This is a genomic window from Phenylobacterium hankyongense, assembly GCF_003254505.1.
In the GTDB taxonomy this organism is placed as follows: domain Bacteria; phylum Pseudomonadota; class Alphaproteobacteria; order Caulobacterales; family Caulobacteraceae; genus Phenylobacterium; species Phenylobacterium hankyongense.
Window position 1 is genome coordinate 613,985 of the sequence record NZ_QFYP01000001.1, and the last position, 883,296, is coordinate 1,497,280.

General features: G+C 70.4%; 869 protein-coding genes, 7 tRNA genes, 1 other RNA gene, 4 pseudogenes and 1 riboswitch (1 of these 882 running past the window's edge). Of the genes and pseudogenes, 448 read left to right on the forward strand and 433 right to left on the reverse strand.

Features of this window, described 5'->3' with window-relative positions; translation table 11 throughout:
- The 7 genes from DJ021_RS02885 to DJ021_RS02915 form a co-directional block, all read left to right on the forward strand.
- On the forward strand, positions 1–836 hold the 3' end of the coding sequence (locus DJ021_RS02885; RefSeq protein WP_111456110.1) for a TonB-dependent receptor. Its footprint begins 1,732 nt before the window's first position; only the last 836 of its 2,568 coding nucleotides appear in the window; the start codon falls outside the window, past its left edge; the stop codon is at positions 834–836.
- Positions 837–1,239: 403 nt separating this feature from the next.
- The gene (locus tag DJ021_RS02890; RefSeq protein ID WP_111456111.1) at positions 1,240–4,125 is read left to right on the forward strand and encodes a TonB-dependent receptor; all 2,886 of its coding nucleotides are present in this window, start codon (positions 1,240–1,242) and stop codon (positions 4,123–4,125) included.
- Between the two features lie 368 nt (positions 4,126–4,493).
- Positions 4,494–6,983 (forward strand): TonB-dependent receptor, encoded by a 2,490-nt coding sequence (locus DJ021_RS02895; RefSeq protein WP_111456112.1) that lies wholly within the window; start codon positions 4,494–4,496, stop codon positions 6,981–6,983.
- Between the two features lie 160 nt (positions 6,984–7,143).
- Positions 7,144–8,244, forward strand: a complete 1,101-nt coding sequence (locus DJ021_RS02900) for a response regulator (protein WP_111456113.1) — start codon at positions 7,144–7,146, stop codon at positions 8,242–8,244.
- 106 nt (positions 8,245–8,350) lie between these two features.
- Positions 8,351–9,154, forward strand: coding sequence for a chorismate mutase (locus DJ021_RS02905; RefSeq protein ID WP_111456114.1), 804 nt, complete (start codon positions 8,351–8,353; stop codon positions 9,152–9,154).
- A gap of 56 nt (positions 9,155–9,210) precedes the next feature.
- Positions 9,211–10,353 carry a histidinol-phosphate transaminase gene (gene hisC, locus DJ021_RS02910; protein WP_111456115.1) on the forward strand — a complete coding sequence of 381 codons (1,143 nt, stop codon included), beginning with the start codon at positions 9,211–9,213 and terminating at the stop codon, positions 10,351–10,353.
- Positions 10,354–11,307, forward strand: coding sequence for a prephenate/arogenate dehydrogenase family protein (locus DJ021_RS02915; RefSeq protein WP_111456116.1), 954 nt, complete (start codon positions 10,354–10,356; stop codon positions 11,305–11,307).
- Positions 11,308–11,510: 203 nt separating this feature from the next.
- Here DJ021_RS02915 and DJ021_RS02920 read toward each other — a convergent pair whose 3' ends face one another.
- Positions 11,511–14,237: an ATP-dependent DNA helicase gene (locus DJ021_RS02920; protein WP_243626112.1), complete on the reverse strand. Its 2,727-nt coding sequence runs from the start codon at positions 14,235–14,237 to the stop codon at positions 11,511–11,513.
- Between the two features lie 238 nt (positions 14,238–14,475).
- On the opposite strand from DJ021_RS02920, the gene DJ021_RS02925 reads away from it, so the two are divergent.
- The 3 genes from DJ021_RS02925 to pdeM all read left to right on the forward strand — a co-directional run bounded on the left by DJ021_RS02925 (position 14,476) and on the right by pdeM (position 18,189).
- The gene (locus tag DJ021_RS02925) at positions 14,476–14,889 is read left to right on the forward strand and encodes a hypothetical protein (RefSeq protein WP_207801754.1); all 414 of its coding nucleotides are present in this window, start codon (positions 14,476–14,478) and stop codon (positions 14,887–14,889) included.
- A 91-nt stretch (positions 14,890–14,980) separates the two neighbouring features.
- Complete coding sequence (locus DJ021_RS02930) at positions 14,981–17,452, forward strand: ligase-associated DNA damage response DEXH box helicase (RefSeq protein WP_111456118.1); 2,472 nt, start codon at positions 14,981–14,983, stop codon at positions 17,450–17,452.
- On the forward strand, positions 17,449–18,189 hold the full coding sequence (pdeM, locus tag DJ021_RS02935) for a ligase-associated DNA damage response endonuclease PdeM (protein WP_111456119.1): 741 nt from the start codon (positions 17,449–17,451) through the stop codon (positions 18,187–18,189). Before DJ021_RS02930 ends, pdeM begins: the two co-directional genes overlap by 4 nt.
- 3 nt (positions 18,190–18,192) lie before the next feature.
- On the opposite strand, the gene DJ021_RS02940 is transcribed toward pdeM, so the two are convergent.
- The 4 genes from DJ021_RS02940 to DJ021_RS02955 are packed head-to-tail and all read right to left on the reverse strand — an operon-like array spanning position 18,193 to position 23,278.
- Entirely contained in the window at positions 18,193–18,687 is a 495-nt protein-coding gene (locus DJ021_RS02940; protein WP_111456120.1) for a DUF3429 domain-containing protein, read from the reverse strand.
- The gene (locus tag DJ021_RS02945; protein ID WP_111456121.1) at positions 18,688–19,452 is read right to left on the reverse strand and encodes a TIGR02186 family protein; all 765 of its coding nucleotides are present in this window, start codon (positions 19,450–19,452) and stop codon (positions 18,688–18,690) included.
- On the reverse strand, positions 19,452–20,375 hold the full coding sequence (locus tag DJ021_RS02950; protein ID WP_111456122.1) for a sulfite exporter TauE/SafE family protein: 924 nt from the start codon (positions 20,373–20,375) through the stop codon (positions 19,452–19,454). The genes DJ021_RS02945 and DJ021_RS02950 overlap by 1 nt, the downstream gene beginning before the upstream one ends.
- Positions 20,376–20,431: 56 nt before the next feature.
- Positions 20,432–23,278 (reverse strand): peptidoglycan-binding protein, encoded by a 2,847-nt coding sequence (locus tag DJ021_RS02955; RefSeq protein ID WP_111456123.1) that lies wholly within the window; start codon positions 23,276–23,278, stop codon positions 20,432–20,434.
- Between the two features lie 167 nt (positions 23,279–23,445).
- Here DJ021_RS02955 and DJ021_RS02960 point away from each other — a divergent pair, with 167 nt between their 5' ends.
- Complete coding sequence (locus DJ021_RS02960; RefSeq protein ID WP_111458953.1) at positions 23,446–23,649, forward strand: hypothetical protein; 204 nt, start codon at positions 23,446–23,448, stop codon at positions 23,647–23,649.
- Between the two features lie 2 nt (positions 23,650–23,651).
- Here DJ021_RS02960 and DJ021_RS02965 read toward each other — a convergent pair whose 3' ends face one another.
- Positions 23,652–25,325, reverse strand: coding sequence for a phosphatidylglycerol lysyltransferase domain-containing protein (locus DJ021_RS02965; RefSeq protein WP_111456124.1), 1,674 nt, complete (start codon positions 25,323–25,325; stop codon positions 23,652–23,654).
- Positions 25,326–25,482: 157 nt separating this feature from the next.
- Between DJ021_RS02965 and DJ021_RS02970 the strand changes: the two genes are divergently transcribed.
- From DJ021_RS02970 to DJ021_RS02990, 5 genes are all read left to right on the forward strand, one after another.
- Positions 25,483–26,706, forward strand: a complete 1,224-nt coding sequence (locus DJ021_RS02970) for an acyl-CoA dehydrogenase family protein (protein ID WP_111456125.1) — start codon at positions 25,483–25,485, stop codon at positions 26,704–26,706.
- A gap of 68 nt (positions 26,707–26,774) precedes the next feature.
- The gene (locus DJ021_RS02975; protein WP_111456126.1) at positions 26,775–27,983 is read left to right on the forward strand and encodes an acyl-CoA dehydrogenase family protein; all 1,209 of its coding nucleotides are present in this window, start codon (positions 26,775–26,777) and stop codon (positions 27,981–27,983) included.
- A gap of 74 nt (positions 27,984–28,057) precedes the next feature.
- Entirely contained in the window at positions 28,058–29,263 is a 1,206-nt protein-coding gene (locus DJ021_RS02980) for an acyl-CoA dehydrogenase family protein (protein ID WP_111456127.1), read from the forward strand.
- A 53-nt stretch (positions 29,264–29,316) separates the two neighbouring features.
- Complete coding sequence (locus DJ021_RS02985) at positions 29,317–30,525, forward strand: acyl-CoA dehydrogenase family protein (RefSeq protein WP_111456128.1); 1,209 nt, start codon at positions 29,317–29,319, stop codon at positions 30,523–30,525.
- A gap of 156 nt (positions 30,526–30,681) precedes the next feature.
- On the forward strand, positions 30,682–31,809 hold the full coding sequence (locus DJ021_RS02990; protein ID WP_111456129.1) for an acyl-CoA dehydrogenase family protein: 1,128 nt from the start codon (positions 30,682–30,684) through the stop codon (positions 31,807–31,809).
- Positions 31,810–32,225: 416 nt separating this feature from the next.
- On the opposite strand, the gene DJ021_RS02995 is transcribed toward DJ021_RS02990, so the two are convergent.
- The 4 genes from DJ021_RS02995 to DJ021_RS03010 all read right to left on the reverse strand — a co-directional run bounded on the left by DJ021_RS02995 (position 32,226) and on the right by DJ021_RS03010 (position 34,053).
- Positions 32,226–32,639, reverse strand: coding sequence for a VOC family protein (locus tag DJ021_RS02995; RefSeq protein ID WP_111456130.1), 414 nt, complete (start codon positions 32,637–32,639; stop codon positions 32,226–32,228).
- A gap of 65 nt (positions 32,640–32,704) precedes the next feature.
- Positions 32,705–33,130, reverse strand: a complete 426-nt coding sequence (locus tag DJ021_RS03000; protein WP_111456131.1) for an SRPBCC family protein — start codon at positions 33,128–33,130, stop codon at positions 32,705–32,707.
- Positions 33,131–33,250: 120 nt separating this feature from the next.
- Positions 33,251–33,724, reverse strand: coding sequence for an SRPBCC family protein (locus tag DJ021_RS03005; protein ID WP_111456132.1), 474 nt, complete (start codon positions 33,722–33,724; stop codon positions 33,251–33,253).
- Positions 33,721–34,053: an ArsR/SmtB family transcription factor gene (locus DJ021_RS03010; RefSeq protein ID WP_111456133.1), complete on the reverse strand. Its 333-nt coding sequence runs from the start codon at positions 34,051–34,053 to the stop codon at positions 33,721–33,723. The genes DJ021_RS03005 and DJ021_RS03010 overlap by 4 nt, the downstream gene beginning before the upstream one ends.
- 451 nt (positions 34,054–34,504) lie before the next feature.
- Between DJ021_RS03010 and DJ021_RS03015 the strand changes: the two genes are divergently transcribed.
- The 7 genes from DJ021_RS03015 (at position 34,505) to DJ021_RS03040 (ending at position 38,070) form a co-directional block, all read left to right on the forward strand.
- A complete protein-coding gene (locus DJ021_RS03015; RefSeq protein ID WP_111456134.1) occupies positions 34,505–35,182 on the forward strand; it encodes a terminase small subunit-like protein in 678 nt (225 codons plus the stop codon).
- Between the two features lie 255 nt (positions 35,183–35,437).
- Positions 35,438–35,626 carry a DUF3606 domain-containing protein gene (locus tag DJ021_RS03020; RefSeq protein WP_111456135.1) on the forward strand — a complete coding sequence of 63 codons (189 nt, stop codon included), beginning with the start codon at positions 35,438–35,440 and terminating at the stop codon, positions 35,624–35,626.
- Between the two features lie 101 nt (positions 35,627–35,727).
- Positions 35,728–35,892, forward strand: coding sequence for a hypothetical protein (locus tag DJ021_RS18795; RefSeq protein WP_165837090.1), 165 nt, complete (start codon positions 35,728–35,730; stop codon positions 35,890–35,892).
- 86 nt (positions 35,893–35,978) lie between these two features.
- Complete coding sequence (locus DJ021_RS03025; protein WP_111456136.1) at positions 35,979–36,239, forward strand: hypothetical protein; 261 nt, start codon at positions 35,979–35,981, stop codon at positions 36,237–36,239.
- Positions 36,236–36,592 carry a hypothetical protein gene (locus DJ021_RS03030; protein WP_133254930.1) on the forward strand — a complete coding sequence of 119 codons (357 nt, stop codon included), beginning with the start codon at positions 36,236–36,238 and terminating at the stop codon, positions 36,590–36,592. The genes DJ021_RS03025 and DJ021_RS03030 overlap by 4 nt, the downstream gene beginning before the upstream one ends.
- A 140-nt stretch (positions 36,593–36,732) precedes the next feature.
- Positions 36,733–37,530, forward strand: coding sequence for a hypothetical protein (locus tag DJ021_RS03035; protein ID WP_133254931.1), 798 nt, complete (start codon positions 36,733–36,735; stop codon positions 37,528–37,530).
- 225 nt (positions 37,531–37,755) lie between these two features.
- On the forward strand, positions 37,756–38,070 hold the full coding sequence (locus DJ021_RS03040; protein ID WP_111456139.1) for a UrcA family protein: 315 nt from the start codon (positions 37,756–37,758) through the stop codon (positions 38,068–38,070).
- A 72-nt stretch (positions 38,071–38,142) separates the two neighbouring features.
- Here DJ021_RS03040 and DJ021_RS03045 read toward each other — a convergent pair whose 3' ends face one another.
- The 3 genes from DJ021_RS03045 to DJ021_RS03055 form a co-directional block, all read right to left on the reverse strand.
- Positions 38,143–38,415, reverse strand: coding sequence for a hypothetical protein (locus DJ021_RS03045; RefSeq protein ID WP_111456140.1), 273 nt, complete (start codon positions 38,413–38,415; stop codon positions 38,143–38,145).
- Between the two features lie 84 nt (positions 38,416–38,499).
- Positions 38,500–38,691 carry a hypothetical protein gene (locus tag DJ021_RS03050; protein WP_111456141.1) on the reverse strand — a complete coding sequence of 64 codons (192 nt, stop codon included), beginning with the start codon at positions 38,689–38,691 and terminating at the stop codon, positions 38,500–38,502.
- A gap of 2 nt (positions 38,692–38,693) precedes the next feature.
- Positions 38,694–38,942 carry a hypothetical protein gene (locus DJ021_RS03055; RefSeq protein ID WP_111456142.1) on the reverse strand — a complete coding sequence of 83 codons (249 nt, stop codon included), beginning with the start codon at positions 38,940–38,942 and terminating at the stop codon, positions 38,694–38,696.
- Between the two features lie 223 nt (positions 38,943–39,165).
- On the opposite strand from DJ021_RS03055, the gene DJ021_RS03060 reads away from it, so the two are divergent.
- Positions 39,166–39,357, forward strand: a complete 192-nt coding sequence (locus DJ021_RS03060) for a hypothetical protein (protein ID WP_111456143.1) — start codon at positions 39,166–39,168, stop codon at positions 39,355–39,357.
- Between the two features lie 27 nt (positions 39,358–39,384).
- Here DJ021_RS03060 and DJ021_RS03065 read toward each other — a convergent pair whose 3' ends face one another.
- The 4 genes from DJ021_RS03065 to DJ021_RS03080 form a co-directional block, all read right to left on the reverse strand.
- A complete protein-coding gene (locus tag DJ021_RS03065; protein ID WP_133254932.1) occupies positions 39,385–39,585 on the reverse strand; it encodes a hypothetical protein in 201 nt (66 codons plus the stop codon).
- A gap of 18 nt (positions 39,586–39,603) precedes the next feature.
- The gene (locus tag DJ021_RS03070) at positions 39,604–39,825 is read right to left on the reverse strand and encodes a ComEA family DNA-binding protein (protein WP_111456145.1); all 222 of its coding nucleotides are present in this window, start codon (positions 39,823–39,825) and stop codon (positions 39,604–39,606) included.
- 71 nt (positions 39,826–39,896) lie between these two features.
- Positions 39,897–40,085, reverse strand: coding sequence for a hypothetical protein (locus tag DJ021_RS03075; RefSeq protein WP_133254933.1), 189 nt, complete (start codon positions 40,083–40,085; stop codon positions 39,897–39,899).
- Positions 40,086–40,164: 79 nt separating this feature from the next.
- Positions 40,165–40,800 carry a hypothetical protein gene (locus tag DJ021_RS03080; RefSeq protein WP_111456147.1) on the reverse strand — a complete coding sequence of 212 codons (636 nt, stop codon included), beginning with the start codon at positions 40,798–40,800 and terminating at the stop codon, positions 40,165–40,167.
- 126 nt (positions 40,801–40,926) lie between these two features.
- Here DJ021_RS03080 and DJ021_RS03085 point away from each other — a divergent pair, with 126 nt between their 5' ends.
- The 5 genes from DJ021_RS03085 to DJ021_RS03105 all read left to right on the forward strand — a co-directional run bounded on the left by DJ021_RS03085 (position 40,927) and on the right by DJ021_RS03105 (position 43,677).
- Positions 40,927–41,112, forward strand: coding sequence for a hypothetical protein (locus tag DJ021_RS03085; RefSeq protein WP_111456148.1), 186 nt, complete (start codon positions 40,927–40,929; stop codon positions 41,110–41,112).
- Between the two features lie 75 nt (positions 41,113–41,187).
- Positions 41,188–41,472 (forward strand): hypothetical protein, encoded by a 285-nt coding sequence (locus DJ021_RS03090; protein WP_111456149.1) that lies wholly within the window; start codon positions 41,188–41,190, stop codon positions 41,470–41,472.
- 280 nt (positions 41,473–41,752) lie between these two features.
- Complete coding sequence (locus DJ021_RS03095; protein ID WP_111456150.1) at positions 41,753–42,265, forward strand: RcnB family protein; 513 nt, start codon at positions 41,753–41,755, stop codon at positions 42,263–42,265.
- A gap of 170 nt (positions 42,266–42,435) precedes the next feature.
- Positions 42,436–42,819, forward strand: a complete 384-nt coding sequence (locus DJ021_RS03100; RefSeq protein ID WP_243625888.1) for a response regulator — start codon at positions 42,436–42,438, stop codon at positions 42,817–42,819.
- Positions 42,820–43,134: 315 nt separating this feature from the next.
- On the forward strand, positions 43,135–43,677 hold the full coding sequence (locus DJ021_RS03105) for a DUF4402 domain-containing protein (RefSeq protein WP_165837091.1): 543 nt from the start codon (positions 43,135–43,137) through the stop codon (positions 43,675–43,677).
- Positions 43,678–43,820: 143 nt separating this feature from the next.
- On the opposite strand, the gene DJ021_RS03110 is transcribed toward DJ021_RS03105, so the two are convergent.
- Positions 43,821–44,270: an NUDIX hydrolase gene (locus DJ021_RS03110; RefSeq protein ID WP_111456152.1), complete on the reverse strand. Its 450-nt coding sequence runs from the start codon at positions 44,268–44,270 to the stop codon at positions 43,821–43,823.
- Between the two features lie 308 nt (positions 44,271–44,578).
- Entirely contained in the window at positions 44,579–44,788 is a 210-nt protein-coding gene (locus tag DJ021_RS03115) for a cold-shock protein (protein ID WP_111456153.1), read from the reverse strand.
- A 310-nt stretch (positions 44,789–45,098) separates the two neighbouring features.
- On the opposite strand from DJ021_RS03115, the gene DJ021_RS03120 reads away from it, so the two are divergent.
- The 5 genes from DJ021_RS03120 to DJ021_RS03140 all read left to right on the forward strand — a co-directional run bounded on the left by DJ021_RS03120 (position 45,099) and on the right by DJ021_RS03140 (position 47,858).
- Positions 45,099–45,308 (forward strand): DUF2188 domain-containing protein, encoded by a 210-nt coding sequence (locus DJ021_RS03120; protein WP_111456154.1) that lies wholly within the window; start codon positions 45,099–45,101, stop codon positions 45,306–45,308.
- 22 nt (positions 45,309–45,330) lie between these two features.
- Positions 45,331–45,600, forward strand: a complete 270-nt coding sequence (locus DJ021_RS03125; protein ID WP_111456155.1) for a hypothetical protein — start codon at positions 45,331–45,333, stop codon at positions 45,598–45,600.
- Between the two features lie 290 nt (positions 45,601–45,890).
- Positions 45,891–47,189 (forward strand): PAS domain-containing protein, encoded by a 1,299-nt coding sequence (locus DJ021_RS03130; protein ID WP_111456156.1) that lies wholly within the window; start codon positions 45,891–45,893, stop codon positions 47,187–47,189.
- Entirely contained in the window at positions 47,186–47,569 is a 384-nt protein-coding gene (locus DJ021_RS03135) for a response regulator (RefSeq protein WP_111456157.1), read from the forward strand. Before DJ021_RS03130 ends, DJ021_RS03135 begins: the two co-directional genes overlap by 4 nt.
- A gap of 7 nt (positions 47,570–47,576) precedes the next feature.
- Positions 47,577–47,858 carry a hypothetical protein gene (locus DJ021_RS03140; RefSeq protein ID WP_111456158.1) on the forward strand — a complete coding sequence of 94 codons (282 nt, stop codon included), beginning with the start codon at positions 47,577–47,579 and terminating at the stop codon, positions 47,856–47,858.
- 225 nt (positions 47,859–48,083) lie between these two features.
- Here DJ021_RS03140 and DJ021_RS03145 read toward each other — a convergent pair whose 3' ends face one another.
- Complete coding sequence (locus tag DJ021_RS03145; protein ID WP_111456159.1) at positions 48,084–48,599, reverse strand: thioredoxin family protein; 516 nt, start codon at positions 48,597–48,599, stop codon at positions 48,084–48,086.
- A 130-nt stretch (positions 48,600–48,729) separates the two neighbouring features.
- Here DJ021_RS03145 and DJ021_RS03150 point away from each other — a divergent pair, with 130 nt between their 5' ends.
- The 3 genes from DJ021_RS03150 (at position 48,730) to DJ021_RS03160 (ending at position 52,462) form a co-directional block, all read left to right on the forward strand.
- Positions 48,730–49,227 (forward strand): pyridoxamine 5'-phosphate oxidase family protein, encoded by a 498-nt coding sequence (locus tag DJ021_RS03150; RefSeq protein ID WP_111456160.1) that lies wholly within the window; start codon positions 48,730–48,732, stop codon positions 49,225–49,227.
- Positions 49,228–49,548: 321 nt separating this feature from the next.
- A complete protein-coding gene (locus DJ021_RS03155; RefSeq protein WP_243625889.1) occupies positions 49,549–50,229 on the forward strand; it encodes a Crp/Fnr family transcriptional regulator in 681 nt (226 codons plus the stop codon).
- A 103-nt stretch (positions 50,230–50,332) separates the two neighbouring features.
- Positions 50,333–52,462 carry a M13 family metallopeptidase gene (locus DJ021_RS03160; RefSeq protein ID WP_111456162.1) on the forward strand — a complete coding sequence of 710 codons (2,130 nt, stop codon included), beginning with the start codon at positions 50,333–50,335 and terminating at the stop codon, positions 52,460–52,462.
- Between the two features lie 4 nt (positions 52,463–52,466).
- Here DJ021_RS03160 and DJ021_RS03165 read toward each other — a convergent pair whose 3' ends face one another.
- Complete coding sequence (locus tag DJ021_RS03165) at positions 52,467–52,703, reverse strand: DUF6356 family protein (RefSeq protein ID WP_111456163.1); 237 nt, start codon at positions 52,701–52,703, stop codon at positions 52,467–52,469.
- A gap of 248 nt (positions 52,704–52,951) precedes the next feature.
- Between DJ021_RS03165 and DJ021_RS03170 the strand changes: the two genes are divergently transcribed.
- Positions 52,952–53,197, forward strand: coding sequence for a hypothetical protein (locus DJ021_RS03170; RefSeq protein ID WP_111456164.1), 246 nt, complete (start codon positions 52,952–52,954; stop codon positions 53,195–53,197).
- On the opposite strand, the gene DJ021_RS03175 is transcribed toward DJ021_RS03170, so the two are convergent.
- The 5 genes from DJ021_RS03175 to DJ021_RS03195 form a co-directional block, all read right to left on the reverse strand.
- Positions 53,194–53,661 carry an NUDIX hydrolase gene (locus DJ021_RS03175; protein WP_111456165.1) on the reverse strand — a complete coding sequence of 156 codons (468 nt, stop codon included), beginning with the start codon at positions 53,659–53,661 and terminating at the stop codon, positions 53,194–53,196. The genes DJ021_RS03170 and DJ021_RS03175 overlap by 4 nt on opposite strands.
- Positions 53,661–54,494 carry an LOG family protein gene (locus DJ021_RS03180; RefSeq protein ID WP_111456166.1) on the reverse strand — a complete coding sequence of 278 codons (834 nt, stop codon included), beginning with the start codon at positions 54,492–54,494 and terminating at the stop codon, positions 53,661–53,663. The genes DJ021_RS03175 and DJ021_RS03180 overlap by 1 nt, the downstream gene beginning before the upstream one ends.
- Before the next feature lie 68 nt (positions 54,495–54,562).
- Complete coding sequence (mdoH, locus tag DJ021_RS03185; RefSeq protein WP_207801755.1) at positions 54,563–56,512, reverse strand: glucans biosynthesis glucosyltransferase MdoH; 1,950 nt, start codon at positions 56,510–56,512, stop codon at positions 54,563–54,565.
- The gene (locus tag DJ021_RS03190) at positions 56,509–58,026 is read right to left on the reverse strand and encodes an OpgD/OpgG family glucan biosynthesis protein (protein ID WP_207801756.1); all 1,518 of its coding nucleotides are present in this window, start codon (positions 58,024–58,026) and stop codon (positions 56,509–56,511) included. The genes mdoH and DJ021_RS03190 overlap by 4 nt, the downstream gene beginning before the upstream one ends.
- A 175-nt stretch (positions 58,027–58,201) precedes the next feature.
- The gene (locus DJ021_RS03195; protein ID WP_111456169.1) at positions 58,202–58,402 is read right to left on the reverse strand and encodes a hypothetical protein; all 201 of its coding nucleotides are present in this window, start codon (positions 58,400–58,402) and stop codon (positions 58,202–58,204) included.
- 133 nt (positions 58,403–58,535) lie between these two features.
- Here DJ021_RS03195 and DJ021_RS03200 point away from each other — a divergent pair, with 133 nt between their 5' ends.
- On the forward strand, positions 58,536–58,844 hold the full coding sequence (locus DJ021_RS03200) for a hypothetical protein (RefSeq protein ID WP_111456170.1): 309 nt from the start codon (positions 58,536–58,538) through the stop codon (positions 58,842–58,844).
- Between the two features lie 9 nt (positions 58,845–58,853).
- On the opposite strand, the gene ald is transcribed toward DJ021_RS03200, so the two are convergent.
- A complete protein-coding gene (gene ald / locus DJ021_RS03205) occupies positions 58,854–59,942 on the reverse strand; it encodes an alanine dehydrogenase (RefSeq protein WP_111456171.1) in 1,089 nt (362 codons plus the stop codon).
- 131 nt (positions 59,943–60,073) lie between these two features.
- On the opposite strand from ald, the gene DJ021_RS03210 reads away from it, so the two are divergent.
- Positions 60,074–60,538, forward strand: coding sequence for an Lrp/AsnC family transcriptional regulator (locus DJ021_RS03210; protein WP_111456172.1), 465 nt, complete (start codon positions 60,074–60,076; stop codon positions 60,536–60,538).
- Positions 60,539–60,548: 10 nt separating this feature from the next.
- Here the strand turns inward: DJ021_RS03210 and DJ021_RS03215 are convergent, their stop codons facing one another.
- The 5 genes from DJ021_RS03215 to DJ021_RS03235 all read right to left on the reverse strand — a co-directional run bounded on the left by DJ021_RS03215 (position 60,549) and on the right by DJ021_RS03235 (position 66,266).
- Positions 60,549–60,836, reverse strand: a complete 288-nt coding sequence (locus tag DJ021_RS03215) for a hypothetical protein (protein WP_111456173.1) — start codon at positions 60,834–60,836, stop codon at positions 60,549–60,551.
- A gap of 89 nt (positions 60,837–60,925) precedes the next feature.
- On the reverse strand, positions 60,926–64,060 hold the full coding sequence (locus tag DJ021_RS03220) for a TonB-dependent receptor (protein WP_165837092.1): 3,135 nt from the start codon (positions 64,058–64,060) through the stop codon (positions 60,926–60,928).
- Positions 64,061–64,285: 225 nt separating this feature from the next.
- Entirely contained in the window at positions 64,286–65,410 is a 1,125-nt protein-coding gene (locus tag DJ021_RS03225; RefSeq protein ID WP_165837093.1) for a FecR family protein, read from the reverse strand.
- Between the two features lie 38 nt (positions 65,411–65,448).
- Complete coding sequence (locus tag DJ021_RS03230; protein WP_111456176.1) at positions 65,449–66,024, reverse strand: RNA polymerase sigma factor; 576 nt, start codon at positions 66,022–66,024, stop codon at positions 65,449–65,451.
- Between the two features lie 167 nt (positions 66,025–66,191).
- Positions 66,192–66,266: transfer RNA gene (locus DJ021_RS03235), tRNA-Gly, on the reverse strand.
- Between the two features lie 109 nt (positions 66,267–66,375).
- Here DJ021_RS03235 and DJ021_RS03240 point away from each other — a divergent pair.
- The 3 genes from DJ021_RS03240 (at position 66,376) to DJ021_RS03250 (ending at position 68,976) form a co-directional block, all read left to right on the forward strand.
- Positions 66,376–67,167 carry a tryptophan 2,3-dioxygenase gene (locus DJ021_RS03240; RefSeq protein ID WP_111456177.1) on the forward strand — a complete coding sequence of 264 codons (792 nt, stop codon included), beginning with the start codon at positions 66,376–66,378 and terminating at the stop codon, positions 67,165–67,167.
- The gene (locus DJ021_RS03245; protein ID WP_111456178.1) at positions 67,143–68,324 is read left to right on the forward strand and encodes a kynureninase/PvdN C-terminal domain-containing protein; all 1,182 of its coding nucleotides are present in this window, start codon (positions 67,143–67,145) and stop codon (positions 68,322–68,324) included. Before DJ021_RS03240 ends, DJ021_RS03245 begins: the two co-directional genes overlap by 25 nt.
- Positions 68,325–68,391: 67 nt before the next feature.
- Positions 68,392–68,976 carry an HD domain-containing protein gene (locus DJ021_RS03250; RefSeq protein ID WP_111458955.1) on the forward strand — a complete coding sequence of 195 codons (585 nt, stop codon included), beginning with the start codon at positions 68,392–68,394 and terminating at the stop codon, positions 68,974–68,976.
- Positions 68,977–69,135: 159 nt separating this feature from the next.
- Here the strand turns inward: DJ021_RS03250 and DJ021_RS03255 are convergent, their stop codons facing one another.
- Together DJ021_RS03255 and DJ021_RS03260 are read right to left on the reverse strand one after the other, a co-directional pair.
- Positions 69,136–70,020: a TraB/GumN family protein gene (locus tag DJ021_RS03255; RefSeq protein WP_111456179.1), complete on the reverse strand. Its 885-nt coding sequence runs from the start codon at positions 70,018–70,020 to the stop codon at positions 69,136–69,138.
- Between the two features lie 27 nt (positions 70,021–70,047).
- Positions 70,048–71,067, reverse strand: a complete 1,020-nt coding sequence (locus tag DJ021_RS03260) for a 2'-deoxycytidine 5'-triphosphate deaminase (RefSeq protein ID WP_111456180.1) — start codon at positions 71,065–71,067, stop codon at positions 70,048–70,050.
- Between the two features lie 130 nt (positions 71,068–71,197).
- Between DJ021_RS03260 and metZ the strand changes: the two genes are divergently transcribed.
- Positions 71,198–72,382, forward strand: a complete 1,185-nt coding sequence (gene metZ, locus DJ021_RS03265) for an O-succinylhomoserine sulfhydrylase (protein ID WP_111456181.1) — start codon at positions 71,198–71,200, stop codon at positions 72,380–72,382.
- 199 nt (positions 72,383–72,581) lie between these two features.
- Here the strand turns inward: metZ and DJ021_RS03270 are convergent, their stop codons facing one another.
- The 5 genes from DJ021_RS03270 to DJ021_RS03290 form a co-directional block, all read right to left on the reverse strand.
- The gene (locus DJ021_RS03270; protein ID WP_243625890.1) at positions 72,582–73,496 is read right to left on the reverse strand and encodes an Hsp33 family molecular chaperone; all 915 of its coding nucleotides are present in this window, start codon (positions 73,494–73,496) and stop codon (positions 72,582–72,584) included.
- Between the two features lie 51 nt (positions 73,497–73,547).
- Positions 73,548–74,483: an ornithine carbamoyltransferase gene (gene argF, locus DJ021_RS03275; protein ID WP_111456183.1), complete on the reverse strand. Its 936-nt coding sequence runs from the start codon at positions 74,481–74,483 to the stop codon at positions 73,548–73,550.
- Entirely contained in the window at positions 74,480–75,658 is a 1,179-nt protein-coding gene (locus DJ021_RS03280) for an aspartate aminotransferase family protein (RefSeq protein ID WP_111458956.1), read from the reverse strand. Before DJ021_RS03280 ends, argF begins: the two co-directional genes overlap by 4 nt.
- Positions 75,659–75,832: 174 nt before the next feature.
- On the reverse strand, positions 75,833–76,186 hold the full coding sequence (locus DJ021_RS03285) for a DUF6559 family protein (RefSeq protein WP_111456184.1): 354 nt from the start codon (positions 76,184–76,186) through the stop codon (positions 75,833–75,835).
- Positions 76,187–76,214: 28 nt separating this feature from the next.
- Positions 76,215–77,033: an ABC transporter permease gene (locus tag DJ021_RS03290; RefSeq protein ID WP_111456185.1), complete on the reverse strand. Its 819-nt coding sequence runs from the start codon at positions 77,031–77,033 to the stop codon at positions 76,215–76,217.
- Between the two features lie 224 nt (positions 77,034–77,257).
- Between DJ021_RS03290 and gcrA the strand changes: the two genes are divergently transcribed.
- The 3 genes from gcrA (at position 77,258) to DJ021_RS03305 (ending at position 79,712) form a co-directional block, all read left to right on the forward strand.
- Positions 77,258–77,761: a cell cycle sigma 70 cofactor GcrA gene (gene gcrA / locus DJ021_RS03295; RefSeq protein ID WP_111456186.1), complete on the forward strand. Its 504-nt coding sequence runs from the start codon at positions 77,258–77,260 to the stop codon at positions 77,759–77,761.
- A 252-nt stretch (positions 77,762–78,013) separates the two neighbouring features.
- A complete protein-coding gene (gene xseA, locus DJ021_RS03300; protein ID WP_111456187.1) occupies positions 78,014–79,462 on the forward strand; it encodes an exodeoxyribonuclease VII large subunit in 1,449 nt (482 codons plus the stop codon).
- A gap of 28 nt (positions 79,463–79,490) precedes the next feature.
- Positions 79,491–79,712, forward strand: a complete 222-nt coding sequence (locus DJ021_RS03305) for a DUF2093 domain-containing protein (RefSeq protein ID WP_111456188.1) — start codon at positions 79,491–79,493, stop codon at positions 79,710–79,712.
- Between the two features lie 218 nt (positions 79,713–79,930).
- Here DJ021_RS03305 and DJ021_RS03310 read toward each other — a convergent pair whose 3' ends face one another.
- Positions 79,931–80,878, reverse strand: a complete 948-nt coding sequence (locus tag DJ021_RS03310; RefSeq protein ID WP_111456189.1) for a lysophospholipid acyltransferase family protein — start codon at positions 80,876–80,878, stop codon at positions 79,931–79,933.
- 127 nt (positions 80,879–81,005) lie between these two features.
- Between DJ021_RS03310 and DJ021_RS03315 the strand changes: the two genes are divergently transcribed.
- Both DJ021_RS03315 and hisN read left to right on the forward strand, forming a co-directional pair.
- Positions 81,006–81,386 carry a helix-turn-helix domain-containing protein gene (locus DJ021_RS03315; protein WP_111456190.1) on the forward strand — a complete coding sequence of 127 codons (381 nt, stop codon included), beginning with the start codon at positions 81,006–81,008 and terminating at the stop codon, positions 81,384–81,386.
- Positions 81,387–81,418: 32 nt separating this feature from the next.
- Positions 81,419–82,234: a histidinol-phosphatase gene (gene hisN, locus DJ021_RS03320; protein ID WP_111456191.1), complete on the forward strand. Its 816-nt coding sequence runs from the start codon at positions 81,419–81,421 to the stop codon at positions 82,232–82,234.
- Here the strand turns inward: hisN and DJ021_RS03325 are convergent.
- The 3 genes from DJ021_RS03325 to DJ021_RS03335 form a co-directional block, all read right to left on the reverse strand.
- Entirely contained in the window at positions 82,231–83,745 is a 1,515-nt protein-coding gene (locus tag DJ021_RS03325; protein ID WP_111456192.1) for an alpha/beta fold hydrolase, read from the reverse strand. The genes hisN and DJ021_RS03325 overlap by 4 nt on opposite strands.
- Before the next feature lie 9 nt (positions 83,746–83,754).
- Positions 83,755–84,063 carry an SCP2 sterol-binding domain-containing protein gene (locus DJ021_RS03330; RefSeq protein WP_111456193.1) on the reverse strand — a complete coding sequence of 103 codons (309 nt, stop codon included), beginning with the start codon at positions 84,061–84,063 and terminating at the stop codon, positions 83,755–83,757.
- Between the two features lie 72 nt (positions 84,064–84,135).
- On the reverse strand, positions 84,136–85,020 hold the full coding sequence (locus DJ021_RS03335) for a class I SAM-dependent methyltransferase (protein WP_111456194.1): 885 nt from the start codon (positions 85,018–85,020) through the stop codon (positions 84,136–84,138).
- A 241-nt stretch (positions 85,021–85,261) separates the two neighbouring features.
- Between DJ021_RS03335 and DJ021_RS03340 the strand changes: the two genes are divergently transcribed.
- On the forward strand, positions 85,262–85,714 hold the full coding sequence (locus tag DJ021_RS03340) for an Hsp20 family protein (RefSeq protein WP_111456195.1): 453 nt from the start codon (positions 85,262–85,264) through the stop codon (positions 85,712–85,714).
- Positions 85,715–85,777: 63 nt separating this feature from the next.
- On the opposite strand, the gene DJ021_RS03345 is transcribed toward DJ021_RS03340, so the two are convergent.
- Genes DJ021_RS03345 through gpmA form a run of 3 tightly spaced genes read right to left on the reverse strand, consistent with a single transcriptional unit; the run spans position 85,778 to position 88,283 of the window.
- Positions 85,778–87,037 carry a pentapeptide repeat-containing protein gene (locus DJ021_RS03345; protein WP_111456196.1) on the reverse strand — a complete coding sequence of 420 codons (1,260 nt, stop codon included), beginning with the start codon at positions 87,035–87,037 and terminating at the stop codon, positions 85,778–85,780.
- Between the two features lie 44 nt (positions 87,038–87,081).
- Positions 87,082–87,519 carry a bifunctional diaminohydroxyphosphoribosylaminopyrimidine deaminase/5-amino-6-(5-phosphoribosylamino)uracil reductase RibD gene (locus tag DJ021_RS03350; protein ID WP_243625891.1) on the reverse strand — a complete coding sequence of 146 codons (438 nt, stop codon included), beginning with the start codon at positions 87,517–87,519 and terminating at the stop codon, positions 87,082–87,084.
- Between the two features lie 47 nt (positions 87,520–87,566).
- Complete coding sequence (gene gpmA, locus DJ021_RS03355) at positions 87,567–88,283, reverse strand: 2,3-diphosphoglycerate-dependent phosphoglycerate mutase (protein WP_111456197.1); 717 nt, start codon at positions 88,281–88,283, stop codon at positions 87,567–87,569.
- Between the two features lie 119 nt (positions 88,284–88,402).
- On the opposite strand from gpmA, the gene DJ021_RS03360 reads away from it, so the two are divergent.
- The 4 genes from DJ021_RS03360 to DJ021_RS03375 all read left to right on the forward strand — a co-directional run bounded on the left by DJ021_RS03360 (position 88,403) and on the right by DJ021_RS03375 (position 92,592).
- On the forward strand, positions 88,403–88,648 hold the full coding sequence (locus DJ021_RS03360) for a hypothetical protein (protein WP_111456198.1): 246 nt from the start codon (positions 88,403–88,405) through the stop codon (positions 88,646–88,648).
- Positions 88,645–89,613: a KpsF/GutQ family sugar-phosphate isomerase gene (locus DJ021_RS03365; protein ID WP_111456199.1), complete on the forward strand. Its 969-nt coding sequence runs from the start codon at positions 88,645–88,647 to the stop codon at positions 89,611–89,613. The genes DJ021_RS03360 and DJ021_RS03365 overlap by 4 nt, the downstream gene beginning before the upstream one ends.
- A gap of 85 nt (positions 89,614–89,698) precedes the next feature.
- The gene (locus tag DJ021_RS03370) at positions 89,699–91,201 is read left to right on the forward strand and encodes a phosphomannomutase/phosphoglucomutase (protein ID WP_111456200.1); all 1,503 of its coding nucleotides are present in this window, start codon (positions 89,699–89,701) and stop codon (positions 91,199–91,201) included.
- An 89-nt stretch (positions 91,202–91,290) separates the two neighbouring features.
- Positions 91,291–92,592, forward strand: a complete 1,302-nt coding sequence (locus DJ021_RS03375; protein ID WP_111456201.1) for a UDP-glucose dehydrogenase family protein — start codon at positions 91,291–91,293, stop codon at positions 92,590–92,592.
- Between the two features lie 31 nt (positions 92,593–92,623).
- On the opposite strand, the gene DJ021_RS18800 is transcribed toward DJ021_RS03375, so the two are convergent.
- From DJ021_RS18800 to glmM, 3 genes are all read right to left on the reverse strand, one after another.
- Complete coding sequence (locus DJ021_RS18800; RefSeq protein ID WP_165837095.1) at positions 92,624–92,785, reverse strand: hypothetical protein; 162 nt, start codon at positions 92,783–92,785, stop codon at positions 92,624–92,626.
- Positions 92,786–92,885: 100 nt separating this feature from the next.
- Positions 92,886–93,737 (reverse strand): c-type cytochrome, encoded by an 852-nt coding sequence (locus DJ021_RS03380; protein ID WP_165837096.1) that lies wholly within the window; start codon positions 93,735–93,737, stop codon positions 92,886–92,888.
- 127 nt (positions 93,738–93,864) lie between these two features.
- Positions 93,865–95,217 carry a phosphoglucosamine mutase gene (gene glmM, locus DJ021_RS03385; protein WP_111456203.1) on the reverse strand — a complete coding sequence of 451 codons (1,353 nt, stop codon included), beginning with the start codon at positions 95,215–95,217 and terminating at the stop codon, positions 93,865–93,867.
- A 123-nt stretch (positions 95,218–95,340) separates the two neighbouring features.
- Here glmM and glmS point away from each other — a divergent pair, with 123 nt between their 5' ends.
- Positions 95,341–97,161: a glutamine--fructose-6-phosphate transaminase (isomerizing) gene (glmS, locus tag DJ021_RS03390; protein WP_111456204.1), complete on the forward strand. Its 1,821-nt coding sequence runs from the start codon at positions 95,341–95,343 to the stop codon at positions 97,159–97,161.
- 112 nt (positions 97,162–97,273) lie between these two features.
- On the opposite strand, the gene DJ021_RS03395 is transcribed toward glmS, so the two are convergent.
- On the reverse strand, positions 97,274–97,567 hold the full coding sequence (locus DJ021_RS03395; RefSeq protein WP_111456205.1) for a hypothetical protein: 294 nt from the start codon (positions 97,565–97,567) through the stop codon (positions 97,274–97,276).
- A gap of 228 nt (positions 97,568–97,795) precedes the next feature.
- Between DJ021_RS03395 and DJ021_RS03400 the strand changes: the two genes are divergently transcribed.
- From DJ021_RS03400 to DJ021_RS03410, 3 genes are all read left to right on the forward strand, one after another.
- Positions 97,796–98,683: a UTP--glucose-1-phosphate uridylyltransferase gene (locus DJ021_RS03400; RefSeq protein WP_111456206.1), complete on the forward strand. Its 888-nt coding sequence runs from the start codon at positions 97,796–97,798 to the stop codon at positions 98,681–98,683.
- Positions 98,684–98,757: 74 nt separating this feature from the next.
- A complete protein-coding gene (locus tag DJ021_RS03405) occupies positions 98,758–99,972 on the forward strand; it encodes an NAD-dependent epimerase/dehydratase family protein (protein ID WP_111456207.1) in 1,215 nt (404 codons plus the stop codon).
- 1 nt (position 99,973) lies between these two features.
- Positions 99,974–100,834, forward strand: a complete 861-nt coding sequence (locus DJ021_RS03410; RefSeq protein WP_111456208.1) for an NAD-dependent epimerase/dehydratase family protein — start codon at positions 99,974–99,976, stop codon at positions 100,832–100,834.
- Here DJ021_RS03410 and DJ021_RS03415 read toward each other — a convergent pair.
- A complete protein-coding gene (locus DJ021_RS03415) occupies positions 100,831–101,580 on the reverse strand; it encodes an alpha/beta hydrolase (RefSeq protein ID WP_111456209.1) in 750 nt (249 codons plus the stop codon). The genes DJ021_RS03410 and DJ021_RS03415 overlap by 4 nt on opposite strands.
- An 81-nt stretch (positions 101,581–101,661) precedes the next feature.
- Here DJ021_RS03415 and DJ021_RS03420 point away from each other — a divergent pair, with 81 nt between their 5' ends.
- From DJ021_RS03420 to pheT, 9 genes are all read left to right on the forward strand, one after another.
- A complete protein-coding gene (locus DJ021_RS03420) occupies positions 101,662–102,825 on the forward strand; it encodes a glycosyltransferase family 4 protein (protein WP_243625892.1) in 1,164 nt (387 codons plus the stop codon).
- Complete coding sequence (locus tag DJ021_RS03425) at positions 102,825–103,814, forward strand: glycosyltransferase family 9 protein (protein ID WP_111456210.1); 990 nt, start codon at positions 102,825–102,827, stop codon at positions 103,812–103,814. The genes DJ021_RS03420 and DJ021_RS03425 overlap by 1 nt, the downstream gene beginning before the upstream one ends.
- Positions 103,815–103,923: 109 nt before the next feature.
- On the forward strand, positions 103,924–104,445 hold the full coding sequence (infC, locus tag DJ021_RS03430) for a translation initiation factor IF-3 (RefSeq protein ID WP_111456211.1): 522 nt from the start codon (positions 103,924–103,926) through the stop codon (positions 104,443–104,445).
- A 124-nt stretch (positions 104,446–104,569) separates the two neighbouring features.
- Positions 104,570–105,799, forward strand: coding sequence for an MFS transporter (locus DJ021_RS03435; RefSeq protein WP_111456212.1), 1,230 nt, complete (start codon positions 104,570–104,572; stop codon positions 105,797–105,799).
- A complete protein-coding gene (locus tag DJ021_RS03440; protein ID WP_111456213.1) occupies positions 105,796–106,989 on the forward strand; it encodes an MFS transporter in 1,194 nt (397 codons plus the stop codon). Before DJ021_RS03435 ends, DJ021_RS03440 begins: the two co-directional genes overlap by 4 nt.
- Positions 106,990–107,117: 128 nt before the next feature.
- Positions 107,118–107,318 carry a 50S ribosomal protein L35 gene (rpmI, locus tag DJ021_RS03445; protein ID WP_111456214.1) on the forward strand — a complete coding sequence of 67 codons (201 nt, stop codon included), beginning with the start codon at positions 107,118–107,120 and terminating at the stop codon, positions 107,316–107,318.
- A 15-nt stretch (positions 107,319–107,333) separates the two neighbouring features.
- Positions 107,334–107,690: a 50S ribosomal protein L20 gene (gene rplT, locus DJ021_RS03450; protein ID WP_111456215.1), complete on the forward strand. Its 357-nt coding sequence runs from the start codon at positions 107,334–107,336 to the stop codon at positions 107,688–107,690.
- A gap of 261 nt (positions 107,691–107,951) precedes the next feature.
- Entirely contained in the window at positions 107,952–109,061 is a 1,110-nt protein-coding gene (pheS, locus tag DJ021_RS03455) for a phenylalanine--tRNA ligase subunit alpha (protein WP_111456216.1), read from the forward strand.
- A 10-nt stretch (positions 109,062–109,071) separates the two neighbouring features.
- Positions 109,072–111,495: a phenylalanine--tRNA ligase subunit beta gene (pheT, locus tag DJ021_RS03460; RefSeq protein ID WP_111456217.1), complete on the forward strand. Its 2,424-nt coding sequence runs from the start codon at positions 109,072–109,074 to the stop codon at positions 111,493–111,495.
- 46 nt (positions 111,496–111,541) lie between these two features.
- Here the strand turns inward: pheT and DJ021_RS03465 are convergent, their stop codons facing one another.
- Together DJ021_RS03465 and DJ021_RS03470 are read right to left on the reverse strand one after the other, a co-directional pair.
- A complete protein-coding gene (locus tag DJ021_RS03465) occupies positions 111,542–111,985 on the reverse strand; it encodes an SRPBCC family protein (protein WP_111456218.1) in 444 nt (147 codons plus the stop codon).
- Complete coding sequence (locus DJ021_RS03470; protein WP_165837097.1) at positions 111,982–112,320, reverse strand: ArsR/SmtB family transcription factor; 339 nt, start codon at positions 112,318–112,320, stop codon at positions 111,982–111,984. The genes DJ021_RS03465 and DJ021_RS03470 overlap by 4 nt, the downstream gene beginning before the upstream one ends.
- Before the next feature lie 63 nt (positions 112,321–112,383).
- On the opposite strand from DJ021_RS03470, the gene DJ021_RS03475 reads away from it, so the two are divergent.
- Positions 112,384–112,938: a TIGR00645 family protein gene (locus DJ021_RS03475; RefSeq protein WP_111456220.1), complete on the forward strand. Its 555-nt coding sequence runs from the start codon at positions 112,384–112,386 to the stop codon at positions 112,936–112,938.
- A 158-nt stretch (positions 112,939–113,096) separates the two neighbouring features.
- Here the strand turns inward: DJ021_RS03475 and DJ021_RS03480 are convergent, their stop codons facing one another.
- Positions 113,097–113,774 carry a DUF1134 domain-containing protein gene (locus tag DJ021_RS03480; protein WP_111456221.1) on the reverse strand — a complete coding sequence of 226 codons (678 nt, stop codon included), beginning with the start codon at positions 113,772–113,774 and terminating at the stop codon, positions 113,097–113,099.
- 148 nt (positions 113,775–113,922) lie between these two features.
- Here DJ021_RS03480 and lepA point away from each other — a divergent pair, with 148 nt between their 5' ends.
- Entirely contained in the window at positions 113,923–115,728 is a 1,806-nt protein-coding gene (lepA, locus tag DJ021_RS03485) for a translation elongation factor 4 (protein WP_111456222.1), read from the forward strand.
- A gap of 19 nt (positions 115,729–115,747) precedes the next feature.
- Here the strand turns inward: lepA and DJ021_RS03490 are convergent, their stop codons facing one another.
- On the reverse strand, positions 115,748–115,951 hold the full coding sequence (locus tag DJ021_RS03490; protein ID WP_111456223.1) for a hypothetical protein: 204 nt from the start codon (positions 115,949–115,951) through the stop codon (positions 115,748–115,750).
- A 151-nt stretch (positions 115,952–116,102) separates the two neighbouring features.
- Positions 116,103–116,474 carry a DUF2784 domain-containing protein gene (locus DJ021_RS03495; RefSeq protein ID WP_111456224.1) on the reverse strand — a complete coding sequence of 124 codons (372 nt, stop codon included), beginning with the start codon at positions 116,472–116,474 and terminating at the stop codon, positions 116,103–116,105.
- Positions 116,475–116,624: 150 nt separating this feature from the next.
- Here DJ021_RS03495 and DJ021_RS03500 point away from each other — a divergent pair, with 150 nt between their 5' ends.
- The 5 genes from DJ021_RS03500 (at position 116,625) to DJ021_RS03520 (ending at position 119,686) form a co-directional block, all read left to right on the forward strand.
- Entirely contained in the window at positions 116,625–116,762 is a 138-nt protein-coding gene (locus DJ021_RS03500) for an entericidin A/B family lipoprotein (protein ID WP_111456225.1), read from the forward strand.
- 173 nt (positions 116,763–116,935) lie between these two features.
- Complete coding sequence (locus DJ021_RS03505) at positions 116,936–117,331, forward strand: DUF983 domain-containing protein (protein ID WP_341538129.1); 396 nt, start codon at positions 116,936–116,938, stop codon at positions 117,329–117,331.
- Between the two features lie 93 nt (positions 117,332–117,424).
- The gene (locus DJ021_RS03510) at positions 117,425–117,583 is read left to right on the forward strand and encodes a DUF3309 family protein (RefSeq protein WP_111456227.1); all 159 of its coding nucleotides are present in this window, start codon (positions 117,425–117,427) and stop codon (positions 117,581–117,583) included.
- Between the two features lie 66 nt (positions 117,584–117,649).
- Positions 117,650–118,975 carry an MFS transporter gene (locus DJ021_RS03515; protein WP_279386481.1) on the forward strand — a complete coding sequence of 442 codons (1,326 nt, stop codon included), beginning with the start codon at positions 117,650–117,652 and terminating at the stop codon, positions 118,973–118,975.
- Between the two features lie 3 nt (positions 118,976–118,978).
- A complete protein-coding gene (locus DJ021_RS03520) occupies positions 118,979–119,686 on the forward strand; it encodes a DUF599 domain-containing protein (protein WP_243625893.1) in 708 nt (235 codons plus the stop codon).
- Here DJ021_RS03520 and DJ021_RS03525 read toward each other — a convergent pair.
- Both DJ021_RS03525 and msrA read right to left on the reverse strand, forming a co-directional pair.
- Positions 119,683–120,021, reverse strand: coding sequence for an MmcQ/YjbR family DNA-binding protein (locus DJ021_RS03525; protein ID WP_111456229.1), 339 nt, complete (start codon positions 120,019–120,021; stop codon positions 119,683–119,685). The genes DJ021_RS03520 and DJ021_RS03525 overlap by 4 nt on opposite strands.
- 17 nt (positions 120,022–120,038) lie before the next feature.
- Positions 120,039–120,692: a peptide-methionine (S)-S-oxide reductase MsrA gene (gene msrA, locus DJ021_RS03530; protein ID WP_111456230.1), complete on the reverse strand. Its 654-nt coding sequence runs from the start codon at positions 120,690–120,692 to the stop codon at positions 120,039–120,041.
- A gap of 164 nt (positions 120,693–120,856) precedes the next feature.
- Between msrA and DJ021_RS03535 the strand changes: the two genes are divergently transcribed.
- Positions 120,857–120,946, forward strand: a tRNA-Ser gene (locus tag DJ021_RS03535).
- Between the two features lie 82 nt (positions 120,947–121,028).
- Here DJ021_RS03535 and DJ021_RS03540 read toward each other — a convergent pair.
- From DJ021_RS03540 to DJ021_RS03565, 6 genes are read right to left on the reverse strand one after another with little or no spacing between them, the layout of a single operon-like run.
- Positions 121,029–122,837 (reverse strand): glycoside hydrolase family 36 protein, encoded by a 1,809-nt coding sequence (locus tag DJ021_RS03540; protein WP_111456231.1) that lies wholly within the window; start codon positions 122,835–122,837, stop codon positions 121,029–121,031.
- Positions 122,827–123,825: a Gfo/Idh/MocA family protein gene (locus DJ021_RS03545; RefSeq protein WP_111456232.1), complete on the reverse strand. Its 999-nt coding sequence runs from the start codon at positions 123,823–123,825 to the stop codon at positions 122,827–122,829. Before DJ021_RS03545 ends, DJ021_RS03540 begins: the two co-directional genes overlap by 11 nt.
- Positions 123,822–124,874 carry a zinc-binding dehydrogenase gene (locus tag DJ021_RS03550; protein WP_111456233.1) on the reverse strand — a complete coding sequence of 351 codons (1,053 nt, stop codon included), beginning with the start codon at positions 124,872–124,874 and terminating at the stop codon, positions 123,822–123,824. The genes DJ021_RS03545 and DJ021_RS03550 overlap by 4 nt, the downstream gene beginning before the upstream one ends.
- Positions 124,871–126,130 (reverse strand): MFS transporter, encoded by a 1,260-nt coding sequence (locus DJ021_RS03555; protein WP_111456234.1) that lies wholly within the window; start codon positions 126,128–126,130, stop codon positions 124,871–124,873. Before DJ021_RS03555 ends, DJ021_RS03550 begins: the two co-directional genes overlap by 4 nt.
- Positions 126,127–127,557 (reverse strand): tannase/feruloyl esterase family alpha/beta hydrolase, encoded by a 1,431-nt coding sequence (locus DJ021_RS03560; RefSeq protein ID WP_111456235.1) that lies wholly within the window; start codon positions 127,555–127,557, stop codon positions 126,127–126,129. Before DJ021_RS03560 ends, DJ021_RS03555 begins: the two co-directional genes overlap by 4 nt.
- Positions 127,557–128,315 carry a phytanoyl-CoA dioxygenase family protein gene (locus DJ021_RS03565; protein WP_111456236.1) on the reverse strand — a complete coding sequence of 253 codons (759 nt, stop codon included), beginning with the start codon at positions 128,313–128,315 and terminating at the stop codon, positions 127,557–127,559. Before DJ021_RS03565 ends, DJ021_RS03560 begins: the two co-directional genes overlap by 1 nt.
- 92 nt (positions 128,316–128,407) lie before the next feature.
- Here DJ021_RS03565 and DJ021_RS03570 point away from each other — a divergent pair, with 92 nt between their 5' ends.
- Both DJ021_RS03570 and DJ021_RS03575 read left to right on the forward strand, forming a co-directional pair.
- A complete protein-coding gene (locus DJ021_RS03570) occupies positions 128,408–129,205 on the forward strand; it encodes a helix-turn-helix transcriptional regulator (RefSeq protein WP_111456237.1) in 798 nt (265 codons plus the stop codon).
- Between the two features lie 18 nt (positions 129,206–129,223).
- Positions 129,224–130,636 (forward strand): glycoside hydrolase family 28 protein, encoded by a 1,413-nt coding sequence (locus DJ021_RS03575; RefSeq protein ID WP_111456238.1) that lies wholly within the window; start codon positions 129,224–129,226, stop codon positions 130,634–130,636.
- Between the two features lie 91 nt (positions 130,637–130,727).
- Here DJ021_RS03575 and DJ021_RS03580 read toward each other — a convergent pair whose 3' ends face one another.
- Entirely contained in the window at positions 130,728–133,151 is a 2,424-nt protein-coding gene (locus DJ021_RS03580) for a TonB-dependent receptor (protein WP_165837098.1), read from the reverse strand.
- A gap of 368 nt (positions 133,152–133,519) precedes the next feature.
- Here DJ021_RS03580 and DJ021_RS03585 point away from each other — a divergent pair, with 368 nt between their 5' ends.
- The 3 genes from DJ021_RS03585 to DJ021_RS03595 all read left to right on the forward strand — a co-directional run bounded on the left by DJ021_RS03585 (position 133,520) and on the right by DJ021_RS03595 (position 136,868).
- Positions 133,520–134,716 carry an MGH1-like glycoside hydrolase domain-containing protein gene (locus tag DJ021_RS03585; protein ID WP_207801758.1) on the forward strand — a complete coding sequence of 399 codons (1,197 nt, stop codon included), beginning with the start codon at positions 133,520–133,522 and terminating at the stop codon, positions 134,714–134,716.
- Between the two features lie 66 nt (positions 134,717–134,782).
- Positions 134,783–135,796 (forward strand): LacI family DNA-binding transcriptional regulator, encoded by a 1,014-nt coding sequence (locus DJ021_RS03590; protein WP_111456241.1) that lies wholly within the window; start codon positions 134,783–134,785, stop codon positions 135,794–135,796.
- Positions 135,797–135,821: 25 nt separating this feature from the next.
- Positions 135,822–136,868 (forward strand): cation diffusion facilitator family transporter, encoded by a 1,047-nt coding sequence (locus DJ021_RS03595; RefSeq protein ID WP_243625894.1) that lies wholly within the window; start codon positions 135,822–135,824, stop codon positions 136,866–136,868.
- On the opposite strand, the gene DJ021_RS03600 is transcribed toward DJ021_RS03595, so the two are convergent.
- The 9 genes from DJ021_RS03600 to DJ021_RS03640 form a co-directional block, all read right to left on the reverse strand.
- The gene (locus DJ021_RS03600; protein WP_111456242.1) at positions 136,847–138,073 is read right to left on the reverse strand and encodes an amino acid permease; all 1,227 of its coding nucleotides are present in this window, start codon (positions 138,071–138,073) and stop codon (positions 136,847–136,849) included. The two genes, DJ021_RS03595 and DJ021_RS03600, sit on opposite strands and share 22 nt — an antisense overlap.
- A complete protein-coding gene (locus DJ021_RS03605; protein WP_111456243.1) occupies positions 138,070–139,671 on the reverse strand; it encodes a phytoene desaturase family protein in 1,602 nt (533 codons plus the stop codon). The genes DJ021_RS03600 and DJ021_RS03605 overlap by 4 nt, the downstream gene beginning before the upstream one ends.
- A 2-nt stretch (positions 139,672–139,673) precedes the next feature.
- The gene (locus tag DJ021_RS03610; RefSeq protein ID WP_243625895.1) at positions 139,674–140,804 is read right to left on the reverse strand and encodes an aromatic ring-hydroxylating oxygenase subunit alpha; all 1,131 of its coding nucleotides are present in this window, start codon (positions 140,802–140,804) and stop codon (positions 139,674–139,676) included.
- 22 nt (positions 140,805–140,826) lie between these two features.
- Positions 140,827–141,366: a TetR family transcriptional regulator C-terminal domain-containing protein gene (locus DJ021_RS03615; protein ID WP_243625896.1), complete on the reverse strand. Its 540-nt coding sequence runs from the start codon at positions 141,364–141,366 to the stop codon at positions 140,827–140,829.
- 47 nt (positions 141,367–141,413) lie between these two features.
- Positions 141,414–143,765, reverse strand: a complete 2,352-nt coding sequence (locus DJ021_RS03620) for a TonB-dependent receptor (protein ID WP_111456246.1) — start codon at positions 143,763–143,765, stop codon at positions 141,414–141,416.
- A gap of 26 nt (positions 143,766–143,791) precedes the next feature.
- A complete protein-coding gene (locus tag DJ021_RS03625) occupies positions 143,792–145,813 on the reverse strand; it encodes a tetratricopeptide repeat-containing sulfotransferase family protein (RefSeq protein WP_111456247.1) in 2,022 nt (673 codons plus the stop codon).
- 249 nt (positions 145,814–146,062) lie between these two features.
- Entirely contained in the window at positions 146,063–146,401 is a 339-nt protein-coding gene (locus DJ021_RS03630) for an ArsR/SmtB family transcription factor (RefSeq protein ID WP_111456248.1), read from the reverse strand.
- On the reverse strand, positions 146,388–146,834 hold the full coding sequence (locus DJ021_RS03635) for an SRPBCC family protein (RefSeq protein WP_111456249.1): 447 nt from the start codon (positions 146,832–146,834) through the stop codon (positions 146,388–146,390). Before DJ021_RS03635 ends, DJ021_RS03630 begins: the two co-directional genes overlap by 14 nt.
- Before the next feature lie 77 nt (positions 146,835–146,911).
- Positions 146,912–148,606, reverse strand: coding sequence for a response regulator (locus tag DJ021_RS03640; protein ID WP_165837099.1), 1,695 nt, complete (start codon positions 148,604–148,606; stop codon positions 146,912–146,914).
- A gap of 129 nt (positions 148,607–148,735) precedes the next feature.
- On the opposite strand from DJ021_RS03640, the gene DJ021_RS03645 reads away from it, so the two are divergent.
- Positions 148,736–149,173, forward strand: coding sequence for a response regulator (locus tag DJ021_RS03645; RefSeq protein ID WP_243625897.1), 438 nt, complete (start codon positions 148,736–148,738; stop codon positions 149,171–149,173).
- A gap of 55 nt (positions 149,174–149,228) precedes the next feature.
- Here DJ021_RS03645 and DJ021_RS03650 read toward each other — a convergent pair whose 3' ends face one another.
- Together DJ021_RS03650 and DJ021_RS03655 are read right to left on the reverse strand one after the other, a co-directional pair.
- The gene (locus DJ021_RS03650) at positions 149,229–150,509 is read right to left on the reverse strand and encodes an OmpP1/FadL family transporter (RefSeq protein ID WP_165837100.1); all 1,281 of its coding nucleotides are present in this window, start codon (positions 150,507–150,509) and stop codon (positions 149,229–149,231) included.
- A 115-nt stretch (positions 150,510–150,624) separates the two neighbouring features.
- Positions 150,625–152,028 (reverse strand): sensor histidine kinase, encoded by a 1,404-nt coding sequence (locus DJ021_RS03655; RefSeq protein WP_111456253.1) that lies wholly within the window; start codon positions 152,026–152,028, stop codon positions 150,625–150,627.
- Between the two features lie 256 nt (positions 152,029–152,284).
- On the opposite strand from DJ021_RS03655, the gene DJ021_RS03660 reads away from it, so the two are divergent.
- The 3 genes from DJ021_RS03660 (at position 152,285) to DJ021_RS03670 (ending at position 155,698) form a co-directional block, all read left to right on the forward strand.
- The gene (locus tag DJ021_RS03660; protein WP_111456254.1) at positions 152,285–153,718 is read left to right on the forward strand and encodes a sensor histidine kinase; all 1,434 of its coding nucleotides are present in this window, start codon (positions 152,285–152,287) and stop codon (positions 153,716–153,718) included.
- Between the two features lie 26 nt (positions 153,719–153,744).
- On the forward strand, positions 153,745–154,119 hold the full coding sequence (locus tag DJ021_RS03665; RefSeq protein ID WP_111456255.1) for a response regulator: 375 nt from the start codon (positions 153,745–153,747) through the stop codon (positions 154,117–154,119).
- A 289-nt stretch (positions 154,120–154,408) separates the two neighbouring features.
- Positions 154,409–155,698, forward strand: coding sequence for an aminotransferase class I/II-fold pyridoxal phosphate-dependent enzyme (locus DJ021_RS03670; RefSeq protein WP_165837101.1), 1,290 nt, complete (start codon positions 154,409–154,411; stop codon positions 155,696–155,698).
- A 128-nt stretch (positions 155,699–155,826) separates the two neighbouring features.
- On the opposite strand, the gene DJ021_RS03675 is transcribed toward DJ021_RS03670, so the two are convergent.
- Positions 155,827–157,077: a response regulator gene (locus tag DJ021_RS03675; RefSeq protein ID WP_165837102.1), complete on the reverse strand. Its 1,251-nt coding sequence runs from the start codon at positions 157,075–157,077 to the stop codon at positions 155,827–155,829.
- 247 nt (positions 157,078–157,324) lie between these two features.
- Between DJ021_RS03675 and DJ021_RS03680 the strand changes: the two genes are divergently transcribed.
- Entirely contained in the window at positions 157,325–157,972 is a 648-nt protein-coding gene (locus tag DJ021_RS03680) for an OmpW/AlkL family protein (RefSeq protein WP_165837103.1), read from the forward strand.
- 30 nt (positions 157,973–158,002) lie between these two features.
- Here DJ021_RS03680 and DJ021_RS03685 read toward each other — a convergent pair whose 3' ends face one another.
- Positions 158,003–158,488 carry a response regulator gene (locus DJ021_RS03685; protein WP_111456259.1) on the reverse strand — a complete coding sequence of 162 codons (486 nt, stop codon included), beginning with the start codon at positions 158,486–158,488 and terminating at the stop codon, positions 158,003–158,005.
- A 339-nt stretch (positions 158,489–158,827) separates the two neighbouring features.
- On the reverse strand, positions 158,828–160,093 hold the full coding sequence (locus DJ021_RS03690) for a TetR/AcrR family transcriptional regulator (RefSeq protein WP_111456260.1): 1,266 nt from the start codon (positions 160,091–160,093) through the stop codon (positions 158,828–158,830).
- Positions 160,094–160,346: 253 nt separating this feature from the next.
- Between DJ021_RS03690 and DJ021_RS03695 the strand changes: the two genes are divergently transcribed.
- From DJ021_RS03695 to DJ021_RS03705, 3 genes are read left to right on the forward strand one after another with little or no spacing between them, the layout of a single operon-like run.
- Positions 160,347–162,206, forward strand: coding sequence for a TOL_0244 family TonB-dependent receptor (locus tag DJ021_RS03695; RefSeq protein WP_165837104.1), 1,860 nt, complete (start codon positions 160,347–160,349; stop codon positions 162,204–162,206).
- A gap of 9 nt (positions 162,207–162,215) precedes the next feature.
- Entirely contained in the window at positions 162,216–162,749 is a 534-nt protein-coding gene (locus DJ021_RS03700) for a TOL_0243 family YfiR-like periplasmic protein (protein ID WP_165837105.1), read from the forward strand.
- A 32-nt stretch (positions 162,750–162,781) separates the two neighbouring features.
- The gene (locus tag DJ021_RS03705) at positions 162,782–164,521 is read left to right on the forward strand and encodes an ATP-binding protein (RefSeq protein WP_207801760.1); all 1,740 of its coding nucleotides are present in this window, start codon (positions 162,782–162,784) and stop codon (positions 164,519–164,521) included.
- Positions 164,522–164,781: 260 nt separating this feature from the next.
- Here DJ021_RS03705 and DJ021_RS03710 read toward each other — a convergent pair whose 3' ends face one another.
- Both DJ021_RS03710 and DJ021_RS03715 read right to left on the reverse strand, forming a co-directional pair.
- Positions 164,782–166,218 carry an MFS transporter gene (locus DJ021_RS03710; RefSeq protein WP_111456264.1) on the reverse strand — a complete coding sequence of 479 codons (1,437 nt, stop codon included), beginning with the start codon at positions 166,216–166,218 and terminating at the stop codon, positions 164,782–164,784.
- 75 nt (positions 166,219–166,293) lie between these two features.
- A complete protein-coding gene (locus DJ021_RS03715; RefSeq protein ID WP_111456265.1) occupies positions 166,294–166,908 on the reverse strand; it encodes a glutathione S-transferase family protein in 615 nt (204 codons plus the stop codon).
- A gap of 151 nt (positions 166,909–167,059) precedes the next feature.
- Between DJ021_RS03715 and DJ021_RS03720 the strand changes: the two genes are divergently transcribed.
- Positions 167,060–167,293, forward strand: a complete 234-nt coding sequence (locus tag DJ021_RS03720; RefSeq protein WP_111456266.1) for a hypothetical protein — start codon at positions 167,060–167,062, stop codon at positions 167,291–167,293.
- 67 nt (positions 167,294–167,360) lie between these two features.
- Positions 167,361–167,948, forward strand: coding sequence for an acyloxyacyl hydrolase (locus DJ021_RS03725; protein WP_111456267.1), 588 nt, complete (start codon positions 167,361–167,363; stop codon positions 167,946–167,948).
- A 9-nt stretch (positions 167,949–167,957) separates the two neighbouring features.
- Here DJ021_RS03725 and DJ021_RS03730 read toward each other — a convergent pair whose 3' ends face one another.
- Genes DJ021_RS03730 through DJ021_RS03740 form a run of 3 tightly spaced genes read right to left on the reverse strand, consistent with a single transcriptional unit; the run spans position 167,958 to position 170,170 of the window.
- On the reverse strand, positions 167,958–168,188 hold the full coding sequence (locus DJ021_RS03730) for a hypothetical protein (protein ID WP_111456268.1): 231 nt from the start codon (positions 168,186–168,188) through the stop codon (positions 167,958–167,960).
- Positions 168,189–168,239: 51 nt separating this feature from the next.
- Entirely contained in the window at positions 168,240–169,019 is a 780-nt protein-coding gene (locus DJ021_RS03735; RefSeq protein WP_111456269.1) for an enoyl-CoA hydratase/isomerase family protein, read from the reverse strand.
- Positions 169,019–170,170 carry an acyl-CoA dehydrogenase family protein gene (locus DJ021_RS03740; RefSeq protein WP_111456270.1) on the reverse strand — a complete coding sequence of 384 codons (1,152 nt, stop codon included), beginning with the start codon at positions 170,168–170,170 and terminating at the stop codon, positions 169,019–169,021. The genes DJ021_RS03735 and DJ021_RS03740 overlap by 1 nt, the downstream gene beginning before the upstream one ends.
- A 79-nt stretch (positions 170,171–170,249) precedes the next feature.
- On the opposite strand from DJ021_RS03740, the gene DJ021_RS03745 reads away from it, so the two are divergent.
- The 3 genes from DJ021_RS03745 to DJ021_RS03755 all read left to right on the forward strand — a co-directional run bounded on the left by DJ021_RS03745 (position 170,250) and on the right by DJ021_RS03755 (position 175,628).
- Positions 170,250–171,938 carry an AMP-binding protein gene (locus tag DJ021_RS03745; RefSeq protein WP_111456271.1) on the forward strand — a complete coding sequence of 563 codons (1,689 nt, stop codon included), beginning with the start codon at positions 170,250–170,252 and terminating at the stop codon, positions 171,936–171,938.
- A gap of 32 nt (positions 171,939–171,970) precedes the next feature.
- Positions 171,971–173,578: a carboxyl transferase domain-containing protein gene (locus tag DJ021_RS03750; RefSeq protein WP_111456272.1), complete on the forward strand. Its 1,608-nt coding sequence runs from the start codon at positions 171,971–171,973 to the stop codon at positions 173,576–173,578.
- Between the two features lie 157 nt (positions 173,579–173,735).
- Positions 173,736–175,628: an acetyl/propionyl/methylcrotonyl-CoA carboxylase subunit alpha gene (locus DJ021_RS03755; protein WP_111456273.1), complete on the forward strand. Its 1,893-nt coding sequence runs from the start codon at positions 173,736–173,738 to the stop codon at positions 175,626–175,628.
- A 204-nt stretch (positions 175,629–175,832) separates the two neighbouring features.
- Here the strand turns inward: DJ021_RS03755 and DJ021_RS03760 are convergent, their stop codons facing one another.
- Both DJ021_RS03760 and DJ021_RS03765 read right to left on the reverse strand, forming a co-directional pair.
- Complete coding sequence (locus DJ021_RS03760) at positions 175,833–177,041, reverse strand: CoA transferase (RefSeq protein WP_111456274.1); 1,209 nt, start codon at positions 177,039–177,041, stop codon at positions 175,833–175,835.
- A gap of 147 nt (positions 177,042–177,188) precedes the next feature.
- Entirely contained in the window at positions 177,189–178,148 is a 960-nt protein-coding gene (locus DJ021_RS03765; protein WP_207801761.1) for an aldo/keto reductase, read from the reverse strand.
- A gap of 194 nt (positions 178,149–178,342) precedes the next feature.
- On the opposite strand from DJ021_RS03765, the gene cpaB reads away from it, so the two are divergent.
- Genes cpaB through DJ021_RS03795 form a run of 6 tightly spaced genes read left to right on the forward strand, consistent with a single transcriptional unit; the run spans position 178,343 to position 185,178 of the window.
- Positions 178,343–179,302: a Flp pilus assembly protein CpaB gene (cpaB, locus tag DJ021_RS03770; RefSeq protein WP_111456276.1), complete on the forward strand. Its 960-nt coding sequence runs from the start codon at positions 178,343–178,345 to the stop codon at positions 179,300–179,302.
- Between the two features lie 23 nt (positions 179,303–179,325).
- Positions 179,326–180,633, forward strand: a complete 1,308-nt coding sequence (locus tag DJ021_RS03775; protein WP_165837106.1) for a type II and III secretion system protein family protein — start codon at positions 179,326–179,328, stop codon at positions 180,631–180,633.
- A 40-nt stretch (positions 180,634–180,673) separates the two neighbouring features.
- Positions 180,674–181,858, forward strand: coding sequence for a CpaE/TadZ family protein (locus tag DJ021_RS03780; RefSeq protein WP_111456278.1), 1,185 nt, complete (start codon positions 180,674–180,676; stop codon positions 181,856–181,858).
- The gene (locus DJ021_RS03785) at positions 181,858–183,270 is read left to right on the forward strand and encodes a TadA family conjugal transfer-associated ATPase (protein ID WP_111456279.1); all 1,413 of its coding nucleotides are present in this window, start codon (positions 181,858–181,860) and stop codon (positions 183,268–183,270) included. The genes DJ021_RS03780 and DJ021_RS03785 overlap by 1 nt, the downstream gene beginning before the upstream one ends.
- The gene (locus DJ021_RS03790; RefSeq protein ID WP_111456280.1) at positions 183,267–184,226 is read left to right on the forward strand and encodes a type II secretion system F family protein; all 960 of its coding nucleotides are present in this window, start codon (positions 183,267–183,269) and stop codon (positions 184,224–184,226) included. Before DJ021_RS03785 ends, DJ021_RS03790 begins: the two co-directional genes overlap by 4 nt.
- Before the next feature lie 4 nt (positions 184,227–184,230).
- The gene (locus tag DJ021_RS03795) at positions 184,231–185,178 is read left to right on the forward strand and encodes a type II secretion system F family protein (protein WP_243625898.1); all 948 of its coding nucleotides are present in this window, start codon (positions 184,231–184,233) and stop codon (positions 185,176–185,178) included.
- Between the two features lie 9 nt (positions 185,179–185,187).
- Here DJ021_RS03795 and DJ021_RS03800 read toward each other — a convergent pair whose 3' ends face one another.
- The gene (locus tag DJ021_RS03800) at positions 185,188–186,267 is read right to left on the reverse strand and encodes an Rv3169 family protein (RefSeq protein ID WP_111456281.1); all 1,080 of its coding nucleotides are present in this window, start codon (positions 186,265–186,267) and stop codon (positions 185,188–185,190) included.
- A gap of 153 nt (positions 186,268–186,420) precedes the next feature.
- On the opposite strand from DJ021_RS03800, the gene DJ021_RS03805 reads away from it, so the two are divergent.
- From DJ021_RS03805 to DJ021_RS18640, 4 genes are all read left to right on the forward strand, one after another.
- A complete protein-coding gene (locus DJ021_RS03805) occupies positions 186,421–187,713 on the forward strand; it encodes a cytochrome P450 (RefSeq protein WP_243625899.1) in 1,293 nt (430 codons plus the stop codon).
- Positions 187,714–187,723: 10 nt separating this feature from the next.
- The gene (locus DJ021_RS03810) at positions 187,724–188,755 is read left to right on the forward strand and encodes a phosphotransferase family protein (protein ID WP_111456282.1); all 1,032 of its coding nucleotides are present in this window, start codon (positions 187,724–187,726) and stop codon (positions 188,753–188,755) included.
- On the forward strand, positions 188,752–189,135 hold the full coding sequence (locus DJ021_RS03815; RefSeq protein ID WP_111456283.1) for a hypothetical protein: 384 nt from the start codon (positions 188,752–188,754) through the stop codon (positions 189,133–189,135). Before DJ021_RS03810 ends, DJ021_RS03815 begins: the two co-directional genes overlap by 4 nt.
- A gap of 94 nt (positions 189,136–189,229) precedes the next feature.
- Positions 189,230–190,189 carry an SH3 domain-containing protein gene (locus tag DJ021_RS18640; RefSeq protein ID WP_133254936.1) on the forward strand — a complete coding sequence of 320 codons (960 nt, stop codon included), beginning with the start codon at positions 189,230–189,232 and terminating at the stop codon, positions 190,187–190,189.
- 17 nt (positions 190,190–190,206) lie between these two features.
- Here DJ021_RS18640 and DJ021_RS03825 read toward each other — a convergent pair whose 3' ends face one another.
- Positions 190,207–190,635, reverse strand: a complete 429-nt coding sequence (locus DJ021_RS03825) for a DUF1810 domain-containing protein (protein ID WP_111456284.1) — start codon at positions 190,633–190,635, stop codon at positions 190,207–190,209.
- 88 nt (positions 190,636–190,723) lie between these two features.
- Between DJ021_RS03825 and DJ021_RS03830 the strand changes: the two genes are divergently transcribed.
- From DJ021_RS03830 to DJ021_RS03840, 3 genes are all read left to right on the forward strand, one after another.
- A complete protein-coding gene (locus DJ021_RS03830; RefSeq protein WP_111456285.1) occupies positions 190,724–191,134 on the forward strand; it encodes a Zn-ribbon domain-containing OB-fold protein in 411 nt (136 codons plus the stop codon).
- 4 nt (positions 191,135–191,138) lie between these two features.
- Positions 191,139–192,281, forward strand: coding sequence for a thiolase C-terminal domain-containing protein (locus DJ021_RS03835; protein ID WP_111456286.1), 1,143 nt, complete (start codon positions 191,139–191,141; stop codon positions 192,279–192,281).
- A gap of 89 nt (positions 192,282–192,370) precedes the next feature.
- Complete coding sequence (locus DJ021_RS03840) at positions 192,371–193,279, forward strand: NAD(P)/FAD-dependent oxidoreductase (RefSeq protein ID WP_111456287.1); 909 nt, start codon at positions 192,371–192,373, stop codon at positions 193,277–193,279.
- Here DJ021_RS03840 and DJ021_RS03845 read toward each other — a convergent pair.
- Positions 193,276–193,701 (reverse strand): Lrp/AsnC family transcriptional regulator, encoded by a 426-nt coding sequence (locus tag DJ021_RS03845; protein ID WP_111456288.1) that lies wholly within the window; start codon positions 193,699–193,701, stop codon positions 193,276–193,278. The genes DJ021_RS03840 and DJ021_RS03845 overlap by 4 nt on opposite strands.
- A 120-nt stretch (positions 193,702–193,821) precedes the next feature.
- Here DJ021_RS03845 and DJ021_RS03850 point away from each other — a divergent pair, with 120 nt between their 5' ends.
- The 4 genes from DJ021_RS03850 (at position 193,822) to DJ021_RS03865 (ending at position 199,151) form a co-directional block, all read left to right on the forward strand.
- A complete protein-coding gene (locus tag DJ021_RS03850; RefSeq protein ID WP_111456289.1) occupies positions 193,822–194,934 on the forward strand; it encodes a saccharopine dehydrogenase family protein in 1,113 nt (370 codons plus the stop codon).
- 6 nt (positions 194,935–194,940) lie between these two features.
- Positions 194,941–196,473, forward strand: coding sequence for an L-piperidine-6-carboxylate dehydrogenase (gene amaB / locus DJ021_RS03855; protein ID WP_111456290.1), 1,533 nt, complete (start codon positions 194,941–194,943; stop codon positions 196,471–196,473).
- Positions 196,474–196,702: 229 nt separating this feature from the next.
- A complete protein-coding gene (locus DJ021_RS03860; RefSeq protein ID WP_207801762.1) occupies positions 196,703–197,656 on the forward strand; it encodes an AAA family ATPase in 954 nt (317 codons plus the stop codon).
- 139 nt (positions 197,657–197,795) lie between these two features.
- Positions 197,796–199,151, forward strand: coding sequence for a VWA domain-containing protein (locus tag DJ021_RS03865; protein WP_111456292.1), 1,356 nt, complete (start codon positions 197,796–197,798; stop codon positions 199,149–199,151).
- 25 nt (positions 199,152–199,176) lie between these two features.
- Here DJ021_RS03865 and DJ021_RS03870 read toward each other — a convergent pair whose 3' ends face one another.
- The 6 genes from DJ021_RS03870 to DJ021_RS03895 all read right to left on the reverse strand — a co-directional run bounded on the left by DJ021_RS03870 (position 199,177) and on the right by DJ021_RS03895 (position 206,737).
- Entirely contained in the window at positions 199,177–202,527 is a 3,351-nt protein-coding gene (locus DJ021_RS03870; protein ID WP_111456293.1) for a carboxyl transferase domain-containing protein, read from the reverse strand.
- 82 nt (positions 202,528–202,609) lie between these two features.
- Positions 202,610–202,984: a hypothetical protein gene (locus DJ021_RS03875; RefSeq protein ID WP_111456294.1), complete on the reverse strand. Its 375-nt coding sequence runs from the start codon at positions 202,982–202,984 to the stop codon at positions 202,610–202,612.
- A gap of 14 nt (positions 202,985–202,998) precedes the next feature.
- Positions 202,999–204,396, reverse strand: coding sequence for a sensor histidine kinase (locus DJ021_RS03880; RefSeq protein WP_165837107.1), 1,398 nt, complete (start codon positions 204,394–204,396; stop codon positions 202,999–203,001).
- A 133-nt stretch (positions 204,397–204,529) separates the two neighbouring features.
- Positions 204,530–205,240: a TPM domain-containing protein gene (locus DJ021_RS03885; RefSeq protein ID WP_133254937.1), complete on the reverse strand. Its 711-nt coding sequence runs from the start codon at positions 205,238–205,240 to the stop codon at positions 204,530–204,532.
- A 1-nt stretch (position 205,241) separates the two neighbouring features.
- Positions 205,242–206,072: a TPM domain-containing protein gene (locus DJ021_RS03890; protein WP_111456297.1), complete on the reverse strand. Its 831-nt coding sequence runs from the start codon at positions 206,070–206,072 to the stop codon at positions 205,242–205,244.
- Positions 206,069–206,737 (reverse strand): LemA family protein, encoded by a 669-nt coding sequence (locus DJ021_RS03895; protein ID WP_111456298.1) that lies wholly within the window; start codon positions 206,735–206,737, stop codon positions 206,069–206,071. Before DJ021_RS03895 ends, DJ021_RS03890 begins: the two co-directional genes overlap by 4 nt.
- Positions 206,738–206,876: 139 nt before the next feature.
- On the opposite strand from DJ021_RS03895, the gene DJ021_RS03900 reads away from it, so the two are divergent.
- A complete protein-coding gene (locus DJ021_RS03900) occupies positions 206,877–207,650 on the forward strand; it encodes a class I SAM-dependent methyltransferase (RefSeq protein WP_111456299.1) in 774 nt (257 codons plus the stop codon).
- 180 nt (positions 207,651–207,830) lie between these two features.
- Positions 207,831–209,417: an AMP-binding protein gene (locus DJ021_RS03905; RefSeq protein WP_243625900.1), complete on the forward strand. Its 1,587-nt coding sequence runs from the start codon at positions 207,831–207,833 to the stop codon at positions 209,415–209,417.
- Positions 209,418–209,432: 15 nt separating this feature from the next.
- Here the strand turns inward: DJ021_RS03905 and DJ021_RS03910 are convergent, their stop codons facing one another.
- On the reverse strand, positions 209,433–210,155 hold the full coding sequence (locus tag DJ021_RS03910) for a hypothetical protein (RefSeq protein WP_243625901.1): 723 nt from the start codon (positions 210,153–210,155) through the stop codon (positions 209,433–209,435).
- Between the two features lie 252 nt (positions 210,156–210,407).
- On the opposite strand from DJ021_RS03910, the gene DJ021_RS03915 reads away from it, so the two are divergent.
- Entirely contained in the window at positions 210,408–211,574 is a 1,167-nt protein-coding gene (locus tag DJ021_RS03915) for a DegT/DnrJ/EryC1/StrS family aminotransferase (protein ID WP_111456302.1), read from the forward strand.
- A gap of 142 nt (positions 211,575–211,716) precedes the next feature.
- On the opposite strand, the gene DJ021_RS03920 is transcribed toward DJ021_RS03915, so the two are convergent.
- Entirely contained in the window at positions 211,717–212,607 is an 891-nt protein-coding gene (locus tag DJ021_RS03920; protein ID WP_165837108.1) for a patatin-like phospholipase family protein, read from the reverse strand.
- 122 nt (positions 212,608–212,729) lie between these two features.
- Between DJ021_RS03920 and DJ021_RS03925 the strand changes: the two genes are divergently transcribed.
- From DJ021_RS03925 to DJ021_RS03940, 4 genes are all read left to right on the forward strand, one after another.
- A complete protein-coding gene (locus tag DJ021_RS03925; RefSeq protein ID WP_165837109.1) occupies positions 212,730–214,133 on the forward strand; it encodes a cytochrome P450 in 1,404 nt (467 codons plus the stop codon).
- Between the two features lie 79 nt (positions 214,134–214,212).
- Positions 214,213–215,178 carry a quinone oxidoreductase family protein gene (locus tag DJ021_RS03930; protein ID WP_111456305.1) on the forward strand — a complete coding sequence of 322 codons (966 nt, stop codon included), beginning with the start codon at positions 214,213–214,215 and terminating at the stop codon, positions 215,176–215,178.
- Positions 215,179–215,224: 46 nt separating this feature from the next.
- On the forward strand, positions 215,225–216,010 hold the full coding sequence (locus DJ021_RS03935; RefSeq protein ID WP_111456306.1) for an SDR family NAD(P)-dependent oxidoreductase: 786 nt from the start codon (positions 215,225–215,227) through the stop codon (positions 216,008–216,010).
- Positions 216,007–216,594 (forward strand): histidine phosphatase family protein, encoded by a 588-nt coding sequence (locus tag DJ021_RS03940; RefSeq protein ID WP_111456307.1) that lies wholly within the window; start codon positions 216,007–216,009, stop codon positions 216,592–216,594. Before DJ021_RS03935 ends, DJ021_RS03940 begins: the two co-directional genes overlap by 4 nt.
- Before the next feature lie 20 nt (positions 216,595–216,614).
- Here the strand turns inward: DJ021_RS03940 and DJ021_RS03945 are convergent, their stop codons facing one another.
- Entirely contained in the window at positions 216,615–216,848 is a 234-nt protein-coding gene (locus DJ021_RS03945) for a hypothetical protein (RefSeq protein WP_111456308.1), read from the reverse strand.
- 119 nt (positions 216,849–216,967) lie between these two features.
- Between DJ021_RS03945 and DJ021_RS03950 the strand changes: the two genes are divergently transcribed.
- A complete protein-coding gene (locus DJ021_RS03950) occupies positions 216,968–217,714 on the forward strand; it encodes a YebC/PmpR family DNA-binding transcriptional regulator (protein ID WP_111456309.1) in 747 nt (248 codons plus the stop codon).
- A 7-nt stretch (positions 217,715–217,721) separates the two neighbouring features.
- Here DJ021_RS03950 and DJ021_RS03955 read toward each other — a convergent pair whose 3' ends face one another.
- The 4 genes from DJ021_RS03955 to DJ021_RS03970 form a co-directional block, all read right to left on the reverse strand.
- On the reverse strand, positions 217,722–219,503 hold the full coding sequence (locus DJ021_RS03955; RefSeq protein WP_111456310.1) for an ATP-binding protein: 1,782 nt from the start codon (positions 219,501–219,503) through the stop codon (positions 217,722–217,724).
- A gap of 53 nt (positions 219,504–219,556) precedes the next feature.
- A complete protein-coding gene (locus tag DJ021_RS03960) occupies positions 219,557–219,796 on the reverse strand; it encodes a DUF2188 domain-containing protein (protein WP_111456311.1) in 240 nt (79 codons plus the stop codon).
- Positions 219,797–219,958: 162 nt separating this feature from the next.
- Complete coding sequence (locus tag DJ021_RS03965; RefSeq protein WP_111456312.1) at positions 219,959–220,588, reverse strand: superoxide dismutase; 630 nt, start codon at positions 220,586–220,588, stop codon at positions 219,959–219,961.
- A gap of 167 nt (positions 220,589–220,755) precedes the next feature.
- Positions 220,756–221,187 (reverse strand): PaaI family thioesterase, encoded by a 432-nt coding sequence (locus DJ021_RS03970; protein WP_111456313.1) that lies wholly within the window; start codon positions 221,185–221,187, stop codon positions 220,756–220,758.
- 111 nt (positions 221,188–221,298) lie between these two features.
- Between DJ021_RS03970 and DJ021_RS03975 the strand changes: the two genes are divergently transcribed.
- A complete protein-coding gene (locus DJ021_RS03975; protein WP_111456314.1) occupies positions 221,299–221,775 on the forward strand; it encodes a Cif family virulence factor in 477 nt (158 codons plus the stop codon).
- Here DJ021_RS03975 and DJ021_RS03980 read toward each other — a convergent pair.
- A complete protein-coding gene (locus DJ021_RS03980) occupies positions 221,772–222,149 on the reverse strand; it encodes a winged helix-turn-helix transcriptional regulator (protein WP_111456315.1) in 378 nt (125 codons plus the stop codon). The genes DJ021_RS03975 and DJ021_RS03980 overlap by 4 nt on opposite strands.
- 82 nt (positions 222,150–222,231) lie before the next feature.
- Between DJ021_RS03980 and DJ021_RS03985 the strand changes: the two genes are divergently transcribed.
- Positions 222,232–222,825, forward strand: coding sequence for an NADPH-dependent FMN reductase (locus DJ021_RS03985; RefSeq protein WP_111456316.1), 594 nt, complete (start codon positions 222,232–222,234; stop codon positions 222,823–222,825).
- Between the two features lie 20 nt (positions 222,826–222,845).
- On the opposite strand, the gene DJ021_RS03990 is transcribed toward DJ021_RS03985, so the two are convergent.
- The gene (locus DJ021_RS03990; RefSeq protein WP_133254938.1) at positions 222,846–223,724 is read right to left on the reverse strand and encodes a hypothetical protein; all 879 of its coding nucleotides are present in this window, start codon (positions 223,722–223,724) and stop codon (positions 222,846–222,848) included.
- A 136-nt stretch (positions 223,725–223,860) separates the two neighbouring features.
- Between DJ021_RS03990 and DJ021_RS03995 the strand changes: the two genes are divergently transcribed.
- The 5 genes from DJ021_RS03995 (at position 223,861) to DJ021_RS18805 (ending at position 227,723) form a co-directional block, all read left to right on the forward strand.
- On the forward strand, positions 223,861–224,487 hold the full coding sequence (locus tag DJ021_RS03995) for a hypothetical protein (RefSeq protein ID WP_111456318.1): 627 nt from the start codon (positions 223,861–223,863) through the stop codon (positions 224,485–224,487).
- A gap of 13 nt (positions 224,488–224,500) precedes the next feature.
- The gene (locus DJ021_RS04000) at positions 224,501–225,298 is read left to right on the forward strand and encodes a site-2 protease family protein (protein ID WP_243625902.1); all 798 of its coding nucleotides are present in this window, start codon (positions 224,501–224,503) and stop codon (positions 225,296–225,298) included.
- Positions 225,299–225,412: 114 nt separating this feature from the next.
- Positions 225,413–226,453: a response regulator gene (locus tag DJ021_RS18645; RefSeq protein WP_165837110.1), complete on the forward strand. Its 1,041-nt coding sequence runs from the start codon at positions 225,413–225,415 to the stop codon at positions 226,451–226,453.
- Between the two features lie 40 nt (positions 226,454–226,493).
- Positions 226,494–227,225: a peptidylprolyl isomerase gene (locus DJ021_RS04010; protein ID WP_111456319.1), complete on the forward strand. Its 732-nt coding sequence runs from the start codon at positions 226,494–226,496 to the stop codon at positions 227,223–227,225.
- A gap of 324 nt (positions 227,226–227,549) precedes the next feature.
- Complete coding sequence (locus DJ021_RS18805; protein ID WP_165837111.1) at positions 227,550–227,723, forward strand: hypothetical protein; 174 nt, start codon at positions 227,550–227,552, stop codon at positions 227,721–227,723.
- 10 nt (positions 227,724–227,733) lie between these two features.
- On the opposite strand, the gene DJ021_RS04015 is transcribed toward DJ021_RS18805, so the two are convergent.
- Positions 227,734–228,807, reverse strand: a complete 1,074-nt coding sequence (locus DJ021_RS04015) for a response regulator (RefSeq protein WP_111456320.1) — start codon at positions 228,805–228,807, stop codon at positions 227,734–227,736.
- 226 nt (positions 228,808–229,033) lie between these two features.
- Between DJ021_RS04015 and DJ021_RS04020 the strand changes: the two genes are divergently transcribed.
- Together DJ021_RS04020 and ruvC are read left to right on the forward strand one after the other, a co-directional pair.
- Positions 229,034–229,249 carry a hypothetical protein gene (locus DJ021_RS04020; protein WP_111456321.1) on the forward strand — a complete coding sequence of 72 codons (216 nt, stop codon included), beginning with the start codon at positions 229,034–229,036 and terminating at the stop codon, positions 229,247–229,249.
- 64 nt (positions 229,250–229,313) lie between these two features.
- Entirely contained in the window at positions 229,314–229,829 is a 516-nt protein-coding gene (gene ruvC, locus DJ021_RS04025; protein ID WP_111456322.1) for a crossover junction endodeoxyribonuclease RuvC, read from the forward strand.
- A gap of 12 nt (positions 229,830–229,841) precedes the next feature.
- Here the strand turns inward: ruvC and DJ021_RS04030 are convergent, their stop codons facing one another.
- The gene (locus DJ021_RS04030) at positions 229,842–230,159 is read right to left on the reverse strand and encodes a hypothetical protein (protein WP_133254940.1); all 318 of its coding nucleotides are present in this window, start codon (positions 230,157–230,159) and stop codon (positions 229,842–229,844) included.
- 107 nt (positions 230,160–230,266) lie between these two features.
- On the opposite strand from DJ021_RS04030, the gene DJ021_RS19260 reads away from it, so the two are divergent.
- Positions 230,267–230,392: a hypothetical protein gene (locus DJ021_RS19260; RefSeq protein ID WP_279386482.1), complete on the forward strand. Its 126-nt coding sequence runs from the start codon at positions 230,267–230,269 to the stop codon at positions 230,390–230,392.
- Positions 230,393–230,432: 40 nt separating this feature from the next.
- Here DJ021_RS19260 and DJ021_RS04035 read toward each other — a convergent pair whose 3' ends face one another.
- Entirely contained in the window at positions 230,433–230,804 is a 372-nt protein-coding gene (locus DJ021_RS04035) for a lipoprotein (RefSeq protein ID WP_111456324.1), read from the reverse strand.
- 183 nt (positions 230,805–230,987) lie between these two features.
- On the opposite strand from DJ021_RS04035, the gene ruvA reads away from it, so the two are divergent.
- The 10 genes from ruvA to tilS all read left to right on the forward strand — a co-directional run bounded on the left by ruvA (position 230,988) and on the right by tilS (position 239,400).
- Complete coding sequence (gene ruvA, locus DJ021_RS04040) at positions 230,988–231,599, forward strand: Holliday junction branch migration protein RuvA (RefSeq protein WP_111456325.1); 612 nt, start codon at positions 230,988–230,990, stop codon at positions 231,597–231,599.
- Positions 231,596–232,627 (forward strand): Holliday junction branch migration DNA helicase RuvB, encoded by a 1,032-nt coding sequence (gene ruvB, locus DJ021_RS04045; RefSeq protein ID WP_111456326.1) that lies wholly within the window; start codon positions 231,596–231,598, stop codon positions 232,625–232,627. The genes ruvA and ruvB overlap by 4 nt, the downstream gene beginning before the upstream one ends.
- On the forward strand, positions 232,624–233,067 hold the full coding sequence (gene ybgC, locus DJ021_RS04050; protein WP_111456327.1) for a tol-pal system-associated acyl-CoA thioesterase: 444 nt from the start codon (positions 232,624–232,626) through the stop codon (positions 233,065–233,067). Before ruvB ends, ybgC begins: the two co-directional genes overlap by 4 nt.
- 140 nt (positions 233,068–233,207) lie before the next feature.
- Positions 233,208–233,912: a protein TolQ gene (tolQ, locus tag DJ021_RS04055; RefSeq protein ID WP_111456328.1), complete on the forward strand. Its 705-nt coding sequence runs from the start codon at positions 233,208–233,210 to the stop codon at positions 233,910–233,912.
- A gap of 3 nt (positions 233,913–233,915) precedes the next feature.
- Complete coding sequence (locus tag DJ021_RS04060) at positions 233,916–234,431, forward strand: ExbD/TolR family protein (protein ID WP_111456329.1); 516 nt, start codon at positions 233,916–233,918, stop codon at positions 234,429–234,431.
- Positions 234,428–235,249: an energy transducer TonB gene (locus DJ021_RS04065; protein ID WP_279386483.1), complete on the forward strand. Its 822-nt coding sequence runs from the start codon at positions 234,428–234,430 to the stop codon at positions 235,247–235,249. The genes DJ021_RS04060 and DJ021_RS04065 overlap by 4 nt, the downstream gene beginning before the upstream one ends.
- A 23-nt stretch (positions 235,250–235,272) precedes the next feature.
- Positions 235,273–236,571, forward strand: a complete 1,299-nt coding sequence (gene tolB / locus DJ021_RS04070; RefSeq protein WP_111456331.1) for a Tol-Pal system beta propeller repeat protein TolB — start codon at positions 235,273–235,275, stop codon at positions 236,569–236,571.
- Between the two features lie 100 nt (positions 236,572–236,671).
- On the forward strand, positions 236,672–237,223 hold the full coding sequence (gene pal / locus DJ021_RS04075; protein WP_111456332.1) for a peptidoglycan-associated lipoprotein Pal: 552 nt from the start codon (positions 236,672–236,674) through the stop codon (positions 237,221–237,223).
- A gap of 45 nt (positions 237,224–237,268) precedes the next feature.
- Entirely contained in the window at positions 237,269–238,117 is an 849-nt protein-coding gene (gene ybgF / locus DJ021_RS04080) for a tol-pal system protein YbgF (RefSeq protein WP_111456333.1), read from the forward strand.
- On the forward strand, positions 238,108–239,400 hold the full coding sequence (tilS, locus tag DJ021_RS04085; protein ID WP_243625903.1) for a tRNA lysidine(34) synthetase TilS: 1,293 nt from the start codon (positions 238,108–238,110) through the stop codon (positions 239,398–239,400). Before ybgF ends, tilS begins: the two co-directional genes overlap by 10 nt.
- A 6-nt stretch (positions 239,401–239,406) precedes the next feature.
- Here the strand turns inward: tilS and DJ021_RS04090 are convergent, their stop codons facing one another.
- The 4 genes from DJ021_RS04090 to DJ021_RS04105 form a co-directional block, all read right to left on the reverse strand.
- Positions 239,407–240,291 carry an alpha/beta fold hydrolase gene (locus tag DJ021_RS04090; RefSeq protein ID WP_111456334.1) on the reverse strand — a complete coding sequence of 295 codons (885 nt, stop codon included), beginning with the start codon at positions 240,289–240,291 and terminating at the stop codon, positions 239,407–239,409.
- Positions 240,292–240,317: 26 nt separating this feature from the next.
- On the reverse strand, positions 240,318–241,370 hold the full coding sequence (locus DJ021_RS04095; protein WP_111456335.1) for an aldo/keto reductase: 1,053 nt from the start codon (positions 241,368–241,370) through the stop codon (positions 240,318–240,320).
- Positions 241,371–241,452: 82 nt separating this feature from the next.
- Entirely contained in the window at positions 241,453–242,265 is an 813-nt protein-coding gene (locus tag DJ021_RS04100; protein ID WP_111456336.1) for a M23 family metallopeptidase, read from the reverse strand.
- Between the two features lie 182 nt (positions 242,266–242,447).
- The gene (locus tag DJ021_RS04105; RefSeq protein ID WP_111456337.1) at positions 242,448–245,468 is read right to left on the reverse strand and encodes an autotransporter outer membrane beta-barrel domain-containing protein; all 3,021 of its coding nucleotides are present in this window, start codon (positions 245,466–245,468) and stop codon (positions 242,448–242,450) included.
- 180 nt (positions 245,469–245,648) lie between these two features.
- Between DJ021_RS04105 and DJ021_RS04110 the strand changes: the two genes are divergently transcribed.
- On the forward strand, positions 245,649–245,975 hold the full coding sequence (locus DJ021_RS04110; protein ID WP_111456338.1) for a helix-turn-helix domain-containing protein: 327 nt from the start codon (positions 245,649–245,651) through the stop codon (positions 245,973–245,975).
- Positions 245,976–245,993: 18 nt separating this feature from the next.
- Positions 245,994–247,316, forward strand: coding sequence for a calcium-binding protein (locus DJ021_RS19065; protein ID WP_207801763.1), 1,323 nt, complete (start codon positions 245,994–245,996; stop codon positions 247,314–247,316).
- 6 nt (positions 247,317–247,322) lie between these two features.
- Here the strand turns inward: DJ021_RS19065 and DJ021_RS04120 are convergent, their stop codons facing one another.
- The 5 genes from DJ021_RS04120 to DJ021_RS04140 form a co-directional block, all read right to left on the reverse strand.
- A complete protein-coding gene (locus DJ021_RS04120) occupies positions 247,323–248,741 on the reverse strand; it encodes an NAD(P)(+) transhydrogenase (Re/Si-specific) subunit beta (RefSeq protein WP_111456339.1) in 1,419 nt (472 codons plus the stop codon).
- On the reverse strand, positions 248,738–249,079 hold the full coding sequence (locus DJ021_RS04125; RefSeq protein ID WP_111456340.1) for an NAD(P) transhydrogenase subunit alpha part 2: 342 nt from the start codon (positions 249,077–249,079) through the stop codon (positions 248,738–248,740). Before DJ021_RS04125 ends, DJ021_RS04120 begins: the two co-directional genes overlap by 4 nt.
- A gap of 8 nt (positions 249,080–249,087) precedes the next feature.
- Positions 249,088–250,221, reverse strand: a complete 1,134-nt coding sequence (locus tag DJ021_RS04130) for a Re/Si-specific NAD(P)(+) transhydrogenase subunit alpha (RefSeq protein WP_111456341.1) — start codon at positions 250,219–250,221, stop codon at positions 249,088–249,090.
- Between the two features lie 148 nt (positions 250,222–250,369).
- On the reverse strand, positions 250,370–250,609 hold the full coding sequence (locus tag DJ021_RS04135; protein WP_111456342.1) for an aa3-type cytochrome c oxidase subunit IV: 240 nt from the start codon (positions 250,607–250,609) through the stop codon (positions 250,370–250,372).
- Between the two features lie 69 nt (positions 250,610–250,678).
- Positions 250,679–251,737: an alpha/beta hydrolase gene (locus tag DJ021_RS04140; RefSeq protein WP_111456343.1), complete on the reverse strand. Its 1,059-nt coding sequence runs from the start codon at positions 251,735–251,737 to the stop codon at positions 250,679–250,681.
- Between the two features lie 130 nt (positions 251,738–251,867).
- Between DJ021_RS04140 and DJ021_RS04145 the strand changes: the two genes are divergently transcribed.
- Complete coding sequence (locus DJ021_RS04145; RefSeq protein WP_207801764.1) at positions 251,868–253,352, forward strand: amidohydrolase family protein; 1,485 nt, start codon at positions 251,868–251,870, stop codon at positions 253,350–253,352.
- Here DJ021_RS04145 and DJ021_RS04150 read toward each other — a convergent pair.
- On the reverse strand, positions 253,282–254,109 hold the full coding sequence (locus tag DJ021_RS04150; protein WP_111456344.1) for a pseudouridine synthase: 828 nt from the start codon (positions 254,107–254,109) through the stop codon (positions 253,282–253,284). The genes DJ021_RS04145 and DJ021_RS04150 overlap by 71 nt on opposite strands.
- A gap of 84 nt (positions 254,110–254,193) precedes the next feature.
- On the opposite strand from DJ021_RS04150, the gene DJ021_RS04155 reads away from it, so the two are divergent.
- The 3 genes from DJ021_RS04155 to DJ021_RS04165 are packed head-to-tail and all read left to right on the forward strand — an operon-like array spanning position 254,194 to position 256,237.
- Complete coding sequence (locus DJ021_RS04155; RefSeq protein ID WP_111456345.1) at positions 254,194–255,372, forward strand: BaiN/RdsA family NAD(P)/FAD-dependent oxidoreductase; 1,179 nt, start codon at positions 254,194–254,196, stop codon at positions 255,370–255,372.
- Positions 255,373–255,419: 47 nt separating this feature from the next.
- A complete protein-coding gene (locus tag DJ021_RS04160; protein ID WP_111456346.1) occupies positions 255,420–255,767 on the forward strand; it encodes an ArsR/SmtB family transcription factor in 348 nt (115 codons plus the stop codon).
- Entirely contained in the window at positions 255,764–256,237 is a 474-nt protein-coding gene (locus tag DJ021_RS04165; protein WP_111456347.1) for an SRPBCC family protein, read from the forward strand. Before DJ021_RS04160 ends, DJ021_RS04165 begins: the two co-directional genes overlap by 4 nt.
- Before the next feature lie 3 nt (positions 256,238–256,240).
- Here the strand turns inward: DJ021_RS04165 and DJ021_RS04170 are convergent, their stop codons facing one another.
- From DJ021_RS04170 to DJ021_RS04180, 3 genes are all read right to left on the reverse strand, one after another.
- Positions 256,241–256,537, reverse strand: coding sequence for a DUF2061 domain-containing protein (locus DJ021_RS04170; RefSeq protein ID WP_111456348.1), 297 nt, complete (start codon positions 256,535–256,537; stop codon positions 256,241–256,243).
- A gap of 123 nt (positions 256,538–256,660) precedes the next feature.
- Positions 256,661–258,451: a M3 family oligoendopeptidase gene (locus DJ021_RS04175; protein ID WP_111456349.1), complete on the reverse strand. Its 1,791-nt coding sequence runs from the start codon at positions 258,449–258,451 to the stop codon at positions 256,661–256,663.
- 32 nt (positions 258,452–258,483) lie between these two features.
- Complete coding sequence (locus DJ021_RS04180) at positions 258,484–258,912, reverse strand: Lrp/AsnC family transcriptional regulator (protein ID WP_207801765.1); 429 nt, start codon at positions 258,910–258,912, stop codon at positions 258,484–258,486.
- 122 nt (positions 258,913–259,034) lie between these two features.
- Between DJ021_RS04180 and DJ021_RS04185 the strand changes: the two genes are divergently transcribed.
- Together DJ021_RS04185 and rocD are read left to right on the forward strand one after the other, a co-directional pair.
- Positions 259,035–259,916 (forward strand): dimethylarginine dimethylaminohydrolase family protein, encoded by an 882-nt coding sequence (locus DJ021_RS04185; protein ID WP_111456350.1) that lies wholly within the window; start codon positions 259,035–259,037, stop codon positions 259,914–259,916.
- An 11-nt stretch (positions 259,917–259,927) separates the two neighbouring features.
- Positions 259,928–261,145: an ornithine--oxo-acid transaminase gene (gene rocD, locus DJ021_RS04190; RefSeq protein ID WP_111456351.1), complete on the forward strand. Its 1,218-nt coding sequence runs from the start codon at positions 259,928–259,930 to the stop codon at positions 261,143–261,145.
- 190 nt (positions 261,146–261,335) lie between these two features.
- Here rocD and DJ021_RS04195 read toward each other — a convergent pair whose 3' ends face one another.
- From DJ021_RS04195 to DJ021_RS19265, 3 genes are all read right to left on the reverse strand, one after another.
- Entirely contained in the window at positions 261,336–261,635 is a 300-nt protein-coding gene (locus DJ021_RS04195) for a GIY-YIG nuclease family protein (protein WP_243625905.1), read from the reverse strand.
- Between the two features lie 4 nt (positions 261,636–261,639).
- The gene (locus tag DJ021_RS04200) at positions 261,640–263,784 is read right to left on the reverse strand and encodes a PQQ-dependent dehydrogenase, methanol/ethanol family (protein ID WP_111456352.1); all 2,145 of its coding nucleotides are present in this window, start codon (positions 263,782–263,784) and stop codon (positions 261,640–261,642) included.
- Positions 263,785–263,897: 113 nt separating this feature from the next.
- Positions 263,898–264,020 (reverse strand): hypothetical protein, encoded by a 123-nt coding sequence (locus tag DJ021_RS19265; protein ID WP_279386484.1) that lies wholly within the window; start codon positions 264,018–264,020, stop codon positions 263,898–263,900.
- Positions 264,021–264,273: 253 nt separating this feature from the next.
- On the opposite strand from DJ021_RS19265, the gene DJ021_RS04205 reads away from it, so the two are divergent.
- A complete protein-coding gene (locus tag DJ021_RS04205) occupies positions 264,274–265,797 on the forward strand; it encodes a sigma-54-dependent transcriptional regulator (RefSeq protein ID WP_111456353.1) in 1,524 nt (507 codons plus the stop codon).
- Between the two features lie 155 nt (positions 265,798–265,952).
- Here the strand turns inward: DJ021_RS04205 and DJ021_RS04210 are convergent, their stop codons facing one another.
- Positions 265,953–266,258: a hypothetical protein gene (locus DJ021_RS04210; protein ID WP_111456354.1), complete on the reverse strand. Its 306-nt coding sequence runs from the start codon at positions 266,256–266,258 to the stop codon at positions 265,953–265,955.
- Positions 266,255–266,524 carry a nucleoid-associated protein GapR gene (gene gapR, locus DJ021_RS04215; protein ID WP_111456355.1) on the reverse strand — a complete coding sequence of 90 codons (270 nt, stop codon included), beginning with the start codon at positions 266,522–266,524 and terminating at the stop codon, positions 266,255–266,257. Before gapR ends, DJ021_RS04210 begins: the two co-directional genes overlap by 4 nt.
- A 131-nt stretch (positions 266,525–266,655) precedes the next feature.
- Between gapR and folE the strand changes: the two genes are divergently transcribed.
- Positions 266,656–267,249, forward strand: coding sequence for a GTP cyclohydrolase I FolE (gene folE, locus DJ021_RS04220; protein ID WP_111456356.1), 594 nt, complete (start codon positions 266,656–266,658; stop codon positions 267,247–267,249).
- A 173-nt stretch (positions 267,250–267,422) separates the two neighbouring features.
- On the opposite strand, the gene DJ021_RS04225 is transcribed toward folE, so the two are convergent.
- Both DJ021_RS04225 and ykgO read right to left on the reverse strand, forming a co-directional pair.
- A complete protein-coding gene (locus DJ021_RS04225) occupies positions 267,423–268,025 on the reverse strand; it encodes an HAD family hydrolase (protein ID WP_111456357.1) in 603 nt (200 codons plus the stop codon).
- A gap of 18 nt (positions 268,026–268,043) precedes the next feature.
- A complete protein-coding gene (gene ykgO, locus DJ021_RS04230) occupies positions 268,044–268,169 on the reverse strand; it encodes a type B 50S ribosomal protein L36 (protein ID WP_111456358.1) in 126 nt (41 codons plus the stop codon).
- 147 nt (positions 268,170–268,316) lie between these two features.
- Here ykgO and DJ021_RS04235 point away from each other — a divergent pair, with 147 nt between their 5' ends.
- Complete coding sequence (locus DJ021_RS04235; RefSeq protein ID WP_111456359.1) at positions 268,317–269,609, forward strand: lytic murein transglycosylase; 1,293 nt, start codon at positions 268,317–268,319, stop codon at positions 269,607–269,609.
- Here the strand turns inward: DJ021_RS04235 and DJ021_RS04240 are convergent.
- Positions 269,606–270,922 carry an MFS transporter gene (locus DJ021_RS04240; protein WP_111456360.1) on the reverse strand — a complete coding sequence of 439 codons (1,317 nt, stop codon included), beginning with the start codon at positions 270,920–270,922 and terminating at the stop codon, positions 269,606–269,608. The two genes, DJ021_RS04235 and DJ021_RS04240, sit on opposite strands and share 4 nt — an antisense overlap.
- 110 nt (positions 270,923–271,032) lie before the next feature.
- Here DJ021_RS04240 and motA point away from each other — a divergent pair, with 110 nt between their 5' ends.
- From motA to DJ021_RS04260, 4 genes are all read left to right on the forward strand, one after another.
- On the forward strand, positions 271,033–271,902 hold the full coding sequence (motA, locus tag DJ021_RS04245) for a flagellar motor stator protein MotA (RefSeq protein WP_111456361.1): 870 nt from the start codon (positions 271,033–271,035) through the stop codon (positions 271,900–271,902).
- A 192-nt stretch (positions 271,903–272,094) separates the two neighbouring features.
- Positions 272,095–272,400, forward strand: a complete 306-nt coding sequence (locus DJ021_RS04250) for a hypothetical protein (protein WP_243625906.1) — start codon at positions 272,095–272,097, stop codon at positions 272,398–272,400.
- An 82-nt stretch (positions 272,401–272,482) separates the two neighbouring features.
- Entirely contained in the window at positions 272,483–274,291 is a 1,809-nt protein-coding gene (mnmC2, locus tag DJ021_RS04255; RefSeq protein ID WP_111456363.1) for a tRNA (5-methylaminomethyl-2-thiouridine)(34)-methyltransferase MnmC2, read from the forward strand.
- A 59-nt stretch (positions 274,292–274,350) separates the two neighbouring features.
- Positions 274,351–274,749 carry a DUF6491 family protein gene (locus tag DJ021_RS04260; RefSeq protein ID WP_111456364.1) on the forward strand — a complete coding sequence of 133 codons (399 nt, stop codon included), beginning with the start codon at positions 274,351–274,353 and terminating at the stop codon, positions 274,747–274,749.
- Positions 274,750–274,835: 86 nt separating this feature from the next.
- Here the strand turns inward: DJ021_RS04260 and DJ021_RS04265 are convergent, their stop codons facing one another.
- Positions 274,836–277,196, reverse strand: coding sequence for a TonB-dependent receptor (locus DJ021_RS04265; RefSeq protein ID WP_243625907.1), 2,361 nt, complete (start codon positions 277,194–277,196; stop codon positions 274,836–274,838).
- Positions 277,197–277,815: 619 nt separating this feature from the next.
- Between DJ021_RS04265 and purU the strand changes: the two genes are divergently transcribed.
- Positions 277,816–278,658 (forward strand): formyltetrahydrofolate deformylase, encoded by an 843-nt coding sequence (gene purU / locus DJ021_RS04270; RefSeq protein WP_111456366.1) that lies wholly within the window; start codon positions 277,816–277,818, stop codon positions 278,656–278,658.
- Here the strand turns inward: purU and DJ021_RS04275 are convergent.
- The 3 genes from DJ021_RS04275 to cpdR all read right to left on the reverse strand — a co-directional run bounded on the left by DJ021_RS04275 (position 278,648) and on the right by cpdR (position 279,612).
- Positions 278,648–279,022 (reverse strand): VOC family protein, encoded by a 375-nt coding sequence (locus DJ021_RS04275; RefSeq protein ID WP_111456367.1) that lies wholly within the window; start codon positions 279,020–279,022, stop codon positions 278,648–278,650. The two genes, purU and DJ021_RS04275, sit on opposite strands and share 11 nt — an antisense overlap.
- Positions 279,023–279,101: 79 nt before the next feature.
- A tRNA-Val gene (locus tag DJ021_RS04280) sits at positions 279,102–279,176 on the reverse strand.
- 79 nt (positions 279,177–279,255) lie between these two features.
- Positions 279,256–279,612 (reverse strand): cell cycle two-component system response regulator CpdR, encoded by a 357-nt coding sequence (gene cpdR, locus DJ021_RS04285; RefSeq protein WP_111458968.1) that lies wholly within the window; start codon positions 279,610–279,612, stop codon positions 279,256–279,258.
- Between the two features lie 117 nt (positions 279,613–279,729).
- On the opposite strand from cpdR, the gene DJ021_RS04290 reads away from it, so the two are divergent.
- Positions 279,730–280,638, forward strand: a complete 909-nt coding sequence (locus DJ021_RS04290; protein WP_111458969.1) for an N-formylglutamate amidohydrolase — start codon at positions 279,730–279,732, stop codon at positions 280,636–280,638.
- A 382-nt stretch (positions 280,639–281,020) separates the two neighbouring features.
- Positions 281,021–282,853, forward strand: a complete 1,833-nt coding sequence (typA, locus tag DJ021_RS04295) for a translational GTPase TypA (RefSeq protein ID WP_111456368.1) — start codon at positions 281,021–281,023, stop codon at positions 282,851–282,853.
- Between the two features lie 23 nt (positions 282,854–282,876).
- Here typA and DJ021_RS04300 read toward each other — a convergent pair whose 3' ends face one another.
- A complete protein-coding gene (locus tag DJ021_RS04300) occupies positions 282,877–283,329 on the reverse strand; it encodes a GNAT family N-acetyltransferase (protein WP_111456369.1) in 453 nt (150 codons plus the stop codon).
- Between the two features lie 59 nt (positions 283,330–283,388).
- Here DJ021_RS04300 and DJ021_RS04305 point away from each other — a divergent pair, with 59 nt between their 5' ends.
- A complete protein-coding gene (locus tag DJ021_RS04305; protein ID WP_111456370.1) occupies positions 283,389–284,555 on the forward strand; it encodes an aminotransferase in 1,167 nt (388 codons plus the stop codon).
- Between the two features lie 183 nt (positions 284,556–284,738).
- On the opposite strand, the gene DJ021_RS04310 is transcribed toward DJ021_RS04305, so the two are convergent.
- Positions 284,739–285,524 carry an SDR family oxidoreductase gene (locus tag DJ021_RS04310; protein WP_111458970.1) on the reverse strand — a complete coding sequence of 262 codons (786 nt, stop codon included), beginning with the start codon at positions 285,522–285,524 and terminating at the stop codon, positions 284,739–284,741.
- Positions 285,525–285,671: 147 nt separating this feature from the next.
- On the opposite strand from DJ021_RS04310, the gene ku reads away from it, so the two are divergent.
- Positions 285,672–286,553, forward strand: coding sequence for a non-homologous end joining protein Ku (ku, locus tag DJ021_RS04315; protein ID WP_111456371.1), 882 nt, complete (start codon positions 285,672–285,674; stop codon positions 286,551–286,553).
- An 18-nt stretch (positions 286,554–286,571) separates the two neighbouring features.
- On the opposite strand, the gene ligD is transcribed toward ku, so the two are convergent.
- The 3 genes from ligD to otsB are packed head-to-tail and all read right to left on the reverse strand — an operon-like array spanning position 286,572 to position 291,385.
- The gene (gene ligD / locus DJ021_RS04320) at positions 286,572–289,229 is read right to left on the reverse strand and encodes a DNA ligase D (RefSeq protein WP_111456372.1); all 2,658 of its coding nucleotides are present in this window, start codon (positions 289,227–289,229) and stop codon (positions 286,572–286,574) included.
- 9 nt (positions 289,230–289,238) lie between these two features.
- Positions 289,239–290,639, reverse strand: a complete 1,401-nt coding sequence (locus DJ021_RS04325) for an alpha,alpha-trehalose-phosphate synthase (UDP-forming) (protein ID WP_111456373.1) — start codon at positions 290,637–290,639, stop codon at positions 289,239–289,241.
- A complete protein-coding gene (gene otsB / locus DJ021_RS04330; protein WP_111456374.1) occupies positions 290,636–291,385 on the reverse strand; it encodes a trehalose-phosphatase in 750 nt (249 codons plus the stop codon). The genes DJ021_RS04325 and otsB overlap by 4 nt, the downstream gene beginning before the upstream one ends.
- Before the next feature lie 144 nt (positions 291,386–291,529).
- Between otsB and zwf the strand changes: the two genes are divergently transcribed.
- Positions 291,530–292,993 (forward strand): glucose-6-phosphate dehydrogenase, encoded by a 1,464-nt coding sequence (gene zwf, locus DJ021_RS04335; protein WP_111456375.1) that lies wholly within the window; start codon positions 291,530–291,532, stop codon positions 292,991–292,993.
- A gap of 86 nt (positions 292,994–293,079) precedes the next feature.
- Complete coding sequence (locus tag DJ021_RS04340; protein ID WP_111456376.1) at positions 293,080–293,415, forward strand: DUF5335 family protein; 336 nt, start codon at positions 293,080–293,082, stop codon at positions 293,413–293,415.
- A gap of 10 nt (positions 293,416–293,425) precedes the next feature.
- Here DJ021_RS04340 and DJ021_RS04345 read toward each other — a convergent pair whose 3' ends face one another.
- Genes DJ021_RS04345 through DJ021_RS04355 form a run of 3 tightly spaced genes read right to left on the reverse strand, consistent with a single transcriptional unit; the run spans position 293,426 to position 296,506 of the window.
- The gene (locus tag DJ021_RS04345) at positions 293,426–293,692 is read right to left on the reverse strand and encodes a hypothetical protein (protein ID WP_111456377.1); all 267 of its coding nucleotides are present in this window, start codon (positions 293,690–293,692) and stop codon (positions 293,426–293,428) included.
- A 35-nt stretch (positions 293,693–293,727) separates the two neighbouring features.
- The gene (locus DJ021_RS04350; protein WP_111456378.1) at positions 293,728–294,537 is read right to left on the reverse strand and encodes a glutaminyl-peptide cyclotransferase; all 810 of its coding nucleotides are present in this window, start codon (positions 294,535–294,537) and stop codon (positions 293,728–293,730) included.
- Between the two features lie 58 nt (positions 294,538–294,595).
- Positions 294,596–296,506 carry a glycoside hydrolase family 15 protein gene (locus DJ021_RS04355; protein WP_111456379.1) on the reverse strand — a complete coding sequence of 637 codons (1,911 nt, stop codon included), beginning with the start codon at positions 296,504–296,506 and terminating at the stop codon, positions 294,596–294,598.
- Between the two features lie 157 nt (positions 296,507–296,663).
- On the opposite strand from DJ021_RS04355, the gene pyk reads away from it, so the two are divergent.
- The 6 genes from pyk to DJ021_RS04385 all read left to right on the forward strand — a co-directional run bounded on the left by pyk (position 296,664) and on the right by DJ021_RS04385 (position 302,508).
- Positions 296,664–298,082, forward strand: coding sequence for a pyruvate kinase (pyk, locus tag DJ021_RS04360; RefSeq protein WP_111456380.1), 1,419 nt, complete (start codon positions 296,664–296,666; stop codon positions 298,080–298,082).
- A gap of 71 nt (positions 298,083–298,153) precedes the next feature.
- Positions 298,154–298,810 (forward strand): 6-phosphogluconolactonase, encoded by a 657-nt coding sequence (pgl, locus tag DJ021_RS04365; protein WP_111456381.1) that lies wholly within the window; start codon positions 298,154–298,156, stop codon positions 298,808–298,810.
- A gap of 10 nt (positions 298,811–298,820) precedes the next feature.
- Positions 298,821–300,632 carry a phosphogluconate dehydratase gene (gene edd / locus DJ021_RS04370; protein ID WP_111456382.1) on the forward strand — a complete coding sequence of 604 codons (1,812 nt, stop codon included), beginning with the start codon at positions 298,821–298,823 and terminating at the stop codon, positions 300,630–300,632.
- Positions 300,633–301,601: a glucokinase gene (gene glk / locus DJ021_RS04375; RefSeq protein ID WP_111456383.1), complete on the forward strand. Its 969-nt coding sequence runs from the start codon at positions 300,633–300,635 to the stop codon at positions 301,599–301,601.
- Positions 301,598–302,236, forward strand: coding sequence for a bifunctional 4-hydroxy-2-oxoglutarate aldolase/2-dehydro-3-deoxy-phosphogluconate aldolase (gene eda, locus DJ021_RS04380; protein WP_111456384.1), 639 nt, complete (start codon positions 301,598–301,600; stop codon positions 302,234–302,236). Before glk ends, eda begins: the two co-directional genes overlap by 4 nt.
- A 5-nt stretch (positions 302,237–302,241) precedes the next feature.
- Positions 302,242–302,508, forward strand: coding sequence for a hypothetical protein (locus tag DJ021_RS04385; protein ID WP_111456385.1), 267 nt, complete (start codon positions 302,242–302,244; stop codon positions 302,506–302,508).
- Between the two features lie 138 nt (positions 302,509–302,646).
- Here DJ021_RS04385 and DJ021_RS04390 read toward each other — a convergent pair whose 3' ends face one another.
- Together DJ021_RS04390 and DJ021_RS04395 are read right to left on the reverse strand one after the other, a co-directional pair.
- Positions 302,647–303,429 (reverse strand): enoyl-CoA hydratase/isomerase family protein, encoded by a 783-nt coding sequence (locus DJ021_RS04390; RefSeq protein ID WP_111456386.1) that lies wholly within the window; start codon positions 303,427–303,429, stop codon positions 302,647–302,649.
- Complete coding sequence (locus DJ021_RS04395; RefSeq protein ID WP_111456387.1) at positions 303,426–304,592, reverse strand: acyl-CoA dehydrogenase family protein; 1,167 nt, start codon at positions 304,590–304,592, stop codon at positions 303,426–303,428. Before DJ021_RS04395 ends, DJ021_RS04390 begins: the two co-directional genes overlap by 4 nt.
- Before the next feature lie 72 nt (positions 304,593–304,664).
- On the opposite strand from DJ021_RS04395, the gene DJ021_RS04400 reads away from it, so the two are divergent.
- Positions 304,665–305,885, forward strand: coding sequence for a CaiB/BaiF CoA transferase family protein (locus DJ021_RS04400; protein WP_111456388.1), 1,221 nt, complete (start codon positions 304,665–304,667; stop codon positions 305,883–305,885).
- Positions 305,886–306,134: 249 nt separating this feature from the next.
- Here the strand turns inward: DJ021_RS04400 and DJ021_RS04405 are convergent, their stop codons facing one another.
- The 3 genes from DJ021_RS04405 to DJ021_RS04415 form a co-directional block, all read right to left on the reverse strand.
- Positions 306,135–306,551: a Zn-ribbon domain-containing OB-fold protein gene (locus DJ021_RS04405; protein WP_207801766.1), complete on the reverse strand. Its 417-nt coding sequence runs from the start codon at positions 306,549–306,551 to the stop codon at positions 306,135–306,137.
- 4 nt (positions 306,552–306,555) lie between these two features.
- Complete coding sequence (locus DJ021_RS04410; protein WP_111456389.1) at positions 306,556–307,731, reverse strand: thiolase domain-containing protein; 1,176 nt, start codon at positions 307,729–307,731, stop codon at positions 306,556–306,558.
- Between the two features lie 122 nt (positions 307,732–307,853).
- Entirely contained in the window at positions 307,854–309,326 is a 1,473-nt protein-coding gene (locus DJ021_RS04415; protein WP_111456390.1) for an AMP-binding protein, read from the reverse strand.
- Positions 309,327–309,495: 169 nt separating this feature from the next.
- Between DJ021_RS04415 and DJ021_RS04420 the strand changes: the two genes are divergently transcribed.
- The 3 genes from DJ021_RS04420 to DJ021_RS04430 all read left to right on the forward strand — a co-directional run bounded on the left by DJ021_RS04420 (position 309,496) and on the right by DJ021_RS04430 (position 311,663).
- Positions 309,496–311,055, forward strand: coding sequence for a class I adenylate-forming enzyme family protein (locus DJ021_RS04420; RefSeq protein WP_111458972.1), 1,560 nt, complete (start codon positions 309,496–309,498; stop codon positions 311,053–311,055).
- A complete protein-coding gene (locus DJ021_RS04425; RefSeq protein ID WP_111456391.1) occupies positions 311,055–311,474 on the forward strand; it encodes a PaaI family thioesterase in 420 nt (139 codons plus the stop codon). The genes DJ021_RS04420 and DJ021_RS04425 overlap by 1 nt, the downstream gene beginning before the upstream one ends.
- 99 nt (positions 311,475–311,573) lie before the next feature.
- Positions 311,574–311,663, forward strand: a tRNA-Ser gene (locus tag DJ021_RS04430).
- A 218-nt stretch (positions 311,664–311,881) separates the two neighbouring features.
- On the opposite strand, the gene DJ021_RS18815 is transcribed toward DJ021_RS04430, so the two are convergent.
- A complete protein-coding gene (locus tag DJ021_RS18815) occupies positions 311,882–312,019 on the reverse strand; it encodes a hypothetical protein (RefSeq protein WP_165837112.1) in 138 nt (45 codons plus the stop codon).
- A gap of 250 nt (positions 312,020–312,269) precedes the next feature.
- Between DJ021_RS18815 and DJ021_RS04435 the strand changes: the two genes are divergently transcribed.
- On the forward strand, positions 312,270–312,968 hold the full coding sequence (locus DJ021_RS04435) for a class I SAM-dependent methyltransferase (RefSeq protein ID WP_207801767.1): 699 nt from the start codon (positions 312,270–312,272) through the stop codon (positions 312,966–312,968).
- A gap of 31 nt (positions 312,969–312,999) precedes the next feature.
- Here the strand turns inward: DJ021_RS04435 and DJ021_RS04440 are convergent, their stop codons facing one another.
- Positions 313,000–313,527 (reverse strand): glycine zipper 2TM domain-containing protein, encoded by a 528-nt coding sequence (locus DJ021_RS04440; RefSeq protein WP_111456393.1) that lies wholly within the window; start codon positions 313,525–313,527, stop codon positions 313,000–313,002.
- Between the two features lie 45 nt (positions 313,528–313,572).
- Here DJ021_RS04440 and DJ021_RS04445 point away from each other — a divergent pair, with 45 nt between their 5' ends.
- A complete protein-coding gene (locus DJ021_RS04445) occupies positions 313,573–313,767 on the forward strand; it encodes a hypothetical protein (RefSeq protein WP_111456394.1) in 195 nt (64 codons plus the stop codon).
- 40 nt (positions 313,768–313,807) lie between these two features.
- On the opposite strand, the gene DJ021_RS04450 is transcribed toward DJ021_RS04445, so the two are convergent.
- The 5 genes from DJ021_RS04450 to DJ021_RS04465 form a co-directional block, all read right to left on the reverse strand.
- Positions 313,808–313,996 (reverse strand): hypothetical protein, encoded by a 189-nt coding sequence (locus DJ021_RS04450; protein WP_111456395.1) that lies wholly within the window; start codon positions 313,994–313,996, stop codon positions 313,808–313,810.
- Between the two features lie 8 nt (positions 313,997–314,004).
- Positions 314,005–314,115, reverse strand: coding sequence for a hypothetical protein (locus DJ021_RS19315; protein WP_424443724.1), 111 nt, complete (start codon positions 314,113–314,115; stop codon positions 314,005–314,007).
- Between the two features lie 139 nt (positions 314,116–314,254).
- Positions 314,255–315,550: a TonB family protein gene (locus tag DJ021_RS04455; RefSeq protein ID WP_111456396.1), complete on the reverse strand. Its 1,296-nt coding sequence runs from the start codon at positions 315,548–315,550 to the stop codon at positions 314,255–314,257.
- 57 nt (positions 315,551–315,607) lie between these two features.
- Positions 315,608–316,216, reverse strand: a complete 609-nt coding sequence (locus DJ021_RS04460; protein WP_111456397.1) for a flavodoxin family protein — start codon at positions 316,214–316,216, stop codon at positions 315,608–315,610.
- A 133-nt stretch (positions 316,217–316,349) separates the two neighbouring features.
- Complete coding sequence (locus DJ021_RS04465; protein WP_111456398.1) at positions 316,350–316,607, reverse strand: GlsB/YeaQ/YmgE family stress response membrane protein; 258 nt, start codon at positions 316,605–316,607, stop codon at positions 316,350–316,352.
- 188 nt (positions 316,608–316,795) lie between these two features.
- Between DJ021_RS04465 and DJ021_RS04470 the strand changes: the two genes are divergently transcribed.
- On the forward strand, positions 316,796–317,104 hold the full coding sequence (locus DJ021_RS04470; protein WP_243625908.1) for a glycine zipper 2TM domain-containing protein: 309 nt from the start codon (positions 316,796–316,798) through the stop codon (positions 317,102–317,104).
- Between the two features lie 51 nt (positions 317,105–317,155).
- On the opposite strand, the gene DJ021_RS04475 is transcribed toward DJ021_RS04470, so the two are convergent.
- The 7 genes from DJ021_RS04475 to DJ021_RS04505 all read right to left on the reverse strand — a co-directional run bounded on the left by DJ021_RS04475 (position 317,156) and on the right by DJ021_RS04505 (position 322,339).
- Positions 317,156–318,778, reverse strand: a complete 1,623-nt coding sequence (locus DJ021_RS04475; RefSeq protein WP_133254941.1) for a peptide ABC transporter substrate-binding protein — start codon at positions 318,776–318,778, stop codon at positions 317,156–317,158.
- A gap of 67 nt (positions 318,779–318,845) precedes the next feature.
- On the reverse strand, positions 318,846–319,118 hold the full coding sequence (locus DJ021_RS04480; RefSeq protein WP_111456401.1) for an usg protein: 273 nt from the start codon (positions 319,116–319,118) through the stop codon (positions 318,846–318,848).
- Between the two features lie 139 nt (positions 319,119–319,257).
- Positions 319,258–319,641 carry a hypothetical protein gene (locus DJ021_RS04485; protein WP_111456402.1) on the reverse strand — a complete coding sequence of 128 codons (384 nt, stop codon included), beginning with the start codon at positions 319,639–319,641 and terminating at the stop codon, positions 319,258–319,260.
- 53 nt (positions 319,642–319,694) lie between these two features.
- Positions 319,695–320,963, reverse strand: coding sequence for a nicotinate phosphoribosyltransferase (locus tag DJ021_RS04490; RefSeq protein ID WP_111456403.1), 1,269 nt, complete (start codon positions 320,961–320,963; stop codon positions 319,695–319,697).
- A gap of 5 nt (positions 320,964–320,968) precedes the next feature.
- The gene (locus tag DJ021_RS04495) at positions 320,969–321,538 is read right to left on the reverse strand and encodes an NUDIX domain-containing protein (protein WP_111456404.1); all 570 of its coding nucleotides are present in this window, start codon (positions 321,536–321,538) and stop codon (positions 320,969–320,971) included.
- Between the two features lie 82 nt (positions 321,539–321,620).
- Positions 321,621–322,100, reverse strand: a complete 480-nt coding sequence (locus DJ021_RS04500; RefSeq protein WP_111456405.1) for a Dps family protein — start codon at positions 322,098–322,100, stop codon at positions 321,621–321,623.
- Positions 322,101–322,117: 17 nt separating this feature from the next.
- On the reverse strand, positions 322,118–322,339 hold the full coding sequence (locus DJ021_RS04505; RefSeq protein ID WP_111456406.1) for a hypothetical protein: 222 nt from the start codon (positions 322,337–322,339) through the stop codon (positions 322,118–322,120).
- Positions 322,340–322,505: 166 nt separating this feature from the next.
- Here DJ021_RS04505 and DJ021_RS04510 point away from each other — a divergent pair, with 166 nt between their 5' ends.
- The gene (locus DJ021_RS04510; protein WP_111456407.1) at positions 322,506–323,771 is read left to right on the forward strand and encodes an LLM class flavin-dependent oxidoreductase; all 1,266 of its coding nucleotides are present in this window, start codon (positions 322,506–322,508) and stop codon (positions 323,769–323,771) included.
- 12 nt (positions 323,772–323,783) lie between these two features.
- Positions 323,784–324,560, forward strand: a complete 777-nt coding sequence (locus DJ021_RS04515; protein ID WP_111456408.1) for an alpha/beta fold hydrolase — start codon at positions 323,784–323,786, stop codon at positions 324,558–324,560.
- Position 324,561: 1 nt separating this feature from the next.
- Here the strand turns inward: DJ021_RS04515 and DJ021_RS04520 are convergent, their stop codons facing one another.
- Together DJ021_RS04520 and DJ021_RS04525 are read right to left on the reverse strand one after the other, a co-directional pair.
- Positions 324,562–325,662, reverse strand: a complete 1,101-nt coding sequence (locus tag DJ021_RS04520; RefSeq protein ID WP_207801769.1) for an NADH:flavin oxidoreductase — start codon at positions 325,660–325,662, stop codon at positions 324,562–324,564.
- 65 nt (positions 325,663–325,727) lie between these two features.
- The gene (locus DJ021_RS04525) at positions 325,728–325,928 is read right to left on the reverse strand and encodes a hypothetical protein (protein WP_111456409.1); all 201 of its coding nucleotides are present in this window, start codon (positions 325,926–325,928) and stop codon (positions 325,728–325,730) included.
- Between the two features lie 178 nt (positions 325,929–326,106).
- Between DJ021_RS04525 and DJ021_RS04530 the strand changes: the two genes are divergently transcribed.
- From DJ021_RS04530 to DJ021_RS04560, 7 genes are all read left to right on the forward strand, one after another.
- Positions 326,107–326,523, forward strand: a complete 417-nt coding sequence (locus DJ021_RS04530) for a rubrerythrin family protein (protein ID WP_111456410.1) — start codon at positions 326,107–326,109, stop codon at positions 326,521–326,523.
- A gap of 58 nt (positions 326,524–326,581) precedes the next feature.
- Positions 326,582–327,946, forward strand: a complete 1,365-nt coding sequence (locus tag DJ021_RS04535; protein ID WP_207801770.1) for a heterodisulfide reductase-related iron-sulfur binding cluster — start codon at positions 326,582–326,584, stop codon at positions 327,944–327,946.
- Positions 327,947–327,960: 14 nt separating this feature from the next.
- Positions 327,961–328,554, forward strand: coding sequence for a DUF3501 family protein (locus DJ021_RS04540; RefSeq protein WP_111456412.1), 594 nt, complete (start codon positions 327,961–327,963; stop codon positions 328,552–328,554).
- Positions 328,555–328,746: 192 nt separating this feature from the next.
- Positions 328,747–331,425 carry a TonB-dependent receptor gene (locus tag DJ021_RS04545; RefSeq protein ID WP_111456413.1) on the forward strand — a complete coding sequence of 893 codons (2,679 nt, stop codon included), beginning with the start codon at positions 328,747–328,749 and terminating at the stop codon, positions 331,423–331,425.
- 17 nt (positions 331,426–331,442) lie between these two features.
- Positions 331,443–332,699, forward strand: a complete 1,257-nt coding sequence (locus DJ021_RS04550) for an alkaline phosphatase family protein (RefSeq protein WP_133254942.1) — start codon at positions 331,443–331,445, stop codon at positions 332,697–332,699.
- Between the two features lie 179 nt (positions 332,700–332,878).
- Positions 332,879–333,496 carry a YceI family protein gene (locus tag DJ021_RS04555; protein ID WP_243625909.1) on the forward strand — a complete coding sequence of 206 codons (618 nt, stop codon included), beginning with the start codon at positions 332,879–332,881 and terminating at the stop codon, positions 333,494–333,496.
- 156 nt (positions 333,497–333,652) lie between these two features.
- A complete protein-coding gene (locus tag DJ021_RS04560; RefSeq protein WP_111456415.1) occupies positions 333,653–334,267 on the forward strand; it encodes a YceI family protein in 615 nt (204 codons plus the stop codon).
- A 53-nt stretch (positions 334,268–334,320) separates the two neighbouring features.
- On the opposite strand, the gene DJ021_RS04565 is transcribed toward DJ021_RS04560, so the two are convergent.
- Both DJ021_RS04565 and DJ021_RS04570 read right to left on the reverse strand, forming a co-directional pair.
- Entirely contained in the window at positions 334,321–335,526 is a 1,206-nt protein-coding gene (locus DJ021_RS04565; RefSeq protein WP_111456416.1) for an acetyl-CoA C-acyltransferase, read from the reverse strand.
- 189 nt (positions 335,527–335,715) lie between these two features.
- A complete protein-coding gene (locus DJ021_RS04570) occupies positions 335,716–337,800 on the reverse strand; it encodes a 3-hydroxyacyl-CoA dehydrogenase NAD-binding domain-containing protein (RefSeq protein WP_111456417.1) in 2,085 nt (694 codons plus the stop codon).
- Between the two features lie 169 nt (positions 337,801–337,969).
- On the opposite strand from DJ021_RS04570, the gene DJ021_RS04575 reads away from it, so the two are divergent.
- The 4 genes from DJ021_RS04575 to DJ021_RS04590 all read left to right on the forward strand — a co-directional run bounded on the left by DJ021_RS04575 (position 337,970) and on the right by DJ021_RS04590 (position 342,385).
- The gene (locus DJ021_RS04575) at positions 337,970–338,746 is read left to right on the forward strand and encodes an SDR family oxidoreductase (RefSeq protein WP_111456418.1); all 777 of its coding nucleotides are present in this window, start codon (positions 337,970–337,972) and stop codon (positions 338,744–338,746) included.
- Positions 338,747–338,810: 64 nt separating this feature from the next.
- Positions 338,811–341,789, forward strand: coding sequence for an intermembrane phospholipid transport protein YdbH family protein (locus tag DJ021_RS04580; protein ID WP_111456419.1), 2,979 nt, complete (start codon positions 338,811–338,813; stop codon positions 341,787–341,789).
- Between the two features lie 37 nt (positions 341,790–341,826).
- Entirely contained in the window at positions 341,827–342,012 is a 186-nt protein-coding gene (locus DJ021_RS04585; protein WP_111456420.1) for a YnbE family lipoprotein, read from the forward strand.
- 4 nt (positions 342,013–342,016) lie between these two features.
- Positions 342,017–342,385 carry a YdbL family probable chaperone protein gene (locus DJ021_RS04590; protein WP_111456421.1) on the forward strand — a complete coding sequence of 123 codons (369 nt, stop codon included), beginning with the start codon at positions 342,017–342,019 and terminating at the stop codon, positions 342,383–342,385.
- Between the two features lie 58 nt (positions 342,386–342,443).
- On the opposite strand, the gene aceB is transcribed toward DJ021_RS04590, so the two are convergent.
- The 3 genes from aceB to DJ021_RS04605 all read right to left on the reverse strand — a co-directional run bounded on the left by aceB (position 342,444) and on the right by DJ021_RS04605 (position 345,987).
- Positions 342,444–344,045: a malate synthase A gene (aceB, locus tag DJ021_RS04595; protein ID WP_111456422.1), complete on the reverse strand. Its 1,602-nt coding sequence runs from the start codon at positions 344,043–344,045 to the stop codon at positions 342,444–342,446.
- A gap of 134 nt (positions 344,046–344,179) precedes the next feature.
- Complete coding sequence (locus DJ021_RS04600) at positions 344,180–344,380, reverse strand: DUF4170 domain-containing protein (RefSeq protein WP_111456423.1); 201 nt, start codon at positions 344,378–344,380, stop codon at positions 344,180–344,182.
- A 14-nt stretch (positions 344,381–344,394) separates the two neighbouring features.
- Entirely contained in the window at positions 344,395–345,987 is a 1,593-nt protein-coding gene (locus tag DJ021_RS04605; RefSeq protein ID WP_111456424.1) for an isocitrate lyase, read from the reverse strand.
- Between the two features lie 214 nt (positions 345,988–346,201).
- Here DJ021_RS04605 and DJ021_RS04610 point away from each other — a divergent pair, with 214 nt between their 5' ends.
- The gene (locus tag DJ021_RS04610; protein WP_424443725.1) at positions 346,202–347,593 is read left to right on the forward strand and encodes a helix-turn-helix domain-containing protein; all 1,392 of its coding nucleotides are present in this window, start codon (positions 346,202–346,204) and stop codon (positions 347,591–347,593) included.
- Positions 347,594–347,657: 64 nt separating this feature from the next.
- Positions 347,658–348,884, forward strand: coding sequence for a TetR/AcrR family transcriptional regulator (locus DJ021_RS04615; protein ID WP_111456426.1), 1,227 nt, complete (start codon positions 347,658–347,660; stop codon positions 348,882–348,884).
- 16 nt (positions 348,885–348,900) lie between these two features.
- On the opposite strand, the gene DJ021_RS04620 is transcribed toward DJ021_RS04615, so the two are convergent.
- From DJ021_RS04620 to DJ021_RS04630, 3 genes are all read right to left on the reverse strand, one after another.
- Entirely contained in the window at positions 348,901–350,394 is a 1,494-nt protein-coding gene (locus DJ021_RS04620; protein ID WP_165837113.1) for an MFS transporter, read from the reverse strand.
- 185 nt (positions 350,395–350,579) lie between these two features.
- Positions 350,580–353,312 (reverse strand): TonB-dependent receptor, encoded by a 2,733-nt coding sequence (locus DJ021_RS04625; RefSeq protein ID WP_111456428.1) that lies wholly within the window; start codon positions 353,310–353,312, stop codon positions 350,580–350,582.
- Between the two features lie 166 nt (positions 353,313–353,478).
- A complete protein-coding gene (locus tag DJ021_RS04630) occupies positions 353,479–354,465 on the reverse strand; it encodes an NAD(P)H-quinone oxidoreductase (protein WP_165837114.1) in 987 nt (328 codons plus the stop codon).
- An 89-nt stretch (positions 354,466–354,554) separates the two neighbouring features.
- Here DJ021_RS04630 and DJ021_RS04635 point away from each other — a divergent pair, with 89 nt between their 5' ends.
- Both DJ021_RS04635 and rcdA read left to right on the forward strand, forming a co-directional pair.
- On the forward strand, positions 354,555–354,761 hold the full coding sequence (locus DJ021_RS04635) for a DUF1192 domain-containing protein (protein WP_111456429.1): 207 nt from the start codon (positions 354,555–354,557) through the stop codon (positions 354,759–354,761).
- A gap of 100 nt (positions 354,762–354,861) precedes the next feature.
- Complete coding sequence (gene rcdA / locus DJ021_RS04640) at positions 354,862–355,380, forward strand: protease adaptor protein RcdA (protein ID WP_111456430.1); 519 nt, start codon at positions 354,862–354,864, stop codon at positions 355,378–355,380.
- 153 nt (positions 355,381–355,533) lie between these two features.
- Here rcdA and rpmE read toward each other — a convergent pair whose 3' ends face one another.
- Positions 355,534–355,758 carry a 50S ribosomal protein L31 gene (rpmE, locus tag DJ021_RS04645; RefSeq protein WP_111456431.1) on the reverse strand — a complete coding sequence of 75 codons (225 nt, stop codon included), beginning with the start codon at positions 355,756–355,758 and terminating at the stop codon, positions 355,534–355,536.
- Positions 355,759–355,875: 117 nt separating this feature from the next.
- On the opposite strand from rpmE, the gene DJ021_RS04650 reads away from it, so the two are divergent.
- Positions 355,876–357,735 carry an ABC transporter transmembrane domain-containing protein gene (locus tag DJ021_RS04650; protein ID WP_111456432.1) on the forward strand — a complete coding sequence of 620 codons (1,860 nt, stop codon included), beginning with the start codon at positions 355,876–355,878 and terminating at the stop codon, positions 357,733–357,735.
- Here the strand turns inward: DJ021_RS04650 and DJ021_RS04655 are convergent.
- From DJ021_RS04655 to DJ021_RS04680, 6 genes are all read right to left on the reverse strand, one after another.
- Positions 357,732–358,799 (reverse strand): glycerophosphodiester phosphodiesterase, encoded by a 1,068-nt coding sequence (locus DJ021_RS04655; protein ID WP_111456433.1) that lies wholly within the window; start codon positions 358,797–358,799, stop codon positions 357,732–357,734. The genes DJ021_RS04650 and DJ021_RS04655 overlap by 4 nt on opposite strands.
- A gap of 33 nt (positions 358,800–358,832) precedes the next feature.
- Positions 358,833–359,627 carry an inositol monophosphatase family protein gene (locus DJ021_RS04660; protein WP_111456434.1) on the reverse strand — a complete coding sequence of 265 codons (795 nt, stop codon included), beginning with the start codon at positions 359,625–359,627 and terminating at the stop codon, positions 358,833–358,835.
- Between the two features lie 71 nt (positions 359,628–359,698).
- A complete protein-coding gene (gene thiE, locus DJ021_RS04665; RefSeq protein ID WP_111456435.1) occupies positions 359,699–360,349 on the reverse strand; it encodes a thiamine phosphate synthase in 651 nt (216 codons plus the stop codon).
- Positions 360,350–360,365: 16 nt separating this feature from the next.
- Positions 360,366–360,512, reverse strand: a complete 147-nt coding sequence (locus tag DJ021_RS04670) for a DUF2474 domain-containing protein (protein ID WP_111456436.1) — start codon at positions 360,510–360,512, stop codon at positions 360,366–360,368.
- A complete protein-coding gene (gene cydB / locus DJ021_RS04675; protein WP_111456437.1) occupies positions 360,496–361,521 on the reverse strand; it encodes a cytochrome d ubiquinol oxidase subunit II in 1,026 nt (341 codons plus the stop codon). Before cydB ends, DJ021_RS04670 begins: the two co-directional genes overlap by 17 nt.
- Positions 361,518–362,930 (reverse strand): cytochrome ubiquinol oxidase subunit I, encoded by a 1,413-nt coding sequence (locus DJ021_RS04680; protein ID WP_111456438.1) that lies wholly within the window; start codon positions 362,928–362,930, stop codon positions 361,518–361,520. The genes cydB and DJ021_RS04680 overlap by 4 nt, the downstream gene beginning before the upstream one ends.
- A gap of 166 nt (positions 362,931–363,096) precedes the next feature.
- Here DJ021_RS04680 and DJ021_RS04685 point away from each other — a divergent pair, with 166 nt between their 5' ends.
- Both DJ021_RS04685 and DJ021_RS04690 read left to right on the forward strand, forming a co-directional pair.
- On the forward strand, positions 363,097–363,651 hold the full coding sequence (locus DJ021_RS04685; RefSeq protein WP_111456439.1) for a TspO/MBR family protein: 555 nt from the start codon (positions 363,097–363,099) through the stop codon (positions 363,649–363,651).
- Between the two features lie 54 nt (positions 363,652–363,705).
- Positions 363,706–365,377: pseudogene (locus DJ021_RS04690) on the forward strand (MFS transporter).
- A gap of 4 nt (positions 365,378–365,381) precedes the next feature.
- Here DJ021_RS04690 and DJ021_RS04695 read toward each other — a convergent pair.
- The 6 genes from DJ021_RS04695 to tkt all read right to left on the reverse strand — a co-directional run bounded on the left by DJ021_RS04695 (position 365,382) and on the right by tkt (position 372,359).
- Positions 365,382–365,630 carry a hypothetical protein gene (locus DJ021_RS04695; RefSeq protein ID WP_111456441.1) on the reverse strand — a complete coding sequence of 83 codons (249 nt, stop codon included), beginning with the start codon at positions 365,628–365,630 and terminating at the stop codon, positions 365,382–365,384.
- Between the two features lie 58 nt (positions 365,631–365,688).
- On the reverse strand, positions 365,689–366,774 hold the full coding sequence (gene fba, locus DJ021_RS04700; RefSeq protein WP_111456442.1) for a class II fructose-bisphosphate aldolase: 1,086 nt from the start codon (positions 366,772–366,774) through the stop codon (positions 365,689–365,691).
- Positions 366,775–366,796: 22 nt separating this feature from the next.
- On the reverse strand, positions 366,797–367,987 hold the full coding sequence (locus DJ021_RS04705) for a phosphoglycerate kinase (RefSeq protein ID WP_111456443.1): 1,191 nt from the start codon (positions 367,985–367,987) through the stop codon (positions 366,797–366,799).
- Positions 367,988–367,994: 7 nt separating this feature from the next.
- Positions 367,995–369,005 carry a type I glyceraldehyde-3-phosphate dehydrogenase gene (gene gap / locus DJ021_RS04710; protein WP_111458976.1) on the reverse strand — a complete coding sequence of 337 codons (1,011 nt, stop codon included), beginning with the start codon at positions 369,003–369,005 and terminating at the stop codon, positions 367,995–367,997.
- A gap of 175 nt (positions 369,006–369,180) precedes the next feature.
- On the reverse strand, positions 369,181–370,380 hold the full coding sequence (gene purT, locus DJ021_RS04715) for a formate-dependent phosphoribosylglycinamide formyltransferase (RefSeq protein ID WP_111456444.1): 1,200 nt from the start codon (positions 370,378–370,380) through the stop codon (positions 369,181–369,183).
- 5 nt (positions 370,381–370,385) lie between these two features.
- Positions 370,386–372,359 (reverse strand): transketolase, encoded by a 1,974-nt coding sequence (gene tkt, locus DJ021_RS04720; protein ID WP_111456445.1) that lies wholly within the window; start codon positions 372,357–372,359, stop codon positions 370,386–370,388.
- Positions 372,360–372,501: 142 nt separating this feature from the next.
- Between tkt and DJ021_RS04725 the strand changes: the two genes are divergently transcribed.
- The 5 genes from DJ021_RS04725 to DJ021_RS04745 all read left to right on the forward strand — a co-directional run bounded on the left by DJ021_RS04725 (position 372,502) and on the right by DJ021_RS04745 (position 374,817).
- Positions 372,502–372,792, forward strand: a complete 291-nt coding sequence (locus tag DJ021_RS04725; protein ID WP_111456446.1) for a DUF4164 family protein — start codon at positions 372,502–372,504, stop codon at positions 372,790–372,792.
- Between the two features lie 4 nt (positions 372,793–372,796).
- Positions 372,797–373,129 (forward strand): cell division protein ZapA, encoded by a 333-nt coding sequence (locus tag DJ021_RS04730; RefSeq protein WP_111456447.1) that lies wholly within the window; start codon positions 372,797–372,799, stop codon positions 373,127–373,129.
- Between the two features lie 86 nt (positions 373,130–373,215).
- Positions 373,216–373,376, forward strand: a non-coding RNA gene (gene ssrS / locus DJ021_RS04735) — 6S RNA.
- A gap of 22 nt (positions 373,377–373,398) precedes the next feature.
- Complete coding sequence (locus DJ021_RS04740; protein WP_207801771.1) at positions 373,399–373,968, forward strand: 5-formyltetrahydrofolate cyclo-ligase; 570 nt, start codon at positions 373,399–373,401, stop codon at positions 373,966–373,968.
- Positions 373,969–373,977: 9 nt separating this feature from the next.
- The gene (locus DJ021_RS04745) at positions 373,978–374,817 is read left to right on the forward strand and encodes a TIGR00282 family metallophosphoesterase (protein WP_111456448.1); all 840 of its coding nucleotides are present in this window, start codon (positions 373,978–373,980) and stop codon (positions 374,815–374,817) included.
- Here the strand turns inward: DJ021_RS04745 and DJ021_RS04750 are convergent.
- Complete coding sequence (locus DJ021_RS04750; protein ID WP_111456449.1) at positions 374,814–375,563, reverse strand: EF-hand domain-containing protein; 750 nt, start codon at positions 375,561–375,563, stop codon at positions 374,814–374,816. The two genes, DJ021_RS04745 and DJ021_RS04750, sit on opposite strands and share 4 nt — an antisense overlap.
- Before the next feature lie 93 nt (positions 375,564–375,656).
- Between DJ021_RS04750 and DJ021_RS04755 the strand changes: the two genes are divergently transcribed.
- Positions 375,657–376,019 (forward strand): phage holin family protein, encoded by a 363-nt coding sequence (locus DJ021_RS04755; protein WP_111456450.1) that lies wholly within the window; start codon positions 375,657–375,659, stop codon positions 376,017–376,019.
- 64 nt (positions 376,020–376,083) lie between these two features.
- Here the strand turns inward: DJ021_RS04755 and groL are convergent, their stop codons facing one another.
- Together groL and groES are read right to left on the reverse strand one after the other, a co-directional pair.
- Entirely contained in the window at positions 376,084–377,733 is a 1,650-nt protein-coding gene (groL, locus tag DJ021_RS04760) for a chaperonin GroEL (protein WP_111456451.1), read from the reverse strand.
- 47 nt (positions 377,734–377,780) lie between these two features.
- Entirely contained in the window at positions 377,781–378,092 is a 312-nt protein-coding gene (gene groES / locus DJ021_RS04765; protein ID WP_111456452.1) for a co-chaperone GroES, read from the reverse strand.
- Between the two features lie 234 nt (positions 378,093–378,326).
- On the opposite strand from groES, the gene DJ021_RS04770 reads away from it, so the two are divergent.
- The 6 genes from DJ021_RS04770 to DJ021_RS04795 all read left to right on the forward strand — a co-directional run bounded on the left by DJ021_RS04770 (position 378,327) and on the right by DJ021_RS04795 (position 383,976).
- Positions 378,327–379,544, forward strand: a complete 1,218-nt coding sequence (locus DJ021_RS04770) for an SAM-dependent methyltransferase (RefSeq protein ID WP_111456453.1) — start codon at positions 378,327–378,329, stop codon at positions 379,542–379,544.
- Positions 379,545–379,626: 82 nt separating this feature from the next.
- A complete protein-coding gene (locus DJ021_RS04775) occupies positions 379,627–380,040 on the forward strand; it encodes a hypothetical protein (protein ID WP_111456454.1) in 414 nt (137 codons plus the stop codon).
- A gap of 396 nt (positions 380,041–380,436) precedes the next feature.
- Positions 380,437–381,756: an acyl-CoA dehydrogenase family protein gene (locus DJ021_RS04780; RefSeq protein ID WP_111456455.1), complete on the forward strand. Its 1,320-nt coding sequence runs from the start codon at positions 380,437–380,439 to the stop codon at positions 381,754–381,756.
- Between the two features lie 63 nt (positions 381,757–381,819).
- Entirely contained in the window at positions 381,820–382,341 is a 522-nt protein-coding gene (locus tag DJ021_RS04785) for a GNAT family N-acetyltransferase (RefSeq protein WP_111456456.1), read from the forward strand.
- Positions 382,342–382,497: 156 nt separating this feature from the next.
- Positions 382,498–383,250: a TSUP family transporter gene (locus tag DJ021_RS04790; RefSeq protein ID WP_111456457.1), complete on the forward strand. Its 753-nt coding sequence runs from the start codon at positions 382,498–382,500 to the stop codon at positions 383,248–383,250.
- 141 nt (positions 383,251–383,391) lie between these two features.
- Positions 383,392–383,976, forward strand: coding sequence for a GNAT family N-acetyltransferase (locus tag DJ021_RS04795; protein WP_111456458.1), 585 nt, complete (start codon positions 383,392–383,394; stop codon positions 383,974–383,976).
- On the opposite strand, the gene tadA is transcribed toward DJ021_RS04795, so the two are convergent.
- A complete protein-coding gene (gene tadA, locus DJ021_RS04800) occupies positions 383,973–384,443 on the reverse strand; it encodes a tRNA adenosine(34) deaminase TadA (protein ID WP_424444183.1) in 471 nt (156 codons plus the stop codon). The two genes, DJ021_RS04795 and tadA, sit on opposite strands and share 4 nt — an antisense overlap.
- 33 nt (positions 384,444–384,476) lie before the next feature.
- Between tadA and DJ021_RS19165 the strand changes: the two are divergent.
- Positions 384,477–385,266: pseudogene (locus DJ021_RS19165) on the forward strand (pseudouridine synthase); the annotation flags it as partial.
- A 685-nt stretch (positions 385,267–385,951) separates the two neighbouring features.
- On the opposite strand, the gene DJ021_RS04810 reads toward DJ021_RS19165, so the two are convergent.
- Entirely contained in the window at positions 385,952–386,371 is a 420-nt protein-coding gene (locus DJ021_RS04810; RefSeq protein WP_111456461.1) for a VOC family protein, read from the reverse strand.
- A gap of 194 nt (positions 386,372–386,565) precedes the next feature.
- Here DJ021_RS04810 and rsmD point away from each other — a divergent pair, with 194 nt between their 5' ends.
- Positions 386,566–387,144, forward strand: coding sequence for a 16S rRNA (guanine(966)-N(2))-methyltransferase RsmD (rsmD, locus tag DJ021_RS04815; RefSeq protein ID WP_111456462.1), 579 nt, complete (start codon positions 386,566–386,568; stop codon positions 387,142–387,144).
- Positions 387,145–387,301: 157 nt separating this feature from the next.
- Entirely contained in the window at positions 387,302–388,918 is a 1,617-nt protein-coding gene (locus tag DJ021_RS04820; protein ID WP_111456463.1) for an ATP-binding protein, read from the forward strand.
- 19 nt (positions 388,919–388,937) lie between these two features.
- Here the strand turns inward: DJ021_RS04820 and DJ021_RS04825 are convergent, their stop codons facing one another.
- A complete protein-coding gene (locus DJ021_RS04825; RefSeq protein ID WP_111456464.1) occupies positions 388,938–389,639 on the reverse strand; it encodes an ArsR/SmtB family transcription factor in 702 nt (233 codons plus the stop codon).
- A gap of 107 nt (positions 389,640–389,746) precedes the next feature.
- Positions 389,747–391,603, reverse strand: a complete 1,857-nt coding sequence (mutL, locus tag DJ021_RS04830) for a DNA mismatch repair endonuclease MutL (RefSeq protein WP_111456465.1) — start codon at positions 391,601–391,603, stop codon at positions 389,747–389,749.
- A 55-nt stretch (positions 391,604–391,658) separates the two neighbouring features.
- On the opposite strand from mutL, the gene DJ021_RS04835 reads away from it, so the two are divergent.
- On the forward strand, positions 391,659–392,621 hold the full coding sequence (locus DJ021_RS04835; protein WP_165837116.1) for a TraB/GumN family protein: 963 nt from the start codon (positions 391,659–391,661) through the stop codon (positions 392,619–392,621).
- Between the two features lie 137 nt (positions 392,622–392,758).
- Here DJ021_RS04835 and DJ021_RS04840 read toward each other — a convergent pair whose 3' ends face one another.
- The 3 genes from DJ021_RS04840 to ileS form a co-directional block, all read right to left on the reverse strand.
- Positions 392,759–393,316: a DUF3035 domain-containing protein gene (locus DJ021_RS04840; protein ID WP_111456467.1), complete on the reverse strand. Its 558-nt coding sequence runs from the start codon at positions 393,314–393,316 to the stop codon at positions 392,759–392,761.
- Between the two features lie 76 nt (positions 393,317–393,392).
- Entirely contained in the window at positions 393,393–393,881 is a 489-nt protein-coding gene (gene lspA / locus DJ021_RS04845) for a signal peptidase II (RefSeq protein WP_111456468.1), read from the reverse strand.
- A complete protein-coding gene (gene ileS, locus DJ021_RS04850; RefSeq protein ID WP_111456469.1) occupies positions 393,878–396,802 on the reverse strand; it encodes an isoleucine--tRNA ligase in 2,925 nt (974 codons plus the stop codon). Before ileS ends, lspA begins: the two co-directional genes overlap by 4 nt.
- Before the next feature lie 254 nt (positions 396,803–397,056).
- Here ileS and DJ021_RS04855 point away from each other — a divergent pair, with 254 nt between their 5' ends.
- Positions 397,057–399,069, forward strand: coding sequence for an alpha/beta hydrolase domain-containing protein (locus DJ021_RS04855; RefSeq protein WP_111456470.1), 2,013 nt, complete (start codon positions 397,057–397,059; stop codon positions 399,067–399,069).
- 7 nt (positions 399,070–399,076) lie between these two features.
- Here the strand turns inward: DJ021_RS04855 and DJ021_RS04860 are convergent, their stop codons facing one another.
- The 7 genes from DJ021_RS04860 to DJ021_RS04890 all read right to left on the reverse strand — a co-directional run bounded on the left by DJ021_RS04860 (position 399,077) and on the right by DJ021_RS04890 (position 407,325).
- Positions 399,077–401,647 carry a DUF3857 domain-containing transglutaminase family protein gene (locus tag DJ021_RS04860; RefSeq protein ID WP_133254944.1) on the reverse strand — a complete coding sequence of 857 codons (2,571 nt, stop codon included), beginning with the start codon at positions 401,645–401,647 and terminating at the stop codon, positions 399,077–399,079.
- Positions 401,648–401,706: 59 nt separating this feature from the next.
- On the reverse strand, positions 401,707–402,657 hold the full coding sequence (locus tag DJ021_RS04865; protein ID WP_111456472.1) for a bifunctional riboflavin kinase/FAD synthetase: 951 nt from the start codon (positions 402,655–402,657) through the stop codon (positions 401,707–401,709).
- The gene (locus DJ021_RS04870) at positions 402,654–403,106 is read right to left on the reverse strand and encodes a MaoC family dehydratase (protein WP_165837117.1); all 453 of its coding nucleotides are present in this window, start codon (positions 403,104–403,106) and stop codon (positions 402,654–402,656) included. Before DJ021_RS04870 ends, DJ021_RS04865 begins: the two co-directional genes overlap by 4 nt.
- Positions 403,107–403,125: 19 nt before the next feature.
- Positions 403,126–403,989: a TIGR01459 family HAD-type hydrolase gene (locus DJ021_RS04875; protein WP_111458979.1), complete on the reverse strand. Its 864-nt coding sequence runs from the start codon at positions 403,987–403,989 to the stop codon at positions 403,126–403,128.
- A 69-nt stretch (positions 403,990–404,058) separates the two neighbouring features.
- The gene (gene tipF / locus DJ021_RS04880; protein WP_111456473.1) at positions 404,059–405,330 is read right to left on the reverse strand and encodes a flagella assembly cyclic-di-GMP phosphodiesterase TipF; all 1,272 of its coding nucleotides are present in this window, start codon (positions 405,328–405,330) and stop codon (positions 404,059–404,061) included.
- A 90-nt stretch (positions 405,331–405,420) separates the two neighbouring features.
- The gene (locus tag DJ021_RS04885) at positions 405,421–406,299 is read right to left on the reverse strand and encodes a 3-hydroxybutyryl-CoA dehydrogenase (protein WP_111456474.1); all 879 of its coding nucleotides are present in this window, start codon (positions 406,297–406,299) and stop codon (positions 405,421–405,423) included.
- Between the two features lie 126 nt (positions 406,300–406,425).
- Positions 406,426–407,325 (reverse strand): LysR substrate-binding domain-containing protein, encoded by a 900-nt coding sequence (locus DJ021_RS04890; protein ID WP_111456475.1) that lies wholly within the window; start codon positions 407,323–407,325, stop codon positions 406,426–406,428.
- Positions 407,326–407,451: 126 nt separating this feature from the next.
- Here DJ021_RS04890 and DJ021_RS04895 point away from each other — a divergent pair, with 126 nt between their 5' ends.
- A complete protein-coding gene (locus tag DJ021_RS04895; protein WP_133254945.1) occupies positions 407,452–407,817 on the forward strand; it encodes a TonB family protein in 366 nt (121 codons plus the stop codon).
- Positions 407,818–407,924: 107 nt separating this feature from the next.
- Here the strand turns inward: DJ021_RS04895 and DJ021_RS04900 are convergent, their stop codons facing one another.
- Entirely contained in the window at positions 407,925–408,869 is a 945-nt protein-coding gene (locus DJ021_RS04900) for an electron transfer flavoprotein subunit alpha/FixB family protein (RefSeq protein ID WP_111456477.1), read from the reverse strand.
- Positions 408,869–409,618 (reverse strand): electron transfer flavoprotein subunit beta/FixA family protein, encoded by a 750-nt coding sequence (locus DJ021_RS04905; RefSeq protein ID WP_111456478.1) that lies wholly within the window; start codon positions 409,616–409,618, stop codon positions 408,869–408,871. The genes DJ021_RS04900 and DJ021_RS04905 overlap by 1 nt, the downstream gene beginning before the upstream one ends.
- Positions 409,619–409,786: 168 nt before the next feature.
- On the opposite strand from DJ021_RS04905, the gene DJ021_RS04910 reads away from it, so the two are divergent.
- Positions 409,787–410,056, forward strand: a complete 270-nt coding sequence (locus tag DJ021_RS04910) for a hypothetical protein (protein WP_111456479.1) — start codon at positions 409,787–409,789, stop codon at positions 410,054–410,056.
- Here the strand turns inward: DJ021_RS04910 and DJ021_RS04915 are convergent.
- Together DJ021_RS04915 and DJ021_RS04920 are read right to left on the reverse strand one after the other, a co-directional pair.
- Positions 410,053–410,622, reverse strand: a complete 570-nt coding sequence (locus tag DJ021_RS04915) for a cob(I)yrinic acid a,c-diamide adenosyltransferase (RefSeq protein ID WP_111456480.1) — start codon at positions 410,620–410,622, stop codon at positions 410,053–410,055. The two genes, DJ021_RS04910 and DJ021_RS04915, sit on opposite strands and share 4 nt — an antisense overlap.
- Before the next feature lie 7 nt (positions 410,623–410,629).
- A complete protein-coding gene (locus DJ021_RS04920; protein ID WP_111456481.1) occupies positions 410,630–410,827 on the reverse strand; it encodes a twin transmembrane helix small protein in 198 nt (65 codons plus the stop codon).
- Positions 410,828–411,211: 384 nt separating this feature from the next.
- Here DJ021_RS04920 and DJ021_RS04925 point away from each other — a divergent pair, with 384 nt between their 5' ends.
- Positions 411,212–411,862 carry a TetR/AcrR family transcriptional regulator gene (locus tag DJ021_RS04925; RefSeq protein WP_111456482.1) on the forward strand — a complete coding sequence of 217 codons (651 nt, stop codon included), beginning with the start codon at positions 411,212–411,214 and terminating at the stop codon, positions 411,860–411,862.
- 24 nt (positions 411,863–411,886) lie between these two features.
- Complete coding sequence (locus DJ021_RS04930) at positions 411,887–412,522, forward strand: TetR/AcrR family transcriptional regulator (protein WP_111456483.1); 636 nt, start codon at positions 411,887–411,889, stop codon at positions 412,520–412,522.
- Here DJ021_RS04930 and DJ021_RS04935 read toward each other — a convergent pair.
- Positions 412,519–414,165, reverse strand: a complete 1,647-nt coding sequence (locus tag DJ021_RS04935) for an acyl-CoA dehydrogenase family protein (protein ID WP_111456484.1) — start codon at positions 414,163–414,165, stop codon at positions 412,519–412,521. The two genes, DJ021_RS04930 and DJ021_RS04935, sit on opposite strands and share 4 nt — an antisense overlap.
- 76 nt (positions 414,166–414,241) lie before the next feature.
- Between DJ021_RS04935 and DJ021_RS04940 the strand changes: the two genes are divergently transcribed.
- Positions 414,242–414,868: a glutathione S-transferase family protein gene (locus DJ021_RS04940; RefSeq protein WP_111456485.1), complete on the forward strand. Its 627-nt coding sequence runs from the start codon at positions 414,242–414,244 to the stop codon at positions 414,866–414,868.
- A gap of 15 nt (positions 414,869–414,883) precedes the next feature.
- On the opposite strand, the gene DJ021_RS04945 is transcribed toward DJ021_RS04940, so the two are convergent.
- Together DJ021_RS04945 and DJ021_RS04950 are read right to left on the reverse strand one after the other, a co-directional pair.
- The gene (locus DJ021_RS04945) at positions 414,884–415,675 is read right to left on the reverse strand and encodes an alpha/beta fold hydrolase (RefSeq protein ID WP_111456486.1); all 792 of its coding nucleotides are present in this window, start codon (positions 415,673–415,675) and stop codon (positions 414,884–414,886) included.
- Positions 415,676–415,716: 41 nt separating this feature from the next.
- The gene (locus tag DJ021_RS04950; RefSeq protein WP_133254946.1) at positions 415,717–416,661 is read right to left on the reverse strand and encodes a D-alanyl-D-alanine carboxypeptidase family protein; all 945 of its coding nucleotides are present in this window, start codon (positions 416,659–416,661) and stop codon (positions 415,717–415,719) included.
- 36 nt (positions 416,662–416,697) lie between these two features.
- On the opposite strand from DJ021_RS04950, the gene DJ021_RS04955 reads away from it, so the two are divergent.
- Positions 416,698–417,813, forward strand: a complete 1,116-nt coding sequence (locus tag DJ021_RS04955) for a L,D-transpeptidase family protein (RefSeq protein WP_111456488.1) — start codon at positions 416,698–416,700, stop codon at positions 417,811–417,813.
- Here DJ021_RS04955 and DJ021_RS04960 read toward each other — a convergent pair.
- From DJ021_RS04960 to DJ021_RS04980, 5 genes are all read right to left on the reverse strand, one after another.
- A complete protein-coding gene (locus DJ021_RS04960) occupies positions 417,810–418,907 on the reverse strand; it encodes an aromatic ring-hydroxylating oxygenase subunit alpha (protein ID WP_111456489.1) in 1,098 nt (365 codons plus the stop codon). The genes DJ021_RS04955 and DJ021_RS04960 overlap by 4 nt on opposite strands.
- A gap of 10 nt (positions 418,908–418,917) precedes the next feature.
- A complete protein-coding gene (locus DJ021_RS04965; RefSeq protein WP_111458980.1) occupies positions 418,918–420,609 on the reverse strand; it encodes an alpha-glucosidase family protein in 1,692 nt (563 codons plus the stop codon).
- An 80-nt stretch (positions 420,610–420,689) separates the two neighbouring features.
- Positions 420,690–421,313: an ATP-dependent Clp protease proteolytic subunit gene (locus tag DJ021_RS04970; protein ID WP_111456490.1), complete on the reverse strand. Its 624-nt coding sequence runs from the start codon at positions 421,311–421,313 to the stop codon at positions 420,690–420,692.
- Positions 421,314–421,443: 130 nt separating this feature from the next.
- Positions 421,444–422,919 carry a M20 family peptidase gene (locus DJ021_RS04975; protein ID WP_111456491.1) on the reverse strand — a complete coding sequence of 492 codons (1,476 nt, stop codon included), beginning with the start codon at positions 422,917–422,919 and terminating at the stop codon, positions 421,444–421,446.
- An 88-nt stretch (positions 422,920–423,007) separates the two neighbouring features.
- A complete protein-coding gene (locus DJ021_RS04980) occupies positions 423,008–424,528 on the reverse strand; it encodes a carboxylesterase/lipase family protein (RefSeq protein WP_165837118.1) in 1,521 nt (506 codons plus the stop codon).
- A 151-nt stretch (positions 424,529–424,679) separates the two neighbouring features.
- Between DJ021_RS04980 and DJ021_RS04985 the strand changes: the two genes are divergently transcribed.
- The 5 genes from DJ021_RS04985 to DJ021_RS05005 all read left to right on the forward strand — a co-directional run bounded on the left by DJ021_RS04985 (position 424,680) and on the right by DJ021_RS05005 (position 431,779).
- Positions 424,680–425,468 carry an ImuA family protein gene (locus tag DJ021_RS04985; RefSeq protein ID WP_111456493.1) on the forward strand — a complete coding sequence of 263 codons (789 nt, stop codon included), beginning with the start codon at positions 424,680–424,682 and terminating at the stop codon, positions 425,466–425,468.
- Positions 425,386–426,915: a DUF6504 family protein gene (locus DJ021_RS04990; protein ID WP_111456494.1), complete on the forward strand. Its 1,530-nt coding sequence runs from the start codon at positions 425,386–425,388 to the stop codon at positions 426,913–426,915. Before DJ021_RS04985 ends, DJ021_RS04990 begins: the two co-directional genes overlap by 83 nt.
- Positions 426,916–427,093: 178 nt before the next feature.
- A complete protein-coding gene (locus tag DJ021_RS04995; protein WP_111456495.1) occupies positions 427,094–430,309 on the forward strand; it encodes an error-prone DNA polymerase in 3,216 nt (1,071 codons plus the stop codon).
- 82 nt (positions 430,310–430,391) lie between these two features.
- Positions 430,392–431,519, forward strand: coding sequence for a WD40/YVTN/BNR-like repeat-containing protein (locus DJ021_RS05000; protein WP_111456496.1), 1,128 nt, complete (start codon positions 430,392–430,394; stop codon positions 431,517–431,519).
- A complete protein-coding gene (locus tag DJ021_RS05005) occupies positions 431,516–431,779 on the forward strand; it encodes a MoaD/ThiS family protein (protein ID WP_111456497.1) in 264 nt (87 codons plus the stop codon). Before DJ021_RS05000 ends, DJ021_RS05005 begins: the two co-directional genes overlap by 4 nt.
- 202 nt (positions 431,780–431,981) lie before the next feature.
- Here the strand turns inward: DJ021_RS05005 and serA are convergent, their stop codons facing one another.
- From serA to DJ021_RS05025, 4 genes are all read right to left on the reverse strand, one after another.
- The gene (serA, locus tag DJ021_RS05010) at positions 431,982–433,556 is read right to left on the reverse strand and encodes a phosphoglycerate dehydrogenase (protein ID WP_111456498.1); all 1,575 of its coding nucleotides are present in this window, start codon (positions 433,554–433,556) and stop codon (positions 431,982–431,984) included.
- Positions 433,557–433,642: 86 nt separating this feature from the next.
- Entirely contained in the window at positions 433,643–434,815 is a 1,173-nt protein-coding gene (locus DJ021_RS05015) for a phosphoserine transaminase (protein ID WP_111458981.1), read from the reverse strand.
- Positions 434,816–434,914: 99 nt separating this feature from the next.
- On the reverse strand, positions 434,915–435,322 hold the full coding sequence (locus tag DJ021_RS05020; protein ID WP_111456499.1) for a hypothetical protein: 408 nt from the start codon (positions 435,320–435,322) through the stop codon (positions 434,915–434,917).
- Positions 435,323–435,405: 83 nt separating this feature from the next.
- On the reverse strand, positions 435,406–435,738 hold the full coding sequence (locus tag DJ021_RS05025; protein WP_111456500.1) for a hypothetical protein: 333 nt from the start codon (positions 435,736–435,738) through the stop codon (positions 435,406–435,408).
- Positions 435,739–435,978: 240 nt separating this feature from the next.
- On the opposite strand from DJ021_RS05025, the gene DJ021_RS05030 reads away from it, so the two are divergent.
- The 3 genes from DJ021_RS05030 (at position 435,979) to DJ021_RS05040 (ending at position 438,925) form a co-directional block, all read left to right on the forward strand.
- On the forward strand, positions 435,979–437,877 hold the full coding sequence (locus DJ021_RS05030) for an ATP-binding protein (RefSeq protein ID WP_111456501.1): 1,899 nt from the start codon (positions 435,979–435,981) through the stop codon (positions 437,875–437,877).
- Between the two features lie 134 nt (positions 437,878–438,011).
- Positions 438,012–438,389, forward strand: coding sequence for a hypothetical protein (locus tag DJ021_RS05035; RefSeq protein WP_133254947.1), 378 nt, complete (start codon positions 438,012–438,014; stop codon positions 438,387–438,389).
- A gap of 140 nt (positions 438,390–438,529) precedes the next feature.
- On the forward strand, positions 438,530–438,925 hold the full coding sequence (locus DJ021_RS05040) for a hypothetical protein (RefSeq protein ID WP_111456503.1): 396 nt from the start codon (positions 438,530–438,532) through the stop codon (positions 438,923–438,925).
- A 57-nt stretch (positions 438,926–438,982) separates the two neighbouring features.
- Here the strand turns inward: DJ021_RS05040 and DJ021_RS05045 are convergent, their stop codons facing one another.
- Genes DJ021_RS05045 through folP form a run of 4 tightly spaced genes read right to left on the reverse strand, consistent with a single transcriptional unit; the run spans position 438,983 to position 442,053 of the window.
- Positions 438,983–439,801 (reverse strand): PhzF family phenazine biosynthesis protein, encoded by an 819-nt coding sequence (locus DJ021_RS05045; protein WP_111456504.1) that lies wholly within the window; start codon positions 439,799–439,801, stop codon positions 438,983–438,985.
- A 31-nt stretch (positions 439,802–439,832) separates the two neighbouring features.
- Positions 439,833–440,348, reverse strand: coding sequence for a nucleotidyltransferase family protein (locus DJ021_RS05050; protein ID WP_111458982.1), 516 nt, complete (start codon positions 440,346–440,348; stop codon positions 439,833–439,835).
- A 53-nt stretch (positions 440,349–440,401) separates the two neighbouring features.
- Positions 440,402–441,205: a bifunctional hydroxymethylpyrimidine kinase/phosphomethylpyrimidine kinase gene (gene thiD / locus DJ021_RS05055; protein ID WP_111456505.1), complete on the reverse strand. Its 804-nt coding sequence runs from the start codon at positions 441,203–441,205 to the stop codon at positions 440,402–440,404.
- A gap of 41 nt (positions 441,206–441,246) precedes the next feature.
- Complete coding sequence (folP, locus tag DJ021_RS05060; protein ID WP_111456506.1) at positions 441,247–442,053, reverse strand: dihydropteroate synthase; 807 nt, start codon at positions 442,051–442,053, stop codon at positions 441,247–441,249.
- A gap of 151 nt (positions 442,054–442,204) precedes the next feature.
- On the opposite strand from folP, the gene DJ021_RS05065 reads away from it, so the two are divergent.
- Positions 442,205–442,405, forward strand: coding sequence for a hypothetical protein (locus DJ021_RS05065; protein WP_111456507.1), 201 nt, complete (start codon positions 442,205–442,207; stop codon positions 442,403–442,405).
- A 56-nt stretch (positions 442,406–442,461) separates the two neighbouring features.
- Here DJ021_RS05065 and ftsH read toward each other — a convergent pair whose 3' ends face one another.
- Both ftsH and rpsU read right to left on the reverse strand, forming a co-directional pair.
- The gene (gene ftsH / locus DJ021_RS05070) at positions 442,462–444,345 is read right to left on the reverse strand and encodes an ATP-dependent zinc metalloprotease FtsH (protein WP_111456508.1); all 1,884 of its coding nucleotides are present in this window, start codon (positions 444,343–444,345) and stop codon (positions 442,462–442,464) included.
- 181 nt (positions 444,346–444,526) lie between these two features.
- Positions 444,527–444,760, reverse strand: a complete 234-nt coding sequence (rpsU, locus tag DJ021_RS05075) for a 30S ribosomal protein S21 (RefSeq protein ID WP_091735317.1) — start codon at positions 444,758–444,760, stop codon at positions 444,527–444,529.
- Positions 444,761–444,961: 201 nt separating this feature from the next.
- Between rpsU and DJ021_RS05080 the strand changes: the two genes are divergently transcribed.
- Complete coding sequence (locus DJ021_RS05080; protein ID WP_111456509.1) at positions 444,962–445,633, forward strand: COQ9 family protein; 672 nt, start codon at positions 444,962–444,964, stop codon at positions 445,631–445,633.
- A 106-nt stretch (positions 445,634–445,739) separates the two neighbouring features.
- Here the strand turns inward: DJ021_RS05080 and DJ021_RS05085 are convergent, their stop codons facing one another.
- Positions 445,740–446,822, reverse strand: coding sequence for a 5-(carboxyamino)imidazole ribonucleotide synthase (locus tag DJ021_RS05085; protein ID WP_111456510.1), 1,083 nt, complete (start codon positions 446,820–446,822; stop codon positions 445,740–445,742).
- An 8-nt stretch (positions 446,823–446,830) separates the two neighbouring features.
- Positions 446,831–447,325: a 5-(carboxyamino)imidazole ribonucleotide mutase gene (gene purE, locus DJ021_RS05090; protein ID WP_111456511.1), complete on the reverse strand. Its 495-nt coding sequence runs from the start codon at positions 447,323–447,325 to the stop codon at positions 446,831–446,833.
- A 136-nt stretch (positions 447,326–447,461) separates the two neighbouring features.
- Between purE and DJ021_RS05095 the strand changes: the two genes are divergently transcribed.
- Positions 447,462–448,181, forward strand: coding sequence for a GGDEF domain-containing protein (locus DJ021_RS05095; RefSeq protein WP_111456512.1), 720 nt, complete (start codon positions 447,462–447,464; stop codon positions 448,179–448,181).
- A 4-nt stretch (positions 448,182–448,185) separates the two neighbouring features.
- On the opposite strand, the gene DJ021_RS05100 is transcribed toward DJ021_RS05095, so the two are convergent.
- From DJ021_RS05100 to DJ021_RS05110, 3 genes are read right to left on the reverse strand one after another with little or no spacing between them, the layout of a single operon-like run.
- Positions 448,186–448,401 carry a YdcH family protein gene (locus DJ021_RS05100; RefSeq protein WP_111456513.1) on the reverse strand — a complete coding sequence of 72 codons (216 nt, stop codon included), beginning with the start codon at positions 448,399–448,401 and terminating at the stop codon, positions 448,186–448,188.
- 13 nt (positions 448,402–448,414) lie between these two features.
- Positions 448,415–448,861 carry a TIGR02444 family protein gene (locus DJ021_RS05105; protein WP_111456514.1) on the reverse strand — a complete coding sequence of 149 codons (447 nt, stop codon included), beginning with the start codon at positions 448,859–448,861 and terminating at the stop codon, positions 448,415–448,417.
- A 4-nt stretch (positions 448,862–448,865) separates the two neighbouring features.
- The gene (locus tag DJ021_RS05110) at positions 448,866–449,465 is read right to left on the reverse strand and encodes a UbiX family flavin prenyltransferase (protein WP_111456515.1); all 600 of its coding nucleotides are present in this window, start codon (positions 449,463–449,465) and stop codon (positions 448,866–448,868) included.
- 127 nt (positions 449,466–449,592) lie between these two features.
- Here DJ021_RS05110 and DJ021_RS05115 point away from each other — a divergent pair, with 127 nt between their 5' ends.
- Complete coding sequence (locus DJ021_RS05115) at positions 449,593–449,766, forward strand: YdcH family protein (protein ID WP_111456516.1); 174 nt, start codon at positions 449,593–449,595, stop codon at positions 449,764–449,766.
- A gap of 15 nt (positions 449,767–449,781) precedes the next feature.
- Here the strand turns inward: DJ021_RS05115 and DJ021_RS05120 are convergent, their stop codons facing one another.
- From DJ021_RS05120 to DJ021_RS05150, 7 genes are all read right to left on the reverse strand, one after another.
- Positions 449,782–450,468 carry a DUF1013 domain-containing protein gene (locus tag DJ021_RS05120; protein ID WP_111456517.1) on the reverse strand — a complete coding sequence of 229 codons (687 nt, stop codon included), beginning with the start codon at positions 450,466–450,468 and terminating at the stop codon, positions 449,782–449,784.
- Positions 450,469–450,596: 128 nt separating this feature from the next.
- Positions 450,597–452,360 (reverse strand): M10 family metallopeptidase C-terminal domain-containing protein, encoded by a 1,764-nt coding sequence (locus tag DJ021_RS19270; RefSeq protein ID WP_111456518.1) that lies wholly within the window; start codon positions 452,358–452,360, stop codon positions 450,597–450,599.
- Positions 452,361–452,519: 159 nt separating this feature from the next.
- Positions 452,520–453,269, reverse strand: a complete 750-nt coding sequence (locus DJ021_RS05130; protein ID WP_111456519.1) for a DUF72 domain-containing protein — start codon at positions 453,267–453,269, stop codon at positions 452,520–452,522.
- Between the two features lie 35 nt (positions 453,270–453,304).
- Entirely contained in the window at positions 453,305–454,450 is a 1,146-nt protein-coding gene (gene ribB / locus DJ021_RS05135) for a 3,4-dihydroxy-2-butanone-4-phosphate synthase (protein ID WP_111456520.1), read from the reverse strand.
- Positions 454,447–455,022 (reverse strand): NADPH-dependent FMN reductase, encoded by a 576-nt coding sequence (locus tag DJ021_RS05140; RefSeq protein WP_111456521.1) that lies wholly within the window; start codon positions 455,020–455,022, stop codon positions 454,447–454,449. The genes ribB and DJ021_RS05140 overlap by 4 nt, the downstream gene beginning before the upstream one ends.
- The gene (locus tag DJ021_RS05145; protein WP_111456522.1) at positions 455,019–456,767 is read right to left on the reverse strand and encodes a class I adenylate-forming enzyme family protein; all 1,749 of its coding nucleotides are present in this window, start codon (positions 456,765–456,767) and stop codon (positions 455,019–455,021) included. Before DJ021_RS05145 ends, DJ021_RS05140 begins: the two co-directional genes overlap by 4 nt.
- A gap of 1 nt (position 456,768) precedes the next feature.
- A complete protein-coding gene (locus DJ021_RS05150) occupies positions 456,769–458,112 on the reverse strand; it encodes an acyl-CoA dehydrogenase family protein (protein WP_111456523.1) in 1,344 nt (447 codons plus the stop codon).
- 183 nt (positions 458,113–458,295) lie between these two features.
- Here DJ021_RS05150 and DJ021_RS05155 point away from each other — a divergent pair, with 183 nt between their 5' ends.
- Positions 458,296–459,519: a serine hydrolase domain-containing protein gene (locus tag DJ021_RS05155; protein WP_111456524.1), complete on the forward strand. Its 1,224-nt coding sequence runs from the start codon at positions 458,296–458,298 to the stop codon at positions 459,517–459,519.
- Here the strand turns inward: DJ021_RS05155 and DJ021_RS05160 are convergent.
- Positions 459,461–461,029 carry an MATE family efflux transporter gene (locus tag DJ021_RS05160; protein ID WP_111456525.1) on the reverse strand — a complete coding sequence of 523 codons (1,569 nt, stop codon included), beginning with the start codon at positions 461,027–461,029 and terminating at the stop codon, positions 459,461–459,463. The genes DJ021_RS05155 and DJ021_RS05160 overlap by 59 nt on opposite strands.
- A gap of 237 nt (positions 461,030–461,266) precedes the next feature.
- On the opposite strand from DJ021_RS05160, the gene rfbB reads away from it, so the two are divergent.
- From rfbB to rfbA, 3 genes are read left to right on the forward strand one after another with little or no spacing between them, the layout of a single operon-like run.
- A complete protein-coding gene (gene rfbB / locus DJ021_RS05165; RefSeq protein ID WP_111456526.1) occupies positions 461,267–462,316 on the forward strand; it encodes a dTDP-glucose 4,6-dehydratase in 1,050 nt (349 codons plus the stop codon).
- Positions 462,313–463,215, forward strand: a complete 903-nt coding sequence (rfbD, locus tag DJ021_RS05170) for a dTDP-4-dehydrorhamnose reductase (RefSeq protein ID WP_111456527.1) — start codon at positions 462,313–462,315, stop codon at positions 463,213–463,215. Before rfbB ends, rfbD begins: the two co-directional genes overlap by 4 nt.
- Complete coding sequence (gene rfbA / locus DJ021_RS05175) at positions 463,212–464,108, forward strand: glucose-1-phosphate thymidylyltransferase RfbA (protein WP_111456528.1); 897 nt, start codon at positions 463,212–463,214, stop codon at positions 464,106–464,108. The genes rfbD and rfbA overlap by 4 nt, the downstream gene beginning before the upstream one ends.
- 22 nt (positions 464,109–464,130) lie before the next feature.
- Here rfbA and DJ021_RS05180 read toward each other — a convergent pair whose 3' ends face one another.
- On the reverse strand, positions 464,131–465,546 hold the full coding sequence (locus tag DJ021_RS05180) for an amino acid permease (protein ID WP_111456529.1): 1,416 nt from the start codon (positions 465,544–465,546) through the stop codon (positions 464,131–464,133).
- A gap of 112 nt (positions 465,547–465,658) precedes the next feature.
- On the opposite strand from DJ021_RS05180, the gene DJ021_RS05185 reads away from it, so the two are divergent.
- Both DJ021_RS05185 and DJ021_RS05190 read left to right on the forward strand, forming a co-directional pair.
- The gene (locus DJ021_RS05185; protein WP_111456530.1) at positions 465,659–467,407 is read left to right on the forward strand and encodes a DUF885 domain-containing protein; all 1,749 of its coding nucleotides are present in this window, start codon (positions 465,659–465,661) and stop codon (positions 467,405–467,407) included.
- Positions 467,408–467,519: 112 nt separating this feature from the next.
- Positions 467,520–469,610 (forward strand): redoxin family protein, encoded by a 2,091-nt coding sequence (locus DJ021_RS05190; RefSeq protein ID WP_111456531.1) that lies wholly within the window; start codon positions 467,520–467,522, stop codon positions 469,608–469,610.
- Positions 469,611–469,616: 6 nt separating this feature from the next.
- On the opposite strand, the gene DJ021_RS05195 is transcribed toward DJ021_RS05190, so the two are convergent.
- The gene (locus tag DJ021_RS05195) at positions 469,617–470,252 is read right to left on the reverse strand and encodes a TetR/AcrR family transcriptional regulator (RefSeq protein ID WP_111456532.1); all 636 of its coding nucleotides are present in this window, start codon (positions 470,250–470,252) and stop codon (positions 469,617–469,619) included.
- A gap of 154 nt (positions 470,253–470,406) precedes the next feature.
- On the opposite strand from DJ021_RS05195, the gene DJ021_RS05200 reads away from it, so the two are divergent.
- The 3 genes and pseudogenes from DJ021_RS05200 (at position 470,407) to DJ021_RS05205 (ending at position 472,694) form a co-directional block, all read left to right on the forward strand.
- Positions 470,407–471,237, forward strand: a complete 831-nt coding sequence (locus tag DJ021_RS05200) for a UDP-2,3-diacylglucosamine diphosphatase (protein ID WP_111456533.1) — start codon at positions 470,407–470,409, stop codon at positions 471,235–471,237.
- 47 nt (positions 471,238–471,284) lie between these two features.
- Positions 471,285–471,470 (forward strand): annotated as a pseudogene (locus DJ021_RS19275) (TetR/AcrR family transcriptional regulator); the annotation flags it as partial.
- 126 nt (positions 471,471–471,596) lie between these two features.
- Positions 471,597–472,694 (forward strand): glycosyltransferase family 4 protein, encoded by a 1,098-nt coding sequence (locus DJ021_RS05205; protein ID WP_243626114.1) that lies wholly within the window; start codon positions 471,597–471,599, stop codon positions 472,692–472,694.
- Positions 472,695–472,720: 26 nt separating this feature from the next.
- Here DJ021_RS05205 and DJ021_RS05210 read toward each other — a convergent pair whose 3' ends face one another.
- The 7 genes from DJ021_RS05210 to pstS (DJ021_RS05240) all read right to left on the reverse strand — a co-directional run bounded on the left by DJ021_RS05210 (position 472,721) and on the right by pstS (DJ021_RS05240) (position 480,655).
- Positions 472,721–475,042, reverse strand: a complete 2,322-nt coding sequence (locus DJ021_RS05210) for a TonB-dependent receptor (RefSeq protein WP_111456535.1) — start codon at positions 475,040–475,042, stop codon at positions 472,721–472,723.
- 46 nt (positions 475,043–475,088) lie between these two features.
- Complete coding sequence (gene phoU / locus DJ021_RS05215; protein ID WP_111456536.1) at positions 475,089–475,778, reverse strand: phosphate signaling complex protein PhoU; 690 nt, start codon at positions 475,776–475,778, stop codon at positions 475,089–475,091.
- Positions 475,779–475,788: 10 nt separating this feature from the next.
- The gene (gene pstB, locus DJ021_RS05220) at positions 475,789–476,598 is read right to left on the reverse strand and encodes a phosphate ABC transporter ATP-binding protein PstB (RefSeq protein ID WP_111456537.1); all 810 of its coding nucleotides are present in this window, start codon (positions 476,596–476,598) and stop codon (positions 475,789–475,791) included.
- Complete coding sequence (gene pstA, locus DJ021_RS05225) at positions 476,595–477,461, reverse strand: phosphate ABC transporter permease PstA (protein WP_243625910.1); 867 nt, start codon at positions 477,459–477,461, stop codon at positions 476,595–476,597. The genes pstB and pstA overlap by 4 nt, the downstream gene beginning before the upstream one ends.
- Positions 477,458–478,423 carry a phosphate ABC transporter permease subunit PstC gene (pstC, locus tag DJ021_RS05230; protein WP_111456538.1) on the reverse strand — a complete coding sequence of 322 codons (966 nt, stop codon included), beginning with the start codon at positions 478,421–478,423 and terminating at the stop codon, positions 477,458–477,460. Before pstC ends, pstA begins: the two co-directional genes overlap by 4 nt.
- Before the next feature lie 5 nt (positions 478,424–478,428).
- The gene (gene pstS, locus DJ021_RS05235) at positions 478,429–479,493 is read right to left on the reverse strand and encodes a phosphate ABC transporter substrate-binding protein PstS (RefSeq protein ID WP_111456539.1); all 1,065 of its coding nucleotides are present in this window, start codon (positions 479,491–479,493) and stop codon (positions 478,429–478,431) included.
- Between the two features lie 124 nt (positions 479,494–479,617).
- Entirely contained in the window at positions 479,618–480,655 is a 1,038-nt protein-coding gene (gene pstS / locus DJ021_RS05240; RefSeq protein ID WP_111456540.1) for a phosphate ABC transporter substrate-binding protein PstS, read from the reverse strand.
- 265 nt (positions 480,656–480,920) lie between these two features.
- Between pstS (DJ021_RS05240) and DJ021_RS05245 the strand changes: the two genes are divergently transcribed.
- Entirely contained in the window at positions 480,921–482,582 is a 1,662-nt protein-coding gene (locus DJ021_RS05245) for an OprO/OprP family phosphate-selective porin (RefSeq protein ID WP_111456541.1), read from the forward strand.
- 81 nt (positions 482,583–482,663) lie between these two features.
- Here DJ021_RS05245 and phnE read toward each other — a convergent pair whose 3' ends face one another.
- The 3 genes from phnE to phnC are packed head-to-tail and all read right to left on the reverse strand — an operon-like array spanning position 482,664 to position 485,286.
- On the reverse strand, positions 482,664–483,476 hold the full coding sequence (gene phnE / locus DJ021_RS05250; protein WP_111456542.1) for a phosphonate ABC transporter, permease protein PhnE: 813 nt from the start codon (positions 483,474–483,476) through the stop codon (positions 482,664–482,666).
- The gene (gene phnD, locus DJ021_RS05255; RefSeq protein ID WP_111456543.1) at positions 483,476–484,495 is read right to left on the reverse strand and encodes a phosphate/phosphite/phosphonate ABC transporter substrate-binding protein; all 1,020 of its coding nucleotides are present in this window, start codon (positions 484,493–484,495) and stop codon (positions 483,476–483,478) included. The genes phnE and phnD overlap by 1 nt, the downstream gene beginning before the upstream one ends.
- On the reverse strand, positions 484,492–485,286 hold the full coding sequence (phnC, locus tag DJ021_RS05260; RefSeq protein ID WP_111456544.1) for a phosphonate ABC transporter ATP-binding protein: 795 nt from the start codon (positions 485,284–485,286) through the stop codon (positions 484,492–484,494). Before phnC ends, phnD begins: the two co-directional genes overlap by 4 nt.
- A 321-nt stretch (positions 485,287–485,607) precedes the next feature.
- On the opposite strand from phnC, the gene DJ021_RS05265 reads away from it, so the two are divergent.
- The 3 genes from DJ021_RS05265 to DJ021_RS05275 all read left to right on the forward strand — a co-directional run bounded on the left by DJ021_RS05265 (position 485,608) and on the right by DJ021_RS05275 (position 489,105).
- Entirely contained in the window at positions 485,608–486,882 is a 1,275-nt protein-coding gene (locus tag DJ021_RS05265; RefSeq protein ID WP_111456545.1) for a type III PLP-dependent enzyme domain-containing protein, read from the forward strand.
- 101 nt (positions 486,883–486,983) lie between these two features.
- Positions 486,984–488,039 (forward strand): 1,9-bis(guanidino)-5-aza-nonane synthase, encoded by a 1,056-nt coding sequence (locus DJ021_RS05270; protein WP_111456546.1) that lies wholly within the window; start codon positions 486,984–486,986, stop codon positions 488,037–488,039.
- A gap of 292 nt (positions 488,040–488,331) precedes the next feature.
- The gene (locus DJ021_RS05275; protein ID WP_111458984.1) at positions 488,332–489,105 is read left to right on the forward strand and encodes an acid phosphatase; all 774 of its coding nucleotides are present in this window, start codon (positions 488,332–488,334) and stop codon (positions 489,103–489,105) included.
- Between the two features lie 30 nt (positions 489,106–489,135).
- On the opposite strand, the gene DJ021_RS05280 is transcribed toward DJ021_RS05275, so the two are convergent.
- The 3 genes from DJ021_RS05280 to DJ021_RS05290 form a co-directional block, all read right to left on the reverse strand.
- The gene (locus tag DJ021_RS05280; RefSeq protein ID WP_165837119.1) at positions 489,136–489,549 is read right to left on the reverse strand and encodes a YybH family protein; all 414 of its coding nucleotides are present in this window, start codon (positions 489,547–489,549) and stop codon (positions 489,136–489,138) included.
- A gap of 114 nt (positions 489,550–489,663) precedes the next feature.
- Positions 489,664–490,437 (reverse strand): molybdopterin-binding protein, encoded by a 774-nt coding sequence (locus tag DJ021_RS05285; protein ID WP_111456548.1) that lies wholly within the window; start codon positions 490,435–490,437, stop codon positions 489,664–489,666.
- Entirely contained in the window at positions 490,434–491,252 is an 819-nt protein-coding gene (locus DJ021_RS05290; RefSeq protein ID WP_111456549.1) for a cytochrome b/b6 domain-containing protein, read from the reverse strand. The genes DJ021_RS05285 and DJ021_RS05290 overlap by 4 nt, the downstream gene beginning before the upstream one ends.
- Before the next feature lie 139 nt (positions 491,253–491,391).
- Between DJ021_RS05290 and DJ021_RS05295 the strand changes: the two genes are divergently transcribed.
- Both DJ021_RS05295 and DJ021_RS05300 read left to right on the forward strand, forming a co-directional pair.
- A complete protein-coding gene (locus tag DJ021_RS05295) occupies positions 491,392–491,688 on the forward strand; it encodes a hypothetical protein (protein ID WP_111456550.1) in 297 nt (98 codons plus the stop codon).
- Between the two features lie 53 nt (positions 491,689–491,741).
- The gene (locus DJ021_RS05300) at positions 491,742–492,653 is read left to right on the forward strand and encodes a thioesterase family protein (protein ID WP_279386485.1); all 912 of its coding nucleotides are present in this window, start codon (positions 491,742–491,744) and stop codon (positions 492,651–492,653) included.
- Here the strand turns inward: DJ021_RS05300 and DJ021_RS05305 are convergent.
- Positions 492,631–493,506, reverse strand: coding sequence for an alpha/beta fold hydrolase (locus tag DJ021_RS05305; RefSeq protein WP_111456551.1), 876 nt, complete (start codon positions 493,504–493,506; stop codon positions 492,631–492,633). The genes DJ021_RS05300 and DJ021_RS05305 overlap by 23 nt on opposite strands.
- 52 nt (positions 493,507–493,558) lie before the next feature.
- Here DJ021_RS05305 and DJ021_RS05310 point away from each other — a divergent pair, with 52 nt between their 5' ends.
- Positions 493,559–493,990 (forward strand): DUF488 domain-containing protein, encoded by a 432-nt coding sequence (locus DJ021_RS05310; RefSeq protein ID WP_111456552.1) that lies wholly within the window; start codon positions 493,559–493,561, stop codon positions 493,988–493,990.
- A gap of 2 nt (positions 493,991–493,992) precedes the next feature.
- Here DJ021_RS05310 and DJ021_RS05315 read toward each other — a convergent pair whose 3' ends face one another.
- The 3 genes from DJ021_RS05315 to DJ021_RS05325 form a co-directional block, all read right to left on the reverse strand.
- Positions 493,993–495,207 (reverse strand): pentapeptide repeat-containing protein, encoded by a 1,215-nt coding sequence (locus tag DJ021_RS05315; RefSeq protein WP_111456553.1) that lies wholly within the window; start codon positions 495,205–495,207, stop codon positions 493,993–493,995.
- A 73-nt stretch (positions 495,208–495,280) separates the two neighbouring features.
- A complete protein-coding gene (locus tag DJ021_RS05320; RefSeq protein ID WP_111456554.1) occupies positions 495,281–496,234 on the reverse strand; it encodes a magnesium transporter CorA family protein in 954 nt (317 codons plus the stop codon).
- Positions 496,235–496,293: 59 nt separating this feature from the next.
- A complete protein-coding gene (locus DJ021_RS05325; protein ID WP_111456555.1) occupies positions 496,294–496,977 on the reverse strand; it encodes a CHAP domain-containing protein in 684 nt (227 codons plus the stop codon).
- Between the two features lie 492 nt (positions 496,978–497,469).
- Here DJ021_RS05325 and DJ021_RS05330 point away from each other — a divergent pair, with 492 nt between their 5' ends.
- Positions 497,470–498,270 carry a TerC family protein gene (locus DJ021_RS05330; protein ID WP_111456556.1) on the forward strand — a complete coding sequence of 267 codons (801 nt, stop codon included), beginning with the start codon at positions 497,470–497,472 and terminating at the stop codon, positions 498,268–498,270.
- A 75-nt stretch (positions 498,271–498,345) separates the two neighbouring features.
- Positions 498,346–500,181 (forward strand): hypothetical protein, encoded by a 1,836-nt coding sequence (locus DJ021_RS05335; protein WP_111456557.1) that lies wholly within the window; start codon positions 498,346–498,348, stop codon positions 500,179–500,181.
- Between the two features lie 7 nt (positions 500,182–500,188).
- Here the strand turns inward: DJ021_RS05335 and DJ021_RS05340 are convergent, their stop codons facing one another.
- A complete protein-coding gene (locus tag DJ021_RS05340; RefSeq protein ID WP_111456558.1) occupies positions 500,189–502,351 on the reverse strand; it encodes a primosomal protein N' in 2,163 nt (720 codons plus the stop codon).
- A 66-nt stretch (positions 502,352–502,417) separates the two neighbouring features.
- Here DJ021_RS05340 and fsa point away from each other — a divergent pair, with 66 nt between their 5' ends.
- From fsa to DJ021_RS05355, 3 genes are read left to right on the forward strand one after another with little or no spacing between them, the layout of a single operon-like run.
- Entirely contained in the window at positions 502,418–503,071 is a 654-nt protein-coding gene (fsa, locus tag DJ021_RS05345; RefSeq protein ID WP_111456559.1) for a fructose-6-phosphate aldolase, read from the forward strand.
- A 17-nt stretch (positions 503,072–503,088) separates the two neighbouring features.
- Positions 503,089–503,772, forward strand: coding sequence for a DUF484 family protein (locus DJ021_RS05350; RefSeq protein WP_111456560.1), 684 nt, complete (start codon positions 503,089–503,091; stop codon positions 503,770–503,772).
- Positions 503,757–504,683 carry a tyrosine recombinase XerC gene (locus tag DJ021_RS05355; RefSeq protein WP_111456561.1) on the forward strand — a complete coding sequence of 309 codons (927 nt, stop codon included), beginning with the start codon at positions 503,757–503,759 and terminating at the stop codon, positions 504,681–504,683. The genes DJ021_RS05350 and DJ021_RS05355 overlap by 16 nt, the downstream gene beginning before the upstream one ends.
- A 16-nt stretch (positions 504,684–504,699) precedes the next feature.
- On the opposite strand, the gene DJ021_RS05360 is transcribed toward DJ021_RS05355, so the two are convergent.
- Genes DJ021_RS05360 through lpdA form a run of 3 tightly spaced genes read right to left on the reverse strand, consistent with a single transcriptional unit; the run spans position 504,700 to position 506,904 of the window.
- Positions 504,700–504,984, reverse strand: coding sequence for a hypothetical protein (locus DJ021_RS05360; protein WP_111456562.1), 285 nt, complete (start codon positions 504,982–504,984; stop codon positions 504,700–504,702).
- Positions 504,985–505,044: 60 nt separating this feature from the next.
- Positions 505,045–505,482 carry a GNAT family N-acetyltransferase gene (locus tag DJ021_RS05365; protein WP_111456563.1) on the reverse strand — a complete coding sequence of 146 codons (438 nt, stop codon included), beginning with the start codon at positions 505,480–505,482 and terminating at the stop codon, positions 505,045–505,047.
- A 9-nt stretch (positions 505,483–505,491) separates the two neighbouring features.
- Positions 505,492–506,904 carry a dihydrolipoyl dehydrogenase gene (gene lpdA / locus DJ021_RS05370; protein WP_111456564.1) on the reverse strand — a complete coding sequence of 471 codons (1,413 nt, stop codon included), beginning with the start codon at positions 506,902–506,904 and terminating at the stop codon, positions 505,492–505,494.
- Between the two features lie 57 nt (positions 506,905–506,961).
- On the opposite strand from lpdA, the gene DJ021_RS05375 reads away from it, so the two are divergent.
- Positions 506,962–507,381 (forward strand): hypothetical protein, encoded by a 420-nt coding sequence (locus tag DJ021_RS05375; protein WP_133254948.1) that lies wholly within the window; start codon positions 506,962–506,964, stop codon positions 507,379–507,381.
- A gap of 43 nt (positions 507,382–507,424) precedes the next feature.
- Here the strand turns inward: DJ021_RS05375 and odhB are convergent, their stop codons facing one another.
- The 6 genes from odhB to DJ021_RS18820 form a co-directional block, all read right to left on the reverse strand.
- Positions 507,425–508,630 carry a 2-oxoglutarate dehydrogenase complex dihydrolipoyllysine-residue succinyltransferase gene (odhB, locus tag DJ021_RS05380; RefSeq protein ID WP_111456566.1) on the reverse strand — a complete coding sequence of 402 codons (1,206 nt, stop codon included), beginning with the start codon at positions 508,628–508,630 and terminating at the stop codon, positions 507,425–507,427.
- Between the two features lie 56 nt (positions 508,631–508,686).
- Complete coding sequence (locus DJ021_RS05385; RefSeq protein WP_111456567.1) at positions 508,687–511,638, reverse strand: 2-oxoglutarate dehydrogenase E1 component; 2,952 nt, start codon at positions 511,636–511,638, stop codon at positions 508,687–508,689.
- A gap of 78 nt (positions 511,639–511,716) precedes the next feature.
- On the reverse strand, positions 511,717–512,595 hold the full coding sequence (gene sucD, locus DJ021_RS05390) for a succinate--CoA ligase subunit alpha (RefSeq protein WP_111456568.1): 879 nt from the start codon (positions 512,593–512,595) through the stop codon (positions 511,717–511,719).
- Positions 512,595–513,794 carry an ADP-forming succinate--CoA ligase subunit beta gene (sucC, locus tag DJ021_RS05395; RefSeq protein ID WP_111456569.1) on the reverse strand — a complete coding sequence of 400 codons (1,200 nt, stop codon included), beginning with the start codon at positions 513,792–513,794 and terminating at the stop codon, positions 512,595–512,597. The genes sucD and sucC overlap by 1 nt, the downstream gene beginning before the upstream one ends.
- A gap of 133 nt (positions 513,795–513,927) precedes the next feature.
- A complete protein-coding gene (locus DJ021_RS05400) occupies positions 513,928–517,281 on the reverse strand; it encodes a trifunctional glycoside hydrolase family 18/polysaccharide deacetylase/glycosyltransferase family 2 protein (protein ID WP_111456570.1) in 3,354 nt (1,117 codons plus the stop codon).
- A gap of 84 nt (positions 517,282–517,365) precedes the next feature.
- Positions 517,366–517,503, reverse strand: coding sequence for a hypothetical protein (locus DJ021_RS18820; protein WP_165837121.1), 138 nt, complete (start codon positions 517,501–517,503; stop codon positions 517,366–517,368).
- A gap of 89 nt (positions 517,504–517,592) precedes the next feature.
- Here DJ021_RS18820 and DJ021_RS05405 point away from each other — a divergent pair, with 89 nt between their 5' ends.
- Positions 517,593–518,384, forward strand: a complete 792-nt coding sequence (locus DJ021_RS05405; protein WP_111456571.1) for a LytTR family DNA-binding domain-containing protein — start codon at positions 517,593–517,595, stop codon at positions 518,382–518,384.
- Here the strand turns inward: DJ021_RS05405 and DJ021_RS05410 are convergent.
- Positions 518,381–518,926: a GNAT family N-acetyltransferase gene (locus DJ021_RS05410; protein WP_111456572.1), complete on the reverse strand. Its 546-nt coding sequence runs from the start codon at positions 518,924–518,926 to the stop codon at positions 518,381–518,383. The genes DJ021_RS05405 and DJ021_RS05410 overlap by 4 nt on opposite strands.
- A gap of 116 nt (positions 518,927–519,042) precedes the next feature.
- Between DJ021_RS05410 and DJ021_RS05415 the strand changes: the two genes are divergently transcribed.
- Together DJ021_RS05415 and DJ021_RS05420 are read left to right on the forward strand one after the other, a co-directional pair.
- The gene (locus DJ021_RS05415) at positions 519,043–520,287 is read left to right on the forward strand and encodes a lysozyme inhibitor LprI family protein (protein ID WP_111456573.1); all 1,245 of its coding nucleotides are present in this window, start codon (positions 519,043–519,045) and stop codon (positions 520,285–520,287) included.
- Positions 520,288–520,387: 100 nt separating this feature from the next.
- On the forward strand, positions 520,388–521,221 hold the full coding sequence (locus DJ021_RS05420; RefSeq protein ID WP_165837122.1) for a lysozyme inhibitor LprI family protein: 834 nt from the start codon (positions 520,388–520,390) through the stop codon (positions 521,219–521,221).
- Between the two features lie 26 nt (positions 521,222–521,247).
- On the opposite strand, the gene DJ021_RS05425 is transcribed toward DJ021_RS05420, so the two are convergent.
- Positions 521,248–522,237, reverse strand: a complete 990-nt coding sequence (locus tag DJ021_RS05425; RefSeq protein WP_207801773.1) for a malate dehydrogenase — start codon at positions 522,235–522,237, stop codon at positions 521,248–521,250.
- Between the two features lie 140 nt (positions 522,238–522,377).
- On the opposite strand from DJ021_RS05425, the gene DJ021_RS05430 reads away from it, so the two are divergent.
- Entirely contained in the window at positions 522,378–522,797 is a 420-nt protein-coding gene (locus DJ021_RS05430; RefSeq protein ID WP_111456575.1) for an HIT domain-containing protein, read from the forward strand.
- A gap of 1 nt (position 522,798) precedes the next feature.
- Here the strand turns inward: DJ021_RS05430 and DJ021_RS05435 are convergent, their stop codons facing one another.
- Together DJ021_RS05435 and DJ021_RS05440 are read right to left on the reverse strand one after the other, a co-directional pair.
- Complete coding sequence (locus DJ021_RS05435; protein ID WP_133254949.1) at positions 522,799–523,479, reverse strand: hypothetical protein; 681 nt, start codon at positions 523,477–523,479, stop codon at positions 522,799–522,801.
- Complete coding sequence (locus DJ021_RS05440; RefSeq protein WP_111456577.1) at positions 523,476–524,348, reverse strand: HpcH/HpaI aldolase/citrate lyase family protein; 873 nt, start codon at positions 524,346–524,348, stop codon at positions 523,476–523,478. Before DJ021_RS05440 ends, DJ021_RS05435 begins: the two co-directional genes overlap by 4 nt.
- Positions 524,349–524,409: 61 nt before the next feature.
- Between DJ021_RS05440 and DJ021_RS05445 the strand changes: the two genes are divergently transcribed.
- A complete protein-coding gene (locus DJ021_RS05445) occupies positions 524,410–524,793 on the forward strand; it encodes a DUF2237 family protein (RefSeq protein ID WP_111456578.1) in 384 nt (127 codons plus the stop codon).
- Positions 524,794–524,796: 3 nt separating this feature from the next.
- Here the strand turns inward: DJ021_RS05445 and thpR are convergent, their stop codons facing one another.
- Both thpR and DJ021_RS05455 read right to left on the reverse strand, forming a co-directional pair.
- Positions 524,797–525,333 (reverse strand): RNA 2',3'-cyclic phosphodiesterase, encoded by a 537-nt coding sequence (gene thpR, locus DJ021_RS05450; RefSeq protein WP_111456579.1) that lies wholly within the window; start codon positions 525,331–525,333, stop codon positions 524,797–524,799.
- Positions 525,334–525,343: 10 nt separating this feature from the next.
- Complete coding sequence (locus tag DJ021_RS05455; RefSeq protein WP_111456580.1) at positions 525,344–525,991, reverse strand: arylesterase; 648 nt, start codon at positions 525,989–525,991, stop codon at positions 525,344–525,346.
- 172 nt (positions 525,992–526,163) lie between these two features.
- Between DJ021_RS05455 and DJ021_RS05460 the strand changes: the two genes are divergently transcribed.
- The gene (locus DJ021_RS05460) at positions 526,164–526,916 is read left to right on the forward strand and encodes a Bax inhibitor-1/YccA family protein (protein WP_111456581.1); all 753 of its coding nucleotides are present in this window, start codon (positions 526,164–526,166) and stop codon (positions 526,914–526,916) included.
- Positions 526,917–526,978: 62 nt separating this feature from the next.
- Here the strand turns inward: DJ021_RS05460 and DJ021_RS05465 are convergent, their stop codons facing one another.
- The 3 genes from DJ021_RS05465 to acnA all read right to left on the reverse strand — a co-directional run bounded on the left by DJ021_RS05465 (position 526,979) and on the right by acnA (position 531,145).
- Positions 526,979–527,314: a DUF2794 domain-containing protein gene (locus DJ021_RS05465; protein ID WP_111456582.1), complete on the reverse strand. Its 336-nt coding sequence runs from the start codon at positions 527,312–527,314 to the stop codon at positions 526,979–526,981.
- A 344-nt stretch (positions 527,315–527,658) separates the two neighbouring features.
- The gene (locus DJ021_RS05470; protein ID WP_111456583.1) at positions 527,659–528,354 is read right to left on the reverse strand and encodes a DUF1223 domain-containing protein; all 696 of its coding nucleotides are present in this window, start codon (positions 528,352–528,354) and stop codon (positions 527,659–527,661) included.
- 100 nt (positions 528,355–528,454) lie between these two features.
- Positions 528,455–531,145, reverse strand: a complete 2,691-nt coding sequence (gene acnA, locus DJ021_RS05475) for an aconitate hydratase AcnA (RefSeq protein ID WP_111456584.1) — start codon at positions 531,143–531,145, stop codon at positions 528,455–528,457.
- Positions 531,146–531,343: 198 nt separating this feature from the next.
- Between acnA and ccmA the strand changes: the two genes are divergently transcribed.
- The 8 genes from ccmA (at position 531,344) to DJ021_RS05510 (ending at position 535,310) form a co-directional block, all read left to right on the forward strand.
- Positions 531,344–531,943 (forward strand): heme ABC exporter ATP-binding protein CcmA, encoded by a 600-nt coding sequence (gene ccmA / locus DJ021_RS05480; RefSeq protein WP_111456585.1) that lies wholly within the window; start codon positions 531,344–531,346, stop codon positions 531,941–531,943.
- Complete coding sequence (gene ccmB, locus DJ021_RS05485; protein WP_111456586.1) at positions 531,940–532,605, forward strand: heme exporter protein CcmB; 666 nt, start codon at positions 531,940–531,942, stop codon at positions 532,603–532,605. The genes ccmA and ccmB overlap by 4 nt, the downstream gene beginning before the upstream one ends.
- Positions 532,606–532,679: 74 nt before the next feature.
- A complete protein-coding gene (locus DJ021_RS05490) occupies positions 532,680–533,174 on the forward strand; it encodes a Spy/CpxP family protein refolding chaperone (protein ID WP_111456587.1) in 495 nt (164 codons plus the stop codon).
- 104 nt (positions 533,175–533,278) lie between these two features.
- Entirely contained in the window at positions 533,279–534,007 is a 729-nt protein-coding gene (gene ccmC / locus DJ021_RS05495; RefSeq protein ID WP_111456588.1) for a heme ABC transporter permease CcmC, read from the forward strand.
- Between the two features lie 10 nt (positions 534,008–534,017).
- A complete protein-coding gene (gene ccmD / locus DJ021_RS05500; RefSeq protein WP_111456589.1) occupies positions 534,018–534,164 on the forward strand; it encodes a heme exporter protein CcmD in 147 nt (48 codons plus the stop codon).
- A complete protein-coding gene (locus tag DJ021_RS05505) occupies positions 534,161–534,676 on the forward strand; it encodes a DsbE family thiol:disulfide interchange protein (protein WP_111456590.1) in 516 nt (171 codons plus the stop codon). The genes ccmD and DJ021_RS05505 overlap by 4 nt, the downstream gene beginning before the upstream one ends.
- A gap of 62 nt (positions 534,677–534,738) precedes the next feature.
- A complete protein-coding gene (locus tag DJ021_RS18650; protein WP_133254950.1) occupies positions 534,739–535,002 on the forward strand; it encodes a hypothetical protein in 264 nt (87 codons plus the stop codon).
- Positions 535,003–535,091: 89 nt separating this feature from the next.
- Complete coding sequence (locus DJ021_RS05510; RefSeq protein WP_111456591.1) at positions 535,092–535,310, forward strand: hypothetical protein; 219 nt, start codon at positions 535,092–535,094, stop codon at positions 535,308–535,310.
- On the opposite strand, the gene DJ021_RS05515 is transcribed toward DJ021_RS05510, so the two are convergent.
- The 3 genes from DJ021_RS05515 to ftsY form a co-directional block, all read right to left on the reverse strand.
- Entirely contained in the window at positions 535,307–535,879 is a 573-nt protein-coding gene (locus tag DJ021_RS05515; protein ID WP_111456592.1) for a MarR family winged helix-turn-helix transcriptional regulator, read from the reverse strand. The genes DJ021_RS05510 and DJ021_RS05515 overlap by 4 nt on opposite strands.
- 88 nt (positions 535,880–535,967) lie before the next feature.
- Positions 535,968–536,567, reverse strand: a complete 600-nt coding sequence (locus DJ021_RS05520) for an inner membrane-spanning protein YciB (protein WP_111456593.1) — start codon at positions 536,565–536,567, stop codon at positions 535,968–535,970.
- The gene (gene ftsY / locus DJ021_RS05525) at positions 536,564–537,508 is read right to left on the reverse strand and encodes a signal recognition particle-docking protein FtsY (protein ID WP_111456594.1); all 945 of its coding nucleotides are present in this window, start codon (positions 537,506–537,508) and stop codon (positions 536,564–536,566) included. Before ftsY ends, DJ021_RS05520 begins: the two co-directional genes overlap by 4 nt.
- Positions 537,509–537,582: 74 nt before the next feature.
- Here ftsY and DJ021_RS05530 point away from each other — a divergent pair, with 74 nt between their 5' ends.
- The gene (locus tag DJ021_RS05530; RefSeq protein WP_111456595.1) at positions 537,583–538,218 is read left to right on the forward strand and encodes a trimeric intracellular cation channel family protein; all 636 of its coding nucleotides are present in this window, start codon (positions 537,583–537,585) and stop codon (positions 538,216–538,218) included.
- A 161-nt stretch (positions 538,219–538,379) separates the two neighbouring features.
- On the opposite strand, the gene mtaB is transcribed toward DJ021_RS05530, so the two are convergent.
- From mtaB to DJ021_RS05550, 4 genes are all read right to left on the reverse strand, one after another.
- Positions 538,380–539,663, reverse strand: coding sequence for a tRNA (N(6)-L-threonylcarbamoyladenosine(37)-C(2))-methylthiotransferase MtaB (gene mtaB / locus DJ021_RS05535; protein ID WP_424443726.1), 1,284 nt, complete (start codon positions 539,661–539,663; stop codon positions 538,380–538,382).
- Complete coding sequence (gene dapF, locus DJ021_RS05540) at positions 539,660–540,481, reverse strand: diaminopimelate epimerase (RefSeq protein WP_165837123.1); 822 nt, start codon at positions 540,479–540,481, stop codon at positions 539,660–539,662. The genes mtaB and dapF overlap by 4 nt, the downstream gene beginning before the upstream one ends.
- A gap of 71 nt (positions 540,482–540,552) precedes the next feature.
- On the reverse strand, positions 540,553–541,116 hold the full coding sequence (locus DJ021_RS05545) for a PadR family transcriptional regulator (protein WP_111456598.1): 564 nt from the start codon (positions 541,114–541,116) through the stop codon (positions 540,553–540,555).
- A gap of 80 nt (positions 541,117–541,196) precedes the next feature.
- On the reverse strand, positions 541,197–542,102 hold the full coding sequence (locus DJ021_RS05550) for a hydrogen peroxide-inducible genes activator (protein WP_111456599.1): 906 nt from the start codon (positions 542,100–542,102) through the stop codon (positions 541,197–541,199).
- A gap of 139 nt (positions 542,103–542,241) precedes the next feature.
- Between DJ021_RS05550 and DJ021_RS05555 the strand changes: the two genes are divergently transcribed.
- The 5 genes from DJ021_RS05555 (at position 542,242) to DJ021_RS18825 (ending at position 545,057) form a co-directional block, all read left to right on the forward strand.
- Positions 542,242–542,799 carry a peroxiredoxin gene (locus tag DJ021_RS05555; RefSeq protein ID WP_111456600.1) on the forward strand — a complete coding sequence of 186 codons (558 nt, stop codon included), beginning with the start codon at positions 542,242–542,244 and terminating at the stop codon, positions 542,797–542,799.
- Between the two features lie 63 nt (positions 542,800–542,862).
- Positions 542,863–543,399, forward strand: a complete 537-nt coding sequence (gene ahpD, locus DJ021_RS05560; RefSeq protein ID WP_111456601.1) for an alkylhydroperoxidase, AhpD family — start codon at positions 542,863–542,865, stop codon at positions 543,397–543,399.
- Between the two features lie 59 nt (positions 543,400–543,458).
- Entirely contained in the window at positions 543,459–544,169 is a 711-nt protein-coding gene (gene trmD, locus DJ021_RS05565; RefSeq protein ID WP_111456602.1) for a tRNA (guanosine(37)-N1)-methyltransferase TrmD, read from the forward strand.
- Positions 544,170–544,189: 20 nt separating this feature from the next.
- A complete protein-coding gene (rplS, locus tag DJ021_RS05570) occupies positions 544,190–544,591 on the forward strand; it encodes a 50S ribosomal protein L19 (RefSeq protein WP_111456603.1) in 402 nt (133 codons plus the stop codon).
- Between the two features lie 325 nt (positions 544,592–544,916).
- A complete protein-coding gene (locus tag DJ021_RS18825; RefSeq protein WP_165837124.1) occupies positions 544,917–545,057 on the forward strand; it encodes a hypothetical protein in 141 nt (46 codons plus the stop codon).
- A 3-nt stretch (positions 545,058–545,060) separates the two neighbouring features.
- Here the strand turns inward: DJ021_RS18825 and rimM are convergent, their stop codons facing one another.
- From rimM to ffh, 3 genes are all read right to left on the reverse strand, one after another.
- Positions 545,061–545,564 carry a ribosome maturation factor RimM gene (gene rimM / locus DJ021_RS05575; protein ID WP_111456604.1) on the reverse strand — a complete coding sequence of 168 codons (504 nt, stop codon included), beginning with the start codon at positions 545,562–545,564 and terminating at the stop codon, positions 545,061–545,063.
- Between the two features lie 148 nt (positions 545,565–545,712).
- Positions 545,713–546,303 (reverse strand): 30S ribosomal protein S16, encoded by a 591-nt coding sequence (rpsP, locus tag DJ021_RS05580; RefSeq protein ID WP_111456605.1) that lies wholly within the window; start codon positions 546,301–546,303, stop codon positions 545,713–545,715.
- A gap of 24 nt (positions 546,304–546,327) precedes the next feature.
- The gene (gene ffh / locus DJ021_RS05585) at positions 546,328–547,839 is read right to left on the reverse strand and encodes a signal recognition particle protein (RefSeq protein ID WP_111456606.1); all 1,512 of its coding nucleotides are present in this window, start codon (positions 547,837–547,839) and stop codon (positions 546,328–546,330) included.
- A 430-nt stretch (positions 547,840–548,269) separates the two neighbouring features.
- Here ffh and DJ021_RS05590 point away from each other — a divergent pair, with 430 nt between their 5' ends.
- From DJ021_RS05590 to DJ021_RS05600, 3 genes are all read left to right on the forward strand, one after another.
- Positions 548,270–548,806, forward strand: coding sequence for a methylated-DNA--[protein]-cysteine S-methyltransferase (locus DJ021_RS05590; protein WP_111456607.1), 537 nt, complete (start codon positions 548,270–548,272; stop codon positions 548,804–548,806).
- 82 nt (positions 548,807–548,888) lie between these two features.
- The gene (locus tag DJ021_RS05595; RefSeq protein ID WP_111456608.1) at positions 548,889–549,740 is read left to right on the forward strand and encodes a glutamate racemase; all 852 of its coding nucleotides are present in this window, start codon (positions 548,889–548,891) and stop codon (positions 549,738–549,740) included.
- 93 nt (positions 549,741–549,833) lie between these two features.
- Positions 549,834–550,691, forward strand: a complete 858-nt coding sequence (locus DJ021_RS05600; protein ID WP_111456609.1) for an acyl-CoA thioesterase — start codon at positions 549,834–549,836, stop codon at positions 550,689–550,691.
- Between the two features lie 12 nt (positions 550,692–550,703).
- Here the strand turns inward: DJ021_RS05600 and DJ021_RS05605 are convergent, their stop codons facing one another.
- Positions 550,704–551,609: a LysR family transcriptional regulator gene (locus DJ021_RS05605; RefSeq protein WP_111456610.1), complete on the reverse strand. Its 906-nt coding sequence runs from the start codon at positions 551,607–551,609 to the stop codon at positions 550,704–550,706.
- A 147-nt stretch (positions 551,610–551,756) separates the two neighbouring features.
- On the opposite strand from DJ021_RS05605, the gene leuC reads away from it, so the two are divergent.
- The 13 genes from leuC to DJ021_RS05670 all read left to right on the forward strand — a co-directional run bounded on the left by leuC (position 551,757) and on the right by DJ021_RS05670 (position 563,927).
- Positions 551,757–553,181, forward strand: coding sequence for a 3-isopropylmalate dehydratase large subunit (leuC, locus tag DJ021_RS05610; RefSeq protein ID WP_111458987.1), 1,425 nt, complete (start codon positions 551,757–551,759; stop codon positions 553,179–553,181).
- Between the two features lie 2 nt (positions 553,182–553,183).
- Positions 553,184–554,059, forward strand: a complete 876-nt coding sequence (locus DJ021_RS05615) for a VOC family protein (RefSeq protein WP_111456611.1) — start codon at positions 553,184–553,186, stop codon at positions 554,057–554,059.
- Entirely contained in the window at positions 554,059–554,670 is a 612-nt protein-coding gene (gene leuD, locus DJ021_RS05620; RefSeq protein WP_111456612.1) for a 3-isopropylmalate dehydratase small subunit, read from the forward strand. Before DJ021_RS05615 ends, leuD begins: the two co-directional genes overlap by 1 nt.
- Positions 554,667–554,969, forward strand: coding sequence for a putative quinol monooxygenase (locus tag DJ021_RS05625; protein WP_111456613.1), 303 nt, complete (start codon positions 554,667–554,669; stop codon positions 554,967–554,969). Before leuD ends, DJ021_RS05625 begins: the two co-directional genes overlap by 4 nt.
- Positions 554,970–555,086: 117 nt before the next feature.
- The gene (locus DJ021_RS05630; protein ID WP_111456614.1) at positions 555,087–556,736 is read left to right on the forward strand and encodes a glycosyltransferase family 2 protein; all 1,650 of its coding nucleotides are present in this window, start codon (positions 555,087–555,089) and stop codon (positions 556,734–556,736) included.
- Positions 556,736–557,986 (forward strand): glycosyltransferase, encoded by a 1,251-nt coding sequence (locus tag DJ021_RS05635; RefSeq protein WP_111456615.1) that lies wholly within the window; start codon positions 556,736–556,738, stop codon positions 557,984–557,986. Before DJ021_RS05630 ends, DJ021_RS05635 begins: the two co-directional genes overlap by 1 nt.
- Before the next feature lie 93 nt (positions 557,987–558,079).
- Positions 558,080–559,132, forward strand: coding sequence for a 3-isopropylmalate dehydrogenase (gene leuB, locus DJ021_RS05640; RefSeq protein ID WP_111456616.1), 1,053 nt, complete (start codon positions 558,080–558,082; stop codon positions 559,130–559,132).
- Between the two features lie 171 nt (positions 559,133–559,303).
- Positions 559,304–559,894: a response regulator gene (locus DJ021_RS05645; RefSeq protein WP_111456617.1), complete on the forward strand. Its 591-nt coding sequence runs from the start codon at positions 559,304–559,306 to the stop codon at positions 559,892–559,894.
- Positions 559,891–560,355: a hypothetical protein gene (locus tag DJ021_RS05650; RefSeq protein WP_111456618.1), complete on the forward strand. Its 465-nt coding sequence runs from the start codon at positions 559,891–559,893 to the stop codon at positions 560,353–560,355. The genes DJ021_RS05645 and DJ021_RS05650 overlap by 4 nt, the downstream gene beginning before the upstream one ends.
- Before the next feature lie 94 nt (positions 560,356–560,449).
- Positions 560,450–561,481 carry an aspartate-semialdehyde dehydrogenase gene (locus tag DJ021_RS05655; protein WP_111456619.1) on the forward strand — a complete coding sequence of 344 codons (1,032 nt, stop codon included), beginning with the start codon at positions 560,450–560,452 and terminating at the stop codon, positions 561,479–561,481.
- 4 nt (positions 561,482–561,485) lie between these two features.
- Positions 561,486–562,418 (forward strand): EamA family transporter RarD, encoded by a 933-nt coding sequence (rarD, locus tag DJ021_RS05660; RefSeq protein ID WP_111456620.1) that lies wholly within the window; start codon positions 561,486–561,488, stop codon positions 562,416–562,418.
- A 70-nt stretch (positions 562,419–562,488) separates the two neighbouring features.
- Positions 562,489–563,139 carry an ABC transporter ATP-binding protein gene (locus DJ021_RS05665; RefSeq protein ID WP_111456621.1) on the forward strand — a complete coding sequence of 217 codons (651 nt, stop codon included), beginning with the start codon at positions 562,489–562,491 and terminating at the stop codon, positions 563,137–563,139.
- On the forward strand, positions 563,136–563,927 hold the full coding sequence (locus tag DJ021_RS05670) for an ABC transporter permease (protein WP_111456622.1): 792 nt from the start codon (positions 563,136–563,138) through the stop codon (positions 563,925–563,927). Before DJ021_RS05665 ends, DJ021_RS05670 begins: the two co-directional genes overlap by 4 nt.
- Before the next feature lie 68 nt (positions 563,928–563,995).
- Here the strand turns inward: DJ021_RS05670 and DJ021_RS05675 are convergent, their stop codons facing one another.
- The 4 genes from DJ021_RS05675 to DJ021_RS05690 form a co-directional block, all read right to left on the reverse strand.
- Positions 563,996–565,123 (reverse strand): serine hydrolase domain-containing protein, encoded by a 1,128-nt coding sequence (locus DJ021_RS05675; protein WP_111456623.1) that lies wholly within the window; start codon positions 565,121–565,123, stop codon positions 563,996–563,998.
- Between the two features lie 14 nt (positions 565,124–565,137).
- Positions 565,138–565,968 carry a PfkB family carbohydrate kinase gene (locus DJ021_RS05680; protein ID WP_111456624.1) on the reverse strand — a complete coding sequence of 277 codons (831 nt, stop codon included), beginning with the start codon at positions 565,966–565,968 and terminating at the stop codon, positions 565,138–565,140.
- Between the two features lie 24 nt (positions 565,969–565,992).
- Positions 565,993–567,384, reverse strand: coding sequence for an adenosylhomocysteinase (ahcY, locus tag DJ021_RS05685; RefSeq protein ID WP_111456625.1), 1,392 nt, complete (start codon positions 567,382–567,384; stop codon positions 565,993–565,995).
- 256 nt (positions 567,385–567,640) lie between these two features.
- Complete coding sequence (locus tag DJ021_RS05690) at positions 567,641–569,122, reverse strand: CYTH and CHAD domain-containing protein (RefSeq protein WP_111456626.1); 1,482 nt, start codon at positions 569,120–569,122, stop codon at positions 567,641–567,643.
- A 157-nt stretch (positions 569,123–569,279) separates the two neighbouring features.
- On the opposite strand from DJ021_RS05690, the gene bioB reads away from it, so the two are divergent.
- Positions 569,280–570,287: a biotin synthase BioB gene (bioB, locus tag DJ021_RS05695; RefSeq protein WP_424443727.1), complete on the forward strand. Its 1,008-nt coding sequence runs from the start codon at positions 569,280–569,282 to the stop codon at positions 570,285–570,287.
- On the opposite strand, the gene DJ021_RS05700 is transcribed toward bioB, so the two are convergent.
- The 3 genes from DJ021_RS05700 to DJ021_RS05710 all read right to left on the reverse strand — a co-directional run bounded on the left by DJ021_RS05700 (position 570,284) and on the right by DJ021_RS05710 (position 572,708).
- A complete protein-coding gene (locus DJ021_RS05700) occupies positions 570,284–570,565 on the reverse strand; it encodes an acylphosphatase (RefSeq protein ID WP_111456627.1) in 282 nt (93 codons plus the stop codon). The genes bioB and DJ021_RS05700 overlap by 4 nt on opposite strands.
- A gap of 41 nt (positions 570,566–570,606) precedes the next feature.
- Complete coding sequence (locus DJ021_RS05705) at positions 570,607–571,350, reverse strand: oxygen-binding di-iron domain-containing protein (protein WP_111456628.1); 744 nt, start codon at positions 571,348–571,350, stop codon at positions 570,607–570,609.
- A gap of 89 nt (positions 571,351–571,439) precedes the next feature.
- A complete protein-coding gene (locus DJ021_RS05710; RefSeq protein WP_111456629.1) occupies positions 571,440–572,708 on the reverse strand; it encodes an adenosylmethionine--8-amino-7-oxononanoate transaminase in 1,269 nt (422 codons plus the stop codon).
- Positions 572,709–572,807: 99 nt separating this feature from the next.
- Between DJ021_RS05710 and bioF the strand changes: the two genes are divergently transcribed.
- From bioF to DJ021_RS05730, 4 genes are read left to right on the forward strand one after another with little or no spacing between them, the layout of a single operon-like run.
- Positions 572,808–573,923 (forward strand): 8-amino-7-oxononanoate synthase, encoded by a 1,116-nt coding sequence (bioF, locus tag DJ021_RS05715; RefSeq protein ID WP_111456630.1) that lies wholly within the window; start codon positions 572,808–572,810, stop codon positions 573,921–573,923.
- Positions 573,920–574,609 (forward strand): dethiobiotin synthase, encoded by a 690-nt coding sequence (gene bioD, locus DJ021_RS05720; RefSeq protein WP_111456631.1) that lies wholly within the window; start codon positions 573,920–573,922, stop codon positions 574,607–574,609. Before bioF ends, bioD begins: the two co-directional genes overlap by 4 nt.
- Positions 574,610–574,660: 51 nt before the next feature.
- Positions 574,661–575,602, forward strand: a complete 942-nt coding sequence (locus DJ021_RS05725; protein WP_111456632.1) for an ABC transporter ATP-binding protein — start codon at positions 574,661–574,663, stop codon at positions 575,600–575,602.
- Complete coding sequence (locus DJ021_RS05730) at positions 575,599–576,360, forward strand: ABC transporter permease (RefSeq protein ID WP_111456633.1); 762 nt, start codon at positions 575,599–575,601, stop codon at positions 576,358–576,360. Before DJ021_RS05725 ends, DJ021_RS05730 begins: the two co-directional genes overlap by 4 nt.
- A 124-nt stretch (positions 576,361–576,484) precedes the next feature.
- On the opposite strand, the gene DJ021_RS05735 is transcribed toward DJ021_RS05730, so the two are convergent.
- From DJ021_RS05735 to DJ021_RS05755, 5 genes are read right to left on the reverse strand one after another with little or no spacing between them, the layout of a single operon-like run.
- Positions 576,485–576,763, reverse strand: coding sequence for an HPr family phosphocarrier protein (locus DJ021_RS05735; RefSeq protein ID WP_111456634.1), 279 nt, complete (start codon positions 576,761–576,763; stop codon positions 576,485–576,487).
- Positions 576,760–577,164: a PTS sugar transporter subunit IIA gene (locus tag DJ021_RS05740; RefSeq protein WP_111456635.1), complete on the reverse strand. Its 405-nt coding sequence runs from the start codon at positions 577,162–577,164 to the stop codon at positions 576,760–576,762. The genes DJ021_RS05735 and DJ021_RS05740 overlap by 4 nt, the downstream gene beginning before the upstream one ends.
- Before the next feature lie 59 nt (positions 577,165–577,223).
- A complete protein-coding gene (locus DJ021_RS05745) occupies positions 577,224–577,658 on the reverse strand; it encodes an HPr kinase/phosphorylase (protein WP_111456636.1) in 435 nt (144 codons plus the stop codon).
- A complete protein-coding gene (locus tag DJ021_RS05750; RefSeq protein ID WP_111456637.1) occupies positions 577,655–579,256 on the reverse strand; it encodes a stimulus-sensing domain-containing protein in 1,602 nt (533 codons plus the stop codon). The genes DJ021_RS05745 and DJ021_RS05750 overlap by 4 nt, the downstream gene beginning before the upstream one ends.
- On the reverse strand, positions 579,225–579,938 hold the full coding sequence (locus DJ021_RS05755) for a response regulator transcription factor (protein WP_111456638.1): 714 nt from the start codon (positions 579,936–579,938) through the stop codon (positions 579,225–579,227). The genes DJ021_RS05750 and DJ021_RS05755 overlap by 32 nt, the downstream gene beginning before the upstream one ends.
- A 143-nt stretch (positions 579,939–580,081) precedes the next feature.
- On the opposite strand from DJ021_RS05755, the gene DJ021_RS05760 reads away from it, so the two are divergent.
- Complete coding sequence (locus DJ021_RS05760) at positions 580,082–581,794, forward strand: hypothetical protein (RefSeq protein ID WP_111456639.1); 1,713 nt, start codon at positions 580,082–580,084, stop codon at positions 581,792–581,794.
- Here DJ021_RS05760 and pseC read toward each other — a convergent pair.
- Positions 581,791–582,954 carry a UDP-4-amino-4,6-dideoxy-N-acetyl-beta-L-altrosamine transaminase gene (pseC, locus tag DJ021_RS05765; RefSeq protein ID WP_111456640.1) on the reverse strand — a complete coding sequence of 388 codons (1,164 nt, stop codon included), beginning with the start codon at positions 582,952–582,954 and terminating at the stop codon, positions 581,791–581,793. The two genes, DJ021_RS05760 and pseC, sit on opposite strands and share 4 nt — an antisense overlap.
- 2 nt (positions 582,955–582,956) lie before the next feature.
- On the reverse strand, positions 582,957–584,006 hold the full coding sequence (pseB, locus tag DJ021_RS05770; RefSeq protein ID WP_111456641.1) for a UDP-N-acetylglucosamine 4,6-dehydratase (inverting): 1,050 nt from the start codon (positions 584,004–584,006) through the stop codon (positions 582,957–582,959).
- Positions 584,007–584,097: 91 nt separating this feature from the next.
- Here pseB and DJ021_RS05775 point away from each other — a divergent pair, with 91 nt between their 5' ends.
- The gene (locus DJ021_RS05775) at positions 584,098–584,502 is read left to right on the forward strand and encodes a hypothetical protein (protein ID WP_111456642.1); all 405 of its coding nucleotides are present in this window, start codon (positions 584,098–584,100) and stop codon (positions 584,500–584,502) included.
- A gap of 3 nt (positions 584,503–584,505) precedes the next feature.
- Here DJ021_RS05775 and DJ021_RS05780 read toward each other — a convergent pair whose 3' ends face one another.
- From DJ021_RS05780 to DJ021_RS05790, 3 genes are read right to left on the reverse strand one after another with little or no spacing between them, the layout of a single operon-like run.
- A complete protein-coding gene (locus DJ021_RS05780) occupies positions 584,506–585,282 on the reverse strand; it encodes an SDR family oxidoreductase (protein ID WP_111456643.1) in 777 nt (258 codons plus the stop codon).
- An 11-nt stretch (positions 585,283–585,293) separates the two neighbouring features.
- Positions 585,294–585,602, reverse strand: coding sequence for a 4a-hydroxytetrahydrobiopterin dehydratase (locus DJ021_RS05785; protein ID WP_111456644.1), 309 nt, complete (start codon positions 585,600–585,602; stop codon positions 585,294–585,296).
- On the reverse strand, positions 585,599–586,258 hold the full coding sequence (locus tag DJ021_RS05790) for an HAD-IA family hydrolase (protein WP_111456645.1): 660 nt from the start codon (positions 586,256–586,258) through the stop codon (positions 585,599–585,601). The genes DJ021_RS05785 and DJ021_RS05790 overlap by 4 nt, the downstream gene beginning before the upstream one ends.
- Positions 586,259–586,393: 135 nt before the next feature.
- On the opposite strand from DJ021_RS05790, the gene DJ021_RS05795 reads away from it, so the two are divergent.
- On the forward strand, positions 586,394–586,801 hold the full coding sequence (locus DJ021_RS05795; protein WP_133254951.1) for a VanZ family protein: 408 nt from the start codon (positions 586,394–586,396) through the stop codon (positions 586,799–586,801).
- A gap of 141 nt (positions 586,802–586,942) precedes the next feature.
- Complete coding sequence (locus tag DJ021_RS05800; RefSeq protein ID WP_111456647.1) at positions 586,943–587,407, forward strand: helix-turn-helix domain-containing protein; 465 nt, start codon at positions 586,943–586,945, stop codon at positions 587,405–587,407.
- Positions 587,408–587,472: 65 nt separating this feature from the next.
- Here the strand turns inward: DJ021_RS05800 and DJ021_RS05805 are convergent.
- A tRNA-Arg gene (locus DJ021_RS05805) sits at positions 587,473–587,549 on the reverse strand.
- A gap of 167 nt (positions 587,550–587,716) precedes the next feature.
- Here DJ021_RS05805 and DJ021_RS05810 point away from each other — a divergent pair.
- The gene (locus DJ021_RS05810) at positions 587,717–589,639 is read left to right on the forward strand and encodes an outer membrane protein assembly factor BamB family protein (RefSeq protein ID WP_111456648.1); all 1,923 of its coding nucleotides are present in this window, start codon (positions 587,717–587,719) and stop codon (positions 589,637–589,639) included.
- A gap of 10 nt (positions 589,640–589,649) precedes the next feature.
- Here the strand turns inward: DJ021_RS05810 and dnaJ are convergent, their stop codons facing one another.
- From dnaJ to DJ021_RS05825, 3 genes and pseudogenes are all read right to left on the reverse strand, one after another.
- Entirely contained in the window at positions 589,650–590,807 is a 1,158-nt protein-coding gene (gene dnaJ, locus DJ021_RS05815) for a molecular chaperone DnaJ (protein ID WP_111456649.1), read from the reverse strand.
- Positions 590,808–590,982: 175 nt separating this feature from the next.
- Positions 590,983–592,908, reverse strand: a pseudogene (dnaK, locus tag DJ021_RS05820) (molecular chaperone DnaK); the annotation flags it as partial.
- 207 nt (positions 592,909–593,115) lie between these two features.
- The gene (locus DJ021_RS05825) at positions 593,116–593,598 is read right to left on the reverse strand and encodes a hypothetical protein (RefSeq protein WP_243625911.1); all 483 of its coding nucleotides are present in this window, start codon (positions 593,596–593,598) and stop codon (positions 593,116–593,118) included.
- Positions 593,599–593,714: 116 nt separating this feature from the next.
- On the opposite strand from DJ021_RS05825, the gene DJ021_RS05830 reads away from it, so the two are divergent.
- Positions 593,715–594,659 (forward strand): dienelactone hydrolase family protein, encoded by a 945-nt coding sequence (locus DJ021_RS05830; protein ID WP_111456651.1) that lies wholly within the window; start codon positions 593,715–593,717, stop codon positions 594,657–594,659.
- Positions 594,660–594,670: 11 nt separating this feature from the next.
- On the opposite strand, the gene DJ021_RS05835 is transcribed toward DJ021_RS05830, so the two are convergent.
- Positions 594,671–597,073 carry a PAS domain-containing protein gene (locus tag DJ021_RS05835; RefSeq protein WP_111458990.1) on the reverse strand — a complete coding sequence of 801 codons (2,403 nt, stop codon included), beginning with the start codon at positions 597,071–597,073 and terminating at the stop codon, positions 594,671–594,673.
- 176 nt (positions 597,074–597,249) lie between these two features.
- Positions 597,250–597,666 (reverse strand): hypothetical protein, encoded by a 417-nt coding sequence (locus DJ021_RS05840; protein WP_111456652.1) that lies wholly within the window; start codon positions 597,664–597,666, stop codon positions 597,250–597,252.
- Positions 597,667–597,813: 147 nt separating this feature from the next.
- Here DJ021_RS05840 and DJ021_RS05845 point away from each other — a divergent pair, with 147 nt between their 5' ends.
- Complete coding sequence (locus DJ021_RS05845; RefSeq protein ID WP_111456653.1) at positions 597,814–600,162, forward strand: DNA translocase FtsK; 2,349 nt, start codon at positions 597,814–597,816, stop codon at positions 600,160–600,162.
- Here DJ021_RS05845 and DJ021_RS05850 read toward each other — a convergent pair.
- Complete coding sequence (locus tag DJ021_RS05850) at positions 600,159–600,413, reverse strand: UvrB/UvrC motif-containing protein (protein WP_111456654.1); 255 nt, start codon at positions 600,411–600,413, stop codon at positions 600,159–600,161. The two genes, DJ021_RS05845 and DJ021_RS05850, sit on opposite strands and share 4 nt — an antisense overlap.
- Positions 600,414–600,516: 103 nt before the next feature.
- Here DJ021_RS05850 and DJ021_RS05855 point away from each other — a divergent pair, with 103 nt between their 5' ends.
- Positions 600,517–601,155 (forward strand): LolA family protein, encoded by a 639-nt coding sequence (locus DJ021_RS05855; RefSeq protein WP_111456655.1) that lies wholly within the window; start codon positions 600,517–600,519, stop codon positions 601,153–601,155.
- Between the two features lie 227 nt (positions 601,156–601,382).
- On the forward strand, positions 601,383–602,189 hold the full coding sequence (locus DJ021_RS05860; RefSeq protein ID WP_111456656.1) for an exodeoxyribonuclease III: 807 nt from the start codon (positions 601,383–601,385) through the stop codon (positions 602,187–602,189).
- 242 nt (positions 602,190–602,431) lie between these two features.
- Here the strand turns inward: DJ021_RS05860 and DJ021_RS05865 are convergent, their stop codons facing one another.
- A complete protein-coding gene (locus tag DJ021_RS05865; protein ID WP_111456657.1) occupies positions 602,432–603,127 on the reverse strand; it encodes a response regulator transcription factor in 696 nt (231 codons plus the stop codon).
- Between the two features lie 43 nt (positions 603,128–603,170).
- Between DJ021_RS05865 and DJ021_RS05870 the strand changes: the two genes are divergently transcribed.
- Complete coding sequence (locus DJ021_RS05870) at positions 603,171–603,674, forward strand: L,D-transpeptidase family protein (protein WP_111456658.1); 504 nt, start codon at positions 603,171–603,173, stop codon at positions 603,672–603,674.
- Here DJ021_RS05870 and DJ021_RS05875 read toward each other — a convergent pair.
- A complete protein-coding gene (locus tag DJ021_RS05875; RefSeq protein WP_111456659.1) occupies positions 603,671–604,339 on the reverse strand; it encodes a YggS family pyridoxal phosphate-dependent enzyme in 669 nt (222 codons plus the stop codon). The two genes, DJ021_RS05870 and DJ021_RS05875, sit on opposite strands and share 4 nt — an antisense overlap.
- Positions 604,340–604,367: 28 nt before the next feature.
- Here DJ021_RS05875 and DJ021_RS05880 point away from each other — a divergent pair, with 28 nt between their 5' ends.
- A complete protein-coding gene (locus tag DJ021_RS05880) occupies positions 604,368–604,979 on the forward strand; it encodes a thiamine phosphate synthase (protein ID WP_207801775.1) in 612 nt (203 codons plus the stop codon).
- Here DJ021_RS05880 and DJ021_RS05885 read toward each other — a convergent pair.
- Positions 604,969–605,355, reverse strand: a complete 387-nt coding sequence (locus DJ021_RS05885) for an NtrZ family periplasmic regulatory protein (RefSeq protein ID WP_111456660.1) — start codon at positions 605,353–605,355, stop codon at positions 604,969–604,971. The genes DJ021_RS05880 and DJ021_RS05885 overlap by 11 nt on opposite strands.
- Positions 605,356–605,631: 276 nt before the next feature.
- Between DJ021_RS05885 and DJ021_RS05890 the strand changes: the two genes are divergently transcribed.
- The 4 genes from DJ021_RS05890 (at position 605,632) to holA (ending at position 610,396) form a co-directional block, all read left to right on the forward strand.
- On the forward strand, positions 605,632–606,102 hold the full coding sequence (locus DJ021_RS05890; protein ID WP_111456661.1) for a DUF3576 domain-containing protein: 471 nt from the start codon (positions 605,632–605,634) through the stop codon (positions 606,100–606,102).
- 119 nt (positions 606,103–606,221) lie between these two features.
- Positions 606,222–608,819 (forward strand): leucine--tRNA ligase, encoded by a 2,598-nt coding sequence (leuS, locus tag DJ021_RS05895; RefSeq protein ID WP_111456662.1) that lies wholly within the window; start codon positions 606,222–606,224, stop codon positions 608,817–608,819.
- Complete coding sequence (gene lptE, locus DJ021_RS05900) at positions 608,819–609,340, forward strand: LPS assembly lipoprotein LptE (protein ID WP_111456663.1); 522 nt, start codon at positions 608,819–608,821, stop codon at positions 609,338–609,340. The genes leuS and lptE overlap by 1 nt, the downstream gene beginning before the upstream one ends.
- Positions 609,341–609,343: 3 nt before the next feature.
- Positions 609,344–610,396, forward strand: coding sequence for a DNA polymerase III subunit delta (gene holA, locus DJ021_RS05905; protein WP_111456664.1), 1,053 nt, complete (start codon positions 609,344–609,346; stop codon positions 610,394–610,396).
- A 21-nt stretch (positions 610,397–610,417) separates the two neighbouring features.
- Here holA and secB read toward each other — a convergent pair whose 3' ends face one another.
- Positions 610,418–610,912 carry a protein-export chaperone SecB gene (gene secB, locus DJ021_RS05910; protein ID WP_111456665.1) on the reverse strand — a complete coding sequence of 165 codons (495 nt, stop codon included), beginning with the start codon at positions 610,910–610,912 and terminating at the stop codon, positions 610,418–610,420.
- Positions 610,913–611,072: 160 nt separating this feature from the next.
- On the opposite strand from secB, the gene timA reads away from it, so the two are divergent.
- From timA to DJ021_RS05925, 3 genes are read left to right on the forward strand one after another with little or no spacing between them, the layout of a single operon-like run.
- Positions 611,073–611,690, forward strand: coding sequence for a TIM44-related membrane protein TimA (gene timA, locus DJ021_RS05915; protein WP_111456666.1), 618 nt, complete (start codon positions 611,073–611,075; stop codon positions 611,688–611,690).
- 8 nt (positions 611,691–611,698) lie between these two features.
- Positions 611,699–612,868 (forward strand): MltA domain-containing protein, encoded by a 1,170-nt coding sequence (locus DJ021_RS05920; protein ID WP_243625912.1) that lies wholly within the window; start codon positions 611,699–611,701, stop codon positions 612,866–612,868.
- Positions 612,865–613,371 (forward strand): Smr/MutS family protein, encoded by a 507-nt coding sequence (locus DJ021_RS05925; RefSeq protein ID WP_111456667.1) that lies wholly within the window; start codon positions 612,865–612,867, stop codon positions 613,369–613,371. Before DJ021_RS05920 ends, DJ021_RS05925 begins: the two co-directional genes overlap by 4 nt.
- A 183-nt stretch (positions 613,372–613,554) precedes the next feature.
- Here the strand turns inward: DJ021_RS05925 and DJ021_RS05930 are convergent, their stop codons facing one another.
- Genes DJ021_RS05930 through nth form a run of 7 tightly spaced genes read right to left on the reverse strand, consistent with a single transcriptional unit; the run spans position 613,555 to position 618,352 of the window.
- The gene (locus DJ021_RS05930; RefSeq protein WP_111456668.1) at positions 613,555–613,881 is read right to left on the reverse strand and encodes a phosphoribosyl-ATP diphosphatase; all 327 of its coding nucleotides are present in this window, start codon (positions 613,879–613,881) and stop codon (positions 613,555–613,557) included.
- Positions 613,878–614,648: an imidazole glycerol phosphate synthase subunit HisF gene (hisF, locus tag DJ021_RS05935; protein ID WP_111456669.1), complete on the reverse strand. Its 771-nt coding sequence runs from the start codon at positions 614,646–614,648 to the stop codon at positions 613,878–613,880. Before hisF ends, DJ021_RS05930 begins: the two co-directional genes overlap by 4 nt.
- A gap of 13 nt (positions 614,649–614,661) precedes the next feature.
- Positions 614,662–615,384: a 1-(5-phosphoribosyl)-5-[(5-phosphoribosylamino)methylideneamino]imidazole-4-carboxamide isomerase gene (hisA, locus tag DJ021_RS05940; RefSeq protein WP_165837125.1), complete on the reverse strand. Its 723-nt coding sequence runs from the start codon at positions 615,382–615,384 to the stop codon at positions 614,662–614,664.
- Positions 615,381–616,016, reverse strand: a complete 636-nt coding sequence (hisH, locus tag DJ021_RS05945) for an imidazole glycerol phosphate synthase subunit HisH (protein WP_207801776.1) — start codon at positions 616,014–616,016, stop codon at positions 615,381–615,383. The genes hisA and hisH overlap by 4 nt, the downstream gene beginning before the upstream one ends.
- Positions 616,017–616,029: 13 nt before the next feature.
- Positions 616,030–616,620, reverse strand: a complete 591-nt coding sequence (hisB, locus tag DJ021_RS05950) for an imidazoleglycerol-phosphate dehydratase HisB (protein ID WP_111456671.1) — start codon at positions 616,618–616,620, stop codon at positions 616,030–616,032.
- Positions 616,621–616,623: 3 nt separating this feature from the next.
- The gene (locus tag DJ021_RS05955; RefSeq protein ID WP_111456672.1) at positions 616,624–617,613 is read right to left on the reverse strand and encodes an adenosine kinase; all 990 of its coding nucleotides are present in this window, start codon (positions 617,611–617,613) and stop codon (positions 616,624–616,626) included.
- Positions 617,614–617,668: 55 nt separating this feature from the next.
- Positions 617,669–618,352, reverse strand: a complete 684-nt coding sequence (gene nth, locus DJ021_RS05960) for an endonuclease III (RefSeq protein ID WP_111456673.1) — start codon at positions 618,350–618,352, stop codon at positions 617,669–617,671.
- Positions 618,353–618,418: 66 nt separating this feature from the next.
- On the opposite strand from nth, the gene DJ021_RS05965 reads away from it, so the two are divergent.
- Positions 618,419–618,892 (forward strand): DUF2244 domain-containing protein, encoded by a 474-nt coding sequence (locus DJ021_RS05965; RefSeq protein ID WP_111456674.1) that lies wholly within the window; start codon positions 618,419–618,421, stop codon positions 618,890–618,892.
- A gap of 129 nt (positions 618,893–619,021) precedes the next feature.
- Here the strand turns inward: DJ021_RS05965 and hslU are convergent, their stop codons facing one another.
- From hslU to hslV, 3 genes are read right to left on the reverse strand one after another with little or no spacing between them, the layout of a single operon-like run.
- Positions 619,022–620,326 (reverse strand): ATP-dependent protease ATPase subunit HslU, encoded by a 1,305-nt coding sequence (gene hslU, locus DJ021_RS05970; RefSeq protein WP_111456675.1) that lies wholly within the window; start codon positions 620,324–620,326, stop codon positions 619,022–619,024.
- Positions 620,327–620,374: 48 nt separating this feature from the next.
- Entirely contained in the window at positions 620,375–621,235 is an 861-nt protein-coding gene (locus DJ021_RS05975; protein WP_133254952.1) for a DUF4440 domain-containing protein, read from the reverse strand.
- Positions 621,222–621,770, reverse strand: a complete 549-nt coding sequence (gene hslV, locus DJ021_RS05980; RefSeq protein WP_111456677.1) for an ATP-dependent protease subunit HslV — start codon at positions 621,768–621,770, stop codon at positions 621,222–621,224. The genes DJ021_RS05975 and hslV overlap by 14 nt, the downstream gene beginning before the upstream one ends.
- Positions 621,771–621,810: 40 nt before the next feature.
- Here hslV and DJ021_RS05985 point away from each other — a divergent pair, with 40 nt between their 5' ends.
- Entirely contained in the window at positions 621,811–622,557 is a 747-nt protein-coding gene (locus DJ021_RS05985; RefSeq protein WP_111456678.1) for a HesA/MoeB/ThiF family protein, read from the forward strand.
- 116 nt (positions 622,558–622,673) lie between these two features.
- Here the strand turns inward: DJ021_RS05985 and DJ021_RS05990 are convergent, their stop codons facing one another.
- A complete protein-coding gene (locus DJ021_RS05990) occupies positions 622,674–623,660 on the reverse strand; it encodes a 2-hydroxyacid dehydrogenase (protein ID WP_111456679.1) in 987 nt (328 codons plus the stop codon).
- A 109-nt stretch (positions 623,661–623,769) separates the two neighbouring features.
- On the opposite strand from DJ021_RS05990, the gene DJ021_RS05995 reads away from it, so the two are divergent.
- From DJ021_RS05995 to fabB, 3 genes are all read left to right on the forward strand, one after another.
- Entirely contained in the window at positions 623,770–624,285 is a 516-nt protein-coding gene (locus DJ021_RS05995; protein WP_111456680.1) for an SH3 domain-containing protein, read from the forward strand.
- Between the two features lie 85 nt (positions 624,286–624,370).
- A complete protein-coding gene (gene fabA / locus DJ021_RS06000; RefSeq protein ID WP_111456681.1) occupies positions 624,371–624,886 on the forward strand; it encodes a 3-hydroxyacyl-[acyl-carrier-protein] dehydratase FabA in 516 nt (171 codons plus the stop codon).
- 23 nt (positions 624,887–624,909) lie between these two features.
- Positions 624,910–626,118 (forward strand): beta-ketoacyl-ACP synthase I, encoded by a 1,209-nt coding sequence (fabB, locus tag DJ021_RS06005; protein WP_111456682.1) that lies wholly within the window; start codon positions 624,910–624,912, stop codon positions 626,116–626,118.
- Here the strand turns inward: fabB and DJ021_RS06010 are convergent.
- A complete protein-coding gene (locus DJ021_RS06010) occupies positions 626,115–627,887 on the reverse strand; it encodes a chloride channel protein (protein ID WP_111456683.1) in 1,773 nt (590 codons plus the stop codon). The two genes, fabB and DJ021_RS06010, sit on opposite strands and share 4 nt — an antisense overlap.
- Positions 627,888–628,010: 123 nt before the next feature.
- Between DJ021_RS06010 and DJ021_RS06015 the strand changes: the two genes are divergently transcribed.
- Positions 628,011–628,832 carry an enoyl-ACP reductase FabI gene (locus DJ021_RS06015; protein ID WP_111456684.1) on the forward strand — a complete coding sequence of 274 codons (822 nt, stop codon included), beginning with the start codon at positions 628,011–628,013 and terminating at the stop codon, positions 628,830–628,832.
- Positions 628,833–628,895: 63 nt separating this feature from the next.
- On the forward strand, positions 628,896–630,149 hold the full coding sequence (locus DJ021_RS06020; RefSeq protein WP_111456685.1) for a UbiH/UbiF/VisC/COQ6 family ubiquinone biosynthesis hydroxylase: 1,254 nt from the start codon (positions 628,896–628,898) through the stop codon (positions 630,147–630,149).
- 4 nt (positions 630,150–630,153) lie between these two features.
- On the opposite strand, the gene DJ021_RS06025 is transcribed toward DJ021_RS06020, so the two are convergent.
- Positions 630,154–630,576 (reverse strand): YkvA family protein, encoded by a 423-nt coding sequence (locus DJ021_RS06025; protein ID WP_111456686.1) that lies wholly within the window; start codon positions 630,574–630,576, stop codon positions 630,154–630,156.
- Between the two features lie 50 nt (positions 630,577–630,626).
- Between DJ021_RS06025 and DJ021_RS06030 the strand changes: the two genes are divergently transcribed.
- Positions 630,627–631,409, forward strand: coding sequence for an SDR family NAD(P)-dependent oxidoreductase (locus DJ021_RS06030; RefSeq protein WP_111456687.1), 783 nt, complete (start codon positions 630,627–630,629; stop codon positions 631,407–631,409).
- Between the two features lie 181 nt (positions 631,410–631,590).
- On the opposite strand, the gene DJ021_RS06035 is transcribed toward DJ021_RS06030, so the two are convergent.
- Complete coding sequence (locus DJ021_RS06035; RefSeq protein ID WP_111456688.1) at positions 631,591–633,060, reverse strand: helicase HerA-like domain-containing protein; 1,470 nt, start codon at positions 633,058–633,060, stop codon at positions 631,591–631,593.
- Between the two features lie 205 nt (positions 633,061–633,265).
- On the opposite strand from DJ021_RS06035, the gene DJ021_RS06040 reads away from it, so the two are divergent.
- Positions 633,266–634,381: an AI-2E family transporter gene (locus DJ021_RS06040; RefSeq protein ID WP_111456689.1), complete on the forward strand. Its 1,116-nt coding sequence runs from the start codon at positions 633,266–633,268 to the stop codon at positions 634,379–634,381.
- A gap of 233 nt (positions 634,382–634,614) precedes the next feature.
- A complete protein-coding gene (locus DJ021_RS06045) occupies positions 634,615–639,477 on the forward strand; it encodes an NAD-glutamate dehydrogenase (RefSeq protein ID WP_111456690.1) in 4,863 nt (1,620 codons plus the stop codon).
- A gap of 142 nt (positions 639,478–639,619) precedes the next feature.
- On the opposite strand, the gene purH is transcribed toward DJ021_RS06045, so the two are convergent.
- The 5 genes from purH to DJ021_RS06070 form a co-directional block, all read right to left on the reverse strand.
- Positions 639,620–641,212 carry a bifunctional phosphoribosylaminoimidazolecarboxamide formyltransferase/IMP cyclohydrolase gene (gene purH, locus DJ021_RS06050; protein WP_111456691.1) on the reverse strand — a complete coding sequence of 531 codons (1,593 nt, stop codon included), beginning with the start codon at positions 641,210–641,212 and terminating at the stop codon, positions 639,620–639,622.
- Positions 641,213–641,235: 23 nt separating this feature from the next.
- A riboswitch (ZMP/ZTP riboswitch) is annotated at positions 641,236–641,319 on the reverse strand.
- 6 nt (positions 641,320–641,325) lie between these two features.
- Positions 641,326–643,065, reverse strand: a complete 1,740-nt coding sequence (locus tag DJ021_RS06055; RefSeq protein ID WP_133254953.1) for a heparinase II/III family protein — start codon at positions 643,063–643,065, stop codon at positions 641,326–641,328.
- A gap of 17 nt (positions 643,066–643,082) precedes the next feature.
- Positions 643,083–643,745, reverse strand: coding sequence for a ribulose-phosphate 3-epimerase (rpe, locus tag DJ021_RS06060; RefSeq protein ID WP_111456693.1), 663 nt, complete (start codon positions 643,743–643,745; stop codon positions 643,083–643,085).
- A gap of 195 nt (positions 643,746–643,940) precedes the next feature.
- Positions 643,941–645,233, reverse strand: coding sequence for an RsmB/NOP family class I SAM-dependent RNA methyltransferase (locus DJ021_RS06065; protein ID WP_111456694.1), 1,293 nt, complete (start codon positions 645,231–645,233; stop codon positions 643,941–643,943).
- Positions 645,234–645,275: 42 nt separating this feature from the next.
- Positions 645,276–645,665, reverse strand: coding sequence for a hypothetical protein (locus DJ021_RS06070; protein ID WP_111456695.1), 390 nt, complete (start codon positions 645,663–645,665; stop codon positions 645,276–645,278).
- Between the two features lie 99 nt (positions 645,666–645,764).
- Between DJ021_RS06070 and DJ021_RS06075 the strand changes: the two genes are divergently transcribed.
- Positions 645,765–645,968, forward strand: coding sequence for a DUF1674 domain-containing protein (locus tag DJ021_RS06075; protein ID WP_111456696.1), 204 nt, complete (start codon positions 645,765–645,767; stop codon positions 645,966–645,968).
- Here DJ021_RS06075 and pyrF read toward each other — a convergent pair.
- Positions 645,965–646,666 (reverse strand): orotidine-5'-phosphate decarboxylase, encoded by a 702-nt coding sequence (gene pyrF, locus DJ021_RS06080; RefSeq protein WP_111456697.1) that lies wholly within the window; start codon positions 646,664–646,666, stop codon positions 645,965–645,967. The two genes, DJ021_RS06075 and pyrF, sit on opposite strands and share 4 nt — an antisense overlap.
- A gap of 72 nt (positions 646,667–646,738) precedes the next feature.
- Between pyrF and DJ021_RS06085 the strand changes: the two genes are divergently transcribed.
- Positions 646,739–647,434, forward strand: a complete 696-nt coding sequence (locus tag DJ021_RS06085; protein ID WP_111456698.1) for a MarC family protein — start codon at positions 646,739–646,741, stop codon at positions 647,432–647,434.
- Between the two features lie 217 nt (positions 647,435–647,651).
- Here DJ021_RS06085 and DJ021_RS06090 read toward each other — a convergent pair whose 3' ends face one another.
- The 7 genes from DJ021_RS06090 to DJ021_RS06120 all read right to left on the reverse strand — a co-directional run bounded on the left by DJ021_RS06090 (position 647,652) and on the right by DJ021_RS06120 (position 654,137).
- Positions 647,652–648,158 carry a GNAT family N-acetyltransferase gene (locus DJ021_RS06090; RefSeq protein ID WP_111456699.1) on the reverse strand — a complete coding sequence of 169 codons (507 nt, stop codon included), beginning with the start codon at positions 648,156–648,158 and terminating at the stop codon, positions 647,652–647,654.
- Complete coding sequence (locus tag DJ021_RS06095; protein ID WP_111458994.1) at positions 648,155–649,039, reverse strand: ParB/RepB/Spo0J family partition protein; 885 nt, start codon at positions 649,037–649,039, stop codon at positions 648,155–648,157. Before DJ021_RS06095 ends, DJ021_RS06090 begins: the two co-directional genes overlap by 4 nt.
- A 10-nt stretch (positions 649,040–649,049) precedes the next feature.
- Positions 649,050–649,874, reverse strand: a complete 825-nt coding sequence (locus DJ021_RS06100; protein ID WP_111456700.1) for a ParA family protein — start codon at positions 649,872–649,874, stop codon at positions 649,050–649,052.
- Positions 649,858–650,520: a 16S rRNA (guanine(527)-N(7))-methyltransferase RsmG gene (gene rsmG / locus DJ021_RS06105; protein ID WP_111456701.1), complete on the reverse strand. Its 663-nt coding sequence runs from the start codon at positions 650,518–650,520 to the stop codon at positions 649,858–649,860. Before rsmG ends, DJ021_RS06100 begins: the two co-directional genes overlap by 17 nt.
- Positions 650,498–652,357, reverse strand: coding sequence for a tRNA uridine-5-carboxymethylaminomethyl(34) synthesis enzyme MnmG (gene mnmG, locus DJ021_RS06110; protein ID WP_111456702.1), 1,860 nt, complete (start codon positions 652,355–652,357; stop codon positions 650,498–650,500). The genes rsmG and mnmG overlap by 23 nt, the downstream gene beginning before the upstream one ends.
- 203 nt (positions 652,358–652,560) lie before the next feature.
- On the reverse strand, positions 652,561–653,898 hold the full coding sequence (gene mnmE / locus DJ021_RS06115) for a tRNA uridine-5-carboxymethylaminomethyl(34) synthesis GTPase MnmE (protein WP_111456703.1): 1,338 nt from the start codon (positions 653,896–653,898) through the stop codon (positions 652,561–652,563).
- Positions 653,895–654,137 carry a DUF6489 family protein gene (locus DJ021_RS06120; protein WP_111456704.1) on the reverse strand — a complete coding sequence of 81 codons (243 nt, stop codon included), beginning with the start codon at positions 654,135–654,137 and terminating at the stop codon, positions 653,895–653,897. The genes mnmE and DJ021_RS06120 overlap by 4 nt, the downstream gene beginning before the upstream one ends.
- Positions 654,138–654,236: 99 nt before the next feature.
- Between DJ021_RS06120 and DJ021_RS06125 the strand changes: the two genes are divergently transcribed.
- Both DJ021_RS06125 and DJ021_RS06130 read left to right on the forward strand, forming a co-directional pair.
- A complete protein-coding gene (locus DJ021_RS06125; protein WP_111456705.1) occupies positions 654,237–654,932 on the forward strand; it encodes a dienelactone hydrolase family protein in 696 nt (231 codons plus the stop codon).
- A gap of 6 nt (positions 654,933–654,938) precedes the next feature.
- Positions 654,939–655,910 (forward strand): quinone oxidoreductase family protein, encoded by a 972-nt coding sequence (locus tag DJ021_RS06130; RefSeq protein WP_111456706.1) that lies wholly within the window; start codon positions 654,939–654,941, stop codon positions 655,908–655,910.
- Between the two features lie 211 nt (positions 655,911–656,121).
- Here DJ021_RS06130 and rho read toward each other — a convergent pair whose 3' ends face one another.
- The 4 genes from rho to hemE form a co-directional block, all read right to left on the reverse strand.
- Positions 656,122–657,540: a transcription termination factor Rho gene (gene rho, locus DJ021_RS06135; protein WP_111456707.1), complete on the reverse strand. Its 1,419-nt coding sequence runs from the start codon at positions 657,538–657,540 to the stop codon at positions 656,122–656,124.
- A gap of 225 nt (positions 657,541–657,765) precedes the next feature.
- Positions 657,766–658,233, reverse strand: coding sequence for a CopD family protein (locus DJ021_RS06140; RefSeq protein ID WP_243625913.1), 468 nt, complete (start codon positions 658,231–658,233; stop codon positions 657,766–657,768).
- Positions 658,230–659,267 (reverse strand): ferrochelatase, encoded by a 1,038-nt coding sequence (gene hemH, locus DJ021_RS06145; RefSeq protein ID WP_111456709.1) that lies wholly within the window; start codon positions 659,265–659,267, stop codon positions 658,230–658,232. Before hemH ends, DJ021_RS06140 begins: the two co-directional genes overlap by 4 nt.
- Positions 659,268–659,421: 154 nt before the next feature.
- Entirely contained in the window at positions 659,422–660,477 is a 1,056-nt protein-coding gene (gene hemE, locus DJ021_RS06150; RefSeq protein ID WP_111456710.1) for a uroporphyrinogen decarboxylase, read from the reverse strand.
- A 500-nt stretch (positions 660,478–660,977) separates the two neighbouring features.
- On the opposite strand from hemE, the gene DJ021_RS06155 reads away from it, so the two are divergent.
- From DJ021_RS06155 to dnaQ, 5 genes are read left to right on the forward strand one after another with little or no spacing between them, the layout of a single operon-like run.
- Positions 660,978–661,832, forward strand: a complete 855-nt coding sequence (locus tag DJ021_RS06155; protein ID WP_111456711.1) for a pyruvate, water dikinase regulatory protein — start codon at positions 660,978–660,980, stop codon at positions 661,830–661,832.
- A complete protein-coding gene (locus DJ021_RS06160) occupies positions 661,829–662,425 on the forward strand; it encodes a Maf family protein (RefSeq protein WP_111456712.1) in 597 nt (198 codons plus the stop codon). The genes DJ021_RS06155 and DJ021_RS06160 overlap by 4 nt, the downstream gene beginning before the upstream one ends.
- A complete protein-coding gene (locus DJ021_RS06165; RefSeq protein WP_111456713.1) occupies positions 662,422–663,300 on the forward strand; it encodes a shikimate dehydrogenase family protein in 879 nt (292 codons plus the stop codon). Before DJ021_RS06160 ends, DJ021_RS06165 begins: the two co-directional genes overlap by 4 nt.
- The gene (coaE, locus tag DJ021_RS06170) at positions 663,297–663,944 is read left to right on the forward strand and encodes a dephospho-CoA kinase (protein WP_111456714.1); all 648 of its coding nucleotides are present in this window, start codon (positions 663,297–663,299) and stop codon (positions 663,942–663,944) included. The genes DJ021_RS06165 and coaE overlap by 4 nt, the downstream gene beginning before the upstream one ends.
- A 31-nt stretch (positions 663,945–663,975) precedes the next feature.
- Complete coding sequence (gene dnaQ, locus DJ021_RS06175; protein WP_111456715.1) at positions 663,976–664,689, forward strand: DNA polymerase III subunit epsilon; 714 nt, start codon at positions 663,976–663,978, stop codon at positions 664,687–664,689.
- 4 nt (positions 664,690–664,693) lie between these two features.
- On the opposite strand, the gene DJ021_RS06180 is transcribed toward dnaQ, so the two are convergent.
- Positions 664,694–665,494, reverse strand: a complete 801-nt coding sequence (locus DJ021_RS06180) for an SDR family NAD(P)-dependent oxidoreductase (RefSeq protein ID WP_111456716.1) — start codon at positions 665,492–665,494, stop codon at positions 664,694–664,696.
- Positions 665,495–665,701: 207 nt separating this feature from the next.
- On the opposite strand from DJ021_RS06180, the gene DJ021_RS06185 reads away from it, so the two are divergent.
- The 3 genes from DJ021_RS06185 to DJ021_RS06195 all read left to right on the forward strand — a co-directional run bounded on the left by DJ021_RS06185 (position 665,702) and on the right by DJ021_RS06195 (position 669,296).
- The gene (locus DJ021_RS06185; RefSeq protein ID WP_111456717.1) at positions 665,702–667,621 is read left to right on the forward strand and encodes a potassium transporter Kup; all 1,920 of its coding nucleotides are present in this window, start codon (positions 665,702–665,704) and stop codon (positions 667,619–667,621) included.
- Between the two features lie 3 nt (positions 667,622–667,624).
- A complete protein-coding gene (locus DJ021_RS06190; RefSeq protein ID WP_111456718.1) occupies positions 667,625–667,993 on the forward strand; it encodes a hypothetical protein in 369 nt (122 codons plus the stop codon).
- 70 nt (positions 667,994–668,063) lie between these two features.
- Positions 668,064–669,296 carry an argininosuccinate synthase gene (locus DJ021_RS06195; protein ID WP_111456719.1) on the forward strand — a complete coding sequence of 411 codons (1,233 nt, stop codon included), beginning with the start codon at positions 668,064–668,066 and terminating at the stop codon, positions 669,294–669,296.
- Here the strand turns inward: DJ021_RS06195 and DJ021_RS06200 are convergent.
- A complete protein-coding gene (locus DJ021_RS06200) occupies positions 669,293–669,499 on the reverse strand; it encodes a KTSC domain-containing protein (protein ID WP_111456720.1) in 207 nt (68 codons plus the stop codon). The two genes, DJ021_RS06195 and DJ021_RS06200, sit on opposite strands and share 4 nt — an antisense overlap.
- A gap of 133 nt (positions 669,500–669,632) precedes the next feature.
- Between DJ021_RS06200 and DJ021_RS06205 the strand changes: the two genes are divergently transcribed.
- Positions 669,633–670,037 carry an MAPEG family protein gene (locus DJ021_RS06205; protein WP_111456721.1) on the forward strand — a complete coding sequence of 135 codons (405 nt, stop codon included), beginning with the start codon at positions 669,633–669,635 and terminating at the stop codon, positions 670,035–670,037.
- Positions 670,038–670,222: 185 nt separating this feature from the next.
- Positions 670,223–670,813 (forward strand): CC0125/CC1285 family lipoprotein, encoded by a 591-nt coding sequence (locus tag DJ021_RS06210; RefSeq protein ID WP_111456722.1) that lies wholly within the window; start codon positions 670,223–670,225, stop codon positions 670,811–670,813.
- Positions 670,814–670,879: 66 nt separating this feature from the next.
- Here the strand turns inward: DJ021_RS06210 and DJ021_RS06215 are convergent, their stop codons facing one another.
- A complete protein-coding gene (locus DJ021_RS06215) occupies positions 670,880–672,115 on the reverse strand; it encodes an ATP-grasp domain-containing protein (protein ID WP_207801777.1) in 1,236 nt (411 codons plus the stop codon).
- Positions 672,112–673,554, reverse strand: coding sequence for a pyridoxal phosphate-dependent decarboxylase family protein (locus DJ021_RS06220; protein WP_207801778.1), 1,443 nt, complete (start codon positions 673,552–673,554; stop codon positions 672,112–672,114). Before DJ021_RS06220 ends, DJ021_RS06215 begins: the two co-directional genes overlap by 4 nt.
- Before the next feature lie 239 nt (positions 673,555–673,793).
- Here DJ021_RS06220 and DJ021_RS06225 point away from each other — a divergent pair, with 239 nt between their 5' ends.
- From DJ021_RS06225 to DJ021_RS06240, 4 genes are all read left to right on the forward strand, one after another.
- Entirely contained in the window at positions 673,794–674,018 is a 225-nt protein-coding gene (locus tag DJ021_RS06225) for a helix-turn-helix domain-containing protein (RefSeq protein ID WP_111456724.1), read from the forward strand.
- 160 nt (positions 674,019–674,178) lie between these two features.
- A complete protein-coding gene (locus tag DJ021_RS06230; RefSeq protein ID WP_111456725.1) occupies positions 674,179–676,812 on the forward strand; it encodes a TonB-dependent receptor in 2,634 nt (877 codons plus the stop codon).
- Positions 676,813–676,858: 46 nt separating this feature from the next.
- Positions 676,859–677,863, forward strand: a complete 1,005-nt coding sequence (locus tag DJ021_RS06235; protein ID WP_111456726.1) for a YncE family protein — start codon at positions 676,859–676,861, stop codon at positions 677,861–677,863.
- A gap of 2 nt (positions 677,864–677,865) precedes the next feature.
- The gene (locus DJ021_RS06240; protein ID WP_111456727.1) at positions 677,866–678,966 is read left to right on the forward strand and encodes an alkaline phosphatase family protein; all 1,101 of its coding nucleotides are present in this window, start codon (positions 677,866–677,868) and stop codon (positions 678,964–678,966) included.
- A 70-nt stretch (positions 678,967–679,036) separates the two neighbouring features.
- Here DJ021_RS06240 and DJ021_RS06245 read toward each other — a convergent pair whose 3' ends face one another.
- On the reverse strand, positions 679,037–679,999 hold the full coding sequence (locus tag DJ021_RS06245; protein WP_111456728.1) for a GlxA family transcriptional regulator: 963 nt from the start codon (positions 679,997–679,999) through the stop codon (positions 679,037–679,039).
- Positions 680,000–680,233: 234 nt separating this feature from the next.
- Here DJ021_RS06245 and DJ021_RS06250 point away from each other — a divergent pair, with 234 nt between their 5' ends.
- Positions 680,234–680,875 carry an HD domain-containing protein gene (locus tag DJ021_RS06250; protein ID WP_111456729.1) on the forward strand — a complete coding sequence of 214 codons (642 nt, stop codon included), beginning with the start codon at positions 680,234–680,236 and terminating at the stop codon, positions 680,873–680,875.
- Here the strand turns inward: DJ021_RS06250 and DJ021_RS06255 are convergent.
- Genes DJ021_RS06255 through DJ021_RS06265 form a run of 3 tightly spaced genes read right to left on the reverse strand, consistent with a single transcriptional unit; the run spans position 680,872 to position 682,501 of the window.
- On the reverse strand, positions 680,872–681,240 hold the full coding sequence (locus DJ021_RS06255) for a VOC family protein (protein WP_111456730.1): 369 nt from the start codon (positions 681,238–681,240) through the stop codon (positions 680,872–680,874). The two genes, DJ021_RS06250 and DJ021_RS06255, sit on opposite strands and share 4 nt — an antisense overlap.
- On the reverse strand, positions 681,237–682,064 hold the full coding sequence (locus DJ021_RS06260) for an SDR family NAD(P)-dependent oxidoreductase (RefSeq protein WP_111456731.1): 828 nt from the start codon (positions 682,062–682,064) through the stop codon (positions 681,237–681,239). The genes DJ021_RS06255 and DJ021_RS06260 overlap by 4 nt, the downstream gene beginning before the upstream one ends.
- Entirely contained in the window at positions 682,061–682,501 is a 441-nt protein-coding gene (locus DJ021_RS06265; protein ID WP_243625914.1) for a MarR family winged helix-turn-helix transcriptional regulator, read from the reverse strand. Before DJ021_RS06265 ends, DJ021_RS06260 begins: the two co-directional genes overlap by 4 nt.
- A gap of 258 nt (positions 682,502–682,759) precedes the next feature.
- Here DJ021_RS06265 and DJ021_RS06270 point away from each other — a divergent pair, with 258 nt between their 5' ends.
- The 5 genes from DJ021_RS06270 (at position 682,760) to DJ021_RS06290 (ending at position 692,135) form a co-directional block, all read left to right on the forward strand.
- Positions 682,760–683,653, forward strand: a complete 894-nt coding sequence (locus DJ021_RS06270) for a LysR family transcriptional regulator (protein WP_207801780.1) — start codon at positions 682,760–682,762, stop codon at positions 683,651–683,653.
- Positions 683,654–683,798: 145 nt separating this feature from the next.
- Positions 683,799–685,262 (forward strand): amidohydrolase, encoded by a 1,464-nt coding sequence (locus tag DJ021_RS06275; protein ID WP_243625915.1) that lies wholly within the window; start codon positions 683,799–683,801, stop codon positions 685,260–685,262.
- Between the two features lie 106 nt (positions 685,263–685,368).
- Positions 685,369–686,370 (forward strand): D-cysteate sulfo-lyase, encoded by a 1,002-nt coding sequence (cuyA, locus tag DJ021_RS06280; RefSeq protein ID WP_111456733.1) that lies wholly within the window; start codon positions 685,369–685,371, stop codon positions 686,368–686,370.
- Between the two features lie 549 nt (positions 686,371–686,919).
- Complete coding sequence (locus DJ021_RS06285) at positions 686,920–689,199, forward strand: TonB-dependent receptor (RefSeq protein WP_111456734.1); 2,280 nt, start codon at positions 686,920–686,922, stop codon at positions 689,197–689,199.
- Positions 689,200–689,324: 125 nt separating this feature from the next.
- Positions 689,325–692,135 carry a M14 family metallopeptidase gene (locus DJ021_RS06290; RefSeq protein ID WP_111456735.1) on the forward strand — a complete coding sequence of 937 codons (2,811 nt, stop codon included), beginning with the start codon at positions 689,325–689,327 and terminating at the stop codon, positions 692,133–692,135.
- A 109-nt stretch (positions 692,136–692,244) separates the two neighbouring features.
- On the opposite strand, the gene DJ021_RS06295 is transcribed toward DJ021_RS06290, so the two are convergent.
- A complete protein-coding gene (locus tag DJ021_RS06295; RefSeq protein WP_207801781.1) occupies positions 692,245–692,619 on the reverse strand; it encodes a septal ring lytic transglycosylase RlpA family protein in 375 nt (124 codons plus the stop codon).
- A gap of 249 nt (positions 692,620–692,868) precedes the next feature.
- Between DJ021_RS06295 and DJ021_RS06300 the strand changes: the two genes are divergently transcribed.
- Entirely contained in the window at positions 692,869–694,800 is a 1,932-nt protein-coding gene (locus tag DJ021_RS06300; RefSeq protein ID WP_111456737.1) for an SGNH/GDSL hydrolase family protein, read from the forward strand.
- Between the two features lie 18 nt (positions 694,801–694,818).
- Here the strand turns inward: DJ021_RS06300 and DJ021_RS06305 are convergent, their stop codons facing one another.
- On the reverse strand, positions 694,819–695,277 hold the full coding sequence (locus DJ021_RS06305; protein ID WP_111456738.1) for a MarR family winged helix-turn-helix transcriptional regulator: 459 nt from the start codon (positions 695,275–695,277) through the stop codon (positions 694,819–694,821).
- Positions 695,278–695,637: 360 nt separating this feature from the next.
- Here DJ021_RS06305 and DJ021_RS06310 point away from each other — a divergent pair, with 360 nt between their 5' ends.
- From DJ021_RS06310 to DJ021_RS18655, 13 genes are all read left to right on the forward strand, one after another.
- Positions 695,638–697,578: a methyl-accepting chemotaxis protein gene (locus tag DJ021_RS06310; protein ID WP_111456739.1), complete on the forward strand. Its 1,941-nt coding sequence runs from the start codon at positions 695,638–695,640 to the stop codon at positions 697,576–697,578.
- 2 nt (positions 697,579–697,580) lie between these two features.
- A complete protein-coding gene (locus DJ021_RS06315) occupies positions 697,581–697,892 on the forward strand; it encodes an STAS domain-containing protein (RefSeq protein WP_207801782.1) in 312 nt (103 codons plus the stop codon).
- Complete coding sequence (locus DJ021_RS06320) at positions 697,889–698,254, forward strand: response regulator (protein ID WP_111456740.1); 366 nt, start codon at positions 697,889–697,891, stop codon at positions 698,252–698,254. The genes DJ021_RS06315 and DJ021_RS06320 overlap by 4 nt, the downstream gene beginning before the upstream one ends.
- A 20-nt stretch (positions 698,255–698,274) precedes the next feature.
- A complete protein-coding gene (locus DJ021_RS06325) occupies positions 698,275–700,410 on the forward strand; it encodes a chemotaxis protein CheA (RefSeq protein WP_111456741.1) in 2,136 nt (711 codons plus the stop codon).
- 5 nt (positions 700,411–700,415) lie between these two features.
- Entirely contained in the window at positions 700,416–700,883 is a 468-nt protein-coding gene (locus DJ021_RS06330; RefSeq protein ID WP_111458999.1) for a chemotaxis protein CheW, read from the forward strand.
- The gene (locus DJ021_RS06335) at positions 700,880–701,761 is read left to right on the forward strand and encodes a CheR family methyltransferase (protein ID WP_207801783.1); all 882 of its coding nucleotides are present in this window, start codon (positions 700,880–700,882) and stop codon (positions 701,759–701,761) included. The genes DJ021_RS06330 and DJ021_RS06335 overlap by 4 nt, the downstream gene beginning before the upstream one ends.
- Positions 701,758–702,786, forward strand: coding sequence for a protein-glutamate methylesterase/protein-glutamine glutaminase (locus DJ021_RS06340; RefSeq protein ID WP_111456742.1), 1,029 nt, complete (start codon positions 701,758–701,760; stop codon positions 702,784–702,786). The genes DJ021_RS06335 and DJ021_RS06340 overlap by 4 nt, the downstream gene beginning before the upstream one ends.
- Positions 702,786–703,175 (forward strand): response regulator, encoded by a 390-nt coding sequence (locus tag DJ021_RS06345; protein WP_111456743.1) that lies wholly within the window; start codon positions 702,786–702,788, stop codon positions 703,173–703,175. The genes DJ021_RS06340 and DJ021_RS06345 overlap by 1 nt, the downstream gene beginning before the upstream one ends.
- On the forward strand, positions 703,172–703,735 hold the full coding sequence (locus tag DJ021_RS06350) for a chemotaxis protein CheD (RefSeq protein ID WP_111456744.1): 564 nt from the start codon (positions 703,172–703,174) through the stop codon (positions 703,733–703,735). Before DJ021_RS06345 ends, DJ021_RS06350 begins: the two co-directional genes overlap by 4 nt.
- 10 nt (positions 703,736–703,745) lie before the next feature.
- Positions 703,746–704,099: a hypothetical protein gene (locus tag DJ021_RS06355; protein ID WP_111456745.1), complete on the forward strand. Its 354-nt coding sequence runs from the start codon at positions 703,746–703,748 to the stop codon at positions 704,097–704,099.
- Positions 704,099–704,686 carry a response regulator gene (locus tag DJ021_RS06360; protein ID WP_111456746.1) on the forward strand — a complete coding sequence of 196 codons (588 nt, stop codon included), beginning with the start codon at positions 704,099–704,101 and terminating at the stop codon, positions 704,684–704,686. The genes DJ021_RS06355 and DJ021_RS06360 overlap by 1 nt, the downstream gene beginning before the upstream one ends.
- Complete coding sequence (locus tag DJ021_RS06365) at positions 704,683–705,144, forward strand: hypothetical protein (RefSeq protein WP_111456747.1); 462 nt, start codon at positions 704,683–704,685, stop codon at positions 705,142–705,144. The genes DJ021_RS06360 and DJ021_RS06365 overlap by 4 nt, the downstream gene beginning before the upstream one ends.
- A 376-nt stretch (positions 705,145–705,520) precedes the next feature.
- Positions 705,521–705,988, forward strand: a complete 468-nt coding sequence (locus DJ021_RS18655) for a hypothetical protein (RefSeq protein ID WP_133254954.1) — start codon at positions 705,521–705,523, stop codon at positions 705,986–705,988.
- On the opposite strand, the gene DJ021_RS06375 is transcribed toward DJ021_RS18655, so the two are convergent.
- Positions 705,975–706,199, reverse strand: a complete 225-nt coding sequence (locus DJ021_RS06375; protein WP_341538131.1) for a helix-turn-helix domain-containing protein — start codon at positions 706,197–706,199, stop codon at positions 705,975–705,977. The genes DJ021_RS18655 and DJ021_RS06375 overlap by 14 nt on opposite strands.
- A gap of 247 nt (positions 706,200–706,446) precedes the next feature.
- Here DJ021_RS06375 and DJ021_RS06380 point away from each other — a divergent pair, with 247 nt between their 5' ends.
- From DJ021_RS06380 to DJ021_RS06405, 6 genes are all read left to right on the forward strand, one after another.
- Positions 706,447–706,842 (forward strand): hypothetical protein, encoded by a 396-nt coding sequence (locus DJ021_RS06380; RefSeq protein ID WP_111456749.1) that lies wholly within the window; start codon positions 706,447–706,449, stop codon positions 706,840–706,842.
- 204 nt (positions 706,843–707,046) lie between these two features.
- On the forward strand, positions 707,047–707,328 hold the full coding sequence (locus DJ021_RS06385) for a MerR family transcriptional regulator (RefSeq protein WP_111456750.1): 282 nt from the start codon (positions 707,047–707,049) through the stop codon (positions 707,326–707,328).
- Positions 707,325–709,946: a hypothetical protein gene (locus DJ021_RS06390; protein WP_111456751.1), complete on the forward strand. Its 2,622-nt coding sequence runs from the start codon at positions 707,325–707,327 to the stop codon at positions 709,944–709,946. Before DJ021_RS06385 ends, DJ021_RS06390 begins: the two co-directional genes overlap by 4 nt.
- A gap of 343 nt (positions 709,947–710,289) precedes the next feature.
- Complete coding sequence (locus DJ021_RS06395; protein ID WP_111456752.1) at positions 710,290–710,601, forward strand: hypothetical protein; 312 nt, start codon at positions 710,290–710,292, stop codon at positions 710,599–710,601.
- Positions 710,602–710,612: 11 nt separating this feature from the next.
- Positions 710,613–711,866: a tyrosine-type recombinase/integrase gene (locus tag DJ021_RS06400; protein WP_111456753.1), complete on the forward strand. Its 1,254-nt coding sequence runs from the start codon at positions 710,613–710,615 to the stop codon at positions 711,864–711,866.
- Between the two features lie 25 nt (positions 711,867–711,891).
- The gene (locus DJ021_RS06405) at positions 711,892–712,302 is read left to right on the forward strand and encodes a hypothetical protein (RefSeq protein ID WP_111456754.1); all 411 of its coding nucleotides are present in this window, start codon (positions 711,892–711,894) and stop codon (positions 712,300–712,302) included.
- Between the two features lie 642 nt (positions 712,303–712,944).
- Here DJ021_RS06405 and DJ021_RS06410 read toward each other — a convergent pair.
- The 3 genes from DJ021_RS06410 to DJ021_RS06420 form a co-directional block, all read right to left on the reverse strand.
- The gene (locus tag DJ021_RS06410; protein WP_165837127.1) at positions 712,945–715,824 is read right to left on the reverse strand and encodes a Z1 domain-containing protein; all 2,880 of its coding nucleotides are present in this window, start codon (positions 715,822–715,824) and stop codon (positions 712,945–712,947) included.
- A 5-nt stretch (positions 715,825–715,829) separates the two neighbouring features.
- On the reverse strand, positions 715,830–716,756 hold the full coding sequence (locus DJ021_RS06415; protein WP_243626115.1) for a PD-(D/E)XK motif protein: 927 nt from the start codon (positions 716,754–716,756) through the stop codon (positions 715,830–715,832).
- An 89-nt stretch (positions 716,757–716,845) separates the two neighbouring features.
- The gene (locus DJ021_RS06420) at positions 716,846–718,324 is read right to left on the reverse strand and encodes an ATP-binding protein (protein WP_111456757.1); all 1,479 of its coding nucleotides are present in this window, start codon (positions 718,322–718,324) and stop codon (positions 716,846–716,848) included.
- 513 nt (positions 718,325–718,837) lie between these two features.
- On the opposite strand from DJ021_RS06420, the gene DJ021_RS06425 reads away from it, so the two are divergent.
- Complete coding sequence (locus tag DJ021_RS06425) at positions 718,838–719,263, forward strand: very short patch repair endonuclease (RefSeq protein ID WP_111456758.1); 426 nt, start codon at positions 718,838–718,840, stop codon at positions 719,261–719,263.
- Here DJ021_RS06425 and DJ021_RS06430 read toward each other — a convergent pair.
- Positions 719,235–720,644, reverse strand: a complete 1,410-nt coding sequence (locus DJ021_RS06430; protein ID WP_111456759.1) for a DNA cytosine methyltransferase — start codon at positions 720,642–720,644, stop codon at positions 719,235–719,237. The genes DJ021_RS06425 and DJ021_RS06430 overlap by 29 nt on opposite strands.
- 305 nt (positions 720,645–720,949) lie before the next feature.
- On the opposite strand from DJ021_RS06430, the gene DJ021_RS06435 reads away from it, so the two are divergent.
- On the forward strand, positions 720,950–723,406 hold the full coding sequence (locus DJ021_RS06435) for a hypothetical protein (RefSeq protein ID WP_133254955.1): 2,457 nt from the start codon (positions 720,950–720,952) through the stop codon (positions 723,404–723,406).
- Between the two features lie 28 nt (positions 723,407–723,434).
- A complete protein-coding gene (locus DJ021_RS06440; protein WP_133254956.1) occupies positions 723,435–724,295 on the forward strand; it encodes a DUF5677 domain-containing protein in 861 nt (286 codons plus the stop codon).
- A 125-nt stretch (positions 724,296–724,420) separates the two neighbouring features.
- Here the strand turns inward: DJ021_RS06440 and DJ021_RS06445 are convergent.
- Positions 724,421–724,495 (reverse strand) — tRNA-Gly (locus tag DJ021_RS06445).
- A gap of 82 nt (positions 724,496–724,577) precedes the next feature.
- On the reverse strand, positions 724,578–725,321 hold the full coding sequence (locus DJ021_RS06450) for a DUF6065 family protein (RefSeq protein ID WP_111456762.1): 744 nt from the start codon (positions 725,319–725,321) through the stop codon (positions 724,578–724,580).
- Between the two features lie 81 nt (positions 725,322–725,402).
- Here DJ021_RS06450 and DJ021_RS06455 point away from each other — a divergent pair, with 81 nt between their 5' ends.
- From DJ021_RS06455 to DJ021_RS06470, 4 genes are all read left to right on the forward strand, one after another.
- Entirely contained in the window at positions 725,403–725,924 is a 522-nt protein-coding gene (locus tag DJ021_RS06455) for a prolyl-tRNA synthetase associated domain-containing protein (protein WP_111459002.1), read from the forward strand.
- Between the two features lie 67 nt (positions 725,925–725,991).
- The gene (locus DJ021_RS06460; protein WP_111456763.1) at positions 725,992–726,897 is read left to right on the forward strand and encodes a thioredoxin family protein; all 906 of its coding nucleotides are present in this window, start codon (positions 725,992–725,994) and stop codon (positions 726,895–726,897) included.
- A gap of 10 nt (positions 726,898–726,907) precedes the next feature.
- Entirely contained in the window at positions 726,908–727,570 is a 663-nt protein-coding gene (locus tag DJ021_RS06465; RefSeq protein ID WP_111456764.1) for an LON peptidase substrate-binding domain-containing protein, read from the forward strand.
- 11 nt (positions 727,571–727,581) lie between these two features.
- Complete coding sequence (locus tag DJ021_RS06470) at positions 727,582–727,815, forward strand: Trm112 family protein (protein WP_111459003.1); 234 nt, start codon at positions 727,582–727,584, stop codon at positions 727,813–727,815.
- A 4-nt stretch (positions 727,816–727,819) separates the two neighbouring features.
- Here DJ021_RS06470 and DJ021_RS06475 read toward each other — a convergent pair whose 3' ends face one another.
- Both DJ021_RS06475 and DJ021_RS06480 read right to left on the reverse strand, forming a co-directional pair.
- Entirely contained in the window at positions 727,820–728,674 is an 855-nt protein-coding gene (locus DJ021_RS06475) for an SDR family NAD(P)-dependent oxidoreductase (protein WP_111456765.1), read from the reverse strand.
- 180 nt (positions 728,675–728,854) lie between these two features.
- Complete coding sequence (locus DJ021_RS06480; RefSeq protein WP_111456766.1) at positions 728,855–729,856, reverse strand: NADPH:quinone oxidoreductase family protein; 1,002 nt, start codon at positions 729,854–729,856, stop codon at positions 728,855–728,857.
- 169 nt (positions 729,857–730,025) lie between these two features.
- Between DJ021_RS06480 and rlmN the strand changes: the two genes are divergently transcribed.
- The 3 genes from rlmN (at position 730,026) to DJ021_RS06495 (ending at position 732,508) form a co-directional block, all read left to right on the forward strand.
- Positions 730,026–731,180 (forward strand): dual-specificity RNA methyltransferase RlmN, encoded by a 1,155-nt coding sequence (rlmN, locus tag DJ021_RS06485; RefSeq protein ID WP_111456767.1) that lies wholly within the window; start codon positions 730,026–730,028, stop codon positions 731,178–731,180.
- A gap of 64 nt (positions 731,181–731,244) precedes the next feature.
- Positions 731,245–731,667 carry a DUF350 domain-containing protein gene (locus DJ021_RS06490; RefSeq protein ID WP_111456768.1) on the forward strand — a complete coding sequence of 141 codons (423 nt, stop codon included), beginning with the start codon at positions 731,245–731,247 and terminating at the stop codon, positions 731,665–731,667.
- A 10-nt stretch (positions 731,668–731,677) separates the two neighbouring features.
- Complete coding sequence (locus tag DJ021_RS06495) at positions 731,678–732,508, forward strand: S1 family peptidase (RefSeq protein ID WP_111456769.1); 831 nt, start codon at positions 731,678–731,680, stop codon at positions 732,506–732,508.
- On the opposite strand, the gene DJ021_RS06500 is transcribed toward DJ021_RS06495, so the two are convergent.
- The 3 genes from DJ021_RS06500 to DJ021_RS06510 are packed head-to-tail and all read right to left on the reverse strand — an operon-like array spanning position 732,505 to position 735,891.
- Positions 732,505–733,878: an AmpG family muropeptide MFS transporter gene (locus DJ021_RS06500; protein WP_111456770.1), complete on the reverse strand. Its 1,374-nt coding sequence runs from the start codon at positions 733,876–733,878 to the stop codon at positions 732,505–732,507. The two genes, DJ021_RS06495 and DJ021_RS06500, sit on opposite strands and share 4 nt — an antisense overlap.
- 38 nt (positions 733,879–733,916) lie before the next feature.
- Positions 733,917–735,455, reverse strand: coding sequence for a response regulator (locus DJ021_RS06505; protein ID WP_111456771.1), 1,539 nt, complete (start codon positions 735,453–735,455; stop codon positions 733,917–733,919).
- Between the two features lie 49 nt (positions 735,456–735,504).
- A complete protein-coding gene (locus DJ021_RS06510; RefSeq protein WP_111456772.1) occupies positions 735,505–735,891 on the reverse strand; it encodes a helix-turn-helix domain-containing protein in 387 nt (128 codons plus the stop codon).
- On the opposite strand from DJ021_RS06510, the gene DJ021_RS18830 reads away from it, so the two are divergent.
- The 3 genes from DJ021_RS18830 to DJ021_RS06530 all read left to right on the forward strand — a co-directional run bounded on the left by DJ021_RS18830 (position 735,890) and on the right by DJ021_RS06530 (position 737,700).
- Positions 735,890–736,765, forward strand: a complete 876-nt coding sequence (locus DJ021_RS18830; protein ID WP_207801784.1) for a helix-turn-helix domain-containing protein — start codon at positions 735,890–735,892, stop codon at positions 736,763–736,765. The genes DJ021_RS06510 and DJ021_RS18830 overlap by 2 nt on opposite strands.
- A gap of 71 nt (positions 736,766–736,836) precedes the next feature.
- The gene (locus DJ021_RS06525; protein ID WP_111456774.1) at positions 736,837–737,196 is read left to right on the forward strand and encodes a hypothetical protein; all 360 of its coding nucleotides are present in this window, start codon (positions 736,837–736,839) and stop codon (positions 737,194–737,196) included.
- 102 nt (positions 737,197–737,298) lie between these two features.
- Positions 737,299–737,700: a hypothetical protein gene (locus tag DJ021_RS06530; protein WP_111456775.1), complete on the forward strand. Its 402-nt coding sequence runs from the start codon at positions 737,299–737,301 to the stop codon at positions 737,698–737,700.
- On the opposite strand, the gene DJ021_RS06535 is transcribed toward DJ021_RS06530, so the two are convergent.
- The 9 genes from DJ021_RS06535 to rdgB all read right to left on the reverse strand — a co-directional run bounded on the left by DJ021_RS06535 (position 737,643) and on the right by rdgB (position 747,397).
- A complete protein-coding gene (locus tag DJ021_RS06535) occupies positions 737,643–739,190 on the reverse strand; it encodes a YifB family Mg chelatase-like AAA ATPase (RefSeq protein ID WP_111456776.1) in 1,548 nt (515 codons plus the stop codon). The genes DJ021_RS06530 and DJ021_RS06535 overlap by 58 nt on opposite strands.
- A 137-nt stretch (positions 739,191–739,327) precedes the next feature.
- On the reverse strand, positions 739,328–740,275 hold the full coding sequence (gshB, locus tag DJ021_RS06540) for a glutathione synthase (RefSeq protein ID WP_111456777.1): 948 nt from the start codon (positions 740,273–740,275) through the stop codon (positions 739,328–739,330).
- Between the two features lie 72 nt (positions 740,276–740,347).
- Positions 740,348–741,988, reverse strand: a complete 1,641-nt coding sequence (locus DJ021_RS19185; protein ID WP_243625916.1) for an alginate O-acetyltransferase AlgX-related protein — start codon at positions 741,986–741,988, stop codon at positions 740,348–740,350.
- Positions 741,988–743,427 (reverse strand): MBOAT family O-acyltransferase, encoded by a 1,440-nt coding sequence (locus DJ021_RS06550; RefSeq protein WP_111456778.1) that lies wholly within the window; start codon positions 743,425–743,427, stop codon positions 741,988–741,990. Before DJ021_RS06550 ends, DJ021_RS19185 begins: the two co-directional genes overlap by 1 nt.
- Before the next feature lie 87 nt (positions 743,428–743,514).
- Entirely contained in the window at positions 743,515–744,330 is an 816-nt protein-coding gene (locus DJ021_RS06555) for a transglutaminase family protein (protein WP_111456779.1), read from the reverse strand.
- 34 nt (positions 744,331–744,364) lie between these two features.
- Positions 744,365–744,751 carry a YraN family protein gene (locus DJ021_RS06560; protein WP_111456780.1) on the reverse strand — a complete coding sequence of 129 codons (387 nt, stop codon included), beginning with the start codon at positions 744,749–744,751 and terminating at the stop codon, positions 744,365–744,367.
- The gene (gene rsmI, locus DJ021_RS06565) at positions 744,748–745,617 is read right to left on the reverse strand and encodes a 16S rRNA (cytidine(1402)-2'-O)-methyltransferase (protein ID WP_111456781.1); all 870 of its coding nucleotides are present in this window, start codon (positions 745,615–745,617) and stop codon (positions 744,748–744,750) included. The genes DJ021_RS06560 and rsmI overlap by 4 nt, the downstream gene beginning before the upstream one ends.
- A 17-nt stretch (positions 745,618–745,634) precedes the next feature.
- Positions 745,635–746,801: a radical SAM family heme chaperone HemW gene (gene hemW / locus DJ021_RS06570; RefSeq protein WP_111456782.1), complete on the reverse strand. Its 1,167-nt coding sequence runs from the start codon at positions 746,799–746,801 to the stop codon at positions 745,635–745,637.
- On the reverse strand, positions 746,798–747,397 hold the full coding sequence (gene rdgB / locus DJ021_RS19190) for an RdgB/HAM1 family non-canonical purine NTP pyrophosphatase (protein WP_111456783.1): 600 nt from the start codon (positions 747,395–747,397) through the stop codon (positions 746,798–746,800). Before rdgB ends, hemW begins: the two co-directional genes overlap by 4 nt.
- Before the next feature lie 377 nt (positions 747,398–747,774).
- Between rdgB and DJ021_RS06580 the strand changes: the two genes are divergently transcribed.
- Positions 747,775–748,302: a DUF2975 domain-containing protein gene (locus DJ021_RS06580; protein WP_111456784.1), complete on the forward strand. Its 528-nt coding sequence runs from the start codon at positions 747,775–747,777 to the stop codon at positions 748,300–748,302.
- 14 nt (positions 748,303–748,316) lie between these two features.
- Positions 748,317–748,559, forward strand: coding sequence for a helix-turn-helix domain-containing protein (locus tag DJ021_RS06585; RefSeq protein WP_111456785.1), 243 nt, complete (start codon positions 748,317–748,319; stop codon positions 748,557–748,559).
- A 21-nt stretch (positions 748,560–748,580) separates the two neighbouring features.
- On the opposite strand, the gene rph is transcribed toward DJ021_RS06585, so the two are convergent.
- Complete coding sequence (gene rph / locus DJ021_RS06590) at positions 748,581–749,297, reverse strand: ribonuclease PH (RefSeq protein ID WP_111456786.1); 717 nt, start codon at positions 749,295–749,297, stop codon at positions 748,581–748,583.
- 75 nt (positions 749,298–749,372) lie between these two features.
- Between rph and hrcA the strand changes: the two genes are divergently transcribed.
- The 3 genes from hrcA to dnaN all read left to right on the forward strand — a co-directional run bounded on the left by hrcA (position 749,373) and on the right by dnaN (position 752,361).
- Entirely contained in the window at positions 749,373–750,473 is a 1,101-nt protein-coding gene (hrcA, locus tag DJ021_RS06595; protein WP_111456787.1) for a heat-inducible transcriptional repressor HrcA, read from the forward strand.
- A gap of 19 nt (positions 750,474–750,492) precedes the next feature.
- Positions 750,493–751,113: a nucleotide exchange factor GrpE gene (grpE, locus tag DJ021_RS06600; protein ID WP_111456788.1), complete on the forward strand. Its 621-nt coding sequence runs from the start codon at positions 750,493–750,495 to the stop codon at positions 751,111–751,113.
- A 129-nt stretch (positions 751,114–751,242) separates the two neighbouring features.
- Positions 751,243–752,361 (forward strand): DNA polymerase III subunit beta, encoded by a 1,119-nt coding sequence (dnaN, locus tag DJ021_RS06605; protein ID WP_111456789.1) that lies wholly within the window; start codon positions 751,243–751,245, stop codon positions 752,359–752,361.
- A gap of 46 nt (positions 752,362–752,407) precedes the next feature.
- Here the strand turns inward: dnaN and DJ021_RS06610 are convergent, their stop codons facing one another.
- Positions 752,408–752,656, reverse strand: a complete 249-nt coding sequence (locus tag DJ021_RS06610) for a zinc-finger domain-containing protein (RefSeq protein ID WP_243626119.1) — start codon at positions 752,654–752,656, stop codon at positions 752,408–752,410.
- Positions 752,657–752,894: 238 nt separating this feature from the next.
- On the opposite strand from DJ021_RS06610, the gene DJ021_RS06615 reads away from it, so the two are divergent.
- Positions 752,895–753,848: an ABC transporter ATP-binding protein gene (locus DJ021_RS06615; RefSeq protein WP_111456790.1), complete on the forward strand. Its 954-nt coding sequence runs from the start codon at positions 752,895–752,897 to the stop codon at positions 753,846–753,848.
- Between the two features lie 128 nt (positions 753,849–753,976).
- Here DJ021_RS06615 and DJ021_RS06620 read toward each other — a convergent pair whose 3' ends face one another.
- Positions 753,977–754,528, reverse strand: a complete 552-nt coding sequence (locus DJ021_RS06620) for a GNAT family N-acetyltransferase (RefSeq protein ID WP_111456791.1) — start codon at positions 754,526–754,528, stop codon at positions 753,977–753,979.
- A gap of 80 nt (positions 754,529–754,608) precedes the next feature.
- On the opposite strand from DJ021_RS06620, the gene mutS reads away from it, so the two are divergent.
- Positions 754,609–757,296, forward strand: a complete 2,688-nt coding sequence (gene mutS / locus DJ021_RS06625) for a DNA mismatch repair protein MutS (RefSeq protein WP_111456792.1) — start codon at positions 754,609–754,611, stop codon at positions 757,294–757,296.
- On the opposite strand, the gene DJ021_RS06630 is transcribed toward mutS, so the two are convergent.
- Together DJ021_RS06630 and DJ021_RS06635 are read right to left on the reverse strand one after the other, a co-directional pair.
- A complete protein-coding gene (locus DJ021_RS06630) occupies positions 757,293–757,637 on the reverse strand; it encodes a hypothetical protein (protein WP_111456793.1) in 345 nt (114 codons plus the stop codon). The genes mutS and DJ021_RS06630 overlap by 4 nt on opposite strands.
- Before the next feature lie 86 nt (positions 757,638–757,723).
- Positions 757,724–758,593 (reverse strand): LysR substrate-binding domain-containing protein, encoded by an 870-nt coding sequence (locus tag DJ021_RS06635; RefSeq protein WP_111456794.1) that lies wholly within the window; start codon positions 758,591–758,593, stop codon positions 757,724–757,726.
- A gap of 77 nt (positions 758,594–758,670) precedes the next feature.
- On the opposite strand from DJ021_RS06635, the gene DJ021_RS06640 reads away from it, so the two are divergent.
- The 16 genes from DJ021_RS06640 (at position 758,671) to trmB (ending at position 775,528) form a co-directional block, all read left to right on the forward strand.
- Positions 758,671–759,717 (forward strand): YeiH family protein, encoded by a 1,047-nt coding sequence (locus tag DJ021_RS06640; RefSeq protein WP_111456795.1) that lies wholly within the window; start codon positions 758,671–758,673, stop codon positions 759,715–759,717.
- A 66-nt stretch (positions 759,718–759,783) separates the two neighbouring features.
- Positions 759,784–762,606, forward strand: a complete 2,823-nt coding sequence (locus tag DJ021_RS06645) for a [protein-PII] uridylyltransferase (protein WP_111456796.1) — start codon at positions 759,784–759,786, stop codon at positions 762,604–762,606.
- 82 nt (positions 762,607–762,688) lie between these two features.
- Positions 762,689–764,329, forward strand: coding sequence for a murein biosynthesis integral membrane protein MurJ (gene murJ / locus DJ021_RS06650; RefSeq protein ID WP_243626122.1), 1,641 nt, complete (start codon positions 762,689–762,691; stop codon positions 764,327–764,329).
- Between the two features lie 136 nt (positions 764,330–764,465).
- Positions 764,466–765,500 carry a tryptophan--tRNA ligase gene (gene trpS / locus DJ021_RS06655; protein ID WP_111456797.1) on the forward strand — a complete coding sequence of 345 codons (1,035 nt, stop codon included), beginning with the start codon at positions 764,466–764,468 and terminating at the stop codon, positions 765,498–765,500.
- 49 nt (positions 765,501–765,549) lie between these two features.
- Positions 765,550–766,023 carry a universal stress protein gene (locus DJ021_RS06660; protein ID WP_111456798.1) on the forward strand — a complete coding sequence of 158 codons (474 nt, stop codon included), beginning with the start codon at positions 765,550–765,552 and terminating at the stop codon, positions 766,021–766,023.
- Positions 766,024–766,073: 50 nt separating this feature from the next.
- On the forward strand, positions 766,074–766,649 hold the full coding sequence (locus tag DJ021_RS06665; protein ID WP_111459007.1) for a NifU family protein: 576 nt from the start codon (positions 766,074–766,076) through the stop codon (positions 766,647–766,649).
- A 42-nt stretch (positions 766,650–766,691) separates the two neighbouring features.
- The gene (gene tsaB / locus DJ021_RS06670) at positions 766,692–767,318 is read left to right on the forward strand and encodes a tRNA (adenosine(37)-N6)-threonylcarbamoyltransferase complex dimerization subunit type 1 TsaB (protein ID WP_207801886.1); all 627 of its coding nucleotides are present in this window, start codon (positions 766,692–766,694) and stop codon (positions 767,316–767,318) included.
- Positions 767,315–767,794 (forward strand): GNAT family N-acetyltransferase, encoded by a 480-nt coding sequence (locus DJ021_RS06675; RefSeq protein ID WP_341538132.1) that lies wholly within the window; start codon positions 767,315–767,317, stop codon positions 767,792–767,794. Before tsaB ends, DJ021_RS06675 begins: the two co-directional genes overlap by 4 nt.
- A gap of 73 nt (positions 767,795–767,867) precedes the next feature.
- A complete protein-coding gene (locus DJ021_RS06680) occupies positions 767,868–768,239 on the forward strand; it encodes a Fur family transcriptional regulator (protein ID WP_111459009.1) in 372 nt (123 codons plus the stop codon).
- 60 nt (positions 768,240–768,299) lie between these two features.
- Positions 768,300–769,655, forward strand: a complete 1,356-nt coding sequence (miaB, locus tag DJ021_RS06685) for a tRNA (N6-isopentenyl adenosine(37)-C2)-methylthiotransferase MiaB (RefSeq protein WP_111456800.1) — start codon at positions 768,300–768,302, stop codon at positions 769,653–769,655.
- The gene (locus DJ021_RS06690) at positions 769,652–770,602 is read left to right on the forward strand and encodes a PhoH family protein (RefSeq protein WP_111456801.1); all 951 of its coding nucleotides are present in this window, start codon (positions 769,652–769,654) and stop codon (positions 770,600–770,602) included. The genes miaB and DJ021_RS06690 overlap by 4 nt, the downstream gene beginning before the upstream one ends.
- Positions 770,599–771,081, forward strand: coding sequence for an rRNA maturation RNase YbeY (gene ybeY, locus DJ021_RS06695; RefSeq protein ID WP_111456802.1), 483 nt, complete (start codon positions 770,599–770,601; stop codon positions 771,079–771,081). Before DJ021_RS06690 ends, ybeY begins: the two co-directional genes overlap by 4 nt.
- Entirely contained in the window at positions 771,056–771,955 is a 900-nt protein-coding gene (locus DJ021_RS06700; RefSeq protein WP_111456803.1) for a hemolysin family protein, read from the forward strand. Before ybeY ends, DJ021_RS06700 begins: the two co-directional genes overlap by 26 nt.
- A 5-nt stretch (positions 771,956–771,960) precedes the next feature.
- Entirely contained in the window at positions 771,961–773,535 is a 1,575-nt protein-coding gene (lnt, locus tag DJ021_RS06705; protein WP_243625917.1) for an apolipoprotein N-acyltransferase, read from the forward strand.
- Positions 773,536–773,609: 74 nt separating this feature from the next.
- Positions 773,610–774,830 (forward strand): methionine adenosyltransferase, encoded by a 1,221-nt coding sequence (gene metK, locus DJ021_RS06710; RefSeq protein ID WP_111456805.1) that lies wholly within the window; start codon positions 773,610–773,612, stop codon positions 774,828–774,830.
- 23 nt (positions 774,831–774,853) lie between these two features.
- Entirely contained in the window at positions 774,854–775,528 is a 675-nt protein-coding gene (gene trmB / locus DJ021_RS06715; protein ID WP_111456806.1) for a tRNA (guanosine(46)-N7)-methyltransferase TrmB, read from the forward strand.
- An 8-nt stretch (positions 775,529–775,536) separates the two neighbouring features.
- Here trmB and ppa read toward each other — a convergent pair whose 3' ends face one another.
- Complete coding sequence (gene ppa, locus DJ021_RS06720) at positions 775,537–776,070, reverse strand: inorganic diphosphatase (RefSeq protein ID WP_111456807.1); 534 nt, start codon at positions 776,068–776,070, stop codon at positions 775,537–775,539.
- A gap of 255 nt (positions 776,071–776,325) precedes the next feature.
- On the opposite strand from ppa, the gene rimP reads away from it, so the two are divergent.
- From rimP to pnp, 10 genes are all read left to right on the forward strand, one after another.
- Positions 776,326–776,871, forward strand: a complete 546-nt coding sequence (gene rimP, locus DJ021_RS06725; RefSeq protein WP_111456808.1) for a ribosome maturation factor RimP — start codon at positions 776,326–776,328, stop codon at positions 776,869–776,871.
- Between the two features lie 12 nt (positions 776,872–776,883).
- Positions 776,884–778,599, forward strand: coding sequence for a transcription termination factor NusA (gene nusA / locus DJ021_RS06730; RefSeq protein ID WP_111456809.1), 1,716 nt, complete (start codon positions 776,884–776,886; stop codon positions 778,597–778,599).
- 69 nt (positions 778,600–778,668) lie between these two features.
- Positions 778,669–779,331, forward strand: coding sequence for an RNA-binding protein (locus DJ021_RS06735; RefSeq protein ID WP_111456810.1), 663 nt, complete (start codon positions 778,669–778,671; stop codon positions 779,329–779,331).
- Between the two features lie 92 nt (positions 779,332–779,423).
- A complete protein-coding gene (infB, locus tag DJ021_RS06740; protein WP_111456811.1) occupies positions 779,424–782,492 on the forward strand; it encodes a translation initiation factor IF-2 in 3,069 nt (1,022 codons plus the stop codon).
- A 184-nt stretch (positions 782,493–782,676) separates the two neighbouring features.
- Positions 782,677–783,177 (forward strand): DUF2939 domain-containing protein, encoded by a 501-nt coding sequence (locus DJ021_RS06745; RefSeq protein ID WP_111456812.1) that lies wholly within the window; start codon positions 782,677–782,679, stop codon positions 783,175–783,177.
- 34 nt (positions 783,178–783,211) lie between these two features.
- Positions 783,212–784,000, forward strand: a complete 789-nt coding sequence (locus DJ021_RS06750; RefSeq protein ID WP_111456813.1) for a dienelactone hydrolase family protein — start codon at positions 783,212–783,214, stop codon at positions 783,998–784,000.
- A gap of 107 nt (positions 784,001–784,107) precedes the next feature.
- Positions 784,108–784,545, forward strand: a complete 438-nt coding sequence (gene rbfA / locus DJ021_RS06755; RefSeq protein WP_111456814.1) for a 30S ribosome-binding factor RbfA — start codon at positions 784,108–784,110, stop codon at positions 784,543–784,545.
- Entirely contained in the window at positions 784,545–785,522 is a 978-nt protein-coding gene (truB, locus tag DJ021_RS06760) for a tRNA pseudouridine(55) synthase TruB (protein ID WP_111456815.1), read from the forward strand. Before rbfA ends, truB begins: the two co-directional genes overlap by 1 nt.
- On the forward strand, positions 785,494–785,763 hold the full coding sequence (gene rpsO, locus DJ021_RS06765) for a 30S ribosomal protein S15 (RefSeq protein WP_111456816.1): 270 nt from the start codon (positions 785,494–785,496) through the stop codon (positions 785,761–785,763). The genes truB and rpsO overlap by 29 nt, the downstream gene beginning before the upstream one ends.
- 248 nt (positions 785,764–786,011) lie before the next feature.
- A complete protein-coding gene (pnp, locus tag DJ021_RS06770; RefSeq protein ID WP_111456817.1) occupies positions 786,012–788,156 on the forward strand; it encodes a polyribonucleotide nucleotidyltransferase in 2,145 nt (714 codons plus the stop codon).
- A gap of 226 nt (positions 788,157–788,382) precedes the next feature.
- Here the strand turns inward: pnp and dnaA are convergent, their stop codons facing one another.
- The 5 genes from dnaA to mutM form a co-directional block, all read right to left on the reverse strand.
- On the reverse strand, positions 788,383–789,840 hold the full coding sequence (gene dnaA, locus DJ021_RS06775) for a chromosomal replication initiator protein DnaA (RefSeq protein WP_111456818.1): 1,458 nt from the start codon (positions 789,838–789,840) through the stop codon (positions 788,383–788,385).
- A 408-nt stretch (positions 789,841–790,248) separates the two neighbouring features.
- Complete coding sequence (gene rpsT, locus DJ021_RS06780; RefSeq protein WP_111456819.1) at positions 790,249–790,518, reverse strand: 30S ribosomal protein S20; 270 nt, start codon at positions 790,516–790,518, stop codon at positions 790,249–790,251.
- Positions 790,519–790,673: 155 nt separating this feature from the next.
- Complete coding sequence (locus DJ021_RS06785) at positions 790,674–791,459, reverse strand: enoyl-CoA hydratase (protein WP_111456820.1); 786 nt, start codon at positions 791,457–791,459, stop codon at positions 790,674–790,676.
- Positions 791,460–791,488: 29 nt separating this feature from the next.
- Positions 791,489–792,367: a TraB/GumN family protein gene (locus tag DJ021_RS06790; RefSeq protein WP_111456821.1), complete on the reverse strand. Its 879-nt coding sequence runs from the start codon at positions 792,365–792,367 to the stop codon at positions 791,489–791,491.
- On the reverse strand, positions 792,364–793,227 hold the full coding sequence (gene mutM / locus DJ021_RS06795; protein WP_111456822.1) for a bifunctional DNA-formamidopyrimidine glycosylase/DNA-(apurinic or apyrimidinic site) lyase: 864 nt from the start codon (positions 793,225–793,227) through the stop codon (positions 792,364–792,366). The genes DJ021_RS06790 and mutM overlap by 4 nt, the downstream gene beginning before the upstream one ends.
- Before the next feature lie 75 nt (positions 793,228–793,302).
- Between mutM and DJ021_RS06800 the strand changes: the two genes are divergently transcribed.
- Complete coding sequence (locus DJ021_RS06800) at positions 793,303–794,061, forward strand: class I SAM-dependent methyltransferase (protein ID WP_111456823.1); 759 nt, start codon at positions 793,303–793,305, stop codon at positions 794,059–794,061.
- 17 nt (positions 794,062–794,078) lie between these two features.
- Positions 794,079–795,590, forward strand: coding sequence for a 2-polyprenylphenol 6-hydroxylase (gene ubiB, locus DJ021_RS06805; protein ID WP_111456824.1), 1,512 nt, complete (start codon positions 794,079–794,081; stop codon positions 795,588–795,590).
- A gap of 10 nt (positions 795,591–795,600) precedes the next feature.
- Here ubiB and DJ021_RS06810 read toward each other — a convergent pair whose 3' ends face one another.
- Positions 795,601–796,176, reverse strand: coding sequence for a hypothetical protein (locus DJ021_RS06810; RefSeq protein WP_111459010.1), 576 nt, complete (start codon positions 796,174–796,176; stop codon positions 795,601–795,603).
- A gap of 187 nt (positions 796,177–796,363) precedes the next feature.
- Between DJ021_RS06810 and coaBC the strand changes: the two genes are divergently transcribed.
- The 3 genes from coaBC to DJ021_RS06825 are packed head-to-tail and all read left to right on the forward strand — an operon-like array spanning position 796,364 to position 798,640.
- Entirely contained in the window at positions 796,364–797,557 is a 1,194-nt protein-coding gene (gene coaBC / locus DJ021_RS06815; RefSeq protein WP_165837131.1) for a bifunctional phosphopantothenoylcysteine decarboxylase/phosphopantothenate--cysteine ligase CoaBC, read from the forward strand.
- Positions 797,554–798,006 carry a dUTP diphosphatase gene (gene dut, locus DJ021_RS06820; protein WP_243625918.1) on the forward strand — a complete coding sequence of 151 codons (453 nt, stop codon included), beginning with the start codon at positions 797,554–797,556 and terminating at the stop codon, positions 798,004–798,006. Before coaBC ends, dut begins: the two co-directional genes overlap by 4 nt.
- 1 nt (position 798,007) lies before the next feature.
- The gene (locus tag DJ021_RS06825) at positions 798,008–798,640 is read left to right on the forward strand and encodes a hypothetical protein (RefSeq protein WP_111456827.1); all 633 of its coding nucleotides are present in this window, start codon (positions 798,008–798,010) and stop codon (positions 798,638–798,640) included.
- 3 nt (positions 798,641–798,643) lie between these two features.
- On the opposite strand, the gene DJ021_RS06830 is transcribed toward DJ021_RS06825, so the two are convergent.
- From DJ021_RS06830 to DJ021_RS06855, 6 genes are all read right to left on the reverse strand, one after another.
- Positions 798,644–800,152: a L,D-transpeptidase family protein gene (locus tag DJ021_RS06830; RefSeq protein ID WP_111456828.1), complete on the reverse strand. Its 1,509-nt coding sequence runs from the start codon at positions 800,150–800,152 to the stop codon at positions 798,644–798,646.
- 41 nt (positions 800,153–800,193) lie between these two features.
- Positions 800,194–801,636 carry an amidase family protein gene (locus DJ021_RS06835; RefSeq protein WP_111456829.1) on the reverse strand — a complete coding sequence of 481 codons (1,443 nt, stop codon included), beginning with the start codon at positions 801,634–801,636 and terminating at the stop codon, positions 800,194–800,196.
- A gap of 8 nt (positions 801,637–801,644) precedes the next feature.
- Positions 801,645–802,412: a 4-hydroxy-tetrahydrodipicolinate reductase gene (gene dapB / locus DJ021_RS06840; RefSeq protein ID WP_111456830.1), complete on the reverse strand. Its 768-nt coding sequence runs from the start codon at positions 802,410–802,412 to the stop codon at positions 801,645–801,647.
- Positions 802,413–802,516: 104 nt separating this feature from the next.
- Positions 802,517–803,176, reverse strand: a complete 660-nt coding sequence (locus DJ021_RS06845; RefSeq protein ID WP_111456831.1) for a glutathione S-transferase family protein — start codon at positions 803,174–803,176, stop codon at positions 802,517–802,519.
- A 24-nt stretch (positions 803,177–803,200) separates the two neighbouring features.
- A complete protein-coding gene (locus DJ021_RS06850; RefSeq protein ID WP_111456832.1) occupies positions 803,201–803,674 on the reverse strand; it encodes an SRPBCC family protein in 474 nt (157 codons plus the stop codon).
- The gene (locus DJ021_RS06855) at positions 803,671–803,991 is read right to left on the reverse strand and encodes an ArsR/SmtB family transcription factor (protein ID WP_111456833.1); all 321 of its coding nucleotides are present in this window, start codon (positions 803,989–803,991) and stop codon (positions 803,671–803,673) included. Before DJ021_RS06855 ends, DJ021_RS06850 begins: the two co-directional genes overlap by 4 nt.
- Positions 803,992–804,145: 154 nt before the next feature.
- Here DJ021_RS06855 and DJ021_RS06860 point away from each other — a divergent pair, with 154 nt between their 5' ends.
- Positions 804,146–804,472, forward strand: coding sequence for a hypothetical protein (locus DJ021_RS06860; protein WP_111456834.1), 327 nt, complete (start codon positions 804,146–804,148; stop codon positions 804,470–804,472).
- A 69-nt stretch (positions 804,473–804,541) separates the two neighbouring features.
- On the opposite strand, the gene DJ021_RS18660 is transcribed toward DJ021_RS06860, so the two are convergent.
- On the reverse strand, positions 804,542–805,027 hold the full coding sequence (locus tag DJ021_RS18660) for a hypothetical protein (RefSeq protein WP_133254957.1): 486 nt from the start codon (positions 805,025–805,027) through the stop codon (positions 804,542–804,544).
- Between the two features lie 185 nt (positions 805,028–805,212).
- Between DJ021_RS18660 and DJ021_RS06875 the strand changes: the two genes are divergently transcribed.
- Both DJ021_RS06875 and DJ021_RS06880 read left to right on the forward strand, forming a co-directional pair.
- Entirely contained in the window at positions 805,213–807,501 is a 2,289-nt protein-coding gene (locus tag DJ021_RS06875; protein WP_111456837.1) for an NADP-dependent malic enzyme, read from the forward strand.
- A 93-nt stretch (positions 807,502–807,594) separates the two neighbouring features.
- Positions 807,595–808,899 carry an Hsp70 family protein gene (locus DJ021_RS06880; RefSeq protein WP_111456838.1) on the forward strand — a complete coding sequence of 435 codons (1,305 nt, stop codon included), beginning with the start codon at positions 807,595–807,597 and terminating at the stop codon, positions 808,897–808,899.
- Between the two features lie 3 nt (positions 808,900–808,902).
- On the opposite strand, the gene DJ021_RS06885 is transcribed toward DJ021_RS06880, so the two are convergent.
- From DJ021_RS06885 to DJ021_RS06900, 4 genes are all read right to left on the reverse strand, one after another.
- Positions 808,903–810,132, reverse strand: coding sequence for a flavin monoamine oxidase family protein (locus DJ021_RS06885; RefSeq protein WP_111456839.1), 1,230 nt, complete (start codon positions 810,130–810,132; stop codon positions 808,903–808,905).
- Positions 810,133–810,166: 34 nt separating this feature from the next.
- Positions 810,167–813,001 carry a M16 family metallopeptidase gene (locus DJ021_RS06890; RefSeq protein ID WP_111456840.1) on the reverse strand — a complete coding sequence of 945 codons (2,835 nt, stop codon included), beginning with the start codon at positions 812,999–813,001 and terminating at the stop codon, positions 810,167–810,169.
- A gap of 73 nt (positions 813,002–813,074) precedes the next feature.
- Positions 813,075–813,776 (reverse strand): hemerythrin domain-containing protein, encoded by a 702-nt coding sequence (locus DJ021_RS06895; protein WP_111456841.1) that lies wholly within the window; start codon positions 813,774–813,776, stop codon positions 813,075–813,077.
- A 76-nt stretch (positions 813,777–813,852) separates the two neighbouring features.
- A complete protein-coding gene (locus tag DJ021_RS06900) occupies positions 813,853–814,551 on the reverse strand; it encodes a glutathione S-transferase family protein (protein WP_165837133.1) in 699 nt (232 codons plus the stop codon).
- A gap of 108 nt (positions 814,552–814,659) precedes the next feature.
- Between DJ021_RS06900 and DJ021_RS06905 the strand changes: the two genes are divergently transcribed.
- Complete coding sequence (locus DJ021_RS06905; protein WP_165837134.1) at positions 814,660–815,619, forward strand: LysR family transcriptional regulator; 960 nt, start codon at positions 814,660–814,662, stop codon at positions 815,617–815,619.
- On the forward strand, positions 815,616–816,599 hold the full coding sequence (locus tag DJ021_RS06910) for a LysR family transcriptional regulator (RefSeq protein WP_111456844.1): 984 nt from the start codon (positions 815,616–815,618) through the stop codon (positions 816,597–816,599). Before DJ021_RS06905 ends, DJ021_RS06910 begins: the two co-directional genes overlap by 4 nt.
- Before the next feature lie 6 nt (positions 816,600–816,605).
- On the opposite strand, the gene DJ021_RS06915 is transcribed toward DJ021_RS06910, so the two are convergent.
- From DJ021_RS06915 to acs, 3 genes are read right to left on the reverse strand one after another with little or no spacing between them, the layout of a single operon-like run.
- Entirely contained in the window at positions 816,606–817,589 is a 984-nt protein-coding gene (locus DJ021_RS06915) for a small ribosomal subunit Rsm22 family protein (RefSeq protein WP_111456845.1), read from the reverse strand.
- The gene (locus DJ021_RS06920; protein ID WP_111456846.1) at positions 817,586–818,176 is read right to left on the reverse strand and encodes an SRPBCC family protein; all 591 of its coding nucleotides are present in this window, start codon (positions 818,174–818,176) and stop codon (positions 817,586–817,588) included. The genes DJ021_RS06915 and DJ021_RS06920 overlap by 4 nt, the downstream gene beginning before the upstream one ends.
- Before the next feature lie 35 nt (positions 818,177–818,211).
- Complete coding sequence (gene acs / locus DJ021_RS06925) at positions 818,212–820,167, reverse strand: acetate--CoA ligase (protein WP_111456847.1); 1,956 nt, start codon at positions 820,165–820,167, stop codon at positions 818,212–818,214.
- Between the two features lie 100 nt (positions 820,168–820,267).
- Here acs and DJ021_RS06930 point away from each other — a divergent pair, with 100 nt between their 5' ends.
- Positions 820,268–820,807: a hypothetical protein gene (locus tag DJ021_RS06930; RefSeq protein WP_133254958.1), complete on the forward strand. Its 540-nt coding sequence runs from the start codon at positions 820,268–820,270 to the stop codon at positions 820,805–820,807.
- Positions 820,808–820,815: 8 nt separating this feature from the next.
- On the opposite strand, the gene DJ021_RS06935 is transcribed toward DJ021_RS06930, so the two are convergent.
- Positions 820,816–821,448, reverse strand: a complete 633-nt coding sequence (locus tag DJ021_RS06935; protein ID WP_111459011.1) for a peroxiredoxin — start codon at positions 821,446–821,448, stop codon at positions 820,816–820,818.
- Positions 821,449–821,535: 87 nt separating this feature from the next.
- Here DJ021_RS06935 and DJ021_RS06940 point away from each other — a divergent pair, with 87 nt between their 5' ends.
- Positions 821,536–822,285 carry a creatininase family protein gene (locus DJ021_RS06940; protein ID WP_111456849.1) on the forward strand — a complete coding sequence of 250 codons (750 nt, stop codon included), beginning with the start codon at positions 821,536–821,538 and terminating at the stop codon, positions 822,283–822,285.
- Positions 822,286–822,333: 48 nt separating this feature from the next.
- Here the strand turns inward: DJ021_RS06940 and DJ021_RS19070 are convergent, their stop codons facing one another.
- The 5 genes from DJ021_RS19070 to tsaD form a co-directional block, all read right to left on the reverse strand.
- Positions 822,334–823,422 (reverse strand): cell wall hydrolase, encoded by a 1,089-nt coding sequence (locus DJ021_RS19070; RefSeq protein WP_243625920.1) that lies wholly within the window; start codon positions 823,420–823,422, stop codon positions 822,334–822,336.
- A gap of 134 nt (positions 823,423–823,556) precedes the next feature.
- On the reverse strand, positions 823,557–823,922 hold the full coding sequence (locus tag DJ021_RS06950; protein ID WP_243625921.1) for a Rieske (2Fe-2S) protein: 366 nt from the start codon (positions 823,920–823,922) through the stop codon (positions 823,557–823,559).
- The gene (locus DJ021_RS06955; protein ID WP_111456851.1) at positions 823,906–824,193 is read right to left on the reverse strand and encodes a YciI family protein; all 288 of its coding nucleotides are present in this window, start codon (positions 824,191–824,193) and stop codon (positions 823,906–823,908) included. The genes DJ021_RS06950 and DJ021_RS06955 overlap by 17 nt, the downstream gene beginning before the upstream one ends.
- Before the next feature lie 3 nt (positions 824,194–824,196).
- On the reverse strand, positions 824,197–825,186 hold the full coding sequence (locus DJ021_RS06960) for an NAD(P)H-dependent glycerol-3-phosphate dehydrogenase (RefSeq protein ID WP_111456852.1): 990 nt from the start codon (positions 825,184–825,186) through the stop codon (positions 824,197–824,199).
- On the reverse strand, positions 825,183–826,286 hold the full coding sequence (gene tsaD, locus DJ021_RS06965) for a tRNA (adenosine(37)-N6)-threonylcarbamoyltransferase complex transferase subunit TsaD (protein ID WP_111456853.1): 1,104 nt from the start codon (positions 826,284–826,286) through the stop codon (positions 825,183–825,185). Before tsaD ends, DJ021_RS06960 begins: the two co-directional genes overlap by 4 nt.
- Positions 826,287–826,356: 70 nt before the next feature.
- Here tsaD and hemC point away from each other — a divergent pair, with 70 nt between their 5' ends.
- The 5 genes from hemC (at position 826,357) to DJ021_RS06990 (ending at position 830,753) form a co-directional block, all read left to right on the forward strand.
- Positions 826,357–827,319, forward strand: coding sequence for a hydroxymethylbilane synthase (gene hemC, locus DJ021_RS06970; protein WP_111456854.1), 963 nt, complete (start codon positions 826,357–826,359; stop codon positions 827,317–827,319).
- 194 nt (positions 827,320–827,513) lie between these two features.
- On the forward strand, positions 827,514–828,218 hold the full coding sequence (locus DJ021_RS06975; RefSeq protein ID WP_111456855.1) for a uroporphyrinogen-III synthase: 705 nt from the start codon (positions 827,514–827,516) through the stop codon (positions 828,216–828,218).
- A complete protein-coding gene (locus DJ021_RS06980; RefSeq protein ID WP_111456856.1) occupies positions 828,215–829,090 on the forward strand; it encodes a COG4223 family protein in 876 nt (291 codons plus the stop codon). The genes DJ021_RS06975 and DJ021_RS06980 overlap by 4 nt, the downstream gene beginning before the upstream one ends.
- A gap of 10 nt (positions 829,091–829,100) precedes the next feature.
- Positions 829,101–830,627 (forward strand): heme biosynthesis protein HemY, encoded by a 1,527-nt coding sequence (locus DJ021_RS06985; protein WP_111456857.1) that lies wholly within the window; start codon positions 829,101–829,103, stop codon positions 830,625–830,627.
- A 50-nt stretch (positions 830,628–830,677) separates the two neighbouring features.
- Positions 830,678–830,753, forward strand: a tRNA-Thr gene (locus DJ021_RS06990).
- A gap of 227 nt (positions 830,754–830,980) precedes the next feature.
- Here DJ021_RS06990 and DJ021_RS06995 read toward each other — a convergent pair.
- The 7 genes from DJ021_RS06995 to DJ021_RS07025 form a co-directional block, all read right to left on the reverse strand.
- Positions 830,981–831,907, reverse strand: a complete 927-nt coding sequence (locus DJ021_RS06995; RefSeq protein WP_111456858.1) for a hypothetical protein — start codon at positions 831,905–831,907, stop codon at positions 830,981–830,983.
- The gene (locus tag DJ021_RS07000) at positions 831,907–833,586 is read right to left on the reverse strand and encodes an AAA family ATPase (protein ID WP_111456859.1); all 1,680 of its coding nucleotides are present in this window, start codon (positions 833,584–833,586) and stop codon (positions 831,907–831,909) included. The genes DJ021_RS06995 and DJ021_RS07000 overlap by 1 nt, the downstream gene beginning before the upstream one ends.
- Before the next feature lie 8 nt (positions 833,587–833,594).
- Positions 833,595–834,770, reverse strand: coding sequence for a restriction endonuclease subunit S (locus DJ021_RS07005; protein WP_111456860.1), 1,176 nt, complete (start codon positions 834,768–834,770; stop codon positions 833,595–833,597).
- Positions 834,767–836,290: a type I restriction-modification system subunit M gene (locus tag DJ021_RS07010; RefSeq protein ID WP_111456861.1), complete on the reverse strand. Its 1,524-nt coding sequence runs from the start codon at positions 836,288–836,290 to the stop codon at positions 834,767–834,769. The genes DJ021_RS07005 and DJ021_RS07010 overlap by 4 nt, the downstream gene beginning before the upstream one ends.
- A complete protein-coding gene (locus DJ021_RS07015) occupies positions 836,287–839,679 on the reverse strand; it encodes a DEAD/DEAH box helicase family protein (protein ID WP_111456862.1) in 3,393 nt (1,130 codons plus the stop codon). Before DJ021_RS07015 ends, DJ021_RS07010 begins: the two co-directional genes overlap by 4 nt.
- Entirely contained in the window at positions 839,676–840,536 is an 861-nt protein-coding gene (locus tag DJ021_RS07020) for a BrxR family helix-turn-helix transcriptional regulator (RefSeq protein WP_207801785.1), read from the reverse strand. Before DJ021_RS07020 ends, DJ021_RS07015 begins: the two co-directional genes overlap by 4 nt.
- Before the next feature lie 70 nt (positions 840,537–840,606).
- On the reverse strand, positions 840,607–841,875 hold the full coding sequence (locus tag DJ021_RS07025) for a phospholipase D-like domain-containing protein (protein ID WP_165837135.1): 1,269 nt from the start codon (positions 841,873–841,875) through the stop codon (positions 840,607–840,609).
- Positions 841,876–842,747: 872 nt separating this feature from the next.
- Here DJ021_RS07025 and DJ021_RS07030 point away from each other — a divergent pair.
- From DJ021_RS07030 to DJ021_RS07055, 6 genes are all read left to right on the forward strand, one after another.
- The gene (locus tag DJ021_RS07030; RefSeq protein ID WP_111456864.1) at positions 842,748–843,146 is read left to right on the forward strand and encodes a hypothetical protein; all 399 of its coding nucleotides are present in this window, start codon (positions 842,748–842,750) and stop codon (positions 843,144–843,146) included.
- A 136-nt stretch (positions 843,147–843,282) separates the two neighbouring features.
- Positions 843,283–843,678, forward strand: a complete 396-nt coding sequence (locus DJ021_RS07035) for a hypothetical protein (RefSeq protein ID WP_133254959.1) — start codon at positions 843,283–843,285, stop codon at positions 843,676–843,678.
- Positions 843,675–843,932 (forward strand): hypothetical protein, encoded by a 258-nt coding sequence (locus tag DJ021_RS07040; protein ID WP_111456866.1) that lies wholly within the window; start codon positions 843,675–843,677, stop codon positions 843,930–843,932. The genes DJ021_RS07035 and DJ021_RS07040 overlap by 4 nt, the downstream gene beginning before the upstream one ends.
- 1,113 nt (positions 843,933–845,045) lie before the next feature.
- Complete coding sequence (locus DJ021_RS18835) at positions 845,046–846,017, forward strand: AAA family ATPase (RefSeq protein WP_165837136.1); 972 nt, start codon at positions 845,046–845,048, stop codon at positions 846,015–846,017.
- A 295-nt stretch (positions 846,018–846,312) separates the two neighbouring features.
- A complete protein-coding gene (locus DJ021_RS07050; protein ID WP_111456868.1) occupies positions 846,313–847,467 on the forward strand; it encodes a site-specific integrase in 1,155 nt (384 codons plus the stop codon).
- Positions 847,468–847,677: 210 nt separating this feature from the next.
- Positions 847,678–848,514 carry a hypothetical protein gene (locus DJ021_RS07055; protein WP_111456869.1) on the forward strand — a complete coding sequence of 279 codons (837 nt, stop codon included), beginning with the start codon at positions 847,678–847,680 and terminating at the stop codon, positions 848,512–848,514.
- Between the two features lie 138 nt (positions 848,515–848,652).
- Here the strand turns inward: DJ021_RS07055 and DJ021_RS18670 are convergent, their stop codons facing one another.
- Positions 848,653–848,934 (reverse strand): hypothetical protein, encoded by a 282-nt coding sequence (locus DJ021_RS18670; protein WP_133254960.1) that lies wholly within the window; start codon positions 848,932–848,934, stop codon positions 848,653–848,655.
- 414 nt (positions 848,935–849,348) lie between these two features.
- On the opposite strand from DJ021_RS18670, the gene DJ021_RS19075 reads away from it, so the two are divergent.
- Positions 849,349–850,497, forward strand: a complete 1,149-nt coding sequence (locus DJ021_RS19075; protein ID WP_207801786.1) for a hypothetical protein — start codon at positions 849,349–849,351, stop codon at positions 850,495–850,497.
- Positions 850,498–850,631: 134 nt separating this feature from the next.
- On the opposite strand, the gene DJ021_RS07065 is transcribed toward DJ021_RS19075, so the two are convergent.
- On the reverse strand, positions 850,632–851,036 hold the full coding sequence (locus DJ021_RS07065) for a hypothetical protein (RefSeq protein ID WP_111456870.1): 405 nt from the start codon (positions 851,034–851,036) through the stop codon (positions 850,632–850,634).
- Positions 851,037–851,674: 638 nt separating this feature from the next.
- Between DJ021_RS07065 and DJ021_RS18675 the strand changes: the two genes are divergently transcribed.
- Positions 851,675–852,178: a hypothetical protein gene (locus DJ021_RS18675; RefSeq protein WP_133254961.1), complete on the forward strand. Its 504-nt coding sequence runs from the start codon at positions 851,675–851,677 to the stop codon at positions 852,176–852,178.
- Positions 852,179–852,804: 626 nt separating this feature from the next.
- Here the strand turns inward: DJ021_RS18675 and DJ021_RS07070 are convergent.
- From DJ021_RS07070 to DJ021_RS07085, 4 genes are all read right to left on the reverse strand, one after another.
- Positions 852,805–853,419 carry an HdeD family acid-resistance protein gene (locus DJ021_RS07070; RefSeq protein WP_111456871.1) on the reverse strand — a complete coding sequence of 205 codons (615 nt, stop codon included), beginning with the start codon at positions 853,417–853,419 and terminating at the stop codon, positions 852,805–852,807.
- Between the two features lie 67 nt (positions 853,420–853,486).
- The gene (locus DJ021_RS07075; protein ID WP_165837137.1) at positions 853,487–854,005 is read right to left on the reverse strand and encodes an Hsp20/alpha crystallin family protein; all 519 of its coding nucleotides are present in this window, start codon (positions 854,003–854,005) and stop codon (positions 853,487–853,489) included.
- A 171-nt stretch (positions 854,006–854,176) separates the two neighbouring features.
- Complete coding sequence (locus tag DJ021_RS07080) at positions 854,177–857,062, reverse strand: ATP-dependent Clp protease ATP-binding subunit (RefSeq protein WP_111456873.1); 2,886 nt, start codon at positions 857,060–857,062, stop codon at positions 854,177–854,179.
- Between the two features lie 20 nt (positions 857,063–857,082).
- Positions 857,083–857,853, reverse strand: coding sequence for a helix-turn-helix domain-containing protein (locus tag DJ021_RS07085; protein ID WP_111456874.1), 771 nt, complete (start codon positions 857,851–857,853; stop codon positions 857,083–857,085).
- A 181-nt stretch (positions 857,854–858,034) separates the two neighbouring features.
- Here DJ021_RS07085 and DJ021_RS07090 point away from each other — a divergent pair, with 181 nt between their 5' ends.
- From DJ021_RS07090 to DJ021_RS07105, 4 genes are all read left to right on the forward strand, one after another.
- Positions 858,035–858,700 carry a BON domain-containing protein gene (locus tag DJ021_RS07090; RefSeq protein ID WP_111456875.1) on the forward strand — a complete coding sequence of 222 codons (666 nt, stop codon included), beginning with the start codon at positions 858,035–858,037 and terminating at the stop codon, positions 858,698–858,700.
- Positions 858,701–858,871: 171 nt separating this feature from the next.
- Positions 858,872–859,384, forward strand: coding sequence for a redoxin domain-containing protein (locus DJ021_RS07095; protein ID WP_111459014.1), 513 nt, complete (start codon positions 858,872–858,874; stop codon positions 859,382–859,384).
- The gene (locus DJ021_RS07100; RefSeq protein ID WP_111456876.1) at positions 859,350–859,928 is read left to right on the forward strand and encodes a DsbA family protein; all 579 of its coding nucleotides are present in this window, start codon (positions 859,350–859,352) and stop codon (positions 859,926–859,928) included. The genes DJ021_RS07095 and DJ021_RS07100 overlap by 35 nt, the downstream gene beginning before the upstream one ends.
- Positions 859,929–859,950: 22 nt before the next feature.
- Positions 859,951–860,361 (forward strand): PRC-barrel domain-containing protein, encoded by a 411-nt coding sequence (locus DJ021_RS07105; RefSeq protein ID WP_111456877.1) that lies wholly within the window; start codon positions 859,951–859,953, stop codon positions 860,359–860,361.
- A gap of 25 nt (positions 860,362–860,386) precedes the next feature.
- Here DJ021_RS07105 and DJ021_RS07110 read toward each other — a convergent pair whose 3' ends face one another.
- The 4 genes from DJ021_RS07110 to DJ021_RS07125 form a co-directional block, all read right to left on the reverse strand.
- Positions 860,387–862,645, reverse strand: a complete 2,259-nt coding sequence (locus tag DJ021_RS07110; protein ID WP_165837138.1) for a PAS domain-containing protein — start codon at positions 862,643–862,645, stop codon at positions 860,387–860,389.
- A gap of 323 nt (positions 862,646–862,968) precedes the next feature.
- A complete protein-coding gene (locus DJ021_RS07115) occupies positions 862,969–863,154 on the reverse strand; it encodes a hypothetical protein (protein WP_111456879.1) in 186 nt (61 codons plus the stop codon).
- A 105-nt stretch (positions 863,155–863,259) separates the two neighbouring features.
- Complete coding sequence (locus DJ021_RS07120; RefSeq protein WP_111456880.1) at positions 863,260–863,982, reverse strand: response regulator; 723 nt, start codon at positions 863,980–863,982, stop codon at positions 863,260–863,262.
- Positions 863,975–866,782: a PAS domain S-box protein gene (locus DJ021_RS07125; RefSeq protein WP_111456881.1), complete on the reverse strand. Its 2,808-nt coding sequence runs from the start codon at positions 866,780–866,782 to the stop codon at positions 863,975–863,977. Before DJ021_RS07125 ends, DJ021_RS07120 begins: the two co-directional genes overlap by 8 nt.
- A 194-nt stretch (positions 866,783–866,976) precedes the next feature.
- On the opposite strand from DJ021_RS07125, the gene DJ021_RS07130 reads away from it, so the two are divergent.
- Entirely contained in the window at positions 866,977–867,225 is a 249-nt protein-coding gene (locus DJ021_RS07130) for a hypothetical protein (protein ID WP_111456882.1), read from the forward strand.
- Positions 867,226–867,251: 26 nt separating this feature from the next.
- Here DJ021_RS07130 and DJ021_RS07135 read toward each other — a convergent pair whose 3' ends face one another.
- Positions 867,252–868,583, reverse strand: coding sequence for a glycosyltransferase family 4 protein (locus DJ021_RS07135; protein ID WP_111456883.1), 1,332 nt, complete (start codon positions 868,581–868,583; stop codon positions 867,252–867,254).
- 169 nt (positions 868,584–868,752) lie between these two features.
- Positions 868,753–869,619: an AraC family transcriptional regulator gene (locus DJ021_RS07140; protein WP_133254962.1), complete on the reverse strand. Its 867-nt coding sequence runs from the start codon at positions 869,617–869,619 to the stop codon at positions 868,753–868,755.
- Positions 869,620–869,835: 216 nt separating this feature from the next.
- Between DJ021_RS07140 and DJ021_RS07145 the strand changes: the two genes are divergently transcribed.
- Positions 869,836–870,417: an outer membrane protein gene (locus DJ021_RS07145; protein WP_165837139.1), complete on the forward strand. Its 582-nt coding sequence runs from the start codon at positions 869,836–869,838 to the stop codon at positions 870,415–870,417.
- Between the two features lie 75 nt (positions 870,418–870,492).
- On the forward strand, positions 870,493–870,978 hold the full coding sequence (locus DJ021_RS07150; RefSeq protein ID WP_111456886.1) for a thermonuclease family protein: 486 nt from the start codon (positions 870,493–870,495) through the stop codon (positions 870,976–870,978).
- A 6-nt stretch (positions 870,979–870,984) separates the two neighbouring features.
- Here DJ021_RS07150 and DJ021_RS07155 read toward each other — a convergent pair whose 3' ends face one another.
- Positions 870,985–871,965: a hypothetical protein gene (locus tag DJ021_RS07155; protein ID WP_111456887.1), complete on the reverse strand. Its 981-nt coding sequence runs from the start codon at positions 871,963–871,965 to the stop codon at positions 870,985–870,987.
- A 136-nt stretch (positions 871,966–872,101) separates the two neighbouring features.
- Here DJ021_RS07155 and DJ021_RS07160 point away from each other — a divergent pair, with 136 nt between their 5' ends.
- Positions 872,102–872,416, forward strand: a complete 315-nt coding sequence (locus DJ021_RS07160) for a hypothetical protein (RefSeq protein WP_111456888.1) — start codon at positions 872,102–872,104, stop codon at positions 872,414–872,416.
- Positions 872,413–872,775 carry a hypothetical protein gene (locus DJ021_RS07165; RefSeq protein ID WP_111456889.1) on the forward strand — a complete coding sequence of 121 codons (363 nt, stop codon included), beginning with the start codon at positions 872,413–872,415 and terminating at the stop codon, positions 872,773–872,775. The genes DJ021_RS07160 and DJ021_RS07165 overlap by 4 nt, the downstream gene beginning before the upstream one ends.
- Positions 872,776–872,814: 39 nt before the next feature.
- Here the strand turns inward: DJ021_RS07165 and DJ021_RS07170 are convergent, their stop codons facing one another.
- The 5 genes from DJ021_RS07170 to DJ021_RS07190 are packed head-to-tail and all read right to left on the reverse strand — an operon-like array spanning position 872,815 to position 877,372.
- Positions 872,815–873,729, reverse strand: coding sequence for a flagellin (locus tag DJ021_RS07170; protein ID WP_111456890.1), 915 nt, complete (start codon positions 873,727–873,729; stop codon positions 872,815–872,817).
- Complete coding sequence (gene flgK / locus DJ021_RS07175; protein ID WP_111456891.1) at positions 873,729–875,456, reverse strand: flagellar hook-associated protein FlgK; 1,728 nt, start codon at positions 875,454–875,456, stop codon at positions 873,729–873,731. The genes DJ021_RS07170 and flgK overlap by 1 nt, the downstream gene beginning before the upstream one ends.
- A 9-nt stretch (positions 875,457–875,465) precedes the next feature.
- A complete protein-coding gene (locus DJ021_RS07180; RefSeq protein ID WP_111456892.1) occupies positions 875,466–875,774 on the reverse strand; it encodes a hypothetical protein in 309 nt (102 codons plus the stop codon).
- 5 nt (positions 875,775–875,779) lie between these two features.
- Positions 875,780–877,057, reverse strand: a complete 1,278-nt coding sequence (gene flgE / locus DJ021_RS07185; protein ID WP_111456893.1) for a flagellar hook protein FlgE — start codon at positions 877,055–877,057, stop codon at positions 875,780–875,782.
- A gap of 12 nt (positions 877,058–877,069) precedes the next feature.
- Positions 877,070–877,372, reverse strand: coding sequence for a flagellar hook capping FlgD N-terminal domain-containing protein (locus DJ021_RS07190; RefSeq protein ID WP_111456894.1), 303 nt, complete (start codon positions 877,370–877,372; stop codon positions 877,070–877,072).
- Between the two features lie 232 nt (positions 877,373–877,604).
- Here DJ021_RS07190 and DJ021_RS07195 point away from each other — a divergent pair, with 232 nt between their 5' ends.
- The 5 genes from DJ021_RS07195 (at position 877,605) to DJ021_RS07215 (ending at position 881,596) form a co-directional block, all read left to right on the forward strand.
- Complete coding sequence (locus DJ021_RS07195; protein ID WP_111456895.1) at positions 877,605–878,429, forward strand: flagellin; 825 nt, start codon at positions 877,605–877,607, stop codon at positions 878,427–878,429.
- A gap of 78 nt (positions 878,430–878,507) precedes the next feature.
- On the forward strand, positions 878,508–880,214 hold the full coding sequence (fliD, locus tag DJ021_RS07200) for a flagellar filament capping protein FliD (RefSeq protein ID WP_111456896.1): 1,707 nt from the start codon (positions 878,508–878,510) through the stop codon (positions 880,212–880,214).
- Complete coding sequence (locus DJ021_RS07205; protein ID WP_111456897.1) at positions 880,207–880,596, forward strand: flagellar protein FliS; 390 nt, start codon at positions 880,207–880,209, stop codon at positions 880,594–880,596. The genes fliD and DJ021_RS07205 overlap by 8 nt, the downstream gene beginning before the upstream one ends.
- A gap of 135 nt (positions 880,597–880,731) precedes the next feature.
- Entirely contained in the window at positions 880,732–881,415 is a 684-nt protein-coding gene (locus DJ021_RS07210; protein ID WP_243625922.1) for an RNA polymerase sigma factor, read from the forward strand.
- Positions 881,369–881,596 (forward strand): hypothetical protein, encoded by a 228-nt coding sequence (locus DJ021_RS07215; RefSeq protein WP_111456899.1) that lies wholly within the window; start codon positions 881,369–881,371, stop codon positions 881,594–881,596. The genes DJ021_RS07210 and DJ021_RS07215 overlap by 47 nt, the downstream gene beginning before the upstream one ends.
- A gap of 23 nt (positions 881,597–881,619) precedes the next feature.
- On the opposite strand, the gene DJ021_RS07220 is transcribed toward DJ021_RS07215, so the two are convergent.
- The 3 genes from DJ021_RS07220 to DJ021_RS07230 form a co-directional block, all read right to left on the reverse strand.
- Positions 881,620–881,907, reverse strand: a complete 288-nt coding sequence (locus DJ021_RS07220) for a hypothetical protein (protein WP_111456900.1) — start codon at positions 881,905–881,907, stop codon at positions 881,620–881,622.
- A gap of 43 nt (positions 881,908–881,950) precedes the next feature.
- Positions 881,951–882,370, reverse strand: coding sequence for a hypothetical protein (locus tag DJ021_RS07225; RefSeq protein ID WP_111456901.1), 420 nt, complete (start codon positions 882,368–882,370; stop codon positions 881,951–881,953).
- A gap of 130 nt (positions 882,371–882,500) precedes the next feature.
- Entirely contained in the window at positions 882,501–883,244 is a 744-nt protein-coding gene (locus DJ021_RS07230; RefSeq protein WP_111456902.1) for an SIR2 family NAD-dependent protein deacylase, read from the reverse strand.
- Positions 883,245–883,296 lie beyond the last annotated feature (52 nt).

The following is an 883,296-nucleotide window of genomic DNA, read 5'->3' on the forward strand; positions in this document are numbered from 1 at the left end:
GCCTGCAGTGGGAGCCGGACTCCGACACCGACCTCTACCTGCGCTACAGCCGCGGCTATAAGTCCGGCGGCTGGCTGGGCTCCAACGGCCTGACGCCCAACCCCTATGCGGCGCCGGAGTACGTCAACGCCTACGAGTTCGGGGTGAAGAAGAACATCGGCCGCACCCTGCAGGCCAACGCCGCCCTGTTCTACGACGACTACAAGGGCTTCCAGACACCGCTCACCGTGCCGCTCGGCACCATCACCGCCAGCCAGTTCCTGAACCTCGACGCCCGCATCTGGGGCTTCGAGTTCGAGGGCCAGTGGGCGCCGATCCAGGGGGCGCAGCTGTTCGCCAGCTATTCCTACCTGAACACCGAGGTCACCCGCGGCTGCTGCTTCATCGACACCGCCGATCCGACGGCCGTGACCGCCGGCGCGCGACCGACCGGCACGGCCCTGGCGAACGGCAGCCGACTGCAGAGCCTGGTGGGCAACCACCTGCCGCTGTCGCCGGAGAACAAGTTCACCCTGGGCGCCAACTACACCTGGGACTTCGGCGCCAACACCTTCACGCTGGGAGCCACCGTCACCCACACCGGCGACCAGCAGTCGACCATCTGGAACAACCCGATCTACGCCTCGCCGGCCAACGACATCGCCGACTTCCGGGCGATCTGGCGCCAGACCGACAAGGGCCTGACCGTGATCGGCTATCTGAAGAACGCCTTCGACGAGGTGGCCTACCAGAGCTCGCTCGCCAACCCGACCAGCATCACCGCCGTGGGCTATCGCCAGCAGGTGATCCTCAACTTCCCGCGCACCTACGGCGTGGAGCTCCAATACAAGTTCTAGTCGTAAGGACCCACTTGCGGTCCGGGGGCGGCGGAGCGATCCGCCGCCCTTTTTCTTGCCCGATTCCCTCCTTGGCGGACGCCTCGGCCGGCGGTTACTGCACGACGACTTGCAGTTGTAAGTCGAACGTCGTCAGCTTCGCCCGTGCGCCCCAGGTGGGACCGCTGGACACGCAAGAAATTCACTTTCAGCAAGTGTTCGGCCGTCGCCATTTTTGCCACATCTGGTTTGGCAGAACGTGGTTATCGATGATCACTTATCGCCGTCCCGTTGACAGGTGCGAAGACTGGGAGCGTGCTTGATCATACGTCGGGGGGTTCAGCCGCACCCTCCCCGCGACCACGCCTTGAGCGGCGATTCGGCGACCACGGCCAACAAGAGCCGGACGCCTGGGAGGAACATGATGTCCAACACTCTGCACCTGCGGAGCCTGCTGGTTGCTGGCGCATCCGCGGCCGCCCTCGTCACCGCCGCGCCGGCCGTCGCGCAGACGCCGGCGCGGACGAGCGGCAACGTGATCGAGGAACTGGTGGTCACGGCGCAGAAGCGCGAGGAAGCCATCCAGGACGTGCCGATCGCGGTCTCCGCCTTCAGCCAGGACGCGCTTCAGAAGTCGCGCATCGACGGCGGCCCCAACCTGGTCCTCGCCATCCCCAACGTGAACTTCTCCAAGGGGAACTTCACCGGCTACAACTTCCAGATCCGCGGGATCGGCTCGAAGCTGGTGGCGGCCTCGGGCGACGCCGGCACCGGCATCCACCTGAACAACGCCCCCCTGATCGCCAACAACCTGTTCGAGACCGAATTCTACGACGTGGAACGGGTCGAGGTGCTGCGCGGCCCGCAGGGCACGCTTTATGGCCGCAACGCCACCGGCGGCGTGGTCAACCTCATCACCGCCAAGCCGACCGACCGCTTCGAGGCGGCGCTGCGCGGCGAGCTGAGCAATTTCAACGGCAAGAAGCTTCGCGGGATGATCAACCTGCCGCTCGGCGACATGTTCGCCGTGCGGCTGGCCGGGACGACGCTCAACCGCGACGGGTTCGGGATCAACACCGTCACCGGCAACGACGCCGACGACCGCAACCTCTACGGCTACCGCGGGACGGTCTCGTTCACCCCCAACAAGGACCTGCGGGTCGACGTGGTCTACGACTACTTCAAGGAGACCGACCACCGCTCCCGCATCGGCAAGCAGTACTGCACCAAGGACGTCGGCCCGGCGAACATCGGCGGGGCGGCCTATTCGGCGATCGCCCCGGTCGCCCAGATCGAGCGGGGCTTCTTCAGCCAGGGCTGCCAGGCCACCTCGCTCTATTCGCCGGACGTGCTGGGCACGGTGAACAGCCAGGCCACGCTGGGCGGCCTGTTCGGCGCGCTCGGCGGCTTCCAGACCGGCGACGCCTACGCGGGCAAGTTCCAGGACCCCAACGTCCGCAACATCGAATCGACCTTCGATCCGATCTACCGGGCCAAGACCGACATCCTCGAAGTGAACATCGACGCCAATGTCACCGAGAACCTGAAATTCACGTCGCTGACGGCCTATACCCGCAGCGACCTCTACACCCGGCAGGACTACAACCGCTACACGCCGAGCGTGCCGTTCAACACCACGCCGAACCCGGTGAACGCCTTCGCCGCGGTGCCCAACTACGGCACGCTGCTCTATCCCAGCCTGTTCCCCGGCGGGGTGGTCAACGACCCGCAGAACGGGCCCTTCAACCGCTTCACCACCAGCGACATCTCATCGGCGAACACCGACCAGTTCAGCCAGGAGTTCCGGCTGCAGTCGAGCTTCGCCGGCCCGCTGAACTTCAACATCGGCGCCAACTATCTCGATTACCACGCCACCGGCGATTACTACGTGATGTTCAATACAGGCACGGCGTTTTACCAGGTGAACAACTTCCTCACCAGCGCCGCGTCGGGGGGCGCCGTTCCCTACCCGTGCCCGCAGAACAATCCGGCCTGCGTTTTCGTCGATCCCAACCAGGATCCAAACCGCAGCGGCCACAACTACTATGACAACTACGCGCCCTATCACCTGGAATCGACCGCCGTCTTCGGTGAGCTCTACTGGCAGATGACCGACAACTTCAAATGGACGGCCGGCCTGCGCTACACCGACGACAAGAAGACCCAGGAGAACCATGCGGTGACCCTGGGCACGCCCGGCTCCGGCGTCGGCGCCCCGCCGCCCACCGATCCGCGGCCCAACCTGTCGGTGGAGTTCAAGGAGCCCACCGGCCGCTTCGGCTTCGACTGGAAGCCCAAGCTGGGCTTCACTGACGAGACCCTGATCTACGCCTTCTACTCCCGCGGCTATAAGGCCGGCGGCCTGAACCCGGCGTGCTCCGCAGTGGTCTCCTGTCCGCCCGCGAGCTTCGCGCCGGAATTCGTCGACGCCTATGAAGTGGGGACCAAGAACACCCTGCTCGGCGGGTCGATGACCCTGAACCTCACCGGTTTCCACTACGACTACCAGGGCTACCAGGTCTCGAAGATCGTCAACCGCACCTCGATCAACGAGAACATCGACGCCAAGATCAACGGCTTCGAACTGGAATCCGTCTGGTCGCCGGTGCGGCCGGTCCGGCTCAACGCCTCGGTGGGCTGGCTCGACACCAACATCTCCAACGGGACCTCCATCGACACCTTCAACCGGACCCAGGGCAACCCGGGCCTGGTGCTGGTCAAGTCGAGCGCGGCCTCCAACTGCGTGGTCCCCCTGGCCAACGCCCAGCTGGGCCTGGCCATCGCCAACGGCCAGGTGCCCGGCTTCACCCCCAACCCGTTCAATCTGCTGGGCCTGTGCACGCCAGTCAGCACCGCCGGCGCCGGGACCAACATCGCCGGGTCGGGCGCCATCGCGGTCGGAACCAACGCCTTCGGCGGCCTGGTCAGCGACGGCGTGCCGGTCAGCCTGTCGGGCAAGGAGCTGCCGAACTCGCCGCACTGGACCGTCACCCTGGGGGCCCAATACACCCACGACTTCGGCAACGGCTGGAACGCGGTGCTGCGCGGCGACTACTACTGGCAGGCGAAGACGTTCTCGCGGATCTACAATTCCACCGCCGACCGGATCGATTCCTGGCAGAACCTCAACCTGACGCTGACCGTCAGCAACGCCGAAAGCGGCTGGAGCGCGGAGGCCTTCGTCAAGAACGCCACCGACGAGACCGCGATCACCGACACCTACCTGACCGACGATTCCTCGGGCCTGTTCCGCAACGCCTTCTTCACCGAGCCGCGGACCTACGGCATCGCGCTGGCCAAGAAGTGGTGACCGGGGGCTGATCCGGGGTCGCCAAACCGGGCGGCGGGGCGACCCGCCGCCCCTCTTCTTTTGGATCGCGTCTTCCCGATTTTCTGTGGTCGGTATGTTGCGACGCTTTCTGACGCGCCCGCCGATTGTTGCTGCGTAAGGGTTCGCCGACCGGCGTTCATTTTTGTGCAGCGAATTCGAAAGCGCGGTATTTCCGCCACACGGCGACAAAAGCGGGGCTGAAACCGGGCGACTTCTCGCCGTTCAGTTGACCTTGGCCTCCGGGCGGCCCGAGGGTCCGCCCCATCGGGCGCCTCCCCGCGCCCGTTCCACTGCATACGCACACATGAGGTGCGGCGGCACGCCGTCGACGCCTTGGGAGGACCTCTATGTCGCAACACACATCGCGGCTGCGGACGCTGCTCGCCCTGAGCGCCTCCGCAGTCGCTCTCACCGCCATCGCCCAGCCGGCGCTGGCCCAGACGGCGGCCGCCAACACCGCCGGCGCCTCGACGGTCGAGGAACTGGTGGTCACCGCTGAAAAGCGCGAGCAGTCGCTGCAGGACGTGCCGGTCGCCGTCTCCGCCTACACCTCGGCCAAGCGCGACGTCGTCGGCATGACCAGCATCCAGGACTTCGTGAACTTCACGCCCGGCATGAACTACTCGGGCACCGACCGGCTCAGCCTGCGCGGCGCGGGCCGCAACACCTACTACATCGGCAACGACCCGGGGGTCGCCACCTATACGGACGGCTTCTATTCGGCCTCCTCGTCGGAGCTGTTCAAGACCCCGCTGTTCGTCGAGCGCACCGAAATCCTGCGCGGGCCGCAGGGGACCCTGTACGGCCGCAACGCCATGGGCGGGGCGGTCAACACCATCTCGCAGCACCCGAGCCACGACCTCTCCGGCGAAGTGCGCGGCGTGGTCGGCAACGACAACCATTACCGCGCCGAGGGCGTGGTCTCGATCCCGCTGGCCGACAACCTGCGCATCAAGCTGGGCGGCAGCCAGGAAAAGGCCGACGGCTTCATCAAGAACACCGGCACCGCGAACGACGGCGGCTCCATCAACCGCACCTATTTCGAAGGCCAGGTCGAGGCCGAGCTGGGCGAGAAGACCACCGTCTGGGTGCGCTACAGCCGCACCAGCTGGGACGACACCACCGGGGTCGGCGACCGCTGGTCGAACCTGATCACGCCCTATGACACCACCAGCATCGTCAACCCGATCGGCGTGGGCTTCCTGCAGGTCAATCCGCAGTTCGGCTACACGACGCCGAACCCGGGCGCGTCCGACCCCTACAAGATGAACACCAACCGCAACGGCTACGGCCAGCTGCGCGGCAACCACCTGCTCACCGCCCAGGTCACCTACGACCTCGGCTTCGCCGACCTGAAGTACATCGGCGGCTTCCAGCAGTACAATTACCAGACCGGCGGCGACTACGACGGCACCAGCCGCACCGCGCCGTTCACGGTGCCGGGCTCGGCCACCCTGTTCTACCCGGACCAGACGACCGACTTTAACGAGCACAAGCGGTACTTCTCCAACGAGATCGACCTGACCTCGAAGGGCGACGGTCCGCTGCGCTGGATCGCCGGTCTCTACCAGTACCAGGAGACCTATGAGCAGCGCATCCAGCTCGCGAGCCCGCAGCAGGCGCAGCTGGCCGCGCCGGTCGGCGGCCTCGGCACGGCGAACCCGTCGCGCGACTTCGTCGACCAGTACGCGACGCTGGACTCCAAGGCCTATGCGGTGTTCGGCCAGGCGACCTACGCCTTCAACGACCAGTGGTCGGTCACCGGCGGCCTGCGCTACACCAAGGACGAGAAGTCCGGCTTCGAGAGCCAGCGGCTGATCCTGCTGAGCCCGCTGGTGTTCAAAGGCGCGGTGGCGGTCGACGTCTCCACCGACATGGATCCGAACACCCCCGGCGTGCAGAACTTCCGCAGCATGTCCAACAGCTGGGACGCGGTCACCGGCACCCTGAACGCCGACTGGACGCCGGACAAGGACACCCTGGTCTACGCCAAGTACAGCCGCGGCTATAAGTCCGGCGGCTTCCTGCTCGGCACCCTGGCGCCCCAGCCGGAGGCCGGCGCCGAGCACGTCAACGCCTACGAGGTCGGCGCCAAGAAGACCCTAATGGGCAATCTGATCCTCAACGCGTCGCTGTTCTACAACGACTACAAGGACCTGCAGATCAACCTGCAGCAGCTGAACGCGGCGGGAACCGCCTCGGCCAACAACTTCGTCAACGTCAACGCCCGGGCCTATGGCCTGGAGCTGGAGACCATCTGGCAGCCCACCCGGGCCCTGCAGTTCAACGCCAGCTACGGCTACCTCAACACCGAGATCACCAAGGGCTGCTGCTTCTACGACCCGGCGGATCCCGGCGCCCTGCTCCCCGGCGCGCAGCCTTCCGGCGGCTCCACGACCACCAACGGCGTGCGCCTGGTCTTCCAGGACCTGAAGGGCTCGCCGCTCTACCAGTCGCCGAAGAACAAGTTCGCGGTCAACGCCAACTACACCTTCGACTTCGATCCCGGCTCGCTGATCTTCTCGGGGACCTACAGCTGGACGGACAAGACCATCTACCAGCCGTTCAACGACGCGGCCTTCTCGGTGCCGGCCTACGGCACGGCCGACTTCCGGGCGATCTGGAAGGAAGCCAAGAACAAGTACTCGGTGATCGCATTCGTGAAGAACGCCTTCGACCAGCAGGGCTACACCTCGACCGGCTCGACCAACCCCTACGCCATCTTCGGCAGCCCCTCGCCGGCGATCGGCGTGGGCGGACCGCAGACCGGCGTAGCGATCAGCCGCGGCCTGATCCAGCCGCGCACCTACGGCGTGGAGCTGCAGTACCGGTTCTGACGCCGGACGCAGGCCTCACAGCGGCCATTGGAGGCGGCGGGCACGTCCCGCCGCCTCTTTTTTTGTTCTGCGGCAAAGGCCTGACGGCCCCCTGCTTAACTTCTGCTCAAGCGGTTGAGAGCAGGGTGATCGCTCGTCATTTGCGCAATCGCCAGCGGCCATGTCCCTGCCCGAATTCTTCTTCGACCGCGTGACGGCTGACATCCGACAGCAGATGGATGGCGTCCTGGCGCTGGCCGAGCAGCTGTCGCGCCAACGCCTGGCGCCCGACGCCCAGGCCTGCGTCGCCGGCGTCGCCGAAGCCGCCGCCGGCGTGCGGCGGATGCTGGACCGGGCCATCGACCTGAGACTGGCGACCACCCAGCAGCTGGCGCTGTCGCCCGCGCCGCTGCGGCTGCGGGAGGTCATGGACGACGTCGAGGCGCGCTGGCGGGCCCGCGCCGGCCAGGCCGGCGTCACCCTGCTGGTCGCCTATGACGGTCCGCCGGAAGCCTGCGCCCTGGCCGACCGCGACCGGCTGCTGCAGGTCTTCGACGGCTTCCTCGGCGAGGCGCTGGCCGGCGCCCAGCGCGGCGCGGTGGAGGCCAGCCTGCGCGCGATGCCGACCACGGACGGCATGCTGCTGGAAGGCCGCGTCCGCGGCGCGGCCGCCGATCCCACCTGGGCGGCGCAGGGCGCGGAGACGCGCGTCCGCCAGGTCGCCGACCGGTTCGGGCTGGAGGTGGCGATCGGCGTCATGCTCGCCCGCCGCATCGTTTCGGGCCTGGAGGGCAGCGTGGCCAACGAAGTCCATGCCGGCGCAGCCGAGACCATCGTCTTCCGGCTGCCGCTGCCGGCCGCCCGCGAGACGGCCGTCGCCAAGCCCGGCCAGCCCTTGCGCCCCGCCCACGTCCTGGTGGTCGACGACAACGCCACCAACCGGATGGTCGCCCAGGCGCTCTGCGAGATGTACCACTGCTCGTCCGAGGCCGCCTGCGACGGCGCCGAGGCGGTGGAAGCCGCCCGCAGCGGACGGTTCGACCTGATCCTGATGGACATCCGCATGCCGGGCATGGACGGCGTCGCCGCCACCCGGGCGATCCGCGCCCTGCCCGGGCGCGCCGGCGCGGCCCCGATCATCGCGCTCACCGCCAACGCCGACCGCGACGATGTCGACGCCTACCTGGCGGCCGGCATGAACGGGGTGGTGGAAAAGCCGATGAAGCCCGAGCAGCTGGTCGAGGCGCTGCGCAAGGCCCGGAGCGAGCCGGCCGCGGCCTGAGCCCCGCCGGCGCTGGTGTCGCCTGCAACTTTATTGCGGCAAGCCGGCCTATTGCGCGGGCCGCGGCAATGACTTAGGTCGCGAACCTTCGTTTTCGGGGGAGAAAATGGCCGAGGTCAAGACCACGCCCGCCCCATTGTCGCTGGACGACATCCGCGCGCGCATCGATGCCATCGACGCCGACATGCTGCGCCTGGTCGACGAGCGTGCGGGCCTGGCGCGGGCGGTCGCGGCGGCCAAGGCCGCGGCGGGCGACCTGGGCTTCGGTCTTCGCCCCGCCCGGGAAGCCCAATTGCTCCGCCGCCTGCTGGCCCAGCCGCGCCAGGGGGCCTCGGCCGCCCTGGTGGTCCGCGTCTGGCGCGAGATGATCGGCGCGAGCCTGAGCCTGCAGGGCCCCTTCCACCTGGCGGTCTGGGGCGGCCGCGACCCCACGCGGACGGTGGAGCTGGCCCGGCTGAGGTTCGGCAGTGCGCCGGCGCTGCGGCACGCCGCGAAGGCCGAGGACGCGCTGGCCGCGGCCCGCACGCCCGGCGGCGTCGCGGCGCTCGCCCTGACCCCCGACACCGCCTGGTGGGGCCGGCTGCTGGCGGAGCCGAAGCTGAGGGTGTTCGCCGCCCTGCCCTGCCTGGCCGCCTGGGGGCCGACGTCGGCCCTGGCGGTGGGCGAGGTACCGGTGGAGCCCACCGGCGACGACGTCACCTTCTGGGTCACCGACGCCGGCCAGTCGGCCTCGGCGATCGAGGAGGCGCTGGGCCGCGACGGCGTGGCGGCGACGCCGCTGGTGGAGGCCGGCGGACTCAAGCTGTTCGCGCTGGCGGGCTTCTACCAGGCCGAGGATCCGCGGCTGGCCCGTGCGCCCGGGCGGCTCTCGGGCGTGATCGGGGCTGCGCCCGCGCCGCTGGACGTGTAAGACGCGGGCCTCACGGCCCCAGCGGCCCCGCTCCAGACGGATCGCCCTCAAGGTTCATGTCCGAGTCCGCTCCCCCGACCGCCGCGCCGACCGATCGCAGCCGCGCGGCGCGCCCCGTCCCCAAGCCCGGAATCCTCGACATCCATGCCTACGTGCCGGGCAAGGCCACGGTCGAGGGCGGCGGCGCGCCGGTCAAGCTCTCCGCCAACGAGAACGCCCTGGGCTCCAGCCCCAAGGCGCGGGAGGCCTACGCCTCGGCCGCCGACAAGCTGCACGTCTATCCGGACAGCCGCGCCACCATCGTGCGGACCGCCATCGCCGAACGCTACCGGCTGGAGCCGGAGCGGCTGATCTTCGGCTGCGGCTCCGACGAGGTCTTCCAGCTGCTCAACCAGACCTACCTCGAACCCGGGGACAACATGGTGCAGGGCGAGTATGGCTTCGCCGCCTTCGCCATCGGCGCCTACGCGGCCGGCGGCGAGGTGCGCTTCGCCCGCGAGCCCGACTACCGGATCGACGTCGACGAGGTGCTGAAATGCGTCGACGAGCGCACCCGCCTGGTGTTCATCGCCAACCCGGGCAATCCGACCGGCACCTGGATCCCGATCTCCGAGATCCGGCGGCTGCACGACAACCTGCCGCCCAGCGTGGTGCTGGTGCTCGACGGCGCCTACGGCGAGTTCGTCACCGACCCCACCTTCGACGACGGCCTGGACCTGGCGCGCACGGCGCAGAACGTGGTCGTCACCCACACCTTCTCCAAGCTGTATGGCCTGGCGTCCCTGCGCGTCGGCTGGGGCTATGCGCCGGCCGAGATCATCGCAGCGATGGATCGCATCCGGCTGCCGTTCAACACCTCCATCCCCGCCCAGATGGCGGCCGTCGCCGCGCTGCATGACGAGGACTTCCAGCGCGCCTCCATCGACCTCGTCGAGCAGTGGCGACCGTGGCTGGCCCAGCAACTGGGCGGGCTGAAGCTGGACGTGGTGCGACCCTCAGCGGCGAACTTCCTGCTGGTCGGCTTCCCCAAAACCCCGGGCCGGACCGCGGTGGAGGCCGAAGCCTTCCTCGCCGCCCGCGGCCTGCTGGTGCGCGGCGTCACCAACTACGGCCTGCCCCACCACGTGCGCATCACCATCGGCCTCGAAGGGCAGAACCGCGCCGTGGTCGAGGCCCTGGCCGAGTTCATGCAGCGCTAGATGGCTGAGATCATCTACCCCAGGATGGCGGTGATCGGCTGCGGGCTGATCGGCTCGTCGATCATCCACGCCGCCCGCGCCGCCGGCGTGGTCGGCCAGGTGACGGTGGCCGACGCCTCCGCCCAGAGCCGCGAACGGATCGAAGCCCTCGGCTTCGCCGACCTGGTCACCGCCGATCCGGCGGAAGCCGCGCGCGACGCCGACCTGGTGGTGTTCGCCGTGCCGGTGATGGCCATGGGCGAGGCCGCCCGCGCCGCCGCGTCGGCGATGAAGCCCGGCGCCACCATCACCGACGTCGGCTCGGTCAAGGCGGTGGTCAGCGAGGCGCTGAGCGAGGCCGTGCCGGACAGCGTCTTCGTGGTGCCCGGCCACCCGATCGCCGGCACCGAGCAGTCGGGCCCCGACGCCGGCTTCGCCGAGCTGTTCCAGAACCGCTGGATCATCCTCACCCCCCAGGCGCGGGAGGACGATCCTTACCTCGAGGCGGTCCAGCGGCTGGCCGATTTCTGGACGGCGCTGGGGTCCAACGTCGAGCGGATGGACGAGAAGCACCACGACCTGGTGCTGGCCGTCACCAGCCACCTGCCCCACCTGATCGCCTACAACATCGTCGGCACGGCCGCCGACCTGGAGGGCGTCACCCAGGGCGAGGTGATGAAGTATTCGGCCGGCGGCTTCCGCGACTTCACCCGCATCGCCGCGTCCGACCCGACCATGTGGCGCGACGTCTTCCTCGCCAACCGCGAGGCGGTGCTGGAGATCCTCGGCCGCTTCACCGAGGACCTGCAGGCGCTGTCGCGGGCGATCCGCTGGGCCGAGGGCGACAAGCTGTTCGAGCTGTTCTCGCGCACGCGGGAGATCCGCCGGGGCATCATCGCCGCCGGCCAGGAAAGCGCCGAGCCGAACTTCGGCCGCGACCACCGCAGCGCCGATCCGGACACCAAGCCGCAGTAGCCGCGGCGGCTTGGCGCGGATCGACATTCACACGTCGCCGCGACCCGGTTCCTCGAAGCCCTCTCCCCCTTGCGGGGAGAGGGTTGGGAGTGGGGGTGTCAGCTCGGCTCTTGGGACCGGGTGGCGTACTCACAGCTTGCACCCCCACCCCCGACCCCTCCCCGCAAGGGGGAGGGGAGCGCGCAGGCAGCCTCTGATCCCGCCTAGCGCTCGGCGGTCTCGGACGGCGTGGCCGGCCCGAGGAAGGCCTGCACGGCCTCGATCGCCTCCACCAGGCTGACCCGCTGCAGCTCGATCCCTTCCGGCAGGCCGGAGAACAGCCGCGTCGGGGCGGCGGCGTCGAGCATCACGAACACGCCCTTGTCGTCGCCGCGGCGGATCAGCCGTCCGAACGCCTGGGCGATGCGGCCGCGGGCGACCGCGTCGTCGTAGCCCTTGCCCCCGAAGCGGACGCGGCGGGCCTTGTGCAGGATGTCGGGGCGCGGCCACGGCACGCGGTCGAAGACCAGCAGGCGCAACGACCGGCCCGGCACGTCCACCCCGTCGCGCACGGCGTCGGTGCCGAGCAGGCAGGCGTCCTCCTCGGCGCGGAAGATGTCCACCAGCGCGCCGACCTCCAGCGGGTCCACGTGCTGGGCGTAGAGGGCGAGCCCCTTGTCGGCCAGCGGCGCGGCGATCTTCTCGTGCACGGCCCGCAGCCGGCGGATGGCGGTGAACAGGCCAAGCCCCCCGCCGCCGGCGGCCAGGAACAGCTCGCGCATGGCGGCGGCCACCAGCCGCGGATCGTCGCGGCCGACGTCGGTGACGACGTAGGCGCGGGCGTTCTTCGCATAGTCGAACGGCGAGGTGAGCCGAAGCGTCTTCGGCCGGTCCGGCAGGCGGGCCGCGCCGGTCCGCATCTCCGCCAGGGCGAAGGGGTCGTCGAGGGTGGAGTCGGCCAGCGTCGCGCTGGTCACCAACACCCCGTGCGCCGGGGCGATGACGGCGTTGGTCAGCGGCTCGGTGGGATCGACCCAGTGCCGGCGGCAGGCGGCGTCGACCACCCGGCCATAGAGGAAGGTGGCGTCGAACCAGTCGACGAAATCGGGATCGTCCTCGGCGTCCTCGTCGATGGCGCGCAGCATCGAGCGCCAGGCCGGCAGGGTCATCCGCGCGCGGCGGTCGAGGCCCCGCAGCGCCCCCTCGATCCGGGCGCGGTCGGAGGGCGCCAGGGTCGCCGCCTCCTGGTCGAGCACGTCCTCCAGCTGGCGGGCCAGCGCCACCAGCGGCGCTTCGATCCGGGCCAGCGCGGCGGCGGCCTCCCGGGCGGTGTCGCGCACCAGGTCCAGGGCCGGGCGCGCGGCGCACTCCATGCCGACCTCGGAGGGGGCGGCGCGGGCCCGCAGCTGTTCCAGCACCGCCACCAGGAAGCCCTCGACCGGCCCGATGGGGTTCACCTCGCCGTTCGGCGGGGCGATGCGGCCTGACCAGCTCTCGCCCGGCAGGGCGGCGGCGGCGCGGGTGGCGTCCATCAGCGCCTGCTTGGCGTCGTCGTGGTCGCCCAGCACCTCCATCAGCCGCGCCTCGAGCCCGCGCCCGCGGCGGCCGCGGCCTTCCGGTCCGCGGATCCAGCGGCGCAGCTCCGCGGCCTCGGCGCCCGACAGCGCCGCGGCGAAGGCGCTGTCGGCGGCGTCGAACAGGTGGTGGCCCTCGTCGAAGACGATGCGCTTCAGCTGGGTGGTCTCGCCGTCCGCCTTGGAGCCCCGCGCGGCGCGGGCGCCGTCGAACGCCGCCTGGGTCAGCACCAGGGCGTGGTTGGCGATGACGATATCGGCGCGCCGGGAGCCGCGGATCGCCTTCTCCACGAAGCAGGCGCGGTAGTGCTGGCAGCCGGCGTGGATGCACTCGCCGCGCCGGTCGACCAGGTTGGCGGGGCTGGCCTGCGCCGCCGGGCTCAGGTGGAACAGGGTCGGCAGCCAGGCCGGGAAGTCGCCGCCGGTCATGTCGCCGTCGCGGGTGGCCCTGGCCCAACGCGCCGCCAGGCCCATGCCGACGAGGTCGCCGCCGCCGAGCTGGGCGGCGTTGGCGGCCTCCTGGAAGTTCAGCAGGCACAGGTAGTTCTCGCGGCCCTTGCGGACCACCGCCTTCTTCGCCCGCACCTTGGGGTCGGGGTAGATCGACTGGCTCTCGCGCTCGATCTGGCGCTGCAGGGCGCGGGTGTAGGTGGAGACCCAGACCGCCGGCCCGTTGGCCTCGGCCCATAGCGAGGCCGGCGCCAGGTAGCCCAGGGTCTTGCCGACGCCGGTGCCGGCCTCCGCCAGCATCATCCGCGGCTCGCCCTCGCGCTCGCGCGGCGAAAAGGCGTAGGCGGCCTCCGCCGAGAACTCGGCCTGGGCCGGCCGCGCCTCGTCGAGGCCGGCGCCCTGCAGCAGCTCCTTCAGCCGCGCCGCGGCCGCTTCGGGCGCGACGGGCTTGGACCCCGCCTCGCCGGGCGGGGCCTCGGCTTCCCACTCGATCATCCGCGACCAGACGTCGAGGCCGGAGGTGCGGAACATGTTCCCGACCGGCGCCGAGCGCAGGGCGCCGATCGCCGCCGATCCCCAGGACCAGCCGGCCCGCGCCAGGGTCTCGGCGATCGCCAGCGCCTCCTCCCGCGAGGGCTCGGGCGCGGCGGCCAGTTCGGCGAGCAGCAGCCGGCAGGCCTCCCGCAGCGCCTGCGCCTGGGCCGCGGCGCCCTTGGGCTCCGGCAGCCCCAGCGCCTGGGCGAGACCCGCCGCCGAGGGGGCGCAAAAGCGCGCCGGCCGCACGAAGGCGAAGAGCTCCAGGGCGTCGAAGATCCCCGGATTGCGCGGCGGCACGTGCACGCCCAGCCGCCGAGCGGTCATCCCCGCATGCGCCAGCAGCACCGGCCCGCGCTCGAACAGGTCGCGGGCGTCCGGCGCCCGCACCATCTGTCCGCCGCCGGCGTCGGCGATGGCGGCGCGAGGCCCCGGCAGGACCACCAGGGCCGGCGCGAGATCGAGGCTGGCGGCGGGCGCGTTCACCCGGGTTTGCTAGCGCGATTGGCGGGTGAACGAAACGGAAACTTGGTCGCCTGCGGCGTTCAGCGCCCATTCAGGTGCCGAGGCAGAACCTCGGCTCGAACATGCCGGACCGCCGGGGGAGCGAGACGGCGCTATGGAGGCGCAGATGAAGAAGTCCCTCGCCGCCGCGATGGCGGCCATCACCTTCGGCGGAGCGGTCGCGGCGACGGCGCTGCCCGCCCAGGCTGAGCGCTACGAACACCACGGCGGCTACGACCATGGCGGCTACGGCCGCGGTTACGAGGGCGGCCGCTACTACGGCCACCGCGACAACGGCGGCGCGGCGCTCGCAGCCGGCGTGGTCGGCCTGGCCCTGGGCGCGGCCCTCGCCAGCTCGAACAACCACTCCTACGGCTACAGCAACCGCTCATACGGCTACAACAACGGCTACTACGCCCCGTCCTACGGCTACAGCGGCTACGGCTACGACGAGCCGTACCAGGTCTGCGAGAGCCGCCGCTGGGTCTATGACCCCTACATCGGTCGTCGGGTGATGGTGCGCAGCAGCTACGCCTGCTGAGCCGACCGGCGCCGGATCGCGCCGTCCGCCGCCGGACATCCTGGCGGCGGACGGGCGTGAAACGGAACGGGAACATGTTATATGCGGCGGGATGGCCGACGCCGCCGCCCTTGACCCCGAGCTCCTGCCGCCCCGGTTCCGGGCCTGGTTCGCCGAGCGCGGCTGGAGCCCGCGGTCGCACCAGCTGGCCATGGTCGAGCGGGCCCGCGCCGGCCGCGACGCCCTGCTGATCGCGCCGACCGGCGGCGGCAAGACCCTGGCGGGTTTCCTGCCCAGCCTGATCGAAATCTCCGAGCGCCCGAAGGCCAACGCGCCGCCGGGCCTGCACACCCTCTACATCTCGCCGCTGAAGGCGCTGGCGGTGGACGTCGAGCGCAACCTCACCGCGCCGATCCTGCAGATGGGCCTGCCGGTCACCGCCGAGTCGCGGACCGGCGACACCGGCATGGCGCGGCGGCAGCGCCAGCGGGTGAAGCCGCCGGACATCCTGCTCACCACCCCCGAACAGCTGGCCCTGCTCTGCGCCTGGGAGGGCGCACGGCTGTTCTTCGAGGACCTGCGCTGCGTGGTGCTGGACGAGATCCACACCCTGCATTCCTCCAAGCGCGGCGACCTCCTGGCGCTGGACCTCGCGCGGCTGCAGCAGTTCGCCCCGAACATGCGCCGCGTCGGCCTGTCGGCGACGGTGGACGACCCGGAGGTGATCAAGCGCTGGATGGCCGACCACACGGCCGGCGGCGAGGGAAGCATCGACCTGGTGCGCGGGCCGGCCGGCGCGCCGCCGATCGTCGACATGCTGCTGTCGGAGGGCCGGGTGCCGTGGGCGGGCCACACCGCCCAGCACGCCATGCAGGAGGTCTACGACGTCATCCGGCGCTCGCGCACGGCGCTGGTGTTCGTCAACACCCGCTTCCAGGCCGAGTTCGCCTTCCAGGAACTGTGGCGGCTGAACGACGACAGCCTGCCGATCGCCCTGCACCACGGCTCGCTGGCGCCCGAGCAGCGGCGCAAGGTCGAGGCCGCCATGGCGCGGGGCGAGCTCAGGGCCGTGGTCTGCACCTCCACCCTCGACCTCGGCATCGACTGGGGCGACGTGGACCTGGTGATCCAGCTGGCCTCACCCAAGGGCGCCTCGCGGATGGTGCAGCGGATCGGCCGCGCCAACCACCGGCTGGACGAGCCGTCGCGGGCGCTGTTCGTGCCCGCCAACCGCTTCGAGATGCTGGAGTGCCAGGCCGCGCGCGAGGCCATCGCCGAGAACACCCTGGACGGCGATCCGCCCCGGGTCGGGGCGCTCGACGTGCTGGCCCAGCATGTCATGGGCTGCGCCTGCTCCGAGCCCTTCGACGTGCTGAAGCTGTACGACGAGGTGCGGGCCGCCGGCCCCTATCGCGACCTCGCCTGGGAGGACTTCGAGCAGGTGGTCGATTTCGTCTCCACCGGCGGCTACGCGCTGAAGACCTACGACCGCTTCCGGCGGATCGTGAAGGGCCAGGACGGCCTCTGGCGCGTGCGCAACGCCCAGACCGCGCAGCGCCACCGGCTGAACGTCGGAGCGATCGTCTCGCCGGCCGTGCTGTCGGTGCGCTTCGCCGGCCGCGGCGGCCGGCCGGGCCGCAAGATCGGCGAGGTCGAGGAGGGCATGCTGGAAATGCTGGACCCCGGCGACACCTTCGTCTTCGCCGGCCAGGTCTGGCGGCTGGAGGGGGTCACCAACCTCGACGTGCTGGTCAGCCCGGCGGCCGACAAGGACCCGAAGATGCCCTCGTGGGGCGGCTCGAAGTTCGCGCTCTCCACCTTCCTCGCCAAGCGGGTGCGCCGGCTGATGTACGACCAGGGGCACTGGCAGGTGCTGCCGTCGGACGTGCGCGAATGGCTGGAGGCGCAGCGCGACCGCTCGGTGATCCCCGAGGAAGACGAGATGCTGCTGGAGACCTTCACCCGCGGCCGGCGCCACTTCATGGTGGTCTATCCGTTCGAGGGGCGGCTGGCGCACACCACGCTGGCCATGCTGCTGACCCGGCGTCTGGAGCGGGCGGGCGCAGCCCCGCTGGGCTTCGTCTGCAACGACTATGCGATGGCGATCTGGGCGCTGAAGCCGCTCGACGGCCTCGACTTCGACCAGCTGTTCGCCGAGGACATGCTGGGCGACGACCTGGAGGACTGGCTGGCCGAGAGCTTCATGATGAAGCGGGCCTTCAAGGGCTGCGCGATCATCGCCGGCCTGATCGAGCGCCGCTTCCCGGGCGAGCAGCAGAAGACCGGCCGCCAGATCACCTTCTCCACCGACCTGATCTACGACGTGCTGCGCCGCCACCAGCCCGACCACCTGCTGCTCCGCTGCGCGCGGGAGGATGCGGCGACCGGCCTCATCGACGTGGCGCGCCTGGGGCAGATGTTGGCGCGCATCCGCGGCCGGATCCGGCACGCGCCCTTGGAGCACCTGTCGCCGTTCTCGGTGCCGATCCTGTTGGAGATCGGCAAGGAGCGGTCGCCAGGCCACGCGGGCGAGATCATCCTGGCGGAAGCGGAAGACGACCTGATCGCCGAGGCCCTGCAGTGAACGCGCTTAGCCCCACCCGCGCCGCGGGCTTCATCTACGACTTCGCGCAGAGCCCCTGCGGCTCGCTGCGCACCCGCGTGGCCGGGACCGAGGTGATGCTGCGGGCGTCGGGCGCCCTGTGGCTGGAGGCGGAGCGGACCCTGGTGGTCGCCGACCTGCACCTGGAGAAGGGCTCGTCCTACGCCGCCCGCGGCCAGATGCTGCCGCCCTACGACACCCGCGAGACCTTGAACCGGCTGGAGGCGGAGATCGCCCTGCTGGCGCCGGCCGCGGTCATCCTGCTCGGCGACACCTTCCACGACCGCAGGTCCGAGGGCCGGCTGGCCGCCGACGACGCCGGCCGGCTGCGGGCGCTGGCCACCGGCCGGCGTCTGATCTGGGTGATCGGCAACCACGACGCCGACGGGCCGCAGGCGCTGCCCGGCGAGACCGCCGACGAGCTGACCCTGGCCGGGCTGATCTTCCGCCACGAGCCGCAGGCGGGTCCGCAGCCCCGTGAGGTGGCCGGCCACCTGCACCCGGCGGCGCGGGTGCGCGCCTCCCGCGGCAGCGTCCGCCGGCGCTGCTTCGTGACCGATGCGGAACGCGCGGTGCTGCCGGCGTTCGGGGCCTATGCGGGGGGCCTGAACGTGCGCGACGCGGCCTTCGCGGGCCTGTTCGTCCGCCCGCCGCTGGCCGGGGCCTTGGGCGTCGGGCGGGTGCACGCCGTCGGCTGGCGATCGCTCGCCGGCGACTGAGCCTCAGCCCTTCAGCCCGGCCCGTATCGACTGGTCGAGCGCGATCGCCAGCGAGATGCAGGCGGCGCTGGTGACAGCGGTGGAGAGCCGCGGAAACCGCGAGGCGGTGTTCGGCGCGGCGTGGTCGGAAAGCCATTGCAGCATGAAGACCACTAGATAGGCGCCCAGAACCCAGCTCAGGTCGAAGCGCCAGCGGACCAGCAGCAGCACCCAGGCGGCCAGCGCAAAGCCGATCGACACCGCCAGCCGACCGCGCCGGGGCACCCTGCGCCCGCTCTCCAGCCCCCAGCGCACGCCCGCCAGGAAAGACAGCACCACCGCCGACCAGGTCAGCAGCACGGTCACCGCCTCGCGGGCGTAGCTCGGCGGTCCGTAGCCGTAGACCGCCGCCGCGACCGGGAACGGCGCGAGGGCGAACACCGCCATCGACCAGAGGGACACCGGGGCGCTCTCGCGGCCCGCGGGCTTTCGATCGGCGGCGCCATCGTCCATCGGCATTCAGTCGCTCCGGAACACGGACGAGGCCGCCCAGCCGGCCGCCAGGGCGAAGGCCATCGAAGCCAGACCGTAGGACCATGGCCTGCGATGGGCCCAGAGGTAAAGGGTCCGCTCGGCGCCGACCTTCTCGACCGTCAGCGTGCGCACCTTGGCGGAGACCGGCTGGCCGGCCTGGAAGAGGAAGATGTCGGCCCGGTACTGGCCGATCGGGGCCTCGGTCGGCAGGGCGATCTCGGCGCGGAACAGGCCGCGGTCGACGAAGCGCACGCCGTGGTCGTCGGCGGCGTAGAGGCCGCTTTTCTCCTTCAGCCGCACCACCGCGCGCCGCCAGTCGAGGTAGTCGGCGCCGAGGCGGCTCACCACCATGTCGCGGATGCCGTAGCGGGTCTCGATCCGCTGCTCGGCGGGGGCGCGGATCGCCAGGTGGTCGAGCCCCGCGCCCAGCCGGCGCAGGGTGCCGAACCGGGCGATGTCGTCGAGCGGCCGGTTGGAGGCGGCCATGTAGAACCCCGGCGCGCCCTGGAAGACCACCGGCCGGCTGTTCATCCACAGCCCCGCCACGTGGACCTTGCGGGCGATCCGCACCGGCTGGTCCGGACCCCGGACGATGACCACCACGTCGCTGGGCCGCTGCAGCGGATCGAACACCGCCCCGTAAAGCACGATGCGGGCGCCGCGGAAGTCTGAGTTCACCCGCACCCGCGTCTCGGTCAGGGCGGCGGATACGGCCGGCTGGGCGACCGGCGGCGGCAGGGCGACAACCATCAGCCGGCCGCTCCCGCCATCAGCACGAACGGCTCGTCCGGCCGCAGGAACAGGCCCAGGCCCATGCGCAGGCCGACCAGCAGCACGATGAAGGCCAGCAGCGCGCGAAGCTCCTCCGCCCGGAAGCGCGAGGAGGCCCGTGCGCCGAACTGCGCGCCGAGCACGCCGCCGACCAGCAGGAGGCTCGCCAGCACGATGTCGACGGTCTGGTTGCGGCCGGCCTGCAGCACGCCGGTCAGGGCGGTGGTGATGATGATCTGGAACAGGCTGGTGCCAACCACGACGCTGGCCGGCATGCGCAGGATGTAGACCATGGCCGGCACCAGGATGAAGCCGCCGCCGACCCCCATGATCGCCGAGAGCACGCCCACGAAGCCGCCCAGCGCCAGGGGCGGGATGACGCTGATGTAGAGCCGCGAGCGCGGGAAGCGCATCTTCAGCGGCAGGCCGTAGAGCCAGGGCGGGCGCCGGTCGCGCCGCGGCGGCGGCGGCAGGTTGCGGCGGCGGCGCAGGATCGCGCCCACCGACTCCGTCAGCATCAGGCCGCCGATCACGCCCAGGAAGACGAGGTAGGAGAGCGCCACCACCAGGTCGGCCTGGCCCAGCAGCCGCAGCCAGCGGAACACCTCGACGCCGACCACCGAGCCGACCGCGCCGCCCGCCGCCAGCACCCCGCCCATGCGGAAGTCGACCGCGCGGCGGCGACCGTAGGCGATCACGCTGGACATCGAGGAGGCCGCCACGTGGTTCGACAGGCTGCCCACCGCCACCGCCGGCGGGATGCCCAGGAACACCAGGATGGGCGTCATCAGGAAGCCGCCGCCGATCCCGAACAGGCCGGAGATGAACCCCACCATCGCGCCCAGCGCCACGATCAGCGGCGCATTCACCGAGACCTCTGCGATGGGCAGGTAGATGTCCAATCCTCAGCGCCCCAGGTCTCGCTGTCGCCGGCGGATTGCTTCCGCCGCGCGGCCGGTCAACGCGTGAAGACGGAGAGCCGCGAGGCGGTGTTCGGATCGAGCGATCCGGTCGCGGCCAGTCCCTGATCGCGCTGATAGGCGGCGACCGCAAGCTTCAGCTTCGATGTGGCGGCCCCGTCGACCGGGCCCTTGTAGTAGCCGAGGTGGCCGAGGATGCGCTGGGCCGTGGCCACCGTCGCCGCCGGCGGCGCGGTCCGGGCCGCCAGCGCGGAACGGTCGCCGGCCGGGCGGAAGGCGTCGACGGCCTGATCGGCGGCGGCGAGTTGCGCGGCGGGCAGCTTGGGTTCCAGGTCCAGCGCGTTGGCGCGCGCCTGGCTATCGCCGCCGTTGGCCGCGATCGAGAACCACTTGTACGCCTCGCCGAGGTCGCGACCGACGCCGCTGCCGGTCTGGTAGAGCAGGCCGAGATTGTACTGGGAGTCCACCACGCCCTGGTCGGCCGCCTTGCGGAACCAGCGGACGGCGTTGGCCAGGTCCTGGGAACCGCCCTCGCCGCGGAAATAATAGAGCGCGGTGTTGTGCATGGCGGCCGCGTCGCCGCCTTCCGCCGCGCGCAGCGTCCAGCGCCGCGCCTCGGCCATGTTCAGGGTGACCCCGTGCGCCCCGGTTTCGTAGAGCTTGCCGAGGTAGGCTTCGGCGGGCGGATGGCCCGCGTCGGCGATCGCCTTCAGCTTGGCGAGCGCCCCGGGCTGGCCGGCCTCCACGCCCTTGACGGCGTTCACATAGGCGGTGACCAGGGCGTCCGCGGGCGGCGGGGGCGGCGGAGGCGCGGCGACCTCCGGAGCTTCCATCGGGACGGGCGTGACCGGCCCGAGCGCCTGGGGCGAGAGCGCGATGGCGGCGCGCGGGGAACTGTGGATCGAGCCGACCACCAGGGCGTCCGCCGAGTGCGGCGAAGGCGGGCCTTCCATCAGCACCACGCCGGCCGCGCCGACGCTGAGGAAGGCGGCGCCCCCGGCCACCATCAGGGCGGTCTGCAGGGTGGAGTTCGGCGCGCGCCGGCTCTTCAGGCCGCCGAACAGGCCCGGCGAGGCCTTGCCGGTGGTCCGCCACCTGGCCTTGATCTTGGCTTCCAGCGGCGGCTTGGTCGGTTCCGCCGTCGCCGCGGCGCGGGCGGCGGCGCGGGCCTGCTCGATGACCTCGCGGGTGGAGAACGGCTGGGCGTCGGCTTCCGCCTCGGCCGGCGGCTCGGGCTGGTCGAGGCCGAAGAGGTCCTCCTCCGGCTCCGGGATCGGGGCGAAGTCCTCGTCGGCGTCGAAGTCGGCCCTGTGGAAGTCGGCACTGTCGAAGTCGGCGCGGGCGAAGCCGGCGGGCTCGGCATAGGCGTCGGCCTGGACATGGGCCTCAGGCGCGAGGTCGTCCGCGAACTCGTCCTCGGCTTCGGTTTCCGCTCGGGAGAAGAGCTCCGGCCCGAAGGCGGCGGCGGACGGCGCGGCCAGGACGTCGAGGGTGGGCCGCGTCTGGGGCTCGGCCAGCCGCTGCTCGATCCGCGAACGGGCGTCGTCCAGCAGCAGGGCGGTGCGTTCCTCGCTCTGGCGGATGCGCTCGGCGAGGTCGTCGGAGGCGCGCTCGTGGCGCTGCTCCATGCGCTCGGTGACCCGGGCCACCTGTTCGCCGACGTCGTCGATGGCCTGCGCGGCGCGCCGCTCGGAGCCCAGCATGCGTTCGGTGAGCCGCTCGGTGATGCGGCCGATCTCCGCGCCCAGCTTCTCCAGCGCCTCGGCCTGCACCTGTTCGGCGCGGCCCAGCCGGGTCTCCACGGCGCCGGCGACCCGGGCCATCTCGCCGCCCACCTGGGCGATCGCCTCGGCGCTGCGCTGCTCGGAGGTCTGGACCCTGCGGTTCAGGGTCTCGGCCATGCTGAGCACTTCGTGGCCCATGCGCTGGATGGCGTCGGCCGAGCGCTGCTCGGCGGCCTGCACGTGGGCGGCCAGTTCGGCGAACCGCTGGTCGACGCGGCCGGCGCCGGTGGCGCTCAGCTTCTCGGCGATCTCGGCGCGGGCGTCTTCCACCCGCTGGGTGAGGCTGGCCGCCAGCGTCTCGAGCCGGTGCTCGACGTCGGCCGGCGCGCCGGTCTCCACGGAGCGCAGACGTCCGTCCAGCGTCCCCAGCGAACTGCGCAGGCTGTCCAGGGCGTCGGCGGTCCGCCCCTCGGCGTCCGCCAGCCGTTGGCCGAGCCGGCCCATCACTTCGTCGATCAGCGCGGCGGGATCGCCGCCGGCGAACGCCTCGGTGCGTTGCAGGCGCGCTTCCAGGGCGGCGAGGGTCTCCCGCGTGCGGCCTTCGGCGTCGTAGACGTGACCGGCGACGCGGGTGACCGACTGCTCGAGGGCGCGCAGCGCCTCGGCGGACCGCGGCCCGGCGGCTTCGCTCTCCATCCGCCGCAGCCGCTCGGCGACGCGGGTCTGTTCTGAGGCCACGCGGTCGACGGCGCTCTCGAAGCGGGCGGACACCGCCACATGCTCACGCTCGGTGGTTTCGATACGGGCGACGGCCTGGCGCACCGAGTGCTCGACACCGGAAATAGCCAGGCCGGTGCGGGTTTCGGACGCTTCGATGCGGTCCGTCAGCCGGTCCAGGGCGTAGGCGATGCGCGCCAGATCGTCCCCGCGCGGCGCCGGCGTCAGGCTCACCAGCCGCGGCCGGGGCGGCTCGACGAAGGCCCGCTGCGGTCGCTCCGCGAAATGATCCTCGGAGGTCACGTCCTCCGGCAGGTCATCTTCCAGGATGACGCGGTTCAGCCATTCCCCGAGCGTCATGCCGGCGCGGCGGGCAAGGTCCTTCGCGACCTCCCTCGCCTTGGGGTCTATCCCCTTGACGCTCCATGGCGCCCCCGCCGTCATCGAATCGTTCTCCTGAGCCTTCCACAGGCTACGCACCGATGGGTGGGGGTGTAAACGCAACCTTAACGCTAGATGTAGCGTCCGACCCCTCTGTCCTGTGGATGTTCCCCCTGCAACCGCTGGGGCGCCTTCCGTTTGCGGAGCAAGGCTGCGATATGCGGTCGCAGATGAGCCTGCCCGTCACCCTGGCGTTCTGCGCAGCCTTCCTGGCGGTCGCGATCCTGGCCGGCTGGCGCGGGGCGCGGCCGCCCAATCCGCACCGCGGCCCGCGGATGATCCCCTGGCGGCCGATCATGGTGGCGGCGACGGTCGGGATGATCGTGTTCCTGGTCCACGCCGTGAACCTGCTGGGCGTCACCACCGGCCGCTAGCCCTAGGCCGCGCGCGGCAGCTCCCGCATCTCCTCGGGCCGCCGCGGGCGCTTGGCCAGGCCCGAGACGCCGCCCGAGGACAGCAGCCCGACCTCGGCCAGCAGCAGCGGGATCACCCACTTGTGCGGCCCGGCGATGTAGCGCGGCTGCCAGAGCGGGTCGTACTTATCCTTGTACCGCCGCACGCCCTGGAAGTTGTAGATCTCCTCGCCCCGCTCGAAGAGCAGGTTGCCGACCCGCGACATGATCGGCGCCAGCGGACGATCGTCCAGACCGGCCAGCGGCGCCATGCCGAACTCGAAGGCCTGGTAGCCCTGCTCGCGGCCCCAGGCGATGAGCTCGACGAACAGATAGTCCATGATGTTCTTCGGCGCTTCGTCGGCGTAGCGCATCAGGTCCATGGAGAAGGCGCTGTGGGCGGCGGTGGTCCACAGCGTCGCGAACGCCACCACCGTCCCGTAGATGCGCACCACGGCGACCGGGAACTCGGCCACATAGCCGGGCCAGAAGCCGCCCATCGAGAAGCCCTTCTCGCCCCCCGCGTGATGGGCGAGCCACTGGTCGGAGATCGCCTGCAGCTGCGGGATCAGCGCGATCACCGCCTCGCCCTGCAGGATCTCGAAGGTCGCGCCCTCCTCCGCCGCCTTGCGCCAGGCGCGGCGCAGGTTGCCGCGCTTGCGGCCTTCGATGGAGAAGGTCTCCAGCGGCACCGCCGCCGACTCGCCGACCTTCTGGATCGAGAAGCCGAGCTCGACGATGTCCGGCAGGTCCTCGGCGCCCAGGCCGTAGATGCCCGGCCGCGCGGCGTGGGAGTCGGCCAGCTCGCGGAACCGCCACAGCAGCTCCATGCGCTCGTCGCGGCGACCGACCGGCGCGCCCAGCGCCATCCAGGTGCGGCCGCGGACGCCGAACATCAGGAAGCTGTCGCCGCTCGACGAGAACAGGAACCGCTTGTCGCCCAGCAGCGCCAGGTTGGAGCCGGGCTCGGCCACCTCCGCCTTGGCGAGGATGGCGCGCACCCGGGCGAACTCCGGATCGGCCTCGCCGACCACCGGCGGGGTCGCCGCCGAGGCCAGCAGCCGCCAGACGCCGAACGCGAACAGGGCCAGCGCCGCCCCGACCCAGGCGCGGATCGCGCGGGCCGCGTCGGCGTCGACCATCACCCGCCACCACGCCTGATCGGCGTAGTCGGCATGCTGGAAGGACCACAGGCCCAAGAGCCCCGCGCCGACCAGCGCGCAGAACGCCGACAACAGCCAGCCGGGGGTGACCTCCATCCGCGACAGGCGCGCCGGGCGCGGGAAGGCGCCGTGGAAGGGCGCCAGCAGCACCGCTATGGTCACCAGGACCGCGGTCTCCTCCCAGTTGAAGCCCTTCAGCAAGGCCAGGGGGGCGGCGATCAGCAACGCGGCCATGGTGGCGACCCAGGCGGCGTCGAGGCGCGCCCGCAGGCCGAAGGCCAGCATCACCAGCTCCAGCCCCATCACCGAGGAGGCGAAGTGGCTGACCTCGATCAGGTAGACCGGCGTGATCTCCATCAGCCGCATGAACCGGTGGGGTTCCGACGGCGTCGCGCCGGAGGCCAGGAGCATCACCCCTGCGCCCAGCGTCAGCAGCGCCGCGGTCAGCGGGGCGGCGGCGTACAGGGCCGGTTTCAAGGCTCTCCAGAAGCGCATGCGGCGACGATCAACTCCAGGTCACAAGGCGCGCCTTATAGCTGATTTGGGGCCGCCGGCCCCGCTGTTGGTGTCAAACAACTGTTTCGTTCCGCTTGCCCTCACACCGGCCGGCGCTAAGGTGGCGCCTCTGGTTTCCTGAGTTCTGGAGGTCGCCATGGCCGACTTCGGCGGCGCCGAGCCCGACGCCTTCCGTGCGGACGTCCGCGCATGGCTGGAGGCCAACTACCCCGCCGAGCTGCGCGACCCGAAGGCCGCGACCGATCCGGAAGCGGTCTGGGGCGGCCGGGCCTTCGAAGGCTCCCAGGACCCGCAGATCGTCTGGATGCGCCGCGTGGCCGAGCAGGGCTGGACCGCTCCGGCCTGGCCCAAGGACTATGGCGGCGGCGGCCTCGCCCCGCAGCAGGCCCGGATGCTCGAGCAGGAACTGGCCGCCGGTCGCTACCGCGCGCCGCTCGCCTCCTTCGGCCTGTGGATGCTGGGTCCGGTGCTGCTCGAGTACGCCACCGAGGCGCAGAAGCGCGAGCACCTGCCGAAGATCATCAACGGCCAGATCCGCTGGTGCCAGGGCTATTCCGAACCGGGCGCCGGCTCAGATCTCGCAAGTCTAGCCACCCGCTGCGAAGACAAGGGCGACCACTGGCTGATCAACGGCCAGAAGATATGGACCAGCTATGCAGACAAGGCCGACTGGTGCTTCTGCCTTGTCCGTACGGATACCACGAAGAAGCACGAAGGCATAAGTTTCGTGCTGATCGATATGCGCACGCCGGGCGTCGAGACGCGGCCGATCCAGCTGATCAGCGGCGAGAGCCCGTTCTGCGAGACCTTCTTCACCGACGTGAAGATCCCCAAGGACAACCTGGTGGGCAAGGTCAACGGCGGCTGGGAGATCGCCAAGCGGCTGTTGCAGTACGAGCGGCAGAACATCTCCGGCGGCTTCGGCGGCGGCGGCGGAGCCGGCGGCTCGGCAGGCGACCTCGGCCAGATCGCCAAGCAGTACGTCGGGCTCGACGCCGAGGGGCGGGTGGCCGACGGCGGGCTGCGCGACCGGATCACCAAGAACAAGATGGATTTCCAGGCGCTGTTCCAGACCATCGGGCGCACGGCGGCGGAGTCGAAGGCGGGCAACGGGCCGTCCGCCGCCACCTCGATCATCAAGTACGCCGCCGCCGCCTTCGCCCAGGAGCGCTCGGAGCTGATGGTCGAGACCCTGGGCGCGCAGGCGCTGGGCTGGGACGGCGAAGGCTACAACCCGTCCGAGCTGCTGGCGGTGCGCGGCTGGCTGCGCTCGAAGGGCAATTCGATCGAGGGCGGCACCTCGGAGATCAACATCAACGTGGTGTCGAAGCGGGTGCTGGGCCTGCCCGACCCCAAGTAGGACGACCAGGGCGGCGCCTTATTCATCGGGCGCCGTCGGACACGACGATTTTTTCAGGACGTATTTCGATGGCGGATTTTGGCGGCGACGTGGAGGCCTTCCGGGCCGAGGCCCGCACCTGGCTGGAGGCGAACTTCCCGGCCGCGCTCAAGGACGACCCGACGGCCCAGGCGGCGCGCATGCAGGGCCAGCCGGAGAGCGCCGACGCGCGGCTGTGGCGCGAGCGGATGGGGGCCAAGGGCTGGGGCGTCCCGACCTGGCCGGCGGAGCACGGCGGCGGCGGGCTGTCGCGCCAGGAGGCCCGGGTGCTGGCCGAGGAGATGGCGCGGATCGGCGCGCGCAATCCGATCGGCGGCATGGGCGTGATGATGTTCGGCCCGACCCTGATCGAGTACGGGACCGAGGCCCTGAAGCGCCAGCACCTGCCCGGCATCGTCACCGGCGACGTGCGCTGGTGCCAGGGCTATTCGGAGCCCGGCGCGGGCTCGGACCTGGCGGGCCTGCAAACCCGGGCCGAGGACAAGGGTGACCACTATGTGGTTTCGGGGTCCAAGATATGGACAAGTGGCGCCAACCTCGCCGACTGGTGCTTCTGCCTGGTGCGCACCGACACCGCCAAGAAGCACGAGGGCATCTCCTTCCTGCTGATCGACATGACCAGCCCGGGCGTCGAGGTGCGGCCGATCCGGCTGATCAACGGCACCTCGCCGTTCTGTGAGACCTTCTTCACCGAGGTCCGCGTGCCCAAGGACCAGCTGTTCGGGCCGCTGAACGGCGGCTGGACGGTGGCCAAGCGGCTGCTGCAGTTCGAGCGCGACAACATCTCGGCCGGGCTCGGCGGCGGCTCGATCGGCGCGCCGGCCCAGGCGCTGACGGTGAAGCAGGCGGCGACGGACTACGTCGGCCTCGACGCGAGCGGGCGGCTGGCGGACGCCGACCTGCGGCGGCGGGTCACCGAGCACCTGATGGAGGGCCACGCCTTCCAGCTGACCGTGCGGCGCGCGGCCGACGAGGCGAAGGCCGGCAACGGCCCGTCGGCGGCGACCTCGATCATGAAGTACGCCGGCGCCAAGGTGGCGCAGGACCGCAACGAGCTGATCGTCGAGGCGCTGGGACTGAACGGCCTGGGCTGGAGCGGCGACGGGTTCGGCGAGCCGGAGCTGGCGGCGGTGCGCACCTGGCTGCGGTCGAAGGGCAATTCGATCGAGGGCGGCACCTCGGAGATCAACCTCAACGTGGTCGCCAAGCGGGTGCTGGGCCTGCCGGACCCGAAGTGAGGGGGCGACTCCAAGGGCCCGATCAGGCGTGCTAGGCTGAGATATAAGATAATGAATATTAGGGAGAATTTCTGATGGCGGATTTCGGCGGCGCCGATCTCGACGCCTTCCGGGCGGACGCGCGGACGTGGCTTGAGCAGAATTTCCCGACGTCGCTTGCGCAGGACGTGGAGGGCCAGCAGGCCGCCGCCCAGTCCCCGCAGACCCCCACCGGCGACCTCGCCATCTGGAAGCAGCGGATGGCCGAGAAGGGCTGGGGCACGCCGACCTGGCCCCAGGCCTATGGCGGCGGCGGGCTGAGCGCGGCCGAGGCGCGGGTGCTGGCCGAGGAGATGACCCGGATCGGCGCGGTCAATCCGATCGGCGGCATGGGCGTCGGCATGTTCGGCCCCACCCTGCTGGAGTACGGCGACGAAGAGCAGAAGCAACGCCACATCCCGCCCATCGTCAAAGGTGAGCTCAGGTGGTGCCAAGGTTTCAGCGAGCCCGGCGCCGGCTCCGATCTGGCCGGTCTCCAGACGAAAGCTGAAGACAAGGGCGACCATTATTTGGTCAACGGGTCAAAGATTTGGACAAGTGGCGCGCAATACGCCGATTGGTGCTTCTGCCTGGTGCGCACCGACAACACCAAGAAGCACGAAGGCATCTCCTTCCTGCTGATCGACATGAAGAGCCCGGGCGTCGAGGCGCGGCCGATCCGGCTGATCGCCGGCAACTCGCCGTTCTGCGAGACCTTCTTCACCGACGTGAAGGTCCCGAAGGCGAACCTGGTGGGGCCGCTGAACGGCGGCTGGACGATCGCCAAGCGGCTCCTGCAGTTCGAGCGCAACGGCATGGGCTCGCGCCAGAACGGCCCGGCGCCGGCCGCCGTGCACGAGATCGCCAGGGATTATGTGGGCGCCGACGAGACCGGTCGGCTGGCCGACCGCGACCTGCGCACCCGCATCGTCGAGCACGAGATGGAGACCCGGCTGGTGCAGCTCACCAACCGGCGCGCGGCGGCGGAGGCGAAGTCCAACCAGGGGCCCAGCGCCGCCACCTCGATCATGAAGAACGCCTCGATGAAGGTCGGCCAGGACCGGCTGGAGCTGCTGCTGGAGGTGATGGGCGCCCAGGGCCTGGGCTGGGAGGGCGAGGGCTTTGCGGCCGAGGAGCTGACCACGGTGCGCAGCTGGCTGTCGTCGAAGGCCTTCTCGATCTTCGGCGGCAGCGCCGAGATCCAGAACAACATCATCTCCAAGCGCATCCTCGGCCTGCCCGAGCTGACGCAGTCGAGATGAGCTGATCTACTGCGGCGAATTAGAGATCTGATTTTTTCAGGAGACTTATTTCGATGGCTGATTTTGGAGGAACCGACCTCGAAGCGTTCCGGGCCGACGCCCGAAGCTGGATCGAGGCGAATTTTCCGCCGGCGCTGAAGGGCGCGGCGAACCCGATGATGCGCGAGGAGCGCGCCAAGCCCTCCGCCGACCAGGAAGCCTGGCGCAAGGCGATGGGCGAGAAGGGCTGGGGCGTCCCCACCTGGCCTGCGGCCTATGGCGGCGGCGGCCTGTCGGGCGGCGAAGCCCGCGTGCTGCAGCAGGAGCTGAACCGCGCCGGCGCCTACAACCCGATCGGCGGCATGGGCGTGATGATGTTCGGCCCGACCCTGCTGGAATACGGCACCGAGGCGCAGAAGCAGCAGCATATCCCGGCCATCGTCAAAGGTGAGCTTCAGTGGTGCCAGGGTTTCAGCGAGCCCGGCGCCGGCTCTGACCTGGCGGCTCTTCAGACGAGAGCCGAGGACAAGGGCGACCATTATTTGGTCAACGGGTCAAAGATCTGGACTTCCGGCGCGCAATACGCCGACTGGTGCTTCTGCCTGGTGCGCACCGACACCTCGAAGAAGCACGAGGGCATCTCCTTCGTGCTGTTCGACATGAAGACGCCGGGCGTCGAAGTCCGCCCGATCAAGCTGATCAGCGGCAACTCGCCGTTCTGCGAGACCTTCCTGACCGACGTGCGGGTGGAGAAGGACCAGCTGGTCGGGCCGCTGAACGGCGGCTGGACCATCGCCAAGCGGCTCCTGCAGCACGAGCGCTCGGGCCTCTCGGGCGCGGGCGGCGGCGGCCGGATGGGCGGCGGGCGTTCGCTCACCAGCCTGGCCAAGGACTACGTCGGCCTCGACGAGACCGGCCGCATCGCCGACCGCGACCTGCGCACCCGCATCATCCAGACCGAGATTGATGCGCGGGCGTTCCAGCAGACCGCCATCCGCGCCATGCTGGAATCCAAGGGCAACGCCGGCCCCTCGGCCGCCACCTCGATCATGAAGAACGCCGGCACCCGCGTCATGCAGGACCGCGCCGAGCTCACCCTCGAGGTCATGGGCCACCAGGGCCTGGGCTGGGAGGGCGAGGACTTCACGCCCGAGGAACTGGGCGCAGTGCGCCAGTGGCTGGGCGGCAAGGCCACGACGATCTACGGCGGCAGCCAGGAGATCCAGAACAACATCATCTCCAAGCGCATCCTGGGCCTGCCGGACCTGACGCAAAGCAAGTGATGACCTTCCCCGGCCCTCCTCCGCTCATCCCGGCGAACGCCGGGACCCATGCGGGATTTCCGCGTGGCGGCGGCGTGGGAGCGCCAATTTCAACGCAAGCTTGGATCCCGGCGTACGCCGGGACGAGCGGAATAGATTTGTAGGAAAGACAACACGATGGCCGTTCTGACCGAAGAACAGAGCATGCTCCGCGACGCCGCCAAGAGCTGGGTGCAGGAGAAGTCCCCCGTCAGCGCCTTCCGCAAGATGCGCGATGGCGGCGCCGACCTCGGCTACGACGCCGCCGCCTGGAACGAGATGGCGGAGATGGGCTGGGCCGGGGTGATCATCCCCGAGGAATATGGCGGATCGAACTTCGGCTACCTCTCCATGGGCCTGATCCTGGAAGAGACCGGCCGCACGCTGACCGCCTCGCCGCTGCTGGCCTCGGCGCTGGGCGCGGCCTCGGCCCTGATGCTCGGCGGCTCCGAGGCCCAGAAGTCGGAGTGGCTGCCGAAGATCGCCGAGGGCGCGGTGGTCGCCACCCTGGCCGTCGACGAAGGCGCCCACCACGCGCCGGAGAAGACCGCGCTGAAGGCCGAGAAATCCGGCGCCGGCTACAAGCTCACCGGCAAGAAGACCTTCGTGCTGGAAGGCATGGCGGCGAACCTGCTGGTGGTCTCCGCCCGCACGTCGGGGCAGCCCGGCGAGACGGCCGGCGTCGAACTCTTCCTGGTGCCCGCCGACGCCAGGGGCGTCAGCCGCCAGCGCCTGCAGCTGGCCGACAGCCGCGGCGCGGCCAACATCAGCTTCGACGGCGTCGAGGTCGGCCTTGACGCGAAGCTGGACGGCGGCTGGGAGCTCTTGGAAAAGACCCTCGACCGGGCCCGCGCCGGGGTCGCCGCCGAGATGCTGGGCAGCGCCGTCCAGGCCTTCGAGACCACCCTCGACTACCTGAAGGTCCGCGTGCAGTTCGGCCAGGTGATCGGCTCCTTCCAGGCCCTGCAGCACCGCGCGGCGAAGATGTTCACCGACCTGGAACTGGCCCGCTCGGCGGTGGAGGCGGCGCTGGCCGCCATCGACGCCGACAGCCCCGACGTGCCGGAGCTGGTCAGCCTCGCCAAGGCCAAGATGGGCGACACCTTCCACCTGGTGTCGAACGAGATGGTCCAGATGCACGGCGGCATCGGCATGACCGACGCCCACGACGCCGGCTTCTACCTGAAGCGCGCCCGGGCCGCGGAAGCCGCCTTCGGCAACCAGGCCTACCACCGCGACCGCTACGCGAAGATCCAGGGCTACTGAGTTTCCGGCCGCGCGCCTGCGCGGTGCGGGTGGCGGGGGAGAGCCCCTCCGGCGCGAGACGCCGGAGGGGCTTTTTCTTGGACCTAGCTGAGGCTGTCGGGTCCAGACGTGGCGCCCCTCACAATTTAGGGCTGACCCGCCCCCAGGCTAAGGCTGACAGGCGCCGCGCCAGACCTGAGCGTCCGCTTGCTGGCGCGAACTCAAGGACCTCTGTCGACCCTTAGCCGACATTCGGAAAGCTCGCTTCCGGGGCTGAAACGGGCCTGACACCGTTCGACACGATGACCGGAGTGCGCATGGCGATCCTACGCACCATCGTGATGGATGGGGATATCGGGCGCGCTCGGGTGACGCCCTGGTTGAAGCGGGCTTCGCCTGGACAGGGATGGACGCGTCGGCGTTCTGTCGCAAAGCGCTTAGGCTGCTGTGGCAGTAGCGCCAGGCTTGGCCGACGAAGAGTCCTCGTAGACGGACAAATCCTCGTCGATCGCCACGAGCTTGAACACCTGGCCGCCGGGCGCCTGAAAGTAGAGGTGCGGATCGGGGATCTCGATCACCTTCACCCCGGACTCGACGATCTTGCGCCGCATGGCGTCGACGTCATCGGTCGCGAGTTCGAGGTAGATGGCCTTGAGGAAGTGGCTCGGATCGAGGGCCGTGTCCTGCCAGACGAAGCAGAAGTGGACGTCGGCCAGTTGCCAGCGGTCGACTTCGTTGGTCTCGATCCGCGCGGCGGCGCCGAGGACATCGCGATAGAACCGCCGGATCCGGTCCTGCTCGGCGCGGGAGGCGAAGACCGCGGTGTGATTGCCCAGGATAACTTTGGTCATGATCAGTTCCTTCCAGGTATGGCAGCGGCCTGGGGGCGGCCGCAGCAGGTTAAAGTCGGGGGTCCCTAGGCGTTGACCGCGATCTTGGTGTCGCGGGGTTCGGGCCGGCCTTCGCCGTGTTCGACGTAGTCCTTCAGGCTGAGCAGGAACGTCGCCCACTTGGTCGAGCAGTGGTGCATGAACTCCACCGGCTCGCGCCAGCCGGCCTGCTTGAAGAGGACGATGGTCTGGCCGTTGCGCCATTCGAGCCGGAAGCTGATCTCGGTAGGGACCCACTCCTCGGCCGGGCCGGAATAGCGCCAGGTCACCAGGCTGGAGTCGGCGTGGGTGACCTGCAGCCGGTTGCTGCGGAACTGGAAAGCGCCGCCTTCCGAGGCGTCGCCGTTGGTGTCGGAACTCCACCAGTTGCGGATGCCCTCGACCGTGGTGAGCGCTTCGAAGACCCGCATGGGCTCGGCGGCGATGCCAACGCGGTGAAGAATGTCAGGCATATCAAGTCTCCTTATCCAATGGACGTGAGTGAAGGACCGCGCAGGCGCGCGGGATCGTTCGCGTCCGGCAGACGCGGCGTTGGAGTAGAAAAAAGCTGGAAGGTGAGAGCTAAGCGGCCCTCATTCCTCCTGGTCTGGAAGGTCGTCGGCGTAGTCGGCGTATTCGCCCAGCTTCTGGGTCCAGCCGCCGCCTATGCTTGAAAGCCACTGGACGGCGTCCTGGCCGAAGCGCTCCAGGTTCCGGTGCTCCAGCGATACGTCCGTTCCGCCGTCCGGCGCAGCCCTGAAAGTCAACTCAACCTCGGTGATGAGATGCGGGTCGAAGCGCTTCTCGCGGTTCAATTGCCAACCCAGGACGAGGCGTCCCGGCGGGTCCCATTCGAGGACGCAGCCCCACTGCGTCTCATGGCCTTCCGCATCGCGCTCGAACCAGCGGCCGCCGACGCCGGGCTGGATGACCACCTCGACGAGCGGCTGGGCGCCGACGCCGTTGCCCTTCGGCCACCAGCGGCCGATTTGACCGGTGAAGATCTCGAAGGCCTTCGCCGGCGGCGCTTTGGTGTGCGCCGTGCGTCGTATGGGGGCGATGGTCATTGCTCGTCCCCCAGGTCTACCTGTTCGTCGGCAAAGGCGACGAAGTCCTCCAGGGACCGCGCCCACAGGTCGTCCAGCCAGTCGCGCACCGCGGCAATCCCGCGCGGGTCCAGCCGATAGATGCGTCTTGTGCCGTCCGGCGTCTCGCTGACCAACCCTGCCTCCTTCAGCACCCGCAGGTGCTGCGACACGGCCGAGCGGCCCACGATCATTCCGGCGGCGATCTCGTTCACCGCCGACGGCTTCGCCGCGACGTGCTCGAAGATCGCCCGTCGGCTCGGGTCTCCCAGGGCGCTCAACGCCCGAATGGCCGCAACTGCGTTAGTCATGACTAACCGTTAGTCCGCACTAACATACAGAGTCAAGCCTCATTCCATATTCGGTGGCGCCCGAGCGGGAGGGATATCTGGGTTGCGAACTGGTCCGATCCCGGGAGCTTACGGCTCTCCAAGCGCTATTCAGGCGACGCTTCGACGTGCCTGCGTGACGAGTGCGGCAGATCGAGCGAGAGGGATTCCCGGGCGAGAACTGCTAATCGTGTTTGTCAGCTATATAAGTCCCCTCCCATCTAAGGTCTGCCTCCCACCCTGAGCGGACCTTGCTGAGGTCGGCTGTCGGGTCGCGCTCACAGCGCATGCCTGAATTGCAAACAGGACGCTTCCGTCCGCAGACGCGCAGGGGGTTTCGGTTGCGCGCGGGACGCCCGCCTCCACGGATGCCGGCGCGGAAAAATCGAGCTTTTCTTTCGCGGATGGCGGGGGTCGGGGTTAGCCTTTTTGGATGCCGCATCCCGACGACAAAGGCCGGTCGCCCGAGCACTGGTGGCTGCCGGAAATGGACCACACGGCCGGGGCCAAGCCCAGCGCCTACCACCCGCGCTTCGCCGAGGTGATCTGCGCGCGGGTGGCGATCGGCGACACCCTGCGCGAGATCGTCGCCGACCGGCGGATGCCGTCCTACGCCACCCTGTTCCGCTGGCTGCAGGTGCATCACGACTTCGCGGTGCGCTACCAGCGGACGCGCGACGAGGTGGGGGCGCGGCGGATCTGGATGGACCAGATTGAGCGCGAGCGGCGGGCGGAGGGGACGCGGATCGCCATCAAGCTCGGTCGGCGGCGCGCCTGGCACGGCGGGCCGAAGAGCGGCTACACGCCGGCCAAGGCGCGGGCGTTCTGCCGGCGGGTGGCCAAGGGGGAGTCGGTGCTGTCGATCACCTCCGATCCGACCACGCCGTCGAAGAGGGCGATCTACAAGTGGCTGAAGCGCGAGCCGGCGTTCCGGGCGATGTATGTCGCCGCCAAGCGGGAGGCCGTCGGCTGGCTGGCCTTCGAGGCGGAGATGACCGCCGACCGGGCGGAGGCGGGGAACCTCCCTAAAATCAAGCGCGAGGTGGCGCGGCTGGAGGCGCGGATCGGGCGGATCGGGGCCAAGAAGTACCGGGCCCTGCCGGCGGACTGACCCACGCCTCGGGCCCACGAGGGATCGACATTCGGCTTCAGGCTGATGGGCGCTGGCGCTCCCCTCCCCCTTGCGGGGAGGGGTCAGGGGTGGGGGTGCAGGCTGGGGGTCCGCCGACCTGTCCCGAAAAGCCGAGCCGGCACCCCCTCTCCCAACCCTCTCCCCACAAGGGGGAGAGGGCTTTGCGATCGCGAACCTGGCGGGAACCACCCGTGCCGCCTGTCGATTCCCCTGGCGCAGTCAGAGGAGACAACCATGGCCGACAACAAGCAGAACGTGGGCGAGCCGGACCGCAGCCGGGTGTCCGGATCGGAGGACTATGAGGTCCGCCATTTCGCCGACCGGCACGGCATCAGCATGGACCAGGCGCGCGAGCTGATCGCCAAGCACGGCTCCCGGCGCGACGCGCTGGACCGCGCCGCGGAGCAGCTGAAGAAGCACTAGGCGCACTCAGCGGAAGCGTGATTCACCGCCCACAGGCGGCGGGACGGCTTCGACAGGCGCAACTGTCGGAACTCCGCGGTGCGCGGCTGCCTTCTCATCATATGGCAAACGCAGGAGACTTCATCAAAGACGCCGAAGCCGCCGAGCAGATGGCGGCGCTGGTCAGCTACCGGCCGGACAAGGATCGGCTGACCGCCCTGGCCGCGGAGCTGCGGCGCAAGGCGGCGGACGCGGCCGACGAGCCCCGCAACAGCCGCCGCCACTAACGGCCACGCTCGTTCATCCGCCGGTCAGGCGCGCAGGCCCAGAAGCCAGAGCCGCGGGACACCCCTCGCGCAGCCGAGAGCCGAGCGTGACCGTCTACACCTACTTCCTTCGCCAGGCCGATCACGTGGCGGCGTCGTTCGAGGCCTTCGAGGCGGCGGACGATGCGGCGGCCCGCGCCCTGGCCGGCGCAGTGTGCGCACAACACCTCAGCGCCGCCTACGTCGAAGTCTATGACGGCGACCGGCTGATCCTGCGCCAGGACCGCGCGGCGGCGCATCCTCCGGGGCGGCCGGGCGTTGCTGGAGCGCCCGCGCTCGGCGGGTCTTCCCAGGACTCTTCCCCATGAAGAAAATGATCTTCGGCGTCGTCGCGGCGGCCTGCCTCGTACTGCCCGCGGCCGGGGCCATCGCCCAGCCCTATCCGGACCGTCCGGCTGGCGACCAGCGCCAGATGGACCAGCGCCAGATGGACCAGCGCCAGATGGACCAGCAACACCAGATGGACCAACAGCGCCAGATGGACCAGCAGAGCCGGACCGACCCGCGGATGAGCGGCGGAATGGACAACCACCGCACGGACAGCCGCGGGATGGACAACGGCAGGATGGACAACCGCGGGATGGCCAGCGGCTACGGGCGCCATCACCGCCACCAGGTCTGCTACATCCGCCACCACCACCGGGTCTGTCACTGGCGCTGAGGCCGCCACCCGCCTCTCGGAGCACTCTCCCCTTCGCGGGGGAGAGCGACGAGGCCGCGACCCTCTGTGACCTAGGCGCCGGGCGCGGGCGGACGTAGCCTATGGCAGGGGACGGCAAACGATCGCCGCAAGGAGCTATCGTGTTCAAACTTCTGGCGCCAGCCGCGTTGCTGGCCGCGATGTCCGCTGGCCCGGCGCTGGCCGCGGCGCCACGCCCGGAGTCCCCGGCCTGGGTGATCACGCCGGCCGAGGACAGTTGCCATACCGAGATCGAGCTGGTGGGCCGCTCCGGCCAGACGGCCCAGGTGACCCTGACCTCGGACGGCCAGCAACTGGCGCTGGTGTTCGCGAAGGACGACCTGCCGGCCCGCGCCTTCCTGACCCTGCGCGTCGACCAGAAGCCGTACGCCAACCTGGTGGTCCGCAAGGCCAATCCGAAGCTTGCCGACATGGTGCTGAGCGAGGAGACGCAGGCCGCGCTGCGCCGCGGCTCGAACCTGCAGATCAGCTGGCTGACCCAGGAGCCGGTGAGCGCCGCCCTGGGCGGCTCCGAACAGGGGCTCGCCGACCTGCGGACCTGCGGCGCCCAGGTGGCGACCCAGCACCGCGCCCAGCTGGCGCAGGCGCAGGAGGCCCGGGCCCGGGCCGACGCCGACGCCCGCGCCCAGGCGCTCGCCGACGCCCAGCTGGCGGCGGCCAAGGCCCAGGCGGCGGCCGCCACCGCCGAGGCCGAGCGCCAGCGCGCCGCCCAGCAGGCGGCGGAGGACTCGCAGGCCCAGGCGCAGGCTGAGGCGCGGGCCGTCGCCCAGGCGCAGGCGCAGGCCGAGTACGAGGCCCGCGACTATCGGCGGGAGCCGCCGCCGCAATCCGCGCCCCCTCAGTATGCGCCATGGGGCTACGACCGCTACTACGACCCGGGTCCGCGCACTCCCTGGTGAGCCCGGCCCGGCGGGCTGCGCGGCCCGCCCGCTGCGCCGTGGCCATCGCGGCCGCATTGCGACGCGCCGCCAAACCTTACCGGATGTTCAGGTATTACATCGCGTTCATCTTGTGAATTCGATGTCATGACAGAGACTTAAGAAGACCCCCGCGAAGGACATCAGTATTAGATCCCCATCGGCGGCGCACCCGCCAACAACATTTGAAAAAACTGAGGGATCATCATGTCGAACTTCGCCGCTCGTATCGCCGGCCTCGCCACCCTGGCGCTCGCCGCCCTGCCGATGGTCGCGCTGACCACCGCCGCCCACGCCGCCCCCATCCGCGTGCACGTCGCCGACCTGGACCTCGCCACCGCCGCCGGCAAGGCGACCGCCGACCGCCGCATCCAGTCCGTCGCCAACCAGATGTGCAGCGACGAGCGGAACCTCAGCGTGCTGGCCCGCTGCCGCGCCGCGGTGGTCGCCGAGGGGCGCGACAAGCTGGTCATCCTGCAGCAGGCGCGGCTCGCCAAGGCCTCGACCTTCGCCGCCCGCTAGGCGCTCGCGGATGTGGGGCCGCGGCCGGCCCCGCGACCCCGCCCGGGTCGCGGGGCCGATCGCGTTTTCGGCTCAGCGGCCGATCTGCCAGACGTCGAGCGGCTGGTGCGCCTCGTGGCGCACGACGACCCAGTAGCCGACGGCGAAGGCGAGCAGGCCGACTGTCACCCCGCCCAGGAAGCCGGCGGGGGTGGCGAACCACAGGGTGAGCGTCAGGATCCCCGCGCCCAGCACCACCATGCACCAGCGCAGGAGCACGTTGAACGCCTTGTAGGCGCGCTCGTGCGCGATGATGGCGGGATCAATGATAGCCGGATCATGGGGGGACGCGTCACTGGCTGCCATTCCGGTTCCTCCGAACGACCTGCTGCGCAGCCGGCATCCTACGCCCGGTCGGCGGATTGCGGGAGGGCCGTCGGGCGCCCTGCCTCAGGACGGCTCGCCGCGCGGCCCGGGGGCGAACACGCCGAGGAAGCGGCGCTCCTGCCACAGCGCATGTCCGCGAGGGCTGTCGGCGCCGAAGGCGATCTGGACGGCCTCGCGGTCGTTCTCGCACTCGAGTTCGAGGCGGCCGTGCCCGAGATCCTTCTCGAGCGTGATGCGCAGGTGATAGCGGGACATGCTCAGGCCAACGCCGGGTCCGCGCGCCACCACTGGCGGCCGGCGTAGCGGGTCTCGCCGACGATCTGCCGGCTGCGGTCCTGCACGGTCAGCCGGACGTCGCGCCCGAGGAAGGCCAGGCACCGGGCCAGGCCGTGGGCCTTCTCTTCCGCGCATGCCCCGGACAGGAAGACCAGCGGCTCTCCCGCCGCAGCGCATTCGACGCTCCACCCGCCGGCCAGGGGCCGGACGCAAACCATCTGCTCTTGCACGTTCGCTCCCTCTCGAGCCCGGAAGATAGGGAGGCCGGCGGCCCGCGGCATTGTCCGGTGCTAAGTTCGGCGTCACGAAAAAATGACGCCACGCCGGCGCTTGCGCGAAGCTAAGCCGCTTTTTTTATTGCGAATTTTTTGAGAAATCGACGTTCCGTATAACACAGATTAATGCGCGGAGGCCGGCGACCGACATTGTGGGGCCGTTCCACAGCGAGGTCCCATGCGGACGTTCACCTGCTTGACGATCGACGATCGCTACCCGATTCCCCAGCTGTCGTTCCTGTTAGTGTCTGACGAAACCCGCGCCCGCGTGCTGGCTCGACGCACCCTCTTCGAAGACAAGCATCGCCACGCCGTCGAGGTGCGGGAGCACGGCAAGCTGGTGTTCGAGGAATACCGCAGCGAGGGCTGACGGGTCGGTCGGCCGCTCAGGCGCCGGTCAGTCGTCGGCGGCGAAGCTGCGGGTCTCGCCAGGGACCATCATGCTGACGCTCGCACCGCTGTCGCGCAGGATGCGCGCGGCGTCGGCCGCCAGTTCGCGCGCGCCGGCCTTGGTGCGGGCGACGGCCAGGACCTCGCCGTCGATGCTGACGCCCCAGAGCTTCCCGCGGCGCACGACGCTCATGACACTCGGAGCCATTGGTCCCTCTCGCCCCGCTCAGCGGGGCAGGTTGAGTTGATCGCAGAAGGTCCTCGGATCTCCCGGCAGCTTGATCCGCGCCCCCGCGGTCTTCAGCTTGGCGATCAGGGCCGGGCCGAAGCCCGGCACGGCGCCGAGTTCGCTCCAGTCCAGATACGGCCGCCAGAGCAGCAGGTCGTAGGCGCGGTCGAGGCCGACGAGCTTGGCCATCGACTCGACGCTCGCAGTGTTCAGATCCACATGCAGCCTTTCTGCAAAGGACCCACCCAGTCCGGGGTCAACAAATGATAGGCGGCAAGGTTCCAGGCGGCTCAGACCACCCGCTCGACGGTGGCGATGCGGCGGTCGTCGCGCCACAGCTCCACCTGGCGCACGCCCTGCGGGCCGCGCAGGAAGCGGCGGACGGCCTCGAGGGCGTCGGAATCGCGGGCCGCGGCGATCGTCTGTTGGAAGGGCTGCGCCGCCTCGGGCGCATAGGCCATCAGCGTGTAATTGGTCATCACCGTCACCCCAACGTCGTGGTTGTTGCGGCGAAGCTTAGCTTCGGCGGGTTTACGATCTCCCAACGCCGATTCGAGGTCAGGCCGGGTCGGAAGTCAGGGGGTCGGGGGCGAGGTCCCGCAGGCCGCGGCGCCAGCGGGGGTCGGTCTCAGCGGTGACCCCGCAGAGCTGCAGGAAGGTCACCACCGCGATCGGCGCGGCGGGCGCCGCGGCCAGCACGTGCGGCGGGGTCGCGGCGATGGTCAGCGGAAAGACCGTCAGCCGCTCGGGAAACGGCAGCAGCTCGGTGGACGGCAAGGCGCCCAGGTGCGGGCAGTGCGCCAGCGCCCGCTCCGCGCAGGCCCGGTGCAGGGGCGCGATGGCCCCGGCGTTCAGCACCACCTGGGCGTCGGCCACGTCGGCCGGCACGGCCGGGCCCAGGCCGCGGGCGCGCAGCACGCCGGCCGTGGTCAGCCGCCCGGTCTGGGTCCAGCGGTCGCCATGCGAGGTCGGCTGGCCGCACATCGGGCAGAGCATGCGCCGCACGCTCCAGCGCTGGCGGTTGAGGTGGTTGCGCGAATAGTTGGGGCGGCCGAACTCCGGCCGCTCGGCCTGGTGGAGGGCGAGGCCGCCGCCGAGGCTGGCGCAGGGGCGCACGCCCAACACCTCCTCCTGCGACCAGCTGGTCACCCAGGGCACGTCGACGCCGACCTTCAGCCTGGACCTGCCCGTCATCGGCGTCTCCTCCAACCGCCCGGACTATGGCGCGCGCCGGCCGCACGACAAGCCATGTTGGCGCCTGCGCCGGCCCGAATCGGCGTTATGGAGGCGTGCGCGACCCGGCGCGGAACGGATGCGGCGATGCGGACCCTCAGCGACCTCGAGGTCTATCAACGGCTGACCGGCATGGTCGAGGAGCTCGAGCGGCTGGCGGCCGAGAGCGCCAGCCTGATCGGCGAGACGGCCCTGAAGACCGCGGCGACGACCCTGCGGGGCATGGCCTCGGCGGTCTACGAGCACAGCCTCAGCCAGGACGAGCCGGGCTGAACGGCGGCGAGCTTCGCCACACGGCGTCATTTCGCTTGCAGTGCCCTGACAGTTGAGCTTGCCTGTCCGGCAGCCATGAACCTCTTCGCCTCTCCAGCTCAGACCGTCGCCGTCATCGGCGTGATCGGTTGGCCGTTCGCGGCCGGGCTGGCCGTGGTGGTCTGGTCGAAGACCCGCGCCGCCGCCCATGCGCGCAAGCTCGCCGCGCTGGACGGCCGGCTGCGCGGCATGTTCCGCACGGTCGAGAGCCGCGGCGCCCCGGCCCACCTGTCGAGGGTGATCGACGTGCTGGAGGAGGCGGAGACCCTGGCCCCCGTGGCCCCGCCCACCCCGAAGCGCAGCGCCAAGACCCGCGCCTGACAGCCGTCCTCGGCGCGCGGCAGGGCTCCCGGATCGAACTGCGCCGCATGGCGTTATCGCGGTCATGGAATCCGGCCCCAAGACCCTGCAGCAACTGGTGGCCAGCCTGCGCCGCGCGGTGATCCGCGCCGAGCTGCGCCGAGGCCCCGCCCCGAGACCCCCTACAACCGCCCCGCCCGCGAGCGCCAATCGTTGACGGCGCGCCGCCCTGGCGGTTCAGCCGCGGTTCAGGGGCGCGGCGCAGAGTTGGGGCCGGGATGACTGCAGAAGGGAAACAGCCATGAAACACCTGTTGTACGCCGCCTTGGCCCTGGCCACCGTGGCCGCGCCGATGGCGGCTTCGGCCCAGGACTACGGCCGGCAGGGCTACGATCGCCGTGACGACCGCCACGACGATCGGCGGGACGAGCGGCGGGACGAGCGGCGGGACGATCGGCGGGACCACCGCGACGGCTACCGGGGCGACCGCGACCATGGCGCGATGCGCTACGAGCGTGGGCGCGCGGAGACCTGGCGGGATCGCTCGGAATGGCGCGCCTACCGCGGCGCGCGCGACGGCTACTGGTACGCGCCGGGCTATGGCTACCAGCGGATGGATCCGCGCTGGCGCGGCGCCTGGCGGCGCGGCGGCTACGTGCCGGGGGCCTATCGCCACTACTATGTGCAGGACTGGGGCTACTACGGCCTGCGTCCGCCGCCCCCCGGCTACCGCTGGGTCTATGCCGACGGCAATTTCGTGCTGATGGCGCTGGCCAGCGGCCTGATCGCCGACGTGATCGCCAACGCCTACTGACGAGGGCGACGCGGGGGGCGCTCGACGGAGCGCCCCCCGCTCAACCTGACATTTGATTGGCCCGGCCCGGCCGCGGCTGGTAGCGCACGACGCGCAGAGATGTTCGGGAATGCCGATCGGAACCGTCGGCGGTCATGCCGATTAAGGCCATGTCCTGCGCCGGAGCGATCTTGAGCCCATCCGACCCCGAACCGATCGTGATCGCCGTGGTGGACGATGAACTGCTCGTGCGGATGATCGCCGAGGAGGTCCTCACCGACGAAGGCTACCACGTGCTGGAAGCCGGCGACGCCGACGAGGCGCTGCGGATCCTGGAGGCGCGGCCGGACACGCGGGTGCTGTTCACCGACGTGACCATGCCCGGCTCCCTGAACGGCTACGCCCTGGCCGAGATCGCCCGGCGGCGCTGGCCGCGGCTGCTGGTGATCGTCGCCTCCGGCGACGCCGGGCCCGGCGCGAGCGCGCTGCCCGCCGGCGCCCGCTACCTGCAGAAGCCCTATGCCCCGAGCGAGCTGCTGCGCCTGGTCCAGGACATGCTCATCGCCGCGGCGTGAACCGCCTCCCGGCCGGACGCTGACCCAGGCTGAAACGGATCATGTCGTGGCCGCGCTCCGGCGCGGGCCGCAGGCGCACGTCCCATGGGTTGAGCCGGGGCCGGGAAAGCGCCCTATTGGTTGCATTTCTTCAAGAAAAGCAATGCGATAGAGCCCCCATATTGGGTGGCGCCGATGTTGCTCCGGAAGCTGCAGCACAGTATGCCCGGACCTGACGATGGTCTCTTTCCGAGACAGCGGCGGGGCCCGGCGACCCAGACGGAGAGCGGCCCCGACGACCGGGTCGCACAAGTTGAAACGATGCCCAAGAGCCAGATGAACGCGATCCGAACCCTGCTGACCGGCGCCCTCGCCGCCACCGCGGCCTGCAGCCTGTCGAGCGCCGCGCTCGCCCAGGCCTCGGCGACCCAGGCCACCAACTCGACCGCCACCATCTTCCAGCCGATCCTGCTGGCCAAGAACAGCGACCTGTCGTTCGGCACCGTGGTGCGGCCGATCTCCGGCTCCGGCACGGTCACCATCGACCCCGCCACCGGCAACCGCAACCTGACCGGCTCCGGCGCCCTGCTGAACACCGGACCGAACGCCGCGGCGGGCCGCGCCTCCTACACGGTCACCGGCGAAGGCGGCCAGACGTTCTCGATCACCGTGCCCGCGAGCTTCAACATGACGCGCACCGGAGGTTCGGAGACCATCGCCGTGACCCTGACGGCGACGGCCACCACCGGCGCGCTGAGCAGCGCCCTGGGCGCGACGGGGACCTCGACCTTCGGCGTCGGCGGCGCCATCCCCGTGGCCAACACCACCGCCAGCGGCGCCTACACCGGCACCTTCAACGTGATCGTCGCCTACAACTAGAAGACTGCGCTCTCCAGAGCACGACCCCTCGCCCCTTCGGTCCCCGGCCGGAGGGGCTTTTTCGTGGCCTCAGGAGGCGGTCTTCTCCGGCTGCGCCATGCGCATGACCACAACAGCAGGGCGGCGGGGCCGGGCAGGCGCGGTCAGGCCGGCGCGAAGGCCGCGATGATCGCCTTCAGATCCGGCTCGTCCACCAGGTCGGCGGCCTGCGCCAGCGTGATCCAGCGCTTCTCCCGCTGACCCTTCTCCGGCCATTCGTCGCGCTCGACGGCGACCTTGAGCGCGAACACCGCGACCCGGACGTGCTGCAGGCGGCCGGAGCGCAGGCGCTTGTCGTAGTGGTAGAGGCCGAGCTTCTTGTTGCCCGCGGCGCCTTCGAGCCCCGCCTCCTCGTAGGCCTCGCGCGCGGCGGTTTCCGGCGGCTTCAGGCCCTTGATCGGCCAGCCCTTGGGGATCACCCAGCGGCGGGTCTCACGCGAAGTGATCAGCAGGATCTCCACGCCGCCGGCCGCGTCGCGGCGCCACGGCAGGGCGGCGTACTGCACGCGCGGCTCGCGATCCGGCTCGGCGGGGACCTGATCCTTCTTGCCCATCAGAACCGCGCGACCGTCAGCGCCATCGGGGGCACGGCGACGAGCCGCGCCAACGCGCCCCGCAGATCTCGGAGGCAGGCCTTTCACGAGGCGCCAGCGCCTGGAACCAATTCAGCATACGGAGCACCTTGGGCCGCAAAAGCAGCGATTCGCCAGTGGCCTAAGCCGCGCGCCGGTGACTGTAAACGTGTTCCCGGACCGCCCGCCCGTTCGACGCGGCCACCCGCCGGCGCGGACCCAAAAACAAAAAAGCCGGCGCAAGCGCCGGCTTCTCGTCGTCCAAACTATACGCGGACGTATTGTGTGGCTTAGCCCGCTTGCAGCTGGCCGGCCGACATCTTGCCGCTGCGCTGATCGCGCTCCAGCTCGAAGCTCAGCTTCTGGCCTTCATGCAGCGAGCCGAGGCCCGCGCGCTCAACGGCGGAAATGTGCACGAACACATCTTGGCCGCCGTCATCGGGCTGGATGAAACCAAAGCCCTTTTGGCCGTTGAACCACTTCACTGTACCGGTCGTCATGTCTTGTCCCCTTCCGGGTCTGAATATTCACGCCTCCAGAGTTGGGGGGCGAGATCAAATTGTCGGAGAGGTCGAGGCAGGTCCGGTTCCGGATTTCAGAGAAGTCCGGGGATGGAAAGCGGGCGAACCAAAGCGATATTCGATGCTGCATATATGGCCGGGATTTCGGGGATTGCAAGAATTATTCCCAGAAACTTACGGACGCCGAGGGCAATAAGCTGTAGAATTCTGGCGATTTCCCGGGTTGGCCTAAAGCTAAGGCTACCCGGACGCCGGTCCAAGCTGGGCCGGCCGCAAGGAGTTCTTTCGCATGCGCAACGGACCCGACCGGTCGATCTTTACGGTGGCCTGGCACGACGGGCGCTGGGCGGTCGAACACGACGGCGAGTACTCCGACCATACCCGCGACAAGGAAGAGGCGAAAGCCGCCGCCAACAAGCGCGCCCGCGCGGCCCAGGACCTGGGCCAGGCCTGCCTGGTGCGGGTGAGCGGCGAGCGTGGCTTCTTCGCCATCCCATAGAGACCTGCAGGAGCATCCGGCCATGGCCCATGAACAGAAAGTCCGGGCCGCACCGCCCCGGCGTCCCGCCGCCATCGTCCTGCGCGAAGCCATCGAACAGGCCGAGTTGGACGGCGTCGCCCGCACGGACATGACGCTGCGCCTCACCCATCGCGACGCCGAGGAGCTGAAACGCGACCCGAACGTGGCGCTGGAGGACATTCGGTTCAGCGAGGGCGTGATGACCTTCCTGGGCGTGAAGGTGACGCCGGGCGGCGTGAACACCAGTTCCCTGGAGCGCTCCGCCGAGTAGCTCGGGCGCAGGGCGCCTTTGGATCCCGCTCGACGATCGGGGGCGGAGCCTGGCGCTCGCCCGCGTCCGGACCGTCAGGGGGCGAACCCCTGACGGGCGGCCGTCGCACGCGCGTCATGACGCCTTCACAGACGCGAAGCGGCGGCGGCGCATCTGCGGATGGAACGAGCGGCCAGCGACCGAGGCCGTGACTGCGCCGTAGCGCGCCGGCCAGAATCCGGCTGATCGGCGGTTACCCTTCCGCCGCCAAACCGTTAAGAGAACCCCTCCAGACGCGTTGAGATCGGCCGGTGGCGAGGCGCAAGGCAAATACCAGGAACGGCGACCGGGCTCGCGGCGTCAGCCCGCTGGCGATCTTCGACCTGCGCCGGGCCCGCGACGTCGAGCGGCCGGTTAAGCTGGGCGCGGCCGACGCCCCGGAGGCGGGGCCGCCGGAAGGCCAGCCGCGCGACGAGCACGTGCAGTGGCTGGAAGCCGAGTTGCGGCTGACCAAGCAGCGCCTGAAGACCACGACCGATGAGCTGGAACGCGCCAACGGGGCGGAACTGCAGACCGTCAACCGCGAGCTGGCCCAGCAGGTCAACGAACTGGCGAAGACCAATTCCGACCTGAAGAACCTGCTGGAAAGCACCCAGATCGCCACCCTCTTCCTGGACAGCGAGTTGCGGATCCGGACCTTCACGCCGGCCGCCACCGAGGTCTTTCACCTGCTGGACGCCGACGTGGGCCGGCCGATCGACCAGGTGGTCCCGACGGTCGCCTATCCGGAGCTGCAACGCGACGTCCACCAGGTCCTGAACACGCTCGGCCGCGTCGAGCGGGAGGTCGAACGGCCGGAGACCGGCTCGCGCTACCTGGCGCGCGTCCTGCCCTACCGCAGCTTCGACAACGCCATCGCCGGCGTGGTGCTGACCTTCCTCGACATCACCGCCACCGCGCGCGCCGAGGAGCGCCAGAGGTTGCTGCTCAGCGAACTGCAGCACCGGGTCCGCAACATCCTGGGCATCGTACGGTCGCTGGCCGCGCGCACCGCCGAGACCAGCGCCTCGGTCGAGGAATACGCCAGCCACCTGGACGGGCGCCTGGCGACGCTGGCCCGCACGCAGAACATCTTCGCCCGCACCGGCGACGTGATCGTCGACCTGGAGGAGATGGTCCGCGACGAGCTGGTCTCCCTGGGCGCCCCGGACGGCGAACAGGTGGACGTCGGCGGCCCCGAGGTGCGGCTGCGCCAGTCGGCCGCCGAGACCTTCGCGCTGGCCCTGCACGAGCTGGCGACCAACGCGGTGAAGTACGGCGCCCTCGCCGGCCCCAAGGGCCGGGTGGCGGTGCGCTGGCGGGTGTTCGACACCAGCGCCGGGCCCCGCCTGTCGCTGGAATGGCGCGAGAGCGGGGTGGCGGCCCTGGACATGCGTCCCACCCGCAGCGGCTTCGGCCGCGAACTGATCGAGCGCGGCCTGCCGTTCGAGCTGGGCGCCGCGACCTCGATCAGCTTCGAGCCCGGCGGCGTGCGGGCCCTGATCGAGGTCCCCCTGACCCATCACAACGCGGTGCTGGATTCGCCCGACGAGCAGGCGCTGGGCTGGTGACCGCCTCGCCCGAGGACGCCCCGCTGCACGGCCGCAAGGTGCTGGTCGTCGAAGACCAGTACCTGATCGCCGCGGAGCTGCGCCACACCGTGATGGCCCTGGGCGGCGAAGTGCTGGGCCCCTGCGCCACCGTCGCCGACGCCATGACCCTGCTCGAACGCTCCGACGTCGACTTCGCCCTGCTGGACGTGAACCTGCGCGGCGAGACGGCGTTCCCGGTGGCCGCCGCCCTGGACCGCCGCGGCGTGCCCTTCGCCTTCGCCACCGGCTACGAACCGTGGGTGATCCCGCCGGTCTACCGCGAGCGGCCGCGGCTGGAGAAGCCGGTCAGCCGCGCGAAGCTGCAGGAACTCGCCGCGCAACTGCTGGGCGGGCGCTGAACGGCGCATGGCGGGCGGCTGGGTGATCGGAGTGATGGTGGCCGCCGGCGGCGAGCCGATGCTGCGCCACTATTACGCGGTGGGCTTCGAGGACCGCGGCAAGGCGGAGTGGACCGCCGTGGACCATGCCCTGCGGGTCGGCGAGGTGGCGAGCAGCCCGGTGGCCGGCGACGAGCCGGTGCAGGCGATCCGCGAGCTGACGCTCCCGAAGATGCGCAGCCTGGGCCTCGCGCCCGGCCAGGTGCGTGAACTGGGCTGGCGTCATCCGCGGCGCTGGCTGAGCGGCTGATCGGTAAAGCGAGCGGCGGATGAGGGCGCGCCGACTTGCCGGCATTCCTGGCGCGCCAGCGCCGCTTTGTCGTCCACGAACCACACGAACCACACGAACGGGACCGTGCACAGGGCGAGATCCTGTCAGATGACCCTTCGTTCGTGTGGTTCGTGTGGTTCGTGGACCAATAGAGACAGCGCCTGCGGCGCGCGAGAGAGGACCTGAGGGCCGCGGCTTAGGCCCTCAGCGCACCCACTGGGCGAGCCAGTCGGCGAGGGCCTGCGGGGTCATGGAGCGGGCGTCGGCGAGGGCCGCCACGTGGCCGGCGTCGAGCAGCTTGTCGGCGCGGGGATCGATCACCAGCAGGGCGGGCACGCCCTCCAGCCGCCGGGTGATCCCGTAGCGCGCCGGGATCTGCAGGTTCCTGTCGAAGCGGCCGACGTCGACCATGACCACCTCATAGTGACGGTCGATGAAGGCCTTCAGCTCCGGCCGGGCCATGGTCGCGGCCAGGACGCGGCAGTCGGGGCACCAGTTGCCGCCCAGGTCGACGATCAGCAGCTTGTGGGCGGCCTTGGCGCGGGCCTTGGCCTTGGCCACCACGGCGTCGGCGTCGGCCTGCTCGTCGTAGGGATAGGGCAGCGGCGTCTGCAGCTGCGCGAAGTCCGAGATGCCCATCTTCGGCGCCGGCGCGGCGCTGGCGGCGCCTGCGCCGGTGAGCGCCAGGACGGCGGCGAGGGCGACGGCCGATCGGGTCATCTACAATCTCCAGTGTGAAGGTAGGATTTGGGCGCCGAGGGGCCGGTCGTCAAGCGCGGCGGGCCGGAACTGCGGGGCCGGCCGTGGGTTCTCGCGGCAAGCGCGCCGGGCGCGCAGCAGGAGCCACGCCATGACCACCGACACCCACGACCGCGCCGCCGTCGAGACCCGGCTCTGGGACGAGATCGAGAAGCACCGCACCGGCATGCTCGGCGTGGTGGGCGGCGAGCCGCAGCACTTCCAGCCGATGACCGCCTTCCTGGAGCGGGGGAACGGCGAGATCTGGTTCTTCACCTACCGCGACAGCGACCTGGCCCGGGCGGCGGGGTCCGGCGCGCCGTCGATGTTCGTGTTCCAGCTCAAGGACATCCAGGCCTGCATCGGCGGCCGGCTGAGCGACGCGCACGACGTCGACCGGATGGACAAGTACTGGAACCCGGTGGTCGCCGCCTGGTACCCGAAGGGCCGCGACGATCCGCGGCTGACCATGTTGCGGCTGGATTGCGACGACGCCCAGGTGTGGATATCGGAAGCCGGCCCGGCGCGATTCGCCTGGGAGATCACCCGGGCCAACGCCACCCACCGGACTCCGGACCTGGGCGGCAGCGCCCACCTCGACCTGCACTGAGCCGGCGGCATTGGGGCCGAACGGCGCCAAGTAGACTTCCGGCGCCGTTCGCACCCTCAAATGATAAGGCGGTTGTGTGGTCGCCCGTTTTGCGCGCAACGATATAGTTTAAGTCGGCCTTCCGACATTGACAGGACGCGTGGAAAGACCACGCTTTTCCGGCCGCCGTCGGAGCCTTTTGCAGAATTTGCGCGACGACTTGCCGCAAGTGTCGAGTACTCGACAGTTTTTATCTGCCGGCATCGATAACTTGAAACCTCCGCCCCACGGCGACGTTTCGATTCCCCGATGCAGAGGCTCCATCCCGCGTTGCAAAACCGCTTGCTCGTCTCCCTTCCGCCTGAGGACTTCGGGCTCGTCGCGCCGAATCTAGCGCAGGTCGACCTCGAGCGTGGTCGGCTGCTGTACGATCCGGGCGACCGGATCGACGCCGTCTACTTCCCGCTCGACGGGGTCATCTCGCTGATGACGCTGATGGAGAACGGCGCGGCGATCGAGAGCGCCACCATCGGGCGCGAGGGAGCGCTCGGCCTGATGGCCGCCGTGGCCCCGCGCCAGTCGCTGTCGCGGGCCATCGTGCAGACCCCGGTGAGGGCCTGCCGGATCAGCGCCGCCGCCCTGCACGAGGCCTGGGAGAAGAGCCCGCGCATCCGCGACCTGATCGACCGCCACAACGAGGCGCTGTTCGGCCACGCCATCCAGTCGGTCGCCTGCAACGCCCTGCATTCGGTGGAGGCCCGGTTCTGCCGCTGGCTGCTCACCTGCCACGACCGCATCTCCACCGACACGGTGGCGCTGACCCAGGAATTCCTCGCCGACATGCTGGGCGTGCAGCGGACCACGGTGACCGCCGTCGCCCGCAGCCTGCAGGAGAAGGGCGTCATCCGTTATCGCCGCGGGGTCGTGGACATCATCGACCGGGCGGGCCTCGAGGCGCTGACCTGCGAGTGCTACGGCGTCATCCACCGGACCTACGAGCGGCTGCTGCCCGCCGACGGTTGAGCCACGAAATCGGCAGTTGCGGCCGGGTCGAAAATCCACCTTTGTTACAGGGGGGGGGCACGAAGCGCCCGCAAACCTCGTGGAACGGACGCCTGAGAACCCAATGAACCGCGCCAGCCGAAATTTCCTGCTTGCCGCCGCGGCCGTCGCCGCCCTTGGCGTCACCGCCGCCCAGGCGCACGAGGCGCACGACTGCGTCGACGCCGCCTGCGTGGCCCAGACGCTGTTCGACGCGGTCGACACGCCCGCGACAGGCGGCGGCGAGGCCGCGGCGCTGACCTCGCCGAAGTACGGGACCTGGGGCTTCGACGCCTCGGGCATGGACAAGGCGGTGAAGCCCGGCGACGACTTCTACCGGTTCGCCAACGGCGCCTGGGACGCTCGGACCGAGATCCCCTCCGACCGCAGCCGGTTCGGCAACTTCGACAAGCTGACCGTGCTGTCGGAAGCCCGCAGCCGGGCGATCATCGAGGACGCCGCCGCCGGCAAGATCCAGGACCGCGACGCCGCCAAGATCGGCGCCGCCTACCGCGCCTTCATGGACGAGACCCTGGCCGAGAAGCTGGGCGCCCAGCCGATCGCCCCGGAACTGGCGCAGATCCGCCAGGTGAAGACCAAGGACGAATTCACCGGCCTGATGGGCCGCTCCAACGTCTCGGGCTTCGCATCCCTGCTCGAGCTGGGCATCCGCGCCGACGCCAAGAACCCGCAGCGCTACGCGGTCTACGCCTCCACCGGCGGCCTCGGCCTGCCGGACCGCGACTACTACCTGCAGGCCGGGTTCGCGGAGAAGAAGGCCAAGTACCAGGCCTATGTGCAGCAGATGCTGACGCTCGCCGGCTGGCCCGACCCGGCCGCCCACGCCAAGGCCATCGTCGACTTCGAGACCCGCGTCGCCGAGGCGACCTGGACCCGGGCCGAGCGGCGCGACCGCGACAAGACCTACAACCCCGGCACGGTGGCCGACCTGCAGGCGCTGTCGCCGGGCTACGACTGGAAACGCTACCTCGCCGCCTCCGAGCTGCCGAAGGTCGAGCGGGTGGTGGTGACCACCAACACCGCTTTCCCGAAGATCGCCCGGATCTACGCCGAGACGCCGCTCGACACCCTCAAGGCCTGGGAGGCCTTCCACGTGGCCGACGACGCCGCGCCCTACCTGTCGAGGGCCTTCGCCGACGCCAGCTACGAGTTCCGCTCCAAGACCCTGGCCGGCCAGCCGGAGCAGAAGCCCCGCTGGAAGCGCGCCGTGGCGGTGGTCAACAACCAGCTCGGCGAGTCGGTCGGCCGCATCTACGTTGGCCGCTACTTCCCGCCGGAATCCAAGGCCAAGATGGACGCCCTGGTGGGCGACATCCGCACCGCGCTGCACGCCCGCATCGAGACGCTCGACTGGATGGGCGCCGACACCCGCGCCAAGGCGCTGGAGAAGCTCTCCAAGTTCACCGTGAAGATCGGCTATCCGGTGAAGTGGCGCGACTACGGCCCGCTGGTGATCAAGGCCGACGACCCGTACGGCAACACGCTCCGCTCCACCGCCTACGAGTGGCGGCGCGACGTGGCGCGGCTGAACGGGCCGGTGGACAAGCAGGAGTGGGGCATGACGCCCCAGACGGTGAACGCCTACTACAACTCGGTGAACAACGAGATCGTCTTCCCGGCCGCCATCCTGCAGGCGCCGTTCTTCGATCCCGACGCCGACCCGGCGGTGAACTACGGCGGCATCGGCGGCGTGATCGGCCACGAGATCAGCCACGGCTTCGACGACCAGGGCCGCAAGTCCGACGGCGACGGCGTGCTGCGCGACTGGTGGACCGCCGCCGACGCCACCAAGTTCAAGGTCCAGTCCGACCGGCTGGGCGCCCAGTACTCGGCCTTCGAGCCGGTGGCCGGCAGCCACGTCAACGGCCACCTGACCATGGGCGAGAACATCGGCGACATGGGCGGCCTGTCCCTGGCGCTCGACGCCTACCACGCCTCGCTGCATGGCAAGCCGGCGCCGGTGATCGACGGCCTGACCGGCGAGCAGCGGGTGTTCCTCGGCTGGGCGCAGGTGTGGCGCCAGAAGGCCCGCGAGGAGGCGCTGCGCCAGCAGGTGGTCACCGATCCCCACTCGCCGGCCGAGTTCCGGGTGAACGGCACGATCCGCAACGTGGCGGGCTGGTACGACGCCTTCGACGTCAAGCCGGGCGACAAGCTCTACGTCGCGCCCGAGCAGCGGGTGAAGATCTGGTAGCCGGCTAGGCCGACTGCGCCGGCCGGCCGCCGTCCTCGTGGCGGCGGCGGTTGGCGACCATCCGCTCGTGCAGGTCGCAGATCCGCCGGCTGCCGCTCTTCTGGAAGGCGAACGGGAACAGGCCGTGCAGCAGGCAGGCCGCCGCCCCCGCCGCCATGCAGAAGGCGAAGCCCCACGCCGAGCCCAGGTGCTGGAAATAGCTCTCGCCGACGCTCGCCGGGTGTTGCGTGAAGGCCCGCATCGTGACCGCCCTATACTCGGAACAACTGGGAACAGGATGCCGCAGCCGGCGGGAAAATCATTGTCCAGATCGAAGCGTCGCCGCGGCCTCGCAGAAGCTGAGGCCTCCGAAAAGCGCTGTCGGGAGAATGGGATTCTCCAACCGCCTTGGCGGGGCTCCCGCCGCCGAATCAGCGCCGCGCCGCCCTGCCCCGTTCTGGCCACGAAGGGCGGCGAGCCTGCCCGACCCAGACACCAGCGGAGGCCTGCATGAACAGGTTCGGATCCATCGCCGTCGCGGCCGCCCTCCTGGCGGTGGCGGCCAGCGCCCAGGCCGCCGAGGGCCGCTTCATCCACCCCGCCGACACCAACCACGACGACCGCATCGACAAGGCCGAGTGGGTCGCCTACGGCCTGCCCGCCGCGGACTTCGCCAAGGCCGATGCGGACCACGACGGCAAGATCAACGGGCCGGAGTTCGTCGCCTACGACCAGGCCCACCGCAAGCCGGGCTAGCCCTCGGCGATCCGGCGCAGCGCCTCCTCGAGGATCGGCCGCTGGCCCTTGTGGATGCGCGCCCGCGCCTCCTCGGCGGTGAAGTAGGCGGCCTGGTCGACCTCCGGGAACGCCTGCATCCGCCCCGAGCCCTTCGGCCACTCCAGCTCGAAGGTGTTGCTGCGCAGGGCGGTGAGGTCGAGGTCGGCCTCGACCAGCCAGGCGTGGACCCACTTGCCGCCCGGCGTCCGACAGGGGGTAAGCTCGACGAAGTCGCCGGCGACCGGCTGGCCGACCTCCTCCGCGAACTCGCGGACGGCGGCGGCGCGGTTGTCCTCGTCGGCCTCCACCAGGCCCTTGGGGATCGACCAGGCGGCGGCGTCCTTGCCGCGCCAGAACGGGCCGCCAGGATGGACCAGCAGGACCTGCGGCCCCTCGGCGCCGCGCCGCCAGACCAGCACGCCGGCGCTGACCGGCGCAGACATCAGCCGAGCCGCTCCGGCGCAGGGCCGGCCGGCGGCGGGGCGTCGCGCAGGGCGCCGCCGCTGGGCGCGTCGACCTTCAAGCCGGCCTCGATCAGCGTCGACCACAGCCCCTGCGGCGTCTCGGCGAAGCGGAACAGCTCCAGGTCGGCGCGCTCCACCATGCCGGCCTCGACCAGGGCGTCGAAGTTGATCACCGCGCGCCAGTAGGTCTCGTCGAACAGCACCACCGGGATCGCAGCCATGCGGCCGGTCTGGCGCAGGGTGAGGATCTCGAACAGCTCGTCGAAGGTGCCGAACCCGCCGGGGAAGGCCACCAGGGCGTTCGCGCGCATGGCGAAGTGCATCTTGCGCATGGCGAAGTAGTGGAACCGCAGGGTGAGCTCGGGGGTGGAGAAGGCGTTCGGCTCCTGCTCGTGCGGCAGGCGGATGTTCAGGCCGATCGATGGCGCGCCGGCCTCCGCCGCGCCGCGGTTGGCGGCCTCCATGATCCCCGGCCCGCCGCCGGTGACGATGACGTTGTCGCGGGTCGCCCCGTCGTCCAGCAGCGCGCCGCCGCGGCGCGAGGCCAGGGCCGCGAACTCACGCGCCGCGGCGTACCACTGCGGCTGGCGCCCGGGTCCGTCCTCGCGCACGCGGGCGCTGCCGAACACCACCAGGGTGGAGCGCACGCCCCAGGTCCGAAGCGCCTCGTCGGCCTTCGAGAACTCCAGCAGGAAGCGCGCGCCGCGCATGGAGTCGCCGAGCAGGAAGTCCTGGTCCAGGGCCGCCAGCCGAAAGGACGGCGAGTCGAGCTGGGCGGCGTTGTCGGCCGGGTCGGAGTTGGCTGCGGACATCGTCTCGGGCTCCCGCGGGCGGCGCGTCAGCCCGCTGCCTAGCGCGGAAAGGCCTCGGCCACGAGCCCTCAGGCCGAGAGGGCGAGCCGGCGCCGGCTCGGCGCGGCGATGGCGTAGATCGGCACGGCGGCGCGGAACAGCCGGTCGATCTCGGTGCGCGCCGCGGCCTCGGCGGCGTACAGGGCGCGCAGCTGGCCGGCCCGGGTCACCACCTCGGGCGGCGCGATCTCCTCCGGCGTGAGGAACAGGCCGAGGCGCCGCGCCAGTCGCCCCAGGTCCGCCCGCGAGGTGAGCATGGAGAGGGGAATAGCCAAGGCGAGGCCGAGGCTGACCGGCGCCGTCCAGGCGAGCAGCGCCGGGTCGAGGCGCCAAGCCGTCGCCGCCCAGGCGAGGCCCAGCAGGGTGTGGACGCCGTGACGGGTCAGCGCGTCCCGGAACGTCAGGCGGCCGTCGTCGCGGTCCTGCGCCGCCCAGCCGGAATGGCGACCGCGCAGCACCTCGATCACCGCCCGGGTCTGCATCAGCATCAGCACCGGCGCCATCAGGGCCGACAGCACGATCTCGGCGGCGACGCCGAGCCCCAGCCGGAGGCCGCCGGCGTGGGCGCGCCGGGCCCGGGCGCTGCGCACCGCCAGCAGGCCGCCGAGCAGCTTCGGCGCCAGCAGCAGGGCCATGGTGAGGCCGAACAGGGCCGCCGCCAGCGGCACGTCGACCACGTGCTCGGCCTCCTGCTGCTGCGCCCAGATCACCGCGCCGAGCCCCAGGAAGCCCAGCCACAGCGGGGCGTTGAGATAGGCCAGGATGCCGCGCGCCAGGTGCAGTCGGCTGACCCAGTGCAGGCCGCGGGCCGGCAGCACGGCGCTGTGCTGCAGGTTGCCCTGGCACCAGCGGCGATCGCGCACCGCCATGTCGATCAGCGACGGCGGGGTCTCCTCGAAGCTGCCCGCCAGGGCCGGCGCCATCCGCACCGCCCAGCCGCCGCGGCGCAGCAGGGCGGCCTCGACGAAGTCGTGGCTCATGATGTGGCCGCTGAACGCCCCCTCGCCGTCGATATGCGGCAGGCCGGCGCAGGCGGCGAAGGCCCGCGTCCGCAGGATGGCGTTGTGGCCCCAGTAGTTGCCCTCGTCGCCCGACCACCAGGCCTGGCCCTGCGCGATCAGCGGTCCGTAGATGCGGCCGGCGAACTGCTGCAGGCGGCCGAACAGGGTGGCGGCGCCGACGATGGTCGGCAGGGTCTGGATCAGCCCGACCTTGGGGTCGCGCTCCATCGCCGCGGTGAGGCGCACGATGGTGTCGCCGCTCATCAGGCTGTCGGCGTCGAGGATGATCATCGACTCGTAGCCGGCCCCGAACTTCGCCACCCAGTCGGCGATGTTGCCGGCCTTGCGGTCGAGGTTGAGGGCCCGGCGGCGGTAGAAGATCCGGTCGGCGGCCTGCAGCCGTAACCGCAGTCGCAGGACGCCGGTGACCTCGCGCTGGGCGATCGTCCCGTCACGCGTGTCGGACAGCACGAAGATGTCGTAGAGCTCGGCGACGCCGCGCGCCTCCAGGTCCTCGTAGATCGCCTGCACTCCCGCCAGGATGCGGCCGGGATCCTCGTTGTAGGTCGGCATCAGGAGCGCGGTGCGGGTGAAGATGATCGGCTGCGGCCGCCAGGGTTCCAGGTCGCGGGCCCGCCAGATCAGCCAGAAGCCCGCCACCGCGCTGGCGAAGGCGAAGGCCACGAAGGCGAACAGCAGCGGGAACAGCCCCAGCATGACCCGGTCGGCCAGCGTGAAGCCGCCCGGATCCAGCAGGCGGGCCATCACCGCGGTGGCGCCCCAGGTGGAGGCCGCGGTGAAGCCGATCATCGCCAGCCGCGGCCCGCCGCCGTGCCCTGTCAGCCGCCCCTGCGGCCGGGCCGGGGCGTCCGCGCCCAGGCTCTGGACCGGCATCTCCAGCGGCCGGCGCGGCGGCAGGGTGCGCAACGCCGGGCTGGGCCGGGACTTCCAGGTCGGGACGGCGGAACGGGGGGTCACGCGGACCATCGGTAGAGCCAGGCCTCCGAGCAGGGGGTTCCGGATTTCAGCAGCACCGCGCGCAGGTCGGTGCGGGGGCCGGCGGGCTCGAGCTCGAAGCTCAGCCGCGCGCCGCCGGTCTGCGGATTGGGGTGCAGCACCACCTCCCGCAACTGGCCCGAGGAGGTCGTCGCCTGGACGGTGAGGCCCTCGACCGAAACGCCGCGGGGCAGGTCGTAATCCACCACGAACCGTCGGCGGCCGGCGACGACGCCCGCTCCCGACCGGGTCCGGACCACACGGGCCAGCACGCCGGGCGGCGCCGGCGGACCCCAGTGCAGGCGGTAGGCGAAGGTCGCGGGCGTCCCGGCGCGCAGCGGCGCGGCGGGCGTCCAGAAGGCGGCGATGTTGTCCTCGGTCTCGGTGTTCGACGGCAGCTCCACCAGCCGCACCTCGCCCGCCCCCCAGTCGCCGCACGGTTCCACCCACAGGCTCGGGCGCTGCTCGTAGTGCGCCTCCAGGTCCTGGTAGGCTTCGAACCGCTGCTCGCGTTGCTGCAGGCCGAAGCCCTGTGCGGTCCGGGCCGGGATGGCGCTGGTCTGCACCGCGGCCGGATTGACGAGCGGCCGCCAGGCGCGCGCGCCGCCGGCCTCGGCGACCGCGAGGCCGTCGGAGTCGTGGACCTGTGGGCGGAAGTCGTCGAACCGCCGGCCGCCGTCGCCGGAGAACAGGAACATGCTGGTGAGCGGCGCGATGCCGGCGTTGGCGATCGCCCGGCGCGGGAAGATCCGCGCCGTGACGTCGAAGGTGGTGGTGTCGCCGGGCGTGATCACGAACCGGAAGGCGCCGGCGCAGCTTTGGCTATCCATGAGCGCCAGGACGGTCAGGCTCCTGGCGCCGGCGCCCGGCCGCTCGATCCAGAAGGCGCGGAAGGCCGGGAACTCCTCGGCCTCTCCCGTCCCGATCGCCAGCCCGCGGCCCGAGAGCCCATAGAGCATGCCCCGCGCCACCGCCCGGAAGTAGGTGGCGCCCAGGAAGACGGCGACCTCGTCGAAATACGACGCGCGGTTGATAGGTGCGTGGATGCGGAAGCCGGCGAAGCCGAGGCTCGGCGGCAGGCCCGTCGGCGCGCCGTGCTTGAAGACGAACTGGTCCGAAGAATAGGCGATCGGCGTGACCTGGCCGTCATGCAGCTCGTAGAGGTCCACCCGGTCGTGGAACAGGCCGCCGCGATGGAAAAACTGCAGCTGGAAGGGCAGCCGCTCGGCCTTCCACAGCGCCCGGGCGGGATCGAAGCGGATGTCGCGGTAGGCGTCGTAGTCGAGCTTGCCCAGGACCGGCGGCAGGTCGGGCGCCGGGGCGCGGTAGGGCTGGCGGGCGAGATCCTGGGCGAGCGCCTGCACGGCGTCGTCGCCGAACGGCCGCGGCGCCGCGGCCGCGACGCCTGCCGCCGCGACCAACGGCAGGGCGGCGATCACCTGGCGGCGGCTGGGAAGATCAGAAGTCCGCTTGCTCAGAGGCAGTCCTCGGGGCACGCGTCTTCCGGCAGGCTGGGGGACGTCGCGCGATCAGACCGATTTCATCGTGGTTGGGGCGAAAGCAAGGCAAGGCCGCGGTCCTATGACGGCGGCGGCCGAAAATCGCCGGATCGGGTCGCGTGCGGGCGCCCGCCGGCTGTGGCGCCCGATAGGGACGCAGGTCGGCCGAGGTCTAGTGCGACAGCACCCACTGGGAGACGTAGGCCTGGGCCTTGCGGGCCAGGACCGGCGGTCCCGAGAAGTAGAACTCGCTGCCGAACCAGCTGCGCTGCTCGCGCCAGGCCAGCGGGCCGGTGTCCTCGGTCTCCAGGATCTTGCGCAGTTCGTCCCGCTTGGCGGTCGGAACGAAGGCGACGTAGGTAGCATCAGGCATCGCATTCACTCGCTTGGCGCCCCTGCGCCTAGGAGAGGTGAGTCGGCCCTTCTGCATAGTTAACGCAGCCGCCCGCGAACGCTTTGTCCCCAATGGCGTTGATTCCGGATACCGCCAGACCCAGGGAGCCCAGATGCCGGAATTCGAGATTCTCGGCTGCCACGCCAACCGCGCCGGGCACGCCGGCGTCACGCTCAGGCACGTGCCCAGCGGCGCGACGGTGTCGGTCCACCAGATCCCCTTCGAGCACGACTACGGCGAAACGGTCGGCCAGGAGTGCCAGCGCATCCGCCTGGCCGGCGCGGAGATCGCCAAGCGCGCGGTCGAGTTCCTCACCGAACGGCAGCCGCAGGACCCCGGGCCGGAAGCCTCGACGCCGAGCGCGGCCCCCAACGCCGACGAACCCCCCAACGCCTTCGGTCAGCCCCTCGACGCGGAGTGACGCCGGCCCTCAGCCCAGGCCCAGCGCCTCGCTGACGGCGGCGTAGGTGACGCGCCCGCCGGCGACGTTGAGGCCGGCGGCTAGGCCCGGATCGTCGGCGAACGCCTGGTCGACGCCCTTGTTGGCCAGCGCCATCAGATAGGGGGCGGTCGCCGCGCCCAGCGCATAGGTCGAGGTCAGGGGCGCCGCGCCCGGCATGTTGGCGACGCAGTAGTGGATCACGCCGTCGACCACATAGGTGGGATCGGCATGGGTGGTCGGCCGGCTGGTCTCGAAGCAGCCGCCCTGGTCGATGGCGACGTCGACCAGCACCGCACCGGGCTTCATCTTCGCCAGGTCGGCGCGCTTCACCAGCTTGGGCGCCGCCGCGCCCGGGATCAGCACGCAACCGATGACCAGATCGGCGTCGATCACCGCCTCGCGCACCGCGTCCGGGGTGGAGAAGGCGGTCTTCAGCCGGCCGTCGAACTGGTCGTCCAACTCCTCCAGGCGCGGGGCCGAGATGTCGAACAGGGTGACGTCGGCCCGGTGACCGATGGCCATCTCCGCAGCGTGCTTGCCGGCGACGCCGCCGCCGAGGATCACCACCTTGGCCGGCGGCACGCCCGGCGCGCCGCCGAGCAGCATGCCGCGGCCGCCGCCCGGCCGCAGCAGGGCGACCGCGCCCACGTCAACGGCCATCCGGCCGGCGACCTGGCTCATCGGCGCCAGCAGCGGCAGGCCGCCGCGCGGTCCGACGATGGTCTCGTAGGCGATGGCCGTGCAGCCCGAGGCCATCAGCCCCTTGGCCTGGTCCGGATCGGCGGCCAGGTGCAGGTAGGTGAACAGGGTGTGGCGCGGTTTCAGCCGGGCGATCTCGACCGCCTGCGGCTCCTTCACCTTGACGATCAGGTCGGCGGCTTCGAACACCGCCTCGGCGGTCGGCAGCACGGTGGCCCCGGCCTCGGCGTAGGCCGCGTCGCCGAGGCCGACCCCGGCCCCGGCGCCGCTTTCGACGAACACCTCGTGCCCCTCCGCCACCAGGCGGTGGACGACGCCGGGCGTGGCCGCGACGCGAAACTCGAGGGTCTTGATTTCCTTGGGAACGCCGATCCGCACGTGCAGCCTCCAGAAGCGTGAAGGCGCAAGGGTAGGACCGATCGCCTGCAAGGAGGCTTCATTCTCCGGACCCGCCGAGCTAGACTTGACGGAATCCTGCATCTGTCGGCCGGCAAACAGAAGAAACCGCGATGAGGCTCGATCGCACCGACTGGATCCTCCTGAGGGCGCTGCAGCGGGACGGCCGCGCCACCAACGTCGAGCTGTCGCAGCAGGCCAACCTTTCGGAGTCCAGTTGCCTGCGCCGCGTGCGACGGCTGGAGGCCGGCGGCGCCATCGAGCGCTACGCCGCGATCGTCAGCCAGCAGGCGGTGGGCCTGCCGCTGAACATCTTCGTCACCATCACCCTGGAGTCCCAGTCCGAGGCGGCGCTCAAGGCCTTCGAGCGCGAGATCGCCGCCACGCCGGAGGTGATGGAATGCTACCTGATGACCGGCTCGGCCGACTATCTGGTGCGCATCGTGGCGCGCGACGTCGACGACCTGGAACGCATCCACTCCACCCGCCTGACGCGCTTGGCCGGCGTCGCGCGGGTGACGTCGTCCATCGCCATGCGCCAGGTGGTGCGGCGCACCGACCTTCCGACCGGTCCCTGACCGCGGGTCTTCAGGGCTTCGGCGTCGGGGCGCCGGGCCGGGCGGGCGCCTTCGGCAGCTTGTCCAGCGCCGCCTTGCACGCCGGCGTCACCTTGGTCGGATTCTGATCCAGGCAGGCGCGCCCGGCGCGGCCGGTCTGGCCGCCGCAGATCGTCTGCATGTCGGCCGCGCAGAGTTTGGTGACCTCGGCGCGAACGGCGAGCTGTTCCGGCGTCTCGGGGCCGTGCGGCGCGTCCTGCGCACTCGCCAGGCCAGGGCCGGCCAGGGCCGCGAGCAATACCAGCATGCCGATCTTCATTCGGATCTCCTTTGGGTCGAGGGGTGCGAGCCCGGCCGCGTCAGGCGTCCCTCGCCCGACGCAGCCAGCGCTCCGGCGCGGGTCGTCCGTCAGAAGTTGAACCGGATGCCGGTGGTGAAGTAGCGGCCCCTGGTGTCCCCGACCGCCGGGCTCGTCTGGCCGGGCGCGTTCGTCGGGGCGAGCGGCGAGATCGCAGGAGCCTTGTTGAAGATGTTGTTGACGGAGAGGAAGGCTTGCAGTTTGCGGCCGCCGCTCTCGAAGCGATACGTCAGGCCCAGGTCGTGGGTGACCATGGCCGGATAGTTGTCGCCGGCGAACACCTGGCCCAGCACGCCGGTGCCTTGGTGGTGGGGACCCGAATAGGTCGTCTGCCAGGAGGCCTTGAACGCGCCCAGGTCATAGTTGAGCATGGCCGTGGCCCGGCCGGTCGCGATGCCGTTGCCGGCCGCGTTCGTCGGGGTCGCGCCCGGGTTTGTGACGATCAGCTGCTGCGGCGCATAGTTGATGATCAGCCGCATATCGAGGGCGCCGGGCAGGCTCTCGTGAATCCGCGCCAGGTCGAACCCGTAGCTGGCCTCGACATCGATCCCCTCGTTCAACTGCCTCGAAAGATTGATGCTTTCGGTGAGGATCAGGGTCGGGAAGTTGGCCGCCGTGGTGTTGCTGAACGGCAGCGGCCGGACGATGGCCAGGCACTGCGAGGAGGTCCCGCCCGAAGTCTCGCAGTTGGCCAGCGCCGTTGTGGGACTGCCCCCGAGGCCCGTCGTGGTGGCGACCACGTTGGCGATGTTGATGTGATAGTAATCGACGGAAACCCGGAACCGAGGCAGCCACGCCGGCGAATAGACCGCGCCGGCGGTGATGGTGTCGGCCACCTCGGGCTTCAGATCGGGGTTGCCGACCTGCTCGCTCGTCACCGCCCCGGTCAAGCCGGTGTGCGGGTCGGTGATGGTCACGGAACCGAACGTCGCCGCCTGGAACAGCTCGTAAAGGTTCGGCGCGCGGATGTCGTGCGACTGCGTGGCCCGGAAGCGCAGGTCCGTGATCGGCTGGTAGCTCAAGCCGACCTTCCAGGTCTTCGCCGATCCCGTGACGCTATAGTCGGTGTAACGAACCGCGGCGTCCAAATCCAAACTCTTGGCGAACGGCTGGTCCTTGAGCAGGGGAACCAGGGTTTCGAGGCTGACTTCCCACACCGATTCCTCGCCGTGCTGCGGCGCGACGGTGCCGTACAGGAACGGGTTGGTGGGGAGCGGCGCTTTCCCGAAGGGAGACGCCGCCGTGCTCCAGGTCGCCCGCAGGCCGGTGAGGGTGGGCGGGACGCCCGGATCGGCGCTCGTGGTCTCGTCCAGGCGCATGCTGCGCCATTCGACGTTGGACGCCACGGAAACCGGGCCAGCCCAGTTGTTGAACGCCGTACCGGTGACGGTCGCCGACACGTCGTCCATCTGGTTGCGGGCCGTCCAGGACGTGTTCTGGAAAATATAGCTCAGCGCCGCGGGAGACTCGTTGCCGACGCCGAAGATGTTGAGGGGCACGCAGCCAGGATAGTGCGAGGCCGAAGAGGTGGTGCTGACCCGGCAGGCGATGCCGGTGGGGGTCTGCACGGCGTCCAGGGCGGCGTAGAGGTGCGAGGTGTTGATGTTGTTGATGCTGACCGAGTGGGTCCTGCCGTCGCCGTGCGCGTAGTAGACATCCCACGTGAAGGCGTCGTTCAGGAACTTGCCCTTCACGCCGGCGGACGCGGTGATGTCCTGCGTGTTCTGCTGCACCTGTCCATCGAGGGCGAGGTCCTGCAGGAGCGAGCTCATGCCGAAGCTGCCGTTCGGTCCGATGAGCGCCTGGACGCTGGTCGGCAGATAGGCGTTGTTGCCGTAGACCGTGGTGTTCAGGACAACCGAAGAGGATGTGAAGTTGGTCTGAGAAAATCCGGCGCTGACCTGGGCGTAGGCCGAGACGCCATGGCCGAGGTCATAGTCGAAGCGACCGAAGAGCTGATCGGTCTGCAGCGGCTTGAGCATCTGCATGTTGTAGTAGTAGGCGCCGTCGCCGCCGACCTGGAGGGTCGGGGATCCGGTGGCCACCCCGGGGGTGAAGGGCGCCAGCGTCCCGGCGCCGACGAACTGCTGGCCCTTCAGCGGTCCGCTGGTGATGTACCCGCCGAAGGCCGTGGTCGCCAGCCGCAGGTTGTTCTGCAAGGTGTAGGGATTGGCGGCGGTGCCCGCGCCGGTATAGCCCTGATCGGAGGAGGCGAAGCTGCGGGCGGACTGATCCAGGCCGTCTTGCGTGGAGTGCTGGTAGCTGAAAAGCACATGGCCCGCGCCGAACACCGGAGCGCCCACGGCAAAGCCAGCCCGCGACGAGGGCGCGTCGCCATAGGTCGATACGCCGCCCTGGAGGACGCCTTTGACCCCGGTGAACTTCGTATCGAGGATGAAGTTGACCACGCCGCCGACGGCGTCCGAGCCATAGATCGCCGAGGCGCCGCCGGTGACCACTTCCACCCGCTGGGTCAGCATCTGCGGCAAGGTGTTGGTGTCGACCGTGCCGTTGTAGCTGGTCGGCGGAATGCGGTGCCCGTCCATCAGGACCAGGGTGCGCGCCGGCCCGAGCCCGCGCAGGTTCAGGAAGTTGCCGTTCACCCCCGTGGTGCTGTTGCTGTTGCTGTTTTGCGTGATCGAGCCGGTGAACTCCGGCAGCTTGTTCAGGGCGTCGGGGATGTTGGACGGCGTGGTGAGCTGGAGGTCGGCGACCGAGGCGACGGTGATCGGCGACGGAGCTTCGTAGCCATCGCGGATGATGCGGCTTCCGGTCACCGTCACCGAGCTGAGTTCGCCGCCGCTGTCGTCGGAATCGCCGTCATCCCGCTTCTCGACCGAGCCGGGCGCGGCTGCAGGCGCAGAGCCCCCCTCGAAGGCCCCGGCCTGGGCCACGCCGTCGTGGGCTTGCATGGCGATCGGCACGATCGGCGACGAGCGCTTCGGCGACATCGGAACGATGGTGACGGTGCTGCCCGACACCACGAACGAGAGCTCGGAACCCTTGAGCAGGGCGCTCAGCGCTTCGCGCGGCGTCATCCTGCCGCGCAGCGGCTGCGCCATCCTGTTGGCCACCACAGGAGCGGACGAAATGATCTGCAGGCCCGACTCGCGGGAGTAGAGCAGCAACGCCGTGTCGAGAGACTGGCCGGGAATCTGGAATTCCTGCTGCGCGTCGAAATTCACCTTCTGGGTGGCGCTTAGAGCCGGGCTCGAAACCAGGAAAACCCCAACAGCCGCAACCCCGCACAGCATCGCACGACGAGCCATGTTCCCTCCCTCTTCTGTTTTTCGGAACCACATGGGGGGTCCGTTGGTTGTAAGACGTTTTGGTCAAGCTTTGCGGAAGTCGAATTTTCAACTTTCCGCAGCTCCGCACTTGGGCGGATCACCCCGCCCAGCGGCCCGCCGCTAACCGCGCGACGACCGTCCGCGGCCTTGAATGGCAGGGAGCCACGCCTGCGGCCCGGGCGCCTGCGGCCCGGGCGTCGCCGACCACGAGGACCTCATGATCGGAACAGAGGCCGGGGTCTTGCGGCGCAACACGAACTGACCGTCGTTGCTGAGTTCCACAGTCAGGGGGAAGGCCACCGGCAAGCCCAGGACCCAGGTGTCGGCGGCCTGCAGCTGGACCGTTCCGGTATATTGCAGGTTCGCCAGGTCGGCGTCGGCCATGACGATCGGGGTGGTCGCATAGCGGTTCACGTCGTCGATCACCGAGCGCAGGCTGGCGTTGCGGTATTCAAGCCGGCCTGAGGTCCAGGCCGCGCCACCCGGATCGTCGCTCATGGCCAGGATGAGGCGGGCGCCGTCGCGCTCCATCCTCAGGCGCTGGCCGGCGTGGATCTGGATCGCCGACCTGGCTGCCGGATCCTCGCGCACCGCATCGAGGTTCGGGTCGGGGGCGACCGACACGATGCCCTCGGTCACGGTCAGGGTGACCGCGCGGCTTTCGATATTGACGTCGAACGCCGTCCCGACCGCGGTGAACTCGCCAAGCGGCGTATGCACCACGAAGGGACGCTGGCGGTCATGGGCGACCTGGAACAGCGCTTCGCCTGCATTGAGCCCCACGGTCCTTCGATGACCCTCGAAGGCCACCTTCAGGGTGGTCATGGCGCCGAGGCGGACGTGCGAGCCGTCCGCCAGCTGGGCCTCCATGTGCTCCGCCCGCTGGGTCTTGAATTGCTGGCTTGGATGGATACGGGCGTCGCTCCACAAGCCGCCGGCCACGGCCAGGAGCAGGACGGCGCCCAGGGCGGCGGCGACCGGCGAGATCAGCCTGAGCGCGCCTCGCTGCGCCTTGCGCCAACGGCCCACGGACAGGCTGACGCTATAGCGGTCGAGCGCCAGTTCCTCGGCGGTCGGTGCCTCGACCTCGGCCGACTGCATCAGCGCCCAAGCCGCTTCCACCCGCTCGTACGCCGCACGATGGCTTTCGTCCGCCTCCAGCCACTCGCCCCACGCCAGCAGATCCTCGCGCCCGACATCTTCCTGGAGCAGGCTGACGAACCATTCGCGCGCGCGGGCGTCCACATCGATCTGCGGCCGGGTGAAAAATGCCTTCATCGCACTCATGCCCGTCTGTCTTCGCGATCAAGCGCTTGCTGAACGTGCTCGATCGCACGCGCGAGATACAATCTGACCATCCTGTCGCTGACCCCCAGACGCTCGCCGATCTGGGCGGTCGCGAGATCCTCCTGGCGGCGCAGCAGGAACGCCTGGCGGCAGCGCGGCGGCAGTTCATTGAGCGCCGCCTGCACCAGATGCAGCTGCTGACGCGCGGCCAGGGCCGCCTCCTGCGCGCCCGCGCCCGAAGGCGGCTGTTCCTCCCCGGCCGGGAAGCGCGCCTGCAGGCCTTTGCGGCGCAACATGTCGGTCGCGACGTTGGACGCGATCCTGAAGAGGTAGGCGCGCAGGAACGACGGCTGGTCGGACCGGTCCAACTGAAGCAGGCGTACATAGGCTTCCTGGGCGGCTTCGCGCGCGTCCGCGTCGCTTCTCAGGCGCGCCCGCAGGAACCGGAGCAGGGTTTCGTTGTGCTCGCGGAACAGGCGTTCGACCAAACCGGGCGCAGGGCGGTCGCCGCCGGACGGACTATCGGCTTCCGCCTCCAGCTTGCCGATTTTCGGTTCAGCCCGATTGGACATTCGCCCGCCCTTGTCGCGAGAGTTCGCTCGCTCGAACCTAAGACGTTCCAGGCTTCAAAACAGGAAATGGATAACGACAGAATCCCGGCGAAATTCGCTGCAGGTGTTGCTGGAGCGCGCCGCTCGGCAACATGCGAGCCGGCCGGCTCGGCCAAATCCGAAAAAACTGGAGCGGCCGGGGGGAATCGAACCCCCGACATTCAGCTTGGGAAGCTGACGTTCTACCTCTGAACTACGGCCGCGCCGGACCGCGCGGGGCGGCCGGGGGCGGAACATAGCGGCGCCGGCGGCCGGGGCCAAGGGGTCGGCGCGGGCTTCATCGAGCCGGGGCTTGGGCCTAGGCTCGCGGCCATGTCCGAACCCCTCACCTACGCGCGCTACCTGGCGCTCGACGACTTGCTCGCCGCCCAGCGGCCGCAGAGCGACCGCCACGACGAGATGCTGTTCATCGTCATCCACCAGGCCAAGGAGCTGTGGCTCAAGGAGATCATCCACGAGGTGAGCCTGGCCAAGCGGCTGGTGGTCGCCGGGACCCTGGAGCCGGCCTACAAGGCGCTGGCGCGGGTCAGCCGCATCCAGACCATCATGACCCTGTCGTGGGACGTGCTGGCGACCATGACGCCGGCCGACTACCTGAGCTTCCGTGAGACGCTGGGGACCAGCTCCGGCTTCCAGTCGCACCAGTTCCGGACCCTGGAATACCTGCTGGGGCTGAAGGACGAGAGCTTCCTGCGCTTCCACGCCGAGCGGCCGGAGGCGCTGGCGCAGCTGACCGCGGCGCTGCACGCGCCCAGCCTCTACGACGACGCCATCGCCCAGATGCCGCGGCACGGGCTGGCGATCCCCGACGAGGTGCTGAACCGCGACGTCAGCCAGCCCTACCGGCCGTCGCCCGCGGTGGAGGACGCCTGGCTGGCGGTCTACCGCGACACGGCGAAATACTGGGAGCTCTACCAGCTGGCGGAGAAGCTGGTGGACCTGGACGACGCCCTGCTCACCTGGCGCCACAAGCACGTGCTGTCCGTGGAGCGGATCATCGGCGGGCGGCCCGGCACCGGCGGCACGGAGGGGGTCGGCTACCTGCAGAAGACGCTGACGCGGCGCTGCTTCCCCGAGCTGTGGTCGCTGAGGACGCGGCTTTGAGCGACTTCAAGCGGCTGTTCTCGCGGGCGCTGGCGGCGGCGCCCGGGCGGCTGCACATGGCCGCGCACAGCCACCACCTGTGGCCCGACGCCACCTATGACGCCCAGGTCGAAGCCTGGGAGGACGCCGCGCGGCTGGCCGACCGCAAGTGGGACAAGGCGCTGGGCGAGGTCTGGCCGGCCGCCCAGGGCCTGGTGGCGCGCGAGCTCGGCCTGCCGTCGCCGCAGAGCGTGGTGTTCGCGCCCAACACCCACAGCCTCCTGGTGGCGCTGGTGTCGGCGGTGGAGGGGCGGCCGGTGCGGGTGCTGGCCAGCGACGGCGAGTTCCATTCCTTCCGCCGCCAGGCCGCGCGCTGGGCGGAGACCGGCGCGGTCGCGCTGGAGCTGGTGGCCGCCGAGCCGTTCGCCACCTTCCCGCAGCGGTTCGCTGCGCGCGCCCGCTCGGGCGGCTTCGACCTGATCTTCGTCAGCCAGGTGTTCTTCCGCACCGGGGCGGTGTTCGAAGACGTCTGGGCGCTGGCCGAGCTGTCGCGGCCGCAGGGACCGTGGCTGGTGGTGGACGGTTACCACGGCTTTCGCGCCGTCCCGACCGACCTGGCGGCCGTCGCCGACCGCTGCTTCTACCTGGCCGGCGGCTACAAGTACGCCATGGCCGGGGAAGGCGCGGCCTTCCTGCACGCCCCGCCGGGCTTCGCCCCGCGGCCGGCGGTGAGCGGCTGGTACGCGGAGTTCGGCGAGCTGGAGGGGCCGGCGGGCGGCGTCGGCTACGCCCGCGACGCCACCCGGTTCCTGGGTTCGACCTTCGACCCGTCCGGCCTCTACCGATTCGTGGCGGCGGGGCGGATGCTGGAGCGCGAGGGGCTGACGACCGCGGCGATCGCGGCGCACGTCGCGGCGCTGCAGGAGGGCCTGGTGGCGCGCATCGCGGCCGGAGCGGCCGGGCGGCTGGCCGAGGCGGAACTGCTCAATCCGCTGGACGGGCGGCCGCACGCTCGGTTCCTGGCCTTCCGCCATCCCGAGGCCCAGGCCTGGAAGGCGGCGCTGATGGCCGCCGAGGTGGTCACCGACGTGCGCGACGACGTGCTGCGGGTGGGGCTGTCGCTCTATCACGAGGCGGCCGACCTCGAGCGGTTCTGCGCCGCCTGCCGGGCGCTGTGAGTTCGCGTTGACGCCGGCCGCGCCCGGCCGCACCATCGGTTCGAACAGCTGTATGAAGGAGGCCGAGATGGCCGACGGCGAGACGCTCGACCGCGCCCGGTTCACGGCGATGACCGAGGGCACGCAGGAAGACTGGATGGCGATCGTCCGCGCCGCCGCCCCGCACCGCACCGAGCTGCCCGACCGGATCCTGTCGCACCTGAACATGCTGAAGGGCGACCACGGCGGCTTCTCCGTGGACCGGCTGGAGCACTCGCTGCAGACCGCCACCCGCGCCTTCAAGGACGGCCGCGACGAGGAATACGTGGTCTGCGCCCTGATCCACGACATCGGCGACATCCTGGGCCCGGCCAACCATGCCGAGGTGGGCGCGGTGATCCTGCGGCCCTACGTGTCGGAACAGAACCACTGGATGATGGACAAGCACGGCATCTTCCAGGGCTATTACTTCTTCCATTACCTGGGCTTGGACCGCGACCTGCGCGACCAGTACCGCGGCCACCCGCACTTCGAGTACTGCGCGCAGTTCTGCCACCTCTACGACCAGAACTCGTTCGATCCCGACTACGAGTCCATGCCGCTGGAGGCCTTCGAGCCGATGCTGCGCCGCGTGCTCGCCGCGCCGAAGCAGTCGATCTACAAGGCGGACTGATCGCTCCTCCCCTGTCGCGCAGACGACGGGGGAGGTGGCGCGCCCCGCAGAGGGCGTGACGGAGGGGGCGAGCGACCGCACCGTGCGAACCCGCGCCCCCTCCACCATGCCCTCTGTGGGGCATGGTCCCCCTCCCCCGTTCTACGGGGGAGGAGCTAGTCACTGCACCCGCTCGACGGTAAAGCCCCGCGCCGCCATCAGCGCCGGCAGGCCGTCGGGGCCGACCATGTGCAGGGCGCCGACGTTGACCAGCTCGACGCCGGGGTCGGCCAGCTCCCTGGTCAGGGCGTCGGCCCAGGCGAGGTTGCGGCGCTTCAGCAGGGCTTCGTAGAAGTCGGGGTTCTCGGCGCGCATGTCGCCGATCAGCCGGGGGCCGAGCCGCCCCATGTCGCCGGCCAGCCAGGCCTGCTCCAGCGAGCCCTCGCCCGGATGCAGGGTCAGCCGCCGCGGGGCGCCGCGTTCGCGGATCACGTCGCTGAGGTAGCGCAGCTCGACCGGCTCGGAGAGGCCGGCGAACAGGCGGGCCTGGTCCTCCAGGGTCTCGAAGGTGCGCACGGTCTTGGCGGCGCCACGGGCGGCGCGGGTCATGGTGAGGTCGGCGCCGGCCTCGACGCTGGCCCCGCGGCTCAGCATCGGCTGCATGGACAGCATCATGGCCGCGGCCCAGGGACGCAGATGGTCGATGCGGGCGAGGTCCACCTGCCGGCCCAGCGCCTGGACCTGGTCGGGCGGCAGCTTCTCGCTCAGCCGCCGCGTGGGATCGACGCCGTAGCGGGCGAGGATGCGGCCGACCGTCTGCGGATCGCCGCCCTGCAGGTCGGCCTCGAACCAGACCGTCGTGGCCCGGGCGTAGGCGGCGTCATAGGCGGGCGTCCGCCACTGCGCGCCGGGCTCCAGCGCATGCAGCGTACCGAACAGGTAGATCTCGGAATTGGCGCCCTTGACGACCCAGAGCGCCGGCGCGGCATCGGCCGCGCCAGCTAACCCCAGCCCCCAGAGCAGGACCGCGAACCCCCCGATTGCGATCCTTCGAAACCAGCTCACACGCCCCTCCCGATGGAAGGCCGGGCGCTACTCGCCCCAGGCTCTGAAGTGCTTGGATAGCTTCAAACCCTGTCGCTGGTAATGCGACCCGAGGTCGCCATAAAGGCGAGTAGGCCGCTCGGTCAGCGGCTCGTAGACCAGGCGGGCGACGGTCTGGCCGTCCTCCAGGATGAAGGGGGTTTCGTGGCTGCGGACCTCCAGCACCCCGCGCGAGCCCTTGCCGTGGGCCTCGTCGGTGCCGAAGCCGGGATCGAAGAAGCCGGCGTAGTGGACCCGGAACTCGCCGACCGAGGGATCGATCGGGGTCATCTCGGCGGCCTCCAGCACCGGGATCTCCACCGCCTGCTTGGAGGCCAGGATGTAGAATTCACCCGGGTCCAGCAGCAGCTCGCCGCCGCGCGGCAGCAGCGGCTCCCAGAAGTTGCGCGGATCGTGGCCGTCGACGAAGTCGAGGTCGATGACCCCGGCGTGGCGGCGCGCGCGGAAGCCGGCGATGCCGTCGGAGAGGTCGACGCCGACGTTCTCGATCCGCAGCCGCTCGGGCGCGCCGCGCTTCAGGCGCAGCTGGTTGAGCCGGGTGCCGCGGCGCACCAGCACCGAGAAGGTCTGCGGCGCGATCTCGATGTAGGTGGGCCCGGCGTAGCCCTCGGCCACGTCGTCGAAGGCCGGACCGCGGTCGGAGAGCAGGCGCACGAAGACATCGACGCGGCCGGTGGAGCTCTTCGGGTTGGCGCGGGCGGAGACGCCCGGCGGCAGGGCCAGGCTCTCCTGCAGCTCGGCGATGTAGACGCAGCCGCGCTCCAGCACCGCGCCCTTGGAGAGGTCGAGCTCGTGCATCGCCACGTCGCGGATGCGCTCGGCGACCGTGTGGCGGCCCGGCAGGAACGAGGCGCGTACACGCCAGCACCGGGAGCCCAGACGCAGGTCGAGGCTGGCCGGTTGCACCTGGTCGGCGTCGAACCGGTCTTCGGAAAGGATCGAGCCCTGCGCGATCAGGGTTTCGATGGACTGGTTGGGCAGGATGCCCGGGCGGTTGTTGTCGCTCATGGGCGGCGAACACTTAATCGAGAACCTGAGTCTTGCAAGCGATCTGGCGCCGCTTGGAGGAAAGCGGCGCTTGACGCCTGGGAACGGCTGCCGTTCATGCGCCTCCTGTTTTGAGCGGCAGGAGAGCGCCATGACCGAAAATCCGCAGGACTGGGAAGTCGAAACCCGTCTGGTGCGCGGCGGCATGGCGCGCACGCCCTATGGGGAGATCTCCGAAGCCCTCTTCCTGACCCAGAGCTTCGCCTACGACAGCGCCGGGGCGGCCGACCGGCGGTTCTCCGGCGAGGACCCGGGGTTCATCTACCAGCGCTTCGGCAACCCGACGACGCAGATCTTCGAGGACCGCCTGGCCCTGCTGGAAGGCGCCGAGGTCTGCCGGGCGACGGCGTCGGGGATGGCCGCGGTGCAGGCGGCGCTGATGGGCCTGCTGCGGGCCGGCGACCACCTGGTGGCGGGCCGGGCGCTGTTCGGCTCCTGCCGCTGGATCGTCTCCGAGCTGCTGCCGCGGTTTGGGGTGGAGACCACCTACGTCGACGCCACCGACCTCGACGCCTGGAAGGCCGCCGTGCGGCCCAACACCAAGGCCTTCCTGGTGGAGAGCCCGGCCAACCCGCTGCTCGAGGTCACCGCCATCGGCGCGGTGGCGGAGATCGCCCACGCGGCCGGGGCGAAGCTGGTGGTGGACAACGTGTTCGCCACGCCGATCTTCCAGAAGCCGCTGGCGCTGGGCGCCGACGTCGTCGTCTATTCGGCCACCAAGCACATCGACGGCCAGGGCCGGGTGCTGGGCGGGGCGATCCTCGGCGGCGCCGAGCTGATGACCGAGGCCTACAAGGACCTGCTGCGCCACACCGGACCGGCGATGTCGCCGTTCAATTCCTGGGTGCTGCTGAAGGGGCTGGAGACGCTGGAGCTGCGGGTCCGGCGCCAGACCGAGAACGCCGGCCGTATCGCCGACCTGATCGCCGCCCACTCGAAGGTGAATAGGACCATCTACTGCGGCCGGCCCGACCACCCGCAGGCGGCGATCATCGCCAACCAGATGACCGGCGGCGGCAACGTCATCGCCTTCGACCTGGGCAGCCGCGAGGCCGCCTGGCGCTTCCTCGACGCCCTGCAGATCGTCGACATCTCCAACAACCTCGGCGACGCCAAGTCGATGGCCACCCATCCCTCGACCACCACCCACCGCTCGATGCCCGAGGAGCAGCGCCAGGAGATCGGCCTGACCCAGGGCTGGGTGCGGATGAGCGTCGGCCTCGAAGGCCCCGGCGACCTCGGCCGCGACGTCAACCGGGCCCTGGACGCGGCGTAAGCCGGGGTCGCTTCTCCCCTGAGGCCCCAACCTTCCGGTCATCCCCGCGAAAGCGGGGACCCAGGCGTTTTGAAGTTTCGGGCGGCGGCTCGAACAGATGGCTGCCTTGGCGCACAGGAAAAAACCTGGGTCCCCGCTTTCGCGGGGATGACCGGAGGGTGTGTGCGACCCCCCGTCCGTCTCGCCCGAAAGGGCAGGCCTATTCCGCGTCGATGGCTTCGAGGGTGGTCGGTTCGACGGCGTAGACGCGGCTGCAGTATTCGCAGGTGACGTGGATCTTGCCGTCCGGCTCGACCATGTCGGCGCGTTCCTCGGGGCCGAACGAGCTCAGCACGGTCTCGATGCGCGATTGCGAGCAGCGGCAGAAGGCGCGCAGCGGCTGGGAGCCGAACACCCGGACGCCGTCCTCGTGGAAGAGCCGGAACAACAGGTGGTTGGAGGACAGGCGCGAGTCGATCAGCTCGTCCTCGCCGATGGTCTCGAACAGCGCCTGGGTGCGGGTCCAGGCCTCCTCGGTGGGGCCGCGGGCGTCGTCCTCGGCGATGTTCTGGATCAGCACGCCGCCGGCCCGCCAGCGGAAGCCGTCGCCGTCGTCGGCCTGGCCGACCGCCAGCCGCACGCGGGTCGGGGTCTGCTCGGACTGGGCGAAGTACTGCTCGGCGCACAGCGCCAGGGTCTCGCCCTCGATCGGGGTGACGCCCTGGTAGCGCTCCATGTCCGCGCCCTGGTCGACGGTCATGATGAACACGCCCGCGCCCAGCAGGGTCCGCGCGCCCGGCCGCAGGAAGCCTTCCGAAGCCTGGGCAACCTTGTCCTCGTCGAACCGGCAGTAGCCGCGCAGGCCGCCGGAGGTGTCGTAGTCTGCGACCACATAGCGCACCGGCCCGTCGCCCTGGGCCTGCACGATCAGCCGGCCGTCGAACTTCAGGTTGGAGCCCACCAGGGCGGCGAGCGCACAGGCCTCGCCCAGCAGGTTGGCCACCGGCTCGGGATAGTCGTGGGCGCGCAGGATCTGGTCGACGGCGGGACCCAGGCGCGCGATGCGGCCGCGCACGGGCTCGCCCTCGATCTGGAAGGCGCCGACCAGGTCGTCGGGTACGGATAAATCAGGCATCGGGGGCATATAGTAAGGCGATGGCGGGATGCGAGCCTAGCCCGCCCCGCCTCACCCGACCTTCCCGAAGCACCAGGCCAGGATCGACTTCTGGGCGTGGATGCGGTTCTCGGCCTCGTCCCACACCAGGCTGCGGGGGCCGTCGATCACCTCGTCAGCGACCTCCTCGCCGCGGTGCGCGGGCAGGCAGTGGAGGAAGACCGCGTCGGGCGCCGCCAGGTCCATCAGCTCCTCGTCGACCTGGTAGGGCTCCAGGGTGTCGATGCGCTCGTCATGGTCGGTGTCGCCCATCGAGACCCAGGTGTCGGTGATCACCGCATGCGCCCCGCTGACCGCCTCGCGGGGGTCGTCGGTGGTGGTCACCTGGCCCTGCTGTTCGGCCGCGCGGGCGAGGTCGACGAGGTCCGGATGGTAGATGGCCGGCGCGGCGATCTTCAGCTTGAAGCCGAGCTTCGGCGCGGCGTGGATGAAGCTGGCGCAGACATTGTTGCCGTCGCCGACCCAGGCCAGGGTCTTGCCCTCCAGCCGGCCGCGGTGCTCCTCGAAGGTGAGCAGGTCGGCGAGGATCTGGCAGGGGTGGCTGCGGTCGGAGAGGCCGTTGATCACCGGCACGGTGGAGGCCATGGCCAGCCGCTCGACGTCCTCGTGGACGTTGGCGCGGATCATCACCGCGTCGACCATGCGCGACAGCACCCGGCCGGTGTCCTCGATCGGCTCGCCGCGGCCCAGCTGCATGTCGATGGAATTGGAGATGATCACGTCGCCGCCCAGCTGGCGCATGGCGGCGTCGAACGAGAAGCGCGTCCGGGTGGAGTTCTTCTCGAAGATCATCGCCAGCGTCCGCCCCTCGGCCGGCCGGTCGGGGTCCGGCCGGCCCTTCGGCCAGCCGAGCCGCGCGGCCTTGCGGGCCTTGGCGTCCTCCAGGATGGCGCGCAGGTCGGAGCCTTCGAGCCGCCAGAGGTCGATGAAGTGCCGCGGCTGGCTCACGCTGCGGCCTGCGCCTTCGCCCGCGCCGCCTCGCAGGCGCGCTCCAGCTTGGCCACCGCCTCGCTGGCTTCCTCGATGGTCAGGGTCAGCGGCGGCAGCAGGCGCACGCAGTTGTCGCCGCCGCCGGCGATCAGCAGGTGCTGGTCGCGGGCGTGCTGCATGAACTCGCGGTTCGGGGTGGCGAGCTTGATCCCGACCAGCAGGCCCTTGCCGCGGATGTCGACCACCACGTCGGGGAAGCGCTCGCGCAGGCCGGAGAGCTGTTGGGTGAAGTAGCCGGCGATCTCGCGGACGTGGGCCAGCAGTTCCGGCTTCACCAGTTCCTCGACCGCCGCCAGCCCCACCGCCATGGCCAGCGGGTTGCCGCCGTAGGTGGAGCCGTGGGAGCCGACGGTCATGCCGCGGGCGGCCTCGGCGGTCGCCAGGCAGGCGCCGACCGGGAAGCCGCCGCCGAGCGCCTTGGCCACCGCCATGATGTCGGGCGCCGCGCCCTCGGCCCACTCGTAGGCGAACAGCTTGCCGGTGCGGCCCAGGCCGCACTGGATCTCGTCGTAGATCAGCAGCGTGCCGGTCTCGTCGCAGAGGTCGCGGATGGCCTTCAGGCTGGCCTCGGGCCAGGAGCGCGCGCCGCCCTCGCCCTGCACCGGCTCCAGCAGGATGGCCGCGGTGGTCTCGCCGACCGCCGCCCGCAGCGCGTCGAGGTCGCCGAACGGCAGGTGCGTGAACCCCGGCAGCGGCGGCCCGAAGCCTTCCAGGTAGGCCGCGTTGCCCGAGGCGTTCACCGCCGCGATGGTGCGGCCGTGGAAGGAGCCGTCGAAGCCGATGATGTCGATCCGCTCCGGCTGGCCCTTGGCCCAGTGGAACTTGCGGGCGGTCTTGATGGCGCACTCGATGGCCTCGGCGCCGGAGTTGGTGAAGAACACCACGTCGGCGAAGGTCTCGCGCGTGAGCTTGTCCGCCAGCTTCTCCTGGCCGGGGATCGTGAAGATGTTGGAGACGTGCCAGAGCTTCTCGGCCTGGTCCTTCAGCGCCTGCACCAGCTTGGGGTTGGCGTGGCCCAGCGCGTTCACCGCGATGCCGGCCATGCAGTCGAGGTAGGCCTCGCCGTCCGTGGTGTAGAGACGCGCGCCCTCGCCTCGCTCGAACGCCAGCGGGGTGCGCGAATAGACACCCATGATGTGGTCGCTGGGAACGGTCGCGGCGGCTTGGCTCGCGGTCTTCTCGGTCACGGAAGAGCCCTCCAGAACGGAAGCGTCCCCGACGCGGAGCGGCGGGGACCGGAAGGCTTGGCGTTGTCGTTCGGGAACGCCGGTGTGTCAATGAGTTCGGCAGTCGTCGTCGCCGGCCTGCTAGGGCGCGCCCACCCCGTACCTCGAGGCCGCCGCCTCGTTCGAAATCGGAACGTGCCAATAGGTGTGCCCCGAGCCACGAGGGCAGTAGCGTCCAAAAATCCGCCGCGCCTCGGCATAGGTGGCCGACACGGGCGTCTCCGACGCCGCGGTCGCGAACTCGTCTTCCGCAAGAAAAGCGGCGTAGGCGATCACGATATAGCGGCGGTTCAGCCCAAGATGCGCAACCGCGGCTCGCACCTGTCCCGGCGTGTAGAAATCCGCAGCGCCCCACCCTCTATGCATCTCGGCCGGCAGACGGCGCGCATAAGTCTTCGCCGCCCGGTGCATCGCTATCCGCTGAAGCCAGCCCATGCCGCGGTCTCCAGGCGTCGTTGCGCCGTCAGGTTTTGATCTTGTAGCCCGTGTCGAACATCCAGAAGCAGATCCAGGCGAAGGCCGCGACCAGGCCCAGCGTCATCGCCGCGCCGATGGCCAGCGAGCCTTCCGCATGGCCGATGAAGCCGTAGCGGAAGCCGTCGATCAGATAGAAGAACGGGTTGAACTTGCTGAACGAGCGGAACGGCTCGGGCAGGCGCTCGACCAGGTAGAAGGTGCCCGACAGGAAGGTCATCGGCATGACGATGAAGTTGGTCACCACCGCCATGTGGTCGAACTTCTCCGCCCAGAGGCCGGCCATGATGCCGAGGAAGCCCAGGATCAGCGCCGCGCCGACGCCGTAGAAGACGATGGCCCACAGGTGGGCGACGCCGACGTGGGCGAACGGCAGCACCGCCAGCCAGGTGACCGAACCGACCACCAGGCCGCGGGTGGCCGCGCCCAGGCCGAAGCCGGCCACGTGCTCCATCGGCGTCAGCGGCGGGGTCAGGAAGTCGCCCATCAGCCCGTTCATCTTCGCCTGCAGCAGGGAGGACGAGGAGTTGGCGAAGGCGTTGTTGAGCACCTGCATCATCACCAGGCCGGGGGCGACGAAGGCGCCGTAGGGCATGCCGTGGATCGGGCGTGCGCCCTGCGCCGCCACCACGAAGACCATCATGTAGAGCAGGGCCGTGACCACCGGGGCGGCGAGGGTCTGCGCGCCCACCTTCCAGAACCGCCGGATCTCGCGGAAATACAGGGTCTTGAAGCCCTCCCAGTTCACCCCGTGGTAGTCGCGCGGGGCGGGCGGGATGACGGTTTCGACGGCGGCCATATCCTTCATGGCGCTGATGTGCGCTCCCGACGCGCAAGCCGCAAGAGTGGGCGGAAACTGCGGCGCCCTGACGCAACATCTAGTTCCTGTGGACGAAAGCAGGGGCGCCTATTGTGGCCCTTAAGGAGTTGTTTACTACTCGTGGTGGTTGGTAGGCGCTGAGGCAGCTCAACGCCACAAGATGTAGATACCGAGCGCGGGGGTGTGCTCGGGTCCGCAGGTGGGAGGCGAAGATGGGTTGGACGGACGAGCGCGTAGAATTGCTCAAGAAGCTCTGGCAGGACGGCTTGTCCGCCAGCCAGATCGCCAAGCAGCTGGGCGGGGTGACCCGCAACGCCGTGATCGGCAAGGTCCACCGGCTGGGCCTTTCGGGCCGCGCCACGCCGTCGAAGCCGGCCCGCACCGTGTTCAAGGCGCCGCGTCCGGCCCGTCCGGTCTCGGCCGCCCCGTCGGCGCCGCGCCGCATCGCCGAGCCGGTGTCGTCGCTGGGCCCGCAGACGGCCCCCGTGCGCTACGTGGACGAGACCCCCGGCACGGCCACCGTGCTGACGCTCGGCGCCCACATGTGCAAGTGGCCGATCGGCGATCCCTCGCTCGACAACTTCACCTTCTGCGGGCGCCGCTCCGGCGAAGGCCCCTACTGCCACGAACACAGCCAGGTCGCCTACCAGCCGGCGCAGACCAAGAAGCGGTCGGGCCCGGCCGAGCTGGCGCGCTCCCTGCGCCGCTACATCTGAATCCGTTGGGGATGGGGGCGCCCCCGCGCCCGAGGCGGCTGCCGCTTCGGGTCCGGGTGCGCCCTTTCCCATAGCCATCCCATCTTCGTCATCGCCCGGCTTGTCCGGGCTACCCAGCTCAAGGCGAGCGCCTCAGCTGATGAAGAATGGCATTGGGATGGGTCGCCCGGACAAGCCGGGCGATGACGAAAATCTGGGGACCCAGACTTCGCCGCGTTTGGGTTTCCGTCCGCCGATGGCTACCTTCCGGCGATGACCGACGTGGCGCCTGAGTCCCAGACAACCGAAGGCAACGCCCGGCCCTACTCCGTCTCGGAGCTGGCGTTCGCGCTCAAGCGGACCCTGGAGGACGCCTACGGCTTCGTCCGGCTGCGCGGCGAGCTGTCCAAGGTCACCCACCACTCCAACGGCCACGTCTACCTGACCATCAAGGACGAGCGCGCCGCCATCGACGGCGTGGTCTGGAAGGGCCAGGTGCGCGGGCTCTCCATCCGGCCCGAGCACGGGCTGGAGGTGATCGTCACCGGCAAGATCACCGCCTACCCGGCCGGCTCGCGCTACCAGATCGTCATCGAGACCATGGAGGCGGCCGGCGTCGGCGCCCTCCTGGCCCAGCTCGAACGCCTGAAGGCCAAGCTCGCCGGCGAGGGCCTGTTCGAACCGGCCCGCAAGCGGCCGCTGCCGGTCATGCCGGCGGTGATCGGGGTGATCACCAGCCCCACCGGCGCGGTGATCCGCGACATCCTGCACCGCATCCGCGACCGCTGGCCGTGCCGGGTGATCGTCTGGCCGGTGGTGGTGCAGGGCGACGCCGCCGCCGCCCAGGTGTGCGCGGCGATCGACGGCTTCAACGCGCTCGACGGCTCGGGGCCCATCGCCCGCCCGGACGTGCTGATCGTGGCGCGCGGCGGAGGCTCGGTGGAGGATCTCTGGCCGTTCAACGACGAGGCCCTGGCCCGCACGGCGGCGGCCTCGGCCATCCCGCTGATCAGCGCCGTGGGCCACGAGACCGACACCACGCTGATCGACTTCGTCTCCGACCGCCGGGCGCCGACGCCCACCGCCGCGGCGGAGATGGCGACCCCGGTGCTGGCCGAGCTGAAGGCCGCGGTGGCCGACTTCTCGGCGCGGATGCACCGCCGCGCCGCGCGGGTGGTGGAGGACCGCCGCAGCCGGGTCGAGGCCGCCGACCGCAGCCTGAAGCGCGTGCCCGACCTGCTGCGCCTGGCCGAGCAGCGGTTCGACATCGTCTCCGGCCGGCTGACCGCGGGCCTGGCCCGGAACGCCGCGGTGCACGAGCGCGAGCTGGTGCGGGTGGCCTCGCGGCTCTCCCCCCTGCTGCTGCAGCGGCCGCAGGCGGTGCAGAAGCAGCGGCTGGACGGCGTCGCCGCGCGCCTGCAACCGGCGGTCGAGCGGCGGCTGGAACGGGTCTCCGAACGGCTGGCGGCGCTCGGCAAGCTCTACGCCTCGGTGGATCCCGAACGGCCGTTGCAGCGCGGCTTCGCCCGCGTCAGCCGTCTCGACGGCTCCATCGTCCATGCGGGCGCGAGCCTGCTCAGCGGGGAGGAGCTGAGCATCAAGTTCGGCGACAAGGTCACCCGCCAGGCGGTGGTGGACGGCGATCCCGCGCCCGCCGCGGCGCCGAAACCCGCCCGCGCCAAGCCGAAACCGACGCCGGCGGCGCAAGGCGACCTGTTCTGAGACGTCCCGGCGCGCTAAATAGAGCGCCATGAACGCCCACGACCGCGATCTCACCGGCGCCGACATCGCCAAGCTGCACTACGGGGACGGCGACTTCGCCGTGCTCAGACCGGGCCGCTACGTGCTCTGCGCGGTCAGCGGCGCGAAGATCCCGCTGGAACAGCTCCGCTACTGGAGCGCGCCGCTGCAGGAGGCCTACGCCGGCCCCGCCGAGGCGCTGAAACGCTGGCAGGACACCCAGGAATCCTAGCGGCTGCCCGCTGAAGTCCAGGCGAGGATGGCGCGCCAGCGCCCCTTGATCTGTCCACGAACCCCACGAATGGGCCGTGGGTGCGCAAGGTCCTGCCAGAGGACCCTGAGTTCGTGTGGTTCGTGTGGTTCGTGGACAAATAGGCCTGCGGCGCAGAACCGGACAGGGGCGCCGCTCTCGCGGGGATGGTCTTCTCCCACAAAGGGGGAAGGGCCTCCCTATCGCTTCTCGCGCCTGTACTCTTCGTTGGGCCAGCGGCGGTGGACCCAGAACCATTCGGTGGGCCGGGCGCGGACGCGGTCCTCGATGAAGGCGTTGACCTTGCGCACCCCGGCCTCGATGTCGGCGTTGCGGTCGCCGGTGTCCTCCAGCCAGATCGGCTCGTGGACGATGACCCGGAAGCGCGCCTTGTCCTTGCGCTCCACGCTCATCGGCTGCAGCGGGATGCCGTAGCGCAGGGCGAAGCTGGACGGGCCCGGCGCGGTGTGGGCGGTGATCCCAAACAGCGGCGCGGCGACGCCGCCGTTGAACTTCTGGTCGTTCATCAGCGCCACGGACTCCCCGCGCGACAGGGCGCGCAGCAGCTCGCGCGCACCGTCCGTGCCCTTCGGCGCGAACAGCCGCACGCCGTAGCGCCAGCGGCTCTTGCGGATGCGGTCGTCGACGTGCGGGTTGTTGGTCGCCCGGTAGGTGATCTGGCAGGTGATCCCGGCGTGGATGATCACCGCCGGCATGATCTCGAACGACGAGAAGTGGCCGGAGATGAACACCACCGGCCCGGCGCCGTCGCGGATCGCCGCCAGCCGCTCGGCGCCCACCACCTCCACCCGGCTCGGGTCGTTGATGATCCGGTCGAGGATCGGGAACTCGGCGAACCAGCGGCCGGCCTGGTCCCATTGGGCGGCGAGCAGCTGGGCGATCTGGGCGTCGGATTTCTCCGGAAAGGCGATCCGCAGGTTGCGCTCGGCGACCCGGTTGGCGCTGGTCAGCGGTCCCAGCCGCCGGAACAGCCAGGACCCGAAGTCGGACACCTGGTCGATGGGGAAGATCCGCGCCAGGCCCGCCGCCACGTCATAGGCGAAGGCCTCGAGCCGCCAAGCGAGGTCCTGCCCCCGGGAGGCCCTGGTCTGAGGGGTCTTCGCCCGCGCGGACTTCGCTTGCGCCATGTCTCCTACTAGGGGGCGTCGCCGCGCTTGCGCAACGCGCGGGTTCGCTTGGCGCGCGACTTGCCGCGTCGAAGGCCAGGTGTCCCGGTTCGGGACGCGGGGGTGACGAGGGGCGTGGCGTAAGATCATGAGCGACGAGATCGACGTTCATCTGGGACGGCGCCTGCGCCGCCGCCGCCGGCTTCTGGGGCTGACCCAGCAGCAGCTGGCGGGGGCCTGCGGCGTGCGCTTCCAGCAGATCCAGAAGTACGAATGCGCGGCCAACCGCATGTCGGCGGCCCGGCTCTGGCAACTGGCCGAGGTCCTGGAGGTGCCGGTGAGCTACTTCTACGAGGGCATGGCCGAGCTCGAACGGGAAGCCCGCGCCAAGGAGGCCGAGGCCGGCCGCGAGGTGTTCGCCCGCAAGGAGACCCGCGACCTGATCCGCGCCTACTACAGCCTCAGCGAACGGCCTCGCCGACGCCTGCTGGACCTGGCCAAGTCGCTGAACGGTGACGTCGAAGCCTGACGCGACGGCGACGGCGCGGTAAAGGGTGGACCATGCCAGCCCCGACCTCTGACCGCCTCGCCGAACTCGACGCCTTCCTGGTGGAGCTCAACGCCGCCGCGGCCGGCGCCATCCTGCCGCTGTTCCGCGCCGACCACGGCTTGATCGACAAAGGCGGCGCCAAGGGCTTCGATCCGGTCACCGAGGCCGACAAGGGCGCCGAGCGCGCCATCCGCCAGCTGATCGCCGAACGCTATCCGGAGCACGGGGTGATCGGCGAGGAATACGGCGAGGACCGGCCGGACGCCGAGTGGGTCTGGGTGCTGGATCCGGTCGACGGGACGCGGGCCTTCATCGCCGGCCTGCCCCTGTGGTGCACGCTGATCGGGCTTCGGCACGAGGGCCGGCCGGTGCTGGGCTCGATCGGCCAGTCCTACTTGGGCGAGCTCTATATCGGCCATGCCGGCGGCTCGCGGCTGATCAGCCGCGGCGTCTCCCGGCCGCTGAAGGTCCGGCCCTGCCCGAGGCTGACCGACGCCATCATCGCCACCACCGATCCGGAGATGTGCTTCACCGGCGCCGAGCTGGGCGCCTGGACCCAGGTCCGCGCCGCCGCCCGGCTGGCGCGCCTGGGCTGCGACGCCTACGCCTACGCCATGGTCGCGGCCGGGACGATGGACATGGTCATCGAGGCCGGCCTGCAGTCCTGGGACATCGAGGCCGCCATCCCGGTGGTCGAAGGGGCTGGCGGACTCGTCACCGACTGGCGCGGCCAGCCGGTGGGAGATCACGGCGGACAGATCGCCATCGCCGGCGACCGCGCCTGCCTGGAGGAGGCGCTGGTCGCCCTGCGGCGCTCCGCCCTTTAGGCGACGGGCGCGGGCTTCTTGGCCGGAGCCTTCTTGGCGGCCGGCTTCTTCGCCGCGGGCTTGGCCGCCGTCTTGGGGGCGGCGGCTTTCGAGGCTGCCGCCTTCGGGGCAGCGGCCTTCGGGGCGGCGGTCTTCGGGGCGGCCTTGGCGGCGACGGTCTTCGCCGCCGGCTTGGCCGCGGCCTTGGCGGCGGGCTTCTTGGCCGCAGCCGGCGTCTTCGCGGCCGCGGGCTTCTTCGCGGCGACCGGCTTCTTGGCCGCCGCAGGCTTGGCGGCCGGCTTGGCCGCGGCCTTCGCCTTCGGAGCCGCCTTCGCCTTGGCGGGAGCCTTCTTCACCGCCGCGGGCTTGGCCGCCGGCTTCGCGGCCGCCTTGGCCGGGGCCTTCGGAGCGGCGGGCTTCGTGGCGGCGGGCTTCTTGGCGGCCGGCTTGGCCGCGACTGCCGGCTTGGCGGCGGCGGGGGCCGGCGCAACGGCAGGCTTGGGCGCAGCTGCCGGAGCCGCCGCGGCGACGGGCGCCGGCCTCGGCGCGTCGAGAGCCACGGGCTTGGGGGCTTCGGCAGGCTTGGGGGCTACTCGGCCGGTGAGCGCGTCGAACGCCCTCAGAAAGATGTTACGCATCTCGTCGGTCTCCATAAGAACTTCGTGGTAGGCGCCGGGGACGTTGACAAACTTTCCCTGCGGCAGATGGCGGGCGGCCGCGGCCTGGGCCGCGTTGTCGACCAGTTTGTCCTCTTCGGCCGAGACGATGATCACCGGAGTGACGATCTCCCGAAGTCGTTCGGGTCGGGCGAGGAAGGCGGTGGCGCGGAAGGCGAAGTCGAGCCAGCCCCAGGTCGGCGCGCCGAGCGCGAGTTGCGGCTCGGCGGCGATCAGGCTGCAGGTGCGCTCGAAACGCCCACGGTCGTGGGTGAGGATGTTGCCGTCGAAGGTGTCGTCGAATGGCTTGCCGGGCTGGCCCAGCGCATAGCGGCGGGCGCGGCCGAACATGACGCTTAGGCTGGCCAGGGTGCGCGCCGTCTTCAGCGGCACCTTGCCGGTCTGCACGCCGAGCATCGGGGCCGACAACACCGCGCCGGCGAAGCGGGTCTCGCCGCTGGCCAGGGCCAGCAGCGTCAGGCAGCCGCCCATCGAATGCCCGACCGCCACCCAGGGCCGCGGCAGCCGCGTCTCGTACGCGGCCAGGAGGGCGCGGAAGTCGTCGAGGAAGGCCTTGTGCCCCTTGGCGTGGCCCTTCAGCCGGTCCGGCAGCTCGCGCGCCGACAGGCCCTGGCCGCGCCAGTCGTGGGCCAGCACCACGAAGCCCCGCTCCAGGAAGTCGGCGATGGTCTCGTAGTATTTCTCGAGCGGCTCGGTGCGGCCGCCCGACAGGACGATCGAGCCGCGCGCCCGGCCTTGCGGCGTCCACAGCGCGGCTCGCAGCCGCGCGCCGCCGGCGCCGGTGAACCAGTCGGCCTCGCCGCCGGCGGGCGGCCGGGCGAGAGCGGTGGCGACGAGGGGCGCGGGCTCGAACATCGGGCTCCTCTACACGGCCTTGGAAAACAGAGATTGAATGGCCGGTTGCATTTTCATCGCCAGGGCCATGTCGGAGAGTTTGAGCCGGCCGGTCATTATCGCACGCATCGGGTCAAGTTCGCGCTTGCCCATGGCCTCGAGGTCGCGGCGGCTGACGGTGACCACGAGATCGGCAGGACGGTCCTCGTTGCTGACCTCGGCGCCCGCGATGTGGATGAATCCCTCGCCCTTGAGGTCGAGCTTGATCGACTTGTCGAGGGCGACGTCGGACGCCGCCGCGCGGCGGATCCGATCAGTGATTTCCTCGAGCGTCGCCATGCCCCCCGCACCCTTCGACTCATCGGGCAGCTTCGCTTTAGACGCGAGTGAAGTAAACCTTCGCGCGGGCGTTCAGAAGGGTTTGACGAAGCGCAGCGTCATTCGGTCGCTCTCGCCGATGGCGTCGTATTTCGCGTGGTCGAACTTCGGGTCGTCCGGCTGGCCGCGCGGGCTCGACCGGCGCACCGGCGGCAGGGTCCAGACGCCGAACGGATGGTCCTTGCTGTCGTGCGGATTGGCGTTGATCTCGCTGGCCTGGTCGAGCTTGAAACCCGCCTCCTGGGCGAGCTGGACCACATAGGCCTGCTGCACGTAGCCGCTCTCGGCCAGCAGGTCGGGCACGCCGCCGGCGTCGGCCCGATGTTCCTCCACCCCCAGCACGCCGCCGGGCTTCAACGCCGCGAAGGCGTCGCGGAAGGCCTTGTCGACGACGCCCGCCGCCATCCAGTTGTGGAGGTTGCGCAGGAACAGCACGAGGTCGGCGGAGCCGGCGGGCGCCACCGGGCCGCTGGTCGGGCCGAAGGCGGTGATCTCCACCTGGCCGTAGAGCTTCGGCTTGGCGGCGATCCGGCGACGGTAGGCGTCCACCACCTCGCGGCCGGCGGCGTCCTTGGGATCGTCGAGCTGCAGGTTGGCGGCGTAGAGCTTGCCGCCGGTGGCCGCCAGGAACGGGGCGACGATGTCGGTGTACCAGCCCGCGCCCGGCCAGAACTCGACCACCGTCTGGCCCGGCTTCAGGCCCCAGAAGGTCAGGGTCTCGACGGGGTGGCGCCAGCGGTCGCGGGCCTTGTCGGCGGGCGAGCGCCAGGCGCCGGCCACCGCCGCGGCCAGCGTGGTCGGCCCCTCGGCCGGCTTGGCGGAAGGGGCGGCGGGCGTCTTTCGGCTGCAGGCCGCCAGCGCGCCGGCGCCGAGCAGCAGAAGGCGGCGGGACACTAAGGGGCGGGAAACGGAAAACATCGGGCGCGCCACTCGGACCTCGTCACGCCCCCCGGCATGGCTTCCTTTCCGCAGTAGCGCGACCTGCGCCGTGGGTCAAAGCGTCAGCGTCCGCAAGGTCTTGAACGCCGAAAACCCGCGCCTACCTCAGTCGGCGAAGGTGCTGGATGTCCGGGCCTTCTGGGGCGCCGCGCGAGGCCTATCAGGCTCGCCGACAGCCTCAAGACCGCAACCTTGCTTCGCAAAGAAGGATGTGAACCGCATGCGTACGATCGACTTCTCCCCCCTCTATCGCTCCGTCGTGGGCTTCGACCGCCTGGCCTCGCTGCTCGAGACCGCCTCGGCCGACGCCGCCACCGGCTATCCGCCCTACAACATCGAGCGGACCGACGAGAACGCCTACCGCATCGAGATCGCGGTCGCCGGCTTCCGTCCGGAAGAACTGAGCGTCGAGGTGAAGGAAAACCTGCTCACCGTCGAAGGCCGCAAGGCCGCCAACGACGACACCCGCCGCTACCTGCATCGCGGCCTGGCCGAGCGCAACTTCGAGCGGCGCTTCCAGCTCGCCGACTATGTGCTGGTGACCGACGCCAACCTGTCGGACGGCCTGCTGTCCATCTCCCTGAAGCGTGAGCTTCCCGAAGCGCTGAAGCCGCGCCGGATCGAGATCGGCGCCGGCCAGTCGACCCTGATCGAAGGCGAAAAGGCCGCGTAAGCAGCCTTCGCCTCTCAGTTGAACGAGGGCGGCGCCTGCGGGCGTCGCCCTTTTTCGCAGCGGTCAGATGACCTCGTCGAGGCCGCGCGTGCCGATGCGGATGACGCCGCCGACATTGATCTGGCGCAGCGCCGCGCCGGTGAAGTTGGCGCGGCTGATGTCGGCCCCCACCAGCAGCGCATGGCGCAGGTCGGCGCGGGCGAGGTCGGCGTTCTTGAGGATCGCCCCGGTCATGTCGCAGGGCAGCACCCGGTCGCCGCCCAGCAGCAACGGCCCCATCTGGGCGTCGCGAAGGTCGCTGCCGGAGAGCTTGGCGCCCTTGAGCTTGGCGCCGCGCAGGTCGGCGCGCCGCAGGTTGCAGTTGCGCAGGTCGGCGCCGTCGAGGTGCGCGCCCTGCAGCTGCACCCCCTCCATGTCGAGGCCGTAGAACACCGCGCCCTTGGCGGAGAGCGCCGTCAGGTTGAAGCCGCGGATGCTCTCCAGCTTGCGCAGGTCCGCGCCGTCGAACACCGAGGGGCTGCCCGCCTTGCCGCCGGTCTCGCACCAGCGGGCGTGGTCCTGGATCATCGCCTGATAGGGCTTGGCGCCGGCGGTCTTGCCGGCCGGCTCGTCGGTGAGCACGCCGGTCATGTTGGCGTCCATGACGTTCCAGGACTGGGTCTTGGCGCCCACCAGCACCGCGTCCTGCAGGTCGGCGCCGGCGAGGTCCGCGCCGGAAAGGTCGGCGCCGGAAAGGTTCGCGCCCTTCATCGACGCCTGCTTGAGGTTGGCGCGGATCAGCTTGGCGTCCTTGAGCACCGCGTCGGTGAAGTCGGCGCGCATGGCCATCACCCCGGACAGCCGCGTACGCTCCAGGTTCGCCCCGGCCAGGATCGCGCCCTGGACCTCGCCCGGCTGGGACTTGGTCTCCAGGCGCCGGTAGCCGAACTTGCGGTCGGCGGCGGCCATCGTGCCTTCGCGCAGGTCGGCCTCGAACAGGTCGGCGCCGGTGAGGTTGGCGTTGCGCAGGCAGGCCCCGCGCAGGTCGGCCCGACGCATGGAGGCGTCGGAAAGGTCCGCGCCCTGCAGGTCCGCCCCGAACAGGCTGGCGTGGTCGAGCTTGACGCCCTGCATCCGGCAGTCGCGCATCATCGTCCCGGTGAGGTCGGCGTCGCAGAGGTTCTTGCCGCGCAGGTCGAGGCCGCTGATGTCCATCCAGGCCAGCACCGCCCGCGCGCCGCCGGGCTTGGAGCTCCACAGCCGGTCATGCTTGGCGCAGATGGCGTTCAGCTCGGCCTGGCTGAGCTGGCGGGAGACGAGGGTATGGCTGGCGATCACGGGCATGCTGGGGAAAAGCCTACGCCCCCAGGATTAACGGCCCATTTCCGCTACTTAGCTGGACGGTAGGCGGAATAGAGATCGGCCGCCTCGGCGCCGAGCAACCCCTGGTCGAGCCGGACCCCGGCCGCCCGCAACCTGGCCATGCCTCGGCCGCCGGCGAAGGTCGAGGCGTCGTCGCAGGCGACCACCACCCGCGCCATGCCGGCCTGCGCCAACAGCGCCGAGCAGGAGGGCGCGCCTGAGGACCTCTGGCCGCAGGGCTCCAGGGTGACGTAGGCCGTGGCGCCGCGCGCGCCCTCGCCCGCCTGGATCAGCGCCTGCTCCTCGGCGTGCGGCCGGCCGCCGGGCGCGGTGACGCCCTCGCCCACCACCGCGCCGTCGCGCACGATCACGCAGCCGACCGACGGATTGTCGCCGGTCCGCCCGACTTGGGTCCGCGCCAGGGCGATGGCGCGCCGCATGTGGATTTCGTCGTCCGCGATCATGACCCCTCCGGCCCCACCATGTGTCATCCCCGGCGGGATGACGACGTCTAGTCGGCCAGCCCCGGCAGCCGCGTCGCCCGCTCGGGATCCAGATAGCGCGCCGCCGTCGGCTTCAGCGCGGCGTCCAGCTCGATCAGCAGCGGGTTGCCGGTGGGGATCTCGACGTCGATGATCGCCTCGGCGGAGAGGTCGAACAGCAGCTTGACGATGGCGCGCAGCGAGTTGCCGTGGGCCGCCACCAGCAGGGTCTCGCCGGCCGCCAGCTGCGGGGCGATCTCGCCTTCCCAATAGGGCTGCACGCGCTCAAGCGTGGTCTTCAGGCTCTCGGTGACCGGCAGCGTGGCGCCGGCGTAGCGGCGGTCCTTGGAGAAATCGAACTCCGAGCCCGGCTCCAGCGGCGGCGGCGGCACGTCGTAGGAACGCCGCCAGATCTTCACCTGGTCGGCGCCGTGCCGGGCGGCGGTCTCGGTCTTGTTGAGGCCGGTGAGGCCGCCGTAGTGGCGCTCGTTCAGCCGCCAGTCCTTGACCTCCGGCACGAAGGCCTGATCGCAGGCGGCCAGCGCCAGCCAGGAGGTGCGGATCGCCCGCGTCAGCACCGAGGTGTAGCAGCGGTCGATCGCCACGCCCTGCGCCTTGATCAGTTCGCCGCCCTTGCGGGCCTGGGCCTCGCCCTCGGCGGTGAGGTCGACGTCCACCCAGCCGGTGAACCTGTCGTCGAGGTTCCATTGGCTCTGGCCATGGCGCAGCAGGATCAGCGTCGGCAAGGGTCTCGACCTTTCATTGGGGACGGCGAGCAGCGGCTAGGGCCTTATGACCGGCGCCGTCAAGCCGCCGCGGGCCTTCGGATTGGCCCCGCGCCCGATCAACGGCTATAGGAGCCGCCATGCTCGACCGCCTCTACCTGCCTCTCCTGGGGCTCGCGGCGCTGGCCGCCATCGCCCTGTCGCTGGTCTGGCCGCAGGGCCTCGGCGCGCGTTCGCCCGGGCCGTTCGGCCACACGCCCGTGCAGCAGACCCCCGCCGTGCAGGCGGCGATGAAGCGCGAGGCCGACGCCTCCCAGCAACGGCTCACCCAGACGCGGCAGGCGGTGCGCAGCCTGCAGTCGCAGGCCATCGCGCCCTCGCAATGAGCGACTTCGACGCCATCACGGTCGGCCGCCGGGTGCTGGCCGCCGAAGCCGAGGCGCTGGGCCAGATGGGCGCCGGCCTCGGCGCCGCCTTCAGCCGCGCCGTCGAGGCGCTGTTCGCCGCCAAGGGCCGGATCGTCTGCACCGGCATCGGCAAGTCCGGCCATGTGGCGCGCAAGATCGCCGCCACCCTGGCCTCCACCGGCTCCACCGCCATGTTCGTCCACGCCACCGAGGCCAGCCACGGCGACCTCGGCATGATCGGCGCCGACGACGTCATCCTGGCGCTCTCCAAGACCGGCGAGACCCGCGAGCTGGCCGACGTGATCGCCTACGCCAAGCGCTTCCACATCCCGCTGATCGCCATGACCGCGGTGGCCGACAGCGCGCTCGGCCGGGCCGCCGACATCCTGCTGCTGCTGCCCGACGCCCCGGAGGCCTGCGCCCCGGAGCTCAACGCCCCCACCACCTCGACCACCCTGCAGATCGCGCTCGGCGACGCGCTGGCGGTGGCGCTTTTGGAGCGGCGCGGTTTCCAGCCGCAGGATTTCCGCATCTTCCACCCCGGCGGTAAGCTGGGGGCCATGCTGCGCACGGTGGGCGACCTGATGCACGGCGCCGAGGAGCTGCCGCTGGTCGGACTCGACACCCCCATGCGCCAGGCCCTGCTGGTGATGACCGAGAAGCGCTGGGGCATCGTCGGGGTCACCGACGCCGACGGCCGCCTGGCCGGAGCGATCACCGACGGCGACCTGCGCCGCCACATCGACGGCCTGCTGGACCATGCTGCCGGCGAGGTGATGACCGCCGGACCGAAGAAGACCGTACGGCCGGGCATGCTGGCCTCCGAGGCGCTGGCGCTGATGAGCGATCCGGCGCCCGCCGTCACCGTTATGTTTGCCGTCGCCGACGGCCGCCCGGTGGGCATCCTGCACGTGCATGACATCCTGCGCGCGGGGGTGATGTAGCGAACCAAGCTGCGCAGTACGCGTTGACGTGGCCTTGGGGCCACCCACTCTCTAAAACACGCCAGACCCGTATCCCGGAGTTCCGATGCTGCCTGCTCCCCGCGCCGACCTGATCGCCAACACCTTCGATTACGAGGTCCTCCCGCTGGTGAAGGCCACCGGCTTCCGCGAATACGACGCGCGCTGGCTGTTCGGGCCGGAGATCAACCTGCTGGGCGTCCAGGCGCTGGGCCTGGGGCTCGGCACCTATATCCACGAGCTCGGCCAGAAGCGGATCGTGGTCGGCCACGACTACCGGTCCTATTCGCTGTCCATCAAGCAGGCCCTGACCATCGGCCTGGTGGCGGCCGGCTGCGAGGTGATCGACATCGGCCTGGCGACCTCGCCGATGGCCTATTTCGCCCAGTTCGACCTCGACGCGCCGTGCGTGGCCATGGTCACCGCCAGCCACAACGAGAACGGCTGGACCGGCGTGAAGATGGGCGCCCAGCGCCCGCTGACCTTCGGCCCCGACGAGATGGGCCGGCTGAAGGAGATCGTGCTCGGCGGGACCTGGAAGCAGCGGCCGGACGGCTCGGTCGCCCAGGTCGACGGCGTGCGCGAACGCTACATCGCCGACGCCGCCAGCCGCGCCGGCATCAGGCGGCCGCTGAAGGTGGTCTGCGCCTGCGGCAACGGCACGGCCGGCGCCTTTGCGCCCGAAGCCCTGCGGCGGATGGGCGTGGCGGTGGTCTACGAGATGGACTGCAAGCTCGACTGGAACTTCCCGAAGTACAACCCGAACCCCGAAGACGCCGCCATGCTGCACGAGATGGCCAAGGCGGTGCGCGAGTTCGGCGCCGACCTGGCGCTCGGCTTCGACGGCGACGGCGACCGCTGCGGGGTGGTGGACGACGAGGGCGAGGAGATCTTCGCCGACAAGATCGGGCTGATGCTCGCCCGCGACCTGTCCTACCTGCACAAGGACGCCACCTTCGTGGTCGACGTGAAGTCGACCGGCCTGTTCGCCACCGACGAGGTGCTGAAGGCGAACGGCGCCAACACCGTCTACTGGAAGACCGGCCACTCCTACATCAAGCGCAAGACCGCCGAGCTGGGCGCCCTGGCCGGGTTCGAGAAGAGCGGCCACTTCTTCTTCAACCCGCCGATCGGCCGCGGCTATGACGACGGCATCGTCGCCGCCGCCGCCATCCTGGCGATGCTGGACCGCAACCCGGACAAGAAGCTCTCCGACCTGAAGCGGGCCCTGCCGGTCGCCTACACCTCCCTGACCATGAGCCCGCACGTCGCCGACGAGGTGAAGTACGGCCTGGTGGACGAGGTGGTCGCCGAATACACCGCCCTGCGCGACGCCGGCGGGACCATCCTGGGCCGCAAGATCGTCGACCTGATCACCGTCAACGGCGTCCGCGTGGCGCTGGAGGACGGCTCCTGGGTGCTGGTGCGCGCCTCCTCCAACAAGCCGGAGATCGTCGTGGTGGTGGAGAGCCAGCGCAGCGAGGACGACATGCGCGCCCTGTTCCGCGAGGAAGTGAAGCCGCGCCTGGCGAAGCGGCCGGAAGTCGGCGCCTACAACCAGGAAATCTGAGGCCTGGTTTTTGCCGGCCTGCGGCGGCGCAGCTGTTGTTTCGGCCCTCGCCGCGTGGTGAAAGGCCTCGGTTGTTTGGGGGATGACGCATGCACGTGGCGATGATCGGGACAGGCTATGTGGGCCTGGTCAGCGGCGCCTGTTTCGCCGACTTCGGCCACACGGTGACCTGCATCGACAAGGACGCCGGCAAGATCGAGCGCCTGAAGGCCGGCGGCATTCCGATCTATGAGCCGGGGCTGGACCTGCTGGTGGCCAGCAACGTCAAGGCCGGGCGGCTGTTCTTCTCCACCGACGCGGCCGAGGCCGTGAAGGACGCGGACGCGGTGTTCATCGCGGTGGGCACGCCCTCGCGCCGCGGCGACGGCCACGCCGACCTGTCCTACGTCCATGCCGCCGCCGAGGAGATCGCCGGCCTGCTGGACGGCTTCACCGTCGTGGTCACCAAGTCGACCGTGCCGGTGGGCACCGGCGACGAGATCGAGGCCATCATCAAGGAAACGCGCCCCGACGCCGACGTGGCCGTGGTCTCCAACCCGGAGTTCCTGCGCGAGGGCGCGGCGATCGAGGACTTCAAGCGCCCAGACCGGGTGGTGGTGGGCACGCAGGACGAGCGGGCCAAGGCGGTGATGCGCGAGCTCTACCGGCCGCTCTACCTCAACGAGACGCCGATCCTGTTCACCAGCCGCCGCACCAGCGAGCTGATCAAGTACGCCGCCAACGCGTTCCTGGCGATGAAGATCACCTTCATCAACGAGGTCGCCGACCTCTGCGAAGCCGTCGGCGCCGACGTCCAGCAGGTGGCGCGCGGCATCGGCCTGGACGGCCGCATCGGCGGCAAGTTCCTGAACGCCGGCCCGGGCTACGGCGGCTCCTGCTTCCCGAAGGACACGCTGGCCCTGGTGCGCACCGCCCGCGCCGCCGGCTCGCCGGTCGAGCTGATCGAGACCACGGTGAAGGTCAATGACGCGCGCAAGAAGGCCATGGCTGCGAAGGTCAGCCGCGCGGTCGCCGGCGACCTCGCGGGCAAGACGGTGGGGGTGCTGGGCCTGACCTTCAAGCCAAACACCGACGACATGCGCGACGCCCCGGCGCTGGACATCGTGCCGGCCCTGCAGGCCCAGGGCGCCAAGGTGCAGGCCTTCGATCCGGAGGGCCACGAGGCGCAGACGATGCTGACCGGGGTGGACTTCAAGGCCAACCCCTACGACGTGGCCGAAGGCGCCGACGTGCTGGTGATCATCACCGAATGGGACCAGTTCCGGGCGCTCGACCTCGACCGCATCAAGCTGCTGATGAACAAGCCGGTGCTGGTCGACCTCAGGAACATCTACAAGCCGGAAGACATGCAGGCCCGCGGCTTCCTCTATACGAGCGTCGGCCGGGCGTAAGCGGGCGGCGACGCTCGCCTGCCCGGGATCGTCAGAAGCCGGACGAACTCACCCGCAGCAGGAACTGGCCGATCCACAGGGCGCCCGCCCAGAAGGCGACAGCCAGGAAGACGACGAAGGCCAGGCAGGCGATGGAGCTTACGCTCCTGCCCAGCGGCCGCGTCGGACCTCCGAAGGCGAGGTTGCGCCGCATGTTTCCTCCGATCTCTTTTTCGAGTCCGCGCCGGTCGAGCGCCGCGGAGGAGTCGAGACTGACATAACCGTTAACGCTTGGGTAGGGTTGCCGCCGCGCCTCAGGAGGCCTGCTCGGCCCGCGCCCGCAGGTAGGCGTGCAGGGCCGCGATCTCCTCGTGGCTGAGGACGTTGAAACGGGCCGGTGCGATCTCCGACATCAGGCCGAGCTTGCGGTCGCCGGCGGCGATCCCGGTGCGCAGCAGCCGCTCGAAGTCGTTCAGGTCGTAGGCCCCGGCGATGGCGAGGTCCGGCGACTTCACCAGGGCGCTGCCCTTCAGCTCGGGGCCGTGGCACTCGACGCAGGCGCGGGCCACCGCCCGGCCCTGGGCGTGCTCCGGGCCGAGGTCCGGCAGGTCGAGGCCGCCATTGGCCTTGAGCGTCGCCGGCTCGGAGTGGAACTTGCCGAGCAGCACGGCGAGGCGCCCCACCGGTCCGACCTGCAGCCGCGGCTGGCGGGCCCCCGTGGGCGGGACGCTGCGCAGATAGGCCAGCAGGTCGGCCGTCTCGGCGTCGGAGAACTTGGAAAAGGCGCTCGACGGCATGATCCACAGGGGCCGGCCGTCGGCGGCGACGCCATGGCGGATCGCCCGGGCGAGCTGGGCGTCGGACTGCTGGGCGGCGGCCAGGGTCAGGTTCGGCGCCCAGGCCCGCACCATCGCCGGATCGTCGTGGAACAGCTTCCCGGACAGATCCTTGCCGTGGCAGTCGTGGCAGCCGGAGACCGTCGCCAGCCGACGGCCGCGCTCGACGGCGCCGGGGTCGTTGGCCGCAACGATGGCGGGCGTCGGACCGGGCCGCGGCGGCATGCGAATCATCACCTCGCTGGCCGCGAAGCCGCCCAAGGCCACGAACGCCGCCCCGACCACAGGGGCGCCGGCGCCATAGGCCAGCCTCTTCAGAACACGCTTCATCATCCCCTCCCCAGCTTCCGACGCCGGCCTTCGCAGACCGACGTTCGCGGATCGGGGGGATTAATCGGCGCCCGGGCGGGCCGCAATCAGCGCTATTGCAGGAGGGGTCTGCGGGTTTGCAGAATCCCTAGGCGGCGGCCTTCTTCACCGCCCCGGCGATCTCCTTGACCACCTGGCTGACCAGCTTGGCGTCGTCGCCCTCGGCCATGATGCGGATCAGGGGCTCGGTGCCGGAGGCGCGGACCACGATCCGGCCCGAGCCGTTGAGCTTCTGTTCGGCGTCGGCGATGACCACCTTCACCTGGTCGCTTTCCAGCGGTTTGCCGCCGCCGAAGCGGACGTTCTCCAGCAGTTGCGGCACCGGCTCGAACTGGCGCGCCAGCGCGCTCATCGGCTTGTCGGAGTCCTTCAGCACCGCCAGCACCTGCAGGGCGGCCAGCAGGCCGTCGCCGGTGGTGGCGAAGTCGCGCAGGATGATGTGGCCGGACTGTTCGCCGCCCAGGTTGAAGCCGCCCTCGCGCATCTTGGCCATCACGTAGCGGTCGCCGACCTGCGTCCGCTCCAGGGTCAGGCTGCGGGACTTGAGGAACCGCTCGAGGCCCAGGTTGGACATCACCGTCGCCACCACCCCGCCGCCGGTCAGGCGGTCGCGCCTGGCCCAGTGGTCGGCGATCAGCGCCATGATCTGGTCGCCGTCGACGATCTGGCCGCGCTCGTCGCAGATCACCAGCCGGTCGGCGTCGCCGTCCAGCGCGATGCCGATGTCGGCGCGGTACTCCTTGACCATCTTCTGCATGGCCGCGGGACTGGTGGAGCCGCACTCCTCGTTGATGTTGAAGCCGTTCGGGGCGACCCCCACCGAGATCACCTCGGCGCCCAGCTCGTAGAGCGCCTCGGGCGCCACCTTGTAGGCCGCGCCGTTGGCGCAATCGATCACCACCCGCATGCCGGTGAGGTTCAGCCGCCGCGGGAAGGTGGCCTTGGCGATCTCCACGTAGCGCGCCTGGCAGTCGTCGATCCGCTGCACGCGGCCAAGGCCGGTCGGCGGGGCGAGGCCTTCGGTGAGGCCCTGGTCCATCAGCGCCTCGATCTCCAGCTCGCGCTCGTCCGACAGCTTGTAGCCGTCGGGGCCGAACAGCTTGATGCCGTTGTCGGAGAACACGTTATGCGACGCCGAGATCATCACGCCGAGGTCGGCGCGCAGGCTGCGGGTCATCATCGCCACGCCCGGGGTGGGCAGCGGCCCGAACAGCCGCACGTCCATGCCGACGCTGGTGAAGCCGGCCACCAGGGCCGGCTCGATCATGTAGCCCGACAGCCGGGTGTCCTTGCCGATCACCACCAGGTGGCGGCGGTCGTCCTTCGACATGAACAGCTTGCCGGCCGCCAGACCGACGCGGAGCGCCACCTCCGCGGTCATCGGATAGCGGTTGGCCTGGCCACGGATGCCGTCGGTGCCGAAATAGGCGCGCTTGCTCATCGATTGCTCTCGAAACGATCGGAAACTCAGATTTAGTCGACGTCGGCTTGGCGAATGCTAAAGCCGCTGCGTTACGGCCGTGGCCGCAAGGTTCGCCATTATCATAAAGGAAGCCATAGCCACATGTGCGGGATCATCGGCATCGTCGGAACCAAGCCCGTCGCCGAACGGCTCGTCGAGAGCCTCAGGCGCCTCGAATACCGGGGCTATGACTCGGCGGGCGTGGCCGCGCAGATCGACGGCAAGCTGGAGCGTCGGCGCGCGCCCGGCAAGCTGCGCGAGCTGGAGGCGGTGCTCGCCGACCACCCGCTGCCCGCCGCCACCGGCATCGGCCACACGCGCTGGGCCACCCACGGCGCCCCCACCGAGCGCAACGCCCACCCGCATATCGCCGGCCGCGTCGCGGTGGTGCACAACGGCATCATCGAGAACTTCGCCGAGCTGAAGGCCGAATTGCAGGCCAAGGGCCGCGTGTTTTCCAGCGACACCGACACCGAGGTCGTCGCCCAACTCCTCGACGAGACGCTGAACGACGGCCTGGAGCCGGTGGCGGCGTTCAAGGCGACCCTCGACCGGCTGCGCGGCGCCTACGCCCTGGCGGTGCTGGTGGGCGGCGAGCAGGAGGTCATCCTGGGCGCCCGCAACGGCCCGCCGCTGGCGGTGGGCTATGGCGACGGCGAGATGTTCGTCGGCTCCGACGGCCTGGCGCTCGGGCCCTTCACCAACCGCGTGGCCTATCTCGAGGACGGCGACTACGTGGTGGTCGACCACCACAGCGCCAAGATCTTCGACCACGCCGGCCTGCCGGCCGATCGGCCGATCAAGACGCTGGCGGCGTCGGCCGCGGTCATGGAGAAGGGCAACTACCGCCACTTCATGGAGAAGGAGATCCACGACCAGCCGGAAGGGTGCCAGCGCACCATCGCGGCCTATGTGGACACCCTCACCGACCGCACCGCCGTGCCGGGCGGCCTCGACTTCAAGGCCATCGAGCGCATCCAGATCGTCGCCTGCGGCACCTCCTACATCGCCGGCATGATGGGGAAGTACCTGATCGAGAAGCTGGCGGACCTGCCGGTGGACGTGGAGATCGCCTCGGAATTCCGCTACCGCGAGCCGGCCCTCAACGCCGGGTCGCTGGCCATCGCCATGTCGCAGTCCGGCGAGACCGCCGACACCCTGGCGGCGCTGCGCTATTGCCAGGCCAAGGGCATGAAGAGCGCGGCCATCGTCAACACGGTGGAATCCACCATCGCCCGCGAGGTCGACGTGATCTGGCCGATCCACTGCGGTCCGGAGATCGGGGTGGCGTCCACCAAGGCCTTCACCGCCCAGGTGAGCGTCCTGACGGCGCTGGCGGTGGCCGCGGCGCGGGCCCGCGGCCGGATCGACGAGGCCGAGGAGCAGCGGTTGGTCCGCGTGCTACTGGAGGCCCCGCGGCTGATCGCCGAATCCATCCAGCTGGAAGACGCCGTGCGCGGCATCGCCGTCGAGGTCGCCAAGGCCCGGGACGTGCTCTACCTGGGCCGCGGACCGATGTATCCGCTGTCGCTGGAAGGGGCGCTGAAGCTCAAGGAGATCAGCTACATCCACGCCGAGGGCTATGCCGCCGGCGAGCTGAAGCACGGCCCGATCGCGCTGGTCGACGAGCACACGCCGATCGTCATCCTGGCGCCCTTCGACAGCTACTTCGAGAAGTCAGCCTCGAACATGAGCGAGGTCATGGCCCGCGGCGGCCAGGTGGTGTTCATCACCGACCCGGACGGCGAGCGGCACGCGCCCGCCGGCGCGCGGGTGGTGGTGACGGCCCCGCGCTGCGACCCGCTGATCGCGCCCCTGGTGATGTCGGCGCCGATCCAGCTCCTGGCCTACCACGTGGCCTTGCAGAAAGGCGCGGACGTCGACCAGCCGCGGAACCTCGCCAAGTCCGTCACCGTCGAATAGGCGCGCCCTGAAACGACGACGGCCGCCCCTCGCAGGGCGGCCGTTCGCGTCGCAGACATCAGCAGAAAGTGCGGCGGCCGCCCCGCGGAGGGAGCGGCCGCACGCTACCGTCTTACTTCGGAGCCGGGGTCGTCGTGGTCGTCGTGGACGACGTGGCCGGAGCCGTGGTCGACATCGAGCCCGTGGCGGGCGCCGTCGTGGTGGTCGTGGCGTCGGCCGGAGGCGTGGTCGCGGTCGCCGAAGCGTCGGCCGGCGGGGTCGTGGTGGTCGTGGTGGTCGTGGCGCTGTCAGCCGGCGCGGTCGCGGCGGTGTCCGTCGCGGTGGTGTCGGCCTTCTTTTGGCAAGCCGAGAGGCCGGCGACGAGGACGGCGGCGACGGCGACCGAAGTCAGGATACGCAGTTTCATGGTAGGTTCCCCTGGAGGACTATCCCCCGACGAGACGGGACTCTTACACAGCTTCGTGTGTTCCCGAAATCGTGATCATGCATTCGGCGTGAATTTTTGTCGCACGAACGGTGGATTCAAGCAGAGCCGTCTTCTAGTGCGCTCTCAGGGATCGTCAGGCCGGCGTGTGCGTTTGGCGGCTAGCCTGATGCTGAAGCTTAGGGATCGGGCGCCACTCGGAGGGGTTTGATGACAAGACGCGTGCGTAAGGCGGTCCTGCCGGTGGCGGGCCTGGGGACCCGTGTGCTGCCGGGGGCGAAGACCACGCCCAAGAACCTGCTGAACGTCGTCGACCGGCCGATCCTCTCCTACATCGTGGAGGAGGCGCGCGCCGCCGGCATCGAGCACTTCGTCTTCATCGTCGGACGCGGCCAGGGCGCTATCGAGGACTATTTCGACTCCAGTCCCGAGATCGAGGCCATCCTCGAGGCCAAGGGCAAGGTCGAGATCCTGGCCGACGTGCGCCGCGACCTGCCGCAGCCCGGCCAGATGAGCTTCATCCGCCAGATGGCGCCGCTCGGCCTCGGCCACGCGGTCTGGTGCGCCCGCGACGTGATCGGCGACGAGCCGTTCGCGGTCATGCTGCCGGACATGCTGATGGCCGCCGAGCCCGCGGCGCTGGCCCAGGCGGTCAGCGCCTACGACAAGGTCGGCGGCAACATCGTGGTCGTCGAGCCCGCGCCTGAAGGCGAGGCGCACAAGTACGGGATCGTCGCCCTCGACGGCCGGGACGGCCGCCTCAACCGCATGACCGGCATGGTCGAGAAGCCGGCTCCCGGTACCGAGCCGTCGAACCTGTTCATTTCGGGCCGCTACATCCTGCAGCCGGAGATCTTCGAGATCCTGGAGACCCAGGAGCGCGGCGCCGGCGGCGAGATCCAGCTGACCGACGGCATGGCCAACCTGATGAAGGTCCAGTCCTTCCACGCCCTGGAGTACCAGGGGATCACCTACGACTGCGGCGACAAGATCGGCCTCTTGCGGGCCAACGTCGCCTTCGCCCTGCGCCGGCCGGACCTGGCGGACCAGGCGCGCGCGGCGATCCAGGCGCTCCTCCAGGCCCCTGCGGCAGGTTGACGCAGGTTGGACTTCCGAAAACAATGATCGTGCGTTAGCCCTTGCAGGGGGGATGTGCGGTTCGGGGAGTAACGATGCGCATACTCGTCCTCGGCGGCGACGGTTTCTGCGGTTGGCCGACAGCCCTTCACCTGTCGGCGCGCGGCCACGAGGTGACCGTGGTCGACAACCAGTCCCGCCGACGGATCGACGAGGAGTTGGGCGCGGGCTCGCTGACGCCCATCGCGACCATCGAGGACCGGTTGGATGCCTGGCGCGAGGTGACCGGCCGGACCATCGGCTTCCACGACATCACCGTCGGCAAGGACTACGACGCCCTGCTGGCGCTGCTGAAGGCCTGGAGCCCGGACGCGGTGGTGCATTTCGCCGAGCAGCGCGCCGCGCCCTATTCGATGAAGTCGGCCCGCCACAAGCGCTACACCGTCGACAACAACCTCAACGCCACCAACGACATCCTGGCGGCGATTGTCGAGAGCGGCCTGGATATCCATCTGGCCCACCTGGGCACCATGGGCGTCTACGGCTACGGCACCGCCGGCATGTCGATCCCGGAGGGCTACCTGACCGTGAAGGTGGAGACGCCGGACGGCTGGGCCGAGCGCGAGATCCTCTATCCGGCCAATCCCGGCTCGATCTACCACCTGACCAAGACCCAGGACGCCCTGCTCTTCCAGTTCTACGCCCGCAACGATCGGCTGCGGATCACCGACCTGCACCAGGGGATCGTCTGGGGCACCCAGACCCGGGAGACCCGGCTGGACCCGCGGCTGGTCAACCGCTTCGACTACGACGGCGACTACGGCACCGTGCTCAACCGCTTCCTGATGCAGGCGGCGGTCGGCTATCCGCTGACCGTGCACGGCCCCGGCGGCCAGACGCGGGCCTTCATCAACATCCAGGACACCGTGCGCTGCGTGGAGCTGGCGCTCTCCCATCCGCCCGAGCGCGGCGAGCGGGTGAAGGTGATGAACCAGATGACCGAATGCTGGCAGGTGCGCCAGTTGGCCCAGATGGTCGCCGGCCTGACCGGGGCGGAGGTCGCCCACCTGCCCAACCCGCGCCAGGAGGCCGACGAGAACGAGCTCTGCGTCGAGAACCGCCGGCTGCTGGGCTACGGCCTGGACCCGATCACCCTGGAGGACGGCCTGCTGATGGAGGTGGCCGAGATCGCCCGGACCTACGCCGGCCGCGCCGACCTCTCGAAGATCCCCTGCGTCTCCTGCTGGAACGCCGAGCGCGCCGCGGCGGCCGCCGGCGCCGGCCCGGAGGCGGCGGTCGCCGCCGAATAGAGTGCGGCTCCTGGTCTTCGGTTTCGGCTACGCCGCCCGCGCGCTCGCTCGCCGCCTCGCGCCGCAGGGCTGGCAGGTGGCCGCCACGGTGCGCGACGCCGCCGAGGTCGCCCGCCTCGCCGCGCAGGGCGTGGACGCCATCCCGATCGACCAGGGCGACCGCCTCGCCCAGGCGCTGGCCGCCACCGACGCCCTGCTGGTCACCGCGCCGCCGGGGCCGCAGGGGTGCCCGGCGCTGCCGCTGCTGGTTCCCGCCATGGCCCGGGCCGGCGCCTTCCCCGACTGGATCGGCTATCTCTCCACCACCGGCGTCTACGGGGACCGGCGCGGCGGCTGGGTGTTCGAGACGAGCCGGCTGGCGGCGCAGTCGGTGGAGGGCGCGCGCCGGGTGGCCGCCGAACGCGGCTGGCTGGAGGTCGGCCGCGGCATGGGACTGACGGTCACGGCCTTCCGCCTGCCGGGGATCTACGGCCCCGGCCGCTCGGCGCTCGACCGCCTGCGGGCCGGCGAGGCGCGGAGCATCGCAGCCCCGGGCCAGGTGTTCTCCCGGATCCACGTGGACGACCTCGCCGCGGGCCTGGAGGCCTCCATGGCGCGGCCGCGGGCGGGGGGCATCTACAATCTCTGCGACGACGCGCCGGCTCCGAACGGGGAAGTGGTCGCCTACGCGGCCGGGCTGCTGGGCGTGGCGCCGCCGCCGGTGGTGGCGCTGGCGGACGCCGGGCTCTCGCTCGCCGCCCAACGGTTCTACGCCGAGAGCAAGCGGGTCTCCAACGCCCGCGCCAAGGCCGAACTCGGCTGGCGGCCGGCCTATCCGACCTACCGCGAGGGCTTGCAGGCCGTGCTCGCCGCGGAGCGCTAGCCGGCGACCTCGGCCACCGCGGCGAGCAGGCGCTCGATGTCCTGCGGGCGCGACAGGCGGTGGTCGCCGTCCTTGATCAGGGTGAAGGCCACGTCGGCGCTCTTCAGGCCCTGCGTCAGCTCCAGGGCGTGGCGCCAGGGGACGTCCGGATCGTCGCCGCCCTGCAGGATGCGCACGGGGACCTCGATGGGCACGGGGCCCGGCAGGATCGACCAGCGGGCGCCGTCCTCCAGCAGGGCGCGGGTGATCGGATAGGGCTCGCCGTAGTCGGAGGGCCGCAGCCAGACGCCGTCCTGGCGCAGGGCCGCCTGGCCCTCGGGCGGGATCTCCGGGGCCATCAGCTTTTCGGTGAAATCCGGCGCCGGGGCGACCAGCACCAGGGCGCTCACCCGCTGCGGCCGGGCCATGGCCGCCAGGCAGGCGATCCAGCCGCCCATGGAGGAGCCGACCAGCACGGCGGGGCCCTCGACCAACTCGTCCAGCACCGCCAGCGCGTCCTCGCGCCAGCGGGTGATGGTCCCCTTGGCCTGGAAGTCGCCGCCGGACTCGCCATGACCCAGGTAGTCGAAGCGCAGGTACGCGCGGCCCTGCGCCAGCGCCCAGTCGGCCAGGGCTTCGGCCTTGGTCCCGGCCATGTCGGAGCGGAATCCGCCCAGCCAGACCAGCGTCGGACCGGCCCCCGCCACCTGTCGCCAGGCCAGCCGCTCGCCGTCCGGACGGCTCAGATATCCGCGCGTTTCGCTCATCCCCGCCTCTTAGCCTGCGACAGCTCGCGCGTCAGCGCTCGCCGGTGTTTACGACGGCCCGTTTCGCGCTATGCAGGAGGCGTGGCGCTTCCCCCTGACTTCACCCTTCTGCAGGTCGTCCCGGAGCTGGAAACCGGCGGCGCCGAGCAGACCACCATCGACGTGGCGCGCGCCGTCATCGAGGCCGGCGGCCGGGCTTTCGTGGCCACCCGCGGCGGGCGGATGGTGGCGCGCCTGGAGGCCGACGGCGGGCGGCTGGCGCAGATGCCCGTGCAGTCGAAGAACCCGCTGGTGATGCTGGGCAACGCCTCGCGGCTGGTGGACCTGATCCGCCGCGAGAAGGTCAGCCTGGTGCACGCCCGCTCGCGCGCCCCGGCCTTCTCGGCGCTGTGGGCCGCGCAGGCGACCCGGACCCCGTTCGTCGCCACCTACCACGGCGTCTACAAGGCCAATTCGGCGCTGAAGCGCTGGTACAACGCGGTGATGACCCGCGGCGACCTGGTGATCGCCAACTCCGACTACACCCGCGACCATGTGCTGGCCGAGCACGGCCTGGATCCGGCGAAGATCGTCAGCATTCCGCGCGGCGTCGACCTCGACCGCTTCAACCCCGGATGGGTCCCGCCGCTCCGCACCGAGGCGCTGCGCGAGGCCTGGGGGATCGCCGCCGACGACCGGCGCACGCGGTTCCTGCTGGCCGGCCGGCTGACCCGCATCAAGGGCCACCTGACGATCATCGAGGCCGCCGCGCAGATGAAGGCGGCGAGTCGCCACGACTTCCTGATCCTCTTCGCCGGCGACGACCAGGGCCGCACCGACTACGGCGCCGAGCTCACCGCCGCGATCGCCGCGGCCGGGCTGCAGGACGCGGTGAAGATCGTCGGCCACTGCGACGACATGCCGGCCGCCTACCTGCTCTGCGACGTGGCCCTGTTGCCCACCACCGTGCCGGAGTCCTTCGGCCGCGCCGCCGTCGAGCCGCAGGCCATGGGCCGCACGGTGATCGCGTCCAACCACGGCGGCACGGTGGAGACGGTGGTCGACGGGACCACCGGCTGGCTGGTCCCGCCGGGCGATCCCGCCGCCTGGGCCGAGGCCATGACGCGGGCGATCGACCTGGGCGCCGCCGCCCGGCTGCGGATGGGGGAGAGCGGCATGAGCCGCACCCGCCAGCTCTACCGGGTCGACGCCATGTGCGCCGCGACGCTCGGGGCCTACGAGCGGATTCTGGAGGCTCGCGCCTGATGGCTCGCCGCGACGTCGAGAAGATCCTGGTCATCAAGCTGTCGGCGCTGGGCGACTTCGTGCTCGCCCTGGCGGCGATGAAGAAGATCCGCGAGGCGCACCGCAAGGCGCACATCACCCTGCTCACCACCCCGCCGTTCGAGGGCCTCGCCAAGACCTGCCCCTATTTCAACGCGGTGCAGACCGACGGCCGGCCGGAGAACTTCAGCCAGTGGATGGCGCTCCGCAGGCGGATCAAGCAGGCGCGCTACGACCGGGTCTACGACCTGCAGACCTCCGCCCAGTCCAACCGCATCTTCCAGGCGCTGCGGCCGCACCCGCCGGCGTGGTCCGGGATCGCCCTCGGCTGCTCGATGCCGCACCGCAATCCGCTGCGGAACCACATGCACACCCTGGAGCGGCAGGCCGACCAGCTGATGTACGCCGGCATCTGGCCCGACGCGCCGACCGCGCCGGGGACCGCGCCTGCGCCCGACCTGTCGTGGGTGTGGAAGAGCCTGCCGGCCGAGCATCCGGTGTCCGGCGGCGTCAAGCCCCGGCCCTATGCGCTGTTCGTGCCCGGCGGCTCCTCGCACCGGCCGGAGAAGCGCTGGCCGGTCGACAAGTACGCCGAGCTGGCCCGCATCCTCTACGCCAAGGGCTTCGACGTGGTGATCATCGGCGGCCCGCAGGAGTCGCAGATGGCCCACGCCATCCAGCGCGAGGTGCCGCGCGCCCGCGACCTGACCGGCCGCACCGACTTCGCCCGCGTGGCCCTGCTGGGGGCCAAGGCGGCGCTGGCGGTGGGCAACGACACCGGGCCGCTGCACCTGGCGGCCGCCGCCGGCGCGCCCACGGTCGTGCTGTTCTCCAACGCCTCGGATCCGGCGCTGTCGGCCCCGCGCGGCAAGGTGGCGGTGCTGCGGGCCGACCGTTTGTCGGACCTGGCTGTGGCTACGGTGGCACAGGCGGCGCTCTCTCTTGCGCCCTCGACCGCCGGCGCGGCTTGATAGCGCCCCGTCGCTCGATCATATACTGTAAGAAGCGGCCGGAGCGCATCGTTGCGCGCCGGCGTCTTGCGTTGAAACAACCTACGGAGCCTAGCCTATTCGCCGCCCCATGCAGGCGCCGCCCGTCAAAGACGGTCCGCGCATCAATGATGAAATCCGCGTTCCCCGTGTCCTGCTCATCGATCAGGCTGGAGAAAAACAGGGCGTGATGCCCACCTCCTCGGCGCTCGAAGCCGCCGTAGAAGCCGGCCTCGACCTGGTGGAGATCGTTCCGAACGCGGATCCGCCCGTTTGCAAGATCCTGGACTACGGCAAGTTCAAGTTCCAGGAGCAGAAGAAGAAGAACGAGGCGCGCAAGCGGCAGAAGGTGGTGGAGATCAAGGAGATCAAGCTCCGTCCCAACATCGATATCCACGACTATGAAGTGAAGCAGCGGGCGATGAACCGCTTCTTCGAGGAGGGCGACAAGGTGAAGGTCACCCTGCGCTTCCGCGGTCGTGAGCTGGCCCACCCCGAACTCGGCATGAAGCTGCTGCAGAAGGTCCGCGCGGACTTCGAGCCGATCGCCAAGTGCGAATACGAGCCGCGCATGGAAGGCCGTCAGATGATCATGATCCTCGCCCCGCGGTGATCCCGCGGACCTGAGGATTTCCGGAGCGGCCGTCCCGTCGGGGCGGCCGTTTCCGTATGTGGCGTCGGAAAACCGCACCCTGCGAGCCTTGCCGCCGCGGACGGCGCGGCTTACCACCGTTCACATGTCCGACACAGCGCCGCGGGAGGCGTCGCCGCCTCGCCTGGCGGCGCCGTCGTTGATCGCCGTCATCTTCATCAACATGCTCGGCTTCGGGATCATCGTCCCGTTGCTGCCGTTCTACGCCAAGTCGTTCAACGCGGCGCCCTGGCAGATCAGCCTGATCTTCTCGGCCTATTCCATGGGCGGCTTCTTCGGCGAGCCGTTCTGGGGCCGGCTCAGCGACAGGTACGGCCGCAAGCCGCTGCTGATCTCGACCATCACCGGCAACTGCCTCTGCTACCTGGCCCTGGCCTTCGCGCCGAGCATCGGCGCCGCCTTCGTGATCCGCTTCCTGGGCGGCCTCGCCAGCGGCAACGGCGCGGTGATCCAGGGCTATATCGCCGACGTCACGCCGCCGGAGCGCCGGGCCCGCCAGATGTCGCGGCAGGGCGCGGCCTGGAGCGTCGGCATGATCCTCGGCCCCGCGCTCGGCGGCGCCTTCGCCCACGCCAACGCCGGCCCGGTGGGCTTCCGCATCCCGCTGCTGATCGCCGCGGTGCTGTCGGCGGTCTCGGCGGTGTGCGTGACCCTGTTCATCCGCGAGAGCCGGGTGCGCGAACAGACCATCAGCCAGCGGCCCAACCGCTGGGCGGCGCTGGGCGAGGTCGCGCGCCATCCGGCCATCGGCCGGCTGATGCTGCTGACCTTCCTGGTCGGCTTCGCCTTCACCGGCATCGAGTCGACCATCGGCCTGTGGGGCCAGGCCCGGTTCGGCTGGGGGCCGCGGCAGATCAGCATCTGCTTCGCCTTCGCCGCCGTGGTCTCGGCGATCAGCCAGTTCTTCATCACCGGCCCGATGTCCGAGCGCTACGGCGCCGGCCGCATGCTGGCGATCGGCATGGGGCTGACGGTGGTGGGCGCGGCGCTGCAGCCGTTCTCCACCGGCCTGGTGATGACCACCGGCCTGATGTGCGTCACCGCCATGGGCCAGTCGGTGGCTTTCCCCAACGTCGGCGCCCTGATCTCGCGCACCGCCGACCCGCACCGCCAGGGCCAGATCCTCGGCCTGAACAACGCCGCCGGCGCCTTCGCCCGCTTCGCGGGGCCGCTGTGCGCCGGGGTGAGCTTCGCCGCCATCAGCATCAACGCGCCCTTCGTCCAGGCCGCGGTGGTGGTCGCCCCGGCGATCCTGCTGGCGCTCAGCGCCGCGCGTCGGGCCGACCAGCGGCCGACCAAGGTTCCAGTCCCATGAGCGCCGCCGGCGAGGAGCGCCGCGCGCTGATCGTCCTGCTGGGCGTGATCTACCTGATGATCGCCGGCTTCGGCCTGGTGATCCCGCTGCTGCCGTTCTTCGCCCAGGCCTTCCACGCCCCGGCCTGGCAGGTGACGCTGCTGTTCTCGGCCTTCTCGGTCGGCCAGTTCATCGGCGAGCCGTTCTGGGGGCGGCTCAGCGACCGGATCGGCCGCAAGCCGGTGCTGATCATCACCATCGCCGCGGTGGCGGTCAGCTATGCGGGCCTGGCGTTCGCGCCCAACATCCTGGTGGCGTTCGGGGTGCGCTTCCTGTGCGGGGTGTTCGCCGGCAACATCTCCACCCTGCAGGGCGCCATGGCCGACATCACCGCGCCGGAGCACCGCGCCGCCCGCATGGGGCTGATGGGCGCGGCCTTCAGCGCCGGCTTCTCCACCGGCCCGGCGATCGGCGGCCTCCTGGCCCAGCCCAGCCGCGGGGCGCTGGGCTTCCAGCTGCCGCTGCTGGTGGCCGCGGGCTTCGCCCTGGCCTCGGCGCTGGCGGTGGTGGTGTTCGTGCGCGAGACCCGGCCCGACGTTCCGCCCGCCCCGCGCCCGCCGCGCGCGGCCCGCCTGCGCGAGGCCTTCGCCCACCCGGTGATCAGCCGGGTGGTGGTCATCAGCTTCATCGTCGTCTCCGGCTTCGCCGGCATCGAGGCCACCTATGGCCTGTGGACCGAGCGCCGGTTCGGCTGGGGCCCGCGCGAGATCGGCCTGGCCTTCATGGGCATCGGCGTGCTGGGCGCGCTCTGCCAGGGGCTGGTGACCGGGCGGCTGGTGCGCAGCTACGGCGAGGCGCGGGTGCTGACCGCCGGCCTGGTGATCATGGCCTTCGGCCTTGTCACCCAGTGGTTGTCGCCGATCTGGCCGGTGGCGATGGTCGGGTTCGGCCTGGTCTGCATCGGCCAGTCGATCTGCTTCCCGAACCTGACGGCGCTGATCTCCCGGTCCGCGCCGCCCGGCCGGCAGGGCGAGATGCTCGGCCTGAACATGAGCGGCATGGCGCTGGCCCGCATCGGCGGCCCGGTGTTCGCCGGCCAGCTGTTCTCGCTGGTCGCGCCCGGCGCGCCGTTCGCCTTCTCAGCGCTGCTGATCCTGCCGGCCCTGTGGTTCGCAGCCCAGGTGCGGCGCCTGGCCCCGCGGCCCGGCTGAGCCGCCATCGCCTTGCTTTCCGGCAGGGTTTCGCGTATCAGCCGCTCCCTTCGGAGCCGCCTGGCCAAAGGCATGCCAGGGCGGTTCATCAATACGCCAAGAGGACGGGGCTCCGGCTCCGCAGAGAAATGCCCAAACTGAAGACCAAGTCAGGCGTGAAGAAGCGCTTCAAGATGACGGCGTCCGGAAAGCTGAAGGCCGGTGTGGCCGGCAAGCGCCACCGCCTCATCAGCCACAACGCCAAATACATCCGTCAGAACCGAGGCACGAAGGTGATGAGCGCGTCCGACGCCAAGCTCATCAAAGTCTTCATGCCGTACGGCCTTTAAGGGGAGCTCTGACAGATGGCACGCGTCAAACGGGGCGTCACCGCCCACGCCAAGCACAAGAAGGTCCTGGAGCAAGCCAAAGGCTTCTACGGGCGCCGGAAGAACACCATCCGCACGGCCAAGGCCGCGGTGGACAAGGCCGGCCAGTATTCCTATCGCGACCGTAAGGTCCGCAAGCGCAACTTCCGCGCCCTGTGGATCCAGCGCATCAACGCCGCGGCGCGCCTGGAAGGCATGACCTACTCGCAGTTTATCTTCGGCCTGGATCGGGCCGGGATCGAAATCGACCGCAAGGTCCTGTCGGACATCGCGGGCAACGACCCGGTCGGATTCAAGGCCATCGCAGACAAGGTTCGCGCCGCGCTGGCTTAGGCCGCTTAAGGGATTTCAGGATCCCGAAGCATTCCAAAGCCCTCCGGCCGAACCGCCGGAGGGCTTTTTGCTGCCCTCTTTCCGCGCCTCCCCCGGCGCGAAGACGACGGGGGAGGTGGATCGCCCGCCGAGGGCGAGACGGCGGGGGCGCAAAGCCACCAGTTCCGCGCCGCCGCCTTGCGCCCCCTCCACCACTTCGTGGTCCCCCTCCCCCCGTCCGGGTTCCCCTCGCCCCGAAGCCCCTCTAAGAACCGCAACGCCATGACCGACATTTCCCAACTCGAAGCCGACCTGACGGCGGCCGTCGCCGCCGCCCAGGACGTGGCCGCCCTGGAAGCCGTGCGCGTCGCCGCGCTGGGCAAATCCGGATCCATCTCCGAGCTCCTGAAGACCCTGGGCGCCATGAGCCCCGACGAGCGCCGCGAGCGCGGCCCCGCGATCAACGGCCTGCGCGACCGGATCGGCGGGGCGATCGCCTCCCGCAAGGCCGCGCTGGAGGCCGCCGAACTCGACGCCAAGCTGGCGTCGGAGCGCGTCGACCTCACCCTGCCGCCGCCGCCGGAACGCCGCGGCGCGGTGCACCCGACCATGCAGGTGCTCGACGAGATGATCGCCATCTTCGCCGAGATGGGCTTCGGCCTGGCGGAAGGCCCGGACATCGAGGACGACTTCCACAACTTCACGGCGCTGAACTTCCCGCCCAAGCACCCGGCGCGGGAGATGCACGACACCTTCTGGCTGCCGGAGGACGAGCGCGGCGAGCGCAAGGTGCTGCGCACTCACACCAGTCCCGTGCAGGTCCGCGTGATGCAGAAGCTCAACGAGAAGCTGCCGGCCTGGATCGCCAACGGCCAGGAGCCGCCGATCCGCGTCATCGTGCCGGGCCGCACCTACCGCTCCGACAGCGACGCCACCCACACCCCGATGTTCCACCAGATGGAAGGCCTGGTGATCGGCAAGGACATCCACATGGGTCACCTGAAGTGGACCGTGGACACCTTCATCAGCCGCTTCTTCGAGACCCCCAGCGTCGAGACCCGCTTCCGGCCGCACCACTTCCCGTTCACCGAGCCCAGCGCCGAGCTCGACGTGCGCTGCGACCGCTCCGGCGGCGACGTGAAGATCGGCCAGGGCGACGACTGGATGGAGGTGGTCGGCTGCGGGATGGTCCACCCCAACATCCTGCGCACCTGCGGCCTCGATCCCGACGTCTGGCAGGGCTTCGCCTTCGGCTTCGGCATCGACCGGCTGGGGATGCTGAAATACGGCATGCCCGACCTACGCGACATGTTCTCGGCCGACGTCCGCTGGCTGGAGCACTACGGCTTCTCGGCCTTCGCGGCGCCGAACCCCGCCACCGGCCTGAGCTGAGGAGAGCGTCATGAAATTCACCCTCTCCTGGCTGAAGGACCACCTCGACACCGGGGCCACGGTCGAGCAGGTCGTCGACGCCATGACCATGGCCGGGCTCGAGGTCGAGCACGTGGAGAACCCGGCGGCCAAGCTCGCCGCCTTCTCGGTGGCCAAGGTCGTCGAGGCCGTGCAGCACCCCAACGCCGACCGCCTGCGGGTCTGCCAGGTCGACACCGTCGACGGCCGCCTGGAGATCGTCTGCGGCGCGCCCAACGCGCGGCCGGGCCTGACCACCATCTACGCCCCGCTCGGCGCCTATGTGCCCGGCTCCGGCATCACCCTGGAGGCGCGGCCGGTCCGCGGCGTGGTCTCCAACGGCATGCTCTGCTCGGCCAAGGAGCTGGAGGTCGCCGAGGAGTCCGACGGCATCCTGGAGCTGCCGGACAGCCTCGCCGTCGGCACGCCGGCCGCCGAAGCCTTCGGCCTGGAGGCGGTGATCGACTTCGAGGTGACGCCGAACCGGCCCGACTGGCTGGGCGTGCGCGGCATCGCCCGCGACCTCGCCGCCGCCGGCCTGGGCACGCTGAAGCCCGACCCCCTCGCGGCGGTGAAGGGAAGCTTCCCGTGCCCGGTCGAGATCAAGGTCGACGGCGACGCCTGCCCGGTGTTCGCCGGCCGGCTGATCCGCGGCGTCCGGAACGGCCCCTCGCCGGCTTGGCTGCAGCAGCGGCTGATCAGCGTCGGCCTGCGGCCGATCAACGCCCTGGTCGACGTCACCAACCTACTTTCCTACGACCGCGCGCGGCCGCTGCACGTCTATGACCGGGGCCTGATGGTCGGCGACGTCATCGAAGCGCGGCTCGGCCGCGGGCCCTCGGAATCCACCCACAACGACAAGGCCTCGCCCGCCCCGCACCGGGACGAGCAGCTGATCGCGCTCGACGGCAAGACCTACGACATCACGCCGGAGATGTGCGTCATCGCCGACGCCAGCGGCGAGCGGCCGATCGGGCTGGGCGGCGTCATGGGCGGCGAGTCCACCAAGGTCAGCGAGGACACCACCGAGGTGTTCGTCGAGAGCGCCTGGTTCGACCCGATCCGCACCGCCCAGACCGGCCGGATCACCGGCATCACCTCCGACGCCCAGTACCGCTTCGCCCGCGGCGTCGACCCAGAATTCGTGGTCCCCGGCCTGGAACTGGCGACCCAGCTGATCCTCGAGCTCTGCGGCGGCGAGGCCTCGGAAATCCGCGTGGCCGGCCAGGCGCCCGCCTCCCCCGGCCCCATCGCCTTCGACCGCGGCTATGTGAAGAAGCTCACCGGCCTCACCGTCGACCGCGCGCGGATCGACGAGATCCTGCAGAAGCTCGGCTTCAAGCTAAACGGCGACATGGTCACGCCGCCCTCGTGGCGGCGCGACGTGGAAGGCAAGGCCGACCTGGTGGAGGAGGTGGCGCGGATCGAGGGCTACCAGTCCCTGCCCGCCGAGCCCCTGCCCGAGCTGCCGCGTCCGGTGGGCGGGGCGCTGACCGTACGCCAGACCCGCATGCGCAACGCCCGCCGGGCGCTGGCCGCCCGGGGCTACGCCGAGGCGATCACCTGGAGCTTCATGCGCCGGGAATGGGCCGAGCTGTTCGGCGGCGGCCAGCCGCAGCTGGTGCTGACCAATCCGATCGCCTCGGACCTGTCGACCATGCGTCCTTCGATGCTGCCGAACCTGATCGAGGCGGCGGCCCGCAACGCCCGCAAGGGCTTCGCCGACGCCGCCCTGTTCGAGGTCGGCCCGAACTTCCGCGGCGACCAGCCCGAGGATCAGGTCACGGCCGTGGCCGCCCTCGTCGCCCCGCGCCCGCCGCGCCGCTGGGATGGGGCCAAGAGCGACCCGCTGTTCGCGCTCAAGGCCGACCTCATGGCCCTGCTGGAGGAGCTGGGCGCGCCGGGCCTGCAGGTGGCGCAGGGCCAGGCCTCGGCCTGGTGGCATCCCGGCCGCTCGGCCCGGCTGCAGCTCGGCCCCAGGAACGTGGTCGCCGAGTTCGGGGAGCTGCACCCGCGGATCCTCAAGGCGCTCGACGCCCAGGGCCCGATGTACGCCTTCGAGCTCAACCTCGACGCCGTCCCGGAGCCGAAGCGCAAGGGCGCCAAGACCAAGCCGGCGCTGGAGCTTTCGGCCCTGATGCCGCTGACCCGCGACTTCGCCTTCGTGGTCGGCGCCGACACCCCGGCCGGCGAGCTGGTCCGCCCCATCCTCGGCGCCGACAAGGCGCTGATCGCCGACGCGCGGGTGTTCGACGTCTACCAGGGCCCCGGCGTGCCGGAGGGCTCCAAGTCGGTGGCCGTCGAGGTCACCGTCCAGCCGCGCGAGAAGACCCTCACCGACGCCGAGATCGAGGCGCTGTCGGGCCGCATCGTGGCGGCGGCCGAAAAGGCGGTCGGCGCGAAGCTGCGGAGCTGATCGCGCCTCCCTTGTCCCGAAGAGGACGGGGAGGAGAGGGGCGGCGCTAGGCCAGCTCTCCGGCCACCACCTGCTCGAGGCCGGCGAAAAAGCGCTGCCAGCCGTAGCTGGCGCCCTGGTAGTTCGCCTGCTGGTCGGGCCGGAAGCCGGACTGCTCCATGCGCACCCGCGTGCCGCCCTGCGCGGGCGTCAGCGTCCAGGTGACGACCGTCTTCAGGCCGTTGGCGGCTTCCTCGCCGGAGGAATTCCAGCTGTAGGCGAGCCGCGCATTCGGCTCGACGACCAGCACCTCGCAGTCGGTGACGCCGTTCCAGTGGGCCATCGCCGGCGCGCGGAAGTTGAACCGGTGGCCGACCACCGGCTCGAAGTCGTTGGCCATCAGCCAGGCCTCGATCAGCGGCCCCTGGGTCAGCGCCCGCCAGACCTTCTCCGGCGGATGCGGCAGGTCGCGCTCGACGACCACGGCGCGAAGGGTGGCGGTGTCAGTCACTGGTCCATCTCCTTAAGCAGCTGCTCGAGCCGGTCGAACCGTTCGGGCCAGAAGGCGGCGTAGTGCGCCAGCCAGTCGAACATCGGCGCGAGGCCCTCGGGCCGCGCGCGATAGAGCACCTGCCGGCCGGCGCGCTGTTCCAAAACCACGCCGGCATTGCGCAGGGCCTTCAGGTGCTGGGACACCGCCGGCTGCGACACCTGCGCGCCTTCGGTCAGGGCGCCGACGCTCAGCTCCCCGCCGCGCGCCAGGCGCTCGAAGATCGCCCGGCGGGTCGGATCGGCGAGGGTTCGGAACAGGTCGGCGGCGGCTTCGAGGTCCATCGCTCGATGCATAAGTCATGACTTATGAATGAGTCAAACCGTTGCGCCGGCCCGGCAACCGGCTACCTAAGCCGGATGACCTCGCCCGCATCGTCCCGTCCGATATCGCGCAAACCGGCCTTGGAACGCGCTCTTGAGCTCTGGCTGTTCCGCTCCCGCTGGCTGATGGCGCCCTTCTACGTGGGCCTGGCGGTGGCGCTGGCCTCACTGGTGATCGTGTTCTTCAACGAGGCGGTCCACGAGCTCGCCCAGGTCACCACCATGTCGCCGGAGCAGGCGATCCTGATGGTGCTGTCGCTGATCGACCTGTCGCTGGCCGGGAACCTGCTGCTGATCGTGATCTTCTCCGGCTACGAGAACTTCGTCTCCAAGATCGACACCGGCGACGACGAGGACCGGCCCGCCTGGATGGGCACGGTGGATTTCTCGGGCCTGAAGATGAAGCTGATCGCCTCCATCGTGGCGATCAGCGCCATCGCCCTGCTGCGCGCCTTCATGAAGCTCAACGAGGGCGAGGCGATCCCGGACCGCACGCTGGCCTGGATGGTCGGCATCCACCTCACCTTCGTGGTCTCCGGCGTGCTGCTGGCGGTCATGGACCTGCTGGCGAGCAAGACCGACAAGCACTGAACAATCGCTCCTCCCTTGCGAAGCGGGGAAGGTGGCGCGCCCCGCAGAGGGCGTGACGGAGGGGGCGGGCCGACGCAGCGGGCGAAGCCTGCGCCCCCTCCACCATGCCCTCTGCGGGGCATGGTCCCCCTCCCCCGTTTTACGGGGGAGGAGCAAAATCAGAACGGCAGGATGTTGCGCTTCCGGGTGTAGGCCAGGTAGCCGATGTTGGCGCCCAGCCGCAGGCCGACGCCGGCGCGGATCGGCGCCAGCGTGATGCCGTTCGCCTTCTGGTAGTTCACGCCCAGGCCACCGATGAAGTAGGCGGAGCCTTCGACGCCGGGGAAGCGCTGGTAGATGGCCTCCGGCACTTCCAGCTCATAGCAGAGGGTGAACACCCGGCTGGCGTTGCCGCCGAAGTCCCAGCCCACCGACGGGCCCTGCCAGTAGACCTCGATCGGCTCGCGGCCCTTCATGTAGAGCAGGCCGCGGCCGTAGCGGCCGCCGACCACGAAGGCGCCGGAGCCCTCCTCGCCGGCGATGTAGCCGGTGGGCCGGCCGTTCTGGGCGAAGATCTTCTCCACGGCGCCGCCGGCGGTTTCGGCCGTGACGCCCATGAAGTCGGAGACGTTGTTGACGATCTCGTCGCGCGAATAGGTCTGGGCCTTGGTCTGCGCGGGATAGTCGGGGGTCTGGCTGGGCGGCGGCAGGCCTTCCAGGGAGCGGGGCGGCGGCGTCGTTGGGGGCGTGGTCGGGGCCGGGGCGGCTGGCGGCAGCGGCTTGGCGGTCTGCGCCTGGGCCACGCCGGCGGCGCCGAGCGTCACCAGCCCGCTGACGATGAGGGTTCGACGGTCCATGGGCGTTTCTCTCTCCTTGAAGTCCGAACCAGCTCCCGCCCAGGGCCAGTCATTGCTTGGGGCAGTTTAATGCACGCTTAACTGTGTTGGCCGCGACCGGACGCCGCGCGTCTCGCGCGGGGGACAGAATGTGCTAGAGGCACGCGCCATGACGACCCCGCTCAGCCATATCCGCAACTTCTCCATTGTGGCCCACATCGACCACGGCAAGTCGACCCTGTCCGATCGCCTGATCCAGGAGACCGGCGCGCTGACCCAGCGCGAGATGACCGAGCAGGTGCTCGACAACATGGAGATCGAACGCGAGCGCGGCATCACCATCAAGGCCCAGACCGTGCGCCTGCACTACAAGGCCGACGACGGCGAGGAGTACGTCCTCAACCTGATGGACACCCCCGGGCACGTGGACTTCGCCTACGAGGTCTCCCGCAGCCTGGCGGCCTGCGAGGGCTCGATCCTGGTGGTGGACGCCAGCCAGGGCGTCGAGGCCCAGACCCTGGCCAACGTCTACCAGGCCATCGACAACAACCACGAGATCGTGCCGGTCCTGAACAAGGTCGACCTGCCGGCCGCCGAGCCCGACCGGGTGCGCCAGCAGATCGAGGACGTCATCGGCCTCGACGCCTCCGACGCGGTGCTGGCCTCGGCCAAGACCGGGCTCGGCATCCACGAGGTGCTGGAAGCCGTCGTGAAGCGCCTGCCGCCGCCCAAGGGCGACCGCGACGCGCCGCTGAAGGCGCTGCTGGTCGACGCCTGGTACGACCCCTACCTCGGCGTGGTGGTGCTGGTCAGGGTGATCGACGGCGTGCTGCGCTCCGGCCAACGCATCCGCATGATGCAGCAGGGCTCGACCCACCTCGTCGACCGCATCGGCTATTTCCGGCCCAAGCGCACGGAGATCGAGGAGCTGGGCCCCGGCGAGATCGGCTTCATCACCGCCCAGATCAAGGAAGTCGCCCAGGCCGCGGTCGGCGACACCATCACCGACGAGCGCAAGCCCGCCACGGAGGCCCTGCCCGGCTTCCGCGACGTGCAGCCGGTGGTGTTCTGCGGGCTGTTCCCGGTCGACGCCGCCGAGTTCGAGGACCTGCGCGCCGCCATCGGCCGCCTGCGCCTGAACGACGCCTCCTTCACCTACGAGATGGAGACCAGCGCCGCGCTGGGCTTCGGCTTCCGCTGCGGGTTCCTGGGCCTGCTCCACCTGGAGATCATCCAGGAGCGGCTGAGCCGCGAGTTCGACCTCGACCTGATCGCGACCGCCCCCAGCGTCGTCTACAAGATCAAGCTCACCGACGGCTCGGAGATGGAGCTGCACAATCCGGCCGACCTGCCGGACCCGGTGAAGATCGCCTCGATCTCCGAGCCGTGGATCAAGGCCACCATCCTGACGCCGGACGAGTACCTCGGCTCGGTGATCAAGCTCTGCCAGGACCGCCGCGGCTCGCAGCGCGAGCTGTCCTATGTCGGCTCCCGCGCGCTGGTGGTCTACGACCTGCCGCTGAACGAGGTGGTGTTCGACTTCTACGACCGGCTGAAGTCGATCTCGAAGGGCTACGCCTCCTTCGACTACCAGATCGAGGAGTACCGCGACGGCGACCTGGTGAAGATGTCGATCCTGGTCAACGCCGAGCCGGTGGACGCGCTTTCCATGCTGGTCCACCGCGACCGCGCCGAGGCCCGCGGCCGCGGCATGGTTGAGAAGATGAAGGACCTGATCAGCCCGCACATGTTCCAGATCCCGATCCAGGCGGCGATCGGCGGGCGGATCATCGCGCGCGAGACGGTCCGCGCGCTGCGCAAGGACGTCACCGCCAAGTGCTACGGCGGCGACATGAGCCGCAAGCGCAAGCTGCTCGACAAGCAGAAGGCCGGCAAGAAGCGCATGCGCCAGTTCGGCAAGGTGGAGATCCCGCAGGAAGCCTTCATCGCCGCCCTGAAGATGGACGCCGACTAGAGCGCGCGGGCGGGGCCGCTCAGAGCTGGTTGAACTCGCCGCAGCGGCATTTCACGACCAGGTCCGACAGCACGGCGCGGTCCTTGGCGGTGAAGATCAGGTCGTCGCAAGCCCCGCAGACGAAGCGGATGGAGTCGGCGTCCTGCGGCGCGGCGGTGGGCGGAACGACGGTGCGGCGTCCCACGAACAGGCCGGGAAAGGTGCGCATGGGGACCGACAGCATCTACGGAACTCCTCGATCAGCCGCCGACGGACCCGACGGCGCTTCGCATCTGCAAACCCTTGTCGCGCATATTTGTTGCGGCGCAATGGCAGAGATGTGTGAATAGCGCTCTTTCCCTTATCCGGTAAGGGAATTGCACTGCACCACGGCGTCAGCGCGCGGAGGGCGGCACGCGCCGCCAGAGCACCACCACATAGGCGAACACCGCCAGGTAGGCGGCGGCGAACGCCCAGATCGGCAGCGGCCAGTAGATGACGCCGTTCACCCATCGCATGATCAGCGGCGGCTCGGCCCGGGCGCCCGCCAGCCGGTCCTGCCACAGCGTCAGGAAGCAGGCGCGGCCAAGCACGGCCTGCAGCGCCACCACCGCCATCGACGCCAGGTGCAGCGCCCGCCACCAGCGGACCCGCACCCAGGCCCAGCCCCGCCACGCCCCCAGCGGAATCGCGGCCAGCCCGAAGACGTTGAAGGCGATGACGGCCAGGTGGATCGCAAGCACCGTCTGGGCGAGGACCGGACTCATCGGGCGAGCTTAGGCGTCCTTTTCCCCGCGGTGGAGGAGGGACATGCGCAGCCGATGAGCAACCGACTTCAGGCTCTCGCCCAAATCCTGCCGCAAGCTTGACTATCAAGCAGTCGCCCGGCATCGGGCATCTGCGACAAAGGGGAAGCCATGCGCAAACTGATCGTCTTCGCCGCCGCCGCTGCGGCGCTCTGGGTTTCGGGCTGCAACACCGTCTCCGGCCTCGGCCGCGACATGCAGGCGGCGGGTCAGGCGGTCACCGGCACGGCCGAGGACGTCAAGCGCTAGAGTATCGGAGCGCGGGCTGCGGGGCGCGGGTTCGGAAGCCTGAACGGCAACCCGAATCCGAGCCCGACGCCCGGCCCAAAACGGGTCGCCCGGTCCCGAAAAAATCGCTTTTTGGCTGCGACCTAAGCGCCGCAGCCCTTACGCTTTCAGGGCCGAAGGCGCATATGGCGCGCATGGCTGAAATCGCTCATCCGCTGCTTCCGTCCGTCTTCCGCGGTCTGAAGGGCCGTTGCCCTGCCTGCGGCGAGGGCAAGCTGTTCTGGAAATACCTCAAGGTCTCCGCCCGCTGCGAAAAGTGCGACCACGACCTGGCGCGCTATCCCGCCGACGACGGTCCGGCCTACCTGACCATCCTGGTGGTCGGCCACCTGATCGTGGCCCCGCTGCTGTTCTTCCCGATCGTCTGGCAGTCCTCGCCGGCCTATTCGCTGCCGCTGATCCTGATCCCGCTGGCTCTGATCACCCTGGCGCTGCTGCCGCGCATCAAGGGCGGCTGGATCGGGCTGATGTATGCGCTCGGCGTGAAGGACACCGACGCCCACCTCCACACCGCCGACGCCGCCGACTAGGCGCCGTGCGCCCGCGCGCGCTCCGGAACCTGTGCTGTACCCCGCCCGTTTGGCCCGGCGGAGTGGGGGCACGGCTGAAGGAGAGAGACGCCCATGGGCTTAGGCACCATACTTATCATCATCCTGATCCTGTTGTTGATCGGGGCGCTTCCGAGCTGGGGCTACAGCCGCAGCTGGGGCTATTTCCCGAGCGGCGGCCTGGGCCTGGTGCTGGTGATCATCATCATCCTGGTCCTGATGGGCCGAATATAGGCCCGAGGCCTCTGGCCTGAACGCACAAATCACCTAGCATCCCCCCGGTTCGCGCCGGGGGGATGCATGGCTGTTTCAGACGCTGAGGTCGGGACGCTGGCGGGCGGCGCGACGCCGATGTCGGCCTTCGCCCGCATCAAGGCCATCCTCGGCGGCTCGGCCGGCAACCTCGTCGAGTGGTACGACTGGTTCGCCTACACCTCGACCAGCCTGTATTTCGCCAAGCACTTCTTCCCGCACGGCGACAAGGTCGACCAGCAGCTGCAGACCGCCGCCATCTTCGCGGCCGGGTTCATCGCCCGGCCCCTGGGCGCCTGGCTGATGGGCGTCTACGCCGACCGGGCGGGGCGGCGCGCCGCGCTCACCCTCTCGGTGGCGCTGATGAGCCTGGGCTCCTTCGCCATCGCCATCCTGCCCACCTATGCCCAGATCGGGGTCGCCGCGCAGTTCCTGCTGCTGGCGGCGCGGCTGGTGCAGGGCCTGTCGCTGGGCGGCGAATACGGGGCCAGCGCCACCTACATGGCCGAGATGGCCGGGCGCGAGCGCCGGGGCTTCTGGTCGTCGTTCCAGTACGTGACCCTGATCGGCGGCCAGCTCACCGCCCTGCTGGTGCTGGTGGTCGTGCAGCACCTGCTGTCGAAGGCGGCGCTGGAGGCCTGGGGCTGGCGCATCCCGTTCGCCATCGGCGGCCTCCTGGCCATCGTGGTGTTCTGGATCCGCACCGGTCTCGACGAGACCCGCGCCTACCTGAACGCCGCCAAGGAGACCCCGCGCCGCGGCCAGACCATGAGCCTGCTGCGGGAACATCCGCGGGAGACCGCGGCGATCCTGACGCTCACGGCGGCCGGGTCGCTCTCCTTCTACGCCTACACCACCTACATGCAGAAGTTCCTGGTCAACACCTCGGGCTTCGACAAGGACACCGCCACGGCGATCATGGCCGGGGTGCTTGTCGCCTACATGCTGATCCAGCCGCTGGTCGGCTGGGCCTCGGACCACGTGGGCCGCAAGACCACCATGGCGGTCGGGCTGGGAGCCGGGGCCCTGGCCACCTATCCGGTGATGAGCGCCATCGCCGGCGCCCACTCGGCGGGCCTGGCCTTCGGGCTGATTCTGCTGCTGGTCGCCTGCCATTCCGGCTATTCGGCGGTGAACGCCGCGGTGAAGGCCGAGCTCTTCCCGGCGCACGTCCGCGCCCTCGGCGTCGCCCTGCCCTACGCGATCGCCAACGCCGTCTTCGGGGGCACGGCGGAATATGTCGCCGGCTGGCTGAAGAAGCTTCACGTGGAGAGCGGATTCTACCTCTATGTGGCGGTGGTGATGACGGTGGCGGCCGTGGTCGCCGTCCGGCTGCGCAACACCAATGTCACCAGCCTGATCGCCGAGGACTGAGACGTGCGCATCCCCCTGCAGCCGATGGACGTCGCCGCCTTGGCCTTCTTCGCGCTGTGCTGGCTGTTCTACGAGCCGCTGCTGAAGGCCCTGGGCAAGCGGCGGGGCGGCGGCCTGATCAACACCGACCTGACCGTCATCCGCACCGCCTGGATGCGCAACATGGTCGGCCGCGAGAACCGGTTCATGGACGGCCAGCTGCTGGGCCAAGCGCTGAACTCGTCCTCCTTCTTCGCCTCGTCCAACCTGATCCTGATCGCCGCCATCGCCAGCGCCATGTTCGGCGGCGAGCGGACCTTCCGCTCGGCCTCCAGCCTGGTGGTGATCCAGACGTCCTCGCGGCTGTTGTTCGAGGCGCAGCTGTCGCTGGTGCTGATCACCCTGGCCCGCGGCCTGCTCGACCTGATCTGGGCGATCCGGCAGATGAACTACACCATCGCCGCCATCGGCGCCGTCCCGGTGCGGGTGGAGGACGAGAAGCGCCACGTGTTCGGCGACATCGTCGCGCGGCTGCTGAACCCGGCGCTGTCCTCGTTCAACGCCGGCGTGCGGGCCTATTATTTCGCCCTGGCGGCGGCGGCCTGGCTGTTCGGCCCCCTCGCCTTCATAGCGGCCACGGCGGGGGCCGTGAGCCTGCTCGTGTGGCGTCAGCGGCGATCGCCGGCGGCCGGAGCCATCGCCGACCTGCGCCGGCTTCTGGCCGACACCTAGGCCAGCCCCAGCTCGCGTTTCTGGATGCGGGTGAGCTTGGCGGCGACGAGCGCGTGCGACGTCGCCAGCCAATCCGACACCTCCGCCGCGTCCACCTCGCCGAGTTCCACCGCGACCCAGTGGCCGCGGGCCAGATACGGCGCCTGCCGACCGGGGCCGCCCTCGGTCAGCGCCATGAAGCCGATCTCGGTCACCTTGAACGACAGGCCCCCGCCGAGGCCGCAGATGGCGAACACCTTGCCGCCGACCTTATAGACGTCCGACCCGCCCCACTGGACGATCCGCGTAACGGCAGGCAGAGCCAGGGCGGCGGCGTTCACGTCGTCCCGGGTCATCCGGCCTCGCGACCGCTCTAGGCCTGGACGCCGACGCCGATCGGGCAGGTCACGCCGGTGCCGCCGATCCCGCAGTAGCCGTTGGGGTTCTTCGCCAGGTACTGCTGGTGGTAGTCCTCGGCGAAATAGAATGGGCCGGCCGGCTCGATCTCGGTGGTCACCTTGCCATAGCCCTGCGCGCCGAGCGCGGCCTGGTAGGCCTCCTTCGACGCCTCGGCGGCCCGCGCCTGAGCGTCGTTGATCGGATAGACGCCCGAGCGGTACTGGGTGCCGACGTCATTGCCCTGGCGCATGCCCTGGGTGGGGTCATGGCCCTCCCAGAAGGTCTTCAGCAGGTCGGTGTAGGTGATCGCCTTGGGGTCATAGACCACCAGCACCGCCTCGGTATGGCCGGTCTGCCCGCTGCAGACCTCCTCGTAGGTCGGGTTCGGCGTCAGGCCGTCCACGTAGCCGACCGCGGTCACATAGACCCCGGGCAGGTTCCAGAAGATCCGCTCCACGCCCCAGAAGCAGCCCATGGCGAACACCGCGGTCTCGTAGCCCTCCGGATAGGGGCCCTTCAGCGGATGGCCGTTGACGAAGTGGGTCTCGGCGGTGGGGATCGGATGCTGGCGGCCGCGCAATGCGGTCTCGGGTGTCGGCAGCTCGAGGGACTTCTTGCCGAAAAGCATGGTGCGGGCCTCCTTGCGCTGGCCCCGGAAGATAGGCGCTCGCCGGCGCGATTGCACGTTCGCGGGCGCCCCGAATGGCCGACGCGGCCAACCGCCGCTTGCCGGGACAGGGTCGCTCAGTATATTCCCCGCCTTCCGCTGGGGGTCCGCCTCCTGTGGCGCGTGGTGAGGTGGCCGAGTGGCTGAAGGCGCACGCTTGGAAAGCGTGTTTACGGGAAACCGTAACGAGGGTTCGAATCCCTCTCTCACCGCCACTCTTCCTTCAGCTGGATCCTTGGGATCGAGACGCTCGGAACGGCGCGCGCGGGTTCAGCCCGTGCGGACTGCGCTCGTACGTCAGGGCTCCAGGCGCGCCAGCGGATCGCCGGGCTCGGCGAGCAGGCGTGAGGCGTAGGGCGCCAGGTCGGTCGCCCCGCGCCCGGCCGGCTTTCCGCGGCTGTTGAACAGGTTGGTGACCGAGCTCCCGTCCGGCCGGGCGGACCGCTGGACGATCACGCCGTCGCGGTGGTGGGTGGCCATCTCGGGGAACTCGCAGGCCAGGCGCGGTTCGCGCAGCAGGGCGGCGAGCAGCTCGGCGCGGTCCGGGCGCAGCTCGTCGAGCTTGTCGCTGGTCATCAGCACCCCGCCGGCCAGGCCCGCGAACAGCGCCAGCGACCGGACCTGCTCGTCGCTGAGTTCGTGGAAACGATCGCGCAGCAGGACGCAGTCGGGGTCGGCCTGCCAGAGGATGCCGGAGGCGTGGTTGCGGGTGACCTGGTCGCGCAGCAGGCTCTCGGCGGAATAGTCGCCCCGCCAGCTCACGCCGACGTCGCGGCCGATACGCATGGCGTCCACCAGCCCCACGGAAGCCCACAGCGGGCAGCCGCAGCCGAGCCACAGCGCGTCGCCGATCTCCTCGCGGATCAGCTCGGCCATCCGTCGCCAGATGGCGATGCGGGACAGCCCCTCCTCGCGCCAGACCGCGCGGTCGGGCCCGTACTCCGCGCCGAACAACATGAAGTCGGTCTTGAAGTAGCCGCAGCCCCAGCTCCGCCAGGTCCGGAAGACGGTGCGGATATAGGCCTCGGCGTCCGGATGGGTGATGTCGAGCGGGTAGTATTCCTCGCTGCGCTTGTGCCAGCGGAACTCGCCATAGAACTTCATGTGCGCCAGCGGCTCGCCGCCGGCGCGTTCGCGGACCACCCAGTCGGGGTGCTCGCGGAACAGGCGGCTGCGGTTGCCGACCATGAACGGCGCGATCCAGAGGCCCGGGACGAAGCCGGCCTGGGCGATATCCCGCACCAGCGGCGCCATTCCGCGCGGGAACTGCGGCTTGACGTCCAGCCAGTCGCCCATCTCCGGCGTGAAGCCGTCGTCGATCAGGAACACGTCGAGCGGAACCTGATGCCGGTCGCGGAACGCCGCGGCGGCGGCCAGGTGCTCGAGGATCGAGGGCTCGTCGATGGCGGCGTAGAGGTTGTACCAGGAGCACCAGCCGGTCAGCCGGCGCTCCAGGCGGCGCGGCGACAGGGGCGAGGCGGCGGCCACGGCGCGGGACCAGTCGCGCAAGCCGCCCTCCACTTCGTCGTGTCCGAACAGCAGCAGCGGCTCGGCGGCCAGCCGGCCCTGGTGCGGGACGCGGTCCCAGAGGGTCTCGACGTCGAGGCTGAACCGGGCCGGATCGGCGGAGAAGCGCAGGCGGCTCTGGAAGTGCTCGTGGCGGGTGAAGCCCAGCACCACCGCGCCGGCGCCGTCGCGCGGCAGCAGGGCGGTGAAGGCGAACCCCAGGCGCGGGGACCGCGCGGGGTTGTCGTCCGCCGCCGGCTCGCCGGGCGCAGCGAAATAGCTGCCGTCCCAGCTCTGGTAGCCGTTGCGCAGGTAGCGCTCGACGCCCTCCACCGCCAGGAACCGCACGCCGAGGCTGTCGACCGGGTGATCCGGCGACAGGCCGGCCAGCGTCACCGTCAGCTCCAGGCCGTGGGCGCCGGGCGCGATCCCCAGGGTCATGCGCGCGCCGCCGAAGGCTCCGGCCAGCCGCCAGGCGATCTGCCCCTCGGTCACGGTCCGCGAGGCCACCGGCGGCGAGGCCCCGTCGATCAGCGGCTCAATCCCGCCGAGCGTCAGGCCCCGGCCGTGGAAGGCCGCGCGGGCGGCGTCAAACTCCATCGGAGAGCCGGATCTCACGGCGTTCGTCGGCGGACTGGCGGGCGGCGAGCGCCAGGCGCAGGCTCGCCTCGCCCTCGGCGAGCGGGACCATGGGCGGACGGCCCTCGCGGATGGCGGCGGCCAGGTCGGCCAGCTGGGCGACGAACGGATCGGTCACGCCCGCCACGTTCTCGTCGGCGACGTCCGGCGCGGTGCGGGTGAGCACGGCGTTGTTCCAGTCCTCGAACCGGCCGGTGTGGCGTTCGGCCACCAGCCGCCATTCCTTCTGCCAGCGGCCGGGGATGGCGGCGTTGCTGGCGTTGAGGTTGGCGATGCGCCCGTCGTCCCAACCAAACACGATCGCCGACACGTCTTCGACGTCGTAGCCGGGCGTGTCGTGGTGGAAGAGGTTGGCGGCGCGCGCGTAGACGGTGTCCGGCTCGCCCATGAACAGGCGCACCAGGTCGATCAGGTGGATCACCTGCTCCAGCATCTGGCCGCCGGAGCGGGCCCGCTCGCGCCACCAGGGCGCATGCAGGGCGTTGCAGTGGTAGCTGCCGGCGAACAGGCCGACGGGACCGGTCTCGCCCGTCGCCTCCAGCGCGCGCCAGCGGGCGACCGCATCGCCGAACCGGTACATGAAGCCCACCGCCGCGCGGACGTTCGCGGCCTCCACCGCCTCGACCATGCGCCGCGCCGTGGGCAGGTCGAGGGCGATGGGCTTCTCCACCAGCAGGTGGACGCCGCGGGAAGCGGCCAGCTCCGCCTCGCCGGTGCGGGCGTAGGGCGGCGTGGCGACGATCAGCAGGTCGAGCGTCGACTCGTCCAGCATGCGGACGACGTCGGTGTAGGGCGTCCCGCCGTGCTGGCGGGCGAAGGCGGCGGTCCGCTCCGGATCGCGCCCGCAACAGGCGACGACCTCCAGCTCGTCGGGCCGTTTCGCCGCCGCGCCGAGATGGCGTGCGCCGATCCCGCCGCACCCCAGGAGCCCCAAACGCAACCGGCTCATTCCGCGAACTCCAGCACCGCCTGCAACAGGCCCGGCTCACCCTTGTCGAGGCGCTCGAACAGGGCCGGCGCGGCCTCGAAGGCGGCCGTGTGGGTGATCAGCGGGGTCAGCGACAGCACGCCCTCGTGCTGCAGTTCCACGGCGGTCCGCCAGAGCCGGGGCTTGGACCAGCGGTAGCTGGCCTCCGGGGCGACGCCGGAGATCTGCGAGCAGACCAGCTGGACGCGGTTGTGGTGGAACTCCTCGCCGAGCCGCAGCCCCGGGACCTCGCCCTGGAAGAAGCCCATGGCCACCACCCGCGCGGAATAGGCCACCGCCCGGATCGCCTCGGCGAGCGCGGGGGGCGCGCCCGACACCTCGATGCAGACGTCGGCGCCGCGCCCCTGCGTGGCGGCCTTGATGGCCTCGGCGGCGCTGCCTGCCGTCGGGTCCAGGGCCTCGGCCGCGCCGTGCGCCAGGGCGATGGCGCGGCGATGCGGATCGGGATCGACGGCGATCACCCGCGCGCCCGACGCCCGCGCCGCCTGGACCACGATCTGGCCCGGCACGCCGAGGCCGAACACCGCCACCACGTCGCCGATGCGGATCTGGGCGTCGTGCACCCCGTTCAGCGCCACCGCGCCGATATGGGAGAAGACGCCGATGCGGGGATCGGCGCCTTCGGGCATCCGCCGGTCGCGCGCATAGTCCGCGGTCGCCAGGTGGTGGGTCCGGTGGCCCCAGGTCCCGAAGATCCGGTCGCCGACCGCCAGGTCGTCGACGCCGGCGCCCACCTCGACGATCTCCCCCACCTCCTCGTAGCCGAGGTTGCGCACGGGATATGGCCAGCTGGGCGCCTCGGCGGCCAGGAACAGGCGGGAGGGCTCGTCGAACCGCCGGTGCATGAAGGGATTGGTGCCGCGGAACTGGGAGAGCTCGGTGCCGGCGCTCACTCCCGAGAACAGGGTGCGGACGCGCACTTCGCCGGGGCCCGGCGGCGCGACCTCAAGAGGGTCGAAGGCCAGCTCGCGCGGCGCTTTCAGGAACAGGGCGGAGGGGGACTGGGTCATGCGGCGGCGGCCAGTTCAGCGTTGACGATGGAGCGACGGGTCAGGCCGCGGGTGGCGAGCAGCAGGATCACCGCCAGCAGGTAGAGGCCCGAGGCCGAGGTCATGGCCGCGGCCATGCCCAGCACCTCCCCCATCCGGGCCACGAACAGCGGCGCGAGCCCCGCGCCCACGAACCCGGTCATGGTCATCAGCCCGACGGCGGTGGCGCGGGCCTGCGGCGGCACCACGTCGTGCATGGCGGCATAGATGCAGCCGTCGAACAGCCCCTTGCCGGCGCTGGAGGCCAGCAGCACCAGGCCCACCATCATGGCGGAGTTGGCGACCAGCAGCGGCAGCAGCAGCACCGCCGCCAGCGCCAGTCCGATGGCCAGGGTGTAGAACCGCCCGATCCGGCTGCGCGCGGCGAGCGTGTCCGCCAGGATCCCGCCCAGCGGCACGAAGACGAAGCCGGCGATGTTGATGGTCGCCGAGCCCCAGAGCGCCGACTGCGCGAGGTTGATGCCCAGCAGGTCGTGGACGAAGGTCGGGGCCCACACCGTCACCCCGTTCGAGGCGGCGTTGGCCAGGAAGAACACCCCGCACAGCACCAGCGCCGGGCGGATGGCGAGCACGGTCCGCAGCGGCTTGACCTCGGTGACGTGGGCCTGCTGCGCCTGCCGGCTCGGCGAGTCGCGCAGGAACCGCCACAGCAGCAGCGCCACCACGAACCCGGCGGCGGCGAAGATCAGGAACGGCGCGCGCCAGCCCATCCGGTCGGCGATCATGCCGGCCGCCAGCGAGCCCAGGCCGGCGCCGGCGAAGACGCCGGTCTGGTGGATCGACAGCGCCCGGCCGCGGGTGCGGTTCGGGTGCCAGTCGCTGATCAGCGCGGTGGCGCTCGGATAGTAGGTGGCCTCCCCGACCGACACGAGGGCGCGTACGCCGATCAGCATGGCGAAGCCGGTGGAGAACGACACCAGCCCGGTCGCCAGGCTCCAGAAGATGATGCCGCCGAGGATCACCTGGCTTCGCGGGACCCGGTCGCCCAGCAGGCTGGTGAGGAAGGCCGCCCCGGCATAGACCCAGAAGAACACCGAGGTGACCAGGGCCAGGCCCGTGGGGGTGAGATGGAACTCGTCGCGGATCTGCGGCATCACCGCGACGAGGATCGAGCGGTCCGCGGAATTCAGCAGCGCGCAGAGCCAGAGCAGGCCGATGACGATCCACGGGTAGGCCGCCGAATACGCGCGGACGGACGGCGACGTGGTGGCGGTCATGCTGCGTCCTGTGGTTTGCGGCCGCCGGCGGGCGGCGATCGGCGGGTGGGGTAGGCCTTGACCGTCCGGGTGGCGGCGACGCCCTTGGAGGGATCGTCGTCCACATATTTGACCGCGGTGATCCGTTCGGGCGCTCGGCCCTCCTCGACCCAGCGCTCCAAGGCCAGGCGGACGTCGTGCCGGGCGTCGGGCCGCAGCGCCGGGGCGACCGGGGCCTGGCCGAAGGCGTTCGGCTCGAGCCCGCCCTGGCAGTGGAGCATGCCGCCGATCACGAACAGGCGCGCGAAATCCTGCCGGCCCAGCCGCTGGTAGTAATCGATCACTGCGCGCGGCGAGATCACCGGATCGGCCCCGCCGACATAGATCACCAGCTTTCCGCCGCGCCTCCGGAAGCGGCCAAGGTCGGTGTTGGTGGCGTCGAGCACCGGGGAGAGCTTGCGGGCGCGCGCGAGGTCCTCGGGCGTCAGGTCCTCGACCCGCCAGTCCGGCCGGCCGAGCACGACGGCGCCGAAGAACTGTTCGGCGAAGGTGAGCTGCGACTGGGCCTGGCGGTCCGGGTTGACGATCCACTGGTCCCACCCGCCGGGGACGGCCGCGGTCGTCGCGCTGAAGTCGCGCAGGATCAGCCGCAGCGCCCGCATCTGGGCCGCCGTGAGGCAGGCGTCGGTCTCCGGCCCCGCGCAGCCCAGCCGCTCCGGATCGAAGGCGCAGCCGCCGCCGTCGTGACACGCCGCCGTCGCCGCCTTCTGGATCGCCGGCAGCTTGGCCGCCGGGATCATGGCGCCCGGCGTGCTGCGGAGCGCATGCTGGATCCTGGCGAAGCTGGACAGCTGGTCGGTCCAGCGCAGCGCCGGCGATCCAGCCAGGATCCCGTCCCAGTCCTCCGGATAGCGCTGCGCCGCCATCAGCGCCTGGCGCCCGCCGTTGGAGCAGCCGATGAAATAGCTGTGGCGGGGGGTGGCGCCATAGAAGGCCGCCACCAGCGCCTTGGCGGCGACCGCGGAGACCTTCAGCGAGCGGTAGCCGTAGTCGATCACCCTTTCCGACGCCCCCAGGGCCCAGCGGGCGTCGAAGCCGTCGGCGCCCTTGTGGCCGGTGTCGGTGACCGCCACCGCGTTGCCGCGGCGCACCTCGGCGGCCATGCCGGCGTCGGGAAAGGTCCCGGCGAACCCGCCGGTCCCCAGCTGCACATAGCGCCCGGTCCAGCCCTTCAGCGGCAGCCAGACCTCGGCGCCGATCCGCGAGGCCGCGGTCGGCCGCGATTCCAACACCACGCGACAGAAGGCCGGCGCGTCCGCCCGGCCGGTCACGGCCGCCGCGGAGAGCACCTGGGCGCCGCTCACCGCCCGCTGGGCCAGCGCCGTACAGTCCGCCGGCGCCGCCCCCCCGGCCATGACGGCCGCCAGGAGCGCACCGGCGATCACCATCAGGCGCTCTTCGCCCAGGCGAACTCGAAGGCGCCGTGGGTGGGATCGACGCCGGCCAGCATCATGCCCTGGCCGCGGGAGCCGTGCTTCTCCACCAGCGGCCGATCGGCCGGGTCGCGCATCTGCACCAGGATGGTCGTGCGCGCCTCCTGCGAGCGGTTCACGCCTGAGCCGTGCACCAGCAGGTAGGACATGAAGATCGCGTCGCCCGCCTTGGCCGGCAGCGGCAGCGCCGCCTCGAGCGGGAACTGCGGCAGGTGGTGGTCCTCGCCGACCGGCTCCAGCGGGCCGAGCTTGTGGCTCCCCGGCGCCACGCGCAGGCATCCCTTGTCGTCCGGCGCGTCGTCGAAATGGATGATCGCCGCAATCATCGAATTCCCCTCGTGCGGAAAGTACGGATAGTCCTGGTGCATGGGGAAGGGCGAGCCCTTCTCCGGCGGCTTGATGAACATCTTGGTGTGGTGGAGCTGCACGTTGGGGCCGATGAGGCTCGTCGCCACCCCGGTCAGCCGTTCGTCCACCAGCAACCGCGTGAAGGCCGCCGACTGGAACTGCACGTCGTGGCAGTGGGTGAGCCGCATGCCCTGGTCGCGCACGCTGGCCCAGGTGGCGTCGTTCTCGCCGATCCGCTCGACCAGGCTGTGGCACTCGGCGCGGTAGGCCGCGGCCTCCTGCGGCGTCAGCAGGCCGCGGATGTGGATATAGCCGTTCTCCTGGTAGAAACTCCGCTGCTCGTCGGTCAGGCCGTTGGCGGTCATCGCTCGCTCCATCGTCGCTTTCCCGGCCAGAATAAGCCGGGCATGCTGAGCAGCAATTGGAGATCAGGTCCATTATTGGTATAAATTCAACCATGGACGCCCACCTGCCCTGGCCCGCCACCACGCCGCCGCGCCTGAAGCTCGCCAGCCAGTTTCCGCTCGCCGACAAGGGCTTCGGCACGCGCTACCTCGGTCCCACCCACGCCCTGCACCTGCACGGCTACGCGGGCCGGATGCAGCTCGGCGCGGCCGAGTTCGAGCTGCAGCCGGGCGACCTGACGCTCAGTCCGGCCGGGGTGGCCAGCGCCTATGACCTGCCGGAACCGGGCCGCCACTGGTGCGTGCATTTCCATCCGGCGGAAGGCGCCGCGCCCACGGTCGCCCTGCCGCTGCACCTGCGGCTCGGCCCGGCCGCCGCCTACGTGGCCGAGCGGCTCTCGGCGATCAGCCGCCTGCAGGCCCGCGCCCCGGATGTCCTGGCGCAGGCCTCGGCCGCGGTGTCCTTCCAGGAGCTTCTGCTCTGGTGCGCGGCCCGCGCGCAGGACGAGGGCGATCCCGCCGACGCCGTGGCCGACCGGGTGAGCGCCATCGTCGACGCCCGCTTCGCCGAGCCCCTCACGGCCGCGCGGCTGGCGCGCGAGGTGGGACGTTCGCAGCATTACGTGGCGCGGGCGTTCCGGCGCCGCTTCGGGATGACCGTGCCCAGCTACAGCCTGCGCCGGCGCATGGCGCACGCGCACTACCTGCTGGAGTCGACCGAGCTCCCCGTGGGCGTGGTCGCCCAGCGGGTCGGCATCGACGATCCGCACTATTTCAACAAGCTGGTCCGCCGCTTCCTGGGCGACAGCCCGACGGTCCTGCGGCGACGCGCCGCCGCGAAATCCTGGTAGACGGAGAACCGATAGCCCATGCACGCCCTCGAAGCCGCCAGCCTCGCCGTGCTCGGACTCCTGCTGATCGTCCCGCCCGCGGCCGCGGCGCCGCCGCCGCGTGACGGCCTGTGCAACGCGCTCGCCTATGGCGCTCGCGGCGACGGCAAGACCTTGGACACCCGCGCCATCCAGAAGGCCGTCGACGTCTGTGCCGGCCACGGGGGCGGCGTGGTGGTGCTGCCGCAGGGCGTGTTTCTGAGCGGGACCATCGTGCTGCGCGACCGCATCACGTTGCGCATCATGCCGGGCGCCGTCCTGGCGGCCAGCCCGCGCATCGAGGACTTCCGCCCCTTCCCGCCCGAGGACGTGGCGAAGATCGCCATCGATGGCTCGACGCAGAACAAGGGCAACGGCCCCTACCACCTGATCCATGTCGAGGGCGCGCACGACGTGGCGATCGACGGCGGGGGCGAGATCCGCGGCAATGGCGCGGCCTACTGGGATCGGGCGGCCGACGGCGCCCTGGTCTCGCGCCGGCCCCGGCCGACGCCGCTGATCGAGACGGTGGCCTCGCGGGGGGTCCGCATCGAGAATGTGACCATCACCGGCGCCGCGGGCTGGACCGTCCATCCCCTGGAGTCCGACGGCGTCGTCATCCGCGACGTGCGGATCTTCAACGATCCGCTGGGCCCAAACACCGACGGGATCGACATCGACTCCAGCCGCAACGTCATCGTCTCCGACGTGCATGTGGAGGCCGGCGACGACTGCGTGGTGCTGAAGACCACCGGCCGTCGCGGCGGCAAGGTCGCGGCGACCGAGAACGTGCTGGTGAGCAACCTGGTCTGCTCCTCCGACGACCAGGGCTTCAAGATCGGCACCGAGAGCCTGGGGGATTTCCGCAACATCACCCTCAACGGCGCGACCATCTTCCAGGCGCCCGGTTTCTACCGGCCACCGACCACGGGGATCGCCATGTCCATGGTCGACGGGGCGAGCTTCGAGAACGTGATCGTCTCCAATGTGGTGATCCGCGACGCCCACACCCCGCTGTTCTTGCGGCTGGGCAACCGCGGCCGCGGCCAGCCGGTCCCGGTCGCCGGCCGATTGAGGCACGTGATCTTCTCCAACATTGTCGCCACCGGCGGCGACCTCGCGTCCTCGATCACCGGGCTGCGCGACCATCCGGTGGAGGACGTGACCCTCAGCGACATCAGCATCACGATGAAGGGCGGGGAGCGGTCGGCACCGGCCGGTCCGCCGCCGCCGGAGGCCGACGGCGCTTATCCCCACGCTCCGATGTTCGGTCCGCTGCCGGCGCATGGTCTCTACGTCCGTCACGTCCGCGGCCTCACCCTGCGGAACGTCCGGCTGATGACCGAAGAGCCGGACGCGCGGCCGTCCCTGGTGACGGAGGACGTGGAGCGCGCCGACAATCCCACGCGGTGAGCCTCGGTTCTAAGGCGCGCGGTGCGGAGCGCCGGATACAGCGGTTCGCAGGCCCCGGCCGCCGCACCGGCCGGGGTGGACGGGAGGTCCGCTAGAACTTGTACGACAGCTGCACCGTCACCCGGCGCGGGAGCACGGTCCGGCCCACGAAAAAGGCCTGGCCGGCGTTCTGCAAGGTGCCCAGGCGGGGCGAGCCTTCGGTGACGGCCTGGCTGTCGAAGAGATTGTAGACGCTCAGTCCGGCGCGCAGCTTGTCGCCCCCGCGGACGGTCAACGTGTAGCCGAGGTCCAGCCTGACGACGTGGAAGGCCGGCAACTCGATGTTGTTGAGGTCGGAGGTGAAGGTGCGCCCGGTATAGGTGTCGAACAGCGCCGCATCGATGCCGTCCTTGTTGTAGTAGAACCCGGCGTTCGCCATCCAGTCCGGCTGCCGGACCAGGGTGTTGCCGACGCAGTTCGTGCAGGCCGCGATGGGCGTGTACCGGGTGTAGCGGTCGTGCTCGTAGGTGACGTTGCCCTCGAAGGTCAGGCCCTCGACGATCCGCAGCCTCACGTCGCCTTCGACGCCGTAGGAGCGCGTGGCGACCTGGTTGACCAGTTCGAGGAGGCCGCCGCCGGCCGGGTTGTTGAGCAGCTGAACGTTCTGGCGGTCGGTCAGCGTCGAATAGAAGGCCGACATCGACCCTGAGATCGGGCCGCTGGCGTATTTGAACCCGCCCTCGACCTGCTTGATGATTTCCGGACGATAGGTCTGCACGCCGGCCGCGCTGATCTGGACGGTGTTGAGCTGCGGCATGAAGTAGCCGCGCGAGGCGTTGACGAAGACGCTCAGGTTGTCGCTGACGCGGTAGAGCGCGCTGGCGGCCAGGGCCCAGGCGGTGGTGCTGACCGAGCCGTCGAGGAACTGGCCGTTGCCCCACTGGACCGTCGAGAGCAGCGGCGAAAGGCCCGGCGTGGTGTCGGTGACGAAGGCCCTCGACCCCTCTCGCCGCACCCGCCCGTCCAAGGTCTCGACCCGGCCGCCGACATCGAGCTCCCACTTGCCGACCGAGACCTGGTCGGCGCCGTAGACCGCGTAGCGTTTCGCCTCGGCCCAGTTGTTGGTGTACTGCAGCCCCGCCCGCAGCAGGCCGTTGCGCGACACGATGGTCTGCACGCCGGTGGCGGTGTTGGTGACCGTCGCGTTGATCAGTTGCGGCGCGTTGGCGAAGTCGCCCAGGAACGCATAGCCGTAGTTGATGTCGCTCGCCTCCGTGCGCGCGGCGAAGGCGCCCAGCGTCAGGTGGTGGTCCCAACCGCCGGCCTGGATCTCCTTGGTCAGGTTCAGCTCGCCGGAGGCGGTGTTCAGCGGCCGAATGCGGTCGATGACCCGATCCGCCCAGAGAAGGTTGCCGGCCGGCACCGGCTGGCCGCTGTTGGCGTAGGTGAACACCGCGGTGTTGGCGGCGGGGTTGTAGCCGTAGGCCTGCAGGAAGCCGGCCTGCGTGGTCGGCAGGTTCTGGACGTTGTCGCCGCCGGCGAAGAGCGCGAAGGAGGTCTTGTAGCTGCCGACGTTGCCGCGGCCGTTCACGCCCCAGCCGTCGCCGAAGTCCTTCTTGAACTCGATGCCGACCTGGCCGCCCTTGCTCGCCGCGCCGTCGCCCACCTTGGTGCGGTATACGCCGTCGGGGGTGAGGTAGGAGATGCCCTCCAGCGCCGACGTCATGGTGGTGTAGATCGTCTTGCCGTCGTTGCCGGTCGGCCGCTTGTGCGTGTCGCCCGTCAGCGGGTAGTCGGCGAAGAACTGCACCTTGTCGTCGATGTATTGCCCGAAGATCGTGACGTAGCCGCCGTCGAACTCCTTCTTGATGTTGCCGCGGACCTGGTAGCCGTCCGTGGGCATGCCGGACTTCAGCGGGCCCTCGTCGTAACGGTAGAAGCCGGAGAAGGCGTAGTAGAGCCCCGCGTCGGCGTTGAGCGGCCCGTTGGCGGCGAAGTCGGTGCGGATGCGGCCCAGTTCGCCCAGCTCGAGCTTCGCCTGGCCGTGGGTCTCAGCGGTTCCGGTCCGGTCGATGTAGTTGATCAGGCCGCCGACCGAGCCGCCGCCGAACAGGTTCGACACGCCGCCGTGCACGAACTCCAGGCGCTCGACCCCCAGGTCCGACCGGTAATAAACGTCCGGCGCGGAGGAGTTGAGACCGATGCTCCCGATCACCGGGATGCCGTTGAACTCCAGCGGGGTGAATTGGTACTGCCCGCCGGACGGCAGGCCGGCCACGAAGACGTTGGCGGCCACTTCGCCGCCGCCGCCCTCGGCCTTCAGCATGGGGATGGTGGTCAGGATGTCGGCGGCGCTGTTGGCCTGAAGCCGTTCGAGCCGGTCCGAGCCGATGCTGGTCGCCTGCATCGGCGTGGTGAGCGCCGTGCGCGCCGCGCTGGTGCCGGTGACGATGAGGGTTTCGACCGTCGTTTCGCCGGGCGGCGGGGGCGCCGACGGCGGCGGGGCGGCCTGAGCCGCCGCCGCGTTCGCGGTCAACAGAGCCGCCGCGGCGATGGCCACGGTCGCTACGCTTCCAAAGAGCCTGGATCTGCCCACGTCCTGTCCTCCCCTTCGCGCCGAAGCGCGTCGCGCTGCTCTTACTGGCTGCGCACGAAATTCCGCCTTTACTGACGGTAATCGATTACATATTTCGGAATCGAGACGTGCGCAATCCCCCATTTTTAACCACGATCGGCCATCTTGCCGTCTCCGCAACTCTGTGAGATGTAACCGTTTACAGACGAGAACGACCGAGTGAGGCGCGTACGATGCAGGTGGATGAAACGGCTCGGCCAAGTGATCTGAAGATTTGGCGGTCGGCGGCGGTCGAGATCCTCAGGAAGAATGACCGCGGCGGGTACACCGTGCCGACGGACCATCTCTATCCGTTCCAGTGGAACTGGGACTCCGCCTTCTGCGCCATGGGCATCGCCACGTTCGACATTGATCGCGCCTGGGCCGAGCTCGAGTCTCTTTACCTGGGCCAGTGGAGCAACGGCCTGTTGCCGCACATCGTCTTCCACGACGTCGTCGACAGCTACTACCCCGGACCCGAGGTCTGGGGGGCGAACCACAGCCCGCAGACCTCGGGCATAAGCCAGCCGCCGGTGACGGCCACGTCCGCGCGGTTCATCCTCGACCGCGCCAAGGGCGACGAGCGGTCGGAGGCGCGCGCCGCGGCGCTTTACCCGAAGATCCTGGCGCTGCACGACTGGTGGGCCCGGGAGCGGGACCCCGACGGGACCGGCCTGGTGGGCGTCCTGCATCCCTGGGAGTCGGGGGCCGACAACTCGCCGGTGTGGGACGGCCCGCTGAACGGCACGCCGGCCACCCAAACGGTCTTCAATCGCCGCGACGTCGCCCTCGTGGACGCCACCATGCGGCCGCGGCAATGGGAGTACGAGCGCTACATCTACCTGGTGGAGCTCTATCGCAGCCTCGGCTGGGACGGCCCCAGGATGTGGGCGCAGACCCCCTTCAAGGTGGCGGACGTCGGGCTGAACGCGATCCTGATGCGCGACGAGCACGACCTGCGGTTCCTGGCCACCCGGTTCGGGACGGAGGCCGAGCGGCGGCGGCTGTCGGCGCGCGCGGCCCAGCGCCAGAAGGGGCTGGAGACGCTGTGGGACGCCAAGGCCGGCGCCTACTATTCGCGCGACCTGGTCAGCGGCGAGCCGATCCCGATCGCCTCCCATGCGGGCTTCCTGCCGCTGTGGGGCGGGCTCGACAGCCCCGACCGCGTCGCCCGGCTGGCGGCCGAGCTCCGGCGCTGGCTGGACCTCTGCCAGTTCGGCGCGCCGACCATGGCCCCGGACAGCCCGGAGTTCGACCAGCGGCGCTATTGGCGCGGCCCGGTGTGGGCCATCGTCAACTGGATGATCGGCGACGGCCTCGCCCGGCATGGCGTCGACGACCTGGCGCAGCGGCTGCGCGACGACACCCGCCGGCTGATGGAACAGGCCGGCTTCTGCGAATACTACGATCCCCTCACCGGCGAGGGCCTGGGCGGCGGCGTGTTCTCGTGGACCGCGGCGGTCGGCCTGGCCTGGGCCCTGGCCTGAGGATTGCGTGAGGCCGACGGCCTCAACTATACCGGAGGCTCAACCTGGAGGGGTTGTGACACCGACATGGTAAGCATTCGCGATGTCTCGGCCGCGGCAGGCGTTTCCGTCGCGACGGTGTCGCGCGCGCTGACCATGCCGGATCGTGTCGCCAAGGCGACGCGGGACCGGGTGCTGAAGGTCACCGAGGAACTGGGGTACCACCCCAATCTGGTCGCCCGCAGCCTCCGCTCTCAGCAGTCGCGCCTGATCGTGGTCCTGGTCACCAACATCGCCAATCCGATGCTGTCGCGGTGTATCCGCGGCATCGAGAAGCTGGCGCGGGAGCTCGGGTACTCCGTCCTGCTCGGCGACACCCAGAACGACAATCTGATCGAAGCCAGCTACATCCGCCTGCTGGCGGCGCGGCAGGTGGATGGGGTCATCCTGCTCAGCTCGCGCCTGCACGGCCGGGTCACCGACCTGATCCTGAAGGCCAACCCCCAGGCCGCCGTCGTCAACGCCTGCGCCTGCCTCGATGTGACGCCCTGCTCCACCGTCGGCATCGACGACGTCGGCTCCGCCCGGGTCATGACCGAGCACCTGCTGTCGCTCGGCCACCGGCGGATCGCGGTCCTGACCGGGCCGGAAGAGAGCCCGCATTCGCGCGACCGCATGTTCGGCTATCGCCTGCAGCTGCGGGCCGCCGGCGTGCAGTTCGACGAAAGCCTGGTGGTCTCCGGGGAGTTCACCATGAAGTCGGGCGCGGATGCGGTGGATCGCGTGCTGGCCATCCCCACCCGGCCCACGGCCCTGTTCTGCTTCAACGACGAGATGGCCATCGGCGCCATCCAGCGGCTTACCGCCCTGGGCCACAGCGTCCCCGGCGACATATCGGTCGCGGGTTTCGACGACATCGAGTTCGCCGCCTTCACCAGCCCGGCGCTGACCACCATCCACCAGCCGACCGCCGACATGGGCACGACCGCCATGAACCTGCTGCATCGCCGCCTGAGCGGAGAAATGCAGGTGGAGACCGTCACCCTGCCCACCGAGCTGATGATCCGCCAGACGACCGCGCCGCCACGCGCCGAGCCGTGACCAGCCGGACGCGGCCGCAAGGTCGTTGTCATCCGACAGTTGCCGCGCCCTGCGGCCGCCGTACGATCGGGGCGAACCGCGCTCCTCGCGGCGCGTTCCGGCGTCGTGGAGCCTGACCCTGCCTGACCGAGACGACGCCGCCGCCGACAGCTCGCTCCGCGTCGTGCTCGCCGCGCTGGCCGGCAACATGGCGATCGCCATCACCAAGTTCGCCGCCTTCGGCTTCACCCGCTCCACGGCCATGCTCACCGAGGCGATCCACTCGCTGGTGGACAGCGCCGACCAGCTGTTGCTGCTGATCGGCCAGAAGCGCGCGGCCCGGCCGCCGGACGAGACCCATCCCTTCGGCTACGGGATGGAGATCTACTTCTGGTCGTTCACCGTCGCCCTGATGATCTTCCTGCTCGGCGGGACGGTGTCGGTCTGGCAGGGCGTCCACAAGCTCCTGCACCCGGCGCAGATCAGCCGCCCGTGGATCAACCTCGTGGTGCTGGCGGTGTCGGCGCTGTTCGAGGGCGCCTCGTTCGCCGTCGCCTATCGGGAGTACCGGCGGGTGGTGCAGGGCCGCGACGTGCGCATCCTGCGCTTCCTGCAGCTCAGCAAGGACCCCAACCTGTTCGCGACGCTGCTGGAGGACGGGGCGGCGCTGATCGGCCTCTCCATCGCCGCCCTCGGCGTGGTCGGCTCCGGCTGGCTGGGGCTGGCGTGGGCGGACGGCGCGGCCTCGGTGGGCATCGGCCTGCTGCTGGTGGCGGTGGCGGCGTTCATGGCCAACGAGACCCGCAGCCTGATCGCCGGCGAAGCTGCGGTTCCGCGGATCGTCGCCGCCGCGCGCGAGGCGCTTCGGGACCCGAGGGTGAGCGAGGTGATCGACGTCGCCAGCCTGCACCTCGGCCCGCGCTCCATCCTGGTGGTCGTCACCCTGCGGTTCCGCAGCGGCCTCTCCGGCGACGAGGTGCAGCAGGCCGCGGCCGAGCTGGCGGCCAAGGTGCGCGCCGCGGACCCGCGGATCTGCGGCGTCTACCTGAGCCCGGGGGACATCGGGCCCGGTCAGCCGGCGAAGGCGGCGTAGCTGGTCCACACGCAGAAGGCCGCGGCCAGCACCGCCAGGGCGCGCGCCATCAGCCGGCCCGCGGGCCGCTCCAGGGCGCCGGCGAACCGCAGCAGCGCCAGCGAGCACAGGAAATACATCGCCATGTTGGCCAGCACGGCGACGTTGATCAGGGCGTTGAACTGCTTGGTCAGGGTGGGCGACAGGGTGACCAGGGCGACCATCGACATCAGGGCCCCGGTCAGCAGCACCCCGCGCACCGGCAGCCGGGCGTTCTCGGCCAGCAGGGCCTTGGGCAGGTAGCCGCTGGCCGCGCCGGAGCGCGCCGCCTCCGCCGTCACCAGGATCCAGCCGCCCAGGGTGCCCAGGGTCTTGGCGAGCGCGCACGCCGCCACCAGGCCGCCCGCCAGCGGCCCCACCAGCCGGGAAACCACGTCGGCGAAGGGCGCGGTGGAGCGGGCGAGCTCCACCGCCGGGATGACGCCCATCACCGCCGCGGTCGCCGCCGCATAGACCACGGAGGCCAGGGCCACGCCGCCGACCGCGGCGATCGGCAGGTTGCGCTTGGGGTCGTCGAGCGCCTTGGCCGCGATGGTTGCGCTCTCCAGGCCGAGGTAGGCCCAGAAGATCAGCACCAGGGAGCCCGGGATCACCTGCGGCAGGGGCTTGCCGCTGACGTTCCAGGAGCCGAAGAACACCGCCGGATCGAAGGCCGCGAAGCCGAAGCCGATGGCCGCGGCGATCGGCACGAGGCCGATCAGCAGGGTCGAGCCGCTGAGCCAGGCCACCAGCCTTGGGCCACGCAGGTTGGCGAGCGCCATCAGCCAGACCACGCCGATGGCGCCGAGCGCCGTCGGCCACGGCCCGATCAGCCCCGGCAGGAACACCGCCAGATAGCCCACCGCGGCGATGGCGATGGCCACGTTGCCGAACCAGCAGGAGGCCCAGTAGGCCGCCCAGGCCACGAAGCCGGCCGCCGGATGCAGGGCGTCGGCGGGATAGCGCACCAGGCCGTCCGGGTCCGGGCGCAGCACGCCGAGCATGGCGAACACCCCGGCCAGCGCCATGGCCCCGGTGGCCGAGATCGCCCAGCCGATCAGGCTGGCGCTGCCGATGGCCGCGAGCGAGGCCGGCAGCAGGAACAGGCCCGAGCCGATCATGTTGCCGGCGACCAGCAAGGTGGCGGTGAGCGGGCCCAGCCCCCGGCGGGCGGCCGCCTGGCTCACGCGGCGCGGAGCCGGCCGCGGCGGGCGTCGCGAACGATCTCCCGCGCGGCGTTGTGGCCCGGCGCGCCGGTGACCCCGCCGCCGGGATGGGTGCCGGCGCCGCACTGGTAGAGGCCGGCCAGCGGCGTGCGGTAGTCGCCCGCGCCCAGCACCGGCCGGGCGGAGAACATCTGATCCAGACTGAGGTTGCCGTGCATGATGTCCCCGCCGACCAGGCCGAAGGTGCGCTCAAGGTCCAGCGGCGACAAGACCTGGCGGCCGAGCACCGAGGCGGCGAAGCCGGGCGCCTGCTTGTCCACCGTGGCGATCATCAGGTCGGCGACCTCCTCGCGGTGGTCGTCCCAGGAGCGGCCGCCGGACAGCACCGGGGCCACGTGCTGGCAGAACAGGCTGGCCACGTGCCGGCCGGCCGGCGCCAGGCTGTCGTCGAGAGTGGACGGGATCAGCATCTCGACGATCGGCTCGCGCGACCAGCCGAACTGGCGGGCGTCGTTGTAGGCCCGCTCCATGTAGGCGAGGCTGGGGGCGACGATGATCCCGGCGGTCAGGTGGTCGCCGGGACCCGGCAGGCAGCTGAAGTTCGGCAGCCCGGACAGCGCCACGTTCATCCGGAAGGTGCCCGAGCCGGAGCGGTAGTTGTCGATGCGTTCGGCGAAGTCCGTGGGCTGGACGGCGCGGTCCACCAGCTTGCCGAACAACAGCTTCGGATTGAGGTTGGAGACCACGGCGCGGGCGCGGATCGTCTCGCCCCTGTCGGTCACCACGCCCACCGCGCGGCCCTTTTCAGTCAGCACCTCGGCGACGGCGACGCCGGTGCGGATCTCCACGCCGCGCTCGCGGCAGCAGGCGGCCATCGCCTGGGTGATCGCGCCCATGCCGCCGATGGCGTGGCCCCAGGCGCCCTTCTTGCCGTTCACCTCGCCGAACACGTGGTGCAGCAGCACATAGGCCGAGCCCGGCGTGTAGGGGCTGGCGTAGTTGCCGACCACGCCGTCGAAGCCGAACACCGCCTTGATCGGATCGCTCTCGAACCAGCCGTCCAGCCAGTCGCCGGCCGACTGGGAGAACAGCGCCAAGAGGTCGCGCTTGCCAGTCATGTCGAGCTTGGAGAGCCGCCGGCCCAGGCTGGCGCTCTTCAGCAGTTCCGGGATCGCCTTGGCGAACCCGCCCTCGACCAGGTTCGGCGGGGTCTCCAGCACCAGTTCGCGCAGCACGTCGGCGATGGCGTCCAGCCGGTCGCCGTAGGCGTCCAGGCGCTCGGCGTCGCGGACCGAGAACCGCGCCACCTCCGACTTGGTGCGGCCCTCGCCGGTGGCCAGGTAGTCGCCGTCCAGGGGCAGGAAGTTGGCGACCTTGCGCCCCACCACCTTCAGCCCGTGGCGGTGCAGCTCCAGGTCGCGGATGACCTTGGGATTGAGCAGGGAGACCGTGTAGCTGGCCACCGAGTTGCGGAAGCCCGGGAAGAACTCCTCGGTGACGGCGGCGCCGCCGACCACGTCGCGGCGCTCCAGCACGGTGACCTTCAGGCCGGCGGCCGCGAGGTAGGCGGCGCAGGTCAGGCCGTTGTGGCCGCCGCCGATGATGACGATGTCGCTCATGCTCAGGCCGCCACCAGCGCGGCGCGGTCGAGCGCGGCTTCGGGAATCTGGTCCTTCAGCCGGCGCGCGAAGGCCCGCAGGCAGACCTCCGACGGGCCGAGCGGGCCGGAAACGTAGCCGGAGGTGGCCATGCCGTCCTGCACCCGCTGGATGAGCACGGTGTCCTCGGCGTTGACCTGGCGGTTGATCCGCCAATTCAGGTAGCGCGCCGCCTTCGCCTCGCGCCGCGCATCGGGCCGGACGTAGGCGATCTCGCGGATCACGGTCTCGGTGGGCGAAACGGGGATGAACTGCATGAAGTCGACCTGGTCCGGATAGACGTCGAAGGCGAGGTTCGGCCAGAGCTTGTAATAGCTCCAGCGGCGACGGGCGGCGGGCTCCAGGTGGTCGAACACCGGAAGGAGGCTCTGGTAGCCGCGCTCGGCCCAGTTGGACGACGGGGTCTCGACGATGTCGCCCCACAGCTTGTCGACCCACTCGGCGGCCTCCATGGCGTAGCTGGGGCCGAACAGGCGCGAGAGGCCCGGATGGGCGACCGGGATGTGCAGGCCGTCGCCGTAGTTGTCGCCGACGTTCTTCCAGTTCACCGACCGCGGCCGCAGCGTCACCCGGCCCTGCGGCACGAGGTCCTCGAAGCCGTGCGGAGAAAGCTCGGCGGCGTAGGGCGCCATCATCTCGGCGACGCTCGGCAGGCCCGGCGCGAAGCGGACGAAGACGAAGCCCAGGAAGATTTCCTGCTCGACCGGCTTCAGGCCATGCCCGGCCAGGTCCAGGCCCTCGAAGCCCTGCCAGCGGGGCACGGCCTTCAGCGACCCGTCCAGGCCGTAGCTCCAGGCGTGGTAGGGGCAGACCAGCCGATGGCCGCAATTGCCCTGGGTCCCGTCCGCCAGGCGCGCGGCGCGGTGGCGGCAGGCGTTGTGGAAGCTGCGCACCTGGCCGTCCTCGCCGCGCAGCACCAGCACCCGCTCGCCGAGGAAATCCAGGGTCTGGTAGTCGCCGGGATGGGGCACGTCGTTGAGGTGGCAGACCACCTGCCAGGCGGTTCGGAAGACGGTCTGGCGCTCCCGCTCGAAGAAGGCCTGGTCGGTGTAGATCCAGGCCGGCAGGCTGGTCTCGAAGGATGCGACGGTCACGCGGCGCCTCACGTCTGAATTGCTATACGCTCGTATAACAAGCCACCCACTCCTGCGCCAGCTTCACCGCTTCGGCCGGCGTGAAGGTCGACGGATCCAGGCAGAGCTCCAGCCACAGGCCGTCCAGCAGGGCCGAGAGGCCGAGCGCGCCCATGCGCACGTCGGCGCTCGGCGACAGGTCGCGCAGCAGGTCCTCGATGCGCCCCCGGTATTGGGCGAAGGTTTCGGCGTGGACGGCCGCCGCCGCCGGATCCGAGCGGACCAGGCCCCAGAAGCCCAGCCACGCCGACAAGAGGTCGCGGTCGACGATCGGCGGCGAGAAGCTGGCCTCCAGGAAGGCGTGCATGCGCGCCTTCGGATCCGGTCCGGCGACGGCGACCGCGGCCTCGATCTCCCCGTCGACCCTGGCCACCACGTGGCGATAGGCCTCGATGAGCAGGGCGCCGAAGCTGCCGAAGTGGTGGCGGATCAGGCCTGGCGAGACGCCGGCGCGGGCGGCGACGTCACGCACCGACACCGCGCCCAGACCGCGCGCCGCCAGGCTCTGGAGCGCCGCCTCCAAAAGCGCCTGGCGGCGGACGTCCGCCTGCTCACGCGAGAACCGTGCGATCAGAAGTCCTGCCCGAAGCGCAGGCCCACCAGCATCGGCCTGATCGGCACGATATAGGTCTGCGGCCCGCAGACCTGGGTGGCGCATTCGGCGTAGCGGGTGACCTCGCCCCGCTTGTCGAACGCGTTCTTGATGAAGGCCTCGAAAGTCAGCTTGCCGTGGCGCGCCCCGGCCGTGAAATCCGCGGTCGTATAGGCCGGCAGCGTGCCGATGATGCCGCTTTCGACGGTCCGCAGGTCCGCGGTGCTGGAGCCCTGGTAGACGATGGAGGTCTGCAGATGGGCGCGGTACTCGCCCACGTCCCACTCATAGCGCGCCGTGACGTTGCCTTTGAACTTGGGCGTGATCGGCAGGCGCGTGCCGGCCGGCGCGGCCACCGAGCCAGTGCAACTCGGGTTCGTGATCAAGTCGGGACAGTAGGGCTTGGTCAGCTTGGCGTCGGTGTAGGAGGCCGAGCCGAAGATCGTCAGTCCCTGCGAGGCCCGCCAGTTGATGTCGGTCTCGACCCCCTTCATCTCGGCCTGGGCAGCGTTGCGGATCTCGGTCAGGCCGTTGGCGCCCAAGAACGAGAACTGGAAGTCCTTCCAGCTGTCGTAATAGACCGCGCCGTTCCAGCGGACGGTTCCGTCCGCCCAGGTGGTCTTCCAGCCGAGCTCGTAGTTGGTGAGGAAGTCCGACTTGTACGGCGGCAGCGACCCGCGGCGGTTGATGCCGCCCGGCCGGAAGCCGGTGGAGACGGTCGCGTAGACCATCTTGTTGTCGGTCAGCTGGTAGGTGGCGTTCAGCTTGTAGGTGTGGCCGTTCTCCTTGGTGTTCTTGTCGAGGTTGGTGCAGGGGCCGCCGGAGACCACCGGCGGGCCGAAGCAGGCCGCTTCGCCGGTTGAGCTGCTGAACCCGGAGCCGAACCCGAAGAAGCCCTTCAGCGAGTTATCGGCCTTGAAGAACCGTATGCCGCTGGTCACCGCCAGCTTCGGGGTCACGTCGAACGTGGCCTCCCCGAACGCCGCGTAGTCGATGTCGGTCCGCAGCTGCTTGGTAAGCCAGATGGTCCCCGGATGGCCCGACACCGAGAGCGCCGGGTCAAATCCGGCGATCATGTAGTTCTGCTCGATGTTGTGGGTCTGCCGCTCGTAGAACAGGCCGGTGACGAACCGCAGTCGTTGGTCGGCCGGCGACGCGACCCGGAACTCGTGGCTCTGCTTGGTGTAGCGGTCCTTGCCCCGGATGGTCTGCGACGGGTTGATCAGATGGCCGGCGGCGTCGGTGATGTAGCCGCCGTAGGCGGTGTCGTAGAAATAGGAATAGTCCGAATAGTCCTGCTGGGTGTCGACGTTCCGCTTCAGGTAGGCGCCGGCGTAGGTGAGGTCGAGGTTGCCGAGCTTGCCCTCGATGGTCAGGGCCGCGTCGACCCATTTGTCCTTCGAGCCTTCCGGATAGAAGTGCGCGACCTTCAGGTCGCCGACCCGCGGGTCGTAGGCGAACAGGCCGTTGGTGTCCTGGCTCTGAGCCATCACCATCGGCGTGACCGTCCAGTTGTCGTCCAGGTCGATCTTCAGGGCCGCGCGGGCGCCGACCGTGTTGACGTCGTTGTAGTTGTTCTTGGCGCTGTTGAAGTTGTTGATCGTGATGCCGGAGGTCGGGTAGGTCCGCGTCCCCCGCACGTTGTCGATATAGCCGGCGTCGTGCTGGTACCAGCCCACCAGGCGCACCGCGGCGCGCTCCGACAGCGGCTGGTTGACGAAGCCTTCCGCGCCATAGCCCCAGTCGCCGTGATCGACGTGGTTGACCTCGACGTCGTAGGCGGCGTCGAAGCCCGCCGTCGATGGCTTGTTGGTGATGATGCGGATGGTGCCGGCCTGAGAACTCGCCCCGTAGAGGGTGCCCTGCGGACCGGCGAGCGATTCCACCCGCGCGATGTCGTAGACGTGGACTTCCAGCGGGCCGGTGATGGTGGTGATCGGCTGCTCGTCCAGATAGACGCCGACGCTCGGCCGCGGGCCGGAGTGGTTGGCGTTCTCACCCGAGGCCACGCCACGCATGTAGATGTTGGTGAACCCCGGGCCCGCGGTCTTGAACGACACGCTGGGCAGGAACTTCACGTAGTCCGCGAAGTCGGAGACCTGTAGCTCCTGCAGCTTCTGCGCGCCCAGAGCCTGGATCGAAACCGGCACGCTCTGCAGGTTCTCCTCGCGCTTTTGGGCGGTGACCACCACCTCCTCCAGCTGCGGCCCCGCCGCGGCCGGCTGCGCCAGCGCCGGCGCGGCGCCCACCGCGGTGAACATGGTCGTGGCGAGCAGCCCAACCGTCCAGCGCGACGCGCCTCTCAACTCCCGGTCCCGTTTGATCGTCATGTATGTGGCCCCCTCAAGCCGGCGTCTCAGGACGCCGGCGCCTCCGGATACGTGTCCAGCACGGTGCCCAGGCTGGCCTTCAGCGGGCCAAGCCAGGGCTCGAAACGACGCCAATGGTCGGTGGCGTCGGTAAAGATCGGCTGACGGACCTGCTCGGAACTGGCGGTCCGCACGGCGCGGTCGTTCTCGTAGAATTTCAGGCAGGCCGCCTCGAACGGCAGGCCGCAATGGTCGAGCAGGCGGCGCACCTCGGCCTCCGGATCGGCGACCATCGCCTCGTAGTGCACGCGGTGGACGCGCGCCGGCAGCACCGCGTCGAAGTGGTCCATCAGCGCGACGTAGTCGGCGTAGTAGCGGCCGATATCGGCGAGGTCGTACGTGAAGGCCTGGCCCTGCGCGAAGTGCTGCTTGAAGCCGGAGAAGCAGCAGCCCAGCGGGTGGCGGCGCGCATCGACGATCTTCGCGTTCGGCAGGATCAGTTGGATCAGGCCGATGTGGGCGAAGTTGTTCGGCATCTTGTCGATGAAGAAGCGCCGGCCGAGCTTGCGGTGCACCTGGGCGCGCGCCAGGTACTCAGCCCCGAGCGCGGCCAGGGCGTCGGCCGGCAGATCGGCCAGGGCCTCCGGATAGGCGCCCTTGCCGGCCTTGCGCGACTCGCGGCCGATGCGCCGGGCGATCGCGATAATGTCCGGCAGTTCCTGCGTGCCCTCGACCTGGGAGTGGCTCGACAGGATCTGTTCGATCAGGGTGGAGCCGGCGCGCGGCAGGCCGACGATGAAGATCGGGTCGGCGGCCGGATCGCCCTGCCCCGCCCGCTCCGCGAAGAAGGCGGCGCTGAACAGCGCCCGGGACCGGCGCAGATGGTCGGTGGTCTCGTCGGCGTCGTAGGCCAGGGTCTGGCGCCGCAGCGCGTTGCCGGCCGCGTAGTGGGCGAAGGACCCGGCGTCGTCGCCGGCGTCCTCCAGCGCCTTGCCGAGTGCGAATTGCAGGTGGAAGCGGTCTTCGGGGGCGATGTCGGCGCGCGCGACCTGCGCCTCCATCGCCGCGACGTCCTCGGTCGTGAAGCGCACGGTCTTGAGGTTGGCCAGGCTCCACCAGGCCTCGCCCAGGCCCGGCATCAGCTCCAGGCTGCGGCGGTAGGCGGCGACCGCCTCGGCCTGGCGGCCGACTGTCTTCAGCCCGTGGCCGAGGCTCATCCAGACCTTCGGCTGGGCCGGAAATTCCTCCAGCACCGAGCGATAGGTGTCGATGGACTGCTCGTATTCGCCGATCTTGCCCAGCGCCGCGGCCCGCAGGTTGCGGTACCCGGGATTGCGCGGGTCGCCGGCCAGCAGGCCCTCCACTTCGGCGATCGCCGCCGCGGCCTTGTTCTGGCGGTAGAGCACCGAAGCGTAGTTGTGCCGCGCGGCGGTGAAGCTGGGCGCCAGTTCCAGGCAGCGGGCCAGCAGGGCCTCGGCGTCGTCGTAGCGGCCCAGGCGCGCGCCGGCTTCGGCCAGCATGCGGATGGCGGCGACGTCGGTGGGGTGGCGCTTGAGGAAGTCGCGCAACCGCCGCTCGGCGGTCGGCAGGTCGTTGTCGCAGAGCGCGGTGGCGGCCTCCACCAGCTCGGGGTCGCTCACCGAGGCGCGGATGTGGCGGGCGTAGGCGTCGTCGGCGCCGGCCGTGTCGCCGGCCTGGGTCAGCTGGTCGCCCAGCGCGCGCCAGGCCTGGGCGTGGGCCGGCTCAAGCTCCGTGGCGCGGTGCAGGGCGGCCACCGCGGCCGGCCCCTCGCCAAGCGCGGCGCAGGCCAGCCCCGACTGGAACCAGGCTTGGGCCCAGCGCGGGTTGGCGGCGGTCAGCGGCTGCAGGATGTCCCGGGCGGCGGCGGCGGCGCCCTGGCTGCGCAGGGAGGCGGCCAGCAACAGCAGCGCCGGCGGATGCTCAGGGGCGACCTTGAGGATTTCGCGGGACTGGGCCTCGGCCGCCGAGGGATCCACAGGCAGCAGCCGGGCCGCGTGCGCCAACGCCGTGGCCAGCGTTCCAACGGGTTCTGTGGCGGCCCCTGGCAATTGCTATCCGATCGTACAGCAGTCGGACGATCAAGGAACGGCGCGCGGGGGCTGTCAATCCACAGGGCCTGGCGCCGCGGCCCGGGCGGAGAAACTGGGGCAATAATGCCATAGGCGTCGGTCAAACCGCAGGCGCCTGGCTCCCGCCAATTGGACAAAAGGACGCTGAACGGCCGCGATCACTTGCGGACACTTGCCTTCCGGCCGCGAGTCCTGGCGCGAATCGGCCGCCGCCGCCGCTCCGGCCGTTCAGCCTTCGACCAGCGCGCGCAACCGCGACAGCGCGTCGTCCCACTGGGCGGAGACGGCTTCCAGGTACGACCTGGCCTCGGCGATCGGCTCCGGCCGGTAGGCGAAGCGGCTTTCGCGGCCGACCCGCAGACTGCTCACCAGGCCGGCGTTTTCCAGCACGTGGAGGTGCTTGGTGATCGCCTGCCGCGTCAGGCTGGTCTCCGCCGACAGCCGGGCGATCGACTGGGCCTGGCCATCGCTCAGCCGCTTCAGCAGCGACAGCCGGGTCGGGTCGCCAAGCGCGGCGAAGACCGGGGCCGGACCGTCCTCGCGAACCGCGGCGCTAGCGTTCGACATGGGCCTTGATGTTCAGCGCCTGCTGCGCCCACCCGCCGTCGTTCATGCGCAGGGCCTCGGGCCGGCGATGGTCGGGCAAGGCGTCGAACCCGGACTCGACGATGACCAGCCGGGTTCCCGCCGGCGTCGGCTCCAGCCGGAACTCCACCAGGGTCGGGGGCTCCTGGCTGTAGTCCACCTGAGGATCGACGGCGTAGGGATGCCAGGTGAAGGAGAACAGCCGCAGGCTGTCCATGGCCACCACCCGCGCCTCCCAGACCACATGCTCGTAGCCCGGATGGGTGATCATGCCGCGCGCCAGCTGGCCGGGGACGAACGGCCCCTCCAGCTTCACCGCGAACCACTGGCCGAACTCGTGGTGATCGGTGAGCGCGCGCCAGACCCGTTCGACGGGCGCCTTCAGTTCGACGGTCTTCTCGATACGGTCGGCCATATCCGCAACCTCCTGGTTGCCATTGCAATGGCCCAGGGTCGAGAGATACGCAACCGATAAGTTGCGCTATCGGGCGTTCAGGAGCGGACCTGTTCGTCCTTGCGCGTGCGCCGGCGTGGCGTGGCAGGGGGATCCGGCATCCGGCCGGAGACGGCCGCCTGGATGGTCTCCAGCAGCACCTCGGCGCGGAACGGCTTGGTGACGTGGCGATCGGCGCCGGCGCTCAGCGACATCTCCACGTGCTCGGCCATGGCGTGGGCGGAAAGCGCCACGATCGGCGTGCGCGGCAGCTGGTGTTCGGCCTCCAGGCGGCGGATCGCGCGGATCGCGCTCAGCCCGTCGAGCACCGGCATCTGCACATCCATCAGGATGACGTCGAAGCGCTCGGCCGCCACCGCCGCCAGCGCCTGGGCGCCGTCGCCGACCAGGATCAGTTCGACGTCGAGCTGGGCCAGGATCAGCTCCAGCAGCCGGCGGTTGGTGGCGTGATCGTCGGCCACCAGCACCCGCGTCCGGGCGCCCGCCGCGACCCGCACGGCCGGCGCGGCCGCCGTCGGTTCGACGCTGACGGCTGCGACCGCCCGCAGCGGCAGATGCAGGGTGAAGACCGAGCCTTCGCCGGGCCGTGAGCTGGCCGTCAGGACGCCGCCCATCAGCTCGGCCAGGCCGCGGGAGATCGCCAGCCCCAGGCCCGAGCCGCCGAACCGCTCGACGATCGAGCCGTCGGCCTGCTGGAAGCGGCCGAACAGTTCTTCCGCCCGGGCCGGCTCGAAGCCGATGCCGGAATCGCGGACCTCGAAGCCGAAGCCTTGGCCGTCCGTCGCAGGCGAAACGCGGGTGACGATCGAGCCCGTGGAGGTGAACTTCACCGCGTTGCTGATCAGGTTGGTCAGGATCTGCTGCAGCCTGAGCGGATCGCCGGTGACCGCCTCCGGGACGCCGGGATCGATGTCGACCTCGAAGGCGAGGCCCTTGGCCAGGGCCGCCTGCCGGAACAGGCTCGCCGAGCGTTCGACGACGACGCCGAGATCGAAGGGCTCGCTGCGGATCTCCAGCTTGCCGGCCTCGACGCGGGACAGGTCGAGCGCATCGGCCAGCAGCTGCTCCAGCACCTCTGCGGAGTCGATGATGGTGCGGACGAGCCGTTGCTGGCCCTCGGTGGCGCAGCTCTCGGCCAGCACGCTGGCCATGCCGACGATGCCGTTCAGCGGCGTGCGGATCTCGTGGCTCATGTTCGCCAGGAAGTCGGACTTGGCGCGGGTTGCGGCCTCCGCCTGCTGCACGGCCTGGCGCAGGTCGATCACCAGCCCTTCCAGGTGCGGCCGTTCGCGGACGGCGCGCTCCTGTTCCTGCTTGCGGGCGACGTGGACCTCGACTCGCGCCTGGGCGATGTCGAAATCGATGGGCTTGGTGACGTAATCGTTGGCCCCGAGCTTCAGCGCCCTGACCACGTCGACGCTGGCGTCGCGGACGGTGACCATGATGACCGGCAGCTCGAGTTGGGCGTGCCGCTCGCGGATGCGCGCCAGCACCTCGAAGCCGTCCATCTGCGGCATGACGATGTCGAGCAGCACCAGGTCGAACGTCTCGCGCGCGATGAGGTCGAGGGCCTGCGGGCCGCTCTCGGCCTGCACGACGTCGAAGCCGCGCCGCTGAAAACCACGGCCGATGATGATCCGGTTGTCCTCCAGATCATCGACGACCAGGAGCCGGGGCCGCGCGAGACGCGCGATGCGTCCTTGATCGGGGTCCACCATCGCCTCCTGGTCCATTTGTCGCACCCTAACGCCAGCTCCCTTAATCGGGAGTGCATGGGCCATGAACCAGTTGGTTACGCTCGGCGGCTAGGATCGCCGTAAATCGGTCGGACCAGGTCTGGCCCAGCGGGGGAAAACGCGAGCGTGACGACAGACACCGACATCGAGCGCCCGCTGCGGGTCCTGCTGGCCGACGACCACCCGACCAACCGGGCGGTGGTGGAGGTCATCCTCAGCCTGATCTCGGTCGAGCTGGTGGCGGTCGAGGACGGCGCCCAGGCCGTCGACGCCTTCAAGGCGTCGGATTTCGACGTCGTGCTCATGGACCTGCAGATGCCGGTCATGGACGGGCTGACGGCGATCCGCGAGATCCGCAAGTACGAGGCCGAGACCGGGCGGCGGCGCACGCCGATCCTGGCGGTCACCGCCAACGCCATGTCCGAGCACATCGCCGCCTCCCGCGCGGCCGGCGCCGACCACCACATCTCCAAGCCGGTGGTGCCCGACACCCTGCTCACCGCGATCGCCGAGAAGATCGATGCGCTCAGCGACGCCGAGTCGGCCGCTCGCGCGGTCGGCTAGGTCCGGGGATTCCTAAAAAAGGTCCGGGGCCCGCAGGCCCCGGCGTCGGGCGGTCCTAGAACCGCCAGTCGACGCCGAGCGCCCCGGTCAGGGCGTGGCCGCTGAAGTCGCCGCGCAGGTTGGCGTTGGTCTGCGCCGCGGTCCCGGCATAGAAGCTCGTGTCGTCGAAGATCCGGGCCCCCTGGAAATCGGTGTAGGCGAAGGCCGCGTGCACGACGGCGCCGGCGGCCAGCTCATGGCTGGCGCCCACGGCGTAGACCCGGCGGTCGCTGTCGGCGACGCCCGGCTCGCGCAGGTTGTCCGGCGTCGGCGTCGGGTCGAACTGGACGCCGCCGCGCACGGTCCAGCCGGCCGCCACGACATAGTCCGCGCCGACGGCCACCGAGGTGGTGTCCTTGTAGTTCTGCGGGATCACCGCGGTCTGGCCGGCGAAGCCGACCTGGATGGCGTCGTACTTGCTCCAGCCCGAACGGACGATCTGGGCGTCGAGGGTCAGCGCCGGCGTCGCCGCCCAGCGGGCGGCCAGCGTCGCGGTCCACGGCGTCGAGAAGGCGGTGGTCGCGGGCGCGCTGAAGTTCGCGCCGGCCAGCGGGCCGGTGAGGCCCGAAAGCGACAGGGCCCCGCTGATCTTGTGGTCGACGGCGGAGCGGTAGCTGGCGCCGAGCGTCAGCTGCTCCAGGTGCGCCTGCGCGCCGACCGTCCAGCCGTAGTCCCAGCCGTCGCCGTGCAGGCTTTGCAGGCCGTCCGGTTGGGTGGGATCGAGGTTCGGCGACGCGGTGTCGAGCGCGGCCTTCATGTACTGGCCGTCGATTCCGACGCCGAGGTCCAGCCAGTCGGTGGCGCGCATGGCCACGGTGGCCTGGACGTCGGTGATGTCGATGCGGTTGCGCACGGTGTCGTAGCGGCCCCAGCCCGTGGCGCCGTAGTCGCCCTTCAGGCGGAACGGCTGCTCGACGGAGAGGCCGACGGCGAACCGGTCGCCGAGCGGCATGGCGATGGCGCCGTTCAAGGCGGTGAAGTCCGCCGAACCGTCGGAGACGTGGGCCTGGCCGCCCACCGGAGTGGTGTAGCCGCCGGGCGCGATCGGCCGGGTGATGGTCGAACCGGTGTCGTCGAGATGGCTCGACATGTTGCGTTGCTGCACGCCCAGGGAGATCTCCCGCGGGCTGCGGGCGATGGCCGCCGGGTTCCACCACAGCTGGCTGGCGCCGACGTCGGCCGCCTCGCCGGCGTTCGCCCGGCCCATGCCCTTGACCGAGATCTCGGCGGCCGCAAAGCCGCCCGCGAGCGCGTGGCCGGCGCTGACCAGGACGAGGGCGGCGCTCAGGCCACCCAACTGAAACTTCGTATTGGACGCAGGCACGTGAATCCCGCCGTGGCTATCCCGGCCCAAGCGACCGTCAGCGACCCGATTGCACCGGAAACGGTTAGCGGGCCGTTTACGGTAGCGCCTATGCCGCAAGCGATTCCGGCTCGTCGACGCGGCTTTCCTCGATGGTCAGCACGGCCGGCAGCCGGACCAGGAAGGACGAGCCTCGGCCGACCTCGCTGGTCACCGATATGCCGCCGCCCATCAGCGCGCACAGCTTCTGGCTGACCGCCAGGCCGAGGCCCGTGCCGCCGTACTGGCTGGAGGTCGTGGCGCTCACCTGCGCGAAGTCCTGGAACAGCTTGGGCAGGTCCTTCTCGGAGATGCCGATGCCGGTGTCGTCGACGCGGATCTCGACCCAATCGCCGCCCGGCCGCTCGTCGCGCCGCACGCTGAGGGTGATCTGGCCGCTGCTGGTGAACTTGGCGGCGTTGCTCAGCAGGTTCAGCACCACCTGGCGCAGCTTGGTCTGGTCGGTGGTGACCGCGCCCATCTCGCCGATCGGCGCGACCACCAGCCGGTTGGCGTTCTGGTCCATCAGCGGACCGGCGGTGGCGGCCACGTCGTCGACGAACCGGGCCAGCTCGAAGGTCTCCGCGGACAGCTCCACCGCATTGGACTCGATGCGCGACAGGTCGAGCACGTCGGTGACCAGGGCCAGCAGGTGCTGCCCGGCGGCGTTGATGCGCTGCAGGTCGGTGAGCTTCTGTTCGTCGGCGCCGGTGTCCTGGCCGTGTTCGAGCAGCAGCTCGCTGTAGCCGATCACCGCGTTCAGCGGGGTGCGGAACTCGTGGCTCATCTTGGCCAGGAAGATCGAGCGCGAGAGGTTGGCCCGCTCGGCGAGGTCCTTGGCCTGGTGCAGGCGCACGGCGGTGACGCGGTGGCGCTCGGCCTCCCGCTCCAGGTCGGAGCGCAGGGCGATGGTGCTGACGTAATAGATGGCCATCCAGGACATGTAGATCGTCGCCGACAGGATGGAGATCCAGCCGACGGTCGTCAGGTTGGCGATCGGCACCCGCTCGGCGAAGCCGCCGTGCAGGGCGTAGGCCCCGTAGAACGCCAGCAGGTCGCCGACGAACATGCCGACCACCAGCAGCGGGCGTTCGCCCAGGTAGAAGAAGCCCAGCAGCAGGGCCACCAGCAGCCACGGCAGCAACGGCGAACTGACGCCGCCGTAATGGAACGAGCCGTAGAGCGAGGCGAAGGCCAGGGTCTGGACGGAGATCAGCGCCACCAGCTGCAGGTTGCGCGTCATCTTCAGGATGAACGGCAGCGCCCAGAACGACCAGATCGAGAAGATCATCGTCCAGACGACGATGCCCGGCTGCGGATCGGTGAGATAGAGGAAGACGCAGATCGACTGCGCCATCAGCGGGCCGAAGAGGTGGGTGAACACGAAGTTCCGCGCCAGGCCCAGTTCGGACCTTTCGCGCTTGGCCGCCTCAGGCACAAACCAGTCGATCAGCTTAAGGACTGTGTTCCACATGCCCGCTCCGCCCCCGTCGAGAGGGCTCCCCCATGTTCGGGCGGGAAATGAACACGGCTCCGATTAAGAACTGGTGCATGCCGTCGTCCGGCGCGGATAACCCGATCTTAATTCGGCCAAGCGATCCTGCCCTGGGCTCGAGGTAGATCTCGCGGCCTGGCAAGTGGATCGGCGCGTTTGTTCCTTGCGATCCTTGCCGCAATTCACGGGGCGGGCTGGATACATGTCAACAGCAGGGCAGCAGGCGTCGAATCCGGTGGATCGACTGGTCGACTGGTTCATCCCCAAGGAATTGGCGGACCAGCGCGAGAAGCGCCAGCTGGCGCGGATGTTCCTGATCAGCCACCTCTGCGGGCCGTTCCTCGGCAACGTGGTGCCGGGCGCGCTCTACTTCCTCGATCCGACCCCGGGCTATCCGGTCGGCGTGCTCGCCGCCTCGATCACCGGGTTCTGGATCTTCCCGTTCCTGCTGAAGGCGACGGGCAAGTACAACCTGCTGTCGTTCATCTCGGTGCAGAACCTGATCTTCTGCATCCTGTGGAGCTGCTTCTATTACGGCGGGGTGACCTCGCCGACCCTGCCGTGGGTGCTGACCATCCCGCTGCTGACCTTCTGCTACCTCGGCCCGTCGCCGAAGCTGCGGTTGCTGGCGCTCGGGCAGTTCGCGATCAACTTCACGGCCTTCATCGCCATCTACAACCTCGCGCCGACGCCGTTGAACGACACCCCGATCGAGGCGCTGCAGGGGCTGGGCATCGTCTCCACCCTGGCGGCGCTGGCCTATGTGGCGCTGATGGCCCTCTATTACCGGCGGATCCTGGACTCCGGCGCCGAGCTGGAGGTCGAGATGCGCGGCCACCTGGCCACCGCCGCCCAGCTGCGCCGCGCCACCGCGGAAGCCGAGCGGGCGAGCGCCGCCAAGGCCGAATTCGTCGCCAGCATGAGCCACGAGCTGCGCACGCCGCTGAACGCGGTGATCGGCTACAGCCAGATGCTGCTCGAGGACGCCGCCGACGAGCACGACGAGGAATCCGCCGCCGACCTGGAGAAGATCCACCGCGCCGGCCACCACCTGCTGCGGCTGGTCAACGAGGTCCTCGACCTCTCCAAGATCGAAGCCGGCAAGATGGAGCTCGCGCCCGAAGACGTGGCGGTCGCCGAATTCCTCTCCGCCGTGGTCGAACACCAGCGCAGCAAGGCCGAGGCCAAGGGCGTCACCCTGGCGCTGGAACTGGAGGACGGCCTGGGCGCCGCGCTCTGGGACGGCCAGCGGGTGCGCCAGGCGCTCGGCCAGATCGTCGAGAACGCCGTCAAGTTCACCGAAAAGGGCAAGGTCACCGTCCTGGCGCACCGCAACGCCTGCCGGCCGCACGACGAGATCGTCGTCCAGGTCCGCGACACCGGCGTCGGCATCGCTCCGGAGATGCTGCCCCAGCTGTTCGAGAAGTTCACCGTCGCCCACGACGCCAGCGCCAGCAAATACGGCGACACCGGCCTGGGCCTGGCGCTCAGCCGCGCGCTCACCGACCTGATGGGCGGCGAGATCTCCGCGCAGAGCAAGGTCGGCGAGGGCAGCTGCTTCACGCTCACCCTGCCGGTCGCCCCGTCGGCCCGCCGCAAGCGGCGCGCCCGTGCGGCGCTGGGACCCGCCGACGACGCGGCCCAGACGCCTGAACTCACCGCCGCCTGAGCCCGAGACTTCGGAAGCCACCCGCCATGACCAAGATCCTGCTCGTCGAAGACAATGAGATGAACCGCGACATGCTCACCCGGCGGCTGACGCGGCACGGGTTCGACGTGTGCTGCGCCCCCGACGGCCCCTCCGGGGTGCGGATGGCCGAGGACGAGCGGCCGGCGCTGATCCTCATGGACGTGGCGCTGGGCGAGATGGACGGCTGGGAAGCCACCACCCTGATCAAGGAGCGCGCCTCCACCGCCGCCATCCCGATCATCGCGCTCACCGCCCACGCGCTGGCCAGCGATCGTCAGAAGAGCGTCGAGGTGGGCTGCGCCGACTTCGACACCAAGCCGGTGGACCTGCCGCGGCTCCTGTCCAAGATCAACGCCTGCCTGGAGGGGGCCGCCGCCTGAGGCGGACGCCCTCCTCCGCCCGCTCCGGTCCGCAGCGCCCGCCCTCCGGCGGGCGTTTTCGTGTCTGGCGCTTCGCGCGCGACCTCAGCGCCGGGCCAAGGTCATCGGTCATTAACCGCAAGTCTCAAGCCGCGGTTAACTGCGAATTGAAACATTGCCTAAAGAGTATGTACACCGCAAAATAACATCTTCACCGTACTTATAACTCCACAACCTGAGAAACAGGGTGGGGTTATTAATGCTAAAAGCATCGTTCAACTACACGCCGCCAGATGCCTTGACCGGCAGCATGCGCGACTACCGTTATCCGCGAGGTCCTGACCTTCAGTCGCGCATTGCGGGATTTTTCAAATGGCAGAACCTGCGCCGCCAGCACAGCCTGTGGCCATTCTCGCGCTCGACGGAAGAAGGCCCCGCCACCGTCTGCGCGGCGCGCGACGACGCCGGCGGCAAGATGCGCGGCGTGAACTTCGCCAGCCAGGACTACCTGAGCATGTCGACCAATCCGGCGATCAAGAAGGTCGCCCAGGATGTGATCGAGGAGTTCGGGGTCCATAGCGCCGGCTCCGCGGCGCTGGTCGGCAACACCTCCCACTCGGTGCTGCTGGAGCGCAAGATCGCCGACTTCCTCGGCATGGAGGAGGCGATCCTGTTCCCCACCGGCTGGGCGGCCGGCTACGGGGTGATCAAGGGCCTGGTGCGCTCCACCGACCACGTGGTCATGGATGCGCTGGCGCACACCTGCCTGCAGGAAGGCGCCGCCGCGGCCACCAAGAACATCTACCTGTTCCGCCACAACATGGTCGGCGAATGCCGCAAGTGGCTGGAGAAGATCCGCGCCAAGGACACCGAGAACGGCATCATGGTGGTGACCGAGGGCCTGTTCTCGATGGACTCCGACACCCCGGACCTCGTGGGCCTGCAGGCGCTGTGCGACGAGTTCGAGGCCACCTTGATGGTCGACGTCGCCCACGACCTGGGCAACCTCGGCAAGGACGGCAAGGGCTTCATCGGCGACCAGGGCATGCTGGGCAAGGTCGACCTGGTGATGGGCAGCTTCTCCAAGACCTTCGGCTCCAACGGCGGCTTCGTCGGCTGCCGCAGCCGCGAGGTGAAGGAGTACCTGCGCTTCTTCAGCCCGCCGTGCACCTTCTCCAACGCCCTGTCGCCGATGCAGGCGGCCACCGTGCTGAAGGCCTTCGAGATCATCGAAAGCCTCGAAGGCCAGGTGCTGCGCGACAAGCTGATGACCAACATCCTCAGCCTGCGCCGCCAGCTGGTCGACGCCGGCTTCGAGGTCTACGGCGACCCCTCGGCCATCGTCTGCGTGAAGATGGGCTCGGAAGGCCTGGCGCGGCTGGTCAGCCGCCGGCTCCCCACCGCCGGCCTGATCGCCAACCTCGTCGAGTTCCCCGCCGTGCCCAAGGGCCAGGCGCGGTTCCGGATGCAGGTGATGGCCAACCACACCGAGCAGAACATCCGCGACGCGGTGGCCTCCCTGCGCGACGCCTTCGAGGCGGGCCGCGAGGAGTTCGACTGGATGAACAGCGAAGCCGAGCCGCTCAAGGCCACGGCGTAAGACAACGGAACCTGCCGCAAGGCGAAGGGCAGGCGCGGATCCCGCGCCTGCCCTTTTTGTTGCGTGAAATCCGGACGGATCGCCGGGCCGGCCGACGGGCCGAGGCTGGGACCGCGGAGCCGTCCGGCTCAGGCGGCGCGGGCGGCCTGGAGCGCCAGCGGCAGCTCGACGCGGAAGACGGCGCCGGCGCCGGGTCGGCCATCGGCGGTGATCGTCCCGCCCATCAGCTGCACCAGGCCATGGCAGATCGCCAGGCCCAGGCCGACGCCGCCGAACCGGCGGGTGAGCGAGCCGTCGGCCTGTTCGAAGGCCCGGAACAGCCGCGGGCCGACCTCGGCCTCGAACCCGACGCCGGTGTCGCGCACCTCGATCGCCAGGCCCCCGGCGTCGGCGCGGGCGAGCGACAGCACGACCTCGCCGGCGTCGGTGAACTTCACCGCATTGTCGAGCAGCTTGGCGATGATCTGGCCGAGGCGCCGGGGATCGGCCTGCGCGACGCCCTGGGCGTCGGCGGCGACCTTCACCTCGAACCCCAGCCCCTTCTCCGCGGCCTTCGCGCGGGCGGCGGCCGCGGCGGCGTGCGCCAGCGGCCCGATCTCGGTCGGCTCGGGGGCCAGCGTCAGCCCGCCGGCGGTCAGGTCCAGGGTGTCCAGCAGGTCGGCCACCACCCCGTGCAGCTGATCGGCGGAGGCATTGATGATGCCGGCCATGCGCTGCTGCTGCTCGCTGAGCTCGGTCTTGGTCAGCATCTGGCCCATGGCGATCATGCCGTTCAGCGGCGTGCGCAGCTCGTGGCTGACGATGACCAGGAATTCGTCCTTGGCCTTGTTGGCGGCCTGGGCCTCGCCCATGGCGACGCGCAGCTGTTCGTTGGTCTGGACGAGCTCGACGGTGCGCGCGGCGATCTTCTGCTCCAGCTCCTCGTTGGAGCGGCTCAGCGCCTCGTTCGCCCGCCGCACATGCTCCTCGGCCCGGCGGCGGCCGGCCTGGGTCGACACCCGGGCGAGCGCCACGGAGAAGTCCACCGGCTTGGTGATGTAGTCGTTCGCGCCCAGGGTCAGCGCCTCGACGATGTCCTGGCTCTCGGTCTTGCCGGTCACCATGATCACCGGCAGGGCGATGTCGGTGTGATGCTCGCGGATGCGCCGCAGGACCTCCAGCCCGTTCATGTCCGGCATCATCACGTCGAGCAGGACCACGTCGAAGGTCTGGCGCTCGATCTCGGCCAGGGCGCCCAGGCCGCTGTCGGCCTCGGCGATCTCGAAGCCGCGGCGCTGGAAGCGCCGGCCGAGGATGGCGCGGTTGTCGGCGATGTCGTCGACGATCAGGATCCGCGTCGGCGTCTCGTCGCTGTTCGGGTAAGCGCTGTCGTCGAGCATCCGAAACCTGTCCCCCTGTCGCCCGGGCGAGAGAGTGGCAGGGCGCCTGTTAAGTAATCGTGCACGAACACCTGCAACGCGGACGCCGATTGCAGCAAAGAGTGGCGCCGAGGCGCGCCATACGGTCGCACATCGTCGGCGACACGTCATGCGTGTGTCGGATATCAGTGTTACCGCGCCTCAGTCTTTCTTAAGGTTTACGGCTCTATTGGTCAGCCGAAGATTCAAAACACTCAGGACTTCGGTGATGTCTGCAATCAAACAAGCGGCCCTGGCCGCACTGGCCGTCGCGGCGATCTCCACGACCGCCCACGCCCAAACCACGGACCAGTGGTTCGTGCACGCCGGCCCGGCCCTGGTGGCCCCCGACGAGAGCGCCACGATGACGGCGGGCGGCCAGGCGGTGCCCGGCGCCAACGTCTCCATCGACTCGCGCTGGACGTTCGAGGGCGAGATCGGCCGCTATCTGACCCGCAACGTCGCCATCGCCGTGGCCGCCGGCTATCCGCCGACATTCACCGTGAAGACGGCCGGGTCGCTGAGCGGCCTCGGCACGGCCGGCCAGATGACCGGCGGCCCCGCCGGAATCCTGCTGCAGTACCACTTCAACCGCGAGGGCCGCATCCAGCCCTACGTCGGCGCCGGCGCCTCGTTCCTCGTGGTGTTCGGCACCAAGGACGGCGTGATGACCGACCTGAAGGCGAAGAGCGCCATGGGCACCGCCCTGCAGGTCGGCTCCGACTTCATGCTGAACGACCGCTGGGGCGCCTTCATCGACGTCAAGAAGGCCTGGGTCGGCACCCTGGCGACAGGCTCGATGGGTCCCAATCCGGTGCGCGCCAAGGTCAACGTCGACCCGCTGGTCACCAACATGGGCGTGACCTACCACTTCTGAGGTCGAGCTCGGGACCGGCGCCTTCGGGCGTCAGTCCCTGTTGCGGCGCTCGGGCCCCGTGTAGTCGGGGTCCGCCCGGCGCCGGCGGTCCGGCCCGAAATAGTCGGCGGAGCGCACGAACGGCCGCGGCGCGTGGATCAGCGCGTCCATGCGGCGTAGCAGGCCGGTGATCGTGAACGGCTTCGACAGGAACTCGGTGACGCCGGCGTCGCGCGCAGCCTTTACGCGCCGCTGCTCGGTGTAGCCGGTGAGCATCAGGATCGGCACATAGGGATTGGGGCTCGACGGGTCGCTGCGGATGCGGCGGACCAGCTGGATGCCGTCGTCGCCCTGGCCGAGGTTCTGGTCGACCACGACCACGTCGAACGGCATCTCCTTCATCAGCTTGAAGGCCCGATCGGGCGTGGCGGCGTCGGCGATATCCTGCGCGCCCACGCTGGCGAGGATCGATTTCACGATCTCCGCCGCATGGCGATTGTCGTCGACGACGAGAAGGCGAAGAGCTTTTAGATCCATTCGTTCCTGGGCGACTGTCCCAAATCTAGTGCGCGGACCGCTCGACCAGGACCGCCGGATGCTCTTGGCCCGTGCTCCGGGCGTGAATTGCGACGACCGTCACCAGGTCATCCTGCCATTTCCAGCCGACACTCGCCAAGGCCCAGCCGCTTTCTGGAACTTGCCCAGATGACGTCGGCTTCGCTAGCACCCATGGCGTGTGTAGCCCGCGAACGGGCGAAACCCTCGCGGCAAGCGCAGCCATGCCGCCGGTGGCTCCGGCAGAACCGCCAAACACAACCGCTAGTTGGATTTTACCCGTCAGCGGGAGATATCCGCAACCTCCGAGCTCGATCGCCCTCACGCCGCGGCGGGCGACAGCAGACCCTCGAAGAACGCCCGCACATAGTGGGAGGCGGCTGTCGCGGCGGTGATGTCGGGCGCCCACAGGTGCAGTTCGGCGGCGGCGTTGATCATGGCGGTGACCATCTGGGCGGCGATGTTGACGTCCACCGGCCGCACCGAGCCGTCGGCGATCCCGTCGCAGATGATCGAGGCGAAGCGGTGGGAGACGCGGTCGAACTGCGCCATCAGGTCCGGCTGGATGGCCTCAGGGACCGTGGTCAGGGCGGAGAGCCGCAGCAGCGGCAGGTCGCCGTCCAACTGGAAATGCACCAGGGCGGCGGAGGCCTGGGCCAGCACCTTCAGGCCCGAGCCGCCCTCGGCTTCGGCCGCGCGGATGGCGCGCCACATGATCTGGCAGGTGCGCTCGAAGCAGGCCACCACCAGCTCATCCTTGGTCGCATTGTGGTGGTAGAACGCCCCCTTGCTGACCTGGAGCCTGGCGGAGATCCGCTCCACCGAGGCGCCGTGGTAGCCCTCCTGGTTGATCAGGTCGGTGGCGGCGCGCAGGAACAGTTCCGCCGAGGCCCCGGCGCTGGGATCGCCCTCGCGCGCCAGGCGGGGGATCTCGAAGCCTGGCCAGGCCGCGCCCGGCGCCGCCAGGCCGTCCTCCAGCACCGACAGCATGCGGCTGGCCAGGCGGTCGTAGTCGCCGGGCTCGCTGCGCGTGATCCAGACCACCGACCACAGCACCTCCGACAGCAGCAGGTGCGCGCGGGCGTTGCGGTCGGTCCGCGCCAGCGGGGCGGCGGCCGGGCCCTCAAGCAGGTCGCGCGCATGCCGGAACATATCGACAAAAGCCTCGCCGAGCGGCCGGGCGTTCAGTGCGCGGACGTCGTTGAACACCGCGATCTGCTCGGCCTCGCCGAGGGCGACGCGGCGCTTGAAGTCGAAATAGGCTCCGATGAAACCGCGCAGCCGGGCGCGGTCGTCCGCCCCGCTCGCCTGGCCGGCGGCGATCAGCGCGTCGAAACGGTCGATGGCCCGCTGCAGGCAGGCGACCGCCAGCTCCTCCTTGTTCCGGAAGTAGTAGACGACGGCGGTGGGCACGAGGTCGAGGCGGGCGGCGACCTCGCCCAGCGTCATGCCGCGCACGCCCTTGCGGTTCAGCACCTCCACCGCGGAGGCGACAATGGCGTTGCGGCGCGCTTCGTAGCGCCGCGTCGGCTTGCGCGCGGCCGGGCCGTCGGGGCTTGCGGCGGCGCCTTCGGAGTTTGCGGCCATCCCGGTTCATAGCCAGAAACGCCGGCGCCGACCATTGGGCCTTACGACGTACGCGGACTGGGCGACGGCGCCATGTGACCGGACCATGGCAAATCGGAAAAGCTATGCTATCGCCTTGCGGCCGGGGGGCGACGGACGTGTCTGAGTTGGCGTGTGGGGGGCCATGACATTTCACCGGCGCGTGCTGGCTTGCGGATGCGGGAGCGGCGGACTGCGGCCCGCCCTGATCGTCCTGGCTTTGGCGGCTGGAGGCGTGGCGCGGGCCGACGAAGCGCCCCCTCCGCAATCGGGCTCAGGCGCGCTCGGCGCCCTCTCCCTGGACGAGCTTTCCGAGATCAAGGTCACCTCGGTGTCCAAGCGCGCCGAGCCGATCAGCCAGGCCCCCTCGTCCGTCTACGTCATCACTAACGACGCCATCCGCCGCTCCGGCGCGATCAGCATTCCCGAAGCCCTGCGCAATGCGCCGAACCTCGAGGTGATGCGGATCGACGCCCTGGATTATTCGATCACCGCGCGCGGCTTCGCCGGCTTCGAGGCGGCCAACAAGCTGCTGGTGCTGATCGACGGGCGCAGCGTCTACACCCCGCTGTTCTCCGGCGTGGACTGGGACCAGAACCAGGTCCTGCTCGACGATGTCGACCGGATCGAGGTGATCAGCGGTCCCGGCGGCACCCTGTGGGGGGCCAACGCGGTCAACGGCGTGGTCAACATCACCACCCGCAGCGCCTTCGACACGCAAGGCTCCCTGGCCGAGGTCAATCTCGGATCTCTCGATAGCGACGTCCGGCTTCGCTACGGCGGACAGCTCGGGGAGTCCGCCGCCGGCCGCATCTACTTCACGGCCTTCAGGCGCGGCGAGCTGCGCAAGGACGACGGCGCCCATGCCAACGACGGCTGGGACGGCGTGCAGGGCGGCTTCCGCACCGACTGGGCCGGCGACCGGGACACCCTCACCCTGCAGGGCGACGCCCACGACGGCACGATCAGCGACTCCCTGGGTCTGCCCGGCTATGTGCGCGGCGGCAACGTCCTGGGCCGCTGGACGCGGCGGATGGAGAACGGCTCCACCGTCGAGCTGCAGGCCTACTACGACCAGTTCGCCCGCAACGCGCGGCTGATCCACGACGGCCTGAAGACCTATGACATCCAGGCGCAGCACGCCTTCAGCTGGCTGGGCCGCCACCAGATCATCTGGGGCGGCGGCTACCGCATCACCGAGGACGACTTCTACACGCTCACCGAACCGCAGCTGCTGACCCCGACCCACCGTCGCGTCGACATCGGCAACCTGTTCGCCCAGGACGAGTTCGCGGTGCGGACCGACCTGACCCTCACGCTGGGGCTGAAGCTCGAGACCAACACCTATACCCGCGCCGAGCTGATGCCGAACGCCCGCCTGGGGTGGCGGGTGTCGGACCGGCAGTTCCTGTGGGCGGCGGTGTCGCGGGCGGTGCGCAATCCCTCGCGGATCGAGCGCGACTTCTCCCTCCCCGGGATCGTCGATCCGGGCCACATGGGCTCGGAGAAGCTGATCGCCTACGAACTGGGCTACCGCGGGCGGATGACGGACGCCGCCAACGTCTCCGTTTCGCTCTACTACAACGCCTACGATCAGCTGCGGACCAACGACCTCAGCCCCGGCGGGGTGCTGCCGATCTATGTGGGCAACTCCATGGAGGGCGACACCTACGGGATCGAGGCCTGGGCCGACTACGACGTACGCTCCTGGTGGCGGCTCAGCGTCGGCGGATCGATCCTGGGCAAGGACTTCCGGCTGAAGCCCGGCAGCCTCGACATCGCCCAGTTCGAGGCCGCCGGGGTCGATCCCGACTACTGGGTCAAGCTGCGCTCGCAGATGCGGCTTGGCGACCGGGTCACGCTGGACGCCGGCCTGCGCTACTACGACGCCATCCCGACCTCGCAGGCCTCCGGCTATGTCGGCGCAAAGGCCTATCTGGACGGCGACCTGCGGCTGGCTTGGCGGGTCACCGACGCCCTGGAGCTCTCTCTGGTCGGGCAGAACCTGCTGCACGACCGGCACGCCGAAGCGAGCGAGTCCCGGCGCGACAAAATCCAGCGCAGCGTCCTCCTCGGCCTTCGCTGGGTCCACTGAATGAGGGGCGTGCGCAGAGCCCTGGGTCTGCTGACGCTCGCCGCGCTGTGCGCCGCGGCGACGGTCGGCGGCGCGTGGGCGCAGCCGACCCTGGAGTTCTCCGTCAAGGCCGCCTTCCTGACCAAGTTCCCGGCCTTCGTGACCTGGCCGGAAAGCGCCATGACGCCGTCGGAGCCGCTGCGCATCTGCGTGGTGGGCGACGACCCCTTCGGCCCCGCCCTGGAGCAGAGCGCGCAGGGCCGGGCGCTGGAGGACCACCCGCTCGCGGTGCGCCGGCTGGCCGTCGTCGACCGCGCCAGCGGCTGCCACGTGCTCTACGCTCTCGGTTCTTCGCGGCAGTCCGCGGCCCAGGCGCTGCAGGCCGTGCGCGGCGCGCCCGTGCTCACAGTCACCGATGCGGCGCAGGGAGGCGCGCGCGGCATGATCCACTTCGTGGTGTTCCAGGATCGCGTCCGGTTCCAGATCGACGCCCTCCAGGCGGCGCAGAGCGGCCTGTCGATGAGCTCAAAGCTGCTGGCCCTGGCGCTGACGGTGAAGCGATGATCCCGCCGGGCCTGCAAAGCGAGCGGAGACGGGTGAACCTGGCCTGGGCCAGCGTCGTCGGCCTGCTGATCGCCGGCGTCCTGCTGGGCTCGCGGGCGGAAATCGCCTACCGCCACCAGGCGCAACGGCAGGCGCAGGTGCAGGCGGAGATCCTGGCGGCCAGCGTCACGGCCGCGCTCGCCTTCGACGACCGGCCCACCATCCGTGAATACGTCGACGCCCTGCGCGTCAATCCGCAGGTGGCGATCGCCGCGGTCTACGACGCCGCCGGCGACCCGGTGGTCACCTACGCCCGCAACGGCTCTCACGCCGCCCCGCCCCGCATCGGGCCGCCCGGGAGCCGCACGACGCAGGGCGTGGTGCGGGTGACCACGCCGGTCACCGAGCACGAGGTCCAGCTCGGCAAGGTCTATGTCGAAACCCTGCCGGAGCCGCTGTCCAGCGTGTTGGCCCGGCATTCCGGGCTCGGCCTGCTGCTGGTCATGGCCTTCCTGCTGCTGGGCCTGATCACCCGCGCCGCCGCCCAACTGCAGCGACGCGCCGAGCAGCTGGCCGACGCCAACGCCCGGCTGCAGGTGGAGATGGCCGAACGCGAGCGCGCCGAAGAGGCGCTGCGCCAGAGCCAGAAGATGGAGTCCCTGGGCCAGCTCACCGGCGGCGTGGCGCACGACTTCAACAACCTGCTGACCGTCATCATGGGCGGGCTGGAAACCATCGGGCGGCATCTGGCGAAGCTGCCGTCGAACGCCGAGAACGCGCGCCTGCACCGCGCCCGCGACATGGCCATGTACGGGGCGGAGCGGGCCGCCACCCTGACCGCGCGCCTGCTGGCCTTCTCGCGCCGCCAGCCCCTGCAGCCGCAGGCGATCGACCCGAACAGGCTGGTCAACGGGATGAGCGAGCTGCTGCAGCGCACCCTGGGCGAGACCGTCACCCTGCAGATCGTGCTGGGCGCGGGCCTCTGGCGCACGCACGCCGACCCCGGCCAGCTGGAGAACGCCGTGCTGAACCTGGCGGTGAACGCCCGCGACGCCATGGAGGGCGGCGGCCGGCTGACCATCGAGACCGCCAACGCCTCGCTGGATTCCGGCTACGTCGAACAGCTGCCGGAAACCCTCGCGGCCGGCCAGTACGTGCTGATCGCGGTGACCGACACCGGGTCCGGCATGGACGAGGAGACCGTGACCCGCGCCTTCGAGCCCTTCTTCACCACCAAGGACGTCGGCAAGGGCACGGGGCTGGGCCTCAGCCAGGTCTACGGCTTCGTCCGCCAGAGCGGCGGCGTCGTGCGGATCTACAGCGAGCCCGGCCAGGGCACGACGGTGAAGATCTACCTGCCGCGGTTCCTGGGGGCCGAACAGGAGATCGCCACGCCGCGGGCGCTCGACGCCTCCACCCTGCTCGGCGACGAGGTGGTGCTGCTGGTCGAGGACCACGACGAGCTGCGGGCCTATTCCAGCGGCATCCTGCGCGAGCTCGGCTATCAAGTGCACGAGGCCGCCGACGGGGCGAGCGCGCTGGAGGTCATGGCCAACATCCCCGACATCGTCCTGCTGTTCACCGACGTGGTGCTGCCGGGCGGCATGAACGGCCGCCAGCTGGCGGACAAGGTGCGCGAGGCGCGGCCGGAGCTGAAGGTGCTGTTCACCACCGGCTACACGCGCAACGCCATCGTCCACAACGGGACCCTGGATCCGGGGGTCGAGCTGATCACCAAGCCGTTCAGCTTCGACGACCTGGCGGTGAAGCTCCGCCACGTGCTCGACGCCTGATCGCAGCCCGGGCGGTTCGCACGCGCGGGGCCGGGCGCGCCGGAACCAAGCGGGGAGCTTTGCAATTTGTGCAGCGTCAGCGTGGAGGAAACCGATGACAAGGCTGCACAAACCGGTCCGTCACAAGGTCCGGCCGGGCGCGTCCCGGGTCCGGCGACTTGATTCCCCGTCCCGCCTGCGCCCGCGCGCCAAGCTGGTGCAGGAGGACCCCCAACCCGACCTGAGCGGCCTCATCCTCTACGGCCAAGCCTGAGTTCCGGCTAGGGGCCGGCCGCGACCTCGCCCAGCTGCTTGTCCTGGGCGGCGGGGGCCGGCGGCACGATCCGCAGGCGCAGCAGGCTGACCCCCGCGGCCAGCACCGCGACGACCGCCGCCGTGGACAGCGCCGCCGTGGTCGCGTGGGTCCCGGCCAGGTGGAAGAAGACCGCCGTGGCCAGCGCCCCCGCCGTCTGGCCCAGCAGCCGGGCGGTGGCCAGCATGCCGCCGGCCGCGCCGCTCCGGTGCAGGGGCGCAGACGCCACCAGCGCGCGGTTGTTGGGCGCCTGGAAGAAGCCGAAGCCGAGGCCGCAGACCGCCATCCGCCAGGCGATGTCCAGGTTCGACGCGCCCGGATGGATCAGCGACAACAGGGCCAGGCCCGCCCCGAACACCGCCAGCCCGATCCCGCCCAGCAGACCCGCCGGATAGCGGTCCGCCAGCCGCCCGGCGATCGGCGCGGCGACCCCTACGGCCAGCGGCCACGGCGTCATCAGCAAGCCGGTCTCCACTGCGCTGCGCCCGAGCGCGCCCTGGAAGTAGAAGGGCAGCGCCACATAGGCCAGCATCTGGGCGCCGAACGACACGATCGAGGTGGCGATCGACAGGCCGAAGATCGGGATCCTCAGCAGGTCGAACGGCACCAGGGGCGCAGGCCTGCGCAGTTCGCGCCGCGCCAGCAACGCGCCCGCCGCCACGCCCACCGCCAGCTTCGCCAGGCCGACGCCGACGCCGTCGCGCACCAGGCTCTCCGCCCCCAGGATCAGGAATCCGAAGGTCACGGCGTTGAGCACGGCGGAGATCACGTCGAAGCTGCGACCCGAGCCGACCGTGCGCGGCAGGGCCTGGCTGGCGATGGCGATGGTGACCACGCCGATCGGCACGTTGATGGCGAACAGCCACTCCCAGGAAGCCTTGGCCAGGATGGCGGAGGCGACGGTCGGCCCCAGCGCCGCGGAGATCGAGATCACCACCGCGTTCAGCCCGATGCCGCGGCCCAGCTGCCGGCTGGGATAGGTGAAGCGCACCAGCGCGCTGTTGATGCTCAGCACCCCGGCCGCGCCGAGGCCCTGCAGCACCCGCGCCGCGGTCAGCTCCGCCAGGGTGTGGGAGAGCGCGCAGCCGAGCGAACCGAGGGTGAAGACCGTCAGCCCGACCATGTAGACGCGGCGATAGCCCAGCCGGTCGCCCAGCGCCGCCAGCGGCAGCAGGCAGACGGTGATCGCCAGCTGGTAGGCGTTGACGATCCAGATCGAGGACGCGGCGCTGGCGTTGAGCTCGCGCGCGATGGTCGGCAGCGCCACATTGGCGATGGAGCCGTCCAGCACGGTCATCGATATCGCCAGCCAGATGGTCAGCACCGACCAGTACCGGCGCGGCGCGGGCAGGCCGTCCGTCGGCTCCGCGCGCTTGGCGTCGGACTCGGTCAGGGATTTCTGCATGGCCGGAAAACACCTCAGGCGGCGTCCGTATCCCGCCCGGATGTCGCGAGGACAAGCCCGAACCGGGCTGCGAAGCTAGGCCGGCACGCTGATCGTCGGCCGGGCCTTCACGCGTCCGAACCAGGCCGTCAGCTTCTCGAACGAGGGGTCGAGCGGCTGGCCCACCACGGCCCCGAACTCCAGGAAGCTGAACAGCAGGATGTCGGCCAGGGTGTATCGCTCGCCGGCGATCCAGGGTCCCTGGAACTGCTCTTCCAGCCATTCCAGGCCGTCGCGGGCGATCGCCTTCAGCCCCGGCGCGGCCTCCGGCAGGCAGCGCATGCGGCCCTGGAACAGCGGCAGGCCCTCGGCGTAGCGGAAGCCGTTGGCCATCGGCTCGCAGACCTTGAGGTCGACGCGCCGGGCCCACATGCGCGCGGCGGCCCGCTCCTGCGGGGTCGACCCGATCAGCGGCGGGCTCGGGTGCAGTTCCTCCAGGTACTCGCAGATGGCGATGATCTCGGTGATCCGCGCGCCATCATTGAGCTCCAGCGCCGGCAGTTGCCCGGCCGGATTGATCTTCAGGAAGGGCTCGCGCCGGTTCTCGCCGCCCCGCAGGTCGACCTCGACGGTGGGGATCTGGAGACCCTTTTCGGCGATGAACAGGGTCACCGTCCGCGGGTTGGGGCCGATCGAGGTGTAGAGCTTCATGGCGGGCCTTCCTGTGCTTTTCGGAAGGCTAAGGCTCCGCCGTGCGAGGCGTCAACGAATCAGCGCGCTGGGGCGAAGTTCGTTAAAAATCCATTCGCATAGCCCGCCTGGGGGTGGCGTTTTGTCGCAGATCGGTATATAAGGCCGCGCCATGATCGACCGACAGTTCAAGCCAGACCTGACAGGATCGGACGAGACCCTCGAGCATCTGCTCGCGCGCCTCCGGTCCTTCAGCAAGCTGCGGCCCGTGCACCCGCGCGGCCGCGATCTGCCACCGGATTTCGGGTCGCTGGTGACCTCGCGCCGGCCTCCGGGCGGGGCCGGCGGAGCGGAAGCCCCGATCCCCGTCGAGCGCCCGATCGCGGACCTCTACGCCCCGACCTGAGGCGCGCCGCGTCACGCAACCTGTACGCCAGCTTGGCCGTTCCCTGCCCGCCTTAAGGGAACGCCGCATGAAGATCGCCGTCGCACTGAGCGCCGCCGCACTCGCCCTGCCCGCCCCGGCGCTGGCCGGCGAGGCCTTCCTGGGCGCCTACGCCCACGCCGTCGACCTGCACGTGGCCATCGACTACTCCGACGAGACCGGGGCGCAGATCGTCGGCGGCTATCGCACCGATCCGGTGGCGGCGTTGCACCTGATCGGCCGCCCGCGCCTCTACGTGCTGGGCGCGGCGAACACCGCCGGCGGCATCGACTACGCCGCCGCCGGCCTGTCCTGGCGCTTCGACCTCGGCCGACGGTTCTATGTCGAGCCGGGCATCGGCGGCGCGATCCATTCCGGCGACGTCAACTTCCCCTCGCCCTTCGATCCGGGCCTCTCCGCGGCCGAGCAGGCGCGGCGGCTCAACCACGTGCGGAACGACCTCGACCTAGGCTCCAGGGTGCTGTTCGAGCCGGAACTGTCGCTGGGGTGGCGGGCCACCGAGCGCCTGGCCTTCGAGGCCTCCTGGATCCACCTCAGCCACGCCCAGCTCGCCGGTCGGCAGAATCCCGGCCTGGACGACGTCGGCGTGCGCGCCGTCTACCGCTTCGGCCCCTAGGCCCGCCCGTCAGCGGCGGACGGGCGCCGGCTGGGCGCGCGCGGCCTTCACCGCCTTCTGGTGCGCCATGTGGTGGCCGACCGCGCAGCCGCCGATCGCGCCGACGGTGGCGTGATGGCCCGCCAGATGGCCGGCCACTCCGCCGACCACCGCGCCCTTGAGGCAACCCTTGGCGTCGGCGGCTCCGAACCCGGCGAGGCTGATGACGACGGCGAGGCCGCCGGCGGCGATGATCTTCATGTGAGGTCTCCCTGTTGCGGGAGATACGCCGCAGCGGGCGTTCCGTTCCAGCTAACGACCCTCGAACGCCGGCGCCCGCTTGTCGTTGAAGGAGGCCACGCCCTCCCGCCGGTCGGCGGTCTTGAACAGCCGGTTGTAGGCGGTCAGCTCCATCTCCATCGCCGCCGCCAGGTCGAGGGAATGGCCTTCGCGGACCACGTGCTTCAGGGCCCGCACGGACAGCGGGGCGTTGGCCGCGATCCGGCCGCCCACTTCGCGGACGGTCGCCATCAGCGCCTCGGGCGCGGCGACGCCGTTGACGACCCCATAGTCCAGCGCCTCGGCGGCGGTGAACGGCCGGCCGGTGGTCAGCAGCTCCAGCGCCCGCCGCTCGCCGACCGCCCGGCGCAGCAGCTGCGTCCCGCCCAGGCCCGGCATGATCCCCAGGCCCGCCTCGGGCAGGCCGAAGCGGGCGGTGTCGGCGGCATAGGCGAAGTCGCAGGCCAGCGTCATCTCGCAGCCGCCGCCCATGGCCGCGCCGTTCACCGCGGCGATGACCGGGACCGGAACCGCGAGCTGGGCGCGGATCATCGCCTCGAAGATCCGGTGCTGGGCGGCCCAGGCCTCGTCGGTCATGCCGTTGCGTTCCTTGAGGTCCGCACCGGCGCAGAAGTGCCGCCCCTCGGCCGCCAGCACCACGCAGCGCAGGTCCGGCCGGGCGGCGATCTCGGTCCAGGCCAGCAGCAGCTCCTCGCCCATCCGCGTGTTCAGCGCGTTGGCCGCCGCCGGGCGGTCGAGGGTGACGATGACGAGGCCAGGCGCGGCCTCCGCGAGCTTGAGGGTTTCGGGCATCAGAAGGACTTCGGCTGGCCCAGCACGTGGGTGGCCACATGGCTGAGGATGAGGTTCGTGGAGATCGGCGCGACCTGGTAGAGCCGGGTCTCGCGGAACTTGCGCTCGATGTCGTACTCCTCGGCGAAGCCGAAGCCGCCGTGGGTCTGGACGCACATGTCGGCGGCGTACCAGGAGGCTTCGGAGGCCGTGAGCTTGGCCATGTTGGCCTCGGTCCCGCAGGGTTCGCCGGCCTCGAACAGGGCGGCGGCGCGATCGACCATCAGGCTCGCCGAGGTCATCTGGACATAGGCCCGGGCGATCGGGAACTGCACGCCCTGGTTCTCGCCGATCGCTCGGCCGAACACCTCGCGCTCCTTGGCGTAGGCGCTGGCCCGGTCGATGAAGAACCGCGCGTCGCCGATGCACTCGGCGGCGATCAGGATGCGCTCGGCGTTCATGCCGTCGAGGATGTAGCGGAAGCCCTTGCCCGCCTCGCCGACCAGGTTCTCCGCCGGCACCACGAGGTCCTCGAAGGCGAGCTCGGTGGTGGCGTGGTTGAGCATGGTCCGCACCGGGCGGATGGTCAGGCCGTTCCCGACCGCGGTGCGCATGTCCACCAGCAGCACGCTCATGCCGTCGGACGGTTTGGCCGCCTGCTCGCGCGGCGTGGTGCGGCAGAGCAGGACCATCAGGTCGGAATGCTCGGCCCGCGAGATCCACAGCTTGCGGCCGTTGACGACGTAGGTGTCGCCCTCCCGCCGCGCGGAGGTGGTGATGCGGGTGGTGTCGGTGCCGGCGTCCGGCTCGGTGACGCCGAACGCCTGCAGCCGCAGCTCGCCCGACGCCACCTTGGGCAGGTAGGCGTCCTTCTGGGCCGGGCTGCCGTGCCGCAGGATCGTGCCCATGGTGTACATCTGGGCGTGGCAGGCCGCGCCGTTGCAGCCGGAGCGGTGGACCTCCTCCAGGATGGCGACGGCCGCCCCCAGACCCAGGCCGGAGCCGCCGTATTCTTCCGGGATCAGCACCGACAGGAAGCCGGCCTCGGTCAGCGCCGCCACGAACTCGGTGGGATAGGCCCGCTCGCGGTCGAGCGCGCGCCAGTAGGGGCCGGGAAAGCGGGCGCAAAGCTTGCGCACCGCCTCACGGATTTCGGGGAAGCTCTCGCTCATCGCCGCATCTGTGCCACGCTCGTGGCTGGAGATCGATCTTCAAAGGTGGTCATCTCTGCGCAACGGCGGGAGGAACGCCATGAGCCAACTGAGCTATGTGCACGGCGCGAGCGCAAAGCCGCTGCTGGGCCAGACCATCGGCGCCTGCTTCGACGAGGTGGCCGACGCCCACGCCGAACGCCTGGCGCTGATCGTCCGTCACCAGGCGATCCGCTGGAGCTGGGGCGAGCTGAAGGACCGCGTGGACGCCCTGGCCGCCGGCCTGCTGGCGCTGGGGCTGGCGCCCGGCGACCGGGTCGGCGTGTGGGCGCCCAACTGCGCGGAGTGGACGGTGACCCAGTTCGCCACCGCCAAGGTCGGCCTGATCCTGGTCAACATCAACCCGGCCTACCGGCTGACCGAGGCCGAGTACGCGCTGAACAAGGTCGGCTGCAAGGCGCTGGTCACCGCCGTGGCGCACAAGACCAGCGCGTACCTGGCGATGCTGCGCGCGCTGGCGCCGGAGCTCGCCACGACCCCGCCGGGACAGCTCGCCGCCGCGCGCCTGCCCGACCTGCGGCTGGTGATCACCCTGGGCGAGGACGCCCACGCCGGCTGCCTGCCGTTCGCGCAGGCGCTGGCCGCCGGCGGCGAGGCCGACCGCGCTCGCCTCATGGAGATCGGGCCGACCCTGCAGTTCGACGACGCCATCAACGTCCAGTTCACCAGCGGCACCACCGGCTTCCCGAAGGGCGCGACCCTGTCGCACCACAACATCCTCAACAACGGCTACTTCGTCGGCGAGGCCATCGGCCTGCAGCCGGGCGAGAAGCTCTGCATCCCGGTGCCGCTCTACCACTGCTTCGGCATGGTGATGGGCAACCTGGCCTGCCTGACCCACGCCGCGACCATGGTCTATCCCAGCGAGGGCTTCGACCCGCTGGCGGCGCTGGAGGCGGTGGAGGCCGAGCGCTGCGACGGCCTCTTCGGCGTGCCGACCATGTTCATCGCCGAGCTGTCGCATCCGGAGTTCGCGCGGTTCGACCTGACCTCGCTGCGCACCGGGATCATGGCCGGCTCGCCCTGCCCGATCGAGGTCATGCGCCAGGTGATCGACCGCATGCACATGCCGCAGGTGACGATCGCCTACGGCATGACTGAGACCTCGCCGGTGAGCTTCCAGTCGGGCGTGGACGACGCCCTGGACGTTCGCGTCTCGACGGTCGGCCGCATCCAGCCGCACCTGGAGGTGAAGATCGTCGACGCCGAGGGCCGCATCACGCCACGTGGCGAGCCCGGCGAGCTGTGCACGCGGGGCTATTCGGTGATGCTCGGCTACTGGGACGACGACGCCAAGACCCGCGAGTCCATCGACCCGGCCGGCTGGATGCACACCGGCGACCTGGCGACCCTCGACGCCGACGGCAACTGCAACATCGTCGGCCGGATCAAGGACATGGTCATCCGCGGCGGCGAGAACGTCTATCCGCGCGAGATCGAGGAGTTCCTCTACCGCCACCCGGCGATCCAGGACGTGCAGGTGATCGGCGTGCCGGACGCCCGGTACGGCGAGGAGCTCTGCGCCTGGATCGTGCTGAAGCCCGGCCAGCCGCTGGAGGCCGAGGCCGTGCGGGACTTCTGCCGCGGCCAGATCGCCCACTACAAGATTCCAAGGCACATCCGTTTCGTGGAAGCCTTTCCCACCACCGTCACCGGCAAGGTGCAAAAGTTCGCCATGCGCGAGGCGATGATTGCAGAACTTGACCTTGTGCTGGAAAAGACGGCCTAGGCGTTCGCCACAACCTGCGAGACCCGTCCCGGATGAGGAAGCTCCCCACCGCCGTCGATCCTGCGTCGCAGGCCTTCGCCGCCAATGCCGAGGTGAACCGAGGGCTGGCCCAGGAGCTGCGCGAGCGCGCCGCCAAGGCCGCGCTGGGCGGACCCGAGGAGTCGCGCAAGCGCCACGCCGGCCGCGGCAAGCTCCTGCCGCGCGAGCGGGTCATGCGGCTGCTCGACGCCGGGGCGCCGTTCCTGGAGGTCGGCGCGCTCGCCGCCTACGGCCTCTATGACGACGAGGCGCCGGCCGCCGGCGTGATCACCGGCATCGGCCGGGTCTGCGGCCGCGAGGTGATGATCGTCGCCAACGACGCCACCGTGAAGGGCGGCGCCTATTTCCCGCTGACCGTGAAGAAGCATCTCCGCGCCCAGGAGATCGCCCTCCAGAACCGGCTGCCCTGCGTCTACCTGGTGGACTCGGGCGGCGCGAACCTGCCGCACCAGGCCGAGGTCTTCCCCGATCGCGACCACTTCGGCCGCATCTTCTTCAACCAGGCGCGGATGAGCGCCGAGGGCATCGCCCAGATCGCCTGCGTGATGGGCTCCTGCACCGCCGGCGGCGCCTATGTGCCGGCGATGAGCGACGAGACGGTCATCGTGCGGGGTCAGGGGACGATCTTCCTCGGCGGCCCGCCGCTGGTGAAGGCCGCCACCGGCGAGGTGATCTCGGCGGAGGAGCTGGGCGGCGCGGACACCCACGGCCGCCGCTCCGGCGTGGTCGACTACGTGGCCGACGACGACGAGCACGCCCTGGCCATCGTCCGCAACATCGTCGCCAACCTGAACACCCCCCGGCCCGTCGGCCCGGAGATGGCCGAGCCGCGGCCGCCGGCCTATGACCCGCAGGAGCTCTACGGCATCGTTCCCACCGACGTGCGCGCGCCCTACGACGTTCATGAGGTGATCGCCCGCATCGTCGACGGCTCGGCCTTCGACGAGTTCAAGGCGCTGTACGGCGCGACCCTGGTCTGCGGCTTCGCCCGCATCTGGGGCTATCCGGTCGCCATCCTCGCCAACAACGGCGTGCTGTTCTCGGAGAGCGCGCTGAAGGGCGCGCACTTCATCGAGCTGGCCTGCAAACGGAAGATCCCGCTGGTGTTCCTGCAGAACATCTCCGGCTTCATGGTCGGCGGGAAGTACGAGGCCGGCGGCATCGCCAAGGACGGCGCCAAGCTGGTCACCGCCGTCGCCTCCGCCGAGGTCCCGAAGTTCACCGTGCTGATCGGCGGTTCGTTCGGGGCCGGCAACTACGGCATGGCCGGCCGAGCCTTCTCGCCGCGCTTCCTGTGGACCTGGCCCAACAGCCGCATCTCGGTGATGGGCGGCGAGCAGGCCGCCAGCGTGCTGGCCACCGTCAGGCGCGACGGCATGGAGGCCAAGGGCCAGAGCTGGTCGGCCAAGGCCGAAGCCGCCTTCAAGGCCCCGATCCGCGAGCGCTACGAGACCGAGGGCGATCCCTACTTCGCCACCGGCCGGCTGTGGGACGACGGGATCATCGACCCGGTCCAGACCCGCGACGTGCTCGGCCTGTCCATCGCCGCGTCCCTCAACGCCCCGATCCCCGAGACGCGCTTCGGCGTGTTCCGGATGTGAGGCTGCGCACGATGGCGACATCGATGGCGCGCCAGCGCCGCCCGGTCCGACACCAAGACCACCAAGGCCACGAAGCCGGGGGCGCCGGACAGCCTTGGTGGTCTTGCTGGTCTTCGTGTTTGCGAATAGCGGCGCCTGCGGCGCGAGGGCTTGTCTGATGTTCCGTTCCGTCCTGGTCGCCAACCGCGGCGAGATCGCCCGCCGGGTGTTCGCCACCGCCCGCCGCATGGGCCTGGAGACGGTCGCCGTCTTCTCCGACGCCGACGCCGACGCCCCGCACGTACACGACGCCGACGCGGCCGTCCGGATCGGCCCCGCGCCGGCCCGCGACAGCTACCTCGTGCCCGAGAAGATCATCGCCGCCGCCCGCGCGTCGGGCGCCGAGGCCATCCACCCCGGCTACGGCTTCCTCTCCGAGAACGCCGCCTTCGCCGAGGCGGTGATCAAGGCCGGCCTGGTCTGGGTGGGCCCGCCGCCCTCGGCGATCCGCGCCATGGGGCTGAAGGACGCCGCCAAGGCGATCATGGACAAGGCCGGCGTGCCGGTGACCCCCGGCTACATGGGCGCCGACCAGGCCGAGGCCCGGCTGCAGAAGGAGGCCGACCGCATCGGCTATCCGGTGCTGATCAAGGCCGTGGCCGGCGGCGGCGGCAAGGGCATGCGCCGCGTCGATCGCGCCGAGGAGTTCGCCGCCGCCCTGGGCGCCGCCAGGCGCGAGGCCAAGGCCGCGTTCGGCGACGATCGGGTGCTGCTGGAGACCTATGTCACCCGCCCGCGGCACATCGAGGTGCAGGTGTTCGCCGACAGCCACGGCAATGTGGTCCACCTCTATGAGCGCGACTGCTCCCTGCAGCGCCGCCACCAGAAAGTGATCGAGGAGGCCCCTGCCCCCGGCATGGACGCGGCCACCCGCGCCGCCGTCACCGAGGCTGCGGTCAAAGCCGCCCGCGCGGTCGGCTACCAGGGCGCCGGCACCGTGGAGTTCATCGCCGACGCGAGCGCAGGCCTGCGCGCCGACCGCATCTGGTTCATGGAGATGAACACCCGCCTGCAGGTAGAGCACCCGGTCACCGAGATGGTCACCGGCCTCGACCTGGTGGAGTGGCAACTGCGGGTCGCGGCCGGCGAGCCGCTGCCGCTGGCGCAGGACGAGATCACCCTCAGCGGCCACGCCGTGGAGGCCCGGCTCTACGCGGAGAACCCGGCGAGCGGCTTCCTGCCCTCCACCGGCAGGCTGGAGCATTTCCGCCTGCCGCTGGGCGTGCGCGCCGACTCCGGCGTCGTCGAGGGTGGCGAGGTCACCCCCTTCTACGACCCGATGATCGCCAAGCTGATCGCCTACGCCCCGACCCGCGACGAGGCGATCGCCGACCTGGCCGCGGCCTGCGACGAGGTCGAGGTCTGGCCGGTGAAGACCAACGCCGGCTTCCTGGCCCGCTGCCTGGAGGAGCCGGACTTCATCGTCGGCGACGTCGACACCGGCTTCATCGAGCGGCGTCTCGAGGAGTTGATCGAGCCCTGGCCGCCCTCGCCCGCGGCGCTCTCCGCCGCCGCCAGCGCAGCGATGCTTGCGGAGGAGGACGGCCTTTCCGGAGCCGCGCCGTCGCCGTGGCGCGAGCTCGCCGGCTTCCGGCTGAACGCCGAGCCGGAGACCGCGGTCCGCCTGTTCCTGGACGGCAAGCCGGTGCTGGCCGGCCCCTCGGAAAGCGCGCCCGCCGCCCGCTCGGTGATGCTCGGCGACGAGGGCGAGGTCGTCGTCTTCGAGCACGGCGAGGCCTACGTCTTCCTCAGCCACCCTCCGGCCGGCCGCGGGGCCGACGCCGCCAGCGACGGCCAGGTCCGCTCGCCGATGCCCGGCAAGGTGACCGGCCTGTCGGTCAAGCCCGGCGACGCCGTCGCCAAGGGCCAGCCGCTGCTGACCCTGGAAGCCATGAAGATGGAGCACGCCCTGACCGCCCCCTTCGACGGCACGGTGGCCGAGGTGGCGGTCGAGGTCGGCTCCCAGGTCGCCGAAGGCGCCGTGCTCGTGAAGCTGACGGCCGCCGAGTAAGCGCCCTTAGACCGACCCACACACCCGGTCATCCCCGCGAAAGCGGGGACCCAGGTGTTTTGGTGTTTCGGACGCGCGGCTGCCGATCCAAGCCCGGCCATGGAAAAAGCCTGGGTCCCCGCTTTCGCGGGGATGACCGGAGTAGTTCCTGAGCAGCGCCACCTTGCCCTCACCGCCGTTGGCGCGGATGCCGGCGAGGCCTGGCTAGGCGACCACGCCGGCGTCGTGCAGGGCGGCGATCTCGCCCGAGGGCATTCCGAGCAGCTCGGCCAGCACCTCGTCGGTGTGCTGCCCCAGGCGGGGCGCCGGGCGGGCCGACGCGCGCGCGTCCTGCGGGATGGTGGCGGCGAAGCCGGGCGCGGGGTAGCGCTCGCCGCTCGGGTGGGCCAGGTCGCTGAACACCGGATTGCCGGCGAAGAGGCGCGGGTCCTGAAGCGCCTGTTCCAGCGGCTGGTAGGGGCCCCAGCAGACCCCGTCGGCCTCGAAGGCGGGCGTCAGCTCCGCCAGGTCCTTGGCGGCGAAGGCCCTTTCGAACAGCGGGAACAGCCGGTCGCGGTGGGCGAAGCGCAGGCCCTCGTCGGCGGCGAAGGAGACGCCGATCTCGGCCTCCAGCGCGGCGACCGCATCGGCGATCCCCAGCACGCCGAGGACGCCCTTCCACTGCCGCGGCGTGATCGCCACCAGCATGATCCGCCGCCCGTCGCGGCTGGTGAAGTCGCGGCCGAAGGCGCCGTAGAGGTCGTTGCCCATCCGCGGCCGCTGATGGCCCGACAGCATCGCCTCGGCGGTCATGCCCATGTTGGCCAGCGTCGAGGCGGCCATGTCGGAGAGCGGGATGCGGATCTCGCGGCCCTGGCCGGCGGCGCGCCGGGCCATCAGCGCCGAGACCAGGGTGAAGGCCGCATAGGCGCCGGTCAGCAGGTCCCAGGCCGGCAGCACGTGGTTCACCGGCCGCGCATCGTCCGCCGGTCCGGTCATCAGCGGCACGCCCACGGCGGCGTTGACCGTGTAGTCGACCGCCGGCCCGCCATCGGCCCAGCCCATCACGCGCACGCAGATCAGGTCGTCGCGCAGCGCCTTCAGCGTCTCGTAGGCGAGGAAGCCGTCCACCGGGAAGTTGGTGACGAACAGGCCGCCGTCCTCCCCCGGCGCCGCCGCCAGCCGCTGGGCGAGCTCCCGGCCCTGCGGCCGCGAGAGGTCCAGGGCCACCGACTTCTTGGCCTTGTTCAGCCCCTCCCAGTAGAGGCTCGATCCGTCGCGGCTGAGCGGCCAGCGGCGGAAGTCCGGGCCGCCGGCGATGTTGTCGAACCGGATCACCTCCGCGCCAAGCTGCGCCAGGTAGAGGCCGCAGGTGGGCCCGGCGATGAAGGCCGAGCCCTCGACCACCCGCAGGCCCTTCAGGAGGTCGTACATCTCACCCCATTCGCTCTTCCCGGCGAAGGCCGGGACCCAGGTCCAGCCGCTGAATAATATGGCTCGCTTCGGCGCGCATGGCCTCCATCTCATCGCCCGCCATCTGGGTCCCGGCCTTCGCCGGGAAGAGCGGGGGAACGGCAGCCTTTACTTCACCAGCTCGGCCACCTCTTTGACCTCGTCCGGCGTCAGCTTCCACTCCGCCGTGGCCGCGTTGCCGCGCACCTGTTCGGGGCTGGTGGCGCCGGCGATCACCGAGGAGACCACCGGGTGGCCGAGCAGCCAGGCGAAGGCCAGCTCCAGGATGGTGTGGCCGCGCTCGCCGGCCCAGGTCTCGAGCTTCTCCACCTTGTCGAAGTTGCGGTCGCTCAGCGCCTGCGCCCCGCGCGGGCCCCAGGCTGCCAGCCGCGTGCCCTCCGGCGGCTTCTGACCACGGTGGTACTTGCCGGTCAGCAGGCCCGAGGCCAGCGGGAAGAATGGCAGGAAGCCGAGGCCGAAACGCTCGCAGGCCGGCAGCACCTCGTGCTCCACCTTGCGCTCCAGCAGCGAGTACTGGTTCTGCGCCGAGACGAAGCGGGTGCGGTCCTGGGTCCGGGCCGTCCAGCCGGCGTCGGCGATCTGCCAGCCGGAGAAGTTGGAATTGCCGAGGTAGCGGACCTTGCCCTGGGTCACCAGGTCGTCCAGCGCCCGCAGGGTCTCATCGATCGGAGTGTCCGGGTCCGGCTGGTGGAACTGGTAGAGGTCGATGTAGTCGGTCCCCAGCCGGGCGAGGCTGTCCTCCACCGCGCGCATGATCCAGCGCCGCGAGCCACCCTTCTTGCGGTTGTCGTCGCCGATCTGCATGCCGAACTTGGTGGCCACCACCACCTCGTGACGCCGCTTGCCCAGCGCCTTGCCGAGGAAGACTTCCGACTGCGTGGCGCCATAGATGTCGGCGGTGTCGAACAGGGTGATCCCCGCCTCGATGGCGGCGTCCACCACGGCCTGCGTCTGCTGCTGGTCGATCCGCATGCCGAAGTTGTTGCAGCCCAGGCCCACTTCACTGACCTTCAGGCCCGACTCGCCCAGCCGTCGCATCTGCATGGTGGTGTCTCCGGAAATCCGCATCTGAAAATGACGCGCCGACGCGGGGAGCTGCGGGCGCGGCCGCGACCCTAGCCAATTCACGCGCGCCCGCCAGAGGTCGCGAACGCGGTTGTTCAGAATGCTTGACGCCCGTTCACCGCGTTTGTTGGCGATATCGCAAGGCGCCGCTCGCTAACCTTACGATCCGAAAAGGTTTTTCCCACGAGGCAGGCGGCATGCGCGTTGTAACCATCGTCAGTCTGGGCGCCTCGGCGGTCCTCGGCCTGGCTGCGCTGGTCGTGGCCAAGACCGTGCTGCCGAACGCCGCCTCGGCGAAGGTCCCGGCCGCCGCCTCGCGCGCCGTCACCGGCGTGCCGGTGGTCGTCGCCTCCAAGCCGATGAAGTTCGGCGACCGGCTGGACGCCGAGCACCTGACCCTCGCCCACCTGCCGCCGGAAGCCGTGCCGGAAGGCGCGTTCACCACGGTGGCCGCGGTGCTGGCGCAGGACCACGGCGGCGCCCCGGTGGCGCTGACCCCGATCGCCGTGCGTGAGCCGCTGCTGCCGTCCAAGCTCTCCGGCCCCGGCGCCCGGCCCTCGGTCGCCGCCGAGATCGCCGAGGGCATGCGCGCCTACACCATTAAGGTTTCCGACGTCTCCGGGGTCGGCGGCCACGCCTTGCCGGGCGACCGCGTCGACGTGGTGCTGCTGCGCGACCTGACGCCCGAAGCCTCGCAGCGCAACTTCGTCTCCGACGTGGTGCTGCAGGACGTCCGCGTGCTGGCGGTCGACCTGAACGCCGACCTGACCTCCAACAAGCCCGCCACGCCGTCCACCGCGACCCTCGAGGTCTCGGTGCAGGACAGCCAGAAGCTGGCGGTGGCCAGCGACCTCGGCAAGCTGTCGCTGGCGCTGCGCAAGACCGGGTCGTCGGAGGTGGCGAGCGTCGCCCCCATGCGGCCGGCGGCCTTCGTCGCCGGCGGCCGGCCCGCCCCCACGCTCTCGCGTGCGCCGGCGCCGCGCCGTCGGGCGACGCCGTCCGAGGACGGCGGCCTGATCGCCATCGTCGAGCTCGAGGGCGGCGGCTCCAAGCCCCGTACGCCGCGCGCCGCCAAACCCGCGGCCGCGCCGGCGGCGCCGGTCCCGGCCGGCGGCCTGCAGACGACCGCGTCCGACTTGAAGCCGAACCTCAGCTGATCCTCATGAAGAGCGCAAAACCCATGTCGCGTATCCTGGCCGGCGCGTTCGCCGGCGCGCTCAGCCTGGCGATCGTCGGCCCCGCGCCCGCCGCGGTGTTCGCCAGCGAGTCGACCACCAGCCGGGTGATCTACGTGCCGCGCGACAAGTCTTTGTCGTTCCGCCTGGACACTCCGGCCACCAAGATCGTGGTCGCCCAGCCCGACACCGCCCAGGTGGTCGCCACCACCAACCGCAGCTTCTATGTCCGCGGCAAGGAGATCGGCTCCACCAACCTGCTGGTCTACGGCCCCGGCGGCCGCCTGCAGGAGGTGATCGACATCCGGGTCGGCTACGACGCCCGCTCGCTGGAGCAGGACCTCAACACCGCCATTCCCGGCGAGGACATCCGCGTACGGACCGTGGGCGAAGGCCTGCTGCTGGTCGGCGAGGTGTCGAACACCGGCGTGATCAACCGCGCCAAGGCGCTGGCCGACAAGTTCGCCCCCGACGCCGTCACTTCGGCGCTGACCGCGCGCGTGTCGCAGCAGGTGGTGCTCGAGGTCCGCGTGCTGGAGGCCACCCGCTCGGCCCTGCAGGACATCGGCTTCTCCGGCACGATCCAGAACAACTCCTTCAACTTCAGCTTCGGCAACGGCCTGATCGGCTCGTCGGTCCCGAACGGCCAGCTGACCCTGCACGGCGGCGCCGGCCACACCAGCATCGACATGGCGTTGCAGGCCCTGGAGCAGAAGGGCATCGTCCGCACCCTGGCGCGCCCGAACCTGGTGGCGCTGTCCGGCGAGAAAGCCAGCTTCCTGGCCGGCGGCGAGTTCCCCTATCCGGTGCCGCAGGGCCTCAACCAGATCACCCTGGAGTTCCGCCAGTACGGGGTGAAGCTGAACTTCACGCCGGTGGTCGAGGACAACGGGCTGATCCGCCTGGCCGTGGCGCCGGAAGTCAGCCAGCTCGACCAGACCAACTCGCTGAAGATCAACGGCGTCACCGTTCCGGGCCTGATCACCCGGCGCGCCGACACCACCGTCGAGCTGAAGGACGGCGAGTCGCTGGCGATCGGCGGCTTGTTCCAGCGCAACTACGAGAACTCCCTGGCCCAGATCCCGGGCCTCGGCGAGATCCCGGTGCTGAGCGCCCTGTTCCGCTCCACCCACTGGAAGCGCAACGAGACCGAGCTGGTGATCGTCGTCACCCCGAGGCTCGCCAACGCCGGCGACCTGGCGTCCGCCAAGGCCGCCTCCCTGGGCCCCGAGCCCAGCGCCATCGACCTGTTGCTCAACGGCAAGGCGCTCGACAAGCCCCTCACCCGCGACAACAGCCGCGGCTCGCGGTGATCGCGTGGCCCGCAAGAGCGACAGTCCAAAGGTTGCGTCCATGACCTCCTCCTCCCTGCTGACCGGCCGGCGCGTGCTGGCCCTGGGCGAGGCGCTCAAGGCCCTCGCCGAAGGCCCGCTGTTCGGCGCCGTGGTCGAGACCGCGGCCCTGGAGCGGCTGACGACGGCGCGCGCCACGGACTGCGACCTGGTGGTGGTCGACGCCAACGCCTGGGAGGCGCCGGCGCTCGCCGCGGCCCTGCAGAGCCTGTCCGCCAACCCCGAGCCCCCGCCGGTGCTGCTGGTGGGCGAGCGGCTGCCGACCACGGTGGTGCGCAACCTGCTGCGCCTGGAGCGTTCCGACGTGCTCGAGGCGCCGTTCTCGCCCGACCAGTTCTCCGCCGCCGTCGCCGGCCTGCTGGCCGTCGCCCAGGCCGCGGTCGCGCCGACCGCGCCGGCTGGCGCCTCGCGCTGCTGGGCGGTGTCCGGCGCGGTGGGCGGCGCGGGCGCCACCACGCTGGCGGTGGAGATCGCCACCGCGCTGGCCGCCCGGTCCGGCAAGGACAAGAGCGTCTGCCTGATCGACCTCAACCTCGCCGATGGCGTCGCCGCCGCCTACCTGGGCGCGCAGCCGGCCCTGCGGCTCGGAGATTTCGGCACCGCCGCCGACCGCATCGACGCGGCCATCCTGCAGGCCTTCGTGACCCCGGTGTCCAAGCAGCTCGACCTGCTGGCCTCGCCGCGCCAGCCCGACGCATTCGACGCGGTCAGCCGCGAGGCGGTGCTGCGCGTCCTGGACGTCGCCTGCGAGTGCTACGAGTGGGTGATCCTCGACATGCCGCGCCACCGCCGGCCGTGGACCCTGGAGGCGCTCTCCGGCTGCGACGAGGTGCTGGTGGTGTCCGAGCTCACCGTCCCGGCGCTGATCGCCGCGCGCTCGCTCGCCGACGAGATCGAGCAGGGGCTGGACGGCCAGCGCAAGCCGCGGATCGTGCTCAACCGCCTGGCCAGCCGCATGTTCGGCCCGGCGCCGTCGATGGCCGAGGCGGAACGCGCGCTCGGCCGCAAGGCCGAGGCCGGCGTCAGCTCCGACTGGGAGGCCGCCGCCGCCAGCGCCAACCTGGGCGGTCCGATCGCCCACCACCGGCCGAAGTCGAAGATCGTCAAGGACGTCGCCGCCCTGGTGGAGCGCCTGGCCGCCGGCGGCGCCCGCACGGACGCCGCCGCCTCCAAGCGGGCCGCCTGATGGGCCGCTTCAGCCTGGCGCGCGGCGCCGCGCCCAAACCCGAGCCTGCGCCGGCGGACGTCGCCCCGGAGCCCAAGGCGGCCGCGCCGGCCCCGAAGCCCGAGCCGAAGCCGGCCGCCGTCGCCGCGGCGAAACCGGATCACCTGGACATGCGGCTTCGGCTGCACTCGCGGCTGATCGACGAGCTCGACCTCTCCAAGCTGGACAAGCTGGGCGAGGCTGAGCTGAAGCGCGAGGTGATGCGGCTGGTGGCCGACTTCGCGCGCGGCGAGCGGATGGCGCTGAACAGCGCCGAGCTGGAGGCCCTGGGCGCCTCGATCTACGACGAGATGGTGGGTCTGGGGCCGATCGAGCCGCTGCTCAAGGACGACTCCATCAACGACATCCTGATCAACGGCCCCTTCCAGGTCTATGTGGAGCGGCGCGGCGAGCTGGAGCTCACCCCGATCCACTTCCGCGACAACGACCACCTGCTGCGCATCGTCAACCGCATCGTCGCCGGCGTCGGCCGGCGGATCGACGAGAGCCAGCCGATGGTCGACGCCCGCCTGCCGGACGGCAGCCGGGTGAACGCCGCCATCGCCCCCATCGCCATCGACGGCGCCGCGGTCTCGATCCGGAAGTTCTCCAAGAAGCCGTTCACCCTGGAGAAGCTGGTCGAGTTCAACGCCATGCCGATGGCGGTCGCCGACTTCCTGCACGGGGCGGTCAAGGCGCGCGTCTCGACCGTCATCTCCGGCGGCACCGGCTCCGGCAAGACCACCCTCCTGAACGCGCTGTCGGCCGCCATCAGCCACGGCGAGCGCCTGATCACCATCGAGGACGCCGCCGAGCTGCAGATGCAGCAGCCGCACGTGGTGCGCATGGAGACCCGGCCGCCGAACATCGAGGGCAAGGGCGAGATCCGCCAGCGCGAGCTGGTCAAGAACGCCCTGCGGATGCGTCCCGACCGGGTGATCCTGGGCGAGGTCCGCTCCGAAGAGGCCTTCGACATGCTGCAGGCCATGAACACCGGCCACGAAGGCTCCATGGCCACCATCCACGCCAACAACCCGCGCGAGGCGGTCGGCCGCCTGGAGCAGATGGTCGCCATGGGCGGCCTGAACATCAGCCCCGACGCCATGCGCTCGCAGATCGCCTCGGCGATCGGCATGATCGTCCAGGTCATGCGGATGGCCGACGGCAAGCGGAAGGTCACCTACGTCACCGAGATCGTCGGCATGGAGGGCCAGGTGGTCCAGATGCAGGACATCTTCGTCTTCAACCGCACCCACACCGGCGCCGACGGCGCCGTGCACGGCGAGTTCCGCGCCACCGGCCTGCGGCCGCGCTGCCTGGACGAGATGCTGCGGCGCGGGATCGCCTACGACACCGCCAACTTCGACCCCTCCAAGGTGCTGGGTACGGCATGACCTTCGATCCGCATGTCGCCTTCCTGATCCTGGTCTTCGCCGCGGTGTTCACCGCCGGCCAGGCGATGTTCGGCCTGTTCACGGTGGCGCGCCAGAAACGCCAGGTGAACAAGCGGCTGAAGGTGGCCGACAAGGTCGGCGGCGTCGAAGCCCTGGTGATGGAGCTGCGCAAGCAGCGCGGCCTCAACGCCGCCGGCGAGAAGGGCGGGCGGCTGCGCTGGCTCTCCGACCTGATCGTCGCCTCGGGCCTGACCTACGAGCCGAAGAAGTGGGCCAGCATGGCCGCGCTCGCCGCGGCGGCCGGCGGGGTCGGAGCGGCGATGCTGCTGAAGAACCCGGTCATGGCCATCCCCGGCGCGCTGATCGTCGGCCTCGGCGGGCCGGTGATGTATCTGAAGATGGCCGCCGCCAAGCGGTCCAAGGCGCTGGGCGCGCAACTGCCGCAGGCGCTGGAGATCATCGTCCGCAGCCTCGAGGCCGGCCACCCGGTCCCCACCGCCATCGCCCTGGTCGGCCGCGAGATGGTCGATCCGATCGGCACGGAGTTCGGCATGGCCGCCGACGAGATCGCCTATGGCGCCACCCTGGAGCAGGCCGTCGAGCGGATCTCCGAGCGCTGCCAGCATCCCGACGTCGACCTGTTCGCGGCCACGGTGCGGCTGCAGGAGCGGACCGGCGGCAACCTCACCGGCCTCCTGAAGCTGAACGCCGCCACGGTGCGCGAGCGGCACAAGATGCGCCTGAAGATCAAGGCCGCCTCCTCGGAGGGCCGCGCCTCGGCGATGATCCTCACCTCTGCGCCGTTCATCGCGCTGGGCTTCATCACCCTCACCTCACCCCACTTCTACGGCGACGTCATCGGCGAGCCGGTGGTGAAGATCGGCCTGGGGATCATCGGGTTCTGGATGTTCCTCGGCAACCTGGTCATGCGGCGCATGATCGACATGCGGCTGTGATCCCATGACCTCCCTGCAGCTCGAGAACCTGATCACCATCCTCGGCGCCCTCATGGTGCTGGGCGCGGTCGGCGGCGGCGCCTGGATCACCGCCACCGAGTTGCGCCTGCGCGCCGTGCGCCGCAGCCGCCTCCAGGTGAGCTCCGGCCCGACGGCGGAGACGCGGCCGAGCGGCGGCGCCGTGGCCGGCCAGCTGGTGTCGGCGGTCCGCCGGCTGGGCCAGCAGAGCGCGGTGCGCGACCCGGCCAAGCTCTCGGTGCTGCGCAACCGGCTGATGCAGGCCGGCTTCTACAACCGCGAGGCGCCGGTCATCTACCTGGGGATCAAGGCCGCCGCCCTGGTGGTCGCCACCCTCGGCGTCGTCCTCACCCTGCCGCTGATCATCGGCGGCAAGGCGGGCCTGGGCGGGCTGGCCGCCGCGGTGGTGCTGTCGGGGGTCGCCATGCTGGGCCCCGAGCAGGTCCTGAAGACCCGGCGGGTCAGCCGTGAGCGGGAGTATTCCGACGGCTTCCCCGACATGCTCGACCTGCTGGTCGCCTCGGTGGAGGCCGGCCTCAGCCTCGACGCCTCGGTCACCCGCGTCACCGACGAGCTCGCCCGGCGCTATCCGAACCTCACCGTCCACCTGCGGATCCTGGTCTTGGAGCTGCGCGCCGGCCGCGCCCGCAAGGACGCCTGGACCGGCTTCGCCGATCGCCTCGGCATCGACGACGCCCGCGCGCTCGCCACCATGCTGCGCCAGGCGGAGGAGATGGGCACCAGCCTCGGCGAGACCCTCTCGGTCTTCTCCCGCGACATGCGCTCGACGCGGATGCTGCGGGCCGAGGAGAAGGCGCTGGCGCTCTCCGCCAAGCTCACCGTGCCGCTGATCATGTTCATCTTCCCGTGCCTGCTCGGCGCGCTGATGCTGCCGGCGGTCGCCCGGCTGATGCACGTCTTCGGCAAGCACTGAGCGCGCGGGCTACAGCCCGTACGGCCGGTACGGCCCGGCGATCAGCTGTTCGAACACCCCGATACCGCGGCGTTCGGGCTCGCCGGGCGCGGTCATCACCGCGCGGCTGATCGCCTGGATGTGCAGGTTCTCCGGCGCGCCCATGTCGGTCTTGCCGAGGTCGATGTCCTCGCGGGCCACGGCCAGCTCGCCCTTCAGCGCCCCGTGCCGCCACTCGCCGCTGTAGCCGATGCCGCGCATCAGGAAGGTCGCGACGGGCTCCAGCCGGATCTCCGCCTCGCCGGCCTCCAGCGGGATGCGCAGCGTGCCGCCTTCGGCGTGGCGCGTGCCCTGGCGCAGCACGACGTCCCCCATCCGCGGCGCGTCCGAATGCCAGCCGCCGTCCGGTCCGGCGCCGTCCGGCAGGATCACCGCGCGGGTGTTCCAGGGCTTGCCGTCCGGGTCGGCGTTGACGTGGAAGAAGACCGACCGGTCCTCGAAGTTCAGCGGCGCCCACTGCCAGAAGAAGCCGCTCAGCCCCGCCCCGGGGGTCGGCTGCGGGTCCGGCGCGCCCACCGGGCGGATGCCCCAGGAGCGGTCGCGCGAGCCGGTCCAGCCCGGCCCCAATTGTCGCCGGTCGCCGTCGGCCTCGATCCAGCCGGAGACCCGGACGTTCTGGGTCAGGCGGGTGTAGTCCATGAACAGGCGCGGCCCGATCCGCTTGGTGAACCGCGGCTCCTCGATCGGGAAGGCGCGGCCCTCGAAGGTCAGCTCGCAGGCCAGGCCCTCGGCGCGCTCCACCGTCACCCTCAGCGTCTGCAGCGGCTCCAGCACCTCGATGCGGATCGGCCCGACCACCAGGTCCATCCGCTCCATGTTGAGGACGCGCGAGGCGTGCAGGCAGCGCTGGACCCCGTCGCGGATCACCGACAGGTGGGCGTCGGCGACGTTGAGGTGCGGGTAGACCCCGAAGGCGATGGCGAAGAATTCGCCGCCGTCCGGCGAGTAGCCGTTGAAGAAATAGCGGTCGTAGAAATTCCGGTCGGACCCGGAATAGGCGATCGGCTCCGGCGTCTGGTGGATGGGGAAGTCGTCGCCCTTGCTCAGCATCGCCGATTTCTCCCGCGGTTGACGTTGCGGCCGGCTTGCGGACGCGCCGGCAGGAGTATCAAGTGATGGGAGACAAGAAGACAAGGGAGGCGTGCTCTCCGGCCGCCGGGCGAAACCTGCAAAGCTCGGGAGCTTGGCGAGGCGTATAGGCGCATGAGCGTCATGACCGCTGCGGACCACCGCATACCCCGCGACGTCGCCAACCTGCTCGGCACGCCGGGCGCCTACGCCGACGGCCGCATCCACGAGACCTACCGCTGGCTGCGCGCCAACGAGCCGTTCGGCGTCGCGGACATCGACGGCGTGGATCCCTTCTGGGTCGCCACCCGGCACGCCGACATCCTGGAGATCAGCCGCCAGAACGCCCTGTTCCACAACGGCGACCGCAACCCGGTGATCACCTCCCAGGCCGCCGACCGCAAGGTGCGCGAGATGATGGGCGGCAGCCCGCACCTGCTGCGCACCCTGATCCACATGGACGAGCCGGATCACCTGAAGTACCGCGCCCTGACCCAGGCCTGGTTCATGCCGCAGAACCTGCGCTCGATGGAGGAGCGGATCCGGGTGATCGCCCGCGCCGCGGTCGACCGGATGGCGGCCAGCGGCGGGCGGTGCGACTTCGTCAAGGATGTCGCCCTGCAGTACCCGCTGCACGTGATCATGCGCATCCTCGGCGCGCCGGAGGCCGACGAGCCGCGGATGCTGAAGCTGACGCAGGAGATCTTCGGGGCCGCCGATCCGGAGCTCAGCCGCGACGGCGGCGCCGCCAAGCCGATCGAGGAGCAGGCGGTCGACTTCGGCATGATCACCGATTTCTTCGACTACTTCCGCAAGTTCTCCGCCGGCAAGCGCGAGAATCCCACCGACGACCTGGGCACGGTGATCGCCACCAGCCTGATCGACGGCCAGCCGATCTCCGACCTGGAGGCGATGAGCTACTACATCATCGTCGCCACCGCCGGCCACGACACCACCTCCTCGTCCACCGGCGGGGCGCTGTGGGCGCTGGCCGAGAACCCCGGCGAGTTGGCGAAGGTCAAGGCCGACCCGTCGCTGATCCCCGGCCTGGTGGACGAGTCCATCCGCTGGACCACGCCGGTGAAGACCTTCATGCGCACCGCCACCGAGGACGTGACCTTCGCCGACCGCGACGTGAAGAAGGGCGACTGGATCATGCTCTGCTACGCCTCGGCCAACCGCGACGAGGCGGTGTTCGACGACCCCTACAGCTTCCGGGTCGACCGCAAGCCCAACAAGCACCTGGCGTTCGGCTACGGCGCGCACCTGTGCCTGGGTCAGCACCTGGCGAAGATGGAGATGCGGATCCTCTGGGAGGAGCTGCTGCCGCGCCTGGACGAACTGGAGCTCGACGGCGTCCCGGCGCTCAGCGAGGCGGTGTTCGTCAACGGCCCCAAACGCCTGCCCATCCGTTTCAAGATGCACTGAGGCGGCGGGGGTGGCCCATCCGCTCGAGCCGCGTGTCGCGGCCTATCTCGCCGTCCGGATGCCGCAGGTCCACGACCTCGTCGTCGACGGCCTGGAGCGGATCTCCGGCGGCGCCAGCCGCGAGACCTACCGCTTCCGCGCCCGCTGGACCGAGCCGGACGGGACGACGCGCGAGCGGCGGCTGATCCTGCGGCGCGATCCGCCGGCCAGCCTGATCGACACCGAGCGGCGCATCGAGTTCGGCGCCTACCGCGCCTTCCACGGCTCGGCCGTGCCGGTGCCGGAGATGCTCTGGCTGGAGGAGGCCGACGGGGCCCTCGACCATCCCTTCTTCATCGCCGAGGAGCTCTGCGGCTTCCAGGCCTCGCCCCAGGCGCTGTTCTCCGGCCCCTATGACGCCGTGCTGCCGGCCGTGGCGGCGCGCAAGTGGGCGATCCTGGGCGAGATCGCCCGCGCCGATCCCGCCGCGCTCGGCCTCACGTCGATCATGGAGACGCCGGCGCTGGACGCCTGCTGGCGGCGCGAGCTCGACCACTGGGTAGCCGTGCTCGACAAGGACGAGGCCGAGCCGCTGCCGATCGCGCGCGCCGCCATCCGCTGGCTGCGGCGCAACCCGCCGCCGCCGGCCCAGAAGCTGGCGGTGGTGCACGGCGACTACCGGACCGGCAACTTCCTCTACGACGAAGCGGGCGAGATCCACGGCGTCCTGGACTGGGAGATGGCCCACCTGGGCGATCCGCTGGAGGACCTCGCCTGGGGCTTCAACCCCATCTGGAGCTTCGGCCGCGGCGAGTTGGCCGGCGGCCTGGCGCCCCAGGCCGAGGCCATCGCGATCTGGCAAGAGGCCAGCGGCCTCACGGCCGATCCGGCGGCCCTGCACTGGTGGACGCTGTTCAACTGCGTCAAGGGCCAGGCGATCTGGGTCGGCTCGGCGCGGGCCTTCATCGACGGCGGCAACCGCGAGCCGATCATGGTCTATCCGGCCTGGTGGCTGATGAACGCCCAGGACCGCGCCATCCTCAAGGTGATGGGGAAGCTATGACGCCCACCGTTCCCGCCGTGCTGGCCGAGCTCGCCAGCCTGGTCATGCGCAGCGCCGCGCCCGACGTCGCCGAGGCCGAACGGGCCAGCAACCTCGCCCTCGCCGCCATGCTGCTGAACGTCGCCGCCGAGGTCTGGGACGGCGCCGCCGAGAACCTGGTGCAGGAGAACCGGGCGCTCCGGACGCTGCTCGGGGTCGGCGGCCGCGACGACGACCTGCGCGTCTCCGCCCTGAAGGCCGCCAACGACGGCTTGCGCGCCGCCCTGATCGCCGCCCACGCGGCGGCGGAAGCGGCAGGCGACACCGACCGCCAGGCCGCCATCTGGTCCGAGCTGCGCGTCTCCACCGAACGCCGGAAGCTGTCGATCTCGTTGGTCTAGACTCGGCAACACATCATTCGATGAACAACGATCTTTGATCGTTGTGAGCCCTTTTGCGGAAGCGTAGCCTCTCCTCAAAACATTGGAGGAGACCATGCGCAGACCTTCACCCATTGCCGCCGTCCTGGGCGTGACGGCGTCGCTGCTGACGGCGAGTTCCGCCTTTGCCCAATACGGCATGGACAAGAAGGGGCCGAAGAACGCCGCCACGCCGGAACTGCCGCAATGCGCCCAACCGATCGGCCGCGCGGCCATCCAGGAGCCGGAACGCCGCTGGTGGACCGAGCTCGGCCTGTCCAATCCGGAGTCGCTGATCAAGCTGTTCGCGGCCCGCTCCAACTGCCTGCGGATCGTCGACCGCAACGGCGGCCTGGCGATGCGTAACCAGGAAGCGGCGCTCGGCGCCTCCGGCGACCTGCGCCGGGGCGCGAACGTCGGCCGCGGCCAGGTCGCGGGCGCCGACTTCTTCATCGTGCCGGACATCGGCAACTCGAACTCCAACTCGGGCGGCAACAACATCGGCGCCCTGGCCGGCTCGTTCCTGCCCGGCGGCTTCGGCGCGCTGGCCGGCGGCCTGCGCACCAAGAAGGCCGAAGCCCAGGCGCTGATCACGCTGGTGGACGCCCGCAGCACCGAACAGCTCTATGTGGCCGAGGGCGTGGCGCAGAAGACCGACATCTCCTTCGGCGGCGGCGCGGGCGGCGGCGGCTGGGGCGGCTTCGCGGCGGCGGCCGGCGGCGGCTACGGCAACACCGAGATCGGCAAGGTGATCACCGCGGCCTACTTCAACGCCTTCGTCGACCTGATCGGCTACCTGCAGCGCTCCGCGCCCACCGGCGCGCAGGCCTCGCAGGCCGCCGGCATCCAGGCCTATTCGGTGAAACAGGCGGTGGTCGCGCGTCGCGCGCCGTCGCCGCAGGCGCCGCAGGTCCGCGGCTTCCAGCCCGGCGACCTGGTCTATCCGACCGGCCAGAAGAACGGCATCTGGTGGGAGGTCGACGACGAGAACGGCAACCGCGGCTGGGTGTCGTCGGCGATGATCTCGCCGCGCTGAGCCTCAGCCGCCTGGCGTCAGCCTGGGACCAGGCGATCAAGCGTCAGCGGGTCGGCGGCGCCTTCGTAATACTTGGCCAGCGCCGCGCGGAACGGCGCGGGGTCCTCGGCCACCTGCGCGAACAGGGTCATGGACGAGCAGAACTTGAGGTCGTCCGGAAACCCGAAGATCTCCTGCGCGGTGCGCCCCTCCAGGGCGTTGACCGCGGCGACGCTGGCCAGCAGCCGGGGCCCGAGCACCGGATGCGCCAGATAGGCCCGCGCCTCCTCGGCGGAGCGGATGGCGTAGAATTCCGCGGTCGAGCTGAGGCCGAGGCCCGCGACCTGCGGGAAGATGAACCACATCCAGTGGGTGCGCTTGTGGCCCTGCCGAAGCTCGCCGAGCGCGGTGGCGTAGACCCTCGACTGGGCGTCCACAAAGCGCTGCAGGCGAAACGGATCGTCCATCGCCTCAGCCTCCAGCGTGACAAGCAGCCCCGGGTCGGATTTGCTGCAGGCCTTTCATAGCGACCATTTTGATCAAGGACATTGCCCCATGTCACCGAGATTACTCCCTGAGCCCACGCCGGAAACCCGGCATTTCTGGGACGGCTGCCGGGAAGGCGAACTTCGCCTCCAGCGTTGCACCGAGTGCGAAGGCGGAAGCTACTTCCCGCCGCGGCCCTTTTGCCCCAGGTGCGGCAGCCGCAAGGTCGAGGTCTATCCGGCCAGCGGCGAGGCGATCCTCTACTCCTACGTGATCAACCACCGGCCGCGTCCCGACATGGGGACCGAGCCGCATTCCATCGCCGTGGTGCAGCTCGCCGAGGGCCCGCGGATGATGACCAATGTGGTCGGCTGCGCGCAGACGCCGGAGGCCCTGCAGCTCGACATGCCGCTGAAGGTCACCTTCGAGAAGCAGACCGACGACATCACCCTGCCCTTCTTCACCCCGGCGAAGGGCTGACCCCATGAAGCAGAAATCCGTAGCGGTGGTCGGCGCCGCCGAAACCACCAGGCTGGGCAAGATCCCCGACCAGTCGTTGATCGGCCTGCACGCCGACGCGGCGCTGAACGCGCTGGCCGACGCCGGCCTCAAGCCCTCCGACATCGACGGCGTCGCCACCGCCGGCGAGAGCCCGGTGGCGCTGGCCCACTATCTCGGCATCACCCCCACCTGGGCCGACGGCACCAGCGTCGGCGGCTGCTCCTTCATGCTGCACGTCCGCCACGCGGCGGCGGCGATCAACGAGGGGCTCTGCAAGACGGTGCTGATCACCCACGGCGAGTCCGGCCGCTCCCGCGTCGGCGCCTCGGGCTTCGCCCGCGCGCCGTCCAGCCTGATGGGCCAGTTCGAGATGCCCTACGGCGTCACCAGCCCGCCGACCATGTTCACCGTCCCCGTGCTCCGCTACCTGAAGGCGCGCGGCTACACCGTGGAAGACCTGGCCACGGTCGCGGTGATCCAGCGGGAATGGGCGGCGAAGAACCCGCGGGCCAGCTTCAAGGACCCGATCACCGTCGACGACGTGCTGAACTCGCCGATGATCGCCTGGCCGTTCCGCATGCTGATGTGCTGCCTGGTCACCGACGGCGGCGGCGCCCTCATCCTCACCTCCGCCGACCGGGCGAAGGACTTCCCGCGCAAGCCGGTCTACGTGCTGGGCACGGGCGAAAGCGTGGAAACCCCGCTGGTCAGCCAGATGGAGGACTTCACCACCTCCAAGGCCTTCCGGGTCTCGGGCAAGAAGGCCTTCGACGAGGCCGGCATCGCGCATTCGGACGTCGACCACCTGATGATCTACGACGCCTTCGCCCACCTGCCGCTCTACGGCCTGGAGGACCTGGGCTTCGTCGAGCGCGGCGAGGCCGCGGCCTTCGTCCGTGAACGGAACACCGCCATCGGTGGCAGGCTGCCGATGAACACCAACGGCGGCGGCCTCTCCTACATGCACTCGGGCATGTACGGCATGTATGCCCTGCAGGAGAGCGTGCGGCAGATGCGCGGCATCGCGCCGGCCCAGGTGGAGGGCGCGAAGATCAGCGTCTGCCATGGGGTCGGCGGGATGTTCGCCGCCGCCGGCACGGTGATCTTCTCCAACGAGGCGCCCTAGCCGCTCGAACCCGGGCGCGGCGGTCCTGTCGCCGCGCCCGCCCCGCCTGTTCGGGAGCCGCCGGCCGCGCCGCGCGTTTGCGCCCGGCCATGACTGAACCGAAGACCTATGACTGCATCGTTGTCGGCGCAGGCCCGGCAGGGCTGACCGCCGCCATCTACCTGGCGCGCTTCCGGCGCGACTTCCTGGTGGTGGAGTCCGGCGCCAGCCGCGCCACCTGGATCCCGCTCAGCCGCAACCACCCGGGATTTCCCGACGGTGTGCGCGGCAAGACCCTGCTCGGCCGCATGCGGCGGCAAGCGGAACAGTATGGCGCGCAGATCCGCACCGGCCACGTGGACGCCTTGGATCCGTCGGACGGCGGCTTCCGGCTCATTGCGGCGGGCGAGCCGCTGTTCGCCCGCAAGGTCATCCTGGCCACCGGCGTCGTCGACAACGAGCCGCCGCTGCCCGGCGTCGAAGAGGCGATCGCCAAGGGGCTGATCCGCATCTGCCCGATCTGCGACGGCTACGAGGTCAGCGGCCAGTCGGTAGGCGTGATCGGCGATGGCGCCCCCGCCGCCGCCGAGGCGATCTTCCTCACCACCTGGACCGACAGGGTCACCCTGATCCACGTGGGCCCGCCGCAGGACCTGCCGGAGGATTCCCGGCGCGACCTCGCGGCGGCGGGGGTGGAACTGGTCGAGGCGTCGGTGGACAGCGTCGTCCTCGACCGCCGGCGGATCGCGGCCCTGTGCTTCGGCCCCGACGGCCCGCGCAAGTTCGACAGTGTCTATTCGGCGCTCGGCGTCACCCCGCGCACCCGCCTGGCCATCGACACCGGCGCGAGGCTGGACGACGGCGGCCGGCTGTTCGTGGGCGACCATCAGGAGACCTCGGTCCCCGGCCTCTACGCCGCCGGCGACGTGGTGCGCGGCCTCAACCAGATCTCCACGGCGGAGGGCGAAGGCGCCATCGCCGCCACCGACGTGCACAACGCGCTGCGGATGGGGCGCTAGCGGTCGAACTTCGTCGAGAGCACGATCGAGGAGTTGGTGCGCTCGACGCCGCGGACCGCGCCCAACTCGTCGATCAGGGCGTCCATCTCGCTGACGCTGGGCGCCTCGATGGTGGCGATCATGTCGAACGGTCCGCTCACCGACTGCAGCCGGCGCACGCCGGACATCTTGCGCAGCGCCGCCGTCACCGCCGCGGCCTGCTTCGGCTCCACCGTCAGCATGACGAAGGCGTGGACCTGCGCCGCCTCGTGGGTCTCCGACAGCCGCACCGCATAGCCGGCGATCACCCCGGCGCGCTCCAGCCGCGCCAGCCGGCTCTGCACGGTGGTGCGCGACAGGCCGAGCGCCCGGGCGAGCTCCGCCACCGGGGCGCGGGCGTTCTCGCGCAGGCGCGCGAGCAGGTGCTGGTCCAGGTCGTCCATCGTCGCTCCGTCGAGCATCCTCGGCGATCTGCCCAGGATAGCGCCACATATCGCCGAAGCGCCAGTTGAAACCGGCTTCGCCGCGGCGGACCCTCGAGTCGCAAAGTCAGGGAGCGGGTCATGCGCAAGGTCGCGGTTGTCGGGGCGGGAAAGATCGGATCGACCGTGGTCGACCTGCTGGCGGGCTCGGGCGCCTACGAGGTGCTGGTGATCGACCAATCGGCGCAGGCGCTGAACGGGCTCAACCCGCGCAGCAAGGCCCAGACCGCGGCGATGGCCATCGAGGACCCGCAGGCGCTCGCCAAGGCGTTGAGCGACCGCTTCGCGGTGGTCAACTGCGCGCCCTACCACCTGACCACCATGGTCGCGGAAGCCGCCAAGCTGGCCGGCGCCCACTACCTGGACCTCACCGAGGACGTCGCCTCCAGCCGCGTGGTGCGCGAGTTGGCCAAGGACTCCAAGACCGCCTTCATCCCGCAGTGCGGCCTGGCGCCCGGCTTCATCACCATCGCCGCCTGGGCGCTCGCCAAGCACTTCGACGAGCTGCATGACGTGCGCCTGCGGGTCGGCGCCCTGCCGCGCTATCCGTCCAACGCGCTGAACTACAACCTCACCTGGTCCACCGACGGGGTGATCAACGAGTACTGCGAACCCTGCGAGGCGATCGTCAACGGCCGGCTGCGCGAAGTGCCGCCGCTGGAGGAATGCGAGGAGTTCTCCCTCGACGGCGTCACCTACGAGGCCTTCAACACCTCGGGCGGGCTCGGCACGCTTTGCCAGACGCTGGACGGCAAGGTCCGCAACCTCAACTACCGCACCATCCGCTATCCGGGCCACGCGGCGATCATGAAGGCGCTGCTCAACGACCTCGGCCTGCGCAACCGCCGCCCGCTGCTGAAGGACATCCTGGAGAACGCCGTCCCGGCCACCCTGCAGGACGTGGTCATCGTCTTCGTCACCGTCTCCGGGATGAAGGACGGCCGGCTGATGCAGGAGACCTACGTCAACCGCATCTACGCCCAGCCGGTGGCCGGCGAGGTCAAGAGCGCCATCCAGATCACCACCGCCAGCGCGGTCTGCGCCGTGGTCGACATGCTGGCCGACGGCAAGCTGCCGCAGACCGGCTTCATCCGGCAGGAGGACATCGGCCTGACCGACTTCCTCGCCAACCGCTTCGGGCGCTACTACGCGCCGGAAGACCAGCACACCGCCTTTCGCACCGCTGCCGAGTAACAGACCATGACCCTGCAGACCAAGATCGGCTCCGCCGCGGCGGAAGCCGCCGAAGTCCTCGAACGCCTGGGCGTCGCCGCCCCGCTGTGGACCGGCGGCGATCGCCCGGTGCGCTCGCCGGTCACCGGCGAGGTCGTGGCCCATGTGCACGACGCCTCCCCGGCGCAGGTGGCGAAGGCCATCGACGCGGCGCACGGGGCCTACCTGGCGTGGCGCAACGTCCCGGCCCCGCGGCGCGGCGAGCTGGTGCGGCTGTTCGGCCAGGAGCTGCGCGCCGCCAAGGCCGACCTCGCGCGCCTGGTCACCCTGGAGGCCGGCAAGATCGTCTCCGAGGCCAATGGCGAAGTGCAGGAGATGATCGACATCTGCGACTACGCCGTCGGCCTGTCGCGGCAGCTGTTCGGCCTGACCCTGGCCACCGAGCGTCCGGACCACCGGATGATGGAGACCTGGCGCTCGCTGGGCGTGGTCGGCGTGATCAGCGCCTTCAACTTCCCCGTGGCGGTGTGGTCGTGGAACGCGGCGCTGGCCTTCGTCTGCGGCGACGCCTGCGTCTGGAAGCCCTCGGAGAAGACTCCGCTGACGGCGCTCGCCGTCCAATCGCTGTTCGAGCGTGCGGCGGTGCTGTTCGGCGACGCGCCGAAGAACCTGTCGGCGGTGGTGATCGGCGGCCGCGAGGTCGGCGAGGCCCTGGTCGACCACCCGAAGGTCCCGCTGGTGTCCGCCACCGGCTCCACGGCCATGGGCCGCGCGGTCGGGCCGCGCCTGGCGGCGCGCTTCGCCCGCGCCCTGCTGGAGCTCGGCGGCAACAACGCCGCCATCGTCGCGCCCACCGCCGACCTCGACCTCACCCTGCGCGGCGTCGCCTTCGCCGCCATGGGCACGGCGGGGCAGCGCTGCACCACGCTGCGCCGGCTGTTCGTGCACGACAGCCTCTACGACGCCTTCTTACCGCGCCTGAAGGCGGCCTACGGCTCCGTGCCGGTCGGCGATCCGCGCCAGGAGGGCACGCTGGTCGGCCCGCTGATCGACGCCGCCTCGCGCCAGGGCATGGAGCAGGCGCTGGCCGACGCCAAGGCGGCCGGCGGCCGGGTCACCGGCGGCGAGCTAGTCGACGTCCCCGGCTGTCCCGAGGCGGTCTACGCCCGCCCGGCGCTGGTGGAGATGGCGGTGCAGGCCGACGTCGTCCGCCGCGAGACCTTCGCGCCGATCCTCTACGTCATGCGTTACTCGGACCTGGCCGAAGCCATCCGCCTGCAGAACGACGTGCCGCAGGGCCTGTCGTCGTCGATCTTCACCAACGACGTGCGCGAGGCCGAGCTGTTCATCTCCGAGCGCGGCTCCGACTGCGGCATCGCCAACGTCAACATCGGGCCCTCGGGCGCCGAGATCGGCGGGGCGTTCGGCGGCGAGAAGGAAACCGGCGGCGGCCGCGAGGCCGGTTCCGACAGCTGGAAGGCCTACATGCGCCGGGCCACCAACACCGTGAACTACGGCCGCACCCTGCCCCTGGCCCAGGGCGTCGAGTTCGACGTCTAGACCTCGCTCCTCCCCTGCGCAGCGGGGGAGGGGGACCGCCCGCTGAAAAGCGGGTGGTGGAGGGGGCGCGGGCTTGGCGCGGTGTGTCGGCTCGCCCCCTCCGTCACGCCCTCTGCGGGGCGCGCCACCTCCCCCGTCCTCTTCGGGACAGGGGAGGAGCGTTGCCCTCGGGGTCGCCCCTTGGCACAATCGGGGCTTTCAGCGTTCCTATTTTGAAAGCCACAAGACTTTGACCCTTTCCCCACCGGCGGCGCGGGCGGCGAACGCCGATCCGATGGCCTCCGTCGACGCCCTGATCGCGGGCCTGGCCGGCGTCGGCTACATCGCCTCGCGGCGGATCGCGACCGCCCTCTACATGGCCGTCCACCTGCAGAAGCCGATCCTGGTGGAAGGCTCCGCCGGCGTCGGCAAGACCGAGCTGGCGCTCTCCACCGCCGCCCTGCTCGCCCAGCCTTTGATCCGCATGCAGTGCTACGAGGGGCTCGACGAGTCCAAGGCGCTGTACGAGTGGAAGTACGGCAAGCAGCTGCTCTACACCCAGATCCTCAAGGACCGGATGGGCGAGAGCCTGGCCGACGCGCCGACCATGGACGCGGCCATGGACCGCCTGCACGGCATGGGCGACCTGTTCTTCTCCGAGCCCTTCCTGGAGCCCCGCCCGCTGATGCAGGCGCTGCGCCAGGACGCCGGCTGCGTGCTGCTGATCGACGAGATCGACAAGTCGGACGAGGCCTTCGAGGCCTTCCTGCTGGAGGTGCTCTCCGCCTACCAGGTTTCGGTCCCCGAGCTTGGGGTGATCAAGGCCAAGACCCCGCCGCTGGTGTTCCTGACCTCCAACAACGTCCGCGACCTGGGCGACGCGCTGAAGCGCCGCTGCCTGCACCTGCACATCCCGCTGCCGGAGCCGGCGCTGGAGGAGCGGATCGTCGCCACCCGCGTGCCGGGCATCGAGGCGACCCTGACCCACCAGCTGGTGGCCTTCGTGCAGGGCTTGCGGACGCTGGACCTGCGCAAGGCGCCGTCGATCTCCGAGACCGTCGACTGGGCCCGGGCGCTGATCCTACTGCACGCCGACAGCCTGGAGCCGGCGATGGTGCGCGACACGCTCAACGTCATCCTGAAGTTCGAGCAGGACATCGCCGCCGTCGAGCCGCAGATCGTCGAGCTGCTGCATCGCAGGTAAAATCTCCTGTCATCCCCGCGAAAGCGGGGACCCAGGTGTTCTTGTTTTCAGAGCCTGAACCGCACCATCCATGCCCCCTTCTGGCGCCTCCACGAAAAAAGCCTGGGTCCCCGCCTCCGCGGGGATGAGCGGTTTGTAGATGCAGCGCCCCCTCGAGGATTTCCTGCGCGCCCTGCGCGCCGCCGACGTCCGGGTCTCGCCGGCCGAGGCGATCGACGCGGCGCGGACGGTGGCGACGGTGGGCTACGCCGACCGCGAGCTGTTCAAGGACGCGCTGTGCGCGACGCTCGCCAAGTCGCAGGCCGAGGTGGCCCGCTTCGACCGCACGTTTGAAACGTTCTTCGCCCGCGAAGCGCTGAGCCTGCCGCCGCCGCCGGAAGACGAGGCTGGCGAAACATCGGAGGCCGAGGCCGCTGAGGTCGCCGGCTCGCCGCTCGCCCAGGCGCTGCTGCAGGGTGACGCCGCAGCGGTCGCCCAGGCGATGGAGGCCGCCGCCGAGCGCGCCGGGGTCTCGGAGATCCGCCTCTCCACCCAGCGCAGCCGGCTGACGCGCAAGCTGCTGGAGGAGATGGGCCTCGGCGAGATCGAACAGATCATCGCCAGTGCGCGCGCCCGGCCCGACGGCCAGGGCCTCGGCGACCGGCTCGACGCCGCCCGCAGGGCGCTGGCGGCCGAGGCCCAGCGCTATGTCGAGCGCCAGCACGAGCTCTACGCCTCCGGCTCCGGCAAGGCGCTGCGCGAGGAGATGCTGGCCAAGAAGGCGCTGAACGCCGACGGCGGCATCGACCCCGTCGACCTCGCCATGATGCAGGCCCTGGTCAAGCGGATGGCCAAGCGGCTGGCCGACCGCTACTCGCGCCGCCGCCACCGCGCCCGCCGCGGCCACCTGGACGTCCGCAAGACCCTGCGCCGCTCCATGGGCTACGGCGGCGTGCCGTTCGAGATCGTCTGGAAGAGCCGCAAGGTCGACAAGCCGTCGATCGTCGCCATCTGCGACGTCTCGAAGTCGGTGGCCGCCGCCGCCCAGTTCCTGCTGACCTTCCTCTATTCCCTGAACGAGGTGGTGGACCGGCTGGACGCCTACGCTTTCTCCGGCCGGCTGATCCCGGTGAACGCGATCCTCGACGACAACGGCGTCGAGGGCGCGATCCTCAAGGTGCTGCAGACCATCGGCTTCCAGCAGACCGACTACGGCCGGGCGCTGGAGGACTTCTGCGACAACCACCTGGACCGCATCGACCGCCACACCACGGTGATCATCCTCGGCGACGGCCGCTCGAACTTCGCCGACCCGCGCCTGGACCTGATGCAGACCATCGCCCAGCGCTCCCGCGCGGTGATCTGGCTGAACCCCGAGCCGGAGAGCTACTGGGCCCAGGGCGACAGCGTCATGTACCGCTACGAACGCTTCTGCAGCGTCGCCAAGCCGTGCAACACGCTCGGCCAGCTGGAGCGGATCATTGAGGACGTGCTCAGGACCTACGTCCCGCATTGACGGCGGCGCATCACCAAAGTGGCTGTCACCAGCTGTCGATCCACTTCAGCTTCTTTTCCGTCCGCAGCGGGATCGGCGGCAGGCTCCTGAGCCCCGCGACGATCCACTTGCGGGTGTCGGCGGGGTCGATGACGTCGTCGAGGGCGGGGTAGGCGGCGCGGGCCAGGGCCTTGCCGTTGGCGTAGGCGCGCTCGACCATTTCGTCGAACTTGGCCTTGCGGGCTACCGGGTCGGCGATGGCGGCCAGCTCGTTGCGGTAGCCGAGCTTCACCGAGCCCTCCAGCCCCATGCCGCCGAACTCGCCGGTGGGCCAGGCGACGCAGAACATCGCCGCCTGGTAGCTGCCGCCGGTCATGGCGATGGCGCCCAGCCCATAGCTCTTGCGCAGGATCACCGAGAAGATCGGCACGGTAAGGTTCGCGCCGATCACGAACAGTCGCGAGCAGTGGCGGATCAGGCCGGTCTTCTCCGCCTCGGGCCCCACCATGTTGCCGGGCGTGTCGGAGAGCGACAGCACCGGGATGTCGAACGCCTCGCAGAGCTGCAGGAAGCGGGCGGCCTTGTCGGAGGCGTCGGAGTCGATGGCCCCGCCGATGTGCATCGGGTTGTTGGCGAACACCCCCATCGGCCGACCTTCGACGCGGATGAAGGCGGTGACCATGGCCAGGCCGAATTTGGGCCGCAGTTCCAGCATCGAGCCGTCGTCGGCGACGGTCTCGATCAGCTTGCGGATATCGTAGACCCGCAGCCGGTTCTCCGGGATCGAGCGTCGCAGCAGGCGCTGGTCCGCACACGTCCAGTCGGCCACCGGGCCCTGGAAATAGCCGAGGTACTTCCTGGCGGTCGCCACCGCCTCGGCCTCGTCCTCCACCAGCACGTCGATGGTGCCGTTGGCCTGCATCACCTGGATGGGCCCGATCTCCTCCGGCCGGAAGACGCCTAGGCCGCCGCCCTCGACCATGGCCGGGCCGCCCATGCCGAGCGCCGAGTCCCTGGTGGCGATGATCACGTCGCAGCAGCCGAGGATGGCGGCGTTGCCGGCGAAGCAGCGGCCGGAGTTGATCCCCACCAGCGGCACGGCGCCGGAGAGCTTGCCCCAGTATTCGAAGCCGCGGACGAAGCCATTGCCGCCCTCGGTGTCGCCGGGCCGCCCGCCGCCGCCCTCGGTGAAGAACACCGTCGGCAGCCGCCAGCGCAGGGCCAGCTCCGCCATCCGGTCGAGCTTCTCGTGGTTGTGCGCGCCCTGGGTGCCGGCCAGCACCGTGTAGTCGTAAGACATCACCGCGCAGCGGGCGCGGTCCTCGGGGACCTTGTCGGCGTTGATCGTGCCCAGGCCCATGATCAGGCCGTCGGCCTGGGTGGTGGCGACCAGCTCCTCGACGGTGTTGCGCCGCCGGCGGGCGGCGATCACCAGGGCGCCGTGCTCCACGAAACTGCCGGGATCGACCAGGTCCTCGACGTTCTCCCGCGCGGTGCGCTGGCCGGTCTTGCGGCGTCGGGCGACGGCCTCGGGCCGCGCGGCGTCCAGGGTCAGGCGGTGGCGCTCCAGCACCTCGGCGAGGTCGGGCCGGATCTCGTCCAGGTCCACCGCCGCTTCGCCGGCCTGGACGTCGCCGGCGACCTCGGCCTCCTCCAGGAAGGCCAGCGGATGGCCCTCGAAGACGGTGTCGCCGGCCGCAACCGTCAGTTCACGGACGATCCCGGAGACCTCGGCGACGATCACGTGCTCCATCTTCATGGCTTCCATGATCATCAGCGCCTGGCCGGCGCGGACGCTGTCGCCGGGCGCGGCGGAGATGTTGATCACCGTGCCCTGCAGCGGCGCGCGCAGGGCCCGCGTGCCTTCCGGCCCCTCCGGCTCGTCGTCCGGCTCCGGCGCGGCGGCCTCCTGCTTGCCGAGGTCGAGCACCGCCAGCGGATCGACGACATCCACCTGGTAGCCCGCCCGCCGGGCCGGGCCCCCACGCGCCGCGGCGTCGAAGTAGAGCCTGGGATGGGCGTCCGGCTCGCCGGCCAGCTCGCCCATGTGCTCTTCGATGAAGCGGGTGTGCACCTCGCCCGCCGCCACCGCCGGGTGGGCCAGCAGGTTCTGCAGGAAGGCGATGTTGGTGGGGGAGCCCTCGATGCGGAATTCCGACAGCGCCCGATAGGCCTTGGCCACGGCGCGGGAGAGGCCGCCGGCGCCGGCGTGGACGACCAGCTTGGCCAGCAGGCTGTCGAACCGCGCGCTGGTCCGGTAGCCGGCGTAGCCGAAGCCGTCGACCCGCACGCCGGGCCCGGACGGCGGCTCGAAGGCGGTCAGCACGCCGCCGGCCGGCCGCGCCGAGCCGTCCGCCGCCATGGTCTCCAGGTTCACCCGCGCCTGCACCGCGTGGCCGCGCGGCGCCGGGACCTGGCCCTGCGCCAGTTCGAGGTCGCCCAGCGTCCGGCCGGCGGCGATCTGCAGCTGGACCCGCACCAGGTCGAGGCCGGTGACCTCCTCGGTGACCGTATGCTCCACCTGCAGCCGGGCGTTGCCTTCGATGAAGACGAAGCGCCCCAGGTCACCTGAGGCGTCGACCAGGAACTCCACGGTGCCGAGGCTGCGGTAGGCGGCCGCTGCGCCGAGCGCCACGGCGGCCTCGAACAGCCGGCGCCGCAGGGCCTCCGGCAGCATGTCGGCGGGGGCGATCTCCACCACCTTCTGCCGCTGTCGCTGCAGGCTGCACTCGCGGTCCCACAGGTGGCTGACGCTGGCGCCGTCGCCGACGATCTGCACCTCGACGTGCCGGGCGCGGGGCAGGAACTGCTCGACGTAGAGGTCGCCATTGCCGAACGCCGCCCTGGCCTCCGACGCGCAGCGCTCGAAGGCGGCCTCCAGCTCCTCGGCCGCCAGCACCGGCCGCATGCCGCGCCCGCCGCCGCCGGCCAGCGCCTTGACCATCACCGGCCCATGGGCGGCGACGAACGCCTGAGCGTCGGACAGGCTGGTCGGCCCGTTTGTGCCGGCCAGCACCGGCACGCTGCACTGCTGCGCCAACGCCCGCGCGCGGCCCTTGTCGCCGAACAGCTCCAGGGTCTCCGGCGTCGGACCCACGAAGGTCAAGCCGGCCTCGGCGCAGGCCCGCGCGAAGGCGGCGTTCTCACTCAGGAATCCGTACCCCGGGTGGACCGCGTCGCACCCCTGCGCCAGCGCCACGCCGACCACCTGCGCGACGTCCAGGTAGGCCGCGGGCCCGGAGCCCGTCAGCGCCACCGCCTCGTCCGCCTTGCGGGTGTGCAGGGAGGCCGCGTCGTCTTCCGAGAACACCGCCACGGTGGCGATCCCCATCTCCGCGGCGGTGCGCGCGATGCGGACGGCGATCTCGCCGCGGTTGGCGATCAGCAGCTTCTTCACGTGCGCTTCCCCTCAGGCGGGCGGTCTCCCGCCGCCTGAGAACATCATGCCGCGACGACGCGCGGGGCCAAGGGCTATTCGCTCAATGCTCCTCCCCTGTCGCGCAGACGACGGGGGAGGTGGCGCGCCCCGCAGAGGGCGTGACGGAGGGGGCGAGCCGGCGCACCGAGCCAAGTCCGCGCCCCCTCCACCACCCGCTTTTCAGCGGGCGGTCCCCCTCCCCCGCTGCGCAGGGGAGGAGCGACGACCTCAGGCCTTCAGCAGGCTGAGGTCGCTCGCCGAGGCCGGTCGGCGGGTCGTCGGCCTTGACGAACTCGACCTCCATCGGCGGCGCGTCGCGCATCCTCAGCACCGGGTAGCCGTCGAAGTTGTTCTGCGCCGCTGCGACGTTCTCGATGGTGATCTTCTGGAACAGGGCACGGAGACGCCGTCGATGGCCGCGCCCTGCCTGATTCAAGGCGCCGCTCGCACCTATATGAGCGTCGGGCCCGCGGGGTCGGCGGCGCGGAATTCCACCACGGCGGAGAAGCCTTCGGGCGCGAAGCTCGGCTCCACCTTGCCGCCGCGATCGCGCAGGACGGCCTCCAGCAGGCGGCTGCCGAAGCCGCGGCGGTTGCTGGGCCGCACTTCCGGCCCGCCGCTCTCGCGCCATTCGATCACCGCCACCCCCTCGGCCGCCTCGCGCCGGGCGATGGCGACGCGCCCCGAGGCGATGGACAGGGCGCCGTACTTCACCGCGTTGGTGCCCAGCTCGTGCGACAGCAGCGCCAGGCCGATGGCGGTTTCCGAGGTCACCGTCAGCTCGTCGACCGCCGGGTCGATGTCGAAGCGCCCGAGGTCGAAGGCCTCGAGCACCTGGCTCAGCAGCTGCGACAGCTGCACCGCCCCGCCGCCGGCCGCGGTGACCAGGTCCTGCGAGGTGGCCATGGCGTGCATCCGCGCCGTCAGCACCTGCTCGAATTCCGCCACCGTGCCCGACGAGCGGGCGGCCTGATGGACCATGGCCATCATCACCTGCATGCCGTTCTTGGCCCGGTGCGCCAGCTCGCCCATCAGCAGCTTGCGCCGTTCCTCGGCGGTCCGCCGTTGGGTGACGTCGAGCGAGGTGCCCAGCACCAGCCTGACCCCCTCCTCGTCATGGCTCACCCGCCCGTGCGCCAGGATCCAGCGCGGGTCGCCGGTCGGCGTCACCACCCGGTGCTCGACCGCGAAGTCAGCTTCGCCGGAGGCGGCGCTGGCGATGCGATAGGCCAGACGGACCCGCTCCACGTCGTCCGGATGCACGAGGGCGAGGTAGCGCTCCATGGTCGGCTCGGCGTCGGCCGGCAGGCCGAACATCGCCTTCTGCCGCTCCGACCAGACCAGGGTGTCGGCGCGCAGGTCCCACTCCCACAGGCCAAGGCCGGTGGTCTCGACGGCCATCTCCAGCCGGCGGCGCTGTTCCTCCAGCTCGGCGGCCATCTGCCGGCGCTCGGTGATGTCGATCTGCAGCCCGTCCCACAGGGTCGAGCCATCCGGCAACCGGCTGGGCAGCGAGGCGATGCGATGCCAGCGCACCTCGCCGTCGGCGCGGCGCATGGCGATCTCGGCGTCGAACGGCTGCTGCTCGGTGATCGCCTTCGCCTCGGCGGCCGCGAAGGCCTGCCGATGCTCCGGCAGGATCATCTCGTAGAGCAGCGAGGGATCGGCCATGACCGCTTCGGCGGACACGCCGTTCAGCGCCAGGCAGCGTTGGCCGACGAACGAGAACCGCCGCTCGCCGCCGTCCGGCGGGACGACGATCTGATAGGCCATGCCGAGGTTGGTCGCGTCCGCCATGCTGCGGAACGACGGCTTCCCCTCCGCGCCGATGTCGATCTTGTCGTCCACCCGGTCCTCAAAAGGCTCAGCTCTGGATGCGCAATCTGGTGCGCCGGGCGCGCTCAAACAACACGAAATTTGGCCTCGCCGCGCCTTTGCGACTGGCCGCATCCCGCCGGCCCGATCAAGCGCGCACGGGGTCTCAGGCCCGCGGCAGAATGACCACCGCGTCCGGCAGCTCGTTGGGATTGTCGCCCGGACGGGCCGGGAAGCGCTCGGCCAGGACGTCGGCGCACAGGCCGATCGCCGCCGCGAAGCCGGCCGCCGGCTCGCCGCGCTTCAGCCCCTCGGTCAGCGCCGCCATGGCGCGGTCCCAGACCCTCGGCTCGGCGTGGGCGGCGATGCCCTCGTCGGCCACCAGCTCGGCCATGCGCTCGGCGAAGGAGACGAAGATCAGCACCCCGGTCCGTTCGCGGGTCAGGTGCAGGTTCTTGGCCAGGAACTGCTCGCGGGCCCGGCGGCGCACGCGCTCGCGCTTGAAGGCCGGCGGGGTCAGCAACCGGCGCACCGGCGGCAGGGCGACGACCAGCAGGGTGACGACGAACAGCGCCGCCTGCAGGACGATCGCGCCGATCAGCGCCTGGCGGGCGGCGCGCTCGGCCGCCTGTCCCACCTGGGCCGCGGTCCAGCCGCCGAACAGGTCCGGGGCCGAGACGTGCACGCCGCCCAGGAGGAGCAGGGCGGGCGCCAGCAGCGACACTCCCGCCGCCCAGGCCAGCGGCGTCTCGCCGTAGTCGGAGCTTTCCTCCGCCACCACGCAGTAGATCTCGCCCGTGGTGCGGGTCTCGGCCTCGCGCACCGCCGTCTCGATGGCCGCCAGGTCGGAGGGCGAGAGCATCGTTGTCCTGCTCATCTCACCAGCTCCCCGACGATCCGCCGCCGCCGAACGAGCCGCCGCCGCCGGAGAAGCCCCCGCCCCCACCGCCGTCGCCGCCGAAGCCGCCGCCACCGCCCCAACCGCCGCCGCGTCCGCCACCCGACAAGAGCAACGGCAACAGCCACCACAGCCCGCTGCCGCCGCGCCGGCCGCCGAAGCCCCGCAGCAGGCTGCCGAGCACGAAGACCACGATGATGATCACGAAGAGGGCCGGGATGTGCGCCCCGCCCTGCGACCGGACCTGCGGCCGCTGAGCGGCCTGCGCCACGTTGGCCTTGGCCTGGTCATCCGGCAGGGCCAGCTGCTGGATCACGGCCTCGACGCCATCGACCACGCCCTGCTCCATGCGGCCGGCCTTGAACTGCGGCAGCACCCGCTGCTGCAGGATCACGCTGCTCAGAGCGTCGGTGAGCACCGGCTCCAGCCCGTAGCCGACCTCGACCCGGACCTTCCGCTCCTTGGGCGCGACGAGGAAGATCGCCCCGTCGTTGACGCCCTTGCGGCCGAGCTGCCAGGTGCGGCCGAGCTGGTAGCCGTAGTCCTCGATCTCATAGCCCTGCAGGTCGGGCACGGTGGCCACCACCAGCTGGTGGCCGGTCTGGGCCTCCAGCTGGGCGAGCTCGCCATCCAGCCGCTGGGCGGTGGCCGGCGACAGCAGGTGGGCGTTGTCGACCACCCGCCCGGTGAGCGGCGGGAAGGTCGGCGCAGCAAAAGCCACGCCGGCGATCAGCACCGCGAAGGCGAGACCCAGCACGCCCGCGAGACTGGCGCGGGCGCTCCGCCGGCGGTCGAGCCGGACTGGGGTCACTGGGCGGGCGCGGGCGCCGGAGCCTGGCCGGGAGGCAGGGCCGCGGCCGAGGGCGCCGCCGGCTGGTCGAAGCTGACGCTGGGCGCCGACTGCGACGCCGCGGTGGCGGCGAACAGCTGCATGGGCTTGGACGCGCTGTACATGGTCTTGGCCCACAGGATGGTCGGGAAGGTCCGCAGCGTGGTGTTGAAGTCGCGCACCGCCTCGTTGTAGTCGCGCCGGGAGATGGCGATGCGGTTCTCGGTGCCCTCGAGCTGGCTCTGCAGGGCCATGAAGTTGGTGTTCGACTTCAGGTCCGGATAGTTCTCCTGCAGCACGCGGAAGGGCGCCAGCGCCATCGAGACGTTGTTCTGCGCCTGCTGATAGCGCTGGAAGGCGGCGGGATCGGTGGTGACGCCGGCGTCGGAGCGCACGGCCATCGCCCCGGCGCGGGCCTGGGACACGCCGATCAGCACGCTCTTCTCCTGGGCGGCGTAGCCCTTCACCGTCGAGACCAGGTTCGGGATCAGGTCATTGCGCCGCTGGTACTGGTTCTGCACCTCGGCCCACTGCGCCTTGGCGCGTTCTTCCTTGGTCGGGATGGTGTTGACGCCGCAGGCGGCGACCAGCAGCGGCGCCAGCACGATGAGCGCGGCGCGCGCGAAGCGGGTGCGGAAGGTGGTCACGTGATGGGCTCCCCGAATTGCCAAGTCGAAGCTTGGTCGTGGTCATATGTGGCCCTGTCATTGATCCAACGCAACGGCGAGGGCATGACAGCCTCGGGAGCAGAGAAGCTCCCCGCCACGGCAGGGGTTCCCGACAGAGATGGCGCAGACGCGGCCCTACTATGCCGATCGCAGCCTCAGCGCGGCCCACTATGACATCGTCACCGCCGCCGACGCGCGGCTGACCGGCGACATCGACATCTACGACGGCCTGGCGCCGGCGGCGGGTTCGGTGCTGGAGCTGGGCGCGGGCGCCGGCCGCATCGCCCTGGCGCTGGCCGAGCGCGGCCATCCGGTGGTCGGCGTCGAGATCGCACCCGCCATGCTGGCCCAGGCGCAGGCCAAGCGCGCCGCCGCGGAGCCACAGGTCGCCGGGCGGGTCGAGTTCCGCCGCGGCGACATGACCGCCCTGGACCTGGGCCAGAGCTTCGACCTGGTGCTCTGCCCCTACTTCACCCTGGCCCACGTCCCGGCCGGCGCGGCCTGGCGCAACACCTTCGCCGTGATGGCCCGCCACCTGGCGCCCGGCGGCCTCGTCGCCGTCCACCTGCCGCTGCTGGAGCTCATGCGCCAGCCCGGCGGGCCAAGGCCGGACCTGCCGGTGCTCGACCGGCCGCTCGAGCCCGGGGGCCGGCTGCTGCTCTATGTGCGCGAGCGTCTGTTCCGCGAGGCGGTGGGGCGGCTCGACCAGGTCATCGAATACGTCGAGCTCGATGCGAAGGGCGGCGTCGTGCGGCGCTCGCTGGAGCGGCTCACCTACTACTGCGCCGACCCCTCGCCCTTCGCGCAGGGCGCCGGCCTTGAGCCCGACCGCGCCCCGATCGCGCTGGGCGGCGTCGGCGAGATCCACGTCTTCCGCAGGGCGGCGGCTTAGGGCGCTCCCCGACGTTGCGGCGCTCCCCTTGGGAATTGTCGCCTCCGTCCTCGCCTGTCATGCTGCCGGCGGGGCTCTCGGGTCTTCGCCAACGGCGCCGATCATTTCATCGGCGTCGGCCCGTAGCCTCCAACAGATATTGATCGCGCCGCTTCTCAGTCGGGCGCCCGGAGGAATTTGATGGAAGCTTTGAAGGAACGCCTGAATCTCGACGAGCGGCTGGCCGCCGCGGCGATGAACGGCATGACGACGGCAGTCTGGGCCGAGGTCCAGCCGGACAAGGTCGCCATCTACGATCCCGACGGCCGCACCCGCACCTTCGGCGAGCTGAACGCCAACGCCAACCGCATCGTGCGGCTGCTGCGCCAGAACGGGCTGCAGGCCGGCGACGCCGTCGCCCTGGTCTGCTCCAACCGCGCCGAGTTCGTCGAGGTGGTGGCCGCGACCCTGCGGGCCGGCTTCCGGATCACCCCCGTCAACTGGCACCTGACCGCCGACGAGGTCGCCTACATCGTCAACGACTGCGAGGCCAAGGCGGTGTTCTGCGAGGCGCGGATCGCCACCTGCGGCCCGGCGGTGGCCCAGTGCCCGAACGTGGTGGTGAAGCTGGCCATCGGCGGCGAAATCCCGGGCTTCCTTCCCTACGACGAAGCGCTGGCGCCCCTCGACGGCGCCGACATCGACGACGCCGTGCTCGGCAATGCGATGATGTACACCTCCGGCACCACCGGCCGGCCGAAGGGCGTCTACCGCGCCCAGCCCGTGGTCGCCCTGCAGGCGCTCTATTCGATGCGCGGCTACGACCACGAGACCTCGGTGCAGCTGTGCGCCGGTCCCGCCTACCACGCCGCCCCGCTGGCCTTCGACGTGCGCGCGGCCATGGGCGCGGGCTGCCCGTTGGTGTTCATCGACAAGTGGGATTCCGAGCTGGTCCTGAAGACCATCGCGGAGAGGAAGGTCACCCACCTGCACCTGGTGCCGATCATGTTCCAGCGGCTGCTGGCGCTGCCGCAGGAGGTGAAGGACCGCTACGACGTGAGCTCGGTGCAGTACATCGTCCACGGCGCGGCGCCCTGCCCGCCGGAAGTGAAGCTGGCGATGATCGAGTGGTTCGGGCCGGTGCTGTCCGAATACTACGCCGGCTCCGAGGGCGGCGCGGGCTTCACCATCTCTTCGGAGGAGTGGCTGAAGAAGCCCGGCTCGGTCGGCAAGCGCCCGGCCCTGCTGGGCTCGAAGATCCTCGACGAGCAGGGCGAGGAATGCCCGACCGGCGTACCCGGGACCATCTACCACCAGCTGCCGCCCGGCGGCGGCTTCACCTACTACAAGGACGAGGCCAAGACCCAGGCCAACCGGGTCGGCGACTACTTCACCATGGGCGACGTCGGCTACTTCGACGAGGACGGCTACCTGTTCCTCACCGGCCGCAACGCCGAGACCATCATCTCCGGCGGGGTGAACATCTACCCGCAGGAGATCGACAACGAGCTGATCAAGCACGACGCCGTCGCCGACAGCTCGACGGTCGGCGTGCCGCACGACGAATGGGGCGAACAGGTGAAGGCGGTGATCCTGCTGAAGCCCGGCTACCAGCCGTCGGAGGAGCTGTCGCAGGAGATCCTGGCCTTCGCCCGCGCCAACCTGCCCGCTTTCAAGGTCCCGCGCAGCATCGACTTCGTCACCGACCTGCCGCGCTCCGAGGCCGGCAAGATCCAGCGCAACAAGGTCCGCGCCCCCTACTGGGAAGGCCGCAAGCGGCAGATCTGACGCCGCCGAAGACGCCTAGGTGTAGGCGCCGAAAGTTCCGAGCGCCTGGGCGATCGACTGCCACTGCGGGCTCTCGGCGAGCGGAACGCGGATCAGCTCGACGATCACCACCGCCGCGCCCCCGATGAGATAGACCGGGTGCGGGCGGCCGCGCTTGCGCCAGTCGTAGATGATGACCGCGAGGATCAGCACGGCGACCACGAGGCCGGCCCCGATGGTGGTCGCCACCGGCGCGGCCGGCGCGCTGCCCGGCCGCACGCCGGGGCCGCCCCCGACGATGGCCAGGAAGAAGAACCGCCCGATCGGCGCCTGCAGGATCGACATGGTCGCCAGCATCATCAGCCGCTTGTGGGTCTCCGGCCTCTTCACCGTCACCACCGCCCAGGTCACCAGGATGGCGAACAGCACCGCGGCGCTGATCGGCACGATGGCGAAGGCGCGGGCCTGCTGCGCATAGCCGGCGGCGACGTCCTTCTGCATGCTGGCGATGGCGGTGGCGAAGCCCACGAAGACCATGGCCGTGGCCAGCGACACACCCGCGACGCCCCAGGCCCGGTGGTGCTGCATCTGCCCGCTGGCCGCGAGCCAGGTCTGGCTCAGGAAGAATAGCGTCCAGGCGGAGAACAATATCCCGTGCAGATGCAGCAGCGGCGCCCCGACGAAGGTCCCCGCCGGCAGCTGAAGCCAGTAGGTCCCCGCAAAGCCGCTGAAGGCGATCAGCACGAAAAGCGCCGCCATCCAGACGTAGAACGTCCCCATCGCGCGACGACGCGCTGGGGTAATTGACGCCGCAACCATGCCAAGCCCTCCCCGGATCCGACCGGAGCATGCACCTTTCCGGAGAACGTCGCTATGCGGTTTCTGGCGCGTCGCGGGCGATTGGTCTGGCCCCGCGTGGGAGAGAAACACCGCGAAAACAACCGTGTTTGGCGCGGGCGCCCGGCGCATGCCATTTAGCGCGCCGATCCGAAGCTCGAGACCGTCACCGCCATGCCGATTCCGTTCATCGACCTACAGGCCCAGAGGACGCGCCTGGGACAGCCGCTGGAGGACGCGATCCTCAAGGTGGTCCGCTCCGGCGCCTACATCATGGGCCCGGAGATCGGCGAGTTCGAGAAACAGCTGGCGGCCTTCGGCCAGGCGCCGTTCGCGCTGTCCTGCGGCTCGGGCACCGAGGCGCTGGTGCTGCCGCTGATGGCCTGGGGGATCGGACCCGGCGATGCGGTCTTCTGCCCTTCCTTCACCTTCGCGGCGACCGCCGAGGCCATGCCGCTGGTGGGCGCCTCGCCGGTGTTCGTGGACATCGAACCCGACACCTACAACCTCGACCCGCAGAGCCTCGACGCCGCCATCGCGCAGGTGAAGCGCGACGGCAAGCTGACGCCGAGGGCGGTGATCGCCGTCGACCTGTTCGGCCAGCCGGCCGACTACCCGGCCATCGCCGAGGTGGCGCGCAGGCATGGCCTCAAGCTGATCGCCGACAGCGCCCAGGGCTTCGGCTGCACGCTGGACGGCCGCCACCCGATCCACTGGGCGGACGTGGCCACCACCTCCTTCTTCCCGGCCAAGCCGCTCGGCTGCTACGGCGACGGCGGGGCGGTGCTGTCCAAGGACGAGCGGCTGCACGACCTGCTGGTCTCGCTGCGCGTCCACGGCCAGGCGGTGAAGTCGGACATCGACGGCAAGACCTTCGAGCACGACCCCAAATACCTGAACGTCCGTATTGGGATGAACAGCCGGATGGACACCATCCAGGCCGCGGTCCTGCTGCAGAAGCTGACCATCTTCGCCGACGAGATCGAGGCCCGGAACCGCGTCGCCGACCGCTATGTCCAGGGCTTGGGCGACCTGGTGAGGACGCCGCGGGTGATCGACGGCGGCGTCTCGGTCTGGGCGCAGTACACCATCGAGACCCCGAACCGCGACGGCCTGGCGGCCGCCCTGCGCGAACAGGGGGTCCCGAGCGCGGTCTACTACCCGATCCCGATCCACAAGCAGGGTGTCTATTCGGTCTATCCGACCGCGCCCGGCGGCCTGCCGGTGACCGAGGCCAAGGCCTCCCAGGTCATCAGCCTGCCCATGCACCCCTACCTGACCGCCGACGACCAGGACCAGGTCATCGCCGCGGTCGGCGCCTTCGTGAAGACGAACCGCTAGCGCTACAATTCTGGACGTCATCGCCGGGCGCGTCCCGGCGACCCATGAACACCGGATCGTCAGGCCGTGGTTGGTCCGGTCCGCACGCGCCGTTCATGGATGGCCGGCCCAAGGCCGGCCATGACGCTTTTTGGGGGGTGTCCTAGCCCCAGATCTCCTTCAGCACCGCGGCCTGGACGCGGCCCTGCTCGAGCCCGGCGCGGGCGGCGTCGGCGCGGCGGCGGAAGTCCATCAGGTTGGGTCCGAAGGCCTCGACGCTGGCCTCGTCGGGGATGATGGTCACCACCGTCCCGCCGCCGTCCTGCAGCAACTGCACCTCCTCCTCGAAGCGGGCGGCGATCCGCTCCAGGGCCGCGCCGCCGGCCGCGCCCAGGCGCACCGCCACCACCACCACGACGTCGTAGCCGGCGGCCATGTCCGCGTTGGTGGACGAGCGCATGCCGCCGTCGATGTAGCGCCGGCCCAGCAGGGTCACCGGCGGATAGACCCCCGGCACGCTGCAGCTCGACGCCACCGCCCGGCTGATCCCGACGCCGCTGGCCTGGGTCCACAGCTGGAAGGCGCCGTCCTGCGCATCCACCGCCGTGCAGGCGAAGCCGCGCTCCGGCCAGGCGTCGGGCGCGAGGCCGGCGAACGACCGGCCGAAGGTGTTCAGGAAGTCCTCCTCGCCCAGGGTGTCGGCGGCCAGCGCGAAGGCTCCGATCCGCGCCCGCGCCTCGGCCGGATTGCCCATCCCGCTCTGCGCCTCGCCCATCAGCCGCATCAGCTCCGCGAGATCGGCCGGCTTGCGATCGGCGTCGGTGGCGGGAGACGGCGGCCGGCGCTCCGCCTCCGTCAGGATCGGATCGGCCAGCAGGCGGGCGTCCGCGCCCATCGCCAGCCGCGCGCCGACGAAGGCGCCGGCGGAGGTGCCCAACGTGAAGTCCGCCGCGCCGAGGTCCACGCCGGCCTGGGCGAACCCAGCGATCAGTCCGCTCTCCCAGGCGATGCCCACCGGCCCGCCGCCGCCCAGAACCAGCGCGCGCGTGGTCATCGCCATCTCCTCGTCCAGAACGGCCGCGCAGGATCGGCCGCGCCGCGCCGCCTGTCCACGGCCTCCTGACCCGCCGTCGCATTTGGTCTAGGTTGTCGAAAATGTTCGCGGGAGGGACCACCATGCCCACCAGTGACACCGCGCCCGTGCTGCCTGGGGCCCTTGGCGCCCGCCCCATTCTGAGCCTGAGGGACCGGCTCCGCGGCAAGCGGCTCGGCATGCCCTGGTCGGTCCCCGAGGCGATGTTCCACGAGCCGCTGGTCCGCCAGAAGACGCCGATCGGCGACATTTTCTACATCGGCGACCCCCAGCTCGCCCGCCATGTCCTGGTCGAGCGGGCGGCGGAATACCCCAAGGCCGAGATCGAGCTGCGACTGTTCTCGGCCCTGTTCGGTCAGGGCCTGCTGGGCATCGACGGCGAGCTCTGGAAGACGCACCGGCGCACCATGGCCCCGGCCTTCGCCCCGCAGGCGGTGGCGACCTACGCCCCGGCCATGGCCGGCAGCGCCGAGGCCTTCGTCGGCCGCTGGAGCAAGCTCGCCGACGGCGCCGTGGTTGACGCCTCCGACGAGATGACCGCGCTCACCCTGACGATCATCGCGCGCACCATGTTCTCCGGTGAGGGAGAGGGGCTTGAGCCTCTGATCCAGGAGGTGCTGCGGGGCGCGCCGCAGTTCAGCGACTTCAACATGCTCGACTTCATCCCGGTGACCCGGGCCTTGCGTATGCGCGGCCGCGAAAAGCGGATGGCGGCCCTGTTCCGCCCTCTCGATGACGCCATCGCCGGCATGATCGCCGCCCGCGAGGCCGCCGCTGTCGCGCCCAACGACCTGCTGTCGCGGCTGATCGCCGCCCGCGACGAGACCACCGGCGCAGGCCTCTCGGCTCAGGAGGTGCGTGACGAGGTGATCACGATCTTCATGGCCGGCCATGAGACCACCGCCACGGCCATGACCTGGATCTGGTTCCTGCTCGCCAAACACCCTCAAGAGGCCGCGCGCCTGCGGACCGAACTGGACGCCGCCCTGGCCGGCCGCACGCCCACCCAGGACGACCTCGCCCAGCTTCCGTTCACGCGACGGCTGGTGGACGAGGCGCTGCGGCTCTTCCCGCCGGCGCCCGGCATCTCAGCCCGTGTGGCCCGCGCTGAGGACGAACTGGCCGGGGTCCGGGTCCGGAAGGGCGCCTTCATGGTCATCGCGCCCTGGGTGCTGCAGCGTCACCGGAGCACCTGGGAAGACCCGGAACGTTTCGACCCCGACCGCTTCCTGCCCGAGCGTAGCGAGGGCCGGCCGCGGCTGGCGAACATGCCGTTCGGCGCGGGGCCCAGGGTCTGCATCGGCCAGCTGATGGCGATCAACGAAATCGTCTTCATCCTGGCGACGCTCGCCCAGCACTACGACCTGGAACTCGCCTCGGACGCGCCGGTCGAGCTGAAGCACAACGTCACCCTGCGCCCGAAGGGCGGCCTGCCGATGAAGGTCCGCCGTCGATCGCGCACGGCGGCCGCGGTGGCGGCGGAATAGGCCGCCTCGTCCCCTTGCATCGCCAACTTCAGCGTGAGATGCCTGAAGTCAAACAGGTGTTTGGATTGGGAGGAAGCGCATGAAGGCGGCGGTCTACTACGAGAACGGCGGCCCTGAGGTCCTGCGCTATGAGGACGTCCCCGACCCCGAGCTTCATCGCAAGGGCATCGTCATCCGCGTCGAGGCGGTCTCCATCGAGGGCGGCGACACCCTGAACCGGTACCGCGGCACCCTGGTGACCCGGCCGCACGTGGTCGGCTACCAGGCCGCCGGCGAGGTCGTGGCGGTCGGCGAAGAGGTCGACAACATCCGCATCGGCGACAAGGTGGTCACCACCGGCGGCTTCGGCAGCCACGCCGAGCTGCGCGCCGTCCCCGCCCGCACCGCCTGGGTGATCCCGCCCGGCATGGACGTGAGGAAGGCCGCCGCCATCCCGGTGCCGTTCGGCACCGCCGACGACTGCCTGTTCGAGTTCGGCCGCATGAAGAAGGGCGACATCGTCCTGGTCCAGGCCGGCGCCTCCGGCGTCGGCGTCGCCGCCATCCAGCTCGCCGCCCGGGCCGGCGCCGCGATGGTGCTGGCCACCGCCTCCTCCGACGAGCGGCTGGAACGGCTGAAGCCGCTCGGCCTGACGCACGGCATCAACTACCAGGCCGACGACGTGGTCGAACAGGTCATGCGGCTGACCGACAAGAAGGGCTGCGACGTCATCGTCGACAGCGTCGGCGGCCCCACCCTGCAGTCCTCCATCCTGTCGCTGGCCTACCGCGGCCGGGTCTCGATGGTCGGCCAGGCCGGGCGCGAGCCGATGAAGGTCGACGTCGGCACGATGATGGGCGGCAACCGCTCGCTGTCCGGCGTCTTCCTGGGCGCGGAGATCACCACCGACCGCGTGCACGACAACATCCAGCGGCTGATCGAGGAGGTCGCCCGCGGCGAGCTGCAGGTGGTCATCGACCGGACCTTCCCCCTGAGCGAAGCCGCCGAGGCCCACCGCTACATCGAAAGCCGTCAGGCCGTCGGCCGGGTCCTGCTCATTCCCTGACCCCGCCGTCAGCGCGTCAAAAGTCATCGCCTAGAGGATAAGCTTCATGGGACGTCTCCAGGGCCGCACGGCCGTCATCACCGGCGCGGCCAGCGGCATCGGCCGCGCGGCCTCGGTGCTCTTCGCCCGCGAAGGCGCCCAGGTGGTCTGCGTCGACCGCGCCGAGGCCGTCACGGAGACCGTCGACATGGTCGGCCAGGCCGGCGGCAAGGCCATCGCCCTGACCGGCGACGCCGGCGACGAGGCCTTCGTGACGAGCTACATCGATCGCGCCGTGGCCGAGTTCGGCGGCCTCGACGTGGTCTGGGCCAACGCCGGCATCTCCGGCGGCTGGACGCCGCTGGAGGAGCAGACCGCCGACTATTGGGCGGAGATCCTGCGGATCAACCTGATCGGCGCCTTCCTGGCGGTGAAGCACGCCTCGGCGGTGATGATCCCCCAAGGCCGCGGCTCGATCATCTGCACCGCCTCGGTGGCCGGCCTGCGCTCCGGCGCCGGCGGCCCGGCCTATTCCGCCTCCAAGGCCGGGGTGGTCAGCCTCGCCCAGACCTCGGCCAACGAGTTCTACGGCACGGGCGTGCGGGTGAACGCCATCGCGCCGGGCCTGATCGAGACCGGCATGACCCGGCCGATCTTCGAAGGCGCGCGGGCGCGGGGCAACGAGGACAAGATCGGCCAGCTCAACCCGCTGACCCGCTACGGGGTCGCCGACGAGATCGCCCACGCCGGCCTCTTCCTCGCCTCCGACGACTCGTCCTACGTCAATGGCCAGACCATCGCCGTCGACGGTGGCCTGTCCTCGTCCCATCCGGTGGTGCGTCGCAAGCGTTGATCTACCTCGTCCGCCACGGTCAGACCGAGTTCAACCGCGAGCGACGGTTGCAGGGTCATGTGGATTCGCCGCTGACCGAGCTCGGCGTCCGCCAGGCCCGCGCCGTCGGCCGCCTGCTGAAGGAGCTGGTCCGCGACCCCGCCGGCTGGCGGATCGTCTCCAGCCCGCTCGGCCGCGCGCTGCGGACCGCCGAGATCGTCGCCGGGATCGTTGGCGTGCCCAGGGTCGAGACCGACAAGCGGCTGATCGAGCTCAGCTGGGGCGCCTGGGACGGCCGCCTGCGCAGCGACCTGGAAGCCGCCTACCCGGACGCCTTCGGCAAGTCCGGCTGGGCGTTCCATGCGCCGACCGGGGAGACCTACGAGGCGGTCTGCGCGCGCATGGAGGACTGGCTGGCCAGCCTGCCGCCGGAGCCGGAGCGGCGGATCATCGCCGTCAGCCACGGCGTCGCCGGCCGCGTGCTGCGCGGCGTCTACGGTCACCTGCCGCCGGGCGAGACGGTGGGCCAGGACGTGCCGCAGGACGCGGTCTTCCGCCTCATCGACGGCAACATCCACCGCATCGACTGCGAAGAGGTGAGCTGAAGGCCGGGCCAGGCTCGGGGCTAGGTCCGGCTCCGCCGGCGGCGACGCGGCAGGGCGAGGGCGCGCTCGGGGCCCAGCCAGTGCATCAGCGCCAGCACGGTGACGGCCGCGGCCACCCCCAGCGCGAACGCGCCGGCCGCCGCCGCGGAGACTCCTGCGGGCCCCATGGTCAGCGGCTTGGGTTCCATCCAGTGGACCAGCTCTCCGTTCGGTTCTTGCGGCAGGATGTCGTCCACGTAGTCATGCTCGGTCATGGTGAAGCCTCCGCCGTAGTCCCCTCCCGCTAACCCGCTTCAATGGCAGGGGTTCCGCCTCCGCACGCCCAAGGGTAGAAGCGGGCCACGCCCTTCCTCGACACCGCGCAAGACGGACCATGGCCGGACACTCAAAATTCAAAAACATCATGCACCGCAAGGGCCGCGCCGACAGCGCCCGGTCCAAGCTGTTCTCCAAGCTCTCCCGCGAGATCACCGTGGCGGCCAAGGGAGGCCTGCCCGATCCGAACATGAACGCGCGCCTGCGGCTGGCGGTGGCCAACGCCAAGGCCGAGTCGGTGCCCAAGGACGTCATCGACCGGGCCATCAAGAAGGCCTCCGGCGGCGACGCCGAGAGCTATGAGGAGATCCGCTACGAAGGCTTCGGGCCGGGCGGCGTGGGCGTCATCGTCGAGGCCCTGACCGACAACCGCAACCGTGCGGCCTCCAACATCCGCTCCACCTTCTCCAAGAACGGCGGCAACCTCGGCGAGACCGGCTCGGTTTCCTTCATGTGGGACCGGGTGGGCCAGATCGTTTACGGCCCCGAGGCCGGCTCGGAAGACAAGGTGATGGAAGCCGCCATCGAGGCCGGCGCCGACGACGTGGAGTCCGACGAGGACGGCCACACCATCTACACCGCCTTCGAGCAGCTCTCCGACGTGGCCCAGGCGCTGGAAGCCAGCCTCGGCCCGGCCAAGTCCACCTCGATCGCCTGGCGGCCCAAGGCGCTCACGCCGGTCTCCGGCGACGCGGCCGGCACGCTGATGAAGATGCTCGAGGCGCTGGAGGACGAGGACGACGTGCAGAACGTCTATTCCAACGCCGACATCTCCGCCGAGGAGCTGGAGAAGCTGGCGGGCTGAGGCGCCGTTAGCCGCCGACCGCCCGGACCGTCTCGGCCGGGGCCGACGCCTGGGCGGGATAGGTGACCCGGTCGATCTCGGCGATCAGCTGGCCGAGCTGGATCGGCTTGGCCACCAGCCCGTCCATCCCTGCCGCCAGGTACTCGTCGGCGTGGTGGGTCATGGCGTTGGCGGTCAGCGCCAGGATCGGCGTGCGGCGGCCGGTCGCCGCCTCGTTCGCACGGATGGCCCGCGCCGCGGTCGGCCCGTCCATCACCGGCATCTGCACATCCATCAGGATGACGTCGAACTCGACGGTGGCGTGGGCCTCCACGGCCTGGGCGCCGTCGCCCACCACGGTCAGCTCCACGCCCAACTGGTCCAGCAGGGTCTTCAGCACCTGCTGGTTCATGGGATTGTCCTCGGCCGCCAGGATCCGCAGGCCGGTGCAGTCGGCCTCCTCGGCGTCCGCCGCCGCGACCGCCTCCGCCGTCCCGGCCGGCGCCCGGGCCAGCGGCAGGCTGAGGGTGAAGGTCGAGCCGTGGTTGAGGACGCTGGTAAGCGTCACCTCGCCGCCCATCAGCGCCGCCAGTTCGCGGCAGATCGCCAGCCCCAGGCCCGAGCCGCCGTACCGCCGCGTGGTCGAGGCGTCCACCTGCACGAACTTGTCGAACAGCGCGCCGGCGCGCTCCGCCGGAATGCCGGGGCCGGTGTCGGTCACCGCCATCCGCAGGCGCGCGCCGTCGTGGGTGACGCGGATCTGCACCGAGCCGGACGCGGTGAACTTCACGGCGTTGGAGACCAGGTTGTAGACGATCTGGCGCACCCGGGTCGGATCGCCGAGCCAGAGGCCGCGCGCCTCCGGGGCCACCTCGGTGACCAGGTAGATGTCCTTGTTGCCGGCCAGCGAGGTGAAGGCCGCCTGGGCGCTGAGCGCGATCTCGCCGGCGTCGACGAGGCCGCCCTCCAGCTCCAGCCGTCCGGCCTCGATCCGCGACAGGTCCAAGAGGTCGTTCAGCAGGCACAGCAGGGTCTCGCCGCCCTGCCGGATCACCGCCAGCCGGTCGCGCTGACGCCTGGGCAGCTCGTCGCGCTCCATGGCCTGGGCCATGCCGATGACGCCGTTGAGCGGCGTGCGGATCTCATGGCTCATGGTGGCGAGGAAGGCGGACTTGGCGGCGTTGGCGGCCTCCGCGGCGCGGCGTTCACGCTCCAGCGCCGCGCCGGCCTCCGTGAGGCTGCGGGCCGCCAACACGTTGCGCCAGGCGGAGATGGCGGCGTAGCCCGCGAAGATCACCACGCCCACGCAGATCATCGCCTGCTGCGGGCCTGAGAACCGCGGCGCCAGCACCGGCGTCAGGGTCATGACCACCATCGTCGGCGCCGCCAACACCAGGAAAGACAGCGACGAGCGGAAGGCGAAGCTGATCGCGTTGACCAGCAGCGACGCCCAGATCAACAGGGCGATGAACTGCGAGCCGCGCTCGTGGGCGCACCAGAAGATCTCGCTCAGGACCAGCCACGACGAGGAGTTGAAGGTCACTGCGACCATATAGGCCAGGCGATTGGCCCGGCTCGCGGCGTCGCCTTGCGTCAGGGGCCGCGAGGCCAGCCAGACGCAGGCTTCGCAGGTCAGCTGCGCCGCCACCCAGAGCAGGGCGACCAGCCAGCCCTCGGACGCCGCGACCAGGCAGGCGACCAGGATCGCCGCCGCCACCCGGCCGGGGGCCAGTTTGCGCGAGTCCGCCGCCGCCCCGTCGAGTTCGGCGAGGCTCGGCCACTTCAGCAGCTTGGTGAAATGCGTACGCACCCGTCCGCACTAACCGGAGGTTGCATAGATTCCCTTAACGGGCCGGGGCGCGGCTAGTCGTCGACTTCGGTGTCCGGACGGTCCTCGCCGGACGCCAGCTCGGAGCGCCACTGGCCGCGGTCGTCCTCGTATTCGATGCCGGTGGTGTCGCCGGGCCGGCGCTGTTCGGCGGCTGCCCGCTTGGCGGCGGCGAGTGCGGCGTCGTGGGTGCGGAAGGTCTCCGAATAGGTGGCGCCGAACCGATAGGCCCAGCCGCCGTCGTGCTCGACGATCTCATAGGTGACCAGGGACATCGGCAGGGCTCCTCCTCAGCGTGAGGCCAGCATACGCCCGTTCTGGCGGACGCGCCCTATCGACGTCGGCCAGCGCCAGGGTGAGGCTCGGGACATTGTCAGGCGGCGCATCTCGGAGCTCCTTCGCCCCAGCAACGCGCCGCCCCGGTTGTCAGGCTCCGCTCAGGCGGCTTCCTGGAAGCTCCAGGCCTGCTGGCGGCCCTGGGCGGCGGCGAACTGCGCCTCGGCGAACTCCCAGTCGGCGACGCGGTCGAACCAGGTCTCCAGGAAGCTCTTCCGGTCCTGTTTGTAGTCCAGGTAGTAGGCGTGCTCCCACAGGTCGCAGACCAGGAGCGGCGTCTGCGGCTGGGTGGCGAGCGTGCCGCCGTCGTGGGTGCTGGTGACCGACAGCTGGCCGCCGTCCGCCGCCAGCCAGACCCAGCCTGAGCCGAAGTGGTCGACGCCGGCCTGCACGAACTTGGTCTTCAGCCCGGCGAGGTCGCCGAAGGCCGCCTGGATCGCGCCGACGATCTCGCCGGTCGGATCGCGGCGTTCGGGCGTCATGCAGTCCCAGAAGAAGGCGTGGTTCCAGGCCTGGCCGGCGTTGTTGATCAGCTTGGTGTGGCTGCGGCGCTCGGCCTCGGCGAGGATGTCCTCCAGGCTCTTGCCGTCCAGGCCAAGCTCCCCGACCACCTGGTTCACGGTCTCCACGTACTTGGCGTGGTGCTTGTCGTGGTGGGTGTGCATGGTCTCCGAGGAGATCGTCGGCTGAAGCGCCTCATAGGCGTAGGGCAGCTCGGGCAATCTGATCATCGCAAGTCTCCTGGGTGGGTGATGCGGCTGGACGTAGGCGCGGCCCGCGCCCCTTCAACCCGCAGGCCCGACCAATCGACGACCGGTCGCCGCTGTTCCCGCCTCCTGGCGATCTGGACCGCGGAAATCCCGCTTTCGACAGAACGCCAGGTTTCCGGAGCCCGGCCTCAGGCCCGCGGATAGAGGATGATCTGGGTGCAGCGGAACGCCGCCATCAGCTTGCCGGTGGCGGCGTCCTCGACACGGGCGTCCCACACCTGGGTGGTGCGCCCGCCGTGCAACAGGCTGGCGGTGCAGACCGCCGCGCCGTCGCGCAGGGTGCCGGTGAAATTGCACTTCACCTCCGCGGTGGTGAAACCGCTGGCCCCCTCCGGCCAGGCGGTGGAGACCCCGTAGGCGCACAGGATGTCGGCCACCGAGAGCACCGCGCCGGCCAGCAGGTAGCCGGTGTGCGCCACCAGGTCCGGCCGCACCGTGAGCCGCCCGACCACCCGGCCGTCCGCCACCTCTGTGATCTCCAGGCCCAGATGACCCGGCAGCTTGCCCTCGTTGGCCTGGTTCAGCTTCTCGACGCTGGTGTGATTGGTCGTGGCCGGCATGGTCCCCCCATTTGCGGTTCGTCGCGCGCAGCCGTTGGCGAGTGACTTCCCTCCCCGCGGCCGCCCGCCTAGTTTCCGGCCTCCGAGCCATTCCGCCAAGGCGCGCCCCGCATGTTGATCCGCTCCCTCGCCGCGCTCGCCTTCGTCATCGCCGGATCGGCCTCGGCGCAGACGGCCCTGACCGACGTCGGCGTCCGGGCCTTCGTGGCGCGGCAGGAGCGCGCCTGGAACGCCGCCGACCTCAAGGCCTATTTCGCCACCTTCGCGCCGGACGCCGTGTTCGTGGACCAGGCGCTCAGCTCGGAGAACAAGGTGGTGCCGTTCGGGCGCAGCACCCCGGCCCAGGCCCGCGCCCAGACCGGCCGGGTGCTCGCGAAATCGAAGATCCATGAGCAGGCGGCGATCGACCGCGTCGAGCTCTCGCCGGACGGGCGCAGCGCGCGGGTGCTGAGCCACGTGACCTCCCGCATCGAGCGGGGCGGCGCCGTGCGGCTGTCCTGCGCCCAGCGGGTGCAGGCGGTGGCCCTGGCCGGCGGACGCATCGTCTCCCGCGGTCAGACCGACACCGCGGTGCGCTGCCGGCGCTAGCCGGCCCCGGCCTGCACCGCGTCGAACCGGGCCCGGGCGGCGTCCATCCGCGGACCGTTGGCGGCCGCCCAGTCGCCGAGCGCCTTGACCGGACCCAGCAGGTCGAAGCCGAGCTCGGTGAGCGCGTACTCCACCTTCGGGGGCACGGTGGGATGGACGGTGCGGGTCACGAAGCCGTCCCGCTCCAACCCCCTGAGCGTGGTGGTCAGCATCTTCTGCGAGATGCCGGCCAGCGCCCGGCGCAACTCGCTGAACCGCATGCGGCCGCAGCCCAGCTGCACGACGACCAGCACCGACCACTTGTCGCCCACCCGGGCCAGGATCTCGCTGACGGGCCGGCAGCTGTCGGTGGTGTGCGGGTGACCGGGTATCAATAAAGTGCCTCCTTCACGCTGGGTCATTGGTATCCGATATGGCGCTGGTCACCATTGTATACCAGCCCCTGAAAGGCCCAACATGAGTAACCCGAAGATCGGGATCGTGATCTCGACCACCCGCGAAGGCCGCTTCGGCGACAAGGCCGCGCGATGGATCTACGACCTGGCCAAGGCCCGCGGCGACTTCGACGTGGAGATCGTCGATCTGCGCGACTATCCCATGCCGTTCTTCGACGAGGTCGGCTCGCCCTTCTACGTCCCGCCGACCAATGAGGACGCTCGGCGCTGGGGGGCCAAGGTGGACAGCCTCGACGGCTTCATCTTCGTGACCGCCGAGTACAACCGCGCCCCGCCGGCGGTGCTGAAGAACGCGCTCGACTACGCCTATCCGCAGTTCAACCGGAAGGCCGCCGGCTACGTGGGCTACGGCGGCGTCGGCGGCGCCCGCGCCGTCGAGCAGCTGCGGCTGATCAGCGTCGAGCTGCAGCTCGCCCCCACCCGTTCCGGCGTGCACATCGGCGGCGCCGACTTCATGGCCGTCTACCTGGAGGGCAAGACCCTCGCCGACCTGCCGCACCTGGTCCCCACCGCCACCGCCATGCTCGACGAGCTGTCCTGGTGGGTGCGGGCGCTGAAGACCGCCCGCGAAGAACCGCAGCGCCAGGCCGCCTGAGGCCGTCCGCGGATTGAGGCCTATCCCGGGTTCGGGCGCGTCGTGATCGGCGCGTTCGGGTCGGCCGGCGGTCGCGGCGCAGGCGGCGGCGGCGGCGCGACGTCGACCACCGGCGGGACCTCCACCGGCGTCGGGTTGGCGGCCACCACCGGCGGCGGCGCAGCCTCCGGCGCGGGAGTCTCGAGGGCCGGCGCGGCGGACGCCGCGGCGCGGCTTCGGGCCACCCTCGGCCGGGCCTGAGCCACCCGCGCCGGCGCGGCCGCCTCGACGGCCGGCGGCGTGGGCGCCGGCGTTGCGGCGGGCGGCGGCGTCGCCACGGCCGGGGCCGCGGCCGGAGTCGCGGGAACAGGGACCGGCGCGGGCGCTCCGCCGCGGCTCGACAGCACCAGGGCCAGCACCGCCAAACCGGCGACCCCGACCACCCCGGCGGCGATCAGCGGCAGGCGACCCGGGCTCGCCCGCTTGCGGCCGCTGGTCCGCGCCGGCGCCGGACTGAGCACCAGCGGCGGCTCGTCCGCGACCCGCGGAGCCTCGGCGACGACCGGCGCAGACTGAGGCTGGACAGACTGGGGCAGGACAGACTGGGGCGCCGGAGCTTCGGACGGCGAGACCGGCGGCGCGGTCCGCGCGCGCGCCGGCGGCAGCGCCGAGCCGGTCAGCACCCCGCGGGGCGGCGCAGCGTTCGGCGCCGGCTGGGGTGGCAGGGCCGAGCCGGTCAGCACGCCACGCGGGGCCGTGCTCGGGGCCGGTTGGGGGGCCGGCTGGAAGCTCGGCGGCGCAGGGCGCGCGGGCGCGGGCGCGGGCGCCTTCGGCAGCGGCCCGACACGGAACGGCGCCTGGGGCATTTTCGGCCAGGGGCTCGGGCGTTCGTAGGGATTGTCGTCGGTCGGTGGCGGCACGGCGGATCCTGAGCGTTCCGGGATTATCAAGCCTCGCGCGGGACTTGGCCGGTTCTATGGCGCGGGGTGCGTCCGTTGACCACACCCCGAGCTGCGCCCACTGTCCAGCATCCCAAGCCCATGAGGCCTCCGCGCCATGACCCGTCCCAATCCTCGCCTCGCCGCCCCCGGCCTGCTGGCGCTCGCCCTCGCCGCCGCGCTCCCCGCCGCCGCCCAGGCGCCGGCCGGGCCTACGGTGGTGCGCGGCTCCGTCGCCGCCCTGACCGACACCACCCTGACCGTGAAGCCCGAGCGCGGCGGCCCAGCCCAGGTGGTCACGCTCGCCCCCACCTGGACCGTCGCGGTGATGAAGCCGGTGGCCATCGACGCCATCCAGCCGGGCAGCTTCATCGGCACCGCCGAGATGCCGGCCAAGAATGGCACGGGCCGCAGCCTGGAGGTCCACGTCTTCCCGCCCGGCGTGAAGATGGGCGAGGGCCACTACGGCTGGGACCTCAAGCCCGGCTCGATGATGACCAACGGCACGGTCGGCAAGGTGATGGCCGGCAAGCGCGGCAGCCGCGAGCTCGATGTCGCCTACTCCTATGGGACCCGCCACATCGTGGTGCCGGCCAGCGTGCCGGTGGTGCAGATCACCGGCGGCCAGCGCAGCCAGGTCAAGCCCGGCGTGCCGGTGTTCATGGTGGTGCAGAAAGGCCCGGCCGGAGCCCTGACCGCGGGCTCCGTCTCGATCGGAGAGAACGGCGCCAAGCCGCCGATGTGATAGTGGGCTCCCGGTGAGCCAGATCGCCGACACCGCCGAGCCCGCCCAACCCGCCGCCGCCCGCCCCAGGCCCGTGAACTGGGTGGGCGGCGCGATCCTGGTCCTGTGGATCGGTCTGGGCGCCGGCCTCGTCTACGGACCGCCCGCGGCCCAGGGCGTGCTGACCTTCGCCTTCGTCATGGTCGGCTGGATCCTCGCGGTGATGGCCCACGAGTTCAGCCATGCGGCCGTGGCCTGGCTGGGCGGCGATCACACAGTGGTGGAGAAGGGCTACCTGTCCTTCGATCCGCGCCGCTACGGCGACGTCGGGGTCAGCCTGGTGATGCCGCTGATCTTCCTGGCCATCGGCGGCATCGGCTTCCCCGGCGGGGCGGTCTACCTGCGGCCGGACCTGATGCGCAGCCGGCTCTGGCGCTCGGCCGCGGCGCTGGCCGGACCCGGCGCGACGCTGGTCATCCTGTTGGCGCTGACCACCGCCCTGCGCGTCTGGGCCAACGCGGGGGCGCAAGGGGCGCTGTTCCCGGCCCTGACGGTGCTGGCCTTCCTGCAGGCCATGGCGCTGATCCTCAACCTGCTGCCGATCCCCGGCCTCGACGGTTTCGGCGCGCTGCGGCCGTTCCTGCCGCCGGCCTTGACGCCGCACCTGGCCAAGGCGGAGGGCCTGGCGATGGGCGCGCTGTTCCTGCTGCTCTTCCTCGTGCCCGGCGCCGGCGCCCTGCTGTTCGGCGCGGCCGCCAGCCTGGGCGTGGCGATGGGCCTGATCCCCGAGGCGCTGCAGGCCGGCTGGCAGGCGTTCCACTTCTGGCGCTGACGCGCTGGCGGCCAGCGTGAACCGCAAATTAAACAAGGCCGGGTTAGGAACGAGGCGAACCTAAGCACCCTCAAGCAGCCCGGCAGCGCCATGGCCCACGCGAATCCGCCCCGTTTGCTCGTCGTCGACGATGTGCCGGACAACCGCGCCATCCTGGCCCGGCGCTTCATGCGCCTGGGCTACGAGGTCACGGAGGCCGAAGACGGCGCCGAGGCGCTCGAACTGATCGCCCAATACGAATACGACATCGTCCTGCTCGACATCATGATGCCGAAGATCGACGGGCTGGAGGTTCTCAAGCGCGTGCGCGAGACCCGCTCCCAGGCCGAGCTGCCGATCATCATGGTCTCCGCCAAGGCCAGCAGCGAGGACGTGGTCGACGCCCTGCTGCTGGGCGCCAACGACTATGTCACCAAGCCGGTGGACCTGAAGGTCGCCCACGCCCGCGTCGAGGCGCAGCTGGCCCGCAAGCGCGCCGAAGACCTGTCCCGCGCCGCCCACGGGGAGCTGGAGATCGCGCTCAGCGCGCTGCGCGGCCGGGTCGTCGAGGCCGAGGGCGACGCCGACGACGCCCGGCCCAACCTCGACCGGGCCCTGGACGTGGCGAGCGTCGTCACCCGCATCTGCGAAAGCCCGACCCTGCACGACACCGTCGAGCTGATCGACGCCGCCGTCGCCACCCTGCATCGGCTGTCCACCACCCGACCGGCGCCGACGGCCACCGCGTCCAGGCCCGAGCCGACCGCCGGGCGGGTCCGCATCCTGTCGGCCGACGGCGCCGCCCACGACCGCCAGGTGGTCCGGCTGATGCTGGCCGAAGCCGAGGCCGGGATCGAGCTGGTGGAGGTGTCGGACGGCGCCGAGGCCGCCGCCGCGGCCGCCGCCGGCCGCTTCGACCTGATCATCCTGGGCCTGCAGATGCCGGGCATGGACGGCCTCGCCGCGATCGGCGAGATCCGCGCCCAGGAGCTGAGGTCGCGCCACGACCGCACCCCGATCCTGGCGGTCAGCGCCCACGCCGACAGCGCCGCCCTGGCGATCAAGGCCGGCGCCGACCTGCACCTGGCCAAGCCGGTGACGGCCGCGGCCCTGCTCAACGCCGTGGTCCGCGCCCTCAGCCAGGGCCCCGAGAAGCTGGCGTCCCAGGTCGCCTAAGCCGTTGTCGGGGTGGCCGGCCCTTCGCTAAGCTGGCCCCATGTCCGAGATCACCAAGCGTCAGCTCCTCGCCCTCGCCGCCGCCTTCGGCGCCTCGCCCGCGTTCGCCCAGACGCCTGGGCCTGCGCCTGCGCCTGGGCCAGCCCCGGCTACGCCCGCCGCCCCGCCCGCGCCGGCCACGCCGGCCGTTCCCGCCGCACCGGCGGCGCCCGCCGAGCCGGCCGCGGCCGATTTCGGCCGCACCACCCGCGTCCGGCTGGCCACGCCGCTCGGCCCGATCGTGCTCGACCTGTTCACCGAGAAGGCGCCGATCACGTCCGCCAACTTCCTGAAATACGTCGACCGCAAGCTCTATGACGGCGCCACCTTCTACCGCGCCTCGAAGCCTCCCGGTCAGGCGGCCAACGACTACGGCGTGGTGCAGGGCGGGCTGCAGAACGACCCCAAGAAGGTGCTGCCGCCGATCGCCCACGAGAGCACGGCGAAGACCGGCCTGGCGCACAAGGACGGGACCATCTCCATGGGCCGCCACGCGCCCGGAACGGCCCAGGCCGACTGGTTCATCTGCGTCGGCGACCAGTCCTATCTCGACGCCGATCCGAAGGACCCGAAGAAGAACCCGGGCTTCGCCGCCTTCGGCCACGTCGTCGAGGGCATGGACGTGGTGCAGAAGATCCTCGGCCGCGCGGTCGACCCCAACAAGGGCGAGGGCGCGATGAAGGGCGAGATGCTCAAGGTCCCGGTGCCGATCACCTCAGTGCGGCGGGCCTAGGACAATCCGGTCCACCAGGCCACGGCGAGCCAGAACGCCAGGCAGAGCGCGAACGCGACCAGCAGCACGACTCCTCGGAACGAGAGGGGCCACATCGGTTCCTCCGACTACGCCTTGCCGCCCGTCGCGGCAGGTGCCCCCCGGCGTCGTTTCTTGGTCCGCCATCGTGCCACGGCCGACGCCCGCCGTTTTTAGCAATTGACGCGCCATTGTTCGGTAGTGGCCCAGGTTGGCCGCCGATCGGGAACCGGAAGACGTTGAATGTCTTGACGATGCGCGCCGCGGCCATGGCCGAGCCGGCGCGCCCGAGCCGCGAAGGACCGAATGAGAGCCTATCCCCCGACGCACCTTGGCCGCCGTAGCGGCGAGCCCGTGCCGCGCGAAACCCGTCGCGCTTCCGCCGTCCCGACGGCGCGCTCCGCCGCCGAGCGCCTGGCGCAGGCGCGCATCCGCCCGCGCGACCCCCGCCCGATCCTGCACCTGCCGCCCGCGCCCTGAGGCGCGGGCCTTACGCGACGGCGCTGAGGTCTTCGGATTCCCGGCTCAGCGCCGCGGCGACCGCCGTCAGCAGCCCCGCCGCGGTGATCGGCCGCGCCATGTGCAGGTCGGCGCCGGCGGCGAGCGCCTTGGCCGCCTTGGAGCCCTCCAGCGACACCGCCAGGATCGGCGTCCGTCGCTTGCCCCGCTCGCGCTCGGTGCGGCGCACTTCGCGCAACCCGGCCAGGCCGTCGGCCATCTCCACGTTCATCAGCACGAGATCGAAGATCCCGCCGGCCGCCAGGGCCGCAGCCTCCAGGCCGCCGGGCGCGTCGACCAGTTCGACCTCCACCTCCGCGGCGTGCAGCATCTCGCGCATGGCGTGGCGGCTGACCGCGTCGTCGTCGGCCGACAGCACCCGGATCTTGCTCTTCGCCGGGGCGCCGCGCCGGTCGCCGGTCTCCAGGGCGTCCGACATCAGCCCGTCGAGGGACGCCGCCGCCGCCTCGATCACCGCCACCACCTTCTTCAGGTCGGGCGTGTCGCAGATGCGGGTCAGCACGGTGGCGGCGCCCAGCACGCCGGCCATCGGCGCGCGGACGTCGGCGCCCAGGTCGGCCAGCAGCGCCGAGGTGTTCTCCGCCTGCGTCACCGCCTCCTGCAGCTTGGTCAGCGTCTGTTCGAGGTCGCGGAAGGCGGCGCTCTTGCCGTCGTCCTCGCGCTTGCGGCGCAGCTGCATCTCGGCCCGCGCATAGGCGACCTCGATGTCCACCGGCTTGGTGATGTAGTCGTTGGCGCCGAGGTTGAGCGCCTCGACGACGTCCTCGGACGCCGACTTGCCGGTGACCATGATGATCGGAAGCTCGGCCTGGCTGCGGGTTTCGCGCACCCGGCGCAGCACCTCCAACCCGTCGATGCCCGGCATCATGATGTCCAGCATCACCAGGTCGAAGGGGAAGGCGGCGATCAGCGCCAGCGCCTTGGCGCCGTCGCCGGCCTCCATGACCTCATAGCCCAGGCGCGTGAACCGCCGCCTCAGGATGGTCCGGTTGTCCGGGTGGTCGTCGACCACCAGAAGGCGGGGCGTCGCTTCGATCTTGGCCATGGTCTTGCTCGACGTCGGTTCGGCGCGGAGAATGCGCAGAACGCCATTATCCCATTCACGATTAAGGGAGAGTGCACGCGGGAGTTGATTTCGCGGCGGACCCGAGCCTCGCCCGCCGCCGCGGCCGCGGCCCCTCCGGCGCCGCAGGTTGAGTCACTGTCGCCGACCGGGCGTGGGAGCGGCTTTTTCGCCCGCCCGCCTGCCGGACATGGTGTAGCCTCGTCGCATGGACGATCTCACCCCCGGCGAACTCGAAGCCCTGCAGAACCTGGCCCACAAGAAGGCCGGCGACCCGGTGCCGTTCATCAACATCGCCGACGCGCGCCGGCTGACCGAACTGGGCCTGGCGCAGCGCAGCCATGAAGGCTGGGACATCACCCCGGCCGGCGCCGCCCGGCTGGCGCGGCTGTCCGGGTCGGGACCGACCGATATGGGCCGCTAGCCCGCGCGGCCATCCACCTTTCCTCAAGCATTTCCCGCGTCCATGGGGCATGTTTGGGGAACAGATGACGAACGCAGCGATTCGACCCGTCCGCATCCTGGGCCTCGATCCGGGCCTGCGCCGCACCGGCTGGGGCGTGGTGGCGGTGTCCGGCGCGCGGCTGGTCCATGTGGCGCACGGGATGATCGCGCCGGACACGACCCTGCCGTTCGCCGAGCGGCTGCTGGTGCTGTTCGAGGCGATCACCGAGGTCATCGCCCTGCACGCCCCGGATGAGGCGGCGGTGGAAGAGACCTTCATGAACAACAACGCGGCCTCGGCGCTGAAGCTCGGCCACGCCCGCGCCATGGCCCTGGTGGCGCCCGCCCGCGCCGGCCTGCCGGTGGCCGAATACGCCGCCACCGTGGTCAAGAAGGCCGTGGTCGGAACCGGCGGGGCCGACAAGGCCCAGGTCGGCTGGATGATCGCCCGCCTGCTGCCGACCGCCGGCAAGACCACCGCCGACGCGGCCGACGCGCTGGCGGTGGCGATCGCCCACGCCCACGCCCGCGGCGCCCGCGCTCTGCGGGGCGCCGCCTAACGCAACGGCGGCTCAGTGGCGGTGGAAGCCGTCCCCGTCGCCATCCCGGTCCCCATGCCGGCGCCCGTGGTGGTAACCGCCGTCCGGGCCGCGCCGGAAATGGCGGCCGTCGTCGCGGAAATACCGATGGCGGCCCGGGGCGTAGTAATAGGTTCCACGCCGCCCCCAGTCGCCGTCGTAGAAGGGGCGGTAGCCGCCGCCGTAGTAGGCGTTATAGCCGCCATACCCGCGATAGCCGCCGTAGCCGCCATAACCATAGGGGCCATAGCCGTCGGTGGCGCAGGCTGAAAGCGCCAACGCCGATATGAGAGCCAGAACGATAGGTTTCATCGCGCACCTGCCTGTCCCTCACGGAACAAAACGAGCGCGGCCGCCCGCAGTTGCAGGCGGGGCCGGGCCGCCTCATTTCCGCCCTGGCCGAGGCCCCAGCATCGCCTATGCGCGCCTTGGCCCTCGCCGCCGCCCTGCTCCTGCTCGCCGGTTGCGCCGGGGTGCTCGACAACTGCCCGGACGGCCTCAGCCCCGCGCCCTGGGACTCAACCGCGCCCCACACCCACGGCTGACCGGATGTTCCCCGGCGCTCGCCTCGCGGGCGAAAGGATCTTATCCGTGACCGCCGTGGCCGCCGCCAGCGTGGCCGCCGCCACTGAAACCATGGAAGCCGCCATGGGCGCCGCCGCCGTGAAAGCCGCCGTTCCCGTGGAATCCGCCGCCGGGGCCATGTCCGAACTGGCCGCCATGCGCTTGGGAATGGCCGTCGTAGCGACCCCCGTAGTGCCCGTACCCTCGCCCGCTCGACAGGTAGAGGCCGTCGCCCCAATAGCCGCCGTACCCGCCATAGAACGGTCCGTAGTGGCCATAGTCGTAGGGGTCGCCATAGGCCAGGTCGCCGGCTCCGTAGAGACCGTAGCCGGCCCCCGTGGCGCAGCCCGAGAGCGCCAGAACCGCGCCAAGGGCCAGAAGGGCTTTCTTCATCTCACTCTATCCAAGCGCCGCCTCAGCCGGTTTCGATATGGGGCTCGGGCGGGCTCGTTTCGAGGGCGCTTGCCGCTCACCTTCACGATTGATCAAGCGATTCATCCTGGTCTAGGGCATGCTGGAACAGATGCCGAACGCGATTCCCATGCCCCCCCACCGTTTCCCCGCCCGGAGCGCCGCGTGATCGGCCGTCTGCGCGGCGTCGTCGCCGAGGTGGCCGAGGAGGACGCCCTGCTCGACGTCGGCGGCGTGGGCTACGTGGTCCGCTGCGGCGCCCGCACCCTGGCCCGCCTGCCCGCGGTCGGCGACGAGGCCCTGCTCCACGTGGAGACCCAGTGGGGCGAGCAGACCGGCATGACCCTCTACGGCTTCCTGTCGCGCGACGACCGGCGCGCCTTCCTGATGCTGCGCGCCATCCAGGGCGTCGGGCCGAAGGCCGCCCTGGCGGTGCTGGACGTCCTGCCGCCGGCCGAGCTGGCCGCCGCCGCCGCCCGCGAGGACAAGGCCGCCGTCGCCCGCGCCCAGGGCGTGGGCCCGAAGCTCGCCCAGCGGATCGTCACCGAGCTGAAGGACAAGCCGCTCACCGACGGCCCTGTCGCCGCCTTCCACGCCGGCATCCCCGCCGCGCCGCCGAAGCCGTCGAGCGCCGGCGAGGCGGTGGCCGCCCTGATGGGCCTGGGCGTCGCCGAGCCCGCCGCCCGCCGCGTCGTCGACCAGGCCGCCCTGCGGCTGGGTGAGGACGCCGAAGCCGCCGTGCTGATCAAGGCCGCCCTGCAGGAACTCGGGCGATGACCCGCCTGGTCTCCGGCGAGGAGGTCCCCTTCGAGGCCCACGACAAGGCGCTGCGGCCGCAGACGCTGGCCGAGTTCGTCGGCCAGGAGCAGGCCAAGGGAAACCTGCGGGTGTTCATCGAGGCCGCCCGCAACCGCGGCGAGGCGCTGGACCACGTGCTGCTGTTCGGCCCGCCGGGGCTGGGCAAGACCACCCTGGCGCAGATCGTCGCCCGCGAGCTGGGAGTGAACTTCCGCGCCACCTCCGGGCCGGTGCTGGCCAAGGCCGGCGACCTCGCCGCCATCCTCACCAACCTGGAGCCGCGCGACGTCCTGTTCATCGACGAGATCCACCGCCTGCCGGCCAACGTCGAGGAGATCCTCTATCCGGCGATGGAGGACCACGTGCTGGACCTGATGATCGGCGAGGGGCCCTCGGCGCGTTCGATCCGCATCGACCTGGCGCCCTTCACCCTGGTGGCCGCCACCACCCGGGCGGGCCTGTTGGCGACGCCGCTGCGCGACCGCTTCGGCATCCCGCTGCGGCTGGAGTTCTACACCCACGAGGAGCTCGGCCGGGTGCTGGCGGGCGCGGCGGCCAAGATGGGGCTGAACCTGCATCCCGACGGCGGGGCGGAGATCGCGCGGCGCGCGCGCGGCACGCCGCGGGTGGCCGGGCGGCTGCTGCGCCGGGTGCGCGACTTCGCCGCCGCCGACGGCTGCGAGCTGATCGACCGCAAGGCCGCGGCCTCGGCGCTCGCCCGCCTCGACGTCGACGAGCACGGCCTCGACGCCCTGGACCGCCGCTACCTGCGCGCCCTGATCGAGAACTATGCCGGCGGTCCCGCCGGCGTGGAGACCCTGGCCTACGCCATCGCCGAGGCCCGCGACGCGGTGGAGGACGTCATCGAGCCGTTCCTGCTGCAGCAGGGCTTCATCCAGCGCACGCCGCGCGGCCGCGTCGCCTGCGCCAAGGCCTACGCCCACCTGGGCCTGGCCGCGCCGCCGCCGGCCAGGGGCGCGGCCGCGCCCGACCTGTTCGACGAATGACCGACGCCGCCCCCTCCGCCGGCTGGCTGGACGGCCGCGAGCACGTGCTGCCGGTGCGCGTCTATTACGAGGACACCGACTTCACCGGCGTCGTCTACCACGCCAACTACGCGCGCTATTTCGAGCGCGGCCGCTCGGATTTCCTGCGGGTCGCCGGCGTCAGCCACGCCGCCCTGCTGGAACGCGAGGATCCCGCAGCCTTCACGGTGACGCGGCTGGCGATGGACTTCCGCCGCGCGGCGCGGATCGACGACGCCCTGCTGGTGCGGACCACCTACGACAGCGTCAAGGGCCCGCGGCTGTTCATCAGCCAGCGGATCGTGCGCGGCGCGGAGCTGATCTGCGAAGCCCAGGTCGAGGCGGCCTGCATCGACCTGCGGGGCCGGGCCCGCAAGCCGCCGCCGGAGCTTGTCGAGGCGCTGCGCCCGCTGTTCGGCTGACACCGGATTTGGCGGCGCCGCCCAAAGCGCGGCAAAAAAGAGACACCGTGCGCTGGCGATTCGCCCAGGGTGCGCCTGCCACAAGTTCGCCACCGCCGCACGCCAACCACCGACCAGCCTCACCGGAGCCTTAGTCGTCCATGGATCCCACCGCCGCCGTCACGGCCGACACGTTCAACTTCCTCACCCTCTTCATGCGCGCCGACTGGGTGGTGAAGCTGGTCATGCTGGGCCTGGGCCTGGCCTCGCTCTGGTCCTGGACGGTGATCCTCGACAAGATCTTCCGGTTCGCGGCCCTCAACCGCCAGGCCAACACCTTCGAGGACGCCGTGGCCTCCGGCCGCAGCCTGGAAGACGTGGCGGCCCAGGCCGGCGACCGTCCCCGCCACGCCCTGCCGCGCATGCTGCAGGGCGCGCTTCGCGAGTGGCGCGACGCCCGCACCAAGGGCGCGGCCAGCGACAGCCAGGCGGCCTTTCTGATCCAGCGCATCGACCGCGTGCTCGACACCATCATCGCCCGCGAGAGCCAGCGGGTGGAGGAGGGCCTGGGCGCGCTGGCCATCGTCGCCACGGCCTCGCCGTTCATCGGCCTGTTCGGCACGGTCTGGGGGATCATGCACGCCTTCCAGAACATCGCGATCCAGAAGAACACCAACCTGGCCGTCGTCGCCCCCTCGATCGCCGAGGCGCTGTTCGCCACCGCCATCGGCCTGATCGCGGCCATCCCGGCCTACATCGCCTTCAACGCGCTTTCGACACGCGCCGGCAAGTACACCGGCCGGCTGGAAGGCTTCGCCGACGACCTCTCCACCGCCATCCAGCGGCGGCTGGCCGAGCGGGTCTGAGCCATGGCGCTGTCGGCCAACGACGCCTTCGCCACCGGCGGCGCCCGCCGCCGCCGCCGCTACGGCCGCGGTCGGCGCGGCACGCTGTCGGAGATCAACGTCACGCCGCTGGTGGACGTGATGCTGGTGCTGCTGATCGTGTTCATGATCTCCGCCCCGCTGCTGACGGTGGGCGTGCCCGTCGAGCTGCCGAAAACCGAGGCCGGCTCGATGCAGGACCAGACCGAGCCGCTCAGCGTCTCGATCAAGGCCGACGGCGCGATCTTCGTGGGCGAGGACCCGGTGATCTTCGCCGGCCTCGCGCCGCGCCTGCGCGAGATGGCGGGGTCGCAGACCAGCAAGCCGATCTTCGTCCGCGCCGACGGCCGCGCCACCTACGCCGTGGTGGCGCAGGTGATGGCCGCGCTCTCCACCTCCGGCTTCACCTCGATTAACCTGATCACCGACACCGGCGGCCCGACCTCCGGGGGCAAGCCCGCGACCCCCGCCCCGCCGATGCCGGAGACGGCCACGCCGTGACCCGCCGGGAGCTCTCGCCTGCGATGCTCGGCTCCGTGCTGCTGCACGCGAGCGTCGCCGCCGCGCTGCTGATCTCCTGGCGCTTCAACCGCGACCTGAAGGTGGGGACCGTGGTCCCGGTGACCATCGTCGCCAACGCGCCGTCGACGGACATCCGCCCGGCCATCGAGGCGCCGGAGACCCAGACCGCCCAGGCCGAGCAGTCGATCCCCGACGCCCCGCCCCAGGCCGCGCCGCCGGCTCCGCAGCCGCAACCCCTGCCGCCCGCGCCGGCGCCGGCCCCGGCCAAGGCTGCGCCACCGACTCCTGCGCCCAAGGCGATCAAGCCCGCCGAAGCCACCCCGGCCGCCAAGCCGCAGCCGCCGACCAAGGCCGACAAGGGCCTCGACCTCGATGCGCTGGCCGCCACGGTCTCGAAGATGTCCAAGCCGGCCGGCGCGCGCCCGTCGTCGGCCGCCAAGGGCCTGCCCCGGCCGGAGACCGCGCCGCAGGCCCGGCCGGCGATCGGGGCCGGCGTCTCCGCCGCCGCGCTCAGCGGCCTGACCGACGAGCTGCAGCGCCGCTGGAACCCCAACTGCGACGTGGAGGCCGGGCGCGACATCCAGGTGCGGGTGGCCTTCACCCTGGGCGCCGGCGGCCAGGTGGTCGGCAATGTGACCTCGCAGATCCGCGGCGCGCAGAACGCGCTCAGCCAGGCGGCGGCGGACCGGGCGGTGCGGGCGGTCTACGCGGCTTCACCTTTCCGCAACCTGCCGCGCGAGTTCTATGGCGATAAGATCGCCGTCAACTTCAACGCCCGCGAGGCCTGCTCGTCATGACGTCCCAACCTCGGAGTCCGCTGATGCGGCTGAAGACCCTGATCCTGGCGCTGATGGCCGCGGTGTTCGCCGCCGGCCTGTCGGCGCCCGCGGCGTGGGCCGACATCGAGGTGAACGTCAACCGCGGCGACGCCCAGCCGCTGCCCATCGCGGTGCCGGCGTTCGGCGGCGGCCAGGCCGGCGCGGACATCGCCGGGGTCATCGCCGCCAACCTGCAGCGTTCGGGCCTGTTCCGGCCGCTCGATCCGGCCAGCTTCGTGGAGAAGGACCTCAACACCGCCGTGCAGCCGCGCTTCCCCGACTGGAAGCAGATCAACGCCCAGGCGCTGGTGAACGGCCAGGTGACGGTGCAGAACGGCCAGCTGGTGGTCGACTTCCGCCTCTGGGACGTGTTCGCCGAGCAGCAGCTGCTGGGCCTGCAGTTCACCTCCAGCCCGGAGAACTGGCGGCGGGTTGCGCACAAGATCTCCGACCAGATCTACGAGCGGCTGACCGGCGAGAAGGGCTATTTCGACACCCGCGTGGTGTTCGTGGCCGAAACCGGCGGCCGGGGGACCCGCACCAAGCGGCTGGCGATCATGGACCAGGACGGCGCCAACCCCAGCTACCTCACCGACGGCTCCTACATCGTCATGACGCCGAGGTTCTCCTCGACCAGCCAGGAGCTCACCTACATGGCGCTGCGGCCGGAGGGCTCGGCCATCTACCTGTTCAACCTGGAGACCGGCCGGCGCGAGAGCCTCGGCGACTTCAAGGGCATGGTCTTCGCCCCGCGCTTCTCGCCGGACGGCGGCAAGGTGGCCTTCTCGGTGGAGCGCGGCGGCAACAGCGACATCTTCGTGATGGACCTGCGCAGCCATTCGACCGCCCGGCTGACCGCCGATCCGTCCATCGACACCTCGCCGTCGTTCTCGCCCGACGGCTCGAAGATCGTCTTCAACTCCGACCGCGGCGGCAACCCGCAGCTCTACGTGATGGGCGCGGACGGCTCGAACCCGCGGCGGATCTCCTTCGGCCAGGGCCGCTACACCACCCCGGTCTGGAGCCCGACCGGGGAGTTCATCGCCTTCACCAAACAGACGGGTGGACAGTTCCACATCGGGGTGATGAAGCCGGACGGCTCCGATGAGCGGATCCTCACCTCCAGCTACCTGGACGAGGGTCCGACGTGGGCGCCCAACGGCCGGGTGCTGATGTTCTCCCGCGAGACCTCAGGAGGCGCCTCCAAGCTGTGGAGCGTCGACGTCACCGGCCGCATCCTGCAGCCGGTGCCCTATCCGGGCGGCGGCTCCGATCCGGCGTGGTCGCCACTGCTTAACTAGACTTGCCTCAACCAGGGTTGCGCCCGAACGCCGCCCGTTAGACTCTGCCCCCGGCGCTGCGGCGCCTTCGATGACCAAAGGAGACGCTTTCCAGATGGCTATGAGCTTCAACCGCGGGCACGCCCTGCGCCTCGCCCTGATCGCAACCGCGGCCGCGTCCGTGGCGGCGTGCGCCTCGCGCCCGAAGCCCAGCTTCCCGACCACGCCGCCGCCCGCCGCCCAGCCGGCCCCGCCGCCCGCCGCGCCGGCCCCCGCCCCCGGCCCGGTCGCCCAGGGCCCGCTGGCCGGCTCCGAGCAGGACTTCGTGATCAACATCGGCGACCGCGCCTATTTCGACTTCGACAGCTATTCGCTGCGCCCCGACGCCCAGGCCACGGTCGACGGCCAGGCCGGCTGGCTGCGCCGCTATCCGGCGGTGCGCGTGCGCATCGAAGGCAATTGCGACGAGCGCGGCACCCGCGAATACAACCTCGCCCTCGGCGCCCGCCGGGCCAATGCGGTGCGCGACTACCTGGTCTCGCACGGGGTGACGCCGGACCGGATCACCACGGTCTCCTACGGCAAGGAGAAGCCGATCGATCCGGGCACGGGCGACGAGGCGGACGCCAAGAACCGCAACGGCCACACCGCGATCATCGGCGGCGCCCGCTAAGGCGGCGCCGTAAATCCGCCGCCCGCCTCGTCGAAGGTTTCGTCCATGATCTTCCGCAGCCTCCGCCTGCCCGCCGCCGCGCTCGCCCTCATGCTGGTGGCGGCGCCGGCGATGTCGCAGACGCCCATGGACGATCCCCTCGACGCGCGCGACGCCAAGCGCGTGGACCGCATGGAGAAGGTGGTGCGCGAGCTGCGCGCCATCGTCTTCCAGGCCCAGAGCACCGGCAAGCCGGTGGTGGTGCAGCCCGCCGACACCGACGCGCGGATGCAGGACCTCGCCACCCGCATCGGGGATCTCGAGCAGTCGCTGACCAAGCTCAACGGCTCGCTCGAGACCACCACCCACGAGCTGGACCAGACGCGGCGCGACAACACCGCCCTCCAGGGCCAGGTGAAGGCGCTGACCGACCGCCTGACCGCCGCCGAGCAGAAGGCGACGGAAGCCGCGACGCCGCCGCCTGCGCCGGTCGCGGAGCAGGCCCCGGCCCCCGCGGCGCCGACCAAGGTCAGCGCCACCGCGGCTTTCGCCCAGGCCCGCCAACTGATGCTGAGCGGCGACTACGACGCCGCCCAGGGCGCCTTCGGCGACTACGTCCAGGCCTATCCGGACGGGCCGAAGACCCCGGAGGCCCGCTACTGGCTGGGCAAGACGCTGAGCGTCAAAGGCGCCCACGCCGAGGCCGCCGGCGCCTACATCGGCGCGATCCGCGGCTGGCCGCAGACCGCCTGGGCGCCCGACGCGGTGGTCGAGCTCTCCAGGTCCCTGGTGGCGCTGAAGAAGCCCGCCGACGCCTGCCAGACGCTGGCCGAGCTCGGCAAGCGCTACCCCAAGGCCCCGGCCGCCGTGACCGCCCGCGCCGCCGCGGTGCGCGCCCAGGCGAAGTGCTCGTAGCCGAGACCTCGCGCGCCACCCGGCCCGACGCCGCGGGCGACGTTTCCGCGGTCGCCGCAAAGATCCTCGATGAGCGGCTGCTTGCCGCCGGCCCCCGGCCGCTGGCGGTGGCCTTCTCCGGCGGCGGCGATTCCCTCGCCCTGCTGCTCGCCGCCGAGGCCTGGGCGCGCCGCCACGGCCGCGAGCTCCTGGCGCTCACCGTCGACCATCGGCTGCAGCCGCAGAGCCGCGCCTGGACCGAGGCCTGCGCCGCCACCGCCGCGCGGCTCGGGGTGCGCTTCGAGGCCCTGGCCTGGGAGGGCGAGAAGCCGGCGCAGGGCCTGCCCGCCGCCGCCCGCGCCGCCCGCCACCGCCTGCTGGCCGCCGCCGCCCGGCGGGCCGGCGCGCGGGTCATCCTGATCGGCCACACCGCCGACGACCGGCTGGAGGTGAAGGCCATGCGGCAGGCGGGCTCCACCACGCCCGATCCCCGCGTCTGGTCGCCCTCGCCCAGCTGGCCGGAGGGCCGCGGCGTCTTCCTGCTGCGCCCGCTGATCGGCGTGCGGCGCGCCGCGATCCGCCGCTGGCTGAGCGCGCGCGGCGAGGGCTGGATCGACGACCCGGCCAACGACGACCCGCGGTTCGCCCGCGCCCGCGCCCGCCGCGACCTCGGCCCCGACGCCGCCCCCATCGGCGCCGCTGCGCCCGCGCCGCTGGAGCTGGCGCGGCACTGCCGCGCCGGTCCGTCCGACGGGCTCTCCATCGCGCGCACGGCGCTGCGGCAGGCCTCCTTGGAGACTGCCCACCGGCTGGTCGCGCTCGCCGCAGTCTGCGCCGGCGGCGGCGACCGGACGCCGGGGCGCGGGGCGCTGGACCGGGTTCTGGCGCTGCTGCGCGGCGACGCCGACGTCACCGCGACCCTGGCCGGGGCGCGGATCGAGGCGGACGGCCGCGAGGTCAGGTTCCTGCGCGAGGCTGGGGAGACGGCGCGGGGCGGCCTGTCGCCGGTGGCCTTGCGCGCCGACGAGCCCGCGGTCTGGGACGGCCGGTTCGAACTGACCGCGACGCGCGACGGCCTGGAGGCGCGGGCGCTGGCCGGCCTGTCACGCCGACTGCCGGACGCGCAGCGGCGCGCCCTGGCGGCGCTGCCGGCCCCGGCGCGGCCGGGCCTTCCGGTGGTCGTCGACGCGTCCGGCGCGGTCAGCTGCCCGCTGCTGGCCGACGAAGGCGGGGTGATCGTCCGATCCCTGGTCCAGGACCGCCTGCTGGCCGCCGCCGGCCTGGTCGAGCGCGAGCCCGGCTAGCGCTCCTTAGCGCCCCGCGGCGTGCAGCACGTGCTCGACGCCGCGGACGATCGGATCGGCAAAACGGCGGCCCAGCAGGCTGGCGTGACCGGCGCCCGCCACGTGTTCCACATAGCCGTACCGCGACCCGAGCGCCGGGATCGCCTGGATGGCCTTGAGGCCCGGCGCGCTGCGTTCGGCGCCGGCGGTGACCACCGCCACCGGCATGTTCGCCGGCAGTTCCGCCTCCGCCGCCTGGTCGGAGGTCGCCGGCCAGTAGGCCACCTCTTCCGCCGCCCAGTGCGCATGATCGGCCAGGCCGTAGATCCGCCGCTTCTCCGCCGCCGCCAGGCCGGTCAGACCGATCATGTTGCTGGCCACGGCGGCCACCGGCTTCATCATCCCGAACCGCGCGCCGGCGCTGACCAGGCGCAGCGCCCGGCCATAGCTGCGCACCACCCGCGGGCCGGTGGCGGTCTTCATGATGTCCGGCGTCACCGCGTCCACCAACACCACGCCCACGGCCTTGTCGGGATGGGTGAGCGCGAACAGCCGCACCATCAGCCCGCCCATGGAATGGCCCACCAGCACGAAGGGGCCGGGCTCGTCCAGCTCCCGGACCAGGGCCGCCAAGTCGGCGACGATGGCCCGGCCGTCGCGCGGCTTGGGCCCGGGATCGGAGTGGCCGAGGCCGGCGCGGTCATAGGCGATGCTGCGCAGGCCCTTGGCGGTGAGCCGCGTCTGGACCTCCGCCCAGTCGGCGGCGCAGCCGAAGGCCCCGTGCTCCAGCAGGATGGTCGGCCGGTCGCCCGGAGGGGGACCGGCCTGCACGATCCGCAGGCCGCGGCCGCCGACATCGACCTTCTCGCCCCGATAGGGCGCACGCTGGGGCTGGGACATCGCTTGGGACATCGGGGCTCGGAAATCCGGCTGGAGGGTTACGCGCTGGCCTTCTGGAACGCCTTCGGCCGGCGCGTGCCGCCCTGCCGCGCCAGCATCCAGCCGGGATACTCCGCCGCCAGTTCGCTGGCGTCGTCGAGCCGGGTGATCTCTTCTTCGGTGAGTTGCAGGTCGACGGCGGCCAGGTTGTCGTCCAGCTGTTCCTGGGTCTTGGCGCCGATGATGATGCTCATGACGTGCGGCTTGGCGAGCAGCCAGGCCAGCGCCACGCGGGCCACCGAGACGCCGTGCGCCTCGCCCACCTCGCGCATCACCTCGACGCACTTCCAGGCGCGGTCCTTGTCCACCGGCGGGAAGTCGAAGTTGGTGCGCCGCGCGTCCTGCGGATTGTTCGAACCCGGCCCGAACTTGCCCGACAGCAGGCCGCCGGCCAGCGGCGACCAGACCATGAGCCCGAGGTTCTCGGAGGTCAGCATCGGGACCAGCTCGCGCTCCAGGTCGCGGCCGGCGATGGAGTAGTAGGCCTGCAGGGTCTCGAAGCGGGCGTAGCCCTTGGCCTCGCTGATCCCCAGCGCCTTGGCGATCTTCCAGGCCGTCCAGTTGGACACGCCCACATAGCGGACCAGCCCCTGGCGGGTGAGGTCGTCCAGCGCCCGCAAGGTCTCCTCGATCGGCGTGACCACGTCGTTGCCGTGGATCTGGTAGAGGTCGATGTGGTCGGTCTGCAGCCGCTCCAGGCTCATCTGCACCGAATCCATGATGTGGCCGCGCGAGGCGCCGCGGTCGTTGGGGCCCGGGCCCATCTCGCCGAACACCTTGGTGGCGATCACCACGTCCTTGCGCTTGACCCCGAGGTTCTTCAGCGACTGGCCCAGCAGCCGCTCGGACTCGCCGAAGGAATAGACGTCGGCGGTGTCGATGAAGTTGACCCCGGCCTCCAGCGCGCGGCCGACGATGCCGTCCACCTCGCCCTGCTGCAGGGCGCCGATGGCCCGCCACATCCCGGCGCTTTCGGAGCCGCCGAAGGTCATCGTCCCCAGGCAGATTTCAGACACATAGAGGCCTGTCCGGCCGAGCTGGTGGTACTTCATGCGGCGATCTCCGTGGGGCTCGCCGACATATGGTCAGGCCAAGCCTGACCGTCGAGGGGACGGCGTCGATTTTGGCCGCGATTTATAGGCCGAGCGTGGCGCGCGGGCGCCCGTCCGCGCCGATCGTCACGGTGGCGTTCATCGCCGAGTCGGCGGCGCTGGCGGCGACGTCGGCTTCCTCGCGGGCGGCCATCAGCGCCCGCTTCGACTTGGGGATGTTCGACACATAGGCCACGCGCACGCGCCGGGGCGCCCGCAGCGCGGCCTTCAGCGGCAGGTCCTCGGCGGTCGCGAAGCTGCGGCCGAGGAACAGCTCGGGGTTCAGCGGCCGGTCCTTGGCGTCGTGGATCTCGAAATGCAGGTGGGCGCCGGTGGAGGTGCCGGTCGATCCGGTCCGGCCGACCGCGCTGCCGGCCTTCAGGGCCGCGCCGGGCGCGACCAGCGGATCGAAGGCGGCGAGGTGGCCGTAGAGGGTGGTCAGGCCCTCGGCGTGCTTCAGCTCGACGAACCGGCCGTAGCCCGGGTCCTGGCCGGTGCGCACGACCACGCCGTCGGCGGCCGCGAGGATCGGCTGGCCGGTCGGGGCGGCGATATCGACGCCGGCGTGCAGCCGGCCGTGCTCTTCCCACGGCAGCTGGCGCAGGCCGAAGGGCGAGTCGACCTCATAGCCCGGCAGCGGGCTCTGGAACGCGATCAGCACGGGCGGCGGGGCGACGGGAGCCTGCGGCGCCGGCGCCGCGGCCAGGCGGGCTCGGGGCGGATTGGCGATCTGCGAGGTCTTGGGCAGGGCGGCGTGCGCGGCGGTGATCAGGCCGAGCGCCAGACCGCCGCCCACCGCGGCGTCCACCAGCCAATGTCGCGCGCGCGACTCCCGGGCCAAGCTCGGTTCAGCCATGGGCGAAAGCCTCCCAGCAACTGCTTCGCCCGTAGAGGTCCGCACATCGAGCGGCGGGGCTGCGGCAGGTCCCGTTGATCAACGGATGGTTAACTGGGCGGCCATCTAGGCCAAATTCGGGCGCGACGCACGCCGTTATTCGCCGCCGCGGAACCCCCTTGCTCCGGGTTAGTCGGGTTCCACTAGAACATGAATCGCACGACGCCGCGCACGTCGTACTCCCGGTAGCCGTTGTCGAACACCGCGCCGGCGTCGAAGCTGTAGAGCACCTGCTGGGCTTCGCCCTTGATCCCCAGGCGCGCCACGGCGCCGCCCGACGCCACGGCCTCCGGATCGAGGGTGAAGGCGGTCCCGCCGGTGAAGCGGGCGGTGGTCTTGCCGGAGTCGCCCGACAGCTTGGCCCGCCAGCCGAGCTTCAGTTCGGGTCCCCACCAGGCCTCGTCGCCGAACCGCGCGCCCAGCGCCAGCAGCGCCTCGCCGGTGAGCAGGTCGCCGTTCCGGCTGTCGACCTTCAGGTCGAAGGCCGGGCCGCCGCCGGCCTCCTGGTAGCCATCCTCGGTGAGGCGCAGATAGTCGAGGGAGAGCTCCGGCCGCGCGTAGGCCCAGCCCATCTGCGCCTCATAGGAGGCGCCGGCGTGGACGTCGGCGATCCAGCCGCTCCACTTGCCGCGGGTGGCGAGGTTGAGGTCCGCGGAGCCGAGGCGGCGGTCGCTGTCGAACCGCACATAGCCCAGGCCGGCGCGGGCGTCGGCGTGCAGGCCGCCCGCCTGCAGGCGCCAGTAGAGACCGCCCTCGAAGACGTTAATCGAGATCCGCTCGCCGACCGCCGCGCCCTTGTCCTTGTAGTCGGTGCTGACGAAGCTGCCGCTGACCCCGAGCGCATTGGCCTCGCCGACCAGCTCCAGCCCGGTGGCCAGGCCGAAGCCCTGGGCGCGGAAGCCCTGCGCCTGGTCGCGGTCGCGGTCGACGCGGAACATGATCTCCTGCGCCCACACCCCGGTCTCGCCGATCCCCTGGCGCGCCACCGGCTGGCTGACGGCCTGGGAGATGGCCCCGGATATGGCGTGCGCCGACATCAGCGCGCCGCCTGAATGGTCCGGCAGCATCTGGTCGTAGAGGCCGGCGAACCCGGCCTGGGTCTTCTGCGCCAGGAAGGCGGCCTGCACCGCGCGGTCCTTGTCCAGCGCATTGAACACCGCGCCATAGGCCTCCGCGCCCGAGCGGTTGAGGCCCAGCTCGGCGGCGGTCTTCGGGCGCAGGTCGACCACCAGGGCGTTGGCGGCCGCGTCGGCGCGCAGGCTGGCGGCGTAGAGGTAGGGCGCGCCGGCCAGGGTGGTCGTCAGGGCGCCGGCCTGCAGCGAGCCGGCGCGGATGATCTCGTAGGACCTGGCGCTCTTCAGCAGCGAGGCGAGGCTGAGGTCGACCTGCGCGCCCGTGGCCAGGCTGGCGACGCCGGAGACCTTGAACGCGGTTCCGGTGTTGGCGGCGGGGTCGATGTTCACCGCCAGCACCCCCTTGGCCCCGACGCTCAGCGTGGTCAGCTGGACGGTGTCGGTGTTGGTGACGCTGAGGCGTCCCTCGCGGATGTCCAGCGTCAGCCGGCCGTCGGTGTCGGTGAGCCGGCCCGTGGCGCTGGCGCCCCCGTCGAGGACCAGGGTGTCGGCCCCGGCACCGAAGGCCATGGCGCCCGTCAGCGTCCCGCCCGAGAGCTCCAGCCGGTCGTCGCCGGCGCCGAACAGCACGTCGCCGACGATGGCCGGCTGGCTGGTCGCGGTCGCCTTGATCTGACGCACGACCGCGCCCGAACTGTTGGCCCGCAGGTCCAGCGCCACCGCCTGGCCGACGGCGGTCGAGCCGGTCTTCGGCGTAGAGACGGCGCGGATCACGCCGGTGTTCTCCACCAGGCCGAGCGTCCCCGACAGGTCGACCACCGCGCGGGCGTCCTGCGACCCGCTGGTGAGGACGGCTTTGATGGTCCCGGAGTTGCGCAAGGCGGGCACGACCGCCCCGGCGTTCAGCAGCAGCGCCGTGGCGCTCCCGCCCTGGGCCGTGACGTCGGCTCCATAGGCCTGGGCGCTGATCACACCGGCCTGGTTGTTGATCCCGCCGGCGATGGCGGTGGTCCCCCCGCCGGCCTGGCCGATGCGGATCGCGGTCGCCGCCACCCCGTCGTTGACGCCATGGCCGATGACCTGGCCGCGGATCACCAGGCCAAAGCCGTCGTCGCCGGTCCCCACCGCGCCGATCGCCGTCGCCCGCTCCGAGCCGATGTCGAGCGCCGGCGCGGCGCCGATGGCGGTGAGCACGGCGGTCCCCTCCTGGGCGTCGGGGACGCCGTCCTTGTCCTCGTCGGGATCGGCCGGGTTGGCGTCGGCGGGCGGGCGATCGAGCAGGACGCCCTTGCCGACGTTGCCGGTGATCCGCACCGCCGCGCCGCTCTGCTTGAGATCGTCGGCGTCGAGCTTGGCCCGCGCCGCGTCCGCCAGCCGGTCGGTGTAGCGGTAGCCGGTGGCCGTGAAAGCGTTCTGCAGCCGCACGCCGCCGTCGACGTCGCCCAGCCGCACGGCCGACGCGCCCTCGCCCTGGACGCTGACCGGGCCGGTGACCCGCACGTCGCCGGCCACCGCCGTCGCCGAGATCCCCACCGAGCGGTCGCCGGTCACTGTGACCGCGCCGGCGCTGATCAGATTGCCGGCCAGCCGGGGCTCCACCTGGATCCCCGCGGAGTCGTTGCCTTCGACGGTGATCGCGCCGCCCGCGTCGTTGCGGATGTCGCCGGCGAAGGCCCCCGCTCCCGTGAGCCGGATCCCGAAGCGGCCGGCGCCCTTGGCCAGCGGCCCGTCGAGGTCGCCGTCCTTGTCGGTGTCCTCCGCCGTGTAGTCCTCCACCAGGCTGATCGTGCCGGCGTTGATCACCCCGCCGCCGCCGCTCAGCACGAGGATGCCGGTCGAGCCGTCCAGGTTGTTGAAGCTGATCGTGCCGGCGTTCTTGACGATGTTGGGCGAGTTCAGGGTCACGGCGGCGCCGGCCGCCGCCGGCTTGATCGAGCCCGCCGCCTCGATGGTGAGGTCGTCGGCGTGTCCCGCCGCCGCGGTGGCGGTGGCCACCGGCGCGGTCGTGGCCGTGGAGATCTTGGTTTCGGCCTGCGCGACGCCGGCATTCAGGAGTGGCACGAGGGCCACGGACACGAACAGACGCTTCATCGAAGACCCCCCACACGACGCGCGGGCCCTCGAAAAGCCGTGCCGTTTGGGAAGCACTATGCTAGGCGTGACGAGCGGCTATGCGTTGTGTAATTATAAGTTGCGTAAAAACTGTATTCGTCCGGCGACGGCGCCGCAAGGCCTTTCGCGTGGGCCCGTGGTGTTGAGGAAGAACGAGTCATGCCCAGACCGGCCGCGGATCCCGCCAAGACGGCGCAGACCAAGGTGTTGCGCCAGCAGGCGGGGCGCTGGCTGAAGACCGCGCGGGAGACCGCCGGGATCACCCAGGCCGAACTCGCCGAGCGGGTGGGGCTGCGCTACTACACCTTCGTCAGCCAGGTGGAGAGCGGCCTCGGCCGCCTGCCGATCGAGACGCAGCGGGCCTGGGCCGAGGCCCTGGGCCTCGACCCCCGCGACTTCGCCCAGACCCTGCTGCGCTATTACGAGCCCGAGCTCTACCGGCTGCTGTTCTCCGACCCCGTCGGCCGCGCGGTCGCGCAGGCGTAACCGGTCTCGCGAACGTCCATGGGCGACATCCTTCCCTTCGTGGCCAAGGTGCGCGCCGGCGGTGACTGGACCGCCGGCGAGCGCACGCGCCTGGAGGAGCTGGCCGACCGCTTCGCCGCCGTCGCCAGCAAGGTCGAGGTGGTGTTCGGCGCCACCGACGAGGGCGACCCCTGGTGCGTGGTCAAGGACGAGAACGAGGAGGTGCTGGTCCACGTCGCGCGGATCGACGGCCGCTTCGTGGTCCACTACGCGCTCGACGACGCCCTGAACGAGGGGACCGACCTGCCCGGCGCGCTGGGCGAGCGGCTGAGCTGGGAGGAGGTCCGCGACGACGTGGTGGTGCCGTTCAGCCGCCAGGCGCAGTCGTTCATCGCCCTGCTGGTGGCCGCGGCCTTCTTCTACGAGACCTCGCGCATGGGCGCGCCGGACACCACCCACGAGGCGCATGGCGCCCTCCCCGACCTGTCCGACCCGCCGCCGCCGCTCCCCGATACCCTGGACCTGGGCGGCAAGCGCGACCTGACCGTGCACGGCGCGGTCGTCCTGGCGAGCGCCGCAGACGACCCCGCGCCCTCACCGGGGCCCACCGCCGCCTGGACACCCGAAGCGCCCCTGGCCGAGGCCGCGGCGCTCAATGCGGCGCCGGTGGACGATAACGCTCCGGCTCCGCCGTCGCTGGCCCTGCCCGCCGCCGCCGAGCCCGCGAGCGCGCCGATCGTCCAGCTGGTTTCGGACGTCCCGGCGCCGCACCTGGTCATGGGCACGGCCGGCGACGACCGGCTGACCGGCGGGCCCGGCTCGGACCACCTGGTGGGCGGGGCGGGCGACGACACCCTCTCCGGCGGCGGCGCGGCCCGCGGCGGCGTCGACCTGCTGGAGGGCGGTCCCGGCAACGACCGCATCGAGCTCGGCCCGCAGGTGGTGGCGAGCGGCGGCCCGGGCGCCGACACCTTCGTGGTCGAGGCGCCGGCGCGGATGGGCGACGCCAGCCAGCGGCTCGGCGTGGTGCTGGATTTCCGCGGCGCCGAGGGCGACCGGCTGGTGACCGCCGCCGGCCAGCCGGTGACCGTGGTCGCGGTGACGACGACGAAGGTGGAGGTCTCGGCGACCTTTGGTCCGCCCACCCGCCATCCCGACCAGCCGCCGACGCTGACCGCCCTGGTCGACGCCCGGCAGGTGGAGGTCGACCTCAACGGCGACGGGAAGCCGGACGGCTATGTGGTGCTGGTCGATCCGGCGCCGGGCGCCTCGGCGCATGCATCGGCCGAAAGCCCAGCCGCCACCGACGAGCCGCCGGTGGTGCTGACCGGCCACGCCCTGGACTACGCCCTCTTCGGCTGAGGCCGCTCAGAGGGCCTTGATGATCCCCTCGACCATCTTCTTGGCGTCGCCGAACAGCATCATGGTGTTGTCGCGGAAGAACAGCTCGTTCTCGACGCCGGCGTAGCCCGAGCTCATCCCGCGCTTCACGAACAGCACGGTGCGGGCCTTCTCCACGTCGAGGATCGGCATGCCGAAGATCGGGCTGGCGGGGTCGGTCTTGGCCGCCGGGTTGGTGACGTCGTTGGCGCCGATCACGAAGGCCACGTCGGCGGTCGGGAACTCGGCGTTGATGTCCTCCAGCTCGAAGACCTCGTCATAGGGGACGTTGGCCTCGGCCAGCAGCACGTTCATGTGCCCAGGCATGCGGCCGGCGACCGGGTGGATGGCGTACTTCACGTCGACGCCCTCCTCCTTCAGCTTGTCGGCCATCTCGCGCAGCGCGTGCTGCGCCTGGCTCACCGCCATGCCGTAGCCGGGGACGATGATCACCTTCGACGCGTTCTTCATGATGAAGGCGGCGTCGTCGGCGCTGCCCTGCTTGACGGGGCGGGTCTCGACCTTGCCGGCCCCGGCCGCGGCGCTGTCGTCGGCCCCGAAGCCGCCGAGGATCACCGAGACGAAGCTGCGGTTCATCCCCTTGCACATGATGTAGCTGAGGATGGCGCCCGACGAGCCGACCAGGGCGCCGGTGATGATCAGGGTGGTGTTCTCGAGCGTGAAGCCCAGCGCCGCCGCCGCCCAGCCGGAGTAGCTGTTCAGCATCGAGACCACGACCGGCATGTCCGCGCCGCCGATCGGGATGATCAGGGTGACGCCGATCAACAGGGCCAGCGCGAAGATCCCCCAGAAGGCCCACAGCGCGCCGCCGCCGCTGAGCACCAGCATCACCACCAGGGCGACGATACCGGCGGCAATGGCCATGTTCAGCAGGTGGCGGCCGGGCAGGAGGATCGGCGCGCCGCTCATGTTGCCGTTCAGCTTGGCGAAGGCGATCACCGAGCCGGTGAAGGTGATGGCGCCGATGGCCAGGCCCAGCGACAGCTCGATCAAGGAGTTGAGGTGGATGACCCCGTCCGCGCCGGCGATGCCATAGGCCTGCGGCGTGTGGATCGCGGCCACCGCCACCAGGCAGGCGGCCATGCCGACCAGGCTGTGGAAGGCCGCCACCAGCTGCGGCATGGAGGTCATGGCCACGCGCCGCGCGATGACCGCGCCGACGCCGCCGCCGATGGCCACGCCGCCCACGATCAGGCCGAGCGTCAGCGCGTCCAGAAAGCCCTGGGTCCAGAGGGTGGCGAGCGCGGTGGCGACGGCGATCGCCATGCCGATCATGCCGTTGCGGTTGCCCGCCTGGCTGGTGGTCGGGCTGGAGAGGCCGCGCAGCGCCAGGATGAACAGGACGCCGGAGACGAGGTAGAGGATGGCCGCGAGGTTGGCGTTCACTTCGCGCCGTCCTTCTTCAGGGCGGGGGCCTTCTTCTTGTACATGGCGAGCATCCGGCGGACGACGAGGAAGCCGCCGAAGATGTTGACGGAGGCGAAGGCGGTGGCGACGCCGCCGGCGCCCTTGGAGATCAGCACGTTGCGGGTCAGCTCGCCGGTCGGGGCGTGCGCCGAGGCGGCCAGCAGGGCGCCGACGATGATCACCGAGGAGATGGCGTTGGTGACCGCCATCAGCGGCGTGTGCAGGGCCGGGGTGACGCTCCAGACGACGTAGTAGCCGACGAAGATCGCCAGCACGAAGATCGCCAGTCGGAAGACTGTGGGGTCGACGGCTTCCATCGCTTGCCTCAGCTCTTGAGTTGCGGGTGGACGACGGCGCCGCCCTGGGTGACCAGCGCCGCCTTGAGGATCTCGTCCTCGTAGTCGGGGGCGAACTGGCCTTCCTTGTTCAGGAACAGGCCGGCGAAGGCGAAGAGGTTGCGGGCGTAGAGGGCCGAGGCGTCGGCGGCGATCCGGCCCGGCAGGTTGGCGACGCCGAGGATCTTCACCCCGTTCTGGGTCACCGCCACTTCGCCGAGCTTGGCGCCCTCGACGTTTCCGCCCTGCTCGATGGCCAGGTCGACGATCACCGAGCCGGGCTTCATCGAGGCGACCTGGGCGGCGCTGACCAGCTTCGGCGCCGGGCGGCCGGGGATCAGGGCGGTGGTGATCACCATGTCCTGCTTGGCGATGTGGCTGGAGACCAGTTCGGCCTGCTTGGCCTGGTATTCCGCGCTCATCTCCTTGGCGTAGCCGCCGGCGGTCTGGGCGTTCTTGAACTCCTCGTCCTCGACGGCGAGGAACTTGGCGCCCAGGCTCTCCACCTGCTCCTTGGTGGCGGGGCGCACGTCGGTGGCGGTGACCACCGCGCCGAGCCGCCGGGCGGTGGCGATCGCCTGTAGGCCGGCGACGCCGACGCCCATGACGAACACCTTGGCCGCGGCGATGGTGCCGGCGGCAGTCATCATCATCGGCATGGCCCGGCCGTAGGCTTCCGCGCCCTCGATCACCGCGCGGTAGCCGGCGAGGTTGGCCTGCGAGGACAGCACGTCCATCACCTGGGCGCGGGTGATCCGCGGCACGAACTCCATGGCGAAGGCGGTGGCGCCGGCCTTCGCCAGCGCCTCCAGCTGGGCCTTGTCCTGGTAGGGGTTGAGCACCGCCGCGACGATCGCGCCCTTCGGCAGGGCGGCGATCTCGTCGGCTTCGGGCGCGCGGACCTTGAACAGGATGTCGGCCTTCGCCAGCGCATCCTTCAGCGTCTTGGCGATCGTCGCGCCGGCCGCGGCGTAGTCGGCGTCGGGATAGGAGGCGGCGCTGCCGGCGCCGGCCTCCACGGTCACGGCGAAGCCCGCGGCGATCAGCTTCTTCACCGTCTCCGGAACCGCGGCCACGCGGGTCTCGCCGGCGCGGCGTTCCTTGGTTACGGCGATGACGGCCATGCCGCGAAGTCCCCCAGATTCAGCGCGAATTGCGCCGGACCTTACGGGCGCGGGTCAGCCTCTGTCCAGCAGCGCTGGACGACGCCGTCGGTCAGATGTTCGAAGCGCGGCCTCAGCTTTACTGGGGCCGAGGCCGAATGTCGGCGTGCTAGTGCGCCGCGGCCTTGCCGCCGCGCAGCACGAAGATGCCGAGCGCCAGCACCACCCCGGCCGTCACCAGGCCGCCCAGGAAGCCGGCGCCGGTGCAGAACCACAGGGTCAGGAACAGCAGGCCGGAGGCCACGGCCAGCGAGCCCCACTTGGTCATGCCCATGACCAGGTGGAAGGTGGACACCTGCTCCTGGATGTCCATTTCGCCGCGATGATAGGTGGACGCGTGGTCGGCCATTACGAAGATGCTCGCTGGTAAGTGAGAAATACCCGGGTGGCGGGGTGCTACACGAGACCCGCGCGCCGCTCAAGCGGGGCGGTCGGGCCAGGCGGCAAGTAGGGCCCGCAACGCCGCAACCAGCGCCAGCGGCTGGTCGATCATGATGTGATGGTGCGCATCGGGGATCTCGACCTCCAGCATGCCCGGCGGAAAGGGGCTGGGCTGGCCGGCCCTGCGGCGCTCCAGGATGCGGCTGTTCTGGCCGAACACGTGGACCATGGGGGTGACGATCTTCGGCCCGCCTTCGGCCGACGGCATCATCCCGCTGCGGTCGAGCTTGTTCCACATGTTCGGGTCGAACTTCCAGGTCCAGCCCTCGCCCGAGCCGTCCTCCAGCGGCGCGCGCTTCAGGGAGCGGCGGGCGATGAAGTCGGCGATGTTCGGATTGCCGGCCGGCTGCGGCGGCATCAGCCGGAAGCGGGCCAGGGCCGCCTCCATGGTCGGATAGACGCGGCTCGGCCGGTCGACGGTGGGGATGTTGCGGATTTCCTCCATCCGCTTCTGCCGCGCGGCCAGCTCCTCCGGCGGCGGACCGCCGAAGCCGGTGTCGACCAGGATCGCCGCATGCATCCGCTCCGGAAAGCGGGCGGCGGCGAAGAACACCTGCCCGCCGCCGAACGAGTGGCCGATGTAGGTCGGCTTGCGGCCGCCCTCGTAGAGGCCGGTCGCCCGGGCCACGGCCTCGGCGTCCTCGGCGAAGTCGGTGAAGGCGTAGCGCTCGCGCCAGCCGGAATCGCCCATGCCGGCCAGCGACATCGAGGCCACCCGGTAATCCTGCGCGAAGAACGGGGCGATGAAGCTCCACCAGTCGGCGTGGGCGCTGTTGCCGTGCACGAACAGCAGGCCCGGCTTGCCGACCTCGCCCCAGGTCAGGACCTCGAGCTGGGTGCCCAGGCTCTCGACGAATCCGCGCTCCGGCTCGATGGCGATGGCGTCCTTGAACCACTGCGGCGAGGGCGGTTCGGCCCCGCGATAGGCGGCCAGCGGCGCCTGCACCTCGGGCGGCAGCTGCCCCGGCTCGGTGTGGACCGGCCGGTCGTCGTAGGTCTCACGGGTGTCGCCCCTCGGGGCGGCTTCGTCGGCCATGATCTCTCTCACGCGGTGCTGCCCCCGTGACTAACAAGCGTTTGAAAAATGGCAAGCGCCATCGCCCCGTGTCCGCGCTGGCCAAGCAATGGCAGGCGGTTAAGCTCCGCGCACAAGGGAGAGATCGCGCATGTTCAACCGCCTGCTTCTCGGATGCGCCGCCGCGCTGATGGCGCTCGGCTCCGCCGCCGCCGCGCCGCAGATCCTGGCGCCGCCCGCCGCGCCCGGCCCGGCGGTGCAGCCCTATGTGCGGGTCGGCGCCGGCGCCACCGTGCTCCGCCACGTGACGCTGATCGACGGCACGGGCGCGCCGGCGCAGGCCGACCGCACGGTCATCCTGCGCGACGGGAAGATCGCCGCGGTCGGACCGGCCGGCCTGGCGGCGCCCAAGGGCGCGACCGTGCTCGACCTGCCGGGCCACACGGTGCTGCCCGGCCTCGTGGGCATGCATGACCACATGTACTACATCGCCCGGCCGAACCTCGACGCCGCCGGCCATTCCGAGCCGCCCCTGGTCGTCCCGCAGATGACCTTCAGCTCGCCCCGGCTCTACCTGGCGGCCGGCGTGACGACCCTGCGCACCACCGGCAGCGTCGAGCCCTACGCCGACATCAACGTCAAACGGATGATCGACGCCGGCCAGATGGTCGGCCCGCACATGGACGTCACCGGCCCCTACCTGGAGGGCGCCGGCAGCCCGTTCATCCAGATGCACCCGCTAACGGACGCCGAGGACGCGCGGCGCACCGTCGCCTTCTGGGCCGACCAGGGCGCCACGTCCTTCAAGGCCTACATGAACATCACCCGCGCCGAGCTGAAGGCGGCGGTGGAGGAGGCGCACAGGCGCGGCCTGAAGATCACCGGCCACCTCTGCTCGGTGACCTATCCCGAAGCCGCCGAGCTCGGCATCGACAACCTGGAGCACGGCTTCTTCGTCAACACCCAGCTCGATCCGGGCAAGGCGGTCGACGCCTGTCCCGCCACCGTCGGCACGCCCACCCTGCTGGCGATGACCCCGCAGAGCCCCGAGGCCGACGCCCTGATCCGCCTGCTGGTCGACCGCCACGTGGCGCTGACCTCGACCCTGCCGGTGTTCGAGCAGAGCGTGCCGGGGCATGCGCCGCTGAACCCGCGGGCCATGGCGGTGCTGACGCCGGAGGCGCGGGAGGCCTACCTCTACGCCCGCAACGCCCGCAACAGCCCGCCGCGGGAGCGGTTCGCGGACACCGCCCGGGCTTTCCAGAACGCCCTGGGCCTGGAGCGGAAGTTCGTGGCCGCCGGCGGGCTGCTGATGGCCGGGCCCGACCCCACCGGCAACGGCGGCGTCATCCCCGGCTTCGGCGACCAGCGCGAGATCGAGCTCCTGGTGGAGGCGGGATTCCGGCCGGAGGAGGCGATCCGCATCGCCACCCTGAACGGGGCCACCTATCTGGGCCTGGCCGACCGCATCGGTTCGATCGCGCCGGGCAAGAACGCCGATCTGGTGGTGGTGAAGGGCGACCCCTCGAAGGCGATCGCCGACATCGAGAACGTGGAGATCGTCTTCAAGGACGGGGTCGGCTACGACCCGGGGCGGCTGCTGTCGTCGGTGCAGGGGCGCTACGGCCAGTACTGAGGCTGATCAGCGCCGCGCGTTCGGCCGGCGTCAGCACCCGCCAGCGGCCCTCCGGCAGGTCGCCCAGCAGCAGCGGGCCGATCCGCACCCGGAACAGGTCGGTGACGTGCAGGCCCACCAGCTCGCACATCCGGCGGATCTGGCGGTTGCGGCCCTCCTTGAGGATGAAGCGCAGCTGCTGGTCGCCGACCACGCCGATCTTCGCCGGCCGCAGCTGGCGGCCGTCCAGCCGCAGGCCGTGGCGCAGCTGGCCGAGCTTGCCCTCGGTGATCTTGCCGGCGACCCGGACCAGGTACTCCTTGTCGAGGTCCGACTCCGGCCCGACCAGCGCCTTGGCCAGCACGCCGTCGTCGGAGAGGATCAGCAGGCCGCGGGAGTCCATGTCGAGCCGGCCGAGCGGCGCCAGGCTGGTGTCGGCGTCGGGGATCGCCGGGCTGTCGCCCAGCAGCGCGGCCTTGGTCAGCAGGCGCACGGCCGGCACCTGGCCGGGGTCGGGCTGGGCGGAGACCACGCCCTCCGGCTTGTGCAGCAGGACGCTGAAGCTGGCGTCCAGCTGGCTCTGGGCGGCGTCGGACAGCACCAGGGTCTGGCCCGGCTGGATCTTGCGGCCCGCGTCGGTGACGGTCTCGCCGTCGACGGCCACCAGGCCGCGGGCGATCAGGTCGTCCGCCTCGCGGCGCGAGCAGACGCCGCTCTGCGCCAGCCAGCGGTTGACGCGCTGCGGCTCGGCCTCGTCATAGCGTCGCGTCCAGCCCATGGGGTTCTGTAGGGCCCAAGGCCGACGACCCGCAAGACCGGCGGGCGGCCGATGTGCCATATGGGCCTCTCGCGGGAGGGGCCTTTGGACCAGTACGACGTGGTGGTGATCGGCGCCGGGGCCGCCGGGATGATGTGCGCCATCGAGGCCGGCAAGCGCGGCCGCAAGGTGCTGGTCCTCGACCACGCCAAGGCGCCGGGCGAGAAGATCCGCATCTCCGGCGGCGGCCGCTGCAACTTCACCAACATCCACTCCGCGCCGGAGAACTTCATCTCCGCCAACCCGCGGTTCTGCATCTCGGCCCTGCGCCGCTATCGGCCGGCCGACTTCATCGCCCTCGTCGACCGCCACCGCATCGCCTGGCACGAGAAGACCCTCGGCCAGCTGTTCTGCGACGACAGCGCCCGTCAGATCATCGACATGCTGCTGGCCGAGATGCGCGCGCACGGCGTGCAGCTGCGCCTGCAGACCACCGTCGACGGCGTCGAGAAGACCGACGGCGGCTTTCGCCTGTCGATGGGCGGCCCGCAGGTCGTCGCCGCAAACCTGGTGATCGCCACCGGCGGCAAGTCGATCCCGAAGATGGGCGCCACCGGCTTCGGCTACGACATCGCCCGCCAGTTCGGCCTGCCGGTCACCGAGACCCGGCCGGCGCTGGCGCCGTTGACCTTCGAGGTCGGCCTGCTGGAGCGGCTGAAGCCCTTGGCCGGCGTGGCGGTCGACGCCCGGGTCGCCAGCGGCAAGCGGGCCTTCGACGAGGCCATGCTGTTCACCCACCGCGGGCTCAGCGGCCCGGCGGTGCTGCAGATCTCCTCCTACTGGCGCGAGGGCGGCGAGATCGAGGTCGACATGGCGCCCGGCGTCGACGTCTTCGAGACGCTGCGCCGAGCCCGCGCCGAGCACGGCCGGCAGGCGGTCGCCACGGTGCTGAGCCAGTTCGTGCCCAGGCGTCTCGCCCAGTTGATCGCCGACACCGAGGGCGCGACCGGCAATGTGGCCGACGCCCCCGACAAGCTGCTGCGCCGGATCGCCACCGCCGTGAACGCCTGGCGGGTGAAGCCGGTTGGCTCCGAAGGCTACCGCACCGCCGAGGTGACCCTGGGCGGGGTCGACACCGAGGCGCTGGACTCCCGGACCATGGCGGCCAAGGCCGTGCCCGGCCTCTACTTCATCGGCGAGGTGGTGGACGTCACCGGCTGGCTCGGCGGCTACAATTTCCAGTGGGCCTGGGCCAGCGGCTGGAGCGCCGGCCAGGCGGTGTGATGCACGCGCGTACTTGCCTGCCGGCGGGCACGATGATACTTAAGGATGTGCTTAACCAATCATCCAGCCTCGACCAGATGTTCCAGGCGCTGTCGGACCCCACCCGGCGCGCCATGGTCGAGCGCCTGAGCCGCGGGCCGGCTTCGGTCAGCGAACTCGCCCAGCCGATGGCCATGTCGCTGCCGGCCGTGGTGCAGCACCTGCAGGTGCTGGAGGCCAGCGGCCTGGTGAAGACCGAGAAGGTCGGCCGCGTGCGCACCTGTCGGCTCGACACCGGCGCCCTGCAACTGGCCGAGCAATGGATCAACGACCGGCGCACCGGCTGGGAGCGCCGCCTCGACCGCCTGGGCGACTACCTCGCCGACACCGACCCGGACAAAGGGAGCAAGCCATGACCGACCGCACCGTCACCCACGCCACCTTCTGCCTCGAGCGCACCTATGACGCGACGCCCGCGCGGGTGTTCGCCGCCTTCGCCACGGAACAGGGCAAGGCCCGCTGGTTCTCCGGCCCGAACGAGGAGTGGCAGATCATCGAGCGGGCGTTCGACTTCCGCGAGGGCGGCCGCGAGCGGCTGAAGGGCCGCTGGGCCAGCGGCAGGGTCTCCGACTTCAGCGCCACCTACCAGGATATCGTGCCCGATGAGCGGATCGTCTACGCCTACGAGATGCGCCTGGACGACCGGAAGATCTCGGTGTCGCTGGCGACGCTGGAATTCAAGCCGGCCGGCCAGGGCACGCGCCTGGTGATGACCGAACAGGGCGCCTTCCTCGACGGCTACGACGACGCCGGCAGCCGCGAGCACGGCACCGCGATCCTGCTCGATCGGGTCGGCGCGTCGCTGGTCGAGCCGGCCGAGGCCTGAGCGTCAGGCGGCGGCGCGCGCTGCGACCGGTTGCTGGGAGACCGGCGGCTGAGCGGCGACCGCCTCGGGGTCGATCTCGATCGCCGCGGGCCGGCCCCAGGGCACCACCGCCCAGATCCGCTCATGGAAATAGAACAGGCCGATCTTGGTGAAGCTCTCCACCGAGGCGATCGAGGCGGCGAACACCAGGTGGCCGGTGATGAAGTAGCTGATCACGAAGGTGTCGATGCTGCCGAGGATGCGCCAGCTGACGGCCTTCACGAAGGAACGCGAATGGGCTTCGGGCGCACGGAAAAGCATCGGGTCGCATCCTGACGTCGATGGTGGAGGAAGGCTGGTGTCCTGCCATCGGCGTCGGCCGCGTGGGAGCCAAGAATTCCCAGGCTGCCGATAGGTTTTCTGTGCGCGCGGTCAGCCCGGCCCTCAGACCAGGGCTTCGAACTCGTCCACCAGCCGCTCCAGCTGCTTCATGCCGGCCGCCCAGAACGCCTTCTCCCGCGGGTTGAGGCCGAAGGGCGCCAGCGCCTCGACGTAGGTCCGCGTGCCGCCGGCGGCGAGCAGGTCCTCGTACAGCGGCGCGAACCCCTGCGGGTCCTCCCGGCGCTTCTCCATCAGGCCGCGCACCAGGAGGTCGCCGAAGGCGTAGGCGTAGACGTAGAAGGGCGCGTGCACGAAGTGGCTGACGTAGGCCCAGTAGTGCTCGTAGCCGCGGTTGAGCTTGATCGCCGGCCCCAGGCTCTCGCCCATGACCTCCAGCCACAGGCTGCCGATCTCCTCCGCCGACACTTCGCCCTCCAGCCGCGCGGCGTGGAAGCGGGTCTCGAAGCGGTGGAAGGCGATCTGCCGCACGACGGTGTTGATGCCGTCCTCGATCTTGCCGGCCAGCAGGCCGCGGCGCTCGGACTTCGAGGCGTTGTCCAGCAGGCGCTCGAACACCAGGCCCTCGCCGAAGATCGAGGCGGTCTCCGCCAGCGTCAGCGGCGTGTCGGCCAGCAGCGTGCCGAGCGGCGCGGCCAGCGTCTGGTGCACCGCATGGCCGAGTTCGTGGGCCAGGGTCAGGACGTCGCGCCGCTCGCCCATGAAGTTCATGAACACGTAGGGGTGACGGTCGGAGGTCACCGGATGCGAATAGGCCCCCGACTGCTTGCCGGGCCGCGGCCGGGCGTCGATCCAGGGGTGGGTGAAGAAGGTCTGGGCGGTGTCGGCGAACTTCGGCGCCAGGTCCGCGAAGCTCTCCAGCACCATCGCCTTGGCTTCCTCCCAGCGGTAGGTGCGCGGCGCTTCGGTATCCAGCGGCGCGTTGCGGTCCCACTGGTTGAGGACGTCGACGCCCATCACCTGGGCCTTCAGCCGGTAGTAGCGGTGGCTGACCGAGGCGTAGGACTCCACGACGGCCGCCTCCAGCGCCTGCACGGCGTCGGCGTCCACCTCGTTGGCCAGGTGGCGGGAGGCGGCGGGGTCGGGATACTTCCGCCAGCGGTCCTCCACCTGCTTTTCGAAGGCCAGCGTGTTGAGCGCCAGCGCCAGGCTCGGCGTGCGCGCCTCCAGCGCCTTGGCCAGCCCCTTCGCCGCCTGCTTGCGGCGCTTGGCGTCCGGGTCGGAGAGGCGGTTCAGCGTCTCCGGCAGGGTCAGCCTGTCCTTGCCGACCTTGGCGGTCAGCCGGGCCAGGGTCTCGTCGGACAGCCGGCTCCAGTTGGCCACCGCCGGCCCGCGGTCGATGACCATCCGCTCCAGGTCCGGCGTCAGCTCGTGCGGCCGCGACAGCCGCACCCGCCGGATCCACGGCCGCCAGCGCGCCGCCGGCGCATGCGCCGCCATGGCCGCCTCGATCTCGGCGTCCTCCAGCTGGTTGATCTCCAGGGTGAAGAACAGGCTCTCGGCGGCGATCTGCGCCGAGCGGGCCCGCAGGTCCGCCTCGAACTTCGACCAGGCCGGGTCGTTGCGCGCGGTGGAGGCGGCCAGCGAGGCGTAGGCCCCGACCGCCCAGAGCCCGTTGGTGGCGGCCTCATAGAGCCGGATGCCGCCGTCCAGCAGCTGGCCCAGGGCGTCGGCGTCGGCGCGGGCGGCGACGAACCGGCCCTGCAGCTCCACCAGGGCGTCGTTGGCGCGCTTGGCCTCGGCGATGTCGGTCTCGATCCGCGGGTCGTCGCGGCCGGCGTAGAGGTCGTCCAGCCGCCACTCGGGCAGGGCTTCGGTCTTGAAGGGGGCGTTCATGAGGAGAGGTTTAAGCCTGCGACCCCGAGGAGTCACATCTTCTGCGTCGCCAGCAGGATCGAGGTCTCGGTCGAGGCGATGCCGGCGACCAGGCGGATCTGGTCGAGGGTGCGGCTGAATTCCCGCAGGTCGCTGGTGTCGAGTTCGGCGACCAGGTCCCAGCGGCCGTTGGTGGTGTGGACCTTGTCCACCTCCGGGAAGCCGCGCAGCGCCCTGACGACGGCGCTGGTGCGCTCGCCCTCGATGGCGATGCACATGATGGCGCGCACCCGCTGGGCCTCGACCTCGGGCCGGATCTTCACCGTGAAGCCCTGGATGACGCCGTCGTCGCGGGTCATCTTCTCGAGGCGGTTCTGCACGGTGCCGCGCGAGACCTTCAGCCGACCGGCCAGCGAGGCCACCGACTCGCGGCTGTTGACGCGCAACAGCGCCAGCAGCCGGCGATCCAGGTCATCCATCATAACGCCAATGATCCTTATCAGATCGTCAGACAACAGCGCATAATTTAGCAGCTTGTGCGCTATTCGCTAGCGCCGCCCGGCGCGATCATTCGTCCCCAGCCACCACAGCTCTGAGGACGCCCATGGACCCCCGGCCGCAGTTCCTGATGACCGACGCAGGTCATTTCGACGTCTGCTACCAGATCAATCCGTGGATGCAGCCGACCGCCTGGCGCGCCGATCCGGCCGCCTGCAAGGCCGCCGCCCAGGCCGGCTCGGCGCAGCTGAAGGCCGCCCTGCAGGCGGCCGGCGCGCACGTGGAGACCATCGGCGGCGTGCGCGGCCTGCCGGACCTGGTGTTCCCGGCCAACGCCGCGGTGGTGCTGGACGGCCGCGTGCTGCTGGCCCGCTTCCGCTATCCGGAGCGGCAGGGCGAGGAGGCGGTGTTCCGCTCGGCGTTCGAGAAGCTCCGCAAGCGCGGCCTGGTCGAGGAGCTCGTCGATCTGCCGGAGGGCCTGTTCCACGAGGGCGCCGGCGACTGCATCTGGGACAAGGACCGCAAGCTGTTCTGGGCCGGCTACGGGCCGCGCTCCAGCCACGGCGCGCTGGCGGTAATCAGGCGGGTGTTCGGCCAGGAGGTCGTGCCGCTGGAGCTGGCCTCCGACCGCTTCTACCACCTGGACACCTGCTTCTGCCCGCTGGCCGGCGGCAAGGTGCTCTACTACCCGGCCGCCTTCACCGCGCCGGCGCTGGCCGCCATCCGCGCCCGCGTGCCGGAGGCCCAGCGCATCGAGGCCAGCGATGAGGAGGCCGCCGCCTTCTGCGTCAACGCGGTCAACCTCGACGCCAAGGTGATCATGGCCCGCGCCCCGGCCTCGCTGCGCGCCAAGCTGCGGGCCGGTGGCTACACGCTCGTCGAGGTCGACCTCGATCCCTTCATCCTCTCCGGCGGGGCCGCCTACTGCATGACGCTGCGGCTCGATCGGACCAGCGCGCCCGCCGCCGCCATCCTCGCCGCCGAATAGGGACAGCCGCCATGAACGACATCGCCCTGCGCTCCCGCACCGAGCAGCTGATCGCGCTGGAGGCCCTCTACGGCGCGAAGAACTACAAGCCCCTCGACGTGGTGCTGACCCGCGGCGAGGGCGTCTATGTCTGGGACGTGGACGGCCGCCGCTACCTGGATTGCCTGTCGGCCTATTCGGCGGTCAACCAGGGCCACTGCCACCCGAAGATCCTGGAGGCCATGGTCGAGCAGGCGGGCCGGCTGACGCTGACCTCGCGCGCCTTCCGCAACGACCAACTGGCGCCCTTCTACGAAGAGCTCTGCGCGCTCACCCACTCCACCAAGGTGCTGCCGATGAACTCCGGCGCGGAGGCCGTGGAGAGCGCCCTGAAGGTCGCCCGCAAGTGGGGCTACGAGGTCAAGGGCGTGCCCGCCGACCAGGCGGAGATCATCGTCGCGGCGGACAACTTCCACGGCCGCACCGTGGCCATCGTCGGCTTCTCCACCGATCCGGGCTCGCGCAGCGGCTTCGGCCCGTTCGCGCCGGGCTTCAAGGTCGTGCCCTATGGCGACGCCAGGGCGCTGGAGGCGGCGATCACCCCCAACACCGTGGCCTTCCTGGTCGAGCCGATCCAGGGCGAGGCCGGCGTGATCATTCCGCCGGCGGGCTACCTGAAGGCCGCGCGCGAGCTCTGCACCCGGCACAACGTCATCCTGATCCTTGACGAGATCCAGACCGGCCTCGGCCGCACCGGCAAGCTGCTGGCCGAGGAGCACGAGGGGATCGAGGCGGACCTGACCCTGATCGGCAAGGCGCTGTCGGGCGGCTTCTATCCGGTCTCCGCCGTGCTCTCGAACTCCGAGGTCATGGGCGTGCTGCATCCGGGCGAGCACGGCTCGACCTTCGGCGGCAACCCGCTGGCCTGCGCGGTGGCGCGCGCGGCGCTGAAGGTGCTGGTCGAGGAAGGCATGATCGACAACGCCGCCCGCATCGGCGCCCGCCTGCAGGCCTCGCTGGCGGCGATCGACGCGCCGCGCGTGAAGGAGGTCCGTGGCCGCGGCCTGATGCTGGCCGTCGAACTGCACCCCGACGCCGGCGGCGCCCGGCGGGTCTGCGAGGGGCTGCAGGCCCGCGGCCTGCTCGCCAAGGAAACCCACGACCACACCATCCGCATCGCCCCGCCGCTGATCCTCACCGCCGACCAGGCCGACTGGATCGTCGAGCAGTTCGCCGCGGCGCTGCAATAACATTCGTCATCCTAGGCCTTGTGCCTAGGACCCCTTCCTCAGCGTCTGTGAGTGGGGACGTGTGGCGCCACGCAGCTCCCCCTCGACCATCCGGGAACCCGACAGAGGGGTCCTAGGCACAAGGCCTAGGATGACGAAGGGATGGGGCGGCGGCGACCTACACGAAGGGGGGTGAGGCGGCGGCGACCCGCTACACGATCCCATCGTAGAGATCGTCCCAGTGCGGGTTCTCGCGTTCGATCAGGTTGATCTTCCACTCCCGCGGCCAGCGCTTCAGCGACTTCTCCCGCTGGATGGCGTTCAGCATGCCTTCGAACGGCTCGAACCAGACCAGGCGCTTCAGTCCGTACTTGGAGGTGAAGCCGGGCACGATCCCTTCACGATGCTCCCACACGCGGCGGACCAGCTGACCGGTCACGCCGATGTAGAGCGTGCCGCGCATGCGGTCGGCCATGATGTAGACCGCGATGAAGGCGTCGCGCCCGACCAAGCCGCTACTTCGGCCCCACCCCCGGCCCGCCCTTGGCGGATTCCACCGCCGGCGTCGGCGCGCCCTTGGCCAGCGAGATCAGGTAGGCGCGGATGTCCTCGACCTCGCCGGCGTTCAGGAAGCGGGCGAAGCTGGCCATGCCGTTGTGGGCGCGGGCGCCCTCCATCACCACCGAGCGGAAGTCCTCCGGGGTGGCGATCATCGGCGAGCGCTTGAGGTCCGGCAGCCAGGCGCCGGTGGCGTTCGGCCCGTGGCAGACCTGGCAGTTCTGGTTGAACACCACGAAGCCGTTCTGGACGGCGCCGGTCGAGTTCACCTTGCTCAGGTCGACGGTCGGCTGCGCGGGCGTCACGTAGTCGGGCGCCACGGCCTTGCCGCCGAGCTTGAACACCAGCAGCCGCCCGGGCAGCCGCGGCCGCTGCGGCATCAGCGCCGGCGAGGAGATCTCGCCCGCCCCGCCCTCGCCGACCATCACCGCCACGTACTGGGCGCCGTTCAGCTCATAGGTCATCGGCGCGGCGATCACCCCGTTGCCGGTCTTGTAGGACCACAGCTTGGTCCCGCTGGCGGCGTCGTAGGCGTCGAACTGCCCCTCGGCCGCGCCCTGGAAGACCAGGCCCCCGCCGGTCGCCAGCACGCCGGCGTTCCAGAAATAGGGGTGCTGGACGGTCCAGACCGCCTTCTGCCGCACGGGATCCCAGGCGATCAGCATGCCCTTGATCTGGGAGACCAGCGCCGCCTGCTGGGCCGGCGTCATCGGCGCGGCGTTGGCCAGGAAATCGGTGCCGGTGTTCCAGGCGCCCGGCCGATAGCGGAAGGTCTTGTCGTCCACATAGGCGAACGGCACCGACTGGGCCGGGATGTAGACCAGGCCGGTCTTCGGGCTGAAGGCCATCGGGTGCCAGTTGTGGCCGCCGAACGGCGCCGGCATCTGCAGGGACGGGCCGTTGGCGTAGCGGGCGGCCGGGTTCTCGATCGGCCGGCCGGTCTTCATGTCGACGCCGGTGGCCCAGCTGACCGGCACGTAGTTCTTGGCCGACAGCAGCTCGCCGGTCGCCCGGTCGAGCACATAGAAGAAGCCGTTCTTCGGCGCCTGCATCAGCACCTTGCGCGGCTTCCCCCCGACGTTGAGGTCGGCCAGCATGATCGGCTGGGTGGCGGTGTAGTCCCAGCTCTCGCCCGGCGTCGTCTGGTAGTGCCAGACGTATTCCCCGGTGTCCGGCTTCAGCGCCAGGATCGAGGATACGAACAGGTTGTCGCCCTTGCCGCCGGACCGCTTCAGGTGGTTCCACGGCGCGCCGTTGCCGACGCCGAGGTAGACGATGTCCAGCGCCGGGTCGTAGGCCATGCCGTCCCAGACGGTGGCCCCGCCGCCGGACTGCTTCCAGACCCCGCCGGACCAGGTGGCGTTGACCTTCTGGGCCATGATCTTGTCCGAGGCCGCGCCGTCCGGCGCGCCGGTCGGGTTGGGCGCGGTGTAGAACCGCCAGATCTGGTGCCCGGTGGCGGCGTCATAGGCGGTGACGTAGCCGCGCACGCCGTATTCGGCGCCGCCGTTGCCGATCAGCACCTTGTCCTTGATGACCCGCGGCGCGCCGGTGATCGTGTAGGGCTTGGAGTTGTCGGTGGTCTGCACGGACCAGACCGGCTGGCCGGTCCCGGCGTCCAGCGCGATCAGCCGCCCGTCCAGCGTGCCGACATAGACCCGGCCCTTCCACACCGCGACCCCGCGGTTGACCACGTCGCAGCAGGCGTCGAAGCCCTTGGCGCCCTCGACCTTCGGGTCGAAGGACCACCTCGGCTTGCCGGTGGCGGCGTCGAACGCATAGACCTTCGACCAGGCGGTGGTGGTGTAGAGCACCCCGTCGACCATCAGCGGCGTGGCTTCCTGGCCGCGGTTGGTGTCGAACTGGGCGTACCAGGCCAGCCCCAGCTGCGGGACGGTCCTGGCGTCGACCTGGGTCAGCGGGCTGAACCGCTGTTCGGAGTAGCCCTTGCCGTAGGACAGCCACTCGCCGTTGGCGTCGGCGGCCTGCAGCCGCTGGGCGTCCACCCGGCCCGGGCCCGCCTGTTTCTGGCCCATCGGCTTCTGGCACGCCGCCAGGCTCGCCACGCAGGCAAGCGCCAGCGCCAGCTTGGTGATCCTCATGTCGCCTCCCAACGGCCGTTAATCTCGGCCTTGGGGAGAACTATGCCCCGATGGCTCGCGCGGGCAAGCGCGCCGCCACGTCAACCGCGCGGCGGATACATCAGGCGCGGGTCTCAGCGGGTGCTGCGGCGGTCGTTCAGCAGCGGCAGGCGCGGATCCCTGGGCGTGGACACCGACGAGCGCGGGTCGATCAGGTCGCGGCGGGTGGGGGTCTGGGTGTTCTTCTGGGTCTTCATCGCCGTCGTTCCTTCAGGTCCCTGGGCAGCGGAAGCTGCCGAACGGGCGAAGCGGCGGACGAAGAGGCGCCGGCCGGCCGAGCGCGTCTTCGGGGCGCGGAACCTAGCACGTCGCGGCCAGCGGCGAGAGCCCCCGCGTTAACCCCTGACTCAGGTCTCCGAAACCCCGCCTTTACCCAAGGCCTGTATCAATTCGCGACATAAGGAGCCTCGTCCGACTGAGACGACGGCCGATCAAGGTGGGTGTTTTCACATGGCCAAAACGGTCCTGGTCGTCGACGACGACCCGACGCAACGCCGGCTGATCCAGGCGGTCCTGGAGCGCGAGGGCTTCGCCGTCTCCCATGCGGAGAACGGCGACGAGGCGATGCGCCACCTCGGGTCCGGCGCGGGGGTCGACGTGGTCCTCCTCGACCTCGTCATGCCCGGCATCTCCGGGCAGGACACGCTGGCCGAAATGCGGGCGCGCGGCTTCTCGCAGCCGGTGATCGTGGTCACGGCCACCGGCGGCATCGACACGGTCGTGCAGGCCATGCAGGCCGGGGCCGTCGACTTCTTCATCAAGCCGGCGGCGCCGGAGCGGATCATCGTCTCGATCCGCAACGCGCTGTCGATGGGCGCCCTGAAGGGCGAGGTCGACCGGCTGAAGAAGCACCAGTCCGGCCGCACCACCTTCGAGGACCTGATCGGGTCGTCGGCGCCCATGACCATGGTCAAGCGGCTGGGCGAACGGGCGGCCAAGTCCTCCATCCCGATCCTGATCACCGGCGAAAGCGGCGTCGGCAAGGAAGTCATCGCCCGCGCCGTGCACGGCTCCTCCGAGCGGGCCGGCAAGCCGTTCGTGGCGGTGAACTGCGGGGCGATCCCCGAGAACCTCGTGGAATCCATCCTGTTCGGCCACGAGAAGGGCAGCTTCACCGGCGCCACCGACAAGCATCTGGGCAAGTTCCAGGAGGCCAACGGCGGCACCCTGTTCCTCGACGAGGTCGGCGAGCTGCCGCTGGACATCCAGGTCAAGCTGCTGCGGGCGCTGCAGGAGAGCGAGATCGACCCGGTCGGCGCCAAGCGCTCGATCAAGGTCGACGTCCGCATCGTCTCGGCCACCAACCGCGACCTCGGCCAGGCGGTGAAGGACGGCCGGTTCCGCGAGGACCTGTTCTATCGCCTCAACGTCTTCCCGATCGAGGCCCCGGCCCTGCGCGAGCGCAAGGACGACGTGCCGGCCCTGGTTGACGCCTTCGTCCGCCGCTTCAACGTCGAGGAGGGCAAGTCCGTGGTGGGCGCCGCGCCCGAAACCATGGCCTTCCTGGCCGCCTTCGACTGGCCCGGCAACGTCCGCCAGCTGGAGAACGCGGTCTATCGCGCCATCGTGCTCGCCGACGCGCCCTATCTGCAGCCGCACGACTTCCCGGCGATCTCCGGGGTGGCCGCGCCGCCGCCGGAGGCCGCCGCGCCGCCTGCCCGCACGCCCCCTGCCCGCACGCCCGTGGCCGGCATGCCCGCCGCCCTACCGACGCCGCAGCAGCTGATCAGCGACCTGAGCCAGGACGCGCCGGTGCGCATCCTCGACGCCCGCGGCCATCTGCGCACCCTGGAGGAGATCGAACGCGACCTCATCCAGCTCGCCATCGGCATCTACGCCGGCCACATGAGCGAGGTCGCCCGCCGCCTCGGCATCGGCCGCTCCACCCTCTACCGCAAGGTCCGCGAACAGGGCCTGGAAGACGTGGTGAAGGGCGTTTCCGACGAAGCTGATCCTGAAGCTAAGGTCGCCTGAGGCGCACAAACCTGCGGTCATCCCCGCGAAAGCGGGGACCCAGGTGTTTTGCGTTTTCGCGCGGCCCATGGGCGAGGTTGGATCCCTCAGCCACAATAAAAAGCCTGGGTCCCCGCTTTCGCGGGGATGAGCGGAAAATGGGAGGTTAGGGCCCCCTACTCCGGCTTCTTCCGCCGGAACGGCCGGCGCTTCATCTCCGTCTTCTCGCCCTTCGCCTTGGCGGCGATCTCCTTGAGCTTGACGGTCTGCATCGCCGACAGCGCCTCGCCCGGCGCGCCCTTCTCGGGATCGCCGAAGGCGCGGCCGTAGGTCTTCACCCGCTCGGCCACCGAGCCCAGGAATTCGCCCTCCCATTCGGAGAGCTTGACGCCGGCCCGTTCGGCCTGGCGCTGGGCGCGTTTGAGGGCGTTCAGCGCAGCGCGTTTGGCCTGCGCCTTCCGATCTGGAGCCTTACGCTTCAAATCTCTCCGATGGCGGAGAGGTAGAGGTCGAGGATGGCGTCCTCTTCCATCCGCTTGGCGCGGTCCTGCTTGCGGATGCGGACCACCTTGCGCAGGATCTTGACGTCGAAGCCGTTGCCCTTGGCCTCGGCGAAGACTTCCTTGATCTGCTCGGCGATCTCCGACTTCTCCTGTTCGAGGCGTTCGATGCGCTCGATGATGCTCTTCAGCTGGCCCTGGGCCGCCTGGTTGAGCACGTCGGGATGGGCGGAAGCGTCGTCGGCCATGGGGAAAGCCTCTCGCGAGTCGGGGGTTGTCGGAAAGCGCGCGACCCTACTCATCAGCCCGGCCGCTGTCATCCGCACCTTGAACCTTGACTTGTCTGCGCCCGTTGAGACGGATCGCCGCGGAGGCCCCGATGTCAAACACCCCGAAGAGCCCACCCACCCAGGACGACGCCGAAGCCGCCGTGCGCACCCTGATCGAATGGGCGGGCGACGACCCCGACCGCGAAGGCCTGCTCGACACCCCGGCCCGCGTGGCGCGCGCCTACAAGGAGCTGTTCTCCGGCTACGACACCGATCCGCGCGCCTACCTGGAGCGCACCTTCAGCGAGGTGGGCGGCTACGACGAGCTGGTGGTGCTGAAGGACATCCGGGTGGTGAGCTTCTGCGAGCACCACATGCTGCCGTTCCTCGGCAAGGCCCACGTCGGCTACCTGCCGTCGCACCGGGTGGTCGGCATCTCCAAGCTGGCGCGGGTGGTGCACGGCTTCGCCCGCCGGCTGCAGATCCAGGAGAAGCTCACCGCCGAGATCGCCGAGGCCATCCACGACATCCTGCAGCCCAAGGGCGTCGGCGTGGTGATCGTCTCCGAGCACAGCTGCATGACCATGCGCGGCGTCAACACGCCCGGCTCGCGGCTGACCACCAGCCACCTGCTGGGCGAGGTCCGCGACGACCCGCGCACCCGCCAGGAGTTCTTCGAGTTGGTGAGGAACGGGGAGCACTGACTTCGCTCCTCCCCTGTCCCGAAGAGGATGGGGGAGGTGGCGCGCCCCGCAGAGGGCGTGACGGAGGGGGCGTGACGGAGGGGGCGAGCCGGCGCACGTGCGGACCCGCGCCCCCTCCACCATCCGCTCTTCGGCGGATGGTCCCCCTCCCCCGTTTTACGGGGGAGGAGAGATTAGAGCAGGCCGCGCGCCTCCAGCGCCGGCCGGAGCGCGGCGGGGTCGGTGAAGTGGTGGACGTCGAAGCCCAGCGCCCGCGCGCCTTCGATGTTCCTGGCGCTGTCGTCCACGAACAGGACGTCTTCCGGCGCAACGCCGAACCGCTCGCAGGCCTGGCGGTAAATGCGCGGGTCGGGCTTCATGACCGCGGTCTCGGCCGAGATCACGATGCCGCCGAAATGCCGGAAGGCCGGGCTCATGGCGGTGATCCCGTCGATCACCTCGTGGCTCATGTTGGAGAGGCCGAACTGCGGCACGCCGCGGGCGGCCAGCGCCTCGATGGCGGCCTCGGTCTCAGGGATGGCGCCGGAGAACATCTCCCACCAGCGGGTTTCCCAGGCGTGGATCTGGTCGGAATATTCGGGAAAGCGCGCGAGCAGCGGCGCGCGGTTCTCGGCGAAGGTGACGCCGAGGTCGTGACGCAGGTGCCAGTCCATGGTGCAGACCTGGCTCAGGAACCGGTCGCACTCGGCTGGATCGTCGAAGACCTGGGAATAGAGCGTGCGCGGGTCCCAGCGCACGATGACGTTGCCGATGTCCCAGAGAAGCGCTCGCGCCATCTCCGGGACGGCCGCGCCTCAGCCCTGCTTGGCTTTGAAGCGCGGGTTGGTCTTGTTGATGATGTAGACGACGCCCTTGCGGCGCACGAGCTTGCAGTCGCGGTGACGCGTCTTGAGCGACTTGAGCGAGCTTCTGACCTTCATGACCTTGTCTCGGGCGCGCGGACTGAAAAGCGTCCGGGGGTTCAACAGAGGGGGGGCATATACGGGGCGGGTTGGGCCAAGTCAACGCTTAGGGACATCTCGGCCTTGTGATTGAGAGCGGACTCGACGCTCGTTAGGGTGGCGCGGATGCGTCGTCGATACATTCTGCTCCTGCTTTACGCCCTGGCGGGCTGCGCCACCCCGGCCGGCCGGCCGATCCCGACGCCTGTGGCGCCGAGGCCCAGCGCGCCCGCGCCCGAGCCGCCGGCGGCGGCGGGGCCGATCCGGCCGCCCACCGCGTCCGGGGACATGGTGTTCGACGCCTGGGCGGCGGACTTCTATGGCCGGGCGGTGAAGGCGGGGGTTTCGCCGGCGCTGCTGGACCGCGAACTGGCGGGCCTGACCCCCGATCCGCGGGTCGCCGCCCTCGACACCCGCCAGCCGGAATTCTCCAAGCCGATCTCCGACTACGTCAGGGGCGTGGTCACCGACGGCCGCGCCGCGATCGGCCAGGCCAAGCGCACCGAGGTCCCCCGGCTGGACGGCATCGAGCAGACCTACGGCGTCCCGCGCGAGATCCTGCTGGGCGTCTGGGCGATGGAGAGCGGGTTCGGCGCGATCCAGGGCGACTTCGACGTCATCCGCTCCATGGCCACCCTGGCCGCCCAGGGCCGCCGGCGGCAGTTCGCCGAGGACCAGCTGATCGCCGCCCTGAAGCTGATCGGCTCGGGCGAGGTGACGCGGGCCCAGCTGCGCGGGTCCTGGGCCGGCGCCATGGGCCAGACCCAGTTCATCCCCACCACCTTCGCCTCGACCGCGGTGGACGGCGACGGCGACGGCCGGCGCGACATCTGGGGCTCCAGCGCCGATGCGCTGGCCTCGGCGGCCAACCTGCTGAAGGCCGGCGGCTGGACGCCCGGGCAGGACTGGGCGCGCGAAGTGACCGTGCCCGCCGACTTCGACTTCAGCCAGACCGAGGGCCCGAAGCTGACGCCCGTGCAGTGGGGGGCGATGGGCGTGCGGCGCGCCGACGGCCTGCCGTGGTCGCCGGCCAACCAGGACGTCCCGGCGCAGCTGTCGGCGCCGGCCGGCGCCTCGGGGCCGTTGTTCCTGCTGTTCCCCAACCACTTCGCGATCCGCAAGTACAACAATTCGCTGGCCTATGCGCTGGCCGTGGGCCTGCTGGCCGACCGCTTCTCCGGCCGCGGCGACCTGGTCCGTCCCTGGCCGCAGGAGACCGCGCTGGCGCTGGTGGACCGGATGACCGCCCAGCGGGCGCTGGCGTCCCTGGGCTTCGATCCGGGCGCGCCCGACGGCGTCGTGGGCCTGAACACCCGCACCGCGCTGCGCGCCTGGCAGAAGGCGCGCGGCCTGACCGCCGACGGCTATCTCTCGATGGACATGGTCCAGAAGCTGAAGGCCGAGGCCGGAGCCTCCTAGACACCGCCTTCGTCGCTGCGCTCCAGCGTGGCGATGGCGGTGTCAGCCCGCGTGGCCGGCAGCGGGTCGGCGTTGCGCAGCGCGTTGCTGCGGAAGGCGTAGACCAGCAGGCCCAGCATCAGCGTGGCGTTCAGCAGGAACGGCCCGGCGTGGACGTGCTTGTAGAGGCGCATGAACAGCGGCGCGAGCACCACGTTGACGCCGTTCACCGCCGCGATGGCGCCGGCCACCCGCGCCTGGTCGACGGCCGCCACCGCCAGCGACGAGCCGGCGGTGAACCCCGGCCGCGCGAAGCCGAAGCCCAGGCTGGCCATGGCGTAGCCGGCCACCACCACCGAATAGTCGGGGGCGAAGGCCACCATCAGGTTGCCGACCGCCGCCACCGCCACGCCCCAGCGCAGCAGCTGGCGCGGCGTCATCTCGAACATCCGGATCACGCCCCACTGGGCGAGCAGGCCGGCCACGGCGCCGAACATCATGGCGATGGCGATCGGCCGCTGGGCGTCGAGCGGCGACAGGTGGAGGGTGTCGATGATCAGGAAGCCCAGCGTCTGCTGCTGGGCCGTCTGGCAGCTGGCGACGATGAAGCCGTAGATCAGGAACGGGATCACCCGCGAGTCGCGCCACATCGGCTGCGGCTTCGGACCGCCCTTCGCGGCGGCGGCGCGGGCCAGCGCCGGGTCCGGCCGCGAGGCGCTCTCCGGCAGGAAGCGCCAGACCACGAACAGCATGCCCCCGGCGATCACCGCGAAGCTGAACAGCGGTCCCGCCAGGCCGACGCCGGGGAAGATGAACAACGGCGCGAGGAACGGCCCCAGCACCGTTCCGAGACCGAAGGCGCCGGCCAGGCTGGCCATCGACTGGGTCCTCTGGTCGGGCCCGGTGTGGTCGGCCACATAGGCCTGGGTCGCCGGGTTCGAGGCCGCGCCGAACAGGCCGAAGATCGCCCGCGCCAGCAGGAACAGGGCGAAGATCACCATCGGCGCAGCCAGATGGCGCAGGCCCGCGCTGACCACCGAGCCGCAGGCGATCATCGAGATCATGAAGCCCGAGAGCCCGACCATCATCAGCGGCTTGCGGCCGTAGCGGTCCGAGGCCTTCGCCCAGAACGGCGAGGAGAAGGCCCACAGCAGCGCCGAGAGCGAGAAGATCGCGACCACCATCTCGTCCGGAATGCCCAGGGAGCGGCCAATGGCGGGCAGGACGGAGATCAGCCCGGTGTTGCCGAGCGCGGTGGCGATCGAGACGCCGAAGATGATCGCGAGCGCGCGCTTGGGAAGGCCGCTGGTCGGGACGGCTGCGGAACTGGCCATGATCCGGATTAGGGGTTGGTCCGCACGTCTCGCCAACCCCAAATGCCGCTCACCGCCCATTAAACATTAACCGCGATCCTCCGCTGAACCACCGGGGGCTCTTCTCTTTCATGTTCCAGATTATCGGTCTCGTGCTGCTGTTCGGCCTGGTGTTCGGCAGCTTCATCATCTCCGGCGGCAATATCGGGGTGATCCTGCACGCCCTGCCGCACGAGATGATGGCCATCGGCGGCGCCGGCGTCGCCAGCTTCCTGATCGCCAACTCCATGCCGGTGATCAAGGCCAGCGGCGGCGGCCTCTCGAAGGTGTTCTCGGGGCCGAAGTGGAAGCCCACCGACTACCGCGACCTGCTGGCGCTGCTCTTCCTGCTCACCAAGACCATGAAGTCCAAGGGCGTGATCGCCCTGGAAAGCCACATCGAGAACCCCACCGAGAGCACGATCTTCTCGCGCTTCCCGCGGATCATGAAGGACCACTTCGCCGTGGACTTTATCTGCGACACCCTGCGCATGATGACCATGAACCTGGAGGATCCGCACCAGGTCGAGGACGCCATGGAGAAGCAGCTCGAGAAGCACCACCATGAGGCGCTGGCGCCCGGCCACGCCCTGCAGAGCCTGGCCGACGCCCTGCCGGCGCTGGGCATCGTGGCCGCCGTACTCGGGGTCATCAAGACCATGGGCGCGATCACCGAACCGCCGGAGATCCTCGGCGAGATGATCGGCTCGGCCCTGGTCGGCACCTTCCTGGGCGTCTTCCTGGCCTACGGCATGGTCGGGCCGATGGCGACGCGGATGATGGCGGTGGTCGAGGAGGAAGGCTCCTTCTACCGGATCATCCAGTCGGTGCTGGTCGCCCACCTGCACGGCAACGCCGCGCAGATCTCCGTCGAGATCGGCCGCGGCAGCGTGCCCTCCGGCGCCCAGCCCAGCTTCCTGGAGCTGGAAGAAGCGCTTTCGGCCATCCCCAACGAGGGCTGACCGCCGCCTTTCCGGCTTGGGAAAGGTGAAAAAAGTGATCACGGACGCGTGAATTAAAGCCTTGCCCAGTCGAGCCGGGCCGGCATATTCCTAAGCTGCGCCTGGGGGGCGTCGTCGGCTCTTGCGAGCCGGCTATTCCGTCGCGGGCGCTTTGACACACCGACTAGGGGAACCTGGGATATGAACTCCGAAATGCTCCGCAAGCTGCTCGTCGCCGGCGCCGCCGTCGCCGCGCTTTCCGTCGCCGCCTGCTCCAAGCCGGCTGAAAAGACCGACGCCGCCGCCGCCGACGCCACGACGGCCGCCGCCGCCGCCGACACGGCTCAAAGCGCCGCCGCGACCGCCTCCAACGCCGCCGCCGACGCCTCCAAGGCCGCTGGCGACGCCGCCGCGACCGCCGCTGCTCCGGCCGCTGGCGCCACGACCACCACCACGACCGCAGCTCCGGCCGCTGCGCCCGCCGCAGCCCCGGCCCCGGCCGCGCCCGAGAAGAAGTAAGCTTCTCGACGCAAATGCGTTACGGAGGGCCGCCCCACGGGGCGGCCCTTTTCGTTTGAGGCCCATAGGTCGTTAGACGATCATGAGCGACGCGCCCCCGGTCACCGCGGACAGTCCCCTCGCCTGGAGCGAGGATGGCCAGCCGCGCTCGCGGCTCTATGGCGACGTCTACTTCTCCGCCGTCGACGGCCTGGCCGAGGCGCGGGCGGTGTTCCTGCAGGGCTGCGGCCTGCCCGACGCCTGGCAGGGCCGCCGCCGGTTCGTGGTCGGCGAGCTGGGATTCGGCACCGGCCTGAACATCCTGGCCCTGCTCGACCTCTGGCGCCGCCACCGGCCCGCGGGCGGCCGCCTGCACATCTTCTCCGTCGAAGCCCATCCCATCTCCGCGGCCGAGGCGGCGCGCGCCCTGGCGCACTGGCCGGAGCTCGCCGACCTCGCCGGCCTGCTGGCGCAGCGCTGGCCGGGCCGCGCCCGTGGCGTCCATCGGCTGGAGCTGCCGGAGCTCGACGCCATCCTCGACGTCGCCGTGCTCGAGGTCGAGGCCGCCCTCGAGGGCTGGTCGGGCCAGGCGGACGCCTGGTTCCTCGACGGCTTCGCCCCGGCGCTCAATCCGGCCATGTGGCGCGATGAGGTGCTGGCCCTGGTCGCCGCGCGCTCGGCCCCCGGCGCGCGGGCGGCGACCTTCACCGTGGCCGGGCAGGTGCGGCGGGGCCTCGCCGCCGCCGGCTTCCAGGTGGACAAGCGACCGGGCTTCGGTCGCAAGCGCGAGCGGCTGGAGGCGAGACTCCCGGGTTCGCCCGCCGCGGAGACGGCCGCGCGCCGGGTGGCGATCGTCGGCGCCGGGATCGCCGGCGCCGCCGCGGCCCGCGCCGTTCGCGCCCTCGGCGGCGAGCCGAGGGTGTTCGACCTCGAGGGTCCCGGCGCCGGGGCCTCGGGCAACCCGGCCGCCCTGGTGACGCCGCGCCTGGACGCCGGCCTCGGCCCGCCCGCGCAGCTGTTCGCCCAGGCCTTCGCCCGCGCCGTCGACCTCTACGAACAAGAGCCCGACGCCGTCCTGGCGCGCGGGGTGATGCAGCTGGTCGGGGCCCCGCGCGATTGCGATCGCTTCGCCCGCATCGCCGCCTCCGACCTGTTCGAGCCGGGCGCGCTGGCGATGTTGCCGTCGGCGGCGGTCACCGCCAGCCTGGGCGAGACCGCGCCGGAGGCGCTGGCCCAGACCACCGCCCTGACGGTCGAGCCGCAGCCGCTGCTCGCCGCCTGGGCCGGTGAGGTGCGTCGGGCGCGCGTCGCGGCGATCGTGCGGGACGGCGCGGTCTTCCGGCTGACCGCGGCGGACGGCGCGGAGATCGCCTCGGCCGATGCGGTGATCCTGGCGGCCGGCATGGGCTGCCTGGCGCTCGCCGCGGACCTGCCCCTGCGGCCGGTGCGCGGCCAGGCGAGCTGGGCGCAGGGCGTCGCCAGCCCGCCGGCCGCGGCCTGGGGCGGCTACATGCTGCCCACCCGCGAGGGCGTGCTGTTCGGCGCGACCCACGACCGCGACGACATGGGCGTGGAGGTGCGGGCCGGCGACCACGCCCGCAACCTCGAGACGCTGCGCGCGGTGCTGCCCGGCCTGGCGGACCGGTTGGCCGCAGCGCCGCTCGCCGGCCGGGCCTCGACGCGGGCCACCACCCCGGACCGCCTGCCGATCGCCGGCCCGGCGCCCGGCGCCCCGCAGGGCCTGTTCCTGCTCACCGGATTCGGGTCGCGCGGCTTCTCCCTGGCGCCCCTGCTGGCCGAGCACGTGGCGGCGCTGGCGATGGGCGCGCCGTCGCCGCTGCCGGGGCCGCTGGCGGCGCTGGTGGAGCCCGAACGCTTCCACCGCCGCAGCCTTGCGCGCGGGCGTTCCTGAAAACGCCGGGCGGAGCTATACGGGAGGGCTGGGGGAGTTCTGCAGACAGGAACCTGAGTATGAACATCAAGATCGCCCTGGCCGCGCTTCTGGCGGCGGCCGCTTCCGGCGCCCTCGCGCTGGGGCCGGGCGCCGCCCAGGCCAAGCCGGCGCAGCCGCACCGCGACTGCTTCTGGTCGCGCAGCGTCAACAGCTTCGCAGCCCCCAACGAGAAGGTCGTCAACCTCCGCGTGGGCGTCCACGACGTCTACCAGGCGGAGCTGTTCGGCTCCTGCCCGGACATCGACTGGAACCAGAGCATCGCCCTGGTCTCGCGCGGCTCGTCGTTCATCTGCTCGGGCCTGGACGCCGAAATCGTGACCCATTCGACGATCGGCCCGCAGCGATGCCCGGTGCGCAACATCCGCAAGCTCTCGGCCGCCGAGGTCGCCGCCCTGCCGAGGAACGCCAAGCCTTGAGCCAATAGCCGTGAACGAAAACGGCGCCGCCCGCCGGGGCGACGCCGCCTTTGTTCGTGGATGACCGCCTCAGGCGGACGACCGGCCTAGTAGCTGTACCTCAGCGTCACGCCATAGGTGCGCGGCATGCCCATGAAGGCGTCGTACGAGCCCGTCTGCGCCACCGCGTCGAAGGCCACCTGGTAGTAGACCTTGTCGAACAGGTTCTGGCCCCAGAGCTCGAGTTGCCACTTCTTGTCTGCCGAGGCGATCCCGACCCGGGCGTTCACCAGGGTGAAGCCGGACTGATTCTTCACCGGATCCAGGTTGGAGCCGGTGTTGTAGGACGAGACGTACTTCGCGTTGACCGCAAAGCGGGCGAGCAGGTTGGCGCTGATCGGCCGCTCGTAGGTGGCCGCCAGGGAGGCCGACCAGAGCGGGGCCAGCGATAGCCGCGAACCGGGCAGCCGCTGGTTGCCGGTGGGGACCGCGCCCGGCGCCGCCCGGCCCAGAACGCTGGCCGAGCTCGTCGGGAAGTAGGTTTCCGCGTAGGTCACGCCGCCCTGGGCGGACAGGCCCTCGACCGGCGTGAACCAGACGAAGTCGGCGTCCACGCCCTGGGAGATCACCTTCGGGACCGAGGTCACGTTGAAGACCAGGCCGTTGAAGGTGTTCAACTGGAAGTTCTGGAACTCCTGGTAGAACACGGTGGCGTTGGCCAGCAGCGAGCGATTGAACAGGGTGTTCTTCACGCCCACTTCGTAGGAATCGACCGTCTCCGGCAGGAAGCTGGTGTCCAGCACCGGGGCGGCCGGCTGGCCGGCCACCGTCTGGGTCGGCTGGGCGATCCGGTCGAGGTTGAAGCCGCCGGCCTTGTAGCCCCGCGCATAGGACGCATAGGCCAGCACTTCCGGCGTGAACCGGTAGGCGAGCTTCACGGTGCCGGTGGCCTTGCTCTCGTCCAGGTGCTGCGCGTTCTGGCCGAGCGCCGAGAAGGCCGGGTTCTGGAAGGTGCCGCAGAGCAGGCTGTAGGGCCCGAGCCCCAGCAGGCCGCCGGCCCGCACCAGCGATCCGCTGGCCGGCACCGGGCCGCCGATCGCCTGGGCCCGCGCCAGCGCGGTGGCGCAGCCGATGCCGCCGTCGGTGTTGTTCCAGACCGTCGCGAGGTCCTTCTTCTCCCAGGTGTACCGGGCCCCGACGGTCAGTTCGAGCTGGTCGGTGATCTTGTAGCTGTTGTTGGTGAAGATCGCCGAGCCGCGTTCCTTCTGCTTGTAGGTGTCGTTCTGCCCCTGGCCGGCCACGAAGGTCGAGCCGTTGGCCGGACGGCCGGTGAACAGCGGCAGCTGGCCGGCGAACAGTCCGCTGGCGTACTGCTCGAACTGCGTCCCGTAGACCAGGCGGGTATGCTGGGTGAGCTTCTCATCCGTGAAGAAGGCGCCCACCAGCCAGTTCAGGCGCCCGGTGTCGCCGGCCAGGCGGAATTCCTGGCTGAGCTGCTTGAACTCCACCGACGGCGGGTTGGGCATGTTGACCTGCGGCGAGTAGAGCACGTCCACCAACGTCGCGTCGGTGTCGGTGCCGCCCGTCTGCTTCCAGTCGCGCACGGCGGTGATCGAGGTGAGCGTCGCCCCGCCGAGCCAGTCGGTCTTCCAGTCGGCCTGGACCGAGACGCCCTTGTCGGTGACGAGCTTCAGGTCGTCGTGCGTGCCGTAGACGACGAAGTCCCCGGCGCGCGGCGGATTGGCGATGGCGCCCGGGACGATGGAGTTGAGGACCGCCGTCGGGCCGGCCGCATTGGCGATCTGGACCGCGCCGCAGCAATGCTCGTTGCGCTTGGTGTAGTCGGCGATGACGTTGACCTCGAGGCCTTCCGTCGGGCGGAACAGCAACTGGCCGCGGGCCGTGTAGAAGTTCATGTCGTTGGTCGTGCCGACACCGGGCACGTCGTAGTAGCCGTCCCGCGAGCGACCGGCGAGGAACAGCCGGCCGGCGACCTTGTCCTCCACGATCGGACCGGTCAGCGAAAGCGCAGCCCCGAAGCCGTTGTAGTTGCTGACCGTCGCCTCGCTGTTCGCGCCGAAGGTGAACTCCGGCCGCTTGGTGAGGATGTTGATCACGCCGGCCGAGGTGTTCTTGCCGAACAGGGTGCCTTGCGGGCCCTTGAGCACCTCGATCCGCTCCAGATCGCCGAGGTCGCCGAAGGCCACGCCGGTGCGGGGCCGGTATACGCCGTCGATCACCACGCCGACGGAGGATTCCAGGCCGACGTTGTCGCCGACGGTGCCGATGCCGCGGATGCGGGCGCTGGTGATGGCGTTGCTGCTGGTGGTGGTCACCGTCAGGCCGGGGGTCACGACGGTCAGGTCCTTGATGTCCCTGACGCCGGCGTCCTGCAGTTGCTGGGCGTTGACCGCGGTGACGACGATCGGGACGTCCTGCAGGTTCTGGGTGCGCTTCTGCGCGGTCACCACCAGTTCGTCGATGGTCCGCGGTCTTGCGGTGGCCTCATCCGCCGTTTGCGCCGACGCCGAACCGGCGGCCGCAAGACCAAGCATCGCGGCCAAAATGGAGCCGCCGCAAAAGTATCTGCTCTTCAACATCAAATTTTCCTCCCCTCACCGCGTGTCCCGTCTGTGCTGCGGGCTTTCGGCGCGTGAGTGGGGAGAGCATCCGTCGGTCGATTTGCGCAGGCCAGAGGTTTCACCACCGGCCATGACCGCAGGATCTCCGGCTCAGCTTGCGGCTTGACGCCGCGTCGTCCGACACCGACCCGCCATCGACATACCGTCTATTCGATGAATCTCCCTCGCTGGCGGCCGCGGGTCGCGGACCACAGGTGAAGGGTCATCAAGCCGTCGCTCCGTCGCGGCCCGGGCCATACCGGGCGTTCGACTTGTTGCCGGACTGCATCCGTGTTGCGGAAAAGACGCAGGACACGGCAAAAACAGGGCGAGGAGCCGCCGGCCGGCGAACAGGGGAACGGCGGCGATCCGAAGCCGCGGCCGAGCAACAAGGCCCGGGCCGAGTCGCGCCGGACCAGCTCCGCTGTGGGATTTCGCCGCGAGGCTGTGCTAGGCGTCCGGCCCCATGATCCTCACTCTCGCCTGCCCGGACCGCACCGGCATCGTCGCCCGCGTCTCGACCCTGCTGTTCGAGCGCGGCGCCAACATCCTCGACGCGCAGCAATACGACGACGAGGAGACCGGCCGCTTCTTCATGCGGGTGGTGTTCGACCCCCGCGAGGGCGACCTGGACGCCCTGCGCGCCGCCTTCGCCGAGCTGGCCGCGCCGCTGGCCATGGACTGGAGCCTGCGGGATTCGAAGACGCGGCGGCGGGTGATGATCCTGGCCTCCCAGACCGACCACTGCCTGGCCGACCTGATCTGGCGCTGGCGGCAGGGCGAGCTGCCGATGGACATCTCGGCGGTGGTCTCCAACCACCCGGAGAGCACCTTCCCGCACACCGACCTGAAGGGCATCGCCTTCCATCACCTGCCGGTGAGCGCGCAGACCAAGCCGGCGCAGGAAGCTGCGCTCTGGCGCCTCATCGAGGAGACGCGCACCGACCTGGTGGTCCTCGCCCGCTACATGCAGGTGCTGTCCGACGACCTCTCCACCAAGCTGGCGGGGCGCTGCATCAACATCCACCATTCCTTCCTGCCGGGATTCAAGGGCGCGCGGCCCTACCACCAGGCGCATGCGCGCGGGGTGAAGGTGATCGGCGCCACCGCCCACTTCGTCACCCCCGACCTCGACGAGGGGCCGATCATCGAGCAGGACGTGGAGCGCATCAGCCACCGCGACCGGCCGCGCGACCTGGTCCGCAAGGGCCGCGACATCGAACGCCGCGTGCTCGCCCGCGCGGTGCGCTGGACGCTGGAGGACCGGGTGCTGCTGAACGGCCGCAAGACCGTGGTCTTCACCGACTAGGGCGGTAGTTCAGCTCCACGCGCACGCCGTTGGGGTCCTGCAGGAAGGCCTGGCGGATCGCGGTGCCGGGCACCGTCACCGCGCGGTAGGCCACCCCGTGCTGCTCCAGACGCGCGACCATGGCCTCGAAGTCGGAGATCTCGAACGCGAAGTGGTTCAGCGCGGTGGCGTCGGTCCCGGCCACCGGCCCGTCGGCCTGCTGCAGGTGCACGACGGCGCGCCCGCCGGCGTAGAGCCAGTGACCCTCGAACGGGAAATTCGGCCGCTCGCCCTCGGTCAGCCCCAGCACCTCGACGAAGAAGTCGCGGGTCTCCCGCAGCTTCTGGCTGGCGATGTTGATGTGGTCGACGGTGCGGATGGACATGGCGCGCCTCGCTTAGCTTCGCGCCCTTCTACATCAGGACCGGCCGTGAGGCGGAACCGAACTCATCGGCTTCGGGGAATGGTGGACGCGACAGGGATCGAACCTGTGACCCCCTCGATGTCAACGAGGTGCTCTCCCGCTGAGCTACGCGTCCGTACCAAGTCTCCCGGGCGGGCCCAGGAGCGGGAAGGCGGGGATATAACGGCGCGACGGAGGGCGCGCAAGCAGCCGTCTCAGGCTGCGATCATCCGATCCACTTCGTTGACGATCTCGCGCAGGTGGATCGGCTTGGACAGCACCTTGGCGCCGGGAGGCGCGGCCTCGCCGGCGGCCAGGGCCACGGCGGCGAATCCGGTGATGAACATGATCCGCAGGCCTGGATGGCGCGCGGCCGCCTGGCGGGCCACCTCGATCCCGTCGAGGCCGGGCATGACGATGTCGGTGAGCAGCAGGTCCCAGTCCTGGTCGAGGACCGCGGCGGCCTCGTCGCCGTCGGCGCAGGCGGTGACGTCATAGCCGGCGCGCTCCAGCGCACGGGCCAGGAAGCCTCGCAGCGAATCGTCGTCTTCGGCGAGGAGGATGCGGGGCATGCGGGCGGGATCGGTCTGGCTGGTCATGTGATTTCTCAACACTGACCATAACGGCGCATACGTAAAGGCGCGATGAACCCTTTGACCGCTTCGGGCGCTCGGCGTTCAATGCAACAGATGAACGCCTGGGAGCCCATAGCCGCCGAGGAGCCGCCCGCGCGTCCCGCGGCCTTCGACGTGCGCCGCGCCGCGGCGGAGGGCCGCCCGCCGCCGACCCCGCTGGTGTTCGCCTCGCCGCACTCCGGCCGCTTCTATCCCGCCGACATGATGGCCGCCGCCGCGCTCGACACCCTGGCCATCCGGCGCTCCGAGGACGCCCTGGTCGACGACCTGATCGAGGCCGCGCCGCGGCTGGGCGCGGCGACGATCACCGCCGGCTTCGCCCGCGCCTACATCGACCTCAACCGCGAAGCCTTCGAGTTGGACCCCGGCATGTTCGCCGACGAGCTGCCGGAATTCGCCCGCGCCCGCACCGCGCGGGTCGCGGCCGGACTGGGGGCGATCGCCCGGGTGGTCTCCGAGGGCCAGGAGATCTACGCCCGCAAGCTGACCTTCGCCGAGGCGCGCAACCGGATCGAGGGGACCCACCGCCCCTACCACGCAGCCCTGGCGCGGCTGATCGGCGAGGCGCACGCCGCCCACGGCTTCGCCATCCTGGTCGACTGGCACTCCATGCCGGCGGCGGCGGCGCGGGCCGGCGGCCGCGACCGGCCCTGCGACATCGTGCTCGGCGACCGTTTCGGCGCCGCCTGCGCGGGGCTGGTGCCCAGCCGCGTCGAGCGCGAGCTGGAAGGCCTGGGCTATCGGGTGGCGCGCAACACCCCCTACGCCGGCGGCTACACCACCGAGCACTACGGCCGCCCCTCGCGGCGCACCCACGCCCTGCAGATCGAGATCAACCGGGCGCTCTACCTGGATGAGGCCACCCTGGCCCCGACCGCCGGTTTCGACCGGCTGAAGGAGCATATGGAGCGGCTGACCCGGGCGCTGGCGGCCGCCGACTGGAGCGCGCTGCGCGCCAATTGAGCGCCGCAGATCTCGATCTGGGGCCCCGGCCAAAAAAAAGCCGCGCCCGAAGGCGCGGCAGTTCATTAGGGAGGAAACGCCCAGGAAGGGCAGAGACGTCAGCGACGCCTCAGAGCTCATATATACGGTGCAGCGCACAATTCGGCAAGGCCAAACCGGCGAGATTCTTTGCTTTTGTTGGCGAGTTTCGCAAAACGCGAGGACTCTCAAGGGCTTGCAAAAGGCTCCGATCAGACCATATAGGTTGCAGCGCACAACGGCGGCCGCGCTCGCACCCTGGGGGCCCGCCTGGGTCGCGAGGTCGCGCTGACGAACTCCGCTGGCGGCGAAGCCTCTCCTCGCCTACAAGCGCGCCTTCCTCACGATCCGAGATCCCGTTTCTATGTCGCTCCGCAACATCGCCATCATCGCCCACGTCGACCACGGCAAGACCACGCTCGTCGACCAGCTGCTCGCCCAGTCCGGCGTCTTCCGAGCCAACGAGGCGACGGTCGAGCGCGCCATGGACTCCAACGACCAGGAGCGCGAACGCGGGATCACCATCCTGGCCAAGTGCACCAGCGTGCTGTGGCACGGCGAGGCCGGCGAGACGCGGATCAACATCATCGACACCCCCGGCCACGCCGACTTCGGCGGCGAGGTCGAGCGGATCCTAGGCATGGTGGACGGCTGCGTGCTGCTGGTGGACGCCGAGGAAGGCGTCATGCCGCAGACCAAGTTCGTGCTCGGCAAGGCGCTGAAGATGGGCCTGCGGCCGATCGTCTGCCTGAACAAGGTCGACCGCGCCCACGCCGATCCCGACCGGGTGCTGAACGACGCCTTCGACCTGTTCGCCGCCATGGGCGCCACCGACGAGCAGCTCGACTTCCCGCACATCTACGCCTCGGGCAAGAACGGCTGGGCGACGCTGGACATGTCTAAGCCGTCGGAGACGCTGGCCCCGCTGTTCGACCTGATCGTCAAGCACGTGCCCGAGCCCAAGGCCGTGGCGCGCAAGGACGAGCCGTTCCAGATCCTGTCGGTGCTGATCGAGAACGACCCCTTCCTCGGCCGCCTGCTGACCGGCCGCATCGAATCCGGCAAGGCGACGCCCGGCCTGGCGATCCACGCCCTGGGCATCGACGGCCAGGAGGTCGAGCGCGGCCGCATCACCAAGGTGCTGGCCTTCCGCGGCCTGAAGCGCCAGCCGATCGAGGACGCCGAAGCCGGCGACATCGTCGCCATCGCCGGCCTCTCCAAGGCCACCGTCGCCGACACCCTGTGCGCCCTGGACGTCACCGAGGCCCTCCCCGCCCAGCCGATCGATCCGCCGACCATCTCGATGACCGTCTCGGTCAACGACAGCCCGCTGGCCGGCCGCGAAGGCGACAAGGTGCAGAGCCGGGTGATCCGCGATCGCCTGCTGAAGGAAGCCCAGTCCAACGTCGCCATCCGGGTCAGCGAGACGCCCGACAAGGACGCCTACGAGGTCGCCGGCCGCGGCGAACTGCAGCTGGGCGTGCTGATCGAGGGCATGCGCCGCGAGGGCTTCGAGCTGTCCATCAGCCGCCCGCGCGTGGTGTTCCAGACCGATCCGGAGACCGGCGAGCGCCTGGAGCCGATCGAAGACGTGATGATCGACGTCGACGACGAATACACCGGCATCGTCATCGAGAAGCTGTCGGCCCGCAAAGCCGAGCTGAAGGACATGGGCCCGTCGGGCGCCGGCAAGACCCGCATCAGCCTGATGTCGCCGTCGCGCTCGCTGATCGGCTACCAGGGCGAGTTCCTGACCGACACCCGCGGCTCCGGCGTGCTGAACCGGGTGTTCAGCCACTATGAGCCCTACAAGGGCGCCATCGACGCCGGCCGCAAGGGCGTGCTGGTCTCCAACTCCGAAGGCGAGACCGCGGCCTTCGCCCTGTGGAACCTCGAGGATCGGGGCACCATGTTCGTGGGCGGCGGCGAGAAGACCTACCAGGGCATGATCATCGGCGAGAATTCCCGACAGGACGACCTCGACGTCAACCCGATGAAGGCCAAGCAGCTGACCAACGTCCGCGCCTCCGGCAAGGACGAAGCCATCCGCCTGACCCCGCCGCGCCGCCCGACCCTCGAGCAGGCTATCGCCTACATCGACGAAGACGAGCTGGTGGAAGTGACGCCGAAGTCGATCCGCTTGCGCAAGAAGGTGCTCAACCCCTCCTTCCGCAAGAAGCGCGTCAAGGACGAGTAGGCCTCCCCCGCGGGGAGGAGCGCTTAGAGCCTCAGCTCCATCCAGGTGTCGCAGCGGGCGTACGGCGTCTCGCTGGGCGCCAGGTCCTTGAAGCCCATGGTCCGGTAGAGCGCCAGCGCCGGCGCCAGGCCGGAGTTGGTCTCCAGGTAGAGCCTCGGCGCGCCGTCCGCCGCGGCGGCGTCGATGCAGCGCTGCATCAGCCGCCGGCCGAGGCCCGACCCGCGCAGGGTCTCCGACACCGTCATCTTGGCGACCTCATAGCCGCCGTCGGCCATGCGGATCATCGCCACGCAGCCCACCGGCTGTCCGCCCGCCAGGGCCATGAACACCTTGCCGCCCTGGGCGATGATCTTGCCCTGCGGATCCTCCAGCACCTCCCGGTCCTTCGCCTCGATGGCGAAGTACTTGGCGATCCACGCCTCGTTCAGCGCCTTGAAGGCGGCGGCGTGTTCGGGGCGGTACTCGACGATCTCCATGGACGCACGCCTTACAGAATGATCTTCAGGGGGCAAATCCTGCAGTCAAAAGCCCCTCCATGGCCAACCCGATTTTCTCCAGCCTGCCCACCACCATCTTCGAGGAGATGTCGGGCCTCGCCCGCACCCTCGGCGCGGTGAACCTGGGCCAGGGCTTCCCTGACGATCCCGGCCCGGAGAGCGTCCGCGCCAAGGCCGCCGAGGCGGTGTTGAACGGCTACAACCAGTACCCGCCGATGGCCGGCCTGCCGGAGCTGCGCCAGGCGGTGGCCGGCCACTACGCGCGCACCCAGGGCCTCGACCTCGACTGGGCGAGCGAAGTCACCGTCACCTCCGGCGCCACCGAAGCCCTGGCGGCGGCCTTCTTCGGCCTGATCGAGCCCGGCGACGAGGTGATCGTCTTCCAGCCGGTCTATGACGCCTACCTGCCGCTGATCCGCCGGGCCGGCGGCGTCCCGAAGCTGGTGCGGCTGCAGCCGCCCAACTGGCGGTTCGACCGCGCCCTGCTGGAGGCGGCCTTCACCGAGCGCACCCGGCTGGTGGTTCTGAACAACCCGGTCAACCCCACCGGCGTGGTGCTGCCGAGCGAGGACCTGGCCCTGCTGGCCGAGTTCTGCGTCGCCCACGACGCCATCGCCGTCTGCGACGAGGTCTGGGAGCAGGTGGTGTTCGGCGCCGCCGTCCACCGGCCGCTGATCGCCTTTCCCGGCATGCGCGAGCGCACGGTGAAGATCGGCTCGGCCGGCAAGATGTTCGGCCTGACCGGCTGGAAGGTGGGCTTCCTCTGCGCGGCGCCGGACCTCACCCACGCCCTGGCCCGCGCCCACCAGTTCCTGACTTTCACCACCCCGCCGAACCTGCAGAGCGCCGTGGCCTTCGGGCTGGAGACCGGCGCCGACTGGTTCGCCCGGATGCCGCGCGGGCTGGAACGCTCCCGCGACCGGCTGACCGAGGGGCTGAGGCGCGAGGGCTTCGCGGTCCTGCCCTCGCAGGGCACCTATTTCCTCAACGTCGACCTGCCGGCCTCCGGCGTCGAGGCCGGCGACCGCGACTTCTGCCTGCGCGCGGTGAAGGAGGCCGGCGTCGCCGCCATCCCGGTCTCCGCCCTCTACGAGGCGGACGCGGTCACCACCATCGTGCGCCTTTGCTTCTCCAAGCACGACGAGACCCTCGACGCCGGGATCGAACGGCTGGCCAAGGCGCGGGAGATCCTTCGGGGACGCTAGCGCGCGGGCCTGTCGGATGAGGGGCCGCGCTCCCCTCCCCCTGTCATCCCCGCGAAAGCGCGGACCCAGGATTTTTCCTTTTGGCGGGAAGCGGCGCAGGGCGGCGAACCGTCCCGGCCGACACAAAAACACCTGGGTCCCCGCTTGCGCGGGGATGAGCGGCTATTTGTGCGCGAGTCGAACTCAGCAGGTGGCGCCGCCGTCGACCACGAGGGTCTGACCGGTGGTCCAGGCGCCGGCCCGCGACGCCAGGTAGACCGCCGCCCCGGCCAGGTCGTCGGGTTCGCCCAGGCGGCGCAGCGGCGTGCCGGCGCTGGCCCGCTTCTCGCCCTCCGGCGTGTCCCACAGCGCCTTGGCGAAGTCGGTCTTCACCAGGCCCGGCGCGATGCAGTTGACCCGGATGTTGTCGGGCCCGAGCTCCTGGGCGAGGTTGCGCGCCAGCTGCATGTCGGCGGCCTTGGAGATGCAGTAGGCGCCGATCACCGTCGAGCCGCGCAGGCCGCCGATCGACGAGACGATGATGACCGCCCCGTCCTTCCGCGCGCGCATCTCCGGGGCGACCATGCTGATCAGCCAGTTGTTGGCGATGATGTTGTTCTCGAGGATCTTGCGGAACGCCTCGTCGGAGATCTCCAGCTGCGAGCCGTAGTAGGGGTTGGAGGCGGCGTTGCAGACGACGATGTCGATCTTGCCGAACGCCTTGCGGGTCTCGTCCACCAGCCGCTGCAGGTCCTCCTTCGAGGAGATGTTGGCCGGCACGGCGATGGCGTGGCCGGGGCTCCTGGCGTTGATCGCGGCGGCGACCTCATCGCAGGGGCCGGCCTTGCGCGAGGAGATCGTCACCTTGGCGCCGTGGGCCGCCATATGCTCGGCGATGGCCTTGCCGATGCCGCGCGAGGAGCCGGTGATCACCGCCACCTTGCCGGTCAGGTCGAAGAGGCCGCCGGCCACGACCCGGGCCTTGTCCATCACCTCGCTCATGACGCGCGCTCCCTCTGAAACAGTTGTTTGACTTGCGGTCATTTGCGGCGAGGGCCGCCGCGCGGTCAAGCGGTCCGAACTGAATCGCCTGCGCCCGCGTTTCGCGAGTCTGATTAAGGGGATGCGAGGACCGAGATGGCCACCCGACCGACTTGGCAGGGCTACCTGCGGCTCAGCCTCGTGAGCTGCCCGGTGGCGCTCTACACCGCCACCACGCGCAGCGGCGAAGTGCACTTCAACATGCTGCACAAGGAGACCCACAACCGGATCAAGATGGTCGCCACCGATCCGGAGACCGGGCCGGTGGACCGCTCCGACATCGTCAAGGGCTACGAGATCGAGAAGGGCCGCTACGTCGTGGTCACCGACGACGAGATCAAGAACGTGCGGCTTGAGACCACCCGCACCATCGACATCGAACGGTTCGTCGGCGAGGACGAGATCGACCGCCTGTACTGGAACGACCCCTACTTCCTGGCGCCGGACGGCGACATGGCGGTGGAGGCTTTCGCGGTGATCCGCGAGGCCATGACCAAGGCCGGCAAGGTGGCGCTGGGCCGGCTGGTGATGCACCAGCGCGAGCGGCTGATGGCCCTGGAGCCGCGCGACAAGGGGATCTTGGCCTACACGATCCGCAACAAGCGCGAGGTGCGCGATCCACAGGAGATCTTCGCGACCATCAAGGACGTGAAGCCGCCGCCGCAGATGATCGAGATCGCCGCCAAGATCATCGAGCAGCAGGAGGGGCCCTTCGATCCCAGCCAGTTCACCGACCGCTACGAGGACGCGTTGCGGACCCTGATCAAGGAGAAGGAGAAGGGCGCCACCGTCACCGCGCCGGCCGAGCCCAAGGAGGCGGAGGTCATCGACCTCATGGAGGCGCTGCGGCGCAGCCTGGGTCAGGGCGGCGGCGAGCGGCGCAAGCCGCCGGCCAAGACCGCCGGCTCGCGCACCGCGGCCAAGACGGCGGCTGCCAAGCCCACCGCCAAACGCGCGCCGGCCAAGAAGCGGGCCTAGGCTTGGTCGCCTGAGCCGCTACTTCAGCTTGCGGATGGCGTCGGCCAGCGGGCGCTCGGCGTCGCAGTAGTCGGCCCAGGCCTTGGTCTTCTTCAACAGGGCCGGGGCGGTGCGCAGGGTGTATTTCTTCGGGTCCAGCCCCGGCTTCACGAGGTTCCAGGTCAGCGGGAAGGACACCGGCGCGTGCTCCCGCGCCCTAGGCGACAGCGGCGCGACCGCCGTGGAGAGGCGGTCGTTGCGCAGGTAGTCGAGGAAGATCCGGCCCACCCGCTTGGCCTTGGCCATGTTGACCACGTAGCGGTCCGGGGCGTCGGCGGCGATCGCCAGGCAGACGTCCTGGGCGAACGTCTTGGCGGTCGGCCAGTCCATCTCGCCCTTGCCTCCCTTCAGCGGGGTGACCACGTGCAGCCCCTTGCCGCCGGTGGTCTTGCAGAAGGCTGCGAGGCCCAGTGCCTCCAGCCGTTCCTTCACCTCCAGCGCGGCCTCGATCACCCGCGTGAACGGGATGGCCTCGTCGGGGTCGAGGTCGAACACCAGCCGACCCGGGACCTCCGGCTGGAAGGGCTGGCAGTTCCATGGGTGGAACTCCACGGCGCCGGACTGGGCGAGCGCGGCCAGCGCCTCGATGCGGTCCACCTGCAGGTAGGGCTTGTGGTCGCCGAACACCTGCACCTCGGAGATCAGCGCCGAAGAGCCCTTGCCGGCGTGCCGCTGGAAGAACCGCTGCTCCCCGAACACGCCGTCCGGGGTGCGGATGACCGAGCAGGGACGACCCTTGATGTGCTGCATCATCCAGGGGCCGACCGTCTCCAGGTAACGGGCGAGGTCGAGCTTGGTGACCGGCCGGCCCTGGCCGTCGTCGGGCCACAGCGCCTTGTCGGGATTGGAGATCAGCACGCCCATGACGTTGTGGTCGGCGGCCTTGACCTTGGCTGACGCGTGGGGCCTTGGCGTCGCCTTGGGCTTTGCCGCGGCCCGGGGCTCCAGGTCGGCGAGGTCGACCTCGCCGATCGGCGCGGGCGTCTCGGCCTCCACCTGGTCGGGGGGCTTGTCTTCGCGCAGCGCCTTGAAGGCGGCCTGGCGGACGTTGCCGTCGCCGGTCCAGCCGGCGAACTCGATCTCGGCCACCAGTTCGGGCTTGGCCCAGTTGACGTTGGGCTCCTTGCGCGGCGCCCCGGGGCCGCTGAACGGGCTCTTGTCGGAGGCGACCGTCTCCAGTCGGGGCAGCACGCGCGCGACCTTGTCGCGGCCGAAGCCCGTGCCGACGCGGCCGACGTAGACCAGCCTGCCGTCGCGATGGACGCCGACCAGCAGCGAGCGCAGCTGGCCCGGCTCGCCCGTCCAGCCGCCGATCACCACCTCGTGGCCCGCCCGGCACTTGGACTTCAGCCAGGTGTCGCTGCGGTCGGAGCGGTAGGGCGCGTCGAGCTTCTTGGAGACGATCCCCTCCAGCGACATGCGGCAGGCCGACTGTAGCACCGCGTCGCCGCCGGTCTCGAAATGCTCGACGTAGCGGATGTGACCCTTGCCGCCAGCGGGCGTCGCCAGGATCGCTTCCAGGCGGGCCTTGCGCTCGCGCAGGGCCAGCGGCCGCAGGTCCTGGCCCTCGGCGAACAGGAGGTCGAAGGCGAAGAACACCAGGTCGTCGGTCTTGCCGTCGGACAGCGCGGCCTGCAAGGCCGGGAAGTCGGGCGCGCCCTGGTGGTTCAGGGCGCAGGCCTCGCCGTCGACCAGACAGTCGGGCAGGCCCGCCGCGTCCCGGGCGATCTCCTTGAATTTCGCCGTCCAGTCGAGGCCGGAGCGGGTCTTCAGCGTCGCCTTGCCGTCCTCGACCCGCAGCTGCAGCCGGTAGCCATCGAACTTGACCTCGTGCGCCCAGCCCGACCCCGGGGGCGGCCGGTCCACGGACCTGGCCAGTTGCGGCGGCACGAAGCCCGGCAGGGCGGCGGCCTTCAGCTTCGGCGGCGGCGGCGCGCGCAGCGGGGCGGCGGCGGGCGGCGGCTCCGTCTCCGCCCGGTCCGATTGCCAGACGCCCTTGGCCGAGGCCCGCCCGGCGCGGCCGGTCATGAACGGCTTCGGCCCCTTGCCCTTGCCGGCGGCGATCGCCTCCATGGTCCGGCCCGAGGCGACGGAGGTGGTCTCGCCCTCCACCAGCAGGTCGCCGTGGCCCTCCTGCGCCCAGCCGTCGTGGTGCTTGATCAGCAGCCAGTTGTCGCGCTTCTCGCGCGGCCGGCGCTTCATCCGCACCAGCACGTAGCCGCCCTTCAGCCGGTCGCCGGCGAGGATGACCTTCAGGTCGCCCTTGCGCAGGCCCTCGTGCGGATCGGTCCCGGGCTCCGGCTCCCAGTAGCCGCGGTCCCACAGCATCACCGTGCCGCCGCCGTACTGGCCCGCGGGAATGGTGCCCTCGAAGTCGCCGTAGTCGAGGGGATGGTCCTCCACCTCCACGGCCAGCCGGCGGTCGTGCGGATCGAGCGAGGGGCCCTTGGTCACCGCCCAGGACTTGAACACCCCGTCGAGCTCGAGGCGGAAATCGAAGTGCAGCCGGGTGGCGTCGTGCTTCTGGATGACGAAGCGCCGGCGCTTGGAGGGCTGGACCTTCGCCTCGCCGCTGGGCTCCTCGGTCTTGGCGAAATCCCGCATCGAACGGTAGCGGTCGAGCTGTTTGTCAGCCATCCGGGCTCCTCAGCTGGCCAGCGCGGTCCGCCTTTGCTCGGTGCCGGCGAGCGCGGCGACGTAGGCGTCCCGCCAGGCGGTGACGTCCTCGCGCTGGACGTTGTCGAACAGAGCGCGCCAACGGCGGATTCGCTCCGGCAGTTCCATGGCCAGCGCCTGCTTCAGCGCCTCGGCCACCTCCTCGGGGCTGTTCGGATTGACCAGCAGCGCCTGGTCGAGCTGCCGCGCGGCGCCGGCGAAGCGCGACAGGATCAGCACGCCGGGGTCCTCGGGGTTCTGCGAGGCGACGAATTCCTTGGCCACCAGGTTCATGCCGTCGCGCAGCGGCGTCACCAGGCCGACGCGGGCGGCGCCATAGATGCCGGCCAGCTCATCGCGGCGGTAGTTCTTGTTCACGTAGCGGAACGGCGCCCAGTCGATGTCGGCGAACTCGCCGTTGATCCGGCCGGACAGCGCGTCGAGCCGGCCGCGGATTTCCTGGTAGGCCTCGACCCCCTCGCGGCTGACCGGGGCGATCTGCAGCATCAGCACCTCGCGGCGGATGTCCGGATGGCCCGCCAGCAGCCGCTCGAAGCCGATGAACCGCTCCTCCAGGCCCTTGGAATAGTCGAGCCGGTCGACGCCGACGATCAGGTGGCGGAACACCGTGCAGGCGGCCATCAGGTCGCGCATCCGCCGGGCCCGCGGCGAGCGCAGCATGCGGGCGAAATCCGCCGCGTCGATGCCGATCGGAAAGGCGCCCACCTGAAGCTTGCGGCCGAACGCCTTCAGATGTCCCGGAGAGGTCTGGGCGCCGCCCGCCTCGGCCAGCACATATTCCTCGAAGGCCTGCCGGTACTCGACGGTCTGGAAGCCCACTAGGTCGTAGTCGAACAGCGCCTGCACCAGCAGGCGGTGGCCCGGCAGGGTGGTGAACACCTGATGCGCGGGCCAGGGCACGTGCAGGAAGAAGCCGATCCGGTTCTTCACCCCCAGCTTGCGCAGTTCCCGGGCCATCGGGATCAGGTGGTAGTCGTGGATCCAGATCAGGTCGTCGCGCTCGATCAGCGGCCGCAGGGTCTCGGCGAAGCGGATGTTCACCCGCTCGTAGCCCTCGCCGTAGGCGCGGTCGTAGGCCGCCAGGTCGGTGCGGTAGTGGAACAGCGGCCACAGCGTCTTGTTGGCGTAGCCGTTGTAGTACTCGTCGACGTCGATCTCCTCGAGGTCGACCGTGGCCACGGTCACCCCGTCGACCTTCTGCATCGCCAGCTGGCCGTTGAATTCCGGCGTGGTCTTGCCGCTCCAGCCGAACCACAGGCCGGAGTATTCGCGCAGCGCCGCCGCCAGCGCCATGGCCAGGCCGCCGACGCTCTCCTCGCCCTTGCCGCTGGGCGGGTTGACGCGGTTGGAGACGACGATCAGCCGGCTCATAGGGCGGCCTCCAGCCAGGCCAGGGCCTCCTCGACCCCCGGCAGGCGGAACTTCGCTTCCGTGGCGCGTGGGGGGCCGATCAGGACGCCGAGTCCGCCGCGGGCCTGCACCGCGGCGAAGCCGTGCTCGTCGGTGTCGTCGTCGCCGACGAAGACCGGCCGCGCGCCGGCGAACGGCGGCTGTCCCAGGAAGGCCTCGACGCTGTCGCCCTTGGTGGGGCCGGGCGTGCGCAGCTCCTCCACCATGTCGCCGTGCTGCAAGGTGAGGCCGGTCTTCGCCGCCAGCTCCTGGGCCAGCGCCTCGGCGGCCGGGCCGTGGGCGCGGGCCAGGCGGTAATGCAGCGCCACGCTCAGCCCCTTCTCCTCGACGATCAGGCCCGAGTCGCGGGCGGCGAAGTCGCCGAAGCGGCGGGCGACCTCCGGCAGGTCGGGATGCGGCGCGGCCTGGTGGATCGTGCCGTCGGGCTCGCGGCGGACCAGGCCATGCACGGCGGACACCGCGGTGATGCGGCCTTCCAGGATGCGGTCCACGTCGGCGAGGGTGCGGCCGCTGACCACCGCCAGCCGGCCGCCCAGCGTCGTCTCCAGGCGCGCCAAAAGGCTGGTGCGCCGCGGGTCCGGGCGGACGTCCTGCGGCCGCGCGGCGATCGGAGCCAGCGTGCCGTCCAGGTCCAGGAAGAGGGCGGCTTGCGCCAGCGACAACGGCTTGGGCGGCGGCAGGGCGATGGTGGTCTCGTCGAACGTCATGAACCGGATCGCCCCTAATCCCGGAGACAACGCACAGGCCGCGCTGTCGATCCCAGCTTCACCATGATCGGCCCGTCAGGCCTTGACGGCGGGGGCCGCAATCCGCGCTATGCGGTCTTCGACAAATCACGGAAAGGTGAGCCGATGGCCGAGACGCCGCAGGCGGATGCGATCGTGCTGTTTGGCGCGACGGGCGACCTGGCCAGCCGGATGCTGCTGCCTTCGCTGTATTTTCTCGACGCCGACGGCTTCCTGCCGGACGGCTTTCGGGTGATCGCCACGGCGCGGGCCGAACTGTCGCGCGACGCGTTCGTCGAACAGGTTCTGCACCTCATGCAGAAGCGCGCCGAAGGGCTCGACGACAAGGTCTGGGCGCGGTTCGCCGCCCGCCTCGACTACGTCGCCGCCGACGCCACCACGCCGGAAGGCGCCAGCGTCCTGAAGCCGCTGCTGGAGGCGGCCAAGGCGCCGATCTTCTACCTGGCCCTGTCGCCCAGCCTCTACGGCCGGGTCTGCGTCGCCCTGGCGGCGGCCGGCCTGACCTCGCGGGACTCGCGCATCGTGCTGGAGAAGCCGATCGGCCGCGACCTGGAGACCTCCAAGGAGATCAACGTCGCGGTCGGGGCGGTGTTCGGCGAGGACCGGATCTTCCGCATCGACCACTACCTGGGCAAGGAGACGGTGCAGAACCTGATCGCCCTGCGGTTCGCCAACACCCTGTTCGAGCCGCTGTGGAACAACCTGACCATCGACCACGTGCAGATCACCGTGGCCGAGACGGAAGGGGTGGGCGACCGCTGGCCCTACTACGACGAGTACGGCGCCCTGCGCGACATGCTGCAGAACCACATGCTGCAGCTGCTCTGCCTGGTGGCCATGGAGCCGCCGTCGGACATGGAGCCGGACTCGGTGCGCAACGAGAAGGTGAAGGTGCTGCGCAGCCTGCGCCCCTTCACCCGCGCCGAGGTCCAGGCCGCCAGCATCCGCGGCCAGTACACGCCCGGCGTGGTCGGAGGGAAGACCGCCGCCGGCTACGAGCAGGAGCGTGGCCAGGCCAGCGGGACCGAGACCTTCGTGGCCCTGCGCGCGGACATCGACAACTGGCGCTGGGCCGGGGTGCCGTTTTTCCTGCGCACCGGCAAGCGGCTGCCCGAGCGGCGCACCCAGATCGCCATCCAGTTCAAGGGCGTGCCGCACTCGATCTTCGGCGGCTCGGCCAAGGACGACCTGACCGCCAACCGTCTGGTCATCGACCTGCAGCCGGACGAGGACATCGAGCTGCTGCTGATGAACAAGGCGCCCGGCATCACCCAGGGCGGCATGCGGCTGCAGTCCCTGCCCCTGTCGCTCAGCCTGCTGCGCGCCTACGAGGGCCCGGGCGCGCGCCGCAGGATCGCCTACGAGCGGCTGCTGCTGGACGTGATCCACGGCAATTCGACGCTGTTCGTGCGCCGCGACGAGGTCGAGGAGGCCTGGCGCTGGGTCGACGGCGTGGCGGCGGCCTGGAAGGACGCGGGGCTGACGCCCAAGCCCTATGCGGCCGGCAGCTGGGGCCCGTCGGGCGCATTCGCCCTTATCGAGCGTTCGGCCCGCGCCTGGCTCGACTAGCGGCGTATAGTGCCGCGGTGCCCTGGCACGGGTCGGGGCGGCGCTGGCCCCGGTGTTGGGTGGGCGCCTGCGGAAGGAGCCCTCTGATGGCGACGGTGGAGAAGTCCAGGTGGCAGGCGGCCACGGAGTTGCTGAGCCGGGAGATCCACGGCCAGCCGGCCAGGCTGGAGGTGGCGTCGTTGCGGATCGGCGACCAGATCGAGGCCGAGTGGTCGCCGCTGCGCGGAATCACCTACGACCCCAAGGACGACCTCTTCGAATTCCAGTTCGAAGACGTGGACCATCTGGTGCGCCATCCGCGGACCTTCGCCGTGCGCGAGCGCGAGGGGCTGGCCGACAGCCTGGCGGTGGTCGACGACGAGGGCGCGGAGCACATCGTCCAGTTCCGCGAGCCCTTCCCCCTGCCGCCGACGCCCGTCTAGCGAGTGTGGGCTAGCCGGTGTGATCCCCCGCCGACAGCGGCGTGGGCTCGCCGAACCGGCTGGGCGAGTCGCCCAGCGCCAGGCGGATCGCTCTGATCTCCGGCGCGATCTCCAGCGCCTGCACGACCTCGTAGAAGGCCGCCTTCTCGTCGAGCGCCTCGCCGCGCGACAGGTGGTCGGCGACCAGGTCCTCGATCCGGCTGATCATGGCGTCGGCCGCCTCGAGCGCCCGACGCAGCTCCTCGGGGCCGCCGTGGCCTTGGGTGGGCTCTGTCATTCCCATCCGACGTGCGAAGCCGGTGAAGGTTCCGCCTAGCCGCACAGTCCGTCGGGCAAGGCGGCGGGGCCGCGGCGGGGGACCAGCTTGATCTCGTAGAGCTTCGGCCACAGCTTGCCGGTGACGAACAGCCGGTCGTGGGCCGCGTCATAGGCGATGCCGTTGAGCACGGCGTCGGGGTCGGCGGGCGCCGCGGCGACCAGGGCCGAGAGGTCGATCCAGCCGGTCACCCGGCCGCTGGCGGGATCGATGCGGGCGATCAGGCTGGTCTGCCAGATGTTGGCGTAGAGTTCGCCGCGCACCCACTCCAGTTCGTTGAGGTTGGCCACCGGCCGGCCCTGGCAGGTGACGCGGATGCGCCCGGTCTCGGCATAGGTCTGCGGATCGAGGAAGCGGATGTCGGGGGTGCCGTCGCTCATGATCAGCCGGCGGCTGTCGCGGGTCAGGGCCCAGCCCTCGCCGGGGTAGCGGAAGCTCGCCCGCGGCGCGAAGCCGGCGAGGTCGTAGACGAAGCCCACCTGCGAGCGCCAGGTCAGCTCCACCAGCCGGTCGTTCCAGGCGACGATCCCCTCGCCGAAGTACTGGGACGGAATGGCGCGCTGCCGCACCACCTGGCCGGTCTTCAGCTCGACCTTGCGGATCGAGGACTGCCCCTCCAGGCCGGTGCTCTCGTAGAGGAAGCCGCCCAGGTAGAAGAGGCCTTCGGTGAACGCCTGCGGATCGTGCGGATAGGCGTGGACCACGCGCGCGCCGTAGACGGGAATCGCCGCCTGGGCCTGGGCGCACAGCGCCGCCGCGGCCAGCGCCAGGCCCAGAACCGCCGCCCTGATCGACCGAAAAGCCATGATCCGCCCTGCACGCGCCCCCGCGTTCCGGCTTGGTAGCGGCTGGCGCGCGGTCAGGCTAGCGCACGCTGCTCCACGGCTTCGACAGCAGGGTGGCGCAGTTGATCAGGCCGACCAGGGAATAGGTCTGCGGATAGTTGCCCCACAGCTCGTCGCCGGTGAAGGAGATGTCCTCCGACAGCAGGCCGGCGGCGGTCCGGCGGGCCAGCATCTCCTCGAACAGCTGGCGCGCCTCCTCGGAGCGGCCGGAGAGGTGCAGGGCCTCGATCAGCCAGAAGGTGCAGAAGTTGAACGCCGTCTTCGGCTCCCCGAAGTCGTCGGGAATGGCGTAGCGCAACATGAAGCGGCCGCGCCGCAGGCCCTTCTCCACCGCCTCCATGGTGGCCCGCATCCGCGGATCGTCCGGCGAGGCGAACCGCACGTCGACCAGCTGCAGCAACGAAGCGTCGAGCTCGTCGCCCCCGAAGGTGGCGGCGTAGCGGCCGAGCTCCGGGTTCCAGGCGCGCTCTTCGATGGTGGCGCGGATCTGCGCGGCCTTGTCGTTCCAGTAGCGAGCGCGCTCGGCCAGGCCCAGGCGGTCGGCGGCGTTGCCCAGCCGGTCGCAGGCCGCCCAGCACATCACCGAGGAATAGGTGTGCACCGCCTCGCGGCCGCGGAACTCCCACAGACTGGCGTCGGGCTTGTCGTGCAGCTCGAAGGCCCGCTCGCCGACCGGCTCGAGCGCCTGGAAGTCCGCGGCGTTCGCCGGCCTGAACAGCCGCTCGTCGAAGAAGGCCTGCACGGTGGACAGCACGATCTGGCCGTAGACGTCGTGCTGCAGGTGCTCGTGCGCCTGGTTGCCGACCCGCACCGGACCCATGCCGCGATAGCCCGGCAGGTGCGGCGCGATCCACTCGGTCAGCACCGGCTCCAGGCCGACGCCGTAGACCGGCTGCACGTGGCCGGCCTTGCTGCGGTCGACCACCACCGTCGGCGCCAGGCCGCGCGGCCCCGGCAGGCTGGGCGTCAGGCCTTGGGTGACCGTGGCCTGGATCGGCTGCCGCTCGCCGTAGGCCGCCTGGTCCACCAGGTTGCGCAGGTAGCGCAGGTAGTTCTCCAGCATGTCGGCCGCGCCCAGGCGGTTGAGGGCCTGGACCACGTAGTAGGCGTCCCGCAGCCAGCAATACCGGTAGTCCCAGTTGCGCGCCGTGCCAGTGGCGTCCGAATGCTCGGGGATCGAGGTGGTCAGCGCCGCGACGATGGCGCCGGTCTCCTCGTAGGCGCACAGCTTGAGGGTGATGGCCGCGCGGATCACCGCCGCCTGCCACTCGAGCGGCACCGACAGCGTCCGCACCCAGCCGCGCCAGTAGTCGGTGGTCTCGCGCAGCATCCGAGCGGTGGTGGTGGCGACGTCGGAATCGAACCCCTCGTCAGGGCCGAGGAACATGGCGATCGGCTCTTCCAGTCGGAAGGTGCGCTCGGCCTGGATATGGCTGACCGGGGCGTCGGTGGTGAGCCGCAGCGTCGCTTCGCCGCCCACGTAGCGGATGTGGTTGGAGCCGACCGTCTGCACCGTCGGCCGCGCGCCATAGTCGTCGGTGGGGCGCAGGCGGATGGTGATCCTGGGCGTGTCGCGCAGCGGCCGGACCAGCCGGATGAAGGCCAGCGGCCGGTAGACCCGGCCGAGCTGGCGGTAGCGCGGGCAGAAATCGATGATCTCCACCGCCGCGCCCGAGGCCGCGGTGACCACGGTGCGCAGGATCGGGGTGTTGCGCAGGTATTCCTGGGTGGTCTCGACCGCGCCCTCGACCTGGATGTCCCACAGGCCCTGCGCGGCGTCGGCCGCCGGATCGATCCCGCCGAGCAGGGCGGAGAAGAACGGATCGCCGTCCACCCGCGGCACGCAGGCCCAGACGAAGCGCCCATCGCGGTCGATGAGGGCGCTGGCGGTGCAGTTGCCGATCGGGAACAGGTCGAGCGTCTGGGTCAATGCGGATCATCCGGCCGTGGCGAGGGATCATTTCGAGGGCGCCCCGTTTCCCCCTCGACGCGGCATAAACGTCTCTTGATAAGCTTGGCTCCAGAAGCTGTGCGAGTCGCTTCTGCGTTGTGCCTGCGTCCCCGACCCGACAGATGGAAGAAACCGGATGATCCGAGCCCGCCGCGCCCGCATCGTCGCGACCCTGGGCCCCGCCAGCCGCGAGCCTGCGAAGATCCGCGAACTCGCCCAGGCGGGCGCGGACGTCTTCCGGGTGAACTTCAGCCACGGCGCCCACGCCGACCACGCGCGCACCATCCAGTCGGTGCGCAAGGCCGAGCAGGCGATCGGCCGGCCGCTGGCGGTGTTGGCCGACCTGCAGGGCCCGAAGCTGCGGCTGGGGGAGTTCGCCGACGGCATGGTGCGCCTGAAGTCCGGCCAGAGCTTCCGCATCGACCTGAAGGCGGCCCCCGGCGACGCCGCGCGCATCGGCGTGCCGCATCCCGAGGTGTTCGCCGCGGTCCGCGCCGGTTCCCAGATCCTGCTGGACGACGGCAAGGTGCGGCTGCGGGTGACCGCGCACGGCGCGGACTTCGCCGACACGGTTGTCGAGGCCGGCGAGCAGCTGTCCGACCACAAGGGCCTGAACCTGCCCGGCAACGCCATCCCGATCCCGGCGCTGACCGACAAGGACCGCCTGGACCTGGCCTTCGCCCTCAAGCAGGGCGTCGACTGGGTGGCGCTGTCCTTCGTGCAGCGCGCCTCCGACATGGCCGAACTTCGTCGCCTGGTCGAAGGCCGCGCCGCGGTGCTGGCCAAGATCGAGAAGCCGGCCGCCCTGGACGTGCTGGATGAGATCCTCGACCTCTGCGACGGCATCATGGTGGCCCGCGGCGACCTCGGCGTGGAGCTGGCGCCCGAGGAGGTGCCGGTGGTCCAGAAGCAGCTGGTCCGCGCGGCCCGCCTGCGCGGCCTGCCGGTGATCGTCGCCACCCAGATGCTGGAATCCATGACCCACTCGCCGACCCCCACCCGCGCCGAGACCTCCGACGTGGCCGGCGCGGTCTACGAGGGCGCCGATGCGGTGATGCTGTCGGCCGAGAGCGCGGTCGGCGACTATCCGGTGGAAGCCGTGGCGATGATGGACCGCATCATCACCCGCGTGGAGAACGATCCCCGCTGGCCGGAGCTGATGCGCGCCGAATACCCGGTCGAGGACGCCGACGCCGACGCCCTGGTGGCCGCCGCCCGGCGCGCCGCCGAGGCCGCCTCCACCGCCTGCCTCGCCACCTTCACCACCACCGGCCAGACGGCGCTGCGCCTCGCCCGCGAGCGGCCCCTGCAGCCCACCCTGGCGCTGACCCCGAACCTGTCCACCGCGCGCCGCCTGGCGCTGGCCTGGGGCGTCGAACCGCGGGTGGTGCCGGAGATCCTCGACCCCGAGGACCTGGCGCGGGTGGCCGTCGAACAGGCCGTCGAGACCGGCCTCGCCGGGCCCGGCCAGCGGGTGCTGATCCTCGCCGGCCTGCCGATGGGCTCGCCGGGCGCCGCCAACATCCTGCGGCTGGCGCACGCGCCCCGGCGGTGAGTCGCCCGCCCCGGCGTGGCCGCGCGGAAAAATGGCAGCGCAAGCCGGGTCGCACGCGTTAAACACCCCGGATGCTGGAGACCTACCCCAAAGTCGCCGCCCTGGCCGAGGCCGCCGCCCACGCGGTGGAGGCCTGCCTGGCGGACGGCCTGAAGACCCGCGGCCGGGCCAGCCTGGTCGCCACCGGCGGCCGGATGCCGGGCCCGGTCTACGATCGGCTGCGCGAGGCCCGCATCGACTGGGCCCGGGTGGTGGTGACGCTGTCCGACGAGCGGTCCGTGGAGCCGGACGCGCCGGAGTCCAACGCCCGCCTGCTGCGCGAGCGGCTGTTCGTGGGCGAGGCGGCCAAGGCCCACTTCCTGCCGCTGACCGACTATGCGGAGCCGGCGCTGAAGGCGCTGGCGCCGTTCGACGCGGTGCTGCTGGGCATGGGCGAGGACGGCCACGTGGCCTCGCTGATCCCCGGCAGCCCGGCGCTGGCGCAGGGCATGGATCCGGCCGGCGAGCGGATGCTGCTGGACGTGCCGGCCGGCGTCGGCTCGCCGCCGCTGGCGCGGACCAGCCTGACCCTGGCGGCGCTGTTGCAGGCCCGGGCCATCTTCCTCTTGATCTCCGGCGCGGCTAAGCGGGAGGTGCTGGCCCGCGCCGAAGCCGGGGCGGAGCTTCCGGTGCGCGCCCTCCTCGCCCAGGCGCGCGTTCCCGTCAGAGTCCTCTGGGCGCCGCAGTAGGATAGGTCCCATGCATCCGGTCACGGCCGAAGTCACCGAGCGGATCGTCGAGCGCAGCCGCGACAGCCGCGCCGATTACCTGGAGCGGATGGAGGCCGCGCGCCACGCCGGCCCCGGCCGCGCCAAGCTGTCCTGCGCCAACTGGGCCCACGCCTTCGCCGCCGAGTCCGACGGCGACAAGCAGCGGATGCGAGACCCCACCGCGCCGAACGTGGCCATCGTCTCGGCCTACAACGACATGCTCTCGGCCCACCAGCCGCTTGAGCGCTTCCCGGCGATCATCAAGCGCGCCGCCCACGAGGTCGGGGCCACCGCCCAGTACGCCGGCGGCGTGCCCGCCATGTGCGACGGCGTCACCCAGGGCCGGCCGGGCATGGAGCTGTCGCTGTTCTCCCGCGACGTGATCGCCATGGCGACCGCGGTGGCGCTGACCCACGACGCCTTCGACGCGGCCCTGATGCTGGGCGTCTGCGACAAGATCGTGCCGGGCCTGACCATGGGCGCCCTGGCGTTCGGCCACCTGCCGGTGATCTTCGTGCCCGGCGGGCCGATGACCTCGGGCATCTCCAACGCCGAGAAGGCCCGGGTGCGCGCCCTCTACGCCGAGGGCAAGGCGACGCGCGAGGAACTGCTCGACAGCGAGATGAAGTCCTACCACGGGCCCGGCACCTGCACCTTCTACGGCACCGCCAACTCCAACCAGATGATGATGGAGATGACCGGCCTGCACCTGCCGGGCGCGGCCTTCGTGACCCCGAACACGCCGCTCCGCGACGCCCTGACCGCCGCCGCCCCGAAGCGGGCGGTGGAGATCCGCGACGGCGGCAACGACTACACGCCGATGAGCGCGGTGGTGGACGAGAAGTCGATCGTCAACGCCCTGGCCGGCCTGCTGGCCACCGGCGGCTCGACCAACCACACCCTGCACCTGGTGGCGATGGCGCGGGCCGCGGGCGTGCGGATCACGTGGGAGGACTTCGACGACCTCTCGCGGATCACCCCGCTGATCGCCCGGGTCTATCCGAACGGCTCGGAGGACGTGAACGCCTTCCACGCGGCCGGCGGCATGGCCTTCGTGATCCGCCAGCTGCTGGACGCCGGCCTCGTCCACGAGGACGTGGCGACCGTCGCCGGGCCGGGGCTGCGCCGCTATCAGCAGGAGCCCTTCCTGGACGGCGGCAAGCTGGTCTGGCGCGAGGGCACGCCGGTCTCGCTCGACCGCGACATCCTGCGGCCGGTGGACGACCCCTTCCAGCCGGAAGGCGGCCTGCGCCTGCTCACCGGCGGCCTCGGGCGGGCGGTGATCAAGACCTCGGCGGTCAAGCCGGCGCATCTGGTGGTCGAGGCCCCGGCCTTGGTGTTCGACGACCAGGACGACCTGCTGGCCGCCCACAAGCGCGGCGAGCTGAACCGCGACTTCGTGGCCGTGGTCCGCTTCCAAGGCCCGAAGGCCAACGGCATGCCGGAGCTGCACTCCCTGACCCCGGCGCTCGGCGTCCTGCTCGACAAGGGGTTCAAGGTGGCGCTGGTCACCGACGGGCGGATGTCGGGCGCCAGCGGCAAGGTCCCGGCCGCCATCCACGTCACCCCGGAAGCGGTCGACGGCGGGCCGCTGGCCCGGGTGCGCGATGGCGACATGATCCGGCTGGACGCCGAGAACGGCCTGCTGGAGATCCGGGTTTCGCAGGAAGAATTGATGAGTCGTGCGCCGGCCGTGGCGCGGGCCTCGGGCTTCGGCTATGGGCGTGAGCTGTTCGGCTGGATGCGCCGCGCCGCCGGGCCCGCCGACGCGGGCGCCTGCAGTCTGTTCGAGGCGGCTTAAGTGAAACCACAGTACGAAGGTCTGGTCGGCGACGTCGGCGGCACCAACGCCCGCTTCGCCCTGGTGGACGCCCAGGGCCACGTCCGCCACCCCCGCAGCTTCCCGGCGCGCGACTACGCCAGCCTCGCCGACGTGATCGGCGAATACCTGGAGACCACCGCCGGCCGCAAACGCCCGCCGCGGGCGGTGATCGCGGTCGCCGGGCCGGTGCTCGACGGCGAGATCGAGTTCACCAACCTCGACTGGCAGATCTCCGAGGGCGACCTCCTGGCACACTTCGAGTTCGAGGCGGTGAAGCTGCTCAACGACTTCGCGGCCCAGGCGCTGGCCTGTCCGCTGCTGGAGCCGGACGCCCTGCGCCCGATCGGGCCGGTGATGCGGCCGGGCAGCGACTGCCCGCTGGTGGTGCTGGGCGCGGGCACAGGCTTCGGAGTGGCGGGCCTGGCGCGCGGCGACCGCGGCGACCTGGCCGTGGCCACGGAGGGCGGTCACGCCGCCTTCGCCCCCACCGACGAGGTGGAGGTCGAGGTCTGGCGCAGGCTGACCGCCCGGTATGGCCGGGCCTCCATCGAGCGGCTGCTGTCCGGGCCGGGACTCTTCGACCTCTACCAGGCGCTGGCGGACATGGAGCGGGTCAACGCCCCGCTGGCCGATGAGAAGGCGGTGATCGACGCGGCCGCCGCCGGCGACACCCTGGCCAACGCCACCCTCGACCGGTTCTGCGGCATCCTCGGCTCGGTGGCCGGCGACCTGGCGCTGAGCTTCGGCGCCCGCGGCGGCGTCTTCGTCTCCGGCGGCATCGCGCCCCGCATGGCCGACCGTCTGGCCTCGGGCGGCTTCCGCGCCCGCTTCGAGGACAAGGGGCGGCTGACCCCCTACGTGCAGCAGATTCCGACGTCGCTGGTGCTGCATCCCTATCCGGCGATCGTCGGCGCCGCGCGTGAACTCGGGCAGATGGAGCGCCTATGACCCTCGACGAAATCCTGATGCAGGCGCCGGTCATCCCGGTGCTGATCATCGACGACGTGGCCCACGCCGTGCCGCTCGGCCGCGCCCTGGTGGCCGGCGGCCTGACGGTGCTGGAGATCACCATGCGCACGCCGGTGGCCAGCGCCAGCATCGAACGCATGGTCGGCGAGGTCGAGGGCGCGATCGTCGGCGCCGGCACCGTGCTCACCCCGGCCATGCGCCAGGCGGTCGCCGACGTCGGCGGCGCCTTCGCGGTCAGCCCGGGGCTGATCGAGGGCGAGCGCGCGGACGGCCCCGTGCCGCTGCTGCCGGGGATCGCCACCGCCACCGAACTGATGGCCGGCCTGGCCGCCGGGTTCGAGCGCTTCAAGCTGTTCCCGGCCAACATCGCCGGCGGCGTCGAGGCCCTGAAGGCCTTCGCCAGCCCTTTCCAGCAGGTGAAGTTCTGCCCGACCGGCGGGGTCAACGCCAAGAACGCCGCCGACTACCTGGCGCTGCCCAACGTGGTCTGCGTCGGCGGCAGCTGGGTCGCCCCCGCCGACGCGGTGCGGTCCGGCGACTGGGGCCGCATCACCGCGCTGGCCCGCGAGGCCGCGGCGCTGCGCCAGCGCGCGCCGGCGCCCGTCGCGGGCTGACGCCGATGGCGGACGCGCCGCACCCCAACGAGCAGGTCCGCTGGCTGGTGACCGCCCGCGCCCGGCCGGGCGAGCCGGGCTCGGCGACGGTCAGCGTGCTGGCGCGCAACGCCATGGTGCCGGAACTGGCCTTCGACATGATGGTCGACTGGCACCTGGGCGCCGAGGCCCCCGACGTCGAGGGCCGGGCGCTGATCATCCTGTCGCTGCTGTTCAAGGAGCTGGCGGCCGAATGCGAACGCGCCGCCGGGACGCGCTTCCAGGAGGGGTAGTCCTCCGGCTCGTCATCACCCGGCTCGTCCGGGTGATCCAACCCAAGGTCGATCTTCACCAGCTGCGGCCGGCGTCCTGGGCTGGATAGCCCGGACAAGCCGGGCCATGACGACAGCTTAGGAAGCAACACCTCGATATCAGAGCCCCTTGAACACCCCCGCCCGCCGCTCCGCCACCGAGCGCACGCCCTCGGCGAAGTCGTCGGTCACCCGCAGGATGGATTGCTCGCGGTGCTCGATCGCGGTCTGCGCGCGGACCTGGGCGGCCAGCCCCTGGCGCAGGGTCTTGCGGGTGGAGATCACCGCCAGCGGGGCGTTCTCGGCGATCTCGCCGGCCAGGCGCAGGGCGGCGGCGCGCAGCTCCGTCTGCGGAACAACTTCGTCCACCAGGCCCCAGGCGAGGCCCTCCTCGGCCTTGATCCGCCGGCCGGTGAGGAACATCAGGTTGGCCCGCTGCACGCCCACCAGGCGCGGCAGGGTGTAGGTCAGGCCGAACCCCGGGTGGAAGCCGAGCTTGACGAAGTTGGCGACGAAGCGGGCTTCCGGCGCGGCGACGCGGAAGTCGGCCACCAGCGCCAGGCCCAGGCCCGCGCCCACCGCCGAGCCCTGCACCGCCGCGACGATCGGCGTCTCCACCGAGAACAGCCGCACCGCCTGGTCATAGAGGGCCGAGACCCCGCCCATGCCGGAGGCGACGCTGTCGCCGGGGCTGGAAAAGTCGGCCCCGCCGCAGAAGGTCTTGCCCTGGCTCTGCAGCACGATGGCCCGCGCGCCGCGCGTGCCATCGACGGCCTCCAGGGCGTCGGCGAGGTCGCGCATCAGCTCCACGGAGACGAAGTTGTGCGGCGGCTTGTCGATGGTCGCCACCGCCACGTGGCCGTCCATGGCCACCGTCACATGGTCCCCGAACGCGGATTTCATCGTCTCGTCCCCAGAAGGTTGCGGGCCACGACCATTTTGTGGACCTCGGTCGGGCCGTCGTAGATCCGCATGGTGCGCAGCCGCGAGGCCATCAGCTGCAGCGGCAGTTCCTTGGTCATGCCCATGGCCCCGAAGGTCTGCATGGCGCGGTCGACGACCTCCCAGGCCATCTCGGTGGCGTAGGCCTTGATCATCGAGATTTCCTGCCGCACGTCGCGGCCCTGGTCCAGTTTCCAGGCGCAGTCGTAGGTCATCAGCCGCGCGGCGTGGATGCGGGTGGCGGCGTCGGCCACCCACCACTGGATCGCCTGGCGCTCGGACAGCGGCAGGCCGAAGGTCTTCCGCTGCGGGGCGTACTCGCAGATCATGTCCAGCGCCCGCTGCGCCATGCCGATCGACCACGACGCCATCTCGATCCGCCGGGTCCCGAGCCGCAGCTGCATCGGGGCGAAGCCCGCGCCCTCCTGCCCCAGGAGCTTCCAGCCCTCGACCCGGCAGTCCTCCAGCGCGATCTCGTAGGTCGCCGCCCCGCCGATCATCGGGATGCGCCGCAGCACGTTGAAGCCGGGCGTGCCCTTGTCGACCAGGAAGGCGGAGATGCCGCCGCGGGCCCGCTTCTCCCTGTCGGTCACCGCCATGACGATGGTGAAGTCGGCGTCCGCGGCGCGGCTTATCCAGGTCTTTCGGCCGTTGAGGATCCAGTCCTCGCCGTCGCGCTCGGCGCGGGTGACCATGCCGGCGGGATCGGCGCCCGCGCCCGGCTCGGAGATGCCGATCGCCGAGATCGTCTCGCCCCGGACATAGGGCTCGAGGTAGGCCTTGCGCTGCGGCGCGTTCACCGTGGCCATCAGCATCCGCAGGTTCGGGCTGTCGGGCGGCAGGGTGTAGGGCGTGACCGTGCGGCCCAGCTCCTCGTTGACGCCGACCATGGCCACCATCGGCAGGTCGGCGCCGCCGATGTCCTCCGGGGCGTCCAGGCCCCACAGGCCGAGCGCGCGGGAAACCTCGTCCAGCCGCTTGTGCTCGGCGGGGCCGAGACCCAGGCCCTCGCCGGCCGCCTCGCGGGCCAGCACCGCCGGCTCCAGCGGCAGGAGCTCGTCGCGGACGAACCGCGTGACCAGGTCCTTGAGCATGCGGTGCTCTTCGGAAACGTCGAAGTCCACTGGCTTCCCCCCGCATTCTTCGCGATCTTATCAGCGATCATAACGGCCCAAGGCCGACAGGGGAGGACTAAGATGGCGCGAGCCAAGCAGCTGGCGACGGAGGCCACCGGGCCGCTGGCCGGGATCCGCATCCTGGACCTCACCAGCGTCGTCAACGGCGCCTACGCCACCCAGATCCTCGCCGACCAGGGCGCCGACGTGATCAAGCTGGAGGACCCGGGCTCCGGCCGCGGCGCCGGCGGCGACATCATGCGCTGGGCGGGCCATGTGCCGGACGGCGCGCCGCGCGACATGGGCCCGATCTTCCTGACCATCAACCGCAACAAGCGCTCGGTGCTGCTGGACCTCAAGCAGGCCAGCGCCGTGCGGGCGCTGAAGCGGTTGATCCGCAGCTGCGACGTGTTCGCCGCGTCCGTGCGCTACGAGGGGCTGACGCGGCTGGGCCTGGGCTATGAGGACGTCAAGGCGATCCGGCCGGACATCGTCTACGTCCACGCCGCGGGCTACGGCTCGGACGGGCCCTACGCCGGCGAGCCGGCCTACGACGACCTGATCCAGTCCGCCTCGGGCCTGGCCGACATCCTGCCGCGCACGGACGGCAATCCGGTCCCGCGCATCCTGCCGACCCTGGTGGCCGACAAGGTCTCCGGCCTGTTCATGGCCCAGGCGGTGACCGCGGCCCTGCTGCACCGCGCCCGCACCGGCGAGGGCCAGTTCGTCGAGGTGCCGATGCTGGAGTGCGTCACCAGCTTCACCCTGGTGGAGCACCTCTACGACCACGCCTTCGAGCCGCCGACCGGCCAGTGGGGCTATTCGCGGGTGGTCAATCCGCACCGCAAGCCGTTCCGGACCCAGGACGGCTACATCGGACTTCTTCCGTATACGGACAAGCAGTGGGACCAGTTCTTCGAGGTCGCCGGCTGGGGCGACAGCCTCGCCAAGGACCCGCGGTTCTCCGACTACGCCGCGCGCGCCAAGCACACCCACGAGCTCTACGCCCTGGTGGAGACGGTCACCGAAACCAAGACCACCGACGCGTGGCTGGCCTTGCTCAAGCCGCTGTCGATCCCGGTGGTGAAGACCAACCGGCTGGACGACCTGGAGAGCGATCCGCACCTGGCCGCCGTCGGCCTCTTCGAGCAGTACGAGCACCCCGAGGTCGGGACCTACAAGGCGCTGCGCCCGCCGGTGCGGTTTTCCGCCACCCCCTCCAACATCCGCCGCCACCCGCCCCGCCTCGGCGAGCACACCGACGAAGTGCTGGCCGAGCTCGGCGAGGACGAGACGGCCTGAGACTGAAGTTCCTCCCCCGCTGGGGGAGGGGGACCGCGAAGCGGTGGAGGGGGTCGGCGCGAACCTCGGAGGACCCCCTCAGTCGGCTTCGCCGACAGCTCCCCCGGAAGGGGAGCAACTTGGTCGCTTAGTTCCTCCCCCGCTGGGGGAGGGGGACCGCGAAGCGGTGGAGGGGGTCAGCACGAACCTTGGAGGCCCCCCTCAGTCGCTTCGCGACAGCTCCCCCAAAGGGGGAGCAACTGGGCGGCGCTAGGCCGGCGCGAACACCGGAACCGGCGGGCCGCCTTCGGTGTCCTGGAAGCGGACATTGACGCGCTGGCCGATGGTCAGGCCGTCGGGCGCCACGCCGACGAAGTTGGTCAGCACCGCCGGGCCCTCGTCGAGGGTCACGTAGCCGATGGCGTAGGGGCCGGTCGGCGAGCGATGCATCACCGAGTAGCTGTAGATCACCCCCTCGCCCGGGCTCTCCTCCCACACCGTCTCGCCGGACATGCAGAACGGGCAGATGGCGCGCGGGTACCAGTGGGCCTTGCCGCAGGGGACGCAGCGCTTGATCAGGAAGCGGCCTTCGCGGGCGGCGTCCCAGAACGGCTGGCTCTCGACGTTGACCACCGGCGCGGGGATCGGCCGGGTCATCAGGGCGGGCTTCTCTTGGGTCTCTGACATGTCCTTAAGCCTCCCGCTCGAGGATGACGGTGGCGGAGCCATGGCGCGTGCCGAGCGATCCGCCGGTGCCGTGGGCGATGGCCAGGTCGCAGTTGGGGACCTGCACCTTCGGGTGGGCTTCGCCGCGCAGCTGGCGCACCGCCTCGATCACCTTGGTGATGCCGCCGCGGTTGGTGGGGTGGTTGTTGCAGAGGCCGCCGCCGTCGGTGTTGAACGGCAGCTTGCCGACCCCGGAGATCAGGTTTCCGTCGGCGACGAACCGGCCGCCCTGGCCCTTCTCGCAGAAGCCCAGGTCCTCCAGCTGCATCAGCACGGTGATGGTGAAGCTGTCGTAGATCGAGGCGTACTTCATGTCGGCCGGGGTCACGCCGGCTTCCGCAAAGGCGCGCGGACCGGACCAGACCGCGCCGGAGTGGGTGAGGTCGAGGTCGAGGCCGCCGCGCGGGCCCTTCGGCGCCTCGCCTGCCCCCATCACCTTGACCTTCGGCCGGTTCAGGCTCCTCGCCACCTCCGGCGAGGTGACGATCAGCGCGCCGCCGCCGTCGGTCACCACGCAGCAATCCAGGAGGTGCAGCGGGTCGGAGATCATCCGCGAGTTCACCACCTCCTCGACGGTGACCACGTTCTTCAGGAAGGCGTGCTCGTTCCACTGGGCGTGGTGCGAGGCCGCGACCTTGATCCAGGCCAGCTGCTCCGACGTGGTGCCGTACTCGTACATGTGGCGCATGGCGCACATGCCGTAGGTGTTGTGGGTCGAGCCGCCGTAGATGTTCTCGAAGCCGGCTTCCGGCGCGGGCTCGCCCCCGCCGCCGCCCCGCCCGCCGCCGCCCTTCTGCTGGCGCGGACGACCGGCCAGCGTGATCAGCGCCACCTGGCACTTGCCCGCGGCGATCGCCTGGGCCGCGTGGCCGACGTGGACGATGTAGGAGGAGCCGCCGGTCTCGGTGGAGTCCATGTGGCGGACGTTCTTCAGGCCCATGTAGTCGATCATCGACAGGGCCCCGAACCCCGGCGCGTCGCCGGCGCAGAAGAAGCCGTCGACGTCGTCCTTGGTCAGGCCGGCGTCCTCCAGCGCGCCGCGGGCGCACTCGGCGTGAAGCTGCGGGGTGGATTTGTCGGGGGCGTCGCGGAGCGGATGCTCATACGCCCCCATGATGTAGGCCTTGCCCTTGATGCTCATAATCCTCGCCGAACAATCGTTTGAAGTATGCGGTGGGCTTAGCGCGGCCATCCCACGGCTGTCATCCCGGAAAGCCGCGCCAGCGGCTTGTCCGGGCCCATGAACACCGGCCGTGCGGGCGGTTACGCCGGCTCCGCGGCCTTGATCCGGGCGTCGCGCAGCGCGGTGCGGCGGACCTTGCCGGCGTCGTCGCGCAGCGGCTCGTCGACGAACTCGAATGAGCGCGGCTGCTTGTAGCTGACCAGCCGGTCGGCCAGGTGGGCCTTGAGCGCCTCCGGCGTCACCTCGCCCTTGGCGTTGACGATGGCGTGGATGCGGTTGCCGAGGTCGTCGTCGGGCAGGCCGATCACCGCGCAGGACTGCACCGCCGGGTGCTCCTCCAGCGCCGCCTCGATCTCGGCCGGATAGACGTTGGAGCCGCCGACCAGGATCATGTCGGTGCGCCGGTCGGCCAGGTAGAGGTAGCCGTCGGCGTCGAACCAGCCGATGTCGCCCAGGCTCTCCCAGCCCCCCGGCAGCACGTTGGCCTCGGCGCCCACGTACTGGTAGGTCGGCGGCGCGTCGGCGGCGCGGCGCATGTAGATCTCGCCGACCTCGCCCGGCGGCAGCTCGCGGCCGTCCTCGCCCACCGCCTTCATCTCGCCGGCGGTGACCCGCCCCACCGAGCCGCGATGCTCCAGCCACTCGGCGCCGGAGATGATGGTCACCGCCTGCGCCTCGGTGCCGGCGTAGAGCTCCATCACCTTCTCCGGCCCGACCCAGCGGATGAAGGCCTCCTTCAGCCACGCCGGACAGGGCGCCGCCAGGTGCCAGAGGGTCTCCAGCGAGCCGATGTCGTATTGCGCGCGCACGGCGTCGGGCAGATGCCAGATGCGGTTCATCATGGTCGGCACCAGGTAGACCCAGGTGGCGCGGCGCCGTTCGATCTCGGCCAGCGTGGCCTCGGGATCGAACCTCGGCATCACCACCAGGTGGCAGCCCATGGCCACGGCGGCCATCATCATGCCGAAGCCGGCGTTGTGGTAGAGCGGCGCGGGCAGGACGGCGATGGAATCGGGCTTCAGCCGCCAGCCGCCGATCTCCGGCGTCTCCGACGCCGTGGTCCCCGGCTGCCCAGACAGGATCAGCTTCGGCCGGCCGGTGGAGCCGCCGCTGGTCGGCGCCTTGGAGATCGGCGCGGTCGCGTCCGGCAGGTCGCTGTCGTCGTCGGACTCCGCGGCGATCTCGGCGATGGAGACCAGCGGCCGGTCGATCTCATGCTTGAACTCGGCGATGACGATCGGCGTCTTGGCCAGCGCCATGATCGCCTCCAACTCGCCCTTCGGCAGGCGGAAGGACACCGGCTGCGGCGTCGCCCCCAGCTTCCAGATCGCGTAGCAGGCCTCCACGAAGCCGACGCCGTTCGGCAGGCCCAGCGTCACCAGGTCGCCGTGCTTGACGCCCAGCGCCTGCAGGCCGCGGGCGAGGCGATTGGTCCGTCGGTGCAGCTCGGCGTAGCTGTGGGTGGTGTCGCCGCAACTGACGGCCGGGGCGTTCGGCTGGAAGCGGGCGTGCTGCGCCAGCTTCGCGCCCAGGGAAATGAGCTCTTCGGACATATGTGTCTCGTCCCGATGCGGCGGGTTCGAGCCCGCGTCTGAAATAGCAGTCCGCCCAATGATCGGCGGGCCCTCACTGTCGACGGCCGACTGCGGGTCCGCAAGGGGCTGACGCCGCCCCCCGCGCCGCGGTAAGGAAAATTCGAACAAACGTTTGGAGCGCCTGCCGATGTCGGTCGAAGAGATGCTGGCCCAGGAGTTCGGGACCCTGGCCGACGTGATCCGCGAGCAGGCGCGCGAGCTGAGCGACAAGCCGGCGCTGGTCGACGCCCGGCGCACCATCACCTACGCCGAGCTCGACGAGCTGATGGACCGGATCGCGGTGGCCCTGCAGCGCGAGGGGGTCGGCAAGGCCGACGTGGCGGCGATCTGCGCCAGCTCCTCGGCGGAGTACGGCGCGACCTTCTTCGGCATCCTGCGGGCCGGCGCGATCGTCGCGCCGCTGGCGCCCTCCTCGACCGCGGAGAGCCTGATCGTCCAGCTGAACGACAGCGGGGCCAAGGTCTTCTTCCTGGACGCGGGCGTGGCGCAGGCCATGGCCGGCGTCATGGACCAGGTGACCGCCAAACGCGTCTCGCTGGACGGCTCCGACGCCGGCGCGCCGTTCGAGCAGTGGCTCGCGCCGGCGGGCTCGAAACCGGCGCCGGTGGAGGTCGAGCCGGACCAGGGCTTCAACATCATCTATTCCTCCGGCACCACCGGCGCGCCGAAGGGCATCGTCCAGCCGCACCGGATGCGCTGGGGCCAGATCCGCCGCGGGGTCTATCCGGCCGACGCGGTGACCATGGTCTCCACGCCGCTCTATTCGAACACCACCCTGGTCTCCTTCCTGCCGACGCTGTCCAACGGCGGCACCGCGGTGCTGATGCCGAAGTTCGACGCCGAGCAGTTCCTGAAGCTGTCGGAGCGGCACCGCGCCACCCACGCCATGCTGGTGCCGGTGCAGTACCGGCGGCTGATGGAGCGGCCGGACTTCGACAGCTACGACCTCGCGAGCTACCGGATGAAGTTCTCCACCTCGGCGCCGTTCTCCGCCGCCCTGAAGGCCGACATCCTGAAGCGCTGGCCGGGCGGTCTGATCGAGTATTACGGGATGACCGAGGGCGGCGGCTCCTGCGGCCTGGTGGCCCACGAATACCCCGACAAGCTGCACACCGTCGGCAAGCCCCTGCCCGGCCACGACATCCGGCTGATCGACGAGGACGGGCGCGAGGTCGCGCAGGGCGAGGTCGGCGAGGTGGTCGGCCGCTCCGGCGCGATGATGGTCGGCTACCACAACCAGCCCGGCAAGACCTCGGAGGCCGAGTGGTGGAGCCCGGAGGGGCTGCGCTACATCCGCACCGGCGATGTCGGCCGCTTCGACGAGGACGGCTTCCTGACGCTCATGGACCGCAAGAAGGACATGATCATCTCCGGCGGCTTCAACATCTATCCCAGCGACCTGGAGGCCGAGCTCGGCCAGCACGAGGCGGTGCTGGAATCCGCCGTGGTCGGCGTGCCCTCCGACAACTGGGGCGAGACGCCGGTGGCCTTCGTGGCGCTGAAGCCGGGCCGCCCGATCGCCGCCGAGGCGCTGAAGGCCTGGCTGAACGGCCGGGTCGGCAAGACCCAGCGGCTGGCCGACCTGCAGATCGTCGAGGCCCTGCCGCGCAGCCACATCGGCAAGGTCCTGAAGCGCGAGCTGCGCGACGCCTACCAGGCCCCGGCGACCGCTCGGAAGGGGTCGTGATGTCCGGGAACCGCGCCGAAGAGTTCGCCCGCCGGCAGGAGTCCACCCTGCCGGGCGAGCTCGGCATCCTCTGGGACGAGGTCGCCAAGGGGACGGCCCGCGGCCGCTTCACCGTGGAGCGCAAGCACATGGCGCCCAACGGCTTCCTGCACGCGGCCTCGGTGATCGCCCTAGTGGACTCCGCCTGCGGCTACGCCTGCATCGCCAGCCTGCCGGAGGGGGCGAGCGGCTTCACCACCATCGAACTGAAGGCCAACTACCTGGGCACCGCCAAGGAGGGCGAGCAGGTCTCCTGCGTCGCCCACATGCTGCACGGCGGCCGCATGACCCAGGTCTGGGACGCCGAGGCGCTGAACGAAACCACCGGCAAGCCGATGGCGGTGTTCCGCTGCACCCAGATGATCCTCTATCCGCGCTGAGCGGCGCTGCGATCCGACGCTTGCGCTGTCAGGGTCGGATGAGTAGGTTCCGCGCCTCGCTCAGCGGGCCCCTCCCAAAGGCGCCCCACGCCGGCTTCAGGAGAGGTGGCTGAGTGGTCGAAAGCACCGCACTCGAAATGCGGCGTACCCGCGAGGGTACCGTGGGTTCGAATCCCACCCTCTCCGCCAAGCAATTAAGTGCTTGTTTCTATTGGTTTAATTATGACGCGCAGTTGCTTTAGGACTTCCGCCCGTTAGGGGGCGTGGAGGCCCGTTTTTGCCGGCTGAGCCACCTCGAATTTCGGCTGAAAAGTGGGTGTTCATTGACCCCATTCTCTGGCCGTACCGAGCGAAGTGCCCCCTTCGGCCGAGAGGTCTCTCAGGAGAGCAATTAGCATCCGTCGTGGCTAGCGGCATTCCGCGTTGAAATTCGACGATTGGCGGAGCTCGTCGATCGCATCGACGCCCACGCCTCGAGCCGCTCGCAAATCATTCAACTGCTGTGAATCCAACCGCAGCGCACGGCGCACGGCGTCCAGCGCCATACTCTCCCGGTCGGTGCTGGGGGGAAGGACGTTGCGAACGGTACGGCGGCGCACTGCGTCCACCGCCATCCATTGCGCCCGCACCCCGCAATAAGCGGGGCTCCAGGCACGGTCGTAGCGGCTTTTTTGCGGGGCAGACGGTGAGACCACTTCGCCGGGCAAGACCACGGAAAGGGAAGCGATGAGTCAGGGTCCGGTGCAATCTTCGAAGCCGCGGGCGATCACTCCGCGTCCCCGAGGGGCCGCCGATATGCAGCTCACGCGCGAGCAGGCGCTTGCGCGCAAATCGAAGAACCCCGGCCCGCTGGAGGAGATCTTCTATAGCCACGCAGGCCGGCCCGCGAACAAGTGGGCCCATTACCTGCCGTTCTATGACCGTGCGTTCGCGCCTTACCGCGGGTCTGCGGTCCGCATGCTGGAAATCGGGGTGTCCAAGGGCGGATCCTTGGACCTGTGGCGCAAGTACTTCGGGCCGGACGCGGTGTTGTTCGGCGTCGACATCGATCCTGCCTGCGCGGGTCATGTCGATGCGCCGAGCCAGGTTCGCATCGGATCGCAGGCAGATCCGGGATTTCTGCGCGGTGTCGCAGGCGAGATGGGCGGTATCGACATCGTGCTTGACGACGGTTCCCACGTCGCCAGTCACCAGCGCACCACGTTCCAGACGCTATGGCCGCTCTTAAGTCCCGGCGGCCTCTACGTGATCGAGGATATGCACACCGCCTATTGGCCCCACTGGGAGGGCGGACTTCGCCGGCCCGGCGCCGCCGTCGAGCTGGGCAAGGGGCTGATCGACGACATGCACGCCTGGCACCATGCTGAGGACGAAGCGTGGGCGGCGCGCGACGAGGTCGGCACGATTCTCATCGGCGACTCGATCGTGGCCATCGAGAAGATCGCCACCCGGCCGGCCCCCGGCCACGTCTGGGTCGGCGCACCACGAGAATAGTGGCCCCAGAGTTGCCATTCGGGCGCGGACGCTAGTGGTCGCCACCGTCCTCGTCGTCGTCATCGTCGTGATCGTGGTGTTCGTGATGCCGGTGGTGGCGCGGCTCGTAGCCTGAATCGTAACCGTAGCCGTCGTAGCCGGACGCGTAGGGCTGCTCGTAGTAGGGCGCCGGGTAGCTGTAGCCGCTGTAGGGCGCGTAGCCGTAATCGTAGGCCGGCGCCCTGCGGTAGACGTAGGCCGGGCGGCCGTACGCATATCGCGGCCCGCGGCAGCTGCTCTTGGTGCTGGAGCGGGCGATGTTGTTGCCCACCGCCGCGCCGGCTGCGGCCCCCAGCAAGGCGCCTCCAGTCCGGCCGCCGTGGTGGGACGCGAGGTTGGACCCGACAAGCGCGCCCGCCAGGCCGCCCAGGATCGCGCCGGTGGTTCCGTTGCCCCGGATCCGGTCCGTGCAACCATCGCCGTACCGACCATAGCGATAGTCCTGGGCGGAGCTGGCCGATGCGGCCGCCAGGGTGCTGGCGGCGGTGGCGGCGACCAGGACGATGGTTCTGATGTTCATGGGATCCTCCTGCGCCCAAGCTCGCGCCGCGCATCTGAACGACCCATGAACCGGGACCAGGTCAGTGAACCCGAACGCTGCGTCGCCGACCGCGCCCTGCACGACCGGGGGTCACAGGCCCTGACGGACATGGCCGACGCGGCCCGGCTCCAGAACCCGGTCCTCGCCGCCGACGCCGCCAAGCGCGAACTCGATCTTGTGGACCTGCTGGAGGCCTATTTCAGCACCACGCACCGCTAGGTCAGACGCCGCAACCGGCCTGCCGGAATGGCGGCCGGCGTCAGCCGCGCAGCTTGCGGACGCAGGCGCGCAGCAGTTCGGCGCGCTCGAACGAGAGGCCTGGCGCCTTCAGCTCTTGCTGGGCGCCTTCCAGCGCGAAGCCGCGGTGGCGCACGCCCAGCAGCCAGACCTCGGATCTGACGTCGGCGTCGGAGACCGACGCCGCGCGCAGCCACGACAGGATGCCCATGCCGGGCGCTACTTCTTACGCTCTGGATTCAGGTAGGAGTTCGCAGGGACCGCCGCCTTCGCCGCCGGCTGTTTCGGCTTGCGGACTTCCTTGTTGGATTTCTTCTGACCCTTGGCCATGGCCCTGCTCCTGGCCGCCCGGGGCGGCCGCTGTCGACCACCCTCTCACAGAGGATGAGCCCGCAGACTACCACGCCCGGGCGCCGGCGCGGGCGAAATCGGGCCCCGGACCGCTGAGGGCCCGCCGATCGTCCCGCCGTCAGGGCGCCGGCTTGGCGGCCGGCGCGCCGTTGCCCACACGGTAGAGGATCGGCACGGTGACGACGCCGCCGATCGTGGGCAGGCCTTCCACGGTCCACGTCGCCAGCCTGAATTTCGGCGCCAGGGCGAGCGCCGCCGCGGCCAGCCCGCTGGCGGCCGGCTGCTCGTTCTGGGCGGTGCAGCCGGCGACCGTGCCACCCGGCTGGACCTTGCACTTGAGGGTGACCCGCAGGTCGCCGGTCGCCTTGATGTCCTTGAAGGCGCCGTTGGTGTCCTCCACCGACGGCAGGCTCGCCCATTGCGGCTTGCCGATCACCGGCTCGCCGGACGCCAGCATGGCGGGATCGAAGGTGAAGGGCAGCTGGACGCTGGCCGGACCCGACTTTGGCGGCAGCGGATTGGCGCGGAATCGCTTCGCCAGCGCCTTGGCGGCCTCGGCGAACCCCTGTCCGCGCGGTTGCTCGCTGACCGTCGAGCAGTGCTGCAGGCGCCCGTCCTTCTCCAGGCTGCAGTCCAGGGTGGCGCGTCCGCCGGCGCCGCTGGCGCGCGCCTTGGCCGGGTAGGCGGCGACCACATCGGCATGGCTGGGCGCCTCGGGCCAGGCGATCGACGGATCGACGACCTTGCGCGAGCCGAAGGAGTCCTGGCGTCGGGGTCCGCCGGGCGCCTCGAAATTTATCGGGATGTTGACCATGGACACCACCGGCGCGCCCTTCAGGGTCGCCGGCTTCATCAGGAACTGCGGCGTCAGGGCGATCGCCGCCGCGCCGAAGTGTTCCCCGGCCGGCTTCTCGCTCAGCGTCACGCAATCCAGCAGCGCACCTTGGGTCGTGACCTGGCAGGCGATGATCGCCCGGCCGCCGAGCCCTTTCGCCCACGCCTGGGTGGGCCAGACCACCAGCATGTCGGCGGGGGTCGGCTTGCGCAGCCAATCCGCCGGCGTGTCCTGCCGGTACCAGTCCTCCGCCAGCATCACCTCACCATCCACCGCTTCGGCTTTGGCGGCCGCCGGCGACAGCTGATAGGCCGGCGCCAGGGCGAGCAGAGCAGCGCCGTAACCGTGGCCGGCGGGCGTCTCGTGGACCAGGCGACACGCCGACAGCCGTCCGCCGGCGTCGACCTTGCAGCGCGCGATGGCGGCGCCGCCGAAGCCTTGGCGAACGGTCTCCGCGGGCAGGGCGTTGATCAGCTCCTGGTTCGAGGGATGGTGGATCCATCGCGACGGCGGACGCGCGTGCGCAGCGGCCGCGACGCTACCGAGCGCAAGAATTATGACCGCAGACCGCCAGCGCATGCTGATGCCTCCCCCCGGAAATCCGAGCGTCGCACAACTGGCGGGTGTGTTGAAGGCCTAGCTCTCCTGCGGCGGATAGGGCCCGGCGGCGGCGGCGGCGCGGGCGGCCCAGGCGAGGTTGCGGGCGGCGTTGCGGGCCAGGCGGTCGGAATAATCGTGGGCCTGGCCGGTCGCCGTGTAGTCCGGCCCGGGCCCCGGCCCGAGGTGCCAGTAGGTCCAGGCCTGGCCCGGCACGGTGAACCCCACGTCGATCAGCCCCTGGGCGAGCGTGCCGACGATGTGGTGCGCGCCGTCCTCGTTGCCGGTGACCACCATGCCGGCGACCTTGCCCATCGTCCAGCTGCGGCCCTGGTCGTCGGTCTCGCTGAGGATGGCGTCCATGCGCTCGAGCGCCCGCTTGGCGACGCTGGACATCTGGCCGAGCCAGGTGGGGGTGGCGATCACCAGGATGTCGGCGGTCCTGATCTTGCCGTGCACGGCCGGCCAGTCGTCGCCCGGGCCCTGGTCGGTCTTCACGCCCGGCCGGATGTCGAGGTCGACGAGGCGGACGATCTCGGTCTCGACGCCGTCGGCATCCAGCTGGCGCATGAGCACCCGGGCCAGGGCCTCGGTGTTCGAGGCCTCTGGCGAGGCTTTCAGAGTGCAGTTGAGGACAAGCGCCTTCATTCGGACCTCCGACAGAACATCGTGGCCTGAACGGCGAGGCTCGGGCGCTGTTCCCCGAACGCAAGAACCCCGCTCGCGGGGAGCGGGGCTCTGCCGTTCGTGCTGGACGTGCGGGCCGCGGCCCGCAGCCGCGCTAGAGCGCGCGGCGACCCATCAGGGCATGGTAGATGAACAGGACCACCACGGCGCCGAGCGTGGCGACGAGGATGCTGTAGAGGTTCAGGCCGGTGACGCCCGCGGCGCCGAAGCGGGTGAACAGGAAGCCGCCGACGAAGGAGCCGACGACACCCAGAACGAGGTCGAGCACGAGGCTGCCCCCGCTGCGGTTCACAAGCTTGCTGGCGATGAAGCCGGCTACCAGGCCCAGAATGATCCAGGCAAGAATTGACATAGGCGTGTCTCCAATGGGGCCGGGCTTTGGGTCGAACCTGTAACCGGCGGATGTCCCAAAAAAGCCAATAACACCCCATCCGGTTCCGCCGGGGGCGAACACCGTTCATTCGGGGCGCCGCGCGCAACCTCGGCCATGCCTGGGAGTTTAGCAGCGTGCGTGTCCGCGACGACGAAGGAGATTATCTCGTGCGCAACAAGCTCATCGCCACGGCGACCCTGGTGTGCTCGGCCCTGGCCGTGGCCGCCGCGCCGATCTCGGCGGAAGCCCGCAGCCGGCACCGGGTGCTGGTCTGCCCCGACGTCCGGGCCTCGGCCAACACCGGAACCGTGGTCGGCGCCGTCGGCGGCGGCCTGCTGGGCAACGCCCTCTCCCATGGTGGCGGGCGCACCGGCGGCACCCTGATCGGCGCCGGCGTCGGCGCCGTGGCCGGCCACCAGATCGCCAAGCAGAACGCCAAGCACCGCAACTGCCACTACGTCTACCGCTACTACTAGGAGCGCTCCCCCCGGCAGGGGCGGCCGGGCCTTCCCGCCTGGAGAAGCCGATCAGCGGCCCCTGACGCACATCCACCGCGCGCGGTGGAAGTTTTCCTCGTTGTCCACGAAGCCCGTGATCCGCGGGCTGACGAGGTTGCGGTTCACCACGAAAAAAACCGGGATCAGCGCCTCGTCGTCCAGCATGGCCTGTTCGGCGCTGGCGAGGATCCGCGCCCGCCTGGCGGCGTCCGGCTCGTTGTCGGCCGCCGCCAGCAGCGCGTCGTAGGCGGGGTTCCTGTAATCGCCGTAGTTCTGCGCCCCGGTGTCCGACTTCAGCAGGCCCAGGAAGGTCACCGGATCGTTGAAGTCGGCGTACCAGCTCATGGCGCCCACCTGGAAATCGCGGTTGCGGTAGGCGGCGAAGGCCACCTGCCCCTCGTTCTGGACGAGCGTCGCATCGACCCCGATGGCATGCCAGTCGGCCTGGATCGCCTCCATCTGCAGGAGGGTGTCGGTGATGTTGGCGGTCTTGATCTCCACCTTCAGCGGATGCTCCGGCCCGTAGCCGGCGGCGCGCAGCAGGGCCCGCGCCTCGGCCTGCCGCGCCGCCAGCGGCTTGCCCGCCCAGACGGTCTTCGGTCCGGCCACATAGTTGGCGGTCCTCGGCGGCACGAAGCTGTAGGCCGGGAGCTGGCCGGCGCGCATCAGCTTCGTGGTGATGAAATCGCGGTCGACCGCCTCCGACAGCGCCCGGCGGACCCGGAGGTCCTGGAAGGCCTTCACGTCGCGGGTGTTGAGCGACAGGTAGGCGGTGGCGAGGCCCACGTAGGGCCGCGCATAGCCGGGCATCTCGCGCCGCAGCCGCTCGATGCGGTTGGAATCGAAACGGGTGGTGAGATCCAGCTCCCCGCGCTGCACGCGACGCTCGGCGCTCACCAGGTCGGGCGTCGGGTAGTAGTTGATACGGTCGATGCAGACGTGAGCGGCGTCGAAGAAGCGCGGGTTCTTCTCCACCGTCACCTTGTCCCCCAGCCGCCAGGAGACCAGCCGGTAGGCGCCGTTGGAAACGTAGTGGCCGGGCTGCACCCAGGCGTCGCCGTACTTTTCGACCACGTGCCGCGGGACGGGGAAGAAGCTCTGGTGCTTGGTGAGCTCCGGCAGGTAGGGCGCGGGGTGGGCCAGGGTCAGCTGCAGGGTGCGCGCGTCGAGCGCCCGCACCCCCAGGCTCTCGGGCGCCGCCCTGCCCTCGTTCACCGCCTGGCCGTTCTTCAGGACATAGACCAAGTAGGCGTAGATCGAGGCGGTCTTCGGATCGAGGATCCGGCGGTAGGCGTAGACGAAATCGTCGGCGGTCACCGGCACGCCGTCGGACCAGACCGCCGGGCGCAGGTGGAAGGTCCACACTAGGCCGTCGCGGCTGGTCTCCCATGAGGTCGCCATGCCGGGCACGGGCGAGCCGTCCGGGGCGTCGGTGGTCAGCCCCATCATCAGGTCGCCGATGATGGTGAATTCGTCGAGCAGGTTGGAGGTCTGCGGGTCGAGCGTCGCCGGCTCGACGTTGTTGCCGTATTCGACGCAGACCTTGCCGGCGGGGCAGGCGGGCCGCTGGACCTTGCTCTGGCAGCCGCCGAGCAGCAGCGCCGCCGCGCCCAGCATGACGAGCGCGAGCCGGCGGGCGGGCGTAAACGGCAAGGGCGACCTCGGCGGCGAATGTCAGGGCCGCATCACGCCTGCGTCAGGCCGCCTTGTCGAGCCGCCTTCAGTGCAGCCGGAACTCCGCGCCCAGGGCCTTCAGCTCGGCCGGCTTGATCAGCTTGCAATGGCCGACCGTCACCCTGAACAGCGGCCCCTCCAGGGTGCGGGTCCAGAACTCCAGGAACTTCTTCAGCGCGGGGAAGTCCGGGAAGATGTCGTACTCCTGCCAGATGTAGCTCTGCAGGATCGCCGGGTGGTCGGGCATCCGGTAGAGGATCTCCGCGGTGGTGAGACTGTAGCCTTCCAGCTGCTTGCGGAACTCAGGCGACGCTTTCATCTGCGAACCTCGACGCTGTTGATCCAGGCGCGGCGCACGCGTCGCCGCGCTTCCCAACGGTATGCGCGATTCGCTGAAAAGTTCCGTTAATTCCGCGGCTTAGCACTCGTCCCGCTGGTCTGCTGCCAAACCTGAACCGTCAGCCCTCGGCCGGCTTCGGCCGCAGCCTGACCGGCGCCGGCTCCGCCAGCGGCGTCCAGCCGCGGGCGGCGATGACGTCGTTGCTCTCCTTCGCGCTCCGCCCGGGACCCAGCGACCAGGTGATGTGGTAGGTCGAGCCATCCGGGCGATCGGTGCTCCCGCCGATCCGCACCACCAGCGCCTGCACGCCGGCCCCGTCGTCCGCCTCGCCGACGATCTCGCCTGCGGTCTCGGTCGGCGGCGTAGCCGCTCGGTCGCCGAACTTCTGGGTCACGTGGTGGGCGACCACCAGCGGGTAGCGGGGCGCGAACCGTTCCAGCAGCCGGGCGCGGTCGGCCGGATCGACCAGCCAGCCGGAATAGAAGCTCCTCGGATCGCCCATCCTGACCTCTCCCCGCGCCTGGCCTCGTCATAGGCCGCCACCTGCAAGGCCGGCTAGATGCTGACCGCGCGGGACACCTGGCCGCCGTCGCCGAATACCCTGCGGTAGCGGGCGATCTCGGCCGGATCGCCGGTCGCCTTCTCCGGATTGTCGGAGAGCTTCACCGCCGGCCGGCCGCCGGCCTCGACCACCTTGCAGACCAGGGAGATGCGCTCCAGGCCGGGCGCCTCGGCGCAGCCCTCCAGGTCGTTGGTGAGCTTGGTCCCCCAGCCGAAGCCGACCTCCACCCGGCCGCTGAACCGGCCGTGCAGGGCCACGATGTCCTCAAGGTCGAGGGCGTCGGAAAAGATCACCAGCCGCTCGCGCGGGTCGCGGCCGCGGGCGCTCCACCAGGCGATCAGCGCCTCCCCCGCTTCCGCCGGCGGCGCGGAGTCCGGGCGCACGCCGCGCCAGTCGGCCACCCACTCCGGCGCGTCGCGGAAGAAGGCCTCGCTGCCGAAGGTGTCCGGCAGGATGACCCGCAACCCGTCGTCATAGAGCTCCGCCCATTCCTCCAGCACCCGATAGGGCGCGCGTCTCAGCGCCGCGTCGTCCTGCGCCAGCGCGGCCAGCACCATGGGCAGCTCGTGGCCGTTGGTGCCGACGGGGGGCAGCCCCAGCTCCATGGCCAGCCGCAGGTTGCTGGCGCCGCGGAACGCCGGCCCCAGGCGATCGCGGAAGGTCTCCACCACCAGCCGCTGCCAGGCGAAGCTGTGGCGCCGGCGGGTCCCGAAGTCGGTGAGCGCCAGGCCGGGCAGCGCCTGCAGCCGCGCGGCCTTGGCCTCCAGCCGCCCGATCGCGCAGGCGTAGAGCACCTCGCGCTCCGCTTGGCCCATGGCGTTCACGGCGCGGCGGGCGCGCAGGCCGGTGATCACGCACAGGGCGGGGATCTCCCACAGGGTGACCTCGGCCCACGACCCGTGGAACCGCAACTCGACCTGGCCGTCGACCAGCTCGAGGTCGTAGGCCGGCAGCCGCAGGGTGGTCAGCCAGTCGAGGAAGTCCGGCGCGAACCGGTCGGTGCGGCCGTAGATCGGCGCGCTCGCCAGCCAGGCGCGCTCCTCAGGACTGATCGCGAGGGTGCGGACGTGATCGAGCTCGGCGCGCAGTTCGCCGAGATCGAGCTCCTCCGCCAGGCGCACGCGGCGGGTGCGGTTCACCAGCGAGAAGGTCACCGGCACGTCGCGATGCCGCCGCCAGATCAGCTGCAGCATCAGGAGCTTGTAGAGGTCGGTGTCCAGCAGGCTGCGCACCAGCGGCGCCCCGCGGCCGGCGTAATCCATCACCCCTAGTCCGCGAACAGCTCGGGCCGGCGGACCTTCAGGACCAGCACCAGGGCGAGGGTCTTCAGGTCCTCGATCCGCCGGTCCTCGACCCAGGTCCACAGGTCGCGCAGGGGGACCTCCAGGACGGTGATGTTTTCTTGCTCGCCGTCCACGCCGCCGCCCTGGCCGATGCGGTCGCGGGCGGCGTAGGGCGCCAGGTAAAGCTCGACCCGCTCACTGGAGACGCCGGGCGAGGCGAAGGCGGAGGCCACCGGCTCCAGCGGCCCCAGGTGCACCCCGACCTCCTCCAGCGCTTCGCGGCGGGCGGTGGCCTCGGGATCGCCGTCGTCGATCATGCCGGCCGGCGCTTCGACGAGTTCCTGCGGTCCGCCGGCCCAGATCACCGGCGCGCGCGGCAGGCTGACCAGCAGCGCCACCCGCCGTTGCGGATCGTAGGGCAGCACGCCGACGGCATGGCCGTGATGCTCGATCTCGCGCTTGAACAGGCTGCCGTCGGGGGCGGCGAGCGTGGCCATCATCAGGGTGGAATAGCCCTGGTAGACGGTTTCCACCTTGCGCAGCTCGACCGGCATCACCCCTCCTCCTATCCGCCCACCGATAGCAGAGGCGCGGCGCGGCAGCTTGTCGGAACTGCGGACGCCCTTCGGCCTCCGGCTACTTCGAGCCGAGCGAGGCACGCAGCATCCAGGCGTGCTTCTCGTGGGCGGTGAGGCGATCGGCGATCAGGCTGGCGGTGACCTCGTCGGCGGCCTCCTGCGCCGTGGGCAGCGTCGCCCGGGCGGTGGCGATCAGGGTCTCGTGGTCGCGCACCAGTTCGGCCAGCATGCCCTCGGCGCCCTGCTCCGGGTCGCCGTCCTGCACGCCGGAGAGGTTGGCGAAGGTGCGGTAGCCCTGCGGGGCGAGCGCGCCCAGGGCGCGGATGCGTTCGGCCACGTCGTCGATGGCGGTCCACATCTCGGTGTACTGCTCCATGAACAGGGCGTGGAGCGAGGCGAAGTTCGGGCCGCGGACGTTCCAGTGATAGCCGTGGGTCTTCAGATAGACCGCATAGGTGTCGGCCAGGAGCTTCGACAGCCCCGCGGCGACGTCTTCCCGCGCCCTGGGATCCAGGCCGGTGTTGATGGCGACGGACATGGTGCTTTCCTTCTTGCTCAGGCGGTGAAGCCGCTCAGCGGCGGATGCGGGCGGTGGGCGAACGCGGCGCGATAGGCGGGTAGCCGCGCCTGCAAGGCGATGGCGATCCGCAGCAGCAGGGCCTGCAGGGCGCCGACGGCGAGCGCGGGTCGCCAGTCCCCGGTCAGGGCGTAGGCGGCGAGAAACCCGACCAGGACATTCAGGGTGGCGAAGATGGCGAGACGTGCGGGCGTGGCCATGACGGACCCCTGTTGCGAACGGTTCTCAACATAGGTCCAAGCGATGGATGTTGCAATATCCATTGATAACATCTTTTGCGAGAAACGGCGCGCTTGGCGCCGCGCCCATACGGGTTATCGTCGTTCAGATGACCGTCCATCAGAGGCGGCGCGGGAGGACGTGCGGATGAAGTTCACCTGGTTCAACCTGATGCCGTGGCCCGATCTGCCGGACGATTTCCGGGAGAAGAACCGCTCGGTCTGGGTCGACATCGACCAGAAGCTGTTCGATCCGGCGCGGAGCCACGAGGTCTACAACACCTACATGGACCTGCTGGAGTACGCCGCCACGGTGGGCTTCGACGGCATCGGGGTGAACGAGCACCACCAGAACGGCTACGGCATCATGCCGAGCCCCAACATCATCGCCGCGGGCCTGGCGCGCCGGACCAAGGACGCGGCCATCGTGGTGCTGGGCAACTCCATCGCCCTCTACAACCCGCCGGTGCGGGTGGCGGAGGAGTTCGCCATGCTGGACTGCATCTCCGGCGGGCGGCTGGTGGCGGGCTTCCCGGTCGGGACCTCGATGGACACCAACTACTGCTACGGCCAGATCCCCAGCCTGACGCGGGAGAAGTACGCCGAGGCCCACGACCTGATCATCAAGGCCTGGACGACCCGCGAGCCGTTCGCCTTCAACGGCCGCTACAACAAGCTGCGGCACGTCAACATCTGGCCGCGGCCGATCCAGCAGCCGCATCCGCCGGTCCACATCCCCGGCGGCGGGTCGGTGGAGACCTACGACTTCTGCATCGACAACACCTATTCCTATTCCTACCTCAGCTTCTCCGGCTACCTGCGGGCCCAGGCGCTGATGAACGGCTACTGGCAGCGGGTTGAAGAGCGCGGCGCCCCCGACAAGAGCCCCTATCGGGCCGGCTTCGCCCAGACGATCTGCGTGGCCGAGACCGACGAGGAGGCGGAGCGGCTCTATTCCGAGCACGTCAGCTACTTCTACAACCGCTGCCTGCACGTCTATCCGGGTTTCGCCGACGCCCCCGGCTACCGGACCATCAAGACCATCCAGTCTGGCGCCCTGTCGCAGTACGCCCCGCCGCGCGGCGGCTACTCGCAGCTCAGCTGGAAGGACCTGGTGGAGGGCGGCCACGTGATCGCCGGCTCCCCGGAGACCGTCCGCCAGCGGATGGAGGAACTGATCAAGGGCCTGCACGTGGGCAACATCTTCTGCCTGATGCACGTGGGGAACATGCCGGCCGACAAGTGCATGTATTCCACCCGGCTGTTCGCCGAGAAGGTGATGCCGAAGCTGCGCGACATCTTCCCCGAGCACGCCGACGACGACCGGTTCTGGTGCAAGCCGCTGGCGCAGCGGGTCACCGCCGGCTCGCTGCCGCCCGCGCCGATGCGCGCGCCGGCTTCGGCGCAAGCGTAGGGAGGCCGCGAGATGGAGCTCAAGACCGTCGCCACCCCGCACGCGCCCGTCCGCTACTACGAAGGCGGCGCGGGCCCGGCGCTCGTCTACCTGCACGGCTCCGGCGGCCTGACCGCGACGGACCCGTTCCTGGCCGCGCTGGCCGAGAAGCATCACGTCTACGCGCCGCTGCTGCCCGGCTATGGCGACAGCGAGGAGGCGCCCGAGATCCGCGACATGCTGGATTTCACCCTCCACACCTGGGACGTGGTGGAGGCGCTGGGGCTGAGGGATCCGATCCTGGTCGGCCACTCGATGGGCGGGATGATCGCCGCGGAGATGGCGGCGCTGGCGCCCAACGACGTCGGCCGCCTGGCGCTGATCGCACCCGCCGGGCTGTGGGACGACGAGCACCCGATCGCCGACATCTTCTCGATGCTGCCGTTCGAGATGCCGGCCCTGCTGTTCCACGACGCCGAGGCCGGCGCGGCGATGATGACCGCCGGGCGCAACGTCGAGGACCCGGGCTTCCTGCAGCAGTACCTGGTGGCCAACGCCCGCCAGCTCGGCATGGCGGGACGCATCCTGTTCCCGATCCCCGACCGCGGCCTGCGCCAGCGGCTCTACCGGATCAAGGCCAGGACCGTACTGGTCTGGGGCGACTCCGACCGGCTGATCCCGCCGGTCTACGCCCACGCCTTCAAGAAGGGCATCAAGGGCGCGGAGCTGGTCTCGATCCCCGAGGCCGGCCACATGGTCACCGTCGAGAAGACCGCGGCGGTCGTCGAGGCCGTAGGCCGCCTGGGGTGAGCTATTCCGCGGCGGCCGCCTCGGGTTCGGCGGCGACGAAGCCCGGCCAGGTCTGCATGTAGCCGATGAAGGCCGGCCCCAGCCCCTCGCGGCGCAGGTAATCCGCCGTGACCGGCAGGGCCGTGGGCTCGAAGCCGGGATCGCGCCGCACCTGCTCGGGGTAGTCGTGGTGCAGGATCGCCGCGCGGCCGAGCAGGACGTAGTCGCAGCCGGCGTCGAGGGCGCCGGCCGCCTGCGCCGCGGTCATGATCTTGCCCGCCACGCCCAGCCGCACCGCGCCCCGGTCGAGCCCGGTGAAATAGGAGATCAGCGGCTCGGCGAACGCCTCTTCCTTCGGCTGCTTGGCGATGTCCCAGAGCGACATGTCGAGGTAGTCGATCTTCCCACGGCGCAGCACCTCGGCGGCGACCTCGCGCACCTCGGCGAGCCTCAGGCCGAAGCGTTCGGGCGACAGCCGCAGGCCGAGCTGGAAGTCGGGGCGGCAGCGGGCGCGCACGCCGTCGATGATCTCGAAGATGATCCGCGCGCGGTTCTCCAGGCTGCCGCCGTAGCGGTCCTCGCGCCGGTTGGTCTCGGCCGAGAGGAACTGGGTCAGCACATAGCCGTGGGCCCCGTGGATCTCGACGCCGTCGAAGCCAGCCGCCTCGGCGCGGAGCGCGGCGGCCACGAAGTCCTCGCGCAGCTGTTCGACTTCCGCCTGCGTCAGGCCTCGGGCGCCGGTTTCGGGGTCGTCGGAGGGGCCGACCGGCTGGCCCACCAGGTCCTTCGGCGAGCGGATGCCGGCGTGGTGCATCTGCAGGGCGGCGATCGAGCCCTTGGCCTTGATGGCCGCGGCGAGCCGCGTCAGCCCTTCCAGATGCTCGTCGCCGAACGCGCCGAGCTGGCCGGGAAAGCCCTGGCCGACCCGCTGCACGTGGGCTGCGCAGGTCATCACCAGGCCAAAGCCTCCCTCAGCCCGCAGGGTCAGCCAGCGGAACTCGTCATCCGACAGCACGCCGTCGGCACGGCTCTGCAGATTGGTGAGCGGAGCCAGCATGAAGCGGTTCTTCATCGCCGGCCCGTGCTGGAAGGTGAGCGGCATGAAGAGGTCGGCGACGGACAAATTCGATCCCCCGGTGCGGTCCGGCGACTTTAGGGCCGCGCCCAAGGGCGGCAACGCCAGGAAATCTATGCGGGCTTCGTGTGTCCAGCGCCGGTCTCGCGCCGGGCGCGCTCGAGCTCTTCGGCCTCGGGACCGTCGAGCGCCTCTTCGGCCTCGTGCGCCTTCTGTTCGACGGGACCCTTCTTGGCGAACTCGGTTTCTTCCTTCTGGAAGCGGCGGCCGGCGTCGTAGTTGCCCTCGCCCTGGATCTGGTTGTTGTCGGCCATGGTCGGCTCTCCTTGCGTCTGGGCAGGAACCCCGGGGCGGCGCGCTGGTTCCGGGCTCCACGCTTTGGCATAGATAAAATCAATGCTAAGTATAGGATATACCGATTGGCTCTATCTGCGCCGAGGTTCATAGTCCGCGCTCGCCGCGGTTCGCCGCCGGCGCCACAGGGAGACGACCATGACACTCGCCAGCAGCAAGACCATCGAGAACCTGAAGGCCGCCTTCGCCGGCGAGAGCCAGGCGAACCGCCGCTACCTGTACTTCGCGCAGAAGGCGGACGTGGAAGGCTACAACGACGTGGCCGCCGTGTTCCGCTCGACGGCCGAAGGCGAGACCGGCCACGCCCACGGCCACCTGGAGTTCATGGAAGGCGTCGGCGACCCGGCCACCGGCATGCCGATCGGCGGCACCTCGCTCAACCTGAAGGCCGCCATCGCCGGCGAGACCCACGAGTACACCGACATGTACCCGGGCATGGCGCGCACCGCCCGCGACGAAGGCTTCGACGAGATCGCCGACTGGTTCGAGACCCTGGCCAAGGCCGAGAAATCCCACGCCGGCCGCTTCCAGAAGGCCCTCGACACCCTCGACTAGGCCGTTCCCAGGCGGCGGCCCGATGCCGCCGCCGCCCCTTCAGCCCGGCAGGTTCGAGTTGAGCGACAGCGTCAAAGACCCCGCGCGCGAGGGCAGCCTCGATGCCCCGTTCCGCCACCCGATCGCCTGGCGCGACGACGCCTATTACGACCTCGAGAAGGTCGAGGCGGAGATGCAGCGGCAGTTCGACGTCTGTCACACCTGCCGCCGCTGCTTCAACCTGTGCGACAGCTTCCCGAGGCTGTTCGACGCCATCGACGAGAGCCCGACCGGCGAGCTCGACAGCGTGCCGAAGGCGGCCTACGGCAAGGTCGCGGAAGCCTGCACGCTCTGCGACATGTGCTTCCTGACCAAGTGCCCCTATGTGCCGCCGCACCCCTTCGACATCGACATCCCGCACCTGATCCTGCGCTACCGCGCGGCCAAGCGGCGGGCCGGCGAAGTGGAGTTCGTGCGCGAGCAGCTGGGCAAGACCGACCGCAACGGCAAGCTCGCCAAGCCGGTCGCGCGGCTCGCCAACTGGGCGACGGCGCGGGAGAACACGCCGCTGCGCAAGCTCCTGGAGGCGATCGCCCAGATCGACGCCGAGGCGGAGCTTCCCAAGTACCACTCGAAGACCGCCACCGACCGGCTGAAGGCGCCGATCCCGCCCAACCCCGCCGGCCCGGCCTTCGGCCTGCGGAAGGTGGCGCTCTATGCGACCTGCTTCGTCGACTACAACGAGCCGGACACCGCGGTCGCAGCGGCCCGGGTGCTGGCGCTCCAAGGCGTCGAGGTCCAACTGGTCTATCCGGAATGCTGCGGCATGCCGCAACTGGAGGCCGGGCATCTGGATGACGTGGCCGGCCGCGCCGAGCGGGTCGCCGCCCACTTCGCCTCCTGGATCGAGAACGGCTACGACGTGGTGGCGCTGACCGCCAGCTGCGGGCTGATGATGAAATTCGAGTGGCCGCTGCTGCTGCCGGAGAGCGCGGCGGTGAAGCGGCTGTCCGGCGCCACGCGCGACATCAGCGAATACGTGGTCGAGCTGTCGCGCGCCTACGGCCTGGCGGAGGGCCTGATGCCGGTCGAGGGCGGCGTCACCGTGCACCACGCCTGCCACGCCCGGGCCCAGAACATGGGCGCCAAGTCGGCCGAGATGCTGCGGCTGATCCCCGACACCCGGGTCGAGCTGGTGGAGCGCTGCTCCGGCCACGGCGGCACCTTCGGGGTGATGAAGGCGACCCATCCGGTGGCCCGCAAGGTCGGACGGCCCGCCGCCCGGCAGGTCGCCGCCAAGGGCCAGGAGAACCTCTGCTCGGACTGTCCGCTGGCCTGCAAGCACCTGGGCCAGCTGCTCAGCGCCGAGACCTCGCCCGACGCGGCCGCCTCGCCGCGCCAGGCCCATCCCATCGAAATCCTGGCCCGCGCCTACGCGCTTTAATCCGGAGCCCTTCCATGCCCGCCGCCCTGCGCCAGGTGACGTCCGCCGACATCCTGCCCGACGCCGAGTTCGCGCAGGTGCGCCGCGAGCGCCGCGCCGCCCTGCTGCCGATCAAGCGGCTGCGGCGGATCGAGCTCGGGCCGGTCTGCACGGTCTATTTCGAGTGCTACGAGACCATGCTGTTCCAGATCCAGGAGATGCTGCTGACCGAGAAGGGCGGCGCCGCCCAGCTGCCGGACGAGCTCGCCGCTTATAATCCGCTGATCCCGCAGGGCTCGGAGCTGGTGGCGACGGTGATGTTCGAGATCGACGATCCGGTCCGCCGCGCCGCCACCCTGGCCCGGCTGGGCGGGGTCGAGGACAGGTTCTTCATCCAGGTGGGCGCCGAGCGCGTCATGGGCGTGCCCGAGGGCGACGTGGAGCGCACCCGCGAGGACGGCAAGACCTCCTCGGTCCACTTCCTGCGCTTTCCCCTGAAGCCGGAGCACATCGCCCTGTTCCGCGACCCGGCCACCGCCATCCACGTGGGCTGCGAACACGAGGCCTACAGCCACCTGGCGGGCCTGACCCCGGCCACCCGGGCGGAGCTGGCGAGAGATTTCGCATAGCGGGAAATGCGAACCCCGTTCCTCGACCGCGTTACAGTTAGGCCAAACGCAGGCGGAATGTCGCCACTAAGGCGGGAATGTCGCGGCGGCGGACAACCAAGCGGACGATCTGCAACAAGCTTCACTCAACTGAAACTCTACTGTCACTGACGCCGCCCTAGAGCGCCGCCGTTCCTTTGGCTGGAGACGGTGATGGCGGGTTCGAGACGGCTGGCCGCGCGTGGTGCGGTATTGATGACGGGGGCGGCGACGGCGGCTCTCTTGGCTCTGTCGCCGGGGCAGGCGCGGGCCGACGACGCGCCTCAGGTCAGCGAGATCGTGGTGACCGGCGAGGCCTACTCGATCCAGAAGGCGATCAACGCCAAGCGCGCCGCGACGGCGGTGTCCGACTCCATCTCGGCGAGCGAGATGGGCTCGATCCCGGAGTTCGGCCTCGGCGAGGCGCTGATGCGCGTGCCCGGCGTCGCCTTCCAGATCAACAACGGCCGCGGCGAAGCGCAGTTCATGACGCTGCGCGGCCTCAACCCCGACTACAATTCCGTGACCCTCGACGGGATCGCGCTGCCGTCAACCGAGGAGACGCGGCGGCAGGTGTCCTTCGACGTCCTGCCCTCGATCATCGCCGATCAGGTCAGCGTCTATAAGACCTACACCGCCGACCAGCCCTCGGACGCCATCGGCGGCGTCACCGACCTGAAGACCCACAGCGCCTTCGACCACCCGGGCCTGTTCGTCGCCGGCCACGTCGACTACGCCTCGTGGGACAACAAGCGGACGTTTCAGGACAATCCGCTGTCCGGCCAAGGCGACTTGCGGATCAGCAAGACCTTCGGCGCCAACGACCAGTTCGGCGTCCTCGCCCTGGCCAGCTACTACGTTCGCTACTCGAATTCGCTGAACAGCTATTCGCTTCCCTACTCCTACTACAACTACAGCGGGGCCGGCACGCAGACGGTGAACGCCACGGCGCTGACGCCGACCACCAATGTGAACGGCCTGACGCCGATCCCGGACCGCCGCCGCTGGTACTACTACGACAACCGCCGGATCCGGCCGGGCGGCTATCTCAAGTTCGAGTACGACGACCACGAGCGGTTCAGCGCCCACCTGTCCGGCGGCGCCTTCGAGCACACCAACGACGAGGATCGTTACTCGCAGTACGTCAACCGCGGGGCGGCCACGGCGACCTTCAACGGGCCGAACCAGGCGACCTTCGCCACCGGCAGCGCCGAGTCTGACTTCGACCTCTACCACCAGTACCGGAACATCACCTTCATCCAGGCGGACGCCGCCTACAAGCTGGACGAGGCCACCCGCCTGCAGGCGGTGGCCAACTACGCCCGCGGCTTCTATCGGCAGGACACCACCGAGGACGTGTTCACCACGCCGACCAACGCGACGTTCGCTCCGGTCTATGTGGGCAATGTGCAGGGCATTCCGCTGCTGTCGCCGGCCAATCCGGCGGCGTTCGGCAATCCGGCCAACTACCTGCAGAACTACCACCTGCTGGCGACCGACAAGAGCGTGACCAAGGTGCCCCAGGTCCGCATCGATCTGATCCACGAGGCGGATGGCGACGGCTTCGGCTATCGCGTCGGGCTGAGCCACAAGGAGACCCGCCAGCAGTTCTCCTACAATGAGGTGCGGCTGAACGCGGCGCCCGGCGCCAACGTGACGCTGGCGCGGGCGGGTGTGCTCGACGGCTCCATCACGCCTCCCGACTCCAACGGCCAGGCGCTGACGTTCGTCGACCCGGCGGCGGTGGCGAGCTTCGTGGCCGCCAACCCGAGCCTCTACGTCCTCAACAACAGCACCGCGCGCAACACGCTGAACAACTTCTTCCTGCGCGAGAAGATCGACGGCGGCTACGCTGAGGCGTCCTACCGCTCGGGTCCGCTCTATCTGCAAGGCGGCCTGCGCTACGAGCGGACGACGGAGGAGATCACTAACTTCCAGCCCAGCCCGCTGACCAGCACCACCAACTTCGCCGCAGTGCAGTCGAACAGCGGCTACTCGAAGCCGCTGCCGGAGGTGAACGTCAGCTATGACCTGAGCGACACCGTGCGGCTGCGGGCCGCCGTCAGCCAGACGCTCGCCCGCCCGCGCTACTCCGACCTGGCGCAGAACGTGGCCCTGACGCTCTCCGGCTCGCAGGCCACCGAGACCGTCGCCAATCCCGGCTTGCAGCCGCGGGAAGCGATCAACTACGACCTGTCCTTCGAATGGTACCCGCAGGCCGGCGCCTCGGTGTCGGTGGCGCTGTTCGAGAAGGATATCCAGCACGAGATCTTCGCGCTCACGACTACCCAGCAGGGCGTCCCCCTGCCCGGCCAAACCGGGACCTTCACCCTTACGACCACGAGGCCAAGCAACCTCGGCGACGCCAAGGTTCGCGGCATCGAGTTCGGGGTGAACCTCGCGCGGCTGGACTTCCTGCCGGGCCGGCTCGCCAACCTCGGGGTCTCGGCCAACGCCACCCTGATCCAGATGGACGCGCCGTCCATGCAGATGGCCGACGGCGTCACCTACCGCCAGCTGCCGCAGCTCCTAGAGTCGGCAAAGGACGCCGAGAACCTCACCGTCTTCTACCACGAGGGCAAGCTGAGCGGCGAAGTGGCCTACAACCACACGGGCAAGATGCCGCTCGCCTTCGACCGCACCAATGCGGTGAACGACCAGTGGTACCGCGCCACCGACACCCTTGACGCCCAGCTGAGCTACCAGATCCGCCGCGGCCTTGAGCTGCGGCTGCAGGCGAAGAACCTGACCAACGAGACCAACCAGAAGATCGTCGGGCCCGGACAGAACCTGAACTACTCGCTGCTCGAGAACGGCCGGGCCTACTACGCGGGCGTGAGCTTCGCGTTCTGATGCCGAAGGGATCCTCGATGACAATCGACGAGACCTGGCGCGGGCTGGTGCGGTGGGCGGGCGCGGCGCTGGCCGCGGCGGCCTTCGTCGCCGCCGGTCCCGTTTCGGCGGCGCCCGCGCACCACAAGGTGCTGGTGGTCTCCGTCGACGGCCTCGACTGGCGCTACCTGCGCGACCGCGACCAACTGCATCTGGCGATCCCCAACCTGCGCCGCCTGATGGGCGAGGGCTGGACGGCGGACGGCGTGATCGGCGTCTGGCCGACGGTCACTTGGCCGTCGCACACCTCCATTCTCACCGGCCTGAGGCCCGATCAGCACGGGGTGCTAGGCAACCAGCGGCCGAAGGAGGAAGGCGGCGACTACTACTGGACGCCGAGCTTCATCCACGGCGAGCCGCTGTGGGCCTGCGCCGCCGACGCCGGCCTGACCACCGCTTCCGTCACCTGGCCGGTGACCAAGGACGCGAAGATCACCTGGGACCTGCCGGAGTACTTCCGCCGCCGCAACGGTGGCTCCATGGACCTGGCGACCGCCGCCAGCGACGCCACGCCCGGCCTGGTCGAGGGAATCTCGGCCATGTTCCCATCGTTCCCGCAGCAGTGGATCGACGACCGCACGCGGACCCAGGCGGTGCTCTACCTGCTGAAGACCAAGCGGCCGGACCTGATCCTGCTCCACCTCGTCGACCTCGACTCCGAGGCGCACGACCAGGGTCCGTTCGAGGTCAACGCCAACGCGGTGATGGAACGCACGGATGCGCTGATTGGCGAGCTGGCGCGGGCCCTGCCAGCCGACTACGACCTGGTCGTCACCTCCGACCACGGCTTCGAGCGACTCGACCACATCGCCAACCTCGGCGTGCTGATGGCCGAGGCCGGCGTGAAGGGTGACCTGCAGCCGATGGGCGGGGTGGTGGTGGCGCGCGACCAGGCGGCGGCCGGCTTCCTGCGTGGTCTGGCCGCGAAGGGGCAGGACGGGCTGGGCCGGGAAATCCCGCCCGCGGAGCTGGCCCGCTATGCGCCGAAGCTGGCCGGCGCGATCGCCGCCTTCGAGCCCGCGCCGCACTACATGTTCGGCCGAGCGGAGACCGGTCCCTACCTCACCGCGCCGCGCGAGCGGGGCGAACACGGCTTCTGGCCGCTCCGAAGCGACTACCGCAGCATCTACATCGCGAGCGGCCCGGGCGTTCCACCGGGCCTCGGCCCGACCATCGAGATGGTCTCGCTGAAGGCGCGGCTGGCGGGCCTGATGGGTCTGCACTGCCGGGACTAGCAAGGTGAAGGCTCGCTCTCCGGGAGAGCCCTCACTGCCCGCGGCGCTGAGCGAGCGACGGCGCGCAGGACCACTCTTTCCGATATGGAACCAGTGTTCTCTCCCGTTCGGCCATTATCGACTGGGCCGTTAAGGCGCATCTGGGCGGCTTCGCCTTTCGTCCCTCCGGGAGTTCATCCGTGATCCGTATCTTTTCGTCGGCGGCCCTTGGCCTCGCCGCCGCGCTCCTCGTCGCCGCGTCCCCCCTCCAGGCCCAGACCACCCAGGCGCCCGCCGAAGTCCACGCCGGGAGCTACAAGCTCGATCCCAGCCATTCGAAGATCACCTGGTCGGTGACCCACTTCGGCTACTCGACCTACATCGGCCAGTTCGCCAGCGTGAACGGCGCCCTGAAGCTGGACCCCAAGGCGCCGGCGACCTCCGATCTGCAGGTGACCGTCGACACTCCGTCGCTGGGCACGCTCAATCCGGCGCTCGACACTCACCTGAAGTCGCCCGACTTCCTCGACGTCGCCAAGTTCCCCACCGCCACCTTCAAGGCCACCAGCGTCAAGGTGACCGGCGCGCGCACGGCCGACATCGCCGGCGACCTGACCCTGCACGGGGTGACCAAGCCGGTGACCCTGCAGGCCACCTTCAACCAGGCCGGCGTCAACCCGCTCGACAAGAAATACACCCTGGGCTTCGCCGGTGCGGCGAAGATCAAGCGCTCGGAGTTCGGCATCACCTCCTACGTGCCGGCGATCAGCGACGACGTCACCCTGACCGTCGAGGCGGAGTTCAAGGCCGTCTCCTGACCTGGGCGCGGAGCGGGTGGCCGCAGTCGAGACCGGCCACCCGATCCCCCAAGCGGCGCGCGATTTCAGCTGATCATTTCCGGCGCGGAACAATCTAGGTCCGCCAGCGTGCGATTGTCGCTCAGCCGTGAAGGCGCATCTGGGGGAAGACACATCGTGACTCACAAGCTCAAGTTCGCCGCCATCGGGCTCGCCTCCGCCCTGGTCGTCTGCGTTGGCGCGGCGCAGGCGCAGACCACTCAGGCGCCCGCCGAAGTCCGCGCCGGGACCTACAAGCTCGACCCGAACCATTCGAAGATCACCTGGTCGGTGAGCCACCAGGGCTTCTCGACCTACGTCGGCCAGTTCGCCAGCGTGAACGGGACCCTGACGCTGGATCCGAAGGCGCCCGCCGCCTCGGCCCTGGAGGTCACCATCGACACCGCGTCGCTGGGCACGCTGAACCCGGCGCTGGACACCCATGTCAAGTCGGCCGCCTTCCTCGACGTGGCCAAGTTCCCCACCGCCACCTTCAAGGCGACCCGCGTGAAGGTGACCGGCGCGCGCACCGCCGACATCACCGGCGACCTGACGCTGCATGGCGTCACCAAGCCGGTGACCCTGCAGGCCACCTTCAACCAGGCGGGCGCCGGCTCGGGCGGCAAGTACACGCTGGGCTTCGCCGGGGCCGCGCACCTCAAGCGTTCGGAGTTCGGCATCACCTCCTTCGTGCCGGCGGTCAGCGACGACGTGACCCTGCAGATCGAGAGCGAGTTCAAGGCCGTCCCCTGACGAAAAAGGGCCGCCCTCGCGGGCGGCCCTTCAAGTCGTGATCGTCTCGCGACCTAGAAGATCTCGAACAGACCCGCCGCGCCCATGCCGCCGCCGACGCACATGGTGACGACGCCGTACTTGGCCCCGCGGCGCTTGCCTTCATAGAGCAGGTGGGCGGTGCAGCGGGCGCCGGTCATGCCATACGGGTGGCCGATGGAGATCGAACCGCCGGAGACGTTCAGCTTCTCCTGCGGGATGCCGAGCTTGTCGCGGCAGTAGAGCACCTGGCTGGCGAAGGCCTCGTTCAGCTCCCACAGGTCGATGTCGTCCATGGTCAGGCCGTTGCGCTCCAGCAGCTTAGGGATCGCGAACACCGGGCCGATGCCCATCTCCTCCGGCCCGCAGCCGGCCACCGCCATGCCGCGGTAGGCGCCCAGCGGGCTGAGGCCCCGGCGCTCGGCTTCGGCGCGCTCCATCATCAGCACCGCGGCGGAGCCGTCGGAGAGCTGCGAGGCGTTGCCGGCGGTGACGAACTTGCCTTCCTGGACATAGCGGCCGCCCTTGAACACCGGGTTCAGCTTCTTGAGATCCTCCAGCGTGGTCTGCGGGCGGTTGCCCTCATCCATGCGGACGGTGATCTCCTTGTCCTGGGTCTCGCCGGTCTCCTTGTTGACCACCACCTTCATGACCGTGGTCATCGGCACGATCTCGTTGTCGAAGCGGCCTTCGGACTGGGCCTGGGCGGTGCGCTGCTGGGACATCAGCGCATACTCGTCCTGCGCCTCGCGGGAGACGCCGTAGCGCTCGGCGACGATCTCGGCGGTCTCGATCATCGAGGTCTGCAGTTCCGGCACATGCTCGCGCAGCCAGGGATCGCCGGCCATGAAGCCGTTCATGTGGCCGTTCTGCACGAGGCTGATCGACTCGACGCCGCCGCCGATGGCGATCGGGGCGCCGTCGTTGATGATGTATTTGGCGGCCGTGGCGATGGCCATCAGGCCCGAGGAGCACTGCCGGTCCATGGTCATGCCGGAGACGGTCTTCGGCAGGCCGGCGCGCAGCGCGGCCTGGCGGGCGATGTTGTTGCCCGTGGTGCCCTGCTCCAGCGCGCAGCCCATGGCCACGTCATCGATCTCGCCGGGATCGATCCCGGCCCGCTCCACCACCGCGGCGATCGAGTGGCCGGCGAGGGTCGCGCCGTAGGTGTTGTTGAAGGCCCCCCGATAGGCCTTGCCGATGGGAGTGCGGGCGGCGGAGACGATGACGGCTTCACGCATGCGAATAGGTCCTTGGCTTGAATTTTCCTCCACCGCGCTGCGGGGGAGGGGGACCATCGGCCAACGAGCCGATGGTGGAGGGGGCGAGGTCAGGCGCCGGAGTCGCGGCCGCCCCTTCCACCACTCGCTCTTCGGCGAGCGGTCCCCCTTCCCCGCGAACGGGGAAGGAAGATGGCGGGGCGCGGAACATCAGGCCTTGATATCCGAGAACTTCTTGCCTTCGGCGACGAGCTTTTCCAGGAGCGCCGAGGGCTTGAACTGGTCGCCCATCTTGGCCTGGAAGTCCTTCATCTTGGCGGCCACCTTATCCAGGCCGACCTGCTCGCCGTAGTGCATCGGGCCGCCGCGGTAGACCGGCCAGCCGTAGCCGTTGACCCAGACCACATCGATGTCGGAGGCGCGGATGGCCTTGCCCTCTTCGAGGATCTTCGCGCCCTCGTTGATCATCGGGTAGAGGCAGCGCTCGAGGATCTCCTCGTCGGAGATCTTCCGCGGGTTGGCGCCCGACTTGACGATGAAGTCGTGGATGATCTTCTCGGTGACGGGGCTGGGGATGGCGTTGCGGTTCTCGTCGTAGTCGTAGTAGCCGGCGCCGGTCTTCTGGCCGCGGCGGTCCATCTCGCAGAGCACGTCGCGGATGGTCTCGCCGTTCGACTTCTCCTTCACCCAGCCGATGTCCAAGCCGGCCAGGTCGCTCATGGCGAACGGGCCCATGGGGAAGCCGAAGTCGTAGAGCACGCGGTCGACATCCCAGGGCATGGCGCCTTCCAGCACCAGCTTCTGGGCCTCGCGCTGGCGCTGGCCGAGGATGCGGTTGCCGACGAAGCCGGGGGTGACGCCCACCAGCACCGCCACCTTGCCGATCTGCTTGGCGAGCTTCATCGAGGTGGCGATGACGTCCTTGGCCGTGTGGTCGGCGCGGACGATCTCCAGGAGCTTCATGACGTTGGCCGGCGAGAAGAAGTGCAGGCCGATGACGTCTTGCGGCCGCTTCGTCACCGACGCGATCTCGTCGATGTTCAGGCCCGAGGTGTTGGTGGCCAGGATCGCGCCCGGTTTGCAGATGCGGTCCAGGTTGGTGAAGATGTCCTTCTTGATGTCCATGCGCTCGAACACCGCCTCGATCACCAGGTCGACGTCCTTGAAGGCGCTGTCCATGTCGAGCGAGCCGGTGATCAGGCCGGTGCGCTGCTCCACCTGTTCGGCGGTGATGCCGCCGCGCGAGGCGGTGCGCTCGTAGTTCTTGCGGATGGTCGCGAGGCCGCGGTCCAGCGCGTCCTGCTTCACCTCGACGATGGTCACCGGGATGCCGACGTTGGCGAAGTTCATGGCGATGCCGCCGCCCATGGTGCCGGCGCCGATGATCCCCACCGACTTGATCGGGCGCGTGGGCGTGTCGTCCGGCACGTCGGGGATCTTCTGGGCCTGGCGCTCGGCGAAGAAGTAGTAGCGCTGGGCGGCCGACTGCGGCCCGCTCATCAGCTCGCCGAACAGCTTGCGCTCGGTCTTCAGCCCTTCCTCGAAGGGCTGGCTCACCGCCGCCTCGATGCAGCGGATGTTGTACTCCGGCGCCAGGAAGCCGCGGAACTTCCGCGCATTGGCCTTGCGGAAGTCGGCGAAGATCTCCGGGTGGCCCTTGGCCTCGGCGAGCCTGGCGTCGTTCTCGCGGACCTTCACCAGCGGCTTCTTCTCGGCGACCGCCTTGTTGGCGAAGGCGACGGCGCCCTCGCGCAGCTTGCCCTCCTCCACCAGCTCGTCGACCAGGCCCATGGCGGCGGCCTGCTTGGCCGGCACGTGCTGGCCGGAGGTGACCATCTCCAGCGCCTTCTGGACGCCGACGATGCGCGGCAGTCGCTGGGTGCCCCCGGCCCCCGGCAGCAGGCCGAGGTTCACTTCGGGCAGGCCGAGGCGGGCGGACGGCACGGCGACGCGGTAGTGGGCGCAGAGCGCGACTTCCAGGCCGCCGCCCAGCGCGGTGCCGTGGATGGCGGCGATCACCGGCTTGGGGGAGTTCTCCATCGTCGCCTGGACGTCGAACAGGCTGGGGCCGGTCATGGCCCCGCCGAACTCGGTGATGTCGGCGCCGGCGATGAAGGTGCGGCCCTCGCAGATCAGCACGATGGCCTTGGCGTCGGAGGCGATGGCCTGCCTGAAGCCCTCGTCCAGACCCTCGCGGACCTTGGCCGACAGGGCGTTCACCGGCGGTGAGTTCAGCGTGATGACGGCGACGTCGCCATCCTGCGTGAGCGTGGTCACCGAATTGATCTCGGCCATGCGGAGCTCCCTGGAAATGGCTGGCGGACCGCTCGTTGAAATGGGGCGGCGATCTCGAAATTCAAACGCTTGTTACAGGCCACACTGGACCCCTCCAAGTCAAATGTGCGAGGGGAATGGGCCGCGCCTGCGCGCCGGCCGAGCCACAACAATCAAGGGGAGGCGCGCCATGGCGTCGGATCTGTTCTCACTGCAGGGCCGCACCGCCCTGATCACCGGCGGCTCGCGCGGGATCGGCAAGATGATCGCCGCCGGCTTCATCGAGCAGGGCGCCAAGGTCTACATCTCCTCGCGCAAGGCCGACGCCTGCGAGGCGGCGGCCCAGGAGCTGGGCCCCAACTGCATCCCGCTGCCGCAGGACGTCTCGACGGTGGACGGGGTGAAGGCCCTGGTGGCGGCGTACCTGGCGAAGGAATCCAGGCTCGACATCCTGGTCAACAACGCCGGCGCCGCCTGGGGCGCGGCGTTCGACGAGTTCCCGGAGAGCGGCTGGGACAAGGTGATGAACCTGAACCTGAAGTCGCCCTTCTTCCTGACCCAGGCCCTGCACGAGACGCTGACCAAGTCGGCCACGCCCGAGCGGCCCGCCAAGGTGATCAACATCGCCTCGATCGACGGCATCCGGCTCAATCCGCAGGAGACCTATTCCTACCATGCGTCGAAGTCGGCGCTGATCTACCTGACCCGCCGGATGGCGGCGCGGCTGATCGCCGACAACATCGTGGTCACCGCCATTGCCCCCGGGGCCTTCGCCTCGGAGATGAACCGGGTGGCCCGCGACCACGGCGAGGAGGTGGCCAAGCGCATCCCCGCCCGCCGCATCGGCCGCGACGAGGACATGGCGGCGGCCGCCATCTACCTGGCCAGCCGGGCCGGCGACTACGTGGTGGGCGACACCATCGCGGTGGACGGCGGCGTGGCCTACGCGAGCCTCGGTTCGCTGTAGCGGCGCCACGGTTTGGCTCGGTTCGCGCTATCAGGTCTCCTGACGTGAGCCGAGCCGCCCGATCTTGACCGACGCCCGACCCGCAACCCCCGCCCGCCGCCTGCGCCTGATCCTGGCGCTGGTCGGCGTGGCCGTGGCGGTGCTGGCGCTCGCCCTCTACGCGGCGCGCAAGGTGATCGCCCGCGAGGCGCTGGTGAGCTGGCTGCACGCCAAGGGGATCGCCGCCGACGCGCAGGTCGAGAGCTTCGGGCCGTCGGGCTTCACCGGCCGCTTGCGGATCGGCGATGCCAAGCGCCCCGACTTCACCGCCGCCCGCGCCGAGGTGGGGTACGGCTTCAGGGGCTTCGGCCTCGACGTCCGCTCGGTGACGCTGCGCCAGCCGGTGCTCCGCGCCCGGCTGCACGACGGCAAGCTGAGCCTCGGGTCGCTCGATCCGCTGATCGAGGAATTCCGCAGGAAGCCGCCGCGGCCCGACGCCACCAAGCCCTCGATCCGGATCGACCAGGGCCTGCTGCTGCTCACCACCGACTACGGCCCCATGCAGCTGCGGGCCGACGCGCGGGTGCGCGATGACAAGCTGATGTCCCTGGACGCCGCCGCCGCGCCGGCCCGGCTGCGCGGGCCGGGCTTCGACGCCAGCCTCGGGGCGAGCGCGGTGACGCTGCGCACCCACGGCGACCGGGTGGCGATCACCCTCGACGCGCCGCTCGCCCAGGCCACGGCCGGCCCGGTCAGCGCGGAGGCGGGGCGGCTCAGGCTCACCGCCGCCGCGCCTTACCCGGACCTCCAGCATCGGCGCGGCGACGGCGCGGTGGTGGCGCAGGCCAATCTCACCGGCCGCCGGATCGCCCTGGCCGGCCAGGGCGTCGAGGACGCTCAGCTCGCCGCCGCCTTCACCGGCCAGGCGACCGGCTGGATCCCGGACCTGACCGTGCGCGGCCGCGCGGTCGCCGATCTGCGCGCCGCCTCCGCGGCCCTGGCCGGCGGCCGCGCCGGGACCCTGCGGGCGGCGCTCACGGCCGACGACCTCAGCTGGACTCGCAAGGGCGGCGATGCGGTCTCCGGCGTGCTGAAGCTGGCCGGCGGGGCGGACAGCTACGCCCTCGCCGAGCTGCGGCTGCAGGGCGTCACCGCCGCCGCGCAGGGTCCGTTCTCGGCCAGCGCGAAACGGGTCTCGCTGCGCCTGACCGGCAGCGCGCTCGGCCACGGCGCCTGGATGGGGCTCGGCGCGCCGACGGCCGGCGACTCCACCGAGATCGCCGCCGCCAAACGGGCCGCCCGCGGCTTCCGGTTCGCCGCGCCGGGCGTGACCTTGGCCAGCGACGGCGGCGCAGCGCGGATGGCGTTGGCCCAGCCCGTGCGCCTCAGCCCCGATCGCGGCGGCGCGGTGACGTTGGCCCAGCGGGGGAGCGGCTATCGCCTGACCGCCGCGGGCGGCGGCCTGCCCAAGGTCGAGGCCGACGTCGACCAGTTCGCCCTGGTCCCGGGCGGCGCGACCGCCGATGGCCGGATCAGGGCGGCGCTGTCCATCGGCCCGATCCAGCACGGGGTGTTCGACGCCTCAGGGACCTTAAGGATCGCCGACGGGGCCGTGAGCTTCACGGGCGACCGCTGCGCCTCGGTGCGGGCCGAGCGGCTGGAGCTCGGCGTCAACGACGTGGCCCACCTCGCCGGCCAGCTCTGTCCGGAGGGCCGGCCGCTGCTGACGCTCGGCCACGGCGACTGGCGGATCGTCGGCCGCGCCCGGGGCGTCTCCGCCGAGGTTCCCTTCCTGCAGGCCACGGTGACCGGCGGCTCCGGCGCGGCGGACCTCGGTCAGACCGGGGGCCGGCTCAACGCCACGCTCACCGTCGCCTCGGCCCAGGTGGAGGACATCGCTCCGGCCAGCCGCTTCCGGCCGCTGACGATGTCCGGCAAGGCGGCGCTGGCCCGGGACCAATGGATCGCCGGCCTCGACGTCCGGGACATCGGCGGACGCCCTGTGGGCCATGCCGAGCTGCGTCATGACGGTCGGGCCGGCGTCGGCCGCGTCGACCTCGACAGCGGCGTGCTGACCTTCGCCGAGGGCGGCCTGCAGCCAGCGCAACTGTCGCCGCTCGCCGCCGCCCTCGGTTCGCCGGTGCAGGGCTCGGCGCGGTTCGTGGGCGCCTTCGCCTGGACGCCCGCGGGGGCGACCAGCGGCGGCACGCTGAGCCTGCCGGGCCTGGACTTCCAGAGCCCGGCCGGCCGGATGACCGGCCTGGCCGGGACGGTGGTCTTCACCAGCCTTGCGCCGCTGACCGTAGCCCCCGGAGGAGTCCTGCGGGCGGATGCCCTGGCCGCCATCCTGCCCCTCACCGGCCTCAGCGCCACCTTCGGCCTCGACGCGCACGCCCTGCACGTCTCCGGCGGCGAGGCGGCGGTGGGCGGCGGCAAGGTCCGGCTGGCGAGCCTCGATGTGCCGCTGCAGCCCGGCGCGCCCACCCGCGGCGTGCTCGACGTCGAGGGTGTCGAGCTGCACGACCTGGTGGCCGCCTCGCCGTTCAAGGACCGGGTCAGCCTGGACGCCAGGGTGAGCGGGCGCGTGCCGTTCGAGACGCAAGGCGGCAAGGTGCAGGTGAGCGGCGGCGAGCTGCACGCCATCCAGCCCGGCCGGCTGTCGATCCAGCGCACGGCGCTGAGCGCGGTGTCGGCGAGCGGGGCGATCGAGGCGCCCAAGGCCGCGCCCGCGCCGGTCGCCTCCACCGACACCTTCACCGACTTCGCCTATCAGGCCATGGAGAACCTGGCCTTCGACAAGCTCGACGCGACGCTGGACAGCCGGCCCGGCGGCCAGCTCGGCGTGCTGTTCCATGTGGTCGGCCGCCACGATCCGCCGCAGCGCCAGGAGCTTGCCGTCACCTGGCTCGACCTGATCCGCCGCAACTTCATGAACCGCAAGCTGCCGCTGCCGTCCGGCACCGAGGTCGACCTGACGCTGGACACCAGCCTGAACCTGGACGATCTGCTGAAGGACTACGCCGACTACCAAAAGCTGCGCAGTTCACGCCCGGTTCAGCCGTGAGGGCCCATCCTGGCCCGATGAGAGTGGAGACGACCGCATGATCGCGACACGATCGCTGGCCGCCCTGGGGGCGCTGACGCTGCTCGGCCTGGGCGCCTGCGCGCCGACCGTCCACGTGAAGGTCGACCCGATCACCATCTACGCCAAGCTGGACGCCAACGTCCGGCTGAGCCTGGACGAGGACGTGAAGGCCTTGATCCAGAAGAACCCGAACCTCTTCTAGGAGCATGACCATGCAGACCAGAGACATGCTCGGGATCGGCGCGGCCGTCATGGCGGCGCTCGTCCTGCCCACCGCGGGCTTCGCCCAGAGCGCCGCCGCCAAGGCCGCAGTCGACGCCGCCAAGGCCGCCGGCATCGTCGGCGAACAGGCCGACGGCTTCCTGGGGTTCGTGGTCGCCTCCCCCGATCCGGCGCTGAAGGCGGCGGTGGCGGAGATCAACGCCGGCCGCGCCCAGCTCTACCGCGAAGCCGCGGCGAAGAACGGCGTCTCGCCCGAGGCCGCCGGCGCCTCGGCGTTCCGGCAGGTGGTGCAGGCCAAGCTGAAGCCGGGCGAATACTTCAAGCCGGCCGGCGGCGGCTGGGTCAAAAAATAGCGCGGGCGACCGGCCGGGAACGTGGCGACGCGGTCCGGCCGGTCCTCCCGCGCCAGCCTCAGTCCAGCACGCGGTAGGCGGGCAGGGTGAGGAACTCCTCGAAGGTTTCCGACAGGCTCATGTCGGCGAAGATCCTGATCGCCTCGGCGAAGCGGCCGCCGTCGAAGGCGCCGGCCGGCAGGGTCTGGCGCAGCGCCGCCATCTCCTCGTCCAGCAGCTGACGGAACAGCTCCGGCGTCACCTCGCGGCCGTCGGCCAGCGTCGCCTTGTGGTGGATCCACTGCCAGATCTGCGCGCGGCTGATCTCGGCGGTCGCGGCGTCCTCCATCAGGTTGTAGAGCGGCACCGCGCCCCGACCCCGCAGCCAGGCCTCGATGTACTGGACGCCGACCCGGATGTTCTCGCGCAGGCCGTTTTCGGTGCGCTGGCCCTCGTGGACCCTCAGCAGGTCCGCGCGGCTGACGTTGACGTCCTCGCGCCGCTTGTCGAGCTGGTTGGGGCCCGGCATCAGCCGGTCGAAGACCTCCATGGCCACCGGCACCAGGTCCGGGTGGGCGACCCAGGTGCCGTCGTGGCCGTTGCTGGCCTCGCGCTCCTTGTCGGCCCGGACCTTGGCGAAGGCCGCCTCGTTGGCGGCGGGATCACCCTTCACCGGGATCTGCGCGGCCATGCCGCCCATGGCGAAGGCGCCGCGCCGGTGGCAGGTCTGGATGAGCTTCAGCGAATAGGCGTTGAGGAAGGCCTGGCCCATGGTCATCACGCCGCGGTCGGGGGTCAGGGCGTCGGGGTGGGCCTTCAGCCGCTTGATGAACGAGAAGATGTAGTCCCAACGGCCGCAGTTCAGACCCGCCATGTGGTCGCGCAGCTCGTAGAGGATCTCGTCCATCTCGAAGGCGGCCGGCAGGGTCTCGATCAGCACGGTGACCTTGATGGTCCCGTTGGGCAGGCCGAGCGCCTCCTGCGCGTAGACGAAGACCTCGTTCCACAGCCGCGCCTCGAGGTGGCTCTCCATCTTCGGCAGGTAGAAGTAGGGACCCGTGCCGGCGGCCACCTGGGCCTTGGCGTTGTGGAAGACGTAGAGCCCGAAGTCGAACAGGCTGCCGCTCATCTCCTCGCCGTCCACCAGCACGTGGGCCTCCGGCAGGTGCCAGCCGCGGGGGCGGACGATCAGGGTCGCGACCTGGTCCTTCAGGGCGTAGCTCTTGCCGCTGGCAGCGTCGGTGAAATCGAGCTTGCCGGCCCAGCGGTCCTTCAGGTTGACCTGGCCCTCGATCATGTTGGCCCAGGTCGGCGAGGAGGCGTCCTCGAAGTCGGCCATGAACACCTTGGCCCCGGAGTTCAGGGCGTTGATGATCATCTTGCGGTCGACCGGTCCGGTGATCTCCACCCGGCGGTCCTGCAGGTCGGCGGGGATCGGCGCCACCTTCCAGTCGCCGTCGCGGACCTTGGCGGTCTCGGCCAGGAAGTCGGGTTTGGAGCCGGAATCGAAGCGGGTCTGGCGCTCGTCGCGCAGCGCCAGGAGCTCAAGGCGGCGGTCGTTGAACCGTCGGTGCAACTCGGCCAGCAAGGCCAGGGCCTCCGGCGTCAGCACCTCGGCGGCGCGCCCTTCGACGGCCCCCTTGATCTGAACGGCGGATCGGGCGGCGAGATCGACGGACATGGAACGTCTCCGGGCGGAGGTCTGCGGGCGGGCGACTAATATGGTCCCGAATATGGTCCCGAAAAGTGGCTCCCCGCCATGGCCATGTGGCGACGGGGAGCCGTGGTCTTCGGGCGACCTAGTCTTTTGGCGACCTAATTCGGCAACACCAGTTGTTCGGCGGCGATGGCGTAGCGGGCGGTGGCGCAGCTGCGGGTCTCTTCGGAGATCCGCCGCCACACGGCGCGGGCTTCGTCGCGGCTGTCGAAGGGGCCCAGCACCTGCGGCGGCCCGTTCTTCAGCGCCTTGAAGGCGAGGCAGCTGTACTCGCCGCCGACGACCCAGAAGCGTTCCATGCTCATCTCTCCGCTCAAGCGAACTGGTTCATGGTGTTGTGGACGCCGCCGGCCTTCAGCGCCGCTTCGCCGGCGAAGTATTCCTTGTGGTCGTCGCCGATGTCCGAGCCGGACATGTTCTGGTGCCGGACGCAGGCGATGCCCTGGCGGATCTCCTGGCGCTGGACGTTGAGGACGTAGCCCAGCATGCCCGCCGCGCCGAAGTACTCCTTGGCCAGGTTGTCGGTGGACAGCGCGGCGGTGTGATAGGTCGGCAGGGTGATCAGGTGGTGGAAGATCCCCGCCCGCTTTGCGCCGTCGGCCTGGAAGTTGCGGATCCGCTCGTCGGCCTCGATCGCCAGGTCGGTGGTGTCGTAGTCGACGCTCATCAGCCTGGCGCGGTCGTAGGCCGACACGTCCTTTCCGGCCGCGACCCAGGCGTCATAGACCTGCTGGCGGAAGTTCAGCGTCCAGTTGAACGACGGCGAGTTGTTGTAGACCAGCTTGGCGTTGGGGATGACCGCGCGGATGCGGTCCATCATGCCGGCGATCTGCTCGACGTGCGGCTTCTCGGTCTCGATCCACAGCAGGTCCGCGCCGTTCTGCAGCGAGGTGATGCTGTCCAGCACGCAGCGGTCCTCGCCGGTGCCGGGCCGGAACTGGAAGAGGTTCGAGGGCAAGCGCTTGGGCCGCAGCAGCTTGCCGTTGCGGTTGAGGATCACGTCCCCGTTGCTGAGCTTGTCGGGCGTGATCTCCTCGCAGTCGAGGAAGCTGTTGTACTGGTCGCCCAGGTCGCCCGGCGCATGGCTGACGGCGATCTGCTTGGTCAGGCCAGCGCCGAGCGAGTCGGTGCGGGTGACGATGACGCCGTTGTCGACGCCCAGTTCCAGGAAGGCGTAGCGGCAGGCGCGGACCTTGGCGAGGAAGTCCTCGTGCGGGACGGTGACCTTGCCGTCCTGGTGGCCGCACTGCTTCTCGTCGGAGACCTGGTTCTCGATCTGCAGGGCGCAGGCCCCCGCCTCGATCATCTTCTTGGCCAAGAGGTAGGTCGCCTCGGCGTTGCCGAAGCCGGCGTCGATGTCGGCGATGATCGGCACGACGTGGGTCTGGAAGTTGTCGATGGCGTCCTGCAGCGCCTCTTCCTTCGCCGCGTCGCCGGCCGCGCGGGCGGCGTCGAGGTCGCGGAACAACATCCCCAGCTCGCGGGCGTCGGCCTGGCGCAGGAAGGTGTAGAGCTCTTCGATCAGCGCCGGCACCGAGGTCTTCTCGTGCATCGACTGGTCCGGCAGCGGGCCGAACTCCGAGCGCAGCGCCGCGACCATCCACCCCGACAGGTACAGGTACTTACGGTCCGTGGTCCCGAAGTGCTTCTTGATGGAGATCATCTTCTGCTGGCCGATGAAGCCGTGCCAGCAGCCCAGCGACTGGGTGTAGTTGGCCGAGTCCGCGTCATAGGCGGCCATGTCCCGGCGCATGATGTCGGCCGTGTAGCGGGCGATCTCCAGGCCGGTCTTGAAGCGATTCTGGAGCCGCATGCGGGCCACCGATTCCGCATCGATGCCGTCCCACGTGCCGTTCTTGCTTTGGATGAGCTGGCTCATCTCGATGATGTGGTCCTGGTAAGCCATGTGCCTCTTCCGCGATCAGACGTACAAATGCCCGGCCGCCGCTGTGACAAGCCTTGCAGTGGTTTAACTCTTGATTTCGCTAAAGGGACAGGCGCGCCGCGTTGCGAAAAGGCGTGGGTGTCACACCCGAACCTTGTCACTATTGTAAATCTGTGACAATCACACAGGCATGGCCTTAGCCGCGACTGACCGAAAGCTGTTCCTGGGCGCCCGGATGAAACGCCTGAGGCGTGACCTGGGGCTCACCCAAACCCGCATGGCCGAGGACCTGGGCGTGTCGCCGAGCTACCTGAACCTGCTGGAACGCAACCAGCGGCCGGTGACGGCGCAGGTGCTGCTGCGGCTGGCCGAGACCTATGACCTGGATCTCAAGAGCCTGTCGTCGGATCCGGAGTCGGCCAGCGCCACGGGCCTGGCGGAGGTGTTCTCCGACCAGATGTTCCGCGACCTGGCGGTGGCCCGCCACGAGGTCGCCGAGGTCGCCGACAGCGCGCCGGGCGTCTCCGAGGCGATCGTGCGCCTCTACCGGGCCTATCTCGACCAGCGCCGGATGACCGACCTCGGCGCGGTCGGCCGGCCCGAGGACGGCGCGCCGCAGCCGGTGGTGATGCCGTCCGACTGGGTGCGCGACTTCATCCAGGCCCAGAAGAACTATTTCGGCGACCTGGAGGAGGCCGCCGATGCGCTCTCCGCCGAGCTGAAGCCCGAGCCGCAGGACTTCGCCGGCGCGGCGCGCGCCCGGCTGGCGGCCAGGCACGGCATCCAGGTGCGGGTGGTGCCGGTGGATGTGCTGCCGGAGAGCGTGCGCCGGTTCGACCACCATCGCCGCCGGCTGTTCCTGTCCGAGGTGCTGACCGGGGCCGGCCGCGCCTTCTCGCTGGCCTACCAGCTGGCGGTGCTGGAGAACGGCGAGCTGCTGGAGGCCCTGGCCGAGCGCGCCGCGCCCCCCGACCGGCCGACCCGCAACCTCTTGAAGGTCAGCCTCGCCAACTATCTGGCCGCCGCGGTGCTGATGCCCTACGCCGCCTTCCACGACGCGGCCGAACACACCGCCTACGACATCGAGCTGATCCGCGCCCGGTTCGGGGTCTCGTTCGAACAGGCCTGCCACCGGCTGACCACGATGGCGCGGCCGGGCGCGCGGGGCGTGCCCTTCTTCATGGTGCGGGTGGATTCGGCCGGCAACATCTCCAAGCGGTTCGCGGGCTCGGCCTTCCCGTTTTCGCGCTTCGGCGGCGCCTGCCCGCGCTGGAACATCCACTCCAGCTTCCGCACCCCCAGCCGCATCGTCACCCAGATCGTCGAGACGCCGGACGGCCAGCGCTACTTCACCATGGCCCGCACCGTGGCGCGCATCGCCACCCCCTACGCGGGCGAGGATTCCGAGCTCGCCATCGGCATGGGCTGCGAGCTGAAATACGCCGAGCGCCTGGTCTATTCGCGCGGCCTCGACCTGAAGGAGCCGGTGGCCACCCCGATCGGGCCGGCGTGCCGGATCTGCGAGCGGCCGGCCTGCCCGCAGCGCGCGGCCGAGCCGATCAGCCGTACGCTGACGGTGGACGATTTCACCAAGTCGATCTCGCCCTACCCGTTCGCCTCGACCTGAAGGCGCATCCCCTCTGGCGCCACGCCCGCCGGCCGTGCACAAAGAGGGCTCAACGGGGGAGACCATGGCGCGCAGTGCGGTCCGATCGACCGACCGGTTCGAACGCAAGCGCGAGGCGATCCTCGACGCGGCGACGGAGATCCTCAACCGCCAGGGCGTCAAGGGCCTGACGCTCAGCGTGGCGGCCGCGGCGGTGGACCTCTCGACCACCAGCGTCACCTACTATTTCAAGCGCAAGGACGACCTCGCCGCCGCCTGCCTGATGCGCGGGGTCGACGCCCTGCAGCAGATGCTCGACGCGGCGCTGGAAGCCCCGACGCCCGCCGAACGGCTGCACGTCCTGCTCGAGCTCTACCTGGAGCGCGTGCGGCTGACGACGGTGGGCGAGGCGCCGCCGCTGCCGGTGCTGGCCGACATCCGCGCGCTCAACCAGCCGCGCCGCGGCGAGGTGTCCAAGGCGTTCGGCAAGATGTTCCGCCGCACCCGGGAGATCTTCGAGGCCGAGTCGCTGTCGTGGCTGTCGCGCGGCCGCCGCACGGCGCGCACCCACATGCTGCTGGAGCAGCTGTTCTGGGCCGGCGCCTGGCTGCCGAAGTACGACCCGGAGGACTACCCGCGCATCCGCGAGCGGATGTACGACATCCTGATCGGCGGCATGGCGGCGGAGACCTCCAGCTGGGGCCCGACGCCGATCCCGATGACCGAGCTCGCCCCGCGCGACCGCCAGGAGATGAGCCGCGAGACCTTCCTCCTGGCCGCCACCCGGCTGATCAACTCCCGGGGCTATCGCGGCGCCTCGGTGGACAAGATCTCCGCCGAGCTGAACGTCACCAAGGGCAGCTTCTACCATCACAACGACGCCAAGGACGACCTGGTGGTGGCCTGTTTCGACCGCACCTTCGACGTCATGCGGCGGGTGCAGAGGCTGGCCATGGCGCTGCCCGGCGACGAGTGGACCAGGCTGTCGAGCGCCGCCGCCGCCCTGGCCGAGTTCCAGCTTTCCGAGCACGGCCCGCTGCTGCGGAGCTCGGCCCTGACCGCCCTGCCCGAGCCGATCCGGCTGGAGATGGTGCAGCATTCCAACCGGGTGTCCGACCGCTTCGCCTCGATGATCTCCGACGGCATCGCCGAGGGCTCGCTGCGGCCGGTGGACCCGTTCATCGCCGCGCAGATGCTGAACGCCACCCTGAACGCCGGCGCGGAGCTGGGCTTCTGGGTGCCCGGGGTCAGCCAGAAGGCGGCGCCGGCGGTGTTCGCCCGGCCGCTGCTGATGGGAATCTTCGAGAAGTAGCGCCCCGCCCTCGCGCCTAGCCCACCCGCTCCACCGCCCCGCTTGCGCCGACCTCCAGGCGCGCGGCCTCGGCCAGCGCCGCGGCGTCGCGCAGCCGTTCCAGGTTCCGCTCATGGGTGGCGCGGTCGATCTTGTAGAGGTTGAGGACGGCGATCGAGGCGCCGCTCAGCAGCGCGATGGCCGGCAGGTAGATCAGCGCCAGGTGGCGCACGATGGCAGGGTCCACCGTGCCCGGCAGGGCGTGGGCTGGGAACTTCACCAGGCTGATCATCAGGCCGGCCAGGAAGGCGCCCAGGCCGGTGGTGATCTTCGGCACCAGGCCGTTGGCGGCGAACAGCACGCCCTCCGACCGCACTCCCGACTTCACCGCATGGTCCTCCACCACGTCGGCGGTCATCGAGGTGAGGATCACATAGGCCATCAGGGCGAGCGCGGCGGTGACCACCACGTCGATGAACAGCAGGACGTAGAGCACGCCCGAGCCGTTGGGCGGCATGACGCCCGCCATCCGCGCCGCGATCGGCATCAGCGAGGTCACCAGGGAGACCGAGAACAGGCCGACCATGGCCTCCTTCTTGCCGAACCGCTTGGCGATCGCCGGGGCCAGGAAGACGCCGATGACCGACGCCAGCAGCCCGCCCGAGGCCAGCGGGCCGATGGCCTGCGGCTTCAGCCCCCAGAGGTGCAGGTAGAAATAGGTCGAGAGGCCGGTGGTGATGCCGTAGGCCGCGCCGCCGAGCACGCTGGCCCCCATGATGGTGAGCAGCGACGGGTTGGCGAAGGTGGCGGCGATCTCGCGGAACGTCTCGACCACGCTGAGCTTGCGCGCCGGCGGCTGGTGCAGGCCGCGGATGCGGTTGTGGGTGGCCGCGGTCGAGGCGAGGATGGCCACCAGGATCACTCCGGCCGACAGCGTCCCGAACCGGGCGTAGGCGTCGCGGTTCAGCGCCCCGAGCGGGTTGGCCGCGTCCTGCCGCAGGAACACCGAATAGAGCAGGATGCCCATCACCGCGGCGGTGGCGATCATGAAGAACCACCGGTAGGCGAACAGCGAGGTGCGCTGGTCGTAGTCCGGCGCGAGCTCGGGCCCGAGCGCCGTGGACGGGATCTCGTAGCTGGCCAGCGAGATGCGCACGCCGATCAGCATCAGGATCGCGAAGGCGAAGGCCTCGGTGGCGCCCAGGCCCCGCGGCGCATGCCAGAGCAGGTAGAAGAACCCCGCCGCCGGCAGCGCCGAGCCGTACATGAAGGGGTGGCGTCGTCCCCACCCGGACCTCAGGTTGTCGGACCAGCGTCCGATCAGCGGATCGACCACCGCGTCGACGCACAGCGACAGCATGATGGCCGCGCCCACCCAGACGCCGGGGATGCCGATCACCTGGTTGAAATAGAGCTGCAGCACCGAGGCCGACAGCACCGCCAGCGACACCCCGTAGGAGATCGATCCGAGGCCGTAGCTGAGCTTGAGCGGCAGGGAGATGGCCGGCGCCGCCGGCTGCGAAGTGCTCATCGCTGGATGCCTCCCGCCGCGAGCGAGCGCGGTTCTTGTCCGGCGACGGTGGGCGAGGCCTCGGGAGCCGTCAACGGCTATGATCCCCGACCCCGGCATTTTTCGAATAATCGGCATGCTGGGGGCCATAGCAAACGGGGCGCGCCGTCGCCGGCGCGCCCCGTCCGCCGCAAAGAACGCCGAACTCAGAAGAACTTGTACTGCAGCTCCACGCCGACGGTCCGCGGCGGGGTGAGCTCGAGGTTCTGGGCCCCGTTCGCGAAGTTGAGGTTGCGCTGCGACCCCTGCACCGCGGCGTCATAGCCTTCCGTATCGAACACGTTGCGCACGTAGGCGATGATCACGTACTTGCCGTCGCGGGCGGTCCAGTTGGCGCGCAGGTCCACCTGGTCCCAGGCCGGAGCCTCGTTCCAGGGCCGCGAGAAGATGTTGGCGTAGGCCTTGGCGCGATAGATGTAGCTGGCGTTCAGGGTCAGCGTGCCCGGCGACAGGAAGAACGAATAGCCGGCGTTGAGGGCCACCTTGTGCTCCGGCGCCTGCGGCAGCCGGTTGCCGACCACGCTCACCGGCGTCGTCACCACGTTGTCGTTCACGTCCGAATAGACGCCGCTCTTCTCGATGCGGGTGTGGTCGAACGAGTAGTCGAGCGAGACCCGCAGCGGCTGGATGGGTTGCCAGATGGCGTCCACCTCCAGCCCGTCGGACAGCGACTCGGCGATGTTGATGAACTGGGTGACCGTGGTCGGCCCGATCTTCACCGACACCGGCGCCTGCAGGTTGTGATACTGCAGGTAGTAGACCGCGGCGTTGACCTGCAGCGTCGGGCCGAAGTTCTTCTTCAGGCCGATCTCGTAGGCGTCGACTGTCTCCGGAGCCGCCTCGGGGTTGGCGAGGCCGCTGCCGGCCGCCAGGCCGAAGGCCTTGTAGCCGCGGCTGTAGCGGGCGTAGCCCATGGTCCCTTCGCTCGGATCCCATTGCACGCCGAGGGTGCCGGTCCAGGCGTCGGAGGTGTCGCCCAGGTGGCGGACCATGTTCCCGGTGACCGGATCGATCTTGTACTGGGTGCAGACGCCGGCGGCGGTGCAGGTGACCGGGTCGGTGACGCCCTTGGCGCCCGCGGCGGTGGTGGTCGGGGCAAGCGTGGTGGTCAGGTCGAAGGCGCCGTTGCCGAGGCCGGTCAGCGGGGCCAGGGCGTTGCCGAGGCCCAGCGCCTGCCCGATGCCAGGCAGGGCGTTGATGTTGCCGAGCAGGCTGCCCCAGTTGGCCGCCGTGCCCGGACCAAAGCCGCCCAGGCCCAGCGCCGCATAAAGCCCCGGCATGCAGACGTCCGAGAAGCAGACCACCCGCTTGTATTCGGTGCCGTACTTGCGGTCCTTGGTGTAGCGCAGGCCGGCGGTGAACTTCAGGGTGTCGGTGGCCTTCCAGTCCAGCTGGCCGAAGGCGGCCTTGCTCTCGGTGGTCATGTCGTAGTCGCCGAGGTTCCAGGCGCCGCTCGGGTTCGGCGCGGCGCCGAGGACCGGATGCTGCAGCTGGGCGTTGTTCGGCTCGAAGAGGTCCGGCGACGGCGTCGAGGCCTGATATTTCTCGTGGTACTGGTAGAGGCCGAAGATCCATTGCAGCGGGGAATCGCCGGTCGAGGTGATGTTGATCTCGTTGCTGAACCACTTCGGGTGCTCGAAGTAGTGGTAGGTGTCCAGCCCGTCGACGGTCAGCGGTGCGCAGTCGGTGGGCGCGCGGCCGATCGAGAACAGAGTGTGGATCGTGTTGCAGATCGAGGTCGGCGCCAGCGGGATCTGGTAAGACTTGACGTTCGAGGCGTCGCCGTCGCCGTTCAGGTCGTAGTTATAGTTCTGCAGGCCGCCGATGTACTTAATGTCAAAGGTCGGCATGTGGTAGACGAAGCTGCCCGCCAGCACGTGGACGTTGTCCAGCGAGACGTGCAGCGGCGTGTTGGTGTTGAACTTGTGGGAATCCTGCAGGGCCGGGTTGGTGGTGGTCGTGCCGCCGTTGAACTGCTGCAGGCTGCCGGGAACGATGCCGCTCAGCCCGGTGTCCGGGGTGTAGCCGTGGACCGGGTTGTAGATGACCGGAAAGGCCGGATCCAGGAGGCCGGTCTCGTAAGGGGAATTCAGGTAGCCTGAGCGCGCGCCCGGGCCGCCGCGGTCATCCCATTTCAGGGACTCGTACTTGATCCAGGCCTCGGCGTGCTCGCCAAGGTTGGCGTCGATCTGGAACTGGTATTCCCACTCGTTCCGCTTCGAGCCTTCCGAGGGCATGCCCGGATTGACGTTTTCGAAGTAGCCGTCGCGCTGATCGAGCTTATAGCCGGCGACGCGGACCCGCAGGTTGTCGGTGATCGGCCCCGAGGCCGCAGCCTGGAAGTTGGTGTAGCCGTAGTTCTCGCCGATCGCCCGGACCTCCGCATAGGGATGGTCGGTCGGCCGCGGGGTGATGATGTTGATCGTGCCGCCGATGGCGTTGCGCCCGTAGAGGGTGCCTTGCGGGCCGCGCAGGACCTCCACCCGATCGGTCTCCAGCGGCGGGCCGCCGGCCAGGACCGTGGAGGTGGTGAACACCCCGTCGATGTAGATGGCCACCGCCGCGTCGACGGCGTGGATGTTGCTCAGCCGCCCGATGCCGCGGACGCTCGCCCGGTCCGAGAAGGTCGAATAGACCAGGCCCGGGGTGAAGTTGGTGTAGTCCTGGATCGTGGTGATCCCGAGCAGGTCGCGCTGCTTGCTGGTGAAGGCCGAGATGGCCACCGGCACGTCCTGCAGGCTCTGCTCCCGCTTCTCAGCCGTGACGACCAGTTCCTCGATGGTGTTGGAGCGTTGCGGGGCCGGCTGAGCGTGAGCCGCGCCCGCAATGAGGGCGACGGCCAGCGTGCTGGACGCCAGAAGGCGAGCCTTGGTGTTCAAATTTTCCTCCCCAGAGGTCTGTCAGAATAATTGACATTTCTATGTTTTTTTTCAGCCTGACGCAGGCGTCAACCTGCGTCAACAGCCTTGGCTGTTTTTGACGTCTGGTTCGAAAAATCGGTTTGGCGCGGGGCCGGCACCGGCTCCGCGGGCGGCGCGCGGGCGCCTAGGGGACGAGCACGATCTTGCCGACGTGGTCGCCGCTCTCCAGGTAGGCGTGGGCCTGGGCGGCCTCGGCCAGCGGGAAGGTGCGGTCCACCTGCGGCTTGACCTTGCCGGCGGCGATCCACGGCCAGACCACCCGCTCGACCTCGGCGGCCAGCCGCGCCTTCTCGTCGGCGTCGCGGGGGCGCAGGGTCGAGCCGGCCACCACCGCCCGCTTCTGCATCAGCCGGTAGATCGGCAGGGTGACGTCGCCGCCGGCCTGGGCGGCGATGAACACGATGCGGCCGCCGGTCTTCAGCGCATCCAGGTCCTTGGCGAAATAGTCGCCGCCGACCATGTCGAGCACCACGTCGACCCCGCCCTCGCGCTTGGCGGCCTCGGCGAAGTCTTCGGCGCGGGCGTCGACGGCCACATCGGCGCCCAGGGTCAGGGCAGCGGCGGCCTTGTCGGCCCCGCGGGCGGTGGCGATCACCTTGGCGCCGGCGGCCTTGCCGAGCTGGATCGCCGTCGTCCCGATCCCGGACGTGGCGCCGTGCACCATCAGCGTCTCGCCGGCCTTCAATGCGCCGTGCTCGAAGACGTTGGCGTAGACCGTGAACACCGTCTCCGGCAGGGCCGCGGCCTGGACGAAGTCGAGGCCGTCGGGGATCGGCAGCGCGTGGCGGGCGTCGCACACCGCGTACTCGGCGTAGCCGCCGCCGCCCAGCAGGGCGCAGACCCGGTCGCCGGCCTTCCAGCGGCCGGCCGCCTCGACCACCTCGCCGGCGATCTCCAGCCCAAGCGTGTCCGGCGCCCCCGGCGGCGGCGGATAGCCGCCCACCCGCTGCAGGATGTCGGGGCGGTTGATGCCGGCGGCGCGCACCCGGATCAGCACCTGGCCGGGACCGGGCGTCGGCCGCGCAATCTGCACCGGCCGCAAAGCCTGGGCCGGACCCTTGCCGCCCTCGATGCCGACGGCGGTCATGGTGGGCTGGTCGGATTGGCTCATGGGTGTGGCTCCGCTGAACTTGCGCAATCGCGCCTTGCGAGGTTGGATAGCGCCGGAGCGGGGGCCCGCAAAGGAGGCTCGCGAGAGTCATGGACGAACCGGCGGAAGTGCGGATCAGCCGCGGCCAGCGGCTGGTCGAGGCTGTGCGTGAGGACCTGGAGCTGTTCGGCGTCGCGGAGCTTGAGGAAAGGATCGACGTGCTGCGCTCGGAGATCGCCCGGGTGCAGGCGCAGATCGAGCGCAAGCGGGCGGGTCGGGCCGCAGCCGATGCGCTGTTTTCGTCGCGCTCAGCCTGAGCTTTTTCGGGTAATGGGCGTGGCACGGCGGTTGCACAGGACCGCACCGAAACCGACGACCGTCCTGCGGCAGGAAAGCTGAAGGGCCTTAGGGACCGAAATGAACAACGCAAACACCGTCCTGCCCTGGCGCGCTGGCGTGATTCAGGATTTCGCCCGCTCGGAGCTGTTCGAGCGGACCTTCCAGGAAGGGATGGACCTGGTCGAGGAGACCGCCGGCTATCTCGACGGCCCGGGCCGCCAGGAATCCAAGCTCCTGTCGCGCAACGCCGCCCTGGCCTACGCCTCGGAGAGCATGCGCCTCACCACACGGCTGATGCAGGTGGCCTCGTGGCTGCTGGTGCAGCGCGCGGTGCGCGAGGGGGACATGGCGCCCGACGCGGCCTGCGAGGACCGCTACCGCCTGTCGGCCGAAGAGGTGTGCCGCGGGGTCCCCGAGGAACCGGCCGAGGACGACCTGCCGGCCGGCCTGCTGATGCTGCTCGATCGGTCGGAGCGGCTCTACGAGCGGGTCCGCCACCTGGACCGGCGCATGTATGTCGAAGCCACCGTCGACGAGACGCCGCACCCGGTGCTCTCCCAGTTCGACCGCCTGAAGAGCGCGCTCGGCGGGTTCTGAGCTGACCCTCACCTTGTGATCCCGGGAGCCGCGCAACGGCTGTCCGGGATGACGGCGTTTGGGGGGAGGCCAGATACACAAACGCCGCGGACCTGTTGGGGCCGCGGCGCGCATGGACCCCCGGGACAGGCCCGGGGATGACGTCGTTCAAGCCTACTTCCGCGTGAAGGCGCCGAACTTGGCGTTGAAGCGCGAGACCCGGCCGCCGCGGTCGAGCAGCTGGTGGCCGCCGCCGGTCCACGCCGGGTGGGTCTTCGGATCGATGTCCAGGTTCAGGGTCGCGCCTTCCTTCCCGTAGGTGGAGCGCGTCTTGTAGGTGGTGCCATCCGTCATCACCACGGTGATGAAGTGGTAGTCGGGGTGGGTGTCTTGTTTCATCGCGCGGGCGCCTGACGTAAAGGAGCGGCCAAAGTGGAACGGCCGCCGGTGAGGGCGGCCTTTCAGGAAGCCGGGCGTATAGCCGAAAGCCCGGTCGAAATGCAAGGTGTGACGCGTATGAGTGAGCCAGCGGCCGCAGCCCCCCCATCGGACGCGGCGGCGCCGGGGCGGCCGAGCGCCGGCCAGTCCATGGTCCAGACGCTGGCCGAAGAGGCCACCCGGCGCGGTCGCAGCCGCAATATCGGGGCGCTCCGCCGCCTCGCCCCCTTCATCAGCCGCCACAAGCCCGACGCCGCCCTGGCGCTGGTCTTCCTGCTGTTCGCCACCGGGACCACCCTGTGGCTGTCCGGCGCGGTCCGGCTGCTGGTCGACCACCTCACCGGCCCCAACGCCACGCCGCGGCAGATCGACCGCTGGTTCCTGATCATGGGCGCCACCGCCGTCGGCCTCGGGATGGCCTCGGCGCTGCGCTACTACTTCACCACCAAGCTCGGCGAGCGGGTGGTGGCGGACCTGCGCAAGGCCACCTACGCCCACATCCTGACGCTGGACCCCGCCTTCTTCCTGGCCACCCGCACCGGGGAGGTGCTGTCGCGGCTCACCACCGACATCCAGATCGTCGAGAGCCTGATGGCCGCCTCGGTGTCGGTGGCGCTGCGCAACTTCCTGATGCTGCTGGGCGCGCTGGGCTTCCTGCTGGTGGTCAGCCCCCACCTCACCGGCCTGGTGCTGCTGCTGTTCCCGGTGGTGATCGTGCCGCTGTTCCTGTTCGGCCGCCGGGTGCGCAAGCTGACCGCCTCGGCCCAGGACCAGTTCGCCGAAGCGGTGGGCTTTGCCGGCGAGAGCCTGGACGCCCTGGAGACCGTGCAGGCCTTCGGCCGCCAGACCTCCGCCGCCGGCCGGTTCGCCGCCGCGGTGGAGCAGGCCTTCGCCACCTCGCTGCGGCGGATGCGGGCGCGGGCCTTCATGACCGCCCTGGTGATCAGCCTGGTGTTCGGCGGCGTGGTGGTGGTGTTCTGGCTGGGCGTCCACCAGGCGCTGAACGACCACCACTGGGGCAGCCTGTTCCAGTTCGCCTTCCTCTCCGTCCTGGCCGCCAGTTCGGTCGGCGCGCTGGGCGAGACCTGGGGCGACGTGCAGAAGGCGGCCGGCGCCATGGAGCGCGTCGGCGCCCTCCTAGACGCCCGGCCCGGCGTCGCCGCCCCGGCCCACCCCACCCCGCTGCCGCAGCCGCCGCGGGGCGAGGTGGCGTTCGAGAACGTCACCTTCGCCTATCCCGGCCGGCCCGACCTTCCGGCGCTCCGAGGCTTCAACCTGGCGGTGCGGCCGGGCGAGCGGGTGGCGCTGGTCGGTCCGTCGGGGGCGGGCAAGAGCACGGTCTTCCGCCTGCTGCTGCGGTTCTACGATCCGCAGGGCGGGCGCGTGCTGATGGACGGGGTCGACCTGCGCGACGCCGATCCCGCCGAGGTCCGGGCGCGCATGGCCCTGGTGGCGCAGGACTCGCCGCTGTTCTCCGGCTCCGCGCTGGACAACGTCCGCTTCGGCCGCGAGGACGCCAACCCCGAGGACATCCGCGACGCCATCCGCGCCGCCCAGGCCGAGGCCTTCCTGCAGGCCCTGCCGCAGGGGGCCGAGACCACCGTGGGCGAGCGGGCCCGCAGCCTCTCCGGCGGCCAGCGCCAGCGGCTGGCGATCGCCCGGGCCCTGGTCCGCGAGGCGCCGATCCTGCTGCTCGACGAGGCCACCAGCGCGCTGGACGCCGAGAACGAGCGGTTGGTGCAGCGCGCCCTCGACCAGGCCATGGTCGGCCGCACCACCCTGGTCATCGCCCACCGGCTGGCGACGGTGCTCAAGGCCGACCGCATCGTGGTGATGGACGAGGGCCGGGTGGTGGAGGAAGGCGCGCACGCCGAGCTGGTGGCGCGCAACGGCCTCTACGCCCGCCTCGCCGCCCTGCAGTTCGGCGAAGCGGCTTAACCGCGCGAGGCGACCGCCAGGCCGGGGAAGTCGCTGAACAGCCCGTCGACGCCGCTGGCCCACAGGGCGCGGTAGACCGCGTCGACGTCGCCGTGCTCCGTAGGCGAGGTCCCGCGCCACAAGCCTCGGGGCAGGAAGAAATTCTCCGCCCGCACCGTCCAGGGGTGCACCGCCAGCCCGGCGGCATGGGCGTCGCCTACCAGGGACGAGGCCGGACCGAGCGCCCCTTCGGGCGTGGCGGGGATCACCAGCGGCCATTCCGGACCGAGGCCGTCGGCGTAGGCCGCCACCGCCTGCAGACCGCCCGGCGTGATCATCTCGCGGTAGGTGACGGCGGGCAGGTCGGCGGGGCCGCCGGCGGCGGAGACCAGCTGGATCAGGCGCGCCCTGGACAGCGTGCGGAAGGTCTTCAGCGCCCCGACCTCGAAGCACTGCACGAAGACCGGGGCGGCGCGGCTGTCCAGGCCGTTGGCCTTCAGGGTGTCCAGCAGCCGGTGTTCGAGCCGCAGGCCGATGGAGGCGAAATAGGTCGGGTGCTTCATTTCCGGATAGGTGCCGATCGTCCGCCCCAGCCGGCGGCTCTCCACCTTCGCCAGGTCGAGCATCTCCTGGTAGGTCGGGATCGCCTCGCGGCCGTCGAAGGCGGCGCTGGCGGGCCGCAGCTGCGGCAGGCGCTCGCGGGCCCGCAGGGTCTTCAGCTCGGCGAGGGTGAAGTCCTCGGTGAACCAGCCCTCGATCGTCTGGCCGTCGATCACCTTGGTCGCCTTGCGGGCGGCGAACTCGGGGTGGCTGGCCACGTCGGTGGTGCCGGAGATCTCGTTCTCGTGGCGGACCACCAGGTGACCGTCCTTGGTGGGCACCAGGTCGGGCTCGATGAAGTCGGCGCCCTCGGCGATCGCCAGCCGATAGCCCATCAGGGTGTGCTCGGGCCGCTCGCCGCTGGCGCCGCGGTGGGCGATCACGATGGGTCGGGGCTTGGGCGATCCGGCCTTGGGCTGGGCGGCGGCGGGCATGGCGGCGAGGGCGGTGGCGGCGGCGAGCGCGCGGCGGCGGGTGAGGCTCATGGCCCCACCTTAGCTAGTCCGATGGCCGTCTGCCTATTTGGCCGCGCGCAGGCGCTCGATCAGCTGCGGATGGATCTCGAGGTTGGCGGCGCAGATCGAGCCGGTGACCAGCGGGTCGACCTGGCCCTCGGCGTCGGTGACCTTGCCGCCGGCCTCGGTGACCAGCAGGATCCCGGCCGCGATGTCCCAGCTCTGCAGGTCGCGCTCCCAGTAGCCGTCGTAGCGGCCGGCCGCGACCCAGGCGAGATCCAGCGCCGCGGAGCCGAAGCGGCGGACGCCGGCCACCCGCTGGCTGACCTGGTGCAGCTCCTTCAGGAAGGTGGCGTGCTGGCCGTGGCCCAGGAAGGGGATGCCGGTGGCCAGCACCGACTCGTCCATCCGCGTCCGCGCCGCGACCCGCAGCCGCTTGTCGTTGACGAAGCAGCCCTTGCCCTTCTCGGCCCAGAACAGCTCGTTGGTGACCGGGTTGTAGGTCACCGCGGCGACCACCGCGCCTTCGCGTTGCAGGGCGATGTTGATGGCGAAGTGCGGGATGGCGTGCAGGAAGTTGGTGGTGCCGTCCAGCGGGTCGACGAGCCAGGTGTGGGTCTTGTCGGTGCCCTCGATCATGCCGCGCTCTTCGCCCAGGAAGCCGTAGCCGGGACGGGCCTTAGTCAGCATCTCGAAGATGGTCTGCTCGGCCTTCAGGTCGGCGGCGGAGACGAAATCGGCCGGCGCCTTCTTGGCGACCTGCAGCTCGGCCAGCTCCCCGAAGTCGCGGTTGAGGCCGCGCGCCGCCTTGCGGGCGGCGTCGGACATGACCTTCAGCAGAGCCGATTGGGTGGACACTTGTGAGGCTGCTTTCTCGGGAATTCGGGCGCGGAACCTAGTGGTCGCACCCTCTTAAGGCAAGCTGACGGTCAGCCGCGCTCCGCGACGCCGGCCGCGATCTCGGCGTTCAGCGCCTTCGCCGCCGCCGCCGGACCCTCGCCATAAGACCAGACGCCGGCCGAAACCGCCACGAAGTCCGCCCCCGCCTTGGCGATCCCGCGCGCGGTCTCGACGGTGATCCCGCCGATCGCCACGCAGGGCACCTGCATGGTCTCCTGCCAGATGGTCAGGATCTCCGGCTCGGCGTGGGTGGGGGCTTCCTTGGTGGCGGTGGGGAAGAAGGCCCCGAAGGCCACGTAGTCGGCGCCGGCCTCGGCGGCCTCCATGGCCAGGTGGCGGCTGTCGTGGCAGGTGACGCCGACCATCCGGTCCTTGCCCACCAGCCGGCGGGCCTCGGCGTAGGAGCCGTCGTCCTGGCCGATGTGCACCCCGTCGCAGCCGAGGCTGGCGGCGAGGTCGGGGCGGTCGTTGAGGATCACCGCCACCTCGCGGGCCTGGGCGATGGGCGCCAGCGCATCGACCGCGGCGGCGACCACCTCGTCGGGGACCTCCTTCAGCCGGATCTGCAGGGCGGCGACATCGCCGGCGTCGAGCGCCTGGGCGAGCACACGGCCGAACGCGGCCAGGTCGTCGAGCCTGGGCGGGGTGATCAGGTAGAGGCGGCAAAGGGGCGTGACCATCCCGCGCCGTAGAGCATCATCGGAGCATCGCCTTCAAGAGGTAGGCGACGGCGGCGGTCCCGAAGGCGGCGCCCAGCGACAGCGCGGCGAACCACGCCAGCCGCTTCCAGAGCGGGGCCAGGGGCGCGCCCGGCTCGGGCGGCGGCTCAATGATAGCCCGCATCGGCCCCCACCTTGCCGCGGAACAGCCAGTAGACCCACACCGTGTAGCCGAGGATCGCCGGCAGCAGGATGGCCGCGCCCAGCAGCAGCAGGGCCAGCGCATTGTCGGCGTTGGCCGCCTGCCGGAAGGTCATCGCGTAGGGCACGATGTTGGGGAAGAACCCCGCCGCCAGGCCGAGGTAGCCGGAGAGGAAGACCAGGTAGGCGCCGACGAAGGGCATGCGGTGGGCCTGGCGGCGGAGACCGAGCGCCACCAGCCCCAGGCCGACCAGGCCCAGAAGCGGGATCGGCGAAAGCGTCGCGAGCCGGCCCAGGTCGACGGCTCCGCCTTCGAAGCCCCAGCGCGCCGCCACCCGCGGCAGCCGCAGCAGGGTGGCGAGGCTGACCGCCGCCAGCAGGACGGCGGTGGCGGCCGCGGCCATCGCGGCCCAGCGCCGGGCGCGGCCATGCAGGGCGTCCTCGGTCTTCAGCACCAGCCAGCAGGCGCCGAGCAGGGCGTAGCCCGCCACCAGGCCCGCGGCGACCAGCAGGCTGTAGGGCGTCAGCCAGTCGAAGGTCCCGCCGGCGAACTGGCCGCCGCGCAGGGTCACGCCCTGGATAAAGCCGCCGAGCACCAGCCCCTGCGCCACCGTCGCCGTGAACGAGCCGCCGGCGAAGGCGGCGGTCCAGAACCGCTTGCCGCGCCGGCGTCCCCGCAACCGGAACTCGAACGCCACGCCGCGGAAGATCAGCGCCATCAGCATCAGCAGGATCGGCGCGTAGAGGGCCGGCAGGATGGCCGCGTAGGCGAACGGGAAGGCCGCGAACAGGCCGGCGCCCCCCAGCACCAGCCAGGTCTCGTTGCCGTCCCAGATGGGCGCGACGGTGTCCATCATCACGTCGCGCTCGTGCGGCGAGCCGGCGAACGGGAACAGGATGCCGATCCCCAGGTCGAAACCGTCCAGCAGCACGTACATCAGGACCGCGACCGCGATGATGCCGGCCCAGATCAGCGGCAGGTCGAGGGTCATGGCAGAGCCTCCGGGTCCGGCTCGTCCGGGGCCGCGCCGAGGGCGTAGCCCGGCGGGCGCGGCTTGGCCGGCGCGGCGGCGTCGGGCTCCGCCCGGGCCTGCGGTCCGTCGGCGATCAGGCGGAAGATGTAGAGCACGCCGGCGCCGAAGATGGTCGCGTAGACGATCATGAACGCCAGCAGCGAGGCCGAGACCGGGCCCGCCCCGACCGGTGAGACGGCGTCGGCGGTGCGCACCAGGCCGTAGACCACGTAGGGCTGGCGACCGACCTCGGCCACGGTCCAGCCGGCCACCACCGACACGAAGCCCGCCGGGCCCATGGCCACGCAGGCGCGCAGGAACCATCGGGAATGCTCAGGCCCCGCGGTGCGCCAGATCAGCCACGCGCCCCACAGGCCCAGGCCGATCATCGCCAGCCCCAGGCCGACCATCACCCGGAACGCCCAGAAGACGATGAACACCGGCGGCCGGTCCCGCGGCGCGAAGGCTTTCAGCCCCTTGATCTCGGCGTCCATGCGGCCGGCGGTGATGAAGCTGCCGAGCTTGGGGATGGAGATTTCCCAGCGGTTGCCCGCCCGCGCCCGATCCGGCCAGGCGACGATGTGGAAGGCCTGCCCGGCGCGGGTCTCCCAGAACGCCTCGATGGCCGCGAGCTTGGCGGGCTGTACGTGGAGCAGCATCTTGCCGGAGGCGTCGCCGACCAGCAGCTGCAGCGGCGCGACGACGGCGAACATGCCGATCGCCATCTTCAGGGCGATGCGAGATTCCGCCTCCTGCGGGGTCTTCAGCAGCCGCCAGGCCGAGGCCGCGCCGACCACCAGCGAGGTGGTGAGATAGGCCGCCAGCACCATGTGGACGAAGCGCGGCGCAAAGCTCGGCGAGAAGATCACCTGCATCCAGTTCACCGCCCGCAGCGCGCCGTCCGCCAGGCGGACGTAGCCGCTGGGCGATTGCATCCAGCTGTTGGCCGAGATGATCCAGAAGGCGGAGATGACGGTGCCGACCGCCACCAGGGCGGTGGCGGTGAAGTGCAGCCGCGGCCCGACCTTGCGCCAGCCGAACAGCATCACGCCCAGGAAGCTCGCCTCGAGGAAGAAGGCGGTCAGCACCTCGAAGGCGAACAGCGGCCCGATGACCGGGGCGACGGTCGCCGCATAGACGCTCCAGTTGGTGCCGATCTCGTAGGAGATCACCACGCCGGTGACGACGCCCATGCCGAAGGAGATGGCGAAGATCTTGATCCAGAACAGATAAAGGGTTTTGAACGCCTCTTTCCCGGTGCTCAGCCAGAGCCCTTCGAGCACCGCCAGGTAGCTGGCGAGACCAATGGTGAAGCTTGGAAAGATGATGTGGAACGCGATCGTGAAGGCGAACTGCAGCCGCGATAACAAAAGCGCGTCGAGTTCCATGTCGCAGCCTCCCGTCCGACTGTAGAACACCTGGCGGAGGCGGTCGACGTTTGCGACATTCCGGTCGCGGGTCGGGCGCCGACCGGTCACGGCGCAACAAGCTGTGCCGGAACCAAGCGGATGGTCCGGGGATTTGCACGACGGGAATGATCGCGGGAGGCGAGGAATGCAAGCCAGCGTGCGCGAGGCCGTCGACAGCCTCGCCAACAGCCGCGGACGTTCGACGCGGCACATCCTGGTGGGCCTTGGCCTGACCGCCGGCGCCGTGCTGGCCTCCGCGGCCATCGCCCGGATCTACGCCCCCGCCACCGACAACCCGGAGGTCTACTCCGACTACGAGGAGCTGGAGGAGCCCTCGTCGAAGCCGCCGCGGGCGGTGTTCTCGCTGATCTGGCCGCCGCTGTTCATGGCGCTGACGCTGTCGGGCCTGCGCATCTGGAACGCGCCGAAAAGCGCGGCCCGCACCCAGGCCCTGACCCTCTGGGGCGTGGTGCAGGGGCTGAACGCGGTGTGGATGGCGCTCGGGCCCCGCCGGCTGGGCGGCCAGCTGACCACGGCGGTGGCTTCGCTGGGCACCGCCGGCGCCTATGTGTGGCGCGCCCGGCGGGTCGATCCCCCGGCCGCGAACATGGTGGCCCCCTATGTCGGCTGGATCGGCTTCGCCAACGTGCTGTCCGAGGAGCTATGGCGCCGGAACGCGACGGCCGCGACGCTCCACTAGGACCATTGCCACGCTCCGCGCGGCGCCCCTAGGCTCCACGCCAAGAACATAAGCCTGTGGGAGCGGGGCGATGGCGACGTTGACGGACGGAGTGCGGACGCGCGCGGGCGGCGACCGGCTGGTGATCGCCGGGGCCTCCGCGGGCACGGTGTTCGAGTGGTACGACTTCTACCTGTACGGCTCGCTGGCGAGCTTCATCACCCAGCACTTCTTCTCCGGGGTCAACGCCACCACCGGCTACATCTTCGCCCTGCTGGCCTTCGCCGCCGGCTTCGCGGTGCGGCCGTTCGGAGCCCTGGTGTTCGGGCGGCTGGGCGACCTGTGGGGCCGCAAGAACACCTTCCTGGTGACGATGATGCTGATGGGGCTGTCCACCTTCGTGGTCGGCCTGCTGCCGGGCTACGACCAGATCGGGGTGGCCGCGCCGGTGCTGCTGATCGTCATGCGGCTGATCCAGGGCCTGGCGCTCGGGGGCGAGTACGGCGGCGCCGCCACCTACGTCGCCGAGCACGCGCCGCCCGGCAAGCGCGGCCTCTACACCAGCTGGATCCAGACCACCGCGACGCTCGGCCTGTTCCTCAGCCTGGTGGTGATCCTGCTGGTCCGCGGCCAGGTGGGCGAGGAGGCCTTCAAGGCCTGGGCCTGGCGCATCCCCTTCCTGGTCTCCATCGTCCTGCTCGGCGTCTCGCTGTGGATCCGGCTGCGGCTGAACGAGAGCCCGGTGTTCCAGCGGATGGTCGCCGAGGGCAAGGGCTCGACCCGGCCGCTGACCGAGAGCTTCGCCCGCTGGCCCAACCTGAAGCTGGTGCTGCTGGCGCTGTTCGGCCTCACCGCCGGCCAGGCGGTGGTCTGGTACACCGGCCAGTTCTACGCCCTGTTCTTCCTGGAGAAGACGCTGCGGGTCGACGGGGCGCTGACCAACGGGCTGGTGGCGACAGCCCTGCTGCTCGCGACGCCGTTCTTCCTGGTGTTCGGCTGGCTGTCCGACAAGATCGGCCGCAAGCCGATCATCCTGGCCGGCTGCCTGCTGGCCGCGCTGACCTACTTCCCGATCTTCAAGGCGCTGACGGCGGCGGCCAATCCGCAGCTGGCCGCGGCCAGCGCCAGCGCGCCGGTGACGCTGGTGGCCGATCCGGCGGACTGCACCTTCCAGTTCGACCCGGTGGGCAAGCAGGTGTTCGCCTCCTCATGCGACCTGGCGAAGTCGGCCCTGGCCAACGCCGGCGTCTCCTACGCCAACCAGGCCGCGCCGCCCGGCGCGACGGCCGTGGTGCGGATCGGGCCGACGCAGATCTCCAGCTTCAGGGGCGCGGGGCTGCCGGCCCCGGAGCTCAAGGCCCGCAAGGCCGACTGGACCAAGACGCTGGGCGACGCGCTGACCGCCGCCGGCTATCCCGCCAAGGCCGATCCGGCGACCATGAACAAGCCGCTGGTGGTGGCCCTGCTGTGGCTGCTGGTGCTCTACGTGACCATGGTCTACGGCCCGATCGCCGCGGCGCTGGTGGAGATGTTCCCGGCGCGGATCCGCTACACCTCGATGAGCCTGCCCTACCACATCGGCAACGGCTGGTTCGGCGGCTTCCTGCCCACCACCGCCTTCGCCATGGTCGCCGCCACGGGCAACATCTACTACGGCCTCTGGTATCCGGTGGTGATCGCCACCGTCACGTTCGTGGTCGGCCTGCTGCTCGTGAAGGAGATGCGCGGCGCCTCGATCGAGGCCTGAGCCCTCAGCGCTGGTCGTCGGGATCAAAGCGGTCGTCGTAGCCGTGGTTGGCGGAGTAGAAGGCCAGCCACATCAGGAAGCCGGTGAGCGCGCCGACCACCAGCAGGCCGCCGGCCACATAGGGCCAGATCGGGCCCAGGCTGCGCCATCCGCCGCCGAGCTTCGAGCCCTCGAAGAAGGCCCAGCCGGCGAACACCGCGAACGCCGCGAGCCCGAGGAAGGCCAGGCTGAGAACCAGAGCGTGCTTGCGCATGGCCGATCAATGACCGGCGCGGGCCACGGTTCCTACGGCAAGGCCTGGCGACCCTGGCCTATTCGGCGGCCTGGCGGGTGATGCCGATCTTCGGGGCCAGTTCGCCGGAGGCGTAGCGCTTGGCCATGGCCGACATCGGGACCGGCTTGATCTTGCTGGCCCAGCCGGTGGTCCCGAACTCCTCGAAGCGCTGGCGGCAGATCGCGCGCATCGCGTCCATGGCCGGCTTCAGGTACTTGCGCGGGTCGAATTCGGCGGGGTTCTCGGCGAACACCTTCCGGATCGCGCCGGTCATCGCCATGCGGTTGTCGGTGTCGATGTTGATCTTGCGCACGCCGTGCTTGATGCCGCGCTGGATCTCCTCCACCGGCACGCCCCAGGTCTGGGGCATCTCGCCGCCGTACTGGTTGATGATGTCCTGCAGGTCCTGCGGCACCGAGGAGGAGCCGTGCATCACCAGGTGGGTGTTGGGCAGCCGGCGGTGGATCTCCTCGATCACGTTCATCGCCAGGACGTCGCCGTCCGGCTTGCGGGTGAACTTGTAGGCGCCGTGGCTGGTGCCCATGGCGATGGCCAGGGCGTCGACCTCGGTGGCCTTCACGAAGTCCACGGCCTGGTCGGGATCGGTGAGCAGCTGGTCGTGGCCGAGCTTGCCTTCGAAGCCGTGGCCGTCCTCCTTCTCGCCCATGCCGGTCTCGAGGCTGCCCAGCACGCCGAGCTCGCCCTCGACGCTGGCGCCCACCCAGTGGGCCATGTCGACGACGCTGCGGGTGACGCGGACGTTGTAGTCGTAGTCGGCCGGGGTCTTGGCGTCGGCCTTCAGCGAGCCGTCCATCATCACGCTGGTGAAGCCGTACTGGATCGCGGTGGCGCAGGTCGCCTCGTTGTTCCCGTGGTCCTGGTGCATGCAGATCGGGATGTGCGGATACATCTCGCACAGGGAGTCGATCAGCCCCTTGAGCACGATGTCGTTGGCGTAGGAGCGCGCCCCGCGGCTGGCCTGGATGATCACCGGCGCGTCGACCGCGTCGGCGGCTTCCAGGATCGCCAGCCCCTGCTCCATGTTGTTGATGTTGAACGCGGGCACGCCGTAGCCCTGCTCGGCGGCGTGATCGAGAAGCTGTCGTAGTGTGATCCTGGCCATCGCCTAGTCCCCGCCTAATCCTTTATCGGGCCAGGGCCGCCACCCCTGGCAGCTCCTTGCCTTCCATCCATTCCAAGAACGCCCCGCCGGCGGTCGAGACGAAGGTGAAATCTTCCGTCACGCCGGCCGCGTTGAGGGCCGCCACCGTATCACCACCACCGGCGACCGCCACCAGCCTGCCGTCTTTGACCAGCTGGGCTGCGCATCGCGCTGTCTCAACGGTTGCGCGGTCGAAGGGTTTCACCTCGAAGACGCCGAGCGGTCCGTTCCAGATCAGGGTCTTGCTGTTGGCCAGCGCGCGGCAGAGGCGCTCGGTGGTTTCCGGGCCGGCGTCGAGGATCCGCTCGTCCTCGTCCACCTCGCCGACGCCGCGGACGCGGGCGGCGGCGCCGGGGACCAGCTTCTCGGCCACCACGATGTCGATCGGCAGGAAGAGCTTGCAGTTGTTCTGGCCGGCCAGGCGGATGATCTCCCGCGCGGTGTCCGCCAGGTCCTTCTCGCAGTAGGAGGCGCCGACGTCGTGGCCCTGGGCGTAGAGGAAGGTGTTGGCCATCCCGCCGCCGATCGCCAGCTTGTCGAGCCGGGTGACCAGGTTGCGCAGGAGGTCGAGCTTGGTGGACACCTTCGAGCCGCCGACGATGCCCATCACCGGTCGCTCCGGATGGCCCAGCGCCTTGTCGAGCGCCGTCAGCTCCAGCCGCATCTGCTCGCCGGCGTAGGCGGGCAGCAGGTGCGCCACGCCCTCGGTGGAGGCGTGCGCGCGGTGCGAGGCGGAGAAGGCGTCGTTGACGTAGAGGTCGCCGTTGGCGGCCAGGGCCTTGGCGAACTCGGGGTCGTTCGTTTCCTCGCCCGGGTGGAAGCGGACGTTCTCCAGCAGCAGCACGTCGCAGGGCGCCATGGCGTTCACGGCGCTCTCAGCCACCGGGCCGATGCCGTCCTCGGCGAAGGCCACCGGCGCGGCGAGCAGCCTGGCGAGCGGCTCGACGATCGGCCTGAGGCTCATCTCCGGCACGCGCTTGCCCTTCGGCCGGTCGAAGTGGGCGAGCAGGATGACCTTGGCCCCGCCCGCGCGCAGCTTCCCGATGGTCGGCAGGGCGGCGCGAAGACGGGTGTCGTCGGTGACCCTGCCGTCCTCCATGGGCACGTTGAAGTCCACCCGAACCAGGGCGCGCTTGCCCGCCAGTTCGGCCTCGTCGAGGGTCCTGAATCTCATCGGGCGATCAGATCAGCTTCGCCAACGCGACGGCGGTGTCGCTCATCCGCGTCGAGAAGCCCCACTCGTTGTCGTACCAGGAGAGCACCCGGCCGAGCCCGCCGTCGATCATCTGCGTCTGCGGCAGGGCGAGGGTCGAGGAGGCGGCGATGTGGTTGAAGTCGATGGACACCAGCGGGTCCTTGGTCACCGCCAGGATGCCCTTCAGCGGCCCCTTGGCGGCGGCGGCCTCCATGGCGGCGTTGATCTCCTCCACGGTCACGCCGCGGCCGGGCACGAAGGTCAGGTCGACCACCGAGACGTTCGGGGTCGGCACCCGGATCGACGAGCCGTCCAGCTTGCCCTTCAGCTCCGGGATCACCAGGCCCAGCGCCTTGGCCGCGCCGGTGGATGTCGGGATCATCGACATCGCCGCGGCGCGGGCGCGGTAGAGGTCCTTGTGCAGGGTGTCCAGGGTCGGCTGGTCGCCGGTGTAGGAGTGGATCGTGGTCATGTAGCCACGCTCGATCCCGCAGAGGTCCTGCAGCACGCGCGCCACCGGCGCCAGGCAGTTGGTGGTGCACGAGGCGTTGGAGATGACCAGGTCGTCCTTGGTCAGGGTCTCGTGGTTGACCCCATAGACGATGGTCTTGTCGACGCCGTCGGCGGGGGCCGAGACGATCACCCGCTTGGCGCCGGCCTTCAGGTGGTCGGCGGCCTTCTCGCGGCTGGTGAACAGGCCGGTGCACTCCAGCGCGATGTCGACGTTCAGCGCGGCGTGCGGCAGCTCGGCCGGATTGCGGATCGCGGTGACCTTGATCTTACCCAGCCCGACATCGATCCAGTCTTCGCCGGTGGTGACCGTGCCGGGGAAGCGGCCGTGCACGCTGTCGTAGCGCAGCAGGTGGGCGTTGGTCTCCACCGAGCCCAGGTCGTTGATCGCCACCACCTCGATGTCGCGGCGCGCGTGTTCGACGATCGAGCGCAGGACCAGCCTGCCGATGCGGCCGAAACCGTTGATGGCGACGCGAACGGGCATGGGCGGGTTCTCCTTCTGGCGCGGCAGGAACACCTAGCGCTTGATTTGCGAGGCGTTTTTTTAGGGCGAGGGTCGCCAAGTCAACCCCTGGCCCGGTCAAGCTTGGCAATGGAATGTGACGGGCGTGGCCCGCGCCGGCCGAAACTCCCCAAGGCCGCGCTTGTTCCCGGCCTTTTCAGCCGGCGACCGGCCGCACCCTCGCCGCCGCATCCCGCGCCCGTCCCCGGGCCTCGTCGACGTCGGCGCCGCGGGCCAGGGCGACGCCCATGCGCCGGCGCGCGAAGCTCTCCGGCTTGCCGAACAGCCGCAGGTCCGCGCCGGGCACGGCGAGCGCCTCGGCGACGCCCTCGAAGGCGATCGCGCGCGCCTCGAGGCCGCCGTAGATCACCGCGCTGGCGCCCGGCTCGCGCAGGCCGGCGTCCACCGGCAAGCCGAGGATGGCGCGGGCGTGCAGGGCGAACTCGCTCTGGTGCTGGGTGACCAGCGTCACCAGGCCGGTGTCGTGCGGCCGCGGGCTGACCTCGGAAAACAGCACCTCGTCGCCCTTCACGAACAGCTCGACGCCGAACAGGCCGAGGCCGCCGAGCTCGGCGGTCACCTGGCCGGCGATCCGCCGGGCGCGCTCCAGCGCCGTCGGGCTCATGGCCTGCGGCTGCCAGCTCTCCACATAGTCGCCCTTCACCTGCCGGTGGCCGATCGGCGCGCAGAAGCTGGTGACGATCCCGCCGTCGGCCGCGCGCGAGCGCACCGTGAGCTGGGTGATCTCGAAGTCGAACTCGACCCGGCCCTCGACGATCACCCGCGGCTGTTCGACCCGGCCGCCTTCCAGGGCGTAGCGCCAGGCCTCGGCGATCTGCTCAGGGCGCTCGACGTAGGACTGGCCCTTGCCCGAGGAGGACATCACCGGCTTCACGAAACAGGGGAAGCCGGTCACTTCGGCCGCCGCCCTGGCCAGTTCGGCCTCCGAGGAGGCGAAGGCGTAGGCGCTGGTGGGCAACTGCAGCTGTTCGGCGGCGAGGCGGCGGATGCCCTCGCGGTTCATGGTCAGCTGGGTGGCGCGGGCCGTCGGGATCACGGTCGCCAGCCCCTCGGCCTCGATCCGCACCAGCTCGTCGGTGGCGATGGCCTCGATCTCCGGCACGATCAGGTGCGGCCGCTCGGCCTCGACGACGGCGCGCAGGGCGGCCGCGTCGGTCATGGCGATGACGTGGCTGCGGTGCGCCACCTGCATGGCCGGGGCGTCGGCGTAGCGGTCGACGGCGATCACCTCGCAGCCCAGCCGCTGCAGCTCGATCGCCACCTCCTTGCCGAGCTCGCCGGAGCCCAGCAGCATCACCTTCACGGCGGTGGGCGAGAGCGGCGTGCCGAGGCGCATGGGCGTCAGTCCAGCTTGAGCTTGGCGGCCGAGGCCACCGCCTGGGCGGTGATGCCGAAGTGCTCGTAGAGGACCTCGGCCGGGGCGCTGGCGCCGAAGCTCTCCATGCCCACGAAGATCCCGTCCGCGCCGATGAAGCGGTCCCAGCCCATGCGGACGCCGGCTTCGACGGCGACCCGGACCTCGGTCTCGCCGATGACCGCGGCGCGATAGTCCTCAGGCTGGGCCGCGAACAGCTCCCACGACGGGGTCGAGACCACCCGCGCCCCGACGCCGTCGGCTTCCAGCAGCGCGCGGGCGGCCATGGCGATGGAGACTTCCGAGCCGGAGGCGAAGATCGTCACCTGGGCCGGGAGGCTGGCGGCGGCCAGCTGGTAGGCGCCGCGGGCGGAGAGGTTCTCGCCGGCGACGGTGGTGCGCACCGCGGGCACCTTCTGGCGCGACAGGGCCATGACCGAGGGGGTGCGCTTGGCCTCCAGCGCCAGCTTCCAGCACTCGGCGACCTCCACCGCATCGGCCGGGCGGAAGACGTTGAGGTTGGGCATGGCGCGCAGGGCGGCCAAGTGCTCCACCGGCTGGTGGGTCGGACCGTCTTCGCCGAGGCCGATGGAGTCGTGGGTGCCGACGTGGACCACGCGGACGCCCATCAGGGCCGCCAGCCGGATCGCCGGGCGGCTGTAGTCGGTGAACACCAGGAACGTGCCGCCGTAGGGGATCGTCCCACCGTGCAGGGCCATGCCGTTCATCGCCGCGGCCATGCCGAATTCGCGCACGCCGTAGTTCACATAGCGGCCCGAGTAGTCCGGCGCGTCCAGGATCGGGGTGTTCTTGACGTAGGTGTTGTTGGAGCCGGTGAGGTCGGCGGAGCCGCCGACCAGGTCGGGGATCTCGCCGAAGATGGTCTCCAGCACCGCGCCGGAGTGCTGGCGGGTGGCGGCGGCCGGCGCCTTGGTCTCGGCCTCGGCGATGAACTGGTCCAGCCGGGCGAAGGCGTGCTTGGGCAGCTCGCCGGCGACGGCCCGTTCGAACTCGGCCTTCTGCGGCGAAGCGGCGAGGCGGGCCTCCCAGGCCTTCAGCTCCTTGCGGCCGCGGCGGCCGGCGGCGCGCCAGGGGCGGTAGACCTCGTCCGGCACCACGAAGGGGTCATGCGGCCAGCCGAGGGCCTCGCGGGTGGCGACCACCTCGGCCTTGCCTAGCGCCTTGCCGTGCACGTCGTGGGTGCCCTCGAAGTTGGGCGAGCCCTTGCCGATGGTGGTGCGGCAGGCGATCAGCGTCGGCTTGTCCTGGCGCACCGCCCAGGCGAACGCCCGGCGGATCTGGCCGACGTCATGGCCGTCGATGGCCTTGACCGCCCAGCCGGCGGCCTTGAAGCGGGCCACCTGGTCGGTGGCGTCGGACAGGCCGACCGCGCCGTCGATGGTGATGCGGTTGTCGTCCCAGAGCACGCACAGCCGCGAGAGCTTCAGCCGTCCCGCCAGGCTGATCGCCTCGTGGCTGACGCCCTCCATCAGGCAGCCGTCGCCGGCCAGCACCCAGGTGCGGTGGTCCACCAGGTCGGCGCCGAACCGCGCCGCCAGGTGGCGCTCGGCGATCGCCATGCCGACGGCGGTGGCCAGGCCCTGGCCGAGCGGGCCGGTGGTGGTCTCCACGCCCGGGGTGTGGCCCCACTCCGGGTGGCCCGGGGTATTGGAGCCGAGCTGCCGGAAGTTGCGGATCTGGTCGAGGCTCACCGCCTTGCCGCCGCTCAGGTGCAGCAGGCTGTAGAGCAGCATCGAGCCGTGGCCCGCCGACAGCACGAAGCGGTCGCGGTCGGCCCAGTCGGGCCGCGCGGCGTCGTACTTCATGAACCTGGTCCACAGCACCGTCGCCACGTCGGCCATGCCCATGGGCATGCCGGGGTGCCCGGAGTTGGCCTGTTCGACGGCGTCCATGGAAAGCACGCGGATGGCGTCGGCCATGGTCTTCAAAGGGGCAGGCATCAGGGTCCCGAGTCGTTAACAGCGGCGGTGGCGCGCGGGGTCGCACGCGGGCGGGCGAGGGTCAAGGAACGCGGACCCTTCTGGAGGAACCCGACGCAGGTCTATAGATTAACCGCCACACCTTTCTGGCGATGGAGTGCGCATGATCCGGGACACCGCGGGCGAGAGCGCGCTCGATCTGGCCGCCAAGCGGCTGGAGCGGGCCGTCGCAATGCTGGAACATCGACTGGCGGAGCGGCTGAAGACCGCGGGCGCCGAGGCGGGCGGCCTGTTCGACCAGGACCGGGCCAAGCTGGCCGCCGAGCTGGACCAGGCCCGCGCCCGGGAGCGCGAGCTGGAGGCGGCCGGGGCCGAGGCCTCTGCGGCGCTAGGCCGCGCCATCCTGGAAATCCGCGCGGCGCTCAACGATGCGCCGCCGGCCGCGGAGCACTAGAGCCATGTCGCAGATCACCATCGACGTGAACGGCCGGCCCTACACCGTCGGCTGCGAGGACGGCCAGGAGCAGCACCTGCTGGAGCTGGCGCGGCTGTTCGACCGGCAGGTGCGGCAGGTCAGCCAGGACATGGGCCAATTGGGCGACACCCGGCTGTTCCTGATGGGCGCCCTTCTGCTGGCCGACGAGCTGGCGGATGCGCGCGGCCGGCTGACCAACGTGCAGGCCGAGCTCGCCCGCCTGCAATCCGAGCGCGCCCGGCTCGAGACCCGGGCCGTCTCGGCCCTGGAATCCGCCGCCAAGCGGATCGAGAAGCTCGCGGCCGAAGACGCCTGACGACGGCGCCCCGTCGCATCGCGCCCCGTCTGATCGCCGGGATCGCTTGAGAAGCAGGGCCGGGCGCACTACCTTAGGCGTCGGCGGGTCTGCTGCGGCCCTCGTCGAAGGCGACATATTCCAGCGACCTTAATTCACTCTAAGGGAGCTGTCCCTGCCTGGGATCGTGGTCCTGGGCACACGGCGCCCACCTGGTTAGCCAGGTCGAGGGAATGAAACAGTCCTTCACGGCTCTCGCGGCGCCGCCACCCATTTCCTATAAGCCAGGCGTGAACTTGGTTACGGACAAGACCGCCCTTCGAGCGCGCCTGCGCGACCGGCGCCGTCGGCTGGGGGCCGAGGTTCCGGGCGCCGCCGCCCGCGCCGCGGCCCTGCTGCCGCTGGAGCGCCTGCCGCCCTTCGCGGCGTTCAGCGGCTACTTTCCCCTGGGCACGGAGCTCGATCCGCGGCCGCTGATGCTGCGGCTGGCGGAGAACGGCGCGACGCCGTCGCTGCCGGTGGCGGTGAGCCGTGACGAGGCGCTGGAGTTCCGGCTCTGGGATCCGCGCGACGGGCTGGAGCCGGACTCCTTCGGCATCCCCTCGCCGCCGGCCTGGGCCGACGCCGTGGTCCCCGACCTGGTGATCGCCCCGGTGCTCGGCTTCGACCGCCTCGGCCATCGCCTGGGCCAGGGCGCCGGCCACTATGACCGCACGCTGGCGAACCTTCGGGCGGCCCGGCCCGTTTTCGTGATCGGCCTCGCCTATTCCGGCCAGGAGGTCGACCGCCTGCCTGTCGAGCCGCACGACCAGCGGCTCGACGCCATCCTGACCGAGACGGGCTATATCGAGGTCGGATAAGGACACCGGATGCGCTTTGCTTTCTTTGGGGATGTGGTCGGCCGCTCGGGCCGCGAGGGCCTGGCCGAGCACCTGCCGGGCCTGCGCCGGCGCCTGGGCCTGGAGTTCGTGATCGTCAACGCGGAGAACGCGGCCGCCGGGTTCGGCATCACCGAGGCCACGGCCCGCGAGCTGTTCGACGCCGGCGCCGACTGCCTGACGCTCGGCAATCACTCCTGGGACCAGAAGGAGGCGCTGACCTACATCGTCCGCGAGCCGCGGCTGATCCGCCCCGCCAACTATTCGGCCTTCTCCGATGCGCCCGGCCGCGGCGCGCAGCTGTTCGAGACCGACTCCGGCAAGCGGATCCTGGTGATCAACGTGCTGGGCCGCGTGAACATGGACGCCCTGGACGACCCGTTCGCCGCCGTCGACCGGGAGCTGGAGGCCGCGCCGCTGGGCGCCGTCGCCGACGCGGTGGTGGTCGACATCCACGCCGAGGCCACCTCCGAGAAGATGGCCATGGGCCACTTCTGCGACGGGCGCGCGAGCCTGGTGGTGGGCACCCACACCCATGTGCCGACCGCCGATTGCCAGATCCTGCCGGGCGGCGCCGGCTACCAGACCGACGCCGGCGCCTGCGCCGACTACGACAGCGTCATCGGCAACCAGAAGGAAGAGCCGCTCAGGCGCTTCACCACCCGCATCTCCGGCGGCCGCTACAAGCCCGCCGAGGGTCCGGCCACCATCTGCGGGGTGTTCGTGGAGACCGACAACGCCACCGGCCTGGCGCGCCGGATCGAGCCGATCCGCGTCGGCGGCAGGCTGTCCCAGCACGTGCCCGCGGTGGAAGTCCTCGCCGCCGGCTAGGAGCTCGCCGGCTCGGCTTTCGCCTTCCGCGGCGGCCTGAGGCTTTCGCGCGTCAGCCGCCCGGTCTTGTCGTGATCCAGCAGGCTGAAGCGGCGATCGGTGGCGCGCATCCACTCGTCCAGCGTCACCTTCCCGTCCACGTCGGCGTCCGCTGCGCTGACGGGCTCCGGCTCATTGATCAGCGAATAGCGCGCCGCGCCCTCGTGGCCCGCGCCGATCGGCGCAGGCGACGCGTCCTGGCCCCCACCTCCTGCGCCGCCAGCCCCGCCGCCGCCGCGACCGCCCATGCCGCCGCCGCCCATGCCGCCGCGACCGCCACCGCGACCGCGCCCCCCGCCGCCGCCGCCTTTGTCCCCGCTGCTCGAAGGCTGCCGGGCGCCGGCGGCCGAAGGGGCGTCATCGAAGCTGAAGCGGGTGATCTCCGGAACGACGTCGTGCTCGTAGGCCTGGGCCTCGAAGCCGTCGATCTTGCCGTCGCCGTTGGCGTCGAGCTCCTTGAAGAACCGCAGCGCGTCGGCGCGGAACTCGGCCGCGCTCACCGCGCCGTCATGATCAGTGTCGGCGTTGTAGAGCCAGGCGTTGAAGCCGTCGTGGCCCCGGAACGGCTCGCCCGAGGGGCTGATGAACAGCTGGGCGTGCGGCGGCTGCCCCTCGCCCGGAGGCTGGGCCGCGGCACCCCAGGCCAGGACGGTCGCGGCGCCGCTCACCAGGAGCATGCGGAACAGGGGCCGTGGGGCATAGGTCATGCGGGGAGCTTGACCGTGCGCTGGGGCCGAAATGCGCCGGTTGCGTGTCGCGGACGAAACGCCTGTACTGCCGGGCTTGAACGGAGGAGCCCGATGCTCGCCAAACTGGTCGTCCGCGCGATCTTCGCCGCCGTGGGGCTGTGGCTGTCGTCCAGGCTGGTCGCCGGCGTGCACTTCAGCAACGTCGGATCGCTGATCGCCGCCGCCCTGCTGCTGGGGATCGTCAACGCCTTCGTGCGGCCGGTGGTGTTCGTGCTCACCCTGCCGCTCACCATCGTCACCCTGGGCCTGTTCCTGCTGGTGGTGAACGCCGCGATGATCGGCCTCGTCGCCATGCTGCTGGGCGGCTTCCAGGTCCACGGCCTGGTCCCTGGAATCCTGGCCGCCATCGTCACCGGCGTCGTCAGCTGGATCGGCCACCTGGTCCTGCGCGACGACCGCGGCCGCCGCCGCTGAGCCCCATAGAAAAAGGGCGGGGCCTTGCGGCCCCGCCCTCGATCTTCTGGTCGGTGGACGTGGACTAGAAGTCCATGTCGCCCATGCCGCCCATGCCGCCGCCGGGCATGCCGCCACCGCCGCCGCCGCCCTTCTTGGGGGCTTCGACGATCGCCGCTTCCGTGGTGATCAGCAGGCCGGCGACCGAAGCCGCGTCCTGCAGAGCCGTACGGACCACCTTGGCGGGGTCGATCACGCCGGCCTGCACCAGGTCGACGTACTCTTCCGTCTGGGCGTTGAAGCCGAAGGTGGGCGAGGCGTTCTCGAGCACCTTGCCGACCACGATCGAGCCTTCCACGCCGGCGTTCTCGGCGATCTGACGGATCGGGGCCTGAAGCGCGCGACGCACGATGGCGACGCCGGCTTCCTGGTCATCGTTGTCACCCTTGAAGCCGTCCAGGACCTTGGAGGCCTTCAACAGGGCGACGCCGCCGCCGGGGACGATGCCTTCTTCCACGGCCGCGCGGGTCGCGTTCAGGGCGTCGTCGACGCGGTCCTTCTTTTCCTTCACTTCGACTTCGGTCGAGCCGCCGACGCGGACCACCGCAACGCCGCCGGCCAGCTTGGCCAGACGCTCTTGCAGCTTTTCCTTGTCGTAGTCCGAGGTGGTGTCCTCGATCTGCTTCTTGATCTGCGAGATGCGGGCCTCGATGGCGGTCTTGTCACCCGAGCCGTCCACGATCGTGGTGTCGTCCTTGGTGATGGTGACCTTCTTGGCCTTGCCCAGCATGTCCAGGGCGACGTTCTCGAGCTTGATGCCGAGGTCTTCCGAGATCAGCTGGCCGCCGGTCAGGATGGCGATGTCTTCCAGCATCGCCTTGCGGCGATCGCCGAAGCCCGGTGCCTTGACCGCCGCGACCCGCAGGCCGCCGCGCAGCTTGTTCACGACCAGGGTCGCGAGCGCTTCGCCTTCCACGTCTTCCGCGATGATCAGCAGCGGACGGCCGGACTGCACGACGGCTTCCAGGACCGGAAGCAGCGGCTGCAGCGAGGAGAGCTTCTTTTCGAAGAGCAGGATCAGCGGCTCTTCGAGGTCGGCCTCCATCTTCTCGGCGTTGGTGATGAAGTAGGGCGACAGGTAGCCGCGGTCGAACTGCATGCCTTCGACGACGTCGAGCTCGGTCTCGGCGGTCTTGGCTTCCTCGACGGTGATCACGCCTTCGTTGCCGACCTTGGCCATCGCCTTGGCGATCATCTCGCCGACTTCGATGTCGCCGTTGGCGGAGATGGTGCCGACCTGGGCGATCTCGGCGTTGGTGGTGACCTTCTTGGCGGAGTTCTTGATCTCCTCGACGACCTTGGCGACCGCCTTGTCGACGCCGCGCTTCAGGTCCATCGGGTTCATGCCGGCAGCCACTGACTTCAGACCTTCGACGACGATGGCCTGGGCCAGCACCGTGGCGGTCGTGGTGCCGTCGCCGGCCTTGTCGTTGGTCTTGGAGGCGACTTCGCGGATCAGCTGGGCGCCGAGGTTCTCGAACTTGTCAGCCAGTTCGATTTCCTTGGCCACCGACACGCCGTCCTTGGTCGAGCGCGGGGCGCCGAAGGACTTCTCGATGACCACGTTGCGGCCCTTGGGGCCGAGGGTCACCTTGACCGCGTTGGCCAGGGTGTTGACGCCGCGCAGCATGCGGTCGCGAGCGTCGGAAGCGAAATAGACGTCTTTCGCAGCCATGTTGGGTTCTCTTTTTCTAGAAAGGGTTTCGGAAAGTCGTCAGTCGCTTAGGCGGCCTTGGCGGCGCGATCGGCATCGAGCACGCCCAGGATGTCGCTTTCCTTCATGATCAGCAGGTCCTGACCGTCGAGCTTGACCTCGGTGCCGGACCACTTGCCGAACAGAATGCGGTCGCCCGCCTTCACGTCCAGCGGCTGGACCTTGCCGCTCTCGTCGCGCGCGCCGGGGCCGGTGGCGATCACTTCGCCTTCCTGCGGCTTTTCCTTCGCGGTGTCGGGGATGATGATCCCGCCCCGGGTCTTTTCTTCTTCCTCGACACGCTTGACGAGGACGCGATCTCCCAGAGGACGAAACGCCATGATGCTCTTTCTCCGTTCAAAACGGCTGGAATGGTGGTGACGGTGCGCCGAAGGGCCACATGTTAGCAGTCGCAGCCCTTGAGTGCTAACGTCGTCGGGGACGTAAGAAAGCTGCGGCCGGGAGTCAAGGCGGCGGCGCACGATCCCAGGGAACCCAAACGCCCCAAAAAACGTTCGGAACCTTGGCCGTACCTCCGTCGTTCTATCCTGGGTTGGGATGCGATGGGGTGCGAGATGGCTCTGCAAACCATGCTGCGCAAGGTGATCCGCGAGGGTGACCTCACGGTCCGGCTTCCGGGCGGCGACAGGCTGACCGCCGGCGACGGCTCCGGGCCGCCGGTCGAGATCGAAATCACCTCGGCGCGATGGGCCGGCAGGATCGCCGCCAATCCCTCCATGGCCGTCGGCGAGGCCTACATGGACGGCGGCCTGGTCCTGAGGCGCGGCGGCGTCTACGACTTCGTCGACCTGATCGGCCGCAACGCCAAGTATCGGCCGCTGAAGCGCGCCGGCCCGCTGTCGCGCTGGTGGCTGGACCGGCGGCTGCAGGCCAATGCGCGGGCGGCCTCGCGCCGCAACGTCGCCCACCACTACGACCTGTCGGTGGACTTCTACCGCCGCTTCCTCGACCCCGACCTGCAGTATTCCTGCGCCTATTTCCCCCGTCCCGACGCCAGCCTTGAGGAAGCCCAGGTCGCCAAGAAGCGCCACCTGGCCGCCAAGCTGATGCTGGGCGCCGGCCAGAAGGTGCTGGACATCGGCTGCGGCTGGGGCGGCCTCGGGCTGACCCTGGCCCAGGAGAGCGAGGCGCAGGTGGACGGGATCACCCTGTCGACCGAACAGCTCGCCACCGCCCAGGCCCGCGCCGAGGCGGCGGGGCTGTCGGGCCGCGCGCGGTTCTCGCTCACCGACTACCGCGACGTCGCCGGCCCCTACGACCGCATCGTCTCGGTGGGCATGTTCGAGCATGTCGGGCGGCCCAACTTCCAGACCTATTTCGACCAGGTGTCGCGGCTCCTGAAGGACGACGGCGTGGCGGTGGTCCACTCCATCGGCCGCTACGACGGGCCGGGCTTCACCCAGCCGTGGATCGCCAAGTACATCTTCCCGGGCGGCTACATCCCGGCGCTTTCCGAGGTGCTGTCGGCGGTCGAGCGGGCGGGCCTGGTGGTCACCGACATCGAGTTCCTGCGCCTGCACTACGCCGAGACCCTGCGCTGCTGGCGCGAGCGGTTCGAGGCCCAGCGGGCCGAGATCGCCAGGCTCTACGACGAGCGGTTCTGCCGGATGTGGGAGTTCTATCTCTGCGTCAGCGAGATCGCCTTCCGCTACCGCGGCCACATGGTCTTCCAGCTGCAACTCGCCAAGCGCATCGACGCCGTGCCGCTGACCCGCGACTACATCGGCGAGACGGAGCGGCGGATGGCCGAGCCGGCCCGCCGGGTCGCCTGAGCTGTTTACGCTGGAGGGGCGTTAGCGCCGCCGCTAGGGTTCTCGCGAAGGACGACCACAAGATCCCTGGAGAAAACGCCCGATGCGACGCGCCCTCGTGCTAGCCGCCCTGACCACCCTCGCCGTCGCCGGCTCCGCCGCGGCCGAGACCTGGACCAAGTTCGCCGACGTCGGCAACGGCACCCAGTGGTCCTACGACTCCGACTACACCTACAAGGACAAGCAGTCCGGCCGCCTGGTGGTCATGCAGGCGATCTCCAAGCCGGAAGCCAAGCTCGGCCCCTCGGGCCCGGGCAAGGCGGACGGCGTCGGCAGCGTGGTGGCCATCGACTGCGGGGCCAAGACCATGATCTCCGTGGGCTCCTACACGCCGTCCAAGCCGCTGGAGATCCCCGACGGCTGGCGCGCCGGGGCGCCGAAGAAGGTGGTCGGCGCGGAGAACGTGGCGCTCGCCGCGGCCGTCTGCCCGCACGTCGACCACGTGCCGGTGAAGTAGGCCCGCACCTTTCCAAAGCTTAACTGGAAGTCGCCGTCCCGGGCGCCCATATCCGGCCCATGGGGCGGTGGCTGAAACTGATTCCGGCGCTGGCGGCGCTCGCACTGGCGAGCGCGATGATCGCCATGAGCGCGACGCACCGGCTGTTCTCCTGAGCTGACCGCCGTGGCGCGGACGACCGCGCTGTCGCCCGATCCCGCTGGCAGATCGAGACGGCTCCGCCCGGCCTGCCGGGCCGCCGGCCAGGGAGCTGCGGGCCGGACGATGAAACGCTTGTTTGATTTCCGCTGAATATGCGCCAAAGCTGGCGGCCTGCTTTTTCGGAGGCGGCGCCACGCGCGGGGTCCAGGCGGCTTCGTGGCCTCGGCCCGCCGGAGATGACCTGGGAGTGACCCGATGACGATGACCGCGGACCGGCCGGACTCCGGCTTCAAACTGGACCCGAGCGACCAGCTCAACGACCTGCGGATGTCCGCCAAGGCGCTGCCGCTGCTGGAGCACGTGAAGCGCTTCATCCGGGAAACCGTCGAGCCGATGTCCGAGGAGTTCCATCGCCTGGGCGAAGGCTGGACGGACATCTGGAGCTATGCGCCCGGCCAGCTGGAGGTCTTGGAAGCGGCCAAGGACAAGGCCAAGGCCGAGGGGCTGTGGAACTTCTTCCTGCCGAACGCCGAAACCGGCGAAGGCCTGTCCAACCTCGACTACGCCTACATCGCCGTCGAGCTGGGCAAGAACCGGCTGGCGTCCGAGACCATGAACTGCGCCGCGCCCGACACCGGCAACATGGAAGTCCTCGAGCGCGTCGGCACGCCCGAGCAGAAGGAGCGCTGGCTGAAGCCCCTGCTGGAAGGCAAGATCCGCTCGGCCTTCGCCATGACCGAGGTGAACGCCGCCTCCTCCGACGCCAAGAACGTCAACACCCGCGCCACCCTGGTGGGCGACGAGTACGTCATCAACGGCGAGAAGCACTACATTTCCGGCGCCGGCGACCCGCGCTGCAAGATCATGATCACCATGGTCCAGACCAGCCCGGACGGCCCGCCGTCCCTGCGCCAGTCGCAGATCCTGGTGCCCACCGACGCCCCCGGGGTGAAGATCGTAGGGCCCATGTGCGTGTTCGGCGACCCGGACGCTCCGCACGGCCACATGCACATCATCTTCGACAACGTCCGCGTGCCGAAGGAGAACATGCTGCTGGGCGAAGGCCGTGGCTTCGAGATCTCGCAACTGCGCCTCGGCCCCGGCCGGATCCACCACTGCATGCGCGCGATCGGCTCGGCCGAGAAGGCGCTCGACCTGATGGTGACCCGCGGCCTGACCCGCGAGGCGTTCGGCAAGCCGATCATCCAGCTGGGCGGCAATATCGAGATCGTCAGCCGCGCCCGCATCGAGATCGAGGCCATGCGCCTGATGGTGCTGAAGGCCGCCAAGGCCATGGACGTCCTCGGCAACCAGGAAGCCCGGGTCTGGATCCACATGGTCAAGGCCATGGTGCCCGAGCGGGTCTGTCAGATCATCGACCAGGCGATCCAGATGCACGGCGCGCTGGGCGTCAGCCAGAAGACCCCGCTGGCCCGGATGTACACCTCCACCCGCACCCTGCGGATCGCCGACGGGCCGGACGAGGTCCACCACATGGTGGTGGGCCGCAACGAGCTGCGGCAATACCGCGAGGCGCCTAGCGACCCCTCCATGGCCGCCGTGTTCCGGAGCTAGCCGGACCAGGCGCAGCTTGGCCATGGCGCGACCGGGGCTGCGGGTGTAAGCCGCCCCGGTCGAATGAGCTCAAGCTTCCGCATAAGGCGCCTCGACCCCGCCGAGGCGCGCAGGGCCGCGCCGGCGCTCGCCGGCGTGCTGCTCGACTGCGTGGCCGCCGGCGCTTCCGTCAGCTTCATGGCCGACCTCACCCGGGACGCTGCGGAGGCGTTCTGGCGCGAGGTGGCGGAGGCGACCGACGGTCGGGCCCTGCTGGTCGCCGAGGACGACACGGGCGTGTTCGGGACCGTCCAGGTGGTCCCCGCCTGGTCGCCGAACCAGCCGCACCGCGCCGATATCGCCAAGCTGCTGGTGCATCGGCGTGGGCGCAACCGCGGCGTCGGCCAGGCGCTGATGGCCGCCGCCGAAGCCGCCGCCCGCGACCTGGGCCGCACCGTGCTGATGCTCGACACCATCACCGGCGAGGCGGGCGAGCGGCTCTACGCCCGCATGGGCTGGGTGCGGGTCGGCGAGATCCCCGATTTCGCCCTGATGCCCGACGGCCGGCCCGCGGCCACCACCATCTTCTACAAGGCGCTGGGCTGATGCGTTCCGCTCGCCCGGCCCTCCCCCGTCCGACCGGAGACCGCCGCCGCGGTCCGGCGGGCGGCTCGTCCTTGCGCACGGTGCGCAGCGGATCCGCGGACGAGGGGGCCTGTGCCCCCCTCGCGAGGCGGATCGCAACCCTGGAGGACTTCCATCATGACGGCTCTTATCGGCGCCTTCGTCGTCGCCACGGCCTTTCTGACCGCGACCCTGTCGGGAGTGTTCGGCATGGCCGGCGGCCTGGTGCTGATGGGCGCGCTGGCGCTCGTCCTGCCGGTCTCCGCGGCCTTCGTCACCCACGGCCTGCTGCAGCTGGTGGCTAACGGCTGGCGGGCGATCCTGCATCGCCGGCACGTGGAATGGCGGATCGTCGCGGTCTATGCGGCCGGCTCGCTGGCCGCCGCGGGCGTGGTGGCCCTGGTCGCCCTGCAGCCCTCCAAGCCCCTGCTCTACCTGCTGCTGGGCCTGGTGCCCGGCCTGGTGTGGATCCCGCAGGGCTGGCTGAAGCTCGACGCCGCCGACCCGCGCCAGGCCTTCGTCTCCGGCCTCGGGGTCACCGGCCTCAACCTGACGGCCGGCGTGGCCGGGCCGCTGCTGGACATCTTCTTCGTGCGCACGGCCCTGACCCGCCACGCCATCGTCGCCACCAAGGCCGCGACCCAGGTGTTCAGCCACCTGATGAAGATCGTCATCTACGGCGCGCCGCTGCTGGCCACCGGCGGCAAGGGCCTGCCGCCGCCATGGGTGTTCGGCCTGGCCGTACCGCTGTCGATGGCCGGCACGGCGGTGGGAGGCCTGATCCTCGACAGGATGAGCGACGTGAACTTCAAGCGCTGGCTGCGCTGGATCGTGACCGTGATCGGCGCGACCTATCTGGTCCAGGCCGCCCAGCTGTTCCTGGCGGCCTGAGATCAAAAAAAGAGCCGGGCGCAAGCGCCCGGCTTTGAAGTCATTAGGGAGGAAACGCCCAGGATGGGCGACCCCACAGGTATGTCGTGTTCGGGCCGGCGCAAGGCCGACCGCCAAGATTTTTGAGGAAGGGCGAAGAAAATGCAGCTCGAGCCGAAGGTGCTGGAGAACCGCTTCGTGCGGCTGGAGCCGCTCGCGCTCGGGCATCGGGAGGACCTGCGCGACGCCTGCGACGCGGACCTGCGCACCTGGATCGAGCTCTATCCCTACTCCATGGCCGCCGAGCACTTCGATCCGACCTGGGCCAGGATCATGGCCGACGTGGAGGCCGGCCGCACCATCGCCCATGCCCTGGTCGTCGACGGCCGCGGGCGCGGCATGAGCAGTTACCTGAACGTCGACCCCGCCAACTCGGCCGTCGAGATCGGCGGCACCTACTATGCGCCCGACCTGCGCGGCGGCCCGGCCAACCCGGCGGCCAAGCGGCTGTTGCTGGGACACGCCTTCGATAGCGGCGCCCGGCGCGTGCAGTTCAAGGTCGACGCCCTCAACGCCCGCTCCCGCGCCGCGGTGCTGAAGCTGGGGGCGGTGCAGGAGGGCATCCTGCGCCAGGAGCGTGTCACCTGGACCGGCCGCATCCGCGACACGGTCTACTTCTCGATCCTCGCCGACGAGTGGCCGGCGGTGCGCGACCGGCTCGACGCGCGGCTGGCGGCGCTCGGCTAGGACGCGCGGCGGGCGCGGAAGAAGGCCTTCAGCATGGCCGAGCTCTCCGCCGCCAGCACCCCGCCGGTCACCGTCGGGCGCGAGTGGCAGGTGGGCTGCTCGAAAAACCGCGGTCCATGCGCCACCGCCCCGCCCTTGGCGTCGTCCGCCCCGTAGACCAGCCGACCGATGCGCGCGTGGCTGATCGCCCCGGCGCACATGGCGCAGGGCTCCAGGGTGACCACCAGGGTGAGCCCGGTCAGCCGGTAGTTGCCGCGCTTGCGGGCCGCCTCGCGCAGGGCGACGATCTCCGCATGGGCCGTGGGATCGTGCGATCCGATCGGCTGGTTGGCGCCCACGGAGACCACCTCGCCGGTCGCCGGATCGACCACGACGGCCCCGACCGGCGTCTCGCCGGCGTCGGCTGCGGCTTGCGCCGCGTCGAGGGCGATGCGCATGGTGCGATGATCATGGTCCACAAACCGCACCGAACCGACGGCGCCCCGTCCGGTCAAGCCCGCATGTCCCCGGAAACGGCTGACGAGAAGGGCGAACGCGTCGCCAAGGCCCTGGCCCGCGCCGGCGTCGCCTCCCGCCGCGAGGTGGAGCGGCTGATCGAGGCCGGCCGCGTCGCCCTGAACGGCAAGGTGCTCACCACGCCCGCCGTGAAGGTCGAGGCCGGCGACATCCTCACCGTCGACGGCGCCGTGGTGAACGACGCCGAGCCGGTGCGGGTGTTCCGCTACCATAAGCCGGTGGGGCTGATGACCACCCACAAGGACCCGCAAGGCCGCCCGACGGTGTTCGAGGCGCTGCCGGAGGGCCTGCCGCGGCTGATCTCCATCGGCCGGCTCGACCTCAATTCCGAGGGCCTGCTGCTGCTCACCAACGACGGCGGCCTGGCCCGGGGGCTGGAGCTGCCCGCCACCGGCCTGCTGCGCCGCTACCGCGCCCGGGCGCGCGGCCGCGTCACCCAGGAGCGGCTCGACAAGCTGAAGGACGGCATCACCGTCGACGGCGTCCGCTACGGCCCGATCGAGGCCACCCTCGACAAGGCCAAGGAAGGCCCGCAGGGCGCCAACCTGTGGATCACCGTCGCGCTCGCCGAAGGCAAGAACCGCGAAGTCCGCCGCGTGCTGGAGGCGCTGGGCCTGACCGTGAACCGGCTGATCCGCCTGGCGTACGGTCCGTTCGCGCTGGGGACCCTGGAGGTCGGCGAGATCGAGGAGGTCGGCCCGCGGGTGATCCGCGAGCAGCTGGCCGACTTCGTGGCCGAGGGGAACATGCCCTCCGGCGACCGGCCGCAGTTCCAGAAGACCAGCACGCCGACGCCGGGCCCGCGCCGCGGGGCGGTGGAGATCGAGCGCGGCAACCTGCGCCGCGACGACCGCCCGGCCCGCTACTCGCCGCCCAACCGCCGGCGCGGCGGCGGCGAGATCCGCAACGGCCCGACCGGCGGCGCGGGCGCCTCGTCCACCCGGCCCTCCAGCGAAGCCGTCAGCGGCCGCGGCAAGCCGGCGCGGGGGTTCGACAAGCGCCGGCCCGCCGCCGAAGCTCCGGTGAAGAAGGACTACAAGCCCGGCTGGGCCAAGCCGAAGCCCGGCAAGCCGGTGGCGACCAAGCCGGCCGGCGCCCGCCCGTCCGGCGTCCGGACCTCCGGCGCCAAGCGCTCGGGGCCGGCAGGCGCAGCCCGCGCCGGAGCTCCAAGTTCGGGGCCCCGTAGCGGCGGGGCGGCAAGCTCCAGTCCGCGGCCCCCGAGCCCGCGCGGCCCGAACGCCCGCGGTCCCGGCGCCGGCGCTCCGCAGTCGGCCGCCGCCCGCGCGCCGGCCGGCCGCCCCAGCCGGCCCAGCGGTCCCAAGGGCTCGGCGCGGCCGGCCGGTCCGCGCGGAGCCGGCCCGCCGCGTTCAGGCGGCTCCAAGCCGGGCGGGTTCAAGCCCGGCGGCGGTAAGCCCGGCGGATCCAGGCCCGGCGGCAAGCCTCGCGGCCCGAAGCAGCGCTAGACCCCGAAGATCACCCGGCCGTCCGGTCCGATCCGCCAGGCCGGGTTCCAGGCGATCTCCCAGGCGTGGGCGTCGGGATCCTCCACATAGCCGCTCAGGCCGCCGTGCGGCGGCGCGACGGCTCCGCGCAGCAGTCGGCCTCCGGCGCGGACCAGGCTGTCCATGGCCGGCGCGACGTCCGCCTGCCGCGCCACGTTGTGCGCCAGGGCATAGGCGCCTGGGCCGGCCGCAGGCCGCTGCATGTCGGCGGCCAGGGCGCTTTCCAGCCAGGTCCCGAGCACCAGCCCGTTCATCTGGTAGAAGACGATCTCCGGGGTCTCGAACACCGGCGTCCAGCCGAACCCCTCGGCATAGAACCGGCGCGAGCGCGCCAGGTCGGCGACGCCCAGGGTGATGACGGCGATCGATTGAAGCATGATCCAGGCCCCGCTGCGGCCGGCGCGGGATGCGCCGGACCTCCGTCCTGGGACTTGGCGCGCTTGCGCCAGACAGAACTCCCGTTCAAGGGAGCGACCGGGCTAACCACACCGGTCCGCCTTTTCCGACGCCGCCGAGCTTAGGCGAGGCGATTGCGGCGTCAAGGCGGCCCCAAGGCGCGAGGACAGGCGGTTTGCGTATCGTTTCCGGAGACTTCCGCGGCAAGACCCTGGTCGCGCCGCAGGGGCAGGCCACGCGGCCGACCTCCGACCGCGCCCGGCAGGCGATCTTCAACATTCTCGAGCACGCCGCCTGGTCCAACGGGGTGCGCGACGCGCGGGTGATCGACCTGTTCGCCGGCTCCGGGGCGCTTGGCTTCGAAGCCCTGTCGCGGGGCGCGGCCTTCTGCCTGTTCGTGGAGACCGACGAAGCCGCCCGCGGCGCGATCCGCGAGAACGTCGACGGCCTCAGCCCGAACGGGGGACTCTTCGGTCGCACCCGCGTGCATCGCCGCGACGCCACCGACCTCGGCGTCCGGCCCGGCGCCGACGGGCCGGCCTTCGACCTCGCCTTCCTCGATCCGCCCTACGCCAAGGGCCTGGGCGAGGCGTCGCTGGCCAAGCTGGCCGCCGGCGGCTGGCTGGCGCCCGGCGCCATCGTGGTCTTCGAGCGCGGCGTGGACGAGGCCGCCTTCGCCGTCGAGCGCTTCGAGGAACTCGACGCGCGCGACTACGGCGCGGCCCGAGTCCACTTCATGAGGTTGATGGATTAAGTCCGCTCACGGACAATATCGCCCAGGTGTTCGGCGGCCTGGCAGGCCCGTTGTCGCAAATATTTCGCGAAACATTCTTGAGCCAGAGCCGCTCGCATAACGTGCTATTAGTCGCGCGACGTCATCTCCTGCGGGCCTTTTTCCGCAGGGACGGTCGATGATGCTGCTTCTGGACATTGCGCCCTACGCGCCGCCTGTTTCGCCGGATACGCACGGCCAGACAGTGTTCCAGCGCTTCCAGGACGAGCCGGACACCATGGCCATCGCCGTGGTCGATGCTGACGACCGTCCGGTCGGGCTGATCGAGCGCAATCCCTTCCTGATCCGGATGGCCGCGCAATACGGCCATGCCCTGTGGGCCGGGCGGCCGGTGTCCAGCGTCATGAACACCGATCCGGTGATGGCCGACGGCGACGTCACCGTGGCCGAGTTCTGCGGCCGGGTGCTGCAGGAGCGGCCGTCCGAACTCCTGCACGGCTTCATCGTCACCTGCGGGGGCCGCTACGCCGGGGTCGGCGCGGCGCTTTCGCTGTTGCAGGCCTCGGCCGCCGCCACGGCCTCCTATGCCCAGGAGATGACCCGGCTGGCGGAGGTGGCGGACGCCTCCAGCCGGGCGGCGCACGAGGCGCTGGCCGCCAAGGGACGGTTCCTGGCGGTGATGAGCCACGAGATCCGCACGCCGCTGAACGGCGTGCTGGCCGTGGCGGAGATCCTGCGGCGCAAATCGCAACAGCCGGACCTGGAGCCGTTCATCGACACCATCCTGGAATCCGGCGGCACGCTGCTGCGCCTGTTGAACGACGCCCTGGACCTGTCGCGCGCCGAGGCCGCCGGGCTGGAGCTCGACGAGGCCCCGTTGCTGGCCGCCCAGCTGCCCGGCGACGTCGCCGGCCTGTGGGCCGCCAAGGCCGAGCTGAAAGGCCTGGTCCTGCAGGTCAGCTACGACGGACCGCCCGACCTCTGGGTGCTGGCCGATCGCGTGCGGCTGCGGCAGGTGCTGAACAACCTCGTGGGCAACGCCCTGAAGTTCACCGACCGCGGCAAGGTCGAGGTGCGGCTTTCCGCGCACGTCGACGGCGACTACGTGCGGCTGGCCGGCGAGGTCGCCGACACCGGCCCCGGCGTGCCGGCGGATCGCATGGAGACCATCTTCGCGCCCTTCCAGCAGACCGACGAGGGCGTCCGGCTCGGCGGCGCGGGCCTGGGCCTTGCGGTGTGCCGCCAGATCGTCGAGCGGATGGACGGCGCGATCGGCGCGCGGGCCAACCCCGAGGGCGGCGCGATCTTCGCGTTCGAGATCCCGCTCCACCGGCTTGCCGAACCCGAGCAGGTGGCGGCCGAACTGGGCGCGGCCGAGGCCGTCCAGGCGCCGCTGCACGTGCTGATCGTCGACGACAACGCCACCAACCGCGTGGTCGCGCAGACGCTGTGCGAGATGTTCGGCTGCACCACCGAGTGCGTCGAAGACGGCGCGAAGGCGGTCGAAGGCGCCGCCACCGGCCGGTTCGACCTGGTGCTGATGGACGTCAAGATGCCGGTGATGGACGGCGTGGAGGCCACCCGGCTCATCCGCTCGGGCCCGGACACCTGGTCGCAGGTGCCGATCCTGGCCCTGACCGCCAACGCCGACCCGTCCGACGCCGCCTTCTACCGCCGCTGCGGGATGAACGGGGTGGTGGAGAAGCCGATCAAGCCCGACCGGCTGCTGGCCGCCATGAGCGCCGTGCTGCAGATCGACCGGGCGGCCCCGACGGAGGACGCCGAGGTCGCCTGACCTTCACCGCGCCTGACCGCTAGGCCGCGGCGGCCGGATCCAGCTCCAGTCCGAAGGCTTCGCGCAGCCCACGCCGTCCGGCGGGGGTGACGATAGCGGCGCGGTCCTCGCGGGCCCGTTCGATCCAGCCCAGCTCCAGCAGGCGCTGCAGCAGCCGCGCGGCGAGCGGCCCTGCCAGGTGCCGGCGGCGCTCGGTCCAGTCGAGGCAGGGCCGCGCCAGACCCCGCCGGCCGGCTTTCAGCCCGTCCAGGTCGACGCCCAGCGCCAGCAGGCGGTCGCGGCCCGCGATGGTGAGCGCGTAGCGGTCCGGCCCCTCGGCTTCCACCAGGCCGTCGCGCTCGAAGGCGTCGGCGAGCGCCACGGCGATCCGCCCGGCCAGATGGTCGTAGCAGGTGCGCGCCTCGCGCAGCCGTCGCGCCTTGGGCGACAGGGTCGGGTCGAGCGCGCGGGGCGTGGGCGACAGGGCGCCCAGCGCCTCCAGCGCATGGGCGACCTCCGGGCCGGCGAGCCGGTAATAGCGGTGGCGGCCCTGCTGCGTCACCGCCACCAGACCACCCCCCGATAGCTTGGCCAGGTGGTTGCTGGCCGCCGGGGACGACACGCCGGCCAGCCAGGCGAGCGCGGTCGCCGGCAAGGCGCGCCCGTCCAGCAGCGCCAGCAGGATGGCGGCGCGGACCGGATCGCCGATCAGGGCCGCGGGCGTGGCGACATTGGCCTCCATGGCGGGTCCTCCTCACCGCACCCTAGCCTCTCGCGGCGCCGGACGGTTCACGCGTGGCTGAAACGTCGCCGACGACGCATGCACGCCCCCCGGCAACCTCCGCGCGCCTAGCGGCGGCCGAACAGGCGCTCGATATCGGCGAGCTTCAGTTCCACATAGGTGGGCCGGCCGTGGTTGCACTGGCCGGAGTGGGGCGTGGCCTCCATCTGGCGCAGCAGGGCGTTCATCTCCGGGGCCGAGAGCCGGCGGCCGGCGCGGACCGAGCCGTGGCAGGCCATGGTCGAGCAGACCTCCTCCAGCCGCTCCTTCAGGGCCAGGGCCTGGCCGTTCTCGGCGAGATCGTCGGCGATGTCGCGCACCAGGCCGGCGACGTCGGTCTCCCCCAGCAGGGCCGGCGTCTCGCGGACCAGCACCGCGCCGGGGCCGAAGGCCTCCAGCACCAGGCCCAGGCTCGCCAGCTCCGCGCCGCGGGCGCAGACCCGCTCGGCCTCGGCCGGGTCGAGTTCCACCACCTCGGGCAGCAGCAGGCCCTGGCGGGTGACGCCGCCGTCGGCCATCTCCGCCTTCATCCGCTCATAGACCAGCCGTTCGTGGGCGGCGTGCTGGTCGACGATGACGACGCCGTCGCGGGTCTGGGCGACGATATAGGTTTCGTGCACCTGGGCGCGGGCCGCCCCCAGCGGGTAGTCGACCGGGTCGAACACCGCCGCCGAGGCCGGTTCGCCGACGCCCTGCGGAGCCTCCCACTGAGGCGCTTCCCACTGGGGCTCGGAACGCGCCGAGACCTCGGTCAGGCCGGGGATCGACTGGACGGCGGCGGCCAGGCCGGCGGGATTCCAGCCGCCCTGGCGCCAGGCGGAGAAGCCGGCGGCGGAGGGCTGCGGCGGCGGCATGCCGGGGCGGAAACCGCCCAGGGCGGCGCTTGAGACGGTGGTGGAGGCCCGGTGGCCGGCGCTGGCCAGCGCATGGCGCAGGCCGCCGACGATCAGCCCGCGCACCAGGCCGGGATCGCGGAACCGCACCTCGGCCTTCGCGGGATGGACGTTGACGTCCACATAGGCCGGGTCGAGCTCGATATAGAGGGCGGCCAGCGGATGGCGGTCGCGGGCCAGGAAGTCGGCGTAGGCGGCCCGCAGCGCGCCTTGCAGCAGCCGGTCGCGCACCGGCCGGCCGTTGACGAACAGGTACTGGTGGCCGGCGTTGCCGCGGTTGTAGGTCGGCAGGCCCGCGAAGCCCGACAGCCGCACGCCCTCACGGTCGTGGTCGATCAGCAGGGCGTTGTCGGAGAACTCCCGGCCCATGATCGCCGCCAGCCGGGCGAGCCGCCCGTCGTCGCCCTTGGTCTCCGCCGGCAGGCGCAGGGTGCGGCGACCGTCGAGGTCCAGGGCGAACGACACCGCCTCGTGGGCCATGGCCTGGCGCTTGATCTCCTCGGCGATGGCCATGGCTTCCGAGCGCTCGGACTTCATGAACTTCAGTCGCGCCGGGGTGGCGTAGAACAGGTCGCGCACCTCCACCCGCGCGCCGTGCGGGCTCGGGAAGGCGGCGGGGGAGACCGCACCCACCGCCCCGCCCTCGACGAAGATCGCATGGGCGTCGGCGGCGCCCCGGGCCCGGCTGGCGATCGACAGGCGCGCCACCGAGCCGATGGACGGCAGGGCCTCGCCGCGGAAGCCGAGGGTGGCGATGCGCAGCAGGTCGTAGTCGCCCGCCGCGTCCGGCGACAGCTTGGAGGTGGCGTGCCGCTCCACCGCCAGCGGCAGTTCGTCGGGCGCCAGGCCGGCGCCGTCGTCGGCCACCAGGATGCGGGTCAGCCCGCCGCCGTCCGCCTGGATCTCGACGCGGGTGGCCCCGGCGTCGAGCGCGTTCTCCACCAGCTCCTTGACCGCGCTCGCGGGGCGTTCCACCACCTCGCCGGCGGCGATGCGATTGACGGTCTCGGGCGGCAGGCGACGGATAGGCATGGCTGAGCTTTCGCGGACTGCACAATATAGGACGATTCCGGAGCGGCGGATGAGGGTGCGTAATCGTCTCGGGGTCCTGGCGGTGGCGATGGCGGTGGCGATCCCGGCGCTCGCCCAGGTCCCGATCACCCCGGCCCGGCCCGACCCGAACGATCCCGACGCGGTGCTGGTCGAGGAGCTGGTGGTCACCGCCCGCGACCGCGGACCGGCCTGGTGGACGGTCTCCGACGCCGACACCACCGTCTATGTGCTGGGCGCGCCGTCGCTCGCCCCCAAGCACATGGAGTGGGACCGCAGCGTCTTCGAGCGCCGGCTGCAGGGCGCGCGCGTGGTGATCCTGCCGTTCCAGGACCTGCACGTGCGGGTGACGGGGGCGCTCGGGGCGGCGTTCAACATGCTGCGGCTACGGTCCGGCACGCCGTTCGAGGAGACCCTGGACGACGCCACGCGCGCCCGTTTCGTCGCCGCGCGCACACGGCTCGGCCAGCCCGCCAAGCGCTACGCGACCAAGAACCCGCTGGCCGCCGGCCTGTTGCTGGCCACCGACTATCGCGACCGCTCGAAGCTGACCAATTCCGATCCCACCAAGCTGATCAAGATCCTCGCCCAGCAGGCCCACGTCCCGATCGCCCAGAAGACCTACGACCTCGGGCCGCTGATGGGGGCGGTGATCCGCACGCCCGCGGGCGCGGGGCGGGCCTGTTTCGACGAGGTGCTGCAGCAGGTGGAGGCGGGGCCCGGCGTCACCCTCTCGGCCGCCAAGGCCTGGGCGCAGGGCGAGGTGCGCGGCGCGCTGGACAACGAGCGGACCTATGAGCGCTGCATCGCCATGGTGCCCGGCGCCGCGGCCTTCGATGCGCGCACCAAGGCCGACCAGGCGGCCGCCATCGCCAAGGCCCTGCAGACGCCTGGCCACGCCATCGCCGTGGTGCCGCTCCGGCCGCTGCTGGCGCAGGGCGGCGTCCTCGACCGCCTGCGGGCGCAGGGCTACGTGGTCAAGACGCCCGGCGAGGACTGAGGTCAGGGACCAGTTCCTCCCCCGCTGGGGGAGGGGGACCGCGAAGCGGTGGAGGGGGTCAGCACGGACCTCGGAGGACCCCCTCAGTCAGCTTCGCCGACAGCTCCCCGGTGGGGGAGCAACTACCCTCACACAGCCTAGAGGCCGGGCAGCTTGAACTTGCGGGGCGGGTCGCGCTGGATGACCACGGCCTTGCCGCCGGTCAGCGCGGCGATGCGCTGTTCTTCCGCCTGGGCGTCCACCGGCGCCGCGGTGTCCGCCGCAACGGTGGCGTCGTTCGGCTTGGCGGCCTTGGAGCTGCGCCAGAACATGACCTTGTCGGCGAAGCTCTTTTCCTTGTGCGACACGTCGCCGAACTCGTCGTCGACGACGTAGCGGATCAGCGGGTCGGCCTTGTCGGCGCCGGCCTTGGCGACCAGCATCTTCTCGCCGTCGGTGCGGGTCTGGGCCTCGCGCTGCCCGAGCAGGGCGGTGCGCGCGGCGCTTTCCGGCTGCAGCTCCTGCGGGCGCGGCTCGCCGGGAGCCGGCGGGCGAAGGGCGTAGTCCGGCGGCACGACCAGCGGGGCCTTGGTGACGACGCGGAATTCGTCGGGTGTCACCTTGCTCATGCCGAGCGCCTTTTGCGTCGACTGGCATCCGGCGAGACCCACGGCCGCGAACAGGGCGGTTGTGACGATCACTCGGTTGACGCTCATAGAACAGTAGCTCCTAGGCCGCCCCCGGCCACTTTCGGGACTGGCATACCGCAATCGGCGGACCGCGCCAACGGGATCAGCTCTCGGCTGGGCGCTCGCGTCGCAGGCTGTCGAGCAGCAGGAGGGCGACGCCGACGCTGATCGCGCTGTCCGCCACGTTGAACACCCACGGAAACCACAGGCGCGAGACGTCGACGAAATCCACCACCGCGCCGAACCGCGCACGGTCGATGGCGTTGCCCACCGCCCCGCCCATCACCAGGCCAAGCCCGACCGCCGAGGCCAGCCGATCCGAGCGCCGCGCCCAGCCGGCCAGCATCAGGGCGACGATCACCGAGAAGGCCACCAGCATCCAGCGCACCAGGTCGTGATCGGCCCGCAGGAAGCCGAAGCTGACGCCGGCGTTCCAGACCATGGTCAGGTGGAACGGCCCGGCCACCGGCACGGTGGCGATCTCCGGCAGCTTCAGGCCGTAGAGGATCCAGGACTTCACCGCCTGGTCGAGGACGATGGCGACGGCCGCGATTGCGAACGACGTCCAGCCGAGTCTCGTCACGCCCTTCATGCGTCCACCTTGCCATGCGCCGCGTCCCAGGCCGCCACGGCGTCGGCGTCGCGCAGCGAGAGATCGGGATAGCGGGGATCGGAGCCCACTTCCGGCAACACCCGCCAGGAGCGGGCGCATTTGCGGCCGTCGGCGCGCAGCGGCTCCACCGCAACGCCGGGCGCGTCAGCAAGCCTGAAGGCCTCCGGCGGCCCCTCGCCCGCGACCAGCGTCGCCTGGCTGGTGCGGAACACCTCCGCGGGATCGAGCCCGTCGAAGGCGGCCGAGAGCTCGGCATCGGCGACGTAGACCCGCGGCGCGGCTTCCAGCGCGGCGCCCAGGCGCTTCTCGCGGCGCTCGACCTCCAGCGCGCCGGTGACCACCGAGGTCACCTGCTGCACCTTGGCCCAGCGCGCCGCCTCGGCGTCGTTGCGCCACGCCGCCGGCGTGGTCGGGATCACCCGCAGGCAGTTGGAGTGGCTGTCCGGATAGCGGGTCGTCCACGCCTCTTCCATGGTGAAGGGGATCAGCGGGGCGAGCCAGGCGGTCAGCCGCTCGAACACCGCGTCCATCACCGTGCGCGCCGCGCGCCGGCGCACAGCGTCGGGGCGGTCGCAGTAGAGGCTGTCGCGGCGGATGTCGAAGAACAGGGCCGAGAGCTCGTTCTGGCAGAACTCGGAGAGCGGCCGGATCACGTCCTGGAAGACGTAGCCTTCGTAGGCGGCGCGCACCTGGCCATCCAGCTCGTAGAGCCGGTGCAGGATGAAGCGCTCCAGCGGCGGCATCTCGGCCAGCTCCACCGCCTCGTCGGGCGAATAGTCGGCCAGCGCGCCCAGCATGTAGCGCACCGTGTTGCGCAGCTTGCGGTAGGCGTCGGCGGTGGTCTGCAGCACCGTCTTGCCGATCCGGCTGTCGTCCGAATAGTCGATCATCGCGGCCCACATGCGGATGATCTCGGCGCCGCTCTCGCGGATCACCGTCTCCGGATCGACGACGTTGCCCTTGGACTTGGACATCTTCTCGCCGTTCTCGTCCATGGTGAAGCCGTGGGTGAGGATGGCCTCGTAGGGCGCGCGGCCGCGGGTGCCGGAGCTTTCCAAGAGGCTCGACTGGAACCAGCCGCGGTGCTGGTCGGAGCCTTCCAGGTAGAGGTCGGCCGGCCAGCGGGTGTGGGGCCGGTTCTCCAGGGTGAAGGCGTGGGTCGAGCCAGAGTCGAACCAGACGTCGAGGATGTCCTCGACCTTCTCGAAGCGCTCCGGATCGTGGTTCCCCAGGAAGTCGTTCACCGGCCGGTTGAACCAGGCGTCGGCGCCTTCCGTGCGGATGGTCTCGACGATGCGGCGGTCGACCTCGGGGTCGTGCAGCGGCTGGTTCGTCTCCTTGTCGACGAACATGGCCAGCGGCGAGCCCCAGGCGCGCTGGCGGCTGATCAGCCAGTCGGGGCGGCTCTCCACCATCGAGCGGATGCGGTTCTTGCCGGCGCCCGGATAGAAGGCCGTGGCCTCGATGGAGTCGAGCGCCGTCTCGCGCAGGGAGCGGCCGCCGTGGACCGGGGTGTCGAGCGGCTCGTCCATGCGGATGAACCACTGCGGAGTGTTGCGGAAGATCACCGGCGCCTTGGAGCGCCAGGAGTGCGGATAGGAGTGCTCCAGGCGGCCGCGCGCCAGCAGGCGGCCGGCCTCGATCAGCTTGTCCATGACCGCGGCGTTGGCGGGGCCGAACTTGCCGGCCTTCTTGCCCTCGGTCTCCAGCACCTTCAGGCCGGCGAACAGGCCCACGTGCGGATAGTAGGCGCCGTCGGGATCGACGGTCTCCGGGATCTCGCGGTGGCCGTGCGCCAGCCAGACCAGGTAGTCGTCGGCGCCGTGGCCGGGGGCGGTGTGGACGAAGCCCGTGCCGGCGTCGTCGGTGACGTGGTCGCCGGCCAGCATCGGAACCTGGAAGCCGTAGTAGCTGTCGAGCGCCGCCAGCGGATGCTCCAGCACCATGCCCTGCGGATCGACCGCCTCTACCCTGCGGAAGCGCGCGACCTTGGCCGCCTGCATGACCTCGTCGGCCAGCTTCTCGGCGACGATCAGCCGGTCGCCGGGCGCGGCCCAGGGCTCGAAGGCCAGGCCCTCTTCCATCGCCTCGACCTGGTAGACGGCGTAGGCGATGGACTCGTTGTAGCTGACCGCCCGGTTGGCGGGGATGGTCCAGGGCGTGGTGGTCCAGATCACCACCGAGGCGCCGCGGGCGGCGTCGGAGCCCTCGACCACCGGGAACTTCACCCAGATCGTCGGCGACACGTGGTCGTGGTACTCGACCTCGGCGTCGGCCAGCGCCGTGCGCTCCACCGGGCTCCACATCACCGGCTTGGAGCCGCGGTAGAGCTGGCCGGTGGCGACGAACTTGTGGAACTCCGCGACGATGGCCGCCTCGCTCGAATAGTCCATGGTCGCGTAGCGGTGCTCCCAGTCGCCGAGCACGCCCAGGCGCTTGAACCCGGCCATCTGCACGGCGATCCAGTGGGCGGCGTACTCGCGGCAGCGGGTGCGGAACTCGGCCTTGGAGACCTCGTCCTTGCGCCGGCCCTGGCCGCGCAGCTCCTCCTCGATCTTCCACTCGATCGGCAGGCCGTGGCAGTCCCAGCCGGGGACGAAGTCGACGTCGTAGCCCAGCAGGAAGCGCGAGCGGACGACGAAGTCCTTCAGGGTCTTCTGCAACGCGTGGCCGATGTGGATCGCGCCGTTGGCGTAGGGCGGGCCGTCGTGCAGCACGAACAGCGGCGCGCCGGCGCGCTGCCGGTCCGCACGGATGGCGTTGTAGAGATCGAGCTTGGCCCAGCGGGCCAGGATCTCCGGTTCCTTCTGCGGCAGGCCTGCGCGCATCGGGAACGGCGTGTCGGGGAGGAAGACGGTTTCGCGGTAGTCGCGCGAAGGCTTGTCGGCGTCGTCGGCCATGGGACTTTCCAGCTTGGTCGGGACTGATTGAGGTGCGGGTGTAACCCGGCGCGCGCTGGAACGAGCTCGTCCGGCGGCGTCACGCCGGGCGGGTAATTCGCAAGCTCGTCCAAACCGAAGTCATGACGGCTGCGTCTAGCAGAGGGCGCGCGCGAACCCAAGCGCTGCGGTCGCCACACGGCTCGCCGAGTTCAATCGCATTCTGTATACAGGCAGGAGCGACGGCAATCGGGCGTCGTCGTCGGGGGTTGGCGATGAAAAGCACCACATGGGCGCTGGCTGCGGTCGCGGTCGTTCTGGCCGGCGCGCCGTCACCGGCCGGGGCGCGGGTCACGCGGCTGCAGATCGACAAGGTGGACCCCGAGGCGTTCGGCGGCCAGGCGTTCGGAGCGGCGGGGCCCTACGAGGTGGTGAGCGGTCGGGTGTTCGGCGAGCTCAACCCGAACGACCCTCACAACGCCGTCATCCAGGACCTGCGCCTGGCGCCCCGCAACGCCCGCGGGCGGGTGGAGTATTCCTCGACCTTCGCCCTGTCCCGGCCGCGCGACATGTCGAAGGCCAGCGGCGTCCTGGTCTACCAGGTGGCCAACCGCGGCGGTGGGGCCGTCCAGGGCTCGCGCGACGGCCATCTGCAGGTGATCAGCGGCTGGCAGGGCGACATGGTCCCGGGCGCGGGCCGGCAGACCCTGTCGGTCCCCCGCGCCACGGCCGAAGGCCCGGTCCTCGTCCGTTTCGTGGATATCGCGGCGGGCGCGCGCACCGCGCCGATCGAGGTGGGCTCGGTCCGCATGGTCCCGGCGCCAACCCCGGTGTCGCTGGACACCTCGACGGCGCGGCTGACCTGGGCGCTTGCCGACGACGCGCCGCCGACCGTCGTGCCCGCCTCCGACTGGGCCTTCGCCGACTGCGCGGCGACGCCGTTTCCAGGACGGCCCGACCCCACCAAGCTCTGCCTGAAAGCCGGCTTCGATCCGAAGCGGGCCTACACCCTCACCTATCGCGCCAAGGACCCGCTGGTGCTGGGGATCGGCTACGCCGCGATCCGCGACCTGGTGGCCTTCCTGAAATATGCCGACGCCGACCAGGCGGGCGCGCCCAATCCGGCGAAGGGCGGCGCCCGCTTCGCGATCGGGACCGGGGTCTCGCAATCGGCGAACGTGCTGCGGTCCCTGGTGCACCTCGACCAGAACATCTCCGAAGACGGCCGCGTGGTGTTCGACGGCGTCCTGCCCTCCAGTTCGCTGCGCCAGAACGCGCTGGATTTCCGCTTCGCCGTCCCCGGCGGCGGCGCGGCGCTCTACGACTACGGGACCGAGGGGATCATGTGGTGGAGCCCCTACCAGGACCGCCTCCGCGGCCTGCCCAGGGCGAGCGTGCTGGACCGCTGCACCGCCAGCCGGTCCTGCCCGAAGGTCATCGAGATGTTCGGCGGCTCGGAGCTCTGGGACCTGCGCGGCTCCCCCGCCCTGGTGGGCACGGACGCCAAGCGGGACATCCCGCTGCCGCCGAACGTCCGCCGCTACTTCAATCCCGGCGTCACCCACACCGGCGGTCGGGGCGGCTTCAGCCTGGCCGGCGTCAAGCTCGGCAGCTGCCTGCTGGCGGCCAACCCGAACCCGGCGTCCGACACCCTGCGGGCGCTGACCGCCGACCTGATCGACTGGGTCGCGAAGGGGATCGAGCCGCCGCCCAGCGCCTATCCGACCCTGGCGGCCGGCCAGCTGGCCGATCCGAAGGTGGTCTCCGCCGCCTTCCCGCAGATTCCCGGCGTCCCCGCCCCGCTCGGCGCACTCAACCCGCTGCCGACCTACGACTACGGCCCGACCTTCCACGCCGCCGACCTGACCGGCGTGATGGCCCTCCAGCCGCCGGGGATCGGCGGTCATGTTCCGCTGCTGGTCGCGACTGTGGACGCCGACGGCAACGAGACCGCCGGGGTCCGGTCGGTGCTGAACCAGGCGCCGCTAGGCTCCTATGTCGGCTGGAACTACGCGACGACCGGCTATGCGGCGGGCCTGGGCTGCGGCTCCAACGGCGGCTTCATCCCGTTCGCCGCGACCCGGGCCGAGCGGCTGGCCAAGGGCGATCCGCGGCCCTCGCTGGAGGAACGCTACGGCTCGCGCGACGCCTACCTCGGCAAGGTCCGCGCCGCCGCCGAGGCCCTGGTGGCCCGCCGCCTGCTGCTGCCCGAGGACGCCGCCAGGATCGTCGCCGAAGCCGCCCAGACGGACGCCTTCCACGCGCTCGCGCCCGCCCGCCAGCCCTGATCCGCGGTTAGGAAAATGCCGTCGAGAGCAGCGCGACCCAATCCACGATGCCGACGGCGATCGCTATCAAAGAGAGCCCGGTGTAGCGGGAGTTCTCGGCCATGGCCTGAGCCGCCCCAATTTCCGGCGCGTTCAGACGCTTCACTGCGACGGCCGACGGGAGGGTGCAGACGAAGCTGAGGCCGGCGATCAGGCTCAGGCCAGCCGGAGCGTCGTCCCATCGGGTGACGGCGGAATTGGCGATCGACCACGCCAAATAGCCGACGGCGGCGGATGCGCCGATCCAGGTTGGGAGGGCGCGACGGCCCAGCCGTTCGTTGATCTGCCGGAATAGCGGATAGAGCCAGAGCACCGAGAACAACGTGCGCCAGAACGGTGCGATCGCCTGCCTGTCGTACTTGCGCGCCCAACGCCAGCACTTCCAGCGCCAGAAGAACCCGTACATCCCTGCGGTGGCGATGTTCATGACGAGGAACTTTCTGAGCGTGACCGGATAATAATGGGCTGTTCCGGCGTAGCTGGCGTCGGCCCTCAGGCCGGCGCGCAGGCCGAGCGCCCCTCCGGCGATCAGCAATCCGCCCAAGGCCACCAGCGCGACCAGCAGGATCACACGCGTCGAACCGATCGAGCCGCCGCGCCACGATGTGAGGTCAAGGTCGGCGTAGATCGCGTTGCTCAGGCGGCTCGTGTCTTCGCGGAAGGCCGCGACGTCTGCGGCCTCCAGCACCGCGGTCTTGCCCACCAGAGTCTCGTCGATGGTGAGGATCCCGCCCTTTCGATGGGTCTGCAGGTCGTAGCGAAAAGCCACGCCGTCGATCTTCGTGCCCGATGGCGCGGGCGGCTTGTGTCCCGGCGTCACCAAGACGATGCGGTGGCGCCTGGTGACGGGAGACGGCAACAGGAGCGGCTGATGGCGCACTCCCACTGCCGGCGCCTTGTAGCTGTCCAGAGTCGAGGCGTTGATGGGAAACGCCTCGGCAAGCTTCCCACGCCGGAGGGCGCCGGAGGGGAGGCTGTAGCTCTCGCCCACCGACAAGACGTTTGCGTCGCGATTGTCTGTGACCGTAAGCGCGGCGGTCCGCGTGAGCCCCGGATACAGCCCTTGATAATATTCCAGGTACTTCTTCTCGTAATCGGCCGGTGAGCGACTGGCGAGGTCAGCGCGCATCCAATCGGCGTCGCCATCGCGGTAGATCGAAACGACGGTGAGCGTGAGATCGCCGGCTTGGCGCGGAACGTCGTAGCGTTCTGTCACGTCGGATACCGGAAGCCCCGACGCCGGGGCGGGAATCGACTCCAGCTTGGTCTGCCCCGGACGTATCGGTAGCGCCCAGCGATACTGGATCGGATGAAGCGCCGGAAAGCGGCCGCCAGCGTGCGAGCGGGTCGGATCGACCCAGTAGGCTCGCCCGGCCAGGTCGATCCGAACGATGACATGGTTGAAGGCGCTCGTGCTGGGCGCGGCGTCGGGAAGGCCTGGGCCCCTGTCCGTATCGGTGAGAGCCGGCGACGCCTGGATTCCGAGGCGATGCAGAACCGTGACAAGCAGCAAAGCCTTGTCCTTGCAATCGCCGTAGCCGCTCCTCACCACATCTGCCGGCGCGTGGGGAACGTAACCGTCAGAAGCAATCGACAGGCTGACGTAGCGGACATTGTCCTGCACCAGCCGGAGCGCCGCTGTAACGCGATCGCGGGGATCGGCGTACGTGGCCGCTATGAGATCCACCTGATGAGCGAACGCCGGCGGCAGAGCTTCCGACTGGCGGTACAGCGGCACGGCCCAACGCACGACGTCGGCCCAGCTCCGCATGCTCGAAGCTACGACGTGCGCCCACTGCTCCTTCCACTCCGGCGTATTGTCTTCGCCATGAACGGGAGCTGGATCGACGACTCGCCAGACATATTCGTCGAAGTCGGCGAGATGCGTGACCCGCGGAGCCGGCGCCCCTGCGTACCGCCGGCTGTTGAGCGCCCAACCACGCGGCCACAGCAGCCGATATCTAGCCACACCCATCGGGACAGACCAGCCGAGGTCGTTCGAACCGAAGTAGGCGCCGTTCAACACTCGGTCGCGGGCGTCCCAGCTACAGCCGTAGTCGACGATGTCGCCGACGCGAATGTCCTTCAGGACGATGTGAGCAGTGCGGCGGCCGTTGATTATGCCGTCATCGAGGTTCTTCTCGCGGCGCAGCACCTGAATATCAGCGCCGGCCAAGCGGTCGGTCGCGACGCCATTCCGCCAAACGCGGATGTGGTGAAGGGTGAGGTCTTCGGTGAGCGGGTCGAAACCGAGATCGAGGCTGGCGCCGCTCTCTAGGCCGGTTCGATCCGTGATCTGATAGGCGCTGCGGGCGTAGGCGACGACCTCTTCGGCGGCGGGTCGGTCCTGGTGGTCGTCGAGGAGATAGTAGATTCCGTCGGACACCTGCCGCATCCGGTCCGCCCGCGGCTTGGGTATCGGCAGATCTTCAACCCATGACGGGGCGGCCGCCATGCGGACCTGCCCTGCCGCCTGGGCCGACACGCCGGCGCCCAGCCATACGCAAACCGCCAAAGCGGCCGACAACCATCTGAACATGAAGCGCCCCCGGCGAATGCTGCCGTGGCGGGCTGTCCTGCGCAAGTGCAATGCTGAGTTTAGTCGAAGTCCGGCATCAGCAGGTCGCGGGCGATGCGGGCGTCGGCCATCACCTGGGTGGTCATCTCGTCCAGGCCGGCGAACTTCTCCTCCGGGCGCAGGAAGGCCACCAGGTCGGTCTCGATCACCTGGTCGTAGATGTCCTCGTCGAAGTCGAACAGCCAGACCTCGAGCAGGGGGGTGGTGACGCCATCGACCGTGGGGTTGACGCCGATGTTGGCGACGCCGGGGATCTCGCGGCCGTCCGGCAGCCGGGTGCGGGTGGCGTAGACGCCGAGCCTCGGCGTCACATAGTCGGCCAGGGCGACGTTGGCGGTCGGGAAGCCGAGCTTGCGGCCCAGCTGGCGGCCGCGCTGCACCACGCCCTCGATGGCGAACGGCCGGCCGAGGATGGCGGCGGCGTCCTGCGGACGACCCTCGCGCAGGGCGTCGCGGACGGCGGTGGAGGAGAACTTCTCGCCGCCGTTGTCGCTCACCGGCTCGGCCACCGAGACGCCGAAGCCGAGCTCGCCGCCATAGATCCGCATGGTGTCCGGACTGCCGGTGCGGTCCTTGCCGAAGGAGTTGTCGAAGCCGACGGCCACGTGCCGGGCGCCCAGGCCTTCGGCGAGCACGCGGGTGGCGAATTCCCGATCGGTCATGTTGGCCAGTTCGGGATCCAGCGGCAGGACGTAGAGGATGTCGACGCCCAGGGCTTCCAGGGCGCGGGCCTGCTGGTCGGGCTGCATCAGCCGGAAGGCCGGCTCCTGGGGCCGGAAATAGACCCGGGGATGCGGATCGAAGGTGATGACGCCGAGCGGCGCGCCGAGCTGGCCGGCGGCCTTGGCGGCCAGGGCGATCACCTTCTGGTGGCCGCGGTGCACGCCGTCGAAGCTGCCCATGGCGAGCGCCGCCCCGCGGTCGTCGGCGGGCAGGTGCTTCCAGCCACGGATGACCCGGACCCGGCTCATGCGGCCCGACGCGGGATCATGACCACGGCCTCGCCATCCACGACGGTCTTGCCGTTGACGACGCATACGGTCTCCAGCGTGGCGTGGCCGCGCTTGTCGTCCAGCGCCTTCACCGTCACCCGCGCGGTCACCAGGTCGCCGATCTTCACCGGCCGGCGGAAGCGCAGGGACTGGCTGAGGTAGATGGCCCCGGGGCCGGGCATCCGGGTCCCGAGGACCGCGGAGATGTAGGCGGCCGAGAGCATGCCGTGGGCGATCCGCCCGCCGAAGCTGGTGGTCCGCGCGTAATCCTCGTCCAGGTGCACCGGGTTGACGTCGCCGGAGACGGCGGCGAAGGCCTCGATGTCCGCAGCGCCCACCTCGCGGCTCAGCTCCGCGCTCTGGCCCAGGCTCAGTTCGTCGAAATAGAAACCCTGCACCGGCAGCCGCTCCCCTTGCGCGGTTTTCATTAAGCGACCGGGCCCGCGCTTACCAGACGAGGTCGGCCATGGCCCAGGTGGCGGCGAGGCCGTCCTGGCGCAAGAGATCGGCCACGGCGGCGTTGTTCAGGCCGTCCGGGCCGATGGTCTCCGCCCCATGGATGCCGCTGGCGACGAACAGCACGTCGAGATTGCGGGCGTTGGCGCCGCGCACGTCGGTGGGCAGGCCGTCGCCGATGCAAAGCACCCGCGAGCGGTCCAGCGGCCGCTCCAGCCGGGACGCGGCTTCCTCCAGCGCGAGGTCGTAGATCGCCTGGTAGGGCTTGCCGGCCATCAGCACCTTGCCGCCCAGGCTCTCGTAGAGCTGGGCGAGCGCGCCGCCGCAGTAGACCAGTTTCTCGCCGCGCTGCACGACGATGTCCGGGTTGGCGCAGATCATCTCCAGGCCGCGGGCGATGGTGTCTTCGAACCGCTCGCGATAGTCGGCCGGCTCATCGTTTTCGTCGTCGAAAGGGCCGGTGCAGGAGATGAACCGCGCGGCCTCCAGGTCCGAGAACTCGAGGTCGATGCCCTTGTAGAGCGGCCCGTCGCGGTCGGGGCCGAGCCGCCAGGCGGGGCCCGGCGCCCGCTGCGCCAACAGCACCCGCGTGGCGTCGCCGGAGGTCACCACGTGCGACCAGGCCTCGCGCGGCACGCCCAGGCCGTCGAGCTGGTCGATCACCGGCCCGTTGGGACGCGGCGCATTGGAGATCAGCACCACCGGCCCGCGCTGCGCGCGGAAGCGGGCCAGCGCCTCGCAGGCCTTCGGGAAGCTCTCGCGGCCGTTGTGGATCACCCCCCAGACGTCGCAGAGCAGGACGTCGTAGCGGTCGGAAAGCTCGGAGAGGCCGGCGGCCTGGGTGGGGGCTGTCATGGGCGGGCGGTAGCCCACGCCCGGCGGGGCGGTCAATGCGCCCGTGCGAATGCGCCCCGCGCCGGCGGCTCAGCCGCGGGCCGCGACGCGGCGCTGCAGGTCGCTGCGGACCAGCACCGGCGGCGGGGCCCCGGCCTCGTCCAGCACCGCGTTCTTGATGGCGCGGGGCTCGCCGAACAGGTGGCCCTGGCCGTAGGTGATGTCGAGTTCGAGGATGTCGACGACCTGGCGCTCGCTCTCGACCTTCTCGGCGATCACCTCGACGCCGTAGCGGCGGGTCAGGGCGGCGAAGTCCTCGGCGGCGAGGTCCGGCATGGCGCGCAGCACCAGGCGGCCGTCGATCTCGGTCAGCTGGTCGAGCAGCAGCTGGGCGCCGATCTTGACGAACTTCACGTCGGCGCGGGCGAGGTCCTGCAGGTCGAGGTCGAGGTCGGTGACCTTGTCGAGGCTGAAGCGGAAGCCGAGGTCGGCGAGCTTGCCCATGTTGCGGGCCTCCACCGAGCCGCGGGCGTCGAACGCCGCCTGGCCAACCTCGAAGATCAGCGCCCCGGCCAGGTCGCGGTTGGCGGCCAGCAGCTCAAGGAACTGGGGGAAGAAGCTGTCGTCGGCGAGGCTGGCCATCGAGACATTGCAGAAGATGCCGACCCGGCGGTCCTGCTTGGCCAGGCGCCGGACGATCTGCACGCAGCGGAACAGCAGCAGGTTGTCGATGGCGGTGATCATCCCGCCGGGCTCGGCCACCGACAGGTATTCGGCCGGCATCAGCACGTGGCCGGTGTCGTCGCGCAGCCGCGAGAAGCTCTCGTAGAAGACCGTCTTGCGCTGCGGCAGGGCGACGATCGGCTGGAGGTAGAGGTCGACGCGGTTGTCGGTGAGCGCCTCGCGCACCGTGTCCATCAGCGCGCCGGCTTGCCGGTGGTCGGAGTTGTGGCCCATCCGCGGGCTGAGCGCGACGGCGGCGGTTTCGCCGTGGTCGTCCAGGCGATGCTGCATGCGGCCGACGAGGGTCTCCAGCATGTGGACCTCGTCCGACAGCGCCTCGGCGCGGTGGACGTCGTCGGCGACGGTCTCGACCACCTCGCTCACCCGGGCGTCCAGCCGCTCGACCTGTTCCAGGAGAATCTTGTGGGCTTCGCGGACCGCCTCGATCTCGCTCTTGATCGCCCCGGTCTCGAGGGCGCGCTCGATCAGGCCATGGAAGGCGAAGCACAGCCCCAGGCCGCCGACCAGGGCCGCGACGCCGGCGCCCCAGCCGCCGCCGTTGCGCCACAGGCTGAGCGCGACGATCAGCGAGAGGCAGAGGTAGGCGCCACAGAGCAGCGCAAGGGTTAGCCGTCGCATGGTCCCCCGCCATCCGAATCACCCGTGAGTATCCGCTGCGGACTCCAGGTAAGTCGATGGATTAACCGTCGCAGGACGGGAGAGTTGCGCTCAGCGCGTAGGAACTGGCGTCTCGCCGCGGTAGTCGTAGAAGCCGCGGCCCGCCTTGCGGCCCAGCCAGCCCGCCTCGACGTACTTCACCAGCAGCGGACAGGGGCGGTACTTGGAGTCCGCCAGGCCCTCGTGCAGCACGTTCATGATCGACAGCACCGTATCCAGGCCGATGAAGTCGCCCAGCTCCAGCGGGCCCATCGGGTGGTTGGCGCCCAGCTTCATGGCCGTGTCGATGGCGTCCACCGTGCCGACGCCCTCGTAGAGGGTGTAGATCGCTTCGTTGATCATCGGCACCAGGATGCGGTTGACGATGAAGGCCGGGAAGTCCTCGGCGTTCGAGGTGGTCTTGCCCAGCGACTTGGCGAAGTTGACGGCGGTCTCGTAGGTCTCCGGCCCTGTGGCGATACCGCGGATGATCTCCACCAGCTTCATCAGCGGCACCGGGTTCATGAAGTGCAGGCCGATGAACCGGTCCGGCCGGTCGGTGACCGACGCCAGCCGGGTGATCGAGATCGACGAGGTGTTGGAGGCCAGGAGCGTCTTGTCGCCGAGGTGCGGGCCCAGCGCCTTGAAGATCGCCTTCTTGGTCTCTTCGTTCTCGGTGGCCGCCTCGATGGCGAGGTCGGTGGCCCCGATGGTCTGCAGTTCCGGCGCCGCCTTGATGCGCTTCAGGCCCTCGTCCATGGCGGACTGGTCGATGATGCCGCGCACCACCTGCCGCATCATGTTGCGCTCGATCGCCTGCAGGCCGGCGTCGATCCGGTCGCTGCTCACGTCGTGCAGGAGGACGTCGTACCCGCCCAGGGCGCAGACATGAGCGATGCCCGACCCCATCTGGCCCGCGCCAATGACGCCGACCGACTTAATATCAACCATCCAGCAATAGCCTCGATGACCGGAGCGCACGCGGGCTCCGCGGAATATGACGGCTTTCTAACACGGCCATAGAGCCGGAGAACAAGCGTTTTGCTGCGCCGCAGCGTAGACGGCTCAGGTTGCAACCTAAAGCTGCCGTCCTTCCTCCGGCTCGGTCCGCGCGACTTCGGCGACCAGCCAGTCGCGCAGGGCCAGGATGCGCCGCAGCTTCGGGCTGTCCGCCCGCCAGGCGACATAGAAGGCGTAGTCGTTGACCACCGCATCCGGCAATACCCGCACCATACGGCCGCTGGCCAGGTCCTGTTCCACCAGGCTGGAGCGGGCGAGCGCCACGCCCATGCTGTTGGCGGCGGCCTCCAGCAGCATCAGGGAGTCGTCGAACTCCGGGCCGGAGGGCGCGGGCTCTTCCAGGCCGAAGCACGAGAACCACAGGTTCCAGGGCCGATGCCGGTGCCGCAGCAACGGCGTGCGCAGCAGGTCCTCGGGCGCGCGGATCGCGTGCTGCGCCGCAAGCGCCGGGCTGCAGACCGGAAACAGCACCTCGTGGAACAGCAGGGCCGTTTCGACGCCGGGATATTGCCCGCGGCCATAGCGCACCCCGACGTCAACCCCGTCGGTGACGAAGTCGGCGTTGCGCGTCTCGATGCGGAAATCCAGGTTCGCACCGGCCGGATCGGCGAGCAGCCGGGCGAGGCGCAGCGGCAGCCAGCGGGTGCCGAACTGCGGGTCCAGGCTGACCACCAGCGGGTCGCGGTCGGCGGACCTGGCGAAATCCTCGACGCCGTCGCGCATCAGCGCCAGCCCCTCGCGCACCCGCCCGGCCAGCCGGTCGGCCGCCGGCGTGGGGATCATCGCGTTGCCCTGGCGGGTGAACAGCTGCGCCCCGAGCTCGGCCTGCAAGCGGCGGATCTGCTGGCTCACGGCCCCGTGGGTGACCCCCAGCTCCTCGGCCGCACGGCTGTAGCTCTGGCGCCGGGCGGCGGCCTCCAGAGCGCGCAGGGCGAAGAAAGGTGGCAGGCGGGTCACGCCCAGGTTGTTAGCCCGACTAACAACCGAAGGCAAAAACTATCGTTCGCCCAAGTGGCCCCAGCGACCTACATCAGTCCTATCGAAGCGGCTGGTTTTCAGCAGCAAAAACAAAGGACTAAGACCATGAAAGCGCAGCTTCTCATGCTGAGCGCGGCCGGCCTCCTGCTGGCCTCCGCCGCCCAGGCCGCCGCCCCGCCCCGCGACGTGCAGCAATTCCTCGACTCCGCCCACCGCACGGCCGTCGTGCGGCTCGAAAAGGCCGGCGTGGCGCTGGCGGGCCGTCCGCTGGCGGTGCGCGCCACGGTGGACGGCGCCGGCCGGCTCTACGGCCTCCACGTCGTCCGCTCCTCGGGCTCCCTGGACACCGACGCCCAGGCCACGGCGGCGCTGCGCCGGATGGCGGTCGAGAGCCCGCCGTACGACCTGGCCGGCCGGGACGTGACCCTGACGTTCGGCGACGCGCCGATCGTCCAGGCCAAGGCTCCTTGAGGCGCCGCGCGACCCCAACCGCGCGAACGCCGACAAGGAAAGGGGCGGCCCCGCGAGGGACCGCCCCTTTTTGGGCGTCGAGATCGAGCCGGCGTGGCCGGCCTGGCTTACTTGCCGGCCTGGCTGAGCGCGTCCATCAGCTCCGGAACGGCGGTCTTGTAGTCCGCCACCAGGCCATAGTCGGCGACCTGGAAGATCGGCGCGTCGCCGTCCTTGTTGATCGCGACGATGACCTTGGAGTCCTTCATCCCGGCCAGGTGCTGGATGGCGCCCGAGATGCCGATGGCGATGTAGAGCTCCGGGGCCACAACCTTACCGGTCTGGCCGACCTGATAGTCGTTGGGCGCATAGCCGGCGTCCACCGCAGCGCGGGAGGCCCCGACCGCGGCGCCGAGCTTGTCGGCGAGCGGGTCGATGACCCGCTGGAATTCCTCCGCCGAGCCCATCGCCCGGCCGCCGGAGACCACGATCTTGGCGCCGGAGAGTTCCGGGCGCGCCGACTTGACCAGCTGCTGGTCGACGAAGTGGGTCTTGGCCGGCGCGGCCGCGGCGGGGATGGTCTCCACCGACGCCGAGCCGCCTTCCGCCGCCGCCTTGAAGACGGTGGGGCGCACGGTGATCACCTTCTTGGCGTCGGAGGACTGCACCGTCTCCAGCGCGTTGCCGGCGTAGATCGGCCGCACGAAGGTCGAGGCGTCCACCACCTCCACCACGTCGGAGATCTGCGCCACGTCCAGCTTCGCGGCGATCCGCGGGCTGAAGTTCTTTCCCTGCGAGGTCGCCGGCGTCAGCACCGCGTCGTAGTTGGCCATCAGCGGCGCCACCAGGGCTTCGAACGCCTCGGCCAGGCCTTCGCCCAGCTCCGGGCTCTCGGCCAGCAGCACCTTGCGGACGCCGGCGATCCTGGCGGCGGCGTCGGCCACGGCCTTGGCGTTCTGGCCGGCCACCAGCACGTCGATGTCGCCCGACAGCTTGGTCGCGGCGGTGACCGTCTTGTGGGTGTTGTCCTTGAGCGTCGAGTTGTCGTGATCGGCGATGACGAGAACGGCCATTAGAGGACCCCCGCTTCGTTCTTCAGTTTCATGACCAGGTCGGCGGCGGATTCGACCTTGATGCCGCCCCCGCGCTTCGGCGGCTCGGTGACCTTCAGGACCTTGAGGCGCGGCGCGGTGTCGACGCCCAGTGAGGCCAGCTCCTTGACGTCCAGGGGCTTCTTCTTGGCCTTCATGATGTTGGGCAGCGAGGCGTAGCGCGGCTCGTTGAGGCGCAGGTCGGCGGTGACGATCGCCGGCAGGTCGACCTCGAGGGTCTGCAGGCCGCCGTCGACCTCGCGGGTCACCTTGGCCTTGGCGCCGGAGACCTCGATCGAGGAGGCGAAGGTCGCCTGCGCCCAGCCGAGGATCGCCGCCAGCATCTGGCCGGTGGCGCCGTTGTCGCCGTCGATGGACTGCTTGCCCAGGATCACCAGGTCGGGGCTTTCCTCGGCGATGATCGCCTGCAGCACCTTGGCGACCGCCAGCGGCTCCAGGTCCTGGTCGGTCTGCACCAGGATGGCGCGGTCAGCGCCCATGGCCAGCGAGGTGCGCAGGGTCTCCTGCGCCTGGGTGGGGCCGACGGAGATGGAGACGACCTCGGTCGCCACGCCCTTCTCCTTGAGCCGGACGGCCTCCTCGACGGCGATCTCGTCGAAGGGGTTCATCGACATCTTCACATTGGCGAGGTCGACGCCCGTCTGATCGGGCTTCACCCGGGCCTTTACGTTGTAATCGATCACCCGCTTGACCGGGACCAACACCTTCATGGGTTGCTAGCGCCTCAAATTGCATTGGGGAAAATGGATCGAAGCGGGCATAACGCTTCCGGCGCGCATTGCAAGCCGAGCGCCCGCGCCCGCCCCTTCGGCGGCGCCGCAATTTGGCCGGAACCGGCCGCTAGCCAGCGACCGCTCCCCTCCGCTATGAACTGACCCATGAACCCTACCGTCGAGCGGCTGAAGCTCATCTTCCTTGGCGTCTTCGCCGTCATGCTTGTGGCGATCATGGTCTGGCAGGTCGGCTGGATCTGGCCGCGGCAGGCCTGTGAGAAGGACCACAAGTGGTGGGACAACTCGCAACGGGTCTGCGCCCAGCCGGTGCTGATCTCCGACATCACCGGCCGCACGATCCAGGACAAGCAGGCCGAGGCGGCCGCGCGGCAGGCGATCGCGCATCCGCCGGCGGCGGCGCCCGTCAAGCGCTAGCGGGTCGCCCCGGACTTCCAGAACACCTCCGCCGCGCCGCGGTCGTTGGCGAACCGCGCGGCCACGAACAGCAGGTCCGACAGCCGGTTGAGGTAGCGCAGCGCCGGCCCGCTCACCGGCTCGCCGGCCTCCTTCAACCGCACCGCCTCGCGCTCGGCGCGACGGCAGACCGTGCGGGCCAGGTGCAGCGCCGCGGCGGCGGCCGTGCCGCCCGGCAGCACGAACGAGGCGAGCGGCGGCAGGGCGCCGTTCAGCGCGTCGATCTCGTCCTCCAGCCGCAGCACCTGGCCGTCGAGGATGCGGAGCACCGCCCCTTCCGACTCGTCAGGCCGCGCCGGGGTGGCCAGGTCCGCGCCCAGGTCGAACAGCTCGTTCTGGATCCGGGCCAGCATGGCGTCGAGCTCGCCGGCCGTGTGCAGCCGCGCCAGGCCGATGCAGGCGTTGGTCTCGTCCACCCCGCCATAGGCCTCGACCCGCGGCCCCGCCTTGCTCACCGGCTGGCCGGTGGCCAGCCGCGTCGATCCGTCGTCGCCGGTGCGGGTGTAGATCCGGTTTAGGGTGACCACGGCGACCTCAATGGCTCGACCGCCACCAGACCGCGCCCATCAGGACCGCGATGGCGATCGCCTGGGCGACCACCCGAAGGCGCATCAGCTTGTTGGAATAGGAGCGTCCGAAGTCGCCGCCCCGGAACAGGGCGTAGATGCCCAGGGCAAGAACGAGGGCGACCGCGATGAGCGCGGCGGGGATGAGATAGGAAAATGCGTCCATGAACCCAATTTAGGCCCTCTGACGCTTGCCGGCCAACAACGATCAACGATATTCCAGCTTGACGCTGGGGCAGCTGATCATGTTCAACGATCGCCATTCGATCGCTGCGTCGAAAAGCTGCCATCTTCCGAATAGCATATGGAATTATGGTTCATTCCAGTGACACCCCGGATTGCGCCGCCGGAATCCTTCCATATGCAGTAACCTCCAGGCCCACCCGTTTCGCGGAACGGGTTATTTGAACTTGTTCATCTAACATTGGCGTTGCGCCGCAAAGGTGAATACAGTATACAATAGCGAACGACCCGCCGCCCCGCGGCGAGCCGACAGCGCGTAAAGTTGCGAACCGGGCGCCGGCTCGGCGCTCTCCAAGGTCGAAGGTCAATGAAACACGTCTCCCCCATCGAAGCCGCCAGCGAAGCCCGGGTGAAAGTCCCCACCCGCCGCGCCCTCGCCAAGCAGCAGACCCGTGCGAAGGTGCTCGCCGCCGCCCGCCGGCTGTTCAGCGAAGAAGGCTATGAAGGCGCCACCATCCGCGACATCGCCGCCGCCGCGGGCATGTCCACCGGCGCGGTGTTCGCCAACTTCAGCGACAAGTCGGACCTGTTCCGCGAGATCATGGCCGTCGACACGGCCGCGCTGGCCGAGGCCATGCGCGAGGCCGCCTCGCGCGGGCGCAACGTCGAAGACGCCCTGCTGAAGATCTTCACGGCGGGCTATACCTTCTACAAGAGCCAGCTGCCGCTGGCGCGGGCCGCCTTCAGCGTCTCCTGGGCGCCCCAGGACGGCCAGACGCTGCGGAGCATGCCGCCGGTGCAGTCGATGCACGACCTGATCGGTGAGCAACTGAGCGCCGGCGTGGCGCGCGGCGAGCTCAGCCAGGAATCGGAAACAAAGCTGCGGGCGCAGATGTTGTTCGACGCCTACCTGTCGAACTACCCGCAGGCCATTTTCCAGGGCTGGAGCCTGGACGCGCTGCAAGCGCGCTCACGTGACCAGATCCGCATCCTGCTCGCGGGGGCGCGACGGGGCTAAACCCGTTTCGCGGACCTCTCCGTCATGAAGGCCGACGTCAATCCGCCCCCGAGCGTCCTGAGCCCCCGCCAGTCGCAGAAGAACGCGACCCGGCAACGGGTGCTCGAGGCCGCGCGGGAGTCGTTTGACACCCTCGGCTACGAGGGCACGACGATCCGTGAGATCGCCCGCAAGGCGGGGGTCTCGGTCGGCAGCGTGTTCACCACCTTCGCCTCCAAGGGCGAGATCCTCAGCCAGGTCATGCAGGACCGGCTTGACCGGCTCTACGGTGAGCTCGACCGGGTGGCGCCGCACCTGCGCGGCAGCACCGCCGACCGGCTGCGCTCGATGTTCGCCATCCACTTCGCCTTCGAAGCGCCGCACGTCCGGCTGTTCCTGGCCCACGTCGCGGCGGCCTACGACTGGACCCTGCCGAAGACCGCCGTGCCCTATGGCCGCACGCCGCGGCTGCAGGAGATCATGCGCGAATGCCTCGCCAAGGGCGTCGAGGAGGGGGACGTCGACCCCGGCCTGAACCTGCAGGAGATCGTCGACCTGCTGCTGGCCGCCTACGCCTGGACCTACCATTTCGCGATCACCGAGGCGGCGGACGTCGACGCCCGCACCGCCATCATGGACCGCCAGATCGGCCTGATCTGCGAGGGCTTCCGGCCCCGCTAGTTGGCGCCCTCGAGCAGGCGCCGGGCGATCACCTGGGCCTGGATCTCACCTGCCCCTTCGAAGATGTTGAGGATGCGCGCGTCGGCCAGCAGCCGGCTGACCGGCTGCTCGACCGCGAAGCCGTTTCCGCCATGGATCTGCACCGCATTGTCCGCCGCCGCCCAGGCGATGCGGGCCGCGAGCAGCTTGGCCATGCCCGCCTCCAGATCGCAGCGACGGCCCTCGTCCTTGGCGCGGCCTGCGAACCAGGCGAGCCGCCGCGCGCCGAGGATCTCCGCGGCCATCATCGCCAGCTTGTTGGCCACGCGCGGGAAGTCCGCCAGCGGCTGACCGAACTGCCGGCGCGTCCGCGCATAGTCGGCCGCCAGGTCCAGCGCGTTCTGCGCCACGCCGATCGCCCGCGCCGCGGTCTGGATCCGCGCCGACTCGAAGGTCGCCATCAGCTGGCTGAAGCCCTGCCCGGCCTGGCCGCCCAGCAAGTCCGCATCCGGCACGGCGAAGCCGTCGAAGGCGATCTCGTATTCCTTCATGCCGCGATAGCCGATCACCGCGATCTCGCCGCCGCTCATGCCCGGCGCCGGGAAAGGCTCGGCCTCGGTCCCGCGCGGCTTCTGCGCCAGGAACATCGACAGGCCGCGGTGGTCCTTCGAGGCCGGATCGGTGCGCACCAGCAGGGTCATCAGGTCGGCCCGCGCGCCGTGGGTGATCCAGGTCTTGGCGCCCGAGACCGTCCAGACGTCGCCGTCGCGCACCGCCCGGGTGCGCAACGCGCCGAGGTCCGAGCCCGCCTCCGGCTCGGTGAAGACGGCAGTGGGGATGATGGCGCCCGAGGCGATCCCCGGCAGGTAGCGGCGCTTCTGGTCTTCGGTCCCGTGCGCCAGGATCAGCTCGGCGGCGATCTCCGAGCGGGTGCCGAGCGAGCCTGCGCCGATCCAGCCGCGCGAAAGCGCCTCGGAGACCACGCACATGGCCACCTTGCCGAGGCCCGAGCCGCCCCAGGCCTCGGGCGCGGTGAGCCCGAACACGCCCAGCGCGCCCAGCTCCTCGATCAGCGCCAGCGGGATCAGCTCGTCGCCCAGGTGCCAGCCCTGGGCGTAGGGGGCGATCTTCTCCGCGGCGAAGGCGTGGAACTGGTCGCGCACCGCCTCCAGCGTGTCGTCGAGGCCGCTGGCCTCCAGCGACGGCCGGCCCTGCGCCTGGTCCAGCAGCTCGACGATCCGCGCCTTCACCGCCTGCGAGGCGCCCGGACGCAGGGCGGCGATCGCCGGCTCCAGCCGCGCCGTCGGCACGCCCAGATCCGCGGCGCGGAACATCTCCCCCTGGTTCATCGGCAGGCCGCCGGCCAGCTGGCTCAGGTATTCGAAGGCCAGCAGTTGCGCCGGCAGCGCCTCGGCCTCGCCCAGCCGGCCGGCCTCGTGCAGGGCGCGCGCCCAGGCCGCGGTCTGGCGCAGGGTCTCGGCGTAGCTGGCGGCCCAGGCCAGGCCGTGGGCGGCGTGCTGCTCGGCGTCGAGGGCGGCGCGGTCCACCCGCCCGTCGCGCCGGACGCGGTCCGCCACGGCGCTCCGAAGCTCCGCCGTCAGGGCGGAAGCCTCCCGCGCGGCGAGGTCCAGCAGGTCCGGCAGATCGGGGAGAACGAGGCTCATGGCCCCACTATAGGGGAAGCTTGCCTTGCGTGGCGTCAGGGCGCTCTGCTGGGGAAAATCCAAGGGAGAAGACGCCATGATCGTCGTCCACCACCTGAACGACTCGCGCTCCCAGCGCATCCTCTGGCTTCTGGAGGAACTCGGCGTCCCCTACGAACTCAAGCGCTACCAGCGCGACGCCGCCACCCGCCTGGCGCCGCCCGAACTGACCGCCGTCCACCCGCTCGGCAAGTCGCCGGTGATCACCGACGGCGACCGCACGGTGCATGAGTCCGGCGCGATCATCGACTACCTGATCCGCCGGCACGGCGGCGGCCGGCTGGCGCCGGCGCTGGGGAGCGACGCCTACGAGACCTATAACCAGTGGCTGCACTACGCCGAGGGCTCGGCCATGCTGCCGTTGATGCTGTTCATGTACGCCGGCCGGCTGGGCGAGGCGGCGGCGCCGCTGAAGCCGCGCATCGAGAGCGAGATCGCCAACCACCTGGGCTTCGTGAACGCCTCGCTGGACGGCCGCGACTGGCTGGTGGGCGGCGACCTGACCGGCGCCGACATCCAGCTGAGTTTCGTCGGCGAGGTCACCGGCGCCTTCGGCCGCCTCGACGCCTATCCGGCCATCAAGGCCTGGGTGGAACGCTTCCAGGCCCGGCCCGCCTACAAGGCGGCGCTGGAGAAGGGCGGCGCCTACTCCTTCGTGAGATAGGGTTTTCCCGCGCCGTCAAAGGCCGGGAAAGTCCTCGTCGAACAGGCCGTCGAGGAAGTCGAACACCGCGGCCTTGGTCAGGGCATGCGGGATGGCCGAGAAGTGGTCGCAGCCCGGCAAGCTGACCCCATGCCCATGCGGGAAGGCCCGGGCCAGCGCCTCCGGATCGCCCGCGAGCTCGTCCCGCTGCCCGGCCACTACCAGCACCGGCAGGGTCAGGGCCGCCAAGTCCGCCGGGTCCCACGGCGGGGTCTGCGTGCGGGTGATGGCGGCCAGGGCGCGGCGATCCTCGCCCTGCTCGTCGGCGAAGTGGCGGAAGCTGCGCAGCATCGGCTGGATGATGGTCTCCGGGTCCTCCGCCAGCATGGCCTCGGCCATCGGATCGCCGTCCGGCCTGGGCTGGGGTTGCAGGAGCCTGCCGCCCACGCCGCCCAGGACCAGGTTCGACACCCGCTCCGGGGCCGCCAGCGCCGCCGCCAGCGCCGTGCGCGAGCCCATTGAGTAGCCGAACAGGTCTGCGCGACCCAGGTCGAGGTGGTCCATGAGCGCGATCACGTCGCCCGCCAGCCTGTCGCGCCCGTAGTCCTCGGGGTCGTAGAGCTTCTGGCTCTCCCCGTGGCCGCGCTGGTCGAGGCCGATGGCGCGGATTCCCCGCCGCTCGAAGGCGCCGTACCAGCCGGTCCGGCGCCAGCCCTCGTTGCGGTTGGAGGCGAAGCCGTGGACCAGCACGATGGTCCGCGCCGCGGGACCCTGCGCGGCGATGTCGTCGTAGGCGAGGGTCACGCCATCGTGGGTGAAGCTGGGCATGGGGCGAGCCTAATGGCCGCCGCCGCGCAGGCAAGCGGCCTTCACGGCTGCTCGCCGGTCCACTCCCAGTGCCAGGGCTCGAAGGGGTAGTTCACGAACCCGAAGCGGTCGGCGTTCCTCACCAGCCACTGGTAGGCCGGCCCCTTGGTCATCGCCAGGCGATTGGGATCGGCGCTGGAATCCGGCGGGAACCCGTCCGCCTGGCCGACGTAGAGGTCGACCGCCAGACCCGTGCGGTGGGCCGAGCAGGTGGCCCGCACCACGCCATTGCAGTTGCCTTCCTCCGCACAGCGGGCCGCGTCGGCGGCCGGGCTGCGGTAGCCGGAGAACAGGCTCAGGTAGCGCGGATCGGCGGCGATCTCCGGCGAGGCCACGCGCGCGGCCTCCACCATGCGCCGATAGGCGGCCATGGCGGCGGGGCGGAGCAACACCTGCTTGGCGCCGTAGCCCTCGTCCGGTCGGCTGGACACCAGGGCGGCCTCGTCGGGCGGCGTCGGGCAGACGCCCTGGGCGCTCAGCAGCACGAAGGGCCGGCGGGTCTGCAGCACTCCCTTCAGACGCGTGAAGTCGATCTCGCTGACCAGACCGCTGGGCTGAGCGCCCTGGCGCTTCTGCCAGGCGGCGAAGGCGCTCGCGAAGGCGGGCGTGTCCGGCGCACAGGCGGTGGCGATCTCGCGCGCGATCAGCGGCGCATAGGTCTCCCAGCCGAATTCCGGCCGGCGGAAGGGCGCCCAGGGCAGGCCGCGCAGCGAGCTGGCGTTGATATTCGCCGCCTGCTCCCAGCCGTGAGCGCTGCAGTCGGCCCGCGCCTGGGCCGGCGGCGGCGGCGGCGGGGCGGGCGCCAGCGCCGGTTTAGGCGCCAGCCCGGGGGCGGTCGCGGGCAACGGGGCGCAACTGGTCACCCGCAGCACCAAAAGCCCAAGCAACAGCACGGCGGCCAGAAGGCCGCCCAGGAACCGCAGAGCCTCTGACGCCTTGAACCTCACGCGCGGTCAACGCATGGCGCAATGTAGAGGTCCATAATGAAATTTTCCCAGGCGGCGATTTTGGCCGGCGTTCCGGCCCTGCTTCTGGCTGCCTGTTCGGAACCTGCCCCGGCAGCAAAGGCGAGCCAACCCCCGCTGCAGACGGCCCAGGCCGCGCTGCCGGCGCCGGACGTCCATCCCGCGCCGCTGGCGGTGCCGCCGCTGGCCCCGTCCGCCTCGCCGCTCGCCGAGGGCATCGACCAGGCCGCCTGGACCGCCCAGCCAGCCACCCCCGAGGCCAAGCGCGACCTGCTGATCCGCGCCGAGGTGCTGCTGGACCGCGCCCACTTCTCGCCGGGCGTCATCGACGGGCAGGACGGCGGCAACCTGAAGAACGCGGTCGCCGCCTTCGAGGCCGCTCACGGGCTGACGGTCGATGGGGTGCTGACCGAGCAGGTGTGGAGCGCGCTCAGCCAGGACACCGGCCCGGTGATGACCGACTACACGATCACCGAGGACGACGTGAAAGGCCCGTTCGTGGCCAAGATCCCCACCGACATGGTGGAAATGGCCCAGCTGGACGCGCTCTCCTACACCAGCCCCGCCGAGGGCCTGGCGGAGAAGTTCCACATGGACGAGGCGCTGCTCCGGTCGCTCAATCCGGGGGCCGATTTCGGCGTGGCGGGCGCCAAGATCGTGGTCGCCGCGCCGTCCATCGAGAAGCTGGGCGCCACCGTCACCCGCATCGAGGTCGACAAGGCCAAGCTGCAGGTCCGCGCCTATGGCGACGGCGACCAACTGCTGGCGGTGTATCCGGCGACGGTGGGCTCGGCCGAACGCCCCGCCCCGGCCGGCGAGTGGGAGGTGCGCGCCGTCGCGCCCCACCCGACCTACACCTACGATCCCAGCCGGCTGACCTTCGGCAAGGCCTCGAACGGCAAGCTGACCATCAAGGCCGGGCCGAACAATCCGGTGGGCGCGACCTGGATCGACCTGACCAAGGACACCTACGGCATCCACGGCACGCCCGACCCGCGCCTGGTGGGCAAGGTCGCCAGCCACGGCTGCGTGCGGATGACCAACTGGGACGTCAAACAGCTCGGCGCGGCGGTGAAGAAGGGAACCAAGGTGGAGTTCCTGGGCGTCGAGGGGCCCATGAAGACCAAGGCCTAGCTGCGCCAGCGCAGGGTCGCCGGCTCCACCGGATTGACGAAGGGCCGGCCCTCGCGCCGGCTGGCGGTCCACTCGCGCTTCAGCTGCTGGTACCACTTGGCCTGGCGGTCGGCGTCGTCGACCCAGAGCAGGGCGGGGTCGTACTTCAGACCCTGGTTCTGCAGGTTCACCATCTCGCCGTCCTGGCGCAGGAAGGCCCGCGCGCCGGCGGCGATGAACGGCTTCAGCAGCAGGAAGGCCGGGTGGTCGGACCAGACGATCTGGGTGATGCGGGTCTTCGTCTGGTTCACCGGCGTCAGGCAGGTGAGCGACAGCACCTGGCGCCGCCCGACCGTCACGTGCTCCCAGCGCAGGCCGGGGATGCGGAAGGTGATCTCGGTCAAAGGCTCGCCGCCGAGGATGGCGTAGGCCCGCGAGTTCTTCGAGGGCTCGTGCCGCACCATGGCGAAGCCGGCCTCCCGGGGCTCGAACCTCTTGGCCTTCTCGTGCTGGCTCTTGGCGGAGCGCCACCACCACTGCTGGTGCACATAGGGGCCGTGCGCCGGGTCCATCAGGCCGACCACCGCGTGGTCGACGTGGGCGTCGAAGTCCATGCGGTCGACGAGCTTCGGGGCGCCGCCGACCACGCCGGGGAAGACCGGCGGCGGCTCGGTGGGCTCGCCCTGGCCGCGGGGGTCGGAGGAGATCCACACGAACACCAGGCCCTGGCTCTCGGCGACCGGATAGCGGCGCACGCGGATGCGGCCGACGTCCATCGCCTGGTCGCCGACCAGCGAGGGGATGGCCGCGCAGGCGCCGTCCGCCCCGAACCGCCAGCCGTGGTAGGGGCACTCCACGGTCTCCGCGCCCGAGGCCTCGCGGTGGAAGCGGCCGGCCGACAAGGGCGCGGCGCGGTGCGGGCAGATGTCGCGTAGCGCGATCAGCTGGCCTGCGTTGGAGCGGCCGAGCAGCACCGGCTCGCCGAGGATCTCGTGGCGCGCCAGCTTGCCGGGCTTCAGGTCCGCGGCCAGCGCGGCGAAGTACCAGATGTCGGTCAGGAAGCCCTGGCCGAACTTCGCGTCGGTGCGCGCGGTCTTGGTCTCGCCATCGGGCATGGGGACGCTTTTATTCTGCGCCGGCCGGGGGCGCGAGCTTCAAGAACACCGCCGCGCGGGCGGAGAGGCCGATGGAGCCGCCGCGCAGGTCGGCGTCGCCGGCGCGAACCGCCAGGAGCTCGGCGCCGGCGAACCGGGGCTCGTCCAGGAAGCGTGGCTCGCCGCTGAGGTTGAACACGCAGGCGATCGCCTCCTCGCCCTCGCGGCGGACGAAGGCCAGCACCGGCTCCTCGAGATCGAGGAACTCCAGCTCGCCGGCGGTCATCGCGGCCGAGCCCTTGCGGAAGGCGATCATCTGGCGCGCGAAGGCCAGCGTCGACTCCGGGTCCGCCTCCTGGGCGGCCACGGTCAGGCCGGCGTGTTCGGCGGCGGCCGGCAGCCAGGGCGTACCGGTGGTGAAGCCGAGGGCCTCGCCCGGGCGCCAGGGCATCGGCGTGCGGCAGCCGTCGCGGCCGCCGGAATAGGGCCAGTAGAGGTCGCCCACCGGGTCGCGCAGCTGGTCGCGGGTGAGCCTGGCCTGCGGCAGGCCGAGCTCTTCGCCCTGGTAGATCAGGGTGGTGCCCTTCAGGCTGAGCAGCAGGGCGAACAGCTGCTGGGCCAGGTCCGGCGAGGCGTCCTCGCCGCCGAACCGGCTGACCGTGCGCGGCACGTCATGGTTCGAGAACGAGATGGTCGGCCAGTGGACCGGGTAGGCGGCGAGCGTCGCGTAGTGCTCGCGCACGAAGGCGGCGGTCAGCGTCTTCGCCAGCAGGAGCACGAAGGTGTAGGCCGAGTGCAGGCCCTCGTCCGGCGAGAGATAGGCGCCGCAGCGTTCCTCCTCCTCGGAGAACTCGCCGAACACGAAGCGGTCGCCGTGCGCCTCCACCCGGCGGCGGATGAGCTCCAGAACCCGGACGTTCTCCGGCAGGTTCGAATCGTGCAGGTGGCGCTGCAGGTTGCCGGCGTGGGACCAGTCGTAGGCGCGCCGCTCGGCCATCGGCACGGGCGGGTTGTCGGTCAGCGCCGCGTCGTGGAGGTAGGTGCCGGCGACGTCCAGGCGGAAGCCGTCGACGCCCTTCTCCAGCCAGAAGTCCAGCACCGACAGCGCCGCCTCGCGGGCCGCGTCGCTGCGCCAGTTCAGCTTCGGCTGCTGGCGCAGGAACTTGTGGTGGTAGTGCTGGCGCCGCGCCGGCTGGTAGGCCCAGGCCGGGCCGCCGAACACCGACAGCCAGTTGTTCGGCGCGGTCCCGTCGTCCTTGGGGTCGGCCCAGACGTACCAGTCGGCCTTGGGGCCATCCTTGCCGCCGGTCAGGCTTTCCACGAACCAGGGGTGCTCGTCGGAGGTGTGCGACAGCACCTCGTCCAGCACCACCTTCAGGCCGCGGGCATGGGCGGCGTCGAGCAGGCGCCGGACATCCTCGGGCGTGCCGTAGTCGGCCTGGACGCCTTCGAAGTCGGCGATGTCGTAGCCCCAGTCGCGGTTGGGCGAGGGGTGGATCGGCGACAGCCAGATGCCGTCGACGCCCAGGCTCCGGATGTAGTCCAGCTTGGCCATGACGCCGGGAAGGTCGCCATGGCCGTCGCCGTCGCTATCGAAGAAGCTGCGGACGTAGACGTGGTAGAGGATCGCCCCCTTCCACCACGGCCGCGGCGCCTGCTCCGCTCTTCCCGGCGAAGGCCGGGACCCAGATTCACCCTCTGACGTGGCTGGAGGATCGCCCATGGACATCTACGCAGTCCTGCGCTCGCCATCTGGGTCCCGGCCTTCGCCGGGAAGAGCGGATTGAACAGGCAGGCCCCGGCCTACACTTCCGACGTATTGTTGATGATCCGCGAGACGATGCCGTAGTCGATGGCTTCCTCGGCGCTCATCCAGAAGTTCCGCTGGGTGTCCTTGACGATCCGCTCGACCGGCTGGCCGGTTTCCTTGGCGATCATCCGGTTCACGCGATCGCGCATCTTGATGATCTGCTCGGCCTCGATCTGGATGTCCGAGGCCTGACCGCGCATGCCGCCGGCCGGCTGGTGCAGCAGGAAGCGGGTGTTCGGCAGGCACAGCCGGTTTTCCTTCTTGGCGCCCAGGAAGATGTGCGCCCCGGCGCTGGCCACCCAGCCGGTGCCGATCACCTTCACGTCGACGCCGCAGAAGCGGATCATGTCGTGGATGGTGTCCCCGCTCTCCACGTGGCCGCCCGGCGAGTTGATGATGATCCGGATCGGCTGGTCGTTCTCGGCGGTGAAGGCAGTGATCTGGGCGGTGACGCGCTCGGCCAGCCGCATGTCGATCTCGCCGAACACCAGCACGGTCCGCGACTTGAACAGCGCGTTCTGCACCGGCCCGGAGGTCATCGGCATGTCGGGCTGGCGGCCCTTGTCCTCGTCGTCGCCGTCTTCGTCGTCGAGCCGCTGGTCGGTCCACTTGATCATCTAGAGCACCTTGGATAGCGCCGGCGGCGAGCGTCCATCGGGACCGCGCAGCCTCCAGCCTGACATTGGTCCTTTGCAGTTATTGGTCCGCGGGGCCCGGGGCAAGGCGCAAGGCCCGCGGAATCGGCGCCTAGCCCGCCGCCGTGGCGATCAACCGGGCGTAGAACTGCACGCATTGCTCGAGGTTCTTCAGGCTCAGGTGCTCGTTGGTACCGTGGATCATGCCCACGTCGGCGAGGGTCAGGTCCATCGGCTGGAAGCGGTAGACGTCGGTCGCCACGCCCTGCAGGTAGCGGCTGTCGGTGCCGGCGGTGACCAGGCTGGGCGCGACCGGCGCGCCGCTGACGGTGTGGGCGACGGCAGCCAGCACCTTCCAACCGTCGGAAGCGGTGGAGGAGACTGGCGACGGCTCCTCCGGCGGCTTGATCCAGGCGAGCGTCACCGGCAGCGCGCCCACCGCGGACTTGGCCTGCGCCATGACCCCGGCCGAGCTGTCGCCCGGCGCGATGCGGTAGTTGATCCAGCCGGTGGCGTCCTGCGGCAGGACGTTCTCCTTGGGGCTGCCCTTCAGCATGGTGGGGGCGATGGTGGTGTGCAGCAGGGCCGCGCCCGGGGCGGTGGCGCCGATCTGCCGGACGAGCAGCGGCTTGAACAGCCAGGCGTTGGCCACCGCCATCCGCACGGCGAAGGGCGCCTGCGGAGCGACCGTCTGCAGCATGTCGGCGCCCGGTCCGCGGAAGGCCATCGGGAACGGATGGCCGGCGATCGCCACCAGCGCTTTCGACAACGTGACCACCCCGCCGCCGTCGGCGGGCGGCGCCGAGGAGTGGCCGCCGGTCGCCTTCGCCGTGACGCTCAGGGTGGCGTAGCCCTTCTCGGCGGTGCCGATCATCGCCAGCCGGCCCTTGGTGACCGGGTTGTCGACGATCACCGCCATGCCTTCGTCGACCACGAACTGCGCCTTGATCCCGCGCGACTTCAACAGGGCCGCGGCAGCACGGGCCCCCTGGCCGCGCACCTCCTCGTCCTGGCCGGAGACCACGATGACGGTGCGGCGGGGCTTGAAGCCGCTCTTGGCGAGCGACTCGAGCCCTTCAAAGAGGGTGATCAGCGAGCCCTTGTCGTCGATCGAGCCGCGGCCCCAGACCGCGCCCTCGGCGATCTCGCCAGCGAATGGCGGGTGCTTCCAGTCCTTCTCGGTCCCCGGCGTCACCGGCACCACGTCCTGGTGGGCCATCAGCACGATGGGCGCGAGCGCGGGGTCCGAGCCCGTCCAGGTGTAGACCAGGCTGTGGTCCGAGACGACTTCCCGGGTCATGGCCGCGTGCGCGGCCGGATAGGTGGCGGCGAGGAAGGCGTGCAGCCGGTCCCACTCGGCCGGCTGGTCCTTGGCCCGGTCCTGGTGGCTGACGGTCTGGATCTGGACGGCTTGGCTGAGGTGTTGGGCGGCGCTGGCCACATCGACGCTCACCGCCGGGGCGACCTTGACCGAGCTGGTGTCGACCACGGTGGGCGGCTTGTAGGTCAGGGTCCTGGTGACCACCACGGCGACCAGCACCAAGGCGAGCGCGAACACCCCCAGCGCGATCCTGCCCAGTATCCGCATGCGACGACCTCCCCCAGCCTTGCCGGCCCAGTCTTGTTGGCCCAGTCTTATCGGCGTTCACACTAGAGCTTCGCTGGCGATTGGGAAGCTACTGCCCCAGCCCCAGGGTCGGCAGGGCGACGGCCTGCTGGGCGTCGAGCCGCGATTTGCGGAAATGGGTGCGCACGCCGCTGGGGCTGCCGAACTCCATCAACTGGTCGGCCTTGGGATCGTAGGCCGGCCAGGCCTGGGTCCCGCACGTCGGGGCGCTGGTCTTCGCGAACGCCACCCAGCAGGCGTGCATCAGGCCGGCCATGGCCTTGTCCTCGTCGGAGACCACGCTCATCGGCGTGCGGCGGCCCCAGTACTCGAACACGTACTGGATCTCCGCGGCGTGGGTGGCCCGGGTCATGGCGGGGCGGAAGCGCGAGCCGACGTAGGAGAAGTAGTAGAGCCAGGCTGGCTGGCCGCCGGACGCCTGCGCCGCCACCCAGCGGGCGGGGCCGCCCATCACCCGGTCGGTGAAGATGGCGCGCACCAGGGCGTCGTCGCCGGCCGCGGCCTCCTGCGGGTAGATCGTTCGCGCGATCGGCGGGATCATCGCCACCATCTTGGCCGGCGCGGGACCGGGGCCGATCAGCGAATCCTCGCCGGAGTTGGAGCCGATGATCAGCGGCACGTCGGCGAAGTGGCCGCGCGCCAGCGCCTGGGTCGGGGTCTCGGTCATCAGCCGCCCGTCGGTGAACGGGCCGTAGTCGGCGTCGAGGGGGACCAGCTTCGCCGCCGGGACCGCGCGGAGATCCGCGGCCGTGGCCGTCGCCGGCACGCCGATCTTCTCCAGCGCCGCGGCGCCCTCGGCCTCCTTCTTGGCCAGGGTGGTGGGCTGCGACCAGCCGAGGCCGGATTCGACCACGGCCTTCTGGTAGAGGCCGCGGGCCGCCGGCGTCGCCAGCACGGCCAGGGTGCTCATGCCGCCGGCCGACTCGCCGAGGACCGTGACGTTGTCGGGGTCGCCCCCGAAGGCGGCGATGTTCCGCTGCACCCACTTCAGCGCCGCGATCTGGTCCATCAGGCCGTAGTTGCCGACCGGCTCGCCCGGCCCGGCGGCCTTGGTCAGCGCCGGATGGGCGAAATAGCCGAGCGCGCCCAGCCGATAGTTGATGGCCACCAGCACCACCCCGTCGCGGGCGAAGTTCTGGCCGTCGTAGATCCAGCCGGCGCCGTTGCGGTGGCCGCCGCCGTGGATCCAGACCATCACCGGCGCGCGCCTGGCGTTCTTCGGCGCGAAGACGTTGAGCTGCAGGCAGTCCTCGGAGGTCGGACCGTTGGCGCCGCCGGAGTTGGGCGTGCCGTCGGCGTTCATCGGCTGCGGGCAGGACGGGCCGGGAGCGACCGCCGGGCGGTCGGCCGTCCAGGCCCGGACCGGCTGCGGCGGCCGCCAGCGGAGCTCGCCCACCGGCGGCGCGGCGAAGGGGATGTTGCGGAAGACGTTGGCGTTCTCGCGCCGCACGCCCACCAGCACGCCGCTGTCGATCTTCGCCCGGACTGGGGTGTCGGGCCCCGGCTGGGCCTGCGCGGCGCCGGCCATCAGCCCCGCCGCCAAGGATAGGATCACCGCCAGGCGTTTCATCGTCGTCTCCCCCGTCGTCGCCATTCAACGGCCGATCCCGCGCCGCCGCAACTCCGCGACGTGTTGGCGGGAGCCGGCTGGCAGTGGAGGGAACTTGACTCCCCCCTTCGCAGGTTTAGAACAAAACTGGAACAAACGGAGTCCGGAAGTCATGTCCGATTTTCGCGCAGGGCGCCTCGCCGCCATGCGGGCGAAGATCGCCGCCATCGAGGCGGGCGGACGGGCGGACTCTGAATCCCTGCCCTTCGGCGATCCGGCGATCGACCACCTGCTGCCCGGCGGCGGCCTGCCGCTCGGCCGCTGGCACGAGATCGGCGGCGCCGGCCTGGAGACCGAGACCGCCGCCGCGCCGGCCGCCTTCACCGCCCTGATGGCCGCCCCCCTGGCCCGCCGCGGCGAGGCGGTCTGGGTGCTGCGCCGCGACGACCTCTGGGCGCCGGGCCTGGCCGGGCTGGGCTTTCCCGTGGAGCGGCTGATCCAGGTCTGCGCCCGCGACGAGGCCGAGGCGCTGTCGGTGATGGAGGACGCGCTCTCCACCATCGGCGTGTCGGCGGTGTTCGGCGAGGTGGAGGACGTGGACCTGACCGCCGGCCGCCGGCTGCAGCTGGCCTGCGAGAAGCAGGGCTCGACCGGCTTCGTGATCCGCCGCCGGCCGTTCGGCGGCAAGGCCCGGCGCGAGGCCGGCGGCTCGGCCGCGGCCACCCGCTGGCGCGTGGCCTCCGCCCCCTCCGAGCCGCCGGCCGGGGAGTTCGGCCTGGGCGCGCCGCGCTTCGAGGTGACGCTGGAACGCTGCCGGGGCGGCCGCACGGGGACGTGGCTGTTCGAAGCGGCGGACGCTTATTTTGCGGAGGCAAGGGATGGGACGCATCCTCTGCGCCTGGTCGCCGACCTGGGCGATCGCCAACTGGCGCCGGCGCAACCCCTCAGACTCGCCGGCTAGCCCCTTCGCCCTGGTCGAGACGGTGAAGGCCGCCCGGCGGCTGGCCGCCGTCGACCTCGCCGCCGCCCGGCTCAAGCTCCACCCCGGCCAGAAGGCCACCGACGCCAAGGCCCTGGTCCCGGAACTGGCGGTCGCCGAGGCCGAGCCGCAGGCCGACGCCGAGGCGCTGACGGCGCTGGTCGACTGGTGCGTGCGCTTCTCGCCGGCGGTGGCCGCCGATGCGCCGGACGGGCTGTTCCTGGACGTCGGCGGGGTCGCCCACCTGTGGGGCGGCGAGGCGCAGATGCTGGCCGACTTCCAGGCCAGGCTGCTCGCCAACGGCCTGCCGTTCCGCGCCTGCATCGCCGACACCCCCGGCGCGGCCTGGGCGCTGGCCCACTTCGCCGCCGACCAGACCATCGCCGCGCCCGGCGACCAGGCCGGCCGGCTCGCGTCCCTGCCCCCGGCCGCCCTGCGGCTCGATCCCGAGGCCGCCGCCCAGATCGAGCGGCTGGGCTTCCGGCGGATCGGCCAGCTGATGGAGATTCCCCGCGCGCCGCTCGGCCGCCGGTTCGGGGCCGAGACGCTGAACCGCCTCGACCAGGCGCTGGGGCGGTCGCGCGAGGCGCTGGCCTTCCGCCGGCCGCCGACCCCCTGGTTCGCCCGGCTGGCCTTCGCCGAGCCGATCAGCGCGCCGGAGGACATGGCCCGCGTGGCGGTCGATATCTCGGCGAAGCTCTGCGCCCGGCTGGAGGCCGCGGGCCAGGGCGCGCGGCGCTTCGAGCTCGCCTACCACCGCCTGGACGGCAAGGCGCTGACCGCCGCCGTCGGCCTGTCCCTGGCCGGCCACGACGCCAAGCGGCTCGGCAAGCTGTTCGCGCCCAAGCTGGAGGTGCTCGACCCCGGCTTCGGGATCGAGGTGGCGACCCTGGCGGCCCACGAGGTGGAGCGGATCTCCGGCCGCCAGGGCCGGCTCGACGCCGCCCGCGCGCCGGCGGTGGAGGACGGCCTGGCGCCGCTGGTCGACCGGCTGACCAACCGGCTGGGCGAGGACCGGGTGTGGCGCGCCGCGCCGGCCGAGAGCCACGTGCCGGAGCTGTCGGCCGCCCGCGCCCGGCCCCTCGATCCGAAGCCGGCCGGCGCGCGTCCCTGGGACCCCGAGACGCCGCGGCCGATGCGCCTGTTCCGCCGCCCGGAGCCGCTGGAGGCGGTGATCGCGCTGACCCCCGACGACCCGCCCAGCCAGTTCCGCTGGCGCGGCCAGCTGCACCGCGTCCGCCGCGCCGAAGGCCCGGAGCGGATCGGCGAGGAATGGTGGAAGGCGGAGATCGCCGACGTCTCGGTCGCCCACGTGCGCGACTACTACCGGGTGGAGGACGCCGAGGGCGGCCGCTTCTGGCTGTTCCGCGCCGGCCTGCTCGACGCCGAGGCCCCCCCGAAATGGTGGCTGCACGGGCTGTTCGGATGAGGGAGGCCCAATCGAAAAAGTTGCTCCCCCCTCGGGGGAGCTGTCGCGCAGCGACTGAGGGGGTCCGCTCAGGTCGGGCGGCGGACCCCCTCCGTCTCGGCGCGGGCGCGCCGATCCACCTCCCCCGGACCGCGCTTCGCGCTGGGGGAGGAACTCCTTCCGCACCCGGGTCTTCGCCATGACCCGCTACGCCGAGCTGCAGGCGACCACCAACTTCTCGTTCCTGCGGGGGGCGTCGCATCCGGGCGAGCTGGTGGTGGGCGCCGAGGCCCTGGGGATGGAGGCGGTGGGGATCTGCGACCGCAATTCGCTGGCCGGGGTGGTGCGGGCCTGGTCGGAGGCGAAGCCGCGGCGCGAAGCCGGCGCGAAGATCCGCGCCCTGACCGGCTGCCGGCTGGACTTCGCCGACGGCGCCCCGAGCCTGCTGGTCTACCCCGCCGATCGCGAGGCCTACGGCCGCCTCACCCGCCTGCTCACCGTGGGCCAGCTGCGGGCGGAGAAGGGCGAATGCGAGCTGCGCTGGGCCGACTTCCTCGACCATGCGCAGGGCCAGCTGGCGCTGGTGGTCCCGCCCGAGCGGCTGGACGAGACCTTCGGGCGCGAGCTGAAGCGGATCGCCGGCGAGCTGCCCGACGTCTGGCTGGCGGCGGCCCGCCGCTACGGCGCGCGCGACCTGAAGCGGCTGTCGCAGCTGGCGGCGCTGGCGCAGGGCTCGGGCGCTCCGATGGTGGCCACCAACGACGTCCTCTACCACGGCCCGGAACGGCGGCCGCTGCAGGACGTGCTGACCTGCATCCGCGAGACCTGCACCATCCACGAGGCGGGCCTGCGGCTGCAGGCCAACGCCGAGCGGCACCTGAAATCGCCGGACGAGATGGCCCGGCTGTTCGCCCGCTTCCCCGGCGCCGTGGAGCGCAGCGCCGAGATCGCCGAGCGCATCGGCTTCGACCTCGGCCAGCTGCAGTACGAGTACCCCGACGAGCCGGTGCCCCCCGGCAAGACCGCCATCCAGCACCTGCGCGACCTGACCTGGGAAGGCGCCAAGTGGCGCTTCGAGCGCGGCATGGGCGAAAAGGAGCGCAAGACCATCGAGCGCGAGCTCGCCCTGATCGAGAAGCTCGGGTTCCCCAACTACTTCCTCACCGTCCACGACATCGTCGCCTGGGCCCGCGAGCAGGGCATCCTCTGCCAAGGCCGCGGCTCGGCGGCCAATTCCTGCGTCTGCTTCTGTCTGGGCATCACCGCGGTCGATCCCACCAAGGACGGCCAGGAGCTGCTGTTCTCCCGCTTCATCTCCGAGAAGCGCGGCGAGCCGCCGGACATCGACGTCGATTTCGAGCACGAGCGGCGCGAGGAGGTGATGCAGTACGTCTATCGGCGCTATGGCCGCGACCGGGCGGCGATCGTCGCCACGGTGATCCACTACCGGCCGCGCATGGCGATCCGCCAGGTCGGCAAGGCGCTGGGGCTCACCGAGGACATCACCGCGGCGCTGGCGAACACCGTCTGGGGCAGCTACGGCGACGGCGTTCCCGACGCGCACATCCGCCAGGCCGGGCTCGACCCCGACAGCCCGGAGATCCGCCGCGCCACGGCGCTCGCCCAGACGCTGCTGGGCTTCCCCCGCCACCTGTCGCAGCACGTCGGCGGCTATGTGTTGACCCAGCGCCGCCTCGACGAAACCGTGCCGATCGGCAACGCCGCCATGGCCGAGCGCACCTTCATCGAATGGGACAAGGACGACATCGACGCCCTGAACCTGATGAAGGTCGACGTGCTGGCGCTGGGCATGCTGACCGCGCTCAGGAAGAGCTTCGAGCTCCTGCCGCCGCGCCCGGACGGGACCCGGATCACCGACATCGCCCAGATCCCGCAGGAGGAGGCCGGCGTCTACGACATGCTCTGCAAGGCCGACTCGGTGGGCGTGTTCCAGGTGGAGAGCCGGGCGCAGATGTCGATGCTGCCGCGGCTGAAACCCAGGAAATTCTACGACCTGGTGATCGAGGTGGCGATCGTCCGGCCCGGGCCGATCCAGGGCGACATGGTGCACCCCTACCTGCGCCGGCGGGAGGGGACGGAGAAGGTGGAGTACCCTTCGCCCGCGCCGGAGCACGGCGATCGGAACGAGCTTCGGGACGTGCTCGGCAAGACCCTGGGCGTGCCGCTGTTCCAGGAACAGGCCATGCGCCTGGCCATCGAAGCCGCCGAGTTCTCCGAGAACGACGCCGACGGCCTGCGCCGGTCGATGGCCACCTTCCGCGCCAACGGCCGGCTGGGGGAATACCGCGAGCAGTTCATCAACGGCATGGCCCGCCGCGGCTATGACCCCGAGTTCGCCCAGCGCTGCTTCAAGCAGATCGAGGGCTTCGGCTCCTACGGCTTCCCGGAGAGCCATGCGATCAGCTTCGCGCTGCTGGTCTACGCCTCGGCCTGGGTGAAGTGGAAACACCCGGAGGTCTTCTGCGCGGCGCTGCTCAACAGCCAGCCGATGGGCTTCTACCAGCCGGCGCAGCTGGTCCGCGACGCCCGCGAGCACGGGGTGGAGGTGCGCGCGCCGGACGTGCTGGCCAGCGACTGGGACTGCACGCTCGAGCCGCCCGACGATCCGCGCACCCCGCGCCGCGCCGTCCGCCTGGGCCTGCGCCAGATCCGCGGCTTCAAGCAGGCCGAGGCCGAGTTGCTCATGCAGGCCCGCAAGGACGGCGCCGGCGCCACCCTGGAGGACGTCGTCCTGCGCTCGGGCCTGTCGCGGCGGGGGCTGGAGCTGCTGGCCGAGGCCGACGCCTTCCGGTCCCTGGGCCTCGACCGGCGCGCGGCGCTCTGGGCGGTGAAGGGCATGGCCGGCGAGATCAAGGCGCAGACCAACGCCCCGCTGCTGGCCCGCCAGAACCTCAGGGAGGCCCAGGTCCAGCTGCCGTTCATGAGCCCGCCGCAGCACGTGGCCGAGGATTACCGGACCACCAGCCTGTCGCTGAAGGCCCACCCGGTGGCCTTCTTCCGCGGCGAGCTCGATCGGATGGGCGCGGTCCCGGCCGAGCGGCTGAAGACCCTGCGCGACCGCCAGCGCCTCTGCGTCGGCGGCCTGGTCCTGGTGCGCCAGCGGCCGGGCACCGCCAAGGGCGTGGTCTTCCTGACCCTGGAGGACGAGACCGGGATCGCCAACCTGGTGGTCTGGAAGGACGCCTTCGAGGCCAACCGGCGGCTGGTGATGGGCGCCTCCTTCCTGCTGGTCCACGGCCAGCTGCAGAAGGCGGGCGAGGTGATCCACCTGGTCGCCGAACGCTTTACCGACCTCTCCCACAAGCTGGGCGAGATGCGTGACGACGAAGGCCAGCCGCCGCAGGTGAAGAGCCGCGTCACCGGCCGGCTGATCCGCAGCCGGGACTTCCACTGAGCGGCGAGGAATCTTGCGCCGCGCGCCGGCCGGGTGTCGGATCGCGGCGACGCCGGGCGTCCTGGGATCGGGAGGACTTCACATGAGCGAGGCGATTCAGCTTCTGGTCGGCACCCGCAAGGGCGCCTGGATCTACCGCAGCGACGCCGGGCGCACCGGATGGACGGCGCAGGGGCCGATCTTCCTCGGCTGCATCATCAGCCACCTGGTGCTCGATCCGCGCGACGGAAAGACCCTGCTGATGGCCGCCGCCACCGGCCACCTGGGACCGACCGTGTTCAGCTCCACCGACGACGGCGAGACCTGGACGGAGGCGCAGCGGCCGCCGGCCTTCCCGAAGACCGAGGACCCGGCGACCGGCCGCGCGGTCGACCACACCTTCTGGCTGGAGCCGGGGCACCCCAGCGAGCCCGGCGTCTGGTGGGCGGGGACCTCGCCGCCCGGCCTGTTCGAGAGCCGCGACGGCGGCGCCACCTGGGACAGCGTCTCAGGCTTCAACGACCATCCCAACTACCGCGACTGGGTCCCCGCAGAGGCCGGCACGCCGGACGGGCCGCTGTTGAACCAAGTGGTGATCGACCCGCGCGACGCCGCGCACATGTACCTCGCCACCTCCACCGCCGGGGTGTTCGAGAGCCATGACCGTGGGGCGACCTGGACGCCGCTGAACCAGAACGTCGAGGCGAACTTCCTGCCGGACCCCTATCCGGAATACGGCCAGGACGCCCACTTCATCGCCCTGGCCCCCACCAATCCGGACCGGCTCTGGCAGCAGAACCACTGCGGCATCTACCGCCTCGACCGGCCGTCGGACCGCTGGGAGCGGATCGGAAACGCCATGCCGACGGAGATCGGCGACATCGGCTTCACCATCGTCCCGCACGCCCGCGACGCCGAGACGGCCTGGGTCTTCCCGATGGACGGCACCCAGGTCTGGCCGCGCACCAGTCCGGGCGGGCGGCCCGCCGTCTACCGGACCGCCGACGGCGGCGCGAGCTGGGACCGGCAGGACGCCGGCTTCCCGACCGAGCAGGGCTGGTTCACCGTCAAGCGCCAGGCGTTCTGCGCCGACCGCGCCGATCCGCTCGGCCTCTACCTCGGCACCACCGGCGGCGAGCTGTGGATGAGCGGCGACGAAGGCGGCAGCTGGCGGCAGATCGCCGCCCACCTGCCGGAGATCTATTCGGTGGTCGCAGCGCCCTTGCCATGACCCAGGTCTCGATCCCGTCGCAGCTGATCTCCTACACCGACGGGGCGACCCGGGTGGAGGCGGCCGGCGCGACCATCGCCGGCGTGCTGGACGATCTCGACGCCCGCTATCCGGGGCTGAAGTTCCGGGTGGTCGACGAGCAGGACCGCATCCGCAAGCACATGCGCATCTTCGTCGGCCGCGAGGCCGCGCGGGATATCCGCACGGCCCTGGCCGACGGCGACGAGGTGCTGATCTTCGGCGCGCTAAGCGGCGGCTGAGGCGTGACTCTCCCCCTGGGGAGTGTCACGGAAGAGGGTTCAACCCGCGGGCGTCGGCGCTGAAACCCCCGAATTCGTCATCACCCGGCTTGTCCGGGTGACCCATCCCAAGGTCGTTCGTCATCAGCTGCGGCCGGCGCCTTGGGCTGGGTGGCCCGGACAAGCCGGGCCATGACGAGAGGTGAGGACCAGCGGCCTTTCGTCAGAACCGCAGGGTGCGGGCTTCCTTGACGTGCGGCAGGTCGCGGATCTTGCCCACCAGGTCGTCGCCGGGCGCCTGGTCGACGCCGACCAGGGCGATGGCGTCCTCGCCGGCGGAGACCCGGCCGAGGTTGAAGGTGGCGATGTTGACGCCCGCGTCCGCCAGCAGGGCGCCGAGGTTGCCGATGAAGCCCGGCTTATCGACGTTGTTGACGTAGAGCATGGTCGGGCCGAACGGCGCGTCCAGGTCCATGCCCTTGACCTCTATCACCCGCGGCGTCCCGGCCAGCACCGAGCCGGCGAACGAGCGCTTGCCCTTCTCGGTGGTGACGGTGATGCGGATCAGGCTCTCGTAGATCGGCGAGTCGTCCTGGCGGGATTCCGAGACGGTGATGCCGCGCTCCTTGGCCACCGCCGGCGCGGAAACCATGTTCACCTCGGCGAGCATCGGGCGCATGACCCCGGCCAGCGCCGCGGCGGTCAGCGGCCGGGCGTTCAGCTTGGCGACCTCGCCCTCGTAGGCGATGTCGATGGACTTGATGCCGAAGTCGACCATCTGGCCGGCGAAGGCGCCGAGCTTTTCGGCCAGCGCCACGAACGGCTTCAGGCGCGGCGCTTCCTCGGCGGTCACCGAGGGGCTGTTCAGCGCATTGGTCACCGCGCCGGTGAGCAGGTAGTCGCTCATCTGCTCGGCCACCTGCAGGGCGACGTTCTCCTGGGCCTCGTTGGTGGAGGCGCCCAGGTGCGGGGTGGCGATGAAGTTCTCGGCCCCGAACAGCACGTTGGCCTTGGCCGGCTCCTCGACGAAGACGTCGAAGGCCGCGCCGCCGACGTGGCCGTCGTCCAGCAGCTTGCGCAGCGCCGCCTCGTCCACCAGGCCGCCGCGGGCGCAGTTGACGATCAGCACGCCCTTTTTGGTCTTGGCGAGGTTCTCGGCCGACAGGATGTTGCGGGTCTTGTCGGTCAGCGGGGTGTGCAGGGTGATCAGGTCGGCGCGGGCCAAAAGGTCCTCCAGCTCGACCTTCTCGACGCCGATCTCCACCGCCCGGTCCGGCGACAGGAAGGGGTCATAGGCGACCACCTTCATCTTCAGGCCGAGCGCGCGGTCGGCGACGATCGAGCCGATGTTGCCGGCCCCGATCAGGCCCAGCGTCTTGCCGTAGAGCTCGACACCCATGAAGCGGTTCTTCTCCCACTTGCCGGCCTGGGTGGAGACGTCGGCGGCGGGGAGCTGGCGGGCGAGCGCGAACATCATGGCGATGGCGTGCTCGGCGGTGGTGATCGAGTTGCCGAACGGGGTGTTCATCACCACCACGCCGGCCGCCGTGGCGGTCGGGATGTCGACGTTGTCGACGCCGATGCCGGCGCGGCCGATGACCTTCAGGTTCTTGGCGGCGGCGATGACGTCCTTGTCGGCCTTGGTGGCGGAGCGGACGGCCAGGCCGTCGTAGTCGCCGATGATCTTGAGCAGTTCGTCCTTGGTCAGGCCGGTCTTCACGTCGGCGTCGACGCCACGGTCCTTGAAGATGGCGACGGCGGCGGGGGACAGTTTGTCGGCGATGAGCACGCGGGGCATTGGGGATCTCCGTAGGGCGGAGCCCTCCCCGGCATGGCGGGGAGGGGTGATTTCAGGAATGAGGCGGACGGGCGTGAGGCCCGAGGTCAGGCGGCCAGAAGCTCGGCGGCGACGGTCTCGAAGGCCCAGTCGAGCCAGGGGGTGAGCGCGTCGAGGTCGGAGGTGTCGACCGTGGCGCCGCACCAGATCCGCAGGCCCGGAGGGGCGTCGCGGTAGCCGCCGATGTCGAGGGCGACGCCCTCCTTCTCCAGCACGCCGGCCAGCTTCTTGGCGAAGTCGGCCTGGGCGGCCTCCGGCAGGCCGGTCACCCGCGGGTCGATGACCTTCAGGCAGACCGAGGTGTTGGAGCGGATCGCCGGGTCCTCGGCCAGGAAGCTGACCCAGGAAGCCCGCTGCGACCAGGCTTCCAGCACGCCGAGGTTGGCGTCGGCGCGGCGCTTCATTTCCGCCAGGCCGCCGATGTTGGAGGCCCACTTCAGGGCGTCGAGGTAGTCCTCCACGCAGAGCATGGACGGGGTGTTGATGGTCGCGCCTTCGAAGATCTCGAGGTTCACCTTGCCGCCCTTGGTCATGCGGAACAGCTTCGGCATCGGCCAGGGCGGGGCGTAGCTCTCCAGCCGCGCCACGGCGCGGGGGCCGAGGATCAGGACGCCGTGCGCGCCCTCGCCGCCCAGCGCCTTCTGCCAGGAGAAGGTGACCACATCGAGCTTGGTCCAGTCGAGCGTCTGGGCGAAGGCCGCCGAGGTGGCGTCGCAGATCACCACGCCCTCGCGGTCGGCGGCGATGAAGTCGGCGTTCGGCACGCGCACGCCGGAGGTGGTGCCGTTCCAGGTGAAGACCAGGTCGGCGTCCTTGCGGACCTTGGTCAGGTCGGGCAGCAGGCCGTAGGGGGCGTCGAGCACCTCGGCCTCGATCTTCAGCTGCTTGGTCACGTCGGTGACCCAGTCCTTGCCGAAGCTCTCGAAGGCCAGCAGCTGCACCGGGCGCGCGCCGAGCATCGACCACATCGCCATTTCCACGGCGCCGGTGTCGGAGCCGGGCACGATGCCGATCAGGAAGTCGTCGGGGACCTGCAGCACCTCGCGGGTGCGGTCGATGGCTTCCTTCAGGCGCGCTTTTCCGAGCTTGGAGCGATGAGACCGCCCGAGCACCGCGCTGGAAAGATTTTCAGGGGACCATCCGGGGCGCTTGGCGCAGGGGCCGGAGGAAAATTCAGGACGTGCCGGCCGCATGGCCGGTTTGGCGGTGGTCATAGCGATGTCTCCCATCCTCACAGATGGACTGCGCCCCGTTGGGAGGGCGTGGCCCGCGGGCCAAAGGCCTGGGTTTGGGCCGCCGCGCAAGCGGAAAGTTGATCCCTAGGCCTCGCGGCGCGCCGCCAGGGTTCCGATCACCAGGCAGATGATGATGGCGATGATATTGAAATTGTTCACCATCGCGTGCAGCAGGTCGGGCGCGCGGCCGGTCACCAGATAGAAGGCGTGCAGGGCGAACTGGCCGGCGAACAGCAACATGGCCGCGCCCAGCCAGGCCTTGCCGTAGCTCAGGGTGACGAACAGAATCGCCAGCGCGACGATCCCGTCGCCGGCCAGCGAGATGGTGGGGGCGAGGTCCCGGGGGGCGAGCCAGTTGCTCAGCAGGGACACCACCAGGCTGGCGAGGATCACGCCGCCGGCCAGCCGCTCCGCCGGTCCGCCGCGGATCAGGGCGAAAAGGCACGCGCCGACAGACAGCGCGATTATCAGCAGAGAGATCGGATCAGGCATGACATTGCGCCCCTAATACCGATTAGGGGCGCAACACCAGTTAAACTATCGCAACAACCGCCTGATGGGCGAAGATCGCCTGATTAGCCGACTTCGCGCATCGTCACGGCTTCCGGCGTGGCGATCATCTTGTTCTCCACACCGAACATCTTGGTGCGGATGCCGAGGCGCAGCTTCGCCTCGTCGAGTTGGTGGTGCACGCTCACCATGGCGGTGCGCGCTTCGCTGAGCGCCTTCATGGCGTCCATCAGCTTGGCCTGGGCCTCATCGGCGAAGACCATCGACGCCTTCACGTCCTTACGGGCGCTCAGCATCTCGCTCATCAGTTCCGAGGCCTGGGCGAGCGCGCCGTCGACGGCCGCTTCGGTCTCAAACAGCTTGGTCGCCACGCGCTGGGCGACAAAAACCTTTTCCATAAGTAACCCCTCCAGCTAACCGACAAATTCACGGTAAATGAAAGGTAAAGCTTAGCGCAATAGATTCATGAGTTGTTAACCATGAATTCTGCCGCCGACGGTTGTGGCGTGGCGCCGACAACACAGCCCCCCAGATCTCAATGTCCAGAAGGGGTTGGGCGGCCAACCTCGCGCACGCGAAGCGAAGCGTTAGGATTATCGCCCTAAGGTGAAGGTCAGCATCGGCCTACTGCGAGCGCCATGACCCAGTCCTCAGGCCCGAGAAATCAGGCCCCGGTCGCCACCTTCCACGCCCGCGTCGCGGGCGTCGGCCTCATCACGACCGTGGTCGTGCTGCTGGCCGCCTGCCTGACGTTCATGTTCCAGCAGTGGGCGGTGGCGCGCACCCAGTCGCACCAGATCCATGAGGCGCTGGCGCGGATCACCGCCGCCACCGCCGCCCCGGCGGTGCTCAATCACGAGGGCGACCACATCCAGGCGCCGCTGTCGGCGCTCGACGGCAGCCCCAGCGTGGTGGCTGCCCGCCTCACCGACCTGAACGGCCGCGTCCTCGCCGTCTACCAGCGCGCGGCCACGGCTTCAGAGCGTCCGGCCCCGAACGAGGTGATCCGCACCGACGTGGTCGCCGGGACCCGGCCCGTGGGCCGCCTGACCATGACCGTGGGCATGCCGCGGCTGGCGCCCATGCTGCCGCAGTTCATCGCGCTCACCTTCGTGCTGCTGTTCGGCGGGGTCGGCGTGGCGCTGTTCCTGGCCCGCAGCCTCGCCCACCGGGTGATCGCCCCGGTGCAGCGGCTGTCGGAGGCCATGAACGAGGTCGCCGCCGGCGGCAGCTTCGAACCGATCGAGGTGGAGGCGCAGGACGAGCTGTTCCGCAGCCTCACCACCAGCTTCAACCACCTGCTCGGCAAGCTCGGCGAGCGCGAGAACGACCTGAAGCGCGCCATGCGCGAGCTGGAGGTCGCCCGCGACGCGGCCGACACCGCCAATGTGCTGAAGACCCAGTTCCTGGCCAACATGAGCCACGAGATCCGCACCCCGCTGAATGGGGTGCTGGCGATGGCCGAGGTCATGGCCATGGGCGAGCTGGCCGCCGTACAGCGCGAGCGGCTGCAGGTGATCCGCCAGTCCGGCGGGCTGCTGCTGGCGGTGCTGAACGACGTGCTGGACCTGTCCAAGATCGAGGCCGGCAAGCTGTCGCTGGCCAGCGAGGCCTTCGAGCTGCAGGCGGTGATCGCCCCGGTGATCGACAGCTTCTCGGTGATGGCCCGGGGCAAGGGCCTGGGCTTCAGCGTGGAGGTCGAGAAGGCCGCCGCCGGCTGGTGGGAAGGCGACCCCGACCGCTTGCGCCAGATCGTCGGCAACCTGCTCTCCAACGCCGTCAAGTTCACCCCGACCGGCGAGGTGGCGGCGGTCATCGACGTCAACCCGCAGACCGACACCCTCCGGCTGCGGGTGCGCGACACCGGCATCGGCATCGCGCCGGACAAGCTGCCGACCCTGTTCGAGAAGTTCACCCAGGCGGACAATTCCGCCACCCGGCGGTTCGGCGGCACGGGCCTGGGCCTGGCCATCTGCCGCGAGCTGACCCAGATGATGGGCGGCTCCATCGACGTGGAGAGCCGCGAGGGCCGCGGCTCCACCTTCACCGTCGAACTGCCCCTGCCGCGCGCCGAGCAGCCGGAGTCGGCGAGCGAGCCGGCGACGCGCAGCAGCGAGGAGATGGGGTTGCGGCTGCTGGCCGCCGAGGACAACGGCACCAACCAGCAGGTGCTGGCCGCGGTCATGGAGTCGCTGGGCATCGACATCGATATCGTCGCCGACGGCAAGCAGGCGGTCGAGGCCTGGCGGTCGTGCGACTACCACCTGATCCTGATGGATATCCAGATGCCGGTGATGGACGGCATCGCCGCGGCGCAGGAGATCCGCGCCGAGGAGCGCCGGTCCGGACGCCTTCGCACGCCGATCATTGCGCTGACCGCCAACGCCCTCACCCATCAGGTGGCGGAGTACATGGCGGTCGGCATGGACGGGCACGTCGCCAAGCCGATCGAGATCGCCAAGCTCTACGAGGCGATCAGCACCACCCTCAACGCCGCCGCCACCGGCGGCGACCAGGCCGCCACCCACGCCGCCTGACCCGCGTCAAAGCCGACCCCAAAGCTGAACCGCGCACAACGCCGGGCTCAGATCCGTGTCAGCCGCGACATGCTTTTCTCCTGTCCATGGCCGCCGGACATGCCGGCGACATCACGGTTCAGGAGGACCAAGACGTGAAGAAGATCCTGCTCTCGCTGGCCGCCGTCGCCGCCCTGGGCGCCGCCGCCGCGCCGGCCGCCGCCCAGCCCTGGAACCCGGGGCGGGCCTACGACAACCACGGCTCCGGCCAGCTGACGACATCCTACGTCGACAGCCTCGACTGGAAGATCAGCAACGCCGCCCGCGAAGGCCGCATTTCCTGGCAGGACGCGCGCCAGCTGCGCGGCGACCTGCGCCAGGCGCAGCCCATCGCCTACCGGGTGCAGACCGGCGAGGCCCGCGGCTGGGAACGCCAGCGGTTGCAGACCACCGTCAGCCGCATCGAGCAGGCGGTGAACGGCTACGGCGGCCGCACCTACGGCTACGGCTACGGCCCGGGCTTCCGCCGGTAGGCCGCTGAATTCGGACGCCGCCTCGCCGGGCGGGATGGCGCTCCGCATGTCATTTCTGAAACCAAGACGCGTCGAAGGAGTTCTGGTCGCCTGTCCGGGGGACCAATGCAGAGGACGCCCGACGCAAAGGAGAACGGACCATGAAGACGCTCAAGACCCTCGCCCTGATCGGCGCTTCGGCGCTGGCCCTGTCCGCCACGGCGGCTTCGGCCCAGCCCTATGGCCGCGGCTACGACCGGGGCTACGACCACAGCCAGGATCGCGGCTACGACCGTGGCTACGACCGTGGCCAGATCACCAGCGGCTACGTCGACAGCCTCGACTGGCGGATCAGCCAGGCGGCCCAGCAGCGCCGCATCTCCTGGCAGGACGCGCGGCAACTGCGCGGCGAACTGCGCCAGGTGCAGCCGCTGGCCTACCGGGTGCAGACCGGCCAGGCCCGCCGTTGGGAACAGGCTCGGCTGGAACGCACCGTCCACCGCATCGAAGTCGCGCTGAGCGGCGGCGAGCGGTACGGCTACGGCTATCGCCACTAGCGGGTCAGCATCCCGCTCGGAACCAGCGCCCCCGGAGCCATCCGGGGGCGTTTTCCGTCAGGGGCGCACCCTCAGCACGCTGTCCACAACGGTCGCCGCCCGGCCCCGCAGCAGCACGCGCTCCCCACGGTGTTCGCAGGCGAGATCGCCGCCGCGGCCGGGAAACGCCTGGTGGAAGCTCACCGCCGGCCGGCCGAGCTTGTCGGCGTAGAGCGGCGCCAGGATGCAGTGCAGCGACCCGGTGGCCGGATCCTCCGGAATGCCCGAGCCCGGCGCGAAGAAGCGGTCGACCACGTCGTAGGCCGCGCCGGCGTCCGCGAGCGCCACGACCCCGACGTTGCCGCGGCCGCCGGTGGCTGCGCTTGAGACCCTCTCCAGCGCGGCGAGATCGGGTTTCAGGCCCCGGACCTGCGCCTCGTCCGCCAGCACCGCCACCAGGTAGGACGCCGCCCAGACCTCCTGCGGCTCCACGCCCAGCGCCTCGGCCAGTCCGGCCGGTGTCGGGCCGCGGGTCGGCGACTGGGCCGGGAAGTCCATCTCGTAGAGGTCGCCTGCGCGCTGCACGGTCAGCGGGCCCGACCGGGTGTCGAAGGTCACCACCGGCGCGCCGATCGCCAACTCCTCCAGCAGCACGTGGCCCGACGCCAGGGTGGCGTGCCCGCACAGCGGCACTTCCAGCGCCGGGGTGAACCAGCGCAGGCCGAAGCGCGCGGGATCGGCGGTCTTCAGCAGGAAGGCGGTCTCCGCCTGGTTGTTCTCCGCGGCCAGCGCCTGCATCCAGCCGGCGTCGGGCCAGGCCTCCAGCGGCTCCACCACGCAGGCGGGATTGCCGCGGAACGGGGCGGAGGCGAAGGCGTCGACGGTCCACTGGCGCATGGCGGGGTTCACTCTTTCTGGTCCGGCGGGTTCAGCCCGCCACCTCGATCTCAGGCCAGCGGGCGCGGGCGGAGGCGGCGGTGCGGGCGAAGCCGTTGGTGACCCGGGTCGGATTGGGCCGCAGCCGCATGGCGAACAGGTCCTCCAGCCCGAACGGCGCGAGGATCGTCAGCCGGTCGTCGGCCTCCAGCCGCACGCCCACCGCGAACAGCGGACTGACGAAGCGGCCGAGCGCGTCGGCGCTACGCTCCAGCGGCGCATAGGGCTCGCCGAACTTGCCCTCGAACCACAGGTGCACGCGGGCCTGGTTGCGCACCTCCACCATCTCCCGCAGCGGCGGCTCGAAGGCCTCCGCGACGCGCCGGATCACGGCGTCCTCGGCCTCATAGGAGAGGTCGGCGGCGTCGAAGTAGCCAAGGTCGTAGTCCTTGATGCCGTAGTCCGGATCGCGGCCGGTGAGCTGGTTCAACACCCGCTGGTAGACCGCCCCGGAGAAGATCAGCCAGTCCGGCAGGTCGAGCGCCCGGGCGACGGTGAGCACATGCATGAGGCTGGGCGTGGCGCGGACGATGGCCTCCAGCCGGTGCTCCAGCGGCCCGCTCACCGCGGCCCCCTCAGCGGCCAGCCATGGTCCAGCGGCCCATGGCCGCGGCCGAATCCCGGCGCGCGCAGCATCGCCTCGTGCACATAGCTCCAGGCGCGCGCCACGGCCTCGGTGAGCGTCAGCCCCTGCGCCAGCCCGGTCGCGCACCCTGACGCCAGGGTGCAGCCGGTGCCGTGGGTGTGCCGGGTCTCGATCCGCTCGGCTTCGAAGGCGGTCTCGCCCCCAGGCGTCATCAACAGGTCCACCACCCGCTCGCCGGGGATGTGGCCGCCCTTCATCAGCACCGCCCGCGCGCCGGCCGCCAGCAGCGCCTCGCCGGCCCGGCGCAGGTCGTCGGTGGTCTGCACGCCTATGCCCGTGAGCGCCTCGGCCTCGGGCGCATTGGGGGTCAGCAGGGTCGCGCGGGGTACCAGGAGCGACCGCACCGCCTCCATCGCCTCGGCGGCCAGCAGCGCCGCCCCGCCCTTGGCGGTCATCACCGGGTCGATCACCGCCGGCGTCCCGGCCGCGCCGTCCAGCAGGCGGGCGACGGTCTCGACCATGGCCGCGTCGCCGAGCATGCCGGTCTTGATGGCGTCGGCGCCGATGTCGTCGAGCACGGCGCGGGCCTGGGCCTCGACGAAGGCGCTGGGGATCGGATGCACGGCGCTGACGCCCAGCGTGTTCTGCACCGTCACTGCGGTGATCGCGGTGGCCGCATAGCCGCCCAGCGCGGTGACGGTCTTGATGTCGGCCTGGATGCCGGCCCCGCCGCCGGAATCGGACCCGGCGATGATCAGAACTCGGCCCAGCGACGTCATCGGTGGGCGATAGCGCGCCCGCGGGGATTTTGCATCGGGATTTACGAGGGCCCGGCCCCGCCGGCCCCGGCGATCGCCCGCCAGACCCTCAGCGCCTGGACGGTTTCGCGCACGTCGTGGACCCGCACGGCCGCCACGCCGGCCGCCACGCCGGCCAGGGCCGCGGCGATCGAGCCGCCCAGCCGGGCGTCCGGCGGCGCGCCGCCGCCGTCCAGGGCGCTGATGAAGCTCTTGCGGCTGACGCCCAGCAGCACCGGGAATCCGAGGCCCACGATCCGCTCCAGGCCGGCGAGCAGCGGCAGGTTGTGGCGGATCATGTGCTTGCCGAAGCCGACGCCGGGGTCGAGCCAGATCCGCTCGCGCGCCACCCCGGCCGCCATCGCCGCCTGCGCCCGCGCGGCCAGGAAATCGGCCACCTCGGCGACCACGTCGTCGTAATGCGGCTCGGCCTGCATGGTCCGCGGCTCGCCCTGCATGTGCATCAGCACCACGTCGCAGCCGAGTTCGGCCGCCGTCTCCAGGCTGTCCGGCGCGTGGCGCAGGGCGCTGACGTCGTTCCACATCGTCGCCCCGGCCTCGACGGCGGCCCGCGCCACGGCCGGCTTCATGGTGTCGACGGAGATCGGGATCGCGCTCTCGGCCCGCAGCGCGCGGATCAACGGCGCGACGCGCGCGATCTCCTGCGTCGCCGCCACCGGCTCCGCGCCCGGCCGGGTGGACTCGCCGCCGACGTCCAGCATGTCCGCGCCGTCCGCGATCAGCCGGCGGCCGCGCGCCAGGGCGGAGCCGACATCGAGATGCAGGCCGCCGTCGGAGAAGCTGTCGGGGGTCACGTTGACCACACCCATGACGCGCACCTCGTCGGCAAATCGCCGGGGATATGCAATCTTCGGAGGCAATGTCGTTCTGTCGCCTAAGTGTGGTGAAGCTTGGAGTTGATATCAGCCGACGCGCTGGTCGCCAGTTCTCTCATGCCTGCGTCCGACGAGGCGCCATCCCATGATCCTCGATCCGTTCCGCCTTTATCGCCGCCACCAGCGTCTCCTGCGTGAGGCCCGCGAGGAGGCGCAGCACCTGCGCCGCCGGCATGGCGACGAAGCCCTGGCCGCGGCGCGCGACAAGCTGCGCCGGCCGGAGCTCACCACCTGGGGCCATCGCGTGCTGGAGCACACGATCAAGATCCTCCGGAAGAAGGCCTAAGGAAAAGGCGGCCGCCTCGCAGCGACCGCCTCTTCGGTTTCACGTGTTGGCGGCGATCACGCCGGCTCGGGATCGGGCCGCGGCGAGATCGGCACGGCCACGGCCGGCCCGGACGGCCGCTTGGTCTCCTGCTCGTCGCGCACCGGCGGCACGCCCTTCAGCGCGTTGACGATCTCGTCGCCGCTCAGGGTCTCGTATTCCAGCAGCGCCTTGGCCAGGGTGTGCAGGTCCTCCAGCTTCTCGGTGAGGATCCGCTTGGCCTCGTCGTAGCCGGCCTGGACCAGCCGCTTGACCTCGGAGTCGATGACGTTGGCGGTGGCTTCCGAGACATTCTGCGTCCGGGAGACGGAATGGCCGAGGAAGACCTCCTCCTGGTTATCGCCGTAGGAGACCAGGCCGAGCGCGTCCGAATAGCCCCAGCGGGTGACCATGTTGCGCGCCAGCCCGGTGGCGGCCTGGATGTCGCTGGAGGCGCCGGAGGTGACCTTGTCCTTGCCGAAGATCAGCTCCTCGGCCACCCGGCCGCCCATCATGATGGCGAGCCTGGAGGTCATCTGCTCGAAGTTGAGCGAGTAGCGGTCGCCTTCCGGCAGCTGCATCACCATGCCGAGCGCGCGGCCCCGCGGGATGATGGTGGCCTTGTGCACCGGGTCGGCGGACGGCACCGTCAGCGCGACCAGGGCGTGGCCGCCCTCGTGGTAGGCGGTGTTGCGCTTCTCGTCGTCGGTCATGACCATCGACTTGCGCTCGGCGCCCATCATCACCTTGTCCTTGGCGTCCTCGAAGTCCGCCTGGGTGACCATGCGGCGGTTCTTCCGCGCAGCCATCAGGGCGGCCTCGTTGACCAGGTTGGCCAGGTCGGCGCCGGAGAAGCCGGGGGTGCCACGAGCGATGGTCTTCACTTCCACGTCGGCGGCCAGCGGCACGTTCTTCATGTGCACGCGCAGGATCCGCTCGCGGCCGTTGACGTCGGGGTTCGGCACCACGACCTGGCGGTCGAAGCGGCCCGGCCGCAGCAGCGCCGGGTCGAGCACGTCGGGACGGTTGGTGGAGGCGACCACGATGATCGCCTCGTTGGGATCGAAGCCGTCCATCTCCACCAGCAGCTGGTTGAGGGTCTGCTCGCGCTCGTCGTTGCCGCCGCCCAGGCCCGCGCCACGATGGCGGCCCACGGCGTCGATCTCGTCGATGAAGATGATGCAGGGGGCGTTCTTCTTGGCCTGTTCGAACATGTCGCGCACGCGGCTGGCGCCGACGCCCACGAACATCTCAACGAAGTCCGAGCCGGAGATATAGAAGAACGGCACGCCCGCCTCGCCGGCCACGGCGCGGCCGAGCAGCGTCTTGCCCGTGCCGGGCGGGCCGACCATCAGCGCGCCCTTCGGGATCTTGCCGCCCAGGCGCTGGAACTTCTGCGGGTCCTTCAGGAACTCGACGATCTCGGTCAGCTCCTCCTTGGCCTCGTCGACGCCGGCCACGTCGTCGAAGGTCACCCGGTTCTTGTTCTCGGTCAGCATGCGGGCCTTGGACTTGCCGAAGCCCATGGCGCCGCGGGCGCCGCCCTGCATCTGGCGCATGAAGAAGATCCACACCCCGATCAGCAGCAGGATCGGCAGGCTGTTGAGGATGAAGCCCACCAGGGTGAAGCCGCCCGCCGGCTTCACGGAGATGTCGGCGCCCTGGCCTTCCAGCCGCTTCACCAGGTCGTCCTGGTTGTTCGGCGTCACCGCCGTGTAGGTCTTGTTGGACTGGTCGGTGATTTCCACGGCCGCGCCGCGGATCACCGCCTTCTTGACCTCGCCGGAATTCACCTTGGTCAGCATCTGGGAATAGGTGACTTCGCTGGCGCCCGCCGCGCGGCCGCCTCCGGTCACCATGCTGTAGAGGCCGATCAGGACGACGACGACGACGCCCCAGATGACGAGATTTCGCAGATTCATCGGTTACGACCGTTCCGAAAACTTCGGGCCAAGACCTTAAAGATAGGACGCCGACCAGCGTTCCACCAGCAACCCGGTCCCGGCGCGACGGAAGACCGCGCCTTGACCATGAAATGCGAAGGGCCGCGCCTTGCGGCGCGGCCCGTACATAGGAAGCCGATTTTGTCGAACCAGCGGCGCCTTAGCGCGCCGGCTTCTTCGGCGCAGCGATCAGGCCTTCGCGCTGGGCGCGCTTGCGGGCCAGCTTGCGGGCCCGACGCACGGCCTCCGCCTTCTGGCGAGCGCGCTTCTCGGAGGGCTTTTCGTAGTGCACGTGCCGCTTCATTTCGCGGAACGAGCCCTCACGCTGCATCTTCTTCTTGAGCGCCTTGAGGGCTTGGTCGACGTTGTTGTCGCGGACGAAAATCTGAACCAGGGGTCTCTCTCCTGTCGGTCGCTTCCCGCCCGGCCCCCATTGTCCCGGCTTGGGGCGGCGGCGAGCGATCAAAAACAGTTAGCTGCAAAAATCATGCGGCCCGGAGGCGGCGGCCTTCGGGTTTGAGCGCGGCGAGATACCAGAAGGCGGGGGCCATGTCCACGCCGAGACGCGGCAATCCGCACGCGCTAGGATGGATGCATGACCAAGGCCGCTGAAACCGGGAACGACTGGGCCGCCGGGGCCGAGCAGCAACTGCTCGACCGGGCGCTGAAGATGGCCCCCATCGAGGGCTGGACCTGGCGGATGACCCGCATGGCCGGCCGCGCGGAGGGCTTTTCCGAGGGCGAGACCGAGCTTCTGCTGCCGCACGGCCCCGCCGACCTGGCCGCCCTGCTCTCGCGCCGCCACGACCAGCGGGCGCTGGCGATGCTCGCCGAGGTCGATCCCGACGCCCTGAAGATCCGCGAGCGGATCGCCCGCGCGGTGGAAGCCCGCCTCGACGTCGCCGCCGCCGACGAGCCCGCCACCCGCCGCTGGGCCGGCCATCTCGCCCTGCCGCAGCACGCCGCCCAGGGCGCCCGGCTGGCCTGGGAGAGCGCCGACGCCCTCTGGCGCTGGGCCGGCGACGTCGCCACCGACGAGAACCACTATTCCAAGCGCGCCCTGCTGGCCGGCATCCTGACCGGCGCGCTGGCCGTGCGCATGGCCTCCGGCCGCGCCGAGGCCATGGCCTTCGTCGACCGCCGGATCGGCAACGTCATGGCGTTCGAGAAGTGGAAGGCCACGACCCGCCTGCGGCCCACCGATTTCGTCACCGGCGTCGCCAACGCGCTGGGGCGGATGCGCTACGGCGTTGCTCGCAACCCATAGTTCGTCATGGCCCGGCTTGTCCGGGCCACCCAGCCCAAGGCGCCAGCTCATCTGCTGAAGCAGGGCTTTGGGATGGATCACCCGCACAAGGCGGGTGATCACGAGTTCAGGACAGCGGCTTAACCCGGTTGATATGGCCCATCTTGCGGCCGGGCTTGGCGCCGCGCTTGCCGTAGAGGTGGAGGCGGGTTTCCGGCTCGGCGGCGTAGCGGGGCCAGGCGTCGACCTCCGCGCCCAGCAGGTTCAGCATCTCCACCCCGGCGATCGCCCGGGTGGGCCCCAGCGGCCAGCCGGCGACGGCGCGGATGTGCTGCTCGAACTGGTCGACCTCGCAGCCGTCCTGGGTCCAGTGGCCGGTGTTGTGCACCCGCGGCGCGATCTCGTTGACCAGCAGCCGGCCGTCCTTCAGCTCGAACAGCTCGACGCCGATCACCCCGACGTAGTCGAGGCCGGAGAGGATCTGGGCGGCAATCCGCTCGGCCTGGTCGGCCAGGGCGGTGGAGGCGGCGGCCGGGGCCAGGGACCGGCGCAGGATGCCGTCCTCGTGGTGGTTCTCGGCCAGCGGATAGACCGCGGTCGCGCCGTCGCGGCCGCGGGCGGCGATCACCGACAGCTCGCGCACGAAGTCGGCCGGCGCCTCGACGATCACCGGCCGGCCGCCCAGCGCGGCGAACACCTCGGCGGCCTTGTCCACGTGCTCGACCCAGCGCTGGCCCTTGCCGTCGTAGCCCTCGCGGCGGGTCTTCATCAGGCAGGGCGCGCCGATGCGGGCCACGGCCTCGGTCGCCTCGGCGGCGGTGGCGGCGGCGGCGAAGGCCACGGTGGCGACGCCATGGGCGTTGAGGAACGTCTTCTCCTCGACCCGGTCCTGGGCGACAGCCAGCACCCGCGCGCCGGGCGCGACCTCGACGCCCATCGCCGCCAGCTGGGCGACGGAGGCCGCCGGCACGTTCTCGAACTCGTAGGTGACGACCCCCGCCAGGCCGGCGAGCGCCTTCAGCGCCTCGGCGTCGTCGTAGGGGGCGACGATGGTGTGCGCGGCGATGCGGCCGGCCGGGGAGTCCGCCTCGCGCTCCAGCACCGCCACGTCGAAGCCCAGCCGGCTGGCGGCCTCCGCCAGCATGCGGCCGAGCTGCCCGCCGCCGAGGATGCCGATGGTGGAACCCGGGGCGAGGGGTAGGCTGACCATGGGACCGCTCAAGCGTCTTCGACGGTTTCCGCCACCGAGGCGGTCTGTCGGGCGGTGAAGGCGGCGAGCCGGCCGGCCAGCGCCTCGTCGGAGAGCGCCAGGATCTTGGCGGCCATCAGGCCGGCGTTCTTGGCCCCGGGTTCGCCGATCGCCAGGGTGCCGACCGGGATGCCGGCCGGCATCTGGACGATGGACAGCAGGGAATCCATGCCCTTCAGGGCCTTGGACTCGATCGGCACGCCCAGGACCGGCAGCTCGGTGAGCGAGGCGGTCATGCCCGGCAGGTGGGCGGCCCCGCCAGCGGCGGCGATGATCACCTTGACGCCGGCGGCCTTGGCGCCCTTGGCGAAGGCGTACATCCGGTCGGGGGTGCGGTGCGCCGAGACCACCTTGGCCTCGAACGGCACGCCCAGGGCCTCAAGCATCTCGGCGGCATGGCGCAGGACCGGCCAGTCGGAGCGGCTGCCCATGATGATGGCGACGGGCGCGGCGGCGGCGCTCATGTGATTTGCAATCCCCGAAAGGCCCTTGCCCGGAAGGGCGCGGAGTATAGGCGCCGCCTTTGCGCCCGCAACCAAGATGGGTAGATTCCTTTAAGTCCCTGTCGTCCTTGATTCTCTAAGGCCAGGCTTTCGCACGATGAAGATCACCGGCGCGCGCAATGAGCCCTTTTCGGCCATGCGCAAGCGCGCCCTGACCCAGGCCGGCGCCCAGGCGCGGCCGGCGACGACGTCCGCCGATCCGGTGGCCTTCCTGGGCCTGGACGAGACCGATCTGACGCCGGCGGTGCAGGGCGCGGTGCAGACCCTGCTCACCGAGATCGACGACCTGCGCACCGAGGTCGGGCGGCTGAAGGCGCGGCTCTCCGAGACCGAAGGGCTGGCCGATCGCGACGCCCTGACGCCGCTGCTCAACCGCCGCGCCCTGATCCGCGAGCTTGGCCGCATCCGCACCTTCGCCCAGCGCTACGGGGCCGCCGCCAGCCTGGTCTATTTCGACCTCGACGGGCTGAAGAGCGTCAACGACCGCTTCGGCCACGCCGCCGGCGACGCGGCCCTGAAGGCCGTGGCCGAGCGGCTGGCGGCCAACGTGCGCGAGTCCGACGTGGTCGGCCGCATGGGCGGCGACGAGTTCGCGGTGATCCTGGTGCAGGCGGACCGCGCGGTGGCGGAAGCCAAGGCCGAGGTCCTGGTCCGCGCCATCGAGCGCGAGCCGATGCGGTTCGGCGACTGGTCCGCGCCCCTGCACGTCTCCTTCGGGGTCTGCGAGATCACCCAGGACGCCGAGCCGGAAGAGATCGTCGCCCGCGCCGACCAGGCCATGTACGCCCGCAAGCGCGAGCGCCGCGCCGGCTCCTAGGGCCTCAGGCGATGATGTCGGGGGTCAGCTGGTCCTCGATCCGCACGATCTCGTCCTTCAGCGCCAGCTTCTTGCGCTTCAGCCGGCCGATCAGCAGCATGTCCGGCAGCGGCGACAGCGCGATCGCCTGGACGGCGGCGTCGAGGTCGGCGTGGTCCTGGCGCAGCTCCGCCAGCCGGGCCTGCAACACCTCGTCCGAGGGGTCGTCCTGATCGTTCATATGCGGGGCGATCCTAGTCGAAGGCGGCGGCGAGGGCGGCGAGGGCCTGATCCGGCGCCGGCCGGCCCCAGGCGGCGGAGGCGGCCTTCAGCGCCTGCAGCGCTGCGGTCCCGCCGCGGGCGTCCGGCGCCAGCGCCTCCAGGGTCTCCATCAGCACCCGCTCGGCGCGCAGCTCGGCGGCCTTGACGTCGTCCCGCAGGCCTTCCCGCGCGCCGTCGTCCACCGGCGGCGCGGCGGCCTTCAGCGTCCGGCGTACGGTGCGCAGCGGCGCCAGCACCGCGCCCTCCCAGGCGCGCGCCACCGCGGCCGCCTGCTCGAGCAGGGCCGGGTCCCCGGCTTCCGCCCACACCGCCCAGAGCAGGAACGAGGTGTTCTGGCCGTGCGCGTCCTGCAGCGCCAGGCAGGCCTCCGGCACGCCGGGGCGGCCGTAGACGGCCAGCGTCCAATCCCAGAGCGACATAACGCTACGCGTCTCCCTTGAGCGGACCGACGTCCTCGCCCCACCGCTTAACGGGTTTCCACGACAGTCCGAAGAGGTCCAGCGCCCGGCCGACCGACTGGTCGACCATCTCCTCCAGGCTGGCGGGCTTCGCATAGAAGGCCGGCAGCGGCGGGGCGATCACCGCCCCCATCTCGGCCAGCCGCACCATGGTACGCAGGTGGCCCAGGTGCAGCGGCGTCTCGCGGACCATCAGCACCAGGGTGCGGCGCTCCTTCAGGACGACATCGGCGGCGCGGGTCAGCAGGGAGGAGGTCACGCCGGTGGCGATCTCGCTCATGGTGCGCACCGAACAGGGCGCCACGATCATCCCCAAGGTCTGGAAGGAGCCGGAGGCGATCGCCGCGCCGACGTCGCTCACCTTGTGGGTGACATCGGCGCGCGCCTGCACGTCGGCCACCGACAGCTCGGTCTCCTGCGCCAGGGTCAGCGCCGCCGAGCGGCTCATCACCAGATGGCTCTCGACCCCGAGCTCGCGGCAGGCGTCCAGCGCCCGCAGGCCATAGGCCACGCCGGAGGCCCCGGAGAGGCCGACCACCAGTCTCGGACGCTCAACTTTTGACATGCGGAAGGTCCCAAACGCCTGGAGTCAGGCCGCCGATCCAGCTTCGCCGTCTGCAAACATATGTGATCTGACAGCGCCGCGCAGCGGGTGTTCACTTTGCAGCTGTCCAACGAGGAGACGTATCGTCATGGCCGTGGAAGCCCGGATCCGTGAACTTGGATCTCGCCACCAGTCTCTCGAACAAGCCATTCAAGACGAACTGCGTAGGCCCGCCGCCGACGACATCAGACTAAAAGAACTCAAGCGACAGAAGCTCAGGCTCAAGGAGGAGATGGAGAGCCTGCGCGGACAGATGCACTAGCTCTCCATTCACGACCTAGTCCTCGGCGTGCTCCGCTTCGTCGTCGAACGCGGGCTCGTCGTGGATGTCGTCGTCGCCGACCGCGACCTCGTCTTCATAGGCCCCGGCTTCCGAAGCCGGGCGCAGCGTCGGGCCCTCGGGCTCGGTCACGCCGCGGCGGGCGTCGTCCTTCGCCTTCTTGTCGGCCGCCTTGCGCACCACCGCGTCCAGCTCCAGCTGGGTGGCGAGGCCGAGCGTCACCGGATCGACCGGCTTGATGTTGGCCGAGTTCCAGTGCGTGCGGTTGCGCACCTGGTCGATGGTGGCCTTGGTGGTGCCGAGGATGCGGGCCAGCTGGCTGTCGGGCACTTCCGGGTGGTTGCGCAGGAACCAGGCGATGGCGTCCGGTCGGTCCTGGCGGCGCGACACCGGGGTGTAGCGCGGCGCCTTCTTCACCGGCTTCAGCAGCTCGGCGTGGCGGCTCTTCTGCGCCTTCATGCGGTAGGCGGGGTTGTTCTGGGCGGCGTCCAGCTCCTCGCGGGACAGCTGGCCGTTGGCGATCGGGTCGGCGCCGCGGATGTCGCGCGCCACTTCGCCGTCGGCGATGCCCTTCACTTCCAGCGGATGCAGGCCGCAGAAGTCGGCGATCTGCTCGAAGGTCAGCGAGGTGTTGTCCACGAGCCAGACGGCGGTCGCCTTCGGCATCAGGATGTCGGTCGTCATAGCAGTTTTCCGGTTCCGGAAATGAAGGCGCCCGGCCTTTCGGCCGGGCGGTGTGAAGTCTTCATATAGGCCGGTTCCGCCGAACAGGAAACGGGATTATGGCCGCAGGGGCGCCGTCCGGCGGCGGCTCATTGCACGAAAATCCACCCCGGCGTCAGAGATGACAGCTGCACGCCCACCAGGATCAACTGGTCGCTCGGGACCCCGGCCATGGTCACCACGGTGTCGGCGCCCACCTGGGCGACCGAGTAGGAGAAGCCCGCGTCGAGCTGCACCCGGTCGCCCTCGGCCTGGTTGAAATCGAGCACCCGGTCGATCCCGGCCCCGGCGAAGCTGTGGAAGATGTCCGCGCCCGGACCGCCGGTGATGGTGTCGTTGCCGCGGTCGCCGGACAGCCAGTCATTGCCGGCGCCGCCGTAGAGGACGTCGTTATCCTGGCCGCCGCGGATGATCTCGTTCCCCGAGCCGCCGTTCAGCGTGTCGTTTCCGATGTTGCCGTAGAGGATGTCGTCGCTGGCGTGGGAAGTGATCAGGTCGTTGCCCTGGCCGCCGACCAGCCAGTCGCCGCCGCCGGAGCCGCCGTCGATGACGTCGTCGCCCTTGTTGCCGTTGATGTTGTCGAACCCCGCGCCGCCGAAGATCGTGTCGGCGCCGTCGTCGCCCCACAGGAGGTTCGCGCCATTGCCGCCGATGATGGAGTCCGCGCCGGCGCCGCCATGGATGTCGTTGCCGGCGGCGTTGCCGGTGATCTTGTCCGACCCCGAGCCGCCGACCGCGTTCTCGATGCTCACGCCCTGGGCGATGGCGACGTTGCCGGTCAGTCCGCCGACATCCGAGAAGGAGCCGGCCCGCAGGTCGATCACCTGGGTGTTGGCGTAGCCGGAGAAGTCGAAGGTGTCGTTGCCGCCCGCGTCCCAGACCGCGAACACCAGCTTCTGGCCGCTGTAGCTGGCCGCGAACCACGGCTCGTCGGCGGTGGAATGGAAGCCGTACACCGTGTCGCCGGTGCGGGTGCTCATGTTCGGGCCGTATTCGAGCTGCGCGGCGGCGATGTCGTCGATCAGCGGCGCGGCGGAATACTGGCCGCCGAAATTGGCCCCGGTGTTCGCCTCGCTGAAGTAGCTCATCACCGTGTACTGGCGGGAATCCTCGTAATAGGTCGCGTCGGTCGCATAGGTGAGGGTGGCGTCCGCCGAGGCGTTGTAGTCGGACGGGTGCGCCAGGCCGATCGCGTGGCCCAGCTCGTGGACCAGCACCTGGCCGCCATAGTTCCCCACCATGGGATTGGCGTTGTAGCTGAAGGTCGAATTGATCCACACGTCGCCGGACGACGAGGCGGCGGACCGCGAGCCCGGATACATGCCGAACGCCGCCGAGCCGGAAACGCCGGTGGTGTAGTCGCCGAGCAGGATGGTGGCGTTGTCGGAATAGGCTCCCTCGCCGCTGGTCCCGGATCCCACGCGCACGAAGGTGATGTTGGCCACGTCCGACCAGGCCTTCAGGGCGAGCTCGGCCTGGGTGATCTGCGCGGCGTTGAACCGCGCGAAGCCGCCGGCGTCCTCCGGCATGGTGGTCGGGGCGTCCGCCCGATAGGCGTAGGTCACCACCGCCGGGGTGTGCAACGCCGCCGACCAGCCCGGATCGCCGCGGACGATCTGGTTGGCGGCTTGGTCGATGGTGTAGCTGGTCTTGCCGCCCACCACCGCGCCATCGCGGGCGTCGGCGTTCAGGTAGAACTGCGGCTGGCCCGCGTCGCCCGCCAGCGTCATCGCCGGCGCGGGCTCGCCCGGATAGGGGTCCCAGTCGCCGGCCGGCGGCGCGACGGGGTCGAGGCTCCCGGCGCCCGTAAAACGGGTGTCGAGCTCCAGCATGGGATAGGATTCGAGCGGCATATCAGAACTCTACCTCAGTCCATCCCCTTCAAATTCTTAAGGGAACGATGGTTTTTCAGCAATGCGCGAACTTGTGACGCAACCGCGCAGGCTGAAGACGACTGCACGCCGTGGTTTCATCCCCGGCGCGGGGGCGACATGCTGACGCACACCGCCCGGCTAGGCCGCGGAGGCACGATCAGCGGCCACGCCTGTCAGCCGTTTTAGGGTCTCGGCGTCGAAGGGCGCTGCGCTTTTGATATCGTTGTCGAAATAAACGTAGGCGTCCCTGCCGTTCGCTCGCCAGGCGGCGATGCGGTCGGCCCAGGCCTGCAGCTCGGCCTCTGGGTAACGGCCGTGGTAGCGCCCGCCCGGACCGTGCCCGCGGACGTAGACGAAGGAGGCGGTGACCTCCCAGGGCGAGGGCGCGGAATGATGGTCGGAGATGCAGAGCGCCGCATCGTGGTCGGCGAGGATGCGGAACACCGCCGGGTCGTACCAGCTGTCGTGGCGGAACTCGACGGTGTGGCGCCCGCCCTTCGGCAGCAGCGCCAGGAAGGCCGCCAGCCGCTCGTCGTTGCGCCGCAGCTGCGGCGGCAGCTGGGTCAGCGCCGGTCCCTGCTTGGCGCCCAGCGGCGCCATGCGCCCGAACACCAGGGCGACGGAGTCCGCGCAGTCCTTGAGCTTCTTGTTGTGGGTGATGAAGCGGCTGACCTTCCAGGCGAACACGAAGCCCGCCGGCGCCCGACGCGCCCAGCCCTCGACCATGGCCTCCGACGGCAGGCGGTAGAAGCTGGCGTTGATCTCCGAGGTGTCGAAGCGGCTGGCGTAGTACTCCAGCCGCTCGCGGTCCTTGGTCCCGGGCGGGTAGAAGGGGCCGGTCCAGTCCTTGTAGGTCCAGCCCGAGCAGCCGATGCGCAGCGCGGTCATCCCCGCGGGAATGCCCCGGGCCGGCGGGCGGTTGCCTAGAGCGGAACGCGGCCGACGATCTTCAGGCCGTAGCCGCCGGAGCCCGGCAGCACGGTCGTGGACGAGGTCAGCAGCAGCATGTCGCGGACCCCGAGGTCCAGCAGGATCTGCGCGCCGACGCCGTAGTCGCGCAGCACGTTGGCGGTCTGGCTGGCGTCCGGCTGGCCGTAGCGCTGCGACAGCCAGGCCGGGTCGGAGTCGCGGATGAACACCGCCACGCCGGCGCCCTCGTAGTCGGCGATCGCCTGCAGCGCCCGGGGCACATAGTCCCGCCGCGCCTCCACATGGCCCAGCATGTCGGCGGCCATGTCCACCCGATGCATCCGCACCAGGGTCGGCTTGTCCGGGTCGATGCGGCCCTTGGTCAGCACCACGTGCTCGGTGCGGTCGATCACGTTGCGGTAGATGACCATCCGGAAGCGGCCGCCATAGGCGCTGTCGAACGGCGTCTCCAGCACCCGCTCCACCTGCCGCTCGGTGCGGCGGCGGTAGGCGATCAGGTCGGCGATGGTGCCGATCTTCAGCCCGTGCAACTGGGCGAAGGCGACCAGGTCCGGAAGCCGGGCCATAGACCCGTCGTCCTTCATGATCTCGCAGATCACCCCGGCGGGGTTGAGGCCGGCCATCCGCGAGATGTCCACGGCCGCCTCGGTGTGGCCGGCGCGGACCAGCACGCCGCCGTCCTTGGCCACCAGCGGAAAGACGTGGCCGGGCGAGACGATGTCGTCCGGTCCCTTGGTAGGGTCGACGGCGACGGCGACGGTGTGGGCGCGGTCGTGGGCGGAGATGCCGGTGGTGACCCCCTCGCGCGCCTCGATCGAGACGGTGAAGGCGGTGCCGTGGCCGGACTGGTTGTCGGTGGCCATCGGCGGCAGGCGCAGCGCCCGCGCCCGCTCGGCGGTGATCGACAGGCAGATCAGGCCGCGGGCATGCTTGGCCATGAAGTTGATCTGTTCGGGGGTGGCGAACTGCGCCGGGATGATGACGTCGCCCTCGTTCTCCCGGTCCTCGGCGTCCACCAGGATGTAGGGGCGGCCGTTGCGGGCGTCCTCGATGATCTCCTCGATGGGGGAGATGGCCGAGGTGACGGCGTCGGGGTCGGCGCCACCGTTGGCGGGGGGGACCAGGTAGGGGCGCTTCATGAGCCGGCTCGCATGTTGGCGAAGTCCATCACCTGCTCGGCGACGGTCGAGAGCTGCCAGGCGTCCTTGGCCTCGCGGCACGCGCCCGCCTGGTCGAACAGGCCGGAGCTCGCGTTCAGGGCCGCGCCGAACGGCGTCGGCCAGCCCCGCATGGCATGTATGATCGCCCGCAGCGACATCAAGGCGGTGCCCACCGCCTGCCAGCCGTCGGCGATGATGATCGCGCCCACCGCCTTGCCCTGGAAATAGGGCGCGGCGTCGGCGCGGGTCAGCTCCAGAGTGTCCAGGGCGTTCTTCACCACGCCCGAGATCGAGCCGTGATAGCCGGGCGAGGCGATGATCACCCCGTCGGCGGAGCGCACCGCGTCGGCCAGCACCTGCTGGGCCTCGACGATGTCCCCGTCGCGGGGATCGAAGATCGGCAGGGTCGCCAGAAAGGCCCCGCCCAGCAGCAGGGTCTCGGCGCCCGCCGCCTCTGCGGCGCGCAGGCTGCAGGCCAGCGCCGTCTCGGTGGTCGACCCGGGGCGGATGGTCCCGCCGATGCCGACGATCAAGGGGCGCTTGGCGCTCATGCGGCCGCGGTCTCGTCGGCGAACACCTTCTTCAGCTCGGTCTTGAGGATCTTGCCGTTGGCGTTGCGCGGCAGGGTCTCGGGCCAGAAGGCGACCTTCACCGGGACCTTGAAGCCGGCCAGGCGCTCGCGGACCCAGGCCCTGAGCTCGGCCTCCGTCGCCGTTCCGCCGGGTTTCAGGTGCACCACCGCCGCCGGTTCCTCGCCAAGGGTCTTGTGCGGCACGCCGACGATCGCGGCGTCCATCACGTCCGGGTGGTCGTAAAGCACGTTCTCCACCTCGACGCAGTAGATGTTCTCGCCGCCGCGGATCAGCATGTCCTTGGCCCGGTCGATGATGAACAGGAAGCCTTCCTCGTCCAGCCGCGCCAGATCGCCGGTCCGCAGCCAGCCGTCCACGAAGGTCTCGGCGGTGGCCTCCGGCTTGTTCCAATAGCCCTTCACGACCTGAGGGCCCTTGACCCACAGCTCACCGACCGCGCCGGGCGGCAGGACGGTCACCCCGTCCGCAGGATCGCGGATCTGCATCTCGCCCACCGGCGCGGCGGGGCCGGCGCTGTCGGGGCGGTTCTCATAGTCCTTGCCCAGGTGGGAGGTGAAGGTGGCGGTGGTCTCGGTCATCCCCCAGCCGTTGCCCGGCTGCGAGCCCGGGAACACCTCGGCGATCTTGCGCACCAGCTCCGGCGCCGACGGCGCGCCGCCGTAGGTCACCGCCACCAGCGAGGAGAGGTCGTACCTGCTGCGCGCCGGATGCTCGATCAGCTGCCAGGCGATGGTCGGCACCCCGCCGGTGGAGTTGACCTTCTCGCGCTCGATCAGCCGCATGGCCGGCTCGGCGTCCCAGCGCCGCATCAGCACGATCTTGCCGCCGGAATTGAGGGTCGGCGACAGGGTGGCGGAAAGGCCGGTGGCATGGAACAGCGGCACCACCAGCAGGGTGGTCCGCTGCGGCAGCTTGTGCGGATCGCTCTCCGGCAGCGGCTGGCCGGCGCGCAGGAAGTTCCGCGCCGCCGAAACCCCGCTCGCCCCGATGTTCGAGGTCATGTTCCGGTGGGTGCCGAGCGCGCCCTTCGGCTTTCCCGTGGTGCCGGAGGTATAGAGGATGGTGGCGTCGTCCTCCGGCCCCAGCGGCACGTCGGGCAGGGGCCGCTCGGGGAGCGCCGCCCAGCCGGCCACCGGGCCGATCACGTCGTCCAGCCGCCGCACGCGCGGATCGGCCGTCTCGTCCTTCAGCCGCGCGACGTAGACCCGCTCCAGGTCCGGCAGGCTGTCGAAATGCTCGGCGATCCGCCCCAGCCGCTCGTCGTCCACGAAGGCGACCTTGGCCCCGGAGTCGGCCAGGCCGTACTGCAGCTCCGCCCCGGTCCACCAGGCGTTCAGCGGGGTGACGATGGCGCCGGTCAGCACGCCGGCGAAGAAGGCCACCGGCCATTCCGGCAGGTTGCGCATGATCACCGCCACCCGGTCGCCCTTCCTCACCCCGTCGGCGACCAGCTGGTGGGCGAGCGTCAGCGTGGCGCGGGCGAAGGCCTCGTAGGTGGCGCGGTCGTCGTCGTAGACGATGAACTCGCGGTCCTTGAAGGCGCGGCCGTTGATGAAGACGTCGCGCAGGGTCGGCGGGGCATGCTTCCACACCCGGGTCGGGATCCCGCGGATTACCGCCTCCTCGATCTCGAAGCGCCCGCCCGGCGCCGTCAGCCGGCGGTGGGCCTCGGCGATGGACATGACCGGCCAGGCGTCGCTCATCTCAGACCGCCTCGGCCTTGGCCGCGTCGCGCCGGCCGCCGCGGGCGGCGTAGGCCTCCCGCAGCTCGCCCAGCTCCTTGGCGTAGCGCTTCTCCGCCTCCTCGCGCAGGCGCGGGATGTGGTAGCCGGGGAAGAGGTCGTTGTCGGGCCGGTAGTCCTTCAGCACCTGCTTGGCGACGGTGACCTTGTGCACCTCGGTCGGTCCGTCGGCGATGCCCATGACCAGGCTCGAGGTCACCATGTGCATGAACGGCATCTCGTTGGAGACGCCCAGCGCGCCGTGCAGGTGCGCGGCCTTGGTGGCGATGTCGTGGTAGACCTTGGGCATCGCCACCTTGATGGCGGCGATGTCCTTGCGGACCTTCTGGTAGTCCTTGTGCTTGTCGATCAGCCAGGCGGTGCGCAGCACCAGCAGGCGGAACATCTCCAGCTGGATCCAGCTGTCGGCGATCTGCTCCTGGACCATCTGCAGGTCAGCGAGGCGGCCGTCGCGGGTGGTGCGGCTGACCGCGCGGCGGCACATCAGGTCGAGCGCGTTCTTGCAGGCCCCGACCGTGCGCATGGCGTGGTGCACGCGTCCGCCGCCCAGCCGCACCTGGGCGATGATGAAGGCGGCGCCGCGCTCCCCCAGCAGGGCGTCGTAGGGCAGGCGGACGTCGGTGTAGCGGACGTAGCCCTCGTTGCCGCCGCCGATCTCGCCGCCGCCGCCGACCGCCACGTTGCGGATGATCTCCACGCCCGGGGTGTCGGTGGGCACCAGGAAGATCGAGGTGCGCCGGTAGGGGTCCTTGGCGTCGGGGTCGGTCACCGCATAGAGCACCAGGACCTTGGAATAGCGGGCGTTGGTGGAGAACCACTTCTCGCCGTTGATCACCCATTCGTCGCCGTCCAGCACCGCGCGGGTCTTGAAGGTCAGCGGGTCGGAGCCGCCGGTGGGCTCGGACATAGAGAAGGCCGAGCGGATGTCGCCGTTCAGCAGCGGCCACAGCCAGCGCGTCTTCTGCGCCTCGGTGCCGTAGTGGGCGATGATCTCGGCGTTGCCGGAGTCGGGCGCCTGGCAGCCGAACACCGTCGGGGCCAGCCCATTGCGGCCCAGCTTCTCGTTCATCAGCGCGAGCTTCACCTGGCCGAAGCCCTGGCCGCCGAGCTCGGGGCCCAGGTGGCAGGCCCACAGGCCCTGGTCCTTCACCTTCTGCTGCAGCGGTCGGATGAATTTCTCGCGGCCCAAGGAGCCGTGCACGGCCATGCCCAGGTGGGAGAGCGGCTCGACCTCCTCGCGCATGAACGCTTCGATCCAGTCCAGCTTCGTCTGGAACTCGGGGTCGGTCTCGAAATCCCAGGCCATGCGGTCCTCCCATGCCTCGTCGACGAGGTCGTCTTTCGTAATAGCGGTACGAGCACGCCCCGTCCGGGACGCCGCAAGCATTATCAAACGGCTGTTGGAACCCTGCAACGGCGGTTGTGGCGCGGCGATGGCCCAGGCAAAAAGATCGGCAGGCCCAGAGGCTGCGGCCACGGAGACGCACGGATGAGCAAGGCCAAGTCGTTGGGGTTCTCGCGCGAACGCCTGCAGCGGATCGACCGCTTCATCCAGGACCGCTACATCGCGCCCGGCCGCCTGCCCTGCGCCCAGGTGCTGGTGGCCCGCAAGGGCGAGGTGGTCCACCAGACGCTGCTGGGCCAGCAGGACCCCGAACGCGGCGTTCCGCTCGCCGAGGACACGGTCTTCCGCATCTATTCGATGACCAAGCCGGTGACCTGCGTCGCCCTGATGACCCTGGTCGAGGAGGGATTGATCGCCCTCGACGATCCGGTCGCCCGGCACATCCCGGAGTGGAAGAACCTCGGCGTGTTCGCCGCCGGCCTGGAAGGCGCGTTCATGTCGACGCCGCCGGCCCGGCCGATGCAGGTGGTGGACCTGATGCGCCACACCTCGGGCCTGACCTACGGCTTCCAGAACCGCACCAACGTCGACGCCGCCTACCGCAAGCTGAAGCTCGAGGACTTCGACACCGGCGACCTCGACGCCATGGTCGCCACGCTGGCGAACATCCCGCTGGAGTTCTCGCCCGGCGAGGCCTGGAACTACTCGGTGTCCACCGATGTGGTCGGCTACCTGGTGCAGAAGATCGCCGGCAAGCCGCTCGACCAGGTGTTCCAGGAGCGGATCTTCGGGCCGCTGAACATGGCCGACACCGGCTTCGTCGTGCGCGAGGACCAGAAGGCGCGGTTCGCCGCCTGCTACTCCGCCACGCCCCAAGGCGGGCTGAAGCTGCAGGACGATCCGCAGGCCAGCCCCTATCTGGCGGCGCCGAAGCTGCTCTCCGGCGGCGGCGGCCTGGTGTCGACCGCGGCCGACTACCTGCGCTTCGCCAACATGCTGGTGAACGGCGGCGAGCTGGACGGCGCGCGGATCCTGGCGCCCAAGACCCTGCGGCTGATGGCCTCGAACCACCTGCCCGGCGGCGCCGACCTGACGCAGATGTCGCGCTCGCTGTTCTCGGAGAGCACCAACGCCGGGATCGGCTTCGGGCTCGGCTTCGCGGTGGTGTTCGATCCGCCCAAGACCCTGATCCCCTGCAGCCAGGGCGAGTTCTACTGGGGCGGCATGGCCTCGACCGCCTTCTGGGTCGACCCGGCCGAGAAGGTCACGGTGGTGTTCATGACCCAGCTGATCCCGTCGTCCACCTATCCTATTCGGCGGGAGCTTCGGACCTTGGTCTACTCGGCGCTGATGGAGAGCCAAGCCTAGCGCTTTCGCCGTCGGTGACCGCCTCGCTCTCGTCCATCATGGGCGGCCCGAGCCCGGTGTCGGGGGCGTCGGCGCTGGGGGTGACCTTGAGCATGCGGCCCTTGCGCCAGCCGCCCCACAGGAAGTAGCCGGCCGCCAGCAGGCAGGTGGTGGCGCTGCCGACCGGGAAGCTGATCCAGATCGCGTCGGCGCCCAGGTGCGGGGTCAGCACGCTGGCCAGCGGCACCCGCACGCCCCACAGCGAGATGATCATCGCCAGCAACGGCGGCCAGACCGCGCCGGTGGCCCGCACGATGCCGGAGAAGATGAACGCCACCCCGAACGGGATGAAGCCCCAGAGCACATACGAGTTGATGTGCACCGCGATCGGCAGCGACGGGCTCGCCCCCGGCAGGAAGGCCCTCAGCACCCAGGGGTCGGCCAGGTAGATCACCAGCACCGGCAGGCCGGTGAACAGCACCGCATAGCCGGCGCCGATCCAGGCCACCCGCTCGACCCGGTCCATCCGGCCGGCGCCGACGTTCTGCGCGGCCATGGAGGAGACCGCCGCGCCGAGCGCCATGGCCGGCATCTGCACATAGGTCCACAGCTGCGTCGCCGCGCCGTAGGCCGCCGAGGTGTGCACCCCGTAGCGGTTGACGAAGCTCATCATGGTCACCGCCGCCAGGCTGATGACGATCATCTGGAAGCCCATCGGCAGGCCCTTCAGGACCAGCGTGCGGATGATGCCGAAGTCGGGGATCAGCAGCCGCCATTCGCCGGGCCGCAGCACCAGGATCGAATTGGAGCGGTAGAGGTGGACCAGCATCGCCCCCAGGGTGAGGGTCTGGGCGACCAGGGTGGAGGTGGCCGAGCCGGCGATCCCCAGCCTCGGGAACGGTCCGAAGCCGGTGATCAGCATCGGGTTGAGCACCACGTCGAGGCCGACCACCATCAGCGAGAAGTAGAACGGCGTGCGCGAATCCCCGGTCGCCCGCTGGGCCATCATGGTGAAGCTGAAGAAGTAGACGAACGGCATGGCCGCGAAGATCACCCGCAGGTAGGCGATGGCGTCGGCGCGGGCGTCGGCAGGCGTGCCCATGGCGTCGAGGATGTGCGGGGTCAGCGCTGCGCCGGCGACCCCGACCGCCAGCGACAGCACGATGAAGAAGGTCGTGCAGCTGCCGACCACCTTCTTGGCCAGCGCCCGGTCGTTCGCGCCGATCGCCTGGCCGATCATGATGTTGGCGGCCATCGAGACGCCGAACACCGCGCCCAGCATCAGGAAGAAGATCTGGTTGGCGTTGGAGATGGCGGTCAGCGCCGCCTCGCCCAGGATGTGGCTGACCCAGACGGCGTTGGCCGAGCCGTTCAGCGACTGCAGGATGTTGGAGCCCAGCACCGGCAGGGCGAAGGTGATCAGTGTCTTGCCGATCGGGCCGGTGGTCAGGTCCGCGCCGCCGCGCCGGCCGGCGACGCCGCCGGGGACCGGGCCCGGGCGGCTCGCAGCGGTGTCGTTCCTGGCTGCCAAGACCCCGGTTCCCCATGCGCGTCGGCGCGTCTTCCCGGCCGAGACAGGCGATCACGGCGGATAGGAAAGCCGGGCTGACTCAGGGGGATTGCGGAGCACAGTACGACCCGCCGTGCGCCCGCTTCAACCCTTTCGCCGCGGCGTCACGGTCTTGAGCGCTCGCCATTTCGTTGTAAGAGGGCGCGGGGACGAGTGGGTTTTTCGCGGCTTTACGGGCCGCCGGGTTAGAAAGACGGCATGAAGATCCTGATTACGGGCGGGGCCGGATTCATCGGATCGGCTGTGGTGCGCAGGGCCGTCGCCGACGGCCACGCGGTCGTGAACCTCGACGCCCTGACCTATTCGGCCAACCTCGACAACGTCGCCGGCGTGGCGTCGAGCCCGCTCTACGCCTTCGAGCAGGCCGACATCTGCGACGCGGGCAAGGTCGCGGCGATCTTCGCGCGCCACCAGCCGGACGCGGTGATGCACCTGGCCGCGGAGTCCCACAACGACCGCGCCATCGAGGGGCCGCTGGACTTCGTGCGCACCAATGTCATGGGCACGGCGGTGCTGCTGGAAGCCGCCCGCGCGCACTGGAACGGCCTGCCGGCCGACAGGAAGGCGGTTTTCCGCTTCCACCACGTCTCCACCGACGAGGTGTTCGGGGCGCTCGGCGAGGACGGCCAGTTCACCGAGGACACGCCCTACGACCCCAACTCGCCCTATTCGGCGTCCAAGGCCGGCGCCGACCACCTGGTGCGCGCCTGGGGCCGCACGTTTGGCCTGCCGGTGGTGCTGACCAACTGCGCCAACAACTACGGCCCGTTCCAATTCCCCGAGAAGCTGATCCCGACGGTGATTTCCCGGGCCCTGGAGGGCAAGTCGATCCCGGTCTACGGCGACGGCCGCCAGGTCCGCGACTGGCTGCACGTGGACGACCACGCCGAGGCGCTGCTGCTGGTGCTGCAGAAGGGCCGCCGCGACCAGACCTACTGCATCGGCGGCGACTCCACGAAACGCAACATCGAGGTCATCCGCATGCTCTGCGAGCACCTCGACCGCTTCGCCCCCGCCAACACCGCCCACGCCGAGAAGATCACCTTCGTCGCCGACCGTCCGGGCCACGACTTCCGCTACTCGATCGACGCCTCCAAGCTGAAGGCCGAGCTGGGCTGGGAGCCGCGGATGCCGCTGCTGGAAGGGCTGGAGGACACCGTTCGCTGGTACGTCGAGAACGCCGACTGGGTGGACGGCATCCGCCAGCGCGGCTTTCACTCCGAGCGGCTGGGGCTGGTGAAGGCATGAGCGTCCGCATCCTGCAGTTCGGAACCACCGGCCAGGTCGCCCGCGAGCTGCTGCGCCAGGCGCCGTCCTACGATCTGGCGATCACCGCCCTGTCGCGGGCCGAGGTCGACTTCGCCGATCCGGAGGCCGCCGCCGCCGCCGTCGAGCAGGCGCGGCCGGAGCTGGTGATCGTCGCCGCCGCCTATACCGCCGTCGACCAGGCGGAGACCGACCGCGAGCTCGCCTACACTGTCAACGCCGAGACCCCCGCCGCCATCGCCCAGGCCGCCGCCCGCGCCGGCGCGGCCGTGGTCCACTTCTCCACCGACTATGTGTTCGCCGGCGACAAGCCCGAGCCCTACCGCGAGGACGACCCCACCGGCCCGCTCAGCGTCTATGGCGCCACCAAGCTGGCCGGCGAGCTCGCCGTCGTCGCCAGCTGCCCCCGCGCCCTGGTGCTGCGGACCTCGTGGGTGGTGTCGGCGCACGGCCGCAACTTCGTGAAGACCATGCTGCGCCTGGCCCGCGAGGGGCAGCCGTTGCGCGTCGTCGACGACCAGTTCGGCCGCCCGACCGCGGCCGCCGACCTCGCCGGCTTCGTCCTCAGCCAGGCCCCGCGCCTGGCCGGGACGCCTTCCGGGGGCCCGGTCTTCGGCGTGCATCACTTCGCCAACGCCGGCGAGACCAGCTGGCGCGGCTTCGCCCAAGGGGTGCTCGCACTCGCCATGGGGCCCGCCGCCCCGCAGGTCGCTCCGATCGCCACCGCCGAGCGCCCGGCTCCGGCCCGGCGTCCGCTGCGCGGCACGCTCGACACCGGCAAGCTGGAGCGCACCTTCGGCGTCACGCCGCGGCCGTGGCGCGACGCCGTCGCCGAGATCGTCGCCGAGCTCGCCGCCCAGCCGCAGGCGTCCGCGGCATGAGGCGCGGCATCATCCTGGCCGGCGGCTCCGGCACCCGGCTGCACCCGCTGACGCTGGCGGTCTCCAAGCAGCTGCTGCCGGTCTACGACAAGCCGATGATCTACTATCCGCTGTCGGTCCTGCTGCTGGCCGGCGTGCGCGAGATCCTGATCATCACCACGCCGGAGGACCAGCTGTCGTTCAAGCGGCTGCTCGGCGACGGCTCGCAGATCGGGGTGCGGTTCGAATACGTCGTGCAGCCGAGTCCCGGCGGCCTCGCCGAGGCCTACCTGCTGGGCGAGGACTTCGTGGGCGGCGAGCCCAGCGTGATGATCCTCGGCGACAACATCTTCTTCGGCCAGAACTTCGGCCAGATGCTGCGCTCGGCCGGCGCGCGGGAGGGCGGCGCCACCGTCTTCGGCTATCCGGTCCAGGACCCCGAGCGCTACGGCGTGGTGGAGCTGGGCGCCGACGGCCGTGCGATCGGCATCGAGGAGAAGCCGATCGCGCCCAAGTCCAACTATGCGGTGACCGGGCTCTATTTCTACGACGGCCGGGCCAGCGAGATGGCCCGCACCCTGTCGCGCTCGGCACGCGGCGAGCTGGAGATCACCGCGCTGAACCAGCTCTACCTGGAGGCCGGCGACCTGCACGTGGAGCTGCTCGGCCGCGGCTTCGCCTGGGAGGACGCCGGCACCCACGACAGCCTGATCCAGGCCGGGGAGCTGATCCGCACCTTCGAGCAGCGCCAGGGCCTGCGCATCGGCTGCATCGAGGAGATCGCCTTCCGCCAGGGCTGGATCGACGCCCAGCAGCTGGCGTCGATCGGCGCGGCCCAGGCCAAGAGCGAGTACGGCCAGTACCTGCGCCAGCTCGCTGAGCGGCCGATGGCGACCGAGGACCCTGGGGAGTAGCCGGCCCCAGACAGAGCCGACCCTAGGCGACCGCCAGCCGGCTCTTGGTCCGTCCGTAGGCCAGGTAGACCCCCACCCCGAGCGCGTTCCAGGCGAAGAACAGCACCTTGGTGATGTCCGCCAGGCTCCAGAACAGATAGAGGCAGCCGGCCACGGCCAGCGGGCCCACCAGCCACCAGAGCGGGGTCCTGAACGGCCGCGGCAGCTCCGGCCGCTGGCGGCGCAGGACCATCATGGCGATGGCGGTGGCGATGAAGGCGGCCAGGGTTCCGGCGTTGGCCACCTCGGCGATGAACTTCAGCGGCAGGAAGCCGGCCATCAGCGCCGCGCAGATCCCGGTCATCAGGGTGACCGGCGCCGGCACGCCGCGGCGGTTCACCGCCGACAGGCCGCGCGGCAGCAGGCCGTCCCGCGACATGGCGAAGAACACCCGGCTCTGGCCGAACATGAAGGCCATGATCACCGTCGGCAGGGCGATCACCGCCGCCGCGGCGATCAGCACCGAGGCCAGCGGATGGCCCATCTCCCGCAGGATGAAGGCCAGCGGCTCGCCGCTCTTGGCGAAGACGTTGAACGGCGAGGCGCCCAGGGCCGCGGCGGCGACGATCATGTAGATGACTGCGCAGGCCAGCATCGAGCCGACGATCCCGATGGTCAGGTCGCGCGAGGGGTTCTTGGCCTCCTCCGCCGCCGTGGAGATGGCGTCGAAGCCGTAGAAGGCGAAGAAGATCACCGCCGCCGCCGCCATCACCCCGCGCTTCACCCCGTCCGGGTCGACGTGGGCGTTGAAGCCGTAGGGCATGAACGGGTGGAAGTGGCTGGGATCGAACCCCGGCAGGGTCAGGGCGACGAACGCCACCAGCGCCACCACCTTGAAGATCACCAGGTAGAAGTTGACCGTCGCGCTCTCCCGCGTGCCGACCAGCAGCATGCCGGTGACCACCAGCGTGATCGCCACCGCCGGCAGGTTCACCAGCCCCGCAGGCTCCCCCCAGGGTCCGGCGGCCAGCGCCGCCGGCAGGCCCCAGCCGTGGCTGACCAGGAAGCCCTGCGCATAGCCCGACCAGCCCACCGCCACGGTGGAGCAGACCACGGTGTATTCGAGGATCAGGCTCCAGCCGATGATCCAGCCGACCAGCTCGCCCATGCCCGCGTAGGAATAGGTGTAGGCCGAGCCCGCCTGCGGCATCAGCGTCGCCATCTCCGCATAGCAGAGGGCGGCGAAGGCGCAGACCGCGCCGGCGATGGCGAACGACAGGATGACGGCCGGCCCGGCCTGGCCCGCGCCCACCCCGATCAGGGTGTAGATGCCGGTGCCGATGATCGCGCCGACGCCGAGCGCCACCAGGTGCGGCCAGCTCAGGGTCTGGCGCAGGTGGTGGCTGCCCTCGGACCGGGCTTCGGCCTCGACGGGCTTACGGCGCGTGACGAAACTCATGGAGGCTCCCCCGACTTCGGGCGTCACCATGGCCGCGTCCGGCCGGGGCGACAAGTCTTGGCGCCAGGCCGCGGATGCGCCAGCTTGATCCCCGATTTGGGGGAAATCGAGCATGCGTCGCCTCGTCCTGGCCTTTGCCCTGGCATTGATTGCCGCGCCCGCCCTGGCCGACGACCGGCCGCTGGACGCCCTGGTGGCCGAGTACGACGCCTTCAGCCTGGCGCAGGATCCGATCACCGCCGGCTTCGAAGGCGACCGGTCCGCGCTCGCCCGGCTGCCGGACGTGACGCCCGCTGCCGACGCCATGCGCAAGCAGGCGCTGCTCGCCTTCCAGGCGCGGCTGGCGCGGATCGACCGCGCGGGGCTCTCCGACCCCGCCCGGCTGAACCGCGACTTCCTCGGCTGGACCCTGGACCGGCGGCTGCAGAGCCTGGCCTTCGACGAGGCGCGGTTCGCGTTCAACAGCGACGCCGGCTTCGACCAGGACCTCGGCTACCTGGCCAGCACCACCGCCCTCAACTCCGAGGCCGACGTCCAGGCCTGGCTGTCGCGCCTGCGCGCCCTGCCCGGCTACTACGTCGCCAGCATCGACAACGCCCGGCGGGGAATCCGCACCGGCTGGACCCAGCCGCGCAGCACCAACGAGTCGGTCCTCGCCCGCGCCCGCGCCGCGGCCGCCACGCCGGTGGACGCCGACCCGCTGCTGAAGCCGTTCACCGGCGCCGCGGCCTCGATCCCGCCGGCCCGGCTCGCGGCCCAGCGCGAGGAGGCGAAGGCGCTGATCGCCGCGCAGATCCGCCCGGCCCAACGCGCCTTCGTCGCCTTCCTGGAAACCGAGTACCTGCCGGCCAGCCGCCCGAAGCTCGCCGTCCGCACCCTGCCCGGCGGCGAGGCCTACTACCGCTGGCTGGTGCGCAACCAGACCACCACGACCCTGGATCCCGACCAGGTCCACGCCCTGGGCCTCTCCGAGGTCGCCCGCATCCGCGCGGCGATGGAGGCGTCGATGGCGCAGACCGGCTTCAAGGGCGACCTGAAGGCCTTCGTCGCCTCGCTGCGCGCCGATCCGAGGTTCTACGCGACCTCCCGCCAGGACCTGCTGGAGAAGGCCTCGGAGATCGCCAAGCGGGTGGACGACCAGCTGCCCCGCTACTTCGCCACCCTGCCCCGGCTGTCTTACGGCGTCCGGCCGGTGCCGGCGGAGATCGAGGAGACCTACACCACCGGCCGCTACTTCCCCGGCTCGCCGAAGCTGGGGATCGCCGGCGGCTACATGGTCAACACCTCGCACCTGGACCAGCGGCCGCTCTACGAGCTGCCGGCGCTGACGCTGCACGAGGCCGCGCCGGGCCACCACATCCAGATCGCGCTCGGCCAGGAGCTGGAGGGCGTCCCCTCGTTCCGCCGCAACGCCGACATCGCCGCCTTCACCGAGGGCTGGGGCCTCTATTCCGAGACCCTGGGGGGCGAGATGGGCATCTACCGCGATCCCTACGAGCGGTTCGGCAAGCTCTCCTACGAGATGTGGCGCGCCTGCCGGCTGGTGGCCGACACCGGTCTCCACTGGCTGGGCTGGAGCCTCGACCAGGCCCGCGATTGCTTCAGTCGGAACACCGCGCTCAGCCCGCTCAACATCGACGTCGAGCTCGCCCGCTACGTCTCCTGGCCGGGCCAGGCGCTGGCCTACAAGGTCGGCGAGCTGAAGATCCTCGGCCTGCGCGCCAAGGCGCGGGAGGCGCTGGGGCCGCGCTTCGACCTCCGCCGCTTCCACGACGCGGTGCTGCTCGCCGGGCCCCTGCCGCTCGACCTGCTGGAGGCGCGCATCGACGCCTGGATCGCCGCCGAGCGGGCCCGCGGCTGAGCTGCCTCCCCCACCAAACACGGGTAGCTGGAAACCCGAGCTAAACGGCGTTAAGATACCGCTTCACGGAACGCGTCAGCATAAGACGCCGCCGTCCTGGGAGGAGATTTCAATGACGTCCGCACGCCATATCGTGCTCACGGCCGCGGCCGGCGCCCTGCTGTTCGGCTGCTCGACCGACACCGGCGCGCCGCACGCCATGCAGTACGCCCGGCCCACCGCCGACACCGCGCCGATGGCCATGGCGGCGGCGATGCCGAAGACCGTCGACAACTTCATGCTGGTCGACCAGGACCTCGGCGCGCACGAGCTCTACCGACTGGCCGACGCGCGGGCGATCGTCATCGTCACCCAGGGCGACGGCTGCCCGATCGTGCGGGCCATGTCGCCCGCCCTGAAGGCGCTGAAGGCCGCCTACGCCGCCAAGGGCGTCGAGTTCATGATGCTGAACTCCAACCTGCAGGACACCCGCGAAGCGATCCAGGAGGAGGCGAAGACCTACGGCTACGACATGCCGATCCTGATGGATTCCAACCAGCTGGTCGGCGAATCCCTGGGCGTCACCCGCACCGCCGAGGTGTTCGTGATCAATCCAAAGACCTGGCAGGTGGTCTATCACGGCCCGCTGGACGACCGCAGCGACTACGGCGGCGCGCAGAAGGCCAACGTCACCCCCTTCGCCGCCAACGCCCTCGACGACCTCTTGGCCGGCAAGGCCGCGATCCACGAGGCCGGCATGCAGACCAAGGGCTGCCTGATCGACTTCCCGCAGCGCTCGGCGGCGGCGATGACCAGGATCTCCTACGCCAAGGACGTGGCGCCGATCCTCGAGGCCAAGTGCGTCGCCTGCCACCAGGAGGGCGGCATCGGCCCGTTCGCCATGTCGAGCTACGAGATGGTCAAAGGCTTCTCGCCGATGATCCGCGAGGTCATCCGCACCCACCGCATGCCGCCGTGGAACGCCGACCCGCACGTCGGCAAGTTCCAGGACGACAAGAGCCTCTCGCCCGACCAGATCAAGACCATCGTCCACTGGATCGAAGCCGGGTCGCCGCGCGGCGCCGGCCCCGACCCGCTGGCCGCCAAGCGGCACGTGGCGGCGGAATGGCCGCTCGGCAAGCCGGACCTGATCCTGAACGTGCCGGCCTACACGATCCCGGCGTCCGGGGTGGTCGACTACCAGCGCCCGATCGTCCCCAACCCGCTGGCCGAGGGCAAGTGGATCCGCGCCTCCACGGTGAAGGTCAGCCAGCGCCAGGGCGTGCACCACCTGCTGACCGGCTACATGAAGGAGGTCCCCGCCGACGGGAAGGGCAACGAGAGCCGCTGGGGCGTCTCGGTCGGCGGCTATGCGGTCGGCGCGGAGTCGATGATCTCGCCGAAGAACGTCGGCGCCTACCTGCCGCCGGGCGGCGCCATCGGCATCCAGGCCCACTACACCCCCTTCGGCAAGGAGGTGGTCGATCAGTCGCAGATCGGCCTCTACTTCTACGACAAGGACAAGACTCCCGGCCTGGTGCTGCACAACTCCGTGGTGGTCGACAACACCATCGTCCTGCCGCCCAACGACGGCCACCACCAGGAGGTCGCCTACCTGGCCTTCCCGCACGATGCGCTGCTCTATTCGGCCTTCCCGCACGCCCACTATCGCGGCGCGGCGTCGGACCTGTGGATCCGCTATCCGGACGGCAAGGAGAAGCTGCTGCTCAGCCTGCCGCGCTACGATTTCAACTGGCAGCGCGACTACACCTTCGCCGAGCCGGTGAAGGTGCCGGCCGGCTCGAAGCTGATCGTCCACTACATCTACGACAACTCGAAGCGGAACCCGAACAACCCCGACCCCAACAAGACCGTGGTCTGGGGCGACCAGTCCTGGGAGGAGATGCTCTACACCGCGGTGCGCTACCGCTGGCTGGACGAGACCTCCGCCAAGCCCGTCGACTACGACGAGGAGCTGAACGCCAACCGCTTCATGGGGATGATGGACGACAACCTGGACGGCAAGCTGGAGAAGGCCGAGCTGAAAGGCCGGATCGGCGAGACCCTGCTGACCTACTTCGCGCAGATCGACACCAACCACGACGGCTATCTGCAGGCGGCCGAGCTGAAGGCGGCCCAGGCGATGATGGCAAACCGTCGCCGCCCGGCGACGGCGGCCGCGGCGCCCGCCAAACCTGTGTCGGGGCCGACCGGCGGCGAGTAGGCCGGGCTACTCCGCCCAGAGTTCCTGGATGTCGCCCTTGCGGTTGAGCATGCGCACCGCGCGCTTGACCACCGTCAGCAGGCGTTCGCGCCGGGCCGCTTGGTCATAGGTCATCGCCCCCTTGGCGAGGCCCTCCAGCAGGAACCGGCCGAGGTCGCGGCTGGTCTGCGAGCGCGGGTCGGCGCCGGCCTGCACCATGGCGCCGAACCGGTCGCCGACCTGGGCGCGGTCGAAGGCGCTCTGCGCCGCCGACAGCCGCTCGCGCAGCATCGGATCGGTCCTGGCGGCGGCCTCCAGCTCGGCGAAGGCCACGAAGGCGGTCTCGTGCAGCAGGGCCCAATAGGCGTCGATGGCGTGCTCGGTGGCGTCCGAGCCGGCCGCCGGCTGCGAAGCGCCGGCCTGTTCGAACAGCCGCGCGCGCTCCAGCTCGATGTGGGCCACGGCGGCCTCCACCAGCTCTTCGCGGCTGGCGAAGTGGTACAGCATCGCCCCGCGGGTAAGCTTCGCGGCGTCGGCGATCATCGCATTGGTGGCGGCGTGATAGCCGACGTCGGCGAACAGCCGCATCGCCGCATCCAGGATGCGCGCGCGGGTGCGCAGCGACTTCGGCGTCGCCTTCGCCGGATAGGTTCTGGCGTCCATCGAGACCAAGTTTTTTCGGCGACCTGGGGAGGGTCTGCTCCGAGAGGCCCTAGCAGAACAATGGGAGACGCGGCCAGAGCCGCAAGAAAGCTTCACGAAACCGACATGCAATCAGCCTAGCGCCTGATGAAAATCTGGGCGTTTGGGGGCTCAAGTGGTCGATCCCGGAATCCGCCGTTATCGCACGGTGTTCATCTCCGACGTGCACCTCGGCACCCGGGGCTGCCAGGCCGAGCTGCTCCTGGATTTCATCCGCCACGTCGAATGCGACGCCCTCTACCTGGTGGGCGACATCGTCGACGGCTGGAAGATGAAGGGCGGCTGGTACTGGCCGCAGAGCCACAACGACGTGGTGCAGAAGATCCTGCGGCTGGCGCGCAAGGGCGTGAGCGTCACCTATGTGCCCGGCAACCACGACGACCGGGTGCGGGACTTCTGCGGCATCCACTTCGGCGGCCTGGTGGTGGCGCGCGACGCGATCCACGAGACCGCGGACGGCCGCCGCTTCCTGGTCACCCACGGCGACGAGTTCGACGGCGTGGTGCAGCACGCCAAGTGGCTGGCCTTCGTCGGCGACTGGGCCTACCGCACCGTCCTAGCCGCCAACACCCTGATGAACCGCGCCCGCAGGCGGATGGGCTTCGGCTACTGGAGCCTCTCGGCCTTCCTGAAGACGCGGGTGAAGAACGCCCTGCAGTTCATCGAGAACTTCGAGGCCGCGGTGGCGGACGAGGCTCGCCGGCGCGGCGTGGACGGCGTTATCTGCGGCCACATCCACAAGGCCGAAATGCGCGAGATCGGCGGCATCGCCTATATCAACGACGGCGACTGGGTTGAAAGCTGCACCGCCCTGGTGGAACATCCCGACGGACGGCTGGAGATCTTGGAGTGGGCCAAGCTCCGCTCCTGGTCGGCCATCGACCGCGCCGTCGTCGAGGCGGCGGCCGTCGAGCCGGCGGCCCTGGGCGCGCCACTGGCCGCCTGACGCCGGTCCATTGACACTGCGAGACAATCCGTGACAGTTCGGCTGTCATGAAATCACCCGCGCCGCCGACCGTTCGCGACAAGCAGCGCGAGGAGACGCGCGAGCAGATCCTGCGCGCGGTCGCCCGCCAGCTCGACAACGGCCAGATGGACGACCTCAGCTTCGCCGAGGTGGCCAAGGACGCCGGCGTCGGCGAGCGCACCGTCTACCGCTACTTCCCCACCAAGGAGGCGCTGCTCGGCGCCTTCTGGTCATGGATGCAGGCCCAGGCGGTGGCGACGCCGGAACGGCCGCGCCAGGCCCGCTCCCTGCCGCGCATCCGCGAGGCGATCGCCGCCACCCGCGACACCCACCGGCCGATGCGCATCCTCTTGGCCACCGACGCCTGGGAGCCGCAGGTCAACGGGGTGGTGCGCACCCTGACCCGGGTGACCGCCGAGTTGCGGGCCATGGGCCACACCGTCGAGGTGGTCAGCCCCGACCAGTTCAAGACCTTCCCGCTGCCCACCTATGCGGAGATCAAGGTGGCGATCGGCGTCTACGAGCCGGTGCAGGAACGGTTCAAGGCCTTCGAGCCGGAGGCCATCCACATCGCCACCGAAGGGCCCATCGGCCTCGCCGCGCGGCGGATCTGCGTGGAATGGAAGCTGCCCTTCACCACCAGCTACCACACCCGCTTCCCGGAGTACGTCTCGGCCCGGCTGCCGTTGCCGCTGGCGGCGGGCTACGCCTACATGAAGTGGTTCCACAAGCCGTCGGGCCGGCTGATGGTCGCCACGCCGACCATGCGCGACGAGCTGACCGGGCACGGGTTCCGCAACATCTCCTCCTGGTCGCGCGGCGTCGACACCGAGGCCTTCCACCCGCGCGGCCCCAGTGATCCCGACGTCTTCGAGGGCCTGGCGCGGCCGGTCTTCCTCTATGTCGGCCGAGTGGCGGTGGAGAAGAACATCGAGGCCTTCCTCGGCCTCGACCTGCCGGGGACCAAGGTGGTGGTGGGCCCGGGGCCGCAACTCGAGGAGCTGAAGGCCAAGTACCCGACCACGGTGTTCGTCGGCTCCAAATCCGGCGAGGAGCTGTCGGCCCACTACGCCTGCGCCGACGTCTTCGTCTTCCCCTCGCTCACCGACACCTTCGGCCTGGTGATCCTGGAGGCCATGGCCTCGGGCACGCCGGTGGCGGCCTATCCCGCGCCCGGCCCCATCGACATCATTCCGGGCTCCGGCGCGGGCGCCCTGGCGGCCAGCGCCACCGAGGGCCTGCGCGAGGCCTGCCTCGACTGCCTGAAGCTCGACCGCAAGCAGGTCCGCGCCTTCGCCGAGAAGTTCTCCTGGCGCGCCTGCGCCGAGGACTTCGTGCGCAACCTGCAGCCCTATCCCGAGCCGGAGAAGACCCGTTTCTGGCGACGCCTGCGCCGACTGGCCCGCGTGCGCCGCCGCCGGCCCGAGGCCGCCTAGCCCGAGGCGGCCTAGCCCGAGGCGGCCTAGAAGGTCAGCCGCAGCCCGGCCAGGACCGAACGCGGCGCCGCGGGGCTGAGGCTCCGCGGATTGGCGGCGCCGGGCGCCTCGGCCAGCGCCACCTGGTCGGTCTGGGCGAAGGTCCCGAAGGTGGCGTAGCGGGCGTCCGTGAGGTTGCGCACCGCCAGGAACATCTCCATCGCCGGGGTCAGGCGCCAGCCCGCGGAGAGGTTCGCCACCACATAGCCGGGCAGGCGCGGCTGCAGGTTGGCCTCGTCTCCGAACAGGATCTGGCCGCTGGCCGCCGTCACGTCGAGCGCCACGCGCCACGGCTCCGGCGCATAGGAAAGCCCCAGCTTCAGCCGTTGGCGCGCCACGCCCGGCAGGGCGTCGCCGGGCCTCACGAAGATCTGGCCGCCCGCGTCGGCCGCCGGGTTGTCGGGGCTGTTCAGCACCAGGGGCGAGCGGAAGGTGGCGTCGGTCAGCGCATAGCTGGCGTAGGCGCTGAACGCCCCGCGCTCGAGCTGGCCCTGCGCCTCCACGCCCTGCCGGCGGGTGCGGCCGACGTTCTGGAAGTAGCCGCGGCCGCGCACCTCGCTGGCCACCAGGCTGATGTCGTCGGCGGTGGCGGTGCGGAACACCCCGAGGCTCCAGCTGGCGCTCAGCCCGTGCGCGCCGTGGCGGCCGCGCAGGCCGGCCTCCACCGTCTGCGCCCGCACCTGCTTCAGAGGGGGATCGGCGACGAAGAAGTTGGTCAGGCTGCACGGCGCCTGCGCGCTCGCGCAGGAGAGTTCGGCCGGCGCCGGCGCGCGGTTGGCCTGCGCGTAGCTCAGATAGCCGCTGACGCCGCCGCCCAGCCGGTAGGTGAGGCCCGCCGCCGGATTGAACCGGGTGAAGCTGTGGTCGCCGTCCAGCGCCGTCCCGCGGTGATCCGACAGCCGGATCTCCGCCCGGTTCAGCCGTCCGGACAGCGTCAGGGCCAGCCGCGGCCCGGCCTGCCAGACGTCGGAGACGTAGAGGCCGGCGTAGCGGGTGCGCGCGCCGAGCGCGACGGGCGTGATCGGCCCGCCCGGCTGGTCCACCAGCACGCCGCCGCCGCCGCCCATGCCGGCGAAGCCGCGATCGGCGGTGAGCGCCCCCAGCAGCGACTGGGCCGAGAAGGCGGTCCAGCCCATGTCCAGGCTCGCGCCGGCGGTAAGGCTGTTGGCGCGGCCCAGCAGCGGCCGGCTCCACACCAGCTGGGCGGCGGCGCCGGAGCTGGTGGTGCGGGTGTCGCTGACGTTGAGCTGGGCGTAGGGGCCGCCATGCAGGACGTCGCCGATCGGCGCGCCGGCGGCGTCGGTCAGCACCGGGCCTTCCGCCTCCAGACAGAGCAGGGCCGGGTCGGCGTCGCAGGGCGCGGCGTCGGTGGCGTCGCCGTTCCGCGTTTGCTGGCGCAGCCGCCCGACGTAGGCCCGCGCCTGCAGCGTCAGGTCCGGGCTCGCCTCCACGTCGCCGGAGAGCCGCAGCAGGCCGAAATGGTTGCGGGTCTCGTCCGGGTAGGTGAACACCGCGCGGCGGTCGGCGGCGAGCAGCTCCACCGGCGCGGGACCGGTGCCCGTCAGGTCGTTGTCGGCGGCGATCAGGCCGGCGTGCAGCTCCACGGGTCCATGACGCAGGCCGAGGTCGGCATAGACCTGGCGCACGCGGCTCGGCGAGAAATCCCGCCAGCCGTCCTCGTCCCGCGCCGACGCGGCCACGTAGAGCCCCAGGTCGCCGTCCGCGCGGCCGTAAGCGACCTCCGCATTGCGCGCCCCGAAACTGCCCGCCGACAGCGTCGCCGAGCCGCCGGGATCGCTGAAGCCGTCGCGCAGCCGCACGCTCAGCGAGCCGCCGAGCGCGTTCAGGCCGAACACCGGATTGGAGCCCTCCAGGGTCAGGGCGCGGATCGCCGCCTCCGGGATCAGGTCCCAGTTCACGGTGTCGCCGAACGGCTGGTTGAAACGCACGCCGTCGACGTAGACGGCCACGCCCTGGGCGGAGCCCTGCAGGGGCGAGGCCTCGAACCCGCGGTAGACGAGGTTGGGCTGGTAGGGATTGGCCTGGGCGTCGCTCAAGGCCACGCCGGGCGCGCGGCGTTCCAGCGCCTGCAGCAGCGCGGAGCCCTGCCCCGGCTGCAGGTCGGCGGCGTCGAGGGTCACCGCCGCGGCCGGGATTTCGTCGCGCTCGGCCTGGGCTTCCGACAGCGGCGAGCGGGCGACGACGGTCACGCCGCTGAGCTGCGCCGGCGCCTCTTCGGCCCGCGCCGGCGCGCGCCCGCCCAGGACGCCGATGGCGGCGCCGGCGAGCAGGAAGGTGAGGATTTTCATGCGGCCGGCACGCTAGTGGAACCGCCCGGCGAGGCCTAGCCGGGGTCTAGGCGCCGGGCAGGTTTTCCAGCTTCGGGCGCGAGGTGAGCTGTTCGCCGGTGATCTCGTAGTGGACGATCTCGGCGATGTTGGTGGCGTGGTCGCCGATCCGCTCCAGGTTCTTGGCCACGAACAGCAGGTGGGCGCAGGCGGTGATCGTCCGCGGATCGCCCATCATGTAGGTCAGGAGCTCGCGGAACAGGCTCTCGTAGTGCTCGTCCACCTCGCGGTCGCGGGACCAGACCTCCGAGGCCAGCACCAGGTCGTCGCGGGAGTGGGCGTCGAGGGAGTCGTGCAGGCGGCGCAGCACCAGGCGACCCATCCGTTCGATCGGCCGCATCAGCGGCGCCATCGGCTCCGCCTCGCCGAGGATCAGGGCGCGCTTGGCGATGTTCTTGGCGAGGTCGCCGCAACGCTCGAGGTTGGAGGCCATCTTCAGGGCCGCCAGGGTGCGCCGAAGGTCGATGGCCACCGGCTGGCGGAGCGCCATCAGCTGGGTGGCGCGCTCCTCGATCTCCAGCTCCAGGTCGTCGAGCTTGCGGTCGCGCTCCACCACCTCCGCGGCGAGCTGCGGGTCGCGCTTGATCAGCGCGGTGAGCGCGTCGGAGACCTCGGCCTCGGCCAGGCCCCCCAGGCGGGTGACCTCGGCCTTGATCGCCGCCAGTTCCTGGTCGAACGCCCTGACTGTGTGCTCCATGGCGCGCTCCTCAGCCGAACCGGCCGGTGATGTAGTCGGAGGTCCGGGCGGTCACCGGACGGGTGAACAGCGAGCTGGTCGGCCCGAATTCCACCAGTTCGCCCAGGTACATGAAGCCCGTGTAGTCGCTGACCCGCGCCGCCTGGCCGAGGTTGTGGGTGACGACGACGATGGTGTGGTCGGTTTTCAGCTGGCTCAGCGTCTCCTCCAGCCGGGCGCTGGAGATCGGGTCGAGCGCCGAGGTGGGCTCGTCGAGCAGCAGCACCTCGGGCCGGACCGCCACGGCGCGGGCCACGCACAGCCGCTGCTGCTGGCCGCCGGAGAGGCCGAGGCCGGGCCCCTTGAGGTTGTCCTTCACCTCGTCCCAGAGGGCGGAGCGGCGCAGGGATTCCTCGACCCGCGCGTCCATCTCCGGCTTGGAGAGGCTCTCGTACAGCCGCACGCCGAACGCGACGTTGTCGTACACCGACATCGGGAACGGGGTGGGCTTCTGGAACACCATGCCGATCCGCGAGCGGAGCTGCGCCAGGTTCACCCGCGGCTTGAGGATGTTCTCCCCGTCCATCAGGATCTCGCCGGTCGCCTTCTGGCCCGGATAGAGCTCGTACATCCGGTTCAGCGTCCGCAGCAGGGTGGACTTGCCGCAGCCGGAGGGGCCGATCAGGGCGGTGACCTTGTTGCGCGCGAACGGGATCGAGACCGACTTCAGGACCCGGCTGTCGCCGTAATGGAAGTCGAGATCGCGCGTCTCCAGCTTCACCTCGGAGCCCGGCAGCGTGGCGATGCTGGTTTCGAAGCCGTCGGCGGTCAGGGTGTTCATGAGCGGCGAGGCTCCTTGGCGATGGCGCGCGACAGCACGGTGACGCCCAGCACGGTGGCGGCGATCAGCAGCGCCCCCGCCCAGGCCAGACGGCGCCAGTCATCATAGGCGCTCAGCGCGTAGTTGAAGATCACCACCGGCAGGTTGGCGGTGGGCTGGGTGAGGTTCAGGCTGAAGAACTGGTTGTTTAGCGCGGTGAACAGCAGCGGCGCGGTCTCGCCGCTGATGCGGGCGAAGGCCAGCAGGGCGCCGGTTAGGATGCCGCTGCCCGCCGAGCGCCAGAGCACCTGGCGGATGACCAGCGACAGCGGCGCGCCGAGCGCCACGCCCGCCTCGCGCAGGGTGGCGGCCTGCAGGGCCAGCACGTCCTCGGTGGTGCGGGTGATCACCGGCGCGGCCAGCAGCGCCAGGGCCACCGAGCCGGCCAGGCCGGAGAAGCCCTTGAACGGCGCGACGAGCACCTCGTAGACGAACAGGCCGACCAGGATCGAGGGCGCCGAGAGCAGCACGTCGTTGATGAACCGCACCAGGCTGCCGTAGCGGCTGCCCTTGGCGTATTCGGCCAGCCAGGTGCCGGCCAGCACGCCGATGACCAGGGCGATGGCCATGGCCAGCACGCACATCATGATTGAGCCGGCGATGGCGTTGGCCAGCCCGCCCCTCGACCCCGGCGCGGGGGTGGAGCGGATGAAGACGTCGAGGTTCAGCCCGCCGAGCCCCTGCTTCAGCAGCGACCACAGGATGGCGGCCAGCGCCGCCAGGGCGACGACGGTGACCAGCACGCAGAAGGCGGAGAAGACGGCGTTGGTCAGCCGCCGCCGGACCAGCCGGCCGGGCTCCCTGCGGATCGGGGCGACGCTCACAGCCGGCTCTCCTGGCGGCGCAGCAGCAGGCGGGCCAGCGCCAGCACGGTGAAGGTGATCACGAACAGCACCAGCCCGAGCGCGATCAGGGCCGAGGTGTGGACCGGGCTGGTGGCCTCGGTGAATTCGTTGGCGATGGTCGAGGCGATCGTCGAGCCGCTGTCGAACAGCGACTTCGGGAAGCCGTGCGCATTGCCGATGATGAAGGTCACCGCCATGGTCTCGCCCAGCGCCCGGCCGAGGCCCAGCATCACCGCGCCGATGGCGCCGCCGCGGACGTAGGGCAGGGTCACGGACATCACCACCTCGGCGGTGGTCGCGCCCAGGCCATAGGCGCTCTCGCGCACCGCCGCCGGCACCGTCAGCAAGAGCTCGCGCAGGGTGGCGGCCATGAACGGCAGGATCATGATCGCCAGGATGATCGAGGCCGACAGGATGCCGGAGCCGTTGGGGACGCCGACGGTGAGCTTCTCCAGCAGCGAGCCGGGCTTGGCGGCCATCATCAGCGGCAGCTGCACAAATTTGGAGAACATCGGGGCGAACACGAACAGGCCCCACATGCCGTAGACGATCGAGGGAATGCCGGCGAGCAGCTCGACGGCGGTGCCGATCGGCCGCCGCAGCGGCGCCGGGCAGAGCTCGGTCAGGAAGAAGGCCACCCCGCCGGCCACCGGCAGCGCCAGCGCCAGCGCCAGGGCGGAGGTGACGAGGGTGCCGACCACCGGGCCCGCCGCGCCGTAGACGTCGGTCACCGGGTTCCAGGCCGAGGTGGTGAAGAAGCCGAACCCGAAGCGGCGCAGCGCCGGCCAGCCGCCAATCAGCAGCGCCACCAGGAGTCCGCCGAGCGCCGCCAGCAGCGCCGTCGCCGCGGCGAAGCACAGGCCTTCGAAGACCTTGGCGATCGTCGCGCCGCGCGGCTGCGCGCGGCGGGTGGCGCTGGGACTGGAAACGACGGCGGTCATCTGGCTCAGGGGGCGACGTAGACGGGTTTGCCGTCCGGGCCGGTGACGGCGGACCAGCTCTGGCGGACACGGGCCTTCAGGTCGGCCGGCAGCGGCACATAGTCGAGGGACTGCGCCGTGGCGTCGCCCTTGGCATAGGCCCAGTCGAAGAACTTCAGCACCGATTGGCCCTTAGCCGGATCGGCCTGCTTGGCGTGCAACAGGATGAAGGTCGCCCCGGTGATCGGCCAGGCGTTCTGGCCCGGCTGGTTGAGCAGCAGCAGGTAGAAGCCCGGGGCCTTGCTCCAGTCCGCGCCCGCCGCGGCCGCCGCGAAGCTGTCGGCGGCGGGGATGACGAAGGCGCCGGCGGCGTTCTGCATCAGGGCATAGGTCATGTCGTTCTGCTTGGCGTAGGCGTACTCGACATAGCCGATCGCGCCCGGCGTCTGCTTCACGAAGGCGGCGACGCCGTCGTTGCCCTTGCCGCCGAGGCCGGTGGGCCAGGCCACCGAGTCGCTCGCGCCCACCGTCCACTGCGGCGCGACCTGCGTCAGGTAGCTGGTGAACAGGAAGCTGGTGCCCGAGCCGTCGGAGCGGTGCACGACGGTGATCGCCAGGTTGGGCAGCTTGACGCCGGGATTGACCGCGGCGACGGCCGGATCGCTCCACTTGGCGACCTTGCCCAGGTAGATGTCGGCCAGCAGCGGGCCGGTCAGCTTCAGCTGGCCCTTGGCCACGCCCGGCAGGTTGGCCACCGGGACCACCCCGCCCATCACCGTGGGAAACTGCACCAGGCCGGCCTGCGTCAGCTCATCGGCCTTCAGCGGCTTGTCGGTGGCGCCGAACGCCACGGTGCCGGCCTTGATCTGCTTGATGCCGCCGCCGGAGCCGATGGCCTGGTAGTTGAGGGCGAGGCCGGTCTCGGCCTTCTGCGTCTCCGCCCACTTGGCGTAGAGGGGCGCCGGGAAGGTCGCGCCGGCGCCTGAGATCGCCACGCCGCCGCTCGCGGCGGGCGTCTTGGCCTTGTCGCCGCCGCTGCAGGCGGCGAGCGCCAGGCTGGCGGTGAGCGCCACCAGAATGGTCCGGATCATCGCGGTCTCCCTGATCTGGGCTACCCGTTACGGGGCCTAGATGACAGTTCCGTGACAGTTCGGCGGCGCCTCGGCAAGAGGTCGCCCCCGCAACGGCCGGGGCCGCGCGGGGGCAGGTCTCAACTTAGCGGTAGACCGGCTTGCCGTCCGGACCGACGACCTTGCTCCACGACTTGCGGATCAGGTCCTTCACGGCCGCGGGCAGCGGCACGTAGTCGAGGGAGACGGCCGCGGCGTCGCCGTTCTTGTAGGCCCAGTCGAAGAAGGCCAGCACTTCACGGCCGTCAGTCGGCTTGTCCTGCTTGGTGTGCACCAGGATGAAGGTGGCGCCGGTGATCGGCCAGGCGTTGGCGCCCGGCTGGTCGAGCAGCAGCAGGTAGAAGCCCGGAGCCGCGCTCCACTTGGCGCCCGCGGCGGCGGCGGCGAAGTTCTCCGCCGTCGGCGACACGAACTTGCCGCCCTTGTTCTGCATCAGGGCGTAGGTGAGGTTGTTCTGCTTGGCGTAGGCGTATTCGACGTAGCCGATCGCGCCGGGCGTCTGCTTCACGAAGGCGGCGACGCCGTCGTTGCCCTTGCCGCCGAGGCCGGTGGGCCAGGCGACAGAGTCGTTGGCGCCCACTTCGCTCGCCCAGTGGGCGGCCTTCATCGACAGGTAGGTGGTGAACAGGAAGGTGGTGCCCGAGCCGTCCGAGCGGTGGACCACGGTGATCGGCAGGTTCGGCAGGGCGACGCCGGCGTTGGTCTTCACCAGCAGCGGGTCGTTCCACTTCTTGATGACGCCGCGATAGATGTCCGCCAGCTGCGCGCCGGTGAGCTTGACCTGGCCGGGACGCAGGCCGGGCAGGTTCATCACCGGCACCACGCCGCCGACCACGGTCGGGAACATGGCCAGGCCGCCGGCGGCCAGGTCGTCCGGCTTCAGCGGCTTGTCGGTGGCGCCGAAATCGACGGTGCCCGCGGTGATCTGCTTGATGCCGCCGCCCGAGCCGATCGCCTGGTAGTTCAGGCTGTTGCCGGTCTGGGCCTTATAGGTCTCCGCCCACTTGGCGTAGACGGGCGCGGGGAACGTCGCGCCGGCGCCCGAGATGGTCGCCGCCTGCGCCATGGTGGCCGCGCCTACGATCAGGGCGGCGCCAAGGGCTGCCCCCAGTTTCTTCAACATGGTTCTCTCCTGAAAAAGAGCGCCCCATCCACGTCGCTCTTGGCCCGGGTCCTTAGCCGGCTTGGTTGTCAGTTTGGTGACAGCGCCGCTTCCAGCCTCGGCCGCCTCCTGCGCCGGCGGGCCGTTGAACGAGACGCTGTCACGTGTCTGTCACAGGAGTGTCGGCCAACCGTCATGGACCCCGGCTAAACCCCCGGCGGGCGATGGGGGGCATCGAGTTGAGACTTTTCCCCGCCCGGCTGATTCAACAAGACGGGAAAAGATCATGAGCCTTCCGAACAAGGGGCTGGCGCGTCGCGTCGCCCACGGGGCGTTCGTCGCGGCGCTGATGTCCGGCGCGGCCACGGCGGCGCTCGCCGCCCCGACCCACAAGACCCACGCTCACAAGGCCCACGCCGCGGTCGACGCGCGCGACGCCAAGCTCGAGGCGCTGCAGCAGCAGATCAACGAGATGCGCGCCCAGATGGCGCAGATGCAGCAGCCGCGCACCGACACCCAGGCCGAGGCCCATGTCGCGGCGCTGCAGCAGCAGCTCGACACCGTCAACCAGCAGCTGGCCGACGTGAAGGCCGCGCAGACCGCCGACGCCTCCGACATCATCACCCTGAAGACGCCGAGCGGCGCGACGACCATCCCGAGCCTGCCGAACGGTAAGCCCTCGTTCGCCACCGCCGACGGCCGCTTCACCGCCAACGTCCGCGCCATCGTCATGCTCGACACCGCCAAGTACCTCCAGAAGGGCAACCTGCCCTCGGCGGTGACCAACCGCGACCTCAATGACGGCACCAACTTCCGCCGCGCCCGCTTCGGCATCGACGGCAAGCTGTTCAAGGACTTCGACTACGCCTTGATCTACGAGTTCGGCGGCTCCGGCGCCGAGGACGCCGGCCACATCCAGGAGGCCTGGGCCCAGTACACCGCGTTCAAGCCCTGGCGGATCAAGATCGGCGCCTTCGAGCCGAACATCGGCCTGGCGGCGGCGGTCTCCACCAGCCAGATGCCGATGATGGAACGCCCGGGTCCGGCCGAGGTGGCCCGCAACGTCGCCGCCGGCGACACGCGCAGCGCGCTGCAGGTCACCGGCAACGGCCTGTGGGGTGAAGGCGACGCCGGCATCGCCACCCGCTGGTTCGCGTCCGCCGCCATCACCGGCAACACCGTGGGCGTGATCAATTCCACGGGCAGCGCCACGGCCCAGCCCAACGACGAGCAGACCGGCGTCATCGGCCGCCTCGCGATCGCGCCGTTCAGCAGCACCAATTGGCAGGCGCACCTGGGGGTCAACGCCCAGCTGGCGACGCAGCCGAACGACGCCGGCTCGGCCGCCAACCCGCGCTATCCGATCCAGCTGCGCGACCGTCCCGAGCTGCGGGTCGACGGCACGCGCCTGGTGGACACCGGCGCCATCGACGCCAAGACCGCCTCGGTCTACGGCGCCGAGGCCGGCCTCTCGGTGCAGAACTTCCTGATCGAGAGCGAGTACTTCAAGTACAAGATCGATCGCCGGCTCACCGGCACGACGCCGCTGCGCAACCCGGACTTCTCCGGCTGGTACGTCCAGGGCGTCTGGGTGCTGACCGGCGAGAACCGGCCCTACAACCCCGCCGAGGGCCGCTTCGACGCGCCGAAGCAGAACTACAACTTCAACCCGGCGGCCGGCGCCTGGGGCGCGTTCGAGCTCGCCGCGCGCTACTCGGACCTGGACCTGAACTACAACGCCGGCTCCGCCGGAACCGCGGCGGCCCCCGACGCGATCCGCGGCGGCGAGCAGAAGATCTCCTCGGTCGGGCTGAACTGGTACCTGAACCCCGACATCCGCTTCATGTTCGACTACCTGCACGTGGACGTGAACCGCTTCAACGCCGCGGGCGTGCAGGTCGGCCAGAGCTACAACGCGCTGGCGCTGCGCAGCCAGCTCACCTTCTAGCGACCGATCTTTTCCCGATCCGGCAGCCGCCGCGGACCTCCGCGGCGGCTGTTTTATGGGAGGACGGCGGGCCGAGGCGGCCTACAGCAGCCGCGAGCGCATGGCCTGGGACAACAGGTCGATCAGCGACACCGCCACCACGATGACGATGGCGATCGCCGCCACCTGGCCGTAGGCGAAGGCGTTCAGCGACTCGAACAGCACCTGGCCGATGCCGCCGGCCCCGATCAGGCCCAGCACGGTGGCCGAGCGGGAGTTCGATTCGAACCGGTAGAGGGCGTAGGAGGTCCACAGCGGCGCCACCTGCGGGATGACCCCCCAGACCACTTCCTGCAGCTTGTTGGCGCCGGTGGCGCGGACCCCTTCGACCGGGCCCTTGTCGATGGACTCCACGGCCTCGGAGAACAGCTTGGCGAGCACGCCGCCGGTGTTCAGCGCCAGCGCCATGACGCCGGCGAAGGGGCCGAGGCCGACGGCGACGATGAACAGGGTGCCGATCACCAGGTCGGGGATCGAGCGCAGCAGGTTCATCAACAGCCGCATCGGCTGCTGCAGCCAGGCCGGCGAGACGTTGCGCGCGCAGGCGAGGCCGAACGGCACCGCCAGGATCACCGCCAGCCCCGTGCCCCACAGCGCGATCTGCACCGTCAGCCACATCTGGGCGATGTAGAGCCGCACCTGGCTGAAGTCCGGGTGCAGGAACTCCTTGCCGAACTGGCGCATGTTCCCGGAGTTGGTGAACAGCTTGGGCAGGTGGCTCATGTCCACCGGGCCGAAGCTGATCAGCAGCAGGACGACCACCCCGCCCCAGACCAGCAGGTCGGGCGCGCGCTGCATCAGGCTGCGCGTCGGAGGGGCCGGAATCCCCGGCGAGGCGGGATCGGCGCGGCTCATCAGACGTCCGGATCGACGGCGCGCTTCTGGGCGGCGCTGGCGCGGATCTTCTCGAACGCCGCCTCGGCCGCGGCGATCTTGGCCTTGTCGCCGCCGCGGCGGGCGTCGGCCAGGGCCTCGGCGGCCTCCATCTCGCGGATCGGGTCGAGGTAGGTGTCGTCCGCCGGCCGGAAGCCGCCATAGGCCAGGCCCTTGAGCACCTGGCGCTGCTTGTCGGCCTGCGGGCCCGTGCCGGTTCCATAGGTCAGGAAGAACTGGCGGATCTTCTCCTTCACCGCCGGATCCAGGTCCTTGCGCGTCAGGATCGAGGATTCCGGCAGCGGCGGCGAGGTCCAGATCACCTCGATCTTGCCGGCCAGTTCCGGGTTCTCGCGGCGGGCGAACAACAGGCCCACGGTGTTGTTGGTGGCCACGTCCAGCACGCCGTTGGCCACCGAGAAGAAGTTCGCCTGGTGGCTGGCGGAACGGACCGCCTTGAAGCACTTGGCCGGCTCGATGTTCTTGGGCGTGAACAGATAGGCCATGGGCGCCAGGGTGCCCGAGGTCGACTGGGTGTCGCCGAGGCCGAAGGAGTAGCGCTTACCGCACTTCAGCACGTCGTCGAGGGTGATGCCGCTGCCCTTCCTGACGATCAGCACGGACTTGTAGGTGGCGTCGCCGCCGGCGTCGATCACCCGGCCCAGCACCTCGGCGTCGGCGCGGTTCACCGCCTCCAGCGCCGGCGCGGCGGAGAACCAGCCCACCTGCACCTGGTTGAAGCGCATGGCCTCCACCAGCGAGGTGTAGTTGGTGGCGAAGTAGGGCTTCACCTTGACGCCGATCTGCGCCGACATGTCGTCCAGCAGCGGCTGCCAGAGCGGGCCCATGGACGCCTGGTTCTCGGCCGAGAGGATCGAGAACGTCAGCTCCTTCGGCGCGGCCTTCTGGGCCGGCTTCTCGCCGCATCCCGAAAGCGCCAGTCCCGCGACCGACAGGGCGGCGGCCAGGCCGAGGCCGGCCAGCATGCGGCGGCGGATCATTTCGGGGCTCCTTCCCAGAACACGTCTTCGAATTCCGGACCATAGATGTCGATGAGCTGTTCGCGGCGCAGGCCGGTGGCCGGGCCGTCGTAGACCATCTTGCCGGCCTTCAGCGCGATCACCCGGTCGCAGTAGCGCAGGGCGTAGTCGACCTGGTGCAGGGTGACGACCACGGTCAGCCCGTCCTGCTGGTTGAGGTCGCGCAGGATCTCCATGACGCGGCGTGCGGACACCGGATCGAGCGAGGCCACCGGCTCGTCGGCGAGGATGACCTTGGCCTTCTGCACCAGGGCGCGGGCGATGGCGCCGCGCTGCTGCTGGCCGCCCGACAGGGTGTTGGCGCGCTGGGCGGCGTAGTCGGCCACGCCCACCCGCGCCAGGGCCGCCATGGCGGACTGCCTGGTCTCCTCCGGCCACAGGCCGAGGAAGCCGCGGGTCGGGTTGATCCGGCCGAGCGAGCCCAGCACGACGTTGGAGAACAGCGTCAGCCGGCCGACGAGGTTGAACTGCTGGAAGATCATGCCGATGCGGGTGCGGACCTCGCGCACCCTGCCGCTGATCCGGCCGTTCTCCTGCACCGGGGCGCCGAACGCCTCGATGCGGCCCTCGCCCGCGTCGATGGTCTGCAGGGCGCTGATCGAGCGCAGCAGGGTCGACTTGCCGGAGCCCGACGGCCCGATCAGCGCGATCATCTCGCCGCGCGCCACCTGGAGCGAGACGGAGTCCAGCGCCCGGCGCGAACCAAAGCTCTTGGAGACGTTCCGTATCGACAGAACGGCGGCGTCGGACATCGTTGGCGAGGCTTCCCCGATCGAACACGCGCAAGCGGACGAAGCCCTTGGATCGCCTGACCTTGCGATGGCTTCATGACACGGCCGCCCGGCTGTGGTCCAGCAGACTGACGCGCGCGCGCCGCCGCGGGGCGGGCGAATGAAGCCTCCGACTATACCTTGGAGCGGCTGGTCGTGGTCCCCACCATAAGCGCCTGTACGGAATCACTTCTTTACATCGGGGTCAGATGACCCTATCTCGCGCTTTCCGGCGGACCCGATGTCCTCAAAAGCGCTGCTAACGCCGGATTGGGTTCAACAATCCGTTGGGGGCTGCGTGAGGTGCAAACGTACCATACGCCCCTGGACCTGGTCCGTGAGCGGTCACCGGAGCGTCCCGTCGCATTTGCGCGACCGGATGCGGTGGCGGTAGCGGCACGCTGGTTCCAGGATAATTTCAAGGGCGACGTCTTCTACGCCGTGAAAGCGAACCCTTCGCCATGGGTCATCGAGACCCTGGCGAAGAACGGCGTCGCCTCGTTCGATGTGGCCTCGGTCCCTGAGATCGAGCTGGTCGCGCAGTACGCGCCGGGCTCCCGCATGGCCTTCATGCACCCGGTGAAGAGCCGTGCGGCCATCGCCAAGGCCTACTTCGACCATGGCGTGACCACCTTCGCGCTCGACACCCACGAGGAGCTGCAGAAGATCCTCGAGGCCACCGGCGGCGCCAAGGACCTCACCCTTATGGTCCGGCTGAGCGTCTCGGCGGAGGGCGCCTCCTATTCCCTGTCCGGCAAGTTCGGGGTCGAGGCGCACGAGGCTGCGGCCCTGCTGCTCGCCACCCGCCGCGCCACCCAGGGCAAGATGGGCGTCTCCTTCCACGTGGGCAGCCAGTGCATGCGCCCCACCGCCTTCCAGGCCGCCATGGCCCAGGCCAGCCGCGCCATCGTGCGGGCCGGCGTCATGGTCGACGTGGTGGACGTGGGCGGCGGCTTCCCGTCGGTCTACCCGGGCATGGTGCCGCCGGACATGGCGGACTACCTCGACTCCATCGATCGCGGCTTCGCCGACATGATGGTCCACGAGGACACCGAGCTGTGGTGCGAGCCGGGCCGGGCGCTGGTGGCGGAAGCCTCCTCGATCCTCACCAAGGTCGAGCTGAAGAAGGGCGACGCGCTCTATCTGAACGACGGCAGCTACGGCAGCCTGTTCGATGCGGCGCACGTCAAATGGCCCTTTCCGGTCAAGCTGATGCGCAAGGACGGCGACCAGGCGGTCGACGTCGAAGGCCCCCTGCGGCCCTTTCGCTTCTATGGCCCGACCTGCGATTCCATCGACCACATGCCGGGTCCGTTCTGGCTGCCGGAGGACGTCCGCGAGGGCGACTACATCGAGATCGGCATGCTGGGCGCCTACGGCGTGGCCATGAACACCCGCTTCAACGGCTTCGGCGACGCCGAAACGGTCGCCGTCGAAGACGCGCCGATGGCCTCCATGTTCGGCTTGGCCGGCCGCACCATCCGCCTGCCGCGCGAGCAGCAGCAGGAGGATGAGCGCAAGGTCGTGCGCCTCTCCCGTCCCAAGGGTCGGGCCGGCAAGAGCCGTCGGCGGCGGTAACAACCGACACACCTGACGTGTTAAAGGCGCGGCCGGTCGCTCCGTCCCGGTCGCGCCTATCCTATGGACGGGCGATCACCCTCAGAAGGGAACTTCCGAAGATGAACGCTGACGTTCAGAAATCGAACCGCAAGGCCGAACTGCTGGCCAACACCGTCGAGCACGTGGCGATCGACCAGTACGACGCCCGCCCGGTCATCGACGCCATGCGCAAGATGAGCTTCACCAGCCGCGACACCGCCCGCGCCGCCGACATCTGGTCGATGTCGCTGGAGGACCCGACCTGCTCGACCTGGCTGACGCTGGCCGGCTCGACCAGCGCCGGCGGCTGCATGCACATCTACCGCGACATGGTGAAGTACGGGATGATCGACGTGATCGTCTCCACCGGCGCCTCGATCGTCGACATGGATTTCTTCGAGGCCCTGGGCTTCAAGCACTACCAGGCCCAGTCCGACGTCGACGACCGCGACCTGCGCGACCTCTACATCGACCGGATCTACGACACCTACATCGACGAGGAAGAGCTGCAGAACTGCGACGGGACGATCTACGACCTGTGCAACGCGCTCGAGCCGCGCCCCTACTCCAGCCGCGAGTTCATCCACGAGATGGGCAAGTGGCTGGCGGCGGGCAACGCCAAGAAGCCCGGCAGCCTGGTGCAGACCGCCTATGAAGAAGGCGTGCCGATCTTCTGCCCGGCGTTCACCGACAGCTCCGCCGGCTTCGGCCTGGTGAAGCACCAGGTGGAGCGGATGAAGGAAGGCAAGCCCTACCTGACCATCGATTCCGTGGCCGACTTCCGCGAGCTCACCGACATCAAGATCGCGGCGGGGACCACCGGCCTGTTCATGGTCGGCGGCGGCGTGCCGAAGAACTTCGCCCAGGACACCGTGGTCTGCGCGGAGATCCTCGGCCACGAGGCGGAGATGCACAAATACGCCGTGCAGATCACCGTCGCCGACGTCCGCGACGGGGCCTGCTCGTCCTCGACCCTCAAGGAGGCCTGCTCCTGGGGCAAGGTCGACGTCACCTGGGAGCAGATGGTGTTCGCCGAAGCCACCACGGTGGTGCCGCTGATCGCCTCCAACGCCTGGCACAAGGGCGCCTGGAAAACCCGCGCCAAGCCCCGCTGGGCCAAGCTGTTCGCGAAATAGCTTCGCCGATCCGGTCCTTCTTCCCCTTGTGGGGAAGGGTCGGGCGCGAGCCCCGCTGATGAGGGGGCGCACCGAAATATCTCCTCGTCATCCTCCGGTCGGCCGAAGGCTGATCCGGGGGATCCAGCCCAAGGCCGGACTTCAGCTGCTGAGCAGCGACCTTGGGATGGGTCGCCCGGACGAGCCGGGCGATGACGAAGGGGACGGCGGCGCTCGCCCGACCACGACGGGTTGATACCGCCGCATCCGCCTGCAACACCTAGATTGCAGAGCTTCGGAGGGCGGGATGGACATGACGCGGGCATTGACGGTCGTTGCGGCTCTGGCGCTGATCGGAGCCGCGCCGGCTCGGGCGCCGGCGCCCAAGGGCTACCTGTCGGCGGCCGAGGCGCCGGATCCCCTGCGCATCCTGCCGCCCGCGCCGGTCGCCGGCAGCTCGCGCTACGAGGCCGACCGCACGATCTTCCTGCAGACCCGCATCTACAAGGACACCCCGCGCTGGGCGCTGGCGCAGAACGACATCAACCAGGCCGCCATCCTCAAGGACCTGGCCTGTTCGGTGGGCGTCGAGCTGACGCCCCAGAACGCCCCGAAGACGGTGGACCTGTTCAAGAAGATGCTGCCCGACGTCCGCCGCGCGATCGACGTGCCGAAGGACTTCTACCAGCGCAAGCGGCCCTACCTGATCGACGAGGGCCCGATCTGCGACCAGAAGAGCGAAAGCCTGGCCAAGAGCCCCGACTATCCCTCGGGCCACAACACCTGGAGCTGGAGCGTCGGCCTGGTGATGGCCGAGCTTGCCCCCGACCGCGCCACCGACATCCTGGTCCGCGCCCGCGCCTTCGGCGAGAGCCGGCTGGTCTGCGGGGTGCACAACCTCAGCGCCGTCGAGGCCGGCCGCACCAACGCCTCGGCCGTGGTCGCCGCCCTGCATGGCTCCGACGCGTTCCGCAAGGACCTGGAGGCCGCGCGCAAGGAAGTCGCCGCCGCCCGCAAGGCCGGCCCCGCGCCCGACCCCGCGGCCTGCGCCCAGGAAGCCGCGCTGATCGCCAAGTCGCCGTACTGAAGGCGGCGAGGCGGCTGCGGTCCCGCCGCCTCAGGCGTCCATGTTCCAGGTGTCGACGTGCCACTTCAGCTGGCCGTCCTCCTCTTTCCAGAGCACGGCGTACTTGCCGGTCGCCTGGGCGCCGTCGGCAAAGGTCAGCGTAAAGGCGCCGAGCTGGTGGACGTAGGGGCCGGCTGGCCGCAGCTTCACGGTGGCAAGCTGCGCCGTCTTGATCCCCAGCTCCTGCCGCCCCCCGGCCCAGAACTCGGCGATGGCCTCGCGGCCCTCGATCAGCGGCGCGCCGGGCGGCTGGATCTGGGCGTCGCGGGTGTAGACGCCGCGCGCGGCTGCGCCGGCGTCCCCGCGATTGAAGGCTTCCATGAAAGCGGCGTCGGCCTCCTCGATAGCTGCACGCACCGCCTCCGACACCTCGGACGCAGCGTTTCGCTCCAGGATTTCGGACATCGTGGTCACCGGGCTTCGCCGGCCTCCCTCGCGCATGAACTGCGCGAGGAGATCATAACGCCCTTGCCTCGTCGGTGACGAGGCGCGCGGGCCACCACTCCGTGATCGGGCGGCTCAGATGCCGGCGTACCACTCGTAGCCGCGGTCTTCCCAGAAGCCGCCCTTGCCGCGGCCAATGTGGGCGAAGTCCTCCACCGCCTCCAGGCGCATGACGTACTTGGCGTGCTTGTAGCCCAGCTGGCGCTCGACCCGCAGGCGGACCGGGGCGCCGTGCGCCACCGGCAGCGGTCGGTCGTTCATCGCATAGGCCAGGATCGACTGCGGGTGATAGGCGTCGATCAGGTCGATGCTCTCGTAGTACTGGCCCGAGCCGTCGAGGGTCTGCTCCAGGCTGTCGGCGCAGTGGAAGACGATGTAGCGGGCGTTCGGCTTCAGCCCCGCCTGGTCGAGCAGCGGGCCGAGCCGCGCGCCGGTCCACTTGCCGATCGAGGACCAGCCCTCAACGCAGTCGTGGCGGGTGATCTGGGTCCGCGACGGCTGGGCGCGCAGCTCCGCCAGGCTCAGCGCCAGCGGCCGCTCCACCAGGCCGTCGATCACCAGCCGCCAGTCCGCGAAGCCGTTCGCCAGGTGGGCGCGGTAGGCGGGGTCGTCGGGGTCCACCGAGCCGTTGGGCTTGAAGTCCGCCGATATGGCGGCGGGCGGGAACTCGCGGGCCAGCGCCTTGCGGTCGGTGACCAGGCGCTGGGCGCGGCGGGTCAGGCCCTCGGCGCCGCGCAGCACGCCGAGCGCGGCGGGGTTCTCGTTGAGCTTGTCGCAGGCCGCCAGCCACAGGCCCGCCAGCCCGGCGCCGGCCCCCTTGATCCAGCCGCGGCGGTTGAACTGGCTCATGCGGCGCCCTTCTCGACTTCGATGGCGTAGCGGCCGGTGATCATCGAGCGGATGTTGTTCCAGGTCCCCGAGGCCACCACCATCACCACGTGGACGATGACGAACAGCACGATCAGCGACGCCGAGATGAAGTGGATCGAGCGCGCCGACTGCCGGCCGCCGAACAGGTCGAGCAGCCAGGGGAACGCCGCGTCGACGCCCGGCGACATGGTCAGGCCGGTGCCCAGCATCAGCGGCGCCAGCACCACGATCACGCCCAGATAGCTGAGCTTCTGCAGCACGTTGTAGCGCCGCGCCGCCTCGCCCTTGGGGAACTTCAGCTGCGCGTGGGTGACGATCTCATGCCAGACGTTGCGCGGCTTCAGGTCCGCCCCGCTGGGCAACAGGTCGCGCCGGAGGTGGCCCCCGACCAGGCCCATGGCCCAGTAGACCAAGCCGTTGATCACGAACAGCCAGGCGAAGAAGAAGTGCCAGCGCCGGCCGTCGGCCAGGTCGCGGTAGCTGGGGACCGTCGCCCAGGCCGGGAAGCCGCGCGGCTCGCGCATCCCCGGCTTGCCGGAATAGCCCAGCACCCCGGTGGTCTCGAACCGATGGCCGGCGATGGTGGTGACGCCGATCGGCTCGCCCGCCTTCGCCGCGGCGTCCATCGAGATCCATGGGGTCGCGAAGGTCGACTTGGCCCCCCAGTAGAGCGCCGGGTGGGCGTTGAAGATCTGCAGGCCGCTCATCAGCAGCAGGCTGACGGCCAGCACATTGATCCAGTGGGTCAGGCGGGTGACGCCTGCGTGCCGGTAGACCAGCACCTTGTCGCCCATGGTGCGCTCCTCCCCCCGAAGCCGCCTGAAGTCTGCCACACAAGCCCCGCGCAGGCGAGACGGCGACCGTCGCCGCCCGCACGGAACATCGCCGGCCCGCGGGCGCTTCACCTGCGACCCACGAACAGAGGAGGCTCCCATGGCGGACGAACGCGAAGGCCAGGGCTTGCCGGCCGGCCATCCCGCGACCGAGGACAAGGTCCAGACCCGCGGCCGCGAGGCGAACGCCGCCCGGCCGCTGAACGCCGCAGAGGACAAGGGCGGAGCCGAGCGCTACCCGTCGGTGAGCCAGACCGATTCCGTCGAGCGCCGCAGCTTCGATCCTGCCGCCGACGCGCCGACGCCCCGGCAGGGCGCCGGCGACGGATCCATCCCGGTGTCGAAGACCGAAGCCCAGCTCGGCCCCGGCGGCGACCCGGTCGAAGGCAAACGCTAGGCGCGCGGCCTGGCCGCCCCTAAGCTCCCCGCCGGATTTGGGGGAGCGGGCGTTTGAGCGAAGTCGAAGTCTGGCGAGGCGGCGTCGCCACCTGGGAATGCGACGCCATGGGCCACCTGAACGTCGGCTTCTACGTGGCCAAGTCCATGGAGGCCCTGGCCGGCTTCGCCGCCGAGCTCGGCATGCCGCAGGCCTTCGCGCCGCACGCCCAGTCGACGCTGATCGTCCGCGAGCAGCACATCCGCTTCCTGCGCGAGGCCCGGCCCGGCGCACCGCTGACCATCACCGGCGGGGTGGTGGAGATGGGCGAGGTCGAGGCCCGGGTGCTGCTGTTGATGCGGCACGCCTCCGGCGAGCTCGCCGCCAGCTTCCAGACCGTGGTCGCCCACGCCACCGCCCGTGACGGCGCGCCCTTCCCCTGGCCCGACCGGCTGCGGGCCCGCGCCGAGGCGCTGGCCGTCGAGGTCCCGCCGCAGGCGGCGCCCCGCAGCATCGGCCTCGATCCTGTGGTGACCCGCGCCGGCCTCGAGCGCGCCGACGAACTCGGGCTCAAGCGCACGGGCCTGGGCGTCGTGCGCTCCGGCGACTGCGACGTCTTCGGCCGCATGCGGCCCGAGCTGATGATGGCCCGCATCTCCGACGGCATCCCGCACTTCTTCGACGGCGAGCGGCCGGGCGGCTCCGAGGCCGGCCGGGTCGGCGGCGCGGCGCTGGAGTACCGGCTCGTGCACTTCGCCTGGCCGCGGGCCGGCGACCGGGTGGCGCTGCGCTCCGGCTCGGCCGGCGGCGACGCCCGGTTCCGCAAGCTGGTGCACTGGCTGCTCGACCCCGCCACCGGCCGGCCCTGGGGCGCCGCCGAAGCGATCGCGGTCTCCTTCGACCTCGAGACCCGCAAGATCATCGCCCTGTCGGACGAGGCGCTGGCGGCGGTCAACGCCGAGGCTATCGAGGGGCTGTCGCTCTAGTCAGCGCCGCACGCACTAGGTCGGGGCGCTCCATCGGCAGGAAGTGCGAGGTCCCCGGCACGGTCTCGACGATGACCCGGCCGTCGGCGGTAAGCGCCTCCAGGCGATCCTCCAGCCGCGCCGTCGAGGCGATCTCCGCCTGCAGAACGCGGATCGGGCAGCGGCTTTGCGCGAACGCCGCCCAGGGGTCGTAGTTGTGGGTGCGGAAGTTGGACGCCTCCCAGTCCGGCGCGCAGGCCAGCGTCACCTGGCCGTCGGCGGTGTCTTTGAAGCCCGCCGCCACATAGTCCGCCAGCTGCTCTTCGCTCCAGGTCCGGAAGGCGCCGCGGCCGCGGTAGGCCTCCAGCGCCGCCTGCCGGTCGGGAAAGCTCGCCCGGCGGCGCAGCGCGCCCTGCACCAGCGGCGACTCGCCGGCGTCGCGCGCCATCGTCGTGTCGAAGATCACCGGGTCGAACAGGGCGAGCGCGCGGACCCGCTCCGGCGCCGCCGCGGCCGCCAGCAGGCTGGCGGTGCCGCCCATGGAATGGCCGGCCAGCACCACCGGGCCCTCGGTCGCCGCCGCCAGGAAGGCCAGCAGGTCGTCGCGGAACTGGTTCCAGCCCTCGCGACCCTCGATCACCGTCGGCAGCGTCGTCGCGCCGTGGCCGCGCAGGTCGATGGCCAGGATCCGCAGCCCTGCGGCCAGCGGCTTGAGGATCGAGCGGTAGGTGCGGGCGTTGAAGCCGTTGGCGTGGGAGAAGACGATGTCGACCGGCCGATGCTCCGGGCCGAAGTCGAGGACCGCCATCGCGCCGCCGCGGCTCGGCAGCGGAACCGTCCGCAGGCGCGGCTCGTAGTCGACCTTGGCGTCCATGAAATCCCTCCGACCGGTTTCCATATAACCGTCGATAACCCCAGGAGAAGACATGAAGCTGGCGACCATCCGCTACGAGAGCGAGACCCAGGACGCGGTGATCGGCCGGCTGAAGGCGGCCGGGGTGAAGGTGCTGATCGACGTGCGCGCCGTGGCCGCCTCGCGCCGGGCGGGGTTCTCCAAGAGCCTGCTGGCCGCCAGCCTGGCCGAGGCGGGCATCGAATACGTCCACCTGCGCCAGCTGGGGACGCCGAAGCCCGGCCGTGACGCCGCCCGCAAGGGCCACGTCGCCGAGATGCGGGCCATCTTCGAGGATCACCTGGCCGAGCCCGCCGCCCAGGTCGAACTCGCCCGCGCCGCCGAGATCGCCGGCGACCGCAAGGCCGCCCTGCTCTGCTACGAGGCCGATCCCAAGGGCTGCCACCGCTCGATCGTCGCCGACCGGATCTGCGCGTCGATCGGCTGCGAGATCGAGAACCTCTAGGCCTAGACCTCCAGCTCCGCGCCGGTCATGTCGCAGCCGGTGAGGCGGGTCTGGCTGAGGTCGGCTTCCAGGAAGCGGGCGCGGGTGGCGTAGGCGCCGCGCAGGTCGGTGTTGCGCAGGCTGGCGCGGGTGAAGTCGGTGCGCACGTAGCGGCCTTCGGAGATCATCAGCGGCCCGAGCTGGGCGCCGCGCATGTCGGCCCGGGCGAGCTGGGCGTCGGTGAGCTTGGCGCCGCGCAGGTCGGCGTCCTTCAGGTTGGCCCCGCGCAGGTCACAGCCGCTGAGGTCCGCGCCCTGCAGCTGCACGCCCTGCATCTCCAGGCCGAAGAAGATCGACTGCGGCGCGATCAGCCCGGTGAGCCGGCGGCCCTTGAGGCTGTGCAGCGGCCGGAAGTCGACGCCCGGCAGGTTCATCACCGCGCCGCGGACGCCGTCGGAGTCGCAATAGCTCTCGTGCTCGGCGAGGATCTCGCCCAGCGGCCGGTCGTCCACATAGAACAGCGGCGGCGGCGCGCGCAGCACGTCGGTGAGGTCTACGTCGTCGAGCCGGGTGTGCTCGAGGTTCACCCCGGCCAGCACGGTGCGCTTCATCGAGGCGCCGGTGAGATCCGCGCCGCCCAGGTCCGCGCCGGAGAAATCGGCGCCGTCGAGCACGGCGCGGGTCAGGCGCGCGCCGGCCAGCATGGCGCCGGCCAGCACCGCGTCGGTGAAGTCGCTGGCGGTCGCCACCATGCCGCTGAGCTGGGCGCCGGTCAGGTTGGCGCCGGACAGGATGGCGTAGTTGAGCTCGCCTGGCCGGTGTTCGTGCCGCAGCACGCGGAAGCCGTCGAGCTTGTCCTGCAGGGCGATGCGGCCCTCGCGCAGGTCGCAGCCGGCCATCTCCGCGCAGGCGAGGTTGGCGCCGCGCAGGCAGGCGCCGCGCAGGTCGGCGCGCTTGAGGTTCACCCGGCGCATGTCGGCTTCGCGCAGGTCGGCGCCGAACAGGATCGCACGGGACAGGTTGGCGCCGGCCAGCATGGCGCCGGACAGCTTGGCGCCGGCGAGGTCGGCTTCGCGCAGGTCGACGCCTTCCAGCGAGCAGTTGGAAAGGTCGGCGTAGGTCAGGCACAGGCGACGGCCGCCCGAGCGGCCGGCCAGGTAGCGCTGGTGCGCGTCCACGGCCTCGCGCAGGGTCTGGGCGTCGAGCGACGTATGGTGTTGCTGGGCTTGAGACGACATGGCGGGCCTTGTTCGTCGCCAACCTGCGCCCGGCGCGCTTAAGGAACGGTTGCGGCGCCCGCAATACTTCCGATCAGAACCAGCCGCGGTGCTTGAACCACAGCACCGGCAGCAGGGCCGAGGCCACCATCACGCAAAGCGCCATCGGATATCCGAACGTCCAGCTGAGCTCCGGCATGTGGTGGAAGTTCATCCCGTAGACCGACGCCACCAGGGTCGGCGGCATGAAGATCACCGCCATCACCGAGAAGATCTTGATGATGCCGTTCTGCTCGATGTTGATCAGGCCCAGCGCCGCGTCGAGCAGGAAGGAGATGTGCGTCGACTGGAAGCTGGCGTGCTCGGTGAGCGACTGCACGTCGCTCTGCAGCGACTTCAGGTGGGCGCCGCACTCCGGATCGGCGGCGATCTCGCGGGCCAGCGCCGCGAAGCTCAGCAGCCGGGCGAGGCTGACCAGGCTGGTGCGGGTGGTGGAGGTCACCGACTGGGCGCGGGCCAGCTCGGCGAGCAGCGGCTGGTAGCCGCCGTCCTGGGCCCGCTGGCGGAAGATGGTCTTCGAGGCGGTCTCGACGCCCTCGGCGGTCTCCTCAAGGATTTCGGCCAGCCGCTCGACGATGGCGTCCAGCAGGCCCAGCAGGGCCGCCGTGCCGCTGCCGGCCTCGGCCTGGGGCGCGCGCTCGGCGAAGACGGTGAAGGCGCGCAGCTCCTCGTAGCGGATGGTCACCAGCAGGCCCTTGACCAGCACGAAGGTGACCGGCGCCGTGGTCGGTCCCTCGGCGCTGCGGGCCAGCAGCGTCGCGGTCATGAAGGTCGCGCCGTTGTCCTGGTAGAGCCGGCTGGAGGGTTCGAGCTGCGCCATCTCCTCGGGCGTCGGCAGCTCGACGCCGAGCGCGCGCTCGACCGCGAGCTCTTCGTCGCGGGTCGGGGACTTCAGGTCGATCCAGATGGTGTCGGGCGGCGGCGCCCAGGCGGCGGCGGGCGACTGGGTCTCGAAACCGGGCGCACCGCGCCGGAGCAGGTTGAGCATGCGAACGGCCTCCGGAGCCCCCTTGTGGAGGTTCCCCGCCTAAGCCGTCAATCGGGCGATCAGTTGCCGCTGTTGTTCGAGTCGCCGCGGGTGGCGGCGGCGATCAGGGCGCCGATGCGGTCGCTGGAGTCGGCGGCCTGGCTCAGCATCTGCAGCGCGCCGGCCCCGGGCCGCATGGCGGCGGCCATCTGGTTGGCGGCCGACTGGGCCACCGCGACCACGGTGTTCTCCGCCTTGGAGATGCCGGTGGAGGCCAGCACCCGCGCATTGGCGTCGGGATAGATGAAGCCGTAGGTCGGATAGGTGGACCCGCCGAGGTCGCGGCTGGGGTCGTACCAGACCTTCACCTGGCTCCAGTCGCCGGCCGGGGAGACGTCGACCAGGGTCACGTCCTTCTCCACCTTGCCGCGCGAGCCCTCGATGGGCGACCAGTTGGCGTGGGTGATCTGGACGATGCGGTCGGTGAGCACCTGGCTGACGACGGCCACGTGGCCGAGCTTCATGCGTTCGGTGGGCTTGAAGCAGAGCACCGCGCCGGCCTTCGGCTGGAAGCCGGTGTCGTAGCGGCCGACGGCCTGCTTCCACCAGGTGTAGGCGTCGCCGAAGATCTGGATGCCGGACACCAGGCGCGCGAACGGCACGCATTGCCAATAGGTGTCGGCCATGGCGCCCGCGGTGGGCGCGAGGCTCATAACGGCCGCGACGGCTAGGGAACCCAGCAGGGTCCTCGTCCGTTTGAGCATGTTAGGGCACTCCCGACGCAACTGCGGAAAAGCTAACCCTAAGACCATTCGAGTGAAAAGAGCGTTTACGCCGCAGGACCGGCTGTCCGCGGCCGTTATCGCGCATCCGCGCGTCGCCCCATCGCCGAATAGTCGCCCCTGACCTTCAGATTTCAAGAACAGACCGCCAATCGAGCGGGCCCGGACAAGATTCCTATGCGGGGGCGGGCGCCCGGCCGCCCGTTGTTAAGCTGCTTTCTGTCCAAATTGTCACCCGCGAATACGCCGATGGCCGCCGCAGAGACTTGCGATCACGCCGGCGAAACGATCTGAAACAAGAGCTCGCCTCTGTTCGGCCCGCCTTGAGCAAGTGCTCGGCGGCCTCGGCGCGGCCGGTTCACAAAAACGCGAGAGCGCCGCCGATGCTGTGGATAAGTCAGACGGCGCCGCTTCCGGCTAGTCGTTGGGCGCCGATGGGTTAGAAAGCTTGCCCGCAACGGAGACCGCCAACAGATGCAAACCCTCGCCGCGCTGATCGTCAGCCCCGAGGCCTGGATCGCCTTGATCACCCTGGTGGTGATGGAAGTGGTCCTCGGGATCGACAACCTGGTCTTCATCTCGATCCTGTCCAACAAGCTGCCCGAGGCGAGCCGCGCGCGGACCCGGCGGATCGGCATCAGCCTGGCGCTGATCATGCGCCTGGCGCTGCTCTCCACCCTGGCCTTCATCGTCGGCCTGACCCAGCCGGTCTTCACCCTGCCGTTCGCTGTCCCGGTGGGCGCCGACGGTCACCCCGTGGTCGACCTCGGCTTCTCCTGGCGCGACATCATCCTGCTGGCCGGCGGCCTGTTCCTGGTCTGGAAGGCCACCACCGAGATCCACCACACCGTCGATCCGCACGAGAGCGACGACCTGCTCGACAAGCGCGGCGGCGGCAAGAGCCTGGGGTTCGCGGCGGCGATCGTGCAGATCCTGGCGCTCGACATCGTCTTCTCGATCGACTCCATCCTGACGGCGGTGGGCATGACCGAGCACCTGCCGATCATGATGGCCGCGGTGATCATCGCCGTCGCCCTGATGCTGGTGGCGGCCTCGCCGCTGGCCAACTTCATCAACAACAATCCCAGCGTCGTGATGCTGGCCCTGGGCTTCCTGCTGATGATCGGCGCGACCCTGATCGCCGACGCCTTCGGCGTTCACGTGCCCAAGGGCTACATCTATGCGGCGATGGCCTTCTCCGGCCTGGTCGAGGGCCTGAACATGGCGGCAAGGCGCGGCGGCAAGAAGCGCGAGGGCGGGCGGACCCTCCACTAAGCGCGCCCTGGTTGTGCGCAGGCGCGACGCCCCTTAGCCTCCCGGACGGCGAATCACCCGCCTGGCGAGGCGTTGATGCCCATCAACTATCTCTCGACCGCGCAGATCGCGAACCTGCGCGATGCGCGGGTCGCGGCGCTGACCACGACCCAGATGTCGCAGCTGGCCTCCACCCAGGTGGCCGCGCTCACCAACACCGGGGTGGAGAGCCTTTCCACCACCCAGATCGCGGCGCTGTCGGGCGCGCAGGCCCGCGGGCTGACGGCGACCCAGATCCCGCACCTCAACGCCGCGATCCTGTTCAGCACCGACCAGCTGATGGCGCTCAACGGCAGCCAGCTGAACGCCTTCACCGGCGCCCAGTTCGGGGCGCTGGACAGCACCCGCCTGGGCGCCCTGGGCTCCAGCCAGGTGGGCGCCCTGACGGTGACCAACTTCTCGGCCCTGGCGTCCAGCCAGATCGCCGGCCTCACCACCACCGCCATGCGTGGGCTCACCACCGCCCAGATCGCCGGGCTGTCGACCACCGACATCGCGGAGTTCGCCGCCACCCAGATCGGCGCCCTGGCCGTCACCCAGGTCGCGAGCCTGACGGCGACGGAGGTGAACCACCTCTCGCCGACCCAGATGGCGGCGCTGTCCTCCACCCAGATCTCAGGCCTGTCGACGACGGCCCTCGCCAGCCTCGACGGCAGCCAGGTCGCGTCGCTGACCACCACCCAGCTGAAGGGCCTGGTCGCCGTCCAGCTGGCGGCGCTCAGCACCACCGACTTCGCCGACTTCACGCCGGACCAGATCGCCGCCTTCTCCTCCACCCAGCTGGGGGCGCTGTCCGCCTCCAACCTGGGCGCCCTGGACACCGGGCAGATCCAGGCCCTGAGCTCAACCCAGCTGGCCGGCCTCGGGCCCGCCCAGCTCGGCGGCCTCGACGCCACCGCCTTCGCCAAGTTCAGCAGCGACCAGGTGGACGCGCTGACGGCGACGCAGTTCGGCGGCCTGTCGGTGACCAACCTCGAAGGCCTGAGCGACACCCAGATCGGCGCCCTGACCTCGACCAAGATCCAGGGCCTGAGCGCCCTCCAGCTGGGGGCGCTCAGCACCACCGACCTCGGCCGGTTCAGCAGCACCCAGCTCGACATGCTGACGGCCGGTCAGGTGGGCGCGCTCTCCGCCGCCGGCTTCTCGTGGATGGACTCCACCCTGGTCCGCAGCCTCAGCACCACCCAGGTGCGCGGGATGTCCGCCTTCCAGGCCCACAGCCTGACCGCCACGGACATCGGCGAGTTCGCGCTGAGCCAGATCGCCGCCTTCTCGACCACCCAGGTGGCGGCGCTGTCGACCGCCGCGCTCGGGGCGATGACCAACATCCAGCTCATGATGCTGTCGACCAGCCAGCTCGCCGGGCTGCCGCCCGTCGGCTTCTCGACGCTGACCGCCACCCAGATCGCCATCCTGCCGACCCAGGGGTTCACCGCCGCGCAGATCGGCGGCCTCAGCGTCACCGACTTCGGCAAGCTGACCAACACCCAGCTGTCGACCTTCACCGCCGCCCAGGTGGGCGCCCTCTCGACCACCAACCTGCTGGCCATGGACGCCACCCGGATCGGCGCCTTTTCGAGCACCCAGCTCAAGGGGCTGAACACCCTGCAGATCGGCGTCCTCGGCCCCGCCGACTTCAACCGCTTCAGCGCCACCCAGATCGCCGGCCTGACCAACGCCCAGGTCGGCGCGCTCGCCACGACCGTGATCTCGGCGCTCGCCACCGACCAGGTGGCGGCGTTCACCCCGACCCAGATCCCGTCGCTGACCGTGGCTCAGATCATGGCCCTGACCACCACCTCCATCGCCGCCATGAGCGCGGTGCAGCTTAACGCCATGACCGCGGTCCAGGTGCAGAACCTGCCGGCCTGACGCGACTTCAGAGGAAGCTGTAGGGGTCGATGTCGATGGCCACGCGCACCGAGTTCGGCGGCTTCACCCGCGCCCGCCAGGTGGCCATGTAGGCCGACAGGTCGACGCCGCGGTCGGCCCGCACCAGGAAGCGCTTGCGCCGCCGGCCGCGGATCAGGCCCAGCGGCGCGTCCGCCGGCCCGTAGACCTCCACCCCGCCGGCGTTGGGGGCGGCTTCGGCCATGGCGCGCATGAAGGCGTCCAGTTGCGCCGGGTCGGTCCCCGAGGCGATCACCGCCGCCAGCCGGCCGAACGGCGGCAGGCCGGCGAGCTCCCGCTCCGCCATTTCCGCGGCCACGAAGGCGTCGCGGTCCTGGGCCTTCAGCGCCTGCATCACCGCATGCTCGGGCGCGTAGGTCTGCAACAGCGCATGGCCCGAGCGGTCGTGGCGGCCCGCCCGGCCGGTGGCCTGGGCCAGCAGCTGGTAGGTCCGCTCCGCGGCGCGCAGGTCGCCGCCGCGCAGGCCGAGGTCGGCGTCCACCACCCCCACCAGGGTGAGCTTCGGGAAGTTGTGGCCCTTGGCCGCGGCCTGGGTGGCGACCAGGATGTCGATCTCGCCGTCGGCCATGGCCTCCACCAGCCGGCGCGCCTCGCGGGCGTCGAACATGGTGTCGGAGGAGAACACCGAGACCCGCGCCTCGGGGAACAGGCCGCGGGCCTCCTCTTCCACCCGCTCCACGCCGGGGCCGATGGAGACCAGGCTGTCCTTCGCCCCGCAGTGCGGACAGGCCGCCGGCTTCAGCATCGAGAAGCCGGTGAGGTGGCAGACCAAGCGGCCGGAATAGCGGTGCTCCACCAGCCAGGAGTCGGTGTCCGGCGCGGTCATACGCTCGCCGCAGGCCCGGCAGAGCACCAGCGGGGCGTAGCCGCGGCGGTTGAGGAACAGCAGGGTCTGCTCGCCGCGCGCATAGGTCTCGCGCATGGCCGCCACCAGCGGCGGCGACAGCCAGCGACCGGGCTCCGGCGGCGTGGCGCGCAGGTCGACGAGCTCGATGTCCGGCAACTGCGCCGTGCCGTGCCGCGCCGACAGCCGCAGCCAGCGATAACGGCCGGTCTCGGCGTTGCGCAGGGTCTCCAGCGACGGCGTGGCGGAGGCCAGCACGACGGCCGCCTCCTCGATCTTGCCGCGCACCACCGCCAGGTCGCGGGCCTGGTAGATGAAGCCTTCTTCCTGTTTGAACGAGCCGTCGTGCTCCTCGTCGACGACGATCAGCTTGAGGTTGGGGAACGGCAGGAACAGCGCCGAGCGGGCGCCGACCACGATCCGGCAGCGGCTGTTGGCCACCGCCTCCCAGACCCGCCTGCGGGCCGGCGGGGCGACGTCGGAGTGCCATTCGCCGGGCGCGGCCCCGAACCGCTGCGTCACCCGGCCGATCACCGCCTGGGTGAGCGCGATCTCCGGCAGCAGGATCAACACCTGGGCGGTGGGGTCGGCGGCCAGCGCGGCGGCGGCGGCCTCCAGGTAGACCTCGGTCTTGCCCGAGCCAGTGACGCCGTCCAGCAGGGCGACGTTGAAGCCGCCCTCGCCCATCATCCCGACCAGCGCCGCCGCGGCGGCGGCCTGGCTGGCGTTGAGCGTCGAGCCTTGCCGCGACAGGTCGGGCTCCTCGAACCGGGCGACCGGGTCCACGGACCGGACGCTCAGCACGCCCTCGTCGATCAGCCCCTTCACCACCCCGGACGAGACGCCGGCGGCGCGCGCCAGGTCGGGCGGCGCCAGCGCGGCCTCGGCGACCGCCTGCAGCACCCGGGTCCGCGCCGGGGTCGGCCGCGCCGGCTGCGCGCCGGTGACTTCCACCACCCGCACGGGCTTCGGCCTCGGCGCGCGGGCGCCGCGCAGCGCGATGGCCAGCGGCTGGCCGGGGGCGTCGACGGCGTAGCGCGCCGCCCACTGCACGAATTCCAGGGTGTTGGCCGGCAGCCGCGGCTCGTCCAGCCGGCTGTCCAGCGCCTTCAGCGCCCGGTTGCCGCCGGCGCCTTCGCGCAGGCCCACCACCACGCCGCGCAGCAGCCGCGGGCCCAGCGGCGCGGCCACCTGGTCGCCGACGTCGAGGTCCATCCCCTCCGGCTCGGCGTAGTCGAAGGCCTCGGGCAGCGGCATGGGCAGGAGGACGGAAGCGATACGGCTCATCGCTGGGCTTTTGCGCTTTCCCGCACAGCGGCTACAAGCGGCTGCAGCAGCCTGAAGGTCCGATCGATGCAGCTTTTCCTCGACACCACCGACGTAGCCGTCCTCAAGGACCTGGCCGCCACCGGCCTGGTGGACGGCGTCACCACCAATCCGACGCTGATCGCCAAGTCCGGCCGGCCCATGCTGCAGGTCATCGCCGAGATCTGCGCCGCCGTCGAGGGCCCGGTGAGCGCCGAGGTCGCGGCCATGGACACCGCCGGCATGCTGGACGAGGGCCGCAAGCTGGCCAGCATCGCGCCGAACGTCGTCGTGAAGGTGCCGCTGACCCGCGACGGCCTGATCGCCACCCGCGAGTTCGCCCACGAGGGCATCGCCACCAACGTCACCCTGTGCTTCTCCGCCGCCCAGGCTCTGCTGGCCGCCAAGGCCGGCGCGACCTACATCAGTCCGTTCATCGGCCGCCTGGACGACTATGGCGCCGAGGGCATGGACCTGATCGTCGAGATCCGGGCGATCTACGACAACTACGACTTCGACACCGAAATCCTCGCCGCCTCGATCCGCAACCCGGCCCACGTGACCGCCGCGGCCCTGGCCGGCGCCGATTGCGCGACCATTCCGCCCACGGTTTTCGCCGATCTCTTCAAGCACCCGTTAACCGAGAAGGGTCTTGAACAGTTCATGAGCGACTGGGCGAAGACGGGCCAGTCCATCCTATAGGGTAAACGGGAGCGCACATGGACGGGTCGCAGGGCGGGATCGAAGGCGCGCCTCTGGAGCCCGCGGCGGTTCGCCGCTTCCTGGCCGACAATCCGGAATTCCTGCGCGACGACCACGGCCTGCTCGACGAGCTGGGCCTGAAGGTGGCCGCCGGCAACGTGGTCGACTTCGGGCCGGCGGTGATGGCCCGCGTGCATGCCGCCCACCAGCGCGAGGCCACCCAGCGCCAGCAGGTCGAAGAGACCGCGCGCGCCAACTTCTCCGCCCAGGCCCAGACCCACGGCGCGGTGGTCGACCTGCTGGACGCCCGCAACCACGCCGACCTCGCCCGCCGCGTCGACGACCTGGCGCAGCACCGCTTCGGCCTCGCCGCCGGCGTCATCGCCCTGGAGAGCGCCGAGCGCGTCCCGGCCGGCTGGAAGATGCTGGTGGAGGGCCAGGTCGACATGATCCTCGACGGCCCGCAGCGGCTGGCCCGCATGGGGTTCGCGCCCACGGCGCTCGGCCTGTTCGGCGAGCGCGGCGAAACCATCCGCTCCATGGCCATGGTCCGCATGGCGATCTGGGAGCCGGCGCGGCAGGGCCTGCTGGCCTTCGGCTCCGTCGATCCGGAGGGCTTCACCCCCGACATGGGCTCCGAGCTGGTGGCCTTCCTGGCCCGCGTGGTGGAGCGCACGGCGGAGCGATGGCCGGTTCTCTGACCGCCCAGGAGGCGCGGGCGCGCTGGCTGGAGCACCTGGCCAACGAACGCCGCGTCTCGCCACGGACCCTGGAGGCCTACGGCTTCGCCGCCGGCCGCTACGTCGCCTTCCTCGAACAGCATCGCGCCGAGAACCTGACCGTGCAGGGCCTGGCCGAGGTCACCGCCGGCGAGCTGCGGGCCTGGCTGGCCCACCTGCGCGCCGGCGACCATCCGCTGTCGCCGCGCTCGCTGTCGCAGGCGCTGTCGGCGATCCGCACCTTCCACCGCTTCCTGGACCGCCGCCTCGACGCCCCCAACGCCGCCATCGACCTGGTCCGCGGCCCCCGCGTGAAGCCGGGCGCGCCGCGGCCGGTCACCGAGGACCAGGCCCGCGGCCTGATCGCCGAGCCGGCCTTCGATCCCGAGCGCGAGGACTGGGAGGTGGCCCGCGACCAGGCGGTGCTGACCCTGCTCTACGGCTGCGGCCTGCGGATCTCCGAGGGCCTGTCGCTGAAGCGCGCCGACGCGCCGCTGGGCGAGTCGCTGCGGATCACCGGCAAGGGCTCCAAGACCCGTATCGTGCCGGTGTTGCCGGCGGTGCGCGAGGCGGTGGACGTCTATCTGGCCCAGGCGCCGTTCGCCCTGGCGCCCGACGCGCCGCTGTTCCGCGCCAAGCGCGGCGGACCGCTAAGTCCCCGCCACGTGCAGGCGACCGTGCAGGGTCTGAGGAGCCGGCTGGGCCTGCCGGCCAGCGCCACGCCGCATGCCCTGCGCCACTCCTTCGCCACCCACTTGCTCGGGGCCGGCGCCGACCTGCGCTCGATCCAGGAGCTGCTCGGCCACGCCTCGCTGTCGACCACCCAGCGCTACACCCAGGTGGACGCCGCGGCGCTGCTCACCGCCTACGCCAAGGCCCATCCGCACGCCTGAGGGCGGCTGGCGAGCCTCAGGGCCCGACGGCGTAGCGCACCACCACTGGACGGGCGCAGCCATCGACCGTGCGCATGACGGCGATTTCGTAGTTGGCCTTCGGTAGCTCGCCGAGGCGTCGGAACCTCACCTTCGCGCGATCCTGGGGACGCAGCAGCAGGGCCGGCGTCGGCCCGTACGGATTTTCAGGCGAGGACGTCATCATCTTGCCCTGGCCGGGGCAGCGGTCCGACGCGGAGGGGCCGAAGGGCAGATGATTAGGGAGCGCTAGGGTTCCGGCGACGAACAGAAGGGCGATCATCTGAAGCCTCATCTCTCGATCGAGGCTGACAGGGTGTCACTGCGCGGCGGCGCAGCCAAGTTAACTTTTGGGCCGGACCAGTCGCAGCCAGTCGACGTCCGAGCCGGGGTCGCGCCCGGCCTCGACGCAGACGAAGCCCTCGCGGGCGTAGAAGGCCTGGGCGCGGCGGTTGGGCGCCTGCACCTTCAGCGACACCGGGGCGTCGACCGTGGCGCTCACATAGTCCAGCAGCGCCTTGCCGATCCCGCGGCCGCGCTCCTCCACATAGAGCGAGTGCAGGAAGGCCTGCGGCCGATAGAAGCCCGCGATCCCGACGATCCGGCCGTCCTCCAGGGCGACATAGACCTCCTCCTGGCGGGCGCCGCGGAAGAACTCCTCCGCCCGGTGCCGCTCGGGCGGCAGCCAGGTGAAGGTCTCGCGCAGCACGCGGACGTAGAGGTCGGCGCAGGCCTCGAGCTCGTGCGGTCGGGCCTGGCGGATTTCGACGCCCGCGCCCAAGCCGGCCCCCTAGGCCTGCATCGTCCACCCCTCGACGCCCATGGCCGCCTGGCGCAGCGCTTCGGAGCGGGTGGGGTGCGGATGGCAGGTGCGGGCCACGTCCTCGGAGGCGGCGCGGAATTCCATGGCCACGCAGTACTCGCCGATCATCTCGCTGACCGAAGGGCCGATCAGGTGCGCGCCCAGCACTTCGTCGGTGGCGGCGTCGGCCAGGATCTTCACGAAGCCCTCGGTCTCGTGGTTGATCTTGGCGCGGCTGTTGGCGGTGAACGGGAACTTGCCGACCTTGTAGACGACGCCGGCTTCCTTCAGCTCCTCCTCGGTGCGGCCCACCCAGGCCACTTCCGGGGTGGTGTAGACGACGCTCGGGATGATGCCGTAGGCCACGTGGCCGGCCTTGCCGGCGATGGTCTCGATGCAGGCCACCGCCTCGTCCTCCGCCTTGTGGGCCAGCATCGGGCCGAGGGTGACGTCGCCGATGGCCCAGACGCCGGGCGCCGAGGTCTTCCAGTGGTCGGTCTCGATGAAGCCGCGCTTGTCGGGGGTGATCCCGACGCTCTCCAGGCCCAGGCCCTCGGTGTAGGGCCGCCGGCCGATGGCCAGCAGCACATAGTCGGCCTCCAGCGTCTCGGCCGCCCCGCCGGCGACCGGCTCCATGGTCAGCGAGACGCCCTTCTTGCCGACGGCCGCGCCGGTGACCTTCATGCCCAGCTTGAACTCCATGCCCTGCTTGGTCAGCGAGCGCTGGAAGGTCTTGGCCACCTCGGCGTCCATGCCGGGCGAGATGCGGTCGAGGAACTCCACCACCGTCACCTGCGCGCCCAGCCGGCGCCACACCGAGCCGAGCTCCAGGCCGATGATGCCGGCGCCGATGACCACCAGGCTCTTCGGGACCTCCGGCAGCGACAGCGCGCCGGTGGAGTCCACGATCCGCTTCTGGTCGATGGCGACGCCCGGCAGGCCCGAGGGCTCGGAGCCGGTGGCGATGACGATGTTCTTGGCTTCCAGCGTGGTGACCGCGCCGTCGGCGGCGGTGACCTCGACCTTGCCGGGACCGGCGATGCGGCCGGCGCCCTTCACCCAGTCGACCTTGTTCTTCTTGAACAGGAACTCGACGCCCTTGGTCAGCGCCGTCACCGACTCGGCCTTCTGCTTCATCATCTGCGGCAGGTTGAGCCGGGGCGAGACGTCGATGCCGAGGGTGGCGAACTCGTGGTTCGCCGCGTCATAGAGCTCGGAGGCGTGCAGCAGCGCCTTCGACGGCATGCAGCCGACGTTCAGGCAGGTGCCGCCCAACGTCGGGCCCTTGTCCACGCAGGCCACCTTGAGCCCCAGCTGTCCGGCGCGGATGGCGCCGTTGTAGCCCGCGGGGCCACCCCCGATGATGACGACGTCGTAGGTGGTGGTGGTGGTCTCAGCCATGGGATGCGCCCGCTCTGGATTTGCGGGCGCACCCTAGGCATCGACATTCCTAGGTCAATGCCGAGCCGTCACACTCAGCGCGGCGGCGGCGTCGTGGTGGGGCTCGTGGTGGAGCCGGTCGTCGAGGAGCCCGTCGTGGAGGAGCCGGTCGTGGAGGAGCCGGCAGCGCCGCTGCCGCTCATGCCGGAGCTGCTGGCGCCCGACCCGCCGCTCATCCCAGGGTCGCTCGGACTGCTGGTGCTGGAGGAGGCGTTCCTGCCGCTGCTCGACGCGTCGGAAGCCGAACGGTCAGAGCCCATGCCCATGCTGCTGCAGGCGACGAGCGACAGTCCGAGGAGGGCGGCGGACGCCGCCCCGGCGATCTTGGTGAAGGTCATGACGTGTGTTCCCGTTGCGACGGCCTGTCACCGTCGCGTGACCAACCGGCGCTCACGGAGCCGCGTTCCCCCACCAACAATTGAGGCGGCCAACAATTGAGGCGGCCAACGATCGAGGGCGGCGACCGGCCGCCCTCCTGTCGCTAGATGTCGAGCAGCAGGCGCTGCGGATCCTCGAGCGCGTCCTTGACGTGCACCAGGAAGGTCACCGCGCCCTGGCCGTCGACCACGCGGTGGTCGTAGCTCAGCGCCAGGTACATCATCGGCCGGATCACCACCTGGCCGCCGACCGCCACCGGCCGCTCCTGGATCTTGTGCATGCCGAGGATGCCCGACTGCGGCGCGTTGAGGATCGGCGTCGACATCAGCGAGCCGTAGACCCCGCCGTTGGAGATGGTGAAGGTCCCGCCCTGCAGGTCCTCCAGCGCCAGCTGGCCGTCGCGGGCCTTCTTGCCCAGCGCGGCGATGGCCTTCTCGACCGCCGCCAGGCTCATCTGGTCGGCGTCGCGCACCACCGGCACGACCAGGCCCTTCTCGGTCCCGACCGCCACGCCGATGTCGTAGTGGTTCTTGTAGATCAGGTCCTGGCCGTCGATCTCGGCGTTGACGTCGGGCACCAGCTTCAGGGCGTGGACCACCGCCTGCACGAAGAAGCTCATGAAGCCGAGCTTCACGCCGTGGCGCTTCTCGAAGACGTCCTTGTACTGGCTGCGCAGGCTCATCACCGCGCTCATGTCCACCTCGTTGAAGGTGGTCAGCATGGCGGCGTTGTTCTGCGCCTCCTTCAGGCGGCGCGCGATGGTCTGGCGAAGCCGGGTCATGCGGACCCGCTCCTCGCGCTCATGCATCTCGCGCGGCGCCTGCGGCGCGGGCGCCGGGGCCGGCTGGCTGGCGCGGGCGTCGAGGGCGGCGAGCGCGTCGCCCTTGGTGATCCGGCCGTCCTTGCCGGTGCCGGAGATCGCGCCGGCCTCGAGCTTGTTTTCGGCGACCACGCGCTGGGCGGAGGGCGCCAGCACCGGCTCGGCCCTGGCCGGGGCCTTCGGGGCGCTGGCGGCGGGCGCCGGGGCCGGCGCGGCGGCCGGGGCCTTGGCGGGGGCGGGCTTGGCGCCGGCGGCGCCTTCGGTCACCCGGCCGAGCAGCGCGCCCGGCTCGACGGTGGCGCCTTCCGCGGCGGCGATCTCGCTCAGCACGCCGTCCGAGGGGGCGGCGACCTCGAGGCTGACCTTGTCGGTCTCCAGCTCGACGAGGATCTCGTCCTTGCGCACCGCATCGCCGGCCTTCTTGGCCCAGCGCGCCACTGTCGCCTCGGTGACGGATTCGCCGAGGGCGGGCGTCATGATGTCGGCCATGGGGGTAGCGCTCCTAGAGGGTTCTCAACACAAACAAACTGAGGCGGATGGCGGGATCAGGCGAAGGCTTCGGTGAGGAAGGCTTCGAGCTCCTTCAGGTGGCGGCTCATCAGGCCGGCGGCGGTGGACGCCGTGGCCGGGCGGCCGACGTAGCGGGCGCGCTTGGCCTTGATGTTCAGCCGCTCCAGGGTGAGCTCCAGCCACGGGTCGACGAAGGTCCAGCCGCCCATGTTCTTCGGCTCTTCCTGAACCCAGATCAGCTCGGCGTTGCGGAAGCGCTTCAGCTCGTTGGACAGCGACTTCAGCGGCCACGGATAGAACTGCTCCAGGCGCAGGATGTAGACGTCCTCGCGGCCCGACTTCGCCCGCTGCTCGATCAGGTCGTAGTAGACCTTGCCGGAGCAGAGGATGACGCGGTTGATCTGGTCGTCGGCCTTCAGCGTCACGCCGCCGACGTCGCAGCCGGCCTCCGCCCCGTCGATCATCACCCGGTGGAAGCTCGAACCCTCGGCCATGTCGGAGAGGTTGGAGACCGCCCGCTTGTGGCGCAGCAGGCTCTTCGGGGTCATGACGATCAGCGGCTTGCGGAACTCCCGCAGCACCTGGCGGCGCAGGGCGTGGAAGTAGTTGGCCGGCGTGGTCGGGTAGACCACCTGCATGTTGTCTTCCGCGCAGGACTGCAGGTAGCGCTCCAGGCGGGCGGAGGAGTGCTCCGGTCCCTGGCCCTCGTAGCCGTGCGGCAGCAGCATGACGAGGCCGCTCATCCGCAGCCACTTGCGCTCGCCCGAAGCGATGAACTGGTCGATCACCACCTGGGCGCCGTTGGCGAAGTCCCCGAACTGGGCTTCCCACATGGTCAGGGTGTTGGGGTCGGTGAGCGAGAAGCCGTATTCGAAGCCCAGCACCGCCTCTTCCGACAGCGCCGAATCCAGCACCTCGAAGTGCGCCTGGGTGGGGCCCAGGTTGCGGAGCGGGAAATAGACCTCCTCGGTCTTCTGGTCGACGACGCCGGAGTGGCGCTGGGTGAAGGTGCCGCGCACGCTGTCCTGGCCGGACAGGCGCACCGGATAGCCCTGGTCGAGCAGGGTGGCGAAGGCCAGGTGCTCGCCCGTGCCCCAGTCGATCCCGGTCCCCGACTCGATGGCGTCGCGGCGGTTCTGGATGACCCGCTCGACCGTCTTGTGGACGGCGACCCGCTCCGGGACGGTGGTGATCTTGCGGCCCAGGTCGAGCAGCTTCTGCTTCGGCACGCCGGTTTCGCGGCTGTCGTCGGACTTCGGTTGGGTCAGGCCCGACCACTTGCCGTCCAGCCAGTCGGCCTTGTTGGCCTTGTAGGTCTTGCCGGCCTCGAACTCCTGGTCGAGGAACTCGGCGAACTCGGAGACCCAGCCGTCCACCTCGCCCTGGGTGACCACACCCTCGTTCACCAGGCGCGTCGAATAGAGCTCGCGCACCGACGGGTGGTCCTTGATCTTCTGGTACATCAAGGGCTGCGTCATCGTCGGATCGTCGCCCTCGTTGTGGCCGAACCGGCGGTAGCAGAACATGTCGATGACCACGTCCTTGCCGAACTGCTGCCGGTACTCGGTGGCCACCTTGGCGGCGAACACCACCGCTTCGGGGTCGTCGCCGTTGGCGTGGAAGATCGGCGCCTCGACCATCAGCGCCACGTCGGACGGATAGGGCGAGGAGCGGGAGTTCTTCGGGCTGGTGGTGAAGCCGATCTGGTTGTTGACCACGAAGTGCATGGTCCCGCCGACGCCGTAGCCCTTCAGGCCCGACAGCGCGAAGCACTCGGCCACCACGCCCTGGCCGGCGAAGGCCGCGTCGCCGTGCATCAAGAGCGGCATCACGTGGCTGCGCCCGGCGCTGGCGTTCTGGCGCAGGGTGAAGGCCTGCTTGGCCCGCGCCTTGCCGACCACCACCGGGTTGACGATCTCCAGGTGGCTGGGGTTGGCGGTGAGCGACAGGTGGACGCTGTTGTTGTCGAACTCACGGTCCGACGAGGCGCCCAGATGGTACTTCACGTCGCCGGAGCCTTCGACGTCCGAGGGCAGCGACGAGCCGCCCTGGAACTCGTGGAAGATCACCTGGTAGGGCTTGCCCATCACCGCGGCGAGCACGTTCAGGCGGCCGCGGTGCGGCATGCCGACGACGATGTCCTTCACGCCCAGGGCGCCGCCGCGCTTGATGATCTGCTCCAGCGCCGGGACCATGGATTCGCCGCCGTCGAGGCCGAACCGCTTGGTGCCGGGGAAGCGGCGGTGGAGGAACTTCTCGAAGCCTTCGCCCTCGATCAGCTTCTTCAGGATGGCGATCTTGCCCTCCTTGGTGAAGGCGATCTCCTTGTCGCGGCCCTCGATGCGCTCCTGCAGCCAGCCCTTCTCCTTGGGGTCGGAGATGTGCATGTACTGCACGCCGATGTTGCCGCAGTAGGTCCGGCGCAGGATCTCCAGGATCTCGCGGATCGAGGCCGTCTCCAGCCCCAGCACGAAGTCGAGGAAGATCGGCCGGTCGAAGTCGGCTTCCGAGAAGCCGTAGGTGGCGGGGTCGAGCTCGGAGGCGTCGCCGCGCGTGGTGGCGATGCCCAGCGGGTCGAGGTTGGCCTTCAGGTGGCCGCGCATCCGGTAGGCGCGGATCATCATGATGGCGCGCAGGGAATCGAGGGTGGCGGAGCGGACCGCGTCCACCGAGGCGGCGGGCTGGCGTTCGGCGATCTTGGCGCCGACCTTGGCCTCGACCGCGGGCCACAGGCCGTCGATGGCCGACAGCCAGTCGGGACGCGTGGTGGGCGTGGCGGGCCGGGTCCAGGTCGGCGGCGCAGCGGCGCGCGTCACCTCGTCGGCGCGATCCAGGAGCGAAGCGAAGAACGCCCGCCACGAGGGCTCGACCGAATTCGGGTCGCCGGCCCACTTCGCGTAGAGGTCCTCCACGAAGGCGGCATTGCCGCCATAGAGGAATGAGGTCTCCGCGAGCACCTCGTTGATCAGACCTGCGTCGTCCGCCATTTCGTCCGCTTCCCTGACGGAACCGCGGACTTCTGAGAAGGAGCCGAGCGCGGACCGCCCTTACGCTAAGAGTTCTGCCTAGGCGCCCTTGAGCACCTCGACCAGGGTTTCACCGAGCTTCGCCGGCGAGGGGGAGACGCGGATGCCCGCGGCTTCCATCGCAGCGATCTTGTCTTCGGCCCCACCCTTGCCGCCGGAGATGATCGCGCCCGCGTGACCCATACGGCGGCCAGGCGGCGCGGTACGTCCCGCGATGAAGCCGACCATAGGCTTCTTGGTTGCTGAATTTTTAATGAACTCAGCGGCGTCTTCCTCGGCCGAGCCGCCGATCTCGCCGATCATGATGATCGACTCGGTCTCCGGATCGTCCAGGAACATCTGCAGCACGTCGATGAACTCGGTGCCCTTCACCGGGTCGCCGCCGATGCCTACGGCCGTGCTCTGGCCGAGGCCCACCTGGGTGGTCTGGAACACGGCTTCATAGGTAAGCGTCCCGGAGCGGGAAACAACGCCCACGGAGCCGCGCTTGAAGATGTTGCCCGGCATGATGCCGATCTTGCACTCGTCCGGCGTCAGCACGCCGGGGCAGTTCGGCCCGATCAGCCGCGACCTGGAGCCCGACAGCGACCGCTTGACGCGGATCATGTCGGCGACCGGGATGCCTTCGGTGATGCAGACGATGAGCGGAATTTCCGCGTCGATCGCCTCCAGGATGGAGTCGGCCGCGAACGGCGGCGGCACGTAGATCACGCTGGCCTCGGCGCCGGTCTGCCGCACCGCCTCGCCGACGGTGTCGAACACCGGCAGGTTCAGGTGGCTGGTCCCGCCTTTGCCGGGGGTGACCCCGCCGACCATCTTGGTCCCGTAGGCGATCGCCTGTTCGGTGTGGAAGGTGCCCTGGGCGCCGGTGATGCCCTGGCAGATGACCTTGGTGTTCTTGCCGATGAGGATGGACATCAGGCGGCTCCCCGCACGGCCTTGACGATCTTCTCGGCGCCGTCCGACAGGTCGTTGGCGGAAACCACGTTCAAGCCGCTCTCCGCGATGATCTTCTTGCCCAGCTCGACGTTGGTGCCTTCCAGCCGCACGACCAGCGGCACCTTCAGGCCCATTTCCCGCACCGCCTCGACCACGCCCTCGGCGATGATGTCGCAGCGCATGATGCCGCCGAAGATGTTCACCAGGATGCCCTTCACGTTGGGGTCCGCGGTGATGATCTTGAACGCCGCCGTGACCTTCTCCTTGGTGGCGCCGCCGCCGACGTCGAGGAAGTTGGCCGGCTCCGCGCCATAGAGCTTGATGATGTCCATGGTCGCCATGGCCAGGCCCGCGCCGTTGACCATGCAGCCGATCTCGCCGTCGAGGGCGATGTAGGACAGGTCGTACTTGGAGGCCTCGATCTCCTTGGGGTCCTCCTCGCTCTCGTCGCGCAGCGCGGCGATGTCCTTGTGGCGGAAGAGGGCGCTGTCGTCGAAGGACACCTTGGCGTCGAGCACCCGCAGCTGGTCGTCGGCGGTGACGATCAGCGGGTTGATCTCCAGCAGGCTCATGTCCGTGGCCACGAAGGCCGCATAGAGCTGGCCGAGCAGCTTGCCGGCCTGCTTGGAGAGGTCGCCCTTCAGGCCCAGCGAGCTCGCCAGCATCAGGCCGTGGTGCGGCCACACGCCGGTGGCCGGGTCGACGGAGAAGGTGGCGATCTTGTCGGGCGTGTTGTGCGCGACCTCTTCGATGCTCATCCCGCCTTCGGTGGAGGCGACCACCGAGACCCGGCTGGTCTCGCGGTCGACCAGCAGCGAGAGGTAGAATTCCTTGGCGATCGCGGCGCCTTCCTCGATGTAGAGGCGGTTGACCTGCTTGCCCTTGGGCCCGGTCTGTTCGGTGACCAGCACCCGGCCGAACATTTCCTCGGCGGCGGCGCGGACCTCCTCGACGGACTTGACGACCCGCACGCCGCCCTTGGCGTCGGGGCCGAGGCCCTCGAACTTGCCCTTGCCGCGCCCGCCGGCGTGGATCTGGGCCTTCACGACGAAGACCGGCCCCCCCAGCTGCTGGGCGGCCTTGACCGCCTCTTCGACCGAGAACGCGGGGTAGCCGCGCGGAACCGCCACGCCGAACTCGGAGAGGACGGCCTTGGCTTGGTGTTCGTGGATATTCATGAGGCCTGTGGCGCGTCTGCCAATTTGGCTCGCCCTGTCGGCGAGTGGCGGGCGTTATAGGCGCCGCACATAGGGCTGGCAACCGCAGGTGGGGTGAATTTTGCCCGGTTTTCCGGATGCTTTCGTCCGGGGGTCAGCCGGCGCCTTCGACCGCCGCCGTGGCGCGCCGTTCGAGCTTGCCCCAGCCGACCCGCGCGCCGTGCAGCGCCGCGTCGATGGACTTCACGACCACATAGTACATGAGCTGGCGGTAGCCGAAGCGCTGGATCGGCATCCAGATCAGGTCGCCCCAGGGCGCGCGCCGCTCCATGGCCATGCCCAGCGCGCCGGCCGACAGGTCCAGGAAGATGAAGGCCGCCCAATAAAACACCGGCCGCACCAGGTCGTCCGGCGACCACTCCACCGGATGGTAGGCCCAGGCGTAGGCCGAGGAGATGGCGCTCCAGACGATGGCCAGGTCGACCAGCGGCGCGACGGCGGCCAGGAAGATCTGGAACAGCCAGATCTGCGGCAGCGCCACGAAGCCGAGGATCGGCCGTTTCGGGTTGAACAGGGCCGCGCGGTGCTTCCAGAGGCACTGCAGGGTGCCGAACGACCAGCGGAACCGCTGCTTGAGCAGGCCGGCGACGGTTTCCGGGGCCTCGGTGTAGGCCCGCGCCGCAGGGTCGAACTCCACCGTCCAGCCGGCCCGCTGGATCGCCAGCGTCAGGTCCTGGTCCTCGGCGAGGGTGTCGGAGGGATAGCCGCCCATGGCCTCCAGCGCGCTCTTGCGCCAGGCGCCCACCGCGCCGGGCACCACGGTCACCGCGCCCAGGGCCGCCAAGGCGCGGCGCTCCAGGTTCTGGGCGGTGACGTATTCCAGCGCCTGCCAGCGGGTGATCAGGTTGCGGCGGTTGCCGACGATGGCGTTGCCGGCCACCGCGCCCACCTTGGGGTCGGCGAACCAGCGGACCAGCTGCGGGATGGTGTCCGGCGGGAACAGGGTGTCGGCGTCGAGCGCCACGACGATCTCGCCGCGGACCTCGGTCAGGCCGCGGTTCAGCGCGCGGGCCTTGCCGCCGTTTTCGAAGGTGCGCAGCGTCACCCGCGGATCGTCGGCGAAGGCCTCGCGGACCACCCGCGAGGTGCCGTCCTTGGAGCCGTCGTCCAGCACCAGGACCTGCAGCTTCGGCCAGTGGGAGGCGAGGATCCGGCGCACCGAGGCGACGATCACCTTCTCCTCGTTGAAGCAGGGGATCAGGACGCTGACCATCGGACCGCCGGCGGCGTCGGGCATCGGCGGGGTCCGGCGCGCGATCCGCAGGCGATGCACGAACGCCAGGACGGCCAGGAACACCAGCCGCGCCACGCCGAGCGCGATGGCGACGATGAACAGCCCCTGCAGGACCATCTGCGCGCCGTGGAAGAAGCCGAAGCCGAGACGGTCGAGCAACAGTTCCGCCGAGTTGCGGCTGGTGGGCGGCATCACCTGCGCGGGGGTCATGCCGGCGAGGTCGGCGACGGTGACCAGGGTGTAGCCGTTGGCGCGGATCGCATCGATCACCCGCGGCAGCGCCGCGACGGTGCGGCTGCGGTCGCCGCCGGAGTCGTGCAGCAGCACGACCTGGCCGGGCCGGACCGTGTCGTGCAGGCGGGTGATCACCGTGTTCACGATCTGGTCGGGCGTGGGCTTCTGCCAGTCGTTGGTGTCGATCCGCAGGCCGACCGTCAGGTAGCCCTGTTGCTGGGCGGCCAGCAGCGGGGCGACCTCGCGCGGGGTCGACGGCTCGGCGTCGCCGAAGAACGGCGGCCGGAACAGCCGCTGCGACCGGCCGGTGATGGTCTCGAACAGGCGCTGGGTGGCGTTGAGCTCGACCACGGTCTGGGCGGTCGGCACCTCGCCGATGTTCGGATGGGTCCAGGTGTGGCCGCCGACGTCGTGGCCCTCCCGCAGCTCGCGGGCCACCAGGCCCGGGTAGCGGGACATGTTCTTGCCGATCACGAAGAAGGTGGCCGGCGCGTGCTTGGCCTTGAGGATGTCGAGGATCTTCGGCGTCCAGCGCCCGTCTGGCCCGTCGTCGAAGGTCAGCGCCACCCAGCCCGGGTGCGCGCCGTAGCGCTGCACCACGTAGGAGGTGGGCATGTCCACGTAGCTTTCGCCGGCGATCAGCGCGGTGGCGGGGTCGACCTGCAGCGTGCGGCGGCCAGGCTTGGGGATGTCCTCCACCCGCAGCACCTCGCCGGAGCCGTCGAAATCCACGTCCTGGCCGGGACGCAGCGCCTCCAGCCCGTCCGGCCGGGCGGCGCCGTAGTCGTGGCGCAGCAGCTTCCAGTCCTGCTGGTCCTCGCCGCCCAGCCGCCACAGGGCGTAGCCCATCGGCCGGAAGCCGTCGCCGACCCGGATCTGGTTGTACAGCGTGGCCGCGTCGAGGAACCAGACCTCATGCTTGCGGCCGGCGTCGTCCTCGTAGGCGAAGGTCGGGTTGAGGCTGGCCTCGTCCATCGCCGCATGCGCGCCGGAATCGTGCGCCGTCTGGGTGGCCTCGTTGAAGGTCACCGCCACCGAGCTGCCGGGCTTGGCGCCCTGCGCCAGGGTCCAGTCGTAGCCGTAGTCGCCCAGCGCCAGCACGGTGCGGTTGGGGTCCAGGTTCTCCATGGTCTTGGCGAGGGTCGACTCGAACCAGTCCTGGCCGGCGGGCGGGCCGGGATCGCCGGTGCCCCAGTGCTGGTCGTAGGCCATCAGCACGACGGCGTCGGCCACGGCCTGCAGCCGCTTCAGCGGCCAGGACTCGTCGCCGAACGGCGTGGTGACCCAGACCTCCCGGCCGAGCGGGCGCAGCACCGCGCGGGCCTCGGCGATGAAGCCGGGATAGGCCTGGACGCCGACCGGCGAGAGGTTCTCGAAGTCGAAGACGTAGCCGGCGTAGCCCCGCTTCTGCGCCTCACGGGCGAGGTTGTTGAGCAGCATCTTGCGGGCCGCCGGGTTGGTCAGCACCGCGTCGGCGGCCGGCCCGTTCCAGACCCCGTCCTTGGCGTTGAACACCCCGGGCATGATCGACGGCGGCTTCTTGGCCTGGGCGATGATCGCGCGCGCCCGGACGTCGGAGGTGATCGCCACCTGGCCGTCGGCTCCCGACAGCGCCACCCACTGCGGCGAGACCACGTCGAGCTGGTCGACGTGGTCGGCCAGCGATTCGCGCGAGCTCTCGTCCCACGAGACATAGAAGCCCACCGCCAGCGGCCGGGCCGGGCCGCCCGCGCCGAGCTTCCGCGGGTGCGGGATCTTGGTCCACTGCTGACGTCCCTTGACCTTGTGCGCGGTCTCCTGGTGCAGCGCCTGCAGGATGCGCGGATCCTTGAGCGTCAGCCCCGGCAGCCGCGGCGCGAAGGCGAGGGTGGTGAAGAAGGCGGCCACCAGCAGCGCGGCCAGCGACACCAGCAGCCCGCCGGTCAGCCGCACCCGTCGCGCCCTGCGCCCGGTCGGATCGTGGAAAATGAGGTCGGACATCCGGTGTCAGTCTAGCAAGATTCCGTCAGCGGCGTGTGCCCGTTGAAGGTGTCGGAACCTTGTCCCCCCGCCACGCGTCGTAGCTCAGCCGAAGACCGGATTCCACATCGTCCGCTCGAAGCGATGAACATGTTTATCGCCAGCCCGCCGCAGAAGGCCGTGCGGCGTCGTGCCGCCGCCCGCGAAGAACGCAGCGACCGGCGTTTGCGAAACCCAGGACATCCCTTATCCCAGTGCATGCGCGCCGCCGGTCGTCGGCGGGGCGTCTGGCCGGAGACGGATCGAACGATGCGCGAGCGCGGACACGTCGGATGACGCATCTCCTGCGCCAGGCGCCGCGCTCGGCATTTCACGCGTCGCGGGCGGCGCCGATCACGCCGCGGGTGGTCGTCCGCTCCCTGGCCTGGTCGGGCGCGGTCGGCGCGTTCCTCAGCTTCGTCGGCGCCTTCGGTTCGCAGGGCTGGCCGTTCCTGCCGCGCACCCTGGTGATGGTCGCCGTGGGCTGCGCCGGCTCCGCACTGGGGATGCTCACCTTTCGACTGGCCGGCCGCCTGCGGTTCCTCGACCGGAGCGTCTGGCTGCAGGCCCTGGGCGGCGCGCTGATGATGATCCTGCCGATGAGCCTGGTGATCTGGCTCGTCAGCGCCGTGTCCGACGGCCGGCCGATGCCGTCCAGCCACCTGCCGGGCCTGATGATCAACTCCGGCGTGATGTGCGTGGTGATGACCTTCCTGGCGGTCGCGCTCAACCGCAACGCCGAGCTGCGGATCACCGCGCGCGAGCCCGCGCCGCCGAAGTTCCTCGAGCGCCTGCCGCTGAAGCTGCGCGGCGCCGAGGTCTGGGCGGTCGAGGCCGAGGACCACTACCTGCGGCTCCACACCTCCAAGGGCCAGGACCTGATCCTGATGCGGCTGTCGGACGCCGTGGCCGAGCTGGAGGGGATCGAGGGCGCGCAGGCGCACCGCTCCTGGTGGGTGGCGCGCGACGCGATCGCCGAGGCGCGGCGGGGCGACGGCCGCGCCACGCTCACCCTGAAGGACGGCTCGCAGGTGCCGGTCAGCCGGACCTACGCCCGGGTGCTGCGCGAGCGCGGCTGGATCTAGGCCTTGCGCCGGGCGAGCCACTGCTCGCGGGTCTGGCCCCAGACGTCGACCTCCATCGCCTCGAACGGCGCCGGCATCCGCGCCTGCCGCAGGATCGACGAGCCCAGCCGCCGGGCGACCGCCTGGCTGGCGGCGTTGGCGGGCTCGATGGTGTGGATCGCCTCCGTCCAGCCGAGGGTGTCGAAGGCCCAGTCCATGCAGGCCGCCGCGCCCTCGGTGGCGTAGCCCTTGCCCCAGACCTCCCGGGTCAGCCCCCAGCCGACCTCGGTCCCCGGCCAGTCCTCCGGCTGCCACGGGCCGAGCCGGCCGATCCAGCGGCCGGTGGCCTTCTCGATCACCGAGAACATCGAGAAGCCGCGGATCCGCCAGGCGCCGGTGACGCTGCAGATGCCCCGCCAGGCCACCGAGCGCGCCTGCACCCCGCCGATATGGCGCATGGTCTCCTCGTCGGCGGCGAAGGCCGCCCAGGCCTCGAAGTCCTCGGCCTGCGGCTGGCGAAGGATGAGACGATCTGTCTCAAGCGTGGGTGCTGGCGCGAACATCGACTTGGCCTCAATTTGGTCACGGGAGAGACATCGGTGGGGCGACCCTAGCCGTGGGCGCGGCTGGGCGGCTAGCCACACCGTATTCGGGGGACCCGGAAGTTCAGGGACCGCCCATGCCGCTCGAGCCGTCGCACGATCCCTCCGCCGCACCAACCGGGCTGTCCACCCGGCGCCTGATGCTGGCCGGCGTCGCGGGCGCCTGCGTCATGGGCGTGGGCCTGGGCCTGTGGGCGCGGCCGGCCGAGCAGGAGCGGCGGCTTCCCAACCCTGGCGCGCCGATGCAGACGGTGCGTCCCACCAGCCTGCACATCGTGGTCGACGACCGCCCGGCGCCGATCGGCGCGCCGCTGGAGGTGATGTCCGGCGCCCGGCGGCCGATTCCGGCGACGACCGCCCCCTCGCCCGCCGCTCCGGCTCCGGAAATCATGGCGCCGGTGCGCGCGCCCAACGGCCTGGTCCGGGTGCAGGCCATCTCGCCGCCGGCGCCCGCCGAGCCCGCGCCGCCCGAACCCAAGCCGGTCGCCCGGCCGCAGCCCCCGCCTCGGGCGGAGGTCGAGGCCGCCGAGGCTGCGATGGCCGCCCAGACTGCGAAGGCCATCAAGGCTGAGGAGGCCCGGGCCGAGGCGAAGGCCACGAAGGTCAGGGCGGACGCCGCCGCCAAGGCCGCGCACGAGGCGCGGCTCGCGAAGATCGCCGAAGCCAGGACGGAGAAGGCGGCGCAGGCCAAGGCGGCCAAGGCCAGGCTGGTCCGCGCCAGCGCCGAGCGGACCAAGGCCGAACACGCCAAGCTCGAACGGGCGCAGGCCGGGAAGGAACGCCGGGCCGAGAAGATCCGGCTCGCCAAGGCCGAGGCGGCCGACCGCGAGGCGGAGGCCAAGGCGAAGCGGAGCCACAAGCTCGCCACCTTGGTCCATGTGCTCGCCAAGGCCGTGCCGCATCATGCCAAGGCCGAGGTCGCCGAGGCGCCCGCGAGGGCCGCCAAGGTCCGGCTCGCGGCGGCCCGCGAGCGCGCCGCAACGGCGAAGACGGAAAACGCCCGCAAGCCCCGCACGGGGGTGAAGGGCGGCGGCCCCCTGCGGCTGGCAAGCGCCGAGCGCCGCTGCGCCTCGGCCGACCCCGGCGCGGCGCTGGCCTGCGCCGATCCGGCCCTCAGCGCCGCCGAGCGCCAGCTCAACCGCGCCTACCACGACGCCGAGGCGGCCGGCGTCCCGGCCTGGCGCCTGCGCCAGCAGCAGCAGCGCTGGCTGGCCGCCCGCGCCACCGCCGCCAAGGAGGCGCCCTGGGCGGTGCATGACGTCTATGTGGCCCGGATCTCCGAACTGCAGGATCAGGCGCGGCAGGGCCAGAACGGCTACTGATCGGCGCACCGGGCGGCCGCCAGCGAGCGGCGCCGTTGCAACCTCGGACTCCGTCGAAGGATTAGGGACCCGAGGGACGTACACCTTTGAGGCTCCGCCCATGCCCACCGACCACAGCGCAGATCCCTGGTCGGGGACCACCTACAACGGCTTCGCCGGCGCCGGGACGCCGAGCGGCCCGCCGGAGCGCGTCCGCGCCGCACCTGCGCGGCGTCCATCGACACGCACGCTGCTGATCAGCGGCGTCGCGGCCGCCGCGGTGCTGGGGATCGTCCTGGGCGTCCTGGCCCGGCCGCGCCTGGACACCGGCCAGGCGACCCTTGGCCAGCCGATGCGCCCGGCCGCCACCGCGCCCGCGCAGGCCGCCGCGCCGGACGTCGGACAGGTGCAGATCCAGGTCAATCCGCCGCCGGCGCCCGCGCCCGCGCCCCAGAGCGCCGGCCGCCTGGAGGTGCTGCCGCCCGACCTGGTCCGCGCCGCCCGGCAATCCGCCGGCTACGGCCCGGATCAGCCGGCTCAGCCGGCCGCGCCTGTTCCCACGATGGCGGAGCCCCCCGCGGCGGCGCACGTCGCCGTCGTCACACCGCCGCCCGCGGTCCGCTACACGCCGCCGCCCGTCGCGGTCGCGCCGCCTACGCCAGCGCCCGAGACCGCGCCGCAGCTGCGGGCCAGCTTCGACTGCGCCGCCGCGCGGGCCGGGGCCGAGGAGATGGTCTGTTCCGATCCTCAGCTGGCGGCGGCCGACCGGCAACTGGCGCGGGCCTATCGCCGCGCCCTGGACTCCGGCGTTCCGCCGGCCGAGCTGCGGGCCGACCAGCGCGACTGGCTGTCGATCCGCGAGGACGCCGCGCGGCATTCGCCGCGGGCGGTCGCCAGCATCTACGACCAGCGGATCGACGAGCTGGACCGGATGGCCGACGACGCCTCGCGATAGAGGCGGTCGCCGGCGCCCGTCGATGCTTAGCCGAGCATGTCCTTGACGGTCTCGCGCTCGCCGACCAGTTCGTCGTTGGTCAGCGCGATCTTGCTCTTGGCGAACGCGTCCATTTCGAAGCCGGTGATCACCTCGTAGGTCCCCGGCGCGGTGGTCCGCACGGGCATCCCGGCCCACACCCCTTCGGCGAAGCCGTAGCGGCCTTCGCTGTTCACCGCCGCCGAGTGCACCTGGCCGACGGTGGTCAGGTCGCGCACGTGGTCGACGAGGGCGTTGGCCGCCGAGGCCGCCGAGCTCTGGCCGCGCGCCTCGATGACCGCCGCGCCACGCTTGCCGACCGCCGGGAGGTATTCGGTCTTCAGCCAAGCCTCGTCGCCGATCACCTCGGCGGCGGCCTTGCCGCCGATCTTGGCGTGGGTGAAGTCCGCGAACATGGTCGGCGAGTGGTTGCCGTAGATGAACAGGTCGCTGACCTCGTCGATGGCCACGCCGGCCTTGCGGGCCAGCAGGGCGCGGCCGCGGTTCTCGTCGAGGCGCACCATCGCGGTGAAGCGGTCGGCCGTCAGGCGCTTGGCCTGGCTGGCGGCGATCATGACGTTGGTGTTGCAGGGGTTGCCGACCACCGCCACGCGGGCGTCGTCCGCGGCCACGGCGTCGATCGCCTGGCCCTGGGCGATGAAGATCTTGCCGTTGTCCTTCAGCAGGTCGGCGCGCTCCATGCCCGGGCCGCGCGGCTTGGAGCCGACCAGCAGGCACCAGTTTGCATCCTTGAACGCGACGTTGGCGTCGCCGGTCAGCACCATGTCCTGCAGCAGCGGGAAGGCGCAGTCCTCGAGCTCCATCGCCACGCCCTTCAGCGCCTTCTGCGGGCCTTCGACGGGGATTTCGAGCAGTTGCAGGATCAGCGGCTGGTCCTTGCCGAACATCTCGCCCGAGGCGATCCGGAACACCAGCGCGTAACCGATGTTGCCGGCGGCGCCGGTCACCGCCACGCGGATCGGCTTTTTCATGGTCATGCTGGTGCTCCAGTCGCTGCGAACGGCCGCCGGGCGCGGTCGCGCCGGTCCGTAGCCCAGGGACGTCCGTGCTGCAATGCCGCAGGCGCTCGGCCGAAGAGGGTGGCGCAGCGGCGCAGGCGCGTGCTCAATCGGCGGCGATGACGCAGATCGACCCCGCCTTCCTGACCACCTCCGAGCCGCTCGGCGACCTGGCCCTGTGCCACGCGCGGCTGCAGACCGACGCCCGCTATCCGTGGATCGTGCTGATCCCCCGGGTCACGGGCGCCTACGAGCTGGAGGATCTGGCGCCCGGCGAGCGCGACGTGCTGATGGAGGAGATCCTGCAGGCCGGCCGCGCCGCGCGGGCGGTCGGCGAGGCGTTGGGCCGCTCGGCGACCAAGCTCAACGTCGGCCAGCTGGGCAACGTCACGCCGCAGCTGCACATCCATGTGATCGGCCGCCGGTCCGATGACGCGGCCTGGCCGGGCCCGGTCTGGGGCTTCGGGACCGCCGAGGCCTATGCGGACGAGGCGAAGCGGCTGGCGATCGCGGCGGCGAAACAGGCGCTGGGGCTCTAACCTAAGGCGCCGTCCGGCGCAGGGTGATGCGCTTGCGCTCGGAGCCTTGCGCCAGCTCCCCGCTCCAGCGGCCGTCGTAGCCGCCCTGCAGGGTGGCGACCGCAACGGGCTTTCCGGGCGCGGGACTGAACCGCAGCGTCAGCTGCGAGCCGCTCCGCTGGATGTCGTCGACCAGGCCCGAAGCGTCCAGGGCCCCCTTGCGGCGCAGGTCGCGCCAGGCGCCCTCCAGCCGCTCGCCGCGGTTCGACAGCTGCAGGTTATAGAGGTCGCCCTCGCCGTCCGCCGCCAGGGTCCAGCCGCCGTCCAGCGGGCCCTGGAAGGCCTGGGCCGAGGCGAAGGACGAGCGGATGCGGGAATCGTAGGCCATGTCCTTCAGGGTCGGCGGCGCGTCGGGGGTCTTGCCGACCTCGTCGACCCGCACCGGCGTCGTGGCCTGGGGCCGCGGCGGCGGGGCGTAGGGGATCGGTACGGGCGGCCGGCCCGAGGCCAGCGCGATGATCACCGGCTCCGGCTCGGGCGCCCCCGGCGGCTGGCTGGCGGTGTCGGGCTCGTCGGAATCCTTCGGCGGCGGCTGGCTGCGGTCCAGCAACGAGCCGATCGGGTCGGCCGGCGGTTGCGCCTGCGCCGGCATGGCCGCGGCCAGGACCAGCCACAGGATCGACGACGCGCCCAACCGTCTCATGCCTCTGCGACCTCATGCGCTGTGATGGCGTCGGCCACCGCGATCAGCCGCCGCGCCTGCGCCAGGTGCAGCCGCTCGACCATGCGGCCCTCGACCCTCAGAACGCCCTTGCCGGCGTTTTCGGCCAAATCGAAGGCTGCGGCCACGGTCCGCGCCCAGGCCACCGCCTCGGCCGAGGGCGTGAAGGCGCGGTTGGCGGCCGCCAGATGGCTGGGATGGATCAGCGACTTGCCGTCGAAGCCGAAGTCGACGGCCTGCTCGCACTCGCGCGCCAGCCCCTCCAGGTCCTCGATGGCGTTGTAGACCCCGTCCAGGATGGCGAGGCCGTGGGCGCGGGCGGCCATCACCGCGAGCGCCAGGGCCGGCTGCAGCGGCGCCCGATCGGCGCCCGGGCGGCAGCGCATCTCCTTCGCCAGGTCGTTGCCGCCGATCACCCAGGCGTCGGTGCGGCTGGCGGCCGCCGCCTGGCCGAGCGCGTCCAGCCGGAACACCGCCGCACAGGTCTCGATCATAGCCCACAGCCGCGTCGGCCCGCCCAGCGCCGCGGCGTAGGGGGCCAGGTCCTCAGGAGCGGCGATCTTCGGCACCAGCACGGCGTCGGGATGCACGGACGCCGCCGCGCCGAGGTCGGCGGCGCCCCAGGGCGTGTCCAGCCCGTTCACCCGGATCACCACCTCGCGCCGGCCGAAGCCGCCGGCGCGCACCGCCTCGACGGCCAGGCTGCGCGCCTCGACCTTGGCGTCGGGGGCGACCGCGTCCTCCAGGTCCAGGATCACCACGTCGCAGGCCAGCGTGCGGGCCTTCTCGATCGCCCGGGGATTGGAGGCCGGCAGGTAAAGCGCGCTGCGGCGGGGACGGTCGGCGATCATCGGCGGCGTCGCGCTCCTTCGCGCATGGATCACCCCCTGTCTTAGCGGCTAGGATGGGGCCATGACCACACGCTACGACGCCGAGGCGCGGAACGTCCTGGGCAAGGAGCTGAAGCCCTGCTCCTTGGACCCGGTGACCGGCTTTTTCCGCAACGGCTGCTGCGAAACCGGCCCGCATGACCTCGGCATGCACACCGTGTGCGCGGTGATGACCGCCGAATTCCTGGCCTTCTCGCGCGCGACCGGCAACGACCTGTCGACGCCCCGCCCGGAGTTCGGGTTCGAGGGGCTGAAGCCTGGCGACCGCTGGTGCCTGTGCGCGCCGCGCTGGAAGGAGGCGCTGGACGCCGGCGCCGCGCCGCAGGTGGTGCTGGACTCCACCCACGAGGAGACGCTGGCCATCGTGCCGTTGGGCGTCCTCAAGGACCACGCCGTCCAGGCGTGAGGCTCAGCTGAGCGGGTACTCCGCCTCCAGGCGGTAGTGGGCGCCCTCGCGGGCCAGGAAGCTGGAGTAGAGGCCGAAGCGCTCGATCGGGATCGGCGGCGATTTCAGCAGGTTGTTGGCCTGGATCCAGCGGGCGACATGGTCCGGCTCCGGGTGGCGCAGGTAGGCGAGCGTCAGGTGGGGCCGCCAGCGGCGTGACTCGCCCCTTATGCCCACGCGCCGCGCCGCCACCTCGCAGGCCCGGGCCAGGCGCTTCAGCGGCCGGTTCTCCTCCAGCCCCGCCCAGATCGCGTGGACGTCGCCGCCGTCGGCGAAGGCGCCGACGCCCTGCAGGGTGATCTCGAACGGCTCGCCGCGGATGGTCGAGAGCTCGGCGTCCAGGTCGCGGGCGATGTCCTCGCGGAGCTCGCCGTAGAACCGCAGCGTAATGTGCAACGCCTCCTGCGGCCGCCAGCGCGCGCCCTCCAGGCCCTGTTGGCGCGCCGCGAGCGCGATCCCGATCTCCTCGGGAACCGGAAGGGCGGCGAACAGGCGGATCATGCGCCTAGGTCTATCGCGCGGAGAGCCCTCGCGCCACGACCGGCGCCAGGCGCCGCGCGATCAGCTCCACCCCGGCGGCGTTGGGATGGACGCCGTCCGACTGGTTGAGGGCCGGGTTCAGCATCACCCCCTCCAGCATGTTCGGCACGTACAGCACGCCGTCGGCGCGGGCCACGCTGGTGAAGGCGGCGTCGAAGGCGGTGGCGTAGGGCCCGTCCAGCGCCGCCGGGAGCTTCAGGCCGGCGAGTACGACGGTGACGCCGCGGCCTTTGAGCCGATGGACGATCTTGTCGAGGTTAGCCTTGACCGCGGTGGGGTCGGCGCCTTGCAGCAGGTCGTTGCCGCCCAGGGCCACGATGCAGAGGTCGGTGCCGTGGGGCGCCGCGCTGTCGACCCGGGCCAGGCCGCCGGCCGTGGTGTCGCCGATAACCCCGGAGGGAACGACCTTGGCGGCCGCGCCCAGCCGGGCGAGTTCGCCCTGCAGGCGGGCGGGCAGGGCGTCAGGAGGCGGGAGCCCCCAGCCGGCGGTGATGGAATCCCCGAGGATCGCGACCTTGTGGAGCGCCGCGGCTTCGGCGGCCGGGGCCAGGACGGGGGTAAGGGCGAGGCTTGCGGCGGCGCACACCACCGCCCGGCGGGAAGCCGAAGATGAACTCATGGGCCCCATCTAAACGGATGAGGCGCCGGGCCAAGCCCCCTGCGCCGCTGCGCCGCAGGGGGCGGGCGCATGAACAACCCTTCATGGTGTAAGGCCTTGCTTCCGCCCGGCGCGAACCCGATATTCCGGTTTGCGTCCAATCGGGGCGCTTAATTCAAGGGCTTTGCCTCTCATGAGCGACTTCAACCGCGGCTACGCGCGCACGATCCCCGCGGATCGCGCCGACATGTCGGTGGACGCGGGACTTCGCAGCTTCATGCTCGGCGTCTACAACAAGGTGGCGCTGGGCCTGGTCCTCTCGGCCGGGCTGGCCTACCTGACGGGCGCCTATCCTCCGGTCCGCGACCTGATGTTCCGGGTCACCGCCGACGGCCGCCTCGCGGGCTTCACCCTCATCGGCATGATCGTGGCCTTCGCGCCCCTGGTGGTGCTGCTGATGTCCGGCTTCGCGCTGCGAAACCCGTCGCCGCGCAGCGCCAGCGCGCTCTACTGGACCATCGTCACCCTGATCGGCGCCTCGCTCGGCGTCGTGGTGCTGGTCTATACGGGCGCCTCGATCGGCACGACCTTCCTGATCACCGCCACCGCCTTCGGGGCGCTCTCCCTGGTGGGCTACACCACCAAGAAGGACCTCACCGGCTTCGGCAGCTTCCTGATCATGGGCGTCTTCGGCCTGATCATCGCCAGCCTGGTGAACATGTTCCTGCACCTGCCGTCGATCGCCTTCATCGTGAACGTGCTCGGCGTGCTGATCTTCTCCGGCCTCGTGGCCTACGACACCCAGCGCCTGAAGATGACCTACTACCAGCTGGGCGGCGACCAGGCGGCCATGGGCGTGGCCACCAGCTATGGCGCGCTCAGCCTCTACATCAACTTCATCAACCTCTTCCAATTCCTGCTCAGCATGCTCGGCAGCCGCCGCTAGCCGCTGATCCCAGGATCAGAGAGACCAGACCCCGGCGGGAAACCGCCGGGGTTTTTCTTTGCTCAGTCGACGACCTTGAAGCGACCGCGGTCGAAGATGCGCAGCACCTGCTCCAGGTCGTGGCCGCGGCGCAGCACCATGCCGCCCTGACCCAGCACCGCCCAGGCGCCCTGCTTGCGCGCCAGGGCCGGGCGCTTCTCGATGCGATAGACGGGAGACTCCGACGCGCGCTTGAACACCGAGAACACCGCCGACTCGGAGAGGCCGTCGATGGCGTAGTCGCGCCACTCGCCGGCGGCGACCATGCGGCCGTAGAGGTTCAACAGCCGCACCAGTTCGCGTCGTTCGAAGAAGACGCGGACCTGGCGCGGCGCCGCGTGGGGCGGATCGAAAGCCATTGACGACAGCCTGACGGAATTGGGCGGGAAAAGCGAGCCTGCGCCCTTGCACATAAGCGTCGCCGCGGCGTCGGCAAGCCGGCCACCCGCCGCCCAGAAATCACCTTATTCCGGACCCGCGAGCGCCTGATGCGGTGTGTTTATAGAGATTGTCGGTTGGTCGGACCCCGTTGGTCCCGGATCCTGAACAGCCCCCCCAGCCCCCCTGGATCGGCGGACTGGCCAGCCGACACACTACCTCCCCAAACGCTAACCCGCGCGGAACTCTCCAGCCGCGCGGGTTTTCGTTTGTCCGCGGGTCTTCGCCAGACCGGAGATTGCGGCGGGAGATTGCGGCGGGAGGCTCAGGCGTTCGGCTGGGCGACGCCGATCACCCGGCCGCCGCGGCCGGCCTGGATGATCACCACCGTCTTCAGGCCGTCGTCGGAGGCCGCGGGGACCTTGAACGCCGCCGGCCGGCCACGCCAGGAGCCCAGGCGGGCGATCTCGCGGACCACGTTCTTGTGCACGATGGTCTGGCCGCGGTTGTCGCCGGTCTTGACAGCGACGTCCTGCTGGCGCGGGTCATAGCGGACCAGCCACACCTCGGCGCCGCCCTTGGGCGCGCGGCCGGAGCCGACGTCGACCCGGCGCGCGCCCACGAAATGGATGTCCGGCGGATTGTGCGGCGCCTTGGCCGCGTCGCGGACCAGGCGCTCGACGCGGTCGGTCTTCAGGCCGGCGACCTCGCCGCGCCCGTCGACCACCACCTGCGGCGTATAGGGCTCGCGCAGGGAGAGCCGGGCCTCATAGGCCTTCTGCCGCTCGGCGAACTCCGGCTTGGCGAAGGTGTCGGACCAGCCGAGGTAGTCCCAGTAGTCCACCGGAAAGGTCAGGGCGAGCACGCCCGGGCGCTCGGCCAGCTTGGCCACATAAGCGTTGGCCTCGCCGCAGGAGGCGCACCCCTGGGCGGTGTAGAGCTCCACCACCACGGGCGGCTTGGCGGCCGCGGCGGCAGGCAGGGCGAGCAGGATCAGGCTGAAAACCGCGGCTTTCCGCATCGCTGCGCACTTAATCGAAGTTCGGTCCGGTTGGGCTTTCACTAAGGCGTGAGGATCGGCGGGCGGCGGTTGCATGCGCAAGCCGCCTGCCGAGCCGTCCCTAGGCCGCTTGCCGCGCGAGGTTGCGCAGCACGTAGTTCAGGATGCCGCCGTTCTTGAAGTACTCGAGCTCGGTCGGCGTATCGATCCGGCAACGCACCGGGAAGCGGGCGATCCGGCCGTCGCTGGGACGGTACATCTCGACGATCAGCTGCTTGCGGGGCGCGAGCTCCGTCAGGCCGCGGATGGTGACGATCTCCTCGCCGGTGAGGCCGAGCTTGTGCCAGCCTTCCTGCAGGAACTGCAGCGGCAGCACGCCCATGCCCACCAGGTTCGAGCGGTGGATGCGCTCGAAGCTCTCGGCGACCACGGCACGAACGCCCAGCAGCTTGGTGCCCTTGGCCGCCCAGTCGCGCGACGAGCCGGTGCCGTATTCCTTGCCCGCGAACACGACCAGCGGCCGGCCCTCGGACTGGTAGCGCATGGCCGCGTCGTAGATCGACATCTGGTCGCCGGAGGGGAAGTGCTTGGTCACCCCGCCTTCGATGTCCGGCGTGATGCGGTTGCGGATCCGGATGTTGGCGAAGGTGCCGCGCATCATGATCTCGTGGTTGCCGCGGCGCGCGCCGTAGGAGTTGTACTCCGAGGTCGGCACCTGGTGGTCACGCAGGTAGACGCCGGCCGGGGACGAGGCCTTGATCGAGCCGGCGGGCGAGATGTGGTCGGTGGTGATCGAGTCGCCGAACACGGCGAGGACGCGGGCCTCGACGATGTCGGTGACCGGCTTCGGCTCCATGGTCATGCCCTCGAAGTAGGGCGGGTTCTGCACGTAGGTGGAGCCGGTGTCCCAGGCGTAGGTCTGGCCGCCGGAGACCTTGATCCCCTGCCAGGCCTTGTCGCCCTTGAAGACGTCGGCGTAGCGGGTGGCGAACATCTTGTTGGTGACGTGCTTGCGCTGCAGCGCCGCCACTTCGGCCGAGGTCGGCCAGATGTCCTTCAGGTAGACCGGCTTGCCGTCCTTGCCTTCGCCGAGCGGCTCGGTGGCGAGGTCGATCTGCATCGAGCCGGCCAGCGCGTAAGCCACCACCAGCGGCGGCGAGGCCAGGTAGTTGGCGCGCACGTCGGGGTTCACCCGGCCTTCGAAGTTGCGGTTGCCGGAGAGCACGGAGACGGCCACCAGGTCGCCCTTCTGCACCGCCTCGGAGATCGGCTCCGGCAGCGGGCCGGAGTTGCCGATGCAGGTGGTGCAGCCATAGCCCACCAGGTTGAAGCCCAGCGCGTCCAGGTGCTTGGTCAGGCCGGCCGCCTTCAGGTAGTCGGTGACCACCTGGCTGCCGGGGGCGAGCGAGGTCTTCACCCAGGGCTTCACCTTCAGGCCCTTTTCGATCGCCTTCTTGGCGACCAGCCCGGCGGCGATCAGCACGCTCGGGTTGGAGGTGTTGGTGCAGGAGGTGATCGCCGCGATCACCACGTCGCCGTGGCCGACGTCGAAGTTCTCGCCTTCGACCTTGACCCGCACGGCCGCGTCGTCGGGCTTGCCGAAGTCGTTGGCCAGGGCCGCCTTGAACTCGGAAGCCGCGCTGGTGAGCACCACCCGGTCCTGCGGGCGCTTGGGGCCGGCCAGCGACGGCAGCACGCCGGCGAGGTCGAGCTCCAGGGTGTCGGTGAACACCGGATCGGGGTCGCTCGGCTCGCGCCAGATGCCCTGTTCCTTGGCGTAGGCTTCCACCAGGGCGATCCGCTCCGGCGTGCGGCCGGTGGCGGTGAGGTAGTCGATGGTGGAGCGGGTGACCGGGAAGAAGCCGCAGGTGGCGCCGTATTCCGGGGCCATGTTGGCGATCGTCGCCTGGTCTTCCAGGGTCAGGTTGGCGAGGCCCGGGCCGTAGAACTCCACGAACTTGCCGACCACGCCCTTCTTGCGCAGCATCTGGGTGACGGTGAGCACCAGGTCGGTGGCGGTCGCGCCCTCGGGAAGGGCGTTCTCGACGCGGAAGCCAATGACTTCCGGGATCAGCATCGGGATCGGCTGGCCGAGCATGGCCGCCTCGGCCTCGATGCCGCCCACGCCCCAGCCCAGCACCGCCAGGCCGTTGACCATGGTGGTATGGCTGTCGGTGCCGACCACGGTGTCGGGATAGGCCACGGTCTGGCCTTCGTCGTCATTGGTCCAGACGGTCTGGGCCAGGTATTCCAGGTTCACCTGGTGACAGATGCCGGTGCCGGGCGGCACGACGCGGAAGTTGTTGAAGGCCGAGGAGCCCCAGCGCAGGAAGCGGTAACGCTCCATGTTGCGCTCGTACTCGCGCTCGACGTTCTCGCCGAAGGCCTTGGAGGTGCCGAAGTAGTCGACCATCACCGAGTGGTCGATGACCAGGTCCACCGGGTTCAGCGGGTTGATCTTCTCCGGATTGGCGCCGAGGCTGGTCATGGCGTCGCGCATGGCGGCCAGGTCGACCACCGCCGGCACGCCGGTGAAGTCCTGCATCAGCACGCGCGCCGGGCGGAAGCTGATCTCGTGTTCGACGGCGCCCTTGTTCTCGACCCAGGCGGCGATGGCCTTCAGGTCGTCGAGCCCGACCGACTGGCCGTCCTCGTTGCGCAGCAGGTTCTCCAGCAGCACCTTCATGGAGATCGGCAGGCGCGACACGCCTGAAAGTCCGGCTTCCTCGGCGGCGCGAAGGCTGTAGTAAGCGTAGGTCTTGTCGCCCACCACGAGTTCGCGGCGGGTTTTCAGGCTGTCGACAGACGCCATCAGGGGGATCCTTTCTCTGTTCCCGGCCACATCACGTCCACCACGGGAATCGCGCGCTTTTAGAGGCGGACACACAGCGTCCGTCCCCGCGCGGCGTACGTCCCCCGAGGCGACGGCGGCCGCGCGCTACATAGACCCGCGAGTCCGGCGCGTCCATGCAGCCGCAGGGTCAAGCTGCGCGCCAAGCGGAGCCGGGGCGTGATCCAGGCGCTGGAGATCAGGGAGATCGCGGTGCGGCGCGGCGGCCGGCTGCTGTTCTGCGACCTGTCTCTGCGGCTGGAGGCCGGCGAGGCCTGCGCCCTCACCGGGCCGAACGGCGCGGGCAAGACCAGCCTGCTGCGCGCGGTCGCCGGCCTGGTCCGCACCGAGGCCGGCGAGGTGGCGTTCGGCGACGTCGATCCGGCCGAGGCGCGCGGCGCGGGCCTGCACTTCGCCGGCCACCAGGACGGGCTGAAGCCGGCGCGGACCGCGCGCGAGGAGCTCGACTTCTGGGCGCGCTGGAGCGGCGGGACCGCGGCCTCGGCGCGGGGCGCGGCCGAGGCGCTCGAACTGGGCGGCCTGCTCGACCTGGAGGTTCGCCGGCTGTCGGCCGGCCAGCGGCGGCGCCTGGCCCTGGCCCGGCTGCTGGCCGCCCCGCGACCGTTGTGGCTGCTCGACGAGCCGCTCAGCCCGCTGGACGCCGGCTGGCGGCAAAGGTTCGCGGCGATCATGCAGACCCACCTGGCGGGCGGCGGCCTGATCCTGGCCGCCGTGCACGACCCGCTGCCGGTCGCCACCCGCACCCTGGAACTGGCGTGAGCCGGCTCTCCGCCCTGCTCGGCCGCGAGGCGGCGCTGGCCTGGGGCCGCGGCGGCGGGCCGCTGGTCAGCGTCGGCTTCTACGCCGGCGTCGCCACCCTGATGCCGCTGGCGCTGGGCCCGGAGCCGCAGCGGCTGGCCGCCGTCGCCGCCGGCATCGCCTGGGTGGCGCTGGCGCTGGCCTCGCTGCTGTCGCTGGATCGGCTGTTCGAGCGCGACTACGAGGACGGGGCGCTGGACCTGCTGGCGCTCTCCGCCGTGCCGCTGGAGCTCACCTGCGCGGTCAAGTGCTTCGGGCAGTGGATGGCCACCGGCGCGCCGCTGGCGATCGCCGCGCCGCTGGCCGCCATCGCGCTGGGCGCCCGGCCCGACCTCGCGCCGATGATCTTCGCCTGCGCCCTGGTGGGGGGGCTGGCCTTCGCCTTCGTCGGCGGCATCGGCGCAGCGCTCAGCCTCGGCGCGCGGCGCGGCGGCCTGCTGACGGCGGTGATCGTCCTGCCGCTGTTCGTGCCGCCGGTGATCTTCGGCGGCGGCGCCCTCGACGCCCTGGCCGGCGGCCTGCCGTGGACCGCCGGCTTCGTCCTGCTCTGCGCCTACGCCGCGGCCGCCGTCGCCCTCGGCCCGCTGGCCATGGCCGCCGCCTGCCGCAACGCGCTTTCCTGACCAATTTGTAATCGACGGAACCGCGGCGGCCGGGCGTGGAAGCTCCCGGGACGACCACTCTCAAGGACTCTTCGATGAAACTGACTTCCATGGCGCTGGCCGGCGCGCTCGTCTTCGCCTCCGCCGGGGCCAGCCTCGCCCAGCCGCCGGCCGCTCCCGCCGCCGACGCCCGCGGCCACGCCGAGGGCCGCCACGGGCAGCGCCCCGATCCGGCGCAGATGGCCGAGCGCCGGGCTCAACGCCTCCGCGACGCGCTGCAGCTGCGCCCCGACCAGGAGCCGGCGCTGCGGGCCCTGGTCGCCGCCAGCGCCCGCCCGCCGGGCGAGCACGAGCGGCGCGGCGGAGAACGCGGCGAGGCCCGCGCCCTCACCACTCCGGAACGGCTGGACCGCATGCAGGCCCGGCTGGCGGAGCACGACGCCCGCTTCCGCCAGCGCGCTGAGGCCACCAAGCGCTTCTACGCCCAGCTCAGCCCCACCCAGCAGCGGGCCTTCGACACCCTGCACGAAGGTCGTGGTGAGCATGGCGGGCATGGCATGCGCGGCGGCAAGGGCCACGGCGACGGCTGAGGTCACAAAGCTGGCCGGGAGGCGCCTGTTCGCGGGCGCCTCCCGAGGCGGCGGGGCGCCGGGCCGGCTTGCGACGCGGCCCTCCGGGGGCTAAGCCGCGAGGCATGATCCCGGCGCCCGCCTTCCTCGCCAATCCCGAGCGGTTCATGGCGTTCTCGCGCTGGGCGGCGCCGCTGTTCGGCGTGATCGCGGTGGCCCTGGCGCTCGCCGGCCTGTGGCTCGGCTTCACCGCGCCGGAGGACTACCAGCAGGGCGACACCGTGCGGATCATGTTCATCCACATCCCGGCCGCCTGGATGAGCATGTTCGTCTACATCTGCCTGGGCGTCGCCAGCCTGCTGGCGCTGGTGTTCCGCCACGTGCTGGCCGACGCCGCGGCCCAGGCCGCCGCCCCGCTGGGCGCCGGCTTCACCTTCCTGGCCCTGGCCACCGGCTCGCTCTGGGGCCGCCCGATGTGGGGGACCTGGTGGGTGTGGGACGCCCGGCTCACCTCGGTGCTGGTGCTGTTCCTGTTCTACGTCGCCTACATCGCGCTGCGCGCCTCGCTCGACGACGAGGCCAAGGCCGCGCGGGCCTCGGCGATCCTGGCCCTGGTCGGGCTGGTCAACCTGCCGATCGTCCACTGGAGCGTGAACTGGTGGAACACCCTGCACCAGGGCGCCTCGGTGTTCCGGGCCGGCGGCTCCGCGCTCGCGCCGGTCTACCTGTGGCCGGTGCTGCTGATGGTGCTCGCCTACATGGCGGCCTTCGGGTCGCTGTGGCTGGTGCGGATCCGCGGCGAGGTCTGGCGCCGCCGGGCCGAGGCCGCCGCCCTGCGCGCGGCCCGGGCCTAGAAGGAAAACCATGCTCGATCTCGACGCCGGCAAGTACGCAGCCTTCGTCTGGCCGGCCTACGCCATCACCGCTGCGGTGTTCGTCCTGCTGATCGTCGGCGCCCTGGCCCATGCCCGCCGCTGGCGCCGCCGCGCCGAGGAGCTCGCCCGCAAATGAGCCGCTGGCTGGCCGCCCTGCCGCTGATCGTCATGCTGGCGCTGGGGGCCCTGTTCGGCCTCTACGCCCTGCACCGCAACCCGCAGGTCCAGCCGCAGGCGCTGGTCGGTAAGCCGATGCCCGACCTCACCCTGCCCGACCTCGACAGCGGCCGGCCGGTGCGGCTGCGCGAGCTGACCGCCGAGGGCCCGGTGCTGGTCAACTTCTTCGCCTCCTGGTGCGCCCCCTGCGAGCAGGAGCAGCCGGTGCTGGTGGCCATGCGGGCCCGCAAGGTCCGGATCGTCGGCGTCGCCTACAAGGACGCGCCGCAGAACACCCAGGCCTTCCTGACCCGGTTGGGCGACCCCTTCGCCCGGCGGCTGGTGGACCGCGACGGCCGGGCGGGCGTGGAGTTCGGGGTCACCGGCGTGCCCGAGACCTATCTGGTGGGCCGCGACGGCATGATCCTGGCCAAGCACACCGGCCCGCTCAACGAAACCGAGGCCGCGAAGCTCGCCGCCCGAGCCCGTTAACGCCTCGTTGAGCCGCGTCGGAACATGGTAACCGCAGCGTTAACCATGATCCGAGCCCAGCCGTGACGACCATCCGCCCGACCGGCCTGCCCCCCGTCCAGCCTGCGGTCCAGCCGCAGCGCTCCGAGGCGGCGCGCCTGGAGGCGCAGAAGGCCTTCTTCCAGCTGGCCACCGGCAAGGCCCAGGCGCCGGTCGCCGCGGCGCCGACGGCCCTTGCGACAGCGCCGGTGCGCGCCGCCGCGCCGGCCCCGCGGATCGCCGCGCCGTCGGCCGAACCGCCGGCCAGAATCCTGCGTCCAGGGTCGCTGCTCGACATCCGCATCTGAGGCCAATCCCGCGGCCCCGCGGCTAAGCTTTTGAGAAATTAACCTTTCTTTACCCGGAACAGCTCGCCCGCCGCGCGAGTTGGAGCGGCATGAACGGACGGGAACAACAGATCTACGAGGAAGTCTCCGCCCTGTGGCGCGAGCTTTACGGCGAGCCCCCGCCGATCCGCGCGGACGGCGGGATGATGCTCGACATCATCATGCGGAGCCTGCCGGACGTCGGCTACGAGCGTTTGCGCTCGCCGCACCTCAGAACCTCGGCGATGGCCTTTCCGACCCGGTCGGCCGACGAAGGCCCGCGGGCCTAGGCGGCCTTCTTCGGCTTCTTCTTTTTCTTCGATTCGAGCTTCGCCGCCTTGGCGGGTTTGGCCGGCTTGGTGTGTTTGCCGGCAGGCTCCGCCGGCGGCTGGGCGGCCGCGGCGTCGGCGGCCCGGATCAGGTCCTTGAGCAGCCCGACGAAAGTCTCGCGGCGGCCGCCGCCGGAGATCAGCTTCAGCAGACGGGCGTCGGCCGCGGCCATCTTCGGCCGCGCCGCCTCCAGCACCTCTCGGCCCTGGTCGGTGAGCCGGACCGCGTTGGCGCGGGCGTCGACGTCGGAACGCCGCCGCTCGAGCAGGCCCTTGGCGATCATCCGCGCGGCCATGTCGGCCAGCGTCGAGCGGTCGATGCCGGTGATCCGCACGAGGTCGGTCTGGGTGGAGTCTTCATGGTCCGCCGTCGCGGCCAGCACCGCGTACTGACGCTGGGTGATCGCCCCGGGACCGAATTCCTCGGCGTAGATGTCCAGGGCGAGCTGCAGGGTGCGATGCAGCAGGTGGCTCGGCGAACGCTCGAGGGCGACGACGCCGCCCTTGGTTCCGGACTTGCCCTTGGCCATCGGCTCCGCGTCCCCACCAGCCTCTATCCGCAAGCGAGGCTACAGGGATTTTACGTCGGTTTGACGACGGAAGGTCCGTGGGCGGACCTCAGGGACGGTCGCCGCGGCCGGCCTCGGAGTCGGGCTGAGGTCCGTCCTCGGGCGGCGCGTGCTTCATCATCAGCGGCGCCTGCAGCATCGTGAAGACGAAGATGATCGCCACCGTGCCGGGGAACTTGAACAGCGCCCAGGTCATGGTGCTCTGGGTGCGCCACACCGCCTCGTTGGCGATGGCCAGGGCGAAGAAGAACAGGGTGTAGCGCAGGGTCAGGGTGCGGACCACCGGATCGGGCAGGTGGAAGGCGTCGCCCATCAGCACCCGGAGCGGGTTCTTGCCGCGCAGCAGGCCGGTCAGCAGGAACAGGCCGAACGCGGTGTAGAGGATGGTCGGCTTGATCTTGATGAAGCGCTCGTCGTGCAGGAACAGCGTCAGCCCGCCGAAGATCAGCGCCAGGACCCCGGTCACCAGCGCCATGGGCGCCAGCCGGCGCTCGAAGATCAGCCCGGCGAGGATGGCGGCGGCCGCGCCGCCCACCAGGCCCCAGGTGGCGGTCACCGCGCTGCGGGTGATGGCCAGCGTCACCAGGAAGGCGGCGAGCCCCGCGTAGTCGACGAAGTAGCGGACGTAGCGCCGGTTCTGCTCGCTCATCGCACCGGCTCCTCGAGGCCCACCAGGGAACGGGCGAAGGCCCGGGCGTTGAACGGTTGCAGGTCCTCGATCCCCTCGCCGACGCCGATCAGCTTGATCGGGCTGTCGGAGGCCTGGGCCACCGGCACCAGCACCCCGCCGCGGGCGGTGCCGTCGAGCTTGGTCATGACGATGCCGGAGACGCCGATCTGGTTGCCGAAGATGTTCTCCTGGGCGAGTGCGTTGCGGCCCACGGTGGCGTCCAGCACCAGCAGGGTCTCGTGCGGCGCGTCGGGGTCGAGCTTCTTCACCACCCGGATGATCTTGTGCAGCTCGTCCATCAGGCCCTGCTTGTTCTGCAACCGCCCGGCGGTGTCGATCAGCACCACGTCGTAGCCTTCGCGCCTGGCCCGCTCCAGGGCGTCGAAGGCCAGGCCCGCGGCGTCGGAGCCGGTGGGGCGGGACATGAAGTCGGCCTTGGCGCGGTCGGCCCAGACCTTCAGCTGCTCGACCGCCGCGGCGCGGAAGGTGTCCCCGGCGGCGATCAGCACCTTGGCGCCCCGGCCGGTCAGGTCGGCGGCGATCTTGCCGAGGGTGGTGGTCTTGCCGGAGCCGTTCACACCGATGAACAGCACGACGTAGGGCCGGGGACCGGAGAGCGGGGCGAAGTCGCCTTCCCGCGCCGACAGCTCGTCGCCGATCGCCTCGGCGAGCGCTTCCTTGATCTCCTGCTCGTCCACCGCCTTGCCGAACTTCTCCTGGCCGAAGCGTTCGGTGATGCGGGCGGCGGAGTGCGGGCCGAGGTCGGCCTCGATCAGCATCTCCTCGAGCTCGTCGAGCTTGGCCTGGTCGAGCGGCGCCTTGGCGACGAAGGCGCTGGTGATCTGCTCGCCCATCTGCTTGGACGAGCGCGACAGTCCTTGCGTGAGGCGCTGCAACCAGCCGCGTTTGGGTTCGGTCATGGCCGCGGGTTCTAGCCGGGAGCTTGCGCGGCGTCACGTGCGCTCGCAGGGTGCGGCGCCAAGGGAGGGGGCGAATGGATCGGCTGGCGGCGACGCTTACGGTGCTCGACTACGCCGCGGTGGCGGTGTTCGGCGCGTCCGGCGCCCTGGCCGCGGCGCGGCGCAAGCACGACATCGTCACCTTCGGCTTCTTCGCCGCGGTCACCGGCGTCGGCGGCGGGACGCTGCGGGACCTCTTGATCGGCGCGCCGGTGTTCTGGGTCGGGCGGCCGGCCTATGTGGTGGTCTGCCTGGCCGCGGCGGTGGCGGTCTGGGTGTTCGGCTGGGGCCGCGGGCGCGAGCGCTTTCTGATCTGGTCCGACGCCCTGGGCATGGCCGCCTATGCGGTGGTCGGCGCCCTGAAGGCGGTGTCGCTCGGGGTCCCGGCCTTCTCCGCCATCGTCATGGGCGTGCTGACCGCCTGTTTCGGCGGCATCATCCGCGACGTGCTGGCCGACGAGCCGTCGGTGCTGCTGCGCCGGGAGCTCTATGTGACCGCGGCGCTCGTGGGAGCCAGCGTCTTCGTGCTGCTGGGCCAGCTTGGCGTCGGCATCCTGCCGGCCGGCCTCGCCGGCTTCGCCCTGGCCTTCGCGACCCGCGCCGGGGCCATCCTGTTCAACTGGACCCTGCCCGGCTTCCCCGGCCGCGCCCCGCCGGAAGAGGCCTCCTAGCTCTCATCGATGTCATCCCGGAAAGTCGCGCCAGCGGCTTGTCCGGGACCCATGCACACCGGATCGCTCCGGATGGGCCTGGACCATCAGTGTTCATGGGTCCCGGTCTTCCGCTGCGCGGAAACCGGGATGACGGGATTTGGTTAGTGCGCCGCTGACGCCTATTCCGCCGCCTGCAGCACGGCCGTGTGCGCCAGGACGCGGCGGCCGTCGTGGCCGGTGACCTGCAGCGCCACGACGCCGCCGACCGGGGCCTCGCCGGCGAAGGCGATCTCGGTGAAGTCCTCGGCGCGGGCGACGCCCGGCCGCTCCACCAGCCCCATCAGGGTGCGGCCGACCTGGCGCTCCAGGTGGCGGACGAGGGCCGCCTCGCCGGCCGCCCGCAGCCGCGCGGCGCGTTCCTTCACCACCGGCCGCGGCAGCTGCGGCATGCGCGCGGCGGGCGTGCCCGGCCGCGGGCTGAACGGGAAGACGTGCAGGAAGGCGAGGCCCGCCGCTTCCACCAGCGCCACGGTGTTCTCGAACATCGCGTCGGTCTCGGTGGGGAAGCCGGCGATCAGGTCGGCGCCGAAGGCGGTGTCGGGGCGCACGGCGCGCACCTCGCGCACCAGCCGCAGGGCGTCGGCGCGGCTGTGGCGGCGCTTCATGCGCTTGAGGATCATGTCGTCGCCGGCCTGCAGCGACAGGTGCAGGTAGGGCATCAGCCGCGGCTCTTCGGCCAGGCAGCGCATCAGGTCGGGGTCGATCTCCGCGGCGTCGATGGAGGACAGCCGCAGGCGCGGCAGCTCGGGGACCAGCTTGAGGATCCGCGCCACCAGCTGGCCAAGCGAGGGCTGACCCGGCAGGTCCGCGCCCCAGCTGGTGACGTCGACCCCGGTCAGCACCACTTCGAGATAGCCCTGGGCCGCCAGCCGGCGCACCTGCTCGACCACCTCGCCGGCGGCGGCGGAGCGCGAGTTGCCGCGCCCATAGGGGATGACGCAGAAGGTGCAGCGGTGGTCGCAGCCGTTCTGCACCTCCACATAGGCCCGCGCCCGGTCCTTCAGCCCGTCGATCAGGTGCCCGGCGGTTTCCCGCACGCTCATGATGTCGTTGACCCGCACCCGGACGGGCTCGGCCCCAGGTTCGAGGGATACCGGAGCGTAGGATCCAGCCTGGCTCTTCTCGGCGTTGCCCAGCACCAGGTCGACCTCGGCCATGCCGGCGAAGGCGGCGGGGTCGATCTGGGCGGCGCAGCCGGTGACGATCAGCCTTGCGCCCGGCCGCTCGCGTCGCGCCTTGCGGATCGCCTGGCGGGCTTGGCGCACCGCCTCGCCGGTGACCGCGCAGGTGTTGAACACCACCGCATCGGAGAGGCCGTCCTCGGCGGCGCGCTTGCGGATGACCTCGCTCTCGTAGGCGTTCAGCCGACAGCCGAAGGTAACGATGTCGACCGAGTCGGTCACGGCAGCTCGCCTGCGAAATCCACGGCGGCGGGGCCGGTCATGATCACGTGGTCGTCGTCGCGCCATTCGACGAACAGCTCGCCGCCGTCCAGCACCAGCGTCGCGGCGCGGTCGGTGAGGTGGCGGCGAGCGGCGGCGACCAGGGCCGCGCAGGCGCCGGTGCCGCAGGCCTTGGTCAGGCCCGCGCCGCGTTCCCACACCCGCAGCCGGATGCGGTCGCGGTCCAGGATCTCGGCGAAGCCGACGTTGACGTGCTCGGGGAACAGCGGATGGCGCTCGACCACCGGCCCGGCCTGGGCGATCGGCGCGGCGTCGATCTCCGGCACGAAGAAGACCACGTGCGGATTGCCCATGGAGACGCAGCCCGGCGGGGCCATCAGCGAGGAATGCTCGTAGAGGACGACGCCCAGCTCGCGGGTGTCCTGCGCCTCGGCCAGGGGGATCTCCTGCCAGTCGAGCCCGGGCTTGCCCATGTCGACGCTGACCAGCCGTTCGCCGGCGCGGGTGGCGATCAGCCGCCCGGCCTTGGTCTCGATCACCACCTCATCGGCGTCGGTGGCCTGCATCAGCAGCCAGCCGACGCAGCGGCTGCCGTTGCCGCAGGCGGAGACCTCCTCGCCGTCGGCGTTCCAGAACCGCACGCGGGCGTCGACGCCCTCGCCGGGCTCGATGGCGATCAGCTGGTCGCAGCCGATCCCCGTCGTGCGATCGGCGATCGCGCGGACCTCTTCGGCGGTGGGCGCGAAGGGAGCGGAGCGGGCCTCGACCACGACGAAGTCGTTGCCGAGCCCGTTCATCTTGAGAAACGGACGGCTCATGGGCGCGGACATATAGGCGAGAACGGCCCAGATGGCACGCGGAGGTACGCAGGCCGCAGCCCGCGGCAGGTTCAGACCCGTTCGATGGCCGCGGCCGCCTCGTCGATGGCCTTGACGATGGCGTCGAGCTGCTCCGGCGTGATCGGCCGCTGGGAGAGCCGCGACTGCAGGGCGAGGCCGAGGTTGCCCATGGCCCGGCCGATCCGCGGACGGGTGGATTCCGAGCCCTGCGCGGCCTCCGCCATCCGGCCGAACACGGCGTCGACGTTGGGCCGGTTCTGCGCCAGGGCCTCACGGCCGGTGTCGGTGATCTCGTAGAGCTTGCGGCCGGTCTCGCCGCCGGCCGGACGCACGAAGCCCTCGTCTTCCAGCAGGGCCAGGGTCGGGTAGATCACGCCCGGGCTCGGCCGATAGGCGCCGCCGGTGCGCTCCTCCAGCTCCTTGATCAGCTCGTAGCCGTGGCGGGGTTGCTCCTCCACCAGGGCGAGGATCACGAACCGCAGGTCGCCGTGCTCCAGGAAGCGGCCGATCCGGCCGCCGCCCCGGCCGCGACCGTGCGGGCCCGCGGGTCCGCCATGGCCGCCCCAGGCGTGCCGGCTGCGGCAATCGTGATGTCGGAAGAAGTGTCTGTGCATGTGATTATCGATCCTATTTCGATATGTCGATAATCTGGATATATCTAGACCGCATCGGAACGCAAGCGGTTTCGATATGTCTATTTGCCGGGCTGCGCCTGCCGCAGGACCTCGGCCAGCAGTTTCCCCTCGGCGCTGCGGTTGGAGCCCGCCCGCCAGGCGACCACGATCTCGCGGCTGGGGTCCTTGGCGTCGATCGGCCGGATGGCGATCGGCGCGGCTTCCGCCAGGCCCGCCTGCACCGCCATCGCCGGCAGGAAGGTAACGCCGAGGCCGGAGCCGACCATCTGCACCAGGGTCGGCAGGGAGGTGGCGGCGAAGGTCTCCTCGTCCGAGGCTTTCGGCGGCTTCAGCCCGCAGGCGGCGAGCGCGTGCTCGCGCAGGCAGTGGCCGTCCTCCAGCAGGATCAGCCCCTCGCGCTCCATGTCCTCCGGCGTCGCGGAGCGCTGGCTGGCCAGCCGGTGATTGGCGGGCATGGCCGCCATCAGCTCGTCGTTCGACACATGCGCCCAGTTCAGCCCGGTCATGTCGTAGGGCAGCGCGATCAGCGCGGCGTCCAGCTGGCCGGCCTTCAGCGCCGCGATCAGCCGCTGGGTGAGGTCCTCGCGCAGGAACAGCCGCAGCTTGGGGAACTGCTGGCGCAGCAGCGGCAGGGCGATCGGCAGCAGGAAGGGCGCGATGGTCGGGATCACCCCCAGCCGGAAGCGGCCGGCCAGCGGCTTGCCGGCGTTGGCGGCGGCCTCCACCAGCTCCTCCGCCTCGTTGAGGATCACGGTGGCGCGGCGCAGGGCCTCCTCGCCGACCGCGGTGAGGATGACGCCGGAGCGGGCCCGGTCGACGACCGCCGCGCCGAGCGTGCGCTCGAGTTCCTGGATGCCCGCCGACAGGGTCGGCTGGGTGACGTGGGCCGCGTCGGCGGCGCGGCCGAAGCTGCCGTGTTCGGCCAGGAGCTTCAGGTACTGCAGTTGTCTGAGGGTCGGAAGCATGGGCTCAATATAGACCAGCTCTATCAGATCGCCAAAAACAATCGATTTGCCCGCTGGGCGGCGGGCGCCTATCTCCACCTCCGACGGCGACGCCGGGAGTTCTCAGGCGCGCCGGACAGACCTTAAAAGGAGTTTTCTCATGCTGGGTGTTGGCGAGACGCTGCCCGACTTCAAGATCGTGGGCGTGAAGCCCAAGTTCATGCGCCACGAAGAAAAGGGCGAGAGCGCCTTCGAGGCGCTGACCAAGGACAGCTTCCCGGGCAAGTGGAAGGTCATCTTCTTCTATCCGAAGGACTTCACCTTCGTCTGCCCGACCGAGATCGCCGAATTCGCGCGGCTGAACCCGCAGTTCGACGAGCGCGACGCCGTCGTGCTCGGCGGCTCGACGGACAACGAGCATTCCAAGCTCGGCTGGCGCCGGGAGCACCCGGACCTCAACAACCTGGCGATCTGGAACTTCGCCGACAGCTCCGGCAAGTTCGCCCGCGCGCTGGGGGTGCTGAACGAGGACGAGGGCGTCGCCTACCGCGCCACCTTCGTGGTCGATCCGGACAATGCGATCCAGCACGTCTACGTCAACAACCTCAACGTCGGCCGCAATCCGCAGGACACCCTGCGCGTGCTCGACGCCCTGCAGACCGACGAGCTCTGCCCCTGCAACCGTTCGGTCGGCGGCGAGACCCTGAAGGCCGCCTGAGGCCTGCGACCACAACGGGGGAGGCTCCGGCCTCCCCCACCCCCATCTTGTTGGAGATCCCCCATGTCGCTCGACACCCTGCGCGAGACGCTGCCCGCCTACGCCAAGGACCTCAGCCTCAACCTCTCGAGCCTGGCCGGCGAGACCACGCTCTCCGACCAGCAGAAGTGGGGTTGCTTCCTGGCGTCCGCCCACGCCGTCGGCCAGCCCGCGGTGGTCAGCGCGGTGCAGGCCGAAGCGACCGCGGCCGGCCTGTCGGAAGAAGCCGCCACCGCCGCCAAGGCCGCGGCGGCGATCATGGGCATGAACAACGTCTACTACCGCGCGCTGCACCTGATCTCGAACCCGGAGTACCGCACCCTGCCGGCCCGACTACGGATGAACGTCATCGCCAATCCCGGGGTCGAGAAGGCCGATTTCGAGCTCTGGTGCACGGCGGTCTCGGCGGTCAACGGCTGCGGCATGTGCCTGGACACCCACGAGGCCGAGCTGAAGAAGCACGGCGTGCCGGCGCTGAACATCCAGGCGGCGCTGCGGATCGCCGCGGTGGTCAACGCCGTCAGCCGGGTGCTGCAGGCCGAGGCGACGGCCGCGGCCTAGTCGCCCTCCGGCGAAGCCCGCGCTTGACGGCGCGGGCTCGCGCGGCGCTTTGAAGCGCCATGCCGTTCGACGCCACCGTACTGACCATGTTCCCCGAGGCCTTTCCGGGCCCGCTCGGCGTGTCGCTGATCGGCACGGCGTGGCGCGAGCAGGGGCTCTGGAGCCTCGAAACGGTGGACATTCGGGGCTTTTCCAAGGATAAGCGCGGCTTCCTCGACGACACCCCTGCGGGTGGCGGTCCGGGACAGGTGATGCGGGCGGACGTCATCGCCTCCGCGCTGGACAGCGTGGAGCAGCGAGAGCGGCCGCTTTTGTACATGAGCGCCCGGGGCCGGCCCCTGACCCAGGCGCGCGTGCGTGAGTGGGCTTCGGGCCCGGGGCTGATCGTTCTTTGCGGTCGGTTCGAAGGGGTGGACCAGCGGGTGCTCGACGCCCGCGGGTTCGAGGAGGTCGCCGTGGGCGACGCGGTGCTCGCCGGCGGCGAGGCGGCGGCGCTGGTGGCGATCGAAGCGTGCGTACGGCTGGTCCCGGGGGTCCTGGGACAGGCCGAGAGCTTGAGTGAAGAAAGCTTCGAGGACGGGCTCCTCGAGCATCCGCAGTACACGCGACCGCGGACGTTCGAAGGCCTCGACATCCCCGAGGTGCTGCTGGGCGGCCACCACGCCGAGGTTCGGAAGTGGCGGCAGGCGCAGCGGGAACAGACCACGCGGGAGCGGCGGCCGGACTTGTGGGCGCGGCGATCCGCCAATCAACAGGCAAAGGGCGAGTAAAGCCCAGTAAGGACAACGACATGAACGTGATCGAACAACTCCAGAAGGAAGAGGCCGACCGCCTCCTCGCCCTTCGCAAGGTCCCCGAATTCCAGCCCGGCGACACCGTCCGCGTGAACGTGCGGATCAAGGAAGGCGAGCGCGAGCGCGTCCAGGCCTATGAGGGCGTCTGCATCGCCCGTGGCGGCCGCGGCATCGACGAGAGCTTCACGGTCCGCAAGATCTCCTTCGGCGAAGGCGTCGAGCGGGTCTTCCCGGTGATGTCGCCGATGATCGAATCCATCGAGGTGAAGCGCCGCGGCGTCGTGCGTCGCGCCAAGCTCTATTACCTGCGCGACCGTCGCGGGAAGTCGGCCCGGATCGCCGAGCGCCAGATGAGCTCGACGGCGAAGGACACGGCTCCGGAGACCTCGGAAGCCTAAGCGCTCCGGGTCCCAGCAACAGTTTCAGGCGGCGGCCGTGGCGACACGGCCGCCGTTTTCGTATCCGGCGCCTTCCTATCCGGCGTCCGGGCGCGGCCAAAGAAAAGCCCCGGTGCGGATGATCCGGCGCCGGGGCTCAACTTCAAGGTGACGATGGCGTTACATCGGGGGGGCGTCGTAGGGCCTCCGTCACGCTGGAATAACAATCATCCCGCCGGCCTGTTCCGGGCCGCGGGGAAAATTCGGCGGAAAAATTCGGCGGCGGCCGGACGGAACCGGTGGAGCTTGGCGGGATTTCTGCTGCGGACCCTGAAGGACGCGAGCCATGCGAGAGCATTCGGCCCTGAAGCCTGAACGGCCCGACCCGACCGAGCCGGGCTCGGGCCCGCTGATGTTCCTGACCCTCCTGGCGGCGGCGGGGTTCGCCTGGGGCTGGGTGGCGCAGGCGGCGCTCGGGTCCTTCTAGCGCCTATTCGATCTCTTCGGGCGGAACGGCGACCAGCTTGCGGTCGGCGATGCGCACCTCGGGGACCGCCTCGCGGGTGAACGGCAGCCACCAGCTGGCGCCCTGCGCGGGCTGGATTTCCAGGAGGTCGCCGGCCCCGAAATCGTGCACCGACTTCACCTGGCCGAGCGGCTCGCCGGCCGGCGTCTCGACCGCCAGCCCGATCAGGTCGGCGAGGTAGAATTCGTCCTCCTCCGGCGCGGGAAGACGATCTCTCGGAATGAACAGCTGCAGGCCGCGCAGCGCCTCGGCCTGCTCGCGGGTCTGGACTTCGGCGACGCGGGCGATGATCCCGCCCTTGGTCGGCCGGCCGCCGGTCAGCGTCAGCCCCGGCGAGCCATCCTGGCGCAGCAGCCGGGCGTATTCGACCAGGGCCATCGGATCGGCGGTGAAGCTGGTGATGCGGACATCGCCCTTCACCCCGAACGCGCCGGCGACGCGCGCCACCAGGATCAGGTCGTCGCTCATCGCGTCCTTCTCCCCTCGGGGAGGAAGGCGTCGGGCGAGCGCCCGACGGACGAGGGGTCGAAAGCCCGTTCAGTCAAATCGATCACCAGCCTGGGCTGCTCTGAGGCCCCTTCCCCCAGGGGGAGAAGGGACGCTCAGGTCGCGGGCTTTAGGCCTGCTCTTCGCCGGCTTCGGCGGGAGCTTCGGCAGCGGCTTCCGCCGCGGGTTCGGCCGCAGGCGCTTCAGCCGGCGCGGCTTCGGCGACGGGCTCTTCGGCGGCGGCCGGCGCAGCTTCGGCGGGCGCTTCCTCGGCGGCGGGAGCAGCCTCGGCGACGGCTTCTTCAGCGGCCGGGGCGGGCTCTTCGGCGACCGGTTCCGGCTCCGGAGCCGGCGCGTTGCGGGCTTCCTCGGCGGCGGCGGCGCGGTCGGCTTCGCGCTGGGTGCGCTCTTCCGCACGTTCCTTGGCCTTGGCGCCCGGCAGGCCCTTGTTCGGGTTATTGCCGGCCTGCCATTGGCCGACGCCTTGCAGCGACAGCTCGCGGGCGACGCGGTCGGTGGGCTGGGCGCCCTTGGACATCCATTCCTGGATGCGCTCGACCTTCAGCACCACGCGCTGCGGATCGTCCTTCTTCAGGAGCGGGTTGTAGCTGCCCACCTTCTCGATGAAGCGGCCGTCGCGGGGCGAGTGGCTGTCGGCGACGACGATCGAGTAGTAGGGGCGCTTCTTGGCGCCGCCACGGGCGAGACGGATCTTCAGCATTCGTAGGTCCTTTGGTCTTTCGGTCTATTTCTTGAAGGGGTTGAAGCCGGGGGGCAGGCCGCCCAGCCCGGGTAGTTTCGGGCCGCCGCCCTGTTGCAGCTTGGCGGCCATCTCTTCGATTTCCTGCTGCGACGGCATCTTGCCGCCCCCCAGGCTCTTCAGGCGGTCCATGCCGCCGCCGCCCGCGCCGCCGCCGCCGAGCATCTGCGCCATCTGCGCGAAGCCGCGGCCGCCGCCCTTGCTCATCATCTTGAAGGCGTCCGCCATCTGGCGGTGCTGCTTGAGCAGCCGGTTGACCTCGGCCACCTCGACCCCGGCGCCGGCGGCGATGCGCCGCTTGCGCGAGGCCTGCAGGATGTCCGGCTTCTTGCGCTCGACCTTGGTCATCGAGGAGATGATCGCCGCCTGGCGGTCGACCATCTTGTCGGAGATGTTGGCCTCGGCGATCTGCTTCTTGATCTTCTGCACGCCGGGCAACAGGCCCATCAGGCCCTCCATGCCGCCCATCCGCTTCATCTGGGCGAGCTGCTCGGACATCATGTCGAGGTCGAACTGGCCCTTGGCCAGCCGCTTGGCCATGGCCTCGGCCTTGGCAACGTCGAGGTCCTGGGAAGCCTTCTCGACGAGGGCCACCACGTCGCCCTGGCCGAGGATCCGGCCGGCCACGCGGGCGGCGTCGAACACGTCGAGGCCGTCGATCTTCTCGGAGACGCCGAGGAACTTGATCGGCAGGCCGGTGACCGCGCGCATGGACAGCGCCGCGCCGCCGCGCCCGTCGCCGTCGGCGCGGGTCAGCACCAGGCCGGTCAGCGGCAGGCGCTCGTGGAAGGCCTTGGCGGTGCGCACCGCGTCCTGGCCGGTCAGGCTGTCGGCGACCAGCAGGGTCTCGGAGGGATTGCCGATGCGGGCGATCTCGGCGGCTTCCGACATCATCGCCTCGTCGAGCGTGGTGCGCCCGGCGGTGTCGAGGATGACGACGTCGTAGCCCTGAAGCTTGGCCGCGGAGATGGCGCGCTTGGCGATGTCGGGGGCCGACTGGCCGGCGACGATCGGCAGGCTGTCGACGCCGGCCTGGGTGGCGAGCGTCGCCAGCTGCTCCATGGCGGCCGGACGGCGGGTGTCCAGCGAGGCCAGCAGCACCTTCTTGCGCTCCTTGGCCAGGCGCAGGCCAAGCTTGGCCGCCGTGGTGGTCTTGCCGGAGCCTTGCAGGCCGGCCATCAGGATGACGGTCGGCGGGTTCAGCGAGAGGTTCAGCCCGACGGCCTCGCCCTCGCCGCCGAGCATCTCCACCAGGCCGTCGTAGGTGATCTTGACCACCTGGTCGGCGGGGCGGACCGAGCGGATCACCGCCTCGCCGGTGGCGCGTTCCTTGGCCTTGGCGATGAATTCGCGCACGACCGGCAGGGCGACGTCGGCCTCGAGCAGGGCCACCCGCACCTCGCGCAGGGCCTCGTCCACGTCCTTCTCGGACAAGACGCCCTTGCCGCCGAGGCGGTCAAAGACGCTGGAAAGCCGATCTGTCAGCGCGTCGAACAAAAGTCGCTCCTGTGGCCCAAACGCAGTCGACCCCCGTGGACGATTGCGTCGACGGGGGGCCTCGCCGTCCTCGTCCCATATGGTGGTGGGGGTCGTGACGGTGGAGGGCGCTGACCGAGGTTGGCGCCGGAAGGGCGCGCTTATGCGCCTGTGGACGAATTAGGTCAAGGAAGGGGCGGCGGCTCGTCGGAGACTTGGATGCGCGCCAAGTTGCTCCCCCGTTGGGGGAGCTGTCAGCGAAGCTGACTGAGGGGGCTTCCCCCTGGGTTGGCGCGGACCGCAGCTGCACAGCCGCGGTGGAAGCCCCCTCCGTCTCGGCGCTGTTGCGCCGATCCACCTCCCCCAGATCGCGCTGCGCGCTGGGGGAGGAATGACGATCCATGTCCGAAAGCCGCCAGCGGTTCTCGGCGGGCGGGGCTATATTCGCTCCATGACCCAATACACCCTGTTCGAGACCGCCATCGGCTGGGCCGGCGTCGCCTGGGGCGAGCGCGGGCTGGTCGGCGTCCACCTGCCGGAGCGGGAGGCGGAGAGCACGCGCCGCGGCGTGCTCAAGCGCTTCCCCGACGCCAGCGAGGGCGAACCGCCGGCGGCGGTCGGCGAGGTGATCGCCCGCATCCGCGCCCTGCTGGTCGGCGAGAAGATCGATTTCGCCGACGCGCCGCTCGACCTCGCCCGCGTCCCCGAGTTCAACGCCCGGGTCTATGCGATCGCCCGCGCCATTCCGCCGGGCGAGACCCTGACCTACGGCGAGATCGCGGTGAGGCTCGGCGACAAGCTTTTGGCCCGCGACGTCGGCCAGGCGCTGGGCCAGAACCCCTGGCCGATCGTCGTGCCCTGCCACCGGGTGACGGCGGCGGACGGCAAGCCGGGCGGCTTCTCCGCGCGCGGCGGCGTCAACACCAAGCTGAAGCTGCTGGCCATCGAGGGCGCCAAGGCCGCGGCCCAACCCTCGCTGTTCGACTGAGCCCGGCGCGCAATTGACGCCGGCGCCGGTTTTGCCGCGGGAAGGCTAGGCGACGCGCGGCGCGCCCGCTAACACCGCATCCATGGCCATCGGCGTGTTCGATTCCGGCGTGGGCGGTTTGACCGTCCATCACAGGCTCGTGGAGCGCTTCCCGCGAGCCGATTTCGTCTATCTCGCCGACCAGGCGAACGCCCCCTACGGCGGGCGGCCGGGCGAGGAGATCGTCGACCTGACCCGGGCCGGCTGCGAGCGGCTGTTCGCCGAGGGCTGCAACCTCGTGGTGCTGGCCTGCAACACCGCCGCCAGCGTGGCGCTCCGCCGGCTGCAGCAGACCTGGCTGCCGGGCTACCGCAAGGCGCTGGGGCGGCCGGTCAATGTGCTCGGCATCATCGTGCCGACCATCGAGGCGGCCACCGGCCTGCCCTGGGAGCACGAGGCCGAGCGGCGCGGCGACAAGGTGGAGAAGCTGGACGTCCTGGGGGTGTTCTCGACGCCGGCCACCGCCGCCAGCCGGGTCTATGAGATCGAGATCGACAAGCGCCGCCAGGACGTCGCGGTGTTCTCCGAACCCTGCCCGCAGCTGGCGCGGATGATCGAGGCCGGCGCGGACGCCGCCGAACTCGCCGCGGTCATCGAGGGCCATGTGGTCACCCTCGCCAAGCGCATCGGCCGGCCGCCGGACCGGGCGATCCTCGGCTGCACCCACTACGAGATCGTCGCCGACCTGTTCCGCGCCGCCCTGCCCCCCGGCACGCCGCTGATCCACCAGCCGGACGCCACCGCCGACGCCCTCGAACGCTACTTCGAGCGCCATCCCGAGATCGACCCCGGCGCCGGCGGCGCGCGCCGCTTCCTGACCACCGGCAAGCCCGGCGCCCAGCACAGCATGGTCGAGACCTTCTGGGGCGGCCCCTTGCGCTTCGAGCGCGCCTAGACGTCGCGCCTGCGGCCTCGCCGTCAGCTTGCCGCTGGTCGTCGCAGGGCTTAAGCGGAGCCCTTTCGCATCTGCAACATTTCGACGGCGCCCATGGAAACCGAAGACCTCACCGAGACCCTGCAGCTCGAACGGCTTGAGGTGAACCTGTTCCGCGGAACCACCGCCGACAACTCGCCGGGCCGGATCTTCGGCGGCCAGGTGATCGCCCAGTCGCTGCTGGCCGCCTACGAGACGGTGGAGGAGCGCATCTGCCACTCGATGCACTGCTACTTCATCCGCCCCGGGGACCCGACCGTGCCGATCGTCTTCGAGGTCGACCGCTCGCGCGACGGCGGCAGCTTCACGACGCGCCGGGTGATCGCCGTCCAGCACGGCCAGCAGATCTTCAACCTGGCGGCCTCTTTCCAGGTCGCCGAGGAAGGCTTCGAGCACCAGGCGCCGATGCCGGCCGCGCCGGGCTGGGCGGACCTGCCCGACGAGGCCGAAGCGCAGCGCGAGGCCATGAAGGACGCCCCGGAGGCGGCCAAGCGCTGGCTCTCCCGCCCGCGCCCCATCGAGATGCGCTCGGCCGATGCGCGGACCTATTTCCAGGACGGGCCGAAGGAGCCCACCAGCCAGGTGTGGTTCCGCGCCCGCGCGCCGATCGGCGGCGACCAGCACATGCACCAGGTGATCCTGGCCTACGCCTCGGACATGAACCTGCTGTCCACCTCCATGCGCCCGCACGGGGTGCATTGGCAGACGCCGGGCTTCCAGTCGGCCAGCCTCGACCACGCCATGTGGTTCCATCGGCCGGTGAACTTCAACGACTGGCACCTCTACGCCCAGGACAGCCCCTCGGCCTCCGGCGGGCGCGGCTTCATCCGCGGCACGGTCTACGCCGCCGACGGAACCCTGGTCGCCTCGGTCGCCCAGGAAGGCCTGATCCGGCTGCGCAAGCCGAAGTAGCCGGCGCCTCGTTCATTCCGCGGCCCGCCCTTCCTGCACGTAGGCGGTGAAGCCGGCCACCAGGTGGTCGAACATCAGCCGCATCCGGTGGCTGGCCTTCAGGTTCTCGTGCATGACGATCCAGACGCCGAGCCGGATGACGCTGATCCCCGGCATCACAGGGGTCAGGCCATAGCGCCGGCCGAGCGCGTCCTGGCAGACGCCGACCCCGAAGCCGGCGCGGACCGCGGCGAACTGGGCGAGGTCGTTGTCCGACCGGAAGGCGAAGCGCTCGCGGCTGACCGGCACGTTCAGGCCGGGCAGATCCTTGATGCCGCGCGAGTCGCTGTCGAAGCCGATCACCGCGTGCTGCTCGGTCAGGTCGTCGAGGCTGCACGGCGTCCCGTGCCGGGCGAGATAGTCCGCGGTCGCATAGAAGCCCATGCGGACCTCGCCCACCTTGCGGGCCACCAGGGCGTTCTGGCTGGGCGGCATCATCCGCACCGCGATGTCCGCCTCGCGGCGTGACAGGTCCTCGGCGGCGTTGGACAGCATCAGCTCGATGATCACGCCGGGGTGCCGTTCCCGGAAGGCGGTGAGCATCGGCGGCAGCACCTCCGCGCCGACCATCTCGCTGGCGGTGATGCGGATCGACCCGGTCACCGAGTCCTTGGCGCCCGACGCGTCGCGCAGGGCCGCCTGGGCCGCGGCGGACATCTCCTGCAGGTGCGGCAGCAGCTCAAGCGCCAGGTCGGTCGGCTGCAGGCCGCGCGGGGAGCGGACGAACAGCGGCGCGCCCAGCCGGCGCTCCAGGGTCTCGATGTGGCGGCCGAGCGTCGGTTGCGTCAGCCCGCGCCCCTTGGCGGCGGCCGACAGGCTGCCGGCCTCGAGCACTGCGTGCAGGCTCTGGAACAGGTCCCATTCGGTCGCGCCGGCCATGCGCCTATCAACACCCGATGCGCCGGGATCGGCAACGCCCGGCGCTCGCGCAGACGCAACGCGCGGGCAGGAACTTGCTGCAACTGCGGATAAAATGCGGCGTCGCAGCACTAGACGTGCGCGGGTCCGGGGACCTACATGCGGTCCATGCCCGGCAAGACGCTTTACGACAAGATTTGGGACGCCCACGTCGTCACCGCCTCCAGCGAAGGAGGCCAGGACGGCGAGGCCATCCTCTATATCGACCTGCACCTGATCCACGAGGTGACCACGCCGCAGGCCTTCGCCGGCCTGCGCGCGGCCCATCGGCCGGTGCGCCGTCCCGACCGCACCCTGGCGGTGGCGGACCACAACGTGCCGACCGAAGGCCAGGGCCTCGGCGTCGGCGCGGTGGCCGACGAGGAGGCGCGCCTGCAGTTGCAGACCCTGGAGCGCAACGTCGCGGAGAACGGCATCGAGTTCTTCCCGATGGGCGACGTCCGCAACGGCATCGTCCACGTGGTCGGCCCCGAGCAGGGGCGCACCCAGCCGGGGATGACCATCGTCTGCGGCGACAGCCATACCTCGACCCACGGCGCGTTCGGGGCGCTGGCCCAGGGCATCGGCACCTCCGAAGTCGAGCACGTGCTCGCCACCCAGACCCTGCGCCAGAAGAAATCGAAGAACCTGCGGGTGCTGATCGAGGGGACGCCCGCGCCAGGGGTCGGCGCCAAGGACTTCGCGCTGGCGGTGATCGGCGAGATCGGCACCGCCGGCGGCACCGGCTACGTCATCGAATACGCCGGTGACGCGGTCCGGGCGCTGTCCATGGAAGGGCGGATGACGCTCTGCAACCTGACCATCGAGGCGGGCGCCCGCGCCGGCCTGGTGGCGCCGGACGAGGCCACCTTCGACTACATCCGCGGCCGGCCGGCCGCGCCCAAGGGCGGCGCCTGGGAGATGGCGCTGGACTACTGGAAGAGCTTCTTCAGCGACCCCGACGCGGTGTTCGACCGCGAGGTGCGGATCGACGCCTCGGCCATCGCGCCGCTGGTCACCTGGGGCACCAGCCCCGAGGACGTGATCGCGGTCACCGACCGCGCGCCCGACCCCGCCGCGCTCGCCACCCCGGAGAAGCGGGCCTCGGCCGAGCGCGCGCTGGAATACATGGGCCTGACCGCCGGCCAGCCGATCACCGAGGCCAAGGTCGACGTGGTGTTCATCGGCTCATGCACCAACAGCCGCATCGAGGATCTGCGCCAGGCCGCCAAGGTGGCGGAAGGCCGCCAGGTCGCGCCGCACGTGCGGGCCATGGTGGTGCCGGGCTCGGGCCTGGTGAAGGCGCAGGCCGAGGAAGAGGGCCTGGACCAGGTGTTCCTGGCCGCCGGCTTCGAATGGCGCGAGCCGGGCTGCTCGATGTGCCTGGGCATGAACCCCGACCGCCTGAAGCCGGGCGAACGCTGCGCCTCGACCTCCAACCGCAACTTCGAGGGCCGGCAGGGCCGCGGCGGACGCACCCACCTGATGAGCCCGGCCATGGCCGCCGCCGCCGCCATCGCCGGCCACATCGCCGACGTCAGGGACTTCATCTGACGATGATCACCGCCCTGGACCATGTCGCCCTGGCGGTGCGGGACCTGGACGCCGCGGTGGAGGGCTACAGCCGCCTGCTGGGCGTCGCGCCCAATTGGCTGGGCGGCGACGGCGGCGCGCGCCACGCCTGGTTCCAGTTCCCCGACATGGCGCTGGACGTGATCAGCCCGCATGGCGAGGGCGCGTTCGGCGATCGCCTGCGCGGCCATCTCGAGGCGCACGGCGAGGGGATCTGGGCCGTGGCGTTCACGGCCAGCGACCTCGACGGTTTCCAGACGCTGCTCGGCCGGCGCGGCCTGCGCGCCACGCCGCCGGCGTTGACCCGCTCCACCCACGACGACGGCCGCAAGCGCTACTGGCTGGGTTCGAACCCGCACCCGGGCGACACCGGCGGCCTGCAGGTGCTGCTGATCGCCCCGCCGCGCGACGGCGTCGCCTGGCCGCTGTCCGAGCCGACCGGGGAGGCGCCGGTGACGCGCCTCGACCATGTGGTGGTCCGCACGCCGAACCCCGAGCGGGCGCTGGCCATCTGGGGCGCGAAGCTCGGCCTCGACCTGCGCCTGGATCGCAGCAACGCGCAGTGGGGCGCGCGCCAACTGTTCTTCAAGGCCGGCGACTCGGTGGTCGAGTTCGGCGCCAGCCTGGCGGCGCCGGTCTCCGCCGACCCCGACAGCTTCGGCGGCCTGGCCTGGCGGGTCGACGATCCGGACGCCGCCCGGCGCCGCCTGGCCGAGGCCGGCTTCGACGTCTCCGAGCTCCGCACCGGCCGCAAGCCGGGCACCCAGGTCTTCACCGTCCGCGACGCGCCCGCCGGCGTGCCCACCCTGATCCTCAGCGCCGAGCCGGCGCCCAGCCCTGCCCCACGAGAACCCGCCTGATGGACGCATTCACCCGCCTGGACGCCAAGATCGCGCCGTTGCCGATGGCCAACATCGACACCGACCAGATCATCCCCAAGCAGTTCCTCAAGACCATCGACCGCGAGGGCATGGCCAAGGGCCTGTTCTACGACTTCCGCTTCGACGAGCAGGGCCGGGAGAAGCCGGACTTCATCCTCAACCGGCCGGAGTACAAGGGCTCGGGCGTGCTGGTGGCCGGCGACAACTTCGGCTGCGGCTCCAGCCGCGAGCACGCCGCCTGGGCGCTGCTGGACTTCGGCGTCCGCTGCGTGATCTCCACCAGCTTCGCCGACATCTTCTACAACAACTGCTTCCAGAACGGCCTGCTGCCGGTGGTGCTGGGCGCCGACGAGGTGCAGGCGCTGATGGAGGAGGCCAAGGGCGGCAACCACCTGGTCACCGTGGACCTGGAGCAGCAGACGGTGGTCTCTCCGTCGGGCCAGACCTTCCGCTTCCAGATCGACCCGCAGCGCAAGGAGAAGATGCTGAAGGGCCTCGACGCCATCGGCGAGACCCTGCAGGCCGCGACCTCCATCGACGTCTACGAGATGAAGCGGGCGCTCGCCCAGCCGTGGCTGGAAGTCGCATGAGCGTCCTGATCGCCGGCACGATGCGCGTGCCGCCGCAGAACCTGGCCGCCCTGAAGCCGCACATGCACGCCATGCTGGCCGCCAGCCGCGCCGAGGACGGCTGCGTCGAATACTCCTATGGCGAGGATGTCGCCGAGCCGGGGCTGATCCGGGTGTTCGAGGTCTGGCGCGACCAGGCCGCCATCGACGCCCATTTCAAGACCCCGCACATGGCCAAATGGCGGGCCGCCGGCGCCGAACTGGGGGTCTCCGACCGCAGGCTCTTCAGCTACGAGGTCGGCTCCCAGCGCCCGCTGTGACACGGACGCCCGCCCGGGCAGGTTCCATGGACAGTCCGCCACCGGATCGACTATCACGCCAGGACGGCGGCCGGGGGGCTTGGGCCGCGGGCGACGGGTCTGGCGAGATGACGGGCGATGGAATCTGACAGGCCGCCCGTGAAGGCCGACCCCGCGACTCCCGCCCGGGAGCCCGGCGCGGACGCGCCGCCGCCCGGCCGCGCCGCGAGGACCCTCTGGCAGGACGACGACTTGGTCGCGGCGCAACGCGGCGTCGAATGGCTCTCCGGCCAGCTCGCCGAAGCCCAGGCGCGCAACCGAACCCTGGAAGCGCGACTGCAGGCCGTCGCCGCCTCGACGTCCTGGCGGATCACCCGGCCCTTGCGCGGCCTGATGCTGCTGCTCCGCGGCCAGCTCCCCCTGCGCCGGCTCGCCGCCCGGATGCGGCCTGGGGCGGCTCCGCCCGCCGAGCCGATCCGGCCGGCCCCCAGGCCGGTGCGGTTCCCGCGTCCCGGCACGCTGGCGGCGCTCCCGCCGCTCGCCACGGAGACGCCGCAGCCGCTCGACGTGACCGTCTCCGTGGTGGTGCCGACCTATAACGCCGGTCCCGAATTCCACTGGCTGCTGCGCAAGCTCCAGGGGCAGCAGGGGCTGGCGGGGATCGAGATCGTGGTGGTCGATTCCGGCTCCACCGACGGCACCGCCGAACTGGCCGAGCGGTCGGGCTGCAAGGTGGTGCGCATCCCCAACAGCGACTTCAGCCACAGCTATGCGCGCAACCTGGGCGCCGACAACGCCGGCGGCCAGCTGCTGCTGTTCACCGTGCAGGACGCCTATCCGATCGGCGACTGGTGGCTGCACACCCTGGCGCTCGCCCTGACCCGCCCGGCGTCGGAAGAGGTGCGGCTGGCCGCGGTCTCCTGCGCGGAGTTCCCGCGGCGCGACAGCGAGATCTTCTACAACGCCGCCGCCGAGAACCATTACCGCTTCCTGGGCTGCCACGACGTGGACCGGGTCGGGGCGTTCCGCGGCGAGGACCAGGTCGAGCTGCGCACCCAGGGCCAGCTCAGCGACGTGGCCTGCCTGATCGGCGCGGAGACCTTCCAGGCCTACCGCTACGAAGGCCGCTACGCCGAGGACCTGGTGCTGGGGATCCGGCTGATCCGCGACGGGCTGCGGACCGGCATGCTGTCGTCGGTGCGGGTGATCCACTCCCACAACCGCCCGCCCGCCTACCACCTGAAGCGCAGCTTCGTGGACCTGATCTTCCTCCTGGAGGTGTTCCCGGACTTCCCCCTGCCGCCGCCGCCGGCGATCGGCGCGGTGGTGACCGCGGCCCGGGCCTTCGATGGCCTGTTGCGGGACTGGCGGCCGGCCGCGGGCGCGCCGGCGGGGGCGGCGGTGCGCAGCCTGGCCGAAGCCGCCCGCCGCGGCCCGGTGCGGGTGCTGTCCAAGGCCGCCGCGCCCGATCTCGGCTTCGCGCCCTTGGGCCCCTGGCTCACCCACTGGCTCGAACAGGTCGACCCCGACTACGACCTCGCCGACCTGGAGCCGGTGCGGGAGATGTTCGTCGGCCGGCTGCGCCACATGGCAACCTATGTGGACGGGGTCTACGACGTGCTGGACGACCATCTCGCCGTCGACCTGACCGCGGCGGCCCACAAGACCCTGGCGGCGACGATCGGGGCGATGCTGGCCGTCTTCTACCTGGCCGAGGCGGGATCGGCGTCCGGCGCCCGACGCGCGGCGCTGGACGAGCTGCGGCGCATCATGCTGGCGGGGATCTGATGCGCATCCTCTACCTCGTCCACCAGTTCATGCCGGACTTCTCCGGCGGCACCGAGCAGGTGACGCTGAACCTGGCGCGCGCCGCCCAGTCGGCCGGCCACAGGGTGGACGTCTTCACCGTCACCGCGCCGGACAGCCCTGGCTGGAGCGAACGCGACGGCCTGCGGTTCGGCGTCGTCGAGGGCGTGCCGGTCTTCGCCCTGGCGCACCAGGACACCCCGACCGTCGAGCTGGGGTTCGGAGCCAACCCGCGGCTGGAGGCCGAATTCCGCCGCTTCCTGGAGTCGCGCCCGGCCTACGACGTGGCGCACGTCATGCACGCCTTCCGGCTGAACGAGGCCGCCGAGCTCCTCGCCGCGCGGCGCATTCCCTACGTGATGACGCTGACTGACTTCTACAGCCTGTGCTTCCGGATCAACCTGGTGCGGCTGGACGGCGGGCTGTGCGACGGCCCTCGCCAGGGCGAGGCCTGCGCCCGGCACTGCGCCACGCCGGAGCTCGAGCCTGCGGCCTACGCCGACCGCGTGGCGCGCACCGGACGCCTGCTGCGGCGGGCGTCGGCGGTGGCCGCGGTCTCGGACTATGTGGCGCAGGCCGTGCGCGCCGAACATCCCGACCTCGACGTGCGGGTCATTGCCAACGGCGTCGACCTGCTCGGCCTCGGCGCGCCGGCGCGCGACCCGGCGTCCCGCTCGGCGTCGGGCAAGCTGACCTTAGGCTACCTCGGCACGGTGTCCGAGGCCAAGGGCGCGGTCATGCTGGCCGAGGCCTTCGCCGCCGCCAGCCCCGCCAACGCCCGCCTGCGGATGGTCGGCCCCTGCCATGAGCCGCAGAGCCGCGCCCGCGTCGAGGCCCTGCTCGGCCGGGCCGACATCACGCTCGACGGCCCGGTGGCGGCCTCGGAGGTGGGCCGGGTGCTGGGCGGGTTCGACCTGCTCTGCGTCCCGAGCCTGGTCCCGGAGGCCTTCTCCCTGGCCCTGCACGAGGGGTTCGCAGTCGGCCTGCCCGCGTTGGTGGCCGATCGCGGCGCGCCGCCGCTGGTGGTTGCGGCCCGTGGCTGCGGCCGGGTGGCGCCGGCCGGCGACGTGGCCGCCTGGGCGCGGGCCATCGACGACATCGCCGCCGATCCGCAACAGCTTACGGCCTGGGCCGCGCGGGTCCCCCTGCCCCAGCGGATCGAGGAGGAAGGCTTCCTCTACACCGAACTCTACCGGGCCGCGGCCACGGCCCCCGACCGAACTGGCGACTGATCTGGCGACGGACCTGCCGCTGGGGGGTTCCCGCGAGGCGGCTCTTCGCCTAGGAGGTCGCTCACCACAGTCCAGTTTCCTCGGGGACCCGCCATGACCGACCTGCTGCTCCTGCCCGGCGACGGCATCGGCCCCGAAGTGACCGCCCAGGTGCGCCGCGTGGCCGCCAAGCTGATCCCCGAGCTGACCATCGACGAGCGGCCCTTCGGCGGGACCAGCTTCGACCAGCTCGGCACGCCCCTGAGCGACGAGACCCTGGCCACCGCCAAGGCCGCGAAGGCGGTGCTGATGGGCGCCGTCGGCGGACCGCAGTACGCCAACGTGCCCCGCGACAAGCGCCCGGAGGCGGGCCTGCTGGGCCTGCGCGCCGGCATGGGGGTGTTCGCCAACCTGCGCCCGGCGCTCTGCTTCCAGCCGCTGGCCGACGCCTCGACCCTGAAGCGCGAGGTGGTGGAAGGCCTCGACTTCATGATCGTCCGCGAGCTCACCGGCGGCATCTACTTCGGCTCCCCGCGGTTCATCGAGGAGCTGCCGGGCGGCGGCAAGCGCGCGGTCGACACCCAGGTCTACACGACCCCGGAGATCGAGCGGGTCGCCCGCGTCGCCTTCGAACTGGCCCGCGGCCGCCGCAACAAGGTGACCAGCGCCGAGAAGTCGAACGTGATGGACTCCGGCCTGCTCTGGCGCGAGGTGGTCACCGACCTGCACCGGCGCGAGTACGCCGACGTCGCGCTGGAGCACATCCTGGCCGACAACGCGGCCATGCAGATCGTCAAGAACCCCAAGCAGTTCGACGTCATGGTCACCGACAACCTGTTCGGCGACATCCTCTCCGACGCCGCCGCCCAGCTGACCGGGTCGCTGGGCATGCTGCCGTCGGCGGCGCTCGGCCTGCCCGGGACGCCGGGGCTGTACGAGCCCATCCACGGCTCGGCGCCGGACATCGCCGGCAAGGGCATCGCCAATCCGCTGGCGGCGATCCTATCGTTCGAGATGGCGCTGCGCTGGTCGCTGGGCCGGCCGGACCTCGCCGCGCGCCTGTACGCGGCGGTCGAGCGGGCTTTGGAGAGCGGCGCCCGCACGCCGGATCTCGGCGGCGCGCTGACCTCCGAGCAGATGGGCGACGCGGTGCTGGCCGCGCTCTAGGCGTCGCCGCCAGGGCTCCGCTCGGGCGAGCCCTGGAAAGCGTCTGTTAACCGCGATCGGCGATATCTGAGGGCCGCAATTCCCGCTGCCCCCGAGTACGCCTTGGCGAAGATCCCCTCCGTCTGTCGCCGCCGCCGCTCGCAACGCCCCAGCGCTGCGCCCCGCTGAGCCATGGCCCTCGATCCCGCCTCCCGCGCGCGCTTCAACCTGGAAAAGGCCTCGGTCCTGCTGCTGGACGAGACCCCGATGGGCATGTCCATCCTGGTGCAGATCGTCACCGCCCTGGGGGCCAAGAAGCTGCACCGCTGCGCGGATGTGGAGCAGGCCCAGGACGCGGCGTCGAAACACGAGCTCGACCTGGCCATCGTCGACAGCATGGCGCCCACCGGCCAGGGCTATGACTTCGTCAAATGGCTGCGCCAGAACGCCCAGGAGCCCAACTGCTACACCCCGGTGCTGCTGACCACGTCGCACACCCCGGCCTCCGACGTGGTCCGGGCCCGCGACTGCGGCAGCCACATCATCATCAAGAAGCCGATCGCGCCTATCGTGATGCTGGAGCGGATCGTCTGGGTCGCCAAGGAAGGCCGGCCGTTCCTGTTCGCCGGCAGCTATGTCGGCCCCGACCGCCGGTTCCGCGACAACGGCCCGCCGGACGGCGTCGGCCGGCGGCGCGAGGACCTGGTCGCCCAGGACACCGCCGGGAGCGGCCCCGGCGGGGCGCACGTGAAGATCGGCCCGGAGCCCAGCGCGCCCTCATGACCAGTGTCCGTTTCGTATTCCCCAAGCCCAAGCTGGCGGAGCTGCTGCGGACGCCGGGCGGCCTGCCCGTGGCGGAGGCCCTGGAGCGGGCGAACGCCAACCTGCTGGAGATCCGGCCCTCCTGCCTGGGCGAACTCCAGACGCTGCTCGACTACGCCGAGGCGGCGTTCGCGGTGATCGGCGCGGAGTTCGACGACGACGGCATGGCCGGACTCTACGCCATCGCCGTGCGGGCCATCGGCGCGGGCGGGGTCTGCGGCGTGCCCGCGGTGGACGTGGCGCTCACCAGCCTCTGCGACCTCCTGGACCACCTGCGCACCAACCACCGCTTCGACCGCGAGGCGATCGGCGTGCACGTGCGCGCCTGGCGCCTGCTGATGACGCCGGGCCTGCCGATCGGCGGCAGCGACGCGGTGCTGAACGGCCTGCGCCAGGTCAGCGCGCGCTACGCCGGGGCGTGAGATAGCCTTCCTGACGGGCGGATGAGCATCGCTCGCCTTGCCTCGGGATGATCGAGGGCGTAACGGGACGCTTCCCAGCTTTAGGAGAATTGCGATGGGTTACCGGGTGGCCGTTGTCGGCGCCACGGGCAACGTGGGCCGTGAGATGTTGAACATCCTCGAGGAAGTCGACTTCCCCGTTGAGAAGATTCACGCCATCGCCTCGCGCAAATCCATCGGCGTGGAAGTGTCCTTCGGCGATCAGATCCTCAAGTGCGAGGACGTCGAGCAGTTCGACTTCTCGACCGTCGACGTGGTGCTGATGTCGGTCAGCGGCTCGTTCTCCAAGGAATGGTCGCCCAAGATCGGCGCGGCCGGCCCGATCGTCATCGACAACTCCTCGGCCTGGCGCATGGACCCCGACGTGCCGCTCGTGGTGCCGGAAGTGAACCCGGACGACGTGGAGTGGGCGAACCGCAAGAACATCATCGCCAACCCGAACTGCTCCACGGCCCAGCTGGTCGTGGCGCTGAAGCCCCTGCACGACCGCGCGCGCATCAAGCGGGTGGTGGTCTCGACCTACCAGTCGGTGTCCGGCGCGGGCAAGGAGGGCATGGACGAGCTGTTCGACCAGACCAAGAACGTCTTCGTCCTGGGCGCCACGCCCCCGAAGAAGTTCCCCAAGCAGATCGCCTTCAACGTGATCCCCTTCATCGGCGCCTTCCAGGACGACGGCTACACCGACGAAGAAGCCAAGATGTGGAACGAGACCCACAAGATGATCGACCCGGCGATCAAGCTGACGGTCACCTGCGTCCGCGTCCCGGTCATGGTCGGTCACTCCGAGGCGGTGAACATCGAGTTCCACGAGCCCCTGGACGAGGACGAAGCGCGCGACATCCTGCGCGACAGCCCCGGCCTGATCGTCATCGATAAGCGCGACGACAAGGGCTACATGACGCCGAAGGAGGCCCAGGGCGAGTTCCCGGTCTTCGTCAGCCGCATCCGAAACGATCCGACCGTGGAGAACGGCCTGAACCTGTGGGTGGTGGCCGACAACCTGCGCAAGGGCGCGGCGCTGAACGCGGTGCAGATCGCCGAACTGCTCCACGCCCGCGGCCTGATCCGCCAGAAGGCCCTCGCCTAAGGCCATGCCGCCTGCCTCTGCGCCCGGCGGCGAAGCCCGCCTGGCGCTGACGGCGGGAATCAGCTGCTACCTGATCTGGGGGCTGGTGCCCCTGGTGTTCCAGGCCATGGGACGCCTGGGGATCAGCCCCTGGGAGATCCTCGCCAACCGCACCATCTGGGCGGCGCCTTCGGCGCTGGTCTTCGTGCTGGTGGCGCGGCAGGGACGCCAGGTGCTGGCGGTGGTGCGGGACCCGCGGGTCCTCGGCTGGCTGGCGCTCTCCGCGCTGCTGATCGCCATCAACTGGATGACCTACATCTGGGCGGTGAACTCCGGCCGGGTGCTGGAGACCAGCCTCGGCTACTACCTCATCCCCCTGCTGGCGATGGCGGCGGGCGCCCTGGTGTTCCGGGAACGCATCGACCGGATCGGAGCGCTGTCCATCGCGCTCGCGGCGGTGGGCGTGGCGATCCAGGCCCTGGCGCTTGGGCAGTTGCCGCTGGTCTCGCTGACGGTGGCGGTCAGCTTCTGCGGCTACGGCATCGTCCGCAAGCGGGTGGCGGCCGACGCGCAGACCGGCCTGCTCGTCGAATGCCTGATCCTCGCCGTCCCCGGCCTCGCCTATGTGCTCTGGCTGCAGCACAGCGGCGCAGGCCACCTCGGCGCGAGCCCGGTCGCCACCGCCTGGCTGGTCGCCTGCGGCCCGATCACCGCCTTCCCGCTGCTGCTGTTCTCCTGGGCCGCCCGGCGCGTGCCGTTCTCGGTGATCGGCTTCCTGCAGTTCATCGCGCCCACCATCGGCGTCGTGATCGGCGTGCTGCAGGGCGAGGCCTTCACCCCGGCGCGGGCGGTGTCGTTCGTGTTCATCTGGGGCGGGGCGGCGGTGTTCGCCTACGGCGCCTGGCGCAGGAGCCGGACGGTGGCGCAGGCCATGACCGAGGCCGCGCCCGCCGAATGAGGCGCGAAAACCGGGCCGACATACGCGAGTATGCCTAGCGGAGCCGTGCGCGACGGGCGATATCGTCGCCATGCCGTCCACGTCGCCGTCCGGCGGGCCCGCCCCTGAGCCGTCCGAACCGCGCCTGGTTTTGCAGGGCCTGCGGAGCGCCCTGGTCGGGCCGTTCGACTTCCGGCTGGCGGCCGGAAGCTGCGCGGCGATCAGCGGCGCGTCGGGCTCCGGCAAGAGCCTGTTCCTGCGGATGATCGCCGACCTCGACCCCAACGAGGGCGAGGTGCGGCTGGACGGGATTTCGCGGGCGACCATGGCCGCCACCGCCTGGCGCGCCCAGGTCCCTTACGTCGCGGCCGAGTCCGGCTGGTGGCGCGACACGGTGATCGAGCATTTCACCCCCGCGAAGCTGGCCGTGGCGCGGGAGCTGGCCGATGAGCTCGGGGTCGGCCGCGCGCCGTTCGACGGGCCGGTGCAGCAGCTCTCGACCGGCGAGCGCCAGCGCCTGGCCCTGATCCGGGCGCTCGTGCTGGAGTCCCCCGTGCTGCTGCTCGACGAGCCCACCGGTCCGCTGGACCCGGAGTCGGTCGGCAAGGTCGAGACCCTGCTGCGCGCCCGCCTGGCCAAGGGTCTGTCCGTGGTCCTGGTCAGCCACGATCCGCGCCAGGCCGAGCGGCTCGGAGCCCAGCGCTACCTGATGCGCGACCGGCAGCTGACGGCCGAGACATGAACCCGATCCAGCTCAGCCCCTCGGACCTGGCCATCGCCGCCTCGCTGGTAGCCTTCGACGCCCTGCTGTCGGTGGGTCTGCGCCTGCAGCTGCACCGCCAGATCCTCTGGGCCGCCGGCCGCATGGTGGTGCAGCTGGTCGCCGTCGGCTACCTGATGCGGCTGGTCTTCGCGATGCACCATCCCGCCGCCACCCTGGCGCTGGTGGTGCTGATGGCCGCCGTCGCGGCGCGCGAGATCGCCGCCCGTCCCGAGAAGCGGTTCAAGGGCTTCTCCGGCCTAACCTTGAGCGCCGGCGGCGTGGCGATCGCCACCGCGGTGACGGTGGGGCTGGCGCTGCTGACCGCCATCCGGCCGCACCCCTGGTACGACCCGCGCTACGCCATCTCCCTCGCCGGCATCATCCTCGGCGCCGTGCTGAACGCCGGCAGCCTGGCGCTCGACAGCATCCTCGGCCGCGTCCAGCGCGAGCGTTCGTCGATCGAGGCGCAGCTGGCCCTGGGGGTGAGCTTCCACCAGGCCATCGCCCCGCTGCTGCGGGACTCCATCCGCCGCGGCCTGCTGCCGATCATCAACCAGATGTCGGCGGCCGGGGTCATCACCCTGCCCGGGATCATGACCGGCCAGATCCTCGCCGGCCTCGATCCGGTGGAGGCGGTGAAGTACCAGATCCTGCTGATGTTCCTGCTGGCCGGGGCCAGCGGCCTGGCGGCCCTGCTGATCGCCTACGGGGCCGTGCGCCGGCTCACCGACCCCCGCCAGCGCCTACGCCTCGACCGCCTGCGCTAGACCTCGTTGCTCCCCCTCCGGGGGAGCTGTCAGCGAAGCTGACTGAGGGGGTCCTCCGAGGTCGGCGCTCAGGAAAGCGCCGCGTAGGCCGCTTCGATCAGCCGCCGCGGCCGCAGGTCGCCCATCAGCGCGGTCCCCTGCTTGTTCATCACATAGGCCCCGCCGAGCTTGCGCTCCGGGTCGGCAAAGGCGCACGACCCGCCCCAGCCCGAATGCCCGAAGGTCGAGAGGCCCGGCCCCCAGGGCTTTTCCGTCTCGTTGCGCATGAAGCCCGCGGCCCAGCTCATCACGTAGGGCAGCACCAGGTCCTGGCCGCGGATCCGCTCGCGCGCGGCCTCGCCGATCAGCGCCGGGGACAGGATGTCCTCGCCGTCCAGCCAGCCGTCGTTGGCCAGCGCCCCCATCAGCCGCGCCAGCCCCTCCGCCGTGCAGTGGCCGTTGGCCGAAGGAATCTCCATCCGCCGCCACTCCGCCTGGCCGCGCCCGGCGGGCGAGGACCACGGCGTCAGGAAGGCGGCGCGCGTGGGCTCGTTGTGGTGGCCGAAGTCCGGCAGGGCGTTGGGCCGCTGCAGCTCGGCGACCCGGTCGAACTCGCTGTCCGGCAGGCCGATCCACAGGTCGAGGCCGAACGGCGCGGCCAGGTCCTCGCGCAGCGCCGTCCCCATGCTCCGGCCCTCCACCCGGCGGAAGACCTCGCCGGCCAGGTAGCCGAAGGTGATCGGGTGGTAGCCGCTGGCCGTGCCCGGCGGCCACAGCGGGGTCATGGCCGCGAGCTTGGCGCAGATGTGGTCCCAGTCGAACCACTCGGCAGGGTCCATCGGGTCCGGGAAGCCGCACAGCCCGGCCTGGTGCGACAGCAGCTGCTCGACGCTCACCGCGCCCTTGCCGGCGGCGGCGAACTCCGGCCAGACGGAGGCGACGGTCTGGCCGTAGTCGAGCTTGCCCTGATCCACGAGCCTGGCCATCAGCAGGGCGGCCAGCGCCTTGGTGGTGGAGAACACCGGCGTCAGGGTGCGGTCGTCGAAAGCCCGGGTGCGCTTGCGGTCGGCGTGGCCGGCCCAGAGGTCGAGCACCACCTCGCCGGCCTCCACCAGGGTGAAGCGCGCGCCCAGCTCCTCGCCGGCGCCGAAGTTGGCGGCGAAGGCGTCCTTCACCGCAGCGAAGCGGGCGGCGGCGTGGCCAGCGATCTCGACCATGGAGGCTCCCGGGTTCAGAGGCGCTCTATACGCACACGGGCGCTCGGGCGCACCACCCGCTGGGCAAGCGCCACGATCGGCAGGTCGGTCGCGCCCCAGGTGAGGGCGGCCTGCACGGCCTCGGCGGCGGCGCGGGCGGCGCGTTCGGCGGCCGCCAGCGGCGCGAGCCCCTCCACCAGCCCCGCGCCGAAGCTGGCGGTGACCAGGTCGCCCGTGCCGTCAGGCGACCTCTCGAGCTTGGGGTGGGCGAACAGGGTGGCCTCGCCGCCGTCCCAGTGGAGCAGGCCGATTTCCCCGGCCGCGCCGGGCACGGAGGTCACCAGGGCGGACCGGCCTAGCGCCCGGGCCGCGGCGGCGGCGCTGGCGGCGTCGGTGACCGGCAGGCCGGTGAGCCTCGCCAGCTCCCAGACGTTGGGGGTGATCCAGTCCGCCAGCGGCACCAGCCGCTCCGTCAGCATGTCGGCGACTTCGGGTTTGACGTAGAGCCCGTCCGGGGCGTCGCCCATGATCGGGTCGACCACCACCACCGGCTGGCGCGCCGCGGCGGCGCGCACCCGCTCCAGCACGCCGGCGGCGATCTCCACCTGTTCGGGCGAGGAGAAGTGGCCGGTGATCACCAGGTCGACCATGCCGAACACGGCGTCGGCCTCGATGTCGGCCAGCATGCGCCGGAACACCTCCGGCGAGGTGACCTGGCCCTGGGCGCCCTTGGCCGGGCTGCGCCCCAGCAGCACGGTCGGCGCCAGCACCGGATCGATCTTGTGGGCGGCGAGCACGTACTGCTGCGCGCCGCCGCCGATCCGGGCGGCGGACACGAAGCTCGACATGATCAGCGCCACAGCCATGGCGCCAGCCTTACTAGCTCAGCGCTAGTACCGGTAGTGGTCCGGCTTGAACGGGCCCTGCGGCGTCACGCCGATGTAGTCGGCCTGTTCCTTGGAGAGCTTGGTCAGCTTCGCGCCCAGCTTGTCCAGGTGCAGCATGGCGACCTTCTCGTCGAGGTGCTTGGGCAGGGTGTAGACCTTGGTCTCGTACTTGGCGCCGTTGGTCCACAGCTCGATCTGCGCCAGCGTCTGGTTGGTGAACGAGGCGCTCATCACGAAGCTCGGGTGGCCCGTGGCGTTGCCCAGGTTCACCAGCCGGCCCTCGGACAGGACGATGATCTTCTTGCCGTCCGGGAATTCCACGTGGTGGACCTGCGGCTTGATCTCGTCCCACTTGAAGTTGCGCAGGCCGGCGATCTGGATCTCGGAATCGAAGTGGCCGATGTTGCAGACGATGGCGTTGTTCTTCATCGCCCGCATGTGGTCGACGGTGAGCACGTCCTTGTTGCCGGTGGCGGTGACGAAGATGTCGGCCTTGGCGGCCACGTCCTCGACGGTCTGGACCTCATAGCCCTCCATCGCCGCCTGCAGGGCGCAGATCGGGTCGACCTCGGTGACCACCACGCGGGCGCCGCCGTTGCGCAGGCTCGCCGCCGAGCCCTTGCCCACGTCGCCGTAGCCCAGGACCACCGCCACCTTGCCGGCCAGCATCACGTCGGTGCCGCGGCGGATGGCGTCGACCAGGCTCTCGCGGCAGCCGTAGAGGTTGTCGAACTTCGACTTGGTGACGCTGTCGTTGACGTTGATCGCCGGGAACGGCAGCTCGCCGCGCTCGGCCATCTGGTAGAGGCGGTGCACGCCCGTGGTGGTCTCTTCGGAGACGCCCTTGCAGGCGTCGCGGATGGCCGAATAGAAGCCCGGCTTCTCCTTCAGGTAGCGCTTCATCACCGCGAACAGCGCTTCCTCTTCCTCGTTCTGCGGGTTGGCGAGGACCGAGGGGTCCTTCTCGGCCTTCGGGCCCAGCACGCAGAGCAGGGTGGCGTCGCCGCCGTCGTCGAGGATCAGGTTCGGGTAGCCGCCGTCGGCCCACTCGAAGATCTTGTGGGCGTACTCCCAGTACTCCACCAGGTTCTCGCCCTTGATGGCGAACACCGGCGTGCCGGTCACCGCGATGGCGGCGGCGGCGTGGTCCTGGGTCGAGAAGATGTTGCAGGAGGCCCAGCGGACCTCCGCGCCCAGCGCCTGCAGCGTCTCGATGAGCACCGCGGTCTGGATGGTCATGTGCAGGGAGCCGGCGATCCGCGCGCCCTTCAGCGGCTGGTCCTTGCCGAACTCCGCGCGCACCGCCATCAGGCCGGGCATCTCGGTCTCGGCGATGTCGATTTCCTTGCGGCCCCAGTCGGCCAGGGCGATGTCCTTCACGACATAGTCGGTCATGTCTTGTCCTTGCGGGGCAGAAATCCGGTCGCGGCTCTATAGCCGTGCGCAGCCCGCCGGGCAACAATCATATAAAGAACTCTTTATGTGACTTGGCCGCTGCGCTGCCGCAGGCGCTCTCTATTGGTCCACGAACCACACGAACCACACGAACTGGCCCTGCCACCGGCTAGCCTGGACCAGACGAAGCGCGTTGGTGTGGTTCGTGTGGTTCGTGGACATTCCAACCGGCGCTGCCGCGCCACGGCGCCTGAAGTCAGCGCGCCGCCCAGAACGGCTCGGCGTGGTTCAGCTTGTCGAGGGCCTTGGCGGCGCGGTCGACCAGCGCGTCGGCCCGGCCGGCCCGCAAGCCGACCAGCTCGCCGGCCGCGAAGGCCGCATCCGGCGGCAGCTGCAGGTGGGCGATCAGCGGCTCGGCGGTGGCGATGTCGTTCAGCTCGCCCAGCGCCTCCTGCAACGCCTTCAGCCGCTTGGTGAAGCGGTCGACGCGCTTCTCGCGGAACAGGCTGGCGAAGCCGTCGGTGGCGTAGCGGAGCTTCTTGGCCTCGATCCGCGCGGCGTGGCGGGTCTCGGGGGCGGCATGCCTGAGGCCGCGGCCGCATTTGCGCAGCTTGCGGCGGCGGCGCGCCAGCACGTCGGCGGCGAAGGCCTTGGCGGGCCCGTGCACGGCATCCGACGCCTTGAGCCAGTCGCCGGTCTCGACCCAGGCGGTGGCGTCGATCAGCAGCATGCGGAAGCGCTGCGAGGAGACCGCCTCGACGACGTCGCGACGCGCCCGCGCGCGGGCCGCCTCCACCGCCTCCGTCAGGGCCGCGAGCCCGGCCGGCGGCGGGTCGAGCCTGGCGGCCGGCTCCAGCACGTCGGCGGCGAAGACGTCGAGGTTGCGCGCCTCGTCGCCGGCCTTGCTCAGCCAGCGCAGCTCGCGCTTCACCCGCTCGAAGTCCTTGTCGCGGACCACGTCGGAAAAGGTGGCCAGCGCGCTGCGCAGCCGCCTTGCCGCGACCCGCAGCTGGTGCACCGCCTCGACCTGCGGCGCTTCGCGCAGCACCACGGCGTTGGCCGCGATCTGGCCGAGCGCATTGCGCCCGGCGGCCTGGAAGGCGTCGGCCACGGAGGCGGCGGGCGCCAGCGCCACCTTCTCCCGGCGTCGCGCCTGCAAGGGCGACCCGGCCACCAGGGCCTGGCCGCGGGCGGCCTTGCCGTCGAAGGACAGGTAGAGCGGGGCGGCGGTGGAAAGCTCCCGCGCCAGGTCGAACAGGGCTTTCGGATCGCCGCTCATCAGCTCCAGCTCGACCTCGCTGATCGGGCTGGCGTCGCGGCCGCCGCGCACCTCGCCCTGGTCCAGCGCCAGCTCGATCTCGGCGTCGCCGTAGCGGATCAGCCGCTGGCGGCGCGTCACCCGCACGTTGAACGCCGGCTTCAGGGTCGCCGCCTGGCCGTGCGGCAGCAGCTCGCGCAGGGGGCCGAGGTCGGGATCGGGGATGTCGCCGACGATCGGCGTCTCGTGCTCCTCGCGCGACAGGCCGTCGCCGCGCTTCAGGGTCTGCACCCGCGCGCCCTTGCTCTCGCGCACCCTCAGCGAGGCCCCGGCCTTCTGCAGCGCCAGGTCCGGGGTGTCGAAATAGACCGAGATCAGTTCGCGGCTCTCGTCGTCGCCGGCCGGCGCGGCGGCCAGCACCGCCCCCAGGTCTTCGGGGGCGCACAGGAACTTGAGCTCGATCTCGCAGGCGTTCGTCATCGCCGGTCTCCGTCCTGGCCGCGATCATACAACGGCCACGGGAGGGGCGGGAGTCGCCGGATCAACATTGGTTAACGCGGTCAGGGCGGCCGCAGGGCGCCTTGCGCCGGCGCAACCGCCGCGCTCTAAAGCCGCCGAGCCTTCCCAAGGAGCCGGCATGAACGCACCCATCGCTTCCGCCAGCCTGGCCGCCGACCCCGCCCAGCCGCGCCACGACTGGACCCTGGAGGAGGTGGAGGCGCTGTTCGAGCTGCCGTTCACCGAGCTGGTGTTCCGGGCCGCCGCCGTGCACCGGCGCTGGTTCGATCCCACCGAGCTGCAGATCTCCCAGCTGCTGTCGGTGAAGACCGGCGGCTGCCCCGAGAACTGCGGCTACTGCAGCCAGTCGCAGCACTTCAAGACCGCCACCACCGCCTCCAAGCTGATGGAGGCCGACGCCGTGATCGCCGCCGCCGCCGAAGCCAAGGCCGGCGGCGCGCAGCGCTTCTGCATGGGCGCCGCCTGGCGCGACCTGAAGGACCGCGACCTGCCGAAGGTCGCCGCCATGATCGGCGGGGTGAAGGCGCTCGGCCTGGAGACCTGCGCCACGCTGGGCATGCTGACGCCGGACCAGGCCAAGGCGCTGAAGGCCGCCGGCCTCGACTTCTACAACCACAACCTCGACACCGGGCCGGACTACTACGACCAGGTGGTCACCACCCGCACCTACCAGGACCGGCTCGACACCCTGGCGGCCGTGCGCGACGCCGGCATGAGCACCTGCTGCGGCGGCATCGTCGGCATGGGCGAGACCCGCCGCGACCGCGCCGGCCTGTTGCACCAGCTGGCCACCCTGCCCAGCCACCCGGAGAGCCTGCCGGTCAACGACCTGATGCCGATCCCCGGCACCCCGCTGGGCGGCTCCGCGCCGGTGGACGGCTTCGAGTTCGTGCGCATGATCGCCGTCGCCCGCCTGGTCTGCCCGAAGTCGGTGGTCCGCATCGCCGCGGGCCGCGAGCACATGTCCCAGGAGCTGCAGGCGCTCTGCTTCCTGGCCGGCGCCAACTCGATCTTCGTCGGCGGCCGCCTCCTGACCACCGACAACCCCGAGAAGTCCGCCGACGACGCCCTGCTGGCGGAACTGAAGATGCGCCCGATGACCCGCAAGGCGGCGGAACTGGCCTAAGCCGTCGGCCGCTCCTCGAAATCCTGGGGCGCCTCATCCGCCGCCTCGAAGCGCTCCACCGAGGTGACTTCCGCGTGGCTGGGGCCGCGCCGACAGGCCTGCGCGAACTGCTCCACGGCCGCGCCAGGACCTGCCGCCAGCACCTCCACCGACCCGTCGCGGCGGTTCCTGACCCAGCCGCCGAGCTGCAGCCGGCGCGCTTCGGCGCAGGCCCAGAAACGGTAGCCCACCCCCTGGACGCGACCGCGGATGATCAGACGGGCGGCGATGCGGTCCATAGCTCAGGAATGGCTCTGGGCGCTCGACAGTCAACGAGCCGCTAGGCCGGCGTCGGCGCGTCGTTGAAGCGCGCCGCCTCCCGCTCGCAGAAATCGGCCAGCCCGCGCAGGGGCGCCGCGCCGTCGCCCTCGAACGACGATCCGTGCATCAGCGCCAGCGTCGTCGGCGCGAGCGCCGCCAACCCGCGCAGCACCTGGCCGGTGGCCGGCGTCATGCACATGGCGTGGAACATCCCTTCGGCCTCCAGCGCGGCCGGCAGGATGTCGTCCCGGGTGAGCGCGGCGCCGTCGCCGACGTGGGTGAGCAGGTCGCCGCAGAACAGCGTCCCCGCGGTCTCCTCGTAATAGATCCCCGCCTCCCAGCCGTGGGGGACGTGCGGCGTGCCGAGCCACCGCATCCGCTTGCCCCCGAGGTCGATCACCTCGCCATCGGCCAGCGCCCGCGGCGGGCGGTCGGCCAGGTCGTTGATCGAGACGTCGCAGCCCAGGACGCCATGCGCCACCTGGGCGCGGGGCGCGGCCTCCAGCCAGAGGTTCATGGCGCCGCATTCGTCGGCCTCCACATGGCCGAAGCTGATCCAGCGCAGCCGCTCCAGCGGCATGATCCGCTCCACCGCCTGCGCCAGGTCGGCAAAGGTCTGCCGGTGACCGCAGTGGAACAACATCGGCTCGTCGCCGTCGATCAGGAACTGGTTGAAGGTGAAGCCGGCGGGCGGCGCCACCGCCTCGACCCAGGTGGACAGCCGGTACACGCCCGGGGCGATCTCGTTGATCCTCGTATCCATTTCGCACCTGCCTCGCGGCGACAGGAAACGCCCCGGCGCAACCGGCGGCAATGCGCGGGATCACTTTCCGCCGTGCGATCGGACGTCGATCAGCCGTTCGCGCCGACCACCTTGCACACCGCCCCGGTGAGCTGGGCGAGCTCGCCTTCCGAGATCGGGTAGGGCGGCGTCAGGTAGACCACCTTGCCCATCGGCCGGATCCAGACGCCCTCCTGCGCGAAGCCGGCGCAGAGCGCGCCCACCGCCACCGGCCGGTCGAACTCCACGACGCCGATCGCGCCGCGCACCCGCACGTCGACCACGCCCGGCGCCGCGCGGCAGGGGGCGAGCCCCGCCTCCAGGCCCTCGGCGATCCGCGCCACGTCCGCCCGCCACTGGCCGGTCTCGAAGATGTCCAGCGAGGCGTTGGCCGCCGCGCAGGCCAGCGGATTGGCCATATAGGTGGGCCCGTGCATCAGCGCCGCGCCGGGGTCGTCGGACCAGAAGGCCTCGAAGATCCGCCGGCTGGCGATGGCGGCCGACAGCGGCAGCGTGCCGCCGGTGAGCGCCTTCGACAGGGTGACGATGTCCGGGGTCACGCCCGAGCCGGTGCAGGCGAACAGGTCGCCGGTGCGGCCGAAGCCCACGAAGATCTCGTCGAAGATCAGCAGCACGTCATGCCGGTCGGCCAGCCGGCGCAGCCGCCGCAGCACCTCGTCGTCGTGGAACAGCATACCGCCGGCGCCCTGCACCCGCGGCTCGACGATCATCGCCGCGATCTCCTGGCCGCGCTCGGCCAGCAGCGCGTCGAGCGCCGCTTCCGACGCCGCATTCACCGGCAGCGCCACCACCGGCTGGGCCGGCATGACCCCGGCGAACAGGCTGTGCATCCCCTCCTCGGGGTCGCAGACCGTCATCGTCGCCAGGGTGTCGCCGTGATAGCCGCCAAGGAAGGCCAGGAACTTTGTCCGGCCGGCCACGCCGCGGTTGATCCAGTATTGCAGCGCCATCTTCATGGCGATCTCCACCGAGACCGAACCGGACTCCGCGAAGAACACGTGGTCCAGTTCGCCCGGCAGCAGGGCCGCGAGCCGGCTCGCCAGCCGATAGGCGGGCTCGTGCGCCAGCCCGCCGAACATCACGTGCGGCGCCCGCGCCAGCTGGGCCTCCACCGCCTGGCGGATGTGCGGATGGTTGTAGCCGTGGCAGGCGGTCCACCACGAGGCGATGCCGTCCACCAGCTCGCGGCCGTCCTCCAGGACGATCCGGCAGCCCTCGGTGCGGGCCACGGTCAGCGGCGCGGGCGCGGTCTTCATCTGGCAATAAGGCCGCCAGACGTGCGGGGCGCCTTCGGAGAGCCAGGCGGGCGATGCGGGCATCGGAACCTCAGGGTGACGCAACGGAGCTTTCGCCGGACCGAGGGCTCGGGCATACGGCGGCCTGTGAACGACACCCTCACCGCCTTTGCGCAAGCGAAAATGGCCGAGCTTGAGGCGCAGAGCCTGCGCCGCACGCTCAAGCCCACCCGTCGGATCGACGGCGTGTGGGTGGAGCGCGGGGGCCGCCGCTACGTCTCCTTCTCCTGCAACGACTACCTCGGCCTGTCGCAGCACCCGCAGGTGAAGGCCGCCGCCATCGCCGCGGTGGAGGCCTATGGCGCGGGCGCGGGCGCCTCGCGGCTGGTGACCGGCGACCACCCGCTGTTCGAGCGCCTGGAGGCGCGGCTGGCCGCCCTGAAGGGCGCCGAGGCGGCCTGCGTGTTCGGCTCCGGCTACCTGGCCAACGCCGGCATCATCCCGACCTTCGTCGGCCGCGGCGACCTGATCCTCGCGGACGAGCTGGCGCACGCCTGCATCTGGGCGGGCGCGAAGCTGGCCGGCGCGGAGACGATCGCCTTCCGGCACAACGACATGGAAGATTTGGCGGCGAAGCTGGCGGCGCTGCGCCCCGGCGCCCGGCGCGCCCTGGTGGCCACCGACGGGGTGTTCTCCATGGACGGCGACATCGCCCCGCTCGACCAGATCAGCCGGCTGTGCCGCGCCCACGACGCCTGGCTGCTGGTGGACGACGCCCACGGCCTGGGCGTGCTGGGCGGCGGCGCGGGCACGGCGCGGCTGTTCCCCGAGGCGCACGTCGACCTGCAGATGGGGACCTTCTCCAAGGCGCTCGGCGGCTACGGGGCCTATGTCTGCGCCAGCGCCGCGGTCATCGACTTCATCAAGACCCGGACGCGGACGGTGATCTACACCACCGGCCTGCCCCCCGCGAACGCTGCTGCGGCGCTGGCCGCGCTCGACATCATCGCCGCCGAGCCGGAGCGGGTCGCCGCGCCGCTCGCCAAGGCCCGCCGCTTCACCGCCGCGCTCGGATTGCCGCCGGCCGAGAGCGCCGTCGTCCCGATCCTGCTGGGCGAGGCGGAGACGGCGCTGGCCGCCGCCGCCGACCTGGAGGCCCAGGGCCTGCTGGCCGTCGCCATCCGCCCGCCGACCGTGCCGGCCGGCACCGCGCGGCTGCGCCTGGCCTTCAGCGCCGGGCACCCCGACGAGGCGGTGGACCGGCTGGCGCAGGCCGTCCGGCCCTGGCTGTCGCAATGAGGCCCGCGCTGTTCGTCGCCGGCGCCCACACCGACATCGGCAAGACCCATGTGGCGGCCGCCCTGCTCCGCGCGGCCCGCGCCCGCGGCCTGACCGCAGACGCCCTGAAGCCGGTGGTCAGCGGCTTCGATCCCGACGACTGGGCGCCCAGCGACCCCGGCCGCCTGCTGGAGGCCCTCGGTCGACCAGCGACCCCCGAAGCCCTCGAAGCCATCTCCCCGTTCCGGTTCGCGGCCCCGCTGGCCCCGCCGATGGCCGCGCGGCTGGAAGGCCGGCGCCTGGAGCTCGCGCCGCTCACCGCGCTGTGCCGCGCCTGGCTGGCGGCCGCGACGGCGGAGCTGCGGCTGGTGGAAGGGGTCGGCGGGCTGATGTCGCCGATCGCCGAGGACGCCACCGGGCTCGACCTGATGGCCGCCCTGCAGCTTCCCACGGTGCTGGTGGGCGGCTCCTACCTCGGCGGGATCAGCCACACCCTGACCGCCCTGGAGGTGCTGCGCAGCCGCGGCCTCGCCGTCGCCGCCTTGGTGGTCAGCGAAGACGGGTCGCCCGACGCGCCGGATTTCAAGGAGACCGTGCAGATGGTCTGTCGGTTCGCGGGCGCCACGCGCGTCCTTGGCGCAGGGCGGGACACGCAGGCGGGTTGGCCGACGGCCCTGCTCGAGGCGGTGATTGCAGGCGCGCCCTAGCTTAGCCGCCTCCGGGCGCCTACGTTCCGCATCGAGCGCCAAGGGGGCCCCGTGCAGCCGATCATTTCCGTAAAGGGTCTATCCAAGACCTACGCCGGGGGCTTCCAGGCCCTGAAGAACGTCGACCTGGAGATCCGCAAGGGCGAGATCTTCGCCCTGCTCGGCCCCAACGGGGCCGGCAAGACCACCCTGATCGGCATCGTCTGCGGCATCGTCAACGCCAGTTCCGGCCAGGTGCTGGCCGACGGCCACGACATCGTGCGCGACTACCGCGCGGCGCGCGCCAAGATCGGCCTGGTCCCACAGGAGCTGTCCACCGACGCCTTCGAGACGGTCTGGGCGACGGTGAACTTCAGCCGCGGCCTGTTCGGCAAGCCGGCCAACCCCGCCTACATCGAGAAGGTGCTGCGCGACCTGTCCCTGTGGGACAAGAAGGACAGCAAGATCATGGCCCTGTCCGGCGGCATGAAGCGCCGGGTGATGATCGCCAAGGCGCTGTCGCACGAGCCGCAGATCCTGTTCCTCGACGAGCCCACCGCCGGCGTCGACGTCGAGCTGCGCCGCGACATGTGGGAGATGGTCCGCGGCCTGCGCGAGCGCGGCGTGACCATCATCCTGACCACCCACTACATCGAGGAGGCCGAGGAGATGGCCGACCGGATCGGGGTGATCTCCAGGGGCGAGCTGATCCTGGTGGAGGAGAAGACCGCGCTGATGCGCAAGCTCGGCAAGAAGCAGCTGACCCTGCACCTGCAGGAGCCGTTGACGGCGGTGCCGAGCGGCCTGTCGCAATACCAGCTCGACCTCGAGAACGAGGGCGCCGACCTGGTCTACAGCTTCGACGCCCAGGCCGAGAACACCGGCATCGCCGAGCTGCTGCGCGAGCTTTCCAAGCGCGGCGTCGACTTCAAGGACCTCCAGACCCAGCAGAGCTCGCTGGAGGAGATATTCGTGAGCCTTGTGAGAGGCCAGACCTCGAAGGTTCCGGCATGAACTTCCACGCGATCCGCGCCATCTACCGCTTCGAGATGGCGCGCACCTTCCGCACCGTCGTGCAGTCGATCGCCGCCCCGGTGATCACCACCTCGCTGTATTTCATCGTGTTCGGCGCGGCGATCGGCAAGCGGATGGCGACCATCGACGGGGTCAGCTACGGCGCCTTCATCGTGCCCGGCCTGATCATGCTGTCGATCCTCACCGAGAGCATCTCCAACGGCTCGTTCGGCATCTACATGCCCAAGTGGTCGGGGACGATCTACGAGATGCTGTCCGCGCCGGTGTCGGCGCTGGAGGTGGTGATCGGCTACGTCGGCGCGGCGGCCTCGAAGTCGGTGATGCTGGGGCTGATCATCCTCGCCACCGCGCGGCTGTTCGTGCCGTTCGAGATCGTCCATCCGCTGTGGGCGGCGGCCTTCCTGGTGCTGACCTCGATCACCTTCAGCCTGTTCGGCTTCATCCTCGGTATCTGGGCCGACGGCTTCGAGAAGCTGCAGATCGTGCCCTTGATGGTGGTCACGCCGCTGACCTTCCTGGGCGGCAGCTTCTACTCGATCTCGATGCTGCCGGGGATCTGGGCGAAGATCGCGCTGTTCAACCCGGTGGTCTACCTGGTCAGCGGCTTCCGCTGGAGCTTTTACGGCATCTCCGACGTCGACGTCGGCGTGAGCCTGGCCATGACCCTGCTGTTCATGCTCGCCTGCCTGACGGCGATCTGGGTGATTTTCCGCACCGGCTGGCGGCTGAAGACGTAGGGAAAACAAGTGCTCCCCCTCCGGGGGAGTTGTCGGCGAAGCCGACTGAGGGGGTCCTCCGAGGGTCCGTGCCAACCCCCCTCCGGCCCATCGGGCCACCTCCCCCAGAAGGGGAGGAACGGGTCTATTCCTCTTCGTCGAAGCGGTCGGCGACCAGCAGGGCGAGGGCCTCGACGGCTTCGTAGGCCTGGTCGCCCTCGGCCTCGATGTCGATGCAGCAGCCGGGGCCGGCGGCCAGCATCATCAGGCCCATGATCGAGCGGGCGTCCACCGTCTGGCCGTCCTTGGAGACCTTCACCTCGGCGTCGAAGCCGGAGGCCATCTTGACGAACTTCGCCGAGGCGCGGGCGTGCAGGCCGCGCTTGTTGACGATCTCGACCGTGCGGGCCGCGCTGCCGCTCACTTCTCGCCGGCCAGCACGTAGGAGGCGACGGAGATGTACTTGCGCCCGGCTTCCTGGGCGTGGGCGACCGCCTCGTCCAGGCTCTGGCGATTGCGGACGCTGGCCAGCTTGATCAGCATCGGCAGGTTCAGCCCGGCGATCACCTCGGCCTTGGTCTGCTCCATCACCGAGATGGCGAGGTTCGAGGGCGTGCCGCCGAACATGTCGGTCAGCAGGATGACGCCCGCGCCGCTGTTCACCCGCTCGCACGCCTCCAGGATGTCCTGGCGGCGCCGTTCCATGTCGTCTTCGGGCCCGATGCAGATGGCCTCGACCGCAGTCTGCGGCCCGACCACGTGCTCCATGGCGAAGACGAACTCCTCCGCCAGTCGCCCGTGCGTGACGATCACGAGCCCGATCATGCCAACTCTTCCAAGGGGTATCCCCACCCGACGCGGCGAGAGAGCGGTCCGCGGCCGTGCTAAATACGCCTGTTGGAGCCGGCGTCAAAGATGGCGAGCGCGCGACCCAGTTTCGCAGGCGCGGAGGCTTCCTTAAGGTCAAGCTGCAGGACCGGCAGGCGGACCCCCAGCCGCTCGACGAATTGCGGCTCCGGCAGCCGTTCCGGCGTCCCGGCCCGCGCCACCAGCACCACTTCCGACAGCGGCAAGGCGTTGAGCCGCAGAATGTCGACGCCGCGGGCCTCGATCAGGTCGCGCAGGCTGTCCGGCGCACGCCCGAACAGACGGCCGTCGCAGACCCACAGCAGGGTGCGGTCGTCTGCCACCGGGCTGAACCCCGCCTCGAACGCCCGCAGCGCCAGGTCGCTCTTGCCGGACCCGGACGGGCCCTCGATCAACACCCCGCGCCAAGCGCCGTCGCGGCGGGCGGCGATCAGGCCGGCGTGGAGGATCAAGGCTGGATCTCGGGCAGGGCCAGGATGAACATCGCCCCCACCACTGCGCCGTCGGCCGTGATCCGGTTGGCGGCGCGCAGGCTCCCGCGGTGCGCCTCGGCGATCTGCCGGGCGATGGAGAGGCCCAGGCCGGAGTTGCCGCCGAACGCCGCGCCTTTCGGTCGCGAGGTGTAGAACCGCTGGAAGACGGTCTCCAGGTTCTCCGGCGGAATGCCGGGCCCGGAGTCGGCGACGGTGGCGATCGCCTGGCCGCGCGCCCGCACCAGATGGATCACCACCTCGCCGGCCGGCGGGCTGAACGAGCGGGCGTTGTCGATCAGGTTGCGGAAGATCTGCCCGAGCGGGCCTTCGCGGCCCTGGACGGTGACCGGCACCAGCCCGCCCGGCGCCTCGAAACGGACCGTCACGTCGCCCGGCTTGGCGGTGGCCTGGTAGAGGGTGACGATGTCGGTGATCAGCCGCTCCAGGTCGACGGTCTTCGGCAGGTCGCGCGACAGCTCGGCGTCCAGGCGCGAGGCGTTGGAGATGTCGGTGACCAGCCGGTCCAGCCGCTGGACGTCGTTCTTGAGGATGCCCAGCAGGCGCTCGCGGGCCGCAGGCTCGGTGACCAGGTCCAGGGTCTCCACCGCCGAGCGCAGGGAGGTCAGCGGGTTGCGGATCTCGTGGGCGACGTCGGCGGCGAAGCTCTCGATGGCGTCCATCCGCTCCGACAGCGACTTGGTCATGTTCTCCAGGCTGCGGGTCAGGTCGCCGAGCTCGTCCTCGCGGCCGGCGAGGTCCGGCAGCGAGATCGCCCGCGCGCCCGCCAGCCGCACCCGGTCGGCGGCCCGCGCCAGGCGCAGCACCGGCTGGGCGATCAGGCCGTTGAGCATGAAGCTGGAGATCAGGTTCACGGTGATGGCGATCAGGATGAAGGGGATCAGCGCCGCCCGCTCGCGGGCGATGATCTCGTCCACGTCGCTGGCCTCCAGGGTCAGCACGCCCAGCACCGCCTTGACGTGCTGGATCGGGATCGACACCGACACCACCCGCTGGCCCTCGTCGCCGCGCCGCAGGCCGGCGATGTGGCCGCCGCGCAGCGCCTGGGCCACCTCGCGGCTCAGCGCCGCCTGGGCCTCCCGCTCGCCCGGATGCGGCATCTTCGGCAGCTGCAGGTCGAGCGCCAGGCCGCGACGCGACTCCCGCGGCTTGGCCGGGGGCAGCACCTTCCACTCCACCCGGTCGGCGACCCAGTCGCTGTCGGCGATCAGCCGGCCGTGGGCGTCGAACAGCCGGGCCCGCTGCCGCTTGGGGTTGGAGAGGATCTGCAGCACCTCACTGGCGTAGGTGGGGTCCATCGCCGGCTGCGGCTCGCCCACGGTGGCGGCCCGGTCGATGATGGTCGCCATCAACTCGCCCTGGGTGGTCAGGCTGTCGATGCGGGCCATCACCAGCCCGCGCCGCAGTTCGTTCAGCACCAAGGCCCCGCCGATCAGGATCGCCAGGCCCAGGACGTTGAGCGCGATGATCAGGCGGCCGAGGCGGGTCCCCGGCAGCCATTTGAATCGCGCAGGCTTTCGGGCCCGTTCAGGTTTCGCGGTATCGGTAGCCGACGCCATACAGGGTTTCGATCGCGTCGAACTCAGGGTCCACATCGCGGAACTTCTTGCGCATGCGCTTGATGTGGCTGTCGATGGTGCGGTCGTCGACATACACCTGATCGTCGTAAGCCGCATCCATCAGGTTATCGCGGCTCTTCACGAAGCCCGGGCGCTGGGCCAGCGACTGCAGGAGCAGGAACTCCGTCACCGTCAGCTTCACCGGCCGGCCGTCCCACAGGCAGTCGTGGCGCGCCGGGTCGAGGGTCAGCTTGCCGCGCTTGATGGCGCGCGACCCGCCCTCGGCGGCGGCCGGGCCCGGCGCCGGCTCCTCGCCGTCGATGCCGGCGCGGCGCAGCACCGCCTTCACCCGCTCGATCAGCAGGCGCTGGCTGAAGGGTTTGTGGATGTAGTCGTCGGCGCCCAGGTTGAAGCCCAGGATCTCGTCGATCTCCTCGTCCTTCGACGTGAGGATGATCACCGGCAGGTCGGAAGTCCGCCGCAGCCGGCGCAGCACCTCCATGCCGTCCATCCGCGGCATCTTCACGTCGAGGATCGCCATGTCGGGCGGATCGTTCTCCAGCGCGGCCAGGCCGGCCGCCCCGTCATAGTAGGCCTTCACGGCGTGGCCGTGGCTTTCCAGTGCGAGGCTGACCGACGTGACGATGTTCTCGTCGTCGTCCACCAGGGTGATCTTGGCCATCGTGGGTTCGAACTCTCCTAGAAGCGCATGGGAAGCTAGTCGGGCCGCACAGTGGCCTCAATGGGGCGCGGTTGCATTAACCGTGCAGTCAACCCGCCCTTAAGCTTGTTGGCGCAAACGTCTGCCCGTCCCGGGGGGCTTAGATGGTTAGTGCGCGCGTGCATTTCGAGGTCTTCATCCGCAGAAAGCCAGGTTCCGGCTGGACGCTGGAGATGGCCAGCGAAGATCGCGCCCTTGCGGTCACTACCGCCGAAGACCTGATGAAGGAAGGCCGCGCGGTCGCCGCCAAGGTCACAAAGGAAACGCTGGACGAAGAGACCCGCGAATTCCAGACCGTCACCATCCTCAGCCTCGGCGCGCCGGACACCGCCAAGAAACCCAAGGTCCAGGAGAATTCCGAGCCGCTCTGCGTCACGCCGCAGGACCTCTACACCATTCATGCGCGCGAGCGGATCGGCCGGTTGCTGGAAGCCTGGCTCGAGCGACAGCACGCCACCCCGTTCGAGCTGCTGCACCGGCCCGACCTGGTCGAACAGCTGGAGGCCTCGGGCACCGACCTTCAGCACGCCATCCAGAAGATCGCCGTGCCCGAGGCCCAGGCGCGCGGCTCCACCGTCCATGAGCTGATCCGCGTCTTCAACGGCCTGGTGGAGCGCTCCGTCGACCGGCTGATGCGCGACGCCAAGCGCGGCGTGCTCCCGGACATCGACAAGGAAGGCTTCGCCGCCGCCGCCGAGCGGCTCGCGAAGGACCCCGACCGCGGCTACCTGCTCGGGGCCGGGGTCGCGGCGTCGATCGCCCCGGCCAGGCAGTGGTCGGAGAAGGTCTCGCGGCTGCTGGACCTCGCCGACGCCGCGCCGGCCTCAGGCCCGGCCCGCAGCCTGGCGATCTCCACCCTGGAACAGCCCCTGGCCGAGATCCTCGGCGTCAAGCCCGGCCTCGACGACATCCTCGGCAAGGGCATGGACCTGGGCGGCAACCTCGCCGCCATGACGCGGCTCTGCGCCTGCGACGCGGTGGCCATGCTGATCCGCATCGAGCCGTCCGTGGCCAAGGTGATGCCGGAGCTGTCGCCCAGCGCCCAGCGGCTGGCCAAGTGGCTGGGGGCCGAGGACTTCATCGAGGTCCGCACCGCCTTCGGCAAACGCATCCTGCGCGAGCTGAACGGCCCGCGGCGGCTGCGGCCCGGCGACGCCGCCGGCGAGATCGACATCCTGCGGGGCCTCGCCATGTCGCTGACCGCGGCGGCCGGCAAGCTGCTGCCCCTGGAGGACGTCCAGGCGGCCTTCTCCGCCCGCTCCAAGATGCTGGTCACCGGCGATTTCGTGGAGGCCTACCTCGGCCGCGACAAGTCGGCGATCGAAGAGGCCCAGGCCCTGGTGTGGATGACCGAGAACGTCATCGGCGCCGCCAACAAGCGCCAGGCCGGCCGCTGGCTGAACGCGGTGATCTGCGCCCTGCGGTTCGAGAAGGAGTTCCGCAACGGCGAGGACACCGCGGCCATGCGGCTGAGCGTGCTGGCCGGCCTGCAGCGCTCGGCCGCCCGCTGCGGCCTGGTGCCGGAGGACTTCATCCCGATCCAGACCAAGCTCGGCGAGCTCGGCGGCCAGATCGAGGCGGACGCCCGCCTCACCGCCCAGCTGGCCAAGGCCAGCGCCCCGGCCATCCACCGGCTGACCCTGTTGCTGCGGCTGGCGAGCGGCGAGGCCGCGCCGCTGGGCCCCGCCGCCGACCGCGCCCGCGCCGAGGCGCTGCGGCTGGTGCGCCAGGACGACACCCGCGCCGAGCTCTCCAAGGCGCCCGAGCAGATGAGCGCCGTGCGCGAACTGATCCAGCAGGCGGGCCTCGCCGCCTAAAGACCCAGCGCCTCGCCCAGCGCGGCCACCACCTTGGTCACGTCCGCGTCGGCCATCCCCGGATAGAGCGGCAGCGACAGGCAGCGGTCGTACCAGGCCTGGGCGCCCGGCAGGTCGAGCGAGCCGTAGCGCTCCCGGTAGTAGGGCTGGCGATGGACGGGGATGTAGTGGACCTGGCTGCCGACGCCCCGCGCCCTCAGGTGCTCCACCACCTCGCGTCGCGTGCGCCCGGCGGCCGGGAAGTCGATCAGCACGCACATCAGGTGCAGGACGGGCTCGCTCCAGGCGGGCGAGGCCGCCGGCCGCACCACCGGCGCCAGCGGGGCCAGCGCCTGGCCATAGGCCCGCGCCAGCTCCCGGCGGCGCGCGGCGAACCGGTCGAGCTTGGCCAGCTGCGACAGGCCGAGCGCGCAGAGCACGTCCGGCAGCCGGTAGTTGAAGCCGATCTCCGGCATCTCGTACCACCAGGGCTCCGCCCCTTGCGGCCGCACCATGCCGTGGCTGCGCAGGGCCCGCAGGCGCTCGGCCAGGGCCGGGTCGTTGGTGGTCACCATCCCGCCCTCGCCGGTGGCGATGGTCTTCACCGGGTGGAAGGAGAAGGTGGCCATGGCCGAATGGCGCACATCGCCGACCCGTTCCGCCACATTGCCGAAACGCATCGTCGTTCCGAGGGCGTGCGGCGCGTCTTCCACCAGCACCGCCCCCGCCTCGCCGGCCAGCGCCGCCAGCCCCGGCAGGTCGGCCGCGTCGCCGCGCAGGTGCACCGGCAGCACGGCGCGCAAGCGGCGGTCGCCGACCCGGCCCAGCGCCTCGCCCAGCGTCTGCGGCGTCATCAACCCGCTGTCGGGATCGACGTCGGCGAACACCACCTCGGCGCCGACGTAGCGGGCGCAGTTGGCGGTGGCCAGGAAGGTGATCGAGGGCGCGATCACCACCTCGCCCGGCTGCACGTCGAGGGCCAGCATCGCCAGGTGCAGGGCCGCCGTGCCGTTGGCGCAGGCCACCGCGTGGCGCGCCCCCACCCTCTCCGCGAAGGCTAACTCGAAGGCCTCGACCCGGGGCCCGGTGGTCAGGAAGTCCGCCTTCAGCGCCTCGACGACGGCGGCGATGTCGTCGTCCTCGATGGTCTGGCGGCCGTAGGGAAGGACCGGCTCGGCCATGCTCAGTCGCCGGCCCGCCGCCGGCGGTTCGGCGCGCCGTCGCCCAGCAACGCCAGCAGGCCCTCCGTCGACAGCCACTCGTCGTTGGTGTTCGAGGCGTAGGAGAAGTCCTCCGCCAGGCGCGAGCCGGGCAGCGGCGCGCGGGTGTATTCCACGAACGCCGGCTCGATGGCGTAGCGGTCGCCGAGGTCGACGGTGCTGCGGGCGTCGTCGGCGGAGATCATGATCTCGTGCAGCTTCTCGCCGGGGCGGATGCCGACCACCTTGATCGCCGCCTTGGGAGCCATGGCGGCGGCCAGGTCGGTCATCTTCATCGAGGGGATCTTGGGGACGAAGATCTCCCCGCCGCGCATCACGCCGAGCGACGACAGCACGAAGTCCACGCCCTGGTTCAGGGTGATCCAGAAGCGGGTCATCCGCGGGTCGGTGATCGGCAGCTCGGTCGCGCCGTTGGCGATCAGCCGCTGGAACAGCGGCGCCACGGACCCTCGGGAGCCGACCACATTGCCGTAGCGGACCACGGCGAAGCGGGTGCCGATGTCGCCGGACAGGTTGTTGGCCGCCACGAAGGTCTTGTCGGAGGCGAGCTTGGTCGCCCCGTAGAGGTTGATCGGGTTGCACGCCTTGTCGGTGGACAGCGCCACCACCTGCTTCACCCGGTTGGTCAGGCAGCCCCAGACCACGTTCTCCGCGCCCAGCACGTTGGTGTGGATGCATTCCGAGGGGTTGTACTCGGCGGCCGGCACCTGTTTCAGCGCCGCGGCGTGGATCACCACGTCGACGCCGCGCATGGCCAGGGTCAGCCGCTCACGGTCGCGCACGTCGCCGAGGAAGAAGCGCATGCGCGCGAGCTTCTCCGGCCCGAAGCGCTCCATCAGGTCGAACTGCATCTCGCTCTGCTTGAGCTCGTCGCGCGAGAAGACGATCAGCTTGCGGGGCGTCGCACGCTCCAGCACCGTTTCGACGAAGCGGCGCCCGAACGAGCCGGTGCCGCCGGTGACGAAGATGACCTTGCCGTCGAGGTCCAGGCGGGTCGGCTCAAATCGGCCCAAGGGGCGCTCCGGGTCAGCGAATCGTGCCTGCGCACTCTACCCCGACGGCGCGTAAAGGGAGCGCTAACCATAACCACGGCACATCTTGGCCATGCGCCGCCGCTCCCTCCTGGCCCTTCTGGCCCTCTCCGCCGCCCTGCCGGCGGTCGCCCGCGCCGCCGAGGAGCCCGGCAAGAAGAAGAAGGCCGGCGGGGCCAGCTTCATCCCCCTCGATACCCTCACCGGGACCACCAGCAAGGCCGGCGGCCGGCGCGGGGTGATGACCGTGGAGTGCGGCCTGGACGTGCCCGACGGCAACCTCCGGGCGCGGGCCGAGGCCTCGCTGCCGCGCCTGCGGGCGGCCTACGTCCAGACGGTGCAGATCTACGCCGGCGGCCTGCCGTCCGGCTCGCCGCCCAACGCCGACTTCCTGGCCCGCACCATGCAGCACCAGACCGACACCCTCCTCGGCCGGCCCGGGGCCCGCTTCCTGGTCGGCGCGATCCTGGTCAACTAGCCGTCACATCGCCGAGATGCCGCCGTCGAGCTTCAGCTCGGCGCCGGTCATGAACTTGCTCTCGTCCGAGGCCAGGTAGAGGCAGGCGTTGGCGATGTCCTCGGGCTCGCCGATGTGGCCGAGCGGCACCTGCCGCCCGAGCTTGGCCTCCGCCTCGGCCTTGCCGAACCGCTGGCGCAGGGGATCGAGGATCGGGGTGTCGATGAAGGTCGGGTGGATGGAGTTGGAGCGGATATCCAGCCCCTGCTTGGCGCAGTGCAGGGCGATGCCCTTGGACAGCAGCCAGACCGCGGCCTTGGAGGCGTTGTAGGACGGCGAGTTGTGGGCGGCGATCAGGCCGGCGATCGAGGAGATGTTGACGATCGAGCCGGGCTGATGCTGGCGCATGTACTTGAGCGCGTGCTTGGTTCCGAGGAAGACCGAGTCCACGTTGACGCTCATCACCAGCTTCCAGTCGTCGAGGCTGAGGCTCTCGATGTCGCCGCCGCGGCTGATGCCGGCGTTGTTCACCAGCACCGAGATCCCGCCCATGGCCTCGTCGGCCTCCTCCAGCGCGAAGATCCACTGGTCCTCCTTGGTGACGTCCAGGGGGAAGGCGAAGGCGGTCCCCGCGCCGTGGGCGGCGTTGATCTCCGCGGCCACCGCCTGGGCGCCCTCCAAGTTGACGTCGGCGACGCTGACCTTGGCGCCCTCGGCCGCCAGCTTGCGCGCCATCGCCGCGCCCAGCCCCTGCGCCCCGCCGGTGATGAAGGCCTTCTTGCCCGCGACCCGCCCTGCCATCTCGTTCTCCCTCAATCCTTCGCCGCGAGGCTTTTGGCCGCCTCGTCCATGAACTTCGCCAGCCTGACGTCCAGCTCGGTCACCCCGTCGGCGTCGTGGGTGGCCAGCGTCACCTCCACGCGGTTGTAGACGTTGAACCACTCCGGATGGTGGTCGAGCTTGTCGGCCATCAGCGCCACCCGCGTCATGAAGCCGAAGGCCGCGTTGAAGTCGGCGAACCGGTAGCTGCGGTGGATGGCGTCGCGCCCGCCCTCGACGGCCCCCCAGCCGGGCAGGGCCTTCAGCGCCTCGGCGGCGCCGATCTTCGCCGGCCGGGTCACGCCGCGGCCTCCGCATCGAAGATCAGGCCGGTGGCGGCCGAAAGCTCGGCCAGGGTCTGGTCGACGTCCGCGACCTTGATCGCCCTCATGCCCAGCTGCGCGGCCGGCTTGCAGTTGATCCCCAGGTCGTCGAGGTAGACGCAGGCCTGCGGCTTCACCGCCAGCAGCTCGCACATCATCAGGTAGATCCGCGGGTCGGGCTTGCGGACGCCGGCCTTGGAGCTCTCGATGATGGCGTCGAACAGCGGCATCACCTGGGCCATCGCGCCGGCCGCCCGCTGACCCTCGTCCTGGCCGGGGCTGTGCATCGAGACCACGTTGTTGGTGATGCAGCCGACCTTGAAGTGCGCCTTGCAGGCCTTCAGCGCCGCCACCATCCGCGGCCGCAGGGCCCCCGACAGCAGCGGCAGCACCTCGCGGCCCGGCAGCGGGTGGCCGAGCGCGGTGGATTCCTCGAGGAACAGCTGGTCGAAGCGCGCGGCGTCGATCTCGTTGCGCTCGAACAGCGCCCAGGCGTTGTCGTGAGGGTTGGCCGAGTTGATCCGCCGGATCAGGTCCTTCGGCAGGCCGTTGTCGGCCTCGTAGCGGTTGAAGGCCTCGAAGGGCGAGGAGGTGAACACCCCGCCGAAGTCCCAGATCACCGCCTCGACCGCCATCGTCCGCTCCGCACGCTTCCCGACTGCGGCGGACGCTAGTTAGGGCGGCGAGCGCGTGCAAGCACGCCGGCCGATCTGCTATCAGTGGGCGATGGCCGCCCGCTCCCCGACCGCCGCGCCCGTGGCCCCCGCGCCGTGAGGCCCGATCCCGCCGCCCTGCCGCGTCCGATCCGCCTGGCGCTGTTCGCCCTGGCGGTGGCGGTGCTGCTGTTCCTCTGCCTCGCCCCCACCAGCGATCTGCCCAAGGAGCACCTGTGGGACAAGGCCGAGCACGCCATCGCCTGGCTGGTGCTGACGGCCCTCGGCCTGGCGCTGTCGCCGAAGCGGCCGCTGCGCATCGCCCTGTTCGCCATCGGCCTGGGCGCCGGCGTGGAGATCCTGCAGGCCACCATGGGCTTCGGCCGGGACGGCGACTGGCGCGACCTGGTGGCCGACAGCCTGGGCGTCGGCGTGGCGCTGCTGTCCTGGTCGATGTTCAGCCGGCGCGTCGCCCGGCTCGCCCTGCGAGACGGCGAGGCCCCATCGACGGCGGCCGATCTTTGACGGACGGTTGCGCGACAGCTGTTCCACAGTTGCGCTAGGCGTCGCCGGAGGAAGGCCCTCCGGCGCGAGGCGGTCGTGTCGTCTTGTCGCATCCGACGGCTAAAATTCGGCGGCTGCGCCAAAAACTGCTACGTCGCCGGCGTGGAACATGAGCTCAAGCATCTGGTGGCGCGCCGCTATCCGGCCATCGCGACCGACCTCCTGTCTCCGCTGCTGAAGCTCCTCAGCGTCTCGCGTCAGTACTGCGGCGACGTGGACACCTTCCTCGTCGTCCTGGTCGTCGCCATCCAGACGACCCGCCACGGCGGCTTCGCGGCCAGAACGCCCGAGCAGTTGCTCAGCGGCGAGATGCCGGTCTTCCCCGGCCTGGGCACCAATGGACGCTCGATCGCCGAGTCGCTGGGGATCCCGAAGGAGACGGTCCGGCGCAAGGTCGCCGAGCTGATCGAGATGGGCTGGTTCGCGCGCAGGGACGGCAAGCTCTACTTCACCGCGGAGGCCTACAGGCAGCTGGCCCCCGTCCGCGACCAGCTCGAGACTCTCGCCGTGCGCTACTACAAGACCGTCGCCGCCCTCCGCGAGGCGCCCACCGAGCAGGCGTCGTAAGACCCGCCTTGCCACGCCCCGCGTCCGCGGGAGCTGCCGCTTCGCGCTTAAGTCATTGATTTCGCTGGCGCACCCGACACGATTCGAACGTGTGACCTTTGCCTTCGGAGGGCAACGCTCTATCCAGCTGAGCTACGGGTGCGTCTTCAGCGGAAGGCGTGTCTAGCCGAAAGGACGGCCGGCCGCAAACCATCCGTCCGCCGGGCCCGTCGCGGCGCATTTCCACGAACAAATTGTGCCCTCGGCCCATATCGTTAAGCTTGACCCAGAAGCCGCCTCGAAGCGGCCGACGAGGTCTGGGGGAAGCAGATGGAATTGGGCAGGATCACGGCGGCGCTGGCCGCCGCGGGGGCCGGCGCGCTGGTGCTGGCCGCGGCGCTCGGCGGCGGAGCGGCCCTGGCGCAGGGTCACGGCGAGGCCGAGCAATTCCCCTCGCCCGGCAAGGACGTCTTCGACCGCAACTGCGCCGCCTGCCACGCCGGCGCCGATCCGCAGAGCCGGGCCCCGGCGCTCCGCGCGCTGCAGACGATGAGCGCCTCGACCCTCACCACCGCCCTGACCAGCGGCGTCATGCGCGCCCAGGGCGCCGCCCTGTCGCCGCGCGACCTGCGCGACGTGGTCGCCTGGCTGGCCGCGCCGGACGCGCCGGCCGGCACGGCCTGGATCGAGTCCCACCGGTGCCCGGCCAGCCGGCGGACGGTGGACCTGAAGCCCGCCGCGACGCTGGCCGGCTGGGGCGCGGGCCCGGAGAACACCCGGCGGCTGAGCGCCGCCAAGGCCGGGCTGAAGACCGCCGACCTCGGCCGGCTGGAGGTGGCCTGGAGCTTCGCCCTGCCGCGCACCACCGCCCTGCGCTCGCAGCCGGTGATCGTCGGCTCGACGATGTTCTACGCCGCCACCCAGGCCAACACCCTGCTGGCGCTCGACACCCGCACCGGCTGCGTGAAGTGGGCGGTTGAAACCCCGGCCGGCATCCGCACCAGCCTGGCGTTCGGGCCGCTGGGGCCGAGGGGGCCGCTGGCGCTGATCGGCGGCGACAACGCCGGCCAGCTGCAGGCCATCGACCCCCGGGACGGCAAGCTGATCTGGCGGGTCGATCCGCGCCACGACAAGACCGCCCCGCTCACCGGCTCGCCGCTGCTGGTCGGCGGCCGCATCCTGGTCCCGATCTCCGCCTCCGACGTGGCCGCAGCGGGGCGGCCGACCTTCGAATGCTGCAAGGCGCACGGGGCGCTGGCCGCCCTCGACGCCGCCACCGGCAAGGTGCTGTGGACCTTCCACACCATGGCGGCCGCCCAGCCGCTGGGCCGCAAGAACGCGGCCGGGACCGACGTCTATGGGCCCTCCGGCGCGCCGATCTGGTCCTCGCCGGCGGTGGACGTCCGGCGCGGACTGGTGCTGACCGGCACCGGCGAGAACACCTCGCCGCCGGCCACCGGGACCAGCGACTCGGTGGTGGCGCTGGACCTCGCCACCGGCAAGGTGCGCTGGACGCACCAGGCGCTGAGGGACGACGTCTGGAACATGTCCTGCCCCTCGGGGCGCGACAGCGGCCGCAAGCCGGGCGTGAACTGCTTCTTCTATGACTCCGCCAGCGTGCTGCGCGACCACGACTTCGGCGCCGGACCGGTGGTGTTCCGCCAGGGCGGCCGCGACGTGGTGCTGGCCGGCCAGAAGTCGGGCGACGTCTGGGCGCTGGACGCCGGCAGCGGCAAGGTCCTGTGGCGGCGCACCTTCGGGCCGGGCACGGCGCTGGGCGGCGTCCACTGGGGCATCGCCACCGACGGGGTGCGCGTCTTCGCCCCGGTCAGCGATCCGGGCGTGCCGGACGCGGTCTCGGGCGCGGGCCTGCACGCCATCGACGTGGCCAGCGGCAGGATCGCCTGGGAGTGGAAGGCCGGGGCCGACTGCGGCGGCGGCCGCGACGCCCGGGTCGCCGGCTGCGCCTTCCACTACGGGCTGTCGGCCGCGCCGCTGGTGATCGACGGGGCGGTGCTGGCCGGCTCGCTGGACGGCAAGCTGTGGATCTTCGACGCCGCCACCGGAAAGGTGCTCGGCGTCCACGACACCGCCCAGCCGTTCAAGCCGGTCAACGGCCTGCCGGGCGCGGGCGGTTCGATCGACGCCACCGGGGTGTTCGCCGGCGACGGCATGGTGTTCGTGAATTCCGGCTACGGCCAGTTCAACCAGCAGGCCGGCAACGTGCTGGTGGCGTTCCGGCCGAAGCGGTGACGGCCGGCGCCTAGACGCCGGTCACGTCTTCCCAGAAGCGCTTGGCCTTGCCGATGAAGTTGGCGGACTTCGGGTGCTGTTGCTCGCCGCAGGAGCCGCAGAACTCGCGCAGCAGCTCCTTCTGGCGGGCGGTGAGCTTGGTGGGCGTTTCCACGAACAGCTCGACGACCAGGTCGCCGCGCTCGCGCGAGCGCAGCGAGGGCATGCCGCGGCCCTTCAGGCGCACGGTCTTGCCGGTCTGGGCGCCTTCCGGCACGCGGACGGTCTGCTTGCGCTCGCCGTCGCAGTTGTCGCCGCCCATCAGGCAGGGAGCCTCGATCTCGCCGCCAAGCGCGGCGACGCCCATGGGCACCGGCACGGTGCAGAGCAGGTCCAGGCCGTCGCGCTCGAACAGCTCGTGCGGCCTCACCGACAGGAAGATGTAGAGGTCGCCGCGCGGACCGCCGCGGGCCCCGGAGTCGCCCTCGCCGGCCAGCCGGATGCGGGCGCCGTCGTCGACGCCGGCCGGGATGCGGACCGACAGGGTGCGCTCGACCCGCACCTGGCCGGCCCCATGGCAATTGCCGCAGGGGTCGAGGATCAGCCGGCCGGAGCCGCCGCAGCGCGGGCAGGCCCGTTCGATGGAGAAGAAGCCCTGCGTCGCCCGCACCCGGCCCGCGCCGCCGCAGGCGTTGCAGGTGGTGGGGCTCGTGCCGGGCTTGGCGCCCGAGCCCTCGCAGGTCTGGCAGGTCATCGCCGCGGGGACGGTGATCTCCACCTCGGAGCCGGCGTAGGCCTGCTCCAGGGTGATCTCCATGTCGTAGCGCAGATCCTGGCCGCGGGCCGGACCGCCGTGGCCCCGCTGGCGGCCGCCGCCGAACATGTCGCCGAAGACGTCGCCGAACACCTCGTTGAAGATGTCGTTGACGTCGTGGAACTGGCCGTTGCCCGATCCGCCGCCGCCGTTGCCGTTGACGCCGGCATGGCCGAAGCGGTCGTAGGCGGCGCGCTTCTGCGGGTCGGAGAGGATCGAATAGGCCTCGTTGATTTCCTTGAAGCGGCCGCTCGCATCCTCGCACCCGCCGTTGCGGTCGGGGTGGTGCTCCATCGCGAGCTTGCGGAAAGCGGACTTCAGCGCCGCTTCGTCGCAGCCGCGCGTGACGCCCAGGATCTCGTAATAGTCCCGCATCAAACTGTCAGGCGCTCAAAATAACGTTGCTGGTGAATGAGGTGGGAAGACCCCCGCCCGGCTGCAAGGCTTGTGACCGAGCGGGCGGGGGCCCCGTATCGCGCAGAAGCGGCGGCGACGTCCCCAGTGACGGCCTTGTCGCAGAACACGCTCAAGGCCGCCATGGGGCGCGTTGTCACGCCGACTTCTTCTCGTCGCCGTTCACTTCCTCGAACTCCGCGTCGACCACGTCGTCCGAGCCGGCTTCGGAGGCCGGCTGGGCGCCCTCCTGACCGGCGGTGTTCTGGGCGTTGTACATCGCCTCGCCCAGCTTCATCGAGGCCTGGATCAGCGCCTGGGTCTTGCTGGAGATGACCTCGGCGTCGCCGCTTTCGATCACGCCCTTCAGCTCGTCGATCGCCGTCTGGATGGCGGTCCGCTCGGCTTCGCCGACCTTGTCGCCATGCTCCGCCAGCGCCTTCTCCGAGGAGTGCAGCACCGAGTCGGCCTGGTTCTTGGCCTCGACCCCGGCCTTGCGCTTCTCGTCGTCCGCCTTGTTGGACTCGGCTTCCTTGACCATGGCGTCGATGTCCGAATCCGAGAGGCCGCCGTTGGCCTGGATGCGGATCGACTGTTCCTTGGAGGTGGCTTTGTCGCGGGCCGAGACGTTGACGATGCCGTTGGCGTCGATGTCGAAGGTGACCTCGACCTGCGGCACGCCGCGCGGCGCCGGCGGGATGCCCACCAGGTCGAACTGGCCGAGCATCTTGTTGTCCTGCGCCATCGGGCGTTCGCCCTGGAAGACCCGGATGGTCACGGCCGACTGGTTGTCGTCCGCGGTCGAGAAGGTCTGGCTGCGCTTGGTCGGGATGGTGGTGTTTCGCTCGATCAGCGGGGTGAACACGCCGCCCAGCGTCTCGATGCCCAGGGTCAGCGGGGTCACGTCGAGCAGCAGCACGTCCTTGACGTCGCCTTGCAGCACGCCGGCCTGCACGGCCGCGCCCAGCGCCACGACTTCGTCCGGGTTCACGCCGGTGTGCGGCTCACGGCCGAAGAAGGCCTTCACCGTCTCCACGACCTTGGGCATGCGGGTCATGCCGCCGACCAGGATCACTTCGTCGATGTCGGACTTCTTGAGGCCCGCGTCCTTCAGCGCCTGCTCGCAGGGGCCGACGGTCTTGGCCACCAGGTCCTCGACCAGGGCTTCCAGCTTGGCGCGGGAGACCTTGATGTTGAGGTGCAGCGGGCCCGAGGCGTTCATCGAGATGAACGGCAGGTTCACCTCGTACTGGGTGGTGAAGGAGAGCTCCTTCTTGGCCTTTTCGGCCTCTTCCTTCAGGCGCTGCAGGGCCAGCTTGTCCTTGCGAAGGTCGACCGAGGTCTCCTTCTTGAACTCGTCGGCCAGGTAGTCGACGATCCGCAGGTCGAAGTCCTCACCGCCCAGGAAGGTGTCGCCGTTGGTGGACTTCACCTCGAAGACGCCGTCGCCGATCTCCAGGATCGACACGTCGAAGGTGCCGCCGCCCAGGTCGTAGACCGCGATCTTCTTGCCGTCGTTCTTCTCGAGCCCGTAGGCGAGCGCCGCGGCGGTCGGCTCGTTGATGATCCGCAGGACTTCCAGGCCGGCGATTTTGCCGGCGTCCTTGGTGGCCTGGCGCTGGGCGTCGTTGAAGTAGGCCGGGACGGTGATGACCGCCTTCTCGACCTTCTCGCCGAGGTGCTGCTCGGCGGCTTCCTTCATCTTCTGCAGGATGAAGGCCGAGACCTGCTGCGGGGAATAGTCCTTGCCCTGGGCGCGCACCCAGGCGTCGCCGGTCGGGCCCTTGACGATCTCGTAGGGCACCATGCCCTTGTCCTTCTCGACCATCGGGTCGGAGGAGTTGCGGCCGATCAGCCGCTTGATCGCGAAGAGGGTGTTGGACGGGTTGGTGACCGCCTGCCGCTTGGCGGGCTGGCCCACCAGGCGCTCGCCGTCCTCCAGGAAGGCGACGACGGAGGGCGTGGTCCGCGCGCCTTCGGCGTTCTCGATCACCTTCGGCGCCTTGCCATCCATGATGGCGACGCACGAGTTCGTGGTGCCGAGGTCGATGCCGATAATCTTGCTCATAGAGAGTCTTGCTCGCTCCTTGTTGGCGGACGTTGCGGGGAAGCCTTCAGATGAAGCGCCTTGGTTGCCACGTCCCCGGTTCGATCAGGTCTCCGCTGCTTCCGCCCACGAGACCTCCTTATGGGAAATCTTCCTCGCGGGGAAACCAGCGTCGCAAGCCGATATGGGGAAAGTTGGGGGCCCTGCAAGAGCGAATGTCCCTAATGGCGGCAAGGACATGGCTCAGGTTCGCCGCCACGCGGGGCTGGCATTTGCATAAAGCTCGGCGGGATGCGGCGCGCGCGCGCCGCGCCCGGCCAGGAAGGCGTGCTGCACCACCATCGCCTGCTGCTCGATATTGAGCCGGGCGAAGTCGGCCCCGCCGGTCAGGTCGTAGGCGTAGGCGGCGGCGGAATCGCCGGCCCGGATCTTGGCCCACAGCAGTCCCACCCCGTTCTGCGCCTGCCAGACGTGGGTGAGCTCGTGCACGAACACCGCCTGCAGTCCCAGCGGCGCCGTCGCGAAGTCCTCCGGCGCCTGGGCGGCCGGCCAGACCAGCAGCCGCGAACCGGTGACAAAGGCGCGGTTCCAGACCGGCAGGGCCAGCAGCCGCACCTTGGCGGCGTCGAGGCCGGCGCCGAACATCTCGGCCGCCAGCGCGCGTTCGCCGGCGGTGAGGCGGCGGAACGCGAGCGGTTTCATCCGGGCGGCGGCCAAGGTCTGCATCTCCACCTCATGACGCCCGCCCGCGGCATCCGGTTCCGAGCGGCGGGGCTTTGACTCCGCCCACCCGCCCGGCGCAGGATCGCGACCTCGATCCGAGACCTTCGCGGAGGCGTCCCTTGGTCACTCTCACCCGTTCCGACGGCAACTGGGCCGGCGATCTCAACCTGTCGCGGCGCAGCATCGCCCTGGCGCTCGCCGGCGGCTATGCCGTGGCGGCCTTCTCGGCCGACGCCGAGCCGATCCACACCGACGAGCAGGGCCTGGTCACCGCAACGGTCGAGCTGCAGGCGACCGACCGCAAGATCCCCGCCTACGTCGCCCGCCCGGCGGCCGCCGGGCGCCACCCGGCCATCCTGGTGTACTCCGAGGTGTTCGGCGTCCACGAATGGGTCCGCGACGTCTGCCGCCGGCTGGCCAAGGCCGGCTACGTGGCGATCGCCCCCGACTTCTTCGTGCGCCACGGCGACCCCTCGAAGCTCACCGACTTCAACGAGATCCGCAAGATCGTCGCCCAGGCCACCGACAAGGAGGTGGCCGGCGACACCACCGCGGCGCTGAGGTTCCTGAAGGCCCAGCCCTATGTGGACCCCGCGCGAATGGCGGTCGTCGGCTTCTGCTGGGGCGGCGCCAAGACCTGGCTGGCGGCGGAGCGGTACCCCGACTTCAAGGCCGGCGTCGCCTGGTACGGCCCGCTGGCGCCCGCCAAGACCCCGAACCCGCTCGACCCCGGCGCCCAGGCGCCGCTGCAGCTGGTCAAGGACCTGCACGCCCCGGTGCTCGGCCTCTACGGCGGCAAGGACCAGGGCATCTCGCAGGCCGACGTCGAGGCCATGCGCGCGGCGCTGAAGGCGGCCGGCAAGACCGGCAGCGAGCTGATCGTCTATCCCGAGGCCCAGCACGGCTTCCTCGCCGACTACCGGCCGAGCTACGACGCCGCCGCCGGCCAGGACGGCTGGAAGAAGATGCTGGCCTTCCTGGCCGCGCACGGCGTCGCCCCGACCGCCCCGTCGAAGGCCCCCACCAAAGCCCCGACCAAGGCCAAGGCAAAAGCGAAGGCCTGACGGCGACCGCCTCAGCGGTCGATCAGCTCGCGGATCTTGGCGCCCAGGGCGGCCATGGCGAACGGCTTGGTGATGATCTCCATGCCGGCCTCCAGGTGGCCATTGCCGATGGCGGCGTTCTCAGCGTAGCCGGTGATGAACAGCACCTTCAGGTCCGGCCGGACCGTGCGGGCGGCGTCGGCGACCTGCCGGCCGTTGATCCCGCCGGGCAGGCCGACGTCGGTGATCAGGAGGTCGATGCGGGCGTCGGACTGCAGGATGCGCAGGCCGCCGGGCCCGTCGGCCGCCTCCACCGCCGTGTAGCCGTTGTCCTCCAGCACCTCGACCACGAGGCTGCGCACGGTCGGCTCGTCGTCGATGACCAGCACGGTCTCGCCCTCGCCGGGATCGATCGCCGCCGCCGCCGCCACGTCCTCGGCCACCTCGTCGGGGCCCGTGTAGCGGGGAAGGTACAGGCACATGGTCGTGCCCTTCCCGAGCTCGGAGTAGATCCGCACCTGGCCGCCGGACTGCCGCACGAAGCCATAGATCATCGACAGGCCGAGCCCGGTGCCCTCGCCCAACGGCTTGGTGGTGAAGAAGGGGTCGAACGCCCGGGCGATCACCTCCGGCGTCATTCCGGAGCCGGTGTCGGTGACGTGGAGGGCGACGTACTGGCCCGGCGTCAGGTCGCGCTCCCGCGCGGCGCGGTCGTCCAGCCACTTGTTGGCCGTCTCGACGGTCAACCGGCCGCCGGCCGGGGCCATGGCGTCGCGGGCGTTGATGCACAGGTTGAGGAGCGAGTTCTCCAGCTGCGAGGGATCGACCCGGGTCCGCCACAGGCCCCCGGCGCCCACCACCTCCACCTCGACGTCGGGGCCGACGCTGCGCCGGATCAGGTCCTCCATGCCGGCGATCAGCCGGTTCGCGTCCACCGGCTTGGGGTCCAGCGTCTGGCGGCGCGAGAAGGCCAGCAGCCGCTGGGTCAGGGCCGCCGCCCGCCGCGAGGCGCCCTGGGCCGCGGCGATGTAGCGTTCGATGCCGGACAGCCGACCGTCGCCGAGCCGCTTCTCCAGCAGCTCCAGGTTGCCGCTGATCCCGGCCAGGAGGTTGTTGAAGTCGTGGGCGATGCCGCCGGTGAGCTGGCCGACCGCCTCCATCTTCTGCGCCTGCCGCAGGGCCTCCTGGGCCTGGGCCAGCTCGGCTTCGGCGGCCTTCTCCTCGGTGATGTCGCGGCCGCTGCAATAGACCATGCCGTCCTCGGGCACGCCGACCCACGAGATCCACCGGTGACTGCCGTCCTTGCAGCGGTAGCGGTTGGGGAAGCGGATCGCCGGCTGGCCTTGCTGGGTCAGGTCGAAACCGCTGCGGGTGCGCTCGACGTCGTCGGGATGGAGCAGCTCGAAGATCGACATGCTGGCGACCTCCTCCTCCGACCAGCCGAGCACGCTCTTCCAGGCCGGGTTGGAGGTCTCGAAATAGCCCTGCGAGTTGAGCGCGCCCATCAGGTCGGGACTGACCTGCCAGGTGCGGCCGCGGGCCTGGGTGCGCTCGATGACCTTGCGTTCCAGCGCCGCGTTCAGCTCGCGAAGGCGCGCCTCGCTTTCCCGCAGCGCTGCGGCGGCGCGGTAGGCGTCGGTGACCTCATAGCCGCCGATGAAGATCCCGTTGACCTCGCCCTTGGCGTCGCGGGTCGGCTCGAACAGGAAGTCGATGTACTGGGTCTGGTCGCTGCCGTGCAGGCGCAGCTCCATGCCCCGCGCCACGTGCCGTTCGCCGGTCGCATAGACCTGGTCCAGCAGCGGCAGGAAGGCCTGCCCCGTCAGGTCCGGGAACACCTCGGCGAAGGTGCGGCCGAGGAATTCGCTGCGTTCCGAGATCGTCACATAGGCTTCGTTGACGTACTCGTAGACGTGCTCCGGCCCCGACAGCACGCCCACGAACCCCGGCATCTGGCGCAGCAGCTGGCGCTGGCGCTCCTGCTCCGCCTGGATCCGGCGGTCGGCGAGCACCCGCTCGCTGGTCTCGACCACGATGGCGATCACCCCGCCCGGGCGGCCGCTCTCGTCGATGACCGGGGAGTAGTCCAGGTTCATCCACACCTGCTCGGGCTTGCCCGAACGGTAGAGCGTCATCTCCTGGTCGCGGTAGGCCAGCACCCCGCCGGCGAGGCCGACCTTCATGACGTTGTCGTTGAAGTCCGCCGCCTCGGGCCAACCCTCCCGCACCTTGCTGCCGAGCAGTTGCGGGTGGCGGCCCCCGGCGAAGACCGAATAGGCGTCGTTGTAGATCATGACGCCGTCCTCGCCCCACAGCAGCACGATCGGCACCGGCGAATGGACGAGCAGGCCGACGGTGGTCTTCAGGCTGCCGGGCCAGGCGGCGATCGGCCCGAGGGACGCCGACCAGTCGTAGGCCCGGATGCGCGCGGCCATCTCGCCGTCGCCGCTGAGGAAGCGTATCGTCGCCCTGCCCTGGGCGATGTTGTCGTCGGCCACAATCAGTCCCCCTGGACGCGAAGACGCACGCGCCGCTCCAACGTGACGTCCCAGAGAGCCGATCGGTTCCCGGATAACTGCGCCGTGGCGCCTGCCTGGGCCGGCCCGAATGCCTAGTGCGGCGGATCTTCGGACGGCGGCGGGGTGACGCTGTCGAGCAGGTCGCCCACGCGGTCGCCCGCCGCCGGCGGCGTGATCAGGGTCGGGGCGCCCGGCGCGGCGCCGTTGGCCGCGGCGCTGTCGGCGGCGGCCAGCCGCTCGGCGGCGGCGGCGTCCCGGGCCTTCTTGTCGGCGTCCTGCTTGGCCTTCTCTTCCGGCGTCAGCTCGGGCGGCGGCGGCGGGCCTTCGATGCGTTCCTGGCTGAGCGGGGTGGCTTCGGTGGCCTGGATCATGGTCGACGGCGCCTCACCCGGCGCCTTCTCGCCGGGCAGCCGGCCGCGCGACGGGGCGTTGATCACACCCATGGAAAAGGAGCCGACGGCGGCCAGGCCGATCAGTCCGGCGACGACCTGCAGAACGCGGCGGGGCATGGTCCATTGCATGGCGCGGGACCCTAATGCGGCGAGGCGTCGAGCGGAAGCGGCATCCGGCCGCAACCGCGTGCGAACGCTCAAAGTAAATGGGCTCTTAACCGTCTCGCCCGCAAACAGGAGCTGGATTTCGGACGGAGCGGATGCATGGCGCGGGCGGCGCGGAAAACGGGCACGGAGCTCGTCCTGCACATCGCGGGGCTGGCCTGGGGGCACCCGAACACCGCCCGGCTGCGGGGCGGCCTGACCGCGGCGGCCGGGGTCGGCCTGGCTGTCGCCTTCGCCACCTACAACGCCGCCGATCCCAGCCTCAACGCCGCCGGCGCCGCTGCGCCGCTGAACGCCCTGGGCCGGCCCGGCGCGGCCCTGGCCGACATCGGCGTGCAGTCCCTGGGCCTCGCCGCCGGCGTCGCCGCCCTGTTGATGGTGGTGCTGGGCCTGTCGCGGGTCGCCGCCGCCCAGCCGGAGCTGAGCCGGGGCCACCTGCGCCTGCGCGCCGCCGTCGGAACGCTCGGCCTGCTGGCGCTCGCCGGCGCCCTGGCCTGGCCCGCGCCGCCCGCCGCCTGGCCGCTCGCCAAGGGCCTGGGCGGCTTCTGGGGCGACGCCGTCCTGCACGGCCTGGCCGGCCTCATCGCCTACGCCCACGTGCCGCTGGCGCAGCCGGTCGCCGCCCTGGCGCTCGTCGCCGGCGCGGTGTTCGCCCTGGGCTACGGCATCGGCCTGTCCCGCATGGACCTGGAAGGCGCCGGCGCCTGGCTCACCGCCCGCCTGCAGCCCAAGCCCAAGCCGCCGGTCAAGCCGGAGCGCGCCGCCCGCGTCGCCCGCCGCGAGGCCGCGGCGCAGGGGATGGCCGCCGCCCTCGATCCGGCCCCCGACGCCCCCGGCGAGGGGGAGTCCGCCGGCCCGCAGCTGAAGGTCAAGGCGCCCAAGGCGCCGCCGAAGGAGAGCTTCCGCGAGCAGCGCGAGGCGCAATCCACCTTCGACTTCGTCAAGCCCGGCGGCTTCGCCCTGCCCGAGCTCGGCATGCTGGCCAAGCCCAAGCCCCGCGCCGCCCAGTTCGACGAGGGCGCCCTGCGCCAGAACGCCCAGCTGCTGGAGAGCGTGCTGGCCGAATTCGGGGTCCGCGGCCAGGTGGACCAGATCCGCCCCGGCCCGGTGGTCACCCTCTATGAGCTGGTGCCCGCGGCCGGCGTGAAGTCGGCCCGGGTGGTGGCGCTGTCCGACGACATCGCCCGCTCGATGAGCGTCGCCGCCTGCCGGGTCTCCGTGGTCCCGGGCCGCAACGCCATCGGCATCGAGCTGCCCAACGCCCGGCGCGAGACCGTCTACCTGCGCGACCTGCTGGCCTCGACCGAGTACGAGCGCGGCGGCCAGAGCCTGCCCATGGCGCTGGGCGAGACGATCGGCGGCGAGCCCTACATCGCCGACCTCGCCAAGATGCCCCACCTGCTGATCGCCGGCACCACCGGCTCCGGCAAGTCGGTGGGGGTCAACGCCATGATCCTGTCGATCCTCTACCGCCTGCCGCCTGAGCAGTGCCGGATGATCATGATCGACCCGAAGATGCTGGAGCTGTCGGTCTACGACGGCATCCCCCACCTCCTGGCCCCCGTGGTCACCGACCCGAAGAAGGCCATCGTCGCGCTGAAGTGGACCGTGCGCGAGATGGAGGACCGCTACCGCCGGATGTCGAAGATCGGCGTCCGCAACGTCGCCTCCTACAACGAGCGCGCCAAGGAGGCCGCCGCCAAGGGCGAGCACTTCGAGCGGACGGTGCAGACCGGCTTCGACGACGCCGGCCGGCCGATCTACGAGAGCGAGCGGCTGGATCCGGAGCCGATGCCCTACCTGGTGGTGATCATCGACGAGGTCGCCGACCTGATGATGGTGGCCGGCAAGGACATCGAAGGCGCCGTCCAGCGGCTGGCGCAGATGGCCCGCGCCGCCGGCATCCACCTGATCATGGCCACCCAGCGCCCGTCGGTGGACGTCATCACCGGCACCATCAAGGCCAACTTCCCGACCCGGATCTCCTTCCAGGTCACCTCGAAGATCGACAGCCGCACCATCCTGGGCGAGCAGGGCGCCGAGCAGCTGCTGGGCCAGGGCGACCAGCTCTACATGGCCGGCGGCGGCCGCATCACCCGCCTGCACGGCCCCTTCGTCTCCGACGGCGAAGTCGAGACCGTGGCCAAGTTCCTGCGCGACCAGGGCCAGCCGCAGTACCTCGAGGAGGTCACCGCCGGCGGCGAGGAAGAGGGCGAGGCCGGCGACCTGGGGTTCGGCGGCGAGGGCGGCGAGAGCAACGACCTCTACGACCGCGCCGTCGCCGTGGTCACCCGCGACGGCAAGGCGTCCACCAGCTACATCCAGCGCCGCCTGCAGATCGGCTACAACCGCGCCGCCTCGCTGATCGAGCGCATGGAGCAGGAGGGGGTCGTCGGCCCCGCCAACCACGCCGGCAAGCGCGAGATCCTGGTCAGCGCCGCCCCCTAGCGGCTGCGCCGGCCGCCCGGCTTGTGGCCCTTGGTCATCGGGTCCGGCTTCTTCGGCAGCGGCCGGGCGGGATCGCGGACGTAGTCCTCCTGGCTGGAGCCCAGGCCCATGCGCCCGGGGACCTGTTCGCGCAGGTTGCTTTCGCCGCGTTCCAGCCGGCCGATGGCGTCGCGCAGCGCCGCGGCGGTCTCGTAGTCTTCTTCGGCCACCGCCTTGGCCAGCCGTGCCTTCAGGGTCTCGATCGGGTCCATGGCGTCGGAACGAGCCTCCAAGCTTGGGCGTTGCACGACCCGCCCCGATTGAGCCCTATTGCCGCCCCGCGGGGGCGCTAGCATCCTGCGCATGGAGTCCCCGATGAGTCTCACCCGCCGCAGCCTGACGCTGGCCCTCGCCGCCGCCCCCTTCGCGACTGCCGCCGTCGCGCAGTCCGCCGGGCTTTCCGCCGCGGACCAGGCGCTGGTGCAGCGCGCCACCGCCTACCTCCAGGGCCTGACCGAGGCCCGCGGCCGCTTCACCCAGACCGATGCGCGGGGCCTGACCACGGAGGGCGAGGTCTACCTGCAACGTCCGGGCAAGGCGCGGTTCGCCTATGCGCCGCCGTCCGGCCTGCTGGTGGTCTCCGACGGCGCGGCGGTGTCGGTGCAGGACACCCGGCTGAAGACCTTCGACAAGTACCCGCTGTTCGCCACCCCGCTGTCGCTGTTCCTGGCCAAGAACATCCGCTTCGACCGCGGCGTGCAGGTGACGGCGGTGAGCCGTCTCGCCGACGGCTTCACCATCACCGCGCGCGACGGCAAGAAGCAGACCGCCGGCCAGATCGCGCTCACCTTCACCGACGATCCGCTCGGCCTGGCCGGGTGGACGGTCACCGACGCCCAAGGCCGCGCCACACGGGTGCGCCTGCTGGGCCTGGAGCGGGCCTCGGGCCTCGATCCTTCGCTGTTCGTCCTCAAGGACCCTCGCCCGAAGAACGTCGGTCGCGGAAAGGTGTGATGCGCAAGTCACGGGCAAGCATTAACTTTTGATCTGTTGACTTTTCTTCATAGTTGTGGCGTTAATATCACTACCACGTCGGCGCCCTGTGCTCCGGCGTGCCGTGCCGGAATCTATCCCCTCCCGGCGGCGGCATGAGAGACAACTGGACGCCCGGGCTTCTCCAGTGCCCGGGCGTTTCTTTTGCCGCGTTGGCTTTGCCCGCGGCGGCGCCATATGAGCACCGCATGCGCCTTCGGATCTGCACCTGGAACGTCAACTCCGTCCGCCTGCGTCACGAGCAGGTGGCCCGCTTCGTCGCCGACCAGGCGCCCGACGTCGTGTGCCTGCAGGAGATCAAGTGCCGCGAGGGCGAGTTCCCGCGCGAGGCCTTCGTGGAGATGGGCCTGCCGCACCTGAAGATCGCCGGCCAGAAGGGCTGGCACGGAGTGGCGATCGCCTCGCGCCTGCCGCTGGCCGACGCCCCGCCGCTGGACGTCTGCCGCGAGGGCCACGCCCGCTGCGTCGGCGCGGTGGTCGCCGGCGTCGAGATCCACAACTTCTACATCCCGGCCGGCGGCGACGTGGCGGACCGCGAGGCCAACCCGAAGTTCGACCACAAGCTCGACTTCTACGAGAAGCTCACCGCCGAGTTCTCCCGGCGCGACCCCAAGGCGCCGCTGGCGGTGGTCGGCGACCTCAACGTCGCGCCCGGCGAGTTCGACGTCTGGAACCACAAGTACATGTCGAAGGTCGTCAGCCACACGCCGGTCGAGGTGGCGGCGATGGCGGCGCTGAAGGCCTCGCTCGGCTTCATCGACCTGCCGCGCGCCCAGGCGCCGGAGCCGGAGAAGCTGGCCTCCTGGTGGAGTTATCGCGCCGCCGACTTCCGCGCCTCCAACCGCGGCCTGCGGCTGGACCACATCCTGGTGACGCCGGGCCTGAAGGACGCCGCCTTCCGCCTCGGCTCCGCCGCCTCGCGCATCCACGACGACGTCCGCGAATGGGAGCGCCCCTCCGACCACGCCCCGGTCAGCGCCGACCTGCTGCTTTAAACAAAAATTCCTCCCCCGCCGGGGGAGGTGGCCCACAGGGCCGGAGGGGGTCAGCGCCGACCTCGGAGGACCCCCTCAGTCAGCTTCGCTGACAGCTCCCGGGAGCAACTGTGCGGCCAAAGTTCCTCCCCCGCTGGGGGAGGGGGACCGCGAAGCGGTGGAGGGGGTCAGCACAAACCTCGGAGGACCCCCTCAGTCAGCTTCGCCGACAGCTCCCCCAGAGGGGGAGCAATTTGGGGGCGCTAGGGCGCCAGCCGGTACCCGCCGGCTTCGGTGAGCAGCAGCCGGGCGTTGGCCGGGTCGCTCTCGATCTTCTGGCGCAGCCGGTAGACGTGGGTTTCCAGCGTGTGGGTGGTGACGCCGGCGTTGTAGCCCCAGACCTCGGCCAGCAGCTCCTCACGCGACACCGGCTTCTCGCCGGCGCGGTAGAGGTACTTCAGGATGTTGGTCTCCTTCTCCGTCAGCCGGATCTTCCGCTGGTGGTCGTCCACCAGCATCTTGGCCGCCGGGCGGAACTCGTAGGTCCCCAGGCGGAACACCGCGCCCTCGGAATGCTCGTGGCTGCGCAGCTGGGCGCGAATGCGGGCCAGCAGCACGGCGAACTTGTAGGGCTTGACCACGTAGTCGTTGGCGCCGGCGTCCAGCCCCTGGATGGTGTCGTCGTCGGCCGCCGCCGCCGTCAGCATGATCACCGGCGCGGCGACACCCAGCCGGCGCATCTCGCGACAGGCCTCGCGGCCGTCCATGTCCGGCAGGTCCACGTCGAGCAGCACGAGGTCGGGCCGCTCGTCCTGCGCCATGCGGATGCCGTCCTTCGCCGTCGCCGCCTCGAGCGCCGTGAAGTCTTCCGCCTGGAGCTGTTCTGCGACCGCGCCACGAAGGTCCGCGTCATCGTCGACGATGAGGAGGGTCTTGCGTTGAGCCATGCTGCGGAACATGCACCGTATCTAGGGTGTGGGGCAAAAACATTCAGGAGCCGCCGTGAACTTCACCGCAACCGCCGACGGGCTGCTCGACCTGGGCGACCGCAAGGTGCGCTGCGCCCTGGGCCCGAGCGGGGTCGTCCCGGCCGCCGACAAGCGCGAGGGCGACGGCGCCTCGCCGGCCGGGGTCTGGCCGATCCGCCGCGTGCTCTACCGTCCCGACCGCGGCCCGGCGCCGCAGACCGCGCTGCCGGTCGCGGCCTTGAGCCGCGACGATGGCTGGTGCGACGCGCCCGGCGACCCGGCCTACAACCGCCCGGTCAAGCTGCCCTACCCGGCCAGCGCCGAGGCCATGTGGCGCGAGGACGGCATCTACGACCTGGTGGTGGTGCTGGGCCACAACGACGACCCGCCGGCGGCGCCGATGGGCTCGTGCATCTTCCTGCACCTGGCGCGGCCCGAGTTCGCGCCGACCCAGGGCTGCGTGGCGGTCGCCCGCGAGGCCCTCGAGCACCTGCTCGCCCGGGCGCGCCCGGGCGACACCCTGGAGATCCGCGCCTAGCTGCGCGCCCCGAACACCGCCGAGCCGACGCGCACGCTGGTGGCGCCGAAGCGGATCGCGGTCTCGAAATCGCCGCTCATGCCCATTGAGAGCTTCGAAAGCCCGTTGCGGGCGGCGATCTTCGCCAGCAGGGCGAAATGCGGCCCCGGCGGCTCGTCGGCCGGCGGGATGCACATCAGGCCTTCCGGCTCCAGGCCATAGGTCGTGCGGCAGGCCGCCAGGAAGGCGTCGGCGTCCGGCGGGATGACCCCGGCCTTCTGCGGCTCCTCGCCGGTGTTCACCTGCACGTAGAGCCGCGGACGGCGGCCCTGCCGCTGCGCCTCGTCGGCCAGCGCCCGGGCGAGCTTCTCCCGGTCCAGCGTCTCGATGACCTCGAAGAAGGCCACCGCCTCCTTGGCCTTGTTGCTCTGCAGGGGGCCGATCAGCCGCAGCTCCAGCCCCTCGGCGCGGCCGTCCCAGCGGGCCCTGGCCTCCTGCACGCGGTTCTCGCCGAACACCCGCTGGCCGGCGGCGAGCACCGGCGCCACGGCCTCCCAGGGCTGCTGCTTGGAGACCGCCACCAGCGTCACCGCGGCGGGATCGCGGCCGCAGGCTTGCGCGGCGCGGGCGATCCGGGCCACGACATCGGCGTAGGCGGCGGCGGGATCGGAAGGGGAGGCGGTCATTTCAGGGATCTGGCCAGGGTTCTGGACCTTGCGGCGGACGGCTGCGCTCTTAAAGCGGCGTGCGGCCCGGCGGAAGGGGCTGAGGGGGGGCAGGCGGCTGCCGGCCCTGCTGTTCTTCACCGACCCGGCGCGGACGCCCGACCCGGAGGCCATCGCCCTGACCCTGCCGGCCGGCGCGGCGATCGTCTTCCGGAGCTTCGGGGCGGCCGACGCCGACGCGCGCGCCCGGCGGCTGCTGGCCATCGCCCGGACCCGGCGGCTGAAGCTCCTGATCGGCGCCGACGCTGCGCTCGCCGGGCGTATCGGCGCGGACGGCGTCCACCTGCCCGAGCGGCTGGCGCCCCGCGCCCGCGCCCTGAAGACCGCCCATCCCGGCTGGATCGTCACCGCCGCCGCCCACTCCCTGCGCGCGGCGCGAGCCGCCCACGCCGCCGGCGCGGACGCGGCGGTGGTCTCCGCGGTGTTTGCGAGCCGCAGCCCCTCGGCCGGCCCGCCGATCGGGCCCCTGCGGCTGGCGGCCCTGGTCCGGCGCGCCGGGCTGCCGGTCTACGCCCTCGGCGGCGTCGACGAAAAAACGGCCCGCCGTCTGGCGGACGCGGGCCTGGTCGGTCTGGCGGCTGTGGAGGCGTTTAGAACTTGAAGGAGGATTCCAGCCGCACGCGGGGCTGGCCTTCGTCGGGGGTGAGCTTCTTCGGCCCCTGCATCAGCTGCTGGTCGCCCAGCGCCACCGCGCCGCCGACCTGCAGCGACGGCGTGATCCGGTAATAGGCGCCGGCGGCCACGTCGTTCCAGGTGGACGGCCGGGCGTCCGGCTGGTCCATGTTCAGCGTCAGGCCCCAGCGGCCCTTGCGCGCGTCCCACTTCAGCGACTTCAGGCCCGCAGGCGCGGTCGCCGAAGGTTCGGTGCGCACGGTGAAGTCCAGGGGATTGGCCTTGTCGGCAGCCTGCGCCGCGCCGGCGACCGCGCCCAGCAGCGCGGTCGCGACGATCAGCGAGGTGATCCGACGAGACGACATACCCAACATATAGCCCCTATGCCCCGCGTTCGCAGCCCTCAGTTGGCCTGGGGGTCCGCAAGGTCAGGGCCGATTAGAGAAGGCTGTGCCGTCAGGTCAACCTCCTCTCTGGCCGCAGGGGTCCAATGGCCGCCACAATCGTCTCCCCCTGTGGCGGCAAGGCCACGCGATTCCTGTTTGGCGTGGCATGCACCATTGTTATAGAGGGCGCCACGCTGGGGCGGCGCCGTAGCGCGTCCGTATGGCGCGACGGATTTCACTTGGAGACGGACACACATGCCGTTTGTGCGCGGAACTTTGATGCGGCGCGTCTCGGCCGGAGCCCTGGCCGTGGCCCTCGTGGGGCTGGCGGGTTGCTCACACGGCCCGCGGCTGTTCGGCGGCTCGAAGAACGCCACCGCCCCGGCCGCCAGCTCCGGCAGCATCGGCGTGAACGGCTATCTGTGGCGCGCCACCCTCGACACCCTGGCCTTCATGCCGCTCGCCTCGGCCGACCCCTACGGCGGCACGGTGATCACCGACTGGTACGTGAACCCGGAAAAGCCGGACGAGCGCTTCAAGTGCACCGTCTACATCCTGGATTCGCGCCTGCGCGCCGACGGCCTGAACGTCACCGTCTTCAAGCAGGCCCGCGACGCCTCCGGCGCCTGGGTCGAATCGCCGACCGCCAGCCAGACCGAGACGGACATCGAGAACGCCATCCTGACGCGGGCCCGCCAGCTTCGACTTTCGAACATCAAGGGCTGATCGCCCTCGTTCTTCGCAAAGCCGGCGCGGCCGACATCCCGAGCGTCCACGACACAGGCGCTCGGGTTCCTTCAGGGGCCTGTTGACCGGACGTCCAACTCCAGTCCAAAGGCCGCCTCATGGCCCGCTACAACCCGAAAGAAACCGAACCCAAGTGGCGTAAGGCCTGGGACGACGCCGACGCCTTCCGCGCGACGATCGATCCGGCCAAGCCCAAGTACTACGTGCTGGAGATGTTCCCGTACCCGTCGGGACGCCTGCACATGGGCCACGTGCGCAACTATTCACTCGGCGACGTCATCGCCCGCTTCAAGCGCGCCCGCGGCTTCTCGGTGCTGCACCCGATGGGCTGGGACGCCTTCGGCCTGCCGGCCGAGAACGCCGCCATGGAGCGCGGCGTCGATCCCAAGGCCTGGACCTACGACAACATCGCCCGGATGCGGGCCGAGCTGAAGCAGCTGGGCCTGTCCATCGACTGGAGCCGCGAGTTCGCCACCTGCGACGTGGCCTACTATGGCCAGCAGCAGGCCTGGTTCCTGGAGCTGTTCCGTCGCGGCCTGGTCTACCGCAAGGAGGGCGTGGTCAACTGGGACCCCGTCGACCAGACGGTGCTGGCCAACGAACAGGTGGTCGACGGCCGCGGCTGGCGGTCCGGCGCGGTGGTGGAGAAGCGCAAGCTGAACCAGTGGTTCCTGCGCATCACCGACTACGCCGACCAGCTGGTCGACGACCTGAAGACCCTGGACCGCTGGCCGGACAAGGTCCGCACCATGCAGGAGAACTGGATCGGCCGGTCGAAGGGCCTGCGCTTCCGGTTCCACTTCGCGGGCGCGCCGCCGGTGGGCTTCTCCGAGGGCCTGGAGGTCTACACCACCCGCCCCGACACGCTGTTCGGCGCCAGCTTCGTCGGCGTCGCCCCCGACCACCCGCTGGCCGAGGAGATCGCCGCCGCCGACCCGAAGGCCGCCGCCTTCATCGAGGAATGCCGCAAGGGCGGCGCCTCGCAGGCGGAGATCGACACCGCCGAGAAGCTCGGCTTCGACACCGGCCTGCGGGTCAAGCACCCGTTCGATCCCAGCCTGGAGCTGCCGGTCTGGATCGCCAACTTCATCCTGATGGACTACGGCGCCGGCGCGATCTTCGGCTGCCCGGCCCACGACCAGCGCGATCTGGACTTCGCCCGCAAGTACGAGCTGCCGGTCCGCGCCGTCGTGCTGCCGCCCGGCGAGGACCCGCAGGCCTTCACCGCCCACATGGCGACGCGGCCGCAGGAGGCCTACGTCGGCCCCGGCGTGATCATCAATTCGCAGTTCCTCGACGGTCTCGACGTCGAGACCGCCAAGGCCGCCGCCATCGACCGCATCGAGGCGGACCGCGACGGCGTGGGCGCCACCGTCTACCGCCTGCGCGACTGGGGCGTGGCCCGCCAGCGCGGCTGGGGCTGCCCGATCCCGGTGGTCCATTGCCCCGACGACGGCGTCGTCCCGCTGCCCCGTAGCGCCCTGCCGGTGGCGCTGCCCGACGACCTGGAGTTCGGCAAGCCGGGCAACGCGCTGGACCGCCACCCGACCTGGAAGCACACCACCTGCCCGCAGTGCGGCGGACCGGCGACGCGCGAGACCGACACCCTCGACACCTTCGTGGACTCGTCCTGGTACTTCGCCCGCTTCGCCAATCCGGACAGCCCGGATCCGGTCGACAAGGCCGCCGCCGACTACTGGCTGCCGGTCGACCAGTACATCGGCGGCATCGAGCACGCCGTCCTGCACCTGCTCTACGCCCGCTTCGTCACCAAGGCGCTGGCCGACGAGGGCATGGTCTCGGTGCGCGAGCCGTTCGCCGGCCTGTTCACCCAGGGCATGGTCACCCACGAGACCTACCGCCGGCAGAACGGCGACTGGGTCGAGCCGCGCGAGGTGGAGCTGGTCGCCGAGGGCCCCACCCGCGGCGCCCGGCTGATCGAGTCCGGCGAGCCGGTGGTGATCGGCGACATCGAGAAGATGGCCAAGTCCAAGCGCAACGTGGTGGCGCCGGAGGAGATCTTCGACGTCTACGGCGTCGACGCCGCGCGGCTGTTCGTGCTGTCCGACTCGCCGCCGGAACGCGACACCCAGTGGTCGACCTCCGGCGTGCAGGGCTCCTGGCGGTTCGTGAACCGGGTCTGGGAGGAGTTCGACAGCCAGCCGCCGCAACTCGACGCCGCGAGCCAGGGCGGCGAGACCGCGCCGCACGAGCTGCGCCGCGCCAGCCACCGGCTGATCAAGGCGGTGACCGAGGCCATCGAGGGCTTCCGCTTCAACTCCGCGGTCGCCCGGCTCTACGAGTTCCTCAACCTCCTGAAGGCCCATCCGGCCTCGGCGGGCCCGGCGGTGGCCGCGGCGCGCCACGAGGCGCTGTCGGCGTTCGCCCGCCTGATCGCGCCCTTCACCCCACACCTGGCGGAAGAATGCTGGGCGCGGATCGGCGGCCAGGGCATGGTGGCCGAGGCCCCGTGGCCGACCTTCGATCCGGCGCTGACGGAAGACGCCGTCCGCATCCTGCCGGTGCAGGTGAACGGCAAGCGGCGGGGCGAGATTTCCGCGCCGGCGGGAGCCGAGCCCGCGGACGTGGAGAAGATCGTGCTTGACGACCCGGAGATCGCGCGGCGCCTTGAGGGCCTGACCATTCGCAAGGTGATCGTGGTGAAGGATCGCATCGTCAACATCGTGGCCGCCTGATGCGCGCGCGCCTCGCCCTCGCCCCCACCCTCGCCCTGGTCCTGGCCCTCGGGGCGTCCGGCCTCGCCGGTTGCGGTTTCACGCCGCTCTACGCGCAGCCCGGCGTCACCTCGAACCTGGCTGCGATCGACGTGGTCGCCCCGCAGGGCCGCACCGGCTTCCTGATCCGCCAGCACCTGGACGACGCCTTCGCCAAGAACCGCACCATCGCGCCCGAGTACCAGATGCACCTGGCGCTGGGCGAAGCCCGCTATCCGCGCGGCGTACGCATCGACAACGTCGCCACCCGCTACGAGTACGTGCTGACCGCCGACTATTCGCTGACCCGCCTGCCGTCCGGCTCGCTGGCCAAGCGCGGCCGGGTCCGCGTCGAGCTGACCTACGACAGCGCCGACCAGCCCTACGCCTCCATCGCCGCCCAGCAGGACGCCCAGGACCGCGCCGCCCAGGAGGCCGCCCGGCGCATCCAGCTGGAACTGGCCGTCTGGCTCGCCAACGGGGCCAAGCCGCAAAAGGGCTGAGGCATGATCCTCAGCAAGCGCCCCGACATCGAGCGGTTCCTGCGCAGCCCCGACCCGCTGGTCCGCGCCGCGTTGATCTACGGCCGCGACATGGGCGTGGTGCGCGACCGGGCGGCCGAGCTGGCCGGCAAGCTCACGGCGCGGCCTGACGATCCCTTCGACGTGGCCCAGCTCACCGACGGCGACCTCGGCGAGGACGCCGGCCGGCTGGAGGGCGAACTCGCCGCCCAGTCGCTGATGGGCGGGCGCCGTCTGGTGCGCCTTCGCCTGGGGGCGGAGAAGGCCAGCTCCGACAAGCTCGCCGCCGAGGCCCTGACCCGCCACGCCGCCGGCGAGCTCAATCCCGACGCCTTCCTGCTGATCGAGGCCGGCGCGCTGGGCCGCGACTCCGCGCTGCGCAAGGCTGCGGAGAAGGCCAACGGCGCGGCCGTCATCCCCTGCTACGAGGACGAGCCCGGCGACATCGCCCGCCTGGTCCGCGACACGCTGGCCAAGGACAATGTCGCGCTGAACGCCGACGCCCTGGCGCTGTTCGTCGCCCGCATGCCGAAGGAGCGCGGGGTCGCGCGCCAGGAGATCGAGCGGCTGGCCCTGTTCCTCGGCCCGGGCAGCGGCGCGGTGGCCGGGCCCGCCGACCTGGAGCCGTTCCTCGGCGTCGAGCCGGACGCCTCGCTGGCGGACGCCGCCGCCGACGCCTTCGGCGGCCGGCTGGCCGACGCCCAGGCCGGCATGCGCCGCGCCCGCCAGGAAGGCGAGGCGGGGCCGGCCGCGGTCCGCGCCATCGGCCAGCACCTGGGCCGGCTGCGCCGCACCCTGACCCTGCACAAGAGCGGGGCCGGCCTGCCCGAGGCCGCCAAGGCCTCAGGCGTGTTCTGGAAACAGGAGCGCGAGTTCCTGCGTCAGGCGCGCGCCTGGACGCTGGAGGACCTGGATCGCCTGCAGCCGGAGGTGCTGGCGGCCGACAAGGCCTGCAAGACCGCCGGCTCGCCGGATCACCTCATCGCCGAGCGGCTGGCGCTGACCGTCGCCGGTCGGGCGCGGCGGCTGGGCCTTTAGGCTTCCGCGGCGCCTGTCGGATCAGGCGTGACCGACCTGCTGGCCTTCGGTCTCGGCCTTGCGCGCGGCGTAGACGCCGGCGAAGTCGATCGGATCGAGCAGGAAGGGCGGGTAGCCGCCGTCCGAGGTCACGTCGGCGATGATCCGGCGCGCGAACGGGAACAGGTAGCGCGGGCACTCGATCAGCAGCACCGGCTCCATGTCCTCCGGGCCGACGCCGGTGATCTGGAAGACCCCGCCGTAGAGCAGCTCGACCATGAACAGCGCCCCGTCCTCGCGGCTGGCGCGGGCGGAGAGCTTCAGGTCGACCTCGAAGAAGCCGTCGTCGCGGCCGCGGGCGTTCATCTCCACGCCGAGGTCGATCTGCGGCTGGGCCGCGGCCCCGCGCAGGGCTTCCGGCGCGCGGGGATTCTCGAACGACAGGTCGCGGACGAACTGCGCAAGGATGCGGATGCCGGGGCCTTCGGCGGCTTGAGCGGTCTCGGGCGCGTCGGCGCCGACGTCGATATCGGTCATAGTTCGGCTTAAAATCCGTGCTGAAAGGCGGTTCTGGTCGCGCCTAATCGGGCGGCCGGGCTATCATGGCCCCAGTACTGATGCAACGTCGCCCCTGACGGGGGCGTTCCGTCGTCCTATATTGCGTTACGAGACATCGTCCCCGAACCCGAAGGCCGCCGTGCAAGTCCTCGAGCTGATCATCTTCGCAGGCCTCGCCGCCATCGTGCTCTACCAGCTCTATTCGGTGCTGGGCCGGCGCGTTGGACGACAGCCGGAGGATACCCCCGCCGCCGAAGGCGCGGCCGCCCGCCCGGCGGCGCCCGACCGTCTGGCCGAGCCGGCGGACGAGGGCGTGGCGCTGACCGGACTGGCCGCGGTGAAGGCCAGGGACCCGAGCTTCGACGTCAGCCGCTTCCTGGCCGGGGCCAAGGGCGCCTACGAGATGATCGTCAAGGCGTTCGCCGCCGGCGACCGGCCGACGCTGCGCAACCTGCTGGCGCCGGGCGTCATGGCCTCGTTCGACACCGCCATCGCCCAGCGCGAGTCCGAGGGCCGCACCGAGAACGTCGAATTCCTGCACCCGCCGCGCGCCGACCTGGAGAAGGCCGACGTCGCCGCCTCCGACCTGGCGCGGCTGACCGTGCGCTTCCTCGCCGAATTCCGCAGCCGCTCGAAGGGGCCGGAAGGGGAGGCGGTCGACGACCGCCGCACCGCCGAGCTGTGGACCTTCGAACGCAATCTTAAGAGCCGCGACCCCAACTGGATGCTGGTCCACGTCGACGCCGCGGAGGCTTAGAGACACCCGTGAATCTGCGTCCGGCCGGGGCGGCGCTCGCCGCCCTGATCCTCGCCGCCTGCGCCACCGCCGCGCCTGAGCCCCGCCATGGGCCGCACCCCGGCCCGCACCGGGGCGGCCCGCCCTCGCCATTTCCCGCCGAACCCCGCCCGCCGGTTCCGCCGCCGGAGCGCACCCTGCCGCTCGCCGACCTGCCGGGCTGGGCGAGCGAGGACCACGTCGCCGCGCTCGACGCCTTCCGCCAGACCTGCGGCGTGTCCCGTGACCTGAGGCTGGCCGCCATCTGCCGCAGCGCGCGGGCCATCGGCCCGCTGGACCGCACGCACGCCCGCGAATTCTTCGAGGCCAGCTTCCGCGCCGAGCCCTCGCCGCCGGCCGGGGTGCTCACCGCCTACTTCGCGCCGGTCTACGAGGCCCGCCGCCGGCCCGACGCCGAGTTCAGCGCCCCGGTGCGCCCCAAGCCCGCCGACCTGAAAGTGGTGGACGCCGGCCTGTTCGATCCCGGCCAGGCCGGGCGGCCGGGCGCGGCCTTCGACCCCGGCTCCGGCCCGCTGCTGCCCTATCCCGACCGCGCCGCCATCGAGGCGACCACGCCCGACCGCGCGCTGGCCTGGATGCGGCCCGAGGAGCTGTTCTTCCTGCAGATCCAGGGCTCCGGCGTGCTGACCTTCGAGGACGGCCGGCGGATGAAGGCGCTCTACGCCGCCAACAACGGCCGGCCCTTCGTCGGCGTCGCCAACCTGATGCGCGATCGCGGCCTGCTGGCCCGCGACAACACCTCCGGCGAGGCGATCCGCGCCTGGCTCGCGGCGCATCGCGGCCCCGAGGCCGACGAGATCATGCGGGCCAACCCGCGCTACGCCTTCTTCAGCCTGGCCCCCGACGACGGCCGCCAGCCGGTGGGCGCGGCCAACACCCCGCTGCCGGCCGGCCGCGCCATCGCCGTCGATCCCGCCTACCACGCCCTGGGCGATGTGTTCTGGGTGGACGCCGAGGCGCCGCTCCTGGCCGGCGCCTTCCCGACCTACCGGCGGCTGGTGGCGGCGCTGGACACCGGCGGGGCGATCAAGGGCGATGTCCGCGCCGACCTCTACCTGGGCCTCGGTCCGGCCGCGGGCGCGGAGGCCGGGCGGGTGCGCCACGCCCTTCGCCTCTACCGCCTCGTCCCTAAGCCATGAAGCGGCCGCTGAAGCCGGAGGAACTGAAGGTCTGGGGGGTCGTGGCGGCCACCGTGCATCCCCTGCCGGGCCGCAGCGCGCCGAAGCCCGCCACCGAGGAGGCCCGCAACGAGGTCGCCGCCCGCATCGCCCCGCCGAGGCCCGTGGCGCCGAAGCTGCGGGCCCGCGAGGCAGTCGAGGACATCGAGCCGCGCCGCAAGCACCGCATCGCCCGCGAGCGCGATCCGATCGGCGCGCGGCTCGACCTGCACGGCCTCGACCAGGACCGCGCCAAGGCGGTGCTCGAGGGCTTCCTGCGCCGCGCCTGGGACGAGGGCTACCGCGCGGTGCTGGTGATCACCGGCAAGGGCGTGCAGGGCGACGGCATCCTGCGCCGCCGCGCGCCGGAGTGGCTGGCCGCCCCGCAGCTGTCCGCCATCGTCGCCGGCATCTCCGAAGCCCACCGCAAGCACGGCGGCGAAGGCGCGCTCTACGTGGCCCTGAAGCGCAAGCCGCGGGGCTAGAGGCCTTCAGCTGCGGTGGCGCGACAGCGCCAGTTTGAATGTCCACGAACCACACGAACCACACGAACGCGTTTCCTGTAGTTGAAGCCGAGCCGCCAGCGGAGCCCGTTGGTGTGGTTCGTGTGGTTCGTGGACCAATAGGGCAGCGCCTGCGGCGCGCCGCGGATAGCGGATAGGGAGCCGCTAGGGCTTCGGCCGCGAGGCCTTCTCGGCCAACCCGGATGTTCCCTCGCGGGCCTCCAGCTTGGCGGCGACCTCGTCGAGGCTGACGCCGGCGGCGGCAAGGGCCACCAGCCAGTGGTAGATCAGGTCGGCGCTTTCGGCGGCCAGCGCCTCGCGGTCGCCCTGGGCGGCGGCGATGACGGCCTCCACCGCCTCCTCGCCGAGCTTCTTGGCGGCGCGGGCGGGATCGGCCAGCAGCTGGGCGGTGTAGGACGAGGCGGCGTCCGCGCCCTTGCGGGCCTCGATGGTCGCGGCCAGCCGGCCCAGGACCTCGGCGAAGCGGCTCATGCGGCGGCCTCGGTCAGGCGCACCGGGATGCCGGCGGCGGCCATGGCCTGCTTCACCTCGCCGACGCTGACCTCGCCGAAGTGGAAGATCGAGGCGGCGAGCACCGCGTCGGCGCCGCCCTGCCGCACCGCGTCGACCATGTGCTGGGCGTTGCCGGCCCCGCCCGAGGCGATCACCGGCACGGAGACCGCCGAGGTCACCGCCTTCAGGAGTTCGAGGTCGTAGCCGATCTTGGCGCCGTCGCGGTCCATGGAGGTCAGCAGGATCTCGCCTGCGCCCTTGGCCACCGCCTCGGCGGCGTAGCCGACCACGTCGAGGCCGGTGTCCTCGCGCCCGCCGTAAATGAACACCCGCCACTGGTCGCCCACGCGCTTGGCGTCGATCGCCACCACCGTGGCCTGGCTGCCGAAGGCGTCGGCGCAGCCGGAGATCAGGTCGCGGTTCTGCACCGCGGCGGTGTTGATGGAGATCTTGTCGGCCCCGGCCAGCAGCAGGCGCCGGGCGTCCTCCACCTGGCGGATGCCGCCGCCCACCGACAGCGGCATGAAGCAGACGTCGGCGGTGCGGGCGACGACGTCGAGGATGGTCCCGCGGTTCTCGTGGCTGGCGGTGATGTCGAGAAACATCAGCTCATCGGCGCCAGCGGCGTCATAGGCGCGGGCCTGCTCCACCGGATCGCCGGCGTCGCGCAGGGAGACGAACTGCACGCCCTTCACCACCCGGCCGTCCTTGACGTCGAGGCAGGGGATGACGCGCACCTTCAGCATCGGGGCGCCCGCATCAGGCCGCGACCTTCAGGGCTTCGGCCGGGATGATCGCGCCGTTGTAGAGCGCCCGGCCCAGCACCGCGCCGGCGATCCGGGCGCCCGGCCGCGCCTTCAGCCGCACGATGTCGTCGATGGTGGCGAGGCCGCCGGCGGCGATCACCGGGATGGTCACCGCGTCGGCGATGGCCCCGAAGGCGTCGACGTTGAAGCCCATCACCGTGCCGTCGCGGTCGATGTCGGTGACGATCAGGGCGCCGACGCCGGCGTCCTCGAACCGCTTGGCGACGGTGATCGCGTCGAGGTCGGAGTCCTCGGTCCAGCCCTGCACCGCGACCTTGCCCTTGCGGACGTCGACGCTGACGGCGATCTGCTCGGGCCAGGCGCGGGCCGCCTCGCGCACGATCTCCGGCTCGCGCACCGCCAGGGTGCCGAGGATGACGCGGGAGACCCCGGCCTCGATCCAGCGCTCCACGTCCTGCAGCGAGCGGATGCCGCCGCCGAGCTGCACGGGGACGGACACCGCCTGCAGGATGGCCTCGACCGCGGCCTCGTTGACCGCCCGGCCGGAGACCGCGCCGTTCAGGTCCACCACGTGGATCCAGTGGAAGCCGCCGTCGGCCCAGGCGCGGGCCTGGTCGGCCGGGGAGGCGTTGAAGACGGTGGCGGTGTCCAGGTCGCCATGCACCACGCGCACGCACTGGCCGTCCTTGAGGTCGATGGCCGGGTAGAGGATCACGGTCGCCACTCCAGGAAGCGCGAGAGAAGGGAAAGGCCGGAGGCTTGCGATTTCTCCGGGTGGAACTGGACGCCCGCCACATTGCCCCGGGCCACCGCGGCGGGGAAGCGCCCGCCGTGATCGACCCAGGCCGTGACGTTTTCCTCGTCCTTCGGGAAGAAGGCGAAGGAATGGGTGAAATAGACCGGCTCGCCGGCCTTCAGGGGCGCGACGATCGGCTGGTCGGAGACGTCGGTCAGCGCGTTCCAGCCCATGTGCGGCACCTTGGCGGCGGGATCGGCCGGCTCCAGCCGGCGCACCTCGCCGGCGATCCAGTCCAAGCCCGGCGTCTCGCCGAACTCCAGCCCCCGCGACGCCAGGAGTTGCATGCCGACGCAAACGCCCAGAAAGGGGGCGCCCTTGCCGTGCACGGCCTCGCTCATGGCCTCGATCAGGCCCGGCCGCGCCTCCAGCGCCGACATGCAGGCCGCGAAGGCGCCGACGCCCGGCAGCACCAGCCGCTCGGCGTTGGCCACGGTGTCGGGATCGCAGGTGACCACGATCTCGGCGCGGCCGGCGGCGGCCTTCACCAGGGCCTTCTCGGCCGAGCGTAGGTTGCCCGACCCGTAATCGATCAGGGCGACACGCTGCATCAGAGGGAAATCCTTACAGCACGCCCTTGGTGGACGGGGCATGACCCTGGGTCTTGGGGTCGAGCTCGACGGCGTGGCGCAGGGCGCGCGCCAGGGCCTTGAAGCCGCTCTCGGCGATGTGGTGGGAGTTGTCCCCGTAGAGGGTCTCCAGGTGCACGCAGGCGCCGGCGTTCATGGCGAAGGCGTGGTGGAATTCCTTGAACAGCTCGGTGTCCATGTCCCCGACCTTCGGCGTCTTGAACGCCACCTTCCAGATCAGGTAGGGCCGGTTGGAGAGGTCCAGGGCGCAACGGCTCAGGGTCTCGTCCATCGGGATGTAGGCGTGGCCGAACCGGCGCACGCCCTTGAAGCCGTCCAGCGCCTGCTTGACCGCCTGGCCGAGCACGATGCCGGTGTCCTCCACCGTGTGGTGCATGTCGATGTGCAGGTCGCCCTTGGTCTCGACCTCCAGGTCGATGCCGCCGTGGCGCGCGAAGCTGTCGAGCATGTGGTCGAAGAAGCCCACGCCGGTCGAGACTTTCGACACGCCGGTCCCGTCCAGGTCCACGCGGACCCGGATCTGGGTTTCCTTGGTGTTGCGGACGACCTCCGCGGTGCGGCTCATCTCTCAGTATCCCCTGGCGGCGGCCAGGTCCTTCAGCGGGACCTGCGGCCGCGGGCCGTAGTGCGAGATCACCTCCGCCGCCGCCATCGACGCCAGCCGCCCGCACTCCTGCAGCGGCCGGCCCTGGGACAGGCCGAACATGAACCCGGCCGCGTATTGGTCGCCAGCGCCGGTCGTGTCCACGACTTTTTCCACCGGCTCGGCGGCGACGGTCAGCCGCTCGCCCTGGCTGAGGATCACCGAGCCCTGCTCGCTGCGGGTCACCGCCGCCAGCTTCACCCGCTCGCGCAGGGCCGACGCCGCCACGTCGAAGTCGTCGGTCTGGAAGAGGGCGGTGAGCTCGCTCTCGTTGGCGAACAGGAGGTCCACCTGGTTCTCGATGAAGCCCATCAGGCCGGCGCGGTGGCGCTCCACCACGAAGCTGTCGGACAGCGTCAGGGCGATCATCCGGCCGGCGCCGTGGGCCAGGGCGGCGGCCTTGGCGAAGGCGCGGCGGGCGGCCTCGGCGTCGAACAGGTAGCCTTCCAGGTAGACGATCTTCGAGGCCTCGATCACCGCGGCGTCGACGTCGTGGTCGGTGAACTCCACCGAGGCGCCCAGGAAGGTGCACATGGTGCGCTGGCCGTCGGGGGTGACGTTGATCATCGAGACCGCGGTCGCCGGGCCGCCGGTCAGCGGCGCGTTGTCGAAGTGGGCGCCGATGGCGCGCATGTCGTGGGCGAACACCTGGCCCAGCTGGTCGTCCGCCACCTTGCCCATGAAGGCCCCGCGGCCGCCGAGGCTGGCGAGGCCGGCGATGGTGTTGGCCGCCGACCCGCCGGAGGCTTCCACCGCGGCCGACATCTTGCTGTAGAGGGCCGCGCTCTGGGCCGGGTCGACCAGCATCATCGCGCCCTTGGTCAGGCCCTGGGCCGCCAGGAAGGCGTCGTCCGCCGGGGCGATCACGTCGACGATGGCGTTGCCGATGGCGGCGACGTCGTAGAGGTCTGGCATTGCTCAGCTTTCGGGCGGAAGACGGGCGCGACTTACAGGCAAACCGTCGCCGCGGCTAGTCGCGGACGAACAGGTGGCGCGAGGGGCAGAGGTCGGCGACCGGGCAGTCCTCGCACTTGGGCCGCCGCGCCACGCAGATGTAGCGGCCGTGCAGGATCAGCCAGTGGTGGGCGCGGGTCAGGTAGGGCGGCGGCACGATGGCCATCAGCTCGGCCTCCACCTGGTCCGGGGTCTTGCCGGTGGCGAGCCCCAGGCGGTGGGCGACCCGGAAGACGTGGGTGTCGACGGCGATGGCCGGCTCGATCCGCAGCTCGTTCAGCACCACCGAGGCGGTCTTGCGGCCGACGCCGGGCAAGGCCTGCAGCGCCGCGCGGGTCAGCGGGACCTCGCCGCCGTACTGCTCCAGCAGGATGCGGCTGAGCGCGATGACGTTCTTGGCCTTGGTGTTGTAGAGGCCGATCGAGGAGATGAACGGCTTCAGCCCCGCCTCGCCCAGCGCCAGCATCTTCTGCGGCGTGTCGGCGACCGCGAACAGCTTCGCCGTCGCCTTGTTCACCGAGACGTCGGTGGCCTGCGCCGACAGCGCCACGGCGACCACCAGGGTGAAGGGGCTGTCATAGTCCAGCTCGGTGCGCGGATCGCTCTCGGCCGCCTCGAAGCGGGCGAACAGCTCGGCGATGCGGGCCTGCTCGGCCGGCGGCAGGGGCTTTTTGGCGGCGGGTGTGACGGGCTTGGCCATGGGCTGGGGAAAATGGCGTGAGCCTCCCCCTTCGCCAAGGCGCTTTCCGGCTCTATCGTCGCCGGCATGGCCCGGCCGCTGTACATGGACGCCGTGATCACGCCCCACCGCTCGCTGTCGGAGCGGGGGTTCATCGTGCTGATCGCCATCGTCACCCTGGCCAACTGCGCCTCGGCGGCGGTGTTCATCGCCATGGGCGCGACCTTCGTGCCGATCTTCCTCGGCGTCGACCTGTTGGCGGTGTTCGTGGCCTTCATGGTCAGCTTCCAGGCCGCCAAGCGGATCGAGCGGGTGCAGGTCACCTCGCGCGACATCCGCGTCACCCACGAGACGCCGCGGTGGAGCCGGCTGGTCTGGGAATCCCCCACCGCCTTCACCAAGGTGGCGGTGGAGACCGACGAGGAACGCACCGTGGAGCTGAAGCTGTCCTTGTCCGGCCGCGAGGTCTCGGTGGCCGCGGCGCTGAGCCCCGGCGAACGGGCGGTCTTCGCCCGGGCCCTGCAGGACGCGATCCGCGAGGCCCGCAGCGAAAGGATTTGAGGCGCCAGTTGGAGAGTTGCTCCCCTCCGGGGGAGCTGTCGGCGCAGCCGACTGAGGGGGTCCTCCGAGGTCGCGCTGACCCCCTACCACCGCTTCGCGCCACCTCCCCCAGCGCGGGAGGAACCAGGCTCAGAGAATGAAGCGGCTGAGGTCGGCGTTGTGCGACAGCGCCTCGACCCGGTCGCGGACGTAGGTCGCATCCACCGTCAGCGTCTCGCCATGGCGGTCGGCGGCCGAGAAGCTGACCTCCTCCAGCACCTTCTCCAGGATGGTCTGCAGCCGGCGCGCGCCGATGTTCTCCACCGCGCCGTTGACGGTCACCGCCGCGTCGGCCAGGGCGTCGATGGCGTCCTCGGTGAACACCAGGGTGACGCCCTCGGTGGCCAGCAGCGCCTGGTGCTGGCGGATCAGGTTGGCTTCCGGCTCGGTGAGGATGCGGCGCAGGTCGTCGCGGGTCAGGGCCTTCAGCTCGACGCGGATCGGCAGCCGGCCCTGCAGCTCGGGCAGCAGGTCGGAGGGCTTGGCCACGTGGAAGGCGCCCGAGGCGATGAACAGGATGTGGTCGGTCTTCACCGGCCCGTACTTGGTGGAGACCGTGGTCCCCTCGATCAGCGGCAGCAGGTCGCGCTGCACGCCCTCGCGCGAGACGTCGGCGCCGACCCGGTCCTGGCGGCTGGCGACCTTGTCGATCTCGTCGATGAACACGATGCCCTGCTGTTCGGCCAGTTCCACGGCCTCCTGGGTGAGCGCGTCCTGGTCCACCAGCTTGTCGCTCTCCTCGGCGATCAGCGGGGTCCAGGCCGCGGCGACGGTGGTCTTGTGGGCCTTGGTGCGGCCGCCGAACGCCTTGCCGAACATGTCGCCGAGGTTGAGCACCCCCATCGACGCGCCGGGCTGGCCGGGGATGTCCATGGTCGGGAAGGCCGGGCCGGTGTCGGCCAGGGTCAGCTCGAGCTCCTTGTCGTCCAGTTCGCCGGCCCGCAGCTTCTTGCGGAAGGAATCGCGGGCGGCGACGGAGCCGGGGCCGGTCATGGCGTCGAGGATGCGCTCCTCGGCGGCGGCCTCGGCGCGGGCGCGGACGCCGGCCCGGCGCTTGTCGCGCACCATGGCGATGGCGCCCTCCACCAGGTCGCGGACGATCTGGTCGACGTCGCGGCCGACGTAGCCGACCTCGGTGAACTTGGTGGCCTCGACCTTCAGGAAGGGCGCCTGGGCCAGCCGCGCCAGCCGCCGGGCGATCTCGGTCTTGCCGACCCCGGTGGGCCCGATCATCAGGATGTTCTTCGGCGTCACCTCGTCGCGCAGGTCCTCCGGCACGCGGCGGCGGCGCCAGCGGTTGCGCAGCGCCACGGCCACGGCGCGCTTGGCCTCCTGGTGGCCGACGATGAAGCGGTCGAGCTCGGAAACGATCTCGCGGGGGGAAAATTCGGTCATGGGCTGGCTTAGGTGGGGGCTGGCTTAGATAGGGAGGAGAAGGCCGATCTACGACTTCACGGGCGTGGGCAGCAGTTCGTCGAACAACAGCCGCCAGCCGCCGACGTCGTTGCGCCAGACCCGCACATAGTGGCCGCGGCGATCCTGGCCGTCGCGGGTCCACCGGGCCGAGCCGTAGGTCCAGGCGAGGTCGCCGGCCGACGAGGCGCTGCCGCCAAGCGGCGAGAAGGCGATGGCGGCGGGCCGGGTGGCCAGCTCCGCCTCCAGCGCCGCCCGATCGCCGGGCGGCGGGGCCTTGGAGCCGACGATGCGGCCGTCGTCCGCCGCCACCGCCAGGTAGGCGGCCTTGGCGTCGGTCTTCGCCGCGGCGGCCAGGGCGGCTTCGGCGCGGGAGACCTCGGCCATCGCCTTGGCCGGCGAGCCGGCCTTGCGGGCGGAAAGGCGGGCGTAGGCCACCGGCGACCCCTGCGGCGCGGCTCCGGTGGGATCGCTGGGCGGACCGCCGTCGAACAGCCATTTCCAGCCGCCGTCCGGCTGCCTGGCCCAGACGGTGAAATAGTAGGCGGTCAGCTTGCCGTCGTACGAATAGGGGCCGGTGGTGAAGCCCAGGTCGCCGGAGCGGGCGATCCCGGCCCACAGCGGCCACCAGACCAGCGGCGGGCCCTTGGGCTGCGCCGCCGCGAACGCCGCCTTGGCCAGCATCGGCTCCGGCTGCAGGACGATGGCCTCCGGCGCGGAGTGCTTCAGGAAGCTGTCGCGGATCCCCAGCGCCAGGCCGTCCGCGGCGAAGGCCCGCTCGGCGGCGACCACCGGAGCCGGGTCGACCGCCGCCCGCGCCGGGGCGGCCGCGACTGCGGCGAAGAGGCCCGCCACGACTAGGCCGGCCAGCGCCAGGTCAGAGCGTCTCAACCGTCAGCTCATCGTTGGTGTAGACGCAGATCTCGGCGGCGATCTTCATGGCCTTGCGGGCGATGGCCTCGGCGGCGAGGTCGGTCTCGATCAGCGCCTTGGCGGCGGCCAGCGCATAGTTGCCGCCGGAGCCGATGGCGGCGACGCCGCCGTCCGGCTCCAGCACGTCGCCGACCCCGGTGACGGTGAAGATGGCGGTCTTGTCGGCGACGATCAGCATGGCCTCCAGCCGCCGCAGGTAGCGGTCGGTGCGCCAGTCCTTGGCGAGGTCCACGCAGGCCCGCGCCAGCTGTTCGGGATACTGCTCGAGCTTGGCTTCCAGCCGCTCGATCAGGGTGAAGGCGTCGGCGGTGGCCCCGGCGAAGCCCGCCACCACCCGGCCGCCGGCCAGCCGGCGGACCTTGCGGGCGTTGCCCTTGACGACGGTTTGGCCCATCGACACCTGGCCGTCGCCGGCGATGACGGTGGAGCCGCCCTTGCGAACGGCTAAGATGGTGGTCCCATGCCAGTCTGGGAACGGAGCGGCGTTTGCCATGGCCGCGATGTGGCCAGCATGGCGCGCGAGGTCAAGGCGGATGAGCTTTACGGACGAAGAGGTCGAGCGCTACGCCCGCCACCTGGTGCTGCGCGAGGTGGGGGGGCCGGGCCAGCAGAAGCTCAAGCAGGCCAGCGTCCTGCTGGTCGGGGCCGGCGGCCTGGGCGCGCCGGCGGCGCTCTACCTGGCGGCGGCGGGGGTCGGCACGGTGATGCTGGCCGATCCCGACACCGTCGACCGCTCCAACCTGCAGCGGCAGGTGATCTACACCGAGGCCGACCTCGGCCAGCCCAAGGCCGACGCCGCCGCCGACCGGCTGGCGGCGCTGAACCCGCACATCTTCGTGGCCGGCTACGAGGGCTGGTTCGATGCCGGCACGGCCGACGAGCTGGTCTCCGGCGTCGACCTGGTGCTCGACGGCACCGACGACTTCGCCACCCGCTTCGAGGTCAACGCCGCCTGCGTGCGGCACGGCAAGCCCCTGGTCTCCGGCGCCATCGGCCGCTGGACCGGCCAGATCGGAGTGTTCGCCGGCCGGCCCTGCTACCGCTGCCTGGTGCCGGAGATCCCGCCCGACGCCGAGACCTGCGTCGCCGTCGGCGTGGTCGGCGCCCTGGCCGGGGTGGTGGGCTCGATGATGGCGCTGGAAGCGGTGAAGCTGATCGTCGGGGCGGGCGAGCCGCTGACCGGCCGGCTGCTGATCTACGACGGCCTGGCCGGCGAGACCCGGACCGTGCGGGTGGGCGCCGACCCCGAGTGCCCGGTCTGCGGGGAAGGGCGCCCCTAGTTCCTCCCCCGCCGGGGGAGGGGGACCGCGAAGCGGTGGAGGGGGTCAGCGCCGACCTCGGAGGCCCCCCTCAGTCAGCTTCGCTGACAGCTCCCCCAGCGGGGGAGCATCTACGCTTAGAGCATCGAAGGGATCACCCGGTCAGGCGGCTTGTGGCCGTCCATCCAGGTCTTGATGTTGATGATCACCTTCTCGCCCATGTCGATGCGGGCCTCGATGGTCGCCGAGCCCAGGTGGGGCAGCAGGACGGCGTTGGGCAGCTTGACCAGCTTGGGATTGATCACCGGCTCGAACTCGAACACGTCCAGCCCGACGCCGGCCAGGGCGCCGGCGGCCAGCATGTCGGCGAGCGCGTTCTCGTCGATGATCTCGCCGCGGGCGGTGTTGATGACGATGGCGTGCGGCTGCAGCAGCTTCAGCCGGCGCGCCGAGAGCAGGTGGTAGGTGGCCGGGGTGTGCGGGCTGTGCACCGAGATGATGTCCATCCGGGCCAGCATCTGGTCGAGGCTCTCCCAGTAGGTGGCCTCCAGCTCCTCGGCGATCCGCGGGCTGACCGGCTTGCGGTTATGGTAGTGGATCTGCAGGCCGAAGGCCTTGGCGCGGCGGGCCACCGCCTGGCCGATCCGGCCCATGCCGATGATCCCCAGCCGCTTGCCGGTGATTCGCCGGCCCATCATCCAGGTGGGCGCCCAGCCGGTGAAGCCGCCGGCCCGCGCCACGTCCGCGCCCTCCACGATCCGCCGGGCCACCGCCATGATCAGCGCCAGGGTCAGGTCGGCGGTGTCCTCGGTGAGCACCCCGGGCGTATTGGTGACGGTGATGCCCCGCGCATTGGCGGCGTCGACGTCGATGTGGTCCACGCCGGCCCCGAAGTTGGCGATCAGCTTCAGGCGCTCGCCGGCCTTTTCCAGCACCGCGGCGTCGATCTTGTCGGTGATGGTGGGGGCGAGCACGTCGGCGCGGGCCACCGCGTCGGCCAGCTGTTGCCGGGTCATCGGGGCGTCCGTCAGGTTCAGTTCGGTGTCGAACAGCTCCCGCATCCGGGTTTCCACCGGATCCGGAAGTTTGCGCGTGACGATGACTTTCGGCTTGCGGGCGGCCATGGGCGAACTGAAAAGGGACGTTTCCTGGGGAGCGCCGCTGCGTCGGCGCGGATTCATTACACAGACCTCTAGCAAAGGGTCCATGAGCGGCCAAGGCGAGGCGACACGAATGCGGGGGCTGCCGGACGTGATGCTGAAATGCGCGGCGCTCGCCTGGCTGCTCGCCTGCGCCGGTCCGGCGATGGCCGCGAGCGAGCGCCCGACGCCGTCCGGCCTGCCGGTGCCGCGCTATGTCTCGCTGAAGTTCGACAAGGTGAACGCCCGCGCCGGGCCGGGCGACGACCACCGCCTGCTGTGGGTCTATCGGGTGCGCAGCCTGCCCGTGCAGGTGGTGGCGGAGACCTCGGAGTGGCGGCGGATCTGCGATCCCGATGGCGGGCTGGCCTGGGTCCACAAGCGGACCACCGACGGCCGGCGCATGGTGCTCAACATGTCGCCCCGCCCGGTGGCGCTCCGCCGGCGTCCCAAGCCCACGGCCGCGGTCGGCGCCTATTTGAACCCCCGCGCCCTGGCCGCGTTGGTCCGCTGCGAAAAGGGTTGGTGCCGGGTGCGGGCCGACGGCGAATCAGGTTGGGCGCAGGAGGGCGAACTCTGGGGCTCGGCGGAAGCGCCGCAGTGTCGCTGAGCGCCTGGCCGAGCGGACATGGCCGTTGAGCGCCGCCTCCGGGTCATGGTAGGGCCTGACGCTCAATTGGGGACGGAAACCACAAATGACACCGGCGAAGGCCCAGGACCATTACAGCTTCGATGAGCTCATGGCCTGCGCACGGGGCGAGATGTACGGGCCCGGCAACGCCCAGCTGCCGGCCCCGCCGATGCTGCTGTTCGACCGCATCACCAAGATCACCGACGAGGGCGGCGCCCACGGCAAGGGCTACATCGAGGCGGAATTCGACATCAATCCCGACCTCTGGTTCTTCGGCTGCCACTTCATCGGCGACCCGGTTATGCCCGGCAGCCTGGGCCTCGACGCGCTCTGGCAACTGGTCGGCTTCTACCTGGGGTGGATCGGCGGCAAGGGCCGCGGCCGCGCGCTGGGCTGCAACGAGGTCAAGTTCGGCGGCGAGGTGACCCCCAGCATCAAGAAGGTCACCTACAAGGTCGAGATGAAGCGGGTCATCAACCGCCGCCTGGTGATGGGCATCGGCGACGGGGTTTTGGAAGCCGACGGGGTTCCCATCTATTGGGCGGAAGACCTCCGCGTCGGCCTCTACCAGCGGCCCTGAGGCTGCAGAGTCAGGAAGGAAGCATGCGCCGCGTCGTCGTCACCGGGATGGGCGTCGTCTCGCCCATCGGCAATAACGCCAACGAGGTCCTCGCGTCCCTGCGCGAGGCCAGGTCGGGCGTCGTGGCGGCGCCGGAATATGCGGAGCTCGGCTTCCGCTCCCAGGTCCATGCGCCGCCGCAGATCGACTGGGAATCCATGGTCGACCGCCGCGCCGCGCGCTTCCTGGCGCAGGGCACCGCCTTCGGCCACATCGCCATGGAGCAGGCGATCGCCGACTCCGGGCTGGAGCCCACCGAGGTGTCGCACGAGCGCACCGGCCTGGTGGTCGGCTCCGGCGGCCCCTCCACCCGCACCATCGTCGAGGCGGTCGAGACCGCCCGCACCCGCGGTCCCAAGCGCGTCGGGCCCTTCGCGGTCCCCAAGGCCATGAGCTCCGGCCCCTCGGCGACGCTCGCCACCTGGTTCAAGATCCGCGGCCTGAACTTCTCCATCTCCTCGGCCTGCGCCACCTCCGCCCACTGCATCGGCACCGGCTACGAGCAGATCCTGATGGGCAAGCAGGACGTGGTCTTCGCCGGCGGCGTGGAAGAGCTCGACTGGACGCTCAGCGTGCTGTTCGACGCCATGGGCGCCATGAGCTCCAACTTCAACGACCGGCCCGCGGTGGCCAGCCGCGCCTACGACAAGGACCGCGACGGCTTCGTGATCGCCGGCGGCGCCGGCATGGTGGTGCTGGAAGAGCTCGAGCACGCCAAGGCCCGCGGCGCGAAGATCTACGGCGAGATCGTCGGCTATGCCGCCAACTCCGACGGCTACGACATGGTGGCGCCCTCCGGCGAGGGGGCGACGCGCTGCATGAAGCTGGCGCTCGGCGACAGCGGCCGGGCGGTCGACTACCTCAACCCGCACGGCACCTCGACGCCGGTGGGCGACCTCAAGGAGATGGAGGCGGTCCGCGCGGTGTTCGGCGACAAGCCGCCGCTGATCTCGTCGACCAAGTCGCTGACCGGCCACAGCCTGGGCGCGGCGGGCGCGCAGGAGGCGATCTACTGCCTCCTGATGCTCAACAACGGCTTCGCGGCCGAGAGCGCGCACATCGAGACCCTCGACCCGGCCTTCGCCGACCTGCCGATCCTGCGTCAGCGGGCCGACCGCGAGCTGGAGACGGTGATGTCCAACTCCTTCGGCTTCGGCGGCACCAACGGCTGCCTGGTGATGAGCCGCCTCTAGGCGCGCACCTCGCCGTAGAGGTCCAGGTGCTGGCGCTCCAGTTCGCTGGCGTAGCGGCGGGTGACATAGGCCTCGGCCAGCAGCCCCAGCACCCGGCGCTCCTCGTCGACCACCGCCAGCTCCTCGGTCTCGCTGGCTTCGAAGGCGCGCATCACCGCCTCGATGTTCATCTCCGGCGTCAGGGCGACCTCGCGGCTGATCGCCAGGGCCTCCACCGCGCTCTCCGGCGTCACCCCCTCGGCATAGGCGCTGGCGGTCAGCACCAGGCCGGCATAGCGCTCGGTGTCGTCCAGCAGGATCACCCGCGACCCTGAGCCCAGGGGAAACCGCCGGCGGAACTCGGCGACCGTGGCATTCACCGGCAGGGTCTGCGGGTCGCGGCGCATCATCCGCCCGGCGGTGAGGGTGCGCATCCAGCCGATGTCACGGGCGCTGCGGATGGTCTCGCCGCGCAGGTGCAGCCGCCAGGTGGAGAACGAATAGCCGAACCGCTCGCGCACCACGGCGCTGGCGATCAGGGCGGCGGCCAGGGTGGCGGCGGTGACCCCGAAGTCGCGGGTGGTCTCCAGCACCAGGAAGGACATGGTCAGCGGCCCGCCGACGATCGCCACCGCCAGGGCGCCCATGCCGACCAGGGCGGCGTTCTCCGCCGACAGCCGCGAGCCGACGTCGATGAAGTCGGTGGCCCCGGCGTAGAGCTGGCCCAGCAGGGTGCCGAGGAACAGCGAGGCGAAGAACAGCCCGCCGCGGAAGCCGAACCCCAGCGACACCACCGAGGCGGTGGTTTTCAACAGGAACACCGCCGCCAGGATCACCAGCGGCACGCCCACCGCCAGGTCCAGGTGCAGGGCGCCGTGGCCGGCCGACAGGGTCTGCGGCGACAAAAGGGCGAGGCCGGCCAGCAACAGGCCGCCCACCGCCGGGCGCAGCACCAGGGGCAGCTTGGAGGCCCGCACCGCCCGCTCCACCGCCGGCACCAGCCGCATGATCGCCACGCCGACCAGGGCGCAGATCAGGCCGAGCCCCGCATAGAGCAGGTAGCCGATGGCGTCGGGGGAGCTCTGGGCCTTGATCTCGATGGAGTAGGGGACGCCGCCGACGCCGCGGGCCGCCAGCACGCTGGCCAGGCAGGCGGCGGCCACCGGGGCGATGGCCGAGGGCGTGTAGGAGCCGATGACGATCTCGAAGGCGTAGAAGGCGCCGGTGAGCGGCGCGCCGAACGCCGCCCCGATCGCTGCGCCCGCGCCGGCGCCCACCAGGATGCGCATGTCGTGGCGGCGCAGCTTCAGCCGCCCGCCGGTCCACGACGCCGCCGCGCCGCCGGCCTGGGCGTAGGCCGCCTCCAGGCCCACCGAGGCGCCGAGACCGTTGGAGAGCACCGTCTGGGCGCAGACCACCGCGCTGTCGATCGGGCTCATCACCCCGCCGTAGAGGGCGTTGGCCTCGACCACGTCGACCAGCGGCGCGGTCCGGCGGCGGCGGACCAGCCAGGTGAACAGCCCCAGCCCCAGCCCGCCCACCGGCAGCCACAGGGCGTCCAGCGGCCGGATGTGGGCGCTGGCGCTCAGGTGGTCGTTGGGCCCGATGCCGTAGAGCAGCGACTGCAGGCCGTGCGCGATGCGGCTCTGGAACACCGCCAGCAGGCCCGCCGCGGCGCCCACCGCCACCGACAGGGCGATCAGCCACAGCTCGCTGGTCCGCAGGCGCTGCCGGAGCGCGGCGAGCAGGCGGGCCGGCTTGCGGCGGGCGGGGAGGGGAATGTCGATCATTTGCGGGTCCGCCCACCATCGCCCGGCTGGGCGGGGATTTGAAGGCGCCGTAGCCGCACTTGCCTAACCGGCCCGACCCGGCGACAACCCGCGCACTGCAACGACAACGCGAGGGAGACGCGCGTGGCCGACGACTATCAGATGCCCAAGGGCGAGCTGATGAAGGGCAAGCGGGGGATCGTCACCGGCGTGGCGAACCACCAGTCCATCGCCTGGGGCATCGCCAGCCAGCTGGCCGCCCAGGGCGCGGAGATCGCGCTGCTGCACCTGCCTGGGATGGAGCGGCGCGTGCAGCCGCTGGCCGACAGCATCGGGGTCAAGGTGCTGGCGCCGGTGGACGTCACCGACGACGCCTCCATGGACGCCGCGTTCGCGACCGTGAAGCAGGCGTTCGGCCAGATCGACTTCTTTGTCCACGCCATCGCCTTCGCCAACAAGGACGAGCTGAAGGGCTCGTTCGTTGAGAACACCACCCGCGAGGGCTTCCTGCGGGCCCTGAACATCTCGGCGTTCAGCTTCGTCGACTGCGCGCGGCGCGCGGCGGAGATGATGCCGGAGGCCGGCGGCTCGATCATCACGCTCACCTACATGGGCTCGGAGCGGGCGATCCCGAACTACAACACCATGGGCGTCGCCAAGGCGGCGCTGGAGGCGGCGACCCGCTACGCGGCCCGCGACCTGGGGCCGAAGGGCATCCGGGTGAACGCCGTCTCGCCGGGGGCCATGCGCACCCTGTCGCTGGCCGGCATCTCCGGCGGCCGCGGCATGCTGGCCAAGGGGCGCTCGCTCTCGGCCATGAAGGCGGACACCTCCATGGAGGGCGTCGCCGGCTGCGCGCTGTGGCTGCTCTCCGACCTCGGCAAGTCCACCACCGGCGAGCTGATCCACGTCGACGCCGGCTTCCACATCATGGGCTTCACCGAGGACGACGGCGCAGAGGGCTAGCGCCCCCGTGCCGGCGCCAAAGCCGTCTGGACGCAGCCGCAAGATCGTGGGCGTATCGCGCCGATGAGCGAGACCTTCGACGCCGATGTGATCATCGCCGGGGCCGGCATCGCCGGAGCCACCCTGGCCCTGGCGCTGGCCAAGTCCGGCCTGAAGCCGGTCCTCATCGACCCGGTGGTGTTCAGCGCCCAGACCGCGCCGACCTTCGACGGCCGCGCCTCGGCCATCGCCTACGCCGCCTTCCGCCAGTGGCGGGCGCTGGACGTGGCCCCGGCGCTGGAGCCGCACGTGCAACGGATCGCCCAGATCCTGGTCACCGACGGCCGCGCGCCCGGCGCCGCGGCCGACGCGCCGCCGCCGTTCTTCCTGCGCTTCGACGCCGAGGAGATCGCCGACCGCTCCGAGGGCGAGCCGCTCGGCTACATGCTGGAGAACCGCCATATCCGCGCCGGCCTGGCCCAGGCCATCGGGGCGGCCGGCATCGAGGTGCTGGCCCCGGCCCGCGTGGCCAGCGCCGAGTTCGGTCCCCGTGCGGCGGCCGTCACCCTGGCCGACGGCCGCACACTGCGCGCGCCACTGGTGGTGGGGGCCGAGGGCCGCGGCTCGGTGATCCGCCGCGAGGCGGCGATCGGCGCGCTGGGCTGGGACTACGGCCAGACCGGCGTCGTCGCGACAGTGAAGCTCGCCAGGGGCCACGGCGGCGTGGCGCACGAGTTCTTCCTGCCGGGCGGGCCGTTCGCCATCCTGCCCCTCACCGACGACCGCGCCAGCCTGGTGTGGACCGAGAGCACGCGGCGCGGCGAGGCGCTGAAGACCGCCCGGCCCGAGGTGTTCCACGCCCACCTCCAGCGCCGGTTCGGCGATTTCCTGGGCGAGGCGACGGTCGAGGGCCAGGTCTTCACCTACCCCTTGAGCCTGCAACTGGCCGAGCGCCTGGTCGCCCCGCGCGTGGCCCTGCTGGGCGACGCCGCCCACGGGGTGCACCCGATCGCCGGCCAGGGCCTGAACCTCGGCCTCAAGGGGGCCGCGGCGCTGGCGCAGACCATCGTCGAGGCTTGCCGCCTGGGCGAGGACTTCGGCTCCGAGGCGGTGCTGGAGCGCTATGCGGCCTGGCGGCGGTTCGACACGGTGACGCTGTCGGCGGGCATGGACGCCTTCGTGCGGCTGTTCTCCAACGACCACCCGCTGCTTCGCCTGGCCCGGGGCGCGGGAATGGCGGCGGTGAACCGCATAGGCCCGGCGCGGCGGTTCTTCATGCAGGAAGCCGGCGGCGCAGTCGGCGACCTGCCCCGGCTGCTGAAGGGCGAGGCGCTCTAGCCCCTCAGTGCTCGGCCCGGATCCGCTCGATCGCCGCGCGCGCGGCCTCGCGGTGGCGGGGCTTCAGGTGGCGGCCGACCAGCGCCAGCATGGCCGCGAACACCGCGGCGTCATCGGTGTAGCCGAGGCCGGCGATGAAGTCGGGAATGGCGTCGGTGGGCACCACGAAATAGGCCAGCGCCGCCAGCATCATCCCCTTGGCCGAGGTCGGCGTCTCGTCGTCGCGCGCGCAGTACCAGACCGCCAGGGCGTCGGAGGCGAAGGGGATCTTGGCCGCCACCTTGCGGATCTTCGGCCAGAAGCCGCGGGCCACCCGCTGCTCGTTCAGCCGCACCACCGAGGGGATCAGCGCGCGGCCCGGGTCGAGCGGCCCGTGCGGGTCGAAGTCCGCGTTGACGTGGGGTGACGCTTTTTCGGTGGCGCTCATCGGGCTAAGCCTGCCTCGGCACATCTAACGGCAACGGGAGCCTGGCGTCCATGGAACTCAATTCATCTGTCGCGGCGGTCGTCACCGGCGGCGCCTCCGGGCTCGGCGAGGCCACCGTCCGCGCGCTCGCCGAACACGGCGTCAAGGTCGCGATCTTCGACATGAACGCCGAGAAGGGCGAACAGGTCGCCAAGGAGGTCGGCGGCGTGTTCTGCAAGGTCAACGTCACCTCCGAGGAGGAGGTCGACGCCGGCTTCGCCAAGGCCCGCGCCGCTCACGGCCAGGAGCGGATCCTGGTCAACTGCGCCGGCACCGGCAACGCGATGAAGACCGCCAGCCGCGACAAGCAGACCGGCGAGGCCAAGCACTTCCCGCTCGAGGCCTTCAACTTCATCATCCAGATCAACCTCGTCGGCACCTTCCGCTGCATCGCCAAGTCGGCGAAGGGCATGCTGGACCTGGAGCCGATGGCCGACGGCGAGCGCGGCGCGATCGTCAACACCGCCTCGGTGGCTGCCGTCGACGGCCAGATGGGCCAGGCGGCCTACTCCGCCTCCAAGGGCGGCGTGGTCGGCATGACCCTGCCGATCGCCCGTGACCTGATGGGCGACGGCATCCGGGTGAACACCATCCTGCCGGGGATCTTCAACACGCCGCTGATGAACGCCGCGCCGGAGAACGTGAAGCAGGCGCTGGCCGCCTCCGTCCCCTTCCCCAAGCGGCTCGGCAATGCGCCGGAATACGCCTCCCTGGCGCTGGAGATGATCCGCAACGGCTACTTCAACGGCGAACACGTCCGCCTCGACGGCGCCATCCGCATGCCGCCGCGGTAAGGCGAAGGGACCGCGCCAGCGGGTCGGATGAGGGGTCACGTTCCCCTGTCCGCTGCGCGCCGCAGGCGCTGTCCTTATGGGTCAAATCGGCGCTGTCGCGCCACCGCGGCTGATAGACCGGCGCGACCCCTCATCCGACCCGCTCGCGCGGGTCACCTTCTCCCACAGGGGGAGAAGGGCGCTAGTACCGCCGCCGCCCGCCGCTGGCGGTGAGGCCGCCCAGGACGCCGCGGATCAGTTCGCGGCCGACCTGGCTGCCGAGGGTGCGGAGCATGGACTTGCCGAACGCCTCGGCCATCGACTGGCGGTTCGACGGCCGGGGCGCCGGGGCGGCCTTCGGCTCCGGGGCGGGCGCCGCGGCGGCGGCCTTCTGGGCGGCGCGGGCCTTCAGCATCTCGAACGCCGACTCGCGGTCCTGCGGCTGGTCATAGAGCCCGCGCACCGGGCTCTGGGCCATCACCGCGGCGCGCTCGGCCGGCGTCATCGGGCCGATCCGCGAGTCCGGCGGCCGCACCATGGTCTTCTGCACCATCGTCGGCGCGCCCTTCTCGTCGAGCACCGAGACCAGGGCCTCGCCGACCCCGAGGTTCTGGATCGCCTCGGCGGTGTCGAACGCCGGGTTGGGCCGGAAGCTGTCGGACGCCGCGCGCAGGCCGCGCTGCTCCACCGGCGTGTAGGCGCGCAGCGCGTGCTCGACGCGGTTGCCGAGCTGGCCCAGCACGGTCTCGGGGATGTCGGCCGGGTTCTGGGTGACGAAGTAGACGCCGACGCCCTTGGAGCGGATCAGCCGCACCACCTGCTCGACCTTCTCCAGCAGCGGCTTGGGCGCGTCGCGGAACAGCAGGTGGGCCTCGTCGAAGAAGAAGGCGAGCCGCGGCTTTTCCGGGTCGCCGACCTCCGGCAGCTCCTCGAACAGCTCGCTCATCAGCCACAACAGGAAGGTGGCGTAGAGCCGGGGGCTGGCGATCAGCTTGTCGGCGGCCAGCACGCTGACGTAGCCGCGGCCGGCTCCGTCGGTGCGCATCAGGTCGGCGAGCGCCAGCGCCGGCTCGCCGAACAGGTTGGCGCCCCCTTGCGTCTCCAGCACCAGCAGCTTGCGCTGGATGGTCGCCACCGTCGCGGCCGAGACGTTGCCGTACTTCGCGCCCAGCGCCTGGGCGTTGTCGCTGGCGTAGGTCAGCGCCGCCTGCAGGTCCTTGAGGTCCAGCAGCAGCAGGCCTTCCTCGTCGGCGGCGCGGAACACCACGTTGAGCACGCCCTCCTGCACGTCGTTCAGCTCCAGCATGCGGGCGATCAGCAGCGGCCCCATCTCCGAGACCGTGGCGCGGATCGGATGGCCGGCCTGGCCGAACAGGTCCCAGAACACCACCGGCGCGGCGGCGGGGCGGAGCGTCAGCCCCATGCCCTGGGCCCGCGCCGTCATCTTCTCGCTGGGCTGGCCCGCCGCGGCGATGCCGGAGAGGTCGCCCTTCACGTCGGCGGCGAACACCGGCACGCCGGCGTCGGAGAGCCCCTGCGCCAGCACCTGCAGGGTGACGGTCTTGCCGGTCCCGGTGGCGCCCGCCACCAGGCCGTGGCGGTTGGCGCGGTCGAGCCGCAGTTGCTGGGGCTGGTGGTCGGCATAGCCGATCAGGACGCCGTCGTCGGGCATGGGCGGGGCTCCATCCGCAAGGCTCTCGCCGCCACGCCGGCGGTCGTTCAACCGGTGCAACGCCTGGCCGACGGGATCGTGCACGAAAATGCCTCCGGCGGGGCAAAATCCCTCCCCATGGCGCGCGAACCCCAGTAGAGGTCGCCCGAATTGACGGCGGACCTTCCGCCGGGGACAGTCGAGCCTGCGTTCGCGAAAGCCCTTCATGCCCGTCGCCGAGTCGTCCGTGTCGCGTAACGCCCTGGTGATCCTGGCGGTGATCGCGTCCGGCGCGACCCTCTACTGGATGTCGGGCATCCTGACGCCGCTGGCGCTGGCCATGTTCCTGGCGGTGATGATCGACGGCTTCGCCCGGGTGCTGCAGCACCGGCTGCCGGGGATCTCCCGCCGCGCCGCCCTGCCGCTGGCCATCGTCCTGTCGCTGGCGATCTTCGGCGGCAGCGCCTTCTTCGTCGCCGAGAACGCCACCAGCTTCGCCACGCAGCTGGTCACCTACACCCCCAAGCTCAACGGCCTGATCGCCCGCATCGCCGCCCTGGTGGGGGTGGAGGCGCCGCCGAACATCAGCCAGCTTTTCCACCAGCTCGACCCGACCAAATACCTGGGCCAGGTGGCCAGGGGGCTGCAGAACTTCGCCTCCACCGCCGCCTTCGTCCTGGTCTACGCCGCCTTCATCATCGCCTCGCGGCACGGCTTCGAGCGCAAGATCGTCGGCCTGTTCGCGACGCGGGAGGAGCGGCAGGAAGCGCTCGCCGCCTTCCTGCGCATCCGCGACGGGGTGGAGCAGTACCTCTGGGTGCAGACCGTGACCGGCGCGATGATCGCCGTGGCCTCCTGGCTGGCCATGGTCGCCGTGGGCCTCAACGACGCCGCCTTCTGGGCCTTCCTGATCTTCATCGCCTCCTACATCCCGGTGGTCGGCGGCGTGGTCGCCGTCGCCGCCCCGCCGCTGTTCGCGCTCGTGCAGTTCGACAGCTACGGGCAGGCGATCGTGCTGTTCGCGGTGCTGAACGTGATCACCGGCGTGGTCGGCAACATCATCTATCCGCGCATGCAGGGCCGCAGCCTGAACATCGATCCGGTGGTGGTGCTGCTGGCGCTGGCCTTCTGGGGCGCGATCTGGGGCCTCGCGGGGGCCTTCCTTTCGACCCCGCTCACGGTGATGATGATGGTCATCCTGGCCCAGTTCGACGGCACCCGATGGATCGCCGTCCTGCTGTCGGCCGACGGCGATCCGCAGCAGCTGAAGACCAAACGCCTCGACCAGGCGCCGGACGAGCCGGACCCCGCCCCCGCTGGACGGCGGCACAGAAAAACCTAATGAGTTGAGGGCTTCCCTTTGACCTCGTGCTTCCTATCTAAGGCTCGCCGCCGTCCCGAGGACGCCGGCAGGTGCGTCCGTTCCCCTAGCCCACGGGCGCAGCGAGCACTGAGCGAACCGCCGCCCCCCCACGGCGGGACCGCGCGCCGCCGGACCCTCTCCTCCGGCGGCGTCCTCGCGTCCGGACCCCGCTTCGTCGCCCTCTCCGACCTTCGCCGCGAAGGAGCCTGCGCATGAGCCGGGCTCCCAAGGCCGGCGCCGCCCTGGTCAAGGCCGCGCTGTCCGCCATCGGCGGCGAAGCCGACCTCGACGCCGCCCGCGCCTTCGCCAAACAGGCCGCCCTCGACGCCGCGCCGGACGAGCTCCCCGAGCTGACCGCCGCCGAGCTGGCGCAGAACCTCGCCGACTTCTGGCGGTTCGCGGAGCGCCGCCGCGGCCGCGGGCCCTCGATCCGCATCGCCCCGGTGATCGGCGCCCGCCATCGCGGCCTCGACCGGCTGGAGATCGTGCAGGACGACGCGCCGTTCCTGGTCGACAGCATCATGGGCGAGATCGCCGAGCAGGGCCTCTCCGTGCGCGCCATGTTCCACCCGGTGGTGGAGGTGCAGCGCGACCGCGCCGGCGTCCGCGGGCCGACCGGCTCGGCGCGGCGCGAGTCGATGATCCAGGTGATCCTCGATCCCATCGGCGCCGACCGCGAGGCGGCCCTGATCCGCGGGGTCGGAGAGACGCTGAAGGACGTGCGCGCCGCCGTCGACGACTTCGACGACATGCTGGCCCTGATGGGCCGCACCCTGGGCGAGCTGCAGGTGCGCGGCCGGCCGAACGCCACCTGGGAGGAGGAGCTCGCCTTCCTCAGCTGGCTGCACGCCGAGCACTTCGTGTTCCTCGGCGCCCGCAGCTACGAGTACCCGAAGCTGCCGAACGGCGACTACGCGCCGGAGGAGCCGCTCTACCAGCCCAAGGACGGCCTGGGCGTGCTGCGCGATCCCGAGCGCACCGTGCTCCGCCGCGCCAACGAGCCCGCCCTGCTGCTGGCCCAGGTCAAGGACCGGCTGCTCACCGACCCGGCGGTCACCGTCGCCAAGTCCAATGTCCGCAGCCGGGTGCACCGCCGCGGCTACATGGATTACGTCGGCGTCAAGCGCTACGCCGACGACGGCCGCCCGTTTGGCGAGATCCGCTTCGTCGGCCTGTTCACCGCCGAGGCCTACGACCAGCCGGTCTCCGCCGTGCCGCTGATCCGCTCCAAGGCCGCGCATGTGCTTGAGCGCGCCGCCATGGTCCCGGGCAGCCACAACGAGAAGCGGCTGAAGAACATCGTCGAGAACCACCCCCGCGACGAGCTCTTCCAGATGACCGAGGACGAGCTGCTCGAGGAGGCGCTCGGCATCCTGCACCTCTACGACCGGCCGCGCGTGCGGCTGTTCGAGCGCCGCGACCCGTTCGACCGCTTCGCCTCGGTGCTGCTGTTCCTGCCCCGCGACCAGTACGACTCCGACCTCGCCCAGCGGGCCGGCCAGATCCTGGCGCAGGCCTACGGCGGCCGGGTCTCGGCCTCCTACCCCAGCTTCTCCGACGCCCCCCTGGCGCGGGTGCACTACATCATCGGCTTCACGCCCGCCCAGCACAGCTGGCCCGACCTCCGGCAGCTGGAAGCCGCCATCGGCGAGGCGGCGCGGACCTGGGAAGACCGCTTCGACGCCGCCGTGCGCGCCTCCGGCCGACCGCCGGAAGAGGTGGCCGAGATCCTTGCCCGCTACCGCGGCGCCTTCCCGGCCGGCTACCGCGACCGCTTCGAGGTCGCCGAGGCGCTGGCCGACCTGGCGGTGATCGACGCCATGGACGAGGACGAGCCGGTGCAGGTGCGCGCCTACCGCCTGCCCACCGACGGCCCGCTGCAGTTCCGCTTCAAGCTCTACCGCCCCGCCGATCCCGCGCCGCTGGCCGAGGTCCTGCCGATCCTCGACAACATGGGCCTGAAGGCGCTGGCCGAGGCCGGCTTCCCGGTGGCCCGCGCGGGCCGGCCGCCGGTCTGGGTCCACGACTTCGAGCTCGAGGACCCGCGCGGCGGCCACCTGGTGTTCGCGGAGATCAAGCAGGCGTTCGAGGACGCCGTGGTCGCGGTCTGGACCGGCCGCACCGAGAACGATGGCTTCAACCGCCTGGTGCTGGAGCTCGCCCTGCCCTGGCGCGACGCGGCCCTGGTCCGGGCGCTGGCCCGCCACCGCCAGCAGTCGGGGCTCGACCCCAGCCAGCGCGTGCAGGAGGAGGCGCTGGCCAGCAATCCCGGCGTGGCGCGGCTGATCCTCGACCTGTTCCGCACCCGCTTCGACCCGGCGATCAAGGCCGACCTGCCCCGCCGGCTGGAGCAGGCCGGCGCGGTGATGGCCAAGATCGTCGAGGCCCTGCAGCTGGTCGCCAGCCTGGACGACGACCGGGTGCTGCGCCGCATGGCGCTGTTGGTCGGCGCCACCCAGCGCACCAACTTCTACCAGGTCGGCCCCGACGGGGCGCCCAAGCCCTACATCTCCTTCAAGGTCGCCAGCGGCGAGTTGACCGACCTGCCGAACCCCAAGCCGTTCCGCGAGATCTTCGTCTGGGGCGTCAACGTCGAGGGCGTCCACCTGCGCTTCGGCCCGGTGGCCCGCGGCGGCCTGCGCTGGTCCGACCGCCGCGACGACTTCCGCACCGAGGTGCTCGGCCTGGTGAAGGCCCAGCAGGTGAAGAACGCGGTGATCGTGCCGGTCGGCTCCAAGGGCGGCTTCTATCCCAAGCTGCTGCCCAAGGCCGGCTCCCCCGACGAGGTCCGCGCCGAGGGCGTGCGCGCCTACACCACCTTCCTGCAGGGCCTGCTGGACATCACCGACAACCTCACGGCCGACGGCCGGGTGATCCATCCCGAGGGCGTCGTGGTCCACGACGGCGACGATCCCTACCTGGTGGTGGCGGCCGACAAGGGCACGGCGACCTTCTCCGACATCGCCAACGGCATCGCCGAATCCTACGGCTTCTGGCTGGGCGACGCCTTCGCCTCCGGCGGCTCGGCCGGCTACGACCACAAGGCCATGGGCATCACCGCCCGCGGCGCCTGGGAGGCGGTGAAGCGCCACTTCCGCGAGCTCGGCAAGGACATCCAGGCCGAGCCGTTCACCGTGGTCGGCTGCGGCGACATGTCGGGCGACGTGTTCGGCAACGGCATGCTGCTGTCGGAACAGACCCGGCTGCTGGCCGCCTTCGACCACCGCCACGTCTTCCTCGACCCCGATCCCGACCCGGCGAAGTCCTGGGCCGAGCGCAAGCGGATGTTCGACCTGCCGCGCTCCTCCTGGGACGACTACGACCGCAAGAAGATCTCCAAGGGCGGCGGCGTGTTCCCGCGGACCCTGAAGTCGATCGCCCTGACCCCCGAGGTCAAGGCGACGCTGGGGATCACGGCCGACGCCCTGTCGCCGGCCGAGCTGATCACCGCCATCCTCAAGGCCCCGGCCGAGCTGCTCTACCTGGGCGGCATCGGCACCTATGTGAAGGCCAAGGCCGAATCCAACACCGACGTCGGCGACAAGGCCAACGACCCGGTGCGGGTCAACGGCTCCGACCTGCAGGTGAAGGTGGTGGGCGAAGGCGCCAACCTCGGCCTCACCCAGGCCGGGCGCATCGAGTACGCCCTGGCCGGCGGGCGGATCGACACCGACGCCATCGACAACTCCGCCGGCGTGGACACCTCCGACCACGAGGTGAACATCAAGATCCTCACCGGCGTGCTGGAGCGCACCGGCGAGCTGACCCGCGCCAGGCGCGACACCCTGCTGCGCTCGATGACCGACGACGTCGCCGCCCACGTGCTGGCCCACAACTACGACCAGACCCTGGCGCTCTCGCTGATGGAGATGGACGCGGCCGGCGAGCTGGAGCCGCACGCCCGCTTCATGAGCGAGCTGGAAGCCAAGGGCCGGCTCGACCGCACGGTCGAGGGCCTTCCGGACGCCGCGGCGATCGCCGAGCGGGCGCAGGCCGGCCGCGGCCTCACCCGGCCGGAGCTGGCGGTGCTGTTGGCCTACGGCAAGCTGGAGCTGAAGCGGGAGATGATCGCCAGCCAGGCGCCGGACGATCCCAGCTTCCAGGCCAAGCTCGAGGGCTATTTCCCCAAGCCCCTGCGCAAGTATGCCGAGCCGATGCACCGCCACCGGCTGCGGCGCGAGATCATCACCACCGTGGTCGCCAGCGACGCCGTCAACCGCTGCGGCCCGAGCTTCCCCCCGCGGTTGATGGCGGCGGCCAACTGCGACGTCGTCGCCTTCGTGGCTGGCTACGAGGCCGCCAAGACGGTGCTGGAGATCCCGGCCCTGTGGGACGAGGTCGCCGCCCTCGACGGCAAGGTCCCGGCCGCCGGGCAGATGGCCCTGTTCCGCCGGTTCGCCGCGGCCCTGCGCGGCGCGACCTTCTGGCTCGCCCGGCGGGCGTCGCGCGAGAAGCTCGACGTCGAGGCCCTGGTCGGCCGCTACGGCGCCGGATTCAAGAGCCTGCGCCGGCTGATGCCTGACGTGGTCTCCGCCGTGGAGAAGGCGGCCATCGAGGCCCGCACCCAGCAGCTGGTCGAGGCCGGCGCGCCCGAGCCCCAGGCCCGCACCGCCGCGGTGCTGCAGGCGCTGACCGGGGCGGCGGACCTCATCGACCTGGCGGAGGCCTCCAGCTGGCCGCTGCCCAACGTCGCGCGCCTCTACCACGCGACGGGGGCCGCCTTCGGCTTCGACCGGCTGCGTGCGGCGGCGGCCGCCTATGCGGTGGGCGACGCTTTCGAGCGCACGGCGCTGCGGCGGCTGATCGAGGACCTCTTGGCCGAGCAGGCGCAGCTGGCCCGCGCGGTGATGGAGTTCGCCGGCGGCCCGCAGGCCGGCGACGACGCCCGCCACGCCGAGGAGGCGGTCGCTTCCTGGGCCGCCCTGCGGCGCGAGACGGCGCGGGTCGCCTGCCGGACCCTCGACGAGATCGAGGCCGCCGGCGGCGCCTGGACCTTCGCCAAGCTCACCATCGCCAACGCCGCGCTGCGCGAACTGGCCACCGAGGCGGCCAGCCCCAAGCGTCGGCGCGCCTGATCGGGCGATCCGGAAGAAAGTTGCTCCCCCTCCGGGGGAGCTGTCAGCGAAGCTGACTGAGGGGGTCCTCCGAGGTCGGTGCGGACCCCCTCCACCGCTGCGCGGTCCCCCTCCCCCAGAGGGGGAGGACCTGCTGCCGTTCCTAGTGCCGGAACACCCGCACGCCGGTGAACACCATGGCCAGGCCGCGTTCGTCGGCGGCGTCGATGACCTTCTGGTCGCCGATCGAGCCGCCCGGCTGGATCACCGCCGTGCAGCCGGCGTCCGCGGCCTGGATCAGCCCGTCGGGGAACGGGAAGAAGGCTTCCGAGGCGCAGGCCGAGCCGGTCAGGTCCAGCCCGAAGTCGGCGGCGCGCAGGGCGGCGATGCGGGCGGAGTCCTTGCGGTTCATCTGGCCGGCGCCGACCCCCAGGGTCTGGCCGTCCCGGGCGTAGACGATGGCGTTGGACTTCACGTGCTTGGCGATGGTGAAGGCGAACAGCATGTCGCGCACCTCCGCCTCGGTGGGCGCGCGTTTGGTCACCACCTTCAGGTCGGCGGCGGTGACATGGGCGTCGTCGCGGCCTTGCACCAGGAAGCCCCCGGCCACCGACTTGAAGGTCAGGCCCGGCGCCCGCGGATCCGGCAGGCCGCCGGTGGTCAGCAGGCGGACGTTCTTCTTCCTGGCGAACAGCGCCGCGGCGTCGGCGTCGATCTCCGGGGCGATCACCACCTCGGTGAGCAGCTTGAGGATCTCCTCGGCGGTGGCCGCGTCCAGCGGGCGGTTCAGGGCGATGATGCCGCCGAATGCGCTGACCGGGTCGCAGGCCAGGGCCCGCTCGTAGGCCTCGAGCACGCTCGCGCCGGTGGCGACGCCGCAGGGGTTGGCGTGCTTGATGATCGCGCAGGCCGGCGCGGCGGCCGGATCGAACTCGGCGATCAGCTCGAAGGCCGCGTCGGTGTCGTTGATGTTGTTGTAGCTGAGCTCCTTGCCCTGCAGCTGGCGGGCCGTCGCCACCCCGACGCGGGGGTTGGCGAAGCGGTAGAAGGCCGCGCTCTGGTGCGGGTTCTCGCCGTAGCGCAGGGCCTGCACCCGCTCGCCGGCGAAGGCGCGGCGGCGCGGGGCGGCCTCGCCCAGGGCGTCGGCGAACCAGCTGGAGATCGCCGCGTCATAGGCCGCCGTGCGGGCATAGGCGCGGGCCGCCAGCTGCTTGCGCAGCGACAGCGGCGTCGAGCCGTGGGCCTGCAACTCGGCGATCACCTCGGCGAGGTCCGCCGGCTCGGTGCAGACCGCCACATAACCGTGGTTCTTGGCTGCCGAGCGGATCATCGCCGGGCCGCCGATGTCGATGTTCTCCACCGCCGTCGCATAGTCCGCGCCGGCCGCCACGGTTTGCTCGAAAGGGTAGAGGTTGACGTAGACGAGGTCGATGCCGCCGATCCCGTGCGCGTCCATCGCCGCCTTGTGCTCCGGCGCGTCGCGCACGCCCAAGAGGCCGCCGTGGACCACCGGGTGCAGGGTCTTCACCCGCCCGTCCATCATCTCCGGGAAGCCGGTCAGCTCGCTGATGTCCTTCACCGCCAGGCCGGCGTCGGCGATCGCCTTGCGGGTGCCGCCGGTGGAGACCAGCTCCACGCCCATCTCGGCCAGCGCGCGGGCGGCCTCCACGAGGCCGGTCTTGTCGGAGACGGAGATCAGGGCGCGGCGGACGGGCGCGCGGTCGGGAGCGGCGGGGAAATCGGGGGCGGCAGGCATGGCATTCTCCTCTGGAAGAGTTCGAGAAATGCCCAGGCGAGCGGCGGTCGTTGCTCCCGCGCTCCCCGGTGGTCGCCCACCTAAATTCGCCAGTCACACGGGATGGCGGGGGATTAGGCCTCGTCGGCCTCTCCGTCAACGCGCCCGCGCGCCGCGGCCGACAGCTTCCAGCGCACCCGCGCCCCGGCGTCGAGCCGGGCCTGGCCGCGCAGCACGATCTGCTGCGAGCGCCGCGGCTGGCCCTGGTGGTAGTGCAGCGAGGGTTCGATCGCGACCTCGATGGCGTCGTTGCGCAGCCACCAGCCGCTCTCCTGGCCCTCGGGCTTCAGGAGCACGCTCTTCTTGTCGCGCGAGATCAGGGCGCTGACCTCGGGGTGCAGGTGAAAGCGGACCATGAACGGCGCGAACCGCCGCCCGCCCGGCCGGCCGCCGGGCCCCACCGGGGTGAACCGATCCTCGCCGCGCAGCTCGTCGGCCTCGATGTCGATGTAGAGCCGGCGCTCATGACGCAGGCCGAAGCGCTTGGCCCAGCCGTCGTGGGCGAGCTCCAGCCACAGCGCCCCGGGCGCCTCGTGGCGGCGCGTCTCCACCGCCCCGTAGCCGTCGACCAGTCGCGGCCCCAGCACCTGGGCCGGGAAGCCGCGCAGCGGCTCGCCGCAGGGCGCGTCGCCGAGCGAGGCGGTGGAGGCGGCGTCCACCAGCCGCATGGCCTGCGGCCCCTGGGCGTCCGGCGACCAGCCCGCCCCGACGATCAGCCGCCGGGCGCCGGCCAGCACCTCGATCGCCAGCGGCTGGCCGCAGGCGGTGACGCTCCACGGGCCCGCAGGCGCCGCCGCGGCGTCGGCGACGATCTGCAGCGAGCGCGCCTCCAGGCGCTGATAGCCGTTGCGCGCGGCGGGGACCGTGCGCGCGCCGAGCTCGTCCTGCGCCCGCGCCGCCGCCACGTAGCCGGCCTCCAGCTCGTCGCCGCCGTGGAAGGCCGCCAGCCGGCCGTCCGCCAGGGTGAAGAACCGCACCGCCGCCGCCAGCCGGTCGATGGCCCGCAGAACCTCGTCCGGCGCGGCCATGCCCCGCTGCACCAGGGCCTCGTCCAGGGTCATCAGGTCGAACAGCAGCTCCAGCGCCGCCTGCGGGCTGCGCGAGGCGTGGCCGCCGTCGGCCGGCACGCTCACCGGCAGGCAGGCCTCCAGCCGGCGCAGCGCCCGGGTCAGCAGCCGCTCGCCGGCCGCGCCGCCCAGCGCCGCCCCGGCCACCGCCGCCGCCACCGCGCGCTCGGCGGCCCGGGCGGGGCCTTCCGGCATGCTCAGCAGGAAACGGGCCTGGCGGGCGAGGTCCAAGGCGATCTGCGCGGTCTCCGCCTCCGAGGCGCGGACGCACAGGGCGCGGGCGGCGCAGGCGAGGTTGAACACCCGCCGCTCCAGCACCTCGGCGCTCCAGGCGAAGGCGTTCCAGCGGCCGAACAGCCGGCGCCACTCCAGCGTCAGCCGCAGGCCCTCCACCGCGCCCTCGGGCCCGGCGGCGAGCAGCCCGCCCATCCAGCCGAAGCGGTGCAGGGCGACGGCGAAGCGGCGGCTGGGGCTCGGCCGGTCCCAGGGATCGCCCCGCGGCCCCACCGCCAGGGTCTCGCCGGCCAGCAGGAAGGCCCCGGCGAGGATACGGCGGCCGGTCTCGGGGTCGGCGGGCCGCAGGTCGGCGGGGGTGGCGGCGAGGCCTTCCGGCGCGGGATGGACGAGCGCCCAGCGGCGCGGCGGGCTCGTCGCCCACGCCTGCGCCAGCCCCACCCGGAGGGCGAGCGCCAGCGCCGGGACCACATGGCGGCCGGGCGGAAGGGACGGCGGGGAGGCTCCTGCCATGCCGCGCCGCGCTTCCCCTAGCCGCCGCGCAGGGCGCGGATGTTGTCGGCGTAGCGGTCGGGCCCGCCGCGGAACACCGCCGTGCCCGCCACCAGCGCCGTCGCCCCGGCCGAGATGCAAAGGGGCGCGGTCTCCGGGGTCACGCCGCCGTCGACCTCCAGCGGGATGTCGCGGCCGGTGGCGTCGATCATCTTGCGCAGGCGTTCGATCTTGGCGAGCTGCGAGCGCATGAAGCTCTGGCCGCCGAAGCCCGGGTTGATCGACATCACCAGGATCAGGTCGACGTCGTCCATCATCCACTCGATCACCGACGGATCCGTGGACGGGTTGAACACCACCCCGGCCTTGGCGCCGAGTTCGCGGATCCGCTTCAGCGTCCGGTTCAGGTGCGGTCCGGCCTCGGGGTGCACGCTGATCAGGTCCGCCCCCGCGGCGCGGAACGCCTCCAGGTAGGGATCGGCCGGGGCGATCATCAGGTGGACGTCGAAGGGGATCTTCACGTGCGGCCGGAGCGCCTTCACGATGTCGGGGCCGAGCGTGATGTTGGGCACGAAATGGCCGTCCATGACGTCCACGTGCAGCCAGTCCGCCCCGGCCGCCTCGACGGCCCGCGCCTCCTCGCCCAGCCGGGCGAAATCGGCGGCGAGGATCGAGGGCGCAATGATCGGCGAAGACGGCATGGCCCCGACTTAATCTGATGCGCGCGACGCGGCTAGAGGCTCGGGTCGTGCTACCCCCTTCCAGTCATCCCCGCGAAAGCGGGGACCCAGGCTTTTTTCCTTTGTCGCTGACACCGGCGAAGGGCGGCGAACTCGCTCGGCAGAAACACAAAACACCTGGGTCCCCGCTTTCGCGGGGATGACCGGGGGGACGCCCTACTCCGCCCGCCGGAACCGGGCGATGTAGAAGCCGTCCGTGCCGCCTTCGCGGTGGTGGGGCAGGATGCGCAGCGTGCCGTCGGCGCGCAGGCTGGCGGCGGGCGCGCCGCCCTCGCCCGGCTCGATCGGGTCGGGGCCGAACTGCGGGGTGCGCGACAGGAAGGCCTGGGCCTGGGCCTCGCCCTCCTCCGGCTCCAGCGAGCAGACGCAGTAGACCAGCCGGCCGCCCGGCCTGGTGCGGCGGCCGGCGGCGTCGAGCAGCCGGCTCTGCACGGCGGCGAGCCCGGCGATGTCGCTGGCCTTGGCGGCCCACAGCACGTCCGGGTGGCGGCGGAAGGTGCCGGTGGCCGAGCACGGCGCGTCCAGCAGCACGGCGTCGAACTGCCGGGTCCCGCCCCACTGCGCGGCGTCGGCGGTGACCACCTCGGCGGTGAGGCCGACGCGCTCGAGGTTCTCGGCCACCCGCATCAGCCGGCCGGCGGACTTGTCGACGGCGGTGACCTTGGCCCCGGCGGCGGCCAGCTGCAGGGTCTTGCCGCCCGGCGCAGCGCACATGTCGAGCGCGGTCTCGCCCTCCTCCACCTTCAGCAGGCGGGCCGGCACGGCGGCGGCGGCGTCCTGCACCCACCAACGGCCCTCGGCGAACCCCGGCCAGGCCGAGACCTCGCCGCGCAGGGCGGTGCGCAGCGTGCCGCCGGCCAGGATCTCGGCCTCCAGCGGCCCGGCCAGCGCCGCGGCGTCGGCCTTGACCCGCAGCGACAGGTCGGTGGCCGGTTCCTGCGGGATCAGGCCGACGATGGCCCGGGCCTCGGCCTCGCCGAACGCCGCGCGCCAGCGGGCGTAGAGCCACATCGGCGCCAAGAGGTCCGGCTGGTCGAGGTCCGGCGGTTCGCGGACCAGGCCGCGCAGCACCGCGTTGACCAGCCCCTTCAGCGGCCGGCTGCCCTTGTCGGCGGCGGCGAGGTCCACCGAGGTGGTCACCGCGGCGTGGGCCGGGGTGTTCAGCACGAAGGCCTGGGCGACGCCCAGCCGCAGGATCTGCACCACCCGGTCGGACGGCGGCTTCGACAGCCGCGACTGCAGGGCCGCGTCGATGGGGCCCAGCCGGCGCAGGGTGGCCATCACCAGGGCGCGGGCGAAGGCGCGGTCGCGCGGCTCCAGCGCCTTCAGCGCCGGATGGTTCAGCCCCTCGTCGAGGCCCGCCCGACGGGACAGGGCGGCGGACAGCAGGTCGAGGGCCGCGGCGCGCGCCGGCAGGCCCTGGACGTCGTTCGGTTCAGGATTGCTCACCCGCGCGGCGTGCCCGCTTAGGCGCGCCGGCGCAAGAGGCGATCAGGCGGCGGCGGCCGGCGTGCGGCCGACGGTCAGCACCGCCGCGCCGAAGGTCAGCATGCCGGCGACGATCAGCACCTCGCCCACCACCATCACCGGGATCACGGCGGCGTCGCCCTTCAGCAGCATCGCCAGCAGCGGCAGGGTCACCAGGTTGCCGAGGTTGGAGATGGTGAAGTTGGCCCAGGCCAGCCTGGCCGGCGCACGGTCGCCGGCGATGCCGTAGAAGGCCCCCATCACCGCCAGGCTCGCCCAGCCCAGCAGGTTCATGTGCGCGTGGACCGGCGTCAGCAGGTGGTCGTTGGACGCGGCCATCACCATGCCCAGCACCATGCCGGCCAGGGCGTAGAGCACCGCCGTTCCGAAGAAGGCGATCGAAATCCGAGACATGAGTTTCCCCCCGAAAACAGATGCCGGAAGAAAACCAGCGTTTGGTGACCGTTGCAACTTCAGCCCGCGAGGCTGGTCTTGGCGGCCGCGCGGACCTAAATGAGCGCCATGGACGACACGCCCCCCAACGCCGCCCCCGGCAAGCCGCTGACCCCCGAGGCCCGCCGCGCCCTGGAAGAGGCCGAGGCCCGCCGCCAGGCCGAGGCCGCCGCCCAGCTACCCCCCGAGCAGGGCGGCCCCAGAGGCCCCGAGCCCACCCGCTTCGGCGACTGGGAGCGCAAGGGCATCGCCGTCGACTTCTAGCCGCCCGCCTGGGCCATTTCCGCCGCCACCCGCAGCGCCGCCGCCTGCGGATCGTTCGCCGCGGTGATCGGCCGGCCGCAGACGATGTGCGAGGCGCCGGCCTGCAGCGCCTCCAGCGGCGTCGCGGCGCGGGCCTGGTCGTTCTTCGCCGACCAGTCGGGCCGCACGCCCGGCGTCACCACCAGGAAGTCCTTGCCGCCCCGCGCCCGGGCCAGCGCCGCCTCGTGCGGGCTGGCGATCACCCCGTCGCAGCCGGCGGCGATGGCCTGGTGGATGCGCCGCTCCACCAGCGCCCGCGCGCCCTCGGCGTAGCCCATCTCGGCCAGGTCCTGGTCGGCCAGGCTGGTCAGCACCGTCACCGCCAGGATCTTCAGCCCCGAGCCGGCCCGGCCGCGCACCGCCGCGGCCATCACCTGCGGCTCGCCGTGCACCGTCAGGAAGTCGCAGCCGGACTGCGCCAGCACCGCGGCCGAGCGCTGCACGGTGGTGCCGATGTCGTGCAGCTTCCAGTCGAGGAACACCTGCTTGCCCAGCCCCTTCAGGTCGCGGGCCAGCCCCATGCCGTCGCCGGTGGCGAACAGCTCCAGCCCGACCTTGTAGAAGCTCACCGTCTCGCCCAGCGCCGCCACCAGGGCGCGCGCCTCCTCGGCGGTGGGCACGTCGAGGGGAACGATCAGGCGCGGGTCGGCGGCGGCCATGGCGGGCTCCGTTGGGGGTCGCGCCTCCACCTTGGGTGGTCGGCGCGCATCGATTTGGGCTAAGAGCTGTGCATGAGCCACGCGGACTTCGCGGTCAACTTCTTCGTCGCCCTGTTCGCCCTCCTGGATCCGGTGGGCAACGTGCCGGTGTTCGCCGCCGCCACCGCCGGCGCGAGGGGCAAGGACCGGGCCCAGATCGCCCTCTACATCTCGCTGTTCGTGGTCGGCTTCCTGACCTTCTTCTACTTCTCCGGCCTGTCGCTGCTGACCTTCTTCGGCATCTCGCTGCCGGCCTTCCGCATCGCCGGCGGGGTGATCCTGTTCCTGCTCGGGCTGGAGATGGCGCGCGACGACTTCACCGCCAGCTACGCCGACGCCGCCGACGCGCCGGCCGCGGCCGGCGACCGGCGCGGTTACGCGCGGCGCCGCTTCGAGCGGATGATCGTGCCCTTCGCCATGCCGCTGCTGATCGGCCCCGGCGCGATCTCCACCGTGGTCATCTACGCCAGCCAGGCGCGGCAGTTCGGGCTCGGCGGCGCGGCCATCGGCGTCGGGGTGATCGTCGCCGTCTCCCTCAGCACCCTGCTGGCCTTCCTCGCCACCCCGCTGATCACCCGCATCCTCGGCCGCATCGGCCTGACCATCATCGTCCGCGTGCTGGGCCTGATCCTCTGCGCCATGGCCGTGCAGTTCATCCTCGGCGGCATCGCCGATTCCACCAGCGGCCTGATCCGCACGGACGCCGCGACGCCCTACGCGACGAAGTGAGGACCGCCACACCTCCCCCTGTCATCCCGGAAAGCGCAAAGCGCTTGTCCGGGACCCATGAACACTGACGCCTCCCATTCGTCATGGCCCGGCTCGTCCGGGCCACCCAGCCCGAGGCGCCCGCCGCAGCTGATGACGTCCGGCTTTGGGATGGGTCACCCGGACGAGCCGGGTGATGACGAGGTGGGTTGAGGGCGGTTGCCGCTGAGGGGGAGCGCTACCGCACCCGCGAATAGAGGAAGCAGTCCTCCGGCTCCGCCGAGCTGTAGCCGGCCTTGCGCAGGATCCCTTCGCGGGCGTAGCCGCAGGCCTCGGCCAGGCGGGCCGAGGCGGCGTTCCAGGTCTCGATCACCAGCTGCAGCCGGTGGCAGCCGGGATGTTCCGTGAACAGATGATCTCCGAAAAGCCGAAGCGCTTCAGAGGCAGAGCCCCGCCCGCGGTCGGCCTCGTGGTGGAGGATGTAGCCGATCTCGAAGCCGTGGACGCCGGGCCCGGCGCGGTAGAACTGCAGCGTCCCCAGCAGCCGGTTGGTGGCCTTGTCGGCGATCGCCGCGGCGCCGGCCACCTGCGTCCAGAAGCCGGTCTGGTGGAACGCCTCCACCAGCCGCGGCAGCGCCGTCCCCGGCTCCGTGATGAACAGGGTGTATTGGAAGGGCGCAGCCTGCTCGAGGTCGGCCAGCGCGAGGCGGCGCACCCGGACCCGCTCGCCCTCCCCGAGGATCATGTCCGCGTCAGGCGCCGGCAGATCTCGTCCAGCTGCTCCAGGGTGGCGTACTTGATCTTCAGCTCGCCGGCGCCGCCGCGGTCGAGGATGTCGACGCTCATGCCGAGCGCGTCCTCCAGGTCGGTCTCCAGGGCGGCGGTGTCGGCGTCCTTGGCGGCGCGGCGCGGCCCCGAGGCCTTCTTCGGCCCGGCCGCCTTGGCGCGCACCAGGGCCTCGGTGTCGCGCACCGAAAGCCCGCGCGCGACCACCTGCTCGGCGATCCGCTCCTGGTCGTCGGAGGCGAGGATGGCGCGGGCGTGGCCGGCGGTGAGCCGGCCGTTCAGCACGTGCTCCTGCACCGGATGCGGCAGCTGCAGCAGGCGCACGGTGTTGGCCACGTGGCTGCGGCTCTTGCCCACCGAGTTGGCCGCCTGGTCCTGGGTGTAGCCCATGCGCCCCATCAGGGCCATGTAGGCGCGCGCCTCTTCCATGGCGTTCAGGTCCGAGCGCTGGACGTTCTCGACGATGGCGATCTCGAAGGCCTGATTGTCGCCGAGTTCGCGCACCAGGGCGGGAATGGTCTTCAGCCCCACCCGCTGGGCCGCGCGCCAGCGGCGCTCGCCGGCGACGATCTCGAACTGGCCGGGCTGGGCGCGCGACGGCCGCACCAGGATCGGCTGCAGCACGCCCTTGTCGCGGATCGAGGTCTCCAGCTCGGCGAGGTCGGCTTCCGAGAAGTACTGCCGCGGCTGTTCGAGGTTGCGGTAGATCAGCTCGATCGGGATCTCGCGGACGCCCTCGCCGGCGACGCCGCCCGTGGCGGTCGCGCCCTCGGCGCCCTCCTCCGCCTCGCCCAGCAGGGCCGAAAGCCCCCGGCCCAATCCCCTGCGGCCTTCAGCCATCATCTCCCCCTCAGGCCGCGCCGGCGGCCAGCTTCTGGTGGCGCGCGCGCTCGCGCAGCACCACCTCGCGGGCGAGCTTCAGGTAGGCCTGGCTCCCCGCGCACTTCAGATCGTAGACCAGCACCGGCTTGCCGAACGACGGCGCCTCGGAGACCCGCACGTTGCGCGGGATCATCGTCTGGTAGACCGTGTCGCCGAAGTGGCCGCGGACGTCGCCGGCCACCTGTTCCGACAGGCTGTTGCGGCGGTCGTACATGGTCAGCACCACCCCCTGGATCTCCAGCCGCGGATTGAGGCTGCCGCGCACCAGGTCGATGGTCCGCATCAGCTGGGTCAGGCCTTCCAGCGCGAAGAACTCGCACTGCAGGGGCACCAGCACCGCGTCCGCCGCCGCCATGGCGTTGACGGTGAGCAGGTTCAGCGACGGCGGGCAGTCGATCAGCACATAGGTGTAGGCGCCCGCGTGGCGCACCGGCTCCAGGGCGTCGCGCAGCTTGAACGAGCGCCGCGCCTGCTGGCCGAGCTCCAGCTCGATCCCCGACAGGTCGGGGTCCGAGGGCGCCAGGTCGAGGCCGGGCACCGAGGTCTTCACCACCGCGTCGAGGACGGTCTTCTCGCCCATCAGCACGTCGTAGAGGGTGGTCTTGCGCTGGGCGCGGCCGACGCCCAGGCCGGTGGAGGCGTTGCCCTGCGGGTCGGAGTCGATCAGCAGCACCCGCTCGCCGACCGCCGCCAGGGCGGTGCCCAGGTTGATCGCCGTGGTGGTCTTGCCGACGCCGCCCTTCTGGTTGGCGATGACGAGGACGCGCAGGGGCCGGTCAGACTTTACGGGCACGACCGAGCCTCCTCACACGCACCACCCGACCGCGGGGATCACTCAAAGAAGGCACGCTGTCCGCCTCGAATTCCCAATATCTTGTAGCTTCTTCCAGATCGGCCGCAACATCTTGGCCTTTCAGGAAGAGGCCGAGCGCGCCGGCCTTCAGGTAGGGCCGGGCGTACCCGAACAGGCGGTGCAGCGGCGCGCAAGCCCGCGCGGTGACGATGTCCACAGCTAGAGTGAGGTTTTCCGCACGCTGGTGATGCACGGTGGCCGGCAGGGCCAGTTCCGTCACCACCTCGGCCAGGAAGCGGCAGCGCTTGGCCATGCTCTCCACCAGGTGGACGTGGAAGCCCTCGCGGCCCTTGCCGAGGATCGCCAGCACCACGCCCGGCAGCCCGGCGCCGGCCCCGAGGTCGGCCCAGGTCAGCGACTCCGGCGGCGCGATCTGCAGGAGCTGGGCGGAATCCCAGGCGTGGCGCGACCAGAAGACGTCGAGGGTCGCCGGGCCCACCAGGTTCATGTTGGCGTTCCACTCGGCGAGCAGGACGCGGAAGCGCTCCAGGTCGGCGACCTGGGCCGGCGTCGCGCCGCTGGCGCGGGCGAAGCTCTCGGCGTCGACAACCTCCACGGCGGCCTCAGGCTGCGCGGCGTCGGACATGGGCCAGGAGGGCTGTGAGCGCGCCGGGGGTGACGCCTTCGATGCGGGCGGCCTGGCCCAGGGTCAGCGGTCGCACCGCCGCCAGCTTCTCGCGGATCTCGTTGGAGAGCCCGCCGACCGCGGCGTAGTCCAGCTCGGCCGGCAGCCGCAGGTCCTCGTCGCGGCGGAAGGCGGCGACGTCGGCCGCCTGGCGGTCGAGGTAGCCGGCGTAGGAGGCGTCGATCTCCACCTGCTCGCGCACGGCCGGCCCCCAGGCGGCGACCTGCGGCCAGATGCCGGCGAGGTCGTCGAAGCCGATCGAGGGATAGGCCAGCAACTGCATCAGGTTGCGGCGCTGGCCGTCGGCCTTCACCGGCAGCCCGGCCTTGGCCGCCTCGGCCGGGGTCAGCGTCAGGGCCTCGGCCTCGGCGCGCGCCGAGGCCAGGGCCGCGGCCTTGGCCGCGTAGGCCTCCGCCCGCGCTGCCCCGACCACGCCCAGGGCGATGCCCTTGGCGGTGAGCCGCTGGTCGGCGTTGTCGGCGCGCAGGGTCAGGCGGAACTCGGCGCGGCTGGTGAACATCCGGTAGGGCTCGGTCACCCCGCGGGTGACCAGGTCGTCGATCAGCACGCCGATATAGGCCTCGTCGCGGGCGAAGGCGGCGGGCTCGTCGCCGGCCGCGGCGCGCGCGGCGTTCAGCCCGGCGACCAGCCCTTGCGCGCCCGCCTCTTCGTAACCGGTCGTGCCGTTGATCTGGCCGGCCAGGTAGAGGCCCGGCAGCGCCTTGACCTCCAGGGTCGGGTAGAGCTCGCGCGGGTCCACGTAGTCGTACTCGATGGCGTAGCCGTAGCGCCGGACCACCACCTGCTCGAGGCCGGGGATGGTGCGCAGGAAGAGGTCCTGGGTCTCTTCCGAAACCGAGGTGGAGATGCCGTTCGGGTAGACGGTGTCGTCGTCCAGCCCCTCCGGCTCCAGGAAGATCTGGTGGCTGGTCTTGTCGGCGAACCGCACCACCTTGTCCTCGATCGACGGGCAGTAGCGCGGGCCGCGGCCGGTGGCGCGGCCGCCGTAGACCGCCGACTCGGTCAGCCGCCCGGCGATGATCCGGTGGGTGTCGGCGGTGGTGTAGGTGATCCCGCAGGCGATCTGGCGGACGCTGATCGCCTCGGTCAGGAAGGAGAACGGCACGGGCGTCTCGTCGGCGGCCTGCATCTCCAGCCGGTCCCAGGCGATGGTCGAGCCGTCCAGCCGCGCCGGCGTGCCAGTCTTCAGCCGGCCCATGCGCAGGCCCAGCGAATAGAGCCGGTCCGACAGGCCGATGGCCGGCGCGTCCCCCACCCGGCCAGCGGGGATCCGCTGCTCGCCGCGATGGATGACGCCCTTCAGGAAGGTGCCGGTGGTCAGCACCACCCGGCCGGCCCGGTAGGTCTCGCCGCTGGCCCCGACCACCCCGGCCACCCGGCCGTCGGCGATGATCAGGTCCTCGACCGCCTCCGCCGTCACCGTCAGGTTGGGGGTGGCGAACAGCTCCGCCTGCATGGCCTCGCGGTAGAGCCGCCGGTCGATCTGCGCCCGCGGCCCGCGCACCGCCGCGCCCTTGGAGCGGTTGAGCATCCGGAACTGGATGCCGGCCTTGTCGGCCAGCCGCCCCATCAGCCCGTCGAGGGCGTCGATCTCGCGGACCAGGTGGCCCTTGCCCAACCCGCCGATGGCCGGGTTGCAGCTCATCTCGCCGATGGTCTCGAGCTTGTGGGTGAGCAGCAGGGTGCGCGCGCCCGTTCGGGCGGCCGCGGCGGCCGCCTCGCATCCGGCGTGTCCGCCGCCGATGATGATCACGTCAAAGCTCATGGAGCCCGCCATATAGTCGATCGGCGGCGGTGTTTCACGTGAAACGTCGGCCGCCGTGTTTCACGTGAAACAGCTACCCCCCCACCACGGGCCAAATTGCTCCCCCGCTGGGGGAGCTGTCGGCGCAGCCGACTGAGGGGGTCCTCCTAGGTCCGTGCGGACCCCCTCCACCGCTACGCGGTTCCCCTCCCCCAAAGGGGGAGGAACTGAGGGCGTCACTTGCCGATGCAGAAGGTCGCGAAGATCTTGCCCAGCACCGCCTCCGGGTCGATGCGGCCGGTGATGCGGTCGAGCGCGCGGGCGGCGAGGCGGACGTCCTCCGCCGCCAGCTCCAGCGCCTCGTCCTGGGCCAGCGCGTTGCGCAACCGCTCGGCGGCTTCCAGCAAGAGGTCGCGGTGGCGCAGGCGGGTGGCGGCCGGCGGCGCGGCGCCGGCCAGGGCGTCGATCACCCGCTCGGTCAGGGTGGTCTTCAGCCAGGCGACGTCGTTGGGTCCGCGAGCGGTGACCGCCATCACCGGAAGCCGTCGCTCGGCCGCCTCCTCCACCGCCTTCCAGCCGGCCTCGTTCTCCGGCAGGTCGCGCTTGGTGAGGATGCAGAGGTCGCCCGGCTGCAGCTCGCGAGGGACCTCGGCCCTGCCCTCGGCAGAGCCGTCCACCAGCCAGAGCCGCAGGTCGGCGGAGGTCGCCCAGGCCCGCGCCCGGCGCACGCCCTCGGCCTCGATCTCGTTGTCGGTGTCGCGCAGGCCGGCGGTGTCGGCCAGCAGCACCTTGTAGCCGCCCAGCACCATCGGCACCTCGATGATGTCGCGGGTGGTGCCGGGCGTGGCGGTGACGATCGCCGCCTCGCGGTCGGCGAGCGCGTTCAGCAGCGTGCTCTTGCCGGCGTTCGGCGCGCCGACCAGGGCGATGCGGTAGCCCTCCCGCACCCGCTCGCCGCGCTCAGCGTCGGCCGCCGCGGCCTCAAGCTCGCCGATCAGCTGCTCCAGCACCGGCCGGGCGCGACCCGCGACGTCGGCCGGGACCTCCTCGTCGGGGAAGTCGACCGCCGCCTCGAACATCGCCAGAGCCTCGGTGAGCGCCTCGCGCCAGCGGGCCTGGACCTGCGACAACCGGCCGCCGAGCTGCTCCAGGGCCTGGCGCCGCTGGGCCTCGGTCTCGGCGTCCACAAGGTCGGCGACGCCCTCCGCCTGGGCGAGGTCGAGCTTGCCGTGCTCGAAGGCCCGGCGGGTGAACTCCCCGGGCTCGGCCAGCCGCAGCCCCATGACCGACAGCGCCGCGATCAGCGCGCCGACCACCGCGGCGCCGCCATGCAGGTGGAACTCGGCGCAATCCTCGCCGGTGTAGCTGGCCGGTCCGGGGAACCACAGCACCAGGGCGCGGTCGATCTCCACGCCCTCGGCGTCGTAGAGCCGTTGCAAGGTCGCGCGCCGCGGCTCCGGCAGGCCGGCGGCCAGGCGGCGCACGGCGGTCTCCGCCTCGGGCCCCGACACCCGCACCACCGCCACCGCCGCGCGGCCGGCGGCGGTGGCCGGCGCGAAGATGGTGTCGCTCATTTCCGCGGCGAGGCGCCGCTCATGCCGACTTCCATCAGCTTGCGGAAGTGCTCCTGGGCGCCGGCCCCGAAGGCCATCCAGTTCTTCAGCAGCTCATCGGGCGACAGGGCGGCCATGTTGGCGTCGATCCGCTTCTGCATCTCGCCCACCAGATGCTCGTTGAGCGTGCTCACGTCCGGCAGGCCCATGAACCGCCGGGCCTCCTCCGGAGTGCAGTCCACTTCGATGGTCATCTTCATGGCGGTCGCCTTTGCGCTCTTACGCAATCGTTATGGCCGCGACCGGCCCCCTCGCGCTAGTAGCCGTAGCCTAGGGCATTGCGAAAACGGAGACCCTCCATGGGCGAACGCATCACCATCACCACCGAAGACGGCGCCTTCTCGGCCTATGTGGCGCGACCCGACCGCTCGCCGGCCCCGGCCGTGGTGGTCATCCAGGAGATCTTCGGCGTCAACCAGGTGATGCGGGACGTCACTGACGGGCTTGCGGGCCAGGGCTTCCTCGCCGTCTGCCCGGACCTGTTCTGGCGGATCGAGCCCGGCATCGACATCACCGACAAGTCCGAGGCCGAGTGGAAGCGCGCCTTCGAGCTGTTCAACGCCTTCGACGTCGACGCCGGGGTGAAGGACATCGCCGCCACCATCGACGCGGTCCGCAAGGACCCCGGCTGCAACGGCAAGGTCGGCGTGGTCGGCTTCTGCCTGGGCGGCCTCCTGGCCTTCCTCGCCGCCACCCGCACCGACACCGACGCCGCCGTCGCCTACTACGGGGTCGGCATCGACGCCCGGGTCGCGGAGGCCGACAAGCTGGCCGAGCCGCTGATGCTGCACATCGCCGAGGAAGACCAGTTCGTGCCCAAGGCCGCGCAGGAGATCATCCTGCAGGCGCTGAAGAACCATCCGCAGATCGAGGTCCACACCTACCCAGGCCGCGACCACGCCTTCGCGCGGGCTGGCGGCGAGCACTACGACGCCGCCGACGCCCAGCTGGCCGGCGGCCGCAGCCTGGCCTTCTTCCAGAAGCACCTGGGCTAGACGGCCATGCGCGCCATCCGCTTTTCCCAGACCGGCGGCCCCGAGGTCCTCGAGCTGGTGGAGGTCGAGACCCCGACGCCGGGGCCCGGCCAGGTGCTGATCCGCCACCAGGCCGTCGGCATCAACTTCATCGACACCTACCACCGCACCGGCCTCTATCCGCTGAAGCTGCCGTCCGGCCTCGGCTCGGAAGCCGCCGGCGTGGTCGAGGCGGTGGGCGACGGGGTGACCCGGTTCCAGGTCGGCGACCTCGCCGCCTACGCCGGCGGAACGCTCGGGGCCTACGCCGACTACGCGGTCGTGCCGGCCGAGCGGGCGGTGAAGCTGCCGCCGGGCGTCGACGCCCAGACCGCCGCCGCCGCCCTGCTCAAGGGCATGACCGCGGAGTTCCTGCTGCGCCGCTGCTATCCGGTGCGCGACGGCCAGACCATCCTGGTCCACGCCGCCGCCGGCGGGGTCGGCCAGATCCTGGTGCAATGGGCCAAGGCGCTGGGTTGCGACGTGATCGCCACCGTCGGCACGCTGGAGAAGGCGGAGCGGGCGCGTGAGCACGGCGCCGACCACATCATCCTCTACCGCGACCAGGACGTGGCCGCGGAGGTGAGGCGGATCACCGGCGGCCAGGGCGTGCCGGTGGCCTATGACTCGGTCGGCAAGGCGACCTTCGAAGGCACCCTGGCCAGCCTCGCCCGGCGCGGAACCTTCGTCAGCTTCGGCAACGCCTCCGGGCCGGCCCCGCCGGTCGAGCCGCCGCGGCTGATGCGGGGCGGCTCGCTGTTCTTCACCCGCCCCACCCTGTTCGACTACATCGCCACCACCGAGGAGCTCGACGCCAGCGCCGGCGCCCTGTTCGAGATGATCCTGTCCGGCCAGGTGAAGATCGAGGTCGGTCAGACCTTCCCGCTCGCCGAAGCCCGCCGCGCGCACGAAGCGCTGGAGAGCCGCCACACCATCGGAGCCAGCCTGCTGATCCCGTAACGGCGGCCATGTTTCACGTGAAACAGGCGCCCTACCGGACAGCCCATAAAAAAAGAGCGCCAACCGCGAGGCTGGCGCTCTTTTTGGTAGTTCCTCCCCCTTCTGGGGGAGGTGGCCCGAAGGGCCGGAGGGGGTCAGCCCCGACCTCGGGGGACCCCTTCAGTCGCTCCGCGACAGCTCCCCCGGAGGGGGAGCAACGGCTCTGGCGGACTTAGGTGTTCATCGACTGGAAGAACTCGTCGTTGTTCTTCGAGGCGCGGAGCTTGTCGAGCAGGAACTCGATAGCGTCCTGGGCCCCCATCGGGTTGAGGATCCGGCGCAGGATGTAGGTCTTCTGCAGCTGGTCCTTCGGGGTGATCAGCTCTTCCTTGCGGGTGCCGGACTTCAGCACGTCGATGGCCGGGAAGATGCGCTTGTCGGCGACCTTGCGGTCCAGGATGATTTCCGAGTTACCGGTGCCCTTGAACTCTTCGAAGATGACTTCGTCCATCCGGCTGCCGGTGTCGATCAGGGCGGTGGCGATGATGGTCAGCGAGCCGCCTTCCTCGATGTTCCGCGCCGCGCCGAAGAAGCGCTTGGGACGCTGCAGGGCGTTGGCGTCGACGCCGCCGGTCAGCACCTTGCCGGACGACGGCACCACGGTGTTGTAGGCGCGGCCGAGGCGGGTCACGGAGTCCAGCAGGATCACCACGTCGCGCTTGTGCTCGACCAGGCGCTTGGCTTTTTCGATAACCATTTCCGCGACTTGCACGTGGCGGGTGGCCGGCTCGTCGAAGGTCGAGGCGATCACCTCGCCCTTCACCGTGCGCTGCATGTCGGTGACTTCCTCCGGCCGCTCGTCGATCAGCAGGACGATCAGATAGGCCTCGGGGTGGTTGGTCTCGATCGACTTGGCGATGTTCTGCAGCATCACCGTCTTGCCGACCCGCGGCGGGGCGACGATCAGGCAGCGCTGACCCTTGCCGAGCGGGGCGACGATGTCGATCAGCCGGCCGGAGCGGTCCTTCAGGGTCGGGTCCTGGATCTCCATGTGCAGCCGCTCGTCCGGATAGAGCGGCGTCAGGTTGTCGAACAGGACCTTGTGGCGGACGTTCTCGGGGTTCTCGAAGTTGATCAGGTCGACCTTGACCAGGGCGAAGTAGCGCTCGCCCTCGCGCGGCGCGCGGATGGCGCCGTCGACCGAGTCGCCGGTGCGCAGGCCGAACTTCCGGATCTGCGAGGGACTGACATAGATGTCGTCGGGACCCGGCAGGTAGTTGGCCTCGGGGCTGCGCAGGAAGCCGAAGCCGTCCTGGACGACCTCGAGCGTGCCCGAGCCGGAGATCTCGATCCCCTCCTCGGCCAGGGTCTTGAGGATCGCGAACATCATGTCCTGCTTGCGCATGGAGTTCGCGTTTTCGACCTCCATCGTCTCGGCGAAGGACAACAGGTCGGCCGGGGACTTGTCCTTCAGCTCCTGCAGGCTCATCCGCGTCAGGCCCATGGCCGCGATGGCCGCGCCCAGCTCGGAGGGTTCGTCGGAGCCTTCGGCCGCCTCGGCGGCGGCTTCGGTGTCCTCGGCGGAGGTGTCGGCGACCAGCGGCTCGAGGACGGTGTCGTCGGCGGTCGGGGTGGGATTGTCGTCTTGCATGTCGGGTGCTCGTTGAGGCCCGCGGACCCGGACAGACTCCGGGCGCGGCCTTGGTAAGGGATGCGGGCGCTTCGTCAGCGCCGATGTGGTCGTTCTCGTGGGGGCCGGTGGGGCTGCGCGGGTGCCGCGCGGCGACCGGAAAGATGCGGGGCGCGCCGGGTTCGCCGACGCGTGGTTGATCGGAACCACATGCCCGCCCCGCGGTCAAGCGGAGCCGCCGTCACATCACCGGCTGCCGAACTCCGTGGTGACGGCCAGGACCATGACGATGGCCGCCAGGAACGGCAGCTCGTTGGTCATCCGCCAGAACCTGTTGGAGCGGGTGTTGCGGCCGGCGGCGAAGGCCTTGCGCGCCCGACCAAGATAGTGATGCCAGCCGGTCAGGAAAAGCACCCCCGCCAGCTTGGTGACCATCCACGGCTGGCCGAGGAAGCCCCAGCCGCGGATGTGGCCGTCGACCCAGATCAGCGTCAGGCCGAAGATCCAGGCCGCGATCATCGCCGGGTTCATGATGATCCCCAGGAGCTTGGCCTCCATGGTCTGGAAGGTCAGGTCCATCTCCGAGCCGGCGGTGGCCTTGGCATGGTAGGCGAACAGCCGGGGCAGGTAGAGCAGGCCGGCCATCCAGGCGATCACCGCCAGGATATGCAGGCCGCGCCACAGGTCGTAATGGGCGAGCATCCAGTCGGTCACGCGGCCTTCTCCTTGCGACAGGCGCATTGGCTGAGGCCCGCCGGGCACAGCCAGGGTCCGAACGGCGCCGGCCCGCCCGGGCGGCCGAGCGCGGCCAGGGCCGCGGCGGCCAGGCTGTCGACGAACGCCTCGCGCACGCCGGGCGTCGGGCTGCGCAGGTAGGGCGAGCAGCCGACCTCTTCCGCCAGCTTCGCGTATTCGTGGTCGAGCTCCACCAGGGTCTCCACGTGCTCGGAGACGAAGGCGATCGGGGCGATCAGCACCCCCTTGCCCTCGGCGCCCGCACGGCGGACCTCGTCGTCGGTGGAGGGCTCCAGCCACTTCAGGCGGCCGACCCGGCTCTGGTAGCAGACCTTCCAGTCGGCAAGCTCCGGCAGCCGGGCGGCGATGGCCGCCGCGCTGGCCTCGATCTGCGCCCGATAGGGGTCGCCGGCGTCGACGATCTTCTGCGGCAGCCCGTGAGCGGAGAACAATAGCCTGATATTGCTGGGCTTTTCCTCCGCCTCCCAGAGGTTGCGGATGGCCTGGACGTGGGCCTCGATGAGGCCGTCGGCGGTGGGATAGCAGCAGACCGTCCGGCTGCGGCCGGGGCCGCGGTAGGCGCGCCGCCAGTCCTTCACCGAGGAGGCGGTGGTGGTGGTCGAGTGCTGCGGATAGAGCGGCAACAGGACGATCTCGTCCGGCGCGAAGGCGGCCACCTGGCGCGCGGTCTCGCCGGCGAACGGCTTCCAGTAGCGCATGGCGATGAACACCCGCGACTCCAGCTCCGGCGCGGCGGTCTTCAGGGCCGCGGTCAGCCGGCGGGCCTGGGCCTCGGTCTCCGGCAGCAGGGGCGAGGCGCCGCCCATGATGTCGTAGTTGGCGCGGGCGAGCTTCTCGCGGGTGCGGGAGATGAAGCTCGCCAGCGGATAGCGCGCCACCGCCGGCAGCCCGATGATCGCCGGGTCGCGGAACAGGTTGAACAGGAACGGCCGCACGGCCTGCGGCCCGTCCGGCCCGCCGAGGTTGAAGAGGACGACCGCGAGCCGGGTCATCTGTTGCTCCCCTTCTGGGGGAGCTGTCGCGGAGCGACTGAGGGGGCTTCATTCGCAGCGCCGGGGCTGGAATCCCCTCCGTCGGCTTCGCCGCCACCTCCCCCTGATCGCGCTGCGCGCTGGGGGAGGAACGATGCGCAGAGAACCGGCGATGTCACGCCGCGAACGCCTTGGCGCGCTTGCCCGTCACCCGCTCGACCACCCGGGCGATGTGCTCGATGGGGGTGTCCGGCAGGATGCCGTGGCCGAGGTTGAAGATGTAGGGGCCGGCGCCCCACTGCTCGATCAGCTGGTCGACGCGGGCGTCCAGCGCCGGGCCGCCGGCGCGCAGCAAGAGGTTGTCGAGCGCGCCCTGGATGGTTTTGCCCTGGGCCTGCAGCCGGCGGCCGAGGGCGGCGCTGGCCTGGGTGTCGAGCGCCACGGCCTCCACCGGCACGCCCTCCGCGTAGCTGTCGACCAGGGCCCCGGCCCCGCGCGGGAAGCCAATGAACGGGACGGTGACGCCGGCGGCGCGGACCTTGTCGACGATGCGGGCGTGCGGCCCGACCACGATCCGCTCGAAGACGTCCTCCGCCAGGCCCTCGGCCCAGCTCTCGAAGATCTTCAGCGCCTGGGCGCCGGCGCGGGCCTGCATGACCAGGTAGCGCGCGGTGGCCTCGACCAGCACGTCCAGCAGGGCGTCGAGCTTTTCCGGATGCTGGTAGGCGTAGGTCCGGGCGGCGGTGCGGTCGGACCCGCGACCCTCGATCATGTAGGTGGCGACCGTCCACGGGCCGCCCGCAAAGCCGATCAGCGCCCGGTCCGGCTCCAGCTCGGCCCGCACGCGCGACAGGGTCTCGCCGATGTCGGCCAGCCGGCCGGTGGAGGCGTCGATCTGGTCGGCCAGGGCGGCGATCTCCGGCAGGGCGCCGAGACGGGGACCTTCGCCGGCCTCGAACCAGACCTCCTGGCCTAGGGCGCGGGGGATCAGCAGGATGTCGGCGAACACGATGGCCGCATCCAGCGGAAACCGGCGCATCGGCTGCAGGGTGGCCTCGGCGGCCATCTCCGGATTGTGGCAGAAGGCGATGAAGTCGGAGGCGCGGGTCCGGAGCTCGCGGTACTCCGGCAGCGAGCGGCCGGCCTGGCGCATGAACCACACCGGCGGCCGGTCCAGGGTCTCCCCGGCCAGGGCGCGCAGCAGTCGGGGGGTCTCGGGCTCACCGGTCATGGGGCGGGTTAAATCGCGTTGCCGCCTTGGGCTCAAGCCTGCTCGCGTTTCGCCGGCCTGTCCTGCCTTCCTTCTATCCTTAAGAATTAGAAAATGGGTTGGAGTAGGAAGTCGTAGGGCCTGTCGACTCCGTGGACAACTTTCCGGCCCCTGCGACACCACGGACCTTCTCCCCAGCTTATCAAGGACTGGCATCAGGCCCCGTCCCGCCCCTGTGGATTGCGGGGACGGCCGCCAACCGCCTCAGGGGCTTAAGGTTTCATTAACTTCCTGGGGGACGGACCGGGTCCGGCCGGCGGCCATACCCGGCCTGTCGACATCCGGGCCGGTCAAAACCGGCCGCCGCGGCCGGCATGTATTAACGAGGCGTAAACGGCCCGATCCATACCGGGCGTCCACCGGGCGCCGGAGCGCGGCCGCAAACCGCGCCGTCTATCCCCACGCCCGCCGGGCTTGCTAAGAGGTGGTCCACAGAAATCATCCCCAGGTGTTTCGCGCCCGTGACCGCCACCGCCCCGCCCCGGCTCGCCACCTACTTCCATGTCCACCTGGTCTCGGACTCCACCGGCGAGACGCTGAACGCCATGGCCCGCGCCGTCTGCGCCCGTTTCGACAACGTCCTGCCGATCGAGCACATCTACGCCCTGGTCCGCTCGCAGCGGCAGCTCGACCGGGCGCTGGGCGACATCGAGGAAGCGCCGGGCGTCGTCATTCACACCATCGTCGACGACAAGCTGCGCCATGCGCTGGAGGAAGGCTGCCGCAAGCTCGACATGCCCTGCATCCCGGCGCTCGACCCGCTGGTCTCGGCCATGCAGCGCTACCTGGGGGCTTCGACCACCAGCCGGGTGGGCGCGCACCTGCGGCTCGACACCGACTACTTCAACCGCATGGACGCCCTGAACTACGCCATCGGCCACGACGACGGCCAGGGCGGCCAGGACCTCGACCAGGCCGACGTGGTGCTGGTCGGCGTCTCGCGGACCTCCAAGACCCCGACCTGCATCTACCTGGCGCACCGCGGGGTGCGCGCCGCCAACGTGCCGCTGGTGCCGGGCCGCACGCCGCCCGAGCGGCTGTTCCAGCTGAAGAACCGGCTGATCGTCGGCCTCAGCATCGCCCCGGACCGGCTGATCCAGATCCGCCGCAACCGGCTTTTGTCCCTGAAGGAGAACCGGGCGAGCACCTATATCGACACCGACGCGGTGCGCGACGAGATCGTCCAGGCGCGGCGTCTCTATGAACGCGAGGGCTGGCCGGTGATCGACGTGACGCGCCGCTCCGTCGAGGAGACCGCCGCGGCGGTGATGAACCTGCTGCACGGCGGCCACGGCCAGGTCGAGGTGCTGGGGTGAGCGCCGGCGTCGTCCTGGCGTCGAAGAGCGCCGCGCGTAGGGCGGTGCTGGCGGGCGCCGGCGTGCCGTTCGAGGTCGCCGTGGCCGGGGTCGACGAGGAGGCGGTGAAGGCCTCCCTGCTGGCCGACGGCGCGACCCCGCGGGAGATCGCCGACGCGCTGGCCGAGCTGAAGGCCATCCGGGTCTCGCGCTCGCGCGCCGACTTCGTCATCGGCGCGGACCAGACCCTGGAGCTCGACGGCCGGCTCTACGACAAGGCCGAGACCCTCGACGACGCCCGCGCGCGGCTGAAGCTGCTGCGCGGCAAGCCGCACAGGCTGCATTCCGCCGTGGTGGTGGCCAAGGAGGGCACGCCGATCTGGCGCGAGGTGGTCACCGCGACCCTGACCATGCGCGACTTCTCCGACGACTTCCTTGAGGACTACCTGGCGCGCGAGGGCGAGGCGGCCCTGGGCTCGGTCGGCTGCTACCGGCTGGAGGACCTCGGCGCGCAGCTGTTCTCGCGGATCGAAGGCGACTATTTCGCCATCCTCGGCCTGCCCCTGCTGGGCCTGCTCGAGCTGCTGCGCAATCACCAGGTGCTGACCAGATGACCCCCAAGCTCACCGGGAAGACCGCCGTCGCGGGCGTCGCGGGCCATCCGATCGCCCACTCGCTGAGCCCGCTGATCCATAACGCCTGGATCGCCGCAGCCGGGATCGATGCGGTCTACGTGCCGTTCTCGCCGCTGCCGGACGCCTTCCAGCGGTTCGCCGAGGGCCTGCGCGGCGGCTCGGTGCGCGGGCTCAACGTCACCCTGCCGTTCAAGGAGGCCGCGCTCGCCGTCGCCGAGGAGGTGAGCGAGCGCGCCGACCTGGCCGGGGCCGCGAACCTGCTGATCTTCAATGACGACGGCACCATCACCGCCGACAACGTCGACGGCCTGGGGCTGATGGCCGCCTTCGCGCAGCAGGCGCCGGGGTTTGATGCGGCCAGCGGGCCGGTGGTGGTGATCGGGGCCGGCGGCGCGGCGCGCGGCGCGGCGGCGGCCTTCGTGCAGGCCGGGTCGCCCGAGATCCGCATCGTCAACCGCACCCTGGCGCGGGCCGAGATGATCGCCGGCGCCCTGGGCAAGCCGGTGAGCGCCTACCCCCTCGACCAGGCCGCCGCGGCCTTCCACGGCGCGGTGGCGGTGGTCAACGCCACCTCCGCCGGCGTCGCCAGCGAGGACGCCCTCGACCTGCCGCTGGAGGCGACGCCGGAGCACGCGGTGCTGATGGACATGACCTACCGGCCGCTGGTCACCCCTTACCTGGCCCGCGGCCGCGGGCTCCGGCGGCGCACGGTGGACGGGCTGGCGATGCTGATCCTGCAGGCCGGGCCGTCGTTCGAGTCGTTCTTCGGCCGCACGCCGCCGCCGGAGGTGGACGTGCGCGCCATGTGCGAGCAGGTGCTGGCGCCGCCCGCGACCCCGGAGCCCGTCTGGTGATCGTCGTCGGCCTCACCGGCTCGATCGGCATGGGCAAGTCGACGACGGCGGCCATGTTCCGCGAGGCCGGCGTGCCGGTCTACGACGCCGACGCGGCGGTGCACGACCTCTACGCGAAGGGCGGCGCGGCGGTGGCGCCGGTGGGCGAAGCCTTTCCCGGCGTGGTCAGGGACGGCGCCGTCGACCGCGAGGCGCTGCGGCGGCAGGTGCTGGGCGATCCCGAGGCGCTGAAGCGGCTGAACGCCATCGTCCATCCCCTGGTCGGCCGCGACCGGGTCGGCTTCTTCGAGCGGGCGCAGGCGCAGGGCGCCGACCTGGTGGTGCTGGACATCCCCCTGCTGTTCGAGACCGGCGGCCACGCCAACATGGACGCCGTGGTGGTGGTGACCGCGCCGGCCGAGCTGCAGCGCGAGCGGGTGCTGGCGCGGCCGGGGATGACGCCGGCGCGGCTGGACGCCATCCTCGCCGAGCAGATGGCTGACGCCGAGAAACGCGCGCGCGCCCACTTCGTGGTCGACACCGGCCGCGGCCTGGAGGCCGCCCGCGAGCAGGTGGCCGAGATCGTCGCGGTGCTGCGCGATCCGGCCCGGACGCCGGTCTTGACGCCGGCCTCCACATCTGGCCGCGACCGCACGGCAGGTTGAAAGCCGGGCCCGAAACAGGCCAAGACAGGACATGGCCCGCGAGATCGTCCTCGACACTGAAACCACCGGCTTCGAACCCCACATGGGCCACCGCCTGGTGGAAATCGCCTGCCTGGAGATCGAGGACTTCGTGCCCACCGGGCGCAGCTTCCACACCTATGTGGACCCCTGCCGCGACATGCCGCCGGAAGCCGAGCGGGTGCACGGCCTGTCGGCCGCCTTCCTGAAGGGCAAGCCGCGCTTCGAGCACCCCGAGGTGGTGGACGCCTTCATCGACTTCGTCGGCGACGCGCCGATCGTCGCCCACAACGCCGGCTTCGACCGCGCCTTCGTCAACCACGAGCTGGGCGTCATCAACCGCGAGCCGCTGCACGAGCGCCGCTGGGTCGACACCCTGGCCTTGGCCAAGCACCGCTTCCCGGGGATGCACAACTCCCTCGACGCGCTCTGCAAGCGCTTCAAGATCTCGCTCTCCGAGCGCGACAAGCACGGCGCCCTGATCGACGCCAAGCTGCTGGCCGCCGTCTACCTGGAGCTGAAGGGCGGCCGCGAGCGGCGCCTGGAACTGACCTCGGCGGCGATGATCACCGCCGTCGCCGCGGCGGAGGCGGCCAGCCGCAACGCCTACGGGACCCGGCCGCGCCCGCTCGCGCCGCGCTCCACCGACGCCGAGCGCGAGATCCACGCCAGCTTCATCCGTGACGTCCTGAAGGCCGACGACCTCTGGAAGAAGCACGGGCTGTAACGCCCTACACCTTCCGGAAGCGCGGTCCCTGCGAGGCCATCAGGGCCAGGGCCCAGTCGTCGGGGATCAGCTTGGCGACGGCGGCGATCGCCTTGTTCGGCGCGCCCGGGACGCAGACCGTGCGATTGGCCTCCACCGCCTCGTAGCCCGCCGCGGCCACCTCGTCGGCGCCCAGCCACAGCCAGGGCGGGGTGGCGGCGCTGATCTGCGCCCGCGTGGCGTTGACGTCGTGGAATTCCGAATAGGTGAAGCCGGGGCACAGCGCGGTGACGTGGACGCCGTGCGCCTCGGCCTCCAGGTGCAGGCTCTGGGAGAACTTCACCAGGAAGCTCTTGGTCGCGCCGTAGAGGGTATGGCCGGCCGAGCCGGGCACCAGGCCGGCCAGCGAGGCGACGTTGACGATGCGGCCGAACCTGCGCTCGACCATCCCGGGCAGCAGCTTGTGGGCCAGCTCGCAGGGCGCGTGCAGCATCACCTGCAAAAACGCCTGCTGGTCCTCCCAGCGGGTGTCGGCGTAGGCGCCGGGCAGGCCGTAGCCGGCGTTGTTGACCAGGGCGTCGACCGTGCGGCCGTGGGCGGCCAGGTGCTCGAGGAGCTGGTCGGTGGCGTCGGGATCGGCGAGGTCGGCGGCGATCGTCAGGGTCTCGACCCCGGACCGCAGCCGGATCTCCTCGGCCAGGGCCTCCAGCCGGTCGCCGCGGCGGGCGGTGAGCGCCAGGTCGTAGCCGTGCCGCGCCAGGATGCGCGCGAAGGCCGCGCCGATACCGGCCGAGGCGCCGGTGACCAGCGCCAGTCTGCGATCCATGTGGCAAGCCCTCAACTCTCGGCCGCAGGATCGGCGGGCCCGCGCCGGTATTCAAGCACCGTGTTTGGGCCGATGTCCGGAGCCCTGGCCGGAACCCACCGCCCAGCGCCGCCATTGTACCGTCCCTGGATTGGGTGTATCGCGCCGGCCGCGTGACGGCATCGGGCCGCCCAAGGGAACTGTCGGTCTCGTTCCCGGAGATATTGGATGGCTGATCCGGCCGGCGGCGCCTCTGAGGCCGCGGAGGAGTCGCATCACTCCCCGCATTCGGAGAGCCTCTGGGCGCTGGCCTTGGGCTCCGTCGGGGTGGTGTTCGGCGACATCGGCACCAGCCCGCTCTACGCCATGCGCGAAGCGCTGCACCACACCCGCGCGACCGTGTCGCCGGAGCTGGCGGTGCTGGGCGTGGTCTCGCTGATCACCTGGGCGCTGATCCTCATCGTCACCGTCAAGTACGTCGTCTTCCTGATGCGGGCGGACAACAAGGGCGAAGGCGGCACCCTGGCGCTGATGGCGCTGGCGCAGCGGGTCGTGCCGCGCCGCTCGGGCTGGATCTTCCTCCTGGGCATGGTCGGCGCGGCGCTGTTCTACGGCGACGGCATCATCACCCCGGCGGTGTCGGTGCTGGCGGCGGTGGAAGGGGTGCGCGACGCGCCGGGCGCGCCGCACGAGGTGGCGAAGCTGGTGCTGCCGATCTCGGCCGGCATCCTCATCGCCCTGTTCATGGTCCAGGCCCGCGGCACCGCCAACGTGGCGAAGTTCTTCGGCCCGATCACCGCCGTCTGGTTCTTCGTGCTGGCCGGGCTGGGGATCCTCCACATCTCCGAGGACCCGACGATCTTCCGGGCGCTGTCGCCGCACTACGGGATCATCTTCCTGCTCGACAACGGCTTCCTGGGCTTCATCATCCTGGGCAGTGTGTTCCTGGCGGTCACCGGCGCCGAGGCGCTCTACGCCGACATGGGCCACTTCGGGAAGGCGCCGATCCGCGCGGCCTGGCTGGTGCTGGTGCTGCCGTCCCTGCTGCTCAACTACCTGGGCCAGGGCGCCATGGTCATCCACCACCCGGCGACGCGGGCCAATCCGTTCTTCGACATGATTCCGGAGATCGTCTACTGGCCGGTGCTGCTGCTGGCCACCGCCGCGGCGATCATCGCCAGCCAGGCGGTGATCACCGGCGCCTTCTCGATGACCCAGCAGGCGGTGCAGCTGGGACTGTTCCCGCGCATCGACATCCGCCGCACCTCCGAGACCCAGGCCGGGCAGATCTTCGTGCCGCAGGTGAACACCATCCTGATGATCGGCGTGCTGGTGCTGCTGGTGATGTTCCGCACCTCCTCGAACCTGGCCGCCGCCTACGGCATCGCGGTGACCGGGGCGATGTTCGTCGACACCCTGCTGTTCTTCGTCATCGTCCGGTTCATGTGGAAGCGGCCGCTGTGGGTGGCGCTGGCCGCCTCCTCCGGGTTCGGGATCCTCGACGTGGTGTTCATCTCCTCGAACCTCCTGAAGATCCCGCAGGGCGCCTGGCTGCCGCTGGTGCTGGGCGCGGCCCTGGTGATCGTCATGTGGACCTGGACCCGCGGCGCGCAGATCCTCACCGACAAGACCCGGCGCGACAGCGTGCCGCTGATCGAGCTGTCCGAGATCCTCAAGGCCCGCGCCCCCTACCGGGCCCCCGGCACCGCCATCTTCCTGACCTCCGACCCGTCGATGGCCCCGGTCGCGCTGATGCACAACCTCAAGCACAACAAGGTCTTGCACGAGAAGAACATCATCCTGACCTTGCAGACCACCGAGACCCCGCGGGTGAAGGACGACGACCGCATCCGCATCGAGCCGGTCAACGAGGACTTCAAGAAGGTGATCATCTCCTACGGCTTCATGGAGAGCCCGAACGTGCCCAAGGCGCTCGGCCTGTGCCGCAAGCAGGGGCTGAAGTTCGACATCATGGCCACCAGCTTCTTCCTCGGGCGGCGCTCGGTGGTCCCCTCCGCCCAGTCGGGCATGCCTCTGTGGCAGGACAAGGTGTTCATCTTCCTGATGAAAAATGCGGCGAACCCGACCGATTTCTACAAGATTCCGCCGGGCCGGGTTGTGGAGCTCGGCACCCAGGTGACGGTCTGAGTCATGGAAGCCCTGCGCCTGATCGGCGACGCCCTTTGGATCATCGCCCTGTCCGTCATGGCCGGCGCCTCGCGCGAGGCCGGCAAGCGGATGGAGCCCGACACCCGGATGCCCATGCAGTTCGGCCGCGACGGCGCGCCGACCGTGCGGGCCAAGCGCAACCTGGCGCTGGCCTTCAACCCGGTGCTGGCGCTGATGGTCGGCATCGCGCTGCTGGCGTTCAACCGCAAGGCCGCCGCCAGCGGCCCCGACGCGCCGCTGATCCTGTTCGGCGTGCGGGCCACCGCCGCGGCGCTGTTCGCGCTCGCCCACCTGCGCTGGCTGAAGGCCTCGATGGCGGTGCTGGAGCGCGAAGGCGCGCTTAAGCCTTGAACCCGCGGCGCGTTCGCCCTTAAAGGCGCGCGACCCTTCGTACTTCCCCACCCGCAGGACGCCCCGCCCCATGGCCGACAAGCCCGTCAAGAAGGTCGTGCTCGCCTATTCCGGCGGCCTCGACACCTCGATCATCCTGAAGTGGCTGGAGACCGAGTACGGCGCGGAGGTGGTGACCTTCACCGCCGACCTCGGCCAGGGCGAGGAGCTGGGCCCGGCGCGCGACAAGGCGCTGCTGCTGGGCGTGAAGCCGGAGAACATCTTCATCGAGGACCTGCGCGAGGAGTTCGTCCGCGACTACGTCTTCCCGATGTTCCGGGCCAACACCGTCTACGAGGGCCAGTACCTGCTGGGCACCTCGATCGCCCGGCCGCTGATCGCCAAGAAGCAGATCGAGATCGCCCGTGCGGTCGGCGCCGACGCGGTCTGCCACGGGGCGACCGGCAAGGGGAACGACCAGGTCCGCTTCGAGCTCGGCTACTACGCCCTGGAGCCCGACATCCGGGTGATCGCGCCGTGGCGCGAGTGGAACTTCAAGAGCCGCGAGGCGCTGCTCGACTTCGCCGAGAAGCACCAGATCCCGATCTCCAAGGACAAGCGCGGCGAGGCGCCGTTCAGCGTCGACGCCAACCTGCTGCACTCCTCCTCCGAGGGTAAGGTGCTGGAGGACCCGGCCGTCGAGGCGCCGGAGTTCGTCCACATGCGCACCATCGCCCCGGAAGACGCGCCAGACACCCCCACCGTCTTCACCCTCGACTTCGAGCGCGGCGACCCGGTCGCCATCGACGGCCAGACGCTGTCGCCGGCCGCCCTGCTGGCGCGGCTGAACGAGCTCGGCCATGACAACGGCGTCGGCCGCCTGGACCTGGTGGAGAACCGCTTCGTCGGCATGAAGTCGCGCGGCGTCTACGAGACGCCCGGCGGCACGATCCTGCTGGCGGCCCACCGGGGCATGGAGTCCATCACCCTCGACCGCGGGTCCATGCACCTGAAGGACGAGCTGATGCCGAAGTACGCCTCCCTGGTCTACAACGGCTTCTGGTTCGCGCCGGAGCGGGAGATGCTGCAGGCGGCGATCGACCACTCGCAGGCGATGGTGAGCGGCCAGGTGCGGGTGAAGCTCTACAAGGGCAACGTCAGCATCATCGGCCGCACCAGCCCCTATTCGCTCTACGACCAGGAGCTGGTCACCTTCGAAGAGGGCGCGGTGGCCTACGACCACCGCGACGCGGCGGGCTTCATCAAGCTCAACGCGCTGCGCCTGCGGGTGAAGGCCAACCGCGACAAGCGGCTCGCCGGCTAGCTGTCGAGCCTGTTGAACGGGTAGCGGTCGCGGATCTCCGCCTGGAAGAAGCGGCCCTTGGAGTCCGCCTCCAGGAACGAGCGGTGCACCTCGCCCGGCACCCCCACGTAGACGTACTGCTCGCCGCTGACGAACCGCACCCGCAGCTTTGCGCGCTCGGCGTCGTAGTCGATCGCCTGGATCGCCGTTGACTCCACGTCCATCAGCCCATTCTCCGAACGGCCCCAGCGCAAGCTAGAACGCGCGGCCGGGCGCGGGCGGTTCCCCTGCGGCCCGTTCACGTGCACTCTCCGGCCAAAGGCGAAGCTTGTTCGCCAAGATTTCGGGGGAAACACCATGCAACCGCACATTCCGGTGGCGATCGTCACCTTGCTCGCGCTGATGCTCTATCTGTGGATGGGCATCCAGGTCGGTCGCGCGCGGTCCAGATGCGGGATCTCGGCGCCGACGATGACCGGCGACCCGATCCTCGAGCGGACCATCCGGGTCCACTACAACACGCTGGAATGGCTGCCGATCTTCCTCGTGCCGCTGTGGCTGTTCGCCCTCTACTGGAACGACCTGGCGGCGGCGGGCCTCGGCCTGGTCTGGATCGTCGGACGGTTCCTCTACGCCCGCGGCTATGTGGCCGATCCGTCCAAGCGCGAGCTGGGCTTCCTGATCCAGGCCCTGGCCTGCGGCGTGCTGCTGTTCGGCGTGCTCGGCCGGATGGCCTACATGCTGGTGGTGGCCGTCGCCTGAGCGCCACCGCCGCGGCCGGAGTTTGCGGCGGGAGGGCGCCGTTTTCCCCGGGACGCCGGCCGCGTCGAGGGCGCATAATGGTAACGCTTCGTGTCGAGCAGACATTTAGCAACCACAATGACGGCCAAGTGTTCTGCGCTTAGATGTAGAAATCGAGGGACGTCTTCGGAGTTTCGAGACCGACAATGTCAAAGAGATCAGCCGCTTTCGCCGCCGTCCTAGCCTTGGCCGCCGGCTTGGCGGCCTGCGCCACGCCCACGCCGTACCAGCCGAAGGTTCCCGGCCAGGCGAGTTCCGGCGGGTACTCGGAGACGCGGATCGAGGCGAACCGCTGGCGCGTCAGCTTCTCCGGCAACAGCCTGACCTCGCGGGAGACCGTCGAGGGCTACCTGCTCTACCGGGCCGCCGAGCTGACGCTGCAGCAGGGCGCCGACTGGTTCATGATCGTCGACCGCAACACCGCGCGCGACGCCCGCACCTATGTCGAACCCGACCCGCTGTACCGACCCTGGTATGGCCCCGGCTATTCCTACTGGCGGCCGTCCTGGCGCTACATGGGCGGCGGCTTCGGCTGGCGGTCCTGGGATCCGTTCTGGGGCGACCCGTTCTGGGCCGACCGGATGGACGTGCGCACCGTCGAGCGGTTCGAGGCCAGCGCCGAGGTGGTCATGTACCACGGCGCCAAGCCGGCCAGCGATCCACGGGCTTTCGACGCCCACGCGGTGCTCGACAACCTCGGCCCGCGGATCCAGCGCCCGCCGCCGCCGAAGGGCTAGCGACACAGCGCCGACGACCCTGAGACCCCCGGCGGCCACGTCGCCGGGGAGTCCAGGCTGGCCGGCTCAGGCCGCCCGGCGCACCGCGTCGGCGGCGCCTTGCAGCGCCGCGACGAAGGCCGTGAACAGCTTGGCCATGGCCGGCGGCTTGTAGGGATAGAGCTCCGGCGAATCCATGGCGTGGACGATCATCGCCACGTCGGCCTCGAACACCAGCAGGCGGCCGTCGGCGCTCTCGGCGCAGTCGATGCCGAAGTAGTCGAGCCGGAAACCCTCGGTGAGCGCCTTGAACGCCGCCCGGTGGCGAAGCGCGAAGCCCTCGTCGAAGGTGGCCATCATCTGCGCCTCCTCGTCCCGCTTGGCGGCGCTCTGGTCCATGTCGGCGTTGAGGTAGTGGACCATCCAGCGCTCGGAGACCGCCATGTGGCTGATGAACGGCTGGCCCATCACGAAGACGATCCGCAGCTTGCGGAACAGGCCGTCGGGCCCGGCGTAGTCGACGAAGGCGGCGACGTAGAACTCCGATTGCGGATGGATCGCCAGGTAGGCGGCGAGCGCCGCGGCGTCGTCGAGCTTCTCCAGGCCGCTGCCGGCGTGCGAGCCGATCGGCCGGGCGATGATCGGGAACGCCAGCCCCTCGAAGAAGGCGTCCAGCGCCTGGCCGGCGGCCACCGCCTCCAGCGCCACGCGCGCGGCGCGGCCGGTGGGCGGGCAGAACACCAGCGGATGATCGGCGAAGCGGTCGGCCACCCCGTCGCGGGTCAGGGCGGCGATGAGCTCGGCGCGGCTGTTCACCACCGGCCGGGGCCAGGCCTGGAAGGCGCCCTCGAGGCCGGCCAGCAGGGGCGTGCTGTCCTCGGACTGGCCGATGGCCAGGAAGGCGACGTCGTGCTCGGGCAGGTCGGCGGGCGCCGGCGGCTCGCCGTCCAGGTAGCAGAGGGTCAGCTCGGCGTCGGAGCCTTCCAGCAGGAAGTCGAGCGGCGTGTTGGCCATGAAGTCGCCGGCGATCATGAAGGCCAGGATGCGCAGGCCGCCGCCGGCTCCATGGGTGCGGCGGTAGCATCGCTGCAGCTCGAGCGCGGTGGCCTGCAGCTCCAGGCCCTTGTCGCGATTGCCGGTGAGCTGCAGCAGGGTGGACAGGTCCAGCAGGGCCCCGGCGTCGCCCGGATCGGCGGTGATCCGCTCGATCAGCCCGTCCCAGACCGCGGTCAGCTGCTGGCCTTCAGTGACCAGCCGCGCCAGCCAGGCCAGGCCGAGCGTGGCGGCCGGGGCGGTAAGCGGCGCAAGGGCCTCGTCGTTCATGCCGCGCGTCTCCGGGTGCATTGGCGTCCTGCGGAAAGGGTGGACGCGACGAGGGCCTCGATATCGCGGCGGTCGGTCCGGTGGTTGACGATGGCGGCGCGGATGACGGTCCGGCCGTCGATGCGGGTCAGCGAGGGCGCGACGTCGCCGCCCGCTTGCAGCTCGGCGACGATCTCGGCGTTCAGCGCGTCGGCGTCGGCGGCGGGGGCGTCGGGCCCGCGGTAGCGGAAGCAGACGATGTTGAGCTGGACCGGCGCGGCGAGCTCGAGCTCCGGCTCGGCGGCGATCCGGTCGGCGAGCTCCCGGGCCAGGGCGCAGGTGTGTTCGATCACCGCTCCCAGGGCCGCCGTCCCGTAGGTCTTCAGCGTGAACCAGGTCTTCAGCGCCCGGAAGCTGCGCGACAGGTCCGGCCCGTAGTCGCAGGGCCACCAGTCGCCGCCGGCTAGGCCGCGGGCGGCGCGTTGCAGGTAGGCGGCGTCGGAGGCGAACGTCCGCCGGTGCAGCTCGCCGTCGCGCACCAGCAGGAAACCGGCGTCGTAGGGCGTCTGGCCCCACTTGTGCCAGTCGAAGGCGATGGAGTCGGCGCGCTCGATCCCGGCCAGCCGCGGGGCCAGCGACGGGGCGAGGACGCCGAGCGCGGCCAGCGCCCCGTCGACATGGAAATGCACGTCCTCGTCGGCGGCGATGTCGGCCAGGCCGGCGAGGTCGTCGATGCCGCCGATGTCGACGGTGCCGGCGGTGCCGACGATCAGGAACGGCGTGCAGCCCGCCTGCCGGTCGGCGGCGATGGCGGCGCGCAGGGTCGCCAGGTCGATGCGGTGGTGGTCGTCGACCGGCACGGCGCGCAGCTGCAGGCTGCCGATTCCGCTCATGTCCAAGGCGCGGCCGACGCAGCCGTGCACCGCGCGCGAGGCGTAGGCGGTCAGCCGGGCCTCGCCCAGCCCCGCCGTGCGGCCACCGCCGCCCAGCACTCGCATGCGGGCCACCAGGGTCGCCAGGAAGTTCGCTTGCGAGGCGCCGGTCAGGAACAGGCCGCTGGCGGTGTCGGGGAAGCCGAACATCTGCCGGGTCCAGGCCAGCACCTGCTGCTCGACCTCCAGGGGCATGTGATCGCGGCCGCCGAGGTTGGAATTCATGCCGCCGGCCAGCATCTCGGCCAGCATGCCGACGACCGTGCCGCCGCCCTGCACCCAGCCCATGAAGCCGGGGTGGGCGTTGCCGCTCGAATAGGGGAGCACGTTTTCGAGGAAGGTCTCGTGGACCTGTTCGAGGGCGCTGGGGGCCAGCGGCAGCGCCTCGCGGAACCCCTGCCGGGCCGCGGCCGGCGGCTCGCGCCACACCGGCTGGGCGCGCAGGCCCTGCAGGTGGTCGAACAGGTCGTCGAGCATGCGGTGGCCCTGGCCGCGCACCGCCGACCAGTCCGCCGGATCGAGACTCACGTTGGAACTCATGGTGCGGCGACTCGCGCAGCGTCCGATGACGCCGCCCCCAGATGGACCGCCTAGGATTGTGGTTTGGTTAACGGAAACCCCCGGTGGGTTAACCATGACGCGGCTAACCGTTGTCGCCGCCAACGATGCCGGAAGGGGTCGCCCACGCAGTAGGCGTCGCCGAAAGAACCGCCCGCGATCCGGACCGCGGACTTGACTCCGCGCGCCCGGCGTCTCCATCCATCCGCATGATCAAAACCGGCCCCCACCTGAAACAGGCCCGCGAAGCCCTCGGCTGGTCGCCGGCCGAACTGGCGCGGGCGCTGCGGCTCGCCGGCGGCGACGACCAGGGCGAGAAGCGCGTGCTGGAGATGGAATCCGGCCGCCGGCCGATCTCCGGCCCGGTGACGGTGGCGGTGGAGGCCCTGCTGCACGGCTTCCTGCCTGACGGCTTCATCCGCCCCGACCTGTAGGCGACCCCCTTTCCGGAGCGTCGTCAATTCTTGCGCGTACTGTCACGCAGCCTTTACGTAGCGTCACCACAAGCCCCCTCGTGAACTGACCGACGGCCCTGTCGCCGCGTCGCGTTCGAGTTGCTCGTCCAGGCGGACGGGCCAGGGAGGCCGTTTCATCATGCAAGGTCGTTTTCGCGCTGCCCTGATGGGCTCGGGCGCGCTGTTCTTCGCGGCTGGGGCTCAGGCCCAGCCCCTTCTCGCCGACGCTACGGCCGCCGCGGCCAACGAGGTCAGCACCGTGGTGGTGACCGCGCCTCGCGAAGAGGCGGTGGCGCGCAACCGCCAGTTCGAGGCGCCAAATCTGGTCAGCGTCCAGGCCGCAGAGACCATCCTCAAATATCCCGACTTCAACGCCGCAGAAGCGCTCGGCCGCATGCCGGGCGTGTCGATCTCGACCGACACCGGCGAGGGCCGCTTCGTCAACATCCGCGGCATCGACGGCAACCTGACCGGCGCGACGTTCGGCGGCGTGCCGATGCTGAACACCAATCCCGGCGGCACCTACTTCGGCGGCGGCGGCCGGGCGGTGGAGTACGACACCATCCCCACTGGGGCCATCGACGGCCTGGTCGTCTACAAGACCACCCTGCCCGACCACGAGGCGGAAGGCCTCGGCGGCTCCGTCGACCTGACGCCGCGGACCGCCGCCAACGTGACCCGCCCGTTCGTCGAGGGCACGCTCGGCTGGGGCTACGAGCCGATGCACGACCACACCGGACCGCTGAACGCGGAAGGCGCCGTGGGCGCCCGCTTCGGCTTCGACGGTTCGCACCTGATCGTCGAAGGCCAGGGCGAGCCCGCGGCCGACCGCGCCGGCTGGATGTCCAACCCGACCCCCTTCTCGTTCGTGCTGACGGGCTCGCGGCGCGACGATCGCCGCGGCTTCGACGACATGGAGGAGGACTTCAACGACCCGACCGTGGACCGGTCGCTCGCCGACATCCAGATGCGCCGCTACGACTACCACCGTCGGCGGTTCGGCTTTGGCGGGGAGTTCGACTTCAAGCCGAACGACGACCACAACTGGTACGTGCGGGCCAACGTCACGGGCTACAAGGAGGCGGTTCAGAAGAACCGCCTGACCTACGCCGGCCTCGGCGACACCGTCGATCCGGCCAATCCGAGCGGCTTCGCCACCACCACCAACGTCTCGCTGGCGAGCACGGACGAGGCGGAGACCCACCGCAACGAGGTGTTCGTGGTGGGCGGCCAGGACCGGTTCGGCGAAACCGTGCTCGACTACCGCGCCTCCTACAGCCGCGCCACCTACGTCATGGGCCAGAACTACGGCGCCAAGTTCAACGGCCCGACCGGGCTGGCCTTCGCCTACGACAACTCCGCCAACAACGGCGACAAGCCGGCGATCAATGTGAACACCGCGCTGGTCAACGATCCGGCGCAGTATTCGCGGATCACCAAGATCACCAACAGCACCGCCAACGACGTCGACCAGGAATACGCCTACGCCGCGAACCTGCTGTTCCCGGCGCACCTGGTGAACGACAGCGACCGGGTCAAGGTCGGGGCCGAGGTGCGGCTGCGCGACAAGAGCGCGACGTCGTCGGCCTTCAGCTACGCCATCTCGCCGCTCAGCCTGGTCAACGCCTCTTCCCCGGCGGTGACCGACTTCTACGGCCGGTACACCAACGGCCCGGGCATCAACACGATCGCCCTGCGCGCCGCGGCGGCGGCGGGCGTGATGACCGGCGGCGTCGACCTGGGCAGCGTCTTCACCGCCAAGGAAGACATCTACGCCGCCTACGGCCAGTACCAGACCACGATCGGCAAATGGGGCGTGCTGGCCGGCGTCCGCGTCGAGCAGACCGACGCCCGGTACGGCGCCTACAGCGACGACAACCCGACCCAGACCCTGGCCTTCACCACCCGCTCGGAGAGCTACACCAACGCCTTCCCGACGCTGCAGATCCGCTATGAGGCGGCCCCGAACTTCCTGGTCCGGGCGACCTATTCCACCGGCATCGGCCGGCCGGGCTTCCTGCAGAACTCCGCGACCACCTCGTCGAACCACGACGTCACGGACCCGCAGATCAGCCAGGGCAATCCGAACCTGAAGCCGACCACCGGCAACAACTTCGACCTGTCGCTCGAGTACTACATGAGCGGCGGCGGCGTCGTGCAGGTCGGCGTGTTCGACAAGGAGTTCGACAACTACATCGTCAGGCAGTTCCAGCGGCGCCTGTACGACGGGACCGATCCGACCTTCGCCGGCATGCTCGTCGGCTACAGCACCTACGCCAACCGCTCGGGCGCCTACGCCCGCGGCGTGGAAGCCGCCTACCACCAGCAGTTCTCGTGGCTGCCCGGGCTGTGGAACGGCCTGGGGCTCGACGCCAACGTCACCCTCGTGGACTCCCACATCCAGGAGTACGACGCAGCCACCTCGTCCAGCGGCCGGGCGGAATCCGGCCTGCTGCCGGGCACCTCGCGGGTCACCGCCAACCTCGCCGGCTTCTACGAGGCGCACGGGCTGGAGCTGCGCCTGGCGAGCGAATACGTCAGCAAGGAGCTGTTCTCGCTGGGCGGTTCGAAGGCCACCGACACCATCCAGGACAACCGCGTGACGCTGGACTTCACCTCCAGCTACCGCCTGACCCCGGCCTGGACGGTCTACTTCAACGCCAAGAACCTGACCAACGCGCCGCTGCGGTTCTACATCGGCAGCGCGAGCTACCCGATCCAGCGGGAATACTACGACCAGACCTTCGAGGCCGGCGTCCGCGCCCGCTTCTGATCGACGCCCGCCCCTTCCCCGTCCCCAGCCTCAGGAGCGCCCGACCTTGCGCCTTCGCCTGTCCCTCGCCCTTACCGCCGCCGTCATGGCCGCCACCGCCGGCCACGCCGCCGCCCAGCCCCCGGCCTATCACCTGGTCGACAAGATCGCGCTGCCGGACGGCGGCTGGGACCTGGCGACCTTCGATCCGGTCCTGCGCCGGCTGTACCTGGCCCGCAATGAGGCGGTGACGGCGGTCGACGTGGACACCGGCCGGGTGACGGGGGCGCTCGCGGCGATCAAGCACGGCCACACCGTCGTCCCGCTGAAGGGCGGCGCCGAGATCATGGTGACCGACAGCGGGCCGAACACCGCGGAGTTCTTCGACGCCCGGACCGGCGCCGCGCTGGCCTCCGTCCCCGCCGGCCTGAAGCCCGACGCCGCGGCGTTCGACGCGGCCAGCGGCCTGGCGGTGGCGATGAACGGCAAGAGCGGCGACCTGACGCTGATCGACCCGAACACCCGCAAGGCGGTCGGCAAGATCGACATCGGCGGGGCGCTGGAGCTCGGCGCCGGCGACGGTCAGGGCCGGCTGTTCGTCAACGTCGAGGACCTCAACCAGGTGGCGGTGGTCGACCTGAAGGCCCGCAAGGTGGTCGCCCGCATCCCGCTGACCGGCTGCGAGGGCCCCACCGGCATCGCCTACCTGCCGGTGTCGCGCCGGGTGGTCTCCTCCTGCGTCAACGGCGTGGCGACGGTCGCCAATCCCGCCACCGGCAAGGTCGAGCGCACCCTGCCCATCGGCCCGCGCCCCGACTCGGTGCTGTACGACGCCAAGCGGAAGGTCGCCTTCATCCCCACCGGCGAGGAACTCGACCTGTTCGCCGATGACGCCGCGGGCGTGCGCCCGCTCGGCAAGGTCGCGACCCAGGCCGGCGCCCGCACCGGCGCGCTCGACGAGAAGACCGGCCGGGTCTACCTGCCCGCCGCCGAATACACCCCGGCCTCGACGCCCAACGGCAAGCCGCAGGTGAAGCCGGGCAGCGTCGTCCTTCTGGTTCTGGAGCCCTGAGCATGACCCGGCATCGCCTCGCCTGCGCCCTCACCGCCGCCGCCGCCGTGCTGGCCGGGGGCCTCGGCTCCACGGCCGCCGCGGCCGACTTCGAGGGCGTTCCCCGCTACGACCACGTCTTCGTCATCGTCGAGGAGAACAAGGACTACAGCCAGATCCTCGACCCGGCCGTCGCGCCCAACATCGCCGCCCTCGCCGCCCGCTATGGCAACGCCACCCAGTTCTTCGGCGAGGTCCATCCCAGCGAGGCCAACTATGTGGCCCTGCTCGGCGGCGACACCTTCGGCATCCACGACGACGACGCCTACTACTGCAGCGCCGGCTCCACCCGGCCGTCCTGCGGCGGGGCCGCGGCGCCCGGCTATGCGGACCACACGGTCCGCTCGCCGCACCTGGGTGACCAGCTGCTGGCCGCCGGCCTGAGCTGGAAGGGCTATTACGAGAGCCTGCCCGAGCCCGGCTCGCTGGCAGTGATCGCCGGCGATCCCAGCTACGACGACGGCGACCGCCCGGCCGCCCTCTACGCCTCCAAGCACTCCGGCTTCATGAACTTCGCCAGCGTGCAGAACGATCCGCGCCGCGCCGAGCGGATCCTCGGCTTCGACGCCTTCGAGCGCGACCTGGCGACGGGCGCCCTGCCCAACTTCGCGCTGATCGTGCCCAACCAGTGCAACGAGATGCACGGCCTGCACGGGCCGCACATTCCGGCCGACTGCGAGAGCGCCAACAAGACCGGGCTGATCGGCCGGGGCGACAAGGTGGTCGGCGACCTGGTGCGCCGCATCCAGGCGAGCCCGCTGTGGGCGGCCAAGGGCAACGTCGCCATCATCGTCACCTTCGACGAGGGCGCCGGCAAGACCCGCGAGGGCTGCTGCGCGGTGACGCCGGACGCGCCGTCCAACTTCGGCGGCGGCCACATCCCGACCCTGGTGATCACCAACCACGGCGCGCGCGGGCTGAGCGACGACACGGCCTACAACCACTACTCGCTGCTGCGCACGCTGGAGGACGCCTTCCGGCTGCCCAAGCACCTCGGCCACGCCGCGGACACCGACAAGGGCGTGCGGCCGATGACCCGGCTGTTCGCGACCGCCGCGCACTGACCAAGACCACGGGCGGCGGCGCGACCTTCGCCAGGTCCGCCGCCGTTTCGCCATCTGGAGACCGCCGACCTCAGGACGGGGCGCGGAATCGGGCGCGATAGTCGCTGGGCGTCAGGCCCAGCCGCCGGACGAAGACCAGCCGCATATGCTCGGCGTTGCGGAAGCCGCAGTCGTAGGCCACGACCTTCAGCGGCAGATCCGCGGCCTCCAGGCGGTTGCGCGCGGCGTCGATCCGGGCGCCTTCGACGAACTCGGCCGGGGTGCGCCGGGTCTCCAGCTTGAAAGCCCGTGCGAACGTGCGCGCGCTCATGCCCGCCACCGCGGCCAGGTCCTCCACACGGTGGGCGCCGCGCAGGTTGGCGATGACGTGGGCATGCACGCCGTCGATCGGCGAGTGCGGCTTCGACGGCGCCGTCAGCAGGGGGCTGAACTGCGACTGGCCGCCCTGCCGCTGGGCGACCACGACCAGGCGCTTGGCCACCGCCAGGGCGACTTCAGGGCCGTGGTCCTCGTGCACCAGAGCCAGGCCCAGGTCGATGCCGGCGGTCACGCCGGCCGAGGTGACCAGGGCGCCGTCACGGATATGGATCCGATCGTATTCCACCCGGGCGCGCGGGAACTGCTCGGCCAGCCGCTGGGCGTCGCTCCAGTGCGTCGTCACCGCCCTGTCGTCGAGCAAGCCGGCGTGGCCCAGCGCGAACGCGCCGGTGCAGATCGAGCCGTAGCGCGGACAGCGCGGCGCGGTCGCCCGCAGCCAGGCGGTCAGGCGCGGGTCGCACCCCTGCGTCGGCAAGGCTGGCCCGCCGGCCACCAGCAGCAGGTCGTAGGCGTCCGCGGCCTCGGCGAAGGCCACATCCGCCGACAGGCGCAGGCCGTTGGAGGCGCGGACCGGCGCCCGATCGGCGCCCACCAGGGTGATCTCGTAGCCATCTTCTGGGCCGACAAAGGTGTTGGCTTCGGCGAAGACGTCCAACGGCCCCGCCACGTCGAGCGACTGCACGCAAGGGAAGATCGCAAGGGCGACGGTTTTCAACGCAGAGCCATGGGGTCTGGGCGCGCAGGCCGGTGACGCTCGGGGAGGTTATCGCCGGAATCCTGCCAGGCCCGCATGCTTTTTGGCCAGGCGCGCCCCACGCCGTTCGGTCGGCGGAAAACGCTGGCCGGTTGGCGGTTTCTGCGGGGTCGAGCGCGTTGCGGCGGACCCGCAGCCGGCGAACATGGCTCCTACGCCGGCCCTCAGGCGGCAGACCATCGCAAGGAACGTGACATGTCGAAGATCATCGCTGGCGTCCGGGCGCCGGACAGCGCGCTCGCCCATGAAGTCGAACAGCTGGTGCGGGATACCGAGTCCGAGCTGCTCTACCACCACTCCAACCGCGTCTTCCTGTTCGGCGCGCTGGCCGGCCAGCGCAAGACCCTCAAGGTCGATCTCGAGCTGCTCTATATCGGCGCCATGTTCCACGACATGGGACTGCAGCCGCCCTACGCCAGCGCCGAGGAGCGGTTCGAGGTCGACGGCGCCAACGCTGCGGCTGCCTTCATGCGGTCCCACAACATCGACGAGCGCGACGTCGAGGACGTCTGGGACGCCATCGCCCTGCACACCACCCCGGGCATACCGAAACACAAGCGGCCGGTGGTGGCGCTGGTCACCGCCGGGGTGGAGATGGACGTCCTCGGCATCGAGTACGACGCGTTCACGCCCCAGCAGCGCGACGAGATCTGCGCCTGCCACCCGCGCGGCCACGGCTTCAAGAACGGCATCATCGACGCCTTCGCCTGCGGCACGATCAAGAAGCCCGCGACCACCTTCGGCAATGTGAAGGCCGACGTCCTGGCGTTGCGTGACCCCAGCTACCGGCGCGTCAGCTTCACCGACATGATCCTCAATTCGAAGTGGGCCGATTAGGCGCGGGTCAGGATCTCCAGAGCATGGCCGGAGGGGTCCAGGAAATAGACGCCGCGGCCGCCGTTGCCGGTATTGATCTCATTCGGCCGCCGCCGCATCGGATCCGCCCAGAAATCCACGCCGCGTTGTTTGAGGCGGCCGAATATGGCGTCGAATTCGCCGTCGGAGACGAGGAAGGCGTAGTGCTGCTCCGCGATCGGTCGCGGACTGGTCATGAAGTCGAGACTGACGCCGTTCGCGGTGCGCACGACGAGGAAGGGCCCGAAGGGCTGCGGCGCAGGCAGGTCGAGCGTCTCCGCCAGGAAGCGGGCGGCGGCCTCCCGGTCGACCGAGTGGACGATGGTGTGGTTCAGTTCGACGCTCATCCGGCCTGCGCCTGGTCCTGGGGTTGGCGGAATATCCGCTCGGGCTTCGCGCCGGCCGACTGGCCGCCGTCGATCGGCAGGGTGACGCCGGTGACGAAGCTGCTCTTGTCCGACGCCAGCCAAAGCACGGCGTCGGCGATTTCCGCCGAGGCGCCGACCCGCCGCATCGGCGTCGCCAGCGCGGCGGCGCGCTGCGCCGCTTCGCCCGCCGCCTCCAGGTGGTGCGTCAGGATGGGCCCTGGCGCGAGGACGTTCACGCGCACGCCCCGGTCGGCATAGTCGAGCGCGGCGACCTTGGTGAGCGCGATGACGCCCGCCTTGCCGGTCACATATCCCGCGAGGTTGGCCACCCCCTGGACTCCGGCCAACGAGGCCATGTTGATGATCGAGCCGCCGCCGGTCGCCAGCATGGCGGGGATCTGGTGCTTCATGCCGAGGAAGGTCCCGCGGATATTGGTCCGGATGGCCCGGTCGAAGGCGTCGACGTCCATGTCGGCGAGCGGCCGTGGCGTCGAACCGTCGGTGGCGTTGTTGAACGCCACGTCAAGCCGTCCGAAAACGTCGAGCAGGCGGCCGATCAGGTGCCCGACGGAGGCCTCGTCGCCGACGTCGACCGTGGCGGCGCGCGCCTCGTGCCCCTCGCGTCGGATCCCGTCGGCGACCGCCTCCAGGGCGGTCCCGTCGCGCGCCGCAAGCATCACCTTCGCGCCGGCCCGGGCCAGCGCCCTGGCGGTCACCGCCCCGATCCCGCGGCTGGCGCCGACCACCAGCGCGACCTTCCCGTCCAGCAGGCCGGGCCGGCCGTCGTTGGGCGCTTCGCTCATTGTTCGGCCTCCTGAAGATCCCCTGGCGACGGCGGCTCGGCGAAGTCGTCTGCGAGGCGCGTGAGGAACGTTCGCATCTGGCCCAATTCCGCATCGCCGAGGGCGTTGCGGATCCGCCTGTCGTGCGCCGCCGCGGCGTTCCGGAGCTGATGGAACATCGCCACGCCGGCCGGCGTGAGGGTCGCAACCTGGACGCGGCGATTGTCCGGCAACCGCTCGCGCAGGACCAATCCCTGGTGAGCCATGGCGTCGAGGTGGTGCGTGAGCGTCGGGCCCTGGATCCCCACGCGCTGGGCGAGCTCGCCGTGGCTGAGTTTGCCCTCCCGCATCAGCGACATCAGGATCAGCCACGTCGGCAGCGACCCGCCGGCCGCCGCAAGTGCGTCGTCGAACGCCCGACTGAGCCGTTTCGCCGTCTGGCTGAGGAGCAGTCCCAACGGGGTTTCTGACGGTGCTCGCATGCCGGATACATAGAGTTCAAATAGTTCGATGTCTATATATATATGTGTGGGCTAACGGGGAAGCTGTACGAATTTTGAGCATTTGGGGGGTCCATGACGTTGCTGTGACGCTCAATCCGGGCCAAGCTGGCGGTTCGGTGAACGGTGGTGCGTGCGTATGACCTGATCGCCGTTCAGGATCCTCTGTCGGTGGTCACCGTCCAGTCGCTTAGCCCGAGACCCGCAGTTCGCATCGTGCTGAATCTCCGCCACATCGAGGTCTTCCACTCCGTCTACGTGAACGGCTCGATCAGCCGGGCGTCGCTGGCCCTGAACGTGTCGCAGCCGGCGGTCAGCAAGGTCCTGAAGCACGCCCAGGACAAGCTGGGCTTCTCGCTGTTCCGGCTGGTCAGCGGGCGGCTGATCGCCACGGAGGAAGCCCACGTCCTGTTTCGCCAGGTGGCCGAGGTCTACGAGCGCATCGGCTCGCTGCAGCTGACGGCGCTCAACCTGGGCCGGGCGGAGGAGGGCCACATCCGCCTGGCGGTGCTGCCCTCGCTGGGGATGGGCATCGGGCCCGCCGCGGTGGCCCGCTGCCGGGCCGAGATGCCGGGCGTCACCTTCGACCTGAAGACCGTCCACCACGACGACATCGTGCGCTCCCTCCACGAGCGCGACACCGACCTGGCGCTCGGTTACAAGCCGCCGGACGACCCCAAGCTCGCCGACGTGGAGATCGGCTCGGGCGAGCTGGTGATCCTCTACCGGACCGAGGACCTGCCCGACGCGCCGCCGCGGCTCGACCTCAGCCTGCTTCAGGACCGCGACTTCATCGTGCTGGCGGGGGCCGGCCCGCTCACGCACATGGTCAGCCACGAGGTCGCCAGCCGGCTTCTGGACATCACCGGCGGGATCTCGGTGCGCACCTATTTCCTGGCCGCCGCCCTGGTCCGCTACGGCGCCGGCATGGCCATCGTCGACGAGTTCACGGCCCGCGCAAGCCTCGCGCCGGGGCTGGATTTCCGGCCGCTCAGCCCGCCGGTGCCGTTCAGCGTGCACTGCATGCACCTGCGCGAGCGGCCGCCCTCCGGGACGCAGCTCGGCTTCATGAGCATCATCCAGCAGACCCTGGCCGGCGCGCGCGGCTAGGCGCGGCGGGGCCCCTACTCCCGGTTATGGGTCGCCCACGCCTTAGACGGGCTGACCGCCTTGGCAAAGCCGCCGGCTGGGCGGAACTATGCCTTGGGCGTTCGGACGCGGGGGACAGATGATGCGGCGCAGGCTGCTTACGACTATGGCCGGCCTTCTCAGCGTGGCGGTTTCGAGTTCCGCCGCCGCGGCGCCGCTCGCCGATGCGCAGCGCGCCGAGATCATCCACGCGGTCGACGCCGGCGCGCCTCAGATCGGCGACGCGGCGCTGAAGATCTGGGGCTTCGCCGAGGTCGGCTATCAGGAGACGAAGAGCTCGGCCCTGCTGCAGGGGCAGCTGAAGGCCGCCGGGTTCGAGATGACCAGCGGCGTCGCCGGCGAGCCGACGGCCTTCATCGGGCGGTTCCGCAACGGCGCGGGCCCGGTGGTGGCGATCCTGGCGGAGTTCGACGCCCTGCCGGGCATGGCCCAGGAGGCGGTTCCCGGCCACAAGCCGATCCCCGGCCAGGCGGCGGGCCACGGCTGCGGCCACAACATCTTCGGCGCCGCCTCGGTGGGCGCGGCGATCGCGCTGAAAGCCTGGATGATCAAGCACAACGTGCCGGGGGAGCTGCGCGTCTACGGCACGCCGGCCGAGGAGGGCGGCTCCGGCAAGGTCTACATGGTGCGCGACGGCCTGTTCAAGGACGTGGACGTGGCGCTGCACTGGCACCCGGGCGACAACAACAGCGCCGCGCAGGGCGTGACCCTGTCGAACATGTCGGCGAAGTTCCGCTTCCACGGCACCTCGGCGCATGCGGCGGCGGCGCCCTGGCGGGGCCGCTCGGCGCTCGACGCGGTCGAGATCATGGACGTGTCGGCCAACTTCATGCGCGAGCACGTGCCCGACCGCACGCGCATCCACTATGTGATCACCAGCGGCGGCGGGGCGCCCAACGTGGTCCCCGACTTCGCCGAGGTGTTCTACTACACCCGCAGCGTCGACCCGAAGGTGGTCATCGACACCATGGAGCGGCTGAAGCGCGCCGCCCAGGGCGCGGCGCTCGCCACCGACACCACCATGGAATACGAGCAGGTGGGCGGGGTCTACAGCCTGCTGCCCAACGACACCCTGGGCAAGGTCATGGACGCCAACCTGCGGCGGGTGGGCGGCGAGCACTGGACCGCCGAGGAGACCGCCTTCGCCAACCAGCTGGCGCCCGCCCTGCCGGCCGGGGGCAGGTTCAAGATCGGCTCCCAGGCCGAGGTCTCGCCCTACAAGCTCGACCTGGTCGGCGAGTCGGCCGGCGCCTCCACCGATTCCTCCGACGTCAGCTGGGCGGTGCCGACCGTCGGCATGACCGCCGCCACCTGGGTGCCGGGCACCCCGGCCCACAGCTGGCAGGCGGCGGCCGCCTCCGGCATGGGCATCGGCATCAAGGGCGGCGTCGTCGCCGCCAAGAGCATCGCGCTCACCGGCGCGGACCTGTTCTCCAACCCGGCGATCATCAAGCAGGCCAAGGCGGAGTTCAACGAGCGGCGGGGTCCGGACTTCGTCTACAAGGCGATGGTCGGCGATCGCAAACCCGCCCTCGACTACCGCAAGGCCGGCGGCTCCACCGGCCAGTAGGCGACCGCGCCGAGGTCCCCGCCTCGGACCGCCGTCCACCCGGCGCTGCGGGCCTCAGGCTCGCAGCCAAAATCACGCAGCCCAAACACCCCAGTTCGAGGTCACCATGAATCTTGCCCGCTTCAGCCGCCGCCGCTACACGCCCCACGCCACGCCGATCCAGCACCTGAAGCATCTCAGCGCGCACCTCGGCGGGCCGGAGATCTACATCAAGCGCGACGACCTGCTGGGCCTCAGCGGCGGCGGCAACAAGACCCGCAAGCTGGAGTTCCTGGTGGCCGAGGCCCTGGCCCAGGGCGCCGACACCCTGATCACCGTCGGCGCGGTGCAGTCCAACCACTGCCGCCTGACCCTGTCGGCCGCGGTGCACGAGGGGCTGAAGTGCCGGCTGGTGATCGAGCAGCGGGTGCCCGGCAGCTACAAGCCGCAGGCCAGCGGCAACAACTTCCTGTTCGACCTGCTCGGCGTCGAAGCCATCACCGTGGTCAACAGCGGCGACGACCTGGCGGCGGCGATGCAGGCGGTGGCCGACGACCTCGCGGGCCAGGGGCGCAAGGGCTACGTCATCCCCGGCGGCGGCTCGAACCCGCTCGGCGCCCTGGGCTACGTCGCCTGCGCCGAGGAGATCCTGGCGCAGACTTTCGACATGGGCCTGGCGCTCGACCACATGGTCTGCGCCAGCGGCAGCGCCGGAACCCATTCCGGCCTGCTGGTGGGCCTGGCCGGCAATAACGCCGGCCTGCCGCTGACCGGCATCAACGTCCGCCGCCCGCGTCCCGAGCAGGAGGGCAACGTGCACGACCTGGCGGTCAGGACCGCGGCCTTCGTGGGCCTCGCCGAACCGATCGCGCGCGAGACCGTCCGCTGCCTCGACGAGTGGGTGGGGCCGGGCTACTCGCTGCCGACGCCGGAGATGGTCGAGGCCGTGCGCCTGCTGGCCCAGCTCGAGGGCGTGCTGCTGGATCCGGTCTACACCGGCAAGGCCATGGCCGGCCTGATCGGGCTGGTGCGGCGCGGTGAGTTCGCCAAGGGCGAGAAGGTGCTGTTCCTGCACACCGGCGGCTCGCCGGCCCTCTATGCGTACCAGGACGTGCTGAGCGCGGCCTGATCCCGGCGCCCCGCGAAAGCGGGGCGCCGCCCGGCCCCGCGGGCGTGTGCGCTGGCACAGTTTTTATACTCCGTCAGGGCCTGAAAGCGGAGCGGAACTGGACTTCGATCACCTGCCATATTAGTGACCGCACATTGATGAGATCCTCGGCGATTACGCCTAGAGGGGTTTAACCTATGGTTATTGCTGACCAACATCTTTGATGGGCCATCCGTGATCGGAAGGCGAGATTTCCGCTGCGGTTCCCATAGACTTCTCCAGTCAATACCGACGTGGGGTGAGGTGGGCGTAATGAACAAGCCGGCGGCTAAACAGCCGTAACAAGACTCCGGGCAGACGATCCGTTGCTGCGCATGCCGCTACGGAAGTCAGCCGGAGTGATCTCGTAGACATGCACTGACACGATCCCGGCGCGGGCGGACCTGGAAGGTCCGCGCGAGCTCGCGGAGCTACGTCACCAAAGAGAATGCGAAAACGCATCCCGAGCTTTCCGGGGGGGTCCTGGAGCTCACCCGTCGTCATGGGTCGCCATCAAGAAAAGAGGGATAGATGTCTGTTTCTAAGCTTATGACCTGCTGCGCCAGTGCGCCGATCCTGGCTCTGCTCGCCTTTGGCGTCGCGCACGCGGAAAGCTCCAGCAGCGGCGGCGCCGACGCGCCGGTGTCGCAGGTGGAAGAGGTGGTGGTGACCGCGCTCAAGCGCGCCACGACCGTCCAGAACACGCCGCTGGCGATCACCGCCCTGACCGACCAGTCGCTCAGCAAGATGGGCGCCTCCACCGTCGCCGACTTCGTGCGCACCGTGCCGGGCCTGAACCTCACCGAAAGCGATTCCGGCCGGACGCGGATCTCCATCCGCGGCGTCCAGACCGCCGGCGAAAGCACGGTCGGCCTCTACTACGGCGAAACGCCGCTGACCGGCCCGGCCGGCACCACCTCGGACCCCAGCGGCGCCACCCCGAACCTGAACCTGTTCGACGTCGAGCGGGTCGAGGTCCTGCGGGGTCCCCAGGGCACGCTCTACGGTTCGGGCTCGATGGGCGGCACGCTGCGGGTGATCTTCAAGCCGGCCAGCACCACCCAGTACGAAGGCGCCACCGACTTCTCCGCCACCTCGGTGAACGGCGGCGGCATCGGCTACGGCGCCAAGGGCATGGTCAACGTGCCCCTGATCCAGGACAAGCTGGGCGCGCGCCTGGACCTGTACCAAGAGCAGCGCGCCGGCTACGTCGACAACGTCGTCCTGCACAACACCGACATCAACAAGGCCCAGCTGCAGGGCGGGCGGCTGATGCTGAACTTCACGCCGACCGAGGATTTCAGCCTCACCGCCATGGCGCTGCTGCAGAAGCAGGACATCGGCGACACCTCCCAGTGGCGCGCCTCGCTCGGCCCCTACAAGACCGACATCCCGATCCGCCAGCCGTTCCACGATAACCTGCAGCTGTACAATGTGACGGGCCGCTACGACCTGCACTTCGCGACGCTGACCGGCGTCGCGTCCTACTACAAATGGAATGTCGAGAGCACCAACGACAACACGGCGACCTACACCGCGACCGTCAACAAGGGCACCTACTGTTCGCTCTACTTCCACCAGGCCGGCAGCTGCACGGCGGGCCAGCTTGCGAGCTACAAGACCTGGGCCCTGTCCAACATGCCGATCGCGGCCTACCAGCCGCGCTTCGTGGAGAACAAGACCCTGGAGCTTCGGCTCAGCTCCAACGGCTCGGGCCCGCTGAGCTATACGATCGGGGCCTTCCACGAGGACCGCAACGACCGGGTCGACACCATGGTCAGCCCGGCCGATCCGACGACGGGGCTGATCAAGGTCCCCGCGGTCGATCTCGGGTCCCGCTACATCGTCGATTTCGTCAAGCAGACGGCGTACTTCGGCGAGCTCAGCTACACCCCGATCGATCCGCTGACCCTGACGGTCGGCGCGCGGCACTACTCCTACAAGAAGACGGTGGGCGGCCAGTACCTCGGCTACAGCTACTACAACGGCCAGACCCCGAGCGGCTATTTCGAGACCGAAGCCGACGCCTCGGGCTGGGTGCAGAAGTACAACGCCCAGTACAAGGTCACCCACGACATCATGACCTACGTGCAGGCCACCCAGGGCTTCCGCCCGGGCGGGGCCAACAACATCCCCGACCTGCCGGCGTCGCTGCACACCTATGCGCCGGACTCGCTGTGGAACTACGAAGCCGGGGTCAAGACGGCCTGGTTCAGCCGCCGCCTGACGATCAACGCCGACGTCTATCAGGTCGACTGGAACAACCTGCAGACCTCGGTGCAGACGACCAACGGCTCGTTCTCGTTCATCAGCAACGTGGGCAAGGCGCAGATCAACGGCTTCGAACTGGAAGTCGCCGCCTATCCCATCCCCGGCCTGTCCCTGACCGGCACCCTGAGCACCATCGACGCTCGCCTGACCGCCGACCAGGTCAGCGAGATCGCCTCCGCCGCCGGCAAGTCGGGCGACCGGCTGACCTACATCCCCGATCGCACGATGTCGGCTTCGGCCGAGTACACGTGGCCGGTGTTCGGCGAGCTCAACGCCCTGGTGCGCGCCGACTACACCTACACCGGCCGGATGACGACGGAGTTCCGCCCCACCAACGTCAACTACCGCCGGGTGGGCCGGTACAATCAGGTCAACCTGCGCACCGGGATCCAGGGGACCGGTTGGGCGGCCTACCTGTACGCCAACAACGTGTTCGACACCGTCGGCATCACCCGGATCAGCGCCTCCACCAGCGCCCCGGACTACGACGTGAGCATCGCGCCGCGGACGGTCGGCGTGAACCTGACGAAGAGCTTCTGACCACGGGCGGGGGCGAGCGATCGCTCCCGCTTCCTGAACCCATGCAGCGGGCGGGGGCGACAGCCACCGCCCGCCAACACGAGAATTCGCAGCCCGCGGACCCAGTTCGGATCACGAGGAAACCCATGAAATCAGCTCTTTTGGCCGGCGTTGCGCTGGCGCTGGCCTGGCAGGGCGTCGGCATCGCCCAGACTGCGCCGCACATCACCACCCCCAAGGAAGCCTTCGGCGGCTCCGAGCCGGGCGACGACTACTTCCTGGCGGACTACGACCAGGCGACGGCCTACTGGAAGAAGCTGGCCGCGGAATCGGACCGGATGAAGCTCGTCAGCCTCGGCAAGAGCGTCGAGGGCCGGGACATCTGGATGGCGATCATCTCCTCGCCCCAGAACCTCAAGAACCTCGAGCACTACCGCGACATCGCGCGGCGGCTGGCGCTCGCCAACGACCTCACCGACGAGCAGGCCCACGCCCTGGCGCGTGAGGGCAAGGCGATGGTGTGGATCGACGGCGGCCTGCACGCCAGCGAAGTGTCGAACGCCCAGACCCAGATCCAGATCGTCTACGAGATGACCTCGAAGAACGATCCCGAGACCCTGCGGCTGCTGAACGACAACATCACCATGTTCGTGCTGCCCAATCCGGACGGCCACCAGCTGGTCGCCGACTGGTACATGCGCAAGGCGGATCCGCTGAAGCGGTCGCTGGACGACCTGCCGGTGATCTACCAGCGCTACGTCGGGCACGACAACAACCGCGAATACTATATGTCGAACATGCCCGAGACCACGGCCATCAACAAGGCCATGTTCAAGGACTGGTTCCCGCAGATCGTCTACAACGAACACCAGACGGGGCCGGTCGGCGCGGTGGTGTTCATCCCGCCCTTCCGCAACCCGTCGAACTACCACTTCGACCCGCTGGCGCTGACCCAGCTCGACGGCGTCAGCGCCGCCATGCACGGCCGCCTGATCGCCGAGGACAAGCCGGGGTCGGCCATGCGCAGCGCCGCGCCCTACTCCACCTGGTTCAACGGCGGCCTGCGCACCACCGGCTATTTCCACAACGTGGTGGGCATCCTGACCGAGATCATCGGCAGCCCGACGCCGATGCAGCTGCCGCTGGTGCCGAGCAAGCAGCTCGCCAACCAGGATGAGCTCTACCCCATCGCGCCGCAGACCTGGCACTTCAAGTCGACCATCGAATACATCAAGTCGATGGACCGCGCGGTCATGGACTACGCCTCCAAGCACAGCGAGGACCTGCAGTACAACCGCTACCAGATGGGCCGAAATTCCATCAAGCGCGGCAACCAGGACTCCTGGACCATCACCCCGAAGCGGGTGGCGGCGGTGGAGGCGGCGGCCAAGGCCCATCCGATGGCGGTGGCCGAGGGCTCCAGGGCCGAGTCGCGCGAGATCGTCGATCCGAAGCTCTACGACACCGTGCTGCACGATCCGGCGCAGCGCGATCCGCGCGGCTACATCCTGCCGCTCGACCAGCCGGACATGCCGACCACGGTCAAGTTCCTCAACGCCTTGATCAAGTCCGGCGTGGTCGTCGACAAGGCCAGCGCGCCGTTCACCGTCCAGGGCAAGACCTATCCGGCCGGCACCTACGTGGTGATGTCCAACCAGGCCTACCGCCCGCACGTCCTCGACATGTTCGAGCCGCAGGACCACCCGCAGGACTTCCAGTTCCCGGGCGGCCCGCCGGTGAAGCCCTATGACATCACCGGCTACACCCTGGCCTACCAGATGGGCGTGAAGTTCGACCGCATCCTCGACGGCTTCAACGGGCCCTTCCAACCCGTCACCGAGGTGATGGCGCCGCCGCCCGGCAAGGTGATCGGCTCCGGCGGGGCGGGCTACCTGCTCGACCACCGCACCAACAACAGCTTCACCCTGACCAACCGGCTGCTGAAGGCCAAGGCGCCGGTCTACTGGATGAAGTCGGAGGTCTCGGCCGACGGCGTGTCGTTCGGGCCGGGCGCGGTCTGGGTTCCGGCCTCGGGCGCGGCCCGCGCCGTGATCGAGAAGAGCGTCGCCGACCTGGGCGTGAACGCCTATAGCGTCGCCGCCGCGCCGCAGGGCGAGAAGATGGCGGTCAAGGCCCCGCGCATCGGCATCGTCGACACCTACGGCGGGCTGATCACCTCGGGCTGGATGCAGTGGGTCCTCGAGCAGTTCGAGTACCCGTACACGATCGTCTATGCGCCGGAGCTGAACGCCGGCAAGCTGAACGCCAAGTACGACGCCCTGGTGTTCGTCGACGGGGCCATCCCCGGCGCCGGCACCCGCTACCAGAGCAGCCGGAACCCGCTGCCGAAGCCGGACGAGGTGCCCGAAAAGTACCGCAAGATGCTCGGCCGGATCACGGAGGAGACGACGCTTCCGCAGGTGCAGACCTTCATCAAGAACGGCGGCACCGCGATCACCATCGGCGGCTCCAGCCGGCTCGGCGAGTACCTGAACCTGGTCGAGAACCCGCTGACGCAGACCGGGAAGGACGGCAAGGTCGAGCCGCTGCCGTCGTCGAAGTTCTACATCCCCGGCTCCGTGGTCCTGGCCAAGGTCGATAACAAGGACCCGCTCGGCTACGGCTTTGGCGACACCGTGGACCTGTTCTTCGACTCCAGCCCGGTGTTCAAGCTGAAGGCTGGCGGCGACCAGGTGAAATCGGTCTCCTGGTTCCAGGGCGACGATCCGCTGCTCAGCGGCTGGGCCTGGGGCCAGAAGGCCCTCGACGGCGCCTCCGGCGTGGTCGACGCCAGCTACGGCAAGGGCAAGCTGTTCCTGATGGGTCCCGAGGTCGCCATGCGCGGCCAGCCCTACGGCTCGTTCAAGTTCATCTTCAACGGGCTGATGTACGGGCCGGCGGTCCAGGGCAAGCAGACCCTGGCGGCGGCCCCCAAGCCGGCCAAGACCGCCGACTAGAAGGGCCGGGCTCGCGCCCGTCCCAACCCTGAGCTCCGAGCGGTTCTCCGCGCGCCTGCATGGCCGCGGGGAGCCGCTCGATCGGCTTCTGCGCTATCCCGTCCCGCCGTCAGTGCGAGGACCTGGGCACGTGCAGCGGCTGGACCTTCACGGTCGAGACGCCGCTTTCTTTCATTCCAAGCTGCTTCGCCGCCTTGGGCGTGACGTCGAGGATCCGGTTCTTCGCGTACGGGCCGCGGTCGGTGACGGTGACGTGGACCGACTTGCCGGTCTCCGCATTGGTCACCTTGGCCTTCGTTCCCAGCGGCAGCGTGGGGCTGGCGGCAGTCATCTTGTCCGGTGCGAACCTGGCGCCGCTGGCGGTCTTTTCGCCGGCGTCGTGGGTTCCATAGTAGGAGGCCTTGCCGGTCTGCGGCTTGGCGGCGACCTCGGGGCGCTGGGGCGGCGCGCGCGCCTCGGCGGCTGCGGCGGCGGTGGAGCCCATGCAGGCCAGGCTCGCCAGGCCGAGCGCCGACGCCCTGAGCCCAGGTCGGGCCCACGAGGGGGCGGGGCGAGGCTGGTGACGCAACCGCATTCCGCGGCAACGCCGCAAGGCGCGATGCGATCCCGCCGCCGAAACCGTTCCATCAAAACAAATTCAAGAACCGTGGCCGCTCAAAAGACTCCCGCCCCGGCGGCGGTGGGCGCTTCACTGGCCGAAGAGACGATCCGTCGATGGGGGTAGGGACCTCCGATGCCCGATGACGTGCAAAGTCCCGGCGCAGCCCTGCCGGCGTTTTCCGGGGTCTTCGTGTTCGGCGACAGCCTGGTCGATCCGGGCAACGACCTGAAGGCGGGCGTGCTGCTCGGCCGGCTGCCGTTCGTCGACATACCGAGCGGCGCGCCCACCGCCGACCAGGGCTATTTCCAGGGCCGGTTCACCGACGGCTACAACGCCGCCGACCTGATCAGCAACAAGCTGCTGCAGGCGCCCACGCAGGCGACCTTTCCGTACGGATTCAAGGATCCGCTGCTCGGCCTCTCGATCCCGTTCCTGAACCGGCCGGACGGCGCCAACCTGAGCTTCGCCTACGGCGGCGCGCTGGCCCTCCAGGGCCCCTTCGACCTGGCCCCGGGCCTGGACGCCCAGACCGGGATCTACCACCACTTCACCCCGGACCCGAACGCGCTCTACGTGGTCGCCATCGGCTCCAACGACGTCATCGACCTGGTCCCCAAGAGCGGCGATCCCGTCACCGGCGCCGCCGCCGACGCCCGCCTGTCGGCCATCGCCTCGGAGATCACCAAGGAGGTCGCGCAACTCTATGCGCGCGGCGTGCAGCACGTGCTGGTGGCGGGGATCCCCGACGTCGGCCTGATCCCGGACTACAGGGGCGCGGAGAACGAGGCCGCCCGGCGAAGCCTCGTCAGCACATACGCCGAACGGGCCGACGCCCTGCTCAAGGCGGATCTCGGCGGCCTGACGCTGCCGGCCGGCGCGACGCTCACCGACTACAACTTCCTCGGCTACACCCACGCCGTGATCGCCGATCCGGCGGCCTATGGGTTCACCAACGTGACGCAGGCCCGCACCTCGGTGCAGGCGGGCGCCCTGGACCCGGTCGGGCACGGCTTCCTGTTCTTCGACGCCTTTCACCCTTCGGCGCAGGCGCACGCGCAGATCGCCGGGGAGATCCTCGACGCCCTGCAGGGGGCGCCGCCCAGCTGGTCCGCGCCGCCGGCGATCGGCTCGCAGGCCGCCGGGGCCATCCCGGTGGGCGGCGCAGACAGCTTCACCGCCTCGCTCGCGGCGGGCGCGACCTATGTGGTCGACCTGCTGGGGGTGAGCAGCGGCGCCGGGTCGCTCGCCGACCCGCTGGTGCGCGTCCTCGACGCTTCCGGGGCGGTGGTGGCCGGGGACGACGACAGCGGCCTGGGGCTCGACCCGCACCTGCAGTTCGTGGCCCCGACGAGCGGCGACTATACGATCCAGGTGCTGGGGGTCGGGGTGACCGGCGGAACCTATCGCCTGCAGGCGGGTGAGCCGAGCGGATCGAACCTGCTCACGTCCGGCCGGCTGCGGGGCTCGGACGTCACGGTGCAGGGCGGGGCCGCGAACGACACCATCGCCGCGGAAGCCGGCGCCAACTACCTGCGCGGCGGCGACGGCGCCGATTCGATCCTGGGCGGCTCGGGGTTCGACGACATCAACGGCAACAAGGGCGACGACACCCTCGACGGCGGCGCCGGCGGCGACGACTGGCTGGTCGGCGGCCAGGGCAATGACCTGATCACCGCCCACGCCGGCGGCAACATCCTCTACGGCAACATCGGCGCCGACACGCTGAACGGCGGCTCAGGGAACGAGATCCTCCGCGGCGGCCAGAACGACGACGTCATCTACGGCGGCGCGGGCAATGACTGGCTGTCCGGCGACCGCGGCAACGACACCCTCACCGGCGGCCCCGGCGCGGACATCTTCCACAGCTTCGCCGCCGCCGGCCTCGACCGGGTGCTCGACTTCAGCCTGGCGGAAGGCGACCGCGTGCAGCTGGATCCCGGCACGGCTTACGCCCTGGCCCAGGTCGGGGCCGACACGGTCATCGACATGGGCGGCGGGAACCAGATGGTGCTGGCCGGGGTCGCCCTGGCGAGCTTGCCGGCCGGCTGGATCTTCGAGGCCTAGCCCGCCGGGGCGGCGGGGTCAGACGCGCGCCAGGCGCCCGGAGAGCCGCCTCAGGATCATGACGCAGCTCGCCAGATCGTCGGCGCTCATCTCGGCGAACATCTCCTGCTCGAGGCCGGTGACGATCTCCTTGGCCTGGCGCAGCACCGGCATGGCCGACGGCTTGATCACGAGGACCTTGACCCGGCGGTCGTCGGCGCGCGCGCGGCGCTCCACCCAGCCCTGGGCTTCCAGCGCATCCACCAGCCGCACGACGGTCGGCTCCTCCACGCCGAGGCGCTCGGAGAGTTCGCGCTGCGGCATGCCCTGGGGGGCCCGGGCGATCTCGGCCAGGGCGGCGCAGCGGGCGTCCGTCTGGCCGATAGCCTTCAGCCGCTCGTTCAGGCGCGTCCGCCAGCGCCGGCCGACCAGGATCAGGCCCTGGGTAAGGACACCACAGACGTCCTCGTCATCCCGCTCCGCTTCACAAGTCTGCACGTTTTCCGTCCCTGAACGCCGCTAACGCCCCACGCGCAAACGTCCGATACCACCATAAGACGACTTAGAGTGGTGATTACCTCACGAATTCCAGCAACCTGCGACAATGTGACTTGATTGGTGGGCGGACGACCTCGCGAAAGCCTCAGGTATCACGTTATGCCAAGTGCACCCGCGTTTACCGCGCAAGCTGACCGCCATGCTATATTTCGGCGTGAAATGCTTATCGTGATAATTATTATATGCGTAAGTAACGCGCAGGTATAGCGGCCGCTGTTAGTAATGAATTTTAAACACGGTTCGTCCAAACGTGGCGACAACGAGGCATTCGGCCTCATCGTTTCGGCGAGGTCGTCACCAATGTTCCTGAATAATCTGAAGATCTCCACCAAGATCATGATGGTGACGGGGATCACATCCCTGCTCAGCGGATTGATGATTGTGTTTTCGGTGTTCCAGCTGAACGCGATCACCGCAACCTATAACGGGATCGTCGAGCGGCAGAGCCCCGCGATCGTCGATACGGTGCGCGCCAACCGCGCCGCGGAATCGCTTGGCGCCAACGGCTACCGGACGGTCGTCTTTGACGGCGCGAGCGAAGACTGCCGACAGGCCGCCGCGGCGGCCCGGGTCGAGGCCCAGGAGATGATGCGCCTCTTCGCGGAGGCCAAGGCGCTGGCGCCGGAGCGCGCCGCCGAACTGCAGGCCTTCAGCGACCGCGCGGCCCAGATGTCAGCCGGGGTGCTCGACGCGGCCGCGCACGGCGTCGCGAACGACAACGTCTACGCCACCAAGACGATGAAGACGAACGACGAGAAGCTCAAGGCGTTCGCCAGCGACCTCACGAAGTTCAACACCGCCTGGATCGCCGACAACAACAAGGCCTCGGTCGCCGCAGCGGCGGCGTCCCACCTGGCCTCGGTGCTGCTGATCGGCCTGGGGCTCGTCAGCCTGGTCGGCGGCGTGGTGTTCAGCCTCTGGATGGCCACCAGCAAGATCTCCAAGCCGCTCGTCCACCTTTCGGGCGACATGGAGCGGTTGGCCCGCAGCGACTTCTCGGTGGAGGTCGACGGTCAGGATCGGCGCGACGAGGTCGGCCAGATGGCCCGCTCGGTGCAGGTCTTCAAGACCAACGGCATGGAGATGCAGCGCCTCGAAAAGGAGGCCGCCGACCAGCGCCGCCAGGCCGAGGAAGAGCGCGCCCGCAACGAGGCCCTGCAGGCCGAAGCCGCCCGCCAGCAGGCCCAGGTGGTCAGCTCGGTGGCCACCGGCCTGGAGAAGCTCTCGGCCGGCGAGCTCACCTATCGGCTGAGCGAGGCCTTCGCGGCCGAGTACGAAAAGCTGCGCGAGGACTTCAACGGCGCCATGGAGCAACTGCAGGAGACCATGAAGGTGATCTCCGGCTCCACCCAGGGCATCCGCTCCGGCACCGACGAGATCAGCCAGGCGGCCGACGACCTCTCGAAGCGCACCGAACAGCAGGCCGCCAGCCTGGAAGAGACCGCCGCCGCGCTCGACCAGATCACCGCCACCGTCCGCAAGACCGCCGAGGGCGCCAACCACGCCCGCGACGTGGTCTCCGCCGCCAAGGCTGACGCCGAACACTCCGGCCAGGTGGTGCGCGACGCCGTCGCCGCGATGACCGAGATCGAGAATTCGGCCCAGCAGATCAGCCAGATCATCGGCGTGATCGACGAGATCGCCTTCCAGACCAACCTATTGGCGCTGAACGCCGGGGTCGAGGCCGCCCGCGCCGGCGACGCCGGCCGGGGCTTCGCGGTGGTCGCCTCCGAGGTCCGGGCGCTCGCCCAGCGCTCGGCCAGCGCCGCCAAGGAGATCAAGACCCTGATCTCCGCCTCCACCTCCCAGGTCGAGCAGGGCGTCGAGCTGGTCGGCGAGACCGGCAATGCGCTGACGCGCATCGTCGCCCAGGTGGCCGACATCAACAGCGTGGTCTCGGAGATCGCCGCCTCGGCCCAGGAACAGGCCACCGGCCTGCACCAAGTGAACACCGCGGTGAACCAGATGGACCAGGTCACCCAGCAGAACGCCGCGATGGTCGAGCAGTCGACCGCCGCCAGCCACAGCCTGGCCCAGGAAGCCGAAGAGCTGGGGCGGCTGATCGGCCGCTTCCAGGTCGGCGCCCCGGCGGTGATCTCGCCGCCGCACCGCGCGGCCGCCCGCCCGGCCGCCGCGCCCACGCGCACCGCCCTGAAGACCGTCTCCACCTCCGGGCGCGGTGGCGGCGCGGCCCGCAAGCCTGAACCGACCGGCGACGCCGACAGCTGGGAAGAATTCTAGCCATGGCGACGCCGAACCCGCTTCCCGCCACGCCGGCGGCCATGGTTCGCCTCGGTGAGGTCCTCGACCTCAACGCGGCGACACCGCTGGCGACCGAACTGCTGGCCCTGCGCGGGCGCGACCTGGAGGTCGACGCCTCCGCCGTCCAGCGCCTTGGGGCCCAGTGCCTGCAGGTCCTGCTCTCGGCGCGCGACACCTGGGACGCCGACGGCGCCGGCTTCGCCGTGGTCGGCCCGTCGCCGGAGTTCAGCGCCGTGCTGGCCCTGCTGGGCGCCCCCATCGAGCTCTTCCAACACCGGGAGCATTGCGCGTGAGCAAGACCATCCTGACCGTCGATGATTCCCGGACCATGCGGGACATGCTGCGCATGGCGCTGGTGGACGCGGGCTTCCAGGTGATCCAGGCCGAGGACGGGGTCCACGGCCTCGAGGTGCTGGCCGGCGAAGCGCCCGACGTCATCGTCACCGACATCAACATGCCGCGCATGGACGGCTACGGCTTCATCGAGGGCGTGCGCGCCGACCCGCGCCACCGCGCCATCCCGATCCTGGTGCTGACCACCGAGTCGTCGCTGGAGAAGAAGACCCGGGCCCGCGACGCGGGCGCCACCGGCTGGATCGTCAAGCCCTTCAACCCCGAGAAGCTGGTGGACGCGATCCGCCGGGTCGCGGCCTGAGCGTGAGTGGGGGCCGGGCGATGGATCCGATGGCGGAGATCAAGGCGACCTTTTTCCAGGAGTGTGAGGAGCAGCTCGCCGAACTGGAGACCGGGCTGCTCGCCATGGAGGAAGGCGACGACAGCTCGGAGACCGTCAACGCCGTGTTCCGGGCCGTGCACTCGGTGAAGGGCGGCGCCGGCGCCTTCGGCCTCGACGACCTGGTGCGCTTCGCCCACGTGTTCGAAACCGCGCTCGACGAGATGCGCGCCGGCCGGCTGGCGCCCTCGCCCGAACTGCTCAAGCCGATGCTGCGGGCCGCCGACGTGCTCGCCGACCTGGTGCGCGCGGCGCGTGACGGCGGCGAGGTCGATTCGGTGCGCAGCGACGCCGTCGCCGCCGAGATCGCCGCCTTCACCGGCGACGCCGGCGCCGAGGAGACGGACGACGACGGCATGGACGGCCTGGTGTTCCAGCCCATGCAGGTGGCGCTTGCGCCCGCCGCGCCGGCCGCCTCCGCCGAGGGCTGGACCGTGCGCTTCAAGCCGCGGGTCGAGCTCTACAAGAAGGCCAACGAGACCGTGCTGCTGCTGCGCGAGCTGGCGCGGCTGGGCGAGGTGGAGGTCGAGCTGGACGCCAGCGACCTGCCGCTGCTGCCGCACCTCGACCCGGAAGGCGCCTACCTGGCCTGGACCGTGCGACTGCGCGGCGACGCCGGCGAGGCGGCGGTCCGCGAGGTGTTCGAATTCGTCGACAGCGACTGCGAGCTGGACGTGCGCCGCGCCGGGGAAGCCGCCGCCGCGCCCGCGCCGGACCTCGATATCGCCGCCCTGATCAGCCAGGCGCAGGCCGCCGTCGACGACGCGGGGCCGCCCGTGCTCGACGCCGATCCGGCCGCGCCGGCGCCGGCCGCGCAGGCCGCGGCCGCCGGACGTCCCGAGCCGGCCAAGGCCAACACCCCGGGGGCCGCCAACGCCCCGGGCGCCACCATCCGCGTCGACCTGGAACGGGTGGACCGGCTGATCGACCTGGTCGGCGAGCTGGTCATCAACCAGGCCATGCTGGCGCAGCGGGTGACCGAGGCAGGCATGGCGCGGGCCTCGAGCGTCGCCGTGGGCCTCGACGAGCTGGAGCAGCTCACCCGCGAGATCCAGGACAGCGTCATGGCGATCCGCGCCCAGCCGGTGAAGTCGGTGTTCCAGCGGATGCCGCGGCTGGCCCGCGAGGTCGCCAGCGCCACCGGCAAGCAGGTCCGCCTGGTCACCGAGGGCGAGGGCACCGAGGTCGACAAGACCGTTATCGAGCGGATCTCCGACCCGCTCACCCACATGATCCGCAACGCCATCGACCACGGGCTGGAGACGCCCGAGCGCCGGCGCGAAGCCGGCAAGAACCCCGAGGGCGTGGTGCGGCTCTCGGCCCTGCACCGCTCCGGGCGGATCGTCATCGAGGTGGCCGACGACGGGGCCGGCATCAACCGCGAGCGGGTCAAGGCGATCGCCGTCGAGAAAGGCCTGATCGCCCTCGACGCCGCCCTGTCCGACGAGGAGATCGACAACCTGATCTTTGCGCCGGGGTTCTCCACCGCCGACGCGGTGTCCGACATCTCCGGGCGCGGGGTCGGCATGGACGTGGTCAAGCGCTCCATCCAGGAGCTCGGCGGCCGGATCTCGATCGCCTCGCGGCCCGGTCTCGGCTCGACCTTCACCATGAGCCTGCCGCTGACCCTGGCGGTGCTGGACGGCATGGTGCTGTCGGCCGGCCAGCAGACCCTGGTGGCGCCGATGACCGCCATCGTCGAAACCCTGCAGCCCAAGCGCGCCGAGGTGCACAGCGTCGGCGGCGGCGCGCGCGTGATCTCCATCCGCGGCGCCTATGTGCCGCTGGTCGACGTCGGGATGGCGCTTGGCTACCGGCCCGACGCGCTCGACGCCGAACAGGGCGTGGCGCTGCTGATCGAAGGCGAGGGCGGGGCCCGCGCCGTGCTGCTGGTCGATGCGATCCAGGGCCAGCGCCAGGTGGTGATCAAGAGCCTGGAAGCCAACTACCAGCGCGTGCCCGGCATCGCCGCGGCCACCATCCTGGGCGACGGCCGCGTCGCCCTGATCCTCGACATCGACGCCCTCGTCGCCGCCTCCCGCGCGGTCGAGGCCCCCCGGCTCCTCCAAGCAGGATGATCTCCATGAGCGACTCCCCCACGCCCGCCGGCCTCGGCCGCGAACTGATCTCGTTCCGGATCGGCTCGCAGGAGTTCTGCGTCGACATCATGTCGGTGCGCGAGATCCGCGGCTGGACGCCGGCCACCGCCCTGCCGCGGGCCCCGGCCTTCGTGCGCGGGGTGATCAACCTGCGCGGCGCGGTGCTGCCGATCGTCGACCTCGGGGCCCGCCTGGGCCTCGGCGCCGCCGACCCGACCGCCCGCCACGTGATCATCGTCGCCCAGGTGGAGAACCAGGTGGTGGGCCTGTTGGTCGACGCCGTCTCCGACATCCTCACCGTCACCGACGACATGGTGCAGGCGACGCCCGACGTGGCCTCGGAGATGGTCCGGATGTTCGTCCGCGGCCTGCTGGCCATCGACGGCCGGATGGTCTCCTTCATCTCGCTCGACCGGGTGCTGCCGGACGGCGACCTCGACATCGCGGCATGAGCCTCGCCGCGCAGATGACTGTTCGCGACGACCGGCAGCAGCTGGTGGATGGGGAGTTCCTGTTCACCGCCGAGGACTTTCGCCGGATCGCCGCGACCCTGCACGCAGCCTCCGGGATCGCGCTGCCGGAATCCAAGGCGACCCTGGTCTATTCCCGCCTCGCCAAGCGCCTGCGGACGCTGGGACTGGAAAGCTTCCGCGACTACTGCGCCCTGGTCGCCGGCGCCGGCGGCCTCGACGAACGCCAGCAGATGATCGTGGCGCTGACCACCAACGTCACCCGCTTCTTCCGCGAGCCGCACCACTTCGAGCACCTGAAGACACAGGTGCTGCCGCCCCTGCTCGCCGCCGCCCGTCGCGGGGCGCCGGTGCGGATCTGGTCCGCCGGCTGCTCGAATGGCCAGGAGCCCTACTCGATCGCGCTGACCATCCTGTCGATGATGCCCGAGGCGCCGGAGCACGACATCCGCGTGCTGGCCACCGACATCGACAGCCAGATGATCGCCGAGGGCCGCGCCGGCCTCTACGGCGCCGGCGCCATGGCCCCGGTGCCGGGCGAGCTGCGCGCCCGCTGGTTCGAACGCGAGGGCGACGACTGGCGGGCCTCCGATCCGCTGAAGAAGCTGGTGGTGTTCAACGAGCTCAACCTGATGACCGACTGGCCCATGCGCCGGCAGTTCCAGGCGATCTTCTGCCGCAACGTGGTGATCTATTTCGAAGAGGCCACCCAGGCCAAGGTGTTCGGCCGCTTCCTGCCGCTGATGGGGCCGGACGCGCGGCTCTATATCGGCCACTCCGAGCGACTCTGCGGCGAGGCCGCCCAGCGCCTCGAGACCGATGGCGTCACCACCTATCGCCTGCGGGGCGCCGCCCGATGATCCGCGTGCTGGTCGTCGACGACTCCGCCACCATGCGCAGCCTGATCGCCGCGGTGCTGTCGCGCGATCCGGAGATCGAGGTGGTCGGCCAGGCGGGCGACCCGCTGGAGGCCCGCGACGCCATCAAGGCGCTCAATCCCGACGTCATCACCCTGGACGTCGAGATGCCGAACATGAACGGCATCGACTTCCTCGAACGGATCATGCGGCTGCGGCCGATGCCGGTGGTGATGGTCTCGACCCTCACCGTGCGCGGCGCCGAGGTGACCCTGGAGGCGCTGGAGCTGGGCGCCGTCGACTGCGTCGCCAAGCCTTCGACCGGCGGCCTGGAGGGCTTCCAGGAACTGCCGGAGAAGGTGAAGACCGCGGCCCGCGCCAAGGTGCGGCCGCTGCCCCCGCGCGGCGCGGCGCCGCCGCAGCCGCTGCAGCACACCGCCGACGGGCGGGTGGTGGCCATCGGCTCCTCCACCGGCGGCGTCGAGGCCTTGATCGCCGTCCTCGGCCGCTTTCCGGCCAACTGCCCGGCGACGGTGATCACCCAGCACATGCCGGCCGCCTTCACCAAGAGCTTCGCCGATCGGCTGGACCGCCTCTGCGCGCCGAAGGTCGAGGAGGCCTATGACGGCGCGCCGCTGGCCGCCGGCCGGGTCTATGTGGCGGCCGGCGGCGCCTGCCACCTGGAAGTCGTCGGCGCCGCGCAGCTGCGCTGCCGGGTGCAGCCCGGCGAGCCGGTGAACGGCCACCGGCCGTCGGTGGACGTGCTGTTCCGGTCGGTGGCCAGGACGGTCGGCCGCCGCGGCGTCGGCCTCATCCTCACCGGCATGGGCCGCGACGGGGCCCAGGGCCTCTTGGAGATGCGCCAGGCCGGCGCCCACACCCTCGGCCAGGATGAAGCCAGCTGCGTCGTCTACGGCATGCCCAAGGCGGCCTTCGAAATCGGCGCGGTCGAGCGCCAGGCGCCTCTCGACCGGCTCGCCGGCGAGCTGCTGAAAACTTCCGGTCCCACCAAACTCGAGAGAGCCTGATGCCTTCCGCGGCCGCGTTGAACGTCCTCATCGTCGATGATCAGCAAACCATGCGTTCGCTCGTGCGCACGGGCCTGCAGCAGCTGGGCTTCAAGGAATTCAAGGAGTGTCCCGACGGCGAGGAGGGGCTCCGCGCCATGCTCGTCGGCCGCACCGACCTGGTGATCTCCGACTACAACATGCCCAAGCTGGACGGCCTGGGCCTGCTGCGGGCGATCCGCAGCCACGAGCCGATCCGCACCACCGCCTTCATCATGCTCACCGGCCGGGCCGACAAGGACCTGGTCGCCCGGGCGGTGCAGTTCGGGGTCAACAACTACCTGGTGAAGCCGTTCACCGTGGCCACCCTCAAGGAGAAGATCGAGGCGGTCTTCGGCCCGCTGACATGAGCTGGTCCGGCGCACTGTCCGACGGCGATCCCCCGCGTCCGATCCACATCGTGCAGGGCGAGCATCACGTCACCGACGACCCGCAGGCGGTGCTGACCACCATCCTCGGCAGCTGCGTCGCCGCCTGCCTGCGCGACCCGCTGGCCGGGGTCGGCGGGATGAACCACTTCCTGCTGCCGGGCGGCGATCCGCGCGACGCCGGGACCGACTGCGTGCGCTATGGCGTCCACGCCATGGAGCTGCTGGTCAACGCCCTGCTGGTGCGCGGCGCGCGCCGGGACCGGCTGGAGGGCAAGCTGTTCGGCGGCGCGCGCCTGGTGAAGGGGCTGACCGACGTCGGCGCCCAGAACGCCGACTTCGCCGAGGACTTCCTGCGTCGCGAGGGCTTGCGCCACGTCGGCGGCTCGCTGCGCGGCGAGCGCGGCCGCCGGCTGCAGTTCTGGCCGGTGGCCGGCCGCGCCCGCCAGGTGCTGCTGGCCAAGGAGACGCCCGAGATGCTGGCGCGCGAGGTCCGCCCGCCGCCCGCCACCGTCCACGCCGGCGCCCTCGAACTGTTCTGAGATCACGCCCATGCCCCCGCTTTCCTCTCCCGAGGTCCCGCTGAGCCAGGTGCTGGCCACCTGCGCCGGCGAACTCGCCGATCTCGCAGCCCGCTGCGGGCGATTGCAGACGACGCTCTCGCCCGCGCTGGCGCGCACGGCGGACCTGGAGGACGGCCAGGCGCTCGACCTCGTCACCCAGACCCTGGAAGCCCTGTCGGCCTACATGGGCGCCCTCGGGCGCGGCCTGCCCGCCGCCTGGACGGCGGATGCGGCCGCGGCCGCGGCCGGCTTGCCGCTGGCCGACCTCGCCGCACGCCTGCAGGGCCTCGCCGCGGCGGCGGCGGCGGACAGCGGCGAGCTCGACCTGTTCGAGGCCGGGTGATGAGCGAGCTGCGCCTCAACCTCACCAAGGCCTCGGTGCTGCTGGTGCAGCACAGCCTCACCGAGCTCGACATCCTCGGCCAGGTGTTCATCGGCTTCGGGGTCAAGTCGATCCGCAAGTGCCAGGCCATCGACGAGGCCGGGGAGGCGGTGCGCCGCACGCCGTTCGACCTGATCATCGTCGACTGCGACCTGCCGGCCGGCCAGGGCTTCACCTTCGTCAGCGCGATCCGCCGCATGGAGGACAACCCGAACCGGCTGGCCCCGATATTGCTGATCTCCGGCCACACCGCCCCCGGCGCGGTGACCCGGGCCCGCGACTCCGGCGCCAACTTCGTGGTCGCCAAGCCGATCACCCCGAAGGTCATGTTCGACCGGGTGATGTGGCTGGCGCGCGAGACGCGGCAGTTCGTGGACAGCGAGGGCTACGCCGGCCCCGACCGCCGCCACAAGTCCTTCGGCCCGCCGCCGGGCCAGAAGGGCCGCCGCTGCGACGACCTCTCCGCCGAGGTCGGCCGCCCGGTCGGCCCCGACCTGTCGCAGTCGGACATCGACGCCCTGTTCAATCCAAAGAGAGCCGTCGCGTGAGACCTGCCAACATCTTCAAATACCAGAACCGCCTGGCCAAGGCGGTCGGCTCCCGCACCGGCATGACCGCCCAGGAGGCGATCCCCGCCGCCCAGGCCCGCGTCGAGCTGGTCCGCGAGCCGACGCTGGCCGAGATCGACGCGGCGCTGGGCGAGATCTACGGCCTGTCCGAACCGCTGAAGGCCGAGCACGACCGCGCCGGGCTGCGGCGCATGTACGACGCCGCCAACCTGATCGTGGCGACGGCCGGCGTCTTCGGCCTGGAGGAGCTGGGGCAGGCGGCCTGGAGCCTCTGCGAGCTCGCCAGCCGCTTCGAAGCCACCGGCCGGTTCAGCTGGGCGATGATCGCCGTGCACATCGATGGGCTGCGGCTGCTGCGCTACCCCACCGACCACCCCCGCGCCCACCGCGAAGCGGTGCTCGCCGGCCTGCGCCAGGTGACCGCCAGCATCGTCTGACGGCGGAGGTCGAGGTGCGTTGGGCCGCGGACCTTTTCATGCCTGCTCGACTGACGCCGGACAGCAAAACGCCGCCCCGAGGGCGGCGTTAGGTCTCTGCATTTACAGAGAGAATTTGGAGCGGGCGAAGAGATTCGAACTCTCGACCCCAACCTTGGCAATCGAGAGGGCGGGGCGTCTCGGCATTTGAGATGGGTGCTGGGGATTACCAGGAATTGCAAGAAGGTGCTGGGGCGGGCTCGCGGAACACCTCGGAGTTGCAGGTTTCGAACTGTTGGCGGAACCTGCAACCAACGTTGATTTTCGATCAGCAGCCAAACTGCAACAAGGTTGCAACCGAGCGCACGCGCTCACGACCCAACGAGAGCCGTTCCCAATGCCGGCACCACCCCCTGAAGCGGATGAGCTGTTCGACCTTTATCGGGAGTGTGAACACGTCCTGAAACGAGCCGGGCTTATCGATCCAAGTCGAAAGCGCGCGAGCGTCGATTGGGAGGCGTTCGCCCGGCAGCTAGGCGATGAATTCTTCCACGAAATGGCCGCTTCTGGTGAGGTGGGGACCTTGATTGCTGAACCGCCGCGCATCCTCATGCGTGACAGCCTCACCTTTGAACCTCCCGTCCCCGCACCAATCACTGACGTAGTCGGTCTGCTCGTGCGCGGCGTCTGCCAGGTCCGACACAACTATGCTCACGGTGAGAAATTTATTGGTGAAGGCGACTTCCAACGAGACACCGCACTCGTTCGTCAGGCGCTCTTTGTCTTGACGCGAGCTGCAGAACGACATGAAGCATTCAGCGCGCCTCCCGGAGCTTCAAGGGAGACGCATATCAGGCCGGCTTGAGGAGCAGCCAGCTAGACACTTCTAACGCCGCTGCGATGCGCTCAATGTTGTCAATCGACACGTTTCGCTCAGCGCGCTCGATAGAGCCGATGTAGGTCCGGTGCAGGCCGCAGGCGTCAGCGAAAGCCTCCTGGCTCAAGCCGGCGGCTTTGCGAAGTCGTCTGACATTCGCAGCAAACACCTTCCTGAGACTGATTGCTGGCCCGTCCACGCCCCGGACGGTCGAGAAATGATGACTTTACATCTACAGACGATACGTAGCGTCTCGTTGATGACTATAGGTAGCGCCTGCTCACTTGTCCCTCACACCACTCCCTACCCCTGAACCCGAGAGATACCTGGTTGTCAGGAGTCAGGCTGACGTTGAACGCCACCTCGATCTGATCCGGGCGTCTGCGGCGCGCGCCCAGGCATGGGTGATCTCCCACCGGGGAGACCCGCTCGACCTACTGCGACAGATGAAATTCCACCCCGTTGGCTTCCACCCAATCGAGGATCGGCCGCTGAATCTCGTGGAGCAGCTGAACCAGACCTGGACCTACGCCGTCGCGCTGGAGGCCGCCCGAAAGTTGCTTGAGCTTCACCCAGACGCTGGCGGCTTCAACGTCGCACCCGGCGCGCATATGTCGATCCCCCTCGACATCATGAGCATTGCACCAGGGATCGTCGGTGCCGAGACCTTCGCCGTGACGAAGCCAGGCAGTAACAACAAGCTGAACAAGGATTTGGCCAAGCTTGCGGCACGGCCGGAGAAGCACCGCTACGTCTTCTTTAGCGCGCCAGGCTTCGCCGAGACGGTGCGAATTCCGCGCTACGAACGCGAAGGCGTAGAAGTGTGGTCAGTTGCCATCTGACTCGAATCCCGGCTGGAAAGAGCTATGAGGATTGGTGTTCGCCCCGAGAGCATGGGGCCCCCGGCAGCACCCCTCCCAGTCTCAGTTAAAACCGGACATATAGATGCCGATTCGGCGTCCGCGGGGAGCCCCCAGGAGAGGGGGGACCTCCCAGGCAAAGCGAATCACCTTTGATGTGTCGGCCTCACTAACCACGAGGCAAACATGTCCAAGACGATTGCGAAGGTGCCCGCGACCCTGCGGCACACAGAACCCCCCTATCAACCCGGCCCGTCGACAGACGGCGACCCGCCTGCCCCTGACTTCAACCGGCTCTATTCGATCCGGCAAGCCGCCGACGTGACGGGAATCCACTACTGGCTCCTGCTTAAGGCCGTGAACAACGGCGACGTGCCGAGCTATCAGTTCGGCAATGCTCGGCGGCGAGTGCGCCTGCCCGACATCGAAGCAGCCATCGCGGTCGCGGGCCGCGGGGGGCGCGCATGACTCAGCCCCTCATCATTGCGCCGCGCTTGATGGTCGAAACCATCTATGGCCGAAGCTTTCCTGGATATCTCCCCTTGTGGGAGCGCCAGGGAAAGACGACGCGGTTCTATTCCTCGACCCAGCTGGATCAGCTGGAGCATGAGGTCACGAGGCTCGCGCCGACCAACGATCTTTATATCGGCATCGCCACCCAGGAACATGATCTCGGCGCACGTAGCCGCGGCAAGGCGAGCACAACCGTGGCGAGCGGAAGCTTCCTGATCGATTTCGACTTCGCGACGAGCAAAGACAGCAGCAGAGCCTACCCGGAAGACGAGGAGCGCACGCTCGAAATCCTGGCGCGCTTCCCTCATCAGCCAGGAATCCTCCTTCGAACTGGCAGTGGCCTTCACGGCCACTGGCTATTTGAAGAGCTGGCGATCTTCGATGCGCCGAAGGGCCGTCGGGAGAATGAAGCTCAGCGGAGAGAGTTTGCGAGGCGGGTGAGCGAGCACTTTCAGGAGGCGGGTTATCAAATTGATCCGGTTCATGACATGGCGCGCGTTTGCCGGATCGTGGGCACCTTCAATCACAAGTCCAGGCCGCCCAAGCCTGTCGAAGCGATCCGTTTCGACCCGTCTTCGCGCATCGATCCGACGATGTTCGACCCGCCCACTGCGCGCGGAACGCGTGCCGCGAACCGGAGTGATGGGCCGCCGGCGCATCATGACCGGATCAAGCGGCGGTGTGCATGGTACGCCCACTACACCGGCCCTGGCGCCGCCGCTTGTCCGGAAAACGATTGGCACGCATTGGCGTCGATTACCGGCCGGACCCTCGAGGGTGGACGCGAGTTCCATGCGTTCAGCCAAGCGGATCCCCGCTACGACGAGCGCGAAGCATCCAAGAAGCTATCACGCGGCGTGAGTGAGGCGGGACCTAGGACGTGCACCGCCATTCGCGATGCCGGCAACGAACAGTTTTGCGGGCGCTGCCCCAAATGGGGCCAGATCACCTCGCCCCTGGAACTCGGCCGAGCCTATGACGCCGGGGCCATCGGACCCAAACCCTTCGGCTTCACCAATCATGGGGATTATGCACTTCTGGATCAGCAACGGCAGTTGATGCTGCTGCTTTCGGCCAACCAGTTGCTGGATGGCCGCACGCAACTTGGGTTGGCGGAGCGTTCCTTCTGGCAGCGTAATTTCCCTAGCCCGAAGGGCGGATACGATACGCAGGCGGCTGGTGAAGCCATCATCGGCGGCTGCAGAGAGCAAGGGCCGTTCAACCTGGCGACCGTGAAAGGCCGTGGCATCTGGCTCGAAGGGGATCGGGTGATCGCGAACCTCGGGGGAAAAATCCCCGACGACGTGAAGGGTGTCTTTCTTTGCTTCGAACCTCTCAAAGTGCCCGAGGCCACGGGCTTTCCCACGGCGCGGCTTTTCAAGGTTCTGGAAGCGCTGCCTTGGCGCTATCGCGCTGATGCGATGTTCTTGCTGGGCTGGCTGGCCATCGCGCCGATCTGTGGTGCCCTGAAGCAGAGACCACACTGCTTCGTCCACGGACCTCCCAACTCTGGAAAGACCACCCTTCAGAGCCTCGCCACCGATCTCGCCCGCCCGCTCGGCTTGTCCGCGGATGGGCAAAGCACGGAGGCCGGCATCCGGCAGGTGCTCGGCCCGGATAGCCGACCCATCTTCATCGACGAGTACGAGACCGACAATCGGCAAGACCGATTGGCGGGCATCATGAGGCTCGCGCGGAGTTCCTATTCGGCCGACGCGCCGGTGCTCCGGGGCACGCAGGGCGGGCAGGCGATCCAATACAGCCTCCGCACTTCCTTCTTCTTTTCGGCCGTGAACGTGACCAGCATGAGCCCGGCTGATGAAACCCGCATTTTCGTCTTGGAGCTGGTTTCGCACGCTGATGACCCCGAGGTTGGCCGCTTCATCACTTCGGAGCGTCAATTCTTCTCTGAGATGGGGCCGCAATGGTGCGCCTGGATGGTCGCCAATGTGACCAACCTCGTGAAGGGCGTAGACGTCTTCGAGGTGGCGATGCCGGCGCTCAACAGCCGGCACCGCACCAACGTCGCGACGATCCTGGCCGGTGCTTTTGCTGCCCTGCATGGACGCCCTCCGACTGAAGCTGAGGCAACGTCGTGGGTCGCCGAGTATGGAGACGCCATCAGCCGGCATAGCCGGTCACATGAGCGAAATGACTCTGCCGAAGCGCTCGCGCACCTGCTTGGTCATCTTGTGACGGACGGGACCGGCATGACGTACCCGCTCGGCCACTGGATCGCGCGAGAATTGGAGCTTCAGGACGGCCGCAAGATCCCCAATGACCTCGGGGAGGCCGGGCGGATCGTGGCCATCCACGATATGCGGTTGAACCTGACTGGTGATCAGCCTGGGCTGATGATCCGAAACGGTTCTCCGGCGATCGATCGCATCTTCCAGGGGAGCAAATGGGCCAATGGCGCATGGCGGCGCGCGCTCGGACAACTGCCCGGCGCGTTCACGCTTCGCGACCCTATCCGGTTCCCTAACTCCAGCCTCAAATGGAGGGCCGTGGGCCTGCCTCTGGAGGTGATCCCACCGCCCATGGACGGACGCCTCTTGAACGAGGAGTTCTGAGGGCACGGGACAGGACGGACATACAGGGTGGAGGGGGAGGTAGGTCGTCATGGACCTGCCCAGCCTCCACCCCTGGTGGGTGCCCGGGCGCTAGCCGGGCCGTCCCGTCCCCGCCCCGGATTTCACCCCCTACGAGGTTGGAATCACCCCGGCCGCGACGACCGCTTCTCGAAGGGAAGCCGCCTCGCCGACCCCTACCAGACAGGTCTCGGTTGCAACCTTGGTTGCAGATCGGGGCCGCTCGAAACATCGGGGGAATTATGCGGCGGTTTTCGTTGTGTTTTAATTTCAATGGGATAGCGGCCAGCGAGGCGCGGCTGGTCCCCGGAACCGGAGTTTGGAAATGACGGTCATCACCGACCCCGCCATCGCCACCAGCGGCGACCTCCAGCAGGCCCGCCAGGCGGCCGTGGAGGCCCACGAGGCGGCCCGCGCGGCCTGGGACCGCACCTCCACCGCTGAGGACGTCATGGTGGCCCGGCGGCTCAGCCGCGCCGCTGTCGTGCTGGCGTCCATGGACGCCTGGTGGCTGGAACAGCTGCACGCGGCCATGCTCGACTGCGAGATCGAGCACGCCGCTGATCTTCATGCGGAAGCTGTGGCCCGCCTGCTGGTCACCTGGGCTCCGCCATACCCGCCCGTGGGTAGCCGGTAGGCGGTGCGCTCATGAACGACTTCAAGATCACCATCACCAAGCGCGAGCGGCGCCGGCCAACGGCGGACGGAGGCACGGTCAAACAGGTTCGGTGGTTCCTGAATTATAACGACCCCAAAACCGGCCGGCGCATGCAGCCCTCGTTCGAGCGGCGCGGGGACGCCGAGGCCGCGCGGAACAAGGTCGTCGCGGCCGTCCACGGCGGCACCTACAATGACCGGCGCGGCGCGCCTACCGTCCGCGCCCTGGTCGATCACTGGCTCAAGTTCTGCAACGGCCGGGTCAAGCCCAGCACGCTGAAGGGCTACGAGATCGTCGGCGACGTCATCAGCGGCCCGCTGCTTCTGGGCACGCCCAGGCAGCGCTACGCCTACAGCCGCTACGGCGAGGCGCCCAAGGACGCGGTGTTCGAGCCGATGCTGGGAGACATCCTGGCGACCGACCTGACAACCTCCGAGATCCGCATGTGGCACACGCTCCTGAAGGATCAGGTGGGCTACTACACCGCCAACCGCGCCAAGTCGGTGCTGAAGAGCGTCCTGGCGCTGGGCGAGGAGGACTTCGGCGTCCGGCCGCCCTCCATGCCCACGCTGACCGGCCGCAGGGCGTCGCGCCCGCGGAAGACCATCCTGACGCCGGACCAAATCGCGACGGTGCTGGAGGCCGCCCAGACGGACCCGGAACGGGGCGTCTACTATGCCTTTCCCTTCCTGACCGGCACCCGGGCCAGCGAGCAGCTGGGCCTGCTGTGGGAGGACGTGGACTTTGACGCTGGCGTAATCCGCATCCGCCGCGTCCAAGAGCGCGACGGCTCCCTGTGCAACATGACCAAGACGGAGGCCGGCAGCCGGGAAATCCCGATGATGCCGCTGCTGCGCAAGCTGCTGGCGGACTGGCATGGGCGATGCCCGAGGGACCCTGAGTATCCCGACCGCGTCTTCCCGTCCCAGGGCCGCCCCCAGCCCTGGCCCAGGCCGCGCATCATGGGCGGCCGGCCTCTGAGCTACCAGAACTTCAGGAGCCGCTTCTGGGGGCCGATCTTCGCCGAGCTGGGCCTGCCCTACGTCGGCCTCCACACCGCCCGCCATAGCTTCATCTCGACGCTCCAGGCGCAGGGCGTGGAAGTGGGCCTTGTCGCCAAGCTCGCCGGCCATGCCAACCCGGCCGTGACCCTGGGCCACTACACCCAGGCCGTCCGGGGCGGTGGCGAGGCCGTGGAGCGCCTGCAAGAGGCCTACAGCGGCCCCAGCGTCGCCGCCGCGTGACCATCATCGATAATCGAGGACCATCATGGACATCGAAGACTTCATCAAGCTGTCCGCCAGCGAGGCGGGCGGGCTTTATCGGCACCACCGCGACGCGGGAGACGCGGAGGAAGCGTCGCGCCTCCATCAAGCGTATTACGAAGCTCATCGGGTTAGGCTGTCTGATGATCGCCAGCTTGCGGAGGCCCAGCTGGTCGCCGCTCCGCCTAGGTCCAGCAAAGTCGCACGGAAAGTTGACCGCTCGAAAGTGCGGCGCGTCGGCGTTGTCCTTTCTACTCTAGGCTTGGCTATTGGCCTCTTCGCCGCCGCAGCTGGCGTGGGCGCGGCTGGCCTGATCGTGGGGGGAGGTCTGGGGAGCAGCGGCTTCGCCCTCTGGCTTGTGGGCATTCTGGAGGATCAGCTGATTTCGGTTCGCTATGCGATCGAAGCCCGGTGATGGCCCTCCACAGCTTCTGATGTCCGAGGCCTTCAGCCGTCGCGCCCACGCCCGCATCCCGCGCCAGCCCGTCGTGCCGGACCAGCAGGGGATCCGTTTTCCCTATAGCCCCGTCAGGGGCTGTCTCTCTGGCGCTGAAGGAGTGTGCATACTGTGCAAGGAACCCACTCGTCCCAACAGGCACAACACATCCGGATGCATCGCAACGGGGCCACAGCACATGCCCGGTGGCACGGCGAAAACGGCTACCTGGACGCTTGAGGATACCGCAGCGGTCGCCCCACAGTCACATACTTCCACGGGCGCGACAGTTGCGCTGGAGCGGGCCGATCCTTACCGGCCTCGGGGTCGCGGCCAAGGGTACGCAAAGCAGCTTCTACAAGTTGTCCTGTGTGGCCCAGAGGCCTTCCCTGATAGAAATGGTGGTCCATCCGACCGCCGTTGCGGCCGTCCCAGGTCGTCCGGTGGGTGTCCACGATCTTTCCGGCGTTAGGTCCATCCCGCGAAGCCTCGCGCGGAATTACCGCGCCGATGAACACAGGTTGCCCATCCTCAAAGACGACGTCGTATTCCTTGACCGTTGGGACGGTCACCCGGACCACACGCCTATCCATGAAAGCTCTCCGTAGGTGATGAAGCTAGTTACTCAGCGGCGACAATCAGCGCCTCGGGCTCGTCCTGCTTCACTACGCCGAAGGTGATGGGCGTTTCGATCCCGTTGGCAGGGAACAGCAGGGTAAAGCCAGGAGTGAATGGTGGCTTCGGCTTCGCCGGCTTATCGGTGTCTGTGATGGGATAGAAAATCACAACGCCGCGCCGGGGGCGACGGAGCGCCGAAAGCTCCGGGTTTGGCTCCTCTAGCGCGACCTTCATCGTGATATGTTCAGCAAATTGCCGGTGGATTGGGTCGTTGTACGTGCTCAATCGATTTCCGCTATCCGGCCGCGACCTGAACACGACACCGAATTCCTCGCCGGCGAATTCATCCTTCGCCCGCGGCTCAGAAACTTGCGGGGCAAAGAACAGCCAATCGTCGATTTCCGGATCAGATTTTCCCGTGCGTTTCAGGAAATCAAGCTGCGCCAACATCGGGCTACCGGCCTTCCCCGACGGGTCCCGTGGGTTGAAATAGCGGTAGTCGGTAAGGAGAGCTACGACGGCCGCGGGTGAAATCGTTGCGAACTTCGCAGTCAGGGAGCCGTTGCGACCGCCGGCTAGCTTGGCAGTCAACTTCGCGGTCGAAAACGCGGCCCCAGCGAGAAGTCTTCCGATGGCCGCCCGGTTCTCGGCGATCACGTCCGGCTCCGTTGGGGCGAACGTCGATTCAGACAGCTGCCCCCCGAAATTCCTGAAGGTAATGCGCGCGTTATACATTTTGTTTGCCGCCGTCGGCTTCAGCATGTGGCTAGGGACCAGAGGCGGTATTTGGCGTGGGAGCACTCGCGGATCTTCGATCGAGGCGTAACGCTTTAGCTCCTCCCGGAACATTTCCTCATCGCGGCAAACTGCACCAAAGGCCTCGTAGAGGTTGATCTTCCGCAGCCCACGTTTGTCTATTTTCTCCTCCGTTCCGATGAAGAGGCGCACGAGGTCTCGGTAGCCATTACGAAAACCGAACCAGCGGCCCATCTGCATCAAGGTGTCCGCAGTCTGCGCGCGGCGCCGATAATAGCTGACGGTTAACCCTTCGACCGTGTAGCCGCGCGAAAGCTTCGTACCGCCCACGAGGAATTTCCAGACTGCTTGCCGATCGAAATCGGGCGTCTGTTCCTTGTTCTCGTTATTTAGGATCAGCACCGAGTCAGAAGGGTCGCCGATCAGCGACAGACATTCGGCAACAAACGGCAGAAGCGCTGCAAAATCGGCTGGGAACGCCATCTCCGGCTCTCGGCGAGCGCTGACCGGCCGGAAATCAGCCTCGAGGAGGCTTTCAAGGCGCTTCAGGCCCGCGCCGCCCTCATAGCCCGCGCGGAGGAATGTCTCTCGAACAGCCTTTGCCAGTTCCTTGTGATCTGCAACGCGTGCAGATGAGTGAATAAGCATCGTGTGATGGCGGAATTTAAGGTCGGCATCCCGCCTGAAGAGTTTGATCGCGCCGCTGAGCACGAAGCTATCAATAGCCTTCTGCAGATTCAGCGGATCTCCGTCGTCGCCCTTCACCGCTCGGACATAATCCCGCTCGTTGGGACGGGTCGCCTCATCGAGAGGACTTCCTTCCAGATCGTAGAAATCCGACACGCCCATATATTTTTCCGGGCGCGGGAGCGATATGAGGAAGTCTTTTGGAAATATATCTTCTTCGTTGCTAGGATCGACGAAGACGTTGGCGAACGGAGTGGCCGTATATCCGACATACTGGGCCCTCGGGAGAATTTTTAGTAAGTTTACAATTCCCAAATTGGTTGGCGCCTGCTTCTGTTTTTCGCCGTCCTTCGCGGGCTTGTTCGCGTTTATAGAAGCTTGGTCCGATTCATCGTCAATGATCAGCGCCGGAACTTGATCCAGCGGCGCTCCGATATTGTTCCGGCTGAGCAGCAGTAGATCCGCGAGAAGGCGCTCTAGGATCTTGCTGTGTTTTTTGACGATGGCGATGCGGGTCCCCGCGGTGAAGAGGTTGTCTCGGTCCCACAGCGGCTTGGTCGGATCGACACCCTCAAACTTCAACGCATCGACACCGCGACTCAGTTGCCGGTAGTCGGACTCCGGGCCTGTGAGCCGGTAGAGGTCAAAGCTGCCGAGTTCACTCGGCTTCGCGCCGTGCGCCAGGAATTTGTCCCAATCAGCATCCGAGACATAGTCGCGATCGAGCAGCTCCTGCCCGATCATATCTTTGTCTACACGCCTTTGGGTCTGAGACCGCAAGACGTCCAGAGTCCCGGCGAGAACGATGATCAGCTTGTAGCCGGCATCCGCGGCCTTCGCGATGACGCCGGTGAAGTTGGCGGTCTTACCGCTTTGCACGTATCCGACTACCAGGCCTTTTGACTGGAAGGCCTCGGGAGAGGTGGGGTCGGCCAAGCGCTCAACGACGCTTGTGGTGCTCTCGTCCAACTGTGCAATCGACTCATCGGCCCAACCTTCAGCCTCAAGTTGGCGCTTGTATGCTGACCAGTAGAAGTTTCGCGCCTGCCGGATCTCGTTGGTATACCAGCGCTTGTGCGCGCCCGCGATAACCACTGGCGGCGCGAGCCTATGGGGCGGAAAAAGTCGCTCACAGATTTCGACGAAGTCGTCCGCCAGCTTCAGCTGCCGGTAGATCAGCGCCCTCCGCTCATCGCTGTTTCGAGCCGTTCCCTCTGTCCACGCCTCGTCCCCCTCAGCGTCCCAGCCCGCGAGGGCGCGCCGAAAGATCCCGGCCGTATCGTCGCCGGCTGAGGCCCCGGCCAGATGGTCGCGCACTGTCTCCGGGTCGAAATCGTCCTGTTCGAAGTTCAAACTTGCGCTCAGTTTGAGGGCGCGGAATAGCGGCTTCGGACCTGATTGCATCGACCCTAAAGCACCGCCGAGTATGTCGAAGAGCATTGCCATTAGTCTCCGCTGCCGGCTTGTCGGGACGGTGGAATGATCCCGTCAAACTCAGGGGTCCCATCCGCAAATCCAAGGCCCGTGAGGTCCACGTCGTAGGTCGCAGCCACGACAAGATCGGTCGCATAGATGGCGGGCGCTGCCGCCAAGACATCGCGCGTTATCCTGGGACAACCGTCAGCGACGGGAACGAGCGATGCTGGCTCGGCCAGCTTCCGCCGGCGGGGATAGTGGGGCGCATCAATGTCTCGATACGCAACGGCGGACAGACCCGCATTTAAGGCCTTGAGCGCTGCCGCATCACCGTCAATTAGTGATCTTAGGTTTGAGATTAACTCAGGGAGCGTTTCGCCCCCCGAACCGGCGTCGACGAGGCGAAGCGATACCACAAAGAGGCGGCAGCCTGGGCTCGGAAGCAACTGGGACAACCCGTTTATGGTGTGAATTCGACGGGATGATCCGGTCGTTTTCACCTCAAGCTCGACTTCCGGAAATCGAAAATCGTGCGATTGCCGCGCATGTCCAGTCCACGATTCCACCGCAGAGCTGCCTGCCGCGCTGACCAGCCGGCGCAACACCCACAGCTCACCAAAAAGGCCGGCTTGGTGCTCTTCTGTGAGAACAACAGTCTCGCGGAGCAGGGCGGCCCATCGGACCAGGCTCGCCGCCAACGCAGGCCTCACGTCAACGGCTCGTCCGACGACGTCGAACGCCACGTCGGTCAGGAGTAGATAGAAATTGCGGAAGAGCGCGCGGCTGGTGGTGGCGACCTCTAGATGGCGCACGCCTAGGATTTTGACCTCGGCGACAGCGACGCTGTCCATGGGACTGGCTGGAATAGGGTCGTCACCCGTTATCGCGAACCGCGCTCCAATCCTGGCCGCGGCGGCATCGACAAAAATGGAGACGGCGGGATCGGCGCGGATCACCAGCAAGCCCGGAACGCCACTTTCGATGTAGTCCCTTCGCAGCCCCTCCCATCCAGGTAGGAGTTCAGCGAGTGTATCAGGAGCGCCGCTCATAGGGTCTTCACCGCCTCCAAAAGGACGGCGTTGCACCGCCTTATCCACTCTCGCCGTTGGGCTGAGAAACGGGCCCGCGAAAAGTCGTCCTGCAACAGAAGGAAGAGAAGCGTTTTGACAACGGGGGCGTCGGCACCTGAAGCGCGGGCGTGGCCTAAAATCAGGTGACGATATTTCTTGTTGAGGACGATGCGGTCATCGACCCGATCAAGGTCAAAGACCTTCCCTTTCGGAAGCGACTCCCAAGCAAAGTCGATTTCGCGCGCAACACCTTTTTTAGCCACGAGCTTGCGTACATTTCGTCTGACCTGGACGGGTACGCCAACGCCCGGGACAGCAGGCGCGGCAGCATTGGCCCTCGGCCGTCTTTTTTGGCTCCGGAGCATCGCCCGAGCGTCTTCGAGATAGTCGGCGAGACTACTTCCTCCCGCGCGCGCTCGGCTTAGCGCTTGCGTCAACGCCGTGCTGACTTGGATCGCCGACTTTTGAACGTTTGTGGCAGTCCCCTCCGAGGGGAGGTCAACCGCGATCCGAGCCAAGGCGAGCTCCGGATCGTTCGTATCCTTGAGGAAGTCGTTCCATCCGCCAGCCTGGATTAGCCGGTTGTTGCGATAGAAGTAGAAGCCCTGGTGCGGGGTCGCCCTGCGGCGCCCTAGCAGAAACTCCGGCGATGCGGCACCCGGAGGCCAAATGTGGCCCTCAAGCTTGATTTGGCCCGCGCCAGGTAGGTTCGTGGTGAAGGTTTTTGGGTATCCCGCTTTCCCCGGCGCGGGGTAGGCGAAAGGGTCGAGCGGCTTCACGACGTGCGGAAGCGCAAAATCGCTCTGTTCGCTTTTGGCTCGCAACAGGATCTTCAACCCACTCCTCGCTATGAATCGATGAAAAACTAGCCCCAGTTTTATTTCGAGTTGGCTCATTGTTTTCGCGAGGAATTCGTCAAGCTCGCCCTCGGCCGCGCCCAACCTATCCAGCCGATCCCAAACCACGACGGTGCCGTGTTTTCGCGTTTCGCCTTTCGATGAGAAGGCGCCCGCGAAGGCTTTCTCGGCCTCTTTTGGGTCCAACAGCTCGCAACGCCAGTCGGCTTTGATGGCCTCGTCCGTCCAGCGGCAAGCAGCGACCTTGCCAGCCTGGCGGCTTACAACGGTCAGGCTATGGCATTGGCTAAACGATGCGGACTTCATGCCTAGGCCGAAAGTCCCAAGGTCTGTCGGCTTGTGGCGAACCGACGTGGCAAACTGCATGGCAGTCTTGAGGGCCGAAGCTGACATGCCGCGACCATCGTCAGCGATGGTTACGGCCGTTAGGCGTTCGGTGTTTCGGAAGAACGTGATCTCGACAAGCGAAGCTTCTGCATCGATTGAATTGTCGATCAGGTCGGCAAGGGCTTCAGCCAGGTCATACCCAATGCGGGAAAAGGCCCGAGCGCTGCCCGCACTGTCCGGCGGCGCCTTGAAGGCGCCTATCGTCTTCATTGTTCCGAACACTATGAAGATGCCCCGTGGAACCCCGTTCCGAAGCCAGCTTGCGCCAGCTTGGCCGCGAATCGCAACTCCTGCGAGTGAGAGTGTGCGTTTGCGCGGAATCGAGGCCGCGGGCCCAACGCAGCGCTAAGCTAAACCTCAACCCTGGAAAGCCGCTCTCGCCTTATCTTCGCCTCCAAGCGCGCCAAGCCGGGTCGATCCGTCGAGAACTCAGCCCAAACTGCGCGATCCGCCGTAGACGCCGAAGATAGCCCTTTGCCTCCATATTCGGGGTCCAAGCTTCTGAAGTTCATGAGCTTCATAACAACCGAGTCGGGAGACCGGTAATTCGGCCTCAGCTGCGCTTCAGTCGGGTTGAGGTACCTCAGTCCCTCGCTTAGCCGCAGAACTGCCTCTTCCGTTGGAGACGGTGCGCGCGGCGCGATGACGAAGTACAGAGCAAGAGCCAAAATCAACTCTTCGCGGCTCCAGTTGCGACCGCTCATTCCAAGGTATCTCCGGGCCATGGTCGATAGGGTCACGACAGCTCAACGTTCTGCCAACATGGCCCGTGTCGCAAACAAAAACACTGGACCGGAGATGGCAGTTCGTAGGCGTCTACACGCGTCGGGCTTCCGTTTCAGCCTTCACAGGCGTGATCTTCCGGGGCGGCCGGATATCGCCCTCCCTGCTTATCGTGCGGCGGTATTTGTCCATGGGTGCTTTTGGCACGGCCACGAGTGTACGCGGGGCCGCCGGCCGCAAACCAATACGGCATTCTGGGACCAGAAGATTGACCGGAACATCGCTCGCGACGCGGCCGCGAAAATTCAGCTAGAGGCACTGGGTTGGGAGGTACATACGGTCTGGACGTGCTGCCTAGCTGATGGAACCGCCGGTTTGATCGTTCGGCTTAGCGCCCTTAGAGAGCAGCGTCGGCGTCCGCCTTAACACAATCAATAAGGTAGCCTGCAAAATACTTCGCAAGCTTAGGGGGCACCGCGTTCCCAATCATTCTCGCGACGGGCTCGATCATCTCTTTCGGATAAAACACATAGTCATCGGGAAAGGACTGGAGCGCCGCCGCTTCCCGCAACGAGATGCCTCGCACCTGCTTCACATCGTAGTGTCCGAAGCGCCCGTTAGAAATGCTGTGACAGCGTGTTGTGATCGTTGGTGAAGGGCGATTGGGGCGCATCCGCGTGTATACGTCCGTAAAGCAGCGATCTGAGAGGCGCGTATTTACACGCTTATGACAATCCAAACTTAGATCGCCATGCTCTGTGCTTTCCAAGTAGAGATTGCTCTCACCGGGTAACGCAGCGCCTAGCCGCTTTTGGTTCAGTTCGCTTAGGGAACGTGTTTTGTGATTCGGGAGAGTTTCATGCATGGCGCCAGCTGTAAGCGGTGGCAGATGTCCGATTGCCTCCTGTACAGTCATTATCGTCGCGTCGGGATCCGCTTCCGGCACGATTAGTTCGGTCCCGATCAGGTCAGAAAGTCGTTCCGGGCTGACCAGATCTCTTCGGACGGCGATCAGGATCGACCGCTTCCGATACTGTGGAACGCCGAACTTAGAGGTGCAGACTAGCCTGCTGCCGGTCACATACCCGAGCGCCTCCAGCCGATCCCGAAATTCTTGCCAGATGCCGCCGTAGCGTGGGTCTTTAATTCCTGCAACGTTCTCCGAAAGCACAAGCTCAGGCTTGAATCGCTCAACGAAGGTCGCTGCTTCCGACAACAAATTACTGTCGCGGTCGCGTTTTGCTTTACGATCATCGCTGAGTTCCTTCCGCGCCAATGTAGTAAACGGTTGGCACGGAGCGCAAATAGCGAAAAGCAGGGGAGCACTTTTTGCTTTCGCTCTATGTTGGGGAATTAGCTCCGCAAGCTTTGCACCAAGATCTTCTTGCTGACCTTCGGGATAAACATCGCTCTTCGGAAAGATGTCGTATTGAAGATACAGCGGCTCAGCTTCATCCAGGGTCTTGTTCGGATTGTTGTCGACATATGTTTTTGCGCAACGGGCTTCCTTGTCGATGCCCGCAATCACATAGCCGTCGGCGTCGATCAGGCCGCGAGTTGTCCCTCCCGCACCGCAAAAGAAATCCACCGCAAAGAACCGTGGGGCTTTGCCGACCGCCGCGGCGTCTGGGCTACCAGCATGGTCAGGCGCCTCGCTCACGCCCCCGCGAGCGCGTAGTTTAACGCGGGCGCTCGCGCTGCTGAGCAACGGCTCGCGGGTGGCGTTGCGCTTCCAGCGTCGGATCTTTGATGTTGGGATGCCGGCGGCTCGGGCGCTTCTCGTGATTCTGCGGGCCTTGCGTGACACGTAATGTTCTCCGACGGATCACGGCGTCGCCAACAGCGCGCAGCAACTCAACCTGAGAATTTTGCTGAGAAGAGTGATTCGGGCAAGGTATTGCGTGGCTAGGGGGTGCATTTTACGGTGAAGCTAGGGGTGGGAGTCGGCACGCGCGCTGGCGCCCATTTGCGGAAGCCGCGGCTCGTGCCACGCAAGGACGGACTGCCGAAATTTGCGTCCACTGACCGGCGGGTTTGGCGCAAGTCGCAGTCCGCGACCCCCCGGTGCCCGGAACGCCAACCGATACGACCTCAGAATGGAAGATAGTCGGAGTGATACAGAAGGAAATCTGCCTTCGTCTTCTTGCTGCTGAAAGCGAAGCCGATGCCGCCATCATTGTGGCGAGCTGGCCCGCGATGAGCGATCCCGCCAACTGGCGGCCTCTCGACGGACGAGAAACCAACTTCAACGTAACGAGCAATCAGGCGTCAGACGGCGGCAAAGCGCTGACCGAGCTGATGACCAACATGGTGGACGCCGTGCTTCTCAAGCATGCACTGGCTCGGGGTATGGACCCCAAGAGTCCGTCAGCGCCGCAGACCATGTACGAAGCGGTCGATCTCCTCATAAAGAATCTGAGGGGCGGCAAATTGATCAATCTGGATCATCGCGACCCTTGGCTTCGCGACTTTGCCCAAAAGAATCTAGCTATCGGCATCACCGGTGCGAAGTCCAAAAGCGAAGGGCTTCCTTGCTACACATTTGTCGATAACGGCGAAGGGCAGCACCCGGACAACTTCGAGAATACTTTCCTTTCTCTCAGCGCAGGTAACAAGAAGAGCATCCCGTTCGTCCAGGGCAAGTTCAACATGGGCTCTTCCGGCGTGCTCCGCTACTGCGGACGGCGTTGGTACAAGCTCATCGTGTCCCGTCGCTTTGACGGTGAAGGCGGCTGGGGCTGGACCCTCATGCGCCGCCGGCCGGGCGACCGAGACAGGATGCCCGTCGCAGAATACTTCGTGATGCCCGGCGGTGAGATTCCCCGCTTCGAGGCGCCCACGCTCTATCCGTTCCACACCGTCGAGCGGAAGCGGTACGACGGTGTGCACCTGACGACAGGCACGATCATCAAGCTGTTTGACTACCAGGTCGGCAGCCGCTTTCTGAGCTTTAAGGGCGCGCGTGACGCCCTAAACGAGAATCTGGCCGAGACCATTCTACCGTTTCGGATTTTGGACCTTCGGCAGAAGCCCGAACCAAAGCGCGGGGGCGATCGAGCGCTCGGCGTAGACGCCCGGCCGTTCTACGGAATGGAGTTTCTCCTTCTCAATTCCCATCGCGAAGAGGACCTTGAGGGCGAGGATGACGCCGCGGGAACCGGAAAGCTCTTCGTCGGCAGATTTACAGAGCCGAACCTCGGAGAGGTTACAATCAGCGCAGTTAGCCTGAAGAGAGATCTTCCCGGGTGGCTCCGGCCGCAAAATTCTAACAGCCGCGTTTTCCATGCCGTCAACGGTCAGGTTCAATACAAGCAGAGCCGCGGCTACATCTCTCAGACCTGCGGCTTTCCTGCGCTCAAGGATCGTGTCGTCATCCTCGTAGACGCCAGCGGCTTATCATTCGCCGCCCACAATGAAGTTTGGAAGGGCGACCGCGAGCACATCTCGAATACCCAAGATGGTGAGCACTACCTCGACCTGGTGACCCGAACCATCCGGGAATCAGATGCCCTGCGCGACCTTCAGGTCCGGATCGCCTACGAGGAACTCGAAAGGGCGGCGCAGGCCGAGAGCAATGCTCTATTCCAGAAACTTGTCGATAAAGACCCGACATTAGCGGGGCTTCTATCGAGCCGCGACCCAAGCATCCGAGTGCCGAGCGGTGGCGGTGGCGACGGCGGCGGAAATGGTGAGAGAGCGTCTTATTCAGGTGAATACAGCCCCACCTTTCTTACTCTGGACGATCGTTCCGGCCGTGGACTGGAAGTGCCTCTCAACCGAACGAGGATCTTGAACGCCACGACCGACGTGGAAAACGGTTACCTCCAAAGGCCGGACAATCCCGGAAGAGTGGTCTTGGACGACGCTCTCCGAGAGCGATTCTCCGTAAGAGAACACCTTCGAGACGGTCGCCTAAGCATCCATCTGACGCCGTCGGGAGATAGGGTGCAGATTGGCGACGTGGTGCAGGGGCGCATTGGGTTGGTCGACGAAGGCCTCCCCGAGCCGGTCTTCAGTTCACCAACTGAAATCCGGATTGTCGCTGAGGCGGCTGATGACACGCCGAAGAAGCCCTCAACGACCGATGGACAACCTCGGCCGCGGGCCGGCGGCGCTACAGAAGCGGGACCAACTCGCGGTCTCCCGCGATGCGTCCTGTTGACGAAGGACGGACGCAGCGTCGATGGGCATGCGGTGGAGCGTTGGCCTGAGGGCTTCAGCGAACATGACGGCGGTGAAATCGTCGATCTCGGCGACGGCGAGGTGATCTACAAGATCAATTACGACAACGCCTACCACCTCCGATATCGGCTCTCTCAACGCGGTGCCGTCGCAAGGGAGGTAGTCACCGAAAAATATATTCTGGGCATGCGCATCATGCTGCTTGGATACGAGCACTCGCTTCGTAGCCTCCGGGATCAGGCTGGCGGCGGCGAGGGTCTCGGAGAGTTTCTCGACGACTTTCGGCGAATGGCAGCTCGTGGAGCCGCGTCAACCGTGTTGGCCGTCGCCGAAAACCTTCCGAAGATCGTCGATGCCTCCTCGATACAAGAAGTCGACGCAGAGTAGCGACAGGTAGGCAAGACGGAGAGCCACCGTGTATTCGGAGGACGTGTACGGGAAATTGCGCGGCTGGTCGGAGGCGGGTTTACTTCTGACGCGCAACCTTCTGCCGCTGATGTCACCCGTGGCCCGCCACCCAGGTTGGAAAGCCGAAGAACGCGAGACGCTCGGATTTCTACTGTCGGCATGTGCCCGAGCAAGCGAGAGCGCTCTCTTACTCGTCGCCTACGGACAGCTGTGGGACGCTGAAGTTTTGGTCCGCTCGGCCTTTGAGGGGTCGCTGAAGAGCGCGTACTTGCTGCAAAGCCCCGCGACGTTTGAGGAGCGCCACCAGCAATACCGTCACGACCTATTCCAAATCGCGCTCTTGAAGGGTCACACCAAGGTCGCTGATTTGATCGGCATCATGCCGGAAAATGATCACAAAAGCTGGCGGCCCTACCGTGATCGCCTGCTCTCGGAGGAGGAGCGCGCAGAGATATCGAGTCGCTACCCCAAAGCGATGCGACGCGCCCTGGAGACGAAGTGGGGATTTACAGGGCTCATCGGCGAGCTCAGCAGGTCGGAGGATCCGCTATTCAGCGGCTTCACGGGGCTAGCTGACGGATACGCCATGGCCAGCCACATTCTACACGCAGACATCGTAGGGACGGCAGTGCCATTGGACCGCGACCGTCGCGATGAAGCGCGTCGGGACGCAATCTTGCTCGCGCACGGCGTGCGCTTAATCTCAGACGTGCATACCTGCCTACAGCTGCGACTGGGAGTTGGTTACCGATATATCGGACAGGATCCCGCTCCCCTCATCGACGCGCACCAACGGATCGCCGCGCTGACCGAGAGCTTCGGCAAAGTTTATGAAGACTGGATGGGGGTCGAATATCCCGACGGCTAGGTCTTCGGCTGAGTTGCAACCGAGCTGCAACCGGGTCGCCTCGGCGCACCGGAAGGGCCAGTCTAAGGCTGGCCCCGAAGGGCCCTAAGGCCCTAATTTTCCTTGGTCTTTCCGCTCTCGAATTATGGAGCGGGCGAAGAGATTCGAACTCTCGACCCCAACCTTGGCAAGGTTGTGCTCTACCACTGAGCTACGCCCGCGCTCCTCGGAGTTTGCCCACCGGGCGACCCCGAAAATTCGAGAGGCGGCTTATGGCAGAGGGTCAAACCCTTGGCAAGCCGGCTACCCGCCGAATCTGGGGGTCTTCAGCCGGCGCTTGTTGACGTGGCCCTGCGGGGCCGGCGCGACCTCCTCGGGGAACTCGCCCTTGAAGTAGTAGCGCTGCCAGGCCTCCTTGGTGGCCTCGGGGTCCTGGCGGAAGATCTTCTGGTTGAACTCGCTGCGGTGCTTCTCCCAGACGTCGTACTGGTGGCGCAGCTCGGGGTTGGAATCCATCCGCCGGATCACCGGCTGGATCTCGTGCAGCGGCTTGTCCTGCAACAGGGTGATGAAGCAGAACGGCTCGCCCTTCTCGAAGCGCACCTTGCCCGGCCGGGTGAAGTGCCAGTTCATGGTGAAGGGGAAGGGCAGCCAGTCGGTCTCCACCACGCCCTCCAGCGGCTGGATGCCGTCCTTGATGTGGTTGGGCGGGCCCATCACCCACATCGACCACTCCGGCGGCGTGCGGAACAGGTAGCCGGAGTGGAAGGTGAGCACCCCGTGGCTGAAGTGGCTCTGGGCCAGCTTGTGGAAGTCCGGGTGCGGGTTGTCGGGGCGCAGCGTGATGTCCTGCTGGTGCGTGCCGCCGTTCCACTCCGCGGTGAAGGCGATCGGGCAGAGCAGCTCCCAGCCGGAGGTGTTGGCCATGGTCAGCGGCAGGCAGCGGTAGGGATGGCGCTCGGCGAAGCGGTCCATCCAGGCGCGCTGCGGGCGGCCGGCGACGATCTCCGGCGGCCGTTCCGAGGTGGGGTAGCACTCCAGTTCCATGACGCTCTCGAACCTTCGGGTCTGATCGCCGACCTCTAGGAGGCGGTGGCCTTCCCGTCCAGTTCGGCTATGTGGGCGGACATGAAGAGCCGCGCCGACCTCATGGCCTTCCTCGACACGATCGGGGTGGCCCACACCACGCACGACCACCCGGCGGTGTTCCGGGTCGGCGAGGGCGAGGACGTCAAGGCGGCGATTCCCGGCGCGCACACCAAGAACCTGTTCCTGAAGGACGCCAAGGGTCAGCTGTGGCTGATCTCCGCCGCCGACCGCACGGTCATCGACCTCAAGCGCCTGCACCCGGTGATCGGCTCGGCGCGGCTGTCGTTCGGCAACGAGGCGCTGATGCTGGAGGCGCTGGGCGTGACGCCGGGCTCGGTGACCGCCTTCGGGCTGATCAACGACAGTGACCACCGCGTGCGCTTCGTGCTGGATAAGGTGCTGGCCGACGCGGCCAGCGTGAACTTCCATCCGCTCACCAACACCGCCACCACCACGGTGACGGCGCAGGGCCTGCGGAGCTTCCTGGCGGCGGTCGGCGTGACGCCGCTGGTGGTGGATTTCACGCAGATGCAGGTGGCCGCGGGCGAAGCGGTCCGTTGAAGCGGCCGGCGCTTGCGACCATCTGTGGGGGCGGGCGTTTTGAGCAGGATGGATTGAGGGCGAGAGCATGAGCCTGATCGGAGAAACCACCGGCAAGCCGGGCGGCGACATCATCAAGGAGGGCACCGACGCGAGCTTCGTCGCCGACGTGGTGGAGGCCTCCAAGGTCCAGCCGGTGATCGTCGACTTCTGGGCCACCTGGTGCGGCCCGTGCCGCCAGCTGGGCCCGGCGCTGGAAAAGGCCGTCACCGCCGCCAAGGGGGCGGTGAAGCTGGTCAAGGTGGACATCGACAAGAACCCGGCCTTCGCCGGCCAGCTGCGCGTGCAGTCGATCCCGGCGGTGTTCGCCTTCGTTGACGGCCGGCCGGTGGACGGCTTCATGGGCGCGCTGCCGGACAGCCAGGTGAAGCAGTTCGTCGACCGCCTGGCCAAACAGGGCGCCGGCGCGCCGGGGGACGGGCTGGACGACCTCCTGACGCTGGCCCGGGAGTCCCTGGAGCTCGGCGACCTCGGCGGCGCGGCCCAGGCCTACGCCCAGGTGCTGCAGGAAGACCCTGCCAACGTGAAGGCGCTGGGCGGGCTGGCCCGGGTCTACCTGGCCGGCGGCGACGCCGAGCGGGCCCGGGAGATCCTGGAGATGGCTCCGGCCGACGCCAAGGACCCCGACCTCGACAGCGTGCGCGCCGCCCTGGCGCTGGCCGACGCGGCGCCCTCCGACACCGCCGAGTTCGAGGCCCGGCTGGGCGCCAACCCCGACGACCATGAGGCGCGCTTCGAGCTCGCCAAGGCGCTGGCCGGCCAGGGCCGCTTTGAGGAGGCCGCCGACAACCTGCTGACCATCATCGAGCGGGACCGCGCCTGGAACGACGACGCGGCGCGCAAGCAGCTGCTGACCGTCTTCGAGGCCGCCGGCCCGATGTCCGACGTGGCCAAGCAGGGTCGCCGCCGACTCTCCACCGTCCTGTTCAGCTAGGGAGGCGCGCATGCCGGGCTATCGGCGCGCGGCGGACCTGCCGCAGGTGATCCCGGTCTTCCCGCTCGACGGGGCCCTGCTGCTTCCCGGCGGCGAGCTGCCGCTGCAGATCTTCGAGCCGCGCTACCTCAACATGGTCGACGACGTGATGGCCGGGGACCGGGTGATCGGCATGATCCAGACCCGGGCGGGCGGCGAGCGGGTGCGCCCGCCGCTGGCCCACGTGGGCTGCGCCGGCCGCATCACCAGCTATGCGGAGACCTCCGACGGCCGCTACCTGATCACCCTGACCGGCGTCTGCCGGTTCGAGGCCGGCGAGGAGCTGGCGATCCAGACGCCCTACCGCCAGCTGAAGGCCCGCTACGACCGCTTCGAGGGTGACCTCGACCGCGACGAGGAGGCCAAGGCGGCGGAATCGACGCGCGGCCGCTTCGCCAAGGCGCTGAAGCGCTACCTGAACCGCCGCGAGCTGGACATCGACTGGGAGACCGCCAACACCGCCCCGCTCGAGGCCCTCGTCAACAGCCTGGCCATGGGCCTGCCGTTCGAGCCGGCGGAGAAGCAGGCGCTGCTGGAGGCCCCGGACCTCACCGGCCGGTTCGACGCCCTGACCACCCTACTGGAGATCGACTCCATGGAAGACGGCGATGACGAAGGCCACTCCCTGCAGTAGAGGTGGGCGCCATGAGTGACACCGGCGCCAGCGTCCCCCAGACCCCCGAGACACCCTTCCCCGAGGTCGACGTCGACCCGCGCCTGCTGGAGGTGCTGGTCTGTCCGGTGACCCACGGGCCGCTGGAGTTCGACCGCGCCAAGGGCGAGCTGATCAGCCGCGGCGCCAAGCTCGCCTATCCGATCCGCGACGGCGTGCCGATCATGCTGCCGGAAGAGGCCCGCGAGCTGGCCGAGGGCGAGTAGCGGCCTAGCCGGCGCTGGCCGGCGCCAGGTCGCCGAACAGGGCCATGAACGGCGAGCCGGCCTCGGCGTCCCAGGCGTGGCGGGCGCCGACGGTGATGCCGCCGTCGACCACGATGTGGGTCCCCGACACGAAGGCCGAGGCGTCCGAGGCCAGGTAGAGCGCCGCCTGGGCGATGTCCTCGGGCATGCCGGCCTTCGGCACCGGCTGGACCGTCGGCGCATGCTCGACGATCCGCGCGGCCATCTGGTCGGCGACCTCGCGCGGCAGGCCGAAGGAGGCGCCGAAGATCGAGGTGGCGATCAGGCCCGGGCAGATGGCGTTGACGCGGATCTTCTGCGGCGACAGCTGCGCCGCGGCGCAGCGGCTCAGGTGGATCACCGCGGCCTTGGCCGAGGAGTAGGCGATCGGGCCCCAGCCCGCCTGCAGGCCGGCGATCGAGGCGGTGTTGATGATCGAGCCGCCGCCGCGCTCCAGCATCAGCGGCATGGCGTGCTTCATGCCCAGCGCCGGGCCACGCACCAAAAGGTCGAAGATCCAGCTCCAGCGGTCGGCTTCGATCTCCGGGATCAGCCGCATGCTGTCGGAGATGCCGGCGTTGTTGAACAGGATGTCGAGGCCGCCGAACTCCGACTTCGCCAGGCCGAGCGCCGCGGCGATCTCCGCCTCGCTGGTGACGTCGCAGTGGGCGTAGCGGACCTGGCCGGGGAACCGCTGCTCGAGCATGCGGCCCTTCTCGTCCTGGATGTCGGCGGCGACGACCTGGCAGCCCTCGGCCGCGAACAGCTCCACCGTGCCCAGGCCGATGCCGGAGACCCCTCCGGTGATCACCGCGACCTTGCCTTGCAGACGACCGGCCATGGCGGCCTCCCCGTTGTTGGTTATCGCAGATCAGTAACGCCGCCGACGCCGGCCAACAACATTACTGTCGTCATGGCCCGGCGCGTCCGGGCCATCCAGCCCAACGCGCCGCCCTCGGCTGATGAGGGCCGGCTCCGGGATGGATCACCCGGACGAGCCGGGTGATGACGAGGCGGCGCTTCAGTCGATGGTCACCACCACCTTGCCCATGGCCTTGCGGCTGGCGAGGTGGCGGATGGCGTCGGCGGCGCGCGCCAGGGGGAAGCGTTCGGAGACGAAGGGCTTGATCTTGCCCTGTTCGTAGAGCGCCAGCAGCTCGGCGACGCTCTGGCGGTGGCGCTCGGGGTTCTTGGCGACCCAGCCGCCCCAGAACACGCCGACGATGTCGCAGCCCTTCAGCAGGGCGAGGTTCAGTGGGATCTTGGGGATGGCGCCGGCGGCGAAGCCGACCACCAGGTACTTGCCCTCCCAGGCGATGGCGCGCAGCGCCGGCTCGGCGTAGTCGTCGCCGATGGGGTCGTAGATGACATCGGCGCCGTTCGGGCCGGTGGCGGCCTTGAACTGTTCGGAGAGCTGCTTCTGGCCGTCGCGGTCGAAGGGCCCGCGGCCGTAGACCACGCCGCCGTCGGCGCCATGGCGCTTGCAGAGCTCGACCTTCTCCTCGGAGGAGGCGGCCGCGACCACCCGCGCGCCCATCACCTTGCCGAGCTCGACGGCGGCCAGGCCGACGCCGCCGGCCGCGCCCAGCACCAGCAGGGTCTGGCCGGGCTGCAGGTCCGCCCGGTCCTTCAGCGCGTGGTAGCTGGTGCCGTAGGTCATGATGAAGGCCGCCGCGTCGTCGAACGGCATGGCGTCGGGGATCTTCACCAGCCGCGCGGCCTCCAGCGCGATCTCCTCGGCCATGCCGCCCCAGCCGGTGTTGCCGAGCACCCGGTCGCCGGGCTTCACGTGGGTGACGCCCTCGCCGACCGACTTGACGATCCCGGCCACCTCGCCGCCGGGCGCGAAGGGGCGCTGCGGCTTGAACTGGTACTTGTCCTCGATGATCAGCACGTCGGGGAAGTTGACCCCCACCGCCTTCACCGAGACGACGGCGAAGCCCGGCTTGGCCTGCGGCGCGGGCATGTCCTCCAGCACCAGGGTGTCGGGGCCGCCGACTTCCTTGCTCAACAGCGCCTTCATGTCCGCATCTCCCGGGTTCTGGTCCGCGCGGACGCTAGCCCAGCCGAACGGATGTTTGAAGCGACCTTTCCGCGCGTGAGGTCATGGCGGGGATGGCGTCCGGGAGGGGCGAGTTGGTAAGCCGCCCGCCTTCGCCTATATTGGCCGTTCTCCAAAAGGACTTCTCCCCTTGGGCGTGACCCTTGACCTTTCGCGCGCGCCGGCCGTTCCGGCGACGCCGGTGAAGCCGAACCTCTCCGGACTGACGCGGGCCGAGCTCGCGCAGGCGCTGGTGGCGGCCGAGGTCGTGCGCCCGGACAAGGCGCGCATGCGGGCCTCGCAGCTGTGGCGCTGGATCCACCACTACGGCGTCACCGAGTTCGCGGCGATGACCGACGTCGCCAAGGAGACCCGCGCGGCGCTGGACGCGGCCTTCTCGCTGGCCCGTCCCGAGGTCGTCGAGCGGCAGGTGTCGAAGGACGGCACCCGCAAGTGGCTGATCCGCATGGCGCCCGGGATCGAGGTGGAGACCGTCTACATCCCCGACGTCGGGCGCGCGGGCGCGCTGTGCGTCTCAAGCCAGGTCGGCTGCACGCTGAACTGCACCTTCTGCCACACCGGCACTCAGGCGCTGGTGCGCAACCTCAGCGCCGCGGAGATCGTCGCCCAGGTGCAGATCGCCCGCGACGACCTTGGCGAATGGCCCTCGCCCAAGGAGGACCGCCGGCTCTCCAACATCGTCTTCATGGGCATGGGCGAGCCGCTCTACAATCTGGACAACGTCGCCGCGGCCATCGACATCATCGCCGACAACGAGGGCATCGCCATCTCGCGGCGGCGGATCACCGTCTCGACCTCGGGCGTGGTCCCCGAGCTCGGCCCGCTCGGCGAGCGCACCCAGGCGATGCTGGCGATCTCCCTGCACGCCACCAACGACGAGCTGCGCGAACAGCTGGTGCCGTTGAACCGGAAGTACCCGCTGGCCGAGCTGATGGCCGGCATCCGCGCCTATCCGGGACTGTCGAACGCCAAGCGGGTGACCTTCGAGTACGTGATGCTGAAGGGCGTCAACGACAGCACCGCCGAGGCCAAGGCCCTGGTGCAGCTGCTGAAGGGCATCCCGGCGAAGATCAACCTGATCCCGTTCAACCCCTGGCCCGGCAGCCAGTACGAGTGCTCCGACTGGGCGACCATCGAGCGGTTCGCCGCGGTGCTCAACCGGGGCGGCTACGCCTCGCCGATCCGCACGCCGCGCGGCCGCGACATCCTCGCCGCCTGCGGCCAGCTGAAGAGCGAGAGCGAGAAGCTGCGCGCCAGCGCCCGGCGCAAGCTCGCCGCCGAGTAGCGCCCCCTGCCGCAACCGCGCCCGGCCGTGCTAACGGTGACGGCGCAGCTGCCCGGGGGAATGCATGCCGACACCGTCGCCCGAGATCCAGGCCTTCGCCAGCGGGTTTCCCGTCACCCTGATGCATGCCTCGGTCAGCGTGGCGATGCTGTTCGCCGCCACCGCGATCTATGTCCTGCTCACCCCGCACCGGGAGATCACCCTTATCCGCCAGGGCAACGCCGCGGCCGCGGTGTCGCTGGCCGGGGTGATGGTCGGCCTGGCGATCCCGCTGGCCTATTCGCTGAAGGCGTCCACCACCCTGATCGAGCTGGCCCTGTGGGGGGCCTCGACGGTGGTAGTGCAGCTGCTGATCTTCCGCCTCGTGGACCTGGTGCTGCACGGCCTGCCGCGGCGTATCCAGGAGGGCGAGATGGCCGCCGCCGCCATGCTGGTGGGGGCCAAGCTCTCCACCGCCCTGATCATCGCCGCCTCCGTCGCGGCCTGACGCCGGGCGCATGCACTTTCCGCGACTGCCTGACTGGCTGATCTACGCCGCCGTGGTCGTGGCGCTGCTGATCGTCGCCATAGGTCGGCGCGAACGCTCCGACGCGCCGCCGGCGCCGCCGCCCGCCACCGAGGCCGAGGGCGCGGCGCTGGGGCCGGCCTCGCCGTTCGATCCGGCGGTGGTGGTCGACGTGCCCGACAAGACCGGACCGGCCGAGGGCACCGCCTTCTCCGTCGCCTCCTCCGGGGTGTGGGTCACCGCGCGGCACGTGGTCGACGGCTGCAAGCAGGCGGCCATCGTGGTCGGCGACGGCCGTGGCGTCGAGGCCCGGGTGCAGATCGACCCGCGCGGCGAGGCGGCGATCCTGACCACCGAGGGCGGCGGCCCGGCCCTCCCGCTCGACCTCGCCACCGGCCTGCGGCGCGGCCAGCGGGCCTTCCATCCGGGCTTCCCGCAAGGCAAGCCGGGCGAGGCCACCTCGCGGCTGATCGGACGGGAGAACCTGGTGGTGCGCGGCCGCGGCGCGCGCACCGAGCCGGTGCTGGTCTGGGCGGAGACCGGCCGCACCGACGGGCTGAAGGGCACGCTCGGCGGACTGTCCGGCGCGCCGGCGCTGGACGCGCGCGGCCGGGTGGTCGGCGTCACCATCGCCGAGGCCCCGCGGCGCGGGCGGATCTACACCACCGTGCCCGACACCCTGAGCGGACTGCTGGCGGTCGGCGGGCGGCGGCTGCCGGCGGCGGCGCCGGGCGGGGCGATCACCCCCGACAACTACGGCCGGGTGGCCGACGGCCTGCGCCGCGACCTGCGCGTCGCCCAGGTGGTCTGCCTGAAGACCTAGGCGGTGGCCGCGGCCGCCGCCGCTGTACGCGCATCGAGCCGGCCCTGCAGGCGGGCGAGGACGACGAACAGCACCAGCGCCGGGACGGCGATCAGCCCGGCCCCGACGAAGGCGGTCTCGTAGGCGCGCATCAGGCCGCCGTGGGCGGCGAGGGCTTCCACCACCACGCCGGAGAAGCCCTTCAGGAACTTGCCGAGAATGGCGTAGGCCGACGACAGCAGCGCATATTGCGTGGCCGTGTAGCCGAGGCTGGTCAGGCTGGACATGTAGGCGATCAGGGCGACGCCGGCGTAGCCCTGCACGAAGTTGTCGCCGGCCATCACCGCGCCGAACACCTCCACATTGCCGGGGACGAGGCCGAGGAGGGCGAAGGAGGCGGTCCCCAGCCCCTGCAGCACCGCGCCGACGATCAGGGTCGGGAAGAGCCCGAGGCGCACCGCGCTCAGGCCGCCGACCGCCACGCCGACCAGGGCGCCCGCCAGACCCACCGAGCCGCGGACGGCGGCCACCGTGTCCTTGGTCAGCCCGAGGTCGTGGTAATAGGGGTTGTACATCGGCCCCATGACGAAGTCGGGCAGCCGGTAGATGGCGATGGCCGCCAGCATCAGGAGGCCGAGCGTCTTGTGCTGGGCGAAGAAGTCGATGAACGGCCCGACCACCGCGTCGAAGAAGCCGCGCGGCGTCCACAGCGGCGCCTTGGAATGCATCACCGCGTCGGCCCGCGCCGGCTCCAGCGCGAACCAGGTGGCGACCAGGCCGATGCCCATGGCGAGCGCGAAGACCACGTAGGAGCCGGCCCAGCCGATGCGCGCGGCGACCGCCAGGATCAGGGCGTCGGTGGCGATCAGGGCGGCGCGGTAGCCGAGGGCGGCGGCGGAGGACAGCAGGCCCTGCTCGTCGCTGTCGGCGGCCGCCTCGATGCGCCAGGCGTCGATGACGATGTCCTGGGTGGCGGACGCGAAGGCGGCCACCAGGGCGAAGGCGCCGATGACGGTCAGGCCTCCGGGTCCGGCGGGGCCGACGATGGCCATCGCCAGGAGGCCGGCGGCCACCAGGATCTGGGCCAGCGCCATCCAGCCGCGTCGCCGCCCGAGCCGGCCCAGCAGCGGCACGTCCACCCGGTCCACTACCGGCGCCCAGAACACCTTGAGGGAATAGGCGAGGCCGACCCAGGAGATGAAGCCGATCGCCTTCAGGCTCGTGCCTTCGTCGCGGAGCCAGTAGGCCAGCGTGTTGCCGGTCAGGAGGAACGGCAGGCCGGAGGAGAACCCCAGCGCCAGCATCACCGCCACCTTGGGCTGGCGGATGGAGGCCAGGACTTCCATAGCCGTGCGCTTGCGGCGCGGCGGAGCGCTCGAGGTTGCGGTCATGCGGCGCCTTCGCTTGGGGAGCGCCCCCAGCGCTCCGCTCAGCCGACCTTGGCGCGCGCCGTGGTTTCCGTCCAGACGCGGCCGGTCCACCGGGTCAATGCGGCGCGGAGCACGTCCGGCGACAGCGGCTTGACCATGTAATCGTCCATGCCGGCGGCCAGGCAGGCCTGGCGGTCGTCGTCGAAGGCGTTGGCGGTCAGCGCCACGATCGGGGTGACGACGCCGTCGGCCCGCAGCCGCCGCGCGGTCTCCTCGCCGGAGAGGCCGGGCATGCGCATGTCCATCAGGATGACGTCGTAGACGCCGACCTTGACCGCGGCGATCGCCTCCTCGCCGCCCAGGGCGTGGTCGACGTCGCAGCCTTCGCGGGTGAGCAGGGCGCGGGCCAGGAGGGCGTTGATCGGATTGTCTTCCACCAGCAGCACGCGCACGCCGGGCGCGACCGCGGCGGCCATCCGCTCGTCCTGCGGCGCGGCCTCGGCTTCCGACGCGGCGCCGGCGGCGATCAGCACCCGCTCGGCCAGCGAGGCGCGGCGCAGCGGCTTGATCAGGTAGCCGGCGAAGCCCGCGCGCTTGTAGCGCGCCATGCGGTCGCGGTCCTCGGGGGCCAGCAGGACGATGCTGCGGCGGTCGGCCGGCGCGCGCAGGGTCGAGGCTGCGGTCGCCAGGCCGTGGTCGATCAGCAGGACGTCCTTGGGACCGGTGCGCGCCACCAGGGCGTCGACGCCGGCGGTGGTGACGGCGCGGCCGCCGCAGGCCTGGATCTGGCGCCGCGCGGCCTCGCGGACGATGGCGCTGGGCGAGGCGACGCCCACCGTGCGGCCGGCCAGCAGCGCCGGCGCCTGGGCGCCCGGCAGGCGCCGGAAGCCGGCCTCGAACCAGAACACCGCGCCGCCGCCGCGCGCCGCGGCGAACCCGACCTCGCCGCCCATGCCCCGGGCGAGGCGGCGCGCGATGGCCAGGCCCAGCCCCGCGCCGCCCAGCTGGGCGTCGGCGGCCCGCGCCTGGGCGAAGGCGTCGAAGATGTGTTCGCGTTGGGCCGGCGCGACGCCCGGGCCGGTGTCCTCGACCGTGAAGCGCAGCGCGCCGTCGGCGGTTTCGGCGACGCCCAGCAGGACGCCGCCTTCGAGCGTGAACTTCACGGCGTTGCCGGCGAAGTTCAGCAGGATCTGCTTCAGCCGGCCCTCGTCGGCCTGGATCCGGGGCAGGCCGCGCGGCGCCGACCAGCCGATCTCCAGGCGCTTTTCTCGCGCCCGCGGCGACAACAGCTCGCAGACGCCGCGCAACAGCGCCTCGACGTCGACCGGGGCCGCATGCAGGTCCACGGCGCCGGCGCCCAGCTTGGCGAAGTCGAGCACGTCGTTGACCAGGGTGAGCAGGTGCTGGCCGCTTTCCCGCAGGGCGGTGGCGTAGGCGCGCTGCTCGGCGGTGAGGGTGGTGCCCTCCAAAAGGCGGGCCATGCCCAGCACCCCGTTGAGCGGGGTGCGGAACTCGTGGCTGAGCGAAGCCAGCTGCTCGGCGCTGATGTGGGTCCGTTCGGGACGCCGCGCGGCGAGAGGGCGGGGAGGTCTGCGCATGGCCGAGCCTTACGCGCGACGGCCTTAACGTCCGGTCAAATCGCCGGGGTCAGGACGGCTTGACGGCCATTTCCTGCGCCAGCGCCAACAGCGCGGCGCGCCCGCGGGGGTCGGGGATCGCGGAGAAGGCCTGCAGGATCTCCAGAGCGCCCGGCCGGGCCAGGGCGCGGAAGACGTCCTGATCGTCCTCCAGCGGGGCGGAATCCTCCCCCACCAGCCAGGAGACGGTGACGTCGAGCGCCGCGGCGGCGGCTACCAGCGTGGAGGCCGCGACGCGGTTGGAGCCGCGCTCGTACTTCTGCACCTGCTGGAAGGACACGCCCAGCCGCACGGCCAGGTCGCTCTGGCTCAGGCCGAGCTGCCGGCGGCGGGCGCGCAGCCGGGCGCCGATGGCCAGCTCCACCCCGGCGGAGCGTCCAACCTCTCTGACCTGCATGGCGAGCCTCCTGATCGGGCGGCAGTTTAGCCCAGCGACGGCGGGCTTTCGCGTGAAAGTAGACGCGCGCGCGCAGCCGTCGTTTACTGTGCGCACGATGCGCACCCGAGCGGACATCACCGAAGATCCCGTCGGGCTGCTCACGCCTCGCGAGCGCGAATGCCTGCGCCTGGTCGACCAGCACCTCAGTTCCAAACAGATCGCCCGGCAACTGGGCATGTCGAAGACCTCGGTCGACACCTACTGCGACCGCGCGCGGCGCAAGCTGGGCGTCGGCGACCGCTACGAGGCCGCCCGACGGGCCCGCACCGCCGACGTTAACCTTGTCCCGATTGAATCAGGACAGGACGCGATCAGGACAGACAACCCTTCAGACCCCTGGCTGGATGATCCGGCATTCAGGGAGGCCGCCGATGGGCGACTGGCAGAACTTCGACAACCGGGCGGTGATCGGAAAGGCCTTGCGGCTCCGCCGGGAGATCGACGACTTCGAGACCCGCTGGCCGACCTCGGCCGACCGGGAAGAGATGATCCCAATGTTCAGTTGGGAGCAGCTAGAGCGGCAGCTCGTGGATTTGGCGGCTACGCCAATCCAGGCTTCGATGGCCCGGCACCTGGTTTCCGCGACCCGGAAGCTGGCGCCTTTCAAGCCTTCGGAAATGGTGCTGAGGGAAATCCTCTGCATGACGTGGGTTCTCTTGGACGAGAACTTCAAGCCCGAGCCCGATACGGGATCGGCCGAAATGATCTGAGCCCCGCCGCCCGATTGGGCGCGATCGTGGGGGTCGCGATCATCACCGCCCTGGCGTTCGGGGCGATGCTGGCCGGTCTGCACGCGCTCCAGGATCTGGCGACGAATCTTATCCGGGCCTGAACGGGCCCGAAACCCTAACCCTCTAAACATCAGAGCGCGCGTCCTCAGAAGGCGCGTGCAGGAGAGAACTCATGCTCAAGCAACGTCGTATGGTGGCGGAACAGATCGCCGGCGCCCTGTTCGAGGCCGAGGCGGCGATCGACGCCGCGCTGGCCAAGACCGCGGCCCTCACCGGGGTGATGCCGCAGCTCCGGCGCGAAGCCGGCGCCTCGGCCCTGATCGGCCAGGACGCGGTCGAACGCGCCAGCCAGGCCATCATGGCGCTCGCCGAAGCCCGCCGGGCCATCGTCGAGACCCACAAGGAACTGAGCGTCGCCCAACACCAGATCGGCCTCGGCGCGGTGATGGTCGGCGAGCCGGGCGACAAGCCGCCGGTGAGCGCCGAGCTGCCGGCCGGCCGCCGTCTGCGCGCCGTCCGCACCGCCGCCTGATAGCGCTTACAGCCGCGGTTTGGCATTGTGGGCCCTCGACCCAGGTCGGGGGCCCTTTGCTTGTCCGCACAACTACCGCCATTTGTCTGGCCAGCGACGGTCATGGTCGTCTGCATGGTCGCCGCCTGGCGAGGCGGCAACCATGAGCGGCTGGCCGCCGGCGGGCTGCTGGCCGGCTGGGCGTTGTCGATGGTGGCCTACCGCCATGGCCAGGGCACCGAGTGGGGCATCCTGGTCATCGACGTGGCGCTGTTGGGCCTGCTGATCTGGATCACGCTGCGCAGCGACCGCTACTGGCCGATCTTCGCGGCCGGTTTTCATCTGCTGGCGGTGCTCACCCACTTGGCGCGGATCGTCGACGCGAAGGTGAGCGGCTGGGCCTATATCACCGCCGAGATCATCTGGGGCTACCTGCTGGCCGCAGCCATCGGTTACGGCGCCTGGACCTATCGGGCCGCCAGCAGAGAGCCGGAAAGCGACGCCGCCGGCGCAACCCGCCGGTAGATCAGCGCCTCGGCGACGTGCACGCGGCGCACGCTGTCGGAGCCTTCCAGGTCGGCGATGGTGCGCGCCAGCCGCAGCGTCCGCGTCCAGCCGCGGGCGGTGAGGCCGCCGGTCTCCGCGGCGCGGGCGAGCAGGGCCCGGGCCGGCGCATCGAGGTCGGCGATCTTGTCCAGGAAATCGCCATCCGCCTGGGCGTTCAGCGCCGCCGCGCCGCTGGCGTCCGAGGCGGCGCGGGCCACCTGCAGCGCCCGGGCCCGACCGACGCGGGCGGCGGCCTCCGCGGTGCCCTCCGGCGGGGCGGGCAGGGCGAGGTCGGCGGGGGTCACCGGCGGCACCTCCACCTGCAGGTCGATGCGGTCCATCAGCGGGCCGGAGATGCGGCCCTGGTAGTCCATCTGGCAGCGCGGCGCGCGTCCGCAGGCCCCGCGGCCGGCGCCGCCGTGGCCGCACCGGCAGGGGTTCATCGCCGCCACCAGCTGCACGCGGGCCGGATAGCGGACGTGGGCGTTGGCGCGGGCGACCACCACCTCGCCGGTCTCCAGCGGCTGGCGCAGGGAATCCAGCGCCTGGGTGCCGAACTCCGGCAGCTCGTCCAGGAACAGCACCCCGTTGTGCGCCAGGCTGACCTCGCCGGGCTTGGCCTTCAGCCCGCCGCCGGTGAGCGCGGCCATGCTGGCGGAGTGGTGGGGGCTGCGGAACGGCCGGGCGCGGGTCAGCTGGCCCCTGGCGATCAGCCCGGCCACCGAGTGGATCATCGAGGTCTCCAGCAGCTCCTCGGCGGTGAGCGGCGGCAAGAGGCCGGGCAGGCGGGCGGCCATCATCGACTTGCCGGAGCCGGGCGGACCCACGAACAGCAGGTTGTGGCCGCCGGCGGCGGCGATCTCCAGGGCGCGCTTGGCGTTCTCCTGGCCCTTGACCTCGCGCAGATCCGGGACCCGCTCGCCCTCCAGCATCGGACCGGGCGTCGGCGGCGACAAAAGCTGGGTCCCGCGGAAGTGGTTGACCAGGGCGATCAGCGACGGGGCGGCGAGGATGCGGGTGTCGCCGGCCCAGGCCGCCTCGGCGCCCGAGGCTTCGGGGCAGATCAGGCCCAGGCCCAAGGCGCCGGCCGCCACGGCGGCGGGCAGGGCGCCGGCCACCTGGACGATGCGGCCGTCCAGCGACAGCTCGCCCATCGCCGCCCAGTCCGCGAGCGCGTCGGGCGGGATCACCCCCATGCCGGCCATCACCGCCAGCGCGATCGGCAGGTCGTAGTGGCTGCCTTCCTTCGGCAGGTCGGCGGGGGCGAGGTTGGCGATGATCCGGCGGGACGGCAGCGCCAGGCCCAGGCCCGCGAAGGCCGCCCGCACCCGCTCGCGGCTTTCAGTGACCGCCTTGTCGCCCAGGCCCACCAGGATGAACTTCGGCTCGCCGCTGGTGAACTGGACTTCGACCTCCACCCGGCGCGCTTCGACGCCCTGGAACGCCACCGTCACCACCCGCGCGGCCATCGTCTATCCCTTGTGTGCAGACCCGAGTTATCCACAAGATGCGAGCACAAGGCGAAGCTCGGATCAAGAACAAAAATAGAACTAATCAGGAAAGTGAGACGATTCCGTCACTTGCCGTAACTTGTTCGTCGAACAAGCTAAGCCATGGCGCGAAGCGCTTCAATCCGCTCCCACAGCACCTCGGCGGCGTCGACGCCGGTGAACCGCTTCAGCGCCACGGCGCCGGTGGGCGAGGTGACGTTGATCTCGGTCAGGTAGTCGCCGATCACGTCGATGCCGACGAACAGCAGGCCGCGGCCCTTCAGCTCCGGGCCGATGGCGGCGCAGATCTCGCGGTCGCGGGCGGTGAGCTCGATCGGCTCGGCCTTGCCGCCCACCGCCAGGTTGGAGCGGATCTGGCCCTTCTCCGGCACGCGGTTGATGGCGCCGACCACCTCGCCGTCCACCAGCAGGATGCGCTTGTCGCCCTTGGTCACGCTGGGCAGGAACTTCTGCAGGATCACCGGCTCGCGGGTGATCTGCTCGTGCAGCTCCAGCAGGGCGTCGAGGTTGGGGTCGTCGCTCAGGTGGCGGGTGACGCCGGAGCCGCCGCGGCCGTTCAGCGGCTTCAGCACCACGTCGCCGTGGCGGGCGCGGAAGTCGGCGATCGCCGCCCGGTCGGAGGTGATCAGGGTCGGCGGCTGCAGGCCCGGGAACTTGGTGACGAACAGCTTCTCCGGGGCGTTGCGGACCTCGACCGGATTGTTCACCACCAGGGTCTTCGGATGCACGGCCTCCAGGAAGAAGGTGGAGTCGATGTAGTTCATGTCGAACGGCGGGTCCTGGCGCAGCAGGACCACGTCGAACCCGGCCAGGGGGACGCGGCGCCAGGCGCCCAGCGCCGCGTGCTCGCCGACCACCCGCTGCACGGTCACGTCCCGGCCGCGGACGAAGACCTCGCCGTCCTCCATGGCCAGGGTGTCGGTGGTGTAGACGAACAGGCCGTGGCCGCGCGCCTGCGCCTGCTCCATCATCAGGAAGGTCGTATCGCCCTCGATGTTGATCCCCTCGATGGGGTCCATCTGCACGGCGACCTTCAGAGACATGCGCTTTCCTTCCCGACAGCTCAGGTGTGAGGGAGATAGGCTGCGATGGCACGGAGCGCCAGCGCCGGGCGTCTATTGGCCGGCGGAGATCCAGCCGGGCGGCAGGGTGGCGGCGACGACGCCCACCAGGACGAGGCGGGCCTGGGTCATCTCGACCACCGTGTCGGCCCCCTCCTGCCGCACCGTGTAGGCGGTCCCGGGATCGAGCTGCACGCGGTCGCCCTCGGCGGCGTTGAAATCGGTCACCCGGTCGAGGCCGGCGCCGGCGAAGCTGTGGAAGGTGTCCGCCCCCGGGCCGCCGCTCAAGGTGTCGTCGCCGCGGTCGCCGGAGATCCAGTCGTCGCCGGGGCCGCCGGCGATCAGGTCATTGCCCTGGCCGCCGCGCAGGTGGTCGTTCCCGGGGCCGCCGTTGATGGTGTCGTTTCCGGGCCGCCCGAAGATCAGGTCGTCTCCGTCCGTGCCGTCCAGCCGGTCGTCGCCGGCGCCGCCCTCGATCCGCCGGAGCTTTCGGGGGCCTGGGAGGACGCCGGAGAGGCGGTGCGGCTGGGCCAGCGCCAGGTCGATGCGCCGGCGGGCGGCGTCGGAGGCGGCCGGTGCGGGCGACATGACCGACGGCAGGCCGTTCTCGACCACCTCCAGCAGCACTACGTCCGGCTTGAAGCGGTCGATCAGGTCCTCGCGCCAGCGCCCATCCTGGTTGTGGGCGATGACGATGCGGCTGAAGTCGCCATAGAGGAACGGCAGCAGGGCGTTGGAGAAGGAGTCCATGGTCATCAGCAGCACCGGCTTGCCGACCTGGCCGGTGTCGACGACGCGGGGGCTGGTCCAGTCGAGGCCGGCGCTCAGATAGGTGGTGGCGAGCCGCCCCTCGACGGCGGGGTCGCGGAACTCCGGGTAATCGACGTCCACGAAGCTGGCGACGCCCAGCATCAGCGCCAGGTTGCGCGGCTTGCCGAAGTCCGGCGCGGACACCTCGGCGAAGGCGTCGAGCGGCCGGGGGCCTTCGGTCAGGCCCAGCGCGTGCAGCCGCTGGAGGATGGCGGCGTAGGCGACGTAGGCGCCGAGGCCGGTCCAGTGGGTGTCGTTGCGGCTGTAGGTCTTCAGGCCCCAGCGCGCCTGCCGGGTCATCGCCTCGTGCAGGTCCAGCAGTTCGCCGGCCTGGGCCTGGGCGTTCAGCCGCGCCAGCAGCGGGGCGGCGCCATTGCGGTCGGGACCGGCGTACCAGGCGGGGCCGTACTGCGGGTAGATGGTCTCCTTGTCCGGCGCGGCGACCACCAGGTAGCGGACGCCCCGGCGCTGCAGGGCCTCGGTGCGGCCGGCCAGCGCCAACAGCCAGTCGCGGGCCTGGGCGTCGGTGAAGGGCGGGTCGGCGCGCGCGGCGCCGAGGTGGCTGCCGTTGTCGGAGAACAGCCAGCCGTCGCGTCCGACGATCACCCGCGGCGAGCCGCTGACCCCGGCCTTCAGGCGCAGGTAGTTGAGGGCGCCGATCAGGTGCGGGCGGGCGGGGAAGTGGTCGGCCACCCAGGCGTCGGCGGCCTTCGGGAACGCCCGCAGCGCCTTGAGCGTGTGGGGCGCCGCGGGGCGGTCGGCCAGCGGGCGGTTCTCGTCGAGATCGGGCGGCCTCACCCAGTGCGGCGCCAGGAAGGCGGCGGCCAGGACCGCGAGGCTCGCCCCGATCAGCCGACGCCAGTGCGGGCGGGGATCGAAGGACATCAGAAGCGGAAATACAGGAAGGGGTTGAGGCTGGAGCCCGCCAGCCGCGCCACGCTCAGCACCAGCCCGCCGATCATCAGGGCGGTGGAGAGCACGTGCACCCCGTGGGTGTCCAGCCGCGCCGGCAGGTGGGCGGAGGGCTGCAGCCGCACCACCCGCAGCCGCTCGCAGAGCCACGGGAACAGCGGAAAGGCGAACAGGGCGCCCAGCACCAGGGCCGCCGCCGCCTCGTTGTCCAGCAGGCGGGCGAGGGCCACGTCGGGCAGATGCCGGCCGCCGAAGTCGGCCATCGCCTGCCAGTAGGCGACGGCGTGGGTCAGGTCGCTGGCCCGGAACAGCACCCAGCCCAGCAGGACGGCGAGCAGGGCGTAGGCGTGGCCGACGGGTCTGGGCGCGCGGTCCAGGGCCTTGCCGAGGCCGAACCGCTCCGCGAGCAGGAAGGCGCCGTGATAGAGGCCCCAGACGATGAAGTTCCACGCCGCGCCGTGCCAGAAGCCGGTGAGCAGGAAGACGATGAGCAGGTTGCGGACGGTCTTCAGGTTGCCGCCGCGGTTGCCGCCCAAGGGGATGTAGACGTAGTCGCGGAACCAGGACGACAGCGAGATGTGCCAGCGCCGCCAGAACTCGGTGAGCGAGCGCGACGCATAGGGGTAGTCGAAGTTCTTCGGGTAGGTGAAGCCCAGCATGAAGGCCAGGCCGATGGCCATGTTGGAGTAGCCGCAGAAGTCGAAATAGATCTGCAGCATGTAGGCGAAGGCGCCCAGCCAGGCGGTGGGGGCGCCGAGCGCCCCGGACGCGAGGCCGAAGGCGTGGTCGGCCAGCGGCGCGACGGTGTTGGCGATCAGCACCTTCTGGGCCAGGCCGACGATGAAATACTGGATCCCCAGCCCTGTCTGGCCCGAGCGGCGGCGGTCGGCGTGCAACTCGTCGCGGATCGCGGCGTAGCGGACGATGGGGCCGGCGATCAGGTGCGGGAACATCAGGATGTAGGCGGCGAAGCGGGTGAGGCCGCGCTCGGCCCGCACCGCGCCGGTGTGGACGTCGGCCACGTAGCTGATCAGCTGGAAGGTGAAGAAGGAGATGCCCAGCGGCAGTGCCAGGCGGACCTCCGGGAGCGGCGCGCCCGGCAGGACCGCGTTGAGGTTATGGGCCAGGAAGCCGGCGTATTTGAAGAAGCCCAGCACCGACAGGTCGAGGACGACCAGGGCGATCAGCCCCGCGCGGCGTCGGTCGGCTGCGGTCTGGCGGTCGATCCAGCGGGCGCCGGTGTAGTTGGCGACGATCAGCGCCCCCAGCAGCAGGACGTAGGCGCCCTCGCCCCAGACGTAGAAGGCGGCGCTGCCGGCCAGCAGCGCGCCGGTCCGCCAGCCGCTCAGGTAGTAGCCGAGCAGGAAGACGGGCAGGAAATAGAAGATGAAGATGATGGAGCTGAACAGCATCGCCCGGCACGGTCGCTCCGCGCCCCCCCGCGGCGCGATTGAGAGGCGGCACCATGGAAGGCTTCGGGGCGCCGGGACAAGTCGCCTTTAGTTCAGCCGAAGCCTGACCCGCTCGCGCGTCGCGCGGGCGGCGAGCGCCGCGCCGCCGTCCAGGGTGGTGGCGCGCGCCAGGGCCTCCAGCGCGCCGGCCAGGGCGCCCTGACCCTCGCGGGCGGCGGCGACGTCCAGCCACGGGCGGTGGTCGTTGGGGTCGAGCAGGGCGCGGCGCAGGGCGGCGCGCTCGGCGCGGGCGTAGTCGCGCACGGCGCTGGCGCGGGCGAAGATGGTGTTCTGCAGGCGCACCAGCACCGCGCGGTCGCTGACCGGGGCCATCAGCCGGTCGAGCCGGTCGGCGACGTTGGGCGTCAGGCCGGCGTGCAGCGCCCGGCGGGTGAGCTCCGATGGCAGCACGACGCGGCCCTCGCTGAACGGATCGAGCGCCAGCGGGCCTTCCTCGGTCTCGATGCGCAGCAGGAAGTGACCAGGAAAGTCGACGCCCTGCAGGGTCAGGCCGCATTTGCGCGCCGCGTGCAGGTAGAAGACCCCCAGCGCCACCGCCAGGCCCTTGCGCCGCTCGGTCACGGAGATGATGTCGGCGTTCTCCGGCGACTCGTAGGTGAACAGGTCCCCGCCCAGCCCGAGGTCGCCGGCCATCACCTCGGCCAGCGCCTCCTCGGCGCTCTCGCGCTTCAGGCGCTGCGACAGGTGCTGGACGCCGGACGCGCCCAGGTCGCGGGCGGCCTGCGGGTCCCGGCTGGGGTCCTCGTGGATGGCGCAGGCGATGGCGGCCTCCAGCAGCGGGAAATCCCCGTCGGTGGCGGCCCCGGCGTCCAGCAGCAGTTCCTCGGCGTCCTCGCGATTCATTCCCGATCCATCGTGGATGAGCCCATGGGCGCGCTCAGCCGCCCTTCCACGCGTCGGGAATATGCCTAGGAAGCCGGCCGGGCGCGAGAGCCATCAGGTCGAGGCGAACCGCCGCACCCACCAGCCGCGGGCGCCGCGACGCCAGCATGGCGCCGGCGCGCCGCAGGCGATCGCGCTGGTCGAAGGTCACCGCCTCCAGCGCCGAGGCGAGGTTGGCCCGGCGCTTGACCTCGACCACCGCCAGCACCTGCCCGCGCAGGGCCAACAGGTCGATCTCCGCCTGCGGGGTCTTCAGGCGGAAGCCGAGGATCCGGTAGCCCTTGGCCATCAGCCAGACCGCCGCCACCACCTCGCTGCGCCGCCCGGCCAGGCGCGCCGCTGCGCCGCGGGCCGCACGGGCGGCTGCCTTCGCCCCGCTCACCCCGGGCTCTTCAGGCTCATGGCGCGCCGATAGAGGTCGCGGCGCGGCAGGCCCAGCGCCTTGGCGACCTCGGCGGCGGCCTCGGCGGGGCGCAGGCGGGTCAGCGCGTCGGCGAGCGCGGTGTCGACGTCGGCGGCGGTGGCCTCGGTCTCGCGGCCGGGGGCGACCAGGATGACGATCTCGCCCTTCGGGGCGTCGAGCTTCGGGTCGGCCGCCAGCGTCGCCAGCGGGCCGCGGTAGATGGTCTCGTAGAGCTTGGTGAGCTCGCGGCAGACCACCGCCTCGCGGTCGCCGAGCACCGCGGCCATGTCGGCCAGGCTGGCGGCCAGCCGCGAGCCGCCCTCGAAGAACACCAGGGTGGCGCGCAGGCCGGCGAGCTCCTCCAGGAAGGTCCGCCGCGCGGCGCTCTTCGGCGGCGGGAAGCCGGCGAACAGGAAGCGGTCGGTGGGCAGGCCCGCCGCGGAAAGCCCGGCCAGCAGGGCCGAGGCGCCCGGGATCGGGAACACGGGGAAGCCCTCCGCGGCCGCCTCGCGGACCAGCCGGTAGCCGGGATCGGAGACCAGCGGCGTGCCGGCGTCGGAGACCAGCGCCACGCGCTTGCCCTCGGCAAGCGCGGCCATGGCGCGCGGCCGGGTCTGTTCGGCCCCATGCTCGTCGTAGCGGGCGAGCTTGGCCGAGAGGCCGTAGGCGGCCAGCAGCTTGCCGGTCACCCGGGTGTCCTCGGCCAGCACCAGGTCGGCGGCGGCCAACACGTCGAGGGCCCGCAGGGTGATGTCGCGCAGGTTGCCGATCGGCGTGGCGACCACATAGAGGCCGGGCGCCAGCGGGGCGTCGTCGAGGGCGGGAGTCGGGAGGGCGCGGGCCATGGCGGAGGGTTCGCCGGTCAGGCGTCCAAAGGCAAGGCCTGGAGGATCAGCTCCGCCGTGAGCCGGTCCAGCACCAGCCGGCCGGCCGCGGTGGCGCGCAGGCGCTCCGGGTCGTCGGCGAGCAGGCCGAGCGCGGTCAGGTCGGCGACCTGGGCGGCGGGGATGCCCAGCGCCGCCAGCTCGGCGCGCGGCACGCCCTCGGCGATCCGCAGGCCGCTCAGCAGCCGCTCCTCCGCGGCCTCGTGCGGGGTCAGGCGCTCGCGGTTCTCGAAGCCGAAGCCGGTCGCCGCCACCCGGGCGATGTAGTCCGCAGGCCGGTCCGCGGCCTGGGTGGCGTGCCGCGCGCCGTCGAGGGTGATCCGGCCGTGCGCGCCGGGGCCGGCGCCGACGTAGTCGTGGCCGCGCCAGTAGACGAGGTTGTGCCGCGAGCGGGCCGCCTCGCCGCGGGCGTGGTTGGAGACCTCGTAGGCGGCGAAGCCGGCGGCGCCGAGCACCGCCTGCGTCACCTCGAACAGCTCCGCGCCCAGGTCCGGGGCCGGCGGGGCGATGCGGCCGCGGCGCACGGCGCGGTCGAAGGCGGTGCCGGCCTCGATGGTCAGCTGGTAGGGCGAGACGTGCTCGGCGCCGAGGTCGATGGCGTGGGCCAGCTCCTCGGCCCAGGCGGCGGGCGTCTGGTCCGGGCGGGCGTAGATCAGGTCGACGGACAGGCGCGGGAAGGTCCGCGCGGCCGTGCGGGCGGCGCGCACCGCGCTCGCGGCGTCATGATTGCGGCCGAGGAAGGCCAGGGCCTCGTCATGCAGCGACTGCAGGCCGAGCGACAGGCGGTTCACGCCGGCCGCGGCGAAGGCGGCGAAGCGGTCGGCCTCGGCGTCGGTGGGATTGGCCTCCAGGGTGACCTCGAGGTCGTGCGCAGGCGTCCACAGCCGCCGGGTGGTGGCGACGATCTCCGCCGCCCAGGCCGGGTCCATCAGCGAGGGCGTGCCGCCGCCCAGGAAGATCGAGGTCAGGGCGCGCGGCCCGGTCAGCGCCGCCTGCGCCTCCAGGTCGGCGACGATGGCGCGCGCCAGCGCGGCCTGTTCCTCGGTCCGGCCGCGGTCCTTGAAGACGTTGAAATCGCAGTAGGGGCAGATGCGCGCGCAGTAGGGCCAGTGGACATAGACCCCCAGCGGCGGGGGCGTGGTCACAGAAGCGCGGCCTTCAGCTTGGCGAAGGCCCGGGCGCGGTGGCTCATGGCGTCCTTCGCCTGCGGGTCCATCTCGCCGAAGGTCTCCGTGCGGCCGTCGGGCACGAAGATCGGGTCGTAGCCGAAGCCGCGGTCGCCGCGCGGTGGGAAGGCGAGGGCGCCGTCGACGCGGCCTTCCACCACCACGGCCGGGCCGTCCGGCCAGGCGACGGCGAGGGCGCAGGTGAACCAGGCGGCGAGGTCTTCGGTCTCCGCCTCCTCCAGCCGCTGCTCGACCTTCTTCATGGCGTCGGCGAAGTCGCGGCCCGGCCCCGCCCAGCGGGCGGAGTAGATCCCCGGCGCGCCGTCGAGGGCGGCCACCGACAGGCCGGAGTCGTCGGCCAGCGCCACCAGGCCGCTGGCGTCGGCGGCGGCGCGGGCCTTGAGCAGGGCGTTGCCGACGAAGGTCATCTCGGTTTCGTCGGGCTCGGGCAGGGCGAGGTCGCCGGCGGTGACCAGCTGGAAACGGTTCTCGAGGATCTCCGCCAGCTCGCGGGCCTTGCCCGGATTGTGGGTGGCGACGACCAGCTTGGCGCCGGGCTCGAGCTTGAGGGCCATGCCTATCACTCCGACTGGGGCGGGTGACCATAACGCCCGCGCGCCCTGTTGCATTGCAAAAGTTTAATATCGTTACTCGATATTAATTTGATCGAGAAACGATGTGGCCATATTGATCATCGGCATCGGGACGCCACGTCGTTCCACCCACATGCCGCAGCGCAACATAGCGCTGCCGGACAGGAGACCAAAGATGTTCGCTTCGATGATGACCGCTTTCGACCGCCTGGCCCTGACCTTCTTCCTGGTCCTGGCCGCCACCCCGATCCTGGCAGTCGCCGCCGCCGGCACGATCCACTAGGCTGCGGCCCGTGGGGTCTGTCCAGACCCGCCCCGGCCGACGAGGCCGAGGCGGGTTTCGGCATGGAGGGGTCAAGATGCGCGCCTTGGGTCCGGGTTCGGTTTCCAGCTTCCTTAAGGTCATCCTCGACGTGGTCTACGCCGCGCTGGTGATCGGGGTGGCGGCGGCGGGGCTGATGACGCTGCTGGCGCTGCTGTTCAGCTTCAATCCCGACCTGATGGCCAAGGTCTCGTTCAGGCCCGACGGCGTCGACCTCGCCAACCGCGGCCCGGTGCTGGCCGGCGGCCTGCTGGCGGCGGCGCTCTACATGGGCGGGGTGCTGATCATCATCGGCGCGCTGCGCCGGATCTTCGTGACCCTGACCGCCGGCGACCCCTTCCATCCGGACAACGTCGCCCGCCTGCGGCTGATCGGCGTCATGCTGGCCGCCCTCGAGCTTGGCCGCTACGTGGTCTGGGGGATCGGCAACTGGATGCCCTGGGTCAAGCGGGTGGACTCCAACTTCAGCCTCACCGCCTGGTTCTCGGTGCTGGTGGTCTTCGTGCTCGCGGAGGTGTTCCGCGAAGGCGCGCGCCTGCGCCGCGAAGCCGAACTGACCATCTAGGAACGCCGCAACAGATGCCGATCCGCGTCCACCTCGACCGCGTGCTGCTGGAGCGGCGCATGTCGCTCACCGAACTGGCCGACCGGGTCGGTGTGACCATCGCCAACCTGTCGATCCTGAAGACCGGCAAGGCCCGGGCGGTGCGGTTCTCGACCCTGGCCGCCCTCTGCCGCGAGCTCGACTGCCAGCCGGGCGACCTGCTGCTCTACGAGCCCGGCCCCGCCGACGAGCCGCCCGACGAGGATGAGGAGGCGTAGCGGCGGAAAGAGCCGGCGACCTTAGCCGCCCGTCGCCTGCCGCTGGATCACGCACAGCTCGCCGATGCCCTTGCGGGCCAGCGAGAACAGCGATTCGAACTCGGCCTCGCTGAAGCCGCGCTTCTCGCCGGTGGCCTGGATCTCGACGATGTCGCCCTTGCCGGTCAGCACGAAGTTGGAATCCGCCTCGGCGTTGGAATCCTCTTCGTAGTCGAGGTCGAGCACCGGGGTCCCCTTGAACACCCCGCAGCTGATCGCCGCCACCTGGTCGAGGATCGGGTCGGTGGTGATCAGGCCTTCCTCCAGCATGTAGCGGGTGGCCAGGCGCAGGGCGACCCAGGCGCCGGTGATCGAGGCGGTGCGGGTGCCGCCGTCCGCCTGGATGACGTCGCAGTCCACCGAGATCTGCCGCTCGCCCAGCGCCTTGAGGTCGACGACGGCGCGCAGGGAGCGGCCGATCAGCCGCTGGATCTCCTGGGTGCGGCCCGACTGCTTGCCCTGGGCGGCCTCGCGGCGGCCGCGGGTGTGGGTGGCGCGGGGCAGCATGCCGTACTCGGCGGTGACCCAGCCCTGGCCGCGGCCGCGCAGGAACGGCGGCACGCCTTCCTCGAGGCTGGCGGTCACCAGCACCTTGGTGTGGCCGCAGCTGATCAGGCAGGAGCCCTCCGCATAGCGGTTGACGCCGGTCTCCAGGGTAATGGGCCTCAGCGCGTCGGCGAGTCGTTCGGACGGGCGCATGCGGTGGGCTCCTGAAGTGTCAGCGTCTTGCGCGGAAAGAGGCGGCGCTTATCCTAGATCGTTGAGGCCCAGTCCATGGGCGCCCTGAGAAGCCCGCCGCACGCTGACGTGAGCACCCCCCTGTTCGTACCCGGGCCGTCGCTGGCCGAGCTCGACGAACGCGCCCGGGACATCTTCCGGCGCATCGTGGAGAGCTACCTCGAAACCGGCGAGCCGGTGGGGTCGCGGACGCTCTCCAAGACCGGGCTGTCGCTGTCGCCGGCCTCGATCCGCAACACCATGCAGGACCTCACCCACCTGGGGCTGCTGGGCGCGCCGCACGTCAGCGCCGGGCGGCTGCCGACCCACGCCGGCCTGCGGCTGTTCGTCGACGGCCTGCTGGAGGTGGGCGACGTGGGCGAGGACGAGCGGCGCTCCATCGAGGCGCGGCTGCACGCCCACGGCCGCAATTTCGAGGACGCGCTGAACGAGGCCAGCTCCATCCTCTCCGGCCTGGCCGGCGGGGCAGGGGTGGTGGTGACGCCGATCCGCGACGCCGGGGTCAAGCACGTGGAGTTCGTCTCGCTGGGCGTCGAGCGGACCCTGGCGATCATGGTGTTCGCCGACGGCACGGTGGAGAACCGGCTGATCCGGCTGCCGGCCGGGGTGACGCCCTCGGCGCTGACCGAGGCCTCCAACTTCCTCAACGCCCGCCTGCGCGGCCGCACCCTGGCGGAGGCCAAGGTTGACCTGCGCGCCGAGCTCGACCGCGCCAAGCGCGAGCTCAACGAGACCGCCGCGCGGCTGGTGGAGGACGGGCTGGCCGCCTGGGGCGGCGGCGAGGCGGAGGACCGGGCGCTGATCGTGCGCGGCCGCGCCAACCTGCTGGAGGAGCCGCAGGCCCGCGAGGACCTGGAGCGGGTGCGCTCGCTGTTCGACGACCTGGAGCAGAAGGAGCAGCTGATCCAGCTGCTGGACGGCGTGCGCGAGGGGGCGGGCGTCCGCATCTTCATCGGCGCCGAAACCCGGCTGTTCTCGCTTTCGGGTTCCGCTGTCATCGCAGCCCCCTATATGACGGGCTCGCAACGCGTGGTGGGCGCGATCGGCGTGATCGGCCCTGCCCGTCTGAACTATGCCCGGATCATTCCGTTGGTGGACTACACCGCCCGCGTGCTTGGCCGGGTGATGAACGCTTAAAGAGGCGCCGAGAGAAGATATGTCCGAAGACAAGACGCCGTTCGAAGAGACCGTGGCGCAGGCCGACGCCGCGCCGGGTGAATTCGAAGCGCTGAAGGCCGAGGCCACGGGCCTGCGCGAGCAGGTGCTGCGCTATGCGGCCGAGGCCGAGAACACCCGCCGCCGGGCCGAGCGCGAAGCCAACGACGCCCGCGCCTACGCCATCCAGAAGTTCGCCCGCGACCTGCTGGGCGTCGCCGACAACCTGGCGCGTGCGCTGCAGTCCCATCCCGACGTCGCCGATCCGGTGGTGAAGAACTTCGTGGTCGGGGTCGAGATGACCGAGAAGGAGCTGCAGGGCGCCTTCGAACGCAATGGCCTGAAGCGCATCGCCCCGGCCAAGGGCGAGAAGTTCGACCCGCACAAGCATCAGGCGATGATGGAACAGCCGGGCTCCGACGTGGCGCCGGGCGGGGTCATCCAGGTGCTGCAGCCGGGCTACGAGCTGCTCGGCCGGCTGGTGCGCCCGGCCATGGTGGTGGTCGCCGCCAAGGTCGCCGGCGCCCAGGCGCCCGGCGGCGGCGGCGACGGGGCCCAGAACCCCTACGCGGCCAACGACGAGGCCGAGGACGGCGGCGGTTCGGTGGATACGCGGGCCTGACCGCTTCCCCTTGCGCGGTGAGGCTTCGGCTCTTCCCCGGGCCGGGAAAATGGCTAATGTCGCAGGTCCCTTCCAGTCGGGGGCGGGCGGGGCCGAATCGGCTCGCTCGCGCATAGTCCGGGACACGACATGAAGCTGACGATCGAGCGGGCGGCGCTGTTGAAGGCGCTTGGGCATGTGCAGAGCGCCGTGGAGCGGCGCAACACCATTCCGATCCTGTCGAACGTGCTGCTGTCGGCGGAACGCGACCGGCTGAGCTTCTCGGCCACCGATCTCGACATGGAGATCATCGACCAGGCCCTGGCCCAGGTCGACCAGCCCGGCCAGATCACCGCGCCCGCCCACACCCTCTACGAGATCGTCCGCAAGCTGCCGGAAGGCGCCGACGTCTCACTCAGCTTCACCGGCGAGGACCCGCGGCTGACGGTGTCGGCCGGGCGCTCGCGCTTCAACCTGCCGGTGCTGCCGGCCGGCGACTTCCCGGTGATGTCCGCCGACGGCCTGGCCGGCCGGCTGACCGTCGACGTCAACGACCTGATCCGGCTGATCGACAAGACCCGCTTCGCGATCTCGGCGGAGGAGACCCGCTACTACCTGAACGGCCTCTACCTCCACACGGTGGTCGAGGACGGGGTGCAGAAGCTGCGCGCGGTGGCCACCGACGGCAGCCGCCTGGCGCTGGCCGAGATGCCGGCGCCCGAGGGCTCGGCCGGCGCGCCGGGCGTGATCGTGCCGCGCAAGACCGTGGCCGAGGCGAGGCGCCTCCTGGACGACGCCGGCGAGAGCGTCGAGCTGCAGATCAGCCCCCAGAAGGTCCGCTTCGAGCTGAACGGGGCGGCGCTGACCTCCAAGGTCATCGACGGCAACTTCCCCGACTACACGCGGGTGATCCCCAAGGACAACAACCGCATCGTCATGGTGGATTCCAAGCTGTTCGCGCAGGCCGTGGACCGGGTGGCGACCATCTCGGCGGAGAAGAGCCGCTCGGTCAGGATGGCGATCGAGTCCGGCCGCGTGGTGCTGACGGTGCGCAACATGGAAGCCGGCCAGGCGGTCGAGGAGCTGGAGATCGACTACGACGGCGAGCCCTTCGAGCTCTCCTTCAACGCCCGCTACCTCTTGGACATCACCGACCAGATCTCCGGCGAGATGGCCGAGCTGCGGTTCGGCGGCCCGAACGACCCGGCGCTGGTGCTGGACCCCGGCGACGCCGACGTCCGCTACATCCTGATGCCGCTCAGGGTCTGACGCCCGACGTCTTCCGCCCCCGGGTCACGGGGGCGGAGCCGATGGCTCAGTGGCCGTGCGCGCCTTCCCAGACGCCGGGGGCCAGGCGCTCGTCCTCAGGGCCCTCGGAGCCGGCGGCCAGCACGAAGCGGCGGTCGCAGTAGGGGCATTCGACGAAGCTCGCCTCGCCCATCTCCAGCCAGACCCGCGGGTGGCCGAGCGCGCCGCCGACGCCGTCGCAGGCGATCCGGCCGGAGCGCACGGTGATGGTCTCGGGCGCGGGCAGGTCGGGCGTCAGCGCCGGCTCGGCCGGCATGGGCTCGGGGCGCTTCTGGGCGCTGGCGCCCTCGTTTCGTGCTCTGCGAGCCATGAACTTCAAACCTCTGATGCCGCGGCGACGCCCGCTTGGCGCGGAGGCGGCGCGCGCCTCGCGCCCAGGGGCGCGCAGCAACTTTGCAATTTGTTCGCGGCCGGACGCAAAACCGGGTCCCACTTTTGCTGGCCGCGCACTACGTATGCGACGGCGGCTTCGCCCGTCAATCGATTGGAGCCCCATGGACCTTCCCGACTACGCCATCGAGGCCAAGGGCCTCGTCAAGACCTACGCCGCCACCAAGACCACGCCGGAGATGCGCGCGCTGCGCGGCGTCGACCTGGCGATCCCGCGCGGCTCGATCTTCGGCCTCTTGGGGCCGAACGGGGCGGGCAAGTCGACCTTCATCAACATCCTGGCCGGGCTCTGCAAGAAGACCTCCGGCACGGTCAGCATCTGGGGCCGCGACATCGACGAGCGGCCGCGCGACGCCCGCGCCGCCATCGGCGTGGTGCCGCAGGAGATCGCCGCCGACCCGTTCTTCACGCCGCGCGAATCCCTGGAGGTGGCGGCCGGCATGTACGCCGTGCCGCCGTCGGAGCGCCGGACCATGGAGCTGCTGACCGCGCTCGGGCTCGGCGACAAGGCCAACGCCTACGTCCGCCAGTTGTCGGGCGGCATGAAGCGGCGGCTGATGGTCGCCAAGGCCATGGTGCACAACCCGCCGGTGCTGATCCTCGACGAGCCCACCGCCGGGGTCGACGTGGAGCTGCGCCGCCAGCTCTGGAACTATGTGCTGGAGCTGAACCGCAAGGGGGTGACCATCGTGCTCACCACCCACTACCTGGAAGAGGCCCAGGAGCTCTGCGACCAGATCGCCATCATCAACCGCGGCCAGGTGGTGGCCTGCGAGCCGACCACGACCCTGCTGCGGCGGATGGACACCCGCAAGGTGCTGGTGACGCCGGAGCAGCCGATGACCGCCGCGCCGGCGCTGGCCGGCTTCGAGACCCACCTGCTGCCCTCGGGCGGCTTCTCGGTGACCTACCGCACCGGCCAGTCGAGCGTCGAACAGGTGCTGGCCGCGATCCGCAAGACCGGCGTGCACATCAAGGACATCTCCACCGAGGATCCGGACCTGGAGGACGTGTTCGTCTCGCTGACCTACGCGGCGCCGGAGGCGGCGGAGATCTGAGCCGCTTCAATTCCTCCCCTGTTGGGGGAGGGGGACCGCGAAGCGGTGGAGGGGGTCAGCGCTGACCTCGGAGGACCCCCTCAGTCAGCTTCGCTGACAGCTCCCCCAGCGGGGGAGCAACTCGGGCCTCACCGCGTCAGCGTCGAGATGTCCGGCCAGTGGTAGGCGACCTCGTAGAGCAGGCGGCCGCCGGGGCCGAGCTCCTGGCGGGGCGTCTCCGGCTCGCCGCCCAGGTGCTCGTAGAAGCCGCGGGCGCGGATGTTGTCGCGCAGCACCGAGAGCATCAGCGAGCGGGCGCCGTTGGCCTGCAGGGCGCGGGCGGTCTGCGCCATCAGCTGCTGGCCGAGGCCGTGGCCCTGGGCTGAGCGCAGAAGGTAGAGCACCGAGATCTCGCCCTCGCCGGCCGTTCCGCGGCGGGAGGGGCCGCCGGTGGCGTAGCCCACCAGGCCGAATCGGTCGGCGGCGGCCAGGGTCACCTCGTTGGGCTGCGGATGGGTGAGGGTGCGGCGGAAGCGGCGGGCGTAGCCGACCTCCGACATCCGCGCCAGGAAGGCGTCCGGCAGCAGACCGCGGTAGGTCTCGCGCCAGGAGGTCACATGCACATGCGCCAGCGCCTCGGCGTCGGAGGGGCCGGGCGGAAAGATCACCACGCTGGAAGTCGCTCCACGGGACTGCGGCATCTCTCCACAGCTTGGCGCCCGCGCGCCAAGGTTCAAGGGGCTGACGGGACTCAGGCGAACCTATAGCGTCCCAGGCCTCCATGAATGCGCCGTCGCCCACCACCTTGCCCGATCCCGCCGCCGGCGCCTCGCCGGTCATGGCGCAGTTCTTCGAGGCCAAGACCCGTCAGCCGGACGCGCTGGTGTTCTTCCGGATGGGCGACTTCTACGAGCTGTTCTTCGAGGACGCCCAGAAGGCCGCCGCGGCGCTCGGCATCACCCTGACCGCCCGGGGCCAGCACGCCGGCGCGCCGATCCCCATGTGCGGGGTGCCGGTGCACGCCGCCGAGGCCTATCTCGCCAAGCTGATCCGCGCCGGCTTCAAGGTCGCCGTCTGCGAGCAGATGGAGAACCCCGCCGAGGCCAAGAAGCGCGGCGGCAAGTCGATCGTCCACCGCGACGTGGTCCGCGTGGTCACCCCCGGGACGCTGACCGAGGACGGCCTGCTGGACGCCCGCGGCGCCAACCGGCTGGCGGCGATCGCCGTGCGGGCCGGCGCCGCTGCGGTGGCCAGCGTCGAGCTCTCCACCGGCGAGGTCGAGTGCCTGGCGACCAGCGTCTCGGGCCTGGCCTCGGCGCTGGCCGCGCTCGGCCCTTCGGAGATCCTGGTCCCCGACCGGCTGTTCGCCGACGAGCAGGTCAGCGCCGCCCTGAAGGCGGCCGGCGGCTTCGTGCAGCCGCTGCCGCAGGCGCTGGCCGAGCCCTCGGCCTCGGAAGCCCGGCTCAAGCGGCTCTACGGGGTCGAGACCCTCGACGGCTTCGGTGCGCTGTCGGGCGCGGAGATCTCGGCGCTCGGCCTGATCGCCGCCCACCTGGAGACCACCCAGGCCGGCAAGCTGCCGGCGCTGTCGGCCCCGCGCCGGGCCGGCGAGGCCGACGTCATGGCCATCGACCCGGCCACCCGCGCCAGCCTGGAGATCGAGAAGGCCACCTCCGGCAGCCGCGAGGGCTCGCTGCTGGCGGCCATCGACCGCACCGTGACCGCCCCCGGCGCGCGGCTGCTGGCGGCGCGGCTGGCCCGGCCGCTGCTCGACCCGGCGGCGATCGACGCGCGGCTGGATGCGGTGGCCTGGTTCTGCGAGCATCGCGGCCAGCGGCAGCGGCTGCGCGAGCAGCTGAAGGGGCTGGGCGACATGGCCCGCGCCCTGTCGCGGCTGGCGCTCGGGCGCGGCGGGCCGCGCGACCTCGGCTGCCTGCGCGACGGCCTGACCATGGCCGAGGCGGTGGTGGCGCTGTTCGCCTCCACCCGCGACCCGCTGGTGACGCCGCCGGCGGAGATCGCCAGCGCGCTCGCAGCCCTCAATCCCGACCTGCACGCTGACCTGCTGGCGTTCCGCGACCTCCTGGGCGCGGGCCTCGGGAGCGAGCTGCCGGCGCTGGCCCGCGACGGCGGCTTCGTGGCCGAGGGCGTGCGGCCGGAGCTCGACCATGCCCGGGCGCTGCGCGACGACAGCCGCCGGGTCATCGCCCAGCTGGAGGCGCGGCTGGCCCAGGAGAGCGGCGTCGCCCTGAAGGTCCGCCACAACGCCGTGCTCGGCTACTTCGTGGAGACCACCGCCAAGGCCGCCGAGCCGCTGATGGGCGCGCCGCTGAACGCGGTCTTCATCCACCGCCAGACGCTCGCCAACCAGGTCCGCTTCACCACCGTCGAGCTGGCGGAGCTGGATGCGAAGATCGCCCAGGCCGCCGAGCGGGCGCTGGCCATTGAGGTCGACACCTTCGAGGCCTGGCGCGACGCCGCCTGCGCGGTGGCCGCCGACATCCACGCCGCCGCCGAGGCCGCCGCCCGCCTCGACGTCGCCGCGGGCGTGGCCGAATGGGGCGAGGACGTGGGCGCGGCGCGGCCGACGGTGGACCGCTCCACCGCCTTCGAGGCCGAGGGCGCGCGCCACCCGGTGGTGGAGGCCGCGGTGCGCCGGGCCGGCGAGGCCTTCACGCCCAACGACTGCCGGTTGGACGGCGCGGGGGCCGGCGGGCCGCGGCTGGCGCTGGTCACCGGCCCGAACATGGCCGGCAAGTCGACCTTCCTGCGCCAGAACGCGCTGCTGGCGGTGCTCGCCCAGGCCGGCTGCTTCGTGCCGGCCCGGCGCCTGCGGCTGGGCGTCGTCGACCGGCTGTTCAGCCGGGTCGGCGCAGGCGACGACCTGGCGCGGGGCCGCTCGACCTTCATGGCCGAGATGGTGGAGACCGCCGCCATCCTCACCCAGGCGACGCCGCGCTCCCTGGTGATCCTCGACGAGATCGGCCGCGGCACCGCCACCTACGACGGCCTGGCCATCGCCTGGGCCTGCGCCGAGGCCCTGCACGAGACCAACCGCTGCCGCGCCCTGTTCGCCACCCACTACCACGAGCTGGCGGTGCTGGACGGGCGGCTGGCCTATGTCGCCAACCTCTCCCTGAAGGCCAAGGAGTGGAACGGCGACCTTATCTTCCTGCACGAGGCGGGCCCCGGCCCGGCCGACCGCTCCTACGGCGTGCAGGTGGCGAAGCTGGCCGGCGTGCCGCAGCCGGTGGTGATCCGCGCCCGCGAGGTGCTGGAACGGCTGGAGCGCGAGGCCGGGGCGCCCGCCCACCTCGACGACCTGCCGCTGTTCGCCGCCGCCGCGCCGGCGGCGGAGCGCTCGGGTCCCAGCGCGGCCGAAGAGGCGCTGAAGGTCCTCGACCTCGACGGCATGAGCCCGCGCGAGGCGATGGAGGCGCTCTATCGGCTGAAGGGCCTGCTGACCTAGGGCGTCTTGCTGCGCGGGGCGCTGACCAGCGGACGGGGCGCGGGTTTCTTCAGCTGCCGACGGCGCTTCACCTTGACCACGACGGGGGCGCTGACCCGGGTGATCCGGCGCTGGCGGGCGTTCTTCTCGGCCTGGGTTTCCGGCTTCGGCTTGGGCTTGCGCGGGGTCAGGCCGTGGCGCCGGCGGACGATCTCGTCCTCGGTCGCGCTCTCCGAGCTGGTCTGGGCGGTGCGCGCGGTCGCCGCCTTGCCGCGCAGCTTGCGGCCGGCCGAGCCCGACACATAGCCGTTGGCGTTCCAGCCGGTGAGGGTGGAGCCGCCGCGGTACGATCCCTTGCTCATCTGACGGCCCGGCGACTCATGGGGCGCGCAACATAGTGACCGCGCCGCGTTCGGGAAGGCGCAAGTCGCGGCGGCCTGACCCGGCCTCACAGCTCTGCAATGAACGCCATCGCCGCGCGGCTGCGATGGCGCTGGCGGTGGGTCAGCAGGGCGAAGGCGCGCTCGGGGGCGTCGAAAGCCAGGCGCACGAGGCGGCCGGCGGCGACCAGGGGCGCGGCCGCCAGGTCGGACACCGCGGCCACCAGCCCGCCGGCCTCGGCCGCCGCCAAAGCCGCTTCGTTGGACGGCAGCTCCAGGCGAACGGACAGCTCGCGCACCGTGACGCCGACGCCGGCCATCACCTGCTCGAAGTGCGAGCGGGTGCCCGATCCCACCTCGCGCAGCACCCAGACGGCGGCGCGCAGGTCCTGCGGCCGCAACGGCGCGGCGGCCAGCGGATGGTCGGGCGCGGCGTAGAGGCTCACCCGGTCGAGGGCGATGGCGGCGCGGGACAGGGCCGCGACCTCCACCAGGCCCTCCACGAAGCCCAGGTCGGCGGCCCCAGTGAGCACCGCCTCGGCGGCCTGGGCGGTGTTGCCGGCGATCATCCGCAGGCTGACGCCCGGATGGGCCTGGGCGAAGCGCGCCATGCGGCCGGGCAGCCAGTAGCTGGCCACCGTCTGGCTGGCGGCCAGGGTGAGGTGGCCGCGGCGCAGCGCGGTGACGTCCTCCAGGGCGGCCACCGCCGCCTCGGCCTGGCTGAGCACCGCCTTGGCCTCCGGCAGGAAGGCCTGGCCGGCGGCCGACAGGGCGATGCCGCGGCCGACCCGGTCAAACAGCCGTGCGCCGTAGCGCCCTTCCAGCGCCGCCACCGCCGCGCTGACCGCCGACTGGGTGAGGTGCAAGGCCTCGGCGGCGCGGGTCATGTGCCCGCGCTGGGCGACTTCGACAAAGATGCGGAGCTGTTCGAGGGTCACAACCCATCATTTATATCGATTGATCGCATGCAACAAATAAGTTGGAGTTGTCGAAATGGCGGGCGGACACTCGACCCATGGCCGCTATCGCCCTCAGCCCCAACGTCCCGGATTCGCGATCCGTCCTGCGCTTCGGCCCGGGCCTCTTGCTCTGCGTGGCGATCGCCGTGGCGGCGCATGTGGCCCAGGCGCTGGAGGTGCGGCTCTTCGGGCGCGCCTGGCTCGAGGCGCTGGTGCTGGCGATCCTGATCGGCGCAGGCGTGCGAGCGGTGTGGACGCCGGGGCCGCGCTGGGCGGCGGGAGTGGCGTTCAGCGCCAGGACCGTGCTGGAGATCGCCGTCGTGCTGCTGGGCGCGAGCATCAGCGGCGCGGCCATCCTCGGCCTCGGACCGGAGCTGCTGCTGGACGTACCGGTCCTGGTCGCCCTGGCGATCGTCGGCAGCTACGGACTCGGGCGGTTGCTGCGCATGCCGCACAAGATGGCCGTGCTGATCGCCTGCGGGAACGCCATCTGCGGCAACTCGGCCATCGCCGCCATCGCCCCGGTGATCGACGCCGACGGCGACGACGTGGCGGCCTCGATCGCCTTCACCGCCGTGCTCGGCGTCGTCGTGGTGCTGATCCTGCCGGTGCTGGCCGTGGCGCTGCGCCTGTCGCCGCACGGCTTCGGGGTGCTGGCGGGCCTGACGGTCTACGCGGTGCCGCAGGTGCTGGCCGCCACCGCGCCGATCAGCTCGCTGTCGGCCCAGGTGGGGGCGGTGGTGAAGCTGGTGCGGGTGCTGATGCTGGGCCCGGTGGTGGTGGCGATCTCGTGGCTCAATCCGCGCCGCTCCGGCGAGGCGCTGCGCAAGACGCCGCTGCACCTGGTCGTGCCGTGGTTCATCGTCGCCTTTCTGCTGTTGGTCGGCGTGCGCTCGGCCGGCCTGATCCCGCCCCTGCTGGTCGGGCCGGCGTCGGAGACGGCGAGCTGGCTGACGGTGATCGCCATGGCGGCGCTGGGGCTGGCGGTGGACCTGCCGGCCATGGCCAAGGTCGGGCCGCGGGCGGCGGCGACCGTGACCCTGTCGCTGCTGATGCTGGGGGCGCTGGCCTTCCTCATGCTCCGCCTTCTGCGTCTCGCCTGAAACTCCTCGCCGCAGGGCCACAAGGGGCGAGCAAGCCGGCGCGAACTGACCTATATCTGCCCGCCCATGCCGCCTCGCCTTCGCCCCACACGCCTTGAGTATGTCGTCGACGGCGTGCGGCTGCGCGCCCAGCTGTCGGCCGCGGCGCTGGAGGCCTCCGGCGACGTCGCCCAGCGCAAGGCGGCGCTGGACATCCTCAAGGCGGCGCTGTTCCGTGGGCGGATGATCGCCAAGGAGCGGCTGGAGAACGGCGCCGGCGGCATCGAGACCGCCCGCCTGTTGTCCGGCGTCACCGACGAGGTGATCACCGCGCTGTGGGACTTCACCACCGTCCACATCTTCCGCGCCCGCAATCCCACCGAGGGCGAGCGGCTGGCGCTGATGGCGGTCGGCGGCTACGGCCGCGGCACGCTGGCGCCCTACTCCGACATCGATCTGCTGTTCGTGCGCCCCTACAAGCAGACCGCCCACGCCGAGAGCGTCATCGAGTACATGCTCTACGCCCTGTGGGACCTGGGCTTCAAAGTCGGCCACGCCTCGCGGACCATCGACGAATGCGTGAAGCTGGCGCGCGAGGACTTCACCATCCGCACCTCGATCCTGGAGGCCCGCCGGCTGGCCGGGGACGAGACCCTCGCCGCCGAGCTGGTGCGCCGCTACCAGGCCGAGGTGGTGAAGGGCACGGGCGCGGAATTCGTCGCCGCCAAGCTCAAGGAGCGCGACGACCGGCACGCCCGCGCCGGCGCCAGCCGCTACATGGTCGAGCCAAACGTCAAGGAGGGCAAGGGCGGCCTGCGCGACCTCAACACCCTGTTCTGGATCGCCCAGTACCTGCATCCCGGCGAGCCCATCGAGAAGGTGATGCAGCTGGAGATGTTCGGCCAGCGCGAGGTGCGCATCTTCATCCGCGCCTTCGATTTCCTGTGGGCGGTGCGCAGCCACCTGCACTTCACCACCGGCCGGCCCGAGGAGCGGCTGACCTTCGACCTGCAGCCGGAGATCGCCCGGCGGATGGGCTATGGCGATCGCGGCGACGCCCCGGCCGTCGAGCGGTTCATGCGCCGCTACTTCCTGTTCGCCAAGGAGGTGGGCTCGCTGACCCGGGTGTTCGCCGCCAAGCTCGAGGCCGACCGGGTGAAGAGCGCCCCGCGCGGCATCTCCCGCCTGCTGCCGAGCCGGCGGCCGAAGCGCAAGCCGCTGGCCGAACCGGGCTTCCACGAGGTCAGCGGCCGCCTGGACGTCGACGGGGCGGAGACCTTCGAGCGCGACCCGGTGAACCTGCTACGGCTGTTCAAGCTGGCCGACGAGCGCAACCTCGACTTGCATCCGGACGCCTTCACCCTGGCGACCCGCGCGGCCGGCCTGATCACCTCGGCGGTGCGCCGCGACCCCGCCGCGGCCAAGGTGTTCCTGGCGACCCTGACCCAGGGCCGCGACCCGCAGCGGACCCTGGCGCTGATGACCGAGGCCGGCGTGCTGGGCCGCTACATGCCGGAGTTCGGGCGGATCGTCGCCCAGATGCAGTTCAACATGTACCACTCCTACACCGTGGACGAGCACACCCTGCGGGCGGTGGGGGTGATCGCCGAGATCGCCGCCGGCCGGTTCGCCGAGGACCACCCGCTGTCGACCCTGGTCATGCCGCTGATCGACGACCGCGAGGCGCTGTTCCTGGCCATGCTGCTGCACGACACCGGCAAGGGCGGCGTCGGCGGGCAGGAGAAGGCCGGCGCGCGGGCGGCGCGGCAGGCCTGCGAGCGGCTGGGCCTGGAGCGCTCGAAGATCGAGCTGGTCGCCTGGCTGGTCGAGCACCACCTGGTGATGAGCGACTACGCCCAGAAACGCGACATCTCCGATCCGCGCACGGTCAGCGACTTCGCCGCCATCGTGCAGACGCCCGAGCGCCTGCGGCTGCTGCTGGTGCTGACGGTGGCCGACATCCGCGCCGTGGGCCCCGGCGTCTGGAACGGCTGGAAGGGCCAGCTGATGCGCGAGCTTTACGGGGCGACGGAAGCGGTGTTCCGCGGCGGCCGCGGCTCCGACACCGCCGCCGCCCTGAAGCGCTACCACGAGAACGCCGCCTACGACGCCCGCGTGCGGGTCGCCCGGGCCGATCCCGCCTCCGAGGCCTGGGCCGACGCCATGGAAGACGCCTATTTCAGCGCCTTCACCGAGGCCGAGGTGCTGGCGCACGCCGGCCTCTCGCGCCGTGCGGCGCAGGCCGGCGGCGCGGCCGCCGAGGGCAAGGTGCGCGCCGACCGCAACGCCGCCGAGGTGGTGGTCGCCGCCACCGACCGGCCGCGGCTGTTCGTCGACCTGGCCGCCGCGATCACCGGCGCCGGCGCCAATGTGGTGGGCGCGCGGGTGTTCACCTCCCGCTCGGGCCAGGCGCTGGACGTGTTCAACGTGCAGGACGTCACCGGCCAGCCCTATGGCGCGGCCGACCCGCGCGCGCTGGTCCGCCTGACGCAGGCCCTGGAGGCCGCCGCCCGCGGCGAAGCGGCGCCCCGCGAGCCGCGCCGCGGCGCCGACCAGGCGCGCACCGCGGCCTTCTCGATCACGCCGACGGTGATGCTGGACAACGACGCCTCGGAGACCTCGACGGTGGTGGAGGCCTCCGGCCGCGACCGGCCGGGGCTGCTGGCGGCCCTGGCGCGGGCCATCTCCGATGCCGGCCTGTCGATCCTGTCGGCCCACATCGACGGCTACGGCGAGCGGGCGGTGGACGCCTTCTACGTGGTCGGCCCCGACGGCGGGAAGCTCACCGACGGCCGCAAGCGCCACGCCCTGAAGGCGGCGCTGGAAGCCGCCCTGGTCGCCGACGACGACGGCGCGCCGGCCCGCCCCCGCGCCAATTTGCAACGCGCGCGCGCCAGCGTGGCCCGCTAGGTTGCGGCGAGTTCCACAGGATCCTGCCGTGACCGAGACGCCGCTCGCCGCGACCGACGATACCGCGCCCCCGACCAACAGCATGAAGTCCGACAGCATGAAGTCTGACAGCATGAAGTCTGGCGGCCTGATCCGTTCGTCGATGATCTATTCGGCCTTCACCCTGGTGAGCCGGCTGGCGGGCTTCGCCCGCGACCTGGCGGTCAGCTATTCCATGGGCGCGAGCGCGACCTTCGCCGCCGACGCCTTCAACACCGCCTTCGCCTTCCCGAACCTGTTCCGCCGGATCTTCGCCGAGGGCGCCTTCGCGGCCGCCTTCGTGCCGGCCTATTCGCGCTCGCTGGAGAAGGACGGCGAGGAGATCGCCGACGTGCTGGCGGCCGACGCCATGGCGACGCTGGCGGCGGCGACGCTGCTCATCACCGTGGTCGCCGAGCTGACCATGCCGTGGCTGATGTACGCCATCGCGCCGGGCTTCGCGGCCAACCCCGAGAAGTTCAAGCTGGCGGTGCTGCTCACCCAGATCACCATGCCCTACCTGCCGTGCATGGCGATCTACGCCCACCTGTCCGGCGTGCTGAACGCCCGCAACCGGTTCGTGCTGTCGGCGGCCGCGCCGATCCTCCTGAACATCTGGACCCTGGTCACCGTGCTGCCGACCCACACCCCGGTGGACGCGGCCAAGTGGGCCTCGATCGGCGTGGTGATCGCCGGCGTCTCCCAGGCCGGGCTGTTGTGGTGGGGGGTCAACAAGGCCGGCGCCAAGGTCCATTTGCGCTGGCCGCGGCTGACGCCGGAGATCAAGCACCTGATCGCGCTCGCCATCCCCGGCGCGATCGGCGCCAGCGCCAGCCAGATCAACATCTTCGTCTCCGGCATCCTGGTCAGCCAGGTGAACGGCGCCCGCTCGTGGCTGGCCTATTGCGACCGCCTCTACCAGCTGCCGCAGGGCCTGGTGGGGGTGGCGATCGGCGTGGCGCTGCTGCCGCGGCTGTCGCGCGCCGTGCAGGCCGACGACCGGCATGCGGCGAGCTCGGCCATGGACGAGGCCATCGTCTTCTCCATGGCCCTGACCCTGCCGGCCGCGGCGGCCCTGGTCTCGATCCCGTTCTTCATCATCGACGCCCTCTACACCCGCGGCGCCTTCACCACCGCCGACGCCCACCAGACCGCCGCGGCCCTGCTGCACTACGGCTGGGGCGTGCCGGCCTTCGTGCTGGCGCAGCTGTTCTCCCGCGCCTTCTTCGCCCGCCAGGACACCCGCACCCCGATGCGCTACGCCCTGGTGGCGGTGGCGGTGAACGTGGTGCTGGGCGTCAGCCTGTTCCACTTCATCGGCGTGCCGGGGATCGCCGCGGCGACCGCCTTCGCCTGGTGGCTGAACGTGGTGATGATGGGCGCGGCGCTGGCCCGGCGCGGCCACTATCGGCCGAGCCCGCGGGCGGTGTCCAAGCTGATCCGCATCCTGGCCGCCAGCGTGGCGCTCGGCCTGCTGCTGGGCGCGGCCTCGCACTTCCGCGACGTGATCTCCGGCCTGCTCGCGCCGCTCAGCGTCGGGCCGCTGCACGGCAAGGAGATCGCCATCGCCGTCGTCGTGGTGCTGGGCGCGGCGCTCTATCCGGCGCTGCTGTTCGCCTCCGGCGGCCTGACCCTGGCCGAGGCCCGCTATGCGCTGCGCCGCCGCCGCGGCGACCCGCCCGAGGGCCCGGCGGACTTGCCCTGAGCCGGCTGAGCGCCTATTCGCACGGCATGGCTTTCCCCGGACGCAATAGCTGGCGATGGCGCTGAGCCGCCTCACCCCGCCGCGCTGACCGCGCGGCCTTGCGCCCTCGCGTCCACAGCCTCAGAAGCCTGAACCCATGACCGACCAAGCCCCAGCCCCTTACGCGGGCCCGAAACGCGTGCTCTCCGGCGTGCAGCCGTCCGGCGACCTGCACCTGGGCAACTACCTCGGCGCGCTGGTGAAGTTCGCCCGCCTGCAGCACGAGATCGAGACCTTCATCTTCGTCGCCGACCTGCACGCCATCACCGCCTGGCAGGAGCCGTCGAAGCTGAAGCAGCAGGTGCGCGAGATCGCCGCCGCCTACCTGGCCACCGGCCTCGACCCCAAGGTGGCGACCATCTTCGCCCAGTCCGCGGTGCCGGCGCACGCCGAGCTCGCCTGGGTGTTCAACTGCGTCGCGCGGCTCGGCTGGCTCGACCGGATGACCCAGTTCAAGGACAAGGCCGGCAAGCACAAGGAGCGCGAGAGCGTCGGGCTCTACACCTACCCGGTGCTGCAGGCCGCCGACATCCTGGTCTACAAGGCCACCCACGTGCCGGTGGGCGAGGACCAGCGCCAGCACCTGGAGCTGACCCGCGACATCGCCGCCAAGTTCAACCACGACTTCGACGCCCCGGGCTTCTTCCCCCTGCCGGACGCCCTGACCCAGGGCCCGGGGGCGCGGATCATGTCGCTGCGCGACGGGTCGGTGAAGATGTCCAAGTCCGACCCCTCGGACAATTCGCGGATCAACCTCACCGACGACGCCGACACCATCAGCCAGAAGATCCGCAAGGCCCGCACCGACGCCGACGTCCTGCCGGAAAAGCTCGAGGAACTGGAAGGCCGCGCCGAGGCGCAGAACCTGGTGGGCGTCTATGCGGCGCTGGCCGGCCGTACCGCCCAGGAGGTGCTGAGCGAGTTCGCCGGCCAGGGCTTCGGGGCGTTCAAGCCGAAGCTGGCGGACCTGGCGGTCTCGGTGATGGGGCCGATCGGCGGGGAGATGCGGCGGCTGCTGTCCGACCCGGCGGAAATCGACCGCATCCTGGGCGCCGGGGCCGAACGGGCCCGCGAGGTCGCCGCCCCGAACCTGGCCGAGGTCAAGAAGCTGGTCGGCTTCTGGGCGGGGTGATCGCGCCAAGCCTTGCCTCGGCCCCGGCGGCGCGGCACCGTCGCGCCGCATGAGCCCGCGCAAGTTCCTCGTGGTCGCCGACGACAGCCCGGAGTTCCGGACCGCGCTGCGCTTCGCCTGCCGTCGCGCCCGCTCCACCGGCGGCCATGTGGCGATCCTGCGGGTCATCGAGCCGGCGGTGTTCGAGCACTGGAGCGGCGTGCGCGAGGAGATCGAGCGCCAGGCGCGCGACGAGGCGGAGGCCGTGCTGCAGGCCTCGGCGGAGTACGTCCAGGCCGAGACCGGCTTCCCGCCGGAATTCCTGATCAAGCACGCCGACAACATGCGCGCCGGCCTGCGCGCGGCGATCAGCGAGGACCCGGACATCAAGATCCTGGTGCTCGCCGCCGCCGTCGAGGGGCGGGGGCCGGGGCCGCTGATCGCCTCGCTCGCCAAGGAGGGCGTCAAGTGGGGCGCCCGCAAGCTGCCGGTGACCCTGGTGCCCGGCGACCTCAGCGATGACGAGATCGCCGACCTCGCCTGAGCGGGGGCGCGTGACTTGCGTCCGTGGCGCGGCGGGGCCACATCTGGGCCATGTTCATCCAGACCGAAGTCACGCCCAACCCCGAGGTCCTGAAGTTCCTGCCCGGCCGCGAGGTCATGGGCGAGGGCACGCGCGACTTCCGCGGGGCGGACGAGGCGCAGGCCTCGGCGCTGGCCGCCGACCTGTTCGACATCGATGGCGTGACGCGGGTGTTCTTCGGCCCCGACTTCGTCACCGTCGGCAAGGACGAGGACCACGACTGGTCGCACCTGAAGGCGCCGATCCTGGCCTCGATCATGGACCACTTCACCTCCGGCCGGCCGCTGTTCGCGGAGGAAGGCGACCAGTCCGGCGGGCATGACGAAGGCGTCTACGAGGGCGAGACCGCCCAGATCGTCGCCGAGATCAAGGACCTCCTGGACACCCGCATCCGCCCGGCGGTGGCGCAGGACGGCGGCGACATCCTGTTCTCCAAGTTCGACGAGAAGACCGGCGTGGTCTGGCTCAACATGCGCGGCGCCTGCTCCGGCTGCCCCTCGTCCACCGCGACCCTGAAGGCCGGGGTCGAGAACATGCTCAAGCACTACGTCCCCGAAGTGACCCGGGTCGAACAGACCCTGGGCTAAGGCCTTCCTGCTTCCGTCCGGATCGTGTAGCGCCGCCCGATGATCGTGCTCGGGCTCGACACCTGCCTCAACGCCTGCTCCGTCGCCGTCCTGCAGGACGGGCGCGCGCTGGCCCATGAGTCCGAGGTGATGGCCCGCGGCCACCAGGAGCGGCTGGCCCCGATGGCCCAGCGCGCCATGCAGGCGGCCGGCCTCGGCTTCGACCGGCTGGAACGGATCGGCGTGACGGTCGGCCCCGGCTCCTTCACCGGCCTGCGCGTCGGCCTGGCGTTCGGCAAGGGGCTGGGCGCGGCGCTGGGCGTCCCGGTGATCGGGGTCGGCACGCTGGAGGCGCTGGGCGCGGAGGCCGAGGGGCTGGTGTTCGCCGCCGTCGACGCCCGGCGCGACCAGGTCTACCTGCAGGCCTTCGAGGCCGGGCGTGCGCTGATGGCCCCCGACGTGCTGCCGGTGGAGACCGCCTGCGCGCGGGTCGCGGAGCTGGCCATGGGCCGCTCGCCCACCTTCGTCGGCTCCGGCGGACCGCTGCTGGCCGGCGTCGCCCCCGGCGCGCGGTTGGTCGCCTCGGAGGGCGCCGATGCGCGGATCGTCGCCCGGCTCGCCGCCGGCCGCGACGCCGCCCCGCCCCGCCCGCTCTACCTCCGCGCCCCCGACGCCCGGCTGCCGGCGTGAGCGGGGGATCGGTGAAGCTCGTCTGGGCGACCGCCGCCGAGGCCCCGGCCATGGCCGCCGCCCACGCCGGCGCCTTCGACGCGCCCTGGCGGGAGGACGAGTTCGAGGACCTGCTGGAGGGCCAGGGCATCTTCGGCTTCCTGGCCACCGACGGGGAGCCCGCCCAGCCGCTCGGCGTCATCCTCTGCCGGGTCGCCGCCGACGAGATGGAGGTGCTGACGGTGGGCGTCCCGACCGCGGCCCGCCGCCGCGGCGTCGCCCGCGCGCTGATGGTCGCCGCCCTCGGCGCCGCGCGGCAGGCCGGCGCGACGGCGGCCTTCCTCGAGGTGGCGGTGGACAACGAGGTCGCGGCGGCGCTGTACGAGGCGCTCGGCTTCCGCCGCGCCGGCCTGCGGCGCGAGTACTATGATCGCGGCGAGGCCGGCCTCGCCGACGCCCTGGTGATGCGTCTCGACCTTGGGCCTGCGGCCCCTTAGACCTATCCTTGCGTCGAGGAGACTGGAGTGCGCCGTGTCGGACCGAATCGAAAAGCTCTGCATCGATAAGGGCATGCGCATGACCGAGCAGCGCCGGGTGATCGCCCACGTGCTCTCGGACGCCCACGACCATCCCGACGTGGAAGAGCTGCATCGCCGCGCCCACGCCGTGGACCCGCACATCTCCATCGCCACCGTCTACCGGACCGTGCGGCTGTTCGAGGAGGCCGGGATCATCACCCGCCACGAGTTCCGCGACGGCCGCTCGCGCTACGAGGAGCAGCCGGAGGAGCACCACGACCACCTGATCGACATGAAGACCGGCCAGGTGGTGGAGTTCGTCGACAAGGAGATCGAGGCCCTGCAGGAGGCCATCGCCCGCAAGCTCGGCTACCGGCTGGTGGACCACCGCCTCGAGCTCTACGGCATGCCGATCGAGGAATAGCCCGGCCGGCAGGATGTGGCGAAACTTGCGCCCGCCTCTCGTGGACACCATAACCGCCTGATGTCCGGGACCGCGCCCACCAAGCGCCTCTACATCAAGACCTACGGCTGTCAGATGAATGTCTACGACAGCGAGCGGATGGCCGACGTGCTGTCGCCGCTGGGCTATGTGGCGACCGACAGCCCGGAAGGCGCGGACCTGGTGGTGCTGAACACCTGCCACATCCGCGAGAAAGCCACCGAGAAGGTCTATTCCGAGCTCGGCAAGCTGCGCGAGATGAAGGACGCCCGCGCGGCCGAGGACGGCGCGGTGATGAACATCGTCGTCGCCGGCTGCGTCGCCCAGGCGGAGGGCGAGGAGATCATGCGCCGCCAGCCGGCGGTGGACCTGGTGGTCGGGCCGCAGGCCTATCACCAGCTGCCCGAGCTGATCGCCCGCACCCACCGCGCCCGCGGCGAGCGGTTGGCCGCCGACTTCGCGGCCGAGGAGAAGTTCGACGCCCTGCCGGTCGAGCGCCGGCCCACCGGCGTCACCGCCTTCCTCACCGTGCAGGAGGGCTGCGACAAGTTCTGCACCTTCTGCGTGGTGCCCTACACCCGCGGCGGCGAGTGGTCGCGCAGCCCGCAGACCATCGAGGCCGAGGCCCGCGGCCTGGCCGCTCAAGGGGTCCGCGAGGTCACCCTGCTGGGCCAGAACGTCAACGCCTACGCGGGTGAGGGCGGGCTGGCGGCGCTGGTGCGGCGGCTGGCGGAGATCCCCGGCCTCGACCGCATCCGCTACACCACCAGCCATCCGCGCGACATGGACGACAGCCTGATCGCCGCCCACGCCGAGGTCGAGGCGCTGATGCCGTACCTGCACCTGCCGGTGCAGTCGGGCTCGGACAAGGTGCTGAAGGCCATGAACCGGGCGCACACCGCCGACAGCTACCTGCGGCTGGTGGAGAAGATCCGCGCCGCCCGGCCGGATATCGCCATGTCGGGCGACTTCATCGTCGGCTTCCCCGGCGAGCGCGACGCCGATTTCGAGGCCACCCTGCAGCTGGTGCGCGAGGTCGGCTACGCCGCGGCCTTCACGTTCAAGTATTCGCGCCGGCCGGGCACGCCGGCGGCGGCCATGCCCGGGCAGGTGGCCGAAGCGGTCAAGGACGAGCGGCTCGCGCGCCTCAACGCCCTCCTGGAAGACCAGCAGCGGGCGTTCAACGCCAGCCAGGTCGGCCGCACCCTGCCGGTGCTGTTCGAACGGCGCGGCCGCCATCCCGGCCAGCTGATCGGCCGCAGCCCCTATCTGCAGTCGGTGCACGTCAGCGCGCCGGATCGTCTGATCGGCCAGATCGTTCCGGTGCGGATCGAGGACGCCGCCCGGATGAGCCTGGCGGGCGTGCTCGCGGAGACTGCGGAGCTGGAGCCAGTTTGAGCCGCGCACCGGAATTCATCACCCTGTCCGACGCCGCCGTGCGCGCGGTGGCGGGCGCCAACAGCCGCCATGCCGCGCTGATCGAGGACGCCTTCGGCGTGCTGGTGGAGACCCCCGGCGGCGGGGTGTCCCTGAACGGCGACACCAAGTCCCGCGCCCAGGCCAAGAAGGCCGTGCAGGCCATCGCCGAGCGCGCCGACCAGGGCCTGGAGATCGGCGAGGCCGACGTGCGCGTGGCGATCGGCAACGCCCGCAGCGGCCAGACCGGACCCGGCCAGCTGCCGATCGGCCGCCGCGGCCAGGTGGCGCCGAAGACCGCCACCCAGGCGGAGTACCTGCAGGCGCTCGGCCGCTGCGAGCTGGTGTTCGGCCTCGGCCCGGCCGGCACCGGCAAGACCTTCCTGGCGGTGGCGCACGGCGCGGGCCTGCTGCTGCGCGGCGAGGTCGACCGGCTGATCGTCTCGCGCCCGGCGGTCGAGGCCGGCGAGCGGCTGGGCTTCCTGCCCGGCGACCTCACCGAGAAGGTCGATCCCTACATGGCGCCGGTGTGGGAGGCGCTGACCGACATCCTCGGCGCCGAGCAGCTGCGCCGCCGCCGCGAGAAGGGCGAGATCGAGGTCGCCCCGATCGCCTTCCTGCGCGGCCGCACGCTGTCCCACGCCTTCGTCATCGTCGACGAGGCGCAGAACGCCTCGCGCGCCCAGATGAAGATGGTGCTGACCCGGCTGGGCGAGGGCGCGCGGATGGCGGTGACCGGCGACCCCACCCAGATCGACCTGACCAATCCCAACGATTCCGGCCTCGCCCACGCCGTGGGCCTGCTGGAAGGGGTCAAGGGCATCGGCGTCACCCGGTTCACCGCCGAGGACGTGGTCCGCCACCCGCTCGTCGAGCGGATCGTGCGCGCCTACGACGCCGACGCGGCCAAGCGCGGGCGGACGGTTTGATCGATATCGAGATCGAGGATGCGGCGTGGAGCGAGGCGTTGGCCGACGCCGAGGGCCTCGTGCGCGCCGCCGCCGAGGCGACCCTGGCCTGCGAGGGCGCCGACGGCGAGGGCGTGACCCTGCTGCTCACCGACGACGAGAGCGTGCGCGAGCTCAACGCCCGCTTCCGCCAGAAGGATTCGCCGACCAACGTGCTGTCGTTTCCGGCGCCGCATAATCCCGAGCGTCATCTGGGCGACGTGGCCCTGGCCTATGGGGTCTGTGCGCGCGAGGCTCGCGAGCAAGGCAAGTCGCTGGAACATCATCTGCAGCATCTGGTGGCGCATGGGGTGCTCCACCTTCTAGGATACGATCACATGACCGATGGGGAGGCCGAAGCGATGGAAGGCCTCGAACGCATCGTCCTGGCCGGATTGGGCGTCCCCGATCCCTATGCGGCCGGTGAGGGAGACCATGACCGACCCCGACCCTTCGAGTAGCTCCGACCCCGCCCCCAAGGGCCGCGGGGTGATGGGGCTGATCAACCGCTTCCGCAGATCGCACGCCGAGCCCGATCCCAATGCGCCGGAGCCGGAAACCGCGGCCACCGGCGAGCTGGTGAGCCAGGCCCGCGCCTTCCAGGACCTGCGCGTCGAGGACGTGATGAAGCCGCGGGCCGACATCGTGGCGGTGGAGAAGACCTCCACCTTCGCCGAGGTGGTCGCCCGGTTCGTGGAGTCCGAGCACTCGCGGATGCCGGTCTACAAGGAGACCCTCGACGAGCCGGTGGGCGTGGTCCACGTCAAGGACGTCTTCAAGCTCCTGGCCCGCAAGACCCGCAAGCCGAAGCCCGAGGACCAGATCCTGCAGGGCGGCCGCCACCTGGTGCGCAAGCTGCTCTACGTGCCGCCGTCGATGCCGGCCGCGACCCTGCTGGCGCTGATGCGCAGCCGGCGCAGCCACATGGCCCTGGTGATCGACGAGTTCGGCGGCACCGACGGCCTGGTGACGCTCGAGGACCTGCTGGAGAAGCTGGTGGGCGAGATCGCCGACGAGCACGACGAGGAGGGCGATCAGGCCTTCTCGCCGATCGCCGAGGACGAGCTGGGCTGGATCGTCGACGGCCGCGCGCCGCTGGAGGAGCTGGAGTCGGTGATCGGCGACGGCGTCGACCTCGCGCCCCCCGACCTCGACGAGGAGATCGACACCGTGGCCGGGCTGGTGAACGCGCTGGCTGGCCGGGTGCCGCAGCGGGGCGAGAAGATCGAGCACCCCGGCGGCTTCCTGATCGAAGTGCTCTCCGCCGATCCGCGCCGCGTGAAGCGCGTGCGGGTGCGCCGCGCCGCCACCCCGCCCGCCGTTCCGCAGGCCTGAGCCGGGTGCTGCGATCGTCGCCCTGGACGGCGCGGGCCTGGGCGCTGTGCGCGGGCCTGGCCGCCGGCCTCGCCCATCCGCCCTTCGGGATCCTGCCGGGCCTGCTCGGCTACGCCCTGATCCTGGCCCTGATCGACCGCGACAGCCCGCAGCCGCTGCGTTCGGCCTTCCTGCGCGGCTGGCTGGCGGGCGTGGGCTACTTTTCCATCAGCGTCTGGTGGGTGGTCGAGCCGTTCATGGTCGACGCCAAGACCCAGGGCTGGATGGCCCCGTTCGCGCTGCTGCTGATGGCGGCGGGCCTGGCGCTGTTCTGGGGCTTCGCGGCCCTGGCCTACAAGGCGCTGAAGCCGCGCGGGCTGGCCCGGGTGCTGGTGTTCGCCGGCTGCCTCGCCGGCGTCGAGTGGCTGCGCGGCCACGTGCTCACCGGCTTTCCCTGGGACCTGCCGGGCGAGGCATGGCCGGCCGGCTCGGCGCCCTCGCAGGCGGCCAGCGTGGTCGGCGCCTATGGCCTGAGCTGGATCACCGTGGCGCTGGCCGCCGCGCCGGCGGTGTTGTTCGGCCCGGTGAGCCGGCGCGCCCGCGCCGTGGCGGCCGCGATCATGCTGGCGGCGTTCGCCGGCCTCTATGGCTTCGGCGTCGCCCGGCTGGCGCAGGCGGCGCAGACGCCGGCCTCCGCGCCGCTGGTCCGCTTGGTGCAGGCCAACATCGACCAGAAGGAGAAGTGGCGGCCGGAGAACCTCGACCTGATCTTCGAGACCTATGTCGGCCTGACCCGGCGGCCGGGGCCGACGCCGGACATCGTGGTCTGGCCGGAGGGCGCGCTGCCGGCGGTGGTCGACGACCTGCTGGCGCCCGGCTCGCCCTACGGCCCGCGGCTGGTGGCGGCGCTGTCGCCGGGCCAGACCCTGCTGATGGGCGCCAACCGCGCCGAGCTCGGTCCCAACGGCCAGCCGCGCTATTTCAACAGCCTGCTGGCGCTGCGCCGCGAGGCCGGGAGCCTGCGGGTCACGGGCGTCTACGACAAGCACCGGCTGGTGCCGTTCGGCGAGTTCATGCCGCTGGCCAGCCTCGCCACCGAGGTCGGCTTCCGCAGCCTGGTGCACATGCCCGACGACTTCACCGCCGGGCCGCCGTCCCGGCCGCTGAGCCCGGCCGGCCTGCCGCCGCTGCAGCCGCTGATCTGCTACGAGGCGCTGTTCCCGGGGCTGACCCGCGAGGGCGCCGCCAACCAGGGCGTCCGCCCCGCCTGGATCCTCAATGTCTCCAACGACGCCTGGTTCGGGGTGACCAGCGGCCCGCTGCAGCACCTGAACATCGCCAGCTACCGGGCGATCGAGGAGGGGCTGCCGATCATCCGCGCCACGCCCACCGGCGTCTCGGCGGTGATCGACGCCTACGGCCGCGTCGAGCCCGGCGCGCGCCTGGGCCTGGGGGCGCTGGGCGTCATCGACCGGCGCCTGCCGCCGGCGCTGCCGGCGACGCCCTATTCCCGGCACGGCGACCTGGCGTTCCTGGTCATGCTGCTGGCGTCCGCGCTCGCGGCGGCCGCGCATCGCGTACGCGCGCTTGGCGGGACATAAAGATTTCTTTATAGGCTTGCCGACCTCGTATCGGCGCTCGCCCCTGGGCGACGCCTCTGTCCCGGAGCCAGCGCGTGAGCCGTTCCAGCTACATCTTCACCAGTGAAAGCGTGTCCGAGGGCCACCCCGACAAGGTCGCCGACCGGATCTCCGACACCGTGGTGGACGCCTTCCTGAGCGTCGAGCCGGAGGCGCGCGTCGCCTGCGAGACCCTGGTGACCACCAACCGGATCGTGCTGGCGGGCGAAGTCCGCGCCGGCCGCCCCGGCGGCTCCAAGGCCGAGAACAAGGCGCTGACCAAGGACATCGTCCGCGAGCTGGAGCCGAAGGTGCGCCAGGCGGTGAAGGACATCGGCTACGAGCAGAAGGGCTTCCACTGGGCCAAGGCCCGGTTCGCCTGCCACCTGCACCCGCAGTCGGAGCACATCGCCCGCGGCGTCGACGCCTCCGACAAGAAGGACGAGGGCGCGGGCGACCAGGGCATCATGTTCGGCTACGCGGTGGACGAGACCCCGGCGCTGATGCCGGCCACTCTGCAATACGCCCACGAGATCCTGCGCCGGCTGGCCGAGGTCCGCCACTCCGGCGAGTGCGCGCCGCTGGAGCCCGACGCCAAGAGCCAGGTCACCCTGCGCTACGAGGACGGCCGTCCGGTGGAAGTGCTGCAGATCGTGGTCTCCACCCAGCACAAGAAGCGGATCGGCCTGCACTCGGCGACGCCGAAGCGGATCGAGGCGCTGATCCGCCCCTACGTGGAAGGCGTCTTCCCCGACGGCCTGATCACCAGGAAGACCAAGTGGCACGTGAACCCCACCGGCCGCTTCGAGATCGGCGGCCCGGACGGCGACGCCGGCCTCACCGGCCGCAAGATCATCGTCGACACCTACGGCGGCGCGGCGCCGCACGGCGGCGGCGCCTTCTCCGGCAAGGATCCGACCAAGGTCGACCGCTCCGCCGCCTACGCCTGCCGCTACCTGGCCAAGAACGTGGTCGCCGCCGGCCTGGCGCGCAAGTGCACCATCCAGATCAGCTATGCGATCGGCGTCGCCGAGCCGCTGAGCTTCTACGTCGACCTGCACGGCACCGGCGAGATCGATCCCGCCAAGCTGGAGCTGGCGCTGCCGGAGATGATCGGCGGGGCGACGCCGCGGGCGATCCGCGAGCACCTGGGCCTCAACCGGCCGATCTACGCCCGCACCGCCTCCTATGGCCACTTCGGCCGCCAGCCGGACAACGAGGGCGGCTTCTCCTGGGAGCGCACCGACCTGGCGGCGGAGCTGAAGGCGCTGGCCTAGCCGCCGCGACGGTGGGCAGGTCCATGTCCGACGACCATCCGCTGCTGCGCTCCTACGGCCGCATCAAGTCGCGCACCATCAAGCCGCGGCAGGCGGCGCTGATGGAGACCCTGCTGCCGCAGCTCCGCGTGCCGGAGGGCCCGATCGATCCGGCGGCGCTGGCGCCCGGCGCGGCCGAGGTCTGGCTGGAGATCGGCTTCGGCGGCGGCGAGCACCTGGCGGGGCAGGCGGCGCGGCGGCCGGACGTGCTGCTGATCGGCGCCGAGCCGTTCCAGAACGGCGTCGCCAGCGCGCTGCGCCACCTCGACGAGCAAGGCCTGACCAATGTGCGGGTGCACGACGGCGACGCCCGCGACCTGTTGGCGCGGCTGCCGGATGCCAGCCTGGACCGGGTGTTCGTGCTGTTTCCCGACCCCTGGCCGAAGGCGCGGCACCACAAGCGCCGCCTCTTGCAGGCCGACACCGCCGCCGAGCTGGCGCGGGTGCTGAAGCCCGCAGGCCGGCTGAGGTTCGCCAGCGACTGGGCGGACTATGTGGACTGGACGCTGGAGCGGGTGAGCGCCAATCCGGCCTTCCGCTGGACGGCGGAGCGGGCGGACGACTGGCGCACCCCGCCGGCCGACCACCTCACCACCCGCTATGAGGAGAAGCGCCTGGGCGACTGCGCCCCGGTGTTCCTCGACTTCGTCCGGACCTAGCGCCCCACCTAGACGCCGGCCTTTGCGCGCTCGATGGAGGCGCGGATCAGTTCGCCGGCTTCCTCGGGATCGGCCCAGCCGACGATCTCCACCGACTTGCCCTTTTCCAGGTCCTTGTAGTGCTGGAAGAAGTGGGCGATCTGCTCGGTCAGGATGGTCGGCAGCGAGCGCCAGGAATCCACGCCCATGTAGAAGGGGTGGAGCTTGTCGACCGGCACCGCCAGGATCTTCTCGTCGCCGCCGGCCTCGTCGCGCATGATCAGCGCGCCCACCGGGCGGCAGCGGATGATCGCGCCGGGCACCACCGGCGTCGGCCCCACCACCATGATGTCCATCGGGTCGCCGTCGTCGGCCAGGGTGTGCGGGATGAAGCCGTAGTTGCCCGGATAGAACATGGCGGTGTGCAGGAAGCGGTCGACCATCAGCGCGCCCGAGTCCTTGTCGAGCTCGTACTTCACCGGTTCGCCGCCCTGCGGGATCTCGATGATGGCGTTGACGTCGTAGGGCGGGTTCACGCCGATGGCGATCTTGGAGAGGTCCATGGGGAGGAGAGCCTTCAGAGAGACACACAAAGCGGAGGCGCGCTCTGTGGACTATTCGTCGCGAATACGGAAGCCCGGCTTCGCTGGCGTCGCCGCCGGCCCCGCCCGCAAAGGCCGCGAGTCGGGACGGGGCTGACAACCGGACTTCGAGAGGCTATATTCGCTCGCAACATCGTCCGTTAGCGCTGTATGGCGCCTACGAGCGGCGGGCTTCGGCCCGGCCGCTTTTTTATTTGCCGGAGGACGGCCTGAGCTATGCGCGGGAAGACCGCCGAGGACCTGAACCTGCTTGAGCTGCTCGACCCCGTGGCCGAGGCCGCCGGCTATGAGATCGTGCGCCTGCGCCTGATGGGCGGCGAGCACGCGCGGCGGCTGCAGATCATGGCCGAGCGGCCCTCCGACGGCGACATGAACGTCGAGGACTGCGCCCGCCTGTCGCGCGCCATCTCCGAGATCATGGACGCCGCCGACCCGATCGCCGGCGAATACACCCTCGAAGTGTCCTCGCCCGGCGTCGACCGGCCGCTCACCCGGCTGAAGGACTTCGAGACCTACGAGGGCTACGAGGCGCGCATCGAGCTCGACCGCATGGCCGAGGGGCGCAAGCGCTTCAAGGGCGTGCTGGCCGGGATCGACGACCAGTCGATCGCCATCGACCTGGAGGGCGAGGAGCACACCGCCCTGGTGCCGTTCGCCTGGATCGTCGAGGCCAAGCTCGTCCTCACCGACCAACTTATGAAGCGGGGCGCGGATGTCCGCGCCGCGCGGCTGCAATCCGACCAACAGCAGACTTCCGAGTAGAGGGATCATCCCATGAGCCTGACCGGCATTTCGGCCAACCGGCTTGAACTTCTCCAGATCGCCGAGGCGGTCGCCCGTGAAAAGTCGATCGACAAGGAGATCGTCATCGAGGCGATCGAGGAAGCGATCCAGAAGGGCGCCCGCGCCCGCTATGGCGCTGAGCACGACATCCGCGTGCACATCGATCCGAAGACCGGCGAGACCACCGTCAAACGCTTCGTGACCGTCGTCGAGGACGACGCGGCCTTCGGCACCACGGTGGGCGAGGACGGCGAAGAGGTCCCGGCGGAGGAGCCGGCCGGCGTGCTGCGCCTGTCCGACGCCAAGCGCACCGACAAGGACGCCTTCGTGGGCAAGACCTACGAGGAGATCCTGCCGCCCTTCGAATTCGGCCGGGTGCAGACCCAGATGGCCCGCCAGGTGGTGACCGGCAAGGTCCGCGAAGCCGAGCGCGAGCGCCAGTTCGAGGAGTTCAAGGACCGGGTCGGCGAGATCGTCAACGGCACCGTTAAGCGGGTCGAATACGGCAACGTGGTCGTCGACCTCGGGCGCGGCGAAGGCATCATGCGCCGCGACCAGTCGATCCCGCGCGAGAACTTCAACCTCGGCGACCGGATCCGCTGCTACATCTACGACGTCCGCCGCGAGACCAAGGGCCCGCAGATCCTGCTGTCCCGCGCCCACGGCGGCTTCATGGCCAAGCTGTTCGCGCAGGAAGTGCCGGAAGTCTACGACGGGGTCATCGAGATCCGCGCCGTGGCCCGCGACCCGGGCAGCCGCGCCAAGATGGCGGTGGTCTCCAACGACAGCTCCATCGACCCGGTCGGCGCCTGCGTCGGCATGCGCGGCAGCCGCGTGCAGGCGGTGGTGGCCGAACTGCAGGGCGAGAAGATCGACATCATCCAGTGGAGCCCGGACGAGGCGACCTTCATCGTCAACGGCCTGGCGCCGGCGGAAGTCTCCAAGGTCGTCATGGACGAGGAAGACGAGCGCGTCGAAGTCGTGGTGCCCGACGAGCAGCTGTCGCTGGCCATCGGCCGCCGCGGCCAGAACGTCCGCCTCGCCAGCCAGCTGACCGGCTGGCAGATCGACATCATGACCGAGAGCCAGGAGAGCGAGCGCCGCCAGCGCGAGTTCACCGAGCGCACGGCGCTGTTCCAGGAAGCCCTGGACGTCGACGAGGTCATCGCCCAGCTGCTGGTCACCGAAGGCTTCGCCACCGTCGAGGACGTGGCCTACGTCGACCCCTCCGAGATCGCCGCAATCGAGGGCTTCGACGAGGACACCGGCGAGGAGATCCAGGCCCGCGCCCGCGACTACCTGGACAAGGAAGCCGCCGAGTACGACGGCAAGCGCCGCGAGCTGGGCGTCGAGGACGGCCTGCTGGAGATCGAAGGCGTCACCCTGCCGATGGCCGTGGCCCTCGGCGAAGGCGACGTGAAGTCCGTCGAGGACCTCGCCGGCCTGGTGCCCGACGACCTGCGCGGCTGGTTCGAGAGCAAGAACGGCGAGCGCGTGCGCGAGCCGGGCATCCTCGAAAGCTTCAACCTCGAGCCCCAGGACGCCGAGCTGCTGATCATGCGCGCCCGGATCGCCATGGGCTGGGTCGAGGCGCCGCCGGAACCGGAGCCGGAGCCTGAAGCGGAGGTCGAGGCCGAGCCCGAGGCCATCGAGAACACAGAGGCCTTCGCCGAGGCCGAGATGGAAGGCGAGGCGCGGGACGCCTAGTTGGTCCCAGCCGCGGATGAAGCGCAGGTGGACTCCGTGACGACCGAAGCCCCAGACCCGCCCGAACCATTGTCCGAACCGGCGCCCGAACGGCCGGCGGACACCTCGCGGCCGGCCACCTTGGCGCAGGCCGAGCGTGAGCGGCGCGACATCGTCTCCGGCGAGGTGATGGAGGAGCCGCGGCTGATCCGCTTCGTGGCCGGCCCCGACGGGGTGGTCGTCCCCGACCTGGCGCGCAAGCTGCCGGGCCGCGGCCTGTGGGTGGCGGCCGACCGCGAGTCGGTGGCCGCCGCGGCGAAGAAGGGCCTGTTCTCGCGCGCCGCCAAGGCCAAGCTCTCCGCGCCGCCGGACCTGGCCGGCCAGGTCGAAATGCTGCTCAAACGCCGGCTTTTGGCGGCCGTGGGGCTTGCACGGCGGGGCGGCGACCTTACCTCAGGCTTCGAGAAGGTCTCCGCCGCGATCGTGTCCGGCAAGGCGGCCTGGCTGATCGAGGCGTCGGACGGCGCCGCGGACGGCCGTCGGAAGATCTGGGCGCAAGCCCGCAAGCAGCCCCGCCCGCCCGGCCTCGTCGGCGTCTTTACGGCGTCTGAATTGGGTTTGGCCTTGGGACTGGAGAATGTGATACACACCGCCTTCCTTGCGGGGCGAGCCGCCGATCATTGGGCCCTGGACGTCCAGCGGTTGTCGGGCTTTTGCCCGCTCCTTCCTGAGAGTTGGCGCGAGGAGCCTTGAGAGGCGAAGCGGAGCCGTAAGGTTTCCGCCCGTCACTCATTTGACTATCGATCTTTGGTCGGGACCGCCCGGCCGGTGAGTAAAGCGAGCGCATGAGCGACGAGAACAACAACGGCCGCAACTCCGCCCCGGGCGGACGCCAGCCCCTGACCCTGAAGCCCCGTGGGGCCGGATCGGTCAGCGCCGGCACGGTGAAGCAGAGCTTCAGCCATGGCCGTTCGAAGACCGTGGTGGTCGAGACCAAGCGGGCCCGCACCCATGGCGGTGGCGGCGGCAACCTTGCGGCTCCCTCCTCGGCCGAGAAGCGAGTGTTCGAGCCCCGGCCGGCCGCTCCGGCCGCCGCTCCGCGCGGTCCGCAGGGCGCGCCGCAGGACGGCCTCAGCGCCGAGGAGCGCGCCTCGCGTCAGCGCGCCATCGAACTGGCCCGCCAGCAACAGGAACGCCAGGCCGCCGAGCGCAGCGCCCAGGAAGAGCGCACCCGCGCCGCCGCCGCCGCCGCGGCGGCTGAAGCCGCTGCGGCTCGCGCCCCGGCCCCGCCGGCCGCCGCCGCGCCCGCCGCCGCCGCTCCGCCGGCCGCGCCTGCTCCGGCGGCTCCGGAACCGACCGTCGCTGCAGCCCCGCCGGCCGCCGCCCAACCCGCTGCCGCCGCCGCCCCGGCTCCGGCCGCAGCGCCTGCGGCGCCCGCCGCCCAGGCTTCGGCGCCCCACGCTCCCGCGCCCCACGCTCCCGCGCCCCAGGCCGCCGCGCCCGCTCCGCGCCCGCCGGCGCAGGGCGGCAGCCAGACCCGCACCTATCAGCCGTCGCCGGAGCGCCGCGACGACCGGGCCAGCACCACCACCTATCGGCCCGCGCCGCCGGCCGCGCGTTTCGAAAGCGCGACCTTCAACCAGCGCGCGCCGCGCCCCGACGCGCGTCCGCCGCGCGACGACCGCGGCCCGCGTCCGACCGCGGATTCGCGTCCGCCCCGCGACAACGACCGTGGCCCGCGCCCCGGCGCCGACACCGTGCGCTATTCGGCGCTCGCGCCGCGTCCGGCTCCGCCGCGCGACGGCGCACGCGGTCCCGGCGGCCCGCGGGGCGCGCCCCGCATCGGCCCCGCCGCTCCGCCGGCGACGCCCGAGGTCCAGCGCGCCGCCCGCCAGGCGCCGCGTCCCGGCGGCGGCGGCGCCGCCGCCGACCGGCGTCCGGACGAGGACGATCGTCGCCGCGACGCCGCGCCCTCCAAGGCCATCTCCCGCGCCAAGGGCGCTCCGCAGCGCCGCGAAGGCCGCCTGACCATCCAGGCGGTGGCCGGCGACGACGAGGGCGCCGTCGATCGGATGCGCTCGCTCGCCTCGGTCCGCCGGGCGCGCGAACGTGAACGCGAGAAGCGCAAGGGCGGCGGCCAGGAGCAGGTCCGCGCGGCCCGCGAAGTGGTCATCCCCGACGTCATCACGGTGAGCGAGCTCGCCAACCGGATGGCGATCCGCGGCGTGGAGATCATCAAGTTCCTGATGCGTCAGGGCGTGATGCTGAAGATCAACGACGTCATCGACAACGACACCGCCGAGCTGGTGGCCACCGAATTCGGCCACACCGTGCGCCGCGTGTCGGAAGCCGATGTCGAAAGCGGCTTCATCGGCGCCGAGGACGTGGACGACCATCTGCTGCCGCGTCCGCCGGTGGTCACCGTCATGGGCCACGTCGACCACGGCAAGACCAGCCTGCTCGACGCCCTGCGCTCCACCGACGTGGTGTCGGGCGAGCACGGCGGCATCACCCAGCACATCGGGGCCTATCAGGTCCGCCTTCCGGACGGCCAGCGCGTCACCTTCCTCGACACGCCCGGCCACGCGGCCTTCTCGGCCATGCGGATGCGCGGCGCGACGGTCACCGACATCGTGATCCTGGTGGTGGCGGCCGACGACGGCGTCATGCCGCAGACGATCGAGGCCATCAATCACGCCAAGGCCGCCGGCGCCCCGATGATCGTGGCGATCAACAAGATGGACAAGCCCGGCGCCGATCCGACCCGGGTGATCAACGAGCTGCTGCAGCATGAGATCGTGGTCGAGAGCCTCGGCGGCGACACCCAGGCCATCGAGGTCTCCGCGACCAAGAAGACCGGCCTCGAGGACCTGATCGAAGCCATCCTGCTGCAGTCCGAAGTGCTCGACCTGAAGGCCAACCCCGACCGCACCGCCGACGGCGTGGTGATCGAGGCGAAGCTGGATCGCGGCCGCGGCGCGGTCTCCACCCTGCTGGTCAAGCGCGGCACCCTGAAGCGCGGCGAAATCGTCGTCGCCGGCGATCACTGGGGCCGGGTTCGCGCCCTGCTCAACGAGCGCGAGGAACAGGTCAACGAAGCCGGGCCGTCGGTGCCGGTGGAAGTCCTCGGCCTCGACGGCACGCCCGCGCCGGGCGAGCCGTTCGCCGTGGTCGAGAACGAAGCCCGCGCCCGCGAACTCACCGAGTACCGCGTCCGCGTGAAGCGCGAGAAGGCCGGCGCGCCGACGCAGGGCGCCAGCCTGGCCGAGATGATGGCCAAGATCACCGACAAGAAGGTCTCCGAGCTGCCGGTGATCATCAAGGCCGACGTGCAGGGCTCCGCCGAAGCCATCGTCGGCTCGCTGGACAAGATCGGCACCGACGAGGTCCGCGCGCGGATCATCCTGTCGGGCGCCGGCGCGATCAGCGAGAGCGACGTGATGCTGGCCAAGGGGGCCGGTTCGCCGATCCTCGGCTTCAACGTCCGCGCCTCGAAACAGGCCCGCGACCTCGCGGAACGCGAGGGCGTCGAGATCCGCTATTACGCGATCATCTACGACCTGATCGACGACATCAAAGGCGTGCTCTCGGGCATGCTGGCGCCGATCCAGCGCGAAACCTTCCTGGGCAACGCCGAGGTCCTCCAGGCCTTCGACATCACCAAGGTGGGCCGCGTGGCCGGTTGCCGCGTCACCGACGGCGTGGTCCGCAAGGGCGCCCGGGTCCGGATCATCCGCCAGGACGTGGTGGTGCTGGAACTCGGCACCCTGCAGACGCTCAAGCGCTTCAAGGACGAGGTCAACGAGGTCCAGTCCGGCCAGGAGTGCGGCATGGCCTTCGCCGGCTTCCAGGACATCAAGGTCGGCGACACCATCGAGTGCTTCACCCTCGAAGAGGTCAAGCGCACGCTCTAGGCGGACGCTTCAGCTGAACAACGGCAGAGCCCCGGAGCGCACCTCCGGGGCTTTTTCGTTTGAGCCATCCTCCGGTCAATGTTTTACCCGCTCTTCCCGGCGAAGGCCGGGACCCAGGTGAAACCCACCGGGTTCTGCGGCTGAATCTGGATCCCGGCCTTCGCCGGGACGAGCGGAGGTGGACATGGTCCGCGGCCTTTTGATCATCATGCTGGCGTCCGCCCTCGTCGCCTGCGCCTCCGTCCATCGGCTGGACGCGGCCAATGACGTGCATGCGCTGCTGCTTTCCATCCGCGACGACGACCAGGCGACCTTCGACGCCCACGTCGACCGCGCCGCCCTGAAGAAGGAGCTGCAGGCCAAGCTCGACGAGCGGCTCGCCAAGGACGACCGGCTGAAGGGCCTGGCGGCGCTGCTCGGACCGCAGGTGGTCGACTTCGCCGGCGACGCCCTGGTGCAGCCCCGGGTCTTCAAGGTGGTGGCCGAGCAGTACGGCTACACGCCGGCCACCCGGATCCCCGGACCGGTGGTGATCGCCAGCGCGCTGAAGGTGATGCCGGACGGCCGGGTCTGCGCCACCAAGAAGAAGGACGGCCCCTGCCTCCTGATGTTCACCAAGGAAGAGGGCGTCTGGAAGCTGACCGGCTTCGAGGGCGACACCTCGATGCTGCGCATCAAGCTCTGATCGGCCGAGGCTGATCCCGGCAGGGGAGGCGCCGATGGCCTACGAAGACGCGCTGTCGGACTACGAGAGGTTCGAGTTCACGGACGGGCCCTATACGCGGCCGGTCTATCGGCGCGGCTCGGGGCCGGCGGTGATCGTCATCCACGAGATGCCGGGGCTGCATCCGAAGGTCGTGCGCTTCGCGGACCGGCTGGCGGCGGCGGGCATGACGGTCTTCTGTCCCAGCCTGTTCGGAAAGCCGGGCCGCCCGGCGGACCATCCCCTGGGCGCGCTCACCATGATCGGCGGCATCTGCATCCGCCGGGAGTTCAACGTCTGGGCCACCGACCAGTCGAGCCCGATCGTAGAGTGGCTGCGCGCGCTGGCCCGCAAGGCCCACGCCGAGTGCGGCGGCCGCGGCGTCGGCGCGGTCGGCATGTGCTTCACGGGCAATTTCGCGCTGGCCATGATGACCGAGCCGGCGGTGGTCGCCCCGGTGGTGTCGCAGCCGTCCCTGCCGCTGGGCGCCAGCCGCGCCGCCGGCCTCGGGGTCTCCCCGGCCGAGGTGGCCTGCGCGCGGCGGCGGTTCGCGCAGGAGGACCTGTCGATGATCGGCCTGCGCTTCCACGGAGACCCGTTCGTGCCGCAGGCGCGCTTCGACACCTACAAACGCGAGTTCGGCGACCGGTTCGAGGCTATCGAGCTCGACCCCAAGGACGCTGCGCCCGGACCGCTCAAGCACCCCCACTCGGTGCTGACCCTCAACCTGGCCCCGGACGGGCCGACCAAGGCCGCCGAGCAGCGGGTGATCCGGTTCTTCCGCGAGCGCACCGGCGCCATCTGAGCAGGCCCGGCCGACCGGGGTGGACTTCCCCAGGCCGGACGCCTAGAAGCCCGCCCTTCCCTGAGGCGGCGCGTCCGATCCGCGTCCCAGGCCACGCGAGCAGTACGATGAAACGTCCCACCCCACATGGCCGCGGCCAGCCCAAAGGCCCCACGCAACGCCAGTTGCGCGCCGGCGAACTGATGCGCCACGCCCTGGTGGAGATCCTGCGCGAGGAGGACGTCACCGACCCGGCCCTGGTCGGCGTCTCGGTGACCATCACCGAGGTGCGGATGAGCCCCGACCTGCGCCACGCCACGGTTTTCGTGGAGCCGCTGGGCGGCGGCCACGCGCCGGAGGTGGTCGACGGGCTGAACCGCCACGCCAAGTTCCTGCGCGGGCGGCTCGGCCGCAATATCGAGATGAAGTTCACGCCGCAGCTGAAGTTCCTGCACGACGAGACCTTCGACGAGGCTCAGCGGATGAGCCGGCTGTTCGACGATCCGCGCGTGCGCCAGGACCTCGAGCCGCACCCGCCCTCGGACGGCTGGAAGGACGAGGACTGATGGCCCGCCGCAGGAAGGGCGACGCCGTCTCCGGCTGGATCTGCCTCGACAAGCCCTACGACCTGACCTCGACCTACGCGGTGAGCCGGGTGCGGCGGGCGTTCAACGCCCAGAAGGCCGGCCACGCCGGCACCCTGGACCCGCTGGCCACCGGCATCCTGCCGATCGCGCTGGGCGAGGCGACCAAGACCGTCCCGTTCCTGATGGACGCCGACAAGGCCTACCGCTTCACCATCGCCTGGGGCCGCACGACCGCCACCTACGACCGCGAGGGCGAGACCATCGCCGCCTCCGACGTGCGCCCGACGGTGGCGGAGGTGGAGGCGGCGCTGCCGCGGTTCGTCGGCGAGATCAGCCAGGTGCCGCCGGCCTATTCGGCCATCAAGGTGGACGGCGAGCGGGCCTATGACCTAGCCCGCGCCGGCGAGGTCGTCGAGCTGAAGGCCCGCACCGTGACCATCCATTCGGCCCGGGTGGCCGGGGCGCCGGACGACGATCACGTGGTCATCGAGATCGAATGCGGCAAGGGCACCTATGTCCGCGCCATCGTCCGCGACCTGGCCGAGACGCTGGGCGCCTGCGGCCACGTGAGCGAGCTGCGCCGCACCCGCGTCGGGGGCTTCACCGAGGATTCTGCGGTGACGCTGGAATTGCTTGAGGATTTAGGGCATAAGGCCCGCCAGTCGGAGGCATTGCTTCCGGTCGAGACCGCGCTGGACGACATCCCGGCGCTGGCCGTGACCGACGAAGACGCCTTCAGACTGAAGCAGGGACGGTCGATCGTTCTCGTTCCCCGACAGGTGGAAGCAGTGAAAGCCAGGCTCAAACCCGGCTCGCGCACCGTTTCCGCCACGTCGGGCGGGACCGTGGTCGCTCTTTGCGAGATGCGCGCGGGCCGGCTCGAACCCTCACGTGTCTTCCATCTTGATAAGAGCGGAGACAAACCCGATGTCGATTACGGCCGAACGCAAGGCTGAAGTGATCAAGTCCCATGCCCGCGGCGAAGCGGACACGGGCAGCGCTGAAGTCCAGGTGGCGATCATGTCCGAACGGATCGCCAACCTGACCGAGCACTTCAAGACCCACAAGAAGGACAACCACTCGCGTCGCGGGCTGCTCAAGCTCGTGTCTGCGCGCCGGTCGCTCCTGGACCACCTGAAGAAGTCGGACACCGACCGCTATCAGAAGCTGATCGAGACCCTCGGCCTGCGCCGCTAGGTCCGATCACAAGGCCGCTCCCCGGTTGAACTGACCGGGCGAGCGGGTCTTAGATTTCTACGTCGCTCCTCCGCAAACAGGCCGGGGGTTTCATGCGGCGCCGGGAGGCTTTCGGAAGCTCCCCATCCACACGCCGAGGGTTCACAGAAATCCTCACCCCGCCTGTTCATTTGGAGAGGATTTCGGAAAGCCGATCCCCTGTCCGCCCCCGCCGGGAATACGCCCGCGGGACAGAAAGAAGCTCAAAAATGTTCGATATCAAACGCAAGACCATCGAGTGGGGCGGCAAGACGCTCACGCTCGAAACCGGCCGCATGGCCCGTCAAGCTGACGGCGCGGTGCTGGCCACCTACGGCGAGACCATGGTGCTGGCCACGGCCGTCTTCGCCAAGAGCGCGAAGCCCGGCCAGGACTTCTTCCCGCTCACCGTCAACTACCAGGAGAAGTTCTACGCCGCGGGCAAGATCCCCGGCTCCTTCCCCCGCCGCGAAGGCGCGCCTTCGCAAAAAGAGACGCTGACCTCGCGCCTGATCGACCGTCCGATCCGGCCGCTGTTCGTCAAGGGCTTCAAGAACGAAGTGCAGGTCGTCTGCACCGTGCTGGCCCACGACCTCGAGAACGATCCCGACATCGTCGCCCTGGTGGCCGCCTCGGCCGCCCTGGTGATCTCCGGCGCTCCCTTCATGGGCCCGATCGCCGGCGCCCGCGTCGGCTTCGTGAACGGGGAGTACATCCTCAACCCGACGCTCGACGAGATGAAGGACAGCCGGATGGACCTGGTGGTCGCCGGCACCGACGACGCCGTGATGATGGTCGAGTCCGAGATCCAGGAGCTGTCGGAAGACGAAGTGCTGAAGGGGGTGATGTTCGCCCACGCCGGCATGCAGCCGGTGATCAACGCGATCATCGAGCTGGCCGAACACTCCGCCAAGGAGCCCTTCGACTTCCAGCCGGAAGACACCGACGCCCTGAAGGCCGAAGTGAAGAAGGCCATCGGCAAGGACCTGACCGCCGCCTACCAGATCATGGGCAAGTCCGAACGCCACGCCGCGCTGTCGGCGGCCAAGGACAAGGCCGTGGGCAAGTTCGCCAAGTCGGACGCCAACCCGGCCGGCATCGACCCGCTGAAGCTGATCAGCGTGTTCAAGGAGCTTGAGGCCGACATCGTCCGCCGCTCGATCCTCGACACCGGCACGCGCATCGACGGCCGCAAGGTCGACCAGGTGCGTCCGATCCTCGGCGAAGTGGGCGTGCTGCCCCGGGCCCACGGCTCGGCGCTGTTCACCCGCGGCGAAACCCAGGCGCTGGTCGTGGCCACGCTGGGCACCGGCGACGACGAGCAGCTGATCGACGCCCTCGAGGGCAAGTACTACGAGAAGTTCATGCTGCACTATAACTTCCCGCCGTTCTCGGTCGGGGAGACGGGCCGCATGGGCGCGCCGGGCCGCCGCGAAGTCGGCCACGGCAAGCTGGCGTGGCGGGCGATCCGTCCGATGCTGCCGTCGGTCGAAGAGTTCCCCTACACGATCCGCCTGGTCTCCGAGATCTTCGAGTCCAACGGCTCGTCCTCGATGGCCTCGGTCTGCGGCTCCTCGCTGGCCCTGATGGATGCGGGCGTGCCCCTGAAGAAGCCGGTCTCCGGCATCGCCATGGGCCTGATCCTGGAGAAGGACGGCTTCGCCGTGCTCTCCGACATCCTGGGCGACGAAGACCACCTGGGCGACATGGACTTCAAGGTCGCCGGCACCGCCGACGGCATCACCTCGCTGCAGATGGACATCAAGATTCCCGGCATCACCGAGGCGATCATGAAGCAGGCCCTGGCTCAGGCTAAGGGCGGCCGCGACCACATCCTCGGCGAGATGAACAAGGCCATGGAGGCGCCGCGCGCCGAACTGGGCGAGCACGCGCCGAAGATCGAGACCATCAAGATCCCGGTCGACAAGATCCGCGAAGTGATCGGCTCGGGCGGCAAGGTGATCCGCGAGATCACCGCCGAGACCGGCGCCAAGATCGATATCGGCGAGGACGGCACGATCAAGATCGCGGCCGCCGAGCAGTCCAAGATCGACGCGGCCAAGGACTGGATCAAGTCGATCGCCTCGGAGCCGGAAGTCGGCCAGATCTACACCGGCAAGGTGGTGAAGATCGTCGACTTCGGCGCGTTCGTGAACTTCTTCGGCGCCAAGGACGGCCTGGTCCACGTCAGCCAGATCTCCGCCGATCGCGTGAACAAGGTCTCCGACGTGCTGCAGGAAGGCCAAGCCGTGAAGGTCAAGCTCCTGGGCTTCGACGACCGCGGCAAGACCCGCCTGTCCATGAAGGTCGTCGACCAGGAAACCGGCGAAGACCTGTCGGCCAAGCAGGACCAGGCGGAGACGGCGGACGCCTAAGCGCGTCCTCCCCATCGTCTGAACGAAACGAGGCGGCCGCAGCGATGCGGCCGCCTTTTTCGTTGGCCGCCGACTGAGGCAGGTATCGGCCGGGACGGCGGACCGTGTTGGCGGGCCCCAGAGGGCTGCTGAGCGGCTTCGGCGATGAAAGCCGGGCTTGGGCCGGCCCGCACAGCAAAAGGCCCGCCTTGCGGCGGGCCTTAAGCGTTGTCGGTGATGTGTCGATCTAGCCGCGCAGCTTGCGGAGCAGGACGTCCACGTCGCGGGCCAGGGCCGGGTCCTCGGCCTTCAGGGACTCGATGCGGCGCACGGCGTGCAGCACCGTGGTGTGGTCGCGTCCGCCGAAGCGGCGGCCGATGTCGGGCAGCGAGCGGGTGGTGATCTGCTTGGCCAGCCACATGGCCACCTGCCGCGGACGCGCCACCGCGCGGGCGCGGCGTTCGGAGATCAGGTCGGCCTGCTTCAGCGCATAGTGCTCGGCGACGGTCTTCTGGATCATGTCCACCGTCACCTTCCGCTCGTTGCAGGACAGGTGGGGCCGCAGGATCGCCTGGGCCTCGTCCAGGGTCAGGCGGGCGAGGTCCGCCCCGACGCGGGCCACCAGGGTGTTCAGGGCCCCTTCCAGCTCGCGCACGCTGTCGGTGAAGCGGTCGGCGAGGAACTGCAGCACCTCGGGGCGGGCGGAGGGCACGAAGCGGCCCTGCTGGGCCAGGGTGGCCAGCTTGCGCTCCAGGATGCCCAGCCGCAGGGCGCGGTCGGCCGGCTCGATGCCGCAGACCAGGCCGGCCTGCAGGTGCGAGCGCAGGCGCGGCTCCATCTCCGACAGTTCGGTGGGCGAGCGGTCGGCGGTCATCACCACCCGGCGGCCGTCCTCGACCAGGGCGATCAGGGTGTGGAACAGCTCCTCCTGGGTCGACGGCTTGCCGGCCACGAAGTGGACGTCGTCGATCAACAGCAGGTCGGCGTTGCGCAACTCGTCCTTGAAGGCGGCGGTCTGCTTGTCCTGGATGGCCTTGACGAAGGTCGAGGTGAACCGCTCGGCGGAGAGGTAGACCACCCGCTTGGAGGGCTCGTTGCGCATGGCCTCCCAGGCCAGCGCGTTCAGCAGGTGGGTCTTTCCGAAGCCGTAGGGGCCGTGGAACAGCACCGGGTTGAAATGGCCGTCGGCCCAGGTGGCCACGCGACGGGCCACGGCGAAGGCGAACTCGTTGGCCGGGCCGGCGACGAAGCTCTCGAACGAGAACCGTTCCTGGAGGCCCTGGAGGCGGCCCTGGCGGGCGGCGACCGGCGGCACGACGTCGGTGGCCTCGATCTCGAAGATGGCGGGCGCAATGGCGGCGCTGGCGGTCTTGGCGGCCACCGGCATCGCCGTGGCGGCCGCGGGGACGACCACGCCGGAGTCGAACTCCATGCGCGACTTCAGGTCGAGCCGGCGGCCCAGCGGATCGTTCTGCGCCCAAAGCTCGCCGATACGACGCCACGCATGCCGACGAATCCAGTCGCACGCCACCCCTGTGGCGGCCACCAGGCACACGTCGTCGCCGGTCTCGCGCAGGGACGCCTGACCCAGCCAGGAGCCGAACGTCGCCTCGCCCAATTCACGTTTCAGAACCTGGCACGTCTTCGTCCAGACCGCCCCCGCCGGCGCCTCAGGCATAGCTTCCGCAGCCCCCCCGCTCATCATTCCTCGTTCTACCCCGCCCTCTCAGCCACGGCCCCGCGCCACGACCGGCCTTTACTCAATGAACACAAGATCTTACCCGGCGAATGCATGAGCTCCGCCGGCGTCCCGTTTGTCCGGGATCAGATGGAAGACGCCTGTAAGATCGCTGAGACTAGTCGGGGGCCCCCGAGGGTCAACGGGGATTCTTAGCGACCTCGGCGGATATTTTCGTTGACTTGCGCTGACCCCCTCTACCGCCAAGGGAAACGCCCAATACTCGGTCAGTCCGCTGAGTAGATTCGCCGCACAGGTCGCGGGAAGGCTGGGTTTCGGGCATGCAAAAGCAGCGCCCGAAAGGACGCTGCTGCGCTGGAAATTCCGGTAGGGAGGCAGGGGAAGCGGGCGGCCCGCAACCCCGGCCGATCGGCCTCAGGCGGCCGAGAGCTTCTTCAGCTGGGCGGCAAGGCGCGAGACCTTCCGCGAGCCGGTGTTCTTGTGGACCACGCCCTTGGTGACGGCGCGCATCAGTTCCGACTGCGCCTTCACGAAGGCGGCCTTGGCGGCGGTGGCGTCGCCCGAAGTGACCGCTTCCTCGAACTTGCGCAGGAAGGTCCGCACGCGCGAGCGGCGGGCGGTGTTGACTTCGGTGCGGCGGGCGATCTTGCGGACCGCCTTCTTGGCGCCGGGCGTGTTGGCCATTCTAGAACTCTCAAAACGGTTCGCGCCCGGCGAACCGGGCGGGCAAAATTGGAGGCGCGGATATACGGGAGCGGGGCCGGCGGGTCAATGCCGTGGGGTGTTTTCACCCCACCACTTTAAGTCGGGGCCGGTTCGAGGGACGAACGCAGGCTTTCCTACCGCCCCTTGAAGTGCGGCTTCCGCTTTTCGACGAAGGCGGCCATGCCCTCCTTCTGGTCCTCGAAGGCGAACAGCGAGTGGAACAGCCGGCGCTCCATGGCCACGCCGGTCGACAGCGTGGTCTCGTAGGCCGCCTCCACCAGCTCCTTGTTCATCATCACCGCCAGCGGCGACTGGCCGGCGATCTTCCTCGCCGCCGCGAGCGCCTCCTCGATCAGCTTGTCGGCGGCCACCACGCGGGAGACCAGGCCGGCCCGCTCGGCCTCGGCGGCGTCCATCATCCGGCCGGTGAGGATCATCTCCATGGCCTTGGACTTGCCGACGAAGCGGGTCAGCCGCTGGGTGCCGCCGATGCCGGGCATGACGCCGAGGTTGATCTCCGGCTGGCCGAACTTGGCGGTGTCGGCGGCGATGATGAAGTCGCAGAGCATCGCCAGCTCGCAGCCGCCGCCCAGGGCGTAGCCGGCGACCGCGGCGATGATCGGCTTGCGGAACTGCTCGATCCGCCGCGCGCCCTTCGTGAAGAAGTCGGCCGCGAACATCTCGGCGTAGGTCTTGTCGGACATCTCCTTGATGTCGGCGCCGGCGGCGAAGGCGCGCTCGGAGCCGGTGAGCACCAGGCAGCGCACGGCGTCGTCGGCTTCCGCCGCGTCGAGGGCCTGCGACAGCTCCTCCAGCAGTCGGCTGTTCAGCGCGTTGAGCGCGTCGGGCCGGTTCAGGCGGATGAGGGTGACGCCGGCGGCGTCGGCCGGGGTCTCGACGATCAGGGTCTCATAGCTCATGACCGGGTCCTTGCGAGGTTCTCGGCGCCTTACGGCCCCTGGACGGAATAGCCAAGCGCGCGCAGGCGGGCGGGCAGGCCGTCCTTGCCCACCAGGTGGCCGACGCCGACGATCACAACCGTGCGGCCCTTGCCCTTCAGCCGTTGGTCCAGCACCGCGGCCCAGCGGGCGTTGCGGTCGGTGACCACCCGCCGGAACAGCTCCGGCGAGGCTTTCCGCAGGGGCGCCAGCGCCTCGCGGTCGAGGGCGCGGACGTCGCCGGCCATCCAGGCGCGCACCAGGACGGCGAACTCGTCGGGCTTGTCCTCCATCTCCTGCAGGGTCTGGCGCAGGGAGGCGACCTGGTCGGAGAACGGCGCATCGGCGAAGAAGGAGAGCTGCTCGGCCGGGGTCTCGAAGGCCCGCAGCTGGGCGGACGGCGGGGCGGCGGCGGCTACCGACTTCTCGACCCCGTCGGCGCCCTGCGCGCCGTACTTGCGATAGGCCGCGCCGGCCAGGGCGATCTCCGCCAGCCAGGGCCGCAGGTGGTCGAGCACCTCGGGCGAGGCGTGGTAGGTCTGCGCCACCCGCAGCAGCTGGGCCGAGGTCTTGGCGTCGAGCAGCTTGAACAGCGACTGGTCCGGCGGCAGCATGCCGACCTCGCCGGCCAGCCGACCGGTCTCGGCCTCGGTCGCCGGGTCGATCGGCAGCTCGAACCAGAGGTCGTCGGCGCCCTTCAGCGCCCGGGTCAGCGCCGGCGGGCGCCAGGCGAGGCCGGGTGGCAGGACATGCACCGAGCCGAACAGCACGAGCTCGGAATCCTTGTCCTTCACCACCCAGACCGGCGGTTCGGCCTGGGCGGCGCTGGCGGCGGCCAGGGCGGCGAACAGCGCCGCCAGACCGGCTCTGAACAGCGTCCGCGCGTTCATCGCTGGCACACCGGGCAGTAGAAGGTTGACCGGCCCGCCTGCAGCTTGCGGTGGATGACGCCGTCGCAGCCGTCGTTCGGGCAGGGCCGGCCCTCGCGGTCGTAGACCCGGAAGCGGTGCTGGAAATAACCCAGGGCGCCGTCGGCCTGGGCGTAGTCGCGAAGGGTCGAGCCGCCGGCGGCGATGGCCTCGCCCAGCACCTCGCGGATGGCGGCCAGCAGCGGCGGCAGGCGGGTGGCGGCGATCTTGCCGGCCGGCTTGAACGGCGAGATCCGCGCCCGGTGCAGGGCCTCGCAGACGTAGATGTTGCCGAGGCCGGCGACGACCTTCTGGTCGAGCAGCAGGGTCTTGGGCCCCTGTTTGCGCCCCGCGAAGGCCGCCTTCAGGTGGGCGGCGTCGAAGGCGTCCGACAGCGGCTCGGGCCCGAGGCCCGCGAACCAGGGGTGCAGCTGCAGGGTCGCGGTGTTGACCAGCGCCATGTAGCCGAACCGCCGCGGGTCGTAATAGGTCACCCGCGCCCCGGCCTCGGTCTCGAACACCACATGGGCGTGCTTAGGGTCCGGATCGGGCGCGTAGTGGAACTCGCCCGGCCGCACGGCGCCTTCGGGCCGGGCGATCTCGAAGCGGCCGCTCATGCCCAGGTGCATCACCAGGGTGTCCTCCCGGTCGAGGCGGGCCAGCAGGTATTTGGCGCGCCGGGTCAGGGAGACGATAGTGGCCCCGGTCAGCTGCTGGACGAAGTTCTGCGGCAGCGGGAAGCGCAGGTCGGGCCGGCGGGCCTCCACGCGGGCCAGCCTGTGGCCCTCCAGGACCGGCGCCAGGCCGCCGCGCACCGTCTCCACCTCAGGCAATTCGGGCATGAAGGTGCAGTCGCATGCTCCGCGCGGCGCGCCAAGGCCTTGGACGCCATGCGCGGGGAGGCTAAGAGCGTGCGCATGACCGGACCTGCCGCCACCTTCGGCTTCCGCGACGTGGACCCCGAGGCGAAGCCCGGCCTCGTGCGCGGCGTCTTCGATCGCGTGGCCCGCCGCTACGACCTGATGAACGACCTGATGAGCGGGGGCGTGCACCGGCTCTGGAAGGACGCCGTCGCCGCGCGCCTGAACCCGCAGCCCGGCGAGACCATCGTCGACTGCGCCGGCGGCACCGGCGACATGGCCCGGCGCTTCGCCAAGATGGCGCGGCGCGCCCAGCTGCGGCGGGGCGGGTCGGACGCCAGGATCTTCGTGGTCGACTACAACGCCGAGATGATCGGCGCCGGCCGCGCCAAGGGCTCGGAGCCGGAGATCGCCTGGGCGGTCGGCGACGCCCAGCGGCTGCCGCTGCCGGACGCCTGCGCGGACGCCTATGTGATCGCGTTCGGCATCCGCAACGTCACCGACATCTCCGCGGCGCTGCGCGAGGCCCGCCGGGTGCTGAAGCCGGGCGGCCGGTTCCTCTGCCTGGAATTCTCGCGCCCGGTCACCGAGCCGCTGCAGAAGGCCTACGACGCCTATTCCTTCAAGGTGATCCCGGAGATCGGCGCCCGCTTCGCCGGCGACCGCGAGGCCTACCAGTACCTGGTGGAGAGCATCCGCCGCTTCCCCGACCAGCGCCGGTTCGCGGCGATGATCGGCGAGGCCGGTTTCGCGCGCGTCGACTACACCAACTTCACCGGCGGCGTGGCGGCCCTGCACACCGCGCGCGTGGTCTAGGCCATGAGCGGCGGCCGATGACGGGCGTGGGGGCGTTCGGCCGGCTAGTCGGGGCGGGCTGGACCCTGGTCCGCAACGACGCCCTGATGCCGCGCGAGCTCGACCCGCTCTATTCGTCCGGGGTGCGGACCCTGTCGAAGGCCCTGCGGCTGTTCGCCGGCCGCCAGGCGCGGATGGGCCGTCCGGGCGAGCGGCTGGCGCGATCGCTGGAGAGCCTCGGGCCGGTGGCGATCAAGCTCGGCCAGCTGCTGTCGACCCGCGCCGACATCTTCGGCCGCGAGTTCGCCGAGGACCTGTCGCGGCTGAAGGACCGGCTGGAGCCCTTCCCGACCTCAGTGGCCAAGGCCGAGGTGGAATACGCCCTCAACCGGCCGATCGGCAGCCTGTTCGCCAGCTTCGGCGACCCGGTGGCGGCGGCGTCGCTGGCCCAGGCGCACGAGGCGGTGCTGCTGGACGGCCGCAGGGTGGCGGTGAAGGTGCTGCGCCCGGCCATCGCGCGGCGGGTGATGGACGATTCCGAGGTGCTGGCGCTGGCCGCGCGGCTGGTGGAGCGCTGGGCGCCGGCCGCCCGGCGGCTGGAGCCGCGGGGCTTCGCCGCCACGGTGATCCGCGCCACCGAGCTGGAGCTCGACCTGCGGCTCGAGGCCGCCGGCGCCGACGAGCTCGGCGAGGTGATGGCCAAGGACGGCTACATGCGCGCGCCGGTCGTGGTCTGGGAAGGGGTCGGCAAGCGGGTGCTGACCATGGAGTGGGCGCAGGGCTGGCCGCTGTCGGAGGCCGCCGCCCTGACCCAGCCCAACCTCGACCGCAAGCAGCTGGCCGACAACCTGATCCGCGCATTCCTGGCCCAGGCCCTGGACCACGGCGTGTTCCACGCCGACCTGCACGAGGGCAACCTGTTCGCCGCTGCGCCGGCCCAGCTCACCGCCGTGGACTTCGGGATCATCGGCCGTCTGGGCCCGCCGGAGCGCCGCTACCTGGCGGAGATCCTCTGGGGCTTCCTGGAGCGCGACTACGAGCGGGTGGCGCGGGTGCACTTCGAGGCCGGCTACGTGCCGCGCCACCACAGCGTCTCGGCCTTCGCCCAGGCGCTCAGGGCGGTGGGCGAGCCGGTGTTCGGCCGCGCGGCCAGCCAGGTGCCGATGAGCCGGGTGCTGACCCAGCTGTTCGAGATCACCGCCCTGTTCGAGATGCGGCTGCGGCCGGAGCTCGTCCTGCTGCAGAAGACCATGATGACCGTCGAGGGCGTGGCGCGGCGGATCTATCCCGACCACGACATCTGGTCGGCCGCCGATCCGGTGGTGCGTCGGTTCATGGCCCGCGAGTTGTCCCCCGCCACCCGCATCCGGCGCCTGGCCGGCGAGGCGGAGCTCGCCATCCGCAACATCGCCCGGCTGGTCGAGCACCCGCCGACCTCGGCCACCGTGCAGATCACCGACCCGAGGCGCGAGCAGACCGCGCTCTTGTGGTTCGCCATCGGCGCCCTGGCCTCCGGCCTGGCCTTCCTGGCGGCCCTGCTGCTGCGCTAGCCGCGGCCGCCTACGCCTCGTCGTCGGGCTTGGACGTGCGGCGGCCGGCGCTGGCGGTCTGGCGCTTGGCCTCGCGGTCCTTCTGCACCTGCCAGTAGCTGGCGCCGTCGTCCGGCTTGAACATGGTGCGCGGCGCGCCGTCCTTGTTGGCCACGGCGAAGACGTTGCCCTTGGGGTCGTAGAACAGCATGTCGCCGTTGGCCCGGGTCAGCGTCTGGGTGCCGGCCGGCGGGTGCTCCACGAAGGCGTGGGCCTTCTTCACGTACTGGTCCAGCGAGCGCGCGCCGAAGGTCTCGCCGTTGCGCTCGAAGGCGTGCTGGGCGCTCTCGTCGGCCGAGTAGCGGCGGCTCGCCGCCCACACCGGCTTGCCGTCCAGCATCTGCACGGGGTCCTTGCGGTGATCGACCCGCGGCGCATCCGCGGACGCGCCGCCCGCCACGTCGCGGGGCGCGTCGTTGGTCGCCATCTGCGTGCCGGCCGCCTGCTTGCCGGCCACCGCCGAAGGGCCGTTGTCGCAGCCGCTGACCAGCAGCGCCGCCGCGGAAATCCCCAACGCCATCGAAAGCGCCGTCCTCAACCCAGCCATCTTCATCTCCCTCTGAACAGGCTTAGCCGGAACAAATAAAGAACAAAGATTTCTGGGGCTGTCGAGTCCCTTTTTCGGGGACGCCGATACCCGTCCGCGCCGAACAAACAAAGAACAACCGTCGCCGTTTGTCCAGAGGCCGCTCTTGCCCTAAATCGGAGCCTCCTGTTCCCGGAGGCTGAACGCCTTGGCCGAAAAGCGGATTCTCCTGATCGTCGGCGGCGGGATCGCAGCCTACAAGGCGCTCGAGCTCACCCGCCTGCTGCGCAAGGCCGCCATCGCCGTGCGACCGATCCTCACCCAGGCGGGGGCGGAATTCGTCACCGCCCTGTCGGTGTCGGCGCTGGCGGAGGACAAGGTCTACGCCGAGCTGTTCTCGCTGACCGACGAGGCGGAGATGGGCCATATCGAGCTCTCCCGCTCGGCCGACCTGATCGTCGTCGCGCCGGCGACCGCGGACCTGATGGCCAAGGCGGCGGGCGGCCTCGCCAACGACCTGGCCTCCACCACCCTGCTCGCCACCGACACCCCGGTGCTGATGGCCCCGGCGATGAACGTGCGGATGTGGGAGCACCCGGCGACGCAGCGGAACCTCGCCACGCTCAAGGCCGACGGCGTGATGTTCGTGGGGCCCGACGAGGGCGCCATGGCCTGCGGCGAGTTCGGGCCCGGGCGCATGGCCGAGCCGGCGGCGATCTTCGAGGCGATCCAGGCGGCGCTGGCCGGGCCGGCCTCGAAGCCGCTGGCCGGCAAGCGGGCCATCGTCACGGCGGGACCCACCGTCGAGCCGATCGACCCGGTGCGGGTGATCGCCAACCGCTCCTCGGGCAAGCAGGGCTACGCCATCGCCGCGGCCCTGGAGGCCCTGGGCGCCGACGTGGTGCTGGTCAGCGGGCCCACCGCGCTCACCGCTCCGGCCGGCGTGCGGCGGGTGTCGGTGGAGACCGCCCACGAGATGCTGATGGCCTGCGAGGCCGCGCTGCCGGCCGACGTCGCCGTCTGCGTGGCCGCGGTCGCCGACTGGCGGCCGGCCAGCGTCGGCGAGACCAAGCTCAAGAAGGGGGCCGGCGGTCCGCCGACGCTGACCCTGGTGGAGAACCCCGACATCCTGGCGACGCTCTCCAAGGACCAGCGCCGGCCGCGGCTGGTGGTGGGCTTCGCCGCCGAGACCCACGACGTGGAGGTCCACGCCCGGGCCAAGCTGCAGACCAAGGGCTGCGACTGGATCGTCGCCAACGACGTCAGCGTCGCGGGCACGATGGGCGGCGACGACAATGCGGTGGCTATCGTCACCCACGCCGGAATCGAGCGATGGGAGCGGATGAGCAAGGGCGAGGTCGCCCGCCGGCTCGCCGCCCGTATCGCCGAGGAACTGCCGTGAGCCCGACCATCCCCATCATCCGCCTGCCGCACGCCGAGGGCCTGCCGCTGCCGGCCTACGAGACCGCCCACGCCGCCGGCATGGACCTGCGCGCCGCGGTGCCGGAGGGCGAGCCGCTGACCCTGCGGCCCGGGTCGCGGCACCCGGTGCCGACCGGCCTGGCCTTCGCCCTGCCGGAAGGCTTCGAGGGCCAGGTGCGGCCGCGTTCGGGGCTGGCGGCCAAGCATGGCGTCACCTGCCTGAATTCGCCCGGCACCATCGACGCCGACTACCGCGGCGAGGTGAAGGTGATCCTCGTCAACCACGGCGAGGAGGACTTCGTGATCCGCCGCGGCGAGCGAATCGGCCAACTGGTGATCGCCCCGGTGGTCCAGGGCGTCTGGCAGGAGGTCGAGAGCCTCGACGACACCGCCCGCGGCGCCGGCGGCTTCGGGTCCACGGGGCGCTAGGATGACCGACACGCCCAAGCGCCGCCTGCCGCTGCGCTGGCTGACGCTGGCCGAGCTGGTGGGCGTGGTGGCGGTGGTGATCGCCGGCCTCGGCTACTGGGACACCCACCGCGAGCGGGCGCAGGAGGCGCACGACCGCGCGGTCTCCGAACGCGAGCGCCGCGCCGAGGCGCAGCAGGGCGCGCTGAAGCGGACCTTCCTGATGACCGGAACGCCCGACGGCGCGGGCGAGCGCATCCGCCTCGCCCCGGCCCATCCCGAGCAGGTGATCCAGACCCAGGCGGTGGTCTTCCCCTCCGCGATGCGCGGCGATCCGGTGCAGACCACCGGCAATCCGCGCATCGAGCGGGGCTGGTTCGAGGGCGGACTGAAGAAGGCCGAGCGCGACCGCAAGCACGACGGCAAGGCCGGGGACCAGGGCCGGCTGCCGGTCGGCCTGGTCACCACCTACATCGAGGACGGTCAGACCCGGACCGACCGCTCGGTCTACCTCCTGGGCTACAGCCTGCACGACCGCTTCCTGCGCGGCGCCCGGGTCGAGCTCGACGGCCTGTCGCTCGCCCGCCGCGGGGTGTCCGGCGACGTCCAGGCCGAGGTCGACGGACTGTGGACGAAGTCGGCGCCGGCCGGCTGATGGTCAGGCGCGCTTGGCGGACTTGGTCCGGCGGTCGCTGGGCTTCGGCGCCGGCGGATGGTCGAGCAGCTGCAAGAGCTGGGTGTCCCAGCCGTAGATGTCCGGCCTGAAGGCGATGCGGCCGCCCTCCGGGAAGGCGGTGCGATACATCAGCCGCACCGCCACCGGATGGCTCAGCTTGACGTGCACGGTCTCGCCCGAGGCCAGCACCTCGTCCACGCGGCCGGCCGACCAGCCGGGCTGCGTCGACAGCAGCAGCTTGGCGAAATCCACCGCCCGCTCCAGCCGCACGCAGCCATGGCTCACCGCCCGCTGGGTCTTGGCGAAGGCGGCCTTCGACGGGGTGTCGTGCAGGTAGACGGCGTAGGGATTGTCGAACTCGAACTTCACCAGGCCGAGCGCGCTGTCGGCGCTGGGCTCCTGCACCAGGCGCGGGCCGCCCGCACCCTCCTTGGTGGTGAAGCCCTTGCGCTCCAGGTAGCCGGGATCGGCGGCCTCCTTGGGCAGCAGCTCCTTGGTCGCGATGGTCTCGGGCACGTTCCACGGCGGGTTCAGCACGATGCCGTCGACCGCCGAGCGCAGCATCGGGGTCTCGTCGCCGGGCTTGCCGGAGGCGGCCAGCATGTGGGTGGTCAGCCGGTTGTCGACGAAATAGTCCATGGTCGCGGCGGCGGTGTTGACGTCGATGCGGGTGGCCGGCTGGACCCGCGGCAGCCAGCGCAGGCGCTCCAGGTTCGCGCGGATCTGGGCGGCGCGGGCCTGGGCGGGGACGTTCAGTTCCTGCGTCGTGGCCGCGTCGACGACGCCGGTGGGCGCGAGGCCATGGGCGGTCTGGAAGCGGCCCACCGCGCCGGCCAGGGCGGCGTCGTACGGGGCGTCTGCGGGGCCGGCCGCGCCGGGGTCCTCCGCCCCCAGCCGCTGGCGGAGCGCCAGGACGCGCGGGCCGTGCGCGCCGAGTTTCAGCGCGCCGCCTGCGGGAACCGCCGGCCACCCGCCGGCCGTGCTGAGCTTCAGATAGGCGACATAGGCCTGCTGCAGCGCCTGGTAGTCAGGCGAGGGCGGCGGCAGGTCGGCCAGCCAGGCTTTGAACGTCCCGGCCTTCAGCGCCTGGAACAGCGCGGCCTCGGCGTCGTAGGGCTCGGGCTTCAGGCCCCAGTCGGCCGGCAGGGCGCTGTGCGGGATGCGCAGGCCATGCTCGGCGCCGGCGTAAGCGATCAGGGCGGCCTGCAGCCGCCGCGAGCCTTCCGCCTGTTCCGCGGCCTTGGGGGAGTTGATCAGCTCGCCGATCCCGCGCTCGCCGAACGCGCCGGGCGCGAAGCCCTGCTCCGGGGCGCGGTCGAGCACTGCCAGGGCGTCCTTGACCTCGCCGCGGCTCAGCGCGGTCGGACCGCCGGGCTTCTGGCAGCCGGAGAGGACCAGGGCGCCCAGCACCGCCGGCGCCACGGCGGACAGCATGAGGAGGCGGCGCCGGACGTTGAACGGGCGCGGAAAGGCGTCAAAAGCTAGGGTCATGCCTACCCAACGCGCGAAACCGGCGACGGTTGAGCTTGGGGCTAACGCATCATCTCCGGCGGCGTGAAGCCGCGGACGTTCTCGTCGATGGCCTGGGCGAGCGCCAGGGTGCGCGCGTCGCCGGCCAGGGGGCCGATCAGCTGGGCGCCGACCGGCATCCCGGTCTGCGAGATCCCGGCGGGAACCACGGTGGCGGGCAGGCCGAGCGCGGTGGCCAGCGCGATCCAGTTCAGCATCGAATTGTAGGGGATGGTCTGGCCGTTGGAGCAGAGGAGCTTGCGCTTCTCGAACGGCCGGTGGTTGTGCGGGAAGGCCACCACCGGGGAGATCGGCGCGAGGATGACGTCGAAGCGGCCGAACAGCTCGCCGATCTGGTGGCGCAAGCGGGCGCGGACGGCGTCGGCGGCCATCCACTCGCGGTGGGTGGCGGTGTAGGCAAGGATCATCGCCGAGCGCGACAGCGGGTCCGCGCCGCGCTTCATGGCCCAGCGGGCCGGCCCGCGCATCAGCTCCATGCCGCGCACCACCCTCGGCGGCAGGTCCTCGCCCAGGATGCCGCCGAGCAGGGTGTGGTAGGCGCCGACCAGGACCGGCATGTCGAGCGGGCTGGGGATCGGGGTCACCTCCGCGCCGGCGTGGGCGAGGTCGGCGGCGAAGGCCTCGAGGACGGCGCGCACCTCGGCGTCGAGCGCGAAGGAGGGCTCGTCGAGCCAGAGCGCGATGCGCGCGCCCTTCAGATCGGCGGGCGGCGCCTTGGGCGCCAGCGGCCCGTTCTGCATCACCGCCAGCAACAGCCGCAGGTCGCGGGCCGAGCGGGCGAGCGGCCCGACCACGTTCAGGTCCCGCTCCACCCAGGAGCCGGGCCGCGGCGGCACGTGGCCGTGCTGGGTCACCAGGCCCCAGGTGGGCTTGTGCGAGAAGACCCCGCAGAAGTTGGCCGGGACCCGCAGGGAGCCGCCGATGTCGGAGCCGATCTCCAGCGCGGTGACGCCGGCGGCCAGCGCCGCGGCCGCCCCGCCGGAGGAGCCGCCGGGCGTGCGTTCCAGGTCCCAGGGGTTGTTGGTGGTCCCGTAAAGGCTGTTGAAGCTCTGCCAGTCGCCGGCCAGCACCGGCACGTTGGTCTTGCCCCAGATCACCGCGCCGGCCGCGCGCGTATGGGCCACCACCACGGCGTCCTCCGCCTTGCGCCGGCGGTAGGTCTCGAGGCCCGAGGTGGCGGGCATCCCGATCACGTCGAAGGTGTCCTTGACGGTCATCGGCAGGCCGGCGAGCGGGCCCAGCGGCATGTCCTTGGCGCGCGCGTCGTCGATGGCCCGGGCCCGCTCCAGCGCCCGCTCCAGGTCGATGGCGACCACCGCGTTGAGCTGGCCGTGGGTCTGCTCGTGCCGCGCCAGCGCCGCCTTCAGCAGCTCGACGGCGGAGACGCGGTTGCCCGCCAGCGCCGCCAGCTGGCCGGTCGCATCGAGCTTGAGCACCTCGGCCATGGCTATGGCTATCCCTTGAAGCCCAGGACGTCCTGCATGTCGTATTCCCCGGCCGGGCGTCCGGCCACCCAGCGCGCGGCGGCCACCGCGCCGCGGGCGAACAGGCCGCGGTCGCGGGCGGAGTGCGAGAGGGTCAGGATCTCGTCGTCGGCGGCGAAGGTGACGCTGTGCTCGCCGATGATCCCGCCGCCGCGCAGGACCGAGAAGCCGATCTCGCCGGCCGGCCGCGGGCCGGTGATCCCGTCGCGCACCCGCTGGGCGACGGCGGCCAGCTCCACCTCACGGCCGCGGGCCGCGGCCTCGCCCAGCATCAGGGCGGTGCCGGAGGGCGCGTCGACCTTGCGGCGGTGGTGGGCCTCGAAGACCTCGATGTCGTAGGCCTCGGCCGGCAGGGCGCGGGCCGCCTGCTGCACGAGGCCCATCAGCATGTTGACGCCCAGGGAGAAGTTGCCGGCCCGGACGATGGCGATCGTCTGGCCGGCCTTGGCGATCGCCGCCAGCTGGGCGGCGTCGAAGCCGGTGGCGCCGATCACCAGGGCGGGCCCGCCGGCCTGCGCGCAGGCGGCGGCCAGGGCGGCCGAGGCGGCCGGGGCGGTGAAGTCGATGACCACGTCGGCGGCGGCCAGGGCCTGCGCCTGGGAGGTCAGTCCCTCCGCCTCCGACCGGCCGAAGCGCGCGACGAGCTGCAGCCCGTCCTGCGCCTGGACGGCGGCGGTCACCGCCTGGCCCATGCGTCCGAGGGCGCCGGCGACGGCGATCTTGATAGGGGAGGACAGGGCGCGATCTCCGGGCGAACGAGCGGAGCGCTAGTCTCCCGAGCGGGGCCGCCGGGTCAATGGGGGTCCTCCGATCCTTCTGCGGACCGGAGGACGGCCGGCGGTCAGGCCGGTTCGGCCTGGGTCATGGCGCTGAGCCGCTCCCAGGCGGTGGCGGCGACGCTCGGCCGCTGGGCCATGCGCGCCAGCCAGTCCAGCAGCGGCGAGCCGGCGGCGATCTCCGCGCCCTCGGGCGACAGCGGCAGCATCTCCAGGTGGGGGAAGGCCATGATGTCGGCCAGCGAGACCGCGTCGCCGGCGAAATAGGCGTTGTCGCCGAGGATCTCCTCCAGCGCCGCCACGCAGGTCCGCGACATCGGGATGGCCGCGGTGATCGCCTCCTCGTCCACGGGCATGCCGAAGATCGGCGCCACCAGCCGGTTCCAGCTGATCCCGCCGCTGATCGACTTGGAGACGTAGCAGTCGACGATCCCCATCACCTGGTTCATCCGCGCCGCGGCGCGGGGGGCGGTCGGGGTCAGGGCGGGCCCATCGAACACCTGGTCGACGTAGCGGATGATCGCCTGGCTCTCGTAGAGCTGGAAGTCGCCGTGCTCCATGGCGGGCATGCGGGCGAACGGATGGCGGGCCAGGTGTTCAGGCGTTCGCCCGCTCCCCATTTGCATCGCCGCGAGGCGCCAGGGCGCGCCCTTCTCCTCGCAGGCCATCAGCGGCATGCGCACATAGGGGCTTCCGGGGATGCCGTGGATGGTGAGGGTCGACATGGGATGATCTCCGTCCGGTTGTGATCAGGCTTCGGCCGCGGCCTGGAAGCTTTCGAGGATTTTGCCCCAGCCGCCGTCCATGGAGACGCGGGTCTCGTCCGCCTGCGTGCTGCCGCCGAAGCGCTCGAGGTCGCGGTGTTCGAAATCGACGCGGGTTTCGCCGTCGCCGACCGCGGTGAAGCGCACCTCGACCTCCGTCAGCAGGGCCGGGTCGTAGGTCCACTCGCCGTTGATCCGCCAGGCCAGCACCAGCCGGGACGGCGGCTCCCAGGCCAGGACGTCGCCCCAGAGGTCCTCGGTCCCCGCTTCCGACAGCCCGTACCAGCGGCCGCCGACCCGCGGCTCGATCACCGCCGTCTTCAGCGGCGACTTGCCGATGGTGTGGCTCTTCGGCCACCAGCGGTCGAACCCGTCGGTGAACACCGCGAACGCCTTCTCGGGCGTGGCGCGGACCGTCAGCGTCTTGCGGATGGCGGCGGGTTGGATGACCTGGTTCACGTCTTCGGCTCCTCGTCTTCGTTGCGTTCCACTTCGGCCTGGAAGGCCGCCAGCGCCTGGTCCCAGAACCGGTCGAGCCAGGCCCGCAGCTGACCCAGGCCCTGGGGATCGATCTGGTAGACGCGGCGGGCGCCCTCGGCGCGGTCGCTCACCAGCCCGGCCTCCTTCAGCACCTTGAGGTGTTGCGACACCGCCGGGCGGCTGACCGGCAGGTCCTGCGCCAGGTCCCCCACCGCGCGCGGCCCCTGGGCGAGGCGCTCGAACACCGCCCGGCGCGTGGGATCGGCAAGCGCGGCAAAGGCATTCGTGTTAGCCATGACTTACCGTAAGCCGTAACTTACAGACGAGTCAATGGCCTCGGCGCGACATTGGATTGCTGAACAGGCGACAACAAAATCGGTCGGCAGGCGTTCAGCTGCACGGTGGCATCGTGCGCGTTGTCCCTGGGGCGGCTTTCTGAAGAGGTGAAGCATGAAGCGTATGGTGATCTCCCTGGCCGCAGTTTCCGCGGTGCTGGCTTGCGCGCCGATCGCGGCCCAGGCCGCGCCCTGGCAGTCGATCAATCAACGGCAGGCCAACCTGGAGAGTCGCATCGACCAGGGCGTTCGCAGCGGATCGCTCACCCGGCCCGAGGCGGTGCGGTTGCGCCAGGAATTCCGCGCGCTGAACCGGCTGGAGGCGCAGTACCGGCGCTCCGGCGGGCGGCTGGACGCCCGCGAGCGGGCCGACCTCGACCGCCGGTTCGACCGGTTGAGCGCCGAGGTGCGGATGCAGAAGCACGACATGCAGAACCGCTGACAAAAAGGGGGGCGGCCTGGGCCGCCCCCTGTCCCTCGCTCCGCGCCGGCGAACCGGCTGGCGAAGCCCCTACTTCTTGATCATCGACTTCAGTTCGGCCTGCGTGGCGTTGATGGTCGCCGATCCGCCCTGCACGCCAAGGCGCGTGGTGTCGACGGCAAAGGTGTCGGAGCCCATCTTGATGGTGGCCACCTGCTGGCCGGAGGCGTCGGCCTTCACCTCGGTCACCTGGCCGATCGGGGCGCCGGTCTTGTCTTTAACGGTCATGCCGGTGGTGACGCTGGCGTTGGAGCCCGAGACGTCGGCGCCGGCCGCGCCGCCTGCCGACGAGCTCATTCCGCCTGCCGCGCCGGTCGATGAACTCATCCCGCCGGCGGCGCCCGTCGATGAACTCGCTCCGGGCGAGGTGGAGGTGGTCGAGCCGGTCGTGCCGCTTGCGCCGGTCGATGCGGGCGGCCGGGTGGCGGACGATGACGAAGGGTACTGTTGCGCCAGGGATGGCGCGGCGACCGCCAGGGCCGCGACGAGCGCGGCGTAGGGAAGAACTTTCGACATAGGGGTGCTCCCGTTACGCCCCTCCACCCGCACGAAGAACCGGCCGATCGTTCGTTCAGTTCCAAACCTGAAATATTGCATGCAAGCCGGCGGACCCGTTCTCCGGCAGAGGTTGTTTCGCCCGTCGCGCCTCTGTAGGTTGCCGCCTTCTCATCGCCACCCTCGTCTGAAGGACCCGCCGCCGTATGAACGACGCCGAGAAGCGCACCTTCACCGACGAGGAGGCGCTCAGCTTCCACAGGTACCCGACACCCGGGAAGATCGCGATCACCGCGACCAAGCCGATGGCGACGCAGCGGGACCTCAGCCTCGCCTATTCGCCCGGCGTCGCGGTGCCGGTGCTGAAGATCGCCGAGGATCCGGAGGCGGCCTACGACTACACGTCGAAGGGCAACCTGGTGGCGGTGATCTCCAACGGCACCGCCATCCTCGGCCTCGGCAATCTCGGCGCGCTGGCCTCCAAGCCGGTGATGGAAGGCAAGGGCGTGCTCTTCAAGCGCTTCGCCGACGTGGACGCCATCGACATCGAGGTCTCGGCCACCGATCCCGACGAGATCATCACCGTGGTCAAGAACATCGGCGTGACCTTCGGGGGCATCAACCTCGAGGACATCAAGAGCCCCGAGTGCTTCCGCATCGAGACCGAGCTGCAGGAACTGCTCGACATCCCGGTCTTCCACGACGACCAGCACGGCACCGCGATCATCTCGGCCGCCGGGCTGATCAACGCCTGCGCCATCACCGGCCGCGACCTGAAGGACGTCAAGGTGGTGCTGAACGGCCCGGGCGCGGCGGGCATCGCCACGCTGGAGCTGATCAAGGCGATGGGCGTGTCGCCGCAGAACGTCATCGCCGTCGACCGCAAGGGCGTGCTCTGGCGCGGCCGTCCGGAAGACATGAACCAGTGGAAGTCGGCCCACGCCATCGAAACCGACAAACGCACGCTGGCCGAGGCGCTGGAAGGCGCCGACGTCTTCATCGGCCTGTCGGTGAAGGGCGCGCTGACCGCCGAGCTGGTGCAGACCATGGCGCCGAAGCCGATCATCTTCGCCATGGCCAACCCGGACCCGGAGATCACTCCGGAAGAGGTCTATTCGGTCCGCCCCGACGCCATCGTCGCCACCGGCCGCAGCGACTATCCGAACCAGGTCAACAACGTCCTGGGCTTCCCCTACATCTTCCGCGGCGCGCTCGACGTGCGCGCCCGGCGGGTGAACATGGAGATGAAGATCGCATGCGCCAACGCCCTGGCGCAGCTGGCCCGCGAGGACGTGCCCGACGAGGTCGCCGCCGCCTACCACGGCCTGCAGCTGAAGTTCGGGCCCGAGTACATCATCCCGACGCCCTTCGACCCGCGCCTGCTCTGGTACATCCCGCCCTTCGTCGCCCAGGCGGCGATGGACACCGGCGTCGCCCGCAAGCCGATCGAGGACATGGACGCCTATCGCGCCAGCCTCGCCCAGCGCCTCGATCCCACCGCGGCCTTCCTCCAGAAGCTGCAGGGCGTGGTGCTGTCGGGCCCGCGCAAGCGCATCGTCTTCGCCGAAGGCGAGGAGCCGAGCGTGATCCGCGCCGCCTACGCCTTCCAGAGCGCCGGCCTCGGCGACGCCGTGCTGGTCGGCCGCGAGGACCTGGTGCACGCCAACATGCGGGCGGTCGGCCTCGATCCCGTCGAGGCCAAGCTGGAGATCATCAACGCCCGGCTGTCGGACCGGAACCCCGAGTTCGTCGACTACCTCTACGAGCGCCTGCAGCGGGAAGGCTACCTGCGCCGCGACGTGCAGCGGCTGATCAACCAGGACCGCAACGCGTTCGGCGCGGCGATGGTGGCGCTGGGGCACGCCGACGGCATGGTCACCGGCGTCACCCGTTCCTTCGACCAGGTGCTGGAGGAGGTGCTGCGGGTGATCGATCCGGCCGACGACGGCCGGATCATCGGCATGAGCGTGGTGCTGGCCAAGGGCCGGACCCTGTTCATCGCCGACACCAACGTCACCGAGATGCCCGAAGCCGAGGACCTGGTGGAGATCGCCGTCGAGGCGGCGCGCGCCGTGCTCACCCTGGGCTACAAGCCGCGGGTCGCCTTCATGAGCTATTCCACCTTCGGCAACCCGATGGGCGTCCGCTCGGAGAAGGTGCGCGAGGCCGTGGCCATGCTCGACGAGATGGACGTCGACTTCGAGTACGAGGGCGAGATGCCGCCGGAGCTGGCGCTCGATCCCAGCAAGCGGGTCAACTATCCGTTCATGCGCCTGTCGGGGCCGGCCAACGTGCTGATCATGCCGGCCATCCACTCCGCCGCGATCTCCACCCAGCTGATCGAGGTCCTGGGCGGGGCGACGGTGATCGGCCCGATCCTGCTGGGCCTGTCGAAGGCGGTGCAGATCACCCCGCTGTCGGCCTCGGTGTCGCGGATCCTGCAGATGGCCACCGTGGCGGCCTACGACCGGCCGCTGGTGGAGATCGAGGGCTGATCCTCCCGGCGTGATCCCCGACGGCCGCTGACGGGCTTCCGGGATGACCCGGTTGTTTGCTATGTGGCGCGCCCCTCGCAACGGCGGCGCGTCATGAGCACCCTCTCTCTGGGCATCGACTTCGGCACGACCAACACCGTGGTCGCGCTGGCCGACGCCTCGGGGCCGGCGCAGCTGGTGAGGTTCCCGGCGCCGGAGGGCGAGCTGTTCGCCTTCCGCTCCGCCCTGTCGTTCCACGCCCCGCCGGAGCATCCCCAGGACCGCGCCATCGCCGCCGGCCCCTGGGCCATCGAGGCCTATGTGGAGGATCCGGCCGAGACCCGGTTCATCCAGTCGTTCAAGAGCTTCGCGGCCTCGGAGAGCTTCACCGAGACCCAGGTGCTGGGGCGCCGCTACCGGTTCGAGGACCTGCTCTCCACCTTCCTGCTGAAGGTCCGCGACTACGCCGGGAACGGCATGGCCGAGCTGCCGCGGCGGGTGATCGTCGGCCGGCCGGTGACCTTCGCCGGCGGCGCGCCGAAGCCGGAGCTGGCGCTGGAGCGCTACGAGATCGCCTTCCGCCGCATGGGGTTCGAGGAGATCCTCTACGCCTACGAGCCGGTGGGGGCTGCGTTCTTCTTCGCCCGCGAACTCGACCATGACGCCACCGTGCTGGTCGGCGACTTCGGCGGCGGCACCTCGGACTTCTCGATCATCCGCTTCGAGCGTGAAGCCGGCGAGATCCGCTCGATCCCGCTCGGGCGGTCGGGGGTGGGCGTGGCCGGCGACGCCTTCGACTACCGGATCATCGACAACCTGGTCTCCCCGGCGCTCGGCAAGGGCTCCAGCTACGAGAGCTTCGGCAAGGTGCTGCCGATCCCCAACCGCTACTATTCGGCCTTCGCCCGCTGGGACCAGCTGGCCCTGATGCGCGCCAGCCGCGACATGCGCGAGATCCGCAAGCTGGTGCGCGAGGCCGTCGAGCCGGAGAAGCTCGCCCGGCTGGTGGAGACCCTGGACGAGAACTACGGCTACCGCCTCTACCGCTCGGTCTCGCGGCTGAAGGAGGCGCTGTCGCGCGAGGCGCAGGCGGAATTCCGCTTCGAGGCCGGCTCCATCGGCATCGTCCGCGACGTCGCCCGAACGGAGTTCGAGGGCTGGATCGCCCCGGAGCTGGGGCTGATCGAGGCGGCGGTGGACGCGGCGCTCGCCAACGCCAACCTGGGGCCCGAGGGGATTGACCGGGTGTTCCTCACCGGCGGCTCGTCGCTGGTGCCGGCGGTGCGGTCGATCTTCCACCGCCGCTTCGAGGCCTCGAAGATCGAGACCGGGGCGGAGCTGGAATCCATCGCCTCGGGCCTGGCGCTGATGGGCCGCGAGCGCGACCTGAGCCGGTGGACGGCCAGCGCCCCGGCGTGACGGCTAGGTAAGCGCCGCCAGCGCCTCCTCGGCGGCGCGGACGCCGGTCTCCCAGGCCCCGTGGGCGGTGGAGTAGTAGTGCGGGCTGGTGGCCTCGCCGGCGAAGAAGATGCGGTTGTCGACCGGCTGCGCCAGCGCCGCCCGCGCCCCGGCGTGGCCCGGCAGGGCATGGGAGTAGCTGCCCAGCGACCAGGCGTCGGCGGCCCAGGCGGTCTCGCCGAGCGGCGTCAGCTTGCGCCGCCAGTCGGACCCCAGCAGCGCCGCCAGTTCCTCGATCGCGAAGGCGGTCATCGCGCCCCGGCCCTCGGCTTCCAGCGCGCGCGCCGAGCGGCCGCCCAGGAAGGTCTCGACGTAGGGCCGCCCGAACGGCCGCAGGTGATAGCTGCCGGTCTCGGTGCGGTCGGTGCGGCCGAACAGGTGGCCCTCCGCCGGCAGGGCCTCGGGTTCGTCGACGCCGAGAAAGACCTTGTCGGCGAGGCCGAGCGGCAGGCCGGCGGCGGCCTCGGCCTTGTCCGGCAGCCCCGGTGAGAAGGCCAGGCGGCCCTCGGCGAGCGCCGGCGTCGGCGCGGTGACGATCACCGCGCGGGCGAAGATCGTCCCGCGGGAGGTGTCGAGCCACAGTTGCGGGCCGTCGTGGCGGATCACCCGCACGACGCAGTCGGTGACGACCCGGTCCGGCTCGGCGAAGGCGGCGATGGCGGTCCCATAGCCCTCCGCCACCCGATAGTTGACGCCGGAGTCCTCGTAAGCCGCGTAGTCGACCACTGAGACCTGATCGTACTCCGCCCCGTTGTAGTAGCTGGAGACCGCGTCCATCAGGTGGTTCCAGCGCCCGCCCGGCGGCAGCAGCTCGGCGGCCGGCCGGTCGACGCCGGCCTTCGCGGCCGCCTCCAGGGTCTGCTCGAAGGCGCCGTAGGCCTCGCCGAAGGCCCGCTGGTCCTCGGCGGGGAAGTCCTGATTGCCGGACTGCCGCGTCCAGTGCGGCGGCGTGCGGTCGATGGTGAAGCCGGCGCGCTCGAACAGCCCGACCAGCGGATTGACGTCGGCCGAGTGCAGCCAGCCGCAGCCGCAGTCGAGCGGCAGGCCGGCGGCGATCACCGTGTGCGCACGGCCGCCGACCCGGTCCCGGGCCTCCAGCGCCACCGCGGAGACGCCGGCCGCCGTGAGCCGCCGCAGCGCCGCGATCCCCGCCGCGCCCGCGCCCACCACCACCACATCGAACCTGTCCTGCATCCGGCCTGGACCCCGTCTCTGGACCCTGGCCGGCCTAGCTGCCGGCTTTGCGCAGGCTGGGGCTGTCGAGGTCGAGCTGGTCGAGCGGGATGGTCTCCAGGTTCGGCAGCCTGGCCTTCAGGGGCGCGGCGAAGGCCTTGGCGTCGCCGGCGACGATGACGCTGGCCGAGCCCGGGTCCAGCCGGCGGCCGGCGAAGTCCTGCACCTGGGCCGACGACACCGCCTCCACCTTGGCGGTGTAGCGGGTGATCTCGTCCAGCGGCACGCCGTAGAGGGCGAGATTGCCGAGGATGTTGGCCAGGCCATCGGTGGTGGCGAGCTCACGGCCGTAGCCGCCCACCAGCACCGACTTGCGGGCCTTCAGCTCCTCGGCCCCGGCCGGCGCGGCCGCGAGCTTGGTCATCTCCTGGGTGATCAGCTCCAGCACCTGCGGCGCGGACTCGTTCTTGGTCTGGGCCGCGGCCCGGAAGGAGCCGGTGGTGCGGTTGGCCGACAGCCGCGAGGAGGCGCCGTAGCTCAGGCCGCGCTTGATGCGGATCTCCTGGTTCAGCCGAGCCGAGTAGCCGCCGCCCAGCACGGTGTTGGCGACGATGCCCGGGTAGTAGTCGGGATCGCTGCGCGGGATGGCCGGCTTGACCACGGTGACGGCGGCCTGCCCGGCGCCGGGCAGGTCGATGGCCACGGCGCGGGCGTGCGGCTGCGGGGTGATCGCCGGCGCGGGCGGCAGCGGCGAGGCCGGCCGGGCCCAGTCGCCGAACGCCTGCTGCGCCAGCGCGAAGCCCTGGTCGGCGGTGATGTCGCCGGTCAGCACCAGGATGGCGTTGTCGGGCCGGAACCACGCCTGGTGGATGGCCGTCAGGTCGGCGGGCTTGATGCGCGGGATCGAGGCCGGCGTGCCGGTGGTCACATGGCCGAACGGCGTGCCCCCGAACACCACCGGCGCGGCGGCGAAGCCGGTCACCTGGCCGGGCTCCTGGTAGGCCACCTGCAGGCCGTCGAGGGCGAGCTGCCGCTGGCGGTCCAGCTCCTCGGCCTTGAAGGCCGGGTTCCGGGCCACGTCGGCCATGATCGCCATGGCGGCGTTCAGCATGTCGGGCATGACGTTGAGGGTGACGGAGGAGGACTCCAGGCCGGCGGCGGAGTCCAGCGTCGCGCCCAGGGCCTCGACCTGGCGGGCGATCTCCTGCGCCGAGCGGGTCGTGGTGCCCTCGGTCAGCATGCCCGCGGTCATGCCGGTGGCGCCGGAGAGGCCCTGCGGGTCCGCCCAGGCGCCGGTCTTGACGGTGAGGTCGGCGGTGACCAGCGGCAGCTCCGTGGAGTGGGCGACGATGACCCGCAGGCCATTGGCCAGCGTCCGCTCCGCCGGCTGCGGCAGCACCGGCTGCACCGGCGCGGCGATCGGCGGCGGGGCCTGGCGCTTGCCGGCGGGCGCGAGCGCGAACACCGGGCCCGCGTACTTGGCGACCATCTTCGGCGGCGCCGGCGGCGCGGCCGCGACCTCGCCCTTCGGCCGCTCGCTCTCCGGGCGGTAGCGGATGGTCATGCGCCGGTCGTCGGCGAGGTACTTGCGCGCCACCCGCTGCACGTCGGCGGCGGTCACCGCCTGCAGGTCGGCGAGCTCGGTGTTGGCCTTGGCCGCGTCGCCGTTGATCCGCAGCGCATAGCCGAGCGCGAAGCCGCGGCCGTCGATGGTCTCGCGTTCGCGCAGCTTGCCGGCGACCAGCTCGTTCTTGGCCTCGTCCAGCTCGGCGGCGCTGGGCGGGGCGTCGCGCAGGCGCTTCACCTGCGCCAGCAGGGCGCTCTCGCCCTGCGCCAGGTTGTGGCCGGACGCCATCACCGCGCCGACCATGAAGTTGCCGGGCTGCTGCGGCAGGTCGGCGTTGGAGAAGATCTCGGTGGCCACCTGCTGGTCGTAGACCAGGCTGTTGTAGAGCCGCGACGACTTGCCGGCCGACAGGATGGCGTCCAGCACCTTCAGCGCCGGGGCGTCGGGGTCCGACGCCTTCACGGTCAGCCAGGTGATCGCCAGCGCCGGCAGCGGCACGTTGGGGCCGTAGCCCTCGAACACGCCGGGACTGGTGCGCGGCGGCTCCACGGCCGTGACCCGCCGGATCGGCTGGGCCGGCTTCTTCAGCGGGCCGAGGTAGCGGTCGATCCAGACGTCGAGCTTGGCCTCATCGAAGTTGCCGACCACGATCAGGGCGGCGTTGTCCGGCCGGTAGTAGGCTTGGTGGAAGGCCCGCACGTCGTCGATGGTGGCGGCGTCCAGCTCCTCGATCGAGCCGATGCCCGGCCGGTGGTAGGGGTGGGTCGTGTAGGTGGCTTCCGGCACGTAGAGCGAGAACAGCCGCCCGTACGGCGAGGCCAGCACCCGCTGGCGCAGCTCCTCCTTCACCACGTCGCGCTCGGACTTGAAGTTCGGCTCGTCGATGACCAGCGAGCCCATCCGCTCGGCCTCGGCCCAGACCAGCCGCTCCAGGTGATTGGCCGGGACCACCTCGTAGTAGTTGGTGAAGTCGTCCCAGGTGGAGGCGTTGTTCATGCCGCCCACGTCCTCGGTCAGCCGGTCGAAGCTCTCGGCCGGCAGGTCCTTGGTGGCCTTGAACATCATGTGTTCGAAGAGGTGGGCGAAGCCGGAGCGGCCGCGGGGGTCGTCCTTGGAGCCGACGCCGTACCAGACCTGCACCGTGACGTTGGGCGTCGTGCGGTCCAGCGAGGTGAACACCTGCAGCCCGTTGGGCAGGGTGCGCTGCTTGTAGACGATCGGCGGGACGGTGGCGGTGGGCGGGCTCTGCGCGAGCGCCGCGGGCGCGAGGGCGGTGGTGGCGAGGAACAGCGCGAGACCGGCGGCGCGGGCGGTGCGGAGCATGAGGACGTCCCGATGAGGCTTACGGGAAATCCTTAGCACCGCCCGGCCGCCGGGGAAGCTTACGGCCTTGTCATCAGCCCTGGGCGGCGACGCCCAGGCCGTCGCAGAGACGCGCGTAGTCGGTGGGGGCGAGGCTGGCCTTCGCGGCCATTTCCATGATCGCGCCGAAGGCCTCGGCCGGGGCGTTGGCGCGGATCGCGCCCAGGAAGACCACCCGGTCGCGCGGCGTGGCGGCGGGGATCATCAGCCGGCCGAAGGTGATCAGCTCCTCCGGCGTCAGGCCGCTCAGGATGCAGTCCTCGATGGAGGCCAGCTCCTCGTCGGTGAACAGGCTTTGCAGGACGGGCAGGATCAGCTGCTCCTCCTCGGCCATATGGGCGAAGTCCTCGGCCACGAACACCGAGTAGCGCAGGTAGAGCCGCCGCATCAGCGCCGGCCGCTCCAGGGCGTCCGCGCCCTCCGCCCGCGCGCACAGCTCCTCGAGCTCCTCGATGGCGTGGCGGTGGTGGTCATGGGACTGGGCGAGGCGGGCGCTGGCGCCCGGCGCGCGGGCCTCCAGCGCGGTGTGCACCCAGAGGTCCTCGTTGGCGAGGTGGTGTTCGGCCAGGTGGCACTGGGTGCGGACGTCGGCGACCAGCTCGGCCACCGCCTGGCCGCTGTCGACGTCGGCGCAGCCGAGGCGGACCAGCAGCTGGGCGTGGGCCAGCCGCAGCCCTTTGTGGATCGGGCCGTAGAAATCGAACGTCGCGGTGGGCTTGGCTTGGATGAAGGACATAGGGGGCTCCTCCGCCGGCGCGGATCGCCGGCGGCTTTCTGTCGGGTTCAGGGATGAAGGGTGAAGCGGTGGCGGATCAGGCCGGGATGCGGGCCTGGGCCTGGACGGCGGACAGGAAGCCGTAGAAGGCCGCGTAGGTCGCGTCCCAGGTGGGACGGGCCTTCATGCGCGCGATCCAGCGCTCGATGTTCGGATAGGGGCTGAGGTCGAAGGCCACCGCCTCGCCGAGCACCACGAAGGACGCGCCGAGATAGTCGGCCAGGCTGATCTGGTCGCCGCAGACGAAGGCGCGGTCGCCGATCATGTGGCGGTCCAGGACGTTGAGCCAGCGGGGCGCGTGCTCCTCGCCGAAGGCGATCATGTGCTCGGCCAGCTGCGGGGTGACGCCGTGCGGGATGCCCAGGTGCGGATAGACCGCCATCACACAGTAGTATTCGTGGAAGTTGGTGGCGAACCAGTCGAGCGCCTCGTTGACCTTGGCGCGCGCCTTCAGCTCGGTCGGATAGGCGGGCGAGCCGACCTTGTCGGCCAGGTACTTCAGGATCGACGAGCTCTCGCCGAGCGACAGGTCGCCGTCGACGAGGAAGGGCACCACCAGGTTCGGGTTGATCGCCGCGTAGGCGGCTTCGCGGTTCTGGTGGGTCAGCAGATCGACGTGCTCGAACTCGAGCGCGATCCCGTGCTCGGCGGCGAACATCATGACGGGCCGGGAGACGGTGGAGATGGGGTCGTAGTAGAGCTTCACGGTGCGGGTCCTCGATTTTTCGCGGGCCACGTTCGGCGACCCATGTTCGAATTTCGAAGGCCGGGGCATAAAGGTGGGGCCGGTGCGCCGCAATCAGCGCTCTTGCAGGCTGGTTCTGCGCAATTGCAGAATGGAAACATGTTCGACTGGAACGACCTGAAAGCGCTTCTGGCCGTGGCCCGCGGAGGATCGACCCTCGCGGCGGCCAAGACGCTGCGGGTCAACCAGACCACGGTCGCCCGGCGCATCGAAAGCCTCGAGGCGGACCTCGGGCTGAAGCTGTTCGAGCGCGGCCAGGGCGGAAGCCGGCTGACCGAAACAGGGCTGGCCCTGATCGCCGAGGCCGAAGCCGTGGAGCGCGCGAGCCAGGGCTTCACCCATCAGGCGCAGGCGCTGGCGCGCGGGATGGCCGGCGTGGTGCGGGTCACGGTCAACGAGGTGCTGGCCAACATCGCCCTGGTGCCGGCGCTGAGCGAGTTCCGGCGGCTCTATCCCGGCGTGACCGTGGACCTGTTGATCGGCGACGCCTTCCTGGACATCCAAAAGGGCGAGGCGGACGTGGCCATCCGCGGCGCCTCGGTGCTGCCCGATTCCGACCTGGTCTCGCGCAAGCTGGCCGACTTCGAGTGGGGGATCTACTGCAGCCGCGACTATGCGGTGCGCCGCGGCTGGCCGCGCGTCCTGGCCGAGCTCAACGACCATGTGCTGATCGGCGGCGAAGGCGGACTCGTGCCCCTGCCGGCCATGCAGTGGATGATGGCCAAGGCCCCGGCGGCCGAGGTGCATTGCCGCTCCAACAGCCTCACCAACCTGATGGTCGCGGCCAAGGCGGGCCTGGGGCTGGCGCCCCTGCCCCGGCTGGTGGCCGACATCGATCCCGACCTGTTCTGCTGCCTGCCGATCGACGACCTCCCGTCACCGGTCTGGGTGCTGACCCGCGCCGACATGCGCGACGTGCCGCGGGTCCGCGCCTTCATCGATTTCCTGATGCCGCACTTCGCCACCGACCGGCGGGCGCTGATCGAGCGGGGCCTGCAGACCCAGGCCGCCGTGGCGGGCGCCATCGCCGCCGCGCGCCAGGAGGAGGCGCCCGCATGACCCCGAGCTCCGATCCCGGCGCGTTCGACTGGAACGACCTCAAGGCGTTCCTCGCCGTGGCGCGGGGCGGCTCCACCCTGTCGGCGTCGAGGACGCTGGGCGTCAACCAGACCACGGTCGCGCGCCGCACCGAGAACCTGGAAGAGGCGCTCGGCGTGAAGCTGTTCGAGCGCGGGCAGACCGGCAGCCGGCTCACCGAGGCCGGCCGCGACCTGCTGGCGGACGCCGAGAAGGTGGAGAACGCCGCGGTCGCGCTCGGCAACCACGCCCAGGCCCATCAGCGCGGCCTGGCCGGCGCCATCAAGATCACCTGCACCGAGATCCTCGCCAACGCGATGATCACCCCGGCGATCGGCGAGTTCCGCAAGCTCTATCCGGAAGTGCATGTCGACCTGCTGATCACCGATCGGGCGCTGGACATCGAGGCCGGCGAGGCGGACCTGGCGATCCGCTCCGGCCGCGCCCTGCCGATCTCCGACCTGGTGGCCCGCAAGCTCGCCGACTACGACTTCGCCCTCTACTGCAGCCGCGACTACGCCACCCGCAAAGGCGTGCCGACGCTGGCCAACCTGCAGGACCACGACCTGATCGGCGGCGAGGTGACGCTGGGCCCGCTGCCGGGCATGGAGTGGATGTTCGGGCATGCGGGCGGCAAGTCGCCGGCCACGCGCTCCAACACCATGACCAACCTGATGCACGCGGTCCGCGCGGGCCTGGGCGTCGCGCCGCTGGGCTGCATCCTCGCCGACGCCGACCCGGTCCTGATCCGCTGCTCCCCCGCCATCGAGACGGCCCAGGCCTCGTCCTGGATCGTCACCCGCCGGGAGCTGAAGGACATCCCACGCGTCCGCGCCTTCATCGACTTCCTGGTCCCCTATGTGCTGCAGGACTCTCGGATCCGCGAGGCCCAGAACCGGGCGCTACGCCAGCGCGTCGCCGACAACGACGAGGCGCCGCCGGCGCTCAGCTCACCCGCCTGAGCGGGCTCAGCCGTCCGACCAGGCGTCGCCCCAGTCGAGCCGCCGGGCGATGGCGTGGGCGGCCTTGTCACGCCGCCCGACGAAGCGCTGCTCCAGCCCCTCGGGGCCGCAGAGCTTGAGCTCGATTCCCGGCTTGCCCGCGCGCGGGGGAGCGAGCACCCGCGGGCTCCGCGCGAGCGCCGCCACGCCCGGGCGCGCAGCGACCAGATAGGCGAAGCGCTCGTCCTCGAAGGGAACGTCCGCGCCCTTGGCCATGCGGTGGTCGCGGCTGCGGGGCAGGCGGACGGAGAAGTGGCACCAGTCGGAGCCGGTCAGCGGGCAGGCCGCGGCGTGGGAACAAGGCGCCAGCAGGGCCGCGCCGGCCGTGACCAGCGCCTGCCGGGCGGCGAGGATGCGCGCGAAGCCGGCCGGCGTGCCGGGCTCCACCAGGGCCAGCACGCCCTCGCAGGCCGCCCAGAGCGCGGCCACCACCTGCGCCTGCCGCTCGGCCGCGATCTCCGCCAGGGCATAGCTGACGACCACCAGGTCCGCCCTGGGCCAGGATGGGTTGGCGGCCGTGAGGTCGGCGCGGCGGCGCTCGGCGCCCTGCAACGCCGGCGGCCCGGCCTGGGCGAGGCGGGCGGCCAGCCCCAGGAACGGCGGGCTGGCGTCGAGCCAGGTGGCCGTGGCGAGGCTTGGCCAGGCCTCCGACGCCGCCCAGCCGGCGGCGCCCGGACCCGCGCCGGCGTCCAGCAGCCGCCTCGGCGCGAAGCCGGGGGCCATCCGCGCGGCCTCGGCGAAGACGCTGGCGCAGGCGGCGTAGGTGGCGGGCATCCGCGCCAGCGCATAGGCGAGCGCGTCCTGCGGCCCGCGGATCACCGCGGCGGAGGTCCCGCCGGCCCGGTAGGCGGCCGAGGTGCGGGCGGTGCGCTCGGCGAGGTCCTTGCGCGAGACGCCTTCCAGCTCGCGATCGATGGCGGCCCGCAGCGCGCCCGGCAGGTCGGGGGTCATGGGGCGCGCGCCACCGACGCCCGGCGCAGCGCCAGCAGGGCGGTCGGCACTTCGCGCCGCAGGGCGATCCGCGCCAGCGGCCCCGGGACGTGGAAGGGCGCCGTCACCCGGCTCTCGTAGAACACCCGCACCGCGCCGGCGGCCTGCGGCTCCAGCCGCCACTCGCCGTCGAACACCGCCAGGTCGCCGGCCGTGCGGCGGAAGCGGATGCGGCGCTCCGGCTCGTAGTCGGACCGGAACACGTTGCGCACCGGCGGCAGGAAGGTCATCCGGCTGATGTACTCGCGCACGTCCCAGGCGCCGGCGGGATCGGCCTCCAGCACCCGGCAGCTCTTCAGGTCGGCGACCAGTTTCGGCGCAAGGTCGCAGTCGGTCATCACCGTCCAGATGACGGTGACGGGGGCCGGCACGTCGATGGCCGCGCGGATCAGGCCGGAGGAGCCGTCCGGGTCCGGTTGCACGTCGACGTACGGCCGCCCCTGCGCCAGCGCCGCCATGGCGCGGGGCGGCAGGTCGAAGGCCGCGGCGGGGGCGGCGAGGAAGAGCGCCGCCGCACAGGCCCAAAGGGTGATCGACAGGCCCGCCATGCGCAAATCCGCTCTTCCCGGCGGGCGATCGCCCGCTACGCCGTCACCCGGTTGTTCACCAGGTCGTCGACCACCGAGGGGTCGGCGAGGGTGGAGGTGTCGCCGAGATTGGTCAGGTCGTCCTCGGCGATCTTGCGCAGGATGCGGCGCATGATCTTGCCGGAGCGGGTCTTCGGCAGGCCGGGCGCGAACTGCACCACGTCGGGCGCGGCGAACGGGCCGATCTCGCGCCGGACCCAGCCCTTCAGCTCGGCCTGCAGGATGTCGGTGGGCGCGACGTCGGCCTTCAGCGTCACGAAGCAGTAGATGCCCTGGCCCTTCACCGGATGCGGATAGCCGACCACGGCGGCCTCGGCGACGTGCTCGTTGGCGACCAGCGCGCTCTCGATCTCGGCGGTGCCCAGCCGGTGGCCGGAGACGTTGATCACGTCGTCCACGCGGCCGGTGATCCAGTAGTAGCCGTCCGCGTCGCGGCGGGCGCCGTCGCCGGTGAAGTACTTGCCCGGGTAGGTGGTGAAATAGGTGGTGATGAACCGCTCGTGGTCGCCATAGACCGTGCGCATCTGGCCGGGCCAGGAGTCGGTCAGGCAGAGGTTGCCGCTGATCGCGCCGAACAGCTCCTTGCCGTCGGCGTCCACCAGCTGCGGCATGATCCCCGGCAGCGGCTTGGCGCAGGAGCCGGGCTTCAGCGGCGTCGCGCCCGGCAGCGGGCTCATCAGGCAGGCCCCGGTCTCGGTCTGCCACCAGGTGTCGACGATCGGGCAGCGTTCCTCGCCGACCACCCGGTGATACCAGAGCCAGGCTTCCGGATTGATCGGCTCGCCGACCGTGCCCAGCAGGCGCAGGGACTTGCGCGAGGTGCGGGCGACCGGCCCGTCGCCGTCGCGCATCAGGGCGCGGATGGCGGTCGGCGCGGTGTAGAAGATCTCCACCTTGTGCTTGTCGCAGACCTCCCAGAACCGCGAGGCGGTCGGGTAGTTGGGCACGCCCTCGAACATCACCGTGGTCGCCGCGTTGGCCAGCGGGCCGTAGACCACGTAGCTGTGGCCGGTCACCCAGCCGATGTCGGCGGTGCACCAGAAGACCTCGCCCGGCCGGTAGTCGAACACCAGCTCGTGGGTGTGCGCCGCCCAGGTCAGGTAGCCGCCGGTGGTGTGCAGCACGCCCTTCGGCTTCCCGGTCGAACCGGAGGTGTAGAGGATGAACAGCGGGTCCTCGGCGTTCATCGGCTCGGGGTCGCAGGTGTCCGAGACGGTCTTCTTCAGCTCCGAATAGTAGGCGTCGCGGCCCGGCGTCATCGGCACGTCGGCCTGGGTGCGGCGCACGACGATCACGTCCTCGACGCCCGGGCAGTCCTTCAGCGCCTCGTCGACGTTGAGCTTCAGCGGCACGGTCTTGCCGCCGCGCACGCCCTCGTCGGCGGTGATCACGATGCGAGAGTCGCAGTCCTGGATGCGCCCGGCCAGGCTGTCGGGGGAGAAGCCGCCGAACACCACCGAGTGCACCGCGCCGATCCGCGCGCAGGCCAGCATGGCGACCGCCGCGGCCGGGATCATCGGCAGGTAGATGGTCACCCGGTCGCCCTTCCGGACGCCGCGGGCCTTCAGCACGTTGGCCATCCGGCAGACCTCGGCGTGCAGCTGGCCGTAGGTGACGGTGTCGTAGACCTCGGGGTCGTCGCTCTCCCAGATGATCGCCACCTGGTCGCGGCGCTCGGGCAGGTGACGGTCGATGCAGTTGACCGAGACGTTCAGGACGCCGTCGGCGAACCAGCGGATATGGAAGTCCTCGCGGTGGAAGGAGACGTCCTTCGCCTGGGTGAACGGCTGCATCCAGTCGAGCCGCTGCGCCACCTCGGTCCAATAGCCCTCGGGGTCCTGGTCCACGCGGCGGGTGGCCGCCTCGAAGCCCGCCGCGTCCATCAGGGCCCGCTTGGCCCAGGCCTCGGGAACCGGAAACACCTCACTGTCGGACACCTGAGCGCACTCCATGGAAGAACCTGTGGATGGAGTATGCGGAGAGGGGCCCTGGGCGCAATATGCCGCTTCCGCCGCGCTTGCCGGGCCGGCCGGACGTCGCCATGGTCCGCGCATGTATCGTATGGCTTGGGTCGCGGCGCTGGCGGCGCTTTCGTTGACGGCGTGTAGCGGCAAGCCCGGCCAGGATGCGGCCGGCGCCGTGCAGGGATTCTTGGCGGCCGTGCACGCCAACGACCGCGCGGCCTTCGAGGCCGACATCGACCGTGCGGCCCTGCGCCGCGACCTGCGCAGCCAGATCGTCGAGCTGGGCCGGGCGGCGGGCCTCGAGGTGGACGGCGGCCCCTCCGAGTTCACCCTCGACCGGATGATCGGTCCCGACAACTTCCATCTGGTGCAGGCCGAGAGCGGCGCGCCGCTGGCCGCGCCGCCGACGCTGGAGCAGGTGAGGCCGCTGCTGAAGCCGGTGGACGGCTCCCACGTCTGCCTGCACGGCCCGCTGCCGCAACAGCCCTGCGTATTGACGTTCGAAAGGCAGAAGGCCGGCGGCAAGGATCCCGCCGCCCAGGCGCGCACGGCCGGCTGGCGGCTGGTGCGGATGCCCGCCACCGACCTGCGGATCGAGGTCGGGGCGGAGCCTCCGGCGAAGAAATAGTTCGACGACTAGGCGGGCTGCTTGACGGTCCGCAGGTAGGGCTTGTGCTCGGTCCAGCCGCCGGGGAACAGCGTCTTCGCCTGTTCGTCGCTGACCGACGGCACGATGATCACGTCCTCGCCCTGCTTCCAGTTGGCCGGGGTGGCGACCTTGTGGTTGTCGGTGAGCTGCAGGCTGTCGATCACCCGCAGCAGCTCGTCGAAGTTGCGCCCGGTGGAGGCGGGGTAGGTCAGCGTCAGGCGGACCTTCTTGTTGGGGTCGATGATGAACACCGAGCGCACGGTGGTGGTGTCCGAGGCGGCCGGATGGATCATGCCGTAGAGGTCGGAGACCTTGCGGTCGTGGTCGGCGATCAGCGGGAAATTGAGCTTGGCGCCTTGCGTCTCCTCGATGTCCCTGGCCCAGCCCAGGTGGCTGTCGGCCGGGTCGACGGAGAGGCCGATCACCTTGGCGCCGCGCCGCTCGAACTCCGGCTTCAGCTTGGCGACCACGCCGAGCTCGGTGGTGCAGACCGGGGTGTAGTCCCTCGGGTGCGAGAACAGCACGACCCAGCTGTCGCCCGCCCAATCGTAGAAGCGCAGGGGCCCTTCGGTGGAGTCCTGGGTGAAGTCGGGAGCAGTGTCCCCCAGTCGCAGGCTCATCACGTTCTCCTTCACGGATTTGATCTTATCGGCCCGCCTCGAAGGTAATATGCCGGGGTGCTGATTGCACGGGGGCGAAGGGATTTCATGCTGCTGCACCTCTCCACCTGGATCGAGATCGAGGACTATCTGAAGCGCTCGAAGACGGTGGTCGTGCCCATCGGCTCCAACGAGCAGCACGGCCCGACGGGTCTCCTGGGCACCGACTGGCTGTGCCCGGAGATCATCGCCCACGAGGCCCAGAAGAGCGCCGACATCCTGGTGGCGCCGACCTTCAACATCGGCATGGCGCAGCACCACCTGGGTTTCCCCGGGACCATCGCGCTGCGGCCCTCGACCTTCATGGCGGCGATCGGCGACTGGTGCCGGAGCCTCGGCCTCTACGGGTTCGAGAAGATCTATTTCCTCAACGGCCACGGCGGCAACGTGGCCACCATCGAGGCGGCGTTCTCCGAGCTCTACGCCGAGGCCACCTACGCCGGCCGCCGCCGCGGCTTCGCCTGCAAGCTGAAGAACTGGTGGGAGCTGAAGGGCGTCTTGAGCCTCGCCAACCGGCAGTTCCCCACCGGCCACGGCAGCCACGCCACGCCGTCGGAGATCGCGGTAACCCAGTGGGCCTATCCCGACGCCATCAAGTCGGCCAACTACGCGCCGCAGATCGCGCCGACCGGACCGATCCGCGAGGCGCTCGACTTCCGCGCCCGTTACGCCGACGGCCGCATGGGCTCCGACCCCGGGCAGGCGACGCCGGAAAAGGGCGGCGAGCTGGTGGCCGCGGCGGTGGCCGGGCTGATCGAGGAAGTGGCGGCGTTCGGGGCGGAAGAGACGCCGGCCTAGCGGTGGCCGGCACGGGGCCGGCCATGACGGCTCAAACTATGTTTGGGCCTAAAAGGCCGCGCCGGCCGAGGGCATGGCCAGGCGGTGCGCCTGGACCTTGGGACGGCCCTGCCAGTCGAGGTCTTCGGCCTTGGTCAGCGCCTGGGCGTCCTGGGCGGCGGCGGCGGCGGTGACCAGTTCGGGCTCGGCGGCGGCGGCGATCTGCCTGGGGCTGGAAACAGCTTCCTCCGCCGGCGCGGCGGCCGGGGCGGTCATTTCGCTGGCCGCGGTCAGGGCGAGCCTGGCCGGGCTGCGCGAGAGGTTGTCGAGGGTGGCGATCTGGATGCCGTGCGACTCGCCGCCGGCGTAGCGGCCGCCGAACGCCGGCGGCAGGCCCGCGCCGCCCGTCCAGCGATAGAAGATGTGCGCGCCGATGACGCCGACCTTGACCAGCGTCGGGCTCCAGTACGGGGCCACGTAGTCGGCGTGGTAGTGGGTGGCTTCGCCGACCTTCTTCATGACGTAGCCGTGCAGGGCCGCCTCGGCGACCTTGCGGGCCCGGTCCCACTTCTCGGGCGCCGGGGCGCGGGCCAGGGCGCCGTCGCAGGTGAAGCTGAACTGGCAGCCGGTCGAGCGGTCGGAGCCCTGGAAGACCACGCCGCAGACCGTCTTCGGGAAGGCTGGATGGCGCATGCGGTTGAGCACCACCTGGGCCACCGCCCGCTGGCCGTCGGTGCTCTCGTTGGCCGCCTCGTAATAGAGGGCCGCGGTCATGCAATCGACCGCCCGGGCCTCGTCCAGCACGCCGGCGGCGTTCAGGTGGAACGGCTTGGCGGCCGGATTGGGCAGCGGCGAGACCGGGTTGGAGGCGTTCCACAGCCGGGCGGCGTCGGGCGCCAGGTCGCGCAGGCGGATGACGCCCGCGTCGGGCTCGGCGCCGTCGGCCGTCGTCGCGACCGCGCCGGTTTCGGCGTTGGCCAGCGCCACCGAGGCCCGCAGCGGCAGGCCCGCGGCGCCGCCCAGGTGCGCGAACGCTGGCTCGGCCGGCAGCGCGCCCAGGACCACCGCCGCGCTCATCGCCGCCACAAGCCCCAGCTGCACGCCCGTCAGGTGGACGGCGTGGTCGCGGGCGAACAGATGACGGAAGCGAAGGCGCACGCACTCACCAAACGAAGTTGTCGGAGGCGCGACCCCTTAAGGCCAAGGTGGCGCTAAGGCCACCCTTTTCTTTAACACAAGGTTAACCTTTCGGGCGGGTTAACGCTGTCTATTCAGAGTGTTAACGACGGCGGTCAGGCGGTGAACAGGGTGCCGCCCCGCAGCGCCACCGGCCAGTCGTACAGCCGTTCGCCCACGCAGGGCCCCGCCACGCAGGTCCCGTCGAGCCGGAACAGGGCGCCGTGGCCGGCGCACAGGATGTGCTCGCCCGAGCGCGTCAGGTAGCGGTCGTCCATGGCGCCCAGCGGCCAGCCGGCGTGCGGACAGGAGTCCACATAGCCCGCTACCGTGTCGCCGGCCCGCACCACGAAACCGGCGAACAGGCGGCTGTCGACGCGGAAGCGGAAGCTCTTGGCGCCGGGATCGGCGATCTCGGCAAGGTCGCAGAGCCGGACGCCGGCCTCCGGCTGCGCGGGGTTGGGGCTAGAGCTGGTGGCCAAGGGTGGTGCGGAAGCCATTGATGTCCACCCGCTCGAACAGCCCGGCCTTGCCGTACGGGTCGGCGGCGGCGAACGCCCTGGCGGCCGCCAGATCCTCGGCCTCGATGATCAGCAACGAGCCGACCATGCCGCCCCCCTCGTCGAGGAACGGCCCGGCCATCTTGATCTGGTCGAGGCGTTCGCGGGCCCAGACCAGGTGGTCCTCACGGGCGGCCATGCGCGTGGCGAGCGCGTTGGGCTTGTCGATGCAGACCAGGGTGAACAGCGGCATGGGTCAGCGTTCCTCGCGCAGGGGTCGTGAAAGCAGTCGGGCGATGGCCTCGTCCACCCCGGCCTCGCCGGCCAGGATGGCGGCCACCGCCTCGCAGATGGGGGTGTCGACGCCGAGCCGGGCGGCCAGCTGGCGCACGGCCGGCGCGGAGGCCACGCCCTCGGCCACCGACAGCTTGCCGGCCAACGCCGCCTCGAGCGTCTCGCCGCGGCCCAGCGCCAGGCCGACGCTCATGTTGCGCGACTGGTGGCTGGAGCAGGTGAGCACCAGGTCGCCGAGGCCGCAGAGGCCGGCCACCGTCTCGGCCTCGCCGCCCAGCGCCACGGCCATGCGGGTGAGCTCGGCGAAGCCGCGGGTGATCAGCGCGGCGTGGGCGCTGCGGCCCATGCCGCGGCCCTCGACGATGCCGCAGGCGATGGCCAGCACGTTCTTGATCGCGCCGCCGGCCTCCGCGCCGATCATGTCGGTGGCGAAGTAGGGGCGGAAGGTCGGGGTGGCCAGGGCTTCGGAGAGGTTGCGGGCGCAGTCCTCGTCCGGGCAGGCCAGGGTGACGGCGGTGGGCAGGCCGCGGGCCACCTCGCCGGCGAAGCTCGGGCCCGACAGCACGGCCGGCGCGGCCTGCGGAACGGTCTCCGCCAGCACCTCGGTCATCAGCTTCAGCGAGCCCTGCTCGATCCCCTTGGCGCAGAGCAGGATCGGCAGGCCGTCGCGGACGTGCGGGGCGAAGGCGGTCAGCGCGCCGCGCAGGTGCTGGGCGGGCGCGACGGCGAGCACCAGGTCGCGGTCGGCGAGATTGGCGAAGTCGGCGGTGGCGCGGATTTCGGGCTCCAGCGCGACCCCGGGCAGGAACAGGCTGTTCTCGTGGCGGGCGTTCACCGCCTCCACCACCTCCGGCTCGCGGGCCCAGAGCACGGTCTCCAGCCCCGCGCGGGCGCAGACCTGGGCCAGGGCGGTGCCCCAGGCGCCGCCGCCGATCACACCGGCTGTCTTCATGCTTTTGCGCCCTTGCGGCCGGTCTGGTGGGTGGGATTGGCGAGCGCGGCGGCTTCGTCCAGCGGCCAGCGCGGGCGGGCCGGGGCGTCCAGCGGGTCGGCCTGGCCCAGCGCCAGCCGCTCGGCGCCGGCCAGCGCGATCATCGCGGCGTTGTCGGTGCAGTAGGCCAGCGGCGGGGCGGTGAAGGAAAAGCCGCGGCCCTTTGCGGTGGCTTCCAGCCGGGCGCGGACCGTGCGGTTGGCGGCCACCCCGCCGGCCACCACGAAGCGCAGGCCACGGCCCTCGTGCTCGATGGCGTAGGCGGCCATGGCGCGGTCGCTGCGTTCGCAGAGCTGGCCCGCGATCGCGGTCTGCACGCTGGCGGCCAGGTCGCGGCGGTCGACGTCGGAGGTCAACCCCTCCGCCAGCCGGGCGGCGGCGGTCTTCAGGCCGGAGAAGGAGAAGTCGCAGTCCTTGCGGCCCAGCAGCATGCGCGGCAGCGGGAACCGCTCCGGCTGGCCGCCCTCCGCCAGGGCCTCCAGGGCCGGGCCGCCGGGGTAGGGCAGGCCGAGGGTCTTGGCGATCTTGTCGAAGGCCTCGCCGGCCGCGTCGTCGATGGTGGTCCCAAGCCGGCGGCAGGCGCCGACGCCATCCACCGACAGCAGCTGGCAGTGCCCGCCGGAGACCAGCAGCAGCAGGAAGGGATAGGGGATGTCCGCGCCCAGCCGCGCCGAGACCGCGTGGCCCTCCAGGTGGTTGACGGCGATCAGCGGCAGGCCGCGGGCCAGCGCCACCGCCTTGCCGAAGGACAGGCCGACCATCACCCCGCCGACCAGACCCGGCCCGGCCGTGGCCGCGACGCCGGTGAGGTCGCCGTAGCCGAGGCCGGCGGTCTTCAGCGCCTCGCCGGCGATGGCGTCGATGCTCTCCACGTGGGCGCGGGCGGCGATCTCCGGCACCACGCCGCCATAGGGCGCGTGCGCGGCGATCTGGCTGGCGACCGTCGAGGACAGCACCTCCACGTGGCCGTCAGCGCCCAGGCGCACCACCGCCGCGGCGGTCTCGTCGCAGCTGGTCTCGAGGCCAAGCACGATCTGGGAGGCGGTGGCGGTCAGGGTCATCCGGTTGCCGGGGGACGCCCGCTCCTGTAGCAGGCGCATCTCTCACCCGCTTCGAGGTAGACCGCCCGCCGTGCCCACGCAACCGCCCGTCCGGATCGGCGCCCGCGGCTCCAAGCTGTCGCTGGCCCAGGCCGGCATGATGCAGCGCCGGATCGCCGCGGCCCTGGGCGCGGACCCGGAGGACGCCGCCGCGGTGGCGCGCGCCGCGCCGCTGATCGTCATCACCACCACCGGCGACCGGGTGCAGGACCGCCGGCTGCTGGAGATCGGCGGCAAGGGCCTGTTCACCAAGGAGATCGAGGAGGCGCTGCTGGACGGCCGCATCGACTGCGCCGTCCATTCGATGAAGGACATGCCGGCCCTGCTGCCGGAGGGCCTGTGCATCGCCGCCATCCCCGAGCGCGAGGATCCGCGCGACGCCTTCCTGAGCCGCGTCGCCGAGCGGCTGGAGGATCTTCCGCAAGGCGCGCGGCTGGGCACCGCCAGCCTGCGCCGCCAGGCCCAGGCCCTGCACCGCCGCCCCGACCTCGACGTCCAGATGCTGCGCGGCAACGTCGACACCCGCATCGCCAAGCTGGAAGCCGGCGGGGCCGACGCCATCCTGCTGGCGATGTCGGGCCTCAAGCGGCTGGGGCTCGGCGACACGCCGCAGAGCCTGATCGACCCGATCGAATGCCCGCCGGCGCCGGGCCAGGGCGCGCTGGCCATCGAGACCCGCACCGCCGACCGCGACCTGCCCTGGGTGCTGACGCTCCGCCACGCGCCGACCACCATCGCCGTGGCCGCCGAGCGCGGCGCCCTGACCGCGCTGGAAGGCTCGTGCAAGACCGCCATCGGGGCGCACGCCTGGTTCGAGCTCGGCACGTTGAAGCTGATCGCCGAGGCGCTGTCGCCGGACGGCGCGCTGCGCTTCCGCCACGCCGGCGAGACCGAGGTGTCGCAACTGGCCGATCCGGAAGCCTCGGCCCGCGACCTCGGGATTTCGCTCGGCCAGGCGATCCGCGACGAAGCCGGCGACGCGATCGCGGTCTGAGTTTCGCTTCTCCCCTGCGAAGCGGGGGAGGGGGACCATGCCCCGAAGAGGGTATGGTGGAGGGGGCGCGGGTTCGCACGAGCGTCGGATCGCCCCTCCGCCCTCTTCGGGACGGGAGAGGCGCGAGCAGACTGAGAACACAATCCTCGCGAAAGTCGTCAACGGTTAAGCTGGATTGGATTACAAAGGCCGAGATGCCGGGGCGTCGTCAAAAAATCTGGATCACCCGCGCCCAACCCGGCGCGACGGACACCGCCGAGCGCGTGCGCGCGCTGGGCCATGAGGCCGTGGTCGCGCCGCTGCTGGCGGTCCGCGCCCTGGAGAACGTCGAGGTCGACCTGACCGGCGTCGTGGCCCTGGCCTTCACCAGCGCCAACGGCGTGCGGGCGTTCGCGGAGAAGTCCGGCGACCGGTCGCTGAAGGTGTTCGCCGTCGGCTCGGCCACCGCCCAGGCCGCGCGGCAGGCGGGCTTCCGCTCGGTGCTCTCGGCCGACGGCGACGTCGAGGCCCTGGCCGACGGCATCGGCATGCGGCGCAGCGAGCTGAAGGGCGCGGTGTTGCACCCCGGCGCCGCTGAGCCGGCCGGCGACCTCGCCGGCGCGCTGGAGAAGCACGGCATCGAGGCGCGGCGGCTGATCCTCTACGAGACCGGACCGGCGGTGCTGTCGGACGCCGAGACCGAGGCGCTGATCCGCTGCGACGCGGCCCTGCTGCATTCGCCGCGCGCCGCCCAGGTGCTCGCCAAGCTGCTGAAGGCGCACCCCGCGCCGGGCCTGCGGGCGCTGGGCCTGTCGAAGGCGGTGATCAAGCCGCTGTCGCGCACGGCCATGGCCGGCAAGGTCTATCCGCCGTTCCCGCTCGAAGCGGCGTTGCTGAACCTGATAGACCGGACCCCATGAGCCCCGCGCCCGACCCCGAGATCACCGCGCCCAAGGACCCGGCCGACTACCGGCCGCGGCGGATCATGGGGCCGAGCTTCTGGCTGTTGCTGGCCTTCGGCTTCATCTGCGTGCTGGCCGGCGCGGCGATCGCCCTGCTGGCGCCGCGGCTACTGGCGGGACGGCCGACGCCGAAGCCGGCCGCCGAGGCCCAGCCGTTCGCCGAGCCGGCCGCCGGCGCCCCGACCCCGTTCGTCGCGGCGGTCTCGCCGGCTTCGACCGAGTCGCCGCCGGCGCCGACCGTAGAGTTCGAGCGGCTGAACGCCCGGCTCGCGGCACTGGAAACCCATGAGACCCGCACCTCCCAGGCGGCCGCCGCGGCCCTGGCCGCCGCCGCCCTGGTGGAGGCGACGCAGGCCTCGGGGCCGTTTCCCGAGGAGCTCACCGCCCTGAAGGCCGCCGCGCCCGGGACCCCGGAGCTGGCGGCGCTGAGCCGGATCGCCGAGGTCGGCGCCCCGACCCGCGCGTCCCTGGCGGCCAGCTTCCCCGACTATGCGGCCCGCGCCGCCAGCGCCAGCCGCGCCCCCGGCGAGGGGGCCGGGCTCGGCGACCGCGTCGTCTACCTGCTGTCGCGCATCGTCAGCGTGCGGCGCGTGGCCGAGGCCACCGGCGACGGCGTCGACGCCCGCCTCGCCAAGGCCGAGCGGCTGGTCGAGGACGGCGAGCTGGATCCCGCGCTGCGGGCGCTCGACCAGCTGCCGCCGAGCGCCCGCGAGGCCATGTCCCCCTGGCGGATCCGCGCCGAGCGGCGGGCCGAGATCGACCGGCAGGCGGCGGCGCTGCGGGCCCGCGCCCTGCAGGACCTCACCCAGGCCTCCCGGAGCGGCGCATGAGGGGCGGCGCATGATCCGAGCCGGCCTCGTCCTGGTCCTGGTGGCGGCCGTGGCGGTGAGCATCCTGGCGCTCACCGGCGACCCCGGCCGCGCCAGCGTCGTGTGGCTGGGCTGGCGGGCGGACATGACCGCCGCCGCCGCCGTGCTGATCACCCTGTTCGCCTCGCTGCTGGCGACCGTGCTGTGGCGCACCCTCCTGTGGGTGCTGGACGCGCCGCGCCGGACCGAGCGGGCCCGCGCCGAAAGCCGTCGCCGCCAGGCCAACGAGACCCTCACCCGCGGCTTCCTGGCCGCCGCCGCCGGCGACGGGGCGGAAGCGCGCCGGCTGGCGCTGAAGGCGGCCGATCTCGCCGACGAGGCGCCGGGCCTGGTGCGGGTGCTGGCCGCCCAGGCGGCGGAGGCGGCCGGCGACACCGCCGCGGCCCAGGCCGCCTACACCGCCATGCTGAGCTTCCCCGACATGCGGCTGGCCGGCCACAAGGGGCTGATGCAGCTCGCCGCCCAGCGCGGCGACCGGGCGACCGCCCTGCGCCACGCCCAGGAGGCCTATGGCCAGACCCGCACCGCCCGCTGGGCCTGGCGCGCCCTGCTGGAGAACACTCTGGAGGTCGGCGACTGGACGGCGGGGCTGGAGCTGGTGAAGGGCGCCTTGGACCGCAAGATCGTGCCGCCGGTCGTCGCCGACCGCACCCGCGCCGCCCTGCTGGCCGCCTCGGCCGCCCAGCTGGAGAATTTCCCGGAGCCGAAGGCGCGCGCCCAGGCCCTCGACCAGGCGGTGGAAGCCGCCAAGCTGCAGCCTGGCTTCGCGCCCGGCGTCGTGATGGCCGCCCGCCTGCTGGCCCAGGACGGCAAGCTGGCCCGCGCCGGGTCGACCATCGAGGCGGCGTGGAAGGCTGCGCCGCACCCGGCCCTGTTCCTCGCCTACCGCGACCTGCGCACCAGCGAGACCCCGCGCGAGCGCGCCCAGCGCCTGCTGGAGCTGGCCGGCCAGAAACCCACCCATCGCGAGAGCCGCATCCTGCATGTGGAAAGCGCCCTGGTGACCGGCGACGGCCCAGCGGCGCGCCAGGCGGCGCTGGCGCTGGAGGCCGAGCCGGTGACCGCCCGCATCGCCGGCCTGATGGCCCGCGTCGCCTACGCCTCCGGCGCGCCGGACGAGGCGCGGGTGTGGATGGCCAAGGGGATGAGCGCGCCGCACGAGCCGGACTGGTCCGACCTCGACCCGGAAGGCCGCGCCTTCGCCTACCACGCCTCCGACTGGGCGCGGCTGGTGGCGACCTTCGCGGAGACCGGCGAGCTGATCCACCCGCGCCACGAGCGGCGCGAGCGCGGCATGAGCGAGCTGCCGGAGCTGCCGATCTCCTATGCGGATTCCGCCCCCTTCCTGACCGCCGACGGGGCCGACGCCGCGCCCTTCCCGGTCGACGAGGGCCACTACGGCGAAGAGGAGCCGCAGGCCGCGCCCAGCGGCCCTGCGCCGCGTCGCCGCGCCAACGCGAGGCGGCGCTTGGCGAGCGGGCCGAGAGCCGCTAAATAGGCGCTCCTTCGCGGCCGGGCCTCCCGGTTCGCAGCCGGAAGGCCCTGTGGGCCGCCTTAGCTCAGCCGGTAGAGCACCGCATTCGTAATGCGGGGGTCAGGTGTTCGAGTCACCTAGGCGGCACCATCCTTCTAACCAGGGAATTCCCCCGGATACGCGCGAAAGCGCGATAACTCGGTCGCCGTTTGGGTCCAAGCTGGGTGTGGCTTTCAGAAGGGACGGGCACCGGACGCAGGCGTTCGTTGAGGGGGGACAGCGGGAGGGGGGCAGGGCCGGCCGGTGTCTACGCTCTTCTGACCGTCGCTAGGTCCGCTTCTGGTGTGGGCACCAACGGTCTGCGCCCCAGCGTCGCTTCATTCTGCGTGCTCAACACTGCAGTCAGCTGTAATCTTCAGTACCGGCACCATGAGTTCGTAGTCCGTCGCGTCTACGCTGAGTGCGTTAAGCCTCAGCTGCGCCAATTCCAAACTCAACAGATTCATGTTGGTGGTTTGCTCGGCACCTTCAGCGGAAAATCCGCCGTCTACCTGCATTCCTCCCCTATCCGTCAGCAAGTATCGCGCGTGAAAATCTTCACCGCCGTTCCTTTGTTTCCAGCAAAAGATCCGGATGCTCATGCCCTCAGGGATGTCTCCGGCAAATAGTTGCTTCGCCTCGCGTTCGAGATCGGCCTGAGCGGGTTTGTTCGCGTGGTATCTGTAGTGAAATTCGCAAACAGCGGCTGGGTTGAATTCTTTAACAACCTTCAAGCATTCCCGAATGACGCTCCTGTAGCGAGCGTTGTAGGGATCATAGAAGGCGTCCACGAACAGAATCCGAGAACCGAAGCGCAGGAATTCTCTGAGCGCCCCGACTATGGACGCCACATCGCGTGGCACGGCGGCGTCGCGCGGCGCCAACATGAGTGCATGGCCTTCGTCCAGGTCGTCGGGGACGAGAACCTCCGGAGCCTTAGCGGGGTTCTCCAAGGCTATGATGGCGCGGAAAGGGGTTTCGCTATTGGAAGTAAGCGCCGCCTCCAGCCAATTGGCTGCTGCGGCGTCATATGTCCGTCCGGAGCGCACCAGTTTGGCCCGGCGAGCCTGATCGAGGGCCACCTCCACCTTCTTCTTTTGAACCGGCGAAAAACCTGCGGTGGCGTCATAGACCTCCCGAAGCCACGCCTTGGGAAACTGCGAAATGAGTCGCCCTCGATCGAAGCCGAACAACTCGATTATGTATCGAAATGTCTCCCAGCTGGAGCCGATGGCCCTGGGCTCCACCGCATACTCGAAGAGCATCAGAACAGTTCCTCAGCTCGCTCTTCGAAGAATCCTTTCGGCCACTGATCGAGGAAGTCGCCTTCCGCGCTGACCTTCAGCGGGCGGAACCGAACGCCGTCATCGGATGTCTCCACATAGGTGACAGCCATGTCTTCGGCCGTCAGGGGCATCATTCCCGGCGGGAGTTCATTTGCGGAAGTCTCGCGGACGCGTCGGAGCAGGCGCAGCATGATGTGCTCACTGTGCGTCTCCACGAGCAGAGTCTTGTCCGGCGTTGAGTGGTCCTCCCCGGCTTGAGTCGCCCGAATGAAGAGGTCCCCCAAACCCACCTGGATCGCGGGATGCACATGCAGCTCCGGCTGCTCGATCGCCAGGACACCGGGGTTGTCGCGCAGACAGCCCACGATGACGGGCACCATTTGCGAAATGCCCACCCCGACGTCGCTAGGAGCAACGACAATTCCCTTCTCGAAATCCCGGAGGGCAATCTCAGAACGCGAGGCCAAGGCTAGGTAGAGTTCCTGCAGGTCGCCGAGGTCATCCTCCGTCAAGCCGCGCTCGAACAGCTGATGGAACCGACTGGGTACGGGGACCTCTTTGAATTCAACCTTCTCTAAACGATAGCCGGTTCGAAGCCGCTCTTCGCCCGAGAGCCATGAATTGACCTCTTCGAGCAATCCCCCTGAGGTATCCGTGTAGAGAAGGTCCCAAGCTGCCAGTCCCTGCGCCCAGCGCGAATCGTCGGGCGACAACCGCGGTCGATAGCTACGGCGGGGGATTTCCCGCAGAGGGCCGATGTAGGTCATGGTATTCAGATAGTCGCGGGCCAGCCGCAACGGGCCGCAAATCAGTTCATCCAAAAGCGCCATCAGGCCGCGAACTCTTGGAGCCTTTTGCTCCAACTCGAACTTCGAAACATCGGGGTCACGAAGGTCGCTCACCATCGGCCTGTTCAAATCAGGGAGAGCGCCCAGAACTGTCTCCACGCCAACGCGGTAGTCGCTCAGCGGCAAGTCACCGCCTCTGGACATTTGCCGCGACAGATCGAGGATTTCATCGGCAAGGGGATAGGGGGACTGCTCATCCTCCGGATCCGGCCTCTCGTCCGCGTCCCGAAAGCGTCGGAAAAGGGGGTGATCGAAATTGAACTTCGTCAATATCGCCTGGCCTGCTTGGGCTGGCGACGTGATCGTGGCGACATCCAAGGCGTCCAACATCACGGTGATCGCCGAAACGTAGGGACCGCCGAGCAGGTCGCTCCATTTGACTGACAGGCCGACCCCGATGGATTGCGCCACGGCGTAGTCTTTCAGGTCGGTATTCTCTCCCACGAGGTAGCGGATCGGCAGGCGTTCGAACTCCACTGCAGCTAGGGAGGCCCCTGAATTCAAAGGTAGACGCTCGGAGCCCTGGCCACCTACATCGTCGATTATGACCTTTATCGAGATGGTGCGGCTTAGATCGTGGCCGTGAACCAGGGTCGCGAAACCACCGAGATCGATCAGGCCGCCAGCGATTGTCTGGTCCGGGTCAGCATTCCGGCGCTCAAGGATTTCGCGCAGGTAGTGAAGCGACTGTAGAATTGTGCTCTTGCCAGCGCTGTTCGGCCCGAACAGCAGCGTGATCGGTTTCAGATCGATCACTTGCGTGCCGCCAACGCCTTTGAAGTTTTCGATCTCGATCCGACTTAAGCGCATCGCTGGACCTATAATTCGCCGCGAAAGGCGCGCTGGGAAAGGGCTGAGAACAACGTCTCTGAGTAAATCAGTTCATCGAACTGCTTCTCGCGAAGTTTTTTCGATCCGTGAAACAACCTGTCAAATCTTGTTAAATCTAGATCTTCCGGTATGGCCATTTCCAGTGGATAGAGATCTCCCTTGTTCAATTGTGGCACCGTGCTCCCGTTTGCGATACTTGCTAGGTCAAGAAGCTCGAACCAAATTCTTAGGTAGGGGTATGAAATTGGCGCGCCCTGCTTTGGGGCGACTGCCATCAAGTTTGGGTCAAGAATGGAGGATCGGCCCAGGACCCGCTTTTTGTTGGTGGCGATCGCCCCACCCCTCTTGGGGAAGACGATAGCGTCCTTCGGGGCCACAATCGCTGCTCCGGTTCTGCCCTTCCCTGCTACCCACTCGCGAGCGGTCATCACGACCTGATCATTGCCAGGTAAATTGAGGTCCCCGACCTTTAGAAGGAGAAGTCCATCGTCTTGGCCAAGGTACGCCACACCTGTCGGTAGGGAATTGCCCGCGAACAAGTCGCAAAGCTTTCCAAGCGGGAGTACCTTCAAACCCGGATTTGGATCGTTCGGCCTACCGAACATCTTCAAGAACGCAGATTTCAGAAAGTCATCCGCTAGACTAAGCGCCCCTTCGCGCTTGCGGCGGATGGCGTCGGCTTTATCCAGAATCGCCGCGATCCGACATTGTTCGTCGATGGGAAGGTCGGGAACCTCTAGCGATGAAACTTCCGATGTTCGGATCGAAGGGTACGCATCGTCCTTGATTAGTGTTGACGGCGGATGTGCCCGGAGCCAATGCGCCAGATACGATGGCTCATACCTTCCAACGGGCGCCAGCGCAGCGAGATGGCTGACCACGTATGCCGGCTTCCTCATCCGATAGACACGGCCAATTTTCGCAGACATCCCACTCTTGGCGAAAAGGATCGTATCCTTTGGATACAGCCTCATCCGGTAGCGCCGCGCAGTCTCAGAGGTTATTTTTTCGCAGTCATCCTCGGTCTGCCCTGAAAGCAAACCTTCAAGGCTTCCTGCGCGGATGAATGGAAGGCCGTCTTCGGAGAAATCTTTGGGCTTGGGCGCGGGCTGTCCGGCGGAAACATCAACCACCTTTCCCAATTGGATGGTTGAGACGGTCATCCGAGCAATTCCTCAAGCTCGGCGATTTCACTCGCGACTTCGTCATTTAGTTTCTTCATCCGGTCCAAGATGATCTCTGGTGCGTCGTATTCTTGAACAACATTCTGCCGAACTTGGTACTTGTTCAACGATAGATCGTAGTTGGCATCACGAATCTCCTGGGCGGGCACAAAAAAGACCTTCTGAGTCCGGTCAGTGTCGCGCTTCGCATCCCGGTTTCGCCACGCTGCAAGGCAGCCGGGCAGATCGTTGGTCGCAATCGGATCGCGCTTGTCGTCCAGCGAGTACCCATCGGCCTCCACATCGTAGAAGAATACGTCGTCTGTCCGGCCACCCTTCGTGAATACTAGAACGCCGGTTGAAACGCCCGCATAGGGCTTGAACACGCCGCTCGGCAACGAGATCACGGCTTCAAGCTGGTTGTGGTCGAGCAACAATTTGCGCAGCGCAACGTGGGCGGTCGAAGATCCGAACAGCACACCATCAGGCACGATCGTTGCTGACCGGCCGCCGGCCTTTAGCATGCGCAGGATCAGCACCAGGAAGAGAAGTTCCGTCTTCTTGGTTTTCACCTGACGCAGCAGCGAGGCGTGGACATCCTCGAAATCGAGGCTGCCTTTGAAGGGCGGGTTGGCCAGGATGATGTTGAAGCCTTCGGCCGCCGCTTTCGGAAACTTGTCGGTGAAGCCCGCGCTCAGCGTGTCCTGATAGTGGATGTCGGGATCATCTACCCCGTGCAGCATTAGGTTCATGGCGGCGATGCGGAGCATTGTCGCGTCAAAATCGAACCCGTGGAACATCCCACTGCGGATGTGTTCTCGATGCGCTTCCAGCAAATCGCCTGTGTAGGTTTTCTCCGTTTTTCCGGTGTCGGGGTCGGTCTCCTCAAGTACCCCGTCTGGCGACGTGTGGGCTTCCAGCAGATGCTGCATCGTCTGGACAAGGAAGCCGCCAGTGCCACATGCGGGATCGCAGATCACGTCAGTGGGCTTGGGTTCCAGCATGTCGACCATTAGTCGGATGACGTGGCGCGGCGTGCGGAATTGGCCGTTGATGCCTGCCGTCGTCAGCTTGCTCAGCAGGTACTCGTAGAGATCGCCTTTAGCGTCGCCCTCGGTCAGGGGAAGCTGGTCGATCATGTTGACCGCCTTCACCAGAAGGCTCGGCTTCTGGATCATCAGCTGGGCGTCCTTCATGAATTCCGCGAAGGCGGTGCCGCTCGTCGAGGATTTCCTGAAATGCGGAAACACCTTGTCGCGCAGCAACGGAAGCATGCTGTCCGCACCGAGATGCCTGAATTGCGACCATCGAAGGTCCTGCTCGTCGGCAGAGAACCGGCGCTCGAACTGCCGTCCCGTGCGTCGCAGGCGGTTCTCATCCCGCGTCTCGTTGATATCGAGAAGTCGCGCAAACATGAGGAAGGTGATCTGCTCGATCACAGTCAGCGGATTGGTGATGCCGCCCGTCCAGAATTCAGTCCATAGCGCATCGACGCGGCGCTTGAGGTCACCGGTAATCATTGTTCACTCGTTCGAGCTGATGGGTTTGGCTTTTGGCCGTCCGCGGCGGGGGGTTCGAATACGCTGACGATGTCGAGCAGGTCGTCGATCTCCTTGGGATCGGCGAACACGCCATCGAGGCCATCGGCGTCGACGACCGTAAAGGGCTGTTCATAGAGCCGGTCGAGCGTGACCCAGCCGATGCGGGCAATATGGTTCTGAAGCAGGCCGAGAAAGCGTGTCTGCTTAGCCGTGAGTTTCGGATGTCGGCGAGCGAATTCCGCGAAGTGCGCGGCGACCGCTTGCGGGTCCATGCCGACAATTTTCCGAATGGCGAAGTCCAGCGGCTCGGCAGTGTCCGCGAAGAATTCCTCCAGGACGTCCCGGCTTGCATTGGGGCTCTGGATCAAGATCAGCGACACCAGGGCCTGGAGGTCGTCCCCAGACACCGGCTCGCCGCTTCGGATTTTCTGCAGCGTGGGGTTGGTTTCAAAATGCCGTTGGAGTTCCGCTTCCACGACCTGCCGATAGGCCTTCATGTCTACGGATCTGATGGTCGTGGACCGCCGGCTCGATTGGAACGCAGTCGCATCCTCGGTGACATCGACTACCTTGGCGGGAAGGGGAGTCGCGCCGCCTTTCTCACGATGGTGCATGATCTCGCGAAGCGGAATTCGAATAGCTTCAAGGTCGCCAACGGTCGGGCGCTCCCAGAACTCATCGGATTTGACGCGCTTGATGACCTCCGCCTTCTCGCGAACGGGGTTCAAGTGCATCTGCAGGCCGGCGAGGCGGTCTAGCAGCTCGATCTTGAGGTCGCCAACCGCTGAAGATCGCCGAAGCACGGCGATCTGAATTCGCGCGATCAGTAGGTCCAGAGCATATGCGTCGCCGAGGCCTCGGATGTTCCGCCACTGCATCAGCGGGGCCACGACCTGACGGAGCATTGCGACGGTGGGCGGCGCAAATGCGTGAAGGACTGCAGGCACCGAGACGGCACGCTTCTCGCGCCACCTTTCACGAACCGCTACCGACTCCTCGGGAAGGGCTTCGATATCTCCCCTTACAAGCTCGATCACGGCATCAAAGGTTGAGATTTCGCTGAGGCGCAGAGCTGCTTCTGCCAGCGCCACTCGCTCCTCGAAAACAAGCTGGAGCAACGGCTTCGACTGGGTGGGCTCGGCCGGACGGTACCCCGTCTCGAACCGCTCAAAATTGCCCCAGTGGTCGAAGATGCGGAAAACCTTCTTGTCCAGTCCAGGACCAAACAAGTCTTCACACAGTCGCGTGCCGCGGCCGATCATTTGCCAGAATTTGACGGGCGACCTGATCGGCTTGGCGAACACCAGGTTCAGGATCTCTGGGATGTCGATGCCGGTGTCGAGCATGTCGACGGAAATCGCGATCGTGAGATCGTTGTTGGTCCCGTCACCCTTGAAGTCGTCGATGAGTTGCTCGGCACGCGGATCGTAGTTGTCGATCACCTGACAGAATCGACCGCCATACTGGGGATACATCTCGTCAAACATCTGACGCATCAGAACTGCGTGCTGATGGTTTCGCGCAAAGATGATGCTCTTGCCGGGCAATTGGCCCGTAGCGTCGCGGAGCCCGTTCTCCATTAAGTTCCGCAAGATCGCCCGATTGGTATCCTTATTGTAGATGACCTTATCGATCTGCTCGGAGGTGAAGTCATACTGAGACGGGTCCTCGCCTTGCTCCTCCAGCTGTTCGATTTGGTCGGCGGTCAGTGTGTCGAGCCGGATGCCCTCCCGCAGAAACTGCGTCGTGTGCTCGAAGACTTCGAACGGAGTAAGAAACCCCTCAGCGACGGCCTGCTCCAAATCATAATTCGATGTCGGGATCTGACCCTCGCAGCCGAACAGGCTGAAGGTGTTGCGGGTAACAAAGTCGACGGGCGTCGCTGTAAGCCCAAGCTGCAAGCAGTCGAAATAGTGGAACAGGTCCCCATAGACATTGTAGATGCTTCGATGGGACTCATCCGCGATGATGAGGTCGAAAAATCCAACGTCAAAAGACTGATAAGCCTTCTGCATGGCCGGGTAGGTCGCCAGGAAGATTCGTTCGGTTGCGGAGGGATTTACCCTCGACGTCACAACTCGGATTGGCTCCGATAGGAAGTCGTTGAACGCGTTCTTGGCTTGCTTCCGGAGTTCCCGCCGGTCGCAGAGAAAAAGGACGCGCTTTACCCAGCCTGCGCGGATCAGAAGTTCCGCCAATGCGATGGCAACGCGGGTCTTCCCCGTACCCGTCGCCTGAACAACCAAGGCGTTGCGGTGGCCGGCCGAGAAACGTTCGTTGACGCGTTTGATAGCCTCGACTTGGTAGAGCCGATTGACGATGTCGGCGCGGGGGCTGAGCGTGTCGAGCGGCTTGCGGCCCGCGCGCTGGAAGGTGACGAGATATTGAAGGCTGTCCTTGGAGTAGTACCCAAACACCTTCCTCGGCGGGTAGCCGAGAACATCGTCCCACATCCATATGTCGAACCCGTTAGTGTAGAAAATCACAGGCCTTCGGCCGTGAGTTCTTTCTAGGTCATCGGCATATAGCTTGGCCTGGTGGCGGCCGATCTCCGAATCGACGGAGGTCTTCTTTGCTTCGATGACAGCCAGTGGCCTGCCGTCATCGTCCCACAAAACGTAGTCTGCATAGCCAAGGCCCGAGGGCGTCGGTTGGTTTTGAACTTCGACCTCTCTTCCCACGCCTTCGACCCAGCCTGCCGCGGCCAACAGGCTGTCGATGATCTGGGTTCGGGTAGTCGCCTCGCTGAACTCGAGCAAGTTGGCGGTAGCGGCGCCAGCCGCAGCCAGCGCTTCAATTTCATCCTTCTGCTTGGTCGCAGTCGCAGCTTGCTGTCGGGCTTCCTCCAGTTCGCCCAGAAGCGCGTCCATCTGCGCTTCTTGAGCCGCGAGCCTTTCCAGGATCTGGCGCTTCTCGCGCTGAAGTTCCTTGGTGTCGTCGGCGGTCCGGTCGGAGGCAGGCGGCGCAAACTGAGGCAACGCCGCTGCGTCGCCCGTGGCGAAACGGACGAACATCCAGCGAGCGAGGTCAAAAGCCTCCTTGAGCAGCCACAGAGCGTTCCGCGTTGTCGCGGGCTCCCCGTGAGCCGCCTTATTGCCGTGAATTCGAAGCGCATGGAGCTTGTCGAGCACCACCTTCGGCGTGATCGCGGCGAAGGAATCACATTTCAGGAGATCGACGAACGAGGCCTGCTCCGGCTTCGGCAAGCGGAGGTCCCGATAGACATCTTTGGTGAGGTTTTCTGCGAACAGGCGCAACTTCATGAGCGCGCTCGCGGGATCGGCATACGCGTACGCTTCCGCGAAGCCGCCCAGCTCCGCGAGTTCCGGCCAGTTCGGCCGCAGCATTTCGAAGTTCTGCGACTTCACTGGACCGCCTCCGCGAGGGCGAGGTCGAAGTCCGCGCGGTTCTTGACCACGACGGGCGCTTCGCTTGGACGGTCCACACTGCCGCCAACATCCAGACGCAGGCGCTTGTTGAAGTAGTAGAGCAGAGCGCGTCGGACCGGGATGGCGACCTGTCCATCGGTCATTCCGTAGTCGTCAGCCACAACCCGCTGTTGACTGTCGGACAGCATAGGGTTCGGGCAGAGCACCACGTCGAAGCGGCCGTTCCACATCGCGTCATCTGCCTGCGACATCGCTTGGAGACCGAGATCCCGGGCGCCGAGGCAGCGCGATACGATGAAGTCCAAGAACCGCTCATCGCGATGACAATAGGCCCTGACGTGCCAGCGCAGTCCATCATGCGCAAACCCGTGCGGCGACACACGCCGCCAGAACGGCTCTGGCCGGCTTGGGCTCATGGATTGGTAGTTGATCTCGACCGATTGCCGCTCTCGAACAGCGGCGACGACTAGACGAAGCGCCTGCGGGTCGATGCGTCGCGTCGGAATGGGCAGCCGCTCGGCTGATACGAGTTCCTCTGCTGTAGGCTCTCCTTCCATCCGCGCGCGATCGCGCAGGTATGCATCGGCGTCGAGCTTGATAAACAGGGGGGCGAACGCACCCGTGGCGACGTAGCGCTTCCTGGCCGAGTCATACCGGAGGTTATTCGGGGCCTGCTCCTGATAGAGGGAGAGATCCTTCGACGCCTGGGGCACCGAGACGTCAAACGCACCGACCAGGTCGGCGCGGTTCACGCCACCCTCCCAAAAGAGTCGCGATTCGATGAAAGCGAGGCGCTGCTCCACGCCCCAACGCAGCCCTCCTTTTTCCATCAGCATCACGCACTCCAATCAGAATAGTTTCTTTACCCGTCACGTAAGTATGCTGACGTCCGGGGATTGTCAACCGTCAAGCCGCAAGGACGTCGTAGCCGAGGTATCGAAGGGCTTTAGCCATACGGCCGTTGACGGGAGGGCAGTCGTCAGGCCGCACCGTGCCGTAGAGCTCCAGCGCGGTGAACCGGCCGATGTGCTGCACCTTCTTCTTCGGGTCGTAGAGGAAGTCATGAAGTCGCTCGGAGAAGTCACCGGCCCCATGAACCAGCTCCAAGATCGAACTGCGCACTTTCGCCACGTCGCTGCCGTTGACGCTCCAGAACTCAGCGGGAAGCGCCTTCTCCCCGCGCAGCACGTGGCGCTGCTGCTCGGTGAAGGCGTGTAGGCTCATCAGTCCTTCGGTTAGCGCCTCGCGCGATGCGCGGCTCAGTTCTTCGCGATCACCGAACACCCGGCGCACGTTGTCCAGCCACGGAATGTAGACCGCGGGCACCTTGTTATCCGTGGTAGCAGCCCACTCCGCGCCCAGGCGCGCAACCTCAGCGCGCCGTACCTCCGGCGCTCTCACAGTCGCCTGCACCCACGCCGCCTCCCCTGGGGCATGGGTGAGCCTAACCCAATTGAGGAACCTGTTGGTCTCGTTTGCGAGACCCACGCCTTCGAGTTCGGGGCGGCGGAGGTTCCGCTCTACCAGGATGCCGGTGATGTCGTCGAAGGCTGGCTGATACTGCTCATAGATCTGCCGGTGCAGCGTATCGAGAAAGAGGCGTTGGCGGCTCTTTTGGGCGCTCCCAACAAGGATCGTCGCGGGTTCAGCCTTTCCAACTGCTTCCGCAATGAGTTCGTCCCGGGTCGGGCCGGGTTGTCGTGTCCCGAGCCAGGTTCGCTCGAAGCGCTCAAAGACCGCATCTGTAAGAGATGGCGCCGAGTCCCAGAGGTTCTGGAAGACGGCGCGTAGCTGTTCGATAGCCTCGAAATCCTCAGGCCGATCCAGCAAGAGCACCCCCTCGCGATTGCCCTCAAGTCCCGCGCTGGTGAGGTTGGAGGAGCCGACAAGGGCGGCCCGATCAGAGAGGTAGATCTTGGCGTGGAAGCGACTGGTTAGATATCTGACGGTCACACCCGGTGCGCGCCGCGCCTTGGCCACCGCATCAGGTCGGGTCGCCTCATTGAGCCCGATGAGGAGGTGGAGCGGCCTCCCAGCGGCCGAGACACTTTCCACGGGAGCCGTCGCATTGAAGTAGGGCGAGGCAAACTGAAACTGCGCCCCGCCGGCAATCAGCCGATCCAGCGGATTGCGCACATAGTCGCCTTCCGGCCCGTTGGAGAATATCCGTCGCATTGAACGCCCCCACCCCAGCACGAGTGGCATAGTGCTAACTCAGCAAGGGTGCCGACTCCTACCGTCGGGACGCAGGGCGTTAAACCTGCCTTGGGCTTCACGTTGAGCTGGCAAGGTCGCTAGAGCCATCGTTGTAGTCCTCGGGCTTAGCCGAGACCCGCAGCGACTAGTCGTGGCCAAGAGCCTTCGCGAAAGACCGAATTCTAAGAATATACTCGCGCGCTCCATAACTAATAGACGCCACGAAGATCGGAAAACTCGGCATCTTATATGATGAGGATGTCTCATCACGTCGTGTTCCAAGGAGATATTGTTGTGAGCATTCGATTTGATTTCTTTGGGGGGCTGTCATGATAAGTGAAGGTAGTCAGCGAAATGACCCTGTAATGGCCCTGGGTCCGATCCTCCTCGCTCAGGCGGGGTTCTGGCCGAGCTATGCCATTGCCAATGTCCTGGCCCAGTTAGCTCTTGGCCTCGGTGGTACTCCCTCCCGGTGTGGACTGCTGCCCACCTGGTCTTCGGCCTTGGCTGCATGGCTTTGGCACGCTTCTGCTGCGACCGAGTGTTCGGAGTCTACTCCGGACGCCGACCGTTCGTTCTCTTCCTTTGCATCGGCGTGTTCGTGATGGGCTGGTACTTCCTCAGTGAGCCGCCGGGGACAGGCCTTCTCTTGGACCTCGCGGTGCAGTTTTTCATTGTCGCATCCGCATATTGGTGGTTCTGGCGAGGCCGCCCTCTCAGCAGGGTAGAGCCGAGTAAAATCAACACCGTCTAACCCGTTCACTGCCGCCCCGTCGCGGCCCTCAACACCAACTCAACCAGCCCTCGTGACCACCGTCGCGGGGGCTTTTCTTTGCCCTGAAAGGAGCCCCATGCTCTCGCTCACCGACCGCGATGCGGTCACGGCCGCGCTGACGGATCCCGGCTTAGATCCACACCTACGCGCTCTCATTGGTCTGCGTGCCTGGCAGTTGGACGACGATCGCAAGCGCCCGCTCGGCGACATCGTTCAGTTCGTCGTCGTCCAGCCCGGCGACACCTCTGAGGTCATCCACGAGGCCCTCGGCTTCCCCATCACCTGGGACCAGGCCGAGCAGCCGGGGTTCGAGTGGATGGAGGACCACGGCACGTGGTTCGAGCTCGCCTACGTCCTCACCGACGACTTCGGGATGCTAGTCTTCGTGGCCGACGATCCCGGCACCAACTCTACCCTCCGCTTCAACTGTCTCATGCTGGCCGAGCGGCCGGCAGCTAAGGAGAACAAATCATGAACTATGCTCTAGCTGCTGACACCAGCTGACGAGCGGGAGAGGGCTCTGAGCCGGCCCTGCTCACGCATGACCCACCTCACCAGCCGCTCTCGTGACGACGTCGCGGGGGCTTTTTTCATGCCCGAAAGGACTGCCGATGCTTGCACTAGCCAGCCCCGCCGCCGTGGCGAAGGCCCTGAACGATCCCGACCTAGACCCGGACCTGCGCGACCTCATCGCCCGCCGGGTCTGGCAGCTCTGCGCCGAACAGAACGCGGAGCTGGCCGAGGCCATCAATTTCGTCGTCATCGAAGGCGGCGACACCCCGGAGGTGATCAACGACGCGCTCGGCTTTGCCATCACCGGACAGCACGCCGAGGAGCCCTGCTACGACGCGATCGAGGACCACGGACTTTGGTTCGAGATCTCTTACCCACCCCGGGACGGTGTGCGCACTTTCGTCTTCGTCTCGAACACCCCCGCTACGGAGATGGGGATCCACTACCTGTGCCTCTCGCGCGTCTGGTCGGACGGCGAGGGGAGCCGCCAATGAAGCAGGTTCTTCTTCTGCTTCTGGGGGCCGTCATCCTAGCCCTGCTCAAAGCCGTGCTCACGGTGCTCGCGCTCGCGCTGCTGCTTGCGTTGGTCTTCTCCTTCGCTATCCGACCACGCGAGACCCTCCAGTTCGTGGGGGTTCTGTTGGTTTTCAGCGTCGCGAGCGCGCAACCCACCGTGTTCATCATCACCGTTGGGCTCGTGGGAGCGGTGGTGGTGGTGGCTAGCACCCTGGCCAAACGGCGAAGTTAGCCTGGCCACGAGGATCGTCCGGCGCAACGAAAAGGCCTGGAGCCGTCGGCGGAAGACGTTCCCGCTGATGGCTCCCCGGCTCCCTTTGTAGAGCTCTTCAAGGTGGCCGCTCGACAGCTTCCTACGCAAGGGCTCTCCGCCGCCACTCGCTCTCCGATCCCAGCGGAAGCGCGTCCGGTAGGGAACAGTGCGCGCCGCAGCTAAAGCCACTCTAACCAGTATCCGTGGCTAAGACTTACGAGCGACGCGCAAACAAGGAACGGTGTCGAATAGATCGAGCTGCAACTGCGCCGATATGTCCATAGTAGATCTGAAGTGTTGACGCCGATGGTTTGGCCATGCAGTACGTTCCTCAGGCTCCGAGCAATCGAGAGTCTTCAGTTGATAGAGCCATTCTGTCGTCGACACTGACTCCTCGGACCGAGGAGGGCTCCTGTCCTACCGCAAGTGCGGGCCGTTCCCCTAACCCTTGCGAGGAAGACAATGGACCACCCGTGCAACCCGGAGAATCTTGCCCGTAAATTGAGGCCGCCTCCTAGTCGCAACGCTCCAAGTGCGGCGACTCCGAAGGCTGAGGATCTGAAAAACTGCGAACCTGCGTCTGCAGCGGAACCGCACGCCGGGCCCGTTTCTGGACACCCGAGCGAAGGGGACAAAACGGGTCTTTCCGCCTCTGCGCCCCCTTCTCCGCCCTTCGCAGCGCCGGACACGCCATCCCCTCCGCCGCCCGGTGACGGAGCCAGCGAGGTCTCCCCGGCCTCTCCCGAGCAGGACCCGGTGCTGCAGGCTTTGCACGCGGCGGAGCTCTACTGGCACGCCCTTGGTAAGGGAGAGCACAGAGTAAGCTGCCCGTGGGCAGAGGAGCACCCTGAAGGGCCTCTAATCCGCGCGGTCTATCGTGAACCGGGCGCCGCATATCCGTTAGGCCAGTTTCGCTGTGTTCACGCACACGCCGAACGGCGCGACATCACGAGTCTGCTGAAACACCTGAAGCTCCCGGTACCCGACGGAACCGATCCGCAACTGGTCGCGGTGTCTCCGGAGGGACGCGCAGCCGAAGACGCACCGAAGAATCCACTTCGACGGTTCAGTCTGCGGGGTAGGGCAGACGAGATGGAAGCGGCCGCGGCGGACACGAAGCCTTTGTTGGGCCGGTTCGTCGTGCGGGGTCAGGCGACCATGATCTACGCCGAGCCGAATGCCGGTAAGACGTTGATCGTTCTGAATCTTTGTCTGGACGCCATCGCCCGTCGCGTCATCGACCCTGACAACGTCTACTACATCAATGCGGACGACAGCAGCCAAGGGGTCGCAACCAAGTTGCGGCTCATGCAGGACGCGGGAGCGCACGTGCTGGTCCCCGGCTACGGACCGTTCAAGACGCACCATTTGGCCGAGATGCTGGACCAAGCGGTCGCCCAGAGAACGGCGCTTGGAACGCTCGTTATCATCGACACCTACAAGAAGTTCACCGACCTGATGGACAAGCGGCGGACCAGCGTCCTCAACCAGGTCTGTCGTCAGTACGTCATGGCGGGCGGCACGGTCGTCGCTCTCGGCCACACCGCGAAGAACCCGAATGCAGACGGCACGCCTCGTTACCAAGGCGGGACAGACGTTCTTGAGGACTTCGATGCCGTCTACGTGGGCCGGCCGATAATTCCGAAGGCAGGCGCTGACGAAAGGGTCGTGAAGTTCACGAGAATCAAGTGTCGCGCCGACAGTCCGGAAGACGTCGCCTACGCCTACGCCACCACCCGCGGCATCGGCTATGACGAGAAGGTCGCCTCAGTCCAGGCGGTCGATCCGGACGACTATGCCGCCTATGCCACCTACAACGGCCAGGTAGGTGAGGGTGAGATCATGGCGGCCCTCATGCGGCTCATCAGGTCCGATGGTGCCGTCGGCAAGATGGAGTTGGCGAGAGCAGTTGCAAAGGAGTGCGCTGTTTCCCAACGGGTCGGGCTCGACGTGCTGAACAGGTACACCGGGACCGTGCCCCGTGAGCACCTCTGGACCTTTGAGACAGGCGCTCACGGCCGTCGAACCTACCGGCTGATCGACCAAGCCAAGCCAAGCCCCTGAGTCCCCCAAGGGGCGCAGGTTTTCAGCTTTGCAGTTTGGCGGCGCCGCTCGCGGGCGGATCGGGCGCCGGCGCGAAACTGGCATTACGGGGCGTTATCCCGGGCTGGCCCGTCCCGCCCCAGAGCCGCCCGCCTGGGGGCGCTCACACCGCCCTAACCGGGCCCCATGCCCCCGCGTCCTGAGCGACCCCTCCGCCCCCCCTGGGGCCCTCTTCAAGACCCCCATCACGGCCGCGCCCGTCGCGGCTCCGCCGGCGCTCGCGCGCCGAACCCTCAAAACCGAAAGGAGGCACAAGATGCCTAAGGCAAAACTCGACCATGCGTTTGTGTTCGCGGCTCAATGCGAGCCCGGCAAAAAGAAGACTGATTGGTACGATACGACCGTCACCGGTTTCGTGCTGGAGTGCCGCTGCAGTGGCGGCCGCACCTACTACCTCCGCTATGAGGACGCTGCTGGAAGGCAGAAGCAGCACAAGATCGGCCGCTATGACGACATCACCTTCTCAGCCGCACAGAAGGCGGCCCAAAGGCTGCGCTCGGAAGTCGTCCTCGGCGGCGATCCGGGAGCAAAGAAGGCTCTCGCGAGGTCCATTCCCCTGTATCGGGAACTGGCGGAGATGCACCTCGCCGACGCCAAACTCCACCAGCGCTCCTACACCACCACGGAGATGTATGTGCGCCGCCACATCCTGCCGAAGTGGGGCAGGACCCGGCTGACCGAGGTCGACACCCGTGCCGTGGCTCAGTGGCTCAGTGACAAGCGGGCCGAGGGGCTAGCGCCGGCCACCGTGGAGAAGATCAGGGTCATCTTCGGCCGGTCGTTCGAGCTGGGCTCGCGTTGGGGCGTACCAGGCTCCGACAAGAACCCGACGCGCGGCGTTCCCCGCAAACCCCTGAACAACGCGCGTGAACGCTTCCTGTCGGCGGAGGAGGCGGGCCGGCTGCGCGAGGCCGTGGCGGCGTCCAAGAACAAGCAGCTCAAGCACATCGTCGGCCTGTTGCTGCTGACCGGCGCTCGGGTGCGGGAGCTGCTGGACGCCAAGTGGGAACACGTCGACGTCGAACGGCGCATCTGGCTCATACCGACGAGCAAGACGGGCAAGTCACGGCACGTCCCGCTTTCAACCGACGCCTTGGAGGTCGTGGACGCCTTGCCGCGCTTTAAGGACTGCCCCTGGCTGGTGCCCAACCCGGACACCCTCAAGCCCTTCGTGTCCGTCAAACACGGCTGGCAGGGGGCGATAAAGGCGGCCAGGCTGCGGGGCTTGCGGATCCACGATCTGCGGCACTCGGCGGCGTCGTTCATGGTCAACAGCGGCGTAGACCTGTTCGCGGTCGGAAAGGTGCTGGGCCACGCCAGCTACCAGTCGACCCAGCGCTACTCCCACCTCGCGAACGACACCCTGCTGGCGGCTGTCGAGGCGGGCGCAGCCAAACAGAAAGTAGCCTGACCAAGGACGAAAACCACCAACGCGACCGAGCCTCCGCGACCGCCGTCGCGGGGGCTTTTTTCTGTCAGAAACGGAGGTAACCCATGCCCATCCACCAACACCCATCAGCGGCCGTTCGAAAGAGACCGCCGCCTCGGCCTAGGCGGGTGCAAACAAGCTTAGCCCTATCTCCCCGCAGCGCCTTAAGGTCGACCTCAACGGGGGTGCATCATGAAGCTTGAGGATATCCAGAAGGGGAAGGTCGTCGCCGGCGTCGTCCCCGGCAAGCTCGTAAAAGTCGTCGCGGCGGAGATGCGCGGCTCCGATGAGCTGGAACTGGTCTACAGGGCCGACGGCGTGGTCAGCCAGCGACGGCTCTCTCGCGCGGACGAGGACGGGTTGGTGCTCGCCTCAGCAGCGCGGTGGTCGCCGAAGCTCAGTCCGGGGATCATCGCTGCACTAGCGATGTTGGTCGGAGCCGTCGCGGTGCACCACTTCTGGCCTGCGTCGGGTCTCCATCTCTGGTCCAAGTCCCGCTCCGGCACGAACGGCCCGGCCAGCAATGACATCCCCATTGTAATCCGGACCGACGGCGGAATGCTTGAGGTTGCAAACGTCAAACACCGCCGAACCTTCAACCTGACCAACGTGCTGACCGTTGCTGGCATCTCGGTCCCGTTCTGCAAAGCGACCGCGTCCTACACGGTCGATACACGCATCACCTATCGCGTGAGGCTGGCCCGATACTGGGGCGCGTTCTACCACGATCAGCGCCTTGAGATCTGGGCTCCCCGGCTTGAGCCCGCGTTGCCGGTGGCGTTCGACACGTCAAAGATGATGACCACCTTGAACGAGTGTCCATTTATTCCGCGTGGCACGCAGGACGATGTTCTTCGTCTCGTCAGCGCCCAGTTAGAGAAGGATGCGTGGAGTCCCCAGTATGTTCAGCTCGCGCAGAATGGTGGTGCGCGGGACACCGTCCGCGAGTTCGTGCGGAAGTGGCTGATCAACCAGAAGGGCTCCGACATCCCGCGGGGTACGCCGATCGGCGTCAACTTTCAGCCGTGAGATTTTGACGGGCACCGGCTGGCCGGCAGCAGCATCATCACCGCGGTGAAAGCGGGCTGAGCAGAATACGTATGTCTAAGCTTGGCCCCTCACCGCCTGCATCACAAAGTCGGAGGTGAGGGCGCTTAGCGTCTGTGATTAGTTGAGGCCTAACTCTTTTACTTGTGCTTCGGTCAGGCAATTGTACTTTATCTTATTGGCCCAAAGAGATCCTATCGACCCCTCCAAAACTAGCGCTTTTTTACCGAACTTTCTGCAGTGATCTTGCGCAGATTTCTGAATTATGAGCTGGTTTGCCACTTCCGGGTGAAATTCCACTAAGTATTCTGCTTCGTCTGCCTTTTGGATTGTCACGCCGCCAGAGGTTACCGTGCTGCATCCGCACAATGCGGCAAACAAACCTACCCATAGTATCTTCATCTCAAAAGCATCCTCCCCACTTTTTAACTGCTCCCGCCGGTCCGGTTCCGGGATTGACCTCGACGTGACTGGATGGCATTGCGCCATGCTCGGTCGGCAACATGCAGAGCCTCTCATCCTACGGCCAAGGTTCGCAGCTTGCTAGGCGGCTTGGCCGAACTGGGGGAAGCACAACGCGAGGCCGCTGTGGTCCCATCGCGGGATATTGCGAATGTGGTTGGGTCCAGCGCTCACGGAGCTCCGGTTCGCAGCAAAAGAGCCGACCCGCCTCTAAGCGCCGGTTGTGGGTAATCACCCGTAGCGACGATCTTTTGCGTCGAACGCAACACCGGTAAATCTCCACAACAACGGGCGACGAGCGCATGTCGCCAGGATTTTGGGGGCTCGGGTTGAGCGGCATTCGAGGATTTCGATTTGCGTGAGCGAGAGTACCGCCGGCTGCTGGCCGACCGCCTCGGGGCGGATAGCGTCAATAGTTATGTCGCGAACTGCAGACGTGTGGAACGGGAGCTCGCGATCAATCTGGATAACGCCGACCTGAGCGACGCCGGGATCGCGGCGCTTGTCAGTCGGCTGCGTGGCTCCGGCATCCCCGACAAGAGCGTCAACAACTGCCGCTCGGCGCTCAGGGCGTATGCCGAACTCGGCACATCCTATCAGGCTGCGCCAAGCGCCCCTCCCGCCGCACGCGGACCCATGACGATCACCCGGGAGCAGCGGGAGAGCTGGTCGGCGGGAACCGCCTCTAGCCCGTTCAACAGCTGGCTTGCCGACCGGGTGCGGGACGCGCAAGGCCAACTCGATCTGGACCGGCTGCACGACCTCGCGGCCGAATACGGGGTGGACCGGCGGCAGGAATACCGGAACCTGAACCCCGGCCAACAACGGATGAGCCTGGGGAACATCCTCCGACGACTCGTGCCCAAGTCCGAGTACGACGGCCATTCACCCGCGGCAGCGGCGCCTTCCGCGGAGCCGCGGCAAGCCCAAATCGGCGAGAGCGCGCCGGACGCGCAGCAGGTGACCGCGCCGGATCGGAAGGCCCCGGCGCTCGAAGTCGAAGCGCCGCGGCGGGAGTCGGTGCGGCAGGCCTCGGTCGGCGAGCTGCTCGGTCTATACGGCGAGATCATGGACGAGCTGCGCGCGCGGAGCGTCGTTCGGACCGGCAACTCGCCGGTCGGCGACTATGCCGAGCTGCTCTTCGCGGAAGCTTTCGGGTGGTCATTGGAAGCCAATTCGGCCTCCGGCCATGATGCGACTGACGCTGGTGGACTCCGCTACCAGATTAAGGGCCGTCGTCTAAGCAGCCTGACCGCTTCCCGTCAGCTCGGGGCCATTCGCCGGTTGCACGACCACACCTTCGATTATCTGGCCGCGGTGCTTTTCGACGCTCGGTTTAAGGTTCTTCGCGCGGTCGTCATACCGCACGACATCGTGGCGGCTCGCGCGCGCCGTAGCGACCATACGAACAGCTGGACATTCCTCCTCGATGACAGGGTCTGGGGCGACAAGGGCGTCCGCGACGCGACGGCCGACCTCGCCGTTGCGGCATCGCGGCTGTAGGCTCTCCACTCTTAGCGACCTCAGCGAGCAGGTGGCGACGCTCGGGCTCTAAGCGTACCGACCTTCACGCGCTTGCGGGAGGCACGTGCCAATACTCCCCGGACGTCCACGCTTCATCCGACCGGACGTCAGCATCACTTAGCCACCTGGAGCACCCGCATCTTGCTCCAGGAGGTTTCCCCTGGCCGCTGGAAGTCCCAGAACCGCCACCCATTGACGTTCGTATGAGTGATGGCGCTCGCCGCGTCCGAGGGACTTTTACGAACAATGCCGTCTTCCCCTACCCACTGGCCGTTTTTGATCTCGGCGTGGTAGGCGCGGCCCTTGTAGGTTACGCGGAATTTTGTGCCTTCGGGGAACTCTAGGCCTTGCATGTAAACGCTCCCGCGGTCGGGGCTGCGAGGCACGAGGCGCAGCGGTTCCCGCTCCGACGGGAGCCCAAGGAGTTCGCGCAGCACGTCATTGTAAGTGGTGCTCTCGTCCTTGCGCCGCGTCGTCAGCGCTTTGAACACATCGAAGTCGATCTCTATCGAAGCCACGCCCTCATCTCCCTATCCAATTCCTCTCCGCATAGTGAGAATAGTGAGACAGATAGTCAATAGCGATTCTTGTTGGCCCCATACATCCCCAGCACCGGCCATGGATCGGAGGCGGGCATTTGCGGCCCTAGCCAACCCAGAGGTGCTCGCACCTGGCGAATCCTACTTTGCTCGCACCGCAAAGGCCGGCGCGGCAAAATAGGCGTCCTGATCCAGGTTGGACGCCCAGCTTGTGGCAGCGTGAGGCTGTCGTGTTGGTGGGGGTTCGTTCCCGGTGTTGCGACGGAAGAGCGTGCTTCCAACCATCGCTTGAGCGTCATCAGGTGAGAAGTCCCAGAACGCGCTCTCAAACTCAGGAAACTTGGTGGGCCGAATGGGAAGCGCGCCCCGGCGTATGACGTGGACCGAGCACATCAGGCGAGGCCCTCCTGACGAACGGCCTCTCGCGACCCGTCGTAAAGGCCGTAGGACCATCCTCCGACCGCGAAGTCATACTCGTACTTCCAGAAGCTGGTCCCAACCACCCGATCATCGCCGGGGGGGCTGAGAGTGACTAGGCAAGCGCAAGAAGGGCCGCTGTAACGTAAGCTGCACCTTTGACGCTGAGGACGTACGGTAGTCGCGAGGTGGGGCACCCGATGAACAAACAGAAGCGCGCGACAGGGTTAATCATGGCCCTCGCCGTGTCCGTCGCGACGAGGGGCGTGGCAGCGCCATTGGTGAGCCAGGCAGACTGGGAGTCACTGAGCGAGCACGAGCTGCCCCTGGCTCAATCAGCGTTCGACATCTCGAAGCTAAGACTTGCCGAATCAGAGACTCAACGGGGCGAGTCTCCATGTCTTTTGTCTCTTTACGCTCGCGTCGAACTTATGAGAGCTGAGTTTGAACAGCTTCAGGCTGCCCTCCGCGTGGGGAGCGACTTGAAGCACCCTGAGGCAGAACCTGGCGTCAGTCATGATGTGGCCTTCGGCACGAGAAGCGCGCTCTTGAAATTCAAGAGCGATGCGGCCGCACTTTCCCTGTTGGGGATGAGGTGCGACGCCGATCCGCGCGTCCTTCGCCACGTGGCTGAACTCAAGCGCATTGCTGCCGCCATAAGCGCGAGCGCAACATCTATCCTGGGCAGAATGCATGCTCCTTAGGGCGCGCGGCCTACCTCGTGATCGGGACACCAACTGGTGTGTGCTTCGGGTTCTCGCGCCTGGATAGCAGCCTCCATAGCGTCGGCCTCGGCTTGCTCATGCCCTGTGATCGGGTTCTCGATGAGACGCGGCGCGCGCCTTAGATTTGGAGTTCTTGCGCGCATGGCCTTCAGCTCGGCTTCGCTGGGGGTTTCGCCGAGCTCAGCGATCCCGCCTTTCAGCTTCCTTGCCGGAAGCGGACTCGACGACAGAGCTCGGCTTGCGACCGAGCCGATGTCCGTGCCTAGCCGGGCGGAATTGATCCCGGTGACGCCGGCGGTCGCAGGTATAGCGCAGGTTGGAATTTCGGCTCGATCCCAGCGAAAGCGCCTCCGGTAGGACACGGTTGGAAAATGCGCTTCTGTCGTTCTGGGAAGAGCCTGGGTAGTGGCGGTTGTCGGTCTCCGGATGCGCGCTAAGCCGCAGTAAGCTATCGCTTTTCTCCGCTCGCGTGACTCGAGTTCGTAATGCGGGGGTCAGGTGTTCGAGTCACCTAGGCGGCACCATCGTTTCAATGACTTGGCGGGAATTGTGATGCTACCCCGCCGCCGACAGCGGGCTGCGTAGGCCGTGGCTCGAGCCGACGGCTAGGCAGGATGCGCCGTCAGCTCCTGATGCGCCTCGGCGCGGTGGGGGCGCAGCCGGAAGGCCAGCATCAGCAGGGTGACCCCGTAGACCAGGGCGTAGGCGGCGATCCACCAGGTCAGCACCAGGGCGCCGGCCAGGGGCGCGATCGCCAGCAGTATGCCGACCGCCACCGACAGGATCCCGGAAAATCCCATCCACCAGCGGCCGTGGTCGTGGCGCAGCCTCACGGTCGCGGCCACCGCCAGCGCGCCGGAGACGATCGCCCAGGCTGCGATCAGATAGACGAAGGTGAGCGCGGCGATGCCCGGCATCAGCACGGCGGCCGCGGCGGCCAGCAGGCTCGCCACGCCTTGCAGCAACAGCAGGCCCCACCGCTCGCGGGTGCGCGCCGCGCGGACCGCTGAGACGATGGCGAAGATCCCGTCGATCAGCATGTAGGCGGCGAACACCAGGACCAGCGAGAGCAGGGCTACGGTGGGCGTGAGCAGAGCGATGATGCCGAACAGCACCGCGCAGACGCCGCGCAGCCCGACTGCCCACCAGTTGCGGGCCAGCAGTCCGCTCAGGGCGTCGGAGCGCGGATCGATGCGGGAGATGTCTTGCGTATTGGTCATGGCCGTCCCTCGGAGGAATTGAGTGCGAGGCGCGCACTCGTGTCCTCGCGCCCCGCACGGGGTTGCGTCAGTGCGCCTGGGCGCCGCCCTCACCGGCGGCGCTCTGCTCGCGCCGGCCGACCTGCACGCGGCGGCTGCGGCCCTGGCCTTGGGCCTTCGGGATGATGATCTCCAGCACCCCGTTTTCGAGGTTGGCCTGGATGCTCTGCGGGTCGGCCGCCGCCGGCAGGCGCAGCGTGCGCTGGAAGACGCCGAACAGCCGCTCGGTGATGTGCTGGTCGGCCCTCTCGACGTCGCGTTCCTCCTTCTTCTCCGCGCGGATGGTCAGTAGGTCGTCATCCACATTGACCTCGACGTCGTCCTCGGAGACGCCGGGCAGCTCCACCGAGACGCGGAACGCGTTGTCGGTTTCGCGAACGTCGAGGCGGGGCGCCATCAGGGCGCCCTGGCCGGCGGCGCCCTGCGGCGCGCCCCGGGCGACGTCGTCCAGCAGGCGGCTCATCTCCCGCTGCATCATCATGAACGGGCCGGCGGCCCAGCCGGGATCTTCGGTGAAGCGGAAGGGCGTGGGCAGGTTTCTCGCCATGTCAGGTCTCCATAGGTTTGAAGGGGCGGGCGGGTCGGGTCGATCGCGGTCGCTCCGTTGGGCCGCCCAGGCCGGCGGGTCGCTGGCCGGAAAGGACTCCTGGAGCGCTTCGTCCACAGGGTCGAAATCAGGCTGGCCGGAAACGTCGTCGAGAGGACGCCTGGCCATCGCTCAGGCGCCCGGCTGCGGCCGGTCCTCGGAGGTCGCGGGACGGGACGGCCGCCCGTCCTCCGCGGCGGGGGCCGTCGCCTTGGCCGCCGTCCGTGAACCCTTCCGCGCGCGCCCGTCGCCGGAGGCCGCCTCCCGCCGCTGCGGCTCCAGCACGACCCGATGCTGCGCCTGGTCCCAGCGGGCGATCACCCGGTCGCCGTCGTGGACGACGTCGGCGAGCATCTCGCGGGCCAGCTCGGTCTCCAGCGTCGAGCGGATCAGGCGGCGAAGCTCGCGCGCCCCGAACTCCGGCCGGTAGCCCTCGCGGGCGATGTACTCGACGAGCCCGGGGTCGATCTCCAGCTCGACGCCCTGGGCGCGAGCGGTGCGGCGCACCCGGTCGAGATGCAGCTCGACGATCTCGTGGATCTGCTCGCGGGTCAGCGAGTGGAAGACGATGATCTCGTCGATACGGTTGAGGAACTCCGGTCGGAAATGCATCCGGAGCGTCTCCATCAGCTCCTCACGGTTCTTGGTCGGATCGGCGGCGTCGCCGGTTTCCTGCCGCAGGCGGCGGGAAATCACGTCGGCGCCGACATTGCTGGTGGCGATGATGATCGCGTTGGTGAAGTCGACCACCCGGCCCTTGCCGTCGGTCAGGCGGCCGTCGTCGAAGACCTGCAGCAGGATGTTGTGCACGTCGGGATGGGCCTTCTCGATCTCATCCAGCAGGATCACGCTGAACGGTCGGCGGCGGACCCGCTCGGTGAGCTGGCCGCCCTCCTCGTAGCCGACGTAGCCCGGAGGGGCGCCGATCAGCCGGGACACGGTGTGGCGCTCCATGTACTCGCTCATGTCGATGCGGATCATGGCGTCTTCCGAGCCGAAGACCTGTTCGGCCAGCGCCTTGGCGAGCTCGGTCTTGCCGACGCCCGTGGGTCCCAGGAACAGGAAGTTGGCGATCGGGCCGCGGCCTTCGCGAAGGCCGGCGCGGGCCAGCCGAACGGCGTCGGCGACCGACTTCACCGCCTCGTCCTGGCCGACCACCCGCCGGTGCAAGGCCTGTTCGAGCTGGGTCAGGCGCTGGCGTTCCTCGGTGGTGAGCTCGGAGACCGGCACGCCGGTCAGCTTCGAGACGATCTGCGCCACGTGCTCGACCCGCACCTCGGCGGCGCCGGTGCCGAGGCTTCGGCGCCATTTGTCCTGGGCCTCCTGCAGCTCCTTGGTCTTGGCCTCGTGCTGTGCGCGCAGATCGTTGGCCTTGTCGGTCTGCTTGCGCGACGTGGCGTAGTCGAGCTCGCGCTTCAGCGTGCGGGCCTCGGATTCAAGGTCCTGCACCTCCACCGGCCGGGCGCTGGAGGATATCTTCACCCGGGCGGCGGCCTGGTCGATCAGGTCGATCGCCTTGTCCGGCAGAAAGCGGCCGGTGATGTAGCGCTCGGAAAGCTCGACCGCGGCGACGATGGCCTCGTCGGTGATCACCGCCTTGTGGTGGGCCTCAAGCGTATCGCGCAGCCCGCGCAGGATCATGATCGCCTGCGCCGTGGTCGGCTCGGCCACCAGCACCGGCTGGAAGCGCCGTTCGAGCGCGGCGTCCTTCTCGATGTGCTTCTGGTACTCATTGAGGGTGGTCGCGCCAATCAGGTTGAGCTCGCCGCGCGACAGCGCCGGCTTGAACACGTTGGCGATGTCCAGCCCGCCCTCGCCGCCGCCGGATCCGGCGCCCACGATGGTGTGCAGCTCGTCGATGAACAGGATCAGCTCGTCCTTGTGGTCGGCCACTTCCTTGAGCACCGCCTGCGCACGTTCCTCGAACTCGCCGCGGTATTTCGCGCCGGCGACCATCGAGTTCACCGACAGCTCCACCAGGCGCTTGTCGCGCAGGGCCTCGGGCACGTCGCCGGCCAGGACGCGCTGCGCCAGGCCTTCGACGATGGCGGTCTTGCCGACCCCCGGCTCGCCGATCAGCACCGGATTGTTCTTCCGGCGCCGGGCCAGGACCTCGATGGTGGTCTCGATCTCGCCGTTGCGGCCGATCACCGGGTCGAGCTTGCCCTCGCGGGCGAGGGCGGTGAGGTCGCGGGAGTACTTGTCCAGGTTGGGCGTGTTGGTCGGCCGGTCGACGGCGCCTTCCTCGGCCCCGCGTCCCACCACCTTGATCACCTGCTGGCGAAGCGCCTGGCCGGTGAGGCCGAGCTGGCGCAGGACGTTGCCGGCTATGCCCTCGCCCTCCTCGGCAAGGCCGATCAGGAAATGCTCCGGGCCCACATAGGAATGGTCAAGCTCCCGGGAAACGGCGAAGGCGCGGCCCAGCGCGCTCTTCACGCGCGGGGTGACGCCGATCTCCTGGGACTGCTGATCGCCGGCGTCGCCGCGGGGCGCCTCGCGCTCCAGGTGCTGGCGAAGCTCGTCCGGCTGCACGCCGAACTGCTGAAGCACCGTGCGGACCACGTCGGAGTCCAGCAGCGCCATCATCAGGTGCTCGGTGTCGACCTCCCGGCGCCCGTACTCCGAGGCGCGGCGCGCGGCGGTCTGCAGCAGGTCCTTGGCGTGTTCGCTCAGGCGGTCCTCGAACTCGCCTGCCCGCGGAGCCGTCCCCCGCCGCCCGGAACCGCCGACCGGAACCTGGCCGCCGGCGCCGTCCGGGTCCGAGGCGTCGCGGCCAGGGCCGCCGCCTCGGCCGATGCTGCCGCCGCCGCCGAAAAACGGGTCGCTGCCGAACATCTCGTCGAAGAGGCTGCCGCGCCGACCGAACAGGGATTCCATCGGCGAGGACGCGCGCTGGCGCGCGGCCAGGGTGCGATAATCCACCTCGCAGACATTCAGGACTTCGCTTTCGCCGTTGCGGGTCACCCGCACGCGCACGCTGGCAGGTCGAACCCCGCAGATGTCGCATAGCTCGGCCATGACGGATGTCCTTCTGCTGGTTACTGAGGTCGGGTGGGCGGAACCGTGGGCCCGCGCGCCCGGGGCGGCTGGAATGAGCGCTCGGCTTCAGCCGTCCGCATCCGCGGCTCGCCGTCGTCGCGGGTGGGAATCCGCCGGAAGCCGGCCTCCAGGATCAGCACCGAGCGGCCGCGGCAGGCGATCAGGCCCTTCTCGCGCAGGGCGCTGAACGCCCGGCTGACCGTCTCCGGCGACAGGCCCAGGTAGTCGGCGATGTCGTAGCGTGACATCGGCAGCTCGATACGGCCGGCCGAGCCCGTGCGCTGGGCGATGTCGATGAGGAAGTCGGCGACCTTGTCGACGGCGTTGGCGCGCGTCAGGAAGTGCAGGCGATCGGCGGTGCGGTCGCGGCTGAGCAGCAGCCACCACCACATGGCGTCGGCCGCGCGCATGTCCTCGTCGGCCAGCGCCTGCAGCTGCGCACGGCCGCAGCGCACCAGGCGGGCGTCACAGACGGCCTCGGCGCTGCAAAGGTGCAGCTTCTCCCGCTCCAGCCCGAAGATTTCCCCCGGCAGGTGGAAACCGTGGATGATGCGCCGGCCGTCGCTGGTGTGGCTCAGGGTCCGCACCGCGCCGACCACCACCTGGTAGACCGATTGGGCGGGATCCTCCTGGGCGTAGATCACGCCGTCGCAGGCGGTCTGGATTACACAGCCTTCGACGACGAACGGCGTCCCGCGTGGCGGGGCCAGGACAAGGTGCGACGGCCGGATCGGAGCCTGGGCCAGGGCGGGTTGCGGTTCAAATGACATCGGCCTGCCTGAAGGGGCGGACACCTTCCCCCGGGCGGGCAGGCTTGGCACTCCGGACAGTCCCTCAGGAAGCTACCGCACGCGGCGACTGACGCCCGTCAGTGCGTCGGCGGCCCCCGGCCTCAGGCTCCGAGCGCGCGTCGGAGCCCCCGCGCCGGACGCCGAATCCATCGGAGGGATCATGAGAAGCGATCAGGACATCAAACAGGATGTGGAGCGCGAGCTTCGCTACGATCCTGACATCGACGCCACCGACATCGGGGTGGCCGTGAAGGACGGCGTGGTGACGCTCGCCGGCTTCGTCCACAGTTATGGAGACAAGTGGGAGGCCGAGCGCGAGGCGAAAAAGGTGATCGGCGTGCGCGCCGTCGCCAATGACATCGAGGTGCGGCTGCCGGCCGTCGACGTCAGGGCCGATCCCGAGATCGCCCGCGACGTGGCCCGGGAGATCAAGCTGTTCCTGCCGCTCGCGGCCGACGACATCAAGGCCACCGTCCGCAGCGGCTGGGTGACCCTGGAGGGTCAGGTGGAGTGGAACTTCCAGGGCCAGCGGGCCGAGCAGGCGGTGCGGCGCGTCAGGGGCGTGAAAGGGGTCAGCAACCTGGTCACGGTGAAGCCCAAGGTCGAACCCGGCGAGGTGCGCCGGCAGATCGAGGAAGCCCTCAAGCGCAACGCCGAGGTGGACGCCAGGAACATCACCGTCGAAGCCAATGGCGGCGAGGTGATCCTGAAGGGCCGCGTCCGCTCGTGGGCCGAACGCACAGAGGCGGAGCGGGCCGCCTGGCGCGCGCCCGGCGTGCGGCGGGTGGACAACCAGATCATCGTCGACGCCCTGGTCGCGGCCTGAGCCGGCTCCGTGGGAGGCGCGTGGCGCTATCGCTGCGCGCTTCTACCACCGCCGCCGCGGCCGACCGGAGCGCCGGCGGCGGCTCCAACTGATGGGCGTCAGTTCGCCGCTCGCCACCGGTTGCTAGCGTGCCGGCGATCATTTCCCGGCGATCATTCCCAGGAGCGTCCCATGGCCGAAATCCTCCCGCCCGGACGCCCGGCCCCCGACTTTCGGCTGCGCGTGACGCCGGACCAGATGTTGTCGCTTTCCGAGCTGAGCGGCCGGCGGGTGGTGCTGGCCTTCTACCCGGCCGACTGGAGCCCGGTCTGCGGCGACCAGATGGCGCTCTACAACCAGGTCTTGGCGGAGTTCCGCGACCGAGGCGCCTCGCTGCTGGGAATCTCCGTGGACGGCGCCTGGTGCCATCAGGCCTTCGCCAAGGATCGCAACCTGCATTTTCCGCTGCTCGCCGACTTCGAGCCGAAGGGCGCGGTGGCGCGCAGCTACGGCGCCTATCGAGACGGCGACGGCGTCGCCGAGCGCGCGCTGTTCGTGATCGACGAGAACGGGACCATCGCCTGGAGCCACTGTTCGCCGATCGCCGTCAATCCGGGCGCCGACGGAATCCTCGACGCCCTCGACCGGCTCAACGCATCGGAGACCCCGAATGTCGACCCTGAGAGTTCCCGTATCGCCGGATGACCATATCCTGGGCCCCGCCGACGCCCCCGTCACCCTGGTGGAGTACGGCGACTATGAGTGCCCCTATTGCGGCATGGCCCAGCCCATTGTGCGGCAGTTGCTGCAGGGGTTCGGCAGGGACCTGCGGCTGGTGTTCCGCCATTTCCCGCTGACCGAGGTCCATCCCAACGCCGCCACCGCGGCCGAGACGGCCGAGTTCGCGGGCGACCACGGCCGGTTCTGGGAGATGCACGACGCGCTCTACGCCAACCAGGCGAGGCTTGGGTATCACCTCTACTACGCCCTGGCGGGCCGGCTCGGCCTGTCGCCGGACGGCCTGCGCGAATGCCTGTCGCACGGGCTGCACGCCGCAAAGATCCGCTCCGACTTCCTGGGCGGCGTGCGAAGCGGCGTGAACGGGACGCCCAGCTTCTTCGTCAACGGCGTCCGCCATGACCGCAGCTACGCCTACGACGAGCTGGCGCAGTCGATCGAACTGGCCCGCCGCGCCGCCGTCCTCACCTCGCGGCGGTTCCCGATCGGCGACGACCCAGCCCATCCGTGACGTTCAGAAGAAGGATTTCACCATGACCTCGCCCCTCGCCCGCGTCCCCCGCGGGATCCTGGCCCTGGCGGCCGCCTCGACGCTGACCCTCGGACTGGCGCCCGGCACGGCTTCGGCCGCCGGCGGGCCGCCGCCGGTGGCCCTGGTGGTGGTGAATGTCCAGGCTGTCGCCCTGGGCTTCCGGGCGTCGCAGATGATCGGTCGCACGGTGACCAACGATCGCAACGAGGACATCGGCAAGATCGACGACCTGGTCGTGGGCCGGGACAAGGTGCTGTTCGCAGTTCTCAGCGTCGGCGGTTTCCTGGGACTCGGCGCCCACCTGGTGGTCGCGCCTTACAACAGCCTGAGGGTGTCGCCGCAGCGCATCATCCTGCCCGGCGCCACCAAAGCCGCGCTGCTGCGCCTGCCGGAATTCAAGTACGCGCCCTGAGGCGCTTCGACCCGCGCGGGCGGCCTCAGCCCGGATCGGCCTTGGACGACCCGCGCCGCGTCGGCTTCACTCCGGCGGATGCGGCGGCCAGCACCGCCTCGGGAAGGGTGTGGGCTCCCAACCGTTCCATCACCCGCGCCCGGTGGTTTTCCACCGTGCGCGGGCTGATCCCCAGGTTGCGGGCGATGGTCTTGTTGGTGCCGCCCGAGAGCAGGCCTTCCAGCACCTCGCGTTCCCTGGACGACATCAGGGCGACCTGGGTCTGCGCCAGCCGGGTGGCCTCCTCGTCCTCCAGCACCTCGCTGAGGCCGGCGAGCGCCGAGCCCACGGCGTCAAGCAAGGCTTCCGGCCGGCACGGCCATTCCAGCAGGTCCGTGGCGCCGGCCTTCATTGCGCTGATGGCCAGCGCCACGTCGCCGCCGAGCGAGGTCTCCAGGATGACCGGCAGGGAGATGCGCCGCGCCTTCAGCGCGCCGACGAGTTCGAACCTCGCCGCGCCCAGGTCCTGCGTCCGCGCCACCACACAGCCCGGCGTCAGGGCGCCCGCCACCTCCAGGAAAGCCTGCTCGGAGGCGAAGGGCGTGACGCGCTGGCCGGCGCCCCGCAGCAGGTCGGCCTTCGCCGCGCGCCTCTCGGGATCGGGGTCGACCAGATAGACGGTCGGCGGCGTGTCGCGGGTGATGTCCTGGGCGATGCCGCCGGCCTGGACGATGTGACCCGCCGTATCGCGGATCGGAAAGCCGGTGTCGCGGATCCGCCGCACGGCGCCGTCGGGGCGTACGATGCGATATTCGTGGCTCACCGTTTCGCCCTCGGACAGCACCCGCTGCAGGGCGGCGAGGACGCCATCGCGATCCTCCGGGTGCAGCGCGGCGATCCAGACGCCCCGGTCGGCGATCACCTGCTCCGGCGGGATCCCCCACGCCCGCTGAAAGCCGGGGCTGACGTATTCGAGCCGCTCGCCGGCCATGTCGTAAATCCACATCACGTCGGCGGAGTTTTCGGCGAAGCGGCGGAACCGCTCCTCGCTGTAGCGCAACCGGTCCTCGTACCGGCGTTGCTGATCGATGTCCTCGTAGATGGCGACGACGCCGTAGACGCCGCCGGCCGCGTCCCGCAGCGGCGCCGCGCCGACCCGGGTCCAGACCTCGGCGCCGTTCTCGCGGCGATGCAGGAAATCGACGCCCGGCATGGTGACCTCTCCGCGCAGGGCCCGGGCCGCGGGGTACTGATCGGGCGCCAACGGCGAGCCGTCGGTGCGGAACGCCCGCCATCGCGCCCCCTGCGGGTCCGCCGAAGACGTCTCGCCGATCTCGAACCGGTCGAGGGCGGCGTTGCCCATCATCAGCCGGCTGTCCGCGCCGAACACGGCCACGCCCACCGGCGCCTGGCGCAGGATCGCCGCCAGATAGCTCTCGCTCCGACGCAGCTGCGCCTCGACGCGCTTCTGCTGCGTCACCTCCAGCACCGCGCCGGTGAACGACACCGGCTGGCGGTCCTCGAACACCATGCGGCCATAGGTCGAGATCCACCGTTCGGAGCCGCCGGAATGACCTGTCACCCGATACTCGATCGCATAGAGCCCGTCGCCGTCCGGATCGAGCGCGCGTTCGGCGGCCCGCTGTACCCGGCCGCGATCCTCCGGATGGATGCCTTCGAGCCACATCCGCTCGTCCACCTCGGCGTCTGGTGGAAGCCCCCACAGGGCCTTCAGCCGCGGCGGCCAGTGCAGCCTGCCCGTCGTCGGATCCCAGCGATAGGACATCAGGCCGACCAGATCGCCGGCCGCCTGCAGGCCGGCCTGGCTCTCCCGAAGGGCGGCCTCGCTCGCGCGCCGATCCGCCCCTCCGCGAACCCCCGGGGTGGTCTTCACGGCGGTGACCAGGAAGCCCGCGACGCCCTCGACCCCGTCCGTCAGCGGGATGAAGTAGTTGGTGAAGGTGAAATCCTCCGGCGCTCCCGCGTGGCGCACGTAGGTCCGGCATTGGTCGGTGAGAACCACCGCCTTCCCGGCCATCACCCGACGGTGGATCGGCCCGACGACCTCCACCAGTTCCGGCCAGCATTCCTCAAACGTCTGGCCCAGCGCCTGGGGATGGCGCCGGTCGAACACCTCGCGCGCCGCGTCGTTGTAGATCTGCACCCGCCGATCGCCCCAATGCAACGTCATCGGCAGCGGCGCCGCCAGCACGAGGTCGACGACGGCTTTCAACCTGTCGGACCAGTCGGCGATCGGGCCCAGCGGCGTCCGTTCCCAGGCCAGCGTCCGCACGCGCTGGGCCATCTCCCCGGTCGCCCAGGGCCAAGCGATCTCCCGCCCAGCCATGGCCGGGCGGCTCGCATCGTGACGATCGGTGGACAGAGGCCGCTCCGGCGGAGGTGTGCTTCCGCCGGACATTGGGCCCCGATCGGCGCCGGCGACATTCACATGGGATAGTCTGGTGACCGACATAGGCGGATCGCAATTGAACCCGCAGTCGTTGGCCTGGCGCTGTGGGCGGATCCGCAGACTCCACTCGCGCGATCGCGTCGACCCCCGCCGCCTGCGCGGCCGGGGCCGGGCCGACGGCGGGTTCGGCTGATCGGGACTCCGGGCCCGACCGCCGGTCAGGCGGCGCCCGGGACCCCGCCGCCCAGCAGCAACGGCGACCAGAGCGCGACGGGCGGCAGGGCCGCCAGCAGCAGCAGGATGGCCATCTCGGCCGCGGCGATGGCGCGCTGCGAGACGCTGCGGTGGGCGATGACCGGCCGCTCGGCGGCGGCGCGGGGATTGTCTTGCTCCGGGTGGTTCATCTCAGCCTCCGACTTCGATTTGACGGACACTGGTTTACGCCGGCGACGTCACAGGCCGCCGTCGCGGGGGCGGGAGATTGGTATCGATTGTCAACGGCGGCGCGGTCAGCCGTGCAAGCCGGCGGGCACGAACACATACCCCGCGCCGCGCACCGTCTTGAGGGTCTGCGGCAGCTTGGGATCGGTTTCGATCTTCCGCCGCAGCCGGCCGATGCGCATGTCGATGGACCGGTCGAACGGCGTCATCTCCATGTTGTGCGCGAGGTCGAGCAGCCGGTCGCGGGTCAGCACGCGATCCGGGTTTTCGGCGAACACCCGCAGCAGATCGAACTCCATGGCCGTGATCGGCACCTCCCGCCCCCGCAGGTCGTAGAGCCGGCGGCGATCGAGATTGAGCACGCAGCGGCCGAAGCGGACCTCGCGCCCCATGGTGGCCGGCGGCCTCTCGGCCCGCGCCGCGCGCCGCAGCACCGCGCGCACGCGGGCCAGCAACTCCCGCAGGTCGAACGGCTTGGCGACATAGTCGTCGGCCCCGACCTCCAGGCCCACCACCCGGTCCACCGCCTCGCGCCGGGCGGTGAGCATGATGATGCCGAGCCCGCCGAGGCTGCGCAGCTGCCGGGCGATGGCCAGGCCGTCCTCGCCCGGCATGTTGACGTCGAGCAGCACCAGGTCGACCGGCCGCTCGGCCATGGTCGCGCGCAGGGCCGCGCCGCCGTTGGCGACGCTCACGGCATAGCCATGGTCGACCAGGTATTCCCGCACCGCCTCGCAGAGGTCCGCCTCGTCGTCGACGACGACGATGTGCGGCGCGCTGGCGCTAGACATCGACGAACCTGGGGGACCGGCCGAGCTCGGCCAGCACGCTGCGCAGGCCGGCCTGGTCGAACGGCTTCTCCAGCACCGGCCGGCCGGCGCAGGCGAGGAAGCGGCGGGCGGCGGGCCCCAGCGTATCGCCGGTGACGAAGGCCACCCGCGGCGCCAGCGCCGGCCGCTCCCGCTCGATCCACTCGAACAGGGTCTGGCCGTCGGCGTCGGGCATCCGCAGGTCGCTGAGGATGACGTCGTAGGACCGCGCCTCGATCAGGCGGCGGCCCTCCCGCCCGGAGCGCGCCAGGTCCGCCCGGTAGTGCTCCAGCTGCAGCATCTCCGCCAGCGCCTCCGCGAGGTCGGCCTCGTCGTCGATCACCAGGGCCGTGCGGTCTTGCGGCGGCCGGCCGACGGCCTCGCCGGCGGGCTCGCGGGGCGCCTCGAAATCGACCACCGTGGGCAGCTCGACCGTGAAGCACGCGCCGCCGTCCGCCCGGTCGGCCAGGGTCAAGGCCCCGCCGTGCGCCTGCACCATGGCCAGGCTGAAGGTCAGGCCGATTCCGGTGCCGACGCCCTGCGGCTTGCTGGTGAAGAACGGCTCGAAGATGCGCCGCCGGTGCTCGGGCGGGACGCCCGGGCCATTGTCGGCGACCTCCAGCCGCACGCTCCGACGCCGCTCGTCGGTGGAGGTCCGCAGCTCCAGGATCCGCGGCTTCGGCCTGTCCTCCAGCGCGTGCTGGGCGTTGACGATCAGGTTGACCAGAACCTGGTTGAGCTGGTCGGCGTCGGCGTTGAGGGGCGGCAGGTCCGGGGCGAGGTCCGTCACCACCTCGATCCCCGCCGTGCGCAGGGCGTAGCCGGTCAGCTCCAGGGCGGAACCCAGCACCTCGTTGGCGTCCACCCGGGTGCGCACGGGCGCCTTCTGTCGCGCCATGGCCAGGAAGGTCTGCACGATCTTGGCGCAGCGCTCGGCCGCCAGCCGGATCTTCGCCGCGCGCTCGCCGTAGGCCGTGCCGGCGGCCTTGATCTCCAGCAGCTGCGACAGGCTGAGCACCACCGACAGCGGGTTATTGAGCTCGTGGCTGACCCCGGCGAGCAGGGACCCCAGGGCGTTCAGCTTCTCCGACTGATAGAGCGCCTCGCGCGAGCGCTGCAGCTCGGCTTCGGCCTGCTTGCGCTCGGTCAGGTCGCTGAACATGCCGACGGCGCCGACCACGTGGCCCGCGCCGTCCCACAGCGGGCTGGAGGCGGCCAGCACCGGCAAGGCGGAGCCGTCCGAGCGCCGGAAGCGGAACTCGAACTGCTCCGGCCGGCCGGCCAGGTTGTTGGCGATCCGCTCGCGGGCGGCGGCGAAATCCTCGGGGAAGCAGAACTCGGGCACCGGGCGGCCGCTGATCTCCTCCGGGGCATAGCCCAGCAGGCCCGCCATGCGGTGGTTGATGAACAGGGTCCGCCCCCTGCGGTCCACCAGCCACACGCCCTCGTGGGCGGTCTCGAACAGGCCGCGGAAGCGCGCCTCGCTCTCGCGCAGCCGCTCCTCGGCGAGCTTGCGATCGGTGATGTCGGCGACGACACCGGCGGCGCGCACCGCCTTTCCGTCCGCCTCCCGCTCGACGCGGGCGCGCGACACCACCCAATGGACGCTGCCGTCGGGGTGGACGACCCGGTATTCGTCGGCGTAGCGGGCGCCGCCCTTCAGCGCCTTGCGCACCTCGCGCAGCACGCGCTCGCGGTCCTCGGGGTGCACCGCGCCGGTCAACTGCTCGAGCGGGACCTCGTCGCCGGCTTCCACGCCGAAGATGGCGCCGGCCTGCTTCGACCAGCTGCCGCGCATGGTCGTCAGGTCCCATTGCACTGTTCCCAGCATGCCGCCTTCCAGCGCCAGCCGCAGCCGCTCCTCGCTGTCGCGCCGGCCGGCCTCGGCCCGCGCCCGCTCCAGCGTCGCCCAGGTGCGCTCCGCCACGTCGCGGATGAGCTGCACCTCGACATCGCGCCAGCGGCGCACCACGGGGCTGTGCACATAGAAGATGGCGGCCAGCCCGCCCCGCTTCACCAACGGGACCGTGACTCCGGCGCGGATGCCGACCCCCAGGTGGGCGTCGGAGTTCGGGCCGACCGCGGGGTCGGCCAGCACGTCGGCGACGACGAAGATCTCGCCGCGGCGGACCATGGCGGCGGCCTCCCGCCCGAAGTCGTCGAGGCGGTAGACGCCCGGCCCGCCGGGCATGTCTCCGGCGACCCAGCCGCGTGAGGCGACGCTCACCTCCTGGCCGTCGGGCGAGACCTCGCCGTAGCCGACCCGGGCGACGTTCAGGTGGGCGGCCAGGCGCTCACCGATGGCGTACAGGATGGCCGCGGGGTCCACCTCGTCGCGCAGGGCGTCCCCCAGCTCCAGCAGGAAACGCTGGTTGTGCTCCGTCTCCCGCCGGTTGGGGATCTCCGTCATGGTGCCGAGCCAGCAGCTCAGGCGATCCTCGTCGTCGCGCACCGGCTCCACGCGCGCGAGGAACGGCCGGTAGTGGCCGTCCCCGCCCAGCAGCGGCAGCGCCATCTCCGCCGGCCGGCCGGTCTCCAGTGCGCCTTGCCAGCGGCGCGCGACTTCCTTGCGCCTGTTGGGGTGGTGCAAGGTCGGCCACACGTCGTCCAGCGCCGCATCGGAAGCCGCGCCCGTGTAGTCGTACCAGCGCCGATTGCACCACAGCACCCGGCCGGCGGGGTCGGCGATGAAGCACAGGGCGGGCAGGTGGTCGGCCAGGAGCCGGAACGGAGCGTCGCCGCAGGCGGCCGACGGACCGGGCTGAGGAAGCTGTTGCGTCATGGGGACGCCCTTCGCCAGGAGGTGCGCCCATCCTATCGCGCCCCGCCCCCGCCGACCACCCGCCGAGACGCCGCCGCCGGACAATGCTCCGGCTCGAACCCGGCGGCTCGCGACGGACCGCTGTTGTTTGCGGCTTCCGGGGGCGATAGTCCCCTGCGGCGACGACGCGGTGTTCACGAAACGGAGGCGTAGCGGTGAAGGCAGGCGATCTGTCCGGCGACCTGGAGCGGTGGCGCGCCGACCGGGGCTCGCTCCCTACGGACCGCGAGGCCCGGCGTGAGCTGCTGGAGCGGCTCAGGGCGTGGAAGGCCCAGCACGATCAGGACCGCGCGCGCCAGCCCGGGCCGTTCCTGCAGATGGCGTGGGACGCCGTCTTCAGCGACGAAGACGATCAGGTCGCAGAGGCTATCCGGCAGCTGGAAGATGCTCTGGCCCAGTCCTGAAGGTCGGCGTCGGCCGCCGCCGGCGCTCAGGACCTCGCGGCGGACAAGGCGATGGCGAGCGCCTCGCCTGCGGCGTCCACCGAGTGGCGCCGTTCAATCGTCGAGCGCCCGGCGGCCCCGATGCGCCGGCGCCGCTCCAGATCGGCCGCCAGGCTGAGCAGGGCCCCGGCGGCGGCCTCGGCGTCGTCGCGCGGCACGACGATCCCGCCGGAGCGCTCGCCGTCGCCGAAGAGGTCGGTCAGGCCGGGGGCGTCGCTGGCCACCACCGGCAGACCGCAGGCCATGGCTTCCAGCGGCGCGACCGGCGCTCCCTCGGCCCGCGGCAGCGTCACATAGGCGTCGGCGGCCGACAGCCAGCGCCGGATCGTCGCGGGGTCGCTGACGTAGCGGCCCGCCCAGGTGACCTGCGGGACCTGCGAGACCAGGGCGCCGAACGCCGCGTCCTGCTCCTCGTCGGAGCCGAGGATCACCAGCCGCGCGGCCGCCTGGGCGCCCGCGATCTTCGCCCAGGCGGCGAGCAGGACGTCCAGGCCCTTGCGGTGGATGTCCACCCGGCCGTGGTTGATCACCAGGAAGTCCGCCGGCGACAGGCCCAGCGCCTGTCGCGCCTCGGCCTGGGGCTCCGCGCGCCAGGCGTCCCCGTCCACCGGGTTGGGGATGTCGCGCAGCCGTTCGGGCGACAGGCGGTAGCGGGTGGCGAGCCGGGCGCGCTCATGGCCGGAGGGCACGACCAGGGCGTCACAGGCCCCGATCGAAAGCCGCCGCACCGTCCGTTCGAGCGGCGAGCGCGTGGCGTCCCCGCCCTGGTAGGTTGCGAACACCCGCAGCCCCATCGTCTTGGCGAGCAGCACCAGCGCATCGGCGCGGGCGTGCTCATAATCCTGGACCAGCATGGCGGCGCAGCCCTCCTGGCGCAGCACCCGGCCAAAGGCGGCAAACGGCGTGCGGCTCCACTGGACGCCGGCGCGCAGCGATGGACGCCCTCGGGTCACCCCGCCGCCGGCGCCGCGGCCGGGCACGAGCCAGATCGGCGCGCCGCTCGCCTCGTGGACCAGGCGGGTCGGCTCGCTGACATTCTCCGAGGCGTGGACGATCACGACCCGCAGCCCCTGCCGCTGGAGGGCGGCGACGTAGCCGGACAGCCACCCGCCCATCAGGTGGCGCGCATAGTCCTCCAGGCTCACCCCCAGCGGATCGAGGAAGTCCTCGATGACGTCGCGCCATGGGAAGATGGCCACCGTCTCCCGGCCCGGCGCCGCTATGCGCCCGCGATCCCGGCCCTGGCCCTCGTCCGCGCGACCGTCCAACCGATGCGGGTCGACGAACCCAAGTCCGCCGGCGGCCATCTTCTGCGTCACGATGCAGCCCCTCCTGCGCTCCGGTGGCGACGAGGCGGCCGCTGAAGCGCAGCTCCGTCGAAGGTGCGGCAAACCTGGGTTGCAGCGCGACCGTTCCGCCCGCGGGGGAATTTTCGCCGATCCGGCCGCGGGCGCTGGTCGCGCGAGGCCAGGGCTGTGGCGTCGCCGCTCAGCCCTGGGCGGCGGCCAGGCGGAAGTCCCTGATCCTGCGGTAGTCGGCCGGCGTCCGGCCGAACGCCTGCTTGAAGGCGGTGGTCATGTGCGCGTGGCTGGAGAAGCCGGTGCGGGCCGCGACCACAGAGAGATCCTGCGCGCCCTCGTCCAGCAGCCGCAGCACCGCCTCCAGCCGCTGGGTGAGGATGAAGCGATGCGGCGTCTGGCCGGTGGCGCTCTGGAAGGAGCGGGTGAAATGGGTGCGGCTCATGCCGCTCAGCTCGGCCAGCTCGGCGACGCTGACCGACACGTCCAGGCGCGCCGCCACGTGCTCGGCGACCCGGCGCAGCTTCAGCGGCGTCATCGCGGCGGGACGCCGGCGCGCAGGCGTTGAGCCGATCACCTGCAGCGCCCGCACCAGCATGCTGCGGGCCAGGCCCTCGACGTACTCCAGGCTGGGCCGGCGCTCGCGCAGCAGCACACGGCGCATCTCGTGGGCCAGGGTCCGGACGCCGGGGTCGACCAGGTCGCGCCGCGACTCGGCGCCGAGCGTCCGCGGCGCGCCGAAGCCGGGTCCGTCGTAGGCCACGGCCAGGACCTCCAGGGCGTCGGGGATGTGGAGCTCCAGGCTTGCGCCCGGGCTGAGGACCGCGAAGGACCCGCTCCGGCAGACCGCACTCCGCTCGATGGTGTCGCCGCGCGCGGGCCCGAACAGGAACAGGAGTACGGGCTGTTCGCCGCGATAGGAGAGATGGAAGGGGCCGGCCTCCTGGTGGCGCACCCGGACCGAGCCGGCCTGCAGCGCCACCGCGGGGGCTTCCGATATCAGGGCCGGCGCCGCCGGCTGGCCGTCCCGGGTCGATCGCGCCGTCGCGGCTGACATGGACCTGGACACTGGCGAACCCCTGGATGCGTGGCGATCACTTAGGGAGTCCGCGGCGGATCGCAATGCGGTGACGCTTTATCCGGCCCCGTCATCCGGCGCGTCGCATTCCCGCACTTTCCTGCAAGTGCGGCCCGTTCGATGGAAGCGCCACCGCGGCGGGCCCCGCATCTGACCCTGCACAAGACCCGATTTGACCGGGCCAGGAGATCAGAGATGAAGTTCGTAACCCTTGCCGCCGCGGCCGTCGCCGCCACGGCGCTTTCCGCTTCCGCCGCCGCCGCTCAGGACGCCAACTGGTACGTGCGCGGCGACATCGGCGGCAATTTCAACAGCAGGATCGACGGCTCGCCGTCCGTGAAGGGCGACAACGGCTGGGCGCTGAGCGGCGCCGTCGGACGCGAAGTCATGGACGGCGTCCGCGTCGAGGAGGAGATCACCTACCTCCAGAGCGACGGCAAGAACGGCTCGTCGGGCAAGCTGGAGACCACCGCCGGCCTGGTGAACGCCTATTACGATTTCAACCGCCAGGGCGCGTGGCGCCCGTTCGTCGGCGCCGGCCTCGGCGTCGGCCAGGTGAAGATCGACGGCGGCCCGAACAGCGGCGACGACACCGGCTTCGCCTACCAGTTCAAGGTCGGCCTCGCCCATCCGATCAACGACCGCCTGACCGCCGAGGTCGCCTACCGCTACCTCGGCGTCACCGGCGTCCGGCTCGGCGCTGCGCCGGGCGGGATTCACGGCGACTACACCGACCAGGCCGCCACCGTGGGCCTCCGCTACAAGTTCGGCCTCTAGACCCCCCCCTAGAGGTCGCCCGACGCCTCGTGCCCCCAAGACGAGGCGTCGGGACTCCTCGAGCCCCGCATCATCATGCATCTCACCGCCAATCCAGGCCCGATCGCCGCCGCGCTGATTACGCTGACGCTGATGGCCTGCGCCCCGCGCCCGCCGCTCTATGCGGAAGCGCCGCCGCCGCCGGTCGACCAGGTGGAGGTGGTGAACGCCGACGCCCTGGTGGTGAACGGCCAGCACGTCCGGCTGTCGGACGCCGCGGCGCCGCAGCCGGTCCCCGAGGCCCGCTGCTGGGCCGAAGCGCTGGCGGCGCGGCAGGCGCGCCGCGCCACCCAGCAGCTGACCGCCACCGCCCGTCACGTCTCGGTGACGGTCACCGGCGGTCGCGACCAGTACGACCGGGTGCTTGGCCGCGTCGCCGTGGACGGCGTGGATCTCGCCCAGACGCTGATCGCCCAGGGCATGGCGATGCCGTCGCAGCCGTCCTTCGACTGGTGCGGCTCGGTCAGCGCGAGCCTCTCGCAGGGCGCGCGGCTGGCCACCCTCGCCACGCCGGACCCCTAGCGCCGTTCAGGCGGCGCCCGGCGCGCACCGTCGGGCGGGGCGTTCGACCTCGAGATCGGCGAGCACCCCCAGTTGGGCCAGGCTGCCGAACATGTGGCGCATGTGGCCCCTGTTCTGCCGGACCACCGTCGCGAGCTCCGGTTGGGCCAGGGTGCGGGCCGGGACAATCACGCCCGCGCCTTTCCGCTCGCAGCGGCCTTCGTCCACAAGCGCGCTCACCCGCCTGCGCACCGACTCGTAGGGCATGTTCAGCGCCGCGGCGAGGTCGGACAGCCGCGCGGGCACGCGGACCTCGTCCGGCAGCAGGGGGCTCGAGCCGAGCGGCCCCGTCGCCTCCTCGTGGACGGAAATGCTGTCGGTGTTGGCGCGCACGATCCCCATCATCAACAGCCCGACGCTGAGGTCGCCGAAGTGCTCGGTCATCGGGTCGACGAGCCTGAGGAAATACTCGGCCGACGCGCGGGCCACCGTGCGCACGGCGACAGGGTCGCATCCGCTCAGCGGGCCGGGCCGGGGTTCCACGCTCTGCAGGGGATCGTGGGCCGGGCCGAGGTCGCGCAGGGTGAAATAGAGGGACCTGACCAGGTCGTAGTTGGCCCGCAGCGCGGCCTCGTATTGCGGCGTCGTCAGCACCGCACGGGGCGCATAGACCCCCTGGGAGGTGATCTCGAACAGCCCCGCGGCGGCCAGTTTCGCCACCCGGCGGCGCACGGTCTCGTAGGGCAGGCGCAGGGAGCTGGCCACCGCGTGGACGCTGACCGGCCGGCGCAGCTCGTCGGGCGGCGGGTTTTCGAACGCCGCATAGGCGTCCTCGCCGTCGCTCCAGGTCACCGGCGGGAGGTTGGCCTGGATCACCGCCACGCCGATGATGCTGTCGAGCAGGTCGGCGTCCGGCGCGGCGGCGCTCAGCCGCGCGAAATCGAGCGCGAAGGCGTTGGCCACCCGCATGGCGAGCCGGGCGTTGGCGATCGTCGATTCAACCGGCATGTCGCAACCCCTTCCCGCGTGCGCGATTGCAGGCTTAGCACGCCGTTGTGGCGCTTAGGCGCCCGTAGAATCCCGCAGCGACCGCCCCGTCTGCGTCGCCCGCCCGTTGAATGACTATCGGCAGAAGGGATTTGCGATGGCACCGGGACGGCAGGATCGAGCACGCAGGCGGCCGGCGTCCGGCCTGAGGGCGAGGGCGGCGGCCGACCCCGACTTCGGAGCCCGGTGGGCGGAGCTGAGCCTGCTGATCTCCCTGCTGACCGAGGATCCGGAGCTCCGCGACAGTGCGGTGCTGATCCGCCTTTCGCGCCAGCTGCGCCTGTGCGCCGACATCCCCGAGCTGGCCGCGCCGCTGCTCGGCTGCGATCCGACGCAGCTCAACCCCGACCTGCTGCACGCGGCCGCCGGCCTGCTGTTGAATCGCTCCCCGGCCTGGCGGACGGCGTCGTGAGCGAGCAGCTCGACCCGGAATTCATCGACCAGCTGATGGCGACCGTGCGGATCGTCGAGACCAATTCGCAGCTGCTGCTGACCGAGCTGCGCGCCGCCCGGCAGATGGCCGAACAGGTCGCCGCCACCCTGTCGCTGGTGGTCAACCTGGTGGGGAACGCGCCGGACCGGGCGCAGGCCAGCCTCGTCTGCCGCGTGGCCAATGACCTGATGACCTGCGCCGAGCAGCCGGACCTCGCGATCCGGCTCGCCGGCTGCGAGCCGGAGGCGATCGATCCGGCCATGCTGCGTTCGGCGGCCGCCCTGCTGGCCGGGGAGGAGTCGGTGGTGTTGCGCGGCCCCCAGGGCGCGATCCACTGACGCCATTCCCCTGACGCTATTTACCGGGGTCGGGGGACCTCAGATATATTTGAGGATGTTGTCGGCCGACAGCTTGCCGATCGCCGAATAGAGCGCGTCCAGCTGGGTCTGGTACTGGGTGACCAGCACCGTGGCGGTCGCCAGGTCCGCCCCGTCCACCGTCGAGGCGAGGTTGTCCAGGGTGGTGATCTTGGCCTGGTTGTTGGTCACCAGCATGTCGAGCGACGAGGCCTGGTTGGAGATCATCGCCTGCGTCGAGGCCAGCCCCGAGGTGGCGGTTCCCACCGAGTCGTAGGCGGCCTGCAGGGTGGCGGGGTCGCTCGGGTTGGCGGCGATCAGCGACAGCGCCCGCGCCAGTTGCTCGAACCCCGACGCGCTGGCCGGCGCGGAGAGGCTCACGGAGACCCCCTGCGAGGTGGTCAGGGTGCGGGTGGTGTCCGACCCGAGGTAGTAGCTGGTGTCGGGACTGGCCGGCGCCCCGGCCGGATTGTAGGCGGGCGTGGTGAAGTCCACCGGCGCGGCGTTGGACGCCTGGCCGCCGAACACATAGACCCCGCCGACCTCGGTGTTCAGCTCGCTTTGCAGGGTGCTCAGCCAGTTGGCGGCGCTCTGGCCGGTGATGGCGCTGGCGCCCGTGCCGTTGTTGGCGCCGCTGATGGCGGCGGCCAGCTGGCTGCGGATGGTGGTGGCCAGGTCGGTGATGTTGGTGACCGCCGAATAGGCCGCCTGCACCATGGAGGCGGCGGCGTTGGCGGAGGCGTTGTCGGCTGTCAGCCGGGCGCTCTGGCCGGTGAGGTCCAGGAGCTTGGCCGCGTCGCCGGACAGGCCGCTGAAGGTGGTGGACTTGTAGCCCGAGGCCTGCTGCGCCTGCTGGTCCGCCACCTTGGCCTGGACCTTCAGGCTGGCGGCGATCAGCGCGGTGGCGTTGGCGAAGGTGCCGATGCGACTGATCATCAGGCCATCATCGTCATGAGGGCGGTGAACATCGTGCGGACCATGGACACCATCTGGGCATTGGCCTGGTACTGCTGTTCGTAGGTGGTGAGCAGGGCCAGTTCCTCGTCGGTGTTGACGTTGGTCAGGTTGTCCAGCCGGCTCTGCGCCGCCGTGAAGGTGGCCTGGGACTGGTCGGCTGCGGCCGAGGCGCCGGACACCAGGCCTGCCGCGCTGGAGACGAAGCTCGACGCATAGCTCTGCAGGCTGGTCGACTGGGCCGGGAAGCCGCCCGCCGTCGGAAAGGTGGTGGCCGCGGAGATCGCCGCGTTGAGCCGGTCGGCGACCGCCGAATCGCCCGACGTCAGCGCCACGGCGCCGACACTCAGGGTCGCGGTGGAGGGGAGCGCCGCGGTGGGCAGGCTGGCCGGGTTGGCCTGCAGCCCGGCGCTGACCGCGATGTCGGTGGCGTTCTGGCCCGAGAACACGTCGTTCAGTCCGAAATAGGCCGACACGCCGACGCCGGCCGGGCCGACCGAGGCGCCGATGTCCGCCAGCGCCACGCCCTGGGTCGGGTCGGTGGCGGCCAGCACCAGCTTGCCGCTCGGCGAGATCGAGGCGGAGACGCCGCCCAGGCCGTTCAGGGCGGTGACCAGGCTGCCGACCGTCGGGTAGGCGGCGCGGTTGAAGTCCTGGGTGGCCGCCACCGTCCCGCTGGCGGTGGTCACCGCCACCCGCAAGGTCCCGCTGGCGCCCAGGCTGTCGGCGGCCGTCACGGTGACCGAGCCGGTCAGCGTCGCCGGCGCGGGGTAGGCGCTGCCGGCGTTGCTCACGGCGTTGGTGGTGGCGATCAGCGTTGTGGCCAGCTGGTCGAGCTTGGCCTGCTCGCCGACCAGGGTGGTGTCGCGCAGGGTGATCAGCCCGCCGATCGTGCCGGTGGTGATGCTGGAGGTGATGTCCTGGCCGCCCAGCATGATGCCGGAGATCTGGCCGGGGTAGGTCACTCCGGCCGAGAGCGTGCTGGAGGCGGTGTAGGAGAGGTGGTTCGCCTGGTCGCCGACCAGGGCGGCGCCGCCGGCGGTGTAGACCTGAACCCGGTTGTCGGGCGTCGTGTAGTAGGAGATCCCCAGGGCGCCCGACAGCGTCTGCAGGGCCGCGTCGCGCTGGTCCTCCAGGTTGGTGACGTCGCCGCCGCTGGCGCCGGTCGAGACGATCTGGTCGTTCAGCGAGGCGATGGTGTCGGCGGCCGTGTTCACCGTGGCGACGGTCGAGGCGATGTCGGTGCTGGCCTGGCCGCGCAGGGTCTGGATGGTCCCGGACAGGCCGCGGATGGCCGTGGCGAGCTGGCCGGCGGCCGACACCACGCCGGCCTGGGCGGCCGACGTCGCCCCGGTCGAGGCCAGGCCGGTCACCGCGGTCTGGAAGGCGGTGAGCAGGCTGCTGACGTCGTCGCCGGTCGCCACCGTGCCCAGCTGGGCGTCGTAGGATTGCAGCGCCGAGGAGATTGCCGCGTCGCGCCCGGCGCTGGAGGCCGCCGTGGCCGTGGCCAGCGTCAGGTAGTCGTCCGCCACCCGGGTGGTGGCGGCGGTGGACAGCGACACCGTCGAGGTGATGGCGCCGAAGTCCGCGGTCTTGCGCGAGTAGCTGGTGTCGCTCGCGTTGGCCACGTTCGCGTTGGCCAGGGCGATCTGATAATCCGTGTTGGCGAGTCCCGCCGCCGTGGTCGTCAGGATCGAGCTGAGCGACATGACGCGGACCTATCCGCGCCGCCGACCGGCCGCCGCGTACTGGACGCAGGCGTTGCTGCCGGCCCTGGCCGCCGCGAAGGTGCGGCGGGTCTCGGCGATCTCGCTCTCCAGGGCGCCGAGGCGCGACTGCACCACCGTGCAGACATCCTCCAGGTCGGCCAGGAACAGCACGCGCTGGGGCGGCGCCAGGGCCGCGAGCTGGTCGGCGACCATGCGGGCGAGTTCGTGGGCCTCTTCCACGCTGGCGACCACCGGCGTGGTGTAGTTCGACCGGCGGGCCCGTTCGGCGCGCAGGCGCAGGTGCTGGAGCGCATCCATCGCTGTCACCGGACCGCTTGGGTGAGGGTGTCGAACATGCTCTTGACGGTGGTGACCACCTGCGAGGCCGCGGAATAGGCCTGCTGCGCCACGATCATCCGGTTGAATTCGCCGGCGATGTCGGTGGTCGAGCCTTCCAGGGCCGAGGCCTGCAGGGTCCCGGCGCTGCTGTCGCCCGGCAGCCGCAGGCTGACGTTCCCGGCCGCCTGGTTCTGGCTGTAGACCGAACCGGTGACCGCGGTCAGGCCGTTGGGGTTGGCGAAGGTGGCGAGCGGGATCTGGTAGACCGGCAGCTTCACCCCGTTGTCGAACGAGGCGGTCACCAGGCCCTTGGTGTCGATGGTGACGCCGGTGAGCTGGCCGTAGAGGGCGCCGTCCTGGGTGAAGGTCGGGTTCTCGATCCCCGTGGCGCTGGAGGTCGAGGAGAACTGGGTGATGCCGTCGGTCTTGCCGGCGCTGCCCAGGTTCAGGGTGATGGCGCTGGCCGCCGCCCCGGTGCTCAGGCCGGTGATCGCCAGGGCGACCGGCGTCGGGTTGGTGGAGGCGAGCACGCCGCTGGTGTCGAAGGTCACCGACACGGTGTTCGGGCTCAGCGTGCCGCTGGTGACCGCCGGGTTCGAGGTCAGGGTGGGGTCGGCCAGGGTCAGCGTCCAGGCGTTGGCCGCGGTCTTGTTCCAGCTCTGGCCGATGGTGTGGCTGACCCCCAGGGAATCGATGATCGTCGTGCTGGTGGTGAAGGTGTCGCCGATCGCGGCGTTGGCCGGCAGGTTGGCGCTCATGTTGATCTGGGTGGTGGCCTTGGCCGTGCCGCCGATGTTGCTGAGGTTGATCGGCGTCAGGTTGCTGAGGTCACTGCTGTTGGAGGTGATGATCGCCCCGCTGGGGTCGGTGGGGAACCCTTCCAGGTAGTAGCCCGCGTCGTTGACGAGGTTGCCGTTGCTGTCCTTCGCGAAGCTGCCGTCGCGTGTGTAGACGAAGTCGGAGGCCGAGGCGGTCGCGCTGCCGGCCACCACGAAGAAGCCGGACCCGTCGATCGCCACGTTGGTGTCGGTGGCGCTGGTGGCGATCTGGCCCTGCTGGCCCATGCTCTGGATCGAGCTGGCGGTGACCCCGCCGCCCGACGCGCCGCCGGTGGAGTCGGTGAGCAGGGTCTGGAAGTCGGTGACCGAGGTCTTGTAGGCCGTGGTCGAGGCGTTCGCGATGTTCTTGGAGATGGTGGAGAGCGCCAGGCTCTGGGCGGTGAGCCCGGAGACGGCCGTGGACAGGGCTGAGGAGAGGGTCATGCGCGCGGTCCCCTAGGCGGCCGGGGTCGCGGCGCTGGCCGAAGCCAGCTGCGAGACCTGGGTGAGGATCGACGACATCGTGGTCGAGAGCGCGTCGAGCTTGGTGTTGGTGTCGATCTGCTGCGACAGCGAGCCGTACTGCACCATCTCGGCGGTGAACTGGTTCGGGTCCGTGGGGTTCAGCGGGTCCTGGTTCTGCAGCTGCGTGGTCAGCAGCGAGAGGAACTGGTTGCTGGTCAGGCTGGCGCTGGCGCTGGAACTTGTGGCGGGGGTCGTAGCCGGCGCCGTGGCGCCAGAGGTGGCGGTGACTGTCATCGGAGGCTCCGATCCCTGGTGGTCCGCCCGTCGTCGGGCTGGTCACAGGGTTCAACGGCAGGCGGCCTCGCGATGGGGCGGAGTTTTTTCCGCCGCCCCCCAAATAAACACCGCCCCATTCCGCCCCGAGCCCCCGTTCAAGGGTCGATGCCCGGACTGCGCAAAACGGCGGCCGGGCCTCCCGCCGGGCCCGTCCCCGCGGCCCAGCATCTGGAGAAAGCGGAGTTAGAAGATGACGGTTATCTCGACCAACACGACGGCCAACACGGCCCTGCTCTACCTGAACAAGAACTCGGCCGCCGAGAGCACCGCCCTGGCCCAGCTGTCGAGCGGTTCGCGCATCACCAGCGCCAAGGACGACGCGTCCGGCCTGGCCATCGCCACCGGCATGAAGTCGGACATGGCGGTGCTGCAGCAGGCCGCCACCAACGTGCAGAACGGCACCGCCGTGCTCAACACCGCCGACGGCGCCCTGTCGAACATCAGCGACATCCTCACGCGGATGAAGACCCTGACCGCCCAGGCGCAGTCAGGCTCCAGCAGCGCCAACGACCTCAGCTACATCAACGCCGAGTACACGCAGCTGCAGAGCGAAATCGACGACATCGCCACCAAGACCACCTTCAACGGCACCTCGCTGCTTGACGGCGCCAGCTCCTACTCGACCGGCGTCGACTTCATGGTCGGCACCTCCAGCACCGACACCATCAACGTGCAGCTGAGCGGGGCCGACTCGACGGCGCTGGGCATCAACACCACCAGCATCACCAGCGCCGCCTCGGCGGGCTCGGCGATGAGCGCGCTGGACACGGCGATCAGCACCATCTCCTCGGCGCGCGCCAACGTCGGCGCCACCCTGTCGCGGTTCTCCTTCCGCGGCGCGGTGATCAACACCTCGCTGCAGAACCTCACGGCCGCGAAATCGGCGATCACCGACACCGACATCGCCGCCACCCAGAGCGCCTACAGCACCGCTCAGACGATGACGACGGCGGCGGTCTCGGCGCTCTACGACGCCAACCAGATGAACCAGTCGCTCCTCAAGCTGATCCAGTAGGCCCGCAAGGCCGGCGCCCCCCGGCGCCGGCCGTCCCTCCCCAGACGGGCATCCCGTCGCAACGTCCTGGCGGTCCAGATGACCACGACAACGACAATCCCGCCCGCGACCGTCAACACCTCCGGCTCGACCACCTACCTGACCGGCACCGCGTCGGGCCTGGACACGGCTTCGCTGATCTCGGCCGCGGTGGCGCAGAAGACGGCGCCGGCCGACACCCTGGACGCCAAGGTCACCGCCAACACCACCAAGATCACCGCCTACCAGTCGCTGCAGTCGCTGATCACCGGCCTGTCGACCTCGATGTCGCAGCTCGCCTCGACCACCTACAGCAGCGTTTCGACGACCACGAACGCCTTCCAGGCCAAGGCGGTCAGCGTGACGGCCTCCAACAGCGCCGCCGGTCCCGACATCGCGGTGAGCGCCGACAGCACGGCTGCGGCCTCCACCTATACGGTCACCGTCGACCAGCTCGCCGCCGCGCAGAAGGTGGCCTCCTCGGCGATGGCCTCGACCACGGCGCTGGGACTGGCCGGCGCCTTCACCCTCAACGACGCCCTGGGCTCGGCCCAGACCGTCAACGTCACGGCGGACATGACGCTGAGCGATGTCGCCTCGGCCATCAACGCGGTCTCCGCCCAGTCGGGGGTCAGCGCCTCCCTGATCCAGGTGGGAACCGGCAGCTACAACCTCGTGCTCTCCGGCAACGACACCAACCAGGCGATCGCCACCAGCGCGGCGTCGGGCGCCGACGTGTTGGCCAGCCTCGGGGTGACCGACGCCAGCGGCGGCTTCGTCAACACGTTGCAGGCGGCGCAGCCCGCTCTGGTCACCATCGACGGGACCCAGATCGCCGGGGACAGCAACAACCTCACCGACGCGGTGTCGGGGCTCAGCTTCTCGCTGCTGAAGACCACGGCCGCCGGCCAGTCGAACACCATGACCGTCTCGCCGGACTACAGCTCCGTGAAGACGGCGATCACCGATTTCATCACCGCCTATAATGCGCTGCGGACCTTCGTGACCTCGAACCAGGCGGTGGGCGCGGACGGGACGCCGGCCAGCGGCGCGGTGCTGTTCGCCGATCCGCTGCTGCGTGACGCCTCGCAGTCGTTGAACGCCATCATCGCCGGAAACAGCGCCGCCGCGACCGGCGCTTTCGGCAACCTCGCCGACCTCGGGATCACCCTGGACAGCGCCAACCAGATGTCGCTGTCCAACCAGACGACGCTGGACAATGCGCTGCTCGGAAACCTGTCGCAGGTCTCCAGCCTCTTCCAGACCAGCTTCACCGCGTCCGACAGCTCCCTGAAGCTGTTGCAGAACACCAGCACCAGCGGCTTCAACTTCACCCTCGACGTGACCACGGACGCCAGTGGCGCGCTCACCAGCGCCAGCGTCAACGGCGACTCCAGCCTGTTCACGGTGTCGGGGAACCTGATCGTCGGCGCGCCGGGCGGCGCCTACGCGGGCCTGAGCTTTGCCCTGGTGGCGACGGGCGACACCTCGATCAACGTGGCCATCGCCCCCGGCTTCGCCAACCAGATCACCGCCTTCGCCAGCCAGTACGGCGACGTGAACACCGGCCTCGTCCAGCAGCAGATCACCAGCCTCGGGACCCAGGACGCCGCCTGGACCACCAGTTCGCAGAAGATCCGCTCCGACGCCGCCGCCTACCAGACCACGCTCGTCAACAAGTACGCGGCCATGGAGCAGGAGGTCTCGGCCGCCAAGATGCTGCAAACCCAGATCAACGCCCTGCTCGGGGGCTCCACCGGTGGCTGAGTCCCTGTCGCGCCGGGTGGAAGGCCTGGCCGCCTACCGCGCCTCCCAGTTCCTCGACCAGCGGCCGGCGGCGGTGCTGGCCGCGGTGCATGCCGAGCTCTACCGCGCCCTGGCGTCGGCAATGTCTGCCTACGAGCGGCGGGCGCTGGACGAAATGTGCCGGCACAACGCCCGCGCGACGCAGATCCTGAGCGGCCTGTCCGCCGCCTTCGAAGCCGCCGGCGCAGGGGTGGCGATGCTGCACGCCTTCTACGGACGCATCCAAAGCGCGGTGAATGGGCTGCTGGTGGACCAGTCTGCAACAGAAACGCTGCAGGAAAGCCTTATTCAGCTCCGGTTGATGTCGACAGCATTTCACGAAGAAATAGTTCGGACCAAATAGCGCAGATTCAGCCATGAGCGATCTTCAATTGTCGAAGTATCGTGGCGGTTACGTATCGATCCGTTAACCATACTAATCGCATTTGCATCGTGCGTTACATGGCACGCACATTGCTCCGACTTTGTCCAAGACCACTTGGGACAAATCGCCATGTTGCCAATTCGCGAAGAATTCATCCTTGGGCCACGCGATCTGGATGAGCTCCGGGCCGCCAGCGACGAAGTGCTGTTCACCGCCAGCCGCGACGGCGACGAGCTGGCGTTCCGCACGCTGGTCGAGCGGCATGCGACGCTGGTCCAGCGCCTGGCGTTGAACATCGTGCGGGATGAGCAGGAGGCCGAGGACGTGGCCCAGGAGGTCTTCGTCTCGGCGTGGCGCAAGCGGCTCGACTGGAAGCCGGAGGCCAAGTTCACCACCTGGCTCTACCGGATCGCGGTGAACAAGGCGATCGACCGCTATAGGATGCGGCGCGCCGTCCCGGAAAGCCAGGAGGTGATCACCCGGATCGCCGACGCCGCGGTGTGCGCCGTCGAGGCGCCGCAGCAGCACCAGGCCCTGGAGCGCACCGAGGTGGCCAAGAGCCTGCATGCGGCGCTGGACACCCTGCCGGCCAGCCAGGCGACCGCCCTGCGTCTGTTCTATTTCGAAGATCTCGACGTGGCGAAGATCGCGACGGCCATGGTAACCTCCGAGCAATCCGTCCGTTCGCTCCTCAAGCGCGGGCGGCAGACGCTCCGGACCAGGCTGCAACGACAGAAGAACCTCTGTGCCGATGGATCTTCCGCAATTCCGGCGACGGCTCGCCGCGCTGGGCGCTGACCTGGCGGCGTGGCCCGCCGACGAGGCGGACGCGGCGATGGCGCTGATGTCGGCCTCGACGGCCGCGCAGGACCTGTTCGCGACGCGGGTCGGCGAGGACCTGAGGTCCGCCGGCGCCCCCGAACAGGATACGACCCCGCTGGTGGAGAAGATCCTGGCGGCGACCCGCGCCAGGTCCTGAGCGGGAGGCTCCGGGCCGGCGCCTTACCGGACCGCGCCGAAGGCGTCCTGCGCGGGACGATCCTCCTGGCGGCCGGTCACGGCCACGAAGCGGCCGCCCTGCCAGAGTTCGGCGCGCACGGCCGGCCCTCGCGGCGGCGGCAGGCGCCGCAGCGCCTCCTCGTCGGCTGCGCAGTAGAAGGCCTCGCCGGCCTCCAGCTGACCCCCGTCGTCAACGAAATAGACCCGGTAGACACCCATGGCCTTGCTCCTCACCGTGGGGAGACCCTGGCCGGCGAAGCGGGCCTGGTTGAGGCCCGATCCCGACGGCATTGTTGCGCGGTTTCGCGTCGGCGAAATCCCCGCAAGGCGCGTCTCAGAAGTCGGCGCAGGTCGCCAGGTTCACCGGCTTGGCGTCGGAGCGCGTCCAGGCGCCGTTGGCCTTCTGGAAGCCGGCGAACGCCGAGGCCGGCTTGTAGTCGGCGGTCTTCGGATCCCAGCCGTTGAAGGTGATCGCCGTCACCAGCTTGGCGGTGACCCCCTTGGCCTGGTCGGCCGGGGTGATCGTCCGCTCGGCCTTGCAGGCGACCTCGAAGTCCTGGCAGCCGGTCTTGCCGGGGGCCTTGTTGTGGCAGGCGGTGTTGGTCTGCTCCAGGTCGCCGCGCCACTTCAGGATCTGGTCGTCGAGGCCGGCGAACCGGGGATCCTCGCCGGGCTTCGCGCCGCCGGCGCCGGGCGACTGGCCGCAGGCGGCGAGTGAGAGGGCGGACAGCAGGACAAGGGCGTAGCGGCGCAAGGTTCCGGACTCCGTTCAAGGCGACGGCTGCCTTAACCCGCCGATCAAGGCGCCCGCATGACGAACGCCGCCCGCGGCGAGTCGCCGCCGATCCTGCCGTGTTAACGGGCTGGGCCGCCGGAAGGCTGCGTCAGAGCGCGGCGACCGCGGCCTGCATCACCGGGCCGATCTCGTCGTGCAGCACCAGGTCGGCGTAGCCGTCCAGGTCGGTGGGCTCGCGGTTGACGATCGCCAGCGCCGCGCCGTTGCGCTTGGCGAGCAGCGGGAAGCCGGCCGCCGGGTAGACCACCAGCGACGAGCCCAGCACCAGGAACAGGTCGCAGGCCAGCGCCTCGGCCTGGGCCCGCGCCATCGGCCCGGCCGGCATCGACTGGCCGAAGGAGATGGTGGCGGTCTTCACCAGGCCGCCGCAGCGCCGGCAGTAGGGGATCTCGCCGGCCTTCAGGAAGCTGTCCTTCAGCTCCGCCAGCTCGTGGCGCTCGCCGCAGTCCAGGCACTTGGCGTAGCTGGCGTTGCCGTGCAGCTCGATGATCCTGTCCTCCGGCACGCCGGAATCCTGGTGCAGGTTGTCGACGTTCTGGGTGATGACTGAGCTGGCCTTGCCCTCCGCCACCAGCCGCGCCACCGCGAAGTGGCCGGCGTTGGGCGCCCGGCCGGTCCAGCCGGCGGCGCCGGAGAAGGCGCGGCTCCAGGCCTCGCGGCGCTTGGCCGGGTCGCTGACGAAGTCCTGGAAGTAGATCGGCTTCATCCGGCTCCAGACGCCGCCGGGGCTGCGGAAGTCGGGCACGCCGGACTCGGTGGAGATCCCCGCGCCGGTGAACACCGCCACCCGGCGGGCGTCGTCGATCAGCCGGGCGAGGTCGGAGCGCGACATGCGCCCAGTCTGGCCCCAGGCGGCGCCGCGCGCCAGTCGGCAGGCGGCGAAA

What these genes read in the sequence shown, in the direction of transcription:
- DJ021_RS04175 (WP_111456349.1), bottom strand. Translation starts at nt 258,451, where the DNA reads ATGAACGCCCCCTTCAAGACCGAAGCCCTGCCCGAGTGGCGGCTGGAC.
- ppa (WP_111456807.1), bottom strand. Translation starts at nt 776,070, where the DNA reads ATGGACCTCTCCAAGATCGCCATCGGCGTGAACCCGCCCTACGACGTC.
- DJ021_RS06275 (WP_243625915.1), top strand. Translation starts at nt 683,799, where the DNA reads ATGGCCGGCCTTCTCAGCGTGGCGGTTTCGAGTTCCGCCGCCGCGGCG.
- DJ021_RS06475 (WP_111456765.1), bottom strand. Translation starts at nt 728,674, where the DNA reads ATGGCCGGTCGTCTGCAAGGCAAGGTCGCGGTGATCACCGGAGGGGTC.
- rarD (WP_111456620.1), top strand. Translation starts at nt 561,486, where the DNA reads ATGCCGCCTGCCTCTGCGCCCGGCGGCGAAGCCCGCCTGGCGCTGACG.
- DJ021_RS04385 (WP_111456385.1), top strand. Translation starts at nt 302,242, where the DNA reads ATGGCGGACGCGCCGCACCCCAACGAGCAGGTCCGCTGGCTGGTGACC.
- DJ021_RS04345 (WP_111456377.1), bottom strand. Translation starts at nt 293,692, where the DNA reads ATGACAGAGCCCACCCAAGGCCACGGCGGCCCCGAGGAGCTGCGTCGG.
- DJ021_RS07070 (WP_111456871.1), bottom strand. Translation starts at nt 853,419, where the DNA reads ATGACCAATACGCAAGACATCTCCCGCATCGATCCGCGCTCCGACGCC.
- ku (WP_111456371.1), top strand. Translation starts at nt 285,672, where the DNA reads ATGGCCACCCGACCGACTTGGCAGGGCTACCTGCGGCTCAGCCTCGTG.
- DJ021_RS02975 (WP_111456126.1), top strand. Translation starts at nt 26,775, where the DNA reads ATGGCGGATTTTGGCGGCGACGTGGAGGCCTTCCGGGCCGAGGCCCGC.
- DJ021_RS03575 (WP_111456238.1), top strand. Translation starts at nt 129,224, where the DNA reads ATGCACGCCCTCGAAGCCGCCAGCCTCGCCGTGCTCGGACTCCTGCTG.
- DJ021_RS05400 (WP_111456570.1), bottom strand. Translation starts at nt 517,281, where the DNA reads ATGTCCGACCTCATTTTCCACGATCCGACCGGGCGCAGGGCGCGACGG.
- DJ021_RS05280 (WP_165837119.1), bottom strand. Translation starts at nt 489,549, where the DNA reads ATGTCCGAAATCCTGGAGCGAAACGCTGCGTCCGAGGTGTCGGAGGCG.
- DJ021_RS04525 (WP_111456409.1), bottom strand. Translation starts at nt 325,928, where the DNA reads ATGGCCGACAACAACCAGATCCAGGGCGAGGGCAACTACGACGCCGGC.
- DJ021_RS04490 (WP_111456403.1), bottom strand. Translation starts at nt 320,963, where the DNA reads ATGGATTACGCCGGCCGCGGGGCGCCGCTGGTGCGCAGCCTGCTGGAC.
- leuB (WP_111456616.1), top strand. Translation starts at nt 558,080, where the DNA reads ATGACCGACCTGCTGCTCCTGCCCGGCGACGGCATCGGCCCCGAAGTG.
- DJ021_RS05710 (WP_111456629.1), bottom strand. Translation starts at nt 572,708, where the DNA reads ATGCCCGCATCGCCCGCCTGGCTCTCCGAAGGCGCCCCGCACGTCTGG.
- DJ021_RS03915 (WP_111456302.1), top strand. Translation starts at nt 210,408, where the DNA reads ATGCCGATTCCGTTCATCGACCTACAGGCCCAGAGGACGCGCCTGGGA.
- DJ021_RS18805 (WP_165837111.1), top strand. Translation starts at nt 227,550, where the DNA reads ATGAGAGCCTATCCCCCGACGCACCTTGGCCGCCGTAGCGGCGAGCCC.
- DJ021_RS19265 (WP_279386484.1), bottom strand. Translation starts at nt 264,020, where the DNA reads ATGAAGACCCAGAAGAACACCCAGACCCCCACCCGCCGCGACCTGATC.
- DJ021_RS04140 (WP_111456343.1), bottom strand. Translation starts at nt 251,737, where the DNA reads ATGGCCGACGAAGCCGCCCCGAGGGGCGACACCCGTGAGACCTACGAC.
- DJ021_RS02915 (WP_111456116.1), top strand. Translation starts at nt 10,354, where the DNA reads ATGGCTGAGATCATCTACCCCAGGATGGCGGTGATCGGCTGCGGGCTG.
- DJ021_RS03125 (WP_111456155.1), top strand. Translation starts at nt 45,331, where the DNA reads ATGGCCCATGAACAGAAAGTCCGGGCCGCACCGCCCCGGCGTCCCGCC.
- DJ021_RS06190 (WP_111456718.1), top strand. Translation starts at nt 667,625, where the DNA reads ATGGAAGCCCTGCGCCTGATCGGCGACGCCCTTTGGATCATCGCCCTG.
- DJ021_RS06340 (WP_111456742.1), top strand. Translation starts at nt 701,758, where the DNA reads ATGATCCGCGTGCTGGTCGTCGACGACTCCGCCACCATGCGCAGCCTG.
- DJ021_RS06240 (WP_111456727.1), top strand. Translation starts at nt 677,866, where the DNA reads ATGACCCGGCATCGCCTCGCCTGCGCCCTCACCGCCGCCGCCGCCGTG.
- DJ021_RS05530 (WP_111456595.1), top strand. Translation starts at nt 537,583, where the DNA reads ATGGATCGGCTGGCGGCGACGCTTACGGTGCTCGACTACGCCGCGGTG.
- typA (WP_111456368.1), top strand. Translation starts at nt 281,021, where the DNA reads ATGTCGCTCCGCAACATCGCCATCATCGCCCACGTCGACCACGGCAAG.
- DJ021_RS06510 (WP_111456772.1), bottom strand. Translation starts at nt 735,891, where the DNA reads ATGCAGGTCAGAGAGGTTGGACGCTCCGCCGGGGTGGAGCTGGCCATC.
- DJ021_RS05130 (WP_111456519.1), bottom strand. Translation starts at nt 453,269, where the DNA reads ATGACCGCGCTGCGCATCGGCTGCTCGGGCTGGACCTACAAGGACTGG.
- DJ021_RS05860 (WP_111456656.1), top strand. Translation starts at nt 601,383, where the DNA reads ATGCGCCTTCGGATCTGCACCTGGAACGTCAACTCCGTCCGCCTGCGT.
- pnp (WP_111456817.1), top strand. Translation starts at nt 786,012, where the DNA reads ATGTTCGATATCAAACGCAAGACCATCGAGTGGGGCGGCAAGACGCTC.
- hisB (WP_111456671.1), bottom strand. Translation starts at nt 616,620, where the DNA reads ATGAGCCGCACCGCGGAGGTCGTCCGCAACACCAAGGAAACCCAGATC.
- DJ021_RS07030 (WP_111456864.1), top strand. Translation starts at nt 842,748, where the DNA reads ATGCTCTCGCTCACCGACCGCGATGCGGTCACGGCCGCGCTGACGGAT.
- DJ021_RS04610 (WP_424443725.1), top strand. Translation starts at nt 346,202, where the DNA reads ATGAAACGCCTGAGGCGTGACCTGGGGCTCACCCAAACCCGCATGGCC.
- DJ021_RS03850 (WP_111456289.1), top strand. Translation starts at nt 193,822, where the DNA reads ATGCGCAAGGTCGCGGTTGTCGGGGCGGGAAAGATCGGATCGACCGTG.
- DJ021_RS04515 (WP_111456408.1), top strand. Translation starts at nt 323,784, where the DNA reads ATGGAGCTCAAGACCGTCGCCACCCCGCACGCGCCCGTCCGCTACTAC.
- DJ021_RS18660 (WP_133254957.1), bottom strand. Translation starts at nt 805,027, where the DNA reads ATGTCGAAAGTTCTTCCCTACGCCGCGCTCGTCGCGGCCCTGGCGGTC.
- eda (WP_111456384.1), top strand. Translation starts at nt 301,598, where the DNA reads ATGACCCTCGACGAAATCCTGATGCAGGCGCCGGTCATCCCGGTGCTG.
- infB (WP_111456811.1), top strand. Translation starts at nt 779,424, where the DNA reads ATGAGCGACGAGAACAACAACGGCCGCAACTCCGCCCCGGGCGGACGC.
- DJ021_RS03745 (WP_111456271.1), top strand. Translation starts at nt 170,250, where the DNA reads ATGAGCCAACTGAGCTATGTGCACGGCGCGAGCGCAAAGCCGCTGCTG.
- DJ021_RS04390 (WP_111456386.1), bottom strand. Translation starts at nt 303,429, where the DNA reads ATGAAATCCGCGTTCGGGGACCATGTGACGGTGGCCATGGACGGCCAC.
- DJ021_RS05275 (WP_111458984.1), top strand. Translation starts at nt 488,332, where the DNA reads ATGACGCGGGCATTGACGGTCGTTGCGGCTCTGGCGCTGATCGGAGCC.
- DJ021_RS19065 (WP_207801763.1), top strand. Translation starts at nt 245,994, where the DNA reads ATGGGCGACATCCTTCCCTTCGTGGCCAAGGTGCGCGCCGGCGGTGAC.
- DJ021_RS03815 (WP_111456283.1), top strand. Translation starts at nt 188,752, where the DNA reads ATGACGCCCACCGTTCCCGCCGTGCTGGCCGAGCTCGCCAGCCTGGTC.
- DJ021_RS06330 (WP_111458999.1), top strand. Translation starts at nt 700,416, where the DNA reads ATGAGCGACTCCCCCACGCCCGCCGGCCTCGGCCGCGAACTGATCTCG.
- flgE (WP_111456893.1), bottom strand. Translation starts at nt 877,057, where the DNA reads ATGACCCTCTCCTCAGCCCTGTCCACGGCCGTCTCCGGGCTCACCGCC.
- rfbB (WP_111456526.1), top strand. Translation starts at nt 461,267, where the DNA reads ATGAAGATCCTGATTACGGGCGGGGCCGGATTCATCGGATCGGCTGTG.
- DJ021_RS05995 (WP_111456680.1), top strand. Translation starts at nt 623,770, where the DNA reads ATGCGGGGGCTGCCGGACGTGATGCTGAAATGCGCGGCGCTCGCCTGG.
- pheT (WP_111456217.1), top strand. Translation starts at nt 109,072, where the DNA reads ATGAAATTCACCCTCTCCTGGCTGAAGGACCACCTCGACACCGGGGCC.
- DJ021_RS05415 (WP_111456573.1), top strand. Translation starts at nt 519,043, where the DNA reads ATGCCGCTCGAGCCGTCGCACGATCCCTCCGCCGCACCAACCGGGCTG.
- DJ021_RS18815 (WP_165837112.1), bottom strand. Translation starts at nt 312,019, where the DNA reads ATGGCGCTGGACGCCGTGCGCCGTGCGCTGCGGTTGGATTCACAGCAG.
- glmS (WP_111456204.1), top strand. Translation starts at nt 95,341, where the DNA reads ATGTGCGGGATCATCGGCATCGTCGGAACCAAGCCCGTCGCCGAACGG.
- DJ021_RS04095 (WP_111456335.1), bottom strand. Translation starts at nt 241,370, where the DNA reads ATGAAGTACCACCAGCTCGGCCGGACAGGCCTCTATGTGTCTGAAATC.
- DJ021_RS06200 (WP_111456720.1), bottom strand. Translation starts at nt 669,499, where the DNA reads ATGGACGTGGAGTCAACGGCGATCCAGGCGATCGACTACGACGCCGAG.
- DJ021_RS03370 (WP_111456200.1), top strand. Translation starts at nt 89,699, where the DNA reads ATGCTGCCTGCTCCCCGCGCCGACCTGATCGCCAACACCTTCGATTAC.
- DJ021_RS04705 (WP_111456443.1), bottom strand. Translation starts at nt 367,987, where the DNA reads ATGAGATTCAGGACCCTCGACGAGGCCGAACTGGCGGGCAAGCGCGCC.
- DJ021_RS05505 (WP_111456590.1), top strand. Translation starts at nt 534,161, where the DNA reads ATGAGCCGCTGGCTGGCCGCCCTGCCGCTGATCGTCATGCTGGCGCTG.
- DJ021_RS06530 (WP_111456775.1), top strand. Translation starts at nt 737,299, where the DNA reads ATGGTCGTCTGCATGGTCGCCGCCTGGCGAGGCGGCAACCATGAGCGG.
- ftsH (WP_111456508.1), bottom strand. Translation starts at nt 444,345, where the DNA reads ATGAATCTGCGAAATCTCGTCATCTGGGGCGTCGTCGTCGTCGTCCTG.
- pheS (WP_111456216.1), top strand. Translation starts at nt 107,952, where the DNA reads ATGACCGACATTTCCCAACTCGAAGCCGACCTGACGGCGGCCGTCGCC.
- amaB (WP_111456290.1), top strand. Translation starts at nt 194,941, where the DNA reads ATGACCCTGCAGACCAAGATCGGCTCCGCCGCGGCGGAAGCCGCCGAA.
- DJ021_RS19270 (WP_111456518.1), bottom strand. Translation starts at nt 452,360, where the DNA reads ATGCCGCTCGAATCCTATCCCATGCTGGAGCTCGACACCCGTTTTACG.
- DJ021_RS02940 (WP_111456120.1), bottom strand. Translation starts at nt 18,687, where the DNA reads ATGCCGATGGACGATGGCGCCGCCGATCGAAAGCCCGCGGGCCGCGAG.
- DJ021_RS06580 (WP_111456784.1), top strand. Translation starts at nt 747,775, where the DNA reads ATGCGCGCCTTGGGTCCGGGTTCGGTTTCCAGCTTCCTTAAGGTCATC.
- DJ021_RS07170 (WP_111456890.1), bottom strand. Translation starts at nt 873,729, where the DNA reads ATGATCAGTCGCATCGGCACCTTCGCCAACGCCACCGCGCTGATCGCC.
- rcdA (WP_111456430.1), top strand. Translation starts at nt 354,862, where the DNA reads ATGAACAACGCAAACACCGTCCTGCCCTGGCGCGCTGGCGTGATTCAG.
- DJ021_RS03930 (WP_111456305.1), top strand. Translation starts at nt 214,213, where the DNA reads ATGAAGGCGGCGGTCTACTACGAGAACGGCGGCCCTGAGGTCCTGCGC.
- hrcA (WP_111456787.1), top strand. Translation starts at nt 749,373, where the DNA reads ATGGGCGCCCTGAGAAGCCCGCCGCACGCTGACGTGAGCACCCCCCTG.
- DJ021_RS07195 (WP_111456895.1), top strand. Translation starts at nt 877,605, where the DNA reads ATGACGGTTATCTCGACCAACACGACGGCCAACACGGCCCTGCTCTAC.
- DJ021_RS03900 (WP_111456299.1), top strand. Translation starts at nt 206,877, where the DNA reads ATGGCGCAGACGCGGCCCTACTATGCCGATCGCAGCCTCAGCGCGGCC.
- sucC (WP_111456569.1), bottom strand. Translation starts at nt 513,794, where the DNA reads ATGAATATCCACGAACACCAAGCCAAGGCCGTCCTCTCCGAGTTCGGC.
- DJ021_RS06930 (WP_133254958.1), top strand. Translation starts at nt 820,268, where the DNA reads ATGTATCGTATGGCTTGGGTCGCGGCGCTGGCGGCGCTTTCGTTGACG.
- DJ021_RS05100 (WP_111456513.1), bottom strand. Translation starts at nt 448,401, where the DNA reads ATGAACGATCAGGACGACCCCTCGGACGAGGTGTTGCAGGCCCGGCTG.
- DJ021_RS03040 (WP_111456139.1), top strand. Translation starts at nt 37,756, where the DNA reads ATGTCGAACTTCGCCGCTCGTATCGCCGGCCTCGCCACCCTGGCGCTC.
- DJ021_RS05040 (WP_111456503.1), top strand. Translation starts at nt 438,530, where the DNA reads ATGAAGACGCTCAAGACCCTCGCCCTGATCGGCGCTTCGGCGCTGGCC.
- DJ021_RS03740 (WP_111456270.1), bottom strand. Translation starts at nt 170,170, where the DNA reads ATGAGCGAGAGCTTCCCCGAAATCCGTGAGGCGGTGCGCAAGCTTTGC.
- DJ021_RS04145 (WP_207801764.1), top strand. Translation starts at nt 251,868, where the DNA reads ATGTTCAACCGCCTGCTTCTCGGATGCGCCGCCGCGCTGATGGCGCTC.
- DJ021_RS03280 (WP_111458956.1), bottom strand. Translation starts at nt 75,658, where the DNA reads ATGGGTGTCTATTCGCGCACCCCGCTGGCGTTCGAGCGAGGCGAGGGC.
- DJ021_RS06845 (WP_111456831.1), bottom strand. Translation starts at nt 803,176, where the DNA reads ATGTCGACCCTCACCATCCACGGCATCCCCGGAAGCCCCTATGTGCGC.
- DJ021_RS04510 (WP_111456407.1), top strand. Translation starts at nt 322,506, where the DNA reads ATGAAGTTCACCTGGTTCAACCTGATGCCGTGGCCCGATCTGCCGGAC.
- DJ021_RS06385 (WP_111456750.1), top strand. Translation starts at nt 707,047, where the DNA reads ATGTCCAAGACGATTGCGAAGGTGCCCGCGACCCTGCGGCACACAGAA.
- DJ021_RS05290 (WP_111456549.1), bottom strand. Translation starts at nt 491,252, where the DNA reads ATGGGCGACAAGGTGCTGGTCTACCGGCACGCAGGCGTCACCCGCCTG.
- fabB (WP_111456682.1), top strand. Translation starts at nt 624,910, where the DNA reads ATGCGCCGCGTCGTCGTCACCGGGATGGGCGTCGTCTCGCCCATCGGC.
- DJ021_RS04150 (WP_111456344.1), bottom strand. Translation starts at nt 254,109, where the DNA reads ATGGGCTGGACGCGACGCTATGACGAGGCCGAGCCGCAGCGCGTCAAC.
- DJ021_RS05045 (WP_111456504.1), bottom strand. Translation starts at nt 439,801, where the DNA reads ATGCGCCAGTGGACCGTCGACGCCTTCGCCTCCGCCCCGTTCCGCGGC.
- DJ021_RS05375 (WP_133254948.1), top strand. Translation starts at nt 506,962, where the DNA reads ATGCCGAGCCGTCACACTCAGCGCGGCGGCGGCGTCGTGGTGGGGCTC.
- ahpD (WP_111456601.1), top strand. Translation starts at nt 542,863, where the DNA reads ATGTCGCTCGACACCCTGCGCGAGACGCTGCCCGCCTACGCCAAGGAC.
- DJ021_RS05000 (WP_111456496.1), top strand. Translation starts at nt 430,392, where the DNA reads ATGAGCGAGGCGATTCAGCTTCTGGTCGGCACCCGCAAGGGCGCCTGG.
- DJ021_RS03335 (WP_111456194.1), bottom strand. Translation starts at nt 85,020, where the DNA reads ATGTTTTCCGTTTCCCGCCCCTTAGTGTCCCGCCGCCTTCTGCTGCTC.
- DJ021_RS06500 (WP_111456770.1), bottom strand. Translation starts at nt 733,878, where the DNA reads ATGACCGCAACCTCGAGCGCTCCGCCGCGCCGCAAGCGCACGGCTATG.
- pstC (WP_111456538.1), bottom strand. Translation starts at nt 478,423, where the DNA reads ATGACCGCCGTCGTTTCCAGTCCCAGCGCCACCCGCCGCGCGCAGCCG.
- DJ021_RS05780 (WP_111456643.1), bottom strand. Translation starts at nt 585,282, where the DNA reads ATGGCAGGGCGGGTCGCGGGCAAGAAGGCCTTCATCACCGGCGGGGCG.
- DJ021_RS06645 (WP_111456796.1), top strand. Translation starts at nt 759,784, where the DNA reads ATGCCGCCTCGCCTTCGCCCCACACGCCTTGAGTATGTCGTCGACGGC.
- DJ021_RS04605 (WP_111456424.1), bottom strand. Translation starts at nt 345,987, where the DNA reads ATGGCTTACCAGGACCACATCATCGAGATGAGCCAGCTCATCCAAAGC.
- DJ021_RS04125 (WP_111456340.1), bottom strand. Translation starts at nt 249,079, where the DNA reads ATGGAAGCCGTCGACCCCACAGTCTTCCGACTGGCGATCTTCGTGCTG.
- DJ021_RS05335 (WP_111456557.1), top strand. Translation starts at nt 498,346, where the DNA reads ATGCCCATCAACTATCTCTCGACCGCGCAGATCGCGAACCTGCGCGAT.
- DJ021_RS06825 (WP_111456827.1), top strand. Translation starts at nt 798,008, where the DNA reads ATGACCGACACGCCCAAGCGCCGCCTGCCGCTGCGCTGGCTGACGCTG.
- dnaQ (WP_111456715.1), top strand. Translation starts at nt 663,976, where the DNA reads ATGGCCCGCGAGATCGTCCTCGACACTGAAACCACCGGCTTCGAACCC.
- DJ021_RS06750 (WP_111456813.1), top strand. Translation starts at nt 783,212, where the DNA reads ATGGCCTACGAAGACGCGCTGTCGGACTACGAGAGGTTCGAGTTCACG.
- DJ021_RS06070 (WP_111456695.1), bottom strand. Translation starts at nt 645,665, where the DNA reads ATGTCTCGGATTTCGATCGCCTTCTTCGGAACGGCGGTGCTCTACGCC.
- otsB (WP_111456374.1), bottom strand. Translation starts at nt 291,385, where the DNA reads ATGACGTTCGACGAGACCACCATCGCCCTGCCGCCGCCCAAGCCGTTG.
- DJ021_RS05295 (WP_111456550.1), top strand. Translation starts at nt 491,392, where the DNA reads ATGGCGGACGAACGCGAAGGCCAGGGCTTGCCGGCCGGCCATCCCGCG.
- holA (WP_111456664.1), top strand. Translation starts at nt 609,344, where the DNA reads ATGATCCTCAGCAAGCGCCCCGACATCGAGCGGTTCCTGCGCAGCCCC.
- gcrA (WP_111456186.1), top strand. Translation starts at nt 77,258, where the DNA reads ATGGGTTGGACGGACGAGCGCGTAGAATTGCTCAAGAAGCTCTGGCAG.
- DJ021_RS02955 (WP_111456123.1), bottom strand. Translation starts at nt 23,278, where the DNA reads ATGACGGCGGGGGCGCCATGGAGCGTCAAGGGGATAGACCCCAAGGCG.
- DJ021_RS03675 (WP_165837102.1), bottom strand. Translation starts at nt 157,077, where the DNA reads ATGCTCGACGACAGCGCTTACCCGAACAGCGACGAGACGCCGACGCGG.
- DJ021_RS05270 (WP_111456546.1), top strand. Translation starts at nt 486,984, where the DNA reads ATGAACGCTGACGTTCAGAAATCGAACCGCAAGGCCGAACTGCTGGCC.
- DJ021_RS05545 (WP_111456598.1), bottom strand. Translation starts at nt 541,116, where the DNA reads ATGCACAGACACTTCTTCCGACATCACGATTGCCGCAGCCGGCACGCC.
- DJ021_RS05885 (WP_111456660.1), bottom strand. Translation starts at nt 605,355, where the DNA reads ATGTCGTCTCGTCGGATCACCTCGCTGATCGTCGCGACCGCGCTGCTG.
- DJ021_RS03790 (WP_111456280.1), top strand. Translation starts at nt 183,267, where the DNA reads ATGACCTTCGATCCGCATGTCGCCTTCCTGATCCTGGTCTTCGCCGCG.
- DJ021_RS07055 (WP_111456869.1), top strand. Translation starts at nt 847,678, where the DNA reads ATGAAGCTTGAGGATATCCAGAAGGGGAAGGTCGTCGCCGGCGTCGTC.
- pstS (WP_111456540.1), bottom strand. Translation starts at nt 480,655, where the DNA reads ATGTTGAAGAAACTGGGGGCAGCCCTTGGCGCCGCCCTGATCGTAGGC.
- DJ021_RS04585 (WP_111456420.1), top strand. Translation starts at nt 341,827, where the DNA reads ATGATCGCGACACGATCGCTGGCCGCCCTGGGGGCGCTGACGCTGCTC.
- hemH (WP_111456709.1), bottom strand. Translation starts at nt 659,267, where the DNA reads ATGACCCGGCTCGCGGTCGTCCTCTTCAACCTCGGCGGGCCGGACGGG.
- DJ021_RS05875 (WP_111456659.1), bottom strand. Translation starts at nt 604,339, where the DNA reads ATGACCGCCTCCCCTTCCGATCCCGCCGCCGCCTACGCCGATGTCGTG.
- DJ021_RS05305 (WP_111456551.1), bottom strand. Translation starts at nt 493,506, where the DNA reads ATGGACGCCAAGGTCGACTACGAGCCGCGCCTGCGGACGGTTCCGCTG.
- DJ021_RS04730 (WP_111456447.1), top strand. Translation starts at nt 372,797, where the DNA reads ATGTCGCAGATCACCATCGACGTGAACGGCCGGCCCTACACCGTCGGC.
- DJ021_RS06460 (WP_111456763.1), top strand. Translation starts at nt 725,992, where the DNA reads ATGAGCCTGATCGGAGAAACCACCGGCAAGCCGGGCGGCGACATCATC.
- DJ021_RS05775 (WP_111456642.1), top strand. Translation starts at nt 584,098, where the DNA reads ATGCGCCGCCGCTCCCTCCTGGCCCTTCTGGCCCTCTCCGCCGCCCTG.
- DJ021_RS06745 (WP_111456812.1), top strand. Translation starts at nt 782,677, where the DNA reads ATGGTCCGCGGCCTTTTGATCATCATGCTGGCGTCCGCCCTCGTCGCC.
- DJ021_RS19185 (WP_243625916.1), bottom strand. Translation starts at nt 741,988, where the DNA reads ATGTCCTTCGATCCCCGCCCGCACTGGCGTCGGCTGATCGGGGCGAGC.
- DJ021_RS06165 (WP_111456713.1), top strand. Translation starts at nt 662,422, where the DNA reads ATGACCCCCAAGCTCACCGGGAAGACCGCCGTCGCGGGCGTCGCGGGC.
- DJ021_RS18640 (WP_133254936.1), top strand. Translation starts at nt 189,230, where the DNA reads ATGCGCAGACCTTCACCCATTGCCGCCGTCCTGGGCGTGACGGCGTCG.
- DJ021_RS03540 (WP_111456231.1), bottom strand. Translation starts at nt 122,837, where the DNA reads ATGGAGTTTGACGCCGCCCGCGCGGCCTTCCACGGCCGGGGCCTGACG.
- tsaD (WP_111456853.1), bottom strand. Translation starts at nt 826,286, where the DNA reads ATGACCCTGACCGCCACCGCCTCCCAGATCGTGCTTGGCCTCGAGACC.
- DJ021_RS05435 (WP_133254949.1), bottom strand. Translation starts at nt 523,479, where the DNA reads ATGAGACGGTTGGGCGCGTCGTCGATCCTGTGGCTGGTCCTGGCCGCG.
- hslV (WP_111456677.1), bottom strand. Translation starts at nt 621,770, where the DNA reads ATGGCAAACGCCGCTCCGTTCCCAGACTGGCATGGGACCACCATCTTA.
- DJ021_RS05845 (WP_111456653.1), top strand. Translation starts at nt 597,814, where the DNA reads ATGGCGCGGGCGGCGCGGAAAACGGGCACGGAGCTCGTCCTGCACATC.
- DJ021_RS06640 (WP_111456795.1), top strand. Translation starts at nt 758,671, where the DNA reads ATGGCCGCTATCGCCCTCAGCCCCAACGTCCCGGATTCGCGATCCGTC.
- dapF (WP_165837123.1), bottom strand. Translation starts at nt 540,481, where the DNA reads ATGAGCCGTCCGTTTCTCAAGATGAACGGGCTCGGCAACGACTTCGTC.
- DJ021_RS04955 (WP_111456488.1), top strand. Translation starts at nt 416,698, where the DNA reads ATGAAATTTTCCCAGGCGGCGATTTTGGCCGGCGTTCCGGCCCTGCTT.
- DJ021_RS04885 (WP_111456474.1), bottom strand. Translation starts at nt 406,299, where the DNA reads ATGGTTGATATTAAGTCGGTCGGCGTCATTGGCGCGGGCCAGATGGGG.
- DJ021_RS03830 (WP_111456285.1), top strand. Translation starts at nt 190,724, where the DNA reads ATGTCACCGAGATTACTCCCTGAGCCCACGCCGGAAACCCGGCATTTC.
- DJ021_RS05550 (WP_111456599.1), bottom strand. Translation starts at nt 542,102, where the DNA reads ATGCTTCCGACCCTCAGACAACTGCAGTACCTGAAGCTCCTGGCCGAA.
- DJ021_RS06045 (WP_111456690.1), top strand. Translation starts at nt 634,615, where the DNA reads ATGAGCCGGGCTCCCAAGGCCGGCGCCGCCCTGGTCAAGGCCGCGCTG.
- DJ021_RS06380 (WP_111456749.1), top strand. Translation starts at nt 706,447, where the DNA reads ATGAAATTCCACCCCGTTGGCTTCCACCCAATCGAGGATCGGCCGCTG.
- DJ021_RS06345 (WP_111456743.1), top strand. Translation starts at nt 702,786, where the DNA reads ATGCCTTCCGCGGCCGCGTTGAACGTCCTCATCGTCGATGATCAGCAA.
- pyrF (WP_111456697.1), bottom strand. Translation starts at nt 646,666, where the DNA reads ATGGCCGCCGCCGACCCGCGCCTGATCGTTCCCCTCGACGTGCCCACC.
- DJ021_RS04900 (WP_111456477.1), bottom strand. Translation starts at nt 408,869, where the DNA reads ATGGCCGTTCTCGTCATCGCCGATCACGACAACTCGACGCTCAAGGAC.
- DJ021_RS03160 (WP_111456162.1), top strand. Translation starts at nt 50,333, where the DNA reads ATGAACCGCGCCAGCCGAAATTTCCTGCTTGCCGCCGCGGCCGTCGCC.
- DJ021_RS05320 (WP_111456554.1), bottom strand. Translation starts at nt 496,234, where the DNA reads ATGCTCAACCTGCTCCGGCGCGGTGCGCCCGGTTTCGAGACCCAGTCG.
- DJ021_RS03730 (WP_111456268.1), bottom strand. Translation starts at nt 168,188, where the DNA reads ATGAAGATCATCGCCGCCGGCGGCCTCGCCGTCGTCATCAGCCTCGCC.
- DJ021_RS03765 (WP_207801761.1), bottom strand. Translation starts at nt 178,148, where the DNA reads ATGCGGATTTCCGGAGACACCACCATGCAGATGCGACGGCTGGGCGAG.
- DJ021_RS03845 (WP_111456288.1), bottom strand. Translation starts at nt 193,701, where the DNA reads ATGGACGACCTGGACCAGCACCTGCTCGCGCGCCTGCGCGAGAACGCC.
- DJ021_RS05590 (WP_111456607.1), top strand. Translation starts at nt 548,270, where the DNA reads ATGACCCAATACACCCTGTTCGAGACCGCCATCGGCTGGGCCGGCGTC.
- DJ021_RS05470 (WP_111456583.1), bottom strand. Translation starts at nt 528,354, where the DNA reads ATGCGGAAAGCCGCGGTTTTCAGCCTGATCCTGCTCGCCCTGCCTGCC.
- DJ021_RS06360 (WP_111456746.1), top strand. Translation starts at nt 704,099, where the DNA reads ATGAGCGAGCTGCGCCTCAACCTCACCAAGGCCTCGGTGCTGCTGGTG.
- DJ021_RS04440 (WP_111456393.1), bottom strand. Translation starts at nt 313,527, where the DNA reads ATGAACATCAGAACCATCGTCCTGGTCGCCGCCACCGCCGCCAGCACC.
- glmM (WP_111456203.1), bottom strand. Translation starts at nt 95,217, where the DNA reads ATGAGCAAGCGCGCCTATTTCGGCACCGACGGCATCCGTGGCCAGGCC.
- trmD (WP_111456602.1), top strand. Translation starts at nt 543,459, where the DNA reads ATGCCGTTCGACGCCACCGTACTGACCATGTTCCCCGAGGCCTTTCCG.
- DJ021_RS03970 (WP_111456313.1), bottom strand. Translation starts at nt 221,187, where the DNA reads ATGCCGGCCACGACCAATCACACCAGCGTCGAGAAGCTGAACCAGGCC.
- DJ021_RS04260 (WP_111456364.1), top strand. Translation starts at nt 274,351, where the DNA reads ATGAACATCAAGATCGCCCTGGCCGCGCTTCTGGCGGCGGCCGCTTCC.
- DJ021_RS06960 (WP_111456852.1), bottom strand. Translation starts at nt 825,186, where the DNA reads ATGAAGACAGCCGGTGTGATCGGCGGCGGCGCCTGGGGCACCGCCCTG.
- DJ021_RS19315 (WP_424443724.1), bottom strand. Translation starts at nt 314,115, where the DNA reads ATGGCCAAGGGTCAGAAGAAATCCAACAAGGAAGTCCGCAAGCCGAAA.
- DJ021_RS18825 (WP_165837124.1), top strand. Translation starts at nt 544,917, where the DNA reads ATGCGAGAGCATTCGGCCCTGAAGCCTGAACGGCCCGACCCGACCGAG.
- DJ021_RS04875 (WP_111458979.1), bottom strand. Translation starts at nt 403,989, where the DNA reads ATGACAGCCCCCACCCAGGCCGCCGGCCTCTCCGAGCTTTCCGACCGC.
- DJ021_RS05105 (WP_111456514.1), bottom strand. Translation starts at nt 448,861, where the DNA reads ATGTCGCTCTGGGATTGGACGCTGGCCGTCTACGGCCGCCCCGGCGTG.
- DJ021_RS04750 (WP_111456449.1), bottom strand. Translation starts at nt 375,563, where the DNA reads ATGACCTATGCCCCACGGCCCCTGTTCCGCATGCTCCTGGTGAGCGGC.
- DJ021_RS06980 (WP_111456856.1), top strand. Translation starts at nt 828,215, where the DNA reads ATGAGCCCCGCGCCCGACCCCGAGATCACCGCGCCCAAGGACCCGGCC.
- DJ021_RS03145 (WP_111456159.1), bottom strand. Translation starts at nt 48,599, where the DNA reads ATGACCCGATCGGCCGTCGCCCTCGCCGCCGTCCTGGCGCTCACCGGC.
- DJ021_RS04650 (WP_111456432.1), top strand. Translation starts at nt 355,876, where the DNA reads ATGAGTGAGCCAGCGGCCGCAGCCCCCCCATCGGACGCGGCGGCGCCG.
- DJ021_RS06085 (WP_111456698.1), top strand. Translation starts at nt 646,739, where the DNA reads ATGAGCCACGCGGACTTCGCGGTCAACTTCTTCGTCGCCCTGTTCGCC.
- DJ021_RS04460 (WP_111456397.1), bottom strand. Translation starts at nt 316,216, where the DNA reads ATGAAGGCGCTTGTCCTCAACTGCACTCTGAAAGCCTCGCCAGAGGCC.
- DJ021_RS03050 (WP_111456141.1), bottom strand. Translation starts at nt 38,691, where the DNA reads ATGTCCCGCTATCACCTGCGCATCACGCTCGAGAAGGATCTCGGGCAC.
- rho (WP_111456707.1), bottom strand. Translation starts at nt 657,540, where the DNA reads ATGCAAGACGACAATCCCACCCCGACCGCCGACGACACCGTCCTCGAG.
- DJ021_RS03310 (WP_111456189.1), bottom strand. Translation starts at nt 80,878, where the DNA reads ATGGCGCAAGCGAAGTCCGCGCGGGCGAAGACCCCTCAGACCAGGGCC.
- DJ021_RS04870 (WP_165837117.1), bottom strand. Translation starts at nt 403,106, where the DNA reads ATGAAAACCGCGCAAGGGGAGCGGCTGCCGGTGCAGGGTTTCTATTTC.
- metZ (WP_111456181.1), top strand. Translation starts at nt 71,198, where the DNA reads ATGACCGAAAATCCGCAGGACTGGGAAGTCGAAACCCGTCTGGTGCGC.
- DJ021_RS03685 (WP_111456259.1), bottom strand. Translation starts at nt 158,488, where the DNA reads ATGGATCTAAAAGCTCTTCGCCTTCTCGTCGTCGACGACAATCGCCAT.
- DJ021_RS03690 (WP_111456260.1), bottom strand. Translation starts at nt 160,093, where the DNA reads ATGGCCGCAAACTCCGAAGGCGCCGCCGCAAGCCCCGACGGCCCGGCC.
- DJ021_RS07190 (WP_111456894.1), bottom strand. Translation starts at nt 877,372, where the DNA reads ATGACAGTCACCGCCACCTCTGGCGCCACGGCGCCGGCTACGACCCCC.
- DJ021_RS03935 (WP_111456306.1), top strand. Translation starts at nt 215,225, where the DNA reads ATGGGACGTCTCCAGGGCCGCACGGCCGTCATCACCGGCGCGGCCAGC.
- DJ021_RS03425 (WP_111456210.1), top strand. Translation starts at nt 102,825, where the DNA reads ATGGCTCGCCGCGACGTCGAGAAGATCCTGGTCATCAAGCTGTCGGCG.
- DJ021_RS04110 (WP_111456338.1), top strand. Translation starts at nt 245,649, where the DNA reads ATGCCCAGACCGGCCGCGGATCCCGCCAAGACGGCGCAGACCAAGGTG.
- DJ021_RS04630 (WP_165837114.1), bottom strand. Translation starts at nt 354,465, where the DNA reads ATGAGCCAATCCGACCAGCCCACCATGACCGCCGTCGGCATCGAGGGC.
- DJ021_RS03800 (WP_111456281.1), bottom strand. Translation starts at nt 186,267, where the DNA reads ATGCTGAGCAAGGGCGACGACTTCCCCATCCACCAGACGCCGGAGCCG.
- DJ021_RS04185 (WP_111456350.1), top strand. Translation starts at nt 259,035, where the DNA reads ATGGACCCCCGGCCGCAGTTCCTGATGACCGACGCAGGTCATTTCGAC.
- fliD (WP_111456896.1), top strand. Translation starts at nt 878,508, where the DNA reads ATGACCACGACAACGACAATCCCGCCCGCGACCGTCAACACCTCCGGC.
- DJ021_RS04825 (WP_111456464.1), bottom strand. Translation starts at nt 389,639, where the DNA reads ATGGAGGCCAATGTCGCCACGCCCGCGGCCCTGATCGGCGATCCGGTC.
- DJ021_RS03505 (WP_341538129.1), top strand. Translation starts at nt 116,936, where the DNA reads ATGGCTGAAATCGCTCATCCGCTGCTTCCGTCCGTCTTCCGCGGTCTG.
- DJ021_RS04410 (WP_111456389.1), bottom strand. Translation starts at nt 307,731, where the DNA reads ATGAGCATCAAGGGCAAGGCCTACATCATGGGGGCGTATGAGCATCCG.
- nusA (WP_111456809.1), top strand. Translation starts at nt 776,884, where the DNA reads ATGAGCCTGACCGGCATTTCGGCCAACCGGCTTGAACTTCTCCAGATC.
- DJ021_RS18835 (WP_165837136.1), top strand. Translation starts at nt 845,046, where the DNA reads ATGGAAGCGGCCGCGGCGGACACGAAGCCTTTGTTGGGCCGGTTCGTC.
- DJ021_RS03560 (WP_111456235.1), bottom strand. Translation starts at nt 127,557, where the DNA reads ATGGTGATCGCCGGTGCGCTCCTGGCGGCCGTCATGGCCGGGGGGGCG.
- DJ021_RS06075 (WP_111456696.1), top strand. Translation starts at nt 645,765, where the DNA reads ATGAGCGCCATGGACGACACGCCCCCCAACGCCGCCCCCGGCAAGCCG.
- DJ021_RS03995 (WP_111456318.1), top strand. Translation starts at nt 223,861, where the DNA reads ATGACCCGTCCCAATCCTCGCCTCGCCGCCCCCGGCCTGCTGGCGCTC.
- motA (WP_111456361.1), top strand. Translation starts at nt 271,033, where the DNA reads ATGTTCCAGATTATCGGTCTCGTGCTGCTGTTCGGCCTGGTGTTCGGC.
- hslU (WP_111456675.1), bottom strand. Translation starts at nt 620,326, where the DNA reads ATGACCGAATTTTCCCCCCGCGAGATCGTTTCCGAGCTCGACCGCTTC.
- DJ021_RS03175 (WP_111456165.1), bottom strand. Translation starts at nt 53,661, where the DNA reads ATGTCTGCGCCGGTCAGCGCCGGCGTGCTGGTCTGGCGGCGCGGCGCC.
- DJ021_RS03490 (WP_111456223.1), bottom strand. Translation starts at nt 115,951, where the DNA reads ATGCTGTCGGTCCCCATGCGCACCTTTCCCGGCCTGTTCGTGGGACGC.
- mnmE (WP_111456703.1), bottom strand. Translation starts at nt 653,898, where the DNA reads ATGAGCGACACCATCTTCGCGCCGGCCACCGCCGCCGGCCGCGCGGCG.
- DJ021_RS03720 (WP_111456266.1), top strand. Translation starts at nt 167,060, where the DNA reads ATGATCGACCGACAGTTCAAGCCAGACCTGACAGGATCGGACGAGACC.
- DJ021_RS04290 (WP_111458969.1), top strand. Translation starts at nt 279,730, where the DNA reads ATGAACGCCTGGGAGCCCATAGCCGCCGAGGAGCCGCCCGCGCGTCCC.
- DJ021_RS04305 (WP_111456370.1), top strand. Translation starts at nt 283,389, where the DNA reads ATGGCCAACCCGATTTTCTCCAGCCTGCCCACCACCATCTTCGAGGAG.
- ybgF (WP_111456333.1), top strand. Translation starts at nt 237,269, where the DNA reads ATGATCTTCCGCAGCCTCCGCCTGCCCGCCGCCGCGCTCGCCCTCATG.
- DJ021_RS06035 (WP_111456688.1), bottom strand. Translation starts at nt 633,060, where the DNA reads ATGCCCGACGACGGCGTCCTGATCGGCTATGCCGACCACCAGCCCCAG.
- DJ021_RS04325 (WP_111456373.1), bottom strand. Translation starts at nt 290,639, where the DNA reads ATGAGCCGGCTGATCGTCGTCTCCAACCGCGTCAACCCGCCCAGCGGC.
- DJ021_RS04775 (WP_111456454.1), top strand. Translation starts at nt 379,627, where the DNA reads ATGCGACGCGCCCTCGTGCTAGCCGCCCTGACCACCCTCGCCGTCGCC.
- DJ021_RS06905 (WP_165837134.1), top strand. Translation starts at nt 814,660, where the DNA reads ATGTTCGACTGGAACGACCTGAAAGCGCTTCTGGCCGTGGCCCGCGGA.
- rpmI (WP_111456214.1), top strand. Translation starts at nt 107,118, where the DNA reads ATGCCCAAACTGAAGACCAAGTCAGGCGTGAAGAAGCGCTTCAAGATG.
- DJ021_RS18670 (WP_133254960.1), bottom strand. Translation starts at nt 848,934, where the DNA reads ATGAAGATACTATGGGTAGGTTTGTTTGCCGCATTGTGCGGATGCAGC.
- DJ021_RS04865 (WP_111456472.1), bottom strand. Translation starts at nt 402,657, where the DNA reads ATGAGCCGGGTCCGGGTCATCCGTGGCTGGAAGCACCTGCCCGCCGAC.
- DJ021_RS05650 (WP_111456618.1), top strand. Translation starts at nt 559,891, where the DNA reads ATGACCAGTGTCCGTTTCGTATTCCCCAAGCCCAAGCTGGCGGAGCTG.
- DJ021_RS06915 (WP_111456845.1), bottom strand. Translation starts at nt 817,589, where the DNA reads ATGACCCCCGACCTGCCGGGCGCGCTGCGGGCCGCCATCGATCGCGAG.
- DJ021_RS03795 (WP_243625898.1), top strand. Translation starts at nt 184,231, where the DNA reads ATGACCTCCCTGCAGCTCGAGAACCTGATCACCATCCTCGGCGCCCTC.
- DJ021_RS06040 (WP_111456689.1), top strand. Translation starts at nt 633,266, where the DNA reads ATGCCCGTCGCCGAGTCGTCCGTGTCGCGTAACGCCCTGGTGATCCTG.
- DJ021_RS07075 (WP_165837137.1), bottom strand. Translation starts at nt 854,005, where the DNA reads ATGGCGAGAAACCTGCCCACGCCCTTCCGCTTCACCGAAGATCCCGGC.
- DJ021_RS06885 (WP_111456839.1), bottom strand. Translation starts at nt 810,132, where the DNA reads ATGCAGGACAGGTTCGATGTGGTGGTGGTGGGCGCGGGCGCGGCGGGG.
- DJ021_RS04920 (WP_111456481.1), bottom strand. Translation starts at nt 410,827, where the DNA reads ATGGACGCATTTTCCTATCTCATCCCCGCCGCGCTCATCGCGGTCGCC.
- DJ021_RS04980 (WP_165837118.1), bottom strand. Translation starts at nt 424,528, where the DNA reads ATGAAACGCCTGGCGGTGATCCTATCCTTGGCGGCGGGGCTGATGGCC.
- DJ021_RS03525 (WP_111456229.1), bottom strand. Translation starts at nt 120,021, where the DNA reads ATGACCCGGGACGACGTGAACGCCGCCGCCCTGGCTCTGCCTGCCGTT.
- DJ021_RS06350 (WP_111456744.1), top strand. Translation starts at nt 703,172, where the DNA reads ATGAGCTGGTCCGGCGCACTGTCCGACGGCGATCCCCCGCGTCCGATC.
- DJ021_RS06225 (WP_111456724.1), top strand. Translation starts at nt 673,794, where the DNA reads ATGATCAAAACCGGCCCCCACCTGAAACAGGCCCGCGAAGCCCTCGGC.
- DJ021_RS05420 (WP_165837122.1), top strand. Translation starts at nt 520,388, where the DNA reads ATGCCCACCGACCACAGCGCAGATCCCTGGTCGGGGACCACCTACAAC.
- DJ021_RS03270 (WP_243625890.1), bottom strand. Translation starts at nt 73,496, where the DNA reads ATGCCTGATTTATCCGTACCCGACGACCTGGTCGGCGCCTTCCAGATC.
- DJ021_RS04685 (WP_111456439.1), top strand. Translation starts at nt 363,097, where the DNA reads ATGCAAGCCAGCGTGCGCGAGGCCGTCGACAGCCTCGCCAACAGCCGC.
- DJ021_RS06680 (WP_111459009.1), top strand. Translation starts at nt 767,868, where the DNA reads ATGCGCATGACCGAGCAGCGCCGGGTGATCGCCCACGTGCTCTCGGAC.
- DJ021_RS07230 (WP_111456902.1), bottom strand. Translation starts at nt 883,244, where the DNA reads ATGTCGCGCTCCGACCTCGCCCGGCTGATCGACGACGCCCGCCGGGTG.
- xseA (WP_111456187.1), top strand. Translation starts at nt 78,014, where the DNA reads ATGACCGACGTGGCGCCTGAGTCCCAGACAACCGAAGGCAACGCCCGG.
- folP (WP_111456506.1), bottom strand. Translation starts at nt 442,053, where the DNA reads ATGGGTGTGGTCAACGTGACCCCCGACAGCTTCTCCGACGGCGGCCTG.
- DJ021_RS03380 (WP_165837096.1), bottom strand. Translation starts at nt 93,737, where the DNA reads ATGAAGCGTGTTCTGAAGAGGCTGGCCTATGGCGCCGGCGCCCCTGTG.
- DJ021_RS03885 (WP_133254937.1), bottom strand. Translation starts at nt 205,240, where the DNA reads ATGAGCAGGACAACGATGCTCTCGCCCTCCGACCTGGCGGCCATCGAG.
- DJ021_RS05955 (WP_111456672.1), bottom strand. Translation starts at nt 617,613, where the DNA reads ATGCCAGACCTCTACGACGTCGCCGCCATCGGCAACGCCATCGTCGAC.
- DJ021_RS05465 (WP_111456582.1), bottom strand. Translation starts at nt 527,314, where the DNA reads ATGGCTTTCGATCCGCCCCACGCGGCGCCGCGCCAGGTCCGCGTCTTC.
- DJ021_RS06450 (WP_111456762.1), bottom strand. Translation starts at nt 725,321, where the DNA reads ATGGAACTGGAGTGCTACCCCACCTCGGAACGGCCGCCGGAGATCGTC.
- rplT (WP_111456215.1), top strand. Translation starts at nt 107,334, where the DNA reads ATGGCACGCGTCAAACGGGGCGTCACCGCCCACGCCAAGCACAAGAAG.
- DJ021_RS05385 (WP_111456567.1), bottom strand. Translation starts at nt 511,638, where the DNA reads ATGGCGGACGACGCAGGTCTGATCAACGAGGTGCTCGCGGAGACCTCA.
- DJ021_RS04780 (WP_111456455.1), top strand. Translation starts at nt 380,437, where the DNA reads ATGACGATGACCGCGGACCGGCCGGACTCCGGCTTCAAACTGGACCCG.
- DJ021_RS05065 (WP_111456507.1), top strand. Translation starts at nt 442,205, where the DNA reads ATGATCCTCGATCCGTTCCGCCTTTATCGCCGCCACCAGCGTCTCCTG.
- DJ021_RS03495 (WP_111456224.1), bottom strand. Translation starts at nt 116,474, where the DNA reads ATGAGTCCGGTCCTCGCCCAGACGGTGCTTGCGATCCACCTGGCCGTC.
- DJ021_RS07110 (WP_165837138.1), bottom strand. Translation starts at nt 862,645, where the DNA reads ATGGCCCAGCGCGTGCGGACGCTGGCCTGGGAACGGACGCCGCTGGGC.
- ruvB (WP_111456326.1), top strand. Translation starts at nt 231,596, where the DNA reads ATGACCCGCCTGGTCTCCGGCGAGGAGGTCCCCTTCGAGGCCCACGAC.
- DJ021_RS03375 (WP_111456201.1), top strand. Translation starts at nt 91,291, where the DNA reads ATGCACGTGGCGATGATCGGGACAGGCTATGTGGGCCTGGTCAGCGGC.
- DJ021_RS06285 (WP_111456734.1), top strand. Translation starts at nt 686,920, where the DNA reads ATGTCTGTTTCTAAGCTTATGACCTGCTGCGCCAGTGCGCCGATCCTG.
- purH (WP_111456691.1), bottom strand. Translation starts at nt 641,212, where the DNA reads ATGCCTGCCGCCCCCGATTTCCCCGCCGCTCCCGACCGCGCGCCCGTC.
- lptE (WP_111456663.1), top strand. Translation starts at nt 608,819, where the DNA reads ATGCGCGCGCGCCTCGCCCTCGCCCCCACCCTCGCCCTGGTCCTGGCC.
- DJ021_RS04635 (WP_111456429.1), top strand. Translation starts at nt 354,555, where the DNA reads ATGGACGAACCGGCGGAAGTGCGGATCAGCCGCGGCCAGCGGCTGGTC.
- DJ021_RS05930 (WP_111456668.1), bottom strand. Translation starts at nt 613,881, where the DNA reads ATGAGCCGCTTCGCCGAGGTCCTGGGCCGGCTGGCCGCGACCATCGAG.
- rimP (WP_111456808.1), top strand. Translation starts at nt 776,326, where the DNA reads ATGCGCGGGAAGACCGCCGAGGACCTGAACCTGCTTGAGCTGCTCGAC.
- DJ021_RS06985 (WP_111456857.1), top strand. Translation starts at nt 829,101, where the DNA reads ATGATCCGAGCCGGCCTCGTCCTGGTCCTGGTGGCGGCCGTGGCGGTG.
- DJ021_RS03015 (WP_111456134.1), top strand. Translation starts at nt 34,505, where the DNA reads ATGCCGCATCCCGACGACAAAGGCCGGTCGCCCGAGCACTGGTGGCTG.
- DJ021_RS02890 (WP_111456111.1), top strand. Translation starts at nt 1,240, where the DNA reads ATGTCCAACACTCTGCACCTGCGGAGCCTGCTGGTTGCTGGCGCATCC.
- DJ021_RS04300 (WP_111456369.1), bottom strand. Translation starts at nt 283,329, where the DNA reads ATGGAGATCGTCGAGTACCGCCCCGAACACGCCGCCGCCTTCAAGGCG.
- DJ021_RS04225 (WP_111456357.1), bottom strand. Translation starts at nt 268,025, where the DNA reads ATGGCGCGAGCGCTTCTCTGGGACATCGGCAACGTCATCGTGCGCTGG.
- acnA (WP_111456584.1), bottom strand. Translation starts at nt 531,145, where the DNA reads ATGGCGTCTGTCGACAGCCTGAAAACCCGCCGCGAACTCGTGGTGGGC.
- DJ021_RS03020 (WP_111456135.1), top strand. Translation starts at nt 35,438, where the DNA reads ATGGCCGACAACAAGCAGAACGTGGGCGAGCCGGACCGCAGCCGGGTG.
- DJ021_RS07115 (WP_111456879.1), bottom strand. Translation starts at nt 863,154, where the DNA reads ATGAACCACCCGGAGCAAGACAATCCCCGCGCCGCCGCCGAGCGGCCG.
- DJ021_RS06095 (WP_111458994.1), bottom strand. Translation starts at nt 649,039, where the DNA reads ATGGCTGAAGGCCGCAGGGGATTGGGCCGGGGGCTTTCGGCCCTGCTG.
- DJ021_RS06335 (WP_207801783.1), top strand. Translation starts at nt 700,880, where the DNA reads ATGAGCCTCGCCGCGCAGATGACTGTTCGCGACGACCGGCAGCAGCTG.
- DJ021_RS06470 (WP_111459003.1), top strand. Translation starts at nt 727,582, where the DNA reads ATGAGTGACACCGGCGCCAGCGTCCCCCAGACCCCCGAGACACCCTTC.
- DJ021_RS06130 (WP_111456706.1), top strand. Translation starts at nt 654,939, where the DNA reads ATGCGCGCCATCCGCTTTTCCCAGACCGGCGGCCCCGAGGTCCTCGAG.
- DJ021_RS03470 (WP_165837097.1), bottom strand. Translation starts at nt 112,320, where the DNA reads ATGCATCGAGCGATGGACCTCGAAGCCGCCGCCGACCTGTTCCGAACC.
- DJ021_RS04530 (WP_111456410.1), top strand. Translation starts at nt 326,107, where the DNA reads ATGACACTCGCCAGCAGCAAGACCATCGAGAACCTGAAGGCCGCCTTC.
- ileS (WP_111456469.1), bottom strand. Translation starts at nt 396,802, where the DNA reads ATGGCCGACGACGCCGACAAGCCTTCGCGCGACTACCGCGAAACCGTC.
- DJ021_RS06410 (WP_165837127.1), bottom strand. Translation starts at nt 715,824, where the DNA reads ATGCTCTTCGACATACTCGGCGGTGCTTTAGGGTCGATGCAATCAGGT.
- DJ021_RS03665 (WP_111456255.1), top strand. Translation starts at nt 153,745, where the DNA reads ATGACCAAGATCCTGCTCGTCGAAGACAATGAGATGAACCGCGACATG.
- DJ021_RS03400 (WP_111456206.1), top strand. Translation starts at nt 97,796, where the DNA reads ATGACAAGACGCGTGCGTAAGGCGGTCCTGCCGGTGGCGGGCCTGGGG.
- DJ021_RS04600 (WP_111456423.1), bottom strand. Translation starts at nt 344,380, where the DNA reads ATGGAACGCTTCTGGGTCGTCGGCGGCGAGTACAGCTGCCTCGCCTTC.
- DJ021_RS05605 (WP_111456610.1), bottom strand. Translation starts at nt 551,609, where the DNA reads ATGGCCGGCGCGACCGAATGGGACCTGTTCCAGAGCCTGCACGCAGTG.
- rpsT (WP_111456819.1), bottom strand. Translation starts at nt 790,518, where the DNA reads ATGGCCAACACGCCCGGCGCCAAGAAGGCGGTCCGCAAGATCGCCCGC.
- DJ021_RS03840 (WP_111456287.1), top strand. Translation starts at nt 192,371, where the DNA reads ATGACTGAACCGAAGACCTATGACTGCATCGTTGTCGGCGCAGGCCCG.
- DJ021_RS04655 (WP_111456433.1), bottom strand. Translation starts at nt 358,799, where the DNA reads ATGAGCCTCACCCGCCGCCGCGCGCTCGCCGCCGCCACCGCCCTCGCC.
- DJ021_RS06860 (WP_111456834.1), top strand. Translation starts at nt 804,146, where the DNA reads ATGAAGCGTATGGTGATCTCCCTGGCCGCAGTTTCCGCGGTGCTGGCT.
- DJ021_RS02925 (WP_207801754.1), top strand. Translation starts at nt 14,476, where the DNA reads ATGAAGAAGTCCCTCGCCGCCGCGATGGCGGCCATCACCTTCGGCGGA.
- gapR (WP_111456355.1), bottom strand. Translation starts at nt 266,524, where the DNA reads ATGGCCGACGACGCTTCCGCCCATCCCGACGTGCTCAACCAGGCGGCC.
- DJ021_RS06875 (WP_111456837.1), top strand. Translation starts at nt 805,213, where the DNA reads ATGAACGACGCCGAGAAGCGCACCTTCACCGACGAGGAGGCGCTCAGC.
- flgK (WP_111456891.1), bottom strand. Translation starts at nt 875,456, where the DNA reads ATGTCGCTCAGCTCGATCCTGACGACCACGGCGGCGGGACTCGCCAAC.
- DJ021_RS03825 (WP_111456284.1), bottom strand. Translation starts at nt 190,635, where the DNA reads ATGGACGATCCGTTTCGCCTGCAGCGCTTTGTGGACGCCCAGTCGAGG.
- lpdA (WP_111456564.1), bottom strand. Translation starts at nt 506,904, where the DNA reads ATGGCTGAGACCACCACCACCACCTACGACGTCGTCATCATCGGGGGT.
- rbfA (WP_111456814.1), top strand. Translation starts at nt 784,108, where the DNA reads ATGAAACGTCCCACCCCACATGGCCGCGGCCAGCCCAAAGGCCCCACG.
- DJ021_RS07025 (WP_165837135.1), bottom strand. Translation starts at nt 841,875, where the DNA reads ATGCGACGGATATTCTCCAACGGGCCGGAAGGCGACTATGTGCGCAAT.
- DJ021_RS04725 (WP_111456446.1), top strand. Translation starts at nt 372,502, where the DNA reads ATGATCCGGGACACCGCGGGCGAGAGCGCGCTCGATCTGGCCGCCAAG.
- DJ021_RS05750 (WP_111456637.1), bottom strand. Translation starts at nt 579,256, where the DNA reads ATGGCGTCGGCTACCGATACCGCGAAACCTGAACGGGCCCGAAAGCCT.
- pyk (WP_111456380.1), top strand. Translation starts at nt 296,664, where the DNA reads ATGATCCGAGCCCGCCGCGCCCGCATCGTCGCGACCCTGGGCCCCGCC.
- DJ021_RS03120 (WP_111456154.1), top strand. Translation starts at nt 45,099, where the DNA reads ATGCGCAACGGACCCGACCGGTCGATCTTTACGGTGGCCTGGCACGAC.
- DJ021_RS05705 (WP_111456628.1), bottom strand. Translation starts at nt 571,350, where the DNA reads ATGGATACGAGGATCAACGAGATCGCCCCGGGCGTGTACCGGCTGTCC.
- nth (WP_111456673.1), bottom strand. Translation starts at nt 618,352, where the DNA reads ATGGCCAAGCCCGTCACACCCGCCGCCAAAAAGCCCCTGCCGCCGGCC.
- DJ021_RS02945 (WP_111456121.1), bottom strand. Translation starts at nt 19,452, where the DNA reads ATGGTTGTCGCCCTGCCGCCGCCGGTCGCCCAGCCGGCCGTATCCGCC.
- DJ021_RS06120 (WP_111456704.1), bottom strand. Translation starts at nt 654,137, where the DNA reads ATGAAGATGACCATCGAAGTGGACTGCACTCCGGAGGAGGCCCGGCGG.
- murJ (WP_243626122.1), top strand. Translation starts at nt 762,689, where the DNA reads ATGAAGTCCGACAGCATGAAGTCTGACAGCATGAAGTCTGGCGGCCTG.
- DJ021_RS04415 (WP_111456390.1), bottom strand. Translation starts at nt 309,326, where the DNA reads ATGTCCGAAGAGCTCATTTCCCTGGGCGCGAAGCTGGCGCAGCACGCC.
- DJ021_RS05020 (WP_111456499.1), bottom strand. Translation starts at nt 435,322, where the DNA reads ATGCCTGATCCGATCTCTCTGCTGATAATCGCGCTGTCTGTCGGCGCG.
- thiE (WP_111456435.1), bottom strand. Translation starts at nt 360,349, where the DNA reads ATGGTCACGCCCCTTTGCCGCCTCTACCTGATCACCCCGCCCAGGCTC.
- DJ021_RS03865 (WP_111456292.1), top strand. Translation starts at nt 197,796, where the DNA reads ATGCAGCGCCCCCTCGAGGATTTCCTGCGCGCCCTGCGCGCCGCCGAC.
- ftsY (WP_111456594.1), bottom strand. Translation starts at nt 537,508, where the DNA reads ATGACCGAACCCAAACGCGGCTGGTTGCAGCGCCTCACGCAAGGACTG.
- DJ021_RS03230 (WP_111456176.1), bottom strand. Translation starts at nt 66,024, where the DNA reads ATGTCCAATCGGGCTGAACCGAAAATCGGCAAGCTGGAGGCGGAAGCC.
- DJ021_RS06810 (WP_111459010.1), bottom strand. Translation starts at nt 796,176, where the DNA reads ATGGCTGGGTTGAGGACGGCGCTTTCGATGGCGTTGGGGATTTCCGCG.
- ccmC (WP_111456588.1), top strand. Translation starts at nt 533,279, where the DNA reads ATGATCCCGGCGCCCGCCTTCCTCGCCAATCCCGAGCGGTTCATGGCG.
- DJ021_RS07125 (WP_111456881.1), bottom strand. Translation starts at nt 866,782, where the DNA reads ATGACGCAACAGCTTCCTCAGCCCGGTCCGTCGGCCGCCTGCGGCGAC.
- DJ021_RS03345 (WP_111456196.1), bottom strand. Translation starts at nt 87,037, where the DNA reads ATGCCCGTGATCGCCAGCCATACCCTCGTCTCCCGCCAGCTCAGCCAG.
- dnaJ (WP_111456649.1), bottom strand. Translation starts at nt 590,807, where the DNA reads ATGCGGGACTATTACGAGATCCTGGGCGTCACGCGCGGCTGCGACGAA.
- phnD (WP_111456543.1), bottom strand. Translation starts at nt 484,495, where the DNA reads ATGATCCGCCGCCGCATGCTGGCCGGCCTCGGCCTGGCCGCCGCCCTG.
- DJ021_RS04400 (WP_111456388.1), top strand. Translation starts at nt 304,665, where the DNA reads ATGGCGCGAGCCAAGCAGCTGGCGACGGAGGCCACCGGGCCGCTGGCC.
- DJ021_RS05510 (WP_111456591.1), top strand. Translation starts at nt 535,092, where the DNA reads ATGAACGGACGGGAACAACAGATCTACGAGGAAGTCTCCGCCCTGTGG.
- DJ021_RS18820 (WP_165837121.1), bottom strand. Translation starts at nt 517,503, where the DNA reads ATGTCCTGGGTTTCGCAAACGCCGGTCGCTGCGTTCTTCGCGGGCGGC.
- edd (WP_111456382.1), top strand. Translation starts at nt 298,821, where the DNA reads ATGCATCCGGTCACGGCCGAAGTCACCGAGCGGATCGTCGAGCGCAGC.
- DJ021_RS04575 (WP_111456418.1), top strand. Translation starts at nt 337,970, where the DNA reads ATGGCGTCGGATCTGTTCTCACTGCAGGGCCGCACCGCCCTGATCACC.
- DJ021_RS05740 (WP_111456635.1), bottom strand. Translation starts at nt 577,164, where the DNA reads ATGATCGGGCTCGTGATCGTCACGCACGGGCGACTGGCGGAGGAGTTC.
- DJ021_RS03760 (WP_111456274.1), bottom strand. Translation starts at nt 177,041, where the DNA reads ATGTACGACCTCCTGAAGGGCCTGCGGGTGGTCGAGGGCTCGGCCTTC.
- DJ021_RS03725 (WP_111456267.1), top strand. Translation starts at nt 167,361, where the DNA reads ATGAAGATCGCCGTCGCACTGAGCGCCGCCGCACTCGCCCTGCCCGCC.
- DJ021_RS03010 (WP_111456133.1), bottom strand. Translation starts at nt 34,053, where the DNA reads ATGACTAACGCAGTTGCGGCCATTCGGGCGTTGAGCGCCCTGGGAGAC.
- DJ021_RS05635 (WP_111456615.1), top strand. Translation starts at nt 556,736, where the DNA reads ATGCGCATCCTCTACCTCGTCCACCAGTTCATGCCGGACTTCTCCGGC.
- DJ021_RS02920 (WP_243626112.1), bottom strand. Translation starts at nt 14,237, where the DNA reads ATGGTGCGGGCGCCGGACGCCCGCGACCTGTTCGAGCGCGGGCCGGTG.
- trpS (WP_111456797.1), top strand. Translation starts at nt 764,466, where the DNA reads ATGACCGACCAAGCCCCAGCCCCTTACGCGGGCCCGAAACGCGTGCTC.
- DJ021_RS05850 (WP_111456654.1), bottom strand. Translation starts at nt 600,413, where the DNA reads ATGGACCCGATCGAGACCCTGAAGGCACGGCTGGCCAAGGCGGTGGCC.
- DJ021_RS06480 (WP_111456766.1), bottom strand. Translation starts at nt 729,856, where the DNA reads ATGAAGGCGCTGTTGAGCAAGGAAGTCGGCGGCCCCGACACCCTGGTG.
- grpE (WP_111456788.1), top strand. Translation starts at nt 750,493, where the DNA reads ATGTCCGAAGACAAGACGCCGTTCGAAGAGACCGTGGCGCAGGCCGAC.
- DJ021_RS03965 (WP_111456312.1), bottom strand. Translation starts at nt 220,588, where the DNA reads ATGATCAGATTGCCCGAGCTGCCCTACGCCTATGAGGCGCTTCAGCCG.
- ruvC (WP_111456322.1), top strand. Translation starts at nt 229,314, where the DNA reads ATGACGAACGCAGCGATTCGACCCGTCCGCATCCTGGGCCTCGATCCG.
- DJ021_RS04785 (WP_111456456.1), top strand. Translation starts at nt 381,820, where the DNA reads ATGAGCTCAAGCTTCCGCATAAGGCGCCTCGACCCCGCCGAGGCGCGC.
- DJ021_RS06660 (WP_111456798.1), top strand. Translation starts at nt 765,550, where the DNA reads ATGAGCCCGCGCAAGTTCCTCGTGGTCGCCGACGACAGCCCGGAGTTC.
- DJ021_RS02985 (WP_111456128.1), top strand. Translation starts at nt 29,317, where the DNA reads ATGGCTGATTTTGGAGGAACCGACCTCGAAGCGTTCCGGGCCGACGCC.
- DJ021_RS06300 (WP_111456737.1), top strand. Translation starts at nt 692,869, where the DNA reads ATGCCCGATGACGTGCAAAGTCCCGGCGCAGCCCTGCCGGCGTTTTCC.
- ybgC (WP_111456327.1), top strand. Translation starts at nt 232,624, where the DNA reads ATGACCGACGCCGCCCCCTCCGCCGGCTGGCTGGACGGCCGCGAGCAC.
- DJ021_RS04420 (WP_111458972.1), top strand. Translation starts at nt 309,496, where the DNA reads ATGTCGGTCGAAGAGATGCTGGCCCAGGAGTTCGGGACCCTGGCCGAC.
- DJ021_RS05700 (WP_111456627.1), bottom strand. Translation starts at nt 570,565, where the DNA reads ATGGACCGCATCGCCGCCCGTCTGATCATCCGCGGTCGCGTCCAGGGG.
- DJ021_RS05655 (WP_111456619.1), top strand. Translation starts at nt 560,450, where the DNA reads ATGGGTTACCGGGTGGCCGTTGTCGGCGCCACGGGCAACGTGGGCCGT.
- DJ021_RS06405 (WP_111456754.1), top strand. Translation starts at nt 711,892, where the DNA reads ATGGACATCGAAGACTTCATCAAGCTGTCCGCCAGCGAGGCGGGCGGG.
- DJ021_RS03150 (WP_111456160.1), top strand. Translation starts at nt 48,730, where the DNA reads ATGACCACCGACACCCACGACCGCGCCGCCGTCGAGACCCGGCTCTGG.
- DJ021_RS06610 (WP_243626119.1), bottom strand. Translation starts at nt 752,656, where the DNA reads ATGCCGGCCGAGCCGGCGCTGACGCCCGACCTGCCCGCGCCCGAGACC.
- cydB (WP_111456437.1), bottom strand. Translation starts at nt 361,521, where the DNA reads ATGACCCTCGACCTGCCGCTGATCTGGGCCGGCATCATCGCGGTCGCG.
- DJ021_RS04810 (WP_111456461.1), bottom strand. Translation starts at nt 386,371, where the DNA reads ATGCTTCAATCGATCGCCGTCATCACCCTGGGCGTCGCCGACCTGGCG.
- DJ021_RS06400 (WP_111456753.1), top strand. Translation starts at nt 710,613, where the DNA reads ATGAACGACTTCAAGATCACCATCACCAAGCGCGAGCGGCGCCGGCCA.
- DJ021_RS07105 (WP_111456877.1), top strand. Translation starts at nt 859,951, where the DNA reads ATGACCTCGCCCCTCGCCCGCGTCCCCCGCGGGATCCTGGCCCTGGCG.
- DJ021_RS03925 (WP_165837109.1), top strand. Translation starts at nt 212,730, where the DNA reads ATGCCCACCAGTGACACCGCGCCCGTGCTGCCTGGGGCCCTTGGCGCC.
- DJ021_RS06935 (WP_111459011.1), bottom strand. Translation starts at nt 821,448, where the DNA reads ATGAGCCTGCGACTGGGGGACACTGCTCCCGACTTCACCCAGGACTCC.
- pseC (WP_111456640.1), bottom strand. Translation starts at nt 582,954, where the DNA reads ATGGCCGAGCCGGTCCTTCCCTACGGCCGCCAGACCATCGAGGACGAC.
- ligD (WP_111456372.1), bottom strand. Translation starts at nt 289,229, where the DNA reads ATGGCTGACAAACAGCTCGACCGCTACCGTTCGATGCGGGATTTCGCC.
- DJ021_RS03960 (WP_111456311.1), bottom strand. Translation starts at nt 219,796, where the DNA reads ATGTCCCTGGTCACCTATGAGATCGTCGAGCACGACGGCGGCTGGGCC.
- rsmG (WP_111456701.1), bottom strand. Translation starts at nt 650,520, where the DNA reads ATGTCCGACGCCGCGCAGCCTGAGGCCGCCGTGGAGGTTGTCGACGCC.
- DJ021_RS07155 (WP_111456887.1), bottom strand. Translation starts at nt 871,965, where the DNA reads ATGCCGGTTGAATCGACGATCGCCAACGCCCGGCTCGCCATGCGGGTG.
- DJ021_RS03290 (WP_111456185.1), bottom strand. Translation starts at nt 77,033, where the DNA reads ATGAAGGATATGGCCGCCGTCGAAACCGTCATCCCGCCCGCCCCGCGC.
- dnaN (WP_111456789.1), top strand. Translation starts at nt 751,243, where the DNA reads ATGAAGCTGACGATCGAGCGGGCGGCGCTGTTGAAGGCGCTTGGGCAT.
- DJ021_RS04565 (WP_111456416.1), bottom strand. Translation starts at nt 335,526, where the DNA reads ATGCGTGAAGCCGTCATCGTCTCCGCCGCCCGCACTCCCATCGGCAAG.
- DJ021_RS04020 (WP_111456321.1), top strand. Translation starts at nt 229,034, where the DNA reads ATGGACGATCTCACCCCCGGCGAACTCGAAGCCCTGCAGAACCTGGCC.
- mutL (WP_111456465.1), bottom strand. Translation starts at nt 391,603, where the DNA reads ATGCCTATCCGTCGCCTGCCGCCCGAGACCGTCAATCGCATCGCCGCC.
- thiD (WP_111456505.1), bottom strand. Translation starts at nt 441,205, where the DNA reads ATGACGTCGCTGGGCCGAGTTCTGATCATCGCCGGGTCCGATTCCGGC.
- DJ021_RS03210 (WP_111456172.1), top strand. Translation starts at nt 60,074, where the DNA reads ATGAGGCTCGATCGCACCGACTGGATCCTCCTGAGGGCGCTGCAGCGG.
- DJ021_RS04500 (WP_111456405.1), bottom strand. Translation starts at nt 322,100, where the DNA reads ATGTCCGTCGCCATCAACACCGGCCTGGATCCCAGGGCGCGGGAAGAC.
- truB (WP_111456815.1), top strand. Translation starts at nt 784,545, where the DNA reads ATGGCCCGCCGCAGGAAGGGCGACGCCGTCTCCGGCTGGATCTGCCTC.
- bioF (WP_111456630.1), top strand. Translation starts at nt 572,808, where the DNA reads ATGGCCGAGCTTGAGGCGCAGAGCCTGCGCCGCACGCTCAAGCCCACC.
- leuD (WP_111456612.1), top strand. Translation starts at nt 554,059, where the DNA reads ATGGACGCATTCACCCGCCTGGACGCCAAGATCGCGCCGTTGCCGATG.
- DJ021_RS06495 (WP_111456769.1), top strand. Translation starts at nt 731,678, where the DNA reads ATGCACTTTCCGCGACTGCCTGACTGGCTGATCTACGCCGCCGTGGTC.
- DJ021_RS18655 (WP_133254954.1), top strand. Translation starts at nt 705,521, where the DNA reads ATGCCGGCACCACCCCCTGAAGCGGATGAGCTGTTCGACCTTTATCGG.
- DJ021_RS06465 (WP_111456764.1), top strand. Translation starts at nt 726,908, where the DNA reads ATGCCGGGCTATCGGCGCGCGGCGGACCTGCCGCAGGTGATCCCGGTC.
- DJ021_RS04745 (WP_111456448.1), top strand. Translation starts at nt 373,978, where the DNA reads ATGCGCTTTGCTTTCTTTGGGGATGTGGTCGGCCGCTCGGGCCGCGAG.
- DJ021_RS05665 (WP_111456621.1), top strand. Translation starts at nt 562,489, where the DNA reads ATGCCGTCCACGTCGCCGTCCGGCGGGCCCGCCCCTGAGCCGTCCGAA.
- DJ021_RS05460 (WP_111456581.1), top strand. Translation starts at nt 526,164, where the DNA reads ATGAGCGACTTCAACCGCGGCTACGCGCGCACGATCCCCGCGGATCGC.
- DJ021_RS04340 (WP_111456376.1), top strand. Translation starts at nt 293,080, where the DNA reads ATGGCGACGGTGGAGAAGTCCAGGTGGCAGGCGGCCACGGAGTTGCTG.
- tolB (WP_111456331.1), top strand. Translation starts at nt 235,273, where the DNA reads ATGCGGCTGAAGACCCTGATCCTGGCGCTGATGGCCGCGGTGTTCGCC.
- DJ021_RS05005 (WP_111456497.1), top strand. Translation starts at nt 431,516, where the DNA reads ATGACCCAGGTCTCGATCCCGTCGCAGCTGATCTCCTACACCGACGGG.
- DJ021_RS03350 (WP_243625891.1), bottom strand. Translation starts at nt 87,519, where the DNA reads ATGATCGCGGACGACGAAATCCACATGCGGCGCGCCATCGCCCTGGCG.
- DJ021_RS06255 (WP_111456730.1), bottom strand. Translation starts at nt 681,240, where the DNA reads ATGAGCGTCGAACTGAACCACACCATCGTCCACTCGGTCGACCGGGAG.
- hemE (WP_111456710.1), bottom strand. Translation starts at nt 660,477, where the DNA reads ATGACCGGTGAGCCCGAGACCCCCCGACTGCTGCGCGCCCTGGCCGGG.
- DJ021_RS05330 (WP_111456556.1), top strand. Translation starts at nt 497,470, where the DNA reads ATGCAAACCCTCGCCGCGCTGATCGTCAGCCCCGAGGCCTGGATCGCC.
- DJ021_RS05325 (WP_111456555.1), bottom strand. Translation starts at nt 496,977, where the DNA reads ATGCTCAAACGGACGAGGACCCTGCTGGGTTCCCTAGCCGTCGCGGCC.
- DJ021_RS03750 (WP_111456272.1), top strand. Translation starts at nt 171,971, where the DNA reads ATGAGGAAGCTCCCCACCGCCGTCGATCCTGCGTCGCAGGCCTTCGCC.
- DJ021_RS03630 (WP_111456248.1), bottom strand. Translation starts at nt 146,401, where the DNA reads ATGTCGAACGCTAGCGCCGCGGTTCGCGAGGACGGTCCGGCCCCGGTC.
- tolQ (WP_111456328.1), top strand. Translation starts at nt 233,208, where the DNA reads ATGGATCCCACCGCCGCCGTCACGGCCGACACGTTCAACTTCCTCACC.
- DJ021_RS04495 (WP_111456404.1), bottom strand. Translation starts at nt 321,538, where the DNA reads ATGCCGGTCGAGCTGCGCAAGGTGGAAACCGTCTACCAGGGCTATTCC.
- DJ021_RS04310 (WP_111458970.1), bottom strand. Translation starts at nt 285,524, where the DNA reads ATGGACAAGGCCCGGGTCGTGGCCGGCGGCCTCTTCGACCTGACCGGC.
- thpR (WP_111456579.1), bottom strand. Translation starts at nt 525,333, where the DNA reads ATGATCCGCCTGTTCGCCGCCCTTCCGGTTCCCGAGGAGATCGGGATC.
- DJ021_RS04790 (WP_111456457.1), top strand. Translation starts at nt 382,498, where the DNA reads ATGACGGCTCTTATCGGCGCCTTCGTCGTCGCCACGGCCTTTCTGACC.
- DJ021_RS06090 (WP_111456699.1), bottom strand. Translation starts at nt 648,158, where the DNA reads ATGATCCTCGGGGAGGGCGAGCGGGTCCGGGTGCGCCGCCTCGCGCTG.
- gap (WP_111458976.1), bottom strand. Translation starts at nt 369,005, where the DNA reads ATGCCCGTTCGCGTCGCCATCAACGGTTTCGGCCGCATCGGCAGGCTG.
- pal (WP_111456332.1), top strand. Translation starts at nt 236,672, where the DNA reads ATGAGCTTCAACCGCGGGCACGCCCTGCGCCTCGCCCTGATCGCAACC.
- DJ021_RS03285 (WP_111456184.1), bottom strand. Translation starts at nt 76,186, where the DNA reads ATGGGCTGGCTTCAGCGGATAGCGATGCACCGGGCGGCGAAGACTTAT.
- msrA (WP_111456230.1), bottom strand. Translation starts at nt 120,692, where the DNA reads ATGCTTTTCGGCAAGAAGTCCCTCGAGCTGCCGACACCCGAGACCGCA.
- DJ021_RS07220 (WP_111456900.1), bottom strand. Translation starts at nt 881,907, where the DNA reads ATGCCGTCGGGATCGGGCCTCAACCAGGCCCGCTTCGCCGGCCAGGGT.
- DJ021_RS05670 (WP_111456622.1), top strand. Translation starts at nt 563,136, where the DNA reads ATGAACCCGATCCAGCTCAGCCCCTCGGACCTGGCCATCGCCGCCTCG.
- DJ021_RS06390 (WP_111456751.1), top strand. Translation starts at nt 707,325, where the DNA reads ATGACTCAGCCCCTCATCATTGCGCCGCGCTTGATGGTCGAAACCATC.
- purE (WP_111456511.1), bottom strand. Translation starts at nt 447,325, where the DNA reads ATGAGCGCCGCCGCCGCGCCCGTCGCCATCATCATGGGCAGCCGCTCC.
- DJ021_RS03590 (WP_111456241.1), top strand. Translation starts at nt 134,783, where the DNA reads ATGGTAAGCATTCGCGATGTCTCGGCCGCGGCAGGCGTTTCCGTCGCG.
- cpdR (WP_111458968.1), bottom strand. Translation starts at nt 279,612, where the DNA reads ATGCCCCGCATCCTCCTCGCCGAAGACGACGATTCGCTGCGAGGCTTC.
- DJ021_RS02895 (WP_111456112.1), top strand. Translation starts at nt 4,494, where the DNA reads ATGTCGCAACACACATCGCGGCTGCGGACGCTGCTCGCCCTGAGCGCC.
- DJ021_RS03480 (WP_111456221.1), bottom strand. Translation starts at nt 113,774, where the DNA reads ATGGACCGTCGAACCCTCATCGTCAGCGGGCTGGTGACGCTCGGCGCC.
- DJ021_RS04090 (WP_111456334.1), bottom strand. Translation starts at nt 240,291, where the DNA reads ATGTCCCAAGCGATGTCCCAGCCCCAGCGTGCGCCCTATCGGGGCGAG.
- DJ021_RS06230 (WP_111456725.1), top strand. Translation starts at nt 674,179, where the DNA reads ATGCAAGGTCGTTTTCGCGCTGCCCTGATGGGCTCGGGCGCGCTGTTC.
- DJ021_RS07000 (WP_111456859.1), bottom strand. Translation starts at nt 833,586, where the DNA reads ATGCGCTTAAGTCGGATCGAGATCGAAAACTTCAAAGGCGTTGGCGGC.
- rdgB (WP_111456783.1), bottom strand. Translation starts at nt 747,397, where the DNA reads ATGGCCCTCAAGCTCGAGCCCGGCGCCAAGCTGGTCGTCGCCACCCAC.
- DJ021_RS06505 (WP_111456771.1), bottom strand. Translation starts at nt 735,455, where the DNA reads ATGCGCAGACCTCCCCGCCCTCTCGCCGCGCGGCGTCCCGAACGGACC.
- DJ021_RS03200 (WP_111456170.1), top strand. Translation starts at nt 58,536, where the DNA reads ATGCCGGAATTCGAGATTCTCGGCTGCCACGCCAACCGCGCCGGGCAC.
- DJ021_RS03395 (WP_111456205.1), bottom strand. Translation starts at nt 97,567, where the DNA reads ATGAAACTGCGTATCCTGACTTCGGTCGCCGTCGCCGCCGTCCTCGTC.
- DJ021_RS05340 (WP_111456558.1), bottom strand. Translation starts at nt 502,351, where the DNA reads ATGAGCCGTATCGCTTCCGTCCTCCTGCCCATGCCGCTGCCCGAGGCC.
- DJ021_RS06250 (WP_111456729.1), top strand. Translation starts at nt 680,234, where the DNA reads ATGTCGAAGATCATCGCTGGCGTCCGGGCGCCGGACAGCGCGCTCGCC.
- DJ021_RS07050 (WP_111456868.1), top strand. Translation starts at nt 846,313, where the DNA reads ATGCCTAAGGCAAAACTCGACCATGCGTTTGTGTTCGCGGCTCAATGC.
- DJ021_RS03555 (WP_111456234.1), bottom strand. Translation starts at nt 126,130, where the DNA reads ATGACCGCCACCACGTCGCCGTCCGTCCGCGCGTATTCGGCGGCCTAC.
- fabA (WP_111456681.1), top strand. Translation starts at nt 624,371, where the DNA reads ATGACACCGGCGAAGGCCCAGGACCATTACAGCTTCGATGAGCTCATG.
- DJ021_RS04680 (WP_111456438.1), bottom strand. Translation starts at nt 362,930, where the DNA reads ATGGAACTCGACGCGCTTTTGTTATCGCGGCTGCAGTTCGCCTTCACG.
- DJ021_RS19260 (WP_279386482.1), top strand. Translation starts at nt 230,267, where the DNA reads ATGCGCGCCTTGGCCCTCGCCGCCGCCCTGCTCCTGCTCGCCGGTTGC.
- DJ021_RS03180 (WP_111456166.1), bottom strand. Translation starts at nt 54,494, where the DNA reads ATGTCCGCAGCCAACTCCGACCCGGCCGACAACGCCGCCCAGCTCGAC.
- DJ021_RS04350 (WP_111456378.1), bottom strand. Translation starts at nt 294,537, where the DNA reads ATGGCTTTTCGGTCGATCAGGGCGGCGGTTCTGGGCCTGGCGCTGGCC.
- odhB (WP_111456566.1), bottom strand. Translation starts at nt 508,630, where the DNA reads ATGGCCGACATCATGACGCCCGCCCTCGGCGAATCCGTCACCGAGGCG.
- DJ021_RS03195 (WP_111456169.1), bottom strand. Translation starts at nt 58,402, where the DNA reads ATGCCTGATGCTACCTACGTCGCCTTCGTTCCGACCGCCAAGCGGGAC.
- pgl (WP_111456381.1), top strand. Translation starts at nt 298,154, where the DNA reads ATGCTGGAGACCTACCCCAAAGTCGCCGCCCTGGCCGAGGCCGCCGCC.
- DJ021_RS06010 (WP_111456683.1), bottom strand. Translation starts at nt 627,887, where the DNA reads ATGATCGACATTCCCCTCCCCGCCCGCCGCAAGCCGGCCCGCCTGCTC.
- phnC (WP_111456544.1), bottom strand. Translation starts at nt 485,286, where the DNA reads ATGTCCGACGCCGCCGTTCTGTCGATACGGAACGTCTCCAAGAGCTTT.
- DJ021_RS03090 (WP_111456149.1), top strand. Translation starts at nt 41,188, where the DNA reads ATGAACCTCTTCGCCTCTCCAGCTCAGACCGTCGCCGTCATCGGCGTG.
- DJ021_RS04485 (WP_111456402.1), bottom strand. Translation starts at nt 319,641, where the DNA reads ATGGGCGATCCGAGGAGCTTCTATTCCGGCTGGCTGGTCGATCCGGCC.
- DJ021_RS04590 (WP_111456421.1), top strand. Translation starts at nt 342,017, where the DNA reads ATGACCATGCAGACCAGAGACATGCTCGGGATCGGCGCGGCCGTCATG.
- DJ021_RS07150 (WP_111456886.1), top strand. Translation starts at nt 870,493, where the DNA reads ATGCATCTCACCGCCAATCCAGGCCCGATCGCCGCCGCGCTGATTACG.
- fsa (WP_111456559.1), top strand. Translation starts at nt 502,418, where the DNA reads ATGCAGCTTTTCCTCGACACCACCGACGTAGCCGTCCTCAAGGACCTG.
- mutS (WP_111456792.1), top strand. Translation starts at nt 754,609, where the DNA reads ATGAATGCGCCGTCGCCCACCACCTTGCCCGATCCCGCCGCCGGCGCC.
- DJ021_RS05205 (WP_243626114.1), top strand. Translation starts at nt 471,597, where the DNA reads ATGCGCATCCTCTTGGCCACCGACGCCTGGGAGCCGCAGGTCAACGGG.
- DJ021_RS07160 (WP_111456888.1), top strand. Translation starts at nt 872,102, where the DNA reads ATGGCACCGGGACGGCAGGATCGAGCACGCAGGCGGCCGGCGTCCGGC.
- DJ021_RS04860 (WP_133254944.1), bottom strand. Translation starts at nt 401,647, where the DNA reads ATGTTCAGATGGTTGTCGGCCGCTTTGGCGGTTTGCGTATGGCTGGGC.
- DJ021_RS07040 (WP_111456866.1), top strand. Translation starts at nt 843,675, where the DNA reads ATGAAGCAGGTTCTTCTTCTGCTTCTGGGGGCCGTCATCCTAGCCCTG.
- DJ021_RS05595 (WP_111456608.1), top strand. Translation starts at nt 548,889, where the DNA reads ATGGCCATCGGCGTGTTCGATTCCGGCGTGGGCGGTTTGACCGTCCAT.
- DJ021_RS04165 (WP_111456347.1), top strand. Translation starts at nt 255,764, where the DNA reads ATGACCGACCGCACCGTCACCCACGCCACCTTCTGCCTCGAGCGCACC.
- DJ021_RS06295 (WP_207801781.1), bottom strand. Translation starts at nt 692,619, where the DNA reads ATGGGCTCCACCGCCGCCGCAGCCGCCGAGGCGCGCGCGCCGCCCCAG.
- DJ021_RS04135 (WP_111456342.1), bottom strand. Translation starts at nt 250,609, where the DNA reads ATGGCCGACCACGCGTCCACCTATCATCGCGGCGAAATGGACATCCAG.
- DJ021_RS03905 (WP_243625900.1), top strand. Translation starts at nt 207,831, where the DNA reads ATGGAAGCTTTGAAGGAACGCCTGAATCTCGACGAGCGGCTGGCCGCC.
- mutM (WP_111456822.1), bottom strand. Translation starts at nt 793,227, where the DNA reads ATGCCCGAATTGCCTGAGGTGGAGACGGTGCGCGGCGGCCTGGCGCCG.
- DJ021_RS07145 (WP_165837139.1), top strand. Translation starts at nt 869,836, where the DNA reads ATGAAGTTCGTAACCCTTGCCGCCGCGGCCGTCGCCGCCACGGCGCTT.
- DJ021_RS04770 (WP_111456453.1), top strand. Translation starts at nt 378,327, where the DNA reads ATGGCTCTGCAAACCATGCTGCGCAAGGTGATCCGCGAGGGTGACCTC.
- DJ021_RS05030 (WP_111456501.1), top strand. Translation starts at nt 435,979, where the DNA reads ATGACCCAGTCCTCAGGCCCGAGAAATCAGGCCCCGGTCGCCACCTTC.
- DJ021_RS06835 (WP_111456829.1), bottom strand. Translation starts at nt 801,636, where the DNA reads ATGGCCGAGGTGCTCAAGCTCGATGCGACCGGCCAGCTGGCGGCGCTG.
- DJ021_RS06975 (WP_111456855.1), top strand. Translation starts at nt 827,514, where the DNA reads ATGCCGGGGCGTCGTCAAAAAATCTGGATCACCCGCGCCCAACCCGGC.
- rfbD (WP_111456527.1), top strand. Translation starts at nt 462,313, where the DNA reads ATGAGCGTCCGCATCCTGCAGTTCGGAACCACCGGCCAGGTCGCCCGC.
- DJ021_RS05445 (WP_111456578.1), top strand. Translation starts at nt 524,410, where the DNA reads ATGACCACACGCTACGACGCCGAGGCGCGGAACGTCCTGGGCAAGGAG.
- DJ021_RS03365 (WP_111456199.1), top strand. Translation starts at nt 88,645, where the DNA reads ATGAGCGACTTCGACGCCATCACGGTCGGCCGCCGGGTGCTGGCCGCC.
- DJ021_RS06020 (WP_111456685.1), top strand. Translation starts at nt 628,896, where the DNA reads ATGAGCGAGACCTTCGACGCCGATGTGATCATCGCCGGGGCCGGCATC.
- DJ021_RS05115 (WP_111456516.1), top strand. Translation starts at nt 449,593, where the DNA reads ATGGCCGTGGAAGCCCGGATCCGTGAACTTGGATCTCGCCACCAGTCT.
- hisF (WP_111456669.1), bottom strand. Translation starts at nt 614,648, where the DNA reads ATGCTGAAGGTGCGCGTCATCCCCTGCCTCGACGTCAAGGACGGCCGG.
- secB (WP_111456665.1), bottom strand. Translation starts at nt 610,912, where the DNA reads ATGACCGATATCGACGTCGGCGCCGACGCGCCCGAGACCGCTCAAGCC.
- DJ021_RS03405 (WP_111456207.1), top strand. Translation starts at nt 98,758, where the DNA reads ATGCGCATACTCGTCCTCGGCGGCGACGGTTTCTGCGGTTGGCCGACA.
- DJ021_RS05760 (WP_111456639.1), top strand. Translation starts at nt 580,082, where the DNA reads ATGGTTAGTGCGCGCGTGCATTTCGAGGTCTTCATCCGCAGAAAGCCA.
- DJ021_RS06615 (WP_111456790.1), top strand. Translation starts at nt 752,895, where the DNA reads ATGGACCTTCCCGACTACGCCATCGAGGCCAAGGGCCTCGTCAAGACC.
- DJ021_RS05180 (WP_111456529.1), bottom strand. Translation starts at nt 465,546, where the DNA reads ATGAGTTTCGTCACGCGCCGTAAGCCCGTCGAGGCCGAAGCCCGGTCC.
- DJ021_RS04905 (WP_111456478.1), bottom strand. Translation starts at nt 409,618, where the DNA reads ATGAAGGTGTTGGTCCCGGTCAAGCGGGTGATCGATTACAACGTAAAG.
- hisC (WP_111456115.1), top strand. Translation starts at nt 9,211, where the DNA reads ATGTCCGAGTCCGCTCCCCCGACCGCCGCGCCGACCGATCGCAGCCGC.
- rfbA (WP_111456528.1), top strand. Translation starts at nt 463,212, where the DNA reads ATGAGGCGCGGCATCATCCTGGCCGGCGGCTCCGGCACCCGGCTGCAC.
- leuS (WP_111456662.1), top strand. Translation starts at nt 606,222, where the DNA reads ATGGCCCGCTACAACCCGAAAGAAACCGAACCCAAGTGGCGTAAGGCC.
- DJ021_RS05430 (WP_111456575.1), top strand. Translation starts at nt 522,378, where the DNA reads ATGACGCAGATCGACCCCGCCTTCCTGACCACCTCCGAGCCGCTCGGC.
- DJ021_RS18675 (WP_133254961.1), top strand. Translation starts at nt 851,675, where the DNA reads ATGAACAAACAGAAGCGCGCGACAGGGTTAATCATGGCCCTCGCCGTG.
- DJ021_RS07120 (WP_111456880.1), bottom strand. Translation starts at nt 863,982, where the DNA reads ATGTCTAGCGCCAGCGCGCCGCACATCGTCGTCGTCGACGACGAGGCG.
- DJ021_RS03655 (WP_111456253.1), bottom strand. Translation starts at nt 152,028, where the DNA reads ATGTGGAACACAGTCCTTAAGCTGATCGACTGGTTTGTGCCTGAGGCG.
- DJ021_RS03140 (WP_111456158.1), top strand. Translation starts at nt 47,577, where the DNA reads ATGGCGGGCGGCTGGGTGATCGGAGTGATGGTGGCCGCCGGCGGCGAG.
- DJ021_RS05080 (WP_111456509.1), top strand. Translation starts at nt 444,962, where the DNA reads ATGACCAAGGCCGCTGAAACCGGGAACGACTGGGCCGCCGGGGCCGAG.
- DJ021_RS04405 (WP_207801766.1), bottom strand. Translation starts at nt 306,551, where the DNA reads ATGTCAGAGACCCAAGAGAAGCCCGCCCTGATGACCCGGCCGATCCCC.
- DJ021_RS03325 (WP_111456192.1), bottom strand. Translation starts at nt 83,745, where the DNA reads ATGTTCGAGCCCGCGCCCCTCGTCGCCACCGCTCTCGCCCGGCCGCCC.
- rplS (WP_111456603.1), top strand. Translation starts at nt 544,190, where the DNA reads ATGAACGTGATCGAACAACTCCAGAAGGAAGAGGCCGACCGCCTCCTC.
- DJ021_RS03045 (WP_111456140.1), bottom strand. Translation starts at nt 38,415, where the DNA reads ATGGCAGCCAGTGACGCGTCCCCCCATGATCCGGCTATCATTGATCCC.
- DJ021_RS18795 (WP_165837090.1), top strand. Translation starts at nt 35,728, where the DNA reads ATGGCAAACGCAGGAGACTTCATCAAAGACGCCGAAGCCGCCGAGCAG.
- folE (WP_111456356.1), top strand. Translation starts at nt 266,656, where the DNA reads ATGTCAAACACCCCGAAGAGCCCACCCACCCAGGACGACGCCGAAGCC.
- DJ021_RS03085 (WP_111456148.1), top strand. Translation starts at nt 40,927, where the DNA reads ATGCGGACCCTCAGCGACCTCGAGGTCTATCAACGGCTGACCGGCATG.
- DJ021_RS06920 (WP_111456846.1), bottom strand. Translation starts at nt 818,176, where the DNA reads ATGGCGGGCCTGTCGATCACCCTTTGGGCCTGTGCGGCGGCGCTCTTC.
- DJ021_RS06395 (WP_111456752.1), top strand. Translation starts at nt 710,290, where the DNA reads ATGACGGTCATCACCGACCCCGCCATCGCCACCAGCGGCGACCTCCAG.
- hisH (WP_207801776.1), bottom strand. Translation starts at nt 616,016, where the DNA reads ATGCAGCGTGTCGCCCTGATCGATTACGGGTCGGGCAACCTACGCTCG.
- rpmE (WP_111456431.1), bottom strand. Translation starts at nt 355,758, where the DNA reads ATGAAACAAGACACCCACCCCGACTACCACTTCATCACCGTGGTGATG.
- DJ021_RS03570 (WP_111456237.1), top strand. Translation starts at nt 128,408, where the DNA reads ATGGACGCCCACCTGCCCTGGCCCGCCACCACGCCGCCGCGCCTGAAG.
- DJ021_RS05425 (WP_207801773.1), bottom strand. Translation starts at nt 522,237, where the DNA reads ATGACCATGAAAAAGCCGATCCGCGTGGCGGTGACCGGCGCCGCCGGC.
- DJ021_RS06355 (WP_111456745.1), top strand. Translation starts at nt 703,746, where the DNA reads ATGCCCCCGCTTTCCTCTCCCGAGGTCCCGCTGAGCCAGGTGCTGGCC.
- DJ021_RS06700 (WP_111456803.1), top strand. Translation starts at nt 771,056, where the DNA reads ATGACCGACCCCGACCCTTCGAGTAGCTCCGACCCCGCCCCCAAGGGC.
- DJ021_RS06490 (WP_111456768.1), top strand. Translation starts at nt 731,245, where the DNA reads ATGCCGACACCGTCGCCCGAGATCCAGGCCTTCGCCAGCGGGTTTCCC.
- DJ021_RS02900 (WP_111456113.1), top strand. Translation starts at nt 7,144, where the DNA reads ATGTCCCTGCCCGAATTCTTCTTCGACCGCGTGACGGCTGACATCCGA.
- DJ021_RS06260 (WP_111456731.1), bottom strand. Translation starts at nt 682,064, where the DNA reads ATGAGCGAAGCGCCCAACGACGGCCGGCCCGGCCTGCTGGACGGGAAG.
- DJ021_RS05315 (WP_111456553.1), bottom strand. Translation starts at nt 495,207, where the DNA reads ATGTCGTCTCAAGCCCAGCAACACCATACGTCGCTCGACGCCCAGACC.
- aceB (WP_111456422.1), bottom strand. Translation starts at nt 344,045, where the DNA reads ATGTCCGTCGATCTCGCCGCCCGATCCGCCGTTCAGATCAAGGGGGCC.
- DJ021_RS03005 (WP_111456132.1), bottom strand. Translation starts at nt 33,724, where the DNA reads ATGACCATCGCCCCCATACGACGCACGGCGCACACCAAAGCGCCGCCG.
- DJ021_RS05925 (WP_111456667.1), top strand. Translation starts at nt 612,865, where the DNA reads ATGAAGCGGCCGCTGAAGCCGGAGGAACTGAAGGTCTGGGGGGTCGTG.
- mnmG (WP_111456702.1), bottom strand. Translation starts at nt 652,357, where the DNA reads ATGGCGGGCTCCATGAGCTTTGACGTGATCATCATCGGCGGCGGACAC.
- DJ021_RS03620 (WP_111456246.1), bottom strand. Translation starts at nt 143,765, where the DNA reads ATGACGATCAAACGGGACCGGGAGTTGAGAGGCGCGTCGCGCTGGACG.
- DJ021_RS06785 (WP_111456820.1), bottom strand. Translation starts at nt 791,459, where the DNA reads ATGAGCTATGAGACCCTGATCGTCGAGACCCCGGCCGACGCCGCCGGC.
- DJ021_RS04570 (WP_111456417.1), bottom strand. Translation starts at nt 337,800, where the DNA reads ATGGCCGAGATCAATTCGGTGACCACGCTCACGCAGGATGGCGACGTC.
- DJ021_RS02965 (WP_111456124.1), bottom strand. Translation starts at nt 25,325, where the DNA reads ATGCGCTTCTGGAGAGCCTTGAAACCGGCCCTGTACGCCGCCGCCCCG.
- serA (WP_111456498.1), bottom strand. Translation starts at nt 433,556, where the DNA reads ATGCCCCGCGTGCTCATCGCCGACAAACTGTCCCCCGCCGCCGTCGCC.
- DJ021_RS04925 (WP_111456482.1), top strand. Translation starts at nt 411,212, where the DNA reads ATGAAACACGTCTCCCCCATCGAAGCCGCCAGCGAAGCCCGGGTGAAA.
- DJ021_RS05835 (WP_111458990.1), bottom strand. Translation starts at nt 597,073, where the DNA reads ATGGCCGCGCGCATCCGGGCCTACGACTGGTCGGCGTCCCTCGGGCCG.
- DJ021_RS04455 (WP_111456396.1), bottom strand. Translation starts at nt 315,550, where the DNA reads ATGCGCTGGCGGTCTGCGGTCATAATTCTTGCGCTCGGTAGCGTCGCG.
- DJ021_RS07080 (WP_111456873.1), bottom strand. Translation starts at nt 857,062, where the DNA reads ATGGCCGAGCTATGCGACATCTGCGGGGTTCGACCTGCCAGCGTGCGC.
- DJ021_RS05625 (WP_111456613.1), top strand. Translation starts at nt 554,667, where the DNA reads ATGAGCGTCCTGATCGCCGGCACGATGCGCGTGCCGCCGCAGAACCTG.
- DJ021_RS06855 (WP_111456833.1), bottom strand. Translation starts at nt 803,991, where the DNA reads ATGGCTAACACGAATGCCTTTGCCGCGCTTGCCGATCCCACGCGCCGG.
- DJ021_RS04035 (WP_111456324.1), bottom strand. Translation starts at nt 230,804, where the DNA reads ATGAAGAAAGCCCTTCTGGCCCTTGGCGCGGTTCTGGCGCTCTCGGGC.
- DJ021_RS04945 (WP_111456486.1), bottom strand. Translation starts at nt 415,675, where the DNA reads ATGCCCAGCTTCACCCACGATGGCGTGACCCTCGCCTACGACGACATC.
- DJ021_RS03545 (WP_111456232.1), bottom strand. Translation starts at nt 123,825, where the DNA reads ATGAGCCGGTTGCGTTTGGGGCTCCTGGGGTGCGGCGGGATCGGCGCA.
- DJ021_RS05965 (WP_111456674.1), top strand. Translation starts at nt 618,419, where the DNA reads ATGGCCCGGCCGCTGTACATGGACGCCGTGATCACGCCCCACCGCTCG.
- DJ021_RS04435 (WP_207801767.1), top strand. Translation starts at nt 312,270, where the DNA reads ATGCAGCTCACGCGCGAGCAGGCGCTTGCGCGCAAATCGAAGAACCCC.
- DJ021_RS06535 (WP_111456776.1), bottom strand. Translation starts at nt 739,190, where the DNA reads ATGGCCGCGCGGGTGGTGACGGTGGCGTTCCAGGGCGTCGAAGCGCGC.
- DJ021_RS03550 (WP_111456233.1), bottom strand. Translation starts at nt 124,874, where the DNA reads ATGACCCAGTCCCCCTCCGCCCTGTTCCTGAAAGCGCCGCGCGAGCTG.
- DJ021_RS05185 (WP_111456530.1), top strand. Translation starts at nt 465,659, where the DNA reads ATGCGTCGCCTCGTCCTGGCCTTTGCCCTGGCATTGATTGCCGCGCCC.
- DJ021_RS06125 (WP_111456705.1), top strand. Translation starts at nt 654,237, where the DNA reads ATGGGCGAACGCATCACCATCACCACCGAAGACGGCGCCTTCTCGGCC.
- DJ021_RS02970 (WP_111456125.1), top strand. Translation starts at nt 25,483, where the DNA reads ATGGCCGACTTCGGCGGCGCCGAGCCCGACGCCTTCCGTGCGGACGTC.
- DJ021_RS05405 (WP_111456571.1), top strand. Translation starts at nt 517,593, where the DNA reads ATGACGCATCTCCTGCGCCAGGCGCCGCGCTCGGCATTTCACGCGTCG.
- DJ021_RS03360 (WP_111456198.1), top strand. Translation starts at nt 88,403, where the DNA reads ATGCTCGACCGCCTCTACCTGCCTCTCCTGGGGCTCGCGGCGCTGGCC.
- DJ021_RS06525 (WP_111456774.1), top strand. Translation starts at nt 736,837, where the DNA reads ATGCTCAAGCAACGTCGTATGGTGGCGGAACAGATCGCCGGCGCCCTG.
- DJ021_RS03640 (WP_165837099.1), bottom strand. Translation starts at nt 148,606, where the DNA reads ATGGACCAGGAGGCGATGGTGGACCCCGATCAAGGACGCATCGCGCGT.
- DJ021_RS04985 (WP_111456493.1), top strand. Translation starts at nt 424,680, where the DNA reads ATGTCCGATTTTCGCGCAGGGCGCCTCGCCGCCATGCGGGCGAAGATC.
- DJ021_RS06955 (WP_111456851.1), bottom strand. Translation starts at nt 824,193, where the DNA reads ATGCCGCTGTTCACCCTGGTCTGCATCGACAAGCCCAACGCGCTCGCC.
- DJ021_RS05490 (WP_111456587.1), top strand. Translation starts at nt 532,680, where the DNA reads ATGAAACTGACTTCCATGGCGCTGGCCGGCGCGCTCGTCTTCGCCTCC.
- DJ021_RS04975 (WP_111456491.1), bottom strand. Translation starts at nt 422,919, where the DNA reads ATGCGGATACTGGGCAGGATCGCGCTGGGGGTGTTCGCGCTCGCCTTG.
- DJ021_RS06205 (WP_111456721.1), top strand. Translation starts at nt 669,633, where the DNA reads ATGCAACCGCACATTCCGGTGGCGATCGTCACCTTGCTCGCGCTGATG.
- DJ021_RS06025 (WP_111456686.1), bottom strand. Translation starts at nt 630,576, where the DNA reads ATGAGCGCCACCGAAAAAGCGTCACCCCACGTCAACGCGGACTTCGAC.
- DJ021_RS03315 (WP_111456190.1), top strand. Translation starts at nt 81,006, where the DNA reads ATGAGCGACGAGATCGACGTTCATCTGGGACGGCGCCTGCGCCGCCGC.
- fba (WP_111456442.1), bottom strand. Translation starts at nt 366,774, where the DNA reads ATGGCCAGGATCACACTACGACAGCTTCTCGATCACGCCGCCGAGCAG.
- DJ021_RS05360 (WP_111456562.1), bottom strand. Translation starts at nt 504,984, where the DNA reads ATGATCGCCCTTCTGTTCGTCGCCGGAACCCTAGCGCTCCCTAATCAT.
- DJ021_RS06665 (WP_111459007.1), top strand. Translation starts at nt 766,074, where the DNA reads ATGTTCATCCAGACCGAAGTCACGCCCAACCCCGAGGTCCTGAAGTTC.
- DJ021_RS03170 (WP_111456164.1), top strand. Translation starts at nt 52,952, where the DNA reads ATGAACAGGTTCGGATCCATCGCCGTCGCGGCCGCCCTCCTGGCGGTG.
- DJ021_RS05985 (WP_111456678.1), top strand. Translation starts at nt 621,811, where the DNA reads ATGAGCTTTACGGACGAAGAGGTCGAGCGCTACGCCCGCCACCTGGTG.
- DJ021_RS06315 (WP_207801782.1), top strand. Translation starts at nt 697,581, where the DNA reads ATGGCGACGCCGAACCCGCTTCCCGCCACGCCGGCGGCCATGGTTCGC.
- DJ021_RS06895 (WP_111456841.1), bottom strand. Translation starts at nt 813,776, where the DNA reads ATGTCCTTCATCCAAGCCAAGCCCACCGCGACGTTCGATTTCTACGGC.
- DJ021_RS07095 (WP_111459014.1), top strand. Translation starts at nt 858,872, where the DNA reads ATGGCCGAAATCCTCCCGCCCGGACGCCCGGCCCCCGACTTTCGGCTG.
- hisN (WP_111456191.1), top strand. Translation starts at nt 81,419, where the DNA reads ATGCCAGCCCCGACCTCTGACCGCCTCGCCGAACTCGACGCCTTCCTG.
- DJ021_RS05095 (WP_111456512.1), top strand. Translation starts at nt 447,462, where the DNA reads ATGAAGATCACCGGCGCGCGCAATGAGCCCTTTTCGGCCATGCGCAAG.
- DJ021_RS05675 (WP_111456623.1), bottom strand. Translation starts at nt 565,123, where the DNA reads ATGGTCGAGATCGCTGGCCACGCCGCCGCCCGCTTCGCTGCGGTGAAG.
- DJ021_RS03340 (WP_111456195.1), top strand. Translation starts at nt 85,262, where the DNA reads ATGCGTACGATCGACTTCTCCCCCCTCTATCGCTCCGTCGTGGGCTTC.
- DJ021_RS06210 (WP_111456722.1), top strand. Translation starts at nt 670,223, where the DNA reads ATGTCAAAGAGATCAGCCGCTTTCGCCGCCGTCCTAGCCTTGGCCGCC.
- DJ021_RS04545 (WP_111456413.1), top strand. Translation starts at nt 328,747, where the DNA reads ATGGCGGGTTCGAGACGGCTGGCCGCGCGTGGTGCGGTATTGATGACG.
- gshB (WP_111456777.1), bottom strand. Translation starts at nt 740,275, where the DNA reads ATGTCTCTGAAGGTCGCCGTGCAGATGGACCCCATCGAGGGGATCAAC.
- DJ021_RS04200 (WP_111456352.1), bottom strand. Translation starts at nt 263,784, where the DNA reads ATGAGGATCACCAAGCTGGCGCTGGCGCTTGCCTGCGTGGCGAGCCTG.
- DJ021_RS03565 (WP_111456236.1), bottom strand. Translation starts at nt 128,315, where the DNA reads ATGACCGCCAACGGCCTGACCGACGAGCAGCGGAGTTTCTACCAGGAG.
- DJ021_RS03095 (WP_111456150.1), top strand. Translation starts at nt 41,753, where the DNA reads ATGAAACACCTGTTGTACGCCGCCTTGGCCCTGGCCACCGTGGCCGCG.
- DJ021_RS07020 (WP_207801785.1), bottom strand. Translation starts at nt 840,536, where the DNA reads ATGCTGATGGAAAAAGGAGGGCTGCGTTGGGGCGTGGAGCAGCGCCTC.
- DJ021_RS03635 (WP_111456249.1), bottom strand. Translation starts at nt 146,834, where the DNA reads ATGGCCGACCGTATCGAGAAGACCGTCGAACTGAAGGCGCCCGTCGAA.
- DJ021_RS05690 (WP_111456626.1), bottom strand. Translation starts at nt 569,122, where the DNA reads ATGACGAACGCCTGCGAGATCGAGCTCAAGTTCCTGTGCGCCCCCGAA.
- DJ021_RS04550 (WP_133254942.1), top strand. Translation starts at nt 331,443, where the DNA reads ATGACAATCGACGAGACCTGGCGCGGGCTGGTGCGGTGGGCGGGCGCG.
- DJ021_RS04015 (WP_111456320.1), bottom strand. Translation starts at nt 228,807, where the DNA reads ATGGCCAAGATCGAAGCGACGCCCCGCCTTCTGGTGGTCGACGACCAC.
- DJ021_RS03500 (WP_111456225.1), top strand. Translation starts at nt 116,625, where the DNA reads ATGCGCAAACTGATCGTCTTCGCCGCCGCCGCTGCGGCGCTCTGGGTT.
- DJ021_RS05150 (WP_111456523.1), bottom strand. Translation starts at nt 458,112, where the DNA reads ATGGCCTGGGATTTCGAGACCGACCCCGAGTTCCAGACGAAGCTGGAC.
- DJ021_RS05245 (WP_111456541.1), top strand. Translation starts at nt 480,921, where the DNA reads ATGAGCCTTCCGAACAAGGGGCTGGCGCGTCGCGTCGCCCACGGGGCG.
- DJ021_RS05310 (WP_111456552.1), top strand. Translation starts at nt 493,559, where the DNA reads ATGAAGCTGGCGACCATCCGCTACGAGAGCGAGACCCAGGACGCGGTG.
- DJ021_RS04940 (WP_111456485.1), top strand. Translation starts at nt 414,242, where the DNA reads ATGATCGTCGTCCACCACCTGAACGACTCGCGCTCCCAGCGCATCCTC.
- DJ021_RS03835 (WP_111456286.1), top strand. Translation starts at nt 191,139, where the DNA reads ATGAAGCAGAAATCCGTAGCGGTGGTCGGCGCCGCCGAAACCACCAGG.
- DJ021_RS04965 (WP_111458980.1), bottom strand. Translation starts at nt 420,609, where the DNA reads ATGGGCGATCCTCCAGCCACGTCAGAGGGTGAATCTGGGTCCCGGCCT.
- DJ021_RS04250 (WP_243625906.1), top strand. Translation starts at nt 272,095, where the DNA reads ATGCTCCGCAAGCTGCTCGTCGCCGGCGCCGCCGTCGCCGCGCTTTCC.
- DJ021_RS03945 (WP_111456308.1), bottom strand. Translation starts at nt 216,848, where the DNA reads ATGACCGAGCATGACTACGTGGACGACATCCTGCCGCAAGAACCGAAC.
- groES (WP_111456452.1), bottom strand. Translation starts at nt 378,092, where the DNA reads ATGGCGTTTCGTCCTCTGGGAGATCGCGTCCTCGTCAAGCGTGTCGAG.
- zwf (WP_111456375.1), top strand. Translation starts at nt 291,530, where the DNA reads ATGGCCGAGACGCCGCAGGCGGATGCGATCGTGCTGTTTGGCGCGACG.
- DJ021_RS03440 (WP_111456213.1), top strand. Translation starts at nt 105,796, where the DNA reads ATGAGCGCCGCCGGCGAGGAGCGCCGCGCGCTGATCGTCCTGCTGGGC.
- DJ021_RS03165 (WP_111456163.1), bottom strand. Translation starts at nt 52,703, where the DNA reads ATGCGGGCCTTCACGCAACACCCGGCGAGCGTCGGCGAGAGCTATTTC.
- DJ021_RS06325 (WP_111456741.1), top strand. Translation starts at nt 698,275, where the DNA reads ATGGATCCGATGGCGGAGATCAAGGCGACCTTTTTCCAGGAGTGTGAG.
- DJ021_RS05440 (WP_111456577.1), bottom strand. Translation starts at nt 524,348, where the DNA reads ATGATCGCCGACCGTCCCCGCCGCAGCGCGCTTTACCTGCCGGCCTCC.
- DJ021_RS04670 (WP_111456436.1), bottom strand. Translation starts at nt 360,512, where the DNA reads ATGCGGGCTATCATTGAGCCGCCGCCCGAGCCGGGCGCGCCCCTGGCC.
- sucD (WP_111456568.1), bottom strand. Translation starts at nt 512,595, where the DNA reads ATGTCCATCCTCATCGGCAAGAACACCAAGGTCATCTGCCAGGGCATC.
- DJ021_RS05630 (WP_111456614.1), top strand. Translation starts at nt 555,087, where the DNA reads ATGGAATCTGACAGGCCGCCCGTGAAGGCCGACCCCGCGACTCCCGCC.
- DJ021_RS03115 (WP_111456153.1), bottom strand. Translation starts at nt 44,788, where the DNA reads ATGACGACCGGTACAGTGAAGTGGTTCAACGGCCAAAAGGGCTTTGGT.
- DJ021_RS03780 (WP_111456278.1), top strand. Translation starts at nt 180,674, where the DNA reads ATGACCTCCTCCTCCCTGCTGACCGGCCGGCGCGTGCTGGCCCTGGGC.
- DJ021_RS06180 (WP_111456716.1), bottom strand. Translation starts at nt 665,494, where the DNA reads ATGGATCGCAGACTGGCGCTGGTCACCGGCGCCTCGGCCGGTATCGGC.
- DJ021_RS05285 (WP_111456548.1), bottom strand. Translation starts at nt 490,437, where the DNA reads ATGAGCCAGTTCAACCGCCGCGGCTGGATCAAGGGGGCCGGCGCCGGG.
- rocD (WP_111456351.1), top strand. Translation starts at nt 259,928, where the DNA reads ATGAACGACATCGCCCTGCGCTCCCGCACCGAGCAGCTGATCGCGCTG.
- DJ021_RS03415 (WP_111456209.1), bottom strand. Translation starts at nt 101,580, where the DNA reads ATGAGCGAAACGCGCGGATATCTGAGCCGTCCGGACGGCGAGCGGCTG.
- DJ021_RS06880 (WP_111456838.1), top strand. Translation starts at nt 807,595, where the DNA reads ATGAGCACCCTCTCTCTGGGCATCGACTTCGGCACGACCAACACCGTG.
- DJ021_RS03330 (WP_111456193.1), bottom strand. Translation starts at nt 84,063, where the DNA reads ATGGCGACGCTCGAGGAAATCACTGATCGGATCCGCCGCGCGGCGGCG.
- DJ021_RS03710 (WP_111456264.1), bottom strand. Translation starts at nt 166,218, where the DNA reads ATGCAGAAATCCCTGACCGAGTCCGACGCCAAGCGCGCGGAGCCGACG.
- tkt (WP_111456445.1), bottom strand. Translation starts at nt 372,359, where the DNA reads ATGCCTGCCCCTTTGAAGACCATGGCCGACGCCATCCGCGTGCTTTCC.
- DJ021_RS06585 (WP_111456785.1), top strand. Translation starts at nt 748,317, where the DNA reads ATGCCGATCCGCGTCCACCTCGACCGCGTGCTGCTGGAGCGGCGCATG.
- DJ021_RS03030 (WP_133254930.1), top strand. Translation starts at nt 36,236, where the DNA reads ATGAAGAAAATGATCTTCGGCGTCGTCGCGGCGGCCTGCCTCGTACTG.
- DJ021_RS06455 (WP_111459002.1), top strand. Translation starts at nt 725,403, where the DNA reads ATGAAGAGCCGCGCCGACCTCATGGCCTTCCTCGACACGATCGGGGTG.
- DJ021_RS04910 (WP_111456479.1), top strand. Translation starts at nt 409,787, where the DNA reads ATGAACCCTACCGTCGAGCGGCTGAAGCTCATCTTCCTTGGCGTCTTC.
- DJ021_RS04105 (WP_111456337.1), bottom strand. Translation starts at nt 245,468, where the DNA reads ATGAAGCGTCTGTTCGTGTCCGTGGCCCTCGTGCCACTCCTGAATGCC.
- DJ021_RS03755 (WP_111456273.1), top strand. Translation starts at nt 173,736, where the DNA reads ATGTTCCGTTCCGTCCTGGTCGCCAACCGCGGCGAGATCGCCCGCCGG.
- DJ021_RS04970 (WP_111456490.1), bottom strand. Translation starts at nt 421,313, where the DNA reads ATGATCAAGTGGACCGACCAGCGGCTCGACGACGAAGACGGCGACGAC.
- purU (WP_111456366.1), top strand. Translation starts at nt 277,816, where the DNA reads ATGATCCTCACTCTCGCCTGCCCGGACCGCACCGGCATCGTCGCCCGC.
- DJ021_RS02990 (WP_111456129.1), top strand. Translation starts at nt 30,682, where the DNA reads ATGGCCGTTCTGACCGAAGAACAGAGCATGCTCCGCGACGCCGCCAAG.
- lepA (WP_111456222.1), top strand. Translation starts at nt 113,923, where the DNA reads ATGACGACCCCGCTCAGCCATATCCGCAACTTCTCCATTGTGGCCCAC.
- DJ021_RS03080 (WP_111456147.1), bottom strand. Translation starts at nt 40,800, where the DNA reads ATGACGGGCAGGTCCAGGCTGAAGGTCGGCGTCGACGTGCCCTGGGTG.
- dnaA (WP_111456818.1), bottom strand. Translation starts at nt 789,840, where the DNA reads ATGATGAGCGGGGGGGCTGCGGAAGCTATGCCTGAGGCGCCGGCGGGG.
- DJ021_RS04235 (WP_111456359.1), top strand. Translation starts at nt 268,317, where the DNA reads ATGCGTCGTCGATACATTCTGCTCCTGCTTTACGCCCTGGCGGGCTGC.
- DJ021_RS04855 (WP_111456470.1), top strand. Translation starts at nt 397,057, where the DNA reads ATGAAAAGCACCACATGGGCGCTGGCTGCGGTCGCGGTCGTTCTGGCC.
- DJ021_RS18830 (WP_207801784.1), top strand. Translation starts at nt 735,890, where the DNA reads ATGGCGAGCCTCCTGATCGGGCGGCAGTTTAGCCCAGCGACGGCGGGC.
- DJ021_RS06290 (WP_111456735.1), top strand. Translation starts at nt 689,325, where the DNA reads ATGAAATCAGCTCTTTTGGCCGGCGTTGCGCTGGCGCTGGCCTGGCAG.
- DJ021_RS04990 (WP_111456494.1), top strand. Translation starts at nt 425,386, where the DNA reads ATGGGACGCATCCTCTGCGCCTGGTCGCCGACCTGGGCGATCGCCAAC.
- DJ021_RS04030 (WP_133254940.1), bottom strand. Translation starts at nt 230,159, where the DNA reads ATGAAACCTATCGTTCTGGCTCTCATATCGGCGTTGGCGCTTTCAGCC.
- DJ021_RS06215 (WP_207801777.1), bottom strand. Translation starts at nt 672,115, where the DNA reads ATGAACGACGAGGCCCTTGCGCCGCTTACCGCCCCGGCCGCCACGCTC.
- DJ021_RS06425 (WP_111456758.1), top strand. Translation starts at nt 718,838, where the DNA reads ATGGTCGATAGGGTCACGACAGCTCAACGTTCTGCCAACATGGCCCGT.
- bioD (WP_111456631.1), top strand. Translation starts at nt 573,920, where the DNA reads ATGAGGCCCGCGCTGTTCGTCGCCGGCGCCCACACCGACATCGGCAAG.
- DJ021_RS05155 (WP_111456524.1), top strand. Translation starts at nt 458,296, where the DNA reads ATGAGCAAGGCCAAGTCGTTGGGGTTCTCGCGCGAACGCCTGCAGCGG.
- DJ021_RS03735 (WP_111456269.1), bottom strand. Translation starts at nt 169,019, where the DNA reads ATGCCCGAAACCCTCAAGCTCGCGGAGGCCGCGCCTGGCCTCGTCATC.
- DJ021_RS06830 (WP_111456828.1), bottom strand. Translation starts at nt 800,152, where the DNA reads ATGACCCTAGCTTTTGACGCCTTTCCGCGCCCGTTCAACGTCCGGCGC.
- DJ021_RS02980 (WP_111456127.1), top strand. Translation starts at nt 28,058, where the DNA reads ATGGCGGATTTCGGCGGCGCCGATCTCGACGCCTTCCGGGCGGACGCG.
- DJ021_RS04620 (WP_165837113.1), bottom strand. Translation starts at nt 350,394, where the DNA reads ATGAGCACTTCGCAGCCGGCGGCGCCGGCCATCTCCCTGCCGCTCAAG.
- DJ021_RS06995 (WP_111456858.1), bottom strand. Translation starts at nt 831,907, where the DNA reads ATGCTCTTCGAGTATGCGGTGGAGCCCAGGGCCATCGGCTCCAGCTGG.
- DJ021_RS06030 (WP_111456687.1), top strand. Translation starts at nt 630,627, where the DNA reads ATGGAACTCAATTCATCTGTCGCGGCGGTCGTCACCGGCGGCGCCTCC.
- DJ021_RS04130 (WP_111456341.1), bottom strand. Translation starts at nt 250,221, where the DNA reads ATGGCCGTCATCGCCGTAACCAAGGAACGCCGCGCCGGCGAGACCCGC.
- DJ021_RS05840 (WP_111456652.1), bottom strand. Translation starts at nt 597,666, where the DNA reads ATGCCCCGCCGCGTTCTGCAGGTCGTCGCCGGACTGATCGGCCTGGCC.
- DJ021_RS03910 (WP_243625901.1), bottom strand. Translation starts at nt 210,155, where the DNA reads ATGGCGGCGCTTTTCGTGCTGATCGCCTTCAGCGGCTTTGCGGGGACC.
- DJ021_RS05520 (WP_111456593.1), bottom strand. Translation starts at nt 536,567, where the DNA reads ATGAGCGAGCAGAACCGGCGCTACGTCCGCTACTTCGTCGACTACGCG.
- DJ021_RS03670 (WP_165837101.1), top strand. Translation starts at nt 154,409, where the DNA reads ATGCGCGACTACCGTTATCCGCGAGGTCCTGACCTTCAGTCGCGCATT.
- DJ021_RS06790 (WP_111456821.1), bottom strand. Translation starts at nt 792,367, where the DNA reads ATGAACGCGCGGACGCTGTTCAGAGCCGGTCTGGCGGCGCTGTTCGCC.
- DJ021_RS04205 (WP_111456353.1), top strand. Translation starts at nt 264,274, where the DNA reads ATGGCCAAAACGGTCCTGGTCGTCGACGACGACCCGACGCAACGCCGG.
- DJ021_RS04010 (WP_111456319.1), top strand. Translation starts at nt 226,494, where the DNA reads ATGTCCGAGATCACCAAGCGTCAGCTCCTCGCCCTCGCCGCCGCCTTC.
- DJ021_RS05050 (WP_111458982.1), bottom strand. Translation starts at nt 440,348, where the DNA reads ATGCATGTGCTCACCGTCGCCCGGGCGCTCGACCTGCCGGACTGGCTG.
- DJ021_RS03475 (WP_111456220.1), top strand. Translation starts at nt 112,384, where the DNA reads ATGACCTCGCCCGCATCGTCCCGTCCGATATCGCGCAAACCGGCCTTG.
- ribB (WP_111456520.1), bottom strand. Translation starts at nt 454,450, where the DNA reads ATGAAGCGCCCCTACCTGGTCCCCCCCGCCAACGGTGGCGCCGACCCC.
- DJ021_RS04425 (WP_111456391.1), top strand. Translation starts at nt 311,055, where the DNA reads ATGTCCGGGAACCGCGCCGAAGAGTTCGCCCGCCGGCAGGAGTCCACC.
- DJ021_RS05195 (WP_111456532.1), bottom strand. Translation starts at nt 470,252, where the DNA reads ATGGACGCCAGAACCTATCCGGCGAAGGCGACGCCGAAGTCGCTGCGC.
- DJ021_RS03240 (WP_111456177.1), top strand. Translation starts at nt 66,376, where the DNA reads ATGTCCGAACCCCTCACCTACGCGCGCTACCTGGCGCTCGACGACTTG.
- DJ021_RS05110 (WP_111456515.1), bottom strand. Translation starts at nt 449,465, where the DNA reads ATGTCAAAAGTTGAGCGTCCGAGACTGGTGGTCGGCCTCTCCGGGGCC.
- DJ021_RS07085 (WP_111456874.1), bottom strand. Translation starts at nt 857,853, where the DNA reads ATGTCATTTGAACCGCAACCCGCCCTGGCCCAGGCTCCGATCCGGCCG.
- DJ021_RS04100 (WP_111456336.1), bottom strand. Translation starts at nt 242,265, where the DNA reads ATGGCTGAACCGAGCTTGGCCCGGGAGTCGCGCGCGCGACATTGGCTG.
- cpaB (WP_111456276.1), top strand. Translation starts at nt 178,343, where the DNA reads ATGCGCGTTGTAACCATCGTCAGTCTGGGCGCCTCGGCGGTCCTCGGC.
- DJ021_RS04995 (WP_111456495.1), top strand. Translation starts at nt 427,094, where the DNA reads ATGACCCGCTACGCCGAGCTGCAGGCGACCACCAACTTCTCGTTCCTG.
- DJ021_RS03805 (WP_243625899.1), top strand. Translation starts at nt 186,421, where the DNA reads ATGAGCGTCATGACCGCTGCGGACCACCGCATACCCCGCGACGTCGCC.
- purT (WP_111456444.1), bottom strand. Translation starts at nt 370,380, where the DNA reads ATGCGCCTCGGCACGCCGCTCTCGCCCACCGCCGTGAAGGTGATGCTG.
- DJ021_RS03075 (WP_133254933.1), bottom strand. Translation starts at nt 40,085, where the DNA reads ATGACCAATTACACGCTGATGGCCTATGCGCCCGAGGCGGCGCAGCCC.
- DJ021_RS05515 (WP_111456592.1), bottom strand. Translation starts at nt 535,879, where the DNA reads ATGGCCAAGGGCAAGTCCGGAACCAAGGGCGGCGTCGTCGCCCTCGAG.
- DJ021_RS05755 (WP_111456638.1), bottom strand. Translation starts at nt 579,938, where the DNA reads ATGGCCAAGATCACCCTGGTGGACGACGACGAGAACATCGTCACGTCG.
- DJ021_RS07100 (WP_111456876.1), top strand. Translation starts at nt 859,350, where the DNA reads ATGTCGACCCTGAGAGTTCCCGTATCGCCGGATGACCATATCCTGGGC.
- DJ021_RS03680 (WP_165837103.1), top strand. Translation starts at nt 157,325, where the DNA reads ATGTCTGCAATCAAACAAGCGGCCCTGGCCGCACTGGCCGTCGCGGCG.
- ubiB (WP_111456824.1), top strand. Translation starts at nt 794,079, where the DNA reads ATGACGGGCGTGGGGGCGTTCGGCCGGCTAGTCGGGGCGGGCTGGACC.
- DJ021_RS05455 (WP_111456580.1), bottom strand. Translation starts at nt 525,991, where the DNA reads ATGAGTTCATCTTCGGCTTCCCGCCGGGCGGTGGTGTGCGCCGCCGCA.
- cuyA (WP_111456733.1), top strand. Translation starts at nt 685,369, where the DNA reads ATGAATCTTGCCCGCTTCAGCCGCCGCCGCTACACGCCCCACGCCACG.
- DJ021_RS05865 (WP_111456657.1), bottom strand. Translation starts at nt 603,127, where the DNA reads ATGTTCCGCAGCATGGCTCAACGCAAGACCCTCCTCATCGTCGACGAT.
- DJ021_RS03510 (WP_111456227.1), top strand. Translation starts at nt 117,425, where the DNA reads ATGGGCTTAGGCACCATACTTATCATCATCCTGATCCTGTTGTTGATC.
- DJ021_RS03920 (WP_165837108.1), bottom strand. Translation starts at nt 212,607, where the DNA reads ATGACCACGCGCGCGCTGGTTCTGGGCGGCGGCGGGCCGGTGGGCATC.
- DJ021_RS06055 (WP_133254953.1), bottom strand. Translation starts at nt 643,065, where the DNA reads ATGGCAGGAGCCTCCCCGCCGTCCCTTCCGCCCGGCCGCCATGTGGTC.
- DJ021_RS06310 (WP_111456739.1), top strand. Translation starts at nt 695,638, where the DNA reads ATGTTCCTGAATAATCTGAAGATCTCCACCAAGATCATGATGGTGACG.
- DJ021_RS05645 (WP_111456617.1), top strand. Translation starts at nt 559,304, where the DNA reads ATGGCCCTCGATCCCGCCTCCCGCGCGCGCTTCAACCTGGAAAAGGCC.
- DJ021_RS04505 (WP_111456406.1), bottom strand. Translation starts at nt 322,339, where the DNA reads ATGGCCACGCCCGCACGTCTCGCCATCTTCGCCACCCTGAATGTCCTG.
- DJ021_RS04480 (WP_111456401.1), bottom strand. Translation starts at nt 319,118, where the DNA reads ATGAAAGCGTCGCCTGAGTTCCGCAAGCAGCTGGAAGGCTACAGTCTC.
- DJ021_RS04935 (WP_111456484.1), bottom strand. Translation starts at nt 414,165, where the DNA reads ATGAGCCTCGTTCTCCCCGATCTGCCGGACCTGCTGGACCTCGCCGCG.
- ccmD (WP_111456589.1), top strand. Translation starts at nt 534,018, where the DNA reads ATGCTCGATCTCGACGCCGGCAAGTACGCAGCCTTCGTCTGGCCGGCC.
- DJ021_RS03060 (WP_111456143.1), top strand. Translation starts at nt 39,166, where the DNA reads ATGCGGACGTTCACCTGCTTGACGATCGACGATCGCTACCCGATTCCC.
- ahcY (WP_111456625.1), bottom strand. Translation starts at nt 567,384, where the DNA reads ATGACCGACTATGTCGTGAAGGACATCGCCCTGGCCGACTGGGGCCGC.
- DJ021_RS04960 (WP_111456489.1), bottom strand. Translation starts at nt 418,907, where the DNA reads ATGCCCGATGGCGAGACCAAGACCGCGCGCACCGACGCGAAGTTCGGC.
- DJ021_RS03000 (WP_111456131.1), bottom strand. Translation starts at nt 33,130, where the DNA reads ATGCCTGACATTCTTCACCGCGTTGGCATCGCCGCCGAGCCCATGCGG.
- DJ021_RS04840 (WP_111456467.1), bottom strand. Translation starts at nt 393,316, where the DNA reads ATGAGCGTCAACCGAGTGATCGTCACAACCGCCCTGTTCGCGGCCGTG.
- DJ021_RS05990 (WP_111456679.1), bottom strand. Translation starts at nt 623,660, where the DNA reads ATGGCCGCCCGCAAGCCGAAAGTCATCGTCACGCGCAAACTTCCGGAT.
- DJ021_RS04615 (WP_111456426.1), top strand. Translation starts at nt 347,658, where the DNA reads ATGGCGCGCAGTGCGGTCCGATCGACCGACCGGTTCGAACGCAAGCGC.
- mnmC2 (WP_111456363.1), top strand. Translation starts at nt 272,483, where the DNA reads ATGAGCGACGCGCCCCCGGTCACCGCGGACAGTCCCCTCGCCTGGAGC.
- DJ021_RS06890 (WP_111456840.1), bottom strand. Translation starts at nt 813,001, where the DNA reads ATGCTCCGCACCGCCCGCGCCGCCGGTCTCGCGCTGTTCCTCGCCACC.
- DJ021_RS03105 (WP_165837091.1), top strand. Translation starts at nt 43,135, where the DNA reads ATGAACGCGATCCGAACCCTGCTGACCGGCGCCCTCGCCGCCACCGCG.
- tipF (WP_111456473.1), bottom strand. Translation starts at nt 405,330, where the DNA reads ATGCGACGGCTAACCCTTGCGCTGCTCTGTGGCGCCTACCTCTGCCTC.
- rph (WP_111456786.1), bottom strand. Translation starts at nt 749,297, where the DNA reads ATGCGCCCGTCCGAACGACTCGCCGACGCGCTGAGGCCCATTACCCTG.
- DJ021_RS03305 (WP_111456188.1), top strand. Translation starts at nt 79,491, where the DNA reads ATGAACGCCCACGACCGCGATCTCACCGGCGCCGACATCGCCAAGCTG.
- DJ021_RS04060 (WP_111456329.1), top strand. Translation starts at nt 233,916, where the DNA reads ATGGCGCTGTCGGCCAACGACGCCTTCGCCACCGGCGGCGCCCGCCGC.
- DJ021_RS05680 (WP_111456624.1), bottom strand. Translation starts at nt 565,968, where the DNA reads ATGGCTGTGGCGCTGATCATGTCGAGCTTCGTGTCCGCCGCCCGGATC.
- DJ021_RS05145 (WP_111456522.1), bottom strand. Translation starts at nt 456,767, where the DNA reads ATGAGCGACGCCTGGCCGGTCATGTCCATCGCCGAGGCCCACCGCCGG.
- DJ021_RS07035 (WP_133254959.1), top strand. Translation starts at nt 843,283, where the DNA reads ATGCTTGCACTAGCCAGCCCCGCCGCCGTGGCGAAGGCCCTGAACGAT.
- DJ021_RS04895 (WP_133254945.1), top strand. Translation starts at nt 407,452, where the DNA reads ATGAAAGCGCAGCTTCTCATGCTGAGCGCGGCCGGCCTCCTGCTGGCC.
- DJ021_RS04450 (WP_111456395.1), bottom strand. Translation starts at nt 313,996, where the DNA reads ATGGGCATCCTGTCGTGGCTGCGCGCGGCGTCGGTCTCCGACGCCGAC.
- DJ021_RS07005 (WP_111456860.1), bottom strand. Translation starts at nt 834,770, where the DNA reads ATGACCGTCTCAACCATCCAATTGGGAAAGGTGGTTGATGTTTCCGCC.
- DJ021_RS04240 (WP_111456360.1), bottom strand. Translation starts at nt 270,922, where the DNA reads ATGGCCAGTTCCGCAGCCGTCCCGACCAGCGGCCTTCCCAAGCGCGCG.
- DJ021_RS02995 (WP_111456130.1), bottom strand. Translation starts at nt 32,639, where the DNA reads ATGACCAAAGTTATCCTGGGCAATCACACCGCGGTCTTCGCCTCCCGC.
- DJ021_RS03260 (WP_111456180.1), bottom strand. Translation starts at nt 71,067, where the DNA reads ATGAGCGACAACAACCGCCCGGGCATCCTGCCCAACCAGTCCATCGAA.
- DJ021_RS06940 (WP_111456849.1), top strand. Translation starts at nt 821,536, where the DNA reads ATGCTGCTGCACCTCTCCACCTGGATCGAGATCGAGGACTATCTGAAG.
- DJ021_RS03250 (WP_111458955.1), top strand. Translation starts at nt 68,392, where the DNA reads ATGGCCGACGGCGAGACGCTCGACCGCGCCCGGTTCACGGCGATGACC.
- DJ021_RS03785 (WP_111456279.1), top strand. Translation starts at nt 181,858, where the DNA reads ATGGGCCGCTTCAGCCTGGCGCGCGGCGCCGCGCCCAAACCCGAGCCT.
- DJ021_RS05410 (WP_111456572.1), bottom strand. Translation starts at nt 518,926, where the DNA reads ATGTTCGCGCCAGCACCCACGCTTGAGACAGATCGTCTCATCCTTCGC.
- DJ021_RS04695 (WP_111456441.1), bottom strand. Translation starts at nt 365,630, where the DNA reads ATGCGCAAGCACGCTCTGGTTCTCAGCCTGGCCTTCCTCGGGCTCGCG.
- DJ021_RS02960 (WP_111458953.1), top strand. Translation starts at nt 23,446, where the DNA reads ATGAGCCTGCCCGTCACCCTGGCGTTCTGCGCAGCCTTCCTGGCGGTC.
- DJ021_RS05555 (WP_111456600.1), top strand. Translation starts at nt 542,242, where the DNA reads ATGCTGGGTGTTGGCGAGACGCTGCCCGACTTCAAGATCGTGGGCGTG.
- DJ021_RS05355 (WP_111456561.1), top strand. Translation starts at nt 503,757, where the DNA reads ATGGCCGGTTCTCTGACCGCCCAGGAGGCGCGGGCGCGCTGGCTGGAG.
- rpsP (WP_111456605.1), bottom strand. Translation starts at nt 546,303, where the DNA reads ATGCTGAAGATCCGTCTCGCCCGTGGCGGCGCCAAGAAGCGCCCCTAC.
- pstS (WP_111456539.1), bottom strand. Translation starts at nt 479,493, where the DNA reads ATGATCCGGACCATTCTGGTGGCGCTCACCGCCAGCCTGGCGCTCGCC.
- DJ021_RS18800 (WP_165837095.1), bottom strand. Translation starts at nt 92,785, where the DNA reads ATGCGGCGCAACCTCGCCTTCGGAGGTCCGACGCGGCCGCTGGGCAGG.
- lspA (WP_111456468.1), bottom strand. Translation starts at nt 393,881, where the DNA reads ATGAAGGGCGTGACGAGACTCGGCTGGACGTCGTTCGCAATCGCGGCC.
- DJ021_RS03065 (WP_133254932.1), bottom strand. Translation starts at nt 39,585, where the DNA reads ATGGCTCCGAGTGTCATGAGCGTCGTGCGCCGCGGGAAGCTCTGGGGC.
- DJ021_RS07090 (WP_111456875.1), top strand. Translation starts at nt 858,035, where the DNA reads ATGAGAAGCGATCAGGACATCAAACAGGATGTGGAGCGCGAGCTTCGC.
- DJ021_RS06620 (WP_111456791.1), bottom strand. Translation starts at nt 754,528, where the DNA reads ATGCCGCAGTCCCGTGGAGCGACTTCCAGCGTGGTGATCTTTCCGCCC.
- DJ021_RS04930 (WP_111456483.1), top strand. Translation starts at nt 411,887, where the DNA reads ATGAAGGCCGACGTCAATCCGCCCCCGAGCGTCCTGAGCCCCCGCCAG.
- ykgO (WP_111456358.1), bottom strand. Translation starts at nt 268,169, where the DNA reads ATGAAGGTCAGAAGCTCGCTCAAGTCGCTCAAGACGCGTCACCGCGAC.
- DJ021_RS05025 (WP_111456500.1), bottom strand. Translation starts at nt 435,738, where the DNA reads ATGGAAAAGGTTTTTGTCGCCCAGCGCGTGGCGACCAAGCTGTTTGAG.
- DJ021_RS03110 (WP_111456152.1), bottom strand. Translation starts at nt 44,270, where the DNA reads ATGGGCAAGAAGGATCAGGTCCCCGCCGAGCCGGATCGCGAGCCGCGC.
- DJ021_RS03715 (WP_111456265.1), bottom strand. Translation starts at nt 166,908, where the DNA reads ATGAAGCTCTACACCTCGATCGGCCCCAACCCGCGGACGGTGACCCTG.
- DJ021_RS06185 (WP_111456717.1), top strand. Translation starts at nt 665,702, where the DNA reads ATGGCTGATCCGGCCGGCGGCGCCTCTGAGGCCGCGGAGGAGTCGCAT.
- DJ021_RS03605 (WP_111456243.1), bottom strand. Translation starts at nt 139,671, where the DNA reads ATGAGCGACATCGTCATCATCGGCGGCGGCCACAACGGCCTGACCTGC.
- rpe (WP_111456693.1), bottom strand. Translation starts at nt 643,745, where the DNA reads ATGCCGTCTTCGCCGATCATTGCGCCCTCGATCCTCGCCGCCGATTTC.
- DJ021_RS04170 (WP_111456348.1), bottom strand. Translation starts at nt 256,537, where the DNA reads ATGCTTTTCCGTGCGCCCGAAGCCCATTCGCGTTCCTTCGTGAAGGCC.
- DJ021_RS05210 (WP_111456535.1), bottom strand. Translation starts at nt 475,042, where the DNA reads ATGAAAATCCTCACCTTCCTGCTCGCCGGCGCCGCCATCGGCGTCCTG.
- DJ021_RS03215 (WP_111456173.1), bottom strand. Translation starts at nt 60,836, where the DNA reads ATGAAGATCGGCATGCTGGTATTGCTCGCGGCCCTGGCCGGCCCTGGC.
- rsmI (WP_111456781.1), bottom strand. Translation starts at nt 745,617, where the DNA reads ATGGCCCGCGCCCTCCCGACTCCCGCCCTCGACGACGCCCCGCTGGCG.
- DJ021_RS03435 (WP_111456212.1), top strand. Translation starts at nt 104,570, where the DNA reads ATGTCCGACACAGCGCCGCGGGAGGCGTCGCCGCCTCGCCTGGCGGCG.
- groL (WP_111456451.1), bottom strand. Translation starts at nt 377,733, where the DNA reads ATGGCTGCGAAAGACGTCTATTTCGCTTCCGACGCTCGCGACCGCATG.
- DJ021_RS04465 (WP_111456398.1), bottom strand. Translation starts at nt 316,607, where the DNA reads ATGTCAATTCTTGCCTGGATCATTCTGGGCCTGGTAGCCGGCTTCATC.
- acs (WP_111456847.1), bottom strand. Translation starts at nt 820,167, where the DNA reads ATGGAGTGCGCTCAGGTGTCCGACAGTGAGGTGTTTCCGGTTCCCGAG.
- bioB (WP_424443727.1), top strand. Translation starts at nt 569,280, where the DNA reads ATGAACGCACCCATCGCTTCCGCCAGCCTGGCCGCCGACCCCGCCCAG.
- DJ021_RS05085 (WP_111456510.1), bottom strand. Translation starts at nt 446,822, where the DNA reads ATGGTCAGCCTACCCCTCGCCCCGGGTTCCACCATCGGCATCCTCGGC.
- rpsO (WP_111456816.1), top strand. Translation starts at nt 785,494, where the DNA reads ATGTCGATTACGGCCGAACGCAAGGCTGAAGTGATCAAGTCCCATGCC.
- DJ021_RS04180 (WP_207801765.1), bottom strand. Translation starts at nt 258,912, where the DNA reads ATGATGGATGACCTGGATCGCCGGCTGCTGGCGCTGTTGCGCGTCAAC.
- leuC (WP_111458987.1), top strand. Translation starts at nt 551,757, where the DNA reads ATGCCCGGCAAGACGCTTTACGACAAGATTTGGGACGCCCACGTCGTC.
- DJ021_RS04820 (WP_111456463.1), top strand. Translation starts at nt 387,302, where the DNA reads ATGATGCTGCTTCTGGACATTGCGCCCTACGCGCCGCCTGTTTCGCCG.
- DJ021_RS03950 (WP_111456309.1), top strand. Translation starts at nt 216,968, where the DNA reads ATGGCCGGACACTCAAAATTCAAAAACATCATGCACCGCAAGGGCCGC.
- DJ021_RS02930 (WP_111456118.1), top strand. Translation starts at nt 14,981, where the DNA reads ATGGCCGACGCCGCCGCCCTTGACCCCGAGCTCCTGCCGCCCCGGTTC.
- DJ021_RS05730 (WP_111456633.1), top strand. Translation starts at nt 575,599, where the DNA reads ATGAACTTCCACGCGATCCGCGCCATCTACCGCTTCGAGATGGCGCGC.
- pstB (WP_111456537.1), bottom strand. Translation starts at nt 476,598, where the DNA reads ATGAACACCCTGACCGCCGACGGCTTCGAAACCAGCATCGCCACGCTG.
- DJ021_RS04540 (WP_111456412.1), top strand. Translation starts at nt 327,961, where the DNA reads ATGCCCGCCGCCCTGCGCCAGGTGACGTCCGCCGACATCCTGCCCGAC.
- DJ021_RS03975 (WP_111456314.1), top strand. Translation starts at nt 221,299, where the DNA reads ATGTTGATCCGCTCCCTCGCCGCGCTCGCCTTCGTCATCGCCGGATCG.
- DJ021_RS06195 (WP_111456719.1), top strand. Translation starts at nt 668,064, where the DNA reads ATGGCCGACAAGCCCGTCAAGAAGGTCGTGCTCGCCTATTCCGGCGGC.
- DJ021_RS07140 (WP_133254962.1), bottom strand. Translation starts at nt 869,619, where the DNA reads ATGTCAGCCGCGACGGCGCGATCGACCCGGGACGGCCAGCCGGCGGCG.
- trmB (WP_111456806.1), top strand. Translation starts at nt 774,854, where the DNA reads ATGTCCGACGACCATCCGCTGCTGCGCTCCTACGGCCGCATCAAGTCG.
- DJ021_RS06550 (WP_111456778.1), bottom strand. Translation starts at nt 743,427, where the DNA reads ATGCTGTTCAGCTCCATCATCTTCATCTTCTATTTCCTGCCCGTCTTC.
- DJ021_RS05615 (WP_111456611.1), top strand. Translation starts at nt 553,184, where the DNA reads ATGATCACCGCCCTGGACCATGTCGCCCTGGCGGTGCGGGACCTGGAC.
- DJ021_RS04445 (WP_111456394.1), top strand. Translation starts at nt 313,573, where the DNA reads ATGAACCGGGACCAGGTCAGTGAACCCGAACGCTGCGTCGCCGACCGC.
- phoU (WP_111456536.1), bottom strand. Translation starts at nt 475,778, where the DNA reads ATGGAGCACACAGTCAGGGCGTTCGACCAGGAACTGGCGGCGATCAAG.
- DJ021_RS04795 (WP_111456458.1), top strand. Translation starts at nt 383,392, where the DNA reads ATGCAGCTCGAGCCGAAGGTGCTGGAGAACCGCTTCGTGCGGCTGGAG.
- DJ021_RS05120 (WP_111456517.1), bottom strand. Translation starts at nt 450,468, where the DNA reads ATGACGACCGACATCCTGATGCCGAAGGCGACCGCCGTCTGGCTCGTG.
- DJ021_RS07180 (WP_111456892.1), bottom strand. Translation starts at nt 875,774, where the DNA reads ATGGATGCGCTCCAGCACCTGCGCCTGCGCGCCGAACGGGCCCGCCGG.
- DJ021_RS05190 (WP_111456531.1), top strand. Translation starts at nt 467,520, where the DNA reads ATGACGTCCGCACGCCATATCGTGCTCACGGCCGCGGCCGGCGCCCTG.
- DJ021_RS06630 (WP_111456793.1), bottom strand. Translation starts at nt 757,637, where the DNA reads ATGAGCAAGGGATCGTACCGCGGCGGCTCCACCCTCACCGGCTGGAAC.
- infC (WP_111456211.1), top strand. Translation starts at nt 103,924, where the DNA reads ATGCAGGCGCCGCCCGTCAAAGACGGTCCGCGCATCAATGATGAAATC.
- DJ021_RS05790 (WP_111456645.1), bottom strand. Translation starts at nt 586,258, where the DNA reads ATGGCGGTCGAGGCGGTGATCTGGGACTTCGGCGGGGTGTTCACCTCC.
- DJ021_RS05825 (WP_243625911.1), bottom strand. Translation starts at nt 593,598, where the DNA reads ATGCAGACCTTGGCCGCCGCCCGGATGAAACCGCTCGCGTTCCGCCGC.
- DJ021_RS03775 (WP_165837106.1), top strand. Translation starts at nt 179,326, where the DNA reads ATGTCGCGTATCCTGGCCGGCGCGTTCGCCGGCGCGCTCAGCCTGGCG.
- DJ021_RS04755 (WP_111456450.1), top strand. Translation starts at nt 375,657, where the DNA reads ATGCTCGCCAAACTGGTCGTCCGCGCGATCTTCGCCGCCGTGGGGCTG.
- DJ021_RS06555 (WP_111456779.1), bottom strand. Translation starts at nt 744,330, where the DNA reads ATGAATCGCGAGGACGCCGAGGAACTGCTGCTGGACGCCGGGGCCGCC.
- DJ021_RS05140 (WP_111456521.1), bottom strand. Translation starts at nt 455,022, where the DNA reads ATGAGCGCCAAGCGCCCCTTGATCGTCGGCATCGGCGGGACCATCCGC.
- DJ021_RS05855 (WP_111456655.1), top strand. Translation starts at nt 600,517, where the DNA reads ATGAGTCTCACCCGCCGCAGCCTGACGCTGGCCCTCGCCGCCGCCCCC.
- DJ021_RS06910 (WP_111456844.1), top strand. Translation starts at nt 815,616, where the DNA reads ATGACCCCGAGCTCCGATCCCGGCGCGTTCGACTGGAACGACCTCAAG.
- phnE (WP_111456542.1), bottom strand. Translation starts at nt 483,476, where the DNA reads ATGAGCCGCGCCGATCCCGCCTCGCCGGGGATTCCGGCCCCTCCGACG.
- DJ021_RS05890 (WP_111456661.1), top strand. Translation starts at nt 605,632, where the DNA reads ATGCCGTTTGTGCGCGGAACTTTGATGCGGCGCGTCTCGGCCGGAGCC.
- DJ021_RS07010 (WP_111456861.1), bottom strand. Translation starts at nt 836,290, where the DNA reads ATGATTACCGGTGACCTCAAGCGCCGCGTCGATGCGCTATGGACTGAA.
- DJ021_RS06420 (WP_111456757.1), bottom strand. Translation starts at nt 718,324, where the DNA reads ATGAAGACGATAGGCGCCTTCAAGGCGCCGCCGGACAGTGCGGGCAGC.
- DJ021_RS07215 (WP_111456899.1), top strand. Translation starts at nt 881,369, where the DNA reads ATGGATCTTCCGCAATTCCGGCGACGGCTCGCCGCGCTGGGCGCTGAC.
- DJ021_RS02905 (WP_111456114.1), top strand. Translation starts at nt 8,351, where the DNA reads ATGGCCGAGGTCAAGACCACGCCCGCCCCATTGTCGCTGGACGACATC.
- DJ021_RS05810 (WP_111456648.1), top strand. Translation starts at nt 587,717, where the DNA reads ATGGAATTGGGCAGGATCACGGCGGCGCTGGCCGCCGCGGGGGCCGGC.
- DJ021_RS03515 (WP_279386481.1), top strand. Translation starts at nt 117,650, where the DNA reads ATGGCTGTTTCAGACGCTGAGGTCGGGACGCTGGCGGGCGGCGCGACG.
- DJ021_RS04275 (WP_111456367.1), bottom strand. Translation starts at nt 279,022, where the DNA reads ATGTCCATCCGCACCGTCGACCACATCAACATCGCCAGCCAGAAGCTG.
- DJ021_RS05600 (WP_111456609.1), top strand. Translation starts at nt 549,834, where the DNA reads ATGGAAACCGAAGACCTCACCGAGACCCTGCAGCTCGAACGGCTTGAG.
- DJ021_RS05350 (WP_111456560.1), top strand. Translation starts at nt 503,089, where the DNA reads ATGGACGGGTCGCAGGGCGGGATCGAAGGCGCGCCTCTGGAGCCCGCG.
- rimM (WP_111456604.1), bottom strand. Translation starts at nt 545,564, where the DNA reads ATGAGCGACGACCTGATCCTGGTGGCGCGCGTCGCCGGCGCGTTCGGG.
- miaB (WP_111456800.1), top strand. Translation starts at nt 768,300, where the DNA reads ATGTCCGGGACCGCGCCCACCAAGCGCCTCTACATCAAGACCTACGGC.
- DJ021_RS06800 (WP_111456823.1), top strand. Translation starts at nt 793,303, where the DNA reads ATGACCGGACCTGCCGCCACCTTCGGCTTCCGCGACGTGGACCCCGAG.
- DJ021_RS03985 (WP_111456316.1), top strand. Translation starts at nt 222,232, where the DNA reads ATGAGTAACCCGAAGATCGGGATCGTGATCTCGACCACCCGCGAAGGC.